At 53.8% G+C, this 922,746-nt stretch carries 814 protein-coding genes, 8 tRNA genes, 2 other RNA genes and 136 pseudogenes (2 of these 960 running past the window's edge); 595 read left to right on the plus strand and 365 right to left on the minus strand.

All coding sequences use genetic code 11. From position 1 onward, the window contains the following. The 3 genes in view from FDY98_RS27460 to FDY98_RS08190 are tightly spaced (at most 1 nt apart) and all read right to left on the minus strand, a layout consistent with a single transcriptional unit that may run on beyond the window. Positions 1-453, minus strand: partial view of a capsular polysaccharide export protein, LipB/KpsS family gene (locus tag FDY98_RS27460; RefSeq protein WP_340146868.1) — the 5' portion only. Its footprint begins 204 nt before the window's first position; only the first 453 of its 657 coding nucleotides appear in the window; the start codon lies at positions 451-453; its stop codon lies beyond the left edge, outside the window. Continuing rightward, entirely contained in the window at positions 341-1,036 is a 696-nt protein-coding gene (locus FDY98_RS27465; RefSeq protein ID WP_340146407.1) for a capsular polysaccharide export protein, LipB/KpsS family, read from the minus strand. The genes FDY98_RS27460 and FDY98_RS27465 overlap by 113 nt, the downstream gene beginning before the upstream one ends. Position 1,037: 1 nt before the next feature. After that, entirely contained in the window at positions 1,038-3,044 is a 2,007-nt protein-coding gene (locus FDY98_RS08190) for a capsular polysaccharide biosynthesis protein (RefSeq protein WP_027958985.1), read from the minus strand. A 260-nt stretch (positions 3,045-3,304) separates the two neighbouring features. On the opposite strand from FDY98_RS08190, the pseudogene FDY98_RS08195 reads away from it, so the two are divergent. From FDY98_RS08195 to FDY98_RS08210, 4 genes and pseudogenes are all read left to right on the plus strand, one after another. Then, positions 3,305-5,330 (plus strand): annotated as a pseudogene (locus tag FDY98_RS08195) (diguanylate cyclase). Between the two features lie 144 nt (positions 5,331-5,474). Continuing rightward, positions 5,475-6,420 (plus strand): annotated as a pseudogene (locus FDY98_RS08200) (AEC family transporter). 76 nt (positions 6,421-6,496) lie between these two features. Beyond that, positions 6,497-6,569, plus strand: a tRNA-OTHER gene (locus FDY98_RS08205). Positions 6,570-7,190: 621 nt separating this feature from the next. Further along, entirely contained in the window at positions 7,191-7,667 is a 477-nt protein-coding gene (locus FDY98_RS08210) for a GNAT family N-acetyltransferase (RefSeq protein ID WP_340146408.1), read from the plus strand. Positions 7,668-8,232: 565 nt separating this feature from the next. On the opposite strand, the gene FDY98_RS08215 is transcribed toward FDY98_RS08210, so the two are convergent. Continuing rightward, complete coding sequence (locus FDY98_RS08215) at positions 8,233-8,592, minus strand: helix-turn-helix domain-containing protein (protein ID WP_027958989.1); 360 nt, start codon at positions 8,590-8,592, stop codon at positions 8,233-8,235. Then, on the minus strand, positions 8,592-8,888 hold the full coding sequence (locus tag FDY98_RS08220; RefSeq protein WP_027958990.1) for a type II toxin-antitoxin system HigB family toxin: 297 nt from the start codon (positions 8,886-8,888) through the stop codon (positions 8,592-8,594). The genes FDY98_RS08215 and FDY98_RS08220 overlap by 1 nt, the downstream gene beginning before the upstream one ends. Before the next feature lie 831 nt (positions 8,889-9,719). On the opposite strand from FDY98_RS08220, the gene FDY98_RS08225 reads away from it, so the two are divergent. Then, entirely contained in the window at positions 9,720-10,895 is a 1,176-nt protein-coding gene (locus tag FDY98_RS08225; RefSeq protein WP_027958991.1) for a Fic family protein, read from the plus strand. Positions 10,896-12,905: 2,010 nt separating this feature from the next. Here FDY98_RS08225 and FDY98_RS08235 read toward each other — a convergent pair. Then, the gene (locus FDY98_RS08235) at positions 12,906-13,367 is read right to left on the minus strand and encodes a hypothetical protein (RefSeq protein ID WP_027958993.1); all 462 of its coding nucleotides are present in this window, start codon (positions 13,365-13,367) and stop codon (positions 12,906-12,908) included. 227 nt (positions 13,368-13,594) lie between these two features. Between FDY98_RS08235 and FDY98_RS08240 the strand changes: the two genes are divergently transcribed. Then, the gene (locus FDY98_RS08240) at positions 13,595-13,903 is read left to right on the plus strand and encodes an Arc family DNA-binding protein (protein WP_035539112.1); all 309 of its coding nucleotides are present in this window, start codon (positions 13,595-13,597) and stop codon (positions 13,901-13,903) included. Positions 13,904-14,285: 382 nt separating this feature from the next. Continuing rightward, on the plus strand, positions 14,286-14,999 hold the full coding sequence (hutC, locus tag FDY98_RS08245) for a histidine utilization repressor (protein ID WP_009288314.1): 714 nt from the start codon (positions 14,286-14,288) through the stop codon (positions 14,997-14,999). Positions 15,000-15,068: 69 nt separating this feature from the next. On the opposite strand, the gene FDY98_RS27470 is transcribed toward hutC, so the two are convergent. Together FDY98_RS27470 and FDY98_RS08250 are read right to left on the minus strand one after the other, a co-directional pair. Beyond that, entirely contained in the window at positions 15,069-15,383 is a 315-nt protein-coding gene (locus tag FDY98_RS27470; RefSeq protein ID WP_340146409.1) for a hypothetical protein, read from the minus strand. Beyond that, positions 15,347-16,390, minus strand: coding sequence for a YjiH family protein (locus tag FDY98_RS08250; protein WP_340146410.1), 1,044 nt, complete (start codon positions 16,388-16,390; stop codon positions 15,347-15,349). The genes FDY98_RS27470 and FDY98_RS08250 overlap by 37 nt, the downstream gene beginning before the upstream one ends. A gap of 314 nt (positions 16,391-16,704) precedes the next feature. Here FDY98_RS08250 and hutI point away from each other — a divergent pair, with 314 nt between their 5' ends. The 14 genes from hutI (at position 16,705) to FDY98_RS08315 (ending at position 43,430) form a co-directional block, all read left to right on the plus strand. Beyond that, positions 16,705-17,919 (plus strand): imidazolonepropionase, encoded by a 1,215-nt coding sequence (gene hutI / locus FDY98_RS08255; RefSeq protein WP_027958994.1) that lies wholly within the window; start codon positions 16,705-16,707, stop codon positions 17,917-17,919. Then, complete coding sequence (locus FDY98_RS27475; protein ID WP_340146411.1) at positions 17,909-18,481, plus strand: arginase family protein; 573 nt, start codon at positions 17,909-17,911, stop codon at positions 18,479-18,481. The genes hutI and FDY98_RS27475 overlap by 11 nt, the downstream gene beginning before the upstream one ends. A gap of 52 nt (positions 18,482-18,533) precedes the next feature. Continuing rightward, on the plus strand, positions 18,534-18,854 hold the full coding sequence (locus FDY98_RS27480; protein ID WP_340146412.1) for an arginase family protein: 321 nt from the start codon (positions 18,534-18,536) through the stop codon (positions 18,852-18,854). 83 nt (positions 18,855-18,937) lie between these two features. Beyond that, a complete protein-coding gene (gene hutU / locus FDY98_RS08265; protein WP_027958995.1) occupies positions 18,938-20,617 on the plus strand; it encodes a urocanate hydratase in 1,680 nt (559 codons plus the stop codon). Positions 20,618-20,682: 65 nt separating this feature from the next. Beyond that, a complete protein-coding gene (gene hutH / locus FDY98_RS08270; protein ID WP_027958996.1) occupies positions 20,683-22,218 on the plus strand; it encodes a histidine ammonia-lyase in 1,536 nt (511 codons plus the stop codon). Between the two features lie 76 nt (positions 22,219-22,294). Beyond that, entirely contained in the window at positions 22,295-23,641 is a 1,347-nt protein-coding gene (locus tag FDY98_RS08275) for a Na+/H+ antiporter family protein (protein WP_027958997.1), read from the plus strand. Between the two features lie 1,022 nt (positions 23,642-24,663). Continuing rightward, complete coding sequence (locus FDY98_RS08280) at positions 24,664-30,477, plus strand: malectin domain-containing carbohydrate-binding protein (RefSeq protein ID WP_155705775.1); 5,814 nt, start codon at positions 24,664-24,666, stop codon at positions 30,475-30,477. A gap of 77 nt (positions 30,478-30,554) precedes the next feature. Continuing rightward, entirely contained in the window at positions 30,555-31,646 is a 1,092-nt protein-coding gene (locus FDY98_RS08285; protein WP_155705776.1) for a hypothetical protein, read from the plus strand. Positions 31,647-31,660: 14 nt separating this feature from the next. Then, on the plus strand, positions 31,661-38,779 hold the full coding sequence (locus FDY98_RS08290) for a beta strand repeat-containing protein (protein ID WP_155705777.1): 7,119 nt from the start codon (positions 31,661-31,663) through the stop codon (positions 38,777-38,779). Beyond that, positions 38,734-40,671: a hypothetical protein gene (locus FDY98_RS08295; protein ID WP_155705778.1), complete on the plus strand. Its 1,938-nt coding sequence runs from the start codon at positions 38,734-38,736 to the stop codon at positions 40,669-40,671. Before FDY98_RS08290 ends, FDY98_RS08295 begins: the two co-directional genes overlap by 46 nt. Continuing rightward, a complete protein-coding gene (locus FDY98_RS08300; protein ID WP_155705779.1) occupies positions 40,668-41,291 on the plus strand; it encodes a putative Ig domain-containing protein in 624 nt (207 codons plus the stop codon). The genes FDY98_RS08295 and FDY98_RS08300 overlap by 4 nt, the downstream gene beginning before the upstream one ends. Further along, positions 41,275-41,922 (plus strand): hypothetical protein, encoded by a 648-nt coding sequence (locus tag FDY98_RS08305; RefSeq protein ID WP_155705780.1) that lies wholly within the window; start codon positions 41,275-41,277, stop codon positions 41,920-41,922. Before FDY98_RS08300 ends, FDY98_RS08305 begins: the two co-directional genes overlap by 17 nt. A gap of 72 nt (positions 41,923-41,994) precedes the next feature. After that, entirely contained in the window at positions 41,995-42,765 is a 771-nt protein-coding gene (locus FDY98_RS08310; protein WP_009287686.1) for a SapC family protein, read from the plus strand. A 272-nt stretch (positions 42,766-43,037) separates the two neighbouring features. Continuing rightward, on the plus strand, positions 43,038-43,430 hold the full coding sequence (locus FDY98_RS08315) for a CreA family protein (protein ID WP_340146413.1): 393 nt from the start codon (positions 43,038-43,040) through the stop codon (positions 43,428-43,430). A gap of 15 nt (positions 43,431-43,445) precedes the next feature. Here the strand turns inward: FDY98_RS08315 and FDY98_RS08320 are convergent, their stop codons facing one another. Together FDY98_RS08320 and FDY98_RS08325 are read right to left on the minus strand one after the other, a co-directional pair. Further along, positions 43,446-43,847 carry a CAP domain-containing protein gene (locus FDY98_RS08320; protein WP_340146414.1) on the minus strand — a complete coding sequence of 134 codons (402 nt, stop codon included), beginning with the start codon at positions 43,845-43,847 and terminating at the stop codon, positions 43,446-43,448. A 153-nt stretch (positions 43,848-44,000) separates the two neighbouring features. After that, entirely contained in the window at positions 44,001-44,489 is a 489-nt protein-coding gene (locus FDY98_RS08325; RefSeq protein ID WP_022524074.1) for a pyridoxamine 5'-phosphate oxidase family protein, read from the minus strand. A 237-nt stretch (positions 44,490-44,726) separates the two neighbouring features. Between FDY98_RS08325 and FDY98_RS08330 the strand changes: the two genes are divergently transcribed. After that, positions 44,727-44,981 carry a putative hemolysin gene (locus tag FDY98_RS08330; protein ID WP_022524073.1) on the plus strand — a complete coding sequence of 85 codons (255 nt, stop codon included), beginning with the start codon at positions 44,727-44,729 and terminating at the stop codon, positions 44,979-44,981. Between the two features lie 46 nt (positions 44,982-45,027). Here FDY98_RS08330 and FDY98_RS08335 read toward each other — a convergent pair whose 3' ends face one another. The 8 genes from FDY98_RS08335 to FDY98_RS08370 all read right to left on the minus strand — a co-directional run bounded on the left by FDY98_RS08335 (position 45,028) and on the right by FDY98_RS08370 (position 51,325). Beyond that, positions 45,028-45,345, minus strand: coding sequence for a hypothetical protein (locus FDY98_RS08335; protein ID WP_027959000.1), 318 nt, complete (start codon positions 45,343-45,345; stop codon positions 45,028-45,030). Between the two features lie 127 nt (positions 45,346-45,472). Beyond that, on the minus strand, positions 45,473-45,754 hold the full coding sequence (locus FDY98_RS08340) for an amphi-Trp domain-containing protein (RefSeq protein ID WP_022524071.1): 282 nt from the start codon (positions 45,752-45,754) through the stop codon (positions 45,473-45,475). After that, positions 45,751-47,085 (minus strand): metallophosphoesterase, encoded by a 1,335-nt coding sequence (locus FDY98_RS08345; RefSeq protein ID WP_101148376.1) that lies wholly within the window; start codon positions 47,083-47,085, stop codon positions 45,751-45,753. The genes FDY98_RS08340 and FDY98_RS08345 overlap by 4 nt, the downstream gene beginning before the upstream one ends. A 27-nt stretch (positions 47,086-47,112) precedes the next feature. Further along, entirely contained in the window at positions 47,113-47,841 is a 729-nt protein-coding gene (locus FDY98_RS08350) for a histidine phosphatase family protein (protein WP_009287688.1), read from the minus strand. Next, on the minus strand, positions 47,841-48,647 hold the full coding sequence (locus FDY98_RS08355; protein ID WP_196517930.1) for an HprK-related kinase B: 807 nt from the start codon (positions 48,645-48,647) through the stop codon (positions 47,841-47,843). The genes FDY98_RS08350 and FDY98_RS08355 overlap by 1 nt, the downstream gene beginning before the upstream one ends. A gap of 11 nt (positions 48,648-48,658) precedes the next feature. Then, complete coding sequence (locus FDY98_RS08360; RefSeq protein ID WP_155705782.1) at positions 48,659-48,949, minus strand: hypothetical protein; 291 nt, start codon at positions 48,947-48,949, stop codon at positions 48,659-48,661. Further along, positions 48,946-49,872, minus strand: a complete 927-nt coding sequence (locus FDY98_RS08365; RefSeq protein WP_009287690.1) for a GAK system ATP-grasp enzyme — start codon at positions 49,870-49,872, stop codon at positions 48,946-48,948. The genes FDY98_RS08360 and FDY98_RS08365 overlap by 4 nt, the downstream gene beginning before the upstream one ends. Continuing rightward, positions 49,865-51,325 carry an aminoglycoside phosphotransferase family protein gene (locus FDY98_RS08370; protein ID WP_155705783.1) on the minus strand — a complete coding sequence of 487 codons (1,461 nt, stop codon included), beginning with the start codon at positions 51,323-51,325 and terminating at the stop codon, positions 49,865-49,867. Before FDY98_RS08370 ends, FDY98_RS08365 begins: the two co-directional genes overlap by 8 nt. 258 nt (positions 51,326-51,583) lie before the next feature. Here FDY98_RS08370 and FDY98_RS08375 point away from each other — a divergent pair, with 258 nt between their 5' ends. The 3 genes from FDY98_RS08375 to FDY98_RS08385 all read left to right on the plus strand — a co-directional run bounded on the left by FDY98_RS08375 (position 51,584) and on the right by FDY98_RS08385 (position 54,909). Beyond that, positions 51,584-52,819, plus strand: coding sequence for a GAK system CofD-like protein (locus tag FDY98_RS08375; protein ID WP_231500661.1), 1,236 nt, complete (start codon positions 51,584-51,586; stop codon positions 52,817-52,819). 34 nt (positions 52,820-52,853) lie between these two features. Continuing rightward, positions 52,854-53,843 carry a GlxA family transcriptional regulator gene (locus tag FDY98_RS08380; RefSeq protein WP_051052095.1) on the plus strand — a complete coding sequence of 330 codons (990 nt, stop codon included), beginning with the start codon at positions 52,854-52,856 and terminating at the stop codon, positions 53,841-53,843. Between the two features lie 97 nt (positions 53,844-53,940). Next, positions 53,941-54,909, plus strand: coding sequence for an ABC transporter substrate-binding protein (locus tag FDY98_RS08385; RefSeq protein ID WP_027959003.1), 969 nt, complete (start codon positions 53,941-53,943; stop codon positions 54,907-54,909). 68 nt (positions 54,910-54,977) lie between these two features. Here the strand turns inward: FDY98_RS08385 and FDY98_RS08390 are convergent, their stop codons facing one another. From FDY98_RS08390 to FDY98_RS08425, 9 genes and pseudogenes are all read right to left on the minus strand, one after another. Beyond that, positions 54,978-55,796 carry an alpha/beta hydrolase gene (locus FDY98_RS08390; RefSeq protein ID WP_027959004.1) on the minus strand — a complete coding sequence of 273 codons (819 nt, stop codon included), beginning with the start codon at positions 55,794-55,796 and terminating at the stop codon, positions 54,978-54,980. Between the two features lie 13 nt (positions 55,797-55,809). Further along, positions 55,810-56,265 carry a thioesterase family protein gene (locus FDY98_RS08395; RefSeq protein ID WP_027959005.1) on the minus strand — a complete coding sequence of 152 codons (456 nt, stop codon included), beginning with the start codon at positions 56,263-56,265 and terminating at the stop codon, positions 55,810-55,812. Next, positions 56,265-57,219 (minus strand): annotated as a pseudogene (locus tag FDY98_RS08400) (L-carnitine dehydrogenase). Before FDY98_RS08400 ends, FDY98_RS08395 begins: the two are co-directional and overlap by 1 nt. Beyond that, the gene (locus FDY98_RS08405) at positions 57,216-58,136 is read right to left on the minus strand and encodes a 3-keto-5-aminohexanoate cleavage protein (protein ID WP_155705784.1); all 921 of its coding nucleotides are present in this window, start codon (positions 58,134-58,136) and stop codon (positions 57,216-57,218) included. The pseudogene FDY98_RS08400 and the gene FDY98_RS08405 overlap by 4 nt, the downstream one beginning before the upstream one ends. 115 nt (positions 58,137-58,251) lie before the next feature. Next, positions 58,252-59,424: a lipocalin-like domain-containing protein gene (locus FDY98_RS08410; RefSeq protein ID WP_027959008.1), complete on the minus strand. Its 1,173-nt coding sequence runs from the start codon at positions 59,422-59,424 to the stop codon at positions 58,252-58,254. Further along, on the minus strand, positions 59,421-61,445 hold the full coding sequence (locus tag FDY98_RS08415) for an ABC transporter permease (protein WP_340146415.1): 2,025 nt from the start codon (positions 61,443-61,445) through the stop codon (positions 59,421-59,423). Before FDY98_RS08415 ends, FDY98_RS08410 begins: the two co-directional genes overlap by 4 nt. Next, the gene (locus FDY98_RS27485) at positions 61,357-61,926 is read right to left on the minus strand and encodes a hypothetical protein (RefSeq protein ID WP_340146416.1); all 570 of its coding nucleotides are present in this window, start codon (positions 61,924-61,926) and stop codon (positions 61,357-61,359) included. The genes FDY98_RS08415 and FDY98_RS27485 overlap by 89 nt, the downstream gene beginning before the upstream one ends. Beyond that, positions 61,923-62,587: pseudogene (locus FDY98_RS08420) on the minus strand (ABC transporter ATP-binding protein). The gene FDY98_RS27485 and the pseudogene FDY98_RS08420 overlap by 4 nt, the downstream one beginning before the upstream one ends. A gap of 81 nt (positions 62,588-62,668) precedes the next feature. Then, positions 62,669-64,180 carry a sensor domain-containing diguanylate cyclase gene (locus FDY98_RS08425; RefSeq protein ID WP_340146419.1) on the minus strand — a complete coding sequence of 504 codons (1,512 nt, stop codon included), beginning with the start codon at positions 64,178-64,180 and terminating at the stop codon, positions 62,669-62,671. Between the two features lie 354 nt (positions 64,181-64,534). On the opposite strand from FDY98_RS08425, the gene FDY98_RS08430 reads away from it, so the two are divergent. From FDY98_RS08430 to FDY98_RS29410, 15 genes and pseudogenes are all read left to right on the plus strand, one after another. Next, positions 64,535-65,266: a GntR family transcriptional regulator gene (locus FDY98_RS08430; protein ID WP_027959012.1), complete on the plus strand. Its 732-nt coding sequence runs from the start codon at positions 64,535-64,537 to the stop codon at positions 65,264-65,266. 106 nt (positions 65,267-65,372) lie between these two features. Continuing rightward, positions 65,373-66,332: a C4-dicarboxylate TRAP transporter substrate-binding protein gene (locus FDY98_RS08435; RefSeq protein ID WP_009287701.1), complete on the plus strand. Its 960-nt coding sequence runs from the start codon at positions 65,373-65,375 to the stop codon at positions 66,330-66,332. A 97-nt stretch (positions 66,333-66,429) separates the two neighbouring features. Beyond that, positions 66,430-66,924, plus strand: coding sequence for a TRAP transporter small permease (locus FDY98_RS08440; protein ID WP_022524052.1), 495 nt, complete (start codon positions 66,430-66,432; stop codon positions 66,922-66,924). Beyond that, a complete protein-coding gene (locus FDY98_RS27495; protein WP_340146420.1) occupies positions 66,921-67,301 on the plus strand; it encodes a TRAP transporter large permease subunit in 381 nt (126 codons plus the stop codon). Before FDY98_RS08440 ends, FDY98_RS27495 begins: the two co-directional genes overlap by 4 nt. Next, positions 67,298-68,209 carry a TRAP transporter large permease gene (locus FDY98_RS08445; RefSeq protein ID WP_340146421.1) on the plus strand — a complete coding sequence of 304 codons (912 nt, stop codon included), beginning with the start codon at positions 67,298-67,300 and terminating at the stop codon, positions 68,207-68,209. Before FDY98_RS27495 ends, FDY98_RS08445 begins: the two co-directional genes overlap by 4 nt. A 36-nt stretch (positions 68,210-68,245) precedes the next feature. Continuing rightward, positions 68,246-69,196, plus strand: coding sequence for a glucuronate isomerase (gene uxaC, locus FDY98_RS08450; protein WP_340146422.1), 951 nt, complete (start codon positions 68,246-68,248; stop codon positions 69,194-69,196). A 32-nt stretch (positions 69,197-69,228) separates the two neighbouring features. Further along, positions 69,229-69,665 (plus strand): annotated as a pseudogene (locus tag FDY98_RS27500) (glucuronate isomerase). A gap of 30 nt (positions 69,666-69,695) precedes the next feature. Then, positions 69,696-70,906, plus strand: a pseudogene (gene manD / locus FDY98_RS08455) (D-mannonate dehydratase ManD). A 14-nt stretch (positions 70,907-70,920) separates the two neighbouring features. Beyond that, entirely contained in the window at positions 70,921-71,943 is a 1,023-nt protein-coding gene (locus tag FDY98_RS08460; RefSeq protein WP_009287704.1) for a Zn-dependent oxidoreductase, read from the plus strand. An 86-nt stretch (positions 71,944-72,029) separates the two neighbouring features. After that, positions 72,030-72,997 (plus strand): annotated as a pseudogene (locus FDY98_RS08465) (TRAP transporter substrate-binding protein). Positions 72,998-73,092: 95 nt separating this feature from the next. After that, positions 73,093-73,671, plus strand: a complete 579-nt coding sequence (locus tag FDY98_RS08470; protein ID WP_027959013.1) for a TRAP transporter small permease — start codon at positions 73,093-73,095, stop codon at positions 73,669-73,671. Positions 73,672-73,673: 2 nt separating this feature from the next. Next, positions 73,674-74,953, plus strand: a pseudogene (locus tag FDY98_RS08475) (TRAP transporter large permease). A gap of 3 nt (positions 74,954-74,956) precedes the next feature. Continuing rightward, on the plus strand, positions 74,957-75,370 hold the full coding sequence (locus FDY98_RS29400; RefSeq protein ID WP_442907899.1) for a hypothetical protein: 414 nt from the start codon (positions 74,957-74,959) through the stop codon (positions 75,368-75,370). A gap of 35 nt (positions 75,371-75,405) precedes the next feature. Further along, on the plus strand, positions 75,406-76,242 hold the full coding sequence (locus FDY98_RS29405; RefSeq protein ID WP_442907900.1) for a mannitol dehydrogenase family protein: 837 nt from the start codon (positions 75,406-75,408) through the stop codon (positions 76,240-76,242). Next, the gene (locus FDY98_RS29410; RefSeq protein WP_442907901.1) at positions 76,170-76,430 is read left to right on the plus strand and encodes a hypothetical protein; all 261 of its coding nucleotides are present in this window, start codon (positions 76,170-76,172) and stop codon (positions 76,428-76,430) included. The genes FDY98_RS29405 and FDY98_RS29410 overlap by 73 nt, the downstream gene beginning before the upstream one ends. A gap of 69 nt (positions 76,431-76,499) precedes the next feature. Here the strand turns inward: FDY98_RS29410 and FDY98_RS08485 are convergent, their stop codons facing one another. The 6 genes and pseudogenes from FDY98_RS08485 to FDY98_RS08500 all read right to left on the minus strand — a co-directional run bounded on the left by FDY98_RS08485 (position 76,500) and on the right by FDY98_RS08500 (position 80,894). Continuing rightward, on the minus strand, positions 76,500-77,750 hold the full coding sequence (locus tag FDY98_RS08485; protein WP_340146423.1) for a sodium:solute symporter family protein: 1,251 nt from the start codon (positions 77,748-77,750) through the stop codon (positions 76,500-76,502). After that, complete coding sequence (locus tag FDY98_RS27505; RefSeq protein WP_340146424.1) at positions 77,693-77,998, minus strand: hypothetical protein; 306 nt, start codon at positions 77,996-77,998, stop codon at positions 77,693-77,695. Before FDY98_RS27505 ends, FDY98_RS08485 begins: the two co-directional genes overlap by 58 nt. Positions 77,999-78,154: 156 nt before the next feature. Then, a complete protein-coding gene (locus FDY98_RS08490) occupies positions 78,155-78,547 on the minus strand; it encodes a RidA family protein (RefSeq protein ID WP_022524043.1) in 393 nt (130 codons plus the stop codon). After that, positions 78,544-79,608, minus strand: coding sequence for an N-acyl-D-amino-acid deacylase family protein (locus tag FDY98_RS08495; protein WP_340146425.1), 1,065 nt, complete (start codon positions 79,606-79,608; stop codon positions 78,544-78,546). The genes FDY98_RS08490 and FDY98_RS08495 overlap by 4 nt, the downstream gene beginning before the upstream one ends. Beyond that, on the minus strand, positions 79,578-80,030 hold the full coding sequence (locus FDY98_RS27510; RefSeq protein ID WP_340146426.1) for an amidohydrolase family protein: 453 nt from the start codon (positions 80,028-80,030) through the stop codon (positions 79,578-79,580). Before FDY98_RS27510 ends, FDY98_RS08495 begins: the two co-directional genes overlap by 31 nt. Before the next feature lies 1 nt (position 80,031). After that, positions 80,032-80,894: pseudogene (locus tag FDY98_RS08500) on the minus strand (MurR/RpiR family transcriptional regulator). Between the two features lie 113 nt (positions 80,895-81,007). Between FDY98_RS08500 and FDY98_RS08505 the strand changes: the two are divergent. Further along, the gene (locus FDY98_RS08505; RefSeq protein ID WP_027959015.1) at positions 81,008-82,216 is read left to right on the plus strand and encodes an amino acid deaminase; all 1,209 of its coding nucleotides are present in this window, start codon (positions 81,008-81,010) and stop codon (positions 82,214-82,216) included. 38 nt (positions 82,217-82,254) lie between these two features. Here the strand turns inward: FDY98_RS08505 and FDY98_RS08510 are convergent, their stop codons facing one another. The 12 genes and pseudogenes from FDY98_RS08510 to FDY98_RS08565 all read right to left on the minus strand — a co-directional run bounded on the left by FDY98_RS08510 (position 82,255) and on the right by FDY98_RS08565 (position 93,528). Beyond that, positions 82,255-83,049 carry an IclR family transcriptional regulator gene (locus FDY98_RS08510; RefSeq protein WP_009287709.1) on the minus strand — a complete coding sequence of 265 codons (795 nt, stop codon included), beginning with the start codon at positions 83,047-83,049 and terminating at the stop codon, positions 82,255-82,257. Between the two features lie 61 nt (positions 83,050-83,110). Further along, positions 83,111-83,863: a 2-dehydro-3-deoxy-D-gluconate 5-dehydrogenase KduD gene (kduD, locus tag FDY98_RS08515; protein ID WP_009287710.1), complete on the minus strand. Its 753-nt coding sequence runs from the start codon at positions 83,861-83,863 to the stop codon at positions 83,111-83,113. Positions 83,864-83,931: 68 nt separating this feature from the next. Then, positions 83,932-84,717 carry a 5-dehydro-4-deoxy-D-glucuronate isomerase gene (gene kduI / locus FDY98_RS08520; RefSeq protein ID WP_442907902.1) on the minus strand — a complete coding sequence of 262 codons (786 nt, stop codon included), beginning with the start codon at positions 84,715-84,717 and terminating at the stop codon, positions 83,932-83,934. Between the two features lie 33 nt (positions 84,718-84,750). Then, positions 84,751-85,611, minus strand: coding sequence for a TRAP transporter large permease subunit (locus FDY98_RS08525; RefSeq protein WP_196517932.1), 861 nt, complete (start codon positions 85,609-85,611; stop codon positions 84,751-84,753). Positions 85,612-85,690: 79 nt separating this feature from the next. After that, a pseudogene (locus FDY98_RS29415) lies at positions 85,691-86,023 on the minus strand (TRAP transporter large permease subunit); the annotation flags it as partial. Beyond that, positions 86,020-86,559, minus strand: a complete 540-nt coding sequence (locus tag FDY98_RS08535) for a TRAP transporter small permease (RefSeq protein WP_155705787.1) — start codon at positions 86,557-86,559, stop codon at positions 86,020-86,022. The pseudogene FDY98_RS29415 and the gene FDY98_RS08535, both read right to left, overlap by 4 nt. Beyond that, positions 86,559-87,557, minus strand: a complete 999-nt coding sequence (locus FDY98_RS08540; RefSeq protein ID WP_009287712.1) for a TRAP transporter substrate-binding protein — start codon at positions 87,555-87,557, stop codon at positions 86,559-86,561. Before FDY98_RS08540 ends, FDY98_RS08535 begins: the two co-directional genes overlap by 1 nt. 285 nt (positions 87,558-87,842) lie before the next feature. After that, positions 87,843-88,426 (minus strand): annotated as a pseudogene (locus tag FDY98_RS08545) (HAD family hydrolase). An 88-nt stretch (positions 88,427-88,514) separates the two neighbouring features. Continuing rightward, positions 88,515-89,489 carry a 2-hydroxyacid dehydrogenase gene (locus FDY98_RS08550; protein ID WP_155705788.1) on the minus strand — a complete coding sequence of 325 codons (975 nt, stop codon included), beginning with the start codon at positions 89,487-89,489 and terminating at the stop codon, positions 88,515-88,517. A 78-nt stretch (positions 89,490-89,567) separates the two neighbouring features. Then, entirely contained in the window at positions 89,568-90,551 is a 984-nt protein-coding gene (locus FDY98_RS08555; protein ID WP_027959019.1) for a sugar kinase, read from the minus strand. An 86-nt stretch (positions 90,552-90,637) separates the two neighbouring features. Continuing rightward, positions 90,638-91,654, minus strand: a complete 1,017-nt coding sequence (locus FDY98_RS08560) for a LacI family DNA-binding transcriptional regulator (RefSeq protein WP_027959020.1) — start codon at positions 91,652-91,654, stop codon at positions 90,638-90,640. A 134-nt stretch (positions 91,655-91,788) separates the two neighbouring features. Beyond that, on the minus strand, positions 91,789-93,528 hold the full coding sequence (locus tag FDY98_RS08565) for an HD domain-containing phosphohydrolase (protein ID WP_009287713.1): 1,740 nt from the start codon (positions 93,526-93,528) through the stop codon (positions 91,789-91,791). Between the two features lie 279 nt (positions 93,529-93,807). Here FDY98_RS08565 and FDY98_RS08570 point away from each other — a divergent pair, with 279 nt between their 5' ends. Both FDY98_RS08570 and FDY98_RS08575 read left to right on the plus strand, forming a co-directional pair. Then, a complete protein-coding gene (locus tag FDY98_RS08570; protein ID WP_009287714.1) occupies positions 93,808-94,647 on the plus strand; it encodes a methyltransferase domain-containing protein in 840 nt (279 codons plus the stop codon). After that, a complete protein-coding gene (locus FDY98_RS08575; protein WP_009287715.1) occupies positions 94,644-95,648 on the plus strand; it encodes a methyltransferase in 1,005 nt (334 codons plus the stop codon). Before FDY98_RS08570 ends, FDY98_RS08575 begins: the two co-directional genes overlap by 4 nt. A 23-nt stretch (positions 95,649-95,671) precedes the next feature. Here the strand turns inward: FDY98_RS08575 and FDY98_RS08580 are convergent, their stop codons facing one another. After that, on the minus strand, positions 95,672-96,427 hold the full coding sequence (locus FDY98_RS08580) for a FadR/GntR family transcriptional regulator (protein ID WP_027959021.1): 756 nt from the start codon (positions 96,425-96,427) through the stop codon (positions 95,672-95,674). Between the two features lie 248 nt (positions 96,428-96,675). On the opposite strand from FDY98_RS08580, the gene FDY98_RS08585 reads away from it, so the two are divergent. The 4 genes and pseudogenes from FDY98_RS08585 to FDY98_RS08600 all read left to right on the plus strand — a co-directional run bounded on the left by FDY98_RS08585 (position 96,676) and on the right by FDY98_RS08600 (position 100,182). Continuing rightward, positions 96,676-97,416, plus strand: a complete 741-nt coding sequence (locus FDY98_RS08585; protein ID WP_022524025.1) for an SDR family oxidoreductase — start codon at positions 96,676-96,678, stop codon at positions 97,414-97,416. A gap of 22 nt (positions 97,417-97,438) precedes the next feature. Then, positions 97,439-98,278, plus strand: a pseudogene (locus tag FDY98_RS08590) (fumarylacetoacetate hydrolase family protein). Between the two features lie 23 nt (positions 98,279-98,301). Beyond that, a complete protein-coding gene (locus FDY98_RS08595; RefSeq protein WP_340146427.1) occupies positions 98,302-99,306 on the plus strand; it encodes a zinc-binding alcohol dehydrogenase family protein in 1,005 nt (334 codons plus the stop codon). Positions 99,307-99,453: 147 nt separating this feature from the next. Next, positions 99,454-100,182 carry an SIMPL domain-containing protein gene (locus FDY98_RS08600; protein WP_022524022.1) on the plus strand — a complete coding sequence of 243 codons (729 nt, stop codon included), beginning with the start codon at positions 99,454-99,456 and terminating at the stop codon, positions 100,180-100,182. 28 nt (positions 100,183-100,210) lie between these two features. Here FDY98_RS08600 and greB read toward each other — a convergent pair. Beyond that, a pseudogene (gene greB, locus FDY98_RS08605) lies at positions 100,211-100,739 on the minus strand (transcription elongation factor GreB). A 172-nt stretch (positions 100,740-100,911) separates the two neighbouring features. Between greB and FDY98_RS08610 the strand changes: the two are divergent. The 6 genes and pseudogenes from FDY98_RS08610 to cysN all read left to right on the plus strand — a co-directional run bounded on the left by FDY98_RS08610 (position 100,912) and on the right by cysN (position 106,186). After that, positions 100,912-101,571, plus strand: a complete 660-nt coding sequence (locus tag FDY98_RS08610; RefSeq protein WP_027959025.1) for a hypothetical protein — start codon at positions 100,912-100,914, stop codon at positions 101,569-101,571. Between the two features lie 70 nt (positions 101,572-101,641). Next, positions 101,642-102,356: pseudogene (locus FDY98_RS08615) on the plus strand (NUDIX domain-containing protein). Between the two features lie 2 nt (positions 102,357-102,358). Beyond that, on the plus strand, positions 102,359-102,805 hold the full coding sequence (locus FDY98_RS08620) for a DUF1249 domain-containing protein (RefSeq protein ID WP_022524019.1): 447 nt from the start codon (positions 102,359-102,361) through the stop codon (positions 102,803-102,805). Further along, complete coding sequence (locus FDY98_RS08625; RefSeq protein WP_027959026.1) at positions 102,805-103,569, plus strand: phosphodiesterase; 765 nt, start codon at positions 102,805-102,807, stop codon at positions 103,567-103,569. The genes FDY98_RS08620 and FDY98_RS08625 overlap by 1 nt, the downstream gene beginning before the upstream one ends. A 176-nt stretch (positions 103,570-103,745) precedes the next feature. Beyond that, complete coding sequence (gene cysD / locus FDY98_RS08630) at positions 103,746-104,744, plus strand: sulfate adenylyltransferase subunit CysD (protein WP_009287723.1); 999 nt, start codon at positions 103,746-103,748, stop codon at positions 104,742-104,744. Next, on the plus strand, positions 104,744-106,186 hold the full coding sequence (cysN, locus tag FDY98_RS08635) for a sulfate adenylyltransferase subunit CysN (RefSeq protein ID WP_009287724.1): 1,443 nt from the start codon (positions 104,744-104,746) through the stop codon (positions 106,184-106,186). Before cysD ends, cysN begins: the two co-directional genes overlap by 1 nt. Positions 106,187-106,381: 195 nt before the next feature. Here cysN and FDY98_RS08640 read toward each other — a convergent pair whose 3' ends face one another. The 3 genes from FDY98_RS08640 to FDY98_RS08650 are packed head-to-tail and all read right to left on the minus strand — an operon-like array spanning position 106,382 to position 108,687. Further along, entirely contained in the window at positions 106,382-107,191 is an 810-nt protein-coding gene (locus FDY98_RS08640; RefSeq protein WP_027959028.1) for a substrate-binding domain-containing protein, read from the minus strand. A 43-nt stretch (positions 107,192-107,234) separates the two neighbouring features. Beyond that, on the minus strand, positions 107,235-107,939 hold the full coding sequence (locus tag FDY98_RS08645) for an ATP-binding cassette domain-containing protein (RefSeq protein WP_340146428.1): 705 nt from the start codon (positions 107,937-107,939) through the stop codon (positions 107,235-107,237). A 43-nt stretch (positions 107,940-107,982) separates the two neighbouring features. After that, complete coding sequence (locus FDY98_RS08650; RefSeq protein ID WP_009287726.1) at positions 107,983-108,687, minus strand: ABC transporter permease; 705 nt, start codon at positions 108,685-108,687, stop codon at positions 107,983-107,985. Between the two features lie 171 nt (positions 108,688-108,858). Between FDY98_RS08650 and FDY98_RS27515 the strand changes: the two genes are divergently transcribed. The 10 genes from FDY98_RS27515 to FDY98_RS29420 all read left to right on the plus strand — a co-directional run bounded on the left by FDY98_RS27515 (position 108,859) and on the right by FDY98_RS29420 (position 114,062). Further along, complete coding sequence (locus tag FDY98_RS27515) at positions 108,859-109,254, plus strand: helix-turn-helix domain-containing protein (protein ID WP_340146429.1); 396 nt, start codon at positions 108,859-108,861, stop codon at positions 109,252-109,254. A gap of 5 nt (positions 109,255-109,259) precedes the next feature. Beyond that, positions 109,260-109,697, plus strand: coding sequence for a substrate-binding domain-containing protein (locus FDY98_RS27520; RefSeq protein WP_340146430.1), 438 nt, complete (start codon positions 109,260-109,262; stop codon positions 109,695-109,697). A gap of 156 nt (positions 109,698-109,853) precedes the next feature. Further along, a complete protein-coding gene (locus FDY98_RS08660; RefSeq protein WP_027959031.1) occupies positions 109,854-110,417 on the plus strand; it encodes a type 1 glutamine amidotransferase domain-containing protein in 564 nt (187 codons plus the stop codon). Between the two features lie 89 nt (positions 110,418-110,506). After that, positions 110,507-111,535 carry an App1 family protein gene (locus FDY98_RS08665; RefSeq protein ID WP_101148379.1) on the plus strand — a complete coding sequence of 343 codons (1,029 nt, stop codon included), beginning with the start codon at positions 110,507-110,509 and terminating at the stop codon, positions 111,533-111,535. A gap of 84 nt (positions 111,536-111,619) precedes the next feature. Then, on the plus strand, positions 111,620-112,294 hold the full coding sequence (locus FDY98_RS08670; RefSeq protein ID WP_009287730.1) for a zinc metallopeptidase: 675 nt from the start codon (positions 111,620-111,622) through the stop codon (positions 112,292-112,294). Between the two features lie 227 nt (positions 112,295-112,521). After that, positions 112,522-112,698, plus strand: a complete 177-nt coding sequence (locus FDY98_RS27525) for a hypothetical protein (protein ID WP_340146431.1) — start codon at positions 112,522-112,524, stop codon at positions 112,696-112,698. A 169-nt stretch (positions 112,699-112,867) separates the two neighbouring features. Then, positions 112,868-113,149: a contractile injection system protein, VgrG/Pvc8 family gene (locus FDY98_RS27530; RefSeq protein WP_340146869.1), complete on the plus strand. Its 282-nt coding sequence runs from the start codon at positions 112,868-112,870 to the stop codon at positions 113,147-113,149. Between the two features lie 78 nt (positions 113,150-113,227). Then, complete coding sequence (locus FDY98_RS27535; RefSeq protein ID WP_340146870.1) at positions 113,228-113,449, plus strand: contractile injection system protein, VgrG/Pvc8 family; 222 nt, start codon at positions 113,228-113,230, stop codon at positions 113,447-113,449. Positions 113,450-113,723: 274 nt separating this feature from the next. Then, positions 113,724-113,909 carry a phage baseplate assembly protein V gene (locus FDY98_RS27540; protein ID WP_340146432.1) on the plus strand — a complete coding sequence of 62 codons (186 nt, stop codon included), beginning with the start codon at positions 113,724-113,726 and terminating at the stop codon, positions 113,907-113,909. A gap of 42 nt (positions 113,910-113,951) precedes the next feature. Then, the gene (locus FDY98_RS29420; protein ID WP_442907903.1) at positions 113,952-114,062 is read left to right on the plus strand and encodes a bacteriophage T4 gp5 trimerisation domain-containing protein; all 111 of its coding nucleotides are present in this window, start codon (positions 113,952-113,954) and stop codon (positions 114,060-114,062) included. Positions 114,063-114,125: 63 nt separating this feature from the next. Here the strand turns inward: FDY98_RS29420 and FDY98_RS27545 are convergent, their stop codons facing one another. Continuing rightward, on the minus strand, positions 114,126-114,473 hold the full coding sequence (locus FDY98_RS27545; RefSeq protein ID WP_340146433.1) for a hypothetical protein: 348 nt from the start codon (positions 114,471-114,473) through the stop codon (positions 114,126-114,128). 146 nt (positions 114,474-114,619) lie between these two features. Here FDY98_RS27545 and FDY98_RS08680 point away from each other — a divergent pair, with 146 nt between their 5' ends. The 7 genes from FDY98_RS08680 to FDY98_RS08710 all read left to right on the plus strand — a co-directional run bounded on the left by FDY98_RS08680 (position 114,620) and on the right by FDY98_RS08710 (position 118,834). Further along, positions 114,620-114,979 carry a DUF4123 domain-containing protein gene (locus FDY98_RS08680; protein WP_155705789.1) on the plus strand — a complete coding sequence of 120 codons (360 nt, stop codon included), beginning with the start codon at positions 114,620-114,622 and terminating at the stop codon, positions 114,977-114,979. Between the two features lie 50 nt (positions 114,980-115,029). Continuing rightward, positions 115,030-115,560: a hypothetical protein gene (locus FDY98_RS08685; protein WP_155705790.1), complete on the plus strand. Its 531-nt coding sequence runs from the start codon at positions 115,030-115,032 to the stop codon at positions 115,558-115,560. A 26-nt stretch (positions 115,561-115,586) separates the two neighbouring features. Further along, on the plus strand, positions 115,587-116,312 hold the full coding sequence (locus FDY98_RS08690) for a VRR-NUC domain-containing protein (protein ID WP_027959034.1): 726 nt from the start codon (positions 115,587-115,589) through the stop codon (positions 116,310-116,312). Between the two features lie 104 nt (positions 116,313-116,416). Next, on the plus strand, positions 116,417-116,794 hold the full coding sequence (locus FDY98_RS08695) for a hypothetical protein (protein WP_155705791.1): 378 nt from the start codon (positions 116,417-116,419) through the stop codon (positions 116,792-116,794). Next, positions 116,746-117,357 carry a type VI immunity family protein gene (locus FDY98_RS08700; protein WP_155705792.1) on the plus strand — a complete coding sequence of 204 codons (612 nt, stop codon included), beginning with the start codon at positions 116,746-116,748 and terminating at the stop codon, positions 117,355-117,357. The genes FDY98_RS08695 and FDY98_RS08700 overlap by 49 nt, the downstream gene beginning before the upstream one ends. 28 nt (positions 117,358-117,385) lie before the next feature. Continuing rightward, positions 117,386-117,790 (plus strand): hypothetical protein, encoded by a 405-nt coding sequence (locus FDY98_RS08705; RefSeq protein WP_027959036.1) that lies wholly within the window; start codon positions 117,386-117,388, stop codon positions 117,788-117,790. Between the two features lie 108 nt (positions 117,791-117,898). Further along, positions 117,899-118,834 carry a type VI immunity family protein gene (locus FDY98_RS08710; protein WP_027959037.1) on the plus strand — a complete coding sequence of 312 codons (936 nt, stop codon included), beginning with the start codon at positions 117,899-117,901 and terminating at the stop codon, positions 118,832-118,834. Between the two features lie 93 nt (positions 118,835-118,927). Here FDY98_RS08710 and cmoB read toward each other — a convergent pair whose 3' ends face one another. Both cmoB and cmoA read right to left on the minus strand, forming a co-directional pair. Beyond that, entirely contained in the window at positions 118,928-119,938 is a 1,011-nt protein-coding gene (gene cmoB, locus FDY98_RS08715) for a tRNA 5-methoxyuridine(34)/uridine 5-oxyacetic acid(34) synthase CmoB (RefSeq protein WP_027959038.1), read from the minus strand. 2 nt (positions 119,939-119,940) lie between these two features. Then, positions 119,941-120,683 (minus strand): annotated as a pseudogene (gene cmoA, locus FDY98_RS08720) (carboxy-S-adenosyl-L-methionine synthase CmoA). A 159-nt stretch (positions 120,684-120,842) separates the two neighbouring features. Here cmoA and pgi point away from each other — a divergent pair. The 5 genes from pgi (at position 120,843) to serB (ending at position 129,981) form a co-directional block, all read left to right on the plus strand. After that, the gene (gene pgi / locus FDY98_RS08725) at positions 120,843-122,525 is read left to right on the plus strand and encodes a glucose-6-phosphate isomerase (RefSeq protein WP_027959039.1); all 1,683 of its coding nucleotides are present in this window, start codon (positions 120,843-120,845) and stop codon (positions 122,523-122,525) included. Between the two features lie 190 nt (positions 122,526-122,715). Next, positions 122,716-124,611 carry a DNA topoisomerase IV subunit B gene (gene parE / locus FDY98_RS08730; protein ID WP_027959040.1) on the plus strand — a complete coding sequence of 632 codons (1,896 nt, stop codon included), beginning with the start codon at positions 122,716-122,718 and terminating at the stop codon, positions 124,609-124,611. Positions 124,612-124,736: 125 nt separating this feature from the next. Further along, the gene (locus FDY98_RS08735; protein WP_009287736.1) at positions 124,737-126,704 is read left to right on the plus strand and encodes a methyl-accepting chemotaxis protein; all 1,968 of its coding nucleotides are present in this window, start codon (positions 124,737-124,739) and stop codon (positions 126,702-126,704) included. Positions 126,705-126,778: 74 nt separating this feature from the next. After that, positions 126,779-129,034, plus strand: coding sequence for a DNA topoisomerase IV subunit A (parC, locus tag FDY98_RS08740; protein WP_231500662.1), 2,256 nt, complete (start codon positions 126,779-126,781; stop codon positions 129,032-129,034). 20 nt (positions 129,035-129,054) lie between these two features. Next, on the plus strand, positions 129,055-129,981 hold the full coding sequence (gene serB / locus FDY98_RS08745; protein ID WP_027959042.1) for a phosphoserine phosphatase SerB: 927 nt from the start codon (positions 129,055-129,057) through the stop codon (positions 129,979-129,981). 135 nt (positions 129,982-130,116) lie between these two features. Here serB and FDY98_RS08750 read toward each other — a convergent pair whose 3' ends face one another. The 6 genes from FDY98_RS08750 to FDY98_RS08775 all read right to left on the minus strand — a co-directional run bounded on the left by FDY98_RS08750 (position 130,117) and on the right by FDY98_RS08775 (position 136,005). Beyond that, positions 130,117-130,503, minus strand: coding sequence for a Na+/H+ antiporter subunit G (locus FDY98_RS08750; RefSeq protein WP_027959043.1), 387 nt, complete (start codon positions 130,501-130,503; stop codon positions 130,117-130,119). Positions 130,504-130,570: 67 nt separating this feature from the next. Further along, entirely contained in the window at positions 130,571-130,840 is a 270-nt protein-coding gene (locus FDY98_RS08755) for a K+/H+ antiporter subunit F (RefSeq protein WP_008958594.1), read from the minus strand. Further along, positions 130,834-131,331 carry a Na+/H+ antiporter subunit E gene (locus FDY98_RS08760; protein ID WP_009287740.1) on the minus strand — a complete coding sequence of 166 codons (498 nt, stop codon included), beginning with the start codon at positions 131,329-131,331 and terminating at the stop codon, positions 130,834-130,836. The genes FDY98_RS08755 and FDY98_RS08760 overlap by 7 nt, the downstream gene beginning before the upstream one ends. Then, positions 131,328-132,839, minus strand: coding sequence for a monovalent cation/H+ antiporter subunit D (locus FDY98_RS08765; protein WP_009287741.1), 1,512 nt, complete (start codon positions 132,837-132,839; stop codon positions 131,328-131,330). Before FDY98_RS08765 ends, FDY98_RS08760 begins: the two co-directional genes overlap by 4 nt. Further along, a complete protein-coding gene (locus FDY98_RS08770) occupies positions 132,836-133,168 on the minus strand; it encodes a Na+/H+ antiporter subunit C (protein ID WP_022523997.1) in 333 nt (110 codons plus the stop codon). Before FDY98_RS08770 ends, FDY98_RS08765 begins: the two co-directional genes overlap by 4 nt. Next, entirely contained in the window at positions 133,168-136,005 is a 2,838-nt protein-coding gene (locus tag FDY98_RS08775) for a monovalent cation/H+ antiporter subunit A (RefSeq protein ID WP_027959044.1), read from the minus strand. The genes FDY98_RS08770 and FDY98_RS08775 overlap by 1 nt, the downstream gene beginning before the upstream one ends. 175 nt (positions 136,006-136,180) lie before the next feature. Here FDY98_RS08775 and FDY98_RS08780 point away from each other — a divergent pair, with 175 nt between their 5' ends. The 3 genes from FDY98_RS08780 to FDY98_RS08790 are packed head-to-tail and all read left to right on the plus strand — an operon-like array spanning position 136,181 to position 139,950. Continuing rightward, positions 136,181-137,071, plus strand: coding sequence for an ion transporter (locus FDY98_RS08780; RefSeq protein ID WP_035539138.1), 891 nt, complete (start codon positions 136,181-136,183; stop codon positions 137,069-137,071). A gap of 16 nt (positions 137,072-137,087) precedes the next feature. Beyond that, positions 137,088-138,794 (plus strand): 2-isopropylmalate synthase, encoded by a 1,707-nt coding sequence (gene leuA / locus FDY98_RS08785; protein WP_027959045.1) that lies wholly within the window; start codon positions 137,088-137,090, stop codon positions 138,792-138,794. A 34-nt stretch (positions 138,795-138,828) separates the two neighbouring features. Next, entirely contained in the window at positions 138,829-139,950 is a 1,122-nt protein-coding gene (locus FDY98_RS08790; protein ID WP_035539139.1) for a hypothetical protein, read from the plus strand. Between the two features lie 79 nt (positions 139,951-140,029). Here the strand turns inward: FDY98_RS08790 and FDY98_RS08795 are convergent, their stop codons facing one another. Both FDY98_RS08795 and FDY98_RS08800 read right to left on the minus strand, forming a co-directional pair. Beyond that, positions 140,030-142,048: a pyrroloquinoline quinone-dependent dehydrogenase gene (locus FDY98_RS08795; RefSeq protein ID WP_051430614.1), complete on the minus strand. Its 2,019-nt coding sequence runs from the start codon at positions 142,046-142,048 to the stop codon at positions 140,030-140,032. Positions 142,049-142,058: 10 nt separating this feature from the next. Further along, positions 142,059-142,424 carry a hypothetical protein gene (locus tag FDY98_RS08800; RefSeq protein ID WP_027959048.1) on the minus strand — a complete coding sequence of 122 codons (366 nt, stop codon included), beginning with the start codon at positions 142,422-142,424 and terminating at the stop codon, positions 142,059-142,061. 248 nt (positions 142,425-142,672) lie between these two features. Here FDY98_RS08800 and FDY98_RS08805 point away from each other — a divergent pair, with 248 nt between their 5' ends. Continuing rightward, entirely contained in the window at positions 142,673-142,912 is a 240-nt protein-coding gene (locus FDY98_RS08805; protein WP_027959049.1) for a type II toxin-antitoxin system Phd/YefM family antitoxin, read from the plus strand. A gap of 1 nt (position 142,913) precedes the next feature. Next, a complete protein-coding gene (locus FDY98_RS08810) occupies positions 142,914-143,300 on the plus strand; it encodes a type II toxin-antitoxin system VapC family toxin (protein ID WP_027959050.1) in 387 nt (128 codons plus the stop codon). A 72-nt stretch (positions 143,301-143,372) separates the two neighbouring features. On the opposite strand, the gene epmB is transcribed toward FDY98_RS08810, so the two are convergent. Next, the gene (gene epmB, locus FDY98_RS08815) at positions 143,373-144,407 is read right to left on the minus strand and encodes an EF-P beta-lysylation protein EpmB (protein WP_027959051.1); all 1,035 of its coding nucleotides are present in this window, start codon (positions 144,405-144,407) and stop codon (positions 143,373-143,375) included. Between the two features lie 164 nt (positions 144,408-144,571). On the opposite strand from epmB, the gene efp reads away from it, so the two are divergent. Together efp and epmA are read left to right on the plus strand one after the other, a co-directional pair. Continuing rightward, the gene (efp, locus tag FDY98_RS08820) at positions 144,572-145,138 is read left to right on the plus strand and encodes an elongation factor P (protein ID WP_027959052.1); all 567 of its coding nucleotides are present in this window, start codon (positions 144,572-144,574) and stop codon (positions 145,136-145,138) included. A gap of 86 nt (positions 145,139-145,224) precedes the next feature. Beyond that, a complete protein-coding gene (epmA, locus tag FDY98_RS08825; protein ID WP_009287746.1) occupies positions 145,225-146,205 on the plus strand; it encodes an EF-P lysine aminoacylase EpmA in 981 nt (326 codons plus the stop codon). Between the two features lie 28 nt (positions 146,206-146,233). On the opposite strand, the gene FDY98_RS08830 is transcribed toward epmA, so the two are convergent. After that, a complete protein-coding gene (locus FDY98_RS08830; protein WP_009287747.1) occupies positions 146,234-147,784 on the minus strand; it encodes a DHA2 family efflux MFS transporter permease subunit in 1,551 nt (516 codons plus the stop codon). After that, positions 147,781-148,956 carry an HlyD family secretion protein gene (locus FDY98_RS08835; protein ID WP_051430615.1) on the minus strand — a complete coding sequence of 392 codons (1,176 nt, stop codon included), beginning with the start codon at positions 148,954-148,956 and terminating at the stop codon, positions 147,781-147,783. Before FDY98_RS08835 ends, FDY98_RS08830 begins: the two co-directional genes overlap by 4 nt. Positions 148,957-149,138: 182 nt before the next feature. On the opposite strand from FDY98_RS08835, the gene FDY98_RS08840 reads away from it, so the two are divergent. Then, entirely contained in the window at positions 149,139-149,801 is a 663-nt protein-coding gene (locus FDY98_RS08840) for a TetR/AcrR family transcriptional regulator (RefSeq protein ID WP_022523985.1), read from the plus strand. A 21-nt stretch (positions 149,802-149,822) separates the two neighbouring features. Here the strand turns inward: FDY98_RS08840 and asd are convergent. The 3 genes and pseudogenes from asd to rsgA all read right to left on the minus strand — a co-directional run bounded on the left by asd (position 149,823) and on the right by rsgA (position 152,787). Next, positions 149,823-150,655: pseudogene (asd, locus tag FDY98_RS08845) on the minus strand (archaetidylserine decarboxylase). 251 nt (positions 150,656-150,906) lie between these two features. Then, a complete protein-coding gene (locus tag FDY98_RS08850) occupies positions 150,907-151,749 on the minus strand; it encodes a sulfurtransferase (protein ID WP_022523983.1) in 843 nt (280 codons plus the stop codon). A gap of 18 nt (positions 151,750-151,767) precedes the next feature. After that, positions 151,768-152,787 carry a small ribosomal subunit biogenesis GTPase RsgA gene (gene rsgA / locus FDY98_RS08855; RefSeq protein WP_022523982.1) on the minus strand — a complete coding sequence of 340 codons (1,020 nt, stop codon included), beginning with the start codon at positions 152,785-152,787 and terminating at the stop codon, positions 151,768-151,770. 760 nt (positions 152,788-153,547) lie between these two features. Here rsgA and FDY98_RS08860 point away from each other — a divergent pair. From FDY98_RS08860 to orn, 8 genes are all read left to right on the plus strand, one after another. Beyond that, positions 153,548-154,570: a TRAP transporter substrate-binding protein gene (locus FDY98_RS08860; RefSeq protein WP_340146434.1), complete on the plus strand. Its 1,023-nt coding sequence runs from the start codon at positions 153,548-153,550 to the stop codon at positions 154,568-154,570. 57 nt (positions 154,571-154,627) lie between these two features. After that, positions 154,628-156,445 (plus strand): TRAP transporter large permease subunit, encoded by a 1,818-nt coding sequence (locus FDY98_RS08865; RefSeq protein ID WP_155705794.1) that lies wholly within the window; start codon positions 154,628-154,630, stop codon positions 156,443-156,445. A gap of 12 nt (positions 156,446-156,457) precedes the next feature. Beyond that, on the plus strand, positions 156,458-157,657 hold the full coding sequence (locus FDY98_RS08870) for a mandelate racemase/muconate lactonizing enzyme family protein (protein WP_027959057.1): 1,200 nt from the start codon (positions 156,458-156,460) through the stop codon (positions 157,655-157,657). An 11-nt stretch (positions 157,658-157,668) separates the two neighbouring features. Beyond that, complete coding sequence (locus tag FDY98_RS08875) at positions 157,669-158,436, plus strand: SDR family oxidoreductase (protein ID WP_027959058.1); 768 nt, start codon at positions 157,669-157,671, stop codon at positions 158,434-158,436. Positions 158,437-158,477: 41 nt separating this feature from the next. Next, on the plus strand, positions 158,478-159,488 hold the full coding sequence (locus FDY98_RS08880) for an alcohol dehydrogenase catalytic domain-containing protein (RefSeq protein ID WP_196517934.1): 1,011 nt from the start codon (positions 158,478-158,480) through the stop codon (positions 159,486-159,488). A gap of 180 nt (positions 159,489-159,668) precedes the next feature. Next, positions 159,669-160,379, plus strand: a complete 711-nt coding sequence (locus FDY98_RS08885; RefSeq protein ID WP_051430616.1) for a GntR family transcriptional regulator — start codon at positions 159,669-159,671, stop codon at positions 160,377-160,379. Between the two features lie 24 nt (positions 160,380-160,403). Then, complete coding sequence (locus FDY98_RS08890) at positions 160,404-161,378, plus strand: 2-hydroxyacid dehydrogenase (protein WP_009287756.1); 975 nt, start codon at positions 160,404-160,406, stop codon at positions 161,376-161,378. Between the two features lie 253 nt (positions 161,379-161,631). Beyond that, positions 161,632-162,237: an oligoribonuclease gene (gene orn, locus FDY98_RS08895; protein WP_027959060.1), complete on the plus strand. Its 606-nt coding sequence runs from the start codon at positions 161,632-161,634 to the stop codon at positions 162,235-162,237. Positions 162,238-162,253: 16 nt separating this feature from the next. On the opposite strand, the gene queG is transcribed toward orn, so the two are convergent. Then, positions 162,254-163,381, minus strand: a complete 1,128-nt coding sequence (gene queG / locus FDY98_RS08900) for a tRNA epoxyqueuosine(34) reductase QueG (RefSeq protein ID WP_442905401.1) — start codon at positions 163,379-163,381, stop codon at positions 162,254-162,256. 96 nt (positions 163,382-163,477) lie between these two features. Between queG and FDY98_RS08905 the strand changes: the two are divergent. The 11 genes and pseudogenes from FDY98_RS08905 (at position 163,478) to FDY98_RS08955 (ending at position 176,608) form a co-directional block, all read left to right on the plus strand. Next, positions 163,478-164,949, plus strand: a pseudogene (locus FDY98_RS08905) (NAD(P)H-hydrate dehydratase). An 11-nt stretch (positions 164,950-164,960) separates the two neighbouring features. Next, positions 164,961-165,488 carry a tRNA (adenosine(37)-N6)-threonylcarbamoyltransferase complex ATPase subunit type 1 TsaE gene (gene tsaE / locus FDY98_RS08910; protein WP_035539154.1) on the plus strand — a complete coding sequence of 176 codons (528 nt, stop codon included), beginning with the start codon at positions 164,961-164,963 and terminating at the stop codon, positions 165,486-165,488. After that, on the plus strand, positions 165,479-166,942 hold the full coding sequence (locus FDY98_RS08915) for an N-acetylmuramoyl-L-alanine amidase (RefSeq protein WP_027959064.1): 1,464 nt from the start codon (positions 165,479-165,481) through the stop codon (positions 166,940-166,942). Before tsaE ends, FDY98_RS08915 begins: the two co-directional genes overlap by 10 nt. Before the next feature lie 18 nt (positions 166,943-166,960). Next, complete coding sequence (gene mutL, locus FDY98_RS08920) at positions 166,961-168,868, plus strand: DNA mismatch repair endonuclease MutL (RefSeq protein WP_027959065.1); 1,908 nt, start codon at positions 166,961-166,963, stop codon at positions 168,866-168,868. 60 nt (positions 168,869-168,928) lie between these two features. Continuing rightward, positions 168,929-169,867: a tRNA (adenosine(37)-N6)-dimethylallyltransferase MiaA gene (gene miaA, locus FDY98_RS08925; RefSeq protein WP_027959066.1), complete on the plus strand. Its 939-nt coding sequence runs from the start codon at positions 168,929-168,931 to the stop codon at positions 169,865-169,867. 192 nt (positions 169,868-170,059) lie between these two features. Continuing rightward, positions 170,060-170,344: an RNA chaperone Hfq gene (gene hfq, locus FDY98_RS08930; protein WP_155705795.1), complete on the plus strand. Its 285-nt coding sequence runs from the start codon at positions 170,060-170,062 to the stop codon at positions 170,342-170,344. After that, a complete protein-coding gene (gene hflX, locus FDY98_RS08935) occupies positions 170,345-171,655 on the plus strand; it encodes a ribosome rescue GTPase HflX (protein WP_009287759.1) in 1,311 nt (436 codons plus the stop codon). A 149-nt stretch (positions 171,656-171,804) separates the two neighbouring features. Then, complete coding sequence (gene hflK, locus FDY98_RS08940; RefSeq protein ID WP_027959067.1) at positions 171,805-173,076, plus strand: FtsH protease activity modulator HflK; 1,272 nt, start codon at positions 171,805-171,807, stop codon at positions 173,074-173,076. Further along, on the plus strand, positions 173,077-173,973 hold the full coding sequence (gene hflC, locus FDY98_RS08945; protein ID WP_009287760.1) for a protease modulator HflC: 897 nt from the start codon (positions 173,077-173,079) through the stop codon (positions 173,971-173,973). Between the two features lie 143 nt (positions 173,974-174,116). Further along, a complete protein-coding gene (locus FDY98_RS08950) occupies positions 174,117-175,313 on the plus strand; it encodes an ATP phosphoribosyltransferase regulatory subunit (RefSeq protein ID WP_022523962.1) in 1,197 nt (398 codons plus the stop codon). Further along, positions 175,313-176,608, plus strand: coding sequence for an adenylosuccinate synthase (locus FDY98_RS08955; RefSeq protein WP_022523961.1), 1,296 nt, complete (start codon positions 175,313-175,315; stop codon positions 176,606-176,608). Before FDY98_RS08950 ends, FDY98_RS08955 begins: the two co-directional genes overlap by 1 nt. Positions 176,609-176,687: 79 nt before the next feature. Here FDY98_RS08955 and cobO read toward each other — a convergent pair whose 3' ends face one another. Further along, the gene (gene cobO / locus FDY98_RS08960; protein ID WP_027959068.1) at positions 176,688-177,287 is read right to left on the minus strand and encodes a cob(I)yrinic acid a,c-diamide adenosyltransferase; all 600 of its coding nucleotides are present in this window, start codon (positions 177,285-177,287) and stop codon (positions 176,688-176,690) included. Between the two features lie 247 nt (positions 177,288-177,534). Between cobO and FDY98_RS08965 the strand changes: the two genes are divergently transcribed. The 4 genes from FDY98_RS08965 (at position 177,535) to FDY98_RS08980 (ending at position 182,668) form a co-directional block, all read left to right on the plus strand. Beyond that, a complete protein-coding gene (locus tag FDY98_RS08965) occupies positions 177,535-178,020 on the plus strand; it encodes a YajQ family cyclic di-GMP-binding protein (RefSeq protein WP_007114656.1) in 486 nt (161 codons plus the stop codon). 67 nt (positions 178,021-178,087) lie between these two features. After that, positions 178,088-180,718, plus strand: coding sequence for an aminopeptidase N (gene pepN / locus FDY98_RS08970; protein WP_027959069.1), 2,631 nt, complete (start codon positions 178,088-178,090; stop codon positions 180,716-180,718). A 55-nt stretch (positions 180,719-180,773) separates the two neighbouring features. Then, positions 180,774-181,733 carry a lipid kinase YegS gene (gene yegS, locus FDY98_RS08975; RefSeq protein ID WP_022523958.1) on the plus strand — a complete coding sequence of 320 codons (960 nt, stop codon included), beginning with the start codon at positions 180,774-180,776 and terminating at the stop codon, positions 181,731-181,733. A gap of 44 nt (positions 181,734-181,777) precedes the next feature. Beyond that, a complete protein-coding gene (locus FDY98_RS08980; RefSeq protein ID WP_051052089.1) occupies positions 181,778-182,668 on the plus strand; it encodes a hypothetical protein in 891 nt (296 codons plus the stop codon). Positions 182,669-182,736: 68 nt separating this feature from the next. On the opposite strand, the gene FDY98_RS08985 is transcribed toward FDY98_RS08980, so the two are convergent. Further along, positions 182,737-182,940 (minus strand): cold-shock protein, encoded by a 204-nt coding sequence (locus FDY98_RS08985; RefSeq protein ID WP_007114660.1) that lies wholly within the window; start codon positions 182,938-182,940, stop codon positions 182,737-182,739. A 133-nt stretch (positions 182,941-183,073) separates the two neighbouring features. Between FDY98_RS08985 and FDY98_RS08990 the strand changes: the two are divergent. Next, positions 183,074-183,728 (plus strand): annotated as a pseudogene (locus FDY98_RS08990) (LysE family translocator). Between the two features lie 35 nt (positions 183,729-183,763). On the opposite strand, the pseudogene FDY98_RS08995 reads toward FDY98_RS08990, so the two are convergent. Next, positions 183,764-185,707, minus strand: a pseudogene (locus tag FDY98_RS08995) (transglycosylase SLT domain-containing protein). A gap of 234 nt (positions 185,708-185,941) precedes the next feature. On the opposite strand from FDY98_RS08995, the gene FDY98_RS27550 reads away from it, so the two are divergent. From FDY98_RS27550 to sixA, 6 genes and pseudogenes are all read left to right on the plus strand, one after another. Continuing rightward, positions 185,942-186,313: a YkvA family protein gene (locus FDY98_RS27550; protein ID WP_340146435.1), complete on the plus strand. Its 372-nt coding sequence runs from the start codon at positions 185,942-185,944 to the stop codon at positions 186,311-186,313. Positions 186,314-186,326: 13 nt separating this feature from the next. Further along, positions 186,327-188,258 (plus strand): annotated as a pseudogene (gene htpG / locus FDY98_RS09005) (molecular chaperone HtpG). A 128-nt stretch (positions 188,259-188,386) separates the two neighbouring features. Further along, entirely contained in the window at positions 188,387-188,980 is a 594-nt protein-coding gene (locus tag FDY98_RS29425; protein ID WP_442907904.1) for an NAD(P)-binding domain-containing protein, read from the plus strand. A gap of 70 nt (positions 188,981-189,050) precedes the next feature. Next, positions 189,051-189,379 (plus strand): annotated as a pseudogene (locus tag FDY98_RS29430) (NAD(P)H-dependent glycerol-3-phosphate dehydrogenase). After that, complete coding sequence (locus tag FDY98_RS29435; protein ID WP_442907966.1) at positions 189,292-189,528, plus strand: hypothetical protein; 237 nt, start codon at positions 189,292-189,294, stop codon at positions 189,526-189,528. Before FDY98_RS29430 ends, FDY98_RS29435 begins: the two are co-directional and overlap by 88 nt. Beyond that, positions 189,521-190,003 carry a phosphohistidine phosphatase SixA gene (gene sixA / locus FDY98_RS09015; protein WP_027959073.1) on the plus strand — a complete coding sequence of 161 codons (483 nt, stop codon included), beginning with the start codon at positions 189,521-189,523 and terminating at the stop codon, positions 190,001-190,003. Before FDY98_RS29435 ends, sixA begins: the two co-directional genes overlap by 8 nt. A 53-nt stretch (positions 190,004-190,056) precedes the next feature. On the opposite strand, the gene gatB is transcribed toward sixA, so the two are convergent. The 3 genes and pseudogenes from gatB to gatC form a co-directional block, all read right to left on the minus strand. After that, the gene (gene gatB / locus FDY98_RS09020) at positions 190,057-191,511 is read right to left on the minus strand and encodes an Asp-tRNA(Asn)/Glu-tRNA(Gln) amidotransferase subunit GatB (RefSeq protein WP_009287767.1); all 1,455 of its coding nucleotides are present in this window, start codon (positions 191,509-191,511) and stop codon (positions 190,057-190,059) included. Beyond that, positions 191,511-192,968 (minus strand): Asp-tRNA(Asn)/Glu-tRNA(Gln) amidotransferase subunit GatA, encoded by a 1,458-nt coding sequence (gene gatA / locus FDY98_RS09025; RefSeq protein ID WP_155705796.1) that lies wholly within the window; start codon positions 192,966-192,968, stop codon positions 191,511-191,513. The genes gatB and gatA overlap by 1 nt, the downstream gene beginning before the upstream one ends. 84 nt (positions 192,969-193,052) lie before the next feature. After that, a pseudogene (gatC, locus tag FDY98_RS09030) lies at positions 193,053-193,341 on the minus strand (Asp-tRNA(Asn)/Glu-tRNA(Gln) amidotransferase subunit GatC). Positions 193,342-193,568: 227 nt separating this feature from the next. Between gatC and FDY98_RS09035 the strand changes: the two are divergent. From FDY98_RS09035 to tldD, 7 genes and pseudogenes are all read left to right on the plus strand, one after another. Further along, positions 193,569-194,603: pseudogene (locus tag FDY98_RS09035) on the plus strand (rod shape-determining protein). 23 nt (positions 194,604-194,626) lie between these two features. Continuing rightward, positions 194,627-195,588, plus strand: a pseudogene (gene mreC / locus FDY98_RS09040) (rod shape-determining protein MreC). Further along, a pseudogene (gene mreD / locus FDY98_RS09045) lies at positions 195,588-196,073 on the plus strand (rod shape-determining protein MreD). Before mreC ends, mreD begins: the two co-directional pseudogenes overlap by 1 nt. Then, positions 196,070-196,650 (plus strand): annotated as a pseudogene (locus FDY98_RS09050) (Maf family protein). Before mreD ends, FDY98_RS09050 begins: the two co-directional pseudogenes overlap by 4 nt. A 71-nt stretch (positions 196,651-196,721) precedes the next feature. Further along, positions 196,722-198,185: a ribonuclease G gene (gene rng, locus FDY98_RS09055; RefSeq protein WP_027959075.1), complete on the plus strand. Its 1,464-nt coding sequence runs from the start codon at positions 196,722-196,724 to the stop codon at positions 198,183-198,185. Between the two features lie 2 nt (positions 198,186-198,187). Continuing rightward, positions 198,188-202,034, plus strand: a pseudogene (locus FDY98_RS29440) (YhdP family phospholipid transporter). Next, positions 202,031-203,481, plus strand: a pseudogene (gene tldD / locus FDY98_RS09065) (metalloprotease TldD). Before FDY98_RS29440 ends, tldD begins: the two co-directional pseudogenes overlap by 4 nt. 36 nt (positions 203,482-203,517) lie before the next feature. Here tldD and yjgA read toward each other — a convergent pair. Beyond that, positions 203,518-204,038: pseudogene (gene yjgA, locus FDY98_RS09070) on the minus strand (ribosome biogenesis factor YjgA). Between the two features lie 123 nt (positions 204,039-204,161). Between yjgA and pmbA the strand changes: the two are divergent. Beyond that, positions 204,162-205,502 carry a metalloprotease PmbA gene (gene pmbA, locus FDY98_RS09075; RefSeq protein WP_027959079.1) on the plus strand — a complete coding sequence of 447 codons (1,341 nt, stop codon included), beginning with the start codon at positions 204,162-204,164 and terminating at the stop codon, positions 205,500-205,502. Positions 205,503-205,518: 16 nt separating this feature from the next. Here the strand turns inward: pmbA and FDY98_RS09080 are convergent, their stop codons facing one another. The 10 genes from FDY98_RS09080 to FDY98_RS09125 all read right to left on the minus strand — a co-directional run bounded on the left by FDY98_RS09080 (position 205,519) and on the right by FDY98_RS09125 (position 212,716). Further along, positions 205,519-205,788 carry an HPr family phosphocarrier protein gene (locus FDY98_RS09080; protein WP_027959080.1) on the minus strand — a complete coding sequence of 90 codons (270 nt, stop codon included), beginning with the start codon at positions 205,786-205,788 and terminating at the stop codon, positions 205,519-205,521. A gap of 45 nt (positions 205,789-205,833) precedes the next feature. After that, the gene (gene rapZ, locus FDY98_RS09085; RefSeq protein WP_022523939.1) at positions 205,834-206,766 is read right to left on the minus strand and encodes an RNase adapter RapZ; all 933 of its coding nucleotides are present in this window, start codon (positions 206,764-206,766) and stop codon (positions 205,834-205,836) included. A gap of 87 nt (positions 206,767-206,853) precedes the next feature. Beyond that, a complete protein-coding gene (locus FDY98_RS09090; RefSeq protein ID WP_027959082.1) occupies positions 206,854-207,324 on the minus strand; it encodes a PTS sugar transporter subunit IIA in 471 nt (156 codons plus the stop codon). 4 nt (positions 207,325-207,328) lie between these two features. Next, positions 207,329-207,637 (minus strand): ribosome hibernation-promoting factor, HPF/YfiA family, encoded by a 309-nt coding sequence (gene hpf / locus FDY98_RS09095; protein WP_007114683.1) that lies wholly within the window; start codon positions 207,635-207,637, stop codon positions 207,329-207,331. Between the two features lie 97 nt (positions 207,638-207,734). After that, positions 207,735-209,150: an RNA polymerase factor sigma-54 gene (locus tag FDY98_RS09100; RefSeq protein WP_027959083.1), complete on the minus strand. Its 1,416-nt coding sequence runs from the start codon at positions 209,148-209,150 to the stop codon at positions 207,735-207,737. Between the two features lie 129 nt (positions 209,151-209,279). Further along, complete coding sequence (lptB, locus tag FDY98_RS09105) at positions 209,280-210,029, minus strand: LPS export ABC transporter ATP-binding protein (protein ID WP_022523936.1); 750 nt, start codon at positions 210,027-210,029, stop codon at positions 209,280-209,282. 11 nt (positions 210,030-210,040) lie between these two features. After that, a complete protein-coding gene (lptA, locus tag FDY98_RS09110) occupies positions 210,041-210,454 on the minus strand; it encodes a lipopolysaccharide transport periplasmic protein LptA (RefSeq protein ID WP_442907905.1) in 414 nt (137 codons plus the stop codon). After that, positions 210,423-211,061 (minus strand): LPS export ABC transporter periplasmic protein LptC, encoded by a 639-nt coding sequence (lptC, locus tag FDY98_RS09115; RefSeq protein WP_442907906.1) that lies wholly within the window; start codon positions 211,059-211,061, stop codon positions 210,423-210,425. The genes lptA and lptC overlap by 32 nt, the downstream gene beginning before the upstream one ends. 73 nt (positions 211,062-211,134) lie before the next feature. Next, positions 211,135-211,677, minus strand: a complete 543-nt coding sequence (locus FDY98_RS09120; RefSeq protein ID WP_027959084.1) for a KdsC family phosphatase — start codon at positions 211,675-211,677, stop codon at positions 211,135-211,137. Positions 211,678-211,729: 52 nt separating this feature from the next. Next, complete coding sequence (locus tag FDY98_RS09125; protein WP_027959085.1) at positions 211,730-212,716, minus strand: KpsF/GutQ family sugar-phosphate isomerase; 987 nt, start codon at positions 212,714-212,716, stop codon at positions 211,730-211,732. A 326-nt stretch (positions 212,717-213,042) separates the two neighbouring features. Between FDY98_RS09125 and FDY98_RS09130 the strand changes: the two genes are divergently transcribed. The 9 genes and pseudogenes from FDY98_RS09130 to hisD all read left to right on the plus strand — a co-directional run bounded on the left by FDY98_RS09130 (position 213,043) and on the right by hisD (position 219,944). After that, complete coding sequence (locus tag FDY98_RS09130) at positions 213,043-213,855, plus strand: ATP-binding cassette domain-containing protein (protein ID WP_027959086.1); 813 nt, start codon at positions 213,043-213,045, stop codon at positions 213,853-213,855. A gap of 133 nt (positions 213,856-213,988) precedes the next feature. After that, the gene (gene mlaE / locus FDY98_RS09135) at positions 213,989-214,723 is read left to right on the plus strand and encodes a lipid asymmetry maintenance ABC transporter permease subunit MlaE (protein ID WP_022523931.1); all 735 of its coding nucleotides are present in this window, start codon (positions 213,989-213,991) and stop codon (positions 214,721-214,723) included. A 16-nt stretch (positions 214,724-214,739) separates the two neighbouring features. Then, positions 214,740-215,204: an outer membrane lipid asymmetry maintenance protein MlaD gene (gene mlaD, locus FDY98_RS09140; protein ID WP_027959088.1), complete on the plus strand. Its 465-nt coding sequence runs from the start codon at positions 214,740-214,742 to the stop codon at positions 215,202-215,204. Between the two features lie 90 nt (positions 215,205-215,294). Then, entirely contained in the window at positions 215,295-215,936 is a 642-nt protein-coding gene (locus tag FDY98_RS09145; RefSeq protein ID WP_081742670.1) for an MlaC/ttg2D family ABC transporter substrate-binding protein, read from the plus strand. Continuing rightward, complete coding sequence (locus FDY98_RS09150) at positions 215,933-216,271, plus strand: STAS domain-containing protein (protein WP_027959089.1); 339 nt, start codon at positions 215,933-215,935, stop codon at positions 216,269-216,271. Before FDY98_RS09145 ends, FDY98_RS09150 begins: the two co-directional genes overlap by 4 nt. 93 nt (positions 216,272-216,364) lie before the next feature. Continuing rightward, positions 216,365-216,615, plus strand: a pseudogene (locus FDY98_RS09155) (BolA family protein). 10 nt (positions 216,616-216,625) lie between these two features. After that, positions 216,626-217,888, plus strand: a pseudogene (gene murA / locus FDY98_RS09160) (UDP-N-acetylglucosamine 1-carboxyvinyltransferase). Positions 217,889-217,949: 61 nt separating this feature from the next. Further along, positions 217,950-218,603: an ATP phosphoribosyltransferase gene (gene hisG, locus FDY98_RS09165; RefSeq protein ID WP_009287778.1), complete on the plus strand. Its 654-nt coding sequence runs from the start codon at positions 217,950-217,952 to the stop codon at positions 218,601-218,603. Positions 218,604-218,628: 25 nt separating this feature from the next. Beyond that, positions 218,629-219,944 (plus strand): annotated as a pseudogene (hisD, locus tag FDY98_RS09170) (histidinol dehydrogenase). 46 nt (positions 219,945-219,990) lie between these two features. Here the strand turns inward: hisD and FDY98_RS09175 are convergent. Further along, positions 219,991-221,255 (minus strand): annotated as a pseudogene (locus FDY98_RS09175) (Do family serine endopeptidase). 128 nt (positions 221,256-221,383) lie between these two features. Here FDY98_RS09175 and FDY98_RS09180 point away from each other — a divergent pair. Then, complete coding sequence (locus FDY98_RS09180) at positions 221,384-222,145, plus strand: Nif3-like dinuclear metal center hexameric protein (RefSeq protein ID WP_009287780.1); 762 nt, start codon at positions 221,384-221,386, stop codon at positions 222,143-222,145. Between the two features lie 54 nt (positions 222,146-222,199). On the opposite strand, the gene FDY98_RS09185 is transcribed toward FDY98_RS09180, so the two are convergent. After that, the gene (locus FDY98_RS09185; RefSeq protein WP_027959091.1) at positions 222,200-222,658 is read right to left on the minus strand and encodes a YhcB family protein; all 459 of its coding nucleotides are present in this window, start codon (positions 222,656-222,658) and stop codon (positions 222,200-222,202) included. 210 nt (positions 222,659-222,868) lie between these two features. Between FDY98_RS09185 and zapE the strand changes: the two genes are divergently transcribed. From zapE to FDY98_RS09225, 8 genes and pseudogenes are all read left to right on the plus strand, one after another. Then, a complete protein-coding gene (gene zapE, locus FDY98_RS09190; RefSeq protein WP_027959092.1) occupies positions 222,869-224,065 on the plus strand; it encodes a cell division protein ZapE in 1,197 nt (398 codons plus the stop codon). Positions 224,066-224,249: 184 nt separating this feature from the next. Beyond that, positions 224,250-224,678 carry a 50S ribosomal protein L13 gene (gene rplM, locus FDY98_RS09195; protein ID WP_022523919.1) on the plus strand — a complete coding sequence of 143 codons (429 nt, stop codon included), beginning with the start codon at positions 224,250-224,252 and terminating at the stop codon, positions 224,676-224,678. Positions 224,679-224,691: 13 nt separating this feature from the next. Beyond that, positions 224,692-225,081: a 30S ribosomal protein S9 gene (gene rpsI / locus FDY98_RS09200; RefSeq protein ID WP_022523918.1), complete on the plus strand. Its 390-nt coding sequence runs from the start codon at positions 224,692-224,694 to the stop codon at positions 225,079-225,081. A gap of 207 nt (positions 225,082-225,288) precedes the next feature. Then, positions 225,289-225,888 carry a ubiquinol-cytochrome c reductase iron-sulfur subunit gene (gene petA, locus FDY98_RS09205; protein ID WP_022523917.1) on the plus strand — a complete coding sequence of 200 codons (600 nt, stop codon included), beginning with the start codon at positions 225,289-225,291 and terminating at the stop codon, positions 225,886-225,888. Continuing rightward, positions 225,888-227,146: pseudogene (locus FDY98_RS09210) on the plus strand (cytochrome b). The gene petA and the pseudogene FDY98_RS09210 overlap by 1 nt, the downstream one beginning before the upstream one ends. Then, a complete protein-coding gene (locus tag FDY98_RS09215) occupies positions 227,146-227,913 on the plus strand; it encodes a cytochrome c1 (protein WP_009287784.1) in 768 nt (255 codons plus the stop codon). Before FDY98_RS09210 ends, FDY98_RS09215 begins: the two are co-directional and overlap by 1 nt. A gap of 149 nt (positions 227,914-228,062) precedes the next feature. Continuing rightward, on the plus strand, positions 228,063-228,689 hold the full coding sequence (gene sspA / locus FDY98_RS09220; protein WP_007114711.1) for a stringent starvation protein SspA: 627 nt from the start codon (positions 228,063-228,065) through the stop codon (positions 228,687-228,689). Between the two features lie 66 nt (positions 228,690-228,755). Beyond that, positions 228,756-229,262: a ClpXP protease specificity-enhancing factor gene (locus FDY98_RS09225; RefSeq protein ID WP_009287785.1), complete on the plus strand. Its 507-nt coding sequence runs from the start codon at positions 228,756-228,758 to the stop codon at positions 229,260-229,262. Positions 229,263-229,350: 88 nt separating this feature from the next. Here FDY98_RS09225 and FDY98_RS09230 read toward each other — a convergent pair whose 3' ends face one another. The 4 genes and pseudogenes from FDY98_RS09230 to FDY98_RS09245 all read right to left on the minus strand — a co-directional run bounded on the left by FDY98_RS09230 (position 229,351) and on the right by FDY98_RS09245 (position 232,532). After that, positions 229,351-229,923: a BON domain-containing protein gene (locus FDY98_RS09230; RefSeq protein ID WP_009286384.1), complete on the minus strand. Its 573-nt coding sequence runs from the start codon at positions 229,921-229,923 to the stop codon at positions 229,351-229,353. Between the two features lie 64 nt (positions 229,924-229,987). After that, positions 229,988-230,578 (minus strand): phosphoheptose isomerase, encoded by a 591-nt coding sequence (locus tag FDY98_RS09235; RefSeq protein WP_007114714.1) that lies wholly within the window; start codon positions 230,576-230,578, stop codon positions 229,988-229,990. 86 nt (positions 230,579-230,664) lie between these two features. Further along, positions 230,665-231,036, minus strand: a complete 372-nt coding sequence (locus FDY98_RS09240) for a YraN family protein (protein ID WP_022523915.1) — start codon at positions 231,034-231,036, stop codon at positions 230,665-230,667. Further along, positions 231,026-232,532: pseudogene (locus tag FDY98_RS09245) on the minus strand (penicillin-binding protein activator). Before FDY98_RS09245 ends, FDY98_RS09240 begins: the two are co-directional and overlap by 11 nt. A 113-nt stretch (positions 232,533-232,645) precedes the next feature. On the opposite strand from FDY98_RS09245, the gene rsmI reads away from it, so the two are divergent. The 19 genes and pseudogenes from rsmI to lpxC all read left to right on the plus strand — a co-directional run bounded on the left by rsmI (position 232,646) and on the right by lpxC (position 251,709). After that, on the plus strand, positions 232,646-233,503 hold the full coding sequence (rsmI, locus tag FDY98_RS09250; RefSeq protein WP_009286387.1) for a 16S rRNA (cytidine(1402)-2'-O)-methyltransferase: 858 nt from the start codon (positions 232,646-232,648) through the stop codon (positions 233,501-233,503). A gap of 32 nt (positions 233,504-233,535) precedes the next feature. After that, positions 233,536-233,894: RNase P RNA component class A (gene rnpB / locus FDY98_RS09255), an RNA gene on the plus strand. Between the two features lie 67 nt (positions 233,895-233,961). Beyond that, complete coding sequence (rsmH, locus tag FDY98_RS09260; RefSeq protein ID WP_027959094.1) at positions 233,962-234,918, plus strand: 16S rRNA (cytosine(1402)-N(4))-methyltransferase RsmH; 957 nt, start codon at positions 233,962-233,964, stop codon at positions 234,916-234,918. Positions 234,919-234,926: 8 nt separating this feature from the next. Further along, positions 234,927-235,262, plus strand: coding sequence for a cell division protein FtsL (gene ftsL, locus FDY98_RS09265; RefSeq protein WP_022523909.1), 336 nt, complete (start codon positions 234,927-234,929; stop codon positions 235,260-235,262). Next, positions 235,259-236,965, plus strand: a complete 1,707-nt coding sequence (locus tag FDY98_RS09270) for a peptidoglycan D,D-transpeptidase FtsI family protein (RefSeq protein WP_027959095.1) — start codon at positions 235,259-235,261, stop codon at positions 236,963-236,965. Before ftsL ends, FDY98_RS09270 begins: the two co-directional genes overlap by 4 nt. A 17-nt stretch (positions 236,966-236,982) precedes the next feature. After that, positions 236,983-238,477, plus strand: a pseudogene (locus FDY98_RS09275) (UDP-N-acetylmuramoyl-L-alanyl-D-glutamate--2,6-diaminopimelate ligase). Next, positions 238,477-239,829, plus strand: coding sequence for a UDP-N-acetylmuramoyl-tripeptide--D-alanyl-D-alanine ligase (locus FDY98_RS09280; RefSeq protein WP_009286390.1), 1,353 nt, complete (start codon positions 238,477-238,479; stop codon positions 239,827-239,829). The pseudogene FDY98_RS09275 and the gene FDY98_RS09280 overlap by 1 nt, the downstream one beginning before the upstream one ends. A gap of 14 nt (positions 239,830-239,843) precedes the next feature. Then, positions 239,844-240,077, plus strand: coding sequence for a hypothetical protein (locus FDY98_RS27570; protein ID WP_340146440.1), 234 nt, complete (start codon positions 239,844-239,846; stop codon positions 240,075-240,077). Further along, the gene (locus FDY98_RS27575; protein WP_340146441.1) at positions 240,074-240,388 is read left to right on the plus strand and encodes a hypothetical protein; all 315 of its coding nucleotides are present in this window, start codon (positions 240,074-240,076) and stop codon (positions 240,386-240,388) included. The genes FDY98_RS27570 and FDY98_RS27575 overlap by 4 nt, the downstream gene beginning before the upstream one ends. Continuing rightward, positions 240,364-240,924 (plus strand): phospho-N-acetylmuramoyl-pentapeptide-transferase, encoded by a 561-nt coding sequence (mraY, locus tag FDY98_RS27580; RefSeq protein WP_340146871.1) that lies wholly within the window; start codon positions 240,364-240,366, stop codon positions 240,922-240,924. Before FDY98_RS27575 ends, mraY begins: the two co-directional genes overlap by 25 nt. 72 nt (positions 240,925-240,996) lie before the next feature. After that, complete coding sequence (murD, locus tag FDY98_RS09290) at positions 240,997-242,385, plus strand: UDP-N-acetylmuramoyl-L-alanine--D-glutamate ligase (protein ID WP_035539170.1); 1,389 nt, start codon at positions 240,997-240,999, stop codon at positions 242,383-242,385. Beyond that, positions 242,382-243,563 (plus strand): putative lipid II flippase FtsW, encoded by a 1,182-nt coding sequence (gene ftsW, locus FDY98_RS09295; protein ID WP_009286393.1) that lies wholly within the window; start codon positions 242,382-242,384, stop codon positions 243,561-243,563. The genes murD and ftsW overlap by 4 nt, the downstream gene beginning before the upstream one ends. A gap of 33 nt (positions 243,564-243,596) precedes the next feature. Next, positions 243,597-244,694 carry an undecaprenyldiphospho-muramoylpentapeptide beta-N-acetylglucosaminyltransferase gene (murG, locus tag FDY98_RS09300; protein WP_083868698.1) on the plus strand — a complete coding sequence of 366 codons (1,098 nt, stop codon included), beginning with the start codon at positions 243,597-243,599 and terminating at the stop codon, positions 244,692-244,694. Between the two features lie 17 nt (positions 244,695-244,711). Then, positions 244,712-246,157, plus strand: a complete 1,446-nt coding sequence (murC, locus tag FDY98_RS09305; RefSeq protein WP_027959097.1) for a UDP-N-acetylmuramate--L-alanine ligase — start codon at positions 244,712-244,714, stop codon at positions 246,155-246,157. Then, the gene (locus FDY98_RS09310) at positions 246,154-247,095 is read left to right on the plus strand and encodes a D-alanine--D-alanine ligase (protein WP_009286394.1); all 942 of its coding nucleotides are present in this window, start codon (positions 246,154-246,156) and stop codon (positions 247,093-247,095) included. Before murC ends, FDY98_RS09310 begins: the two co-directional genes overlap by 4 nt. A gap of 40 nt (positions 247,096-247,135) precedes the next feature. Beyond that, positions 247,136-247,849, plus strand: a complete 714-nt coding sequence (locus tag FDY98_RS09315; protein WP_009286395.1) for a cell division protein FtsQ/DivIB — start codon at positions 247,136-247,138, stop codon at positions 247,847-247,849. 313 nt (positions 247,850-248,162) lie between these two features. Then, positions 248,163-249,452: a cell division protein FtsA gene (gene ftsA / locus FDY98_RS09320; RefSeq protein ID WP_022523899.1), complete on the plus strand. Its 1,290-nt coding sequence runs from the start codon at positions 248,163-248,165 to the stop codon at positions 249,450-249,452. Positions 249,453-249,486: 34 nt separating this feature from the next. After that, positions 249,487-250,662, plus strand: a pseudogene (ftsZ, locus tag FDY98_RS09325) (cell division protein FtsZ). Positions 250,663-250,796: 134 nt separating this feature from the next. Then, positions 250,797-251,709, plus strand: a pseudogene (gene lpxC / locus FDY98_RS09330) (UDP-3-O-acyl-N-acetylglucosamine deacetylase). A 137-nt stretch (positions 251,710-251,846) separates the two neighbouring features. On the opposite strand, the gene FDY98_RS09335 reads toward lpxC, so the two are convergent. Then, complete coding sequence (locus tag FDY98_RS09335; protein ID WP_009286397.1) at positions 251,847-252,308, minus strand: DUF721 domain-containing protein; 462 nt, start codon at positions 252,306-252,308, stop codon at positions 251,847-251,849. A gap of 110 nt (positions 252,309-252,418) precedes the next feature. On the opposite strand from FDY98_RS09335, the gene FDY98_RS09340 reads away from it, so the two are divergent. The 4 genes and pseudogenes from FDY98_RS09340 (at position 252,419) to FDY98_RS09355 (ending at position 257,975) form a co-directional block, all read left to right on the plus strand. Then, positions 252,419-252,769 carry a hypothetical protein gene (locus FDY98_RS09340; RefSeq protein ID WP_027959098.1) on the plus strand — a complete coding sequence of 117 codons (351 nt, stop codon included), beginning with the start codon at positions 252,419-252,421 and terminating at the stop codon, positions 252,767-252,769. Between the two features lie 101 nt (positions 252,770-252,870). Next, a pseudogene (secA, locus tag FDY98_RS09345) lies at positions 252,871-255,602 on the plus strand (preprotein translocase subunit SecA). A gap of 66 nt (positions 255,603-255,668) precedes the next feature. After that, on the plus strand, positions 255,669-256,898 hold the full coding sequence (gene argJ / locus FDY98_RS09350; RefSeq protein ID WP_027959100.1) for a bifunctional glutamate N-acetyltransferase/amino-acid acetyltransferase ArgJ: 1,230 nt from the start codon (positions 255,669-255,671) through the stop codon (positions 256,896-256,898). Positions 256,899-257,019: 121 nt separating this feature from the next. Then, a pseudogene (locus tag FDY98_RS09355) lies at positions 257,020-257,975 on the plus strand (Nudix family hydrolase). A gap of 114 nt (positions 257,976-258,089) precedes the next feature. Here the strand turns inward: FDY98_RS09355 and FDY98_RS09360 are convergent. Then, positions 258,090-258,992, minus strand: a complete 903-nt coding sequence (locus FDY98_RS09360; protein ID WP_022523893.1) for a carbon-nitrogen hydrolase — start codon at positions 258,990-258,992, stop codon at positions 258,090-258,092. 10 nt (positions 258,993-259,002) lie between these two features. Then, complete coding sequence (locus tag FDY98_RS09365; RefSeq protein ID WP_035539174.1) at positions 259,003-260,055, minus strand: agmatine deiminase family protein; 1,053 nt, start codon at positions 260,053-260,055, stop codon at positions 259,003-259,005. A gap of 178 nt (positions 260,056-260,233) precedes the next feature. Between FDY98_RS09365 and FDY98_RS09370 the strand changes: the two genes are divergently transcribed. Continuing rightward, complete coding sequence (locus FDY98_RS09370; RefSeq protein WP_022523891.1) at positions 260,234-261,475, plus strand: lipoprotein-releasing ABC transporter permease subunit; 1,242 nt, start codon at positions 260,234-260,236, stop codon at positions 261,473-261,475. A 25-nt stretch (positions 261,476-261,500) separates the two neighbouring features. Beyond that, positions 261,501-262,214 carry an ABC transporter ATP-binding protein gene (locus FDY98_RS09375; RefSeq protein ID WP_022523890.1) on the plus strand — a complete coding sequence of 238 codons (714 nt, stop codon included), beginning with the start codon at positions 261,501-261,503 and terminating at the stop codon, positions 262,212-262,214. A gap of 16 nt (positions 262,215-262,230) precedes the next feature. On the opposite strand, the gene FDY98_RS09380 is transcribed toward FDY98_RS09375, so the two are convergent. Next, positions 262,231-262,788: a DUF2062 domain-containing protein gene (locus tag FDY98_RS09380; RefSeq protein WP_009286403.1), complete on the minus strand. Its 558-nt coding sequence runs from the start codon at positions 262,786-262,788 to the stop codon at positions 262,231-262,233. A 95-nt stretch (positions 262,789-262,883) separates the two neighbouring features. Here FDY98_RS09380 and FDY98_RS09385 point away from each other — a divergent pair, with 95 nt between their 5' ends. The 8 genes and pseudogenes from FDY98_RS09385 to murB all read left to right on the plus strand — a co-directional run bounded on the left by FDY98_RS09385 (position 262,884) and on the right by murB (position 270,600). Continuing rightward, positions 262,884-264,764, plus strand: coding sequence for a DNA internalization-related competence protein ComEC/Rec2 (locus FDY98_RS09385; protein WP_340146442.1), 1,881 nt, complete (start codon positions 262,884-262,886; stop codon positions 264,762-264,764). Continuing rightward, on the plus strand, positions 264,730-265,164 hold the full coding sequence (locus tag FDY98_RS27585; RefSeq protein WP_340146443.1) for a ComEC/Rec2 family competence protein: 435 nt from the start codon (positions 264,730-264,732) through the stop codon (positions 265,162-265,164). Before FDY98_RS09385 ends, FDY98_RS27585 begins: the two co-directional genes overlap by 35 nt. Before the next feature lie 55 nt (positions 265,165-265,219). After that, positions 265,220-266,981, plus strand: a pseudogene (msbA, locus tag FDY98_RS09390) (lipid A export permease/ATP-binding protein MsbA). Further along, positions 266,978-268,005 (plus strand): annotated as a pseudogene (lpxK, locus tag FDY98_RS09395) (tetraacyldisaccharide 4'-kinase). The pseudogenes msbA and lpxK overlap by 4 nt, the downstream one beginning before the upstream one ends. Before the next feature lie 13 nt (positions 268,006-268,018). After that, complete coding sequence (locus FDY98_RS09400; RefSeq protein WP_027959105.1) at positions 268,019-268,240, plus strand: Trm112 family protein; 222 nt, start codon at positions 268,019-268,021, stop codon at positions 268,238-268,240. Continuing rightward, a pseudogene (kdsB, locus tag FDY98_RS09405) lies at positions 268,240-269,027 on the plus strand (3-deoxy-manno-octulosonate cytidylyltransferase). The gene FDY98_RS09400 and the pseudogene kdsB overlap by 1 nt, the downstream one beginning before the upstream one ends. Positions 269,028-269,101: 74 nt before the next feature. Then, positions 269,102-269,564 (plus strand): annotated as a pseudogene (locus FDY98_RS09410) (low molecular weight protein-tyrosine-phosphatase). A gap of 25 nt (positions 269,565-269,589) precedes the next feature. After that, the gene (murB, locus tag FDY98_RS09415; RefSeq protein ID WP_035539177.1) at positions 269,590-270,600 is read left to right on the plus strand and encodes a UDP-N-acetylmuramate dehydrogenase; all 1,011 of its coding nucleotides are present in this window, start codon (positions 269,590-269,592) and stop codon (positions 270,598-270,600) included. A gap of 104 nt (positions 270,601-270,704) precedes the next feature. Here the strand turns inward: murB and rne are convergent. After that, positions 270,705-274,143, minus strand: a pseudogene (rne, locus tag FDY98_RS29445) (ribonuclease E). Between the two features lie 708 nt (positions 274,144-274,851). On the opposite strand from rne, the pseudogene FDY98_RS09425 reads away from it, so the two are divergent. The 3 genes and pseudogenes from FDY98_RS09425 to sppA all read left to right on the plus strand — a co-directional run bounded on the left by FDY98_RS09425 (position 274,852) and on the right by sppA (position 277,608). Then, positions 274,852-275,794, plus strand: a pseudogene (locus FDY98_RS09425) (RluA family pseudouridine synthase). 39 nt (positions 275,795-275,833) lie between these two features. Next, entirely contained in the window at positions 275,834-276,478 is a 645-nt protein-coding gene (locus FDY98_RS09430) for an HAD family hydrolase (protein ID WP_027959108.1), read from the plus strand. Positions 276,479-276,487: 9 nt separating this feature from the next. Next, positions 276,488-277,608: pseudogene (gene sppA, locus FDY98_RS09435) on the plus strand (signal peptide peptidase SppA). A gap of 22 nt (positions 277,609-277,630) precedes the next feature. On the opposite strand, the gene FDY98_RS09440 reads toward sppA, so the two are convergent. Continuing rightward, entirely contained in the window at positions 277,631-278,272 is a 642-nt protein-coding gene (locus FDY98_RS09440) for a Maf family protein (protein WP_162471386.1), read from the minus strand. 200 nt (positions 278,273-278,472) lie between these two features. Between FDY98_RS09440 and FDY98_RS09445 the strand changes: the two are divergent. The 19 genes and pseudogenes from FDY98_RS09445 to FDY98_RS09530 all read left to right on the plus strand — a co-directional run bounded on the left by FDY98_RS09445 (position 278,473) and on the right by FDY98_RS09530 (position 295,744). Then, positions 278,473-279,002: pseudogene (locus FDY98_RS09445) on the plus strand (YceD family protein). Between the two features lie 35 nt (positions 279,003-279,037). Next, the gene (gene rpmF / locus FDY98_RS09450; RefSeq protein ID WP_007114757.1) at positions 279,038-279,208 is read left to right on the plus strand and encodes a 50S ribosomal protein L32; all 171 of its coding nucleotides are present in this window, start codon (positions 279,038-279,040) and stop codon (positions 279,206-279,208) included. Between the two features lie 43 nt (positions 279,209-279,251). Next, a complete protein-coding gene (gene plsX / locus FDY98_RS09455; protein WP_009286412.1) occupies positions 279,252-280,301 on the plus strand; it encodes a phosphate acyltransferase PlsX in 1,050 nt (349 codons plus the stop codon). 113 nt (positions 280,302-280,414) lie between these two features. Continuing rightward, positions 280,415-281,374 carry an ACP S-malonyltransferase gene (fabD, locus tag FDY98_RS09460; protein WP_027959111.1) on the plus strand — a complete coding sequence of 320 codons (960 nt, stop codon included), beginning with the start codon at positions 280,415-280,417 and terminating at the stop codon, positions 281,372-281,374. A 58-nt stretch (positions 281,375-281,432) separates the two neighbouring features. Continuing rightward, a complete protein-coding gene (fabG, locus tag FDY98_RS09465; protein WP_009286414.1) occupies positions 281,433-282,176 on the plus strand; it encodes a 3-oxoacyl-ACP reductase FabG in 744 nt (247 codons plus the stop codon). A gap of 124 nt (positions 282,177-282,300) precedes the next feature. Next, positions 282,301-282,534, plus strand: coding sequence for an acyl carrier protein (gene acpP / locus FDY98_RS09470; RefSeq protein WP_008956801.1), 234 nt, complete (start codon positions 282,301-282,303; stop codon positions 282,532-282,534). A 192-nt stretch (positions 282,535-282,726) separates the two neighbouring features. After that, positions 282,727-283,962 (plus strand): beta-ketoacyl-ACP synthase II, encoded by a 1,236-nt coding sequence (gene fabF / locus FDY98_RS09475; RefSeq protein WP_155705797.1) that lies wholly within the window; start codon positions 282,727-282,729, stop codon positions 283,960-283,962. A 6-nt stretch (positions 283,963-283,968) separates the two neighbouring features. After that, the gene (gene pabC, locus FDY98_RS09480; RefSeq protein WP_009286416.1) at positions 283,969-284,781 is read left to right on the plus strand and encodes an aminodeoxychorismate lyase; all 813 of its coding nucleotides are present in this window, start codon (positions 283,969-283,971) and stop codon (positions 284,779-284,781) included. 43 nt (positions 284,782-284,824) lie between these two features. After that, the gene (gene mltG / locus FDY98_RS09485; RefSeq protein WP_022523872.1) at positions 284,825-285,832 is read left to right on the plus strand and encodes an endolytic transglycosylase MltG; all 1,008 of its coding nucleotides are present in this window, start codon (positions 284,825-284,827) and stop codon (positions 285,830-285,832) included. A gap of 48 nt (positions 285,833-285,880) precedes the next feature. Next, positions 285,881-286,534 (plus strand): dTMP kinase, encoded by a 654-nt coding sequence (tmk, locus tag FDY98_RS09490; protein ID WP_022523871.1) that lies wholly within the window; start codon positions 285,881-285,883, stop codon positions 286,532-286,534. Continuing rightward, positions 286,525-287,511, plus strand: coding sequence for a DNA polymerase III subunit delta' (locus tag FDY98_RS09495; RefSeq protein ID WP_027959113.1), 987 nt, complete (start codon positions 286,525-286,527; stop codon positions 287,509-287,511). The genes tmk and FDY98_RS09495 overlap by 10 nt, the downstream gene beginning before the upstream one ends. A gap of 52 nt (positions 287,512-287,563) precedes the next feature. After that, entirely contained in the window at positions 287,564-287,899 is a 336-nt protein-coding gene (locus tag FDY98_RS09500; RefSeq protein WP_022523869.1) for a PilZ domain-containing protein, read from the plus strand. 62 nt (positions 287,900-287,961) lie between these two features. Then, complete coding sequence (locus FDY98_RS09505) at positions 287,962-288,792, plus strand: TatD family hydrolase (RefSeq protein ID WP_009286419.1); 831 nt, start codon at positions 287,962-287,964, stop codon at positions 288,790-288,792. 39 nt (positions 288,793-288,831) lie between these two features. Then, a complete protein-coding gene (locus tag FDY98_RS09510; RefSeq protein WP_027959114.1) occupies positions 288,832-289,404 on the plus strand; it encodes a DUF1285 domain-containing protein in 573 nt (190 codons plus the stop codon). Next, entirely contained in the window at positions 289,401-291,611 is a 2,211-nt protein-coding gene (locus tag FDY98_RS09515) for an ATP-dependent helicase (protein WP_009286421.1), read from the plus strand. The genes FDY98_RS09510 and FDY98_RS09515 overlap by 4 nt, the downstream gene beginning before the upstream one ends. 193 nt (positions 291,612-291,804) lie before the next feature. Then, positions 291,805-292,431: a hypothetical protein gene (locus tag FDY98_RS27605; protein WP_340146447.1), complete on the plus strand. Its 627-nt coding sequence runs from the start codon at positions 291,805-291,807 to the stop codon at positions 292,429-292,431. Further along, a complete protein-coding gene (locus FDY98_RS27610) occupies positions 292,392-292,925 on the plus strand; it encodes a hypothetical protein (protein WP_340146448.1) in 534 nt (177 codons plus the stop codon). Before FDY98_RS27605 ends, FDY98_RS27610 begins: the two co-directional genes overlap by 40 nt. Before the next feature lie 85 nt (positions 292,926-293,010). Continuing rightward, positions 293,011-293,448, plus strand: coding sequence for a hypothetical protein (locus FDY98_RS09525; protein ID WP_022523865.1), 438 nt, complete (start codon positions 293,011-293,013; stop codon positions 293,446-293,448). Positions 293,449-293,557: 109 nt separating this feature from the next. Beyond that, a complete protein-coding gene (locus tag FDY98_RS09530) occupies positions 293,558-295,744 on the plus strand; it encodes a putative bifunctional diguanylate cyclase/phosphodiesterase (protein WP_217920567.1) in 2,187 nt (728 codons plus the stop codon). Between the two features lie 71 nt (positions 295,745-295,815). Here FDY98_RS09530 and FDY98_RS09535 read toward each other — a convergent pair. Further along, positions 295,816-297,479 (minus strand): annotated as a pseudogene (locus FDY98_RS09535) (electron transfer flavoprotein-ubiquinone oxidoreductase). Between the two features lie 507 nt (positions 297,480-297,986). Between FDY98_RS09535 and FDY98_RS09540 the strand changes: the two are divergent. The 16 genes and pseudogenes from FDY98_RS09540 (at position 297,987) to FDY98_RS09615 (ending at position 311,644) form a co-directional block, all read left to right on the plus strand. After that, positions 297,987-298,747: pseudogene (locus FDY98_RS09540) on the plus strand (electron transfer flavoprotein subunit beta/FixA family protein). Between the two features lie 70 nt (positions 298,748-298,817). Further along, the gene (locus tag FDY98_RS09545) at positions 298,818-299,744 is read left to right on the plus strand and encodes an electron transfer flavoprotein subunit alpha/FixB family protein (RefSeq protein WP_155705798.1); all 927 of its coding nucleotides are present in this window, start codon (positions 298,818-298,820) and stop codon (positions 299,742-299,744) included. A 202-nt stretch (positions 299,745-299,946) separates the two neighbouring features. After that, positions 299,947-300,556: pseudogene (locus FDY98_RS09550) on the plus strand (superoxide dismutase). Between the two features lie 263 nt (positions 300,557-300,819). After that, a complete protein-coding gene (gene nrdH / locus FDY98_RS09555; protein ID WP_008956787.1) occupies positions 300,820-301,041 on the plus strand; it encodes a glutaredoxin-like protein NrdH in 222 nt (73 codons plus the stop codon). Positions 301,042-301,050: 9 nt separating this feature from the next. Continuing rightward, positions 301,051-301,482, plus strand: coding sequence for a class Ib ribonucleoside-diphosphate reductase assembly flavoprotein NrdI (nrdI, locus tag FDY98_RS09560; protein ID WP_155705799.1), 432 nt, complete (start codon positions 301,051-301,053; stop codon positions 301,480-301,482). Continuing rightward, positions 301,464-303,685 (plus strand): annotated as a pseudogene (gene nrdE / locus FDY98_RS09565) (class 1b ribonucleoside-diphosphate reductase subunit alpha). Before nrdI ends, nrdE begins: the two are co-directional and overlap by 19 nt. Positions 303,686-303,817: 132 nt before the next feature. After that, entirely contained in the window at positions 303,818-304,789 is a 972-nt protein-coding gene (gene nrdF, locus FDY98_RS09570; RefSeq protein ID WP_009286429.1) for a class 1b ribonucleoside-diphosphate reductase subunit beta, read from the plus strand. 140 nt (positions 304,790-304,929) lie between these two features. Then, positions 304,930-305,517 (plus strand): HNH endonuclease, encoded by a 588-nt coding sequence (locus FDY98_RS09575; RefSeq protein ID WP_027959119.1) that lies wholly within the window; start codon positions 304,930-304,932, stop codon positions 305,515-305,517. A gap of 91 nt (positions 305,518-305,608) precedes the next feature. Beyond that, the gene (locus FDY98_RS09580) at positions 305,609-305,803 is read left to right on the plus strand and encodes a hypothetical protein (protein WP_027959120.1); all 195 of its coding nucleotides are present in this window, start codon (positions 305,609-305,611) and stop codon (positions 305,801-305,803) included. A gap of 322 nt (positions 305,804-306,125) precedes the next feature. Next, entirely contained in the window at positions 306,126-306,527 is a 402-nt protein-coding gene (locus tag FDY98_RS09585; protein WP_027959122.1) for an NUDIX hydrolase, read from the plus strand. Positions 306,528-306,738: 211 nt separating this feature from the next. Then, positions 306,739-307,521: a DUF3450 domain-containing protein gene (locus FDY98_RS09590; protein WP_022523855.1), complete on the plus strand. Its 783-nt coding sequence runs from the start codon at positions 306,739-306,741 to the stop codon at positions 307,519-307,521. Beyond that, entirely contained in the window at positions 307,518-308,864 is a 1,347-nt protein-coding gene (locus tag FDY98_RS09595; RefSeq protein WP_027959123.1) for a MotA/TolQ/ExbB proton channel family protein, read from the plus strand. The genes FDY98_RS09590 and FDY98_RS09595 overlap by 4 nt, the downstream gene beginning before the upstream one ends. Position 308,865: 1 nt before the next feature. Then, positions 308,866-309,408: a MotA/TolQ/ExbB proton channel family protein gene (locus FDY98_RS09600; RefSeq protein WP_027959124.1), complete on the plus strand. Its 543-nt coding sequence runs from the start codon at positions 308,866-308,868 to the stop codon at positions 309,406-309,408. Continuing rightward, positions 309,401-309,808: an ExbD/TolR family protein gene (locus FDY98_RS09605; RefSeq protein WP_022523852.1), complete on the plus strand. Its 408-nt coding sequence runs from the start codon at positions 309,401-309,403 to the stop codon at positions 309,806-309,808. The genes FDY98_RS09600 and FDY98_RS09605 overlap by 8 nt, the downstream gene beginning before the upstream one ends. Continuing rightward, the gene (locus tag FDY98_RS09610) at positions 309,805-310,575 is read left to right on the plus strand and encodes a TonB family protein (RefSeq protein ID WP_027959125.1); all 771 of its coding nucleotides are present in this window, start codon (positions 309,805-309,807) and stop codon (positions 310,573-310,575) included. Before FDY98_RS09605 ends, FDY98_RS09610 begins: the two co-directional genes overlap by 4 nt. Before the next feature lie 4 nt (positions 310,576-310,579). Continuing rightward, positions 310,580-311,644: a tetratricopeptide repeat protein gene (locus FDY98_RS09615; RefSeq protein WP_027959126.1), complete on the plus strand. Its 1,065-nt coding sequence runs from the start codon at positions 310,580-310,582 to the stop codon at positions 311,642-311,644. Positions 311,645-311,662: 18 nt separating this feature from the next. Here FDY98_RS09615 and xthA read toward each other — a convergent pair whose 3' ends face one another. After that, the gene (xthA, locus tag FDY98_RS09620; protein ID WP_027959127.1) at positions 311,663-312,490 is read right to left on the minus strand and encodes an exodeoxyribonuclease III; all 828 of its coding nucleotides are present in this window, start codon (positions 312,488-312,490) and stop codon (positions 311,663-311,665) included. Further along, positions 312,490-312,746: pseudogene (locus FDY98_RS09625) on the minus strand (hypothetical protein). Before FDY98_RS09625 ends, xthA begins: the two are co-directional and overlap by 1 nt. 144 nt (positions 312,747-312,890) lie before the next feature. Between FDY98_RS09625 and rhlB the strand changes: the two are divergent. Both rhlB and dinG read left to right on the plus strand, forming a co-directional pair. After that, entirely contained in the window at positions 312,891-314,165 is a 1,275-nt protein-coding gene (gene rhlB, locus FDY98_RS09630; protein WP_027959128.1) for an ATP-dependent RNA helicase RhlB, read from the plus strand. 5 nt (positions 314,166-314,170) lie between these two features. Next, positions 314,171-316,300: an ATP-dependent DNA helicase DinG gene (gene dinG, locus FDY98_RS09635; RefSeq protein WP_022523846.1), complete on the plus strand. Its 2,130-nt coding sequence runs from the start codon at positions 314,171-314,173 to the stop codon at positions 316,298-316,300. 38 nt (positions 316,301-316,338) lie between these two features. Here dinG and FDY98_RS09640 read toward each other — a convergent pair whose 3' ends face one another. Next, positions 316,339-317,415 (minus strand): 3-deoxy-7-phosphoheptulonate synthase, encoded by a 1,077-nt coding sequence (locus FDY98_RS09640; protein WP_022523845.1) that lies wholly within the window; start codon positions 317,413-317,415, stop codon positions 316,339-316,341. A gap of 379 nt (positions 317,416-317,794) precedes the next feature. On the opposite strand from FDY98_RS09640, the gene rpoE reads away from it, so the two are divergent. The 12 genes from rpoE (at position 317,795) to acpS (ending at position 328,964) form a co-directional block, all read left to right on the plus strand. Further along, positions 317,795-318,394, plus strand: coding sequence for an RNA polymerase sigma factor RpoE (gene rpoE, locus FDY98_RS09645; protein ID WP_009286436.1), 600 nt, complete (start codon positions 317,795-317,797; stop codon positions 318,392-318,394). A 309-nt stretch (positions 318,395-318,703) separates the two neighbouring features. Continuing rightward, entirely contained in the window at positions 318,704-319,423 is a 720-nt protein-coding gene (locus FDY98_RS09650; protein ID WP_022523844.1) for a sigma-E factor negative regulatory protein, read from the plus strand. 54 nt (positions 319,424-319,477) lie between these two features. Continuing rightward, on the plus strand, positions 319,478-320,521 hold the full coding sequence (locus FDY98_RS09655) for a MucB/RseB C-terminal domain-containing protein (RefSeq protein WP_022523843.1): 1,044 nt from the start codon (positions 319,478-319,480) through the stop codon (positions 320,519-320,521). Between the two features lies 1 nt (position 320,522). After that, the gene (locus FDY98_RS09660; protein ID WP_022523842.1) at positions 320,523-320,990 is read left to right on the plus strand and encodes a SoxR reducing system RseC family protein; all 468 of its coding nucleotides are present in this window, start codon (positions 320,523-320,525) and stop codon (positions 320,988-320,990) included. 81 nt (positions 320,991-321,071) lie between these two features. After that, positions 321,072-322,484 carry a DegQ family serine endoprotease gene (locus FDY98_RS09665; protein WP_027959130.1) on the plus strand — a complete coding sequence of 471 codons (1,413 nt, stop codon included), beginning with the start codon at positions 321,072-321,074 and terminating at the stop codon, positions 322,482-322,484. A gap of 195 nt (positions 322,485-322,679) precedes the next feature. Continuing rightward, positions 322,680-324,497 carry a translation elongation factor 4 gene (lepA, locus tag FDY98_RS09670; RefSeq protein WP_022523840.1) on the plus strand — a complete coding sequence of 606 codons (1,818 nt, stop codon included), beginning with the start codon at positions 322,680-322,682 and terminating at the stop codon, positions 324,495-324,497. Positions 324,498-324,512: 15 nt separating this feature from the next. Continuing rightward, on the plus strand, positions 324,513-325,316 hold the full coding sequence (gene lepB, locus FDY98_RS09675) for a signal peptidase I (RefSeq protein WP_009286440.1): 804 nt from the start codon (positions 324,513-324,515) through the stop codon (positions 325,314-325,316). A gap of 67 nt (positions 325,317-325,383) precedes the next feature. Next, the gene (rnc, locus tag FDY98_RS09680) at positions 325,384-326,076 is read left to right on the plus strand and encodes a ribonuclease III (RefSeq protein WP_009286441.1); all 693 of its coding nucleotides are present in this window, start codon (positions 325,384-325,386) and stop codon (positions 326,074-326,076) included. Further along, positions 326,073-326,972, plus strand: coding sequence for a GTPase Era (gene era / locus FDY98_RS09685; protein ID WP_009286442.1), 900 nt, complete (start codon positions 326,073-326,075; stop codon positions 326,970-326,972). Before rnc ends, era begins: the two co-directional genes overlap by 4 nt. Positions 326,973-326,980: 8 nt before the next feature. Then, the gene (gene recO, locus FDY98_RS09690) at positions 326,981-327,676 is read left to right on the plus strand and encodes a DNA repair protein RecO (protein WP_027959131.1); all 696 of its coding nucleotides are present in this window, start codon (positions 326,981-326,983) and stop codon (positions 327,674-327,676) included. 37 nt (positions 327,677-327,713) lie between these two features. Continuing rightward, entirely contained in the window at positions 327,714-328,553 is an 840-nt protein-coding gene (pdxJ, locus tag FDY98_RS09695) for a pyridoxine 5'-phosphate synthase (RefSeq protein ID WP_155705982.1), read from the plus strand. Positions 328,554-328,586: 33 nt separating this feature from the next. After that, positions 328,587-328,964 carry a holo-ACP synthase gene (gene acpS, locus FDY98_RS09700; RefSeq protein WP_027959133.1) on the plus strand — a complete coding sequence of 126 codons (378 nt, stop codon included), beginning with the start codon at positions 328,587-328,589 and terminating at the stop codon, positions 328,962-328,964. A gap of 83 nt (positions 328,965-329,047) precedes the next feature. On the opposite strand, the gene FDY98_RS09705 is transcribed toward acpS, so the two are convergent. Then, positions 329,048-331,768 carry a response regulator gene (locus FDY98_RS09705; protein ID WP_027959134.1) on the minus strand — a complete coding sequence of 907 codons (2,721 nt, stop codon included), beginning with the start codon at positions 331,766-331,768 and terminating at the stop codon, positions 329,048-329,050. A 91-nt stretch (positions 331,769-331,859) separates the two neighbouring features. On the opposite strand from FDY98_RS09705, the gene cysM reads away from it, so the two are divergent. The 8 genes and pseudogenes from cysM to FDY98_RS27615 all read left to right on the plus strand — a co-directional run bounded on the left by cysM (position 331,860) and on the right by FDY98_RS27615 (position 342,096). Next, positions 331,860-332,768 (plus strand): cysteine synthase CysM, encoded by a 909-nt coding sequence (cysM, locus tag FDY98_RS09710; protein WP_009286444.1) that lies wholly within the window; start codon positions 331,860-331,862, stop codon positions 332,766-332,768. A gap of 2 nt (positions 332,769-332,770) precedes the next feature. Beyond that, a pseudogene (locus FDY98_RS09715) lies at positions 332,771-334,167 on the plus strand (TRAM domain-containing protein). Positions 334,168-334,240: 73 nt separating this feature from the next. Then, entirely contained in the window at positions 334,241-336,517 is a 2,277-nt protein-coding gene (gene relA / locus FDY98_RS09720) for a GTP diphosphokinase (protein ID WP_027959135.1), read from the plus strand. Then, positions 336,517-337,356, plus strand: a complete 840-nt coding sequence (mazG, locus tag FDY98_RS09725) for a nucleoside triphosphate pyrophosphohydrolase (RefSeq protein ID WP_027959136.1) — start codon at positions 336,517-336,519, stop codon at positions 337,354-337,356. The genes relA and mazG overlap by 1 nt, the downstream gene beginning before the upstream one ends. Before the next feature lie 38 nt (positions 337,357-337,394). Next, positions 337,395-340,042 (plus strand): annotated as a pseudogene (gene ppc, locus FDY98_RS09730) (phosphoenolpyruvate carboxylase). Between the two features lie 93 nt (positions 340,043-340,135). Then, positions 340,136-340,681, plus strand: a complete 546-nt coding sequence (locus FDY98_RS09735; protein WP_027959138.1) for a DUF924 family protein — start codon at positions 340,136-340,138, stop codon at positions 340,679-340,681. A gap of 87 nt (positions 340,682-340,768) precedes the next feature. Beyond that, positions 340,769-341,578, plus strand: a complete 810-nt coding sequence (gene rluF / locus FDY98_RS09740) for a 23S rRNA pseudouridine(2604) synthase RluF (RefSeq protein WP_340146449.1) — start codon at positions 340,769-340,771, stop codon at positions 341,576-341,578. 371 nt (positions 341,579-341,949) lie between these two features. After that, entirely contained in the window at positions 341,950-342,096 is a 147-nt protein-coding gene (locus tag FDY98_RS27615) for a DUF1294 domain-containing protein (protein WP_340146872.1), read from the plus strand. A 30-nt stretch (positions 342,097-342,126) separates the two neighbouring features. Here FDY98_RS27615 and FDY98_RS09750 read toward each other — a convergent pair whose 3' ends face one another. The 3 genes from FDY98_RS09750 to FDY98_RS09760 are packed head-to-tail and all read right to left on the minus strand — an operon-like array spanning position 342,127 to position 344,500. Further along, on the minus strand, positions 342,127-342,807 hold the full coding sequence (locus FDY98_RS09750) for an anthranilate synthase component II (protein ID WP_027959140.1): 681 nt from the start codon (positions 342,805-342,807) through the stop codon (positions 342,127-342,129). Then, on the minus strand, positions 342,804-344,225 hold the full coding sequence (locus tag FDY98_RS09755) for an anthranilate synthase component I family protein (protein ID WP_027959141.1): 1,422 nt from the start codon (positions 344,223-344,225) through the stop codon (positions 342,804-342,806). Before FDY98_RS09755 ends, FDY98_RS09750 begins: the two co-directional genes overlap by 4 nt. Then, positions 344,222-344,500, minus strand: a complete 279-nt coding sequence (locus FDY98_RS09760) for a Trp family transcriptional regulator (RefSeq protein ID WP_027959142.1) — start codon at positions 344,498-344,500, stop codon at positions 344,222-344,224. The genes FDY98_RS09755 and FDY98_RS09760 overlap by 4 nt, the downstream gene beginning before the upstream one ends. 97 nt (positions 344,501-344,597) lie before the next feature. On the opposite strand from FDY98_RS09760, the gene FDY98_RS27620 reads away from it, so the two are divergent. Genes FDY98_RS27620 through FDY98_RS27630 form a run of 3 tightly spaced genes read left to right on the plus strand, consistent with a single transcriptional unit; the run spans position 344,598 to position 346,490 of the window. Next, complete coding sequence (locus tag FDY98_RS27620; RefSeq protein WP_340146450.1) at positions 344,598-345,131, plus strand: cation:proton antiporter domain-containing protein; 534 nt, start codon at positions 344,598-344,600, stop codon at positions 345,129-345,131. A gap of 34 nt (positions 345,132-345,165) precedes the next feature. Further along, complete coding sequence (locus tag FDY98_RS27625; RefSeq protein ID WP_340146451.1) at positions 345,166-345,861, plus strand: cation:proton antiporter domain-containing protein; 696 nt, start codon at positions 345,166-345,168, stop codon at positions 345,859-345,861. A 26-nt stretch (positions 345,862-345,887) separates the two neighbouring features. Beyond that, entirely contained in the window at positions 345,888-346,490 is a 603-nt protein-coding gene (locus tag FDY98_RS27630) for an NAD-binding protein (RefSeq protein WP_340146452.1), read from the plus strand. Between the two features lie 119 nt (positions 346,491-346,609). On the opposite strand, the gene FDY98_RS09770 is transcribed toward FDY98_RS27630, so the two are convergent. The 20 genes and pseudogenes from FDY98_RS09770 to FDY98_RS09850 all read right to left on the minus strand — a co-directional run bounded on the left by FDY98_RS09770 (position 346,610) and on the right by FDY98_RS09850 (position 367,138). After that, positions 346,610-346,927, minus strand: a complete 318-nt coding sequence (locus FDY98_RS09770) for a hypothetical protein (RefSeq protein WP_155705801.1) — start codon at positions 346,925-346,927, stop codon at positions 346,610-346,612. 182 nt (positions 346,928-347,109) lie between these two features. After that, positions 347,110-348,138, minus strand: coding sequence for an RHS repeat-associated core domain-containing protein (locus tag FDY98_RS09775; RefSeq protein ID WP_051430532.1), 1,029 nt, complete (start codon positions 348,136-348,138; stop codon positions 347,110-347,112). 372 nt (positions 348,139-348,510) lie between these two features. After that, the gene (locus FDY98_RS09785) at positions 348,511-349,023 is read right to left on the minus strand and encodes a hypothetical protein (RefSeq protein WP_027959145.1); all 513 of its coding nucleotides are present in this window, start codon (positions 349,021-349,023) and stop codon (positions 348,511-348,513) included. Beyond that, positions 349,010-349,552: a polymorphic toxin type 44 domain-containing protein gene (locus tag FDY98_RS26070; RefSeq protein ID WP_196517936.1), complete on the minus strand. Its 543-nt coding sequence runs from the start codon at positions 349,550-349,552 to the stop codon at positions 349,010-349,012. Before FDY98_RS26070 ends, FDY98_RS09785 begins: the two co-directional genes overlap by 14 nt. Beyond that, a complete protein-coding gene (locus tag FDY98_RS09790; protein ID WP_196517938.1) occupies positions 349,512-349,889 on the minus strand; it encodes an RHS repeat-associated core domain-containing protein in 378 nt (125 codons plus the stop codon). Before FDY98_RS09790 ends, FDY98_RS26070 begins: the two co-directional genes overlap by 41 nt. A gap of 783 nt (positions 349,890-350,672) precedes the next feature. Beyond that, on the minus strand, positions 350,673-353,312 hold the full coding sequence (locus tag FDY98_RS09795) for an RHS repeat-associated core domain-containing protein (protein ID WP_155705802.1): 2,640 nt from the start codon (positions 353,310-353,312) through the stop codon (positions 350,673-350,675). 23 nt (positions 353,313-353,335) lie between these two features. Further along, positions 353,336-354,010, minus strand: a complete 675-nt coding sequence (locus FDY98_RS09800; protein ID WP_155705803.1) for a hypothetical protein — start codon at positions 354,008-354,010, stop codon at positions 353,336-353,338. Between the two features lie 878 nt (positions 354,011-354,888). After that, entirely contained in the window at positions 354,889-355,044 is a 156-nt protein-coding gene (locus FDY98_RS27635) for a bacteriophage T4 gp5 trimerisation domain-containing protein (RefSeq protein ID WP_340146453.1), read from the minus strand. Next, positions 355,022-356,100, minus strand: a pseudogene (locus FDY98_RS29450) (contractile injection system protein, VgrG/Pvc8 family). Before FDY98_RS29450 ends, FDY98_RS27635 begins: the two are co-directional and overlap by 23 nt. Further along, entirely contained in the window at positions 356,013-356,306 is a 294-nt protein-coding gene (locus FDY98_RS27655) for a contractile injection system protein, VgrG/Pvc8 family (protein WP_340146455.1), read from the minus strand. Before FDY98_RS27655 ends, FDY98_RS29450 begins: the two are co-directional and overlap by 88 nt. Then, positions 356,267-356,488: a hypothetical protein gene (locus FDY98_RS27660; RefSeq protein WP_340146456.1), complete on the minus strand. Its 222-nt coding sequence runs from the start codon at positions 356,486-356,488 to the stop codon at positions 356,267-356,269. The genes FDY98_RS27655 and FDY98_RS27660 overlap by 40 nt, the downstream gene beginning before the upstream one ends. Positions 356,489-356,687: 199 nt before the next feature. Then, positions 356,688-357,251 (minus strand): hypothetical protein, encoded by a 564-nt coding sequence (locus FDY98_RS09810; RefSeq protein ID WP_035537446.1) that lies wholly within the window; start codon positions 357,249-357,251, stop codon positions 356,688-356,690. Between the two features lie 78 nt (positions 357,252-357,329). Continuing rightward, positions 357,330-358,091, minus strand: a complete 762-nt coding sequence (locus FDY98_RS09815) for a class I SAM-dependent methyltransferase (protein WP_442907907.1) — start codon at positions 358,089-358,091, stop codon at positions 357,330-357,332. 62 nt (positions 358,092-358,153) lie between these two features. Next, positions 358,154-359,855, minus strand: a pseudogene (locus FDY98_RS09820) (AMP-binding protein). A gap of 86 nt (positions 359,856-359,941) precedes the next feature. Beyond that, the gene (locus FDY98_RS09825; protein ID WP_027959151.1) at positions 359,942-360,862 is read right to left on the minus strand and encodes a hydroxymethylglutaryl-CoA lyase; all 921 of its coding nucleotides are present in this window, start codon (positions 360,860-360,862) and stop codon (positions 359,942-359,944) included. Between the two features lie 10 nt (positions 360,863-360,872). Then, a pseudogene (locus FDY98_RS09830) lies at positions 360,873-362,955 on the minus strand (acetyl/propionyl/methylcrotonyl-CoA carboxylase subunit alpha). Continuing rightward, on the minus strand, positions 362,952-363,776 hold the full coding sequence (locus tag FDY98_RS09835) for an enoyl-CoA hydratase/isomerase family protein (protein ID WP_027959153.1): 825 nt from the start codon (positions 363,774-363,776) through the stop codon (positions 362,952-362,954). Before FDY98_RS09835 ends, FDY98_RS09830 begins: the two are co-directional and overlap by 4 nt. 12 nt (positions 363,777-363,788) lie before the next feature. Then, entirely contained in the window at positions 363,789-365,396 is a 1,608-nt protein-coding gene (locus FDY98_RS09840) for a carboxyl transferase domain-containing protein (RefSeq protein WP_027959154.1), read from the minus strand. 10 nt (positions 365,397-365,406) lie between these two features. Further along, positions 365,407-366,576: an isovaleryl-CoA dehydrogenase gene (locus FDY98_RS09845; protein ID WP_027959155.1), complete on the minus strand. Its 1,170-nt coding sequence runs from the start codon at positions 366,574-366,576 to the stop codon at positions 365,407-365,409. A gap of 94 nt (positions 366,577-366,670) precedes the next feature. Further along, complete coding sequence (locus tag FDY98_RS09850; protein WP_009286461.1) at positions 366,671-367,138, minus strand: MerR family transcriptional regulator; 468 nt, start codon at positions 367,136-367,138, stop codon at positions 366,671-366,673. Between the two features lie 326 nt (positions 367,139-367,464). Between FDY98_RS09850 and FDY98_RS09855 the strand changes: the two genes are divergently transcribed. The 10 genes and pseudogenes from FDY98_RS09855 (at position 367,465) to FDY98_RS09895 (ending at position 376,683) form a co-directional block, all read left to right on the plus strand. Further along, the gene (locus tag FDY98_RS09855) at positions 367,465-368,271 is read left to right on the plus strand and encodes an ABC transporter ATP-binding protein (protein ID WP_022523811.1); all 807 of its coding nucleotides are present in this window, start codon (positions 367,465-367,467) and stop codon (positions 368,269-368,271) included. Then, positions 368,268-369,011, plus strand: a complete 744-nt coding sequence (locus FDY98_RS09860; protein WP_027959156.1) for an ABC transporter ATP-binding protein — start codon at positions 368,268-368,270, stop codon at positions 369,009-369,011. Before FDY98_RS09855 ends, FDY98_RS09860 begins: the two co-directional genes overlap by 4 nt. Positions 369,012-369,175: 164 nt before the next feature. Next, positions 369,176-370,399, plus strand: a complete 1,224-nt coding sequence (locus tag FDY98_RS09865; RefSeq protein WP_027959157.1) for an ABC transporter substrate-binding protein — start codon at positions 369,176-369,178, stop codon at positions 370,397-370,399. 101 nt (positions 370,400-370,500) lie between these two features. Further along, the gene (locus FDY98_RS09870) at positions 370,501-371,388 is read left to right on the plus strand and encodes a branched-chain amino acid ABC transporter permease (RefSeq protein ID WP_027959158.1); all 888 of its coding nucleotides are present in this window, start codon (positions 370,501-370,503) and stop codon (positions 371,386-371,388) included. 2 nt (positions 371,389-371,390) lie between these two features. Next, positions 371,391-372,383, plus strand: a complete 993-nt coding sequence (locus tag FDY98_RS09875) for a branched-chain amino acid ABC transporter permease (protein WP_027959159.1) — start codon at positions 371,391-371,393, stop codon at positions 372,381-372,383. Between the two features lie 196 nt (positions 372,384-372,579). Beyond that, positions 372,580-373,734, plus strand: coding sequence for an acyl-CoA dehydrogenase family protein (locus FDY98_RS09880; RefSeq protein WP_027959160.1), 1,155 nt, complete (start codon positions 372,580-372,582; stop codon positions 373,732-373,734). A gap of 53 nt (positions 373,735-373,787) precedes the next feature. After that, a complete protein-coding gene (locus FDY98_RS09885; protein WP_027959161.1) occupies positions 373,788-374,903 on the plus strand; it encodes an enoyl-CoA hydratase/isomerase family protein in 1,116 nt (371 codons plus the stop codon). 37 nt (positions 374,904-374,940) lie between these two features. Further along, positions 374,941-375,832: pseudogene (mmsB, locus tag FDY98_RS09890) on the plus strand (3-hydroxyisobutyrate dehydrogenase). Between the two features lie 226 nt (positions 375,833-376,058). After that, positions 376,059-376,232: a hypothetical protein gene (locus FDY98_RS27665; RefSeq protein WP_340146457.1), complete on the plus strand. Its 174-nt coding sequence runs from the start codon at positions 376,059-376,061 to the stop codon at positions 376,230-376,232. After that, positions 376,195-376,683 (plus strand): glutathione S-transferase family protein, encoded by a 489-nt coding sequence (locus FDY98_RS09895; protein ID WP_340146458.1) that lies wholly within the window; start codon positions 376,195-376,197, stop codon positions 376,681-376,683. Before FDY98_RS27665 ends, FDY98_RS09895 begins: the two co-directional genes overlap by 38 nt. Positions 376,684-376,730: 47 nt before the next feature. On the opposite strand, the pseudogene FDY98_RS09900 reads toward FDY98_RS09895, so the two are convergent. Further along, a pseudogene (locus FDY98_RS09900) lies at positions 376,731-377,648 on the minus strand (ketopantoate reductase family protein). 465 nt (positions 377,649-378,113) lie between these two features. Here FDY98_RS09900 and FDY98_RS09905 point away from each other — a divergent pair. The 5 genes from FDY98_RS09905 (at position 378,114) to FDY98_RS09925 (ending at position 381,425) form a co-directional block, all read left to right on the plus strand. Next, positions 378,114-379,223 (plus strand): hypothetical protein, encoded by a 1,110-nt coding sequence (locus tag FDY98_RS09905; protein ID WP_027959165.1) that lies wholly within the window; start codon positions 378,114-378,116, stop codon positions 379,221-379,223. 154 nt (positions 379,224-379,377) lie between these two features. Next, positions 379,378-379,659 (plus strand): ECs_2282 family putative zinc-binding protein, encoded by a 282-nt coding sequence (locus FDY98_RS09910; RefSeq protein WP_027959166.1) that lies wholly within the window; start codon positions 379,378-379,380, stop codon positions 379,657-379,659. A gap of 5 nt (positions 379,660-379,664) precedes the next feature. After that, positions 379,665-380,132: a hypothetical protein gene (locus FDY98_RS09915; protein ID WP_027959167.1), complete on the plus strand. Its 468-nt coding sequence runs from the start codon at positions 379,665-379,667 to the stop codon at positions 380,130-380,132. A 65-nt stretch (positions 380,133-380,197) separates the two neighbouring features. Then, entirely contained in the window at positions 380,198-380,590 is a 393-nt protein-coding gene (locus tag FDY98_RS09920; protein WP_027959168.1) for a hypothetical protein, read from the plus strand. Between the two features lie 112 nt (positions 380,591-380,702). Further along, positions 380,703-381,425, plus strand: coding sequence for a DUF2971 domain-containing protein (locus FDY98_RS09925; RefSeq protein WP_155705804.1), 723 nt, complete (start codon positions 380,703-380,705; stop codon positions 381,423-381,425). Positions 381,426-381,505: 80 nt separating this feature from the next. Here FDY98_RS09925 and FDY98_RS09930 read toward each other — a convergent pair whose 3' ends face one another. The 3 genes from FDY98_RS09930 to FDY98_RS09940 are packed head-to-tail and all read right to left on the minus strand — an operon-like array spanning position 381,506 to position 383,864. Continuing rightward, complete coding sequence (locus FDY98_RS09930; protein WP_027959170.1) at positions 381,506-382,126, minus strand: tyrosine-type recombinase/integrase; 621 nt, start codon at positions 382,124-382,126, stop codon at positions 381,506-381,508. A gap of 42 nt (positions 382,127-382,168) precedes the next feature. Then, complete coding sequence (locus tag FDY98_RS09935; RefSeq protein WP_027959171.1) at positions 382,169-383,554, minus strand: MFS transporter; 1,386 nt, start codon at positions 383,552-383,554, stop codon at positions 382,169-382,171. 34 nt (positions 383,555-383,588) lie between these two features. Next, complete coding sequence (locus tag FDY98_RS09940) at positions 383,589-383,864, minus strand: metal-sensing transcriptional repressor (protein ID WP_027959172.1); 276 nt, start codon at positions 383,862-383,864, stop codon at positions 383,589-383,591. Positions 383,865-383,997: 133 nt separating this feature from the next. Here FDY98_RS09940 and FDY98_RS09945 point away from each other — a divergent pair, with 133 nt between their 5' ends. Genes FDY98_RS09945 through FDY98_RS09955 form a run of 3 tightly spaced genes read left to right on the plus strand, consistent with a single transcriptional unit; the run spans position 383,998 to position 385,979 of the window. Next, the gene (locus FDY98_RS09945; RefSeq protein ID WP_155705805.1) at positions 383,998-384,360 is read left to right on the plus strand and encodes a hypothetical protein; all 363 of its coding nucleotides are present in this window, start codon (positions 383,998-384,000) and stop codon (positions 384,358-384,360) included. A gap of 52 nt (positions 384,361-384,412) precedes the next feature. Then, positions 384,413-385,147, plus strand: coding sequence for a HupE/UreJ family protein (locus FDY98_RS09950; RefSeq protein WP_196517942.1), 735 nt, complete (start codon positions 384,413-384,415; stop codon positions 385,145-385,147). Positions 385,148-385,163: 16 nt separating this feature from the next. Next, positions 385,164-385,979, plus strand: a complete 816-nt coding sequence (locus tag FDY98_RS09955) for a hypothetical protein (RefSeq protein WP_027959175.1) — start codon at positions 385,164-385,166, stop codon at positions 385,977-385,979. Between the two features lie 476 nt (positions 385,980-386,455). On the opposite strand, the gene FDY98_RS09960 is transcribed toward FDY98_RS09955, so the two are convergent. From FDY98_RS09960 to FDY98_RS10005, 11 genes are all read right to left on the minus strand, one after another. Then, positions 386,456-387,001 carry an invasion associated locus B family protein gene (locus FDY98_RS09960; protein WP_035537441.1) on the minus strand — a complete coding sequence of 182 codons (546 nt, stop codon included), beginning with the start codon at positions 386,999-387,001 and terminating at the stop codon, positions 386,456-386,458. A 1,003-nt stretch (positions 387,002-388,004) separates the two neighbouring features. Then, positions 388,005-388,295, minus strand: a complete 291-nt coding sequence (locus tag FDY98_RS09965; RefSeq protein ID WP_027965450.1) for a phosphatase PAP2 family protein — start codon at positions 388,293-388,295, stop codon at positions 388,005-388,007. A 70-nt stretch (positions 388,296-388,365) separates the two neighbouring features. Continuing rightward, a complete protein-coding gene (locus tag FDY98_RS09970) occupies positions 388,366-389,427 on the minus strand; it encodes a D-TA family PLP-dependent enzyme (protein ID WP_027959178.1) in 1,062 nt (353 codons plus the stop codon). 83 nt (positions 389,428-389,510) lie between these two features. Beyond that, the gene (locus FDY98_RS09975; RefSeq protein ID WP_081742530.1) at positions 389,511-390,338 is read right to left on the minus strand and encodes an IclR family transcriptional regulator; all 828 of its coding nucleotides are present in this window, start codon (positions 390,336-390,338) and stop codon (positions 389,511-389,513) included. Further along, on the minus strand, positions 390,335-390,778 hold the full coding sequence (locus FDY98_RS09980; protein WP_340146459.1) for a RidA family protein: 444 nt from the start codon (positions 390,776-390,778) through the stop codon (positions 390,335-390,337). The genes FDY98_RS09975 and FDY98_RS09980 overlap by 4 nt, the downstream gene beginning before the upstream one ends. A gap of 13 nt (positions 390,779-390,791) precedes the next feature. Further along, entirely contained in the window at positions 390,792-391,142 is a 351-nt protein-coding gene (locus tag FDY98_RS29455) for an ATP-binding cassette domain-containing protein (RefSeq protein ID WP_442907908.1), read from the minus strand. Next, the gene (locus FDY98_RS29460) at positions 391,139-391,558 is read right to left on the minus strand and encodes an ATP-binding cassette domain-containing protein (protein ID WP_442907909.1); all 420 of its coding nucleotides are present in this window, start codon (positions 391,556-391,558) and stop codon (positions 391,139-391,141) included. Before FDY98_RS29460 ends, FDY98_RS29455 begins: the two co-directional genes overlap by 4 nt. Before the next feature lie 8 nt (positions 391,559-391,566). Further along, positions 391,567-392,229 (minus strand): amino acid ABC transporter permease, encoded by a 663-nt coding sequence (locus FDY98_RS09990; RefSeq protein ID WP_027959181.1) that lies wholly within the window; start codon positions 392,227-392,229, stop codon positions 391,567-391,569. An 8-nt stretch (positions 392,230-392,237) separates the two neighbouring features. Next, the gene (locus tag FDY98_RS09995; protein ID WP_027959182.1) at positions 392,238-392,900 is read right to left on the minus strand and encodes an amino acid ABC transporter permease; all 663 of its coding nucleotides are present in this window, start codon (positions 392,898-392,900) and stop codon (positions 392,238-392,240) included. Positions 392,901-392,923: 23 nt separating this feature from the next. After that, on the minus strand, positions 392,924-393,757 hold the full coding sequence (locus tag FDY98_RS10000; protein ID WP_035537439.1) for a transporter substrate-binding domain-containing protein: 834 nt from the start codon (positions 393,755-393,757) through the stop codon (positions 392,924-392,926). Between the two features lie 1,503 nt (positions 393,758-395,260). Beyond that, the gene (locus FDY98_RS10005) at positions 395,261-396,229 is read right to left on the minus strand and encodes a LysR family transcriptional regulator (RefSeq protein WP_051430446.1); all 969 of its coding nucleotides are present in this window, start codon (positions 396,227-396,229) and stop codon (positions 395,261-395,263) included. A 95-nt stretch (positions 396,230-396,324) separates the two neighbouring features. On the opposite strand from FDY98_RS10005, the gene FDY98_RS10010 reads away from it, so the two are divergent. Then, positions 396,325-396,786, plus strand: a complete 462-nt coding sequence (locus FDY98_RS10010; RefSeq protein ID WP_051430445.1) for a hypothetical protein — start codon at positions 396,325-396,327, stop codon at positions 396,784-396,786. 228 nt (positions 396,787-397,014) lie between these two features. Here the strand turns inward: FDY98_RS10010 and FDY98_RS10015 are convergent, their stop codons facing one another. Beyond that, positions 397,015-397,770, minus strand: a complete 756-nt coding sequence (locus tag FDY98_RS10015; protein ID WP_027959185.1) for a DeoR/GlpR family DNA-binding transcription regulator — start codon at positions 397,768-397,770, stop codon at positions 397,015-397,017. 87 nt (positions 397,771-397,857) lie between these two features. Here FDY98_RS10015 and FDY98_RS10020 point away from each other — a divergent pair, with 87 nt between their 5' ends. Next, positions 397,858-398,442 carry an NUDIX domain-containing protein gene (locus FDY98_RS10020; RefSeq protein ID WP_027959186.1) on the plus strand — a complete coding sequence of 195 codons (585 nt, stop codon included), beginning with the start codon at positions 397,858-397,860 and terminating at the stop codon, positions 398,440-398,442. Positions 398,443-398,771: 329 nt separating this feature from the next. On the opposite strand, the gene FDY98_RS10025 is transcribed toward FDY98_RS10020, so the two are convergent. After that, on the minus strand, positions 398,772-399,215 hold the full coding sequence (locus tag FDY98_RS10025; RefSeq protein WP_442905631.1) for a tyrosine-type recombinase/integrase: 444 nt from the start codon (positions 399,213-399,215) through the stop codon (positions 398,772-398,774). A gap of 848 nt (positions 399,216-400,063) precedes the next feature. On the opposite strand from FDY98_RS10025, the gene FDY98_RS10030 reads away from it, so the two are divergent. Beyond that, positions 400,064-400,624, plus strand: coding sequence for a hypothetical protein (locus FDY98_RS10030; RefSeq protein ID WP_027959187.1), 561 nt, complete (start codon positions 400,064-400,066; stop codon positions 400,622-400,624). 671 nt (positions 400,625-401,295) lie between these two features. Here FDY98_RS10030 and FDY98_RS27670 read toward each other — a convergent pair. The 4 genes from FDY98_RS27670 to FDY98_RS26080 form a co-directional block, all read right to left on the minus strand. Then, a complete protein-coding gene (locus FDY98_RS27670) occupies positions 401,296-401,655 on the minus strand; it encodes a phosphatase PAP2 family protein (RefSeq protein ID WP_340146460.1) in 360 nt (119 codons plus the stop codon). Next, positions 401,655-402,050: a hypothetical protein gene (locus tag FDY98_RS27675; RefSeq protein ID WP_340146461.1), complete on the minus strand. Its 396-nt coding sequence runs from the start codon at positions 402,048-402,050 to the stop codon at positions 401,655-401,657. The genes FDY98_RS27670 and FDY98_RS27675 overlap by 1 nt, the downstream gene beginning before the upstream one ends. A 138-nt stretch (positions 402,051-402,188) precedes the next feature. Continuing rightward, positions 402,189-402,683, minus strand: coding sequence for a helix-turn-helix domain-containing protein (locus FDY98_RS26075; protein ID WP_196517944.1), 495 nt, complete (start codon positions 402,681-402,683; stop codon positions 402,189-402,191). Positions 402,684-402,789: 106 nt separating this feature from the next. Continuing rightward, complete coding sequence (locus FDY98_RS26080) at positions 402,790-403,041, minus strand: hypothetical protein (protein ID WP_196517946.1); 252 nt, start codon at positions 403,039-403,041, stop codon at positions 402,790-402,792. A 551-nt stretch (positions 403,042-403,592) separates the two neighbouring features. On the opposite strand from FDY98_RS26080, the gene FDY98_RS27680 reads away from it, so the two are divergent. Further along, the gene (locus FDY98_RS27680) at positions 403,593-403,718 is read left to right on the plus strand and encodes a hypothetical protein (RefSeq protein WP_340146462.1); all 126 of its coding nucleotides are present in this window, start codon (positions 403,593-403,595) and stop codon (positions 403,716-403,718) included. Positions 403,719-403,790: 72 nt separating this feature from the next. On the opposite strand, the gene FDY98_RS27685 is transcribed toward FDY98_RS27680, so the two are convergent. The 3 genes from FDY98_RS27685 to FDY98_RS10055 form a co-directional block, all read right to left on the minus strand. Continuing rightward, complete coding sequence (locus FDY98_RS27685; RefSeq protein WP_340146463.1) at positions 403,791-404,084, minus strand: BBE domain-containing protein; 294 nt, start codon at positions 404,082-404,084, stop codon at positions 403,791-403,793. Between the two features lie 253 nt (positions 404,085-404,337). Next, positions 404,338-405,174, minus strand: a complete 837-nt coding sequence (locus tag FDY98_RS27690) for an FAD-binding oxidoreductase (RefSeq protein WP_340146464.1) — start codon at positions 405,172-405,174, stop codon at positions 404,338-404,340. 317 nt (positions 405,175-405,491) lie between these two features. After that, positions 405,492-405,716, minus strand: a complete 225-nt coding sequence (locus FDY98_RS10055) for a hypothetical protein (RefSeq protein ID WP_340146874.1) — start codon at positions 405,714-405,716, stop codon at positions 405,492-405,494. 92 nt (positions 405,717-405,808) lie between these two features. Here FDY98_RS10055 and FDY98_RS10060 point away from each other — a divergent pair, with 92 nt between their 5' ends. The 19 genes and pseudogenes from FDY98_RS10060 (at position 405,809) to FDY98_RS10135 (ending at position 419,261) form a co-directional block, all read left to right on the plus strand. Next, positions 405,809-405,967, plus strand: a complete 159-nt coding sequence (locus tag FDY98_RS10060; protein WP_340146875.1) for a hypothetical protein — start codon at positions 405,809-405,811, stop codon at positions 405,965-405,967. A gap of 109 nt (positions 405,968-406,076) precedes the next feature. Beyond that, entirely contained in the window at positions 406,077-406,271 is a 195-nt protein-coding gene (locus FDY98_RS26085) for a hypothetical protein (RefSeq protein ID WP_196517948.1), read from the plus strand. 23 nt (positions 406,272-406,294) lie between these two features. Further along, positions 406,295-406,378 (plus strand): hypothetical protein, encoded by an 84-nt coding sequence (locus tag FDY98_RS27695; protein WP_340146876.1) that lies wholly within the window; start codon positions 406,295-406,297, stop codon positions 406,376-406,378. Continuing rightward, positions 406,360-406,701, plus strand: a complete 342-nt coding sequence (locus FDY98_RS10065; protein WP_340146877.1) for a LysE family translocator — start codon at positions 406,360-406,362, stop codon at positions 406,699-406,701. The genes FDY98_RS27695 and FDY98_RS10065 overlap by 19 nt, the downstream gene beginning before the upstream one ends. 129 nt (positions 406,702-406,830) lie before the next feature. Further along, positions 406,831-407,331, plus strand: coding sequence for an O-methyltransferase (locus tag FDY98_RS10070; protein WP_340146465.1), 501 nt, complete (start codon positions 406,831-406,833; stop codon positions 407,329-407,331). Positions 407,332-407,429: 98 nt separating this feature from the next. Continuing rightward, entirely contained in the window at positions 407,430-407,588 is a 159-nt protein-coding gene (locus FDY98_RS27700) for a GNAT family N-acetyltransferase (RefSeq protein ID WP_340146466.1), read from the plus strand. Beyond that, positions 407,576-407,920: a GNAT family N-acetyltransferase gene (locus FDY98_RS10075; RefSeq protein WP_340146467.1), complete on the plus strand. Its 345-nt coding sequence runs from the start codon at positions 407,576-407,578 to the stop codon at positions 407,918-407,920. Before FDY98_RS27700 ends, FDY98_RS10075 begins: the two co-directional genes overlap by 13 nt. 129 nt (positions 407,921-408,049) lie before the next feature. Continuing rightward, positions 408,050-409,267: pseudogene (locus FDY98_RS10080) on the plus strand (winged helix-turn-helix domain-containing protein). A 252-nt stretch (positions 409,268-409,519) separates the two neighbouring features. Beyond that, complete coding sequence (locus tag FDY98_RS10085; RefSeq protein ID WP_340146468.1) at positions 409,520-410,284, plus strand: hypothetical protein; 765 nt, start codon at positions 409,520-409,522, stop codon at positions 410,282-410,284. 309 nt (positions 410,285-410,593) lie between these two features. Next, the gene (locus FDY98_RS10090) at positions 410,594-411,355 is read left to right on the plus strand and encodes a M48 family metallopeptidase (RefSeq protein ID WP_155705985.1); all 762 of its coding nucleotides are present in this window, start codon (positions 410,594-410,596) and stop codon (positions 411,353-411,355) included. A 66-nt stretch (positions 411,356-411,421) separates the two neighbouring features. Further along, positions 411,422-412,648 (plus strand): GGDEF domain-containing protein, encoded by a 1,227-nt coding sequence (locus tag FDY98_RS10095; protein WP_027959196.1) that lies wholly within the window; start codon positions 411,422-411,424, stop codon positions 412,646-412,648. A 9-nt stretch (positions 412,649-412,657) separates the two neighbouring features. Next, on the plus strand, positions 412,658-413,059 hold the full coding sequence (locus tag FDY98_RS10100) for a DUF2784 domain-containing protein (protein WP_027959197.1): 402 nt from the start codon (positions 412,658-412,660) through the stop codon (positions 413,057-413,059). Between the two features lie 53 nt (positions 413,060-413,112). Continuing rightward, entirely contained in the window at positions 413,113-414,483 is a 1,371-nt protein-coding gene (locus FDY98_RS10105; protein WP_051430443.1) for a CHAD domain-containing protein, read from the plus strand. Between the two features lie 88 nt (positions 414,484-414,571). Beyond that, on the plus strand, positions 414,572-414,778 hold the full coding sequence (locus tag FDY98_RS10110; RefSeq protein ID WP_027959198.1) for a ParD-like family protein: 207 nt from the start codon (positions 414,572-414,574) through the stop codon (positions 414,776-414,778). Next, positions 414,771-415,563: pseudogene (gene map / locus FDY98_RS10115) on the plus strand (type I methionyl aminopeptidase). The gene FDY98_RS10110 and the pseudogene map overlap by 8 nt, the downstream one beginning before the upstream one ends. A gap of 197 nt (positions 415,564-415,760) precedes the next feature. Then, on the plus strand, positions 415,761-417,074 hold the full coding sequence (locus FDY98_RS10120; protein ID WP_155705807.1) for a S8 family serine peptidase: 1,314 nt from the start codon (positions 415,761-415,763) through the stop codon (positions 417,072-417,074). A gap of 69 nt (positions 417,075-417,143) precedes the next feature. Next, positions 417,144-417,383, plus strand: coding sequence for a hypothetical protein (locus FDY98_RS10125; RefSeq protein WP_027959201.1), 240 nt, complete (start codon positions 417,144-417,146; stop codon positions 417,381-417,383). A gap of 56 nt (positions 417,384-417,439) precedes the next feature. Then, a complete protein-coding gene (locus FDY98_RS10130; RefSeq protein WP_027959202.1) occupies positions 417,440-417,925 on the plus strand; it encodes a VOC family protein in 486 nt (161 codons plus the stop codon). Between the two features lie 190 nt (positions 417,926-418,115). After that, positions 418,116-419,261 carry a GGDEF domain-containing protein gene (locus FDY98_RS10135; protein WP_231500666.1) on the plus strand — a complete coding sequence of 382 codons (1,146 nt, stop codon included), beginning with the start codon at positions 418,116-418,118 and terminating at the stop codon, positions 419,259-419,261. On the opposite strand, the gene FDY98_RS10140 is transcribed toward FDY98_RS10135, so the two are convergent. The 3 genes from FDY98_RS10140 to kynA all read right to left on the minus strand — a co-directional run bounded on the left by FDY98_RS10140 (position 419,256) and on the right by kynA (position 422,180). After that, positions 419,256-419,822: an alpha/beta hydrolase gene (locus tag FDY98_RS10140; protein ID WP_340146878.1), complete on the minus strand. Its 567-nt coding sequence runs from the start codon at positions 419,820-419,822 to the stop codon at positions 419,256-419,258. The genes FDY98_RS10135 and FDY98_RS10140 overlap by 6 nt on opposite strands. Before the next feature lie 208 nt (positions 419,823-420,030). Continuing rightward, on the minus strand, positions 420,031-421,260 hold the full coding sequence (gene kynU / locus FDY98_RS10145) for a kynureninase (RefSeq protein ID WP_027959204.1): 1,230 nt from the start codon (positions 421,258-421,260) through the stop codon (positions 420,031-420,033). Between the two features lie 83 nt (positions 421,261-421,343). Then, positions 421,344-422,180 carry a tryptophan 2,3-dioxygenase gene (gene kynA, locus FDY98_RS10150; protein WP_027959205.1) on the minus strand — a complete coding sequence of 279 codons (837 nt, stop codon included), beginning with the start codon at positions 422,178-422,180 and terminating at the stop codon, positions 421,344-421,346. A gap of 337 nt (positions 422,181-422,517) precedes the next feature. Here kynA and FDY98_RS10155 point away from each other — a divergent pair, with 337 nt between their 5' ends. The 6 genes and pseudogenes from FDY98_RS10155 (at position 422,518) to FDY98_RS10180 (ending at position 427,234) form a co-directional block, all read left to right on the plus strand. Continuing rightward, positions 422,518-423,114 carry a LemA family protein gene (locus FDY98_RS10155; protein ID WP_027959206.1) on the plus strand — a complete coding sequence of 199 codons (597 nt, stop codon included), beginning with the start codon at positions 422,518-422,520 and terminating at the stop codon, positions 423,112-423,114. 188 nt (positions 423,115-423,302) lie between these two features. Further along, positions 423,303-425,093 (plus strand): M48 family metallopeptidase, encoded by a 1,791-nt coding sequence (locus FDY98_RS10160; protein WP_442907910.1) that lies wholly within the window; start codon positions 423,303-423,305, stop codon positions 425,091-425,093. A 34-nt stretch (positions 425,094-425,127) separates the two neighbouring features. Then, the gene (locus FDY98_RS10165) at positions 425,128-425,667 is read left to right on the plus strand and encodes a GrpB family protein (RefSeq protein WP_027959208.1); all 540 of its coding nucleotides are present in this window, start codon (positions 425,128-425,130) and stop codon (positions 425,665-425,667) included. A 104-nt stretch (positions 425,668-425,771) separates the two neighbouring features. Further along, positions 425,772-426,154 (plus strand): annotated as a pseudogene (locus FDY98_RS27705) (VOC family protein). A 50-nt stretch (positions 426,155-426,204) separates the two neighbouring features. After that, positions 426,205-426,963 (plus strand): LysE family translocator, encoded by a 759-nt coding sequence (locus tag FDY98_RS10175; RefSeq protein ID WP_340146469.1) that lies wholly within the window; start codon positions 426,205-426,207, stop codon positions 426,961-426,963. Further along, entirely contained in the window at positions 426,914-427,234 is a 321-nt protein-coding gene (locus tag FDY98_RS10180; protein WP_027959211.1) for a DUF1330 domain-containing protein, read from the plus strand. The genes FDY98_RS10175 and FDY98_RS10180 overlap by 50 nt, the downstream gene beginning before the upstream one ends. Positions 427,235-427,290: 56 nt before the next feature. On the opposite strand, the gene FDY98_RS10185 is transcribed toward FDY98_RS10180, so the two are convergent. Beyond that, the gene (locus FDY98_RS10185; protein ID WP_027959212.1) at positions 427,291-427,992 is read right to left on the minus strand and encodes an FMN-dependent NADH-azoreductase; all 702 of its coding nucleotides are present in this window, start codon (positions 427,990-427,992) and stop codon (positions 427,291-427,293) included. 119 nt (positions 427,993-428,111) lie between these two features. On the opposite strand from FDY98_RS10185, the gene FDY98_RS10190 reads away from it, so the two are divergent. Together FDY98_RS10190 and FDY98_RS10195 are read left to right on the plus strand one after the other, a co-directional pair. Continuing rightward, entirely contained in the window at positions 428,112-429,017 is a 906-nt protein-coding gene (locus FDY98_RS10190) for a LysR substrate-binding domain-containing protein (protein ID WP_027959213.1), read from the plus strand. Between the two features lie 235 nt (positions 429,018-429,252). Beyond that, positions 429,253-429,768: an MgtC/SapB family protein gene (locus FDY98_RS10195; RefSeq protein WP_009286495.1), complete on the plus strand. Its 516-nt coding sequence runs from the start codon at positions 429,253-429,255 to the stop codon at positions 429,766-429,768. Positions 429,769-429,876: 108 nt separating this feature from the next. Here FDY98_RS10195 and FDY98_RS10200 read toward each other — a convergent pair whose 3' ends face one another. Then, a complete protein-coding gene (locus FDY98_RS10200) occupies positions 429,877-431,448 on the minus strand; it encodes a DNA topoisomerase (RefSeq protein WP_442907911.1) in 1,572 nt (523 codons plus the stop codon). A 456-nt stretch (positions 431,449-431,904) separates the two neighbouring features. Between FDY98_RS10200 and FDY98_RS10205 the strand changes: the two genes are divergently transcribed. The 9 genes from FDY98_RS10205 (at position 431,905) to FDY98_RS26135 (ending at position 437,006) form a co-directional block, all read left to right on the plus strand. Next, complete coding sequence (locus tag FDY98_RS10205) at positions 431,905-432,516, plus strand: hypothetical protein (RefSeq protein ID WP_027959214.1); 612 nt, start codon at positions 431,905-431,907, stop codon at positions 432,514-432,516. A 70-nt stretch (positions 432,517-432,586) separates the two neighbouring features. Further along, positions 432,587-432,985 carry a hypothetical protein gene (locus FDY98_RS26100; protein WP_196517954.1) on the plus strand — a complete coding sequence of 133 codons (399 nt, stop codon included), beginning with the start codon at positions 432,587-432,589 and terminating at the stop codon, positions 432,983-432,985. 59 nt (positions 432,986-433,044) lie between these two features. Next, complete coding sequence (locus FDY98_RS26105; protein WP_196517956.1) at positions 433,045-433,743, plus strand: hypothetical protein; 699 nt, start codon at positions 433,045-433,047, stop codon at positions 433,741-433,743. Positions 433,744-434,156: 413 nt separating this feature from the next. Continuing rightward, complete coding sequence (locus tag FDY98_RS26110) at positions 434,157-434,345, plus strand: hypothetical protein (protein WP_196517958.1); 189 nt, start codon at positions 434,157-434,159, stop codon at positions 434,343-434,345. Positions 434,346-434,470: 125 nt separating this feature from the next. Then, positions 434,471-434,623 carry a hypothetical protein gene (locus tag FDY98_RS26115; RefSeq protein WP_196517959.1) on the plus strand — a complete coding sequence of 51 codons (153 nt, stop codon included), beginning with the start codon at positions 434,471-434,473 and terminating at the stop codon, positions 434,621-434,623. Positions 434,624-434,876: 253 nt separating this feature from the next. After that, the gene (locus tag FDY98_RS26120; RefSeq protein WP_196517961.1) at positions 434,877-435,254 is read left to right on the plus strand and encodes a hypothetical protein; all 378 of its coding nucleotides are present in this window, start codon (positions 434,877-434,879) and stop codon (positions 435,252-435,254) included. Then, on the plus strand, positions 435,224-435,979 hold the full coding sequence (locus FDY98_RS26125; RefSeq protein ID WP_196517963.1) for a hypothetical protein: 756 nt from the start codon (positions 435,224-435,226) through the stop codon (positions 435,977-435,979). The genes FDY98_RS26120 and FDY98_RS26125 overlap by 31 nt, the downstream gene beginning before the upstream one ends. Before the next feature lie 47 nt (positions 435,980-436,026). Continuing rightward, complete coding sequence (locus tag FDY98_RS26130; protein WP_196517965.1) at positions 436,027-436,392, plus strand: hypothetical protein; 366 nt, start codon at positions 436,027-436,029, stop codon at positions 436,390-436,392. Positions 436,393-436,400: 8 nt separating this feature from the next. After that, on the plus strand, positions 436,401-437,006 hold the full coding sequence (locus FDY98_RS26135; RefSeq protein WP_196517967.1) for a hypothetical protein: 606 nt from the start codon (positions 436,401-436,403) through the stop codon (positions 437,004-437,006). Between the two features lie 586 nt (positions 437,007-437,592). Here FDY98_RS26135 and FDY98_RS27710 read toward each other — a convergent pair. Further along, complete coding sequence (locus FDY98_RS27710) at positions 437,593-437,742, minus strand: helix-turn-helix domain-containing protein (RefSeq protein WP_231500667.1); 150 nt, start codon at positions 437,740-437,742, stop codon at positions 437,593-437,595. A gap of 86 nt (positions 437,743-437,828) precedes the next feature. Here FDY98_RS27710 and FDY98_RS10225 point away from each other — a divergent pair, with 86 nt between their 5' ends. Continuing rightward, positions 437,829-438,977 (plus strand): hypothetical protein, encoded by a 1,149-nt coding sequence (locus tag FDY98_RS10225; RefSeq protein ID WP_027959217.1) that lies wholly within the window; start codon positions 437,829-437,831, stop codon positions 438,975-438,977. 91 nt (positions 438,978-439,068) lie between these two features. Here FDY98_RS10225 and FDY98_RS10230 read toward each other — a convergent pair whose 3' ends face one another. Then, positions 439,069-440,979, minus strand: a complete 1,911-nt coding sequence (locus FDY98_RS10230; protein WP_027959218.1) for a DNA topoisomerase III — start codon at positions 440,977-440,979, stop codon at positions 439,069-439,071. Positions 440,980-441,373: 394 nt separating this feature from the next. Between FDY98_RS10230 and FDY98_RS10235 the strand changes: the two genes are divergently transcribed. After that, positions 441,374-442,615 carry an ABC1 kinase family protein gene (locus FDY98_RS10235; RefSeq protein ID WP_027959219.1) on the plus strand — a complete coding sequence of 414 codons (1,242 nt, stop codon included), beginning with the start codon at positions 441,374-441,376 and terminating at the stop codon, positions 442,613-442,615. 137 nt (positions 442,616-442,752) lie between these two features. Beyond that, complete coding sequence (locus FDY98_RS10240; RefSeq protein WP_027959220.1) at positions 442,753-444,570, plus strand: SEC-C domain-containing protein; 1,818 nt, start codon at positions 442,753-442,755, stop codon at positions 444,568-444,570. A gap of 19 nt (positions 444,571-444,589) precedes the next feature. On the opposite strand, the gene FDY98_RS10245 is transcribed toward FDY98_RS10240, so the two are convergent. Then, positions 444,590-445,990 (minus strand): AmpG family muropeptide MFS transporter, encoded by a 1,401-nt coding sequence (locus tag FDY98_RS10245; RefSeq protein WP_155705808.1) that lies wholly within the window; start codon positions 445,988-445,990, stop codon positions 444,590-444,592. Between the two features lie 73 nt (positions 445,991-446,063). Here FDY98_RS10245 and FDY98_RS10250 point away from each other — a divergent pair, with 73 nt between their 5' ends. The 4 genes from FDY98_RS10250 (at position 446,064) to FDY98_RS10265 (ending at position 448,708) form a co-directional block, all read left to right on the plus strand. After that, positions 446,064-446,582 (plus strand): FKBP-type peptidyl-prolyl cis-trans isomerase, encoded by a 519-nt coding sequence (locus tag FDY98_RS10250; protein WP_027959221.1) that lies wholly within the window; start codon positions 446,064-446,066, stop codon positions 446,580-446,582. A 109-nt stretch (positions 446,583-446,691) separates the two neighbouring features. Continuing rightward, positions 446,692-446,847 (plus strand): cytochrome c oxidase subunit CcoM, encoded by a 156-nt coding sequence (ccoM, locus tag FDY98_RS10255; RefSeq protein WP_022523728.1) that lies wholly within the window; start codon positions 446,692-446,694, stop codon positions 446,845-446,847. Between the two features lie 200 nt (positions 446,848-447,047). Then, on the plus strand, positions 447,048-447,563 hold the full coding sequence (locus FDY98_RS27715) for a hypothetical protein (protein WP_022523727.1): 516 nt from the start codon (positions 447,048-447,050) through the stop codon (positions 447,561-447,563). Between the two features lie 92 nt (positions 447,564-447,655). Next, positions 447,656-448,708, plus strand: coding sequence for a GGDEF domain-containing protein (locus tag FDY98_RS10265; RefSeq protein ID WP_027959222.1), 1,053 nt, complete (start codon positions 447,656-447,658; stop codon positions 448,706-448,708). Here FDY98_RS10265 and FDY98_RS10270 read toward each other — a convergent pair. From FDY98_RS10270 to FDY98_RS10295, 6 genes are all read right to left on the minus strand, one after another. Next, entirely contained in the window at positions 448,692-449,156 is a 465-nt protein-coding gene (locus FDY98_RS10270; RefSeq protein WP_155705809.1) for a group I truncated hemoglobin, read from the minus strand. The genes FDY98_RS10265 and FDY98_RS10270 overlap by 17 nt on opposite strands. A gap of 10 nt (positions 449,157-449,166) precedes the next feature. Beyond that, positions 449,167-450,045 carry a DUF3034 family protein gene (locus tag FDY98_RS10275; RefSeq protein WP_231500668.1) on the minus strand — a complete coding sequence of 293 codons (879 nt, stop codon included), beginning with the start codon at positions 450,043-450,045 and terminating at the stop codon, positions 449,167-449,169. Beyond that, on the minus strand, positions 450,042-452,411 hold the full coding sequence (locus FDY98_RS10280) for a bifunctional diguanylate cyclase/phosphodiesterase (RefSeq protein WP_027959225.1): 2,370 nt from the start codon (positions 452,409-452,411) through the stop codon (positions 450,042-450,044). The genes FDY98_RS10275 and FDY98_RS10280 overlap by 4 nt, the downstream gene beginning before the upstream one ends. Positions 452,412-452,461: 50 nt before the next feature. Continuing rightward, entirely contained in the window at positions 452,462-453,145 is a 684-nt protein-coding gene (locus FDY98_RS10285; RefSeq protein ID WP_009286503.1) for a Cupredoxin, read from the minus strand. Between the two features lie 180 nt (positions 453,146-453,325). Beyond that, positions 453,326-453,475, minus strand: coding sequence for a hypothetical protein (locus FDY98_RS10290; RefSeq protein ID WP_155705810.1), 150 nt, complete (start codon positions 453,473-453,475; stop codon positions 453,326-453,328). Positions 453,476-453,531: 56 nt separating this feature from the next. Then, complete coding sequence (locus FDY98_RS10295; protein WP_027959226.1) at positions 453,532-455,250, minus strand: proline--tRNA ligase; 1,719 nt, start codon at positions 455,248-455,250, stop codon at positions 453,532-453,534. A gap of 270 nt (positions 455,251-455,520) precedes the next feature. On the opposite strand from FDY98_RS10295, the gene FDY98_RS10300 reads away from it, so the two are divergent. Then, the gene (locus FDY98_RS10300; protein WP_009286505.1) at positions 455,521-455,955 is read left to right on the plus strand and encodes a hypothetical protein; all 435 of its coding nucleotides are present in this window, start codon (positions 455,521-455,523) and stop codon (positions 455,953-455,955) included. A 71-nt stretch (positions 455,956-456,026) separates the two neighbouring features. Here the strand turns inward: FDY98_RS10300 and FDY98_RS10305 are convergent, their stop codons facing one another. The 4 genes and pseudogenes from FDY98_RS10305 to FDY98_RS10315 form a co-directional block, all read right to left on the minus strand. Next, positions 456,027-457,214 carry an amidase gene (locus FDY98_RS10305; protein ID WP_340146470.1) on the minus strand — a complete coding sequence of 396 codons (1,188 nt, stop codon included), beginning with the start codon at positions 457,212-457,214 and terminating at the stop codon, positions 456,027-456,029. Positions 457,215-457,228: 14 nt separating this feature from the next. After that, positions 457,229-457,441 (minus strand): hypothetical protein, encoded by a 213-nt coding sequence (locus FDY98_RS27720; RefSeq protein ID WP_340146471.1) that lies wholly within the window; start codon positions 457,439-457,441, stop codon positions 457,229-457,231. 108 nt (positions 457,442-457,549) lie between these two features. Further along, positions 457,550-458,390, minus strand: a pseudogene (nfo, locus tag FDY98_RS10310) (deoxyribonuclease IV). Between the two features lie 46 nt (positions 458,391-458,436). Then, positions 458,437-459,191: pseudogene (locus FDY98_RS10315) on the minus strand (glycerophosphodiester phosphodiesterase family protein). A 227-nt stretch (positions 459,192-459,418) separates the two neighbouring features. On the opposite strand from FDY98_RS10315, the gene FDY98_RS10320 reads away from it, so the two are divergent. The 5 genes and pseudogenes from FDY98_RS10320 (at position 459,419) to FDY98_RS10340 (ending at position 466,049) form a co-directional block, all read left to right on the plus strand. Continuing rightward, positions 459,419-460,396, plus strand: coding sequence for an NADPH:quinone reductase (locus FDY98_RS10320; protein WP_009286508.1), 978 nt, complete (start codon positions 459,419-459,421; stop codon positions 460,394-460,396). Positions 460,397-460,776: 380 nt separating this feature from the next. Then, on the plus strand, positions 460,777-462,717 hold the full coding sequence (locus FDY98_RS10325) for an SLC13 family permease (RefSeq protein ID WP_009286509.1): 1,941 nt from the start codon (positions 460,777-460,779) through the stop codon (positions 462,715-462,717). 125 nt (positions 462,718-462,842) lie between these two features. Further along, positions 462,843-463,601, plus strand: a complete 759-nt coding sequence (locus FDY98_RS10330; RefSeq protein ID WP_022523714.1) for a DeoR/GlpR family transcriptional regulator — start codon at positions 462,843-462,845, stop codon at positions 463,599-463,601. Positions 463,602-463,855: 254 nt separating this feature from the next. Next, positions 463,856-465,342 (plus strand): annotated as a pseudogene (gene glpK, locus FDY98_RS10335) (glycerol kinase GlpK). 482 nt (positions 465,343-465,824) lie between these two features. Continuing rightward, positions 465,825-466,049 (plus strand): hypothetical protein, encoded by a 225-nt coding sequence (locus tag FDY98_RS10340; protein WP_022523712.1) that lies wholly within the window; start codon positions 465,825-465,827, stop codon positions 466,047-466,049. Between the two features lie 56 nt (positions 466,050-466,105). On the opposite strand, the gene FDY98_RS10345 is transcribed toward FDY98_RS10340, so the two are convergent. From FDY98_RS10345 to betI, 11 genes and pseudogenes are all read right to left on the minus strand, one after another. Then, entirely contained in the window at positions 466,106-467,746 is a 1,641-nt protein-coding gene (locus FDY98_RS10345; protein ID WP_027959231.1) for a glycerol-3-phosphate dehydrogenase/oxidase, read from the minus strand. A 119-nt stretch (positions 467,747-467,865) separates the two neighbouring features. Beyond that, on the minus strand, positions 467,866-469,632 hold the full coding sequence (locus tag FDY98_RS10350) for an ABC transporter substrate-binding protein (protein WP_027959232.1): 1,767 nt from the start codon (positions 469,630-469,632) through the stop codon (positions 467,866-467,868). A gap of 95 nt (positions 469,633-469,727) precedes the next feature. Continuing rightward, complete coding sequence (locus FDY98_RS10355; RefSeq protein WP_022523709.1) at positions 469,728-470,000, minus strand: DUF2160 domain-containing protein; 273 nt, start codon at positions 469,998-470,000, stop codon at positions 469,728-469,730. Positions 470,001-470,012: 12 nt separating this feature from the next. Next, complete coding sequence (locus FDY98_RS10360; protein WP_027959233.1) at positions 470,013-470,909, minus strand: carbohydrate ABC transporter permease; 897 nt, start codon at positions 470,907-470,909, stop codon at positions 470,013-470,015. Between the two features lies 1 nt (position 470,910). After that, positions 470,911-471,797 (minus strand): annotated as a pseudogene (locus FDY98_RS10365) (carbohydrate ABC transporter permease). Next, a complete protein-coding gene (locus tag FDY98_RS10370) occupies positions 471,790-472,914 on the minus strand; it encodes an ABC transporter ATP-binding protein (RefSeq protein ID WP_027959234.1) in 1,125 nt (374 codons plus the stop codon). The pseudogene FDY98_RS10365 and the gene FDY98_RS10370 overlap by 8 nt, the downstream one beginning before the upstream one ends. After that, positions 472,907-474,001 (minus strand): ABC transporter ATP-binding protein, encoded by a 1,095-nt coding sequence (locus FDY98_RS10375; RefSeq protein ID WP_155705811.1) that lies wholly within the window; start codon positions 473,999-474,001, stop codon positions 472,907-472,909. Before FDY98_RS10375 ends, FDY98_RS10370 begins: the two co-directional genes overlap by 8 nt. A 200-nt stretch (positions 474,002-474,201) precedes the next feature. Further along, positions 474,202-476,687 (minus strand): annotated as a pseudogene (locus FDY98_RS10380) (acyl-CoA dehydrogenase). A 229-nt stretch (positions 476,688-476,916) separates the two neighbouring features. Beyond that, a pseudogene (gene betA / locus FDY98_RS10385) lies at positions 476,917-478,585 on the minus strand (choline dehydrogenase). Positions 478,586-478,786: 201 nt separating this feature from the next. After that, a complete protein-coding gene (gene betB / locus FDY98_RS10390) occupies positions 478,787-480,256 on the minus strand; it encodes a betaine-aldehyde dehydrogenase (protein WP_027959237.1) in 1,470 nt (489 codons plus the stop codon). A 23-nt stretch (positions 480,257-480,279) separates the two neighbouring features. Continuing rightward, positions 480,280-480,900 carry a transcriptional regulator BetI gene (gene betI, locus FDY98_RS10395; protein ID WP_009286516.1) on the minus strand — a complete coding sequence of 207 codons (621 nt, stop codon included), beginning with the start codon at positions 480,898-480,900 and terminating at the stop codon, positions 480,280-480,282. A 229-nt stretch (positions 480,901-481,129) separates the two neighbouring features. Here betI and FDY98_RS10400 point away from each other — a divergent pair, with 229 nt between their 5' ends. From FDY98_RS10400 to FDY98_RS29465, 7 genes are all read left to right on the plus strand, one after another. After that, positions 481,130-482,068 carry a choline ABC transporter substrate-binding protein gene (locus tag FDY98_RS10400; protein WP_009286517.1) on the plus strand — a complete coding sequence of 313 codons (939 nt, stop codon included), beginning with the start codon at positions 481,130-481,132 and terminating at the stop codon, positions 482,066-482,068. Positions 482,069-482,168: 100 nt separating this feature from the next. Then, positions 482,169-482,245 (plus strand) — tRNA-Met (locus tag FDY98_RS10405). A 52-nt stretch (positions 482,246-482,297) separates the two neighbouring features. After that, positions 482,298-482,394, plus strand: an RNA gene (gene ffs / locus FDY98_RS10410) — signal recognition particle sRNA small type. Positions 482,395-482,921: 527 nt separating this feature from the next. Further along, positions 482,922-483,998: an HlyD family secretion protein gene (locus FDY98_RS10415; RefSeq protein ID WP_027959238.1), complete on the plus strand. Its 1,077-nt coding sequence runs from the start codon at positions 482,922-482,924 to the stop codon at positions 483,996-483,998. Then, positions 483,995-486,715, plus strand: a complete 2,721-nt coding sequence (rbbA, locus tag FDY98_RS10420; RefSeq protein ID WP_027959239.1) for a ribosome-associated ATPase/putative transporter RbbA — start codon at positions 483,995-483,997, stop codon at positions 486,713-486,715. The genes FDY98_RS10415 and rbbA overlap by 4 nt, the downstream gene beginning before the upstream one ends. Position 486,716: 1 nt before the next feature. Then, positions 486,717-487,631, plus strand: coding sequence for an ABC transporter permease (locus tag FDY98_RS10425; RefSeq protein WP_442907912.1), 915 nt, complete (start codon positions 486,717-486,719; stop codon positions 487,629-487,631). 14 nt (positions 487,632-487,645) lie between these two features. After that, positions 487,646-487,831, plus strand: a complete 186-nt coding sequence (locus tag FDY98_RS29465; protein ID WP_442907913.1) for a hypothetical protein — start codon at positions 487,646-487,648, stop codon at positions 487,829-487,831. Positions 487,832-487,949: 118 nt separating this feature from the next. On the opposite strand, the gene FDY98_RS10430 is transcribed toward FDY98_RS29465, so the two are convergent. The 7 genes from FDY98_RS10430 to FDY98_RS10455 form a co-directional block, all read right to left on the minus strand. Further along, a complete protein-coding gene (locus FDY98_RS10430; RefSeq protein WP_027959241.1) occupies positions 487,950-488,264 on the minus strand; it encodes a chaperone modulator CbpM in 315 nt (104 codons plus the stop codon). A 3-nt stretch (positions 488,265-488,267) separates the two neighbouring features. Then, positions 488,268-489,200, minus strand: a complete 933-nt coding sequence (locus FDY98_RS10435; RefSeq protein WP_027959242.1) for a DnaJ C-terminal domain-containing protein — start codon at positions 489,198-489,200, stop codon at positions 488,268-488,270. 247 nt (positions 489,201-489,447) lie between these two features. Next, positions 489,448-490,182: a hypothetical protein gene (locus tag FDY98_RS27725; RefSeq protein ID WP_340146472.1), complete on the minus strand. Its 735-nt coding sequence runs from the start codon at positions 490,180-490,182 to the stop codon at positions 489,448-489,450. Between the two features lie 5 nt (positions 490,183-490,187). Beyond that, positions 490,188-491,294, minus strand: coding sequence for an ATP-dependent metallopeptidase FtsH/Yme1/Tma family protein (locus tag FDY98_RS27730; protein WP_340146473.1), 1,107 nt, complete (start codon positions 491,292-491,294; stop codon positions 490,188-490,190). A 54-nt stretch (positions 491,295-491,348) separates the two neighbouring features. Next, positions 491,349-491,675 (minus strand): TraR/DksA family transcriptional regulator, encoded by a 327-nt coding sequence (locus tag FDY98_RS10445; protein WP_027959244.1) that lies wholly within the window; start codon positions 491,673-491,675, stop codon positions 491,349-491,351. A 178-nt stretch (positions 491,676-491,853) separates the two neighbouring features. Beyond that, on the minus strand, positions 491,854-492,312 hold the full coding sequence (locus tag FDY98_RS10450) for a hypothetical protein (RefSeq protein ID WP_027959245.1): 459 nt from the start codon (positions 492,310-492,312) through the stop codon (positions 491,854-491,856). Between the two features lie 566 nt (positions 492,313-492,878). Then, entirely contained in the window at positions 492,879-493,907 is a 1,029-nt protein-coding gene (locus FDY98_RS10455) for a zinc-dependent alcohol dehydrogenase family protein (protein ID WP_027959247.1), read from the minus strand. Positions 493,908-494,268: 361 nt separating this feature from the next. Here FDY98_RS10455 and FDY98_RS10460 point away from each other — a divergent pair, with 361 nt between their 5' ends. From FDY98_RS10460 to FDY98_RS10480, 5 genes are all read left to right on the plus strand, one after another. Further along, positions 494,269-494,769 carry a hypothetical protein gene (locus tag FDY98_RS10460; RefSeq protein ID WP_039858552.1) on the plus strand — a complete coding sequence of 167 codons (501 nt, stop codon included), beginning with the start codon at positions 494,269-494,271 and terminating at the stop codon, positions 494,767-494,769. A 477-nt stretch (positions 494,770-495,246) separates the two neighbouring features. Beyond that, the gene (locus tag FDY98_RS10465; protein WP_340146474.1) at positions 495,247-496,071 is read left to right on the plus strand and encodes a zinc-dependent alcohol dehydrogenase family protein; all 825 of its coding nucleotides are present in this window, start codon (positions 495,247-495,249) and stop codon (positions 496,069-496,071) included. Positions 496,072-496,254: 183 nt separating this feature from the next. Continuing rightward, positions 496,255-498,918, plus strand: a complete 2,664-nt coding sequence (locus tag FDY98_RS10470; protein WP_155705812.1) for a bifunctional acetate--CoA ligase family protein/GNAT family N-acetyltransferase — start codon at positions 496,255-496,257, stop codon at positions 498,916-498,918. A gap of 45 nt (positions 498,919-498,963) precedes the next feature. Then, positions 498,964-501,723 carry an HAD-IC family P-type ATPase gene (locus tag FDY98_RS10475; protein WP_442907914.1) on the plus strand — a complete coding sequence of 920 codons (2,760 nt, stop codon included), beginning with the start codon at positions 498,964-498,966 and terminating at the stop codon, positions 501,721-501,723. After that, positions 501,716-502,366 carry a DUF2238 domain-containing protein gene (locus FDY98_RS10480; protein ID WP_027959252.1) on the plus strand — a complete coding sequence of 217 codons (651 nt, stop codon included), beginning with the start codon at positions 501,716-501,718 and terminating at the stop codon, positions 502,364-502,366. The genes FDY98_RS10475 and FDY98_RS10480 overlap by 8 nt, the downstream gene beginning before the upstream one ends. Before the next feature lie 409 nt (positions 502,367-502,775). Here the strand turns inward: FDY98_RS10480 and FDY98_RS10485 are convergent, their stop codons facing one another. Further along, the gene (locus FDY98_RS10485; RefSeq protein WP_101148358.1) at positions 502,776-504,503 is read right to left on the minus strand and encodes a PHA/PHB synthase family protein; all 1,728 of its coding nucleotides are present in this window, start codon (positions 504,501-504,503) and stop codon (positions 502,776-502,778) included. 451 nt (positions 504,504-504,954) lie between these two features. Here FDY98_RS10485 and FDY98_RS10490 point away from each other — a divergent pair, with 451 nt between their 5' ends. Then, entirely contained in the window at positions 504,955-505,458 is a 504-nt protein-coding gene (locus FDY98_RS10490) for an Hsp20/alpha crystallin family protein (protein ID WP_009286542.1), read from the plus strand. A gap of 58 nt (positions 505,459-505,516) precedes the next feature. Then, a complete protein-coding gene (locus tag FDY98_RS10495; protein WP_027959254.1) occupies positions 505,517-506,167 on the plus strand; it encodes a BON domain-containing protein in 651 nt (216 codons plus the stop codon). Positions 506,168-506,402: 235 nt separating this feature from the next. Here FDY98_RS10495 and FDY98_RS26140 read toward each other — a convergent pair. Then, positions 506,403-506,719 (minus strand): annotated as a pseudogene (locus tag FDY98_RS26140) (transposase); the annotation flags it as partial. A 334-nt stretch (positions 506,720-507,053) separates the two neighbouring features. Here FDY98_RS26140 and FDY98_RS10500 point away from each other — a divergent pair. The 31 genes and pseudogenes from FDY98_RS10500 to FDY98_RS10610 all read left to right on the plus strand — a co-directional run bounded on the left by FDY98_RS10500 (position 507,054) and on the right by FDY98_RS10610 (position 535,442). Beyond that, positions 507,054-507,614 (plus strand): sugar transferase, encoded by a 561-nt coding sequence (locus FDY98_RS10500; protein WP_035537425.1) that lies wholly within the window; start codon positions 507,054-507,056, stop codon positions 507,612-507,614. Positions 507,615-507,784: 170 nt separating this feature from the next. Beyond that, positions 507,785-508,198 (plus strand): hypothetical protein, encoded by a 414-nt coding sequence (locus FDY98_RS26145; RefSeq protein ID WP_196518277.1) that lies wholly within the window; start codon positions 507,785-507,787, stop codon positions 508,196-508,198. Beyond that, positions 508,105-508,959, plus strand: a complete 855-nt coding sequence (locus FDY98_RS10505; RefSeq protein ID WP_196517969.1) for an O-antigen ligase family protein — start codon at positions 508,105-508,107, stop codon at positions 508,957-508,959. The genes FDY98_RS26145 and FDY98_RS10505 overlap by 94 nt, the downstream gene beginning before the upstream one ends. A 43-nt stretch (positions 508,960-509,002) precedes the next feature. Further along, on the plus strand, positions 509,003-509,629 hold the full coding sequence (locus FDY98_RS10510) for an ElyC/SanA/YdcF family protein (RefSeq protein ID WP_230805089.1): 627 nt from the start codon (positions 509,003-509,005) through the stop codon (positions 509,627-509,629). Between the two features lie 51 nt (positions 509,630-509,680). Continuing rightward, complete coding sequence (locus FDY98_RS10515) at positions 509,681-510,082, plus strand: low molecular weight protein-tyrosine-phosphatase (protein ID WP_340146475.1); 402 nt, start codon at positions 509,681-509,683, stop codon at positions 510,080-510,082. A 696-nt stretch (positions 510,083-510,778) separates the two neighbouring features. Further along, positions 510,779-511,771, plus strand: a complete 993-nt coding sequence (locus FDY98_RS10520; protein WP_009286546.1) for a phosphoribosyltransferase — start codon at positions 510,779-510,781, stop codon at positions 511,769-511,771. Between the two features lie 474 nt (positions 511,772-512,245). Beyond that, the gene (locus tag FDY98_RS10525; RefSeq protein ID WP_009286547.1) at positions 512,246-513,400 is read left to right on the plus strand and encodes a polysaccharide export protein; all 1,155 of its coding nucleotides are present in this window, start codon (positions 512,246-512,248) and stop codon (positions 513,398-513,400) included. A 28-nt stretch (positions 513,401-513,428) separates the two neighbouring features. Then, positions 513,429-514,361 (plus strand): Wzz/FepE/Etk N-terminal domain-containing protein, encoded by a 933-nt coding sequence (locus tag FDY98_RS26150; RefSeq protein WP_196517970.1) that lies wholly within the window; start codon positions 513,429-513,431, stop codon positions 514,359-514,361. Between the two features lie 7 nt (positions 514,362-514,368). After that, positions 514,369-515,115, plus strand: coding sequence for a GNVR domain-containing protein (locus FDY98_RS26155; RefSeq protein ID WP_196517972.1), 747 nt, complete (start codon positions 514,369-514,371; stop codon positions 515,113-515,115). Beyond that, entirely contained in the window at positions 515,088-515,681 is a 594-nt protein-coding gene (locus FDY98_RS26160) for a polysaccharide biosynthesis tyrosine autokinase (RefSeq protein ID WP_196517974.1), read from the plus strand. The genes FDY98_RS26155 and FDY98_RS26160 overlap by 28 nt, the downstream gene beginning before the upstream one ends. Positions 515,682-515,687: 6 nt before the next feature. Continuing rightward, positions 515,688-516,725, plus strand: coding sequence for an ABC transporter transmembrane domain-containing protein (locus tag FDY98_RS27735; RefSeq protein ID WP_340146476.1), 1,038 nt, complete (start codon positions 515,688-515,690; stop codon positions 516,723-516,725). 35 nt (positions 516,726-516,760) lie between these two features. Beyond that, positions 516,761-517,501 carry an ATP-binding cassette domain-containing protein gene (locus tag FDY98_RS27740; protein WP_340146477.1) on the plus strand — a complete coding sequence of 247 codons (741 nt, stop codon included), beginning with the start codon at positions 516,761-516,763 and terminating at the stop codon, positions 517,499-517,501. Positions 517,502-517,525: 24 nt separating this feature from the next. Further along, positions 517,526-518,671 carry a hypothetical protein gene (locus FDY98_RS10540; RefSeq protein ID WP_022523694.1) on the plus strand — a complete coding sequence of 382 codons (1,146 nt, stop codon included), beginning with the start codon at positions 517,526-517,528 and terminating at the stop codon, positions 518,669-518,671. A 287-nt stretch (positions 518,672-518,958) separates the two neighbouring features. Then, positions 518,959-520,722, plus strand: a pseudogene (locus tag FDY98_RS27745) (polysaccharide biosynthesis protein). Between the two features lie 216 nt (positions 520,723-520,938). Continuing rightward, entirely contained in the window at positions 520,939-522,123 is a 1,185-nt protein-coding gene (locus tag FDY98_RS10550; protein WP_022523692.1) for a hypothetical protein, read from the plus strand. Between the two features lie 68 nt (positions 522,124-522,191). Then, entirely contained in the window at positions 522,192-522,689 is a 498-nt protein-coding gene (locus FDY98_RS27750) for a GDP-mannose 4,6-dehydratase (RefSeq protein WP_340146478.1), read from the plus strand. Then, the gene (locus tag FDY98_RS27755) at positions 522,689-522,874 is read left to right on the plus strand and encodes an NAD-dependent epimerase/dehydratase family protein (protein ID WP_340146881.1); all 186 of its coding nucleotides are present in this window, start codon (positions 522,689-522,691) and stop codon (positions 522,872-522,874) included. The genes FDY98_RS27750 and FDY98_RS27755 overlap by 1 nt, the downstream gene beginning before the upstream one ends. Then, complete coding sequence (locus FDY98_RS27760; protein ID WP_340146479.1) at positions 522,837-523,259, plus strand: hypothetical protein; 423 nt, start codon at positions 522,837-522,839, stop codon at positions 523,257-523,259. The genes FDY98_RS27755 and FDY98_RS27760 overlap by 38 nt, the downstream gene beginning before the upstream one ends. Before the next feature lie 50 nt (positions 523,260-523,309). Continuing rightward, positions 523,310-524,669: pseudogene (locus FDY98_RS10560) on the plus strand (UDP-glucose dehydrogenase family protein). Between the two features lie 158 nt (positions 524,670-524,827). After that, positions 524,828-525,286 (plus strand): annotated as a pseudogene (locus FDY98_RS27765) (glycosyltransferase); the annotation flags it as partial. A gap of 119 nt (positions 525,287-525,405) precedes the next feature. Beyond that, positions 525,406-526,035, plus strand: coding sequence for a glycosyltransferase (locus FDY98_RS27770; RefSeq protein ID WP_340146480.1), 630 nt, complete (start codon positions 525,406-525,408; stop codon positions 526,033-526,035). 216 nt (positions 526,036-526,251) lie between these two features. Then, positions 526,252-527,154, plus strand: coding sequence for a phosphoribosyltransferase (locus tag FDY98_RS10570; RefSeq protein ID WP_027959261.1), 903 nt, complete (start codon positions 526,252-526,254; stop codon positions 527,152-527,154). A 147-nt stretch (positions 527,155-527,301) separates the two neighbouring features. Continuing rightward, complete coding sequence (locus FDY98_RS10575) at positions 527,302-528,120, plus strand: glycosyltransferase family 2 protein (protein WP_027959262.1); 819 nt, start codon at positions 527,302-527,304, stop codon at positions 528,118-528,120. A gap of 262 nt (positions 528,121-528,382) precedes the next feature. After that, positions 528,383-529,342: a glycosyltransferase family 2 protein gene (locus FDY98_RS10580; protein WP_231500669.1), complete on the plus strand. Its 960-nt coding sequence runs from the start codon at positions 528,383-528,385 to the stop codon at positions 529,340-529,342. Between the two features lie 44 nt (positions 529,343-529,386). Continuing rightward, the gene (locus FDY98_RS10585; protein ID WP_027959264.1) at positions 529,387-530,313 is read left to right on the plus strand and encodes a glycosyltransferase family A protein; all 927 of its coding nucleotides are present in this window, start codon (positions 529,387-529,389) and stop codon (positions 530,311-530,313) included. Between the two features lie 193 nt (positions 530,314-530,506). Next, entirely contained in the window at positions 530,507-531,142 is a 636-nt protein-coding gene (locus tag FDY98_RS10590; RefSeq protein WP_027959265.1) for an AAA family ATPase, read from the plus strand. A 310-nt stretch (positions 531,143-531,452) separates the two neighbouring features. After that, the gene (locus FDY98_RS27775) at positions 531,453-532,097 is read left to right on the plus strand and encodes an acyltransferase family protein (RefSeq protein WP_340146481.1); all 645 of its coding nucleotides are present in this window, start codon (positions 531,453-531,455) and stop codon (positions 532,095-532,097) included. Next, positions 532,010-532,426 carry an acyltransferase family protein gene (locus FDY98_RS29470; protein ID WP_442907961.1) on the plus strand — a complete coding sequence of 139 codons (417 nt, stop codon included), beginning with the start codon at positions 532,010-532,012 and terminating at the stop codon, positions 532,424-532,426. Before FDY98_RS27775 ends, FDY98_RS29470 begins: the two co-directional genes overlap by 88 nt. Positions 532,427-532,583: 157 nt before the next feature. Then, on the plus strand, positions 532,584-533,498 hold the full coding sequence (locus FDY98_RS10600) for an SGNH hydrolase domain-containing protein (RefSeq protein WP_155705816.1): 915 nt from the start codon (positions 532,584-532,586) through the stop codon (positions 533,496-533,498). Further along, positions 533,499-534,446: a glycosyltransferase gene (locus tag FDY98_RS10605; RefSeq protein WP_009286559.1), complete on the plus strand. Its 948-nt coding sequence runs from the start codon at positions 533,499-533,501 to the stop codon at positions 534,444-534,446. Between the two features lie 237 nt (positions 534,447-534,683). Next, complete coding sequence (locus FDY98_RS10610) at positions 534,684-535,442, plus strand: DUF3750 domain-containing protein (RefSeq protein WP_027959267.1); 759 nt, start codon at positions 534,684-534,686, stop codon at positions 535,440-535,442. 180 nt (positions 535,443-535,622) lie between these two features. On the opposite strand, the pseudogene mntR reads toward FDY98_RS10610, so the two are convergent. Beyond that, positions 535,623-536,101: pseudogene (mntR, locus tag FDY98_RS10615) on the minus strand (manganese-binding transcriptional regulator MntR). Positions 536,102-536,261: 160 nt separating this feature from the next. On the opposite strand from mntR, the gene FDY98_RS10620 reads away from it, so the two are divergent. Beyond that, positions 536,262-536,399, plus strand: coding sequence for a hypothetical protein (locus FDY98_RS10620; RefSeq protein ID WP_155705819.1), 138 nt, complete (start codon positions 536,262-536,264; stop codon positions 536,397-536,399). 116 nt (positions 536,400-536,515) lie between these two features. Here the strand turns inward: FDY98_RS10620 and FDY98_RS29475 are convergent, their stop codons facing one another. The 4 genes from FDY98_RS29475 to FDY98_RS10640 all read right to left on the minus strand — a co-directional run bounded on the left by FDY98_RS29475 (position 536,516) and on the right by FDY98_RS10640 (position 539,881). After that, positions 536,516-536,716, minus strand: coding sequence for a hypothetical protein (locus FDY98_RS29475; RefSeq protein ID WP_442907915.1), 201 nt, complete (start codon positions 536,714-536,716; stop codon positions 536,516-536,518). A gap of 161 nt (positions 536,717-536,877) precedes the next feature. Beyond that, positions 536,878-537,666 (minus strand): Na,Li,K/H(+) antiporter subunit UmpB, encoded by a 789-nt coding sequence (gene umpB, locus FDY98_RS10630; protein WP_009286562.1) that lies wholly within the window; start codon positions 537,664-537,666, stop codon positions 536,878-536,880. Beyond that, the gene (locus FDY98_RS10635) at positions 537,663-538,430 is read right to left on the minus strand and encodes a DUF1538 domain-containing protein (RefSeq protein WP_027959269.1); all 768 of its coding nucleotides are present in this window, start codon (positions 538,428-538,430) and stop codon (positions 537,663-537,665) included. Before FDY98_RS10635 ends, umpB begins: the two co-directional genes overlap by 4 nt. A 242-nt stretch (positions 538,431-538,672) precedes the next feature. After that, positions 538,673-539,881, minus strand: a complete 1,209-nt coding sequence (locus FDY98_RS10640) for an MFS transporter (RefSeq protein WP_027959270.1) — start codon at positions 539,879-539,881, stop codon at positions 538,673-538,675. A gap of 166 nt (positions 539,882-540,047) precedes the next feature. Between FDY98_RS10640 and FDY98_RS10645 the strand changes: the two are divergent. Next, positions 540,048-541,396: pseudogene (locus FDY98_RS10645) on the plus strand (Na+/H+ antiporter family protein). 66 nt (positions 541,397-541,462) lie between these two features. Here FDY98_RS10645 and FDY98_RS10650 read toward each other — a convergent pair. The 4 genes and pseudogenes from FDY98_RS10650 to FDY98_RS10665 form a co-directional block, all read right to left on the minus strand. Beyond that, a pseudogene (locus FDY98_RS10650) lies at positions 541,463-542,193 on the minus strand (RNA methyltransferase). Positions 542,194-542,393: 200 nt separating this feature from the next. Then, on the minus strand, positions 542,394-544,037 hold the full coding sequence (gene groL / locus FDY98_RS10655; protein ID WP_022523672.1) for a chaperonin GroEL: 1,644 nt from the start codon (positions 544,035-544,037) through the stop codon (positions 542,394-542,396). 85 nt (positions 544,038-544,122) lie between these two features. Further along, positions 544,123-544,416 carry a co-chaperone GroES gene (locus tag FDY98_RS10660; protein ID WP_027959273.1) on the minus strand — a complete coding sequence of 98 codons (294 nt, stop codon included), beginning with the start codon at positions 544,414-544,416 and terminating at the stop codon, positions 544,123-544,125. A 234-nt stretch (positions 544,417-544,650) separates the two neighbouring features. Then, positions 544,651-545,136: an FxsA family protein gene (locus FDY98_RS10665; protein WP_027959274.1), complete on the minus strand. Its 486-nt coding sequence runs from the start codon at positions 545,134-545,136 to the stop codon at positions 544,651-544,653. A 181-nt stretch (positions 545,137-545,317) separates the two neighbouring features. Here FDY98_RS10665 and FDY98_RS10670 point away from each other — a divergent pair, with 181 nt between their 5' ends. Next, complete coding sequence (locus FDY98_RS10670) at positions 545,318-546,079, plus strand: SDR family oxidoreductase (protein ID WP_027959275.1); 762 nt, start codon at positions 545,318-545,320, stop codon at positions 546,077-546,079. A 111-nt stretch (positions 546,080-546,190) separates the two neighbouring features. On the opposite strand, the gene FDY98_RS10675 is transcribed toward FDY98_RS10670, so the two are convergent. The 3 genes from FDY98_RS10675 to FDY98_RS10685 all read right to left on the minus strand — a co-directional run bounded on the left by FDY98_RS10675 (position 546,191) and on the right by FDY98_RS10685 (position 548,304). Beyond that, positions 546,191-547,177, minus strand: coding sequence for a hypothetical protein (locus FDY98_RS10675; protein WP_027959276.1), 987 nt, complete (start codon positions 547,175-547,177; stop codon positions 546,191-546,193). A 46-nt stretch (positions 547,178-547,223) separates the two neighbouring features. Further along, positions 547,224-547,883 carry a hypothetical protein gene (locus FDY98_RS10680; protein WP_027959277.1) on the minus strand — a complete coding sequence of 220 codons (660 nt, stop codon included), beginning with the start codon at positions 547,881-547,883 and terminating at the stop codon, positions 547,224-547,226. A gap of 336 nt (positions 547,884-548,219) precedes the next feature. Next, positions 548,220-548,304, minus strand: a tRNA-Leu gene (locus FDY98_RS10685). 134 nt (positions 548,305-548,438) lie between these two features. Here FDY98_RS10685 and FDY98_RS27780 point away from each other — a divergent pair. From FDY98_RS27780 to FDY98_RS10695, 3 genes and pseudogenes are all read left to right on the plus strand, one after another. Next, positions 548,439-548,735 carry a double zinc ribbon domain-containing protein gene (locus FDY98_RS27780; protein WP_340146882.1) on the plus strand — a complete coding sequence of 99 codons (297 nt, stop codon included), beginning with the start codon at positions 548,439-548,441 and terminating at the stop codon, positions 548,733-548,735. 112 nt (positions 548,736-548,847) lie between these two features. After that, on the plus strand, positions 548,848-549,090 hold the full coding sequence (locus FDY98_RS27785) for a ComF family protein (protein ID WP_340146482.1): 243 nt from the start codon (positions 548,848-548,850) through the stop codon (positions 549,088-549,090). Between the two features lie 54 nt (positions 549,091-549,144). Beyond that, positions 549,145-550,120 (plus strand): annotated as a pseudogene (locus tag FDY98_RS10695) (serine/threonine protein kinase). A 48-nt stretch (positions 550,121-550,168) separates the two neighbouring features. On the opposite strand, the gene FDY98_RS10700 reads toward FDY98_RS10695, so the two are convergent. Next, positions 550,169-550,729, minus strand: coding sequence for a hypothetical protein (locus FDY98_RS10700; RefSeq protein ID WP_027959279.1), 561 nt, complete (start codon positions 550,727-550,729; stop codon positions 550,169-550,171). Between the two features lie 390 nt (positions 550,730-551,119). Between FDY98_RS10700 and folE the strand changes: the two are divergent. Further along, a pseudogene (folE, locus tag FDY98_RS10705) lies at positions 551,120-551,670 on the plus strand (GTP cyclohydrolase I FolE). 120 nt (positions 551,671-551,790) lie between these two features. Next, complete coding sequence (locus FDY98_RS10710) at positions 551,791-553,248, plus strand: NAD-dependent succinate-semialdehyde dehydrogenase (protein WP_027959280.1); 1,458 nt, start codon at positions 551,791-551,793, stop codon at positions 553,246-553,248. Between the two features lie 152 nt (positions 553,249-553,400). Here FDY98_RS10710 and purH read toward each other — a convergent pair whose 3' ends face one another. From purH to ppa, 8 genes and pseudogenes are all read right to left on the minus strand, one after another. Further along, the gene (purH, locus tag FDY98_RS10715; protein WP_196517980.1) at positions 553,401-555,017 is read right to left on the minus strand and encodes a bifunctional phosphoribosylaminoimidazolecarboxamide formyltransferase/IMP cyclohydrolase; all 1,617 of its coding nucleotides are present in this window, start codon (positions 555,015-555,017) and stop codon (positions 553,401-553,403) included. A gap of 48 nt (positions 555,018-555,065) precedes the next feature. Further along, complete coding sequence (fis, locus tag FDY98_RS10720) at positions 555,066-555,434, minus strand: DNA-binding transcriptional regulator Fis (protein ID WP_022523661.1); 369 nt, start codon at positions 555,432-555,434, stop codon at positions 555,066-555,068. Next, entirely contained in the window at positions 555,431-556,468 is a 1,038-nt protein-coding gene (gene dusB, locus FDY98_RS10725; RefSeq protein ID WP_081742526.1) for a tRNA dihydrouridine synthase DusB, read from the minus strand. The genes fis and dusB overlap by 4 nt, the downstream gene beginning before the upstream one ends. Before the next feature lie 113 nt (positions 556,469-556,581). After that, positions 556,582-557,495 (minus strand): annotated as a pseudogene (gene prmA / locus FDY98_RS10730) (50S ribosomal protein L11 methyltransferase). 128 nt (positions 557,496-557,623) lie between these two features. Beyond that, a pseudogene (gene accC / locus FDY98_RS10735) lies at positions 557,624-558,965 on the minus strand (acetyl-CoA carboxylase biotin carboxylase subunit). Between the two features lie 31 nt (positions 558,966-558,996). Then, positions 558,997-559,473, minus strand: coding sequence for an acetyl-CoA carboxylase biotin carboxyl carrier protein (gene accB / locus FDY98_RS10740; protein ID WP_027959284.1), 477 nt, complete (start codon positions 559,471-559,473; stop codon positions 558,997-558,999). Positions 559,474-559,807: 334 nt separating this feature from the next. Continuing rightward, positions 559,808-561,681, minus strand: a pseudogene (gene dsbD, locus FDY98_RS10745) (protein-disulfide reductase DsbD). Positions 561,682-561,871: 190 nt separating this feature from the next. Beyond that, positions 561,872-562,402, minus strand: coding sequence for an inorganic diphosphatase (gene ppa / locus FDY98_RS10750; RefSeq protein ID WP_022523655.1), 531 nt, complete (start codon positions 562,400-562,402; stop codon positions 561,872-561,874). A gap of 283 nt (positions 562,403-562,685) precedes the next feature. Here ppa and FDY98_RS10755 point away from each other — a divergent pair, with 283 nt between their 5' ends. Continuing rightward, a complete protein-coding gene (locus FDY98_RS10755) occupies positions 562,686-564,401 on the plus strand; it encodes a bifunctional protein-serine/threonine kinase/phosphatase (protein WP_009286572.1) in 1,716 nt (571 codons plus the stop codon). A gap of 188 nt (positions 564,402-564,589) precedes the next feature. On the opposite strand, the pseudogene FDY98_RS10760 reads toward FDY98_RS10755, so the two are convergent. Both FDY98_RS10760 and rnt read right to left on the minus strand, forming a co-directional pair. Continuing rightward, a pseudogene (locus tag FDY98_RS10760) lies at positions 564,590-565,848 on the minus strand (6-phosphofructokinase). 168 nt (positions 565,849-566,016) lie between these two features. After that, positions 566,017-566,685 (minus strand): ribonuclease T, encoded by a 669-nt coding sequence (gene rnt, locus FDY98_RS10765; protein WP_009286574.1) that lies wholly within the window; start codon positions 566,683-566,685, stop codon positions 566,017-566,019. Between the two features lie 285 nt (positions 566,686-566,970). Between rnt and FDY98_RS10770 the strand changes: the two are divergent. The 3 genes and pseudogenes from FDY98_RS10770 (at position 566,971) to FDY98_RS10780 (ending at position 569,771) form a co-directional block, all read left to right on the plus strand. Next, positions 566,971-568,189 (plus strand): annotated as a pseudogene (locus FDY98_RS10770) (argininosuccinate synthase). 75 nt (positions 568,190-568,264) lie between these two features. Further along, positions 568,265-568,594: an HlyU family transcriptional regulator gene (locus tag FDY98_RS10775; RefSeq protein WP_022523652.1), complete on the plus strand. Its 330-nt coding sequence runs from the start codon at positions 568,265-568,267 to the stop codon at positions 568,592-568,594. Between the two features lie 79 nt (positions 568,595-568,673). Next, positions 568,674-569,771, plus strand: coding sequence for a DUF294 nucleotidyltransferase-like domain-containing protein (locus FDY98_RS10780; RefSeq protein ID WP_340146483.1), 1,098 nt, complete (start codon positions 568,674-568,676; stop codon positions 569,769-569,771). Positions 569,772-569,777: 6 nt separating this feature from the next. Here the strand turns inward: FDY98_RS10780 and FDY98_RS10785 are convergent, their stop codons facing one another. The 5 genes and pseudogenes from FDY98_RS10785 to FDY98_RS10805 all read right to left on the minus strand — a co-directional run bounded on the left by FDY98_RS10785 (position 569,778) and on the right by FDY98_RS10805 (position 576,491). Further along, positions 569,778-571,004, minus strand: coding sequence for an EAL and HDOD domain-containing protein (locus tag FDY98_RS10785; protein WP_231500670.1), 1,227 nt, complete (start codon positions 571,002-571,004; stop codon positions 569,778-569,780). Positions 571,005-571,101: 97 nt separating this feature from the next. Continuing rightward, positions 571,102-573,848, minus strand: a pseudogene (locus tag FDY98_RS10790) (ATP-binding protein). Positions 573,849-573,850: 2 nt separating this feature from the next. Continuing rightward, the gene (locus tag FDY98_RS10795) at positions 573,851-574,060 is read right to left on the minus strand and encodes a hypothetical protein (protein WP_022523648.1); all 210 of its coding nucleotides are present in this window, start codon (positions 574,058-574,060) and stop codon (positions 573,851-573,853) included. Further along, positions 574,060-576,120: a 3'-5' exonuclease gene (locus FDY98_RS10800; protein ID WP_027959290.1), complete on the minus strand. Its 2,061-nt coding sequence runs from the start codon at positions 576,118-576,120 to the stop codon at positions 574,060-574,062. The genes FDY98_RS10795 and FDY98_RS10800 overlap by 1 nt, the downstream gene beginning before the upstream one ends. After that, a complete protein-coding gene (locus FDY98_RS10805; protein WP_022523646.1) occupies positions 576,117-576,491 on the minus strand; it encodes a response regulator transcription factor in 375 nt (124 codons plus the stop codon). The genes FDY98_RS10800 and FDY98_RS10805 overlap by 4 nt, the downstream gene beginning before the upstream one ends. Positions 576,492-576,859: 368 nt before the next feature. On the opposite strand from FDY98_RS10805, the gene FDY98_RS10810 reads away from it, so the two are divergent. Next, a complete protein-coding gene (locus FDY98_RS10810) occupies positions 576,860-577,993 on the plus strand; it encodes a tRNA-queuosine alpha-mannosyltransferase domain-containing protein (RefSeq protein ID WP_027959291.1) in 1,134 nt (377 codons plus the stop codon). A 175-nt stretch (positions 577,994-578,168) separates the two neighbouring features. On the opposite strand, the gene nth is transcribed toward FDY98_RS10810, so the two are convergent. The 11 genes and pseudogenes from nth to FDY98_RS10865 all read right to left on the minus strand — a co-directional run bounded on the left by nth (position 578,169) and on the right by FDY98_RS10865 (position 589,053). Further along, positions 578,169-578,807: an endonuclease III gene (gene nth, locus FDY98_RS10815; RefSeq protein WP_009286578.1), complete on the minus strand. Its 639-nt coding sequence runs from the start codon at positions 578,805-578,807 to the stop codon at positions 578,169-578,171. A gap of 73 nt (positions 578,808-578,880) precedes the next feature. After that, entirely contained in the window at positions 578,881-579,582 is a 702-nt protein-coding gene (locus FDY98_RS10820; protein ID WP_009286579.1) for an electron transport complex subunit E, read from the minus strand. Continuing rightward, positions 579,579-580,238: an electron transport complex subunit RsxG gene (rsxG, locus tag FDY98_RS10825; protein ID WP_009286580.1), complete on the minus strand. Its 660-nt coding sequence runs from the start codon at positions 580,236-580,238 to the stop codon at positions 579,579-579,581. Before rsxG ends, FDY98_RS10820 begins: the two co-directional genes overlap by 4 nt. Next, positions 580,235-581,284, minus strand: a complete 1,050-nt coding sequence (locus FDY98_RS10830) for an RnfABCDGE type electron transport complex subunit D (RefSeq protein ID WP_009286581.1) — start codon at positions 581,282-581,284, stop codon at positions 580,235-580,237. The genes rsxG and FDY98_RS10830 overlap by 4 nt, the downstream gene beginning before the upstream one ends. Beyond that, the gene (rsxC, locus tag FDY98_RS10835; RefSeq protein ID WP_027959292.1) at positions 581,281-582,936 is read right to left on the minus strand and encodes an electron transport complex subunit RsxC; all 1,656 of its coding nucleotides are present in this window, start codon (positions 582,934-582,936) and stop codon (positions 581,281-581,283) included. The genes FDY98_RS10830 and rsxC overlap by 4 nt, the downstream gene beginning before the upstream one ends. Next, a pseudogene (rsxB, locus tag FDY98_RS10840) lies at positions 582,936-583,531 on the minus strand (electron transport complex subunit RsxB). Before rsxB ends, rsxC begins: the two are co-directional and overlap by 1 nt. 12 nt (positions 583,532-583,543) lie before the next feature. Next, positions 583,544-584,124 (minus strand): annotated as a pseudogene (rsxA, locus tag FDY98_RS10845) (electron transport complex subunit RsxA). A gap of 176 nt (positions 584,125-584,300) precedes the next feature. Then, complete coding sequence (metG, locus tag FDY98_RS10850) at positions 584,301-586,337, minus strand: methionine--tRNA ligase (RefSeq protein WP_027959294.1); 2,037 nt, start codon at positions 586,335-586,337, stop codon at positions 584,301-584,303. A 104-nt stretch (positions 586,338-586,441) separates the two neighbouring features. Next, positions 586,442-586,721 (minus strand): annotated as a pseudogene (locus FDY98_RS10855) (hypothetical protein). A 127-nt stretch (positions 586,722-586,848) separates the two neighbouring features. Continuing rightward, positions 586,849-588,030, minus strand: coding sequence for a 1-acyl-sn-glycerol-3-phosphate acyltransferase (locus FDY98_RS10860; protein ID WP_009286584.1), 1,182 nt, complete (start codon positions 588,028-588,030; stop codon positions 586,849-586,851). Between the two features lie 93 nt (positions 588,031-588,123). Further along, the gene (locus FDY98_RS10865; RefSeq protein WP_027959295.1) at positions 588,124-589,053 is read right to left on the minus strand and encodes a recombination-associated protein RdgC; all 930 of its coding nucleotides are present in this window, start codon (positions 589,051-589,053) and stop codon (positions 588,124-588,126) included. A 141-nt stretch (positions 589,054-589,194) separates the two neighbouring features. Between FDY98_RS10865 and FDY98_RS10870 the strand changes: the two genes are divergently transcribed. The 9 genes and pseudogenes from FDY98_RS10870 to FDY98_RS10905 all read left to right on the plus strand — a co-directional run bounded on the left by FDY98_RS10870 (position 589,195) and on the right by FDY98_RS10905 (position 600,243). Next, positions 589,195-589,629: an acyl-CoA thioesterase gene (locus tag FDY98_RS10870; protein ID WP_009286586.1), complete on the plus strand. Its 435-nt coding sequence runs from the start codon at positions 589,195-589,197 to the stop codon at positions 589,627-589,629. Between the two features lie 152 nt (positions 589,630-589,781). Beyond that, positions 589,782-592,526 carry a DNA gyrase subunit A gene (gene gyrA / locus FDY98_RS10875; protein WP_155705823.1) on the plus strand — a complete coding sequence of 915 codons (2,745 nt, stop codon included), beginning with the start codon at positions 589,782-589,784 and terminating at the stop codon, positions 592,524-592,526. Next, entirely contained in the window at positions 592,510-593,613 is a 1,104-nt protein-coding gene (gene serC / locus FDY98_RS10880) for a 3-phosphoserine/phosphohydroxythreonine transaminase (protein WP_027959297.1), read from the plus strand. Before gyrA ends, serC begins: the two co-directional genes overlap by 17 nt. Before the next feature lie 5 nt (positions 593,614-593,618). Continuing rightward, a pseudogene (gene pheA / locus FDY98_RS10885) lies at positions 593,619-594,709 on the plus strand (prephenate dehydratase). A gap of 5 nt (positions 594,710-594,714) precedes the next feature. Continuing rightward, a pseudogene (locus FDY98_RS10890) lies at positions 594,715-596,990 on the plus strand (bifunctional prephenate dehydrogenase/3-phosphoshikimate 1-carboxyvinyltransferase). Continuing rightward, entirely contained in the window at positions 596,983-597,261 is a 279-nt protein-coding gene (locus FDY98_RS29480; RefSeq protein WP_442907916.1) for a (d)CMP kinase, read from the plus strand. The pseudogene FDY98_RS10890 and the gene FDY98_RS29480 overlap by 8 nt, the downstream one beginning before the upstream one ends. A gap of 35 nt (positions 597,262-597,296) precedes the next feature. Further along, a pseudogene (locus tag FDY98_RS29485) lies at positions 597,297-597,680 on the plus strand ((d)CMP kinase). A gap of 183 nt (positions 597,681-597,863) precedes the next feature. Further along, the gene (rpsA, locus tag FDY98_RS10900; RefSeq protein WP_008957327.1) at positions 597,864-599,543 is read left to right on the plus strand and encodes a 30S ribosomal protein S1; all 1,680 of its coding nucleotides are present in this window, start codon (positions 597,864-597,866) and stop codon (positions 599,541-599,543) included. 326 nt (positions 599,544-599,869) lie between these two features. Next, a pseudogene (locus FDY98_RS10905) lies at positions 599,870-600,243 on the plus strand (histone-like nucleoid-structuring protein, MvaT/MvaU family). A gap of 603 nt (positions 600,244-600,846) precedes the next feature. On the opposite strand, the gene FDY98_RS27790 reads toward FDY98_RS10905, so the two are convergent. Next, entirely contained in the window at positions 600,847-600,978 is a 132-nt protein-coding gene (locus tag FDY98_RS27790; protein ID WP_340146484.1) for a helix-turn-helix domain-containing protein, read from the minus strand. Between the two features lie 554 nt (positions 600,979-601,532). Here FDY98_RS27790 and FDY98_RS10915 point away from each other — a divergent pair. Further along, complete coding sequence (locus tag FDY98_RS10915; RefSeq protein ID WP_035537408.1) at positions 601,533-601,892, plus strand: hypothetical protein; 360 nt, start codon at positions 601,533-601,535, stop codon at positions 601,890-601,892. A 23-nt stretch (positions 601,893-601,915) separates the two neighbouring features. Here FDY98_RS10915 and FDY98_RS10920 read toward each other — a convergent pair whose 3' ends face one another. From FDY98_RS10920 to pilB, 6 genes and pseudogenes are all read right to left on the minus strand, one after another. Further along, the gene (locus FDY98_RS10920) at positions 601,916-602,803 is read right to left on the minus strand and encodes a hypothetical protein (RefSeq protein ID WP_022523596.1); all 888 of its coding nucleotides are present in this window, start codon (positions 602,801-602,803) and stop codon (positions 601,916-601,918) included. A 39-nt stretch (positions 602,804-602,842) separates the two neighbouring features. Then, positions 602,843-603,076 (minus strand): DNA gyrase inhibitor YacG, encoded by a 234-nt coding sequence (yacG, locus tag FDY98_RS10925; RefSeq protein ID WP_022523595.1) that lies wholly within the window; start codon positions 603,074-603,076, stop codon positions 602,843-602,845. A gap of 35 nt (positions 603,077-603,111) precedes the next feature. After that, a pseudogene (gene coaE / locus FDY98_RS10930) lies at positions 603,112-603,712 on the minus strand (dephospho-CoA kinase). 68 nt (positions 603,713-603,780) lie between these two features. Further along, the gene (locus FDY98_RS10935) at positions 603,781-604,626 is read right to left on the minus strand and encodes a prepilin peptidase (protein WP_027959304.1); all 846 of its coding nucleotides are present in this window, start codon (positions 604,624-604,626) and stop codon (positions 603,781-603,783) included. 192 nt (positions 604,627-604,818) lie between these two features. Continuing rightward, positions 604,819-606,051, minus strand: a complete 1,233-nt coding sequence (locus FDY98_RS10940; RefSeq protein WP_027959305.1) for a type II secretion system F family protein — start codon at positions 606,049-606,051, stop codon at positions 604,819-604,821. A gap of 3 nt (positions 606,052-606,054) precedes the next feature. After that, positions 606,055-607,803 carry a type IV-A pilus assembly ATPase PilB gene (gene pilB, locus FDY98_RS10945; RefSeq protein ID WP_027959306.1) on the minus strand — a complete coding sequence of 583 codons (1,749 nt, stop codon included), beginning with the start codon at positions 607,801-607,803 and terminating at the stop codon, positions 606,055-606,057. A 241-nt stretch (positions 607,804-608,044) separates the two neighbouring features. On the opposite strand from pilB, the gene FDY98_RS10950 reads away from it, so the two are divergent. The 4 genes from FDY98_RS10950 (at position 608,045) to FDY98_RS10965 (ending at position 610,217) form a co-directional block, all read left to right on the plus strand. Further along, positions 608,045-608,545: a pilin gene (locus tag FDY98_RS10950; protein WP_196517982.1), complete on the plus strand. Its 501-nt coding sequence runs from the start codon at positions 608,045-608,047 to the stop codon at positions 608,543-608,545. Positions 608,546-608,657: 112 nt separating this feature from the next. Then, positions 608,658-609,092, plus strand: a complete 435-nt coding sequence (locus FDY98_RS10955; protein WP_027959308.1) for an anti-virulence regulator CigR family protein — start codon at positions 608,658-608,660, stop codon at positions 609,090-609,092. A gap of 94 nt (positions 609,093-609,186) precedes the next feature. Further along, positions 609,187-610,008: an inositol monophosphatase family protein gene (locus FDY98_RS10960; protein ID WP_027959309.1), complete on the plus strand. Its 822-nt coding sequence runs from the start codon at positions 609,187-609,189 to the stop codon at positions 610,006-610,008. A gap of 132 nt (positions 610,009-610,140) precedes the next feature. Continuing rightward, positions 610,141-610,217 (plus strand) — tRNA-Pro (locus tag FDY98_RS10965). A gap of 143 nt (positions 610,218-610,360) precedes the next feature. Here the strand turns inward: FDY98_RS10965 and FDY98_RS27795 are convergent. The 7 genes from FDY98_RS27795 to FDY98_RS11000 form a co-directional block, all read right to left on the minus strand. Continuing rightward, complete coding sequence (locus tag FDY98_RS27795; RefSeq protein ID WP_309599316.1) at positions 610,361-610,471, minus strand: IS66 family transposase zinc-finger binding domain-containing protein; 111 nt, start codon at positions 610,469-610,471, stop codon at positions 610,361-610,363. Between the two features lie 147 nt (positions 610,472-610,618). Further along, entirely contained in the window at positions 610,619-611,632 is a 1,014-nt protein-coding gene (locus FDY98_RS10975) for a 2-hydroxyacid dehydrogenase (RefSeq protein ID WP_027959310.1), read from the minus strand. Further along, positions 611,625-612,554 carry a dihydrodipicolinate synthase family protein gene (locus FDY98_RS10980; protein ID WP_027959311.1) on the minus strand — a complete coding sequence of 310 codons (930 nt, stop codon included), beginning with the start codon at positions 612,552-612,554 and terminating at the stop codon, positions 611,625-611,627. The genes FDY98_RS10975 and FDY98_RS10980 overlap by 8 nt, the downstream gene beginning before the upstream one ends. 27 nt (positions 612,555-612,581) lie before the next feature. Further along, positions 612,582-613,703 carry a mandelate racemase/muconate lactonizing enzyme family protein gene (locus FDY98_RS10985; protein ID WP_027959312.1) on the minus strand — a complete coding sequence of 374 codons (1,122 nt, stop codon included), beginning with the start codon at positions 613,701-613,703 and terminating at the stop codon, positions 612,582-612,584. 26 nt (positions 613,704-613,729) lie between these two features. Continuing rightward, complete coding sequence (locus FDY98_RS10990) at positions 613,730-615,235, minus strand: tripartite tricarboxylate transporter permease (protein ID WP_027959313.1); 1,506 nt, start codon at positions 615,233-615,235, stop codon at positions 613,730-613,732. 101 nt (positions 615,236-615,336) lie between these two features. Then, the gene (locus FDY98_RS10995; RefSeq protein WP_027959314.1) at positions 615,337-615,837 is read right to left on the minus strand and encodes a tripartite tricarboxylate transporter TctB family protein; all 501 of its coding nucleotides are present in this window, start codon (positions 615,835-615,837) and stop codon (positions 615,337-615,339) included. Between the two features lie 48 nt (positions 615,838-615,885). Further along, the gene (locus FDY98_RS11000; protein ID WP_027959315.1) at positions 615,886-616,857 is read right to left on the minus strand and encodes a tripartite tricarboxylate transporter substrate binding protein; all 972 of its coding nucleotides are present in this window, start codon (positions 616,855-616,857) and stop codon (positions 615,886-615,888) included. 208 nt (positions 616,858-617,065) lie between these two features. Here FDY98_RS11000 and FDY98_RS11005 point away from each other — a divergent pair, with 208 nt between their 5' ends. Together FDY98_RS11005 and FDY98_RS11010 are read left to right on the plus strand one after the other, a co-directional pair. Continuing rightward, positions 617,066-618,853 (plus strand): IlvD/Edd family dehydratase, encoded by a 1,788-nt coding sequence (locus FDY98_RS11005; protein ID WP_081742525.1) that lies wholly within the window; start codon positions 617,066-617,068, stop codon positions 618,851-618,853. Between the two features lie 59 nt (positions 618,854-618,912). Beyond that, complete coding sequence (locus tag FDY98_RS11010) at positions 618,913-619,614, plus strand: GntR family transcriptional regulator (RefSeq protein ID WP_027959316.1); 702 nt, start codon at positions 618,913-618,915, stop codon at positions 619,612-619,614. A gap of 73 nt (positions 619,615-619,687) precedes the next feature. On the opposite strand, the pseudogene FDY98_RS29490 reads toward FDY98_RS11010, so the two are convergent. Next, positions 619,688-619,792 (minus strand): annotated as a pseudogene (locus FDY98_RS29490) (IS30 family transposase); the annotation flags it as partial. Between the two features lie 32 nt (positions 619,793-619,824). Between FDY98_RS29490 and FDY98_RS11015 the strand changes: the two are divergent. The 9 genes and pseudogenes from FDY98_RS11015 (at position 619,825) to FDY98_RS11050 (ending at position 628,367) form a co-directional block, all read left to right on the plus strand. Beyond that, positions 619,825-620,283, plus strand: a complete 459-nt coding sequence (locus FDY98_RS11015; protein WP_051430439.1) for a hypothetical protein — start codon at positions 619,825-619,827, stop codon at positions 620,281-620,283. Positions 620,284-620,936: 653 nt separating this feature from the next. Further along, positions 620,937-622,454 carry a class I adenylate-forming enzyme family protein gene (locus FDY98_RS11020; RefSeq protein ID WP_223828143.1) on the plus strand — a complete coding sequence of 506 codons (1,518 nt, stop codon included), beginning with the start codon at positions 620,937-620,939 and terminating at the stop codon, positions 622,452-622,454. Between the two features lie 12 nt (positions 622,455-622,466). Then, positions 622,467-623,633: an acetyl-CoA acetyltransferase gene (locus FDY98_RS11025; protein WP_022523575.1), complete on the plus strand. Its 1,167-nt coding sequence runs from the start codon at positions 622,467-622,469 to the stop codon at positions 623,631-623,633. Positions 623,634-623,648: 15 nt separating this feature from the next. Beyond that, entirely contained in the window at positions 623,649-624,488 is an 840-nt protein-coding gene (locus FDY98_RS11030; protein WP_081742524.1) for a 3-hydroxybutyrate dehydrogenase, read from the plus strand. Between the two features lie 51 nt (positions 624,489-624,539). Beyond that, a complete protein-coding gene (locus FDY98_RS29495; RefSeq protein WP_196517984.1) occupies positions 624,540-624,683 on the plus strand; it encodes a PAS domain-containing protein in 144 nt (47 codons plus the stop codon). Next, a complete protein-coding gene (locus FDY98_RS11035) occupies positions 624,680-625,105 on the plus strand; it encodes a LuxR C-terminal-related transcriptional regulator (RefSeq protein WP_196517986.1) in 426 nt (141 codons plus the stop codon). Before FDY98_RS29495 ends, FDY98_RS11035 begins: the two co-directional genes overlap by 4 nt. A 224-nt stretch (positions 625,106-625,329) precedes the next feature. Then, positions 625,330-626,427 carry a C4-dicarboxylate TRAP transporter substrate-binding protein gene (locus FDY98_RS11040; RefSeq protein ID WP_027959319.1) on the plus strand — a complete coding sequence of 366 codons (1,098 nt, stop codon included), beginning with the start codon at positions 625,330-625,332 and terminating at the stop codon, positions 626,425-626,427. Between the two features lie 89 nt (positions 626,428-626,516). Next, a complete protein-coding gene (locus FDY98_RS11045; protein ID WP_051430437.1) occupies positions 626,517-627,065 on the plus strand; it encodes a TRAP transporter small permease subunit in 549 nt (182 codons plus the stop codon). Positions 627,066-627,111: 46 nt separating this feature from the next. Next, positions 627,112-628,367, plus strand: a pseudogene (locus FDY98_RS11050) (TRAP transporter large permease). 328 nt (positions 628,368-628,695) lie between these two features. Here FDY98_RS11050 and FDY98_RS11055 read toward each other — a convergent pair. Further along, the gene (locus FDY98_RS11055) at positions 628,696-628,965 is read right to left on the minus strand and encodes an opioid growth factor receptor-related protein (protein WP_027959321.1); all 270 of its coding nucleotides are present in this window, start codon (positions 628,963-628,965) and stop codon (positions 628,696-628,698) included. A 423-nt stretch (positions 628,966-629,388) separates the two neighbouring features. Here FDY98_RS11055 and FDY98_RS11060 point away from each other — a divergent pair, with 423 nt between their 5' ends. The 8 genes from FDY98_RS11060 (at position 629,389) to FDY98_RS11090 (ending at position 638,435) form a co-directional block, all read left to right on the plus strand. After that, complete coding sequence (locus FDY98_RS11060) at positions 629,389-629,742, plus strand: ArsR/SmtB family transcription factor (RefSeq protein ID WP_231500671.1); 354 nt, start codon at positions 629,389-629,391, stop codon at positions 629,740-629,742. Positions 629,743-629,893: 151 nt separating this feature from the next. Further along, positions 629,894-630,382 carry an alcohol dehydrogenase catalytic domain-containing protein gene (locus FDY98_RS26180; protein ID WP_196517988.1) on the plus strand — a complete coding sequence of 163 codons (489 nt, stop codon included), beginning with the start codon at positions 629,894-629,896 and terminating at the stop codon, positions 630,380-630,382. 8 nt (positions 630,383-630,390) lie between these two features. Next, positions 630,391-630,867, plus strand: coding sequence for a zinc-binding dehydrogenase (locus FDY98_RS26185; protein ID WP_196517990.1), 477 nt, complete (start codon positions 630,391-630,393; stop codon positions 630,865-630,867). Positions 630,868-630,910: 43 nt separating this feature from the next. Beyond that, positions 630,911-631,261 carry an antibiotic biosynthesis monooxygenase family protein gene (locus FDY98_RS11070; protein ID WP_027959324.1) on the plus strand — a complete coding sequence of 117 codons (351 nt, stop codon included), beginning with the start codon at positions 630,911-630,913 and terminating at the stop codon, positions 631,259-631,261. Positions 631,262-632,307: 1,046 nt separating this feature from the next. Then, complete coding sequence (locus tag FDY98_RS11075; protein WP_027959325.1) at positions 632,308-633,348, plus strand: LLM class flavin-dependent oxidoreductase; 1,041 nt, start codon at positions 632,308-632,310, stop codon at positions 633,346-633,348. A gap of 205 nt (positions 633,349-633,553) precedes the next feature. Next, complete coding sequence (locus FDY98_RS11080; RefSeq protein ID WP_051430436.1) at positions 633,554-635,254, plus strand: acetolactate synthase large subunit; 1,701 nt, start codon at positions 633,554-633,556, stop codon at positions 635,252-635,254. A gap of 169 nt (positions 635,255-635,423) precedes the next feature. Then, complete coding sequence (locus FDY98_RS11085; RefSeq protein WP_340146485.1) at positions 635,424-636,683, plus strand: aldehyde dehydrogenase family protein; 1,260 nt, start codon at positions 635,424-635,426, stop codon at positions 636,681-636,683. Positions 636,684-637,331: 648 nt separating this feature from the next. Continuing rightward, positions 637,332-638,435 carry an NAD(P)-dependent alcohol dehydrogenase gene (locus tag FDY98_RS11090; RefSeq protein ID WP_027959327.1) on the plus strand — a complete coding sequence of 368 codons (1,104 nt, stop codon included), beginning with the start codon at positions 637,332-637,334 and terminating at the stop codon, positions 638,433-638,435. A gap of 56 nt (positions 638,436-638,491) precedes the next feature. On the opposite strand, the gene FDY98_RS26190 is transcribed toward FDY98_RS11090, so the two are convergent. Continuing rightward, positions 638,492-638,638 carry a hypothetical protein gene (locus FDY98_RS26190; protein WP_196517993.1) on the minus strand — a complete coding sequence of 49 codons (147 nt, stop codon included), beginning with the start codon at positions 638,636-638,638 and terminating at the stop codon, positions 638,492-638,494. Between the two features lie 60 nt (positions 638,639-638,698). On the opposite strand from FDY98_RS26190, the gene FDY98_RS11095 reads away from it, so the two are divergent. Beyond that, positions 638,699-639,556: an MBL fold metallo-hydrolase gene (locus FDY98_RS11095; RefSeq protein ID WP_196517994.1), complete on the plus strand. Its 858-nt coding sequence runs from the start codon at positions 638,699-638,701 to the stop codon at positions 639,554-639,556. A 119-nt stretch (positions 639,557-639,675) separates the two neighbouring features. Further along, positions 639,676-641,151 carry an aldehyde dehydrogenase family protein gene (locus FDY98_RS11100; RefSeq protein WP_027959329.1) on the plus strand — a complete coding sequence of 492 codons (1,476 nt, stop codon included), beginning with the start codon at positions 639,676-639,678 and terminating at the stop codon, positions 641,149-641,151. Between the two features lie 55 nt (positions 641,152-641,206). On the opposite strand, the gene FDY98_RS11105 is transcribed toward FDY98_RS11100, so the two are convergent. Beyond that, the gene (locus FDY98_RS11105; RefSeq protein ID WP_027959330.1) at positions 641,207-642,082 is read right to left on the minus strand and encodes a pirin family protein; all 876 of its coding nucleotides are present in this window, start codon (positions 642,080-642,082) and stop codon (positions 641,207-641,209) included. Positions 642,083-642,310: 228 nt separating this feature from the next. On the opposite strand from FDY98_RS11105, the gene FDY98_RS11110 reads away from it, so the two are divergent. Then, the gene (locus tag FDY98_RS11110; protein ID WP_196517996.1) at positions 642,311-643,477 is read left to right on the plus strand and encodes an MFS transporter; all 1,167 of its coding nucleotides are present in this window, start codon (positions 642,311-642,313) and stop codon (positions 643,475-643,477) included. After that, positions 643,474-643,971, plus strand: a complete 498-nt coding sequence (locus tag FDY98_RS11115) for a hypothetical protein (RefSeq protein ID WP_155705826.1) — start codon at positions 643,474-643,476, stop codon at positions 643,969-643,971. The genes FDY98_RS11110 and FDY98_RS11115 overlap by 4 nt, the downstream gene beginning before the upstream one ends. A gap of 16 nt (positions 643,972-643,987) precedes the next feature. On the opposite strand, the gene FDY98_RS11120 is transcribed toward FDY98_RS11115, so the two are convergent. Next, a complete protein-coding gene (locus FDY98_RS11120) occupies positions 643,988-644,833 on the minus strand; it encodes a LysR substrate-binding domain-containing protein (RefSeq protein ID WP_196517998.1) in 846 nt (281 codons plus the stop codon). Positions 644,834-645,247: 414 nt separating this feature from the next. On the opposite strand from FDY98_RS11120, the gene ycaC reads away from it, so the two are divergent. Then, entirely contained in the window at positions 645,248-645,838 is a 591-nt protein-coding gene (ycaC, locus tag FDY98_RS11125) for an isochorismate family cysteine hydrolase YcaC (protein WP_442907917.1), read from the plus strand. A gap of 184 nt (positions 645,839-646,022) precedes the next feature. Here the strand turns inward: ycaC and FDY98_RS11130 are convergent, their stop codons facing one another. Further along, positions 646,023-646,949: a LysR family transcriptional regulator gene (locus FDY98_RS11130; protein WP_027959333.1), complete on the minus strand. Its 927-nt coding sequence runs from the start codon at positions 646,947-646,949 to the stop codon at positions 646,023-646,025. Positions 646,950-647,295: 346 nt separating this feature from the next. Between FDY98_RS11130 and FDY98_RS11135 the strand changes: the two genes are divergently transcribed. The 8 genes from FDY98_RS11135 (at position 647,296) to FDY98_RS11170 (ending at position 655,345) form a co-directional block, all read left to right on the plus strand. After that, positions 647,296-647,949, plus strand: a complete 654-nt coding sequence (locus FDY98_RS11135) for a hydrolase (RefSeq protein ID WP_027959334.1) — start codon at positions 647,296-647,298, stop codon at positions 647,947-647,949. A 148-nt stretch (positions 647,950-648,097) separates the two neighbouring features. Next, positions 648,098-648,835, plus strand: coding sequence for a nuclear transport factor 2 family protein (locus FDY98_RS26195; protein WP_196518001.1), 738 nt, complete (start codon positions 648,098-648,100; stop codon positions 648,833-648,835). 126 nt (positions 648,836-648,961) lie between these two features. Then, a complete protein-coding gene (locus FDY98_RS11145) occupies positions 648,962-649,783 on the plus strand; it encodes an alpha/beta fold hydrolase (protein ID WP_027959335.1) in 822 nt (273 codons plus the stop codon). A 392-nt stretch (positions 649,784-650,175) separates the two neighbouring features. Further along, entirely contained in the window at positions 650,176-650,901 is a 726-nt protein-coding gene (locus FDY98_RS11150; RefSeq protein WP_155705828.1) for an alpha/beta fold hydrolase, read from the plus strand. 47 nt (positions 650,902-650,948) lie between these two features. Then, positions 650,949-653,819, plus strand: coding sequence for a sensor histidine kinase (locus FDY98_RS11155; RefSeq protein WP_155705829.1), 2,871 nt, complete (start codon positions 650,949-650,951; stop codon positions 653,817-653,819). Continuing rightward, on the plus strand, positions 653,702-653,974 hold the full coding sequence (locus tag FDY98_RS29500) for an ATP-binding protein (RefSeq protein WP_442907962.1): 273 nt from the start codon (positions 653,702-653,704) through the stop codon (positions 653,972-653,974). Before FDY98_RS11155 ends, FDY98_RS29500 begins: the two co-directional genes overlap by 118 nt. After that, complete coding sequence (locus FDY98_RS11165; RefSeq protein WP_232778993.1) at positions 653,925-654,614, plus strand: response regulator transcription factor; 690 nt, start codon at positions 653,925-653,927, stop codon at positions 654,612-654,614. Before FDY98_RS29500 ends, FDY98_RS11165 begins: the two co-directional genes overlap by 50 nt. A gap of 248 nt (positions 654,615-654,862) precedes the next feature. Then, complete coding sequence (locus tag FDY98_RS11170; RefSeq protein WP_231500672.1) at positions 654,863-655,345, plus strand: helix-turn-helix domain-containing protein; 483 nt, start codon at positions 654,863-654,865, stop codon at positions 655,343-655,345. On the opposite strand, the gene FDY98_RS11175 is transcribed toward FDY98_RS11170, so the two are convergent. From FDY98_RS11175 to FDY98_RS11195, 5 genes are all read right to left on the minus strand, one after another. Continuing rightward, positions 655,295-655,879, minus strand: coding sequence for an antibiotic biosynthesis monooxygenase (locus FDY98_RS11175; RefSeq protein WP_027959339.1), 585 nt, complete (start codon positions 655,877-655,879; stop codon positions 655,295-655,297). The two genes, FDY98_RS11170 and FDY98_RS11175, sit on opposite strands and share 51 nt — an antisense overlap. Positions 655,880-655,945: 66 nt before the next feature. Next, positions 655,946-657,136 carry a low temperature requirement protein A gene (locus FDY98_RS11180; RefSeq protein WP_027959340.1) on the minus strand — a complete coding sequence of 397 codons (1,191 nt, stop codon included), beginning with the start codon at positions 657,134-657,136 and terminating at the stop codon, positions 655,946-655,948. Between the two features lie 422 nt (positions 657,137-657,558). Next, entirely contained in the window at positions 657,559-658,425 is an 867-nt protein-coding gene (locus tag FDY98_RS11185) for a TIGR03571 family LLM class oxidoreductase (protein WP_340146486.1), read from the minus strand. Between the two features lie 112 nt (positions 658,426-658,537). Further along, positions 658,538-658,843, minus strand: a complete 306-nt coding sequence (locus FDY98_RS11190; protein WP_027959342.1) for an antibiotic biosynthesis monooxygenase family protein — start codon at positions 658,841-658,843, stop codon at positions 658,538-658,540. A gap of 43 nt (positions 658,844-658,886) precedes the next feature. Next, positions 658,887-659,861, minus strand: coding sequence for a zinc-dependent alcohol dehydrogenase family protein (locus FDY98_RS11195; RefSeq protein WP_027959343.1), 975 nt, complete (start codon positions 659,859-659,861; stop codon positions 658,887-658,889). A gap of 639 nt (positions 659,862-660,500) precedes the next feature. On the opposite strand from FDY98_RS11195, the gene wrbA (FDY98_RS11200) reads away from it, so the two are divergent. Next, positions 660,501-661,100: an NAD(P)H:quinone oxidoreductase gene (wrbA, locus tag FDY98_RS11200; protein WP_027959344.1), complete on the plus strand. Its 600-nt coding sequence runs from the start codon at positions 660,501-660,503 to the stop codon at positions 661,098-661,100. Positions 661,101-661,348: 248 nt separating this feature from the next. On the opposite strand, the gene FDY98_RS11205 is transcribed toward wrbA (FDY98_RS11200), so the two are convergent. Next, positions 661,349-661,687 carry a thiamine pyrophosphate-binding protein gene (locus FDY98_RS11205; protein WP_027959345.1) on the minus strand — a complete coding sequence of 113 codons (339 nt, stop codon included), beginning with the start codon at positions 661,685-661,687 and terminating at the stop codon, positions 661,349-661,351. Between the two features lie 380 nt (positions 661,688-662,067). On the opposite strand from FDY98_RS11205, the gene FDY98_RS26200 reads away from it, so the two are divergent. The 20 genes and pseudogenes from FDY98_RS26200 to FDY98_RS27810 all read left to right on the plus strand — a co-directional run bounded on the left by FDY98_RS26200 (position 662,068) and on the right by FDY98_RS27810 (position 679,399). Beyond that, positions 662,068-662,670, plus strand: a complete 603-nt coding sequence (locus tag FDY98_RS26200) for a twin-arginine translocation signal domain-containing protein (protein WP_196518003.1) — start codon at positions 662,068-662,070, stop codon at positions 662,668-662,670. Continuing rightward, positions 662,633-663,715, plus strand: a complete 1,083-nt coding sequence (locus FDY98_RS11210) for an amidohydrolase family protein (protein ID WP_196518004.1) — start codon at positions 662,633-662,635, stop codon at positions 663,713-663,715. Before FDY98_RS26200 ends, FDY98_RS11210 begins: the two co-directional genes overlap by 38 nt. Positions 663,716-664,074: 359 nt before the next feature. Beyond that, positions 664,075-664,961 (plus strand): annotated as a pseudogene (locus FDY98_RS11215) (dihydrolipoyl dehydrogenase family protein); the annotation flags it as partial. Positions 664,962-665,090: 129 nt separating this feature from the next. Next, positions 665,091-665,426, plus strand: a complete 336-nt coding sequence (locus FDY98_RS11220; RefSeq protein WP_196518005.1) for a hypothetical protein — start codon at positions 665,091-665,093, stop codon at positions 665,424-665,426. Between the two features lie 78 nt (positions 665,427-665,504). After that, the gene (locus FDY98_RS11225) at positions 665,505-665,669 is read left to right on the plus strand and encodes a hypothetical protein (RefSeq protein ID WP_155705836.1); all 165 of its coding nucleotides are present in this window, start codon (positions 665,505-665,507) and stop codon (positions 665,667-665,669) included. Continuing rightward, the gene (locus FDY98_RS11230) at positions 665,669-668,044 is read left to right on the plus strand and encodes an NB-ARC domain-containing protein (protein WP_155705838.1); all 2,376 of its coding nucleotides are present in this window, start codon (positions 665,669-665,671) and stop codon (positions 668,042-668,044) included. The genes FDY98_RS11225 and FDY98_RS11230 overlap by 1 nt, the downstream gene beginning before the upstream one ends. Continuing rightward, a complete protein-coding gene (locus FDY98_RS11235) occupies positions 668,026-668,412 on the plus strand; it encodes a hypothetical protein (RefSeq protein WP_155705839.1) in 387 nt (128 codons plus the stop codon). Before FDY98_RS11230 ends, FDY98_RS11235 begins: the two co-directional genes overlap by 19 nt. 124 nt (positions 668,413-668,536) lie before the next feature. Beyond that, positions 668,537-668,941 carry a nuclear transport factor 2 family protein gene (locus FDY98_RS11240; protein ID WP_027959347.1) on the plus strand — a complete coding sequence of 135 codons (405 nt, stop codon included), beginning with the start codon at positions 668,537-668,539 and terminating at the stop codon, positions 668,939-668,941. A 12-nt stretch (positions 668,942-668,953) separates the two neighbouring features. After that, complete coding sequence (locus tag FDY98_RS11245) at positions 668,954-669,703, plus strand: helix-turn-helix domain-containing protein (RefSeq protein WP_081742522.1); 750 nt, start codon at positions 668,954-668,956, stop codon at positions 669,701-669,703. 103 nt (positions 669,704-669,806) lie between these two features. Continuing rightward, the gene (locus FDY98_RS11250; RefSeq protein ID WP_027959348.1) at positions 669,807-671,519 is read left to right on the plus strand and encodes a sigma-54-dependent Fis family transcriptional regulator; all 1,713 of its coding nucleotides are present in this window, start codon (positions 669,807-669,809) and stop codon (positions 671,517-671,519) included. Between the two features lie 444 nt (positions 671,520-671,963). After that, a complete protein-coding gene (locus tag FDY98_RS26205; protein ID WP_196518006.1) occupies positions 671,964-672,140 on the plus strand; it encodes a hypothetical protein in 177 nt (58 codons plus the stop codon). A 682-nt stretch (positions 672,141-672,822) separates the two neighbouring features. Then, positions 672,823-673,440, plus strand: coding sequence for a helix-turn-helix domain-containing protein (locus FDY98_RS11255; protein WP_051430431.1), 618 nt, complete (start codon positions 672,823-672,825; stop codon positions 673,438-673,440). A 234-nt stretch (positions 673,441-673,674) separates the two neighbouring features. After that, the gene (locus FDY98_RS11260; RefSeq protein ID WP_027959349.1) at positions 673,675-674,361 is read left to right on the plus strand and encodes a hydrolase; all 687 of its coding nucleotides are present in this window, start codon (positions 673,675-673,677) and stop codon (positions 674,359-674,361) included. Positions 674,362-674,512: 151 nt separating this feature from the next. Then, positions 674,513-675,478, plus strand: a pseudogene (locus tag FDY98_RS11265) (amidohydrolase family protein); the annotation flags it as partial. An 80-nt stretch (positions 675,479-675,558) separates the two neighbouring features. Continuing rightward, positions 675,559-676,254 carry an amidohydrolase family protein gene (locus FDY98_RS26210; RefSeq protein WP_269318252.1) on the plus strand — a complete coding sequence of 232 codons (696 nt, stop codon included), beginning with the start codon at positions 675,559-675,561 and terminating at the stop codon, positions 676,252-676,254. A 69-nt stretch (positions 676,255-676,323) separates the two neighbouring features. Beyond that, positions 676,324-677,945, plus strand: a pseudogene (locus FDY98_RS11270) (MFS transporter). Between the two features lie 161 nt (positions 677,946-678,106). Next, positions 678,107-678,409 (plus strand): GNAT family N-acetyltransferase, encoded by a 303-nt coding sequence (locus FDY98_RS11275; RefSeq protein ID WP_027959351.1) that lies wholly within the window; start codon positions 678,107-678,109, stop codon positions 678,407-678,409. A 44-nt stretch (positions 678,410-678,453) separates the two neighbouring features. After that, positions 678,454-678,969: a pirin family protein gene (locus FDY98_RS27800; protein WP_340146487.1), complete on the plus strand. Its 516-nt coding sequence runs from the start codon at positions 678,454-678,456 to the stop codon at positions 678,967-678,969. Beyond that, positions 678,936-679,151, plus strand: a complete 216-nt coding sequence (locus FDY98_RS27805; protein ID WP_340146488.1) for a hypothetical protein — start codon at positions 678,936-678,938, stop codon at positions 679,149-679,151. The genes FDY98_RS27800 and FDY98_RS27805 overlap by 34 nt, the downstream gene beginning before the upstream one ends. Next, positions 679,148-679,399 carry a pirin-like C-terminal cupin domain-containing protein gene (locus FDY98_RS27810; RefSeq protein ID WP_340146489.1) on the plus strand — a complete coding sequence of 84 codons (252 nt, stop codon included), beginning with the start codon at positions 679,148-679,150 and terminating at the stop codon, positions 679,397-679,399. Before FDY98_RS27805 ends, FDY98_RS27810 begins: the two co-directional genes overlap by 4 nt. 437 nt (positions 679,400-679,836) lie before the next feature. Here the strand turns inward: FDY98_RS27810 and FDY98_RS11285 are convergent, their stop codons facing one another. Continuing rightward, the gene (locus tag FDY98_RS11285) at positions 679,837-680,322 is read right to left on the minus strand and encodes a LysE family translocator (RefSeq protein WP_340146490.1); all 486 of its coding nucleotides are present in this window, start codon (positions 680,320-680,322) and stop codon (positions 679,837-679,839) included. Between the two features lie 101 nt (positions 680,323-680,423). On the opposite strand from FDY98_RS11285, the gene pdxR reads away from it, so the two are divergent. Beyond that, entirely contained in the window at positions 680,424-681,890 is a 1,467-nt protein-coding gene (pdxR, locus tag FDY98_RS11290) for a MocR-like pyridoxine biosynthesis transcription factor PdxR (RefSeq protein WP_027959354.1), read from the plus strand. Positions 681,891-681,989: 99 nt separating this feature from the next. Here pdxR and FDY98_RS11295 read toward each other — a convergent pair whose 3' ends face one another. Continuing rightward, positions 681,990-682,934, minus strand: coding sequence for an alpha/beta hydrolase family protein (locus tag FDY98_RS11295; protein ID WP_027959355.1), 945 nt, complete (start codon positions 682,932-682,934; stop codon positions 681,990-681,992). A gap of 99 nt (positions 682,935-683,033) precedes the next feature. Here FDY98_RS11295 and FDY98_RS11300 point away from each other — a divergent pair, with 99 nt between their 5' ends. Further along, a complete protein-coding gene (locus FDY98_RS11300; RefSeq protein WP_027959356.1) occupies positions 683,034-683,969 on the plus strand; it encodes an AraC family transcriptional regulator in 936 nt (311 codons plus the stop codon). A gap of 209 nt (positions 683,970-684,178) precedes the next feature. On the opposite strand, the gene FDY98_RS11305 is transcribed toward FDY98_RS11300, so the two are convergent. Together FDY98_RS11305 and FDY98_RS11310 are read right to left on the minus strand one after the other, a co-directional pair. Then, entirely contained in the window at positions 684,179-685,165 is a 987-nt protein-coding gene (locus FDY98_RS11305) for an alpha/beta fold hydrolase (protein ID WP_027959357.1), read from the minus strand. A 43-nt stretch (positions 685,166-685,208) separates the two neighbouring features. Then, positions 685,209-685,637 (minus strand): organic hydroperoxide resistance protein, encoded by a 429-nt coding sequence (locus FDY98_RS11310; RefSeq protein ID WP_027959358.1) that lies wholly within the window; start codon positions 685,635-685,637, stop codon positions 685,209-685,211. Between the two features lie 123 nt (positions 685,638-685,760). Here FDY98_RS11310 and FDY98_RS11315 point away from each other — a divergent pair, with 123 nt between their 5' ends. Then, positions 685,761-686,591: an AraC family transcriptional regulator gene (locus FDY98_RS11315; RefSeq protein ID WP_027959359.1), complete on the plus strand. Its 831-nt coding sequence runs from the start codon at positions 685,761-685,763 to the stop codon at positions 686,589-686,591. Between the two features lie 54 nt (positions 686,592-686,645). Here FDY98_RS11315 and FDY98_RS11320 read toward each other — a convergent pair whose 3' ends face one another. Beyond that, the gene (locus FDY98_RS11320; RefSeq protein WP_231500675.1) at positions 686,646-686,786 is read right to left on the minus strand and encodes a hypothetical protein; all 141 of its coding nucleotides are present in this window, start codon (positions 686,784-686,786) and stop codon (positions 686,646-686,648) included. A gap of 104 nt (positions 686,787-686,890) precedes the next feature. Further along, positions 686,891-687,250 (minus strand): Atu4866 domain-containing protein, encoded by a 360-nt coding sequence (locus FDY98_RS11325; RefSeq protein ID WP_081742520.1) that lies wholly within the window; start codon positions 687,248-687,250, stop codon positions 686,891-686,893. A gap of 485 nt (positions 687,251-687,735) precedes the next feature. Between FDY98_RS11325 and FDY98_RS11330 the strand changes: the two genes are divergently transcribed. Then, positions 687,736-688,101, plus strand: a complete 366-nt coding sequence (locus tag FDY98_RS11330) for a DUF488 domain-containing protein (RefSeq protein WP_340146491.1) — start codon at positions 687,736-687,738, stop codon at positions 688,099-688,101. A gap of 73 nt (positions 688,102-688,174) precedes the next feature. Here FDY98_RS11330 and FDY98_RS11335 read toward each other — a convergent pair whose 3' ends face one another. Continuing rightward, positions 688,175-688,741, minus strand: coding sequence for a YIP1 family protein (locus tag FDY98_RS11335; RefSeq protein WP_027959361.1), 567 nt, complete (start codon positions 688,739-688,741; stop codon positions 688,175-688,177). 126 nt (positions 688,742-688,867) lie between these two features. Between FDY98_RS11335 and FDY98_RS11340 the strand changes: the two genes are divergently transcribed. Then, positions 688,868-689,284, plus strand: a complete 417-nt coding sequence (locus tag FDY98_RS11340) for a MarR family winged helix-turn-helix transcriptional regulator (protein ID WP_027959362.1) — start codon at positions 688,868-688,870, stop codon at positions 689,282-689,284. 159 nt (positions 689,285-689,443) lie between these two features. Beyond that, a complete protein-coding gene (locus FDY98_RS11345) occupies positions 689,444-689,764 on the plus strand; it encodes a carboxymuconolactone decarboxylase family protein (protein WP_027959363.1) in 321 nt (106 codons plus the stop codon). A gap of 92 nt (positions 689,765-689,856) precedes the next feature. Here the strand turns inward: FDY98_RS11345 and FDY98_RS11350 are convergent, their stop codons facing one another. From FDY98_RS11350 to FDY98_RS11370, 5 genes are all read right to left on the minus strand, one after another. Beyond that, complete coding sequence (locus FDY98_RS11350; protein ID WP_027959364.1) at positions 689,857-691,350, minus strand: MFS transporter; 1,494 nt, start codon at positions 691,348-691,350, stop codon at positions 689,857-689,859. Between the two features lie 57 nt (positions 691,351-691,407). Then, positions 691,408-691,866, minus strand: a complete 459-nt coding sequence (locus FDY98_RS11355) for a universal stress protein (protein WP_022523564.1) — start codon at positions 691,864-691,866, stop codon at positions 691,408-691,410. A gap of 72 nt (positions 691,867-691,938) precedes the next feature. After that, positions 691,939-693,531 (minus strand): antiporter, encoded by a 1,593-nt coding sequence (locus tag FDY98_RS11360; RefSeq protein WP_027959365.1) that lies wholly within the window; start codon positions 693,529-693,531, stop codon positions 691,939-691,941. Positions 693,532-693,769: 238 nt separating this feature from the next. Beyond that, on the minus strand, positions 693,770-694,438 hold the full coding sequence (narL, locus tag FDY98_RS11365; protein WP_027959366.1) for a two-component system response regulator NarL: 669 nt from the start codon (positions 694,436-694,438) through the stop codon (positions 693,770-693,772). Between the two features lie 85 nt (positions 694,439-694,523). Beyond that, on the minus strand, positions 694,524-696,335 hold the full coding sequence (locus FDY98_RS11370) for a type IV pili methyl-accepting chemotaxis transducer N-terminal domain-containing protein (protein ID WP_340146492.1): 1,812 nt from the start codon (positions 696,333-696,335) through the stop codon (positions 694,524-694,526). A gap of 176 nt (positions 696,336-696,511) precedes the next feature. Between FDY98_RS11370 and FDY98_RS11375 the strand changes: the two genes are divergently transcribed. The 3 genes from FDY98_RS11375 (at position 696,512) to FDY98_RS11385 (ending at position 697,952) form a co-directional block, all read left to right on the plus strand. Further along, positions 696,512-697,081, plus strand: a complete 570-nt coding sequence (locus FDY98_RS11375) for a hypothetical protein (protein ID WP_231500676.1) — start codon at positions 696,512-696,514, stop codon at positions 697,079-697,081. A gap of 233 nt (positions 697,082-697,314) precedes the next feature. After that, positions 697,315-697,554 (plus strand): hypothetical protein, encoded by a 240-nt coding sequence (locus tag FDY98_RS27815; protein ID WP_340146493.1) that lies wholly within the window; start codon positions 697,315-697,317, stop codon positions 697,552-697,554. An 11-nt stretch (positions 697,555-697,565) separates the two neighbouring features. Next, complete coding sequence (locus FDY98_RS11385) at positions 697,566-697,952, plus strand: SirB2 family protein (protein WP_027959370.1); 387 nt, start codon at positions 697,566-697,568, stop codon at positions 697,950-697,952. Positions 697,953-697,984: 32 nt separating this feature from the next. Here the strand turns inward: FDY98_RS11385 and FDY98_RS11390 are convergent, their stop codons facing one another. The 11 genes and pseudogenes from FDY98_RS11390 to FDY98_RS11430 all read right to left on the minus strand — a co-directional run bounded on the left by FDY98_RS11390 (position 697,985) and on the right by FDY98_RS11430 (position 707,333). Beyond that, a complete protein-coding gene (locus tag FDY98_RS11390; RefSeq protein ID WP_035537393.1) occupies positions 697,985-698,521 on the minus strand; it encodes a nitrous oxide reductase accessory protein NosL in 537 nt (178 codons plus the stop codon). 39 nt (positions 698,522-698,560) lie between these two features. After that, positions 698,561-699,385, minus strand: a complete 825-nt coding sequence (locus FDY98_RS11395; RefSeq protein ID WP_027959372.1) for an ABC transporter permease — start codon at positions 699,383-699,385, stop codon at positions 698,561-698,563. Continuing rightward, positions 699,382-700,314, minus strand: a complete 933-nt coding sequence (locus tag FDY98_RS11400) for an ABC transporter ATP-binding protein (protein ID WP_155705841.1) — start codon at positions 700,312-700,314, stop codon at positions 699,382-699,384. Before FDY98_RS11400 ends, FDY98_RS11395 begins: the two co-directional genes overlap by 4 nt. Before the next feature lie 31 nt (positions 700,315-700,345). Next, positions 700,346-701,236 (minus strand): nitrous oxide reductase family maturation protein NosD, encoded by an 891-nt coding sequence (gene nosD, locus FDY98_RS11405; RefSeq protein WP_196518253.1) that lies wholly within the window; start codon positions 701,234-701,236, stop codon positions 700,346-700,348. Beyond that, positions 701,218-701,607, minus strand: coding sequence for a hypothetical protein (locus FDY98_RS26215; protein WP_196518008.1), 390 nt, complete (start codon positions 701,605-701,607; stop codon positions 701,218-701,220). The genes nosD and FDY98_RS26215 overlap by 19 nt, the downstream gene beginning before the upstream one ends. 46 nt (positions 701,608-701,653) lie before the next feature. Next, a pseudogene (gene nosZ, locus FDY98_RS11410) lies at positions 701,654-703,529 on the minus strand (TAT-dependent nitrous-oxide reductase). A 17-nt stretch (positions 703,530-703,546) separates the two neighbouring features. Further along, positions 703,547-704,911: a 4Fe-4S binding protein gene (locus FDY98_RS27820; RefSeq protein WP_340146494.1), complete on the minus strand. Its 1,365-nt coding sequence runs from the start codon at positions 704,909-704,911 to the stop codon at positions 703,547-703,549. Further along, positions 704,911-705,693: an FMN-binding protein gene (locus FDY98_RS27825; protein WP_340146495.1), complete on the minus strand. Its 783-nt coding sequence runs from the start codon at positions 705,691-705,693 to the stop codon at positions 704,911-704,913. Before FDY98_RS27825 ends, FDY98_RS27820 begins: the two co-directional genes overlap by 1 nt. Before the next feature lie 26 nt (positions 705,694-705,719). Continuing rightward, positions 705,720-706,022, minus strand: coding sequence for a c-type cytochrome (locus FDY98_RS11420; protein ID WP_022523551.1), 303 nt, complete (start codon positions 706,020-706,022; stop codon positions 705,720-705,722). A 339-nt stretch (positions 706,023-706,361) separates the two neighbouring features. Next, positions 706,362-706,697 (minus strand): DUF488 domain-containing protein, encoded by a 336-nt coding sequence (locus tag FDY98_RS11425; protein ID WP_155705843.1) that lies wholly within the window; start codon positions 706,695-706,697, stop codon positions 706,362-706,364. A gap of 69 nt (positions 706,698-706,766) precedes the next feature. After that, on the minus strand, positions 706,767-707,333 hold the full coding sequence (locus FDY98_RS11430; RefSeq protein ID WP_009286641.1) for a YIP1 family protein: 567 nt from the start codon (positions 707,331-707,333) through the stop codon (positions 706,767-706,769). A 455-nt stretch (positions 707,334-707,788) separates the two neighbouring features. Here FDY98_RS11430 and FDY98_RS11435 point away from each other — a divergent pair, with 455 nt between their 5' ends. From FDY98_RS11435 to FDY98_RS11455, 6 genes are all read left to right on the plus strand, one after another. Further along, positions 707,789-708,241 (plus strand): c-type cytochrome, encoded by a 453-nt coding sequence (locus FDY98_RS11435; RefSeq protein ID WP_027959375.1) that lies wholly within the window; start codon positions 707,789-707,791, stop codon positions 708,239-708,241. A gap of 38 nt (positions 708,242-708,279) precedes the next feature. After that, the gene (locus tag FDY98_RS11440) at positions 708,280-709,635 is read left to right on the plus strand and encodes a cbb3-type cytochrome c oxidase subunit I (RefSeq protein WP_009286642.1); all 1,356 of its coding nucleotides are present in this window, start codon (positions 708,280-708,282) and stop codon (positions 709,633-709,635) included. A gap of 72 nt (positions 709,636-709,707) precedes the next feature. Next, complete coding sequence (locus FDY98_RS11445) at positions 709,708-710,520, plus strand: CbbQ/NirQ/NorQ/GpvN family protein (protein WP_009286643.1); 813 nt, start codon at positions 709,708-709,710, stop codon at positions 710,518-710,520. A 9-nt stretch (positions 710,521-710,529) separates the two neighbouring features. Then, positions 710,530-712,083 carry a hypothetical protein gene (locus tag FDY98_RS11450; RefSeq protein WP_340146496.1) on the plus strand — a complete coding sequence of 518 codons (1,554 nt, stop codon included), beginning with the start codon at positions 710,530-710,532 and terminating at the stop codon, positions 712,081-712,083. Continuing rightward, positions 711,969-712,472 (plus strand): nitric oxide reductase activation protein NorD, encoded by a 504-nt coding sequence (locus FDY98_RS27830; protein ID WP_340146497.1) that lies wholly within the window; start codon positions 711,969-711,971, stop codon positions 712,470-712,472. Before FDY98_RS11450 ends, FDY98_RS27830 begins: the two co-directional genes overlap by 115 nt. 11 nt (positions 712,473-712,483) lie before the next feature. Continuing rightward, the gene (locus FDY98_RS11455) at positions 712,484-712,681 is read left to right on the plus strand and encodes a hypothetical protein (RefSeq protein ID WP_022523544.1); all 198 of its coding nucleotides are present in this window, start codon (positions 712,484-712,486) and stop codon (positions 712,679-712,681) included. A gap of 40 nt (positions 712,682-712,721) precedes the next feature. Here FDY98_RS11455 and FDY98_RS11460 read toward each other — a convergent pair whose 3' ends face one another. Both FDY98_RS11460 and FDY98_RS11465 read right to left on the minus strand, forming a co-directional pair. Continuing rightward, entirely contained in the window at positions 712,722-713,024 is a 303-nt protein-coding gene (locus tag FDY98_RS11460) for a cytochrome C oxidase subunit IV family protein (protein ID WP_027959377.1), read from the minus strand. Between the two features lie 15 nt (positions 713,025-713,039). After that, positions 713,040-713,651 (minus strand): cytochrome c oxidase subunit 3 family protein, encoded by a 612-nt coding sequence (locus tag FDY98_RS11465; protein ID WP_231500677.1) that lies wholly within the window; start codon positions 713,649-713,651, stop codon positions 713,040-713,042. 156 nt (positions 713,652-713,807) lie between these two features. Here FDY98_RS11465 and ubiT point away from each other — a divergent pair, with 156 nt between their 5' ends. After that, complete coding sequence (gene ubiT / locus FDY98_RS11470) at positions 713,808-714,305, plus strand: ubiquinone anaerobic biosynthesis accessory factor UbiT (RefSeq protein ID WP_051430430.1); 498 nt, start codon at positions 713,808-713,810, stop codon at positions 714,303-714,305. 57 nt (positions 714,306-714,362) lie between these two features. On the opposite strand, the gene hmpA is transcribed toward ubiT, so the two are convergent. Further along, positions 714,363-715,535 (minus strand): NO-inducible flavohemoprotein, encoded by a 1,173-nt coding sequence (gene hmpA, locus FDY98_RS11475; RefSeq protein ID WP_027959380.1) that lies wholly within the window; start codon positions 715,533-715,535, stop codon positions 714,363-714,365. Positions 715,536-715,800: 265 nt separating this feature from the next. On the opposite strand from hmpA, the gene FDY98_RS11480 reads away from it, so the two are divergent. Further along, positions 715,801-717,012, plus strand: coding sequence for an NnrS family protein (locus FDY98_RS11480; protein WP_027959381.1), 1,212 nt, complete (start codon positions 715,801-715,803; stop codon positions 717,010-717,012). A gap of 72 nt (positions 717,013-717,084) precedes the next feature. Here FDY98_RS11480 and FDY98_RS27835 read toward each other — a convergent pair whose 3' ends face one another. The 9 genes from FDY98_RS27835 to ubiU all read right to left on the minus strand — a co-directional run bounded on the left by FDY98_RS27835 (position 717,085) and on the right by ubiU (position 723,123). Next, a complete protein-coding gene (locus FDY98_RS27835) occupies positions 717,085-717,381 on the minus strand; it encodes a hypothetical protein (protein WP_340146498.1) in 297 nt (98 codons plus the stop codon). A 17-nt stretch (positions 717,382-717,398) separates the two neighbouring features. Then, a complete protein-coding gene (locus FDY98_RS27840) occupies positions 717,399-717,560 on the minus strand; it encodes a hypothetical protein (protein WP_340146499.1) in 162 nt (53 codons plus the stop codon). Between the two features lie 127 nt (positions 717,561-717,687). Further along, positions 717,688-718,134: an Rrf2 family transcriptional regulator gene (locus FDY98_RS11490; RefSeq protein ID WP_022523538.1), complete on the minus strand. Its 447-nt coding sequence runs from the start codon at positions 718,132-718,134 to the stop codon at positions 717,688-717,690. 119 nt (positions 718,135-718,253) lie between these two features. Beyond that, the gene (locus FDY98_RS11495) at positions 718,254-719,003 is read right to left on the minus strand and encodes an anaerobic ribonucleoside-triphosphate reductase activating protein (RefSeq protein WP_027959383.1); all 750 of its coding nucleotides are present in this window, start codon (positions 719,001-719,003) and stop codon (positions 718,254-718,256) included. A gap of 70 nt (positions 719,004-719,073) precedes the next feature. Then, positions 719,074-719,238 (minus strand): anaerobic ribonucleoside-triphosphate reductase, encoded by a 165-nt coding sequence (nrdD, locus tag FDY98_RS11500; RefSeq protein ID WP_027959384.1) that lies wholly within the window; start codon positions 719,236-719,238, stop codon positions 719,074-719,076. Positions 719,239-719,282: 44 nt separating this feature from the next. Continuing rightward, positions 719,283-721,025 (minus strand): ribonucleoside triphosphate reductase, encoded by a 1,743-nt coding sequence (locus FDY98_RS11505; protein WP_051430429.1) that lies wholly within the window; start codon positions 721,023-721,025, stop codon positions 719,283-719,285. Positions 721,026-721,170: 145 nt separating this feature from the next. Next, on the minus strand, positions 721,171-721,383 hold the full coding sequence (locus FDY98_RS27845) for a hypothetical protein (protein WP_340146500.1): 213 nt from the start codon (positions 721,381-721,383) through the stop codon (positions 721,171-721,173). Continuing rightward, the gene (locus FDY98_RS27850; RefSeq protein ID WP_340146501.1) at positions 721,380-721,940 is read right to left on the minus strand and encodes a U32 family peptidase; all 561 of its coding nucleotides are present in this window, start codon (positions 721,938-721,940) and stop codon (positions 721,380-721,382) included. Before FDY98_RS27850 ends, FDY98_RS27845 begins: the two co-directional genes overlap by 4 nt. 187 nt (positions 721,941-722,127) lie before the next feature. Beyond that, positions 722,128-723,123, minus strand: a complete 996-nt coding sequence (gene ubiU, locus FDY98_RS11515) for a ubiquinone anaerobic biosynthesis protein UbiU (RefSeq protein ID WP_027959386.1) — start codon at positions 723,121-723,123, stop codon at positions 722,128-722,130. A 241-nt stretch (positions 723,124-723,364) separates the two neighbouring features. On the opposite strand from ubiU, the pseudogene hemN reads away from it, so the two are divergent. The 11 genes and pseudogenes from hemN to FDY98_RS11570 all read left to right on the plus strand — a co-directional run bounded on the left by hemN (position 723,365) and on the right by FDY98_RS11570 (position 736,888). Then, a pseudogene (gene hemN, locus FDY98_RS11520) lies at positions 723,365-724,748 on the plus strand (oxygen-independent coproporphyrinogen III oxidase). A 174-nt stretch (positions 724,749-724,922) separates the two neighbouring features. Next, positions 724,923-728,703: pseudogene (locus FDY98_RS11525) on the plus strand (nitrate reductase subunit alpha). Beyond that, entirely contained in the window at positions 728,700-730,262 is a 1,563-nt protein-coding gene (narH, locus tag FDY98_RS11530; RefSeq protein ID WP_009286654.1) for a nitrate reductase subunit beta, read from the plus strand. The pseudogene FDY98_RS11525 and the gene narH overlap by 4 nt, the downstream one beginning before the upstream one ends. Then, positions 730,255-731,067 carry a nitrate reductase molybdenum cofactor assembly chaperone gene (gene narJ, locus FDY98_RS11535; RefSeq protein ID WP_035537388.1) on the plus strand — a complete coding sequence of 271 codons (813 nt, stop codon included), beginning with the start codon at positions 730,255-730,257 and terminating at the stop codon, positions 731,065-731,067. Before narH ends, narJ begins: the two co-directional genes overlap by 8 nt. 13 nt (positions 731,068-731,080) lie before the next feature. After that, positions 731,081-731,773, plus strand: coding sequence for a respiratory nitrate reductase subunit gamma (gene narI / locus FDY98_RS11540; protein ID WP_027959390.1), 693 nt, complete (start codon positions 731,081-731,083; stop codon positions 731,771-731,773). Between the two features lie 40 nt (positions 731,774-731,813). Then, the gene (locus FDY98_RS11545) at positions 731,814-732,635 is read left to right on the plus strand and encodes a peptidylprolyl isomerase (RefSeq protein WP_027959391.1); all 822 of its coding nucleotides are present in this window, start codon (positions 731,814-731,816) and stop codon (positions 732,633-732,635) included. A 35-nt stretch (positions 732,636-732,670) separates the two neighbouring features. Then, positions 732,671-733,246, plus strand: a pseudogene (gene moaB / locus FDY98_RS11550) (molybdenum cofactor biosynthesis protein B). Beyond that, positions 733,243-734,505 carry a molybdopterin molybdotransferase MoeA gene (locus tag FDY98_RS11555; protein WP_022523527.1) on the plus strand — a complete coding sequence of 421 codons (1,263 nt, stop codon included), beginning with the start codon at positions 733,243-733,245 and terminating at the stop codon, positions 734,503-734,505. The pseudogene moaB and the gene FDY98_RS11555 overlap by 4 nt, the downstream one beginning before the upstream one ends. A gap of 52 nt (positions 734,506-734,557) precedes the next feature. Then, positions 734,558-734,962, plus strand: a complete 405-nt coding sequence (locus tag FDY98_RS11560) for a putative zinc-binding protein (protein WP_009286657.1) — start codon at positions 734,558-734,560, stop codon at positions 734,960-734,962. Then, a complete protein-coding gene (gene moaA / locus FDY98_RS11565; protein WP_009286658.1) occupies positions 734,959-735,948 on the plus strand; it encodes a GTP 3',8-cyclase MoaA in 990 nt (329 codons plus the stop codon). Before FDY98_RS11560 ends, moaA begins: the two co-directional genes overlap by 4 nt. 190 nt (positions 735,949-736,138) lie before the next feature. Beyond that, positions 736,139-736,888 carry a DUF6694 family lipoprotein gene (locus FDY98_RS11570; protein ID WP_027959393.1) on the plus strand — a complete coding sequence of 250 codons (750 nt, stop codon included), beginning with the start codon at positions 736,139-736,141 and terminating at the stop codon, positions 736,886-736,888. Between the two features lie 117 nt (positions 736,889-737,005). On the opposite strand, the gene FDY98_RS11575 is transcribed toward FDY98_RS11570, so the two are convergent. From FDY98_RS11575 to ppnN, 3 genes are all read right to left on the minus strand, one after another. Further along, on the minus strand, positions 737,006-737,206 hold the full coding sequence (locus FDY98_RS11575) for a hypothetical protein (RefSeq protein WP_022523524.1): 201 nt from the start codon (positions 737,204-737,206) through the stop codon (positions 737,006-737,008). Positions 737,207-737,340: 134 nt separating this feature from the next. After that, on the minus strand, positions 737,341-738,075 hold the full coding sequence (locus tag FDY98_RS11580; protein WP_022523523.1) for a sulfite exporter TauE/SafE family protein: 735 nt from the start codon (positions 738,073-738,075) through the stop codon (positions 737,341-737,343). Between the two features lie 224 nt (positions 738,076-738,299). Further along, positions 738,300-739,682, minus strand: coding sequence for a nucleotide 5'-monophosphate nucleosidase PpnN (gene ppnN / locus FDY98_RS11585; protein WP_022523522.1), 1,383 nt, complete (start codon positions 739,680-739,682; stop codon positions 738,300-738,302). A 217-nt stretch (positions 739,683-739,899) separates the two neighbouring features. On the opposite strand from ppnN, the gene FDY98_RS11590 reads away from it, so the two are divergent. Further along, the gene (locus FDY98_RS11590; RefSeq protein ID WP_009286662.1) at positions 739,900-740,805 is read left to right on the plus strand and encodes a LysR family transcriptional regulator; all 906 of its coding nucleotides are present in this window, start codon (positions 739,900-739,902) and stop codon (positions 740,803-740,805) included. A gap of 64 nt (positions 740,806-740,869) precedes the next feature. Here the strand turns inward: FDY98_RS11590 and gcvP are convergent, their stop codons facing one another. Beyond that, entirely contained in the window at positions 740,870-743,764 is a 2,895-nt protein-coding gene (gene gcvP, locus FDY98_RS11595; RefSeq protein ID WP_027959395.1) for an aminomethyl-transferring glycine dehydrogenase, read from the minus strand. A gap of 103 nt (positions 743,765-743,867) precedes the next feature. Further along, on the minus strand, positions 743,868-744,257 hold the full coding sequence (gene gcvH / locus FDY98_RS11600; protein WP_022523520.1) for a glycine cleavage system protein GcvH: 390 nt from the start codon (positions 744,255-744,257) through the stop codon (positions 743,868-743,870). Positions 744,258-744,647: 390 nt separating this feature from the next. On the opposite strand from gcvH, the pseudogene FDY98_RS11605 reads away from it, so the two are divergent. Then, a pseudogene (locus FDY98_RS11605) lies at positions 744,648-746,058 on the plus strand (alanine/glycine:cation symporter family protein). 123 nt (positions 746,059-746,181) lie between these two features. Beyond that, positions 746,182-747,291: pseudogene (gene gcvT / locus FDY98_RS11610) on the plus strand (glycine cleavage system aminomethyltransferase GcvT). Positions 747,292-747,371: 80 nt separating this feature from the next. Here the strand turns inward: gcvT and FDY98_RS11615 are convergent. The 3 genes and pseudogenes from FDY98_RS11615 to FDY98_RS11625 form a co-directional block, all read right to left on the minus strand. Beyond that, the gene (locus tag FDY98_RS11615; RefSeq protein WP_027959398.1) at positions 747,372-748,169 is read right to left on the minus strand and encodes a LysM peptidoglycan-binding domain-containing protein; all 798 of its coding nucleotides are present in this window, start codon (positions 748,167-748,169) and stop codon (positions 747,372-747,374) included. A gap of 237 nt (positions 748,170-748,406) precedes the next feature. Next, positions 748,407-749,165 carry an acetyltransferase gene (locus FDY98_RS11620; protein ID WP_442907918.1) on the minus strand — a complete coding sequence of 253 codons (759 nt, stop codon included), beginning with the start codon at positions 749,163-749,165 and terminating at the stop codon, positions 748,407-748,409. Between the two features lie 106 nt (positions 749,166-749,271). Continuing rightward, a pseudogene (locus FDY98_RS11625) lies at positions 749,272-750,167 on the minus strand (LysR family transcriptional regulator). A 164-nt stretch (positions 750,168-750,331) separates the two neighbouring features. On the opposite strand from FDY98_RS11625, the gene FDY98_RS11630 reads away from it, so the two are divergent. Then, entirely contained in the window at positions 750,332-751,030 is a 699-nt protein-coding gene (locus FDY98_RS11630) for a CoA transferase subunit A (RefSeq protein ID WP_009286666.1), read from the plus strand. A gap of 63 nt (positions 751,031-751,093) precedes the next feature. Continuing rightward, positions 751,094-751,757 (plus strand): annotated as a pseudogene (locus tag FDY98_RS11635) (CoA transferase subunit B). 93 nt (positions 751,758-751,850) lie between these two features. Here FDY98_RS11635 and FDY98_RS11640 read toward each other — a convergent pair. Together FDY98_RS11640 and FDY98_RS11645 are read right to left on the minus strand one after the other, a co-directional pair. Further along, positions 751,851-752,618, minus strand: a complete 768-nt coding sequence (locus tag FDY98_RS11640) for a DUF1338 family protein (RefSeq protein ID WP_027959401.1) — start codon at positions 752,616-752,618, stop codon at positions 751,851-751,853. 104 nt (positions 752,619-752,722) lie between these two features. Then, a complete protein-coding gene (locus FDY98_RS11645; protein WP_027959402.1) occupies positions 752,723-752,986 on the minus strand; it encodes a GrxA family glutaredoxin in 264 nt (87 codons plus the stop codon). A gap of 183 nt (positions 752,987-753,169) precedes the next feature. On the opposite strand from FDY98_RS11645, the gene hybE reads away from it, so the two are divergent. Further along, positions 753,170-753,595 carry a [NiFe]-hydrogenase assembly chaperone HybE gene (hybE, locus tag FDY98_RS11650; protein ID WP_027959403.1) on the plus strand — a complete coding sequence of 142 codons (426 nt, stop codon included), beginning with the start codon at positions 753,170-753,172 and terminating at the stop codon, positions 753,593-753,595. Positions 753,596-753,668: 73 nt separating this feature from the next. Next, positions 753,669-754,442 (plus strand): 3-hydroxybutyrate dehydrogenase, encoded by a 774-nt coding sequence (locus tag FDY98_RS11655; protein ID WP_022523510.1) that lies wholly within the window; start codon positions 753,669-753,671, stop codon positions 754,440-754,442. Positions 754,443-754,503: 61 nt separating this feature from the next. On the opposite strand, the gene FDY98_RS11660 is transcribed toward FDY98_RS11655, so the two are convergent. Next, positions 754,504-755,043: a response regulator transcription factor gene (locus FDY98_RS11660; RefSeq protein ID WP_009286672.1), complete on the minus strand. Its 540-nt coding sequence runs from the start codon at positions 755,041-755,043 to the stop codon at positions 754,504-754,506. A gap of 43 nt (positions 755,044-755,086) precedes the next feature. Then, complete coding sequence (locus tag FDY98_RS11665; protein WP_027959404.1) at positions 755,087-756,358, minus strand: ATP-binding protein; 1,272 nt, start codon at positions 756,356-756,358, stop codon at positions 755,087-755,089. 647 nt (positions 756,359-757,005) lie between these two features. Between FDY98_RS11665 and pyrC the strand changes: the two genes are divergently transcribed. Next, positions 757,006-758,043, plus strand: a complete 1,038-nt coding sequence (pyrC, locus tag FDY98_RS11670) for a dihydroorotase (RefSeq protein ID WP_027959405.1) — start codon at positions 757,006-757,008, stop codon at positions 758,041-758,043. 69 nt (positions 758,044-758,112) lie between these two features. On the opposite strand, the gene mtnN is transcribed toward pyrC, so the two are convergent. Next, complete coding sequence (gene mtnN / locus FDY98_RS11675) at positions 758,113-758,820, minus strand: 5'-methylthioadenosine/S-adenosylhomocysteine nucleosidase (protein WP_009286676.1); 708 nt, start codon at positions 758,818-758,820, stop codon at positions 758,113-758,115. 36 nt (positions 758,821-758,856) lie between these two features. Continuing rightward, a complete protein-coding gene (gene folD, locus FDY98_RS11680; protein ID WP_027959406.1) occupies positions 758,857-759,729 on the minus strand; it encodes a bifunctional methylenetetrahydrofolate dehydrogenase/methenyltetrahydrofolate cyclohydrolase FolD in 873 nt (290 codons plus the stop codon). A gap of 14 nt (positions 759,730-759,743) precedes the next feature. On the opposite strand from folD, the gene FDY98_RS11685 reads away from it, so the two are divergent. The 5 genes from FDY98_RS11685 to FDY98_RS11705 all read left to right on the plus strand — a co-directional run bounded on the left by FDY98_RS11685 (position 759,744) and on the right by FDY98_RS11705 (position 760,444). Continuing rightward, on the plus strand, positions 759,744-759,902 hold the full coding sequence (locus FDY98_RS11685) for a hypothetical protein (RefSeq protein ID WP_155705844.1): 159 nt from the start codon (positions 759,744-759,746) through the stop codon (positions 759,900-759,902). A 36-nt stretch (positions 759,903-759,938) separates the two neighbouring features. Then, a tRNA-Pro gene (locus tag FDY98_RS11690) sits at positions 759,939-760,015 on the plus strand. A gap of 92 nt (positions 760,016-760,107) precedes the next feature. Then, a tRNA-Arg gene (locus FDY98_RS11695) sits at positions 760,108-760,184 on the plus strand. Positions 760,185-760,260: 76 nt separating this feature from the next. After that, positions 760,261-760,335, plus strand: a tRNA-His gene (locus FDY98_RS11700). 34 nt (positions 760,336-760,369) lie between these two features. Next, positions 760,370-760,444: transfer RNA gene (locus FDY98_RS11705), tRNA-His, on the plus strand. Between the two features lie 122 nt (positions 760,445-760,566). On the opposite strand, the pseudogene FDY98_RS29505 reads toward FDY98_RS11705, so the two are convergent. The 3 genes and pseudogenes from FDY98_RS29505 to amt form a co-directional block, all read right to left on the minus strand. After that, positions 760,567-761,462, minus strand: a pseudogene (locus FDY98_RS29505) (EAL domain-containing protein). 125 nt (positions 761,463-761,587) lie between these two features. After that, positions 761,588-761,917 (minus strand): diguanylate cyclase domain-containing protein, encoded by a 330-nt coding sequence (locus FDY98_RS27865; RefSeq protein WP_340146505.1) that lies wholly within the window; start codon positions 761,915-761,917, stop codon positions 761,588-761,590. A 5-nt stretch (positions 761,918-761,922) separates the two neighbouring features. Further along, positions 761,923-763,944 (minus strand): ammonium transporter, encoded by a 2,022-nt coding sequence (amt, locus tag FDY98_RS27870; RefSeq protein WP_340146506.1) that lies wholly within the window; start codon positions 763,942-763,944, stop codon positions 761,923-761,925. A 310-nt stretch (positions 763,945-764,254) separates the two neighbouring features. Between amt and FDY98_RS11715 the strand changes: the two are divergent. From FDY98_RS11715 to FDY98_RS11730, 4 genes and pseudogenes are all read left to right on the plus strand, one after another. Beyond that, positions 764,255-765,495 (plus strand): annotated as a pseudogene (locus FDY98_RS11715) (NAD(P)/FAD-dependent oxidoreductase). Between the two features lie 140 nt (positions 765,496-765,635). Continuing rightward, positions 765,636-765,845, plus strand: a complete 210-nt coding sequence (locus FDY98_RS11720) for a putative motility protein (protein WP_022523503.1) — start codon at positions 765,636-765,638, stop codon at positions 765,843-765,845. Between the two features lie 238 nt (positions 765,846-766,083). Next, a complete protein-coding gene (locus tag FDY98_RS11725) occupies positions 766,084-767,673 on the plus strand; it encodes a peptide chain release factor 3 (protein WP_009286679.1) in 1,590 nt (529 codons plus the stop codon). A gap of 22 nt (positions 767,674-767,695) precedes the next feature. Beyond that, positions 767,696-768,463 carry a TatD family hydrolase gene (locus FDY98_RS11730; RefSeq protein ID WP_027959408.1) on the plus strand — a complete coding sequence of 256 codons (768 nt, stop codon included), beginning with the start codon at positions 767,696-767,698 and terminating at the stop codon, positions 768,461-768,463. A 7-nt stretch (positions 768,464-768,470) separates the two neighbouring features. On the opposite strand, the gene ygfZ is transcribed toward FDY98_RS11730, so the two are convergent. Beyond that, positions 768,471-769,442, minus strand: coding sequence for a CAF17-like 4Fe-4S cluster assembly/insertion protein YgfZ (gene ygfZ, locus FDY98_RS11735; protein ID WP_009286681.1), 972 nt, complete (start codon positions 769,440-769,442; stop codon positions 768,471-768,473). Positions 769,443-769,618: 176 nt separating this feature from the next. Here ygfZ and FDY98_RS11740 point away from each other — a divergent pair. The 7 genes and pseudogenes from FDY98_RS11740 to FDY98_RS11770 all read left to right on the plus strand — a co-directional run bounded on the left by FDY98_RS11740 (position 769,619) and on the right by FDY98_RS11770 (position 777,272). Continuing rightward, a pseudogene (locus FDY98_RS11740) lies at positions 769,619-769,815 on the plus strand (hypothetical protein). Continuing rightward, the gene (locus tag FDY98_RS11745; protein ID WP_022523500.1) at positions 769,815-770,222 is read left to right on the plus strand and encodes an OsmC family protein; all 408 of its coding nucleotides are present in this window, start codon (positions 769,815-769,817) and stop codon (positions 770,220-770,222) included. The pseudogene FDY98_RS11740 and the gene FDY98_RS11745 overlap by 1 nt, the downstream one beginning before the upstream one ends. A 24-nt stretch (positions 770,223-770,246) precedes the next feature. After that, positions 770,247-772,257 (plus strand): annotated as a pseudogene (gene uvrB / locus FDY98_RS11750) (excinuclease ABC subunit UvrB). 4 nt (positions 772,258-772,261) lie between these two features. Next, the gene (nei, locus tag FDY98_RS11755; RefSeq protein WP_027959410.1) at positions 772,262-773,083 is read left to right on the plus strand and encodes an endonuclease VIII; all 822 of its coding nucleotides are present in this window, start codon (positions 772,262-772,264) and stop codon (positions 773,081-773,083) included. A 190-nt stretch (positions 773,084-773,273) separates the two neighbouring features. After that, positions 773,274-774,778, plus strand: a pseudogene (locus tag FDY98_RS11760) (fumarate hydratase). 92 nt (positions 774,779-774,870) lie between these two features. Continuing rightward, positions 774,871-776,292, plus strand: a complete 1,422-nt coding sequence (gene cls, locus FDY98_RS11765; protein WP_027959411.1) for a cardiolipin synthase — start codon at positions 774,871-774,873, stop codon at positions 776,290-776,292. A 62-nt stretch (positions 776,293-776,354) separates the two neighbouring features. Next, positions 776,355-777,272: a LysR substrate-binding domain-containing protein gene (locus tag FDY98_RS11770; RefSeq protein WP_009286686.1), complete on the plus strand. Its 918-nt coding sequence runs from the start codon at positions 776,355-776,357 to the stop codon at positions 777,270-777,272. A 17-nt stretch (positions 777,273-777,289) separates the two neighbouring features. On the opposite strand, the pseudogene FDY98_RS11775 reads toward FDY98_RS11770, so the two are convergent. Then, positions 777,290-778,371: pseudogene (locus tag FDY98_RS11775) on the minus strand (bifunctional nicotinamide-nucleotide adenylyltransferase/Nudix hydroxylase). A gap of 144 nt (positions 778,372-778,515) precedes the next feature. On the opposite strand from FDY98_RS11775, the pseudogene FDY98_RS11780 reads away from it, so the two are divergent. Together FDY98_RS11780 and FDY98_RS11785 are read left to right on the plus strand one after the other, a co-directional pair. After that, positions 778,516-779,207, plus strand: a pseudogene (locus FDY98_RS11780) (YihY/virulence factor BrkB family protein). A 231-nt stretch (positions 779,208-779,438) separates the two neighbouring features. Continuing rightward, positions 779,439-779,710: pseudogene (locus FDY98_RS11785) on the plus strand (acylphosphatase). A 35-nt stretch (positions 779,711-779,745) separates the two neighbouring features. Here FDY98_RS11785 and FDY98_RS11790 read toward each other — a convergent pair. Beyond that, positions 779,746-780,687: a D-2-hydroxyacid dehydrogenase gene (locus tag FDY98_RS11790; protein ID WP_027959415.1), complete on the minus strand. Its 942-nt coding sequence runs from the start codon at positions 780,685-780,687 to the stop codon at positions 779,746-779,748. Positions 780,688-780,983: 296 nt separating this feature from the next. Between FDY98_RS11790 and FDY98_RS11795 the strand changes: the two genes are divergently transcribed. From FDY98_RS11795 to FDY98_RS11855, 13 genes and pseudogenes are all read left to right on the plus strand, one after another. Then, complete coding sequence (locus FDY98_RS11795; RefSeq protein ID WP_027959416.1) at positions 780,984-781,283, plus strand: FmdB family zinc ribbon protein; 300 nt, start codon at positions 780,984-780,986, stop codon at positions 781,281-781,283. Between the two features lie 65 nt (positions 781,284-781,348). Further along, a pseudogene (aspS, locus tag FDY98_RS11800) lies at positions 781,349-783,129 on the plus strand (aspartate--tRNA ligase). 79 nt (positions 783,130-783,208) lie between these two features. After that, positions 783,209-783,771, plus strand: a pseudogene (gene ruvC / locus FDY98_RS11805) (crossover junction endodeoxyribonuclease RuvC). Between the two features lie 105 nt (positions 783,772-783,876). Beyond that, positions 783,877-784,485, plus strand: coding sequence for a Holliday junction branch migration protein RuvA (gene ruvA, locus FDY98_RS11810; protein ID WP_009286690.1), 609 nt, complete (start codon positions 783,877-783,879; stop codon positions 784,483-784,485). Positions 784,486-784,571: 86 nt separating this feature from the next. Next, the gene (gene ruvB, locus FDY98_RS11815; RefSeq protein WP_009286691.1) at positions 784,572-785,609 is read left to right on the plus strand and encodes a Holliday junction branch migration DNA helicase RuvB; all 1,038 of its coding nucleotides are present in this window, start codon (positions 784,572-784,574) and stop codon (positions 785,607-785,609) included. A gap of 44 nt (positions 785,610-785,653) precedes the next feature. Next, positions 785,654-786,019 carry a tol-pal system-associated acyl-CoA thioesterase gene (gene ybgC, locus FDY98_RS11820; protein WP_051051927.1) on the plus strand — a complete coding sequence of 122 codons (366 nt, stop codon included), beginning with the start codon at positions 785,654-785,656 and terminating at the stop codon, positions 786,017-786,019. A 58-nt stretch (positions 786,020-786,077) separates the two neighbouring features. Then, positions 786,078-786,773, plus strand: a complete 696-nt coding sequence (tolQ, locus tag FDY98_RS11825) for a protein TolQ (protein ID WP_007114222.1) — start codon at positions 786,078-786,080, stop codon at positions 786,771-786,773. Positions 786,774-786,784: 11 nt separating this feature from the next. Continuing rightward, positions 786,785-787,221 (plus strand): annotated as a pseudogene (gene tolR / locus FDY98_RS11830) (protein TolR). A gap of 16 nt (positions 787,222-787,237) precedes the next feature. Then, complete coding sequence (gene tolA, locus FDY98_RS11835; RefSeq protein ID WP_232778990.1) at positions 787,238-788,407, plus strand: cell envelope integrity protein TolA; 1,170 nt, start codon at positions 787,238-787,240, stop codon at positions 788,405-788,407. Next, positions 788,407-789,699, plus strand: a complete 1,293-nt coding sequence (gene tolB / locus FDY98_RS11840) for a Tol-Pal system beta propeller repeat protein TolB (protein ID WP_035537371.1) — start codon at positions 788,407-788,409, stop codon at positions 789,697-789,699. The genes tolA and tolB overlap by 1 nt, the downstream gene beginning before the upstream one ends. A 40-nt stretch (positions 789,700-789,739) precedes the next feature. Beyond that, positions 789,740-790,279 (plus strand): peptidoglycan-associated lipoprotein Pal, encoded by a 540-nt coding sequence (gene pal / locus FDY98_RS11845; RefSeq protein WP_027959419.1) that lies wholly within the window; start codon positions 789,740-789,742, stop codon positions 790,277-790,279. An 80-nt stretch (positions 790,280-790,359) separates the two neighbouring features. Then, positions 790,360-791,154, plus strand: coding sequence for a tol-pal system protein YbgF (gene ybgF / locus FDY98_RS11850; RefSeq protein ID WP_022523484.1), 795 nt, complete (start codon positions 790,360-790,362; stop codon positions 791,152-791,154). A gap of 24 nt (positions 791,155-791,178) precedes the next feature. Continuing rightward, positions 791,179-791,940 carry a YciK family oxidoreductase gene (locus tag FDY98_RS11855; RefSeq protein ID WP_022523483.1) on the plus strand — a complete coding sequence of 254 codons (762 nt, stop codon included), beginning with the start codon at positions 791,179-791,181 and terminating at the stop codon, positions 791,938-791,940. A gap of 64 nt (positions 791,941-792,004) precedes the next feature. Here the strand turns inward: FDY98_RS11855 and FDY98_RS11860 are convergent, their stop codons facing one another. Together FDY98_RS11860 and ubiG are read right to left on the minus strand one after the other, a co-directional pair. Next, entirely contained in the window at positions 792,005-792,673 is a 669-nt protein-coding gene (locus FDY98_RS11860; protein ID WP_022523482.1) for an HAD-IA family hydrolase, read from the minus strand. Continuing rightward, positions 792,674-793,417: a bifunctional 2-polyprenyl-6-hydroxyphenol methylase/3-demethylubiquinol 3-O-methyltransferase UbiG gene (gene ubiG / locus FDY98_RS11865; protein WP_022523481.1), complete on the minus strand. Its 744-nt coding sequence runs from the start codon at positions 793,415-793,417 to the stop codon at positions 792,674-792,676. Between the two features lie 171 nt (positions 793,418-793,588). Here ubiG and galU point away from each other — a divergent pair, with 171 nt between their 5' ends. From galU to FDY98_RS11900, 11 genes and pseudogenes are all read left to right on the plus strand, one after another. Beyond that, the gene (gene galU / locus FDY98_RS11870) at positions 793,589-794,479 is read left to right on the plus strand and encodes a UTP--glucose-1-phosphate uridylyltransferase GalU (protein ID WP_027959420.1); all 891 of its coding nucleotides are present in this window, start codon (positions 793,589-793,591) and stop codon (positions 794,477-794,479) included. Positions 794,480-794,482: 3 nt separating this feature from the next. After that, positions 794,483-795,295 carry a hypothetical protein gene (locus tag FDY98_RS29510; protein WP_442907919.1) on the plus strand — a complete coding sequence of 271 codons (813 nt, stop codon included), beginning with the start codon at positions 794,483-794,485 and terminating at the stop codon, positions 795,293-795,295. Further along, on the plus strand, positions 795,258-795,773 hold the full coding sequence (locus tag FDY98_RS27885; protein ID WP_340146884.1) for a UDP binding domain-containing protein: 516 nt from the start codon (positions 795,258-795,260) through the stop codon (positions 795,771-795,773). Before FDY98_RS29510 ends, FDY98_RS27885 begins: the two co-directional genes overlap by 38 nt. A gap of 9 nt (positions 795,774-795,782) precedes the next feature. Further along, positions 795,783-796,603: pseudogene (locus tag FDY98_RS11880) on the plus strand (hypothetical protein). 104 nt (positions 796,604-796,707) lie between these two features. Further along, positions 796,708-798,559: pseudogene (tamA, locus tag FDY98_RS11885) on the plus strand (autotransporter assembly complex protein TamA). A 9-nt stretch (positions 798,560-798,568) separates the two neighbouring features. Continuing rightward, positions 798,569-800,656, plus strand: coding sequence for a hypothetical protein (locus FDY98_RS27890; RefSeq protein WP_340146508.1), 2,088 nt, complete (start codon positions 798,569-798,571; stop codon positions 800,654-800,656). A 272-nt stretch (positions 800,657-800,928) separates the two neighbouring features. Beyond that, on the plus strand, positions 800,929-801,588 hold the full coding sequence (locus FDY98_RS27895; RefSeq protein WP_340146509.1) for a hypothetical protein: 660 nt from the start codon (positions 800,929-800,931) through the stop codon (positions 801,586-801,588). Then, positions 801,504-802,298, plus strand: a complete 795-nt coding sequence (locus FDY98_RS27900; protein WP_340146510.1) for a translocation/assembly module TamB domain-containing protein — start codon at positions 801,504-801,506, stop codon at positions 802,296-802,298. Before FDY98_RS27895 ends, FDY98_RS27900 begins: the two co-directional genes overlap by 85 nt. After that, on the plus strand, positions 802,283-802,618 hold the full coding sequence (locus tag FDY98_RS27905; protein ID WP_340146511.1) for a translocation/assembly module TamB domain-containing protein: 336 nt from the start codon (positions 802,283-802,285) through the stop codon (positions 802,616-802,618). The genes FDY98_RS27900 and FDY98_RS27905 overlap by 16 nt, the downstream gene beginning before the upstream one ends. Positions 802,619-802,629: 11 nt before the next feature. Next, positions 802,630-803,262, plus strand: a complete 633-nt coding sequence (gene msrA, locus FDY98_RS11895; protein ID WP_009286702.1) for a peptide-methionine (S)-S-oxide reductase MsrA — start codon at positions 802,630-802,632, stop codon at positions 803,260-803,262. A 49-nt stretch (positions 803,263-803,311) separates the two neighbouring features. Then, the gene (locus FDY98_RS11900) at positions 803,312-803,869 is read left to right on the plus strand and encodes a cytochrome c (RefSeq protein ID WP_340146512.1); all 558 of its coding nucleotides are present in this window, start codon (positions 803,312-803,314) and stop codon (positions 803,867-803,869) included. Here FDY98_RS11900 and can read toward each other — a convergent pair. Beyond that, positions 803,866-804,513 (minus strand): carbonate dehydratase, encoded by a 648-nt coding sequence (can, locus tag FDY98_RS11905; RefSeq protein WP_022523472.1) that lies wholly within the window; start codon positions 804,511-804,513, stop codon positions 803,866-803,868. The two genes, FDY98_RS11900 and can, sit on opposite strands and share 4 nt — an antisense overlap. 216 nt (positions 804,514-804,729) lie before the next feature. On the opposite strand from can, the pseudogene gorA reads away from it, so the two are divergent. The 10 genes and pseudogenes from gorA to yidD all read left to right on the plus strand — a co-directional run bounded on the left by gorA (position 804,730) and on the right by yidD (position 813,716). Next, positions 804,730-806,111: pseudogene (gene gorA / locus FDY98_RS11910) on the plus strand (glutathione-disulfide reductase). A 208-nt stretch (positions 806,112-806,319) separates the two neighbouring features. Further along, positions 806,320-806,898: a diaminobutyrate acetyltransferase gene (gene ectA, locus FDY98_RS11915; protein ID WP_009286706.1), complete on the plus strand. Its 579-nt coding sequence runs from the start codon at positions 806,320-806,322 to the stop codon at positions 806,896-806,898. 106 nt (positions 806,899-807,004) lie between these two features. After that, positions 807,005-808,273 (plus strand): diaminobutyrate--2-oxoglutarate transaminase, encoded by a 1,269-nt coding sequence (gene ectB, locus FDY98_RS11920; protein ID WP_009286707.1) that lies wholly within the window; start codon positions 807,005-807,007, stop codon positions 808,271-808,273. A 104-nt stretch (positions 808,274-808,377) separates the two neighbouring features. Beyond that, positions 808,378-808,767, plus strand: coding sequence for an ectoine synthase (locus FDY98_RS11925; protein WP_027959425.1), 390 nt, complete (start codon positions 808,378-808,380; stop codon positions 808,765-808,767). 229 nt (positions 808,768-808,996) lie between these two features. Beyond that, positions 808,997-809,833, plus strand: a complete 837-nt coding sequence (locus FDY98_RS11930) for an ATP-dependent zinc protease family protein (RefSeq protein ID WP_022523469.1) — start codon at positions 808,997-808,999, stop codon at positions 809,831-809,833. A gap of 33 nt (positions 809,834-809,866) precedes the next feature. Beyond that, positions 809,867-811,390: an inactive transglutaminase family protein gene (locus FDY98_RS11935; RefSeq protein WP_009286710.1), complete on the plus strand. Its 1,524-nt coding sequence runs from the start codon at positions 809,867-809,869 to the stop codon at positions 811,388-811,390. Continuing rightward, positions 811,387-812,400 carry an alpha-L-glutamate ligase-like protein gene (locus FDY98_RS11940; protein WP_009286711.1) on the plus strand — a complete coding sequence of 338 codons (1,014 nt, stop codon included), beginning with the start codon at positions 811,387-811,389 and terminating at the stop codon, positions 812,398-812,400. Before FDY98_RS11935 ends, FDY98_RS11940 begins: the two co-directional genes overlap by 4 nt. Before the next feature lie 44 nt (positions 812,401-812,444). After that, entirely contained in the window at positions 812,445-812,891 is a 447-nt protein-coding gene (locus tag FDY98_RS11945) for a transcriptional repressor (protein ID WP_027959426.1), read from the plus strand. A gap of 4 nt (positions 812,892-812,895) precedes the next feature. Next, positions 812,896-813,366: a phosphoribosyl-AMP cyclohydrolase gene (hisI, locus tag FDY98_RS11950; RefSeq protein ID WP_027959427.1), complete on the plus strand. Its 471-nt coding sequence runs from the start codon at positions 812,896-812,898 to the stop codon at positions 813,364-813,366. Between the two features lie 17 nt (positions 813,367-813,383). After that, positions 813,384-813,716, plus strand: coding sequence for a membrane protein insertion efficiency factor YidD (gene yidD, locus FDY98_RS11955; protein ID WP_027965443.1), 333 nt, complete (start codon positions 813,384-813,386; stop codon positions 813,714-813,716). A 9-nt stretch (positions 813,717-813,725) separates the two neighbouring features. Here the strand turns inward: yidD and FDY98_RS11960 are convergent, their stop codons facing one another. Together FDY98_RS11960 and FDY98_RS11965 are read right to left on the minus strand one after the other, a co-directional pair. After that, the gene (locus FDY98_RS11960) at positions 813,726-814,142 is read right to left on the minus strand and encodes a SufE family protein (RefSeq protein ID WP_027959429.1); all 417 of its coding nucleotides are present in this window, start codon (positions 814,140-814,142) and stop codon (positions 813,726-813,728) included. Between the two features lie 61 nt (positions 814,143-814,203). After that, complete coding sequence (locus tag FDY98_RS11965; protein ID WP_027959430.1) at positions 814,204-815,382, minus strand: tyrosine-type recombinase/integrase; 1,179 nt, start codon at positions 815,380-815,382, stop codon at positions 814,204-814,206. A 215-nt stretch (positions 815,383-815,597) separates the two neighbouring features. Here FDY98_RS11965 and FDY98_RS11970 point away from each other — a divergent pair, with 215 nt between their 5' ends. Together FDY98_RS11970 and FDY98_RS27910 are read left to right on the plus strand one after the other, a co-directional pair. Next, entirely contained in the window at positions 815,598-816,329 is a 732-nt protein-coding gene (locus tag FDY98_RS11970) for a DNA-binding protein (RefSeq protein ID WP_340146513.1), read from the plus strand. Continuing rightward, on the plus strand, positions 816,326-816,637 hold the full coding sequence (locus FDY98_RS27910) for a hypothetical protein (protein ID WP_340146514.1): 312 nt from the start codon (positions 816,326-816,328) through the stop codon (positions 816,635-816,637). The genes FDY98_RS11970 and FDY98_RS27910 overlap by 4 nt, the downstream gene beginning before the upstream one ends. A 54-nt stretch (positions 816,638-816,691) precedes the next feature. On the opposite strand, the gene nfuA is transcribed toward FDY98_RS27910, so the two are convergent. After that, complete coding sequence (gene nfuA / locus FDY98_RS11975) at positions 816,692-817,315, minus strand: Fe-S biogenesis protein NfuA (protein WP_027959432.1); 624 nt, start codon at positions 817,313-817,315, stop codon at positions 816,692-816,694. A 291-nt stretch (positions 817,316-817,606) separates the two neighbouring features. Here nfuA and metH point away from each other — a divergent pair. The 4 genes and pseudogenes from metH to FDY98_RS11995 all read left to right on the plus strand — a co-directional run bounded on the left by metH (position 817,607) and on the right by FDY98_RS11995 (position 824,981). Beyond that, a pseudogene (gene metH / locus FDY98_RS11980) lies at positions 817,607-821,303 on the plus strand (methionine synthase). Between the two features lie 3 nt (positions 821,304-821,306). After that, the gene (locus tag FDY98_RS11985; RefSeq protein ID WP_027959434.1) at positions 821,307-822,632 is read left to right on the plus strand and encodes an MATE family efflux transporter; all 1,326 of its coding nucleotides are present in this window, start codon (positions 821,307-821,309) and stop codon (positions 822,630-822,632) included. A 156-nt stretch (positions 822,633-822,788) separates the two neighbouring features. Further along, positions 822,789-824,440 (plus strand): annotated as a pseudogene (locus tag FDY98_RS11990) (nitrite/sulfite reductase). Then, positions 824,433-824,981 carry a DUF934 domain-containing protein gene (locus FDY98_RS11995; RefSeq protein WP_022523459.1) on the plus strand — a complete coding sequence of 183 codons (549 nt, stop codon included), beginning with the start codon at positions 824,433-824,435 and terminating at the stop codon, positions 824,979-824,981. The pseudogene FDY98_RS11990 and the gene FDY98_RS11995 overlap by 8 nt, the downstream one beginning before the upstream one ends. An 81-nt stretch (positions 824,982-825,062) precedes the next feature. Here FDY98_RS11995 and smrA read toward each other — a convergent pair. Next, a pseudogene (smrA, locus tag FDY98_RS12000) lies at positions 825,063-825,652 on the minus strand (DNA endonuclease SmrA). Positions 825,653-825,870: 218 nt separating this feature from the next. On the opposite strand from smrA, the gene FDY98_RS12005 reads away from it, so the two are divergent. The 3 genes from FDY98_RS12005 (at position 825,871) to FDY98_RS12015 (ending at position 827,451) form a co-directional block, all read left to right on the plus strand. Beyond that, positions 825,871-826,341 carry a gamma-glutamylcyclotransferase family protein gene (locus FDY98_RS12005; RefSeq protein ID WP_035537470.1) on the plus strand — a complete coding sequence of 157 codons (471 nt, stop codon included), beginning with the start codon at positions 825,871-825,873 and terminating at the stop codon, positions 826,339-826,341. 85 nt (positions 826,342-826,426) lie between these two features. Then, positions 826,427-827,050: an NAD(P)H:quinone oxidoreductase gene (gene wrbA / locus FDY98_RS12010; protein WP_027959437.1), complete on the plus strand. Its 624-nt coding sequence runs from the start codon at positions 826,427-826,429 to the stop codon at positions 827,048-827,050. Beyond that, complete coding sequence (locus FDY98_RS12015) at positions 827,047-827,451, plus strand: DUF2069 domain-containing protein (protein ID WP_027959438.1); 405 nt, start codon at positions 827,047-827,049, stop codon at positions 827,449-827,451. The genes wrbA (FDY98_RS12010) and FDY98_RS12015 overlap by 4 nt, the downstream gene beginning before the upstream one ends. Here FDY98_RS12015 and FDY98_RS12020 read toward each other — a convergent pair. Both FDY98_RS12020 and FDY98_RS27915 read right to left on the minus strand, forming a co-directional pair. After that, a complete protein-coding gene (locus tag FDY98_RS12020) occupies positions 827,356-828,015 on the minus strand; it encodes a cytochrome b/b6 domain-containing protein (RefSeq protein WP_340146885.1) in 660 nt (219 codons plus the stop codon). The genes FDY98_RS12015 and FDY98_RS12020 overlap by 96 nt on opposite strands. Continuing rightward, complete coding sequence (locus FDY98_RS27915) at positions 827,988-828,146, minus strand: hypothetical protein (protein WP_340146901.1); 159 nt, start codon at positions 828,144-828,146, stop codon at positions 827,988-827,990. The genes FDY98_RS12020 and FDY98_RS27915 overlap by 28 nt, the downstream gene beginning before the upstream one ends. A 234-nt stretch (positions 828,147-828,380) precedes the next feature. Here FDY98_RS27915 and pdxH point away from each other — a divergent pair. Beyond that, positions 828,381-829,023, plus strand: a pseudogene (gene pdxH / locus FDY98_RS12025) (pyridoxamine 5'-phosphate oxidase). A 74-nt stretch (positions 829,024-829,097) separates the two neighbouring features. On the opposite strand, the pseudogene FDY98_RS12030 reads toward pdxH, so the two are convergent. Then, positions 829,098-831,841 (minus strand): annotated as a pseudogene (locus tag FDY98_RS12030) (bifunctional acetate--CoA ligase family protein/GNAT family N-acetyltransferase). 103 nt (positions 831,842-831,944) lie between these two features. Here FDY98_RS12030 and FDY98_RS12035 point away from each other — a divergent pair. Continuing rightward, a pseudogene (locus FDY98_RS12035) lies at positions 831,945-832,883 on the plus strand (histone deacetylase family protein). Positions 832,884-833,005: 122 nt separating this feature from the next. Continuing rightward, a pseudogene (locus FDY98_RS12040) lies at positions 833,006-833,618 on the plus strand (helix-turn-helix domain-containing protein); the annotation flags it as partial. A gap of 47 nt (positions 833,619-833,665) precedes the next feature. Here FDY98_RS12040 and FDY98_RS12045 read toward each other — a convergent pair. The 7 genes from FDY98_RS12045 to FDY98_RS12070 all read right to left on the minus strand — a co-directional run bounded on the left by FDY98_RS12045 (position 833,666) and on the right by FDY98_RS12070 (position 836,649). Continuing rightward, positions 833,666-834,016 (minus strand): TusE/DsrC/DsvC family sulfur relay protein, encoded by a 351-nt coding sequence (locus FDY98_RS12045; protein ID WP_022523451.1) that lies wholly within the window; start codon positions 834,014-834,016, stop codon positions 833,666-833,668. Next, positions 834,016-834,303 (minus strand): DsrH/TusB family sulfur relay protein, encoded by a 288-nt coding sequence (locus tag FDY98_RS12050; protein ID WP_155705846.1) that lies wholly within the window; start codon positions 834,301-834,303, stop codon positions 834,016-834,018. The genes FDY98_RS12045 and FDY98_RS12050 overlap by 1 nt, the downstream gene beginning before the upstream one ends. A gap of 16 nt (positions 834,304-834,319) precedes the next feature. Further along, the gene (gene tusC / locus FDY98_RS12055; RefSeq protein WP_027959442.1) at positions 834,320-834,685 is read right to left on the minus strand and encodes a sulfurtransferase complex subunit TusC; all 366 of its coding nucleotides are present in this window, start codon (positions 834,683-834,685) and stop codon (positions 834,320-834,322) included. 10 nt (positions 834,686-834,695) lie between these two features. Further along, positions 834,696-835,085, minus strand: coding sequence for a sulfurtransferase complex subunit TusD (gene tusD / locus FDY98_RS12060; RefSeq protein ID WP_027959443.1), 390 nt, complete (start codon positions 835,083-835,085; stop codon positions 834,696-834,698). Positions 835,086-835,169: 84 nt separating this feature from the next. After that, positions 835,170-835,850 (minus strand): Bax inhibitor-1/YccA family protein, encoded by a 681-nt coding sequence (locus tag FDY98_RS12065; RefSeq protein ID WP_027959444.1) that lies wholly within the window; start codon positions 835,848-835,850, stop codon positions 835,170-835,172. 303 nt (positions 835,851-836,153) lie between these two features. Beyond that, positions 836,154-836,324 carry a hypothetical protein gene (locus FDY98_RS26225; protein WP_022523446.1) on the minus strand — a complete coding sequence of 57 codons (171 nt, stop codon included), beginning with the start codon at positions 836,322-836,324 and terminating at the stop codon, positions 836,154-836,156. 142 nt (positions 836,325-836,466) lie between these two features. Further along, positions 836,467-836,649, minus strand: coding sequence for a hypothetical protein (locus tag FDY98_RS12070; RefSeq protein ID WP_027959445.1), 183 nt, complete (start codon positions 836,647-836,649; stop codon positions 836,467-836,469). 133 nt (positions 836,650-836,782) lie between these two features. Here FDY98_RS12070 and FDY98_RS12075 point away from each other — a divergent pair, with 133 nt between their 5' ends. The 4 genes from FDY98_RS12075 to FDY98_RS12090 all read left to right on the plus strand — a co-directional run bounded on the left by FDY98_RS12075 (position 836,783) and on the right by FDY98_RS12090 (position 838,756). After that, entirely contained in the window at positions 836,783-836,953 is a 171-nt protein-coding gene (locus tag FDY98_RS12075) for a hypothetical protein (protein ID WP_155705848.1), read from the plus strand. A gap of 50 nt (positions 836,954-837,003) precedes the next feature. Continuing rightward, positions 837,004-837,330: a hypothetical protein gene (locus FDY98_RS12080; protein WP_155705850.1), complete on the plus strand. Its 327-nt coding sequence runs from the start codon at positions 837,004-837,006 to the stop codon at positions 837,328-837,330. Continuing rightward, positions 837,327-837,470 (plus strand): hypothetical protein, encoded by a 144-nt coding sequence (locus tag FDY98_RS12085; protein WP_155705851.1) that lies wholly within the window; start codon positions 837,327-837,329, stop codon positions 837,468-837,470. Before FDY98_RS12080 ends, FDY98_RS12085 begins: the two co-directional genes overlap by 4 nt. 218 nt (positions 837,471-837,688) lie before the next feature. Further along, complete coding sequence (locus FDY98_RS12090) at positions 837,689-838,756, plus strand: ion channel (RefSeq protein WP_027959447.1); 1,068 nt, start codon at positions 837,689-837,691, stop codon at positions 838,754-838,756. 21 nt (positions 838,757-838,777) lie between these two features. Here FDY98_RS12090 and FDY98_RS12095 read toward each other — a convergent pair. From FDY98_RS12095 to FDY98_RS27945, 5 genes and pseudogenes are all read right to left on the minus strand, one after another. Continuing rightward, a pseudogene (locus FDY98_RS12095) lies at positions 838,778-840,218 on the minus strand (BCCT family transporter). Beyond that, on the minus strand, positions 840,178-840,399 hold the full coding sequence (locus FDY98_RS27930; protein WP_340146902.1) for a hypothetical protein: 222 nt from the start codon (positions 840,397-840,399) through the stop codon (positions 840,178-840,180). The pseudogene FDY98_RS12095 and the gene FDY98_RS27930 overlap by 41 nt, the downstream one beginning before the upstream one ends. A gap of 131 nt (positions 840,400-840,530) precedes the next feature. Further along, entirely contained in the window at positions 840,531-841,397 is an 867-nt protein-coding gene (locus FDY98_RS27935) for a winged helix-turn-helix domain-containing protein (protein WP_340146517.1), read from the minus strand. Beyond that, positions 841,394-842,191: a hypothetical protein gene (locus tag FDY98_RS27940; protein ID WP_340146903.1), complete on the minus strand. Its 798-nt coding sequence runs from the start codon at positions 842,189-842,191 to the stop codon at positions 841,394-841,396. The genes FDY98_RS27935 and FDY98_RS27940 overlap by 4 nt, the downstream gene beginning before the upstream one ends. Before the next feature lie 89 nt (positions 842,192-842,280). Then, positions 842,281-842,478: pseudogene (locus tag FDY98_RS27945) on the minus strand (ATP-binding protein); the annotation flags it as partial. 222 nt (positions 842,479-842,700) lie between these two features. Between FDY98_RS27945 and FDY98_RS12105 the strand changes: the two are divergent. Continuing rightward, the gene (locus tag FDY98_RS12105) at positions 842,701-843,306 is read left to right on the plus strand and encodes a DUF1326 domain-containing protein (RefSeq protein WP_027959450.1); all 606 of its coding nucleotides are present in this window, start codon (positions 842,701-842,703) and stop codon (positions 843,304-843,306) included. 25 nt (positions 843,307-843,331) lie between these two features. Next, positions 843,332-844,093, plus strand: a complete 762-nt coding sequence (locus tag FDY98_RS12110; protein ID WP_157831344.1) for a DUF2182 domain-containing protein — start codon at positions 843,332-843,334, stop codon at positions 844,091-844,093. Positions 844,094-844,243: 150 nt separating this feature from the next. Here FDY98_RS12110 and FDY98_RS12115 read toward each other — a convergent pair. Together FDY98_RS12115 and FDY98_RS12120 are read right to left on the minus strand one after the other, a co-directional pair. Then, positions 844,244-845,549 (minus strand): annotated as a pseudogene (locus FDY98_RS12115) (ATP-grasp domain-containing protein). A gap of 311 nt (positions 845,550-845,860) precedes the next feature. Then, positions 845,861-846,934: an endonuclease/exonuclease/phosphatase family protein gene (locus FDY98_RS12120; RefSeq protein WP_155705853.1), complete on the minus strand. Its 1,074-nt coding sequence runs from the start codon at positions 846,932-846,934 to the stop codon at positions 845,861-845,863. Between the two features lie 302 nt (positions 846,935-847,236). Here FDY98_RS12120 and FDY98_RS27950 point away from each other — a divergent pair, with 302 nt between their 5' ends. The 9 genes and pseudogenes from FDY98_RS27950 (at position 847,237) to FDY98_RS12150 (ending at position 856,271) form a co-directional block, all read left to right on the plus strand. Further along, positions 847,237-847,848, plus strand: coding sequence for a hypothetical protein (locus FDY98_RS27950; RefSeq protein ID WP_340146518.1), 612 nt, complete (start codon positions 847,237-847,239; stop codon positions 847,846-847,848). Beyond that, the gene (locus tag FDY98_RS27955) at positions 847,827-848,864 is read left to right on the plus strand and encodes a sensor histidine kinase (RefSeq protein ID WP_340146519.1); all 1,038 of its coding nucleotides are present in this window, start codon (positions 847,827-847,829) and stop codon (positions 848,862-848,864) included. Before FDY98_RS27950 ends, FDY98_RS27955 begins: the two co-directional genes overlap by 22 nt. A gap of 26 nt (positions 848,865-848,890) precedes the next feature. Continuing rightward, positions 848,891-848,992, plus strand: coding sequence for a hypothetical protein (locus tag FDY98_RS27960; RefSeq protein ID WP_340146887.1), 102 nt, complete (start codon positions 848,891-848,893; stop codon positions 848,990-848,992). Continuing rightward, on the plus strand, positions 848,989-850,371 hold the full coding sequence (locus FDY98_RS12130) for a sigma-54-dependent transcriptional regulator (RefSeq protein ID WP_081742516.1): 1,383 nt from the start codon (positions 848,989-848,991) through the stop codon (positions 850,369-850,371). Before FDY98_RS27960 ends, FDY98_RS12130 begins: the two co-directional genes overlap by 4 nt. A gap of 227 nt (positions 850,372-850,598) precedes the next feature. Further along, positions 850,599-850,769: a hypothetical protein gene (locus FDY98_RS27965; protein WP_340146520.1), complete on the plus strand. Its 171-nt coding sequence runs from the start codon at positions 850,599-850,601 to the stop codon at positions 850,767-850,769. Between the two features lie 50 nt (positions 850,770-850,819). Continuing rightward, a complete protein-coding gene (locus FDY98_RS12135; RefSeq protein WP_340146888.1) occupies positions 850,820-851,656 on the plus strand; it encodes a TAXI family TRAP transporter solute-binding subunit in 837 nt (278 codons plus the stop codon). Positions 851,657-851,721: 65 nt separating this feature from the next. Then, positions 851,722-853,856: pseudogene (locus tag FDY98_RS12140) on the plus strand (TRAP transporter permease). Between the two features lie 167 nt (positions 853,857-854,023). Then, positions 854,024-854,965 (plus strand): hypothetical protein, encoded by a 942-nt coding sequence (locus FDY98_RS12145; protein ID WP_027959457.1) that lies wholly within the window; start codon positions 854,024-854,026, stop codon positions 854,963-854,965. Positions 854,966-855,061: 96 nt separating this feature from the next. Continuing rightward, a pseudogene (locus tag FDY98_RS12150) lies at positions 855,062-856,271 on the plus strand (toxic anion resistance protein). 55 nt (positions 856,272-856,326) lie between these two features. Here FDY98_RS12150 and FDY98_RS12155 read toward each other — a convergent pair. The 3 genes from FDY98_RS12155 to FDY98_RS27975 all read right to left on the minus strand — a co-directional run bounded on the left by FDY98_RS12155 (position 856,327) and on the right by FDY98_RS27975 (position 857,576). Beyond that, positions 856,327-856,614 carry a hypothetical protein gene (locus FDY98_RS12155; protein ID WP_027959459.1) on the minus strand — a complete coding sequence of 96 codons (288 nt, stop codon included), beginning with the start codon at positions 856,612-856,614 and terminating at the stop codon, positions 856,327-856,329. A gap of 66 nt (positions 856,615-856,680) precedes the next feature. After that, a complete protein-coding gene (locus FDY98_RS27970; RefSeq protein ID WP_340146521.1) occupies positions 856,681-856,962 on the minus strand; it encodes an amidohydrolase family protein in 282 nt (93 codons plus the stop codon). Between the two features lie 185 nt (positions 856,963-857,147). Continuing rightward, positions 857,148-857,576 carry an amidohydrolase family protein gene (locus FDY98_RS27975; protein ID WP_340146522.1) on the minus strand — a complete coding sequence of 143 codons (429 nt, stop codon included), beginning with the start codon at positions 857,574-857,576 and terminating at the stop codon, positions 857,148-857,150. Positions 857,577-857,826: 250 nt separating this feature from the next. Here FDY98_RS27975 and FDY98_RS12165 point away from each other — a divergent pair, with 250 nt between their 5' ends. The 4 genes from FDY98_RS12165 to FDY98_RS12180 are packed head-to-tail and all read left to right on the plus strand — an operon-like array spanning position 857,827 to position 861,419. After that, positions 857,827-858,423 carry a GntR family transcriptional regulator gene (locus FDY98_RS12165; protein WP_340146889.1) on the plus strand — a complete coding sequence of 199 codons (597 nt, stop codon included), beginning with the start codon at positions 857,827-857,829 and terminating at the stop codon, positions 858,421-858,423. Between the two features lie 55 nt (positions 858,424-858,478). Further along, a complete protein-coding gene (locus FDY98_RS12170; protein ID WP_155705855.1) occupies positions 858,479-859,447 on the plus strand; it encodes a Bug family tripartite tricarboxylate transporter substrate binding protein in 969 nt (322 codons plus the stop codon). Positions 859,448-859,469: 22 nt separating this feature from the next. Then, positions 859,470-859,913, plus strand: a complete 444-nt coding sequence (locus FDY98_RS12175) for a tripartite tricarboxylate transporter TctB family protein (protein WP_340146523.1) — start codon at positions 859,470-859,472, stop codon at positions 859,911-859,913. Positions 859,914-859,928: 15 nt separating this feature from the next. Further along, positions 859,929-861,419: a tripartite tricarboxylate transporter permease gene (locus FDY98_RS12180; RefSeq protein ID WP_009287853.1), complete on the plus strand. Its 1,491-nt coding sequence runs from the start codon at positions 859,929-859,931 to the stop codon at positions 861,417-861,419. Positions 861,420-861,611: 192 nt separating this feature from the next. Here FDY98_RS12180 and FDY98_RS12185 read toward each other — a convergent pair whose 3' ends face one another. Then, positions 861,612-861,983 (minus strand): terminase small subunit, encoded by a 372-nt coding sequence (locus FDY98_RS12185; RefSeq protein WP_196518009.1) that lies wholly within the window; start codon positions 861,981-861,983, stop codon positions 861,612-861,614. Positions 861,984-862,406: 423 nt separating this feature from the next. Here FDY98_RS12185 and FDY98_RS12190 point away from each other — a divergent pair, with 423 nt between their 5' ends. Continuing rightward, a complete protein-coding gene (locus FDY98_RS12190; RefSeq protein WP_022523430.1) occupies positions 862,407-862,589 on the plus strand; it encodes a hypothetical protein in 183 nt (60 codons plus the stop codon). A gap of 140 nt (positions 862,590-862,729) precedes the next feature. Here the strand turns inward: FDY98_RS12190 and FDY98_RS12195 are convergent, their stop codons facing one another. The 3 genes from FDY98_RS12195 to FDY98_RS12205 are packed head-to-tail and all read right to left on the minus strand — an operon-like array spanning position 862,730 to position 864,054. After that, positions 862,730-863,146: a hypothetical protein gene (locus tag FDY98_RS12195; protein WP_035537351.1), complete on the minus strand. Its 417-nt coding sequence runs from the start codon at positions 863,144-863,146 to the stop codon at positions 862,730-862,732. Beyond that, the gene (locus FDY98_RS12200; protein ID WP_027959465.1) at positions 863,143-863,466 is read right to left on the minus strand and encodes a phage holin family protein; all 324 of its coding nucleotides are present in this window, start codon (positions 863,464-863,466) and stop codon (positions 863,143-863,145) included. The genes FDY98_RS12195 and FDY98_RS12200 overlap by 4 nt, the downstream gene beginning before the upstream one ends. Before the next feature lie 57 nt (positions 863,467-863,523). Continuing rightward, positions 863,524-864,054: a glycoside hydrolase family 24 protein gene (locus tag FDY98_RS12205; protein WP_027959466.1), complete on the minus strand. Its 531-nt coding sequence runs from the start codon at positions 864,052-864,054 to the stop codon at positions 863,524-863,526. A 346-nt stretch (positions 864,055-864,400) separates the two neighbouring features. Here FDY98_RS12205 and FDY98_RS12210 point away from each other — a divergent pair, with 346 nt between their 5' ends. From FDY98_RS12210 to FDY98_RS12230, 5 genes are all read left to right on the plus strand, one after another. Next, entirely contained in the window at positions 864,401-865,546 is a 1,146-nt protein-coding gene (locus tag FDY98_RS12210) for a hypothetical protein (protein WP_027959467.1), read from the plus strand. A 111-nt stretch (positions 865,547-865,657) separates the two neighbouring features. Next, entirely contained in the window at positions 865,658-866,059 is a 402-nt protein-coding gene (locus FDY98_RS12215; protein ID WP_155705859.1) for a hypothetical protein, read from the plus strand. Between the two features lie 47 nt (positions 866,060-866,106). Next, positions 866,107-866,526, plus strand: a complete 420-nt coding sequence (locus FDY98_RS12220) for a hypothetical protein (RefSeq protein ID WP_155705861.1) — start codon at positions 866,107-866,109, stop codon at positions 866,524-866,526. A gap of 109 nt (positions 866,527-866,635) precedes the next feature. Beyond that, entirely contained in the window at positions 866,636-867,115 is a 480-nt protein-coding gene (locus FDY98_RS12225) for a hypothetical protein (RefSeq protein ID WP_155705862.1), read from the plus strand. A gap of 56 nt (positions 867,116-867,171) precedes the next feature. Next, positions 867,172-868,068, plus strand: a complete 897-nt coding sequence (locus FDY98_RS12230; RefSeq protein WP_027959470.1) for a HEPN domain-containing protein — start codon at positions 867,172-867,174, stop codon at positions 868,066-868,068. 232 nt (positions 868,069-868,300) lie between these two features. Here FDY98_RS12230 and FDY98_RS12235 read toward each other — a convergent pair whose 3' ends face one another. From FDY98_RS12235 to FDY98_RS12250, 4 genes are all read right to left on the minus strand, one after another. After that, positions 868,301-868,861, minus strand: a complete 561-nt coding sequence (locus FDY98_RS12235; protein ID WP_027959471.1) for a hypothetical protein — start codon at positions 868,859-868,861, stop codon at positions 868,301-868,303. Further along, on the minus strand, positions 868,861-869,382 hold the full coding sequence (locus FDY98_RS12240) for a VRR-NUC domain-containing protein (protein WP_027959472.1): 522 nt from the start codon (positions 869,380-869,382) through the stop codon (positions 868,861-868,863). Before FDY98_RS12240 ends, FDY98_RS12235 begins: the two co-directional genes overlap by 1 nt. Beyond that, the gene (locus FDY98_RS12245; protein WP_027959473.1) at positions 869,379-870,038 is read right to left on the minus strand and encodes a metallophosphoesterase; all 660 of its coding nucleotides are present in this window, start codon (positions 870,036-870,038) and stop codon (positions 869,379-869,381) included. Before FDY98_RS12245 ends, FDY98_RS12240 begins: the two co-directional genes overlap by 4 nt. Before the next feature lie 78 nt (positions 870,039-870,116). Next, positions 870,117-870,422 carry a hypothetical protein gene (locus FDY98_RS12250; RefSeq protein WP_027965442.1) on the minus strand — a complete coding sequence of 102 codons (306 nt, stop codon included), beginning with the start codon at positions 870,420-870,422 and terminating at the stop codon, positions 870,117-870,119. Positions 870,423-870,682: 260 nt separating this feature from the next. Between FDY98_RS12250 and FDY98_RS12255 the strand changes: the two genes are divergently transcribed. From FDY98_RS12255 to tal, 12 genes and pseudogenes are all read left to right on the plus strand, one after another. Then, positions 870,683-871,186, plus strand: coding sequence for a hypothetical protein (locus tag FDY98_RS12255; RefSeq protein WP_027959474.1), 504 nt, complete (start codon positions 870,683-870,685; stop codon positions 871,184-871,186). A 201-nt stretch (positions 871,187-871,387) separates the two neighbouring features. After that, positions 871,388-871,798, plus strand: coding sequence for a hypothetical protein (locus FDY98_RS12260; RefSeq protein WP_027959475.1), 411 nt, complete (start codon positions 871,388-871,390; stop codon positions 871,796-871,798). A gap of 396 nt (positions 871,799-872,194) precedes the next feature. Continuing rightward, the gene (locus tag FDY98_RS27980) at positions 872,195-872,521 is read left to right on the plus strand and encodes an SDR family oxidoreductase (protein WP_340146524.1); all 327 of its coding nucleotides are present in this window, start codon (positions 872,195-872,197) and stop codon (positions 872,519-872,521) included. Continuing rightward, on the plus strand, positions 872,515-872,922 hold the full coding sequence (locus FDY98_RS27985; RefSeq protein WP_340146525.1) for an SDR family oxidoreductase: 408 nt from the start codon (positions 872,515-872,517) through the stop codon (positions 872,920-872,922). The genes FDY98_RS27980 and FDY98_RS27985 overlap by 7 nt, the downstream gene beginning before the upstream one ends. 262 nt (positions 872,923-873,184) lie before the next feature. After that, the gene (locus FDY98_RS27990; RefSeq protein ID WP_340146526.1) at positions 873,185-873,385 is read left to right on the plus strand and encodes a hypothetical protein; all 201 of its coding nucleotides are present in this window, start codon (positions 873,185-873,187) and stop codon (positions 873,383-873,385) included. Continuing rightward, positions 873,382-873,789 (plus strand): substrate-binding domain-containing protein, encoded by a 408-nt coding sequence (locus tag FDY98_RS27995; protein WP_340146527.1) that lies wholly within the window; start codon positions 873,382-873,384, stop codon positions 873,787-873,789. Before FDY98_RS27990 ends, FDY98_RS27995 begins: the two co-directional genes overlap by 4 nt. Further along, complete coding sequence (locus tag FDY98_RS28000) at positions 873,786-874,121, plus strand: substrate-binding domain-containing protein (protein WP_340146528.1); 336 nt, start codon at positions 873,786-873,788, stop codon at positions 874,119-874,121. The genes FDY98_RS27995 and FDY98_RS28000 overlap by 4 nt, the downstream gene beginning before the upstream one ends. A gap of 109 nt (positions 874,122-874,230) precedes the next feature. Then, a complete protein-coding gene (locus FDY98_RS28005) occupies positions 874,231-874,587 on the plus strand; it encodes an ATP-binding cassette domain-containing protein (protein ID WP_340146529.1) in 357 nt (118 codons plus the stop codon). A 17-nt stretch (positions 874,588-874,604) separates the two neighbouring features. Then, positions 874,605-875,684, plus strand: coding sequence for a sugar ABC transporter ATP-binding protein (locus FDY98_RS12275; RefSeq protein WP_340146530.1), 1,080 nt, complete (start codon positions 874,605-874,607; stop codon positions 875,682-875,684). Continuing rightward, entirely contained in the window at positions 875,681-876,661 is a 981-nt protein-coding gene (locus FDY98_RS12280; RefSeq protein ID WP_027959478.1) for an ABC transporter permease, read from the plus strand. Before FDY98_RS12275 ends, FDY98_RS12280 begins: the two co-directional genes overlap by 4 nt. 67 nt (positions 876,662-876,728) lie before the next feature. Further along, the gene (locus FDY98_RS12285) at positions 876,729-877,460 is read left to right on the plus strand and encodes an SDR family oxidoreductase (RefSeq protein WP_022523411.1); all 732 of its coding nucleotides are present in this window, start codon (positions 876,729-876,731) and stop codon (positions 877,458-877,460) included. Positions 877,461-877,626: 166 nt separating this feature from the next. Then, a pseudogene (tal, locus tag FDY98_RS12290) lies at positions 877,627-878,579 on the plus strand (transaldolase). Between the two features lie 130 nt (positions 878,580-878,709). On the opposite strand, the gene FDY98_RS12295 reads toward tal, so the two are convergent. Beyond that, positions 878,710-879,720: a LacI family DNA-binding transcriptional regulator gene (locus FDY98_RS12295; RefSeq protein WP_027959480.1), complete on the minus strand. Its 1,011-nt coding sequence runs from the start codon at positions 879,718-879,720 to the stop codon at positions 878,710-878,712. Positions 879,721-880,120: 400 nt separating this feature from the next. Here FDY98_RS12295 and FDY98_RS12300 point away from each other — a divergent pair, with 400 nt between their 5' ends. The 6 genes from FDY98_RS12300 to FDY98_RS12325 all read left to right on the plus strand — a co-directional run bounded on the left by FDY98_RS12300 (position 880,121) and on the right by FDY98_RS12325 (position 886,378). Further along, on the plus strand, positions 880,121-880,411 hold the full coding sequence (locus FDY98_RS12300; protein WP_231500679.1) for a helix-turn-helix domain-containing protein: 291 nt from the start codon (positions 880,121-880,123) through the stop codon (positions 880,409-880,411). A 610-nt stretch (positions 880,412-881,021) separates the two neighbouring features. Next, positions 881,022-881,675, plus strand: coding sequence for a peroxiredoxin (locus tag FDY98_RS12305; protein ID WP_027959482.1), 654 nt, complete (start codon positions 881,022-881,024; stop codon positions 881,673-881,675). A gap of 136 nt (positions 881,676-881,811) precedes the next feature. Next, positions 881,812-882,627, plus strand: coding sequence for an MBL fold metallo-hydrolase (locus FDY98_RS12310; RefSeq protein WP_340146531.1), 816 nt, complete (start codon positions 881,812-881,814; stop codon positions 882,625-882,627). 45 nt (positions 882,628-882,672) lie between these two features. After that, entirely contained in the window at positions 882,673-883,101 is a 429-nt protein-coding gene (locus tag FDY98_RS12315) for a TIGR01244 family sulfur transferase (RefSeq protein WP_035537345.1), read from the plus strand. Positions 883,102-883,154: 53 nt separating this feature from the next. Continuing rightward, positions 883,155-884,936: a SulP family inorganic anion transporter gene (locus tag FDY98_RS12320; protein WP_022523403.1), complete on the plus strand. Its 1,782-nt coding sequence runs from the start codon at positions 883,155-883,157 to the stop codon at positions 884,934-884,936. Then, positions 884,912-886,378 carry a dihydrolipoyl dehydrogenase gene (locus tag FDY98_RS12325; RefSeq protein ID WP_027959485.1) on the plus strand — a complete coding sequence of 489 codons (1,467 nt, stop codon included), beginning with the start codon at positions 884,912-884,914 and terminating at the stop codon, positions 886,376-886,378. The genes FDY98_RS12320 and FDY98_RS12325 overlap by 25 nt, the downstream gene beginning before the upstream one ends. A 105-nt stretch (positions 886,379-886,483) precedes the next feature. Here FDY98_RS12325 and FDY98_RS12330 read toward each other — a convergent pair whose 3' ends face one another. Beyond that, positions 886,484-886,945, minus strand: coding sequence for a LysE family translocator (locus FDY98_RS12330; RefSeq protein ID WP_340146532.1), 462 nt, complete (start codon positions 886,943-886,945; stop codon positions 886,484-886,486). 291 nt (positions 886,946-887,236) lie between these two features. Between FDY98_RS12330 and FDY98_RS12335 the strand changes: the two genes are divergently transcribed. The 11 genes from FDY98_RS12335 to FDY98_RS28030 all read left to right on the plus strand — a co-directional run bounded on the left by FDY98_RS12335 (position 887,237) and on the right by FDY98_RS28030 (position 895,861). Beyond that, the gene (locus FDY98_RS12335; protein WP_340146533.1) at positions 887,237-887,641 is read left to right on the plus strand and encodes an Lrp/AsnC family transcriptional regulator; all 405 of its coding nucleotides are present in this window, start codon (positions 887,237-887,239) and stop codon (positions 887,639-887,641) included. 666 nt (positions 887,642-888,307) lie between these two features. Continuing rightward, positions 888,308-888,754 carry a rhodanese-like domain-containing protein gene (locus FDY98_RS12340; RefSeq protein WP_340146534.1) on the plus strand — a complete coding sequence of 149 codons (447 nt, stop codon included), beginning with the start codon at positions 888,308-888,310 and terminating at the stop codon, positions 888,752-888,754. Between the two features lie 73 nt (positions 888,755-888,827). Next, positions 888,828-889,316: a hypothetical protein gene (locus tag FDY98_RS12345; RefSeq protein WP_035537460.1), complete on the plus strand. Its 489-nt coding sequence runs from the start codon at positions 888,828-888,830 to the stop codon at positions 889,314-889,316. Between the two features lie 118 nt (positions 889,317-889,434). Next, positions 889,435-889,533 (plus strand): YgaP family membrane protein, encoded by a 99-nt coding sequence (locus tag FDY98_RS29515; protein ID WP_442905324.1) that lies wholly within the window; start codon positions 889,435-889,437, stop codon positions 889,531-889,533. Positions 889,534-889,824: 291 nt separating this feature from the next. Further along, positions 889,825-890,601, plus strand: coding sequence for a sulfate reduction electron transfer complex DsrMKJOP subunit DsrO (dsrO, locus tag FDY98_RS12355; protein WP_027959489.1), 777 nt, complete (start codon positions 889,825-889,827; stop codon positions 890,599-890,601). Then, positions 890,585-891,403: an NrfD/PsrC family molybdoenzyme membrane anchor subunit gene (gene nrfD, locus FDY98_RS12360; protein ID WP_340146535.1), complete on the plus strand. Its 819-nt coding sequence runs from the start codon at positions 890,585-890,587 to the stop codon at positions 891,401-891,403. Before dsrO ends, nrfD begins: the two co-directional genes overlap by 17 nt. Next, complete coding sequence (locus tag FDY98_RS28010; RefSeq protein ID WP_340146536.1) at positions 891,382-891,813, plus strand: hypothetical protein; 432 nt, start codon at positions 891,382-891,384, stop codon at positions 891,811-891,813. The genes nrfD and FDY98_RS28010 overlap by 22 nt, the downstream gene beginning before the upstream one ends. After that, positions 891,806-893,707, plus strand: coding sequence for a molybdopterin-dependent oxidoreductase (locus tag FDY98_RS28015; RefSeq protein ID WP_340146537.1), 1,902 nt, complete (start codon positions 891,806-891,808; stop codon positions 893,705-893,707). Before FDY98_RS28010 ends, FDY98_RS28015 begins: the two co-directional genes overlap by 8 nt. 8 nt (positions 893,708-893,715) lie before the next feature. Then, positions 893,716-894,294, plus strand: a complete 579-nt coding sequence (locus FDY98_RS28020; RefSeq protein ID WP_340146538.1) for a hypothetical protein — start codon at positions 893,716-893,718, stop codon at positions 894,292-894,294. 8 nt (positions 894,295-894,302) lie between these two features. Continuing rightward, positions 894,303-894,899, plus strand: a complete 597-nt coding sequence (locus FDY98_RS28025) for a molybdopterin dinucleotide binding domain-containing protein (RefSeq protein WP_340146539.1) — start codon at positions 894,303-894,305, stop codon at positions 894,897-894,899. Positions 894,900-895,288: 389 nt separating this feature from the next. After that, positions 895,289-895,861 carry an FAD-dependent oxidoreductase gene (locus tag FDY98_RS28030; RefSeq protein ID WP_340146890.1) on the plus strand — a complete coding sequence of 191 codons (573 nt, stop codon included), beginning with the start codon at positions 895,289-895,291 and terminating at the stop codon, positions 895,859-895,861. On the opposite strand, the gene FDY98_RS28035 is transcribed toward FDY98_RS28030, so the two are convergent. Continuing rightward, the gene (locus FDY98_RS28035; RefSeq protein WP_340146540.1) at positions 895,833-896,063 is read right to left on the minus strand and encodes a hypothetical protein; all 231 of its coding nucleotides are present in this window, start codon (positions 896,061-896,063) and stop codon (positions 895,833-895,835) included. The genes FDY98_RS28030 and FDY98_RS28035 overlap by 29 nt on opposite strands. A 12-nt stretch (positions 896,064-896,075) precedes the next feature. Between FDY98_RS28035 and FDY98_RS28040 the strand changes: the two genes are divergently transcribed. Both FDY98_RS28040 and FDY98_RS12375 read left to right on the plus strand, forming a co-directional pair. After that, positions 896,076-896,513 (plus strand): hypothetical protein, encoded by a 438-nt coding sequence (locus tag FDY98_RS28040; RefSeq protein ID WP_231500680.1) that lies wholly within the window; start codon positions 896,076-896,078, stop codon positions 896,511-896,513. Positions 896,514-896,524: 11 nt separating this feature from the next. Next, a complete protein-coding gene (locus tag FDY98_RS12375) occupies positions 896,525-896,866 on the plus strand; it encodes a DUF5368 family protein (protein WP_027959492.1) in 342 nt (113 codons plus the stop codon). A gap of 372 nt (positions 896,867-897,238) precedes the next feature. On the opposite strand, the gene FDY98_RS12380 is transcribed toward FDY98_RS12375, so the two are convergent. The 3 genes from FDY98_RS12380 to FDY98_RS12395 form a co-directional block, all read right to left on the minus strand. Beyond that, on the minus strand, positions 897,239-897,394 hold the full coding sequence (locus tag FDY98_RS12380) for a hypothetical protein (protein ID WP_155705866.1): 156 nt from the start codon (positions 897,392-897,394) through the stop codon (positions 897,239-897,241). Between the two features lie 17 nt (positions 897,395-897,411). Beyond that, positions 897,412-897,678, minus strand: coding sequence for a glycoside hydrolase family protein (locus tag FDY98_RS12385; protein ID WP_231500681.1), 267 nt, complete (start codon positions 897,676-897,678; stop codon positions 897,412-897,414). A gap of 715 nt (positions 897,679-898,393) precedes the next feature. Further along, positions 898,394-898,804 (minus strand): hypothetical protein, encoded by a 411-nt coding sequence (locus FDY98_RS12395; RefSeq protein WP_027965440.1) that lies wholly within the window; start codon positions 898,802-898,804, stop codon positions 898,394-898,396. A gap of 754 nt (positions 898,805-899,558) precedes the next feature. Here FDY98_RS12395 and FDY98_RS12400 point away from each other — a divergent pair. Both FDY98_RS12400 and FDY98_RS28045 read left to right on the plus strand, forming a co-directional pair. Further along, positions 899,559-900,509: a tyrosine-type recombinase/integrase gene (locus FDY98_RS12400; RefSeq protein WP_340146541.1), complete on the plus strand. Its 951-nt coding sequence runs from the start codon at positions 899,559-899,561 to the stop codon at positions 900,507-900,509. Next, entirely contained in the window at positions 900,491-900,751 is a 261-nt protein-coding gene (locus FDY98_RS28045; RefSeq protein WP_340146542.1) for a tyrosine-type recombinase/integrase, read from the plus strand. Before FDY98_RS12400 ends, FDY98_RS28045 begins: the two co-directional genes overlap by 19 nt. A gap of 141 nt (positions 900,752-900,892) precedes the next feature. Here the strand turns inward: FDY98_RS28045 and FDY98_RS12405 are convergent, their stop codons facing one another. From FDY98_RS12405 to FDY98_RS12445, 10 genes and pseudogenes are all read right to left on the minus strand, one after another. Continuing rightward, positions 900,893-901,294, minus strand: a complete 402-nt coding sequence (locus tag FDY98_RS12405) for a MaoC/PaaZ C-terminal domain-containing protein (protein WP_051430426.1) — start codon at positions 901,292-901,294, stop codon at positions 900,893-900,895. Between the two features lie 24 nt (positions 901,295-901,318). Beyond that, the gene (locus tag FDY98_RS12410; protein WP_196518011.1) at positions 901,319-901,771 is read right to left on the minus strand and encodes an FAS1-like dehydratase domain-containing protein; all 453 of its coding nucleotides are present in this window, start codon (positions 901,769-901,771) and stop codon (positions 901,319-901,321) included. Between the two features lie 33 nt (positions 901,772-901,804). Further along, positions 901,805-902,575, minus strand: coding sequence for a 3-hydroxybutyrate dehydrogenase (locus FDY98_RS12415; RefSeq protein WP_027959497.1), 771 nt, complete (start codon positions 902,573-902,575; stop codon positions 901,805-901,807). 48 nt (positions 902,576-902,623) lie between these two features. Further along, the gene (locus FDY98_RS26230) at positions 902,624-902,836 is read right to left on the minus strand and encodes a hypothetical protein (protein ID WP_442907921.1); all 213 of its coding nucleotides are present in this window, start codon (positions 902,834-902,836) and stop codon (positions 902,624-902,626) included. Positions 902,837-902,850: 14 nt separating this feature from the next. Further along, positions 902,851-904,590: an AMP-binding protein gene (locus FDY98_RS12420; protein ID WP_196518014.1), complete on the minus strand. Its 1,740-nt coding sequence runs from the start codon at positions 904,588-904,590 to the stop codon at positions 902,851-902,853. A 57-nt stretch (positions 904,591-904,647) separates the two neighbouring features. Beyond that, on the minus strand, positions 904,648-905,577 hold the full coding sequence (locus FDY98_RS12425) for a branched-chain amino acid ABC transporter permease (RefSeq protein WP_231500692.1): 930 nt from the start codon (positions 905,575-905,577) through the stop codon (positions 904,648-904,650). Between the two features lie 83 nt (positions 905,578-905,660). After that, a pseudogene (locus tag FDY98_RS12430) lies at positions 905,661-906,547 on the minus strand (branched-chain amino acid ABC transporter permease). 62 nt (positions 906,548-906,609) lie between these two features. After that, positions 906,610-907,830, minus strand: coding sequence for an ABC transporter substrate-binding protein (locus FDY98_RS12435; protein WP_027959501.1), 1,221 nt, complete (start codon positions 907,828-907,830; stop codon positions 906,610-906,612). Between the two features lie 113 nt (positions 907,831-907,943). After that, positions 907,944-908,636 (minus strand): ABC transporter ATP-binding protein, encoded by a 693-nt coding sequence (locus FDY98_RS12440; protein ID WP_101148364.1) that lies wholly within the window; start codon positions 908,634-908,636, stop codon positions 907,944-907,946. Positions 908,637-908,698: 62 nt separating this feature from the next. Then, positions 908,699-909,467, minus strand: a pseudogene (locus FDY98_RS12445) (ABC transporter ATP-binding protein). Positions 909,468-909,936: 469 nt separating this feature from the next. On the opposite strand from FDY98_RS12445, the gene FDY98_RS12450 reads away from it, so the two are divergent. From FDY98_RS12450 to FDY98_RS12475, 6 genes and pseudogenes are all read left to right on the plus strand, one after another. Then, positions 909,937-911,586 carry an AMP-binding protein gene (locus FDY98_RS12450; protein ID WP_155705871.1) on the plus strand — a complete coding sequence of 550 codons (1,650 nt, stop codon included), beginning with the start codon at positions 909,937-909,939 and terminating at the stop codon, positions 911,584-911,586. Positions 911,587-911,623: 37 nt separating this feature from the next. After that, a pseudogene (locus FDY98_RS12455) lies at positions 911,624-912,357 on the plus strand (SDR family NAD(P)-dependent oxidoreductase). 86 nt (positions 912,358-912,443) lie between these two features. Continuing rightward, complete coding sequence (gene badI / locus FDY98_RS12460) at positions 912,444-913,229, plus strand: 2-ketocyclohexanecarboxyl-CoA hydrolase (RefSeq protein ID WP_027959506.1); 786 nt, start codon at positions 912,444-912,446, stop codon at positions 913,227-913,229. A 72-nt stretch (positions 913,230-913,301) separates the two neighbouring features. Next, positions 913,302-914,441 (plus strand): cyclohexanecarboxyl-CoA dehydrogenase, encoded by a 1,140-nt coding sequence (gene aliB, locus FDY98_RS12465; protein ID WP_027959507.1) that lies wholly within the window; start codon positions 913,302-913,304, stop codon positions 914,439-914,441. 56 nt (positions 914,442-914,497) lie between these two features. Continuing rightward, positions 914,498-914,959, plus strand: coding sequence for a MarR family winged helix-turn-helix transcriptional regulator (locus tag FDY98_RS12470; protein WP_027959508.1), 462 nt, complete (start codon positions 914,498-914,500; stop codon positions 914,957-914,959). 116 nt (positions 914,960-915,075) lie between these two features. Beyond that, positions 915,076-915,738, plus strand: coding sequence for a nitroreductase (locus tag FDY98_RS12475; protein ID WP_027959509.1), 663 nt, complete (start codon positions 915,076-915,078; stop codon positions 915,736-915,738). Between the two features lie 511 nt (positions 915,739-916,249). Here FDY98_RS12475 and FDY98_RS12480 read toward each other — a convergent pair. The 7 genes and pseudogenes from FDY98_RS12480 to FDY98_RS12510 form a co-directional block, all read right to left on the minus strand. Then, entirely contained in the window at positions 916,250-917,251 is a 1,002-nt protein-coding gene (locus FDY98_RS12480; protein ID WP_027959510.1) for a TRAP transporter substrate-binding protein, read from the minus strand. Between the two features lie 22 nt (positions 917,252-917,273). Further along, positions 917,274-918,565, minus strand: a pseudogene (locus FDY98_RS12485) (TRAP transporter large permease). 9 nt (positions 918,566-918,574) lie between these two features. Further along, complete coding sequence (locus FDY98_RS12490; RefSeq protein ID WP_196518020.1) at positions 918,575-919,069, minus strand: TRAP transporter small permease; 495 nt, start codon at positions 919,067-919,069, stop codon at positions 918,575-918,577. A gap of 24 nt (positions 919,070-919,093) precedes the next feature. Further along, positions 919,094-920,128, minus strand: coding sequence for an L-idonate 5-dehydrogenase (locus FDY98_RS12495; protein WP_027959513.1), 1,035 nt, complete (start codon positions 920,126-920,128; stop codon positions 919,094-919,096). A gap of 52 nt (positions 920,129-920,180) precedes the next feature. Then, positions 920,181-920,870 carry an SDR family NAD(P)-dependent oxidoreductase gene (locus FDY98_RS12500; protein ID WP_027959514.1) on the minus strand — a complete coding sequence of 230 codons (690 nt, stop codon included), beginning with the start codon at positions 920,868-920,870 and terminating at the stop codon, positions 920,181-920,183. 41 nt (positions 920,871-920,911) lie between these two features. Beyond that, the gene (locus FDY98_RS12505) at positions 920,912-922,414 is read right to left on the minus strand and encodes a CoA-acylating methylmalonate-semialdehyde dehydrogenase (protein ID WP_027959515.1); all 1,503 of its coding nucleotides are present in this window, start codon (positions 922,412-922,414) and stop codon (positions 920,912-920,914) included. 3 nt (positions 922,415-922,417) lie between these two features. Further along, positions 922,418-922,746: the 3' end of a bifunctional 5-dehydro-2-deoxygluconokinase/5-dehydro-2-deoxyphosphogluconate aldolase gene (locus tag FDY98_RS12510; protein ID WP_027959516.1), read on the minus strand. Its footprint extends 1,627 nt past the window's final position; the window shows 329 of its 1,956 coding nt (coding positions 1,628-1,956); its start codon lies off the right edge, out of view — the gene reads right to left on this strand; its stop codon occupies positions 922,418-922,420.

The following is a 922,746-nucleotide window of genomic DNA, read 5'->3' on the forward strand; positions in this document are numbered from 1 at the left end:
CCCATCCAGATTATAGATCGGGTCGCTAAGCGCGTAGGTGGGGCAGTTCTTCTCCAGTGAAACGATGCCCACGGTGCTGTTAACGGTGACATTGCCCTTGGCGTGTTTGAGCAGGGCGTTGAGATCCCCAGACTCTAGATAGACGATGCGCCCTTGCAGACCATGGCGTTCGGCAAGCTGCTTGATGACTTTGGGGTAATTGACCAAGCCCATATCCAAAGGATGGTTCTTAATACACAGCTGAGAATCGCTGGGCGCGTGCTTGGCGAACGAGGCCATCACATCGTCCATCACTTCCTGCATATTGGCGTAGGGGGAATGATCGCGAATTTGCGCATCGCTATTTAGCTGCAGCGGCAGCATAAAATAGGGGCGGCCACTTTCGATCAACGCTTTGATGCGTTCGGCGTCGCGTTTTTTCCAAGCGGCTTTTAACTGAGCAAAGCGCTTCAGGTAGCCCGCGTACTCGACCGGGGCGGTGATCGGCGCGTGATTGCGGTAGTGCGGCGCAACCAGCGGATTGGCTAGCCGGCCAAGTGGTAGCCCACATCGTGCATGGCACGAATTTTAAACGAGGAGCGAAAACGCACGGGGGCGGGTAGTTCGGGCAGTGCTTTGCCGGTTTCATAAAACCAGCTTGGGTCCGGGGCAGTAGCGAGTGGCCGTTAACGCCTTCGCGCTCCAGTGTGATCCAGAACGGGCGAAAGTAGCCCTCTTCAAATACGTGGGTGCGTACACCGGCCGCGGCGGCGTTATCCACTGCTGGGCGATGAATCGGGCGGCGATCTCCGAATACGACTTGGTCGGTGATCGCGTACCGCTGCCAGAGTGACTTGATATAGCCAGGTAGTTCAGCGGTAGGGCCACGAAACAGGTGACTTTGGCCGTGGGTGCGCTGCCAGTAGGCGATATCGCCCGCATTGAAGTTGACCTTAACGACACGGTGCCCATCGTTCACCAAGCGCTTGGCTAAGCGCTGGTAAAAAGGTGAGCAAACGCCCTGCAAAAATAAGAATGCACGCTTCTGATGCTTCAACTCAATGCCTTCCGATCAACAAGTTACGATAACAGCGGTAGATATGCTGTTTCCATGTAAGGGTGTTTTTGTGTGTTCTTGCCTGTTCCAACAGGCTGACGACGGTTTCAGCATTGCATAGCTGGCGGGTCGTTGGGTCTACATAGCCGGGATAGAGAATCAGGGTGCCGGCGACCAAGGCATCCAGCGAGAGTGAACGCGTACGGCGTGGGCAGCTAAGCGCATCCTGAGTTAAGCCCCAGCCAGCATAAAACGGTAGGCCGTAGGTGCTGACTTCTCGTTTGCGCAAAAGTGCTTCAAAGCCGGTTAAAGAGCTCATCGTATGCACTGCATCGACGCGCTCTAACAAGGTTGCGATGTCGATATCGCTGGCGTCTAGATCATACAGGCGTTTGGCATCGGTATCGAGTGCTCCTAAACGCGCACCGCTCAATACATCGGGATGGGCTTTGTAGACGATATAAGCATCCGGGTGCGCGTCACGTACGGCGCTTAGCAGCCCGCTATTGGTATTAATGTGCGGCGAGCCGGTGGCAATCGAGGCGTCGCTCTCTACTTGGCCAGGCACCAGTATGGTGTAACGCCCTTTGGGCAGCTCGATCCCTGCCTTTCCACGTACGTTGTACTTGGTGAGTTTGAGCGCCACTAATCGCTTACGTAACTGCAGCGCACGTTGCAGCAGGTCGTCACTAAAGGGGGCGCTATTGAGCAGCGTCTCTAAATCACTGGGTTGGCTGGGGTCGTAGTAGATACCCTGTGAATCAATCACCAGCGACAACGGCTGAGTAAGATCGACTCCCAGCCCCACTGAACGAATGAACCCATCTTCCATGCGCCATAGCTTCTCCATGTGTTGGGCGTGCTGGCATTTAAAGTCTGCATCAATACGGCTTGACCATACCAGCAGCCGTTCATCGGGCTGCTCGCTCTCGGGAAGCTTCGCTTGATAGTTCATGCGTGCGAAGGCGCCTAGAAAGTCGCCAATAAAGCGACGTTTCCAAGTAGAGAACCCGCATGCTCGCCAGTTTCCCCGATAGCGCTCCTGCTGGCGCCTTTGATCGGCGATCAAGGCAATGGTCTCTTCCAGCGTGGCAGGCTGCTGAGTGTAAGGGTTAGCGTAGCGGCAATAGCGTAAATAGGCGGCGGCAAAGACCTCAACTAAGGTGCGCTTTACACGACGGCGGTGGCAGGGCAGTTGATCATGGGTAAGCCCCCAACCTGCATAAAACGGAATACCAAAGCAGTGCACCTGCTTTCCGGCCAGCAGTGCTTCAAAGCCGAGCTGGCTGGTCACGACGTAAACGTGGTCAACCTGGTCAAATAGCGCCCAGGGGTTGAGGTCTTCACCGATGACCCTGCAGCGCGGGTGGTCTGCGGCGTTAAGTAGGTGGCCCTGTTTTTTACCCGCGATAACGTCAGGATGGATCTTGACTAATATCTCGGCGTCGGGGTGCTCTATTAACGCCGCCTCAAGCATCTGGTTGAAGCTACTCGCGCTAGCGCCCCCGTAGTGAATTGAGGCATCCCCAGCGGTTTGGTCGACCACTAATACACTCGCCCAGCTGGCATCGTTAATAGGCTGATCGGGGGAGTGGTTATATTTGGAGAGCCGATAGCGAGCGATCAATGCCATGCATCGTTCAGCCTGCTCTAACTCTTCATTGTTGAAACTGGCTGTGTTGAGCCAGTTTTCCAAATCAGAAGGGCGTGAGGCGTCGTAATAAATGCCGGTCTCATCGACTACCAAACTGTGCGGCTGAAAGCCATTTACGCCTAGCCCTAACGAGCGTAGAAAGCCATCTTCTAATGCGATATAGACCAGTTGATGGCGTTGGGCATACTGCCTAGCGCTTACACTAGTGGGTTTTAGCCCCCAGCCAATCACCGCCTCGGGCATTTTCTTAAGGGAGCTTATTCGGACGAATTGGTCAAATTCGGGCAGCAGTGCAGGCAAGGTAGCCAGCTTGCGAATACCTGGGGATGTGTAACCTGCCGTTCGTTTCGCCATACATAAGGCCGCTTGAGGTAACAGGGGTAGGCGGGCGAACATACGTCAATTGGAGGGGGTTATCAATTCAGGCATTGTGAGTGCTCACTATTTTTTCTACCCACAGCAACTATTTGCATGATAAAAAAAATTACCTTAAGTTTGATTTATTCAACGCGCATGATCGTCACTTTTTTGGTAGATTCGCCCACTCTATGTACCCTTGATACCGCTCTTCAGGATCTGGAATTAAGTAAAGTATGTATAAAAAAGGATAATCGGTGCGCTTTGCCTATCTGCTAAAAAATCTATTTTCTTTCAGTTCCTTAAAGGGGCGCCTTTTGCTGGGGCTCTCCTTTACTTTGCTGTTGCTGATCGCGTTGGTGCTGGGTATGGCGTGGCAAGTCGGAAAGACTATGGTGCAAGAGACTAATATGTCGCACTTACGTTATGAAGCCACTCTACTTGCTGATGAGGTAACCCAACAAATCGAGATGCGCTTCCAAGCATTAGAGCGCTTAAACGAAATGATCGGCACCACCGAGGATGCGAGTTGGATCAGCTATCAACTGCAGCAGAACGATAGCCTGCTAGCTTGGTTTGAGGGGATTGTGGTTGCCAACAGTGATGGCGAGATTATTGCTGATTGGCCTGCAATCGTTGGTCGCGTAGGGCTCGAAACCGCTGAACTTGAGTATTTTCGTATGCTTCGCGGTATTCGCCGTCCCTATGTTAGTGAGCCCTTTGTCGGTCGTGCGAGCGGCATGCCAATGGTGCTAGTGGGCGTGCCACGCTTTACCGAGCAAGGCGAGTTTGACGGTTTTATTGGAGGTATCCTTAGCTTGGATTCAGGAGGGATATTTAGCCGTTTAGCTAAAGTGCGCTTGGGTGAAAAAGGCTATGCTGGTGTTGCTACTGCTTCGGGTAAGGTTTTATACCATCCTAATAATTCGTTAATTAATGCTTCTGTGCCCAGTGAGTCATTTAACCCATGGCTGGACTTGGCGCTGGATGGCTGGGAAGGTGATGCTGTAGGTCGGCTTGTGAGTGGGGAAATGGGGCTACAGTCTTATGCGCAGATTTGGCCTGCTGGATGGGTCGTTGGCCTTTACATGCCTATTTCCCAAGTACAACTTCCCCTAGCAGATTTTATCAGGCAGCTTTGGTGGGCATGGGTTGTACTTGTTTTACTTATGTTCCCTTTGCTGTGGTGGATGTTGGGCCGAGTGCTTACACCTTTGAGGCATTTGGAGAAACAGATTGGCGAGGTGGGTTTGGGGCACCGTGAGAGCGTCAGTTTGGCTACCAAGATGCAAGAGCTACAGCAGGTGGCGAGCACCTTTAACCGAGTGGAAGATGAACGGCAGCTGTTGTTAGGCAATCTTCAAGAGCGCGAGGCGTTTCTTGACTCGGTACTGAATGCAGCGCCGCAGGGTATGTTTGTCGCTAATATTAAAGGTGACATTACTTACATGAACCCTGCGCTACTAGAGATGCTGGGCATCTTTCCAGGCTCGCCTATGGAGTCTTGGCTTAAGCAGATCCACATGTCTGATCGTGATGGAGCTAAAGACATGTGGCTACATAGCCTGCGCACCGGTAGTGATTTTGTTCGCCAACTGCGTTTTTGCGCAGCGATAACGAACTTCTTTGGCTAGATATACATGCTCGGGTAGTCACGCTTTCTCAAGATGGACAGACTCTTGGTTTAGTGGGCGTAGTTAAGGATATTACTGAGCGCCGGGAGCAGGAAGCCATACAGCGCTGGGAAGCAGAACATGATCCGTTAACCGGCCTGTTGAATCGCAGAGGCTTTGAGCGCCGCCTAGAAGAAGCCTTTGCCGATTTTCAAAAAACCAGCACGCCTTCAGCTCTTTTGTTGTTTGATTTGGATCACTTCAAACCCATCAATGATGAAGGTGGCCACGCTCTAGGCGATGAGATGTTGCGCCGCATTGCTCAGGTGGTTGCCTGGGAAGTTCGCCGTAGCGACCATGTGGCGCGCAAGGGGGAGATGAGTTTGGCGTGCTGCTCCCCAGCTGCACCCTGGCTCAGGCAAGGAGAATCGCTGAATCCCTGCGTCAGTCGGTAGGGGAAATCTCTGTTACCCATGAAGGCAAAGAGTACATGGTTACACTCAGTATTGGCGTTACCACCTTTGATGAAGAGGATTCTAATGTGTCTGACGTTTTGGCACGGGCCGATGCCGGTAGTTACAAAGCCAAAGGGATGGGACGCGATGGGGTAGTTGTCAATATGCCTCACAATAACGATGACGTAATGGCGCTTTTCGATTCGCCCAAATAGTTTCTCATATAAGCACTCTAAGCCTGCGCAGCGGCTTGGCGTGCTTAGCAGTCGACAAAACATGTCCAGCAGTAGAGTATAAGCAGATGCTGAACTTGTCGTTAAAAGCCAGTTTTTAAAATCAAGGCTGACTGAGATACTGTTGTGAACCTACTTGAACTGTTTGCCCGCACGCTGGATGTCACGCTGCCTGTCTTTGCGATGGTGTTTGTAGGCCTGGGCCTTAAGCGCTTGAAATGGATTGATAGTGCCTTCGTCTCGACCGCTTCTGCGCTGGTATTCAAAGCAACACTCCCACGCTGATCTTCCTTAGTTTGATTAAAGCTGACCTAAGCGTTGCGCTGGACATTTCGCTGATGCTGTTTTTTGCTGTGGCAACGCTGGGGCAGTTTTTATTCAGTTGGGGCTGGGCGCGCTACCGTGTAGCACCTCAGGATCGTGGTATTTACGTTCAAGGCGCGTTTCGCGGCAATTGTGGGATAGTGGGTTTGGCGCTAGCGGCGGGCATGTACGGTAACTATGGCCTGTCAGCGGGCAGTCTTTTGCTGGCGTGGTCATCGTGATGTATAACGCGCTTTCGGTCATCGTGCTGGCATTTTACCAACCTGGTCAATCCACCGATTGGCGCAGCCTGCTCAAACACGTAGCGAAAAAACCCACTCATTATTTCCGTATTTGCAGCATTACCCTTTACCGCGCTCTCGATCCCGCTGCCCAGTTGGGTGATTACCTCAGGAAAACTATTTTGCCTCGTTAACACTACCGTTGGCGCTGATTTGTATTGGTGCGACGCTCTCCGTGTCGAGCATGCGTGACAGCAGCCAAGTGGCACTTGGCGCTAGTTTGATGAAGATGGTAACACTACCGGTGCTCTCCACCGTGGCGGCCTGGTTGGTGGGCTTTTCCGGCGAACAGCTGGGCTTACTGTTTCTGTTCTTTGCCAGCCCACCGCTGCCGCAAGTTTGTAATGGTCAAAGCAATAGGCGGCAATGTGGCTCTGGCCGCCAATATCATCGCCATTACCACCCTGATGGCGAGCATTACCGTTACGCTGGGCGTCTTTGCGCTGCGTTTACTCGGCTGGATATAGAGTTGAATAGCGCAACTCGGTTGGCCCTGCCTAAGCTGACGCGTTTACTACGCGCCCGCAAGTTTGGACGACGTTAGTCCCTGTAGCTCAGTAGGATAGAGCAGCCGCCTCTAAGCGGCAGGTCGCAGGTTCGACTCCTGCCAGGGACCCAACTGGGGTTCTTTACAAGTCCTGGGAAGGCTAAAAAAGAGTACAATACTCTGAAATACATGGTTTTTTACTCTTCGTCGTTCCTCATCGTTCCTTCCAAATCCCGCTGCTAAATGGTATACAGAATGGTATATACCCCCATTCGAAGATGCTCGGTATACCGCCATGGCACTAACTGTTCGACAGATAAACTCAACCAAACCTAGTACTAATACTCCGTCAGATGACAATTTGGCGCTCATCAATGGCCTGCTTCGCGTTTCTGGATAGGCAACGCTGGAGGAAGACACAGGCGAGATGAACTGACCCACAAAATCAGCTATGTGCACTAACCGTAGCGCGTGGTAACGAATCTCGCGAGGTACGAGCGAATGAGGCACCCGCGGATGGCGGCGGAACGACGCCCAGTGGCATCCAACCAACACTGCCTGCAAGAGCCAACCCTGCCACCGCGGCAAATGGAGTATGTTCCGAGCCTGGACGACCTGGATAGTGCCCAAGCCTAATCCAGCCATTCTGTAGCGTATGACCAACGCCCCGCCAATGTGCGGGGCGTTGGTATGTTAGGGCTAGGAATCCAAGCTCTGGCTGTCGCCCACCCATTCAAGCGGGAGAGACGCATGTGCTACTTTATATCTATTATTTTTGGAGAAAAAACAGCAATGGAAGTCACTATCGGTAATGATTCTGAATTGATCAGGCAGGCTCAAGGTATTCGTTATCAGGTGTTTACACGTGAACAGCAGATTCCTGCAGAGCTGGAACTGGATGGACTGGATGAGGAATCATTCCACGCGCTGGTAACGGACAACGGTGAACCCATTGCAACGGCCCGGCTAACGGTTAAAGAAGACGGCTCTTCTACCATGGCCAGGATAGCGGTCAGTGAGGTATGTCGAGGAATGGGCGTCGCTTCGAAAGTTGTTCAGGCAATGATGCAATATGCGCAGGAGTTAGGTGTCACTTCCATTGAGATCCATGCCCACACTTACCTTAGAGATTACTACGAAAGGTTTGGATTTGAGTTCATCAAGGAAGTAGAAGTCGTTGGCGAACATCAACTGATTGAAATGCGGTATCAGACAGCGCATTCATAACCAAACATTCAAGGTTGCTCTAGCGGCAGTTTTGTCAGTCATAGGCGTTCGCCCTAACCGCGACTTAGGGCGCGCTATCGCTTCGCAGCTCAGAAGATAAGATCCGTGGCCGCGAGTACACCGCGCTAAGTAAGGACGCTGTATCGGCAAAAGAAGGTGGTATGTGACCGGCGCCCCGTGGCGCCCAAGCAACGCCACCTGCACGAACCAACCACGACACCGCTTCGCGCTGCTCCCGCGGGTGCGCTTCGCTTACCACGCGCTACTCGATCTCGCGTGCACATGAAGATGGGGTTTCCAAGGCCGTGTGCACGTTACACTTCCTCTTCAAGGCAGCTATCAATCCAAAGCGGATATGGCGACAAAGGCAGCGGGAATGCTGCATGCGCTATGATTGGTATTATGTAACCGAATCATGGTGTTATGTATGCTTTGGTGGATGTTTTGGTATACGGAAAACTCCAGCATTTGAACTCGATCCCTTGGATGGCGGACATTTCAAGCTGTGGTATATCTAATACGGTCACTGTGGCATAAAAAAAACCGCTAATGCGGGGCTGAATAATTAAGTGGCCTGATTCATCAAGCTCTCATAAGGGATTCGAAGCCCCTCATGCAGGTTTTTGATCATGCGAAGGCTGAGTTTGCGCTTACGGTTCAGCACCTCTGACACTCGGCCGCTCGAGCCGATGTATGCTTCAAGATCACGCGGCGTTAGGCCCTGCTGCTCCATGCGGAATTTGATCGCCTCAATAGGATCAGACGGCCCGATGGGGTAGTGTTTATCCTCGTATTTCTCTATGAGGATTGAGAGCACTTCGATTTCGTCCGCTTCAGGAGTGCCTGTCTCAGCAGCCCAAAGCTCTTCAAGACGAGCAAATGCGCGGTCAAGATCGGCATCATTATGGATAGGCTGGATGTTCATTATATTGTCTCCGCATCGACTTTATCGTACTGGGCGTGGGTGCCAACAAAACGAACCCAAGCAATTTGCTGCTCATACCGAATGGAGAGTATGACTCGGTACTTGTTACCACCGATATTGAAAACAACCCTGCCACCTTTAAGGATGCTGGCGGTTCCAATGTCGGCCTTCAACTGTTGTGGCGTTTCCCAGGATGCTTTTAGCATCATGTTGTACCACTCGGTTAATGGGGTCTTGGCGTCGTCATAGCCCTGCTCCCAAAACTCTTTCAGTGTGCGCTTTGCTATGACTCTCATGCTTTCTCCCATTTTGGGAGATTTTGGGTTCTCCTGTTTTGGGAGTCAAGCTCTATTTTAACAAACTGGCACCACCCCACCCTTTAGAGCCAAGATCGGTTAGAGCGCCCGTAGAGGCGTGCCGACAAATACTTTAAGGGAATCCAATGGCGCCGGAAGCAGATCCGTCTTAAATCGATATACCGCTCAATATATATTTTTCGACCAAAAATCCCGTACCGATACAGCGAATAGCGAACTCGCTGCTAGCATTAGATCAGCTATCCAAGCGATTTCCTGAGCTTATCGCCGAGCTAACCGGCGTCGATCTAGGGAAAGATAAAGTAGGGATATTAAGCCTATCTCAAGCTGGGCCAGCTTCCTCAAAAACCTCATGTTGCTGGCGCGGTTTAACCGCCGCATGTTGATGAATGTTGAGATTGCTTAGGCCGCCAACCTGGTGTTCTCAACTGCACTGGTGCCGGTTTCCACCAGATCGCCAGTATCCGCCTCCTGGTATCCATGGCGGTATCCATCAGATGGCTAGTTAACACGAAGGGTGAACAGCCAGCACTGTTAACTAAATGTAGGCACGAATTTTCTTACGAGCGAAAAGTACGAATCGGTACGCAGCTTGGTACGCACGATAGGTGCGCAGCTAGAAGTGTGTCCGGGCGCATGACGACGTGTTTAGGCTAAATATGTAGCCCGTCATTTGACTTGTTGTGCAGATGGATTCAACATATTTTTGTACGTGATTTCAGTTATTTTTTACATAATTTTTTTTAAGTTTATGTTTTTTAGTATTTTTTATTCATTTTTTTGAGATAAAATTTTAGGGGATTTGAGATAATGAGTGACCCTGCTTCATTTCATCATCATGACCTGGTGCTTCTAAATCCATCCTTCGATTCACCTCTCGTCGATGTACTGTCTGAGCTTGAGTACCTTAGGAGGCTTCAGCTTGGTGGGAGTACGCCAGCACCTACATTTTTTCAGCTTAAAAATATTTTCCATATACTGGAAAGCTTGGGATCGGCAAGAATTGAAGGTAACCACACTACACTGGCTGATTATGTGGAAAGCACTTTAGAGGGTACGCAACGTTCGAGTGATCACTTGAGCGAGATAGCTAACATCGAAAGGGCTATGTCATACATTGAGGAAGAGCTGGAACCTGATTATCCCATATCAGAACATTTTATAAGAGAGTTACATCAACTTGCAATAGATGGTCTTGAGCGAGAAGGCGATGAAACTCCAGGTGCTTACAGAACAGGTCAAGTCAGAATAGCCAAGTCTAGCCATCTTCCTCCAGAGCCATTTCGGGTCGGAGAGTACATGCAAGAGCTGGTTAACTTTATAAATAATAGCGATCAACAAAAATACGATCTTATGAAAGTAGCTTTAGCCCATCATCGATTTGGGTGGATACATCCATTCACCAATGGAAATGGGAGAGTAGTTCGCTTATTAACCTATGCATTGATGATAAAATATGGCTTTAACGTTTCGATGGGCAAGACGGTCACAGGCCGTGTGCTCAACCCGACGGCTGTTTTTTGCAATGATCGAGAACGCTATTATGAAATGTTATCGCTTGCTGATTCAGGCTCCCCAAAAGCACTACATAACTGGTGTGTATACGTTTTGCAAGGGGTTCTAGATGAGCTGAAAAAGCTGGATAAGCTTTCAGACTATACATTTTTGAAAGAGAATATTTTGTGGCCAGCGCTAGAGCATGCCCGAGAAAGAGAGCTGATAACGGCACAAGAGAAAGATATTCTAAATTTGGCTATTGAAAGACAAATTGTTAAAGCAAGCGACCTTGCTTCTGTAATGAAGGGCTCAAAATCCCCTCAAAGAACATACCAAGTACGAAAGCTTGTTGAAGCTGGAATGCTTAGGCCTATAGCTGAAGGGGCTCGACAATATACGATTGGTTTTGATAATAGCTTTCTAGTCAGAGGTGTCATAAAAGCTCTGTCTGATAATGGATTTATTCCACCTCAAGTTGAAGGGCTCTAAGGGATAGTGAGTGCCTTTGAAGCAAGTGTTGAGTAGTAACGGCCTTTACTTTCACCTTAATCCTAAGGCTGCAAGGAAAATCTTCTTCTAAATTAGTATAGCGCTGGCGCTTAAAGCTGGAATCTCGGCTTGGAGCTAGCGCCAGCGCTATTTGCTTGAATATCCAGCCTGTTCCCGCCGTTCCCACTATTCTCGGTCAAAATAGACAGTCGCGAGTAAAAGCTTGCTCTCGCATGATGATTTTTACCATCTGAGCAATTTTGCGCCCGTTGCTGATGCCATTATTGTTGCATGGTTATGAGGCCTGGCTGCTAACAATCTAGAGACGTGCTGCGAGCATTCCCGTCTATACTGCGCTGGCACATAATAACTAAAGGGAATAGTCATGACCGTGCGAGTAATCATATTAGTGCTGGCGCTATGCTTCTCTGGAGCCTTGAGTGCTGAACAGCCACTAGATAGCTATGGCGGCTGGATTGGACAAGCAGACCTTCAAGTTGGCAATGAGGAAGCAGAGTGCACCTTATCGTTTGACGCGATCCCTGATGAGCTGACTATAGTCCAAGGCGGCTGTTGTCGTGTTTGTCGAAAGGGTAAAGCTTGCGGTAACTCTTGCATTAACCGCAACTATACTTGTCGTCAGCCAAGAGGGTGTGCCTGCGATGGGTGAGAGAAGCGCCAGTGTCGACGCCGGTGCTATAAGTCCGTAAAGGAGGTGCGGACATCCTTCATTGACGTTGACAACGTTGACAGATCTTGCCTGACGTCTTATCTATCCCGACTTCATCATGCGCTAGCGCCAACAAGTCAAGGGCATCAGCTCTTGGGTGATGACTTAGTACCGCCCACACCAGAGCGCCATTGACGCTTTGTCCAGAATAGAGGTGGAAAAGCCGCTTCAGCGTCCTTTGAAGCCCTTCCTCAAGCGCAGCCTGAGAGCGATAGTCAGCTCCGAAGTCTACGATCCTCACCATTACATTCATCTTGATCGCGCTTCGACTCAGCTTATGTCCGCGCCAATGCGAGATAAACGCCACAGCTACACCTAGTATAGGTACTGCCATTATTAAACTTCCGATGATGCTGCCGCCCATTCAGATGCCCTCTTAAAATTAAGACCGTCTCATTCTTTCAATGTGTTCTCAGCAAAGAGCTGATATGAAGACTACCGAGGCGTCAACTCGACAGCCCCTTTGGCAGTCTCGATTCGTTGATGAGCATTTGATTGACCTGAATGCCACCAAGGCATACTAGAGAGCTGCTTACTCTGCTCGTGGTAATGCCGCAGAAATTAACGCCATTCGCTTGCTCAGAAATACTCAGGTTCAAAAGGCTATTCAGAAAAGGATGAACCGGAGATCAGAGCGCCCCCGGTTGATGCCCCCTTAAACCTAGTCACCATCGTGGAAAATCGAGAAAAATACATCCAGCCAACTGATAAATGGTATGCGATAAGGTATGCGAAGATTTTTTATACTTTATTGAAGCTATATTAATCAATGGATTGATGGTTAGGTCTTGATCCTTCCAAGACACCATATCACTCTCTTTAGTCTCCCCGGGTTACACCGGAGACCCGATAACTATGCGGATTTATCCCTGATAGCTGGCCTGTGACGACACCACACTAATCAATGATTTTGTGGTATGGGTAAGTATGTGCTTTCAGGTAATAACTTTCTTCGCTTATATTCTTGAGTTGCTTTCGCAAGCTGAAAGCGATGAGGATTCATGCTCCCAGTACCAAGATCAGGCAAGCCTTTGCCGATGCATTTGATACGGTAGTTCTCGGTCGGCGGGGATTTACCAGCTTTAGGTGTGATGTTGACCGGTTCATTGAATCAGGGCAGGGGATCTATTGCTTGAATGGATGTTGGCCTGTGGAGTTGCGGCTAGCTGCATGCCAGAGCTTGAGCTTGAAAGAGGGGCTGGAGCTTACCTTTTTTCACCGACCTCCTTCGGCCAATAGCAACGACAACCCCATATGACCCAGGGAGGTAGTACGGAAAATTATTCCTTAGGTTTCAAGTCGCCAGTGATGTGGCAAATCGACTCCGTGGTATTTTCCAGTTTTACGGTGTTGTCTTGTATGTGACCTCCGAGTGGTAGGTTAGTAGTATGTCTGCTGTGCTTACCCATACGCACTAAGCCGTTAATTTTTATACCACAACTTAGCTGTTGTATTAATAAGACTTTGAAAAGACTGTTTAGCTTTCCTAGTTGCAACTGTAACTCTGGATAATTATCAAGCACGTTGTAAGCTTTCGAAATCAACGCCATTGCTTGATCAATATTTTTGATTTTTTCTTCTACTTCTTTTTCTGAGGTGGATTTATTGTCCATTGGGGCAAAGCTAATGGCTATATGTGAAATGGATAAGGTTAGGTATACCGCCTCTTCGTCGGTAGACATTCCGTTTTGAATTAACTCACACATATTCTCTAGGTCATGAATATAGCTGGCATTATGCATAGCTTTTTTCCTTAAGCTGCTTCATTTCTCGTTCCACCTGACTCACTAGCCATTTCAGGCGAATCACATGTTCTGAGCTTTGCTCTAAAACCGTGGTTTTAGCTCTGTCTCAAGCTGTCTTTTGAATTGTGTAACCTACTGGATTTGCCAAAGGAACCCATTGGGTCCTACATGGTACCCGATGGGTGCCATTGCTGTAAAGAACCGGTCTGGTTCATCATTAAGAAATGACAACTCACGATACCCACACACAGTACAAACTCCGTATGCCGCCCGAGTTACGGGACTGGTTGAAAGAGGCTGCCGACACTAACCATCGATCCATGAATGCTGAGATAGTCGCCAGGCTGCTCCGCACGGTTGAGCTAGATGGTCGAGAAAAAGCACTCGAAAGGGTGGGGTATGAGGAGAAGGAAACCATGCCGAACAGCGATTATAGAAACCTCAGCGAGGTGAAGCGTCAGCTAGAGGCTGCAATGAGTCAGCTTGATCGGGAGTTGCGCCACCTGGAGGCAAGCCAGCAAAAAGGTGAGTGAGGTTGGTACAAGCTCCACATGTCCAAAGGTTTTGGTTATTCATGCTAAATGATGGAGATAGCGATCTGAGCTTTGTTCAGGTCGCTTTTTATTATTTGGCGTAAAAGCTGAAAAGATTCAGACGCGCTAGATAATGTGCTTTTTCCCCATTCAAAATAAATGAATGACTCGAAGCTATCAACGATCTCCTCCAGACCGCGAGAACACGTACAGGCTAGCGAAGTGAACCAGCTTCATTGTCATGCAGTACAAGCAGCCGTGGGTGGCGTTTGCGCTACACACATGATTGGTCAATGGCGTTGACCTGGCGGCAGTGTGCTTTGTTAACCAAGGCTAGTAAGATAGCTGTATAGACAAACGGTCTTAATCGAAAAGGAGCTTCATGACGCGTCCTCCTCTCTACCAACAGATCCGTCAACATCTGTTGGATAAGATTCAGTGCGGAGATTGGCAACTGAATCATCAGATACCTACGGAAGAGCGGCTGGCGAAAGACTTTGGCGTGAGCCGGATGACGGCCAATAAAGCCATTAGAGATTTAGTGCAGCAGGGATACCTCGTGCGTCAACCCGGTGTCGGCACCTTCGTTACCGACCGTAAGGTTGAGTCCTCTTTGGTGGAGGTATACAACATTGCCGAAGAAGTGCTTTCGCGTGGGCATCGATACAGCAATAAAGTGATCAGCCAAGAGGTGATTGAAGCAGATGATGAAGTTGCATTGCGGTTAGGCGTGAGGCTTGGGAGTCGGGTTTTTCATACGCTAGTGGTACACCATGAGAATGATATCCCGATTCAGCTTGAAAACCGCTACGTCAACCCACGCTGGGTGCCTGATTATCTTGAAACTGATTTTTCACGCCATACGCCTAACGAGGTGCTGGTCGCCGCCTGTCCCATAACGGATATGGAACACATCGTTGAGGCGGTGCTGGTGGATGAGCAAACTGCAAAATGGCTAAGTATCGATACCCAGACGCCTTGCTTGAGCATGGTGCGGCGTACCTGGTCTGAAGAGCACTTGATTAGCTATGCGCGCCTGATCCACCCTGGAGACCGCTATAAATTACGCTCCTCCCTGCAAAGAAAAAGCGCCTGAATTGAAGCAAAGCAAGAGCCCAGCGAGGCCGGTTTGTTCGACCTCGTGGCATCTCGTTAATACTGGGATTCAACTGGTCAGTGACTGCACCAAGTAGCCCGCGGGTATCGCGAGTAACAAGCTCAAGGCCACGCGAATGAACCACACGATCAACATGCGGCCTACTGAAAGCGGAATGTTGGTAGAAAGAATGCAGGGGATGGAAGCAGAAAAGAACAGCACGGCGGAGACTGACACCACGCCAGCCGCAAAGCGGGCGACGAATTCGGCCTCGGCCATCAGTAGAGCCGGTAAGAACATTTCCGCCAGCCCAGAAGCAGATGCCTGCGCTAGCGCTGCAGCATCGTCTAGCCCCAAATGGCGACAAAGGGGTAAAACAACCATCCCAACCAGTCAAATAAAGGCGTGTATTTGGCGATGAGAAGCCCGAGCAGGCCTACCGACATGATCGAGGGTAGGATGCTGATGGCCATTATCAACCCTTCTTTAAAGTTGAGCGCTACGCTGCGGTGAAGGCTGGGCGCTTTGGCTGCAATCTCCGTGCCTGCTTGCCAGGCCGTGCTCAAGCGTTTCCCCGGTATTGGCTCCGGTTCCCCGTCACTCTTATGGTCATCCATGCTTGCCAGAGGCGGCAGCCGCACCGTGATAGCCGTGACGGTGAACGTAATCACCAGGGTGAGCCAGAAGTACCAATTCCAAATGCTCATCAGATCTAGCGTACGGGCCACGATGATCATGAACGTTGCCGACACCGTGGAAAAACCAGTGGCAATAATGGCGGCTTCCCGGGCTGAATACTGTCCTGCTTGATAAACCCGGTTGGTAATCAATAGCCCGATCGAGTAACTACCTACAAAAGAAGCAACGGCATCGATTGCCGAGCGCCCAGGGGTTCGCCAAATGGGCCGCATAACCGGCTGAACCAGTACGCCAATCAATTCCAGCAACCCATAGCTGATCAACAGTGCCAGGAAAATAGCGCCGATTGGTACGATCAAACCTACCGGAATCACCAGTTTCTCGAACAGGAAGGGCAGCATATCCGGTTCGTGCAGAAACGCCGGCCCCCAACCCGTTAACGCCATTACGGCAACAACGACGCCAATGATTTTCAGCACTGTGAAAATGCTTTCGGTCAGTGTTCGCCGCCAATAGCCTTTGAACAGTGGGTAGGCGGCACCCGCCACGATCATGGCTAAAGCATAAATGCCGCTGTATTCACCCATCAACGAACGCAGTCCTGTGACCATATGATCGAGCAGGATAGTACGCCGCCCCGCTATCTCGATGGGAACAAAAAAGATCAGGATGCCCAGAGCGCTAGGCACAAACAGTTTAAAGATGGTGGCAGCGTTGGTTCGCTGCTTAGTGGGCGGGTCTACGGGGTGCATGGGGTCGCCTCTCGTTGTTTGGTTGTCATCGCTATGACCTTGGTTTCTTATCATGTATATACAATAAGCTACCCCTATGTGGCATTTACGTATAGCGCTTTAAAAATAGACATTAGTCTAAGTTGTTAGTCGCTGTGTGCGCCTTATTCGATTCTTTTGTCATTATTAATCTATTGATATTTATTATTTTTGTCCGTTTTTATAATTTTTTATTAGGCTTTTGTTAGCGCTTGTTTTGTTGTTGCACTGCTTGACGAAGGATTAGCGGGTGGGCTTAATTGTATATACATTATGTTTGCTCCAAGGAGACCTCCATGGCTAATAACAAACGACGCTACATTTGGCGCGATATCAGTGTCTTCGATGGTCAGAAAACGTTGCCGGAGCCTATGGCCGTCATTACTCAAGGTGAACGTGTTGTCACCATGACGCCCATGGATGGCTTCGATGAGTCACAGGCGGATGGTTGCCATGATATGGGGCGGGGCGGCGTCATGACGCCCGGCCTGGTGGATTGCCATACCCATTTGGTGTTTGGCGGCGCCCGCGCGGACGAGTTCGAGGCGCGTTTGGAAGGTGCCAGTTATGAAGACATTGCCCGCCGTGGCGGGGGCATTCTGAGTACCGTTTTGGCGACGCGGGAAGCGAGTGAACAAACGCTCTTCAATGCCGCCTTGCCACGTCTTAAAGCGCTGGTTGAGGAAGGCGTCACTACGGTCGAGATCAAGTCGGGCTATGGGTTAGACGTGGCTAATGAACTGAAAATGCTGCGGGTGGCCCGGCGTCTAGGTGAAGAGTTGCCAGTACGCGTGTTGACGACACTGTTAGGTGCCCATGCCTTGCCGCCGGAGTATCAGAACGATAGCGACGGCTATATCGAGCTGGTCTGCAATGAAATGATTCCTGCCGCAGCGGCGGAGGGGCTGGCCGATGCCGTCGATGTCTTTTGTGAAAAAATCGCCTTTTCAGTAGCGCAGTGTGAGCGGGTTTTCAAAGCCGCCCAAGCTCATGGTTTACCCATCAAAGCACATGCCGAGCAGCTCTCAAATTTGGGGGGCGCTGCGATGGCAGCCCGCCACGGCGCATTGTCAGCTGACCACATTGAGTATCTTGACGACACCGGTATTGCTGCCATGCGCGAGGCAGGCAGCGTGGCTGTCATTCTTCCCGGTGCTTTCCACACCCTGCGTGAAACGCAGCAACCGCCCATTGCGGGGCTGCGCGAAGCGGGCGTGCCGATGGCTGTTGCTACCGACGCCAACCCAGGCAGCTCGCCGATATTTATGCCCACGTTAATGCTCAACCTGGCTTGTACGCTGTTTCGAATGACGCCCCAGGAAGCGTTGGCGGGTATGACTGCCAATGGTGCTGCCGCGCTAGGGTTGAAAGGGCAGGGGCAGCTTCACGAAGGCGCGGTGGCTGATTTGTGTGTCTGGGATATTGAGACACCTGCTGAATTGGCGTACGCGGTGCAGCCAGGACGCCTACGGCAGCGCGTCTATCAGGGGGAGTTAACCCATGGCCGCTGATACGCCTATTGATATGTCGCTCTGGCAGGGGCGCACGGATCCTGAACCCGATAGTGACCGTTGGCACCAGCGTATTGAGCCGTTAGCCAGTAACGCCGTGCCGGGGTGTGTATTGCTGGGCTTCGAAAGTGATGCAGGTGTTGCGCGCAATCAGGGCCGCACCGGCGCTGCTGAAGGCCCTAATGCGTTACGCCGTGCGCTGGCGCCGTTGGCTTGGCATCGCACAGCGCCTGCTTACGATGCCGGCAATGTGCGCTGTGTTGATGATGGGTTAGAGGCAGCGCAACAGACGCTTGCTGACCGTCTGACGTCATTATTAACCGCTGGCCATCTGCCCATTGTGCTGGGTGGCGGGCATGAAGTGGCCTATGCCAGCTGGCTTGGTCTGGCGCAGTCTTGTATGCCAAAAACGGCACCACCGCGGATTGGCATCATAAACCTGGACGCGCACTTTGATTTGCGCGATCCAGCGCATATTCGCTCCTCAGGCACACCCTTCGCCCAGATTGCCGATAAGTGCCAAGAGTGGGGTTGGTCGTTTCGCTACGCCTGCCTGGGGTAAGCCGCGCTGCTAATACGCGCGCCTTATTTACCGCGCCGCCGCGCTCGGAACATTGGTTCGGGAAGACCGCGAGATTGATGCGCTACGTCTTGATTCTATCGTCAGAGACGTACAGCGCTTCATCGCCAAGTGCGACCACATTTATCTGACCATTGACCTGGATGTACTGCCTGCTGCCGAAGCCCCCGGCGTCAGTGCGTCTGCCGCACGCGGTGTTTCGCTTGCCTTGATTGAGCCGCTGATTGAAGCAGTGCGTGACAGCGGCAAGCTTCGTCTGGCGGACTTGGCAGAGCTCAACCCCAGCCTGGATATCGACAGCCGTACCGCCAGAGCGGCGGCTCGGCTTGTGCATTTGCTGACCTTAGATAACTGAATTTAGAAAGCTAACCCTGAATGACTGACCAGGGCACCGCTCTAGACCAACGAATAACGAACGGAAACACAAGGAATGACGCCATGCCAACCAACGATAAACGTCACGATGCTTCACGTAAGATCATTGCGCCGACCGGTACTGAGCTCAGCTGTAAAAGCTGGCTGACCGAAGCGCCGCTTCGTATGCTGATGAACAACCTTCATCCGGATGTGGCCGAAAGCCCTGAGGATTTAGTGGTGTATGGCGGCATCGGCCGCGCTGCCCGTGACTGGGCGTGCTACGACAAAATCGTCGAAACGTTACAGCGTTTGGAAGATACCCAGACGCTGCTAGTGCAGTCTGGTAAACCCGTCGGCGTTTTTGAAACCCATAAGGATGCGCCCCGGGTATTGATCGCCAACTCCAACCTGGTACCTGCCTGGGCTAACTGGGAGCACTTCAACGAACTGGATCGCAAAGGCTTGATGATGTACGGCCAGATGACGGCGGGTTCTTGGATCTATATTGGCTCCCAGGGAATTGTGCAAGGCACCTATGAAACCTTTGTTGAGGCGGGTCGCCAGCACTACGACGGTGAGCTTAAGGGGCGTTGGATTCTGACCGCCGGGCTGGGTGGGATGGGCGGCGCTCAGCCGCTGGCGGCTACGTTGGCCGGTGCCTGTTCACTGAATATTGAGTGTCGGCAGGCGAGCCTCGACTTCCGCTTGCGTACCCGCTACCTGGATGAACAGGCTGACAACCTTGATGACGCCCTGGCGCGTATTGAGCGCTATACCGCTGAAGGCAAAGCTATTTCTATCGGCCTGTGTGGTAACGCCGCCGATGTGCTGCCGGAACTGATTAAACGCGGTATCAAACCAGATATGGTTACGGATCAGACCAGTGCCCACGACCCATTGCATGGCTACCTGCCTTCCGGCTGGACATGGGAAGAGTACGTGGCGCGCGGCAAATCTGAGCCTGAAGCCACCGTGAAGGCGGCCAAGCAATCGATGGCGGTGCATGTGCAAGCGATGCTCGACTTCCAGAAGATGGGCGTGCCCACGTTTGATTACGGCAATAACATTCGGCAGATGGCAATGGAAGAAGGGGTTGCCAACGCCTTTGATTTTCCGGGTTTTGTGCCTGCCTATATTCGTCCTCTCTTTTGCCAGGGTATCGGCCCCTTTCGCTGGGTGGCGCTCTCCGGGGATCCTGAGGACATTTATAAGACCGACCAGAAGGTCAAAGAGCTCATTCCCGACGACCCGCACCTGCATAACTGGCTCGACATGGCGCGCGAGCGGATTAGCTTCCAAGGGCTGCCAGCACGCATTTGCTGGGTGGGGCTTAAAGACCGTGCCCGCTTGGGGCAGGCCTTCAACGAAATGGTGAAGAGTGGCGAATTGAAAGCACCAATCGTTATCGGTCGCGACCATCTCGATTCGGGTTCCGTTGCCAGCCCCAACCGCGAAACCGAGGCGATGATGGATGGTTCTGACGCCGTTTCCGACTGGCCACTGCTCAATGCGCTGCTAAACACCGCAGGCGGTGCCACATGGGTGTCGTTACATCATGGCGGTGGGGTAGGCATGGGCTACTCCCAGCATTCTGGCGTGGTGATCGTGTGTGACGGCAGCGATGATGCCCACGCCCGCTTAGGCCGTGTGCTGCGCAATGACCCGGGCACCGGCGTGATGCGCCATGCCGATGCTGGTTATGACATTGCTAAACAGTGCGCCAGCGAAAACGGTCTTGATTTGCCGATGCTCAATCAGTAAAGCCCGCACAAATACAACAGTTGAGAAGGTGGGATGACCACCTTCCTGTCTCTAAAGGCGAATAAATGAAACATCTAGAAATTCAGCCTGGCAAAATGACCCTTGCCCAGGCCCGCCAGATCCACGAAGCGCATGTGCCTGTCACGTTACCGGAAAGCGCCAATGCGGATATCCAGCGAAGCGTCGATTGCGTGAACCGGGTCGTCAGTGAAAACCGCACGGTCTATGGCATTAATACGGGGTTCGGCTTATTGGCCCAGACCCGCATTGCCAACGAAGATCTTGAATCGTTACAGAGCTCCCTGGTGCTCTCTCATGCCACTGGTGTGGGAAGGGCGATAGACGACGCTCTAGTGCGTTTGATTATGGTGCTTAAGGTCAACAGCCTGGCGAGAGGCTTCTCCGGCATCCGCCGTGAGGTATTGGATGCCCTGGTGGCACTGATCAATGCCGAGGTTTACCCACATATTCCGCTTAAAGGATCGGTGGGCGCTTCCGGTGATTTGGCGCCCCTGGCACATATGAGCGTTGTGCTGCTAGGCGAGGGCAAAGCCCGCTACAAAGGGGAGTGGATCTCCGCCGAAAAGGCACTGGAAATCGCTGGCCTGGCGCCAATCACGCTGGCACCCAAAGAGGGCCTGGCGCTGCTTAATGGCACGCAGGTATCGACCGCCTATGCCCTGCGGGGGCTATTCGACGCCGAAGACCTGTTTGCGGCGGCGACGGTATGCGGTTCGCTAACCGTAGAAGCCACTTTGGGGTCACGTTCACCCTTTGACGCTCGGATTCATGAAGTGCGTGGCCAGCGCGGCCAGATTGACGCGGCCGCCGCTTACCGCCATCTCCTCGGCGAAAAGAGTGCCGTCGGCGACTCCCATGCCAACTGCGATAAAGTCCAGGATCCCTACTCGTTGCGCTGCCAACCACAGGTGATGGGCGCTGTATTAACCCAGATCCGTCAGACAGCCGAGGTGCTCGCGGCGGAAATCAACGCGGTCTCTGATAACCCGCTGGTATTTGCCGAGCAGGATGACATTATTTCCGGCGGTAATTTTCATGCTGAACCGGTGGCCATGGCCGCTGACAACCTGGCGTTAGCCATCGCCGAGATCGGCTCTCTTGCCGAGCGGCGTGTCTCCTTGATGATGGACAAACACATGTCTCAGCTACCGCCATTCCTGGTCGAGAACGGCGGGGTCAATTCTGGATTTATGATCGCCCAGGTTACCGCCGCGGCGCTGGCGAGTGAAAATAAAGCCTTGGCGCACCCCCATAGTGTCGACAGCCTGCCTACCTCGGCTAACCAGGAAGACCATGTCTCAATGGCGCCTGCTGCCGGTAAGCGGTTGTGGGAAATGGCGGAGAATGTGTGCGGCATTTTAGCCATCGAATGGCTGGGGGCGTGCCAAGGGTTGGACATGCGCCAGGGCTTGACCACTACCCAGCCGCTAGAGCAAGCCAGGCAACTGCTACGTGCGCGGGTCAGCCACTACAAGCAGGATCGCTTCTTCGCGCCCGATATCGAAGCCGCTAGCGAACTAATACGTGAGCGCACCTTAAGCCCGCTGGCGCATCCGCATACGTTGCCAAGCCAGTTTTAAGGCGTTTCATGCGTTCCCTGTGGCGCTAGGCCATAGGGAACGCATTATTACCATCTAACAACAAAGTAGGTTTTTCATGAATGCTATCGTTCTGGCTATCCTAGTGATGGTCGGCTTGAGTCTTGCTCGCGTTTCAGTTGTGTTTGCCCTTATCGTCGCCACGCTGGTAGGTGGGTTATATGCGGGTATGCCTATTGGTGAGATCCTTGACGCCTTTAATGAGGGGTTGGGTAATGGCGCCACCATCGCGCTCTCTTATGCAGTGTTAGGGGCGTTTGCCGTTGCTTTATCCCGTTCAGGTATCACCGAGCTGCTGGCCAGCCGGGCGATTGGACGTTTCCAGTTAGACGAGTCAGGTGGGAGCCGCCGCACGGTTACCTATACACTGCTGGCGGCGCTTTTAGCCGCGGCAGTCAGCTCGCAGAACTTGATTCCTGTCCATATTGCTTTTATTCCAGTGCTGGTGCCGCCGCTGCTAAAGCTGATGAATCATCTGAAGCTTGACCGGCGACTGGTGGCTTGCGTGATTACCTTCGGTATCACGGCGCCGTATATGTTATTGCCCGTAGGTTTTGGGGCGATATTCCTGAATGACATACTGCTCGCGAACCTCAACGAAAGTGGCGCGGCGCTGGGGTTGGAAGTGACCCGTCAAATGGTGCCACTGGCGATGGCGATTCCCATTGGTGGCATGGCATTAGGGTTAGCGGTGGCAGTGTTTTGGAGCTATCGCAAGGGGCGTGACTACCAAGATCGTGAGCTGGCCCATGGTGATAAATCGCCCCAAGAGGCCGCGCTTTCTCTAGCCGGATGGCAAAAGGCCATGCTGGTTATTTCCCTGGTAGGTACGGTCACCGTGCAACTGATGACGGGCTCTATGGTACTTGGCGGTATCTTTGGGTTTGCCTTGCTCTCCATGAGCGGCGTTTTCCGCTGGCATGAGCAGGACGGTATCTTTACCGAGGGGATGCGCATGATGGCCCTGGTCGGCTTTATCATGATTTCAGCGGCTGGTTTTGCCAGTGTGATGCAGGCCAGTGGCGAGGTGGAAGGGCTAGTGGCGAGCTCTGCCGACCTTATCGGTGACAATAAAGGGCTGGCCGCATTGATTATGCTGCTGGTCGGTCTTTTTATCACCATGGGCATTGGCTCTTCGTTTTCGACCATTCCCATTATTGCTTCGCTCTATGTGCCTCTGGCACTGAGCTTTGGCTTTTCACCCATGGCGACAGTGGCATTGGTAGGCACGGCCGCTGCCTTGGGCGACGCTGGTTCACCCGCTTCAGATTCCACTCTAGGCCCCACCGCAGGCCTCAACGCCGATGGGCAGCATGACCATATCTGGGATAGCGTGGTGCCTACCTTCCTGCACTACAACATCCCGTTGATTGTGTTCGGCTGGGTTGCTGCTATGGTGCTTTAAATCAGCTGAATGGATCGAACCGCAATACAATTTCGTGACGCTTAAGTAGTACCTAATCATACGCCAGCGTATGGCCAACGCCCCGCCTTTGTGCGGGGCGTTGGCGTGTTAGGCAGGGCGGGCGGTTGATTTGACTCCCGCCAGGGACGCCAAACTCTATCTGCTAATTAGATGCCATTGACATCCATCACGCCTGGACGATGTAGATCGAACTGGAGTGGAAGTCACATCGTGCGCGCTTGGTTATTGAGACTGCCTTCTATACCAGTGGATGAAATACAGTGACTGCCTGTAAGTGCTTATCGTTTGTTTGGTCGTCTGTGCTGCTGAGTGGCACGGCTGGACATCTTTACGTCACGAAAACTATGGCTACCAACTTCCGATTTTATTAAAGACAATTTCCACCACTTGATTTTTTCTTGCACGAATAAGTTCCCAGTCATTTAAAAGGGCTAATGCATACACTCGCTTAAACAATTCTTTGTTCAAATGAGGTGTTAAAATGTATTTCCTCGGTTATTCAGTTGTTTAAAATAAAGTAAGGGAAGCTGTCTTGATTGATTTTGTTAATAAGAAATCAGTGCATTAGCTTCTGGATGTGGCCTGGAATGGTATGTTTTTAGTCCTTGATAGTTAGGTTTCTACTGTAAAAAAGCATTAGTTGGCGTCATTTTTTAAACGGAAAATGTATTATTTTTAATGTTTATTTTGTTTGGTAACAGTAAAAAATAAAACCTAAACTTTGTTTTCTTGGTTAGTTGGCCTGATTTTTATAATAAGTCTGTTGATGTTTTTTTTATCCGAACTATTTTTTAATCAGTGCGTGGCTTTGCGTGGAAGCTATGCAGCAGCGTTTGTTGCCGCTAGCTTTAGCATTGTTGATAAAACTAATGAAGCTGAAAATTGCTTGCAGATTAAAGTTCATGATGCGAAGTAGGGCTTGCGTTCTGTTTTAGTAATTTTTAGTTAATTTGTTGCCCGAAAGCTGTTTTAAAATAATCAGTTAAAAGGATCCTCCCATCATGGTTACGAATAATTTTTCTCAAAGCAGTTTAGATCTCAACGGAAAAATTACCTTGTCCCAACCTACCGCACTGGTGTGGGGGGCAGATGGTCGCCTCTATATCACTGAGCAGAGTGGTGATGTCAAGGTTTTAACCGTAGCATTTGGAGATCCTAATACAGCAGATAGTGACAGTACGGCAAGTTTCTATGTTGTTGAAGCTGAAACTGTTTTTTTAGTAAAGGAATTACCTAACCATAACGATGATGGTGCCGAGGGAGGATCTAACAATCGTCAAGTTACGGGTATTGATGTAACCCCGCAATATGATGAAAATGGTGACCCGGTCATAATTAATGGAAAGCCGGCAGTCAATATCTATGTGACATCTAGTGATAATCGCATTGGTGCTGGGAGTAGTGGCTCTGACACAGGTCTCGATACAAACTCTGGCATCATTACGCGCCTAACGCAGACAGTAGATGGATGGGAAGCACTAGATCTTGTCCGGGGACTTGCTCGTTCCGAAGAGAATCACTCTCTTAATGGTTTGGAAGTCATACAAGAGTTTGACGATAACGGTCGTTTACTAAGTGAGAGGCTCATCGTTGCTAACGGGGGTAATGCCAATGCTGGTGCACCTTCGAATAATTTTTCTGGACAGCAGGAAACGGCCTATAGTGCGGCGATTCTAGAGGTCGATCTTGATCAACTTAAATCCATGGAGATCAAAAACGATGATGGCCGCAATTACGTCTATGACATTCCTACCTTAAACGACCCCTCACGCTCTCCGAGCGAAGAAGCGCTCACTGACCCCTTTGGTGGTAATGATGGCTTCAACGGTGGAAAAATAGACCCTAACGGCCCAGTGCAGATTTATTCTGCGGGGTATCGTAATGCCTATGATGTAGAAGTTACCGAAGATGGACGCGTCTGGACTTATGATAACGGCGCTAATAATAGCTGGGGCGGTCGCCCTGTTGGGGAGGCGGGGGATAATGGTGGCAATATCGATGCTGAACAAGATGAAAACTATATAGCTACCAATCTTAATAACGGTGATGGTAGTGGTAGTGACAGCATCAATACTGAAGCTTGGAATCCTAAAAACCTCGATCAGTTTCACGAAATCACTCGATCAGACGATCTCGCTGGCCGGGTTCTTTCCGCTGGTCAGGCGGGCGCCGCCACCTACGTAATGGCGCATCCTGACTTTGACGATCCTTTAACCCTGGTTTACGGCGGCCACCCGAACCCGACACGTGCCAGTGGCGGTGAAGCTGGGCTCCTCTTTACGCCCAAAAATGGGGTTGAGGACGCTTTCCTGCTGGTATCTGAAGAGCACTACGACAGTGTTATCGACTGGCTGGTTACTGTTGAGGATGAGTCTAACGGCGTGTCTTCTGGGGATCTTACAAGCCGCGTTATTAGCTTAGTTCCTGGAGAGCTGTATTACATTACCGAAAATGGTGAGGCGTACCTGACTAGCGACTATACCCAGACGCCGCCGAGTATCGGAGGATCCGATGTACTCGGAACCGCTGGGGTGCCGGCAGATATTGATGACGTGGTGGCCACACTTAACGCTATCGAAGGCAACTATCTCGAAGGAGGATATAACGATGGCGCAATTGACTCAGGTACAGGGTCGATCAATGGCTTGACCGAATATACGTCGACCGTTTTTGATGATGGTGAGACGAAGATGTCCGGCGCTCTTATGGCAGTACAGTTGGGCGGTGGCAACCTCATCGTGATGGGGCGGGATGAGAATGGCGTCATGCAAACCGCAAGCGGTAGCGGCGGGGTAAAAGCTGCTGAGAGGATCACATTGACGTTGTCAGGTAGTCCTCTTGGGCTGGCTTCTATTGGCGATGACCTATCTGCATGGGATAACCAGGCAGCGTTCCGTGGTTCTGTTTGGGCAACTGTTTACAGCGGAAGTGGTACCAAAATCGAAATCCTACAGCCCAATAATGGCGCTGTTCCTCTCGCCGGCAGTGAAGCCGCTGATCCGACTGATCATGATCTTGACGGCATTAACCATATTCATGATCCATTTGAGTACAGCGCTGCAAATGGTCTCGCGCTGACGCCAGGCGAAGCCATCGTCATGAATTTTCAGCCTACCGAGGCTCCCTATCCCGGCACCATCGGTGATACTGGTTTGATGGGCGCAGCACTTGATGGTACGACACCGAACCAGGATGCCAACCCGGATCAGGGGCTTCCCGGCCTTTATGATATCGGCGGTAATATCATTCCCGGTGCCAATGCCGCGCTGTTCCAAATCAAGGAGGTTGTGCCGGGCACTGTGGTCGGCCCTGTAAATAGCGTTCGTGATGCTATGCATGTGGGTGTTAATCCCAGCAGTGATGTTCAGCGTCTGGTGGCCACAACACAGGTGCTCAACTGGATTGCCGATAATGGCAGTGTTGAAGATGGCCAACTGACTGGACTCATGTTTGGCGATGGTACTCAGGCCAACTTCGTACGCCTTGTGTTTGGAGAGGTAAACGGAGAAGCTGGCTTTGAAGTTGGTTATGAAATCAACGACAACAATTATCAGGCGTTGGCTCAAGTGGCGGTGCCAGGACTGACAGATACTGCTGTTACGCAGGTTGAATTATACCTCGAGATCGATATGGCTGACGGCTTCGCCCTCTACGCGGGCTACCGTCTCAATAGCGAGGATGCCTTTACCGAACTGCCTCTGAATGGTTTTACGCTGCCTGAGGGTGTTTTACGTGACGTCCTGACAGGTAGTCATACCATCAGCGATGGTGATTCCCAGGCCCCCTCTGGAGCTGCTTTTGGCTTCCTAGCTGAAACCAGTGAAGGTGCGCCTCTTGCACCGGTTAACTTCGAAAACCTCAAAATAAATGGCTTCGGTAATGAGATTGAGGCAGATTCGGCTGGCGGTGTGGGGGCCGAAGGCTCTAATGGTATTGACACTATTATCTATACCGGAACCGATACCGTACTGTCGCCGCTGGATGACAGCGTCGAGAACTTCGATGGCTCCGGCACCATGGCAGATTTTCATGCCACTGGTAATGGCGGCGACAACGTGATGATCGCCGGGAGTGGCAATAATACGTTTACAGGGGGCGGTGGAGCCGACAGCTTCCAAGGTACGCTCGATACTATAAACGGTACTGAAATCACCGACTTCACACCCGACGATGAAGTCGTTGTTCAGGGTGCTTCGTTCGATGCCAGCGACGTAACCTATCAAGCTGGATCCGCGATCATTACTATCAATAACGAAACGGCAATCACTTTTAGTGGTGAGGGTTTTGAAGACTTCGATCCCAGTACTGGCGAGTCAGTATTCAGCTTCACGTCCACCGCCAACGGGACGCGCATTACCACTGTACCTGCGTTGACTGCGGTTGCCGCGATCAGCTCGGGGGGGCCCGATATTAACAACGTCACCGTACGTGACCAGACAATTGATTTCCTCTCAGACATGACCAACGCTGAGGTTAATGGCTGGGTTAGCGGTGTCACCTCCAAAGATTATGTCAACGTAGTCGACATCGACGGCAGTGTCCCCGATGAGCTGCATCAGTCTGAGCGCTCGGCAGAAGATGCCGGCGAATGGGGCTACTCGATTCCGGTCGAGAACGGTGAATACCTGATCGATATGTATTTCGCCGAGATTTACCATGGTGTGGAAAACAGCAGCGGTACTGGGGCGCGTGTCTTTGACATCAGCATTGAGGATGCGCTGGTGGAAGATGACTATGACATCATTGGCGATGTTGGTAGCGCAGCAACCGAAGTGATCAAGACCTACGCCGTTACCGTCACTGATGGTGTTCTCAACATTGGCTTCGATGCCTCGGTCAACCAGGCCAAAATCAGCGGTTTGGTGGTCTGGCAAGTTGGTGGAACCTATGTGCCACCTGAAGATGTAACACCACCGGAAGTAGTGTCGATAATGATCGATCAACCTTTCGATAACGACAGTGACATCTTGGCCACAGTAGTGGTTACCGATAACGCTGGAATTAATGTTGATTCTATCAATGGTGATGAGCTGATTTTTACCGGTTATGAGCCTGGTGCCGTCTCCCTGGCTGATAACGATGCTATTACACTCAGCAATGATGGCAAGACCGCTACTATCCAGTACACCATTTCCCCGCCGACAGGTTCTAATGCTTGGGAAAATGGTGCTTTCAAGGTTGGCGTTGCTGCAGGTAGCTTTACTGATACGACAGGCCTTGGTATCGCCGCTTTTGAAACGGATGTCATTATTGCCCGGAACCTTGAACAGCTCGTCAAGGGGGCGTTGCAAAGAGCGATAAACGTCGGACCAACCAGCAACACTATCGATAATAGTCTCGAGGGTGATGATAAAAATACTTATGGCGGTGCCATCACTAATGATCCGATTCTGGGTATCGATCTTGAGGCGGATGACCCCGCGTATTACTCGCCGAGTACAAAAACAGGCAGTAATATTGATGGTAAAGCCGGAGCAACCGGTAGCAACAGTGGTGGGGTCGATCTGGATGGTTCTGCCTACCACACCTATCGTGACTCTGCTGCTGGCTCATACACAGCAACCTATGAAGTGCCCAATGGTTTATATGTGGTGGAGCTGCATTTTGCTGAGCTTTATCAAACCCAGGGCGGCCAGCGCCAGGGTGACTACACGATACAAGGCGAGTTGTTTGCTGAGAACTTTGATGCCTTTATAGCAGCGGGAGGAGCCGACAAGCCAACCGTTCTTACCAAAAACGTTATAGTGACAGATGGCAAGATCGTTATTGATGTCAATGCGGATAACGGCGAGCCGGGCTTCAACGCCATAGCTATTTATCAGGCAGTCGACAGCGGTATACCGATTGCCAGCATTCTTTCGATTGAAGCGCCGGAATCGAGCGATGGACAGGTTATTGTCACTGTCCAGTACACTGACGATGGCAACATTTCTGGCACACAGATCGGTGCTACCGATGTCACTGTTTCCTCTGCCGCTGGTGCGTTAGTTACTCCTTCGCTGGTGGCTTATGATAGCGCCAGTGGCATTGCCACCTATACCTTTGACGCCCCTGAGAGCGGCTGGCAAACCGGGACAATCACCGCTTCAGTCGCCGCCAATGCAGTACTCGATAGCGATAACAATGGCAACAGCGCAACGGCTAGTTCGGTTTATGTGAATTACTCGAGCGATGGAGTCATCCTTGAACTTGATTTCGAGAATCCCGGGTCGCCGCTTGAGGAAGGCGGTTTTGATGGCACGCTGGGTGACGTTGTAGATGATACGGTCTTCACTACTGTGGAGGGAGGCGAACTGATCGTCTGGACATCCAATGGCGACATTTCACAAGCGGCTGACCCGAGTGCGAATGACTTTATCAAGTATGTGGCACTGGGCGATCCAGCGTTAGAGACGATAAACATTACCTCGCGCTTTGATAATCCCTTCCCTGCCGCTCTCGCAGCCCAAGAGCTACCAACTGATACTGTCCCGAACTTTGCCCAGCAAGGCATAGTCTTCGGTCTTGGCAGTCAGGGCAATAATGAGCTCGTCAAGCTAGTGTTCGGTGGTAATGGCGGTAACGGGGTGCAAATCTGGTCCAAAAGCGCCATTGATACAGTCATTCCGCTTGCGAATATGCTGAGTAATGCCTCAACAACCCTGAATGATATTGCCTCTGTAGAACTGACGCTAGTCGTCAACAAGACAGCCGGTACTGTGACTCCTATCGTTACTTTCTTCGATACTAACGAAAATGTTCTGGGGGGCTTGCGTGCCGAGGCAACCGATGGTTTCGCAACGGCGTCCCTGAGGTGTTGCCACCCGCAGTGCTAAGTAATCTTACTGATCTGAACTCAACAACGGCAGTTGGGGTCACTTCAACTGATTACAACAATCCCATAGAGTCGTTCATGGCTAGTTGGGATTATCTCAACGTGACCTCGCCGGATCTCATTTCAGAGCCAACGGATCCCACCACTACTCTGGCTATCGTTAATGCTCCTGACATCATCGAGAATGGAGACGATGGCTTCACGACACTGAACTTCGGCCTCACCGCTTCAGATGGCTTTAGTGGCGAGGTGGAATTGACCCTGAGCATCGATGGCGCGACCGTGACGGATACGTTGAACTTCAGCGACGGCACCGCCATCCTGTCGGTTGATGTGCCTAATGACGATGTGGCTAATGGTACCAACGAAATTTCAGTCACTTTGGTCGCAGTCAATAGCACAGGGTTGTTTGAAATTGATGCATCGGCGGCCACAGCAACGGGCAGTGTGACCGAAGACGATGAGGGCTCTGTGCCCAATCCGGACGACCTGGATGAGGACGGCGTTAATAATGATGACGACCTTTTCCCATACGATGCTGCTAATGGCATGATTTTAGCGGCTGGCGAAACCTTCTTGCTTGACTTTGAAGAAGACACCGCGAGTCCCTATGAGGCTGGCCTGACGGGGTTAATGGGCCGGGCAAATGAGAGTAATTCTGCTGGAGCTGTCGAGAGCGGTACAGCAAGTGTCGAGAATGGCACACTCAATATTGTAGCCGATACAGGAGATCACTATACCAACAACAATTCTCAGAAGGATGCATATGCGGTAGGGGTGAAGAATCCTGGTGGCTTTATCGTTGAGACAAGTTTTGCTATGCCGGACTTCGATGATCAGCAAGAGGGCCTGCAGGCACCACTTAACTACCAGGCTGGTGGTGTTGCGGTCAGTCTTTCGGAAGACAATCTAGTGAAATGGATTTTCGGTGCGAACGGTACCGCTGCTTTCCAGCTCGCCCATGAAAATAAACAGGTAGAGGGAGCAACACCTGCTGTTCCAGGCGCGACCTTTGCCTTACCGAGTGGTGTTGTCTACAGCGACATAGCTTCAGTGAAGCTGATGCTTGAAATAGTCGTAGATACTACATCCGGCGAAGTTAAGGCACTCACTCGCTCTGTATTGACGTTGAATAATACCAATATAATTGACGGTGCTTCGGAGAAATAACGCTGACTGATCCGTTGGCTTCAGCAATTAAGGATGAAGCTCAGGGCGTCAGCGTAGGCTTTATACAAACATCCACCGGTGGCCAGTCGCCTGATACTTTCGACATTTCTTACGACTATCTCCAGGTCTCCTCGACCGAAGAGGCCGAACCTCAGGTACTGGTTGGCATAACAGATGCTGTTCCGATGGTCGAAAACGGCGACGAGGGCACTACCACGCTAAGCTTCGGCCTTACCGCCTCGGAAGGCTTCAGCGGCGAGGTGGCTCTGGATCTCACTATTAATGGTACATCCGAGCCCCGCACGGTGGTCTTCACCGGCGGCATCGGCAGTTTGACGGTTGACGTCGCCAACGATGATCAAGCTAATGGCCCGGAGCAGGTCAGTGTCATCCTAGCCGGGATTGCAGACGAGGCGTTTGCTATCGATCCCGCGGCTGCGACGGCAACGGGCACAGTGACAGAAGATGATGTTGGCCAAACGGTAATCGGTATTACCGACGCCGATTCAATGGTCGAAAACGGCGACGAGGGGACCACCACGCTAAGCTTCGGCCTTACCGCTTCGGAAGGCTTTAGCGGCGAGGTGGCCCTGAGCGTGGATATTGATGGGGTGGTCGAGCCCCGCACGGTGGTCTTCACCGGCGGCGTTGGCAGTTTGACGGTTGACGTCGCCAACGATGATCAAGCCAATGGTCCTGAGCAGATCAGTGTCATCCTGAATGGGATTGCAGACGAGGCGTTTGCTATCGATCCCGCTGCTGCGACGGCAACGGGCACAGTGACAGAGGATGACGAGGTCGCACCAACAACGCCCGTACGCCTCCAGGCCGAGGACTTTACCACGGCAACCAATTACACCGTCGAGAACATCGGCGCAGCGGATGAGGGTCAAGGCATCCGGCTGCTGGGCGGTGAGTCGGGCACGGCCAGCTACGCGCTAGCCGGTGCGGTTGCGGCGGGCACTTACACCGTGATTGTCGGGTATTTTGACGAAAACGACGGCGAAAGTACGGCGCAGTTGAGCATCGGTAATGCCCAGGGTCAGAGCTTTAGCGGCGACTGGATCTTCGATAACGACGCCACCAGTGGCAATGCTGCCCAAGCGTCAAGCTTCCGCACGGTGACTTTCGAAAACGTCACGGTGGGTGACGACGCTACTCTGGACCTGGCAAGCACGGCGGCACCCTTTGAATATGCGCGCATCGACTATATCGAGTTTGTGCCCGCGGGAATTGTCGAGCCACCGGCGCCGACCTTGATCGGTATTTCCGATGCTGATCCGATGGTCGAAAGCGGCGACGAGGGTGCCACCACGCTAAGCTTCGGCCTTACCGCCTCGGAAGGCTTCAGCGGCGAGGTGGCATTGGATCTCACTATTAATGGTACATCCGAGCCCCGCACGGTGGTCTTCACCGGCGGCGTCGGCAGTTTGACGGTTGACGTCGCCAACGATGATCAAGCCAATGGTCCTGAGCAAGTCAGTGTCATCCTAGCCGGGATTGCAGATGAGGCGTTTGCTATTGATCCCGCGGCTGCGACGGCAACGGGCACAGTGACAGAAGATGATGTTGGCCAAACGGTAATCGGTATTACCGACGCCGATTCAATGGTCGAAAACGGCGACGAGGGCTCCACCACGCTAAGCTTCGGCCTTACCGCCTCGGAAGGCTTTAGCGGCGAGGTGGCCCTGAGCGTGGATATTGATGGGGTGGTCGAGCCCCGTACGGTGGTCTTCACCGGCGGCGTCGGCAGTTTGACGGTTGACGTCGCCAACGATGATCAAGCCAATGGTCCGGAGCAGGTCAGTGTCATCCTGAATGGGATTGCAGATGAGGCGTTTGCTATCGATCCCGCTGCTGCGACGGCAACGGGCACAGTGACAGAGGATGACGAGGTCGCGCCAACAACACCCATACGCCTCCAGGCCGAGGACTTTACCGCAGCGACCAATTACACCGTCGAGAACATCGGCGCAGCAGATGAGGGTCAAGGCATCCGGCTGCTGGGCGGTGAGTCGGGCACGGCCAGCTACGCGCTAGCCGGTGCGGTTGCGGCGGGCACTTACACCGTGATTGTCGGGTATTTTGACGAAAACGACGGCGAAAGTACGGCGCAGTTGAGCATCGGTAATGCCCAGGGCCAGAGCTTCAGCGGCGACTGGATCTTTGATAACGACGCCACCAGTGGCAATGCTGCTCAGGCAGCAAGCTTCCGCACGGTGACTTTCGAAAACGTCACGGTGGGTGACGACGCTACTCTGGACCTGGCAAGCACGGCGGCACCCTTTGAATATGCGCGCATCGACTATATCGAGTTTGTGCCCGCGGGAATTGTCGAGCCACCGGCGCCGACCTTGATCGGTATTTCCAATGCTGATCCGATGGTCGAAAACGGCGACGAGGGTGCCACCACGCTAAGCTTCGGTCTTACCGCCTCGGAAGGCTTTAGCGGCGAGGTAGCCTTGAGCGTGGATATTGATGGGGTGGTCGAGCCCCGCACGGTGGTCTTCACCGGCGGCGTCGGCAGTTTGACGGTTGACGTCGCCAACGATGATCAAGCCAATGGCCCGGAGCAGGTCAGTGTCATCCTGAATGGGATTGCAGACGAGGCGTTTGCTATCGATCCCGCGGCTGCAACGGCAACGGGCACAGTGACAGAGGATGACGAGGTCGCGCCAACAACACCCATACGCCTCCAGGCCGAGGACTTTACCGCAGCGACCAATTACACCGTCGAGAACATCGGCGCAGCGGATGAGGGTCAAGGCATCCGGCTGCTGGGCGGTGAGTCGGGCACGGCCAGCTACGCGCTAGCCGGTGCGGTTGCGGCGGGCACTTATACCGTGATTGTCGGGTATTTTGACGAAAACGACGGCGAAAGTACGGCGCAGTTGAGCATCGGTAATGCCCAGGGTCAGAGCTTCAGCGGCGACTGGATATTCGATAACGACGCCACCAGTGGCAATGCTGCTCAGGCAGCAAGCTTCCGCACGGTGACTTTCGAAAACGTCACGGTGGGTGACGACGCTACTCTGGACCTGGCAAGCACGGCGGCACCCTTTGAATATGCGCGCATCGACTATATCGAGTTTGTGCCCGCGGGAATTGTCGAGCCACCGGCGCCGACCTTGATCGGTATTTCCAATGCTGATCCGATGGTCGAAAACGGCGACGAGGGGACCACCACGCTAAGCTTCGGTCTTACCGCCTCGGAAGGCTTTAGCGGCGAGGTGGCTCTGGATCTCACTATTAATGGTACATCCGAGCCCCGCACGGTGGTCTTCACCGGCGGCATCGGCAGTTTGACGGTTGACGTCGCCAACGATGATCAAGCTAATGGCCCGGAGCAGGTCAGTGTCATCCTAGCTGGGATTGCAGATGAGGCGTTTGCTATCGATCCCGCTGCTACGACGGCGACGGGCACAGTGACAGAGGATGATGTTGGCCAAACGGTAATCGGTATTACCGACGCCGACCCAATGGTCGAAAACGGCGACGAGGGCACCACCACGCTAAGCTTCGGCCTTACCGCCTCGGAAGGCTTTAGCGGCGAGGTAGCTCTGAGCGTGGATATTGATGGGGTGGTCGAGTCCCGCACGGTGGTCTTCACTGGCGGCGTCGGCAGTTTGACGGTTGACGTCGCCAATGATGATCAAGCCAATGGCCCTGAGCAAGTCAGTGTCATCCTAGCTGGGATTGCAGATGAGGCGTTTGCTATCGATCCCGCTGCTGCGACGGCGACGGGCACAGTGACAGAGGATGATGTTGGCCAAACGGTAATCGGTATTACCGACGCCGACCCAATGGTCGAAAACGGCGACGAGGGCACCACCACGCTAAGCTTCGGCCTTACCGCCTCGGAAGGCTTTAGCGGCGAGGTAGCTCTGAGCGTGGATATTGATGGGGTGGTCGAGTCCCGCACGGTGGTCTTCACTGGCGGCGTCGGCAGTTTGACGGTTGACGTCGCCAACGATGATCAAGCCAATGGCCCGGAGCAGGTCAGTGTGATCCTGAATGGGATTGCAGATGAGGCGTTTGCTATCGATCCCGCTGCTGCAACGGCAACGGGCACAGTGGCAGAGGATGATGACGTCGCGCCAACAACACCCGTACGCCTCCAGGCCGAGGACTTTACCACGGCAACCAATTACACCGTCGAGAACATCGGCGCAGCGGATGAGGGTCAAGGTATCCGGCTGCAGGGTGGCGAGTCGGGCACGGCCAGCTACGCGCTAGCCGGTGCGGTTGCGGCGGGCACTTACACCGTGATTGTCGGGTATTTTGACGAAAACGACGGCGAAAGTACGGCGCAGTTGAGCATCGGTAATGCCCAGGGTCAGAGCTTTAGCGGCGACTGGATCTTCGATAACGACGCCACCAGTGGCAATGCTGCCCAAGCTTCAAGCTTCCGCACGGTGACTTTCGAAAACGTCACGGTGGGCGACGATGCTACTCTGGCGCTCTCTGCAACTGCGGCTACGCTGGAATACGCACGTATCGACTATATCGAGTTTGTGCCCGCGGGAATTGTCGAGCCACCGGCGCCGACCTTGATCGGCATTTCCGATGCTGATCCGATGGTCGAAAGCGGCGACGAGGGTGCCACCACGCTAAGTTTCGGCCTCACCGCTTCGGAAGGCTTCAGCGGCGAGGTGGCATTGGATCTCACTATTAATGGTACATCCGAGCCCCGCGCGGTGGTCTTCACCGGCGGCGTTGGCAGTTTGACGGTTGACGTCGCCAACGATGATCAAGCCAACGGCCCGGAGCAGGTCAGTGTCATCCTGAATGGGATTGCAGACGAGGCGTTTGCTATCGATCCCGCTGCTGCGACGGCAACGGGCACAGTGACAGAGGATGACGAGGTCGCACCAACAACGCCCGTACGCCTTCAGGCCGAGGACTTTACCACGGCAACCAATTACACCGTCGAGAACATCGGCGCAGCGGATGAGGGTCAAGGTATCCGGCTGCAGGGTGGCGAGTCGGGCACGGCCAGTTACGCGCTAGCCGGTGCGGTTGCGGCGGGCACTTACACCGTGATTGTCGGGTATTTTGACGAAAACGACGGCGAAAGTACGGCGCAGTTGAGCATCGGTAATGCCCAGGGCCAGAGCTTCAGCGGCGACTGGATCTTCGATAACGACGCCACCAGTGGCAATGCTGCCCAAGCGTCAAGCTTCCGCACGGTGACTTTCGAAAATGTCACAGTGGGCGACGATGCTACTCTGGCGCTCTCTGCAACTGCGGCTACGCTGGAATACGCACGTATCGACTATATCGAGTTTGTGCCCGCGGGAATTGTCGAGCCACCGGCGCCGACCTTGATCGGTATTTCCGATGCTGATCCGATGGTCGAAAGCGGCGACGAGGGTGCCACCACGCTAAGCTTCGGCCTTACCGCCTCGGAAGGCTTCAGCGGCGAGGTGGCATTGGATCTCACTATTAATGGTACATCCGAGCCCCGCACGGTGGTCTTCACCGGCGGCGTCGGCAGTTTGACGGTTGACGTCGCCAACGATGATCAAGCCAATGGCCCGGAGCAGGTCAGTGTCATCCTAGCCGGGATTGCAGACGAGGCGTTTGCTATCGATCCCGCGGCTGCGACGGCAATGGGAACGGTGACGGAGGATGATATTACCAGCACCGATCCTGCGACGATCAATCTTGAATTCGATGAAGGTGAGACTCTACAAGGCTTATTTGACGGAGTGACTGAAGGTTCGGGTACTGACACAGAGGAAACCGGTACAGCTGAAATCATTAATGGAAATTTGGTTATTTCGGCCAGTGAGGGTGATGCTGGAGGCAGTAATAACGCCAATGATAATTACTATACTAATGTGTCTGGAGGTGATGGTTTTACTGCTGAGCTTAAATTTGGCAACCCTTTCCCTTCGCTGCCTGCACAGTATTCGCAGCTGGGTCTTAATATAAGCCTCAGCCAGGACGAATATCTGAAGGTAACCTTCGGCAACGTCGGAGGCGGGCAAATTGAATACTCCTATGAGCTAGGAGGTTCACAAAGCAAACAGACCTTCAGCCTGCCGCCAAGCATCAGCTTCGCGCAGATTGCTGATGTTGTTGTGGCTATCGAAGCCAGTGTTGATGGTGGCATGGCAAGTTTCTCGGGCACCATGACCTTCCTTGATGCATCAGGACAAAGTTTGGGAGATACGGCTCTGCCAGCACTGCTCCTACCGGATGGCCCTTTGAATACAGCCATTACTAGTGCGGGAGAAGAGTTCGGTGTTGGCGTAACCCAGACCTCGTTTGGTTCCGGTCCAGTTTTTGTTGCTAATTATGACTACTTGCGTATTCAGCAACAGGGCGAAGAATCCACTGACGATAACGACAAGCCGGTCGCGACGATTGCTATCCTACAGCCAGTCAACACCGACGCGGAACTTACGGTTGTTGTCACTTACGCTGATGCCTCGGGCATCGCTACGGAGACGCTTGATAACAGTGACATCGCACTCATGCTGGATGGGGTTCCAGTTGCTGCCACGATCAGCTTCGATGGCTTCAACGCAACGACGGGCGAAGCAACTTATGCGATCTCGTCTCCAGCTGGAGGTTGGAATGAAAATGGTAGTTATACGGTCTGGGTGGCTCAGGGGGCGGTCTCAGATGCCTCAGAGAATGCCAACCTTGTCGATTCAACGCCATCGACGAGCTTCATGATCGACTTTGATGAGGGCAGCCCGCTTGGCGGTTATGCCCCGGGTGATGACCTGGACGAAGATGGCACTGCCAATCAGGCGGATGAAGATATTGATGGTGATGGTGATGCCAATGTAGATGATGTCTTTGCTTATGACGCCCAAAATGGGCAGCCTTTGGCCGACGGCGAAAGCATACGCCTTAATTTCGAAGTAAACGGCACTCCCTATCAGAACGGTTTCACCGGGTTATGGCCAGTTCTGATGTGGCATTTCAGGACGAAGATACCGGCGCCGGCATCGTTGCCGATAATCAACTCAGGGTCACGACAACGAGTGGTGATACGGGGTCTGCAAATACGCCACAGAATGATTATCACTTGGGCATTATTCGTGATGGAGGCTTCATCCTGGAGTCCGTGGTGGATAACCCCTTTGCTTCGGCTCCCGGTAGTTATTCGCAGCTAGGGCTGGCGGTGAGTGTGAACAGTAATGATTTTGCCAAGCTGGTATTCGGCAGTGTTGGTCAGGACATTGAGTTTTCCTCGCGCGACAACAACGCCGAAACCAAACTTGGGGCTGACTTCCCAGATGGTTATGGCTTTGGTGATTTTGCAAAAGCGAAGCTAGTACTCGATGTCAGTGTCAATAACGTCGGCAATACTATGGCGACGGCGACAGTCACTTTACTGGACGCATCAGGTGAACCTTTACCGGGTAATGCCAGCGTGACCATTAGCGGGTTGGAACTCACCGGAGCCCTTAAGGAGGCGATACTAGACCCTGCAGCTTCGGTCGGCGTAGGGATTACCCACACGCATGGTGCGGCGGAAGCCTTTACCGCTGCCTATGACTACTTCGAGGTAAGTGCCAAGGAAGACACTAGCACTCCTTTGCCGGTGCCGGCGACCGAGATCGAAGAAATTTTTGCTGGTGCTAACCTCGAATTATCGGATAGCTATGATCAAGGTGATGTTGGCTCTGCATTGGTCACTGTGACTCCTGGCGGGAATGACGTACAGAGTTCCAATTACGGCAGTAACTCGTTCCAGGTGCAAAATACCGGAGATAAGAAGATCGCCGCGGTTTTCTTTGATGTGACGACAGCCCTCTATGGCGATAGCGTGTTTGATCCCGATGGCAAAGGTGGGGATGCGACAGCCAAGGAGTGGGCGATCAACAGTGCCGGTAACACCGGGGCAATTCAGCCTGTGGGGTCGTCTGGCTACGAGCATTATTTCCTGCCGGGAATCGATCCTGAGCCTGAGAATTCAGATAATAATGGTGGTTACCGTGGGGCCTTGGTGAAATTTTCGGCCACTGCCAACGGTGGATTTACTAACGGTGAAACAGTTGGTTTCAGTGGTGATATGGATCCTAACTCGATTGCTGGCTTTACCAAATCCAGTGTCGATACGGGATCGATTCCCTTCTGGGATGTGGGGGGGATCTCAGGGGCGGAACTTATCGGCTCCAATGTGTATATCAAGTTTACTGATGGTAGTACTGCCAGCGGACAATTGATGAGCGATGGCAGCCAGGCTGGAGCACAAGTGCTGGTGAGTGAAACGCCACCTAACCTAGTTGCCGAATTGAGTGTCAACGGGCTTTCTGCCGGTAGTCAAGGGACCTACGGTGGTGAAGTACCTTCGGTAATTGTTAGCGGGCCAGCTGGTGAATGGGTGCGAGTCGTCATGACTAAAGGGCACCAGCCAGTAACCAATAATCAGGATGGCATTGCCGATACTGTAAATGCCCGTCTAGCGGATAAGAATTTCCCTGCTAACAATGCTGCAGAGTTCCAGTTTGTAGATGTACAGCTGGGCGCCAGTGGCACAGCCGATGTTTCGCAGGAGTTTACCTATGGGGATTTCCTGAACGACACCTCCAGCTTCGATGGAGATGACACACTTCCGCTTGGTTTTGTTGCATCCGTCATTGATAACCCGAATACCTCTGATGGCTTGGGCTTGGGGCCGGTATCGCAGCCGATCTATCTAATTTCGAATGGTACGCCTGTTGTGGATGGCGATACGACAATCCCGTCGGAAGGTTATTACCTTATGGAGGACAGTCGTCTTAAAGTACAGTTTGAGGATATAAATGGACCTGGTGGAGTAAACCCTCCTGGCAAATGGCAGTTCTTCGATGAGGCAGACGAAAATGGTAACCAGGCGAACTTCCAGGGAGTTGGTTACTATCTCTGGGGCGATGAGGACAGTGAGGCTCTTAATGGGCCGCAGGCAGAACTGACCTATACATTCGTCATTCCTGAGTCGGCAGCAGGGGAGTTTACCTTGCGAGTTCGGGGACACGGGATCCAGGTGGGGCCAGCGATGCCCAGAATGATGTCTGGGTGAAGATAGATGACAATGCTGAAGAGCTTCTCGTTAGTAATGTCAATGCGATAGATAATAGTGGGTTTATAAAGCTGTATGGTAATGCAACAGGCGATTTTGGCTTCGCGAACTTTATCGATAGCACCTCGGATTCGGTACCGAATTTCCCAGCGGAGTTTGTGCTTGACGCCGGTGTTCATACGATTACTTTCGCAGGCCGTTCCGAAGGCTTCCATATTGACTTCTTTGAGCTTTACCAAGGCAATGCGCCAAGTATAAACGCGACGAACTCTACCTTTATACTTAGTGGTGATACCGAGCCTTTCGTTAATAACCCTCTTGAAGATCAGACGATCGAAGCTGAAGATGAGTTTTTCTTCGAGATTCCTGATGATACCTTTCGCGATCTGGATGGCGATATATTGACCTATGAAGCCCTAAACATACCTGATGGAGTCTTCTTCGACGCACAAACGAAGACTTTCTCGGGGAGCCCTAGTGCAGGGGTAGGTAATTACGCGCTGGAAGTTCAGGTAACCGATGAAGATGGTGCTACTGCGACAGCAGGTTTTGACTTGGTGGTGGTGCCAGAGGATCAAACGAGCCAGATACTTACTTGTCGCCATGGTCGAGAGTGCTAATGGCGACATTGAACAGGGCTCATCTCTGTCTAGTCCTGATTTGGAGATAGGCTCATATGTTGTCGGTATTCAATTTACCGTGCCTGATAATATTAATCTTGATGATAGTGAAACTATTGATAGTGCGATTATCAGCTGGGTATCTGATAGGACGCATTCTGCCAACTCGACGATGACTTTCTCCGTAGAGAACTCACTCAACGGAGCGGGCTTCGGCTCAGTCACTAACCGAAATTATCTCTCTGAAGAGGAAGTGTGGCAGTCTACAGGTACATGGCAGGATGGTGAAAATATAACTGTAGGTATTAACTTGGCAAATCAACTTAATTCGCTTATTGCTCAGGAGGGGCTTAACTCAGGAGATCTGATCACGGTCAAAATAGAAGGAACTGGTGGGACTCGCTTTGTCGAGGCGGCTGGAGGAGACCGGACTGCTCCAACGCTTGCTATTACTGTGGCTGATAACGCCAGTGCTAGCCAACTAAGTAATAATGCAACCCTTCTGTTCGAGAGTAACTCTATAAGTGATATGCCGGGAGATGATGAGTTTGGAACTCTCAATCCCTCATCAATGAGCCAAGAAGTTGGCCTAGTTGGTATTAATGATGAGTCAACGGTAGGAAGTTTTTGATAAGTTAGTAGCTTAGTAGCATGAGGGGCTGGTTTCACCAGCCCCTTTTTTTGAAGAACAGTAGGTGCACTCATGCTTGAATGGATCGCCATATCACGTACTCAGCATGTCAATAAACGATTCTGGTCACGTCAAGGCTATTTCTTTTCTGCAGAATATCATTTGGCTCCCATTCTTCTGAAAGAGCTAGCCAGTCTGGTACCCCATTATGTATTGGGCTTTATTTACCAGAATGAGGGTTATCACCCAGTAGCAGTACTGGGATTTAACGAATGCAACTTGTATTTGCATCGCGATGGTCGTTGGCTGTGTGATTACGTGCCCGCGTCGCTGCGAGAGTATCCGTTTACCTTGGCAAAGGCCGAGACGAATAAAAAAGTATTCTGCATAGAACGGCAGCACCTCACTGACGATTTGAACGCCGAGCCACTTTTTGGAGGGAAGGGAAATCTTGCTAATCAAGTCGAACAAACACTGAGTTTTCTCAAACAAAGCGAGTGTAACCGACACTTAACGACTGCTGCCTGCCAAGTATTAAGTGAAGCAGGCCTAATCGAGCCTTGGCCTCTACAGCTGACCTGGGGTGACAAGCAGGCGTCACTGCATATGCAGGGTTTACATTGTATTAATCAGCAAGCTCTGAACCAATTAGGAGAAGGAACGTTAGCTGATTTACATCGCCGTGGTGCCTTGCCGTTAGCCTACGCTCAACTATTCTCAATGAGTCAAGTAATTCAGTTAACAGAACGAGTGAAATTCCATGCGCAAGAGCAGGCTAAACAGTCAAAGCTTGAAAATGATATTGATCTATTTTACGAAGACGGAGATGAGTTTAAATTTTGATTTTATTACGTAGTTGTTGGCTTCATTCTATCGAGCATCGAATTCAGCACCTCGTAACAATAAATAGCACTTAGTTAATGTGTACCTGTAATTTGATAATCGCTGAGCTTTCTCCTGGATTAATGTATCCTCTAGGCTTGATCATCGTTCGACTGACTATTATCAAGGAAGCTCACCATGTTTTTCTCTAAACGCGCTGCCCTCGGGCCACTTATGGTTATGTTGTCACTGCTGCCACCCACGCTATTCGCCAGGATGCTCATATTGGCAGCGTGCGTACCGAGTTCAAGCTGCTTGGTCCGAACAACACCATTGAAGTGGAGCGCTTCGATGACCCGGACGTTCAGGGTATCTCCTGTTATCTCTCCTACTCACAGATTGGTGGGATCTCTGGTGCGGTGGGGCTTGCTGAGGAGGCTAGTGAGGCGAGCGTGGCGTGTCGGCAGACAGGGGAGGTTGTCTTCGATCCTGCTGAAGTAGAGGAGCAAGAGGTGATTTTTAGTCAACGCCGCTCGGCGCTTTTCAAGAATATGCGCGTCGTTCGCATGCATGACGCCGAAACCCAGACCTTTGTGTACCTGACGTATAGCACCAAGCTGGTCGATGGCTCGCCTAAAAACGCGATTACGGCTGTCCACTACGGTGAGCTAGGAGGCGGGCAATAACTGACTCTTGGGCGCTTAGCGCGGGTTGCCTAACGTTTGTGTCCAGTAGGTTGAGTAGCGCGACTCCGAATCCTCGGCTTTTGCCATGCCCATTTCGGTAAAGGCGTCATTCATGATGTTGCGGCAGTGGCCGGGGCTGTCTAGCCAGCCTTCCACTACGGCAGAGACCGAGGTGTAGCCAGCGGCGACATTCTCACCCACGGCTTGCCACACGTAATCCTGGTTACCCACCCGCTGCTCGATACCTGCGCCCTCCGGGTCGGTATGGCTAAAGTAGTCGTTCTCGGCCATGTCCTGGGAGTGGCTTTTGGCCGCTGCTTCCAGCTTGCAGCTCCATGCTAACGATTCTACGGCCTCAAACTGCTGGTCACCGCATTGTCTCGCTTGGCTACGCGCCTCGTTGATTTGAGACAGCATTGCCCGCTGCTGATCGTTGAGTTCGCATTCGCCTTGACTGGGAGCATTATCACTCTGGGACTGATCATTGGCCCATGAGGTGGATGAACCATGAGCAGCATGGTAACGGTCAGGCCGTAAAGCGCCCCGGCAGCGGGGCGCTTGGGAAGGAAGTTACCCACCGAACTTTTCATTCTCGCCAAGGTTCGGCGTGGCGTCCTTTTTGAGGTTGGCTTTGGCAATTTCGTAAAGCTGGAATGTCTTGCTCTCTTTGGCTTTCCAGTGCTCACCCATCTGCACTTTAATCTCTAGCAGGGCGACGTCTGGGTCGTCTTTACCTTCCGGGAACCAGGCGGCGATGAAAGGGTTCCAGTATTTTTCGATCAGTTCACGGTTATCTGTCAGGTTGGCTTTACCCGATAGTGAAACGTAGACGCCATCTTCCTGGTCGGAGAAGCTAAGGCACACATCGTGGTCGCTTTTGGTTTCAAATACTTTTTCGGCACTGCGGCGGGTGAAGAACCACAGGGTGCCGTCATACTCATCTTGCACCAGGTGCATGGGACGGGCGCGCGGGGTGTCATGATCCAACGTCACGAGCATGCCGACTTTGATATCTTTGATCATCTTCCAGATCTTCTGCTTATGTTCCGGGCTGGACATAGCGTCACTCTCCTTATGAATACGATCCTGGCCTTATGAATTAGATACTAAAATAGTCATAGACAATGCTTGTACATCGAAGATGACTAGCTACAGCCTAGCTACCATTTTCCATATCAGCAAACGCTCTATGGAATCATCATATCTCTTGCCTAGTAACATCCTGCTTGATGTGTCCGCGGTTACTCACCAGAATCAAAGTGACGCTGAACTGTATGCTCAGGGAGGGAGGTTCCAATGCTTACAGGATCTATATACCGCTACGGCCCAATGACAGTGCTACTAATGCTCGGCGGCTGTGCCACGGGCGGTGGTGACCCCAATTCTCAAAACCAGATGACCCAATACGCGGCTGAATACTGCAGAAGTGTCGGTGGGGAGAATGAAATTCGCGAAAGCAGCCTAGGCACTGGCCGCTATTGCCGCTTGCCTGATGGCCGGGTTGAAAATGAGTGGAAGTTATACCGTACAGAGCATCTCGATAATGACTAGCTGGCACCTTTGATGCCACCCAGGTCAGCCACTGGGTGCCAAGGGCCTAGCTGTTTTTGGCTGTATGCCTTTTTTTAAAGCCAATCATAAGCGCTAGCAGCCCGCACGCCAGTGCTGGCAGCAGAACATCAAGCACTGAGTCTAACGTCCACCCACGCCAGACGCCCTCAAACATACCGACCGGTAGCGTTTCGCTCCATGCCCAACCTCGTTGGATGCCTAGCCTGTATTCGTGCTGAGCGATCTCGCGGCCAAGCAGTATCGCCACCGGGATAACACCGGCCACGTAAGCAGAAACAAAGGGCAATAGTGAGAGCTGAATGATCAAAGCGATAACGACGTGCTCTAAATGTGTGACGTCCATTTCCACGCTCCCATAGTCTTTCTCCCATAGCTTTCTTTCGTGAGCCTAAAGGGCTCAAGCGCGTACATGGGCATGATACTCCCACATTCATCGTGGGGGGCACAGGGTGTCTGGTGGAGCCTAACTCCTAGCGTTTACCCGCTTTTGTTTTAATTTTGGGAGGAGTGTCGGAAAGCTCTTTCTCTTTAGTGCGCCATTTAATCTTTACTTCCACCTCCTGCTTATCGCCTTCATCACTGGCGCGCAGGGAGACTTGCAGCAACTGCTGGGGGGAAAGTACCAGCTCACCTTCACTTTCCTGGAAGGCTAACTCGCCTTTATTGATCGCATTTGCCAGGGTAATCAGTAACTCTTGGGTTGACTGACGATCCAGCAGCGAATCGTGACTGAATTTCGTTTTTGACTTCATTTAGCGGGCTCCACCAGTTTTCCTTTGCGGCCGGGCTTGAACACTTTTGCCTGAGGGTAATCGCAGCTAAGGCCGATCACCCCACGGTTTTTGTCGATTAACGTTACCCCTACACCGTAGCCATCGAGCCCCTCGTTTTTACGCGAGTGAGCGTCCAGGGTGATATCGGCTTCGATATGGATAAGCCCGTTTTTGAGCGTGACCCGCTGGCCAAAGTGTTGGTTGATATGGCCGTGAACCAGCACCTGAATGCCTGCCCGCCGGGCAATATAGGCGCCGCGAGGCGTAAGGGGGAGATCGGCTTTACGGTATTTGGTTCTAAAGGTATTGGCCAAAGAGCCATAATAAAAACTGAATAGGTTTTGGTGCATTAGGTTTTTTTTGAAAGCCCGATTGACATGTTTTACGCCGTACTTGGCCAGCAGTTCGGCCATATGATCATCGAGGCCGGCATGCAGAAACAGAAAGGAACCGCGCTTTTTAACCAACTGCATGCGGCGGAAAAACCAGCTAAATTCCCCCGATTTGTTAAGAAATAGCGAACGACACTTCATCGCGGCGGCGTAGACTTGGGTGAGCGACAGGCCGTTTTTTGCACAGTGCGCCTCGAAGCTCTGCGCCTTGGTGGTCATCTTGCTGATTTCACGCTCTATACCCTCGGGGGTGAGAAACCCGGCGGCATAGAAGGGGAAGTTTTCGAACCAGTCGTTGCCTGGAAACAGCGCCTGTCGGCACGCCTGCTCGGACGGTAATCCTTTGTCCCACTGGGTATCGGCTAGGTATTGATCGAATACCTCTTTAAACAGCGGTATGACCTTCTTGCCCATGCGCACAAAGAGATGTTGGCTACCGGCGTCAGTGTCGCGTTCCAACGATAGCAGCCCCATCAGCAAGCGGAGATCATGGTTACCGGCCAGCAGAGTGATATCTGCTTTGAGGCGGTATAAATGGGCCAGGCTGCGCAGCATCATCAGATTGCTGGGGCCTTTGTCCAGGCAGTCTCCGCCCACCACGATTTCGGCTTTTTTGCCGAATTTCGTCAGTGCATATTCACATAGGTGGGAGCCTTCGCGTTCGATCACGCCTGCAGCAATTAGCGAGGCTTCAAATGCCTCGGCGTCCGCATGGGGATCTGAGATGAATGCCACTGGCTTTTTGGGCCAGGCGAAGCCTTTTTTTCGCGAGCGCTTAACAAAGGTGCTTAGCGCCTCATCGTGATTGACCGAAGTCGCGTCATCGGGCCAGGGCGCCCACTCTGTCGGAAGGCGCGTCAAGATGGCGTTGTGATACGGTTGTTTGCTTACCTTTGGAATAACATTGCACGCGGTCATAGAAGCCATCTTATTCATCGCTATCGTCTAATCGAGAGGGTCTGCTGGCTGGCGCTGTTTCCAGTTTCCGTACAGTCGGTGCCAGCCTTGGTTATGCCGCTCGAAAACGACCGGATGACCATGAAACATACTTAACCGTTTAATATCGCTGAAGGGTATGACATTTAAATGATAGCTTGCGTGGCGAATGGAGGCGCCGTGGCCCACCACCAGCTGTAGTTGATTTAGGTGATTGAGTTGCTTGAGCTGATTCCGTTGCTTCGTTGTCTCAGGTCGCGGCTGTGGCTCTAAAAGTGCTTGTAAATGAGCAGCGACCCTTGCACCTGCCTCCAACAGCGATTCCGCGCCGTCGAAGGGCAGTCTGAAATCGCTGGCTGATTTCCAGCCCTTAGGTAAGGGCTCAAGGCGAGGGTCGAGGGTGACGATCCGTTCTATTTCCTGAATGCTCAGATTGGCCAGCGCCCCAACGCTGCGTTCACAAAGGGCCGAAAAGCTGCGCGAACGGGGTGGCTCCGCAAACAGCGGCGTTAGCTCTTCGCGGAAGATTTCAGCCGTTTGCCAGGCTCTTAGCAGCGTCGAGCAGTGTATCTCCGCATTGAGCTGATAGCCTGAAGTGGCTAGCCACGCGCCGAACCGACGCGCCTGCTCTCGAACGTCTTCCGCACCCTTTTCCGTGAGCGGGTAGGGCTGCAGGGCGCTGGGTGTATCCGCCAGTTGAGAATATTCACCGTGCCGAATCAGCGCCAGTGCCACCATCAGAGAATGCCTTTGGCTTGGAGTAGCGCAATGGCACGCTCAAAATCGATGGTACCGGTGAGGCGCAGCACTTCAACGCTCGCTAGATGTTCGGCATAGATCTTGGCAGATTGGGCTTGCTCGGTGGGAAAGTGGCCATCCACGTGCTGAAAAAATGGCCCTGGGCTTTTGCGCAAGCCCTCAAGCGCCTCAGGTGTTTGGGTGATATCCACGCTACTCAGGGCTGTCGGGGCGGTAGCGTCTAATGCCCAGTCCAGCAGTATTAGGTGTTTGAGCGTGCCGGAGAGAGCGGTTTTACCCTCGCCATAGGCGTTAGGAATCAACACATCGTACTTCTGCTCAATATCCCATAGCTGGCTTTTGGGCATGTCGGTAAATCGGTCGCGCTCTTCAGTAGGCAGTATGTCGATTAATCGCTCAGAATGGATCAGCGTGCCCGGGTTAACGCGAGGATGTTTGGCGACACCGAGAACGCTTACCCAGCCGTTTTCGGGCTTAAACAGAATCCGGTCATTGGAGAGAAAGCGCGCCGTTGCGGTTTCCAGCGCTTTCAGCATTAGCGTCGATTTACCACCACCGGAGCTGGCGGCAATGGCCGTGACGTTGCCATCGATATCAAAGGCCGAGGCGTGGCCGAGCAGGTAACCATCGCGTTGATGATGATTGAGGAACTGGTTGTTAATAAAGTTGATGACTTGCGATGAGTGCTTGTTTAACTCGCCAATCGCAGCTGGCGCCGTTAACGATTGGAACAGCGCCATCCCCGTGCGTACTTTATGAATCCAGCGCCCTTGAGGAGTATCCACGTAGGCCTCTTTCAGCCCAGAGCGCTGGTTTTGGCCCGTGTTACCGCTGTCCACTCGCGGCCGCTGGTATCCGCTTGCTGATCCAACAGCCATACCGGTAGTTCTGGCTGGTCAAGGGTATGGACTTCTTTCGGGAGCAAACCAGACGCCGTTAAACCAGCATAGTAAACCTCAAGATGGTCAAGAATGGCTGGGTGGTCGGCCAGCACGCGAATTGTTAAACCATTGAACGTCAGCGGTAACGCATAGGTACAGGCGGCCTTAGCCCCGTTGATTTGCTGATTATCAAAAAGGTTGATCATTCACCTGCCTCTGCTGTCTCTGTCTCTGCTGTCTCGGCCTCAAGCTGGCTAAGCACATAATCACACAGCTTCTCAGCAGCATCGATACCACAGCCTTTTTTCGCGCCGCTAAATCCACCGAAGGCCGAGACCTCAAAGACCACGGGCCCTTCATCGGTCAATGCAATGTCTACAGTGGTAAAGCTTAGATCGAAGCATGACTGGGCTTTTAGGCCAAGTTCAATCAGCTCAGGGCTTGCATCAAAGGTTCGATATTTGCCCCCGCTGTGTATCGTTGTATTCCACGATTTGTCATCGCCGACACGGGCATAGGTGCACAGGTACTTGCCGCCTAGAAATACCATGCCTAGATCTTGACCGCCCAGGTTGACGAATTTCTGAAGGTAAAAAAGGCCATGCTTAGCCTTAAATTTATTCAGTATTTGGGTGTTGGCTTTAACACCATCTGCCGCTTTTAACACCACCATGCCGCGGGCTTTGGTTGAGTAGAGCGGTTTTAGGATCAACTTCCCGAACGTTTGGATAGCCTCCAGCGCTGCATCAGTGCTCTCGGTTACTCGGGTCGCGGGCAGCGGGATACCGCCGGATGCCAGGGCGGCGGTGCCCTCAAGACGATTAATCAGGCGCCCCACCTGGCTTGGCGAGCTGAAACAGCGCACCCCGTCCGCTTCAAGGGTTTTGAGCATGCGCAGTCGGTCGTCGGCGGCAGGGGAGTAGGTTTCGCTTATTTTTTTGATGATCACCCCGTCAAGCGTGTTGAGCAAGGTGTCCCGATAACGTAACTCGCCGGTTTCAAGTTCCAGCACTACGTCAGCCATATCGATAACGCAGCGGTAGCCGGTGCGCTGTTCCAAATGATTCGCCAATACTTCGGTTGACCATTTGCCAGGTATCCCAATGACCGCAATTCGCTTATTAATCACTAAAAATATCCTCTAGGGGAAGCCTGTACTTCTCTATTTTCTCAGGGGTTAGAAGTGTTATGGCCTCTAGCAGGTAGCTCGCTCTAAGGGCGAGTCGGTTGGCAAAACGTTTGTCGTAGATAAAGCGCGTAGAGGTGGCAAAGGAGCGCCCCAGCGCGATGGCTAGCCGCGCATCAAAGCTTACATCGTTATTCTCTTTGGCGAACCGGCGCGCAAACTGATAGAGCTGTCTGATCAATCCCATTAGTTCGGCTCTAGGGGCCGCATCCATAATGGGCAGCCGATAAATTGACGCCATCAGAACGGATAAATCCTGAACATAATCAGAATAGGAGGCGCGATGTAGGTCGATAAAGTAGATGCGATTTTTGAGTTCGTCATAGATGAGGTTGTCGACGTTAAAGTCGCCGTGGATCAGCACGGAAAATGGCGCCCTAAGCTGACGCTCTAGGGGCTCTACGCGATCGATCAACTCATCAAAACTGGGGCGGGGCAGTCCGCAAATGGTTTGGTGTGTATGAAACAGTGTCGGGTGCGTGTGACGGGTTTCGGGCATGCGTTTACGCAACTGCTGCATATACTCGGGCTGAGCCGGCTCGTTGGTACGTGATGTCTTCCAGATCTTTCTCAACGTCCGTTGGAGTGTGTGGGCAAGTTGCTTGGCGGATTTCCACTGGTCGTTTAACAGTAGTGACTCAAGCGTTCGACCGGGGAGGTGTTCGATCACCATTGAACCCAGTTCATCCCCCTGCTCGACATGGTGCGAGAGAACCGTTGGAGCCACCTTAGGATAGACCCGTTTCCATTGATCTACCCCGTAAAGTTCTTCAATGACTTTCTGGCTTTCACCCTCTTTGTAGACTGCCATCATCTTGCCAGAGGTGGCGTGCTCGGCTCTCAGTGTGGCAATGGTGCTGCCGCTGCGGGTAAGCGCAAGCCGCTCAACGGTAAAGTCGTCATTCTGGGCGGTCATCGCGTGGGCGGCATTTTTCAGTTGCTTGTAGTTTTGCAAGCGTACGGCAGGGCCGAAGTTGGCGGCGAGTAGGGCGTCGGCAAGCTCCGAAAGCAGATGGATCATACGGTTAAGCTGAAAATCCACCACGGCGCTGTTACGCATGCCTGAAGCGTCCTGCTCAAAAGCAGTGGTTAAGCGGGCGGTTATTTTGGGAATTCGGCGTCCAATTTTCAGGCCTTGGCGAGTGTTTGCATCATCGATATTAATGATCACCAGCTTCAATGATTTACCCACCAATCGAATGAGCTTGGCGTACTCTTTTCGCGATTTATCGGGAAGCTGCTTTAGGGCCTTGATGGCGGTGAATTCAAGGCAGGATTGGCCTAACTGGTCAAGTAGTCGGGCTAAGCGCTCAAGGGATTCGGATTGCTGAAAACCCTGCCCATCGACTTTGCGTCGCTGCACATCCATGGCGACGGCGAGCTCAACTTTCTCCACCAGCGTGTTCCTATAGCCTTTGCGATTGATCAGGCGCCGAGAAACGGATTCACTTGGCTGAGTCACATAAACTTCAACTAACTCGAAGTGATTTTCAACTTCGAATCGTAGAAAATAGAAATGCTCCAAAATCGACGTATTGATACGCTGCCTCACCAAGATAACGTGCGCTTAGGTGGTTACTGCTTCTGAGAGTCAACAGTATAAGTAACAGTGCCATCGTTTACGTTACATGTTTCTTACAGTTCAAAGAGTTGTATGAAAAAAAGACGTTTTATCGGTACCCGAATGTGCCTGCCCCGTGAGATTGGCAAGGGGTTGGATCTGCGTCTGGCCAGATACCGAAAAGCCCCCGAGTTAGGGCCGAAAATACTCTTCTTTAGTGGCGGCACGGCACTAAGACATTTTTCTGAGGTGTTGACGGACTATACCCATAACTCCATTCATCTGGTTACCCCTTTTGATTCAGGAGGCAGCTCGGCAGAGTTACGCCGGGCCTTCGCGATGCCTGCGGTGGGCGACCTAAGGGCACGCCTGCTTGCTCTGGCTGATGATTCTGTCACCGGGCACCCAGAGGTGGCTGCGCTTTTTTCACATCGGCTATCGGCAAGGGAGGGGGAAGACGCGACGGCAAAGACAGCACTTGAGCAAAGTCTGCAGGCCCTTGTCAGTGCTAAGCATCCGCTGCTCAAGGCAATTGCTGAGCCCATGCGGTCGCTGATCCAGAGCTATATCGCCGCATTCTACAAACATATGCCCAAAGATTTTAACCTCGCTGGTGCCAGTGTGGGGAACCTGATCTTGACCGGCGGTTATCTGATTCATGATCGCTCTCTGGATCCGATCGCCTTTCTCTTTGGTCAACTGATCAAGACCCGCGGCACCGTTCGGACAACGACGGATGCCAACCTTCAACTGGAGGTATTGTTAGAGAGCGGTCGAACGATTATTGGCCAACACTGCTTTACCGGCAAAGAGACGGCTCAAATCGATTCGCCTATCAGAGCGATAAAATTATCAGGCGAGGCGGACGATATCGATACCTTGGATGCCTCCAAAGTATGTAAAGAGACCCGTAAGCTCATTGATTCGGCAGAGCTGTTGGTTTTCCCGCCGGGCAGTTTTTATAGCAGTGTCATTGCCAACCTGCTGCCCAAGGGGGTTGATAAGGCATTGGCTAAAAACCCGTCACCCAAAGTGTATGTGCCCAGCCTGGGCACTGATCTTGAAACGCTTGGCATGACGTTGGTGGATCAGGTGCAAGTGCTCAATGAGCATTTGTCTGGCACACTCGAACCCTTATCGTCTAAGCGGTCTTCAATCGATTTTTTACTGTTTGATTCGCAGCTTCTGAGTGTTTCGGCTGATCAGATTGAGACGCTACGCGATGAAATGGGTATTCAAATTATTGATCTAGACCTTGCGCCGGAGAATGCTGATACCCAACGTTACGATGACGTTAAGCTGGCTGAAGCGCTGCTTGGGTTGACCTGACACCGATATACTCTAAATGACCTTGGGCATTGCTATGCGTCTTAGTTACCAGGGCCCGCTGCCTGAAATGGTGGGGTTTTTGCTACTGCCGCAGTATTCGATGATGGCCTTCTTTGCGGCGGTGGAGCCGCTGCGAATTGCCAACCGCATTGCCCATCGACCGCTGTTCGACTGGACGTTGATTAGCGCTGATGGCGGGCCGGTGACGGCGTCGAACGGTATGACCTTGATGGTGGATCACGCAACGGCGGATGTTCACCATTTACCCTCGCTGGCGGTATGCAGCGGTTTTACCCCCGAGGCGCATCTTACCCGGCCGTTAATGGCCTGGCTTCATCAGTTGGATCAAGCAGGCTGCTGTTTGGGTGGCATTGATACCGGAGCGTTTCTGCTCGCCGCCACCGGGTTGTTAAAGCACGAGCGGGTGGCTCTGCACTGGGAGAGTCTGCCCGCGTTTCGTGAGCGCTTTCCGGGTATTGACACTACCGATGAGCTTTACGAGTTGGGCGAGCGGCGCTTCTCCTGTGCGGGTGGGGCAGCGGCGATGGATATGGCGCTGGAAGTGATTGCCCGGCGGCATGGCGCAAAGTTGGCTATTGATGTCTCCGAGCAACTGATCCATGACCGAATTCGCACCCGCAGCGATCAGCAGCGCATGGCGTTGGTGAAGCGCTTAGGCACGCATAACCGGCGTGTTGTGGAGGCGGTTGCGCTGATGGAGCAGAACCTGGAAGAACCGCTCCCCCTTGACGAGATAGCCAGCCAGGTAGAGGTATCGGTGCGCCAGTTGCAGCGTCTGTTTGAGCAGGAGCTAAACGTGACCCCGCGTCAATGGTATTTGCAACTGCGTGTTAAGCGCGCCCGGCGGCTGCTGGCCGAGACTGACTTAGCGGTATTAGAAGTGGGCGTGGCCTGTGGGTTTAGTTCGTCGTCGAGCTTTGCGCGTACGTTTCGTGCGCATTACGGCTACTCGCCTCGGCAGGTGCGTTCTGCCATAGCGGAGAAGGCCTTTAAAGCGCAATGAGTGTCGCTTAATGTCTGATAAGCGTCGCTTAGTGTCTAGTGATAGGAGAGTAGCCGCGCATACTAGCTAAACCCAACTAATAAAGAGGTTTAGCCAAATGTCGGTCACAACTAGCTTCGCCACTACCAGCCCTACCACTACTAAGACGCTGTCGTTGACAGCGGGCTTTTTACTCGCTGCGTTTGCTGCCACACCCGCCATGGCAGAGCTTGATGAACTGCGCTTTGGGGTGCCGCCGTGGCCTGGGGTGACGGTAAAGTCCGAAGTGGCGGCCCAGCTACTTGAGGCCATGGGGTACGAGACCCGGCAGCAAGATTTAGCTGTGAGCGTTATCCTCGAAGGCTTAACGCGGAACGACCTGGAAATTTATCTAGGCGGCTGGTATCCCGTTCAGACTGATATGGTCGAGCCCCTGGTGGCCGACGGTAAAGTCGAAAAAGTGGTTTCCAATATCCGCGGCGCCAATTCCGGGCTAGTGGTTCCCCAGTATGTTTACGATGCAGGCGTCACCACGGTGGCTGAGCTGGCAGAGCATCATGACCGCTTCGATGGTGAAATTCAGGGGATTGAAGCGGGCACCGGTATTAACGACGCGATTCTCAATGCCATCGATAACGACCTTGCGGGGCTGGGCGATTGGCAGCTCCGCGAAAGCTCTACATCGGCCATGCTGGCCCAGGCTGAGCAAAAAATGGCTGATGAAGAGTGGGTGACCTTTGTCGGCTGGGAGCCTCACTGGATGAACGTGAGCTTCGATCTGGCCTATTTAGCCGATAGCGATGACGCGGGCGTGGCTTCTATTGAAAGCACGGTATGGACAATTACCCCTGCCAGCCTGGCGGAAGAAGCGCCTGAGGTTCACCGCTTTCTGTCGCAGTACGTGATCGATATCGAAGATCAAAACGACTGGGTGCATGAGTACAGCTACGAAGAGCGCCCGGCGGATGAAGTGGCTAATGAGTGGATTGGCAACAATCTGGATACCGTTGCCGAGTGGCTGGAGGGTGTTGAAACCCGCGATGGCGAACCCGCCATTGAGCAGGTGCGGGCCCAATTTAGCTCTTAATAGTTAATAGCACGGCTCTTAATCACACGATTCGTAAAGCCTAAGCTGCGATTAACGCCAAACAGCGCCTAATTAAGGCGCTGTTTTAGTTTTTGGCAAAAGTCCTGCCAAGCCGCACTCATATCGGGTAGCAGTGCGTGGGCGTGAAGGGTGGCGTGAACCATGTTCGGGGCGCAGCGATAGCCTACCGAGGCACCTCCCTCGCGCCAATTGGCTATTGCGGCTTCGATGGGGAGTGTCAGTGGATCTCTCTCCACGGTCAGCATTTCAATGCTTGTGGCAGGAGGGTGGCTATCACGCTGAGTAGCAATGATGTCAGGACACTGTTGACGAATGCCGAGTACATCATTCCGTGAAAGTAGCGGCGCATCTTCTCCCAAGCATTCAAGGGAAAGCGCGCCAACGGTTGGGTAGATCAATCCTAGCGGCGGCGCTTCATTGCGCTGATGGGCAAGGTCAATGGCTAATCGCCCGCCCGCGCTGTCACCCACCAGCGCAACAGGATAAATCGCTTCTAACACCGTACGGCAGTCTGCCAACATGGTGGGGTAATCTACCTCTGGTGCCAGCCGATAGTTAACGCTTACCACTTCACGCTCAAGCATCTGGGCCAAGCTGGCGGCGGGGCCATGGTGGCTCTCTGTTGAGCCGATGGTAAAACCGCCGCCATGGATAAACAGCACGCAGCCGGGCGTTTGCTGCTGGGGAGTAAAACGGCGCACGCTAACACCACCCAAAGCGCTATTTTCGATCTGCATCCCGGCTGGGTCGGGCGGGGCGAACGTTTGGCAAAGCTCAACGTAGGTGCGCCGTGCTTGAGGTAATGACAGCTCCTTCATCTTTGCCAGCCCGGCGCTAAAGCGCTGAATAAAGTCGTCCACGTTCATCGCTACTGTAACCTTAGCGCCGCATACCAATGGTGCGGCCGGCAAGCTCGGGCCAAGCGTCTTTATGGGCTTGGGGTAGTTCTGTCACGCGATTTGCGACCGCTTCTGGAAACGGGCTTGGACGCCCAGAGGCTTGTTTCATGCCCATCAACATCTGCTCGCTGGTCGCTATCAGGTTATCTTCTTCATCGAACAGGGTGAAAAAGACGTGCAGGCGCTTTGTGTCGCTATCCAGTAGTGTCAGGCTGACGTTCAGGGCTTGGCCTTGGTGGGCCTCGCGGCGGTAGCAGAGGTGCGTTTCCAGGGTATAGATCGTGTAGCCATAGTGTTCTCGGCCCGCTTCATCCAACCCAATGGTGTCGATAAGCGCCTCGCAGGCCAGAGAGAAGACGCGGGCGTACTCCGCGTCGTTCATATGCCCGTTGTAGTCGACCCACTCGGGAGCGACGTGGGTTTTATAAATAATCATTAAATGCGCCCCTGTAAGCCTTCGGCTTCCGGCCAATATTTTTGCACCACCTCCGAGCAGCTCGACTAAAAAGTCATCCCGGCGCCGGTCAAGCGTGGCCACTGATCGTCCTGCCGCTTGATGCTCACACCCCTCGACGACTTTATCAATCAGTTCATCGGTGAGTTCCGGGGCCTCCAACTTGGTCCAGGGCAGTTTTAGCGCTGGGCCAAACTGCTCCAGCATATGGCGCATGCCTGGCTCGCCGCCCGCTAGGTGGAAGGTTAAGAACGTGCCCATTAACGGCCAGCGGAGTCCACAGCCGTAAACCACGGCGGCATCGATCTCTTCGGTGGTCGCTACGCCATCGTTAACCAGATGCAGGGCTTCCCGCCACAGCGCTTCCATTAAGCGGTCGGCAATGTGGCCCTCGATTTCTCGGCGAACCACCAGTGGGCGCATGGCGAGCGCCTGATACAGCCTCTGGGCGCTGGCGATCTGTGTGGGCTGGGTGGACTCACCCCCAACAAGCTCTACCAATGGCAGTAAATACACCGGGTTGAAGGGATGAGCGACGATCACGCGCCCAGGCGTTTGTTGGCACTGCTGCTGCAGGTCGGTGGGCTTAAAGCCGGAGGTAGACGAGCCAATAATGACGTCCGGTGAGGCAGCAGCGTCAATCGCGGCTAAAATCTCTTGTTTTAGCGGTAGGCGCTCGGGCACGTTTTCCTGAATCAGGTCCGCACCATCCACGGCTTTTTCAATCGTATCCACAAAGGTTAATCGCTCAGGGCTAGCATCGGGAGCTAAACCGAGCTGTGTTAACGAGGGCCAGGCATTGTCGATAAACGATTGCGTGCGCGCTGGCGCCTTGGGATCTGGGTCGAAGGCCACGACGTCCCACCCTTGGGCGAGGGCCCGGGCAATCCAGCCGTTGCCAATCACGCCGGTACCGATGACGGCTAAGCGGCTCATTTGTCACCTCCTGCTGTGTTACCCATGATACGTCCGGTCATCGGGTCGCGTAGTTTGAGATGAGCGCGGGTTTCTGCAGGCGTCATTACTCGGGCGCCGAGGTTTTCAATAATGGTCGACGCTTTCTCGACCAGTTGGCCGTTGTTAGCCAGCACGCCTTTCTCTAAAAACAGGTTATCTTCCAACCCAACCCTAGCGTGGCCACCCAGCAGCACCGCTTGGGCGACCATGGGCATTTGATGTCGACCAATGCCGAAGGCGGCCCAGTTAGCATTGGCAGGTAATTTGTTGCGCATGGCCAGCATCGTTTCTGTGTCCGCTTCAGCACCCCAGGGAATACCCAGGCAGAGTTGATAAAGCGGGTCGCCATCGATCAAGCCCTCTTGCTGAAGCTGGCGGGCAAACCAGACATGGCCCAAATCAAAGCACTCCAATTCCGGCTTAACGCCTGCGGCCTGAACTAGGCGGGCGTGTTCACGCAGCCAGTCAGCGGGATTCACGTACACCATGTCGCCAAAATTGAGACTGCCGCAGTCCAGCGTGCACAGCTCGGGAAGCAGTTCGCCGACCGGGGCATGACGCTCGGCGGGTGTTTGGATATCGGTGCCTGGGCCGCCGCGCGTTGGGTCGGTAGCATCGGGTATCCAGTCGCCACCGCCGCCAGCGGTGATGTTCATCACAATATCCACATCGGCTTCGCGTACGCGCTCCATCACTTCGCGGAACTGCTCAGTAGAGTGGCTGATGCCGCCGGTTTCCGGGTCGCGAACATGGATATGCGCGATGCTGGCCCCGGCATGCGCCGCTTCAATGCAGGAAGCTGCAATGGCCTTGGGTGTAACAGGCACATTGGGTTTTTTTGCGGTGGTATCTCCCGCGCCCGTCACGGCACAGGTAAGAATGACATTGCGGTTCATGGCGTGCTCTCTAGTCAGCGGTTTATTCGCTTACTAGTGTGTCGCCGTGTGCAGACATTAGTTGTCATAAAGCGACATTCGCTATACATAAGATGCGATTTTTGATCTCGGCTAATTAATACCCGGTCATTTCCAAATAACCCTCGCCAAGCGGTTCGCCGCTGGCGCGGTCGTTGACCACCACTTCACCTTCCCAGTAGGGCACGCTGGTGGTCATCCAGCGGTTGGCGTGGGGCGCTTCGATGTTGATGTCGATCCCTACTGACGGTATTTCCAGCCGCCATTGGGTGGGCACATTGCGACCGGCGACAGCCGACGTTGCCAGCGGCGTTAGGGTAATGTCATCTGATGCTAAGGGGGTGGCGTCGCCTTGGGGAGTAATCCAGGTGCCGGAGCGGTAGTCGGCGTTTTGAGCGGAGCCACCGCGTAGTTGAAACGCCATCAGCTTGTGGCCGTCATTAAGGTGAATCGAGAACCAGTCCCAGCCTGATTGGCGGGCATCAAGCAGTTGGCTGCTCCACTCCCGATCCAGCCAGCCGCGCCCGCTAACGGTTTTTGTCTCGCCGTTGATGGTTACTTCGCCGTTTATCTGCCAGAAGGGCTGGCTGTAGTACATGGAGCCCTGGCCATTGGCGGCTTTCTGGCTAAAACCCTGTTCGCCGTGAAGCACCAGCGGCCCCTCTGCAGTCAGTTCTAAACGGTAGCCAAAACGCGATGCACCCTCGCCGCTGTAGGCGGTTAGTGTGAGGTGATTAAAATCGCTGCTATCGGCTTCTTCGTTAGCTTTAAGCTGCCAATCATCCAGCCAGGCATAAAAGGGGCTAATCATTACGCCTGCTTGGCTGTCCTGAGGAGTATTCAATGAGGCCTGTGAATGGCTGCGCCCGAAACGTTCGGCCACCTGGTGTTGCTCGCCCTGAGAGATCGCCATATGGGCCATCCACAGTTGATCGGCTGCCCAGGGCGTTGGCTCAGGGCGTTCGTTGGGAGGCATCAGCGCCTGGCGAAAGAGCGTCCACTGCAGGCCAAGTGGCTCACCGTCGGCGTCTTCTAAATTGGCGGTTAAATACCACCATTCAATGCGGTAGTCCGGGTGGGCGGCGTGCTCTTGTGGAAAACTGAGCGGCTGATTAGGCTCGGCATGCCTAAAACCATCGGCGTCTTGTCCTAAACCGGCAAAGCCTGTGCTGTTGGTTTCGGTTTGATTCTCTTCGCTACAGCCGAAAAGTGTCAGCGCCACAGTGGCTATCAGTAGAAGACGCAAGGTTAGTCGAAGCCTTAAGCTCATTGATTGGCCTCTTCTGCTAGTAAGGCCCGCGGTGAGGCGCGCCAGAAACGCAGCGTGGGCAGGGCTGCTGCCAGGAGTGCCACACCAACGGCGGTGGCCAGAGTAACGGCCATTTCCCCAGGAAATAGATAGAGCGGTAGTCGCCAGCCGAAGGCGGCCACATTAATAATCGCCACTAATCCCCAGGTAATCGCGATACCAGGGAATGGACATGGGAATCCCGGTCGGTGGCTAATTGCGGCACCGCTCAGTTGTGCCAGATTTAATTGTGCCAGCTGTGCTCGGGGAACGCCCAGCGCCCATAGCGGCGCTAACTGTTGGCGTCGGCTGCGTGCCTGGGTCAGCAGGCTGGCGAGAAGCGCTAGTGCCGCTACCGCTAGGGTTAATGCATTGAGCGCGCGGGTAATGGTAAAGGTACGCTCAAAAATCTCGGTGGCAATACGCTTGATCTCGCGTTGATCGCTCAGCGCATCGCTACCGAGGTCAAAGCGTTCGAGCAGGGCAGTACGCAGGGCATCAACATTGGCATCGTCACTCAGCACTAACCCTATGGAGCTAGGCGGCGCATCAAAACGAGCGGCAAGCTGGGGCGATGCCATTAGCACCTGCCCGCTGGGGTTGCCGTAGTCGGGATAAATAGCGGCGATGGTCAGCGTTTCATTGGCGCCGGGCGCGTTCAGCGTCAGGCGATCACCGGGGGAGAGGTTCTCTGCAGTGGCAAGTTGCTCGTTAATAAAAATCGCGCCATCACTAAAGGCTGCCCAGGCGGATGAGCGGTCTTGTTGGGTTGCCAGCAGCGGCCAGTGCGGAGTGAGTGATTCGCCAGGGGTAATGCCGTAAAGCTCGATAGGCGTGCCTATCGAGCGGCTGCCTTCCGGCGTTGTAGCGGCCTGTAGTGTTGCATCGCTACGCCGTGTGAGCAGGCGCTCGAAAACCTCCGGGCGATCAGCCAGCCAAGCATCAATATCCGCATATTGCTCGGCGGGGGCATTCAAGTAGAGTGGGGCGACCAAGCGCTGATCGAGCCAGTCTAAAAACGTCAGGCGAAAGCCGCCGACCATGCTACCGACCCCCAGATTGGTCGCCAGGGCGATAAGTAGTGCCATCATGGCCAGTGACAGCCCAGGTAGCTGAAGCTGCATATCCGCCAGTGCCCAGTGAATAAGTGGGCGCCGCCGGGCGAGGTACGTCAGCGCTTTTAGTAGCAGTGCTAAAAAGGGCGGCAGCCACAGGGCGCTAGCCAGAAGTAACGCCGCTACCAGCGTAAAGCCTGTCACTAATCCATCGCCAGGGGGCTGAAAGCGAAGCCAAACATACAATGCTAGCGCAACGCCCATCGCGAAAGCGCCGCCGATGCTCATTAGCGATAATTGGCGGCGGTAACCGCTACGCCAGGCCTGCATCTGACCTAACTCCAACATGTTTAAGCGGGCCGCGCGCCATAGCACGCCGCTGCCTGCCAGCAGTAGTCCGCCAAGGCTAACCGCCAGCCCACCGACCCAGTAATGCCAGGGCAGGTTGAGCTCTTGCCCGATGCCTGCGCCATAAAGTGAGCCCAGGGTTGCCGCGACATCGGGTAGTAACAAGCGTGCCAGCCATACGCCGCTGGCAATACCGGCAAGCGCTCCGATTAGGCCGAGCAGGAGCAGCTCTAAGCTGAGCGCTAGCACTAAACTGCGCCCTGATACACCCAGCACTCGCAGGGTGCGCAGCATGCCCAGGCGTTGCTCCAACGCTAGGCCTAGCGCTGCTTGAACGATGAATAGCCCCACGACCCAGGCAAGTAGCCCCAGTGCGGTAAGGTTCAGGTGAAAGCTTTCGGTCAGTTGACCAGGGGAGGCAAGCGTGGTGGCGCGGGTGAGCGTTAATCCCGGGGGCGCTTCAGTGAGTGCCCCCGGGGCGGCCACGATGCGCGTAAGCTGGTCGCCGCTTTCAAGCAACCGCGCTGCGGCGGCAATATCCATGATCAGCGTGTCCGGCGGTAGTGCTGGCGCTAAAATGAGCGGCGAGTGTTTTGCCATCTGCCAAGGTCGGGGTGGCAGCCGATGCATTCTCGCGCGTTATCCCTAGGGCTTCCAAAGCATCAGGCGCTACGCGTGTTTGCCACGGGGGCGTTAGAAAGTCACTTAACGACGCGGAGGTGTTGGCTTGAGCCAGCGCGTTATCGCTGGAAAGGGTCAGTGGGTCAATGCCGATCAGAGTTAGCCGGGTGCCATCTTGGGTAACGACTTCACCCTCTAGCATGGGCGATACGGGCAAGCCTGCTTGACGCAGGGCGTGATACTCGGCACGACTGAATGGCATGCCATCGCGCCGCTCAAGCTGATCCAGCTGGGTGTCAAACAGCGCATCGGCGCGGGCGTAGCTGTCGCGAGCGGTGGCGTTGATCGCCTGGATGCCACTCCATAGGGCACTAGCCACCCATAGTCCGAGCAGCAGCATTATCAGTTGGCCGGGGTGGCGCCGGTAGTGGCTAAGTAGCGTGGATAGCACCCGGGTCATAGTGCCGCTTCTAGTAGATGACCGTGGCTTAGACGTAGGCAGCGATCAAGCGGAGCCGCCACTTGGGGGCTGTGGGTGACAATGAGCAGGGCGCACTGAGTTTCGCGAACCAGGCTCAATAGCAGTTCAAGCACTTCACCTGCGGTGGTTTCATCCAAATTGCCCGTGGGTTCATCGGCAAGCAGCAGAGGTGGGCGCGGCGCCAGAGCACGACCAATAGCTAAGCGCTGCTGCTGCCCGCCAGAGAGCTGCTCCGGATAACGTTTTTCCATGCCATGCAGCCAAGCCGCTCAATTAAGTAGTCTGCCCAGGCGGCATCGTCGCGATTGGCTAAGCGCGCCTGTAAGCGCAGATTGTCGATGACCGTTAAGCTGGGCACTAAGTGGAATTGCTGGAAGACTAAACCCAGTTGCTCGCGGCGTAGCTTGGCGCGCGTGGGCTCAGGTAGAGACGCGACATTCTGGTTTTCGAAGCTAACTGTTCCTTGGTCGGGAAGATCTAAACCGGCGGCAAGATGCAGTAGGGTGGATTTGCCGCTCCCAGATTCTCCCATTAGCGCCAGGCTTTCTCCTGCCGCGAGACGAAGGGAGACATCGTTGAGCACGTTCAGCGGCCCTTGTGGCGTCGTGTAGGTTTTATGTACCTGATGAAATTCCAGCATGGCTGCCTTTGTTGTCCATTAAGGTAGAGGCTAGTTGATGCTAGTTTGGAGCCCCTGGCGCGCCGCGCTCCCCATATACTGCTATTCCACCCTGCCCGTGCGTTTAATGAAATACATACTTTTATCCGCGGCATCAATAAGCTCGCCCGCATCGCCAAATCCGCCGTCGTTCAGGCAGGCAATGCCAATCGAAACGGAGACATAGATAGGGTGCTGGTCGTTGTGAGCCATGGGCGTTTTTTCTAAACGCTGGGCAATACGTTTGGCGAATACTTGAGCTGCCTGGGCATCTTCATCTGGCAAAATGACCAGGAACTCTTCGCCTCCCCAGCGCCCCGCAAGATCGCCTTCACGAATAAGCGACTGCAGCGTTTTGCCGAATTTTTGCAGCACGTTGTCGCCCATTTGGTGGCCGTATTGATCGTTGAGCTTCTTAAAGTGGTCAAGGTCAATAAATACCACTGACATGATGCGAGACTGTTCCTGGCATAAGGCAAAGCGCTTATGCATCTGCTCTTCAAGCCAGGATCGGTTGGCAAGACCGGTGAGCATATCGGTTCGTGAACGCTCTTCTAACTCATCTTGTCGTTGACGCAGGGAGGCGAGCTCTACTTGTTGCGTTTCAAAGCGCGCTTTGAGCTGTAACGTCTGTTGGAACAGCAGTTGTTGAGCCTCGGCAAGCAACGATTCGTTATCCTGCAAAGGGGGGGCCGTCATTTGCAGCATGTCCGCCAGCGCTGGCAACTGTTCCTGAATATTCTCTAACAAAAGCCGTAATGAGATCGCATGGGCGCCCTGGTAGGTTTCAAACTCTCGTACCACGGCGACGAGCGACTGTGCAGGATGTGAAGAGAGCCAGGCGTCGGCGATGGGCCCAGACAGCTGAATGCAAAGCCTATCGGCGGCGGTAATGTCGTACTCATTGTGGCTATCGCAGATACGCTGAGCGAGCGGTGTTGGAACACCCCATTTGGCAGCAAGCCAAGCACCTACTTGAGAGTGATCGCAGCCAAAAAGGCGCTGTTCCGACTCGGATAACTGTCGATGAGAGAGTGCGGCTTCAGCATACAACTCATTGCTCTCTTTAGGGTATGTCGCCCTTAAAGCCATGATGCCAATGTCTTGTAGTAAGGCGGCAGTGAAAACGGGCCCCGCCATGTCCGGGCAAAGCTGTATGGCAAGGTGTCGTGCTGCTAACGAGGCGATGATAGAGCGCATCCATACCCGCTGGTAATGGGCGTCAATACCTCTGTTTTGAAGCAGGCTGAAGCTCATTACCGCTGCCAGCGTGGTGTCTAACCCCAAACGTGCCGTTGCTTCTTGGCACGCATGTACCTTTATATGACTACGTGAGAAAAAAGCGCTATTGGCAAGGGTAATGATACGCATGCTCAAGGCAGGATCACGCTCGATAGCATTGGCGTAGTCGTTTACCGACGGATGCTCAGTACGCGCCACTTTTAAAACGTTAACGGCGACAGCAGGGAGGGTAGGTAAGTTTGGACACTTGAGTAGATCAGCTATCAAAAATAACGGTAATTCTGTCGTTAAGACCAGGTCTTTCGAATTATCCTTTGCCTGGATGGCCTGCATTATTCTCTCCTTACGCGTATTTAGCTTGCAGCAGCCGTGAGCCATCCATGGCAATTGCCGTATTGGGCAGTATTCAGTCGTTTGTCTCAAACCATTTTAGGTGATTCGTCTGCTAAATACTCGCGTTTGAATGCCGATTTTATTACAGCTCAAAGTTCAAAAAATACGCTAAACCGAGAGGTTATGTAAGATATTTCTCAGAACCAGCTAAGAAGTTGGCTATTAGATGTCCGGCGCGACATGCGACTAAAGGGTATAGCGATGAGCCTTTTTTTATCTCAATTCAACTACCATACTAGTCATATCAGCTTCTGACGCTATCGTCTCGGGCTTCTCTAATTAGGATCAGGTGCAATGCACACGACATTACAAACGCTTTGGCAGGGAACCCACGAAGGGGAATCGGTTCGCCAACGGCTATTTCATGTGCTGAGGCAGTCGATTATTCAGATGGTACTGGCGCCGGGGCAGGCGCTATCGGAAAAGGAGCTTGCCGACACTTTTTCGGTGAGCCGTCAGCCAGTGCGGGAAGCTTTCATAAGGCTCTCAGAGTCAGGCTTGGTGGAAGTTCGCCCTCAAAGGGGAACCTATGTTGTACGCATTTCGCGCCAAGCGGTGCTAGAGGCACGATTTATTCGTGAGTCGCTTGAGGTGTCAATCGTACGCGAAGCCACCAAGCAACCCCTTCAGTCTGGCGTGCTAATGGAGCTTAACGAGCTTATTGATCGACAGCGTAGCTGCATCGAGCGACAAGACCATGACCGCTTCTTCTTTCTTGATGAAATGTTTCATCGCACCTTGGCATTGGCTACGGGACAAACCATGGCGTGGAATGTGATTGAAGACGTCAAAGCACAATTAGACAGAGTACGGTATTTGAGTATTCCTGATTCTACGCCTATTCCGAAATTGGCCGATCAGCATCAGGCCATCGTGGATGCGATATCTGCTGGAGATACTGACGCGGCAGTTCAGGCAATGAGTATTCATCAATGTGAAATACTCCACTCTCTGCCTGAATTAGAGCATCGCTTTCCGGAGCTGTTTGAAGGTGTGAGCATGAATGTTCATGCGCTAACTATATAAAACCCACTAATGAGTACAACAACGCTGCACAAGTTGCATGGAGTAGATCCAGCCAGAACTGGCTGGTGAATTATCAACAATAAATAGATGTCTTTAGGAGCCCTACATGAAACTCACAAAATTACTGCCTGCTGTTGCATTGGTTGTCGCAAGCCATTCGGCTCACGCTGCTTACCAGCTTAATGTCTCAATTGCGTTGAGTCCTCAGGATCCCATTGCTCAGGCGATGGAGAGCGCTAAAGAGGCGATTGATGAGCGCTCAGAGGGAGAGCTGACCATTCAGATTTTCCCAAACAGCCAGCTTGGTTCTGACGAAGACGTGATCGAACAAATTCGTAGTGGTGCCAATATCGCGATCTTAGTCGATGCGGGGCGTTTATCGGAGTATCAACCTGAGTTGGGTATCTTAAGTGCCCCTTATTTAGTTGAAGACTATCGTGACTATGACCAAATCACAACATCTCCGCTTTACCTTGATTGGGTCGAAAGTATGGCAGAAACCAGTGGTTTACGATTACTCAATTATAACTGGTTTCAAGGGTCACGGCAGATGCTGACTCAAAATGAAGTGAAGACACCTGATGATTTGAGTGGTGTGCGTGTGCGGACTATCAACTCACCAGTATGGGTGAAAACCGTCGAAGCGATGGGCGCTACTCCAACACCGCTGCCTTGGTCAGAAGTTTACTCAGCGCTACAGCTAGGGTCGATCGACGGGGCTGAAGCACAACTAACCGCCGCTGAAGGCCAAAATCTGCATGAAGTTATTACTCATGTGGCACTAACAAACCATATTCATTTGATGACCGGTATTGCGACTTCTGAACAGTGGTATCAAGCATTACCTGATGAGCTGCGCTCTATTCTTGATGAAGAACTGCTAAAAGCTGGTGAAGCTGCTAGTCAAGCAACCGCAGCGGCTCAAGCCTCAGTGCGCGCGCGGATGGTAGCGGAGGGCGTTACGTTTTCTCAAGTGGATATGGGCGTATTCAGAGATCGAATGGGCAGCGTTTATGAAGAGCTAGGTTACAACCAGTATCGTGATCAATTGCTTTCTTCAGAGTGAGTCTCAGCCCTCTGCTCGCCAGGGCGGGGGCTGCACCCTTTTTGTCTTTTGCTATTACTTAACTGTCCGGATGCCCGTATAGGGCGAGGAATGCTGTATGTGGCATTGGTACGATAAAGGTGAGGAGTGGCTGGCTATTATGCTACTCGGTGGTACCTCTCTCACCATGTTAGTTAGCTCAACGGCTAGGGCAATAGGGAATCCTTTTGCAGGGGGCGCTGAGCTTGCACAATTTTTGTTTATTTGGACTGCTGTATTAGGGGCTGATATTACCCTGCGCCAGGGAGGCCAGGTGCGAATTGATGCCCTTGTCATTCGTTTACCTCTTAAGTTACAGCTCATGATTACCAGCCTATGTGTTGGGATGATGATGCTCTTTCTGGCTCTTTTAATCTGGTATGGCTTCGTTCTAGCAGCTTCAAACTGGCAGCGTCCCATGGGAGTGGCAGGACTTAGTTATGGGTATATCACTCTGGCACTTCCTGTCGGGGCATTGTTAATGATGCTTTCACTGGTACGCCGCTTGTTCGCTAAGGGCGTCATCGGGAGTTTGGTTGTTGACGATGATGACATTGTGGAGGAGGCGCTATGACGGCAGCTCTGTTATTAGGATTCGGTCTGCTTCTCATGGCGATAGGTATGCCCGTTGCCTTTGCTATTGGAATTGCGGGTTTCTCCTATTTCTTATTGCCAGAAACATTTTTACCGACAAGCATTGCCGTCCAGCGCATTGTATCTTCGACGCAATCATTTCCACTATTAGCTGTGCCGTTGTTTATTTTCATCGGCCATTTAATGAACGCCAGCGGTATTACCCCCCGTTTGGTTCACCTTTCTACTCTATTAGCAGGATGGATGAGCGGTGGTTTAGCCCAGGCAAGTATCGTGTTGAGCACCTTAATGGGCGGGGTTTCCGGTTCTGCCGTGGCGGATGCCGCAATGCAATCCAGGTGCTGGGAAAAAGCATGATCAAGGGAGGCTATTCAGCGGGGTTTACTGGGGCGGTGCTCTCTATTGGGGGGCTGATTACTGCGACCATTCCACCGAGTATCGGTTTGATCCTTTACGGCTATCTCGGCGAAGTTTCGATAGGGCGGCTATTTATCGCAGGCCTCGTGCCGGGCTTCTTGCTAATGGTGGCGCTGATGCTGACCACTTACATCATGGCTAAACGGCGGGGCTATCAGCCAGTAAGGGAGCGGTTACCCACCGGCCGTGAAGTGCTTAAGGCCCTACGTGGCAGTATCTGGGCAATTCTCTTCCCTGTATGGCTCTTGGTGGGTATTCGCTATGGACTTTTTACCCCCTCCGAAGCAGGTGCTTTTGCGGTTGCTTATGCCTTGTTGGTGGGCTGCGTAATACACCGAGAAATGGGTATTAAAGAGATACTTAATGCCATGCGTGCCAGCGTAAGAGATATTGGCATGATAATGCTGATTATTATGTTCTCAGGCATTATTGGTTATGTCGTCTCTTTCGAAAGGGTGCCGCAAACAATAGCAGAGCTAACACTCGGCGTATTCTCTAGTCATATAACACTGTTGCTGGCAGTTTCCGTAATACTTGTTTTTCTAGGTATGTTGTTAGAAGCCACGGTTGTTGTCATGTTGTTAACCCCCATCTTGGTGCCCGTTATTAAAGCCGCAGGTGTTGATCCTGTTCATTTTGGGCTGTTAATGATGACGCTGGTTACGTTCGGTGGCATGACACCTCCTGTGGGTATTTCAATGTATACCGTGTGCGGAATATTACGATGCTCTTTTTATGAGTATAGCCGTGAGTTACTGCCTTTTGCCTTTGCTGTATTTGTGGTTGTGCTGGGCATTCTCTTCTTCCCCAATGTAGTGCTGTTTTTGCCTAATTTATTGCTGGGCTAAATCTGCCTATGACACTCTCATAATGAAGGAGCGATGATGGAGTTTAATGATAATGTTGAGTTCATGGGCAAAGACTTTCTGTTAGAAAATGAAGCAGCCCGACGGCTTTATCATGAGCACGCAGCGATCATGCCGATTTGCGATTATCACTCGCACTTAGATCCAGTCGAAATAGCTCATAATACCCAGTTCGATAATTTAACCCAGCTATGGCTAAAAGGGGATCACTATAAATGGCGTGCAATGCGCTGCGCGGGTGTTGCTGAGCAGCGTATAACCGGAGATGTCAGTGACCGAGAACGCTTTCAAGCATGGGCGGAAACCGTACCCGACTGCTTAGGCAATCCACTCTATCATTGGACGCATCTTGAGCTTAAGAAGCCGTTAGGGATCGACAATATTCTCCTCTCTGCACAGACAGCTGAGGAGATATGGCACCTATCTAAACAGCGGCTAGCAACTCCACAGCTTAGTGCTCAAGGGATTTTGGAGCGCTTTAACGTGCGTACTATTTGTACCACGGATGATCCTGTGGATAGCTTGGAAACCCATCAACGGCACGCGAAGGCGAACACTGGGCCGACTATGCTGCCGACATTTCGAGCTGATGCGGTTCTCAAAATAGAACAGCCAGCGTTTGTCGATTATCTCGCTACGCTCGAAGTTGCCAGTGGCGTGACGATACAGCGTTTCGATGATTTGCTGGCTGCTCTGTACCAGCGTCTCGAACATTTCGAAAGTTTAGGTTGCTGCCTTTCCGACCATAGCCTTGAGAAGCCCGTTTTTGTTGAGCCTCCTGCAGCTTATGAGCTGGATCGGATACTCGACCGCAGAAAGCGCGGAAATGAACTGAGTAGTGATGATGTGCACGGCTTTACCACAGCGGTGCTGCTATGGCTCGGTAAGGAGTATGCACGCCGGGGCTGGGTCATGCAGCTTCACATTGGCGCTTTGCGCGATTTAAGCCAGCGGGGCGTCGTGACATAGGCGCTAACAGTGGTTTCGATGCGATTGGCGATATCACCTACGCAGAACCTTTAGCGGCGCTGTTGGATGCGCTGGATAGCCAGCATCAACTGCCGCGCACCGTGCTTTATAACCTTAACCCGCGGGATAACGAAATGCTCGCTGGGCTGGCCGGTTCCTTTCAAGGTGATGGAATCCCCGGAAAAGTGCAGTTTGGAGCCGCATGGTGGTTTAACGACCAGCGTGATGGCATGGAACGCCAGCTAACTACCCAGATGCAGTTTGGTTTGCTGCGCCACTTTGTGGGCATGCTGACTGATTCTCGTAGCCTTCTATCGTTTTCTCGTCATGAGTATTTTCGGCGTATTTTTGCCAAATGCTGGGGACTCAAATGACCCGCGGCGAGTTACCCAACGATATTGACCGAGTTGGCGAGCTGGTTCGTGCGGTGTGCTACCACAATGTGCAGCGCTACCTATTTGAGCGTTAACTTCTTTTTACTTCTTGTGATGGATTTACCATGATCATTAGCGATGCATATTTAATCGTAACGTCCCCAGGCCGCAACTTTGTCACGCTGAAAATTGTTACCGAATCAGGAGTGTATGGGATCGGCGATGCCACATTAAATGGCCGCGAGCTGTCGGTGGTCGCCTACCTGGAAGAACATGTGTTACCAACATTAATTGGTCGCGATGCTAGCCGCATTGAAGATATCTGGCACTTTCTGTATCGCGGCGCTTACTGGCGTCGTGGGCCAGTAACGATGACGGCTATTGCAGCAGTGGACGTAGCCCTATGGGACATCAAAGCAAAGCTTGCGGGTATGCCGCTTTACCAGCTGTTGGGTGGTAAGAGTCGCGATCGGGTGATGGTCTACGGTCATGCGACAGGGCGTGATATTGAAGCATGTCTGGAAGAGGTCGCCCGCCATGTGGATGAAGGCTACAGAGCGGTACGCGTTCAAGCTGGTGTGCCAGGCATTGCCAGCATTTATGGTGTCGCCAAAAAAGAGGGTGAGCCCTATGAACCTGCAGATTCTGATTTGCCCGCAGAGCATGTGTGGAGTACCAGTAAATACTTAAACCATGTGCCTAAACTATTTGCCGCCGTACGTGAGCGCTTCGGCGATGATTTGCACGTGCTACACGATGTTCATCATCGCCTGACGCCCATCGAGGCTGCTCGCTTAGGTAAAGAAGTGGAGCCCTACCATCTCTTTTGGCTTGAAGACTGCGTACCGGCTGAGAACCAGGAGGCGTTTGGTCTTATCCGCCAGCACACCACCACGCCGCTGGCGGTGGGCGAAGTCTTTAACAGCCTGTTTGACGCCAAAGCGTTGATCGAGAATCAGTGGATTGACTATATACGCGCCACTTTAACCCACGCCGGGGGGATCACCCACGTACGGCGCATTGCCGATTTGGCGGGTCTTTACCATGTGCGTACCGGCTTCCACGGGCCAACGGATCTTTCGCCGGTTTGCTTGGGGCGGCGATTCACTTTGACACCTGGGTACCCAACTTCGGCATCCAGGAGTATATGCCGCATACCAGTGCTACTGACGAGGTATTCCCCCACGATTATCGCTTTGAAGATGGGCATTTCATTGTCGGTGAAAAGCCGGGGCATGGCGTCGATATCGATGAAGAGTTAGCCAAGCAATACCCCTATAAGCGTGCCAGCCTGCCGGTGAACCGGTTAGAAGACGGCACCTTGTGGCACTGGTGAAGGAGTTCATCTAGATGAAAGCATTCCAGGTAAAGGCGCCCCATGACTACCAGGTCGCGGAAGTTGATCCGCCCAAGGTGGCCGCTGGTGAAGCGTTGGTACGCGTAGCATTTGCCGGTATCTGCGGCTCGGATATGCACATTATCCATGGCGACAACGCCTTTGTGCGCTTTCCGCGCATCACCGGCCATGAGTTCGCCGGGGTAGTGGAGGCGGTAGGGGAAGGCGTGGCTGACGTAGCCGTTGGGGATCGCGTGTGCATTGACCCCGTTATCAGCTGTGGTGAGTGCTACCCCTGTCGGATTGGCCGTCCCAACGTGTGCAGTTCGCTTGAAGTGATCGGTGTGCATCGCGATGGTGGTTTTGAAGAGTTTGTGGCCGTACCCGCGGCTAACGTACACCACCTACCTGAGCATATCGGGCTAGACGCCGCTGCCTTAGTTGAGCCTTATACCATTGCCGCCAACGTACTTGATCGTATGCAGCCGCACCCTGGTGATCGACTAATGATTCTGGGCGCCGGCGTTATTGGCCTTACGATCCTGCAAATGGCTTTGGCCAAGGGGATTGAAGAGGTCATCGTCACTGATGTTATTAACGAGCGATTAGTGGCGGCAAAACAGCTTGGGGCAACGCAGGTATTTAATAGCCGCGAGCAGGATGTGGAAAAAGAGGTGCTTGCCTTAACCCAGGGGGAAGGCGTGCCGCTGATTGCCGATGCGGCCTGCGTGCCAGCGCTGTTACCGCAAATGCTGCGTTTAGCGTCGCCAGCAGGGCGCATTGGTCTACTGGGCTTTAGCGTTCAGCCCAGCGAGCTAGTGCAGTTAGAGGTGATTAAGAAAGAGCTGACCCTGGTCGGGTCGCGGCTCAACAACCGTAAGTTTCCGGAGGTGCTAAAGCTAATGGCAAGTGGGCAGTTGGATCCGTTGGCGTTAGTCAGCCACCGGTTGCCGCTAAGCGACATGCCCAGCGCCATCGACATGCTTGACCACCGGCCAGAAGAGGCCCGCAAGGTGCTGATTCAAATCAGTGCTTGAGGGATGCTACTCCAACCCACGCCAACCCACGCGAAATTAATAGCTGCAATAAACAACTAACAACACCTGTGTGCAGGAGAAAGACAATGATCAAACAACTTATCACCAGCGCTGTTCTTGGGGCCGCCATGCTAGGCAGTCACTCACTAATGGCGGCAGACTTTACCCTGCGTTTTGGCCATTTAGCCAATGAGCAGAACATTTGGCACCAGGCCGCTGAGAAATTTAAACAGGAGGTCGAAGCAAACTCTGACGGGCAGATCGAAGTACGCCTCTATCCCAGTGAGCAGCTTGGGAACGAGATGGACGTGATCAACAGTATCCAACTGGCACGGCGGATATGACTATTACCGGTGAAAGCTTACAGAACTGGGCGCCGAAAGCCGCGATGATGGCGGTACCGTACGCCTTTAGAGATTCCGAACACCTCCATGCCGCCGTTAACGGCGATATTGGTGCTGAGATTGAAGCGCAAATCACTGAACGCACTAACCTGGTACCTTTGGCGTGGTTTGAGCGTGGCCCCCGTGAGCTGACCTCCAATCGTCCTATCCGCACGCCTGATGAGCTGGATGGGTTACGTCTTCGCGTTCCTAACGTGCCGCTATTCGTTGATACATGGCAGGCAATGGGGGCACGTCCAACCCCAATGGCGTTTAGCGAAGTGTTCACTGCGCTGCAGCAAAACACCCTGGAAGGTCAAGAGAACCCGCTTAGTCTGATCGAAAGCGCCAGCTTTAATGAGGTGCAGGACTACGTCAACATGACCGGCCATGTGCGCAGCTGGATCTACGTGGTGATTGGCCGTAACCAGTTGGAAAGTATGCCGGAAGAACTTCAGCAAGTGGTGCGAGACGCTGCTCAAACGATGCAGGAGTATCAAGCCGAGCTTTTCGTTGATGACCAAGCACGTCTTGAGCAAGCGCTACAGGAGCGTGGCATGGAGTTCGTGGAAGTCGATGTCGATGCCTTTGCAGAGAAAGCTCGCCCCGCCGTGCTTGAGGCCTTAACCGAAGAGCAGCGTGAACTCTTTGACGCTATCCAAGACCTGTAAGCTCGGATTTGTGGTCAATTGATAATGACAATGGGCTGGCCGTGCGCCAGTCCATTTTCTAACGATACAAGCAGCTTGCCCATGAGGATACGGTTATGAACTCGGATCACAAAGCGCTTGAACAGCAAGCGTTGGAGAGTCTGGATTCAATGTCGGTGGTGCCTAAATTTAAAGGCCCCATTGGGCGCGTCATTGGCTGGGTGGACACGTGCTTTCTGACGTTGGCTGTTACGGCGCTGATTGCGATTGCCGCCACGGTACTGCTGCAAATTTGTTCACGGCTATTTTTGCCGTTTTCGATAGCCTGGACCGAAGAACTCTCGCGCTATCTGTTTATTTATATGGTGGCACTATCTGTTGGTGTGGTGCTGCGACAGAACCGAAACATCAGCGTTGAGCTTTTCCATCATCTACTGGGGCCGCGCATACAGGCAGCCTTTCAAGTGTTGATCTGTGCGCTGATTGGCCTGTTTGCCTTTTTGGTGCTGCCTTACGCTTGGCAGTATGCGCAAAACGGCGCTTGGCAAACCTCGCCCACGCTGCATGTTCCCATGCTGTATATCTTTTTCTCAACGGTAGTCACCTTTGCGCTTCTCCTGGTTTATAGCTTGCTGGGGTGTCTTGAGGGAATGATCGCAATGTGTCACTCCTCTGCCTCCCTTCCGGAGTCGTAAGCATGGAAGTTATTATCCTCTTTAGCGTTTTCTTGGTTTTGCTCTTGGTGGGAATGCCCATTGCGTTTGCGCTGGGGTTAGCCTCGCTCTCTTATCTGCTGCTTGAAGGCATTTCATTAACCATCGTGCCGCAGCGCATGTATGCGGGTATCGACACCTTCGTGCTGCTGTGTATTCCCGGCTTTGTGCTGGCCGGCAATTTAATGAACGTGGGCAATATCACTGATCATATTGTGCGTTTTTCCAATGCTCTGTTAGGCCACATTCGCGGCGGTCTTGGCTTGGCCAATGTGGCAGGGTCGATGATTTTCGGTGGTATCTCCGGCACGGCGGTTGCAGATTCAGCCAGCATCGGTTCGGTGATGATTCCCGGTATGGCTCGCTCAGGCTATGACAAGCCGTTTGCTGCTGCGGTGACCGCCGCCTCGTCAACCGTTGGGCCGATTATACCGCCAGCGTACCCATGATCATTGCCGGTTCGCTCAGCGGGATTTCGGTCGGACGGATGTTCCTGGCAGGTGCCGTACCGGGGCTTCTAATGGGCCTCGCCATGATGATTACGGTGTATATTCTGGCCGTTCGGCGTGGGTATCCCAAAGAGCAGCGGGTACCTTTTTTGCAACTGCTGCGCGAAGCCAAAACGGCCTTCTGGGCACTGCTGATGACCGTGATTATTCTCTACGGCATTATTGGCGGGTTCTTTACCCCTACCGAAGCTTCTATTGTGGCTTGCCTCTATGCCTTGGTCGTCGGCATGTATGTGTATAAAGGCCTGTCGTGGAAAAAGCTTCCGGCGATTTTGTCAGACACCGTATTAACCTCTTCGGCACTACTGCTGATGGTGGGGTTAGCCAACCTGTTTGGCTGGATACTCACCAGTGAGCAGATCCCTCAGATGATAGCCTCACTGATTCTCTCCATTAGCGATAACCCGCTCATTGTCTTACTCATCCTTAACCTGATTCTTTTGTTTGTTGGCGCTTTTATGGAGACCATTGCCGCGCTGATTATTCTTTTCCCGGCCTTGGTGGGAGTCGCCACTGGCGTGGGTGTCGATCCGGTTCACTTTGCGGTAATCGCGGTGTTGAACCTGATGATTGGGCTGACAACCCCGCCGGTGGGGGTCTGCCTATTCGTGGTAGCGGGGATTGGCAAGCTACCTATGTTGACGGTGGCAAAAGCCATCGTGCCTTTTTTACTGTGCAACTTGGCGGTACTGTTGTTGGTGACCTATGTCCCCGCGATTTCGCTTTGGTTGCCTAACTTGCTGATGGGAGAGTAGTTGATGATGGCTCCAAAGCTTATTGAAGCAAAGCCAAGAAGTGGTCGGATCGGGATTGTCCATCTGGGGTTAGGCGCTTTTCACCGCGCCCACCAAGCGGTCTATTTAGAACGTTATCGCCAACGCAGTGGCGATGGTGAGTGGGGCGTTTGCAGCGCGAATTTACGCTCTAGCGTTGGTTTAGTCGACGGCTTACGTGCGGCAGGGCAGCGCTATCATGTAGCGGAGTACGCCGATAGTGACAGCGTCACGCTGCGTGAAATTGGCGTTATTGAAGAGACGCTATTCTCGGGCCGTGATGACGCGGACGAAGGTATGGATAGCTGGGGGCGAGACCGAGAGGCGCTACTGGCGCGAATGGCGTCTGCGGATACCCGTGTTGTTACGTTAACAGTCACTGAGAAGGGCTACTTTTAAACCCCGCGAGCGGTGAGTTAAAAATCGATGACCCGATGATCATCGGCGATATGGTCTCGCCCCAACAGCCGCGAACTGCCCCTGGACTATTGGTAGAAGCGTTAGCTCAGCGGCGTGAGGCTGGTCTTGCTCCCTTTACCGTTCTCTCTTGCGACAACATGCCGGATAACGGTAAGCGAACACGCCAAGCGGTGGTCCAACTGGCCGAGCATCGAGACGCAGCGTTGGCCAGTTGGATTGCCAGAGAAGTGGCGTTTCCCTGCAGCATGGTGGATCGCATCGTCCCTGCGATGACCGACGCCGATTTTGAGCGCTTAGCGGCACTGGGCGTTTCCGATCAAAATGCCGTGGTATGCGAAGCGTTCACGCAGTGGGTGGTTGAAGATAACTTCCCCCAGGGTCGACCCGGCTGGGAAGCTGAGGGGGTTGAGATGGTGGCAGATGTGGCGCCGTTTGAAACCATGAAGCTGCGCATGCTCAATGGCAGCCACTCCTTGCTTGCCTATCTGGGTGCGCTTGCAGGTATCGAAACGGTTTATGACGGCATCAATCACGTCGATCTTCGGGCGCTGCTGCGCCGCTATATGCTTGAAGAAGCGGCGCCTACACTTGAGATGCCCAAGGGAATCGATTTAGACGCTTATGCTGACTCGCTGCTGGCACGCTTTGCCAATGACAGTTTGCGTCATCGTCTGCAGCAGATCGCTATGGATGGTAGCCAAAAGCTTCCACAGCGCTGGCTTTCCGGCGCGCTGGAACGTAGTGCCGCTGGTCAAACTTCGCCCTGCGTGGCGCTGGGGTGGCGGCCTGGATTCGCTATACCGCGGGTCAAGACCTGCAAGGAAATAGTTACCCCGTGGATGATCCGCTAGCCAAGCGCTTTGCAGAGCTGCACCAGATGCATGGTAGCGATCCCCGCGCGCTGGTAGCGGCCTATTTAGCCATGGACGATGTGGTGCCCAACGCATTGGCACAAGACGATGCGTTTGCACAGGCGGTGCTGGTGGCATATCAAACACTCACCCAGGGCGGGTTGCGTGAGGCACTAGCGGGCTTATAATCCCGTTAAGTTCAAAACCCTGATTGAATCAATCAGTGGGGTTTTTTAGTGCGCACTAATGGCTAACGATTAGCGAGGTGCAGCGGGCGCTTCAGCGTTCGTGAGAGTCGGTTCGGGCACTTGCTCCATACGCTTGCGCTCTTGGTCAAGAATTGCCAGTGCCTGGGCAGAAGTCACGCGTGAGGCGGGCGTCACTAGGCTTACAATCACACCCGCTACCAGCGCTACTAGCACAGCGGGGATGCTTGGGTTACCCCAGAAGGCTGTCCAGTCGCTATTGGCAATAATCGTTAAGGAGGTCACCGAGGCGCAAATTAACGTGGCGATGGCACCTTGCCAGTTATAACGTGACCAGAAACGGCCCAGCATGGCACTCACAAACAGTCCTGACAGAATCGTCGAGATCATACGGGTGATGTAGGTGATGACATTGTCTGAGGCCAGCGCGAACAGCAGCGCCAGACCAATGGTTGCCACTAGCGCAATACGCGAGAAGCGCACTACATTTCGCGCTGAGGGCGTGCGGCCCGTTGCCAGCACATATAGATCGCGAATCAGCGTGGAAACACCGGCAATGGCATCGGAGCTCGCGCTAGACATCGTAGCGGAAAGACCCGCTACCAATAGCAGTAGTCCTAATCCTAGGGGCATAATTTCAGTGGCCAGGAAAGGGAAGGCGAAGTTGCTATTTTCAAGCCCAGGGTTAAGGGCGTGGGTGGCCATACCAATAATCGCGGGAATGATCGAAAAGCCCAGGTAAAGAACGCCGGTGATTAAGAACGAGCGGCGTACCGATTTGACTGATTTTCCTGAATAAATGCGCTGACGAAAGGAGGGCGTAGCAAGCACGCCAATGGCAATGACGGCAGCCAGTGACAGCGCTGGCAGCGCACCAATTTGACCAATACCCAGAAAGCTAGTGGCCCCCGCATCCATACCTGCCGTAAGGCCTGAGAAGCCGCCAACCTCCACTAGCGCCAGCACCGCCATCAAAATAAAACCCGCAAACAGCACAACCGCTTGAATGGTGTCAGTCCAGATAACCGCAAAATAACCCCCTACCACGCAGTAAATGCCGAAGCCTAACGCCACCAGAATACGTGCGGTGGTTAGATCGATATCCGCCATCCAGGAGAGGTAGAGACCACCGCCAAGAATATGCGCGCCCAACCAGCCTATACAGGCAATATAGATAAGTAGCGCGACCACATTACGTACCAGCCGATTCGCACCGACGTAATAGGCGAGTTCCTCACTCATGGTCATAAAGCGAAGTTTACGTACGGGAGCAAAACAGACCGCGAGCAGTAGAATACCCACGGCGCCTCCAAGCCCGTATAAGGCACCCGCCCAGCCGTTGGCGTAACCGAACCAACGGCGCCCATGCTGGAGCCGGTGCCCACCATGGTCGCGACCGTAGTACCTACGGTGAGAAATAGCGGTACGCTTCGCCCGCCGAGTAGAAAGTCGTCGCCGCTGCCCCGTTTGTGTCTTGAAATCCACCAGCCAAAAACAATCATGGCGACAATGTAGAGCACGAAGGTAATAAGGAATAGTTGGCTGTTCATGTTAACCTCTTATCGTTGTTTATCCGGCCGTTGCCGCGGCCGAAGGTAGGCAATGGAAGCGATTACCGCGGGCTTTTTATCCTAATCACGCGGTAATCTGGCGCTGCGCCCTTGCCGGGGTGCGGCGCTTTTTTTTGGGTACTTAAAGCTGGGTGTCTAGACGCGATCAGCGCGGAAGCACTTCACGTCAACCTCGACTTTGCAATCCACCACCAGGTCTTGAACGCTGCAGATGCGTGCCGGTGGGTTGTCGCCAAAGACCTCCTTAAACACCTTGTTGAACGAGGTGAAATAGCGCGCATCGGTGAGCACGGTGGTGACATGCACGACGTCTTCAACGCCGAAACCTGCTTCTTGCATGATGGCCAGGCAGTTATCGAAGGCGAGGCGGGTCTGCTCAACAATGCCGCCTTCAACGACTTCGCCGTCGGTCATGGGTGTTTGTCCGGAGACGTATAGCCAGCCACCTGCCTCTACGGCGCGGGCAAAGGGCAGTTTCTGACCGCCGGTGCCTACGCCGCCTTCCGTGCCGTATCGAGTAATGCTCATGATGTTTGCTCCTTGTTGGGTTGAAAGGTGGGGATCGATTGAGAAATGCGTTCTGTTCTGCGCAGCATCCTGCCCGCGCGTTGGTCTGAAATTGCGCCTTGGTGATAGGCGATTTTGCCGTTCACTATGACCATTTCGATGCCTTTAGCGGCCGCGATGGGGGTCTCGTAATTGGCCGTATCTTCAAGCATCGTCAAATCAAAAAGGGTGAGGTCTGCGTAGGCGCCTATGCGGATCACGCCGCGATCCGTTAAACCGAAATTGGCTGCCGAAAGACTGGTCATCTTGCGTACCGCTTCGGCCAGTGGCATTAGCTTTAAATCGCGGCTGTAGTGGGCCAGCACACGCGGAAAGGCTCCCCAAAGGCGCGGGTGGGGGTGCGGGTCGTTCGGTAATCCATCGGAACCCACCATGGAGAGCGGATGCGCTAACACTTGCTGCATATCCGCTTCACTCATGTTGTGGTAAACCGCCCCCGCCGGCTGTAGCTGCTTGGCCGCATCTAACAGTGATACCCCCCATTCGGCGGCGATCTCTTTTAACGGGCGACGTGCCTGCTCAGGGTGCGGTGTCGACCAGGTAATGGTGATCTCGATTTCGTCTGTGACCTGGCCCAGATCGAGAGTGGAGGAGCCTGCGGTGTAGGGGTAGCAGTCGCAGTGGGCATGCTGGTGCTGGGCGGCAGACTCCAATTTACCCAGCGCTTTACCAGCGCCTCCCCAATTGCCCGCGCCTGCGCATTTAAGGTGCGAGATCACCAGAGGCACCTGGCCATTGCGAGCGGTGGAAAATGCTTCGTCCATGGCACCCAGCAGGCCCGCAAACTCATCTCGAAGATGGGTGGTATATACGCCGCCTGATTGGCCAACGGCTGCCACCAGTGGGGCCATCTCGGCGGTCGGCGCGTGTATCGCGTTACGATAGGCCAGCCCTGAACTAAGCCCTAGGGCGCCCTCATCCAGCGCTTGGCTTAGCAGCACCTCCATTTGTGCAATTTCTTCAGCAGTGGCAGGCCGGGCAAAGCTGTCCATCACCTGGCTGCGCAGACTGGTATGCCCCACCAAGGCGGCGACGTTAATACTGGTGCGGCAGCGTCTACGGCGTTGGCATAGGCGCTGAAGCTTGAGTAGCGGAAGTCTTCTAGCCTGCCCAGTAAATTCATGGGATCGGGGACTTCGCTGGCGAGTGTCACGGGGCTCGCACTGATCCCACAGTTACCCACCACCACCGTCGTTATTCCTTGTGTCAGCTTCGGCAGCATCTCTGGGGTACGAATGACATTGGTGTCGTCGTGAGTGTGGACATCGATAAAGCCAGGCGTCAGATAGCGCCCTTCGGCGTCAATCATGGTGGTGGCGGTGGCGTAGGGCATGTCACCGATGGCGCAGATACGCTCGCCTTGAATAGCCACATCGGCACGAAAATGGGCTGCGCCGGAGCCATCCAGTACGCTGGCGTTACGAATCAGCAGGTCGTAAACCATCTTAATCTCCTAGTGGCTGGCGGTTGTCGCCACCGCGATGGTCATCGAGGCTAAGCTTGAGACGACGCAATTTAGTCCGTGAACGCTCTCGGTGGCGCATGGCAAGTTCAAGCGCTAACACATCGATGACCGCCAGCATGGCGTAGCGGGAAGCTGAAGGGTGATAGATGAAGTCGGTTTCCCGCGAGGTAATCGGGAGCACAATGTCGGATGTATCGGCTAAAGGAGAATTCAGGGCGGTGATGGCAATCACTTTTGCGCCGTACTGCCTGGCAATTTGTGCCGACTCCACCATCTCCGGGTATAGCCAGTGACCGATAGCACAACCACTACGTCATTTGGCTCAAGGGTTGACGCTACCATGCGGGGTAAGAGTGCTTGAGGGTAAGCGCAGATCGCATAGCCAAGACGGACTAAACGGAATTGAAACTCTTGGCAGAGAATGCTGGAACCGCCCCCTGCGCCAAATACCAATATCTGGCGCGCTTTATCCAGCTGTTCGACCGCGCCTGCCACATCGGCCTGGGCGAGCAAGTCACGGTTAAGCGCGAGGGTTTGTGTGGCAATGTCATACACCACGCTTGAGCTGTCTTCGGGGGTCGCTTCTTGTATAAAACGGCGACCTGCTGCTAAAGCGCGTGTTAAGCGCGTTTTTAAGTCACGCACATTAGTGCAGCCGATAGCGCGTGCAAATCGGGTGACACTGGCATCACTTACCCCCGCGCGCTGGGCGATGTCACCGATGCTTGCTTCGGTGACAAACTCGATGTCAGCAAATATCAGCTCGGCGACTTTTTTTTCAGCTTCACGCAAGGCAGCAAAGTCAGTGGTAATACGTGACAAGATGTCGATTTCCTGGCTCACCGTGGACTCCTAATGGTTGCCTGATTTAAAAAGTATGTTAGTTTCTAACCTTAAGTCAATAGTTGTGAAAGTATCTAACATAGATGCTTTATTAAAAAAGAGGATATGGGCGAATGCAGACAATGGCGTTAGCGATGGATAAAGGCGGTGAGGAATTGGGATCAAACCTTCTATCAGGTGTCAGCCTTCCCGCCGCCGTGGTGCATGAAGGCCCACTGGCTCATAACGTAGAGTGGATGCAACGATTCGCAGAGGCTCACGGTGCTCGCTTGGCGCCCCATGGCAAAACCACCATGACGCCCGCGCTTTTCCATCGACAGCTCCAGGCAGGTGCGTGGGGTATCACACTTGCCACTGCGCCCCAGTGTCGTGCGGCTTTCGCCAATGGCGTTACCCGAATATTGATGGCGAACCAACTGGTGGGTCAGGCAAATATGGCCATTATCGCCAGTCTGATCGAACAGGGCGCTGCGTTTTATTGTGTGGTCGATAGCCATGAGAATGCGCGCCAGCTCGGGCGCTTTTTTGCTGAGCGGGGCTTGACGTTATCGGTGCTTATTGAGATAGGCGTGGAGGGTGGCCGCTGTGGCTGCCGCAATCAGCAGCAAATTCTTTCGCTGGCGGAGGTGATTGCTAGTGAACCAGCACTTTCTCTGGTGGGCCTGGAGGGCTATGAGGGTGTGGTTCACGGGGATAATCCCGAATCTGGTATTCGTACCTATGCTAAATACCTGGTGGATGTTGCCGTAGAGCTCGAAGCTGCTGGACGCTTTGCTGAAGAGAACCCGATTGTCACCGCGTCAGGTTCCGCCTGGTATGATGTGATTGCAGAGGCCTTTCAGGGCGCACCGCTTCAGGGAAGATTTACCCCCGTGCTACGCCCAGGTTGCTACATCGTCCACGACCATGGGCTTTATCGTGAAGCGCAATCAGCGGTATTAGGCCGCCGGCCGGATTTGCAGCAGGGGCTTGAGCCTGCCCTGGAAGTCTTTGCCCAGGTGCAGTCGCTTCCCGAACCTGGGCTTGCCATTGTGGCGCTAGGTAAGCGTGATATCGGTCATGACCAGCTACCTATTGCCCTGCGTCGGTTCCGGGAAGGAGGTGACCCCTCGCAGCCATTGCCGGTGACTGGTTGGGAAGTGACGAAAATTATGGATCAGCACACCTTTGTGGGCCTTCCGGAAGGGGCTCAAGATGTCGAGGTCGGTGATATTGTCGCGTTTGGCGCCTCTCATCCTTGTTTAACCTTCGATAAATGGCGCCAGATATTGTTAGTGGATGATCAACTAAACGTTAAAGAGCGTATGGCGACCTACTTTTAGCGCCCTGTTATTGAGAAAACCGTTATAGAGAACATCATTTAGCTCGTCGTACCTGCTGGTAGGCGCCCACCAATAGCCAGTGTCAGGGCGTCTGCCAGCTCCCCTAGCTGTTCCCGGCAGCGGTCGATGCTGGGAACTTCCCGATGCATCGCTTCTGGAATCAGAGTGAGATAAGGGATGGTGATAACGGCTTCGATAACGTCATGAACCCCAAAGACAGGGAAGCTGATATTGGTTAACCCTTGGACTTGAGGGCTTGGCCCCACGTGGTAGCCCTGCTGGCGAATCGGATCAAATAGCGCCCGCGTTCGGTCAACCTCTTGTTGCGTTGCATCGCTGGCGGCGAGAATGCGCTCCCGGCGTGGCTCATCCAGAAAGGCCAGCATGACGGCCCCAGAACCGGAGCCGCATATATCGATGTTGGCCCCCAGGCGCAGCCCAAAGCCCATCTTGTCGGGGTTTTCGTACTGGGCCACTACCAATAGATGGCCAGGACGAGCAACGCTAAGATGACACGACTGGGAGATTTCATGGCACAGCTCTTCCATGCGCGGTAGTGCGGCCTGTACTAACCGCTTGGTGGGCGGGAAGCGGTGGGCCATCTCAAACATCTTTAGCGTTAGCTGATAGCGGCTACCGCTATCATCCATGCTGACGTAGCCACGATCTCGCAGCACCATCAGCATGCGGTACATCTCATTGGTTTTACGGCCGATCTGTTCGGCAATCGCTTGGGTGCTTAGCGGCTGGGGAGATTGGGCAAGCAGCTCCAAAATATCCAACCCTTTCTCTAAGGCAGGGGCGTGGTACTGCGTTTCAGCCTTCTCCTTCATTCAAGCTCCCTTACGTGATTGCCAATCGCTCGTTGATCGTGGCGTTAACCAAAACGCTTGGTTAGCGTGCCAGCCAGCCGCCGTCTACCGCCAGGGTATGTCCATGCACGTAGCGGGCGGCATCGGAGCATAAGAATATCACAGCGCCGGCTAAGTCTTCTGGCGTGCCCCAGCGTCCGGCGGGGATTCGGCCAAGAATTTCAGCATGGCGCTGGGGATCGTCGCGCAATGCTTGGGTGTTGTCGGTGGCCATATAGCCAGGGGCGATGCCATTAACGTTGATGTCATGGCCCGCCCACTCATTGGCGAGCAGGCGCGTTAAGCCGAGAATGCCGCTTTTGCTGGTGGTGTAGGAGGGCACGCGAATGCCGCCCTGAAACGACAGTAATGAAGCGATATTGACGATCTTGCCCGGCGCTTTGCGCTCGATAAGGTGTTTGGCAACCTGCTGTGCGAGAAAGAAAGCGGCTTTTAAGTTAACGTCAATGACGTCATCCCAATCTTGCTCTGAAAATTCAACGGCTGCTGCCCGGCGAATAATCCCCGCATTGTTGACCAGGATATCCACCTTGCCCGCTTGCGCGATCGCCTGTGAGACAATCTCGCTAGGCGCTTGGCTGCCCAGCTCCGCCGTAATGTCGTAAAACTGGCGCCCTAGGGCCTCGACCTGCTGGCGGGTGTCATCAGCAGGGCTGCGGTTGACCCCCACGATATCGGCACCCGCCTGTGCCAGTGCAATGGCAATTCCCTGGCCCAACCCTTTGTTGCAACCCGTCACCATGGCAACTTGTCCGTTCAGCGAAAATAGCTTCATTGGTCACTCTCCCTGGGTAGTGGTTTAGCGCAGCTCTTTAGAAGCGATAAAGTCCATATCATCGTAGGTCAGGTTTTCACCGCACATACCCCAAATAAAGGTGTGTAGCGGCGAGTGCCAAAGCCGCAGTGAATCGACCAGCTGGGGTGAATCACGGCTTGTTCGTTGGCAACCACGATATGCCGGGTCTCTTGGGGTTCACCACACAGGTGGAACACCACATCGTCTTCACTCAAGTCAAAGTAGAAGTACACTTCCATGCGCCGTTCGTGGGTATGGCAGGGCATGGTGTTCCACATACTGCCGGGCTCTAACTGGGTAAGCCCCATGGAGAGCTGGCAGGTATCCAGTACATCGGTATGTAGGTACTTATTAATGGTACGCACATTTCCGGTTTCGGGGTCGCCAAGGGTGGTGGGCGAGGCATCTTCCGGGCGGATATGGCGAAGCTGGTAACGTACATGGGCAGGCGTTGAGTTGATATAAAAGCGCGCAGGCTTGGTCGCATCGAGGCTCTCAAAGCTGACTTCACGGCTCTCTTTGGGAATATACAAGCCGTGGTGGGTGCCCAGCTCGACCGTTTCACCGTCGACAGTAATGCGCCCGGGCGCGCCAATGTTGATAACGCCCATTTCCCGCCGCTCTAGAAAATCAACGCCAAGTTCTTTGCCACCGCTCAGGGTAAGCGGTGAATCAGTGGGTACCGCGCCACCGACAATAATGCGGTCAACGTGGCTGTAGGTTAGCGACAGTTGCCCAGGCTCCATAATCTTGGTGACCAGCATTTTGTCACGCAGGCCCTGGGTATCGAGGGTTTTAAAATGATCGCTATGAAGCGCTTGGCGAATATCCATATGAATTTCCTTTAATAGTAAAAGTAAATGGGCTCACGAGAACAGCGTGAGCGGCCACAGGGTGATAGCCGGAAAGACAATGACCAGCAGTATCACCAGGAGATTTGCGAGCAGGAACGGCAGGGCGCCGCGGAAAATACGCCCAATCGAGAGGCCAGTGATGGATGAGCAGACGTTCAGGCACATGCCCACCGGCGGCGTGACCAAGCCAATAGCCAAGCCACTGATCAACAGGACACCAAACTGCACAGGTGAAATATTGGCCAGGGCAAGCACCGGCAGCACCACTGGGGTAATCAGCAAAATCGCGGGGGTCACATCAATAAAGGTGCCGATCAGTAGCACGGCAGCTGCAATCACCAGCAGAAGCAATATCGGGGTAAGATCCAGCCCGCCTAAAAAGCCTGCCAACAGCTGGGGAATCTGCTCCATCGAGAGAATCCACACGTACAGCTGGCTCATGGCAATAATGATCATCACCGTTGCGCTGGTCATTACGGCAGAGCGAAACAGTGCGGGCAGTTCACGCAGTTTGAGGCTTTTAAATACCACCAAGGCCAGAAACAGCGCATAGCCCACGCCTAACGCGGCGGACTCAGTGGCTGTAGCGACACCGCCGACCACCGCACCCACTACAAACAGAGGAATTAATAGCGCGAGTACCGCACGCTGAATCACCTGGCGGCGCTGTTGCGGGTTTAATCCTGCGTGGGCACGGGGGTAGCCTTGACGACCGGCCATTAGCGCAATGATGCCCATCATCAGCAGGCCAATGAGTAAACCTGGCACAAGGCTCGCCATAAACATGGTGCCGATAGACTGCTGCGCGGTAACAGCGTAGATCACCATGGGCACACTGGGAGGAATGATCATGCCCATGGTGGAAGATGCCACGGTAATACCGCTGGCTTTCTACGCTGTATCCCTTGCGTGCCATCTCCGGAATCATGGCGGAACCCACCGACGCCGTATCAGACACAGAAGAGCCCGATATGCCGCCAAAGATCATCGATGTCGAGATATTGACGTGCCCCAGCCCACCTGGAAAACGGCCTACCAACATCAAACAGAAGTCGATCAAGCGAGCGGTAATGCCTGAGGCGTTCATCACCAGCCCCATCAAAATGAACAGCGGCAGGGCAATCATGGTGTACAGATCCATACCGGACAGTACCCGCTGGGGCAGCACGCCAATCAAGCCTGGTTGCATGATCAAAAAGTAAACCAACCCCGAAAGCCCTAACGAGTAGGCGATGGGTACCCCAATCAGCAACAGCACCATCAGGCTAACAAGCAGTAAAATCATGCCTGGCCCTCCTGCGCGTCTTCTCGTTGAGCGGAGGGCCGCTCGCCACCCATTAGCACCGCCAAAGAAAATAGAATGACCAGTAGCGCGCCAATGGGGACACTGATTTGCACTACCCAATTAGGCACATCCAGCACGGCGGAGCGGAAACGACCCACTTGCCCAATCCAGCTGATACTGAGCCATGCCAAATAGCCATTGAATAACATCACAAGACAGTGGCGTAAGCGGTTCAGCCAGACGGCTATTGCCGAAGGCAGTGCATCCACAAGCACGCTGATACGGATATGCTCGCCGCGCAAAATGGCGACCGATGCCCCTGCGGTGGAATACACAAATAGAAAGCGCATCACTTCTTCAGCACCGGCAAAGCCAATGCTGAATACGTAGCGCAGTATCACCAGTGCCAAGCAGAGCAGGAAAACCGCCGCAATTAATGCGGCGATCAGATTTTCCAGCAGGCTAGCGAAGCGGCGCATTACCCGCATCAAGGCGGTATCTTCCGCCATCGGCTGCGCCAGTGGAGGTGGATTCATTACTCCAGTACCTCGGCTTGATCAGTCAGGGCGAGCACTTGCTCTAACTGCTCCTGGCTAAAGTCACCACGCTCAACAAAGTGCTCCCAGACAGGAACGACGGCATCTACAAAACCTTGGCGGTGTTCGTCGGCGATGTCATTAATGCTCATGTGCTCGCCCAGTGTTTCGAGGTAGTTGGCTTCGGAGGCTAGCCAAATTTCGTTGGAGCGCGTCATCGTCTCCTGAGCGACGTCGTCGACGATCATCTGCAACTCTTCAGGTAGCTGGTCGTACCACTGGGCGCTGATAAAGAAGGGGTCAGGATGGATTTGCCAGTTCAGTAATGACATGTACTCCTGAGCTTCATGGAATTTCATATCGGCGATATTGGAGGGCGGGTTTTCTTGCCCATCGACCACGCCTGTGCGTAGCGCCATATAGGTTTCGGTGTAAGGCACTTGCTGGGGGGAGGCTCCCAGCGCTTCAAACGCCCGCAGCGTGGGAGCCAGTGGCGGGGTGCGAATCTTCAAGCCACGGAGGTCATCAACTTGATTAACGGCGCGAACGTTATTGGTTAACTGGCGCATACCGCCTGCAACGCCGGTCACCGGTATATGCAGCTGGCTTTCACGTGCGCCTTCATTAATGGCCTGGCCAAGCTCGCCCTCCATTACGTCAATAGCCTGCTCCGGCGTGGTGAACAGGAACGGCATGGTATAGATCAGGTAGGCGGGGTTAGCTTGGGCAAACAAACCACCGCGATAGCCCTGAATAAGCCCCATTTGAACTTGCTGAAGTACGTCCTCCTCCTTCCCCAGGGTGCCATTGAAATAGAGTTCGACGGCGATACGCCCATCACTGCGCTCTTCAAGCGCTTCTTTGAAGTAGCGCATGGACTCAGAACGCGGCGCCTCATCGGTTTGCGAATGAGCATACTTGAAGGTGAAATCGGCAGCTTGGAGCGACGTGGTGAAGCCAATAGCGAGGCTGGCCATCATTAAGTGGGTTAGGCGCATGGAAGGTTCTCCGTTTTATTGTGATGTTCTTGTTGCGATGCGATAGCTGTTTCTCAAATATAAAATCTGTTTTTATATTTGATGTGAGGCCAAGCTTAACGTCATTCCTGCATAGGTCAATGCTTGGGCTATGCGACATTGGTCGCGATGCATATTTTCAGTACAGAGTGAGGGGGTTATAAGCACGCAGGCGGTGTCGTCGGCAGGCACGGGAAACATGCCTGTCGAGGGCGGGCGTTGGAGAGTTGATTAGCGGCGGTTAATCAGTTAACCAAGCAACCGCGATCAGAAGTGTAGGCGCGCAATGGCGGTGGGAAGCTCGCTGGCGTGGTGGATACCAATCGCCCCTTCGGGGGTGAGTTCTTCATTAGGGAAGTGGTTGAGGTGAATCACGTGCATGCCCGCCGCTAGCCCCGCTTCCACACCCACCGCCGCGTCATCGATCACCACGCACTGCTGAGGAGCATGGCCCATAGCGGCGGCAGCTTTACGGTACAGCTCGGGGTCGGGTTTCCAGACATTGAGGGTATAGGCGCTAAAGAGCTTGTCAGCAAAGTGATGGCCTAGTTCGGTGCTTTCCAGCGCACAGCGAATTTTGCGCTCGGGGCCATTAGAGACCACGGCCTTGGGTGGCTACTTAACTGTTCCAGTGCGGCGACCATACCAGGAATCGCCACCAGCTCGGCACGCATACGGGCTTCCATACGCGCCCGCATACCTGCCTCAAGCTGGGAAAATGCATCTTCTGCTAATGTTTGAAAACGCTTTTCCAGGGTTTGGACGATCGTCTGGAAACGCACCCCGCGAAATTCATCCATATACTGACGCGCTGAAAAGGGTAAGCCGAATTCGGGAAGAATATCCCCCATCACCTCGGCAAGCAGTATTTCGCTATCCACCAAGGTGCCATCGCAATCGAACAGTAAGCATATTGACGTGGAGGGGGCGCGGCAGGCTTCATTGATAGGTTTCCTCGTTGACTAAGCTAATTGGCCGCTCACCCTGGAGTGCTAGACGAATATTATCCACCGCTCGCTGGGCCATGGCGTCGCGGGTTTCATGGGTTGCAGAGCCGATATGCGGCAGGGCGACCACATTGGGCATCTTCGTCAGCGGTGACGCAGCGCGTAGTGGCTCCTGCTCAAATACATCCAGCCCTGCTGCTTGAATAACGCTGGTTTCCAAGGCGTGTATTAAGGCGCTTTCATCGACGACTTTGCCGCGGGCGATATTGATAAAAATGCCTGAAGGCTTCATCAGCGCAAACTCTTGGGCACCGATCAAATGCTCGGTCTCGGCGGTAAGCGGCACAGTGACACAGACGAAATCGGCTTCAGCCAATAGCTCGTTGAGTTCGCGGCGCTGCGCACCAAGCTCACTCTCTAAATCGAGCTTGGGTGAAGCGTTGGAGTAGAGCACCTGCATACCAAAGCCCAGGGCTCCGCGCCTGGCAACGGCTTGACCGATGCGCCCAAACCCCACCATGCCTAGGGTTTTACCATGCACATCGCTGCCAAACAGTGCCGGGCCAATGCTGGCTTGCCATTTGTCCGCTTTGACCCACTCGGCTAGTTCAACCACCCGGCGCGCCGCGGCCATGATCAACGCAAAGCCGGTGTCGGCAGTGGTTTCGGTAAGCACATCAGGCGTATTGCACAGCATAATGCCGCGCTTAGTAAGTTCATCAACAGGGATGTTGTCGTAGCCAACAGAGATGGTCGCTATGACTTTCAAGTTGGGCGCTGCGTCCAGCAACTGGGGGGTAATGGCTAAGCCGGAACCGATAATGCCGTGTGTCTCCGCTAATAGAGCGCGATTTTCAGGGGCATCAAGCGAGCTGGTTTTCGGCAACACATCCACTTCAAACAAATCGCTAAGTTCAGTCTGTTGAGCGTCGCTGAGTCGTCCTTGAATCACTAGACGTTTTTTCATTGTTATCTCCATGGTGAAAAGCCTGTTATCTAAAACCTGTTATTTAAAACCTGCTATTTAAAAAATAGTGTGTGGCGATTAGCCAATGGGTTGGTCGACTTCAAGCGCTAGTAGTTGCTCGCGATTAGGCAGACCTTCCATATCACCCACTACCTGGATGGCTTGGGCGCCAATGAGGTTGCCGCGTTGGGCGGCTTGACGCGCCGTTCTTCCGTCAAGCAGAGCGCTAATGACACCGACGGCGAAGCCATCGCCTGCACCTACGGTATCCACCACCTCAGCAACGTGGCAACCGGCCACTGTAAAGCTCTCTTCTTGCCCATCCAGGTTGCCACGGTAATAGCTACCTTCGGGGCCCAGCTTGATGATCACAGCCGAGGCACCTTGATCCAGATAATAGCCTGCTATGTCGTAAGGCGTCTTCTGCCCGGTGAGAAGCTGGCCCTCTGAAAGCCCAGGCAACACCCAGTCGGCGCGGCTGGCGAGTTCATTAAGGGTCGACCGCATAACGTTTTCGCTAGGCCAAAGTGACGGCCGCAAATTGGGGTCAAAGGAAATACTAGCGCCGTGGGCGCGGGCCCCTTCCATCAAATGATGGCTAAGTTGGCAGGCGCTTTCAGATAACGCTGGGGTAATGCCCGTCGCGTGAAGGTGGTTAAGTGCCTGAAAGTCGACATCCCGGGCGTCCTCAATAGTGAGATGGCTGGCGGCACTGCCACGTCTAAAATATTCAACTCGCGGGTCGGCGCCGTTCTGGGCACGTTCTTTAAAGAGCAGCCCGGTGGGGTGCTGTGCATCGGCGTGAATATAGCGATCATCGATACCTTCCGCTGTTAATGCCGCCTGAATAAACCCTCCAAAGCTATCGGTTCCCACTCGACTTAACCAGCCCACGTGGAAACCCAGCCTGGAGAGGCCGATAGCGACATTATTATCGGCGCCTGCCAAGCGGCGGTGGAAACGCTCAATGTTGGATAAGTCGCCTGGTGAATCAGCGACAAACATAGCCATGGCTTCGCCGAAGGTGAGAATTTCTGGTGGGTTAGAGAAGGAGTGGGGCATAGTCAGTAATCTCTTCGAGTTGTTCATTATCATCCAATGGGAACGATACCATTTTTGTGGCAATTTTTTAGCACCGACTAAAAAAATTAGCGTTGAGTAGAACCTCGTTCGATCAGAGTAGGTGAAAAATTCAGCGCCGCTGGCATTGATGATACGTGGGGCGCAATGCGATGCATCAAGCATTGAACAGCCGTTTTACCCATTGCATCGGTGGGTTGGGCAAGCGTGGTAATGCCGGGAGAGATCAAAGCGCACCAATCGAGTTCATCAATCCCCATCAAGCCTACCTTGCCAAGCGGTAAGTCCAACTGCTGAAACAGGCGGGTCACGGTTAGGGTGGCAGTGCCATTGCCGCACAAGACAGCGCAAGCGTGCTGTTGGTGGGCGGCTAAAAAGTCGCTTAGTGCTTGAAGCGTTGCAGTGCCATCTGAGTTAGCAAGCAGGGAGGATGAATGGATAAGCCCCAACTGCTCGGCAGTGTGGTTAAAGCGGGCCAAGCGTTTTTGTCGCGTGCTCGATTGCTGGGGAACTTCGCTGACATACAGTACGGCCTGGTAGCCCTGATCGGCCAAGTGTTCTAGCGCCATATCGATCGCCAGGTGATTATCGAGTCCAACCACCTCCGCTTCCACATGATCGACTTCGCGGTCTAGCAGCACAATGGGTGTCCCCTGGCTGATGAAAGTATGTAGTTGGCGTTCAGGGCTGCCGGATGCATTTACCACGAGACCTTCCACCTGATAGGCACCCAACAGGTCTAAATGCTGGCGCTCCTGTTCTGGGTCGTTATCAGTATTACATACTACCAATGAGTAGCCGTATTGGCGGCACGCTTGCTCTACACCATGTGTGATAGCCACTGAAAATGGGTTGCGGATATCTGCCACCAACATACCTAACAATTTAGAGCGACCACCTTTTAACCCGCGTGCCATTTGATTTGGCTGGTAGCCAAGGGTACCTGCCGCATGGGCGATGCGCGCTTGAAGTGAGGGCGAGAGCCGATCACGCTCTTCGCCAAAATAGCGCGATACGCTGGTTTTAGAGGCACCAGCGAGGCGGGCTACTTCAAGAATGGTGGAACGGCGCGGTGTAGGTGGCATAGTGTACTTTAAAATAGAGTGCTTAAATAAATAGCGTTTTGCGTTAAAGTGTCTTCCGTTACATTGTGATTAACGGAATGAAAGTAGCTCAATTTTGGGTGTTTGCTAGGCCAAAAGCAACGGCGTGCGAGCCGCTAAGGGTGATTGGCCATATGAATATTGTAGTCTGTGGGGTTCACCGTGCCCTCAAGACGTCCAATTTGAGTAAAGTCATTATTTTCAAGAACCGTGTCAATAGATGTGTCTCTAAAGGAGAGGTTTTTAATAACGTTAACTTTACACGGCATTCCCTTTGCATCTACATCCATTATCCATGCTAAGAAACCGTTTGAGAACTTTGCTAAGCTACCGATAGGGTATAAGCCAAAGTGTTGGATATACTCTACAAGTAATGACTTTTCATAAATAGTTGGGCAGTTATTAACCCAGCGGTAGGCATCAAGAGGTTGCCGTGGATGCTGACCATTTCGCTCATGGGTTAATTTATTGATTATTTTAATAACACTGATTAGTCGAACACGCTCGGATAACTCTGCAGCCTGCTTTCCAGCTGGATAGCCGCTGCCATCGAGCCGTTCGTTGGCATTGAGGATAATGTCATGGCAGGCTGGGCTGGCGACCCAGCCCAGTGCTGTTAGCTTGTTATTCAGTGCAACAACATGTTCTTTGAGTAGCTCGGCTTGCGATGGAGACATGCGAATTTTAAGTGAGGGGAGCTGTTCGCTAATCAGCAGTGGTTTACCCATGGTGTGTAGTAGGGCGCCCGCCACTGTTTCCCGTGTCTGTGACGCGTATGGGTCACGACTGATCAGGATCATTGCTAGCTGGCTACTCACTTGTATGGCATGGCGCACCCACTCGGGTTCATCATGCAAAAAAGCCAGTGCATACTGAAGCCCCCTTCGGTCTTGAGTGACCATATAAAGAAGGCTGTCGACACACTCATAGAGGCTCTCTTCTGGAAATAAATCCTTGTTTTTAGTAAACATTAACATGACTTGTAGCTGGTGAGCGACTTCAAGAACACCGCGTAACAGAGGAGATCGTTGGCTACTCTTGGTTTGATCATGCTCTTCTTTGTGCTGCATTTTCTTCTCTTTGGCATCTGCGATGAAAAGCCGTGACTTAGCTCGAGAGGAGCTATCCTGTATACCTGAGCGAAAAGCAGCTTCGAACTCAGATTCCGATACATAATGGAAAAGAGTCTCAGTCATCGTGGCTGACATATTAATAAACTCAATACCGATAGCCGCATAGTCATGGCTCCCAAAAGGTCGCATATGACAAATACGTCCTTGAGTGTTGAATATTTCTCCGTTTGGAAACTCGAGAGTGACCTCCGGCAGTACCTGATTAATGCTAAGAGCCATGCTATCTTCCAGTCTGACATACACCATGCAGCCACCTACTGAAAGGTTACGCACTTTACCTTCCACGTTGAGCTCATGGGCAAATACTTCCAAGTGCACACGTGCGTGCATACCCAGAATGAAGGGTACACGCAAAGCTCTTCGATTATCGGAGGAAAAAATAGAGCCGGGAAGCTGGCACTCTAAATGGTAAGTGCAGGTATCTATTTTAATGACGTGTGCCGGCACTTGTTCAATATTATAAATTTCTTCTTCTATACCTGGCGTAGGATGGGAAGCTTCTATGTCAAAGCAAATGGTGTCGTTTTGCAAATAAGGAGAAAGCGAGCTACCTGTGTAATGTATCGCTAACGTTATTTTACCACTGTCCAATTCTATCTTAATAGCCTTCGCCTCTATGGCGTAGGCCGCTTCTTTTGAAAAAATAGAAATAGTATGTTCTTTTTTTAGCAAAGACCGTATTATTTGCCCAGTGGTATTTTGGTTCGCCGTATTGATAATCATATAAAACCCACCGTATTTATTTTGTTATAATTAATATCGACTTGGTGGTGACTGCTATATGCTTCTATTGCTTGTCACTCCTACCATGATAGGACATTTTTCCTGTGTCGATTAGCTATTATTTCGCTCCAGTTTGCAAACCTATTTATATCGATTTTAAGAGTCATTTGTAATGATTTGATAATTTTTGTTTATGTTTGATGCAGGTTAGGCCGCCATTCGGACGGGTAGGGATAATCAGGTAAACTGCACGCTTTCTTTTACAGCGATGCTCGCGGCATGCCCTCAAATCCTAAATCACTCCATTCTCAATCGAGCAGCTATGAATTAACGCCGTCTGGCGATCGCTATTTCGATGGCCTAGCCGAGAAATTCTCCCGTTCGCTCTATCAGGCGCCCCGGGGCGAGCTGCGTCTCGCAATGCTCGACTACCTGCTACCGGAAATGCTGAATCTAGAGGGGCAGTGCGTGCTGGACGTGGGCGGTGGCCTGGGCCAGCAGGCGGCATGGTTTGCTGAGCGGGGGCACGATGTCACGATGACTGAACCCTCAGCAGATATGTTGAGCTACGCCAAAACCTGGCACCGGGACGTTAAAACGTTACCGGAAGAGGCTATTACTTATCTGCAGGCGCCGCTACAACTGTTAACAGAACAAGCTCCTGGCCCATGGCCTCTGATTACCTGCCATGCAGTGTTGGAGTGGTTAGGTGACCCGCAAGCAGCGCTGTCCACATTGAGCGATTTATTGGCACCTGGCGGCCAGCTTAGCTTGATGGTGTTTAATCGCGATGCACTGCGCTTTTCCAACGCGGTCAAAGGCAATCTTGAGAAGGCGTTGAGCGACCGCTTAGCGGGGAAGGGCAAGCGACAACGATTGACGCCTATTTCGCCTGTTAGTCATGCCGAGGTTGAGCAGTGGAGTGCAGATAACGGCTTAGTGATAGATGCAGTCGCCGGTATCCGCGTTTTTCAAGATTACTTGCGCCACCCTCCCACCACGCCAGCAGAAACTGAAACGCTGCTGGCGCTGGAAAAAAAGTATTGTCGCCATGACCCCCACTGGCGCCTGGGCCGCTACCTGCTTTATACATTAATTAAACCGGAGATCGTTGAATGAGTGCCCAGTCCCCAGCATGCCAGCTGTTAGAGCGCCAAAAAGATAACTATGTAGCGCTGTGGGTCATTGGCCCGCCAGTCGATAGCTGGCTTATTGACCAATCGACGGGTGTGGTCAGTGGCGATTTTGACGTACTGCGTGAGTGGCAGGCGCAAGGCAAGCAGGCCCGAACGCCTTTTAACTTGGCAGTGGACGAGTCATTCGGCAAAGAGATGGTGCTGTTTTGGCCGAAGGCGCATCAGTTAGGTATTTGGTGGCTCAAGTGGTTATGTGAGCAGCTACCTGAAGGGACTCCCATTGAAATTGTCGGCGAGCATCAAGGTGGCATTAAACGTGTTCCCAAGATGCTGGATGAGCTGGGGATGCCTTGGGATAAGCGCGACAACGCCCGGCGCTGTTCACTCTTTGCCACCCAAACCGTGGCATTGGATTCGACTAGCGATAGCGCTTGGCAGCAATTCGAGACATTAGGACTGACGCTGAACAGCCACCCGGGCGTATTTGGCCACGGCAAAGTCGATGAAGGAACGCTGTTACTGTTGGAAAGCATTGAGAATAGCTTGCCGAAAAAACCGCTCAAAGTGCTGGATATGGGCTGTGGCGATGGGATTATTAGCGCTTGGTTGGCCCAGCGTGGCCATCATGTGACCGCGGTGGACGTCAGCGCTTTTGCGGTAGAGGCGTGTAAGCGCACCTTGGCGGCGAATGGGCTAGAGGGGCGGGTACTCTGCAGTGATGTATTCAGTGCACTTGAAGGTGAGCAGTTTGACTGGATTGTTAGCAACCCGCCTTTCCATAAAGAGCGTGATATCAGTTATGGCCCTAGCCAGCGTTTGATCAGCGCAGCGCCAGAGCATCTCAATGCGGGCGGGCGGTTAATCCTGGTGGCAAATGGCTTTTTGCCCTATCCAGACCTCTTGCAGCGGGCATTTCAAGACTTCCAGACCCTGGCGGATAATCGCCGCTTCAAGGTTTACGGTGCGATTAAGTCACAGCGCTAGGTCTACGGCATTTGATGAGGCACTTACTCAGCAAAGAAAACATTAAGTACGTGATCCAGATGCACTTCCATAGCACGACGAGCAGCCGCCGGGTCACGTTCTTCAATGGCTTCAACGATGCGCTTATGGTCATCCTGGGAGCGCTGCGGCATATCTGTTTCCATAAAGAGTTCCTGGAGTCGACGAAACATGGCGCCGTACTTGTGGCCAAGCAGATGCTTGATGACAAGTGCGTAGGCCGCGTTGCCTGAGGCCTCAGCAATACGAATATGCAGTAATCGATCTCCGGCGCAGTTGCGCCCGCCATTGGCGTTGTCAGACACATTCCGCTCAAATGCCAAACGGATCGCTTTCATATCCTCTTCAGTGGCGTTCATGGCTGCTAACGCGGCAATTTCCGGTTCCAGATAGCGGCGCGTCTGGAGAAGTGAAAAGGGCGGGATCTCTTCGTCCAGATTGAGCTCAATTTCGCTCTCGAACTCTGGGTCTATTGCCCAGGGCTCGGTTCGAGCGGCTGCGCGCATCACCGACTCCATGGGAGTGGAACGCGATTCATGCACCACGACACCATGGCCGACTCGAACAGCTACCTGCCCAACCACTTCGAGAGCAATCAAGGCCTCTCTCACTGAAGCCCGACTAACGCCAAGAGCTTGGGCAAGCTCTCGCTCGGGGGGTAACAGCGTTCCTGGGGGAAACTCACCATCATTGATTAACTGCTGTAATTGATCAGCAATCTGGCGATAGAGGCGCTGCGAGCGGATGGTTTGAATCGGCATTCGTGGTGTTTCCTATCCGTTTCACTGGTGTTTTTCGACTAAAGTTGATGGCTACTAAAGTTTATTCCCAAAAGCTGCTATTTGGCCTTTTGAGGCTTGTCAGGGTCAAAGTTTCTCGCTCATACTCGGCTCATTGGTCAGGCCATTAGGTGTCTGGATGATTTGGCCTAATGTATGTTCCCATTCTTTTCAAGGTCGTGCCACAGCTTTTAGGGGCGCGCCTTAGCCGTTAGGGATGTGCAAATAACATGAGACTCAAGAACAAAACTGCACTGATCACCGCCGCTGCAAACGGCATTGGGCGTGCTAGCGTCGAGCGCTTTGTTGCCGAGGGCGCACGCGTATTCGCGACAGATATCGATATTGCCAGCTTAGAAGGTATACCGGGTGTTGAAGCTTATCGCCTGGACGTCACGGATAGCCAAGCGATCCACCATTTAGCCGCTTCACTGCCAGCCTTGGATGTACTGTTTAACTGCGCCGGTATGGTGGCAGGTGGCAGCGTACTCGAATGCGACGAGGCCACTTGGCAGCGATCGATGGATCTGAATGTCACTTCAATGTTTCATACCTTGCAGGCTTTTTTACCGGGCATGTTGGCAAAAGAGAGTGGCAGCATCATCAACATGGCTTCCCTGGCATCTAGCATTAAAGGAGTTGCTAATCGCTGCGCTTACGGTACCTCTAAAGCCGCGGTGATCGGACTGACCAAGTCAGTCGCCGCCGACTTTATGACCCAGGGAATTCGCTGCAATGCGATCTGCCCTGGCACCGTTGAGTCTCCCTCTCTCAAACAGCGTATTGCTGAGCAGGCACGTAAAGAGGGGCGCAGTGATGCAGAGGTGCTAGCCTCTTTTATTGCCCGTCAGCCAATGGGTAGGCTGGGGCGAGTGGAGGAAGTGGCTGCGCTGGCGGCTTTCCTGGCTTGTGATGAATCGCAGTTTATTACCGGCACCACGCAATTGATCGATGGTGGTTGGGCTAACTGATTACTTCAGAAGGAATAACAATATGAAACTTTTACGCTTTGGAACGCTGGGCCAGGAAAAGCCGGGCATTCTCGATAGTCAGGGTAAGGTGCGTGATCTTTCCGCCCTCGTTAGCGATGTTGCCGGTGATGTGTTGAGCGACGAAGGGTTGCAGAAACTTCGCGATGTGGATCTCTACATTGCCAGAGGTCGCGGCTGATGTACGTCTGGGGCCTTGTGTTGTCAGGTGGGCAAGTTTATTTGTATTGGTCTCAACTACTCCGATCACGCAGCAGAAACCGGCGCCGAGGTTCCCCCTGAGCCGGTCATTTTCAATAAGTGGACAAGCGCTATCTGTGGTCCCAATGACAATGTGGAGATCCCCCGTGGCTCCAAAAAGACCGATTGGGAAGTCGAGCTTGGGGTAATTATTGGAAAGGGTGGTCGTTACATTGATGAAGCTGAGGCGATGTTACATGTGGCGGGGTTCTGCGTAGTTAATGATGTGTCTGAACGCGAGTTTCAGTTGGAGCGCAGTGGTACTTGGGACAAGGGCAAAGGCTGCGATACGTTTGGCCCCTTAGGGCCCTGGTTAGTTACCCGTGATGAGATTGCTGACCCACACCAGTTAGGTATGTGGCTTGAGGTAGACGGCCAGCGTTACCAGGACGGCAATACGCGCACCATGGTGTATCAAGTGCCTTTTCTGATCAGTTACTTGAGCCGTTTTATGAGTTTGCAGCCTGGCGATGTTATCTCCACCGGCACACCTCCCGGTGTGGGTATGGGCCAGAAGCCCGCCGTTTACCTTCGTGATGGACAGCAAATGCGTTTAGGTATTGAGGGCTTAGGTGTGCAGCGGCAGCGGGTCGTTCAGGCCTAAACATAACGAGGAGAAGCGCGCTTATGGAAGTGCTTATCTGTTCAAAGCCGCAACATCTGGAGCTGCGTCACGCTTCTAAGCCAGAGTGTGCCTCTGGGCATGCCGTGGTACGGATACGCCGTATCGGTATCTGCGGAACGGATATTCATGCGTATGGTGGCAATCAACCCTATTTTGAATATCCCAGGGTGTTAGGCCATGAGCTTGCCGGTGAGATAGTCGAAGTCGCTGATGACCATGACCAGCACTTACTGGGCAAGCAGGTTTATGTCATACCCTACCTGCATTGTGGTGAATGCCGTGCCTGCCAGCAGCATAAAACCAACTGCTGCCAGAACATGCAGGTTATTGGCGTACATCAAGATGGTGGCATGGCGGAGTACCTGGCCGTACCTACCACTCACTTAGTGGTATCTGAAACCCTTAGCATCGATCAATTGGCCCTGGTGGAGTGCATGGCAATTGGTGCTCACGCTGTAAGGCGTAGCGTGCTACAAGCGGATGAATTAGCCGTCATCGTGGGTGCGGGGCCTATTGGTATGGGCGTACTCCAGGTCGCTAAAAGCCAGGGGGCGCGTACCTTGATGGTGGATACCAATCCATCACGTCTGGCTTTTTGCCGTGACGTACTGGGTGCCGATGCGGTGGCGAACCCTCAGGAAGTGGAAGTGGCTGCACAGATCAGCAAGCTAAATGGCGGTGCGTTAGCAGATGTGGTGTTTGATGCCACAGGGAGCCCTCGTGCTATGGAGGCTGGGTTCGATCTGGTGGGGCATGGCGGTTGCTATGTTCTGGTGAGTATAGTCAAAGCAGATATTACCTTCAGTGATCCTGATTTCCACAAGAAAGAGTTGACCTTGATCGGCAGCCGTAATGCCACTCGGGAAGACTTTGATAGTGTGGTGTCACTGATGGATAGTGGGGACATCAATGCTGAAGCAATGATTACCCACCGTGCTTACCTTGCTGACGTGCCTGCCCAGATGCCCAGTGGTGTGACCCCGCTAATCAGGTTATCAAGGCCATGATATCGATTGATCATTAACACTTCTGCATCGTTTCCTCAAACTTGCCACATTCAGCCGCCGACGAATTTACCGGTAAGGTCTATCGTTAAGGACTATGATGCAAATAAGTAGTCGTTAATTTAACGGTAGTGAATAGGAGTGGCAGCAATGGCGGGAAATATTCGAAATACGGCGGTACTGGGAAGTGCCGTTCTGCTGGGCGGGCTGCTGGCGCTAGGGCTGGTATGGAGCGGTAGTTATATCAAGGGCGCCGCAGAAGTGTGGCAGCAGTCGTCGCGTAGCGTCACGGTGCGTGGCTTAGCCGAGCGAGAAGTGCCGGCAGATTTGGTGCTGTGGCCGTTCAATTACAGTGTCAGCGCTAATAGCTTGAGTGACCTTGAGCAGCAGTTGTCCAGTGACGAGCAGGCAATTCGCGATTTTCTGGAGGCCCAGGGGTTTGCATCAGAGCATGTTAGCTCCACTCCGCCGCGGATTACCGACCAATATAGCAATCAGTACGGTGGTCAGCGCCCGGATGAGCGCTATCGCGCCGAAGCAACACTGCTACTGCGCTCCCCCGATGTTGAGGGCGTGATCGAGGCAATCCCCAATGCGACTTCACTGGTTCGAGAGGGCGTACTGCTCTCGCCTAGCTACGAATACCGCACGGAGTTTCTATTTACCGGACTTGATGCGATCAAGCCTGAAATGATTGCGGCGGCCACTGCGGATGCGCGTAACGCCGCACAGCAGTTTGCCGAAGATTCCGGTAGCCAAGTGGGCCAGATTCGTCAGGCGACCCAGGGCTACTTCTCCATCGAGGACTTGGACAGCTACACGCCGCAAACCAAACGTGTTCGCGTTGTCACCACGGTGGACTACTCCTTACAAGATTAGGCCCTAGGCGGCGTTAATGGCGCAGGGATTAGCCAGTGTAATCAATGGCGGTGATGGTATAAAACGTATCACCGTTAGGCGTGAGCACTTTTGCTTCATCACCCACCTGTTTACCGAGCAGTGCTTTAGCCATAGGTGCATCGATACTGATCCAGCGCTTTTTGGTGTCGATTTCATCGTGGCCAACGATCCTGAGATGCACCTCACCGCCACTTTCATCCTCCAGGCTTACATAAGCGCCGAAAAACACCTTGCTGGTATCGGCTGGCAGGCGGTCTACGATTTGCAGTTCGTCCAAGCGTTTCGTCAGGTAAGTAATCCGGGCGATAACGCGGTTCAGCTCTTTCTTGTTATAGGTGTAATCGGCGTTTTCACTGCGGTCCCTGGGCGGCTGCTTCGCCGACTTTTGCTGAAATATCCGGGCGTTTAACCCGCGATAGGTGATCCAAGATAGCGCGCAAGCGAGCCGCCCCTTCTGGGGTAATCAGATTGCTCTTAGGGGCTTGACGCGGATCTTTGGCTGGATCGCGCCAGCGGGTCATGTTGCGGCCTTTCATTACCTATTCCCCATCGTGTTTCGAGCTACCCACCTTACGTTAATTGCGCGAAGCAACCAAGCAGCATGCTACTGGTAAATCATTCAAACGTTCGTTACATTTTTTGCTATATTGGGCTAGAGGCCCGTCATTGGTGGGTCTAAGTAGGACAACAATAATGTTAGGAGCATGTATGCGAACTCACTCTTTTCCACGTATGTTTTTACCGCGCTCATTAATCGCCGCCGCTATTGGCAGCGCGCTGATGCTGTCTCCGCTAACCGCCTCTGCCTTTGAAGGCGAGCTGTTTTCGCTTAAAAACAGGTGGGAGCATACCGTGACTGAGATGCCCGCCAACGAGCGCGAGAGCACGTTAAAGGCATTGGCAGGTGAAGCGGAGCAGTTGGCCGAGCAGTACAGCGATGAAGCTGATGTACTTGTTTGGCAGGGAATAGTTCTGGCTTCTTATGCCCGTGAGCGCGGTGGTTTAGGCGCATTAGGAATCGCAGGTGATGCGCGTGACGCGTTAGAAAAGGCGATTGAAATAGATCCTCAGGGGTTGAATGGTTCCGCCTACGTCACGCTAGGTGCGCTTTACGATCGCGCTCCGGGACGGCCACTCGGTTTTGGCAATAGTGATACCGCTGAACGCATGTTCCAGCGTGCCTTGGAGATCCGCCCAGACGGCATCGATGTGAACTACTACTACGCTGCCTTTTTGAAAGAAGAGGGCAATGAGCAGGCCGCTCGCGAGCACGCCCAGCGAGCGGTTAACGGCACCGCTCGAGACAACCGGCAAGTCTCCGATGAAGCGCTACGCCGTGATGCCGAAGCGCTGCTTAAGCAGCTGTAAATCCCCCGCTGAATTGGCATTCCCGGTGGCAAGCATTGATAATATCGATTATCACCACCGGGAGTGCCTCATGGCGTCCAACTCCAAGCACGATGCTGTTCAGAATCCTAAGTTTCAGCGCCCTCCTTTTAAAAACACGGCTCTTAGCGTTCCAGACTTAAAGCGCAATGATGTTGAGCTGCTTAAGCGGGAGACGCTACACCAGGGGTTTTTCCGCCTGGAAGCCTTAGAGCTTCGTCACCGGCTGTTTGAAGGTGGTTGGAGCGAACCTATGCGTCGTGAAGTGCATAATCGCTTTGATGCAGTGGGTGTGCTGCTCTACGACCCCGAGCGCGACTCATTGGTGCTCATTGAGCAGTTTCGTGCCGGCGCCATTGATGATTCCGCTTCTCCCTGGAAGCTCGAGCTCGTGGCCGGTTTGGTCGAAAAAGACGAATCGCTGGAAGATGTGGCGCGTCGCGAGGCGTGGGAGGAGGCCGGTTGTAAAGTGGCCCAACTGACCAAACTTCACACGTATTATCCCAGCCCTGGCGCTGCAGCGAGCAAGTGACATTTTGTGGTTTGGTAGATACCCAAGGATTAGGTGGGATTCATGGCCTAGATGAAGAGCATGAGGATATTCGTGTTCACGTCATGCCTTTCGCTAACGCTTGGAGCTCTTAGAGAAGGGGCGACTCGACAACGCCATGTGTTTAATTGGTCTACATTGGCTGAATAGTCAGCGAGCCTCACTGCGTGCTGCCTCGCAGCGCGCTTTGACGCAAAGCGAAACCGACGAGGAGTGAACATGGCGAGAACGGCCTATGTCACCGATTTAAAATCGCTCCAAGGGGAGTGCAGCGCCAACTATTTACGTTTGGTGCGCCTGGTGGGCGATATGGAGGCCGGCCAGCGCCGCGATATTGCCTTGCGCGGTGATAAACAGCATTTCGGTGATCTGCATCTGTATATTCAAGAGCAGGCGCCTTACACCACCATGGTGAATGTTTCTCAGACCGGCCCACTAGATACCGTTTTGGAAGGGCCGCGTATGCGCGTACATCTTTATCACGATGTACGCATGGCGGAAGTGACCGACTTTCAGCGCGAGCGCCACTTTAGTGGCCGCTACCGCTACCCCAATGCCCGGATGCATCAGCCGGATGAGAAGCTTCAACTCAACCGCTTCTTGGGCGAGTGGCTGGCTCATGGCCTTGCTCACGGTCACACGGTCGACGTGCCGGAGATGCCCTAATGCGTGTGGTGCAAATTACCGACGCCCATCTCTATGCGGATATCGAAGCGCGTTCCCGGGCGGGCATACCCTGGTGGCAGTTTCAGCAGGTGTTGAATGCCGTTGTCGCCGAAAAGCCCGATATCGTGCTGTTTACTGGTGATATTAGCCAGGATGAATCGGCCGCTTCCTACGCCTTGGCGGTGCAGGCGCTGGAGCAGTTGCCTTGCCCCTGGTACTGGCTGCCGGGTAATCACGATCAGCCCGAGTTCATGGCGGCCGAGCGGCCGATGGTTGAACAAGTGGACTTGGATTCGTGGCGCATCCTGTTGCTCAATACCCAGGTGGAGGGCAAACCCCACGGTGAACTGGGAAGCGAGCGGCTAGCTAAGCTCGCTGAACAGTTAGAGAACGATGACCGGCCCACGCTGATAGCCATGCACCACCCACCGGTGGACGTCGGCGCGGTGTGGATGGATGCCATTGGCCTACAAGATCGCGACGCATTTTGGCAACTGCTCAGTAAACACCCGCACGTCAAGATCATCCTGTTTGGTCACGCGCACCAAGCCTACGCCGAGCATCATATTTTAGGCACAGGTAGAGGCATAGGTGAGGCCACTATTGATGTTTATGGCTGCCCGGCGATGGCCGATCAGTTTCTGCCCGGTGCCGAGCAGTTTGCCATTGATGAAGCTTCCCGCCCTGGCTATCGGGTTATCGATTTGGCGTATAGCGATGCCCAGGGAAGCGAGTGGCAGAGCTGGATAGAGCGCACTGATTAGACGTTAATTGCTCTCTTATTTCTAGATAGGTTTTTTAGGAATAAAAAGATAGTTATTAATTCTTTTGGGTTATTACCGGCTCGGCGTTACCCTACTCACATTCGAACGTACATTTATCTATAACGTACGCTGATTTTAGCTTGTGTGACGAGCTTGTTCTTGTGAGGTAAGGGGCCATGACCCAATTGTCTACATTGTCGTCAAAAGAGCGGTCTTCAGAGACGCGTTCTTCATCTTCAGCGACGCAGGGGGAGGCTTTTAATGCCCCTGATGCCGCGCGCTTGACCCACCTCAAGCAATTAGAAGCCGAGTCTATCCATATCATCCGTGAAGTTGCCGCTGAGTTCGCCAACCCGGTGATGATGTACTCCATCGGTAAAGATTCGTCGGTAATGCTGCACTTGGCGCGCAAAGCTTTTTACCCCGGTACACCGCCATTCCCGCTGATGCACGTGGACACCACGTGGAAGTTTCGCGAAATGATCGAGTTCCGTAACCGCATGGCTGAAGAGGCGGGTATGGAACTGATCGTGCACACCAACGAAGAGGGGCGGGCAGCCAATATCAACCCGTTCGACCACGGCAGCGCCAAATACACCGATATCATGAAAACCCAGGCGCTCAAGCAGGCGCTGGATAAGTATGGGTTTGATGCGGCCTTTGGTGGCGCGCGTCGTGATGAAGAAGCCTCGCGTGCCAAAGAGCGCGTCTACTCGTTCCGCGATAAGTATCACCGTTGGGATCCCAAGAACCAGCGCCCTGAGCTTTGGAACGTATATAACGCTAAGGTCAATAAAGGTGAATCGATCCGCGTGTTCCCACTCTCTAACTGGACCGAGCTGGATATCTGGCAGTACATCTACTTAGAGTCGATTCCCATCGTGCCGCTCTACTACTCGGCCAAGCGGCCCATAGTCGAGCGCGACGGTATGCAAGTTATGGTCGATGACGACCGTATGCCGTTAGCACCTGGCGAAGTGCCGGAAATGAAGTCGGTACGGTTTCGAACGCTTGGCTGCTACCCGCTAACCGGCGCGGTGGAATCCGAAGCCGCGACGCTTCCGGAAATTATTCAAGAGATGCTGCTGACCCGAACCAGTGAACGCAGTGGCCGCGCCATCGATCGCGATCAGGTGGGTTCGATGGAGAAGAAAAAGCGCGAGGGGTACTTCTGATGTCTCACCAATCTAATTTAATCGCCGATAATATCGAGCAGTACCTGCACGAGCACGAAAACAAAGACCTGCTGCGTTTTATCACCTGCGGTAGCGTAGACGACGGCAAATCGACGCTGATTGGCCGTCTGCTTCACGACTCGAAAATGATCTTTGAAGATCAACTGGCGGCGATCACTCAGGCTTCTAAAACCAGTGGTACTACTGGTGATACCGTTGATCTGGCGCTGTTGGTGGATGGGCTGCAGTCAGAGCGTGAGCAGGGCATTACCATCGATGTGGCGTACCGCTTTTTCTCTACGGATAAGCGCAAGTTTATTATCGCCGATACGCCTGGGCATGAGCAGTACACCCGCAATATGGCCACGGGGGCATCAACCGCCAGCCTGGCGATTATCCTGATCGATGCCCGCTACGGTGTGCAGACCCAGACTCGCCGCCATAGCTTTATTGCCGACCTGCTAGGTATTCAGCACCTGGTGATTGCGGTCAATAAGATGGATCTAGTGGACTTCTCCGAGCAGCGCTTTAACGAGATAGTCGATGAGTACCGAGCCTTTGCCACCAATCTGCAAGCACCTGACATTCGCTTTGTACCGATGTCGGCCCTGAATGGCGACAACGTGGTCAATCGCAGCGAACAAACGCCCTGGTATTTTAGCGATGCTTACCAGGGGGAAACACTGATCGAGCTATTAGAGAGTGTCGAGATTACCCGCGACCAGAACCTCAGCGATCTGCGTTTACCGGTTCAGTACGTTAACCGCCCGAACCTTGATTTTCGCGGTTACTGCGGCACCTTAGCCGCGGGTGTATTACGTCCTGGTCAAGCCGTTAAGGCACTTCCATCGGGTAAAACGTCGCGGGTTGCACGGATTGTCACTTTTGATGGTGACCTTGCGGCCGCTTATCCAGGTCAGGCGATCACTGTGACTCTGGAAGATGAAATCGATATCTCCCGTGGCGACTGGCTGGTGGCAGCGGATAGCGAACTGCCGCTCTCCAACACCTTTAAAGCCGATATTGTTTGGATGCAGGAAGAGGCGTTAACGCCAGGTAAGCTCTACGATTTCAAACTGGCGACCCGCGATCTTTCCGGTCAGATCAGTGCGATTGATTACCAAATCGACGTCAATACTCTGGAGAAGCATGCCACTCACTCGCTGGGGCTAAATGCGATTGCCCGCTGCGACGTGGAACTGACAGCTGCTATTCCCGTGGATGATTACCGCACCAGCCCCGGTACCGGTAGCTTTATCATCATTGATCGGCTGACCAACGTGACCGTAGGCGCCGGTATGATCCGCGGTACCGCCAGCGCCCCAGGCAATGCTTCAAACGCCACCGATTGGGCCGACTTTGAGCGTGACTTGAATGCCCTGGTGCGTAAGCATTTCCCTCACTGGGAAGCGAAAGATATCAGCGGTTTATTCAGCCGCTAACCGGCATAAGCTCCGGTCATGAGCCTCCTCACATCCGTGCGAGGAGTTCTCCTTATGTCATTGCGAGGAGCGAAGCGACGCGGCAATCTTGCTTTTGTCATTGCGAGCGCAGCGCGGCAATCTCAAAGTTAGTGCCATCGCCGGTATGAGATTGCTTCGTCGCAAGCTACTCGCAATGGCGGTAGGTGATTAGATTTACTCAGCATTAGGGAAAAACAGCTGCTGACCATCTACCTCAAAATCCGCAATCGCTTGCTGGCCCTGTTCAGAAACCAGCCACTCGTGCCACTGGGCGGCGAGGTCGTGCTTCAAATGCGGGTGTCGCTCTGCCGAGAGCAATAGGCTGCCATACTGATTGAATAGCGCTTCATCGCCTTCAAACAGCAAGGTAAGGTCTTGTGGGTTGTCAAAGGCGACCCAGGTGGCGCGATCGGTAAACGTATAGGCGTCCATGCCCGCGGCGGTATTCAACGTAGGGCCCATGCCGCTGCCCAGCTCGCGGTACCACTCGCCCTGTGGCGTGACCCCAGCATCTTCCCATAAGCGCAATTCCGCGCGGTTCGTGCCGCTATCGTCCCCGCGTGAGGCGAAGGGGGACTCGCTCTCGGCAATGCGCTGCATGGCATCTGTAACGGTTTCGCTATCACTAATGCCTGCAGGGTCATCGCTCGGGCCAACAATCACGAAATCGTTGTACATTACATTCAAGCGTTCTGTGGCGTAGCCATCGGCCACAAACTTTTCTTCACCTGCGGTGTCGTGAACCAGCAGGCTATCCGCATCGCCACGGCGACCAATTTCAAATGCCTGGCCGGTGCCCACGGCGACCACGTGCACATCAATCCCGGTCTCTTCGCTGAATGCGGGGATGATGGCGTCAAACAGGCCAGAGTTTTCGGTAGAGGTCGTGGAGGCCAGGGTAATGTAGTCATCGGCCGCCATCAGCGTAGCGCTGAAGGTCAGCCCTAGGGTGCCAGCGGTGATAAGTGCGGTAGTTTTGTTCATTTTTGCTCCTTGATCGCTTTTCATAAATCGTTTTACTTCAATCCTAGGGCTCACTCATATTGGAGCTACCAGACCAACTCGCCGCGAATAAACGCCCCCGCCTCAGGTGAGGTGGGGGCGGTAAAAAAGTCGCGGGCAGGGTGTGTTCAAGTAGTTCGCCGTTGTGCAAAAACACCACGTCATTGGCTAAGCGATGTGCCTGGTGCAAGTCGTGAGTGGTCATAACGATACGTGTACCGCTGTGATGAAACTCCAGTACGGCATCTTCAACGGCCTTGATGGCGGCGGGGTCGAGCGCCGAGGTGGGTTCGTCTAAAAACAGAACTTGGGGATTGAGCAGCCAGGCCCGTGCCAACGCTAAACGCTGCTGCTCGCCACCGGAAAGCACCCGCGCAGGCCGTTTGGCTAGGTGTGCTAAGCCAAACTTCTCAAGGGCACTCATCGCCTGGGTTTTTCGAGGTAACGCTTTCAGTTCTGGTCGCGCCGCTTTGTTAATGGCTAGCACATAGGTCAGGTTATCCAGCGCTGAGCGGCGTAACAGCACAGGGCGTTGGAAAACCATGGCTTGCGCGGGCTGAACCCCTTGCCAGCGAACCGAACCGCTGGAGGGCGTTAGTAGGCCGTGAGCTAGACGCATTAATAGGCTTTTGCCCGCACCGTTCGGCCCCATTATTAGCGTTCGCTGGCAGCCTGCAAGGCGCATCGATGTGGGACTAAGCAGGGTATGGCCGCGATGGATAAAGCTCACGCTGTCGAGCTCAAGGGTGGCGACGGGGGCGTATGATGTGCGTTCATCCCAGCCGCCTTTTCGCCGTTTCGCCGATTATGTGGGCAATCGCGTTAATCATGGTGACCAGGGCGAGCAGAATGATCCCTAAGCCAAGGGCCATAGGCAGGTTGCCCTTGCTGGTTTCCAACACAATGCTGGTGGTCATCACGCGGGTGACGCCGTCGATGTTCCCGCCCACAATCATCACTGCGCCCACTTCGGCGCTGGCGCGGCCAAAGCCTGCCAGGATCACCGTTAACAGCCCAAAGCGTGCGTCCCATAGCAGGGTGGGGATCATGCGTAGGCGCGTTAGCCCCAGTGAGTTCAACTGCTCGGCATACTCTCCGTGAAGCGCTTCAACCTGCTGGCGGGTGAGGGCGGCAATAATGGGTAGTACCAGAATCACTTGGGCTATCACCATCGCTGTTGGCGTAAACAGCAGCCCCCATTCACCCAGTGGGCCTGCGCGCGAAAGCAGTAGGTAGACACAAAGCCCTGCCACGACTGGCGGTAAGCCCATCAAGGCATTGAGGGCGACAATCACGACGTTACGTCCAGGAAAGCGCCATAGCGCCAGAGCAGCGCCTAAGGGCAGGGCTATCAGGCTGGCAATCAATACCGCCATCAGCGATACCTGCAGCGAGAGCATCACGATGGAGATTAGCGCGCTATCCATACTCAGGATCAGGGTGAGAGCAGTACTAAAAGCATTATCACTGGTGAGCATTGAGCGTCGGTTTCACTTTTGTATGAAGAGCTGTTGTAGGAAAACTGTTATCTGAGAATTGGCATGATGTATCGAAAAATGACTTAATGCACTGCGTCCTGAAATTTATGCAGTCATATGCAGTTAAAATACAAAAGAGGTTTGCATTTTACCCAGCGAGGCTACCTTGCGATGTCTGAACCACATACTTACCTGACCACCGCAGAAGTCGCTGACTATTTGCGTTTAAAAGAGCGCAAGGTGTATGACTTGGTGCGCCAAGGCCAGATTCCCTGTAGTCGGGTAACGGGAAAGTTGCTGTTTCCCCGCCAACAGATCGATTTATGGGTGCTGAACCATTTAGAAGGCGATCAGGCGCAGCGTTTATCAGTGCCGCTAGTAGCAGCCGGTAGCCAGGATCCACTGTTGGAGTGGGCTATTCGGGAAAGCGGCTCTGATTTGGCGATGCTCTGCCAAGGCAGTGGCGACGGCGTGCGGCGGTTGCTTGACGGCAAGGCGATGTTGGCGGGCATTCATCTGCTGGATGCTTCTACTCAGCGCTATAACGAACCCACGCGCTCGGCTTAAGCGGCATGCGTGATCTGTTGATAGTGCACTGGGCAAAGCGCCGCCAAGGGCTGCTTTTACCCGCTGGCAACCCGATGAGCATCTCTGGGCTAAATGATTTAAAACGGCCCGGGATCCGCGTGGCGCATCGCCAGCCCGACGCTGGAGCAGCACGGTTGCTGCACTGTTTGCTACAACAAGCAGGCATTGAAAGCTCGGCGATCAACTGGGCGCCCCATGCCTCCTTAAGTGAAGATGATTTGGCGCTTAGCATTGGGCAGGGTGAGGCAGATGTTGGGCTGGGGGTTGAAGCCGCCGCCCATCGCCAGCACCTTGGCTTCGTTACACTTTGCGATGAGCCGTTTGATTTAATTATGCAGCGGCGCAGTTATTCGAACCTTCAATACAGCGCCTGTTGGCGTTTGCTCATCAAGCGCGTTTTGCCGAGAGGGCAACACAGTTAGGAGGTTATGATATTGCTGAACTAGGAAGGATTGTGCATAACGCCTAGCGCGCTATTCGCTAACCTGCGGCGTCAGTAGGAGAGCTTGACCCTGATTCAATATACGCCACACTAGTGGGGCGTTACTAACGCAAATCATCACGAAAAGGAGAGCATGATGAAACAAGCACTAAACGGTAAGCGTGTTGCTATTTTAGCCGCAGCTGGTTTTGAAGAGTCTGAGCTGAGCGTACCGCGCGCCGCCTTACAGAAAGAGGGTGTTGAGGTTCATGTGGTCACCCCCGACGGTAAAGGAGTCCGCGCTTGGGCGGAAACCGACTGGGGCGACACCTATGAAGCCGATAAAGCCCTTGCTGATGCCAGTGAGTCTGACTACCACGCCTTGGTACTGCCGGGTGGTTTATTCAACCCCGATGAACTGCGCATCAACGACGATGCGTTGAGTTTCGTAAGAGGGTTTTTCCAGGCAGGTAAGCCTGTTGCTGCTATTTGCCATGCGCCGTGGATTTTAATTAATGCGGGCGTGGTTGAAGGCCGCCGCATGACCTCGGTACACAGCGTCGCGCAAGATTTACGCAATGCCGGCGTTGAGTGGGTCGATGAGCCAGTTGTTGTGGACAGCGGTCTTGTGACCAGCCGTACGCCGAAGGACTTGGATGCCTTTAACGCCAAGTTACTCGAAGAGCTGCAGGAAGGGCGTCACTCCGGTCAACACGCTTGATGAGCGTATTGCGTCAGTGGACAAGCTTTATCAAAAGGCTTGTCCACGTTATTGCCAAACCTATCAAAGGAGACAGTAGCCGCGGCGGAATGGTGGTTCATCCTTACCGCGGCTATGGTTCCCAACGTGAAGTTTTTGTCATGGGCCGGGTGTTTCGCCAAGCCGCACTAGGTCGAGCCATTCCTCGCCATGGCATGCTACGCGATACTGCGGACGTGGCACGGCGCGTTTTACGCCGGGGGCTGGCCGATGCGCAGGTAGAAATTCACATCGGCGAAAATAAGCTCTGCGTCGGCACGGATCGAGATGGCTATTTCGACGTCCACTTACCGATTAGTCACACCCTGCCCATTGATGTCTCCTGGCACCGCGCCGATATTTTAGTGCATTGCTCGGGGCAGACGCCGGTACGTACTCACGTAGAAGTTTATGTACCTCCGTCAGAGGCGGATTTGCTGATCATCAGTGATATTGATGATACCGTTATGTTTACCGGGGTGGCGGAAAAGCTCAAAATGCTTTATCGCTTATTTGTTAAAAAACCTCATCGCCGCACCGCTTTCCCCGGTGTTGCGCCGCTTTATCAAGCTTTACATCGTGGCGTTAGTGAACGCGCTGAGCGGCCCATTTTGTATGTATCCCGTGGCCCTTGGGCGATATACGAAATGCTCGAAACCTTTTTTCAGATCAACCGCATCCCCGTTGGGCCGATTATCTTTTTACGCGAATGGGGCATCTCTTTGCGCAAGCCTTGGCCGCGCCGTGCAGAAGAGCATAAGCGCGAACTGATCGACCGTATGTTGACGCTTTATAATGATATGCCGTGTATTCTCATTGGCGATAGCGGTCAACACGATCCAGAAGTGTATACCGAGATAGTGAAAGCCTACCCAGATCGGATTAAAGCGATTTATATTCGTCAAGTGGATAAAAACCCCAGGCGCGAGCAGGCGATCCAGCGGTTGCGGGATGAGTTGGCCGGCACCCAGTGTGATTTAGTGCTCGCCGCAGATAGCGTGCTGATTGCCGAACACGCCCACGCCCAGGGCGATATCTCTGCCCACGGCTTAGCGGCAGTACAGCGCGAAGTTGAGGAGCACCGCAACGATCCCGCATAACGCTGTTGCCAAGTCAGTCCCCATGGTAAAAGTACGCTACGAAGAAGTGTGTTTAACGACGGTTATTTGTAGATAGGGGCTGCCATGGTTGTTGTGCTGATCATTTTTGCGCTGGCAGTATTTGTGCTCCCCAATGTTTGGGCCAAGTGGGTACTTAAACGCCATACCCGCGGCCGTGACGATTACCCGGGCACGGGTGCAGAGCTTGCCGATCATTTGCTGCGCCGACTGGGGATTGAGGGCGCAAGCGTTGAGCGCACTGAGTATGGTGACCATTATGACCCAGAAACCCGCTGCGTACGTCTTTCACCGGATAACTACGATGGGCGTTCGCTAACGGCCGTCACGGTGGCTGCCCATGAAGTAGGGCACGCCATTCAGCATCACCAGGGTTACGCGCCGCTACTGGCGCGTAGCCGCTTAGTCGGCGTTGCCCAAAAAGCTGAGAAACTCGGCGCTGTACTGATGATGGCTGCACCTTTTCTGTTTTTATTGACGCGTCTGCCGGGTGGTTTAGCCATTGTAATTGCCATGGCGGTGATCAGCTTTGGCACCGCGGCGCTGGTGCATTTTGTGACCCTGCCAGTTGAGTTTGATGCCAGCTTTAACCGGGCGCTGCCGCTCTTGAAAGAGTACGTCCCGCCTTACGATATGCCCGGTGCCCGGCACGTACTCACCGCCTGCGCGTTTACCTACGTGGCCGCCTCGCTGGCCAGTGTTATGAACCTGGGGCGCTGGCTGGTGATTTTGCGGCGCTAAGCCTGTATAGAATATTTATGCTCTGCTGACTCCTGCAAAACTGGTTCTTAATACGTTAAGAGAGGGGTTACTGAGGTTTTTGTAAGCCATGGATTAAAATTTTGTAAGCCATCTCTTACAAGCGTGTAAGAGATCCCTGTCACTTGCCCTCCGAGCCTTGCTCTCTGGCCCCCGCTCGCTATCCTGATCGTTTCTCATTTACGGGTAATGATCCAAGGAGCGGTGCGATGGCGGATAAAACGGGCCTACAGTTTACCCTGACCCTACCCGGGGCCGATGACACCGCCGTGGTGCGCTTTACCCATCGCGAGGCGCTGTCGGAGCCGTTTGCGCTCTCGGTTGAGTTTGCCAGCCGCACCCACGACCTGTCGCCCAGCGACTGTTTGGATCAAAACGCCACCTGACCATTTGGCAGGACGGCGAGCCGCTGCGCCGCGTGCATGGGATGATTTCAGAGCTGCACCGCGGCGATCGGGACACCGCGCAGCTTCTACGTGGTGAGATTCGTCCGGCGTTGTGGCGGTTATCGCTGCGCCATAATCGCGTATCTTTCAGGATACGTCCCTTGATGCCATCACCACCCTCGCTAACGAGCGCAGCCTCACCGATATCGGCTTTGCCACCACCCGCACGCCCCTTGATCGGGAGTTTCTGGTTCAGTACCGCGAGACCGATCTGGCCTTTATCGAGCGTTTAGCCGCCGAAGAGGGCTGCTTCTATTTCCATGAGTTTGAGAACACCGAGGGCGGCAAACACCAGTGGTGTTTGCCGATGCCACCGTGGTGCTGCCCAGCGTGGGCGAGCGCACCTACCACGGCCGCGCCGGGGCACCCCGCCCCGACGCCACCTGCGTAAATTGCGTCAGGCCAACCGCGTGCGCCCCGCCTCGGCGATGCTCAAGGACTACACCTTTAAAACCCGCCCTACGCGCAGATCCACGAGCACCTCGCGCCGGATTGGGCGAGCAACGCCCAGCGGGAGGATTACGAGCACTTCGACTACCCCGGCCGCTATAAGAAGGACGCTTCCGGCAAGCCGTTTACCCGCCACCGCTTAGAATCCCTGCGCGCCGACGCCACCACCGCCGAGCCGAGAGTGACCTGCCCGAGCTCGCCCCGGCATCTGCTTTACCCTCACCGACCACGATATCGATAGCCTTAACCGTGCCTGGCAGGTGGTCTCAGTGGTGCACCACGGCGAGCAGCCCCAGGCGTTGGAAGAGGACGGTATGGCCCGGGGCGGTAATGGAGCCAGCGCGCGCAAGCAGGCGAGCTGATGACCCGCTACCACAACGACGTGGTGATCATGCCCGGGATCAGACCTTCCGCCCGGTGCCCAACCCCAAGCCGCGGGTCGATGGCCCCCAGGTGGCCTTTGTGGTCGGCCCGGAAGGCGAAGAGATCTACTGCGACGAACATGGCGGGTCAAGGTGCAGTTCCCCTGGGATCGTTATGCCGAGCCCAACGAGACTGCCAGTTGCTGGGTGCGGGTGGCCAGGGCTGGGCAGGCGGTGGCTACGGCAGCATGGATCCCCGTCGGCCATGAGGTCATTGTCTCGTTTTTAGAGGGCGACCCCGATCAACCGCTGGTCACCGGCGCACCTACCACGCGGTGAATACACCCGCCCTACCCGCTGCCGGCCAACAAGACCCGCACGGTGATCCGCACCCAGAGCCATAAGTCGGAAGGCTTTAACGAACTGCGCTTTGAGGACGCCACCGGCGAAGAGCAGATCTGGTTTCACGCCCAAAAAGATCTGAGCTGCTGACGCTTAATGACCGCACCGAGGAGATCAAACGCGATAGCCATCTCAAAGTGCACAATGACCGTATCAGCGAGATCGACAACGACGAGCACCACACGGTGCATCGCCACCGTTTGAGCACACCGAAGGCGCCCAACATTTAAATGTTGAAGGCACTATGCATATGCGTGCCGGGCAGGCCTGGCTAAGCGAAAGTGGCGGGAACTGCATATCAAGTCGGGCCAAAAAGCGGTACTCGAAGCCGGTAGCGAAATCACCCTCAAGGTAGGCGGCAGCTTTATCAAGCTCGACCCCAGCGGCATTACCATCGTTGGCCCCCAGGTCAAGATCAATGCAGGAGGCAGCCCTGGTAATGGCACCGGGCAGGCGGCCGAAGGCCCACGCCTGCCGGGGAAAGCGAGTAGCGAGCAGCATCAGCGCATACCACCGATAAAACGTCAGCCCATCGCTTTCGCAGAAACCGAAGGGCAAGCGATAGCGCTGAAAAAGGCTGCCAGCAGCGGCAAGGCTCTTTGCGATATCTGTGCCGATACCCTGAAAAGCTCACAGGGGGCGTCCTCATGAGTAGAGCGTTGCCGTCATGCACGCATCTTGTGCTAGATGCCGCCCAACCAGAAGTCCGCGAGCAGTGGTATCGGCGTTCGGCCTATAGCGCCGATGGCGAGCTGCTCTATACCGGCACCCCCTTTGCGCATTTGTCGGCGGTTTCTCCTATCGTCGCGCGCACCTCAACCGATGACCCTTTTTTACGCTGGGTGACTACCCAGCGGCCCAACCTGCGCTGGGGCGTTCTGCTCGAAAGTCGTGCCTCATCTCAGCAACTGGCCAGCCATTTTCAGCATTGGCTAACGATCTTGAATGACCAAGGCAACGAAGTGCTCTGGCGCTTTATGACCCTGAAGTACTGCCGTATTTCCTAGATGCGTTTGGCGAACAGGAGCGCAGCCAATGGTTTGGCCCTTGTACAGCGGTGCACTGCCTAACCCCAAAAGGCGTGGTTATCCAGCGTGAGCGTAGTGCGCGTAAAGGTAAAGAGCAGCAAGAGGACGCGTTAAGCCAGCCACTACCCGCAGCCCCCTGGTGGCGTATTACCCAGCGTCATCTACACCTGCTACGCCCGCTGCTGCGTAAGGAATTAATCGCCGAGGCGCGTCAACGCTTGTTGCTAGCCGCCTGGTCGTGGTTGATGCACCTTGAAACGTCAACGATTGACGCGCGCCTTGGCGAGGTCATCGACCGCTTGACCGCACTCAATCAAGGAGAGTTGCCCAGTATCGATATGGCCGAGCACTTCTGCCTACTGGTATTTACCAGTTGTTCACATCTGGAACAGCGGGACGATTTTAAAAAGGTAGTCGCCACCCATGGCCTCGAGACGACGCTAATCCAGTGGCAAACCTATGCCTACGGCCAACTGCCTGACCGCGCCCACCACGATACCCAATGGCTGCCTGACGGGCCGCAAATGTCAACGTTAGAAAGGGAGGGAACCACATCATGAGCGGGACAAGTGCGCAGGCATGCCCGATGGACGATGATATCGAAAGCCGCTTGGCGATCGTTTGCAGTTTTGTATGCACCTGTGAAGTTGTGCCCAATCGTGGGCGGAGTGGCATCAACCTTAAACAGAGCTGTGTAGATAGAGGGCTACAACAACTCAATGAGAACTGCGATACGGGCATACGCGTGCAGGTGCCCTACTATATGGGAGATTCGCCACCTTCACCGTTGCTTGTGAAAGACGATGAAGGCCAGGAAACGGCCGACGCGATTCCTAGCTTTGGCCATGCCATTAACCGTATTAGAAAAATTAAGCGTGATAGGGCACGAGGGATATTATTAACAGAAACGGCAAAAAATCGCGAAGAAGGCTATACCCGTGGCGATATGCGCATACCCGATGCGGTCGTGCTGCGCGATCCCAACGGCAAACCCACTCAAGACAATATGTTAGGTGTGATTGAGGTCAAGTTTCCACCAGATGATTGGGGTGATGGGCAAGAAAGGGCTTATGAGGAGATCGCCGGAGGAGAGGAGAAATTGCATCTACTCACCCCCGAGCGGTGCAAATGTGATGGGCCGCAGCAGACCAAGTATGCGCCTGTGATCCAGCCCGCCACGGAGACCTACCGGGATCGCCTGGAAGAAAAGGGGATTGATTGGGACAAAACCGTTATAGGTGTGGCACGAGTCGCCGGACAATTTTCGCTTCGGGTACTTGCTGCCGGTGCTGCTCTTATTGGTGGAACATAACTGGGCGCGTTATAAATCCCCGTCAAATTTACCCAAAATGACGTACTCATTACCTTGGACGGCATGTTTTCGGTATGTTTCTTGTAACCATTAAGGAGAAATAAATGGATACACCACAGGATCTAGATCAACTGCTCACAGTAGAAACCGATAACGGCGTCCTGTTTAAAATCTGCCTGGGCGTGGCGCTGTTTTTTACCGGCTCCCAACAGGATGAAAAACGCCAGGCGGTACTGGATATTCTTGCCGACTACCGTGATCTAGTGGGCGATCAACTTACCTGGACGACTAACCCCACTACCGGCCGCTGGAAAAAGCTTAAGGGGTTTGATAGCTATATCACTCCCTTGGACTGGCTGCCTACCTATGGCCCGGAGAGTGGGAGTTTGTTTATCACGGTGGCCAGCGGCGCAGCGATGCGAACGAACATGGGATGGTTGTTCTTGGCAATAGACCAAGCTCCGATGAGCGAGGAGAGGTAAGTTATTTATATTGTCAGTTCCCAGTTGATTTTTTTATCGAGCGTGAGCAGAAACTACCTGCGCTAGTACAACGCTGGTGCGAGAAGCTTAAACCCGAGCATGGCTATTCAGGCTTTTGGTTAGGTCGCTCTTATGGTTACGAAAAAAGTGATGAGGCGGTAATTCTTGAGTACAAATTTGGCCAGCGCTTTCCTGGGATGCAAATTAATAAGTTCACGACTCATTCTTTAAACCTACACCGTGGCCCTAAAGGTGTTGATTGGCTGACGATTCTTTCTGACGCTTGGTTAGAACGTTTAGGTGATCTAGAACAAGTCAAAGAACAAATGGGTGAGCTGCCGGTGCTGGAGTATAGCGGCGGTGCGATTTTGCGCGCAGGCGCCATGCCGCAGCTGGGCGATAACGAAAGCCCGAGGTCAATGCCGCCTTGGCCGACTATCGCCGTGTGGCGGAAATTATTGAACCCGTTCGTATCAAAGACCATCAAGGCATTCATCCCCAGCTCTTTGGCAATGCGCGGCACGAAAAGCGCTTTGATGAGGCTGAATACCAAGCCTGGCTAGCACGCTTTAGCCCTCAAGGAGGTGAGCAATGAGCGAGCCAGCTAGTGGTGAAGTGTTCGATCTGGAGTGGATCCCAGGGCAGCTGTTTCCTGATATTGAGCTGGAACGTGTAGACGTCGATGAACAGGCAATCCGCGTGGTGTGCAGCGATGGCGACTGGTCGATACAGTCCGATATCACCCTGTTTTGGGGGCCGGGCACCATGGTGTTTGAGGTAGAAGGCGATATCGACGTGCGTATCCGTGAAGGCGAACGCTGGCCCTTGGTCGCGCCTTCTACCGCGCAGAACAAGCTGATTCCGTATCTCCACACGCTGGAAGTGATCGAACGTGGTGACCCTTGGCGGCTGCGCTTTCGTGCCGGGGATCTGAATGCCAAGGTCGAGCTACAGTCGACCGTGACCCGCATCACCTGGCATCCAGACGGCGCCTGACGGATATATCAGCCAAGCACCAAAAGGAGCCCTTATGGCTGGGATGCCTACACTTGATCCGCTATCGCCCCGCTTGATCAATTACTCACGGTAGAAACCGATAACGGCGTGCTGTTTAAAATCTGTTTGGGCGTGGCGCTGTTTTTTACCGGCTCCCAACAGGACGAAAAGCGCCAGGCGGTACTGGATATTCTTGCCGACTACCGCGACCTAGTGGGCAGCGAGCTTACTTGGACGACTAACCCCACCACCGGCTGCTGGAAAAAGCTCAAGGGGTTTGATAGCTATATCACTCCCTTCGACTGGTTGCCCAGCTATGGCCCCGGCGAGTGGGAGTTTGTTTACCATGGTGGTCAGCGCCGTAGCGATGCCGATAACCATGCTTTTGTTGTATTGGGTAAACATCCTGCACATGATGAGCGAGGAGAGGTCAGCTCTTTATATTGTCAGTTCCCAATCGATTTCTTTATTGAACGTGAGCAGAAGTTACCCGCACTCTTACAGCGCTGGTGTGAGAAGCTTAAGCCTGAACATGGCTATTCGGGCTTCTGGTTGGGGCAATCTTATGGTCATGAAGATAGCGATGAAGCCGTTATTCTCGAATATAAATTTGGACAGCGTTTTCACGGTTTGCAAATTAATGACTTCACCACTCATTCTTTAAACCTACACCGTGGCCCTAAAGGTGTTGATTGGCTGACGATTCTTTCTGACGCTTGGTTAGAACGTTTAGGTGGTCTAGGACAAGTCAAAGAACAAATGGGTGAGCTGCCGGTGCTGGAGTATAACGGTGGTGCGCTTCTGCGCGCAGGCGCCATGCCGCAGCTGGGTGACAACGAAAATCCCGAGGTCAATGCCGCCTTAGCCGACTACCGCCGTGTGGCGGAAATTATCGAACCCGCTCGTATCAAAGACCATCAAGGCATTCATCCCCAGCTCTTTGGCAATGCGCGGCACGAAAAACGCTTTGATGAGGCTGAGTACCAAGCCTGGCTAGCGCGCTTTAGTCTTCAGGGGGCGAGCAATAACCGAGCAGACAGCTAATGGTGAAGGTTGTGATCTGATCAATAGTTGTCTGATTTGTCGGCGTTCTAAAACTGCGCCGCGGTGGGCGCTAAGCTTGAAAGCATGCAATGCCTAACCCGGTTTATTAGCCAGAATTACTGCCCTTCTGGGCGCAGGGTAGCCTTCAATGGTGCGGGTGCGGTCGTTGGGGTCGAGAAAATCAGCCAACGATTGGTAGGTCATCCACTCGGTTGAGCGTTGCTCATCTAACGTGGTAACCGCTTCATCGACCACGCGCACATTGGTAAAGCCGCAGCGCTCCAGCCAGTGGCAGAGAGCTTGAGAAGAGGGTAGGAAGTAGACGTTGGGCATGGCGGCGTAACGTTCGCCGGGCACAAATACGGTCTGCTCGTCGCCTTCGACTACCAATGTTTCCAGTACCAGCTCGCCGCCCGGCGCCAACGCGGCTTTTAGCTGCTGAAGATGTTCCAATGGGGCAGGGCGATGGTAGAGCACGCCCATGGAAAATACCGTATCGAAAAAGCCCAGATTCTCAGGCACATCTTCAATGCCCACGGGTAAAAACTGCGTTTTGCCGCCATCCGCATCACCCACAAAGTGGCGTACTGCCTGAAACTGCCAGTAGAAACGTGGCGAAGGGTCGATGATTAGCACAAAAGCAGCACCTGCCCCGGCCATCCGCCAAGCGTGGTAACCGCTGCCGCCACCCACATCGAGCACTTTGCGATATTTTAGCGGTGCCAGGTGTGGCGCCACTCTTTGCCACTTCCAGTCAGAGCGCCACTCGGTGTCGATATAAATGCCGCCTAGCTGAAAAGGGCCTTTACGCCATGGGGCAAGCTTTCTAAGCAGGTTAAAGCATTGGCGCTGCTGGCTATCGCTAAGATCGAGATCAACGCTGACGGTGTCGCTGTTTAAATCCACGCGCCGCTCGGCGGGCAGCACCGGAAGCTTGGCCACGGCTTTTTCCCAGGCGGATAAATCGCCGTGGCGGTTACGGTCAAGCCCGTGAGCTAACTGCTCGGGAAGCTTCGCTAACCAGGGCGTTAGTGAGGCATCAAGCGTAGCTTGATCTAAAAACGCCTGATAAATTGCGCGATGATCGTCGGGTAGTGGCGCCACCTTTAACCCTCCTTAAACGCAATCAGCGAGGCAAAGTTAAGGTACTGGAACCAGGTCATCGAACGTGGAAAACCTGCTTGTTTCAAACGACCATGAAGTGCATCGAGGGTATCCGGCACCAGTACGTTCTCAAGAGCGGTGCGCTTCTGGCTGATTTCCAGATCACTGTAGCCATTGGCGCGCTTGAAATCGTGGTAGCGTTCTACCCGCCAGGCGTTGTCGCGCTCGTCGGCGTCGACGGTTTTCTCCGAGAGAATCAGCACGCCGCCGGGTTCCAGCGCTGCATAAAGCCGCGCCAGTAGTGCATCGCGGTCGGCGGCGGGTAGAAACTGTAGGGTAAAATTGAGAATGATCATGCCCGAAGATGCATACTCGAGGGTACGAATGTCGGCTTCTTCGACCTGCATAGCGTACGCTGGGCACTCGTCAGCAAAGGTTTGCCGAGCCTGGGCGACCATGGCGGGCGATAGGTCAACGCCCGTATAGCGAAAGGCGTCAGGCGCCAGCGCCCCTGCCAGCGCAAGGCCGGAAGCGCCAGCGAACAGCCTAGATCATAGACATGGGCGCCATGGCGCAGGTGGCGCTGGGCAATTAAGCTCAACATGCCAAGAATTTGCCCGTAGCCGGGTACCGATCGGCGGATCATGTCAGGAAAGCAGGCGACCACCTTTTCGTCGAAAGAGAACCGCGCGACTCGGTCAAGGGGTGTCGAAAAGATAGCGTCACGGTAAGATGCATCACTCATGGGCAAGCCGGGATCATGGAAAAGGCGTGCTAGTTTACGCGCCCTTAATTGACTAGAACAGGCCTGTCTAGCACAGACTCACATAGAACAGCCCTGTTTAAGGTTATTAACCTGTTTAATGAACCCCGCTGCAAGGATCGACGCCACTGGAGAAGCTAAATGGCCTCAGCATCAAGCGCTACACCCGATACGTTACCGGCATGGCAGACGTTAAAGCATCACGCTGAAACGCTGCAGCATGTCCACTTGAAAACGCTGTTTGGCACCGAGCCTTCCCGCTGGGAAAGCTTTACTCGCCAGGTGGCGGGCTTGACGCTGGATCTTTCCAAGCAGCGCTGGGATGATGATACGCTCGAGCATCTGTTTACGCTGGCCAGTGAAGCGGGCGTACCCTCTGCCATTGAGGCGCTGTTGAGCGGTAAGCGAGTGAACGTCAGCGAAAACCGCCCGGCGTTACATACGGCGCTGCGTTTACCCGCCGATGCGACGCTTGAGGTTGAGGGGGAAGATATCGTCGCTGCCGTGCACGAAAGCCTTGCCCAAATGGAGCGCTTGGTCAGTCGGCTGCACGCAGGGCAGTGGCGTGGTGCCACCGGCAAGCCGATTCGGCATGTGGTTAACCTGGGCGTAGGCGGTTCAGATCTGGGCCCGTTAATGGTTACCCATGCGTTGGCAGATTTTCGGCCCAAAGATATTCATCCGGTTGAGGTGCATTTTGCTTCCACCATGGATGGCTCCCAGTTAGCGGACTATCTGAGCCGGTTGAATCCTGAAACCACTATCTTTGTGTTGTCATCCAAGTCGTTCACCACCATTGATACGCTCTCCAACGCTAACACCGCTCGGGAGTGGTTGCTTAGTCGCTTGACCCAGCATGGTGCGACGCCGATTAGCGCTGAGCTGGTGGTGCGTCAGCACTTTATTGGTGTTTCGGCGAGCCCTGAGAAAATGACCGAGTGGGGCATTGCTGACGATCATCAATTAACCTTCTGGGAGTGGGTAGGCGGGCGCTATTCGCTATGGGGCACCATTGGTTTACCCATTGCGCTGGTGGTTGGGATGGCGAATTTCCGCGAGTTTTTAGCCGGTGCGCACGCCATGGATCGCCATTTTGCTGAGGCAGAAATGGCGGAGAACCTGCCCGTGCTGCTGGCGTTAGCGGGAATCTGGAATGTCAACTTCCTGGATATCCGTGCGCACTCCATTCTGCCCTACGATGGGCGCTTGGAGTATTTCGCCGCCTATCTTGAACAGCTTGAGATGGAGTCCAACGGCAAGTCGGTTACCCGTCAAGGCCAGCCGATTAACTACTCCACTTGTCCTGTGCTCTGGGGTCAGTTGGGCCCCAACGCCCAGCACGCGTTTTATCAGCTATTGCATCAGGGTACTCAACCGGTGGTATGTGATTTTATCGCGCCGCTCAAGCGCTACGATGAGGTGGAAGACCCGGATACCCGCCGCCACCTTAAAACCCAGCATCGCCTGGCACTGGCCAACTGTTTTGCGCAGTCCCGCGTATTAATGCTTGGTGATGACGCCTTGGAAGACGACGGCCCACGGCCAGAGCACAAGCGTTATCGTGGTAACCAGCCCTCGACGACGGTGCTGCTTGACCAGCTCACCCCAGCGACCCTGGGTTCGCTTATCGCCCTTTACGAGCACAAAGTCTTTGTTCAGGCGGTGATTTGGGATATCAACCCGTTCGATCAGTGGGGCGTTGAGCTAGGCAAACAGATTGCCACTGATACCCAAAAGATTATCGACCATGAGGGAGATCTATCGCGGATGGATGCCTCTAGCCGTGGGTTGATTGAGGCGTTTTGGGCGGTGGAAAAGGAGTAAGCGAGTAAGTAAAGGCGCCCCTCTAAGTCTCATTGATGGGGTAGCCCTTTACCACCTTGCTCTTGATAAACATGGCTAGATATACAGCTTTTTGCTTTTCCGCTATCCTGTGCTTCTTTGCAAGCCGCCAATCACTCGTTTCAGCAATCAATATGGCTGCCAGTACGATTTTTCAGGGAACCGACGTTACATGACCCAGTTTGATGCCTCTCAGTACGGCGCGAGTTCCATCGAAGTCCTGTCGGGCCTCGAGCCGGTACGTAAGCGTCCCGGTATGTATACCGACACCACACGCCCCAACCACCTTGCTCAGGAAGTTATTGATAACAGCGTCGATGAAGCGCTAGCGGGCCACGCCACCATGATTAACGTCGTGCTGCATAGCGACGGCGGGATTGAAGTGCAGGATAACGGCCGTGGTATGCCCATCGACCTACACCCTGAGCACGGTGTTTCAGGCGTTGAACTGATATTTACCAAATTGCACTCGGGTGGCAAATTCTCCTCCACTAGTTACCGTTTTTCGGGCGGCCTACACGGGGTAGGGGTCTCGGTGGTTAATGCGCTATCGCGCCGGCTAGACGTCGAAGTTACCCGGGATGGGGCACGCCATGCCATGGCCTTCGAGTTCGGTGAGAAAGTCGAAGAGCTGCATGAAATTGGCAAAGCCCCCAAGCGGGCAAGTGGCACTTTGGTGCGTTTCTGGCCGGATGAGAGCTACTTCGATAGCCCCAAATTAGCGCTAACCCGGCTGAAACACCTGCTGCGTGCCAAAGCGGTGTTGTGTCCCGGCTTAAAAGTCACGCTGGTAGAACCTGACGGCACCTCCACCGAGTGGGAGTTCGCCGATGGTTTGCGCGACTACTTAGTTGAAGCCACCGATGGTTATGAAGTACTGCCCAAGGAGCCTTTTGTAGGCCACTTCAATGACGACGAGCACGGTGTCGATTGGGCGATTCAATGGCTACCAGAAGGCGGCGAAGCGCTGCTGGAGAGCTACGTTAACCTGATTCCCACCCCCCAGGGCGGTACCCATGTAAACGGTTTTCGTTCTGGGCTGCTGGACGCGCTGCGTGAGTTCTGCGAATACCGCAGCCTGTTGCCCCGCGGCATCAAACTCACCGCCGATGACCTCTGGGAGCGCACCTCCTTTGTGCTCTCAGTGAAGATGCTCGACCCGCAGTTTGCCGGGCAAACCAAAGAGCGGCTCTCATCGCGCACAATTGCCGGTTTTGTTTCCGGCGTCGTTAAAGACGCTTTCTCGCTATGGCTGAACCACCACGTGGATCAAGCCGAAGCGATTGCCGAGCTGGTCATTAGCGCGGCGCAAAATCGCCAGAAAAAAGCCAAAAAAGTCGCCCGTAAAAAGGTCACGTCCGGCCCGGCCTTGCCCGGTAAGCTAGCGGACTGCTCCGGCCAAGACCCTGCCCAGAGTGAGCTGTTTTTGGTCGAAGGGGACTCCGCTGGCGGCAGTGCCAAGCAGGCGCGTAACCGCGAGACCCAAGCGATACTGCCCCTGCGCGGTAAGATCCTGAATACCTGGGAAGTGGAAACCCACGATATCTACGGCTCCCAGGAGGTGCACGATATCGCCGTCGCCATTGGCGCTGACCCCGGCAGCGCTGATCTGGAAAAGCTGCGCTATCACAAGATCTGTATTCTCGCCGATGCCGACTCCGATGGCTTGCACATTGCCACGCTACTGTGCGCGCTGTTTGTGCGCCATTTTCCGAGCCTGGTAGACGCAGGCCATGTGTATGTCGCCATGCCACCGCTTTACCGTATCGATCTGGGTAAAGAAGTGCACTACGCCCTGGATGAGAGCGAAAAAGCCGCCATTCTCAAGCAACTGGCCAATAAGCGTGGCACACCTAATGTGCAGCGCTTTAAAGGTCTGGGTGAGATGAGCCCGCTACAGCTACGTGAAACCACCATGTCGACGGAAACCCGTCGCCTTGTGCAACTGACGTTGACCGTCGGCGACGGCACCATGGAAATGATGGATATGCTGCTGGCCAAGAAGCGTGCCGGTGATCGCAAAAAATGGCTGGAAGATTACGGCAATCTTGCCGATATCGAAGTGTAGGTAAAAGCAGACAAGCGTTAACAAGCCGTTGTTACAGTAACGCGTACTTTAGCCGATAGTTGGATGTAGAGCTTACATACTAAAAAGACGTAATAAACGTACATTCATATATAAGGGGAAGGCTTTTGTTTAACACGATATCTCGACAGTTAACGCTGTCTGCATTCGTACTCATGCTTCTGATGGCGGCCAGCATTTACGGCGTAATGGCGTGGCGAGGTCAGCCGTTGGTTATCGATGCGAGCCAGTCATTGATAGAGCGTACGGGGGGCTCGATTGTAAATGCGCTCAATGGTCAATTAGCCCGGGTCGAAGGCAATACATCGAGCTTGGCGGCTTTGGCCGAATCGCTGCCGCGTGAAGAAGCCATTTACCTTGAAGCCTTGCCTAATGTCGTTGATGACAACGGCAATGCAACGGTGGCGGGCGGCGGTATTTGGCCGGAGCCCGGCGCCTTTTCCTCGGGTGTCGAGCGCTTTAGCTTTTTCTGGGCACGCAATGCCCAGGGCGAGCTGGAATTTTTGGATGACTATAACGCAAGCGATATTGCCGCCTATCATGATGAGGCATGGTACAGCAGTGCTCGTGATGCGACCCCTGGGCAGTGTGTTTGGTCTGCTGCTTATCGCGATCCGGCGACCGGTGTCGCGATGGTGACCTGTAGTGTGCCTTATTACCTCAATAATGACTTTGCCGGTGTGGCCACCATTGATATGCAGTTAAACGGTGTTGCTGAGTTTCTCGCCGAAAATGGTGGTGGAACGGGCGGCTATGCCTTTGTACTGGATAAAGATCACAACGTGATTGACCTACCGGGCGTTGAGCAGGCGTCGGATGAAATGCGCGGCCTGGGCGATTTAGTGGGGGATATGCCTTGGCTTCAGCCCGTTGTAGAGGCCGTTGAGGCTGGCCGTGATGAGGCCAATGTAGAAAGTGCGGGCGTATTGGACGAGCCTGCGGCAGTGCGTTTGTTTGATATGCCAGACACTGGCTGGACACTCGGCTTGGTAACGCCTAGCGAACAGGTAACAGCCTTGGCGCGCACCTTAACGCGTGATTTATTGATGTTTATTTTACCGCTGTTGGCGCTGCTGCTCGCGCTAGGCTGGTGGGGTGGGCGTATCTTGTTACGTCAGATTCGCAGCACTACTGGGCAGATTGATCAACTGGGCCAGGGCGGTTCCAGTCGTGAACTGACCATTTATCGCGATGATGAAATCGGCGAGCTACGCGGTGCTGTGAATCGCTACGCGGAGAAGTTGCAGCGCCTGTTTGGTGATGTGCGTGGCGTAGCGGATGCCATTGCCAGTGAATCGACGGAAATTGCCGCGGGCAATACCGAGCTTTCTAGCCGCACTGAGCAGCAAGCGGCTTCTCTGCAAGAGACTTCTTCTACGATGGAAGAGATGGCCGCTACGGTGAAGCGCAATGCTGACAACGCTCAAGAGGCGGATCAGCGAGCGAAAGAGTCAGCAGAAAAAGTGAAACAAGGTGGAGAGCAGGTATCACGGCTGGCGCAATCCATGGAGGCTATCAACGCAAGCTCTACTGAGGTCTCTTCGATAGTCGATGTGATTGAAAACATTGCCTTCCAAACCAATATTTTAGCGTTAAATGCCTCTGTAGAGGCGGCGCGAGCCGGTGAACATGGGCGTGGCTTTGCCGTAGTGGCCAGCGAAGTACGTGAGCTGGCGTCGCGTAGCGCTGCTTCTGCCAGAAACATTAATGGGCTGATTAAAACCACCTCAGAGCAGATTGCCACCGGTAGTGGCTATGCTCAAGCAGCTGAATCCGCCATGAAAGATATCGTGGTGGCGATTGAAGAGGTTACTGCACGTATTAGCGAAATCAGCCAAGCGTCTGGCGAGCAGACCAACGGTATTGATGAGATCAACCGGGCGGTCACGCAAATGGATACGGTGACGCAGCAAAATGCCGGGTTGGTTAGCGAAGCGGCGAGTGCTGCCAATGAGCTGTCATTACAGGCTCAGCGCTTAAAAGGGCTGTTAGACGAGTTTCACGGTAGTTCTCAAGAAGCGTCATCTACGGCAGCGCTATCCAATGCATCAAACGAAAGGTATCAATTAACATAGCGAGCCATGTTAAGTGGCCGCGTGTCCGCTTATCAGCCGCCCCAACAGGGGCGGTTTTGTTGTCAAGGTAGGATATGATCGACATGGATATTCAAGTAGCGGAAGGAGACGTCGAGCGTCTCTCCCTGCGCGACTACACCGAAAAAGCGTACCTCGACTACTCGATGTACGTCATTCTCGACCGCGCCTTGCCCAATATTGGCGACGGCATGAAACCCGTGCAGCGGCGGATAATTTACGCCATGCGTGAGCTGGCGCTGCACGCCAACGCCAAGTACAAAAAGTCGGCGCGTACCGTCGGTGACGTGCTGGGTAAATTCCACCCCCATGGGGATAGCGCCTGCTACGAAGCCATGGTGTTGATGGCGCAACCATTTAGCTACCGCTACCCGCTGGTAGACGGCCAAGGCAACTGGGGTAGCCCCGATGACCCCAAATCCTTCGCCGCCATGCGCTACACCGAAGCCAAGCTTTCCAAGTTCGCCGAAGTGCTGCTGGGCGAGCTAGGCCAAGGCACCGTCGATTGGGCGCCCAACTTTGACGGCACCATGCAAGAGCCGCTGGTACTGCCGGCCAAGTTACCCCATGTGCTGCTCAATGGTGGCACAGGGATTGCGGTTGGCATGGCCACCGATATTCCTCCCCATAATGTCTCGGAAGTGGTCGAAGCCACCTGTCATCTGTTGCGCAACCCCAAGGCGACCACCGCTGATTTAATGGAATTCGTGCCCGCGCCCGATTTCCCCACCGATGCAGAAATTATTACCCCGCCCGCGGATCTTCGGAAGCTCTACGAATCCGGGCGTGGCTCGGTCAAGCTGCGTGCCCGCTACATCCGCGAAGAAGCCAATATTGTTATCACCGCCGTACCCTATCAGGTCAGCGGTGCCAAAGTATTGGAGCAGATTGCCGCGCAAATGCAGGCCAAAAAGCTGCCCATGGTGGCTGACCTGCGCGATGAGTCGACCCACGAAGAGCCGACTCGCCTGGTCATCGAACCACGCTCCAACCGCATTGACGTAGAGTCGTTGATGGCGCACCTATTCGCCACCACCGACCTGGAAAAGAACGTGCGGGTGAACATGAACGTGATCGGCCTGGACGGCCGCCCACGGGTGATGCCGCTGCCCGAAATGCTGGGTGAGTGGCTGCAGTTCCGGCGCAGCACGGTGCGTCGTCGTTTAGAGCACCGCTTAGGCAAAGTCGAAGACCGGCTGCATATCCTGGAAGGCTTGCTAATTGCCTACCTTGATCTGGACGAAGTGATCCGCATTATTCGCGAGGAGGACGACCCTAAAGCCTCGCTGATAGCAACGTTTAGTCTCTCTGAGCGCCAAGCCGAAGCCATTTTAGAGTTACGCCTGCGTCACCTTGCCAAGCTCGAAGAAATGAAAATTCGCGGCGAGCAGGATGAGCTGGAAAAAGAGCGCAAATATCTAGAGGGGCTGCTGGGCAACGAAGCCAAGCTCACTACGCTGATTGAAAAAGAGATCCGTGCAGCAGGTAAAGAGCATGGCGATGAGCGTCGCTCACCGCTGGTCGAGCGCGAAGAGTCCAAGGCGCTGTCTGAAGTGGAGCTGCTGGGCGCTGACCCGATTACCGTGGTGCTCTCCGATAAAGGCTGGATTCGTGCGGCCAAGGGGCACGATATCGACCCCGAGGGGCTCTCCTATAAAGCCGGGGATAGCTTCCAACTGGCGGCGAAAGGTAAAACCAATCAGCCGCTGGTGCTGCTGGATGACACCGGGCGTGCCTATACGCTGTCTGCTCACAATCTTCCCAGTGCGCGGGGGCAGGGGGAACCGGTCACCGGTCGCGCGAACGTTGCCGCTGGGGCGAAAATGGCGGGACTGATGTTCGCACCGCCGGAGCGGCGCTTCGTGCTCGCCACTGACGGCGGTTATGGCTTTGTGGCACGGCTCGATACACTTACCGGTAAAAACAAAGCCGGCAAAGCGGTGCTTAGCCTGCCCAAAGGCTGCAATGTGATGGCGCCGGTTGAAGTGCCAGAGGGCGATGAGCTGTGGGTTGCCTCGGTTTCAAACGAAGGTCGGCTGTTGCTGTTTCCCTTGGATCAACTACCAGAAATGTCCAAAGGCAAAGGCAATAAGATGCTCGATATCCCTGGCCCACGCGCCGCCCGCCGGGAGGAGTTTGTTACCGGCATTGTGGTGCTTGCTGCCAGTGAGGCGTTAATGATTCATGCTGGTAAGCGCAAGCTAACCCTAAAAGCCGACGATTTAGCTTATTATCGCGGTGAGCGTGGCCGCCGCGGTAGCAAGTTGCCCCGTGGCTTCCAGAAAGTCGACCGTTTAGAGGCAGGAGAGTAAATAATGGCAGGAGCTAAGTGATGGCAGGCGGTGACTTGATCCTAACCGTTTTAGCGGCACGTTTAACCGCAGATATTCAATCCCAGGTAGATGCACTGATCGTGCAGTTTGGCCTACAAGAAAAGAGCACCCAGCGCCTTGCCGACGGCTCGTTACAGCAGAATAAGTGCATCGACTGTATTGAGTACCGTCTGGTAGGTGAGGTGGATATTGAAGCTGTCCGCAATGCGGCATTGGTACTGAGCGAAACCCTGAGTGTCGATATTGTTGTCCAAGCGAATACTCGCGATCACGTTCAGCCCCGTTTGGTGTGTTTCGATATGGACTCCACGCTGATCAAAGCTGAAGTGATTGACGAACTGGCCCGCCGCCATGGCGTGGGTGATGAAGTCGCAGAAGTCACCGAGCGTGCCATGCGCGGCGAGTTGGATTTCAAAGCGAGCTTTCGTGAGCGGATGAGCAAACTTGAAGGTTTGGATGAGTCCGTGCTGGCGGAGATCGCTGAGGAATTGCCGCTAATGGAAGGCGTAGAGCGCTTAATGGTTAACCTGAAGCACTTAGGTTTTCGCACCGCCATCCTCTCCGGCGGCTTCACCTACTTTGCTCGCCACTTACAGGAGAAGCTGGGCTTTGACGAGATCCATGCCAATGAACTGATCATCGAAAATGGCAAGGTAACCGGCGAAGTAAGTGAACCGATCGTCGATGCCGAGCGCAAAGCCGAACTATTAGAGTCCATTGCTCAGCGTGAAGGTTTTACCCTGGGTCAAACGATTGCGGTAGGGGATGGCGCCAATGATCTGAAAATGCTTGCCAAAGCGGGTATGGGGATTGCGTTTCGGGCCAAGCCCCTGGTGCGTGCCCAGGCGCGCCAGGCGATTTCAACCTCGGGCCTTGATGGCGTGCTCTATCTACTGGGCTATCACCAGCAGGATTTAACCCCGTAAATTCTGCTTTGGCACAGTCGCGCAAAGTGTCATTGCGAGGAGCCTGCGACGCGGCAATCTCAACCTGCGCAGGCGCAGTTCAACCCAAGATTGCCGCGCTTCGCTCGCAATGACAAAAGCGAGGTTGCTTAGCTTTCAGCCATGGCCTTTATCCGGGTGGGGTACCGGTTTATCGCCGACTTCTTCCGGACGCAGCTCTACTGGCTTACCCTGGGTTTTATCAGCGTGCTTTAAACGCAGGTGCAAGCCGGACTTGGCCAGCAAGTGGGCGCTAACGGGGGCGGTAATGAACAGGAAGAGCGTAATCAACATTTCCTGAATATCGGGTTTGCCATCCACGCTCCAGAAATACATCATCGAAGCGATCAGCATACAGCCGATACCCAGAGTGGTGGCCTTGGTCGGGCCATGCAGGCGCATATAAAAGTCACGCAAGTGGGCCATCCCTAGCGAACCAATAAACACAAAGATGCCGCCAGCAACCAGCAGCAGCGAAATAACCGCCTCTATTACTCCTGACATAACGCCCCCTGGCATGAGCCTTTCTGGCATAGCGGCTGCCTCTTTATGGAGGCGACGATCACGGTACTCATTCGATAATATCTCCGCGCAGAATATATTTGCACACCGCAACGGTACTGATGAAACCTAACATCGCGATCAGCAGCGCCGACTCGAAATAGGTTTTGCTGTTCAGCCATAGTCCCAGCAGCACGATCAGTGCAATCGAGTTGACGTACATAGTGTCCAGGGCGAGTACCCGGTCGGGCAGGCTGGGGCCGATGGTAAGCCGGTAGAGATTCATCAACAGTGCCATCACCACCAGGGCTAAGGTGATATAAAGCGCAATGCTCAGCATTCGTAAATCTCCTTGAGCGGGCGTTCATAGCGCTCACGAATCTGGTTAATCAGCGCCTCCTCATCGTCCACGTTTAAGGCGTGAATCAGCAGCGACTTGCCATCCATGCGTAGATTGGCCGATACGGTGCCCGGTGTCAGGCTGATCGTGCTGGCCAGCAGCGTAATGGTGAAGCGCTCTTCGAGCATGAGTGGGTATTCAATAAAGTGAGGCTTAAGCTTGCGCCACGGGTTGGCGATCAAGTAAGCCACTTCAAAGTTGGCGATGATAATGTCGCCCAGCACCCGGAAAATAAACCGCAAAAGCGCGAATGGTTTGGCGATAAGCGGTCGCGCATCCCAAAAGCGGTGGGTCAGCAGTGGGATCAAAATGGCTAACGAGCCACCGAGTACGAATTGACCAAAGGCGTAGCTGCGTACCAGCAGCAGCCAAACGACGAGCAGTAGTATCGATAAAACAGGCGTGGGTAGCCAGGAGCGCGGAGCAATCATTGGGCATCTCCAGCATCAGGTAGTAGCGTGCGAATCAGCACCTGGGGGGTGGCTAATTGCTCAGCCGTGGCTTGAGTGTAGCTGCTCACTGGCCCGGCCATGGCGACTAATAGAGGGGCTGCACTCAGCAGCCAAATAACCCCAAACCACTGGCAACGGGAAAGCGGCGTACCGCTGATCGTGCCCCGGTGGCTACGCCAAAACAGCGTAGAGCCAGCCCGGGAGAGGGCGATCAGCGAGGCTAAACTGGTTAGCAGCAGCAGCGGCCATAGCCATAGTCGCTGGGTGCCTTCGGCAGCATTGAGCATCAATGCTTTGCCGAAAGCGCCGGAGAACGGCGGGATGCCTGCGACGGCGATAGCGCCGACGAAAAACAACATGGCGAGTGCTGCGCCCTGCACCATAGGGCGGCCCTTGACTATGCGAGTACCCGCTTTGCCACGCTGTAGGCCAATCATTTCCGCTAGCAGGAACAGACCACCGGTGATCAACGTAGTGTGGATCAGATAGTAGAGAAGCGCAGAGACCGCCTGTGGCGAGCGCATACCGATACCGGCCAGCAGCGTGCCCACTGACACCAGCACTAAATAAGCAACCAGCAGTCGTAAGTCCCTTGCGGCCATTACCCCAACGCCTGCGGCAGCCAGGGTAGCGAGCGATAGCCACCACACCCAGGGCTGTTCCAGCGCCTCCAAACCGCCAGCGCTATCGCCAAAAATGAGCGAGTAGACGCGCAGAATGGCGTAAATACCCACTTTGGTCATGATGGCAAACAGCGCCGCCACTGGCGCGGGGGCCGAGGCGTAAGCTTTGGGCAGCCAGAAGTAGAGCGGCAGAATGGCGGCTTTTAACCCAAACACGACCAGCAGCATCAGTGCCCCAGCGCTCACTAAGCCGTCACGCTCTTCGGGTAGTTCGGCTACCCGGATCGCCATATCGGCCATATTGAGCGTGCCTGTTGCGCCATACAGAATCCCCACTGCAATCAGAAACAGCGAAGACCCCGCCAGGTTGAGCACCACGTAGTGGACGCTGGCTTGAATGCGCGCTTTACCGCCGCCGTGAAGCAGCAGGGCGTAGGACGCCAGCAGCAGAACTTCAAAAAAGACAAACAGGTTAAACAAATCACCGGTTAAAAAAGCACCGTTAATGCCCAGCAGTTGCCACTGAAAAAGGCCGTGGAAGTTGCTGCCTTTTTCATCGTCACCAGCGCAGGCAAACACCACTGCGCCAACGGCCAATACGGCAGTCAGCAGCAGCATTAACGCCGAGAGGCGATCCAGCACTAACACGATGCCGAACGGGGCTTGCCAGTCACCCAGCGCGTAGTAGGTGATCTCCCCACTGGCGGCTTGGCGTAATAGGCCTATCGCAACCAGCAGCAGTAGCACCGTGGCCACAACACTCACCGTGCGCTTGTAACGCACTAATCCTTGGCGCTGATAGAGCAGCAATATGCCCGCGACTAGCGGCAGAACGACAGGGAAAACAATTAGATGCTGCATCATTCTCGGTCTTCCTTTTTACCGTCGACGTGGTCGTTCCCCACTTCACTCCGCGCCCGCATGGCCAGGATCACCACAAACGCCGTCATCGCAAAGCCAATCACTATGGCCGTGAGCACTAGTGCCTGGGGCAACGGGTCGGCGAAACCTGCACCCTCGGAGACAATGGCAGCGCCATCAGTGGTTAATCCCCCCATCGAAAACAGGAACAAATTCACTGCGTAAGAGAGCAGCGTAAGGCCCACCACGACCGGGAAAGTACGGCCGCGTAACGTTAGATAGAGGCCAGAAGCAGTCAATACACCGGTGGTCATCGCATAAAGCAGTTCCATTAACGAGGCTCCTTGGCAGAGGTGGCGGCGTTGGCATCAGCATCCTGTTCGCTTGCTTCGGTCACCGGGCGGTGAGCGGTGGTGACCTTACCAAGGTTGGCAAGAATCATCAGCGTAGCGCCCACCACCGCTAAGTAGACACCCAGATCAAAGAGCAGCGCGGTGGCCAGTTCAAAGGTACCGATGAGTGGTAGGCTGAAATAGCCAAATGCGGATGTTAAGAACGGGTGACCAAATAGCCAGCTACCCAGCCCGGTTAGAGTGGCTATCGCCACCCCAATGACGGCTACCGGTTGGAAAGGGAAGTCCAAACGTTCTTGCGCCCACGCCACACCCCGGGCCATGTACAGCAGGATCAAGGCTACCGCAGTAATCAACCCGGCGATAAAGCCACCCCCTGGCTGGTTATGGCCGCGCAGGAAGATAAATGCAGATACCAACAGCGCTAGTGGCAGCAGCGTCATTGAAATTGACGTGAGTACCGCTGGGTAGCGGTCAGGTGACCATACCCGGCCTTCGCCGTCACTGTGCGGCATAAACAGGCGTAAGCGGTTCAGCAGCTTAAAGATCGCCAGGCCTGCGATGGCGAGTACGGTGATTTCACCCAAGGTGTCGAATCCCCGGAAGTCGACCAGAATCACGTTGACCACATTGTAGCCGCCACCACCGGGCTTGCTGTTTTCCACAAAGAAACTGGAAATCGACAGCGTCTCGCGGGTCATGACCGCGTAGTTAAGGCTGGCAATCACCAAGCCTAGCGTGCCTGCCAGCAACATATCGCGAACGTTGCGCAGTGGGCTGGATTCGCGCGGGGTCTTTTGGGGCAAGAAAAATAGCGCCAGCATCAACAGGATCATGGTCACCACTTCCACCGAAAGCTGTGTCAGCGCTAAATCGGGTGCTGAGAAACGAGCAAAGGTGAGCGCCACAAAGAGCCCGACGACCGATAGCATCAGCAGAGAGATCAGCCGGTAGCGGTGAGTGGCAGCGGTGGCCACGCCGCCAAACATCAGCATCCCCGCCCCGAGTATGAGGATACCATCCAGCTCTTGATTGCCAGCAGCACCCGTTAAGTCAGTGATCTGAACCAGGCCGATCCCACCCATGACTAATGCGCCTAGCCAGAGCCAGCCCACATAACGCTGTAGCGAATTGCCTTCAAGCTTGGCAATAAGCTGCTCGGCGCGATAGCCCATGGAGACAAGCATGCGCTCAAACACCCGCCGGGCATCGACCCCGGCAAACTGCTGGGTAAATCGACGCACCTCGCCATAGCGCCAATAGAGTGCAATACCCACCACGAAGGCGAGCAAACTCATGATGAGCGGTAGATTCACGCCGTGCCAAATAGCCAGGTGGAAATCCAGTGGGCTACCAATCACCGCTTGGCTGGCGAGCTCTAATAATCCCGTTGCCATAAAAGCCGGGAACAGGCCCACTACCACGCACAGGGCTACCAATATTTCTACCGGCAAACGCATAAGGTGCGGCGGCTCGTGGGGCGATTTCGGTGGTGCTTCACGGGCCGGTTTGAAGAAAACGGCGTGCACCAAACGCAGCGAGTAAGCCACAGAGAGGATACCGCCCAGTGTTGCCAGCGCGGGCAATAGCCAACTAAGGCCGCCTAACACGGGCGTCGCTAGCGCTTCGGTGAAGAACATCTCTTTGGATAAGAAACCATTAAATAGCGGTACGCCCGCCATTGAGGCAGCCGCTAGCGTGGTCAAGAGTGCCGTCACTGGCATGGCTTTTTTCAGCCCGCCCAACTGTTTCAGCTCCCGGGTGCCGGTCTCGTGATCGATAATACCGGCACTCATAAACAGTGCGGCTTTAAAGGTGGCGTGATTCAGAATGTGAAACAGGGCAGCTAAAATCGCCATGGGGCTGCCGATACCCAACAGCACGGTAATCAAGCCTAAATGGCTAACGGTGGAGAACGCCAGAATACCCTTTAGGTCGGTCTTCATCAGTGCAAACCAAGCGCCATATAGCATCGTCACGATGCCCACTAGGGAGACCACCACGCTCCACAGCTCGCTACCCGCGATGGCTGGGTGCAGTCGTGCCATCAGAAAAATGCCCGCTTTAACCATGGTGGCCGAGTGCAGATAGGCTGATACTGGCGTGGGTGCCGCCATGGCGTGGGGCAACCAAAAGTGGAACGGGAACTGTGCTGATTTGGTAAACGCCCCCAGCAGTACCAAACCCAGCATAAGCGGGTAGCGGGAATCCGCCAGAATCACTTCGCCGCTAGCCAGTACATCGCCCATATTGAAGCTGCCCGCCATATCGCCCAACAGCAGTAAGCCCGCCAATAGCGCAAGGCCGCCCGCGCCGGTGACTGTTAGCGCCATGCGTGCGCCTTTACGGGCATCCGACTGGTGCGACCAGTAACCGATCAGCAAAAACGAAGAGAGGCTGGTTAGCTCCCAGAAGAGCCATAGCAGAATCAGGTTGTCCGACATTGAAATACCCACCATTGACGCCATAAAAAGCATCAGGAAGGCGTAGAATCGGCCATAGGGTTCGTCTTTGGCTAAATAGTAGTGAGCATAAAGAATAATCAGCAGACCGATGCCGAATATCAATAGGTTGAACAGCAGCGATAGCCCATCCAGGCGGAACGCCAAGTTCAGTGCCAGTTCCGGCATCCAGGTGACCGAAAAACGTAGCTGTTCGCCATCTAAAAGAGCTGGCACGTTGAGTAGCGTCATTACTAGGGCGGTAGCGGGCAGCACCGCCGTTGCAAGGGAACAGAAACCGCGCCCGCGCCGTGCGGTGAGTGCCGGCACCAGTACGCCTAGCAGAGGCAATAAGGCTATCCAAAGCAGTGTCATGGGGATCATCCAGCGGCTAAAGTAAAAAAAGTCAAAAGAGTACCAACAGGGCGTCTAAAGAGGCGTTCTGGTGGCGTAGGATACATCAAGTGAAACAACAGGATATCACTTGTGTAGCAGGTGTGTAATTTTAGTATAAAGTGTGCGAATTAACCGTTGAGAGATTTTTTGTTACATGAGTGAGTCCTTTACTAACTGGCAGGCCCGTTTTGAAAAGCTACGGTCAAACAAGTTTTTTGAAGCGATGGTGATCGCCATTATCGTCATTTCCGCCCTGGTGATAGGGGCAAAAACCTACGACGAAACCACTCAGGTTGAGCAGTGGCTGCTCTATCTCGATATCGCGGTAACGATATTTTTCCTGATTGAGATTTTAATCAGAATGGCCGCGGAGCGCAGCCTGCTCGACTTCTTCAAAAAAGGCTGGAACGTTTTTGACTTCCTGATTGTGACTGCCAGTCTCATCCCCATGGATGACTCGGAAATGGTGCTACTGGCCAGGCTGCTGCGCATTTTCCGGGTACTGCGCCTGGTGTCGATGATTCCTGAACTTCAGATGCTCCTTAGCGCCCTGGTGAAGTCGGTGCCACGGATGGGCTATGTGGTACTGCTGATGTTTATCATCTTTTATATATACGCTGCCATTGGGAGCTTTCTGTTTCACAATGTAGACGAGGGGCTGTGGGGCAATATTTCCCTGGCCATGCTAACGCTATTTCAGGTGGCGACCTTTGAGAGCTGGGCCACCGCTGTGCTGTATCCGGCCATGGAGGTCTACCCCTACGCTTGGATCTATTTTCTCACCTTTATCTTTTTGAACGCCTTTATCTTTCTCAATATGATGATTGGTATTGTGCTGGACGTGATGCAGAAAGAGAGCGCGCAAATGGCGCTGGACAACGGCGAAGGCGAAGAGGCCGAGCTGCAGTCGCTGCGCAATGATGTTCGCGGGCTGAAAGCGCAGCTTGACCGTATGGAGTCAGCGCTCTCTCAAGCATACTCGACAGCCCCAACACACCAGAATGACGCGGGCGGTAAGCACAGCGACAAGCCCACAACTGACTGATTTTAGGAGAGCCGCCATGATGTTGACTGATCCTGCCAAAAAGTACCGCCCCTTTGTGGCCGTTGATCTGCCCGACCGCCAGTGGCCGAGCAAGCGTATCGAGACGGCGCCTATCTGGTGCAGCGTTGACCTGCGCGACGGCAACCAGTCGCTGATCGACCCCATGGATCAGGAGCGCAAACAGCGCTTATTCGACATGCTGCTTAGTGTTGGTTTTAAACAGATAGAAGTGGGCTTTCCGTCAGCCTCCCAAACCGACTTCGATTTCGTTCGCTCGCTGATTGAGCAGGATAAAATTCCTGAGGATGTGACCATTCAAGTGCTAACCCAGGCACGTCCGCACTTGATTGAACGCACCTTTGAAGCGCTACAAGGCGCCAAAAACGCTATCGTCCACGTCTATAACGCTACCGATCCCATGTTTCGCCGGGTGGTGTTCAATGTCGATAAAGCTGAATGCGTGCAAATCGCCGTCGAAGCAACCCAGCAGATTCGCGCGCAGATGGACGCCGCACCAGAAACCAACTGGACGTTCCAGTACTCGCCGGAGCTCTTCACTACCACCGAGATGGACTTTGCCGTTGAGATCGTCGAAGCGGTCATGGACGCTTACGGCACCCGCGCCGATAAGCCCATGATCGTGAACCTGCCGGCCACGGTAGAAGTCGCCACACCCAACAACTACGCCGACCAGATCGAGTGGTTCTGTCGCCACATCAAAAACCGCGACCACTTGATTGTCAGCGTTCACCCCCATAACGACCGCGGTACCGGCGTAGCGGCGGCAGAGCTGACGTTGATGGCCGGGGCTGATCGCGTTGAGGGCACGCTGTTTGGGAACGGCGAGCGCACCGGCAACGTTGATATCGTCACCCTGGCGATGAATATGTATACCCAGGGCGTTAACCCCCAGCTCGATTTTTCCAATATCACGCCCATCATGCGCGAAGTGGAGTACTGCAACCAACTGCCGGTGCATCCGCGCCACCCCTACGTGGGCGATTTGGTGTTTACCGCCTTCTCCGGCTCTCATCAGGATGCGATCAAAAAAGGCATGGCAGATCGTCGCGCGAATCCTGATGCCGTTTGGGATGTGCCTTATTTGCCTATCGATCCGCTGGACGTGGGCCGTAGCTACGAAGCGGTGATTCGGGTTAACAGCCAATCGGGTAAAGGCGGTGTTTCCTACCTGCTTGAGCAGGAACACGGTATTGAGCTACCGCGCCGGCTTTCCATCGAGTTTAGTCAGGTCGTTCAGGAAGTGGCAGAGCGCACCGGGCGTGAGATCACCTCGCAGATGATCTATCAGGCGTTCTCGGATGAGTATTTAGAGCAGCGAGTGCCCTTTGCATTAGTTAACCACCGTTTGTCGTCTGAACCTGACAGCCCCAAAGTCACGCTGGACGCCGTGATTGAGGAGAGCGGCACACGGCAAACGTTAAAGGGCGAGGGCAACGGTCCGTTAGCGGCCTTTGTTAAAGCACTGGCAGCCGCAGGGCACGATGTAGAGATTATCGACTACCACGAGCACTCCCGCGGGCAGGGCGCTGACGCTGAGGCGATCGCTTATGTGGAAGTGCGTATCGACGGCAAAGCGGTATTCGGTGTAGGCAACGATGAAAGCATTACCAGCGCGTCGATGAAGGGGGTATTGAGCGCGATCAATCGCCACCATTCTACCCAGCCTGCGGCGGCCAACGTGACGGCAGAGACGTTGGGGTAATCCTGCGGTTACCAGTTGAGTGAGGTGGATTGCAATGCGGCCCTGGCAGATAATGGTAGTAACCGCGATAGTGATCGCCGGGCTAGCATCAACATTGGCCTCTCATGAGCCGTTTGAGTCCAAACTGGTAAGATTGGAAGCTCAGCGGGCATTGCCCTCGCTAGAGGCGTCGCTTCAGCAGGAAACAGCGGAGCTCAATGCGCTGTTTCTCAGTTATGCTGACGATCAGGCGCTGTGGATGAGCGCCTCTTTGGCGATTTTGCGCCACGGTGATATGGCCCGCGATGTATTAGTGGAGTACGGCTTACTGCCCAATTTTCAGCGAGTACTGGTGCGCTATGGGGCTGATGCCGTACTTCCCATTAGCTACTTTCGCAGCCACGATGTGACCACGCTAAAGGCGCAGTACTGGGTCGGTGAGCGTTATCAGCAATTCAGCCGCTGGTGGAGCGATGAGGAGGGAGAAGCGGATTCAGCGTTCACCCCTTACCGCCGCGGGCAGATGGGTATTGCGCTGCTGGATGCCAATGGCCACGCGCTGCTCAACCAGTTTGTGGTTAGTGAACAAAGCGACGTGGAGTGGCTACAGGGTGAGCGTCTGGTTGCGGGCCTGGGCGATTTCTTCACCAGTGGTTTACGCGATTTGGAAAGCCAGTGGCGGCGGGGCGACGACATTGGCGCCGCTGATCTAGGCTGGGCCGGTGTCGATCTACTGGTGATGGCCAGCACCGTGAAGGTGCTGCGGGCAGGCAAGGCCGCTCGTGCTGCCCGAGTGGGCAACGTAGAAGCACAGGGCGCTCGTGCTGGTTTGCGCCAAGGCGCGTTAATGAGTGGTGGTGGGCGTTTTGCGGCGTTGCCTCGCATGGCCAAAGTTGCCGCTGTGGCGGGTACCGCTTATGTGGTGGTTCGCCACCCAAGCTTAGTAAGCGCACTTGGCGCCAATCTCTCTTCCTTGCTTGGCTGGCCGGTTTGGCTCGGTCAGTTTCTTATCTGGCTCATCGTGCTACTGCCAGTACTCTTCATTGCGCGCTTTATCTACCGCTGGTTACTCACGCCTATACTGTGGCTGCTGGTGCCGCTGATGCGGGTATGCTTTAGGGCGGCAAACAATCAGTTATCCAGGCGTACTAAGCCTCAGACCCGTGATCTTGGCTGAAGCAGTGAGAGAGAGTAGCTGTTAACGTAAACGGGGCGGCCAGAGGCCGCCCCGTTTATCATTTCACCTACGCTAAGGGTTATTCTGGCAGCGCGTAGACCGCGATCTGATCACCTACCTGATCTTTCAGGATGGTATTGCCACCGGAAACAAAGGCGACATATTGGCGGCCATTGTACTCGTAGACCGCGGGGTTCGAGACGGAGGGGGCTTCGGTCTGATCTGACCAGAGCTCCTCGCCGGTCTCAAGGGAGTAGGCACGCACCTTGGCATCCATGGAAGCGCCAATAAAGATAATATTGCCTGCGGTTACGGCCGGGCCACCGATGGTGGGCGAGCCCCAGCTCTCAGGCATAAAAAAGCCATACTGTTGCGATGCACCCACCGGACGACGCCATTTGATATCACCGCTGGTCATATCCAGGGCGACAAGCTCGCCAAAGGGGGGCTCCCAGCAGGGCATGCCTAGCCGGTTAAGCGCTACCTCAAGGCGCATCCCGTAGGGGGCGCCTTCTTGAGGGGCGAAGCCGCTTTCGTTGCCGGAGCCGCTATCCGCTTTGTCATAATCTTCGCGATTATAGAGTTTTATGTACTGCACAATGTGCGAGGTATTGACGATCGCTGTCTGGCTTTCGGGGTCGAAGGCTACGCCGCCCCACTGAACGCCACCCGCGCTGATGGGAAAGCCAAGGGTGCCTTCGCCTTGGGTCGTCGGTGGGGTGTACATGCCTTCATAGTGAAGATCGTCCCACAATGCGGAACACTCTCCGAAGCTAACCGCGTCGGCCAGCGCCCAGACGTTGGGCTTTTCAGACTGATCTAACAGCGGTTCCGGTTTAGTCGGGAAAGGCTGGGTTGGCGCGTAAACTTCGCCCTCAACGCTGCCGTCGCCGCTGGGTACCGGGCGCTCCTCAATCGGCCAAAAATCTTCGCCTGTTTCGCGATTAACCACGAACAGAAAGCCCATTTTGGTTGCTTGGATGAGTGCCGGTATTTCTTCACCATCTACTGTGATGTCCATCAGCGTTGGTGCGGCATTGATATCGTAATCCCAGATATCGTGATGTACCAACTGCCGCGACCAAACCACTTCGCCGGTCTCGATATCCAGGGCAGTGGTGGATGTGCCCAGAGGCACTTCTTCGGTGCGATTGCCGCCCCAGTAGTTCGGCGAGGGTGAGGAAACCGGCAGATAGACTAAACCACGCTCCTCGTCGGCGGACATATGTGTCCAGACATTGGCGGTGCCGCTTTGATCGCGCATCTCATCGGAAAGTGCCTGGAACGTCCATTCACGTTCTCCAGTGCGGGCATTAATTGAGTAAACAGTGCCGGGTGGCGCCTGTTCGTAGGCCCAGTCCATCCCTGCCCAGCCGAGTACCAAGTGGTCTCCCACCACGGTAGGGGGTTGTAGTAGCGAAAGCGGCCAGCGGTCGTTGGTGTCGTTCCACTGGTTGACGTCGAGCACACCGTTATCGGCAAAGTCGGCGCACTGTTCGCCACTATCGGCATCAACCGCGAAAAGCTGTGCATCCATGGTGCCCATATAGATAATTTTCTGACAGGGCTCGCCTGCTACCGGATCGTCGGCTTCCCAATAGGCCACACCACGGTTTTTCAAGGCGGGTTGAGTTAGCGCTTCCAGAGAGGATTGAGTATCGAAACTCCATTTCTCTTCGCCACTACCGGGGTCTAACGCGAGTATGCGATAGAAGGGGGTACCAATATAAAGGGTATCGTTAGCAAACACCGGGGTCGCTGACCAAACGGTGGCTGGCAATTCCCCCGAGCCATCCGCGACATCGCCGGTATGCACTTCCCATACCTTCTCCAGCTCGCCGACGTTATCAGTATTGATTTGATCAAGTGGGCTATATTTTTGGGCATTAAGCTGGCCATGGAAGCTGTTCCAGGTCGGCTCGCCAGGCACCAGCGGGATGGGAGCGCGACTGGGCGCTTCTTCCTGCTCGGGATTCTCCTGCTCACTGGGTTGATCCTGAGCCAGTAACGGCAAGGGCGTAAAACAGATCGCCAGGGCGGTGACTGCGCCTAAGCCTGGGGTTATCGATTTAAACGGGGTGGATACTAATGTCGGCATGGGCGGCTCCTCAGGTGTGGGTGAGACGGGCGTGATGGGTTGCGCGAACCATATCAACAATCAAGCCGATCAGACCGACTACCATGGCTGCGCTGATCCACCACTGATGCAGCAGCATTCCGGCGAAAAATGTACCGGCAAGCCCGATCAGGATGAGTATCCGCAGTACGATGGAAGCACCACGCCTTTTGACTTTAAAGAGAAGTAACGCCATCACCGCAAGGGCGAGACAGGCCACAATGGCGACCAGTGCCCCGAGCGTTCCAGTGACGCCGGTTAGTGGTGTGAAATAGGCATATAAAGCGATGGCCAGCCCGGCAAGCGAGGCTATTAAGAGGACGAAAGCGCCCGGTCTGGACGAGAGGGATGGTGACATAACGCTATGGCCTCCTGCTGAGTGAGATGCCCAACGTTGAGGCTAATTCAACGTCAGAAATCGTTAGCACTATAACTTTAGCAGAAAACGATATTTTTACGATCTGGGTGACATGTCTTGATTAACTGTAGCAACACCCAGCGCTGTTTTTTCAATGAAGGGGAGGCATTGTAAAAGCGTTCGTCTCAGCTAAACTAGACCTATTAAACTAAGCTTACTAACCAAGTCGCATTTTTAGGAGATTTTATATGGAGGCTATCAATATTCACGAAGCTAAAACACGGTTGTCTCAGCTAGTGGCGAGGGCTGCCGAGGGGGAGGGGTTTATTATTGCCAAAGCAGGCAAACCGATGGCACGCGTGACGGCCATTGATAGCCCTACTTCTGGACAGCAAAAGCGTCTGGGGTTTCTGGCAGACCAGTTTAAGATACCTAATGATTTTGATCGTATGGGACAGGAGGAAATAGCCGAGATGTTTGGAGGTTGATGTGAATCTACTTCTGGACACGCATGTTTTGCTCTGGGCGGCGGCAGCGCCGGAGAGGCTTTCTGTTGATGCGCGAGCTATGATTAATGACGAAGATAACAGGCTCTATTTTAGCGCTGCCAGCATATGGGAAGTGGTCATTAAGAACAGTCTGCAATGCCCTGATTTTCACGTTGACCCGCACTTGCTGCGTCGTGGGCTGCTGGATAACGGTTATTTAGAACTTTCTATCAGTTCATTGCATACACTTAACGTTGCTCATTTACCAGTCATCCACAAAGACCCTTTTGATCGAATTTTGGTGGCCCAGGCAGAAGCTGAGGGATTTTTGCTGCTTACTGCGGATGAGCTGGTGGCTCAGTATGCTGGGCCTATCCGGAGGGTATAACTAACTTGTGGCTTAAGGCTTCAGCACTGAGCCATTCAAGCGTCTCAGTGCCGGCTGTTTCTTCAACATGCGTCACAACGGCGTTTTACTTCCCCTTCCAGGAATTTCTCGCACTAGGCGTGGCATTAAGAAGCCGGGTAAATGATCGCGAAGATGAGCAACCAGCTCGCGTGCTTCGCTGTCCGGCACATCAAAATGCGCAGCGCCTTGCACAGGATCCAGTACATGCAGGTAATAGGGCAGAATACCTGCTTCGAATAGCCGTTCAGAAAGTGCGGTAAGGGCCGTGACACTATCGTTCACATTGCGCAGCAGTACACTCTGGTTGAGTAGTGTTGCACCCGCCTGCTTAAGGCGCGCGCAGGCGTCTACCACCGCCTGGTCGATTTCATTGGCGTGGTTAATATGCAACACCACCACCTTTTGCAGGCGTGTAGAGGAAAGCCAGCCAAGCAGAGCGTCATCGACCCGATCGGGAATCACCACCGGCAGGCGGGTATGAATGCGTAGCCGTTTTAGGTGCGGGATGCTTTCTAGCTGCTCCACCAGCCATGCCAACTGGCGATCGCTGGCGGCCAACGGATCGCCGCCAGACAGAATCGCCTCGTGAATAGTGGTGTCAGCGCGCAGGTAATCCAGCGCTTCCTGCCACTGCGCTCTGGAGGGTGAGTTATCGCTATAGGGAAAATGGCGGCGAAAGCAGTAGCGGCAGTTGATGGCACAGTTGGGGCTGGCGATAAGCAGCACTCGGCCAGCATACTTATGGATCAGCCCTTTGGCGGGCCGATGTTCGGCTTCTTCAAGCGGATCGACGACGTAGCCATGTGGCGTTAGTGCTTCCTCGCCAAGCGGCAGTACCTGACGCAGCAGCGGGTCGTTTATGTCGGCATAGGCTATTCTGTTGAGGTACGCTTCAGGCACACATACGTCAAACAGTGCATGTCCAGCCTTGGCGCCCGCCAACCAGTCGTGGCTTAGGCCCAGCCGTTCGCATAGTGTTTGCGGGTCACGAATGGCATGAGAAAGCTGCTGCTGCCAAGTGGAATGCGCCAGTGAGTCGCGATGGCTTTGCGTTTCAGACGCGGCAATAATGATGTTCTCCTGCAAAAAAGCCCTCCTTCGGGTTATCATGCGCGCACTTATTTAACGACGCCATTTGCAACGCTGCTGGCATATAGCTACTGGTATATAAACCTGCTGACAGTGGCAAAGTATGGCTTCGCGCACCACCTGTTGATACAAATAACTGAAATGGATGATTGAGAGACATTATGGCGAACTATTCTACCAACGAATTCAAGGCCGGTCTGAAAGTAATGCTCGACGGCGATCCTTGTGCAATCGTTGAGAACGAGCTGGTCAAGCCCGGTAAGGGGCAGGCGTTTAACCGAGTTAAACTGCGGAATTTGATGACTGGCCGCGTAGGTGAGAAGACTTTCAAATCCGGTGACTCGCTGGAAGGTGCCGATGTCATGGATTTAGAAATGGAGTATCTCTACACCGATGGTGATATGTGGCACTTCATGAAGACCGATGGCTCGTTTGAGCAGTATGCGGTAGAGAAAAAAGCGCTAGGCGATACCGTCAAGTGGCTGAAAGAGCAGGTGCCCTATATCATTACGCTTTGGGATGATAAGGCCATTTCCGTGACGCCGCCTAACTTTATCGAGTTGGAAGTCGTGGAAACAGATCCCGGTTTGAAAGGCGATACGGCACAGGGTGGTTCTAAGCCTGCGACGTTGTCTTCTGGCGCTGTGGTGCGTGTGCCGCTCTTCATTAACCAGGGCGAAGTGTTGAAAATCGATACGCGCAGTGGGGACTACGTCTCACGCGCTTGATCGCTTTCCAGGGCGCTTGTATGTCTTAATGGCCACGCTTTGTGCGTGGCCATTATTATTTAAGGTGATTTTTTCAAGGAGTCGTTATGGCCATTGATTGGCAACCCTCAGCGTCCTTTGAAACGCTGCGCGAACGGGCGCGGTTAATGGCCAAAGTGCGCGCTTTTTTTGCCCAGCGTGACGTGCTGGAAGTGGAAACGCCCGTGCTGGGGCAGGGGGGAAGCACGGATATCCATTTGGTGTCGCTGCACACTCTGGCGCGCACGGACAAAGGGCAGCGCCGTCTATGGCTACAAACCTCCCCTGAATTCCATATGAAGCGCTTGCTCGCAGCGGGCAGTGGGCCGATCTTTCAGCTTGCGCGAAGTTTTCGCGATGGCGAAATCGGCGCCCGCCATAATATTGAGTTCACTATGCTGGAGTGGTATCGGCCGCAATTTACGCTGGATCAACTGATTGATGAGACTGCGACGCTCATTATGTCACTGTTGCCCAGTTTCCCCGGCCCACCTGTGCATTACCGCTACCGGGAGTTGTTTCATACTTACGTAGAGGTTGATCCGTTCACGACGTCTCTGGATAGGCTGAGGGCGATAGCTGCCGAGCGGGCACAAATGTCTGCCCAATCCTTAGCTGATGAAGGCCGCGAGACCTGTCTTGACCTGTTAATGAGCGTGGTGATCGAGCCGCAGTTAGGCCAGCAGGAGCTAAGCGTGGTAGTTGATTATCCGGCTAGCCAAGCAGCCTTGGCGCGACGCCATCAAGATGCAGATGGTGAGTGGGTGGCTTCCCGCTTTGAGGTCTATCTTAACGGTATTGAGTTGGCTAACGGCTACGATGAGCTGACCGATGCGGCTGAGCAGCGCACGCGCTTTGCTGAAGATAACGCTGAGCGCCGCCGTTTGGGCTTACCGGAAGTGGATGTGGATGAGCGGCTGCTGGCCGCACTTGAGCACGGAATGCCCGAAGGCGCCGGTGTGGCGCTGGGGATAGATCGCTTGATTCAGTTGGCACTCGGCAAAGCACGCCTGGAAGACGTGCTTACATTCTCAACGCCCAGCTGTTAGCGGCTAGTTGCTAACAGGCTGCAAGCCGTCAAGCCGAAATCCTCCGCAGTAGGAATACCAGCGGTACGCTGGCAATGTAGATCAGTCCCATCCAAGTAAAGATGTCGTTAAAGGCCAGCACTTGTGCCTGCTGAGAGACTCGTTGCGCCAGCATGGCGACGGCGGTGTGATAGGTATCGGGCACCGAGCCGGCGAGCATCGCTTGGTATTTGGCGATCTCCGCTACCACGACCTCGCGGCTAGTATCGATAGCAGGAATGAGCTGATTCCAGTGAAAGTCCTCGCGGATGTCGCGCACCGTATCGATCAGCGCCAGTCCCATGGCACCCCCCAGGTTGCGCATCACGTTAAAAAGCCCGCTGGCGTTGCCTACCTCGCTCGGCGGCAGGGTGCCCAGGGCAATACGCGAGGCTGGAATGATACACAAGATCAGCCCCATGCCGCGCACGATCTGCGGCACGCAGAACTGCCAAAAGCCCGACTCCACGGTAAGATTGGCGTTCATTATGGTGCCCACGCCGACCAGCAGCAGGCCCATAAACAGCATAATGCGCAGATCGAGGCGGTTGGACAGCTGACCGACAATAGGCGCGCAAAGAAACATCGTCAGCCCGGTGACGAACATCACCTGGCCAATTTGCAGGCTCGAATAGCCGCGCACATAGCCAAAAAACAGCGGCATGATGTAGACCAGCCCGTAGAGCGCGATGCCGATGATAAAGCCCATCCCGGCGCCGATGGCAAAGTTGCGGTTGGTAAAGGCGCGCAGATCGACGATTGGGTGGTCGCTGCGCAGGGTGCGGATGAAGAACCAGGCTCCCGCCACTAGGCAGGTCAGGCTGAACAGCAAGATTCGCTGGCTGGCAAACCAGTCATCGCCGGGCCCTTCTTCAAGCACAAACTCTAGCGAGCCCAAAAACACCGCGATCAATACCAGGCCGATCAAGTCCAGGTGGCGCGCGACCGCGTGGTTGGGTTTGTCGATATCGAGAAATGTCCAGGCGGCCCAGCAGACCAGAACGCCGGGGATCACGTTGGCCAGGAACAGCCAGTGCCAGCTGAGCGTCTCGGTGATGTAGCCGCCCACGGTGGGACCCACCGAGGGTGCCATGGTGACAACCATGCCGATCACCGCCTGCACGCTGCCCATCACCCGGCGGGGAAAGATCGAAAAGCTAACTGCCTGGGTAATGGGTATCATCGCTCCGCCCATAAAGCCCTGAATAGCGCGCAGCACGATCAGTTGCTCGATCGAGGTGGCCAGCGCGCAGCCCAGGCTCGCCAGGGTGAAGCCGACGCACGACAGGGTGAAGGCTACTCGAGTGGAGAGAATGCGCATCAGCATGCCCGACAGCGGGATCATCACAATCTCGGCGATCAGGTAAGCGGTCTGCACCCAGGAGATTTGATCCTCGCTGGCTGAGAGCCCCGCCTGGATTTCGTTGAGCGAGCTGGCGACGATCTGAATATCCAGAATTGCCATGAACATGCCAAACACCGCAGCAATGAAGCCAATGCGCTGTGGCCAGGGTGGCATGTCGTTAACGCCCGTCACCGAGCCGGCGACCGTCTCGCTCATGACTTGGGCCGCTCCGCTGCCAACTGCTGGGCAGGGCGGGAGTCATTTTGTGGTTCAAGATGACGAGTATCGATCTCGGGCACGGCCGATAGCCCGGCGCGCAGTTGGCTCAGCGCCTCGGTGGGGCCGGTGACGCGGATCTTGACCGGCACCCGCTGGACGATTTTGTTGAAATTGCCGGTGGCATTGTCCTGGGGCAGCAGGCTGAACTCGGTGCCGGTGGCTGGCGACAGGCTGTCGACGATGCCTTCGTAGGTAATATCCGGGTAGGCATCCAAATGCACCGCGACTGGCTGGCCGACGCGAATCCGCTCGAGCTGGGTCTCCTTAAAGTTGGCTGCCACGTAGGCCGACTCGATGGGTACCAGTTGCAAAAGCGTCAGCGACGGCTGCGCTAAGGTGCCGACCTCAACGCGTAGATTGCCAATCACGCCGTCCCGGGGGGCGACGATGCGGGTCTTATCCAACTGGTGGCGAGCATAGTCAAGATCGGCGCTAGCGGCGTCCAGATTGGCTTCAGCGCGGGTCACGTCGCTCTCGGCCACGGCTAGCTGCCGCCTGGCCGAGACAACCGCTGCTTGGCTTTCGGCAAGCTTTGCCTGGGCGACACTCAGTGCGGCCTGGTCATCTTCGCGCTGCTGACGGGAGCCATAGTTGTTGGCGGCAAGCGACGAGGAGCGCTCCAGATGCTGGCGCGCCTGGTCGAGATTAGCCTGGGCCGCCTGCTGCTGAGCCGTGGCCTGATCGATAGCCGCCTGTTGCAAATCTACCTGGCGGTGTGATTGGGCGATTGAGGCTGCGGCCACTGCCTGCTGGGCCTCGGCCTGGGTCACCTGGTCGCGGTAGCTCTCGGCGTCTAGACGTATCAGCAGATCGCCTTGCTTGACCGTTTGGTTATCATCTACCGCCACCTCGACGACCCGCGCTGATAGCTCGGCGCGTACCGCGACGCTGTCGGTGCGCACGTAGGCATTATCGGTCTCTTCCATGAAGCGCCCGGTTTGCCACCAGCCCATGCCCCACCAAATTAGCGCCGCCAGGACGATAATCCCCGCCACCATAGCGAGTAACTTGCGGCTAGTTTTGCCGCTGGAGTGGGCATCTTGACCCGCGACGGTATGGCTGCTTTGGCGCTCATCCGGGGGCTCGCCCGGCTTAGTATTCGATGTCATGACCACTCCTTAAGGCAATAGCACTCCTGCTAGGGGCTCCCTGTGAGGCAAAGACACCTCCCTTGGGAAAAAGACAAATAGTGTAATGAATGCTACATTACATTTCCAGGGCAAAAAATATTACTTCTGTGCGCCGCGTCTTTATAATTAATCCTTCTTTATATACCTCTATAGGAGTGTCAATGCCACGCTCAACCGCGCCAGATATGCTCGGTCGCAACATAACTGATGGCGTAACGTCGCGCGGCGTGGCGCGCCGTGAACGTTTGCTGGATGCTGCCCGGGATGTTTTTCTTGAACAGGGCTATGCCGGTGCCAGCGTTAACGAAGTGGTTGCCCGCGCCGGCGGATCTTTGGCGACGCTGTATAAGCAGTTCGGTAACAAGGAGGGATTATTCACAGCGGCGATGGAGCGTCATATCTCCACCGCTTGGGCAGTGCTGGAGGAGGGGCGACGGGATCACCAAGCCCTAGAGCAGGTGCTGTACGAGCTAGGCCGCCGAATGCTGACGTTGGTGTTCGAGCCGGGCGTGATCCGTTTAGTTCGCGGCTTAGCCTTTGAGGCCGAACGGGCTCCGGAGCTTGGTGAGCTGTTTCTCACTCGCGGCCCCGACCAGACCCGTCAGGCGCTAGCTGCTTACTTAAGCGAGCAGGTGGATAGCGGCCGTCTTGACCTCGACGATCCGCGTGAAGCGGCCGGTATGTTTATGGGCATGTTGCTTGGTGAATGGCACATTGACGCTCTGCTTGGTCGCCATGTGCGTCTTGACGAGACGCGGTGCAACGCTCGAGCTCGACGCTGTGTCGAGCTCTTCCTCTCAGGTGCGGCTAGTGCTTCGACCTAGGTCGTTCAGGGGGAAAGGTCATCAATAAGCTCCCAGCGTTTGCCCCATCTGCACCATGCTGCCCAGCGGATTGTTTGCGAAATTGGGCGGCTTGGCGAAACACATCACCACCGTTGAGCCGAGCTTGAAGCGGCCCATCTCAGCGCCTTTTTCAAGTGTGATAGGTTGGCTAAATTGTGTGCGCTGAGGGCAGCCCGCAAGCGGCGTCACCTGCCCTGACCAGACGGTTTCGATGGCAGCGACGATCATTGCACCAACCAGTACCATCGCCATGGGGCCGTGCTCGGTATCAAAGATACATACTAAGCGCTCGTTGCGGGCGAAGAGGCCTGGCACGCAGTTGGCAGTGGCTTGGTTGACCGAGAATAGTCGCCCCGGCACGTAGATCATTTCCCTAAGCGTACCCGTCACCGGCATGTGCACCCGGTGGTAGTCCGAGGGGAGAGGTAAATGGTGGCAAAGCTGCCGCCTAAGAACTCTTCTGCCAGTGCCGTATCGCCGCCGAGCAGGGTTTGCGCGGAGTAGGTGTGGCCTTTGGCCTGCACCAGTTGTCCGGCCTGTAGGCGTCCGTATTGGGAGAGCGTACCATCGGCGGGGCTGAGAATACCGTCGCCTAGCGGGCGGGCATCCGCTTTGAGCGCACGGGTGAAGAAGTCGTTGAACGTAGCGTAGGCGGTAGGGTCTGGCTCTAGCGCCTGGCTCATATCAACGTTGAAGCGTTTGATAAACGCTTTAATCAAGGTGTTTTTCACCCAGGGATTGTCACACTGGGCGAACTGGCCGGTTAGGCGCGAGATCGCGTGGTGAGGCAGCGGATATTGGAGTAGCGAAAAGGTTTTTTGGGAAAGAGTCACAGTGGTTACTTTTTGGCAGTGGCTTGTAGTGGGATATTGCCATTAAGAGCTACCCCGGTGACAGGTCTACGAGGGGGCGCTGTGAACCCTTCCTTGGGCGCTACATTTGCCATCTGACCGCCATGGATGGCGGAAATGCCGGAATGGTATGGAACATTTTCCGGCCATGGCAAATGACCCCCTCTACAACCTGTCCCCGGCGCTCTTGATCGAGCACATATTTGTTTTAAACATTGGGGAAGAGTGTGTTATTACTTTTCAATCGGTGTGTCGTCGCGGTTGCCCCATTCACCCCAGGAACCCGCATAGCCGCGCATATTAAAGCCTAGCGCCTTGCCCACCAGCCAGGTGAAGCTGCTGCGGTGGTGGCTTTGGCAATGGGTGGCAATTTCCATGTCGGGCGTGAGGCCCAGGGCGCCTAGCTCGGTGATCAGCTCGGCGTAATCGCGTATACGTAGCGCGCGGTTGCGATCCATGGCATGGAGCCAATCCATATTGACCGCCCCCGGAATATGGCCCAGGTGCTTGTTGTTACCGCGTAAGCCATCGTACTCATCTTTGGAGCGCGCATCCCATACCGCAAACTGCCTATCATCGAGCTTTTCTTTGATTTCGTCGCAGGTAATCAGGGCTTGGGGGTTGAGAAACTCAGCGTGGTATTCGCTGGGGGTTGGGGCGGTCGGTTCTGTGCTCTCTTCCAGGCCCGCATCGCGCCAGGCGTGAATGCCGCCGTTCAAATAGGAGTAGCGGGTGTGGCCGATCAGGTCTAGCGTCCACAGTAACCGTGCCGCCCAACCGCCGCCTTCGTCGTCGTAAGCGACCACGTGAGTATCGCGGGTTAAGCCCAGGGCACTGAACAGCCTTGATAGCGCCTCGACGCTGGGAACGTCGCTGGGCACAGGCCCTTCACCGCGCATCAAGTAGCGAAAATCGAGGAAGATAGCCCCAGGCACATGGCCCTGGCGATAGCTATCGCCGTTGACCGGTACATCGATAATCAGCAGCTGTGGGTCATCCAAATGTTCCTGCAGTTGTTCGGGCTCAACGATTAGCGGCAGCAGGTTGGATTCCGACGATTGGCTTTCGGTGCTCATGAGTAACTCCTCTAAATCCTAGCTATCCAAGCTATCAAGTATGCGCCGGTAGCTGGTAAAGCGTGCTGGATGAATCTTGCCTGCCTCGACCGCTGCGAGTAAAGCACAGCCTGGCTCATTGCGGTGGCGGCAGTCGCGGAAGCGGCAGTGACCAATATAGTCGTGAAACTCGATAAAGCCGTCGGTGACTTCCTGCTCGTTGAGGTGCACCAGGCCAAACTCGCGAATACCCGGTGAGTCGATGAGATCGCCGTCGGCCACTTCAGCGCGACTCATGGTATAGAGGCGTGCCGTGGTGGTGGTGTGAGTACCTTTGCGCGAGTCTTCCGAGAGCGCGCCAATGCGCAGGGTTTCATCGGGTAGCAGCAGGTCGATTAGCGAAGATTTGCCCACGCCGCTTTGACCGACGAATACCGAGGTGCGGCCTTCAAGCTGGCTGCGCAGATCATCCAGCCCGGTTTCGGTAGCGGTGGTGGTGCGTACGACGGGATAGCCCAAATCGCGGTAGCGTTCTAATAATTTGCCTAACTCGCCGCCATCTTCTGGCAGCAGGTCGGTTTTATTGAGCACCAGCACTGGCGCTATACCGGTGGCCTCGGCGGCGACCAGATAGCGATCGATAAGGTTGGCGTGAGGTGCGGGTTCGACCGCAAATACGATCAATAGCTGATCAATATTGGCGGCCACCGGTTTGAGCAGGCCGCGAGCGTCGGGGCGCTTTAGCACGCTGTCGCGCTCTTCCCGTGCCACCACCACGCCGGAGCCTTCTTGCCCTGCGCGCCATATCACTCTGTCGCCGGTAACTAGGCCATCCAAGTTGGCGCGTAAGTGACAGCGCACCGGTTCATTATCGCTATTGCGCACCTCCAGGGTGCGTCCAAAGTGAGCAACGACACGGCCCGGCTGTTCGGCACCGTATTCACCGGCGGCGAGTTTTTCAGCATCTTGCACATCGCGCTTTTCGGCGCGCTGGGCACGTTCCGCCTGGACTTTCTCGACTCGCCACTGCTGCTGGCGACTTAATTTACGTTTGCTCATGACCACCTGATGATCGCTACAATAGATGTCATTGTACCTATCAAAGGTGTGATTGTACTTATCAAAGATGCCATCAAGTAGCCAAGCTCTCCTTTGTAGCTGCTTGAAGGGTCTATTTTCAGTGTTATTTAAGAAACCTCTGATTAACTATTGCGCTCGACCATACGGCGTTAAAAATCGCCTCAAAATGCTCATTTACAACCCGTAAACTCCGCTTTTTCGTTGATTTTTGCCTTGTCTGGCCTTCACTCATTACGTTAATCAGAGGCTCCTTAAGTATTATTTTGTTTTTCACTATTCAGGTTGCATTCAAGTCCGCTACTTATTGCAGTGCTCTCATCAACACCTAAAGGCTAAGCATTACAAGGTATCGTAACCGTGCTAAAGGTGAGATTCGCGAAGGTTGTGCGCTCGCTCTGTCTGGTGAAATGTCTCAAGAGCACTCATCAATTAGTATAAGGCATTGTAGCTGCTCACTACGCATTTACTGTGGGCGTCAAATCAGATGACCTTATGTCGTATGCACCTGAAATCGGAGTGGCTCTCGTAAGGAAGTGTTTTATATAACATAAAATGTATTCTTATACATTTTATGTTCTGAGCCAGGCTGAATTATAGGGTTGTATAAGCATAGGTCTCACTAGTCTTTTTATGGGTCTTTAAAAAATCTTCACCAAGGGCTATTTGACACAGCAATCTGAGGGCTGCTATTAATATTTTGTGATATATCACAGCATGCATCGCAAACATGGAGCAGCTTATGAAAACTATAAAAAGATCTATCGTAGCAGCGCTTGGCATTGCTTTACTCACGCCTTTAACCAACAGTTACGCGCAAGATGTAACAACGCTTAACTTTCAAACGCATCATAGTTCCTCATCGCTACAAGGGGAGGCTCTTATTAGATTTGCCGATTTGGCAAACGAAATGTCAGGCGGTAGTTTAGATATAAAAATGCATACTGACTCAGCAGTAGTGAAAGCGTCTGAGGCATTTGAGTCAGCCAGCATGGGAATTATTGATGGTGATGCAACAGGGGCAGGATATATAACGGTAAAATCCAGCCTTCAATTTTATGGCGATATCATGGGAGGGTACAACACACCTCACGAGTTAATCGGTTGGTATAAAGATGGAGGTGGATTAGAGCTAGCTAACGAACTATATCACAAGTTTGATATGCACTTGGTTGGTGTGTTTGTCGCGACTCCTGAAGCGCTCAGCTCGACTACTGAGTTAGCGGGGATAGAAGATATAGATGGTTGGAAGTTCCGCTCTCCTCCTGGTATGGAGTCTGAAATATTTGCAAGTTTGGGAGCTGGCCCAGTTGTAATGCCCTTTGGTGAAGTGTTTACGGCGATGTCCACAGGAACCGTTTCCGGCGCGGATGCATCCACCTTGGCAGTGAATAAAGGTTTAGGTCTCTACGATATAGCAGAGCATGCTACTTATCCGGGTTTTCATTCAATGCCCATTGAGCACGTGGCGATGAATCTTGAAAAGTGGAATAGCCTTAGTGAAGCAGAGCAACAAATACTTCGTTCTGCTCTGGATACCATTGCATTGGAGATAGTTCAAGACTCCACGATGCTCGATCGTCAAGCAGCAGTAGAACTTAGACAAGAAGGTGTAACTCTACACGATTGGAGCGAGGAAGACCGTCAGGTATTCAGGGAAGCAGCTCAAGCAGTGTGGGAAGATTGGTCGACACGTAGTCCTGAAGCGAAAGCCGCGTACGATTCACATATCGCCTATATGACGAAAATAGGCATCCTTGAATAGATGAAAATGCCAATAAACCGAGGCCATTAGGCCTCGGCTTACTCAAGGAGAGACTCTATGCCACCTGCTAAGCATAAGTCATCGATTGCAAAAACAATAACGGCACTTTTTTCTTTGCTGCTACTCGTGATTGTGGCCGTCACTTTTTACGAAGTGTTAGCCAGGTATATATTTAAATCTCCCACCCTGTGGGCCAATGAGCTGGCACTTTGGTTATCTGCGATTCTTTATGCGGCGGCAGGTGTCTATGCAATGCAGCTCGACCAACACCTCCGTATTACCGTCTTATATGACGCTTCGCCATCTTGGCTAAAGCGAGTATTCGACTGTATCCAGCTTATTTGCGTGCTTACTTACTGCTTGGCGGTATCCTGGTTCGGTTGGCCCAGTTCATGGAAAGCATTGTCAACGTGGGAGCGCTTTGGTACCGCTTGGAATCCTCCCATACCTGCGACAGTCAAGCCTGCCATAGTGTGCGCAGCACTGATAATAGCGATCTACGCGATTATCAATTTCGTCAACAATATGCGGGGATCGACACTCGCTCACTGGCTGAGGAGAAGGGACGTGTCGATTGAGTTAATTACCCTAGTACTTGTTCTTGGCGTTCTATTTCTGATGGCCATAGGTGTGCCGCTGGCCTTTGCTGCGGGCTCTCTTGCGATCACAATAGCTTATTTTAATTATGGTACTCCCGTCATCGCCATTGCCCACAAAACGATATATGGGCTGGCTACTGAGTATGCGTTACTCTCTATTCCGTTGTTTATATTTATGGCAACGCTGTTAGAAAGATCGAGAATAGCTCACGACCTTTACAATAGTCTCAATAAACTATTTGGACACCGAAAAGGTGGGGTAATGACCGTTACGCTTGTTATATCCATCTTTATGGCTGCCATAAGCGGTATCATAGGTGGTGAGATTGTTCTGCTCGGTCTAGTGGCTCTACCTCAAATGTTGAGGCTTAACTATGATAAAAAACTGGCAATTGGCGTGATCTGTGCTGGCGGTTCCTTGGGGACAATGATCCCTCCGTCAATTGTGCTAATTGTTTATGGGCTCACCGCCGAAGTCTCAGTACATAAATTGTTTCTCGCTTCATTTGTTCCAGGCTTTGTATTAGCGCTTGCCTATTATGCTTATATCTATATTCGTTGTACGTTAAATCCAAATCTAGCCCCAATGCCTGATAAAGTAGAAGTCGAAGCCATTGGTTGGAAGGACATTATCCATGGCTTCCTTCCGTTTCTGTTGCTAATTTTTATCGTGTTTGGGTGCATCTATGGAGGAGTAACATCAATTACAGAAGCAGCTGGGGTAGCTGTGGGCGCCACCCTTATGGTGATATATGCACGCAAAGAGCTTTGCAAAGAGTTAGTGTGGCAAGCGCTTAAAAGGACGCTCCTGTCATGCGGTATCATTTTATGGGTAACTTTTGGCGCAGCTGTATTAATTGGAATATACAATCTCTCAGGGGGGCAGCAGTATGTTACTAGCTTTATTGCTGGGCTAGGTATTTCTCCTTTTGCAACAATCTTGGTTATGATGCTAGTGTTTTTTGTGCTTGGGCTGTTTATGGATTGGATTGGAATACTGCTTCTTACAATTCCTATTTTTGTACCCATTGTAACTCATTTAGGTTATGACCCAGTATGGTTTGGTGTTCTCTTCTCACTAACGATGCAAGTTGCATTTTTGTCACCTCCATTTGGACCGGCTGCATTTTATTTGAAAAGTGTTGCCCCACCTGAGATCAGCCTTCAGACAATATACGCTTCGCTTTGGCCATTTATGCTTATACAAATAGCAATACTGGTATTTATGTTGGCTTTTCCTGGTATAGCACTTTGGTTGCCTGCCGCACTCAGCTAAAAAGGATTAAAAATGAAAATAACAGCGATAAAAACATATCGACTAAAAGAATTTTCCAATGTGCTTTGGGTGCACGTTGAAACGGATGCAGGTATCGTCGGTTTAGGTGAAACATTTTATGGTGCTGGGGCTGTAGAGGCCCATATACACGAAACACTTTCCGAGCGGTTGTTGGGCAAAGATCCTCTTCATATTGAGGCTTTGCACAAAGAGATGGTATCACTCCCCATGGCGCAGTCTTCAACAGGCGCTGAATACCGCGCAGCCTCTGCTATCGACATAGCTCTCTGGGATATCTTTGGTAAAGTATGTAACCAGCCAGTCCACCAAATGTTAGGGGGGGGTTGTTGGGAGAAAATTCGTATATATAACACTTGCGCAGGTTATCGTTACGTTCGAACCAACAATATCAAGCCGGTTTCAAATTGGAATATAGGTGCCTCAGAGGGGCCTTATGAGGATCTGGACGGCTTTATGAACCGCCCAGCGCAGTTAGCTGAAAATCTCCTGGAGTCGGGTATTACGGCAATGAAAATCTGGCCATTTGACCCCGCTGCTGCTGAGACGCGTGGCCAGTACATCACCTCACCGCAAATGAAAAAAGCGATAAAACCTTTCGAAGAAATACGTAAGGCTGTTGGCGATGAAATTGACATCATGGTTGAGTTTCATTCTCAGTGGAATTTACCGACCGCAAAAAATATTGCTAAGGAATTGGAGCAATTTAATCCCACTTGGTATGAAGACCCCATCCGAATGAACTCACCGCAAGCACTTGCTGAGTTTGCCGCTTCTACCTCTGTTTGGACGTGTGCCAGTGAAACGCTTGGCTCTCGTTGGCCCTATAAAGACATGCTGGATCGTGACGCAACCCATGTGGTTATGGTCGATCTCTGCTGGACAGGGGGGTTAACAGAAGGGCGCAAAATAGCCTCCCTTGCCGAAACCTGGCATCGCCCTTTTGCTCCTCATGACTGTATTGGCCCGGTCGGGTTTGTGGCCGCCATTCATATGTCGTTTAGCCAGCCAAACACGCTCATTCAGGAGAGTGTAAGAGCTTTTTATCGAGGCTGGTACACCGAGTTGGTAACGGCTGTACCCAAAATCGAGAATGGCTTTGTATACCCCATGGAAGGGCCAGGGCTTGGTGTTGAGCTTCTGCCCACTTTCTTTAAACGCTCCGATTTGAGCGTGAGAAAAACGTCACTTTAAAGGAGATACCCATGGCAACGAATCTTTTTGATTTAACAGGTAAAACCGCTCTCATTACCGGCTCTTCACGGGGCTTGGGTCGCGCTTTTGCCGAGGGGCTTGCCAGTGCTGGAGCTTCGATCATCCTTAACGGAATGAACCGAGAGCGACTAGAAGCTGCTGAAAGAGAGATGACTCAGAGTGGCTATCATGTCGAAATCGCTGCTTTTGATGTCACCGATGAAAGCGAGGTTAAATCAGCCTTCGCTAAATTCGATAAAGCTGGTATCAATATTGACATTTTGATTAATAATGCCGGAGTGCAGTTTAGAAAGCCGATGGTTGAGCTTGAAACATCCGATTGGCATCGTGTAATTGATACTAATTTAACCTCAGCTTTTGTTGTCGGCAGAGAAGCGGCAAAAAGAATGATTGAGCGTGGTTACGGAAAGATAATTAATATCGGATCCTTAACCAGTGAGCTAGCCCGGGCAACGGTTGCTCCCTACACGGTAGCCAAGGGCGGCGTTAAAATGCTGACTAAAGCCATGGCTGCTGAGTGGGGAGAGTATGGAATCCAGGCCAACGCTATTGGCCCAGGTTATATGTTGACTGATATGAATGAGGCCCTAACCACTAACCCCGATTTTGATGCATGGGTAAAAAGTCGAACACCAGCCCGCCGTTGGGGGAAACCTGAGGAACTCGCAGGAACAGCCATTTACCTTAGCTCCGCTGCTTCAGGCTATGTTAATGGACAAATAATTTATGCTGATGGCGGCATGATATCAGTGCTATAGGGGGCCTTTATGCAAACAATAGTCATACACTCCCCGGTGACTTGCGCGTCGAAGAGCATCAAGAAGCGCATCCGCCTGGTTCAGGTGAAGCAAAAATAACGATTAGTAAAGGTGGTATTTGCGGCTCTGACCTTCATTACTTCCATAACGGCGGTTTTGGTGCGGTAAGGTTGCAAGAGCCTATGGTTCTAGGACATGAAGTAGCTGGTGTTGTCGCGGAACTTGGCATAGGTGTTTCACATTTGAAAGTGGGCGATAAGGTGGCTGTGAATCCTTCTATGCCTTGTGGCACATGCCAGTACTGTCAAAATGGCCAACGAAACCAGTGCGAAGACATGCGTTTTTTTGGAAGTGCCATGCGTTTTCCTCATCAACAGGGGTTGTTTCGCCAAAATGTCACGATTCCAGCCCAACAACTCTACCCGCTACAACCCGATACTGACCTGACATATGCTGCTTGCGCAGAGCCTTTAGCCGTTTGCCTCCATGCTGTACGCCAAGCAGGCTCTTTGGTCGGGAGTAACGTATTAGTCTCGGGATGCGGGCCGATTGGCTGCTTAACGGTACTTTCTGCTGCTCGTGCTGGGGCTCAATATATTACCGCGACAGATCTTTCTGATGCTCCTTTAGCGATTGCGGCTCAATTAGGTGCGCATCGTAGTGTTAATCTCAATAGCCAACCAGATGCGTTGACCTCCCTTGCTCACGGGAAGGGTAGCCAAGATGTTATCTTTGAATGCTCGGGTAGCCCCAAAGCACTTGCGTCGGCATTAGAGATTATTAAGCCCGGCGGTATTATTATTTTGGTCGGTTTAGGTGGTGAGATTCCATTTCCCTTAAATTTAGCGGTTGCTAAGGAGGTTAAGATGATGGGGAGCTTCCGCTTTGACGAGGAATTTTCCCAGGCAGCTGATCTTATTGATAGAAAGGTGGTTGATTTAAAACCTTTCGTATCTTCAGTTATACCTTTTGGAGAGGCAAAGTCTGCTTTCGATCTAGCTTCTCTGCGTGAAAAATCCATGAAAGTTCAGCTTGATTTTGACGGAAAATGAGTTTTTACATGATAATTTGTTGTGCTTTTTTTGATAGAGGTTGATTGAATGTTAAATTTATGTTTGCTATGAAAGGTGCGATGAGTATTTTTATTTATTTACCAAGTATAATATTTTATTTGGCGAGCTTATGCATGGAAAAATAGGCAAGTTTTGTCCGATAACAATGGCTGAATAGATATGAGCAATAAAACTAGTAATGCGGGTCAGAACCTGCTTGATCTCGCCTATGATAAGCTTGAAGAACTCATTGTCACCTGCGAGCTAAAGCCAGGCAGCCATCTTAGGATTCAAGACTTACAAACGGTGACAGGCTTTAATCGAATGCCGGTGTATCAGGCGACAACTCGTTTGGCTGCTGATACGTTAATGATTATTCATCCGCGACAAGGTGTCCAGATTTCACCAATAGACTTGTCTCGTGCTTCATTACTGCTTGACTTACGTCGAGACCTTGAAAGGTTTGTTATATCGCTGGCTAGCCAAAGGGCAAGCGACGCGCAAAGAAGTCAGTTTCGCCACATAGCTAACTTGTTAAAAACAAGTGAGTCTTTAACTATCTCTGAATTCAATGCTTATGATAGCAAAATAGACCAAATGGTGCTTTCCGCGTGCGGTGAGCCTTTTCTACAGTATACGCTTAGACCTCTGCATACTATTTTTCGAAGAATTGGCTGGGTTTATCATTCCTATACTGCCGGTGGGGAAAGTCTTGATAGTACCGTGGAAGGTCATATCACTGTCCTGGATGCCATACTTTCCGGTAAGCCAGAACAAGCCGCACTGGCATCTGATAAGCTTATTGACTTTGTGAAAGATATGTTGCCGGTTTTAAGCGATGAATTACCTCCTAGTGTCTTTGATGTAAGAATGGAATTTAAACAACCTTAATTTAATAACAATACTGGAGCTTCCATGGACATAGTCTTTCATGGCAAAAATGCACAAACATTTTTTAGCAATTTTGAATCCCTTCTTGAGGACGATCACACCATAAAACTGTTGCCAGATACGCTCGAATCCGAAGAAGATATTGCTTGCTATGCCGGTGCCGATGTCATTGTTGGTGTCAAACATGATTCATCGCTACCTACTTTAACAAAAACAAAGTTGTTTCATGTCCCAGGCGCTGGTTATGACGGTTTAGACCTCTCTCTGCTTCCAAGCACAACAACGGTCTGTAATTGTTTTGGCCATGAGCAAGCCATCGTTGAGTATATTATATCAGCTCTGCTGCTGAGACATGTTCCTCTAGCGGATGCTGATAAAAAATTAAGACATGGTGACTGGGAGTATTGGGCTGGTGGTGCATCAGGCCTACGCACTGAGCTATCTTCTGAATCCATAGGTATCATCGGTTTTGGACATATTGGGAAAGAATTGGCAAGTCGAGCTCATGCTTTTGGAATGGATGTTTCAATAGCAAATAGGAGCATAGTTGAAGCGTCTAACCAAATAAAAAAATATTATGCTTTTGATGATCTATCTTCTATGTTGAAAGATGTCGATATTGTCGTTAATACGCTTCCGCTGTCTAAAGATACTGAAGGTTTTATTGGTCAAAAAGAGTTTAAAGATATGAAAAGGAGCGCTGTTTTTGTCAATGTTGGTCGTGGCCGCGTGGTTGATGAGAAAGCGTTATTTGATGCCCTAAATGAGTCGAGAATTGCTAGCGCGGTCATAGATACTTGGTATGTCTATCCAGCAGGCTCAGAGTCTAACCCTTTACCCGCTTCTCTTCCTTTCCATGAATTAGACAACGTGATTATGACCCCGCACATGTCAGGATGGACACACGGTACGGTAAAGCGCCGCCAGTTAACGATGGCACGCAATATTAATAAACTTTCCAAGGGTGACGGCGATCTTGTGAACATTGTTTCTACTTAAATGCCAATTAAATCAGAGATCTGCTTGTGAATCTTTACCCATAATTAAAACGGCATAGTTTGCTGATGATATAGCTTCAGCGGCAGATGCAGAACTGTTTCCCCTCGTGTTAAAGTGCGAGAATTTATAGGGCCTGTGGACGTTTCGTCGTGATTCACGCTGAAACGTCCACAGGCCCTTGTTTAACTGTAAGCGTAAATTTAAGGCACAATGGCATGATTTGAATAGCCATTTAGGCAAAAGGATAACGGTAATGAGCAACGATACGACGGGTGCAACAGAAGGAAAAACAGCGCCGCGGAATGATCTGCTGGTGTGGATTGATCTAGAGATGACCGGTCTCGATCCTAATAAAGAGCGCATCATTGAAGTAGCCACGCTCATTACAGATGCGGATTTGAATGTGGTCGCCGAGGGGCCGGTTATTGCGGTGAAGCAGCCCGATAGTCTGCTGGCGCAGATGGATGACTGGAACCAGAAAACCCACGGCGAATCAGGCTTAGTCGCACGCGTGAAGGCAAGCCAAGTGGAAACCGCTGAAGCTGAGCAGCAAACCCTGGCGTTTTTGCAGCAGTACGCAGTGGCAGGTTCGTCGCCCATGTGTGGCAACAGCATCCATCAGGATCGTCGTTTTCTCGAGCGTGAAATGCCTGCGTTGCTCAACTTTTTCCACTACCGCAATCTTGATGTGTCTACCATAAAAGAAGTGGCCAAACGCTGGAACCCCGGTGCGCTGGCGGGCTTTAGTAAACAGAATGTGCACTTGGCCATGGACGATATTAAAGAGTCGATTGCCGAGCTGGCCCACTACCGCAATACATTTTTACGCGTTGATCAGCGCAGCGAAGAAGAAGAATAGCTAAGAAGAGTAGCGTTTAAGACGCGTCAGTGGCAATGCGCTCACTGCGTTTAAGACGCTGCTCCTCAAGCGCCCAGGCGACGTGTTCACGCACCAGCGAGCTTGGGTAGGCTCTGCGCGCCCAGAGCGCGGCTTCAACGGCCTCGCTCCAGGGCGCGTTACCCAGGCCAATGGCGATATTGCGCAGCCAGCGCTGGTAGCCAATGCGCCGAATGGGGCTGCCAGCGGTTTTATCCAGAAACTCCGCTTCGCCCCAGCCAAATAGGCTAATAAGCGATGCGCGATCCAGGTCATGGCGCGGCGCAAAGTCATCTTCCTGGGTGATATGGGTAAAACGCGTAAAAGGGCATACCAATTGGCAGTCATCGCAGCCGTAAATACGGTTGCCCATGGCGCGACGAAACTCGACTGGAATCGCCCCGTGCAACTCAATAGTGAGATACGAAATGCACTTGCGCGAGTCGACCACTTTATCGTCAACAATGGCACCGGTGGGGCAGGCCACTTTGCACGCGTTACAGCTACCGCAGTGTTCGTGCTCAAACGGTGCGTCAATGGGCAATGGAAGGTCAGTATAGAGTTCGCCAAGAAAAAACAGCGAACCCGCCTTGGGGTTGAGCAGCATGGCGTTTTTGCCAAACCAGCCGAGCCCCGCTTTTTGAGCCAGGGCGCGTTCCATCACCGGCGCTGAGTCGACAAAAGCGCGGTAACCGAAGCTGCCGACTTCCTGCTCAATTTTTTTTGCTAATAGGGCTAACCGTTTGCGGATTAGCTTGTGATAATCACGGCCAAGGGCGTAGCGCGATACATAGGCGCGGTTGGGCTGACCGAGCACCTTGGTGCTCTCCACCTCGGCGGGCAGGTAATCCATACGCACGCTGATAATGCGTTGAGTGCCGGGTTCCAGCTCCTCTGGGCGAGTGCGCTTGGTGCCATGCTTGGCCATAAAGCCCATTTCGCCGTGGTAGCCCTTTTCCAGCCACGCGTCGAGGTGGTCTTCATGAGCCGACAGTTCAGTATCGGTGATGCCCACCTGCTGAAAACCCAGCTCTCGCCCCCAGGTTTTAATCAGGTCGGCAAGGCTAGCAAGTTTCTGGTCAGTCATTGCACCATCAGAACGTGCAAAGGCAGTGGAATTCGACATAGTCAATCAACAGCAAGGCATTAAGCGCGCTATGCTAACGCATTGGCAGCCATCAAACATGTGAAAGGAGCGATCGTGACAGTCCCGAATACTTCCATGCTACGCCCCCTCTATAAAGCCGCCCAGGTTCAGGAACTCGATCGGCGCACGATCGCCGGGGGTATCGATGGCTTTGCATTGATGCAGCGCGCCGCCTCAAGCGCCTGGCACAGCTTCCGCTCCCGCTGGCCACAAGCACGTAGTATCACCGTGCTATGTGGGAGTGGCAACAACGGTGGCGATGGTCACGTGCTGGCAGCGCTAGCCATGCAGTCGGGCCTCAAAGTGCAGCGGATAACCCTTAAGTCCGTTGAAGAGCTCAGCGGCGACGCGGCCCGTGCCGCAGAATTAGCAACATCCGCGGGCGTGGGCTGCGAGGAGTGGCACGCTGGGATTGAGCTCACCGGCGAAGTGATTGTTGATGCATTGCTGGGTACCGGGTTGACCGGTGAAGTAGAGGGGCGCTTCAAGCGTGCTATTGAAACGATCAACGCTGCAAAGCAGCCAGTCCTGGCGATTGATATTCCCTCTGGATTGGTTGCCGACACCGGTGCGGTACCGGGTATTGCTGTGAAGGCCTCCTGCACGGTGACCTTTATTGGCGATAAGGTTGGATTACATACAGGTGATGCCCCTGCCTATACTGGCGAGATCGACTTTCGACCCCTGGGTGTCAAAGCCCAGGCCTATTTCGATATTCCCCCCACGGCTTGGCGGCTGGATGATTCGCTGCTGGCAGAGGCTTTTGCACCACGCCTGCGTACCAGCCATAAAGGCGACATGGGCCATGTGCTGATCATGGGCGGCGCCCCTGGTTTCGGAGGTGCCGCGCTGCTGGCCTGTCAGGCTGCTGCCCGCTTAGGGGCGGGTAAAGTAAGCTTGGCGACTGCCCCAGAACATATTGCCGCCAGTTTGGTGCGTTGCCCGGAGGTGATGGCTCATGGCGTACGCGGTGGCGCTGAGGCCGCTGAACTGCCCAGTAACGCTGACGTTGTGGTGGTCGGGCCAGGGCTTGGCCAAGCTGCCTGGGGGCAGGCGGTGCTGCAGAGTGCGCTGCAGGCAGATAAGCCGCTGGTGGTAGATGCCGACGGGCTTAACCTCCTGGCGCGCCAGTGGCCGGAGGTTCGCCGTGATAACTGGATTTTGACTCCACACCCCGGTGAGGCCGCGCGACTATTGAACTGTTCCGTTGCCGATATCCAATCCGACCGGCCCGCTGCTGCCCAGGCACTGCAACGCGCTCGGGGTGGTGTGGTGATTTTAAAAGGCGCGGGCAGTTTAATTGCTGGGCCTAGCGGTTTGGTGGTGTGCCCTTACGGGAACCCCGGTATGGCCAGCGGCGGCATGGGCGATGTGCTCAGCGGCATGCTGGGGCGTTGGTTGCTCAGCGGGGCGAGGTGGAGTTTAGTGTCTGGCTAGGTGCCATGGTGCATGCGTTAGCGGCCGATCGCGCGGCAGCGGAAGAAGGCGAGCGTGGCCTGCTGGCCAGCGATCTGGCATCCTATGCGCGAAAATTGATTAATCCGTGAAGGCAGCCCACATGCAGGTGCAATTAGACAACGAAGAGGCCCAGGTCGCTTTTGGCGAAACTCTCGGGCACGTATTGCAAGGACGCGGGCTCGTCTATCTAGAGGGTGAGCTAGGTGCCGGTAAAACCACGTTAACGCGTGGCATCCTGCGGGCTTACGGCCATCAAGGGGCGGTTAAAAGCCCCACTTACACCTTGGTAGAGCCTTATGAGTTGAACGATCAACGGGTTTATCATCTGGATTTATACCGCTTAGCGGATCCAGAAGAGCTTGAGTTTATTGGTGGTCGAGACGTGCTGGCCGACGATGCAGTCACCATTATTGAGTGGCCCAGCCGCGGTGAAGGGTGGTTGCCAGCGCCTGACCTGCGCCTAACCTTGGAAGTAGTGGCGCAAGGGCGTTTAGTCTCATTAGCTGCGGGTAGTGATAACGGTCAGCGTATGCTTGAATTATTGCGAAGTAAGGTAAGTAGCAAGGTAAGTGCAGTCAGTAAAGAAGGTTCTGACCAGTTGGAGAACGGTGTGATTCAATGGAAATGAAGGGCATAGCGGCAGGTGTATATCGCTTATTAGCCGCCGGTTTTTTTGCCCTGGCGGCGGTTGATGTACAAGCGTCCAGCGTAGAGAGCATGCGGCTTTGGGCGGCGCCAGATCATGCCCGGCTGGTGTTTGATCTCTCCGCTGCGACTAATGCCAACGTATTTTCGCTGGAGAACCCGGCGCGGTTGGTGATTGATTTAGATGATACCCAAATGGATACCGACCCCAGTACGCTGCCTTTGCACGACAGTGCAATTACCTCGGTGCGTACCGGCGTGCGGGAGGGTGGGGGCCTGCGGGTAGTGCTTGAACTCAATCGAGAAATTGAGCCACGCCATTTTACCCTGACACCTAACGACCAGTACGGTCACCGACTGGTCGTTGATCTCGAATATCCTGGTGAGAGTGCCGTCGAGAATCCGATTGACCCCATTGAGGCGATGATTCGGGACCAGGAAATTCAGGCCCAGCGGGCATCTACTCAAGGCCAGCTGTCGGACAGCGTGGCGCCGCCTAGCGAGGCAGCGCCGACAGAAGTGCAGGAAGCCAAGCCGCACCCAAGGCGCGATATTATTATTGCCGTCGACGCCGGTCATGGCGGTGAAGACCCGGGGGCGATTGGCCCTTCAGGCACACGGGAAAAGGACGTAGTGCTGGAAATTGCCCGTCGCCTAGCCGCTGAAGTGAACGGTACTGAGGGCTTTAAAGCCGTGCTGGTGCGGGATGGTGACTACTATATAGGGTTGCGTCAGCGTACCGCACTGGCACGTGAGCAAAAAGCCGACTTTTTTGTCTCGATACACGCCGATGCTTTCACCAGCCCAAGACCCCAAGGGAGCTCGGTCTATGCGCTTTCTCAGCGCGGCGCCACCTCGGAAACCGCCCAGTGGCTGGCGGATAGTGAGAACCGCTCCGACCTTATCGGCGGTGTCGATGGCAGTCTCTCCTTGCGTGATAAAGACCAGGTGCTGCGCGGCGTGTTGTTGGATTTGACCATGACTGCCACGCTGAATGACTCGCTCTCGATCGGTGGTCAGGTATTGGAGCAGTTAGGCCGCATTAACCGGCTGCATAAGTCGCGGGTCGAGCAGGCTGGGTTTATGGTACTGAAGTCTCCCGATATCCCCTCGCTGTTGATCGAGGTTGGCTTTATCTCTAACCCTGACGAAGAGCGTCGGCTACGCGACCCAGTACACCAATCAGGGCTTTCTCAGGCTATCTTCAGCGGTTTGCGCGAGCATTTCGAGCGCTTCCCACCGCCGGCCAGCCTGCTTGCCTGGCAGCGTGATAATCAGCGTCGCCCTTCGGGTAACGAGTACCGTATTCAGTCGGGAGACACCCTGTCAGCGATTGCTGTGCGTCATGGCGTGCCGGTTAATCAGTTGAGGCAGGCCAATGACCTGAATGGTGACGTGATTCGCGTTGGCCAAGTGTTACAGATTCCCCGTTCATGAGGTGCCGTGTTGACTGATATAACCGCTATCGCACCGCGTATACAGGTACTCGACCCGCGGTTGGCCAACCAGATTGCCGCCGGTGAGGTGGTTGAGCGCCCCTCATCGGTCACCAAAGAGTTGATAGAGAACGCTATTGATGCGGGCAGCCAGCGTATCGAAGTAGAGATCGAGCAAGGGGGCGCGCGGCTGATCAAAGTGCGCGATGACGGGATTGGCATTGGCGAAGAGGATTTGCCGCTGGCCCTGGCCCGCCATGCCACCAGTAAGATTGGCAGCCTGGAAGACTTAGAGGGCGTTAGTTCGCTAGGCTTTCGCGGTGAAGCGCTGGCATCGATTAGCTCCGTCTCGCGGCTGGAGCTGATCTCCAATGCCGAAGACGACCCCCGCCATGGCTGGCGGGTGGTTGCGGAAGGGCGGGGCATGGAAGCACGGGTGACACCTGCGCCACACCCCCGTGGTACCAGCGTTGGCGTGCGCGATCTGTTTTTTAATACCCCCGCCCGGCGCAAGTTTCTGCGCACAGAAAAGACCGAATTTGCCCATGTAGAAGAGGCATTTCGCCGTCAGGCGCTATCCCGCTACGACATCGCCTGGGTATTGCGCCATAACCAAAAAGTCATTCACCAGTTGCCCGCCGGTCACTCTGCGGCGGCCCGGGAGCGGCGTATTGCCTCGCTGCTGGGCAAGAATTTTATCGAGCATGCTCGCTATATCGAGCGCGAAGCGGGCGGTATACGGCTAAGCGGCTGGGTGGGCCTGCCCACCCACTCGCGCTCACAGGCTGACCAGCAGTACTTTTTTGTCAATGGACGCGTGGTGCGTGATCGTTTGGTCGCCCACGCGGTGCGTCAGGCCTATCGTGATGTGCTGTTTAACGGCCGTCATCCGGTCTTTGTGCTTTATCTGGAGCTTGATCCAGACGTTGTGGACGTCAACGTCCACCCCACCAAGCATGAAGTGCGCTTTCGTGATGGTCGTATGGTTCACGATTTTCTCTATTCGAGCCTCCATCACTCCCTGGCGTCGGCTAAACCCGCTGAGAGTGCAGAGGAGCATGCTGCCGAGGTGGCTGATACGTCAGGCACATCGCCACAGGGCGAAGCTTCAGAAGTGGATGCCGAACAACCCCGCTGGCAGCAGCAGGGGATTGCGCTGACCCACTCGCCGGATCGCCACCCCGGTGCTGAGCGCGTGCGCCGCTTTATGCAGGGTTATCAGGCGCTACACCCCAATCACGAAGAAACGCTGTTAACGCCTCAGCCGAGCCCTCCCAGTGAGCGAGGTAGTGAGGTGCGTGAAGCGCCCCTGGCGATGCCTGATAACGATCCCACTGCGCCACCACCACTAGGGTTTGCGCTAGGGCAGTTGCACGGCATTTATATTCTGGCCCAGAACGCTGAGGGATTGGTGCTGGTGGATATGCATGCCGCCCATGAGCGAATTGTCTATGAGCGCATGAAGACACAGCTGGCCGCTGCCAAAGGGTTGGATGCGCAGCCGCTGCTAGTGCCTGTCTCCATTGCCGCTAGCCGGGCCGAAGTGGCCACGGCAGAGAGCGAGCAAGAGGCAATTGCCAAGCTGGGTATTGAGCTGGATATCGCCGGGCCAGAGACGCTGCTGGTACGCCAACTGCCGGCGTTACTTGCCCAGGCTGATCCTGAGGCGCTGGTGCGTCAGATGCTGGAAGAGCTGGCGCGCTATGGGCGTACCCATCAAGTCGAGGCTAGGGTGCATGAACTACTCTCTACCATGGCCTGTCATGGCAGCGTGCGTGCCAACCGTCGGCTTACTATTGACGAGATGAACGCGCTATTGCGCGACATGGAGCGCACCGAGCGCAGCGACCAATGTAATCACGGTCGTCCCACCTGGACGCAGATGGGGCTCAAAGCGCTTGATCGGCTCTTCTTGCGCGGCCAATAGATGCTTGAACAACAGCTGCGCGATCAGTAATCACCTTTTTCTTAGCTAACGGAACCGCGCATGGCTGATACCCGCCCCTGGGCGATTTTTTTAATGGGCCCCACGGCCGCTGGGAAAACCGATGCTGCGATGGCGCTACACGAGCGCCTGGGGCATGAGCTGATTAGCGTTGACTCGGCCATGGTGTACCGCGGTATGGATATTGGCAGTGCCAAGCCCAGCGCGAGTGAGCTTGCCCGTGCGCCTCACCACTTGATTGATATTCGCGATCCAGCAGAGCCCTATTCGGCGGCCGATTTTCGTGTAGATGCGCTTTCTCTTATGCGACAAATCAGCGCGGCGGGCAAAGTCCCCCTGCTGGTCGGCGGTACTATGCTTTACTACAAGCGGCTGGTCGAAGGGGTGGCAAACTTGCCTTCTGCCGACCCGGCTATTCGCCAGCGGCTTGAAGCACAGTGGCAAAACGAAGGACTATTGTCGCTACATCAACGCCTGGCAGAGGTGGATGCGCTATCCGCCCAGCGCATTCACCCCAATGACCCGCAGCGCGTCATGCGCGCGCTGGAGGTGTACTACGCCAGTGGGCGGCCAATGAGTGAGCTGTGGGCGGAGCAACAGCCGGAAACCTTTCCCTGGCGCGTGTTGTCGATAGCTTTGGCGCCCAGTGATCGCAGCTTGCTGCATCAACGCATTGCCCAGCGTTTCGAAGTAATGTTGGGTGAGGGCTTGATAAATGAAGTCGCCGCCCTCAAAAAGCGTAATGACTTACATTTAGGCCTACCGGCGATGAAGAGTGTTGGTTATCGCCAAGTGTGGGAGTACCTGGAAGGTGAGTATGACTATGCCTCCCTCGTTGAGCGAGGCGTGATCGCAACTCGTCAGTTAGCCAAGCGACAATTAACCTGGTTAAGAAGCTGGCCAGAACTTAACTGGGTAGATTCACAGCGCTCAGATGCACTGGATCAAGTGTTGAAACTCGTGCGTGACAGCAGTGCTTAGCGTAAGATAGTTCGCTAAGCTGGTAATTTAGGTAGTGTGTTTTCGATTGGCTGGGTGTTTGAGCCTTTCGAATATCACTAGGCTCTTCGGGCATCATTCGGCCTTTCGGGCAGTAATAAAATAGTGCGGCGTAGCACCAGTAGGGCACGCCATTTGATAATTAACCCCAACGACAGTTTTAGGGAGAGCAACATGTCCAAAGGGCAGTCCCTTCAAGACCCGTACTTGAACATTCTGCGCAAGGAGCGCATTCCGGTCTCTATCTTTTTGGTCAACGGCATTAAGCTGCAGGGCCAGATCGAATCGTTTGACCAGTTTGTTATCCTGCTGCGCAATACCGTTAGTCAGATGGTTTATAAACACGCTATTTCCACGGTTGTTCCATCTCGCAACGTACGCTTGCCTGCGCAAGACCGGCAGAGCAGGATGCGGAGATTTAACACCGCTGGAGAAGCAAGAGAGTCCACGAGGTATTGATTGTTTTTCGAACGCCCAGACGCCGGTGAAACGGCAGTTCTTGTTCACGTCGATTTTCATGATGAACAAAAACGTGAAGACCCGGGTGAGTTTTTAGAGCTCGTACGCTCTGCTGGTGCAGAGCCTGCGACTCTTCTCACTGCTAGCCGCCACCGTCCTGACTCGCGCACCTTTATTGGGTCAGGTAAGTTGGAAGAGCTGCGGGCACTGCTCGCGGCTCATGAGGCAGAGCTGGTGATCTTCAACCATAGCTTAAGTCCCTCTCAAGAGCGCAATGTAGAGCAAGAGCTCAAGTGCCGAGTGCTCGACCGTACTGGTTTGATCCTCGATATCTTTGCGCAACGGGCAAGAACCCATGAAGGTAAGCTGCAGGTAGAGCTTGCTCAGCTTGAATATATGTCGACTCGCCTCGTGCGTGGTTGGACACACCTAGAGCGGCAAAAAGGTGGGATTGGCCTGCGCGGCCCAGGCGAGACGCAGTTAGAAACTGACCGTCGTCTGTTGCGTGGTCGGATCAAATCGATTCACAAACGGCTCGATAAAGTGCGCAGCCAGCGCGACCAGAATCGCCGAGCGCGTGCGCGCGCGGAAATTCATAGCGTATCGCTGGTGGGGTACACCAACGCCGGTAAGTCAACGCTATTTAACGCCTTAACCAATTCTGAGGTGTATGCAGCCGACCAGCTGTTTGCGACACTTGACCCTACTTTGCGGCGGCTTGAGATTGAAGACGTTGGTCCGGTAGTGATGGCCGATACCGTGGGCTTTATTCGCCACTTGCCGCACAAGTTGGTTGAGGCGTTTCAAGCGACGCTCCAGGAAGCCTCTGAAGCGTCGTTGTTGGTACACGTGATCGATGCCGCAGATCCTGACCGCGAGTTAAACGTGGAGCAGGTGGAGCTAGTGCTCAAAGAGATCGGCGCCGATGATGTGCCGGTACTCAAAGTCATGAATAAAATTGATAAGCTCGATAGTGCCCCACGTATAGAGCGTGATGGGCATGGTGTGCCCGAAGTGGTTTGGCTTTCGGCCCAGCAGGGCCAGGGGCTTGAGCTGCTCCATGAGGCGCTGACCGAGCGCTTGGCAAATGATGTCATTGGCTTTTCGCTGACACTGACTCCCGAGCAGGGTAAGCTGCGGGCAGGGTTGCACGAGCTCAATGCCGTTCGCGAGGAAGCCTTTGATGAGCAGGGGCATTCAGTGCTTGATGTGCGTTTGCCGCGGCGTGACTTTAATCAGTTGATGGCCCAACTGGGCGAGCGAGCCAACACCTATTTACCTGAAGCGCTGCGTGAAACCAATGAGTGGTAAGCGACTTAATTACCCATCCTAGTACGCTGCATGTATGCAGTTTTGTATAAAAATGGTACAAGGTTTATAGAGCAATAATATCAAAACGCGGTGGTGCCGCCTAAGTGTGATGCCATTAGCGTTAGCGAATACCTTAGTGGAGACGAAGTATGGCCTGGAATGAGCCTGGTGGTGGCAACCAGCACGACCCTTGGAGTAGTGGCGGCCGACGCGGTGGAAACGACGGCGATGGAAACCGTGGCAGTAATAATGGCGGCGGCAACAATGGCAATAAAGGGGGCAACAACCAAGGTCCACCTGACCTGGATGAAGCGCTGAAAAAGTTTCAGGACAAGCTCAACAGCATGTTGGGTGGCGGCAAAAAAGGCGGCGGCAAGAAAACCGGGGGGGGCGGTAGTGATAAGAACCGCAACCCTTTCGCGCTGCCAGGCCTGCTGATTATTGTTGCGCTGGCTATTTGGGCTGCAATGGGCTTCTACCTCGTGGATCAATCCGAGCGCGGCGTTGTGCTGCGGTTTGGTGAGTTTCAGGGCATCGTAGATCCAGGCCTGCAGTGGAATCCGCCGCTGATTGACGATGTACGTATGGTCAATGTGACCCGTGTGCGTTCTCTGTCGCAGACCCAGTCGATGCTGACCCGCGACGAAAACATTGTCGAAGTGGAAATTTCTGCTCAGTACCAAGTAGCTAATCCACGCGATTTTGTGCTTAACGTACGCGATCCTGCTATCTCGATTGAGAATGCGCTGGATTCGGCACTACGTCACGTCGTCGGCGGTACCGATATGATCGATATCTTAACCTCTGGCCGTGAGATTCTGGGTAGCTCGGTTGCTAGTCGTCTACAGTCCTATCTCGACAACTACGGTGCCGGTATTCGCCTGCAAACCATTAACATCGAGTCCACTTCGGCGCCCGCGCCAGTGATTGACGCCTTCGATGACGTTATCCGGGCCCGTGAAGATCGTCAGCGTACGATCAACCAGGGTATTGCTTACGCCAACGCGATTATTCCGGAAGCGCAAGGTCAGGCGCAGCGTATTGTTGAGCAGGGGCAGGGTTACCGTGAGTCAGTAGTCGCTGAAGCGCAGGGTCAAGCCAACCGCTTTAACTCGCTACTCTCCGAGTACACAAATGCCCCGGATATCATGCGTGAACGTATGTACCTGGACACAATGGAAGAAGTGTTTAGTAATTCGCCGAAGGTGCTGTTGGATGTAAGCGAAAACGCGCCGCTGATGTATCTGCCCCTCGATCAGCTTAGTGGTGGGAGCAGTAATCGAAATAACTCTTCGAGCGGAAGCGCCAATAGCGATGAACAGCTAGACCCGAGTGTGCTTGAGCGGTTACGCAACACCCAGGGCAGTTCCAGCTCTTCATCGAATACCAATAGTAGCTCCATCCGCAGGGAGGGCCGGTAAATGATTAATAATCGATCCCTGCTGATTGTTGGTGGTCTGGCTGCCGTGGCGTGGCTGGCAAGCAACACTTTGTACGTGGTAGACGAAACCGAGCGTGCCGTTAAACTGCGCTTTGGTGAAGTCATTGAAGAGAATATTCAGCCTGGCTTGCATGCCAAAGTGCCGATCGCGCAAACGATTCGTAAGTTTGATACGCGCTTGTTGACGCTGGACACCGATACCAGCCGCTATCTGACCCTTGAGCAGAAAGCGGTTATCGTTGACTCCTATGTTAAGTGGCAGGTGGTTAATCCTACTCGCTACTACGAGGCGACTGCCGGCGATGAGTTGATGGCCATTCGCCTGATTCAGCCGCGGGTGGATGAGAGCCTGCGTAATGAATTTGGTCGCTTGAATCTTCAGGAAATTATCGCCGAGCGTCGTGATGACCTGATGACGGGCCCCACCGCAGAACTCGACGAGCTGATGCGTGAAGAGCTCGGGGTGGCAATTCGCGATATTCGTATCAAGCGCATCGATTTGCCCGAAGACGTATCAGCCGCTGTTTTTGAGCGGATGCGCTCCGAGCGTGAGCGTGAAGCTCGTGAATGGCGTGCTCAGGGTCAGGAAGAGGCTGAGCGTATTCGCGCCAATGCGGATCGTCGTCGCCAAGTACTGCTTGCCCAGGCCAATGAGCGCTCCGAGACGCTGCGCGGTGAAGGTGATGCCCAAGCCGCTGCGATTTTCTCTGAAGCGTATGGTCAGGATCAGGAGTTCTACTCTTTCTGGCGTAGCCTTAATGCCTATAGCGAAAGCTTTGCCGACGATGGCAATCTGATGGTGCTGGAGCCGAGTAGCGACTTCTTCCGCTATTTGCGCAGCGCTGAACCAGAAAGCGGTGAAGACAGCGGCGAGTAAACCGCCGTTGGCCGGTGCTCCTCGTCTTGGTTTGTTGATAGCCAAGCGGGGTTCACCCGGCCAATAAACGTGATAGAATTTGTTGACCGGGCGTCGCCCGGTTTTTTTGTGGCTCCTATTTCTTCAAGTTCAAGGCAATCGTCATGACCATCGCTGACCGCTGGCTACTGCCCGACGGCATGGATGAGGTGCTCCCGCCTCAGGCAAGCCGTATGGAAGAGCTGCGCCGCGCGCTGCTCGATCTTTACCACTGCTGGGGCTACGACCAAGTTATGCCGCCTCCAGTGGAGTTTCTGGATTCGCTGTTAACCGGCACCGGTACGGATCTGGATCTTCAGACCTTCAAACTGACTGATCAGTTGACCGGCCGTATGATGGGTGCCTCGGCGGACGTTACGCCGCAGGTTGCGCGTATGGATGCCCATTCGCTAAAGCGTCAGGGGCCGGTGCGCCTTTGCTACTGCACTAATGTACTGCGTGCTAAGGCAGACCAGCATCAGGGAGGGCGTAGCCCGGTACAGGTGGGTGCTGAGCTGTTTGGTCATGCCGGGCTAGAAGCGGACAGTGAGATAATTCACTTGGCGCTGGCCAGCATGAAGGCCGCGGGCGCTGAGGAGATTCACTTGGCGTTGGGGCATATCGGTATCTATCGAAGCCTTGCCGAAGCGGCAGCGCTCAGCGACGAGCAGGAGCGTGCGCTATTTGAGGCGTTAGCGCTAAAATCACCCAGTCAACTGGCGCAGCATGTAGATGCCAGCGTCAGCGACCCGGCCTTAGCGGACATGCTGTTAGCTCTGGGTGATCTGCACGGCGGTGCGGATGTTTTACGCCAGGCGCGGGAGCGTTTTGCCGGTGCGCCGGCCTCGGTCACGGCGGCACTGGATCAGTTGGATGCGCTCTATCAAGGGGTGCTGGCACGCTTTGATGTGTCGCTCTACTTTGACTTGGCGGAACTGCGCGGCTATCAATACCACACGGGTATGATGTTTGCCGCTTATGTGCCGGGCTACGGACATGCGCTGGCTAAAGGCGGACGTTATGACGATACCGGGCGGGCTTTTGGTCGTGCGCGCCCGGCCACCGGCTTCTCGATGGATCTGAAACAGCTGGCGTCGCTGGCGCTGGCATCCCCGAGTCGCGGGGCTATTTGGTCGCCCGCTGTGCAGGATGAGTCGCTCAACGCTGCCATTGTCGCGCTGCGTGAGCAGGGAGAACGCGTGATTCAAGCGCTGCCAGGGCAGCGTACTGGGCCGGCGGAGCATGAGTGTGACCGCCGTCTTGAGCTTATCGATGGTCGTTGGCAGCCAACGGCCCTGACACAAGAGACGAGTGCATCATAATGGGTAAGAATGTCGTAGTGCTGGGCACCCAATGGGGTGACGAAGGCAAGGGTAAAATCGTTGACCTGCTGACTGAGTCCGCATCCGCCGTGGTGCGTTTTCAAGGTGGCCATAACGCGGGTCATACGCTGGTCATCGACGGTGAAAAGACCGTTCTCCACCTGATTCCATCCGGCGTTTTGCGTCCAGGCAAAACCTGCGTGATTGGTAATGGTGTGGTGCTTTCGCCGGAAGCGCTGATCAAAGAGATCCGTGAGCTGGAAGCCAAAGGTGTGCCAGTACGCGAACGCCTGCGTCTGTCGCCAGCTTGTCCGCTGATCCTGCCCTACCATGTGCGCCTGGATCAGGCCCGTGAAAAAGCCCGTGGCATTGCCAAAATTGGCACCACTGGCCGGGGCATTGGGCCTGCCTACGAAGACAAAGTCGCCCGTCGTGGCCTGCGCTTAGGCGATATGCTGCATCGCGAACGTTTCGCTTCCAAGTTGGGCGAAGTGCTCGACTACCACAACTTCGTGTTGGTGAATTACCACGGTGAACCGGCGGTCGACTTCCAGGAAGTGCTGGACACGGCGATGCAAATGGCCGAAGAGCTGCGTCCCATGGTGTGCGATACCGTCAGTATGGTGCACGACCTGCGAAAAGCCGGTGAGAATATCCTGTTTGAAGGGGCTCAGGGCTCGCTGTTGGATATCGACCACGGTACCTACCCCTATGTAACCAGCTCTAACACCACCGCAGGCGGCACAGCCACCGGCTCTGGCGTCGGCCCGCTCTATTTGGACTACGTGCTGGGTATCACCAAGGCGTATACCACCCGTGTTGGTTCAGGCCCGTTCCCCACTGAGCTGTTCGATGTCGATGGCCGCCACCTTGCCGAGCGTGGCCACGAGTTTGGTGCTACCACTGGCCGTGCCCGCCGCTGTGGCTGGTTTGACGCTGTGGCACTGCGTCACGCGGTGCAAATCAACTCGGTCACCGGTATCTGCCTGACCAAGCTGGACGTACTGGACGGGCTGGAAAATATCCGCGTCTGCGTTGGCTATCGCAGTAAAGATGGTGACGTGCTGGAAACGCCAGTGGATTCAGAAGGCTATGAAGCTGTTGAACCCCTTTACGAAGACCTGCCAGGCTGGAAAGAGTCGACTCTAGGGGCTAAAAAGGTAGAGGATTTACCTGCCAATGCCCGCGCTTATATCAGTTACCTTGAAGAGCAGGTAGGTACCAGTATCGATATTATCTCCACCGGTCCAGACCGCATGGAAACCATCGTGCTACGTAACCCGTTCGATAGCTAAGCATGCTTTAAGTGGGCCATTAGTGAGCAGATGAGCAAAAGGGGCAACTTAGTTGCCCCTTTTGCATTGATGGTCAGGATTAAAAGTCGATACCCCGACGCGCCTGCAGGCCATTGTTGAAGGCATGGCGCACTTCCTGCATTTCAGTCACCGTATCGGCCATGGCGACGAGTTCGCGGTGAGCGTTGCGGCCGGTAATAATCACTGTCTGTTCTTTAGGACGATTCTCCAGTGCTTGTTTAACGGCTTCGATCTCCAAGTAGCCAAACTTGAGCATATAGGTGATTTCGTCGAGCACCACCAGATAGGTCTCTGGGTCTGCGAGCATACGCTCAGCCTCTTTCCACACTGCTTGGCAGGCGTCGGTGTCCGCTTGGCGATTTTGCGTATCCCAGGTGAAACCGGTAGCCATTATCGCCACCTCTAGATTGGCATCCTCCTCCAATCGATTGCGTTCGCCGCACTCCCACAACCCCTTGATAAACTGCACTACGCCCACTTTATAGCCATAACCCAAAGCGCGGGTGACCGTGCCCCAGGCAGCGGTTGTTTTGCCTTTACCGTTACCGGTGTTAACGATGATTAGGCCGCGCTGCTCGTTAGCACTGGCGACTTTCTCCTCTACGCGCGTTTTAAGCTTCTCCATAGAGGCTTTGTGGCGGGTGTCGCGGTCACTCATGGTATCTCCTGATAAAGCGGAAAGCTGAAAAATAGCCAATATTCATAATCCGCTAGCCTAAGCTATCAGCACAGGGTTGAACATCTTTATGGAGGTACTTGAAGATAATTTTTGTACAGGTATTTTCGGTGTTTTGTGAATATTTGTCTCAATAATGCACCCTAAAATCCAACAAAAAAGAACAGGATTGGCCCCTAGGGGCTGGCTGCTCTAGAATAGGTGGTCATGTCTTTTCAGGAATTACATCATGCCCTCATTTGATATTGTTTCAGAGTTCGATAAACACGAAGGCGCTAACGCCGTAGACCAAGCTAACCGGGAAGTGCAGTCACGGTTCGATTTTAAGGGGGTCGATGCCAGCTTCACCCTTGAAGGTGACAAAGTGCAGCTAGAGGCGGAAGTCGATTTCCAGCTCAAGCAGATGCTCGATGTGCTGCGAGCCCGTTTAATCGCCCGGGGTATCGATGCCCGCTGTATGGATGTTCAAGACCCGGTGCTCTCCGGCGTGAAAGCACGCCAGGAAGTCGCTCTTAAGGAGGGGCTCGACGCGGCGGAAGCCAAAGATGTGGTCAAGCGCATCAAGGCCAGCAAGCTCAAAGTGCAGGCGCAAATTCAAGGTGAGAAAGTGCGTGTAACGGGTAAAAAGCGCGACGATTTACAAGCTGTTATGGCATTGCTGCGCGGCGAAGAGGGGCCGGATTTACCGCTCCAATTCGATAACTTCCGCGACTAGGTAGCGGTGTTAAGCTGTCGAACATTTTGAACTATGTAATATTCGTTTTATACAGGAGTCACGCACTATGTCTGATCCGCAGCCGGTTTATTTAAGCGACTACCAGCCACCCGCCTACCGGGTAACTCATACCGAGCTGACGTTTGATCTTGACCCCGCCGCGACCCGTGTGAAAGCGCGACTGTTGATTGAGCGACATCCAGAAGCTGACGCTAAGGCACCGCTCGTCTTAAATGGCGAGCACCTAAAGCTTATCTCCCTGGCGATTGATGCAACGCCGCTGGATGTCGCTGCTTATGAACTAGATGATGAAGTCCTGCGCATTGCTCAGGTGCCCGAGCGTTTTGTGTTGGAGAGCGAGGTGGAGATCGCCCCGCAGGAGAATACGGCGTTAGAGGGGCTGTACCAATCCAACGGTATGTACTGCACCCAGTGCGAGGCCGAAGGCTTCCGGCGGATTACCTTTTACCCTGACCGCCCAGACGTCATGGCGACCTTTAAGGTCACTGTGATCGGCGATCAGCAGCAAGAGCCGATTTTGCTGGCTAACGGTAACCCGATTGAGCGCGGCGAGCTGAAGGGCGGTCGCCACTTTGTTACTTGGGAAGACCCGCACCCCAAGCCCTGTTACCTGTTTGCTTTGGTGGCAGGCAACCTGCATAGCGTAGAAGATCACTTCACCACCATGAGCGGAAGGGATGTCACGCTGCAGATTTGGGTAGAAAAAGAGAACCTGGATAAGACCGAGCATGCCATGGCCTCGTTAAAGCGTGCCATGGAGTGGGACGAGCAGGCGTATGGGCGCGAGTACGACCTGGATCTGTTTATGATCGTGGCCGTCAATGATTTCAATATGGGAGCGATGGAGAACAAAGGCCTCAATATCTTTAACTCCGCCGCGGTCTTGACCCACCCCCAGACCGCCACCGATGCAGCGTTCCAAAACGTGGAAGGCATAGTCGCCCACGAATACTTTCACAACTGGTCGGGTAATCGCGTCACCTGCCGCGACTGGTTCCAGCTCTCGCTGAAAGAGGGCTTTACGGTCTTTCGTGACCAGTGCTTTTCGGCGGATACCAATTCAGCGCCGGTTAAGCGCATTCAGGATGTCTCCTTTTTCCGCACGGCCCAGTTTGCCGAAGATGCTGGCCCCACGGCGCATCCGATTCGTCCCGACCACTTTATCGAAATTACCAACTTCTACACCCTGACGATTTATGAGAAAGGGGCCGAAGTCGTACGCATGTTGCGTAATTTAGTCGGGGAGGAGAGCTTTCGTCGCGGTTCAGACCTTTACTTCGAGCGGTTCGACGGTCAAGCGGTGACCATTGAAGACTTTGTCGGCTGTATGGCTGAAGCCTCCGGTGAAGACTTCAGCCAGTTTATGCGCTGGTACTCCCAGGCGGGAACGCCGGATATTGATGCCCACGGTGAGTATGATTATGTTCAGGGCGAGTACCACTTGACGCTGCGTCAGCGTACGCCTGCAACACCCGGCCAGCCAGATAAGCTGCCGTTGCATATCCCGGTGCGTATGGGGCTGGTAGGTACCAAGTCGGGGCAGGATCTCACCCTGACGCTCAATGGCGAAAAGCTCGGCAAAGACGCGGTTATTCATCTACGTGACGATGAGCAAACGTTTGTATTCACCGATGTTGCCGAAGCGCCGGTGCCCTCTTTGCTACGCGAATTTTCCGCCCCGGTGAAGCTGCATTATCCCTATTCAAGGGAAGATCTCGCCTTCTTATTGACCCATGACAGCGATGGTTTCAACCGCTGGGATGCGGGTCAACGCCTAGCGCTTTTGGCCTTGGATGACTTGATTGCTGCCCATAGGAATGGCGTCGAAAAGGTCATGGATAGCCGCGTTGTCGATGCCTTTAGAGCGCTGCTGAGCGGGCCAATGAGCGATAAGGCGGTATTGGCAGAGATGCTGACGCTACCCTCTGAAGCATATATCGCCGAGCAGCAGCCCATTGTGGATGTAGATGCTATCCATGCCGCGCGGGAATTTGTTCGTCAGTCATTAGCCGTGGCTCTGCGGGATGAGTTTCTGGCTATCTATGAAGCCAATGTGACGGAAGAAGCGTACGCGCCGACACCGGAGCAAATAGCTCAGCGTAGCCTGAAAAACGTGGCGCTCTCTTATCTTATGTCGATTGAAGATGAGCAGGGCTTGGCACTGTGTGAAAGCCAATTCGCTGCTGACCACAATATGACCGATGTGCGTCAGGCGCTCACCCTGCTGGTGCACAGCGACCGCGACGACCTGGCTTCGCCAGCACTCAAAGCCTTCGGTGAGAAGTGGGCGCATGACCCGTTGGTGATGGATCAGTGGTTCACCGTCCAGGTATCGCGCCCTCAGCCAGATGTGCTTGAGCGGGTGAAGTACCTGATGCAGCATCCCGCCTTTTCACTCAAGAATCCCAATCGAGTCCGTGCATTGGTCGGCGCCTTTGCTCAGAACCGGGTCAATTTCCACCGTTTGGATGGTCAAGGCTACCAACTACTGGCTGATGTGGTCATCGAACTCAACCGGCTTAACCCGGAAATTGCCGCGCGGCTAATCACCCCGTTAACCCGCTGGCAGCGCTTTGATGAAACCCGCCAAGCACTAATGCGGTCTGAGCTTGAGCGGATCAAACAACAGCCGCTATCTTCAAATGTATACGAGGTGGTCGAGAAAGCACTGGCATAAGCGTTTAGCGCAGTAGTGAATAACCGCAGTTAAACCATGGAAAGGAATAACAATAGTGACAGACTCACAGCAACACTATTTACTGATTATCAATGGTAAATCCGCCGGTAACCCGGCATTGCGTGAAGCAGTCAATGAACAACGTCAGGCAGGGATGCTGATTACGGTTCGCGCTACCTGGGAAGGGGGCGACGCTGCGGATATTGCAGAGCAGTCTGGCGCCATGGGCATTACCCACGTGATTGCCTGTGGTGGCGATGGCACTGTCAGCGAAGTCATGAACGGGCTGATGCGCTTACCTCATGACCGGCGTCCTGCGCTGGGCATTGTGCCCCTAGGCAGTGCCAATGATTTTGCTACCTCCGTTGGTTTACCGCTGGAGCCAGGCGCCGCTTTGGCCGCTGCACGGGAGTTAAGCGCCTATCCCATTGATGTTGTGCGCGTGACCGCAGGTGCAGGTGGCGAATCGTCCACCAGCTACTATATCAACATGACCACCGGTGGGTTTGGCGCTGAAGTTACCTCGTCGACACCGAAAACGCTTAAGCGGCTGCTCGGGGGCGGGGCTTACTCAGTGATGGGCGCGCTGAAGGCTTGGCGCCACCGCAGCTATCGCGGCACGCTCCATTGGGACGAAAAAGAGGAGAGTGCGTCTTTGTTGCTACTGGCGCTAGGTAATGGCCGCCAGTCGGGCGGGGGACAGGTACTGGGGCCGCGTGCCAAGCTGGATGATGGCCGTCTGGACGTGCTGCTGGTCAAAGACTTTCGGTCGATAACGGAACTGACCAAGCTCATTAGCGAGCTGCAGAGTTTCCCCTATGACGGGCGATTCGTGCGCTACTTCACCACGACCCAACTAACCGTGACCACCCAGGCAAATGGTTCGCCCTGGCCACTCACGTTAGACGGCGAAGCGCGCTACTATGACCAGTTCTGCGCGGAAGTAGTGCCCCTTGCTCTGCGTGTGTTACTGCCTGAGGAGTGCCCGTTGCTCTCCTCGACCAGCCGGCCTTAGTTCTTTTGGCTCACATTGTTAACGTTATAAAGGAGAAGAATTAAATGGCAAATCGCGTGTGGATACCCGCGCTCGCCGCCGTGGCTCTTTTGCTGAGTGCCTGCGGTGACTCCCAGGAAGATCCCACCGTGACACCCGATGATAATGCTGCGGTGACGGATGAAGAAACGGCTCGTGATGAGGGGGCGGGCGAAGAAGCGTCGGTCACGGCTGAAAACGCGACTGAGATGTCCAGTCCTGAAGAAGTAGAGGATGATATTGAGGAGCGCCAAGCTGCTGAGGAGCTTGAGCGAGCGGAAGCGCTGCGCGAGGATAGCGACACTCAGGCTAGTGATCCCCAATCCAGCGGCACTCAGTCCAGTGGCAGTGCGACGGCTGGCGGTGAAGAGGTTGAGGCTGGTGAAGACACCTTGGCGGCGGATCCTGAAGAGGTGCTCGATGAAGAGAGCGCTATGCCGGGTGAAGCTACACGTTCCGATGTAGATGACATCATTGCCGAAACTGAACGCCGTTTTGAAGAGGCCGAGCAGCGTTTGGAGGAGCAGTTTCAGGAGGTAGAGCAGCAGGCGCCAACCTTGGAGCCGATGGAGAACGAGGATGTACCGCCTAGCTGGGACACCGAAAGCAGTCTGCCCGAGCGCACACCCTTGCAGGATGACAGTGATGTAACCGATGTTGACGCCTTGATTGAAGACACCGAACGTCGCTTTGAAGAAGCGCAGCAGCGGCTTGAGGAACAATTCCAAGAGTTGGAGAATCGTGAGGCGGAGAGTGGTGCTGTGGTCGAGCCGTCAGGCGAGCTTGATAGCAATGACTTTGACAGCAATGACTCCGATAGCGGTGATTCTGATAATCGTGATGTCGATAGCGCTGAAGATAGCCAGGAAACCGGTGCTAATGGAGAGTCGCGGAGTGAGAGAGGATCGCTTGAGTGATTCTCTTTAGCCAATAGTCAGGCAATAAAAAAGGCCGCGTTTGCGGGCCTTTGTCCATCCGTTAGCAATTAAGCTGGGCGGATGTTGGAAGCCTGAAGGCCTTTTTTACCCTGAGTCACTTCAAAGCTGACTTTTTGACCGTCTTGCAGGGTCTTGAAGCCTTCAGCTTGAATTTCGGAGAAGTGGGCGAACAGATCGTCTCCGCCGTCATCAGGAGAGATGAAGCCGAAGCCTTTAGTGTCGTTGAACCACTTAACAGTGCCAGTTGCCATTTTCTATTTCCTTAACGTGCTTAGTAATCACGGGCAACTCTATTGTCCACCCGCTACAATTACTCTAGATGTAAACACGGCTGTCGTCCAGCGACATTCCTAAGATTTTTTATTTGGTTGCGAGCAAGCACAAATGATGCAGTTAGGTTTTATTGATGCGCAGTTTATTTCCTTTTTGGTAGCGATCACGTTGCTGACGATAAGCCCCGGTGTTGATACGTTGCTGGTGATACGCAATACGGCCCGCGGAGGCATCCACGATGGGGTCACCACGAGTTTAGCTATCTGCTGCGGCCTGTTTGTGCATGCAACGATTTCTGCATTGGGCATTTCGTTGATCCTGCTCCAGTCGGCCTGGGCGTTTCATATGCTGAAGCTGGTGGGGGCGGGCTACCTAATTTGGCTGGGTATTACCAGCTTGTTAGCAGCGCGGAAAGGCCAGCCACTGCCGGTTAATGGTGTGCTAGAAGGTGTGCCTGCCGTTTCGCGCTGGCAGCCGGTTAAGAGGGTTTTTTGTCCAATGTGTTGAACCCCAAAACCGTGGTGTTCTACATGGCCTTTTTGCCTCAGTTCATCGCTCCTGGCGATCCTGCGCTACTGAAGTCGCTATGGCTGGCGGGAGTGCACTTTATCATCGCCAATATTGGCAAATCAGCGTGGTCATGATGGTGGGAAGTGCCGGCAAATGGTTGGCTAACGCACGTTTTGCGCAAGCGCTTAATGCCGCTACGGGCAGTGTATTGGTGGTGTTTGGTATTCGGCTGGCATTAACACAGCGCCCGGTATAAACCGGACGCTGGTAATGTGGTAGGTAGAGAAGGGCTTAGCGGCGGGCGAGCAGGGCTCGGTCGTAGCGTACCTGCTGCTCGTTATCGCTAAGCAGTGAAACGCCTTCGCTACTGCCACCGTTAGCGAGGCTTTCAAAATCACCCGATAGCTAAGCACCGCCTGCACGTAGTCGCGGGTTTCGCGGAAGGGGATGCTCTCTACAAAGAGATCAAAGGCCTCTACGCCATCGCCCAGCCACTGATCGACGCGGCCAGGGCCCGCATTATAAGCCGCTGCGGCGGCCAGTCGATTGCCCTGGTAGCGTTGCAGCTTGTCGCGCAGGTAGGTGCTGCCCAGGCGTATATTAAGCTCTGGGTCGAGAACACCGTAGGGCCAGGATCGCTAATGCCCAATTCGCGACTGACTTGGCTGGCGGTACCGGGCATTAGCTGCATTAATCCACGCGCCCCTGCGGGTGAAAGGGCGTTAGGGTTGTAAGCGCTTTCACGCCGGGTAATGGCCATCAATAGGTATGGATCCACGCCGGTGAGACGGCCCCAATGTTGAAAGCTGTCGTGGTAGGCCTGGGGGAAGCGCCAATCCAAGGCGTCCCACATTTCAGCGGCAATGGTGGTTTGCACCAGGCGCGCATGCCACTGCTGTTGAGCGGCATAGTCGGCTAGCGCTCGTGCCTGTTGCGGCGAACCGCTCTGCACCGCGTGCAGCCACTCGCTGTTGCGAGACCATCCTCGCCAATGCGTAGCAAGGCCTCGGTACGCTGAACGGCGGGGAGTTGGGCAATACGTTGACGTGACGCTTCGTCAAAATGATTGCGTTCAAGATTCAATTGATAGGGTTGGCCGAGCTTTTCTGCTGCTGCAAAGCCGTAAAAACTGCGATCCTGCGCAGCCTGTTGGTAGCGTGCTTCGGCGGCCGCTTGGTTGCCAAGCTGCCCATTGGCGCGGCCCAGCCAATACTGCCAACGGCTATTCTCCTGCTGGATAGCGGGCATTTCGGCAATCCAGTAGAGCACTCCGTTCCAGTCCCTGCTAGCCAGCGCATGGCGGACACGCAGCTCTAATACGCGCTCGCTCTCCAGGCTCGGTAGCACGCTGTCAACCCAGCTTAGCGTGCCCGGTACATTGCGCACCAGGGCGTAAAAAGCCAGTTCTTCTTCAATAGCTTGACGGTCACTGGGCAGCAGGTTTAAACGCGACGAGAGCGTCTGCCAGGCGGCAAAGGCTGCAGGCGTATCTTCACGGGTGTAGCGCTGCATGGCGGCCCGGTAGAAGCTTGCCGTGGCGGCACACTCGGGCCTAGGCAGCTGGGCGCCTGGGTAATGGCGCTGCTGCGTGCTGTGACACTATCCACCGTCTCTAGAGCGGTTTGCCACTGACCGCTTAATAGCCCACCAAGATAGCTCGATAGGCGCGTTTCTCCCGCCTGCCAGGCGAGCATTTTACGCTCCCAAATAGCTGTGGCATCAATAGTGCCATTGGCCCGCAGGCGTGCAAATAGCGGGTCGCAAGCATTAGGCTGCGAGCTGCCTACGCGCCATAAAGCCAACCCCGCTTCGCTCGCCTGCTGAGGCTGCTCATCCAGCAGCGCCGTGTAGTAGTAGCACTGGCGAACCGTGCCCGCAGGCTCGCCATCGGCCACTGCCAGCAGGTCGCTATAGCGGCCGCATGGCCATACTTTGCGATCGCTTGACCACGCAGCCACCCTGCTAGAGGAGAGTCTGCGTGCTGGTCGATAAATTGATGCACCCTTTCAGGAGCCACGTTAGGCAATTGCCCCCTTAAGCGGTGGTACTCCACATAGCCACGCAGCGGTGGTCTTCAATTGAGCGCTCATCGACCCGTGCCCACTGCTGCTCGCGGGCAGCAGCGAGGGCATCGCGTAACTCACTATCGGATGCGGCCCACGAAAGTGCAGGTAATCCCGCCAGTAGTGCTGTACACAGCACGCGGGCGGTATGGCGAAATGGCGAAACCAACATGGTGCTCTCTCTCTGTAAATCGGTGTCACTTAATCGGGGCTCGGGAGCAGCCCACGCAGTTTGCGGTGCAACCGCTATACTGAACGAATATTAGCCGTCATGATCTGACAGCCCAGATACTAAAAGGATTTAATTACCTATGGCCCCATTATCCACTTGGTCGTTGCTGCGTCGACTCAAATCACGCGTTTGGGCGACAAAACGTATAGTGCGTGCTTTAAAACTGTTTATCCCATGACGCGAGACGTCATGCGTGGCGATTTTCGGCCTATTCCCTGGTCGGCATTCGGCATGATGGCATTAGCGCTGGGTTATTTGGTACTGCCGTTCGATCTGATACCCGATTTTCTGATGCTAATCGGCGTGGTGGATGACGTGCTGATAGTCGCTGGCTGCTCAATCGTATCGATCAGCGCCTGGAAGGCTATCGGGCCTGAAATATACCGATCCCGATATGACGCCTTCTTGACCCCAGCGGCTTGCTACCCCCAGTGGCTTCTTGATCAAGGCTGCTTGAAAAATCGCTGCCTATCCCCATATCTACTCCACGAAACCATTTTATCCCATTGCATGTACACGCAGAGGGATGCGACTCAACGTGATTGATAAGGCTAAGCGCATGACTACAGCTACCCACGAACAAGCGACTGATACATCGGCTAACCACGAAGAAACGCTAGGCTTTCAAACGGAAGTTAAGCAACTGCTGAATTGATGATTCACTCCCTGTACTCTAACCGGGAGATTTTCTTACGCGAGCTTATCTCAAACGCCGCCGACGCCTGCGATAAGCTACGTTACGCGGCTCTCGATAACGATGCGCTCTACGAAGGCGACAGCGAACTACGCATTGAAATCGAACACGACCGCGATGCCAACACTATCACCCTACGTGATAATGGCGTTGGCATGAACCGGGAAGACGTGATCGCCAACTTGGGTACCATTGCGCGTTCCGGTACCGCTGAGTTTCTCAAGCAGCTCTCTGGTGAGCAGCAGAAAGACGCCAAGCTAATCGGTCAGTTCGGCGTTGGTTTCTACTCGGGTTTTATCGTCGCTGATGAAATTTCGGTGCGCACCCGCAAGGCGGGTACAGACGCTTCAGAAGGCGTTGAGTGGCGCTCGAAAGGGGAAGGTGAATTTACCGTTGCCGATATTGAGCGTGCTCAGCACGGCACAGAAATCACTCTGCATCTGAAAGAGGACGCCAAAGAGTTTGCTGACGACTATCGGCTGCAGGGCTTGGTTCGTAAGTACTCGGATCATATCGAAGTCCCCGTGCGCATGCCGAAAACAGAAACGGCGAAGGACGACGAGGGCAATCCTATCGAGGGTAGTGAAGTGTCTACCTGGGAAACCGTTAACGAGGCGACGCGCTGTGGTCGCGTCCCAAGAGCGAGGTTTCCGACGATGAGTACAAGGCGTTCTACAAGCACGTTGCCCACGATTTCTCTGACCCGCTGACCTGGAGCCACAACAAGGTCGAAGGCAAGCTCGAATACACTAGCTGCTCTATGTACCGGGTCGGGCACCTTTTGACCTGTTTAGCGCGACGGTGCCCGGGGCGTTAAGCTCTACGTTCAGCGTGTCTTTATTATGGACGATGCCGAACAGTTCCTGCCGCTCTACCTGCGCTTTATCAAAGGCGTACTGGATACCCGCGAACTGTCGCTAAACGTATCCCGTGAGCTGCTCCAACAGGATCCCAATGTTGATAAGATCAAATCGGCGCTTACTAAGCGCGGTTTGGATATGCTGAAGAAGCTGGCCAAAGATAAAGAGCAGTACCAGACGTTCTGGAATACCTTTGGTAGCGTGTTGAAAGAAGGGCCGGGCGAAGACCCCTCTAATCGGGAAAAAATTGCTGGTCTGCTGCGCTTTGCCTCAACCCATACCGATACGGCTGCCCAGGAGCACGGGCTGGCAGACTATGTCGAGCGCATGAAAGAGGGGCAGCAGAAGATTTATTACGTCGTAGCTGATAGCTTCAATGCGGCGAAAAACAGCCCTCACCTGGAGATCTTCCGCAAAAAAGGCATCGAAGTTCTGCTGTTGTCTGACCGTATCGATGACTGGTTGATGAGCCATCTGACTGAATTCGACGGTAAAACCTTTGCTGATGTGGCCAAGGGCGAGCTTGATCTTGGCGATGTGGAAGACGAAGCAGAGAAAAAAGCTCAGGAGGAGACCGCTAAAGCCAAAGAGGAACTGGTGAAGCGCGTAAAAGAAGCGCTGGGCGATGGTGTTCAAGAGGTAAAAGTGACTCACCGCCTTACCGATTCACCGGCCTGCGTCGTGCTACCCGAGCATGAAATGGGCTACCAGATGCGCCGCATTATGGAAGCCGCCGGTCAGCCGCTGCCCGAGGTGAAGCCGATTCTTGAGCTTAACCCTAGCCACGCGCTGGTAGCGCGTTTGGAAGGGGCTGAAGGCGATCAATTTGGACAGTTAGCCCACATCCTGCTCGATCAGGCAATTATTGCAGAGGGCGGCCATCTGGATGACCCGGCTGCCTACGTGAAACGTCCTGAATAGCGTCTTGACGGCTTAATGAGCCAATAACGTCAGACATGCGGCCCGCTTGGATTTCCAAGCGGGCCGCATCTGTTAGTGAAGATGCTATGGGTGAAGATGCTAAAGTACCCAGTAATGTAAGAGACTAACGATCAGGATATCGTCATGGCTGAGCAGCAAACCAATGTCCCAGTGACAACCAACTTAGCGGTGCTGGGAGGCGGTAGTTTTGGTACGGCGCTAGCGAGCATTGCCGCCGATAATGGTGCCCGCGTTCGTCAGTGGATGCGTGACGAAACGCTGGTCACACAAATCAACCAAGAGCACCGTAACGGTCGTTATCTGCCCCACTATGCAATGAATCCGGCAGTGAAAGCCTCAACCGACCTCCAAGCCGTGCTGGCCGATGCGGAGCTTGTACTCATCGCTATTCCTTCAAAGGCCTTTCGCAGCGTTGTGCAGGCGGCGAAAGCGTGGTTGAGACCCGAGCAGATACTGGTCAGTACCACCAAGGGGATCGAGCAAGAAGGCTTTCTGTTGATGAGCCAAGTACTCGAGCAGGAAACGGGCTTTAGTCACATTGGCGTGATTGCGGGCCCAAATCTGGCCTCTGAAATTGCCGATAAGCAGTTAACTGCTACCGTGATTGCCAGCGCTGACCCGCTTACCCCACCCGCGTACAGCAAGTATTGGGTTGCCGTTACTTTCGTGTGTACGCTAGCGATGACCGTCATGGTGTTGAACTGGGTGGTGCACTGAAAAATATTTATGCGATTGCCGCCGTATGGCGGCGGCGCTGGGCATGGGCGAAAACACCCGCAGTATGCTGATGACTCGCGCCTTAGCCGAAATGAGCCGCTTTGCCGTTGCCCAGGGGGCTAACCCAATGACCTTTTTAGGACTGGCGGGGTGGGGGATTTGATCGTTACCTGCTCGTCTAACCTGTCGCGTAATTATCGTGTTGGCTACGCCATGGGCGAAGGGCGTACGTTGGAAGAGGCGGTTGATGCCCTTGGCCAGGTCGCAGAAGGGGAAACACCGTTAAACTGGTATGCGCTAAAGCGAGTGAAATGGGTGTTTATATGCCGTTGGCGGAAGGTCTCAATCATGTGCTGTTTGACGGCGTGCCCGCCCAGGAGATGGCGCGCACCCTTATGATGGGTGAGCAGAGTAGCGATGTAGAGTTTATTCTGCCCCGTGAAGCCGTACAGCAGGCCCATCGAGACCAAGCTCCTCACAACCACGCTTCTAAGAACCAGGCTTCTAAGAACCAGGTTTCTAAGGGCAATGGAGGCAGGAATGCCTGATGTGTTGATTATGCGCCACGCTGAGGCCGCACCGGGGTATCCCGACCAAGCGCGTCGATTAACGCCTCATGGTGAGCAGGAGGTCAAAAAAATGGCCCGTTGGCTGACTGAGCGCGTGGCTGATGGGGAGCTGTTTATGCCGCAAATTTATGCCAGCCCCTATTCTCGCGCGCAGCAAACCGCGCAAACGCTATGTGATGCGCTGGGAGCCTCGCTGGAAACGCTGGATTTTATCACTCCGGATGACTCGCCCCATGCAGTAAGCGACTGGTTGCTTGAACAGCCTGAAGGTGCGCCGATCATGCTGGTCAGCCATATGCCGCTGGTAGGCGAACTGGCGGGGTTATTAGTAGAGGGCAGCCCTGCTCAGGGGCTTGGCTTCCCTACCGCCGCCATCGCCGAGTTTGAAGCCGATGTGTGGGCCGCTGGGTGCGCGCAGTTGAAGCGATTTACCCAACCCAGCCAGTTGGCCTAGTTCAAATGTGTGTCATTAAAAAAACGGCTGCCTAGGCAGCCGTTTTTTTGGTTTTACAGCAGCGCGTCGAGCTTCTCTTTTAGCAAGCCGTTCACCTGCTGTGGGTTGGCGGTGCCGCGCGACGCCTTCATCACCTGACCAACAAAGTAGCCGATCATTTTGCCGCGTTTTTCCGGCTCCGAGTCGCAGTACTGGGCGACCTGAGCGGGGCTGTCGGCAATCACTTGATCGATCATTGCTTCAATGGCGCCGGTGTCGGTCACCTGCTTGAGGCCTTTTGCGTCAATCACCTCGTCGGCGGACTCACCCTGACCGTTCCACAACGCCTGAAAAACCTCCTTAGCGGCTTTGCCGTTAATGGTGTCATCCAGTACGCGGCTGATCAGCTCGCCTAGTTGGCGCGCTGAGATCGGGCTATTGGCAATGCTCAGGTTTTCGCGGTTAAGTGCCCCGGAAAGTTCACCCTGTACCCAGTTAGCTGCCTGCTTGGCATCGCCGCACTCGCTATGCACCGCTTCAAAGAATTCGGCCATATCGCGACTGGCGGAGATGACATTGGCGTCATAAGCAGACAGACCCAGCTCGTTCTGGAAGCGCTCACGCTTATCTGCTGGCAGCTCGGGCAACTGGCCACGCAGGTGGTCAAGATAAGCTTGGTCAAGCACCACCGGCAGCAGGTCAGGGCAGGGGAAGTAACGGTAGTCGTTGGCCTCCTCCTTGGTACGCATGCTGCGGGTTTCATCACGGTCTGGGTCAAACAAGCGGGTTTCTTGAACCACGCTGCCGCCATCTTCGATCAGCTCAATTTGTCGCTCAACCTCAAAGGCAATGGCGCGCTCGACAAAACGGAAAGAGTTAACGTTTTTAATCTCAGCGCGGGTGCCAAAGGCTTCCTGACCTTTGGGGCGTACCGAGACGTTAACGTCGCAACGCATGGAGCCTTCCGCCATATTGCCGTCGGAAATGCCCAGGTAAGTAACGATCGAGTGAATCGCTTTGAGATACGCCGCGGCCTCTTTGGCGCTACGCATATCCGGCTCGGAGACGATCTCCAGTAGCGGCGTGCCAGCACGGTTCAAGTCGATACCGGTCATGCCGTGAAAATCTTCATGCAGCGATTTACCGGCATCTTCCTCAAGGTGGGCATGGTGAATGCGGATACGCTTGGTGCTGCCATCTTCCAACGTAATCTCAACATCGCCAGGGCCGACGATGGGATGGTACATCTGGCTGGTTTGATAACCCTTGGGCAGGTCGGGGTAGAAGTAATTTTTACGGTCAAACACCGAGACTTCGGCGATATCCGCATGCACCGCCAGGCCAAACTGCACGGCCATGGCCACGGCCTGCTCATTGAGCACTGGCAGCACGCCAGGTAGGCCTAAATCCACCGCGCAGGCCTGGGTGTTTGGCTCGGCGCCAAACGCCGTTGAGGCACCGGAAAAGATTTTTGAACGCGTTGCGAGCTGAACGTGGACTTCAAGCCCAATCACGGTTTCCCATTGCATTAGGCGTACTCCTCGGCAAAGGCAGGACGTTGTAAGTGCCAGTCGGTCGCTTGCTGAAACTGGTGAGCGACGTTAAGCAGCTGCGCTTCGGCAAAGTGGGTGCCCAGAATCTGGAGACCAACGGGGCGGCCACCGGCCAAACCCGCCGGCACGCTGATGCCGGGAATGCCCGCCAGGTTCACCGCGATAGTGTAGATATCCTGCAGGTACATCGACACCGGATCTTTTTTGGCACCCAGGTCAAACGCGGGGGTAGGCGAGGCGGGGCCCATCAGCACGTCGACGTCTTCAAAGGCGTCCAGGAAGTCCTGACGGATCAAACGGCGCACCTGCTGGGCTTTGGTGTAGTAGGCGTCAAAGAAGCCTTCAGAGAGCGTGTGAGTGCCGATCAGGATGCGTCGTTTAACTTCTTCGCCGAAGCCTTCAGCCCGCGAACGTGTGTAAAGATCGATCAAATCGCTGGGATTGTCGCAGCGGTGACCAAAACGCACACCGTCGTAGCGGGACAGGTTGGAAGAGGCTTCCGCGGGGGCGATCACGTAGTAGGCCGGAATCGCATAGTGGGTATGCGGTAGGCTGACCTCACGAACCGTCGCGCCTAGGGATTCGTAAACTTTTACCGCCTCACGGACGGCTTTTTCGACATCAGGGTCTAAACCATCGCCGAAATACTCTTTGGGAAGCCCGATCTTGAGGCCCGAGAGGGGGGCATTAAGGCCTTCCACATAGTCGGGTACGCCGCGGGCAACGCTGGTGGAATCGCGGCCGTCATGGCCCGCAATAACACCCAGTAGGTGGGCGCAATCTTCGGCGCTGCGCGCCATGGGGCCAGCCTGATCAAGGCTTGAGGCGTAGGCAATAATGCCGAAGCGCGACACACGACCATAGGTGGGCTTTAAACCGGTGATGCCACAAAATGCCGCGGGCTGGCGAATCGAGCCGCCGGTGTCGGTACCCATGGCGGCGGGCACCAAACCAGCTGCGACTGCTGCTGCGCTGCCGCCGGAGCTGCCGCCGGGCACCGCTGTCAGATCCCAGGGATTTTTGACCGGGCCGTAGTAGCTGTTTTCGTTGGAGGAGCCCATGGCGAACTCGTCCATATTGGTTTTGCCCAGGCTGATCGTGCCCGCCGCGTTGAGCTTTTCAACCACGGTGGCGTTGTAGGGGGCGATAAAATTATCCAGCATTTTTGAACCGCAGCTGGTTTCACGCCCTGGGTGCAAAAAATATCTTTGAGCGCTAGGGGAATGCCTGACAGCGGCCCGGCGTTGCCTGCCGCTCGGGCGTTCGGCTACTTCAGCCTGTTTCAGCGCTTGCTCGGCGGTCACGCTGATAAAACTATTCAGCTTGCCGTCAGCCTGTTCGATACGCTGCAAATAGTGAGCGGTCAGCTCGCGGCTTGAAAACTCACCGCTTTTTAGCGCGGCGGCGAGTTGCGTTAAGGTTTTCTCGTACATGACCCAGAAGCTCCGTTCAGGGGAGAAAAAAAGAGGCAATAGTGGTGGCTTGATTAAATATTCGTGCGTTGTTACTCAGCGTACTTATTCAACGACGCGGGGCACGAGATACAGGCCATTTTCCACTGCCGGAGCACAGCGCTGAAACGTTGTCGCGCTGGTTGGTTTCCGTCACTTCATCGGCGCGCAGTCGCTGGGTCGCATCTAGCGGATGGGCGAGCGGCGTAACGCCTTCAGTATCGAGGCTTTGTAGCTGGTCGACCATGTCCAGAATCCGGCTTAGGTCGTCTACAAAGCCGCTGGCTTGGTCATCGCTGACAGCGAGTCGGGCCAAGTGAGCGGCCCGGCGCACATGAGATTCTTCAAGCGCCATGATCGATATTTCCTCATAAACGTGATGGAACATAATCGGCTTTAAGCGGTATACATACCGATATCAAAAAAACGTCTTGTGTTGCAGACGTGGAAAATAGCCGCAAAAGGTACCACATCTTGGCCTTAACGGGCAGTGTTAGGCGCGACTCGTGCTTGCTGCCAGGGGTTGCGGTGATACCGTTTGCATCCGCACAGGGTTCCCGGTCTGCACTAGGTAAAACATCCATGTTTAAACGTTTGAGGGGGCTGTTTTCCAGCGATCTATCGATCGACTTGGGTACGGCCAACACACTGATTTATGTTCGCGGTCGCGGTATCGTGCTCGATGAGCCGTCCGTGGTTGCTATCCGCCAGTCTGGCAATATGCGCAGCGTCGCGGCAGTTGGTACTGATGCCAAGCGAATGCTGGGGCGTACGCCCGGCAATATTACCGCGATTCGGCCGATGAAAGATGGCGTTATTGCCGATTTCACCGTCACCGAGCAGATGCTTCAGCACTTTATCCGTAAAGTTCACCAAAGCACCTTCTTAACCCCCAGTCCGCGTTCTGGTATGCGTTCCTTGCATGTCAACACAAGTAGAACGTCGGGCGATTCGTGAGTCTGCCGAAGGGGCAGGTGCCCGCGAGGTGTTCTTGATCGAAGAACCCATGGCGGCGGCAATTGGCGCTGGCCTTCCGGTTGATGAAGCGCAGGGGTCGATGGTGGTGGATATCGGTGGTGGTACCACTGAAATCGCGATTATTTCACTCAACGGCGTGGTCTACTCCGAATCGATTCGGGTGGGCGGCGACCGCTTTGATGAGGCCATTACCGCCTATGTACGTCGTCACTACGGCAGCCTGATAGGCGAAGCGACAGCCGAACGCATCAAGGAAGAGATTGGTTGCGCCTACCCCGGTGGCGAACTGCGCGAAATTGACGTGCGCGGTCGTAATCTGGCCGAAGGCATTCCACGCAGCTTCACGCTCAATTCCACGAAACCCTGGAAGCATTGCAAGAAACCCTGGGTTCTATCGTGGCCGCCATTAAGAGCGCCCTTGAGCAGTCACCGCCTGAGTTGGCATCCGACATCGCTGAGCGAGGCTTGGTGCTAACGGGCGGTGGGGCGCTGTTGCGCGACCTGGACAAGCTGATCGCTGAAGAGACAGGGTTGCCGGTAATTGTTGCCGAAGACCCGTTGACCTGCGTTGCTCGCGGCGGTGGTAAGGCGCTGGAGATGATTGATCAGCACACCTTTGAGTTGCTGTCGAGCGACTAATCGCAGCGGTTAATTGCGGGGGATTGCCTATTAAACCGCTGTTTTCGCACGGGCCACTGCCGGGCTACCGGCTGTTTTTTTGCGTCTTGGCCGCCAGTGCATTGATGTTTGTCGACCAGCATTTCACGCGTATGGAGAAAGTGCGCGCGCAAATGTCGATGGTCGTTGCTCCTATTCAATGGGTCGTCAGTGTGCCTAGCGACCTGTTGAATTGGGGGTCGCTTGCGCTCTCTGACCAGCAGGCGTTGGTGGATGAAAACCGTCGCCTGCGTGAGCAGATTCTCACCCTTTCCCATCGTGGTCAGCGAATGGCGAATTTGACCGCGGAAAACAGCGAGCTTCGCGAATTGCTAAAAGCCGCGAAGCGGCGTGATATTCCTTATATCACCGCCGAACTGTTGTCGCTTGATAACGACCCCTTTAGTCATCAGATGGTGATTAATCGCGGCCATCGCAATGGCACCTACGTGGGCAGCCGGTGATTGATGCCTCGGGCTTGGTGGGGCAAATTACCGCGGTCTCTGCCTACTCAAGTCGGGTACTGCTGTTAGCTGATGCCAGTCATGCGTTGCCGGTTCAGTTAAACCGCAATGGCTTACGTTTTATCGTCCAAGGGGCGGGACGTTACAGCAGCGTTAATGTGATGCACGTACCTGATACGGCGGATATCCGTGAAGGTGATTTACTGACCACATCGGGCTTGGCTGGACGCTTTCCTCCGGGTTACCCCGTGGCGCGAGTCACCGAGGTGTTTCACGATCCGGGGCAGCCTTTTGCTCGCGTGACGGCCGAACCGATGGCTCAACTGCAGCGCTCGCGTCATTTCTTGCTACTTTTTCCGCCCCCGCGAGAGGAGGTAGAAGAACATGCCTGGGATGAGACGCTGGATATCTCCGCAGAGGCCTTGCGCTCTTCACTCCAGCTTTCAACAAGCCCCAATAATGCGTTGCGCGACTCAAATGCATCATCTCAAGAGGTGCCCTGATGCCACGAGCACCGATTGTTCCGCTAGTGATTATTTGGTTTAGTTTGGTCTTGGCTCTTTGCTTGCAGGTGATGCCGCTGGCCGATGGCTGGCAGGTATATCGCCCCGAGTGGTTAGGGCTGATGCTGATCTACTGGTGTATGCGCACACCCGACAGAGTCGGCGTTTTTCATGGCTTTGTGCTGGGGATTTTGATGGATTTAATTGAAGGCACCGTGCTGGGCCAGCATGCGCTTATTTATGCACTGCTGGCCTTCTTGTGTGCGCGGTCTATCCCCGCTTCCGTGCTTATTCACTGGTACAGCAATCAGCGCTGGTGCTGGTGCTGTTGGGCTTGATGCAGCTAGTCGCTCAATGGCTACGCACTATCGTGGTGATTTTTCGATTCATTTAGCCTTTTGATTCCCGCGCTGATCAGTGCGTTGCTATGGCCATGGCTAGCGACGATGTTTCAAGCATTAGAACGTCGGTTGGCCGCTTCATGACTGCGCCTGTTTTGTGTTTAGCGTCTGCCTCTCCACGCCGTCGAGCTTTGCTGGCATCCATTGGTGTGCCGGTCGCGGTTCACCCTTGTGATATTGATGAGACTCCGCAGGTGGGTGAGTCGGCTCAAGCGTATGTGCAGCGATTAGCAGTTGCCAAAGCCGAGGCAGCAGCCCCTTTTACCCACTTGCCTATCCTAGGTTCAGATACCGCTGTGGTGGTCGATGGGCGTATCCTAGGTAAACCAGCGAATGCTGAGAGGGCGCCGAGATGCTGCGGCTGCTTTCGGGGCGGTGCCACGAGGTGCTTACCGCTGTGGCGGTACGTGGGCCAGAAGGTATGCTCTCCTCCTGCGTGACTACTCAGGTAACAATGCGTGAGATAAGCGCTGATGAAATCGTTGCCTATTGGCGCACGGGTGAACCTGCTGATAAGGCTGGTGGCTACGCAATACAGGGATTAGCCGCCATATTTGTAAAACAGATTCAAGGCAGTCACTCAGCAGTGGTAGGGCTACCGCTGTATGAGACGACGCACTTGCTATGCCGACAGGGAGTTCCTATCTGGCAGCGCGTTTAATTCTCTAGATATAGAGGGCAACGCCGCCTGTATCGCTGGCAAGGAATACGTCAACCAACAAGGAATTTTGCATGAGCGGTGAAGTTCTCATCAATTTAACGCCAATGGAAACCCGCGTCGCGCTGGTTGAAAATGGCGTTTTGCAAGAGGCACTGATCGAGCGTTCCCGTCGGCGTGGCATCGTGGGCAATATCTACAAAGGCAAAGTCGTCCGTGTACTGCCTGGTATGCAGGCTGCCTTTGTTGATATTGGCTTAGAGCGGGCGGCATTTATTCATGCCCACGAAGTGATGCCACCCGGCACACCGCTCGATGAGCAGCAGACCATCGGCCAGTTACTTCATGAAGGCCAGGCGTTGGTGGTGCAGGCGACCAAAGACCCTATTGGAAGTAAAGGTGCGCGCTTAACCACGCACCTCTCGATCCCTTCCCGCTATTTGGTGTATATGCCCGACTCGCCGCATCACGGCGTTTCGCAACGCATCGAGGATGAGCGTGAACGCGAGCGTTTAAAAGCCCTGCTGGATAACAGCGTGGCGGAGCAGACGCTGGATGTGACGGGTGGCTTTATTGTCCGAACTGCCGCGGAAGGCGTAGGTGACGAAGAGCTAAAAGGCGATATGCACTTTCTGTTGCGGCTGTGGCGTAAGGTGAGTGAGCGTAAAGTCACCGCGACGCCACAAAGCGTCATTTATGATGATTTGCCGCTCTTTATGCGCACTCTGCGCGACGTAATGCGCGACGATATTGAAAAAGTGCGTATCGATTCGCGGGAAAACTTCGTCAAACTGGTCGAGTTTGCCGAAGAGTTTATGCCCGATGCCGTTGAGCGGATTGAGTACTACCCAGGTGAGCGCCCCATCTTTGATCTCTACAGTGTCGAGGATGAGATCCAGAAAGCCTTGGGTCGCAAGGTGCAGCTGAAATCCGGTGGTTATCTGGTGATTGACCCCACCGAGGCAATGACCACCATTGATGTTAATACCGGCGGCTATGTGGGTCACCGCAACCTTGAAGAGACCATTTTCAAAACCAACCTTGAGGCGGCCACGGCGATTGCCCGCCAACTTCGGTTGCGCAACCTGGGCGGTATCATCATTATCGACTTTATCGATATGAACGATGTTGAGCATCAGCGGCAAGTGTTGCGAGTATTGGAAAAAGCCTTAGAGCGCGACCACGCTAAAACCAAGTGTACCGGTGTTACCGAGCTTGGCTTGGTTCAGCTTACCCGCAAGCGCACCCGGGAGAGCCTAGAGCAAACGATGTGTGAAGCGTGCCCAACCTGCAGTGGGCGCGGCACACTTAAAACGCCTGAGACTGTCTGCTACGAAATTTTCCGTGAGATTCTGCGCGAAGAGCGTGCCTACAGTGCTGAAACTTATATGGTGCTTGCATCGCAGCCCGTTGTTGACCGCTTACTAGATGAAGAGTCAGCGGCAGTGGCTGACCTGGAGACGTTTATCAATAAAACGATCCGTTTTCAGGTTGAGCAACACTACTCCCAAGAGCAGTACGATATTGTGCTGATGTAACCATGCTGACTCGTTCGCTGGTGCGTTGGAGTTTGCTGATAGCGGCCTGGCTTTTGGGCAGCGCGGCTGTGCTGCTGTTGCTGCTGCGTCTAGCGATCAGCCAATCCGATGCCCTTACCCCCCACATTGAAGCGTTACTCGAGGCGCGCATTGGCGTGCCGGTGACCATCGAGCGCTTATCGCTATCGCTAGCGCGTAGCGATCTACTGCTACGGCTTGACGGGGTGAACGCGGAAACCCCGATGGCCAAGCACTCTTTTCCCTTGAGCATGCGGGGCTGCGCTTAGATACCTGGGCGTCGTTTGCCAATCTGGCACCGATTTTTAGTGATGCGCGTATCAGTGGTACACAGTTTCACCTCTATCAAGGTTCGGGGAGGTCTTTACAGTGGCCTGAGCCTGCGGAGTTACCGCTATTGATGGCGGCAGAACCCGATGTGGATCTGGCCACAATTGATAGCTGGGCGGGCTTGATTCTACGCCAACGCCTGTGGGTGGATGACACGCGGGTTGTACTGCACGGCAAAGACGACACCGTGATGCTGTATGCTCAGACACTGCTGCTGACCGGTGATGAGCGGCGCACAAGGTTAGAGGGCGCCATCAATATTGCCCCATCGTTAGAGCAGGCTCGCGATATAGACCTTCCTGCGGCGGAAATGAAGGTCGAAATGCAGCCCGGCCGACGAGGTTTTAGCGATTTTTCGGCAGCACTGCAGTTGGATATTCAGCTTGATCAGTTAGTGGTTCTGGCGGATATGTTTCGGCCTGATCATGCCGCCTATTTAGAGCAAGCCGGGGGCAGTGCGCGGCTATGGGGGCGTTGGACCACCGGGCGCCTTGAGGAAGCTCGTGTTGCCGTCGACGTTCCACAGTTGACGCTTCGCCACCAGGTTCAGTACGCGGTGTTAAGAGATATTAAGGCTAATGGCCTGTGGCAGCGCGACGGCGAAGGTGGTGAGGCGTGGCTAAGCGGCGACGCGGAGAGCGTTGAGTGGGCCCAGCCCCCTGGAGGTAACGTTGGGCCAGCGTTGCCACGCCACTGGCATGCCACCCACCAACCAGGACAGTGGGAAGTGCGCACCAGCGCCTTTGAGCTTGCCTCGCTGACCGCTTGGCGTGACTACGTATTGCTCCCTGAATCCGTCACCAGGGTATTGCAAACCCTTGCTCCCCGTGGGCAAGTCGAGGGGTTGCACGTGGGGCAGCAGGATGGTCACTGGGGAGTGGATGCGGCGCTAACCGGCGTGGAGGTCTCACCGTGGCAGCAGGCACCGGGCGGAGGCCCGCTGGATGCCTGGGTACAGGCGCGGGATTTACGCGGCCGCGTGCTGTTTAGCAGCAACGGTGAAAGCACTCTCTACTTTCCTGAGTTTTTTGCCGCTCCCATGCAACTGCGACGTGCTGAAGGGGAAGTGGGTGGGTATACGACGGCCCCAATACCATGGTGAGTGGCAAGCGCCTAAGCGTCGACTGGGACGGCGCCCAGATAGCGGGCGGCTTTGGTTTGGTGACGGGTAATCAGCGTGGGCATTTTGGTTTAGACCTCAATTTCAGTGACGTGGATGCTGTTGAGCGTCCGCTGGCCCAGTGGTTGCCGCTCAGCGTCATGGATGACGAGCTTCGCGAATGGCTGCTTAATGATATTGGTGGCTACGTGAGCGAGGGCTCTCTGCAGCTTAGCCAACCGTTAGGCGAAGGGGCGACCGCCAACGACTTTACTGCAACGCTCGCTCTGGCGGTGACCCAAGGACATTTGCCGATCGCGCCAGGCTGGCCACGTCTTGACGACGTCGAGGGGCGCTTAAAGTGGCAAAACAGAGTGTTAGAAGCTGAAATTGATAACGCCCAGAGCCATGGCATCACTGCTTCAGAGGGTGAGGTGGTGATGGAGGATGAGACGCTCAACCTTTCGGGGCAGTTAAAATCGGATGGGCCAGCGCTGATATCATTTTTACAGGCAATGCCCGAGATTGATCTTTCCCCACTAAGTGATTTGCGCGTAACGGGTGGCGTTAACGGCGATATTGCGTTGTCGTTGCCGTTGGCAAACCCTGAAGCGCTGCAACTGGAAATCAATGCTCGGCCACGCTTTCCGGAAGTGGTGTATAAACCGCTCGATCTACGTCTTCAATCGGTTGAGGGGGATCTCGCCTGGCTTCAAAACGGGAAGAGTTCAGGTCTCGTCGGTGAGGTTAGTGGGCAGTTGCTGGGAGGCCCTATCAACGCTGATATTGATACTCAACGCAACGACATACAGCTGCAGGGGAGTGTCGCCACTGGGGCGCTTTTTGGGCTTGCAGGGTTGGATAGTCAAGGGCGTATGCCGCTAGAAGGACCGCTAGAGTGGCAGGGCAGTGTCGCCCTAACGCCAACGCCCATCCTGCGCTTGGAGAGTCGTTTAGTCGGCGTCACCAGTCATCTTCCCGAGCCCTTTGCAAAATCGTCACAGCAGGCCTGGCCCTGGACATTAACCGCCGATATGGACACAAAACGTATCGAAAGCCGCCTAGCCGATATCGCTTCTGCACGACTGCAACAGCTTAATGGCTCGCTTGCCGGGACGCTAAATTTAGGCAGCCAGGCGGTGCGCCTGCCCGACTGGCCCTCCCAGCCAGGGGTTAGTATCGATGCTGCCCTACCTCGCATTGACCCGCTAGCGTGGCAGCAGGCGATTTCACCGCTAATGCCCAGCGGGTTGCTCAGTGCGTCGGGTGGAGGTACTCAAATACCGTTGGCGGTCTCGTTAGCCACACCCTGTGTGGTTTACCAAAGGGAGTGTTTAGGCAGCCTTAACGCGTCGGGAGGCGTGAACGATGGCCGGATCGATTTGGGGCTAAGCGGTAATCTGGTCACTGGGCATTTACTGTACGCTCAATCACCGCAACCGTTAGATGTGGCCATTGAAGCGCTGGCGCTTGATCGCTTGCTGGCGTTAGCCAATGTTGAACACGACAGCGATGCTCCGATGCCAGACTCCTGGATGGAAACGGTCGACACCCAGCGCAAGGTGCCTGTGGCCATTCCTGATTGGCTAGCCGATGTGCCCAATGGACGATTACGCTTAGCCGAAATTGCTATGGGACCGCGCCGCTTCGGCCCTTTGACTGCTTACTGGAAAACTGACGGCGAGCGTTTTTCGCTTACGCCCGTTGGCTTAACTCTGGGTCAGCTCTCTGCGCGAGGTGAGCTTTACTGGGAGGGAGACGCTGTTTCCAGTCATACCCGTGCGGACATTACGATTCAGGGTGGCGACATCGGCACCGCCCTTGAGCGTCTTGACCAACCGGTGGCCATGCGTAGCCGAAGTACCGATGTGGCTGCTTCGCTTGATTGGCCGGGGGCGCCCTGGCAGTTGGAGTTAAGCCGCTCAGATGGCTATATCAGTACCGACATTCGTGATGGCCGCTTTGTCACTCTGGAATCGGCACCTGCGCGCTTAATTGGCTTGCTCAATTTCGATAATATTTTACGTCGTCTACGCTTGGATTTTTCCGACGTTACCGGCCGCGGCACGGCATTTGACCGTGTTAAGGGGACGGCTGATGTTACTGGTGAGTTGCTGACGCTGCGCGGGCCATTGCAAATTGATACTCCGGCCACCACCCTAACGCTTACCGGCAGTGTCAACCTGGTGACGCGTGAACTTGACCAGCGGCTTGGCGTCACACTACCAGTGACGCAAAGTTTACCGATCGCGGCGATTGCCGTTGGCGCACCCATCGTGGGTGGCGCGCTGTTCCTTGCTGACCAGCTGTTTGGCGACGCCTTAGATCGCGCCACGACACTCCATTATCGCGTGCGAGGCCCTTGGACTTCGCCGCAGGTTACTTTAGAAGGCCCCCAATGACCGCATATAAAAGTGATGTAGATACGGCCGCCGCCATTCTGTTGACCCCCGGAGGACTCGATTTAGAGGCTCTGGAAACGGGGTTGGGCTACGCCATGGGCGCGGGCATTGACTATGCCGATCTCTATTTCCAGCGTACCTGGCAAGAGGGCTGGGTACTGGAGGATGGAGAGGTAAAAGAGGCCAGCTACAATATTGACGGTGGCGTCGGCGTACGCTCACTGGCAGGTGAAAAGACTGGCTTTGCCTACTCCAACCAAATAACGGCCGATGCGCTAATGGACACCGGCCGCACGGCGGCAGGCATCGTCCGCAGCGGTCAACGTCTGCCTGGACAGTTGGTGCGCCCGGTATCCGCCATGTCGCGCTATGCGGGAATCGACCCCCTGGCCGGGCTAAGCGCGGAAGACAAAGTCGCCATGCTAAAACAGGCTGACAAAATCGCGCGTGCTGCAGACCCGAGCATCAGTCAAGTGAGTGCTTCTCTTTCAGGTACCTACGAAGTAGTGCTGGTGAGGGCAAGCGATGGCACCTTGGCGGCGGATATTCGCCCGCTGGTGCGCTTTAATGTCAGCGTTATCGCGGTTAAAAATGGTCGTCGTGAACGCGGCAGTGCGGGCGGCGGTGGCCGTTACTCCATGGCCAAGCTGCGCGATGACCAAGTTGCCGAGCAGTACGCCAAAGAGGCGGTGCGTCAGGCACTGGTCAACCTGGAAGCCGTCGATGCGCCCGCGGGGCAAATGCCTGTGGTGCTGGCGTCGGGGTGGCCGGGAATTTTGCTTCATGAAGCCGTCGGCCATGGTTTGGAAGGGGATTTCAACCGTAAGGGCAGTTCCGCTTTTGCTGGCAAAATGGGCGAGCGCGTGGCCGCAAAAGGTGTGACGATTGTCGATGATGCGACACTATCGGATTGCCGTGGCTCGATGAGCGTGGATGACGAGGGCACGCCGGGCCAATACACGCCGCTTATCGAAGACGGCATTTTGACTGGCTATATGCAGGACAAACTCAATGCCCGCTTAATGGGCATGGCTCCCACAGGCAATGCGCGACGCGAATCCTTTGCCCACCTGCCGATGCCGCGCATGACGAATACGGTCATGCTTGCGGGCCAAGATGAACCCAGCGATATTATCAAAAGCGTTAAGCGCGGTATTTACGCGGTGAGCTTTGGGGGGGGCAGGTGGATATCACCTCTGGCAAATTTGTGTTCTCTGCCAGCGAAGCCTACTTGATTGAAGACGGTAAGGTGACGGCGCCGGTGAAAGGCGCCACCTTGATTGGTAACGGGCCGGAAGCGATGCAGCGTGTTTCCATGATTGGCCATGATATGGCGCTGGATACCGGTATTGGCGTGTGTGGTAAAGAAGGGCAGGGCGTGCCGGTGGGTGTGGGCCAGCCCACCCTGAAATTGGATGAGCTGACCGTCGGCGGCACGCAGTCTTGATAGGCGGTCTTGAAAAATGGTCTTAAAGAGCTGTTTTTAAAGTGCGAGGGTTTCGCGCAGGTGTTTGAAGAGCTTGCGCGAGCTGGTCGGCGGTTTGCCCTGTTCGCGTTCCCGCTGGGCGTTGCGAATCAATTGACGCAGTGTCTGGCGATCGGCGTCGGGGTGCTCCGTCATAAACAGGTCAACTGCCGCATCGCCCTCGTCAATTAAGCGTTCCCGCCATTTTTCCAGTCGGTGGAACGCGTGGTCGCGCTGCTCTTGCTCCTGATCGATGGAGTCGAACACGGCTTGAATGGCGGTAAGATCCTCTTTACGGATCAGCTTACCGACATACTGCATATGGCGGCGGCGACCTTCATGGGAGCGAATACGCGAGGTTTCCTCGATAGCGCGTAGCATATCGTCAGAGAGGGGAAACGGGCGCGTTCCGCCGGTCGCATGGCGATTAAGGTTTCCCCAAGTGCCTGTAAGGCATGCATTTCGCGTTTGAGTTGCGACTTGCTAGGGCGTTCTTCCTGTTCTTCTACTTCAATGGGATCGGGACGTTGCTTACGCATAGTGTGACTCACAGACAAGATTCGTGGCGGCATTATACCAGCTGCGAGTACAACATTGATTCGCCGATGACACTCTCTTGCAAGACTTTGGTTGAGAGGCATTCGGTTGAAATAGGAGGCCATATGGCACAGGCATTTGATGCATCCGCGCAGCAGTCGCTATTGACCGCGCGCGCCGAAGAGGCGTTAGCGTTGGCGAAGCGCTTGGGCGCGGATGCTGCCGAAGTAGGCGCAAGCGTCGATCAGGGTATAGGCGTTAGCGTACGCCTGGGCGAAGTTGAAACGGTTGAGTTATCCCGTGACCAAGGCATTGCCGTCACGCTATACGTGGGTCAACGTAAAGGCAGCGCTTCATCCACTGATGCCAGCAGTGCCTCGATCCAGGCAGCCGTAGAGAAAGCGCTGGCGATTGCCCGCTATACCGGCGAAGACCCGGCCGCAGGGCTGGCCGATGCCTCCCTTATGGCTACTGAGTTGCCCGATCTAAAAGTGCACTACCCCTGGGCGCTCACAACGGATGAGGCGATTGAGTTAGCGCTTGCCTGCGAGCAGGCGGGGCGAGACGTTGACGGCATCTCACAGTCAGATGGCGCGTCTCTCTCCAGTGGCGAAGGGGTGCGCGTTTACGCCAATAGCCACGGCTTTTTAGGTACCCAAAAGGGCAGTAGTCACTCTCTTTCTTGCATGCTGATTGCCCAAGACGCGAGCGGTATGCAGCGTGATTATGACTACACCTCTGCCCGTGACCCCAAGGCGCTACGTGACCCCGCTGAGGTGGGGCGCGAAGCCGCGATGCGTACGCTGCGCAGGCTAGGTGCTAAACGGCCGCCAACGGGCACCTTTCCGGTGCTGTTTGACCCATCGTTGGCCAGTGGCTTGATTGGCCACCTGCTCGGTGGGTTAGCCGGTGGTGCGCTTTACCGGCAGGCCTCGTTTTTGTGCGACCGGCTCGGTACACCATTGTTTCCCGACTGGTTTAGTCTCGAAGAGCGGCCAATGGAGATTGGCGCCACGGCAAGCTCACCGTTTGATGGCGAGGGCGTGCAAACGCGCAATAATCGCTTTATCGATCAGGGACGCATTGCCAGCTATATGCTCTCTTCTTACAGCGCTCGTCGTCTCGATATGCAAACCACGGGCAATGCCGGTGGGGCACGTAACGTGCGTTTAGCAACGCCACTGCAATCACGCGAAAGCTTGCTGCAAGAGATGGGGCGGGGTATTTGGGTGACTGAGTTGATGGGCCAAGGTGTCAACGGTGTGACCGGTGACTATTCCCGCGGTGCAGCAGGTTTTTGGGTCGAAAATGGAAAGGTGCAGTACCCGGTCGAAGAGTTCACCATTGCCGGAAACCTGGAGCGGATGTTTGCTGGCTTAGTAGGTATTGGCGATGACACTGATACCCGTGGCAGTGTTCACACGGGTAGCTGGTTGATTGATGCCATGACCGTGGCGGGGGACTAACAAGCCAAGCGGCGGCTTACTGATCCTCCTCAAAGCGGGCGTCGAACAGCGCTTGAATCGCTTCAAGCGCCTGTTCGGCGTCATCGCCTTCGGCGGTGATTCTAAGCTCGGTGCCACAAGGTGCGGCAAGCATCAGCAGTGACATGATATTGGCGGCGTCGGCGGCCTGTTGCTGTTTGTAAACGCGTATTTTTGCCGTGAACTGTTGGCCGCATTTGACCAGTTTTGTCGCCGCGCGAGCGTGTAGCCCGCGTTGATTGGTAAGTGTAAGTATGCGTTCTGGCACCCTGGTTCCTTTTCGCCGAGTGGTGTCATTAATGGATAGACGCGCTTAAGAGGTCTCTGGCCGCTCGTTAGGTGTGGAAGCGCTGACGAGGGGAGCGGCCAACTGTTCGCTTATGGTGTAGTGCAGACCCAGTTCGCGGTGGCGAAGTTGAACTTCGCCCATGCTAGGAGTCAATTTTTCCGCTAACTTCTCGGCCATATAGACCGAGCGGTGCTGGCCACCAGTACAGCCAATCGCGATAGTCATGTAGCTACGTTGGCTATTCTGGTAAGCGGGTAGCCAACGCTCTAGCCAGGCCAAGATGTCGTCGCTCATGGCATCAACAATCGGATAGCTGTTCAAAAAAGCCACGATTTCCGCGTCGCGGCCAGTGAACTGGCGCAGCGTGGGATCCCAGTACGGATTTGGCAGGCAGCGCACATCGAAGACCAGGTCGGCGTCTAATGGTACGCCGCGTTTATACCCAAACGATTCCAGCGTTAGCGTCAGTTTATCGCGCCGCTGATGGGCTACTTGGTCGGTAATGCGACGGCGTAAATCGTGCACCGATAATCGTGATGTATCGATCAATAGATCGGCCAGATCGCGAATATCCTCTAGCGTCGTCTCTTCTTTATTGATCGCCTCTTCCAGCGTCATTTCGCTATCGCGGGTCAGCGGATGACGGCGACGCGTTGCTGAGTAACGCTCAAGCAGTATGCGTGCATCGGTGGTCAGGTAAATAACTTGAAAGTCGATTTTACGCTGGCGCAACTCGTCTAATAAAGAGGGCAGGCGCTCCAGAGCTCCCGGCAAATTGCGGGCATCAATACTCACCGCTAAATGTGCTCGGTCGCCCTGGTCACGCAGTTCATCCACCAACGACCCCAGCAACATAGCTGGGAGGTTATCAATCGCGTAGTAGCCAAGATCTTCCAGCGCTTGCAAGGCGATAGATTTACCTGACCCGGAGCGGCCGCTAATGATCACCAGTTGCATAGAGTCTCTCTTTGCTTTGATCAAGCTGCGTTGAGGGTGGTGAGCGGATAACCTGCTGTGATCTGCCCTGAACAGGGTTTCAGACCCTTAGGCCGCTGATTGCTCGCGAATTTTGGCGGTAATCAGCTCAAGCAGTTCGCGCTGGCTGGTTGCTTTACGCAGTTGCTGGCGCGTGTCCGCATCATTCATGATGGTCGCTACCTGACCCAGTAGTGAGAGATGCGTGTCATCTGCCTCTTCGGGTACCAACAGGACAAACACCAGATCTACCGGGTCGCCGTCGATAGCGTCAAAATCGATCGCTTCAGCCAGTTTCAAAAATCCAGCGATAGGGGCGTTGCAGTGGGGGCTACGCGCATGAGGAATAGCCACGCCGTTACCAATACCCGTACTACCTAAGCGCTCGCGGCCGATTAAACGGCTAAACACTTCTTGGCTGTCCAGGCTGGGGATATTTTGGGCGATAAAGGTGCTGTAAAACTCCAGCACCCTTTTTTTGCTGCCCCCGGGGACGTCGAACAGAACGCGTTCCGGGGGGAGTATGGTTTCCAACGTCATTGAATTAACGCACACCGGCGCCTTGGGCGCGAGCTTGTGCTTTTTCCTTGTGTTTAACGAGTTGACGGTCGATTTTGTCCGCTAGTGCGTCGATAGCGGCGTACATATCACTGTCTAGGGCTTCCGCATGTAAGTCAGCACCTGCGGCGTGCAGCGTACAGGCGGCCTGCTGGCGCTCTTTCTCCACTGATAAGGTGACTTGCACCGTAGTTATATTGTCGTAATGGCGCTCTACACGCTCAAGCTTCTCGTTGACATAGTCACGCAAGGCGTCAGTCAGTTCTACGTGATGACCAGTGATATTTACTTGCATTGACGTGCTCCTTATCCATCGGACTGTACTTCGATTGTAACCCTTTTTGCCGCGTTGCAAAGCCCTTGTCGAGAGTTTCCCTGAAACGTTAACGAAGTTAGCGCAAACGACGCCGTTCACTGGAAGAGGGAATGCCCATGGCTTCACGGTATTTCGCCACCGTACGACGCGCCACTTGAATCCCTCCTTCGCCTAATAGCGTCACTAAGCGGCTGTCTGAAAGCGGCTTGCCGGGCGGCTCCTCTTGAATCAGTTTCTTGAGTCGTGCACGGATGGCGGTGCTGGAGTGGCTGTCGCCATCTTGACCGCTCACCTGGCTTGAGAAAAAGTATTTGAGTTCAAACACACCACGGGGTGTATGGATATATTTTTGCGTCGTTACCCGTGAAATAGTCGACTCGTGCATCTCCACGGCTTCGGCAATGTCGGCCAGTATCAGTGGTTTCATGGCTTCTTCGCCGTGCTCTAAAAAGCCAATCTGGCGGGTAATGATTTCGCGACCAACACGCAGCAGCGTATCGTTTCGGCTAGAGAGGCTCTTGATCAACCAGCGCGCTTCCTGCAAGTGCTCTTTGAGAAACTGGTTGTCATCGCTTTTATCCGCACGCTTAATCAAGCTGGCGTAGTCGGGCTGAATGCGCAGCCGTGGCAGGGCCTCGGGGTTGAGCTCTAAATGCCAGCCTTCATTATCGTGGCGGACGACTAGATCGGGGGTGACATAGCTGTCATCGGTGTCGCCGTAGGCGCTGCCTGGGCGTGGGTCTAGGCTGCGAATAAGCAGGATGACATCGGCCAGCTGTTCGTCGTCGAGCCCTAGACGGCGTTTCAGCAGACGCATATCGTCTTTGCCAAGCGCTTCGAGAAACTGCCGCACCAAGCGGCGGGCGGGAACCAGCAGTGGCGTATCATCGGGGAGAGCGGCGAGCTGCAGCATCAAGCATTCACGCAAGTCACGGGCAAATATGCCGGTCGGCTCAAACTGCTGGAGCTTGAGTAGAATGGTTTCCACTTCGCGCTGGCTTAGCCCGTCAATGCCCTGGGCACGAAGCCCTTCACGGATGTCGTTGAGCGGCTGGGTCAGGTAGCCGTTGGCGTCTAGCGCGTCGATTAAACTTTCCGCGACAAGCTGCTCGCGAGCGCTAAAATCGGTCATGGCGAGTTGCCACAGCAGGTGGCCATGAAGGCTCTGCCCGGCTGCCTGGCGCTCAAAGTCGGGGCCTTCGCTGCTGCTGCCCCCCTGGCTTCCCATATCTTGATAGGTATCTGACCAGTCGCTATCTACCGAGAGCTCAGTAGGGATGCTCTCTGACCACTCTTCTTCCTTAGGCTCGCTGACAGCCTGTTCACTAAATTCATCTTCCTGCTCCAGCATGGGATTGGCATCGAGGGCCTGCTGAATTTCTTGACGAAGATCCAGCGTAGAGAGTTGCAGCAGCGCAATGGCCTGCTGCAACTGGGGCGTCATGGTCAGCTGTGTGCCGATACGCAGTTGGAGAGAAGCTTTCATGACCATCTGAGAACCACTCGTTAATCAGAATGCTCCACCCTAGTGCGAGTGAGTGCTTGGCGCAAGTGCAATAAGCATGCCATTGGTCGTAAAGTTGTTTTAAAGCGCTATTTAGGGGCAATTAAGGCAAAAACATTACAGGCGAAAATCGGCGCCCAAATACACATCCCTTACTTTTTGGTTGGTGAGAATCGAGGCGGGCGAGCCACTGGCGATGATTTGCCCATCGCCGACGATATAGGCGATATCGCAAATGTCTAGTGTTTCACGCACGTTGTGATCGGTGATCAGCACGCCGATATGGCGCTGTTTCAGTGCACGAATGATGGTTTTAATCTCACCTACCGAGATGGGGTCAACGCCCGCAAAAGGCTCATCGAGCAGAATAAAAGCGGGCTCTGTGGCTAGCGAGCGGGCTATTTCTACACGCCTGCGCTCGCCGCCCGAAAGGCTCATGCCCAGGTTGTCGCGAATATGGGTGATATGGAAGTCTTCGAGTAGCGCTTCCAGGCGCTGTTCGCGGTCGCTGCGGTTAAGCTCTTTGCGGGTCTCGAGTATCGCCATAATATTCTCGGCAACCGAGAGTTTGCGGAAAATAGACGCCTCTTGAGGTAGATAGCCAATCCCCGCGGCTGCGCGCTCGTGCATGGGGGCGCGCGTTAAATCCACATCGTCGATACCCACCTTGCCAGCGTCGGATTTGACCAGCCCAACAATCATATAAAATGAGGTGGTTTTGCCCGCGCCGTTGGGGCCCAAAAGGCCAACGACACTGCCTTGGGATATCTCCAGATTGATGTCTTTGACCACTCGGCGGCGTTTGTAGCTTTTAGCCAGGTGGTGGGCATAAAGGGTTTTGATCGGCGCAGTGTCAGCAGTGGCCACAGCTAGGCTCCCTATTGTTCAGGCTGAAGGGTCATGCGTATGCGCTGGGGCTCGCTGCCATCAACGTCAGAGCGCGCTTGAATCACTTCTCGGTCAATAAAATACTCAAGGCGACCGCCACTAAAGGTGTCCTCTTGCTGGGTCAGTTCGGCTTGGTCGATCAGCTCTACGCGACGCTCGGCGACGTGATAAATAATCCGCCGCGCCCAGCCTTCCGTGGGGCCTTCTTGCCCTTCGCCTTGATGGCGCAAGTAGGCGCGCTCACCGGTAGCGGTGGCTGTCGAGAGTTCGCCCGCGTCGTTGCGTTCGATCTCTACCCGCTCGCCGCGCAGTTGCATTTCGCCTTGGCGAATGTCCACATCCCCAGTATAAACAGCTGTGCCTGCCCGCTGATCAAGATCTAAACGGTCGGCTTCCACTTCCACTGGGGCCTGGGAAGATGAGTTGGTTTGGGCTAACACTGATAAAGGTATCGCTAAACCGAACAGTGCAGTGTAGAGCAGGGCTGGGGAAATCATGGCTTTCATGGCGGTTCCTATTAGCGTTGTGTGGCCGGGGGTGCGTGCCGCGCACATTATCCGTTAAGCGAACCTGGCTGGTGTTAAGCCAAACGTCCATACGTGAAGCGCTCATTTGCTGCGGCGGTTGCTGCATCAATACCGGTGTGTCACTCCAGGCATGCTGCTCGAGGCCATCATAGTGCAGTAGCTCGGTATCTAGCTGCCAGCCTTCATCTGGTGCAAACAGTCGAGCCGAACCTGACAGCAGCAGGGCTTGGGTAGCGGTGTTGAGCGTGCCTACAGCGGCGCTGGCCAGCCACTGACGGTTTTCGCTGTCATACAGTACTGCCTCGGGCTCTTCCGTCCAGGTTTCGCTGCGCTGCGGGGTATGGATAAGGCGCGGTGTTTTTAGCGACTGCATGACACTGCCGTTATCCCCGAATAGGGTAATCTCGGCATTTTCCAGCACGTGGCCAGGTTCCTGAGCCTGTGCTTCGGGATCGATGCTGGTGTCTTGAGGCCCGGGGGTCAAGCCATACCAGCAGAATCCCCAGCGCGATGACTAGCCCGGCTAACCAGAGGCGTACTTTAAAGCGTTTAAACATTTACGTGCGGCCGTGCAGATAGGTGTCGAGCACCGCGCCCCAGTGTCCTTGAGATTCAAGCAGCGTATCGCAGATCTCACGCACGGCACCGTGGCCACCCAGGCGTTCGGTAGTCCAGTCGGCGTGGGTATGCATATAGTCCGGCGCGTTTGGCACGGTAATGCCGACGCCGCAACGTTTGATAGCCGCTAGGTCGGGTAGGTCGTCGCCACAATAAGCCACCTGCTCTAGTTCAATACCGAGGCGCTGGCAGAGCCCGCGCAGTGTGGCCAGCTTGTCTTCACAGCCTTGGTGAACATGGTCAATGCCGAGTGCCGCCGCGCGTTGGCTAACCATGGGGGAGTCGCGCCCGGTAATCAACGCGACATGTACGCCCACGCGTTTGAGAAGCTTTAGCCCGTGGCCATCCTGGGTGTGGAATGCTTTGATTTCGATACCATCGGCCTGAAAGTAGAGGCGCCCATCGGTAAGGACGCCGTCAACATCCAGTGCTAGCAGGCGTACACGGCGGAGTTGGTCGAGTAGCGAGGCAGGTAGGGTCATAGAACCTCCATATCAATCAGTTCGTAAAGCAGGTCGTGTTGGCGCCGCTGGGTTAAATAACGCCGCTGGCGAGCAGGTCGTGCATATGTAGAGCCCCAATTGGGCGCTGTTGTTCATCAACCACCGCTAGTGCGGTAATACGGCTTTCTTCCATGATGCGTACCGCTTCGGCCGCCAGGATATCGGGGCCTATGCGCTTGCCCGGCCGGGTCATGACATCATCAACGCGCACGTCGCGCAGATTATGGAATTGATCCAGCGTGCGGCGTAGATCGCCATCGGTGTAGACCCCCGCTAATCGTCCTTCGCTATCCACTACGCAGGTAAAGCCAAGCCCTTGCCGGGTAATTTCGAGTAATGCGTCGCGCAGCGGGCTGCCCAATGCGACTTGGGGCAGGCGTGCTCCGTCGTGCATGAGGTCTCTAACGCGTAGCAGTAAGCGCTTGCCCAAACTGCCGCCGGGGTGGGAGAGGGCAAAATCTTCAGCGGTAAAGCCGCGTGCTTCCAGTAACGCAACCGCCAGTGCATCACCCAGGGCGAGGGCAGCGGTGGTGGAACTGGTGGGGGCTAGATCGAGCGGGCAAGCCTCACGCTCGACGCCACTGTTTAGGTGCGCATCAGCGTGCTTGGCAAGCGTGGAGTGGGGCCGCCCCGTCATGCTGACCAGCGGTGTGCCCAGGCGTTTAAGCAGTGGTAGCAGAGCAGTGACTTCGGCAGTTTCGCCCGAGTTAGAGAGCGCCAGTACTACATCTGCGCGGGTAATCATGCCTAGATCGCCATGGCTGGCTTCGCCGGGGTGAACGAAAAAAGCCGGCGTGCCGGTACTGGCAAGTGTCGCCGCTAGCTTGCCAGCAATATGCCCCGACTTGCCCATACCGGTCACCACAACACGACCTTGGCAGGCGAGAATTAGCTCACAGGCGCGATCAAAGCTTTCGTCTAGCTTAGCCTGAAGGCCTCCAATCGCTGCCTGCTCGATTTGTAGCGTACGCAGTGCGCTTTCACGTAGTAGGCTGGAGGTAGCGATAGGCTGGCGCATAGCGTTTTCTCTTAACAATTGAAAATATACAAGTAGTAACCGGTAAGAATAACATCTCGACACCTCTAATAGGCAGTAATTGAGGCGACTCCCTGGGGGGCATACCCGCATCACCAGGGCCGAGAGCAGGTTTAGGCGAGGGTAAGCAAGCCTTTGCAACTTTGATAACCCTGAACAATAGGAAAGCCCATTCGTGCAGTAATGCCTTGTAGCGTTATAGTACAATGTTCGATAATGTTTTAGAAACGCTGTTTTCTAATTGCGATAGCCGCAAGTAGGGTATGCTATACAGCTTTAGTCGCGCCTCGTTAAGAGTCAACTGATCCATGACAGATGCACCCTTTATAGAAATTGAAGAGCTTTACTTTTCGCGTGGTGATCACGAAATTTTCCGTGGCGTGAATATGACCATACCGCGGGGTAAAGTAACCGCGATCATGGGGCCAAGTGGTACCGGTAAAACCACGCTACTGAAGCTGATCGGCGGCCAGCTAACCCCGGAGAGTGGTCGAATACTCATTGATGGGCAGGATGTTCATAAACTGTCCCGGAAGGCGCTATTCACGCTACGCAAGCGGATGGGAATGCTGTTTCAGAGTGGTGCGCTGTTTTCTGATTTGGATGTGTTTGAAAACGTTGCCTTTCCGCTGCGGGTGCATACGGATTTACCCGATACCATGGTGCGTGACCTGGTGTTGCTCAAGCTACAGGCGGTCGGCCTGCGTGGAGCGCGACACTTAACGCCTGCGGAGCTGTCCGGAGGGATGGCGCGCCGGGTCGCATTGGCTCGTGCGGTGGCGCTGGATCCAGAACTGATTCTGTATGATGAGCCGTTTGTTGGTCAGGATCCCATCTCTATGGGCGTGTTGGTGCAGCTAATCAAGCGCCTTAATCAAGCGCTGCAGCTAACCTCGGTGGTGGTCTCCCATGATATCAAGGAGACCTTGAGCATTGCGGACTATCTCTATCTGATCGCCGATGGCCAGGTGGTAGCCCATGGCACACCGCAAACCCTGGACACAAATCAAGATCCCCGGGTTAGCCAGTTTATTCATGGCGAACCTGATGGGCCGGTACCATTTCACTACCCCGCTGAGGCGTTTTATCGCGATATTCTGGGCGGGGCTCCGGTTAAATAGAACCGCTAGAGTGGGTGACATAAGGCGCTTAAATGCACCAATGCAGGGTAAATAAAGGGCAGAGTTAATGCAGTCAAAGTTCTCTAATAGCGCCGCACGTGTTACACGGCTGGGGCGCCGAGGGTGCGACTTAATGGAAGCATTGGGTCGAGCGGGCGTGTTTCTATTCCAGTCGGTGGTCGGCGTGCCTTCCCGGGAAGGCTGGCGATTATGGTTGCACCAGATGCACTTTGTGGGCGTGCTTTCGTTAGCCATTGTATTGGTGTCGGGGCTGTTTATCGGCATGGTGCTGGCACTGCAGGGCTATACCATTTTGGTCGATTTCGGGGCTGAGCAGGCGCTGGGACAAATGGTGGCACTGTCGCTATTGAGGGAGTTAGCCCCAGTGGTGGCAGCACTACTGTTTGCTGGCCGGGCGGGATCTGCGCTCACCGCCGAGATCGGTTTAATGAAAGCGACAGAGCAGCTCACCAGCATGGAGATGATCGGTGTTGACCCACTGCGCCGCGTGGTGGCGCCACGCCTATGGGCAGGCTTTGTGTCACTGCCTATTTTAACGGTTGGGTTTAGTGTCGTGGGCATCTGGGGCGGCTACTTGGTGGGCGTGGAGTGGCTAGGCGTCTTCGAGGGCTCTTACTGGAGCAACATGCAGGCCAATGTAGCCTTTATCAGTGATATCGGTAACGGCATGATCAAAAGCGCCGTATTTGCTTTGGTGGTGACCTGGATCGCGGTATTTCAAGGTTATGATTTGGTGCCCACTTCTGAAGGCATTTCCCGCGCTACTACGCGCACGGTGGTGTATTCGTCGCTTGCAGTATTGGGGCTTGATTTTGTGTTGACCGCCATTATGTTTGGCGGCCTTTAATGGCTGGAGCAGTTTCATGAAACGCAGTAAAACCATGGAGTTCGGTGTGGGCCTGTTTATGGTGGCGGGCATTCTGGGGCTGGTGTTCCTCGGCCTACGTGTGGGTGGACTGACGCTCTCAGCGCCCACGCAGTCGTTTCAGTTAGAGGCCAACTTCGCCAATATTGGTAGTTTAAAACCCCGTGCCAGGGTCACCATGGCGGGTGTGACAGTGGGGCGGGTAGAAGCCATTGAGCTGGATACGCAGTGGTTCGATGCGCGGGTCGTTCTTAGCCTGGATAGCGAGCTTGAGGGTCAGCTCTCCAAAGACTCGATTGCCTCGATCCTGACTGCAGGCTTATTAGGTGAGCAGTACATTGGCCTTAGCGTGGGCGGCGACCCTGAAATGCTTGAGGATGGCGATACGATTCGTGACACCCAGTCGGCACTGGTGTTGGAAGAACTTATCCAGCAGTTTGTGTCCAATATGGCAACTAACTAGTGTTTCAAACGGCAGGCACTAATCCAGTGTAATAACGGGCCCAGTGCAATACCGGGTGGGGAGATGATGGTTATGAATGGAGTGAACTTGATGATGGGTCGTTGGTTATTGGTGGTAATGATGATGGCGGCGTTAATGGTGCCACTGCAGTCACAGGCGCAGTCTCAGACACCAGAAGCAATGATTCGCGATAACGTTGAGTCACTGATGTCGGAACTCGAAGGTCGCAAGGATTATTACGCCAATAATCTTAGCGAGCTTGAGGCGTTAGTGGATAGCAACCTCGAACAAGTGGCGGATTTCCGCTATATCGGGGCCAGCGTGATGGGGAACTACTTCCGCAACGCTTCCCCGGAACAGCGCCGTCGTTTTGTCGATGTGTTTCGCCAAACGCTGATTGATACTTATACTCGTGGGCTAGTGACGTTTGATTATGATGAGCTGCGGGTGCTGAATGCCCAGCAGGCTCAGCGCTATGACGACCAGGCCAGCGTTGCCATGGAAGTGGTGGCCAATAACGGCAAGGTGTACCCCGTAAGCTATAGCCTGAGACTCTCCGACGGCGAATGGCGGGTGGTTAACGTGATCGTTAACGGTATTAATCTGGGTCTGACGTTCCGCAATCAGTTTGACCAAGCCATGCGCGATAACAATCGTGATTATGACGCGGTTATTGACGGATGGTCACCTGAAGTGGGCGTTGAAGAGCTTGAGCAGGGAGGCGATGCGTGACAGTGCTGTTTTCACGCCCCAGTGTAACGGTTAGTGTAGAAAACACTACCTTGCTGGTGGAAGGTGATGTGGAGGTATCCTTGGCGGCCGATTTGGCCGCCTGTGGTGTTAAATGGCTCAAGCACACCGAGCTAACTTCGCTTAGCTTAGACTTTAGTCGCATTGAGAAGGCTAGCAGCGCTGCCATTAGCGTGCTGTTTGAATGGCTTCGAATTTGTCGGCAGCGCGGTATCCATATCCAAGCCATTCTTTTTTCAGCGCCGCTACGCCGACTTGCCTCCCTGGCTGAGTTGGATGCTTTGATCGATCAGCCTGCGGCTACTCTGGCCGTTTAACGCTCCGGCATCGCCAAGCGCACTGCTTTTCTTTATTATGTCTACCCAATTACGTTCATTAATAACGATGACCCCAAAGGAGTTTTCTGCGCCATGCAACCCAACGAGGTAAAAGCACTGCTTGAATCCCGTATCGACGGATGTCAGTTCCATATCCAGGGTGAAGGCTGTAATTTTCAGGTGATTGCGGTTGGCGATGCCTTTGAAGGTCTCTTCCGGTCAAACGTCAGCAGCTTGTCTACGCTGCGCTGAGCGATGAGATCGCCTCGGGTGCGCTCCACGCTATTAGCATCAAAACGTTTACCCCGGTGCAGTGGCAAACTGCACCGGAAAACGTTCAATAACGGTCGCCCCATGGATAAATTAATCATTACCGGCAATGGGTCGGTAGACGGTGAAGTGTGGGTGAGTGGCGCTAAGAATGCGGCGCTGCCTATTTATGTGCCAGCCTGTTGGCCGATGGCCCCGTGGTGATTGGTAACTTGCCGCACTTGCAGGATATTACTACCACCTTAGAGCTGCTCGGCCGCATGGGCGTTGAGCCGGTGATGGGCGAAAAACTGAGTATTCAGTTGGATGGCTCCCAAGTCACTCAGTGTCACGCACCGTATGAGCTGGTTAAGAAAATGCGTGCCTCGATACTGGTGTTGGGCCCTCTGCTTGCCCACTTCGGTAAAGCCGATGTATCGCTACCCGGTGGTTGCGCCATTGGCTCGCGCCCGGTGGATTTGCATATTCGCGGTTTAGAAGCCATGGGGGCGGAGATTCGCGTTGAGGCTGGCTATATCCGCGCGCGGGTGGACGGTCGTCTAAAAGGGGCAACTATCTACTTTGATACCGTGACAGTGACCGGTACCGAAAAACCTGCTGATGGCGGCGACCCTAGCCGATGGCAAAACCGTTCTGGAAAACGCTGCCCGCGAGCCTGAAATTGTCGACTTGGCTGAGTGCTTGATCAAAATGGGCGCTAAAATCAGCGGTCAAGGCACTGACACCATTACTATCGAAGGCGTCGAAAAACTGCACGGTTGCGAGCACGATGTCATGCCCGACCGTATCGAGACAGGCACCTTTCTAGTTGCCGCCGCCATGACTGGCGGACGGGTGAAGGTCAAGCGCACCCGGGCCGATATCCTGGACGCGGTCATTGCCAAGCTGGAAGAGGCGGGTGCGGAAGTCACCAGTGGTGACGACTGGATCGCCCTGGATATGCACGGCAAGCGGCCTAAGGCGGTGAATATTCGTACTGCGCCTTATCCAGCGTTCCCTACCGATATGCAGGCGCAGTTCGTGGCCATGAACGCAGTGGCCGTGGGGCACTCTCGGGTGGTCGAGACGATCTTCGAAAACCGCTTTATGCATGTTCAAGAGCTTAACCGCATGGGCGCCAATATCGTGCTGGAGGGCAACACCGCCTTGATCGAGGGGGTCGAGAAGCTTTCCGGTGCACCGGTAATGGCAACCGATCTGCGCGCGTCGGCTTCGCTGGTGATTGCGGCCATGATGGCCGAGGGGGAAACTCTAGTAGACCGCATCTATCACATTGACCGTGGCTACGAGTGTATCGAAGAGAAATTGCAGCTGCTGGGTGCGCGCATTCGCCGTATTCCTGGCTAGACCATTTCTACTGAGTCTCTGCTGCTAAGCCCCTGCATGCTAATAACCACTGGGCAACACGATGAGTAAGCAACTGATTTTAGCCCTCTCGAAGGGCCGTATTCTGGAAGAGACGCTGCCACTACTGGCCGATGCGGGTATTACACCTGCAGAGGATTTAAGCAAAAGTCGTAAGCTGCTATTTGATACCAACTTGCCCGACGTAAAACTGGTGATTATCCGTGCCACCGACGTGCCCACCTACGTTCAGCTAGGGGCAGCCGATGTCGGTATCGCAGGTAAAGATGTGCTGCTTGAGCACGGTGTCGAAGGGCTTTATGAGCCGTTGGATTTGGAAATTGCCCGCTGTAAGTTGATGACCGCGGGTGTGACCGGCCAGTTGCCAGCCCGTGCCCGGCGTCGGGTGGCAACGAAATTTGTTAACGTGGCGCGACGCTACTACGCCGAGCAGGGAATTCAGGCTGAGGTGATCAAACTTTATGGCGCTATGGAACTGGCGCCGTTAATGAATCTCGCCGATGAAATTGTCGATATCGTCGATACTGGCAATACCCTGCGGGCGAATGGTATGGAGCCGCGTGAGCTTATTGCCCATATCAGCACCCGGCTGGTGGTGAATAAGGCCGCCATGACCATGAAGCATGAGCGTATTAAGCCGTTACTAGAGCGCTTGGACAGTGCGGTCAAAAAGCGTCAGACCCAGCTTGCCGAATGATGTGAGGTGACCCATGAGTGAACCCATGAGCAAACAGACGACTGCAACGATTTCACGCCTATCGACAAGCGATGATGCCTTTAACCATCGACTTGATGCGCTGTTAGATTGGGAAGGGGTGTCTGACAAAGCGGTGCAGGCGCGGGTCGAAGAAATTCTTGCCAGTGTAAAGCAGCGCGGCGATGCTGCGGTAGTGGAAGCCACGAATCGTTTTGACCGACTTGCGGCTACCTCGATGGACGAATTGCAGTTAACGCCCGAGCAGTTGAAAAGAGCGTTTGATAACTTGCCTGCTGAGCAGCGCGAGGCGCTTTCCAGCGCCGCCGAGCGGATTAAGTGCTACCACGAGCGTCAGAAGCCCAGCTCCTGGCAATACGAAGAAGCAGACGGCACGGTACTGGGGCAGAAAGTTGCCCCCCTGGATCGCGCCGGTATTTATGTTCCTGGCGGCAAAGCTGCCTATCCCTCGTCAGTGCTGATGAATGCGATTCCTGCCCATGTGGCCGGCGTGCGCGAAATCGTTATGGTCGTGCCTACGCCGGATGGCGTGCTCAATGAGTTGGTGCTGGCAGCGGCTCACTTGGCGGGAGTCGACTATGTGTTTACCATCGGCGGCGCTCAGGCCGTAGCCGCCCTTGCCTACGGCACTGAAAGTGTTCCTCGAGTCGATAAAATAGTTGGGCCGGGCAATATTTATGTGGCCACGGCGAAGCGTGCAGTATTTGGTCAGGTGGGAATTGATATGATTGCCGGGCCCTCGGAGATTATGGTGGTTTCCGATGGTCAGACTGATCCCGATTGGCTGGCAATGGATCTATTTTCTCAAGCCGAACACGACGAAGATGCCCAGGCGATCTTGGTGAGCTGGGATGCCGGACACTTAGATGCTGTGGAGTCGGCAATTGAGCGGCTACTGCCGACCTTAGAGCGCAAAGAGATCGTGCGTGAGTCGCTGCGTAAGCGAGGAGCGTTAGTGCTCTGCCAGGACGCCCAAGAAGCGATTACGTTGATTAACCGGATTGCTCCTGAGCACCTGGAGCTTTCGGTGGCTGCCCCGAGACGTGGTTAGACGATATTCGTCATGCCGGGGCAATCTTTATGGGGCGTTACACCGCCGAGGCGCTGGGTGATTACTGTGCCGGGCCAAATCACGTGCTGCCTACCTCTGGCACGGCGCGCTTCTCTTCACCGTTGGGGGTTTACGATTTCCAGAAGCGCTCTTCGATTATTCACTGCTCCGCAGACGGTGCTTCTGAGCTGGGCAAAATCGCCTCGGTATTGGCGCGAGGTGAATCACTCACCGCCCACGCCCGCTCCGCGGAGTACCGGATTCGCGATTGATACTGCCAATGCGCTTTGCGCTACGCCAGCGCGTTTTGTAAACAGGCTACGAGTCGCGTGGGCCAGGAGTCTCTTCATTAATTGGGATGGTAGGGAGTGGGCGTTCGCCCACTTCGAGGGTCATCTCCAGGCGCTCGCCGCTACGGACGATGGTGAGTGGTAGCGAGGTGCCGGGTGCGATAGAGGCGATTTCACTCATCGTGGTGCGGGCATCCAGAATAGGCTGGCCATTGACAGAGAGAAGCACATCGCCTGGCTCTAGCCCCGCTTCCGCGGCAGGCCCTCCGCTGACGACGCCGGCGACGATCACACCTTGGGGTGTTTGCAATCCAAAGGAGGCCGCCAGTTCCCTGGATAGCGCCTGAGCTTCAATGCCCAGCCAGCCTCGAATCACCCGCCCTTGAGTGACCAGCTCATCGAGAATGCTATGAGCAAGGTTGGCGGGAATTGCAAAGCCAATGCCCTGAGAGCCACCTGAGCGCGAGAAAATAGCCGTATTAATGCCGACCATGGCGCCCTCAGGATTGACCAGCGCGCCACCTGAGTTACCCGGGTTGATAGCCGCATCTGTTTGAATAAAGTCTTCATAGGCGTTTAGCCCTAAATGATTGCGCCCCGTGGCACTAATAATACCCATGGTGACCGTCTGACCGACACCAAAAGGGTTGCCAATAGCGAGCGCTACGTCGCCTACCGCTACGTCGGCTGAGTCTGTGAGTTCAATGACTGGCAAATCGTCCAGGTTAATTCTTAGCACGGCTAAATCACTTTCAGGATCTGTGCCGATCACCTCTGCCAGGGTTTCGCGTCCGTCGCGCAGAGCGACCTGGATTTCATCGGCGCCGTTGATGACGTGGTGATTGGTTAGTACGTAGCCGTCCTCACTGACTATAACGCCAGAGCCCAAGCTTGAGAGCATGCGTTGATGGGTCGTCGCGTCATCTCCCTGGTTATCAAAAAATTGCTGAAAAAATGGATCTGACATCAGTGGGTGCTGGTCGCGCTCAACGATGCGCGATGAGTAGATATTTACTACCGCCGGCGCGGCTTGCTCCACTGCCTGAGCATAGCTGACGGGGCCTTTGTTCCGGGAAAGCGGCGCTGCCTGATGAATTTCAGGCGCAGGGCGACTAGGGTTGGGTTCTACCACTTCTGGTGTCGTCGAGATGACCGGCGCGGCGACTTGGGGGCTTGAGGCGACGAGTCACGAAACGGGTTGGGTAACTGCTCGGGGAGTGCGAAGAGAATCACCACCGCGAGCAGTACGCCAGTGATAACAGGCCAGAGATAAGGCAGCACGTAGCGTCGCATGCAATCAATTCCTTAACGGGTCAGTCTCGCTGTTCGCGATATAAAGCAGCGAGTTTTACAATGGTTTTATGGTAACACTTTCTTAGCAGCTACCTCACGGGTGCGGTTAAATCAATAAAGGACTCAATATGATTCATCGTGATCAACTAGTAGCGGCTTGTGACCATCAGTTACGTGCGGCAGAGTTTAAAGATTTTACCATTAATGGCTTACAGGTGGCGGGCAGTGAGCACGTCAAGCGCATCATGACCGGTGTTACTGCCTGCCAAGCGCTGCTGGACGAAGCCGTTGCCTGGCAGGCAGATATGGTGCTGGTGCATCACGGTTACTTTTGGAAAAACGAGCCCGTGGCGATTACTGGTATGAAGCAGCGGCGGATTAAAACCCTGCTTGATCATGACATTAGTCTGTTAGCGTATCATCTGCCTCTGGATGCGCATGCCGAGATGGGCAATAACGCGGAGTTAGCCCGTCACTTGGGGTGGAAAGTAGAGGGATGCATTGATGGCGCGCTGGGGGAGGGGCTTTTGTGGTCAGGACGATTACCGCAGCCACACTCAGTCAGTGAGCTGGCAGCGCAAATAGCGCAAACCTTACAGCGCAAGCCGTTGGTCATTGAAGCCCCGCAGGTGGGAAATATTGAGCGCATCGCCTGGTGTACCGGTGGTGCGCAGGACATGATCACCGACGCCTATGAGTCGGGCGCACAGGTATTTGTATCGGGTGAGATATCCGAGCGAACCACTCACCTGGCGAGGGAGATGGGTATTCATTATATCGCCGCCGGGCACCATGCCACTGAACGTTATGGAGTACAGGCGCTGGGCGAGTGGCTAAGCGATGAGTATGGCGTTGAGCACCGCTTTGTGGATATTGATAATCCCGCTTAACGCATTAAATGCCCCGGATCACCGATAACAGAAGCCGGGGCTGATCAATCATTATTAGTAGCGCGGCGGTTGGGGTGTTGCCGCCTCGTTGCTCTTCAAGCCAAAGTCTTCTGACAACGTGCCGCCCTTACCATCCGCGTAGTCACGTGGCGTCGCAGGGGTGCTGGCGTCTGCCGTCGTCTGCTGCTCGCGCGCTGGATCGATACCCGAGAGATCAAGGCTAGGCTGAATAGCAGCGTCGCGAATATCCCACTCCGCGGCGTCCTCTTTCAGTTGAAGCTCAAGCTGGTTGGCTTCATCGCGGATATTGCTTAGGCGTTGATAAATACCCGTTAAATGGCTGCCCACGCTGCTCTTCATCTCGGCAATCTGGTGCTCGCGTTCGAGTAGCTTTTGGCGCATGGAAGCCGCTTCACGCTGGCTTTTGCTGAAGAGGCGATAAGCAACCGCTCCAATGATCAGGCCGACGATAAAACCGATTATGGCAAACGTTAATGGTGAGCTCGCGTCCACAGTGTTCTCCCTGGCGCCTTGAATATAATGATTTAGAGGCTGCATATGCTAGCAGCTTAAGAATCAAACAGGCTGCCATTATAGGCGTCACTCAGCCGGTTGGGTCAATCCGCTCATGCGCTTAGATGTCTCTACAGGTATAATCACAGCCTTCTCAAGGTTGTCAGTAATGTACTGGCGGCTGCCTTACATGCTGTGGGAGGCGAGTGCATGTCATCAATAACTGCGAGTAGGGCATCGTCAAAAACGCGCCCTGCATCGCCTATAGAGCGCTATCGGGCGGACTTGGAGCGCGATGATTTTCAATATGATGCAGCGCAGGAGTTGGCCGTAAAGCATCTACAGCGGCTCTATGATGAGCTGGTCGCTGCGCCAACAACCGTTCCCAAAGCTCTGGTGGCGAATAAAGGGCTCCATAAAGGGTTAAAAGCCAAGGTGGCGGGTTTCATGGGCAAGAAATCCTCATCGGCTGATGAGCCTGTCTTGCCCGATATCCAAGGGCTCTATTTTTGGGGTGGAGTAGGGCGGGGCAAAACCTACTTGGTTGATACCTTTTATGAAGCCTTGCCCTTTCCCGACAAAATGCGCACCCATTTTCACCGCTTTATGCAGCGCGTCCATAACGAGCTGACCCACTACAAAGGTGAAAAGAATCCACTGACCCTAATCGCGGGCAAGTTTGCTACCGAGGCGCGGGTTATTTGCTTTGATGAGTTTTTCGTCAAAGATATTACCGATGCGATGATTCTTGCCAACTTGCTAGAAGCGTTATTTGAGCGCGGAGTGGTATTGGTGGCGACCTCTAATATCGTACCTGATGATTTATATAAAGATGGCCTACAACGGGCGCGCTTTTTGCCAGCCATTGAGCTTGTGAATCGTCATTGTGAGGTGGTTAATGTCGATTCTGGGGTGGATTATCGACTGCGCGCATTGGAGCGTGCGGCCATCTTCTACTCGCCGCTGGATGAAGCGGCTGAGCGCGAACTGTCGCGCAGCTTTCGGGAAATAGCCGGGCACGAAGGCGAGTCACAGGCGTCGCTAGAGGTAAATCACCGTGTGTTGAAAACGCGTCGGCTGCATGATGATGTCGCCTGGTTTGAGTTTCTTGAGCTGTGTGACGGGCCGCGCAGTCAAAATGACTATATTGAACTGGCCAGGGAGTTTCATACAGTGCTGGTTTCCAATGTGAGGCGTATGAATGCCAAGCAGGATGATCAGGCACGCCGCTTCATCAATATGGTCGATGAGTTTTATGATCGTGGCGTCAAACTACTGATGTCCGCGGAAGCGCCGATTGAAGAGCTGTATAGCGATGGCAAGCTAACGTTCGAGTTCCAGCGGACGTTGTCGCGTCTACAAGAGATGCAGTCCAAGGAGTACTTGGCGTTGGCGCATAAGCCTTAAAGCCTGACGGTGTGTCGGCTCAGTAAAAAAGTCACGATACGGCTTAACTTGTCAGTAGCCTTACTGTAGAATGCCGCCTCGCTGCATGTTGCTGGGTTAAACCAGCAACCAAAAAGAATAGGGATGGTGCTTCGCCGTACAACGGTGTAAGTCACCCAATACATTTAATCTGGTGATTTCATCCATGAAGACGTTCAGTGCTAAGCCGCAGTCCGTCCAGCGCGACTGGTATGTAGTCGACGCTACGGACAAAACGCTCGGTCGTCTGGCAACCGAGATTGCTCGCCGCCTACGTGGCAAGCATAAGCCCGAATTTACCCCTCACGTTGATACTGGCGACTACATCGTCGTGATCAACGCAGAGAAAGTCCACGTAACTGGTAATAAGGCGAAGGCTAAAACCTATTACCGCCACACTGGTTACCCGGGCGGTCTGCGCTCTATGACATTCGACAAAATGCTTGATCATGCGCCCGAGCGTATCATTGAGTCTGCCGTTAAAGGTATGTTGCCGAAAGGTCCCTTGGGCCGTGCCATGTACACGAAGTTGAAAGTGTACGCTGGCGACGAGCATCCGCATGCTGCCCAACAGCCGCTTGAACTGAACCTCTGAGGAAATCTTCGCCATGACACAGCAGTATTACGGTACCGGGCGCCGCAAGACTTCCACCGCTCGCGTGTTTATGAAGCCGGGCTCTGGCAAAATTACTGTCAACAACCAAGACCTTGACCTCTACTTTGGTCGTGTTACCGGTCGTATGGTTGTTCGCCAGCCGCTTGAATTGACTGAAACCCTGAACCAGTTTGACATCTTCGTGACTGTCGCTGGTGGTGGTGGTTCTTCTCAAGCTGGTGCGATCCGTCACGGCATTACACGTGCCCTGATGAACTACAATGAAGACCTGCGTCCTTCGCTACGTGCCGCTGGCTACGTAACGCGTGATGCACGTCAAGTTGAACGTAAGAAAGTCGGTCTGCGCAAAGCACGTCGTCGTCCGCAGTTCTCGAAGCGTTAATTTTTACGCTATGCGGAAAAACGCCCAGGTCATCGACCTGGGCGTTTTTATTGGAATATCAAAAAATTATATTGCTCGTACCACTATGGTCACGAGCGGTTGTTCTTGTGCACAGCGCTTTGTTTTTTTACCATAGAGCGTAATTAATATTCGTCGCCGCAAGACGCCTTTGTGGCGGAACGGGTAAGCTGATGGGAGAAACCTGAAATGGCAGATAACGGCGTAAACAAAGGCCGACGCCGTTTCCTCGTAGGCGCCACCTCCGTTGTGGGTGCGGTAGGTGCTGTCGGGGTAGCGGTACCCTTTGTGGCTTCTTGGCAGCCTAGTGCCAAAGCAAGAGCGGCGGGTGCTCCCGTTCAAGCAGATATTTCCAAGCTTGAGCCTGGGCAGCGTATGACCGTTGAGTGGCGTGGTCGGCCAATATGGATCATTAATCGCACGCCGGAAATGATCGAGCGTACTGAGTCGCTGAGCGGTGAGCAACTGGCCGATCCGGATTCGGAAGAGCCACAACAGCCCGCTTATATCGAGGGTGGATTGCGCTCTATCAAGCCCGAGATTGGGGTGTTGATCGGTATTTGTACTCACCTAGGCTGTTCGCCGTTATTCCGGCCTGAACCCGACGCAGAGGGCGTAGGCGTTGATAACTGGCCGGGTGGTTTCTTCTGCCCATGCCACGGTTCCCGCTTTGATTTGGCTGGTCGCGTATTTAACAACGTTCCTGCGCCGACCAATCTTGAGGTTCCACCCTACCGCTTTGAGAATGACGATATCATTATCGTCGGCGAAGATGAGGAGACTGCCTAATGGGTAATCCGAATAAAGCCAAGGCGGAAAAAGGCCTCATGCGTTGGGTGGATGATCGCTTCCCTGCTACTCAGATGTGGCAAGAGCACCTCTCCAAATATTACGCGCCGAAAAACTTCAATTTCTGGTACTTCTTTGGCTCGTTAGCGCTGCTTGCGCTGGTCAACCAAATCCTCACCGGGGTTTGGTTGACCATGAGCTTTAACCCCTCAGCTGAAGGTGCCTTCGATTCCGTCGAATACATCATGCGTGATGTGGAATGGGGGTGGTTGATTCGCTATATGCACACCACGGGGGCCTCCGCCTTCTTCCTCGTTGTCTATCTGCATATGTTCCGTGGCCTTTTGTACGGTTCTTATAAAGCCCCGCGCGAGTTAGTGTGGGTCTTCGGCATGACTATTTACCTGGTGCTAATGGCGGAAGCCTTTATGGGTTATCTGCTGCCGTGGGGGCAAATGTCCTACTGGGGTGCGCAGGTGATTATCTCGCTGTTCTCAGCGATTCCGGCGATCGGCCCTGACCTGGCACAGTGGGTGCGTGGTGACTTCCTTATTTCAGGCATTACCCTAAACCGCTTCTTTGCACTGCATGTGGTTGCGCTGCCAATCGTTATTCTGGCACTGGTTGTGCTGCACATCATTGCTTTGCATGAGGTGGGCTCGAATAACCCGGACGGCATTGATATCAAGCAGAAGAAGGATGAGGCTGGTGTGCCGTTGGATGGAATTCCTTTCCACCCTTACTACACGGTGAAAGACCTTGTCGGTGTGGCAGTGTTCCTGTTCGTTTTCTGCGTAGTGGTGTTCTACTTCCCCGAAGGTGGTGGCTACTTTATTGAGCGGCCTAACTTTGATCAGGCGAACCCGCTGCAGACACCAGATCACATTGCCCCGTTTGGTATATGACACCGTTCTACGCCATTCTCCGCGCCATCACCTTCTCGGTCTTTGGTTTAGACGCCAAGTTCCTAGGGGTTATCTTTATGGGCGCGGCGATTGCAATCCTGTTTGTTCTGCCCTGGCTGGATCGTAGCCCCGTGCGCTCTATGCGTTACAAAGGCTGGATGTCGAAAGTCATGCTGCTGCTGTTTGCTATCAGTTTTGTCATCCTGGGTGTTTTAGGTGTGTTGCCATCGACAGAGGGTAGGACACTGCTAGCCCAGGCGTGCACCGTGATCTATTTCGCCTTCTTTGTCTTGATGCCGTTCTACACCAAGCTGGAGAAGACTAAACCCGTTCCGGAAAGGGTGACTGGCTAATGAAAAAGTATCTATTTGGACTCCTTTTCGCCTTAGTGCCAGTAACCGCGATGGCTGCGGGGGGCGCAAGTGTGCCTCACTCGATGGATCCTGATCTGCATGATCAGGCCTCGTTGCAAAATGGCATGAAGCTCTATGTTAACTACTGCATGGGCTGTCACTCGCTTAACTATCAACGCTTTTCGCGTGCGGCAGACGACTTGGGGATGCCTCAGGATTTGGTTGAAGAGAATTTGATTTTCTCGTCAGATTTGGCTTACAACGATCAAATGCATAACGCCATGAACAGCGGTGATGCGGAGGGTTGGTTTGGTGCGCCGCCGCCCGACCTGTCGCTCAAGACGCGTGTGCGTGGGACCGATTGGATTTACTCTTATTTGCTCGGTTTCTACAAAGATCCTAGCCGTCCCACGGGCGTTAACAATACGGTGTTTGACCTAGTGGCAATGCCGAACGTGTTAGAGCCTCTGCAGGGCGTGCAAGAGCTGGTATGTGCTGAAACCGATCACCCGGTAGAAGGGCAAGAACCGGATGCGTTATCGGGCAAGTATCAGTCTTGTAACGTGCTGCAAGTGACCGAACCGGGGGAGCTCGAACCTGCGGAATTTGAGGAGGCGATGTATGATCTTACTAACTTCCTGGCTTATGTAGGTGAGCCCTCCAAGCTTCAAGCACAGGCGCTGGCACCTAAAGTACTGATCTTTATTTTCATTTTTGGTGTGATTGCTTACCTGCTCAAGCGCGAGTACTGGCGAGATATCCACTAATTAGCAGTAGCTGATGGTCAGTGGGGCGCACGGCGTAAGTCGTGCGCCTTTTGCTTGTCAGCATGGCAGTAAAGCAAAGCAAGCTGGCTTCCCCTAAGGTAGCGCTGGCGTGTTATTATCCAAGATTGTTTTGATGTGAGGATGCTTTCATGGGTGTTGTGGCCAAACGGTCGTCGATGATCTTTTACTCAGGCAGTGATGATCATTTCAGTCATCGTGTGCGCATTGTGCTGGCCGAGAAGGGGGTTGCCGTCGACATCGTCGATGTACTCGACGAAAAACCACCGGAAGAGCTGGCAGACCTCAATCCGTACAACAGCGTACCGACGCTGTTAGATCGTGACTTGGTGCTGTATGAGTCCAAAGTTATGATGGAGTACCTGGATGAGCGTTTCCCGCATCCTCCGCTATTGCCTGTTTATCCAGTAGCGCGTGCGCAAAGCCGCCTATGGATGCACCGCATTGAGCGCGAGTGGTGCCCAATGGTCGACCTGATTCGCAGTGGTGGAAAGAAAGAGGCAGATAAAGCGCGTAAAGAGTTGCGTGAAAGTCTGATCGGCATATCGCCAATTTTCGAGGATATGCCTTACTTCATGAGCGAAGAGTTTACGCTGGTGGATTGTTGTTTAGCGCCTGTATTGTGGCGTTTGCCGGAACTCAATATCGAATTGCCCGAGAAGCAGGTTAAGCCGCTGCTGTCCTACATGTCGCGAGTATTCGAGCGTGAAGCGTTCAAGGCATCTTTAAGTGAGCGTGAAAAAGAGATGCGCGCTTGAATTCATTTGGCTCCTTTGTGCTTGATAAGGGCAGGGAGCCTTTCTTGTAAGGAGGAGGGAGTCTAGATGAAATCGAGTCGCCCCTATCTCGCCCGAGCACTCTATGAGTGGTTGCTGGATAATGAGCTAACGCCTTACCTGGTGGTTGATGCTACCTTGCCTGGCGTTGAGGTGCCCCGTCAGTTTGTTCAAAACGGTCAGATCGTTTTGAACGTGGCGCCGACTGCAGTACGTGATCTTTTTATGGAGAATCAGGCGATAGGCTTTAATGCGCGCTTTGGCGGGCAGCCTATGCAGGTAATGATACCGACTCCGGCCTTAATCGCTATTTACGCCCGTGAGAACGGTGCAGGAATGGTCTTTGGTCATGAGCCTGAGCTAGGTGATGGAGCCGACTCTTTTGGCGCTATTGAGGACGAAGAGAAGCCCTCTAGTAAGCCTGAGCTGTCGATCACAGAGCCCGTCTCCGAAAAGAGTGACAGTGACTCAACGGCGTCAGCGGATACGTCTGAAAAAGAGTCTCAAGCTAAGAGCAAGACGAAGAAAAAACCCACCCTGCGGGTCGTTAAATAACACCCTGGGGTGTGCCGCCCACAAAAAAGCCTCGCTTATTAAGCGAGGCTTTTTTGTGGCTGCTAAAACGCAATGGGAAAACAGTGGATTAGTCTAGGTAATCAAATACTTTTACGATTCGTTGTACACCGCCAACTGAGGAAGCGGCATTGACGATACGGTCAGCCTCTTCCCGGGTCACGCGGCCCATCAGATATACGCTGGCATTTTCGGTGGTGACTTTGATTTTTGAAGAATCGATGCGGTCGTTGGTTGCCAGGTGGCTGACGACATTCGTGGTGAGCCATGTGTCGGTCAGGCGCTGGCTGGCCGGTAGGCGAGCGGCGATGGTGAGTTCGTTGTGGACGTCAGTAACACCGCGTAGGTTGCTGGTAACCTCACCCGCCATATCGCGAAGCTCTTCACTGGGTACTTGGCCCACCAGGAGCACAACGCCGTTATAACTGTGGGCACGAATGCGGGCATCGCCTAACCGGGCGTCAGCACGCTTTAATGCGTCATCAACTTCACGCTCAATGGTGGTATCGATGGCTTCAACATCGTCGCTACGCTGAGCATAGTTGGACTGATTGGAGGCTGAGTTGTTAGCGCAGCCGGTAATGAAGAGTGCCGCGCAAAGCGCAACGGCCATGAAGCCGCGGGGGGAGAGGCGTTGGGTCATCGTATGACTCCTTTGATGCTAGCAGTTAAAGACATCGTGGTTGTTAACACAGTACAAATGGCGACTAAGCGCTGCCAAACAACTGTTCATCGATAAGATCGCATAAACAGTGAATCACCAGTAGGTGAACTTCCTGGATGCGGGCCGTCGATGTCGCCGGGACGCGAATCTCGCAGTCATCCTGGCCTAACAGTGACGCCATATCGCCACCGTCGCGGCCGGTAAGGGCAACCACGGTCATATCGCGATCATGGGCGGCTTGAATGGCCTGCACAATATTGCCCGAATTGCCACTGGTGGAGATGGCCAAGAGTACATCACCGGGCTGCCCGAGGGCGCGAATCTGCTTTGAAAACACCTCGTTGTAGCTATAGTCGTTTGCGATTGAAGTGAGCGTGGACGTATCAGTGGTGAGTGCCAGTGCGGGTAGGCTAGGGCGTTCTCGCTCAAAGCGGTTGAGCAGTTCAGAGGAGAAGTGTTGGCTGTCACCAGCGCTGCCGCCATTGCCGCAGGCAAGAATTTTTCCTTCGCTGACAAGGCACTGCACCATCATTTGGCTAGCCACTTCAATGAACGGCGGAAGTACTTCGCTGGCGTACGTCTTGGTGTCGATGCTAGCGTTGAAGTGGCCGAGTATCCGAGATTGAAAGTCCATCAGGGCTTCCTGGTTGAATAGTGATAAAGAGTGTTTTTTAAAGACCGTTTTTAAAGCCAGTTTATACAAACAGCTTTAAAAAACAGTCAAAAGGCATCAAAGGCAGCTTTTACCCAGTGAAACTCCAGGTTGGGCGGCTTACCCGTTATGGCCAGGATATCAAAGCGGCAGGGTGAAGAAAGCCCGCCGCGGGCGATATAAAGCCGTGCTGCACGCACCAGGCGCTGTTGCTTCTGATAAGTGACGGTTTCCAGCGGGTGGCCGTAGCGCGTCGTGGTGCGGTGTTTGACTTCAACAAAGACGAGAATATCGCCATCGCGCATTACCAAGTCAAGCTCACCCCCTTTCACGTAATGATTCTGCGTGACAAGGGTGAGCCCCTGTTGGCGCAGCCATTGAGCGGCAAGCTGCTCAATGGCTGCGCCGCGGGCACGGGCAGTGTGGGCGTTAGTCGTCACTTTCGACCAGGTTAGGAATTAAAATAGGTGATGGAACGCCATTCTGGAATTTAGCCCAGGGCAGCTCGCGTAGATGCGGCCATCGTCGCTAAGTAGAGAGTGCCGGTGCTGCCATGAAGGCCGTTCAGCTCGCCAAGGTTGGACAAGCGGATAGCCAGCTCGTATGCATCAACGCCCATTGCCATCAGGCGGAACATGGAAGCGTCTGATTCATCCCGCAGGCTTTGGTAGGTAGATGCAAAGGGCAGAGCCTCTTCGCCACCAACGGCGGCGTCGGGGATTTGCCAGGGGATATCAACGAACATGACATCGTTTAGATCTTGATCGAGGCGAGTCTGCAGGCGTCCTTCATGCAAGTGTGAGGTGGCATAGATTGGCAGGTTGGGAGCGTAGTAGTAATCCATAGTCGGCGGTACCTGGCGCGCATACTCGGGCAGTGCGAGCAGGAATAGGGCGTCAATATTGCCTAGGCGCGCGCGATCACCGCTAACACTGAGCGCGGTTTGTACGGCATTGGAGACCGAGCTATCCGGGTTATAGCGCACGGCGTTGGTGATTTCGCCACCCTGGCTATGCCACTCATTCCAGAAGGCTTCGCCTACGCGTCGGCCCCAGCCGTTATCCGGAACCATCATGGACATTTGGCGGTGCCCGTCCTGCCAGGCGCGGCGGGCAACTTGGCGTGCTTCGTCTTCAGCTGAAAGGCCGTACTGGAAGAGTCGCTGGGCTTGATTGTTATCACCGCTACCATAGTTGAGTGCCAGTGTAGGGAGCGGCACGCTATCGCGCTGTTCTAGCTGGGTAACTCGATCCTTATCCAGCGGGCCAATAATTAACTGCGCATTCATTTGTTGGGCGCGGTCATAGAGCTCATCCATCGAGTAGCGCGAGGTGTCCAGGAAGCTTAGCTCGACGTTGCTGCCCTTGGCGTCATGGTGCTGCCGCATAGCCGAAGCGATAGTATTGGCGACGCTGCTAAGCGGGCCTGATTCGGGCAGTGCTACCACGATGCGGCGTATTTCCTGACCCTCAAGCTCTGGCAGCGCAACGCTCACTGCGCCGCTGGGCTGATCAAGCGCCTCACGGGCCCAGCGCTGGCGTTCTTCAAGCCGCTCCTGCTGGTTAGCCTGCATCGGCAGCTCGTCGCCGAGTACCTGAGTGGCGCGCAGCACGGCACGGGGTTCATTCAACGCGCGGGCAAGCTCGGAAAATAGCAGTGCCCAGCGTACCCGGTCGGGTTCTGAGAGCAAGCTTTCATCAATCCCATCGGCGGTTTCGAAGGCTCTGTCGCGCTCACCTTGACGGGCCAGAATATTAGCCGCTTCCAGGCGTGTTTTTGCGGCTTGCTCTGGCGCTTGCTGTTCCGCTTGGCTGAGTAGCTGGCCAGGGTTTTCATCGGGCACTCGATCTACCACGCTAGGCGATTGCATCGCACAGCCAGCAACGAGAAATGCCACAAGGGCAGCGGCGAGTAAGCCACGTAATGACTGTTTCATGTATCCTTCCTTAGTTTCCATTTGCGCTGTCGCTGCTTGTCAGCGATTGACCAAGCCACTGCACAAGCATAGCGCACCAGCAGGGCAAGCCATCAACGAATTGAGAGTCAACAATGACAGACGATAATCCGGGCACATTGTACGTGGTTGCCACGCCAATTGGGAATTTGGATGACTTAACCGCGCGTGCCGCTCGGGTGTTGGGCCAAGTGACACGAATTGCCGCTGAAGATACTCGCCATAGTGGCCGCCTGTTGGCGCACTTGGGGCTAAACAAGCCCATGCTCTCTTTACATGAGCACAACGAGGCGCGCCGGGTAGAGGCTTTGGATAGTTATCTCGCCGCAGGTGAAGATATCGCCCTGATCAGTGACGCCGGCACACCGTTGATTAGCGATCCCGGCTTTGTGCTGGTACGTGAACTGAGGGCGCGCAATCGCCATATTGTGCCTATCCCCGGCCCCTGTGCGCTGATTACTGCGCTGTCAGGGGCAGGCCTGCCAACAGACCGCTTTGTGTTTGCCGGTTTTCTGCCTGCCAAGCCAGGCGCACGACGCCAAGCATTGGAGAGTTGGAAAACCCGCGAAGAGACGCTGGTGTTTTATGAATCTCCCCACCGTATCGTGCATACCCTTGAAGCGTTACAGGCGCAAATGGCGGATCGCGATGTGGTATTGGCGCGTGAACTCACTAAAACCTTCGAAACGTTTTTGCACGGTACGCCTGCATCGTTACTGGAGCAATTGACTGTCGACCCTAATCAAGCCCGCGGCGAATTCGTGGTGATTGTTGCCGGGGCTCCGCCGGTTGAGCAGAGTGAACATCAGGATATATCAGCGGACGCCTTGCTGGAGGCACTGCTGGCAGAGGGGGTTGGCGTGAAACAGGGCGCTGCAATTGCCGCGCGAATGCTTGGTGGTCGTAAGCAAGTCTGGTACGCGCGTTTGCAAGCAATCAAAGGTGAGCATTGAGGCAAGTCGAGGGCGCTGGTATGCTTGCCGCCGGAGTTGGCCAGACAGTCGCCGCTAATACCCCTTAAAAGGTGTTGGGGGAGGAAAGTCCGGGCTCCATAGGGCAGAGTGCCAGGTAACGCCTGGGCGGCGTGAGCCGACGGAAAGTGCAGCAGAGAGTAGACCGCCTAAGCCTTTCGGGGCCGGTAAGGGTGAAAGGGTGCGGTAAGAGCGCACCGCGCGCCTGGTAACAGTGCGTGGCATGGTAAACCCCACTCGGAGCAAGACCAAATAGGGATCCAATGGCGTGGCCCGCGCTGGATCCGGGTAGGTTGCTTGAGCGCTGTGGTAACGCAGCGCCTAGAGGAATGGCTGTCCACGACAGAACCCGGCTTATCGGCCGACTCCCCCACTTACGTACCAGAGCGTGTCCGCACGCTCTTTATTACGCTGTCACTATCATTTTGTGTGAGAAAAACATGCCTTCTCCTGACGCTGAACAGGTTGCTAACTGCTTTCGCCATACCAGCGTTCTACTGGAAGGTGCTGTCGATGCTCTGGTGCACGATGCGCGAGGCGTCTATTTAGATGGCACCTTTGGGAGGGGCGGTCACTCACGCTTGATCCTTGATCGTCTGGATGCTCAGGGCCAGCTGCTTGCGATGGATCGCGATCCACAAGCGATTGCCGCGGCCGCTGACATAGACGATCCACGCTTTCAGATTGCCCAGCGAGAATTTGCTCAGCTCGCCGAGTTTGCCCGTGAACAGGGCGTATTTGGCAAGCTTTCCGGTGTGTTACTCGATGTTGGCGTGTCGTCGCCTCAACTAGATGACCCCGAGCGCGGCTTCAGCTTTATGCGCGATGGCCCGCTAGATATGCGTATGGATCCTACCCAAGGGCAAAGTGTGGCTGATTTCCTGGCCCGGGCCAGTGAAGCAGACATTGCCTACGTGTTTAAAACCTACGGCGAAGAGCGCTATGCCAAACGTTTGGCCCGCGCTGTGGTCACTCGCCGGGTCGAGAAGCCGTTTACCCACACGGTGGATTTGGCCGAGGTATTAAAAGTAGCCCACCCCGCCTGGGAAAAGGGACGCCATCCTGCCACCAAAGCGTTTCAAGGGCTGCGTATTTTCGTCAACGGCGAGCTGGAGCAGTTAGACAGTGCTTTAGACGCCGCGCTAGAGGCGCTGGCACCTGGTGGTCACTTAGTGGTTATCAGCTTTCACTCGTTGGAAGATCGTCGCGTGAAGCGCTTTATTCGCCACCATGTCCGCGGCGATACCGACTTGCCGCGAGGGGTGCCGATTCGCGATGATCAAATGAATCGGCGTCTTGAAGCGCTAGGCAAAGGTGTGCGGCCAAGCGAGGAGGAAGTGGATGCCAATCCCCGCGCACGTAGTGCCGTCATGCGGGCTGCACGCAAACGGATGTAAATGTCATCATGAGCATGGATCGGATTGAGCAGTGGGCAACCACGCTACGCACCGAATGGCCTTTCAGGCTGCGTTTACGCGCCTGGCCGGTAGCTATTACGCTACTCTTTCTACTCTGCATGGCCTCCGGGCTGGGCGTGGTTGTCACTACCCATATGACGCGGGTTCAATTTGCTCAGCTGCAACAGCTGGAGCAAGAAGAGAACCAGCTGCAAACGGAGTGGGGACAACTGCTGCTCGAGGAGGGCGCATGGTCGACACCTGCCCGTATTGAACAAATTGCCACTGATCGCCTGGGTATGCGAATCCCCGATGTCCATGATGTTGAGGTGATTCGACCATGAGAAGCGAACGTCGAGGCGGTACCTCGCGTCAGGCGCCGATTGCCCCTCCGCTCGGCAGCGGGCGGTTCATGTTTATTCTGCTTGCGATTGGCTTGGCATCGGCTATTTTGATTGGTCGGATTACCTTGCTGCAGGTCATTGACCGTCCCTTTCTGCAAAGCCAGGGCGACGCGCGTACTCTTCGTCACGAAACTATCCCCGCCCACCGCGGCATGATTACAGACCGCAATGGCGAACCGTTGGCGATTTCCACTCCAGTGGTCACCCTCTGGGCCAATCCGCAAGAACTGCCCGACGATGCTATACAGCGTGTAATGCTGGCCCAGGCGCTGGGTATGACGCTGGGTGACTTTGAGGCGCGGGTAGCGCGCTTCAGCGAGCATGAGTTCATGTATTTACGTCGTCAGATGACCCCCGCGGCGGCCCAGCAGATTCTAAACCTGCGCACGCCCGGCGTTTACCCGCAGCGTGAATATAAACGCTACTATCCCGCTGGCGAGGTCGCCGCCCAACTGCTGGGAGTAACCAACGTTGACGATGTCGGTCAGGAAGGCCTGGAGCTTGCTTATCAGCCTTACCTGGCGGGGCGACCTGGTCAGCGGCGGGTCATTAAAGATCGCCGCGGGCGCCTGGTGCGTGAGCTGGGCGTTATTGACGAAGCCCAGCCGGGGGGCGAACTGACCCTCTCTATTGATCAACGCATTCAATATATGGCTTACCGGGAGCTGCGCGCCGCGGTGGTTGAGAATGAGGCCGATGGCGGCGTGCTGGTGATGATGGATGCCCGTACGGGAGAGGTGTTGGCTATGGCTAACTTGCCCTCCTACAACCCTAACAACCGAGCGGGGCTTGATCCGCGTGGGTTACGTAACCAGGCGTTGGTCGATGTATTTGAGCCCGGTTCGGTGATGAAGCCGCTGGCCATGGCTGCCGTGTTAGAGAGTGGCGTGGTGGACCGCGACGCTGTGGTCGATACCTCGCCCGGTTGGATGCGATTGGATCAGTTCACCATTCGCGATTTCCGTAATTATGGCGAACTGGATTTGGCTGGCATTCTGGAACACTCTTCGAATGTGGGGATGTCCCGACTAGCGCTGCGGTTGAGCGATACGGCGATTTGGGAAAAGTATAACCAGTTAGGGCTGGGGCAGGCACCCGGAACCGGTTTTCCTGGCGAGTCCACTGGCAGCTTACCGGCGCCGGTTCGCTGGTCGCGCAGCGAGCGGGCGACGCTCTCCTACGGTTACGGCCTATCCGTGTCAGCGGTGCAGTTGGCGAGTGCTTACACGGCGCTAGCCAATGATGGCGTGCGTTTGCCGCCTTCGCTGTTACGCCTTTCTGAGCCACCCCAAGGCATCCCCGCGATAGAGCCCACGGTTGCCAATGACCTGTTGCGAATACTGGAAACTTCCGTTGCGGCCTATACCGGCGGGCGGCGAGCTCGTGTCGAGGGTTATCGTGTTGGCGGAAAAACGGGCACGGTGCGCAAAATAGGCCAGCAGGGCTATACCACCGATGCCTACCGCAGCGTTTTTGCCGGTATTGCGCCTATTTCCGACCCGCGTATTGTCACAGTGGTAATGATTGATCACCCCAAAGCAGGCGAATTTTATGGCGGCGCTGTTGCCGCACCGGTTTTTTCCAGCGTGACGGGGAATGCTTTACGCTTGCTGGACGTCCCGCCGGATCACGAGGCGGAGTAGTTTTTTAAGGAGATGGCATGACGCTGAGTCCAGGCGAAATATTAACGGCGCTCGCGAAAGTATGGCCCAAGTCACCACTGCCCGCTGACCTGCCCAAGCTGCCGGATCAGGTGCGCATTGAAATGAACTCGCGCAAGCTTGCCAAGGGCGACATTTTTGTGGCCGTGCCTGGTAGCCAGCGTGACGGACGCGATTTCATCGAGCAAGCCCTTGAGGCTGGGGCTTCGCTTGTTTTAGCGCAGGGGTCTCACGGCGATGTACAGCTTGAGGGGCGGGGGTGTTGAAGCTACCGCATTTGTCGTCGCGCTTAGGCGAGCTAGGTAGGGCACTGTACCAGGTGCCTAGTGATCTGGAAGTCATTGCGGTGACCGGTACCAATGGTAAAAGCTCTGTTACTCACTATATTGCTGCCCTCAGCGAAGCGTTGGGAACACCTGCGGGTCTTGTCGGCACCTTAGGCGTGGGGCGTCCTGGCGAACTGAGCGATAGTGGCTTAACCACGCCTGGCCCCTTGGCGCTGCAGGCGACGCTGGGTGAATTGGCCCAACAGGGGGTGAAGCGCGTTGCCCTCGAAGCCTCTTCCCACGCTCTGGATCAGTACCGGTTGGAAGCGGTCAACGTTAGTGTAGGGGTGTTTACCAATCTGACCCGCGACCATTTAGATTATCACGGCAGCATGGCGGCCTATGCGGCCTCGAAAGCCAAGCTGTTTCGCCGTTCTGAGCTTAGCTTGGCGGTGGTGAATGGTGATGACCCTTTGGCGCGCTTAATGCTGGCTGGTTCTAGTAGCCGCGTACGTGTGCTGGCCACTGGGCAAGACGAGGCCGTTACGCTGCGGGTGCTGGACTGGCAGGCGTTCGAGCAGGGGCAGCAGGCAATGATTGCGACCCCGATGGCGAGAAAATGCTGCGCTTAACGTTAATGGGGCGCTTTAATTTAGATAACGTCCTGCTAGCGATGGCTGTGCTGTATGGGTTAGGTGAATCCCTCGATGCGCTGTTTGATGCAGCGACAACACTTTCTCCGGTGCCGGGGCGTATGGAGCGCTATGGCGATGTGGACGCCCCCAGTGTGGTCGTGGACTATGCCCACACACCGGATGCCCTACAGAGTGCCCTTCAGGCGCTACGTGCTCACTTGGGGGACGCGGGTAAATTGTGGTGTGTGTTTGGCTGCGGCGGGGAGCGTGATACGGGTAAGCGAGCCGAGATGGCCCGGGTCGCCGAGCAGTTGGCAGATCGCATCGTTGTCACTGACGATAATCCGCGGAATGAATCCGCCGCGCAAATCCGTGAGCAGATTCTGACCGGGTTCTCAACCGCTGTGCAGCCGATTGAAATTGCTGAGCGTCGCGAGGCCGTAGTAGCGGCTATTCAACAAGCTGGCGCCCAGGATGTGGTGCTGATCGCCGGGAAAGGGCATGAGGCGTATCAGGAGATACAGGGGGTGCGCCATCCTTACGCCGATAGCGAAGAGATTCAACGCGCTTTTGCTCAGCGGAGAGCGCAGTAATGCATTGGGCTCTTGGTCAAGTGGCCGCCGCGCTCGGCATCGAAGCGCCATCAGGCAGCGCACAGTTAATCATTCACTCGGTTGTTACCGATAGCCGTAAAATTGAGCCTGGCTGCCTGTTTGTCGCGTTAAAAGGCGTCAATTTTGATGGCCACGATTTTGTCGAGCGTGCCCATGCGCTCGGCGCGGCAGCGGCGTTGGTCGACGCACCTGTTGCTAGCGACTTACCCCAATTGGTGTGTCCCGATACGCGCTTAGCCCTGGGATTGCTAGCCGGTGCACATCGGCGCGCATGGCACGGGCCCTTGGTAGCGGTCACCGGCAATAGTGGTAAAACCACGGTTAAGGAGATGTGCGCGGCACTGCTGAGGCCTTTGGGCGAGGTGTTAGCGACCGAGGGGAATCTGAACAATGATTTCGGTGCGCCGCTGACCTTATTGCGATTGCGTCAACAGCACAAAGTCGCCGTGATAGAGTTAGGCGCTAATCATCTGGGTGAAATCGCCTGGACGGCGCCGCTGGCACAGCCCGATATTGCGATTATCACCAATGTCACCGGCGCCCATGTGGGTGAGTTTGGCGGCATGGGGCAGATCGCCCAGGCGAAAAGTGAACTGCTCGCCGGGCTAAGCGAGCAGGGTACGGCCATATTGAACCGCGATGATCGCTACTACTCCTTTTGGGCTTCGCGTGCGGCCCCAAGGCGAGTGGTTAGCTTTGGCTTTCATCCCCAGGCAGATGTCAGCGCCTCAGCGCTTTCCTGTGATCCTCAAGGGCGGTATGCTTTCACGCTACTGCAGCATGGTCAGGCGCTGGGCCAAGTGCGTTTACCGCTACTTGGCAAGCATAATGTCAGCAATGCCTTAGCTGCGGCTGCCGCGGCATTAGCGCTGGGCGTGCCGCCAGAGCAGATCATTACGCGCGTGGGTGCATTGCAAGCGCTAGCGGGTAGACTAACCGTAGTGCCCGGTTTGCGGGGGGGCAAGCTACTGGATGATACTTACAATGCCAACCCCGGGGCGGTCAAAGCCGCTCTGGATACGCTGGCAAGTTTCCCGGCTCCACGCTGGTGTGCATTGGGCGTAATGGGCGAGCTGGGAGACGAGTCGGCAGCGCTGCATGCGGACATTGGCCGTTACGCTGCAGAGCTTGGCATTGATCAGCTGTTGACGCTGGGCGACGCGGCACGCGCTGCCAGCGAGGCCTTTGGTCGTGGGCTGCATTTTAACGATCACGAGGCGCTAACGCGTCATGTCACTAATACTTTGCCGCCGGACACCACCTTGCTGGTGAAAGGGTCGCGCAGTGCGGGCATGGAACATGTCATTAATGCACTGCGTTCGGATAAATAAGGTAAACGCCGTTCATGTTACTTCACTTGGCGAATTTTCTGTCGCAGTACCAATCTGATTTTCAGGTAGTCAATTATTTAACCCTGCGCGTGATTTTAGGCGCTCTCACCTCATTAATGCTCTGCTTATGGCTGGGGCCATGGATGATCCGCAAACTGGTCGAGGGGCAAATCGGTCAATCCGTGCGTGACGATGGCCCTCAGTCCCATCTTTCCAAGGCGGGTACCCCGACCATGGGGGAGCGATGATTCTGTTGGCCATTGCCATGAGTACCTTGCTATGGGGTGACCTAACCAATCTTTATATTTGGGTGGTGTTAGGCGTCACACTAGGTTTTGGTGCTATCGGCTGGGTCGATGATTACCGCAAAGTAGTGGAGAAAAATCCGCGTGGCTTACCCGCCCGCTGGAAGTATTTCTGGCAGTCGGTGGTGGGGATTGGGGCGGCAGTGCTGCTTTATTTGACTGCCTCAACGCCGGTCGAAACCAGCTTGTTAGTGCCAATGTTAAAAGAGGTCGCACTGCCGCTGGGCCTATTCTATATCGTGCTCACTACTTAGTGATTGTGGGCAGTTCCAATGCGGTTAATTTGACCGATGGTCTGGATGGCTTGGCAATTATGCCTACGGTACTGGTGGCCATGGGCTTGTCAGTGTTTGCTTATGCCAGCGGTAATACCGTGTTTGCCGAGTATTTACATATTCCGTTTATTGCCGGTACCGGTGAGCTGGCGGTTTTTTGTGCCACCATTGCCGGTGCCGGGCTTGGCTTTTTATGGTTCAACACTTACCCCGCCCAGGTCTTTATGGGCGACGTAGGTGCCTTGGCGTTAGGGGCTGCGTTGGGCGTGGTGGCAGTGATCGTGCGTCAGGAGATCGTGCTGTTTATTATGGGCGGTATTTTTGTCATGGAGACGGTGTCGGTCATTCTTCAGGTGGGGTCCTATAAGCTTACCGGGCGGCGGATCTTTCGCATGGCGCCACTGCATCACCACTATGAATTGAAAGGTTGGCCTGAACCGCGGGTAATCGTGCGTTTTTGGATCATTACCGTGGTGCTGGTGCTGCTCGGCCTCGCAACGCTCAAGGTTCGTTAATGAAAGTTCGTTGATGCAAATGGCCAAGAGTGGATCGACGGGTCGAGAGCATGAGGCGAGAGGAAGCCGGTGATGGTTCGAGTTGCTAAAGGATTAACGCTAGTGGTGGGGCTGGGGCTGTCGGGTCGAGCGATATGCCGCCATTTAAGCCGCTTGAAAGTGCCCTACATGGTAGCGGATACACGTGCCGAACCTCCGGGGTTGGATGACTTTAAAGCCGCTCATCCGGATGTTGAAGTTCACTGTGGCCCGTTAACGTCGCTGGATCTGCGTGATGTTGAAGAGGTAGTGGTTAGCCCTGGTCTTGATCCGAGAATGCCGGGTTTGATAGAGCTGGCGGATCAACTAAACCCGCACACAGGTGAACCGATGGTGGTGGGCGAGATAGCCCTCTTTGTTCGCGCCGCTAACGCCCCCATCGCCGCTATTACCGGATCCAATGCCAAGTCAACAGTCACTTCGCTGCTGGGAGAAATGGCCGCTGCTGCCGGTGTTAATGCGGCGGTGGGGGGGAATCTTGGCACCCCTGCGCTGGATCTGTTGACCAGCCATCCCGATGCCGCGCTCTATATCTTAGAGCTTTCAAGCTTTCAGCTTGAAATGACGCCCCATCTGAATGCCAGTTGTGCTGCCTTTCTGAACTTATCCGAAGACCACCTGGATCGCCATGGAGATATGCACGGCTATCGCACCGCCAAACAGCGTATTTTTATGGGTGCCGAGCACGCCGTGGTGAATGCCGATGATTCTAACACGTGGCCTGAGTATCCCGTTGACCAAGTGACTTACTTTACGCAAGCAGCCCCAAAGGGGGGCGAGTGGGGGCTGGCGCTTCACCAGAGCAAATTGACGTTAATGCAGGGCTCCACCCCTTGGTTGGCTATTGATGAGTTAAAAATGGCCGGCCAGCACAACTATCTCAATGCTTTGGCGGCACTGGCCATGGGGCAAGTGCTGGGCTTTGCGGCTGAGCCCATGTGCAGCGCGCTGCGGGAATTTAAGGGCTTGGTACACCGCAGCGAAGTGATTGCAGAAATTAACGGCGTCACCTGGGTTAACGACACTAAAGGCACCAATGTTGGGGCCACGCTGGCGGCGATTAACGGCATTGGCGCGACGCTGGAAGGCCGTTTGATTTTACTCGCGGGCGGGATTGGCAAAGGCGCAGACTTTACCCCGTTGGCCAAACCCTTAACAGCCTGCGCGCGTCACGTGCTGTTGTTTGGCAGAGATGCTCCGCTACTGGCCGAGGCGCTGCATGGGCACGTAACGACCCAGCAAGTTGACGATTTAACCCAGGCCATGCAGGCAGCGTTTGAACTCGCCCAGCCGGGTGACTGTGTGCTGCTCTCACCCGCCTGTGCAAGCCTGGATCAATTTGCCAATTACCCAGCGCGCGGCGAGGCATTTCGTCGCTGGGTGCTGGATAAAGCATCGACTACAGCCGAGGAAGCGCCATGAGTCGAATTCAGCGTCTGCGCGCGGTGCTTACCACTCGGGATCTACCCTGCGACGTGTGGCTCATTGTAGCGGCGGTGGCCTTGGCGGGGTTGGGTTGGGTCATGGTCAGCTCGGCGTCGATTGGCTTGCTGGAAGATACCTATCACTACTCACGTCAGCACGGCGTTTTCCTGGTGCTTGCCATCATCGCCTGCGTATTTATGCTCTGTGTGCCGCTTGAAGTGTGGCGCCAAAACGCAGCGCTAATTCTGCTCGCCACTATTTTTCTATTGGTTTTGGTGCTGATTGTTGGTCAGGAGATCAATGGTAGTAAGCGCTGGATAGCGTTGCCGGGGCCCTTGCCGAGTTTGCAGGTCTCTGAATTTGCCAAAGTCGGGCTGATTTTCTATATGGCGGCGTTTATGTCGCGTTTTACCTACGATTTGCGTCGTCGAGCGTTCAGCATGTGGCGCCCTCTGGCCGTGCTGGCCGTACCGGTTGGGCTGCTATTTTTAGCACCTGATTTCGGCGGGATGGTGGTCTTTACCGTCTGCGTGATTGGCATGCTGATGATGTGCGGTGCCTCGCTGGTGCTGCTGGTTGGCAGCGGGCTGCTGCTCGGCTCCGGGGCGGTTGTAATGGTGTTGATAGAACCCTACCGGCTGGCCCGGTGGACCAGTTTTTTAGACCCCTGGGCCGATCAGTTTGCGACCGGCTACCAGTTAACTCAAGCGTTAATAGCCTTCGGACGGGGGCACGTCACCGGTACTGGCTTGGGTAACAGTGTGCAAAAACTGCATTACCTGCCCGAAGCGCATACCGACTTTATCTTTGCCGTAATCGCTGAAGAGTTGGGCATGATCGGCGCGATTATCGTCGTGCTGTTGTTCACGCTGTTTATTGCCCGCGCTATGTGGATAGGGCGCAAAGCTGAACTGGCAGGGCATCTATTTGGCGCTTATGTAAGCTACGGCATCGGCTTTGTCGTAGCCGCCCAGGCGTTTATTAACATGGCGGTAAGTTCCGGGCTGTTACCGACTAAAGGGCTAACGCTGCCGCTGATGAGCTATGGCGGCTCTAGCCTGCTAGTGACAGGTATAATGGTTGGGCTACTGCTGCGCACGGATGCTGAAACACGTCATCGCCCCCGGCGCGCGTCCACCCCCTATAAATCGCGCCATGAACCGCGTTTATCGTAACGCTATGCCGCTTGGTGCTACCAGGAGTTTGATGTGACGACTAACGTTAGCCGACGAGTACTGATTATGGCGGGGGGCACCGGCGGCCACGTGTTCCCAGCCTTGTCACTCGCCAACGCTTTGCAGGCGCAGCAGGTCGACGTTGAGTGGTTGGGCAGTCCTAGAGGAATTGAAAACCGCCTGGTGCCCGAAGCGGGCATTAAATTACATACAATTGCGATTAGCGGGCTGCGCGGCAATGGCTTGACGGGCTGGCTAAAAGCACCGCTAAACCTGAGCCGTGCGGTACTGCAGGCGCGTGCGGTTATTCGCGACTTCAAGCCACATGTGGTGGTCGGCTTGGGTGGCTTTGCCAGTGGTCCTGGCGGGTTAGCCACTTGGCTGACGCGCGTTCCTTTAGTGATCCATGAGCAGAATGCCGTGGCAGGTCTGACCAATCGCGTGCTGTCGCGACTCGCCAAGCGTACCTATGCCGCTTTCCCCGAGGCCTTTGGTGCGCGTGCCGATGTCATTGGCAATCCAGTGCGTGACGATATCGCCGCCTTAGGGAATACCCCAAGAGATGCTGAGAGCCTCTCTGCAAGGCCTCTGCGGTTGCTGGTGGTGGGAGGGTCGCTCGGTGCTGTCGCCCTTAACGAGCGCCTGGCCCCCGCGCTGGCAGCTCTGCCCATTGAGCGTCGCCCCCAGGTGCGCCATCAGGCGGGTAAAAACCGTGAAAAGACCACTGCTGAAAATTATCAGCAGCACGGCGTGAGCGCCGAGGTTAGCCCCTTTATTGACGATATGGCCGCTGCCTATGAGTGGGCCGACTTAGTGGTGTGTCGCTCAGGCGCCTTGACTGTCGCGGAGTTGGCTGCCGCGGCCAAGCCAGCGCTGCTAGTGCCGTTTCCTTTTGCCGTTGATGACCATCAGCGGATCAACGCCCAGGTACTCGTCAAGGCGGGGGCGGCCAAGTGCGTGGTTCAGTCTGAGCTCACCGTTGAGCGGTTAAGTGAATTTTTAAATCAATTGCTCGTCCCAAATACCCTGGCTGCGATGGCGGCGAATGCACGTCAGGCCGCCCATTTAGACGCCACAAAGCGCTTGGCTGAAGGGTGTTTGGCGATGGTGCCGTTAGGAGACTCTGCGTGATCGATTCAGACAAAACCATGACACCCTCACGTTCTGCCGCTGGCCCCGGCATGCGCCGAATTCGGCGACTCCATTTTGTCGGCATTGGTGGCGCAGGGATGTGCGGTATTGCCGAGGTGTTAGCGAATCAAGGTTACACCGTGAGCGGTAGTGATGCGAAAACCTCTTCGGTCGTGGAGCGGCTGCGGCAATGCGGTGTTGGTGTAGCGATCGGGCATGCCGAGGCCAATGTCGAGGGCGCTGATGTGGTGGTGGTGTCGAGCGCCATTGATGAAACCAATCCAGAAATACGCTGGGCCCATGAGCACCGCGTGCCGGTGGTGCGCCGGGCTGAAATGCTCGCTGAACTAATGCGTTTTCGTCACGGTATTGCCGTGGCGGGTACTCATGGTAAAACCACCACGACCAGCTTGACGGCAACACTGCTGGCTGAAGGGGGGCTCGATCCCACCTTTGTGATTGGTGGCAAGCTGACCAGTGCCGGTGCCAATGCCCGCTTAGGTGAGGGCGACTATTTAGTTGCCGAAGCCGATGAGTCCGACGCCTCCTTTTTGCATCTACAGCCGATGGTGTCGGTTGTCACCAATATCGATGCTGACCATATGGCGACCTATGGCGGCGACTTTGAACGGCTCAAAAGTACCTTTATCGAATTCCTACACAACTTGCCGTTTTATGGCTTGGCTGTGCTGTGTATCGATGACCCCCATGTGCGCGTGCTGTGTGAACAGGTGAAGCGGCAGTTCGTGACCTATGGGTTTGATAGCGATGCCGATTACCGGATTGTTGATTTTGCCCAGCGTGGCGGTGAAGTGACGTTCACGGCGCTACGCCCTGGTGGCGCTGCGCCGTTAAATGTCCGTTTGGCTATGCCGGGGCGCCACAATGCTCTAAACGCCATGGCGGCAATTGTGGTAGCCACCGATGCTGGTGTGAGCGATAGCGCTATTTTGAGCGGTTTGGCAGGTTTTGCCGGTGTTGGTCGCCGTTTTCAGGTGCATGGTCATTTCCCTGCACCCCAAGGGGGCGGCGATATCATGCTGGTGGATGACTATGGCCACCATCCTCGTGAAGTTGATATGGTCATTCAGGCGATTCGTGCAGGCTGGCCAGATCGTCGCCTAGTCATGCTTTATCAGCCCCATCGCTATAGCCGTACCCGCGATTTATACGAAGATTTTGTCAGGGTGCTTTCTCAAGTCGATACGCTTGTGCTGCTTGATGTTTACAGTGCCGGTGAAGCGGTTATTCCTGGTGCCGAAGGAAAAACCTTGGCGGGCTCCATTCGTCAGCGTGGTGACGTCGACCCGCTATTTGTCGAGCATAAACACGAACTGCCTGCGCTGTTAACCAACGTATTGCGCCCAGGCGATATTTTAATAACCCAGGGTGCCGGTGATGTGGGTGGGATCTCCCTGCGCCTGGCCCAGGCACAGCTAGCGATGAACGAGGTGGATCTGTGAGTGTTGACGTAGCAACTCCCCAGTCTCTTGAAAAAGTCGTTGTCGTTTACGGTGGCACCTCTGCTGAACGCGAGGTGTCGCTGAAAAGCGGGTCGGCGGTGCTTGCGGCGCTGCAGCGTAAAGGTGTCAACGCCTGCGGCTATGATCCCCGCGACAACGGCCTAGTGGGCTTGGAACGACTGGCTCCTTCGCTTGTCTTTGTGGCTCTGCATGGCCGCGGCGGGGAAGACGGCACCCTACAGGGCGCGCTAGAACTGCTCGACATTCCTTATACCGGCAGCGGGGTGCTTGCTTCGGCCCTGGGGATGGATAAGCAGCGCACCAAGCAGGTATGGAGCGCAGTTGGGCTACCCACTCCGGAAAGTATTATGTTGGAGGCAACGGCGGAGTGGTCCGCCGTGGTCGAGCAACTTGGCTTGCCGTTGATTGTGAAGCCTGTGCATGAGGGGTCGACGCTGGGTATTAGCATTGTAAAAAGCCAGGCAGCGCTTGAAGCGGCTTATCACGAGGCGGCCCAGTTCGACGCCCGCGTGATGGCAGAGCGTTTTGTGGTGGGTGAAGAGTATACCGTTGCGCTGCTAGGTGATCAGGTGCTGCCGGCGATTCGTGTTGAAGTACCGGGTGGTTTCTACGACTACGAGGCCAAATATATCGCTAATACCACCCAGTATCACTTGCCCTGCGGTTTGTCGGCGCAACATGAGGCTGAGCTTGCATTGCTTTGCCAGCAGGCGTTTGCCGCTATCGGTGGAGTCGGCTGGGGCCGGGTTGATGTCATGCGTGATAGTGAAGGGCGTTTTTGGCTGTTGGAAGTCAATACGGTGCCAGGTATGACCGATCATAGTTTGGTACCTCAAGCGGCGGCTCATGCGGGCATTAGCTTTGATGATCTAGTGTTACGAATACTCAATACCGCAGGCGAGCAGTTCACAGCATGAGTAATGACCTGTTTAAAAGCGCCTTTTTAAAAAGTGCCTTATGAAAAAGCGTAACGCTTGGTTGGGAATTCTCCTGCTGGCGCTACTTATGGGAGCTGGCGGGCGGGCGCTTTGGCTGTGGCTGGATCGTCCTATTGAACGTGTGTCTATTCGCGGTGAATGGGAGTACGTCAGCGCTGACTACCTGCGTACTCAGTTGGCGCCCCTGGTGGTTGATGCCACCTGGTTATCAGCTGATTTGGGTGAATTACGCGACCGTGCACTGCAAGTGGGTTGGTTAAACGAAGTGCGCATTTCCCGTGAGTGGCCGAATGCACTGGTGTTTGAGCTGGTTGAACAGCAGCCTGTCGCACGCTGGAATGATGACTTCTTGCTTAACCCTGAAGGTGAGCCTTTCGCTTTTGCGCCATTATCACCACCTGCAGGTTTACCCGATCTCGCTGGCCCTGCTGGAAGCAGTGAAGAAGTGCTGGATTATTACCACCGGTTAAAACTTCACTTTGAACAGTTATCGTTGAATCTTACTCAACTTCGTTTAGAGCCGCGCGGTGCCTGGCGGCTACAATTAAACGATGGCGCTTGGGTGATGTTAGGTCGGCGTCAGCATGAAGTGCGCTTAGCACGATTGTCGGCTTCATGGCAGCGTGAGTTGTCGTCTCTTGGCGATCAGATTCGTTATATTGACCTGCGCTACCCTAACGGTGTTGCTGTTGCTTGGCATGGAGAAAGTGAATTTACGGTGCAAGATGAGTAGCTCTTCTATTACTTGATGCAAATAAGGTGTAAAAGTGAGTGGTTGCCATCGTTGAAAAAGCCAGTAATCGGCTTTAAATTGCTACCCAAGCCTATTATTGTGGATTTGTACTAGTCGTATTGCGACTATTGTTTCTATACTATGGGCCAGAAGCGGGTTAAATAGTTTTTAATTTCGACTATTGGTACTTAGCGATTGTCTGAAAAGCAGCACTGATTATTTTGGGTAGCACGCTTTCAATGTTAAGCGTTAGATTAAGCGCCACCCTATTTATATTTATTTTTAACAATGACGCAAGGAGATTTCCCGACTCATGGCAGGCTCACCCAACGCATCCAATATGGTGGTCGGGCTGGACATTGGAACGTCCAAGGTCGTCGCGATAGTCGGTCAACCTACCGACGACGGCGGAATTGAAATTGCAGGTATTGGTTCGCATCCTTCGCGTGGCATGAAGCGTGGCGTAGTGATCAATATTGAATCGACTGTGCAGTCTATCCAGCGCGCCGTTGAAGAAGCGGAATTAATGGCCGGTTGTGATATTCACTCGGTATACGTTGGCGTGGCAGGCAGCCATATCAGTTCAATGAACTCGGATGGCGTTGTCGCTATTAAAGAGCGTGAGGTAACGCCCTCCGATATTGAACGTGTGATTGACTCCGCGCGGGCGCGTGCCATCTCTGAAGGCCAGCGAGTGCTGCATGTGCTGCCCCAAGAGTTCTCGATTGATGCCCAGGGGGGCATTCGTGAACCGCTTGGCATGTCCGGTGTGCGCTTGGAAGCACAGGTGCACTTAGTGACAGCCGCATTAAACGCGGTGCAGAATATTGAGAAGTGTGTGCGCCGTTGCGGTCTTGAAGTTGATGCTATTATCTTAGAGCAGCTCGCCTCTAGTATGGCCGTGCTGACTGAAGATGAGCGTGAACTGGGCGTCTGTATGGTCGACATTGGTGGTGGAACCACCGATATGGCTATTTTCAGCGAAGGCGCCATACGCCATACGGCGGTGATTCCTATCGCCGGGGATCAAGTCACTAACGATATCGCCATGGCGTTGCGAACACCCACGCAGCACGCTGAAGAGATCAAAGTTAAATACGCTTGCGCGCTAACCCATTTAGCCGCCAGCGATGAAATGATTAAAGTACCTAGCGTAGGTGATCGTCCAGCGCGTGATCTATCGCGCCAAGCGCTTGCTGAAGTGGTAGAACCACGCTACGAAGAGCTATTTACGCTAGTGAGAGACGAATTGCGCCGTAGTGGCTATGAAGACATGGTGGCTGCTGGGATAGTGCTTACCGGCGGTACCTCGCGCATGGAAGGGGTTAGCGAATTGGCAGAAGAGATTTTCCATATGCCCGTTCGTATCGCATGTCCGCAGAATGTAAGAGGTTTGGCGGACGTCGTTTGTAATCCCATTTATGCGACGGGCGTTGGTCTGCTGCATTATGCCTTGCAGGAAACGCGTCATGGGCAAGGTCTAAGAAGCCACGGGGGAGTGGTTGCAGCCCATAAGGGCCGTAACGAGCTTGCCCGGCGTGATATCAAGGAAGACCATTCGGCGCTGGCAAGAATTAAAGGCTGGTTCAAAGGAAATTTCTGACAGGGCCGCAAGCGCGGTTCAGGAGACGGGGCTTATGTTCGAATTGGTAGATAACGCACCCTCGAGCAGTGCGGTCATCAAAGTGGTTGGCGTTGGCGGCGGTGGCGGCAATGCTGTTAACCACATGGTCGAAAGCAATATTGAAGGCGTTGAGTTTATCTGCGCCAACACGGACGCCCAGGCGCTGAAACGCTGTGCAGCGAAGACGGTGTTGCAATTGGGTAGCGAAATCACTAAAGGATTAGGCGCAGGTGCCAATCCCGACGTGGGCCGCCAAGCCGCAATGGAAGACCGCGAACGCATTGCGGAATTGCTGGTCGGTGCCGATATGGTCTTCATCACTGCCGGTATGGGCGGTGGTACGGGCACAGGGGGTGCGCCGGTGGTTGCCCAGGTCGCCAAGGAACTGGGGATTCTCACCGTTGCGGTAGTGACGCGCCCCTTCCCCTTTGAAGGGCCAAAGCGTATGCGCGCTGCTGAAGAGGGCATGAAAGAGCTCTCTGAGCATGTGGATTCGCTGATCACTATTCCTAACGAAAAATTGCTTTCTGTGCTGGGCAAGAGTGCCACGCTACTGACGGCCTTTAGTGCGGCGAACGATGTGCTGCTGGGGGCTGTTCAAGGTATCGCAGAACTGATCACTAGCCCGGGCATCATCAACGTCGATTTTGCTGATGTGCGCACCGTTATGTCTGAAATGGGCATGGCGATGATGGGTACCGGTGGGTGCCACGGGTGAAAATCGTGCTCGCGAAGCCGCCGAGAAAGCGATCCGCAGCCCGCTGCTGGAAGATATCGACCTTCACGGCGCACGCGGTATCTTGGTCAACATTACTGCAGGCCCCGATTTGTCGATCGGCGAGTTCAACGATGTAGGCGCTACCGTCCAGGAGTTTGCGTCTCCAGATGCCACCATTGTCGTCGGCACCTCCATTGATATGGAAATGTCCGACGAGCTGCGTGTCACTGTTGTTGCCGCCGGCTTGGACGGGCAAAAGCCTAAGGCGGCCGCGCGCGAGCCTGCCCGTCGGTCAGCTGCAGAGTCCTCGGATTACCGCAAGTTGCAACAGCCAACGGTAATGCGTCAGCAGGCAACAGCACGCGCTGAAGCACCCGAAGCGGCCGCAAAACCGCGTCCTGAAAAGCGTCGCGCTTCCGAAGCCGATGACTATCTGGACATCCCCCGTTTCTACGCCGCCAGGCGGATTGATTCTCGCTATCAGGCTCATTGCAACAGCGAGCGAGCGTTTTATTGGCTAAAACGCTCGTTTGCTGTTAAAGTGAACACTGTTTGATAACTTTTCCCCTGCGGTTATTACCGTCATTAGAGCTCGGCTACTATCCATGATCAGACAACGCACCCTACAAAACGTCATTCGCGCCACCGGAGTGGGCCTGCATTCTGGCAAAAAAGTCCACTTAGCTCTGCGTCCGGCGCCGGCCAATACTGGGATTGTGTTTGTTAGAACCGATCTGGATCCCGTTGCGCACGTTCCCGCACGGGCAGAATTGGTTGAAGATACCAAGCTATGTACTGCTCTTGTGTTTAACGGGGTCAAGGTAGCTACCGTTGAGCACACTGATGTCGGCCTTTGCTGGGTTGGGTATCGATAACGCCTATGTGGATGTTAGTGAACCTGAAGTGCCTATTATGGACGGCAGTGCGAGTCCATTTGTGTTTTTAATCCAATCAGCGGGAATTTTAGAGCAGGATGCTGCGAAGAAATTCATTCGCATCAAGCACCGTGTAGCGGTGACCGATGGCGATAAAGAAGCGGTGTTCTTACCCCATCAAGGGTTCAAAGTCTCCTTTGCAATCGACTTTGATCATCCTGTTTTTGAGCAGCAGAAACAGACCGCGTTGATCGATTTCTCGACCACGTCCTTCGTTAAAGAAGTTTCCCGTGCACGTACTTTTGGATTTATGCGTGACTTAGAGTTCTTACGCTCTAACAATCTGGCGCTAGGCGGAAGTCTAGACAACGCCATTGTGGTGGATGATTACCGCATCGTTAATGAAGGCGGCCTGCGCTACGAAGATGAGTTTGTTAAGCACAAAGTATTGGATGCTATCGGTGACTTGTACCAGCTGGGTTATAGCCTGATCGGCGAGTTCCGTGGGGTGAAATCTGGCCACGCACTCAATAATCAGCTCTGCCGCGAATTGATGGCGCAGCCCGATGCCTATGAAATTGTCACCTTTGAAGAGGAAAAGGCGGTTGCGCCGATCTCTTATGCCGCACCTGCAATGGCGTGATGTAGCTAGGCTTCGCTTTTTATATTAGCGCTTTTTTACTTTTTGATTCATAAAGCATCGCTTAGGCGGTGCTTTATGCTTTTAAGAGTGTGGCGATAAGGCACTAAGCCTGATGGGAAGAGAAAATGGTGTGAGCGTTACTTGGCTGGCCGAGCATGAGATGCAAGCCGTTCCAAGGCACGTTTTAGCGCTGGATTGGTAGTATCTTCAGCGCACTCGGAAAGGGTTTTGCCCGCGTCGGCCGACAGACTACGCGTGTTACGCTTTGGTGCCACAATAGGGCGTACAGGGCGTACCTTAAAGGTAAAGCCGCTGACTCCTTCAAAGCCAGGCAGTTGATGGAGCAGTTCCAATAAGCGCCGCTGTTCGAAGCGTAACCACGTCAGCCAGCTCGCCTGACCGCTAATCAGGGTTAAACGACCTTCGCTAAAGCCACCCACAAAAATATGTTCGCGCATCTCTTCGGGCAAGTGGGCGCGCAAGTGTCGCTGGGCCTGATCGATGAGACGAGATAGGCGCATTAACTGATTAATATCACCCGACTTGGAGAGCAGACGGGCGATGGGCTGTGCGCGAGAACGCTTAACCTTTATACTCATACGCTTAATTCCTAGGGTGCTGCTGTTTAGGCACCGCTACTAATGACGTCGGCCACCTTCGCCGATGGCTGATTAGTAAACTCTACCACGCTCAGGAGCCGGTCTACAGCATGTCACCTACGCTTGATGTTCAATCAGCTTTGCCGCGGCGCCATCGCCGTTACGGTTTAGCGCGTTGGTGGCTGGCCGGTCTGTTGGTGAGTTGCCTTTTACCCGCCAGTTTAGGCCCTGCAGATGCATTCCGCGGCGGTGAGCGTAGCGTCACGATCTGTTTCTGGGTGCCCGCGATTTTACGCGCCCAGTCCCACTGGGTGGCCAGGCGTCGGCGCGCGCTGCAACGTTTTGCTCAAAGCCCCCAGCGCTTTGCGCCTGTTCGGCGTCTATGTCACTGGCTAGCCCCGATGGCTATGCTGGTCGCCGCCCGGGATGTCTTGACCCAGCGCGGCCCGCCTTCCCGCTAAGTCTGTCGATAATACATCTACTTTGTGCATGCTCTAGAGATAAACAGCATGCATTGAAAGGGCAATGTCCGCTGGGACGCTCGTGAATACTTGGATATTTCATGCTTAATAATTTATTACGAAAAGTCGTGGGCTCTAAAAACGACCGCGATGTCAAACGCATGCACAAGAAGGTGCCGCAGATTAACGCATTAGAAGCAGAGCTTGAGGCGATTAGCGATGCTGAACTGCAAGGTAAAACCGCCGAGCTGCGCCAGCGCTTAGAAGCCGGTGAGTCGCTTGATTCGCTGTTAGCGCCCGCCTTTGCGATCGTACGAGAAGCCAGTAAGCGCGTTATGGGCATGCGTCACTTCGATGTGCAGATGGTAGGCGGCATGACCCTGCACCGTGGCCGCATCGCTGAAATGAAAACCGGTGAGGGTAAAACGCTGGTGGCGACGCTGGCGGTGTACCTGAATGCATTGCCGGGTAAAGGGGTGCACGTGGTCACGGTGAACGACTACCTGGCTCGCCGTGATGCTGAGTGGATGCGTCCGCTGTATGAATTTCTGGGCCTTACCATTGGCGTCATTTTCTCGGCCAGACAGGCGAAGAGAAGCGTCATGCGTACCAGTGTGATATTACCTATGGCACCAACAACGAGTTCGGCTTCGATTATCTACGCGATAACATGGCGTTCTCGTTAGAAGATAAAGTTCAGCGTGGCCTGCACTATGCGATTGTCGATGAGGTTGACTCGATTCTTATCGATGAAGCGCGTACGCCGCTGATTATTTCCGGCGCGGTCGATGAGAATACCGACCTCTATAAAGTCGTCAATCAACTTGCCCAGCAGCTTGAAAAAGGCGAAGAGATTGAAGATGAGGAAGCCACGGTTGTTGGTGACTTCTTGGTCGATGAGAAGCAGAAGCAGGTAGAGTTAACCGAGCAGGGGCATAATAAAGTTGAAGAGCTGATGCGCGCTGAAGGTTTATTGGGCGATGACGAGTCGCTGTATGCCGCGCAAAACCTTAACTTGCTTCAGCATATGCACTCGGCGCTGCGCGCCCGCCATCTCTATAACCGTGATGTCGACTACATCATCTCTGAAGGTCAGGTGGTGATCGTCGACGAGCACACCGGCCGCTCTATGCCCGGGCGCCGCTGGTCGGAAGGGTTGCACCAAGCCGTCGAGGCCAAAGAGGGCGTCACGGTGCAGCGCGAAAGCCAAACGCTAGCCTCAACGACGTTCCAGAACTACTTCCGTCTGTATGAAAAACTCGCCGGGATGACCGGTACGGCGGATACTGAAGCCTTTGAGTTTCGGCAAATTTACGGCCTCGACGTGGTGGTGATTCCCACCAATCGGCCACTGGCCCGTAAAGACCTCAACGATCTGGTTTATTTGAGCGCTGAAGAGAAGTACGAAGCGATCATCAAAGATGTCAAAACCGAGACCGAAGCCGGGCGTCCAGTGCTGGTGGGTACGGCTTCTATTGAGACATCCGAGTACCTTGCCAAGCTGATGCGCGAGGCGGGCCTTACGTTCAATGTGCTTAACGCCAAGCAGCACCAGAGTGAAGCGGAGATCATTGCTCAGGCAGGCCGCCCAGGGGCGATTACGATCGCCACTAACATGGCCGGTCGTGGCACCGATATCGTTCTAGGCGGTAACTGGGAGGCCGAAGTCGCCAAGCTGCAAAACCCTAGCCAAGAACAGGTTGAGGCGTTAAAAGTCGAGTGGCAAGCGCGCCATGATGGTGTGCTCGCCGCTGGCGGCCTGCATGTGGTGGGCTCTGAACGCCACGAGTCCCGGCGTATCGATAACCAGCTGCGTGGCCGTGCCGGACGCCAGGGTGACCCCGGCTCAACGCGCTTCTTCTTGTCGCTTGAAGATAGCCTGATGCGCCTGTTCGGCTCTGACCGCGTCAAACGCTTGATGCAGGCATTGGGGCTTGAGCATGGCGAAGCCATTGAGCATAAGATGGTCTCTAACGCCGTTGAGCGTGCCCAGAAGAAAGTCGAAGGGCGTAACTTCGATATTCGTAAGCAGCTACTTGAGTACGACGACGTTGCCAACGATCAGCGCCGGGTGATCTACGACCAGCGCAATGAGATTCTGGCCGCGGACGATGTGGCTGATGCCGTTATTGGTATCCGCGAAGAGGTGATGGAGACGGCCATCAGCGACTACGTGCCGCCCCAAAGCCTGCCCGAGCAGTGGGATCTGCCCGGCTTGGAAGCGCACTTGAAGACGGAGTTCAACCTTGACGCACCGGTGGTTAAATGGGCCGCCGAAGATGATCGCTTTAGTGAAGAGCAGTTGCGTGAACGGCTGCAGACTATGCACCGCGAGGCCTATGCAGCCAAAATCGAGGCGGCTGGCGAGAAGCTGATTCGTCGCTTTGAGAAGCAGGTCATGCTGCAAGTGCTGGACACGCGTTGGAAAGAACACCTTCAGTCGATGGATCATTTGCGTCGCGGTATCCACCTACGTGGCTATGCTCAGAAAAACCCCAAGCAAGAGTACAAGCGTGAATCCTTTGAACTCTTCCAGCAGCTGTTAGAGCACATTAAAGCCGATGTGACGCGTATTCTGAGCCACGTACAGGTTCGTCAGCCCGAGGAAGTAGACGCCCTTGAGCAACAGCGCCGCGAAGCGCTGGCGCGGGAAACCGCCACGGCGGCAAGCCGTCATGACACCCCGACCCAGGAGCAGCCCGAAACTGAGCAGGAAGCGCCTGGTGTTGATGGCCGCCCTGTGCGTCGCGAAGGCCCGAAAGTGGGCCGCAACGACCCGTGTTTTTGTGGCTCGGGTAAAAAGTACAAGCAGTGCTGTGGAAAACTAAGCTAACGGCGCCCGTTTTGAGACCGTTTTTGAGACGGTCTGTGAAACGGTCTTTGTCTAAAGGAGAAAATCATGGCGGTTGGAAACACTCCCTTTCCAGAGTTGCCACCCCTAAAAGGGGTGCGCCTGGGGGTTGCAATGGCGGGTATCAAAAAGCCGGATCGTCGTGATGTAGTGGTGATTGAACTGCCCGAGACCGTGACGGTGTCTGGGGTCTTTACCCGTAATGCGTTCTGCGCAGCGCCCGTTTTGGTGGCCAAGCAACACCTCGAGCAGTGCCGGGCAGAACACCGTTCGCCACGCTTTTGGCTGATCAACACTGGCAATGCTAACGCAGGTACGGGTGAAGCAGGTTTGCGGGATGCCAGGGCTAGCTGTGCAGAACTGGCTAAACAAGCCGGTGTGTCGTCGCAGGACGTGCTGCCGTTTTCAACCGGCGTAATTGGCGAGCCGCTGCCGATGGAGCGTCTGCTAGCGGGATTGGCACCGGCACTTGAAAGCATGGCCAGCGACAGTGTTGCCTGGGAACACGCAGGCCAAGGTATTTTAACCACCGATACTCGTGCCAAAGGCGCCAGTGTCACGGTTGAAATAGGCAATCAGCAGGTAACGATTAACGGCATCACGAAAGGGTCTGGCATGATCAAGCCCAATATGGCGACCATGCTGGGCTTTGTGGTGACCGATGCAACTATCGAAGCACCGCTGCTGGATCGGCTACTGCGTGAAACCGTCGATCGCTCGTTTAACTGCATCACGGTGGATAGCGATACCTCTACCAATGACGCTTGTATGTTGGCAGCGACCGGCACAGGCCCCCGCATTGCCGATGATGAGCAGATTGCCGTTTTCAGCAACGCCTTGCAGCGGGTAATGACCGAGCTGGCGCAGGCGATTATTCGCGACGCCGAGGGCGCAACCAAATTCGTTACCCTTCAGGTCGACGAAGCGAAAAGTCGTCAAGAGGCGCTCGATGTGGCCTTTACTGTTGCGCACTCACCGCTAGTCAAAACAGCGCTTTACGCTTCAGATGCTAATTGGGGGCGTATTTTGGCCGCGGTAGGACGAGCGCCTGTAAGCGACTTTGATGTCAACCGTGTGGTGATTGATTTAGGCGATGTACGTCTAGTTGAAAATGGCGGGCGTGCTGCAGGCTATACCGAAGCGGCAGGAAGCGCCGTCATGGCCGAGTCAGAAATTACCATTCGCATTAACTTGGGGCGCGGCGAGGAAAGTGCCACGGTATGGACCTCCGACCTCTCCCATGACTATGTGTCTATTAACGCGGATTACCGCAGCTAGTCAGTCTCCCCCTGTGTGGGGCGTTGGTTGGCAGGGGTAGTGGGCACACGCAGCGATATAGCACCGATGCCTTTAGCATTGGTGCACGCAGTGGATAAAGACGTAACGAGTATATGAGTCTATGAGCATAAAGGTAAAACGACGGGTTCACGTCGCGGCGGCAGCGATTATCAGCGCCGATCAACAGCAAGTACTGATCGCTCGTCGGCCATCAAACGTAGATCATGGCGGGCTTTGGGAGTTTCCAGGCGGCAAACTGGCCCCTTATGAAACAGGTCTTGAAGGGTTAAAGCGTGAACTGCACGAAGAGCTAGGCGTTGAGATTGTTTGTGCCCAGCCGTTGATTCGCGTCCACCATGAGTACCCCGACAAGCATATCTTGCTCGATGTATGGCAAGTGCATGAGTTTGCTGGCGAGCCCTTTGGTCGTGAAGGGCAGGCGGTGCGCTGGGTGCCCATGAGCGAGCTCTCCAACTACCCTTCCCGGCGGCTAATTTGCCGATTCTGCGAGCGGTAAGGTTGCCTACCGAGTATTTAATTACCGGGGAAGAGTTGGATGAGGCGCGTTTCGATGCGTTTTTGGAACGCGCGCTGCGTGAAGACAAAATTCGCCTGGTACAACTGCGCGCCAAGCAGTTGGATGAAGCGGCTTATCTGGCTCGTGCCCAGCGTGCCTTGAGCCTGTGTCGTAAGCACGGCGCGCGACTGCTGCTCAATGGTGAGCCGACGCTGCTTGATCACATTGACGCCGATGGCATTCATTTGACCAGCGAGCGTTTGATGCAGCTCGAGCGTCGTCCGATTGCCGAAAGCAAGTGGCTGTCCGCATCAACACACAACCAAACCCAGCTTACCCAGGCGGCGGTGTTAGGCTGCGACTTTGTTAGCTTATCGCCGCTGCGCACCACACCGTCACACCCGGAAGTATTCCCGCTCGGCTGGCATGATTTCCAGCAGTTGGTAGAGCGCGCAGGCATGCCGGTATTCGCACTGGGTGGCATGACGCGCTTTGATGCCAATCATGCCCGTGCCGTGGGCGCTCAAGGAATCGCATCGATCCGCGATTTCTGGAAATAACACGCCAAGCCAGAACGCATAAAAAGAGCGTTATATAATGAAAAACGCCTGCCTCGGTATTTAGCCAAGGCAGGCGTTTTTACGTTTTCATCTTTAAGACTAAGGCCAAGCCTACTAGTCGCGGTAGCGGCGAGTCAGATCCCCATAAGCGTCCACACGACGATCGCGCAGATAGGGCCAGATGCGGCGGGTATTTTCACTGCGCGCCATATCCAGCTGAACGACTAACTGTTCAGTCTCTTCCCCCGCATGGGCCAATAGTTCACCTTGTGGTCCGCAGACGAAGCTGCCGCCCCAAAACTGAATGCCGTCTCCCACCCCAGAATGATCCGCCTCAAAGCCAACCCGGTTGGCGACGAGAACCGGCAAGCCGTTGGCGACACCGTGGGCGCGCTGAATCACTGTCCAGGCATCTTTTTGGCGGCTCTTTTCTTCCCCGTCGTCATTGGGATCCCAGCCGATCGCCGTGGGGTAGAGCAGTAAATCGGCACCGGCTAGCGCCATAAGACGGGCGGCTTCGGGGTACCACTGATCCCAGCAGACCAAGACGCCGAGACGGCCCACGGATGTTTCGATCGGAGTAAAGCCTTCTCCGCGGGTGCTGTCATGATCACCCGGCGTGAAGTAAAACTTCTCATAAAACCCGGGATCATCGGGAATGTGCATCTTACGATACTGACCTACCCGGCCCTTGGCGCGGTCATAGACCACCGCAGTATTGTGGTATAGCCCTGGAGCGCGGCGTTCAAATAGCGACCCAACCAGCACAATATTCAACTCTTTAGCGAGCGCCGCCAGGCGCTGGCCGGTAGGGCCATCCAGCGGTTCCGCTAGATCAAACAGGGCAGGGTCTTCAAATTGGCAGAAGTAGTGGGTGGCGTGCAGTTCTTGTAGCAGTACCAACTGCGCGCCTTGTTTAGCGGCGCTACGGATACCTTCTTCGCTTGCTGACAGGCTTTGGGCTTTGTCCGGCCACGCGGGTTGCTGCACAACAGCGACGGTTAGCGTTGTCGACATGGTGACTCCTTTAGCAAATAGCGGTCGTGGCAAGCGTGCCTTGTGGAAGCTGCATGGTTAAACAGTGCAGGCTGCCATGTTGGCGAATAACGCTTACGCACTCAATCGGAATTAGCGTGTGCTCAGGAAAAGCAACCGCTAGCGCGTTCAGTGCAGTGACATCCGCCGGGTCGCCGTAGGTAGGCACCAGTACGGCCTGATTGATGATCAGGAAATTTGCGTAGGTGGCGGGCAGGCGGTGGCCATCTTCCGGGTCAAAGCAGGCTTGGGGCCAGGGCAGTGGAACAAGCCGGTAGGGTTCACCATTGCGTTGCCGGAAAGACTGCAGTTCTTGCTCCATCGCCGCCAAGGCCGCGTAGTGCGGGTCGTGGGGATCGTCACAACGCACATAGGCGATGGTGGTTGGGTTGCAGAAGCGTGCCAGGGTATCAATATGGCTGTCGGTATCGTCGCCTTCTAAATGGCCGTTGGCCAGCCACAGCACACGGTCAACGCCGAAGTCGTCGCTAAGCTGCGCTTCTACCTCTGCTCGGGATAGCGTGGGGTTACGGTTGGGGTTAAGCAGGCATGCTTCGGTGGTGAGCAGGGTGCCTTCGCCGTCAGTTTCTATACCGCCGCCTTCCAGTACCAGATTCCGCGAGGCCACCGGGCAGGCCCAGGCGCCCGCATCGGCAAGCCACTGGGTGAGCAAGTTATCGCGTTCGGCGGGAAATTTTCCACCCCAGCCGGTGAACGTGTAGTCGAGCAAGACACATTGGCCATCTTCATCGACCACGCTGATCGGGCCATGATCCCGCGCCCAGGTATCGTCGGTGGGTGCGACAATAAGCTGCAGGCGTTCAGCGGGCACAGCGTAGGCGTGAAAAGTATCGGCCAGGCGCTGTTTGGTTAGTTCGTCTGGTACGCAAATAAGCACGCGCTGATAGCGTGCGGTGGCCATCACGATACGTTCGAGGGTGGCTTCGATGCGCGCAAGCAGAGGCGCCCAATCGCCGTCTGGGCGTGGCCAGGTCAGTTGTATCCCATCTTGGGGATACCATTCGGGTAGCAAACGATACGTCATAAAAGCGCAGCCCACTGTCAGCAGTAAATCGGCGCAATGTAGGGTGTGGCGGGGCAAGTTGCAAGCGTAACGTTTTTATTATGAACGCTCACGGCGAAGGCCGCTCTAATGGCCGTTTGAACATGCAGAGAGACTAAAAAAACCGTACCATGAGCGCTTATTGATAAGGAATGACGCCATGCTTGATCGTTTGCCTTTTCTGGTGGGGCTGCGCTACGTGCGCGCTAAACGCCGGAACCACTTTATTTCGTTTATTTCGCTCACCTCGATGTTGGGGCTAATGCTGGGGGTCGCCGTACTTATTTTGGTGCTGTCGGTGATGAACGGCTTCGACCATGAGCTGCGCACACGTATTTTAGGCATGGTGCCCCACGCTAAAATTGAGTCCCGGGAGGGCATGGTTGAATGGCAGGCTCTGGCTGAAGAGCTTATGCAAAGGGAGCGGGTCATTGGTGCGGCGCCCTACGTTGAGCAACAAGGTATGTTCTCCGTGGGCGGGCGTAATCAGGGAGCCATGGTCAATGGCATCAACCCGGAATGGGAAGACCGAGTGTCAATTATTGGTGAGCACATGCGCCAAGGTGAATTGACCGATCTGGTTCCCGGAGAGTGGCATGTGGTGCTGGGCTCAATGCTGGCGCGCAACTTGGGCGTTGGCGTGGGGGATCGAGTAACGCTGCTGGTACCCGAAGCATCAATTACCCCCGCCGGGGTCTTTCCACGCTTAAAACGCTTTACCGTTAGCGGTATTTTTAGCGTCGGTGCCGAACTAGACGCTAATTTGGCCTACGCCAATATTGAAGATATGCAGACCCTTGCGCGCCTGGGTGATGCGGTTGGCGGGCTGCGTCTACAGCTGGATGATCTGTTTGCCGCCAGTAGCGAGACCCAAGCGATTCTCAATGAGCTTGGCCCGGAGTATCGGGGCAGCGACTGGACGTTCTCTCAAGGCAATCTTTTCCAGGCGATACAGATGGAAAAGCGCATGATCGCGCTGCTGTTAACCGTGATTATCGCCGTGGCAGCTTTCAACATCGTCTCTACGCTGGTTATGGTGGTGACCGATAAGCGCGCGGATATCGCCATTCTGCGGACGATCGGTGCTAAACCGAGCTCGATTATGGGGATTTTTATTGTTCAGGGCATGGCCATCGGGCTGATTGGTATCGCTGTTGGGGTGGCCGTGGGTGTGCTGCTGGCGCTGACCATTGCGGATCTGATTGGCTGGGTGGAAGGAACGCTGGGGATTCAGTTCCTGGATGCTGGGGTCTATTTCATTAGCGACCTGCCTTCACGCCTGCAGTGGAATGATGTCAGTCGTATCGTATTGGCCGCCTTTGGTCTGACGTTCCTGTCGACACTTTATCCCGCTTGGCGGGCGGCAAAAGTTCAGCCGGCGGATGTGTTGCGCTATGAATAATGGCTTCAGGAATAAGGATGACACGATGTCGATAAATACAGGGCAAGAAGCTGCCGTCATGCTCGATTGCCAGACGCTGACACGAACCTACAGCGAAGGCCCCCAGGATCTGACGGTACTGGATAAGCTCAATTTGCAGGTGCGCGCCGGGGAACGGGTGGCCATCGTCGGCAGCTCGGGGTCAGGTAAGACAACGCTGTTAAACCTGCTGGGCGGTCTTGACCGCCCTAGTGAAGGCAGCGTCGTTATCGCCGGTGAGCCTCTATCAGGGCTGAATGAAGCGGCGCTTGGCAGCTTTCGTAACCGCTACATCGGGTTTGTGTATCAATTCCACCATCTATTGGCGGAATTCACTGCACTCGAAAATGCGGCGTTACCGCTGATTATTCGCGGTCAGTCGAAAAAGGCGGCCGAGAAGCGTGCCATGCAGATACTCGAGCGGGTAGGCATGCAGCCGCGGGCGGATCATAAGCCGGGTGAGCTTTCCGGCGGGGAGCGCCAGCGCGTGGCGATTGCCCGTGCGTTGGTCACCGATCCTAGTTTGGTGCTGATGGATGAGCCCACGGGCAATCTGGATCAAACCACGGCGGCGACTATTTTGGCACTAATGGATGAACTGGCCAAAGAGAGCGCCTGTGCATTCGTGATTGTGACCCATGACGTTAGCCTGGCGGCCCATCAAGACCGCGTGCTTAAACTGGATGCGGGTAAGTTGGTCGAGCAGGCGCCGGCGCTTTAACCGTCGGGTTCAATCATTAAACCTTATCGTCAAATTCTGCTTCTATCTGCGCACGCCGCTGCCGACGTATCTGGCGGCGGCGTTTCCAGTTATGGGAGACGTGCCAGCGCCAGATCAAGCGAATGCCAATATTGACCACGATGGCTAATATGATCGCTGTTACCAACGAGCCGACGATCAGTGGCGGCATAATGTCGTGCATCTGTTCGGCGATCCAGTGCGTTGAAATACGCGAAGGGGCCTCCCGCACGGGCGCGCCGAGGATAAAGGTGCCAATCCAGTAGTTGCCGTAAAAAATCAGCGGCATCGTTAATGGATTAGTAATCCATACCAAGCCTACCGAGAGGGCTAAATTGCAGCGTGTTAGGCGCGCGCCTAGCGCGGCAACGACCATCTGAAAGGGGATGGGCAGCATCGCGCAAAACACGCCCACGCTAAACGCATTGGCAACGCTTCGGCGAGTTAGAAGCCACAACCCCGGGTCTGCAATCAGCGGTGCAATAAAGCGTAGCGAGCGCTGTTTCCTGATAGTGTCGGGTTTGGGCATGTAGCGCTGCAGGAATCTGCGCGGCATGGCGGATACTCTTGCCTATCGATGTGGCTCATTATCCATATAGAGCCACTCTTCGGCTATGCTAGGCCATTAATGAACATTCGCTGGAGGGCTCTATGCGGTTAGGTGTTGCCATGCCCGCGGCGCTTGCAGCACTTGCAGGAGGTATTTTTGCCTGGTATTTCCACACCGCAGAGGTGACTCCAAATGCGTTTGGCTGGGTGTTGGTAGCCGCGTTGCTGGTAGTGGGGCGGTGCCCGCGATTTGCTATATGGCTGCTGATCGGCGCCTGGGTCTTCACTGGCGTACAAGAAGAGTGGGGGAGTCGCTTACCGACGGGGCTAAGCGGAGAAGATCTTGCTGTTGAGGCAACCGTGTTGACCGCCCAACCGGTGGGTAATGCCACGCGCCTGCTGTTAAGCGTTGATCAGTGTCAAAGCTCTTCGACTAGTCTGATACAACGGCCCAGCTGTTCCGCGCTCACCAAGGTGCGCATTACCGCTTATAGCGATGTTCGCTTTAGGCCCGGCGAGCAGTGGCAAATGACGCTTCGTTTGCGTCCCCCAAGTGGCTTTGCCAATCCTGATGCCTTCAATTATGAGCAGTGGCTGTGGCGTGAGGGAATCCACGCCACCGGCTACTTGCGCCAGGAGCCAGCGCCGGTTCGGCTTTCTTCTGCGGGCCCTTCGTTGCGCCAGCTAGCGCTGGATTTTTTAGCCCGCCAGCCTCTCGACGATCGAACCAAACGTTGGCTGGCAGCGTTGACGTTAGGCGATAGCGAACAGCTTACCCAAGACGACTGGTCGCTGCTGAATGCTACCGGAACCACGCATCTGGTGGTGATTTCAGGCTTGCATGTCGGGCTGGTGGCCTCATTTGTACTGCTGCTAGCCAAATCAGTCGCTCGGTTTGCAACGCCCACCAACTGGCGTATGCGCACCTGGCCGTGGTGGTTGGCAGCGCTAGCTTGTGTCAGTTACGCCACCCTTGCCGGAATGGCGCCACCGGCTATGCGGGCGATGGTGATGACATTGATCGGGCTGTGGGTGCTGAGTGGTCGGCATGCGCCGGGAGCTTGGCAGGGCTGGTGGCTGGCACTCGCGCTGGTACTTATTGTCGATCCGCTAGCGCTATGGCGTCCAGGGATGTGGCTATCGTTTGTGGCAGTGGCGTGGCTGATTATTATTTGGCAGGGGCGGCGGCGCCCTCAAGGGATAAAGGGCTGGTGCTGGGCGCTGGTGAGATCGCAACTGCTGCTAGCCCCGCTAATGGCCGCCGCCGTATTGGTGGCCTTTGGGCGAGTGGCACCCGCTGCTCCATTGATCAATTTAGTCGCCGTACCCTGGGTAAGCTCGGTGATGGTGCCGACCGCACTGCTGGGGTGGCTGCTGTCACCTCTGCCCATGGTGGGAGAGACGGTATGGTGGCTGTTTGAGCAGGCGCTAAGCGTTTTCCACCTGTTGCTGACGCTGGTGGTGCAGCACTGGCCACTATGGGAACCTGATCGGTCGTTAACGTATCCGCTCTCCCTCGCACTGTTGCTACTGTCGTTATGCTGGGGGCTACCTGCCGTGCTGCCAAGCTTACGGCTGGCAGCCTCAGCGCTGATCGTTGCGCTGCCCTGGTGGTCGCTTCCGTCATCGATTCCCCCCAATGCGCTCAGAGTCAGCGTCCATGATGTGGGGCAGGGGCAGTTGATAGAACTGCGCAGCGCGCATTATCGCCTGCTCTACGACACCGGCCCTCGCTTTCGTAGTGGTTTTATGCCTCTGGAGGCGCTTTGGTCACCGGGGCAGTTGTTTGATCAAGTGTTAGTCAGCCACGCTGATAATGACCATGCGGGCGGTATCAGCGCATTGTTAGCCGATCATCGGGTCAAACAGTGGATGGCTCCTGCAGGTGAGGCGCTGCCAATTTCCGGTATTGATTGTCAGCGTGGTCAAACATGGCAGCGTGATGGGGGTGAGTTACCGTATTCTCTGGCCGCCCGCGGGTGATAACGATTTATCTGCCAACGATCGCTCCTGCGTACTTGAGGTGAGCGCTGGTGAGCAGAGACTGCTGATTACGGGGGATGTGAGCACTGAGGTAGAGCGTCGCTTTCTGCGAGAGGTGGAGCCGCCTGTTAGTGTATTGGTGGCAGGGCACCATGGCAGCGGCACCAGCTCGGGTATCCAGTTCGTACGTTCCATCGCTCCTGAGCATGTGATATTTAGCGCCGGGCGGAGTAATGCGTTTCAACATCCGGTAGATTCTGTCGTGCGCCGTTTTCGCCAGCAGGGCAGCTGTCTATGGAACACGGCGCATGACGGCGCACTGCGTTTTTGGCTAAAAGCGGCCCAGCCCATCCAGGTTGAAACAACGCGACCATTGCCAGGGCGACGCAACCAGTGTTGAAGCGCGTCGCCATCAGGTAGAATTCTCCGATTGCACACTATGGCCAGGAGCGCGTGTGACTGATTCAGGTTGGGGTATTTATAAGCGGTTGTTGGGCTATGTGAAGCCGCATTGGCGAGCTTTTGCGCTAGCGATAGTGGGCTTGTGGTTTACGCCGCGTCGAGTACCGCGCTGGCGGAAATGATGAAGCGATTAATTGATGGCATTCAAAACCCAGATGCGGCGTTTCGGTTCTTTCTACCGCTGTTTGTAATTATTATGTTTTCCGCCCGGGGGTTAGGTACTTTTTTAAGCACCTACTTCATGGCCTATGTGGGCCGCTACGTGATTCATACCCTGCGTTGCGACGTGTTTGCCCATCTACTCCATCTGCCGGGCTGGTTTTTGACCATCACTCCAGCGGTCAACTGGTATCACGGGTGACCTACCACGTTGAGCAAGTCGCGGGGGCGGCCACCAAAGCGGTGACGATTATTCTTCGGGAAGGCCTGTTCGTCGTCGGCTTGGTGCTCTATCTACTCTGGACTAACTGGATGCTAACGCTGCTGTTTTTGGGCGTGACGCCGATCATTGCCGTGGTGGTAAGCTACGTCAGCAAGCGCTTTAGACGCATTTCAAAACGCATTCAGCACTCCATGGGCGATGTCACCCATATTGCCTCGGAAGCGCTGTCGGGCTATCGGGTAGTGCGCACCCACGGCGCAGAGCCGTATGAAAAGCAGCGCTTTGAGCGGGTCAGTGAAGAGAATCGCCGCCAAAGTATGAAAGAAGCCATGACCCGTGCGGTCAGTTCCCCTGTGATTCTGATGTTGGTGGCCATCTCCATGGCGCTACTGGTCTGGCTGGCCATGGCACCCTCGCTGATGGAGAACATGACGCCTGGTGAGTTTGTGGCCTTTATTACCGCGGCTGCCCTGATGATCAAGCCGGTACGTCAACTGACCGAGATTAACGGTGAAATTCAGAAAGGCCTGGCGGCCGCGTCAGAGCTTTTCGGATTGCTGGATATGACCCCTGAAGAGGATAGTGGCAAACATATTGCCAGCCGTTTAAACGGCGATGTCGTGATCGATCATGTTAGCTTCCGCTATGCCGACGACCAGCCCGAAGTCCTGCACGATATTAATCTACGCATAGCACCGGGCGAACTGGTGGCGATAGTCGGGCGTTCGGGGAGCGGCAAGTCCACTCTGGTCAGCTTGCTGCCGCGTTTTTACTGCCCCACTCAAGGCAGTATTACTATCGATGGCATTAATGTTGATGAATACGCGCTTGGCCCACTGCGCCAGCAGATTGCTCTGGTGTCGCAGCAGGTGACGCTATTTAACGCCTCGATTGCCGATAATATTGCTTACGGGGTGGCCAATCCTGATCCCCAGGCTGTTCAGGCTGCGGCTGAAGCCGCCTATGCCCATGAGTTTATCGATAAGCTTCCCAATGGTTATGCCACCACCGTGGGTGAAAATGGCGTGATGCTCTCGGGCGGCCAACGCCAGCGGCTGGCGATTGCCCGGGCGATCTTCAAGGACGCGCCGCTACTGGTGCTGGATGAGGCCACTTCTGCGTTGGATACAGAATCCGAGCGCTATATTCAAAAAGCCCTTGAGCGAGTCTGTGAAGGGCGCACCACGCTGGTCATCGCCCACCGCCTCTCTACCATAGAGCGGGCTGACCGGATTGTGGTGATGGATCAGGGGCGCATTATCGAAGAGGGGGCGCATCAGTCGCTGCTTGATGCCGATGGCGCCTACGCGGCGCTGCATCAACTGCAGTTTCAAGAAGCGCATGAGGCTATCGATATGAGCCTATCGTTATGAGCTTTGCCAAGAGAACGCTGGCGGAGCGCTGGCTGCAAGGCGCTTACCAGGGCAGCCGCTGGCTATCGCCGTTGAGGCCTTTAGGGGCGCTTTATCAGTGGGCCATGGCGCGGCGGGAGCGGGAATACTCTAGCGGCCAAAAAGCTACTTGGAAGGCGCCGGTGCCGGTTATCGTGGTAGGCAATATCACCTTGGGGGGGACGGGTAAATCGCCGCTGGTGGCGTGGCTAGCTGGCTGGCTGGTGGCCCAAGGCTGGTCGCCAGGTATCGTTAGCCGCGGCTATGGCGGAAATGCGCCCAGTTACCCGCTGCTGGTCACCGCCGACACGAACGTTGTCGAAAGCGGTGATGAGCCGCTGATGCTGGCACAGCAGACGGGACTGCCAGTGGCCGCAGACCCCAATCGCGTGCGCGGTGTTCAGGCACTGATCGAGAAGGGCTGCGATATTATCTTGAGCGACGACGGTTTACAGCACTTGGCACTGGATCGAGATATTGAGTTGGTGGTTGTGGATGGTGACCGTGGATTGGGCAACGGGCGCTGCCTGCCCGCCGGGCCGCTGCGCGAGTCGCCCAGCCGGTTGCAGCGTGTTGACGCGGTGATCATTAACGGCGACTCACAGCCCTCTTTGTCGCTTACTCCGTCTATTATGCAGGCAGCCACTACTATGCAGCTGGCGCCGCTGCGCTGGCGCCGCCTTGATGACGGCGCACGTTTTCCGCTTGCGCCGCTGCCGTTTACGCTGCCGGTGCACGCGGTGGCAGGTATCGGGCATCCCGAGCGCTTTTTTCGTACACTCTCCGCGTTGGGTGTGAGGGCGAGTGGCACCCGTTGGCCGACCACCAGCACTTTAGTGCGGGCGCGCTAAGCTTTGCAGATACCCGCCCAGTGATTATGACCGCTAAAGACGCCGTTAAGTGTTACGCCCTGGCCCCGCCTAACAGTTGGGTATTAGATGTGGAGGCATCCCTTCCACCCGAATTTGAGCACTGGCTGGCAGCGCGGCTGTCGGCACTTTCCTAAAGGAGATAAGCGCATGGATAAGGAACTGCTGGCAATGCTGGTCTGCCCGTTGTGTAACGGTAAGCTGAAGTATGATCGCGATGCTCAAGAGCTGCGCTGCCACTACGATGGCCTTGCCTATCCGATCAAAGAGGGGATTCCGGTGATGTTGCCGGAAGAGGCTCGCGTGATGGATGCTGATGAAAAGCTGCCTACTTCTCCAGGACGTTCCCAAGAGCGTTTAGGAGACGCTTAATGGCTGTCTTTGATGACATGGTTGATTTCAAGGTGCCTGATTTTACCGTCGTCGTACCTGCTCGCTACGGCTCTACCCGGCTGCCCGGCAAGCCACTGCTTGATATTGCCGGGGAACCGATGGTCGCTCACGTATGGCGCCGTGCTTGCCAAAGCCACGCCAGCCGAGTGGTCGTGGCAACAGACGATAGCCGTATTCGTGATGCCATGCTGCCCTACGGCGCCGAAGTGATCATGACCCGCGACGATCACCCCTCGGGCACCGACCGATTAGCCGAGGTGGCTGGTATATTGGCATTGACGGATGATGCGCTGCTGGTGAATGTGCAGGGCGATGAGCCGCTGATTCCTCCCGCGCTGATCGACCAGGTGGCTCTGCGCCTAGCCGACGATCCCGGAGCGTCGATAGCCACGCTGGCGGAGCCTATCAATGACGTGGACACGCTGTTTAATCCCAACGTGGTCAAGGTGGTGCGAACGCTACAAGGCCGCGCGCTGTATTTCTCACGGGCCCTATCCCCTGGGATCGTGAGCAGTTCAAAGCGCCACCGACCATGCTGGCAACCGATGCCTGGCTGCGCCATATCGGTCTCTATGCGTATCGTGCCGGTTTTCTAGCTGCCTACCGAGACTGGCCAGCCTCAAGCCTCGAACAGCTTGAACAGCTTGAACAGTTGCGTGCGCTGCAGAATGGTCACGCTATTCAAGTGGCATTGGCCTGCGAAGTAAACCCTGCCGGTGTTGATACGGCCGAGGATCTAGCGCGGATTCGGGCGCTGCTGGCCTAGCGCGGGTTCGGGTGTTGCCGGTTTAGCGCAGGGGCGGGCGCTTGCTTGGGCAGCTCAGTTTTTAAGGAGCTATCGTGAAAGTATTATTTGTATGTTTAGGCAATATTTGCCGTTCACCGACCGCCGAAGGTGTTTTTCGTCGTGCTCTTGAGCGAGCAGGGTTGGCCGATGAGGTCGAGATAGACTCCTGCGGCGTCGGCAGTTGGCATGTCGGCAAAGCGCCAGACGCCCGCGCGCAGCAGGCGGCACTACTGCGCGGTATCGATATAAGCGACCTGCATGCCCGCAGCTAAGCGAACACGATTTTACCCAATTCGACTACGTGCTAGGCATGGATCAGGACAATTTACGCGCCATGCGCGAGCTGAAGCCTGCCAATAGCCAGGCGCATGTTGGGCTGTTTTTAGATTTTGCTGGTACCCCCGGTGCTGAAGTCCCAGACCCCTATTTTGGCGGTGATGAGGGATTGAGAAGGCTCTGGATATGATTGAAGCTGCATCAGAAGGGCTGATTCGACACCTTAAGCGAGAGCTGTAATGGGGCTAATGGTGTGGCTGCACAGATGAATATTCTCAGCAATGTGGATTTGTCCGCCGCTAATACACTTAGGCTCCCCTGCCAAGCAGAGCGCTTCGCGTCACCAAAGACATTAACAGCTCTACGCCAAACGTTAGCCGAGGCACGCCATGAAGGCTGGCCCGTCACGCTGCTCGGTGGCGGCAGCAATGTTCTGCTTCCCGAGGCACTACCAGGTTTGGTGGTGCGGCCTGATTTGCAACAGTACTGGCTCAGTCAGCGTCAAGGGCATGTGCTTGCCCATGTAGGGGCGGGAGTTAATTGGCATACGCTGGTGATGGCGACTGCTGCACGCGGCCTGTGGGGCATTGAAAATCTGGCGCTGATCCCTGGCAGTTGTGGTGCTGCGCCAGTGCAGAACATTGGTGCCTACGGTGTTGAACTTGCCGATACGCTGCAAGCGGTGCAGGTAATGGAGCTTGCCACCGGGCGGGTAAATTGGCTAAGCGCGCAAGAGTGCGCCTTTGGTTACCGTGAGAGTATTTTTAAAGGCGAGTTGGCAGGTAGCATGGTGATCACTCAGCTAGTCTTGCGTTTGTCACGCACGCGAGCACCCCGGCTAGGCTATGGCGATCTCGCCGCACGCTTGGCAAGCCCTCCCACACCGCTCGCGGTAGCCGAAGCGGTATGTGGTATTCGACGCGAGAAGCTGCCCGACCCACAGGTGCTGGCCAACGCGGGGAGCTTCTTCAAAAATCCGCTGGTAGCTGATGTGCTGGCAGCGCAGTTGTTGCAGCAGTATCCTGCTATGCCCCATTTCCCCCAGGAAGGAGGGCAAACAAAGCTGGCGGCGGGGTGGTTAATCGACCAGTGTGGCTTGAAAGGGATGCGTGATGGTGCCTTCGGAGTACACCAGCATCAAGCGTTGGTGCTGGTGCACTTTGGCGGCGGTGATCGTCAAGGGCTAATGAAAACAGCTAGCTATATCGCTGACCAGGTCGAGGCACGCTTTGGGGTGCGTTTAGAGCCCGAGCCGCGGTTAATTAATCCCTGTTAGTTAATTTCTATTAGTTAATCTCTAGGCCCTGCCTCTAAGGTGCACATAAAGCAAAAATCCCCGCCGAAGCGGGGATTTTTGTTACTACAATACGCGCGAACGATCTATTCGGAGCGTGTGTCTTGCTGCGCCTGTTTGCGCTTCTCACGCGGGTCATTGTGGGCCCGGGTGCGACGACGGCGCGGTTTAGGTGCTTCTTCCGTTACTGCGGCCTCAGCGGGTGCCTCACTGGCGGCTAACTGAGCGGGCTGGGCGTCTGCTTCAGCTGCAGTGACTTCAGTCGCAGGTGTTTCAGTTGCTGCTAGTTCGTCGCTGCTCTTTTCAGAGCCATTTTCAGGACTAGCTTCAGAACTATTCGTTTCAGCGCTACTCTCTTCAGCGACTTGCTCTTCAGCGTTTGTGTCTTTAACACTCTTAGGTTCATCACCTTTTACTTCGCTGTCTTGCTGCGGCTCGCTGTTGGCAGGCTCTTCAGTTGAGGGGGCTACGGCGACACTCTCCGAAGCGCTCTCAGAGGTACTCTCAGCAACCTCTGGGGTTGCCGCTTCCTGGCGAGTTTGGGTGCTAGCTGGCGCTTCGGGCTGATGCTCGTCGCTGCTTTGATCCGTACCCGCACTATTGAAAGGTGCCGGGGAGGCCGCCTCTTCAATCGTTGCGGCTGGATCAACGGCGTTGGTCGCAGGCGGTTCGACGACTTCAGGCGCTGCCTGTTCGCTAGCACTGGGCTGCTGACTATCGTCGGTTTTCCCACTTTCAGCTGGTTCGGCGTTGGTTTTGGCCGTTGCTGAGGTCACCTCAGATGGCGCTGACGGCTCTTCGCTGGCTGTGGCCTCCGGTTCGCTTGGCTTGGCGGCGGCCTCATCCTGCTCAACGGTGCTGGCAGTTGACGTTTGCTCCGCCGGTGAAGCCGCTTTAGGCTGGCGGCGCTGGTGCGTCGACTTGCGCGCTTTAGCGTTTTCTGCCACGGGGCGGTCGGCGGTCGTCGCGTCGTCCGCTTGCTCGGCGTTGGATTCAGGCGCATCGGTTGCTGCCGTTTCTGGCTGAGCGGTAACGTCCGAGTCCGATCCTAGTGCAATCGTTGTGTCATTTGTCGCTGCTTTAACACCTGTGCCTGTTCTTCTGCCGCAGGGTCTTCGGCCGGCTCTGGTGTTACTGCTGACGCTTCATTCTGAGCCTCGGCCTGCAGTTTTAACTGCTCAGCTTCTGCCTGGGGGTTGATCGCCTGGGTGCGCGTGCGGTTACGCGGGTTGTTACGCGTACGCTTCGGCTTGCCGTCATCCTGCTTGGCCTCTAAGTTCTTGGACTCTGGGCTCTTGGCCGTTGCATCGCGCTGGCTGTCGCGGTTTTGTCACCACCATCACGACGCGACTCTTTCTGCGCTGCACTTTTGCCGCTGGTGCTCTCTTTAGAGCCCTCTTTCGTGGAGCTGTCTTTGCTAGGGCTGTCTTTGGAAGAGCTATCAGCCTGGTTCTCTTTACGAGGCGCTTTGGCTGACTCTTGACCGTTAGCATCGTCCTGCTGGGGGTGGCGACGGCGGTTGCGGGTACGGCTGGGGCCGCTCCGCTTATCGCTATTGTCGTCACTGGCAGGACGCGGTGTGCTGCTGCGCTGCTCGGCTTTTGTTCAGCTTTTGGCTCAGGGCGGGCGCTATTATCGCTGCGCGACTCGTTACGGCTGGCGTTGTCGCCACGCGACGATTTTTGCCGCGACTCGCTGCTGCGCTGATTGGTTTTGCGCTCGCTTGGCTTGCGCGGAGCCGGTGTTTCAACCTTGGGCTCTGGCGTGGCTTCGGTATTGCTTTCGTCGCTACGAGCAGTTTGGCGAAGCCGCGGATAAAGCGCCCAATAACGCTGGGTTGCTCGCTGGTCACCGGTGCTGCTTTGGCTGCTGGAGCTGCAGCGGGCGCCTTCTCTTCCGTTTGCAGCGATGCCGGGGCGGGAGCGTTGTGGGTGACACTCTTGACGGCGGCTTCGGCGCGTTGAGCGGGCGGCACGAAGCTGGGTGTCGGCTCTTTGCCTACTTCGGTGTCGGTGGAGAGCTCAAAGCTCGATAGGCTTTGAGTGTCATCCTCGTCCAGGTGGTCATCACGCAGCCGCTGCACGTCGTAGTGGGGCGTATCCATATCAGGATTGGGCAGCAGTACTACGCGAACATTCTGGCGAGACTCTAGATCTGCCAGCACGCTGCGTTTTTCGTTGAGCAGGTAAGTCGCCACGGGTACCGGTAGAATGGCGCGAATCTGCGCGCTATTCTCTTTCATCGCCTCTTCTTCAATCAGGCGCATGATAGAGAGGGAGAGCGAGCGAACATCGCGAATGGTGCCTGGCCATTACAGCGCGGGCAGACCACGCCGCTGGTTTCCCCCAGTGAGGGACGCAGGCGCTGGCGGGACATTTCCATCAGGCCAAAGCGTGAAATACGCCCAATCTGTACCCGTGCGCGATCCAGCTTGAGGGCATCGCGCATGCGGTTTTCAACTTCACGCTGGTTGCGTGCAGGCCCCATGTCGATAAAGTCAATAACCACCAAACCGCCGATATCACGCAGGCGCAGCTGGCGGGCGATTTCATCGGCGGCTTCAGAGTTGGTCTGTAGGGCGGTCTCTTCGATATCGCTGCCGCGGGTGGCGCGTGCGGAGTTGATATCGATGGAGACTAGCGCTTCGGTGTGATCGATCACAATCGAGCCGCCAGAAGGCAGCTTCACTTCGCGCTGATAGGCGGTTTCGATTTGTGATTCGATCTGGAAGCGCGAGAATAGCGGTACTTCGTCCGCGTAGAGCTTGATCTTCTGCTGGTACGAGGGCATTACCTGGCGAATAAAGCTCAGCGCTTCGGCGTGAATCTCGGGGCTGTCGATCAATACTTCGCCGATGTCCTGGCGTAGGTAGTCGCGCATGGCGCGAATGATGACGTTGGATTCACGGTAGATCAGGAACGGGGCAGGGCGCTTGGCAGCTTCAGTGGTGATCGATTCCCACACCTGAACCAAGTAGTCCAAGTCCCACTGGAGCTCTTCCGGATTGCGACCAATGCCTGCAGTGCGCACGATCAGGCCCATTTTATCCGGCACGGTCAACTGACCCATGGCGTCTTTGAGCTGACTGCGCTCGTCGCCTTCGATACGGCGAGAAATGCCACCTGCACGCGGGTTATTGGGCATCAATACCAAAAAGCGACCAGCCAGGCTGACAAAGGTGGTTAGCGCGGCACCTTTATTGCCACGCTCCTCTTTATCGACCTGGACGATGACCTCTTGACCCTCTTTAAGCACTTCTTTAATGCTCGGACGTCCGGAAACGTCTTTGACAAAGTACTCGCGAGAGATCTCCTTGAGGGGCAAAAAGCCGTGACGGTCGGCGCCGTAGTCAACGAAGGCAGCTTCCAGGGAGGGTTCTACGCGGGTGATTTTACCGCGATAGATATTGGCTTTTTTCTGTTCTCTTGCGCCGGATTCGATATCTAAATCGTATAGGCGTTGTCCATCAACTAAAGCGACACGCAGCTCTTCGGGCTGGGTCGCATTGATAAGCATCCGTTTCATAGTGTCTCGCATAGCGTTGCGTGCCGGCGAACTGCCTATTGGGTGACGTAGGCGAATCGCTGGGTGCTGCGTGCTTGTGCTCGGCGCATTGCAATGCTGACGCGTCAAGCCGGGAAGGCATCATCGCCAACCCGGCCGATAGGGCGTTGAGTACGTGGCGGAGGCAGGACGTGTTCCGGTGGCTGTCACGTCCATCCGGCCCTGCTGACACCGCCAACACCTGGCATTCATCGATTCACCAACGCCGGCCACCGGCACAGCGTTGAACTTTTCGCCCGGAGTCAGTCATCGCCTTGTGACGAATAAGGCGGAGCTGCTCAGGACGTGGCGTTGTTTAGTTGCTGCCTGCCGTTGAGGGCAAGGCTTATTTTCCTCTGCCGGCATAAAAAACGGGCGGCAGAGTTACTGCATTTTTAAGATCATCTTTTAATACTGGAAAACGGGCAATGCGTACACTGGTGCCGTTTTTGCGTTCAGGCCTGCGTGTTAGTCGGGCAGGCGCATTAACCAAGCTCAGCGGTGATGCTCTCTGCTAACAAATTTAATCAATTAGCTATCGAACAGCTAGTCACTAGCGCTAGACAAGACAGCTTTCTGCGCTTAGCTGGTGAACGATTTCGAATATAACAGTAAAGACTACGACCAGCAATTGACGCAATGCCCTTGGGTCTACGCTAGAATGCCGTTTTTAAGCAGGAGTAAGTAGTAATGTCCGAAGGGCGTGAAGTGCAGTGGGTGGATATCGCCCCGGAGCAAGCAGGGCAGCGAATTGATAATTTTCTCATGACGCGGCTTAAAGGGGCGCCTCGCGCGCTTATTTATCGCATCGTACGTAAAGGCGAGGTGCGCGTTAATAAAAAAACGCGTGAAGGTGGATTACCGTTTGCAAGCGGGGGATTTAGTACGCGTTCCGCCGCTGCGTTTGGCGCCTCGCGAAGCGGTGAAGGAAGTCAGTGATAATTTGCGCGACCTCCTGGTAGGCAGCGTGATTATGGAAGGCCCCGATTGGATGGTGCTTAATAAACCTTCTGGTTTGGCAGTGCATGGCGGCAGCGGGGTTAAAATTGGTTTAATAGAAGCGCTGCGTCAAGTGCGCGATGACCTGAGCTTTCTGGAACTGGTTCACCGCTTGGATCGCGATACGTCGGGCTGTTTGCTGCTGGCCAAGTCACGCGATGCGCTGGTGACGCTGAACGAGTCGTTGAAAAAGCACGGTATGGATAAGCGTTATCTGGCCTTGGTCAGTGGGCGCTGGCCAGCGCGGAAAACCTATGAGAGTGCTCGGTTAGACCGCTTTGATGCCGGTAACGGCGAGCGGAGGGTAAGGGTAGATCCCAACGGAAAAGTGTCGCGCACCCATTTTTCGGTGGTCGAAACCTTCGAAAAAGTAACCCTTATAGAGGCTGAGCCGGTCACGGGCCGTACCCACCAGATTCGCGTACATGCCGCCCACGCAGGCCATGCGTTATTAGGTGACGATAAGTACGCTACCCGTGAAAGTGGTCTGCTCACCAAGCAGTTAGGTCTGGGGCGTTTGTTCCTTCATGCGCGAGCGCTGACCTTTCCTGAGCCCACTAACGGCCGCCCGGTTACCGTCAAAGCGCCGCTGCCAGAAGCCCTGGAAGAAGCGCTCAAGCGCGCCCGTCAATAACTTCTTTCTTCACCGCGTTGCCTTTTACAGGGAGCTGCCATGCAGTACGAGCTAATTATATTTGATTGGGACGGCACCTTGATGGACTCAGTGCCGCGGATTGTGTCGTGTATGCAGGCGGCTGCTTTGGAGGCCGAGTGGGGGGCGCTTTCAGCTGCGGAGGTTGAAGATATTATTGGTCTGGGGCTGCCCGAAGCAATTGCCAAGCTCTGCCCAGGTATATTGCCTGCTCAGGCCGAGCGGCTTCGCGAGCGTTACGCGCACCATTTTGTGCAGGCTGATACCACGCCAATGGCGTTTTTTAGCGGTGTCGAAGCGCATATCGCCCGTTTGCGCGGGCATGAGCAACAGCGTTTAGCAGTGGCAACAGGTAAAAGCCGTCGCGGGCTTGACCGTATTTTTACTGAGACCGGCAGCGGCGCGTGGTTTCATGCCAGCCGTACCGCGGATGAAACCCGCTCCAAACCACACCCGCAGATGCTTTCAGAGTTACTGGCTGAGCTTGCGGTGCCGGTCGAGCGGGCGGTGATGGTCGGCGATACTGAGTATGATATGGAAATGGCTAGGGCGATGGGCATGGATCGGGTGGGGGTAAGCTATGGGGTGCATGCGCCTGAGCGCCTGGCAATGAGCGAACCCAAGTGGATTGCCCATAGCGTAGACGAGCTTTTTGATCGGTTATAAGGACATTTTATGAGTGACGATCCAACCCGCCAAGAGGGTGCGCAAGAGGGTCATGATGGCCCGGTTAATAGTGACCAGACCAACGAGTTCAAGGAGGATCCCTGGACTGAAGGGCCCGAGGTTCCGCCTGGTAAGGGGGCTAAGCAGCCCCTGGGGCGCCAGGTGATGATGCCGAAACCCTGCGCGAACGCCAGCGATTAGCGCAGCTGGAAATGATGGATCACTGGATAGGCGGTGTCTTGACCGAGCAACGGCGTACCCGCCGCTGGAAGCTGTTTTTCCGTCTGATGTTTCTCGCTGTCGTATTGGTTGCGCTGTCTGCCGCGCTTTATAGCCTGTTCTGGGATTCGCCGAGTGTCGCAACGCCCACCCAACGCCACTTGGGCATTGTTGAGGTTAATGGCGTAATCGCCAGCGATTCGCCAGCCAATGCGGAGCGCATCATCCAAGGGTTAAATCGAGCCTGGGATGCCGAAAGCGCTGCTGCTGTGGTGCTGCACATTAATAGTCCCGGTGGTAGCCCCGTTCAGTCTCAGCGTATCTATGCGGAAATCATGCGCCTGCGCGAGCAGGGTGATAAGCCGATTATCGCGGTGATTGAGGATATCGGTGCCAGCGGCGCTTATTACATTGCTGCAGCGGCAGATGAGATTATTGCCTCGCCGGTGAGCTTAGTGGGCTCTATTGGTGTGATTTACGCTGGTTTTGGCTTTGAGGAGGCGATAGAGCGCCTTGGCGTTGAGCGCCGCGTGCTTACGGCAGGAGAGAATAAGGCCTTCTTAGATCCATTCCAGCCGCTGGACGATGATGCAGAGACGTTTTGGCAAGGTGTGCTGAGCCAAACTCACCGCCAGTTTATCGATGACGTCCGCGCGGGTCGCGGCGAACGGCTCAGTGATAGCTCGGATATTTTCTCAGGCCTGATCTGGAGTGGCGAGCAGAGCATCGAGCTAGGGTTGGTCGATCAGTTGGGTAGCCTCGAACAGCTGTCTCGCGATCAAGTAGGTAACATCGACTGGGTGGACTATACGCCGAGTCTTGATCCATTTGAGCGCTTTACTCGGCGTTTTACCGAGGTTGCCGCTGAAGTGCTAGGCATTAAGGCGCCTAACACCCCGCTTCGTTTCTGATCGCCAATTTACGTCCTGGGCCCTAGGGCGCGCCAAGCGGATCCAGGCCCGCTTGGCGCAACATATCGCAGAGCGCGATCAGCGGTAGCCCAATCAGGGCGCTGGGGTCACGGCCTTCCAGTCTTTCAAACAGCGCAATGCCAAGGCCTTCCATACGAAAGCTGCCAGCGCTATCTAGGGGCTGCTCTTTGGTCACATAGTTTTCAATCTCTTGCGTGCTAAGAGTGCGAAACACGACCTCGAAGGGCTCGACATGGACTTGATGGCGTTGGTGGCGAGTATCCAGTAGCGCTAAACCGGTCAGGAAGGTGACGCGCTGGCCAGAAAAGCGGGCAAGGTTAGCGCAGGCCTTTTCTGTGGTATGTGGTTTGCCAAGAATATCGCCTTCAAATACCGCCACCTGGTCGGAGCCTATAATGCAGTGGTGGGGGAAGTGAGCCGACACGGCGTTGGCTTTGCTAAGTGCTAGGCGATGTACCAGTGCGTGTGGTGTTTCGCCATTATGCGGCGTTTCATCAATATCCGGTGAATGGCACCGGTAGGGGAGTTGTAGGCGATCCAGCAGCTCACGCCGCCAGCGTGAGCTTGAGGCAAGCACTAGCTCTGTATTTTCTGTACTTAAGGACTGCGCAGTTGATGACTGAGTGCTTGATGGCTCGGTCATGGCGGGTGAGGTCACAGTATAACTCCTGGCTAATGTGGTTGCGCTAGTGGGACGGCAAAGCAGTAGAGTGTAGCGAAAGCTGCGAATTGTGCCCATGTCGGCTGTTTATTGAGGTCTATGTTGGTTATTTATTGAGGAAGCGATGAAGAAATACACCGACAGCTTTGACACCAGCAGGGGGTGCCTATCATTGCGCGCCTATGTTGACCTCACAACTCCCCAGTCGGGTGGAGCCTTATAAGCTCGCAGCCCGCCACGAACGAATCGAAGGCCTGGTAGCGCTGCATAAGCTGCCACGTCTTGCCGAAGAAGCGGGTGACCAAACCGGCGACTGTCATGTCGTGCTTGAGTTTGGTGTCGATGCTCAAGGCCGTCGTGAAATTCGTGGCCACTTGCAAGCGACGTTGGCGCTTGCCTGCCGACGCTGCCTAGTGCCGCTGCCTCAAGAGGTGAGTAGTGACTTTCTGCTTGGAATGGTCACTGATGAAGCCTTGGCGGCCGAGTTGCCTGCTAGTCATGAACCGGTGCTGGTGGAAAAGGAACAGCTGGATCTTCTGACGGTAGTTGAGGATGAATTGATTCTCAGCCTGCCCAGGTGGTCTATCACGATGAAGCCGAATGTCATGTCTCGGCGGAGCAGCTGGTCAGCAAAACAGAAGGCGCGGCGTCAGATACAGCGCCAGCGACGAACCCTTTCGCGGTGCTGAATGTCTTGAAAGGCAAAAAATAAGCACCCTTTACCTTAAATACCTTGGAGTAAACCCCATGGCAGTTCAACAGAACCGTAAAACTCGTTCCAAGCGCGGCATGCGTCGCAGCCACGATGCGCTGACCGCTCCGACTCTGTCTCAGGACAAAGAAACCGGTACGACTCACCTGCGTCACCACGTTTCTCCAGACGGTTTCTACCGTGGTCGTAAAGTGGTTGAGGTATAAGCCTCAATTGCATTACTAAGCGGCTAAACGGACTCAGTGCGGTATGCGCTTAGCGATTGATGTGATGGGGGGTGACCAAGGCCCTCATGCGATTATCGCAGGCTCCGCAAGGGCGGTGTTAGAACACCCCGGTCTTGAGCTGGTTCTGTTTGGCCCGCGTCAGCAGATTATTGCTGAGCTTTCGCGCTTGCCGCAGCCTCTGGCTGCGGCAACGTCACGTTTGGTGGCGCGTGATTCGCCCGATAGCGTAATGCCGGGGTCAACAGCGGCCTGGGCGTTGCGCAGAGGCGAGGCAACGAGCATGGCGCACATGCTGCAGTGTGTCGCCCAGGGTGAAGCTGTGGCTGGTGTCAGCGCAGGCAATACGGCAGCGCTTGTTGCCTTGGCAAGGCGCGAACTGGGGATGGTCGAGGGGATTTCCCGTCCGGCAATCAGTACCGCGATCCCAGCCCGCCAAGGGCGCCGCTGCTATTTGCTGGACTTAGGCGCCAACGTGGATTCCCCTGCCCATCGACTGGTCGATTTTGCACTGATGGGGGCGGCGATGGCGCAGTGTATCGATGGCACTGCGGTGCCGCGCGTGGCGCTACTCAACGTTGGCGCTGAAGCCACCAAGGGGAGTGTGAGCGTACGTGAGGCTGATCGTCTGCTGCGCGAGTATGCCAGTGGTAGTGCTTTCGACTATCAAGGCTATGCTGAGGGTGGCGACCTGTTTAAAGGCCAGCTTGATGTGGTGGTGTGTGATGGCTTTGTGGGCAACGCTGTCCTCAAGGCGAGCGAAGGTTTGACGAGTATGTTGGTTGAACGCGTGCAGATGGCGTTTGAGTCGCGCCTAAGTGGTCGTTTGGCAAGCCTACTGGCCAAGCCTGTGTTAAAGCGCTTAAAGCAAGAGCTTGATCCCGTGCGCTACAACGGGGCCAGTTTATTGGGGTTGCGCGGTATCGTAGTGAAAAGTCACGGCAGTACTCATGCCGATGGGTTTTACTACGCTATTCATCGCGCCCTGCAGGAAGTAGAACATAACTTACCTGCGCGGATCGCAGGCCGCTGGCAAGCGCCATCAAGTGAAAACGATGGCACAGGCCAGCCATGATCAGATAATAACGATTTAACTTTTTTGCGGGTTTATAGGTGGCATCAGGATGTGCCAATAACCTCGCCTATCGCTCATATGAGCAAATGCCTACAAGAGCAAAGGTGAACGACATGTCTCAACCCCTTGCCCTCATTTTTCCCGGGCAAGGCTCTCAGCAGCTTGGAATGCTGCGAGAGCTTGCCGAGCGCTATAGTGTGGTGGGAACGACATTTGAGGAAGCGTCGGATGCTTTGGGCTACGATTTGTGGAAAGTCGTCCAAGAAGGTCCCGAAGAGTCGCTTAATGCAACCGCTTGCACCCAGCCTGCGCTGCTTTCTGCCAGCGTCGCCATTTGGCGTGTGTGGCAAGAACTGGAAGGGCCGCGGCCGACAGTGATGGCGGGCCATAGCCTAGGCGAATACAGCGCTATGGTGTGCGCAGGCGTCATGAGCTTTGCCGAAGGCGTCAACTTGGTACGTCTGCGCGGAGAAGCCATGCAGGCGGCAGTGCCTGCTGGCGAAGGCGGCATGGCGGCGATCCTGGGCTTGGCAGACGATGCGGTTGAAGCCGCCTGTGAAAAGGCTGCCCAGGGCGACGTTGTTTCAGCGGTCAACTACAATTCCCCAGGGCAAGTGGTGATAGCGGGCTCTAAAGTAGCCGTTGAGCGAGCTATTGTTGCTTGCCAGGAGGCCGGTGCCAGGCGTGCCATGGCATTGCCGGTTTCCGTGCCTTCGCACTGTGCATTGATGCGCCCTGCGGCCGAGCGCCTGGCAGAGGCGATACAAACTATCGAGCTGCGGGCGCCGCGCTACAGTGTCATCCAAAACGTCGATGCCCAGGCCCATGCCGATACCGCGACATTGAGCACGCGGCTAGTCGAGCAGCTCTATCAGCCGGTGCGTTGGAGCGCCTGTGTTGAATCCATGGCGGATCAAGGCGTGGAGGTGTTCATTGAGTGCGGGCCAGGAAAGGTGTTGACTGGCCTCAATAAGCGTATCGTGAAGGGTAGCAAGGGATTGGCGGTGAATGATCCTGATAGTTTGGAAGCTGCGCTTGAGCTGGCGCGTGAAACCTTGGCTGATAAGGCGTGACCAAGAGAGATTGCAATCCACTATCCTTGCTTGATTACACGGTTAGAGGCAGAACGTTATGACACAAGAGAGTAGAGTTGCCCTGGTAACAGGGGCGAGTCGTGGTATTGGTCAGGCCATTGCTCGCGAGCTAGGTCGCCAGGGCCGTATCGTCATTGGCACCGCGACCAGTGAGTCTGGCGCTGAAAAAATTGATGCCGATTTGAAAGAGCACGGCATTGAAGGGGCAGGTCTATGTCTTAACGTGACCGACCAGGCCAGTATCGATAGCGTATTGAAAACGATTACTGAGCGCTTTGGTGCGCCGACTATTTTGGTCAACAACGCGGGTATCACGCGTGATAATCTGCTGATGCGCATGAAAGAAGATGAGTGGGATTCCGTCATGGATACCAATCTGAAATCTGTCTATCGCGTTAGCAAGGCGTGTTTACGGGGTATGACCAAGGCGCGGTTTGGGCGTATTGTGTCGATTAGTTCTGTAGTGGCAACCATGGGCAACCTGGGCCAAACTAACTATGCTGCAGCTAAGGCCGGTATGGAAGGTTTTAGCCGCGCGCTAGCGCGTGAGGTCTCCTCTCGTGCGATTACGGTTAACGCAGTGGCACCGGGCTTTATTGCGACTGATATGACCGAAGCGCTACCTGAAGCACAGCACGAAATGCTGCTTAAGCAAATTCCGCTGGCCCGTTTAGGGGCGCCGGAAGAGATCGCCGCAGCAGTGGGTTTTTTGACCAGTGATGCAGCCGGTTATATCACTGGCGAGACGCTTCACGTGAATGGCGGCATGAATATGCGTTGATGGCCTTGGGCTTGGCGGTTGCGTCTACCCAAGGGCGTCTATAAACTACCCCGCAGCTTTTGGCTTGCGGTTTCCAAATAGCTGGTTATCAAAAACGGCTAATGTGAACGACTGGAGTACGTTAATGAGTACTATTGAAGAGCGCGTTAAGAAAGTTGTAGCAGAGCGCCTGAACGTTAAAGAAGAAGACATCCAAAACAGCTCTTCTTTTACAGAAGACTTGGGTGCTGATTCGCTCGACACCGTTGAGCTGGTCATGGCTTTGGAAGAGGAATTCGATACTGAAATTCCCGATGAAGAAGCTGAGAAGATCACCACGGTTCAAGAAGCCATCGATTACGTGAACGCCCACCAGTAAGGGCTGCGTCGATGCATCGAACCAGGGTGGGGTGCTAGCCACCCGCCTTAAAAGCCGTCCTTTTCCAGGACGGCTTTTTTGCTTTGCTGCCACAATGCTTATAACGTTCAATCTCCGTTATACTGTTGACCAAATTTAAGCAGCAAATGACCCAAGTGGGTCGCGTCACCATGGATGCCTGGAGGAAAGCTGATGGCACGGAAAAGGGTAGTGGTAACTGGGTTAGGCCTGGTGACCCCAGTGGGTAATAGCGTTGATGAGTCGTGGGCCAACATTGTGGCCGGTAAAAGCGGTATTACGCCTATTGAGCATTTCGACACCAGCGGTTTTAACACTCGTTTTGGTGGGTCGATCAAAAACTTTGATATTAGCCCGTATCTGAATCCTAAAGATGCCCGCAAGATGGATCTGTTTATTCAGTACGGAATGGCGGCGGGCGCCCAAGCGGTAGAAGATTCGGGGATTGAGTGCACCGAAGAGAATGCCGATCGCATCGGTGTGGCTATCGGCTCAGGCATTGGTGGCCTACCCATGATTGAGCATAACCACAACGCACTCAACAAAGGTGGCGCTCGCAAGATATCGCCATTCTTCGTGCCGGGCTCTATCATCAATATGATTTCGGGCAATATGGCGATTCAGCACGGCTTCAGAGGCCCGAACATTGCCATTACGACTGCCTGCACCACCGGTACTCATAATATTGGTTATAGCGCACGCACCATCGCCTATGGCGATGCGGACGTGATGATCTGTGGGGCTGAAATGGCCACCACGCCGCTGGGCCTGGGTGGTTTTTCTGCGGCTCGCGCGCTCTCTACGCGTAATGACGATCCACAAGCGGCAAGCCGCCCTTGGGATACCGACCGTGATGGTTTCGTGTTATCCGATGGTGCCGGTGTGCTGGTGCTTGAGGAGTATGAGCACGCCAAGGCGCGGGGTGCCAATATCTACGCCGAGCTGGTGGGCTTTGGTATGAGCGATGATGCTTATCACATGACTTCACCGCCGGAAGATGGACGTGGCGCAGCGCTCTCCATGCGCAATGCGATTAAAGATGCCCAGGTTGACGTTTCTTCGGTTCACTACATCAACGCCCATGGTACCTCCACTGCGGCAGGCGATCTGGCCGAAAGTCGTGCCATTGAGAACGTCTTGGGTGGCGCTGCAAGCAGCGTGGCAGTGAGCTCCACCAAATCGATGATTGGCCACCTGTTGGGCGCCGCCGGTGCGGTAGAGGCGGTGTTTAGTATTCTGGCTATTCGTGATCAGGTCGCGCCGCCCACGATTAATCTGGATAACCCGCAGGAAGGCTGCAATCTGGACTATGTGCCGCATACTGCGAGGGATATGCGCATTGATATGGCGCTTTCAAATTCCTTCGGTTTTGGTGGTACCAACGGCTCGCTGCTATTTAAGAAGGTGTAGTTAGCGATGCTGACGCCTACGTTATGTGATGATCAATCTGTGCCGTTTGATGATCGTGGGCTGGCGTATGGTGATGGTCTGTTTGAAACGGTGCTATTACGTACGGGAAAGCCGGTGCTATGGCGCTATCACAGGGAGCGTCTGGCACAAGGTTGTCATCGCCTGGGGCTACCGTTACCTTGCCAGGAGGCCCTTGACGCCACTTGGCAAGGCGATCCCACTGCTGAGTTCGAAGTGCTTAAGCTGATACTGACCCGAGGCAGTGGCGGGCGTGGCTATGCCCAGCCCGATCAGATCACGCCGCGGCTGCTCAGTCGTCGAACGCCGTTTCAACCGTCGGTTAAGCGCTGGCAGGAAGGCGTGACAGTGCGGCTTTGCGATTTGCGGCTGGCCCGTCAGCCTCGGTTGGCAGGTATCAAGCACCTAAATCGACTGGAAAACGTACTGGCCCGCCAAGAGTGGGGCGATGCCACTATTGCCGAAGGATTGCTCGCCGACAGTGAAGGCCTTGTGGTAGAAGCCACCAGCATGAATGTTTTTTGGCAGCAGGCGGGAAAAGTGTTAACGCCTCTCCTTGACCAGTGCGGTGTGGCTGGCACGTTGCGTGCTGCATTGCTTGAACACGGTGCCGTCGCTCAGGCGTCGCTGACGCTTCATCAACTTGCTGATGTCGAGCGGCTATGGGTGGCCAACTCTGTTCAGGGTGTATGGCCTGTTACCACCTTGCTTGCCGCGGATGGTTCACTGCTGCAGCGCTGGCCTCTGAGTCAGCCTGACCCGTTCCAGCGTTTGGCACATCAGCTATTGGGCGTTGTTTAAACGCCAGTGTTTAGATATCGCTCTGCAATTTTTTAGAGGTGTCATGGTGAAACGGTTATTAACCGCTTTATTGGTGTTAGTAGTGGTTGGGGCTGCAAGTGCAGCAGGCGGTTATTTCTATTGGCAGAGCCGATTAGAGGCACCGCTAGCGCTCGATGAGCCAATGCTTTACCAAGTGCCCTCTGGTGCGGGCTTTAATCAGGTCGTGGCGCAATTGGAAGAGCAGGGCGTGCTGGAGGATGCTTGGGCGTTTCGCTTGCTAGCGCGGGTCGAGCCGGAACGCGTGCCGCAACTGCGTACCGGCGAGTATCAGCTATTGCCGAATATGAGCGGTCTGGAAATGATGGCACTGCTGGGTAGCAATAAGGTGGTTACCTACTCGCTGACCATTCCTGAGGGGTGGTCTTTTCGGCAGATGCGCGAATTACTCAATGCGGCGCCGAAACTCGACCACCGCACGGCGGAGTTGAGCGATGCAGAGGTGATGACGTTACTCGATCGAGAAGGCACCTTTCCCGAGGGCTGGTTCTTTCCCGATACCTATCGCTATCATCTGGGTATGAGCGATGTCGATATCCTGCGCCAGTCATTGGAGCGGATGGAGCGCATTTTGGAAGAGGTGTGGGAGGAGCGCGCGGACGACCTAACCATTGACTCCCCCTACGAAGCGCTGATTATGGCCTCCTTGATCGAGCGGGAAACCGGTGCGCCCGAGGAGCGGCGCGAAATTGCCGGTGTGTTCAAGCGCCGCATGGAGCAGGGCATGCGCCTGCAAACCGACCCGACGATTATTTACGGTATGGGGGAGCGTTATGAAGGGCGAATTACCCGCGCCGATATTCGCGAGGCCACGCCCTATAACACTTACGTCATTGACGGCATACCGCCCACGCCGATTGCCATGCCTGGGCGTGCCTCCTTGGAGGCAGCGGTGAATCCACTGCCTGGCGAAACGCTCTATTTCGTTTCCCGTGGCGATGGCACGCACCATTTCTCGCGTACGCTGCGGGAGCATAACAATGCCGTTAATCGCTATATCCGCAATCGCTAATCGCCATGACACATCACCCATGATTGATGACCACTGTAAGGGAGCATGATGAGTAAGCGTGGACGCTTCATTACGCTGGAAGGCGGCGAAGGTGTGGGTAAATCCACCAATGTGGGCTTTGTGGCCGAGTGTTTGGAGGCCCAGGGGTTGGAAGTGGTGCGTACCCGCGAGCCGGGCGGCACCGTTCGTGGTGAAGCTATTCGCGCACTGTTACTGGATCCTGTCCCCCAAGAGCCGCTACATGTCGACGCTGAGCTGCTGCTAATGTTCGCCGCGCGAGCGCAGCACTTGGCGGAAAAAATACTCCCCGCCTTGGCAAGAGGGGCGTGGGTAGTGTGTGATCGCTTTACCGATGCCACCTTTGCCTATCAGGGCGGGGGGCGGGGCATTCCCAAGGAGCGTATCGCCGTGCTGGAGAATTTTGTTCAGCAGGGGCTCTCTCCCGATTTAACCCTACTGCTCGATATGCCCAAAGAGGCTGCAAGACAACGCTTAGAGTCGCGCCTGCGTGATCGCCATGAGCAGCTTGATCGTTTTGAACAGGAGCAGGCTGACTTTTTCCAGGCTGTGCGGGATGGCTATTTGGCACGAGCGGAAGAAGCGCCCGAGCGCTTTGCGGTGATCGATGCACAATACACACTGGATAAGGTACAAAGCCAAATCCGACAAGTCCTATTAACAAAGGTCGCGGCATGGCGTTAACCGGCGTAATGCCGTGGCACCAAGCCACCTGGCAGCATTTGACCCGCTTGGCTGATGGTGGACGGATGCCCCACGCGTTGTTAATTCACGGCGCCCACGGCGTGGGTAAGCAGCAGTTAGCGGAGGCGTTAATTGCCCGAACGCTATGCGCCTCGCCCGCTGATCAAGCCTGTGGCCATTGCCATAGCTGCTCGATGCTGGAATCGGGCTATCACCCGGATCTGCTGCGGGTTTCACCAGAAGAGGGAAAGCGCCAAATCCGCATTGACCCTATCCGCGAGGTTAATCGCTTTGTGTCGCAAACGGCTCAGCAGGGCGGTTATCGAGTGATTGTGGTTTCCCCCGCCGAGGCAATGAACGTTGCCGCCGCCAATGCGCTGCTCAAAAGCCTTGAAGAGCCCGGTGACAAAACCCTGTTTATTCTGCTTTCCGACGTGCCGTCGCGGGTGCTGGCGACGATCCGTTCGCGCTGTCAGCAGTGGTCACTACCCAGCGTTGCCTTTGAGGCGTGTCGTGGTTGGTTGATTGAGCAATTGGGCAGCACTGACGAAGCCTACTTCTGGTGGCAGGTAGCGGGTGGGCTACCACTGCTCGCCGTGGAGCTGGCAGCGCCCGAAGAGCGCGCTTTACGCCATCAAATTCACGACAGTTTCGAACAGCTGGTGCGCGGGGCCGAGCCCGTTTCAGAGGCGGCCCGTCTGGATCGCCAGGCGATTGATGCCATCTTGTGGTACGGTATCGCCTGGCTGGAAGACCTGATTCGTCTAGGTTTGTCTGGGGAGGCGGCGGTGTTGCATAACCCTGATTTAGAACCGCTCTACCGCCAGGCGGTGAAAAATGGTCGTGTTCAGGATTGGTTTCGCCTGCTCGATTATGCCCGCGAGCAGCGACGGTTGTTGGCGGTGGGGGCAAACCCCAATCCTCAGCTAGTGCTTGAAGCATGGCTGGTGCGCTGGGCGGCGCTGCTGCGTTCATAGTGGTGTTTATTCAATCCCCCACGGCTGTTCAAAACAGTGCAGCGAGGTCGTCATGGCAGCTCAGAAAGCGCTCTCTCTTACCGTTCCGGATGTTCCGACACTGCTTTCCGCGTATATGCCTTTTCTGGATCGCGGGGGGATTTTTGTACCTACTCAAACCCCTTACGCACTTGGCCAGCAAGTGTTTTTGCTGCTTACGCTGCCGGGTGAAAGCGAGCGCCTTTCAATTACCGGCCAGGTGGTGTGGGTATCTCCAGAGGGGGTGAGTGGCCGCCGTATGCCAGGCATTGGCCTTCACTTCAGCCAGCAGGACTATCCCGTGCGTGACCGCATTGAGGCGCTGCTTGCCGGTCAATTAGATAAAGCAGCTCCATCGTTCACGCTCTGAATGCCATTTTTCTGATCCAGTCGTTATGGCCTACCTGTTTTGACCTATTTGTTGAGAACCGTATGTTTGTTGATTCACACTGTCACTTAGATCGTTTATCCGACCAGACCCATGGGGGCGATATTGCCGCCACTTTGGCCGCCGCCCGCGCTGCCCATGTCAGCCAATTTCTTGCTGTAGCGGTTACCCTAGAAGACATGCCGCAGCTTGCGGCCATTTCACGCGAACATCACGATGTGGCGATTTCCGCTGGTTTGCACCCCCTGCACCACAGTGAGAATGAACCCAGCGTTGCCGATATAAAAGACACCGCTGAGCAGTATGGTGCGGTGGCAATCGGCGAAACTGGCCTGGATTACCACTATCGCGACAGCGTACCTATCGAGATTCAGCACGAGCGCTTCAAGCGTCACTTAATCGCCGCGCGTGAGTTAGAACTGCCGGTGATTATTCATACCCGCGAAGCCAAAGAGGAAACCTTGGCCTTGCTACGTGAATATAGCGACCCGCGAGTGGGCGGTGTATTACACTGTTTTACTGAAGACTTGGCGATGGCCCGTGAAGCGGTGCGGCTGGGTTTTTATATCTCGCTGTCTGGCATTATTACTTTTCGAAACGCCGCTCCGCTGCGTGAACTTGCCCGTCAACTGCCGCTGGATCGCCTGCTGATTGAGACCGATAGCCCTTATCTAGCACCCGTTCCTCATCGCGGCAAGCCCAATGAGCCCGCGTGGGTGGTGCAAGTAGCTGAGTGCATCGCCAAGGAGCGAGGTATCAGTGTCGATGAAGTGGCCATGCAGACGACCGCTAACTTTTATCAGCTTTTTCGTGCCGCCGCTCCCGATGCCCCGGAACACGTTAAAGAGGCGTTGGCCCACTCAGGGCTTCTATAGCCTGAAGTGCCTTGAATACGCTCAAGCGAGGTGGGTGAGATGAATATTGATCGATTGCTGCAGCAAGGTAATGGAGATGAAGGGCGCACTGGCGCTATTCCTCCACTCGATGAGTGGCAGCCTGCGCTCTCTGGCGATATGAACATCATCATTCACGCCGATGGTCGCTGGTCGCACGAAGGTCAGCCGTTTGCCCGACCCAAGGTGGCACGCCTATTGGCAACGCTGCTGCGCCTGGATGACGAGGGTTACTGCCTGGTTACGCCGGTAGAGCGCTGGCGAATAAAGGTCGAAGACCTGCCATTGGTGGCGGTAGAGGCTGACTTCCGTGACGGTGCCTGGTGGTTTACCACCCAGTTTGACGACGTTGTTCGCTTAGATGCCGAGCATCCGCTCACCGTCACCTCAACCCCCCAAGGTGAGGCGGTGCCACAGCTGCCAGTGCGTTTTGGGCTAGCTGCCCGCTTGCACCGCAATGTCTATTACCAGTTGGTTGAGGCGGCTGAAAGCCGTGATGTGGCCGGTGGCAAGAGTGAACTGGGGCTAACGAGTGCCGGTCAGTGGTTTGCGCTGGGTCAGGTGGATGATGAATTACTTGGCGAGGCGCCGTGAAGTTAACTGCTGAACAGCAAGCTGTTGTTAATCATCAGGCCGGGCATGCGCGCGTGGCAGCGGTGGCCGGGGCAGGCAAAACCACCACCATGGCCGCTCGGGTGCTGCATCTATTGGCCAGCGGTGTACCGCCAAAACGTATTTTAGTGCTGATGTTTAACCGCTCAGCAAAGGATGATTTTCAGCGTCGTTTAGCCGCAATGGCACCTGCCGGGCAGGCATTGCCCGATGTCCGCACCTTCCACTCCCTGGGGCACCGCTTGACTCAAAGCTTATGCCGCTGGGGGGCGCTAGCGCCGCGCCAGCTATTATCCGCCGATTGGCAATTAGAGAGGCTGCTTCGTCAGGCAAGTATTAATGTACTGCGTGATGCCGTTGAGCGCCGAGATGCTGCTCTGGAAGGGGATCGGCTAGAAACCTTAGCCCACTTTTGCGGCTTGGTTAAAGCAGAAATGATCACCCCAGAGGCGCTCTATGAGCGGCTGAATTTTGATCCAGACACCGACTATTTCCCAGCGGCGTTTGCCGAAGCAGAGAGGCTATTGGAAGCGGAAGGCGTGATGACTTATGCCGATCTGCTTTATCGTCCGCTGTTGGCGCTAGAAGCAGATAGTGCTTTACGTGGTCGCGTCGAAGGGTTCCTCGACCATGTCATTATTGATGAGTATCAGGATATTAACGCCGCACAGCAGCGACTTTTATCTGTGTTGGTGGGCACTCGTGCCGAGGTAATGGCAGTTGGCGATGCCAACCAGTGTATTTACGAGTGGCGCGGTGCCAAGCCCGACACCATGCTGGAAAATTTCGCCGCCACCTTTGGCGAAGCGACCGATTACCCACTATCAACCACCTTCCGGCACGGTCATGCGTTGGCGCTGGCTGCTAACCATGCCATTGCCGCTAACCAGCGGCGTCCTAATCAGCTATGCCTTGCAGCGGCTAATAACCCGGAGACCCGCGTCTCAGTCGGGCAGGGGAGCCGTTTGCTACTTGATGCGTTGATGGACTGGCAGGCCCAGGGACGAGCGTTTAACGAAGCTAGTTTGCTGGTACGGAGTTGGGCGCTTTCGGTGCCGTTTCAACTGGCGCTGCTACAAGCAGGGATTCCATTTCGGCTTCAGCGCGAGGATCGTTTTGTGTTTCGTCTGCCGCTGGTGCAGGCCTTGGCGGGCTATTTAAAGCTGTCGCGTCGTCCAGATCTTCTTCGCGACCCGCAGCAACTGTTACTGCTGCTTTCACAGCCGACCCCCTTCGTTGCCCGTGAGCGGCTTCAGCGCTTGGCGCACCAACTGGCGACTACTCAGCAGTGGCCCGAGCGGCATGACGCCATGTTAACGGCGTTAAAGCCGATCCAGAGGCGCACGCTGAAAAAGCGCTGGCTGCTGCTTTGTGAGTTGCCACAGCTGAGTGCATGGCCACCCGCGAAGTTGCTACGCCATGTGGTGGAAAGCATTGATGCTGAAAAAACGCTTAAGCGTGCGGCAGCGCGGCGGGATAAAGGCGAAGAGGATGTGCGCTTACTTGACGTGCTGATCGAACAAGCGCAAAGCGTGCAAGACCCGGATGCCTTTATCGAACTTCTTGAGCGCCCGGTAGAAAATCAGGCGGGTGGTGTGCTGATTAGCACTGTGCACGGGGCCAAAGGGCTGGAGTGGCCACTGGTAGCGGTAGTCGGTGTTAACGAAGAAGACTTTCCTCACTATAGCCGCGATAACCCGCTCAGCGATGAGCGGCTTGAGGAGGAGCGGCGGCTCTTCTACGTGGCAATTACCCGCGCCCAGGAGCAGCTATTAGTGCTTCATGATGGGGGCGTGCACCGGCCGAGTCGCTTTATTGCCGAAAGCGCCTGGCAGGATAGCATGCGGGTTGCCTCCTGCTTGGCCAGTACCAGTGCGCCCGCGGCGACCCTGCAAGTGACATCGGTGGGCCTGGTTGAACGCTATCTGATGCGGCTGGGGCGAGACGATATTGCGCTTGCGCCGGCACAGGTTGATGAGGTCAAAGCAGGTTATTCAGCAGAGGCGAATTTCTACCCTGGTCAACGGCTTCATCACGCGGTATTTGGCGTAGGCGAAGTGGCGGCGGTGGAGGGAAGCGCCAGCGACCCGGTCATTGATGTGCGTTTTGATCAGGCAGGGCGAAGGCGACTCATTGCCCGCCGCGCACCCATTGAGCTACTCGAAAATGGCTCAACGCTTGCTGGGTAAGTCATTGATTTTCTAATAGTACACACTCTTTCACATTTGAACTCAAATTAAGCTTTAGAGCTGTTTGACTTAGCATCGCCCTGCCGATTTAATACCCACACTTCTACCGAGTTAATACTCAGCAGCTCATAGTATATAACTAATGAAATAGGGAACGAGCATGGTAAGGCAAGTCACTTGGCTTTGCGCCATTTTGATCGTTACCCAAAGCGGCGCCTTGCTTGCTGATAACTCCCTACCTAATCTTGAATTCAATGGTTTTGGCACGCTGGGGGTCGTTCACTCTGACGAGCAAAATGCTGACTTCATTAATGACCCTTTTGCTTCACAAGGTGCTGGATACAGCCATGATTGGAGCGCAGAAGTTGATAGCCGCTTAGGGCTTCAAGCTACGCTGCATCTCACGCCTAAACTGTCCTCGGTTGTTCAAGTAGTCAGCGAGAAGCGGTATGACGGCTCTTACGCACCTGAGATTGAATGGGCGAATGTTCAATACGACATTACCCCTAATCTTAGTTTCCGCGTTGGGCGTATGGTGCAGAGCTCATTCATGGCTTCTGAACATCGTAAAGTTAATTACGCCACTCCATGGGTGCGGCCTCCGCAAGAAGTTTATCGTCTAATGCCGGTGGCTAATTTTGACGGTGTTGATATGCGCTATCGATACCCAGTAGGGGAGACTACCAATGAATTGCAGTTGAATTTTGGTGGTGGCAGCGTTGATTACTCAACGGGTAGTATCGACGCCAGCGATTCCTGGGGCGTTTCTCACCGTACTCATTGGGGGATGCCACCCTGTTCGCCAGCTACGGCGAACTGAAAGTAAGCGCAGATGAACTCTCACAATTTTTCGATGTTTACCGCCTCTTTGGTCTACCCGGTGAACAGCTTGCTAGCCGCTACGAAGTTGATGGTAAGCGTACGAGCCTGCTGAGTTTAGGGTTAGGTTATGACCCTGGGTCATGGTTTGTTATGGGCGAGTGGGCACGCTCTTCGTCGCCTTCTCTGTTAGGGGAGAGCGAAGGAGCCTACATGACGTTAGGTTACCGTGTCGCCGAGTGGACACCGTATGTAGGTGTGGCGCGAGCAAAAGTCACCAGCAATACGTCAGAGCCTGGGCTAAATGCTGCCCTGTATCCATCGCCCTTTGCAGAAGGTGCCCAGCTCCTTAACGGGATGTTGAATGAGCTACTATCCAGCGGAATACAGCAAGAAAGCATAACGGTTGGTGCACGCTGGGATTTCAGACCGGGTATGGCTCTTACGGCCCAATATGATCACATCGATATGCGCTCAGGGACATCAGGGGGCTGATTAATCAACAGCCCGAGTTTACCCCAGGTGGACGTATTAACCTGTTCAGCCTTTCGCTCGACTTTGTGTTTTAAGGAGAGTGGCCATGCTTAAACGTCTAACTGGATCCGGAATCAGCCTCTTATTGGGGGCGATGTTGAGCATGACTTATCATCCTGCTTCAGCCGAAGTATTGGTGGTGGTATCAGCCGAGGCGCCTTTTACTCGCCTTACCAGCAGCGATTTAAGGGATGTTTATTTAGGGCGCCGCACGCTAATAGTTAACGGAGCACAGGTGGTGCCCTTGGATCTGACTGAAGGTACGGCAGCGAGAAGTGAGTTCTACACCCGCTACACGGGGCAAACCCCTGCGCAGATCAAGGCACACTGGGCCAGGCAGATATTTACCGGGCGAGGGCAGCCGCCCCAAGCGCTGGCTAATAGTCGCGCAGTGGTAGAGCGATTAGTCAGTGATGCAAAAGCACTGGGCTATATAGACCCTTCCTTTCTTGATGAGCGTTTGAGAGTGGTGACAATTGAGTAGTCTCAATGATCCAAGAGGCCCGAGCCGGGTCAGCTCATCCAGAGCCTTTATTCATCGATGGTCACATCATCTTGTAGAGCCACTGGTACTCTTCAGCATCGTGGCTTTTATGATGTTATTGGTTATATGGGGAAGTACTTATTTTTTAGTCAATAAAGAGCGTATGTCCATTGAGCGTCAGGCAGAGCTGTCCGTGGGTGAAATCACCGACACCTACGAAGCAAGGGTTGTAAGGGCCCTCAGGGAAATTGACACGACACTGAAGTTAGTACGTTTTACCGCCAATAGCAGCAATCACTCGAGCGTGCTCAGTGTGTTAAATGAGCAGCGGCTGCTGCCTCCCGCACTGCTTTTTACCATCAGTATTGTTGATTCGCAGGGCATGGTTGTTGAGACCACTGATCCTGGGCTGCTTGGGCAGCGCCTAACGCCTCCTGCGCAAGCAATGCTGGACGATGATTACTTAGCCGTGGGAGAAAAGGATGCTAACCAGATTACCTTTACTCGGCCATTAAGGCCTGAGCAAGAATCTGCGCAAGGGGGAGGCTCAGGCTGGGTCATCATCGCTATTGATGCCAATTACTTTGTGAGCAGTTATGAAGTTCGATCTTTGGGCCAGCAGGGCATGCTGGCACTCGTCGGTGCGGATGGCATCGTACGGGTCAGGCGTTCTGGAGATGTGATCCATTCAGGCGAGTTAATGGATATAGGAGCCTGGAAAAGTAGCACACTGGATGCTGTTAGTGCGCCCTTTATGACCCACTGGCAAGGGGTTGAGCGTTACACACTGGTGCGCGAGCTGTATGATTTTCCACTCTCGATCGTGGTAGGGCTCTCTGCCCAGGAGCAGTTGGCCGCAGCTCACCAGCTTGCGCGAAACTATTGGCAGCGGGCCGGTTGGACTAGCGGCCTGCTACTCATCATTCTGGCTATACTCGGTCGTTTGAGCTGGCAACTTCAGTGGGCGCGGCGGCGGGTAATGGAAGAGCGTGTATCACATGCTCAGCAGGTCGAACACTTAGCTTTCCATGACACGCTAACCGATTTGCCTAATCGAGCCTTTTTGAGCCACTTGATTACTCAGGCCGTGAAGCTTGGCGGTCGCCATAGTGAATCCTTCGCGCTGCTTTTCTTGGATCTTGACCGCTTTAAGTTAATCAATGACACCTTGGGTCACGATGCCGGAGACCATCTCCTGCAAGAAGCAGCAAGTCGACTGACCACTTCGGTGCGTGAAAGTGATGTCGTCGCTCGGTTAGGGGGCGATGAATTTGTCATCCTTTTGAGTAAGGTTAGTCGACGAGACCAGATTGAGCCCATCGCCCAAAAAATTCTTTCAGCCATCAGAGAGCCCTTTATGCTAGCGGGCCAGGAGTGCCATGTCTCGGTAAGTATTGGTGTCTCGCTGTATCCGTTTGACGGGCTTGACGAGCAAACATTAATGAAAAGCGCTGATATGGCGATGTATCAGGCGAAGCTGCTGGGCAAAAACACTGTCCAGTTCTATACCGATGAATTAAGTGCGGAGATGGATGTGCGTTTAACCTTGGAGTCTGGCCTGCATCGTGCGCTTGTGAGTCATGAGTTTAGGTTGTTCTTCCAGTCAAAGCATGACGTCGAAGTAGGTAGCACGCTTGGCATGGAGGCATTGCTTCGTTGGCAGCATCCAACGCTTGGATTGCTGGAACCCGCCCAATTCATGCCCCTGGCTGAAGAGAGCGGTTTGGCCATGCCTATCGCTCAATGGGTGCTCGAAAATGCCTGTAGGCAAAACATGCTGTGGCAACAAGAAGGGTTTCCCGCATTAACGATGGCGGTCAAGATTTCTGCACGCCAATTTTACGACAACAGCTTTGTGGAGAGTATCAAGGAGGCATTAGCCACTACTGGAATGGATCCCTGGCTACTTGAGTTGGAAATGACAGAGAGCATGCTGCTGCAGGATGTTCAGCGTACGGCGAGTCTCTTTGCCGAGATTAAAAAACTCGGGGTTAAGATAGTCATTGACGATTTTGGTACAGGGTATTCTTCTTTATCTGACTTAAACGCTTTGCCTGTCGATACGTTAAAAGTAAGTTCTTCTTTGGTTAAGCGCTTATCAGGCACTCGTCGCGACCAGCAGTTATCGTCATCGGTCATTGAGTTGGGTAAACGTCTAGGGATGCAGGTGTTCGCGAAAGGGGTCGCTTCTCATGAGCAGTCCCATTTCATAGGCAGCCACTCCAGTCTCCCTTTTCACGGCTTTTATAGTAATAGACCGTTATCAGCAGAGGAGAGCTGTCAAAGGGAGAAATAGCCCAGACAGACACCGCTTACCCTTTTACAGCCAATGTAGGGCAAGCAGTGCACAGGTTTTAGCCGACTACTTTACATATTAGGGTAGTTGGGTCCGCCACCGCCTTCTGGTGCTACCCAGGTAATATTTTGCGCTGGGTCTTTGATGTCGCAAGTTTTGCAGTGCACGCAGTTTTGGAAATTGATCTGAAAGCGTGGCTGGCCCGCGCTATCCTCTACCACTTCGTAAACACCGGCCGGGCAGTAGCGCTGCGCCGGTTCTGCGTATTTGGGCAGGTTTTCGCGGATCGGTAGCTCAGGATCGTCCAGGCGCAAATGACACGGCTGATCCTCTTCATGGTTGGTGTTCGACAGAAACACAGAGGTAGGCTTGTCGAAGGAGAGTTTGCCGTCCGGTTTGGGATAGTTAATCTTTTCAAACTCGGCTGCAGGCTTGAGGGCGCCATAGTCTGTGGTGGTGTCGTGGACGTTAGGCAGCTTGTTGCCCAGCAACTGGTGAGCAAAATTATATGCTCCACCGCCCACGGTGCCATATTTATGGATCGCGGGGCCGAAGCTGGCGCTCTCTTTAAGCTCTTGGTAGGCCCAGCTGGCTTCCCATTTCTGGGTAAAGCTCGTTAGCTCCTGGGCGCCTTCATCACCACCTTTGATCGCCTCAAATACGCTCTCCGCGGCAACCAAACCAGACTTCATGGCGGTGTGCAGGCCTTTGATCTTGGAAAAGTTGAGAGTGCCCGCATCGCAGCCAATCAATAGCCCGCCGGGGAAGGTCATTTTGGGTAGGCTGTTAAAGCCCCCTTGGTAATCGCCCGGGCGCCATAAGCCACGCGCTTGCCCCCCTCCAGATACTGACTAAGTACCGGATGATGCTTCATACGCTGAAATTCGTCGAAGGGCGAGAGCCACGGGTTCTGGTAGCCCAGATCCATAATCAAACCCACCACCACCTGCTGGTTTTCCGCATGGTAAAGAAACCAGCCGCCGTGAGCGTTTTTATCTAATGGCCAGCCAGAACCATGCAACACAAGCCCAGGCTCATGCTTGTCGGCAGGCACATCCCACAGCTCTTTAAGGCCGATGCCGTAGTGTTGCGGGTCGCGTCCTGCATCCAGTGAGAAGTCTTTGATTAAGCGCTTGCCCAAATGCCCCCGCGAGCCTTCGGCAAACAGCGTGTATTTGGCGCGTAGTTCCATGCCCGGCATATGGCCATCTTTAGGGGTGCCATCTGCGGCAACACCCATGTCGCCAATCAGAATGCCGCGCACGGCGCCTTCTTCAATAATGACCTCTTGGGCGGCAAAGCCTGGGAAGATTTCTACGCCGAGGCCCTCTGCCTGTTCCGCCAGCCAGCGGCACAGATTGCCTGCACTGATTACATAGCGGGTAAGCTCGCCGCCGGTGTTATGCATGCTTTTAGGTACCAAGGCGTTGGGCACTTTCTGCGCTTTTTCGGCGTCTTTGAGCAAGAAAACGTCATCGCGAATCGCCGGGGTATTGAGCGGTGCGCCGCGCTCTTCCCAATCTGGAAACAGTTCCGCCAGTGCGCGAGGTTCAAAGACCGCGCCCGATAAAATATGTGCGCCAACTTCTGAGCCTTTCTCAACGACGCAAACCGTGAGCTCTTGCTCAGCCTCGTTGGCTTGCTGCATTAGTCGGCATGCGGCGGAAAGCCCGGATGGGCCCGCACCGACAATGACGACATCAAAGTCCATTACATCGCGTTCAACAGTTTCCACCCGGTTTCTCCTTATTCTCTTTAAGTGCCAGCGCTTACAAAGCTAATCTAAGGGTAACTCCAGGGAACTAGCTTATAAAAAGTTGGCCTTAATTTAAAACGGTCGTTTGCTTCTGGTTATGCCCCATAATAGGCATAATACCTGTGTCAGGTCACGCCTACGATGGTGAAAGGGCATTTATTGGCAGTATGCTTCGTTAACCCTCGTTCAGTGCTACGACTAAGGCCGTAGTGGATGATTAAGCATTAGGTATTGTCGCTTTATGGCAGGCTATGGCAGATTGGTAGGGTTTTTCAATTGCGCACCTATCAAACGCTCGATTGAATTTTGTGTATTGAATTTAAAAGCGCCGCCATTTTTGTTGGCAGCGCCTGTATTGGGGCCGGCGAATCGCTGTTGAGCGATTGCCAGTAAGGCTTCAATACGCCACACATCTTAAAAAGGGGTATCCGCTGGGCGGGTGCCGTCTCAGGGTAACGGCTTTACGACAAGCCAAGCGAGGAACCTATGAAAGTACTCGTCGCGGTGAAACGCGTCATCGACTATAACGTCAAAATCCGCGTTAAAGCGGATCACTCGGATGTCGATCTTACCAACGTCAAAATGGCCATGAACCCCTTCTGCGAAATTGCCGTGGAAGAGGCGGTACGCCTGAAAGAGAAGGGCGTGGCGACAGAAGTCGTCGCCGTCACGGTAGGGCCCAAAGCCGCCCAAGAGCAGCTGCGTACCGCGCTGGCGCTGGGCGCTGACCGCGCCATTCATATCGAAACCGACGAGCGCGCCGAATCCCTGGCCGTGGCCAAGCTGCTGGCCAAAGTGGTCGAAGAAGAGCAGCCGGGGTTGGTGGTGCTGGGCAAGCAGGCCATCGACACCGACAACAACCAGACCGGCCAAATGCTCGCCGCGCTGACCGGCCTGCCGCAAGGCACCTTTGTCTCGGAAGTGGAAATTAGCGGGGACGGAAGTGATAAAAAGCTTAATGTGACGCGTGAAATCGACGGCGGCCTGCAAACCATCGCACTGACGCTACCGGCGATCATCACCACCGACCTGCGCCTCAACGAGCCTCGCTACGCCAAGCTGCCCGACATCATGAAGGCCAAGAAGAAGCCGCTGGATGTGAAAACCCCGCCGACTACGGCATCGAGGTCGCCTCCAAGGTCAGTCTGCTCAAAGTAGAGTCGCCCGCCGAGCGCAAAGGCGGCGTCAAAGTCGCCTCGGTAGACGAGCTGATCGACAAACTGAAAAACGAAGCCAAAGTTCTTTGAGATAAGCTCTTTAAGATAAGTGCTTTGAAAACCGTACTTTAAGAAAAGAGCTTTGAAAGGAGTTGATGCCATGAGCATTCTGGTACTTGCGGATCTACACGAAGGCCAACTGGCCGGCGCCACCGCCCACGTCGTGGCGGCCGCCCAAGCTATCGGTGGTGATATTGACGTTCTGGTGGCCGGTGAAGGCGTTCAAGCCGCCGCCGAGGCCGCCGCCAAGCTCGACGGCGTAAGCAAAGTCCGCGTCGCGGATAACGCCGTTTACGCCCACCAACTGGCCGAGCCCATGGGCGCGCTGCTGGTCGAATTGGCCGATGGTTACACCCATGTGCTGGCCAGCGCCTCCACCACCGGCAAAAACGTACTGCCGCGTTTAGCGGCGCTAAAAGACGTCAGCCAGCTGTCGGACGTTATCGCCGTGGACAGTGCCGATACCTTCAAGCGTCCTATCTACGCCGGTAACGCCATTGCGACGGTGAAAAGCGACGATGCCCTCAAGGTCATCACCGTGCGTTCCACCGGCTTTGATGCGGTCGGCACCAGCGGCAGCGCGACGGTGGAAGCCGTCGACGTAGTGGTGGACAACAACCAGTCCAGCTTTGTGAAAGAGGAACTGGCGCAGTCGGATCGTCCTGAACTGGGCGGTGCCAAGGTGGTGATCTCCGGTGGCCGCGGTATGGGCAACGGCGAAAACTTCAAGCTGCTCGACGGCATTGCCGACAAGCTGGGGGCTGCCATTGGTGCTTCCCGGGCCGCGGTAGACGCAGGCTTTGTGCCCAACGATATGCAGGTTGGCCAGACCGGTAAGATCGTCGCCCCAGATCTGTATATCGCCGTGGGTATTTCCGGTGCCATTCAGCACCTGGCGGGCATGAAAGACTCCAAGGTGATCGTCGCGATCAATAAAGACGACGAAGCACCGATTTTCCAGGTGGCGGATTACGGCCTGGTGGGGGATCTGTTTGAGATCCTGCCGGAACTTGAGAGCAAGCTGTAAACAATACCGTGATTCAATAGCGGTGGGCCGACTTCGCCAGAAGTCGGCTTTTTTTTTGGCGGGTGTATTAGGTAAACTGGCAATAGTTGACTAAAGTACTGGGGCAAAAGGTAAGAAAAACCACCCCGGTGGTTGAAAAAGCTGCGGGCTGACCGCACATAGATAAGTGAAAGCAACGAAAGCCACTCAAGGAGATGATGATATGGCACATACACTACCCGAATTGCCGTACGCATATGACGCTCTCGAACCAAACATCGATGCGATGACGATGGAAATTCACCATTCTCGTCACCATCAAACCTACATCAACAACCTGAACGCCACGCTGGAAGGCACAGGTCTTGAAGATGTACCTGTCGAAGAGCTGGTCGCTAATCTGGATCGCGTTCCAGAAGCCAAGCGTCAAGCCGTTATCAATAACGGTGGCGGTCATGCCAACCACTCCATGTTTTGGCAAATGATGTCGCCTAACGGTGGTGGTAATCCCCAGGGTGATGTCGCAAAAGCGATTGACGCTGAGCGGGTGGCCTGGAAGCCTTTAAAGAAGAATTCAAAAAAGCCGCCCTTGGCCGTTTCGGCAGTGGTTGGCTTGGCTCTCCATTACTCCTGAAAAGAAATTGGTGGTAGAGAATACCCTGAACCAAGACAGCCCGTTGATGCACGGCAACACGCCGCTGCTCGGTCTGGATGTTTGGGAGCATGCCTACTACCTGAAGTATCAAAACAAGCGTCCTGACTACATTGCTGCGTTCTTTAACGTAGTTAACTGGGAAGACGTTGAGCGTCGTTATCAAGCTGCGATTAGCTAATATTGCTATGAGCCGCTAACTGCGCCGGTTCACGGCGCTGTTAAAAACCGTCCACTTTTTAGTGGGCGGTTTTTTATTGCCTGGGACAGTGTTTTAGGGGCAGGGTTGGGCATTAGCTGTCAATATCCTGTGGATGAAAAATACCACATATGCTTGAATTGATTTTTCATTGGTCTATATATAGTATGCGTCGTATCTTTTAGAGAGGGCAGGCACTAGATGTGCCCTACCCGAAAAATGCCGCTATGAAAAGGAAAATAGCCATGGAAATCCAAATTTATAGCAAGCCCGCTTGTGTTCAATGCACCGCGACTTACCGCGCGCTCGACAAGCAGGGGCTTGATTACACTGTTATCGATATTACCGCCGAATCCGGTGCCCAAGAAGAAGTCGAAGCTCTCGGCTATCGCCAGCTTCCTGTCGTAGTCGTCGGCGAGGATCACTGGTCGGGTTTCCGCCCAGACCGCATTCAAGCGCTGGCTTAAGTCATCCCAATGCTGGCAAGTTGCTCACCTTCACCTATCGCCGGCAGTTTGGTTTACTTCTCTACAAAATCAGGCAATACCCATCGATTTGTAGAAAAACTTGGTTTTGCCGCAAAGCGACTGCCGTTGAATCGAGATGAGCCTGTTCCACGAGTCACCCAGCCGTATATTTTAATTACCCCCACTTATGGTGGGGGAAGCGAGCAGGGTGCGGTGCCCAAGCAGGTGATCCATTTTCTTAACACACATAATCGAAGCCTCCTGCGGGGGGTGATTGCAGCGGGAAATACAAATTTTGGCGAAGCGTATGGCCTTGCTGGCCGCATTATTGCGAAAAAATGCCAAGTGCCGCTGCTGTATCGATTCGAATTATTTGGCACCGACGATGACGTGGCCAATGTCCGTCAAGGAGTAGAAGAGTTTTGGAAACGACAAACCTAGCCCTGAAAGACTCAGCGCCGAAAGACTCAGTCTCGAACGACGTATCCACTAAAAACGGTGAGGCCAAGCGGCCAGCGGCGAAGACAGAAGCTCGCACGCTGGACTATCACGCTCTTAACGCCATGCTCAACCTGTACGGTGCCAATGGCGAGCTGCAGCTGGATAAAGATCGCGAAGCGGCACGCCAGTACTTTTTGCAGCACGTTAACCAGAACACGGTGTTTTTCCACTCGTTAGAGGAGAAACTCGATTACCTGGTCGAAGAGCAGTATTACGAAGCCGAGATGCTGGCCCAGTACAGCTTCGCCTTTATCAAGGCGCTGTTCGAGCAGGCCTATGCATATAAGTTTCGCTTCCCTAGCTTTTTGGGCGCCTTTAAGTACTACACCAGCTACACGCTGAAGACGTTCGACGGCAAGCGCTATCTAGAGCGTTACGAAGACCGCGTCTGCATGGTCGCGCTAACCCTGGCGCGGGGCGACGAAACGCTGGCGAAGTCGCTGGTGGATGAAATCATTAGCGGCCGCTTTCAGCCGGCGACCCCCACCTTTTTGAACTGTGGCAAGCAGCAGCGCGGCGAGCTGGTGTCATGCTTCCTACTGCGTATCGAAGACAATATGGAGTCGATTGGCCGTTCGATTAACTCGGCCCTCCAGCTCTCCAAACGCGGCGGCGGCGTGGCGTTTCTGCTCAGTAATATTCGTGAGTCGGGTGCGCCCATCAAGCGTATTGAAAACCAGTCATCGGGCATCATCCCGATTATGAAACTGCTGGAAGACGCCTTCTCCTATGCTAACCAGCTGGGGGCTCGTCAGGGGCAGGGGCGGTGTATCTTAACGCTCACCACCCGGATATCCTGCGCTTTTTGGATACCAAGCGGGAAAATGCCGACGAGAAAATTCGTATCAAAACGCTCTCCCTGGGCGTGACGATTCCGGATATTACCTTTGAACTTGCCAAGCGCAACGACGACATGTACCTGTTCTCGCCCTACGATGTAGAGCGTGTTTACGGCGTGCCCTTTGGCGACATCAGCGTTACCGAGAAGTACCAAGAGATGGTTGCGGATGCGCGCATTCGTAAGCATAAGATCAATGCACGGGCCTTCTTCCAAACTCTAGCCGAGCTGCAGTTCGAGTCGGGCTACCCGTACATCATGTTCGAAGACACGGTTAATCGCGCCAACCCGATTGCTGGCCGTATCAACATGAGCAACCTTTGCTCGGAAATTCTTCAGGTCAATACGCCTACCGAGTATGACGATGACCTGGGTTATCGCCAAATCGGTCAGGACATCTCCTGTAACCTGGGCTCCATGAACATTGCCAAGGTGATGGACGCAGGCGATATCGGTACCAGTGTGGAAATCGCCATTCGTGGCCTCACCGCCGTATCAGAGATGAGTAACCTGCGCAGCGTGCCCTCTATTGCCGAAGGTAATGCCAAGTCGCGGGCGATTGGCTTGGGCCAGATGAACCTGCACGGCTATCTGGCGCGGGAGCACATTTACTACGGCTCTGACGAAGGTTTGGATTTTACCAACCTCTACTTCTACTGCGTTGCCTTCCATGCGATCCGGGCGTCGAACCGTTTGGCGATTGAGCACAAAGAGTCGTTTGCGGGCTTTGCAGACTCTACCTACGCCTCGGGTACTTTCTTCGATAAGTACACCGACCAGGCGTGGCTGCCGCGCACCGATAAAGTACGTGGGCTATTTGAGCGCAGCGGTATCGCGCTGCCGACCCAAGACGATTGGCAGGAGCTGAAAGCCTCGGTCATGGCCCACGGTTTGTATAACCGTAACCTGCAGGCAGTACCGCCCACGGGGTCGATCTCCTATATCAATAACTCCACCTCCAGTATTCACCCGGTGGCGGCGAGAATCGAGATTCGTAAAGAGGGCAAGTTGGGACGCGTTTATTACCCGGCGCCTTTCCTGGATGAAGCTAATTTTGACTACTTCCAGGACGCCTACGAAATCGGCCCGGAAAAGATCATCGATACCTACGCGGAAGCCTCGCAGCACGTCGATCAGGGCTTATCGCTAACGCTGTTCTTCCCGGACACCGCAAGCACGCGCGATATCAATAAGGCGCAGATTTACGCCTGGCGCAAAGGCATCAAAACGCTTTACTACATTCGCCTGCGCCAGAGTGCGTTAGAAGGTACCGAGGTAGAAGGCTGCGTTTCCTGCACGCTGTAATGGTACTGATTTCTGTCGATACGCCTTGTATCTGTTATTGAGCATTCGTTTTTAAAACAAGCTTTTTATAACCAATTTTTATAAATAAGCTTTGCTAGCCCGGCTGTCACAGCCGGGCTTCGAGAGAGTGATATGAATACCATGCAACGTTTATCGCGGGTTGATGCGATTAACTGGAACCGGCTTCAAGACGATAAAGACCTGGAAGTGTGGAACCGCTTGACCAGTAATTTTTGGCTGCCCGAGAAGGTGCCACTGTCGAACGATATTCAGTCGTGGAATACGCTGACCGAGAAAGAAAAGCAGCTGACGATCCGCGTTTTCACGGGCCTGACACTGCTGGACACCATCCAAAGCAGCGTGGGTGCGCCGGTATTAATGGAAGATGCTCGCACTCCCCATGAAGAGGCGGTTTATACCAATATCGCCTTCATGGAATCAGTGCATGCGCGCTCCTACAGCTCGATTTTCTCGACGCTCTGCACCACTCGTGATGTGGACGATGCCTTTCGCTGGAGTGAAGAGAATCCCACGCTGCAGGCGAAATCTGAGCTGATTTTAGAGCGCTACCGCTCGGATGATCCGCTGATGCGCAAAGTCGCCAGCGTGTTCCTGGAGTCATTTCTGTTCTACTCCGGCTTCTACCTGCCGATGTACTGGTCAAGCCATGCCAAGTTGACCAACACCGCCGACCTTATTCGTCTAATCATTCGCGACGAAGCGGTACACGGCTACTACATCGGCTATAAATTCCAGCAGGCAATGGCGGAAGCGACGCCAGCGCGTCAGCAGGAAGTCAAAGATTACGCCTACGAGCTGCTGCTGGAGCTCTACGACAACGAAGTGCGCTACACCGAGTCACTGTATGACGAGGTAGGTCTAAGCGAAGATGTGAAAAAATTCCTTCACTACAACGCCAATAAAGCGCTGATGAATCTTGGCTTTGAGCCCCTATTCCCCAGCAGCGTCACCGATGTAGATCCAACCATCATGGCGGCGCTGTCACCCAACGCCGACGAGAACCACGATTTCTTCTCCGGCTCCGGCTCCTCCTACGTGATCGGCAAAGCCGTCGCCACCGAAGACGACGACTGGGCGTTTTAAGCTGTTTATTGAATATTGTCAGTGTGCGCGGTGAGGGTAAGACGTCCTCACTGCGTGTGAAAAGACTATTGAACGAGGTGGTAGGTTTATTCGAAATTAAATTTGTTATCTAACTTGCTGTGAGTGATAAGGAGACTTGTATGCCTCGAGAATCAATTCCTAAGGGCCTGAGGGAAAAGGTTTTTGATGAGTACGATCATCGCTGTGCGGTTTGTGCAAGTGATAGGCCTCATCTGCATCACGTCGATGAGGACGCGACAAATAATACACTAGAAAATCTCCTTCCTCTTTGTCCGAATTGCCATCTCAGAGATCAGCACAACCCAACAAGAAAAGTTGATATTCCGAAGTTAAAGCTATTCAGGGAATATAAAGACCCGAGCATTCTTAAGCCACAGTTTCATCCAATATATCTTCGTCAGATGTTCCTAGATGATGTTCAGATCAATATTGACCCTGTTGATTCTTTGGAGAAGAAGGCAGGTGAGTTAATTGAGTTTGTGGCATCTTTGGAAATGGGGGATTTTTATAGTAAGCGTTTAAAGGAATTGATTGGTCGACAAAGTATGGCCTTTATGTTTAGTCTTTCTAGTGGCCATAACCCTGAGTTTGAGCGACAAATTAACAGGTCTAGGGAGAGCTACCGAAAGCAATTGGTAGAAAATAATAAACATGCAAAGGGGCTTTTGGTTGAGCTTCTAAGATATCAGGCTTGGGCAGATAGTTAACAATATTAACTGCATAGAGGCTGTTCGGTTCGACTATGTATTCCAGCAAGACATATGTGATGGCTCAGTTAATAGCTATCGGAGGTCACTTATGAATAGATTTGATGTCGAGATTGAAAAAGGCGGAAAAGCCTTCATAGGGAAAGCATCCGTTTCAGGAGGAATGTTGACTGTTGAATCTTTTGAGTTTGGCTCAAAGTCAGCGTCAATCTCCTTAAATAATGAGCTTTTAGCTAAAATTCTCTTGTATGAGCTACTGAATAATTCACTTAATGAGGGTTGGTAAAGCTATGTCTGCAGAAATAAGAGATCTAGAAAATCTCATCCTGAAAAAAGAAGCAGATCTCAATCATGCGGAGGGTGAAAGCCAATCACTTAACTCTGGCAAGTACAAGTCTTCATCAAACGCTGTAATGTCAAAAATTCTTGTTAATTCACTGCGTAGAGAAATAAACGATCTATATAAGCAGCTTGAGGGAATGAGGGTTTAAGTGTTGTTAACAAATGTAGATACGTTTAATCTCCCCATTCCCTAGGTTTAAAACCGTACTCTGTTTTCCAATTCGTGCTGCAGGATGCTAAATTTATCAGGAAGAAAAGGAGGAGGTATGCCAGACAACCCCGCTAACGTATTGAAAATTGCCGCAGCAATGGTGAGCGATCCCGATGGTCGTTTGCTACTCGTGCGTAAGCACAATACGTCCTTCTTTATGCAGCCCGGCGGCAAGATCGATGCGGGTGAAACCGAGCTAGAGGCACTGTGCCGTGAGCTGAAAGAGGAGTTAGGCTTGCAGGTTAATGAAGATCAACTGATTCCGCTAGGTGTGCACAGCGCCCCCGCTGCCAATGAGCCGGGCATGATGCTCGAAGCGCACCTGTTTAGCCTTGTTATCGACGAGCCTGTCGAGGCAGCGGCTGAAATCGCCGAAGCAAGATGGGTAACTCGTGAAGAGGCTTGGCAACTTCCGCTGGCTCCGCTGACAAAAGAGTACGTAGTGGTAAACTATTAAGCTTGAATATTGTGATAAAGGGCGCCGATGGGCGCCTTTTTTATGCGTGTTAGGTAAGCGAAATCGACTGATTGTTAATGATAAATATTGTCATTTATTCTATTAGTGGTAGGCTATGACCCGTAAAAGATAAACGCAAATCGTTCTAATACCTAATTAGTTTCTAGTTGGGCGGTGCTCGCCGCCCGCTACTCAGTGACGGAGAGTCGACGTGCTGAACAGGCCTTTCTTTGCCTTGCGTGGATGGTGGCTAGCGGGAGTGCTGGCCAGTGGCACGCTGATGGCAAGTGAACAAGCAGTGGCTCAAGCGGCCGAAAGTGTCGAAGCCCAGCAAACCCAGGCAGCGCTTCAGGAGCAGATTGATGCTGCCGATGAACAGACCCGGGAGCAGTTGGAGGAGTTGCGCCGTTTGGAGCGCGAAACCCGTCAGTTGAAGGCTGATAACGCCTCTCTGTCCGGGCGCTTGGCGGAAGAGGCCGAGCGTCAGCAGCGTTTGGCGACGGCGCTGGATACGCTGGAAGAGACCCGCGCAGCGCTGCCCGTGATCGAACAGAATATGGCCGAGCAACTGAGCGGCTGGATTGAGCGTGACCTGCCGTTTCTACGTGAAGAGCGGTTGGCGCGGGTTGAGCGTCAGCCAGACGAGCAAGGTCAAAACACTATCGAGCGTATTAATGGACTGTTAGAGGCCTGGCGCGTTGAGCTCGATTATGGTCAGGAGATGGACAGCTGGCGGGGGCGTTTAAGTCAGGATGGTCGCGAACGCGAAGTGGATTTCTTGCGCATCGGGCGTATCGGCTTTTATTACCTAACCCCCGATGGCCGTGAGGGGGGTGTTTGGAGTGCTGAGAACGGCGCATGGCAGCCGCTGGATGACGAGTACCTGCGTGAAGTGCGCAGTGGGCTGCGTATGGCGGAAGATCAGCGCGCCCCTGATCTATTAACCTTGCCGCTCTCGATCAGTGCCAATGACCTGCAGGGAGAGCAACCATGAGTCGACTAACACTCCGTCAACTTGGCTATGTCTGTGTTGTATTGGGACTGGTAGCGGTAAGTGGTGTGTCAATGGCGCAAACCGAAAGCGCTACTTCTCTGCGTGAAGCCCGTGAGGCTGCTGAAGCGCGAGACCAGCAGCGGCTAATGAGCTTTCTGGATGACCAGCAGGCGCTAGAGTCCGCGCTGGAGCAGGCGCGCGCGGAGCACGAAGATGTCCAGCAGCAGCATGAAGCACTACAGGCGCAGCAGGCAGAGCAAACAGATCAAGCCAGCGAGCTGAGCGAGCGCCAGGCAGAGCAGGGCGAAGCGCTCTCGGGTCTGCTGGCCAATCTTGCCCGACATAGCTCAGAGATTCGCAACACGCTTGGCGAACAGAGTCTGCTAACCCTTGAGGAGGGCTCGCTGCCGCCGCGGTTGGATGAAGTGGAAGTGCTTGAGCGCCATCAGTTGGAAAACGTGGTGGATCGCTTGGCAACGCTAACCGCGCGCACCGGCCGTGCCGAACGGCTTTCAATGCCAGTAGCCGATGCTAACGGCGAGGTGGCCGCCCGCGAGTTGGTGCGGTTGGGCGATTTTGCGGCCTTTACCGAGAACGAGCTTTTAGAGCGCGGTGAAAATGACGGCAACCTAGTGGTTCTGCCGCGTACCCCCGATGCCATTGGCGGGGTACTGGCGGATTACTACCAAGGCGAGAGCAGCGTCTTTGCCATTGATCCTACCCAGGGCAGCGTGCTGGAGGCCTTGGCCCAGCAACCCAGTCTATGGGAGCGTTTCCAGCAGGGCGGCTATGTCGGCTACGTTGTCGTGGCGCTGGGTATTCTGGGTATGATCATCGGTCTGGGGCAGTATCTCTATCTAGTGCTGGTTAGCCTGCGCGTAAAGCGTCAGCGGCAATCCCTCGATCAGTTGCGGGACAATAATCCGTTGGGGCGGGTGCTACTGCGCTTTGAAGGCATGGATAAACATCAAACTCCGGAGGCGCTGGAAGCGCGGTTGGATGAAGCGGTGTTGGCCGAGTTGCCCAGGTTGGAACGCAGCCAGCCGATGGTGAAGCTGCTTGCCGCGATAGCACCGTTGCTCGGCCTGCTGGGCACGGTAACCGGCATGATCGTGACTTTCCAGGCGATTACCGTGTTTGGCACCGGCGACCCGCAACTTATGGCGGGCGGCATCAGTCAGGCACTAGTGACCACCGTACTAGGTCTAATTACCGCCGTACCGCTGTTGTTTGTACAGACCGCTTTGGCAGGCCGCAGCCGTTACTTGACCCACGTGATTGAAGGGCAGGCGAGCGCGACACTGGCAGATCATCTGGAATCTCACACGCCCGTGGTGAATTAACATGTCCACTCTTCCTCTCTGGCTCGAACCCGTTGAGCGCTTAGTAGAGGCGGGTGGCGCGGTACTGGTGGTTTTGGCCGTCGTGGCCATACTGGTGTTTGCCATGGCTATGGAGCGCTGGTGGTACTACCGGATTACTTGGCGTATAGCACGCCGTCAACTGTTACGCCGCTGGGCAGCACGTAGCGACCACTCCAGTTGGAGTGCCCGAACACTGCGTCATGTGTGGGCCGAGGCGCTGGTCGCCAGACTGCGCAAACCCTTGCCGTGGTTAAAACTGTTAGTCGCGCTATGTCCGTTACTAGGCCTGTTAGGCACCGTGACGGGCATGATTAGCGTCTTCGATAGCCTTTCGCTGAGCGAGACCCATCAAGCCCGCGCTATGGCAGATGGGGTTGCCCGGGCGACGCTGCCGACCTTGACCGGCATGGCCATTGCCGTAGTAGGGCTGTTATTTATTAGCCGTTTAGAGCACGTCATCCGTCGCGAAGACCAGCGGCTGCATGATCGCCTGGCGCGGGCACTGGAGGAGAGTGATGCGTAGACGTCGTTCCATAGATGCGACTGCTGAGAGCAACGAGGTGAATCTTACCCCGATGCTTGACGTGGTATTTATCATGCTGATTTTCTTTATTGTGACTACCAGCTTTGTCAAAGAGAGCGGTGTCGAGATTGAGCGGCCGGAATCTAGCGCCGCCACCCCGCGCCCGGATGCCCAGGTGCTCGTGGCGATTTCCCCCGAGGGTGCAGTGTGGGTAGATGGCAGTCCCGTGGATGCCCATCGGGTCGGCCAGCAGGTAGCCGATATGCTAAGTGATGATGGCTCGGTGGTTATTCAGGCGGATCGCGAATCCACCACGGGCTTGCTGATCGAGGTGATGGATCGCCTACGTGAGGCGGGCGTTGACCAAGTGGCGGTGGCGGCGAGTCGGAGTGGGTCATGATGCGCCACCTGCTGTCATTATTGGGAGGCGTCGTGCTGGCGGTGGGCTTGTTCTGGCTACTTGCCCAGTTAGTGGCTCCCCCTGAGCGGGAGCCCGAAGAGCTGACCATGAGCATGGCGATGACCATGATTGAAGCGCCGGAGGTGGCCCCTGAGCAGGAGGCGCCCACGCCTCAGCCTGTTGAAGCGGCACCCCAGCAAACGCCGCCGCCCATGCCTGCACCCGAGCCGCCCCCGGTAACGGAAAGCACTATTAGTCTGCCTGAAGTGGAGCTGCCAGATGAGCCCGTCGAGCCGGTTGAAATGGACAGCGAACTCCCGGAGCTAACGGAAGTTAAACCGGAACCCCGGCCCGAACCTACTTCTGAGCCGAGACCAGAGCCGACACCGCAACAGCAACCTGTTGAGGCAGCTCCTAGAGCAGCCCCTGCATCAGTGGATTCTGCACCCGCCGTGCGCGAAGCTGCCCCGGAAGCTCAACCAGCGCCCTCTAATGAGCCGGTGAATGTGGGTCAGGTGACACCGACGAACCAAGTTGGTCCAAATTACCCGCCCCGTGCCCAGCGCCGAGGTATGGAAGGCTTTGTAGAGGTGGCTTTTACGATTCGGCGTGATGGCAGTGTCGACAGCTCATCTATACGGGTTACCAGCGCGCAGCCGCGTCGGGTGTTTGATGATGCCGCGCGGGAGGCGATTGCCAAGTGGCAATTTGAACCCAGTGATCGGTTACGCAATGCCACCCAGCGGATCGAGTTTGAGTTGAGGTAGCCGTATGAAGCGTCTTTTATGCATTCTATTACTCAGCGTTTGGCCTCTTTCGTCACAGGCCAGCCCTGCGCTACAAGGTGATGTGATTGCTGACCTCAATGCGCTGCAAAGCCAGTTAAAAGAGGGCGCGTTGCCTCAGGTCGTTGAGCGGGCAACGGCCCAGGCTGAGCGGTTGGCATCCGGCAACCAATCGGATCAGTGGGCCAGTGCGCTCTATCAGCAGTTGGCGGCAGGTGCCTTGGCGCGTCAGGATCAGCACGCTGCGGCAGCGGATCGGCTGGCGATTGCCCGTGGCTTAAACGGTGTCGATAGTGCCCAAGCAGCCCGTTGGCTACGTGATGAGGCCTCACTGCGCCGTGCTGCCGGTCAGCGTGATCAAGCCATTGAGTTACTCAGTGAGTGGTTAGCCAATCAACAGGATATTGACACTACCTGGCAGTTAATCCGCCTGCTGGCGCAACAGGAGCGTTGGCAAGACGCTGCCGACTGGCTAGAGCAGGCGCTTAATGAGACGCCAGAGTTAAGCGAAGCACAGCAGACTCTGGCGCTTGCTGTGTATCGCAATGCAGGACGAGGCGATCAGGCATTGGGCTGGCTGCTGGATGGCTTGAATGCGCAAAGCGACGCCGCCGATTGGCGCCAAGCCGCCGGGCTTGCTCAACAGGCTGGTCAGTCAGGGGTAGCCGCTGCCCTGTGGGAGACGGCGTGGCAATTAGGTAAGTTGACCGAGCAGGAAGATTTCTGGCTGTTGATTCAACTTCATCTCGCCGGCGGAACCCCTGCTAGAGCGGCAGAGCACCTAGAGCGGGCGCTGAATGAGGGCGATATAGTTCGCGATGAGTCCCATCTGCGTTTGCTTGCCAACGCTTGGCGGCAGGCTAAAGACGTTGAGAAGGCCCTGAATGCCTGGCACACCTTAGCGCTGCATACGCAAGCTGCCCCCGACTGGCGGGCTTATGGCCAACTCGCTTATGCCTGGGGTGAGGATGGGCAAGCGAAACAAGCTTTTGCCCGCGCCTCGTCGCTAGGTGACGATGAGGCGGAGCAATGGCTGACCAGCTTTGGCTAGAAAAGACTACGTAGAAAACTACGCCTTAAGCGTGAGAGCGAAGTCGCTCCAGGTAGGCGCGTGATCAGAGGGGCGTTCCATGCCGCGCAGGTCATAGTCGATGCCAGCGGCAGTAACCTGATCGGCTAGCGCCTTGGTGACTAGAATATAGTCGATACGCAGGCCGCGCTTGGGCTCCTGGTTAAACCCTTTTGAGCGGTAGTCAAACCAGCTAAAGCGGTCATCGCTTTGTGGATAGCAGAGGCGATAGCTGTCGGTAAGTCCCCAGGCTTTAATGCCTTCGAGCCATTCGCGCTCAATGGGTTGAAAGCTGGTTTTGCCTTCGCGCAGCCAGCGCTTGCGGTTAGCGTCGCCAATGCCAATGTCCTGATCTTCCGGCGAGATATTAAAGTCGCCCATGATCGCCAGCCGCTCGTCGGGACGGTGCTGTTCGTTGAGCAATCGCGCTAGTTGGCCATAAAAGCGCTCTTTATGGGGGAATTTGGTCGGGTGAGTAACGTTTTCGCCCTGAGGAAAATAGCCGTTCCATACCGTCACGGCTTCTCCGTCCTCTGCGATCAGACGAACGCCGATCATGCGTCGCTGAGCGTCTTCCTCATCATCGGGGAAACCGTAAAAAATCTCTTTGGGCGCCTGACGGCACATTAAAGCGACGCCGTAATGGCCTTTTTGGCCGTGATAAAAAACGTGGTAGCCCATGGCTTCCACGTCGGCAAGCGGGAACTCGCTGTCCTGTACCTTGGTTTCCTGCAGCCCAATTACGTCCGGCTGCTGAGTGTCGATCAACGCCTGTAACTGGTGAAGTCGTGCTCGAATGCCATTAATGTTGAACGAGACCAAGCGCATTACGAGTCGTCCCCCTTAGGTTTGCTAGCGTCGCTGCTCGATTTGTCAGGGTGTATAGCAATATCCTGCCCGCTCTGCTGGCGAGCGAGTTTTCTCACCGCCTGCAGTTTGCGCTGCTGCTGCTTTTTCGCTACAAAACGGCGCGAAGGGCCACTTGGTCGGGATTGTCGTGGCGCCATTTTTTATAATCTTTCCGCCGGCCGGTACGAATTGTCACCTTATCGGCCAGTGAACGAGTTTTTTTCTTACGCGTCATGTTGCGCTCCTTACGTCGATTTGACGGCTATTCTAACAGGCCTTGGGACTCCTTCGACAGCAGGACGCGCTCTTATCGCCAAGCCCTGGTACAATGCGCACTTCGTGATGCCAACTTCCACAGCAATGGACAGATAGACAGCCTATGAGCGAGTCGGAACAGACCACAGCCCCGGCCCAGAATCGCAAGCCAAAACGTCGCCGCCGTAAACCGCGTCGTCGCCAGTCGAACTGGGATCTTCGTCAGTTTCAGGTGCCCGCCGTGGCCGGTAAGTGGCGCTTTCATGACTTTGATCTGCCGCTGCCCTTAATGCGCGCTATTCATGCTCAAGGGTTTGAGTACTGCACACCTATTCAGGCGGAGGCCCTGCGCCAGACGCTATTAGGTGGCGACATTGTCGGCAAAGCGCAAACGGGAACCGGTAAAACCGCAGCCTTTTTGATCTCTGTGATGGCCTACTTCCTGGAAGAGCCAACACCCAACGGTCAAAAGCCAGGTGCACCGCGTGCCTTGATTATTGCGCCCACCCGCGAGCTGGCGCTGCAGATCGAAAAGGATGCTAAAGCGTTAGCGCGTTTCACGCAGCTCAATGTGGCGAGTGTGGTCGGCGGTATGGACTACCAAAAACAGCATGACAGCCTGGGCAGCAAGATCGATATCCTGGTGGCAACACCTGGGCGTCTGTTGGATTTCCATCAGAAGCGCGATATCGACCTCAATGAAGTCGAAGTTTTGGTGTTAGATGAAGCCGACCGCATGTTGTCGATGGGCTTTATCCCCGATGTGAAGCGGATTATTCGCTACACGCCGAAAAAAGAGGAGCGCCAGACCTTCCTCTTCTCGGCCACCTTTACCGACGACATCTTGAATCTCGCCAGTCAATGGACGCTTGATCCTGCCCACGTTGAGATCGAAGTCACCGTTGAGAATCAGGCGGATATAGATCAGCGTGTGTATTTGGTGTCTGATGACGACAAGCAGCGCTTGCTGGTTAATTTGCTTCAGCAAGAGAGCTTCGAGCGTGTGATGGTCTTTGGTAACCGTCGCGATTTAGTTCGCAAACTTGACGACCTGCTCAAAAAAGCCGGTGTCAGTGCGGCGATGCTGTCGGGCGATGTGCCTCAGAATCAGCGTATCAAAACCCTGGAAAGCTTCCGCGAAGGCGAGATTCAGGTGTTGGTCGCCACTGACGTTGCAGGCCGTGGGATCCATATTGAAGACGTTAGTCACGTCATCAACTACACCCTGCCGGAAGATCCGGAAGACTACGTACACCGTATCGGTCGTACCGGTCGCGCTGGTGCTAAGGGTGTGTCGATTAGCTTCGTCGGCGAAGAGGATGCCTTCTCGCTGCCGGAGATCGAACGCTATATCAACGACAAGCTGCCCTGCGTGCATCCGCCGGAAGGTATGCTCTAAGCCGCATGCTCGATACAGCCCTCAAAAGCGAGATTCAAGACGCTTACCGTCGCGTGGTGGACACCCTTGAGCTGACCCCACGCTACGGTCAGCGCATGATGATCGCCGAAATCGCCCGGACGCTGGGCAATATAGAGAGCGACGACGAGGGTAAGCGCACCAGCGATACCCATGTCTGTGTGCTTGAAGCGGGTACCGGTACCGGTAAAACACTGGCCTATCTGATCGCCGCCTTACCGATCGCGAAAGCGCGGGGCAAGCGGCTGATTATTTCCACGGCCACGGTTGCTCTTCAGGAGCAGGTGCTGAATCAGGATCTACCCTCGTTGGCCAGTCATAGCGGCATTGCGTTTCGCTACGCATTAGCCAAAGGGCGTGGCCGCTATGTGTGCGTGGCACGTCTGGATCAGGCGCTCGAAGGTACTGAACCCAACCCGACGCTATCGCTGTTTGAGCAGTCGCTGCAAACACAAAGTAGCGACTTCACCGTGATTGCCAGTGATATGGCGCAAGCTTACGGTCAGGGCGAATGGGAAGGGGATCGTGATAATTGGCCTGAGGCGATTGAGGATGCCCACTGGCGGCGGCTGACGGTTGACCATCGCCAGTGCACGGGTAGGCGCTGTGGGCACTTCGGTGCCTGCGCGTTTTTTCGTTCCCGTCGAGAGCTTGAGAACGCTGACGTTATCGTCGCCAACCACGACCTCGTGCTGGCTGACTTGGCCTTGGGCGGCGGCGCTATTCTGCCCGACCCAGCGGACTGCATCTTTGTCTTCGACGAAGGCCACCACCTGCCCGAGAAAGCGCTTTCCCACTTTGCCCACCGCTTTGCGGTGCACGGCTGCTTGCGTTGGCTGAAAACGCTGAGAAGCAGTTTGACCGACCTTCACCAGGCGTTGGCTATTCAGCCAACGGTGTCGCGGCTTTTAGTTAGCTTGCCGGAGCTGATTCATAACCTGGAGCCCGCACTGGGCGACGTGTTTAGTATGGGGCATCAGTTGGCGGAGCGGCCAAACGGTTTGGCTGACGAAGAGGCCACTCATCAATCGCGTTTTGAGAAGGGCCAAGTGCCCGATGCCCTGCGGGAACAGGCGCAGCAGCTATTGGTGATGTTTGCTTCACTGTCGCGCTGCCTCGAGAGTATCAGCGATATTCTGCGCGAAAGCCTTGATCCCGATAAACAGACCGGCCTTGATCGTGAGCAGGCAGAAACCTGGCTGCCGCTCGTTGCGTTGCTTCATGGGCGGGCGTTAGAGGCGCATGCATTGTGGCAGGCATTCAGTGAGCAGGATGTTGCTAATGAGGCGCCCAGCGCTCGCTGGATTACCCTAAGCCGTGTAGCGGGGGAGCCGGAAGTTGAGTTTTCGGCTAGCCCCGTTTCAGCCGCACATACCCTGGCCAAGCATTTATGGGGGCGTTGCCATGGGGCGGTGGTCACCTCGGCAACGTTGACTGCGCTGGGGCGCTTTGAACGCCTGCAAGAGCGTGCAGGCTTGGCGAATCGCTACCGCTATCAGGCGCTGCCGAGCCCCTTTGATTACGCCAATGCCGTGCTGCGAGTGCCTAAAGAGGCCACTGACCCTGGCGACAGGGAGGCCCATGAACGGGCGATTGTGACGTTTGTCTCGCAGTTGGCCGACCAAGAGGCGGCGCTGGTGCTGTTCTCTTCCCGCGCCCAGCTGCGTGCGGTGGATAAAGCGTTGCCAGCGAGTGTGAAGGAGCGCGTGCTCGCTCAGGATGCGCTGCCTAAGCGAGAGCTTATCGAGCGCCATCGGGCAGCGGTGGATAGGGGCGAGGGCAGTATCATCTTTGGCTTGGCGAGCTTTGCTGAGGGTATCGATCTTCCCGGCGACTATTTGACGCACGTGGTGATTACGCGGTTACCCTTTGCGGTACCCGACGACCCAGTGGGTGCTACGTTAGCGGAGTGGATAGAAAGCCAGGGCGGTAATGCGTTTATGCGCATTAGCGTGCCCGATGCGTCTATTAAGCTGGTGCAAGCCTGTGGGCGCTTGATTCGCAAAGAGAGCGATCGTGGGACGATCACCTTGCTGGATAAGCGGGTGATTACCCGCCGCTACGGACAAGCACTGCTGGATGCACTGCCGCCATTTCGGCGTGAGATTAGTCGCTAGAACGTCATGAACAACCCCGCCGTAGCGGGGTTGTTGACTTACTTGACGATGCGCTTGGCCAGTGTGGCGGCAAGTTTATCGTTCATGCGGCTGAAGGTCTCTACCGTGGTATCCCAGTCGATGCAGGCATCGGTAATGGAGACACCATACTGCAGTTGGCTAAGGTCTTGGGTAAGTTTTTGATTACCCCAGCCAATGTTGGATTCAACCATCAGGCCGATAATGGAAGTGTTGCCTTCCAAAATCTGGTTGGTGACGTTCTCCAGCACCAATGGCTGTAGCGCAGCGTCTTTGTTGGAGTTGGCGTGGGAGCAGTCGATCATTATGTTGGGTGAGAGCTTGGCTTTTTCGAGCTCTTTCTCCGCCAGGGCAACGCTTACACTGTCGTAGTTGGGCTTGCCGTTGCCACCGCGTAGAACGACGTGGCCGTAGGCGTTGCCGCGGGTGCGAATAATGGCTACCTGGCCCGCTTGGTTAATGCCCAGGAAATTGTGCGGGCTGGCCACGGACTGAAGCGCGTTAATCGCCACGTCCAGGCTGCCGTCGGTACCGTTTTTAAAGCCGACCGGGCAGGAAAGGCCAGAAGCCATTTCCCGGTGGGTCTGGGACTCGGTGGTACGGGCGCCAATCGCTGACCAGCTGATGCAGTCCTGCAGGTATTGGGGAGAAATGGGATCCAGTGCTTCTGTGGCTAGCGGTAAGCCCATTTCGGCCAGATCGACCAGCAATTTACGGGCGATATGCAGACCCTCATCGATCTCAAAGGAGTCGTTGAGGTGCGGGTCGTTGATCAGGCCTTTCCAGCCGACCGTTGTGCGCGGTTTTTCAAAATAGACACGCATCACGATATACAGGCTATCGCTGACCTGGTCAGCCAGCTCACGAAGGCGGCGGGCGTAGTCGAGGGCGGCTTCCACATCGTGGATTGAGCATGGACCGACCACTACCAACAGTCGCGGGTCATTGCCATCCAGGATATTCTGAATGGTTTGGCGACCTTCGATCACGGTGCGCTCTGCCGCCTCCGTTAACGGCACGGCATTCTTGAGCGCTTCTGGCGTGGTGAGAACGTCTTGAGCGAGGACGTTAAGGTTATTAACCTGCTGTTCTGGCATCTTGCTACCTGTGCTTTGCGTAATGACTGAAAAAGTAAGGGGGCGATAAAAGTGGCACATACTATCGCTCGCCGAGCAGGTAAAAATCAATTGCTGCGGAACTATAGCGGCATTAAAAGTGTCAGCCGCACGGTTTTTGCGAAAGGCGGTAAGCGCTTGATGCGTTGCGCGGAACGCGCAACACTGGGAGCCCTGTCGTTAAAATTTAGTACCGTTATAATAATGCAGCAATTTACTCGGGCGACGTATTCGCTCTTTTATTCACTCTATTATTAATCAATGCCCAAGGGACGCTATGCTGCTTGCTGTGAACGCCCATTTGTCAGGGCTAATAGGAATTGGGCTCGGCGCATGCCGTACGAGCTGGAGGAGCGTGTGAATGGGCACTCGGGAAACAGACCAACAGCTTGTTGAACGTGCCCAAAAAGGTGATACGCGCGCTTTCGATCTGCTGGTGAAGAAGTACCAGCACAAAATTATCGGCCTGATTGGTCGTTATGTTCATGATCACTCTGAAGTTCAGGATGTAGCCCAGGAGGCATTTATTAAGGCGTATCGCGCCTTGGGTAAATTTCGCTCAGAAAGTGCGTTTTACACCTGGATGTATCGCATCGCGATTAACACGGCGAAAAACTATCTGGTCTCGCGGGGAAGGCGCCCGCCGGGAAGTGATATGGATATTGTCGACGCTGAAATCATTGATCAAAGCGGTCGACTGGCAGATTCCGAGTCGCCGGAAGCGGCGATTGCCAGAGACCAGCTCGAAGCCGCGGTTTATCAGGCAATCGAAAATTTGCCGGATGATCTGCGCACGGCGATTACCCTGCGTGAACTGGATGGTCTTGCTTATGAAGATATTGCTCAGGTCATGCAGTGCCCTGTGGGAACCGTGCGTTCACGAATTTTCCGCGCCCGCGAGGCGGTTGATGAACATATCCGCCCATTAGTATCGACCGCGCGGAACAGTCGCGAAGGGTAGTGGTCGTAGTGGGGGAAGGCGATATGAGCGTTATAGGATGTCAGCCTTAAAAATAAAGGTTTTATTTTTTGTGAACTGTCTGGCATGTAAGGCGTCATAAAGCCTGACTATCTTGATGAGCACGCTGGTGTGTCAATCGCTGATATATCAATGTGCAAAGTGTCATGAGCTTAGCGTCGCAGGCTAATGAGTTTTGCTCATTTAATTAGTCTGAACTGAGTCTTGGCCTTGGAAGTCGTCGGAGTGGTGGCGCGTATAACGCAAGCCATCACCCCAGTACTTCTTTTAAACAGTGTGAGGGTGTGAAGTATGAGTCAAAACACACGGGAATCACTTTCGGTGTTAATGGATGGCGAGAGTGATGAGCTTGAGCTTCGCCGAGTGTTGAAGGCACTGCCTAATGATGACGATGCCGCAGATACATGGCGCCGATATCACCTTGCCCGCAGCATGATGCAGCGGGAGCAGGGCGTTGATGTAAGCGTTGATCTCTCCGCTGGCATTATGGCCAGACTGCGCGAAGAGCCTGCTCCAATGACACAAGGTGCCGAGCCTGTAGCTCACCGTACGGGTGGTATTTCGTTCGCCCGCGGCGCTGGCGTTGCTGCTGCAGTGTCACTGATGGTGATCACCGGCGTTCAGTTCTTTGGCAACGACTCACCCGTTGGCCAGGGCAGTGGTGACATGGCAACGACCGCACCTGGCGCTAATCAGGTACAGCCCGTCAATTTGGCCTCTCAGTCGGCAGTAGCCTCACGTGCTGATATGCCCATGTTTGAGCCTACGCCGTTTCGGCTTAGCGGTCAGTCGGGTCAGGGCGGTCTGATGAATATTAGTGAAACTGGGTTTTCAGCGCAGACGCCTCAGGGAGTGACTGCTTCCCAGGGAACCAATATTGATGTAGATCAGATTGGCTTGCTGCAATCTTATTTAGAGCAGCATACTCAGAGCGCTGCTTACGGCAGTGGTGATAGTTGGATGCCATTAATGCGTTCATCTGCAGTGACTGAACCATTAGGTCAGCGCTAAGCTGAATGACGTTCTTTTTGACGAAGCCTGTTAAGTGAGTAGGGAGTGCGCGGGATGGGAGTGCGCAACATGATCGTGCCCTGGCGATTAAAGCGTGCCTGGGTACTGGCAGCAGTAGTTGGTACGCTCTCTTTTCAAGTGCATGCAGAAAACGCCAATAGCTCGTCCGACGTTAGCCAACCGGTTCGTCATGCTGGCTACGAGTGCGCGGCGGAATCCGAAGAGCAGCCCAGTAATGCCACGCAGTGGCTTGAGCGTGGTTTGTGGGCTAGCCACTGTTATGCCTTCCAAGCCAGGGCGGTGGCGATTGATGCTATTGATGTTCGCACGCTGGCGCTGTCGCATCGCATCCAGAATGGCATTCGGCAGCAGGTGGTTCAGTACCTAGACGGTCCTTCCGTGAGTATTGAGCGGCGCTCGCCGGTGGGTCGACTGGCTTGGACTGAAGAGCATAGTAATGGGGAGATGCCTACTCCTGCAGGGTGGGCGGCTCATCTTGAGAAATATTACGCTATTGAGCTTGAGGATGATGCTCGGGTAGCCGGTCGCGATGCCGTTAAACTTATTTTCGAGCCTCGGGATCAATGGCGTTTTTCCCATCAGTGGTGGTTAGATCGAGATACCGGCCTACTCCTTAAGCATGTACTCAGTGATCAGCAAGGTAGGATCATTGAAACCTTCCAAATTACCCAGCTCCAATCGCCCCAAAAATATACCGGCCGCGTACGAGTGGGCTCGCCCACCGTTATCCTCAACACGCCTTGGCATACCACTTGGTTACCCGACGGCTTTGTTGCGCAACCGGTTACTTTTGCCGGCGACGATGTGCATCAGCGTGTTTACAGTGATGGTTTGGCCACCGTGAGTATCTTTGTGGAGCCTCTTGCATCTGAAGCAACCATTGCCTTGCAGGAAGGTGTGCAGCAGTTGGGTGTCTCGGCCGTCGCCATTGAGCACACCATCACCGCTGAAGGGCGCTGGCAGTTGGTGGCCATTGGTGAGCTGCCCGTAGCAACGCTGCAGCGTATTGTTCGCTCAATCACTTTCGACCTGCTAGAAGACCAATCTCAAGAAAGCGTCGATGAGGTGAGTAGATAAAATGACGACCTCCGCGCCCTGTGGCTCTTTACTTGGCACTTCTCTGCTTCGTACTGGCACGGTTGTCGATTACACCTCCCAGGGAGTAATCGTTGAAATTGCCGCCCAGCAGAACTGCGAGCAGTGTGCTCAAGGGAGAGGGTGCGGGGTCGGATTGCTGGCGCGCCAGCGCAGCCAACGCATTGCCGTAGCGGTTCCCTCCAAAACAGATAACGCCGAGCGCAACTATCCGTTAGGAAGCCAAGTCATTATCAGCCTGCCGCGTGCCTCTGTCACGTTGCTGGCTTTTTGTGTTTATGGGCTGCCGCTACTGCTTGCGCTGTTGCTATCCGGGCTGGTCGCGCTCGTTAGTACTACGATTTGGCTGGCGCCCCTGGGCTTTTTTATTGCTTTGATGGCCGGTGCGCTAAGTATTAAATGTCTAATGCGCGGGCGTGGGGAACGCTTTCGCCCACGCTTGGTCAATTAGTTTGTTAATGAGTTCTCCGGTATCTCGCCGTGAGTTGTTGATATACCTTCGCTTACTATCACATTAAGTAGGAGCTCTTGCATGAAGCGCTTGATTCTCCCTTCCACGCTTTGGGTTTGTGTGGTGGCATTGCTGACGTTTGGCCAAGCCGCCAGCGCTCAGAATTTGCCTGATTTCACCGCATTAGTTGAAGACGCTGCCCCTGGGGTGGTGAACATCTCAACCAGTCGAACGGTTCAGCGCAGCAGCGCGCCCGGTTTTGGCGGGTTCGGTGGTCAGGAAATCCCCGAGATTTTCCGCCATTTCTTTGGGGATAGCTTTCCAGCACCCCCCAGTAATGGTCAGGGACGCACAGAAGAGCGACAGTCTCTAGGCTCGGGGTTCGTCATCAGTGAAGATGGTTATGTAATGACCAACGCGCACGTGGTGCAAGATGCCGATGAGATCCTTGTGCGGCTCAATGATCGCCGCGAATTGAGAGCAGAAGTGGTTGGTAGCGACCCACAAACCGACGTGGCAGTACTCAAAATTGATGCCAATGATCTGCCTACGCTCAATCTAGGTGACTCTGACGAGCTAAAAGTAGGTGAGTGGGTTGCCGCGATTGGCTCTCCTTTCGGTTTCGACCACTCGGTCACTGCGGGTATCGTCAGTGCGATTAATCGCACCTTGCCGCGGGATGCATATGTGCCCTTTATTCAAACCGATGTGGCAATCAATCCCGGCAACTCCGGTGGCCCGCTGTTCAACTTAGACGGCGAAGTTGTGGGAATCAACTCGCAAATATTTACCCGTAGCGGCGGCTTTATGGGCGTCTCGTTTGCCATTCCCATTAACGTTGCCATGGATGTGGCCGAGCAACTGCGTGAAGGCGGTCGGGTAGACCGTGGTTGGTTGGGCGTCATGATTCAGCCTGTGTCTGAGGATCTGGCTGAGTCGTTCGGTATGGAGAATGCGATTGGCGCCTTGATTGCCGATCTTGATCCAGAAGGCCCAGCGGCCCAGGGTGGACTCCAGGCGGGCGATGTCATTCTTGAGGTCAATGGTGAAGAGGTTGAGCGCTCAAGCTCGCTGCCGCGACTGATCGGTAAAGGCGCACCAGGCACCGAGGTGGAACTCACCTTGATGCGTGACGGTGAAGAACTGACCGAGTCTGTCGAGTTAGGTAGTTGGCCAGACACTGAGCAGCAGTCGGCACAGGCAGGCAGCAATAACCAAGCGCGTCTTGGCATAATGGTCGCTGAAATTGATGACACCATGCGCGAGCAACTGAATGTTCCCGGCGGTGTGATCGTTCGCCAGGTTGAGTCTGGCAGCGTGGCTGCTGAGGCCGGTATCCGCCCAGGTGATGTGTTAGTGAGCATCGACCACCGCAGCGTTTCCTCCTCAGCTGAGCTGGTAGAGATTGTCGAGGCGTTGCCGACTGATCGCGCTATTCCAGTCCGTTTGTTCCGCGACGGACGTTCCCTGTTTGTAGCGCTGCGTCTGGAATAACCCGCCTATTTTCACTCCTGGTCCGGCGGTTCTCGCCGGACCGCTGTTCCTAGCCTGCGCATATCGCTACAATAGCGGATATCTTTTTGTCGGAAATGGCCCTTATTTTTAAACGGCAGCTGTTTTCGAGCTTTGAACTCTCGAAGCGGCCTGCTTATGCGGCCGCTTGCGTACCACTAAGGCAGAACAGACTCGATGTCCCAAGACGTTCCCAACGGAAAGCTTAAGCACATACGCAATTTCTCTATTATCGCCCACATCGACCACGGTAAATCGACGCTCTCTGATCGTTTGATTCAGACCTGCGAAGGATTAACCGAGCGTGAGCTAAAAGAGCAAGTGCTCGACTCCATGGATATCGAGCGCGAGAGAGGCATCACGATTAAGGCGCAGTCGGTTACGCTGGATTACACCGCCGCCGATGGCCAGGTTTACCAGCTGAACTTTATCGATACGCCTGGGCATGTTGACTTCTCTTATGAAGTGTCGCGTTCGCTCTACGCTTGTGAAGGGGCGTTGCTGGTTGTCGATGCCGCACAAGGGGTAGAGGCGCAATCGGTGGCCAACTGTTATACCGCTATCGAACAGGGACTAGAAGTTCTGCCGGTACTCAACAAAATTGATTTGCCTCAGGCGGATTGCGACAAGGTTTCCCAGGAGATTGAAGAGATTATCGGCCTGGATGCCACCGACGCCTGCCAGGTCTCGGCCAAAAGTGGCTTGGGCATTGATGCCTTGCTAGAGCGCTTGGTGCGCGATATTCCGCCGCCCAAGGGCGACCCGGAAGCGCCGCTGCAAGCGCTCATTATCGACTCTTGGTTTGATAACTACCTTGGTGTAGTTTCGTTGGTTCGTCTGTTTGATGGCACGCTGCGCAAAGGCGATAAGATCCGTATTAAATCGACGGGCCGCGATTGGGGCACCACTGAGGTGGGGATTTTCACCCCGCAGCGTAAGCAGACCGGGATTCTGCGTGCCGGGGAAGTCGGCTTTATTGTCGCGGGTATCAAAGAAATCCACGGCGCACCGGTGGGCGATACCATTACCCACACCAAGACGCCAGATGTCGCGCGTCTGCCTGGCTTCCAAAAAGTAAAACCGCAGGTGTATGCCGGTATGTTCCCGGTCAGTGCGGATGATTATGAAGACTTTCGTGATGCGCTAGAGAAGCTGGCGCTTAACGATGCCTCGCTTGCCTATGAACCGGAAAATTCTGATGCCCTTGGCTTTGGCTTCCGGGTGGGGTTTCTGGGCACGCTGCACATGGAGATCGTCCAGGAGCGTCTGGAGCGTGAGTATAATATCGATCTGCTCACTACCGCTCCCACGGTTGTCTATGAACTAGCGATGAAAAATGGCGACGTCACCTACGTCTCCAACCCCTCAAAGCTTCCCGATATGGCTGACGTGGATGAAATGCGTGAGCCAGTGGTGCGCGCCAGCATTCTGGTTCCCCAGGAGTATGTGGGTAACGTGATCACCGAGTGTGAGCAGCGCCGAGGCACGCAACTGGATATGCAGTTTCTGGGTAACCAAATCCAGTTGGCCTATGAATTGCCCATGTCCGAAGTGGTTATGGACTTCTTTGACCGCCTGAAGTCGATCTCCAAGGGGTACGCTTCGCTAGAGTACAACTTCGAGCGTTTTGAAATGGCCAAGTTGGTGCGTCTTGACGTACTTATTAATGGCGACAAAGTTGACGCTCTAGCGGTGATTATCCACCGTGATCACGCCCACCATCGTGGTCGTTTGTTAGTGGAAAAAATGAAAGAGCTGATTCCACGGCAGATGTTTGATGTGGCGATTCAGGCGGCTATTGGTGGTCAAGTGGTGGCACGTTCCACCGTGAAAGCGCTGCGCAAAAACGTGACGGCCAAGTGTTACGGCGGCGATGTCAGCCGTAAGAAGAAACTGCTCGAGAAACAGAAAGCGGGTAAGAAACGCATGAAACAGGTGGGGCGTGTGGAAATTCCCCAGGATGCCTTCCTTGCTGTGCTCAAGGTTAACGACTAGGAAAGAACACCACTCATGGATTTTTCATTACTGCTGGTACTTGCCGTTGCGCTTTCGGGCGTTATTTACCTGTTGGACGTGTGGCTATTAAAGCCCAAGCGCCGCCAACGCTTCGCCGCCGCAGAGGCCAATACCCAGGAAGGGCTGGATCCAGTTACCAGCGAAAAGCTACTTAAAGAGCCGTGGCCGGTTGACTACGCCCGTTCATTTTTCCCGGTGCTGCTGGTGGTGCTGGTGGTGCGTAGTTTTATCATTGAGCCTTTTCAGATCCCCTCTGGCTCAATGCGGCCTACGCTTGAAGTGGGCGACTTTATTCTGGTCAACAAATTTGCCTACGGCTTACGCTTACCGGTAGTCAACACCCGCTTTCTCGAAGTCGATGATCCTGAGCGTGGCGATGTGATGGTGTTTCGTTTCCCCGACGAGCCCTCGGTGAACTTCATCAAGCGGGTGGTCGGTATGCCAGGGGATCATATCCGCTATGAGGGAAAGCAGCTTTACGTTAACGGCGAACCGGTGGCCAAAGAGCTGATCGAGGATGGGCCCGATGGTTCGCCCCAGCAGCTATTGTTAGAAGAGCGCCTTGGCGACACCGAGCACTTTATTTATAACAACCCGCGAGACCCTGGCCCGCAAATGCGTGAAGTGGAGGTTCCTGAAGGGCACTATTTCATGATGGGGGACAACCGTGACCACTCCAACGACAGCCGCTATTGGGGCTTCGTGCCGGAAGAGAACATTGTGGGCCGCGCCTTTGCGGTGTGGATGCACTGGGATGGCGGGTTGCCAAGTTTTACCAGCGTGCGGCGCATTGAATGAAGACGCTGCGTGTGCTGAATTTAGTCAGTTATGTCACTTTAGTTAACGTCAATGACGTAGGAGAGCTGTGAGTAATTCCTTGAACGCTTTTTGCCGACGAATCGGTCATACCTTTGGCGACGATACGCTACTGGAATTGGCCTTGACCCACCGCAGCTTCGGTGGTCGTAACAATGAGCGCCTGGAGTTTCTAGGTGACTCCATCGTCAACTTTGTCATCGCCGAGGCGCTGTTTCAGCGCTTTCCTCAGGCCCGTGAAGGACAGCTTTCGCGCCTGCGCGCGCGACTGGTGAAAGGACAAACCCTGGCGGAATTGGCCCGAGAAATGGAGTTCGGTGAATGCTTGCGGCTAGGTTCCGGCGAGATGAAAAGTGGCGGGCATCGTCGTGAATCGATCTTGGCGGATGCGGTCGAAGCCATTATTGGCGCTATCTATCTGGATGCTGGGATGGATGTGGTGCGCAACCGGGTGTTGGACTGGTACGCGGAAAGGCTGGGTAATATCTCTTTACAAGATACCCAAAAAGATCCCAAAACACGGTTGCAGGAGTTTTTGCAGTCGCGTCAAGCCGCGTTGCCGCGCTATGAAGTTGTCTGCGTAAAGGGCGAGGCGCATGCCCAGACCTTTACCGTGGAGTGCTACATTGACCTGTTGGCTGAGCATACCACTGGTAAAGGCCCAAGCCGCCGTCATGCTGAACAGCAGGCGGCAGAAGAAGCGCTGTCGTACCTCGAAAAAAGCCCTGGAGATAAATCATGAGCCAAACCTGCGGATTCGTTGCCATCGTCGGCCGACCCAACGTGGGCAAATCGACCCTCATGAACCGTATTCTGGGGCAGAAAATATCGATTACCTCACGGCGACCACAAACCACGCGCCACCAGGTCATGGGTATTAAAACGGTTGATGAGACGCAGTTCATCTATGTTGATACGCCGGGCATGCACATCATGTCCAAGGATCGTAATAAAGCGATCAACCGCTTTATGAACCAGGCGGCTACCCAGGCCCTGCGTGATGTGGACTGCGTAGTATTTATTATCGACCGCACCCGCTGGACGGAAGAAGACCAGGCGGTGTTGAAGCGCCTGGAGCACGTAAAAGCGCCGGTGATTTTGGCGGTTAATAAAGTCGATCGTCTGGGCGAAAAGGGCGATTTGCTGCCTTGGCTGGCGGATGTCGGTGCTCGCCGCGACTTCGCCGCTATCGTGCCGATTTCAGCCAAGCATGGCACTCAGGTCGATACTCTGGAAGAGGAAGTGGCCAAACACCTGCCTGAAAGTGTCCACTTCTTCCCTGAAGACCAGATTACCGATAAAAGCCTGCGCTTTATGGCCGCTGAGCTGGTGCGTGAAAAAGTGATGCGCCAGCTGGGCGATGAGCTGCCTTACCAGATGACCGTTGAAATTGAAGAGTTCCGCGAAACCGAGCGTGTAACGCATATCAGCGCGCTTATTCTCGTTGAGCGCCAAGGCCAAAAAGTCATTTTAATTGGTGAAAACGGCGATCGTCTCAAGAGCATTGGTCGTGAAGCGCGCCTGGATATGGAGCGCGCCCTGGGTACCAAAGTGATGCTCAATTTATGGGTGAAAGTAAAACGCGGCTGGTCGGATGACGAGCGCGCCTTGAAAAGCTTGGGTTACGACCTCGATTGAAGGTAGCGATGTCGCCAGAGCCGGCTTTTTTGCTCCACCGTCGGCCTTATCGTGAAACCAGTGCGCTGGTGGATCTATTAACGCTTGATCACGGCAGAGTGCGTGCTGTGGCCCATGGTGGGCAAAGGCCCGGTTCTAAATCGCGCCAACGCCTGCAGCCGTTTACGCCACTGTTCGTGACCTGGCAGGGCAGCCGCGATTTAAAGCGGCTAACGTTGATGGAGTCTCGCGGCCAGACGGCGCTGTTGGCCGGGGAGGGGTTGCTGTGCGGGCTTTACGCCAATGAGATCGCCACCCGGCTGCTGCCGTTAGAACTGCCGGCGCCTGACGTTTTCGCGTTTTATACCGCGCTACTAGAAGCACTGCCAGCGCCAGCGGAGCGCGCATTAGCGCTGCGCCGCTATGAGTGGGCGCTGCTAGAGGCGCTCGAGGCCACGCCGCAGTTTGCGACACCAGAAGGTAGCGTTTTGGATCCTCAGCTCCGCTACCGTTTTGACACCGCCAGCCGGGCATTCAGACCTGCTGAGCGTGGCCTCGACGGCAGAACGTTACGTTACATTGAGCAGGGTGATTGGCAACATGAAGGCCTTGCCAATGCATTAAAGGTAGTAATGCGAGCGGCGCTGGCACCCCATCTTGGCACCACCGTTTTGCGTTCGCGAGAACTGATGCTCGATTTAGCTCGGCGTCGTCATCGTCCCTGATTTTTGAATTTCCTGTTCACATACTCTTACCTTATTGTTGCGCTGGAGGAACTATGCACCCCCACGGATACTGTTAGGCGTCAATATTGATCACATTGCGACACTTCGCCAAGCCCGAGGTACTCGCTACCCTGACCCCGTGCAGGCGGCACTAGTTGCGGAAGAGGCGGGTGCCGATGGCATTACGGTGCATTTGCGTGAAGACCGGCGTCATATTCAGCCCCGCGATGTACGCATTCTGGCCGAAATGCTTAATACGCGCATGAACCTGGAAATGGCTGTTACTGAAGAGATGCTGGCGCTGGCCGAAGAAGTGCGCCCCGCCCATGTCTGTTTAGTGCCTGAGAAGCGCGAAGAGCTGACCACCGAAGGCGGTCTTGACGTTGTCGGCGGCTTTGATGCCATTGCCAGCGCTTGCCAACGGCTAAGTGCGGCGGGTTGCGATGTCTCCCTGTTTATCGACCCTGACGTGGAGCAGATTGAGGCTGCTCAGCGCGCCGGTGCACCGACGATTGAACTGCACACGGGCGCTTACGCAGAAGCGCGTCCCGGCAGCGATGCAGCGAATGCAGAGTATCATCGCTTAACGACTGCAGCGACTCACGCTATCTCGCTGGGTTTAGTGGTCAATGCCGGTCACGGCTTGCATTACCATAACGTTGAAGCGATTGCGGCTCTGCCGGGCGTTAACGAACTCAATATCGGCCATGCCATTATTGCCCGTGCGCTGTTTGTGGGCCTCAAAGAGGCCGTTCAGGAGATGAAACGCTTGATCATCGCTGGCCAAGAGGCGGGCTTAATGGCGGCTCTCGATGCTCACGATCATGAGCATGAAAACCACTCTGAGCATGTTCATAATGGCTGCTGCGGGCACTGATCAGAGGTTGTCTATTCAGAGGTTTTTAAGGCGATGATTGTGGGAATTGGCTCGGATATTGCCCGTGTGGAGCGTTTTACACGGGCCATGAAACGGCACGGGCCACGCTTTGCTGAGCGGATTTTAGGCCCCGATGAGCAGGCGCTTTGGCTACACAAAGCCCAACCTGCGGCGTTTCTGGCTAAGCGTTTTGCTGCCAAAGAGGCATTTGTAAAAGCGCTGGGTTTAGGCCTGCGCCAAGGACTGCAGTGGGGGGACATTCAGGTGTTGAACGATGCCTTGGGTAAGCCCTATTTCCTGCTTAATGGCGAAGCCGAGCGGCTATTGCAAGCGGCGGGTGTCACCGCTAGCCACGTTACCCTGAGCGATGAAGCCGAGTATGCGGTAGCTTTTGTGGTGTTAGAGCGTTAACAGCTCGCCGCCAGATCAGCCAATGCTGGGGTCATGTCATTTATTCCAAGCATCTAATGGGCAACGCCTTGAAGCCTGTTCAATCAATGCCTAACCAACTGCGGGCGCAGTGCTCGCAGCCGGGCCATTGCCCGGTAAAGGTCTTCCAATAGCCCCTCAACATGGTCTAAGCCGCTGGTGCGTAGACGAGTTTCCAGGGTCTCTACCAGTAAGGCCAACTCGGGCGCACCGCAGTAGCGGCTAGCGCCATTGAGACCATGCACCCAATCGAGCAGCGTGGGCAAATGCTGTTGACCAAAAGCGGCGCGCATATGCTGTTCACTCTCATCCAAGCTGTCGATCAGACGTTTTAGCTGCTCTCGTGCCAGATGCTCCTTACCCCCCGCTAAACGTGCGCCAATCTCCAGATCAATGATGGGTAGCGTGGCCGGTGCCGCATGGCTAACCCGTGTCCTCTGGGTGGCGTTAATGTCGTGCTGTGGATAGGGCGGCTCTGCAATGCTGGCGGTCAGCCGATGAGTCACCCCCAAAAAGCGGTTGAGCAACTGTGCTAGCTGTGTTTCGTCAATGGGTTTTACCAGCACGTCATCCAGACCTTCCGCGAGCCACTGCTGGCGTTCATTGCTGAGCACGTGGGCGGTAACGGCAATAATGGGGCAGCGGGCCCAGGTACTACTCAACCGGCGCAATGCTTGGGTGGTTTGTACGCCATCCATCCCCGGCATACGAATATCCATTAACACCATGTCGACGTTACTGGCACGGGCGAATTCTAGTGCTTGGTGGCCGCTTTCTACCGTAGAGACATGCAGGGTAGGGTCTTCAAGTAGGTTTTTGAGCAGCTCACGATTGGGTGCATTGTCATCGACAATCAGCAGTTTGAGTGGCTGAGACGCTGCTGGTAACGCGGGGAGCTCCTGTTCGCTCCTATTCGGCACGTGCGTAGATAGCAGTAGCTGCTTGAGCGTCGTTACCAACTGCGCGCGGGAAAAAGGTTTGTAGAGTGTCTCGCCGCCATGGGTTAAGTGCAGTGGCGGCAGGTCAAAACTATTGCCATTGGCTAAAATCAATGTGGGGCAGGGTGTTTGATCAATCACCGCTTGCCAGTGAGCGTGCCATTCGGGGCTAAAGTCGCTGTGTTCAAGTCCCAATATCAGCAATTTCGCTGGCTCCGAGACATCAAAGGCGATGGGTTGTGCTTCCCAGCGCTCTAGCAAGTGCTCCAGTACATGGCGGGTTGGAGCATGAGTTTCATATAAGCGAATGGTCGGATTGGCCAAGCTAATTTCTGGAGGTCGCTCGGCCGCTTTATGAGCCAGCATAGGCAGCGTAAAGAAGAAAGTGGTTCCTTTGCCCAGCGAGCTTTCCACGCCAATCTCGCCGCCCATGCGTTCAATCAACTGGCGGCAGATAGTAAGCCCAAGGCCGCTGCCACCAAATTGCCGTGAGTGGCTTGGTTCTGCTTGGGAAAAGGCGCTGAAGAGGGCCTCCTGGTGGGCGTCGCTGAGGCCAATGCCCGTGTCACTGACGCTCAGATTAAGCACCACATGCTGGCCTTCTAAATTATCCAACATGACACGCACGATCACCTCGCCGTGCTGGGTGAATTTAAGCGCATTGCCTATCAAGTTATTCAATACCTGATGAATACGCAGCGGATCACCGGTTAGCGGGGTAGGCACATCGTCATATACCATGGCCACCAAGTGCAGTTGCTTGCGCTGGGCTTCAGGGGCGTGTAGCCCGACCACTTCGTCGACCAGTGCGACAATGTCGATATCTGTCTCTTCCAGGGTGAGGCGATTCGCTTCAAGTTTGGAGAAGTCGAGCACGTCGTTAACCAGCATAAGCAGGTTGTCGCAAGCGCGGTGTACGTGCTGCAGCCACTCCCGCTGGCGCGTATCCAGTGATGAGCGTCCCAGTAACCGGCAAAAACCGATAATCCCGTTTAGCGGTGTGCGGATCTCATGGCTCATATTGGCCAGAAATTCAGACTTCACGGCATTAGCCCGCAGCGCGCTGCGGTGGGCCAAATCGAGCTTGATATTCTGCTCTTCAATGGTTTCCATGGACTCTTGCAGCTCGCTGGTGGCCTGCTCGATTTGCGTTTGCATATCCCGCTGGGCTTGCTGAAAGTGCTCGGCCAGGGCGTTAATATAGCTACTCAGGTGATGGAGTTCTGTGGCATTAGAGGGCGCCAGATGTAGCCGATAGTCGCCGCGGGATAGCCGATAAAGGGCTTGGTTGGCTTCTTCCAGCGGGCGGGTGGTATAGCGACTGATCGCAAAAGCGACTAAAAACAGCAGCAGGCCAAGCAGCATGCCACCCAAGCTAAGGCTGGCAATCAACTTATAGCGACCAAGGGTTAGCGTACGGGTATCCATTTCGATATCTAGCCAGCCAACGCGGCTGTCCCCAGCTTGGCTGACACTTGTCAGTGGCAAGCGCAGTCGCCATGCATCCTGCTGCTTAATCAATTGCTGATCATCTGGGGCGTTTAGCGGTGGTAGGTTGGATTGCCCGAGTAATAATAGACGGTCGCCCTGGGCATCAAATAGCGCAACCGCTCGCAGTCCTTTCATAGCAAGGAGTTGACGCGACAGGGCTTCCAGACGTTGCTCATCACCCGTTGCGACCGCAGCAGCAAGGTTCGGGGCGAGCAGCTCGCCGACGCTTTCTAACCGCGTTTGGTGTGCCTCGCGAGCTTGCGTATCACTCTGTATAACCAGCAGTACGGCCATCATGGCGTACACCAGGAGCGGGAAACCGAGTAACGCAAACAGCAGTCGGGTATTCAAAGACATGAAAAGAAGCTCGCTGATTCAATGAGGTTGCCTGTCCAGCCTAAGGCAGCACCGATATAATGCAGCATAACGGTGACGATAAGGAACATTCATGAACGATCTTAAGGGCTATCCCACAATAGAAGATGTGGTTGGCAACACGCCCCTGGTACGCCTTAAGCGCATTAGCGCGGGGCGTAACAATACCCTGTTGGCCAAGCTTGAAGGCAATAATCCCGCTGGGTCGGTTAAAGACCGCCCCGCGCTCTCAATGATCAATGAAGCAGAAGCCCGAGGTGATATAGCCCCCGGTGATACGCTGATTGAGGCGACCTCAGGTAATACCGGTATTGCGCTAGCCATGGCGGCCGCGATTAAGGGCTACCAGATGGTGCTGGTTATGCCGGAAAACGCCTCAGAAGAGCGTAAGCAGGCAATGGCGGCCTATGGCGCTAAATTAATTTCCGCCAGCAAAGCGGGCGGTATGGAAGAGGCTCGGGATATTGCGGATGGCATGATCGCCAGGGGCGAAGGCAAGCCGCTAAACCAGTTCGCCAACACTGATAACCCGCTGGCCCACTATCGTACCACCGGTCCCGAAGTATGGGAGCAAACCGGGGGCGAGGTGACGCATTTCGTCAGCTCGATGGGCACCACGGGCACCATTATGGGGGTGTCGCGCTATTTGAAAGAGCAAAACCCGGCTATTCAGATTGTCGGTTTGCAGCCCGCCGATGGCGCCAGTATTCCCGGCATTCGTCGCTGGCCACAAGCGTACCTGCCGGCTATTTTTGAAGCGCCGCGGGTGGATGTCACCCTTGATATTGGCCAACAAGAGGCCGAAGAGCATATGCGCCGTCTGGCCCGTGAAGAGGGCATTCTGGCCGGGGTCTCATCGGGTGGCAGTCTCGCGGGCGCGCTACGTATCGCGGAGCAAACCGAAAATGCGGTGATTGTGTTTATCGTCTGCGACCGTGGTGATCGTTATCTCTCCACTGGCCTATTTGCCCCAGGAGTATAACCATGGCCATGTTGGGAAAACGGCGGCCGCCCAGGCCCGCGTCAGGCCACTCTGGGCTAGCGGGCACGCCTGGTGGCAAAACGCGTCATGCGGCTACGGGTGACACATCTCCTATGGTGATTGAGCGCTTAGCGCACGATGGCCGTGGCGTTGCCCACTCAGCCAACGGTAAAACGGTCTTTGTTGATAAGGCGTTGCCCGGTGAGCAGGTCGAAGTGGCCATTCATCTCACTCGCAAACGCTTTGATGAAGCGCATATCAAATCGCTGCTGACCACCTCCGAGCTGCGCGTCAAGCCGCCTTGTCCGCATTTTGGGCACTGTGGCGGTTGTGATCTGCAGCACCTAAGTGTCGATGCCCAGCGCGACCATAAACGAGAAGTAGTGCGCGATCTGTTTTCTCGCCAGGGTATAACGCTAAGCGAGATCGGCTCGATTCAAGGCAGCGATCAGGGCTATCGGCGCGCGCACGGCTGGGGGTCAAAGTCGACAGCCAAGGCACTACGCGCCTGGGCTTTCGTGCCGCCCATAGCCATCGCCTGGTGGATATTGAACGCTGCCCGGTGTTGGTCGATCCCTTACAGCGCCTATTAACACCTCTGCGTGAGCTGCTGGGTACGTTAGAGGCGCCGCGCCAGGTAGGGCACATCGAATTATTGGCAACGGCGACCGCGCAGGTCGTGTTGGTTCGTCAGTTAAAAGAGCACACCGGGGACGCCGAACGCTGGCAAGCCTTTGCGCAGCAGCAGGGAGTGGCGCTGGGCACTTGGTTGGGGCGAGAAACACCCACACTGCACTGGCATGGCGCAGCGCCGGCGCTTGAAGAGTCGCTAACCGTTACCGGCCAACCACCGCTTAGCCTAAGTTTTGCACCGGGAGATTTTTTACAGGTCAACGCCCCGGTTAACCAGCAAATGGTCGCCCAGGTCATCCAGTGGTTAGCGCCTAAGCCGGGGCAAAAATTACTCGACTTGTTTGCTGGTATCGGTAATTTCAGCCTACCCATAGCGGCAGCGGGTGCTGAGGTTTATGCAGTGGAAGGTAACCCTGCCATGGTGGCGCGCATTGCGATTAACGCTAAGCGCAACCAACTGATGGTCAGCGGTCAGCAGGCTGATTTAAACAGCGCTGCCAGCGTTAAGGAGCTGTTGACCGTTCATGGCGGTAGCGATGCGCTTGTGCTCGATCCGCCGCGAAGCGGCGCCGAAGTTATTTGTCAGGCGCTGGCGCATCACCCGGTGCCCAGGGTGGTCTATATTTCCTGTGATCCGGCGACGCTTGCTCGGGATGCGGCACATCTTGTGCATGCGGGTTACCGGGTCAAGCAAGTAGCAGTGGCGGATATGTTCCTTCACACTGCGCATATGGAAACGCTGATGCTGTTCGAATACGGGGACTAGACGTTTCCCCATCGCATCAAGCCACGGTGGCGGTCGTGCAGAGACCGTCTCCCTGAAAGGATGAGTAATTGTCATGGTGAAAGTGCGTGAAGACCAGCCGCTAACCGCGGGCGGAAAGGTGGATATACAGCAGTGGTTAACGCGCCTGCAGGAGGATGTGCGCCTACCTGAGCCTGAGCGTCTAGTCGGCGCCTGTGAACTCGCCGAACAACTGGAGCTTGAAGCCCCGCGCACCCATCGCGTATGGCTATCGCCAGGCTCTAGTTTTCGCATGGGCCTGGAAATGGCCGATATCCTTGGTGAGTTAAAGCTAGACCAAGCCACGCTTGAGGCCGCCGTTCTCTACCGTGCAGTGCGGGAAGGGCTGCTGAGCCTTGAGTCCGTGACAAAACGCTTTGGCGAAGAAGTGGCCAGTCTGATTGATGGCGTGCTGCAAATGGCCGCTATTAGCTACCCGTTGGCGCCTGACCATGGCATGGGCCAACACAATCAGCAGGAAAACCTGCGTAAGATGCTGGTCAATATGGTCGGTGATGTGCGCGTGGCACTCATTAAGATTGCCGAACGCACCTGCGCACTACGCCAGGTAAAAGACGCTCCCCGGGAAAAAAGTTTACTGGTGGCTCGTGAAGTCGCCGATATTTATGCGCCGCTGGCCCACCGCCTGGGCATCGGTCAGCTTAAGTGGGAACTGGAAGATCTATCGTTTCGCTACCTGCACGAAGATGAGTACAAGGCGATTGCCAAGCTGTTGGCGGAGAAACGCCTTGACCGCGACCGCTATATTCACGATGTGGTCGAAACCATCAAAGGCTTGATGGAAGCTCAGCACATCCACCGCTACGACGTGGATGGGCGAGCCAAGCATATCTATTCGATCTGGCGCAAAATGAAGCGCAAACGGATCGATTTTTCACAAGTTCATGACGTGCGCGCAGTGCGTATTCTGGTGCCGGAAGTGGCGGACTGCTACACCGTGCTGGGGATTATTCACTCGCGCTGGCACCACGTGCCCAACGAGTTTGACGACTATATCGCCAACCCCAAAAAGAACGGCTATCAGTCGCTGCATACCGCCGTGATGGGGCCGGAAAACAAGGTGCTCGAAATCCAGATTCGCACCTTCGCCATGCACGACGAAGCGGAGCTGGGCGTTTGCGCCCACTGGCGTTACAAAGGCCACGATACCAACGCCAAAAGCCGTAGCTACGAAGAGAAAATTGCCTGGCTGCGTCAGGTACTGGAGTGGCAGGACGAGGTGGGTGGCTTTGGCGATTTGCGCGAAGGGCTCTCCAGCGATGTGGCCCCTGACCGCATTTACGTCTTCACTCCCGACGGTCATGTGATTGATCTGCCGCGGATTGCCACACCGATCGATTTTGCCTACCGGGTGCATACCGAAATTGGCCACCGCTGCCGAGGCGCCAAGATTAATGGGCGCATTGTGCCGCTCACCTATAAATTAAAAACCGGCCAGCAAATTGAAATTCTAACCGCTACCAAAGGTGGCCCAAGTCGCGACTGGCTAAACCCCAGTCTGGGCTATGTGCGCACTTCCCGGGCGCGGGCCAAAATTCAGGCGTGGTTCAAACATCAGGCACGGGATCAAAACCTGGACGAGGGGCGCGTGCTGTTTGACCGTGAAATGCGCCGCCTGGATGTGGAAGGTCTCGATTTGCCCAAGCTGGCCAAGGCGGTCAACTACCAAAACGCCGAGGACATGTACGCGGCCATCGGCGCTGGTGACCTGCGTATCGGTCAGGTGCTGCACCAGGCTCAGCAACTGTTTGGTGAAACCGACGACCAAGAGCAGCTCGATCGCCTGCTCGCCAAACCTAAGCGCCAATCCAGCAAAGCCACCAAAAGCGATATCACGGTGCTCGGCGTCGGCAACCTTAAAACCAGTATGGCCAACTGCTGCCGTCCGGTGCCTGGCGAACCGATTATCGGCTTTATTACCCAGGGGCGCGGCGTCACCGTTCACCGCCAGGACTGCAGTAATATTCTGCAATTGCGGCTGGACGAACCCCAGCGCATTATCGAAGTGGAGTGGGGCGAACGCGCCCAGACCCGCTACCCGGTGACCATCGAGATTCAGGCCTGGGATCGCTCCGGGCTGCTGCGCGATGTCACGGGCCTGCTCGGTAATGAAAAAGTCAACGTGCTTGCCGTGAACACGCTAACGGACACCGATGAAGGCATTGCCCGGCTGCGTATTACCCTGGAAGTCGATGGCCTTGAATCCCTGGGGCGGTTGTTCTCGCGCATTCAGCAGTTACCCAACGTTACCGAAGTGCGCCGTTTGCGCAACGCCGACCCGGAACAACAAATTCGCAAGGGAGGGGCATAATGCGCCATGGTATCGATGATCTGCTGACCCTGATGCAGGTGCTGCGCGACCGGGAACAGGGCTGCCCCTGGGATCTCCAGCAGGATTGGGACAGCATTGTGCCCCATACCCTGGAAGAGGCCTACGAGGTCGCCGATGCCATCGAGCGACGCGCTTTTGACGAACTGCCCGGCGAGCTGGGCGATCTGCTCTTTCAAGTGGTCTACTACGCTCAATTTGGCGCGGAAGAGCAGCGCTTCGACTTTGCTGATATCGTCGATACGCTGACCGCCAAAATGCTGCGCCGCCATCCGCACGTGTTTCCGGATGGCACGCTGGCCTCCCGCCGCCCGCCAGGAGTGAGTGCCGAAGAGGTGCAAACTCAGCAGGTCAACAGCCGCTGGGAGTCATTGAAGGCCGAGGAGCGTGCCGAGAGAGCTGTTGAGCGGCCCTCTGTGCTAGACGATGTGCCGCGCACGCTGCCCGCCCTTAGCCGCGCTGCCAAGCTGTCCAAGCGCGCCGCGCGAGTAGGCTTCGATTGGCCTGATGCGCGCGGCGTGGTGGCTAAAATTCGTGAAGAGCTGGCGGAAGTAGAAGAGGCGCTCGCCGCCGGTGATCAACAGCACGCCCAGGAAGAAGTCGGCGATTTGCTGTTTGCAGTGACCAATCTTGCCCGCACGCTGAATGCCGATCCAGAGCAGTGCCTGCGCGCTACCAATGCCAAGTTCGAGCGCCGCTTTCGTTTTGTCGAGCGCGAGCTTAGCGCTGCCCAGCGGCCATTAATAGAGGCTTCCCTAGACGAAATGGAAGCCCACTGGCAGGCAGCCAAAGCAGAAGAAAAACAATCTACCCATTCCTGATCTAATAATGACGCGACCCCTGCAAGGAGGCCATGCCAATGAGTCACGACCTACACGAATCTCTGCGCGATAACGTGCGTATTCTGGGCGACAGCCTGGGGCGAACCATTGCCGACGATTTGGGCCAAGCATTTGTCGATAAAATTGAAACCATTCGCGCCCATGCCAAACGCGGGCGGCAAGGCGACTCGCTGCAGCAGCGCGAACTGATCGAGTACCTGCGTGAGCTTCCCGAGCAGGATCTGCTGCCGGTCACCCGGGCGTTTAACCAGTTCTTAAACCTCGCGAACATTGCCGAACAGCACTATCGGGCGCGCTTTCGCCGGGTCGAGGACTACAAGCCCGGCTCCCAGCCGGTACTGGGGGAACTGTTTGCGCGTGCCGAGCAGGCGGGCAACTCACCGCGTAAACTGGTCGAGACCCTCGCCAATATGCGCGTTGAGCTGGTGCTAACCGCGCACCCCACCGAAGTTATCCGCCGCACCTTGATCCAAAAATATGATGCCATCGATGAGTGCTTAACCGCTATTGAGAGCTCCGAGGATTACCCGGAGCGTGGCACCCGCGCTCAGGGGCGCCTGGAAGAGCTGATTAGCCAGGCGTGGCACACCGATGAGATCCGCCACGAGCGGCCCACCCCGGTGGACGAAGCCAAGTGGGGCTTTGCGGTGATTGAAAATTCGCTGTGGCGGCGGTACCAGATTTCCATAGAGATTTGGATAACCTGCTGCTGGATACCGCCGGTGAACGCCTGCCCCTGGACGCCGCACCGATACGCTACGCCTCCTGGATGGGCGGCGACCGCGACGGCAACCCCAACGTGACCGCCCGAGTGACCCGTGAAGTGTTGCTGCTTGGCCGCTGGATGGCCGCCGACCTCTATTTGCGCGATCTTGAACAGCTCAAAACCGAACTCTCCATGTGGAAGGCCAATAGCGCGCTCAAAGCCGAGGCGGGTGATGTAGCAGAGCCTTATCGCGAAGTGTTGAAACGTCTACTGGCTAAGGTGGAGTCGACCCGGGATTGGGCCAAGGCCGAACTGGAAGGGCGCAACTACGACGGCGGGCCGATTATTGAAACCCGCGATCAGCTCTACTCACCGCTGCTCGCCTGCTACCGTTCGTTGTGTGATGTGGGCCTCGACACCATCGCTAACGGCGCGCTGCTGGATACGCTGCGCCGAGTAGCGGTGTTTGGCGTTACGCTGACCAAGCTTGACCTACGTCAGGAAGCCAGTCGCCATGCCCAGGTCATTGAAGAGCTAACAAGCTCCCTTGGCCTGGGTCACTACCAGGAGTGGGACGAAGCCAAACGTCAGGAATTTCTGCTTGAGGAGCTGGCCTCACGTCGCCCGCTGATTCCGCGCCGCTGGGAGTGCTCCGCCGAGTCCCGCGAAGTGCTGGATACCTTCAAAGTTATCGCCCAGGAGCACTCCGAAGCGCTGGGAACTTACATCATTTCCATGGCCGCTGAACCCTCGGACGTGCTCACCGTAGCACTGCTGATGAAAGAGGTCGGGGGGCAGGTAACGCTACCTATTGCACCGCTGTTTGAAACCCTTAACGACCTGGATCACGCAGGCGATGTGGTGGATCAACTGCTGGCGATACCGGGCTACCGTTCGCTGATCGATGACCGTCAGGAGGTCATGATCGGCTACTCCGACTCGGCAAAAGATGCCGGCCAGCTGGCCGCTGCCTGGGCGCAGTACCGTGCTCAAGAGTCGCTGGTGAATGTGTGTAACCGGCACGGCGTCGATTTAACCCTGTTCCACGGCCGTGGCGGCACCGTTGGTCGTGGTGGCGGCCCGGCCCATGCGGCGATACTCTCCCAACCTCCAGGCTCGGTAAACGGCAGTCTGCGGGTGACTGAGCAGGGCGAGATGATTCGCTTCAAGTTTGGTCAACCTGATATTGCCCTGCGCTCCATGGAGATCTATGCCTGTGCAGTGCTGGAAGCCACGCTGTTGCCACCGCGTGCACCGGAACCGCACTGGCGTGAAGAGATGGATCAGCTCGCCAAGGTAGCGCATGGTGCCTATGTGGGCGTCGTGCGTGAAGACCCAGACTTCGTGCCCTATTTCCGCGCGGTCACACCGGAAGGCGCCTTGGGTAGGCTGCCGTTGGGCTCACGCCCCACCAAGCGGCGTCAGGATGGTGGGGTCGAAACCCTGCGCGCCATTCCATGGATTTTCGCCTGGACACAGATTCGCCTGATGCTACCCGCGTGGCTGGGCAGCGGCGAAGCCTTTGCGCGGCGCTTAGAGCAGCCCGGTGGGCGCGATGTGCTACAGGAGATGCGCAACGAGTGGCCTTTCTTTGGCACCTATCTGGACATGCTGGAGATGCTGCTGGCCAAAGCCGATGTCGCCATTGCCGCTTACTACGAGCATCGCTTGGTCGACGAGCCCTCACTGAAGGCGTTGGGTAAAAAGTTACGCCAGCGCTTCGCGTCGTTGGAAGAAGCAGTGCTGGATATTCTTCAGCAAGAGAAGCTATTGGAAAACACGCCGCTGATTCGCCAGGCGATCGATGTTCGCAACCCCTACATCGATCCGCTGCACGGTTTGCAGGCGGAGTTGCTGCAGCGTAATCGCGACGCCGATGGGGCGATCAGCGCCGATCTTTCCCGGGCGTTGATGGTCACTATGGCGGGCATAGCGGCAGGTCTGCGCAACACCGGCTAGGCTGTTTTAACACGATTTTTTACCGTGATTTTTAACCGTAACGTTTTACTACAACGTTCTACTACAACGTTCTATTACAACAGAGAGGCGTCAATGTCCTCAGATGCTCAAGCGGTACTCGACTTTTGGTTTGAAGCCTTGACGCCTGCTCAGTGGTTTAAAAAAGACGCTGAGTTGGATCGTACAATCTCGCAGCGGTTTGGCGCACTGCATGCCCAAGCCGCGCGGTGCGAATGTTACGCATGGCGTCAAACGCCGCAAGGGCGGCTTGCGGAGATCATTGTGCTGGATCAGTTCTCGCGCAATATCTATCGCGATGACGCTCGCGCCTTTGCCACTGATCCCTTAGCGCTGGCGCTAGCTCAAGAGGCGGTAGCCGCTGGGGCAGACGCAGAACTAACCAGCGAGCAGCGTGCGTTTTTGTATATGCCCTATATGCATAGCGAATCCGCGGCCATTCATGAGCTGGCGATGCAGCTGTTTGACCAGCCGGGGTTAGAGAATAACTACGACTTTGAAGTGCGCCACAAGGCGATTATTGATCGTTTTGGGCGCTACCCGCACCGCAACGCACTGTTGGAGCGGGGCTCTACCGACGAGGAGTTGGCCTTCTTAAAGGAGCCCGGCTCCTCTTTTTAACTGTTTGCTTATCCTCTTATAGCCACATGGCGTTTTATGTCGTTTCGAAAAACTACCCGTATCAATAAATATATTAGCGAGAGCGGGATGTGCTCTCGCCGTGAAGCCGACCGCTTTGTGGAGCAGGGCAACGTGTGGATAAACGGTCGCCGCGCGACCACCGGTGATCAAGTGGTGGCGGGGGACTTGGTTAAAGTAAACGGCCAGGAGATCGAGCCTCAAGAAGAGGAGGATCTGGTGCTGATCGCGCTGAACAAACCGGTGGGCATTGTCAGCACCACCGAGTCCAGCGAAAAGGATAATATCGTTGAGTTTGTGAAGCATGGCGTGCGTATTTTCCCCATTGGACGGCTCGATAAAGACTCCCAAGGGCTGATTTTTTTAACCAATAACGGCGATCTGGTTAATAAGATTCTGCGCGCCAATAACAACCACGAAAAAGAGTACCAGGTGACGGTGAACAAGCCGATCACCGACGAGTTTATTGACGGCATGCAGAGCGGCGTGCCGATTCTTGGCAAGGTGACCAAGCGCTGCAAGGTAAAAAAAGAGTCCACCTTCGTATTCACCATCACCTTGGTGCAGGGGCTCAATCGGCAAATTCGTCGTATGTGTGAATACTTCGGCTACGAGGTTACCCAACTGATTCGCACGCGCATTATGAATGTGCCGCTAAAAGGCTTAGCCCTGGGCGACTGGCGCGATCTCACTGCCAAAGAGATCGATACCATTATCGCGCTGACCGAACGCTCAGAGGCGGCACCAGAAAAGAAAGTAAAGCTAAACCGGAAAGGCCCAACTACAGCTCAGGCGCAGGAAAGGCAAAACCGCCTACCGCAAAAGGGCGCCCGGCCAAAGCAGCGCGAAGGCGGCTGGTGCCAAAGCCGCCGGGGCTAAACCATCCGTCAAGGGTAAAAAAGCCGCCAGCGGAAAAGTCAGTGGAAAAACAGGTACCGGCCCGAAAGGCAGTACGTTAGGCAAGCCGTACTCCAAGGGCAGCAAAGCCCCCGGCAAGCTTGGTGCTAAAAGCAAGCCTGGAGCTAAAGGTAAGCCCGTTGGTAAAGGCCGCGGTAAGCCAGCGGCGGTCGGAAAGCCTTCCCAGCGGCGCAAGTAACTCCCCATCATTCAAGAGTCTTCACTGTGATCCCAATCGTCGCCTTTTACGCTGTAGTGAGCGTTATCGCTTATATCACTTACGCTATCGACAAAAGGCGGCTATTAAAAACCGCCGTCGGGTGAGTGAAAAGTCGCTACATCTGCTTGGGGTAGTGGGTGGCTGGCCGGGTGCGCTACTGGCCCAACAGCAACTGAGGCATAAAACCCAGAAAACCGCCTTTCAAGTTACGTTCTGGCTGACGGTTGTCGTAAATCTGGCCTGTCTAGGGTGGCTAACGGTTTCATTGAGTCTCATTTAGCCACCCGTTTAGCCACCCTATACTTGGTGCCTACGCTCTGGCGTGATTGCCGTGCGCGAAAAGAAAATTAGCGATCAGCTCTTTGCCGCCTTCGGTGGCAAACGATTCTGGGTGAAACTGGATGCCGTGAATCGGGTACTCCCGATGTTTAACCCCCATCAGTTCGAATTCACCCAGTGCCAGCCAACGGCTGCGCTGCTCAAAGCTATCGGCTGCAAGTGCGCCTACGGTGGCGGTCACTTCCAGGCACTCGGGCAGGGTGATCGCATCGGCAATTAGCGAGTGGTAGCGCATCACTTCAAGCTGGTCAGGCACGCCGTTAAACACCGAGGCGTTATTGTGGTTGATCGGGCTGATCTTGCCATGCATCGGCAGCGGCGCTTTGACTACCTTGCCGCCAAACACGTGCACGATGCCCTGCATGCCCAGGCATACTCCCAGCAGCGGCGTGGTTTTGCCCAGTTTTTCGATCACTTCTGCACACACACCAAAGTAGCGCGGGTCATCTGGCGAGCCGGGGCCGGGGGAGATGATAATACGATCTGGTGCCATGGCTTCGATGGCGTTGAAATCGATTTGATTGTTGCGCTTAACGACAATCTCAAAATTGGTCAGCCCGCCGCGATTCTTCTCCGTAGTCAAAATCTCACCAATAAACTGGTAAAGGTTATAGGTGAAGGAGTCGTAATTATCGATGATCAGTACCTTCATGCTTGGCTCTCCATGTCCGTCTCCATAAAGGGGGTAAGGGCTTTGCGAGTACCGGCAAACTTGCGGCGGATCTCCTCATACTCATCGTCGGCATTGCTATCAAACACATTGCCACCGCAGGTTTGCACGTAGGCACGCTCACCATTCACAAACACGGTACGAATGGGAATCGCAAAGGTGCAGTCGCCGTTAAACGAGAACTGGCCCACTGCGCCGCCGTAGGGGCCCCGACCGTCAGTTTCCAGGTCATCGATAATTTTCATCGCCTCGATTTTGGGGGCGCCGGTGAGGGTTCCCGCGGGGAAGTTGCTGGCCAGCGCGGTAAACATATCTTCGCCTTCGGCGATGATGCCGACGATCTCGCTGGAGATATGCTGCACGTGGCTAAAGCGTTTGATATCCATCAAACTGCGCACTTTCACCGTGCCAAACTGCGCTACCCGGCCAATATCGTTGCGGTGTAGATCCACGATCATATTGTGCTCGGCGATCTCTTTGGGATCGTTAAGCAGCGCGCGGGCGAGCTGGGTATCTTCTTGGGGCGTCTGACCCCGGGTGGTGGTACCCGCCAGCGGAAAGGTCTCCATCTCGCCCTGGCGCAGCCGGAACAAAAGCTCTGGGCTTGCGCCGATCAGCTTCTGCTCGCCGAATTTGACGTAGTACATTTGCGGCGACGGGTTGATGGTGCGCAGCTGGTCATACAGCGCCAGAGCGTCGCCTTTAATACTAAAGCGTTTTTTAAAGCCGACTTCGCACTGGAACACTTTGCCGTCGATAATATCCTGTTTCACCTTGGCCACCGCCTCGGCGTGTTCTGCCTGGCTCATGGTGTCGCCTAAGGCGGTGATTTTCAGCGGGCCTGCTGGTTCATCGTCTGCATCAATTAGCGTCTGCAGAAATTCGTAGCGGCTGTTGTCGTAATAGAAGTAGGTGACTTCTCCGGTCATCTTGTCGAGGATGAGACCATCTTTGTAAAGTCCAAAACGGAAGGTGTCGAAATCATCGTTGGCTTTTAACGTAAGCGATGGCTCGAAATACTGCATGGCATCGTAACCAAGGTAACCGCTTAACCCCCCGGCGTACTTGCGGGAAATAATATTCTGCGGGATCAGGCTACGCAGCAGTTCGTAGGGGTTGTCGCTAGTGTAGTGGTTGGCATTGCCGCCACGTTCTTCAATGGTCAGCGTGTTGCCATTGGCGTAGAGCGTGTACTCGGGGTCGAAGCCGATAATCGAGTGGCGCGCCATATGGCTATCTTCGCCCAAAGACTCAAGCATGTAGCAGGTATCAAACCGACGCTCGATTTTCTGAAACAGGGCAAAGAAGTCGCAGTCCGCCGCCAAGGTCACATAGTGAGGTTTGCGCGGCAGCGTAAAAGGCTGCGGGCCTGATAAGGCATGTGTATTGGCAGTGGTCATGATGCATCATTCCGTGAAGAAGGGCTTGAAGAGGGTAACGTGGTAAGCGCGCGGGAACCCCGCGAAACCGTAGCGATTCCCACGCCCAGGGTTTCGGCAATTTTGCGGTGGGGCACGCCTTCACGCAGCAGCTTAAAAATTTGTAGGCGTTTACTGATTTCTTGGTACTCTGCAGGCGTTAGCAGGCTCGCCAGCGCTCGATCCATTGCTTCAGGTGAATCAATGGAGAGTAGGTGGTCGATTAGCTCAGCCTGATAGTGACCGTTTGAAGGCATAGTTCGCTACCGAGTAATTAGTGGTGTACTAACGTACTAGTACGCTACCTGATTGCTCTGGGAAGTCAAGTAGCGCCTGTCAATTTAAGGAGCCCCGATGACCAGTTATTTCATTCAAGCCTTTATTTATCTTGTTGCCGCGGTGATCGCCGTACCTCTTGCCAAGCGGTTTGGCCTGGGGTCGGTACTGGGTTACTTGGTCGCCGGGGTGGTGATTGGCCCAATCCTGGGGCTGGTGGGGCAGGAGACCACCACCATTCAGCACTTTGCCGAGTTTGGCGTAGTGATGATGCTGTTTTTGGTAGGCATGGAGCTTGACCCCAAAGGGCTGTGGGCAATGCGGGTTCGTCTGATCGGTCTGGGTGGGCTTCAGGTCGTGCTAACCGCTGCAGCTGGCACCGCTATTGCCTGGTGGCTGGGGCTGGTGTGGCAAACCTCCCTGGCGGTGGGACTGATTTTCGCGCTCTCTTCTACGGCGATTGTGCTGCAAACACTGAATGAAAAGGGGCTCGCCAAAACGGAGGGTGGGCGCAGCGCTTTCTCGGTGCTGTTGTTTCAGGATATTGCGGTGATCCCCATGCTGGCGCTGATCCCGCTTCTAGCGCTGCCTGAGTTGATGGGCGGGCGGTGATGATGGCCACGCCAGCTTAAGCCTGGTAGCCCACTTGCCCGGCTGGGCGCACGCTTTAGTGGTCGTGGCAGCTATCGCAAGCGTTATTGCCGCTGGCTACTATTTGATGCCGCTGCTGTTTCGCTATGTGATTGGCTCTGGCCTGCGTGAAGTATTTACCGCTACTGCGCTGATGCTGGTGATTGGCATCGCCGCACTGATGAGTGTGGTCAATTTATCTCCCGCACTGGGTGCCTTCCTGGCGGGGGTGGTGCTCGCCAACAGTGAATTTAAGCACGAGCTGGAAGCCAATATTGAGCCCTTCAAAGGACTACTACTGGGGCTGTTCTTTATTACCGTAGGAGCGGGCATCAACTTCTCGGTGTTAGCGGCGGAGTGGGGCGCGGTGTTATCGCTAGGCGTGGCGGTTATCGTTGTTAAAGGTCTGATTCTGCTGGGCTTGGCGCTGCTATTTCGGGTACATGGTAGCAACGGTTGGCTATTCACTTTAAGCCTTGCCCAAGCCGGTGAGTTTGGCTTTGTGCTGCTGACCTATAGCGTTCAAAACAACGTGATTCCTACTGATATCTCCCAGATTCTCTCACTGGTGGTGGCGCTATCGATGTTCTTAACGCCGTTGCTATTTATTGCCTATGACCGGCTGGTGCTGCCGCGCTACCTTATCGCTAAAACGATGATCGCGAAGCCGATGCTATTGAGGAGCAGGCACCGGTTATCGTTGCGGGGGTAGGGCGGTTTGGACAAATAATCTGCCGCTTGCTGCGCGCCAACAACATTCCCATTGTGGCTTTGGATCATGAGATCGAGCAGATCGAGAACCTGCGTAAAATTAATATCAAAAGCTACTTTGGTGACGCCAGCCGCTCCGACTTGCTTGAGACCGCAGGGATTGAGCACGCTAGGTTACTAGTTATCGCGTTAGACGATCGTGAGCGTGCCGTGCAGATGGTTAAGCATGTGAAGCATGCTTACCCCCAAGTGTGGGTGCTGGCCCGTGCGTTCGACCGTGGTCATGGCTATCAACTACGTGATGCAGGGGCCGACGATGTTATCAGTGAAACCTATCATTCAGCGCTGGAGTTGGGTGGGCACGCACTGACTGCCATGGGCGTGCACCCTATGCGAGCTAAGCAGATGACCTGGGCCTTTGTACAGAACGAAGATGCCCATGAGGATGAATTGTTTGAGGCCTGGAAAGAGATCGAAGAGGGCATCAGCTTCAGCCCCCGCTACGGTGAGCTATTTATGAAGCTGGAAGAGTCGTTGAACAGCGCAATGCAGCAGGATTGGCCAGAGCCGCAACGGCAGGATGTGCCTATTTGGACACCGCCTGAGGTTGATCAGGAGCACAAGGCATAGAAAAATGGCGGTTTGCTGTGGTGCGCTGATTTATTAGGGGGGGCACACCCTTCTACCGAGTAGCGATGGGCTTGGTCGCTGTGTTGGCTGCCGATCAAGCGCACGGCGGCGTCGTAACTTTAAACAATCACCTTAGAAGCCGGGTCGCCTTGCAAGCTGCGAAAGCTCATCCGGCCCAGAGCGTCGTATTGATAGCTCTGCTGGCGGGGGGCGGGGGTGAGGTGATCGAACCCACCGAGGTGGTTATACGCGCGCTCTAGCACCAGCGGCTGATGGCACTTGTCCTGAGGCGGTGCTGGGTCTCCTGGTGCAGGGCATAGGGCTCCAGGGTGATTTTCAGATCCAAACCGGGGGCGCTTAAGTTGTGCAGGTGGCCGCATATGGTGCGTATTATAGTGATAAAGCGTCCAGCCGCTATCGCCAATGAAAAATGACAAGTGCCTTCTCTTACCTAGCAGGTAGTTATGCAGACTTTTTTGCAGACTCTTCAAACTCGCAAACTCCATCGTCGTAATTCCATTTTCCGCCTCTGTCCAGACATTTGTCCACTTCCCAAAATTCACAGCCATAAAGAAGTGGTAGTATTACAATCACAGCGATTATTTTATTCATAAACACCTTAATATTGAGACGGTAGTCCATTAGGTCTAAATAACTCACATATTTGACTGCAATCTTCGGTTGAATTTGCAGCCCCATTATTTCGGCCATGATGGTTAGCCACTTGATCATCTTCGGAAGATGATACTGAATTGCCTTTTATATGTTGATCAAACCACTCACGTGTATCACTTATGCACTTTGCAGCGCTGCCCCCTCCATTGCCACCTTGGGCGGCCTCACAATTCGCCTTACAATGGAAATACTTGTCGCCTCCAATGGTATTGGCTTCCCGCATATCGAGGTAGTTTCTCCCAAAACTTAATGAGCCTCTAACTAACCCGTTCATATAATTAGCTGCTTTAGTTATACTTTCTTTGAGTATGGTAAGTCTGGTACTAAAAGCGTCTTCCGCTTGTTCCACAGATCTGGAAATGCGATTTGACTGTGAATACGGGCCGCCGCCTAGCCCATAAGGCCCACCACTCAACCCCAGCGGATCCACCATGCTGATCGGATTCGTCACATAGCCATACAAATTCGTGCCGCCGTTAAGACCAATTGGATCCTGGCTAATATAACGTCCTTGCTGCGGGTCGTAGTACCGGTGGCTGTTGTAATAGAGCCCGCTCTCTTCGTCGTGCCACTGGCCCTGGAACCGGATCGGTTGGGTGACGTTGCGCACGGCGCGCTGGTTTTTGACCGCCGCCCAGTCGTCCGGTTCGGCTAGCCAGCGGGGCTGGCCGTTGGGAGTGACCAGTTGCATCGGGGTGCCCAGGACGTCGGTGATATAGGCGCTGAGCACTTGGCCTTGTTCAGTATCATCAATACGCAGCATAGGCACAAAACTGCCCGGCTCGTAAACCACCGTAGTGCGCTGGTTCTCGGTTTCTTCGCGGACGATGCGATCACCGTCCCAGCCGTAGTAGGTGGTGGCGGTGGTGCCGTTGGGGTTGCGCACGGTTTTGCTGATGCGTCTTCCCAGGCCGTCGTAGCGGTAGGTGGCTTCGCGGGTCGCCCCCAGCTCGCTGGCGTGGATCAGGTGCACTAAGCGGTTGGCGCGTCGTAGCCAAGCGTTAGGCGTTCGCCGTTGGGCTGTTGGCGTTCGACCAGGTTGCCGGCACCATCGTAGCGGTAGCGGGTACCGTTAAGCTGAGTGAGTCGGTTGTCAGGCAGCGCCTTCTGATTATCTTTAGATTCTAAGCGATACCCGGCGGCGCCGATAAGGGTACCGGTGAAGGCGCTCCTGTTTCTACCGTGTGATCCTGCAGTTATCCTATGAGTCCAGAATCAGACGACAATGCTTCTGCAACGCTAACGTCAAGGAATCCTGCTAGTTAACTTCCCTACCTCGGTGCGGTGGCGAGTTAGGTCAGCCATGTTACGGTTATAGGTTCAGCTCAGGAGCTTTTCATTCAGATTAAGTCTCCGATAAGTAAATATACCAACCGTCCTCTCCTAGCTTTTTCAATTCGCCGCTTTTAACCCTAGCCCTCACATTGTTACTAACAATGGGGATGAATTTAATGCCTTTACTAACTCCTGAAACTGAAAGTCCAGAACTATACAAGGGTAAAGTTACCGAAACTAAGGGGAAATCTTGTTGGCTCCAGTCCCTAGTACACATAAGGGCTTCCCCTCCGATATCTGTAAATGCTCTCCTTGCCTCACTTATATTAGTATTTTCCGGTTTGAAAGCCAGTACGGTAGAAAGGTCTATACCAGTTGATTCAGTTCCAAGCCATTTAACGCTAGGATTTGATTTGCAAAACTCAACTAATTGTTTGATAGAGTCGTTTTTATTTGCGAAAAGAATTTCAATATCTTCATCAGGAGGCATGGTGTCAAAGGTACTAAAGTTTTCAGCATCACAGCCCAATAATATCCCAGAGAATAGAAAAATAAAATAAAACATAATATTATTTGCATTCATTGTAATACTCCCAGCCATTCATTATGTTCACAGAATCTCCTGGGTTATCTCCCCAAGTGAAACCAGAATTTGTCATAATTTTTGTCGCAAAGTCTGGAAATAAATAACCGCCTGTCGTAATCCTCATTAAGCCAGTAGCTGCAGCTAAGTCACTAGGTGTTCCTCCACCTTGCCTGATAACCTGATTTGCTCCTGCACCGTACATACTACTTTCTAAGTTAAAGCCATAAGCGCCCGCAACAGCACCAAAATGATAATTTCCGAAGTCATCCAGGAGGTTTGAGTCAATACCTAGATCATTTAGCTCGTTTTTATAATCCCATTTACCATTTGTTTGAACTGCTGCCACCCAATCTTTAAAAGACATGTTTTCAGCTTCAGAAATGTTAGCACAAAAATCAATATTCCCTTGTTCAAGAATATCCTGAAACCTTTTCGGTACACCTGCTTGTGAGCAGGATGTGGTTGAGCTCGTAAGATTGCTAAAGTCAGCACCTAAAAAACCATGCAACCCCAGCGGATCCACCATCCCCGTCGGATTCGCACACATAGCCATACAAATTCGTACCGCCTCTTAACCCAATCGGATCCTGGCTAATATACCTGCCTTGCTGCGGGTCGTAGTAACGGTGGCGGTTGTAGTAGAGGCCGCTCTCTTCGTCGTGCCACTGGCCTTGGAGCCGGATCGGTTTGGGTGACGTTGCGCACGGCGCGTTGGTTTTGACCGCGGCCCAGTCGTCGGTTCGGTGAGCCAGCGGGGTTGGCCGTTGGGGGTGACTAACTGCATCGGCGTACCCAGGGGGGGGCGGTGACGTAGGCGCTGAGGACTTGGCCTTGTTGGGTGTCATCGATTCAGAGTATGGCACAAACTACCCGGTTCATACAACACCGTGGTGCATGACTTTTGATGCTTGATCGCCTTGCAGCACACGGAAGCTCATTCTCCCCAGGGCGTCGTATTGGTACTGCTGTTTCACTGGCGGCGCTGTTAGCACCGCGCAGGGTAAGGTGATCCACTGGCCGAGGTTGGTGTAACCCGCTCCAGTATTAATGGTTGGGCTTGATCCCCGCTGTTGAGACGGCGTTGGGTCTCGTGATGCAGGGCATCGGGATTCAGGGCGATTCCCAGGTCAGGACCGGAGCGTTGATGGCGCGTGTCATTGTGATAAGAATACTATGGCTACTACAACGCTACCGCCGAGAAAGCCAGCATGTGCCTACCCTCTTTAACAATATCTTATTATTTTTTAATAAGATAAAATAACTTAACACTTAAAAAAACGAAAATCGAATACCCTATCGAGAGAAAAGCAATAAAGAAAGGTGCCAAGAACCTACCTGCATCATATATGACAATATTAAAGTATTTTTTTTGCTGGTCTGTTCTTTCATTAGCCGAAAATACTCCGTTACCATCCAAATCAAACTCTCTAGTTTCTTAACAAAATAAAGATCAATTGTATAAAATTCAATTGATAAAAAAAACACAACAAATATAAGTATTAAATTGATGCGCTAAGAGAATGATGAGTTGGCCATTTTCTCTTAGAGAGAATTAGCAACCCTACTGTAATCAAAATATAATTGAATATTGAAAAAGGAAACCAATAAGAACGATAAAAGTCAAGAATTCCATGTCAGCAGCCTGTTTACTTATTGGGGGTTGGGTAAGTCTCTACCCATACATATGGTTTATAAGGATAGGTAGTGCCACCTGAAAATTCACCACCCGAACCGGGGCCATCATGAGTCCATGGTGCTAATTCATTCGCATCCCAAAAGCCATCGCCAGCAAAACCTGTAAACGTAGTCGTACAAGTTGTCGAACCACATTCTTGTTTGAAGTCGACTCGAGTTCTACCAACGTGGAAAACATCAAAAGTCATATCTGCACTTAAGTTGCCGTTATCATATTTTGCTGTACCATTTTTTAAAGCTTCAGATTGACGTTGAACCAACGGATGATTTCTCAAAGCTTCTTTAGTATTTGGGCCTAATGCTACTTCCTGCCCATATCCATTTTTATAATGAGCCCAAGCTTCTTCTGTATTATCAACAACAACAGTCTCAAGAGAACATTGCCCTATTGTTCCTGGCCTTAGTGCACCTCCGGATCGAAGAGAGCTAAAGTCAGCACCTAAAAATCCACTCAACCCCAGCGGATCCACCATGCTGATCGGATTGGTCACGTAACCATACATGTTCGTGCCGCCTCTTAATCCAATCGGATCCTGGCTAATATATCGTCCTTGCTGCGGGTCGTAATAGCGGTAGCGGTTGTAGTAAAGCCCGCTTTCTTCATCGTGCCATTGACCCAGGAACCGGATTGGTTGGGTGACATTGCGCACGGCGCGTTGGTTTTTGACTGCCGCCCAGTCGTCGGGTTCGGCCAGCCAGCGGGGTTGGCCGTTGGGGGTGACCAGTTGCATCGGGGTGCCTAGGGCATCGGTGATATAGGCGCTGAGCACTTGGCCTTGTTCAGTATCATCAATACGCAGCATGGGCACAAAACTGCCCGGCTCGTAGATCACCGTGGTGCGCTGATTGTCCGTCTCTTCGCGGACGATGCGATCACCGTCCCAGCCGTAGTGGGTGGTGGCGGTGGTGCCGTTGGTGTGGCGCACGGTTTTGCTGATCCGCCTGCCCAGGCCGTCGTAACGGTAAGTGGCCTCGCGGGTCGCCCCCAGCTCGCTGGCGTGGATCAGCTGCACTAGGCGATTCGCGCCGTCATAGCCCAGGGTTAAACGTTCGCCGTTGGGCTGTTGGCGTTCGGTCAGGTTACCGGCCCCGTCGTAGCGGTAGCGGGTGCCGTTGAGTTGCCCCAATCGATTATCAGATAGGGCTTGTTGGCCTTCTAGCCGATTGCCCGCCGCGTCCACGCTGTAGCGGTGGGCATGATCGCCGTGTTGGCTGCCGATCAAGCGTCCGGCAGCGTCGTAGCTGTAGGCGATGACTTTTTCTGCTGGATCGCCTTGCAGGCTGCGGAAGCTCATCCGGCCCAGGGCGTCGTATTGGTAGTCCTGCTGGCTAGTGGTGTCCGGGCTGCGCAGCGTGAGGTGGTCTAGCTGGCCCAGGTTCGTGTACCCGCGCTCCAGCACTAGCGGCTGGTTGTGCGCATTGGCACCGGTGCTAAGACGGCGCTGGGTCTCCCGGTGCAGGGCGTCGGGCTCCAGAGCAATTTCCAGATCAAGGCCGGGGGCGCTTAGGCCATGCAGGTGGCCGCTGCCGTAGGTGTGCCAGTTAAGCGCCGGTAGGTCGCCGAACTGGCTGGCTTCGGGGGCGCCGTTGGCGGTGAGCGTGTGCTGGTGCTGCCACTGCCAGCCACTCTCACCTGCTAGGCCCGCATGGCGCTGCTGTTCGCCGATTAAGCGCTGGGCGTGGTCGTAGCTAAAGCTGACCTCGCCATTATCGTTGGTGACGCTGAGTAGCTGACCATTGGCGCCCCATTGATATTTTTCACTGCTGGCCGGGGCGTGTTCGGTGGCGGGCAAGTGCCGGGCGGTGAGACGACCGGCTTCGTCATAGTCGTAACGAGTGACCAGCGGCTGGCCATCCGGGCCTGTGCGGTTGGCCTCAATGCGTTCGATCAGTCGCCCGGCGTCATCGTAGCGGTACTGCTGCTCCCGGCCATCGGGGCCGGTCTCGTTGGCTAAGCGATCCATCTCGTCATAAGCAAAGCGGTAGACTGCGCCGTTGCCCAGGGTGAGTTCGCTTAGGCGGCCAATGTCATCATAGGCGATAAACTGCTGGCTGCCATCGGCCTCGATACGCTGCACCGGGCGGCCGTGGTCGTCGAAGAAGAACTGCTGCCGAAACCCTTGGGGGCCTTCCAGCTCCACCAGCCGCCCTAAAGAATCCACATGGTGGTGCCAGTAGAGCCCGTCGGGAAGCTGGGTGGCGATACGCCGACCCATCTCGTCGTGCTGGGTGCGGGTGGTCTCACCTAATGCATTCGTCACGCTGGCCAGATAACCGTGGCGGTCGTAGGCGTACTCGGTACGCTGCTGTGAGCAGTCGATCTGGGCGCTGACCTGACCCAGAGCGTTCCACTCGCGTTGGTGGGTAGCACCCACCGCATCGGTGACGGTGGTAGGGCGGTCGGGCAGGTCGGCATGGTCATAGGCGAAGGTGGTGGTGCCTTCCGGCCCGGTGACTTCCAGCGGATGGCCGAGGTCATTGCGCTGTATCTGCCAGCGCTGCTCGTCAGGGCCTTCGATACTCACCGGATGACCCAGGGCATCGCGCTCGATGGCCCAGCGGGTGCCGTCTGGGGTTACCTGGGCAATCACTTGCCCGTGGTCATCCCGTTCAATCAGCGTCTCATGACCAACGGATCCACGGTGGCGATCTTACGTCCGGCACGGTCGTAACGAAACTCAATGCGCGAGCCATCGGCGCGGGTATGGGCCGTCCAGCGGCGGCCGGGGCCACTGCCCACAAAGTGGTAGCGCTCCTCCCGGCCCAGGCTGTCGGTGACCAGGGTGTGATCCACTTGGTAGCTGTACGTCCGCGCTAAGCCACCGGCTTCCTGCTGGCCCACCACGCGGCCATCCGGGGCGTGGCGATCCCAGGTGTAGTGGGCTTCCATGCCCCCGGGTACCCGGTGGGCAGTCAGCATGTGATCCTGCCACTCGAACTCACGCACCACCTCGCCGTGACGGTGGCGTACCGCAATCAGGTCGCCTGCGGGACTAAACGAATAGCGCACCAGCCACTTGTCTGCCGACTCACCGTCGTGGGCCTGCACCAGCTTAACGCCGGTTAAACGTTGGCCGTTATCGTCCTGCATGGCGGGTAACAGGCCATCGTAAACCAGCTGGTAGTGGCGCTGGGCGCTGTCGATCACCTGCACCAGCAGGCCACCTTCCCAGCGGTACTGGGTGGTATAGCCGTTGCGGTCGCGCTCTTCGATTAAGGGCCAGCGGCCGGCATCGGTGGTGGCTTTTTCTGTCGCAGAAGCGGCATTATCCGCGAAGACATAATACAAGCCGCTGGCATCGCTCAGGACGATGCGCTCGGGATCATTGCGTAATGTCTCATCCAGGGCTTGCCAGCGGGGCGCGTTACTCTCTTCATCGACTGAGGCGCCTCCACGACGAATCCACAGCTGTTCAGTAGGCGAGAAGCGCGCTTGGCCGGGGGCCAGTGGCCCAAAGGTAATTTGACGTCCTTGAGCATCATGGACGGTACAGGCGTCGTCGCTGAGGGTGATGGCGAGGCTTTCGCCGGGTATCGACCAGCCCTGGCCGAGTACCCCACTCCGCCCATTGCTGGAGAGATAACCCGGCTAAACACAAAGGGCCGTGGCGCCGGGAGGGCAAAATCGGTCTCCGCGGGCAGCAGCTTGGCGCCCAGAGTGGATTAACCGGGCTACCCACCGCGGGTTGGCAGGCACTGCAGTCGTCGGCCAGGCCATCGGTGATCGATATCGTCCAACGCTAACGGGGTCGCGCGGCAATCTCACTGCTCAGCAGCGGTGTCTGGTGCGGTCGAGGGTGACGTCCTCGCTCTCCTCAGGCTCGGCTCCCCGGGTAAGCGGGGCAGTACAATGGCGTGGCCCTGGCCGCGCCCGGGGCTACCGCCGGAGTTGATCTTGACCTGGGGGCCGACAATGGTCACCCGCCGGGGTCGAGCTTGATAAAGCTGCCCCCGCCTTTAGGGTGATCTCGCTACCGCTTCCAACGATCTGGCTGCCCGCTTGTGGTGCAGCTCGCGGCCGGTCTCGACCAGTTGGGCTTCACCGTACACCTCATGGCGGGTCTGATCGACCTGGAGGTGGTCATCGCCCTTGATCTGGGTGTAGCGCTTGCCGTGTACGGTAGGTGGTCGTCGTTATGGATTTCGCTCAAGCGGTTGCGGTGCAGCTTAGGTGGCTGTCCCGACGGATCTCCTCGGTGCGGTCGTTAAGCGTGAGCAGCTCCAGGTCTTTTGGGCATGCAGCCAGATCTGCTCTTCGCCGGTGGCGTCCTCAAAGCGCAGTTCGTTAAAGCCTTCCGACTTATGGCTCTGGGTGCGGATCACCGTGCGGGTCTTGTTGGCCGGCGGGATAGGGCGGGGTATTCACCGCGTGGTAGGTGCGCCCGGTGACCAGCGGTTGATCGGGGTCGCCCTCTAAAAACGAGACAATGACCTCATGGCCGATCCGGGGATCGCCATGCTGCCGTAGCCACCCCTGCCCAACCCTGGGCCACCCGTATCCAACAGCTGGCGTCTCATCAGGATCGCATAACGATCCCAGGGGAACTGCACCTTGACCCGGCCGTGTTCGTCGCAGTAGATCTCTTCGCCTTCCGGCCCCACCACAAAGGCCCTGGGGGCCATCGACCCGCGGCTTGGGGTTGGGCACCGGGCGGAAGGTCTGATCCTTCGGCATGATCACCACGTCATTGTGGTAGCGGGTCATCAGCTCGCCTGCTTGCGCTGACTGGCTCCACTCCATTTCCGCCCCGGGCCATACCGTCCTCTTCCAGGGCCTGGGGCTGCTCGCCGTGGTGTACCACCGAGACCACCTGCCACGCTTGGTTAAGGCTATCGATATCGTGGTCGGTGAGGGTAAAGCAGATGCCGGGGGCGAGCTCGGGCAGGTCACTCTCGGCCTCGGCGGTGGTGGCGTCGGCGCGCAGGGATCTAAGCGGTGGCGGGTAAACGGCTTACCGGAAGCGTCCTTCTTATAGCGGCCGGGGTAGTCAAAGTGCTCGTAATCCTCCCGCTGGGCGTGTTCGCCCAATCCTGGCGCGAGGTGCTCGTGGATCTGCGCATAGGGCGGGTTCTTAAAGGTGTAGTCCTTGAGCATCGCCGAGGCGGGGCGCACGCGGTTGGCCTGACGCAATTTACGCAGGTGGCGTCGGGGCGGGTGCCCCCGGCGCGGCCGTGGTAGGTGCGCTCGCCCACGCTGGGCAGCACCACGGTGGCATCGGCAAATACCAACTGGTGTTTGCCGCCCTCGGCGTTCTCAAACTCATGGAAATAGAAGCAGCCCTCTTCGGCGGCTAAGCGCTCGATAAAGGCCAGATCGGTCTCGCGGTACTGAACCAGAAACTCCCGATCAAGGGGCGTGCGGGTGGTGGCAAAGCCGATATCGGTGAGGCTGCGTTCGCTGGCGAGCGTGTGATGGCGTCAAACGGCGAGGCGTCCTGAAAGATACGCGAGTTATGGCGCAGCGATAACCGCCATAGCGCGGGACGAATCTCCACCCGATAAAAGCTGCGCCGGTGTCCCCGGTCGCCGCGGTGTAGCTCAGCGATTATCCCATGGACACGCGTAGCGGCTCGCCGTCCTGCCAAAAGGTCAGGGTGGCGTTTTGATCCAAGCAGTCGCTGGGCGACAGGTCGTGGGTGCGGCTGGCGAACTCAACCGAGAGCGCAAACGGCTCAGACAGCGCCTCACGATGGGTAAAGCGCACCACGGCGGTGTCATCGGCCCCGGGTAGGGTCAGGGTAAACTGTAGGCCTGTGCCGTCTGCCATCGCGCCGCTCCTTGGATCGTTATCTGTTAAATGAGAACGAGTTAGGATAGCGAGCCAGTGGCAGAGGGCAACCCCTTGAGGGCACGAAGCGTTAATGGCTTACACGCTTGTAAGAAATGGCTTACAAAATTTTAAGCCATATCTTACAAATCGATGGGTAATCAGATAAAAGCGAATTTAAATTAATTGAGGTTGAGCGTTAGAAGGGAAGATGCAACGAGGCGCTTAGCATATTGAGGTGGCTGAGGGTTGGGGCGTCGATGCGTTCGTACTCTAGGCGGCTGACGAGTCGATTGATCGTCACCGTGGCGCCGAAACCTTGCAGCAATGCAGTACCGCTTTCATCGGCGCCTTCCAGGTCGCTTTCCCCACGCCATTCTGTGATGCCGGACTTCGCATAGATGCTGAAAGCACCCATGCGAACTCCGGCAACAATGGCGCCACCTAAACTGAGTGTATCCATGATGAGCGGGTTAACACCGGAGGAGGTGGAGATCTCTTCGCTTTCCCGGTAGGCAATTTCAGCGCCAATATCGATTTGGGGGAGGCGCCAGGGGCTGTAGCCTGCGGTGACCCGAAAACCGCTGGTATAGTTATCAAGGCTTTGAAGGTCACTGCCTTCTAAGATAACGCCGTTATCCAGCTGCATGAGTTCGCTATTAGGGGCGGTATAGGCCATCACCGGCGGAGTGTCGTCGGCGTAGCTGCTAAACCAGGGAACGGAGCAGCAGAGCAGGGTGCTTGCCAAGCGTTTGATTGGCATTTCTCTTACACCTATCGGTACATACCCAAGTGTTGTCGTATAGCCATGGGTAGAGAGGAAAAAGCAATTCTATTCAGATTAGCAACTGGCTTGGATTTCCACCACTTTAATTGCGCCCTGGGCTAGGTTATCGACTAAATTTTTACCCATAGTGATAAAGCGCTCACCAAATACCCACTGGGGGGACAGCACCGCTTGCCGGGGTGTCTGCTCTTTTTGACGTTGCCGCTGGCGCCACGCCAAAGCCATTTCGCTCCAGTCGTCCACGTGTTCAAGTTGAAAGCCGCCCACTTCAAGCAGTCGAGTTAGTTCAACCAAGGTAAGTAGATGGGAGTGCTTGGAGGAGGCTGCCCAAGGCACTGGGTAGCGAAGTTGCGCCACGTTGGGGCCGCTGACCACTTCGTGCATCACTATCTGCCCGCCAGGGCGCAGAACACGACGGCTTTCTGCGATTACCTTGGTGGCATCGGGCATATTGAGTAGGCTGTGCTGAAACAGCACGGCATCAAAGCTGTTATCCGCAAAGGGCAGAGCGCTAGCATCGCCCGTTACCCAGGCAAGCGGTGGGGCGTCTGGCTGTACCCGTAAGCTCAGCGATTTATTGAGCGCACTAAAACCGTGGGTGATATCCAGCCCCATCATTTGAAAACCGAGTGAAGCACCCTGGCGCATTAGCCCGCCCAGCCCAGCGCCAATATCCAGCACCTTACCGTGGGTGTCAGGGTTGAGCCGTTCCAGCAGCCGTGTAGAGGCTGCCACACCGCCAATATGCAGCTGATCCAAAGGCGCCAATTGGTGCAGCGTAGGGCCAGCAGGGTAGTGAGCATTGATCTGCGCCAATATCTCATCAGCGCGCAGGCGCGCTGATAGTGGTTGGCTAAAGGGTTGGAAGGGGTCATCGCTTACGATTCTTGATCCAAGCCCAACTCTTGAATGGAAATTTCACGCATTTTAAATTTCTGAATCTTGCCGGTGACGGTCATCGGGAACTCGTCAACGAACTTAAAGTAGCGCGGAATTTTGAAGTGGGTGATCTTGCCTTTGCAGTACTCGCGTAGCTCTTCACCGGTGACGTCACCCGCGGTGCTGTTGAGTTTCACCCAGGCAATCAGCTCTTCACCATACTTCTTGTCGGGCACGCCGGTGACCTGTACTTCTGAGATCGCCGGGTGGGCGTAGAGAAACTCTTCGATCTCTTTGGGATAGACGTTCTCGCCGCCGCGAATGACCATATCTTTGATGCGGCCGACGATCTGGATGTAACCCTCTTCATCCATGGTGGCCAGATCACCTGTGTGCATCCAGCCTGCTTCGTCGATGGCCTCTGCGGTGGCTTTATCGTTGTTCCAGTACTTCAGCATTACGCTATAGCCGCGGGTACACAGCTCGCCGATTTCACCACGTGGCAAGATACCGCCGTTACCGGGGTCGACAATTTTGTTCTCTAAGTGAGGCTGGGTGCGGCCCACGGTGGAAACGCGTTTCTCAATGCTGTCATTGGCACCGGTCTGGGTAGAAACCGGGCTGGTTTCCGTCATGCCGTAGGCGATTTGCACGCCCTTCATATTCATCTTGTTGATCACCTGCTTCATGATTTCCGCAGGGCAGATCGAGCCCGCCATAATCCCGGTGCGCAGTGTGGAGAAGTCAGTGCTAGCAAAACCCTCGTGTTCAAGCTCGGCGATAAACATGGTGGGCACGCCGTAGAGCGCGGTGGCTTTCTGCTCGTGAACCGCTTTAAGTACTTTGCCGGGATCGAAGCCCTCATCCGGGTAAATCATGGTGGCGCCGTGGGTCATACAGCCCAGGTTGCCCATCACCATGCCAAAGCAGTGATAAAGCGGCACCGGAATCACCAAGCGGTCTTCGCTGGTAAAGCCCATGCTTTCCGCCACAAAAAAACCGTTATTGAGAATATTGTGGGGAAAGCGTTGCGCCTTTAGGAAAGCCCGTGGTGCCCGAGGTGTATTGGATATTGATCGCATCATCAAACTGCAGCGTCGCCTGCAGGTCGTCAACGTCAGTTTGGCTAACTTTGTTGGCTTCTTTCATCAGGTCAGACCAGCGCCACATGCCGCTGAGCTTTTCGCTGCTTAAATTAATAATGCACTCAAGGTCGGGCAGCTTTTGTGACTTCAGCTCGCCATCGTTACTGGCTTTTAATTCGGGTGCCAGCTCATACAGCATGGCGCTGTAGTCAGAGCTTTTAAAGCTGTTGGCAGTGACCAGAAAGCGCGCGCCAGACTGGTTCAGTGCGTATTCCAGCTCATGGGTACGGTAAGAGGGATTAATGTTGACCAGGATGGCGCCAATTTTGGCGGTGGCAAACTGGGTTAACGTCCACTCGCTGCAGTTAGGCGCCCACATGGCAACGCGGTCACCCTTATTAACGCCAATGGAGAGCAGCGCGCGGGCACAGCGGTTAACCTCTTCGTGAAGCTGGCGATAGCTCCAGTGAATATTCTGGTGCAGCACAATCAGGGCGTCGTTATCAGCATGCTGTGTCGCGATTTGATCAAATTTATCGCCAATCGTCATACCTAGAAGCGGCTTGTCTGCCATGCTGCTGGAGTAGCTGGGTTGGGTAAGGGTAGATGATGCCATGGTGTATCTCTCCGATATTTTTTTTGTCCGAACGGGAAGGCAGAGGATAGTTAGCTGCTTTTAATTTTTATTATTCACTTCTCATTTCAACGGCTAGGGCCTTTTGCCAGGGCGACTTTGGAACTGGGCTTGCGGCCTAGCTCGCCGGTGATCCAAAAGCCGGTATCGATCATTGCCTGCAGGTCGATACCCGTTTCAATCCCCAGCCCTTCAAGCATGTAGAGCACGTCTTCGGTGGCCACATTGCCGGAGGCGCCCTTGGCGTAGGGGCAGCCGCCGAGGCCTGCCGTGGCAGCGTCAATAACGCTGACGCCTTCTTCCATTACCGCGTACAGATTGGCCAGCGCCATGCCGTAGGTATCGTGAAAGTGGGCCGCCAGGAACTCAATGGGCACCTGCTGCTGAACGGCTTCAATCATGCGCTTGGCAGCCAGCGGTGTACCGACGCCAATGGTGTCCCCTAGCGACACTTCGTAGCAGCCCATCTCATAAAGTGCCTTGGTGACTTCGGCTACTTTGCCAGGCGCGATCTCGCCCTCATAAGGGCAGCCCAATACGCAGGAGACGTAGCCGCGTACACGTACGCCTGCATCGCCTGCGCGCTTGAGCACCGGTTCAAAGCGTGCCAGCGATTCGGCAATTGAGCAGTTGATGTTCTTTTGTGAGAAAGCTTCAGATGCAGCACCAAATACTGCCACCTCTTCAACGCCAACGGATAAGGCGTTTTCAAGCCCTTTCAGGTTAGGCGTGAGCGCTGAGTAAACCACGCCGGGTTGGCGCTTAATACCAGCCATCACTTCGATGGCGTCACCCATTTGCGGCACCCATTTGGGTGACACAAAGCTGGCGGCTTCAATATGCGTCATACCCGCCTTGGCAAGCCGCTCGATCAGGGCAATTTTGGTCGCCGTGGGTACAATCCCCCCTGGCTCGTTTTGTAGGCCGTCCCGGGGGGCCATTTCAAACAGGCGAACGTGCTGAGGTAAGGTAGATTGGCGCAGTGTCATGGAGAGCTCCTTATTCGTTGGCCGCAAAGTCGAGCAGCACGGCGCCTTGGCTCACGGTGTCACCGGCTTGGAAGTGGAAGGTTTCCACGCTGCCGTCCGCCGGAGCGGTCATGGTGTGCTCCATTTTCATGGCTTCCATCACCATTAGCGGCATGCCTTTTTCAACATTAACGCCGGGCTCTACCAGCAATGCAACGACCGTGCCGTTCATGGGTGCGGTTAGCGTGGATTCTGCCTCGTGGTGACCGTGATCAATGGCATCGATGCGCCGCCAGAACAGGCGGGTTTCACCGCTGGGGTCGGCCATGACCACCACATGACCGTCGCGGCGGGCCTGCAGGCGACGGCGGTGGCCATTCAAGGTAACCGCTACCGCATCGCCGGTGAGCGGCTGCAAACTCGCGGTAAGGGTTTCATCACCAATAGTGAGATTCCACAGCGACTCGCCAGGGCTGCGTTTACCTTCGACGATCACTACCGCTTCATCGCTATCCGGCGCTTGTGCACTTGCCGGGTCACACAGGGCAATGCGAATGGTATGCGGGGCGTTGAGGCGGAAGCCGTCGTGGCGATCCCAGGGCGAGTCGCTTTCGCACTCCTGAGCCAGTTGATTCAGGCCAATCAGCGCCGCGCTGGCGTAGGCCTCCATGCTGTAAGTGCGGGGAGCAAACAGCGTCGCTTCGTTGCGCTCGATAAAGCGGGTATCCAGCTCCACGCTCTTAAAGCCGGGATGGGTCGCCAGGCGCATTAAGAAGGCACGGTTGGTCACGACACCCTGTACATCCAGCGCCGCCAATGCGCGGTTGAGTGTAGCCAACGCCGCATCTCGGTCGGCACCGTGAACGATCAGCTTGGCGAGCATGGGGTCGTAGTGCATCGACACCGCATCGCCGCTCTCTACACCGCTATCTAAACGTACCTGGTCGCCGCTTAGACCAGCGCCTTCTAAATCCAGTGCAAAGCGAGTGAGCAGGCCGGTAGCGGGCAGGAAATCCTGATCCGGGTCTTCGGCGTAGATACGCGCTTCAAAGCTATGGCCGGTGATCGTCAGCTCATCTTGAGAGCAGGGCAGTGGTTCGCCCATGGCGACGCGCAGCTGCCACTCGACCAAATCCTGGCCGGTGATCATCTCAGTGACGGGGTGTTCGACCTGGAGGCGAGTGTTCATCTCCATAAAGTAGAACGAACCATCAATGTCTAGTAAAAATTCGACGGTTCCCGCGCCCACGTAGCCGATCTCCTGGGCGGCGCGGACGGCGGCATCGCCCATAGCGCTACGCAGCTCCGCCGTCATACCGGGGGCGGGGGCTTCTTCAATGACTTTTTGATGGCGCGCGCTGAACGCTACAATCCCGCTCGAACAGGTAAACGCCGTTGCCGTGGCGGTCGCAGAATACTTGCACTTCCACATGGCGGGGCTGCACCAGATACTTCTCGATCAGCATCCGGTCATCACTAAAAGCGGCTTTGGATTCACGGCGGCAGCCATCCAATGCGGCCTGAAAACTATCGCCAGATTCAACCACGCGCATCCCTTTGCCACCGCCACCGGCGCTGGCTTTGAGCATCACCGGGTAGCCAATGTTGTCGGCTTCGCTGCGCAGCAGGGCGTCGTCCTGATCGTCGCCGTGATAGCCCGGCACCAGCGGCACGCCCGCATTGGCCATACGCGCTTTAGCAGCGGATTTATCGCCCATGGCAGCAATTGCTGAGGCGGGCGGGCCGACGAAGGTAATGCCCGCTTCTTCAAGGGCTTTGACGAAGGTACCGTTTTCGGAAAGAAAGCCGTAGCCGGGGTGAATCGCGCCGGTGCCGGTGCGCTTGGCAGCTTCGATCACCGCATCAATATTGAGATAGCTTTCCCGTGAGGCGGCAGGGCCTAAACGCACAGCCTCATCGGCTTCACGCACGTGGCGGGCGCTGGCATCCGCATCGGAGTAAACCGCGACGGTTTTCAGGCCCATACGGCGCGCAGTGCGCATCACGCGGCAGGCGATTTCACCGCGGTTGGCGACTAGAAGCGTGTCAAAAGGCGTCGTGCGAGCGGCTTTTTCGGCTCTTTCGTTTTTTTCAATAGGGGGTGAATGACTCATGAGCGACGCTCCGAAGCGTGGGGTGTGTTATTAGAATCGGCCCAGGCGGGGCGGCGCTTTTCAAAGAAACTGGATAAGCCCTCTTGGCCCTCTTGGCTTACCCGCAGTTTGGCGATCACCTGACAGGTATGTTCGCGGGTGGCGTCACTGTCAGGCGCTTGAGCGACCGAGGCCATCAGCGCTTTGGTGGCGCGCTGGGCTTGGGGCGAGCCGGCTAACAGGGTTGCCAGCAGGGCGTCCACTTCGTCGTCTAGCTTATCGTGCTCCACCACCAGATGGACTAAACCCAGCGCGAGGGCTATTTCGGCGTCCATGACTTCTGCGGTTAACGCATAGCGGCGCATCTGCCGCTCGCCCAGGGCCCGCTGCACGTAGGGGCTGATGACCGCGGGCGAAAGGCCAATTTTGACTTCCGAAAGGCAGAACTTGGCTTTACCCGAGGCGATCACTATGTCGCAGCAGGCGGCCAAGCCCACCGCGCCGCCAAAGGCTGCGCCTTGCACACGGCAGACGGTAGGGCAGGGCAGCGTATCCAGGCCGTGCATTAGCGCGGCGAGCTTGCGGGAATCGGCGAGGTTATCTTCCAGGTCGTAATCGACCATGCGCTTCATCCAGTTCAGATCGGCACCCGCCGAGAAGCTTTTGCCTTCTGAACCCAGCACTACCGCGCGCACATCGCCTGCTTCAGCCAACGTATGTAACTGGTCAAGGTGCGCGTTTAGCTCAGCAATCAGGCTGTCGTCAAAAGCGTTATGCACCTCGGGGCGGTTTAAGGTCAGGCGCGCCACACCCTCTTCTATATTCAGTGTTGAGTAAGCCATGGTAAGACCCCCTTACATCCGGAACACGCCGAAGCGTGTCTCTTCAATTTCTGCGTTCATCGCGGCAGCTAAAGAAAGCCCTAACACATCGCGGGTTTGCAGCGGATCAATCACGCCGTCATCCCATAAGCGGGCGCTGGCGTAGTAGGGGTGGCCCTGATGCTCGTACTGGTCGCGGGTGGGCTGCTTAAAGGCTTCTTCGTCCGCTTTGCTCCACTCGCGGCCTTCGCGCTCATGCTGTTCGCGCTTAACCTGGGCCAGTACGCCCGCCGCCTGCTCGCCGCCCATCACTGAAATGCGCGCGTTAGGCCACATAAACAGCAGGTTGGGGTCGTAGGCGCGGCCACACATACCGTAGTTACCGGCGCCAAAGCTACCGCCAATCAGCACGGTGTATTTGGGTACCTTGGCGCAGGCTACAGCGGTGACCAGCTTGGCGCCGTGCTTGGCAATGCCTTCGTGCTCGTACTTGGAGCCGACCATAAAGCCGGTGATGTTTTGCAGGAAGATCAGCGGAATCTTGCGCTGGGCGCAGAGCTCGATAAAGTGCGCGCCTTTCACCGCGCTTTCGGAAAACAGCACGCCGTTGTTGGCCACGATGCCTACCGGGTAACCGTGAATATGGGCAAAGCCGGTGACCAAGGTTTCACCGTAGTAGCGCTTGAACTCGTCAAAGTCGGAGTCATCGACGATGCGGCCAATGACTTCGCGCACGTCGTAGGGCTTTTTCAGGTCGGTGCCGACAATCCCATACAGCTCAGCAGGGTCGAGTTTGGGTGGTTTGGGTGCCTGCATGGCGAGCTTGCCGCGCTTTTGCCAGTTCAACCGCGACACACAGGCGCGGGCAAGCTGCAGCGCATGGGCATCATTTTCCGCGTAGTGGTCGGCGACACCGCTGACCTTGGCGTGAACATCTGCACCGCCCAGATCTTCGGCGCTAATGCTTTCACCGGTGGCGGCTTTCACCAAGGGTGGGCCGCCGAGGAAAATCGTGCCCTGCTCTTTAACGATAATCGACTCATCCGCCATGGCGGGTACGTAAGCGCCGCCTGCGGTGCAGGAGCCCATCACCACGGCGATTTGCGGAATGCCTTCCGCCGACATGGTCGCCTGGTTATAGAAGATGCGCCCGAAGTGATCGCGGTCGGGGAAGACTTCATCCTGGCGGGGCAGAAAGGCGCCGCCGGAATCGACTAAATAGATACACGGCAGGCGATGCTTGCGGGCAATCTCCTGGGCGCGAATATGCTTTTTCACCGTGAGCGGAAAGTAGGTGCCGCCTTTCACCGTGGCATCGTTAGCGACGATCACGCACTCCACGCCGGAAACACGGCCAATACCGGTGACCACACCAGCGGCAGGGATCTCGCCATCGTATATGTTGTGCGCCGCAAGGGCGGAAAACTCTAGAAATGGCGAACCTTCATCGATCAAGTGATCGATGCGGTCGCGTACAAACAGCTTGCCGCGGCTTTCGTGACGCTCGCGGGCTTTGGCGCCGCCACCCTGGGCGACGGCAGCGGTCAGTTCACGCAGTTTGTTCACTTCACCGAGCATTGAGGCTTCGTTGGCTTGAAACACATCGCTGCGCGGGTTGATCTGAGTGGAAATGGAGCTCATGACAGGACCCTTACTTACTTTCGGTGAAGAGTTCGCGACCAATTAGCATCCGCCGAATCTCGCTGGTGCCTGCGCCGATCTCATACAGCTTGGCGTCTCGCAGCAGGCGCCCGGTTGGGTATTCGTTGATATAGCCGTTGCCGCCGAGTAGCTGAATGGAATCCAGCGCGACCTGAGTGGCTTTTTCGGCGCAGTAGAGAATCACCCCGGCAGCGTCTTTGCGGGACGTTTGGCCACGGTCACAGGCACCGGCTACGGCGTATAAATAGGCGCGGCAGGCGTTCAGGGTGGTGTACATATCCGCCACTTTGCCCTGCACCAGCTGGAACTCACCGATTGACTGGTTGAACTGCTTGCGCTCGTGGATATAGGGCATCACCACATCCATGGCGGCCTGCATAATGCCGATCGGGCCAGCTGCAAGCACTGTGCGCTCGTAATCCAAGCCGCTCATGAGTACGCGTACGCCTTTGCCTTCCCCACCGAGAATGTTTTCAGCGGGAACGGCGCAATCCTGGAATACCAGCTCACAAGTGTTGGAACCGCGCATGCCCAGTTTGTCGAGCTTCTGGGCGGTAGAGAAACCGGGCATGCCTTTTTCGATAATAAACGCGGTGATGCCTTTGGAACCGGCGTCTGGATCTGTTTTGGCGTACACCACCAGTACGTCCGCATCGGGGCCGTTGGTGATCCACATTTTATTGCCGTTAAGGATGTAGTGATCGCCATTCTGCTTGGCACGTAGCTGCATCGAGACCACATCCGAGCCTGCGCCGGGTTCCGACATGGCCAAAGCGCCCACGTGGTCGCCGCTGATCAGTTTGGGGAGGTACTTGGCTTTCTGTTCGGGGGAGGCGTTGATCTTGATCTGGTTAACGCACAAGTTGGAGTGGGCGCCGTAAGAGAGGGCTACCGATGCGCTGGCCCGGGAAATCTCTTCCATGGCAATGCAGTGGGCCAGATAGCCCATGCCGCTGCCGCCATCCTCTTCCGAGACGGTAATCCCCAATAGCCCCATATCGCCAAACTTCTTCCACAGGTCGTTAGGGAACTCGTTGTTGCGGTCGATTTCGGCCGCACGGGGGGCAATCTCGCTGGCAGCAAAGGCGTTGACCTGCTCGCGTAACATGTTCAGTTCGTCTTCGAGGCCAAAATTGAGTTCTGAGTAGTGTGAAAACATGGTCAATCACCTGTGCTGATTATTTGTGTTTGCTATCTGTAATTAGCCATCTGGGCTGGCGTAGTTTTGTCGGCTAATCGAGCTGGCGGACGCGTCAGTGCATAGTGGCGGAAGAGGGGGCTGAGGCTTTATCGGCCGAACTCGCGTGCTCTTCTTCGTTTTGTGCTTCTTGAGGCTCTTTTTCGAGTAGTTCTTCGAGCGCTTGGCGGCAGCGGATCTCCGCGCTTTCAAGCTCTAGCTGAACCATGGTGATGTCTTTCATTTGTTGATCTAGCGCCGCACGGCGCTCGCCTATTTTGCTAAGCATTAGATGCAGCTGCTTTTTACTGCCGCTGCGGGTTTCGTCCCAAAGCTCGAACAGTTCGCGTATCTCTGCCAATGAAAACCCCAGCCGCTTACCGCGAATGGTGAGCTTCAGCCGTACACGGTCTTTGCTGCTGTAAACCCTGGTTTGCCCGCGGCGCGTAGGGTGGAGCAGTTCCTGATCTTCATAGAAGCGAATGCTACGGGTGGTTAAATCAAACTCGTTGGCTAGTTCACTGATCGAGTAAGTTTTGCTCATGGTGACGTTCTCTCAATAAGGCGTTGTTCCCAATATATGACTCCTATGGAACACTGCCACTGAGGCTAAAACAAGTTTACGTTAACGTAAAGCAATTGTTGCTAGCAGTTGAAAAGCGTTGAAATCAGGTAAGTTGTTGATATTTATGTTTTGAAGACAGTTGTTAATTCAGGAGAATGTCGTCGATAGACCAAAGTTGTAATTGTATTGCTATAGCTACAGTTGCTAGTTTGCACATACACCTTACGTTCAGGTAAGGCAGTAGCAGCCGCTTTTGCCATGCCTGTAAAGATTTAGCACAACAACAATAAGAGGCTTGCCACTCTATGAGTGCAAACGATGTCCTTCAGGGACCTGTCCTCGAAACCCGAGGGCTGACCAAAGAGTTTCGCGGCTTCACCGCCGTGGACGATGTCAATCTCCAGGTACAGGAAGGGCATATTCACGCACTGATTGGCCCCAATGGTGCGGGTAAAACCACCGTATTTAACTTATTGACCAAATTTCTGCCGCCTACCCGCGGCGATATTTTGTATCGCGGCAACTCAATCACCAGTAAAAAATCCAACGAAATAGCCCAGTTAGGGTTGGTGCGTTCGTTTCAGATTTCTGCGGTATTCGCCCATATGACCGCGTTGGAGAATGTGCGGGTAGCGCTACAGCGAAAACTGGGCACCTCGTTTCATTTCTGGAAATCTGAGAAATCCCTGGATCACCTTAATGAGCGCGCGCTTGAACTACTGGAAGAAGTGGGGTTGCGGGAATACGCCGATACGCTAACGGTAGAAATGCCCTACGGTCGTAAACGAGCACTTGAGCTGGCCACTACGCTTGCGCTCGACCCCACCATGATGCTGCTTGATGAACCGACTCAAGGTATGGGCGCAGAAGACGTTGACCGCATCGTGGCGCTGATTAAGCGTGTCTCCCAGGGGCGCACCGTATTAATGGTGGAGCACAACCTGAGCGTTGTTAGCCGCCTATGTGATCGCATCACCGTGTTGGCGCGAGGCGCTGTTTTGGCTGAGGGCGATTACGACGCTGTCTCTCGGAATCCATTGGTACGCGAAGCCTATATGGGCAGCGATGCCGCGGAAGAGGATGGTTCTGAAAAAGAGGGAGCTGCCGTATGAATATCGCTGAGGCCGAAGCGCCGGTTGAAAACACGCAAAGCCTGGAAATGCTGCGGGTGCAGGATCTACACGCCTTTTATGGCGAGTCGCACATCCTGCACGGCGTCAATTTTGATGTGAAGCGTGGCGAGCTGGTAACGCTGCTGGGCCGCAACGGCGCCGGGCGAAGTACCACGTTGAAATCGATCATGAACATGGTGGGGCGCAGAACGGGCTCTATTGTGATTAACGGTAATGAAACGCTGCATATGAAGCCGCACCATATTCCGCGTCTCGGGGTGGGTTACTGCCCGGAAGAGCGCGGTATTTTTGCAAGCTTGGATGTGCACGAGAACCTATTGCTTCCACCCACTGTGCGTTCCGGCGGTATGAGCCTGGACGAAATCTACGCCATGTTTCCGAACCTTTATGAACGGCGTAGAAGCCAGGGGACGCGGCTTTCCGGGGGTGAACAGCAGATGTTAGCCATGGCGCGTATCTTGCGCACCGGCGCGCGCATGCTGCTGCTCGATGAAATTACCGAAGGGCTTGCCCCCGTCATTGTGCAGAAACTAGCCGAAGTGCTGGTTCAGTTGAAAGAGCGTGGTATGACCATTGTGCTTGTGGAGCAGAACTTTCGCTTTGCGGCGCCCCTTGCGGATCGCCACTTCGTGATGGATCACGGTCAGATTGTCGAAGAAATCAGCGCCGCGCAGCTGCCATCGCGTCGGGAACATCTCAACTCAATGCTAGGGGTATAACACACGGCTAGACACTTAAATGTTCATTCCGCCAACAGTTTCGCTGATCACAAAACAACAATATTAATCAGTAATTTGCAGTACGCACTTTCACGACAGCTCAAAGACTACACAACAGCTCAAAAACAACACAACAACAAAGGCCTCCGGGCCAGGAGACGAATATGACCTTTATGAAAAAAACGCTGGCCGTCAGCATCGCCGTTGCGGCCGCTTCAAGCCTCGCCGTGTCTACCGCCCAGGCTGATATGAGTGATGGTGAAGTCCGCATTGGGTACCTGGCCGATATGTCCGGCACTTATCGCGACCTCGCAGGCCCCGGCGGCTTAACTGCCATGGAGATGGCGGTGGCCGATTTTGGCGGCAGTGTAGATGGCGCGCCCATCGTTATTTCCAGTGCAGATGATCGCAACAGCGCTGACGTCGGCGCGAATACCGTGCGTGGTTGGATCGACCAGGATAACGTCGATATGGTGGGCGGCTTAGTAGCGTCTTCTGTGTCCATTGCAGTGACCAAAGTGCTGGAAGAGAACAATGGCCTGGGTATCGTGTCCGGCTCGGCGGCTTCTAGCATTACCAACGAACACTGTACCCCTAATCACATCCACTGGGTGTACGACACCTATCCGCTGGCTAACGGTACCGCTAAAGCCGTCGTAGAGCAGGGCGGCGATAGCTGGTTTATGCTGACCGCAGACTACGCCTTCGGTCATGCGCTTGAAGCTGACGTCACCAAAGTAGTGGAAGAGAGCGGCGGTGAAATTGTGGGCGGCGTTCGTCATCCCTTCCCGACTAACGACTTCTCTTCGTACATTCTTCAGGCTCAGGGCTCCGGCGCGAAAATTATTGGCTTGGCCAACGCCGGTGCGGACACCGTTAACGCGATCACGACGGCCAGCCAGTTTGGCTTGACTCAATCTGGGCAGCAGCTAGCAGGCCTGTTGATTTTCTTGAATGACGTTCACGCCCTTGGCCTGGAAGCCACTCAGAACCTGCTGCTAACTACCGGCTGGTACTGGGATATGGATGAGCAGTCCCGCGAATGGGCACAGCGCTATTTCGACGAAGTAGGCCGCATGCCGACCATGGTACAAGCGGGTATCTACTCCAGCACCATGCACTACCTGAAAGCCGTTGAAGCCGCTGGCACCGACGACCCTGAAACCGTACGTGCACAAATGGCCGAGATGCCTATTGAGGACTTCTTTGCCCGTAACGGCAGCATTCGTGAAGATGGCCGCATGATCCACGACATGTACCTGGCCCAGGTGAAAACACCGGATGAGTCCACCGGTGAGTGGGATCTTTACGAAATCCTCAGCACCATTCCCGCCGAAGAAGCCTACCGCCCGCTATCTGAAAGCCAGTGCAAATTGGTGCAAAACTAATTTCCCGGCTGAGCTTGAGCCAGATAGCCATCGCAAGTGATGTGTAGAACCGGTTGGCGGCAAGTTGCCGCCAACTGTTTGAGGGCGAGGAGAGTCGCGTTATGACGATGATATTCGGCGTGCCAATGGCCGTCTTCATGGGCCAGCTAACGCTGGGTCTTGTGAATGGCGCCTTTTACGCACTGCTTAGCCTGGGCCTGGCGGTCATCTTCGGCCTGTTGAAGATCGTCAACTTTGCCCATGGGGCGCAATACATGCTGGGAGCCTTCGCCGCGCTATTAGGCTTTCGCTATTTGGGCATTAATTACTGGCTGGCGCTGCTGTTAGTGCCGCTAGTGGTTGGTGGTTTTGGGGTACTGCTGGAGCGTTTTTTACTGCGCCGTATTGCCCATTTGGACCACCTTTATGGGCTGTTGCTCACCTTCGGTTTAGCGCTCATTTTTGAGGGCACGCTGGTCAACTTCTTCGGTGTTTCCGGGGCGCGCTACGCTACACCGGAAATCCTCCAGGGCGGTTTGAACCTGGGCTTTATGTTCCTACCGACATACCGTGCTTGGGTACTGGTGGCAGCGCTGGCGATGTGCCTGTTTACCTGGTTTATGATCGAGCGTACGCGGTTGGGTGCTTACCTGCGCGCGGGTACTGAGAACTCGCAGCTGATGCAGGCGTTTGGCGTCAATGTGCCGCTGCTGATTACGCTAACCTATGGGTTTGGGGTTGGTCTTGCCGCGTTTGCCGGCGTGTTGGCAGCGCCGCTCTATCCGGTATCGCCGACCATGGGGTCGAGTTTATTAATCGTGGTGTTTGCGGTGGTGGTCATCGGCGGAATGGGGTCGATTCTAGGTGCCATTATTACCGGGCTTTCCATGGGCATCATCGAAGGGCTGACCAAGGTGTACTACCCCGAAGCCTCTAATACGGTGATCTTTCTTGTCATGATCCTCGTGCTCATGTTGCGCCCCGTTGGGCTGTTCGGTAAGGAGGCATGAACATGGCAGAATCTCAATCAATGGCGGCGCCATCCGCGGTGCTGGAACGTCAGAAGCGGGCCAAGTTTCGCCGCAATATGTTCTATCTGGCGCTAATCGTGGTGGGTCTGGTAGCGCCGTTTTTGGCCTACCCCGTGTTCTTGATGAAAGTGCTCTGTTTTGCGCTGTTTGCCTGTGCTTTCAACCTGTTGCTTGGCTATGCGGGTCTGTTGTCATTCGGTCATGCGGCATTCTTGGCAACAGGCGGCTACGTAACCGGCTACCTGCTGGCGAGCTACCCTGGATTAACCCCGGAGCTGGGTATTATCGCCGGTACTGTTCTGGCTACGCTGCTTGGGGTGGTGTTTGGGGTGCTCTCCATCAGGCGTCAGGGCATCTATTTTGCCATGGTGACTTTAGCGATCGCCCAGCTGGTCTACTTCATGTTTGTGCAGGCGCCGTTTACCGGCGGTGAGGATGGCTTGCATGGCGTGCCCCGTGGCGAACTGTTTGGGTTTATCAGCCTGAGCAGCAACCTGGCGATGTACTACTTTGTGTTCGCGATTTTTATCTTCGGCTTCGCGCTGATTCAGCGCACGGTGCACTCGCCGTTTGGCCAGGTGCTAAAAGCGATTCGTGAAAACGAGCCCCGCGCGGTGTCGCTGGGTTACAACACCGATGCCTACAAGCTAGTGGCGTTCGTGATCTCTGCAGGTTTAGCCGGCTTAGCGGGTTCCACCAAAACCGTGGTCTTCCAGCTGGCTTCGCTGACCGATGCGCACTGGCATATGTCCGGTGAGGTAATACTGATGACCCTGCTGGGCGGTGTGGGCACCTTGCTGGGCCCGTTAATGGGCGCAGGTATTGTGGTCAGCTTGCAGCATATCCTGGCGCAGTCACCGCTGGGGAATTGGGTTAGCGTTATTCTCGGTATCATCTTTGTAGTCTGTGTACTCAGTTTCCGTAGCGGAATAATCGGTGAGCTGGACAAGATGTATCGCAAAAACTTTAAGTAAGCGTTTTTATTAAATAGCACTCTCTCTGTCCGATTTTGGGCGCCGTTTGGCGCCCTTTTTTTGATTCTTTTATAAGGCCTACGCCTAAGGTCGCAAGCGTTGGCAGGTTGCTTGTAGCCGGGTAAATGGATAAGTTAACGTTAACGTCAATTATAACGACAACAGCAGTGCGCACGCGCATTTGCGGAGATACGCCATGAATTTTGAACTCAACGAAGACCAGGTCGCCTTTGCCGATATGGCGCGGGCCTTTGCCCAAAACGAATTAGAGCCCCACGCTGCCGAGTGGGATCAAACCTCCTTCTTTCCTGTCGATGTGATTCGTAAAGCAGGCGAGCTGGGCTTTTGCTCTCTTTATGCACCTGAAAGCGTGGGTGGGCTAGGCCTCTCGCGGTTGGACGCCAGCATTATTTTCGAACAGCTCTCCATGGGCTGCACCTCTACCACGGCCTACCTAACCATTCACAATATGGTCACCTGGATGCTGGCAGATTTCGGTACGCCGGAAGCGGTAGAGCAGTGGGGCACAAAACTGGCCACAGGCGAGCTGCTGGGTTCTTACTGTTTAACCGAACCTAATTCAGGCTCCGACGCTGCCTCGCTGAAAACCACTGCCAAGCGCGACGGCGACCATTATGTGTTGACCGGCAGCAAGATGTTTATTTCCGGCGCCGGTAGCACCGATTTTCTCGTGGTGATGGCGCGTACCGGCGGTGAGGGTGCCAGCGGCGTTTCGGCGTTTGCGGTCGATGCCAAGAGTGACGGCATTAGCTATGGGCGCAAGGAAGAGAAAATGGGCTGGAACAGCCAGCCAACCCGCATGATCACGTTTGAAGACGTTCGGGTGCCCGCCACTCATCTGCTCGGCAATGAAGGTGACGGTTTTAAAATCGCCATGAAGGGCCTCGACGGCGGGCGTATCAATATTGCTACCTGCTCAATCGGCACCGCCCAGCAGGCGATCAACAAAGCGCGGGAGTATATGCTGGAGCGCAAACAGTTCGGTAAACGCTTAGCCGAGTTCCAGGCGCTGCAGTTCCGCTTAGCCGATATGGTCACTGAGCTGGTCGCTGCACGGCAGCTGGTGCGCATGGCCGCTACCAAGCTGGACGCAGGCCATGCCGATGCACCGACCTACTGTGCCATGGCCAAACGCTTTGCTACCGATGTGGGGTTCAAGGTGTGCGACGAAGCGCTTCAACTTTACGGTGGTAATGGCTATATCAAGGAGTACCCCATGGAGCGCTACGTGCGCGATACCCGGGTACACCGGATTCTTGAAGGCACCAACGAAATCATGCGGCTGATCATCTCCCGCCGGGTGCTGGCAGACGGCACCACCGAGCTGTAAATGACGATGAATAAGATTACGGTGGATACGATAGCGACGGATAAGGAATGCCAATGAGCAGCGTACTGTTTACCGAACACGCCACCCAAGACGGCCACGTAATTACTGAGGTTAAGCTCAATGCCGAGCGCTCGCTGAACGCTTTAACGCTTGAAATGTGTGAAGAGATGCTGCCCCGCCTGCGCGCCTGGGCCACCGACGAGCGGGTGGTAGCGGTTGTGCTGGATAGCGCAGGCGAAAAAGCCTTTTGTGCCGGTGGCGACGTGGTGAATCTGTATAAAACGATTACCGGCGAGGGCGACCCCAGCTTCCCCGAGCGCTTTTTTGAGACCGAGTATCGACTCGATTTTCTACTCCATACCTACCCCAAACCGGTGATCTGCTGGGGCAATGGTATTGTGATGGGCGGCGGCATGGGGCTGTTAAGCGCCAGCAGCCACCGTGTCGTGACTGAGACCTCGCGTTTGGCAATGCCGGAAGTCACTATCGGCCTCTACCCAGATGTTGGCGCCAGCTGGTTTTTAAACCGGCTTCCCAACGGCGCAGGGCGCTTTCTAGCCATGACCGGCTGCCAGATCAATGCGCCAGATGCCGTTCATCTTGGCTTGGCTGACCGCTGTATCGCCAGCCACCACCGTGATGCCATGCTGCAGCAACTGACCGACGCACAGTGGGGAGCTGGTGAGAATACCGATGCCAACGGGGTGGTTAACCGCATCATGCGTGAGCTTGAGCAAACATCGCAGCCTGTATTTGCTGAGATGGAAGCGCCCGTTTACCAGCACTCACCGCTGATTCGCGAGTTGATGGATCACGACAGCGTGGAGCAAATTGTCGCCGCTATTACGGCGGTAAAAAGCGATAATCAGTGGTTTGGTAAGGCACAGAAAACGCTGGCCCACGGTAGCCCGGTGTCAGTGAAATTGATTGATGAGCAGCTAAAGCGGGCTAAACATATGTCGCTGGCAGAGGTGTTCCAGTCCGAAATGTCGCTATCAGTGCAGTGCTGCCGCCACCGTGAGTTCCCCGAGGGCGTTCGCGCACTGCTGGTCGATAAAGACGGGCAACCGAACTGGACGTATCCCGATGTGGCCTCGGTAGAGGAGAGCTTTATCAACGAGCTACTATCTTCCGCATGGTCGCAAAATCCGCTGGCGGATCTACGCTAATATAATCTTCCCATTACCGGCTAATAAGGATAATAAAATGAACACCATCGCATTTATCGGCCTGGGCAATATGGGCGGCCCCATGGCTGCCAACCTAGTAAAAGCTGGCTTTGACGTGCGCGCCTTTGATCTTTCTCAAGAGGCGCAAGAGACCGCCAAAGGGAATGGCTGTGAAGTGGCTTTCTCTGCTCAGGAAGCTGCCACCGACGCCGACTTTATCATTTCAATGCTGCCCGCCGGAAAGCATGTACGCGGGCTATATATTGAAGACGATGCGCCGCTGTTTGAAGTGATCAAACGTGGAGCGCTGGTCATCGACTGCTCTACCATTGACGGTGCCACTGCCCGAGGTGTTGCTGAAGAGGGCGAGAAGCTGGGTATCGGCTTTATCGATGCGCCGGTTTCCGGTGGCGTGGCGGCGCTCAAGCGGGCACCTTGACCTTTATTGTGGGCGGCAGCGAGGTCGAGTTCAGGCTGGCCAAGCCGGTGCTGGAAGCCATGGGCAAAAACATCTTCCACGCCGGAGATCACGGCGCAGGGCAGGTGGCCAAAGCCTGCAACAACATGCTGCTCTCTATCCTGATGGCGGGCACCTGCGAAGCGATCAATATGGGCGTCAAAAACGGCCTGGATCCCGCGGTGCTTTCAGAGATCATGAAGCAAAGCTCCGGCGGTAACTGGGCGCTCAATGTTTACAATCCCTACCCAGGCGTCATGAAAACGCACCGGCCTCCAAAAACTACCAAGGCGGCTTCCAGGTCGATCTAATGATCAAAGACTTAGGCCTTGCCATGGATGTCAGCCAGCAAAGCGCCTCCGCAGTCCCCATGGGCTCCGCCGCCCGCTCACTGTTCACCCTGCATAAAGCCAAAGGCAACGGTAAACTCGACTTCTCAAGCCTGATGCAGTTTTATCAGGATAAAGAGTGAGGTGTGAGGTGTGAGGTGTGAGGTGTGAATGGTAAGTGGTGAGGAGCGGGGTTTTGTAGCTCGTGGTAACGAGTTTTGCGAGGAACGAGCAACACGAGGCACCCGTATGGACGGCCCCGCGCGAAAGGGCGGCGAAGCCGCCCCAGCTATCCCACCAAAGCCACAGCTTGTCTCCGATCTCAAGGGCGGGCAAACTTAAAGAAACTGCTCATATACAAGGACTACCATGATCACGCTTTGGGGCCGCAACAATTCCACCAACGTCAAAAAAGTGCTTTGGGTGCTAGAAGAGCTGGATTTGCCGTTCGAGCAGATACAGGCGGGGCTTGAGCACGGGGTCAACAACGCCGGAATACCTGGCCATGAACCCCACCGGCCTAGTGCCGCTACTCAAAGATGACGCCACCAACAGCGTGCTGTGGGAATCCAATACGATTATTCGCTACCTTGCCGCGCAGTACGGGCAAAGCAAGCTATGGATCGAAGCCCCCGCCGAACGGGCGCAGGCAGAAAAGTGGATGGATTGGTCGAACAGCACCCTGTCACCCAGGCACCGCACGATCCTGATGGGCTATGTCAGAACCCCACCTGAAAAACGCGATAATGTTGCCCTTGAAGTGGGTATGCAGGCGTGTGAAGAGCTGTTTGAGTTGATGGAGAACGTGCTGGCCAAGCAGACGTTCTTCTCGGGCAATGAGTTTGGCCTGGGCGATATTGCCGTTGCACCCTTTATCTACAACTTATGGCATATCGGCTTAACCTGGCAGCCACGCCCCAATCTAGAACGCTGGTACCAACAAATCGCCGAACGCCCCACCTACCAAAAAGTGGTGGTGATTCCTGTAACGTGATGCTTGAATCTAAATGAGGTAAGCGCACTTGTAGCGCGTGGTAATGCCTAAAAGCTCGCCTCAACCTCCGCCAACTCATCATCCAGCGCCTGCAATACCTCACACTCCAACCCATGGCGTCGGGCGCTCTCAATCAACGGCCCCAATATCGCCCCGCGCTCGGTGGGGCGTTTAGCCTCCACATCCTGCAACATCGAAGCCTTATTGTTTGCCGTGTTCTCCACCACCTGCCACACCAACGCCAACCACGCACCTTCACCGTTGTCATCATTGGGCGGCGCAATGCCCTCGGCCAGCATAATCGCCGCGACTTCCTTTACCACCGCCGCCACACGGCCCTAAGCTTCACCGCGCAATTCACCATTACGCACACCATTTAATGCCACCAACGGATTAATCGCCGCGTTCACCGCCAACTTCTGCCATAAGCGCTGGCGAATATCACACACCTTTGTGGCGGCAAGCCGTGCCTGGGTTAATGTTTGGGCCAGTTCTTCCGCCAGCGCACCGTGGTGGTTATGCAAATCACCCACAAAGGTATGCCCACGCCCCGCACGCACCACGCCATCATCACCGGTTAGATAAGCGCCTTCAGTTGTTGTGGCGCACAACACCGGCCCTGGCCACGCCTGGGTAATACGTGGCTGCGCCAAAAAACCGTTTTGCCACAGCACCAGAGGAGTAGAAGGGGGAATACAGTCAGTAATGCCAGCCAGCGCCGACTCAGCCACCATCGCTTTAGTAGTGATATGTACAAAGGTGGGCGGTTCAGGCGTGTTTGATGCCAGTTGAGCTATCGTCAACGAATTTAATGACCGCACGCGCTGTTCGCCTTCCGGTGTGGCCAGTATCTGACTCACAGGCAGCGAACGGCGACCAAGCAGCGTGGTAGTCGCTATTGGAGACAGTGAATGGGCCAGCAGGCGGCCAATGGCGCCCGGGCCGAGTATCCAGTGGGTAGTCATATCAAGCATGTACTCAGCAGTGGCGTTGCCGCCAAGCTTACCGCGTTTGGTTTAGGGTCGCGAAGGTGAAAAAAGCCGAGCAAAGGGGACTAATGGCTAGTGACGGTGGTAAACAATGTCTGATAGGTTTGATGCTAAGTGAATTTGGTGGATGAAGTGGTCAATGTGTGACGGCGTATGATGCCCGATGTTGTCATGAGACATTATTTGATGGCTGATTTCGACCCAAAGCGGCCGTTCCGGAAAATGCAGCAGCCGCGCGGATTTTAGATATACAGCCTAATCGAAATTACCAATTATGTAAGTCAACAACTTGGAATGGATTTTAAGGCTGCACTTGTCGGATAAACGTGCAGGCACGTTTATCGAATCATAGGATAGGCAGTCTACTACCTGTTCGGCGGCGGTACATCGCGATCACTCGCTAGCCGCGTGGAAGTGTAGCCTTGATGAAAGGAACCCATGATGAGTGACCTAATATTGCTTGAGCCCTATCGCTCCGCTTTTCTTGTTGACGGATACAACTGCGGACTGGTGAAAGTGGTGGGGGACGGCGAAATCTCGCAGGAGCCGATGCATGAAGTCGGAAAAAGCGAGTCGCTTCAGCGGCGGGTCAGAGAGATGGCGCTCTTCTATCCGTCAGTCCAAGTGATCCATCATGAGCACCCCGGACAAGCAGAAGATATAGTTAAGAAAGCAAGAACGCCGGTTTTGAGTGCACTAGGTCTCATGCAATGGGGCATCATGACTACACCAAACATCCCCGTAGATGAAGACCGCGTATCCCGTCTGGCCAAGGGCATGAAGTCAGTGGAGGACTTCTGGGCTATAGAAGAGAGCAATCTCAAAACATGGGGTCCATTAATTGCTTCCCAAATCGTAGCCCGAAACAAGTTGAATCATCCTGGTTTCTTTGACGTTTTGATGCATCATCGCCTGCGTGACAGCGCTTCAATGGACGATGCGGCCTCCAGGCTCCCAGCAGCCCTACGGCGCCAAGTCCCAAGTTTTCTACAGTTTGCTAATGACCATCAGTTCGACCTAGTCATCTTCTCAACCCTGAACGAATTGCTTGAGGTAGATGCTGCAACTCAAGCAAGCCGGTGTCATGTTGCGCTGAACGATTCGTTTGGCGAAAAGTGTACGACGCTCACACCCGAGGTGGCATCCCAGATGAGGGCGGTTCTCATCGAAAGACTGTTGGAGAAGGAGTTGCGCTTCCCTATACCAAACAGTCTGCCGGAGCTGCGTGACATCCAAAGACGGGAGGAGATGGTGTCCTTTCGGGTACTGTTTCAATCGTGGCTCTCAGAATTGAGGAAATTGGGTGGGGAAGAAGAGCTCAGGTTGAGGAAAGAAGTTCGGCGTGCGATGCGCCAGTTTAAGATGGCTCCTCGACTCGATACGGCCGGGATGCTCTGTATGGTTGTCGCTGCCCCGATGGGGCTCGCGGGGCCGATGGGAGCAATTGGCGGAGCGGTACTCGGATTGACTGGGATGGGGCTAGATCGACTATCGAGCAGATGGCAAAGCGAGTCCGCATGGGTCAATCTCTGCGCAAAGAGCGTCGGCTAGCTAGAGCAACGCACGTGGCAGATTTTACACGCTGTCCTTAGTTGAAATAGCGTGGCTCGCCGTCGAACAAGCGCATGCAGCTGACTGCCCACCCGCTTCGCGTGTGGCCCGCAACTGATGTCGGTCATTATAAGGTGTTATCCAAGGGGAAATTATGAACTTTGATAAGTATAACCGAAGCGTGTCACTTCTCTGTCCTACTTGTGGGTCAACACAATTCGAGTATAACGAGACCCTTGAAAACGATTATGCAAATTTACGCTGCATCTGCTGTGATCGCGAAATGACCAAGGAAGAGCTCATTCATGAGAATTCTGAAAATATTGATGAGCACATGGGAGAAAAAGGTAAGCAGGCCGTGGACGACGTAGCGAAAGAAATGAGGAAATCCCTGAAGAAAGCATTCAGCGGTAACAAAAACATAAAGTTTAAGTAGGCCTTATGGAAATATCTCTTGGAGACGTAATTGCGGCTGTAGCGCTTCTGTTCTCAGGTTATGCAGCCTGGCGTTCGCGAGGTCTAAGACAAAAAGAAGAAGAGTTGATCGAAATTCAGCACAAACTGAACGCGCTAATGCTTGATAAAGAAGAAAGAGAAGCCCTGAGCGCAAACGCGGCAGTACTCGGAGCAAATTTCATCACCCTTGGTAGTAAAAAGCATCGTCTCAAGGTCTTCAACAAAGGTAAAGCTACGGCCCACCAGGTTAGCCTTGAATTTCCGGAGGGTAACGACAGCATCATAGATGCTGACCTGCAGGAAAAGTTTCCAATGGAGTTAATGGAGCCGGGTCAGTCCGTGGAGCTAATTGCATCATTCAGTATGCAAACCAAGCGTAAGCAGGTAATAAAGCTTCATTGGAAGAACGCTGAAGGTGAATTGTTTGAAAAGGTCACCCATGCGACTCTTTAGCACATATATCCAGCCGCTTTTGACAGAAAAAATGTATCATTTCAATAAAATAGGAGCTGCGTCATATGTCATGGGTAGATATTTTGGCGAACATACCCACCAATGCCGTCCTTAGACAGAAGCTAGGGGAGCTGACAGCTGAATTTGAAGCGTTGGAATATCGAATTGTGGAACTTGAAAGAGAAAATGTAGAGCTTAAAGCTCAGCTTGAGGGAGACGATACTGAGCTGCATGATATTGAAATTCAAATACTAGAATTTTTAGGGAAAGCTGGAAAATACATAGATAAAAACAGTTTTCTTACACAGCTCCAGATGCCCCCAGCAAAAGCGGAACACTACCTAAACTCTCTTCGAGATAAGGGCTACCTTAAAGCACAATACAACATGATGACTGGTGCAAGTTATAATCTGTCACAAAAAGGTTCAAATTTTCTGATTGAAACTGGAAGGCTTTAGTTATTACGCCTAGCCAGGAGCACCAGTACGCCGCCGAAATCGGCGGCAGGACGCTCGCAAGTTCACGCTTCTGTGCGCGTTGTTAAGCTCATGGCAATGATGGAGTTCAGGTTTGCTTTATAAGTATCTACCACCCGAAAGAGTCGATGTCTTAGAAGCGATGAGAATTCGCTTTACCTCAGTGGTATCCCTGAACGACCCATTCGAGTGCTTGCTTAAAATTGGTGAGCATGAGTATGCGGTCGACCCGAATGAAGCTAAAAACAGCACGAAATTCCTTTCATTGTCGAGAAATCACCAGAACCTTTTGATGTGGGCTCATTATGCCGATTGCCACAAAGGATTCGTTATCGGATTCCATCGTGGAAATGGCTTTTTTAAGAACTCAAATACCGTTCGTTACCGCAAGCTGCGCTCAGACCTCAACGGGGCCCAGCCACATAGGCTCGCATCACAAGAGATCACGAAAGCTATAGCTTTGGAGAAAGCTATAGACTGGGCATACGAAGAAGAAGAGAGACTTTTTCTTGATGATGTTCCAAATGACCTAGTGTTGGTCGGCAAAGACTATTGGCAACAATCAATTCTGCTCAACTCTTTTCCAAAGGATAGCTTGGCAGCCGTGTACTTGGGAGTGAGAGCGAGCAATAGCTTGATTTCACGCATTGAGATCGCGCTTTCTAACATGATACTGAGATACCAATCTATCGTGCTAGAGCGAGCAAAGGGGAGTTTTCAATTACTTTTGATGAGCTCAGAAAAGCTTAATAAAGTTAGTCACGGCGACATCTACGGCATTGCGGCTTCGCCTACATTTCGTAGCCGCGCGTGTTGAGCGGTGTTACATCAAGACCTACTAAAAGTCTGCTCTTGGCCGGATAACGACGGCCCGAAATGGGCCGTCGTTTATCATTGTCAAACTTCTGTCTGTTCTGCCATTTCCAACGCGTCATCTACCTCAATCCCTAGATACCTGACGGTGCTTTCCAGCTTCGTGTGACCCAGGAGAAGTTGCACTGCCCTCAAATTTTTCGTGCGACGGTATATCAGCGAAGCTTTTGTACGTCGCATCGTGTGCGTGCCATAAATTGACGCATCTAGTCCTATTTCGGTAACCCAGGCTTTCACAATACGGGCATATTGGCGCGTTGAGAGATGCTTTGCGCTATTGATTCGGCTGGGAAACAGAAAGTCCTCGCTCCGGAGCTTAGAAATTTGTATCCAGTCGATAATAGCGATGCGAGTTTGCTCGGTAATTTCGAATTGGACAGGTCGATGTGTCTTTTGCTGCATCACAATGGCTCTTGGGGATATGCAGGCACCATGGGCTATATCCCGTATTCGTAAATTGACGAGGTCGCAGCCCCGTAATTTGCTATCGATGGCTAAATTGAAGAGGGCGAGGTCTCTCGTCTTTTTGGCAAGCTGTAGGCGGACACGGATGGCCCAGATATCTCTGAGACGCAGTGGTGCCTTCTGCCCAACCAACTTGCCTTTATTCCAAGGAGTAAAGGGGTTTTGAGTCGAAACGTTCATGGCAAGATCCTCCATCGGGTGGAGATCAAAGAATGGAACATTTTACCTAAGCTTGTGCTGTGATGGCCACTGAGAATGGTGGTCATCGATAACAAAGACGTGCCGATGTGAGCCTCGATAATGATGGTGGGAATGGCGATGAGGTTCCGGCCCCTCCCATCCCTCATGCTCGTGTTGATGGTGTTCATCGTGGTAGTGCAGATGGGTATGGGTTATGGCTGCGTGCTCGTGCTCAAGAGTTCTCAGGTCAGATTTATGCCAGATAAGGGCTGTGAGCGCCGTTGCTGCCAGAGCAATCGTTCCCAGCAAAGCGAACGTTCCCGTCAGCCCCAGGTTTACCCCCAGCCAACCTGCCAACGGATAAGTGACCAGCCAACAGCTGTGTGACAAGGAAAATTGGGCAGCAAACAGCGCTGGACGATCCTCCGGCTGACACGAGCGTTTGAGCAGGCGTCCGGAGGGGGTCATAACCAACGAGGCCCCCGCGCCCAACAGCAACCATAGCCCGGCAAGCCCCGCAAACGATGGGCCTAGCCAGCCCAGGTAGAGACTGAGTGCCATCATAACGCCACCCAACAGCATAACTGGGCGCTCGGGTATCCGATCCAGCGCCTTGGGCAGCAATAAGGCCACCAGCATGGAACCTCCACCTGCGGCGGCAAAGGCCAGGGCTACCTCTTTCTCGCCCAAACCCAACACCGAGCGCACAAGCACCACCGTGTTGACGATCTGCATGGCTCCGGCGGCTGAAACCGCCAAGTTCAACGCCAGTAGCCCGCGCAGCCGGGGTGTTTTAAGGTAAATCCGCATGCCGCGGGTAACACGACGCCAGACGCTAGGAGCTTCCTCTAGGGCAAGAGGCGCAGGCAGGGTTACCGATATAACCAGGGCGGCAGAGATTACGAATGCCAGAGCGTTGAGTACAAACAGGACATCAAAACCCATCACTATTAGCAGTGCCGCCGCCACCATCGGGCTAAGAAGGTTCTCTAAATCATAGGCGAGACGTGACAGGGATAATGCTCGTGTGTACTGCTCTTCGTCTTCGAGAATGTCAGGTATCGTCGCCTGGAAAACGGGCGTAAAGCCAGCTGAACAAGCATTGAGTAGAAAGATCAGCACATAGATCTGCCACACTTCGGTAACAAAAGGCAGTGCACAAACCACGGCTGCACGCAGCAAGTCCAGGCTAACCAACAAGGTGCGCCGAGGCAGGCGTGATGCATAAGCGCCGACCAGAGGGGCAATGCCCACGTAAGCGACCATCTTGATCGCCAGCGCCGTGCCTAGCACGACACCCGCCTGACCTTCAGCAAGATCGTGAGCCAGTAACGCCAGCGCAACCGTGGTCAGGCCAGTGCCGATCAGTGCAATGACCTGCGCCAGAAAGAGATGGCGGTAGATGCGGTGGGCGAGTACATCGAGCATAGAACTTCCTCAAATGAGGGGTGCCTAAAAGCGCCTACAGGTAGCGTGCAATCGTCTTGAACTCTTCAGCCCGCGCCTGTTGCGTTTGATTCTGAGTACCTAGTGCTTCGTCTAGGCAGTGGTCGATGTGATCCAGGACTAAGGTGCGTTTAGCTTGCTGAATGGCTTTTTCTACCGCATGGAGTTGTTGAGCGATGTCCAGGCAGTGGCGTCCATCCTCTACCATCTGGGTCACGCTCGAAAGGTGCCCCCGAGCGCGGTTCAGGCGCTTGATGATATCGGGATGTGACTGGTGAGTATGCATTGTCATTTTCTTTTCCCTTATTATATTCCTATCCCCCCAGGGGGGATGGTAATCTATCGCCGTTGTTCTGCCAACGCTATGGTTCAGGACAGACGGTCATCTACTTTTCTGATTTTCACTTTTATCCTGGTTGCTTTACATGCTCCATCGGCTTCGCCACCGCCTTGGCTATCTGATCCTGCTGCTGCTTTTCCTGCCTAGTCTGGTACTCACCAGCGTGGGCGAGGCGCGTGCGCATGGAGCTATGGTTGGCGTTGAGTCGTCTCCCCACGAGAATGTGCAGAAGGGCCATGGGCATACCCATGGCCACGAGCACGAAGACAGTCGCCACCTGCATAATGAGAGTGGCAGTCACTTTCATGAAAAAGCGGATCGGCCTGGGACAGGCATTACCGTCGAGCCGAACTTCCGCGACGCCCTGCGGCTAGGCGAACACAGCGGCCTACCGCTGCGTCGCGTCTACCGCTTGGAGCGTCCTCCACGGCCAGTCATCGCTGGATGATTGGGGCCGTCCCCCGGACGGCCAATTTTAATGACAGACCCGTGGAGGTTTTATGTTTCCATCCCAACTAGGGGGTGCGTTCGGCTTATCTGCTATGACCCGATGCCACGCATTGACCCTTTTCACACTGCTGGTGATGCTCCTGGGAGCCAGTGGTGAAGTCCTTGCCCACGCCGTTGCTGAAGGCGACAAAGGGTACATCCAAGAGATCTATGGCGTTCACCTGATCTCTTTCGTCTATCTCGGTGCTAAGCACATGGTGACGGGGTATGACCACATCCTGTTTTTGCTAGGGGTGATCTTTTTCCTCTACCGAATGCAGCATATCGCCATCTACGTCAGCCTCTTCGCCATCGGTCACTCTACGACCATGCTGCTAGGGGTGTACTTTAATATCGGCATCAATAGCTACCTCATCGATGCCATCATCGGTCTCTCCGTTGTCTACAAGGCACTCGATAACATCGGTGCTTATCAGCGCTGGTTCGGTTTTCAGCCCAATACCAAGGTGGCGACGTTGGTCTTCGGCCTGTTCCATGGCTTTGGACTGTCGAGCAAGATCATTGAGTACGATATCGCTTCTGATGGATTAGTCCCCAATCTCCTGGCGTTCAACGTTGGGGTAGAGATCGGCCAGCTACTGGCCCTGAGCGCCATCCTTATCGTGATGGGTTTCTGGCGACGCACCAATGGCTTCTTACGCCACGCCTACACCGCTAACGTCGCCATGATGTGCGCTGGCTTTATGCTGGTTGGTTATCAGATCACCGGCTATTTCATCGCCTAATTCAGGAGAGATCCAAATGTACAATACCGACCTTCCCACCCGTGCCGAGCTACCTTCGACGGGTAAATTACTTCGATCTACGTTGCTGGCTGCGGTAATAGCCATTGCTTTATTGGTTACTGTGGTGCTGCCCGCAGAGTATGCCATCGACCCCACCGGCGCGGGCCGTTTGTTGGGGCTGACCGAGATGGGTGAAATCAAGACCCAACTGGCCGAGGAAGCCGAGCTTGACCAGGCCAATGATCAAGCCAGTGCTCAGCAGGCGTCTCAACCCGCTGCATCTCAAGAGACCGCCAGTGATCGCCAGCCTGAGACGGCAAGCGATGCTGATGCTCAAACTTCCACTTCGGATGCAGAGATGGCTCCCCAAACAGCCAATTCAGCTTCAGCGAGTGATCCAGTTGCACCTTCGCCCACTGATTCTGAATGGGTGATGACCGATGCCAGCGTGGCTCTGGCAGAGGCATTGGCTACTGAGAAAGCCGTTTCCCAGACGGCGCAAGCGGAAGAAGCGTCCCCGTGGAGCGATGAGGTGAGCTTTACCCTGACGCCAGGGGAAGGCACGGAGTACAAACTCACCATGCAAGAAGGGGCGGTTGCTACATTTGCCTGGGCATCAGAAGGTGGCCCGGTCAACTTTGATACGCACGGTGATGGTAATGGTAACTCCATCAGTTACGAGAAAGGCCGTGGCGTGCCCGAGGATGAAGGTGAGCTAGAAGCCGCTTTCAATGGCAATCACGGTTGGTTTTTCCGTAACCGCAATGATAGCGATGTGACTATTGTCTTGCGTGTGGGTGGAGATTATGGAGAGTTAGTTAAGGCCCTTTAACGGATTAGCCTCTAGCGCTCTCTTGAGTGCTAGAGGTTTTCTTCGAACCAGTGTCATTAAAGTATTCGTAGCTGTATTGGTTTATTGATATACCACTTGATATAAAAAATTATCTTCAAGCGCATGAGATGATGCAATAGCTCAGTTAGCAAAACCATTTAGGCGTATATGCGAAATATCTTAAAGTCGGGTTCTGGACGATAGCGACACTCCAGTCAGGGCCTGCGTATGTCCCTGTCAAACTTCTGTCTTTTCTTCCATTTTAAAGCGTCATCCACTTCTATCCCAAAGTATCAAACAGTGCTTTCCAGCTAACGTATCATTCGTGGCTCAGACCATCGCGCCGGAATGCTAAGTGCTAGAGCGCAGTTTTGCATGGCCACCACGCCAGCAGGCGTAAACATACGCCTGCTGGCAACGGTTGAGCAGACTTGCCGGCCCTTGTGGGCCGGTTTTGTCGGGGAAGGTGCTTCTGATCAGGGAGCAATGCGGGTACTGGCATCGGTAAAGCCGATCAGCGAAATATCTATGTCCATGCGTTCACCGCGTGGACTAATCATGCTGAGGGTTGCTGTATTGCCACTGCGGAGTTGCTGCAACATCGAGGACTCAATGGGCACGTCAGCACGGCACCCTTGCTCCTGGCATACCTGATAGGGGAATTGGACTGGTTCAGCGTTATCCACACTGAATTGCAAGCCCGGGGCCAGACGTACCCCCAGCGGCACGAAGAAGCTCATCACCGGGTCATCGATCTGAGGCGGGTAGTCGAGAATTACCTGCATCAAGGGCTGGTCGCTGTCAGGTTGAGTGATCAATTGCGACATCGCACAAGGGCTCGGGCCCTCGGCACTACTCTGGCAACGGACTTCCCAGTCCTGGAACGACTCGGTAGTGACATCATTACCGGAGGCTGCCCCCGGTTGTTGTTGGCTGAAGGCATTGGGAGACAACGCCAAGAGCGATAATAGCCCCATCCTGCATAGGTTTTGAGACAGGTTTTGAGTAAGAGAGTGCGGCATTGGCGTAACCTTCTGTTGGTTCGTTGATGGTGGATAATATTACTTACCATGCCTGCTTGTTCGCTTGAGGTCGAGCCCTTGATTTACGAGAGCATGGCTGGGCGGTTTACCTTCCTCTCCACCTCGTTTTCCTGAGCGTTTTTTTATTTAAGGTAAATATAGACTTTATTTGTGAAACCATTCGCTATATAGGCGAGTTCCGGAGTGGCGATTAAGGCTTACACAGGGCGCTAGGCAGGCGTGTTGCCGCGTGTAGCGGTGCAACTGCTGCTGAGTCTCTCTAAGCTGAAAAACACCGTCAGATATCCTGCCGATATAAATCTGGCATTATACCCTGAGCAATATTTTGATATACCCAGGCTGTATTTATATGCCCGCTTACCTTTGCAGTTTTTATTGGCGTGGTTTGTGTAGTGGTCAATTAAAAGTGAAAGGCAAGAGTGTGAAGGGGCTGTTTGAAATTATGTAAGGTAACAAAGTTTCGTTCTATCAAAAGCAACGCCTAACACTACTGCATTTTGCTATTTAGTCTTAGCAGTGAGCGGTAGTGCTGAGTTAGGCTCGCTTAGTTACCTAGTACGTTGGTTTCGCTTTTCTTTGATGATTTAGCAGCTTTCTTTTCTTTGGCTGTTAAAAGGGGTTTCTTTTTAGTGTCTTTTTTACTGTCTTTTCCTTTGCTCATGCTATTTGCCTCTATTAATCCATTAGTTGACCCGTTAAGCTGTATGAAACCAGCTTCCGTGAGCTGATGTTAGCGCATAAAGTGTCGACGCGCATTGTATATAGTTAATACCCTGCTAAAACGTAAAAGCTGGCCTCACCCTGGCCTTATGAAATCTTCATGCAGTCGCAAGGTGACTGACAGACCGCACCTTGTTCCGCTTCAAGCTAATTCTTTGTTTCTATAGGGTTAAGCTTATTCGTTAGCTTTGACTAAAGTTATTTTTTGTCCGGTAATTGAACCGCGTAATATTCTACGCTGGCTTTTAAACGGCTATTTGCCTTACAGAACGCCCGAAAAGCGCTGATTTTGCAGCGCTGCCAGGGTGAGGTAGGTCACGGCAGACATCATTGAGTGGCTGCTGGGAAAGCTTGCGGTGTAGAGCATGGCTTCATGAGGGACGAGATCCGGGCGAGGGCTGTCAAAGCCCAGCTTCATCACGGTGCTGAGTAGTATGCCACCGGGCACCGCGATTGAGGCGAAGAGGGCTGCGCGATAGTGCCTGGCAAGCAACAGGTAGCCCAGTGGTGTGGGAGGGCGCTGGGGGCGACCCCGGCGCCTACCCGATGTCAACTCATACCGGGCAGTATTGTAAGATTATCCTCATCCCCAATGGGAAAATGCCACCGTTAAATGAATGAGGTCACCGCAGATTTCCGCGTGACGTGATTTTGGCCTCCCGCTCGACGGTATCACCACGCACCAGGTAGACCATGTCGAACAGGTTGGTGACGACGCAGGCATGGTTCGGAATTACACGTACTGTGTCGCCAATTAATGGTTTGTCCTCGCAGGCGGACAGGTCAACGACCGCGTGTTCCTCGGACAGAGCGATGATCACAGCATGCGGATACTCCACCAGATGTCCGTAGCCTTTGTACGGTGCTGGCACCGCATCGGCAGCCAGTGCCTTTGAGCCGGAATCGATTACTGCGCGATTTACGTTGGGGCGGCTGACCACCGTGGCCTTCACCGTTAACGCACAATCGTCTAGTGTCCCGACGCCGAAAGCGACTTGCATCCGGTCGGAATAGATGTAGGTGCCGGGTCGGTACTCGGTCGTGGCCGTTCCTTCGGCGGCGCGATACATATCGGGAGTGCCTCCGGAAGAGATCACCTTGGGCGGCAAGCCCGCCGACTCCAGCGCGGCCTTGGCTTTATGCAGCCACGTATCTGCTTTGGCGATGTTGCCCTTGGGTGGATACGTCATCAGCCCGCCGAAGGTCAGTCCTGGTGCATCGTTAATTTGCCGGGCGAGCTCGACCGCCTCTTCCGGAGTCTGCACTCCACAGCGCCCCGCGCCGGTATCGCATTCAACTAGGACATTCAGCGGTTCGGCTGCGTCGAACCGGGCGGCGTAACCCGCGACTGTATCGGTGCTATCGGCGGTAACTGATAAAGTCACGCGGGCATGTAAGTCGACCAGTCTGTCGAGCTTGGACGTGCCGATGATGTTGTAGGGCAAGAAAATATCGGTCAGCCCACCATCGGCCATTGCTGTGGCCTCTCCAATCTTTTGGCAAGTAATGCCGATCGCTCCTAGAGCTACCTGTTTCTGAGCCATTTCCGGAAGCTTGTGGGTTTTCACATGAGGCCGAAGAGGTAGGTCATGCGTATCGGCATAATCCTGTGCGCGTTTCAAGTTCGCTTCGACCCGGTCAAGATCGATTAGGACAGAGGGAGTGTCGATATCGTTGATATGCATCAGCTAATCTCATGAGAGTAATGGCATTGCTGAAGAGCAAGTTTGTGATCATTCACAATTCTACTCATCCTCTAAAGACTTCCTTAAGTTTTGGCTGTCAGGTTATCTCGCAACTGGGCCTTAAATTTAGGAGTCTGAAAATTGGGCAGATGCGACAAGCTCTTTCCAGCCTGAATGAGAGTTGCGCGATAAAGAGCATAGTTTTCCATCGCGTCTTGCTTGGGGGCGATGATGCAGACGGTGCTCTGGCAAATTCCTTCGGCATCTAGCACTGGTGCCGCAAAACAATGGGTGAAATTGTCAGCGATGCTGTCAAAAGAGAAAAATTGCTCGTTCCAGGCCGTCTGCACGCTTTCGACAAACTCTTGAGGATCAATATGGCCCCCGTGGGGACTTATAAAGTCCTCAGGTGGAATCAGCGCCAAGATCTCCTCCGCCGAAAGGTTGCCGAGAAGCAAACGGCCCGACGCAGTCCAGGGGATGGGCGTCCGTTCACCGACATCAGCACTGATCCTGAACGGTCGGTTACCCTCGTTCATCATCGCTACGAAGTACTTATCTCGCTCGAGCATACATAACTGTGATGTCTCCCGCGTCTGATCTGTGATCCATTCCAGTACTGGTCGGGCAAGACCCATTATGTCGAAGTGCTTCAAATAGTTTAGCCCCCAGTAGTGCAGCTTGCGTCCGAGGAAAACCCGTCCTTCAGAGTCAGTTCGTTCCAGTAAACCTGCTGCCGTCAGCAGGCCGACCAGTTCGTATATTGAGGACTTTGGTGCCCCCATGCCGGTTGCAATATCGATGGGTCGCTGTGGCTCGCTGGTTATGCAAAGGTAGTCGAGGATCAAGAAGGCGCGCTCCAGCCCGCGTTCCTTCGTTCTGGTGGGAGAGGCAGATTTCACATTGCTCATTCAGGTACCGGCCATTTCTTCGTTGGGTGTGCCCTCTGCAGGGCATTTTGGTCAGGTCGTCTTGCGAAAGGCAATGCAGTCAACTTCGACCTTGCAGTCGACGACCATTGCGGATTGAACACAGGCTCGGGCCGGGGGTGGTCGCCGAAGTACTGGGCAAAGATCTTGTTAAAGCTCCAGAAATCGCGTGGGTCGTCGAGCCAGACACCTACTCGCATGATGTCAGCAACGCTATAGCCAGCTGCTTCCACTATCGAAATCATGTTGCTGATCGCCTGATGGGCCTGTGGAACAATTCCACCGTCAATCACCTCACCCTCTACCATCGGCGTCTGGCCAGAAACATAGAGCCAGCCGTCGGCCTCTGTCGCTTTAGCAAACGGCAGCGCCTGACGCCCGGAGCCCTTGGATTCGTTTACACCGTATCTTTTAATACTCATGTTTTACCCTTATTCAAAACTTTGAACTTTTGAGGAATGCCGCTAGACGCTCTGACTTCGGATTGTGGAAGAGTTGTTCGGGCGGACCTTGCTCGCCAATGCGTCCATCCTGCATGAAGACGACTGTGTCCGACACGTCGTGAGCGAACTGCATCTCGTGAGTAACCAAGAGCATCGTCATGCCATCGGAGGCGAGATCCTTGACGACTGCCAGTACCTCGCTGACTAATTCCGGGTCAAGCGCGGAGGTCACCTCGTCAAAGAGCATGAGCACAGGGTTCATGGCGATCGCGCGGGCGATGGCGACGCGCTGCTGTTGGCCACCGGAAAGTTGGCCCGGGTAATGATCCTTCCAATTCTTCATGCCCACACGGTCCAGCCAACCCTCGGCGGCAGCGTAGGCCTCGTCCTTCGGGTCTTGCGAGTTTTGATCAGACCCAGCATGACATTATGTATCGCGCTCATGTGCGGGAAAAGGTTGAAATGCTGGAAAGCCATACCGGTCATGGCGCGCTGGCGGGCGATTTCCCTTTCTTTAAGCCGGATGCGCCTACCTTTGTGCTGCTTGTAACCGATCTGTTCCCCCTCAACAGCGACGACGCCATCCTCGTAGTCTTCCAGCAGGTTAACGCAGCGGAGCAGGGTTGTCTTTCCTGATCCGCTCGAGCCGATCAGACTCACGACATTACCACTTTGCATGGTTAGGTCGATGCCCTTGAGCACTTCGACCTCGCCGAACTTTTTATGCAGATTTGTGATTTCTAGAACGGGAATAGTCAATGTGAACCTCAGTTGGGCAGCGAGACTTTGCGCTCGACGAAGCGTCCGGCTTTTTCAATCGCAAAGTTGATAAGGAAGAAGACAAGTCCGGCAAAGAAATAGAGTTCGAGACTAAGATATGTGCGGGAGATCACCTGCTGCGTCGCCAGCAATAACTCGACCACGCCGATGACCGAGAGCAGCGTCGAAGCTTTCACAATTTCAGTGGCAGTGGTCACCCAGGTAGGCAGGATCATTCGAAGTGCCTGTGGAAGGAGCACTGAGAAGAACGTTCCAAAAAATGTCAGTCCCACAGATTTCGCTGCCTCAGTCTGACCCTTGGGGATGGTCTTCAGGGCGCCTTGCACGATTTCTCCGACATGCGATGAGCAGAATAGTGTGAGCGCGAAGACACCTGCTTGAAAGGCTGAAAGCTGAATTCCTACGATCGATAGAATATAGAAACAGGCAAGAATCAGTACGAAGACCGGCGTGCCACGCAGGAAATCGGAATATAGGCGTACGACGAACCGTAAGACTCTGTTTCCATATGAGAGAATCAGTCCGACGCCGACGCCGAGGGGCGTGCCCAGCAGGATCGACACAGCTGAAATTAGGATTGTATTGCCAAAGCCATCTAGAAGCGGCCAACGCGCCGACCAGATGGCATCAAGGGCTTGCATTATATCCATTCGGACACCTATTTCGGGATCGCCAGACGGTTTTCGGTACGCCGCAGAATTGCGGCAATGATTGAGCAGGCGATAACATACATAAGGCTTGCGACCAGCCAAGTCTCGATGACACGGAAAGTCTCCACGTTGATCTTGCGGGCGTAGAAAGTAAGCTCAGGAACGGCAATGACCGCAGCGAGCGAGGTATCCTTGAACAGAGAAATGAAGTTATTGCCGAGCGCAGGCAGAACGCGACGGAACATGACCGGAATTGTGATTAAAATCTTGGTTCGGAACTCGGTCAATCCGACTGTCAGCCCGGCCTCTCGAAGCCCTGGGGGCAACGAGACGAGGCCAGAACGAAAGACCTCGGTTAAGTAAGCACCTGAGTAGACCGAAAGCGTGACGATGAAGCTTTCAATTTTGCCAAGGTTAATACCGAACTCAGGCAGGGCGAAGAAGGTAAAGAGGATTAACACTAGGATCGGCGTGTTTCGAAATACCGAGACATAGACTGTTGCAGCCCACCGGATGAGCCTTTTTTTCGATAGCATCGCAAAGGCTAAACACAGCCCGATCAGACAACCGATCGCGATGGATATCACGGCTAATACCAACCCCAGCCCCAAGCCGGAGAGCAAGATGTCAAAGTCTCGCCACACCGCTGCAAAATTGAAATCGTAGTCCATAAATCGCCCCAGGATGTCTTGTGTTATTTATACTCGATCGGAAAACCGATCTGGGGCGGGTCGAGCTGCACGCCGAACCACTCTTCAAAGGAAGCCGCGTAGGTGTTGAATTCAACACCTGTCATAGCTTCGTGCAGAACCGAATTCACGAAGTTCAGCCAGCGTTGCTCGCCGGGCTTGACAGCGCAGCTATAGCTTTGGGGATTCCAGCCGTATCCAGCGTCGGAAAAGCGATCCGGATTCTGTGTCATGTACCATCTCAATGACGACTGGTCAGTTGCTGCTGCATCAGCGCGGCCCGAATTCAGCGCTTGGTACATCAGATCGACGCTATCGTACTGGTCGACCGTAGCCTCGGGCAGGGCGGCATGCACCATTTCCTCAGCATAAACGTTCTGCAGTACCGATACTGTGATGTCACTACCACCCGCCTTAAGCGCGTCGTAATCGGCGTATTCGCCGTCTGCCATCAGCATCAGGCCCACGCCTTCACGATAATAGGGGATCGTGAACTCAACTTGCTGTGCGCGGCCGGCTGTCACTGTCATGAATTGGCAGGCCACATCAACCTTGTCGGTCGCGAGGTTTGGGATTCGCGCATCGCCAGATTGGTTGACGAATTCGATCGCCTCGGAATCATCGAACAAGCCTTTGGCGATCAGCCGAAGCATGTCGACGTCGAATCCCACGAGATCATTATTGGCATCCATGAAGTGCCAGGGTGAATTGGTGCTTCCGGTTCCCGCAATTAGATATCCGCGGTCGAGAACATCCTGAAGTTTATCGGCCTGAGCTGCGCTGGCAAATACGCAACAGGCGAACGCAGCGGTACCGAGTTGGGTTAGGGGTTTGAACATGATTATGAGTCTCCTTGTTGGAATATTTCGTTATATTAGATTTTGATATATTCCGGTATATTGGAAGGCAGATTATAATTACAGATTCAAGTTAGTATTGGTTGTCTGAGCTTGTCAACTGTTTTTTTTGATGTGCGCGTACTGAATTGCTCCGACTGTCAAGTCCGAAAGCATATGGTTTTAAGCAACTATCTAAGCCTCTCTCGCAGCTGAAAAGCGCCGCCCTGACATTGCTGTCTCAGCGTTCGGCATGGACGTCGGGGCGCACTTGGCTAAGACTATTGAGCTCCTGCTGCGCCGGGTTAGCTAGTCTACTTCTAGTGTCTGTTCGACAATGTTTAGCGTATATGCGTCGCAGAGAATTAACCTTAGTATGACTGCCAGTTTTCAGAATTCTGTAGAGAATACGAAGGTTTTTTTAAACTTTGGATCACTAAACGCCCGCTCTTGGCCGATTAAAGAGTGTTAACTTATATTGGTAGAGTTGCTAGCGCGGGTGGTGGTCCAATTAATGATCGTCAATCCTAGTAATGATTAATATCATTCTGCGAGGTTGAGATGGGGAATGGTTTAATTTTTTTATTATTGTTTTTACATCATTGCAGGTAGTAGTGTTGTAGCTGTATTGGTAACAATTTATTTTAAAAGATAAGCGATAAGCGATAAGCGATAAGCGATAAGCGATAAGCGATAAGCGATAAGCGATAAGCGATAAGCGATAAGCGATAAGCGATAAGCGATAAGTGATTTATTTATTTGAAGTTTATAGGTAATTGTTACAGCTAGGGTCAAGTGAATTATATGCTTATCCTAGGTGCTTCTGAAGTTGGGGAGAAGGAGGATTATATTTTTAAGAACGGCGATTGGTTTGATTTTATTGCCATGTTAGAAAAAATGACTCGATTGAATGAAAGATTTTGAAAGATATGGGGTTCGAAAAAAGTATGGAAGACTTTCATGATCGAGTTGCATCAAAGAAAACAGGCGGAGCCAAAGTTTTGGAAAGTGCTTGGCAATGGTGGCCTGACCTCCATAGACTATTGTAGTGAATGAGGAAAATTATTATGGATGATTATCAGTTTATAACTCTAATGCGCGAATCCAGGAACAGTTGCACTGCCCTCAATTTTTTCCGCGCGACGGTATCTCAGCGAAGCTTTTGTACGACGCACCGTGTGCGTGCCATACATTGACGCATCTAGACCTATTTTCAGTGACCTATGTTCACAATACGGGCATATTGGCGCGTTGAAAGATGCTTTGTGCTATTGATCCGGCTGGGAAACAAGAAATCTTCGCTCTGGAGCTGAGTAAGCTGTATCCAGTCGATAATAGCGATGCGAATTTGCTCGGTAATTTTGAACTGGACAGGTCTATGTGTCTTTTGCTGCATCACAATGGCTCGTGGAAATATGCACGCGCCATGGGCTATAAACCCGAACTCATAAATTGACGAGGTCACCAACCCCACTACTCGTCGCCCGTAAATTTTGCAACAGAACCCTAACAGGTGCTTTGGCGCGGCTTGATGATGTCAGATGCTGCGAGGCGTCGGTCAGCCTCATCGATTAGCGCATCGAACGTCGCCAAAACAATATTGCGTAGCCACCGGGTGGCGGGGTCACCATCAAGTTCTGATTTCCACATCACCCGAAAAGACACGTCAGGCAAGGGTTCGGGAGGCTCAAATACCTGAATATCTTCACCCTGCGCGCCTCCCAGTAGACAAAGCGCGACAAAATTACCCAGCATGTCGGTATTGTTTAAGACCGCACCAATGCCTGACCAACTGGCAGCGTGTAACCCAATCCGGCGTTTCAGACCTAAGCTGTCGAGCCGCTCTTCTACGGTTCCATGTGTTGCACCTGGAGTGCGCACAACGACATGAGGCCAGCTCATCCAACTTTCCGTTGTCCAGTCATTTGAAACTGGGTGTCCATGACGAGCGAAGACATAGCGTTTTAATGGGGGGAGAGCCTTAGCCTTCAATCCTGCCGGGAGAGGGAAGTTTGCGTTCCCAAAGGCAATGTCTATTTCGCCACTGACGATCTGACCCATGGTCTCCTTTGACAGGGGCTGCCATGCAAGGCCGGAGTCTGGTGCTTCTCTGTGCATCCTTCGGACAACTTCTGTGGCCACAATGTCCAAACCGGGGCCGGCTATTTTGAAAATACGTGTGCTTTTCGAGGGATCAAATTCCGCTGGCGGCTGCACTGCGCGTTCAATCCGGGCGAGGATCGGCTGTATCTCTTGGTAAAGTGCGAGAGCCCTTGGACTGGGCTGCATAATTCCACCAACACGAACCAAAAGCGGATCACCAAGCTGGTCGCGCAACCGACCTAAAGCATGGCTGACTGCCGAAGGCGTACGGCCGAGTTGTTCTGCGGCCCGATTGACACTGCCCTCATCCATCAACACACGGAAGACCAAAAGCAGGTTCAGGTCCAGGTTTCTAATCTGAATTTCATTCATGCTAAATGAATACTATTTGCTTTTATGACACGGAATTCCCAGCATAATGGCCCCGTATCGGTCAAAGATCAATATGCAGCTGAAAGGAATTCACGATGGCACTCTCGCTACCAAACGCAAAGACTCTATTTGTTGATACTGGCCCAAGACTGATGCTTGGAGGCATCTTCCTGATCGGCGCAATTGATGGGTTTTGGTACATATTTACGGGATCGCATCTCATCCACCCACCAACATCAGTAGATGGTCTGGCTTTTGAAGCCGCTCTCAAAGAGGTTGGATTTTTCTGGCCTTTGATGAAAATTATCGAACTGATCGGCGCTTCGTTGTTGCTGAGCAATCGAGCGCCTGCACTAGGGTTGGCATTGCTTGCGCCTGTGATGGCGGTGATTGTGGCGTTTCATATGATGTTGAATCCCGCCGGACTGCCGCTCGCTGCCATCTTGGTGGCAACCGGCGGAATGACCCTTTGGGTTCAGTTTGACCGTTTCAAACCGCTGACAGCTTCTGGAACACCTAAGCATCCGACCAACGACGCCGACGGCCAGTATCCGTGACCGGGAGAACTTCTATCTGGGGCCTGAAGCTGTGGCCTGCCATAGCTTCAGGCTCTTATACCCAGACGACTAAAACCGTGAGGCGTTCATGGTGTGGCTCTCCAGGGGTGGAGAGGAAAGAATGGCTCAGACCATGCCTGGTGCTGAGCACACTACATAGCACAGGTCGACCCAAAGCAGTCATCTATACAGCCTTACTGGTTCACTTTTCATTACACTTGTCATTGATTAAGCGCTAATAATCGTAACACCAGCTGCGGCAAGTGGATTCGTCAATGAAACATCGGTACTTTTCTCAACAATAATTGTACTAGCGAGGGAGAGGTCACCGATCATGTACTGTGATGCGGCGTTAAGTTTATCCGATGATGCGAGTACCACCGTCTCGGCAGCATGAGCCGCGAGCGCGCGCTTCATATAAGCCTCTTCAAGATCTCCTGTGCTCAAACCGGCAGAAGCGTGCACGCCGGTCACGCCCATAAAGTAGACATCAGCACGAATGTGGGAGAGCGCTTCTATCGCCGCCGTGCCCACGGTAACGATAGAGTGCTTGAAAAGCTTCCCGCCAATAAGAATGACCTCAATTTTAGGGTGACCAACCAGCTCAACAGCAATGCTGGGGCTATGAGTAACGACTGTAGCTACTAGCTCTTTAGGTAGTTGTCGTGCCATTTCTACTGCTGTAGTACCGCCGTCTAGTATCACTACTTGACCATGGGTCACCATCTTGGCTGCGACTCCGGCGACGGCGCGTTTGGTCACCGACTCGATCGACTGTCGGTGAGTGAAGTCAGCTACTGCAGGCGAGGCGGGTAGTGCGCCGCCATGGACACGCTGTAAAAGCCCTTCGCTAGAGAGCTCCCGCAGATCACGTCTAATCGTATCCTCCGAGACGCCAAATGTTTCGCTCAATGCCTTGGAAATGACTTGGCCATCGCGTTGGAGCTGGGCCAAGATTTCGCTTTTCCTCTGACGTGTCAGCATACGTACCTCGTTATACACGAAATAGCTTGATAATGCACGATAATGCATACTAAGCTGAATTTCATCATAATGCCAAAGAGAAAGGAAATGAATGCGACCGAGAACCGGGTCAGAATCATCGAAACTAAAGTGTTGTCCGATGATTGGTACGTGTTGAAGAAAACGACCTTCGACTATCTTCGCCATGACAACGTATGGCAGCGGCAGAGCCGTGAAACCTATGATCGCGGCAATGGTGCTACCATTTTGCTATTCAACCGCGAACGACACACTGTCGTGCTGACGCGTCAGTTCCGTTTCCCCGCATTCGTCAATGGCCATGATGGCATGTTGATTGAGGCCGCTGCAGGTTTGCTTGATGATGCTTCGCCCGAGGAACGTATACGTGCCGAGGTGGAGGAGGAAACTGGCTATCGTATTCAGCATGTTGAAAAGGTTTTTGAAGCTTTTATGAGCCCTGGATCGGTCACTGAAAAGCTCTACTTCTTCATTGCAAATTACGATGCGGAATTAAGAATAGGCAAAGGAGGTGGTCTGAAAGAAGAGGGGGAGGACATAGAAGTACTGGAGTTGCCTTTAGCAAAGGCTTTGCAGTTGATTCAGGAAGGGATAATTGTCGATGGGAAAACCATTATGTTGCTACAGCATGTGGCCCTGCGACTAGGTAACTAATGGCCTGGCTAACGGTGACGTCCCGGATTGGTTTTCAAGAAAAGCATCCGTCTACTATCTATCGCAGAAGTCGAGCTACGTAATAAACCAACCGGCACGGCCCCTGTCGGCGGTCGTTGCCTGTCAGTGGGGCGGATCATCTCCAGCGTTATACCAACACATCCTAAACGTCCGATCCTGGCCGGACAACGACGGCCCGAAATAGGCCGTCGTTTATCCTCATCAAACTTCTGTCTGTTCTGCCATTTCCAACGCGTCATCTACCTCTATCCCTAGATACCTGACGGTGCTTTCCAGCTTCGTGTGACCCAGGAGTAGTTGCACTGCCCTCAGGTTTTCGTGCGACGGTATATCAGCGAAGCTTTTGTACGGAGCATCCTGTGCGTGCCATACATTGACGCATCTAGACGTATTTCGGTGATCCAGGCTTTCACAATACGGGCATATTGGCGCGTTGAAAGATGCTTTGCGCGATTGATTCGGCTGGGAAACAAGAAATCCTCACTCCGGAGCTGAGCCAGCTGTATCCAGTCGATAATAGCGATACGAGTCTGCTCGGTAATTTCGAACTGGACGGGCCTATGTGTCTTTTGCTGCATCACAATGGCTCGTGGGGATATGCACTCACCATGAGCTATATCCCGTATTCGTAAATTGACGAGGTCGCAGCCTAGTAATTTGCTATCGATGGCTAAATTGAAGAGGGCGAGGTCTCTCGTCTTTTTGGCAAGCTGTAGGCGAACACGTATGGCCCAGATATCTTGAAGACGCAGAGGCGCCTTCTGCCCAACTAACCTGCCTTTATTCCAAGGTGTAGGTGTACAGGAGACACTCCAGTCAAAACGTTCATGGCATGTTCCTCCATCAGGTGGAGGTCAAAGAATGGCTCAATTCATGCTCGTCATGTGCTAAGGTTAATTTACAGTCGGGGCTCGACCCAGAGCGGAAGTTTCGAAAAATTTCGATTGGAACGGTTCGATATAGAGCTTTAGAAACAACTAAGAGGCGAGCGAACACTGTGCAATCTCTAAAAGTCAAAATGAAAATGCCGACATGATGTGGAAGGTTAATCTTGTGCACTGGAATGACTCCCTCCATGTCAGAACGGTATTAGATGAAACAATGAGCAGCATAGTCAAAAATAATAATAAAAATTGACTGAACATCCTGTTTTCGTAGTGCTTAATGGATCGCCCCAAGTTTTGTAGACACTGCCTAGTCTTATGCTTTGGGTGTAAGTGTTTGTCTGAGTGAGAAAATATAATTCTGAGATAGGTTTGTTTCATCTAAAGTGCGGTGTTACATCAGCATTAAATCATTGTTCGCTCATGGCAGATTGAAGAAAATTAACCTACGCTTGTGGGGCGGGTGGGGTAGCTGGTGACTCAAAGTTGTTAGGTTGGAAAAGGTATTGTGCATGTAATGCAACTTTCCCGATGAACGATATTGTTTGGTTTGGCTATATATGATTTAAGTATATTAGAGGCTAATGTGGCTGATTATAACCTTATTGAAGGCGCTTACACATTTAAGGCGATATGTGACAACAATTTCTGATTGATAATATAATCATAAGTAGTTGAAGTTGTACTGGATTAGACAGCACAAAAGGAGATGATCCATGCAAAAGACTTACTATTCGGCGACTACATTTCTAACCCTTTCAATTAATCGGCACTTATATGAAGGCAAGCACTATGTATATGTCGCCGAGAGTTTTTATCCTTACGGAAAGAGTAATCCCAAGTCGTCTAATCCGCTGCTGATCTACATGGATCTCTACCAACCATGGCAGGATCGCGATGAACATGACAAGTTTTTTCTCCAACACCGGCTAGCTGTTAGGAAAGGTGTTTTGGCAAAGGAAAAAGACGGAACAGTTTTACCCCGGATCGCTAACGATCTAAGAAGAGTCGCTGATCGGGTAATACTTGAGTTTTTCTACCCAGTAGTCTATCGAGTGAATTTCGATGTGAGTACTGCTGGGAGAGCTGGAGTAACCGTAGCTGGTTCGGGACTAAAGGGTTCAAGCGAATTCTTGATCCCAGATCTGAACGAGACTGAGTACGAACTGCTGTTCAACGACAATTATACCCACCATTTCGATAAACTCCGAGAGCCATGCGGCTACTTTGGGAGCAAAGCCGACGCCGTAATTGAGCTTTTAAAGTGGAGTCCCTAACGATGGAATTTATCTCTCTTCCCTTGCACTATTTTTCACAGCTGAAGAACCCTAGTGATTTTCACAACTACGTTGATGGATTGGCGCTGATGGACGACCTGCTTTGCACATACGATAGAGAAACCACGTTCGCCAATGTATCTTCCCGAAGACAATCAAGGGCGATCAGCCGGAGATCTAGCTCTAATTCAGGAACGAATTTCGGAATGCCTGGAGGCGTTAGAATCTCCTAATCTCAAAGAAAATCTTGCTATCAATTTCGAACGCGCTACAGCTCTCTACTGTAAAGGAGTGGACTCTTCAAACCAGATACAGCTGTTTCTTGCTGCACTACTTTATCTCTACGCGGATGTCATTCACCCAGCTATATATCCAGAAAAACAAAACTGATCTTTTAAAGTAGTAAAGTGGTTGAACGCGCTCGCTTTACACTTTACATCCGGAATTTCTAAAAGTCCGCTCCTGGTTGATAACTGAATCGTGGGATATGATACGCCTGCTTGCTAAGCGACTATTTGCCTTCCAGAGCGCTCCAAAAGGCTGAGCCATATACTTAGATTCCGAGAGTAGTGACCCGGAATGGCAGACTGGTGTGAATGTAATCAGCTCCTGTTAATTGTCCAGGTGGCTGGGCAACATACACTGTGTTGCTCAGCTCTGCTTGAGCCAAGTTATTCTGTGCCCGAACTGCTCTCTTCCGGCTCTACCTGCCCACGCCGCTGAAGCCAGTGCATCACGATCCAGCACAGTGCTGCCCAGCTTGCCCCGGCCGTCCAGCCGGCAAGTACATCGGTCGGCCAATGGACGCCGAGATAGACGCGGCTTATGCCCACCAGCAGGGTCAACAATATCGCCAGTATCAAAAGGTAAGCCTTTAGCCTCAGCGCGGGCTGCACGCGAATGAGTAGCGCTGCCAGGGTGAGGTAGGTCACGGCAGACATCATTGAGTGGCCGCTGGGAAAACTCGCGGTGTAGACCATGGCTTCATGAGGCACGAGATCCGGGCGAGGGCGATCGAAGCCCATCTTCATCACAGTGCTGAGTAGTATGCCGCCGGGCACCGCAATTGAGGCAAAGAGAGCCGCGCGGTAGTGTCTGGCAAGTAACAGGTAGCCCAGGGCGCCCAATGTGATGAGTACCAGCACGCCGACACCGCCCAGTGCGGTAAAGTCCGGCCCATTTCCTCAACCCAGCCCGGCCCGATCGGGTCGCTAAGATCTGCGGGGTTGCGAAGGGCGAGCAGTAGGCTCTCATCGATGCTACGGGTGTCCCCCTCGATAACTTCGTCGGCCAGCGCGATGAACCCCCAAATCCCACCGGAAAGTACCGCGACGCATAGCAGCATCGCCAGTTCGTAGCGGCCGAGCCGAGCCAGCAGGGAAAAGCTATGGCGTCCAAATTGTCCAAGTTTTCCATGGTGCTTCATTTGCAACTCCCTTGCTTTGATAAGTGATACGCAACGTCGATTCTGACGGTTTTATTGTGCCAGTGTTATCAATAGCGCGGAAAACCGCTTACTTCTATAGCAGGATGACGTTTTGTCAGGGGACATTTAGCAGGATAGTCAGGCATTGTCGCCGAAGGTCTTGCCCCAGTCGCGGGGGCTGACTTGGTGGCGCTGCCTGAAATGTTGCCGAAACGAAGTTGCCGTGTGAAAGCCGCTTTTTTCCGCAATGGCTTCTACCGACAAGGAGGTGGTTTCCAACAGCTCGCGCCCGCGCCGTAAACGCTCGTTTACCAGCCACTCTACGACCGTCATGCCGGTGGCCTTATGAAAATGGCGCGTAAAGGTTTGCCGACTCATGGCCGTTCGGGCGGCGAGTTCGTCGATAGTGTGCGAGGAGGCCAGATGTTCGCGCAGGTAGTCGAGCAGGCGATTGATATGGGCATCCTGGGTGGAGACGGCAACCGGTTGTTCAATGAACTGTGCCTGCCCACCTTCCCGATGCGGCGGAACCACCATTACGCGGGCAATCTTGTTGGCGATCTGCGCGCCGTAATACTGGCGCACCAGGAACAAGCAGCAATCCAGGCCAGCGGCCGTGCCCGCCGAGGTCACCAGCCGATCCTCCTCAACGTAGAGCGCATTGGTGTCCAGCTTGACCTTTGGGAATCGGGCTCTGAAGTCCTGCTCAGCAATCCAGTGCGTTGATGCCCGCCTGCCATCAAGCCGCCCGGCATAGGCTTAGGGCATAGGTGCCGTAACAGAGCCCCACCACATGGGCGCCCCGGTCATGACAGCGGACGAACGCCGCAACCAACTCGGGTGGCGGGGCTTCGTTCAGGTCATGCCAGCCAGGCACCACCGCAATATCCACACTATCGAGCAGCTCCAGACCGCCGTCGGGTCTTACCGTCACTACTTGCTCGCTTTCTGGCGGCTCTCCCGGCATTGCTACGATGGAGAGATCGAACAAAGGGTGCTCGGAATAGCCCTGCGAGATGTGGCCACCTCATTGCCGCCTTCAATGCACCACGGATGGAGGGCGGTATTTGGGAGCCGGGTCATCCATGTAGGATTCCCGCTCGAATCGACGTGCAGGAGCTGAGCAGAATGGGTGCTCTCGCAGTTTTTGATCTTAGCGCCAGAGCTGACGCTAAGGTGGTATTCTAAAAACTCACTTGTGAACGGAGTTAACTCAAAGACTGCTTCTGGACGATATCTGAAGGAATACAATTCGGTCGTTTCTTAATATGCGGCGCCTTGCCCTCCCTAACGCTCTATGAAGAAGGTTATGCGTAAAGAATTTCCGTAAACTTTTCTATGCATTGGAATGGTGGGGACATGACTCTTCATCATCGACAGCCAGGCTGGACTAATCATCTTAGGAGTCTCGTGTTGGGCTTGTCCTGACTAATCTGTGTCACTAAACTTTCCCACCCCTTACCACCATCCGCTTGGGGCCATACCGTGGAGCGCCTTTTCATTTCTGGGATCCTTGGTTCAGGACGTCCTAATGAAAACGTCATGAAGAAGATCGGTGAAACGTGGAAAGCCTGGAGAATCAAGGGCCATGTTTTTGTCTCAGAGAAGCTTTCTCATCATTGGCAAGCGCTGGACGACTTCGAAGGAGCAGAGTGCCAGCGCAGGTGAACAACCGCGACGCTTTCAGGGGGTTGCATAGTTTGAACTCTAAAGCTTATAGCGCTATGACGCGAAATGCATTCAGGTCGGGAGGATATTCTGGTTGATACGGAAGAGGTTTGTCGGATCGAACTTCTTCTTGAGCGCCACCAGCCGCTCATAGCTCGCTCCATAGGCGAAGGCAGTGCGGTCAGCTTCATCTCCGGTCAGAAAGTTGACGTAGGCACCTCCACTGGCATAAGGCTGTGACCGGTTGAAGAATTCACGCGCCCAGGCAATGCAGCGTTCATCCTCTACGGCCGTCTCCCAACGAGCATGCACGTTCATCACATAATTAGCATCACGGTTCGAGTACGCCATCGCTTCGGGTTGCACTCGGCCTGTTTGACCGCCTATCGTGGCAATAAAAATCTCGCACTGTGAAGACGGTAGGGCACCAGCGTATTCGATGATAGCATCGATCGGCTCTTCTTCCAGCGTCGAGAAATTATGAGACTTCCAGTAGTTGCGTGCCCCTGGCGTTAACAGTGGGTCGAACGCTTTTGCCAGTCGATATATGGCTGCACACCGATATGCTCGCCGTATGCGTTACCAAACCTTCTAAGCGGTTCGATGTGTTTCTCGCCTTCTAAGGGTCGCCTGCGTAGCAAATGGCAAGAGCGACAATCTCTTTCCCGTGTACTGCCTCGGCCAGGAAAGGCAAGGGGGGCGCCTTGCGCGTCACCATCCACACGTTGAGTTCGTCTGGCATCGTCTGCGTGAAGCGGGCGAACTGTGTGATGATCGATTTTGCTTCGTCGAAGGGAAAGACGATAAGACCGCATAGAACATTCGGGCCTACCGGATGCAATTGGTACTCGAAACGGGTAACGATACCGAAGTTACCGCCTCCACCGCGAAGCCCCCAGAAAAGGTCGTCGTTTTCCGATTCACTGGCATGCAACTGTTGGCCATCGGCGGTAATGACGTCCATGCCAAGCAGGTTGTCGATGGTCATGCCGTACTTTCGGCTTAGCCAACCGAATCCTCCTCCCAAGGTCAGACCGGCCACACCCGTGGTGGAGTTGATGCCCAGTGGGGTAGCAAGACCATACGCTTGGGCAGAGGCATCGAAGTCCGCCAGGGTGCAACCTGGCTCGACGTATCCAAGGTGAAGTTCTGGATCAATGCCTACTCTCTTCATTTGCGAGAGGTCGATCATAACGCCATCGTCGCAGGCAGAGGTGCCTGCAATGTTGTGACCACCGCCGCGCACGGAGAAAGGGAGATCGTGCCGGCGTACGAAGTTTAAGGACTGAACAACATCGTCAGGTGAAGTGCAACAGGCAATCATGGAGGGTCTGCGATCAATCATGGCATTCCATATCTGACGCGCTTCCTCGTATTGTTTATCTTCTGGAAGAATCACGCTTCCTGAAAAATTGGTTTTGAACTCCTCTATTGCGGTTTGTGAAAGTTGGTTCATGACGAACACCTTGAGGTATGCCCAGGGCAAGATTCATACGAGGGGCCGCCGGGCGGGTAAGTGAGGAAAACTACCAAGCTGGCGATTATCCCCAATCTTCACAGCGACCCTTTGATTGGTATTTCGTCAGTGGATAAACACAGTATAGGGAGGTCTGTCAAGAGTTGCTCTTTTTTCTTCGAACGATCCATTAATCATCATGGTCTGACCACGGTTGATTATTGATAAGTGGTTATGGTGTTTTTTGATAGATGCAGACCTTGCCTGCAAGATTTTGGTTAATTTCGACCCACCAACTTGCTCTTGTTATTGAAACGTCAAGGCTTTCTTGAAGTTAGCTCCTGGCCGATAACAATCCCTCCCTCCAAAGCCCCAAGCTTCCACGAGAAGCTGGTTTCACCAATAGCTAATCCTCTCTCCATCACTTCCTCGACCCATTCCACCCACGTCTCGGTAAGGCGTTGGCCAAGCCTCAGCGTGTGCCAGGGAGCGCGCTGGACGGGCGTGAACGTCTCTGGGTTGCTAAACCACTCTCGTTCTATGGCAGCGTAGGTCGTTAGGCGTTCCTTGAGCTGGCGGTGGCGTTCTGCCGCTGATAGGTCACTTTAGACCGATTCATCTGCTTTCGTTGTGGGTGTTAGTAGCTCTTGCCGTTGCAGTGGTGGCTATCCTCAAGGGCAGGATAGAGCAGCATCGCAGTTGGATGGTTGGCGCCTATCTGGGGCTAGTCGGTGCTTTTGTTGGTTCCCTGGCGCTGGGACGCTGGATCGCCGCTCAGCTGGGTATGTGCTGATGGTTAAAAGCAAGAATGATAGCTAGAGCCGCTTAGCTTCTAGCAGAGCACTCCAATCATTGTTGAGCTTATGCTAACTTAGCATTAACAACCTGTGAGGTAGCTTTCCATGTCTATTGAAATCTGGTTCGCCTTTGCCCTTGCGTCCGTGGCGTTGCTCGCCATCCCTGGGCCAACGATTTTGACCGTGGTCAGCTACTCTATTGCCCAAGGCAGGCGCGCCAATATTCCGCTTGTCGCTGCGGTGGCATTGGGTGATTCAACGGCGCTGCTCTTTTCACTGCTTGGCCTGGGGCGGTGTTAGCCACTTCGGCATTTTGGTTCACCGTGATCAAGTGGATCGGCGGTTTATACCTTCTCTATATGGGCATCAAACTATTGCGTGCCGGTATATCCTCTGTGCAGCGGTAACACCGGCGGTATCAGGTTCGCGCTGGAAGCTTTTCACCAATACCTATCTCGTTACTGCGCTCAACCCGAAGGGCATTATCTTCTTCGTCGCCTTTTTGCCGCAATTCGTCAGCCCGAACGCCGATGCTGGGCAACAATTGTGGATACTTGCGATCACGTTTGTGGCGTTGGCAACGCTGAATGCCACTCTTTACGCCGTATTCGCAACGTCGGTGCGCAAGATGCTGGCATCGCGTCGTGCCCAGCGTCGCTTCAACTTGGTTGGCGGAACGTTACTCTCTTCAGCGGGTGTCTGGGCGCTGCTTGCTAAGCGGCCTGTATAAGCAAAAGACGGTAAATTGGATGTGTTCGTATCGGGAGACAACTGTGAGTGAAACCCTTCAAGAACTGCTAGCGGAACTTGAGCAATTTGGCCAACAAAACGATGCTGCCATTTCTGAACGCCAAGACGAATGCTGAATATCACTCGTGATACGGGTGAGTTTTTATCGGTGCTTGTTCAAGCAACCAATGCCCAGCGAGTGCTGGAAATTGGCACCTCGAATGGGTACTCCACCTTGTGGCTGGCCCAGGCAGTTCAGAGGGTTGGTGGGCACGTTACCACTGTTGAGCTTTCCGAATACAAGCTTGAGATGGCCGCGAGAAATTTTGAGCGCTCAGGTCTCTCTAAGGTCATTACTCAGCAGCGAGGGGAGGCGGGTGGGCTTCTTGAGAGCCTGGACGATGCCTGTTTCGATCTGCTCTTTTTAGACTCAAAGCGCTCTGATTATGTGCATTGGTGGCCGAATATCCAGCGAGTTTTACGCAAGGGCGGACTGCTTGTGGTGGATAACGCCACTTCCCATGCAGATGAAATGGCTGATTTTATGGCGCTGGTATCGGCAGACTCCAAGTTCACTACTTGCACTGTACCCGTTGGCAATGGCGAGTTTCTGGCAACGCGGTGCGGGTAACGCCTGCTTAGCGTTAAAGGCGCCCTAGCTGATTCAGAAAGCGGAAGTCGATTTTTCATCAGTGAACCTAAACCGTCAGAATATAAATGGAATAAACCATGATCAGAGATGCCGTAGAGGGTGATTCGGAAGCCATAGCGCACATTTATAACCACTACATCGAAAATACCGCTATTTCATTTGAAGAAAAGCCAGTATTGGGTTCAGACATTCAAGGCCGGATTGAAAACGTTCAGGGGCCGGTTTGCCTTGGGTAGTGGCAGTGGAAGATGATGCTGTGGTGGGCTATGCCTACGCTACCAAATGGAAAGAGAGAAGCGCCTATCGATTTTCAGTTGAAGTCAGCGTCTACCTTTCCAATCAGGCGCACGGTAGGGGCTTGGGCGCAAAGCTGTACGAAACGCTCTTTTCCACGCTCACAGAGTGCGGTATTCATGCGGTGATGGGCGGTATCACGCTTCCCAATCCGGCCAGCGTTGCACTGCATGAAAAAATGGGTATGAAAAAAGTAGCCCATTTTGAAAAGGTCGGGTTCAAGTTCGATCAGTGGCACGACGTTGGCTACTGGCAGCTAAGCTTGAATACCTGATTGTGACTCGATACACAAAAATTAAGGCTGATGTGAGTGGGTAAGCATGGACAGTATTGCCGCTTCTAGGCGTGTAGCCATTGGGTAAAGTGCAAACTTGTACTGTTAATGACGAGCTTCGAGGCAAGTATGACAATCACTGAAATTAAACGCCCACAAGAGCTGTCGCGCTTACGTCGCCTTGCTCTGGCTGCGCAAGGTTTGCTGCAGAATAAGCCTTATGGACGTGGCTTAGTCGGGGCTCGTGAAGCGATTAACCACCTGGGTTATGTTCAGATAGACACCATATCTGTGGTGGAACGAGCCCATCATCATGTTATTCACTCCCGAGTACCTGGGTTTGAGCCACACATGTTGAACCAGCTGTTGATCAATAAAGACATTTTTGAGTATTGGTCGCACGCGGCTGCATTTTTACCCATTACCGATTTTCGCTTTTCCTTGCCCTACAAAAACGCTATCAAAAGTGGGCAAACGCATTGGTTTAGATCACCTGATAAAAAGCTCATGGGAGAGTTGTTGGCTCGCATACGTTCAGATGGCCCGCTGCGGTCTCGAGATGTAGGGACTAGCAGCATCAAACGTGCAGGCTGGTGGGACTGGAAGCCCGCCAAAAAGGCACTTGAACAGCTGTATATGCAAGGCGATCTGATGGTCAGCGACCGCGACGGCTTTCAAAAGACATATGATCTAACCGAGCGGGTATTGCCATCCAACGTAAATTTAAAGATGCCCTCCATGGAGGAGTATGCGGCGCACCTTGTAGACCAACAATTGCGCTGTCATGGGTTTGCTTCACTCAAAGGACTGACCTATTTGCGCCGAAATGCAGAATTACGCAAAGCTGTGAATGCCCTGGTAAATGAAAGGTTGGCACAGGGCGATTTAGAGAGAGTGAAAGTGAGCAGTGGCGATGTATTTATATTGGAAAGGGGAGCGCTCGAACGCCCTCTTCCGTTTTGAAAGAGCGAATGTTGATTCTTTCCCCTTCGACAACAGTGTCATTCAGCGGAGCGGCTCAGGGCGCTGTTTCAATACGACTATCAGCTGGAATGTTATGTGCCCGAAGCCAAGCGTCAGTATGGTTACTTTTGCCTGCCGCTACTTTATCGCGATGCATTTGTTGGCCGGATGGATTGTAAAGTCCATCGCAAAACCAGTCACTTAGAGATCAAGAACTTATATTTCGAGCCACACCCTTTTGATGAACATAGAGTCGTTACTGCTTTTGTGGAAGCCATCGTTCAGTTTTGTCATTTTCAAAAATCTGACTCCGTCTCTTTGAATGCAGTCCAACCTGAACACCTGACTCAGCGGTTGCGCAGCGCGTTAAAACCCCTGGGGTGAAAGGATCTAGGCAGGGGGGGTATCTAAGCTAGGCGTTGCTATTGGAAAAATTTTCCTCGGAGCCATGGCTTCAGGTACATGAATGTGTTGAATGACCGTTTCTAGCCGAATCAAAAACTTTCCTCCATATTAACAACGGGCAGATGACGGCCTGCTGACGTAGATACGTTAGCTGCTATATTAGCGATAACGCTTAAGCGAGAGGATTGCACCAATGACAGGGACAAATAATAAACCATCACGATAGCATTGTTGAGTGATAACCGGGTAAAGGTGCTCTTGGTCATCGCGATTATTGCGGTGGTCTGGGCCGTGGTGGCGCACACCATTGCTGGGTCGCGGGGAGACAGTATGGATGCGCTCGAAGCGCGTCTGGCTGAAACTGAGCGGGAGCATCAACAGATTCAGGCGGAGATGTCTGAGGTTGAAGCCGCGGAGCTTGATTTAGCAACACTGCAGCAGAGAATGAGCGCCCTTGAGGTTGAGCAAGCTGATGCTGAAGCCGAGCTAGCTTCGACGCGAGCAGATATTTCCCACGCTGAAGAAGATTTGAAGGCTTTACGGGGCGAGCGTGAAACCCGCGAAGAAGAAGTGGAGACCCTCAATGAGCAGGTCGACGAACGGAAGAGCAGCCTTGAAGAGCTGAATGAGAACTACGCCGAGGTAGAAAAAGAGAAAGAAGAGGCCGAAGCCGCCCGCGATGCCGCTCAACAGTCTCGTCAAGACGCAGAAGACGCTCGCAGCGAGGCTGAAGCAGACCTTGAAGCGCTCAACGCCGAGATTGAAGAAGCCGAAGCCGCCAGCGATACCGTGCAACAGGCTCGTCAAGAGGCAGAAGATGCCCGCAGTCAGGTTGAAGCTGACCTTGAAGCGCTAAATACTCAGATAGAAGAGGCCAATAACCAACTTTCAGCGGTCGGTGATCGGGTAAGTGAGTTAGAAACAACGCGTGATGCGCTCACCGTTGAAATCACTTCGCTCGAAGTGATGCGCGACGAAGCGCAAACGCCTGAGTGATTTACAGCCTTAACGAATAATACCTCGCAGCGAAGAACTCTAGACGTGTCTCCCCGTTACTTTAACGGGGAGGTTCTAGACGATATCTACTGTTCCGCCAAGGAGTGGTAGGTTCGCTAGAGCTTCATACCGAGTTGGATTATGTCCGCCTATTTGTGGCCTACGATTACGACCGGCACCTTGGGCTGGGTAGCGTTGATGAACGCGACGAGCGCCACGCCTGCGAAGCGCCTTACACTCTACTGCACGTTTCTTAATCCAGGCGATACTATCCGATGCATCGGCGATTTCTGTTACCTCTTTTTTTTGATGTTGCTGGCCTCTTTGGCTGGCTGCGGGGAAACGCCCATCGGGCGCTCCCAATTGGCGTTAGTACCGAACGCGTTAATGGCTGACATGGGGGAAGATGCCTTTAATCAGCTGCGCAATAGCCAGCCGATCAATCGCGATACGCAGGCTAATCAGTTGGTGCAGTGCGTGGCTGAAAAAGTGGTGGCTGGCGCTAAGGCGAGCTACCCAGGGCTCGCTTTCCCTGAACGCTGGGAAGTGGTGGTATTTGAGGATGCTTCCCCCAATGCGTTTGCTCTGCCGGGTGGACGCATCGGGGTGCATAGCGGGCTACTGCGAGTGGCCGAGACGCCAGCCCAGCTAGCGGCGGTGATTGGGCACGAGGTGGGGCATGTGTTGGCGGATCATGGCAATGAGCGGCTTACCCAGCAGCTTGGCATTAAAGCCGTGTTATTGGTGGTGGGGTTATTAGGGGAAGAGGAATTTGGCAACCAGCAATTGATGCAGGCTTTGGGTATCGGTGCCCAGTTGGGCATTAGCCTGCCTTTCAGCCGCACCCATGAGGAGGAGGCCGATTTGATGGGCTTGGAAATTATGGCCCGTGCGGGGTTTGACCCGCAGCAGAGCGTGACCCTGTGGCGCAACATGGCTGCTAGCGGTGGTGGTCAGCCCCCTGAATTTCTTTCTACGCATCCTGCCCATGAATCGCGCATTCGGGCATTACAGCAAGGGCTGGAAAAGGCCACGGCCAGCTATCGTACGGTTACGCCTGCTGAATGTTGAGGTGAGTGGCATCGCGTTATTGATAAAATAAGAAAAATTGCCACGTGACGTCGGGAGTGTGGGGCTGTGCCATTACAGAAACAACAGTATCAGGTGCATGGGTTAACCGGGCAGTTTTGCGATGCCAGCCGTGAGTTGATGTATCGCCGCTCTATCCAGGAAAGCGTGCGGCTTGAGTTTAGCTTTGCTGTGAGCGTTGCGGCATGTGTCTTTGGCATGTTCGCGATTGCGGATTACTACCTGCTGGGCCTTACCAGGGAGTTCTATCTGCTGCTTACCATGCGAATAGTGGTGGTGAGCATTTGCCTGTTGGTGGCACTCGTTGTGCGGCGCTGGGGTGGCAATGATTACCGTGCTTGGTTGCACGCCTTACCGCTGTGGGTATTTGCCACGGGCATTATATTGATTGTCCCCCTACGACCCGAAAGCCTCCCCACTCAAATCACCGCGGTGGTGGTGGCTACCATGGCGTTTTATCTTCTGATTCCCAATCCGCTAACAGTCGTGACAGCGGCCAGCCTCTATTTAAATATTGGCTTTTTAGTGGCTGCGGTGCTGTTCGCAAGTCTTGCCCCGATAGCGACGCTACTGGTCGCACTGTTGCTGATTATGGGCAGCGTTGTAGGGTTTTTCGCCCTGCTGCGCTTGGAATGCCTGCAGCGTAAGCAATATGCACTGCTTCAAGAAGAGCGAGAGAATAACCACCAGTTACACAAAGAGATCGCGCACCGAAAATCACTGGAAGAACAGCTGAGGGTAGTCGCTGAGCAGGACGCGCTGACCAGCCTGAATAATCGCGGCCATTTTATAAAACTGGCTAAAGATCTGTTGCAGCACTCGCAAACCCACAAGGTGCCATTCAGCCTGTTTATGATCGATGTGGATCACTTCAAACAAATTAACGACACCTGGGGGCATAGCCATGGGGATTGGGTGCTAACCAAGATTGCCGAAGTCTGTGCAGAATCGCTGCGCCCAACGGATGTGATAGGACGTTTTGGTGGTGAAGAGTTTGTTGTCGCACTCCCAGACACCAGCTCGAGCGATGCGCAAATGGTAGCAGAGCGTTTGAAAAAGAAGGTGGCTGAACTTTCGTTAACAGAAGAGATGGGCAAACTGCGCCCAAGCGTCACCGTTGGCGTGGCGGCTACCGATTCAGAGGAAGCCGATCTGGAGTCTTTAATTAAACGAGCGGATGAGATGCTTTATGTTGGCAAACGCGCTGGGAGGAACCAAGTCGTCGTCTGCAGCGATGTCGTCGAAGCACCAGATTCACCCGTTGGCAGCAAGTAGCGCTTTCCTATGCCCCCATCACTGCTGCTAATGCTCGCCGACACCCTTCTAATTCTCCACGTGCTGTTTGTGGCCTTCGTGGTGTTAGGCCTGGTCGCCATTTACGCAGGCTACTTCTTCAGCTGGCGGTGGGTTCGCAATAGAACCTTTCGTATCATGCATCTATGCGCCATAGGTTATGTGGTGGTTCAGGCTTGGCTTGGCGTGGTTTGCCCGTTAACCACCTGGGAAATGGCGCTGAGGGCAGAGGCAGGCGCCGTCACCTATTCGGGCTCGTTTATTCAGTACTGGCTGCACAGCCTGCTCTATTTCACTTTGCCAGAGTGGGTGTTTGTGGTGGTGTACACGCTATTCGGTAGCCTGGTGTTGGCCAGTTGGTTTGTGGTGAAGCCGCGTCAGCACTCTTCCTAGAAAATGGGCGTGTACTAAACTTTGCGTATCACACTGTGCTTGGGAGCGAATCCATGCGGCACCTATACCTAATGCGGCACGCCAAGGCTAAACAGCCCAGTGGCGATATGACCGACCACCAACGGCCGTTGCGAAAGCGTGGTAAACGTCAGGCAGCGGCGATGGCGCATGTGCTGCAGCACTGGCAAGCGTTAGAAGGGGGGATTTACGCCAGTACAGCGGTTCGCACGCGGGAAACCTTCGACGAGATCGCAGCGCAACTGCCTGATCGTACCCTGGTCAATCAGGTTCACTTCGATGAAGACCTTTACACGTTCGATGGTGGCGGGCTGCAGGCATGGCTCGAATCGCTGCCGAATGAAGCCGAAAGGGTGCTGGTGATTGGGCATAACCCGGCGCTGCATGATCTGGCTCGTTGGCTCGACAAGACCGCGCCGCATTCACTGCCCACCGGGAGCGTGCTGCATTTCACGCTGTCCGGCTCTTCCTGGGAAAGCGTGAGGCAGGGCGGAGCCAAGCTGGCAGGGTGCCAGACCCCGGAAGCGGCCAGTTATCCTCTTTTTCAGCGCCTTGCCCCCCGACCACCCAAACGCAATAACGACACTACCAGCCGCATTCGTGACATGCTGGAGCACCAGTATCAGATGATCCGTACCTTGGAAGCTGGTGTCATCGCAGGTGTTGATCCTGAGTTCCTGCACCAGTACCGGGTCAATCTGCGTCGTAGCCGGGCAGTGGGTGAATCCGTGCGCGCCATTACCCGAGTGCCTGGCCTGAAAAAGATGCTTAAGCGGCTCAAGCAACGTGCCCAGGCTACCAGTGACCTGCGTGATATTGATGTGTTTCTGGAGGATATAGCCAAGACGCCCCCGCCGCTCACTTCTGGTAGTCGCCAGGGATTGATGCAGTGGCTCCAGGCTTGCCAGCGGGAGCGCCACCAGGCGCTATGTCAGCAGTTAAATGCACCGGCGTATGCTGAAGAGATGGAGGCATGGCAGCACTTTATCGCTTCCGATGACGTTGGTAAGGCACTTTCGAAACTTACGCCAAAGCGTATCCGTACGGTACTGAATGAGCGTATCGCACGCCACGATGAAGACCTGGCGGCACTCTCGCTGGATACCCATGACACCGGGTTCCATGAACTGCGTAAGGGCGTGAAGCGGATTCGTTACCTGGCTGATCTGAATCCAGAGACCCCTGAGCCGTTTCTATCTCAATTGAAGCACCGCCAGCGCCTGCTCGGCGAGTATCAAGACCTGTGTTCCCGTCAGGCCTGGCTGGATGCCTTTGGCGCAAGCCCCGATAACGACCCGCAGCAACAGCAGGAGTGTGTTCAGGGGCGCGATTCGTTAGAGAAGCCGAAGCTTGTGCTGCGCAAGGAAGTATTGGCGTTGGAACCTCTGGCCAACGTGTCCCCGTAACAACGTAATCAGGTAGCCTTGCCGCCAATCGTTACGCGATATATGATTCGTATATGCTTCATATTCGTTTCATATATTGGGTGGTGTGATGGGTATCGTTAAGATCAATGATCAGTTGCATGAGGATATTCGCAAAGCCAGCTCGGTGATGGTGCGCTCTATCAATGCCCAGGCTGAGTATTGGATAAAGGTGGGCATGCTTGCCGAGGCCAATCCGGGCATGACCTTCTCTGACATCATGCGTGAGCAAATGAAGCAAGCCGACGTTGAAGTAAGGAAGGTGGCCGGTGAGTGAGCTGACGCTAAAAAGCGAGGAGGAGTTGCGTTTGATGCGGGAAGCCGGACGGCTACTCGGATTGGTGTTCAGTCATCTCGACCATCGGATAGCGCCCGGCGTATCCACCATGGCTATTAACGATTGGGCCGAGCGCTATATCGTCGATCAATTGCAGGCTCGACCGGCCAGTAAGGGGCAATACGATTACCAGTACGTATTGAATGCCTCAGTCAACCACGTGGTGTGCCATGGCATTCCATCCGAGAAGCAAATACTCAAAACAGGCGATATCGTCAATGTCGACATTACCCTGGAGAAAGACGGCTTTATTGCTGACTCCAGCAAGATGTATCTGATTGGCGATGTGACTCCCTATGCCAAGCGACTGGTCGATAAAACCTACGAGGCCATGTGGCAAGGAATACACGCGGTCAAGCCAGGTGTGACAGGTGGGTGATGTAGGCTACGCAATTCAGCAATATGCCGAAAAACACGGATACTCTGTCGTTCGTGAGTATTGCGGCCATGGAGTAGGTCGCGAAATGCATGAAGAGCCGCAAGTGCTGCATTACGGGAAGAGAGGCAGAGGCCTGGCGTTGAAAGAAGGGATGGTGTTTACCATCGAGCCCATGATTAATCAGGGCAGGGCCAAGATAAAAACCAAGCGGGATGGCTGGGCGGTGGTGACCAGTGACAAGAAATTGTCTGCTCAGTGGGAGCATACGGTAGCGGTCACATCCTCTGGTTTCGAAGTGCTAACACTCCGCGATGACGAGTGCCTCCCTACTGAGATTAACCCATAACGGCCATGATCTATCCTCCTTCGTTTAAGCGCCCTGTATGTTTAAGGGCCGTAGCCTGAAATCGATCTGGCGAAGCATATCAGGTGCGTTAAGCTGAAATGGTGGATGTGGCATAGCTAGGCATGCTTTCCCTTGCATGGTGTCTATGATTCACCTATTCCATATCGCTTACCAGCTAAATGAAAAGGATGTCTACGATGGCGAAAAAACCGACAGGTAACGGAAAAGGCAGTACGCCAGCGGGTGAGTTACTCGCCACTGTTTCATGCGGCACCGAGAAAATTGCTAAGGCAGCCTTAGAGCGGGGCGGCAGTTGCCTTGAAACCGGGCGCTTTCTGATTAGCTATCGTGAGGGGCGGGTAGAAGAGGGCATTAAGTCGCTAAAAGCCCAGAAATTTCGCATCGCTGATGCGCGGGATTTCACCGATCAAGCCGTTAGCCTGGAAGATGCCGGAGATGCTGAGGCAATGGTATTTCCGGAGATTGGAGTAGCGCTGGTAGGCGGCGATGCCCTACAGCAGCATGGCATGAGTGCGCTGGGTAAAGTAGCCGCGGATAGTCCCATCGAAATTATTGAGCCAGAGTATTTCGCCTTTTCTGAAAATTCTGAATATCTACGGGGTTTTTTGCGGGCAGCCAGCACCATCGCTCGTGATCTTGGCGTTGAGCTGGATTTGGAAGAAGGCGAAGAGAACCTTGAAGAGGACGCCCTTCGGCCAACTTGGGGGCTAAAACGCTGTAAGGTGCCGCAAAGTAGCTGGAGTGGCGCGGGTATAAAAGTCGCCGTTCTGGATACCGGGATGGATCTTGGCCACCCGGATTTCGAGGGTAGGGAGTTCGTTACCCGCTCATTCATTGGGGAGCCGGTGCAGGATATCAACGGGCACGGTACTCACTGTATCGGCACGGCCTGTGGCCCCCAGGCGCCCGGTGAAAACACTCAGCGTTACGGGATCGCGTATGAGGCGCAGGTCTTCGTCGGCAAGGTGCTGACCAACTCGGGCAGCAGTACCGGGGCGGGCGTTCTCGCTGGCCTAAACTGGGCCATAGCCAACCGGTGTGAAGTGATCTCGATGTCGCTTGGCAGCCAGAGCCCGGTGCAGGCCGCCTACACCCATGCTGGTGAAGCGGCGCTGCGTAATGGGTGCCTCGTTATCGCTGCAGCGGGAAATTCTGCAACCAATACAGGGGCGCCTGCCAACTCGCCTACCGTGATGTCGGTGGCGTCTCTCGATCCGAACCTGAAGCCTTCCAGCTTTTCCAATCATGGCAAGATCGAAATTGCCGCGCCTGGGCGCGATATCTTCTCCTCATGGCCCCGGCCCACTCGCCATAAGACGATCAGTGGCACCAGCATGGCGGCACCACACGTGGCAGGCTGCGCGGCACTGTGGGCACAGTCTGATGCCTCATTACGGGGAAGGAAACTGTGGCAACAGCTAGTGGCTTCGGTGCAAGAGCTGCCATCGCCTGAATCCCGCGTGGGAGCTGGGTTGGTACAAGCGCCTTGATGTTGGGCGACGCACTGGGCAGGCGCTCCTTTCAGGCCGCCTAGTGCACTTACTAGGGAGGTACGCCAGATGCCAGCGGTAGCGCTATGGTTGATCACTATTTCCAGCGATCAACCGATAAATGAAATGGCCACACGTCTCAGCGCTGAAGGATTAAATATCCAGGAGGTGCTGGAGGAGATCGGTTGCATTACCGGCTCGGCTGACGATGCCACGGCGGAACGGCTGAAAAAGATCAAAGGCGTAGTGGATATAGCGCCTGATATGCAGATCGATATGGGGCCACCGGGCTCTGAGGAGACTTGGTAAGCTCGGTAAATATTTCACTGGGCTTAATGACGCTATGGTTTTAGTGGAGATGTGATATGGCAACCCCCGCAAAGAACACTGTTTGCCTTTGGTACGATGGTGGTGCAGAAGAGGCAGCACGCTTTTACGCTGATACCTTTCCTGATTCGTTTGTCAGGGCGGTTCATCACGCACCGGGAGACTTTCCATCGGGTAAGCAAGGGGATGTATTGACCGTAGAGTTTACCGTGATGGGCATTCCGTGCCTTGGACTCAACGGCGGGCCTGGGGTTACGCACAATGAGTCGTTCTCTTTTCAGGTCTCAACGAATGACCAAGCCGAAACGGATCGCTATTGGAATGCCATTGTTAGCAATGGTGGCGAGGAAAGTGCCTGTGGCTGGTGCAAGGATAAATGGGGAATATCGTGGCAGATAACGCCTGCTGTACTGATTAACGCCATTACCGACCCTGACCCTGCCGCCGCTAAACGCGCATTCGACGCAATGATGCAGATGAGAAAAATCAACGTCGCTGACATTGAGGCGGCGCTTCACGGTTGAGTATAGGACTGGTTGACTCTTCGTTTAAATTAAGAATATTTTGCAAGTCGGCTTGATTAGGTATTATGAGCATTGAACCTCAATATGTCACTTACCATTAGCCACGTCAGAAAATCCTGATCTCACCGGTGTTTCCCGGTAGGTGGCGGGTGGAGTAAAGCTATCCAGTTCCCGGAAGCAGGTAATGATGATGAGTAAGCATGTGCCAATACCCCCCGAATGGCAGGCCGATTTTCTGCTTAAGCAATTCTCGTTGTCGCACCGACTTGGCTACTCGTTGTCTGGCGTGGTGTTGGTGTTTTTACCCATTTTTACTATTTTGGACGCGACACTGGTCAGCTACGCTGATGGGGAGTTGATATGGAAACATATTCTCTTCCGCCTGCCCGCAGTTATTTTGGCGATTACTTTTTTGCTGCTCCATCATAAGAAAGACCCGGGCTTTTGGGCTTATCCGCTATTGCTGACGTTGAATCTTTCAATAGTGGGCATGATGGCTGCCATGTTTGTATTGCACTATTCGGAGCAGGGCGGACATCTTCTCTACATCACCCAGGGGCTAACCTTGGTCATTATTACTGTGGCTACAGCGACCGTCTACGGTGCTAGAGATCTGGCTTTGATATACGGCTTGCCGCTTACAGCAGTAATCGCTTTTATTGTTTTTTCAGGCAGCCCGTTTCCAGATAACCCCATTCATTTGGCCTTCATTCCCGCTGCGATAGGGATAGGTGTAGTCATTGCCACTATGCTTTACCAGGAACACCAGCGCACTTTTATTGCCAGCCAGCAACTTGAGCATAGCGCTTTGACCGACGCGCTGACCGGCTTGCCCAACCGGCGCTCGATGCAAACAGACTTGCAGGCAGAGTGGAGCCGCGCTAAGCGCGACGAACAATGTTTTGCCGTGTTGATGGCCGACTTGGATCGCTTCAAGGCTGTTAATGACCAGCATGGCCATGAAGTGGGTGATGAGGTGCTCACCATTCTTGCTACACGGTTCACTAATACTCTTCGGGGTGGAGACCGGGTTGCCCGCTGGGGAGGAGAGGAATTTTTGCTACTGATTCCAAACGCTACCGAGGAGAGCGCTATGGCCGTCGCCGAAAAGGTACGTCGAGCAGTTGCTGAGCCGCCCTTTGCCACCTCAGCAGGCAACTTGGCGGTTACATTGAGCCTGGGTGTTGCGCTTCACCGCCAGACCGAGAGCATTGACGAAGTGATCAGCCGCGCCGACAAGGCGCTTTATCGTGCTAAGCAAGAAGGCCGCAACCGTGCGGTACTGGCAGGCGATAGATTGGGCACGGTGTTTTCTGCAATTGCCTCAACCTCATAAAGCATCTAACACATCAAAGTGATCGCAGTTAGCTATATCCACGAGCTCGACTTGGGTATGGATAGTCTTTAACGCGGCAACAAAATCGTGTGCTTGTTGGCGGAAAGCGGGCGGATCGCTTTCGGCGATCACCACTTGGCATGAGGGTAGTTTGCTCGAATCGGCAAATATAGGACTTAACGCAAGCGCTTGGGGTGGAGTGAGCTCCAGCGCTTCGTTAACGTAGGTATCCACCAATGGTGTTAGGTCATAAACGCCGCTAACCAGTATCAACTTATCAATGGGTATATCACCACTGGTGGCTACCCAGTAGGCTAGCTGGGCACCGGCGCTATGGCCGCCTAATACAATAGACCACACGCCACCGTTATCCGCGAGGGCGTTGCATGCCGCCCCAATCCCCTCAATGCATTGGCTCACCATGGTGTTAATGGAGGTTTCCGGTGCTAAGCCGTAACCCAGGGAGGCGAAGGCCATACCACGGGCCAGGTAGCGTTCAGCCAGAAAGTCCGTCGCGGTGTTATCCAGCGCCTGCCAGTAGCCGCCGTGAATAAATAGCATCAATGGCCAGGGGCCCGCGGTACTTTCCGGGACGAACAGGTTGAGACGGGCCGCCGGATCTTCACCGTAGCGCAGGTAATCGGCTGGTGGCGTGCCACCAGGTCGATACCTAAAGCTGCCTGGCGCGTTAAAGTGGCTTCGAAATCCCGAGCGAAATGGCTCGGCGAGTAGGCGAGGTTCAGGGGTATTCAGTCATAACATACCTCTATTAGGTAACGGCATCACGCACATGAAACTGCGGATCCTGGTACTCACCGCTTTCCATTACCTCGCGGAAGTGCTGGGCGGCCTGCCAAACATCTTCAAAACTGAGATACAGCGGGGTAAAACCAAAACGCATTAGGCCGGGTTCCCGGTAGTCGCCGATCACGCCGCGGGCAATCAAGGCTTGAACGATAGCGTAGCCGTTTTGACTATCCACCAGTGATACCTGGCTGCCGCGCTCACTGGCTGATGGGGTTATATCGTCAATATTATGAGTGGTAAAAATATCGCTTAAACACTCTCGAAACAGGTCGCTCATTGCCAGACTTTTTTCTCTCAGCGCCTGCATGTCCACCTCGCTCCATAGGGCGAGTGAGGCTTCCAGAGCGGCGTAGGCAAGTGCCGAATGGGTGCCAGTGCGAAAGCGGGAAATATCCCCCGCTGGGGTGTAATCCGCTTCAAAAGCGAAGGGCGATGCATGGCCGTGCCAGCCGGAAAGCGGCTGCCAACCTTTGTCTTGGTGATCGCTATGCACGTATAAAAAAGCTGGCGCGCCAGGGCCGCCGTTAAGGTACTTGTACGTACAGCCTACGGCGTAGCGAGCACCGCAACCGTTTAGATCAATGGGCAGTGCGCCTGCGGAATGGGCCAAATCCCAGATGACTTCCGCGCCGTGGTCGTGCACCAGTTTCGTGGTGGTGGCTATATCGCGTAATTTGCCAGTACGGTAATTAACTTGGCTCAGTACCACCACGGCTACACCGTCGAGGTGTTCGGCCAAGTTGCCTCCTTCGGGCAGGAAGCGGTGCTCGGCGCCACTCACCCGGCAATAGCCTTGGGCGATGTAGCCATCGGTCGGGAAGTTGCCGCCTTCGCTAAGAACCGCCTGGCGACCCTCCTTGCCTTGGCCGAGGATATACCCCAGCAGCTTGAAGATATTTAGCGTGATATTGTCAGTGACGCTTACCTCACCGCGTTGCGCACCAATCACCGGGGCTAGCAGATTGCCCAAGCGTTCCGGAGCATCGAACCAGCCCTGGTTCCAGCCTTTGATCAGTTGGTCGCGCCATTGATCCAGAGTCTCATCGACCGCCTGTTTGGCGGCCTTCGGTTGAGCGCCCAGTGAGTTCCCATCAAGATAAAGCACGCCTTCAGGCAGGGCGAAATGGCTTTTAAAGTCTGCCAATGGGTCTTGGCGGTCACGCTCACGAACACTATCCAGGCTTACAGGCATATGGCTGCTCCGAAAAATTGTATGTCGCTGTTTTGAATATCAAGACGGTAGTTAAACTGGGTGCGCAGCAGCGCGCCAAGTGCTTATATCGTCGTCCGAACACTCCACAGTTCCGGGAAGAACTGAAGATCCAGCGCTTTGACCAGATAGTTCACCCCAGCCGTTCCGCCTGTGCCGCGTCTATAGCCAATGATACGCTCGACCGTTTTCATGTGGCTGAATCGCCAGCGCTGAAAGTTGAATTCGACATCCACCAATTTTTCAGCAAGCTCGTATAAATCCCAGTGTTGTTCGCTGTTGCGGTAGATTTCCGTCCAGACCGCTTCCACCTCGCTACTGGCGGTGTAGGGGATACTCCAATCGCGTTGGGTTTTGCTTTCCGGAATGCTGAAACCGCGTTTGGCAAGCAGCTGCAGCACGATATCGTAAAGACTGGGCGAGTGGAGGGATTCCTGAAGTTTTTGGTAGTGTTTGGGTTTTGATCTGTGGGCTTCGATTAGCTTGGCGTTCTTGTTACCCAACAGGAATTCCATTTCCCGATATTGATAGGACTGAAACCCAGAGCTTTGGCCAAGGCTGTCTCGGAAGCTGGCATAGTCGGCGGGGGTCATGGTGACCAACACTTCCCAGGCCTTGATAAGCTGTTCCTGAATTCTGGAAACCCGCGATAGCATCTTGAAAGCAGGGCGCAGGTTATCTTCTTGAATATGCGCTGCGGCACCATGAGCTTCGTGAAGGCAAAGTTTGATCCATAGCTCCGATACTTGATGGATAACGATGAAGAGTAATTCATCGTGTTCATCAGAAGCCGGATTTTGGCAAGCAAGCAAAGGTTCCAGATCCAGGTACTGGCCGTAGCTAATATCCTGATCCCAATGAATGGCTTCATTATCGACGCTGTTTTCTTCAGGAGTCGTCATTTTATTCTGCCTTGGTTGCTGTGCAATGTGTGGTTGTTGTCGTTTGTTTGCAAGCCTGTTCTTTAGGTTCACCTAAGTCCCAGAGTATACCGGCGGCGAGCTTCAGACCCTGCTCGATAATCGTTTCGAGCAGGTACTGATACGATCACAGTGTTTTATGAGAAAGGTGATCTTGAGCAATGCTATGTCGACATTCCCTTTCTCCCTAAGCTTGCAAAGTGATGTGTGAACGTCGGATATTGAACTTGGTGGCTACTTTTTTCACTAGCTAGGCATTCATTGTCTAGCTTTTCATAGACCGGCTTTTACTGACGAATGCCTACTATAAGGAAGAACCATAGTGCTCACTATCATCATCACCGTGGCGATCATCGCCGTTATCGCGTTTTACGTCATCGGTATCTACAACCGACTTGTGTCTTTGAAAAATCGCTTTGAGAACGCCTTTGCGCAAATTGAAGTGCAACTTAAGCGTCGGCATGACCTGATTCCTAATCTGGTAGAGACCGCCAAAGGTTATCTCAGCCATGAACGGGAGACGCTGCAGTCGGTCATCGAAGCTCGTAATACAGCCGCCGCTGGGCTAAAAGCGGCCGCGGCAAATCCAGGCAGTGCCAAAGCCATGGCAGACCTGGGCGGCGCAGAAGGTGCACTGACTCAGGCAATGGGGCGGCTCAATGTGGTCATGGAAGCCTATCCGGATTTAAAAGCCTCGCAAAATATGCAGCAATTGTCAGAAGAGCTAACCAGCACTGAAAACAAGGTGGCCTTTGCGCGGCAGTCATTTAATGATGCGGTGATGCACTACAACACCTATCGGCAGAGCTTCCCGCCGGTAGCAGTGGCTGGCATGTTCGGCCATGGGCAGGATGCCTCGTTGTTGGAGTTTGAAGACAGTGCCCAGATTCAAGTGGCGCCGACGGTGTCGTTCTAAGCTCAGGGAAAACGCGACATGGATTTTTTTACCGCGCAGGATCACGCTCGTCGTAAAACCGGACGTCTGGTTGTTTTGATGGTACTGGCAGTACTCGCCCTAATTGTTGTTACCACGCTGGCAATTGCCATCGCGCTGCATCTAATGGGGGAACAATCCGCTACACAAACCAATCTTTCTGCTCAGGGATGTGGTCGGCACTCTCGATTGAACTGGTCACTGGCGTTGCTATTGCGGTGTTGGCCGTCGTGGTGCTGGGCGGGCTATTTAAACGCAGTCAGCTAAGGCGTGGTGGCCGGGTAGTGGCAGAAGCCCTTGGTGGACGCGAGATCAATCTTAATACCCGTGATGCTGATGAGCGGCGTATTCTCAATGTGGTTGAAGAGATGGCGATTGCCTCTGGAACGCCAGTGCCCTCCGTGTATGTGCTGGAGGAGGAGAGCATCAATGCCTTCGCCGCAGGTTATCAAACCAATGACGCAGTGATCGGGATTACTCGTGGCACGATCCGAAACCTGACACGGGATGAGCTGCAGGGCGTCGTAGCTCATGAGTTTAGCCATATTCTGCATGGTGATATGCGGTTGAATATGCGCCTGATCAGCATCCTCCATGGCATTCTAATCATTGGCTTATTGGGCGGTACACTGCTGCGTAGTATGCGTTTTCGACGGGTGGGCGGTGGAAAACGTGACAACTCAGGCGCTGTCGTTTTAGCGCTGGGGGCGGCGCTAATGCTGATCGGCTACGCGGGTACCTTCTTTGGTAACTTGATCAAGTCGGCGGTTAGTCGGCAGCGTGAATATCTGGCGGATGCCTCTGCGGTGCAGTTTACCCGCAACCCTCAGGGGATTGGCAACGCGCTGGTTAAAATCGGCTCGCACACCCAGGGCTCTTACCTGCAAGCGACACAGGCGGCGGAATTCAGCCATCTGTTCTTCGGTCAAGGCGTGCGGCAGGGCTTTAGCCAAATGATGGCCACCCATCCGCCGATTAAAGATCGTATCAAGCGGGTCATGCCCGATTGGAATGGCCGCTTCGAAGTCACTTGGCCCATCCAGGAAGCCGAGAATGGCGCAACAGAACCAGAAGGCAACGGTGAGCGGTCTGAAGCGGAGCCCAGATTTGGCTCGGGAACAGCAACGGGAACGGGGGCAATGGCGGCTGTGTTAACCGGTGCCTCTGCTCAAACCGCCATTAACACCATGGGCCAGCCTGACCAGCGCCATCTTAACCAGGCTAGAGCGACACTAGATGCGCTACCTGAACGGATTAAAATCGCCGCCCATGAGCCCTATGCCGCTCGTGCTTTGATTTATTCACTACTGCTCAGTCAGGATAAGAAAATGCGTCAGCATCAGCTCAAGGAGTTGCATCAAGTTGCACTGCCAGATGTTTACCGTGCGCTGTTGGATTATGGCCCGGAAATGTTGAGGCTGGATGTACAGTTACGCTTGCCACTGATTGAGCTGGTGCTGCCAGCGTTGCGTTCGCTCTCAATGGAGCAGGCCCAGCATTTTCGCCTCTGTATGGAACGGTTGATCGAGGCAGATGGTCAGGTCAGCCTGTTGGAGTGGACGCTATATCAGTTGGTGTTGAATAACATCAGCAAGCAAGGCAGTGGGCCTGCAAACCTCAAGATAAACGACCTGCAGCGGGAGTGTCAGCTGCTACTGACGGTGCTTGCCACCGCCGGTCAAGATGACCCGGTTGAGATAAGCGCTGCGCTTAATGCCGCTGAGCGTGAGCTGCCATTCTCATTGAGGGCCACTGACGATATAAGTGATATGCGTGCACTCAGCCTGGCGGTTGAGCGCTTGCGACGTTTAAAGCCTTTGCATAAGCCCGCGCTGTTGCAAGCGATGGCGCGCTGTATTGAACATAGCGGACGTATTTTGCCCGCCGAAGCCGAACTGTTCCGTGCCATGGCCGATATTCTCGATTGCCCAATGCCGCCACTGTTATCAGATGAGGCATAGGCAGCCATTCGCGCTAAAGGGGGGAGCCTCAACCATGGATGAAACGGAATCTTTAAATCGAGCCATCCATGAGGAGGTCGCGCTGTTTCCATATGATGCGGCTTGGCCAACTCTATTTAAGCAGGAGCGAGACAGGCTGCTGGATTTATTTCCAGATGAGTTCCTAGCCATTGAGCACATCGGAAGTACCGCTGTTCCTGGTCTCTCGGCCAAGCCGATCATCGATATCCTGGCAGGCGTAGAGTCAATGCACCAGGCTGATGACTTGCTGGAGCCGTTGTGCCGTGCCAAATATGCGACATCATTAGCGTACAACGCTTCCTTGGTCGGGCGGCGTTGGTTAATGCGATGGGCCGAGGGGCGTAGGACGCATCATCTGCATCTTATGGTGTATGGCGGTGAAGAGTGGCATCGGCGATTGGCTTTTCGCAATAGACTGCGCGCTGATACTGAACTGGCGCAACGTTATGAGAAAAAGAAGCGCCTGTGGGCGGCGGAATTTACGTCAGACCGAGAAGCCTATACGGCGGCGAAAGGGGATTTCATTAAACAGGCGCTCAAGAATGCCTCTTAACCACAGCAGTCAATGTCGCGTCTGTTTTGCAGACCTTTCTACAGTAACGCTTAGCGCGTCAAATGAAATGGGAGGTTAAAGTGAAGGCTATCAAAACATCTCTAATGTTTGTGGGGGATCAGGCCGGTAAAGCCGAAGAAGCTATCAAGTTTTACACTTCGCTATTTGAGAACTCGAAAATCATCGATATCGAGCGTGTCGAAGCTGGGGGCATGATCCCGAAGGGGCAGTTAAGCTCGCCCGCTTCTCGATAAACGGCACTCTCTTCCTGGCAATGGATAGCTATTACGACCATCAGTTCAGTTTTACGCCATCAATGTCATTACACGTTGAGTGCGGCTCAGAGAAAGAAATAGAAGACGTATTTAAAGCATTGAGCGATGGAGGTAAGGTTTTGATGCCTCTAGATAATTACGGCTTTAGTGAAAAATTCGGATGGTTGAATGATAAATACGGCGTTTCCTGGCAGCTGAACCTTTCCAGCTAGCACGTTAACATTCTTTTAGCTTGGCAACGGAAAAATACAAGAGAGCGCTTATGTTTGAGTATACATTGCTGCACTGGATGACTTTTTTATCAGCGGCCGTGCTTTTAAACCTATCGCCGGGGCCAGATATTGCCTACATACTGGGGCAAACATTACGTAGCGGGCGACGACAAGGGTTTGCCGCTATGTTTGGGATTTGGACAGGAGCGGCGCTACACGTAGTAATGGCCGCAGTTGGTCTTTCGGCTATTTTAGCCACCTCCGCATTGGCGTTTTCGATTGTTAAATGGGTAGGGGCCGCTTACCTGATATGGCTCGGTATTAAAATGTTGCTGTCTCAAGGGGATCAGTTTGTCGCTGCAGAAAAGCCGGGTAACAAGAACCTCTCCGCTGTTTATTGGCAGGGCATGCTGGTATCAGCGCTAAACCCCAAAGTCGCTATCTTCTTTCTGGCTTTCCTGCCGCAATTTATCGTGGAAGGCGCTGGCCCAGCCGAGGCACAGCTTTTATTGCATGGCAGCCTTATTATTGCAGTTGCTGCCTTAATAGAACCTCCTCTGGTTCTGGCTGGCGCTAAGTTGGGTGCTTACTTAAAGAGAAAGCCACGCGTTGGTTTGTGGATGGATAGAAGCTTGGGGCACTTTTCGTCGCGTTGGGTGCACGGTTGGCAGCCAGTGCAAGGTAGGCTACGTGATGCTATTTTTACTTTTGAAGTGCTGGGGGCGGTGTCTCTTTTCGTTGAAATGGAGGATGATGATAATGCCTGCCTACGCCGTTGCTCTTATCCGCGAAACCCGATTCGATCCTGAAATTAAACAATATTTAGAAGGCATTGATGCAACCCTCGCACCATTTTCGGGCAAATACCGCGTGCATGGTGGGCCATACATTCCGCTTGAGGGGGCATGGGCAGGCGATATGGTGGTGATTGAGTTTCCTTCCATGGAGCATGCGCAAGGTTGGTATGACTCGGCTGCTTATAAAGCGATCCGCCCATTGCGTACCCGGAATACAGAGGGCGATGTGCTATTAGTTCAAGGTGTACCAGAAGGGCATAAAGGAGCGGACATCCTTGGGTAGCGATAGCCACTCCTTATACTTCAGCGTATTTACGATGAAAGATCATTAACTATAATTTAGGCCGGTTGAGGTGATGGCGTGCTTTCCAACACTACCTGCAACTCTTCAACAAGCGTTTCAACTTTCTGTATCGCGGCAGCAACCGATTTGGCCAATACCTCGCCGCCCACTTCCTGCCCTTCGATCGCGATGTAGTGAACGCGAGTGATGCCGATAAATGCCAGTGCTGTGGCCAAGTGTGGCTCAAGGTGGTTCATATGGGCCATTTCTTCACCTGGCGCCATATTTACACCGCCTCTAGCGGTGAGCACAACGGCATGCCTTTTTCGGTCTGTGAGCTTGGGTATGTAAGGGTCTATCGGGTTGGTGTCATCGAATTCTACCGTTCGGCCGGGCCGTACTACTTGGTCGACCCACGCCTTGAGGGCGGCAGGCATCCCGAAGTTGTAAAGCGGCGTTCCGATTACCACAATATCAGCAGCAATTAACTCATCAATCAGCTGGTCACTCTCTGTTAGTGCGTTCTTCATCCAGGATTCTCGGTGCTCTTCGGGAGCGAAGGCAGACGCAATCCAGTCGTGGCTAATAATCGACGGCGGGTTTTGACCTATATCGCGATAGGTAACCGTGTCTTGCGGCCGGCCTGATTGCCACTGGCTGACAAACTGATAAGTCAAATGGCGGCTATGCGAACCGTGGTTATCTGTGCCAGCAATGCCGGGGCGGGCGCTAGCGTCTATATGCAGGATGTGTGTCATGGTGGCCTCCTAATCTGAGTTAAACTCATCTATGATTAACAACAGGCTTAGCTTAGGCTGTGCCTTTCAGCCTGAACAAACGATCTTTTCTTGCAGCTATAGATGAGTGAAGCTCATTCATGAACCATCGCCGATTACCTTCGCTTTCAGCACTCCGAGCTTTCGAAGCCGCTGCCCGCCATGAAAGCGCCAAGCAGGCCGCGCAGGAGCTGTCGGTGACTGCCACTGCCATTAGCCATCAGGTTCGGGGTCTTGAAGAGGCGCTAGGCGTTACCCTATTTTTACGTAAACCCCGACAGTTGGCGCTGACACCTCAGGGCCGTGAGCTACTGCAGGTTCTGGAGACTGCGTTTGATAGCATTAGTCATGTTGTCGAGCGGTTGAGTGCTGTACCTGTTCGCCAAACCGTTACGCTCTCTACAACGCCAGCGGTTGCGGTGCGCTGGTTGCTGCCCTGGGTGTGTATGTTGCGCGACTCCCATCCAGATATAGATCTGCGTATTCATGCTTCGCATGAGTCGGTTCCTCTGGATGGGGTAACGGCAGACATTGCCATTCGCTATGGCGATGGCCGTTGGCCAGGGTTGGTCGCGGAAAAGCTGTTTGATAACACCTTTATCCCGACTTGTAGCCCACGCCTTGGTCTACACGAGGTAGAACAGCTACCGTTGCACCCATTGATTCACTTCAGCAGCCAGGGGGCCATATCATCACCACTGGATTGGGCGACGTGGCAGAAAGAAGCAAAGGTACCTGGGCTGGACGTGAGTGCCGGGCTGGTCTTTTCTGATGAGACCCACGCTATCTCGGCTGCCGTTGGGGAGCAGGGGGTAGCGCTGATGAGCCGCCAGTTGATTCAGGATGAGTTGGAAGAAGGGCGCTTGGTACAGCCCTTTGGCCCAGAATTCGAGGGCAAACCGTTCTTTCTGGTCTACCCAGAAAGCCGACGGCATGACCCAACCATTCAAGCGATCAGTGATTGGGTTTTGGCGGTGCCGGGTGGGTTGTGTACGTTGATGAATTGATAGTGGAGGTGACTTTTATACCGTTATCTTATAGGCAAGCTACCCATCCACCTTACTGACTTGGTTAACAGGCCACGCTGCTGGATGACCTTCGAAGCTTCGCTGTTGTTCAAGGAGCTTCTAAAGTGTATCTCCGAGCTGATGCTCGTCCTACTGCAGGTGAGAAATGCTGTTTCCCCTGAATTCAACTCATAGTATTTAAGAGCCGTCGCTCTGGCAATCAAGGAACGAAACGATGGAAGTAATTATTAATACTATAATATCCGAGTTTTCGGATTTTAATGACCTGAGTGAATTCATCATTGTTGTGATTCGCTTGCTGTTGGCGGCTGTACTAGGCGGTCTATTGGGGCTCGAGCGAGAGCAGAGAGGCAAGGCCGCTGGAATACGCACCCATATGCTGGTCTGTATGGGGGCGGCTTTGTTTATATTTATACCTCAGCAAACGGGTATCTCTGATGCGGAAATGAGCCGGGTCATCCAAGGCGTTATTGCTGGCATCGGTTTTCTTTGTGCTGGCACCATCATCACCCGAAAAGATGAAAAAGGCACGTCAGGGCTTACCACGGCGGCAGGGGTTTGGTTGACGGCGGCAATTGGCATAGCCGTAGGCCTAGGACGCGAGCAGACGGCGGTTTTGTGTACGCTGCTGGCCTGGGTAGTCCTCTATGTAGTGCCTTTCTTTTCCGGTTCAATCAGCAAGAAAAAGTCTTCGTCCTTGGGCGATGACGAAGACAATACCGATATTTGATGGGAGCCGAATGCAAAAACTAGAGGGCGTGAATGAACAGAGAGTTAACTCCTCTGGTAAGGCCTCGCCTTTTTATAATCAGGGAACTACATCCAGACGGTATAATTATTATTTGTTGGAAGCCTTCTTTCTTCCACTGGGGCTTTTCGTTCTTGCATAGCTCTTTCTCGGCTTACCCGTGCGTTTCGGCGGGCCACCGGCCTCACCCTGGGCGGTTTGCAGGCTCTGCCTGAGCTTGGCAGCGTCACTGTGGGTGAGCAGGTCGCGTAAATCATCCAGCAGCGCTTGCTGAAACGCGCCAGGGTCGTCCTGCTGTTCGGAAATCGCCCGTAGGCGTTGTTCCCATAGCGCAGTGCGTTCAGGCGTGCTTACGGCGCTGGGAAGGGCGGCGATTAGGGCAGTGCCAAGCTTGGTGGCGCGCAGGGCTTTTTGCTGGCGTACCAGGTAGCCGCGCTGTACCAGGGTTTCGATAATGCCCGCCCGGGTGGCTTCGGTGCCCAGGCCATCGGTGTCGCGCAGGGTGCGGCGTACTTCTGGGTCATCCACGTAGCGGCCGATGTTCATCATCGCCTTGATCAGGCTGGCATCGGTGAAAGGCTCCGGCGGTCGGGTTTCTTTCTCCTCGACGACTGCGCCAATAGCCTGGCATGCTTCACCTTGGGTCAGCGGCGGCAGCGGTGGTGTTTCATCCCGAGTAGTGAATAGCGGTTTCCAGCCGGGGTCGAGAATGCTTTGCCCGCGGGCGCGGAAGGCTTCATTAAGCAGCGTAAATTCGGCTTTGACTTCGAAGGTGCGCAGAGGACGGTAGAACTGAGCCATCACGTTGCGCACGATCAACCGAAACACATGGCCTTCGGTAGCGGAGAGCTGGCTGAAATCAGCGGGTTTTCCGGTCGGTGCGATTGCGTGGTGGGCACCGACCTGCTTATCGTTCCACGCCTTGGAGCGCAGGGTAAAGTCTGCTCCATTCAGCCACTGCTGAAGCGCTTCATCGTTCTGGCAGGCACTGGTGAGGCTGCGCTGAGCAAGCTGAAGATGCTCTTCGGGTAGGTAGCGGCAGTCTGAACGGGGGTAGGTGATCAACTTGTGGCGCTCGTAGAGCCGCTGGCAAATATCCAGCACCATCTGCGCAGAGAGCCCGTGGCGGCGGGTGGCGTCTACCTGAAGAGCAGAGAGCGAGTAGGGCAGTGGCGGTGCCTGGCGTTTCTCCTGCTGGTCGAGCTTGGTGAGTTGCCCTGATGCGCCGGGTAACTGAGCCGCCAGTTCATCGGCGGGCCTGCGGTCAATCAAACGGCCTTGAACGTCAAGGGGTTGGTGCTCTTTGGGCACCCACCAGGCGCGCAGTTGACCTTGGGCAACCTTGAGATCCACCCATAGTGGATAAAACGGATGGGGCACAAAATCACGGATGGCGTTATCGCGGCGCACGATTAATCCCAGTACCGGGGTTTGCACACGGCCGACAGAAAGCACACCGTCGTGCCCCGCTTGTCGGCCGGTGAGTGTCCAGGCACGGGTTAGGTTAATGCCATACAGCCAGTCGGCGCGGGAGCGGGCCTGGGCTGCCTGAAACAGCGGCTGGTATTCGGCGTTGGTGCGCAGCTTGGCAAGCGCCCGGCTCACTGCAGGTTTATTAAGGTCACTGATCAGCAGCCGCTGTACCGGGCCTCGATACTTCATGTACTCGATAACTTCCTGTACCAGCAGTTAGCCCTCTCGGTCACTATTACAAGTGCCAAAGCGTGAAAAAATGTAATTATCTGATTTTATTGATGATTGTATCATTTCACACTTTCAGTGACTTTCCATAAAAATGGCGGTTTGTGTCAATATAACGAGAACTGACAATATCATCAGGTTTTACGATTCTCTACCCCTAAGATCCTATCGTAATTCGTAGGTTTTGTCGGTGTCAGCGTAAAAACAGCAGCAACTGCCTTCGATATCTATAGTAGGATAGATATAGAAAAGCAGGATGAATTACGGTTATGTATTCAAAGAGTTGGAGCACATTCGTGATTAAGTCGAAATATCAGTATATCTTGACCAATCAAGGCGGTAGCCTTCCATTGAGGCTTCGCATTCATTTCGAAGCTGTGCGTGTTGGCAGCGTTATGGAATTTATGAGGTGGTGAAATGACACCCGAGATAAGGCAGAAGTATCTGTTGTGGCTCTATCAAAACCCGGGTCAGCACAGTATTGATGAACCTGCAAAGGTACTCGGCTTACCTAAAACTCAATCAGCGCATGTAGCTAGGTATCTCATCTCGGAAACTTTGGCTCAAGGAGAAACGTGGGCGTTGATCGACGACTCTTGGGATGGATTTATAGAAATCGCTTCAACAGGCATTAAAGTGATAGAGAACGATATTCCGCACAACGAGATTATGAGGCCCATTACCAACAATACTGTGGTTCAAGGGAACAATTCCGGAATTATAAACAACAATACTGCCACAGGACTTGCGACGGTGAGCATTTCTGTATTCAATGAGCAAAGTGTACTTGAGCTATTTCAACAACTTGAAAGCAAAGTCAGAGAGCATGTCATTGATAAGTCTGATCAAGACAAACTTGCTGATAAGCTCGACGATCTCAAGAACGCCTATGAGGGCAATGATAAGCCGTCATTTTTAAGACATTACCAAGATTTTGTAGGTTCAGCCTCATCTCATATAGCGCTTTTTGGCGCGTTGGCTCCAGTGGCAATTCCAGCACTCCATGCTCTTGCATCGGCCATCTCATAACCAGAGTATAAGCCGACGGCCACGCTGAGATTTGGCCGTCGGCTTATACTCTGCTCTGGGTGGTGCTTGGATGCTAGAATCAGACTTTGTTGATAAGCTTTCTGCTGTGTATTTGCCGGAGCTGATCGAAAAATTTCGATCTGATAATCGGCCTCACTTTGATACTCACTGGAAACTCCGCAACGAGATTAAGCCATCAGATCTTTACTGTTACCTGTACGGTAGATTTGGCCCTCCGAATGGAGTACAGAACCTCCTGCGTGGTGATCACTCTGAGAACCTAATTCACTGGGAATGGGCTCTTGAGGCCTACGGTCGTGTTGTGCTGGTGCAAGGACATAATTTTCGAACTGAGCTGTGGGTCTCAGGTGAGGAACTGCCGTCTGCAGCGCTAGACCAGCTGGTTGCAGATATTAAGGCAACCTTTCATCAATATGGCCAAGCCATGGGGAAATTCGCAAGTCTTTAGAGCATTGGGTGGAGTTCATCAACCCCTATTATCGAATTCGAAGTTCCATTGAATGCCTGATGTCAGAAATTCAAGCACTTGATCTTGAAGGTCAAGCATCTCCCCTTGGAGGCATTGAAGAGTGCGAAAACCCCTCTGCATGGTCAAAAGCTTGGGATCAGCAGGCAGTCATCATAGCTAAGGCAACAGGTTTATGCTTCGGAGCAAGATCGATGCTACCTGTAATGGCTGAAGCATTCGTTAATCTAGTAATGTACCTGTTAATGAAGCCTGCTCTGAAGAAGGATGATAGGTTGAGAGAGAATCTTATCAGGCAACCTATCGATGTCCGCATCAAAAGCCTGTCACACAATTGCGTCGGGTTCGTGTCAGATATCGATTACAAGCATGTTGCCTGTAAGCGTTATCACTCACTGGTTAACGAAAGAAATGACTTGCTTCACGGAAATGTTGTCATTGAAAAGCTTAAATTTAACGAACTTTACTTCAATGGCCGAGTTCCTATCTTTGATAACTACGCCTCAATGTGGGAGCGAGCTTTCGGTGTTGCCAAAAAGTCAGTGGGGCTGGATCTCTTGCAAGATGAGTGGCAAGTCGTTGAGAATTTTATAGAATATGTGATTTCCTGCCTCGACGAGAAGAAGCAAAAGCAAATTCATATATTTTTCGGACGTCGCGATTTAGGAATGTGCCTTTCGGATGGACATCTAGGATTTTATTTTCTGGACAATTGGTCGATATGGCTCCTGGGCCTATAGTGCCAAGATGAGTACCCATCAATCATTTGCTGCTGACGTCGCATCAATGCCGGGCGGCTCGAAAGAGTTACAGTCTAGACTTGATACGAAAAAATGTCATTTTAATTTGACTGTGAATGCTCCCTGTGATCATGCCTTATATAGATTAATACTGTTTTTTACGCATACAAAATAGCATAAAGTAAATTGAATGCGTAGCAGTTGTGCATCATGTATAATAGCTATAAATAGTTACTATTAGAAAAATATTTTATACAATATCCATCAACTGGTAAGCATGAAAATATTCTATAAGGGGGGGGTATGGATTTAGAAATTCACCACGTAAAAGAAGCGTATCTTTATTTAAAAAGTTACGTCTATCATGAAAATCTGAATTTATTTTTCTTAAGCAACGTCTTGCTGAGTTTGAGGTGCGTGAAACTGATCTTGATCAGATTTTTGCATCAATTTCTGAACTTATAAATAACGTTGAATCATTTGAAGACCACGAATTTAATAAATGGTTGACAGGTATCTCATATCATTTGCTGCCAAAACAAGTAGAAATGAAAATTGATTATGAACAAAAAAGAATAATGAAAGAAACGGATTATTTATAAGCAATGTTCGTGATTCCAATAAATATCAAGTATCTAAAGTCAATTATTTAATTAGCGCTCCTATAGAAATTCATGTTATTGAAGTTTTGTGGTGCCTTTTTGCTGGCCCTGCACTTGAAAGTTCTATGAGTAAAGATAGTTATGGAAATCGGATGCATCCTGAAGCATTGAAATATGTAATCGGTATTCATGAGAAAAAAAGTAAAGAAGTTTTAAAAGATATATACACCAATATAATAAGTGGCGTGACCAAGCAATCCATTGCGCAACTGAAATAGCAAAAAATGGTGATAATGTTGCGCTGCTATCGCTTGATTTAAAATCCTATTATTACCATGTAGACTTAAACTTTAATAAAATTGGAGATGCTATTAAGCAATATTATAATGATGATTCAGATATAGGTATCTTAGCATTAAATCTTAATTTTTTATTGGAAAAAATTTATATTTGCTATCGGAATGAAATATTACCGAGAATAAAACAGACACATGTAAAGTGTAAAGATAAAATGGCCTACCAATAGGTTTTATGTCATCAGCTATTATTGCCAACTGGTATCTTTCAGATTTTGATACTTGTATAGGTGATAATGTTCGACCTGTATATTATGGTAGGTACGTAGATGACATTATTATGGTATTTAAGAATCCTAAGTTTGATGTGATTGATCCGGTTGGTTCATTTATTAAGCACTATCTTGATAAAGCTCTGGCTGAGTCAAGTGAAGGAGCTGAGTATGTTATTAATGTGGATGGCAATGAATTGCCAATGCAAAAAGATAAGCTCATATTGCAGTATTTTGACAAGGAGCATAGCCGGGCCGGACTAGAAGTTTCAAGAAAGAGCTTGATGAACGAAGCAGTGCGTTTAAATTCTTGCCAAATGATCATATCGATAATGAATTAGATCATTTTGCTTATGATATTTTATATGATGGATCTGCAAATAAATTGCGAAGTATAGTTTGGCTTTCGGAAAATGAAACTGAATTGGCCAAATATTTATCCAGCCACATAACTGCACATAGATTATGTAAATTGGATAAACATGATTCTGTTCTTCCTCAAGTGAAGCAATTCTTTAAGGGGCAAAATGCGCTGCAATTCTCTCGACTATGGGAGAAAATATATCAATATGCAGTAATTACTTGTAATTACCGATTTGTAGATTTCTTTTATGACTATATCAATAATGAAATCTCGAAGATTGATGTAATTATGCCCAATAAAAAAATACGCACTCAAGTCACAACAAAAAAATTACAAAAAGATTTAATATCTTATAACCAACTTTCATTAGCGCTTACTGTTGGGTTGTTAGATATTAAAAGTACGAGTGGGAATCTTGACTTTATATTTACTGAAAATTTTGCATTCGCTAAGCCGAAGCGTGAGCTTAATAAGTTGATTTCTTATGGTTCAGAGTTACACTTTTTATCTTGGAGTTTTAGATACTCAAATTTAGTTAGGCATCATCTAGTTGCTTGGCCTCTAGCTAATTATTCGCAGCATAATGGTGATTTAACAAGTGAAGAAGACTTTGTTTGTGATTCTAGCCTCGAGATTGATGAAAGGAAGAAAATTATTCTCCAAGATTCATTCACTTTGATGAATGGCAGATATTCTATTTAGGAAAATATCTTGATTTTAACAATCCAGGCGGTGGTTTAAATGAATGGATGAAAAAAACCATAAACGAATGTGGAACTGATTTTTTTAATAATAGCTCAGTTATCTCATTTAAATCTAGTCATGATGGTGATACTGGTATTGTTAAATCTCATTTGAATATTGGTGGTAATGATAAGAAAAATAATCTTGCTGTCGCTATTGCTAATATCAAAGTTCACGAAGAAGATATTGTTTCTGCGATAAGAAAAGATTCAAGCCCAAATCTTAGTTTCGATAGACAACAAAAATTATATGCAATACTAAATTCCGCTTTAAAGGAGAAAGTTGATTTACTAGTTATGCCGGAGGTTTCAATTCCTGTTAGCTGGTTACCCTTTATGATTTCTTTGCAAGAAGACATCAAATTGGTTTGATATTTGGTTTGGAACACTGGGTAGCTAACGATGTCGCTTACAATATAATTATAGAGGCATTGCCATTTAAAATTTCAGGTATATATAAATCTTGTTTTGTGGCTGCGCGAGTAAAAAACCACTATGCTCCGGCTGAATTAGAAATGCTTGAATCAATTCGATTAAAGCCAGGAAATCTTTCCTTGAAGCCAAGTTTTTTGTATCACAAAGTATCCTGGCGTGGTGTATCCTTTGCTACATATAATTGCTTTGAACTCTCTGATATTACTCATCGAGTTCTATTTAAGTCAGAGATAGATCTTCTTTTCGCCTGTGTTTGGAATAAAGATACTAATTATTATCAACATATTTTTGAGTCGACGGTTAGAGATTTACACTGCTACACTGTGAACGCTAACACTTCTCAGTATGGAGGTTCTTGTGTGTTAAGACCTACCAAGACAGATAGCAAAGTAATGCTTTATGTGAAGGGTGGTGAAAATACATGTGTTCTAACCACAAATCTAGATATTAAAAAGCTTAGAGATTTCCAATATAAATCAAAGCCTAGCTCAAAAGATTACTTTAAGCACTTACCCCCTGGATACGATAGCGAGTCTATTCTTTCTAGATGAGGATGATATATTTAGATATTGAAGAGGAAGAATATTGTGCTCGATATAATCCAAACCTAACTATTAATGAGGGATTAGTGTGAGTTTCCGGCGACGAATTTATTGAATTAACTTAGATGGCGTTTCTTTGCGTTTGATTAAGTTAGTACATTATGTAGCGGGCTTGAAGTCCCGCTTTCTCTGATGCGTGTAGCGGTACCCTGGTTCAAAAAGAGCTCTGAGGGAAGCGATGAGTCGCATTGATTCAAAGCCAGTTAGTTTATTTCAATTTAGCACAATATGCGTTGCTCATAGTGCGGCGCCCAGTTGTTGCTTGCATAAAAAAGTCCGACTTGTATCTTCTCGTTCTGGATATAATTTAAGTCGATTAATAGTGTTCCTAGATCGCTCCCTGTTTGTTGTGATTGCGCGACATTGAATTACGATCAATTGCGACATAGTGATTCTGATCAAGTACTAAGGTGTAAATGGCCGATTTTATTTAATCGACACAGTTACCTTGGTAAAGGGCAGGTAGTAATTTCAGTGCGAGGAAAAAGATCCGCGACCTCAATGCCTAGCGCGTCGCTAATCTGGTAGATTTTAGTCAGGGTAATGTTTTTTCACCGCGCTCGATGTGACCCATGTAACTGTGATTTCCCCCGGCCAGTACCACCATGCCTTCTTGAGATAATCCTCTATTTTTACGAATTTCTCTGACCCTCTGGCCGAACGCCACCAGCTTCTCGTTCCGCATTTATTATGCTCCACCCAAAGGATGGAACTATCACGGAGCACTGGATACAATTCCATAGACTATGATTCCCATTTGGAGCGGCCTGTATGAAGTTGGAGATAATCACCGATGATGAGCAGGGCGCACGTATCTGCTGGGAGTACTGGAGGCAGTCTGAAGACGGCGAGTTTGTCTTCAAAATTAGCGAAATCGCGACCGCTAATTCAATGAAAACACACGTGGTCAGTAAGTTCGTCGAACAGCACGCTTTCGTATGGCTGGAAGATATCTGCTGTGGGCGTTGCAGGCAGCCGTACCGCTTTGGTACTCGAAGCCAGTATCAAGACCGCCGATGGCTTCGGGAGCGGGTCTGTAGTGCATGCTTGGAAGCCGAACGACAAGCCATCGCTGATAAGAAGCAAGAGTTGCTACTGAAAATGCGGCAGTCAGCGAAAAGCAACGTACCAGACGTAGCAACGCTAGATCTAAAGAGCAAGATCTATCTACTAGCGGCGATTCAGGCGTTAGGCGATGAACAACTGGCTACCATAGAACCACTTAACGATTATCCCGCTTGCACGCTATCTCCTGACCCAGTCTATGATCATAAGGTGCTCCAGCATTTGATTGATCATAACCTATTGCTAATTTCCTTGGATACACGACTTGAGGTGGTTGAGCTTCATGAGGATGGGCAGTTTAGTGTTTATCTTGGAGCGAGCTCGTTTAGCCTTTCATTTGACGCTGACCAGGTTATTGCACTAATCAATGAGTTTTTTGATGAGGAAATCGTGCAAAGCGTCAAGCAAGCGCCGGAATTTATTGCGCTATGCAAGGAAGTCCAACTGAACGAGTGCATTGGTTTCTTGAAGGCTATGCTTGAAAAGCATCAGCTGTACTTGTCTCCGGGAGAGAAAAGCCGTCAGATCATCAGCAGATGCCTAGAGCATTTTAGTGTGGCTCAGATCTACAACTTCATTTGGCGGGCCACGAAGGACGCAGCTGCTTATTACATGCGTAGCCCTATCAGCAAGCGGCAGGCAGCTAATTCGGTCGTAGGGAATATTACGCGAAATTTGGAAAGTGCTTTGGCCAATGAATGGGATGTAAAGGCATACCATAGAAATTATAACCTTCCGCAGTCCTCACTGAGTCGCGTCATATTTAATATGATTCTGGGCACTGACGACGGCGGATTTGATTACCGATTAGCTGACGTTTTTGAAAAGAGTGGCCTTTACGAAAAGAGTGTTTGAGAAAGAGTCAATATTGCTCCGTGCGTCCTTGAAATGCACACAGGACGCCAACCATATACACATTGAATCAATCGTAGTTTGCGGTTTTGCGCTATTTTTTTCTAGAAGTTTTTCTTTTTCGCATCGGCTTCTTACCCATACCACGTAGAGCCGAGAAATCACCGCTTTCTACTTCAGCTATTAGCGCTTTCAGGCCATCAGTGAGGGGCTGCATAAACTGCCCGTATCGCATCCGCTTCTCGCTGATGGCTTCAAGCTGAGACTCCCAATGTGCGGTCATATCAGGAACAACCATTCGTTTAGGCAGACTGTTAACGAGGTGCTGTCCTGCCTCTGTCGAGTGGATCTCCTTACCTTTCTTTGTCAGAAACTGTCGTTTAAACAATAACTCGATGATTCCTGCACGGGTGGCTTCCGTACCGAGCCCGTCCGTATCCCTGAGCACTTTTTTAATTTCAGGGTCTGATACGTATCTCGCTATTCCCGTCATGGCAGAGAGTAATGTTGCATCTGTGAAGCGTTTCGGAGGGCTGGTTTGTTTCTCGTCCATTTTGCCGTCGATACAAGTAACAGGATCTCCAGGCTTAACGTTGGGAAGAGCCACTGACGAAAACTCTGCGTCTTGCTTTGGGGTCTTTTGAGTTGGTAGTAGTGCTTTCCAGCCGTTGGAAATAACTGACTTCTGTTTGGCGATGAACAATCCACCTTCCACCTCGCTGTCAATTTGATGCTCTGTATATTCAAACGGTGGGTAAAACTGCATTAGGTACTGGCGGGCAACTAGCTCATAGATATTCTTCTCGTCCTGAGACAGACGATCACCTGGGACTGCCCTAGATGTTGGTATTATTGCGTGGTGCGCGCCTACCTTGGCATCGTTCCACGCTTTGCTCTTCAGGTCGAGGTCAGCCTTTTGAACGCTATCAGAAAGCGACGCCGATGTTTTGGCAATCGACTGAGCCACTGTTTGGCGTTCAGCGTAATGGCCTTTGGGTAGATACCGACAGTCTGAACGTGGGTAGGTGATCAGCTTATGGCGTTCATATAACTGTTGGCATATGTCCAGAGTCTTCTGGGCGTTTAGATTGAAACGCTTTGATGCATCAATTTGCAGTGATGAAAGACTATAGGGCAGGGGGGCAGGCTGTTTTTTCTTATCACGTTTAACTGCGATGACGTTGCCTGCATGTCCAACTACCTTTTGAAGAACGACTTCGGCAAGCTTTCTTGAAAGCACTCGGCCTTCTTCGTCCATGTAAGGCTCGCAAGCAGTACTAGGCTTCCATTTTGCTGTAAAAGACTCACCAGCCACTGTCTGAAGCGTTATGAAGACCTCATAAAATGGCTTGGTTATAAAGTTTTCGATTTCTTGGTCTCGGTGAACGACCAATCCCAATACAGGCGTCTGCACTCGGCCAATCGACAAAACGCCGTTGTACCCAGCGCTTTGGCCAAGAAGGGTGCAAAGGCGAGTCATATTAATACCATAGAGCCAATCGGCCCTTGCCCTTGCCAAAGCGGATGTTGCTAACGGTATGAAGTCAGTATTCTTGCGAAGATCATTCAACGCTTTCTTGATAGCAGCAGGGTTCATATCGTTGACGAGACAGCGCAATGTGGCTTCGCGTTTTGCCTTATGTACACCTGAATAATTGATCACTTCATCGACCAGGATTTGACCGACGCGATCAGGGTCACCCATGTTGACCAGTTGGTCAGCTTCCTTTATTAATTTTTTGACAGCATTGAACTGCGAGCGGGTTTGGCTTTTGACTTGATGTTTCCACTCGGTCGGGATAATTGGCAGGTGCTCTTTTTTCCACTTTTTGTACTCAGGGTCATAAGCATCAGGCTCAGCCTGCTCAAGTAGGTGACCAATACACCAAGTTACAACATCGCCATTAGCCACCCTGATAAACCCATCACCTTTCTGATGGGGTTTGGGAAGCACATCTGCAACTGCGCGTCCGACATTCGGCTTTTCGGCAATGTATAGAATCAACTCTGTTTACCTCGATCACATGCTACGACTTTCACTTTATTAAGCCCAGCCTGAAGGACGCCTAATCAGTTTCCACTGCTTATCAGCAGGGTCGTAGGCTTTCGGCGGTGCTTCCTAGTGCCCGCTAGAGCCTTTGCGATAGCTTGGGCGAGGCTGGGTTTTTCGGCAATTATCAGGCGCATAGCAGCGAAGCCTTCATCGTATCCTTTGATGGCGCCTATGGTAGCAGACGCTGACCAGCATTGGCGCCAGAGGGGCAGGTCAATATAGTGATGCGGTAAATTGCTGATACTGTTAAGTTGTATAAATTATGTACAAATAGTTTTGTTCGCCAGGAAACTGTTCGATAGCCATCTATTTGATGGTCAGGGCTGGTATTTAAGGGGCATCATCAATGCGTGATCGAGGTAGAACACGACGTTTAATGGGATTGGGTGCACGCACTGGTGGAGCGCTGCTGAAAACCCGTTTAGGTGGCCAAGCGGATTGGCGAGCCCTGGGCGAAGCGCTGTTTGAGGGGCTTTCAGAGCTTAAAGGCCCGGCCATGAAGCTTGCCCAAATTATGTCCCAGTGGGACGATCTGCTACCGCCCGATCTCGCCGAGGAGCTTGCCCGCCTGCAGCGCCAAGCCGAACCGATGCCCTGGCCACGTATTCATGAAGCGCTGGTTCAGCAGTACGGCGACATTGACCACTATTTCAGCGAAGTCGAGGAGCGCCCCTTTGCCAGCGCCTCCATGGGGCAGGTTCACCGCGCGACCACCCATGAGGGAGAAACGGTCGTACTCAAGGTGCAGTACCCCGGCCTAGCCGAGGTATTGGAGAGCGATTTGGTTCAGGTGCGACGCATTATGCGTTTAGGTCGCTGGTTTAAAGTGCCCCAGGCGCGCTTGGACGCGCTGTTTGAAGAGCTTGCTGAAAGCCTGCGTGGGGAACTGGACTACCACGCCGAAGCCGATGCACTGGCCCGCTACCGTGAGCGCTATAAGGATGACCCGCGGCTAGTGATTCCCGAGCCTTTGCCAGCGCTCTCCGGCCCCCATGTGCTGGCGATGCGCTACGTGGAAGGAGCGCCATTGCGCGAATTAGCCGAGGCAGATGACGAGACGCGCCAGGGCATTGCCGAGACATTAGCGGACTGGATTACCCAAGAACTGTTTACCTACGGCGAACTACACGCCGACCCCCATGCGGGTAATTTCGCCGCCGATGCCCAAGGGCGGCTGGTGATTTACGATTTGGGCGCGGTAATTGCGGTCCCCGATGCGCGCATAAAGGCGATGATGCAACTGTTGGATGCCACCTTGAAGCATGACCCCATGGGGATGGACGAAGCCTTGATGCAAATGGGTGGCCGCCAGGGGCAGGGCGCGCCGCTGGCGCTCTATCGTGAATCTGCTGAATGTATCGCGCCGCTGTTTGAGCCGGGCGAGCAGGATTTCAGCGATGTGCGGGTGCACCGTCGTCTGCGCGAGCTAACCCCTAAAGTGTGGGCGGCGATGGATCGACTACAGCCTCCTGCTGAAACGCTGCTGCTTTCCCGGGCGCTGAACGGCCACTATTGGAATTTAGTGCGTTTGGGCGCGCGACTGAATATGCACGAGCGCACGCTTCCGCTATTACATCGAGCCTATTAATGATCAACCGATTGCCACTGCGACCATGTCGGCCTTCATGCTAAACTATGCCGCTTTTAAACAGGTCATTGTTTAATTCGATATCGTTGAACACGACATCGTTTAACAAGCCATCCTGTCACAACATGGAGACGGCAATGCTGGCGGTATGGGTCGATCAGCTGCTGGGATTCGCCTCCGGGGCACTCTCGGCAATCAGGCAACAAGAACACTATCCGGATTTTATGACCTGGGTGCGTGCCAAAGGCGCGGATTCATTTGAAGGCGATGTGTCCATGGCCCAGGCGCTGGCACCAGTGCTGTGGTCGCAAACACCGCTAGAGCGGCTCGACTTTGCCTGTGAGCCCCTCGCCACGCCGGGGCGTAATGAACCGTGCTGGTGTGACTCAGGGCGCAAATTCAAGCAGTGTTGCTATCAGATCGAGTTTCCCACTGAGATCCCCGATCAGATGATGTGGATGCTCTCGCTGCGCGAATGGAAGGGCGCGACCCTGAAAGCCGCGTTGGATAGCCAACAGGCTCCGGCTCAAGCGCTACTGGAAGCCGGGTTGATTGCTGCTGAAAGCGGCCAGACGGGCCGCGCTATGCAAATCCTTGAATCACTCTTCGATGGTAGTGACTGGTCACGGCTGCCTGAGCAGGCCGAGCCTGCCTTTGAAATCCTGCTGGATATTTATCAAGAGCGCGGTTTTAGCCGTAAACGTGCTGACCTGCTTGATGATGTGATGGAGCGGGGGCCGCTGTTTTTGCGTGGCGTGGCTCTTGAGCGTTTATGCCTGATGCACTTGGATAACGATGACCTGGATAGTGCCCGCGGTGCCTTTGTGAAGGCTCAGCAGGCGCTACCCGATTCGCCTACCTTGGCCTACATTGAAGCCATGCTGTTACTGCATGAAGGCCACGAACAGGAAGCCAAAGAGCGCGCTAATTTCTGGTATCGCCGCTTGGTTCGACAGGGTGATCTGGATGAAGATCAGTTGGATTTTTTAGCCGCGTTGGCGGATAACCCCGGCGCGACGCTTGCCGATCAGTTGCTGAGTGCGGAAGAGGATCTGGCAACGCCGCTGGTAGCGCTTCAGGCATTGCTGGCCGCGCTGCCCACTGCCCCCAAAATCGATGTAAGCGCCGACCCTGAAAGTGGGCGATTGCTATATAACACCAGTGCTCGTGAAGAGACGCTGTTTGCCGCCTGGCATGAGCAGTTTCAGGTGTTGGTGGATGAAGACGTAGCGTTGGGCTTCCGAGATGACCCCTGGGGCAACGCCATTGAGTGGATGTCGGCACTCTGTGCACATCCCGAGTGGCTGGACGCCCCACAGGTTGTGCAGGACTTAACGTTGGCGCTCACCAGCCGCTTTGGCAGCCTGCCGTGGATGGCCCCAAGCCTGCTGGAGCCACTGGCGCTTCGCCTCTCGCGCTGGTTGGAACAAGCCCGCGCCGAAGGCGATGGCAACCTGTGCTGGGACGATGCCAACAACGCCATGTTGCTACGCACAGGGCTCGCGTTGGTGGTCGGCATGGAGCGCGGGGCGCGTCAGCACTCCCGCGAGTTGGCCGAAGAGCTACTGCTGATCGACCAGGAAGATAGCTTAGGGCTGCGGGAGCTGGTACTTGACCAGTTGCTACGTGATGATCGCAACGAGGAAGCGTTGGCACTTGCGGAAGAGAGTGACGACGACGGCTCGCTGGTATTGGGGCTTTTGATGGGTAAAGCCCTGGCACTCTATCGGTTAGAGCAGCGTGAGGCGGCAGAAGCGGCGCTAGGCGATGTGCTTGGCCATAACCGCTACGCGTTAGAGCTAATTTGTGCAGAGAGCCCGCGGCCTTCCATGCCTCACCCCGATGGTCAGGTTGACCCCGGCTCCCGGGCGGAAGCGTGGCAGTACCGCACCTTGATGCGCGATCAGTGGCGGACTACGCCAGGGGCCTTGGACTGGCTCGAAACACATCGCTAGCCTAAACCTTCAAGCCTGTTTAAGCAGGCTTGGGGGTAGGCACTAGCTGCTTGTCCCGGCTGATCCAAATTGCCAAGATAATGGCGGGAAGGCCCAGTAACGTTGCGATGACAAAGAAGCTTGGGTAGCCCTGAGAGGTTACGACCAGCCCACCAAAACCGCTCAAAAACTTTCCTGGCAGCGTCATTAGTGATGAGAACAGCGCGTACTGCGTTGCAGTATAGGCGCGTGATGTGAGACTGGAAAGAAAGGCGATAAACACCGCACTGGCTAAGCCATTGGCAAGGTTATCGCCGATAATCGTCACCACCAGCATGGGCAACTGATTACCCACCACGGCAAGCACGGCAAACAGCAGGTTAGTCACCATCACTAACCCCGCGCCGAAGATCAGCAGCGGGCCAATGCCGTAGCGCGCCACGCATAGCCCGCCTAGAATTCCACCGGTAATGCTCATCGCAATGCCGAATATATTGGTCACGTTAGCAATCTCTGCCAGCGAGAAGCCCAGGTCGATATACAGCGGGTTGGCCATGGAGGCCATGGCCAAATCGCTGATTCTAAATACGGCAATAAACACCAAAATCCACAGCGCTTTCACTCCATAGCGGCGAAAAAAGTCGGTAAACGGACAGACCAGCGCACCAATGCTCCAGGCACCCAGGCGGCGTAACAGTTTGGGCTTACCGCGGCTGGCGCGAATAAACGCCCGTACCTTAGGCTCATGGATAAGTTGAATAGAAAGCGAAGCGCGCTTCGGTTCAGGGCGCAGCAGCACGGTGAGAACGCCAATGCCCATTAGCGCCGCCATGCTCATGTAGGCCACATCCCAAGAGGCAGAGGCCGCGATATACAGTGCGCCGGCACCGGCGGCAAGTAAGCCACCGCGATAGCCAATAATATAGGTCGAGGCCATGGCGGCCTGAACATCGTCATCGGCGGACTCAATGCGATAGGCATCGATAGCGATATCCTGCGTCGCTGAGCCAAACGCCACCAGCAGTGCAAAGAGGGCCACCCAGCCGAGATTACCCACCGGGCTCAAACCGGCCAGCCCCACTAACCCCGCAACGATCAACCCCTGGGCTAACAGCATCCAGCCGCGGCGTTGGCCGAAGGCGCGGGTCAAAATCGGGAGCGCTAACCGGTCTACCACCGGCGCCCAGAAAAACTTGATCGAGTAGAGCATGCCAATCCAGGCAAAAAAGCCAATTGCCGCTACCTCCACGCCGTCGCTACGCAGCCAGGCGGAGAGTGTTGAAAACACTAATAAAAAGGGTAGGCCTGCAGAAAACCCCAAAAACAGCATGGTAATAACGGGTGCACGACAATAAATAGCCAGCGCAGCAAGCCAAGTGCGCTGGGGGTGGGGTTTAACATTAAACGCTACTCCTGGTGGAAAGACGCTGGCAACGGCCAAGTGATAAACTGAGGCAGTGTTCTAACACAAAGTGCTATCACAAAACCGACAGCTTACCGGAGAGGAGTTTTCCATGTCGATTACGGCGCATCAGGTAGTTATCTTGCACTATGTCCTCAGCGACGTGCTCAACGATGGCAGCAAGCAGGTATTGGATGACTCCCAAGCGCGCAATAAGCCGCTAGAGTATTTGCATGGTCACGACAATATCGTGCCAGGGTTGGAGAGTGCGCTAGCAGGTCAAATCGTTGGCGCCGAGCTTAGCGTTCAACTAATGCCCGCAGATGCCTACGGTGTGCGTAACGAAGATCTGGTTCAGGAAGTCAGCCGTGGCTCTTTTGGTAACGCTGAGTTGGAACCGGGCAGCCGCTTTCAAACTGAGGGCGAAGCCGGGCCGCAAATTGTTACGGTACTCAAAGTCGATGGCGACCGCGTCACCGTCGATACCAATCACCCCCTGGCCGGGCGCACGCTGAACTATAAAGTCACCATTTTAGACGTACGCGAAGCTACCCGTGCAGAATTAGCCAAAGGCCATCCGTTACCACCAGGTACCGAACACAGTAAAGTCGAAGACCGCAAGGTGCTGTAGTGCTAATCACGCCCAAAAATTGATCAGTATCAATTTCCTGTTTAACCGCCTTCCCCCGCCTGCCGTAACTTGATCTAGGTCAGCATTCTTCTGCCGTTGAGTGACTAGTATGAACGCATACATCACGGCGGGGGGATTCACCATGTATTGGGATGACACAGTTATTTTCGGCTTAGTGACCGTCGCGTTAGTAATCGTTTTTATGCTGGGGTGGGTGGGCTTCGTGATTCGTGATCATCTACGTAAAGATGAGCGTAAAAAGTAGCTTTCCCACCTCATGTAAACCTTGTCAGGGGAGGGGGGTTGCTATCGCAGTAAACCTCCTGTTGCCAGCCCACCATGGGCTGGCTTTTTTTGCCTGAAATGTGCTGAAAAGTTGCAATCGCATAGCGTGCGTTAATGAGCAATGCAAGGCGTGCTCTGGTAAAGTCCATTGAAGCAATGACTACACTAGGATGCTTTGTCATGAACGCAGTTGCCTTACACCACAGCCCGTGGGGTCGTGTACGTGATCGGTTAGCGTGCGCGTTAATTGTCGTGGGCATAATACTTCCCGCGACTGCCTTTGCCCAGGCAGTAAATATGATCAACGGCGATGTCACTCAAAAGGTCGCTTTAAGTGACTTGCACGACATGTCTGATACGACGTTTACACTCTATGACCCCTATCAAGGGCGCGATGTGGAGATGCAGGGCGTCGAGTTTCGCACCTTTCTGATTGAACAGTTTGGCGAAGTGCCCCCGGCGCTTCACTTTACCGCTTGGGACGACTACGAGGTTACCTTAGAAGGGTGGGACGACCCTAACTGGTACCTGATTAGCTCTGAGGATGGCGATCCGCTCACCATCCGTACGCGAGGCCCTGTGCGGCTGGTAGAGCGTGACTACAATAATCAGGGCAAGGGTGATCGCGACGTAGAAAACCTGCGTGAGTTCAATGACTGGATCTGGATGATTCGTAGCATAGAGGCGAAGTGGTGACATCCAAAACTAGGCCCGTCGCGCAGCCCACAGTTCGTCCCCGGCCTTTAGCTCGCCAGCACCGCTATTTTACGTGGTTATCATTGAGCTTAATGAGCTTTTTGGCACTTATGGTGTTGATTGTTTATGAATCGCGCTGGGTATACCCCGAAATACAGGCTTATTTCAGCCAGACGGGGAGCCTTACAGGTCAGCAGCTTTCTACTCGGGCACGGGTCTACCTACAAAATGCCCAATCCGAGCTATTGAGTGACCAGGCAGAGCAAGATGCGCTGGATGCCGCAGCCTTGGATATTGACCTGGCCTACGGCTTAGCCGATGTGCACATTTATCGGCGTGAATATACCTGCGTTGAGCCTAGTTTGAAGGAGTTGGATCGGCTGGTGGCGCTGCTCGTGGCGCGGGGCATTGACCGTATCGCTGCGGCGATGGCGTTGTTCGCACCGATTCAATGCTTAACCCATATTGAGATGGATCAGCTTGATCGTCGGGGCGCAGCGATTAACGATTTTTCCGAAAGCACCCGTCAGCATCGTCAGGTGCTGACTTACTCCAGTTTATTGATCTTTGTGATGGGATTGGCGTTTTGGTGGCTCCATGAGCGCCAGCTAAGACGCGCAGATCGCGCCACCCAAGAGACCTTCGAGTGGATGCAGCGTGCCATGCGCGACCCGCTCACCGGGATTGGCAATCGCAGCGCTTTACACCAGGATGTGTTGGCGAAGCAGCATCAATCGTTAGGGCTGATTCTGGTCGATATCGACTTTTTTAAACAGTACAACGATGCCTATGGACATCCGCAAGGCGATACTCTTTTGCGCCAATTGGCCACATTGATTGGTGAAACGCTGAATGATGAAGCGCAGCTCTACCGCTTGGGAGGCGATGAGTTCGCGGCACTACTTCACTGCCCGAACACTGACACGCTGAAGCGTTACTGTCGTCAGCTAATTGAAGGGCTGCGGGAAGCTGATTTTGCCCACTCTGCCCATCCGGATAAAAAAGGCGTGACGTTAAGCGTTGGCGGGAGCTGTTTTGTAGCCGATGAAGCAACGTTTCCCTACGCTTACGAAGCCGCCGACAAAGCACTCTACCGGGTAAAAGCGATGGGCCGTGACGGTTGGCAGGTTACTGAAGACGCATAACGTCTGTGTACATAGGGGCGAGTCTGCCCAGCAGTTCATTACGTGCGCCAAGGGCAATACCCTCCGCCTGCATAGCCGCATCGAGATGTTCCACCAAGCGATTAAAATGCGCATCTGTTAGCCCCATATGTTGATGAGCACGATCCATCGGCGGGCCTTCATAGTGGCAGGGGCCATCGCTTACATCGCATAGCTGGCTGGCCAGGGATTCAGCAAATAAATCGATATTGGTGTTAGCAAAAAACACTACTTCGGGATCATCCGCAATTCGGTATAAGAGATTCTCGACCACCGTGTCGATAGTGCCCTGACCGCCAAGCCGTTCGTAAAGCGTTGTTGATTGAGTGGCTGACTGATGAGTGCAGCCTGCGAGCGTAATTGCGATTGTTGCAAAAGTAACCGTTATTAAACCACGGTGTGTCCGCTTGCATTTGTGTGGAAAGCTCATAGCGCCCCGCTTAGAAAGCTGCCTGAAGTGAAAGATAGCCGCCGCGTTGGGAAGGTAGGCCGGCAATGTCGCCTAAGTTCAACCACGCGCCCGTGAGTGATAAGTGCTTATTGAAGAAGTAGGCACTGTAGAGACTTTGCCAATCATCCTCTTTAGCTACGCTTAGGTTATCGGGTTTCTGACGATACTCTGCACCGACAACCCATTGCGGGGTAATAAAAACGCCCACGCTCCCCTCGGCCATCCACGAGCGGCTACTCTGATCGCCGCCAAAGCCAAGCAGACCGCCCTGGTTGGCATTGGTATTGCGCAGGGTGGCGTTGAATAGCACATTGCGCCCGGCAACAGCGCTAAACAGCAACTTGCTGGCGCTAAGATACATATCGGTACCGCTTGTTTTATCGGCACCGAGGGCGGTGGGAATGGTGCCATCAACCAGTCGTTTATGTTGCATCCCAACACTCCAAATGCCCCAAGGGTGATAGAGCACATCACCGAGCAAGCGCACCTTAGCACCGTAAATATCCTGGCCTAGCTCGCCACCCAGGGTGTCTAGATCAAGCGTTTGACGCGCCACTGAGACTTCAATACGGTCATAAACAATCAGGCTTGCGCCGGTCACTGTTAGCCGATAATCGTCCACCCAGGCATGGGTAGCGGCGGCAGTGACGCCGATTTCCTGTTCGCTGGCGGTGCTGGCCAGCACTGCCCAAGGCGATAAGCCACCCCCCGCGGCCCCTTCAATAGCACTCACTCCGCCCGTACTTACAATACGGCTACCGGCATAGGAGGGCATGGCCGCAAGCGCTAAACAGACCGCAAGGCAGCTGAAAAAAAAGTGCCGAAAGGGTGAACTGGATGGTGAAAACATAGATTGAAATAACATCATGGCTTTCTCTGGAACGCCTTTAGTAAGGAAGACATCGGGTGGGGCAAGGAGAGCGGCGTAAAATTATCCAACCATGCGGGGAGTTCATCAGCTGGCATTGGTTTAGCAATCCAATAGCCCTGTAAAAAGTCACAGCCAAGCTTGCTTAACAGCTCGGCGCTGGCGCGATTCTCGACGCCTTCGGCCACTAAGCGCAGTCCTAAGCTGTGGCCCATTTCGATGGTCGAGCTGACAATCGTCAAGTCATCTTTTTGGGAATCAATGGCCAACACGAACGATTTATCGATCTTGAGTTCATCCACGGGCAAGCGTTTGATTTGCGCTAGGGAAGAGTAGCCGGTGCCGTAATCGTCAATCGCGATACGCAGCCCTAGTTGGTTGAGCTCCATCAACGTGGCCATGGCGGCATCAACGTCCTGCATAACGGCACTTTCAGTGACTTCGATACTCAGGCGGGCAGGGGCAAGACGATAGCGCTCAAGCAGGCTAGCCAAATAAGCAGCTAATTGGCGATCCACCACATCACTGGCGGAGAGATTAACCGCTACCGATAAGTGGTAACCATGCTGCTGCCAAGCATGCAGTTGAGCGCAGACATTGGCTAACATCCAGTGGCTTAGCATGCTGATGCTTCCCGAACGCTCGGCCAAGCTAATAAACTCATCGGGTGGCACAAAACCTAACGACGGGTGACGCCAGCGCATCAACGCTTCGCACTGATCGACACGGCCGTTACGTGTGTTTACTTTGGGCTGGTAGGCCATCCACAGCTCACCGTTGCCCACCGCGTCCTGTAGGTCTCGAATCAAGGTGAGCTGGCGTAAATGATGCTCATCCTGTCCTTCCAAATAGCGTTGATGGGCGTGACGGTGGCGACGCGCCATATCGAGTGCGATGTCGGCACGCCGCAGCAGCAGTTGAGGGCTGTCGCCATGGTCGGGGTAATTAGTTTCGCCCGCCGAGAGTGACGGCGTGATAGGGAATTTATCAAGGTCGATAGGGTGGTGCAGCGTTGTAAAAAGGCGGGTTCGCCAGGCAAAGTCGCTTCTCGACTGCTTGACGAGTAGCAGTAATTCATCGCCATCCAGTCGGTAGGCAGTGCTCTCAGAGCCATCAAAGTGCTGCAAGCGCTTGGCCAGTGTGACTAGCACGTGATCCCCCAGCGCATAGCCGAAGGTGTCGTTGATGTCGCGAAAGTTGTTAATCGCCAGGCGAAGCAAGGTAAAAGGCTCACCGCGTTTGATCAAAAGGCTAATATCTTCTTGGGTGCTGATGCGGTTGGGCAGGTCGGTAAGGAGGTCGTGGCGAGACTGGTGATGAAGCGTCGCCTCGCGCTGAGCGATGCCTTCCTGCATGGCGATCAGTGTCGACGCCAAAAGCCCCGTTTCACTTCGCTCACTACCAATGGGTAGCTCGGTAAAACGTTCGCCGCGACCAATGCGCTGTGCCGCCTTCGCCAACTCCATTAACGGTTTGCTCATACTCCGGGCGCTCCACATAGCAATCAGCACGGTAAACAGCAGGATCAAAGCAATGATTCCCAGCAGTTGCCACTGCAGCGAGCGGTAAGCGCCAAGCAGCTCGTTGCGTGAGAGTTGTAACAACGCATAGGTCTGGTTGACGTCATCGGAATAGAGCTGAGACGCGTAGGTCAGGTACTCGGCATCCGGCGTCATCTGGCTGTGTAAGGCATATTCACCTTCGATTAGCTCATCGTCACGCCCGCTCATTAATTCCAGGGCCAGTTGCTCGGGATGAGAACTGGCAAGGTAGCTGATCTCGCCGTTGTCGCGATAGTTGACTACGCTGATGTCCAACCCGGTTAATGCATTAATCTCTTCCGTGACCGCTTCATTGATTAAAAAGCCCATACCCACCCAGCCAATCAGGTTGGGGGCACGCACTGGCAGCAGGGCAAACTCGTACGGCTGCCCTTCGGCGATGACGACGCTAACAGCTTCGCCTTCTTGGCTGGCTCGATCGAACAACTGCGGGAAAGGCATGGGGCTATTTTGCGCGTGATGGCTGCTTGCCAAAATACGCCCATCCAGGCCGCTGAGTAACACGATATCCGCCTTGGCTCGATCACCATGGTTGGCCAATACGGAGTAGAGCGTATCGGTGTCCTGGGTGGAAACGGCGCTTTTAAAACCGAAGTCATCGGCAAGAATGGCGACGTTATTAGCTAACTGCTCACCGCGTGCGTCCAGCAGTTGTTCCAATACATTGGCACCCACTTCTAAACGTTGGGAGCCTTTTGCAATGACGTCGTTTTGGGTCGCACGAAGAAACGCCACCCCGGTGGCGAGTTGCGAGACAATCACCACTGTCAGTAGCACGAGCATCAGGCGCGTTCTAAAGCGCATAGCAACCTCACTAAGTGGCGGATCGCGATCTCCTGAACACTGATAGGGGCTTAGGTGGCATCTTTAAATCGCTGCTGAAGTGGGGAGAGTGTTGGCGCTGGGGGTGGCAGCGCATTGAGTTTCAAGCTGACGTTTAATTGGTCGGTATCGGTAATGACGCCTTCCCACCAGACTTGTTGGCTGTCATCAAGTTGAGGGTGCCAAATCCGCACACGATGCTCACCTGGCGGCAGAGTAGGCAGCAAAAGCGTGCCTTCGGCAGCCGTTGTGGCCATATAGGGAGCGTCGCTAACGACAATAAAGGCCTGCATATGGTCGTGAATATTGCACCCCAAGACGACAATGCCCGCTCGGTCGAATTGAACTGGTGGTGGGGTTTCTTGCAGGTAGAGATTTAAATCAAAGGTTTTGGCCGGTGAAAAAGAGTAGACGTGATGGCGAGTCGTATCTTGGTTAGGAAATGCCACATAGCTGTCGGTCGATACGGTTAGCACCTTGGGGTGAAAGGCGGCATCGCGCTGGTAGATACTCTCTTGTTGGGGTGGATTTCCTGCTGAGGTGTCGTAATAGACCTCAACCACTGCGTCCTCAAGCAGTTGACCTTCAACACTACGCACCGTTACCTGGGCAGCATTAGCGGTGGAGACAAGTAGGGATGTGATTGCCACTACAAAAAACGGGGCAGTAAATACGCTGAAAAAGCCACTAAAAGGGCTACGTTGTTGTGTTGGCATTCAGATTGGCATCCCGCATTAAGCTGGCAAAGTGTTAAGCCTAATAGTGGATGGATTATGCAAGAAAGTCATGCCTTTGGCTTAACGGTAAGCCAACACTTGTGGATTTATCCTTAACTTTGCTTTTGTTTTATTAGGTGCTGTGGCACTCGCACCAGTGACCACGTTAGCTTTTACCGATTAGATGGGCAGGATAGTGCTTAACGCAATGCTGGCTGGCGCCAAGTGTCCCGCCAGGCATACATGACGCGCTCTGGGTACCAGGTTTCTCCCAGGCTGCGTCTGGCGCTGCACGTCATCACCAATAAAACGCGCTAGCGGCGTGCCCATACGTTCACGCCACTGGGCTTGTCTCTACAAGCCCAGCGCCGCTCAGCGTTACTGCCTTAGCTAGCTTTCTCACGCAAAAAGTCGATGATTTGATCCGCAGGCACCATGGTGGCTTCGCTATCCCGACGTCCTTTATATTCCAGTTCGCCGTTGTCCAGGCCGCGGTCGCCGATTACCAGGCGGTGAGGAACGCCCATCAGCTCCAAGTCGGCAAATTTAACGCCGGGCCGGGTGTCTCGGTCATCCAGCAAGACGTCTAAGCCAGCGGCGGTGAGTGCTTGGTAAAGACGTTCAGACTCTTCGCGAACACGCTGGGATTTGTGTGCATTCATCGGCACCAGTGCCACCTGGAAGGGCGCAATAGCGTTAGGCCAGATAATGCCGGATTCATCGTGGTTCTGCTCAATGGCCGCGGCGACCACACGGGTCACGCCGATGCCGTAGCAACCCATCCAAGGATGGCTGGTTTTGCCGTTGTCGCCCAGTACGTTGGCGTTCATGGCCTGGGAGTACTTTTGGCCAAGCTGGAAGACGTGGCCAACCTCGATGCCGCGCTTGATAGAGAGCGTGCCTTGACCGTCGGGAGAAGGGTCGCCTTCCACCACATTGCGTAGGTCGGCCACCTCGGGAAGGGCAACATCACGCTCCCAGTTAATGCCGAAATAGTGTTTGCCTTCAATATTGGCACCCGCGCCAAAGTCGCTCATCAGGGCAACGCTGCGGTCGGCAATAATGGGCATATCAAGGTTCACCGGGCCAAGCGAGCCAAAGCCTGCACCAACTGCTGCGCGAATTTCTTCTTCGCTGCCCATGGTCAGCGGGGCCGCCACTTGGGGAAGGTTCTCTGCTTTTACCTCGTTCAGCTCATGATCACCGCGCACCAATAGGGCAATCAGGCCACCTTCAGCGGCACGTACGATGAGGGTCTTGACCGTTTTCTCGATCGGCAGATCAAACTGCTCAACCAGGGCGGCGATGGTCTTGGCATTAGGTGTGTCTACCAGATGCATCTCTTGGGTAGGTGCTTCGCGCTGTATGTCGCTGCCCACCGGGGCAGGCAAGGCTTCGGCCTTTTCCATGTTTGCGGCGTAGTCGGAGGCGTTGGAGAATACGATATCGTCTTCGCCCGAGTCGGCCAGTACGTGGAATTCATGGGAGCCGGTGCCGCCGATAGAGCCGTTGTCGGCAATTACCGGGCGAAAGTCGAGGCCTAGTCGCGTGAAAATGCGTGTGTAAGCATCATACATATCCTGGTAGGTCTGCTTCAGCGAGGCTTCATCCAGGTGGAAGGAGTAAGCATCCTTCATGATGAACTCGCGGGAGCGCATTACCCCAAAGCGTGGGCGAATCTCGTCACGGAACTTGGTCTGAATCTGATAGAAATTGACCGGCAGCTGTTTATAGCTGGCAATCTCTTTGCGCACCAGGTCGGTGATCACTTCTTCGTGGGTCGGGCCGACGCAGTAGTCGCGGTCGTGGCGATCTTTCAGGCGTAACAGCTCGGGGCCATACTGCTCCCAACGGCCAGACTCCTGCCAAAGCTCAGCGGGCTGCACGGCGGGCATCAGTACCTCTTGAGCACCGGCACGGTTCATCTCTTCGCGCACAATGGCTTCCACTTTACGCAGGGTGCGCAGGCCAAGTGGCAGCCAGGTGTATAGCCCTGAGGTTAAACGGCGAATCATCCCGGCACGGAGCATTAGCTGGTGGCTAATGACTTCGGCGTCAGCCGGGGTTTCTTTGAGAGTGGCAATCAGTAATTGGCTGGCGCGCATGGGCGTGAGCATTCCTTAGGTTTTTGAAAACAGGGTTGTTGAAAACCTGGTTCTTGAAAGCTGGGTTCTTGAAAAAGTGCTTGGAAGCGTTGAATGGGGACATTGTACGGTCTAGCGGTTAAAGCGGCAAAATAGTGCTTATGTTCAAATGATCTATGCTTTTGGATGGCTGTGCTAAACTGATCGAGTTTTGTGGCGCGATAGTCGGCAAAAACGCAAGCGCAATACGCTATATCGACTATCGTTACTTTTGTATTTGAGGGAACCTTCATGCATCAAGCAGTTCGTCGCTGGTTGACTGGCGCCGTGGTTGGCGTTTCCATCGTGTCATTGAGTGGTTGTGGTACGCTTTTTCACCCTGAGCGTAAAGGGCAATTGAGCGGTGATATTGATCCGGTTATTGCTGTCGCCAATGGGGTCGGTTTGCTGTTTTTTATTGTACCCGGAGTGATTGCCTACGCCGTGGATTTCTCTAATGGCACCATCTATCTGCCGGGCCGCAACAGCGCCTCAGTAGATGTTCACCACTTAGACGACGCTATGGATGTGGCTTCCCTGGAAAAATTGCTCTCTGAAACAGCTGGTCAGCCGGTGAGCTTAGAGAGCGAGTTGGTCATGATCGAGGAGGTGAGCAGCTTGGATGAAGCGTTGGCCATGGTGCGTATGTCGGGCGTGTTAGACCAAGAGAAACTCTCAGCGATGTAACGTTCGCTATTGATCGCTAAAACCCAGCCATGTGTCACGCTTGGCTGGGTTTTTTCATGTCGTGCAAGTGTTTAAGCATACTGGGGAGGGTTGGGTACGCTGGGAAAGCGCGGCGGGTGCGCTTCCATGTAGGCGTGGCAGGCACGCAGTACCCGCACATCATCATACTTGCCACCCGCAAGCTGAAAACCCACCGGTAAACCGTTATCGGTAAAACCACAGGGCACTGACGCGGCGGGCTGCTGGCTAAGGTTAAAAGGATAGCTAAAGGGCGCCCACTCTTCCCAGTCCCGCATATCGCTGCTGAGGGGAACTTCCTGGTTAATTTCAAACGGCGGTATCGCCACCGAGGGGGTCATCAGTAGATGATACTCTTGGTTAAAGTGCTCCAGGAGCTGGGTTAACTCCGCACGATCTGCCAAGGCACGAAACAGTTCAACGGCTTTCCAGGGTTCGGCCTCACGGGCATTGGCCACCATGCCGGGATCCAGCAGCGTACGCTGGTGATCATCCATTTGTGACCACTGCTCTAAAGAGGCGGTAAACCACAGCTTACGGAAGGTATCCAGCGGTGACGAAAAGCCGGGATGCACTTCGACGATTTCAGCGCCCAACGCCTCCAGTCTGCCGGCTGCTTCTCGCACGCGTTCGGCAACCTGTGGATCTACCTTGGCGTAGCCAAGATCAGCCGAGTAGCCAATCCGTAGTCCGGTTAAACCTTTATCCAAATCCATCCCCCAGCACTCGGGCTGCCCGCGGGTGGCGTAAGGGTCACGGTAGTCGTAACGGCCCATCACATTGAGCATGCTAACCGCATCCCGCACGGTGCGCGTTAACGGCCCCAGGTGCGATAGGCTGGGTTCTTTAGCTGGAGGCCATTGGGGCGTCCAGCCAAATGTGGGTTTGAAGCCAAAAACACCGGTGAACGCCGCGGGGATACGTATGGATCCGCCGGAGTCGCCGCCCTGGTGCAGTACCCCCATATTGAGTGCCGCAGCAGCGGCGGCCCCGCCGGAAGAACCGCCGGGGGTTAACCGAGTATCCCAGGGGTTAGCCGTGGCACCGAAGACACGGTTATCGGTCACGGCTTTCCAGCCAAATTCGGGCGTGTTGGTTTTACCTAAAATGACGGCGCCTGCTTCACGCAGCATGCGTGCGGGTGGCGCATCGGTGTCACATAGCGCTTCAGAAGAGGTTAACGAGCCTTCTCGGCAGGGCATGCCTGCCACTTGGGTCAGGTCTTTAAGCGATACCGGCACCCCGTCGATGGGGCTTAGCGGCTTGCCTTGCCCCAGCGCCGCGCCGAGGCTTTGGCCGCCGATTCCGCACCTTCAGCATCTACATACACATAGGCGTTAACGTCTGGGTTGAAGCGCTCGATTCGATCAAGAGCGACACGAGTCGCTTCTAGCGGGGAGGCCTCTCGGCTTGCAAACAAGTGAGCTAGGGTCTGGGCATCTAAACTGCCAAGATCGGTATCGCTCATTGCACACTCCTTACGTAGGCTGGGCTTGGGTAAAGGAGTTTAAGCGTAGGCAAGCATTACCGGGCGTGCAAAAACCGCTGAATCGTAGGCTGACTCTTTGTATCCACTTCAGGAGGCTTGAGCGCGTAGCCAAGCTATTTCATCGGCCCATATCTCGGGTTCGATGGTCTCCAGTATCATTGGAATGCCGTTAATCCGTGGTTCCTGCATGATGGTGGTAAAGGCAGGTAGGCCAATATTGCCTTTGCCCAGGCTATGGTGGCGATCCACGCGGCTGGCAAGGTTGCTTTTGGCATCGTTTAAATGCATACCGCGCAGATACTCAAAGCCGACCACGCTGTCTAGCTCATCAAGCGTTGCTTGGGTGGCCTCTGTCGTGCGTAGATCATAGCCCGCCGCAAAGGCGTGGCAGGTGTCAATACAACCCCCACGCGAGTTTTATCGTCCACGTGGGCAATGATCTCGGCCAAATGCTCGAAGCGCCAACCCAGGTTAGTGCCTTGGCCAGCGGTATTTTCAATGACTGCGGTAACGCCTTGGGTATGCGTTAGCGCTTCGTTAACGGATTCTGCAATACGCTTTAAGCAGTCGCTTTCGCTGATTTTGTTCAAATGGCTGCCAGGGTGAAAATTAAGCAGCGTCAGCCCAACTGCTCGCAGCGCTGCATCTCATCCAGAAACGCATCGCGGGATTTGCGCAGCCCTTCCTGCTCGGGGTGACCCAGATTAATCAGATAGCTGTCGTGGGGCAAAATCTGCTCTGCAGAAAAGTTGTGCTCGGCACAGGCATCGCGAAAGGCTTGAATCGCCTCATCGGTGAGCGGTTTACCTTTCCATTGACGCTGATTTTTGGTGAATAGCGCAAACGCATCCGCACCGATTTCCACTGCTCGCTGCACGGCTTGGTCTGCGCCGCCAGCGGCGCTCACATGGGCTCCTAGGTACTTCACGGTGGACTCCTTGTCAGTGTGTGAACTTATAAGTTGTTAGAGTTTATCAATGGCTGTCTAAAAAGCGCTTGAACGCGGCGGGTTCATCGGTGATGACACTGCCGATGCCCCACTCCCAGCGGCTATGAAAGGCACTGGGGTCATTGGCGGTATAGCACAATATTTGATAGCCATCGCGCTGCATAGCTTCGGCTTGGGCGCGCTTCAAACGCGGCCAGTGGGGGTGCACGCTAAAAGCCTCAATGGCCTCGCACTGCTCACGCCAACTTTTGGGCACGCTACCGAACAGTACACCCAGGGCAGCCGTTCTTTGCTGGCAAATTGACGGCAGTGGCCAAGAGCCGCGGCATTGAAGGAGGAGATAATCAAGCGCTCGGGGGGGAGAGTGTCGAGCATTTCCGGCAGCGCGCGTTCCACCAGCGCGATGGGGTCGCGGCCTTTGTTGACCTTGATTTCCATATTGGCGCCCATTTCCAGCTCGTTAAGCAGTGCCAACATCTCGCTGAGGCTAGGCATCTTCTCACCCGCAAAACGATCGTCAAACCAAGCCCCGGCATCCAGGGTTTGCGCCTTCGCCCAGCTCATGGAGGCGAGTCCGCCCCGTCCGTTTGAGCAGCGTGCTACATCGCCGTCGTGCCAAATCACCGGGGTGCCATCACCCAGTAGCTGCACATCCAGCTCTACCCATGTGGCTCCCGCTTCATAGGCGGCGCGCACCGCGGCGAGGGTGTTTTCAGGGGCAGCGGCGGAGTAGCCGCGGTGGGCAATCAGCGCGGGGAGTTGAATAGCGGGATGCGTCATGACAAATCTCTAAGCCTTAGACGATAAAGAAGCGCTAATATTAGCATGGGCGCATGACAGCAGGATTGCATTGCCTCGCGTTCTAGTGGGTAAAAATACGCTAGCGTGCTAGCTTGATTTAAATGCCATGACGCGCTTGTATAGCAGCACCTGTTGCCATGCTTAGCATTATTCAGAGATGGCGTATCAACTCGAATAATAGCCGAATTACACAATAAGGAGTCCTAATGTCTCAGCGTATTCAATTTGCCCGCACCGGCGGTTCTGAGGTACTTGAACTGGTCGACGTTACCCCTGCTGAACCTGGCCAGGGTGAAGTACGTATTGCTAATAAAGCCGTTGGCCTTAATTTTATCGACATCTATTTTCGTACCGGGCTCTATCCAACCCCTTCCATGCCTTCTGGTCTAGGCACCGAAGGTGCAGGCGTGGTCGATGCGGTTGGCGAAGGAGTCACACACCTTCAGGTTGGCGATCGCGTGGCCTATGCCCAAGGCCCGTTGGGCGCCTATGCTGAACTGCATACGCTGCCAGCGGCTAAAGTGGTCAAGCTACCCGACTTCGTTGATTTCGACACCGCAGCGGCGAGTATGCTCAAGGGCCTTACCGTGCAGTATCTGCTGCGCCAAACCTATGAACTAAAAGGTGGCGAAACCATTCTATTTCACGCCGCAGCGGGCGGGGTAGGTTCGATTGCCTGCCAGTGGGCGAAGTCGTTAGGCGTTAAGCTGATCGGCACAGTCAGTTCACAGGAAAAAGCGGATCTAGCCATGGCCAACGGTGCCTGGGCGACAATTAATTACAGCGAAGAGAACGTGGTAGAGCGCGTACGCGAGCTTACCAACGGCGATATGTGCGATGTGGTGTACGATTCGGTGGGTAAAGACACCTGGGAAATGTCACTGGACTGCCTGAAGCCCCGTGGTCTGATGGTCAGCTTTGGCAACGCGTCTGGCCCGGTGGAGGGCGTTAATATCGGCATTCTGAATCAGAAGGGCGCACTTTACGTGACCCGCCCCAGCCTGAATGGCTACGCCGACACCCGCGAGCGTTTGGAGATGATGTGCGAAGAGTTTTTCGCCATGATTGAAAGCGGTAAGGTCAACATTGATATCGCCAACCGCTACCCACTTGCAGAAGCTGGCAAAGCCCAAGACGCCCTGCAAAGCCGCAAGACCACGGGCTCAACTATTCTTTTGCCGTAGCGGGTTCATTTTAGCCGACGATAGAACTTTGAGAGCAGCAGCAGGGGCAGCCTGAAGCGATTGGCCAGGGCCCCGTGAAGTTTCCTATATCTCAAAGGCTGCACGCATCGCTATAAGATTGTTGATGCTCACATTATTGTTGAGCGCCAAAAGTAAGCGCTTTTATTAGCCCGTTTTACCCTTCATTACACTACCGATATGAAGCTCGGCTTTGCCGAGCTTTTGTCCCTTTTGGCTATGTGTTTATAGGCTTTGCGTATGCAGGGTCTATACCTCTGTATAGTAAACGTCTAATGTGCAGAAGAAATAGTCATGTTAAAGCGTGTTTTGCATCAATCGCATGGTGAACTTTCAAACGCCAGCAAGGGAGTGGGAAAAGGATGTCGGCTGAGGACATAAGTGTTGAGGGCTCAAGCGCTGAGGGCTCCGGTATTGAAAACGTAAGTATTGAAGCATTGGATCTTGGCGGGTTAACGCTTACACCTAGCACACTGGTGTTTATCGTACTTGGGCTAACGCTCGCCGCGTTTATATGGGGACGCTTTCGTTATGACTTAGTGGCGCTGGCAGCGTTGTTGGGTTCGGTCATGCTGGGGCTTGTGCCGGCCGAAAGCGCTTTCGCCGGTTTCGGCCATCCGGCGGTGATTACCGTGGCCGCTGTACTCGTGCTTAGCCGAGGGTTTGAGCGCTCGGGCGTGGTCGATATTATTGCCAACCAAGTGCTTAAAGTGGGGGAAAACCTGCTGCTCCAACTCCTGGTGCTGGTGGGTACCATTGTTGTGCTGTCAGGTATTATGAATAATGTGGGCGCCCTGGCACTGCTGCTACCGGTAGCTATGCGGCTTGCCCGCGAACACAACACCTCGCCTTCCTTACTGCTTATGCCCCTGGCGTTTGGCTCTCTGCTCGGCGGCCTGACCACGATGATTGGTACCCCACCCAATATCATTATTTCCAGTTATCGCCGTGATGTGACAGATGAAGCATTTAGTATGTTTAGCTTCTCGCCTGTTGGCATCGTAGTTGCGCTGGCGGGGCTGGCCTTTATTGTTCTGGTGGGCTGGCGCTTGACGCCCAAGCGTAGCGGCCAGGCCTCTACGGATGAAATGTTCGATACCGCCAACTATTTAGTCGAATTGAAAGTGGGTGAAGAGTCGAAAGCCAAAGGCTTAACGCTACAGCAGTTGCGCGACGAACTGGACGAAACCATTCCCGTGTTAGCGGTGGTGCGTGATGACAACCGCCGTGCGGGCTATAACTTCCACGGCGCACTGGAAGAGGGCGATATTCTGCTATTAGAAGCAGGGCCTGATGAGCTTCAAATGCTGGAAGACAAAGTAGGGCTAAGCGCGATTGCAGAGTTGGAGGAAGACCCTGAGGCGGAGGATGCTGAGCCTACGGAGAGTGATAAGGATCCTGCGAATAAGAAAGATTCTGCGCAGGATCGACAGCCCGTGGATACCGAGGGCCTGCAACTGATCGAGGCCGTGGTGCGTAACGACTCAATGATGATTAACCGCAGCGTACGCCAGCTACGCTTAAACCATCAGTTTGGCCTGCACTTGGTGGCTGTCGCACGAGATGGCGGGCGCTTGAAGCAGCGGTTGCGGGATATTCGTTTTAAAAACGGTGATGTTTTGCTCCTCCAGGGCAGTGAAAACGAGATGTCAGATAGCCTGGCCTCGCTTGGGTGTCTACCCCTGGCTAGCCGTGAACTGCATCTGGGGCAGCCACGCAAACTCGCTATGTCGATTGCTATTTTTGCCTTGGCAATCGTCGCCATGCTGTTTGATCTACTCCCCGCAGCGGTGGCCATGAGTAGTGCGGCACTGATTTCGCTCCTGATTGGCGTGTTACCACTCCGGGAAGGGTATCAGGCCATTGATGGCCCCGTCATAGTGCTGCTCGCGGCGATGATTCCCGTGGGCGAAGCATTAGAAACCAGTGGAGGTGCAGATTTGATTGCTAACGCGCTGCTCAGTTTTGGCAGCGATTGGCCGGTGGTGGTGACCATGATAGGGCTGTTTTTACTCTCTATGCTGCTCTCCAATGTGGTTAACAATGCGGCGGCTGCGCTACTGATGGCACCGATTGCGGTGAGCTTAGCCAATGGCTTTGACGTCTCACTGGATCCGTTTTTGATGGTCGTAGCTGTTAGCGCTTCCTGTGCGTTTTTAACCCCTATTGGGCACCAATCCAATACGCTGGTGCTTGGGCCTGGCGGCTACCGCTTTGGTGATTATTGGAAACTGGGCTTGCCGCTATCACTGGTGGTGCTGGTGGTTGCTATCCCAATGATCCTATGGGTGTGGCCGCTTTAATAGGCGAGGTCGCCGCTTGGTCTGTCGGTTTGGCACCTGCGGAATTGTATGAATAGTGCTATTAGGTTTCGAAAATTTTGCTAGATTATGTTCAGATATCAATAAAAATCGAACAGGCCGGGCTTATGAATCAACAATTTCGTCAGGATGCCATTGTCGAGCTGGTTCGTCAGCACGGCTATATGAGTATTGAGCAGCTCACCGATCATTTTGCCGTGACACCACAAACCATCCGTCGCGATTTAAATACCCTGGCCAATGAGGGCCGGGTGAGGCGGGTGCATGGCGGAGTAGGAATCGAGTCGAGTACAGTCAATACCGCCTACAGCACGCGCAAGACACTGCATCTGGAAGAAAAGGAGCGCATTGCCCGCTGTTTAGCACAGCACATCCCGAATCACTCCTCTCTGTTTATTAATATCGGCACCAGCAATGAAGTGATTGCTCAAGCGCTGTTAGAGCACCAGGGCCTTGAGATCATTACCAATAATTTAAATGTTGCCGCTATCCTGCAACATAAAGAGGATTTCACCGTGATTATCGCCGGCGGTCAGGTGCGCTCCCGGGACGGCGGCATTATCGGTGAAGCAACGATCGACTTTATCAATCAGTTCAAAGTGGACTACGGCATTATCGGCATCAGCGGTATCGATGAGGATGGCTCACTGCTGGAGTTTGATTACCAGGAAGTGCGCGTTGCTCAGGCGATTATCGCCAATTCCAGGCGCATCTATCTGGCGGCGGACTACTCTAAATTCCACCGTAACCCGGTTGTTCGGCAAGGTAACCTGGAACAGCTGGATGCGCTATTTACCGACCGCAAACCCCCAGACGCGATTCAGCGCTTGCTGACGCAACACGATGTGGCGCTCTACATTGCTTAATGAGGTGGTTTCAGCCTTGAGCATTTTGGGCGGCTAGAGTAGCCTTGGATGATAATAAAGCGAAAACGTGGAAACCTCTGATTAACTATTGCGCTTGGCCATACAGCGTTAAAAATCGCCTCAAAATGCTCATTTACACCCCGTAAACTCCGCTTTTTCGTTGATTTTTGCCTTGTCTGGCCTGCGCTCATCGCGTTAATCAGAGGTTTCCAATCATACAAAATCGAAAGATAATACAACAAAGCGAACTCGATATGTCCTCTTTTATACTCGCCATTGATCAAGGTACCACCAGTTCTCGCGCCATTCTGTTTGACCGCCAAGGCCAGGTGGCCGCTGTTGCCCAGCAAGAATTCACTCAGCACTTCCCCCACGACGGATGGATTGAGCACAACCCCGAAGACATTTGGGAAACCGTGGTGGCGACTTGCCGAGATGTGATGCGTAACGCTGAAGTTTCCGCCGACCAAATAGCCGGGATCGGCATTACCAACCAGCGGGAAACCACTATTCTGTGGGATCGGAAAACGGGTAAGCCACTCTATAACGCCATCGTTTGGCAGGATCGCCGCACCTCAGATTTATGCCAGTCACTGCGCGATCAAGGCTATACCGATACCGTTCAAGCTAAAACGGGCCTATTGATTGATCCCTACTTTTCAGCCACCAAGCTTGGTTGGGTACTGGACAACGTTGAGGGTGCTCGGGAGCGCGCCGAGCAGGGCGAGTTGGCATTTGGAACGGTAGATAGCTTTTTAATCTGGCGGCTGACAGGCGGTCAGCAGCACGTGACCGATGCCACCAATGCTTCGCGTACAGCGTTGTTTAATATCCATACTCAGGAGTGGGATGAAGAGCTGCTGGCGCTATTTAATATTCCCGCCAATTTATTGCCCGAAGTGAAAGACTCCAGCGATGATTTTGGCACCACCGAAGCGCACTGGCTGGGTGCCGCGCTCCCCATTGCTGGGGTAGCGGGGATCAGCAGGCTGCTTTAGTGGGGCAGGCGTGCTTTCAACCGGGGATGGGTAAAAGCACCTATGGCACAGGCTGTTTTATGATTGTGAATACCGGTGAAACGCCCTCGCTGTCGCGCAATCGCCTGTTGACCACCATTGGCTACCGGCTTCACGGTAAGCCGACCTATGCCATGGAGGGCAGTATTTTCGTGGCGGGGGCGACGGTGCAGTGGTTACGTGACGGCTTGAACCTGTTTGCCGATGCGTCAGAGACGGAGGCCTTGGCCCAGGAGACCCGCAGTGGCCACAGCGTTTATCTGGTGCCCGCCTTTACCGGCTTGGGCGCTCCACACTGGGATCCCAAAGCCCGCGGCGCTATTTTTGGGTTAACTCGCGATACCGGTATCGCGGAAATAGTCGCTGCAGGCCTGCAAGCGGTGTGCTATCAAACCCGAGACCTCCAGCACTGTATGAACGACGACATGGAGGCCGCACCAGGCACTTTGCGCGTCGACGGTGGCATGGTGAAGAACAGCTGGGTGATGCAGTTTCTTGCCGATATGCTGGGTGTCCAGGTGGATCGCCCTACGATTTTGGAAACCACGGCGCTGGGGGCTGCTTACTTAGCCGGGTTGCGTTTAGGTTGGTATCAAACCCTCGAAGAGATTGAGCAGCTGTGGCGCTGTGAGAAGAGCTTTATGCCTGCTATGGAGGAGACCACTCGCGAGCAGCTCTATCAAGGCTGGTTGGATGCGGTTTCGCGCGTGCGCTCCACGCCTTAGGTAATAACGATTTAGCCCACTACTTAAGCACACTATCTATTAACTCTTTCGATTCTTTATAATGCGGCGGCCAATTAAACCATTGGCCGCCTTTCTTCGCTTTTAGCGCCCCTCATGAAAGTCTTTAACACACTTAACACTTAATGAGTGTTTATGTAGTCGAGTTACAACCACCCCTGCTGCCAATGATGCATTGTGGGTTTTGTTGCAGTGAACCATAGTGAAGCCATGGATCAGGAGGGTGCTTCGTTATCCCGAGTCACTGACCCGATCCCTGCTACAGAACCATAGCGCTTCAGTATTACCCGAGCGCTAAAGGCGAAGGTCTTGCAAAGCTTGTGACCGTTTCGCAGTTGCCGAACTGGGCACTTATCCGGCCCAGCATGAGTAGCAACGTCACCATACGTCGTTAACTAAGATGGCTGCTTTTTTTAACCGATAGTCGGTTAAGCAGCGGATGACCATACCATGAGGTATTACTAATGAACTGCATCGAACTGAGCCAACAAGCCGACAGCATCGCCAGCACTTTCAGCAAACAAGATCTCGCTAGACTTGTTGTGGCACTGAAGGGCAACCGTGAATCACTGCAGCATGCCGTTGAGGTCATCGACACAGTGGATAGCCGCTCAGGATGCACACTGGAAGAAGCTTGGGATGAAGTGCTCTCAGGGGACTCTCAAATGCGAATTGAAGACGAAGAGTAGGGCATCGCTTATTGATTGTTTGAGCCCCCTCACTTAGGTGAGGGGGCTTTTTTACGCTAAACCGCTGTCGATGTCGGCGGAAGTGCAGTATCGCGATTTTGTTCGAAGTACTGGCTAAATCGATTTTCAGCATCGTCACCAAACAGTACCCGACACGCTTCCTTTAAACCTGTGGAATGGCGTAACTGCTCATGAGGTACCACCAGAGAAACTTTGGCGCGGCGGCGCAGGAAGTCCTCAAGCTGGGTGATCATCTCGTGGTCGCGGGCATGCTCAATTTCACAACGGATGTACTCAGTGCCTTCAATGAGGATTTCGCCCTGAGCGGGATCCTGACGAATTTTCTCCAGCATCGGTATGGCTTGATCGGCATAGCGCCGCCACAGCCGAGAGGAGAGCAGCTCCGATGACGTAGAGGCGGTCATGGCATCCAGGTTCATACGCTTGGCTTGATCCATAAACTGCTGTTTCACGGGCTTGGCAGGTTCCCCGTACCACCGAAAGTTGGGGTCTGAAAGTGAAACGCCCAGGCGGCTTATATCTTCGGCAATCTCATCCCCTACGTTCAAACAGTCGGTAAGTTTTCCACCAAAGATGCTGATATGCGCACTCTCAACGTTGGTATCGACCACATGCTTGCGAGAAAGCTGTAAAAAGTCTCGGTCACTGCCCTGATCATCTTTGATGGCTAAAGGCCTTACGCCACAGCGTGTCGAGATAATGTCGTCTTGTGTGAGCGGTTGATCTAGCGTTAGGCGTTTATTGATATTTTCCAGCACAAAGGCGATATCGTCAGCAGTAACGTCCACCTCTGGATGCTCCATATGGGTATCGGTAGTGCCGATACAGGTGCGATTGCCCATGGGAATGACGAAGAACAGCCTTCCATCATCGGCAAAAAATGCCAACACCCGCTGTGAATCGGTTAGCTGTGGAACGATGAGGTGAATGCCCTTGGAGTAGAGGTGATGATGGGTAGTCTTTTGGCCGGTCAGCTCGTTATGCTGATCTACCCAGGGGCCAGCAGCGTTGATTAATACCTTGGCATGAATATCGAAAGTGCTGCCATCCATCACGTTGCGCGCTTTGGTCACCCATAGGTCGCCGACCCGTTCGGCGCCGAGTGACTCGACGTAGTTGGCGGCAATTGCTCCATAGTTAAGCGCGTGGCGCACAAAGTTGAACACAAAGCGTGCGTCATTATCGTGGAGGTAGGCGTCGGAGTACTCGAAGCCGCCAACGGCGTCCTCAATATCGATAATGGGTTCTTGCTGCTTAATCTTGTTAGGCGAAAGCAGGCGTGGCAGTTTAGTGAAGCCGTTGCCCATCAGCCAGTAAAGCCAGGTGCCCGCCCATAGGTAGCGTGGTGAGTGGCGGAAACCTTTCGAAATAGTGGTCAGGAAACGAATCTCCTGCACGGTAGAGGGGTAACTCTTTATCAAGTGATTGCGGCTTTTGCACAATTTTCGAACCAGTGCAAAATCCTTGCTTTCCATGTATTTAATGCCTCCCCACACTAAGTTGGAGGAGTGCATGCTGGTGCTGCCAGCGAAGTCGCCGCGATCAATCAGTGCGACTTTAGCGCCTTTTCCAGCCAGCGCCGCCGCAGTGGCCGCGCCATTGATACCGCCCCCTATAATCAGGGCATCAAAGGTCTCGGTAGGTAATTTTTCTATATTTCGATTTCGCAGTTTCATAGCGGATCCAATTAACAAATAAATAGCCCTGGTGCCCTGGGTGTTTTCTCTTGTGCTATGGCCTGCCGCCAATGAAACCCTTGCAGGGCGGTTGCCCACCCTGCAAGCGTTACGCGTGATTACTCTTGGCGCGTACCGGCTTCCATCCAGGCTTCCATCATTTCGTCATAAGGAACGGTGGTGCCTTGTGGCATTTCATTGTCCAGCTTGGCTTTGGGTGAGCCTTCCTGATCCAGCCAGTATTGCGGATCCTGCTCTTCATTGAGCACGGGCGCATAGCTGTCGAAGACGTTGGCCCTGGCTAGGCGATGCATGGTGCTGTCCATATCCGCCGCCAGTTTGTCCAAGCCTTCCTGAGGCGTGACTTCACCACTCATGACAGGCGCCAGGTTTTGCCACCACAGTGGGGCCATGCGTGGGTAGTCAGGCACATTGGTGCCGGTAGGCGTCCAGTTCGACTCGTTGGGGCTGCGGTAGAACTCCACCAGGCCGCCTAATTTGGGGGCCATCTCGGTCATCTGCTCAGAGAAGATGTCAGATTCACGAATCGGCGTTAGACCGTGCATCAGTTTTTCCAAAGACACCGTTTTAGACACGGTGAACTGGCCGAACAGCCACGCCGCGGTGCGACGATCTTCCGGCGTTGAATCGAAGAACGTCCAGGCGCCTACATCTTGGTAGCCGACCTTCATACCCTCTTCCCAGTACGGGCCGGTGGGGGATGGAGCCATGCGCCATAGCGGGTTGCCTTCGTCATCGGTCACTGCGACTGCAGGGTCGGTCATGTCGGCAGTAAAGGCGGTGTACCAGAAAATCTGCTGGGCAATGTGTCCCTGCGCAGGTACCGGGCCAGCCTCACCAAAGGTCATGCCCTGTGCTTCGGGAGGGGCATAGTCACGCAGCCAATCGACGGCTTTTTGCATGGCAAATACCGAGGCCGGTGAGTTAGTAGCACCGCCGCGGCTTACGCTTGCGCCTACTGGCTGGCTATCTTCGTTGACGCGGATACCCCAGTCATCCACCGGGTTGCCGGAAGGGACGCCGGGGCTGCCCATACCTGCCATGGAGAGCCAGGAGTCGTGGAAGCGCCAGCCCAGTGATGGATCGCGGCGGCCGTAATCCATATGGCCATACACCTTGGTGCCATCTATTTCGCCGACATGCTCGGTAAAGAACTCGGCGATATCTTGATAGGCCGTCCAGTTAGTGGGAACGCCAAGAGGATAGCCGTAGACCTCTTCGAACTGTGCCATCAGCTCAGGGTCGGTAAACCAGTCATAGCGGAACCAGTAGAGGTTAGCGAACTGTTGGGTAGGCAGTTGAAAGAGGCTGCCATCTGGCCCGGTGCCGTACTGCAGTCCAATAAAGTCGTCTAAGTTCAGGGTGGGCAACGTATAGTCGGCCCACTCGTTCTCCATCGCTTCAGACAGGTTGATGGTGGTGCCATAACGAATATGCGTGCCGATGGAGTCGGTGTCATTGACGAAGCCATCGTAGATGCTGTTACCCGACTGCATCTGATTCTGCATGGTGTCCACCACATCACCTTCACCGATGATGTTGTGGGTCAGGTTAATGCCGGTCAGCTCACTAAAGGCTTCTGCAAGCACTTCACTTTCATAAACGTGAGTCGTGAGGCCTTCAGCCACGGTTTGAATATCCATGCCGCGGAAAGGCTCGGCAGCGTTGGCAAACCACATCAGCTCTTCGATCTGCTCTTCGCGGCTCAGGGTTGAGTTCTGGAAGTGCTCGTCGACCAAGCGTTCAGCGATGGCACGGGTATCCTGCTCTTGCGCTGACAGCGTTCCCGACGCCAGCAACAAGCTGGCGGCGAGGGTTGTCAGTTTGAATTTAGTCAGTTTGGATTTATTGTCGTGCTTTTGCATGTTGACCTCGTTTTGTTGTGTTCTTCCTTGATGGCTTGGCCGTCCTTGATACCGATTAAACGCTGATGGCATTTCCCAAGGGCTAGTCCCAAGGGCTATCCCCAGCGCATTAAAACCAGCAGCCATACGGCTGATACCGCTAGTGCTATCCAAATGGAAAGTGACGTGAAGCCGATCACGCCCAAATGGATAAAGGCTGCGGAGAGCAGGCCGATAAACAGCCGATCCCCGCGAGTGGTGGCAATGGGTAAAAAACCTTTGCGTTCAACAGTGGGCGACATGATCTCCCATACCGTCATGCCTGCCAGCATGGCCGCAATGGATGAAAAGAATATGGCGGTGGGCACTGTCCATACCATCCAAGACATAGCGAGATCTCCTCAGGTACGGCCCAGGGCAAAGCCCTTGGCGATATGGTTACGAACGAAGTAGACCACCAGAATGCCGGGAATGATGGTGAGTACACCGGCGGCGGCCAAAGTGCCCCAGTCAATCCCAGAAGCAGTCGATGTGCGCGTCATGATCATGCCAATGGGCTGGGCGTCAGTGGCTGTCAACGTGCGGGCCAGCAACAGCTCCACCCAGGAGAACATGAACAGGAAGAACAGCGTGACGCCAATGCCTGAGCGGATCATGGGGATAAAAATCTTGACGAAAAAGCGCGGAAAGCTATAGCCGTCGATATAGGCGGTTTCATCGATCTCTTTAGGCACGCTGCTCATAAAGCCCTCCAAAATCCAGATAGCAAGGGGGATATTGAACAGGCAGTGAGCCAGCGCGACGGCGATGTGGGTATCGAACAGGCCTACCGAGTAGTAGAGCTGGAAGTAGGGCAGCAGAAATACCGCAGGTGGCGCCATTAGGTTGGTCAGCAGCCAGAAAAATAGATGCTTGTCGCCAATAAAGGTGTAGCGGCTAAAGGCGTAGGCGGCGGGTAGCGCGACGCAGATGGTGATGAGCATATTCATCGCCACGTAGAGCATCGAGTTGACGTAGCCCATGTACCAGCTTGAGTTGGTGAAAATGCCGATGTAGTTATCAAAAGTAAGGTTCTGGGGCCACAGCGTCATCGAGCCGAGAATTTCGCTATTGGTCTGTAGCGACATATTGATCAGCCAGTAAATGGGCAGAATCATCAGTGCCAGATACAGGCCAAGCAAGAGACGCGAGCGCCAGTGTGCACGGGCGGTGCGGTTACGCCGCTTGGCCGGTGAAACCTTGCTAAAAATCGTGTTGTACTTTTCACCGCGCTGGGTGTTTTCGAGTTGATAGCTCATGTTAGGCACCTCCGTGCGGCGGTTTGTCTTTCTGCATATTCATAATGGTGGTGTAGAACACCCAGCTCACCAGCAGAATGACCAGGAAGTAGATCAGCGAGAAAGCTGCAGAAGGGCCTAAATCCTGTTGGCCGACAGCCATAGTGGTTAGTGATTGACTTAAGAAAGTGGTGGCGCTGCCCGGCCCGCCGCCCGTCAGTACAAAGGGTTCGGCGTAGATCATAAAAGAGTGCATAAAGCGCAGCAGCACGGCAATGACCAGCACGTTGGTTAGCTTGGGGAGCTGAATGTAGCGGAACACCGCCCATTTTGAGGCACGGTCGATACGTGCTGCTTGATAGTAGGCTTCGGGAATCGAGCGGAGACCGCTATAGCACAGCATGGCCACCAGCGGCGTCCAGTGCCACACGTCCATTAAATGATGGTTACCCAGGCGTCGCCGGCATTACGGGTAATGTTGTATTCAATGCCCAGTTCGCGCAGGCCCCAGCCCATTAAGCCGATATCGCCACGGGTAAAGATTTGCCAGATACTGCCCACTACGTTCCAGGGAATCAGCAACGGCAGGGTAATCAGGATCAACACCGCCGAGGCTTGCCAACCGCGTTTGGGCATAATGAGCGCGATGCCAATCCCTAGCGGAATCTGAATAGCCAGAATAATCAGCGAGAACGAAATTTGGCGCAGAAACGCTGCCTGCAGCGCGTCGTCGTTGAGCATGCTTTGAAACCACTCAGTGCCGGTAAAAAAGCGTGCGTTCGGCCCGAGCACGTCCTGCACCGAGTAGTTGACCACGGTCATGAGCGGAATGATGGCGGAGAAGGCCACCAACACCAGCATGGGAAGCACCAGTAGCCAGGCTCTGTTATTGGGTACCTTGTTATTCATGACCAGCCTCCACCAGGTATTCATCGATATACAGCGCTACGTGAGCAGCATCGAAGTGCGCAAACGCCGCTTCACTGACCGGCGGATGGCCTTCGGGCAGGCGTGCCTTAAACGTTTGCTCGTTGAGTTTGAAGGTCAGCAGGGAGTAGGTGCCCAGGTCTTGCACGCTGGTCACCTGAATCGGCACGCTATTGGCCACTTCACTTGAGGAAATGGCGATAAACTCGGGGCGGATGCCTAGTTTTATATTGTTATGGCTAATATCGTTAGCGCTGGCATTGGCAGCGCTGGCGACAGCGTGTTTCATCTGCTCGCTAACCGGCAGTGGCTGTGTGCCGAACATTACCTGATCGTCGCGATATTCCACGGCCATAAAATTCATGCCCGGGCTGCCAATAAAGTAACCCACAAAGGTATGCGCAGGGCGCTCGAACAGCTCACGTGGGGTGCCGAATTGCACCACCTGGCCCTCATACATCACGGCAATTTTATCCGCGAAAGTAGAGGCCTCGAGCTGATCGTGGGTCACGTAGATCATGGTGATATTGAAGCGCTCGTGAATCTCTTTGAGCTTGCGACGCAGCTTCCACTTTAGCTGCGGGTCGATAACGGTGAGCGGCTCATCAAACAGAATCGCCGTTACGTCGTCACGTACCAGCCCACGGCCCATGGAGACCTTCTGCTTCTCGTCGGCGGTCAGGTTTTTGGCCTTACGATCCAGCAAAGGGGTCAGCTCAAGAATATCGGCGACTTCGAGTACCTTGGGTTTCACCCGGTACTCGGGGGTATTCATATTGCGCAGGGGAAAGGCAAGATTATCGAACACCGTCATGGTGTCGTAGATCACCGGAAACTGGAACACCTGGGCAATATTGCGCTCTTCTGGGGGCAGCTCATTGACCCGCTGACCGTCGAAAAGTACGTCACCCTCCGAGGGTTCAAGCAGGCCCGAAATAATGTTCAGAAGGGTCGATTTACCGCACCCTGATGGGCCCAATAGGGCATAGGCGCCGCCCTGGTGCCATACGTGATCCATCTGCCGGATGGCGTAATCCGCCGCACCCTTGGGCGTTTTTTCGTAGGAGTGCGCCAAGCCTTTTAGTGTGATCTCAGCCATGGGCAGCTCCTCCCTGACGTGCAGGAATATGTACCGTGTGACCCTGCTTGTCGAAGGCGTAAAGTTGATGGGTGGGGAAGTAAACTTTCAGAGGTTCATTAACACTAAACTGGTGAATACCCGCTAAGTGCAGCACTAAGGGGAAGCGTTCGTGGCGAACATGCAGGAAGGTTTCAGAGCCGCTAATTTCCGCTACATCCACATGGACATCCAGGGCCAGGTCATCGGCCTGTTGGGGTAGAGTGAGATGCGAAGCTCGCACGCCAAAGTCGTAATCACCCGGTTCAAGACGCTTTAGCTCGTCATCGCAGGGAAAGTGAAGCGTTTGGTCGAAGGTGATCTCGCTGTCGGTCAGCTGACCGGGAACGATATTGATTGGGGGTTCGGAGAACATTTCTGCGCTAAAGCGGCCATTGGGCTCGCGATAGACCTGCTCGGTAGGGCCGTATTGGAGAAGCCTGCCTTCGTGCAGTACCGCCGTGTTACCGCCCAGCGCTAACGCTTCATTGGGCTCGGTGGTGGCGTATACCGCAATACAGTTACGCGCTTTAAACAGGTCACGCAACTCATCGCGTAGCTCTTCGCGGAGCTTATAATCCAGATTGACCAGCGGTTCATCAAACAGAATTAAATCGGCATCTTTGATCAAGGCCCGCCCCATGGCGGTACGCTGCTGCTGGCCACCAGAGAGTTCCTGCGGGTAGCGGTTAAGCAGGTGCTCGATATGCAGCATTTCAGCAATTTCGCCAACCCGTTTATCAATTTCGCTTTTTGGGTGTTTGGCCAGTTTAAGCGGCGACGCAATGTTGTCGTAAACGGTGAGGCTGGGGTAGTTGATAAACTGCTGGTACACCATGGAGACATTGCGTTTACGCACTGAGACGTTCGTGACGTCTTTGCCATCCATAATAATTTTGCCGCGGGTGGGTGGTTCAAGCCCCGCCATTAGGCGCATTAAAGTGGTTTTGCCAGCAAGTGTTCGCCCAAGCAGCACATTAAAGGATCCTGGCTCTAGGGCTAAGTCTATCCCACTGATATGGGGCACACCGTTAACGATGTGATCGATATTTTGCAAATGTAAGGACATGCCGATCTCGCTAGCGTCATTGTTGTTGGATAAGGTAGATCGTTTTCGTTTACGAAAGGCTAGTTGATCGTTTGCGAACTTGCAACGCGTTTTTGGTTCCTTGGTCTACGCATTTAGGTGTAGAAAGTGAACACAAAAAAGCCGACTCCTGGCATACAGGAGTCGGCTATCTTTACAGGTAATGCTTTGAAAAAGAGGTATTACTTAACGTTTTCTTCCTCCTGCTTAGGCGCTACCACAGGTTTTCCGTTGTGCTCGATCAGCGTGGACTTATTCTTGGCAAAGGCATCGTAGGCAAAATCGTCCACGGTGAGCATTTCCAGTACTTCGGCCTCGAAGGTACGCATAAAGTCGGCATCCTCTTCATTGATCAGGCCTTTTTCCAGACCGGCTTCTACACGTGCCTCAGGATGCAGCGCCGTTTGCGGGAGTTTGCCTTTAGCATACGCCTTGTTCACCGTGCGGTAGATCGCCTCGGCGCGTTCATAATCGACCAGCAAAGCGTTGTAGCGCGCCAGCGGGTTGCGCTGTTCACCGTCGTCTGCATCCCAGGTGTTTTCCAGCAGCTTGGTGCGCAGGGCACTGTGTGTAGACACACGCTTAGCGATATCCCGGGCCAGGTCATCGTGGGGTTTATTCCAGCGGCGACCGGTGGGCATTACTACGGCGTTGAGCGTTTTACCTAGCGCACGGTTGGGTAGATTATCGAAAATCTCCACAAACGCCTGCTCGGCACGCTGGAGCAGGAAGCGGCAGCTGTAGTGCAACAGCGCCTCTTCGCCTTCTACTTTACTGCCTGCCTGCCACTGCTTGAGTACCATTGAGGTGAGATAGAGGTTAGACAGCACATCCCCCAGCCGTGCAGAGATCATTTCACGTTTCTTCAGCGCTGAACCCAGGCTTGCCATGGCAGCATCGGCACACAGGCCAAAGCCAGCGGAGAGGCGGGCAATATCCTGGGCATAGGCGGCGGCGGGGCCGTCGAAGGGTACGCTGGCTTTACCAATGCCAAAGCCGAGGGTAAAGGCGCGCGCAGCGTTACCAAAGATCAAGCCCGCGTGACCGAAGAAGGCTTATCGAACGCCTGCATATCGTTGGCGTCTTTGGCGGCCAGTTCTTCTAGTACGTAGGGGTGGCAGCGAATAGCACCCTGACCAAAGATCATCAGGTTGCGGGTCATGATGTTGGCGCCTTCCACGGTGATCGCCACCGGGTTGGCGCTGTAACCGATACCGAGGTAGTTGCGCGGGCCAAGAGTGACCGCCTTGCCGCCGTGAACGTCCATCGCATCGCTAAGCAATACGCGCTGGAACTCGGTCAACTGGCTCTTCATGATGGCTGAGGGCACGGCGGGTTTTTCGCCGTGGTCGATCATATTGGCGGTTTGATACACGGTGGCCTGGGAGATATAGGCCAGCGCCGTCATGCGGGCGAGGGGCTCTTGCACACCTTCCATTTCGGCAACCGGCACGTTGAACTGACGACGAACACGGGTGAAACCGCCGCTCCAGCCCAGGGCGTAACGCGCGGTGCCGGTGGCGCCTGACGGCAGCGTGATGCAGCGGCCGATAGACAGACACTCCACCAGCATCCGCCAGCCCTGGCCGATCATGTCTGGGCCGCCAATGATGGTGTCCAGCGGAACAAAGACATCTTTGCCGATAATCGGGCCGTTCATAAACGGGCTGCCGATAGGGTGGTGACGGCGGCCGATTTCCATGCCGTCGGTATTGCGGGGAATCAACGCCAGGGTAATACCGCGATCTTCTTCGTCACCCAGCAATTTTTCCGGGTCAAACAGACGGAAGGCAAGACCAACGACTGTGGCGATGGGCGCCAGAGTGATCCAGCGTTTTTCGAAGTTAAGGCGCAGGCCGATCACTTCTTCGCCGTTAATGGTTTGCTTACATACAACGCCAGTGTCTGGCAGCGAGGTAGCGTCAGAACCTGCGCGGGGGCCGGTGAGGCCAAAACAGGGGATCTCGCGGCCATCGGATAAGCGCGGCAGGTAATGATCTTTCTGCTCTTGGGTACCGTATTTAAGCAGCAGCTCGCCAGGGCCGAGGGAGTTGGGTACGCCCACGGTCACCATCAGGGTTTCATTGACGGAGAGCTTCTGCAGTACCATGGACTGAGCCTTAGCCGAGAAGCCAAGACCACCGTACTCCTTCGGAATAATCATGCCGAAGAAACCCTCTTTTTTCAGGTAGTCCCAAAGCTGCTGGGGCAGGTCGGCGCGCTCCTGGGCGATGTCCCAGGCGTTGCACATGCCAGCGGCTTTCGCACACTGATTGGCTAGGAAGGCTTTCTCATCGTCGCGTAGGCCATCGTCTTTAAAGGCGAGCAGTTTTTCCCACTGGGGTTTGCCTGAAAATAGCTCTCCGTCCCAGGAAACGCTGCCCGCTTCCAGAGCTGTGCGCTCGGTGGCGGAAACTTTGGGGGCGACTTTTTTAAAGGTGGCGAATAAGCGCGGTGTGAGCCACTTGCGACGCAGTGCAGGCAGGCCTGCCACGGCTACTGCCGCAGCGCCAAGAAGCAGCAGACCACCAATGATTTCCGCGTCAAACAGTAGGCCAACAAGGCCTAATACGCCAAACACAGCTAGCGCCGCGGGAGCGCCTGCTTCGCGACGCATGACCACGAGCAAGCCGACAATGGCGAGCACGATCAGAAGTAGGGTGAGCATAGGTTATCTCTCTTTTTGCTGGCCACTGTTGCAGGCCGACTGTTGTTAATAAAACGCGAGTAACATCGTTGTTGAGATATTGAGTCGAACACTTGTTTGAATATTGGCAGATGGGGCTATCACACGCAAGTTTTTAGGCACGTTTGGCGTAGCTTGTTCCTTTAACGTAGCCAAAAAAAACGCCATGGCGACAAGCCATGGCGTTTGGAGTAAAAAACAGACTAAATGTTCAGGCGCGTTTGGCCGGTGCTCCGTTGGCGACGTAATAGTCAACGCTGGCACGGGGAAGCGGCTCATGGCCTTTGATACGGTCGGCGATTTTCTCGGCCAACATAATGGTGGGCGCATTCAGGTTGCCGGTGGGAATCACCGGGAACAGTGAGGCATCTACGACGCGAAGGCCTTCAATACCATGGACACGACCCTGGCCGTCGGTGACGGCCATTTCACCCTCGCCCATACGGCAGCTACCGCAGGTGGTAGGCGGTTTCGGCGTGCTGTTTGACGAAGGCATCGAGCTCGGCATCCGACTGCACGTCGGGCCCTGGTGCTATCTCGCGACCACGGTATTTATCAAAGGCTGGCTGAGCGATGATATCGCGAGTCAGGCGAATAGCATCGCGGAACTCTTCCCAATCTTTCTCTTTGGCCATGTAGTTGAACAGGATGCTGGGCGCGGCGTGTGGATCTTTCGAGGTAAGTCGAATACGACCACGGCTTTCTGAACGCATGGAGCCAACGTGGGCCTGGAAGCCATGGGCCTGCACCGCGCTCTTGCCGTTATAGCTAATGGCAATGGGCAGGAAGTGGTATTGCAGATTGGGCCACTCCTCTTCATCGCGGCTGCGGATAAAACCACAGGATTCAAACTGGTTGCTGGCGCCCACGCCGGTGCCATTGAACAGCCATTCAGCACCAATTTTGGGCTGGTTGTACCACTTTAGCGCGGGGTAGAGCGAGATGGGTTCTTTGCACTCGTACTGGATGTACATCTCCAGGTGATCCTGGAGGTTTTCACCTACGCCGGGCAGGGGTGAACCGTCTCGATACCCAGTTCCTTCAGCAGTTCAGGGTTGCCGATGCCTGAGCGCTGCAGAATCTGCGGGGAAGCGATGGCGCCACCGCACAGGAGTACTTCACGGCGGGCGTAGGCCTGCTGTTTTTCGCCTTTCTGCTCATAACGTACTCCCACCGCACGTTTACCTTCGAATTCAATAATATCGGTAACGCATGGGTTTCGATGGTGAGGTTGTGGCGCTGTTTGGCGGTATCCAGGTAGCCTCGGGCCGTTGATGCGCGGCGGCCTTTGGGCGTGACGAAGCGATCCATAGGGCCGAAGCCTTCTTGCTGGTAGCCGTTAACGTCTTCGGTTTCCGGGTAGCCAGCCTGCTTGCCGGCTTCAATAAAGGTGCGATAAAGCGGGTTGTTATCCGCTTTGGGCGTGGTCACGCTGACCGGGCCGTCGCCACCGTGGTAGCTGTTGGGTCCAATGTCGCGGGCTTCGCACTTTTTGAAGTAGGGCAGGCAGCTTAGGTAGTCCCAATCTTCGAGGCCGGCTGTTTGGCCCAGTTGTCGTAATCGAGTGCATTACCGCGGATATAGCACATGCCGTTAATCAGTGAGGAGCCGCCCAACCCTTTGCCACGACCACACTCCATGCGGCGACCATCCATATGTGGCTCGGGGTCGGTTTCAAACGCCCAGTTGTAGCGCTTGCCCTGTAGTGGGAATGCCAAGGCAGCGGGCATTTGGGTGCGGAAATCGAAGCGGTAGTCGGGCCCGCCCGCTTCTAACAGCAATACGCTGACGTTGCTGTCTTCGGTGAGGCGGGTAGCGAGCACATTGCCCGCCGAGCCTGCACCGATAATGATGTAATCAAATTCGCGTGGTTGAGACATAGTGTCTCCTTAAGAAATCTGGCGAGTCGAGGAAGTGAGCCGGTAGGCATAAAAGCGAAGCGTCTTTTCAGGGCCGGAAAGTGCTCCATGCGATTCCAGCATTCCCGCCATCCTTGGCGGTCAGATGAAAAAGCCGAGCACCCATGGGTGGGTTCACAGCGTCTTCGTGTTATGCCTACCGGCGGAGCTTAGTGCTTAGAGTTAAAACACTGACTCAAATGGCCCCATCTCGATTTGTACCGACTTGGTCTGGGTGTAGTGATTGAGCGTCTCAACACCATTTTCGCGACCAATGCCCGACTCTTTATAGCCGCCTACCGGCATCTCCGAGGGTGACTCACCCCAGGTGTTAATCCAGCAAATACCCGCTTCCAACTGGTGGATCACGCGGTGGGCGCGGTTCAAGCTTTCGCTGAAGACACCGGCGGCCAGGCCGTAGGTGGTGTCATTGGCGCGGCGAATGACTTCCGCCTCATCATCAAAGGCGAGTACCGACATCACCGGGCCAAAGATCTCTTCGCGCACGATACGCATCTCATCAGTGCAGTCGGTAAACACGGTGGGTGCAGCCCAGGCGCCATTGGCAAAGCTACCAGTGTTCCAGTCGTCGCCACCCACGAGCAGGCGAGCGCCTTGCTCTTTGCCCAGGGCTATATAGGAGAGCACTTTCTCCTGATGCTCGAAGCTGACTAGGGGACCAAAGTTGACGCTGGGATCCATGGGGTCGCCTGCTTTGATGCGCTTAACGCGCTCCACCAGTTTGGCTTCAAAAGCATCTTTAACGCTGCGCTCAACAAATACCCGCGTGCCGTTGGTACAGATTTGGCCGCTGGAGTAGAAATTGGCCATCATGGCGGCGTCTGCAGCGCGATCAAGGTCGGCATCTGCAAACACCAGCAGCGGCGATTTGCCGCCCAGTTCCATGGTGACGTCTTTCAGCGTTGAGCTAGCAGCGGCGGCCATCACTTTCTTGCCGGTGCCTGCTTCGCCGGTGAACGAGACTTTGGCGATGCCTGGGTGCTCGGTGAGCATGGCGCCCACGCGGCCGTCGCCCTGAACCACGTTAAAGACGCCGTTGGGCAGGCCTGCCTCGGTAAAGATTTCCGCTAGTTTCATCACGGTCAGCGGGGTCACTTCGCTGGGCTTGAATACCACTGCGTTGCCTGCCGCCAGCGCCGGGGCGGCTTTCCAGCAGGCGATTTGGATCGGGTAGTTCCAGGCGCCAATGGCACCAATGACACCCAAGGGCTCGCGGCGAGTGTACACAAAAGAGCTGTCGCGAAGGGGGATCTGGCTGCCTTCAATAGCCGGCGCCAGGCCCGCGTAGTACTCCAACGCATCTGCGCCGGTAACGATATCGACACTGGCCGTTTCGCTTATCGGCTTGCCGGTATTGCGGGTTTCAAGCTCAGCTAGCTCGTCATTGCGCTCCCTCAGCAGCGCGACGGCGCGCAGCAGGATGCGTGAGCGCTCCATGCCGCTCATCGCGGCCCACTCGCGCTGGCCGCGCTGGGCTGCGGCGACCGCGGTGTCAACATCCGCTTGGCTGGCTTGGCCGATAGTGGCCAGCAGGCTGCCATCGAAGGGGTTGGTAACGGTAAAAGTATCGCCTGAAGTGGCGTTTACCTGGCGACCATCAATATAAAGTGGCTGTACGTCTTGAGCGGCCATGTCGATCTCCAAGAATCAGAAAATTAAAGGTAAATATTGGATGCTTTGTTGGTGCATCCATGATGAGCAAAAAGCTGGTCGAGATAGGTGTGGGCAAGGTAGCGGGCCTCTTCGGCGTCAAGGCCTTCTGGCGTTAGTGCGCCACGCAGCCATAGCCCATCAATCATGGCGGCTAAGCCGCGTGCTGCGTTGCGGGCTTCTACGCGGGGCATAACACGTCGGAACTGGTGACATAAATTGCTGTAAAGACGGCGATCATTGACGTTTTGCAGACGCTGCAGCATAGGCTTATGCATGCTGCTGGCCCAGAACGCTAACCATGTCTTGGCGGCGGGGCCGGTGACCTGAGTGCGGTCAAAGTTACCCTCAATAATGGCACCGATATGGGCGCGGGGAGAGTCGTCTTCCAGCGCATGGCGACGCACCGCAACGGCTCCGGACAGGTCGGTCAGGATTTGCCGCATCGTCGCTTCCAGCAAGCCATCTTTACCGCCAAAGTAGTGGCTGATAATGCCCGCTGACACGCCCGCATGGCGGGCAATTCGCATCACGGTAGTTTCGGCTAAGCCGACTTCATCAATGGCTGCCATAGTCGCGTTGATTAACTGCTGGCGGCGTATCGGTTCCATTCCCACCTTTGGCACGACGTTCTCCTAATTCGTTGAATGCCTAACAGGGTCGTTGCTTGAAACCCGAGCGTAGACATGATTACCTAACAATGATGGCATTTTTTTATTGAACGTTCAATCAATAAAAAGACAGCGGTGATTGCTACGCACTGCGACCACTGCAGCAACGGAGTGTTCGTATCTATGTTTTGGAAATACGTATTGGCAATATGTATTGGCAATAAGCTTATAAAAGGGGACTACGATGATGAGCAGAACTTCTTCACGCTATGCAGGTGCTTTATTGCTGGCAGCGGGTCTGCCAACGGCAGCCTATGCAAACGAGTGCAGCAGCGTGCGCTTTGCTGAAGTGGGCTGGACAGATATTACCGCCACCACTGCGCTCGCCAGCGAAGTCCTTGAAGGGCTTGGCTATGAGCCAAGCGTCGATACAGTTTCCGTTCCGATTGCCTACGCCGGTATGCGCAACAATGATTTCGATGTCTTCCTGGGTAACTGGATGCCCTCGATGGCCTCTATTAGTGACCCCTATATCGAGCGCGGTGAAGTTGAGCGCTTGGCGACCAACCTGGAAGGGGCGAAGTATACCCTGGCAGTGCCTCAGTACGTTTACGATGCGGGGGTAACGTCGGTTAACGATTTGGCCGAGCATGCGGAGCAGTTTGAGCGTAGCGTGCACGGCATCGAAGCGGGTAACGACGGTAACGAGCTCATTGAGCAGATGATCGATGATGATGCTTATGGGTTAGGCGATTGGCAGGTGATCGATTCCAGCGAAGCGGGAATGTTGGCGGAACTGCGCGCCCGGGTACCCAATGAGCAGTGGATGGTGTTTTTGGGCTGGGAGCCGCACCCCATGAACTCTAACTTCGATATGGCTTATCTTGCTGATGCCGACGACTATTTTGGCCCAAATTTAGGCGGCGCGACTGTGCACACGAATACCCGAGCGGGATTCGTGGATGAGTGCCCGAATGTGGGTACCTTGCTGCGCAATATGACCTTCACGCTGGAAATGGAAAATCAGCTCATGAGCGCGATCATGGATGATGGCGAAGATCCCCGTGATGCCGCACGTGACTATTTGAAGGCTAATGATAGCCTACTGGACGAGTGGTTAGACGGCGTTACAACACGAGACGGCGAGCCAGGTGCAGAGGCCGTGCGCGCCGCTATTCAGTAAGTCAATTTCGATACGCTTTGTTGACTAGCAGGGCAAGCCGGAATCCGGCTTGCCTTTCGTCATTAAGGTAGGCATAATCTGCACCCGTTGATGAGGGAAAGGCTACGTAGCTCAGCTGGTTAGAGCACATCACTCATAATGATGGGGTCCCCTGTTCAAATCAGGGCGTAGCCACCACATCAGCCTCAGCACACTTAATATATAACAGAGTGTGCCGTTATGGTGGTCCCTTAGGTCCTCCCGCAACGCTAAACTGCGAACCCCGCCAGGCCCGGAAGGGAGCAACGGTAGTGGTGGCTGCGTGTGCCGGGATGTGGCTTTTGGGGCCGCCTCCATTTCTGATTTTCCCTTCGATCCTGCCTCAGTTACGTGTCATAGCTTTATGTAGTTATCCTTCGAGAGCTGTGTTGCCATGTGCCTTCTATAAACATTATTCTGTAAAAAGCATAATGATCCACATGTTTCATGTTTGGATTTCTTTATACTATTAGGCACCCGCTACATTTAAACCACCGAAGTTGACATATCACGAAGATAGTCGCTGGTTTCCCTGGAGTCGTATCGACGACATGGTTACTTGGTATGCAGCCTCGCTTCTGCTTCATCTAAAGCAAGTGACTTATACTTCGCGCAAGCCTTTTTCAAGTCTAGCCTCCTACTCAGCAGGGACAGGCTCTTAAGCCTAGTGTCATTCAAGAATTGATATCAGGAATGCAAGATATTTGGAGAATATTCTTGATCTGTATCACCAAATGTACATTTTCCAGTTTCATGGTGGTTGTAAAGGTCAATAATGACATCAGTCGTTATCTTTTTTCCTACTGAATAATTAGAGAATCAAGGAAGCTCTGTTGTGTCCTCCAAGCTGAAAAAAGTGTTATGGCGAATATTAATAATTGCTGGAGTTGTATTCATTGCCGGTGTGCTGGTATGGCTGGAGTTCCGACCCGATGGGCTGGGTGATGGTTTTGTCAGCGGTAATGGAAGGATTGAAGCGACAGAAATCGATATCGCTACCAAGCAGGCGGGGCGCATCGAAGCAGTGTTTGTTGGCGAAGGAGAGCAGGTCGAGCCGAATCAGCTTTTGGTGCGTATGGACACGAAGGTGCTAGAAGCCGAGCTGGGACAGGCCATGGCACAGGTTCGACAGGCCGAGAGCGCGACACGCACCGCCCAGGCACAAGTAGCTCAACGACAGAGCGAAAAAACGGCTGCCGATGCCACCGTTCTGCAACGGCAAGCCGAGCTAACGGCGGCTCAAAAGCGTTATGAAAGAACTCTGGCATTGGTCGCTCGCAATGCTTTGTCAAGGCAGCAACTCGACGATGACTTAGCCCGCTTGGAGAGTACCGAAGCCGCGTTGGCGGCAGCGCGTGCGGGTGTACTCGCTGCCGTGGCGGCTATTGAGGCAGCCGATTCACAGGTCATTGAGTCACAGGCGGCCATTGAGGCGGCGAGCGCCACGGTGGACAAATTAGAGGCAGATCTTGAAGACAGCCAGCTGCGCAGTGACCGGGTGGCTAGGGTTCAGTATCGTGTCGCTCAGCCCGGTGAAGTGCTGTCAGCGGGGGGCGTGGTACTCAATCTCATCGATCTGACCGATGTGTATATGACCTTTTTCCTGCCCGAGCGTCAAGCCGGGCGTGTTGCGCTGGGTGCTGACGTGCACTTGGTGCTAGATGCAGCACCTCAGTATGTGATCCCGGCTAACGTCAGCTACGTCTCCAGCGTGGCCCAATTCACGCCCAAGACCGTGGAAACGGCTAGCGAACGTGAAAAGTTAATGTTTCGAGTTAAGGCTCGTATCGACCCTGCGCTACTTGAACAGCATCTGGATCAAGTCAAAACCGGTTTGCCGGGCATGGCCTATCTCAAGCTTGATGATACGCTCGATTGGCCCGAAGAACTGAAGGTCAATGTGACGCCATGATCCCTGATAAACCTGTGGTACAGCTTGAAGGTGTCAGCTTGCGCTATGGTTCAGTGCATGCCTTATCTGGCCTAAATTTGGCCATCCCCGCTGGCAGTATGGTGGGATTGATCGGACCCGATGGCGTGGGTAAGTCCAGTCTGATGGCCCTGATCGCCGGTGCCAGGAAAATTCAGCAGGGTAAAGTTGTCGTGTTAGGCGGTGACATGGCAGAAGGGCGACATCGCAAACAGGTGTGCTGGCGGATTGCCTATATGCCTCAGGGGTTGGGAAAGAACCTCTATCCCACTCTGACAGTCTTTGAAAACCTCGATTTCTTCGGCCGACTATTCGGTCTGGATCGCCGGAACCGGCATAGTCGTATTGCCGAACTTGTGCACAGTACTGGGCTGGTTGGGTTCACGGAACGTCCTGTCGGCAAGCTCTCCGGCGGAATGAAACAGAAACTGGGGCTATGTTGTGCGCTGATCCACGATCCCGACCTATTGATACTCGATGAACCCACCACTGGCGTCGATCCTTTGTCACGCGCCCAGTTCTGGGAACTGATTGGTAGGATACGGGGCAAGCGCCCAGGTATGAGCGTACTAGTTGCCACTGCCTATATGGAGGAGGCTCGAAGTTTCGACTGGTTGGTGGTCATGAATGAGGGACAGGTACTGAATACTGGCTCGCCCCACGATCTGCTGGCAGCGACGGAAAGCGCAACGCTTGAGGAAGCTTTTATCAGGTTATTACCCAAGACTAAACGGCGCAGGCATCGAGACTTCAAGATAACGCCGCGTCAACCTGATGCCAATATAGCCATTGAGGCCCATGGACTTACCAAGCGGTTCGGCGATTTCGTCGCCGTGGATCACGCTGACTTTCGTATCGAACGCGGTGAAATATTTGGTTTCCTGGGATCTAATGGCTGTGGAAAGACCACCACGATGAAGATGCTCACTGGGCTACTATCCGCCAGTGAAGGAAAGGCATTGCTATTCGATAAGCCCGTCGATCCACGCGATATCGCTACGCGCCGTCGGGTGGGCTACATGTCCCAGGGTTTTTCTCTCTATACGGAACTGACGCTTCGTCAGAATCTTGAATTGCATGCGCACCTGTTTCATCTTCCTAAGGCTGAGCGCTCCCTTCGCGTGAGGGAGATGCTGGATCGTTTTGACCTCACAGCAGTGGCTGACAAATTACCGACAGCGCTTCCCCTAGGTGTGCGCCAGCGGCTGTCGTTGGCGGTGGCTGTTATTCACCGTCCTGAGTTATTGATTCTCGACGAACCCACCTCTGGAGTGGATCCGATTGCACGCGATGATTTCTGGCTGCTGTTAGGGCAGATCTCCCGTGGAGAGAGAGTGACGATCTTCATCTCCACCCACTTCATGAACGAGGCAATGCGCTGCGACCGAATTGCCCTGATGCATGCAGGGCGCGTATTAGCCACCGACACCCCTGCGGGGCTACTAGCGTCGCGTGGCTTACCCACACTAGAAGCTACCTTTATGGCGTACCTGAAGGAGGCTAGCAAGATAGATGAAGCCGAGCCCGAAAAGCCGACAACTACCTCTCTAAAACCGCACCCGTCGACCCGGTCAGGCGGGCTGACCGTTAGCCTGCGTCGTTTGTTCAGCTATACCCACCGAGAGACCCTGGAGCTACGTCGCGATCCGATACGCGCCACGCTGGCGCTGCTGGGTAGTCTGATCCTAATGTTTATCATGGGATATGGCATCAATATGGATGTCGAACATCTGACCTATGCCGTGCTCGATCGTGACCAGACCACTACCAGCCAAGCGTATACTCTCAATCTAACGGGATCGCGTTATTTCACCGAGAAGTTTCCTCTGACCGACTACACCGATGTACAGCAACGTCTACGCAGCGGCGACATTAGCCTGGCGGTGGAAATTCCGCCAGGGTTTGGCCGCGATCTCAAGCGTGGCAATGTGCCCAAAGTTGCTTACTGGGTCGACGGATCCATGCCGGTCAGGGCCGATACCATCAAAGGGTATGTGGAGGGGATTCATGCTGAGACCGTAGCTCGTTTGAGTGAAAGTGCTGGAACCTCTTCTCCTGTCGAGATTGCCATTCGCTACCGCTACAATCCCGATGTTAGAAGCCTGCCAGCCATGGCCCCGGCGATGATCCCGTTACTGCTCATGCTGATACCGGCGATGCTTACTGCACTGGGAATCGTTCGTGAGAAAGAGCTCGGTTCTATTATCAATCTTTACGTCACGCCGGTTTCTCGGTTGGAATTTCTGCTTGGCAAGCAGTTGCCCTACATAATGCTGGCGATGATCAATTTCGCCACCTTAGTGACGTTCGCCGTTCTGGCCTTTGGCGTCCCAGTGAAGGGGAGCCTGCTGACATTGAGCCTAGGAGCGCTGCTCTATGTCGCCTGTTCCACGGGGATGGGATTGTTGATGTCATCGGTTCTGCATAGTCAGATTGCCGCTATCTTCGGTACCGCCATCGCTACACTGGTGCCTGCGATCCAGTTTTCGGGGCTACTCTCTCCGGTTTCTGCGCTGCAAGGAGGGGCGGCTGTCATTGGACATATCTACCCCACTAGCCATTTTCTGATTATCAGTCGAGGCGTGTTTTCCAAAGCGCTTAGTTTGGGAGATTTGACACCGTATTTTCTGGCCCTGCTGATTACTATCCCCGTACTGACGTTGTTTAGTGTTTTGGGGCTTAGGAAGCAGGAGCGCTGACATGGCCAGGTTTGCCAATATTCTGCAACTGGGTATCAAGGAAATACGCAGCCTGTATCGCGACCCGGCTCTGATGTTACTGATCGTTTACTCGTTTACTTTGGGGATCTACCTGAGTGCCACTGGCGAGCCGGAGGCGCCGTTCCGGGCTAGCGTAGCCATCGTCGACGAGGATCGATCTCAGGCATCCTTGCGTATTGTTAATGCCTTTCAACTTCCCTATTTTTTGCCGCCCGAATTTATCGATATTGGCCAGATGGATCGCGGCATGGATGCGGGGCGTTATACCTTTACACTTAATATTCCTCCTAACTTTCAGCGTGATCTGCTGGCCGCTCGACAGCCGACCGTTCAGTTGAATGTCGATGCTACCCAGATCAGCCAGGCATTCACGGGAGCTGGGCATATCCAGCGGATTATCAGTGATGAGGTGGCCGATTTCATCGGAGCATACCAGCAATCATCACCGGGCCGCATTGAGGCAGTGGTTCGTGCTGAATTCAACGCTAATCTCAACCGAACTTGGTTCGGCGCCATTAATGAAGCTATCAATCAAATCACCATGTTGTCGATTATCCTGACAGGAGCAGCGTTGATCCGTGAACGAGAGCACGGCACCATTGAGCATTTGTTGGTCATGCCGGTCACCTCGTTCGAGATCATGTTGGCCAAGGTCTGGTCGATGGGGTTGGTCGTGCTGCTGGCTTCGGTCTTCGCACTACGCATTATCGTCGAGGGTTGGCTGCAAGTACCTCTTCGCGGCTCGCAGATGCTCTATCTTTTCGGCGCCACGCTACTGCTGTTCGCGACCACATCGATGGGGATTTTTCTGGGTACGATGGCGCGCTCGATGCCGCAATTGGGGCTATTAATCATTCTGGTACTGATTCCCTGCAGATTCTCTCGGGCGGGATGACACCGCGTGAAAGCATGCCAGATCTAGTGCAGCGCATTATGTTCGTCGCCCCAACCACTCACTTTGTCGAGCTTGCTCAGGCCATTCTCTTTCGTGGCGCCGGATTGGGAATTGTCTGGCCGCATTTGTTGGCGCTGGCCATCATTGGAAGCGTGTTCTTCTTTGGCGCCTTGGTAAGACTTAGAAAAGCACAAGAATGATTCAGCCAGCTACTTTCGGCGCGTTGTTTATGGCCGAACAAACCCTGGAGCAGGGGGCAACGGCAACATAAATCAATGCAGCATTCATCAATCCCATAAGTGGTCATGGACTAGCGACTTAATGGAAGGGCAGTCCAGCCGCTCTGAGCCGTCCTTTTAGTCGCTCAATCTCCTCAAACAAGTCGGCGACCAGAGCGGCTAGCTCTGGGACAGCATCGAAATCGTACTCCATTTGGCGAAGGCGGCGAGCCCGAATAAGATCGTGGCTGGTGAATCGCCATTGAGAGACGTAGTGAGTGCCATCGCCGAGCATGCCGCTCTCGACCCGCTCTTTCACCCATTGCCTTTCTACGGCGCATGCATGCGCGAACTCTTCCAGTGTAAGGGTAGTTTCGTCGAGTATTTCACCATCGACTATGTTGTTTTCAACCATGATCTACCTCTTTTGACGCGGGTTGAATGGTATGTCACGCGCCATACTTTCATACAGTTGGCGTGCCTTATCGGTATTGGCCGGAGGTAATACCACGTTCAGGACGAAATAGAGATCACCAGGCTCAGAACTGGGAATGCCTCGGCCTTTCAATCGTAACTTTCTACCGCTTTGGGAACCTTTGGGCACTTTCAGTTGAACCTGTCCAGAGGGTGTGGGCATCGTGAGAGACGTACCGAGAGCGGCCTCCCAAGGTGCAACCAGCAGGGTTGCGAACACATCTTTGCCTTCCACGCGATAGTCGGGGTTCGGTGTAAAGTGTATTTCCAGATAAAGGTCGCCGGACTCGCCCCCACCTGTACCAGGGTGGCCCTGTCCCGCTAAGCGGATATGCTGACCTTCAGTGATACCCTTAGGAATGCGCACCTTGAGATTGTGCTGCTGCAGGTAGACATGTCCTTGTGGATCAGTCTGTGGCGCATGCAAAGTCACCGAGCGTGTTGCACCGTCATAGGTGTCGCGCAAGTCGATGAAAACTTTTGCATGACGATCCAATCCACGCACACGGTGATGTGACCCGGTGCTTCGCCGACCAACGTGGCTAAATAGATCGGTGAAGAAGTCACTGAACTCACCAAGGTCGACATCTTCGTAATTTCTGCCCGAGAACTCGAAACCTGCATCCCAATCTGGCGGCGGCCGGAACTCCTGCCCAGCACGATAATGCTCTCCCAGTTGGTCGTAAGCCGCACGTTTCTCGGGATCGGTAAGCACCGCCTTAGCCTCATTGATTTCCTGCATACGCAGGGCAGCATCGGGCTCCTTGCTAATATCAGGATGATACTTGCGCGCCAGCTTGCGATAGGCCTTCTTGATGTCGGGGATGGCGATAGCTCTATCGATCCCAAGTATTTGATAATAATCCTTGAACTCCACGAATCACTCCATACTTGTTCGGGGCTAAGGGGGGCGAGACATTCATTACGCAAATGTCCGTTGGCCGGCTAGATGCCTCTTTTGTTACTTTAAGAGCCTATAGTAAAAGGTTATTGTTATTTTAAAATGCCTCTCCTCGTCTTATCGTGACCATTATCAATAAATCCACACTTTGCTGTAATAGGTCAGACAAAGTAGTCATTATGTTTTTTAGTCGAGCCTATCGTACCTATGGGTCAAGAGTGCTTTATATTCGATCCGTCGCTGGCCTGTCAGCTATCTCTGCTACTTCCCCGATAGGCGGAAAATCTTGGGCGGTCAGCGTCTCACGCTCAAGCAGCATGGCGGCACCGGTCTCCAGTACCTTGCGACGGCGGGTCAGTATCTGGGTGGCACTATCAAAAGCGTCGTCGACCAGTCTGCGTATGGCAGTATCGATTTCACGGGCTGTTTCCTCGGAGTAGGTCTTGGGCTTTGCGAGCCCAAATTTGTCGCCTAGAAATGCTTGCCGGTCTTCCTCATAAATGACTTGTCCGCCTTCCTCACTCATTCCGAATCGGGTGACCATGCTACGGGCAATATCGGTCACCTTGGCCAGATCATCAGCCGCTCCAGTGGAGATTTCGTTGAAAATCATGCGTTCGGCGGCTCGGCCGCCCATCAGCACTGCCATACGACTCTTTAGGTCGGCAACCGTTTGCAGGAAACGCTCCTCTGTTGGGCGCTGGAGTGTATAGCCCAAGGCGCCAACCCCACGTGGAATGATAGAGATTTTGTGTACGGGGTCCATTCCAGGCAACGAAGCGGCGACGAGAGCATGGCCCATTTCGTGATGCGCTACTACGCGTCGCTCATGTTCATTAAGCACACGGCTTTTCTTCTCCAGTCCGGCAACGATGCGTTCCACCGCGAGTGTAAAATCGCTTAGTGTCACCGCATCGGCATCACGGCGCGTGGCTAGCAGAGCCGCTTCATTGACCAAGTTGGCTAGATCAGCACCGGTAAACCCTGGGTCAAGGCGGCTATCTGCTCGGCATCGACATCAGGCGCCAGCTTGTTGAGGTGTTTTAGATGTACATTGAGAATGGCAATACGTCCCCGCCGCTCGGGGCGATCGACCAAAACCTGACGGTCGAAACGTCCTGCACGCAGCAGGGCGGGATCAAGGATCTCGGGTCGGTTAGTCGCGGCCAGAAGTACAATCCCGGATGATGTATCAAAGCCATCTAGCTCAGTTAGTAGCTGGTTGAGGGTCTGTTCCTTTTCGTCATGACCGCCACCGAGCATACCAAGCCCTCGGGCGCCGCCGAGTGCATCCAGCTCATCAATAAAAATGATACACGGCGTGGCTTTTGCAGCTTGCTCAAAGAGGTCTCTAACTCGGGCTGCCCCCACACCGACGAACATCTCTACGAACTCGGACCCTGAAATCGAAAAGAAGGGAACGCCAGCTTCGCCAGCCACGGCACGGGCCAGTAGCGTCTTGCCAGTGCCAGGAGGACCAACCAGAAGGATGCCCTTCGGCACGTGAGCCCCCAGGCGACCATAACGCTGTGGGTCGCGCAAAAAGGCCACTACTTCCTTGAGTTCATCCTTGGCTTCGTCAATGCCAGCCACGTCGGCGAAGGTCACCTTGGTTTCGGTCTCAACATAAACACGGGCTTTCGATTTGCCCAGTGTCATCATGCTGCCAAGGCCTCCCTGACTAGATACCATACGGCGCAGGAAAAATCCCCAGATAGCGAATACGAGCAGGAACGGCAAGAGCCAAGAAAGCATAGAGGTCAGCCATGACTCACTAGGCGCACCATTGAAAGTGACATCGTATTGGGCTAGGTCATTGGCCAAGGTCGGGTCGATGCGATAGGTGGTGAAGCCAGTAGTACCGTCGGAGAGTGGCGTATTGTAGGTGCCTTTGATCCGCTCTGAACTAACATCAAGCGTGTTGATGATGCCTTGCTCAAGATGATGTCGAAACTCGGAATAGGGAATCGGTTCGTAGGAACGCTCCTCCGCAATGAAGTCCTGAGCCAATAGGACAACAATATAGCCGAAAATAAAAAAGAGGATATATGCTTGGTAACGTTTGTCCATGCTAACCTCAATGCGGCTTACTAGAGGGCCTTATTGGAGGAGGTTTCGCCCTTGTTACAGATCGGCGCAGTTTTTGCAGCGGGTTGTGTAGGGCAAGGCCTTGAGACGATCTGGTGCGATGGGCTTGTCACATTCCTCGCATAAGTCTCCGACCTGGGCAGCGATGCGTGCCAAGGCGCGTTCGGCCTGGGCCAGTTCTAGCCTGACTTCTTCCTCCAGCCGCGCGACAACTTCGTCGTTTTGAACCTCTACCGCCTGATCATCAAGATCTTTATTCAGAGCGCCACTGCTTCGATGCTGGTGTTCTTCATAGTGATGGATGCGGGCTTTGAGCTCTAACCGTAGGTTGTCTAGCAAGGCCTTTCTATCTTGAGTAGACATGATGTACCCGTTAATGTTGATTAGTAAGTTGCTCTATTGAGCGCTATATGGCATCTAATACACTTGGTACAGCTCGCGTTATGCTCAAACCTGTTTTAATCGGGCCGATGGTGGCGTTACACCCCACGGTTTTCTGAGTAAGGTCAAACAGCATGAGCGCTAGAACTTGTAGCTATGACTAAAGATCTTCCAGCTTTTCCGCGTCTCGTATCATGCGCATGATTTCGTGTTGTTCTAAAGCGAGGAGGCCATTCAATAATTCCTCGGTGGACGAGACTTCAGCCCGTGTCGATAAATAGCGATAGAGATCAATAATACGATCATGTACTGCTAGCAAAGAGCGCAAGACATCGTCAGTGCTCATGTTGGCAAAGTCTAAATTACCCAGTGTTTCAAGCTTGAAAGGGTGCTTGTCAAAGTATTCTGCACACCACGTTTGGAGCGCGGCTTTCTCTGCATCTTGCTCGCTCAACGCTATGACCCGGCTAAGCTTTTGTTCATGTTGGGAAAGATAGTCAAGTAACATGCGCAGCTTTTCATGCTGGGTGTCCCTGGCGGCGCGCTTTAGTTTATCGGCCAGATTGGCATGCAACCGCCGGGTCAGTTCCAGTATGTCTTTGATGGTTTCAACCGTCATGCCCTTGTCCTATCTCAGGTTAGCCCTTTAGAAAAAGTCGCGCGATCCTTGCAGAATTTTAGATTTCACACCAAATGCGCTCTCTTAGATCATCACTGAGCTTTGATACCTTATGCACGCGTTTTAACGTCGCTTCTGTCATATCACCAGTGATTTCGTGATAGCAGGACATCATAGATGATGGCGTTAGCAGACCCTCAAGACCCAGCATGCAGCTTGTCAGCTTACTGCAGGAAATCGCCACGGTTGAAAAGAAGTCTAGTTCGTGACGCGTTGCGTCATTCAGTGTCTCTAGCCAAATGCGCTGTAACTTGATCGCTGTGTTAGTGGATTCCATCCAAGGTTGAGACCACAAAACGAGCAAGTTGTCTGCCACGGGTGCTTTCAGAGGGTTTTTTTGATGACCTGAAGTTATCATGTTCTTGTCCTCGTTGAAGTGTTTTTGTTTTGTAGCCAGGCGAAAATTGCATTTATTTTGATTCGTTTTGTATTTTCATTAATAATCAATTAGTTCGATGTACTTAACGTCCTGATTTTTATTTTATTTAGGTCGGTGAGTTATCTTATTAGGCTGACAGCAACACTTTAATTGCATTTTCCGAAGAAGCACGCGAAAAAATATCATAGGCTTCCTCGATCTCTTTCAAGGCGAACCGATGGGTGATTAGGCTCTTCGCTTCAATGCCACCTGCCTCCAGGAAACGCATCAATACTGGAATGGTATTGGTGTTCACCAGCCCAGTGCGCACGGTAACGTTTTTGATCCATAAGTCCTCGATTCGAAATTCAACGCTGCGGCCATGCACCCCGATAATGGCAAGGCGACCACCGGGACGCAATATGCGCTGGCAGGTATCAAACGACTCGGGAATTCCTACGGCTTCCATCGCTACATCGACGCCTTCACTATCCGTGAGCTTCATTATTGTTTCGACCGGGTCAGCACTGACGGTATCGGTAGCTCCTAACTGACGTGCCACGGCTAGACGGTTTTCGTCGGGATCTACCATGATAATACGTGCGGGCGAGTAGAAACGGGAGGTGAGTAGGGCCGCCAAGCCGATCGGCCCGGCACCGACGATGGCCACGGTATCGCCGAGTTTAACTCCGCCATTGAGTGCGCCAATTTCATGACCGGTTGGCAGGATATCGCTCAGCATAAGTGCGGCGGCAGGATCGAGCCCCGGCGGCAAGTGGTAGAGACTGTTGTCGGCATGCGGGATGCGTACGAATTCTGCCTGGGTGCCATCAATTTTATGCCCCAGAATCCAGCCTCCATCGCGGCAATGCGCATACATTCCTTGCTTACAGTAGTCGCAATGTCCGCAAGAGGTGATGCAGGAGATAAGTACTTGATCTCCTGGCTTGAGGCTACTCACGCTATCACCTACTTTTTCTATGATACCGATTCCTTCGTGGCCCAGAGTGCGACCAGCTTCGACTGTAGGAACATCTCCTTTAAGGATGTGCAGGTCAGTCCCGCAAATGGTGGTTTGCGTTATCCTTACAAGAGCATCGGTGGGAGTCTCGATTATAGGCCGGGGCTTCTCTTTCCACTTCCGTTTCCCTACTCCTTCATAAACAAGTGCTTTCATCGTTTATTCCTCTTATGCAGACAATTGCTAGGGATCTCGCAATAGCTTTCAAAGAGTATAGATAATATAGGTGCACAAAAACTTGACCGTTGTCAGCTTTATAGCTTTGTTTTTTTATGCGTGTATGGTTGTTATAAAACCGGCAGCTTAAATAGCTAAGACTTGATTAGCACTACAAGGGTGAAGTTTGAGTTATTGGCTAATGGTAATGGTGGATGTTCTTTTGAGGAGTATTAATTTCTTAATGCCGTGATGAAAAATTGACAGAGATCATAGAAAATGAGCTTTCTCTCACACTAGGATGCCTCCTGAAAAACAGCCTAATGTTGGGCTATTGCTACATGGTGAGAGGGCTTTATTGATGGATAACTTGACAGCACTTAATTTTCTGCCGCAAGACCAGCTGAACTTAGCATATTTGCACGAAGTACGTGAGTTAAATCGCTACCGAGGCTTGGCATTGAGTTTTCTACCCTTTGATCCACCCATTAGTCGTTTGATGGATGCGATTGGTATGGAGTGTGTGCACAGACTTTGTAGTTTGCAGGAAGTGGCTAGCCAAATGGATCTTGGTGCTTGCGTGAGTGCTAATCAGCAAAAGGAACCTCCATTTTTCAATAAAGTTAGTAAGCACTTCTTCGTTGTGGATGAAAATATGGGGCATCACCTGCTAGTGAATGCCGAAAAAGCCGCTGAAGCGACGAGTGCTTTCTTTGGTTGGATGCTGGAAACGAATGCTACACCTGAATTGCACCAGCCTTTATTCGACTTTGTGACACAGAAAACGAAAGAGTGTTTTGTGCTTCGGGAGTGCCAAGAACAGTGGAGAGTAGGCTCTTCTGAGCTAAATCTTGCGATGTGATTAAAGCGCCGCTTTCACGCATGGTATATTCATGCATTAGAGCATATGTGGCCACGTAAAAGCGGCATACCTCCCAAAACAGCTCGTTTGTTAAGACGCTATGAAAGATGTCTCACTATCGGCTGGTATTTTTGATTCAGGAGCGTTTTAAAATCTGCGCCTTTAATATCAAGGCTGTATTTAATAGGTATTTTTATTTGAGCGATAAGGTGTTGTTTTAATTCCTTATGTTGAGTGGACTGCTATGAAAAAGCGGGCGCTGTCGAGGCAGTTTGATTGCGCTAGATCAATATTATTATGAATAAGTGATTTTATTTGCTTGATGAGCTTTTCTTCACGGGACTTTACGCTATAACTATCCATAGATTTCTAGTAGTGACTGTGAGCAAAGGAGTGGTTTGTACACAAAAGCAGCATACAAAACCAGCTAAGAAAAAGGTAACGAAAATTGGTGTTTACGGTGCTTAGGGACGTCGCATGAAGGTCATGGTGCTTGAGCAACAGGGTGGATCGTTGCAATGTCAGGAAAGGCCCATTCCTACGCCGGGAAAGGGGCAGGTACTGCTGAAAGTTGAAGCGTGCGCCGTGTGTCGCACTGACCTGCATCTGCTTGACGGAGAGCTGCCGGACATCCGTTATCCGATTGTTCCTGGGCACGAAATTATTGGTCGTGTTGTTAAGTGCGGCCCTGGTGTAGTGCTAGAGAAGGGAGTACGCCTGGGCGTTCCTTGGCTAGGGTATAGCTGCGGTAAATGCCGCTACTGTTTGCACGGGAAGGAGAACCTTTGTGATCAGGCGCGTTTTACCGGGTACCAGATAGATGGTGGCTTTGCTGAATATACCTTAGCGGATCATCGCTTCTGCTTTTCTATCAGTTCCCACTATAGCGCTGCTGAAGCAGCCCCACTGATGTGTGCTGGCCTGATTGGCTATCGTTCTCTGGTTATGTGTGGCAATGACCTGCAGCGTCTCGGTATTTATGGCTTTGGCGCGGCGGCACATATTGTGGCCCAGGTCGCAAAATGGCAGGGCATGGAAGTGCACGCCTTTACTCGCCCAGGGGATGAAGCGTCTCAACGATTTGCGCAGTACCTGGGGGCGACATGGGCAGGTAGCTCTGAACAGTTGCCGGAAGCGCCACTGGATGCCGCTATCATTTTCGCACCTGTGGGAGAGCTGATACCCCTTGCACTTCGTGCCGTGCGCAAAGGGGGAGTCGTTGTCTGTGGCGGTATACATATGAGTGACATGCCCTCTTTTCCGTATGCGCTGCTTTGGGGAAGCGGCAGTTGCGCTCGGTAGCCAATCTGACTCGCCAGGACGGTAGGGCGTTTTTATCACTGGCCTCTGAGGCGATGATCCAGACCAGGACAGTTTGCTACCCGCTCCACGCCGCTAATGACGCACTGAAGGATCTCAGGGAAGGCAAGCTGACCGGAGCTGCCGTGTTGGTGATGGGGCCATCCCTGGCATCGGAGATGTTAGATGTCGATTCGTAATTTGGATGCCCTGTTTTCACCTAGTACGATCGCTTTGATTGGCGCCAGTAACCGCCCCGGTTCTGTGGGGGCGGTACTGGCACGCAATCTTTTTGATGCTGGTTTTGCCGGGCCTGTCCTAACGGTCAATCTACGGGAGAGAGCGATCCGCTCGACCCTCAACTACCACACCGTGAGTGAGCTGCCGCTGGTTCCCGACTTGGCCATTATTGCAACGCCGCCAGATACGGTTCCTGGTCTTATACGCGAACTCGGCGAACGTGGATGTCGGGCTGTCGTGGTCATTACAGCTGGCTTCGGCGAAGGCGATTATGCCGATGGAAAAGTACTCAAACAGACGATGCTTGACGCGGCCAAGCCTTACTTGATGCGCATTGTTGGCCCTAACTGTCTGGGCATTTTAGCCCCCCATCGGGGGATCAACGCCAGCTTTGCGCATATCATGCCCCAAAAAGGCGATGTGGCCTTTGTGACGCAGTCTGGCGCGGTGGCGACCTCTATCCTCGATTGGGCGGCAGCACGGGGAATCGGCTTTTCGCATGTAGTGTCTCTGGGTTCGATGAGCGATGTCGATTTCGGCGATATGCTCGACTACTTAGCCCTTGACCCTAAGACGCATTCCATCCTGCTGTATGTCGAAGCCATTACTGAGGCACGCAAATTTCTCTCGGCGGCCCGAATGGCTTCTCGTACCAAGCCTGTAGTGGTGGTTAAGGCAGGGCGTAGCGATGCGGGGGCCAAGGCTGCATTGTCGCATACCGGAGCGCTGGCAGGTGCTGATGCCGTTTACGATGCAGCGTTTCGGCGTGCTGGGATGCTGCGCGTCAAAACACTCGATGAACTATTTCAAGCGGCAGGTACGTTGGCCACAGGGGCTCGCGTGAAAGGCGACCGGCTAGCCATTCTCACCAACGGTGGCGGCGTTGGTGTGCTTGCAGTCGATGAGTTGGCTGACATGCATGGCCGTCTTGCCGAGCTTTCCGAAGACGCGTTAGCGCGTCTGAATCATCTTCTGCCACCTGCATGGTCCCATGCCAATCCGGTCGATATTCTCGGTGATGCGCCAGGGGCACTTTACGCCGGCGCACTCGAAACTTTGAATGAGAAGGAAGCGGATGCGATTCTGGTCATGAATTGCCCGACAGCGGTCGCCGATAGCTTGGACGCTGCCCAGGCAGTGGTGGATACTCTGGGCTCACAGCGGACAGCCGTCCTCACTTGTTGGCTGGGTGAAGGTGCACCGGCTAAAGCTCGCCATTTGTTTGCGGCACACAACATTCCGAGTTACGAAACACCCGAGCAGGCCATTCGGGCCTTCGGACATCTGTTTAGTTACTGGCGAAACCAGCAAACATTAAGGGAAACGCCGCCGCCTCTTTTTAACAACAGTACTATCGATAAGAGTAGTGCGGATGCTGTGATTGACCGCGTACTGGAAGATGGGCGGAGTGTTCTAACGGAGCCAGAGGCGGTGGCCGTGCTATCAGCTTATGGCATTCCAACCGTCTCTGCTATCACGGTGCATACCCCGGAAGAGGCGAGTGAGGCAGCAAAACGGATTGGCTTTCCGGTGGTATTGAAAATCCTGTCGCGAGACATTTCGCATAAGTCGGATAGTGGCGGCGTGCAATTGAATCTTGCCTCGCCTGGTGCGGTGAAGCAGGCTGCTGAAGACATGCTTGTGTCTATTCGCCAAGTAATGTCTGAGGCGCGATTAGATGGATTTAGTGTACAGCCGATGATTCGTCGTCCTGGCGCACATGAGCTGATCTTAGGTATCGCTGAAGATAGCATTTTTGGTCCAATCATACTGTTTGGCCAGGGAGGAACGGCCGTTGAACTGATAGGTGATCGTGTGATTGGCCTCCCGCCTCTCAACCCGCTGTTAGCGCAGGAAATGATCCAGGCGACACGTATCTCAAAGTTGCTACGTGGCTATCGTGATCGGCCTGCGGCTGATCTTGAGGCGGTTACGCTCACTCTTATCAAATTGTCACAGTTGGTCATTGATTTGGAGCGCGTGGTCGAACTGGATATTAACCCGTTGCTGGCCGATACCTCTGGGGTGCTTGCCCTAGATGCACGTATTGTGGTCAGGGCCGAGCGTGATCAGCGGCGCCCGCTGGCTATTCGTCCCTACCCACAGCAGCTTGAGCAAACGATAGAAACACGCAGTGGTCAGCGCTACAGCCTGCGACCTATTCGCCCCGAAGATGAGAGTGCATTGGTCGATATGCTGCGTCACTCTTCCCCTGATGATGTGAGGCTGCGCTTCTTTGCTGCCATTCGAGGGTTTGATCACGCCTTTGCTGCTCGCCTGACTCAAATCGATTATGACCGGGAAATGGCCTTTATAGCGATGCCATTTGGCAAGCAGGATATCGCGGGAGTGGTTCGTTTATCTTCGGATCCCGACAATGAAAAAGCGGAGTTTGCGATCATGGTGCGTAGTGATATGAAGGGGATCGGGCTTGGCTATCGGCTTATGCAGCAGATGATTGATTATGCTCGTGCTGCCGGCATTCAGCAGGTGTTTGCCGATGTCCTGAGAGAGAACCATGCCATGCGGGACATGGCCAAAGAATTTGGTTTTATAGTTCAGCCCGGCCGCGATGAAGTCGATACCGTGACGGTGGCGCTCAAGCTGTAACGGTGATTGCTTATTCCTTTTGAGTACGTCTGCCAGGGAGACAGGATGGAGACGCCGACTGTTAAACGAGATACTGTTTCTCCATTGGTTTCACCGCCCAGCGATGCCCATACCAAGCGAAGCGAGGATGTTCTTGCGGCGCTAGGAACCTCAACCGCCGGGCTTGCAGTGGGTGACGCGAAGCAGCGCCTCGTTATTTTTGGAAGTAATCGGTTGCCAAAGGTGGCCGGTCGACATCCATTGTTTCGTCTTCTTGCCCAGTTTCATAACGCATTGATCTATTTTCTGTTGACGGCAGCGCTTGCCGCTTCGCTGCTAGGGCATTTCGTTGACTCTGCGGTTATTGCTGCGGTGGTTTTGGTCAATGCCCTGGTTGGATTTATTCAGGAAGGTAAGGCCGAAAAGGCGCTGAGCGCGATCCACAATCTTATCGCTCCCCACGCCTATCTGGTAAGAGAGGGAAGGCGAGTCAAGGTACCCGTGGAAGAGATTGTACTTGGAGATATCGTGTCACTTGAGCCAGGGGATCGGGTACCTGCTGATCTGCGGCTTATTCGTACGAGTGCTTTGCGTATCGAAGAGGCCATTCTGACGGGCGAGTCGGTGGCGGCAGAAAAGCGGGAAACACCAGCGCCCAAGGACGCTGCATTAGGTGACCGGCACTCAATGGCCTATTCCGGGACGCTGGTGGCTACAGGGCAGGCGATGGGTGTCGTTGTGGCAACGGGCGGCGCTACGGAAATCGGGCGCATCAGTGCTTTGCTGCGTGAAGTACAACCATTGACCACACCGCTGCTGCGCCAGATTAACCATTTTGGGGTGTGGTTTACCTGGATCACACTGGCGGTGGCGGTCTTACTATTTGCCTTTGCGGTATTGGTACGTGGCTATGCTTGGCCGGACGCGCTGATAGCTGTCGTTGCCCTGGCAGTGGGGGCTATTCCTGAAGGCTTGCCAGCGGTCATCACCATTACATTGGCTATCGGCGTACAGCGCATGGCGCGTCGTCATGCAGCGATCCGGCAGCTACCGGCGGTGGAAACACTAGGCGCTACTTCGGTCATCTGTTCAGACAAGACCGGCACCCTGACGCGTAACGAGATGACGGTGCGACGGCTGGAAGTCCCTCATGGTCGGTACACGGTGACAGGCTCGGGTTATGTGCCGGAAGGGCGGCTGGAAGCTGCTTCTACAGATGACGCTGCTGCGGATAAACAGCGGCTAGAGAGTGGTTGTTTAGTGCTATCGGGAGTGCTGTGCAACGATGCCCAGTTGAACCAGGAAAATGGTGCCTGGCATGTGATGGGCGATCCGATGGAAGGTGCGCTGGTGGCGTTGGCCATTAAAGCTGGTTTGGAGCCGGAGCTAACCCGCCATGAATGGCCGCGAATTGATGAGATCCCCTTTGATGCTAATCATCGCTTTATGGCCACCCTTCATCGCCATTCATCAGGAGATGGTCGGATTTTTGTCAAGGGCGCCCCCGATGAACTAATGCAGCGATGTGTCGCCCAGATAGATGGTGAAGGGACGGCATTGCTAGACCAAGACGCCTGGGGCGCCAAGGTCGCGAACGCAGCCTCTCAGGGAGAAAGAGTGCTCGGCTTTGCCGTTAAAGCAGTAGCTCCAGGTGCTGATAAGCTAGCTTTTTCCGACCTGGATGGGCTCGTCTTCATTGGCCTGATAGGGTTTATCGACCCTCCGCGCGAGGAGGCGGTGGCCGCCATTAAAGAATGCCATTCCGCGGGTATTGCGGTGAAAATGATTACCGGTGATCACGCTGAGACAGCAGCGGCGATTGCGCGGCAGCTAGGATTTGGAGAAGATCCACACGTCTTGACTGGGCGTGAACTTGATGGCATTTCAGACGCTGACCTTCCTGCTATCGTGAACGAAACCAGTGTTTTTGCTCGCACCAACCCTGAACACAAACTGCGTATCGTTCGTGCCCTGCAGTCGACGGGGGCAATCGTGGCCATGACCGGCGATGGCGTCAATGATGCGCCGTCGTTGAAGCAGGCAAATGTCGGCGTTGGGATGGGGCATAAAGGCACTGATGCGGCGAAAGAGGCCTCTCAAATGGTCTTGCTGGATGATAACTTCGCCTCTATCGTCGCTGCGGTGAACGAAGGTCGAGTTGTCTATGACAATATCCGCAAAGTAACCGCGTGGACACTACCCACTAATGGCGGTGAGGTATTGGCGGTCATTGCCGCTATCCTGTTTAACTTCTCCATGCCGATGTCTGCGGTGCAAATTTTGTGGATTAATCTTGTTACGGCGGGCACCCTTGGCCTAGCTCTAGCGTTCGAACCGGCAGAACCCAATGTCATGCAGCGCCGTCCCAGGCCTGCTAATCAAGGGTTGCTGACACCTTTTCTGATCTGGCGGGTAGCGCTTGTTTCGTTCCTTTTTCTAGCAGCGGTGCTGGGCGTATTTTTTTACTCACTGGGGCGTGGGGATGAGCTGCCGATGGCTCGCACCTTGGTGGTCAATTTGATCGTCGTATTGGAAATTTTCTATCTATTTAATGTGCGCTATCTACACTACACCTCATTTAGTTGGCAGGGGTTACTGGGCACCCCCTGTGCTGTCTGCTGTCGCTGTGGTGATAGTTGCTCAGGCGATGTTTACCTACTGGCCTGCTATGCAAGCCCTTTTCGATACTCAGCCGTTAACATTTTTGGATGGCGTATTGGTCATCAGCATCGGCATGGTGATGATGACTATATTGGAACTCGAGAAAATTGTGATGCGCCGAACAGGCTGGCTAAATCAATAAACAGAGGTAGGGAGTGTGTCTAGGATTAAGCAAGTACGTGCTCGTCTGCTAACGCTTGATCCGTTTCCTGCATGGCTGTTTGTTGGATTTGTGCTGTTCTGGATATGGTTGGCCATAGCGCCTTATTACCGTTCAGATTGGCTACTTGAAAATATTCTGGTGTTTGCCGCGGTGCCCGTATTGGGTTGGTTGTGGTATCAGGGTGGTGTCTCACGTCTGGCATGGTTAAGCATTTTTCTATTTTTGATATTTCATGAAGTTGGTGCTCATTATACCTATTCTGAAGTGCCGTATGACCGTTGGTTGAGAACCCTGCTTGGGTTTTCTCTGGACCAACGGTTTAGCTTTGAGCGTAATCAGTACGACCGCTGGGTACATTTCCTTTATGGACTGCTACTTTTTCCACTGATGAAAGATCTTGTGAAAAGACGCCTACTACCGGTGATGCTGATTTTATCCCATTCGGCGTTTTATGAGATTGCTGAGTGGCTGGCGGTTGTACTCTTCCCAGCGGAATTGGGGGAATCATACCTAGGTGCCCAGGGAGATATTTGGGATGCACAGAAGGACATGGTGTTGGCACTTTTAGGAGCGTCCATAGCAAGCCTACTGAGTGTGACAGCACACTATTTCGTGACACCAATTAACTCAAATTCAAATAAATAAGCAGAGTGGTGAGTATGTAGAATTTTCTTCATAGATATCAATTGCATTACTGGAAGGAGAGGTAATGCGATGCGCACTCATGTTTTTATTTCAGCAATAGCAGCCAACTTTGTAGGGTTAAGAAGGTGGCAGTACTCATGCCCATGAGCTGATAATATGCCTTGCTGTTGAAAACCGCTGACGAGTCGGCTGAGCGTTTCAATATTGCGAATGTAAGCTATATTAAAATCTTGCAAGCAGTGGTGTGTATTTTACAGTGCCTCATTGGGATGTGGCGCAGTAAATATACAGGGATTTATAGGTAGTGAGAGATAGGGCGTGTAACGTTGAATATCGTTTAGCTCTGTGAGGCAGCCAGGATAAAAGAAACAAAGTGACTAGCACCTTAATAGAACTAGCCATACAGGCGTTACGCCTTTCTAACATAGCTACCAGGGGCGTCTTCGAGCGGTGGGTAAGTTTGTGAACCAACATCGGGCGCCTTAATAAGAGAGCCAGACCTGGTTGCCAGCCATGATTGCCATGCAGCCCACCATGAACCTGGCTTAATTGCTGTGCGTTTCAGCCAGGTGTCTGGATCAATATAAGAGTCACCTTCAAAGGCGGTGGCTACCCGATAATGCCGATGCGATTGTTCAGGGGGGCTAATAATACCCGCATTGTGACCTCCACTAGTGAGTAAAAAAGTAATCTCCGGCGCATCCGCAATTAGATGCAACCTGTAGGTTGATCGCCATGGTGCGACATGATCCCACTCAGTGCCAACACAGAAGATAGGTATCTGAATATCACTAAGTGCTATCGGACGGCCATCTACTCGAAGACGTCCTTCGGCTAAATCATTATTTAAAAACAGGTTACGCAAGTATTCAGAGTGCATGCGGTAAGGCATACGCGTTGCATCCGCGTTCCAGGCGAGAAGATCGTTAATGGGTTGCCTTGTGCCTAGCAAATACTCGTTCACGACCCGAGACCAGATTAAATCGTTGGAGCGCAGTATCTGGAATACCCCTGACATTTGCTTAGTATCGAGAATGCCCTGAGCCCACATTAAATCTTCAAGGAAGGCGAGCTGCTTTTCGTCAATAAATAGCATCAATTCGCCAGCTTCTCGAAAATCTGTTTGTGCGGCAAAGAGTGTCATTGAAGCTAAGCGATTGTCGCTATTTCTCGCCATCGCAGAGGCGGTAATGGCCAACAGTGTTCCTCCAAGGCAGTAGCCTACCGCATGTATCTTCTGGCTAGGAAATAGATGTTCGATAATATCGAGGCTAGCCATAATGCCTTGTTGCCGATAGTCATCCATCCCAATATCGCAATCCTCAGACGTTGGGTTGCGCCATGAGATCATAAAAACGGTGTGGCCATGGTCGACCAGATACCTGACAAGCGAGTTATGCGGTGACAGATCTAGGATGTAATACTTCATGATCCAGGCAGGCACAATGAGCATAGGAGCCGCGTGCACCTCTTCAGTAGTAGGCGTGTACTGGATCAATTCGACTAGATGGTTGCGATAGATAACCTTACCCGGCGTAATTGCTACATTTTTTCCAACGACGTACTTTTCAGTACCCGCTGACCTTTTGCCAAGATAGTGGTTTTGGATATCTTCACAGTAATGCTGCAGGCCTTGGATTAGATTACCTCCGGCGCTTTCAAAGGTCTTTTTGAGCACAGTGGGATTAGTCAGTAAAAAATTGGAGGGCGAGAACACATCAAGCCACTGGCGGGCACCGAATTCTACTGCCTGTTCGTGATGCGGAGATAAACCGCGTGGTCCGGTGGTAGCGTTATGCCACCACTGCTGTTGAAGAAGAAAGCCTTGATAAAGCAGGTTATAGGGAAAATAACGCCAAGCAGGATCACGAAAACGACGATCCTGTGGCAAAGGGGCAATACAAGGCTTGGCATCGGGATCTAGAGCCGAATGGCTGGCCCAAATCAGTAAGCGTAGATGTTTCTTCGTTGCTTTTTGTAGTAGATGAGCCTGAGTCCCTGGAGAAAGCTGGAGGCTGGATAGCCAGTCCAAGTAAGTCAGCATCGCCGATGCAGGAGAAATACCGAGCGTTAGCCTGGCCAATGATGCACGTACCAACCTATCGATATTTTGGTGTTGAGCTTCGTCGTAAATCATCAAAATCAATCCTCGTGAGGTAGATAGGCTGCTCAAGAGAGTGAGTACAAGATTTAGTGCTTCACTCTTATCTACCACTTGCTTAGCGTCTTGGCATCGTGTTTGATACTAGCTGTTCTTTTCTAGATTATAAGCTACTTGGGTTTCAATAGGGCTAGTTTAACGCCATATAAAACTCATCATGCTGTCCTGCTAAGTTTTTGATTTTTAATAAGTCTGTTGTACCCCCCTTTTAAGAATAGAATTTTGAATGGCTGGAAAGGAAGATAAATTGCTCTAGATCAATTTTTAATCATTTTAATACCTTTTTGTTACGTTGATTAGCTTTTAAAAAATCTTGTTTGCGCTATAAATATTCAAGTAACACCTGATGTTTTTTTGGTGCCTAAGATTAATACGTAATGGGTGAAGGTGCTATCCAAAGCAGATGAAAGCATAGAGGAGAAATATCATGGAGAAGACTGCTACAAAACCTGTTATTGCGGGTCAGGAGTCCAGCGCATTGCCAACCAATCGGTCGCTGAATCCGCTTGAGGAGTTCGACCGCTTAATGGAGGGGTTCTTTGAACGTAGTTGGTTAAAACCTTTCTTTAGAGATGACTTAGTCAAGGAAAGGCTCGGATTTTTTGCTCAAAGCAACCCTAAAGTCGACATTATTGACCGAGAAAAGGAACTCGTCGTTCGTGCTGAGATGCCAGGTGTTGATCGCAAGGAGATAGATATCGAGATCACCGACCATGCTGTGATGTTAAAAGGTCGGCGCTCTGGTGAAACCGAGGAAAAGAAAGATGAATATTACCATTCAGAAATATGGCAAGGCACTTTTTCTCGTACGATTGCATTGCCTGTAGATGTAGAAACACAGCATGCGGAGGCCAAATTTAAGGATGGTATCTTGACAATCACCATGCCCAAATCCAAGCAGGCATTACGGCGAAAGCTTGAGGTTAAGTAAGTCAAAAATAGTCTGGTTGACGGAAAGTTATAACTGCATAACACAAGGAGTATTCATAATGTCGAAATCAGATAGTCAACTTCAGCAAGATGTACTTGCGGAACTTGGTGATGAACCCTCTGTCCGAGCGTCGGATATTGGTGTAGAGGTAAAAGATGGCATTGTAACATTAGCCGGTCATGTGGATAGTTATGGTGAAAAATGGCATGCGGAAAAGGCAGCTCAGCGGGTGGCTGGGGTAAAGGGCGTCGCTGTGGAAATTGACGTACAACTGCCAGGGGAAAATCAGCGCACTGATGCCGATATAGCGCGTGCGGTAAAAAATACGCTTGAGTGGAATGTTTTTATTCCAAATGACCCATTAAAGGTAATGGTTGAGGATGGATGGGTCACCTTGTCAGGGGAAGTGCCCTGGGAATATCAGCGCCTCCTAGCTGCTAGCTCAATTCGATATTTAGCAGGTGTGACTGGTGTTAGTAACCAGATCGTTCTTAAACCTAAGCCAACGACTACGGCGGTTAAGGCTAATATTGAGAACGCACTTAAGCGAAGGGCGCTTCAGGATGCGAATGCCATAAAAGTAGAAGTTCATAATCATGAAGTAACGCTTAGTGGAAAGGTACATAACCTTGCGGAAAAAGACTTAATTCACCATGCTGTATGGAATTCACCAGGCGTCTGGAAAGTAACGGATCATATAAGAACTTAAGCATTAAATGTTATAGAGTTTTCAGGGTTGTCTAATCGCAGGCAGGGGTTCGATGACCCTTTGTTTTTTGGCTTGTTGGATCCTGTAACCAAAGGGAATCCTGCTATGTACCTAGTCCGCCCGTCCTGAGGTGCTACCAATGGGAGGCCGCCGAACATCTTTACGATGCATCTAATTTGTGGGCGATGCAAAACTATATTGATGGCCGCCGAGCCTGTGATCCATAGTGATGTCTCCTTACGGCTTTCTGCGACATCTCACGGCGACGAGACGGCTTCACCACTTTTTATGATGGCTTTCCTTGAAGATGTCCGCTTTCAATCGTTCCTTGGAGTACATCTTCTTGAGCCGCTGGCTTTCATCCTCTAGCACCTTCAGCCGTGCCACCATGGATGCACCCATACCACCGAATTTAGCTATCTACTTGTAGAAGGTCGCACTGCTCATGCCGAGCTCACGGCATAGTTTCGGAACCGGGGCACCGCCTTCCTTTTACTTAAGGATCGAAAGTATTTGGCTGTCTGAAAAACGTGATTTTTTCGTGCAGGTTATCCCTGCGTTTAGCTTACGGAAAATTCTACTTCTGAGTTCCCTGGTTTTTCGGAGGGGATTACCAAATAATATATATTAATGGGAATTGTTTTAGCCTTTTTTGCTTAATTTCTAATTGGTGAGACTAGTAAAATAGAATGAGAAAATATGCCTAAATTGTTAGGTTAACAGTTATAGCTATATAAACAGCTTGTTTATATACTTCTCTTCGAGATCGTTACTCTTTGGTTGCCTTTGTTTGGGTGATAAAGCGTATTCTTGTTGAAGTGGAAGTTGCCAAGATCTAATTTTTATATGGTAATAATAGTGACTTAACCATGCGGGTATTGACATCATGACTAAAATATTACGATTTTTTGATATCCTGTTTGCTGCCACGGGCCTACTCATTGGTCTGCCATTATTGCTTATATTAGCCTTAATCGGTTACTGGGACACGGGGTCTCCTCTATTTTTGCAAAAGCGTGTGGGATACCGTGGCCAGCCGTTTGTATTGATTAAATTTCGTACTATGAAGCCTGATACCGCTTGGGTTGCTTCGCATCTTGCGGATTCTTCTTCAATTACCAAATTCGGTCATTTCTTACGGCGTACCAAATTGGATGAGTTACCGCAGCTATGGAATGTATTGAAAGGGGATATGAGCCTTGTGGGGCCTCGTCCTTGCTTATACACGCAAGATGAGTTGATCAAAGAGCGTACCGAGCGTGGTGTATACAATGCTCGCCCAGGAATTACCGGGCTGGCGCAACTTAACGATATTGATATGTCTACGCCTCAATTACTGGCAGAAACGGATCAAAAAATGTTGGCGACAATGGCGATGCCGACGTATTTTCGCTACCTGTTCCTCACTGTGATGGGTAGAGGAAGCGGAGACCGGGTGAGACAATAAAGCATGCGCACTCCTGTGGCCTACAAGGTAAATACTGCATGCAGGCTTTAGCAATCACCGTGTTACCGCTATTGGCCCCCTTGGGCTATTGGCTAGGATTGGCGATCACTATTATATGGTCGTTTCTTGCTAGGCATGAGCGACAAAGGCGTAGCTTTTTTAGAAAACCAATGGGGCGTGGTGATGGCCTTCTTTTGGCGTTGCTACTAGGAGTCGGTATTGTCGAAGTAGTGGCTGGCGCTTGGCATTCTAGCTTGGAGCGGGCCTTGCCATTAGCTGGTGCAGCTTGGCTCGCGGCATTGGCGTTTATGTTAGTGCGCGCCGTTCCACCACGTCCTTCAGCATGGTGGGTGGGTTTAGCGCTAAGTGGATTGGGTGCAGGGGGTTGGGCGGCGTGGCAAAAATGGATAGTCGGTTTAACCCGTGCTACAGGCCACCCACCGTTACATTCAATCTTTTTCGGCAATCTTGCGCTATTGATGGCGCTGTTATGTTTGGCCGGATTGGGGTGGGCCTGGCAACAGCGATCAACACGTTTTTTTTGGGTAGCGCTTTTGCTGAGCGGCGCAATGGGGGCGGACTAGCCTCGGCTCTTTCTGGCACCCGGGGCGGGTGGTTGGCACTGCCGCTAGTGATATGGGTATTTTATTACGGTTATGCGCGTCGCTGGCGAGCGCTGTGGCGATGGTTGGCACTGACTGCTGCAATAGCTGTGATGATAGGGGTGTATACGACGCCCCATAGCGGCGTAGAAAAAAGGGTGGATAAGGCGGTGGCCGAGGTGCATCGCTACATGGAAGGCGCTGACTATGGCTCCGTAGGGGCTCGCTTGGAAATGTATCGCGGCGCATTCTGGCTGATTTATGAACGTCCCCTCGTGGGCTACGGGCATCAGGGCTATCTACCCGCCATGCAAAGACTAGAGACTCAAGGCGTGCTAAGCCCCGAGTTAGGCAATTACTGGCATGCGCATAACGACCTTCTGGATGCCTGGGTACGAAAAGGGCTGCCAGGTCTTGTTATAGTCGTGAGCCTCTATCTCATTCCCCTGTGGCTTTTTTTCCCAGGTTTACGCGCTGAAAGCGCCACTCAGCGCTCCTATGCCGTGGCTGGTATATTGCTGCCAATCACTTTTATGGGCTTTGGCTTAAGCTATTCTTTTTTTGCTTATCCAGCAGGGGTAGCGGTGTATGCTAGCTGGCTGATTTTCCTTTGGGTTCTCGTTTCCGAGCAAGTTCTGCAAGATGGTTGCCATGTATACACTAATGAAAAGCCTGACGGCGATATTGCTGATGCCAATGTCTCTGATGGCCCTCACTTTTACTATCGGATGGTTGATTCGTAAGCTTGGGTGGTACCGCCTGGGTCACAGCATAATGACGTTAGCAATGCTCTTGCTATTGCTGGCGGCCTGGGCACCAGTGGCAGATAATTTGCTAGGGCCGTTGGAGTCTCAATATGTCGCTTGGGAGAAATGGCCTGAAGAGCAGAACATCGAAGCAGTGGTAGTCCTCGGGGGTGGTTGGCAGCCGGATCGCCCTTGGTCGATAACCGGCAGGCTCAGCGAAAGTTCGGGTTTGCGTCTGATGGAAGGCCTGCGGCTATGGCATGAGCGTCCAGACTTGCTACTGGTAGTGTCAGGGGGAGGGCAAGATCCAAAAATGACCATGGCTCATGGTTACGCCGAAGCTGCCGAAGCATTGGGGGTTCCGCCAGAGAGTATCGTGACGCTGGTGTCGCCCAACGATACTGCTGAAGAGGCCAAGTCAGTTCGGGCGCTGCTCGGTGAAGGTGCGCAAGTATTGATTGTGACATCAGCGTCGCATATGCCGCGCGCTATGCGTCATTTCGAGGCGGCAGGCCTAGCTCCAGTTGCTGCACCTACCCATTATTTGGCCGATCGAACGGAGGGATTAGCGCTAGCTTATTGGCTGCCCTCTGCCCGTGAGCTACGCAAGACTGAGAGGGCAATCTACGAAACCCTTGGGTTGCTTGCTATTCAGTGGGAGCATTGAAGGTGTCATTTGAAAACGTCTACCTCTGCTCACCCAGGAGATAAGTAAGACATGTTCGAGCGTATTTTAGTGGTGTGTACAGGTAATATTTGTCGTAGTCCTGTCGCTGAGGCATTTCTTAAACAGCGGCTACCCGAGCGTCATATCAGTTCTGCAGGCTTGGGCGCCTTGGAAGGCGAGCCTGTATCCCCGTTTGCACGTCAATTGGCCGAGGCCGATGGTTTGGATGTGACCAGCCACCAGGCACGGCAATTAACGGTGATAATGATACAGGAAGCCGATCTCATTCTGGTGATGTCTGAGGGCCAGCGCCGTGCCGTAGGACAACACGTACCCCAAGCCTTAGGTAAGACGCTATTGCTAGGTCGTTGGCTAGATAGTGGCAAAGGGCGAAATATCCCGATCCTTACCGAAAATCCAGGGAAGTTTTCGAGCATATCCATATGTTGCTAAAGGACGCTGCCTTTACGTGGGCAGAGAGGCTCTAGAGGCATCGCCATCGCTTCTTTTTCTTTTTTACTGCTTGATCTGTCTGCGGTATGGCCAATGTGCATGTCAGTATTAGATCCATTTTTCGTTTTAAAATTTTTAGTTGACTAATCATTAAGTAATGATTTTTTTGCTGTTTTTTTTGCTATTTTTTAATTATGTATTTCTTGTTTTTAAGATGTTGATCTTTGTATTTATGATGGGATTTATGTATTGTTTTTCTCATTTATTTTGAAGGAGTAAAATTGTTAAAAATGCCTTATTTAAATGCCAATAAAGTAGAAGATTGAGGTTTCTGTCTTTAGACTATGAAGATGAATAAATTTAACAGAAACAAATGCTTGTATTTTTTTATTGTAGTTTTAATAATTTTTTCTGGAGATATCATATAACCTATCATTTAAGTGACACGATTTTGTCATTCGATAAAGTTACCGTTCCACTATAAGTCGTAACTAAGCGATTTTGTTCATTGCAGAAACTATCGGAAAAGCCTTTTTAACTCTCTGGCGTGATGCTCCATCTTGGGTAGAGGCGTGACGTACCGAGAGTATGTCTTTGTGTTTAGGGCCATCACCGCTGGGTTTTACAAGAAAGGCGATTCTACCTAACCATCCATTAATTTGGCGGTCAAGCCTGATAAATAAGGAGGGATAGACAATGAATTACAAATCCTATGGTGATTTAAGTGAGGACATCGCTGCGTCCTTGTTCAAAGTTCACGGGAAGGATTACGACCTGGTGGTCGGTATTCCCCGTAGCGGCATCATCCCTGCCAGCATGGTTGCGTTGGGTTTGCATCTCGATATGATGGGGCTCCCAGACTTTATTGACAACCAACCGCTGAAAACTCGCTTGCGTAGAAAGGAAGAAAAGCCGCCGGGAGCCGCCTGGGACGCGAAAAAAGTTCTTTTCGTCGATGATAGCGTCATTACAGGGAAGACTGTGCAGGAAGCACGGAGTGCTATCCCCGAAAACTGTCCTTGTATAATAGATACCTTGGCGATCTATGCTGATCCCGACGGTAAGCAACATGTTGATTTTCATTTTTACACGCTAGAATCGCCTTGTGCTTTCCAGTGGAACCTTTTCACTCCTGCCATACTTTCCCAGTCATGTGTCGATATCGATGGTGTACTGTGCGTCGATCCTACCGACCTTCAGAACGATGATGGAGAGCAGTACATTGCGTTTTTGAATAACGCGGAGCTTCTTTTCCTACCTGCTGGTCGAATCGGCTGCTTGGTAACCAACCGTCTTGAGAAGTACCGTAGCCAGACAGAGCAGTGGCTGAAGCAACAGGGAATTGACTATGAGCGCTTGGTCATGCTGGATCTGCCTTCGAAAGAGGAGCGCCAACGCCAGGGGATTCACTCTACGCACAAGGGCCTGTTCTATAAGAACTCGGATTACACTTTCTTCATTGAGAGTGCTACCAGGCAGGCTGCAAGTATTGCAAAAATATCGGGGAAAGCCGTTTATTGCTGTGAAGATAATAGAGTCTATACAGCGTCTGATAAAATCTCCGCCAAAAAGGGATCGCATAGCTATACGAAACGCCTTCTCAGCGCCAGCAAAAGAAAGATTTTATCTAGCTTTCCAAGCCCCCTCAAGACGGCACTGAGGGAGCGGTGGAAACCCAAAAAGGCGTGAGCGGATTCAAAGACCAACTTATGGCCGCCCCTCCAAGGGTGGCTTTTTTCTATGTGACCACTGTCACTAAGAAACCCCTCAATTAAGGCGATATTACAATTGTTCCGCGATTGTAACTTGAAATTTCTTCTTTTGTAACTTTTTACAACTTATTAATTTTAAATATAAATTTTTTATTATCATTAAATGTTTAATACCGCTAGGCATGATCTCCTCTCCTCTCACCCATGACGCCAAACCTCATTTCTAAACGCCTAAATAGCGTTAGCTATCTCATCCTCAGCAATGAAGTAAATCAAAGTATGTTTTTTGTTTTTTTATGTAACATTATATTTGTCTGCCGTAATGGCATTCATGTCTTATGGCGGCTCGAAGGTTGCACTGCCAAGGCGAGTTTCCAAATAGGCTCTGGGAAATGCCATTTAAAATCCCCGGGCGGTAGCGTGGTAAGACACAAAGCAAAGGGAACAAAAAATGAATAATTTCAAAGAAATAGAAGGTGTAGAAACCAGAAAAAACCCATTGCGGCTGGTTCGCTATCTAATGTTCATCATGCTGCTGGGGATATTAAGTGGCTGTGCCATGGCCCCAGGCGGGCATATTGATGAAAGCGAGCTCGACCAATCGCTTGATGGCCGAGTGGACGTACAACCCATTACACCAGAGTTTGTAGATAGGTTGTATGTCCCAGAAGAGCCTACCACGCAAGCCACGTCTCAAGCATTGAATCAAGAAGTGCAAGACTACGAATATCGGGTAGGGCCTGGGGACATTTTAAGCGTGATCGTCTATGACCATCCAGAATTAACGATTCCTGCCGGCGCCGAGCGCTCCGCTGCGGAAACCGGGAACCGTATACGGCCCAATGGCACGATGTTCTATCCCTACGTAGGGCGTGTGAGAGTCGAGGGCATGACGCTTGACGAGGTGCGCGAGTTAATCGCACGGCGATTGTCCGCAGTAATCAATGAGCCGCAGGTAGAGGTAGGCATTGCGGCGTTTAACTCCCAAAAAGTGTACATCAGTGGTGCAGTGGAAAACCCCGGCACTCTGCCTCTGAGTATTGTGCCGATGACGGTACTTGATGCCATTAGTGAAGTAGGCGGGGCACGTGATAATGCGGATTGGCGTAATGTCACCCTAAGCCGCAATGGTGGTGAAGAGGTGATATCGCTTTACGCCATGATGCGTCAAGGGGATATGACACAAAACCGGTTACTGCGTGATGGCGATCTACTTCACGTGCCCACCATGGAAAATCAAAACGTGGTCGTTCTGGGACAGGTTAGCCGTCCAGGTGCCATTGCCCTGGGCAATGAACGCATCACGTTGACGGATGCATTGGGAAGGGCAGGTGGTGTGAATGAAAATCGCGCCCAGCCGTCGGGTATTTTCGTAGTAAGGGGAAACCCGCCGGGTAGCGAGAAAATTGCCACCGTCTATCAGTTGGATATTCAGGATGCCACTCGCTTATTGCTAGGAACACGCTTTCCTCTTGAGCCGCAGGATGTGGTGTACGTGACGTCAGCACCGCTGGCTCGCTGGAACTCTGTGATCTCCCTGCTGTTGCCATCAGTTAGTTTGCCAGGCGACTTTGCAACGTCTGCTATTGATGCCGGTGAGCTTTAATATATTTTCTGAGTGATGAGGCATCTCCATGACTAATTTCCCTTCACCAGCGCCGTCGCCAGCACCTCGAGAGAGCGATGAGCTTAATCTGCGTAAGTTGGTAGACACGCTGTCCGATCATCGCTGGTTTATTGTGTCGGTGACGGGATTTTTTCTGCTGGCGGGCTACTTTAATGCCAGCTCTCAGCCGAGAATTTATCAGGCCGATGCCTTAGTTCAGATAGAGACCCGAGGATCGAACTTGGCGTTTATGGAGTCATTGGGAGAGCCGCAACAAGGCAACCCTACCTCTGCTGAGCTCGAAATTCTGCAGTCACGTATGGTGTTGGGTGAAACCGCTGACCGTCTTGACCTTGCCATTCAGGTTGAGCCGCGTAGGTTGCCGGTGGTGGGGGACTTTCTGGTTCATCATGGAGTTAATCAGCAGTGGTTCGAGAGCCTCACGCCTGAATTCATTCGCCAGTGGTTAGCAGACTCTGTGGATGATGCTTGGAGTAACCCCTATGTGTGGGCTGGGGAATCACTGCGAGTCGCTCGTTTCGATGTTCCCGAGGAGAACGTGGGGGGGCATGTGTTGCGGCTTCTCGACGGCGGTGAATTCGAGCTGCTGCTGGAAGAAGAAACGCTGCTTACTGGTAGCGTTGGGGAAACGGTACAGAATGATGAATTGGGGTATCGTCTTTTTGTCAGCCAGGCAGAGGCCCACCCCGGCGCAGAATTCACATTAGTAAGAACGTCTGCTCTTAGTGCAATAAGTGAGCTGAAGAATCGCTTTGAAATCATTCCGCGTGGGTTAGAGTCGGGCGTCTATGAACTGACGTTGAACGGGGCGGATCAAAACCAGATTCAGCCAACACTAGATACGCTGACCAGCGTTTTTTTTGACTCAAAACGTGCAGCGTCATTCAGAAGAAGCAGAAAAACAGATCGCCTTTCTCAACGAGCAAATTCCTCAGGTTAGCAACCAATTGTCAGATGCCGAAGGCATGCTCAACGATTACCGAGCTCAGCGTGACTCTGTCGACCTGACGTTCGAGACACAGAACCTGCTTACTCGGGTAGTCGATGTGGAAAACCAGCTTGGTGAGTTGGCTATGCGGGAAGCGGATCTGGCTGAGAGGTACCGTCCTTCACACCCTAACTACCAAACGTTACTGAGACAACGCGGCCAGCTAGAAGCCGAGCGTGACCGACTTAACGCTCTGGTGAGTGAATTACCCGAAACCCAACAGGAAGTGCTGCGTCTTACTCGGGATACTCAGGTCAATCAGCAAGTGTATGTCCAGCTACTCAACCAGCTTCAAGAGATGCGTTTGGTGAAGGCTGGCACAGTAGGCAATGTGCGTATCTTGGATGCGGCCATGCTGTCCCCCGGTACCATTGCTCCACGTATCCCTTTAATAACCGCTGTTAGCGGCCTGTTTGGCGCCTTGTTGGCAATGTTATTAGTGATCGTTCGTATGTTGCTTAGTCGGTCTATCAAAACCCCCGAGCAGCTTGAAGAATTGGGTCTGCCTGTCTATGCCACCTTACCGAATTCCGGTGAACAGGCAGGGCTTACCGAGCGTATTCGTCCGCGTCGTGCCAAGAAAGCCAAGAAGTTTTTCGTGGCTTGCTGGCCGTCAAGAAACCCGCTGAAATTGCCGTTGAGGCATTGCGTGGGCTTCGTACCAGCCTCTACTTCGCCATGCTCGAATCCGATAACAATCGGTTGATGATTACTGGTGCTAGTCCGGGGGTAGGTAAGAGCTTCATAGCCGCGAACTTAGCGGCGGTATGTGCCCAGGCTGGCCAAAAAGTGTTGTTAATCGATGCTGATATGCGCCGCGGCCATTTGCACCATGCCTTTCACGGTAAGGGAATAAAGGGACTTTCAGAGTTGTTGGCACGGCGTATCAGTGTGGAGGAGGCCATTCGCCATAGTGAGCTTGATGGACTTGATTATGTGGCAAGAGGAAGCGTACCGCCTAATCCATCAGAGCTTTTGATGCAGCAGAGTTTTCACGACTTTCTAGACACGATAAGCCAGCACTATGACCTGGTAATCGTGGATACGCCCCCGATTCTGGCGGTAACCGATGCCTCGGTAGTCGGCAAGTTGGTTGGTACCAGTCTAATGGTGGTGCGGTTCGACACGAACCCTCCTGGCGAAATCAAAGCCGCTAAGCGTCGTCTTGAGAGTGCTGGTGTGAGGCTCAAAGGTGGAATTCTAAATGGTGTTAAGAAGCCGACCAGCAGCCGTCACGGATACTATGGCAGCTACCTCTATGCTTACCGGTGAGCCAATATGCTTAATCAATTGCGCGAATTTTATTCTTTACTAACGCAACAACAGCGCCGCCGATTGTTAGGGCTTCAGGCACTGATCATTGTGATGGCGCTAGCTCAAATTGCCAGTGTCATCGCCATTGGGCCTTTTATGGCGGTGGTCGGCGATATGAGCAAACTCCAGGGCAATGGTTGGTTAGCCTGGGCTTATACTTATAGCGGAATGCAAAGCCACAAGTCCTTCTTGAGTCTATTGGGCGGTATGGTACTTGGAGTGTTGTTAATGGCAGCGCTAATTTCCATGTATACCACCTGGCGGCTGTCGCTCTACAGTGAGCAAGTGGGAGCGGAACTCTCTAGCCGCCTCTATCGTTATTATCTGTACCAACCTTGGTTATTTCATTCGAGCCAGAATACCAGTGTCCTGATCAGCAAGGTCTCCGTTGAAGTCCAGCGCGTTACGACAAAGGTGATCAATCCAGCGATGGAGCTCAACGCCAAGGCGGTCATGGTGACCTTGATGAGCTTGGCTATCTTTATCTATAACCCTGTTGTAGCAATATCCGGCTTAGTGATATTCCTCGCCACTTATCTACTGCTTTATCAGACGGTGCGGCGCTTTCTCAGCATTAATGGAAGGCGTATATCTGAGGCTCAATCGAAACGCTTCAAGCTGATGACTGAAGGGTTTGGAGGCATCAAAGATCTTCTTTTATTGCATCGTCAGGCGAGTTTTACCACGCGGTTTGAAAAGGCCAGCAACCGCATAGCGCGAGGCCAAGGTGTAACACAAGGACTGAGTGAGGCACCCCGTTATGCTATCGAGCTAGTGGCCTTTGGTTCGGTAATCCTGCTGGTTCTTTACCTGCTTAACCTCTACCAAGGCAATCTGGGCGCCATTTTGCCGGCGCTTTCAATTTATGCCCTAGCCGGTTTCAAGATGCTGCCTGGCTTTCAGAAAATCTATACCTCCATTACTAAAATACGCGGCAACCTGGCGGCTTATGATGCAATCCGTGAAGATTTGATCGCCAGCAGTGAGGAAACCATAAACTGAAAACAGGCAGTGAATCTAAGCCTGCTGCTCAGTCAATGCCGTGGGTTCCTCAGCGAGAAATCAAAATTCATGAGGTCGCCTTCGACTACCCAGGAGCGCGAGCACGGGCGCTGAATGGCCTGACTCTGACAATTCCGGTCAACAAGATGGTCGGCTTAGTCGGTGCTTCTGGCAGTGGTAAAAGTACTGCTGTGGATCTATTGCTGGGTCTGATCGAGCCTCAGCAAGGGCAAATACTCATTGATGGTGTGGCTTTAACGCAGGAGAACTTGCGGAATTGGCATGCCAGTGTGGGGTTTGTGCCGCAACAGATATTTCTGTCCGATGCCACGATCCTCGAAAACGTCGCCTTTGCCATTGAACGCGAAAATATTGATGTTGAGAGAGTCAAAGAAGCCCTACACATGGCGCAACTCGATGAACTGATCATGCGATTTCCCGAAGGGCTCGAAACTAGAATCGGGGAGCGCGGAGTGCAGATATCAGGGGGACAGCGTCAGCGTTTGGGTATCGCCCGTGCTCTTTATCAGCAAGCCAGTGTATTAGTTTTTGATGAAGCCACCAGTGCTCTGGATGGGATCACCGAACGTCGTGTGATGGAAGATATCCAGCGCTTCGCAGGCCAAATGACGGTGGTGCTTATTGCCCACCGCCTGGCCACGGTCAAAGAGTGCGACATAATTTATATGCTTGAGGACGGGCAAGTAAGTGATGCAGGTACTTATGATGACCTGGCCAGTCGCAATCATACCTTCCAGATGATGGCTAACCTCTAGCCACAGTAGAAAAAAGGTATCGCCATGAATCTGATCGGTGCGCTATTGCTGTTTGTGGGGCTTTCGCTAAGCAGCCTTTATTTGTTTCCCAGCGGTGGGCCACAGCTGGCTGATTTTGTGCTGATCGGTTTTGCCGGCGTGATGCTTTTGATGTCATTAGGAGACAAACACCTGAAAGTTTCACCCTTCGCTATGTGCTGGGGATTAATGGTGTTGTGGGTAGTAATGGTATGCCTTAGCTGGACGTTAGTGATGGAAACCACTGAATTTTTTAGACCAGCCCAGTTTTTCCTGTTCAATTTTTTAATCGGTATGGGGCTGCTGCGTTTCCTAAGCGTTTACGGTGAACGTGCCATAGGGCTTATTCGAAATAGCATCTCTATTGCGCTAGTGATCGCCGGTGGCCATGTGTTAGTGCAATTAGCCTTGGGGATCAACCGCACCACTGGCAGCTTTAATAATCCCAATCAGCTGGCCTACTTTTCGCTATGTGGCGTAGTGGTGTTGTTAATGCTCGATGATTTTCACCCTAAAATGAGGCCTTTGGCATTGGCCGGGCTAGCTAGCGGCGTGTTGGGGATCTTATCGGCGTCGTCGTTGGCCGCTATGGGAGGTGGGGCTATGGTGGGGATCGGCTGGGCCATAGCAAATGCTAAGCAGGTCAAGTACTTTGCGCGCCTGTTGCTGCTGGTGCCACTATTATTGGGAGGTGTTGTGCTCGCCAATATTAGTACTGAGGGGCAGGTGTTGCGCAACCTGGAAGCGCGTATGGATCGAGCACCAAGCAAAATTGATAGTGTGTATGAAGAACGCAAGTTTGACCGACTGACTAACTTTCCCGCCTACGCAATATTGGGGGCAGGAGAAGCCGAACGGCAGCGTTTTGCACCATATGATGGGGCCGAAATCCACTCCTCCTTTATTAACATGTTGTTTGCTTATGGCTTGCCAGGCCTAGTGCTTTTCCTATCGATAATAGCCACCGTATTGCGCCGAGCTCCCCTTTACATCTGGGCTGGAGTAGCAGGGCCATTGATTTATTCCACTACTCATAACGGGCTGCGCGCGACGTTATTCTGGGTACTACTAGTGATCTGTTGGCATCTCTATCGAGAAGGCTCGATAGCGGCTTCCCGTCAAAATCTCGTTTTTGATCGCCCACTTCAATAATGCGGCTGTCAGCGCTGTAACTTGGCAACCCGCAAGGACGGATAGAGATAACTATGGCTAGTTTCATAAAGTCGTTATCAATGGCGCCGCGCTCCATAAAGCGCCGGGTACTTGTTGTATTTGATGGTTTGATTGTGGTGGGTAGCCTGCAACTTGCCACAATGATTCACCTGGAAAGCCTACAACCACTCAGCAGCATTTCCTTGTGGATGACCATCAGCGTGTTAGTTCCGATAAGCCTTTTGCTTTTCCGCTGGTTAGGGCTTTATCGCGCCGTCATTCGCTACATGAGCCATGCCACTGTATCCACTATAGCTGTTGTTGTGCTGGCATCGACTTTGTTAGTAGCGCCGGCCAGTTACATGGTTAACTCGCCCATTGGACTATCTATTATCATCATTTATGCGCTGCTCTTATTGTTGGGTATCGGTAGCCTGCGTTTTCTATTGCGCGAGTTGTATCGCCACAGTCAGCTTCGACAGCGCAAGCCAGTGGTGATTTATGGGGCAGGGGCCGCGGGTTGCGAGCTGGTGGCTGCTCTGCGCAATGGAGAGGAATACCAGCCGGTGGCCTTCGTTGATGACTGGCGGGGATTGGAAGGCGCCATGGTAGAAGGGCTGCGGGTACATCAGCCGGTAGCATTAGCTGCTCTGGTTCAAGAACACCGCGCCACAATGGTCTTGTTAGCTATCCCCAGCGCCCCACGTTGGCGTCGCCGCGAGATACTGCACTGGCTTTCGGGCCTTTCCGTGCCTCTTAAGACAATTCCTGGTAGCGCCGATGTAATTGCCGGTAGAGCCAAAATCAGTGAACTTCGCGATGTGGCGCTGGAGGATTTATTGGGTAGGGAGTCTGTGCCTGCCTTCCCCGAACTGATGGAGGCCAATATCCGCGATAAATCGGTCATGGTGACGGGGGCAGGAGGCTCGATAGGCAGTGAACTGTGTCGTCAGATTCTTGATCAGAATCCTGTCCGCCTGCTTTTGATCGATAACTGCGAATTTGCGCTATACGCCATTGAGCAAGAGTTGAAGCAACATATCGAAAGCACCGCGTCACGGTGCAGCTAAAACCATTGCTTATCTCTGCAGCATTCGGGCAGTCTTAAGGCAGTGTTCGAATGTTTCGAGGTGCATACTGTCTACCACGCTGCTGCTTACAAGCATGTGCCGATGGTGGAATTTAATCTCGTGCAAGGAGTGAGTAATAACGTCTTTGGCACATTGAATCTGGCCAAGGCGGCAATGTCGGCCAATGTTGAAACCTTTGTGGTGGTATCCACCGATAAAGCGGTTCGCCCCTCCAATGCCATGGGTGCATCCAAGCGTTTGACTGAGCTTATCTGTCAGGCCTTCGCACATTCTCAGTCCAACACTCGATTCTGCATGGTGCGCTTTGGCAATGTTCTGGGTTCAAGTGGCTCCGTTGTCCCAGTGTTTCGTCAGCAGATTGAGCAGGGCGGCCCCGTTAAGGTGACTCACCCGGATATCACCCGCTATTTCATGACAATTCCCGAAGCTGCGCAGCTGGTTATCCAGGCTGGCGCCATGGGGGAAGGTGGGGAGGTTTTCGTGCTCGATATGGGCGAGCCGGTACGCATTCATGATCTGGCCATGAATATGATTCGCCTTTCGGGATTGGAGGTAAGAGACGCTGCGCATCCTGAAGGGGATATCGAAATCATCTATTCCGGCTTGCGGCCTGGTGAAAAGCTTTACGAGGAATTGTTGATAGGTCATGACGTCAGCAAGACGCGCCATGATCGTATCATGACTTCAAAAGAGCGCTTCTGGGAATGGCCGAGGCTCGAAGCCTTTTTAAAGCAGCTGGAGCAGGCATTTATCGCTACTGATCACCTGCGTATCCGCCAGTTGTTGCAGTCGGCTCCACTGGACTACAACCCTTTGGACGAAATAGCCGACCTGGTATGGAAAGCGCGTCAGACCATGACCTCAGATACGCAACGCCAACATGTTGATGCAACGAACACAGCCTTAAGGTCGGTCGCCAGACTAGGCCCTGTATTACGCTCCGTACCCAAAGAAGGTTGAGAATCTTATTGAATCGCTGGCTATCACAAGACGACGGAATCTTACCAACTTTGCTGCAACCCGTTTACTTCCGGCGCCTACGCCATAGCGACTGAGCCGTTTCCCCCTCGCTCTGATCACCACTTTTCATGCTTGAGTGATGCGAAAAGCATTATTGAGCATGTCATCAATGCTTATTTAAAAATAAGTGCTCTCTTTAGCACAAGGAGGCAAGTCATGACGAACAAACAATCTGATGACGAGCAACAAGAGTGGCTATCCGGGATTACTGTTTTTCTGATTAGAGAGTGTGAGTTGGCGTATTTGGACACCCTTCTTAAGTTGCTTGATCACTATGGATTTAATGTGTTGTGTAGCGTGCCAATCGAAAGTGGGCAGCAACAGGCGCTCGCTCAGTGGGTTCTTGATGATGGACAAGAGCAAGGAAATTTTGCCAGCAGTGGGTCGCCGCCAGTTTTTCTGCTTGTGGTACAGGATGTCCATCCAGTACCGGTGAAGCGGATGTCGAGTGACTCTCCCAATTTAAGACTACCTACCATCAGGGCAACCTTCAGTGCCACGCTCTCTCCAGAGGAGAGCAAAGCAGAACAACAGAGTCCGATACATTGCTCCCGCGATGCGGATCAGGCGTTTAAGTATCTCAAAACCTTGGTGCCCGAGCAGATCGGTAAGATACGTGAAGCAGCCCTAAGCAACGATGCAGCATTTCGCACACCTTACCCGGTATTAGCTGACCTAAGTAAAGAGGTTTGCCGAGCCAAAGTAGAGCTGGTGGATTTTCATGGCACTGAGGCGATTTGCAAGACATTTCGGCCTGGGCGTGAGCGCTACCTAGAGCGTGAAGTAAAGGCGCGTGAACTCGGTGCCTCTCTGCCAGAAGTATCCCGTCTGCTAGAAGTCGGTACTCATTATCTAGTGTTTGAGCGCTATGCCAATTGCATGGAACGCATTTTATCGCCTCGTGCGCCTTTTTCTAATCATGGTTTGCTGCCTATCTGGGCCATCGAGCGCGTGAGAGCCGTTATTTTGCACTATCGCAGTCTTGGCTATGAATGCATCGATCTTAATCCGCATGACCTTATCTATGACCCTTGCCAAGGGCTAAAGATTATCGATTTCGAGTTTCTACAGCCCGGTTCTGACGAAATAAAGACGCTGAAAGGCAACTATGCCTGGTACGCCGTACCTTCGATTTTTACCGGCGATTTACCTCCTTCAGCCCGGCAGAGCTCCTATCGACAATGTTGGTTTCCCTATACCGGCCTGCCGCGAACCTTATGTCTGAGTGAGCTTCCGCGTCCGTTACTTGCCATGGTGCGTTCAGTGGCTCTGGTGCCCTTGACGTTGGATGGCTTGAGGCGAGTGAGCTGGCGCCATATTCAGCGCTTTGTACGCAGCTGAGATTAGCGCTGTTATTTGCCCTACTCCTGCCAATGCCCTCTATTCCTCCCACGTCATGGAGTTATTAAATGAAGATTCTTGTTACCGGCCATGCCGGATTCATCGGCTTTCACACTGCCAAGCGGCTACTGGAGCGTGGTGATAGTGTCGTCGGCTTTGATAGCGTCAATGACTATTATGACCCTGCCATTAAGGAGGCGCGCCTAAAAATTCTTGAGCAGACGGCGAAAGAGACAAGAAACGACTACCTTTCTATTCGCGCTAATCTAGCTGATCAACAGGCGGTGGCCGAGTGTTTTAATGAACACCACTTTGACCGAGTTATTCATCTAGCTGCCCAAGCAGGGGTTCGTTATTCGCTGGAAAACCCACTTAGTTATGTGGAAAGTAACTTGATTGGGTTTACTAATGTTTTGGAGGCGTGTCGTTACTCCAGCATTGCGCACCTGACGTACGCCAGTACCAGTAGTGTTTATGGCGCTAATACTTTAATGCCGTTTTCCGAGCATGAAGGAGCCAACCATCCACTGCAATTTTATGCTGCCACCAAAAAGCCAATGAAATGATGGCCCACAGTTATAGTCATTTGTTTAGATTACCGACCACCGGGCTAAGGTTTTTCACCGTCTATGGCCCCTGGGGGCGCCCAGATATGGCGCTTTTTAAATTCACCAAAAATATTTTGGCCAATGAGCCCATCCAGGTTTTCAATTATGGCTGCCATAACCCGCGACTTCACCTATGTGGATGATATTGTTGAGGGCGTTATTCGCGCCAGTGATGATATAGCCACTCCTGCTTTTGAGTGGAATAGCGATAACCCTGACCCTGCTACCAGCAATGCGCCATTTCGTATCTTCAACATTGGCAATAATGATCCTGTGACGGTCAACATCTATATCGAAGCCATTGAAAAAGCATTAGGTAGAAAGGCCATCAAGGATCTACTGCCTTTGCAGCCTGGCGATGTTCCAGACACTTATGCGGATTCAGGTGAATTAGAAAAAAAGGTTGGTTATAGGCCCGCCACATCAGTTTTTCATGGCGTTGCCAAGTTTGTCGAATGGTATCGAAGTTACTATTCGCCAAATAAGGCGAGCAGCACCATAAGTGAAATTCATAGCTTGCCTAAATAAAACTTCTCTCTAATTTTTCTCACCACTTTACTCTCCAGTTAGGAAATCCAATGAACGTTACAGTTTTCGGCACGGGTTACGTAGGCCCTGGTTCAAGGAACTATTCTGGCTGAAGTTGGCCATCATGTTGTTTGCATCGATCTAGATGATCATAAGGTCGAACAACTTAGGCAGGGCAACATCCCTATTTATGAACCTGGTCTAGAATCTTTAGTAAAAGAGAACTACGCCGCTGGGCGCCTTGAGTTTTCTACCGATGCGGCCACGGGAGTCAACCATGGCCAAGTGCAGTTTATTGCTGTGGGAACTCCACCGGACGAAGACGGTAGTGCTGATCTCAAGTACGTTCTCACTGTGGCTGCCACCATTGCCGAACATATGGAGCAGAACCAAATTATCATTAACAAATCCACCGTACCTGTAGGTAGTGCTGACAAAGTGCGTGACGAGGTGGAAAAAGTGCTGGAAAGGCGCGGACGCAATGATATCGCGTTTGACGTGGTGTCTAATCCTGAGTTTTTAAAAGAAGGTAGTGCGGTCGTAGACTGCCAAAAGCCTGATCGTATTATTATCGGCACAGAGTGCGATGCCACGATTGAAGTCATGCGCGAGCTATACGCCCCCTTCAATCGTAATCACGACAAGATCATCGTGATGGATGTAAAAAGTGCCGAACTGACCAAGTATGCAGCTAATTGCATGTTGGCTACCAAAATCAGTTTTATGAACGAAATGGCAAACCTGGCTGAGCGTCTGGGTGCCGATATTGAGGCGGTGCGTAAAGGAATAGGCTCGGATCCACGCATTGGTTACGACTTCATTTATCCCGGTGTGGGCTATGGCGGTTCGTGCTTTCCTAAAGATCTGCAGGCTCTTATCCACGTCTCGAATACCATTGATTTTGACGCCAAATTACTCAAAGCAGTGGAGTCGCGTAATAAAGAGCAAAAAAACACGCTATTCAATAAGATAAGCCAGCACTTCCATGCTGAATTAAAGGGTAAGACCTTCGCCATTTGGGGGCTTTCATTCAAGCCCAACACTGATGATATGCGCGATGCCCCCAGCAGGGTACTAATGGAGGCACTTTGGGCAGCTGGTGCCAAGGTGCAGGCTTATGATCCGGAAGCCATGGAAGAAGCTCAGCGTCTCTACGGGAGTCATGATCACTTAATCCTTTGTGGAACCAAAGAAGCAGCTTTAAAGAATACTGACGCCTTGATTATCGTCACGGAGTGGCAGAACTTCCGTGCACCTGATTTTGATCTTATTAAAGAGAAATTAACTGAACCCACTATCTTTGATGGGCGTAATATTTATGAGCCGCGCCGAATGAGGGCGAAAGGATTTACTTATTATTCAGTAGGTAGGCCCAGCCCATTAGAATCTTCATATCTAGCTTCTAATTAAATATTCCATGTATCACATGATTTTGTTTATATTCACTACTTTAAGGATGCATTTATGTTATGCATGGGTCTTTATTATAAGTAGGCGTTTATATTTTCGAATTTATATGTTTTTAGCTGGTAATTTTTTTACTATCTGGTGTTCGTTGAGGAGGCAGCATGAACTCTAAGCTTAATAAACCAAAACGTCGCTTTCTGCTAGTGTCGGGCTCAAGCTATTCCTTAGTCAATTTTCGGGGGCCGCTCGTACAAAGCCTGATTAGTGCAGGATTAGAAGTACATGCGGCATCACCAGGGTTACATGATGATCCAAGGACATGCCGCCAGTTAGAGGCTTGGGGAGTATTTGTTCACGATATCCCCATGCAACGAACAGGCCTTAACCCGTGGTATGATTTTTTGACTCTAAAAGCACTTTACTTGTTGATGCGTAATATACGACCCGATGTCGTTCTGGCATATACCATCAAGCCGGTGGTGTATGGGATGTTGGCGGCTTGGCTGGCGAAGGTTCCTCAACGTTATGCATTGATCACTGGCCTGGGATATGCCTTTGCCGGAGAGGCACGCGGTAAGCGCGCTCTGGTTTTCCATCTGGTGCGTAGACTTTATTCGGCAGCTTTGAATAAGGTGGATAAGGTGTTTTTCCAGAACCCGATGATGAAAGCTTATTTCGTGATTTGGGAATACTACGCGATCGCGTACCTTCCCAAGTGCTCAATGGGTCAGGGGTCGATATGGCGCATTTTGCTACAGCCCCTTTACCTGATGGGCCGCCACGTTTTTTATTGGTTGCTCGCTTGTTGGCAGACAAAGGTGTCCGCCAGTACGCTGAGGCAGCTAGGCGAATCAAGCAGCAGCGCCCTGAGGTAGTATTTCAACTGGCTGGTGATATCGACAGCAACCCCGATACGATTTCGCAACAAGAGTTGGATACTTGGGTGGGAGAGGGATCGCTTGAACACTTGGGTTGGCTGAATGATGTGCGCCCGGCACTTGCCGAGAGTAGCGTTTTTGTACTGCCTAGTTATTACCGAGAAGGCACGCCGCGCTCAATTCTGGAAGCCATGTCTATGGGGCGAGCGGTCATCACTACCGATGCACCTGGATGTCGAGAAACCGTCACTAATGGCGATAACGGCTACTTGATACCTGTAAAAAATGTCGATGCGCTTGTTAAAGCCATGCAACACTTTATTGACAGACCAGCTTTAGTTAAAACCATGGGACAGCGCTCCCACGAGATTGCTAAAGATAAATACGATGTGCATAAAGTCAATGCCGTTATGCTTGAAGCAATGGGTATAGGAAAACCAGAGCTTCGTAATAGGGTGCAAAAACCATTTGATACTATTACTGCTAAATAAAATTGTAGCGTAGTGCTGCGTTTATCTACATTATACCCTGAAAAAGTACTAACAGCCTCGATACTAATTTCCTGATTTTATCTAATTTAATAGCTGCGGCATCTCTGATGCAATAGGTATTTCGATTGGTGGTCACCATATATCTATCTGTATCAGCTAAATGGGTGGTAGATAGCTGTTTCTGAAAATATTGAGCGAGTTGTCGGAGAAAACTTAATGCAGATTCAGTTCAAGTCATATGGTGATCTCGGCAGGGATATTACAAAGAATTTTGAAAAATTTTCTGGTGACTGGGACTTAGTCGTCGGGGTACCAAGAAGTGGTATGGTTCCCGCCTACATGATTGCACTTGCACTAAATATAAATTGTACGGATATTTCATCCTGGGTTAATAATTATCCATTGAAAAAAGGGCTTACGCGATGCGTGAGAAAAGATTTGAACTCTCCCTGGGAGGCACAAAAAGTTCTTATTGTAGACGACAGTATAATGACCGGAGGTTCAATAAGAAACGAAATTAACGCGCTCCCCGATTGGTTAGCAGCACGTGCATCGACACTGGCTATTTACTCAGGCAAGCCAATCAGAAGTGATATAGATATTATTCTTGAATTTCTTCCCCATCCAAGAGCTTTTGAATGGAATATATTTCATCATAATGTAATGAGTAGGTCTTGTATTTGTCTTGAGGGGATGATGTCAGAAAACGAACTTTGTGATGATACAGGTACTACACGCTTTCGTTATCTTCCTTCAAGAGATATCGATACAATCGTTACGTCTCAGAGTGAGTCAAACCGACATAAGGTAGAAGCTTTACTGATGGATAACGGGGTTTCGTATCGTAATCTCGTTATGAAGAAAAATAATAAGAATGTCATGACTATTGATTCGCAGGTGAAATTCAAGGTTGAGACTTTTGTTGCATCCACGGCGGACTTGTTTGTCGAGTTTAATTCTTATCAAGCAAAACTAATTTGTCGAGAAGCAGGTAAGCCTGTTTTCTGTTTTAGTGATAGCCGTATATATAATCCTGAAGATCAGCTTGGGGCTCGTTTTGCCAAGAATAAAATAAAATTATTGATATGGAAAGTAGTCAATATGAAATTTCGCCGATAGAAAAGAGATATAAATTATTTTCTGGCTAAATAAATTGTTAGTTCTGTAGTTAATATGCTAGTGAGTTTTTACTGTCTGTTAATGATAATTATTATTAATAGAAAAGGTTCTCATCATCAGCTTGTCTGATGCCATGGAGGTGGCCTAATGAATCAGATTGATATTTCTGTCATTATGACTGTGAAAAATGGATCCAAATACCTGGAATCAAGTCTTTCTTCCGTTTTTTCTCAAACCTATCTACCTAAAGAAGTTGTTGTGGTCAACGATGGGTCAGACGATGATACCTGGGAAGTGCTCAAGAAGTTACGTCACATGGCCCCTGTCCAGGTTCAGTTAGTGGATACGCAAGGTGTTGGTCGTGCGCGGGCGCTTAACATTGCTGTCAATCATACTCGTTATCCGTGGCTGGCCAATATCGACGCAGACGACCAATGGCTACCCGAAAAATTGGCGCAGCAGGTCGCCACTATAAGCCTATTTCCAAATGTGGAGCTTGTCGTAACAGCTAGCCAGATCGTTTATGGAGAAGGGGAAGGGGAGTTAGTTATTAGTAGAGGATTCTCCGTCACACCAATGGGGTGTGATAGTTTTTATGTTAACAATCCAATAAATCATAGCTCTATATTGTTCTCTCGACGATTTTTTGATGAGGTTGGAGGGTACGATGAAGCATTGTTTAGACAGGTCGATATAGACCTGTGGGTACGCGCTCTGAGAAAAGGTTTTATATTTTACCAAGTGGATTTACCGCTAACAGTTAAACGACTTCACGAAGGACAGAGCTTTGAAGTCGGAAATCGATTGAGTTATACATTTAATTCATTGAAAATTAGTCTAAAAAAATTACGACAGCTTAAAGCTCCTTTCTACTATTTTCCAATTGCTTTTGTTAAATTTTTTTATAATAACATTCCAAGAAGCATCCGGCGTCGCTTGAAAAGGGTGAGCCTTTGGAAATTATAATGATGCTCATCTTTGATATGCTTTAGGGATCGCGCCTGGAATAGCATAATCCTAAATAATTAGCGACATAAAGTGTGTATGTTCTCCATTTGCATTTTACGAATGCACGAAATTCCAGGCTTCTCTTTATGCCAAACAAAAATGTTTATTATATTAAAATGGCAACTAAGGTCAGGTGCTGCCGTATTAATCGCATGTATATGTTAGCCAATAATTAAACGCTGTATTGAGTTTTCAAGGGCATGATTATGCAGGGGACACTATGAGCAAGGTGATCGCGGTGATACTCACCTACAATCGGCAGGATTTGCTACAGCTATGTTTAGCTGCCATTTATTCACAAACATGCATTTGTGACCAGGTGATTGTGGTCGATAATGCTAGCGATGATAATACACAAGAAATGCTAAGTGAATTGGACTATCCGAATCTAAAAGTGTATTTGCTGTCGCAGAATGTAGGTGCTGCAGGTGGATTCAATGCTGGGTTTCGTCTCGCATATAAGGAAGGAGCTGATTATATCTGGATGATGGACGATGATGTCATTCCGGAGCCGTTTGCCTTGCAAAGATTAATTGAAGCAGATAATACCTTGGATGAAAATGGTATTGACAGAGCCTACCTGATCTCTACTGCTTTTACAGAAAATGGTTATGTAACTAATTCACCTTCTATCAACAAAAAAATTAATCATATTGGATATAAAGATTGGCCAAAATTTGCTCAATATGGTGTTGTCTCCGTTGATCGAGCAACTTTTGTATCTATTCTTGTTCCCCGCGGTACCATTGACAGGTATGGTTTGCCTATTTCCGATATGTTCATATGGGGCGAGGATACTGAATATACATTAAGAATAACGGAAGATGTTCCCGGGTTTGTTGTGGGTGCCAGCAAAGTGATGCATTTACGGCAGGAGAAAGGAGTGCTAAATATTATTTCTGAAAATAGTGAGGTGCGCCTTAAGTATTACAAGTACTTAATAAGAAATAGAATATTTGTCACAAAAAAATATCGTCCAGCTCGTGTCGTAATAAAAATTATGTGTTTAGATTTGTATATGATATTAAAATTATTACGAAGAAGACAGTTAAAAAAAGCTGGTATTGTAACAGCTGGTTTGGTTGAAGGTTTTTTGTTTTCACCTGAAATTGAATACATTGATTCACCGGTTAAAAGTCAATGTCTTCCATTGAGAATTTATAAATGTGAAAGTTTATAGTTTTTTGGCTAAAGTAGGCTAATAGCTTAAGACGAGGTGAGTTTATGTATAAGTTTTCTGTCATAGTGCCTGTTCATAACAAGGCTTCCACTTTGTTGGACTCTCTCTCGTGTCTTTATAATCAGACCTTTAAGAATTTTGAAATCATTGTCGTTGATGATGCCTCTACAGATGGGTCTCTCCAGATTTTATTGCAAGAGGAACGCAAGGGTAAGCTGCGACTGTTCCAGAGAGATAAGCCTGGCCCAGGTGGCTACGCCGCGCGCAATTATGGAGCACAGCAGGCAACAGCTGAATGGTTGGTTTTTTTTGATGCAGACGACCTGCTTGTGTATGACCACCTTTCAAGGTTTGCTAATGCTATTTCCGAAAACCCATCTGTTAATCTTTTTGTAAATGCATTTCGGAAGATGGAAGGAAATATAGTAATTCCGAGAAGTGAACCTTTGAAAAATGGAGTCATGAGTCGACAGGAAGCCTTAGCAGCGTTCTCACGTTCTGATTTCATTCACATGAACGGCGCTTGCATACATAGAAATACATTCATGGCCCTTGGTGGTTTTCCTGTTGATCGATATCGACGTGCTGGGGATGTTTATTTTTGGTTAAAAGTGATATGCAGTCTTAAAATGGTTCACTATGATCCCACCGTTACGAGTATGTGGTTGCTTCATAATAGCGGCGTGGTAAGCGACAAAAATAATATGATTCAAATTCATCCTTGCTTAGACTTAAAGAGTGAATGTGAAGTTGACCTAACGTGGCTTGAAAAACATTATTTAAATGCCGCTATTAATCGTAAAATATTGTCATGGGCGGTTGAAAAAAAGATAGTTGGAAGGTCGGTTAAGAAAGATATATGCTCATTAATATTATTTAGTATGCGACCCCGCCAGTGGATGACCTTGGCGACTCTAACAATACCTCAGCCCTATTACTGTAGATTACGGAATCGCGTGCTAAGTGGTTAAAAACCATATTTTCTTTTTATTTCAGGGATTTTTTCTAAATTAAAGTGAAATAGATTATCTAAATAATGGTGCAATTCTCAGAGGATTCGCGGGAACTGTTGTGTCGCCAACACTAACTACCCTGTCTGACGTCAGCATATCTCAGCGAATAATAATAAATCTATGCAACAGCTTCCTTATTAGGTGATTAGCCATGACTCAATTAGCATTCACCGCAAAAAACTGGTTAGGTCGACTGCGTACTTTTGAGTATAAGGCACATTTTTTTGTGAAAGGTGTCTTTGATTATCAGATGGATAACGCAAATAAATCGCTTTTCATAGAAGTTGTAGGGTGCCCAGGGGTGGGAAAGAGTACTCTGATAGAGTATATGGAGGAAAAGAGATTAATTAAAGGTTTGATTCGTGCAAGATTGTGGATTGCCAGACTGCAACATAATACGAACATCGACAGTGCTTATGAAAGAATTTTATATTACAAGTTAATAAGTTTGGAGGATGAAAGGTCAAAGTTCAAGTATTTTCGATACGCCATTACTCCAAGAGCAATAGATAAATATGTTGAAAATAAAAAAATCCCCACTGTGTTGCTAATAGACGAAGGGCTTTTTCACCACTTCAAATATGAAATTAGTGATAATTGGGGAAAGGATAAGGCTTTATTTAGTAAGCTGATGGAAAAAAGGGTTGTTGTGCATATGACCGCTCGGCCAGAAATTATAGCGGAGCGCATTCTTAAGCGTTACAGGGATACTGGTAATCTGTTGCCATATTATAAAAATAAACATGAATATGAAATTGCTGAGTACTGTAGAAAAGCTCAAGAATAAAGAAAGAAAGTGATCGGGGAGTTTGAAAAAAGAGGAGTGTCAGTGTTAACGGTTAATGCTGAAGATGGTGAGCAAGCGAATACGAAACACATAGATGATTTTATCAAAATACTAATGAATGATTACTTAGGAGCTAATTGATTTAACTCGAGGTTGGTTTTTCTAGAAAATACCCGTTGATGAGTAAGAAAATTATCTATTTTTGCCGAAAACTCCTTTACGCAGACTTTAAACTCTCCTCTGGAGGCCCTCAAGGGCATCTGTGGGTAGATGTGTTGAATGTTTTTGCTATTTATTAAGGAGGATAGAAGTGAACAAAACGTTTGATGTTTATACTCTCGATAACAAGTATCGTAAGGATATTCAAGGAGTTCGTGCCATCGGCGCGATACTGGTGCTTGTTTTCCATATCTGGTTTCAGAAGGTATCTGGAGGTGTCGATGTATTTTTCGTTGTATCTGGTTTTCTAATGACCGGAATGTTGCTTCGTCAGTATGCAAGGGATGGTAATATAAAGCCCTTTCATTTTTGGGGAGGAATTATTAAACGGGTGGCTCCATCCGCTTATGTTGTACTCTTAACGACTTTCATTCTCAGTTATTTTTTCGTACCACCTGTTTACTGGGTGGCTACAATACATGAATTTATTTTTAGCGCAGGGCATTTAGAAAACTTATTGCTAATAAGAAGAGAGGTTGATTACTTACAAATTGGAGACCCAGCAAGCCCTTTTCAACAGTATTGGGCACTATCAATTCAAGTGCAATTCTATGCCTTTCTCCCTTTGCTTATTGGGCCACTATTGTATATTTCAAACAAAATGAAATCATTGATACCTTTAATGTTGGGAGTTTCTATAGTTTTTTTATTTCTTTTGTTTACTCGTTGGTCTCTACGCATTTTACTCCTAACACAGCCTATTTTAATCCTTTGGGAAGAGTCTGGGAGTTTCTAGCCGGTGCCTTGGTTGCTATATTTATTCCTTATATTAAGTTGAATAAAAAAACGGCATCAATCATCTCTTTTCTAGGTATTTTTATTCTCTTTAGCATCGGTATAGCATTTCCTAGCGACTGGAATTTCCCTGGATATGTCGCGCTATTTCCTGTTGTTTCAGCTGCTTTTATCATCATTTCAGGAAACGAATATGAAAAACGTACACTGGTGAATAGGTTATTGTCAAATCGATATCTTGTCATGTTGGGTGCCATGTCTTTTACCATTTACCTTTGGCACTGGCCGATATTGGTTTTTTTCAGCACTATTATGAAACAACAAACTTAGGCGTTGTAAAAGGTATGACCATTGTTGTATTAGGAGTTTTGCTGGCTATTATTACGACCTGGTTGATTGAAAAGCCTTTTAGGAAAATACCCAAGTCTAGGGTTTGGATCTCCTATATTGCAGGTTTTTCATTTTCATTCCTTCGGTTACGCTTGGGTTGGGTGCTAAATACTATATTGAAAATCTGCATGATGTAAAAGTTGATTTTAAAAGATCTGCATTCGAGGGCGATGAGATTTCTATACAAAACGATGCTTCCAATTTGAACTATTGGTATGTTACCGCCATTTCTAATGACTTAGGCGAGACCATGGACAGAGATAATGGTTGTGCTACGGTCATTACAGAGTCCAAAATTTCATCTTGTGATTTTGGAGATACCTCTTCAGGAAATGTAGTCGCACTCGTAGGCGGGTCGCATATAGGTCAGTGGGAACCTTTTTTCTCGAGTCTAGGGAATGAATATGGATTTAAAGTGGTAAGTATCATAAAGAATTCTTGTTCCCTTGGCTATGAAATTGTGGAAGGTAATGATACTTGTAAGTTATGGAATGAAAATATCGTTGATTATTTAAGTGACCTGTCCCCTGATCTTGTTATAACAAACTCGACGAGGTCGAATCGTCCCCGTGAGAATAGATTAGTAGTAGGGAATTCTGTTGAGTTTGTTCCTTCTGGACATGTGGAAAAATGGAAGGAAATATCTGCTTTAGGTATTCCTGTAATGGGTATAAGAGATAACCCTTGGTTTGAAAGTGATCCAAGCTATTGCGTTTGGAAGAACCGTCATGAGGCAAGCCTATGTGCTCGACCCATTGAAGAGGTGTTGCTATCTGTTAATCCTGCAGATGCGTATGTAGGTGAAATACCTCTGTTTATCTCAATAGACTTTACCGAATTAATTTGTGTTGAGGGATTATGTCCGGCATATTTTGATGAAAGATTGATGTGGTCTGATACCCACCACCTGACTCGAAATTATCTGGAATATATCACCCCAAGCCTGAAAGCTTCGCTTGAGCATCAGACGTCAATTTTTCAGGTTTTTAATAATTACGGGGAGAGCAACTAAATGTCCATTTATGAATTTGAAAAAGCGGTGAAATGTAAAAGTGCGATAGAGGATGCAGGTGGGGTTACGAAGGTTCGCAGCCCAAGAGCTTCAGTAATTGTGCCTACTTATCATGATTGGGCTCGATTGAAGCTGTGTGTTAATGCTTTGAAAAACCAAACATTTCCCCAGGATGATTTTGAAGTTATTATTGTAAATAATGCACCAGAAGATACACCACCTGTTGATTTCTCTTTGCCTCACAATTTCTGTATCATTAAAGAGGGAAAGCCGGGATCATATGCTGCAAGAAATGCAGCTTTAAAATTGGCGAAAGGTGAAATTATTGCTTTTACTGATTCTGATTGTATTCCGGATCCTTACTGGCTGGAAGCTGCTGTTAACCATTTTGATAAAGGTGTAGAGCGAATAGCAGGAAAAATAGAGCTTTTTTTTAAGTCTGATAAGCTCACCCTAGTCGAAATTTATGAGAAGGCTTTTGCCTTTGATCAGGAAAAATATGCTCAGACTGGAGGAGCAGCAACTGCCAATATGATTACATTGGCGAAACACTTTGAGACGGTTGGGCTTTTTAACGATACATTAATGTCAGGAGGCGATAATGAGTGGGGCTGGCGAGCAAAAGATAAAGGTATATCTATTGAGTATGCTCCAGACGTTATTGTAAATCATCCTGCTCGTGCCGATATGAAAGCTATGCTAAAAAAACGCAAAAGGGTGATCGGTGGGGAAGTATGCAATAAAAATAATGCTTCTAAAAATACCTTTTTTTTAATTCTTCTTAAAGGCTATTTTCCTCCACGAAGACAGTTAAATATTTTTGGTAGAAAAGGACTCTCATTTTCTAGAAAGTTTTTGGCATATTTGTTGTGTTATTACTTTAAGATTTACTCAACTACTTATAAGTTAGCCTTGCTAATAGGTATTGCAAAGCCCGAGAGGTCTTGATCAATAAAATGAAATGTTGTTGACTCTGTATAAGGTTCATAAAATATAAACCCTCCATAAATATTGGAGGGTTTTTTTTGGTATAAATTTTTCTTTAATTTTTCAAGTGGTGCCTGAAAAGTAGCTTACTGTACTGTTGATCATACTCTATAGAGCACATGGCGTCGTTGGAATCTATACTTGCACCCATTGAGCTATGCGGTAATAAACAGATAATCTCCAATTACGGATAATGCGATGAAAATGCTACTGCGTTGGCTTCATAGTCTAGTGGCGCTGTTAGCGTTGCTGTTAGCGGGGCCTGTTTGGCTATTGGCGAGTAATCAGGTGGCGACCGATGGGCATTGGTCGTCGCTGGATCGGTCATCTGCTGGCATAGCGCCTGATCCAGCGGTGAATGCTGAAGCCGTCGTTCAGGTATATTCAGCCCGGGCTTATAACTGGCGCGGAGCGTTTGGCGAGCATATCTGGATTGCGACCAAGACTGAAAACGCCGATAGTTACCGACTGCATCAGGTGTTGAGCTGGCGGCGTCCCACGGTGGTGTCTTCAATCGACACGCCTGATCGAGCCTGGTTTGGCAGTCCTCCTACACTGTTGGCTGACTATCGCGGCGAGGCGGCTGCACAGATAATACCGCAGATAGAGGCCGCCGCCGCTGACTACCCACAAGCTGAGCTTTATCGAGTGTGGCCTGGCCCGAACAGCAATAGCTTTATTGCCTGGGTTATACGCGAAGTGCCAGGCTTTGAGGTGACGCTCCCGGTAACTGCTATTGGTAAGGATTATATTTTCAATGGCGTTTTTGCTGCTGCGCCCAGTGGCAGCGGTTACCAGCTGTCTTTGGGTGGGGTGGTTGGCATTATGTTGGCGCTTGAGGAGGGCATTGAACTTAACCTCCTGGGCTTGAGCTTTGGTATCGATGTTATGCGACCCGCTTTGAAATTGCCGGGCATCGGGCGGTTGGGGATGCCCGTCAAGGTAACAGAAGGTTGATCAATAAGAGTAAAAAACTATGTTTGCAGATACTTTTTATTAAACTAGTAACTACTGGGCGCTGATGACACCAAGCGGCGTTGCTGACATTATCCAAACCACTTATTTGGAAATGATTTGGAACGGCGCCATCACCCAGGTGAATCAATTGCGTTTTCCCACTGATGAGGAGTAGTGGGGTTAGCTGTTTTGCTGCTGCTCGGTAAAGCGCTGCATAATGGCGAGGGTTTCGTCGCTCACATGGTGCTCCATGCCTTCTGCGTCAATACGCGCAGTCGCATCTCTCACCCCAAGGGCGCGTAAAAAGTGCAGCACGATATCGTGGCGAGCGCGTGACGTTTCCGCCATTTTTTGACCCGCTTCGGTTAGAAACAGCGAGCGATATGGCTTGCTAGTAACCAACTCCAGCTCATTTAAACGCCGAATCATTTTTGAAACCGTCGCCTGGCTGACCGCCATACGGCTGGCAATGTCCGCCGCGCGCGCTTCGCCGCGGTGGGCCAGCAGGTCGCCAATTAGCTCAACGTAGTCTTCAATCAGTTCGGTTTCGTGGGCATTTCGCACCGTTGCATACTGCTGGGCATGCTGCTCCACAGGGGCAGGGCATCTCCAGGAATGCTTGGGGCAGTCAATGAGGCGTTCGGATTAGAATCAGTCATTGGTAAATTATATCGGAAGCAGTGGGAACAATCATTGGATAGTCGCTGGGATAGTAACGTATTTTTGTGCAATATTGTTAGCCTAGGCTAAACTATTTGCACAATGCTTTCTTGTTGAGCTGCAATATACTGATCGGTCATGTACAAAAAAGGAGAGATAATGAGTAAGCGCAATCTGGGTATGGCCTTGAGCCTACCGCTATGGCTGAGCGCTGCACTAGCCTGTACCGAAGCGCCCAGTGCCGAAGCGCAAGAGAATGCGACTTCTCCTTCCCTACCATCGTGGCGGGTTTGGTAACGGTGGGTATCATTTTAGTGGTGGCGATGCTTTGCTCGCCCAAGCACAGCCTGTTGCTGCGCCAGTGGCGTCGCTGGCGCATGTGTTGAAGCCCAAGACTAGCATCCCCTATATATCTAAGCTTGATCCGCAGAATCAGAAAGCGATTTGATCTGATTTTTAACGCCCACAGCGTCTTCGACGTCCAATTGAAAGGCGATACCTGTACCGGGGGTCTCATCAAATTCGCCTACTTGGGCGATCGCCTCGAGAATGTGGCGGCTGCGGTGCTCTTCTGCCAGGAACAGAAGCATATCCCGCTGCGCGGTAATCTCCATGCCAAAAATGCCTTGCGCTTTATTAAGCCCTTCCCCGCGGCGTTATTGATCACCGTGGCGCCGGTAGAGCCCGCGTGGCGAGCGGCTTCAAGAATAGAGTCGGTTAATTCGTCTTCCACCATGGCAACTATCAGTTTAAAGCGCATCGTGATCTCCTTTTCCTAACCACTTGCTTTACAAGAGGGTAAGTCATTTGCTGAGCGTGTCCGCGTGGCTCGCCATTGAGCAATTTGGGCGTAGCCCATCACGGTAATGATGGGGAATAAACAGGCAAGCGCGATCATCCCGAACCCATCCATTACCGGGCTGCGCCCAGGGATTTCAGTTGCAAGGCCTAAGCCTAACGCAGCAATAATCGGTACGGTAATAGTTGACGTTGTGACGCCGCCCGAGTCGAATGCCAGCGGAATGATGGATCTGGGCGAGCGCAGGGTTTGAACAATGACCAGCAAGTAAGCGGCGAAAACGAACCACTGTAAAGGCCAGCCCATCACAATACGCCAAGTACCTAGGGTGATCCCAAAGGCCATACCGAGTGCAACCGCAATGCGCAGCATCAAGGGATCAATCGTGCCACCGGAAATCTCGCCTGCTTTCAGCGAAACTGCAATGAGCGATGGCTCGGCAATGGTAGTACTGGCGCCAATAGCAAAGGCGAAGATATATACCCAGTAGTAGTCACTCCAATGCCGCTGGGCTCCCTCGGTTAAGCTTGGCAAAAAATCATGGTTGGTGAGCTGGGTGGCCATTAACTCACCCATTGGAAACAGTGCTTGTTCCAGGCCGACTAAAAAAAACGACAGCCCCACCCAAACCATAAGAAAACCAACCAAGACCTGCGGCAGACGCTTTACAGGTTTGCGGATGACCAAGTATTGGAAGCCGAAAACGATTGCAGCGATAGGCAAAATATCCAGCAGCGTTCCCCAAAAAGTGGTGATAAGGGTCATGGATCGACTCCTGGTATCAGGTGAATGCCAACAATGCCAAATATCAGCACAAAAATAATCGGCATCACTGATGCCAATGCAATCAGCCCAAAACCATCGAGCATCGGGCTGCGGCCTTTGATTGAAGACGCCAAGCCTACGCCCAATGCTGTCACCAGCGGCACCGTGATGGTAGAGGTTGTGACACCGCCAGAGTCATAGGCAATGCCAACCATCTCTGCGGGGGCGAGCAGGGTTAACAACAGCACTAGCACGTAGCCAGCAATAATCATGAAATGTAGCGGCCAGCCTTTAAAAATGCGTACCACGCCTATGACTACCGCTAAACCCACAGACGCTGCCACTACCATGCGAAGCGCAAAGGCAAAGCTGTTTTGTGCACTAACGCTGTTATCGATAAGTCCGCCTTGGGCAACAACTTCAGCCGCTCGGGCAGCGATGGCGATCAAGGCTGGCTCGGCGACGGTAGAGCCAAGCCCCAGTGCAAAAGAAAACACCAGTAGCCATGTTATTGAGCCTTTATTTACGAATGCTCGCGCTAGGTTTTCGCCCAATGGGAATAGTCCCAGCTCAAGCCCTTTAATAAAAAGGGTCAGACCTAAAACAACAAACACTAGGCCTAAGGCCAGGTCCATCAAGGCGAGAGAGTCGGGCAGTGGCTGGCGAATCACCACTAACTGGAAAAATGCCATCACCAATACCACCGGCGCAAGGTCGCGCAGGCTATCTTTAAGTTGGCGAGCGAGCGATACCACAAGATCCATTAAATTTTCCACGAGTCAGGGGGATAGCAGCGCTGAAGCACTATCTCATTAATGCCAGAGTGTAGAAGGAAAGAGTATCCAAAAAGTTGATCCTGCGCATAAAGATGAGCGTGAGTGCATTTAACAAAGCCGGCTACCTAATAGCAGCAGCGATGGGTCTAACCTGTGCCAGCCCCACCATGCGAGTATTAAACAGCTAAACAGCAGAGTTGCCACCATGGCCTTGAGTAAATTATTGCGTGTCATGGGATCACCGTTGTTGACTGCGAGCGCTCGAGCGGCTTTTCATTGATAAACCAATGCAGTGCAGCAGCGACGACCGAGAGCACAATAGCAATTTGCCAGACCGTATTGTAGTTGCCAGTAAGGTCATAAAAATAGCCACCCAGCCATACACCCATAAAAGAGCCTAACTGGTGAAACAGAAATACGATGCCGCCCAGCATGGAAAGGTGACGAACACCAAACACGGAAGCCACAATGCCGTTGGTTAATGGTACGGTAGAGAGCCATAGAAGCCCCATGACGATACCAAATAGGTAAGCGCTGGTTGGGCTTAACGGCAAATAAACAAACGCCGTAATCACTACGCCGCGAATCAAATAGAGCCAGGTTAGCAGCTTGGGTTTTGACCAGATGCCGCCCATCCAACCCGCGGTATAAGTGCCAACAATATTAAACAGTCCCACTAAGGCCAGTACCGTCGTACCCACCTTTACCGCCAGGCCGTTATCGAATAAGTAGCCGGGGAGGTGCACGGCAATGAACACCACCTGAAAGCCACAGACAAAAAAGCCTAAACAGAGTAGCCAGAAGCCTTTTTGGCCTGCTGCTTCGTTGAGCGCATCTTTGAGGCTTAAATCGGATGCCGTTTTGGCGGAGGGCTTGTCGCGCAGCATTGCCCCCAGGGGCAGAATGATGGTCGCGATAGCTGCCATCGCCATCAGCGCTGCGGCCCAGCCGAGCCACTCGAGCAAACCCAGAGTGCCAGGCAGCATGGCAAATTGCCCAAACGAGCCCGCTGCGCTAACGATCCCCATGGACATACTGCGTTTTTCAGGCGCCACTGCGCGCCCCACAGCACCTAAAATAACCGAGAATGTGGTACCGGAGAGGCCAAGGCCAATCAACAGCCCGGCGCTGACCGTCATGCCTAGTTCTGACGTAGAGAGGCTCATAAACAGCAGCCCCAAGGCATACAGCAAGCCGCCAACAACGATAATCCTGGCCGCACCGAAGCGATCCGCGAGCGCCCCGGTAAAGGGTTGCGATAAGCCCCAAACCAGGTTTTGTAAGGCTAGTGCAAAAGCAAATACACCACGCCCCCAGCCGAGCTCGCTGCTGAGGGGCTCCATAAAGAGCCCGAAACCATGGCGTAAGCCCATGGCCGTGGAAATAACCAAGCTTCCCAATATAATCAGCAGCAGTGAGTGGCGAAGAACGAAGGCCATGATGTTCTCTTTGTTGGCAGGCTAACAGTTAGCTCACTATCGCATGCGTTGTGCGCTTTTAGAAGCTAGGAATAGGTAAGTAAGGCAGTATTAGTTTTATGCTATTAATCTGCTAAAATCCGCCCCCTTCGCCGTTAATGACCTCTCAATAGCTCTAAGGATTTTCATGAATGCAGTAATTCTTGCGGTGCTGGTGATGGTGGCGCTATCGCTGGCGCGTGTCTCGGTGGTATTTGCGTTAGTGGTGGGCGCTTTAGTCGGCGGTTTAGTGGGCGGGTTGTCACTAGAACAAACTCTGGAAGCCTTTAATACAGGCGTGGGCGGCGGGGCCCAGGTGGCGCTGGCCTACGCCACTTTGGGGGCCTTCGCTGTGGCGATCTCTCGCTCTGGGCTACCGGATATGCTGGCTAATCGTTTGATTACGCTGCTGGGTAAAAAAGAGGCAACCGTTGCGCAGCAGACGCGGGTCAAAATGCTGTTGCTAACGGCTGTGTTGTTGGTGGCTATTTCTTCTCAGAACGCTATCCCGGTACATATTGCCTTTATACCGGTGCTGATTCCGCCGCTATTAACCGTGATGAACCGCTTAAAGTTGGATCGACGCGCGGTGGCCTGTGCGCTCACCTTTGGTTTAACGGCCCCTTATATGCTGCTGCCGGTAGGGTTTGGGGCTATCTTTCTAAACGATATTCTTTTGGCCAACTTAAATAGCGCTGGGGAACCGCTGGGTTTAGAGATCACCCGTGGCATGGTGCCGCTGGCCATGGCAGTACCGGTAGGGGGGATGGCACTGGGGCTAATCGTTGCGCTATTTTGGAGTTACCGCCGCCCGCGTGAGTATCAAGCCGAAGATATCGCTAACGCCAACGTTGCCGAAGGCCATACGCCCGCCAAACCGCATAGGCTGGGGCTTGTGATGTCGGGGGTGGCAATCGTCGCAGCGCTCGGCCTCCAGCTTTACAGTGGCTCAATGATACTGGGGGGCTTGGTAGGGATTGGCCTGCTTTCAATGGGGGCATCTTTAAGTGGCGCGAAGCTGACGATCTATTTACCAGCGGTATGCGCATGATGGCGCTGATTGGTTTTATCATGATCTCCGCAGCGGGCTTTGCCGAGGTCATGAAAACCACGGGAGAGATTGATGCCCTGGTGTCAGGAGCTTTTTCACTCTTTGGCGATAACCGTGGGCTAGCGGCGCTGGTGATGCTGTTGGTAGGGCTATTCATTACCCTGGGTATCGGCTCGTCGTTCTCAACCATTCCCATTATTGCTGCCATCTTTGTGCCCTTGGCGGTACAGTTTGGCTTCTCTCCCATGGCCACGGTGGTGCTGGTGGGTACGGCAGCGGCGTTGGGTGATGCAGGCTCGCCTGCCTCTGACTCTACCCTGGGCCCCACTTCAGGCCTTAACGTTGACCGTCAGCACGATCATATGTGGGACAGCGTGGTGCCAACGTTTCTGCACTACAACATTCCGTTAGTCGGCTTTGGCTGGCTAGCGGCAATGATGCTCTAAAAGCCTTATCTTCAAACTAAAAAGGGACAACTTGGTTGTCCCTTTTTAGTCGCTTTAACTCTATCACTATTTAGGCAGATGACTTTCAAACGCGCTTAATAGCCCACGCAGAAGCGAAAGCTCTTTGCGGCTGGGCTGAGCGCGAGCGAATAGGGCTTGAAGCTGCTCTTCAGTGCGGGCATGTGGCTGGGTTAAAAAGCCACTTTCCTGCATTAAGCGGCCCAGATGCGCTTGAAAGTGTAAGAACTGTTCGCGGCTGGGTGGCGTTGCCTCCAGCGGGCGCTGATAAGTAAAACCGCTCCATCACCTTTACGCCAGGCGCGATGTACTTCATAAGCGAGTATCTGTACTGCCTGGGATAGATTCAGAATACCGTAATCAGGGTTGGCAGGAATGCTGACCTGATGCGTGCAGCAGCGAATCTCATCGTTAGTCAGCCCCGAACGTTCACGCCCAAACACCAGTGCCACCGGCGCCGTTTGAGCGTTCTGGATGACGTCTGTTGCCATCTCATCAGGTTCGTCAAAGTGGGGAAGGGGCAGGCTGCGCAAGCGTGCACTGGCACCCACGACCTGCACGCAGTCGTTGACGGCTTCCTCCAGCGAGGTAACCACCCGCGCACTCTCCAGGACATCAGTGGCACCCGCCGCTAGCCGATTCGCTTCTTCATCGGGGAATAGGCGCGGATTAACCAGCACCAGCTCGGTCAGGCCCATGGTTTTCATGGCTCGCGCGGCAGCGCCGATATTGCCGGGATGGAAGGTCTGAACGAGTACGATACGGATATGCTGCAACATGCGCTGGTGCCCAGTAGTGAAAATGTAGCTTAAAAAAATCGCCCAGATAGTAGCACGTTCGGCCCTGGAAATGGCTGACAAAACGCTATCGACAACCTCACGCCTGTAGGCGCCTCAAAACGCAAGAACCCCGCACAAGGCGGGGTTCTTGTTGACAGCTAAATGCTAGCCGTCGATAGAGCGAAGGGCTCAGGGGTGCATTACATCATGCCGCCCATACCACCCATTCCGCCCATGCCACCCATATCAGGTGCAGAGTCTTTCTCTTCAGGGTCTTCTGCGATCATGCACTCAGTGGTGATCATCAGGCCAGCAACAGAACCAGCGGACTGCAGTGCAGTACGGGTTACTTTCGCTGGATCCAGGACGCCCATTTCAAACAGGTCGCCATACTCACCGGTTTGTGCGTTGTAGCCGAAGTTGCCTTCGCCATCTTTCACACGGTTAATCACAACGGCAGGCTCTTCACCAGCGTTGGAAACGATTTGACGCAGTGGTGACTGCATAGCGCGTAGCGCCATGTTGATACCGTGATTCTGGTCTTCGTTATCGCCAGTAAGGCCCTGTACTTTGGCCATTACGCGAACCAGTGCAGTACCGCCACCTGGCACCACGCCTTCTTCAACGGCTGCACGAGTAGAGTGCAGAGCGTCTTCAACACGGGCTTTCTTCTCTTTCATTTCCACTTCGGTGGCAGCACCGACGCGGATAACGGCAACACCGCCTGCCAGTTTGGCAACGCGCTCTTGCAGTTTCTCTTTGTCGTAGTCAGAAGAGGTGTCTTCGATTTGCGCGCGGATCTGACTAACGCGTGCTTCGATATCGCCTTCTGCACCAGCACCATCGATGATAGTGGTGTTTTCTTTAGACATCGTCATGCGCTTAGCAGTACCCAGGTGATCCAGGTTGGCTTGCTCAAGCGTCAGGCCGACTTCTTCAGAAATGACCGTGCCGTTAGTCAGAATAGCGATATCCTGCAGCATGGACTTACGACGGTCGCCGAAGCCCGGTGCTTTAGCAGCGGCTACTTTAACGATACCGCGCATGTTGTTTACAACCAACGTTGCCAGGGCTTCGCCTTCGATATCTTCAGCGATGATGGCCAGTGGCTTGCCTTGCTTGGCAACGGCTTCTAGCACCGGCAGCAGTTCACGGATGTTGGAGATCTTTTTATCCACTAGCAGGATGTAGGGATCTTCCAGTTCAACCGTCATGGTGTCCTGGTTGGTAACGAAGTAGGGCGAGAGGTAGCCGCGGTCAAACTGCATACCTTCAACGACTTCCAGCTCGTCTTCAAAGCCACGGCCTTCATCAACGGTGATGACGCCTTCTTTACCGACTTTTTCCATCGCTTCGGCGATGATTTCACCGATACGCTTGTCGCCGTTTGCAGAGATGGTGCCAACCTGGGCAATTGACTTGGTATCGGTGCAAGGTACCGACATGGCTTTGATTTCTTTAACCGCAGCGTTGACCGCTTGGTCGATGCCGCGCTTAAGATCCATCGGGTTCATGCCCGCCGTCACGCCTTTCAGGCCTTCAGCGATAATGGCCTGGGCCAGAACAGTAGCGGTAGTCGTGCCATCGCCTGCAGCGTCAGAAGTCTGTGAAGCGACTTCTTTCACCATTTGCGCGCCCATGTTTTCGAACTTGTCTTTCAGTTCGATCTCTTTGGCAACAGAAACACCGTCTTTAGTAACGGTGGGGGAGCCGAAAGATTTTTCCAGTACTACGTTACGGCCTTTCGGGCCGAGGGTAACTTTTACCGCGTTGGCGAGAACGTCGACACCGCGGGCCATGCGTTTACGAGCATCATCGGAGAACTTAACTTGTTTAGCTGACATATCTGCTACTTCCTAATATTGAATGCAAAAACGTGAAAGTAAATAGTCGAAGCACTGGTTAAATAAGTACCAGCTGCAACGATGCTTAGCCTTCAACAACGGCAAGAATATCGGCTTCGCTCATGATCAAGACTTCTTCGCCGTCGATTTTTTGCTTCTCGACGCCATAGCCATCTTTAAAGATCACGTTATCGCCAACCTTAACGTCTAGCGGACGGACATCGCCATTTTCCAGAATGCGACCATTACCGACGGCGAGTATTTCACCGCGTGTCGGTTTTTCTGCTGCATTGCCCGGAAGCACGATGCCGCCTGCGGTTTTTTGCTCTTCTTCAACGCGACGGACGATGACACGATCGTGCAAAGGACGGATATTCATTCACGTTCTCCTGAGTATGGTTGAAGCCCTGTTGAGGGCGGTTAGCCTAAAAGTGTTCTCGAGGGAGTAACCCGCGAGAAGTGAAGACCTCACGGTCTTCTTTGTTAATGGCAGCTACCGTCTCGATCGCTGCCGAATTTGTGTGCTGAATGAAAAATGGGGGCTGCGAATGGCCTTTCAAGGGGCGAGTAATAAAAAAATTGCTTTTCCGCTGAATTTCTTCCGAAGAAAACCTCAGCGACGGCGTGGGGGCTCATCTCGACTAATAAAATCACCTTCAATCGGGCCATCCTGTTGTGAAGACTGGCTGTTTTGATATTCATTGGGCCGAGCTGATGAAGCGCTGGGGCCTTGCTGTTGTCCGGCAACTTTTTTAAGCCCCAGCCAGGTAAGTGCTTTGAACATCAATTGCCGCGCGCTGGGGATCAAGCATGCCAAGCCTACTGCATCAGACAAAAAGCCTGGGGCCATTAATAAGGCACCGCCGAAGATAAGTGCAGCGCCAGTTAATAGCTCACTGGAGGGGAGTTCACCAGCCTCCATGCGCTGGCGTGCCCGCGCAAAGGTGGATACACCCTCTTTACGAATCAGGTGTAGCCCGGCAAAACCTGTGCCGAGCACTAAAAGTAGGGTGGTGAATAGGCCGATCTGGCTGCCAATCGAAAACAGAACCACAAAATCCAGTAGAGTGAAAAGTGATATAAAAATAAGAATAGGCATGGCTAACTCCCGAAAAAGCGACTCGATAACAGTCGTAAATGCGTAATATGGTGACATAAATATAAATAGCAAGCAGCTGACATGGCGTATTCCAGCGATGATGTAGCTCGATTTATGTCCATAATTCTTCTATGCTGCGATGCACAATGAGGCTGGTTTAATCTTTTGTAAGGAGTCACGAATGGTACTTACCGATAAAGTCATTGCAGTCACGGGTGGGGCGCGAGGGTTGGGTTATGCCATGGCGCTGCGCTTGGGCAGGCAGGGTGCACGCATGGCGCTATTGGATATGAGCGCTGAAGCGCTTGATCAGGCAGTATCGCAACTTGCCGCTGAAGGTATCGATGCCCAGGCGTTTGTGGTGAATGTCGCCGAAGAAGCCTCCGTGACTCAGACGTTTGCCGATATCGCGCAACGCATGGGGCCTATCAGCGGTTGTGTCAATAATGCGGGCATTACCCAGGATGCGCTGCTGGTAAAAGCCAAAGAGGGGCAAGTGGAAAAGCGCATGTCCTTAGAGGCTTGGCAAAACGTTATTAATGTCAATTTAACTGGCGTTTTCCTGTGTGGTCGCGAAGCCGCCACTCAGATGATTGAAACCGGACATGAAGGCGTGATCGTCAATATCTCCAGTATTTCCCGGGCAGGCAATATGGGGCAAAGCAATTACGCTGCCGCAAAAGCGGGCGTACATGCGTTGACAGTCACTTGGAGCCAGGAGTTGGCACGCTATGGTATTCGTACCGGCACCGTAGCGCCTGGGTTTGTGGCTACCGAAATGACCGCTGCGATGCGTCCTGATATGTTGGAGCGTATCTCGTCAAGCGTGCCGTTAAAGCGTTTGGGTGAGCCCGATAATATTGCCCAAAGCGTTGCCTTTATTATGGAGAACGACTACTTCTCTGGGCGCATCATCGAGTGTGACGGCGGTTTACGGCTGTAGTTTCTTGGCCGTGGTAAGACAAAGGCGTGTTGCATAGGTGGGCGGCTCTAAAAGGCCGCCCGCGTTGCGTGTGTAGATGAACGTGTGAACTCACTCATCTGTACATAACGCTTAAAAGTAGTCGTGGCTAATTTTGCGCTGAAAATACATCTCAAGGCGCAGGGTCATCGCCCAGCGTGGGTCGTAGCTGACATCGCGCTGGAAGTGTAGCTCCGGAATCACATCGGCGAATAAAATACCTTTATGAAGATCACGGCGGTAGCGCGTCTGAAGGTAGTAATTAGTCATGCGAGGATTGGACACACTTTCGCCGATGGCGATAGCCGAGTAGCGCAGTGCACTGCGGCGGTTGATGCGGTGATTGATTTCGGCAACTTCACTGTACTCCAGTTTGTCTTCTTCCTCGCGCCACTGAACTGTCGAGATAAAGCGTAAATGGCGGCGTTTGCTCAACGGTCGGCCGACATCCCAGCGTGTGCGCGCTGAGTAGCCTTCATTGTTGAACCATGAGACGCGGTTATTTGACTCAAGCTGCCACGGCCCTTCACCCAGTTGCCACAGGCGCTCGCTGGTAAAACGCACGTAGGGGTCAAGAGGGAGGCGCAGGCGAACACCGGCACCTACTCGATTGCTCCAGTTTTCGCGTTTATCTCGGCTTTCTAACCAATCCAGGCCGAGCGTAGAGCTGCGACGGTCACGCTGGTCATTGGCAAGGCGCCCAGAGCCCTGCTCTTCTAGGGTGCCTTGCGACTCTTCCGGGTCACTCTCGATGACCAGTCGCAGGCGATCCTCTGAGGTAGGTAGGTCAATACGGTAACGAAGGGTGGTGTCGCCGCGGGTGCCATCCCCCTCCATCCAATCAATCTCTTGGCCGAAACGTAGATAGGACTCGTTGTTGACCTGCATATGGTCGTCAGTGCCAAAGAATCCATCGATGCGGCGCGATGTGTTATCAACCCAGTTGCCTACACTTTCACGAAACGGCTCAATGCGCTCTTCCGCCCACTCGGGTAAGTCACTATCTTCCTCTTCGGCATACACATTCGTCGAGACCGTAGTGAGTAGGCCAAGCCAGCAGAGGGTTAACAGTTTATGCATCGTCGATAGTCTCGGTAATGGGGCGCTGCTTAACAATAGCGTTTATTTAGCGTGCTTTATGGGTCTCGATCTCTTTTGCCCACTCCAGCACACGCTTGCGTTGGCCACGGCTATTGAGTCGATCCGTATCGACGCTCGCCGGGATAAGCTGATGATTGGGTGGCGCGTTAAGGTCGAGGTTAAAGGTTCGTGACGCGCCTGTCGGCATATCCTCGGAGCCATAAATAGCGATAACGCGAATTTCAAGCTGAATATCCTGCTCTTGCAGTAGATTATCATCGATTTCCCAATAATCTTTAACCTGATTCACAATATCACCAAACGATTGAATGTTCAGATAATCCCCGGAAGCTAACGGGCCTTGATGAGTGCGGTAGCTGGGTTCTTGTTGCTCACCTTTCTGTTGGCTACCCGTTTGCTGTTCACCACCGTGCTGCTGGTACTCCACTACGTCAAGGGAGTAACTGCCCTTTTGGGTATGCAGTACCGCTACCAGGTGTTGAACATAGATCGCTTCGCTGCTCATATTGCTAATTAAGCAGATGGAGTCCACGCCGATACCCTTGCCGCGATTAATGATCACGCGGGGGCGACGCTGTCGCACATAGCCGTTATAAAGTAGCTGGGCGTAAAATACCCATACAAAGAGTGTGCAAATGCTCGCTACAGCCGAGATTGCCTGAGCATTATCGTTGAGCCATTCCATTATATGAGATCCTTCTCATTGTTATTGGTGTTAATCCCTGACACGGGCTTTTGAGGATAGCCATTGAGGGAGGTTGGGTAGCATTATTTAGGAATAGAGACTAGCGGAAAAGTGGGGGTAAGTCAGCCAAATCGGCCTTTGATAGAGGTAGTATTGAGCAAATACCAGGCACACAAAAAAATGGCCTTAAGCCATGGGTATTTTTCAAACGAAGAGAAGGTGTTTTGCGAAGAATACTGACCAAAAGCTATCCAAGTAACGCTAACATCAAGCTGTTTGGAAGCTATTCAAAATACAAGAGGGGCTGTGCTAACCTCTTGAAAACTAACAAGTAATTGGTGCGGATGGGGAGACTCGAACTCCCACACCTTACGGCACTAGAACCTAAATCTAGCGTGTCTACCAATTCCACCACATCCGCTAAGACGAGGCGTATATTATCAACTTTGTGATAGAAGTCAATCAATGATTTGATATTAATGCATATGGCAGTCAGGAGAGGGCATGGCATTAAAGGGGTGGCTACAGTGGGGTAGTAATTGGGTAAAGCAGGCCATGCCCGGCTACTGCGCATTTTGTTTGGCGCCGGCATCCGCAGGGCAAGGGTGGTGCGCAACCTGTTTGTACGAGCTGCCGTGGAACCTACATGCCTGTCGCCAATGCGGTGACCCAGTTGCTCATGGTACAAGCTTGTGTGGGCACTGCTTAGTTGACCCACCGGCATTTTCGACCACCCAAGCGGGGCTGTTGTATCAAGGGTCGATCAAACAGTTGGTGCATGATTTTAAATTTCATGCTTCTCCGCGGGCGGGCACGCTATTGGCTGAATTGATGCTCTTAACCCGCCGATAGACCTGGGAAACGCACTTCTATCAGTGCCTATGACTACCACGCATGCGTGCACCCGAGATTTAACCAGTCGCACTGGTTGGCCGAACATCTCAGCCGCCAGCTTGGAATTCCAATGGTGTCGGCCAAACGGATAAAGGATTCCCCCTCCCAGCGCACGTTGAACCGCCGCCAACGGGCTGCCAACCTGGCGGGTGCCTTTGTCTTTGAATCACCGCCCCCGGCGCATTTGTTAATAATCGATGATGTGGTCACCACCGGATCCACAGGCAACGCATTAGGGCGCGCTGCGCTGGAGGCAGGTGCCAAACGTGTTGATATTTGGGCGGCCGCACGGACACCGTTAGGTAAGGATTGATAGAATAGTCTTTTCGCTTATTCATTAGCTCTTTCGCCAACCCAGGAGTGGCCTATGTCACACCCGTTTAGCTCTCTTTCGCCTGATTTAGTGATGTCTGCAGTGGAGTCGCTGGATATTTGGCCTGCAGGCGAGCCTTTTGCGCTAAATAGCTATGAAAACCGTGTACTGCTATTTCGCGATGACGATGGCAAGAACTGGATTGTTAAGTTTTATCGGCCTGATCGTTGGTCAGACAGTGCGATTCAGGAAGAGCATGATTTTCTGCAGGAGCTGGTAGATCAACAGGTGTCGGTCGTTGCCCCTTGGCGTGATAAGGCGGGGGCGTCTTTACACTATTTTAAGGGCTTTCGGTTTACGCTGTTCCCCCATTGCCCCGGCCAGGCGCCAGAGCTTGATAATCCATCGCACCTATTTGCCATGGGGGAGTTGCTGGGGCGGTTGCACCAAGTGTCAGCTAAAAAAAACCTTTCAGCATCGCCCGCGTTTAGAAATGGCGAGCGGTATTCTTGATGCTCAGCAGCGCGTGCTGGCCAGCAATTGGATGAGCCGTCATCAGCGCCGGGCCTATGACCGTGTGATCGAAAAGGTTCACCAGCAGCTCCTAAAACATAATGTGCCCGCCAGCAGCATGATTCGCTGCCATGGCGACTGCCATTTGGGGAATGTGCTGGGGCGTGACGAGCAGTTTACCCTAGTCGATTTTGACGACTGCACCATGGCGCCCGCCATGCAGGATATTTGGATGCTACTGCCCACCGATGACCCGCAGGGATGGCGATCGCAGTTAAGTGAAATTACCGAAGGGTATGAAGAGACGTGCCCGTTTCCTAGCGAGCAGATGGCGCTTATCGAGCCGCTTAGGAGTTATCGGCTGATCAGGCACTCAGCGTGGCTGGTATCACGTTGGGAGGATCCCGCTTTTCCTCGGGCGTTCCCCTGGCTGGCGGATAGTGGCTACTGGGACCAGCATATCCGCCAATTAGAGCAGCAGTGCCTGCAGTTAGAGAACCCACGCTGGCTGGCGTAATGAGCTTTCAGCCCACCACTGACTTGTTATGGCGATATTAGAACAAGGTCAATCAGGCACGGCTTCGTCGCGCGGCACAGGGTTGGCGATACCTTCTCCGTCTGCTTGGCGACGCTGTTCGTTAAGTTCTGCAGATGGATTATCCAGTTCTTCAATCTCTACGGGTTGATCCAGTGTAAGAAGGAATGTCTGACCAGGGGAGAGCGCGCACTGTGAATCTTCGCAGGCGATACCGTATTGGCCATCTTCGCCATAAGCGCTGGCGCTAAATTCGCCAGTGAAAATATCGCTGTCAGCGTCGTGTGTTTCAATACAGGTCGCCTCTTGGGTGGTAACGCGAATGCGCTCATCAACCCGTTGCGCCCTGCCTACGATAACGCAGTATTCCGGTAAAGAGTGTGAGGCGCTAGCAGCCTGAGTAGGGTGTAGCAAAATATCGTTAAGGCGCGTTTGGTTTGATTCAAACGCAAGCTCTTCCACAACCTCTACGCCGACGGTTGCTTCATTGGGCAGCGAAAGCGTAGCGTCTGCAGCGGTAGCCAAGAGCGGTGTAGCAAGAAAGGGGGCTGCAAGGGCGGTTAACCACAAAGGCGTTGGCTTGAATGACATGGCGAGCTCTCAATGTTGGCGCCTGCAATAAAGGCAGTTAAATAAAAACGCTTTATTATATCACAGGCATTGGGGGGACAAATTGAGTGGCGCGGCGCTCTGACGCAGTTCAAGGCTGCGCAAAAAAACCTGAGTGAGGGCCAGCAGTTTTCGTACAAAGCCTGGGGAGCCACAGGCAGCCTAGATGCGGTAAAATGCACTCTTTGCTTAATACTCATTGTGCAGTGCTTTTTTAAAGTATACCTTTTGTACAATGAAGGTGGTGGATGACGCTGATTAATGTCCTCCTAATAATGATGTTACTTTTTCATGCGCAAAAGGGGATGACCTTGGTGACCGCCTGGAAGCGATTGCGCATCGTTTTTGAGATAGCTATTGATGAGGCTAAATATGTCCGATGATATCGCCGAGCACTACCGCCAGATAATCTCAGCACTTGGCGAAGACCCCCCCGGGAAGGTCTGCGAGATACGCCTAAACGTGCGGCCAAGGCCATGCAGTTTCTCAATGCGGGCTACACTCAGTCATTGGACGACATTATCAATGGGGCGGTGTTTGAGTCGCAAACGGATGAGATGGTGTTGGTAAAAGACATTGAGCTCTACTCAATGTGCGAGCACCACCTGTTACCGTTCATAGGCAAATGCCATATCGCCTATTTGCCTAACGGCAAAGTGTTGGGGCTATCTAAATTTGCCAGAATCGTCGATATGTATGCTCGCCGTATGCAGATTCAGGAGAACCTAACCCGCGAGATTGCAGAGGCGGTGCAGGAAGTGACCGAGGCAAAGGGCGTTGCTGTGGTTATTGAAGCGCGGCACCTCTGCATGATGATGCGTGGCGTGGAGAAGCAAAACTCCAGCATGACATCGTCTGTCATGCTGGGTGGATTTCGTCAAAACCAAGCAACCCGGCAAGAATTTTTAATGCTCATTAGCTAACGTGTACGGTTGTCATTGACCGATTATGCACGCCGTAAATTTGGTTTAAAGGGGTGTTTCGTCTTAGCATGAAGACGTTAATGAGCCTACAAGGCCATCATTTTTGGTCAGGAGCCTGTCATGGAAGCGCTTAAAGAAACACAGCTATATTGCCCCTTTGCCTATATTGACGGCAGTTGGGTCGCGGCAGATAGCGGTGAGCAGATCACGGTATTGAATCCGGCCACCGGTGAAGCGATTGGCGATATACCTCGCTTGGGTAAAGCCGAAACCGAGCGGGCCATTGATGCGGCGGAAGCTGCGCTACCGGCTTGGCGGGCGTTGACTGCTCAAGAACGCGCTGACTTGCTGATGAAGTGGCACGACCTGATGTTGGAGCATCAGCAGGATTTAGCCATGCTGATGACATTTGAGCAGGGCAAGCCACTTAAAGAAGCCGCGGGCGAAATTGCCTATGCAGCCAGCTTCTTACGCTGGTTTGCCGAAGAGGCGCGGCGCGTTTATGGCGAAACGATTCCCGCGGCTAACGCCAATCAACGCATTGTGGTTGCCAAGCAGCCAGTCGGTGTTGTTGGTGCGATCACGCCCTGGAATTTCCCTGCGGCGATGATTACCCGTAAAGCCGGGGCTGCATTGGCTGCTGGCTGCACGATAGTGGTGAAGCCCGCTAGCCAAACGCCGTTTTCCGCAACAGCCTTGGCGCTGTTGGCTGAGCGGGCAGGCATCCCACGCGGTGTCTTTAATGTGGTGCCAGGTAGCGCTAGCGATATTGCCCAAGCGATGACCCAATCTCCCAAAGTGCGCAAGATCACCTTTACGGGTTCGACTGAAGTGGGGCGCAAGCTGATGGCCCAAGCGGCGGAACATATCCAAAAAATATCGCTAGAGCTAGGCGGCAATGCGCCCTTTATCGTGTTTGAGGATGCCGATTTAGACGCCGCTGTGGAAGGCGCCATGGCAGCTAAATTCCGTAACGCCGGGCAAACCTGTGTCTGCACTAATCGCTTCCTGGTTCAGTCCAGTGTAATTAACGCCTTTTGTGAAAAGCTGGCTGTTGCCATGAACAGCGAGCTGCATGTGGGTGATGGCACCAAGCCCAATATTAATATTGGGCCGCTTATCGATGAAAATGCTGTTAAGAAAGTCAGTGAGCATGTGCAGGACGCCATTGATAATGGCGCTGAGCTGCTGTTAGGTGGGCATCCGCACCCGCTGGGGGGTAATTTCTTCACGCCTACGCTGATCAGTTTTGCCACTGACAAGATGAAGGTGGCCCACGAAGAGACCTTTGGCCCGCTAGCTGCTGTCTTCCCGTTTGATGATGAAGAGACCGCTATTGAGATGGCCAACGATACCCAGTATGGCCTGGCGTCTTATTTCTACTCCCGTGATCTTGCGCGCGTATGGCGTGTCGCCGAGGCGCTGGAGTACGGTATGGTGGGTATTAATACTGGCGCCATTTCTAACGCTGCTGCGCCCTTTGGGGGGGTAAAAGCCTCGGGCCTAGGCCGCGAAGGTGGTCATCAGGGCTTGGAAGAGTATCTGGAAACCAAGTATCTGTGTATTGATCTGGGCTGAAAGGCTCAATATTGGCTAGAAACTCGATATTGAGTCGATAGGCAGTGATTGATTAGCGTTTATTGATGATAGTAAGAAAGCCCCTTAGGCATGCTCCTATCAAAAGAGCGCCTAAGGGGCTTTGTGTTTCTAATCTGGGTTATTTAGCGGACTTAGTGGCGGAAGTGGCGCATACCGGTAAATACCATGGCAATGCCTGCTTCGTTGGCGGCGTCGATCACTTCCTGATCACGCATGGAGCCACCGGGCTGAATAACCGCGGTAATACCTGCCGCTGCGGCAGCATCGATGCCGTCACGGAAAGGGAAGAAAGCATCAGACGCCATCACCGAGCCGGGAACCGAAAGGCCTTCGTCTGCGGCCTTGATGCCTGCAATTTTAGCCGAATAAACACGGCTCATTTGACCCGCGCCAACGCCCACCGTTTGGCCCTCTTTGGCATACACAATGGCGTTGGACTTAACGAATTTAGCTACCCGCCAAGCAAAAGCAAGGTCACGCAGTTCCTGCTCGCTGGGAGCGCGCTGACTGACCACGGTCAATTCGTCGCGGGTGACCATTCCGTCGTCACGTTCTTGCACCAGCAAGCCGCCGTTGACGCGCTTAAAGTCTAGTGCAGGCTGTTGCTCGCCGGGCCAGTGAGCGCTGACGTCCAGTAAGCGTACGTTTTGCTTATTAGCCACGATCGCGGCAGCTTCATCGCTGACGCCCGGGGCAATAATCACCTCGACAAACTGGCGGTCAATAATCGCCTGGGCGGTTTCGGCTTCCAGCGGCGTATTGAAGGCGATAATGCCGCCAAACGCGCTGGTAGGGTCGGTGGCAAAGGCTTTGTCGTAAGCTGCTAAGGCGGTTGCACCAATGGCGACGCCGCAAGGGTTGGCGTGCTTAACAATCACACAGGCCGTCTCGCTAAACGCTTTTACGCATTCAAATGCAGCGTCGGTATCGGCGACGTTGTTATACGAGAGGGGTTTGCCCTGAAGCACTTTTGCTGTGGCAACGCTGGGTTCGCTTGCCTGGGGGTCAACGTAGAAAGCTGCCTTTTGGTGCGGGTTTTCGCCGTACCGCATATCCTGCTTTTTCTCGAGCTGCAGGTTAAAGGTGCGTGGGAACGCTTCATCAGCGGCATTGACCTTACGGCCTAGGTAGTCAGCAATCGCGCCGTCATAACCGGCGGTGTGCTCAAAGGCTTTAACCGCTAAGTCAAAGCGCGTAGCGCTACTGACCTGACCATCTTGGGCGGCCAGCTCGCCCAGCACTCGCGCGTAGTCACTGCTATTGACGACGATCGTGGTGTAGGCGTGATTTTTGGCGCAGGCGCGAACCATGGTGGGGCCGCCGATATCGATATTCTCGATAGCATCTTCAAGTGTGCAGTCGGGCTTGGCTACCGTGGCGGCAAAGGGGTAGAGATTGACCACCACCATGTCGATCGGCGTGATATCGTTCTCAGCCATGACTGCATCATCCTGGCCGCGACGAGCCAAGATGCCGCCGTGAATTTTCGGGTGCAGCGTTTTAACGCGGCCATCCATGATTTCGGGGAAGCCTGTGTGCTCAGACACTTCTTTCACGGCAATAGCATTTTCTTGCAGTAGACGGAAGGTGCCACCAGTGGAGAGGAGTTCAACACCGTGCTCAGTGAGGCCCCGAGCAAATTCCACAATGCCGGTTTTATCAGAAACGCTCAGCAGGGCGCGGCGGACGGGAGTGGCGTTGCTGTCAGTCAGGGAAGGATTATCAGCCATGAGAGGGGTATCAGCCATTAGAGTGCTCGTGTGCAGAGTCGAGAATTAAAAACAACAACGCCCTGGTTATGGGGCGTCACCTTCGATAAGTCCGTATAGCTTGAGTTTTTTGCGCAGGGTGCCACGGTTTAGCCCTAGCGCATCGGCGGCACGGGTCTGATTGCCGTCGGTGTGCTCCAAGACGCAGGCAAGTAAAGGCGCCTCAACTTCGGCCATCACCATGGCGTATAGATCGGTCGCCTGGCTGCCATCTAAATGTTCAAAGTAGCGTCGCATGGCCGTTTCCACTGCCTCCCGAAGCGGCTGCGGCGGTGAGTTGGCCGCAGGATCCGCTAGCGTGCCTGCTAAATGGGAGTAACTATCGCTGGAGCCGACATCATTGGAATAGCTATCGCTTGAATAGGTGTCGCTAGAGAGAAGATCGCGTTCGGTCATGCAGCAAGGTTTCCTTTGGCTAGCAAACGCGAGGCGGCGCCGGGGGCCATCGCGTTGTTGATCCAATCAAATTGCGTTTCAGGTGACGCTAACGCATTGAACTGCTGCTTAAGCGCGCGCTGTTGGGGCGGCGTAAAGCGTTGGTCATCGCTGAGGTACCAGCCGACATGCTTGCGCGCGATACGTACACCCATGGTGGTGCCATAGAACTCATGCAGCGCTTCAACGTGCCCGTGGAGCACTTGGTGACGCTCCGAAAGACTTGGCAGTGCCATCCGCTCTCCATGCTGGAGGTAGTGGCTGATCTGTTGAAATATCCATGGGTTGCCCTGCGCAGCGCGGCCTACCATCACGGCATCAGCGCCGGTATAAGCGAGTACCTCGGCGGCTTTTTCCGGACTTGTTATGTCGCCGTTGGCAATCACCGGGATCGATAGGTGAGACTTAATCTCGGCAATTGTGTCGTACTCTGCTTTTCCAGTATAGCGCTGCTGGCGATGACGGCCATGTATCGCTAACGATTGAATGCCGGCTGACTCGGCGAGCCGGGCAATGCGCAGGGCGTTGTTGGATTCGGCACACCAGCCCGTGCGTATTTTTAGCGTCACGGGTATATCAACTGCTGCCACTACTGCATCGAGAATTTCGGCCACCAAGGCTTCATCTCGAAGGAGCGCCGACCCTGCCGCCTTGTTACATACTTTTTTAGCCGGGCAGCCCATATTGATATCGATAATCTGGGCGCCTAACTCGGCATTCAAGCGCGCTGCCTGGGCGAGCATTTCAGCGTCGCCTCCGGCAATTTGCACCACTCTCGGGTCAGGTTCACCGCGGTGATCCATGCGCAGCTGCGATTTACGAGTATGCCACAAACTAGGGTCTGAAGTGACCATTTCGCCCACTACCCAGCCAGCCCCAAGCCGCCGACATAGCTGGCGAAAAGGTCGGTCAGTGACGCCAGCCATGGGCGCAAGCATTACTCGATTAGGTAATGCAAACGGGCCAATGCTGGCAGGTAGTGTGGTTAACGTCATGGCGTCAGACTTTGTTGGTTTTAAGCTATGGGTGCAGTGCTAACGGCGAGTAGGCGTTTCAAGGAGGCGTATGATACGCCTACTCGGTGGTGGGGTGAAGGCCAATTGCCGCTTTAACGTGGACGCAAGCCACTAAGCCGCACCCAGCCTTCGCGAATCACCGGTTCATCCATAGCAATGCCTTGCGCTGCATAGGCCTCGTAAACCTCATTGGCCTGGTTTGCCAACACCCCCGATAGCGCAATGCGCCCACCTGGCGCCACGTGTCCGGCAATCATTGGCGCTAGTTCGACCAGCGGCCCCGCTAAAATATTGGCGGTTACGATAGGATAGTCACCGCCGTCGCTTAACTGCTCAGGGTAGTAGAGGTTTAGGTTCGACTCGGCAATACCATTCCGTTCGCGTTGTCTCGGCTGGCCTGCAGCGCCTGGGGATCAATGTCGGTGGCGTCGGCGTGGCTAGCGCCCAGTTTGAGCGCGGCGATAGCGAGAATGCCAGAACCGCAGCCCACATCCAGTACGGTTTGCTGAGCTAGGTGACCGGTTACGGCCAGCTCATCCAGCCACTCAAGACACAGCGCTGTGGTGGGGTGCGTACCGGTACCAAAGGCGAGGCCCGGGTCGAGTATCAGGTTAACGGCGTCGGCCTCGGGTGGTTCGTGCCAGCTGGGTACAATCCACAGGCGTTGACCCATGCGCAGCGGCGTGAAGTCATCCATCCACTCGCGCTCCCAATCTCGATCAGCGAGCAGCTCATACTCGATGGTCGGGCAGGGCTCACCAGGCATCTGCTCTGACCAGGCGGCCTCGATACGCTCCAGCATGCTCTCGACCCCCTCCAGGTCATCGTATAAGCCGGTAAGGATGGTATCTTCCCACAGCGGTGTGGTGCCACGCTCTGGCTCAAATACCGGATCATCGTGGGCATCCTGAAGACCAATAGCCGTTGCGCCTTCGTCAAGCAGTAGTTCTTCTAGGAACTCTGCCTGTTCGGGGGCGACGTGGGCTTTGAGTTGAAGCCAGGGCATGGAGGTTCTCCGCAAGGCGAATTAAAGATAAATACAGTACAGACACATGGAGTAAAGACAAGGACGGGGTGGACATGGCCACCCCGCTGGGTATCACACAGTGCGCTGGAAAGCGCTTGGCTGCTGCATTAGCTGCCGAGTTTCTTTTCCAGGTAGTGAATGTTGACACCGCCTTGACGGAAGTAGCTGTCGCGAACCAAATCCTTTTGTAAGTCGATATTGGTTTTAATGCCTTCCACCAGCAGCTCGTCGAGGGCGTTACGCATCCGTGTCAGGGCTATTTCACGATCCGCGCCCCAACTGATCAGCTTGCCGATCAGAGAGTCATAGTGCGGCGGCACGGTGTAGCCGGTATAGAGATGGGAATCCATCCGCACGCCGAGGCCACCGGGTGCGTGAAACAGCGTTACCTTGCCGGGAGACGGCATAAAGGTGCGCGAGTCTTCGGCGTTAATACGGCATTCGAAGGAGTGGCCGTTGAGCTGCACATCTTCCTGGCGAATCGACAGCGGCAGGCCTGAGGCAATACGCAGCTGCTCTTTGACGATATCCACGCCAGTGACCATTTCGGTGACCGGGTGCTCGACCTGAACGCGGGTATTCATCTCGATGAAGAAGTATTCACCGTCTTCATACAAGAATTCGAAGGGTGCCCGCACCACGGTAGTTGATCTTGATACATGCCTGGCGGCACGCTTCAAGCACCTGAGCACGGGCGTCTGGGTCAAGACCTGGCGCCGGGGCTTCTTCAAGCACTTTCTGGTGACGACGTTGCAGCGAGCAGTCGCGGTCATAAAGATGGATCGCGTTACCCTGGCCGTCGGCTAATACTTGTACTTCCACGTGGCGCGGCTTCTCAAGGAATTTTTCCATGTAGACCGTGCCGTCACCGAAGGCGGCGTGGGCTTCAGTGCGAGTAACGGTAATCGCTGAAAGCAGATGGCCTTCAGTGTGCACCACGCGCATACCACGACCGCCGCCGCCGGAGGCAGCCTTAATGATCACCGGGTAGCCAATGCGGCGCGCGGTGGCAAGATTAGTTGCGTCATCATCACCCAAGGGGCCGTCTGAGCCTGGCACCGTGGGAACGCCCGCTTCCTTCATCGACTGGATGGCGCTGACTTTGTCGCCCATCAGACGAATCGTCTCGGCGCGGGGGCCAATAAAAGTAAAGCCAGAGCGCTCAACCTGTTCAGCAAAGTTGGCGTTTTCAGACAAAAAGCCGTAGCCGGGGTGAATAGCGGTCGAGTCGGTGACTTCGGCTGCACTAATTAGGGCCGGAATGTTTAAGTAAGACTGCGCTGACGATGCCGGGCCAATACACACGGCTTCATCCGCCAGGCGAACGTGCATCAGTTCACGATCAGCTTTGGAGTGTACCGCTACGGTTTTGATGCCGAGTTCTTTACAGGCCCGTAGGATACGGAGGGCAATCTCGCCGCGGTTGGCGATAAGTACCTTGTCCAGCATGGGAGAGTCCACCCGTGTTGAAAATGAAAGATTAAGCGATAACGATCATGGGTTGATCGAATTCTACAGGCTCGCCATCTTCCACCAGGATGGCTTCCACTACACCGTCACGGTCAGCTTCAATCTGGTTCATCATTTTCATGGCTTCAATGATGCATACAGTGTCACCTTGTTTGACGTTATCGCCGACTTCCACAAACGATTTGGCGCCCGGCGCTGGGCTGCGGTAGAAGGTGCCTACCATGGGAGAGTTGACTGCCTCGCCACGGTAGCTTGCGCCCTGAGGCTCTGCTTCAGCAGCCGGTGCTGATGCTGGAGCGCCCGCTGCGGGGGGAGCAGGCGCATAGCCAGGTTGCTGCGCATATTGCGGCATCGGCTGTGGCTGCCACGAAGCGCCATTAGGGTGACGGCTGATGCGGACTGACTCTTCGCCTTCCTGAATTTCAATCTCGCTAATATTGGACTCTTCGAGTAGCTCAATCAGTTTCTTAACTTTGCGGATATCCATGGCATAGCCCCATCAATGTCATAAAAGGTAGTCACAAAGCGCGCGAGCATAAGTGCAGGAAGCTCTTTATGGCGCGTACGTTGCGCAGTAAACCAAATTTAAAAATGAAGAGAACGCTGCATGTTAGCGAACGTTACCCCGTTCTCACCGTTAAAAAAGCAAGTTTTTAGCTAATATGGGAGCGGAGTTTGCCGAAAAAGTGCCAGGATGTCCAGCAACTGCCTACGCCAACGTCCAAGCCATCATGTAGTTAAGAATTAAACAACTGTTTGACGATGTTCGCGTCAGAAAGCGGCTTTAGTGCCTCAATGAGTAGCCAGCATAGGGTTTGAGCTTAGCTATTTGCTAGCCACTGGCTAACTGACTCCAGATGTTCGCGCAACTGATCGGCGGTCACTTCGCCTTGAATGCGTGCATCGCGAATCTCCTCACCCTGGCTGAAAAAGAGCAGGCTGGGTGGGCCGAAAAGATTATATTGGTTGAGCAACTCGCGACTTTGAGAGTCCGTGCGGGTGACGTCGGCGGCGATCAAGGTGTAATCATTAAGCGCTGCGACGACCTGCGGGTCGGGGTAAACATCCCGCTCCAGCAGCTTGCACGAAATACACCAGTCGGCGGTAAAGTGGACAAAGACGGGCTGGTTGGCGTCTTCAGCTTGTGCAATAGCCGCATCAAGCTCAGTTAAGCTGTTTACCTCGATGAAGTCGAGTGCTTCTGCCTGAGGTTCGCCGGAAATGCTGGAGGTTGCCGCAAGGGGGCGCAAGGGGTTACTACCCCCCTGAGCGGCGCCAATCACCAACACTATCCCCCAAGCTAGCAGCATAAGCCCCAGCGTTTGGCGTGCCCGCGGCCACCCCTGCGGCTGATTGAAATTCAGCGCCCCAAGTGCCAGTGCCGTGCCGATCGCAAGGGCTGCCCATAGCAGCAGCGCAATAGGCGCGGACACTAAACGCTCGACCATCCAAATCGCTACGCCCAACAGTAAAAGGCCAAAGGCAATTTTTACGCCGTTCATCCAGGCGCCGGAACGGGGCAGCAGCGTGGCGCCAAAGGTACCGACCAAAAGCAGTGGCACGCCCATGCCCATGCCCAGCGCAAACAGCACCGCGCCGCCCATCGCGGCATCCCTGTTGAAGAGATAAACACCAGCGCGCCGGCCAAAGGCGCCGTTACACAGGGCGATACCACCAATACCGAGAGGGCGCCAGCCAGCGCTAGGCCGGCCGGGCCACTGCGCTGAGCGCGTGCCTGCCAAGCGTCAACACGGTTGGCTAAACGAGGCGACAGATTGAGGTTAAATGCCCCAAACATGGCCAGGGCAAAGAGCGTGAAGAGTACTGCAAAGATGATCAATACCGGTGCTGACTGCAGTCGCGCCTGAAGATTAAGCCCGGCGCCAAACAACCCCATTAACACCCCGACCAGGGCGTAGGTCAGCGCCATGCCGAGCACATAGCTTAACGAAAGGGCAAAGGCGCGGGGGCGTGTGGGGTTCTGGCCAACCACGATCGATGACAAGATTGGAATCATCGGCAGCACGCAGGGGGTAAAGGTAAGCCCCAGGCCGGCAATAAAAAACAGCCCCAGCGCCAGTGGTAGGCTAGCATCGCTAATCAAGGCGCTAAAGCGGCTATCTTCGCTTTTGGGGGCGGCGAAACCATTCTGTTCAGAGGTGTTAGCGGCTGAAGTGTTGGCTGCTGGACTAGATGCCGTACTATCGGCTTGCCAATCGGAAAACTGGCTGGGGGGTTGGGTTTCGCTGGCCTCTAGGGTTGTTTGCTCTGGAGGGTAGCAGAGCCCGGCATCTGCGCAGCCTTGAAAGGTCAGGGCAATATTGAGCGGGCCTGAGTAGGGTGCTTTCAGCGGTACTTCAAACACTACCTGATCGCGGAACACATACACATCGCCCATAAACTCATCGTTGGTAAAGATGCCTTGGGGGATAATGGGGTCGCCGAGACTGACATCCTCCGTTTGGCTGACTACCGCGAACTGGTGGCGATATAGGTAGTACTCATCTGCGATATCCATGCCGATATAGAGCGTATCGCCATCATGCCAAGCAGTCGGCTGAAAGGCTTCCATAACCGGCAAAAATTCATCTTGGTTGCTAGACGATGAAAACCATTGGGCGTTTGCACTTAGCGGTAGCAAGCCAAGAAAGAAAATCAATAATGTAAACAGGCTCAGGCGTTTAAGAGATAACACGGTGCGTCCTTAATCAATGGCATCGCAATGAAAGGCGAACAGCATACCGCAACCTTTAGTCCCTGGCGTATACGCTGCGGTGACGTGACGCGGCCGTTAATAATGCGTTAATCCTGCGCATATAAAAAGACCGCCCAGAAGGCGGCCTCTTATCCCATTGGCGGCGGAGAAATACACCGCAAGGAGATTTTTACGCTTTTTGATAGGCGGTTACGGACTTTTCAATCGCCTTACGCGCAGCGTCAGCACCTTCCCATGACTCAACCTTTACCCATTTGCCTTTCTCGAGATCTTTGTAGTTCTCAAAGAAGTGAGCAATTTGCTGGCGCAGTAGCTCAGGCAGGTCGGTAACTTCGTGGACATCGTCGTAGAGCGAGCTTAGCTTGGCATGGGGTACGCAGATCAACTTCGCATCTTCACCGGCTTCGTCGGTCATGTTCAGAATGCCTACCGGGCGCGCGCGAATAATGCTGCCAGGTTGAACCGGGTGCGGGGTAACCACCAAGGCGTCCAGCGCATCGCCATCGTCGGCGAGGGTATGCGGGATAAAGCCGTAATTGGCGGGGTAGAACATGGGAGTGGCCATAAAGCGGTCAACGAGTAGCGCGCCCATGTCCTTATCAATTTCATATTTGATCGGGTCGTGGTTGGCTGGAATTTCGATCACCACGTAAACGTCGTTGGGGAGATCCTTTCCAGCAGGGATATTATCGAAGTTCATCGTTGATTCCTTGGTAGTGCTGTGGCTAGAGTCGTGCCGTGGTTAGGCAAACGTGTCAGAGTCGTTTATGGCGGAGAATTATACGAACATGACTGCACGATTACCAATGCGACATAGGTTGCTCGTGGGTGATCATTCATATGTCCTACTATTTGGACGAATACGATAGAGACGTTTGGTGGGCATCGTTTCTGTTCCGCTGCGTGTATCATAGCCAGAGTTTATCAATAGTGTTGGTTGGCAGTGATGTCCCTCGATCGAGTCGGCAGCCTAGGAGGATGACTTGTCGCACGCCCAGTTGCTCATTAGTTATGGTCAAGCGTTTGTCGCGCCCGATCGGCGCCTGCATCGCAGCTCAATGTCAGTTCGCTTTCCTGAAGCGCCGCTGCTTCGCGCCAAAGGCGGCTGTGCGGTGATCAGCGACTCCATTTCACGCAATACCATGGCCAAACAGGCCGGTGATATCAGCGTGCGCGGCTTCCTGGCCGATTACTTCTCCACCCCTGATCACTGGGACGTAAAAACCTCTGCCACCCGCGTACTGCGCGCGCTTAATAGCTGGTGCTACAGCCAAAGCCAGCATGTGAAAGAGGGGAGTTTTGTTTCATCCATGTCGGCGATGGTGTTTCGTGGCCGTGAAGCCCACCTGTTCCATATGGGGGATACGCTGGTCTTTCGCTTACGGGGTGCCGAGTTTGAACAGCTAAGCCGCGACCATGTGACTGATTTAGGCGGCTATCGTTACCCTTCACGGGCACTGGGTCTGGATGGCAGTGTCGATATCGATTACACCCACATTGCGCTTAAGCAGGGCGATCTGTTCCTGTTTACTACCCAGGGCGTGCGCGGCACGCTGCTACCTTCCGACTATGTGCGCTTGATTCGCCAGGATGCCAGTGATCTGGATGCCGCCTGCGAGCGGCTAGCTGATGAGGCGAAGCAGCGCGCCCAGGAGCGTGGCTATGGCGGTGATCAGTTCTGCTTTCAGCTGGTACGTATCGATGAATTACCCGATGAGGTCGCCGAGCACCCGGGGCAGCTCTACGGTGATCTACCCATTCCCCCTGAGCTGGCGCCGGGTGAGCGTTTAGATGGCCTGGAGGTTCTCGCCGTGCTATCGCGAACGGCGCAGTCGCGGGTGTACCGTGTCCGTGATGTGCATAGCGAACGGGAAATGGTCATGAAAGCGCCCAGCCCCGAGCTCTCGTTGCGCAATGCCTATCTTGAGCACTTTCTGCTCCAGCAGTGGGTAGTGGAGCGGGTTAACTCGCCCTTTGTGGTTAAGGTGATGGAGCCATCTCGGCCACGACGCTACCTCTATTATCTGATGCAGCATATTGAAGGCGAGACGCTGCGACAGTGGGCAGAGCGCCATCCTCAAGCCAGCTTGACCCAGCGCCTGGACATTGCCAATCAGTTGGGTAAAGCGGTGCAAGCGCTGCATCATCGGGACATTATTCATCAGCAGATCAATCCCGATAATATTTTGATCGACCCACATGGCAAGCTCGTGCTCACCGATTTTAGTGCCTGCCATATGCGTGATGGGGAAGGGCATCGCCACTCAGGTGAGTTGCTCAGGCAGATTGGCTTTAACGAACACAGCGCACCTGAGTATGCCTTGGGCGACAGCATCGGTCGGCGTAGTGATCAGTACTCGCTAGCCTCCACTACTTACTGGCTTTTGACCGGCGCGTTACCTTACACACTGACACCCAACAGGCTGCGCAGCCATACCGACCTCGAAGAGTTGACCTATCGTAGTGCGCGAACAACCAATCCTGAAATCTCCCAGGAATTAGACGATGCACTACGCCGCGCCTTGGATCCACAAAGGGCGTTGCGGTTTAGGCGTATGTCTGAGTTTTTGCATGCGCTTAGGGTGCCGCTCGGGCGGCTGCCCAATCGGGAAGAGAGCCGCCAGGAGCCGCGGCGTTTCTGGCAGGGTGTGGCGGGAATTCTGTTATTGCTGTTAGTGCTTTCCTGGTTGCTACGCTAACTCCAAGTAGTAAAGGTGGATAAATAAGATTATGTCATTGCGAGGAGCGAAGCGACGCGGGAATCTAAGTGTATTGTGGCAGCCAACCCCGAGATTGCTTCACTGCGTTCGCAATGACATAAGGGTAGGTCATTGCGAACGCAGTGAAGCGACGAAGCAATCTCAGTTCGCAATGACCGGTGATCCGTTTACAGCGTAAAAATGGGCAACTTGCGTTCTGCTTTGGCCAGTTTCAGTTTGGCGACTTTGGGTAGGCCATTCTCGAACGGTGGAAGTCCTCGCCCTGAATCAGCGGTGAGAGATAGTCCCGGCAGGTCTGGGTAATGGCAAAACCGTTTTCGCTGATAAAGTCCCGGGGCATAAACTTCTCTTGGTTGGCCACCTGGGAGAGCGGGGCAGAGATCACATCCCACTGGTAGGGCGCCTGAGAGATGCGGCGAATGGCGGGCATCATGGCGTTTTTACCCGCCAGCGCCAAGGTTACCGCTTCGCGACCCACCGCATAGGCTTGTTCAACGTCGGTTTTAGACGCCAGGTGACGCGCCGCGCGCTGCAGATAGTCGGCCACTGCCCAGTGATACTTGTAGCCCAAATCCTGCTTGATCATACCGGCAAGTGTTGGTGCCACGCCGCCAAGCTGGCGGTGGCCGAACGCATCGGTGTTACCTGCATCGGCCAGGAAAGTGCCATCTTCGTAGCGAGCGCCTTCAGAGACCACAATAACGCAGTAGCCATACTGTTTAACGCTCTCTTCAACCCGTGCCATGGCCGCTTTACGGTTAAAGGGGATTTCCGGGAAGATAATCATATGCGGCGGCTCGCCTTCGGCTTCGCCTGCTAAACCACCTGCGGCGGCAATCCAGCCCGCGTGGCGGCCCATCACTTCGAGCACAAATACCTTGGTGGAGGTAGCGCACATGGAGGCGATATCCAGCGATGCCTCCAGCGTTGAGGTGGCAATATACTTGGCTACGCTGCCAAAGCCCGGGCTGTTATCGGTAATCGGCAAGTCGTTATCGACGGTTTTAGGCACGTGGATGGCGGTCAGCGGATAGCCCAGCTTCTCGGAAAGTTGAGAGACCTTTAAGCAGGTGTCGGCGCTATCGCCGCCGCCGTTATAGAAAAAGTAGCGAATATCGTGGGCTTTGAAGACTTCGATCAAGCGCTCGTACTGGGCACGGTGGGTGTCGATGTCTTTGAGCTTATAGCGGCAGGAGCCAAAAGCGCCGCCCGGCGTATGGCGCAGCGCTGCAATTGCCTCATCACTCTCCTGGGTAACGTCGATAAGGTCTTCCGTTAAGGCACCGATAATGCCGTTATGACCGGCGTAAACCTTGCCTATTTGATCGGGGGCTTGACGGCAGGCTTCGATAACGCCGCAGGCGCTGGCGTTGATCACGGCGGTGACGCCACCTGATTGGGCGTAAAAGGCATTATGCTGGGCCATGGAAACGTCTCATCTCCTAAAAACGGATAGTTTTAATCGATATATTTATCACCGCCAAATACCCGCTACCGGGCATTGTCGGTGCTAAACCAGATTGCTGTAATGGGGCGAAGTTTAGCGTAAAGCCTGGCTCTCTGCATTAGCGGCTACGCTGTTGACGGCGAGGTGTTAATCCGCACCGTCCATCTCTTGCTCGCGCTGGGCAAGCTGCCAGCCACCCAGGTCTTTATAGCGATTAACCATCGCGCAAAACAGTTCGGCAGTGCGCTCGGTGTCATAACGAGCGGAGTGAGCGGCTTTGTTGTCAAACTCAATGCCCGCGGCACGACAGGCCCGGGCAAGCACCGTTTGACCATAGACCAGGCCTGCAAGGGTGGCGGTATCAAAGCTTGAGAACGGGTGAAAAGGATTGCGCTTAATGCCGCAGCGATTGACCGCCGCATTCAAGAAGCCCTGGTCGAACGCCGCATTATGGCCGACTAAAATAGCGCGCGTGCAGTCGTGGGCTTTGATCGATTTACGAATCGGGCGGAAAATTTCGCCCAGCGCTTCAGACTCGCTCAGCGCCACCTGGCGACGCAGGGGGTCGTCCAGGTTGATACCGGTAAAATCGAGCGCAGACTGCTCTACATTCGCCCCTTCAAAGGGCTGAATGTGGTAGGCATAGGTGGCATCAGGAAGCAGGTTGCCCTCCGGATCCATGGTCAGCGTGACGGCGGCTATCTCGAGTACAGCGTCGCCTTGGGCATTAAATCCCCCGGTTTCTAAATCAACGACCACAGGCAGGTAACTGCGAAAACGTTGGGCCATTAATTCGCGGGCAATAGCCTCGCTCATGCAGCTCTCCTTGGTTTAAAGCGAGTAATAGTAAAGCGAGTCATCAGTCAACATCAGCGGCAAACCACCGCTTTGAATGGGGAGATTCTAGCAGCTTTAGCCCCCAGGCGTCGTTGACGGTATTCGCTGGGCATTGAGAACGCTATACTCAACGTCAGTCTCAACGGTTTACTCCAACGAGCTATCAAATACGAGCTATCAAATACGAGCTATCACATTCGCCAGGCGCTAGTGGCAAGTGTAGTTTTTACTAATGAATATCTTATGGTCAACGAGGAGCAAAGAATGTCCGATGTCAAAAAGGTTGTGCTGGCATATTCAGGCGGCCTGGACACATCCGTTATCGTTAAGTGGTTGCAAGAAACCTACAACTGCGAGGTAGTGACCTTTACTGCCGACATCGGTCAGGGCGAAGAAGTCGAACCGGCGCGAACTAAAGCGCAAGCGCTTGGCGTGAAAGAGATTTACATCGAAGACTTGCGTGAAGAGTTCGTGCGTGACTACGTCTACCCGATGTTCCGCGCCAATACTATCATGAGGGCGAGTACCTGCTGGGTACCTCTATCGCTCGTCCGCTGATTGCCAAGCGGTTGATCGAAATTGCCAATGAAACGGGGGCTGACGCTATTTCCCATGGTGCTACGGGTAAAGGCAACGACCAGGTGCGTTTCGAACTTGGCGGCTATGCCCTGAAGCCCGGCGTAAAAGTGATCGCCCCTTGGCGGGAGTGGGATTTAACTTCCCGCGAAAAGCTAATGGCGTATTGCGAAGAGCATAAAATTCCGGTCGATTTTTCTAATAAAAAGAAAAAATCGCCCTACTCAATGGATGCCAACCTGCTGCACATCTCCTATGAGGGCGGCATTTTGGAAGATCCCTGGGCCGAAGCTGAAGACGATATGTGGCGCTGGAGTGTCTCTCCTGAAGCCGCGCCCGACCAGCCCACCTATGTTGAGCTGACGTTTGAAAAGGGCGATATCGTGGCCATCGACGGCGAGCCGTTGAAAGCCCATGAAGTGCTCGAAAAGCTCAACAAACTGGGTGGCGACAACGGTATTGGCCGTTTGGATATTGTTGAAAACCGCTACGTGGGCATGAAATCTCGTGGCTGTTATGAAACGCCAGGGGCACTATTATGTTGCGTGCTCACCGTGCCATTGAGTCGCTCACCCTAGACCGCGAAGAAGCCCACCTAAAAGATCAGTTGATGCCGAAGTACGCAGAAGTGATCTACAACGGTTACTGGTGGAGCCCTGAGCGTCGCATGCTGCAGGCGGCCATTGACGAGACCCAAAAGAATGTAGCGGGTGTCGTGCGTATGAAGCTCTACAAAGGCAGCGCTACCGTAGTGGGCCGCAAGTCCGATGAGTCGCTGTTTGATGAATCAATCGCTACCTTTGAAGATGATGCTGGCGCTTACAATCAGAAAGATGCCGAAGGCTTTATTAAGCTAAACGCGCTGCGTTTGCGCATTGCCGCAGGCAAGGGTCGTAAGCAGAGCTAATTAAGCGCTGATAAAAGCAGCTTATATCTTGCAGGGTGGCCATCTCCTTGCCGCCCTGCAAGCAAAGGAGCCATTATGCTTAAGAAATTATTTTCCGGTCTCTTCGGTAGTGATCGTCAGGCTGAGCCAGGTGCTACCACCAAAGCTGCTGAGCCGGTGGAATACAAAGGTTACGAGATTGTCTCTCAGCCAGACAATCAGAGCGGTCAGTACCGCGTCAGTGGCTGGATTCGCAAGGCCGACGCCAGTGGTGAAACTCTTGAGCACCGCTTTGAGCGTTCCGATATGCTCCCAGGGCGAGAGGCCTGTGATGCCATGATGATCACCAAAGCGCAACGCTATATTGATGAAGTAGGTGAAGCGATGTTCGAGCCAGACCCGCGCAGGGCAGGCGAGGGCGAGTAGCAACAACGCCATCATATCATTCTAGTAAAGGAGAGGCGTATGCGTTTAGTACACCAAGCCTCACCCTGGCGCTCTTTCCATGGATGGAACGCTTAATGCCTCGGCGCTTAATGCGCCGTTAGATCATCTCTTCTCGAAACTCTTCTCTACATTCCCCTTGCCGCAAACCTCATTAGCTGATGTCTATGCGTGGCAACTGCCGCTGGTCGAAACGTTGGTGCATTATGATTTACCCGCCTGGCGTATTAGCCAAATCATCAGCGACCACAATGCTTTACTTTATCGTCAGGCTATTGCGCAATCCCTGGACGAAATGCAGGCGCAGGGGTGGGGCGCTCCGCCAGTCGACTACTGCATACTGCTACTAGGTTCCGCGGCGCGTTTTGAGAGCCTGCTAGGCCCCGACCAGGATAATGCGCTGATTATTGACGATTATCCTGACCATCGCCACGTAGAGATCGACGGCTACTTTCAAGCGCTGGGTGAGCGGTTTACCCAGCGCCTGGATGAGGCCGGTATTCCGCTCTGCAATGGCCATGTCATGGCGCGATGGCCGATGTGGCGCAAACGGCTGAGTGAGTGGCACGCGCAGCTAGACATTTGGAGCGCTGATCGCCGGGTAAAGCGCGTACAACAGACTAATATCTTACTCGATTTTGCCCCGATCGCTGGTAATCCGGCGCTTGCTAAGCAGTTGGGTGAGAGCATCGCTTCGACACTTCCCAAAGCGCCACTGTTTATGGATGAAATGGCGGCGCTACTGGATGAGTTGCCGGTGGCGCTGGATCGCTTTGGGCGGCTTGCCTCAAGCCCGGGCCTGGATGCCCCTCACGAACAAGCCCTTAATCTTAAGCATCAAGGCTTGTTGCCGTTGATTAGCGCTGCACGCTTACTCTGCTTGCGGTACGGGCTGCGCGATATACCCACACGCGAGCGATTGATCGCGCTAAGCCATGCAACGGATGCGCTAACGTCGGCTGAATCGGCGTTGCTTGTAGCCGCTTTTGAGCGACTGCAGCAGCGCCTATTGGATCAGCAGCGGTATAACAAAGCTCGCGGTCAGGCTGCAGATGGCTGGGTTGACCTGCGGCGCCTGCGCGAAGACGAGCGATTACTGCTGAAGTTTGATCTACAGCAGATTAAACGTTTGAGTGCTAGCGCTCAAAGCAGCGTATAAAATAAATCAGCTAGCGTCGGTATAAACAAGCGAGCGCGCTTTAGAAGCCGCTTGGAGCATGACGTCGGATGGAAAATCTAGAGGAGAAAATTGACTCTCTGCGGCCTCCACATCATTAAGTAACTTACCTAATGAGCCTATACGCTGATTGATAGCATCTTCAATAAAGCGCCCAAGCCTGATTTCATTCTTCATGAGTTCGGCACTAATCCCCAGGATGGTAGGCATTAGCGAGAATAAACCCGCGATAAAGCTTTCCTGTTCATCGAGTCTACGTTGGTCGGCCATCATTTCACATGCAAATGCCCGGGTTAACCCTTTGATAAGGTTAAGTTTGCTCACAGGGCTGTTGTTAGCGAGCATAACAATGGTAACCAGGGTACGTAGCTCCCTCAGCCCTATAATATGTAAACAATCAATCAGTTTCGTCGTGGGACGACGTGAGCCCTTCTCCGCGGAGTTTGCGCGCTTGAATATTGCGCTCAGTAAGTAAGGATCCCTAGCCACTAACGTACTGATTTCAGAGAGACGCACATTGTCACTATACAGTGCGGAAAGTAGCTGCATTTGATTGGCGCGTGACGTTGAGAGACGAGCTGTTTGAGTTAGTTGGGTTTTGGGGCGCTCATAAAAATAGCCCTGGAAAAGAGTAAAACCTAGCGCTTTACACTGCTTGAACTCTTCCTGTGTCTCAACTCGTTCAGCCAGAAGCGTAATCCCTTCTTTGTGTAGCTTTTTTATTAGTTTTTTAGGTAAGTCGTTGGATATGTCAAATTTGACGATGTCGCAGAAGGGCAGAAATGCATGGTTATGTTCATCTAGGATAAAATCATCTAACGCTAATTTATACCCTTGGCTTTTAATGTAGTGCAAGGCATCAATAACTTCTTTAGTAGGCGAAGTATCCTCGAGAACCTCAATGACTATTTGTTGACTAGGTAGCCCAGTCAGGTCTGGATTGGTGAGCCAGTCTGCAGAAGCATTAATAAACAGCTGGCGTGTGCCGCAAAGTTTATCCAGGCCAATTTCATAGACAGCAATAGCACATGCTCTGGCGGTGGCTTGGACATTATCAAAAACGTTAGCAGTCTGATTCGTTTCATTAGCCCGATAAAGAAGTTCATCGGCGACATGACGTAGCTGAGCATCCACTATTGGCTGGATCGCAATAGTGTACTCATTTGTGTTCGCTTTGTGAGGAAGGTGACACTCATTTTTCATCGGCTCATCCACGACATGCTTCTTTAGGCGAAAGTAGAACTCTGGAGTAAAGAATAACTTAGTTTTAGTGAGCAAGGCTAGCCGTTGTCACCAATAAGGAATCAACGCTTTATGTTGGAGGCGCAGCGGGGAGTTCTAGCGTTAAGCAGGCACCGCCTAAGGTTTTAGCATCCTCGACCCAAAGCCGTCCCCCAGGTGGGCGATAATGCCCCGGCTAATCGGTAGCCCTAAGCCACTGCCCCTTGGCCGACCACGGGGAATATCATCGCCTTGCTGAATTTGATGGAATTTTTCAAATACCCGCTCACGCTCATCTTCGCTAATACCCGCACCGTTATCCTCTACACTCAGACGGAAATGACGCCGATGACGATAAAGCGTGAGGCGCACTTTTGGCTGCTCCCGATCGGCAAACTTACCCGCGTTATCAAGCAGGTTAATAATCACCTGTTCTAAACGGTCATGATCGCCAACCACCATCGCAGGATCAGCTTCTAAGCTAACGTCTAGCACTATGCCGCGCTCCTCATGCAGATGCGCAATAGCATCAATGCTATGCCGAGTCAGGGCGGCAAGATCAAGAGGAACGGGGTTAAGCGTTAAACGGCCGCTCTCCAGACGGGCAAGATCCAGAATTTCTTCAATTAAACGTGACAGGCGCTGGCTCTCGTGGACGATCACGCCAAGAAAATGCTGACGTTTTTCATCAGGCAGTTGGCTGCTATCGCGCAATATTTCGGCAAAGGCGCGAATCGAGGTGAGCGGCGGCGTGCGTAGCTCGTGGCTGACCATGGCGACAAACTCATCTTTCAAGCGATCCAGCTCACGCAGGCGCTCATTGGCACTACGCAGTTCTTCGCCAATTTGCACCAGCTCCTGAGACTTCTGCTCCAAACGGCGGTTGTACTCCAGAGTTTGTGAGGTCGTGTCCAGAATGCTCAGAATCGACTCAATATCCAGTGCTTCGCCGCGTACCACCGAGTTGATCAATACTCGCGCTGAGGAGCTACCCAACGCCCCCGCCAGTGCCTGTTCGGCGCGAGTAATCAGCTCCGCGGTGGCGGGCTCGTCCGCTGCATAAGCGCTTTTGGCTCCGCTATGGCTAAATACACGGCGGGTGGTCGGGGTGCCAAGATAGCGAACGAGTAGTTCTTTGAGTGCACCCTGGGTAGTTTGCCCGCGCCATAGTGACGAAGATAGTGAGGTGGTTTGCAAATTGGGGTGCATCGCTTCGGTGAACAGTGCCGCCTGAGTTTGCTCAAGGGGCGTAGGGCGGGTAAACAGCGATACCCCCACCAATAGCCCCACGTTGGCCAACATGCTCCAGAGCAGCGAATGGGTATAAATATCCCAATTTTCGAGCCCGAATAAGCTGTAGGGCACTAGCCAACCGATGCCCCATGGCCCCTCGGTGAGCAGTGCTGTATCCAACCAACCGGATTGAGCAAACCCGGGTAGCAGCAGGGTATAGCACCAGATTAAGAACCCGGCGATTAAACCAACGGTGGCGCCTTGGCGAGTAGCGCCACGCCAATAGAGTCCAATCAAAAGCGCTGGAGCAAACTGCGCGGCCCCAGCGAAGGAGACCAAGCCAATAGTGACAAGGCTATAGGAGTCACCAATCAGAGCATGATAGAGATATCCGAGCAGTAGAATCAGCACGATAGCGATGCGGCGAATACCCAACAGCCAACCGGCAAGCTCCCCTTTGGTACTCAGGTGCAGGCGCCGTGAGCGCAGCAGCAGTGGCATCACCAACTGATTGCTAACCATAGTGGAAAGCGCGATTGTCTCCACAATCACCATGCCTGTCGCTGCAGACAGACCACCAATAAAGACCAGTAGCGGCAGCCCTTCTAAACCAGCTGAGAGCGGCAGCGTGAGTACGAAGCTGTCTGGATCACCTGCGCTTACGCCTAACAGCAGGCCAGCCAGCGCAATGGGAATAACGAACAGATTAATCAGCAGCATGTAGAGGGGGAATAGCCAGCTTGCTCTGGCTAAGTGCTGCTCATCGACATTCTCCACCACCAATACCTGGAATTGGCGAGGCAGGGTTAAGAAGGCCAAAAAGGCCAGCACCAGCATGCCCACCCAGCCGGTGACCCCACCAGGAACACTATTCAACCGCATGCTATCGACAAGGGCCGGCGTGGCCGCTACCTGGGCAAACAGCGCGGCGGGGCCTTCAAACATCACAAACACCACGAACACGCCAACGGCCATAAAGGCTACCAGCTTAACGATAGATTCCACGGCGATCGCTGCCACCATGCCTTCATGGCGCTCGCTGGCATCCAGGTGGCGTGTGCCAAACAGAATAATAAACACCGCCAACACCAGGGCGACCCAGAGGGACTTATCCATCCAGAAGTGTTCATCCACCAACGTAGTGTCGGCCGCGCGGGGATAATTGATCAGTACCGCATGGCTAACAGTGATGGCTTTTAACTGCAGGGCAATATAGGGGGTGATGCTAATCAGCGCCATTAGGGCAACCAGTGCGCCTAAACTGGTGCTTTTGCCGTAGCGGGCACTGATAAAGTCGGCAATTGAGGTGATGCGTTGCCGCGCTGCAATGCGCACCATCTTGCGTATAACAAAAGGGGCCAACAGCATCGCCAGCGTCGGCCCCAGATAGATGAGCATAAAACTGGGGCCATACTCAGTGGCGCGCCCTACGCTGCCGTAGAACGTCCAGGCCGTGCAGTAAACAGCAATAGAAAGGGCATATACCGTTGGCGAGCCAATGATGGAACGACCCTGCTCTGCCCGCCGGTCGCCCCAGGCGGCGACCACAAACAGCAGCGCCAAGTAGCCAAAAGCGGTGCCGAGGATAATCGCCTCACTACGCATGGTTAGCGGCCTGCACGCTGTTCCATCAGCCAGGCGGTTAAGCCGATCACCCCAGCCCAGGCGATAAATAGATAGAGCGGTAGCCAGCCCACGCTAAACGCGGGAAGGCGATCCACCACGATAATCAGCGGCGGGCAGAACAGTAGCAGGGCAATCGCCACCAGAGCCATTAGGCGCTCTGTTTGGCGTGATTTAACACCGAACGGTTTCATTAGGCACTGGCATCCTGTCGGTCGAAGGCGTTGGCTTGCAGCGCTAACAACTGCTCGAGGGTATCGACGCCGCGGGCTTCTAGGCGTGGCAGCAAAGCTAGCCATAGCTCGGCGGTAACACGAGCATCGCCTAATGCAGTGTGGCGGGTGCCCGGCGGAAAAGCCAGATCATAGCGCTGGGCAAGGCTATCCAGATCATGCCCATCGAGTGCTTCGTCCAGTGCCCGTGAAATCAGTAGGGTATCGATCACAGGGATATCAAAAACGACCCCTTTGTGGCTAATGGCAAGCAGATCAAAGGCGGCATTATGGGCCAGCAAGACGGCTTCGCCGACATAATCACGAAAGCGGGTAAGCACAATATCCAGCGGTGGCGCACCGATCACATCGGCATCGGTAAGGCCGTGAATCGCGGTGCTAGCCGGCGGGATCGGCCGCTGCGGATCAACTTTTTGATCGAAGACCTCGCTTGCCAATAAACGGGCGTTGACCACGCGGCAGGCGCCAAGACTGATGACGGTGTCGCCTCGGCGTAGCTCAAGCCCGGTGGTTTCCGTATCAAAGGCGACTATTTCCAGGCTGCGCAGTGTTCGGCTGGCCAGCGCTTCATCTGGTGGAGGCAGGTCGGCAATGCCAAAGTCATGGAATTCAGGGCGCGGCGGGGCGATTTCGCGTGGGGCGCCGACGCGCTCCATGGCGGGCAGGGGGAGTCGCAGGCGTGAATGAACGCCGTCATCGTCGGCAAGGCTCCAGATGTCGCTGGCGTGTTGGCGCAGCACATCCGCGACGCTTGGCGTCAATGGCAGGGAGTTTAGCGGCTGCTGGCGCCACTCCGCCAGTTCGTGTTCAGGGATTGCTTTGCCGCGCCAAATAAGGTCGAGATAGACGCGCTTATTGCCCAGACATATCTCACCCTCAAAGCCACTGTCAGGCAGATGGGTATTGAGGTGTTTGACTAAAGAGTCGAACAGCGCAATGAGTGCCGGAGCGTCGCCTTTAAACCAGGCTGGCATGCCCACCGGGGTGATTAGGCGGTGCTCCGGATCAAGACGCTCATCCAACGCTTGCCAGAAATCGTTTGACCACATGGGCGTCAAGCGCTCGCCCTGGTGTTGCATGTCGTCGAGTAGCTGGCCGATTTTAGCCACGTTGTCGCCAAGCGTAACGCCTTCCTCGTGGATTACCCGCTCAAAACGCTGGCGTAAAGAGGATGTACTGGCGTCATTTTGATCGCGCAGCTGTATCAGCGCATCAGCAGCGCTGGTCAGGCTGGCGGTATGCTGGCGAAGCGGGGTCAGCATGGCCGCCAGTTCCGCTCTAACGCCCATTTCGCTCGACCAAGAGGCGGTGGCGTCACTAAAAGTCAGCAGTGTTTCGCCATCGCTACCCGGTACGCGGCGTAAAATGACTTTGAGCCAGCGGTCATCACAGGGAGCGAGTAACTCGCGCGGGGAGCCGTCATTAGGCAGTTGACCGAGCATTTGCTGTAAGCTTACTACTGGCAGCAGCGCCTCCAGGCGTTTACCCAGCCCTAACCCGGTATTACCCTCAAAAAAGTCCTCGGCTGCCTGATTGAACAGCATGAGCCGGCGGTGGTGATCACACAGTAGCAGCGGTGTTTCGAGCACTTGCAGCAGCGTTTCCAGCTCCTGACGAATACGTGCAGCGCTGCGGGCGCCGTCAGCGTGAGCGGTGGCAAGGCGACTGCGATCTGATCGCCAACTTTCGCGTACTCGACGTAGGTCGGGCCCCAGCCCTTTTAGCCAACCTTCGGGTGGGTGCTCGTCTCGGGCGTCCGGGTTGGCGACCAGGCGTGCCAGCTGCACCTGTAAATGGCGCAGCGGGGTAAACAGCATGCGCTCAAGCAGCAAACCGACTAAAAAAATCGTCGCGCCACCGGAGAAACTGCCTAGCCAGAGAGCGATGCGCGTTACGCCTGTGGGAGCAAGCTTGGCATCCAGCCAAGCGGCGAAAATGGCTCCACCCAGCAGGCTGATGCCGCTAAGTAGCAACCAGAGGCCAATCAGGCGCTGACGCTTGGGCAGCCCGCCTCGGGTCATGGCTGCTCCTCAATCAGTAGCGCTTTGACTTTTTCGACCAGCGACTGAGTAGAGAAGGGCTTGGTGATGTAATCATCGGCGCCCAGCGCCATGCCTTTTTCCCGCTCAACGTCACGCCCGTGAGCGGTCAACATAATAATGGGAAGCTGGGCAGTAGCCGCTTCGCTACGCAGCCGCTCTAAAACGTCAAAACCGCTAATCCCGGGCAGGCTAATATCAAGTAGCAGTAGATCAGGCTGGCTATCATTCACTCTTGCCAGGGCCTGTTCACCATCTTCGGCAGTGACGACCTCAAACCCCGCTTGCTCCATCAGGAATTCTAGCGATAAAACAATGTTGGGTTCGTCATCGACGACGAGCACTTTAGCCATGGAGCTCTCCTGCTTTTATTTGTTTTAACGTTTATTTGTTTTAAAGCCGTATGAATGCAGTCTAGATAGATCTAACAGGTCAGCCAAGACGACCTTGGCCGAATGCGTGCAAGTTCAGGGAGCTATTGCAAAAGAGATAGGGTTTGCACGAAAAGTCGGCGAGCGAAGACTAGACAAGGCAAAAATCAACGAGAAAGCGGAGTTTACGGGGTGTAAATGAGCATTTCGAGGCGATTTTTAACGCAGTATTGTCGAGCGCAGGCAGTTTTCGTACAAAGCCTAGTAAGCGCGCTTTGTTACACTGCACACCTCTGTGCCATTGCTTAACATGTTATGGCGTTCCACTGATCTGGCTGTTAGGGCTGTAAATGCGCGTTCTCCTGTTATCTGCCTACGAGGCGGTGAGCCATCGCTACTGGGCACAAAGTTTAATGGCGCAGCTTGAGGAGGTGTCGTGGACGCAGTTGAGCCTGCCGCCACGACATTTTGCTTGGCGTATTCGTGGCAATCCGCTGAGCTGGATGCTCAAAGAGCACGATACTCTCAGCCAGTCGTTTGATGTAGTGCTAGCCACTTCGATGGTTGATCTGGCAACGCTGGTAGGGCTGTTCCCGCATCTGGGTCGAGCAAAAAAGGTTGTCTACTTTCATGAAAACCAGTTCGCCTATCCTGAGTCGAGCGATCAAATGCCACAAGTAGAGGCCAAAATGGTCAATCTCTATACGGCGCTGGCGGCGGATAGCGTGGTGTTTAACAGCGCCTATAACCGTGACTCCTTTATTGATGGCGCGCGAGCTTTTTTGAAAAAAATGCCGGAAAACCTTCCGGCAGCTAAGCCATTAGAAGCGATACGCGAGCGGGCTATGGTATTGCCGGTGCCCATTCCTGATAGCACAGCCCCTGAAAACTTAGCACCTGAAAACGTAGAGCTTGAAAACTTAGCATCTAAAAACTTAGCACCTTGCCAGCAAACGGCTTTTCAAAAAATGGTGCCACAGCGAATTATTTGGAATCACCGCTGGGAGTATGACAAAAATCCCGACGACTTCTTCACCGTGTTGTTTGCGTTAAGCGAAGCCGGTGTAGCGTTTGAACTGGCGGTGCTTGGTCAGCGTTTCCGCCAAGTCCCCGCTATTTTTGCCGAGGCCGAGCAGCGCTTAGCCAAGCATATTGTGGCTTGGGGGCCACAGCCGGAGGAGGCCTACCGTGAGTTGTTGGATAGCGCGGATATTGTGGTTTCGACCACTTGGCATGAATTTCAGGGGTTGGCGATCATGGAGGCGGCCCAGCGCGGGGCGTTGCCGCTGGTGCCGGATCGGCTCTGCTTCCCGGCGCTTTATCCGCCTGCCTATCGCTATGACGGTACCCGGGAAGGGCTTTACGACCGGCTCAGTGCTTGGCTTAACGATCCAGCGACTCGCCCTGAACTACTTGATACTACCGCTTGGGAGTGGCCCGCTTGGCGTGAGGCTTACCGCCAGTTGCTGATGAGTTCGACTTGATGGCCTAGCAGCCTGTCGGACTTAACACTGATCTACTGCGAATCCCGGTATTTTGGCCAACTTTATTCGATCGATTTCGTTAAATAGCGCGCTATTCGCCTCAATCGATCGATAAATTTGGCTCAAAATCCGTTCTTCTCGCGACGATCGGTCAAGCCCGACAGGCTGCTAGCCGTTAAGCAAGTTCGGTTTTGTCTTTGTAGTCGCACAGATCCTCGATAATGCAGCTACCACAGCGGGGTTTGCGCGCGATACAGGTGTAGCGGCCGTGCAGAATTAGCCAGTGGTGAGCATCGTGCAGAAACCCTTTTGGCACATGGCGCAGCAGTTTTTGCTCCACCTCAACGACATCTTTGCCTTTAGCGATGCCGGTGCGATTGGATACCCGGAAAATATGCGTATCCACCGCCATGGTGGGCTGACCGAATGCCGTGTTGAGAATCACATTGGCAGTTTTACGGCCTACGCCGGGTAAGGCTTCCAACGCTTGGCGGGTGTCGGGCACTTCGCCACCGTGCTGATTAACGAGGATGTGGCAGGTTTTCATCAGGTTTTCGGCTTTGGTGTTGTACAAGCCGATGGTTTTGATATGCGCTTTAAGCTCATCGATACCTAAATCAATGATCGCTTGGGGCGTGTTAGCGACCGGGTAGAGCCGCGCCGTGGCTTTATTGACGCCTACATCGGTGGCTTGAGCAGAAAGCAGTACGGCAGCCAGCAGCTCAAAGGGCGTGTTCCAGTTAAGCTCGGTGGTGGGGTGCGGGTTCTCTGCCTGAAGGCGAGCAAAGATTTCATGACGCTTTTGGGCATTCATGGCGGGTCTCTTAATAAATACGCGTTATAAATACAAGCAGTTGCTTACATGTGTACTTTCGGCATCTTGCCAACTATTTAATCGTGCCGGTAACCCGTACGCGGCGCTCAGTTCGGGGTGCTGCCGCGACTGGCTTGGCACGGGCAGCATTGCGTTGATCGATAACGTTTTTCAGCGCGATTAACAGGCCCGCCACAAAGAACGCGCCGGGCGGCAGCACGAAAAACAGGAACTGGTAGTCGTCGGCAATCGTCAGCTGCCAACTGGCCGCTTGCGGCCCAAACAGTAGCGCCATATCGCTAAACAGCGTGCCTTGGCCCAGCAACTCGCGCAGAGCGCCAAGTAACACCAGTACCGCAGCAAAACCCAACCCCATCATAAAGCCATCGATGGCCGCTGGAAGCACCGGCTGGCGGGAAGCAAATGCATCGGCTCGGCCAAGAATGGCGCAGTTGGTCACGATCAGCGGAATAAAAATCCCCAATACCTGATAGAGCGGGTAGGCGTAGGCGGCCATGAGCAGTTCAGCGCAGGTAACAAAAGCTGCAATCACCATTACGAAAGCGGGCAAGCGCACCGCGCTGGGCACCTGGTGACGAATCAGCGAAATCGCCGTGCTGGCGCCTACCATTACCAGTAGCGTAGCCAGCGCCAGCCCCAGCGCATTGACGACATTTCCACTCACGGCTAGCAGCGGGCAAAGTCCCAGCAGTTGCACCAGCGCGGGGTTATTCGACCAAAGGCCGCTTTGGGCTAGTTCGCGCCACTGGCTCATAAGGTGGGCTCCTCAAATGACATCGGTAGCGGTGTATCGGCGGCGTACTGAAGCGCTTTATGGACAGCGTTGACCACGGCTCGGGGCGTAATCGTTGCACCGGTGAACGCATCAAAGTGACCGCCATCTTTAGCTACCGCCCAGCCTTCTGGTGGCAAGCTATCTAACCTTAAACCATTAAACCGGGTGATCCAGTCGCTGCGGCTGCGCTCAATGTCATCGCCTAGCCCAGGCGTTTCCTGGTGCTGGGTAACGCGCACGCCGCTGATACGCTGGTGCTCATCAATGCCAATCAGTAGGTGGATTTTGCCGTTATATCCCTGGCGGGTTACCACCGGCAAGATCACTGCGCTGCTTCCGTTTCGGCTCGGGTTATTGTTCTCGCTGCCACTTACCCACCAGCCTTGGCTATCACTCGCCAGCCCTAGCGCTTGTGGGTTGGGAAGGGTAAAGGTGCTCTCCAGTACCTGGGTGACGGGGGTATTCGCCAGCGCTTGGGGCAGTACTTCCTGCAACTGGCGGTGTTGGTAAGCCAACTGATGTGTCTCTATACGTTCGGCGGTTAGCGCGCGGGTAAGCGCGACACTGCCGGCGGTAATCAGTGCAAAGGTGCCCAGCGCGAAGGCGCCACGCCGCATGGCCTGGAGCAGCGTCATGGCTGTTCTCCTGGCTTACCCGGTGAAGCTTTTTGCTGGCCAGTGGGCCGCGGCACGCTATATATATCCAGTAATGGTACGCACAGGTTCATCAGTAAGACCGCAAACGCCACAGCATCGGGGTAGCCGCCAAAGGTGCGAATAATGATAACCAGCGCGCCGATCCCCGCGCCATAAATAAGTTTGCCGCGTTGGCTGGTGGCAGCGGAGACCGGGTCGGTGGCAATAAAGAACGCCCCGAATAGCGTTGCCCCGGTGAGCAGGTGAAACAGCGGTGAAGCAAAGTGGCTGGGGTCGCTGAGATAAAACAGCGTGTCCAGTAGTACTAGGCTGCCAAGCATCGCGATCGGAATATGCCAACTAATAATCCGCTTCGCTAACAACACCACACCACCTACTAGCCAAGCAAGTGCTACCCATCGCCAGGCAGTTAGGGTTCCATTCGGCAGTGGGTTAGCCGCCCAAAACTCGCTGGCAAGCACGGCGTCCCCTTTGTGCTTAAAAGCATCTAGCGGTGTTGCGCCGCTCAAACTATCTAGTTGGGCGGTCGGTAGAGTTCCGGTGATTTGCGCCCATAAATCATTAGGTAGCATTTCCTGGGGCGGTGCCCATAGCGTCATGTAGGTAGGAAACGACACCAATAGCAGCGCATAGCCCACCATGGCGGGGTTAAACGGGTTATGCCCCAAGCCGCCGTATAGCTGCTTGGCGACTACAATTGCCGCGATCATACCCACGCCGACAAGCCACCAGGGGCTAGCGGGTGGCAGTGACGTGCCCAGCAAAACGCCGGTAAGCAGGGCACTTGAGTCATTCAGCGTCACACGAATGGGGCGCTTGCGTAGCCGTAGCACGGCGGCTTCAAGCGCAATACCAAAAGCGGCGGCTAACAGTACATTGCTGATAACTCCAAGGCCAAAGAAGTAGCTCATGGTGGCGATGCCTGGCAGGGTTGCTGCAATTACCCAGCGCATTAAGCTTGCCGTTGGTGGCACCGCGGTTGCCGTCATGGCATCTTTAACGCCTGAGGCGTGCATCATGCTCATGGCGACTCCTCGCTAGACTGCTGTTCGCGCGCCTGGGCAAGCTGCAACTCGGCTGCTTTCAAGTTCTCCTGGGCGGTGGCAAGCTGCATTTCTAAGTCATCCAGGGATTGTTTAGGATCTTCCTGAGCGACGCGCGCCAGGGTTTTTTCAGCCTTTTTGACCGATGCTTTGGCGGCGGCATGGGCGATGCGCAGACCGCGTAAGTCGACCTTTTCGCTGTTGGTTGCGGCAGTGTTAGAAGGGCGCCGCTGTTGCGCCTGGCGGGCTTGCTTGCGTGCCTGTTTCTCAGCCTCCTCCCGAGCAAGCCGCGCTTGGCGAAACTCAAAACGGTGCTTGGCGTGCTCCGCTTTTGCTGTCTCAATTCGCTGCAGGCGTAACCGGCTTTTAGCTTCCCGGTAATCCACCACGAGCGGAATATGGCTGGGGCAGACGTAGCTGCAGGCACCGCACTCAATGCAATCAAATAGGTGGTAGCGCTCAAGCTTGGCATCATCCTGAGCGCGGGCGTACCAGTGCAGCTGTTGCGGCAGCAGTGCTACCGGGCAAACGCTTTCGCACTCACCGCAACGAATGCAGGGCGATTCTGCTGGGGGCGGCGGTAACTCTTCAAGCGTTGCCGCGATTAAACAGTTGGTAAGCTTGGTGACCGGCGTATCGAGCGTTAGCAGTGGCGTGCCCATCATGGGGCCACCTTGAATCACTTGGTGTAACTCTGGGGTATTTAACCCTGCCTGCTCCAGCAGCTCTCTAACCGATGTGCCCAGACGCACCCAGCGATTGCCGGGCTGGGTGATGGCCTCTCCAGTCAGCGTGACCACCCTGGAAACCAGCGGCTGACCATCGCGCACTGCGTGTAGTATCGCCAGTAGCGTGCTTGGGTTGTGGCACAGCACGCCAACATCAGCAGGCAGCCCGCCACTGGGTACGTTGAGGTCTAGCAGTTTTTTAATCAGTTGTCGTTCGCCGCCGCTGGGGTAGCGGGTGGCGATCACGGCCAGCTCGACGGGGACTGGCTGACTATTGGTTAGGGCTTGCTTCAGCGCGTCAATGGCCTCGGGTTTGTTATCCTCGATGCCAATAACGATATGCTGCGCGCCACACAGTTTGGCGATTATCTGTGCGCCTTCAAGCACCTCGTTAGCGTAGTGGCGCAGGGTAAGATCATCGGCGGTGATATAGGGCTCGCACTCGGCGGCGTTAATCACCAGGGTGTGAATCGTATGTTGTTCGACCACCCGCGCTTTAATATGGGTGGGAAACCCGGCGCCACCTAAGCCGACGATGCCGCTCTCGTTTAAACGCTCAAGCAGCGCGTGGGGTTCGACATTTTGCCACACCAATGGTGGCAGTCTAAGCCACTCATCTTGCCCGTCACCCTCAATGCTGATTTGGGTAGTGCTAACCTCGCTCACCGTACCGCTAATACTGGCGTGCAGGGCACTAGAGACCATACCTTCACGTTTGGCAATCACGCTGCCCACTTTTACCGCATTTCCTTGCGCCACACAGGGCTTCGCTGGCTGACCGCTGTGCTGCTGAAGGGGGAGAGTGACCCGGCGGGGCAGTGGCGCTTCAATCAGCGCGGATTGGTTTGAACGCTGTTTGCGTTCGGGGGGGTAAATCCCTCCCGGGAAGTCAAAGGCGTTCGACATCAAGACACCCCTGAAGCAGGTTGGCGGTCGCTGGCAATCATGTTTGATGAGTGCGCCACTACCGGCTGCCACTGGGTGAGCGGGGCTGAGCGTGGCAGCATATCGATACAGTCCACGGGGCAGGGGTCAAGGCAGAGATCGCAGCCGGTGCACTCGTCTTCAATCACGGTATGCATTAATTTAGCCGCGCCGATAATCGCATCGACCGGGCAGGCCTGGATGCACTTGGTGCAGCCAATGCACTCCGCTTCGCGAATAAATGCCACCTTGGCTTCGCTTTGCGCTTCGCCATCCAGGGGCTCGGGTCGCGCCCGAGAAGATCGGCAAGGGCGTGAATCGTCGCTTCGCCACCCGGAGGGCATTTATTCAGCGCATCACCCTGGTTAATGGCTTCAGCGTAAGGGCGGCAGCCTGGGTAGCCGCACTGGCCGCACTGGGTTTGCGGCAGTAGCGCATCAATTTGCTCAACTAGCGGGTTATCTTCGCGCTTAAAGCGCTCGCTCACCAAGCCCAGCAGGGCGCCAAAACCGATACCCAAGCCGGTTAATACCGCGACGGCGCTGAGGATTCCAATGATATCAATGGTGCTATTCATTGCGCGCTGCCTTCATCCCTGCACCAACCCTGAAAACCCTAAAAATGCTAACGACATAAGGCTGGCGGTGACCATAGCAATCGCGGCGCCTTGGAAGGGTTTGGGAATATCCGCCCCCGCTAAACGTTCGCGCATCGCGGCAAACAGCACCAAAATAAGCGAGAAGCCCAGTGCTGCGCCCAATCCATAAAGGGTGGTGTGGAAAAAGCTTAATTCACGGTTTAACGACAGCAGGGCTACACCCAATACCGCGCAGTTGGTGGTGATCAGCGGCAGGAAAATGCCCAGCACCTGGTGCAGCAGCGGACTCAGTTGGCGCACCATGATTTCGGTAAACTGCACCACGGCGGCGATCACCACGATAAAACTAATGGTACGCAGGTAGGTTACATCCAGCGGCACAAGCAGGCCGTGATAAACCACGAAGCTAGCGGCCGATGCCAGGGTCAGCACAAAGGTAGTGGCCAGGGACATGCCCATGGCCGACTCCAGTTTATTGGAGACGCCCATAAACGGGCATAGGCCCAAGAACTTAACCAGTACGAAATTGTTGACCAGGGCAGTGCTGATCAAATGATAAATAACTCACTCATGGCAGCGTATTGTGCGAAGAAAAGGCGGCGCTGGCTAGTGGGAGGCAAGGAAGTTTGATGTGTGAAAAACCTATGCAGGAGGAAGTTTGAATAAAATTGCCGCTGTAATAAAAATGCAAAGGGCAGAGCGCTTTTGAGTCTCTGCCCTTTAACCTGCTTACCGCTTATGCGACGGGTTAGGTTACCCGCTGACCCGGCTCGGCACCTGCATCGGGAGAGAGCAGGTAGATGCCATCTTCGTTAGCAGAGGCCAGCACCATGCCTTCCGATACGCCGAAGCGCATTTTGCGCGGAGCCAGGTTGGCGACCATGACCGTTAAGCGGCCTTCCAGGGCTTCCGGGGCGTAGGCGGAGCGAATGCCGGAGAAGACGTTGCGGGTTTCGCCACCCAGGTCGAGGGTCAATTGCAGCAGTTTGTCGGCGCCTTCTACGTATTCGGCTTTGGCAATACGCGCAATGCGCAGGTCGACTTTAGCAAAGGCGGCAAAGTCGATTTCCTCGGCGATAGGCTCTTCCGCCAGCGGGCCTTTGGGTGCTTCTTTCAATTTTTGCTCTTCCACGAGATCTTCCTTCGACGCTTCAATCATGGCATCGATTTTGTCGCGTTCAACGCGGGTCATCAGCGGCTTGAATTTGTTGATTGTGTGCTCGGTGAGCACACTCTGTCGAGTGTGCCAGTCCAGCGACTCAACGTTAAGAAAAACACGGGCCTCTTCAGCCATGGCGGGTACCACAGGAGCCAAATAAACCATCAACTGGCGGAACAGATTAATGCCTACCGAGCATATCTCAAGCACCTCTGTGTCACGGCCATCCTGCTTGGCCAGCGCCCAGGGTTCTTTATCAGCAATGTAGGTGTTGGCTTCATCCGCCAGTTCCATAATTTTGCGCATTGCCCGGCTAAATTCCCGGGCTTCAAAGTCTTCGGCAATATCATCACCGGCGGCAATAAAGCGGGCGACCATCTGTGGCTCAGCGCAGTGGCTTGAGAGGCTGCCACTGCCGAGCTTTTTAACAAAACCGGCGCAGCGGCTGGCAATGTTGACCACCTTGCCGACTAAATCTGAATTTACCCGCGCGGCAAAATCGTCCAAATTCAGATCCAGGTCATCAACTTTGGAAGTAAGCTTGGCGGCAAAGTAGTAGCGCAGGTATTCCGGGTTGAGATGATCGGCGTAGGTGGCGGCTTTAATAAAGGTGCCGCGGGATTTCGACATCTTGGCGCCGTCTACCGTCAGGAAACCGTGGCAGTTGACGGCGGTGGGGGTGCGCAGATCCGCGCCATGCAGCATGGCGGGCCAGAAGAGCGCGTGGAAGTAGACGATATCTTTGCCGATAAAGTGATATACCTCGGCATCAGAGCCTTTGTTCCAGTAGCTGTCGAAGTCGATACCTTCGCGGTCACACAGGTTCTTGAAGCTGGCCAAATAGCCAATTGGCGCATCCAGCCAGACATAAAAGTATTTGCCCGGGGCATCGGGAATTTCGAAGCCGAAGTAGGGTGCATCGCGGGAAATATCCCACTCGTTAAAGCCGGACTCAAACCACTCCATCAGCTTATTGCGGATTTGCGGCTGCACATGGCCGTCGTCAATCCAGCCCTGCAGGAAGTCGGCAAAGTCAGGCAGTTTAAAGAAGTAGTGGGTCGATGTACGTACTTCGGGCGTTGCGCCTGAAATGGCTGAAACGGGGTTGATCAAGTCGGCGGGAGTATAGGTAGCGCCGCACTTTTCGCAGTTATCGCCATACTGGTCTTCAGCGCCACATTTAGGGCAGGTGCCTTTAATAAAACGGTCAGCCAGAAACAGGCCTTTCTGGGGGTCAAACATCTGCTCGATATCACGGGTGGCAATATGGCCTTTATCCCGTAAGCGCTTATAAATCATTTCGCTGAAGTGGCGGTTTTCAGCGGAGTGGGTCGAGTGGTAATTGTCGAACCCAACCCCAAAGCGGGCAAAGTCTGTTTGGTGATCGTTGGAAACCCGCTCAATCAGGGCTTCAGAGGTAATACCTTCCTGCTCGGCACGCAGCATAATGGCGGTGCCATGGGCGTCATCGGCACATACGTAGTAGCACTGCTGGCCACGGCTTTTCTGGAAACGTACCCAGATATCAGTCTGGATATACTCAAGTAAGTGACCGAGGTGAATGGCTCCGTTGGCGTAAGGGAGCGCGCTAGTCACCAAAATGTTGCGCGTGGCGGTAGTAGACATGGTGAAGGTTAATTCCGAGTGAATAAGGGTGCCGGTCAGGCGATAGTAAAAAAGACGGCGAAGTCGCTAAACGCTTCGCCGATACCGTTACGTCCTAGCAACGATTAATAAAGCGCTTGCTCTTCTTGAACGACTTCACGCAGCAGTTCTAAAAAGCTTATCAGCCTCAGAGTGTTCAGCCGGGTCTTCCGGTATATGCACGCTGGTGGTATCGGAAATTTCGTTGGCAATCCGCGCCATCACCGCAGGGCTATTGCCTTCGGTCAGCTGTTCTCTGGCAATCGCCAGTGATTGCTCAAGGATCTTTGGATCTTGCAGCAGCTTACGAATAAAGCCACGTAGCTCGTTGATGATACGTGTTTTCTGAATTTCTGAACCGGACATGGGGGTCTCCTTAGGATCGCAATTGACGACAGCGCCATGCGAAACCAATCAATGCGTCGACCATAGCATTTTTTCCGCCAACGGGCATGAATTGCCCGTTATTAAAATGGCAGCTTAAAACGCTGATTTAGAGCGTCAGTCGCCCTGCCTTGTGTTTAACAGGGTTCGCGTACTGGGCAAGCCAGTAGGGGCGCAGAGGCTCCGGCACTTCGGCAAGCCGGGCATTAAAGCGTTCACGGTCTTGTCGAGTGATGGCTTTGCGTGCCACCAGCTCCGGTGCTTCGCCCAGCGCCTCTAAAGCCAAATAATGACTGGGGAACAGTCGATAGCCACCAATCACCTGGCGGTCAATCTCAGCAGCGACTTCGTCGGGCGTGGCCATATCAGAACCTACCGGTGTGCCAAAGTGCAGCCGTACACGCCCTTTGGAGCCGGTAATGCCGGCTACAATGGAGCGAATATCTTCAAACTCACTTTTAGCGTAGCTACCCAGTGTGTCGATATCGTGCAGCTCCTGGGCTTTTTGGACATCGCAGGGGTCGTATTCATAGCTAATCGATACCGGCACCAGCTTTAACTCAGCAATTGCCTCGCCAAATACCATGTCTCGTTCTGCGGCTCGCCTGGCCATGATCAACATTTTGATAATGGCGGGCTCAGTGTGATCGATGCCGTTCTTGGCCCGCCCTTCCCGCTGTGCCATCCAGATTGAGTGCTGGTCTTCGGTAATGGTATGGCGAATATAAGCGGAAAGTTGCTGGTATGCTGCCAGCATAGCCCGCTTACCTCGGGCGCTGCGTGGCACGATAAAGCTTTTATTAAGCCGCATTAGATCTGTGACATAGGGCTTTTTAAGCAGATTGTCACCGATCGCGATACGCACGGTATCGCGGTTTGCTTGATACAGCGCATAGTTGACGAACGCGGGATCCAGCGAGATATCGCGGTGGTTACCTATGAACAGGTAAGCGCCGTTGGCGTCGAGTTTGTCGAGGCCGGTAACTTCAAAGGCATCCGTGGTGGTGCGAATCATGCGCTCCATGTAATGGGCAATACGCATTTGAAACTCATAAACCGTCGTTACGTCTTTGACTTCACGACGTACGGCACGGCTGGCAAAAACACGCGCCAGGGATGGTGCCCAGCGCGCCATGCGCGGCAGCCGAAAGCGGGTCAGTGCATCCAGCAGCTCGTTGTCCCGTGAGAGTCTGGCCAGCACATCGGCCACTTCATGATCCATAAAGGGCCGAATATCGGCCCACGGGTCTGTCTCGGTAGAGGCGTTGGTAGCGTTGTTGTGATGAGTCATGCGAACCGTTGGATGATAAATAGTAAATATCGATTAATAACATCGAGGCGAAAAGACGACTTCGGATAACAGTCTGGAATGACTATAGAGCCCTTACTGCGCCGCGGGTTCCCGCTGTGTCTCGCCGCCAAGCCACTCTATCAAGCGTGGAATATCGGTAGATAGCGCCTGCGCCATTAGAATAAAGTCTGTTTCCAGACGGGCAAGCGCGTCGTCTCCGTCGTCAGCGTGATCGGCTTCTTCAATCAAGGCATCGCCAAAGCGCAACGATTTCAGCGCCAAATCATCGTGTAACACACAACTTAGCCGTCCTTCCAGGCTAATCGCGAGTTTACTGGCTTGGCGGCCGGTCTCAAGCAGTTGCTGAATTTCATCGCTGTCTAAATCGACCTGACGAGCGCGCAGTACACCGTCATCACCTTTAGCTTTGAGTTCAACCTGGTCACCAAGCTGAAGATCGGCCGGGCGACTGGCCGCGTCACCTAGCCAAGTGGTCATGGCGCGAATAGGCAGCGTCTGTGAACTCAGTGGGGTGACTTTTAGGCTGCCCAGGGTTTCGCGAAGCAAATCCAGAATATCTTCGGCGCGGGTGCGTGAACTGGCATTGATGCCTATCATCTGGCCGCGAATGTCCCACCAAAGATCAATTTTCTGACTACGCACAAAAGCGCGGGGCAATAAATTCTCGGTTACCTGCTCTTTTAACGCGGTCTTCTCTTTGCGGGTCACTTTGCGGCCTTCGCTGGCCTCAATATCCGCCACCTGCTCATCGACTTCCTCTTTTACAACAGAGGCGGGCAGTAGGCGCTCTTGACGCAGCGCTGAAAGCAGCCGATGTGATTGAATTTCGTGAACAAGCTGCCCTGCGCCCAAACGTCCAGCAGGTGCAGTCCAGCCCAGGCGGCGTGCGTCGGCGTTGCCGAGTGGTTTGGCGGCATGCTCTTGTAAAGCGCTAGCGAGCTCATCGCTGGATAATTCGGGCGCGTCGTGCAGGCGGTATAAATGCAAGTGCTTAAACCACATGGAGCCAATCCTGTTTAAAAGGTGGCACATTATGGCGAAAGCGGGGCATTCCTACCAGCGGCTGTCACCAATCGTCTCTGTTGCACGTGTTTCAAACTTGTGTTTGATTGAATCGTTGCCAATCACTATAGAGGAGTCGATATGAGTGCATCGCTGTCGCGAGTTCATTTACGCGTTAGAGGCTATCATCTGGATGGCTATGGGCATGTCAATAACGCTCGCTATCTTGAGTTTATGGAAGAAGGGCGCTGGGACTTCTTTGATCAACACCCAGAGATGATCAAAGAGCTCCATCAGGCCGGGCGGGCATTCGTCGTCGTCAATTTGAACATTGATTATCTGGCCGCTGCCCGCCAAGGGGATGATTTGGAAGTGATGACCGGGATCATCGACGTTGGTGAGCGCAGCGGGCTTTGCCACCATCGTATTGTGCGTAAGGATGGCGCCGTCATCGCCCGTGCGGATTTAACCTTCGTGCTACTCGATATGCGCGCCAACAAGGCCGCTGCAATCGAGGGAGAGGTGCGTGAGGCGTTGGCTGCATTAACCTTGGGGAAAGAGGCATTTAGCGTCTAAACGGCTTTGGTGAGCTCCCTGGCTGCCCTTGCTGCTTTTGCGGTGGTATGATGTCGGAGTATTTGCGCGCCGCTCTATGGTAATTTCAGAGCGGTGTTTACCAGCGCTTTCAACTCTCGCAGTGCCAATGCAGTGCAAAGGATCTGACTTTCATGGGTGACATCGCCAGAGAAATCTTGCCCGTCAATATTGAAGACGAGCTTAAACAGTCGTATCTCGACTATGCGATGAGCGTCATTATCGGCCGCGCGCTTCCAGATGTGCGGGATGGCCTTAAACCGGTTCACCGGCGTGTGCTGTTTGCCATGCATGAACTGGGTAATGATTGGAATAAACCGTACAAGAAGTCGGCGCGTGTCGTCGGCGATGTCATCGGTAAATACCATCCGCACGGTGATAGCGCGGTATACGACACTATCGTACGTATGGCGCAGCACTTCTCAATGCGCCATGTCCTGGTCGACGGTCAGGGCAACTTCGGTTCTATTGATGGGGATAACGCGGCCGCCATGCGTTATACCGAGGTGCGTATGTCGCGCCTTGCCCACGAACTGCTTGCTGACCTTGAAAAAGATACCGTCGATTGGGTGGATAACTACGACGGTACCGAGCGTATCCCCGCCGTATTACCCACCAAGGTACCCAACCTGCTCATTAACGGCTCGTCGGGTATCGCGGTAGGTATGGCGACCAATATTCCACCGCACAATATGCGTGAAGTGATTGACGGCTGTTTGGCCCTCATCGATGACTACACGCTGTCGGTGGATGACTTGATGGAGTATATCCCCGGCCCTGACTTCCCCACCGGCGCGATCATTAATGGTCGCGCGGGTATTTTGTCGGCGTACCGTACAGGCCGTGGGCGTATTTATGTGCGCGCTTGCCACACCATTGAGCACCACGACAAAACCGGTCGCGACCACATCATCATCACCGAGCTGCCTTATCAGGTGAATAAGGCGCGGTTGATCGAGAAGATCGCCGAGCTGGTGAAAGAGAAGAAGATTGAAGGTATCGCCGAACTGCGCGATGAGTCGGATAAAGATGGCCTGCGCGTGGTGATTGAAATCAAGCGCGGTGAGTCCAGCGAAGTAGTGGTCAATAACCTGTTTGCTCAAACGCAGCTGCAAAACGTGTTCGGGATTAACATGGTGGCGCTGGAAAATGGCCAGCCACGCACGCTCAATCTTAAAGAGATGCTGGAAGCCTTTATTCGTCACCGGCGCGAAGTGGTTACCCGGCGCACGCTGTATGAGCTGAAAAAAGCCCGTGAGCGTGGGCATCTGTTGGAAGGCTTGGCCGTCGCTATCTCTAATATCGATGAAGTGATTGAGCTGATCAAAGCCTCACCCAACGCGGCTGAAGCGCGTGAAAAGCTGCTCGCCAAGACTTGGCAGCCCGGTCAGGTGACCGCCATGTTAGAGCGGGCCGGGGCTACTTCTTGCAAGCCAGAAGAGCTGGAAGAGGGTTTTGGTTTAAATACCGCGGCCACCTCTTATCGGCTTTCTCCTGCCCAGGCGCAGGCGATTCTTGAGCTACGCCTGCATCGCTTGACGGGACTTGAGACCGAGAAGCTGCTTGATGAATACCTCAGCATTCTTGAGAAAATTGCCGAGCTAACCGAGATTCTGGCCTCTGCTGACCGCTTGATGGAAGTGATTCGCGAAGAGCTGCGGGCGGTGCGTGATCAGTTTGGCGATGACCGTCGTACTGAAATTCAGGCTAGTCACCTCGATTTGTCGATGGAGGACTTGATCGCCGAAGAGGACATGGTGGTAACCGTGTCGCGTTCAGGCTATGCCAAGACGCAGCCGCTGTCGGATTATCAGGCCCAGCGCCGTGGTGGCCGAGGTAAGTCCGCTACAGCCATGAAAGACGAAGATGTGATAGAGCATCTGCTGGTGGCTTCTACTCATGACACCGTACTGCTGTTCTCAAATCGCGGCAAAGTGTACTGGCTGAAAGTGTACGAAATGCCCAACGCCAGCCGCGGCTCGCGGGGTAAACCGCTGGTGAATATGCTGCCGCTTGAAGAGGGTGAAGCGGTCAACGCCATCTTGCCGGTGCGCGACTACAACCCTGATAACTACATCTTCTTTGCCACGGCTAAAGGTACCGTAAAACGTACCAGCCTTGAGCAGTTCTCGCGCCCACGCAGCGTCGGTCTGATTGCGATTGATTTGGAAGAGGGCGACCGCTTGGTTGGCGCGGCGATTACCACGGGTAATGACCATGCCATGCTGCTGTCGTCTAACGGCAAGGCGATTCGCTTTGAAGAGGGCAAAGCCCGCGCCATGGGGCGTACTGCCCGCGGGGTGCGTGGTATGCGCCTAGCTGGCGACGCGGAAGTCATTAGCCTGATTATTCCTAAAAGCCAGCAGATCGACGCCGAGGCGGATGCCGAAGGGGAAACGCAAGACGGTGCCCAAGAGAGCACTGTAGCCGAGACCGCCGTTGGTCAGATCTACATTATGACCGCCAGTGAGAATGGTTACGGCAAGCGCACGCGCCTGGAAGAATTCCCGCTGCGTGGTCGTGGTGGCCAGGGTGTCATCGCCATGCAAACCAGCGAGCGTAACGGTTCGCTCGTGGCGGCGATGCAGGTCTATGACAGCGATGAAATGATGCTGATCACCGACCGCGGCACGCTAGTGCGTACCCGTGTGGAAGAGGTCTCGACCACATCACGGAATACCCAGGGCGTGATGCTGATTCGTCTTGGCAAAGAGGAGAAGCTGGTCAAGACGGTGCGCGTTGATGAACCGGAAGAGAGCGACGAGCTAAGCGCTCTTGAAGGAGCGGGTGACCCTGAAGAAAGCAGCCTTGAAGACGCACAGGCGAATAAAACATCCGATGATGCACAGGAAACGGGGACTGATGACACGTCACTATAATTTCTGCGCAGGGCCAGCGGCCCTGCCAGTGGCCGTGCTGGAGCGCGCCCGGGAAGAGTTGCTGGACTACCAGGGGCGCGGCCTTTCAGTAATGGAAATGAGCCACCGCAGCGATGAATTTATTGCCATTGCCGAGCGCGCCGAAGCCGACTTTCGTCATCTGCTGGGCGTGCCGGATAACTATCGCGTGCTGTTTCTACAGGGCGGGGCCAGCTTGCAGTTTGCCATGCTGCCGATGAACCTGTTGGGGCAAGGCGGTAGAGGCAATTTTATTCAGACCGGCATCTGGGGCAAGAAGGCGCTCAATGAGGCCAAGCACCTTGGTTTTGATTGCCATGTGGTTGCCAGCAGTGAGTCCAACGGCCATACGGCGGTGCCCGCACAAGACGACCTACGGGTGAGCGCAGATGCTGCCTATTTGCACTACACCTCTAACGAGACAATTGGTGGCTTGGAATTTGATTATACGCCGCATATTCAGCGTGCCGATGGTGCTTACGTACCGCTGGTCTGCGATATGTCGTCGAACATTCTGTCTGGACCCATCGACGTTAGCGAATTTGGCGTTATCTACGCTGGGGCACAGAAAAATATTGGCCCCGCCGGGTTAACGCTGGTGGTGGTGCGTGACGACCTGCTAGGTAAAGCTAGGGCCAATATACCTTCGCTATTTGATTATCAAATGCTGGCGGACGCTGGTTCGATGGTCAATACGCCCCCCACTTACGCTTGGTATTTAGCCGGGCTGGTGTTTCAGTGGCTGAAGGACGATATTGGCGGATTGGCGGCGATGGACGCTATCAATCAGCGTAAGGCCGATAAACTTTACGCAGCGATTGATGCCAGTGAGCTTTATAGCAATCCAATTGCTAAAGCCAACCGTTCGCGCATGAACGTGCCCTTTATACTGGCCGATTCGGCACTGGATAAAGCGTTTTTACAGCAGGCCGATGCGGCGGGGCTGCTTAATTTGAAAGGTCACCGCAGCGTGGGCGGTATGCGTGCCAGCCTTTACAACGCGGTGCCTGAGTCTGCGGTAGATGCCTTAATTGCATTTATGGCCGATTTTGAAAAAACAAGGGGCTAATCACCATGTCCGACACGTCGATCAATCTGGATGAGTTGCGCCAGCGTATCGATCAGCTCGATAGCGATATTCTGAACCTGATCAGTGAGCGCGCCAGCTGTGCCCAGCAGGTGGCCCATGTCAAGCTAGCTGAAGATAAAGATGCGGTGTTTTATCGCCCTGAGCGAGAGGCTCAGGTGCTTCGGCGCATTATGGCGTTGAATAAGGGGCCGCTCGATTCAGAAGAGATGGCGCGGCTGTTTCGCGAAATCATGTCGGCGTGTTTGGCGCTTGAGCAGCCGGTAAAAGTTGCTTACTTAGGCCCTGAAGGTACCTTTACGCAACAGGCGGCGCTCAAGCACTTTGGTGAAAGCGCTGTTAGCCTGCCCATGGCAGCCATCGACGAGGTATTTCGTGAAGTAGAGGCGGGGGCCGTACACTACGGCGTCGTGCCGGTGGAAAACTCCACCGAAGGGGTGGTTAATCACACCCTGGACACCTTTATGGATTCCTCGATTAAAATTTGTGGCGAAGTAGTACTGCGTATTCACCACCATTTGCTGGTCAGTGAAACGACGCGCGCGATAAGGTCTCGCGTATTTACTCGCACCCGCAGTCGTTTGCCCAGTGCCGTAAATGGCTGGATGCTCACTATCCCCATGCGGAGCGCGTGCCGGTTTCCTCTAATGCGGAAGCGGCCAAGTTAGTCAAAACCGAGTGGCATAGTGCGGCGATTGCAGGTGATATGGCGGCCAAGCTTTATGGGCTTGAGCACATTGCCGAAAAAATTGAAGACAGCCCGGATAACTCCACGCGGTTTTTGATTATTGGCAACCAGGATGTGCCCATGGCAGGAGAGGATAAAACCTCTATTGTGGTTGCCATGCGCAACCAGCCGGGGACGCTGCATGCGCTGCTGGAGCCTTTTCATCGCCACCAAATTGATTTAACGCGCCTTGAAACGCGTCCTTCGCGTACCGGTGTGTGGAACTACGTCTTTTTTATCGACTTTAAAGGCCATCGTGATGAGCCTGAGGTCGCGGCAGTGCTTGAAGAGGTGCAGCTACGAGCGGCAGATCTACGCGTGCTGGGCTCTTACCCCATAGGCGTGCTGTGACGTTAATGGTCGAAGACGGTGTAAAAACATCAGGCTGTCATGAGTCGCGTCTATTGATTGTTGGTCTGGGATTGATTGGTGGTTCGCTGGCGGCAGCGCTGCGCGCGGTAGGGTTTCAGGGTCAATTGTTGCCTGTGACCCTGACGAAGCTGAGATTGCACGCGGTATTGAGATGGGGCTGATCGACTCAGGCAGTACCCACCTTGATGAGCAAGTCAATGACGCCACCATGGTAGTGCTGGCAGTGCCGGTGCTCGCCATGGAGAGCGTGATGGCAAGCTTGTCCGAAGCGCTACCTAACGCGTCGGCTGACGTTGTGATTACCGATGTTGGTAGTACCAAGGCGACTATCCGCGCCTGCGCTCAGCGTGTATTTGGCCAGGTACCCACTAATATGGTGCTGGGGCACCCTATTGCCGGTTCAGAAAAAAGCGGTGTGGCAGCGGCGAATCCGCGTTTGTATGTAGACCACAAGGTTATTTTGACACCTGAGCTGAACGTCGACCGTGAGGCTTTGCAGCGCGTGCGCTGCTTATGGGAAGCCTGTGGTGCCGATGTGCTGGAAATGGACGTAGAGCGCCATGACCAAGTGTTGGCGCGTACCAGCCATTTGCCGCACTTGCTGGCATTTTCGCTGGTGGATACGCTGGCCCGTCAGGATGAACGGCTAGATATTTTTCGTTACGCAGCGGGCGGCTTTCGCGACTTTACCCGTATCGCGGAAGCGACCCGGTGATGTGGCGAGATATTTTTATTGCCAACAAGCAGGCGGTTTTAGCATCGCTGGATGATTTTGAAGCGGGGCTTTCTCGATTGCGTCATGCGGTAGAAGCCGGTGACAGCGATGCGCTGATTGCCACCTTTGATCGGGCTAGCCACGCCCGGCACTATTTCGACTCTTTATTGAACAAAACCAGTTATCAGGCGGAATATCATATGCAACCACAAGGTAAGGTCACCTACCGTGTGCAGCCGGGCGGTCAAGCCCAGGGGCGTTTTGCGCGTACCTGGCGATAAATCCGTGTCGCACCGCTCTATTATGTTGGGCGCGCTGGCTGAGGGTGTCACTGAAGTAAAAGGCTTTCTGGAAGGTGAGGATAGCCTGGCGACCCTGCAGGCGTTTCGGGAAATGGTGTGGCGATCGAAGGGCCGCACCAGGGCCGCGTGACGATTCACGGTGTGGGTATGCATGGCTTAAAAGCCCCCGCAGGCCCGCTCTATGTAGGTAACTCGGGCACCGCCATGCGGCTTTTTTCAGGACTGCTGGCAGGCCAAGCGTTTGATAGCGAGCTGACCGGCGATGAGTCACTAACCAAACGGCCTATGGGGCGCGTGGCTGACCCGCTGCGCTTGATGGGCGCAACCATTGATACCGCTGAGGGCGGGCGTCCGCCGTTGAAGATTCATGGTGGCGCCAAGCTTAAAGGCATCGATTACGATATGCCCATGGCCAGTGCCCAGGTAAAATCTTGCCTGTTGCTGGCGGGGCTGTACGCCGAAGGCGAAACTCGGGTACGCGAACCTGCACCGACCCGCGATCACACCGAGCGTATGCTCAATGGTTTTGGCTATGCGGTTTCCCGTGAAGGCGATACCTGCTGGCTCAAAGGGGGCGGTAAGCTCACCGCAGGCCCCATTGATGTGCCTTCGGATATTTCATCTGCAACCTTCTTCTTAGTGGCAGCTGCCATTACCCCAGGCTCAGATATCACCCTTGAACACGTCGGCATTAATCCCACCCGGATTGGCGTAATCAATATTCTTACCCTGATGGGGGCGAATTTGGCGTTAGAGAATGAGCGCGAAGTGGGGGGGGAGCCGGTGGCCGATATTCGTATTCGCTATGCGCCGCTGAAAGGCATTGATATTCCCGAAGAGCAAGTGCCGTTAGCCATTGATGAATTCCCCGCGCTGTTTATTGCCGCCGCCAACGCCGATGGCGTGACTCGTCTAAGGGGCGCCGAGAGCTGCGTGTCAAGAGTCTGATCGCATTCGGGCCATGGCCGATGGCTTGGCTGTGTTAGGTGTGCAGCACACCGTTGTAGACGACGGCATCGATATTGTCGGCAATGGCGATGCGCAAAAAGCGAGCTACGGCGGTGGGCGTGTCGATAGTCTGGGCGATCACCGTATTGCCATGGCGTTTGCGATTTCATCACTACGTGCAAGTGCAGAAATTGTTATTGAAGACTGCGCCAATGTGGCGACCTCATTCCCTGACTTTGTCGAATTAGCCACGCGTATTGGCATGGGCGTTAGCGTGGAGGGCGCGCATGAATGATCGTGTTGCTGCTGCTCCCGTTGTCACCATTGATGGGCCTGGCGGCGCAGGTAAAGGTACGATCAGTGGCTTGGTGGCAGAGCGCCTAGGCTGGCATCTTCTCGATAGTGGCGCACTTTATCGACTGACGGCTCAAGCAGCAGTTAAGCACAACATAGCCGTTGACGACGAGTTGGGCCTGGCACGCTTGGCAGAGCAGTTAGATGTGGCGTTTCCTGTTGAAGAGGGACAGCCACGTACACTGCTTGAAGGTGAAGTGTTGGCCAGGTGATTCGCACCGAACAGGCCGGCGAGCGAGCTTCTCAAGTGGCGGCACTGCCTGCGGTGCGCCAAGCCCTGCTACAGCGCCAGCGCGATTTTTGCCAAGCGCCGGGCTTGGTGGCGGATGGTCGTGACATGGGTACCGTGGTGTTTCCTGACGCGGCGCTGAAGATTTTTTTTAACCGCCAGCGCCGATGAACGGCGCGTCGACGCTATCTGCAGTTGCAGGAAGCCGGGGTGGATGCTAGTCTTTCGAGTCTTTTAAAGGAGATTCAGGCACGCGATGCACGCGACACGCAGCGCAGTGTGGCTCCTCTCAAGCCGGCAGATGATGCCATTACGCTTGATACCACGCGCCTGAGCATACCGGAAGTGGTTGATCGACTGACCGAACTGCTCGCCCAAAAAGGGCTGGTAAGCGGCGTCTGATTCTCCCTTGCGGCGCTTTTGGATAGGTGTCACGACGTGGCAGGGCACTAAACTCACATCGGTGAGCCCGGTCAGGTCTAACCAGCGTTAACACCCCCAAAGGCTGAGTGACATTAGGCCCGCACTTGCTGGTGGTGCGGAGAAGGCATTTATGCCTCAACAACGTAATTACGTAGGAACACCATGAGCGAAAGCTTTGCTGAGCTGTTTGAACAGTCTCTTAACGACATCAACATGGAGCCAGGCGCTATTGTCGCGGCTCAGGTTGTCGACATTGACGGTGACTGGGTTACTGTCAACGCTGGTCTGAAATCTGAAGGTCAGATCCCTGCGTCACAATTCCGCGATGAGCACGGTAATCTGAACATCGCTATCGGTGACGACGTGCACGTTGCACTTGAAGCCGTAGAAGATGGTTTCGGTGAAACGCGTCTGTCTCGTGAAAAAGCCAAGCGTGCAGAAGCTTGGAAGATTCTTGAAGCAGCCTTCGAGAAAGACGAAATCATTAAGGGCGTTATTAACGGTAAGGTTAAAGGCGGCTTCACTGTTGAAGTTGACTCTATCCGTGCCTTCTTGCCGGGCTCGTTGGTTGACGTTCGTCCAGTTCGCGACACTGCGCACCTGGAAAACAAAGAGCTGGACTTTAAAGTCATCAAGCTCGATCCGAAGCGCAACAACGTTGTGGTATCACGTCGTGCGGTTCTGGAAGCAGAGAACAGTGCCGAGCGCGAAGCGCTGCTGGCAACTCTGCAAGAAGGTCAGCAGATCAAGGGTATCGTTAAGAACCTGACAGACTACGGCGCTTTCGTAGACCTGGGTGGTGTTGACGGCCTGCTGCACATTACAGACATGGCGTGGAAGCGTATTAAGCATCCGTCCGAAATCGTTGCCGTTGGCGATGAGATCAACGTCAAAGTTCTGAAGTTTGACCGTGAGCGTAATCGCGTTTCACTGGGTCTGAAGCAGTTGGGCGAAGATCCGTGGGTCAACATTAAAGAGCGTTATCCAGAAGGCATGAAAGTACACGCGGTCGTCACTAACCTGACTGACTACGGCTGCTTTGCCGAGCTGGAAGAGGGTGTTGAAGGTCTGGTTCACGTTTCTGAAATGGACTGGACTAACAAAAACATCCATCCGTCTAAAGTCGTTCAAGTGGGCGATGATGTTGACGTTATGGTGTTGGATATCGACGAAGAGCGTCGTCGTATTTCTCTGGGTATCAAGCAGTGCACTGCTAACCCGTGGGAAACCTTCAACACTGACTACAACAAGGGTGACCGTGTTTCCGGTACCATCAAGTCAATTACTGACTTCGGTATCTTTATCGGCCTAGAAGGCGGTATTGACGGTCTGGTTCACTTGTCTGATATTTCTTGGACTGATACTGGCGAAGAAGCCGTACGCAGCTTTAAGAAAGGCGATGAAGCTGAAGCTGTTATCCTGTCTATTGATCCAGAGCGTGAGCGCATCTCGCTGGGTATCAAGCAGATGGATTCTGATCCCGTTGCTGAGTACCTGTCAGTCAACGACAAGGGCAGCATCGTAACGGGTCGCGTCATTGAAGTTGATGCTAAAGAAGCTCAAGTTGAATTGGCGACTGACGTTATTGCTGTGCTGAAAGCCTCTGAAATCAGTGCTGACCGCGTAGAAGACGCGCGCAATGTGCTGAATGAAGGCGACAGCGTAGAAGCCCGTATCGTAAGTGTTGATCGTAAGAGTCGTCAGATCAATCTGTCGGTAAAAGCGAAAGACCAAGACGATACGCGTCAGAACCTGAAGAAGATGCGTGAGCAAGAGCCGGAAACTGCAGGTGGCCCGACCACCATCGGTGATTTGATCAAGCAGCAGATGGGCCAAGACTAATTATCGATTAGTTATTGGTTTGTAAAAGCGCCGCCCTTATGGGCGGCGCTTTTGTTTGTAGTGGTTGAGTGCTTGTAATAGCTCTACGGTAGGTGTGTATAGTCGCCATGTTCTATTAGGGTTAAACTCTTTAAGCAGCAATTGAGTTTTAAAAAAACGATTAGTAATTGAGTGAAAATCAACTAGACTGTTGTCAGTTACTCTTTTTACAGGAATAATGTCCCTGCATTCTGAACTAGTGGGTGTCAAGGTTGTCAATCTGCACCTCAGTTAGATCCCATTCAGCTGAGCCCCATTCAGTTGGATAAGCTATTAAAGGAACCTCGATGTCATTACTTAACGAATATATCCAAAAGAGCAGCAGCTAAAGCAGCTTCAGGAAGATTTGCAGCGCTTAGAAGGCGACCAGCGTCTAAAAAGTGAGTTGGAATTTAAGGCCAAACTTGAAGCGCTAATGACTGAGTTTGGCAAGCGCCCAGGCGATGTCATTGCCTTATTGGATCCGGCTGCTGACCAGCGTACGGCTAAAACCACAGCCAGTGGCAATGCACGTCGTAAGCGTCGTCTTAAAATTTACAAAAACCCCAAAACGGGGGAAGTCATTGAGACTCGTGGCGGCAACCATAAGGGCCTGCGTAGCTGGAAAGATCAGTATGGCGATGAAACCGTCGAGTCTTGGCTGGAGCGCATGGAAGACTAAGTTAGTTAACAACCGGCATTTCTGTACAGGAATGCCGGTTTTTTTATTGCCCTGTGTTCAGCTATATCGCTAAGACGTGGCCATCACTGCTAGGCTATTAAGGGAATACGAAGTTCTAAATGGTTCGCTTTCCATAATACCTGCGGAGGGTGGCCGCTAACGTGACAGACATTTTTCTTGTGAAGTAGATACATGATGGTATGCATCAACGCGCTATTTAGATCAGCTAAGTCGTCAAAGCACGTGCTCGCGTAGTGGTGGGTGGGAATGTCGACCCGCCGGTAGTGCACTGGTAACGCAATGTCTTGTGCATTGTCCGTATCCGATAGGTAAAGACCAAAGTCGGTACGGTATGAATGAAAAAATTCACTATTAAGTGCATTAGCCTTATCTGCGAGTATGTCGGGCAGTGCAATGACGGTCGTTGATAGTCTAAGGCGCGCCTGTAAGCACGCTAGCTGCTTATTCTGATAGCTGGCATCCCCTAGCCCCTTATATGCGTGGGAGCTTTGTAGAGGCGCATTAGGATCATTTGTCGGTCATTGCTTTTTTCGATGCGCGTGTTAAAAACAGGATGCGGTTTTGGCTGAATGAGCGTGGTTTTCAGGGTTTGTCGAAATGGCGCGGACTCAGCTGATAGCGACGTTGAAATGCCCGGGAAAACGACGAGTGGTTATGGTACCCGCAACGTATCGCAATTTGCGCTATATTGAGAGGAGTAAGCCCTAGCAACACCGCTGCGCGCTCCAATCGCCTTATTTCACGGTAGCGCTAGGTGAGATGTCAAAGCTTTGGCGAAATTGGCGCCGAACTTGGAAGATGAATACCCTATGTGATTCGCAAGGTCTTCAATACCGAGTGGCTTATCAAGTGTGTCCTGCAGCCAGATCTCAGCTCGTGTCATCGCGTTGAACATTATCTGGCCTCTAATACGTGAATCATACAGGTCGTGCTTATCTTGCCTGTAATGCACTCTCCCAGTGCGTTAGTGTTGGTAACCTGGCTGAAAGGAAAAAGTTCAGCTTACTGATGAGAGTGGAATCTCTATTCAGGCTACTTGTGGGTAATGTTGATGCGAGGCATCAATTAATGCGTTGTCGCTGACTGTGACGTGTTTGATAAATGTGTGGGTTACCCTCATATACCTAATAATGATGCCTTTATGCTGGTAATTGGGTGGCAAAGGCAAGTTTGCTCGTTAGCTTTACGCGTTTGTGCACAGTTTTTGCCAAAAAAGCGACATTGGCAGTCATATCGACCATTTCAAGCAAGGTGTAAATGAAACATCGATGAAATATCAAAAGGTTCAAAAGCCGATAGATGAGCGCGAGAAGCTGCGTAAGTTTCGTGAGTTAGACGATGCTTTTGCGCAGGCTTTACGCCAATTAGATGACCCAGAGAGCGGTTTCGATATACCGACAGGCCCGCCGGTACGCTCGCTTGCGGCATTGGAGCAAGAAGATTTAGAAAGCCAGCAGGAGGAACAGCAACAAGAGCGGGAGCGTATTTTTAAACAGCGCTTTGAAGCTTTGTTGAGCGAGTATGGTGTGGATCATTACGACCTGGCCGAGCTGATCGAAGCGCTGCTTGGCTATGGGGTATGGCAGCAGGATGTAGTGCCTGCAGCTAGCACATCCAAAACACCGTAGAAGTCTTTGCAGGTGCCTTTATGCTAACGGTAGCGATAAATCCTCAAGCTCGGTAGAAATACATCCTGCTCTAGTTTCTCATCGCGTCGTCTTGCCCGTGTGCGGGCAGTGGGAGGTTCTGGCGTAGGCAGGTTAATGTGGGGCAGCCGCTGGTTATTGTCAGGCACAAAAATAGGCATAGCGGCATTCAGTGCCCGTCGTGTATGCCCATCGTCGAGTGGTTCGGTAAAAAACAGGTTTGCCCGCATCAGCGGGGCCTGAGTTTGCACCTGGGCAAGCACTTCGCCGCTTGGAATACCGGCTAGCTTGCGTAGCTGAATACGAATATGCGGTGCATCAGTATCAAGCTGCAATAGCTTATGTTCAGCTTCTTGAACTGACAGGCGTTTAATAGAGCGACCACTACTGTACCAAGCAAAGCGAATGCGTGAGACAGGCGCTTGTGCGATAGGTAGCTGCCGCCAGCTCTGTTTAAGATGTAAACGGGCAAGTCCATTGCGGCGTAACACTTCATCAACGTGAGGGTGGCGTTGCGGTAGGCGACTTTTTGCATCGCTAAGTGTTTGGGGAAATGCCTGTTTGATATGTTGTAATTGGTCACTAAAACTGACCTTGGCTTGATTTACAGCGTCTATTGTCATTAGTAGCTCGTCATTAGCGGCTACTACGGCAATATAGTTGCGCGTCTCACGGCCATCTTGATCCTGCTCATGCCACATATCGAACAGGGCTTTACGCAACCAATCGCTAGACGGCGTCGTTTGATGAAAGAGCCATGTTGCTGGTAGTTGCTGTTCGTATAGTGAAACAGCGGCTTCAATGGTTGCAAGTAGATGATCAAACTGCTGCTCCAGTTGAAGCAGCAGATGATAGGCCGAAGGCGATGATGGGTTAGCGTTTATCTCGGCCATAGTCAGTGTCAGTGCTCGTTAAGTCAGTTTTCGTAAAAACTAGGTCAGTGGTGCATCCTTGTCGGCTTGCGCCAGTAAGGTTTCTATATCGGCTTCATCCATGGCGGATTCGCCCGATATGCGGTGTGACTCATCGGCCCAGGCACCTAAATCCAATAGTTGGCAACGCTTACTGCAGAAAGGGCGGTAAGTGCTTTCCGGTAACCAGGGCACGCGCTTAGCGCACTGCGGACAATTAACTTCTAGCGGGGAATCGTTTGCAGGGCGAGCCATAAAAAAACTCCAATTGCGTTAACAAGTGCGATATCTCAGTAGTTAAGCTGTCGACGGTAGCGTTCATCAAGCCGTGCCACTTGTTCCATCATGCTGGCGTGGTCACCGCTGTTATCGATCACGTCATCTGCTTTTGCTAGCCGTTGTTCGCGGGAAAGTTGGGCGGCGAGAATAGCACGCACCTGGCTTTCACTCACCCCATCACGCTGTTGGGTTCTCGATAATTGTAGCGCTTGGGGCACATCGACAACCACCGCGCGGTTTACTAGTGTGTTTTGACCCGACTCAAACAGTAACGGTGATACAAGCAGCACGTAAGGCGCTCCCTGGACTTTGAGCCGCTCTAAATGCTGCAATAGCCGCTCCCTTATTTTGGGATGTGTGATGGATTCTAGCCACTGGCGTTGTTCTGGATCGTTAAAAATAATCTCGCGCAGGGCGGCGCGATTAAGCGTGCCATCCTGGTGCATGACCTGATCACCGAAGCGGTTTTTAATAGCTAGCAGCGCCGGTTCTTCAGGTAAGACTATTTCCCTGGCGACATCATCGGCATCGACCCAGGCAGCGCCGAGTGCTTCAAAGCGCGAGCGACGGTCGATTTACCTGACCCGATGCCACCGTTAATCCGATAATCATCTGCTGCCTCATATAGCTAAAGTTTATAGGGCCACGTTTCACATGGCCAAAGTTCACATGGCTCAATTTTACATAAGCAGGTTGAGATACATTGCCATTATTTCATCACCGACTAACAACGCCACCCAGCCGGCGAGGGCGAGAAAAGGGCCGAAGGGAAACGGTGTGCCGCGTAGGTTAGGTGAGTAGGCCTGGGCAACTAGCCCAACAATGGCCCCAAGCCCTGCGGAAAGTATCAATATTAGCGGTAAAAAACTCCAACCCAGCCAGGCGCCTAGTGCTGCCAGCAGCTTAAAGTCGCCATAGCCCATACCCTCTTTGCCGGTGGCCAGTTTGAATAGCCAATAAAAGCTCCACAGTGAAAGATAGCCTACCATTGCGCCGATAACGGCACTTGGCAGCATCAGTGGCTGGAAGAGGAGCTGAAACAGTAACCCTGCCCAAAGCAAGGGGAGGGTGATGATGTCGGGGAGAAGCTGGGTGCGAAAGTCGATCACGGCGAGCACTAACAGCATCAGGCAGGCCCCGTAGACGAAGGCTGATTCTGCCGTAAGCCCGTGGAGCGCTAGCACCGCCATGGCCAGTAAGCCACCGGCTACTTCTACCAGAGGATATTGAACGCTAATCGGCGTTTGGCACTCAGCGCAGCGGCCGCGGCGCTTTATCCAGCCAATCAGTGGCAGGTTGTCGTGCCATGCAATGGGGGCTTCACAGCGTGGACACATAGAGCCTGGTGTGACCAAATTAAAACGTGGTGAGTGTTCAGCGCTAAGCTCAAGTGCTTCGCGGGCTTCATTACGCCAGCCACGCATCAGCATCACCGGCAGGCGCGTAATCACCACATTTAGAAAACTGCCCAGGCATAGCCCAATCAATAAAACGATTAACCACAGGATAAACGGAGGGTGATGCATGGAACTCCTTAGGTTTCTAGAAATTAGCGTTTTTTTAGGCTCTGTCTGAAAAGTCGGCGAGCGAAGGCCAGACAAGGCAAAAATCGGCGAAAAGACGGAGTTTACATGGTGTAAATGAGTACTTTGAGCCGATTTTTAACGCCGTATGGTCGAGCGCAGCCAGTTTTCTGACAGAGCCTAAGCATTTGGTGCTTAGAGGGCTGCGCCCAAGTCGAAAATGGGTAAGTACATAGAGACAACCACACCGCCAACGAGCACGCCCAGTACTACAATAATAACCGGCTCCATGAGCGAGGTAAGAGCATCGACCTTATTGTCGACTTCTTCTTCGTAGTAATCGGCAACACGATTAAGCATGGCATCCAGCGACCCCGCTTCTTCACCGATACTGACCATTTGGATTGCCAAGGGGGGAAAGCGGTTGGTCATCCGCATGGCGAAGTGTAGCTGTTGTCCGGTGGCTACGTCCTGGCGCGTTTGTGCCACCGCGCGTTCGTACACTTTATTGCCGGTGGCACCGGCGGCGGTATCTAAGCCTTCTACGAGCGGTACACCGGAGGCAAAGGTAGTCGCTAACGTGCGCGAAAAGCGCGCGATCGCGGATTTATGCACGATGTCGCCAATGACCGGTAACCGAAGCAGCAAAGCGTGCATGCGGTAAGCGACATTAGGCGAGCGCTGAATGCTTATTCTGAGTAGTAGGACGGCAGCAATCACCGCGCCGAGCGCCGCTAGCCAATAACGCTGGGCAAGCCCGGATAAATTTACGGTCAACTGGGTCAGTGCTGGAAGCTCTGCACCAAAGCTCTGGAACATGCTTTCAAATTCAGGCACCACTTTAATCAACAGCAACATGGTCACAGCAATGCCAATCGTCATAACGGTGGTGGGGTACCAAAGCGCTTTTTTTACTCGCGCTTTCAGCGACTCAACCTTCTCCTTATAGGTCGCAAGACGATCAAGCATTTGATCCAGCGCACCTGACTGCTCGCCGGCGCTGACCAGGTTAACAAACAGGCGATCAAAGTGTTTGGGGTGGCGGTTCAATGCATCAGAGAAGCTGGAGCCCGATGATACATCGCTTATCATCTGTTGCATTAGGGCAACCATAGCAGGTTTTTTGAGGCTCTCTGCCACCACTTGAAGCGCCTGTAGCAAGGGGATACCGGCGCGAACCATTGTGGCCATCTGGCGCGCAAAGACCATAACGTCGTTGGGGTTAACTCGGCCGTTGCCGCCTAGGTTGCCTTTTTTACTAATCCGGCGGATAACGATATTTTGCTTGGTGAGTTTAGCGGCTACTTCGGCTTTACTGCGGCCAATCATCTCACCGCTTAGCGCTCTATCCTGGGGGCCTTTACCGATCCATTTCCAGCGCGCTAGCTTGATGGCGGGCGTTTGGCGTCGACGTGCCGTTTTAGCCATGCCTTACTCCTTGCTCACTCGGTTAACCTCTTCCAGGCTGGTAATACCCTGCATGACTTTCAGTAACCCACTGCGGTGAAGGCTTGGATAGCCCTCCTTGCGCACCTGTTGATCAATATCTAAGGCGTTGGCATCACGCATAATTAGTTGACGCATCGCTTCGGTGATCGGCACTACCTCATAAATGCCAATTCGACCTTTATAACCGTGAGTACAGTGCTTGCAACCTAACGGTTTGTAGATCGTTGCCTGATGAATTTCTTCGCTACTAAAGCCTTCTTTGCGCAGCGCCTCGTGGGGAATGTCAATGGGCTCTTTGCAGTGTGTGCATAGTTTGCGAGCCAGCCGTTGGGCAACAATCAAGCTAACGGCGCTGGCGATATTAAACGAAGAGACTCCCATATTAGCCAGTCGAGTCAGTGTCTCAGTTGCCGAATTGGTATGCACCGTGGAAAGTACCAGGTGGCCTGTCTGAGCCGCTTTGACGGCAATTTCGGCTGTTTCAAGGTCACGAATCTCTCCCACCATGACCACATCAGGGTCTTGGCGCAGAAACGCCCTTAACGCACTGGCAAAATCGAGGCCGATCTTAGGCAATACGTTCACCTGATTGATACCCGCGACTTTGATTTCAACCGGGTCTTCGGCGGTGCAAATATTGCGTTCCACTTTATTAAGAATATTAATGCCGGTATACAGCGAAACGGTTTTACCACTACCGGTAGGGCCGGTTACTAGAATCATGCCTTGGGGTTGTTTTAAGGCGTACTCATAATGGCGCCGTTGTTCGTCGGTAAATCCAAGTTGCTCAATACCCAGCTGCATTGCGGTAGGGTCTAATATTCGCAGCACCAGCTTTTCACCATAGACAGTAGGTAGAGAATTAACCCGGAAATCGAGGGAGCGGGTGCGCGAAAGCTTGAGTTTTATCGAGCCATCCTGAGGCAGGCGGCGCTCGGAAATATCAAGGCGGGCCATGATTTTTAGCCGGGCCGCGATACGATTGCGCATGGCGAATGGTGGCCGTGCCACTTCTATGAGCATTCCATCAACCCGAAAGCGTACTCGGTAAAGCGCTTCGTAAGGTTCGAAATGGATATCGGAGGCGCCTCGGCGGATAGCATCTAGCAGAATTTTGTTCACAAATTTAACGATGGGTGCATCTTCGCTATTTTGGGAAGACTCTTCCAGCGGTACATCGTTACCGCCGTTGTTCTGCATAATGCTCAGCGAGCTGACCACATCGTCCAACTCATCCAGCATGCCGCGCTCGTTGTGAGCAAGGTAGCTATTGAGAACGACAGTGATTTGATCAACGGGCGCGAGGATGCCTTCAATGCTCAGGCCTGTTGCAAACTGCAATTCATCCAGTCGCGTCAATGTAGCGGGGTAGGGCACCGCTACCGTGAGGCGATGACCGTGGAGCGCTAATGGCAAAACGTTAAGGCTCTGCAGTACTTTGACAGGATAGTCTGCAGCGGGGGGCAGTGAGGTAAGCCGCACCGCCTCCAGGTTAATGACTGGAAGCCCATACTCCCAGCCAGCCGCCAGTGTGGCTTTGTTAGGGTCGACCAGGCCGCTTTCGATCACATGCTGAAGTAACGATATTTCCAAGTCCGACGCGGTTGTTTCCGCTGTTGCGGCCTGGGCGTTGGTCAGCAAGCCGTGCTTGACCAAGCGCTGGGCAATGCCGCGCAGGCCGCCATGTGCGGAGGCGTGGCTTAACGTCGACTCTAAGGAGGGCTGGCTCATCAAAAAACCTGTTTTACATCGATATAAGCGTGTTACTTGTACCATAAACTAGCGTTTACAGGGATGAAATGACTAATCCTTTCATGTAGTTAAAGCGGTAGTCGGCTAAGCTGATCATATTAATAAGGTTCGTTGTAAAAGTAGATCATTTAAGTTAGTTTAATTTCAACGATTTCTAATTCTTTTTAAGGATTCACGATCCTTAAAAAGGCTTTTCCTTCACCCCACAGGAGATGCCTTCATGCAGAATGCTGCACAGCCAATTTCTCGTAACACCATCCAAGGCGGTTTCACGCTGATTGAGCTGATGATCGTCGTCGCGATTATTGGTGTATTGGCGTCTATTGCTGTGCCGCAGTATCAAAACTATGTGGGTCGGGCTCAGGTGAGTGAGGCCATTAGTCTTGCATCATCAGCTAAGACAGCAGTCTCTGAATACTATATGACAACAGGTGATTGGCCTAAAGGTAATGATCAAGCTGGTTTGTCTGCTGCCGATCAAATCCAAGGAAGCTATGTAAATAGTGTGCATGTAAAAATGGTAGATGGACAAGGCGGTGGAATCGTAGTGACTATGAAGAGTGAAAGTGTTGTAGATGCTTTAGTTGGCACGCAACTAGTTTTCGAGCCTAAAGTAAATGAAGATAACGATAATAATAGTGGATCTGTAGAGTGGGTGTGCCGCCCCGCAGTGTCTAATGCTATTCCTACGCGTTTCTTGCCTGCAAGCTGCCGTGGCTGATATCCGCTTATGAATTTATTCTGTCAGGGGCCTTCGGCTCCTTTTTAATTCCACACTTCGTGCTTATTCACCGAGTACACTGCTAACTCTGACCTTAAGCGAGGAGCTTACAGTGAAGCCCATCAAACTGATTGCCATAAGCGCGCTTAGCGCATTGCTAGTTAATAGCGCAGCCTTTGCTCAGCCTGACCATGCCCCGGCTCACGGTGCCCGCGATAAGGGCCAGCACCAGCAACATGAATCTAACCGACCTGGTCACTTCCGCGATGAGCGAGTTGATTTGCCACGCATTAACGAACGTGAGCTGCGCCAGCTGCTGCGCCGGCATGACGCACCGCGGGCCGAATCGTTGCCGCCAGGTATTCAGCGCAACCTTGAGCGTGGCAAACCTTTGCCCCCAGGTATTGCCAAGCGTTTTGACGGCCAGTTAGCATCTCAATTGCCGCGCTACCCAGGCTATGAGTGGGAGCGTGTTGGTGCCGATGTGGTGCTAATTGAAGCTGCCACGCGAATCGTGGTGGATGTATTGGTAGACGTATTGCGTTAACCATTGCAAGCGCAAGTCGGTATGACTCGAAAATTACATCCCAGCGGCTTATGGTAGAAGCTCACAGTATCATCGCGTCCTAAAGGGAGATTCAATGAGCGACCATACACTAGCCGCACGTCTTGAAATTACTATCGCTATTGCCGAAGAAGCTGGGCAGATGATTATCAAGGCGCGGGAGCAGCAAGGCTTTGCCCAGCGCTTAAAAAAGGATAATGAGTTGGTCACCGACGTGGATGTGGCCGTGGATGAGCTCATTAGTCAACGCCTGGAGGAGCACTTTCCGGGGGAAGCGCGGCTGAGTGAAGAGCTTGCTCCAGAAAGCGCTTTGCATGAAACAGCACCTAAGCTGTGGGTGGTGGATCCTATTGATGGCACGGTTAATTTTGCTCAAGGGCTTCGCCACGTAGCGGTTTCCATTGGCTGGATGGAAGAGGGCGTTGCCAGGGTGGGCGTTGTTCATGCACCGTTTTTAGGTGAGACCTTTAGTGCTGCAGAAGGCTCTGGGGCTTTTTGCAACGGTCAAACCATACAGCCAAGCAGTGCGGAATCACTGGCGCACACCCTGGTAGGGACAGGATTTCCCTACCGTAAAGAGGAGCGTAAGCACCTTTTGAAGCGCTTGGAAGCCGTGCTTTTTGAGTGCCAAGACGTGCGTCGTAATGGCGCTGCAGCGCTCGATTTATGCGATGTAGCCTGCGGTCGCCTGGATGCGTATTACGAGAGTGTCTCGCCCTGGGATTTCGTTGCGGGCTGGGTTATTGCACGGGAAGCCGGTGCGCGAGTAGGGCATCTATACCCGGTACCTTCAGCGGTGTCGGAAGATATCTACCCGGATCATTTAATCGTAACGGCCCCCGGTGTATATGACGCGATGGCTTATCTGCTGCTTGAAGCTGATCAACGTAAGCCATAAAGGGTGATGAGATTTATAGCGGTGTGTGACAAATACTTGAAAAGAAAGCGCTATAAGGGCTTTTCATTTATGCAAGAAACCGCTAGTATACGCACCGTCTTGAGGCAAAGATGTAGCGGCCAATAAAGACAGCGGAGCGTGGCGCAGCTTGGTAGCGCGTTGCAATGGGGTTGCAAAGGTCGCAGGTTCGAATCCTGTCGCTCCGACCAAGAACATATAAAACGGTCACTTAGCTAATTGCTACAGTGGTCGTTTTTGTTTGTTAGCGTTTTATAAGTGGCATATAGGTGACACTTGTCCGGAGTTTCTGTGATGTCACGCCATCATCGTATTTGGAGATGTCACAGCAACCTCATGCTTGGCGGGCGCTGGGGCGATCTTGACGCCGCACATGACGGATCACCTCGATCCGGGCGGGCACCACATGCAGCTCCTCGCTGACCGCTTCACCGATGACCTTCAGCGCGGTGTGCTGTCATCGTCACAATGGTGGGCGTTCTCGGGCAGTTCATGGACGCTCCCCACCGCGACAAACCGGCCGGGACTAAATACCGCTGAGTGGCCCGCTCGAAATCATCAAGACACAAGATGTGTTGTAGGCGGCGAGGCATTATGTTTCCTCAATAGCATCAGCCCGTCGCCAGACATGCTCATTAACCGCGGTAAGCGGGCCGCTGCCGATCAGCGTGCCCAGCAGATTATCGACTGCCAACTGTGCCATGGCCTCACGTGTTTCATGGGTCGCCGAGCCAATGTGTGGAGTCGTCACTACATTGTCCATGGCCGCCAGTGGCGAATCGGGTGGAAGCGGTTCCTCTACGAACACGTCAAGCCCAGCTGCACGGATTCCGCCGGAGTGGAGTGCCTCGATCAGTGCTGGCTCGTCGACCACTTTACCTCTCGCTATATTGATTAGGGCAGCCGTCGTTTTCATCCGTGCTAGAGCATCTGCGTCAATTAAGTGATGTGTATCGCTGTTATAGGGCACGCTGAGGCAGACGATATCTGCTTCAGCTAACAGGTCATTCAGCTCACGCCTTTTCGCCCCTAACTGCTGCTCAAGCGCAGGCTTGGATGAGGCGGCGGTATAGAGAATGGGCATACCAAAACCCAACGCTCCCCGTCGTGCAATCGCCGCACCAATGCGACCAGCACCCACGATGCCTAGGGTTTTGCCGTGTACATCAATACCGAAGTATTCGTGACCGATATGTGTTCGCCAGCCGCCATCGCGGACAAGGTTGGACAGTTCGACTAGCCGCCGCTGGGTCGCCATGACTAGCATAAATGCTGTGTCGGCAGTGGTTTCGGTAAGCACATCTGGCGTATTGCAGAGTAGAATGCGGCGTTGATTCAGTGCCTTAAGGGGCAGGTGGTCATAGCCCACTGAAATGGTGGATACCACTTGAAGCGCAGGCGCCTCGGCTAGCATTGCCTCATTGAGTTCTAGCTTACCGCCGATTAGGCCATGAGCTCTGGAAAGCGCTGCCATGAAATCAGCACGGTTTGATTCGTCCACGTCCTCGAAATAGTCGACCTCGGCAACCTCGGAAAGTGCCTCAAGCTGGGCTTCACTGAGCCGTCGTACAGCGACAATACGCCACGATTTCGTTTGCTCATCCATGGCTCGCCTCACCTACGCCTTCCATCTGGAATCCTGTCGCTTTAAGCGAAGACACGAGTTCAGACACATGCTGCTCCTCCAGCTCTACTAAAGGTGGGCGCACACGCCTCCAATCGTCATTGTCCGAAAAGTAAGCTGTCGCTGCCTTCATGCCAGGAATCAGTGGGTACTTTTCAAACAAGTCGCGTATAGCATTCAGGCTCTGCTGACGCTCGTTGGCATCGTCCTCCTGCCAATGCCTTGCCAACTCAACGATGGCCGACGGATTGACATTGGCAGTGGCACTGATACAGCCAGCACCGCCTGCTCGTAGGGTATCAAGCAAAAAACGCTCGCTGCCGGCATACACAGCAAAGTCTTGCCCAGCAAAGCGCTCGGTTAACCCTTTGGTGTGTGCCCAGTCTCCGCCGCTGTCCTTAATGCCAGCAATAATGCCCGGGAAGGCGTCACGTAAACGCTCGATCAGTTCAAACGAGAGCGGGACATGAGTGACCGGCGGGATATGGTAGAGGTAGATCCGTAGGCGCGAATTTGCGACACGGTTGATCACCTCACTGTAAAAGCGAAACAAGCCTTCATCGCTAACCCCCTTATAGTAGAAGGGCGGTAGCATCAGCACACCGGCACAGCCAGCGTCCACCGCCTCGCATGTCACCGCCACGCAATCATCAATTGTACAGCTCCCGGTGCCGGGCATAATCCTGGAGGGATCGACACCGCCATGCACTAGCGCTTTTAACAGCTCCTGTTTCTCGGCCACCGTCATTGAGTTGGCTTCAGAATTTGTGCCGAACACGGCCAAGCCGACACCATTTGAGGCCAGCCATTGGCAGTGCGCCACAAAACGTTGCGTATCCGGCGCCAAGTCGGCGCCGAAGGGGGTAATCACCGGTGACCAGACGTCACCACTCAATTGGGACATGATATTCTCCTTGTTGTTGTAAGGTCGTTATTGCCAGGGCTCGATGGCGTAGCGCTCAAGTGCAGCCTGATCAAAGCCAAAACCAAGTCCGGGTGCGGTGGGCAGTAGCAGTTGTCCGTCGGCAAACTCCAACTGGGTATCCACAAGGCGCCTGAAGTTAAGCACCTGATCGTCGGCAAAGAACTCGACCATCTTGACGTTTGGCGCCGATGCCACCAGATGGATATGCAAGTCGTGGAACCAGTGCGGATAGATATCCACCCCATAGCTGGCAGCGGTGGCGGCAATACGTCGAAACTCAGTGATGCCTCCACAAACCGCCGCATCAGTCTGCAAAATCATGGCTGCTTCTTTGTCCAGCAGCTCCTTGAAGCGCCAGCGTCCCGCTTCGATTTCACCGGTGGCTACCGGAACTGGCGTGCGCTCCGCTAAGCGGCGATGGTTGTCGATGTCATCAGGGCTAAAGGGCTCCTCGATCCAGAACGGATTATAAGGTTCTGCCATGCGCATGAAGGCTAACGCCGACGACAGATCCCGCCAGGCGTTGTTGGCATCCATCATTACTTGTACATCTGGGCCCACCGCCTCGCGAACCGCCGTCAAGCGAGCTTCCTCTCCCGCTAGGTCTTCTCGTCCCACTTTCATCTTTACCGCGGTGAAACCTTTTGACACGTAGCCTGCCAGCTCTTCGCCAAGCATCGCGGGCGTTTTGCCGTCTAGGTAGTAGCCTCCGCTGGCATAAGCCGGCACGCTGAGGGTGTCGCTGGCGCCCAGAAATTTATAGAGCGGGAGTTTCGCTGCCCGAGCGTTACGGTCCCACAGCGCGGTATCCAAAATACTGATGGCACGCATCACCGAACCGCTGCGGCCATGAAGAAGCGATTCCTGATACATCGCTTGCCACAGTGCTTCGGTCGAATGAGCGTCCGCTCCCAACAGCACCGGCTTCAGCAGTTCCCGTACCGCATTTGCCACTAGTGAGCCAGCATTATTGCCGCCATAGCAAAACCCAATGCCTATATGGCCATCATCACCCACCACTTCCACTAGCACATAATCTCGCTTAAGTACCTGTCGATTAGAAAAGCTGGTGGGGTTGTCTAGCGGTACATTGACCGTTCGAGTACGTACTTCGGTTATCGTTGTCATGATGAATCCTCGAATTGAGAGTAAGGTCACTCAGGCTGAGTACGCTGGCGCAGTGCAATCCGCAGCCAGCGAAAGAGGGGGGTCGCTTGCAGGATCGAGAAAGCGGCGATGCATAACAGCACCACGGCAATGGGGCTGGTCAAAAAGATGCTCAGGTTGCCTTGCCCGATCAGCATTGACTGTTGGTAACTGGTCTCCATGACCGGCCCCAGAATCAGCCCGATCACCATTGGCGCTGGTGAGACACCGGCTTTGTTCATCCAGTAACCAAACAGCCCAAAGCCCAGCATCAGCCCAACTTCAAACAAGCTATTGTTGATAGCAAAGGCACCAATCACACACAGCGTGATGATGGAGCAGGCCACGAAGCTGTCAGGTACCCGCGTTACGCTTACACAGAGCCGAGTGAACAGTAGCCCCACCAGCAGTAGGCCTATGTTGGCGAAAATCACCGCCCAGATGAGGGTGTAAGTGACATCGCCATAGTCAGTCAGCAGGTTAGGGCCGGGCAGGATGCCCTGAACCATTAGCGCCCCTAGCAGAATGGCAGTAGAGGAACTGCCAGGAATACCCAGAGCAATGGTGGGTATCAAGGCACCACCCACCACCGCATTGTTGGCCGCTTCAGGTGCAGCGACACCCGCAATGTCTCCCTTGCCAAAGCAACTCTTATCTTTGGCAAAGCGCTTGGCTTCGTTGTAAGCGAACCAACTGGCAGTATCGCCGCCGGTACCGGGAATTAGGCCAGTGATGATGCCGATGCCACTGGAACGGAAGATATTGGGTAACAAGCGGCGAATCTCAGCGAGAGGCGGAATCAACCTATCGGTAATTTTGCTTGCCACCTTCTGAGCACCATGGGCATTCTCGATCAATATCAGCGCTTGCGGGATCGAGAACAGACCGATCAGTGCGACGGTGAATTCGATACCCGAAAACAGGTTAATGACCCCGTAGGTCATTCGTGGCGTGCCGGTGATGAGATCCATACCTACTGTGCTCAACAGTAATCCCAGGGTGCCAGAAAGCAGGCCACTGACGACTGAGCCTTGTGATAAAGAGCCAATGATGGTGATACCCAATACAGCAATCGCGAACAGCTCGATAGGGCCGAACTTGAGTACCAGTACGCCAAGCAACGGCGCTGCAGTGAGTAGGGCGATGCCGCTCAGCAGACCGCCGATAAAAGAAGCGAAGAGCGACACCCCTAATGCCCTTCCAGCCTGGCCTTGTTGCGATAGCGGAAATCCATCAAGTACTGTCGCCGCGGCCGAAGGGGTGCCTGGCGTCTTCAATAGAATGGCGGCGATAGAGCCACCGTAGGAGGCCCCCACATAGAGCGAAGCCAGCATGCTGAGACCCGAGGCCGGATTCATGCCAAAGGTTAGAGGTAACAGCAGCGCCAACGCCATGGTCGCCGAGAGTCCCGGCATGGCGCCTACAAACAGCCCCAGCAGGGTGCCGCCAAGTATTAGGGAGGTGTTGGTGAACGTGATGACATTGGTCAGGCCCACCAAAACAAGATTATCCATATGACTAGACTCCAGCAGCCTGCGTCAGAAACCCCCTCCCAGCGCGCTGCAATGTCTTTCTAAGCCATGCGAGCCGGGAATAAGGAGTGCTCTAATTGTCGTTATGAGGAAAACAGAGGCGGCAGTAGCGGGACAGGCAGGCCTAGAAAGCCGATGAAAACCGCACACACCACCGCGACCAACACCACAATGCCTATGGCGGCGAAGCGCCATGAAACATGCCCGATCATCGCTAACGCCACGACCATGAAACCAACAGTGGCAATCAGGTATCCTGTTATCGAAATGGTGTAGAGGTAGAAGGCGGCCAATAAGAAAATCAGCATTGCCTTCCATGGCTTGCGGTGCCTAGCTTGGCCGCTGACGCTCTCCTCCTCTGGTGCGGCAGTATGGGAGGTTGCTGCTCCCTCGGCCGAGAGCTGACGCTGACGCAGGATACTGAATACTTCCTGGCCCACCATCGCCGCTCCCAACAATGCGACGGCAACCGAATAGATAAGGGGCATGTTCGCCGCCTTAGCCGGATAGCCCATCGCAGTGATATAAAAGGTCGCTGCTATGCCAATGGCAAAAAAACCTAAGACTAGACGACTTATGTTCATTTCATACCCCTTTGGCGATTCGCCATTTCCCTCTGCCGGTTAAGCGACTTACTGGTTGACCTCATCTTTGACATTTGCCCAGATTTCTTCGAATTGGCCTTCCATGTCTTGCATCATCTGGCCGTAGTCGTCACCGGTCTGGATGTCGAGATTCATGGCACGTTCCTGAGCCGTCTGCTGGAATTCCTCGTTATCTTTTAGGGCTTCAAAGGCAGCAATAAGCTCATCGCGTGCTTCATCTGGAATGCCTGCTGGTGCGCTGTAACCGCGTGAAGAGCCGGCCACGACATCTATATCTTTCTCAATCATGGTGGGCACATCAGGCAGAATGTCCAGACGCTCTTTAGTGAAGACGGCGAGGGGGCGAAGGCTGCCCGACTGGATGTGGCCATAGACATTACCAAGGTTATTGAAACTGGCGTCGACCTTGCTTCCCAGGGCTGCTGTCGCAGAGGGGCCATCGCCCTGGAAAGGGACTTTTTGGAAGGAAAGCCCCGTTGCCTTCTCAATCATGATGGTTGAAAAGAAGTCATCACCGCCGACGCCTGAATTTGCCACTGTAATCTGACCGGGGCGTTCCTCGGCAGCAGCGAGAAAATCTTCCACTGTTTGATAGGGGCTGTCTTCCGGCACCACGATAACGCCTGGGTCGGTTACCACGTTGGCGATGGGCGTTAGCTCGTCGATTGAGTAATTAATAGCGTCATTCATGATGTAGTTCGTCATCAGCATCGGGGTATTGGTGATGCTGATGACGCTGCCATCATTTGCCGACTGTTGGGTTAGCCGCGTCCATGCAATCGCGCCTGTGGCGCCGGGAATGTATTCATTAATAAATTCCACGCCCAGGGATTCTCGCAAAAATGGTTGGGTCAACTGGGCCAAGGTATCGCTGCCTCCACCTGCCTTAAATCCTTGAAGCACCTTAATCTCATCGGCTGCTGAATACTCCGCCTGAGCGGCGCCTGAAAGCATCAGGGCGGATAGTAGGGACGCTGTGTAAATGCTACGGATTTTCATTGTTATTACCTCAAGTGCTGTTTGTCGTTGTGATGCACATGGTTGAGCAAGGCGTGCTTGCACTATCCAACGTAGTTGCACATCAATAATATTGTCAATAATATTATTAATAATCTTGCCAGCTAGATTTATACCGCCTAGCCTGAGGATCGAGAGCCGTATTTACGGACACCTCCGAGAAGCCGCGAATAAAGTAGAGGAAACCGCAATGAGCCAGAACTTTAAAAACAATAGCAACGGCAATGAGCGTCATGAATCGACATCTGAAGCCCCCACCTTGGGCATGTCCAACCGACTAACCAACTATGGCGATGCAGACTTTTCGCTCTTTCTGCGCAAGGCCTTCATTAAGGGCATGGGTTATACGGATGATGCGCTCTCGCGTCCGGTCATTGGGATTGCCAATACCTACAGTGGCTACAATGCCTGTCATGGCAATGTGCCTGGATTGGTCGAGAGCGTTAAACGTGGCGTCATGCTCGCTGGCGGCTTACCAGTAGACTTTCCCACCATTACTCTTCATGAATCTTTCGCTAACCCCACCAGCATGTACCTGCGTAACCTTATGGCATTGGATACGGAGGAGATGATTCGTGCCCAGCCGATGGATGCCGTGGTGCTGATCGGCGGTTGCGATAAGACCGTACCCGCACAGTTGATGGCCGCCGCTAGCGCTGGTGTTCCAACAGTCCAAGTCGTCACCGGCCCCATGCTCGCTGGCTCACACCGTGGTACGCGCGTCGGAGCCTGCACCGACTGTCGCCGTTACTGGGCCTCCTACCGTGGTAATGACATCGACGAAGCGGAAATTAACGAAGTCAACGACAAGTTGGTCCCTACCGTGGGTACTTGCTCGGTAATGGGCACCGCAAGCACCATGGCCTGCCTAGCCGAGACACTGGGAATAATGCTGCCCAACAGCGCCACCGCCCCGGCTGTCTACGCTGATCGGCAACGCATTGCCGAACAGTCAGGCGCGCAGGCTGTAGCACTTGCACACGCGGGCGTTACACCAGATCAAATTCTTACTCCTGAAGCTTTCGAAAATGCCCTGCGCGTACTTCTCTCTTTGGGTGGCTCGACCAATGCGTTGATTCATCTGACCGCTATCGCAGGGCGCTTGGGCATCGACATTGATCTTGAGGCATTTGACCGAATGAGCCAGGAAACCCCTGTACTGATGGATCTCAAACCATCAGGAGAAGGGTACATGGAAGATTTGCATCGGGCAGGCGGCCTGCCCACCTTGTTACGTGAGTTAAAACCGTTGTTACACTTGAGCGCCATGACCATCAATGGCCATACCTTGGGCGAGAACATCGATGCCGCCGTCTATCTCATTGATCAGAAGGTCGTGCGATCCATGCACAGCCCGGTCTACGCCCAGGGTGGTATAGCAGTCTTGCGTGGTAACTTGGCACCGTCTGGCGCCATTATTAAGCAGTCAGCTGCCTCGGCCGATCTTATGACTCACCGCGGTCGTGCTGTCGTGTTCACAGGTCTAGAAGACTTGGCTAACCGTATTGATGACCCGGGTCTGGATGTGCAAGCTGACGACGTGCTAGTACTACAGAACATAGGGCCCAAAGGGGCACCGGGTATGCCAGAAGCGGGTTACATTCCGATTCCCAAGAAACTCGCCGCTCAAGGCGTCAAAGATATGGTTCGCATATCTGACGGGCGCATGAGTGGCACCGCAGCAGGTACTATTGTGCTCCACGTCTCTCCAGAATCCGCTGAGGGTGGCCCGCTTGGGTTGGTACGCGATGGCGATTTCATATCGCTTGATGTTGCTAACAATCAGTTGAACCTAGAAGTGGATAACAAGGTGCTCGATGCTAGACGCCAATCCCTCAAGGGGGAGGAGGGCGGAGCGCCACTGCTGGGCTATCGGCGTCTGTTTATGGAGCAAATCCTTCAAGCCGAACAAGGGTGCGATTTCCGTGCCTGTCGGCCTGAACCTACGTGCCGGATACCAAGACAGAATGAAGCCTGAAAGCGAGTTTGATACACTTATTTTCCTTATGCACCGCAAAGAATGCTGAGAAAGCGATCATGAACCGAACCGCCCAGCCGCCCACTGTAAGTGGCGCCGAGACTCAATCCTCTACACCTGCAAACGGTGTCGATGACATCGTGGCCGCTGTAGAAGAGGACATTGTGCTCGGCCGACTGCACCCGCGTGAGCGGCTGGTCGAAGAGGCCATGATGGAGCGCTTCGACTGCAAGCGACACGTTGTTCGCCAGGCTCTCTTCCAACTCGATACCATCGGTTTAACTGAGCGCATCAAAAACAGAGGTGCTTTCGTCCGGAGTTATCCGCCGGAAGAGGTCGAGGATGTCTACGCTATGCGTGAGATTCTCGAATTAGCTGCAGTGAGTAGACTGCCCCTGCCAGCTCCGCAGGAATGGCTTTCAGAGCTTGAAGATGTTCATCAGCAGCACAGCTCAGCCGTGAATGCTCACGACCTAAGGCAAGTATTCCATATGAACATCGCTTTTCACCGCACCTTATTCAGAGCCTGCGGGAATGAATATTTGTACGCTACTATTAATGAGTTCGCCCAGAAGGCGCATGGCATCCGCTTTATCGCGATTACGGATCGCGATGCTCTGGCTCAAGCCAGAAATGAACACCAATTGATGATTGACGCCATTCGCGACGAAGACCGCGAACGCTTGTCTGACCTGTGTCGCCAGCATCTACTACCTTCCAAAAACCGCTACTTGGCGCTTTATGCTGGCATTAAAGATTAAGTTTCACAGATTTTCCAAACCGTAAAAGCTTTTGTGTCACTTGAATAGGTTGTGAGTGGGTTCGGTTCTGAATTCAGCTAATAAGTGCAGCACCTGTGGTTTCTAGTGCTCCTGAATATTCACCTAAGAACACCTGGGCTGGGGCTCGGTATCCCAGCCGCTTTCTTGGCCCATCGTTTGCGACTTAAAGAGTGTTACAGCGTAAGGGCCTTGGCAGCTGAAACAGGGATAAGCAAAAGCCAAATCAGCCTATCGCTGAAACGCTGCATCGAGGTTGGCCTCGTGCGAAAAGATCGCAAAACCGGCGTGCCGCGTGCGAATGTCAGAGCCCTATTTGATTTTATTGTGCATGGTCTGCGCTACGTATTCCCAGCTAGGCCTGGTGAAATTACGCGTGGAATTGCCACCACTTTTGCAGCACCGGTGTTAAAAGGCCAAATTTACAGTGCGGGTGAGTTGCTATTGGTTTGGCCTGACCCGCGAGGCAATAGTAAAGGTCCGGCGGTAGAGCCGTTGTTCAAAACGGCAACTTACGCTGTACGGCGTGATAAAGAACTTTATGCGATGTTAGCGTTGGTAGATGCCATACGTTTGGGCCATCCCCGTGAAAGCAAAGTGGCCGCTGAACAGCTCTCGCAACATCTGATGACTGGTGCAAGGAGCCAATAATGATCCTGTTTGAGGATCAGCGCGCGATGCTTCGCAAAGTCGCCCAGGCACTCGGGGCAGGGTGGGCTACGCGCACAAGAATGACTGCCACATCTTATTCGTTTTTATCCTGCTGGCAGCACCGGTTTCCATTGAAAGCTCACGGTTACTGACTCAGTCACGGCTAGAGTGCGGCCAGAGTCAGTCCAGAGGCTTTTTCCTAAGCCTAGAACAGCTGTATATAGATAAACCAGAACATCTCAAAGCCACACAAGCGGCCTGAAAACACCGCCAACATCAAAAAATACGCCCCCAAAGCCCGCGTCTGCTTTATCGACACCCTGACGCGCCAGGCGGCCCGTGTTGGCATGAGCCCTGATAGTAAAGGTGGCGCTGTTATTGCCCCCATGATGCTAAAAGGCGATGTGTTGGTGATTACCGCTCAGGACGGCTAAACATTTGACTTCCGGGTTTGGTTTAAGGTGGACGGCGCTTCAGCGCTTGAGATTGTAGTGAGTGGGTCGGCCTTCCCATCATGAGATCAGGGGTGATGCCAGCACCGACACTAGACTATTAGTCTAGCGGGCTTCGTATTACTACGTATATCACTAGGTAGCCACAACCCCTAGCCTAAAGGAGCAATAATAACTAAAGCAGGAGAATGCTCCTTGAATGTGGCCAATTACCTAGCCGTCAATGCCGTTAGGTTTCCTCATCGTATCGCGACTTACCAGGGGGATGTGCCGGCGCTCAGTTACGCTGAGCTGGCTTGCCAAGCCCGGCGCTGGGCAACGTTTTTTGCCCGGCAAGGCTTAGCGCCGGGGGAGCGAGTCGCCCTCTTTCTGCCCAACAGCCCTGTCTATATCGAACTGCTATGCGGCGCCTGGTACGCGGGCCTGGTGGTGGTGCCGGTCAATGCCAAGCTGAGCGTGGCGGAAGTCGGTTACATTGCGGATGATAGCGGCAGCTGCATCGTGTTCTGCGAACGTGATGATGTAGCCCAGGCCCTCACCGACACACTCGTTTTGCCCCCCATGCTGCCGGAAGGTCTTGTTCATGAAGAGAGCTTCGATCGACCGGTTTTCCGTGCCCCTGACGCACCGGCATGGATATTCTATACCAGCGGTACCACGGGCAAGCCGAAGGGCGCGACGCTGACCCATCTCAATCTGGCGGCCATGTCGGCGTGCTATGCGGCCAACATCGAACCGGTGACGGCGCAAAGCAGGCTGGTGCATTTTGCCCCCATGTCCCACGGTTCAGGGCTGTATATCGTGCCTTACCTGATGGCAGGCGGCGCCAATGTCATTCCCGGTTCCTTGAAGTTCTCGGGTGAGAGTTTCGTGTCTACCCTGGCGGGCCATGACCACGTTTCCATGTTCCTGGCCCCCACGATGATCCGTCGCGTGCTGGACTACCTGGCGGCGCACCAGCCTGAGTATAGTGCCGCACATATCGCTACCATCACCTATGGCGGCGGCCCCATGTACGCCAAGGATCTCGAGGAGGCGTTAAGGGTATTCGGGCACCGGCTGGTGCAGATCTATGGACAGGGGGAAAGCCCCATGACCATTACCTTCCTGGGCAAGGGGCAGCACCATCAACTGACGCCGCAGTGCTTGAGCGGGGATGCCGAGGGCTCGCCCTTGTTGCCAGTGGGCCAGTCGCATCCTCAGCTCGAAGTCACTATCCAGGATCAGGAGGGTAGCTGCCTGCCCTGCGGCCAAGAGGGGGAAGTCTGTGTGCGTGGCGATATGGTGATGGCGGGCTACTGGAATAACCCTGCCGCGACACAAGAAACGCTGCGTGATGGGTGGCTGCGGACAGGGGATATAGGCCATCTCGACCCGCAGGGTTTTCTCTACCTGACGGATCGCCTGAAGGACGTGATTATCAGCGGTGGCACGAACATCTATCCACGTGAAGTGGAAGAGGTGTTGTTGCAATTTCCCGGGGTCAAAGAAGTGTCCGTGGTGGGGCAGCGTGATGCCGAGTGGGGCGAGGTGGTGATGGCGTTCATCGCCTGCTCGGTCTCGCTCGATACCACGGCGCTCGATCAGTTCTGCCTTAACAGGATGGCGCGTTTCAAACGCCCCAAGTCGTACCATTTCCTCACTGACTTGCCCAAGAATGCCTACGGCAAGATCCTTAAAACCGAGCTGCGCAAGCGGCTCGATGGCGTCACCAGCTAGGGAGTTCGTTCCATGCGTACTTATATCATTGGCACCGGTGGGCACACACGCTTCGGTAAACTCGAGCAGTCGCTCGAACAGCTGATAGGCGAGGCCGCGGTCGAGGCATTGGCATCGGCACAGATGGAGGCAAAGGATATCGATGCTGTCTACATCGGGAATTTTAATAGCGGCATGTGTGATCAGGAGTTTCCGGCATCGCTGGTGCTGAACGCGCTGCCGGACATGCGTTTCAAGCCGACTACCCGGGTAGAGAATGCTTGCGCCAGTGGCTCGGCGGCGTTGCATCAGGCGATCAATCTGATCGAGGGGGGCCTGGCCCGCAATGTGCTGGTGATCGGTGCCGAAAAAATGACCGATGCCGATGCTTCCCGGATCGGTAAAGGGCTATTGGGGGCGAGTTACCAGCCGGAAACCCGGCATCAACGTTCGGGGTTTGCGGGGGTGTTTGCCGATGTGGCGGCCCGCTATTTCGAGGCCTACGGCGACCAGACGGAAGCACTGGCACGTATTGCCGCGAAAAACCATGCCAACGGGGTGCATAACCCTTATGCGCAGCTACAGAAAGACGTGGGCGTGGCGTTCTGTGAGGCTGTATCGGAAAAGAACCCGGTGGTGGCGGCACCGCTGAAGCGTACCGATTGTTCTCCCGTTTCCGATGGGGCGGCGGCGGTGGTGGTCTCGTCCAAGGATGTGGCGGATGCCGCCGCACAAAAGGTGCGTTTCCTTGCGCGCACCCAGGTCACGGATTTCATGCCCATGCAGCAGCGTAATCCGTTAGTCTTCGATGGTGTGACCAGAGCGTGGCAGAACGTGCTGCGCGAGGCCGACATGACGCTCGATTCGCTCTCGTTTGCGGAGGTGCATGATTGCTTCACCATCGCGGAGCTGATGATTTATGAAAGCATGGGCTTGACGCCTTATGGCGAAGGCGCACGCGCCATCAAGGAAGGGTGGGTGATGAAAGATGGCCGATTGCCGGTCAACCCTTCCGGTGGCTTGAAGGCCAAAGGGCATCCGGTCGGTGCCACCGGGGTTTCCATGCATGTCATGGCGGCACGCCAATTGCTGGGTGAAGCGGGCGGGTGCCAGATTGCGGATGCGCATACGGGTGCTGTCTTCAATATGGGCGGTCTGGCGGTGGCCAATTACGCCAGCCTCTTGCAACGTGTCGATTAAGGCCGGGAGCGGACAATGACAATATCGGCGATGACAAATACAGCAACAAGCTCAACGGTAACAACGCCTCACGCGTCTAGAACCCTGCTGGTCACCGGGGCATTGGGCGGTATCGGGCGTGCGATATGCCACCAATTCGCAGGCCAGGGGGACTCGGTGATCGTTCATGACATCCGCGCTGAAAGCGATACGGTTGTTACCCGGTTCGTCGAGGAACTGCGCCAAGCCGGTGCGCCTGCTGTCCATTACTTTCAAGCGGACTTGAAGCAAATTTCGGCCATTGACGCGCTATTTGCGGATCTCCGTGAAGAAGGGCTACGGGTCGATATTCTGGTCAATAACGCCGGTATTCAGAAAACGGCTCCCATACAGGAGTTTGATGCGGCCACTTGGTTGGACATTCTAGCGATCAATCTAACGGCGGTTTACCGGTGCATTCAGCACGCGGTTGAGGACATGCGCCATTCAGGATGGGGGCGTATCATCAACCTTTCTTCGGTACATGGGTTGGTGGGTTCCGCCAATAAAGCTGCTTATGTGGCTGCCAAACATGGTGTGGTGGGGCTTACCAAGGTACTGGCACTGGAGACGGCGACCCAGAATATTACGGTCAATGCCATTTCTCCCGGCTGGACGGATACGCCTATTCTGTGGCCCCAGATCCAGCAGCGAATGGCCCTGTTGGGAAGCTCACGGGATGAGGCAGTACACAATCTGGTGACGGAGAAACAGCCTACAGGCCAGTTGGTTCCTCCCGAGCATGTGGCGGCGTTAGTCTATTACCTGGCGGGTGACCAGGCGGCGCATATGACCGGCACCACGCTGCCTATCGATGGGGGGTGGACCTGTCAATGAGCGTGGTATGCCAATAATGGCATGCCCAGATAACAGCGGCGGTGATCAGCGATGAATGCAACGGTGCTAGGCAGAGATCTTCTTCAGGTGGCGTTTGAACATGCGCCTTGTGCCATTGTCGTCACCAGGAACCGTCGTGTGCTGGAGTGCAACCATGCTTTTTGTGATCTCTTTGGTTATGAAAACAGAAGTTGATCGGCCAGTTGATGTTGAAACTTTATCCTTCTTATGCGGACTTCAAGTCAATCGGTGATCTTCGTTATAAGGATCTTTTGCAGAACAAGAAGTGTATTGATGAACGTTTCATGCGTAATAGCCGCGGAGAAGTTTTCTGGACTAAAACGATAGGTAATACGTTAACCCCCGACGCTCCCTTTGAACTAGCTGTTTGGTCATTCATGAAAATCAATGTGGGCCGGGATAAATCTAATGACTTGACCATGCGCGAACTCGAAGTGTCCAGCTATATAGCGAATGGTCATACTTGCAAGGAAATCGGTAGGGTGCTGCATATATCGCATCGGACGGTAGAAGCGCACCGAGCCAAGATAATGAAGAAGCTGGGGTGTCGCAATACCGCTGAATTAGTATCAAAAATCATACAGTTGGAAGATTGAGCATGGGGTGGCCTGGCGTGTTTCAACCCAGTTCAGAGGGGGCTGTAAAACTCCCTACTTGGATACGTAGTACTACGTATACCGCAGCGTACCTGGAGCGGCTAGGATGAGTTATATGATGCTTTGCCAATAATGAATCAATAACACTAAGTGTCTATTCCTGCCGAGAAAAACTCGGATTTTATAATAATGCTAATAAAGCAAAAAGATGTCAGGAGTTAATCATGAAAAGAAGAGACTTCTTGAAGATCAGTGCTGTTTCCGTTGGTGGCACGCTGACGCTAACAACGATGCCCAGTACGTTGTTTGCTCAAACAAGCACGCGGCTGAAGTACGATTCTTATGTGACAGAACACGCTTCTCCTTCGGTGTTGGATCGGTGGTTCCTGGAGGAGCTGGAAAAGCGTACCAACGGTGCCGTCGAAATCGATTATTACTGGGCGCAATCGCTCAACAAGGCGGGGGCCCACCTTGATGCTATCAAGAATGGTATTTCGGAAATTTCGCTGATCTCCCCCGGTTATTACCAGAGCGACTTGCCGGTTACCCGTGGCCTCGAGTGGTACTACAAGATGAACCGTGCGGATGCCCTGCTGAAGGTGTGCCGCGATGTGTACCAGCGCTATGAACCGTTGCGGGAAGAGTGGGAAACACGCCATAAATCCAAGGTGCTGTACTGGACGAACTGGTATTACTGCCCGCTGATAACACGCGATCCCATCCACTCGATCGAAGACCTGAAGGGCAAGCGGATTCGAGGTTATGGGGTGGGCACGGATGTGGTGGAAAGCCTGGGAGGCCGTGCCATTCCCATGGCTGCACCGGAGGTCTATTCAGCCCTGGAGCGCGGCGTGTTGGATGGAGCCTACGGCTTCGATTTCATTACCGCGATCAGTTACGCCCTGCATGAAGCCGCGCCGTATATCACCGAAATCGGCGCCGGTCCTCACGGCCCTTCGGCCACGGTGATCGGTATTGATGTCTGGAATCAATTGCCTGATGACGTAAAGCAAGTCATGCAGGAATTGGCCGATGAAATTTACCAGGGCAAGTACCGGGAAATCTATTCGGGTATCGCGGAAGACCGTGTACGCAAGGCAATGGCTGAGGGTGCTCAATTCTCGAAGTGGGACGATGAGCAAATCGATAGGGCGCGTCACCAGGTACAACCCGAGCAGGTCAATAACTGGGTGAATAACGTGGCAAGTGGTGCCGGTATCGATGGGGAGGAAATGCAGGAGATCATCAATGAAGCCATTGAACGCCATGATGGTACCGGTGAGCTGAAGACACCCTACGAGATTTATCAGGATATATCCTGATTCCTGGCGCTACTTCACAAATAGCTGCATTCCACCAGGGCTGCTGAATGGCAGCCCACTGCTTTGTCATGCCGTTGGAGTAACGCACGATGGGTGTATTAGAAAAAACAGACCCAAAACAGGCTGAAGTGAAAAAGTTAGCTGCATTACGGAAGATAGAGTCGCGCTTGGCGAGTATAATAGGCGTCATTGCTGCGGCAGCGCTGCTGTTCATGATGTTGTCTACTGCACTCGATGCAACGTCTCGCAGCTTGTTCAATTTTCCGCTACCGGGTGTTTACGAGTTTTCCGAAGTATCAATGGCAATCATTGTTTACCTGGGCCTGTTATGGGCTCAGCACGACAAAAAACATATCCGTGTGTCGTTGATAAGTGAAAACAGGTCCTTTCCGGTCAAGCAGGCGTGGGAAGGGATTGGTTGGTTGTTTGCGGCTATTTTCCTGTTGGCCATTACCGTGCCCACCATAGAGGGGGCTTATAGCTCGTTTATAGATAAGGAGTTCCGCTGGGGAATCGTTCAGATGCCTATCTGGTGGGTAAAAATTATCGTTGCTTGTGGTCTTCTGCTGGCCTTCATACAAATGACGTTACATTTCATTCTTGCTATCTATTCTTCCTTTGGGGCTGCTGATGAATAATCCTGGCTTGCTTGGCTTGCTTTCCGTGGGGCTTATTTTTGTGCTTATGGGGTTGGGTGTCCCTGTGTTCGCAGCCCTGGGTCTAGCGGGTATTGTCGGTATCGTCATGGTTCAGGATCTGAGCTATGTCTATAATGTCCTGCAGAATTTTGCCTTTGATGAAACGGCTGCGTACCTGTTAACCGTCATTCCGTTATTTATCATCATGGGTAACTTTGCCCTTCATGCGGGGGTTGGAAAGTCGCTCTTTCACGTGGCGAAGCGGTGGTGCGGGCATTTACCCGGTGGTTTGGCGATTTCCACGATTCTAACGTGCGCTGGCTTCTCCGCGACATCCGGCTCCAGCGTGGCCACTGCTGCAACGGTAGGCTCCATTTCGTTACCCGAAATGAAGGCGGCCGGCTACGATAAGCGCCTTTCGGCTGGCTGTGTCGCGGCCGGTGGTGTGCTGGGCGTGTTGATCCCCCCGAGTGTATTGTTGGTCTTCTACGCGGCATTGACGGAAGTGTCTGCTGGCAAGATGCTGGTGGCCGGTATTCTGCCAGGCATACTGTCAGTCGCCGTGTTCGTGGCCGGGGTTTTCATCATCTCTGTTCTGAAACCTGATATGTGCCCGAAGGGAGAACGGGTTGGTTGGAAGAAGCGCTTTACCTCGTTGCGCCGCTCTTGGCAGTTACTGGTATTGATCATTGTGGTGCTGGGTAGCATCTATACGGGCTGGGCGACGCCTACCGAAGCGGCCTCGCTTGGGGCGGTCGCTGCCATCCTGTTTCTGCTGACTTCCCGGCAGGATAGATCGAGCAAGTTACAGTCGATTGGTACCTCTTCGCGTGATGCGGTCAACACGACGGTCATGATCATGATGACCATGCTGGGCGCGGGGTCTACAGCTTCTTCTTGAGCTTGATCCGGATTCCGCAGTTGATCTCGGGCTGGGTGATCGACTTACCACTTCCCGCCATCGTGATTATCGCGCTGATTCTGCTGCTATATGTCCCCATGGGCATGTTCCTGGATGCCTTTTCCATGTTGGTCATCACCTTGCCGATTCTCTTTCCTGTCGTGACGAGCCTGGGCTTCGATCCCATCTGGTTCGGTATATTGGCGATCAAGATGTGTGAAATCGGGTTGATCACTCCGCCGATAGGGTTGAACGTGTACGTCATTGCCGGACTGGATAAGGATACCTCGCTCACGGATGTCTTTTCCGGCGCTTCCTGGTTCATCCTGATGGAAGTCGTGACCATTGTGTTTATTTTCTGCTTCCCATTTATTGCCACCTATCTGCCCAATACGATGTAGGGCTTTATAAGCGCGTCTTTTCAGTAATAGGTATCAAAAGCAAGCACATGCGCAAGGAAGACAGAAAGCTACTATTATTTTACATGACTTGATGCAAGAGAAAATTCCTGCCATTGCTACCCAATGAGCCGGGTTTTGTTGACGCAGCCACCCGGCGCGCAATAACGGAACAGCGTTTTATCCCGGCTCGTAATGAGTTTGGGCCGCTGTTTCTTAGCTTGCGAAAAGGGCTGGATCCGAAGCTGCTTCAATATCGCGTCGGCGACCGGCACCGGTCGCCGACGCGATTGCTTAGGCCTGATCCAGGCTTGATTCAGATCATCCCCCACTAGCTCCCAAATCGGACATACCTCCGACCATCACGTGACAATATCGATTTTGCTAGCATAATTGGCACCAACACGACCCGGGGCGTCAGTAAAGATGCAAAGGCTTTAAAGCGGCCCATTTCCGGGATGGGAAACAGCCACTGGATATAGTCGTGGGTGTGTTCCAGCCAGAAGTAGGGGAGTGCCCAGATGTCTTCTAGTCGACGACGACCCTTATGATCGTGGCCTTCCCCGCGGTAAAACGCGATTAAACACTCATCATTTCCCATTATGCTCCCCGCACTAACGATTCATTGAGCCCATGTAACACCATTTCGCGTACGTGGCGTTCGGTGTCGGATCAATTCAGGCTTCAATTCGTTCTAGAGCGCGGACATAGACTGCAGGTAATCCGTGTTCTTGTGCGACCGGTGTGCTTTGGTAATGCGCGAGTACCTGCTCTGCATTCGCCTTTAGCGTTTCTCGCCACGCCGCGGGGGCCAGTATGTTGCCATTGCCATTGGGGGATAGCGCGGACTTTCCTTGCCCATTGGATCAAGCCGTTGGAACTCATCTCATCAAGTAGCTACCTCGCATCCGTGAGGTATGGCGTTAACTGCCCAACGGCCACAGGGGGCAGTAATCCTTTTAAATACTCTTCGAGAGGCTTGCATATTTGAGAGTAGCTAGACTGTTGGGCTACCAATCAAAAAATGCTCGATCCGCGTATTGACATATCTAAAAACATCGATATAATTGAAGGTATGGAATTAATCGAAATATTTAAAGCCCTCTCAAACCGCACGCGCCTTGAAATCCTGAGGGGTTTAAAGGATCCCGTGAAGAACTTTCCTCCCCAGGATGAAGGGGACGTTCATGAGGTGGGTGTTTGCGTCAGTAGCATTCAAGAAGGCGTCGGGCTATCGCAGTCAACGGTGTCTGGGTATCTTGCAACTCTGCAACGAGCGGGCCTGATCGAAGTCAGGCGCATCGGGCAGTGGACCTACTACAAGCGCAACGAAGAAACCATCAGTGCTCTTGCTGAGCTCATAAGGAAAGAGCTGTAATCTTTAAGTGCGTATATCGATAAATTTCGATATCTCTTTTTTCAGAAACGAGGATTTGCTATGGACTGATATCACAAAGGCAACGTGTAAACTTTTACCATTTTAAATCGAGAAATCTCGATATACCTTTTTGTAGAAGTGAGGATATACAATGAAAGCGCAGATACTTAAAACATTTGCTGGCCCGGAAGCGTTCGAGCTTAGCGAGGTACCCAAGCCAGTGCCGCAGGCGGGACAAGTGCTGGTGCGGGTTCACGCAACCTCCATCAACCCGCTGGACTACCAGATACGACGTGGCGACTACCCAGACCTGGTGCCGCTGCCGGCCATCACCGGGCATGACGTATCGGGTGTTGTCGAAGCCGTTGGGCCAGGTGTAACGAGCTTCGTGCCAGGCGACGAGGTCTGGTACACCCCACAAATTTTTGACGGCCCAGGAAGTTATGCCGAGTACCACGTTGCAGCCGAGAGCATTATCGGGAAGAAGCCGCCCTCACTGAGTCATCTCGAGGCGGCCAGCCTGACCCTGGTTGGCGGGACGGGTGGGAAGCACTGGTCGTGCGTGCTGCGCTCAGGGTGGGGGAGAGCATCCTGGTGCACGGCGGCGCGGGAGGCGTCGGCCATGTGGCGATCCAGGTAGCAAAAGCCATGGGTGCGAGAGTGTTCACCACCGTGCGTGAAGCAAATTTTGAGTTCGCACGGGATCTGGGTGCCGATGTGGTCATCGACTACAGGAAAGAGGATTACGTTGACGCCATCCTGCGGGAAACCGGTGGCCACGGCGTGGATGTAGTGTTCGATACCATCGGCGGCGACACACTATCGCGCAGCCCCGACGCGCTTGCTCAACTTGGCCGCGTGGTCTCGATTGTGGACATTGCCCAACCGCAAAACCTTGTGGAAGCCTGGGGTAAGAACGCCAGTTATCACTTCGTTTTCACCCGGCAAAACCGCGGCAAACTGGATGAATTAAGCGCATTGATTGAGCATGGCCAGCTGCGGCCGCATGTTGGCGCCGTGTATGCGCTTGCCGACATCCCAAGCGCCCACGCGCTGCTGGAGAGCCCCAACAACGGTCTTCGAGGAAAAATCGCGATTGCTGTCGAGCCATCGCTCGTCTCGTAAGTGTGAATGTTTAACCGTTGAACTCAATTTGAGGGAATATCCCATGGTTTATGAAATTGCTCTGCTGCCCGTTCACAAAGAACAGATTGAACAGTTCAGACGTGCATTTGACGAGGTCGCTCCTTTGCTCACCCGCGCCAAGGGTTATGGCGGCCACATGCTCGCACAAGGGATTGAAACGCCAGAGTTATTCAACCTGATCGTGCGATGGGCGTCGCTTGAGGATCACATGCCAAGCTTCGAAGAGAGTGAAGATCATCAGATGTTCATGATGGGCTTAGAAGCGTATTTTGCGGAGGAACCGAAGGTCTACCATATTGAGGGGGCACCTTTTACTACAGGAGAACATGATGATCAGAACAGCCCCTTTGGCACGGTAATACCAGCATCTTAGGAGGTTTGTTGGCTGGTTGTTGTGAGCAACATGCAGGCCTGATGTCGCTAATGTGTAGTAATCGCGGTTTGATCTGACAGTTCCGGCTTTTAAGTCTACGACTGTCAGGTCAAATTCAGCTATTCAGTGTGGTTATTGCGTTCAAGCTAAAAAGGCGCTGATCGGAGAATAGGTCGCCTGCGTGTAAAGCTGCTCCATCGAACGACCCGCAAGGTTAATATTCGCTAATTGGTAACGCTAATGGTCTATCGAAAGAGTACCGAGTCTACGGTACGAAGAAGTGAGTCTATTCGTTGCAACGTTGCCTGGTAAACATTGCTATACCTATTCCTGATGCGGTAGAACGCCTTTGTTTATAGCTGGGTCACGAAATAAGGAACGCTGCAGTGGATATCGAAGAGTTACATTGCTGATCTATGAAGTCATTGACACGAGCAATTTGCCACCAGGCTAACCTACCGGTGACTCTGTCCTGAGAAGGTTTGCTGTCACTGTCAGCGGTAAGCAAGGAGATTGCCCGAAGCAACTGCATCGCAGCTGCGTCTGGGTCTAGATGAATAACTCTTTCCGTCTCTATTAGCAGTGTCAGTATTAGCCTGGTCTGTTTCAAGCAGTCGGCCCTTCAGAGTTGGTTTTGTTTAATGGCTTTGAAGTCGTCGATAACCCATCGGTTTCCAGTAGACATCGCCAGAGGTGCCGTTGCCTCTGGCTAATACTATGCATGTTCACATGTTCGATTCGGTAGTAGTGCCCGATGATTAGCTTTGTCGCGTAAAGGGGAACGCCCAAGGAGGGGAATGTTGTTAGTTGGTCAGCAGGGCTATCGAGTTCTTGCGCTCTTCGTATCTGATTTTTGCGGTACCTGAAGGGGCTTTGGGCGTCGCGCATAACACACGCATCCAAATTGCGGGCTGTCATCCAATAATAAGCGTCGATTCTTTGTGATAGTGACAAGTCAATTCACAAATTTCATCGCGCTCGCCAAGGGTGAACAGCACTGTTATTCGCCGATGATCAAGCATGGCCTACTTGAATGAGGACTTATGATGGAAATCGGTATCGACAGTTTCGCGGCCATTTTTCCTGACCCGGTGACCGGGAAGCTTCCCTCAGCCACCGATCGCATGGCCGACCTCCTTGAGGAGGTCGAAATCGCCGACCGGGTCGGGCTCGACGTATTCGGTATCGGCGAGCACCACCGCGCCGAGTTCCTCGATTCCGCACCCGCGATTATTCTCGCTGCTGCCGCTGCCCGTACCCGCCAGATTAGGTTGACGAGCGCGGTGACAGTACTGAGCGCCGCCGACCCAGTACGGGTCTTCCAGGAGTTCGCTACCCTCGATTTGATTTCCAAAGGGCGTGCCGAAATCGTCGTCGGCCGAGGCTCGTTCGGCGAGGCGTTTCCACTCTTTGGCCTTGATACTCGGGCTTATGATGAACTCTTTTCTGAAAAGCTTGATCTATTTCTGAAACTGGGCGAGACGACCAATATCACCTGGGATGGGCGTTATCGCCCAGCGCTTCGCGGAGAGGGTGTCTTTCCGCGCCCCCACCAGCCGCGATTGCCATTATGGGTCGGCGTCGGCGGAACACCGGCATCATTCGCGCGGGCTGGCACACTTGGCCTTCCATTGATGGTCGCCATTATCGGCGGCAGTTTCGAGCGTTTCCGCCCACTCGTCGATCTCTACCGCGAAGCGGGCCTGAGAGCTGGGCACCCGCCCGAGAAACTAAAGGTAGGCGTCCACGCGATGGGCTTTGTCGGTGAAACGGATGCTGAAGCCAGAGACGCCTTCTTCCCCGGCTGGGCGCACCTAACCGGGACGATAGGGCGCGAGCGTGGGTGGCCAGCCCCGACACGCCATCAGTTCGATGATATGGCCAGCCCCGAAGGTGCTTTCCTGATCGGCGACCCAAAAACGGTGGCAGCGAAAATGCTCAAGTTAAACGAGACGCTCGGCGGCGTGTCTCGCATCACATTCCAGATGAGTACTGCGGCGTTAGACACGGCGGCAATGAAGCGTTCTATCGAACTCCTGGGTACCAGCGTCGCGCCAATCGTGCGGGCCACCTATGAAACGCCTTGAACGTTATGCTCTGAGCGCTGACGGACAAAAGCGATGTGCCGGAAATCGCTGCAAATCGCCGCAAGCGTTTGAGGACTTGGCGATGATCCGCGGCAATACCGAGATACCTAAGCTCGCCCCCTTTTTCAAGACGCGATCCACCAGTATTGGATAGGCACGGTAACTTCGCTATCCCTCATGCAGCCTGCTACAGGAGAATTCCACCATGACCAAAGCATCCGATCTGTTCATCCAGTGCCTAGAGGAAGAAGGGGTAGAGTATATTTTTGGGGTTCCTGGCGAGGAGAATCTCGATATGCTCGACAGCCTCAGCCGCTCGACCAAGATTCAACTAATCCTTACCCGGCACGAACAGGGGGCAGGCTTCATGGCTGCAACCTATGGTCGGCATACCGGCAAGACAGGGGTATGCATGGCGACGCTAGGGCCGGGCGCGACGAATCTAGTCACCGCCGCCGCCTATGCGCAGCTTGGCGGTATGCCGATCCTGATGGTCACCGGGCAAAAGCCGATTAAGAAGTCGAAGCAAGGCCGCTTCCAGATCCTCGATGTGGTTGACATGATGAAGCCGCTGACCAAGTTCACTCATCAGCTCGCCAGCGCCGACAACATCCCCAGCCGGGTGCGTGAGGCATTCCGGCTCGCCGAAGAGGAGAAACCCGGCGCGACGCATATCGAGTTTCCCGAGGACATCGCCGACGAGAAGACCGAGTCGATGCCGCTCAAACGCAGCCACACGCGACGGCCCAGTGCCGACGGGAAGTCGATCCGCGCTGCGGTGCATGCGCTTGAAAAAGCCAAATCACCGATCCTGGTGATCGGCGCAGGTGCCAACCGCACTATGACCTGCCGGATGCTGAACCAATTCATTGAGAAGACTGGCATTCCGTTCATTACCACTCAGCTCGGCAAGGGTGTGATAGACGAACGCCACCCCAAGTTTGTCGGCTGTGCGGCTCTGTCATCGGGCGACTTTGTCCACCGCGCGGTCGAGGCCGCCGACCTGATCGTTAATATCGGTCATGACGTGATCGAGAAACCGCCGTTTTTCATGCTGCCGGGCGGTACGCAGGTGATCCATATTTCGTCCAAGACAGCTGAGGTTGATCCAGTCTATTTTCCGCAGATCGAGGTTGTTGGCGACATCGCCAATGCTATCTGGCAGATCAAGCAGGACATCGTTCCCAATGGCGGCTGGACGTTCGACGCGATACTGGCGGCGCGCAAGCGCCAGGTCGAGCACACCGCGTCGATCTCGGGCGATGCGCGCTTCCCTATCTTCCCACCTTACCTGGTAGAACAGATTCGCACGGCGATGCCTGAAGACGGCATCATCTGTCTCGACAACGGGATATACAAGATCTGGTTCGCGCGCGACTATCCGGCTTACCGTCCCAATACCGTGCTGCTCGATAACGCGCTCGCTACGATGGGCGCGGGCCTGCCCTCGGCCATGGCATCGGCGATGGTTTATCCCGATCGCAAGGTGATGGCGATCTGCGGCGATGGCGGCTTCATGATGAACAGCCAGGAAATGGAGACCGCCGTTCGCTTAAAGCTCAACCTCACCGTGCTAATCCTCAACGACAATAGCTATGGCATGATTCGCTGGAAGCAGTCGAACATGGGCTTCAAAGACTGGGGGCTGACTTATGGCAACCCCGATTTCGTCAAGTATGCAGAAAGCTATGGCGCTATCGGGCATCGTGTGGAAAGCGCTGAGCACCTTAAGCAACTGCTCGCGCATACCCGCGACACGCCGGGCGTCCATCTGATCGACTGCCCAGTTGATTATTCGGAGAATGACCAGATCCTCAACATCGACATCAAGATGCTGTCGAAAGAATTGCACTCCTTTTCCCCGGTTTCGACGGAAAGTGGGATGCGCCCTGGGAGTTTCGAATGACTAAGCTCAAGTCCATCTATCCGCTCTATCTCAACAACGTGGCGCAGCAGCCGAACACCGATCTTGCCGTGACCGACAAGTTCACCGGCGCGGTCGCGTTTCACGTTGCTCAGGCCGATGCTGCGACGATCGATGCGGCGATCGCGGCGCAGTGGAGGCAGCAGAACCAATGGCGCGGATGGCAAGCTACGAGCGTCAGGCGGTGCTGGCCCATTGCGTCACCCGCTTCACCGAGCGGTTCGACGAGCTCGCGTACGCACTGTGCGTCGAGGCGGGCAAGCCGATTAAGGACAGCGAGGGGGAGGTCGGGCGACTGATCGATACCTTCCGTATCGCCGCCGAAGAGTCGGTGCGAATGACTGGAGAGGTTCAGTCACTCGATATCGCGCCGCGCGCCAAGGGCTATCAGGGCATCTGGAAGCGCGTACCCATCGGGCCCTGTTCGTTCATTTCGCCATTCAACTTCCCGCTTAACTTGGCCGCCCACAAGATAGCTCCGGCGCTTGCGGTGGGCTGCCCGTTCGTGATGAAACCAGCGAGCCGTACCCCCTTGGGCGCGATCATTATCGGCGAAGTGCTTGCCGAGACCGACTTGCCCAAAGGTACATTCTCGATTCTACCCGCCAGCCGCGACGGTGCTGACCTGTTCACCACCGATGAACGACTCAAGCTACTCTCGTTCACTGGATCTCCCGATGTCGGCTGGGATCTCAAGGCGCGCTGCGGCAAGAAAAAAGTGGTGCTCGAGCTCGGCGGTAATGCCGCGGTGATCGTTGATGCGGATGCCGATCTCGATGATGCGCTGGAGCGTGTCATTTTCGGCGCTTTCTACCAGTCGGGACAGAGCTGTATCGGGGTGCAGCGCATCATCATCCATGCCGATGTCTACGACCGTTTCCGCGACATGCTGGTCGACAGAACAAAGACGCTGGTGGCGGGCGACCCCAAGCAGCGCGACACATTTATCGGCCCGATGATTCATATCAAGGAGGCGACGCGGCTCGAAACCTGGGTCAAAGAGGCAGTCGCCTCTGGTGGGAAGCTACTCTGCGGCGGCAACCGCGAGGGTGCGATGCTCGCAGCCACCCTGCTCGAAGCCGTGCCTGCCGACACCAAGATAGTCACTGAAGAGGCATTCGGGCCGGTCGCTGTGCTGTCACGCTTCACTGATTTCAATGCTGCACTCGCCGAGGTCAACGCCTCTAAATTCGGGCTGCAGGCGGGCGTCTTTACCCGCGACTTGTTCAAGATGTTCGATGCCTGGGATCACCTTGATGTCGGTGGGGTGGTGATCAACGATGTGCCCAGCTATCGCGTCGACAACATGCCCTATGGCGGGGTCAAGGATTCCGGCCTGGGCCGCGAAGGCGTGCGTTTCGCGATGGAAGACATGACCGAAATCCGCAACCTGGTGATTCGCCGACCCTAAAGTTCGCCTTTGAGGCGGCATTTAAGGCCTCAGGGCGTAACCCCTGAGCCTATCCCCATTAATCCGGGCCAGGAAGGAACAGCCTTTGACGCTTTACCGGGGGTTCGGTCAGAGCCCGAATCTTCTGGGCAGGGGTACTGACCTGGCGAGGGGAGTCCGTGCACTCCTGAGGAGGGTGGTAGGCGAAATCCCTCCAGCGTAAGCAACTTCCACGAATGTCTGTAGCTCTTCAATGTCTATTTCAGTGTTCCTCATCTAGCGCTAAAAGTTCTTGCCAAACGCTACTCCCCGATTGAGAAGATAAATAGGACGCTACTGCTACCTCTATGCGCCGCCGCAGCATAGAGCACCAAGGCAAATTCCCAACCCCGCAAGAACTCTGACTTTCAGTGCAACGCCTGGTAATTGTATTCGCCGAATAGTCGACGATGATCAGATCTTCTCGCTTGCAGGTGATCACACGCTCATACAAATCTCCGGCAGCCATCCAATAACAAGCGACGGTGCTTTGCGAGAGTGAAGGCGTTTTACGAACCTCTGTATTTCAAAGAGGTAAGCACAATGCCGATTGGGTACGGGCGATCATCTCGCGGAACAGCAACGCCTGCGAGCCCTTTCCACTTTTCAACCAGACCCGCAGGACTACTTATGACCACTAAAGCTCGCGCAGCCGTGATCGAACGAAAGGATGCTCCGTTCGTGATGCACGATGTCAGCGTTGAAGATCCCCGGCCGGACGAAGTACTCGTGAGGATGGTTGCGACAGGTATTTGCGCAACTGACGCGCATGTCCGGCAGCAGCTGTTGCCAACCCCGTTGCCGGCAATTCTGGGTCACGAGGGCGCGGGCATTGTTGAGCGCGTCGGTTCAACGGTGACGCACTTGAAGCCCGGCGACCACGTAGTGCTGTCCTACAATTCTTGCGGGCAGTGCAAGCCCTGTCTGTCTTCTCACCCGGCTTATTGCGACAAGGTCCTGGAGGCCAACTTTGCAGGCGCCAGACTGGATGGCTCCATCGGTGTCAATGCACAAGGCGCGGGCGATCTCCATGCCCATTTCTTCGGTCAGTCCTCGTTCGCTACTTATGCGCTCGCCCACCAGCGTAATACCGTCAAAGTGCCAAGTGACATTCCACTGGAAATCCTCGGGCCGCTCGGCTGCGGCTTGCAGACCGGGGCAGGTGCAATTCTGAAAGCGATGGAGGTACCGGTCGGCGCCACTGTTGCCATATTCGGAGTCGGTGCGGTCGGTCTTGCCGCGATCATGGGCGCCAAGGTGGCTGATGCCGCCACCATCATTGCCATTGATGTGAATGAGCAAAGGCTGACGCTTGCCATGGAGCTTGGTGCGACACATGTCATTAACGCCTCGGGCGGGGTAGACGTCTCCGCCGCCATTCGGCAGATCGAGCAGCGGGGCGTTGAGTTTGTTCTCGATACCAGCGGGCGGGCGTCGAACCTGGATGCTGGAATTAGCGCACTGGCCCCCCTGGGGTGTTTCGGCTTTGTTGCATTCAATGAGCATTCGGGGGCGGTAGTCGATGCATCGCGTCTGGCTGTCGGGCAGACGCTCCAGGGCATTATTCAAGGCGACGTTGTGTCTGCACTGATGATCCCCCAGCTAATCGAACTCTATCGTAGCGGCCGATTCCCGTTTGAACAGCTCATCACCTTTTATGATTTCTCAGACATCAACCAGGCATTCGACGACGTTGCCGCAGGCCGCGTCATCAAGGCAGTACTGCGCTTCTGAGCACTAACAAGAGATACATTTAACAGAGAAAGGAAACAAACCATGTGTGACAACCATCAAAAGCCGATTACGGCATCAGATACTCCCGCTTCTTCGGCATCGACCGTTACGGTTTCCCGGAAGCGGGCGAGCATCCCCTCGACCCAGCTGAATACTACCCAGCGTATTTCTGGAGCGATCGCTTTAAAAGGCTCGGCTATCACTGTGAGGAGCTGCGCGACGGTTTCTACTGGGTCACCAGCGGCGGCTATGATGCCGCGTTCGTGGTGACCGACGAAGGTGTGATCGCGATCGATGCCCCACCGACGCTCGGCGAGAACATGCTGGCCGCGATCGAGGAGGTCACCGACAAGCCGGTGACGCATGTGATCTACAGCCATTGGCATACTGACCATATCGGTGCCGCTTCAGTCTACGGACCGGACGTCGAGATTGTCGCCCACGAGATCACCAAAGAACTGCTGGAGCGCTTCCCGGATCCGTGCCGGCCGCTGCCGACGATCACTTTTGCGAAAGAGTATACGCTGACAGTAGGTGGCGTGACCCTAGAGCTGTCCTACAAGGGCGAGAACCACTGTCCCGGCAACATCTTCATCTACGCACCAGCCCAGAAAGTGCTGACCTGCATCGATATCGTCAGCCCTGGCAGCGCCACCTTTATGCACTGCGATGCCTCGCAGAATATCACCGCCTGGTATGAGGCTCAGCACCAGATCATGGAGTACGACTTCGACTTTCTCGTCGCCGGTCATCATATGAAGTACGGCACGCCCGAGCTGGTCAAGGAGTCCATCGAGTATTTCGCTGACATTCTCGAAGGTGCGCAGGCGGCCGTTGATATTTACGCGCGATCCGACCGGCTGATGGATATTGTTCTGGAGCCAGGTCTCGACCGCTTCTGGGTCGGTACCGAAAACTGGATCAACTCGATGGTTAACTACACGACCAAGTACGTCCTCGAAAAAAAGACCAGCAATGGCAAGCTCTGGTCTGAGCGCCTGGCGGGTGTGACCACGCAGACCAAGTATCACGCCTATACCGTGATGGAGTCGATCCGCATCGAGCGGCCGAATCCCAGCTATCGGCTGCGCGGCGAGAATCCACCGCCATTCCAAGCCTGAGCCCGATGCTGCCCCTCTCGCCTCGTTCTGGCCGGGGGGCACTGTGAGTTAGCGATATCGCCTCACTGTCGGGGCAATGTGGAGCTGTGTCACACCCTATTAAATCCGGAGCAATATTGATGACGACTTACTCTGCTAGTAATTGGATCGATGGCCGCTTTGTCTCTTCGTCGCAGCGCGGCAACTCCATCAATCCAGCGACCTATGAGTCTATCGGAGACTACGCCGATGAAGGCGGTGCCGCGGCCGCTGCTGCTATCGCCGCTGCCTCTCGTGCTTTTCGCGGCACTGGCTGGGCGCACGACACAGAACTGCGTGCCAGGGTTCTCGACCAGATGGCTGAGGCGATCGAAAGGAATCGGGATCGGCTGATTGACATCCTCTCGCTTGAGAACGGCAAGGTTCGGGGTGAAGCGGCAATGGAAGTAGAGGGTTCCCCCAGCAAGCTGCGCTATTGGGCCGCGATGGCGCGCACAGAAGCAGGGCGCGCCTTGCAGCCGCGACCGGGCAGCCTGTCGGTTATCTTGCGCCAGCCCATGGGAGTGGCTGGCGTTATCGTGCCTTGGAACTCGCCGGTCATTCTGGGGACCAGATCGTTCGCGCCGGCTCTGGCGGCAGGGTGCGCCGTAGTGATGAAAATGCCTGGCCAGGTTGCGCAGACTGCAGCCGTGCTTGCAGAGGTTTTCTCCGAGGTAAGAGATCTTCCAAATGGCGTCATGAACATCTTCGTGGAGAGCGGATCAGACGGAGCCGCACTCTTGGTGGAAAGCCCGGATGTGCCGACGATCAGCTTTACCGGAAGCACGAAGACTGGCGCTGCCATCGGCGAGGTCGGTGCGCGACGGATGAAGCGTTTCGGACTCGAACTGGGTGGCAAGGCGCCGATGATTGTCTTTGATGACGCTGACGTTCCCCCCATGCTGCCCGTGCTCGAGAAGGCTCTAACGGTTTTCGCTGGTCAATTCTGCATGACGGGTTCTCGGCTGCTCGTTCAGGACGGGGTGTACGATACGGTTCGGGATCAGCTTGCCGAGCGGCTGCGCGCCGTGCGTGTGGGCCCAGCCTCCGATCCAGCAAGTGACATGGGGCCTTTGATCGACAAGGCGAATGTCGCCCGCGTCGACGAGGTCGTCAGACACGCCTTGAAGGTTGGTGCGACGGCCGTCGTCAGAGGGGGGCCGTTTACCGATGGTCCGCTCGCCAAAGGAGCCTTCTTTCGTCCCGCCATGATAGAGGTCAGTGACAACAGCCTGGCTATCGTTCAGGAAGAGACGTTCGGGCCCGTTCTCACCCTCCAGCGTTTCGGCGACGAGGCTGAAGCCATCGACCTTGCCAACGACAGCGACTACGGATTGTCAGCCAGCGTCTGGACACAGGATATCAACCGCGCCCTGCGTGTTGCTGGGGCGCTGGAGGCGGGCAGCGTGTTCGTCAATGATTGGGCGAAGGTGTATGACGGCACAGAAGAGGGCGGGTTCAAGCTGTCTGGCCTGGGCAGGCTTAACGGACATGCTGCACTTGATGACTTCATCGAGTACAAGCACATAGCGTTGAATCCTGGTCTGGCTGGTCACTCGGCAGGGTCGGCGCGCTAAGACGGCCCTGGCATGCTGGTCATCCGCACTGCGACAGCGGCGACATTCACGGATGTCAGCCGCTCTTGTCCCCGGAGTAGGGAACAGGCCGCATCGTGCCAGCGTGGGGGAATTTCCCCTGGCGATAAGCGGAATAGTAGCCGGCCATTTCCTCGTCGGACCCAGCGATGAAGGGCCCCTTGGCAACCACCGATATGTTCTGCGGCTGGCCGGCGTATAGCAGCAGGCGAGCGCCATTATCACCCGCCCGCAACCTAAGCAGACTGTCGCCGTCGCCCATGGGGCCTGTCCAGCCCACCGTATCTTTAGCAAGTATCTCGGCTGTGGCGCCGACCTCCACCTCTCCATTAATTCCCACCACAAACGCGTTGTAGGAGCCGGGTAAATGAGGTGCGAAAGTGGCCCCAGGCTCCAATCGGATGTCGATCAACGTTACCGGGACTGCGTTCAGCGTAGGCGCCGCCGCGTTCCCTGACTTGCCGCTGTAGACCGTCGCCAGGACGCCAGGCTCAGTGTGCACCGGCATCTCTGCGCGACGTAGGATCTGCACCCGTGGCGGCATGTTGCGCTGCGCTTCGGGCAAAATCAGCCAAAGCTGGAATAGGCGCATCCCGGTGGAGACCGTAGAGTTCTCAGCATGGACGATGCCGCTGCCAGCCGTCATCCATTCGACATCACCTTCCTCCAGCCGTCCCCCGGTATCCTCCATCGTGCCGTTGAGCATGAAGGTGACGGTCTCGAGTCCGGCGTGTGGGTGCGAATCCCCAAAGCTTCCAGCTTCGGTGATGTTGTCATCGGCCATGAGGAAGAACGGATCGGTCGTGGACAGATCACCAGGTGCTATCACCAAAGCGGCCTTATGCCTCTCACCGTCAAAACCCGGACCCAGCGCAGGTATTCTGGTAATACGATCAATCGATCTCTCAAGCATTAGTTCAGTCCTTCTCGTGGTTCAGGTCATGGTTCAGAGCGGCTCGTCAGGAATTGACACCGACTCGGCATTACTGTCCATCATCCCGGATCTACGTGACCTGGATCCAGATGCGCGTTCGAGAACCTAGCGTTGCTCAATACGCAATCCACAGATTGGCGAGTGGCCTTATATACTTCGTCAATGCCAATTCACCGCGATAGCCACCAGCGTGAGCAGCACCGCTCGATGACCACGATTCGCGACCTTCTTGATGAGGAGGTTGCGGAATTCCCCGTGTATGAGCGCTCTCCCGTCCCCGGATCGCCTGCAACGCCGACGCATGGGTCGGCTACTCGACTGGCCTACGCACTTGTCGCGGTGCTGGTTGGGACAACTGCGGGTCTGAACGGCGCACTGGTGAGTGTCAACACCCTCCATCTGCAGCAAATAATGAACCTGAGTGCCCACCAAGTGGCTTGGCTATCGACCTGTTATGTGATGACCGCTGTCTCGGCCAACCTGCTGCTGATTAAGGTGCGACAGCAATACGGGCTGCGCCGCTTCGCCCTGGTTTTTCTGGGCCTTCACGCCATCCTGGCGCTGATGCTGGCGTTCGTACCGGGCCTCGGGACGGCGTTGTTGGTGCGTGCGGTCAGCGGGTTCGTGGCGGTTGCACTGATACCGCTTTGTCTCTTCAACATGATGCAGGCCTTTCCTGCGAGATGGCGTCTGCGGGGTCTGGTACTTGGCATCGGAGTGACGCAGTGCGCCGTGCCGTTGGCCCATGTCCTTTCGCCGTCGTTACTTGCCAGCCAAGGATGGCGCTCATTGTTTTTGCTCGAGGCGGGACTCGCCCTGCTTTCACTGGCGGCAGTGGGGATGTTACGCCTGCCGCCGGCAGAGCGAGTCCGCGTCTTCCAGCCGCTCGACTTGTTGACCTTCGTTCTCATGGGTAGCGGCTTGGCTCTGATCGCTGCTGTGCTGGGTCTGGGCCGATGGGAGGGGTGGTTTCAGGCGCCGTGGATAGTCGCGTCACTTTTCATCGCCATACCGACGCTGGTAGCAGCAGGTGCAATTGAGACGTCCCGCCGGACGCCACTGTTGAACCTTCGTTGGCTCGGGCGCGGAGACGTCGCGCGCTTCGCCGTAGCAGTCTTCATGGCGCGGATCGTATTGGCAGAACAGGGAATCGCGATCGGCGTGGTGAGTGAATTGGGCGGCACGTCGCAGCAACTTGCCGTGCTCTCGATGGCTATGCTGGGCGGAGCGGTCGGTGGGGTTGTGATTAGCGCCCTCACAGTAAATGCCGAGAAGCTTGCCAGGCCAATGATGCTCGCAGTCGGGATTATCGGCCTTGCCGCCCTGGTCGACAGCATGTCGGATGGTGCGCATCATCTGAACGCTTTTACTTGACTCAGGGCGCGATCGCCTTCGCGGGAACTTTCTTTCTGGGGCCCGCGTTATTGCTGGGTATTACTAGCGCACTTCAACACGGCGGCAGGGAATTGATCAGCTTCATCGTTCTTTTCGGGATCGTCAACGCGCTTGGCGGGCTGGCTGGTCCGGCGCTGCTAGGAAGCCACAATGACTGGAACCGGGCAATCGGAGGAACCCCGCTTGGCGCAAGTTTGGATACGTTGCGCCTGGTGGCTGTGATCGCCGGGTTCACGACGATCTACCTTGCGATACTGCTCACCCTGCGGATACGGCGGAAGCTTGCAGAGCTGCGGGCCCTCCGCGAAGCGGCTCTGACGTCTCAACCGGGGGGCGCAGACACGCCCATTGATCAGGAGCTCGAGAGCCGTTGGCGACCGCCTCGCCCCAGTACCGCTTTGGCTACTGTATTTACTGCTCTTGCATTGCTTGGTGGTGCGCTGGTTCTGGCAGCCTGGAAGCTGCCGGTCTGAAGCACAGTCGATTTTCTCATACCCCCGGAGCAAGCCTTTCGTATAGGAAGTTCACAAGTGCTCGCATCCTCGCGATACGGGATCGTGCAGCCGGCATGTAGATATGCAGGTCGGCGCCTTCGTGTGGAAAGACAGGCAGCACCGCTTCGAGCTCGCCTCGTGCCAGCGAATCATCGACCATGAATCTCGGAACGAGTGCCATGCCCAGACCCGCAAGTGCGGCGGCCAGGAGCATTTGCCCGTTACTGGTGCGAAAGCGGGAATTCATGCGTACATGCTCCCAGCCCTCCGGGCCCTGGAAGCGCCAATGGCCGGTATCCAAAGCATGGAGCAGGGCATCGTGTGAGGTCATTTCTGCTGGGGTTTGTGGGCGTCCACGTGCATTCAGATAGTCCGGACTGGCGACGACGACCCATTGCACACTGGCTAGTTTGCGCGTGATGAGTGTCTGGTCTGAGACAGCGCCCACCCAGATCGAGAGGTCATAGGCTTCGGCGCTCATGTCCACCTGACGATCCTCGAAGCGAATGTCGAGCTGGAGGCGCGGGTGCAGGAGCGCAAACTCGGCGAGCAGTGGCGCAAATACAAACTCGCCAAACGCAGTCTGAACCTGGATGCGAAGGTGGCCGGAAACCTCACTCGTCAGCTTGTTAACGACTTCCTGCGCTGACTCCAGTTCAGCCAAGCCGGCGCCAGCGCGGGCATGGTACTCGCGGCCGATATCGGTCGGCGTCGTACCTCTGGGCGTTCGGGTTAGCAATTGAGCGCCGAGTACACCCTCCAGGCGGCTTACGCGGCGGCTTACCATGGATTTCGCAATGCCAAGGCGCGCTGCAGCATTCCCGATGCTCCCAGTCTCCACCACCCGGATGAAGGCAATGACATCTAATAATTCAACGCGTGAGTGTTCCTGCATTAGCAACTCGAAGGTTTAGTCGTTCTTCACGAATATCTGTAGCTCTTCAATGTCCACTTTAGTGTTCCCGCATCTAGCGACAAAGGTTTCCACAAAATAGTACTGACATATAAAGCGCGGGAATAGAACGATACTGCTACCAGATAGGCATCGCCATTGAGATTTTCGGCGAACGAACACTGTTCCAGCGTCGCAGATCACACCCTTATCCAAATCTAAGGCAACCATCCAATAATAAGCGCCAGCGCTTGGCAAGAATGATAAGCCATCATGGACTTTTAGAGCGGAAAGTTCGTTCTGATAGAGCGTAGGCAATACTTCTGGTCGGAAACCGACCTTTAACCGGTAAGGAGAAGAAAAATGGGTATCGAATACAAGCGTTTGGATAAAAATGATGTTGCTCTGCTGATGGTAGATCATCAAGCTGGTTTGCTTTCCTTGGTGCGGGATTTCTCCCCTGATGATTTTAAAAATAACGTTCTGGCTTTGGCAGACATCGCCAAGTTCTTCAATATCCCGGCCATTTTGACTACTAGCTTCGAAAACGGCCCGAATGGTCCCATGGTTCCGGAGGTCAAAGCTGCGTTTCCGGATGCGCCTTATATTGCACGTCCAGGTCAGATAAACGCCTGGGACAACGAAGACTTCGTGAAGGCGGTAAAAGCGACTGGTAAAAAACAGCTGCTCATCGCTGGGGTTGTCACTGAAGTGTGTGTGGCGTTCCCGGCTCTATCTGCGATTGAAGAAGGTTTTGATGTTTTCGTCGTGACTGACGCTTCAGGTACCTTCAATCCAGTAACGCGGGATGGCGCATGGAGCAGGATGCAGGCTTCCGGAGTTCAACTTGTCAACTGGTTTGCCGTGGCAGGCGAACTACATCGCGACTGGCGCAACGATATCGAAGGCTTTGTGGGATCCTGGCCAGTCACCTTCCCCATTACTCTAACTTGATGCAGAGCTTCACTTCGCAGCAAAAGTAACACTGGGTGCACGCTCTCACGTATTGGGGGCGTGCTTGTGCTGGGCAATCGTGCAGTGAGCAGCAGTCAAAATGTTGGCCAATCCCCAGCTCGGCTAACATCATAGTGAATAGGCCGTTGCCGCCGTTATGGTGACGCTGTTTAACTCGGACTACTCAAGAAGCCTTGGTGCTCGTAGAAACTGAGCGCAATGCCGAGCCACTCCATAGGTACGGAGACTGTTCAAAGTACTCGATCAGCATCTCGGTAAGGATCCGGATCTTCCGTGCAGGATGCTGGCCTGGCGGGCGGATAACATAGGCACCGGCCGGAGGGGGAGGGTAGCGCGTCATAATGGGAATAAGCGCGCCAGATGCCCTATGTTCCTGGGTAATGAAGTCGGGCAGCCAGGCTACGCCAAGCCCAGCTACAGCGGCGGCGGCGAGGGCTGTGGCGCTGTCGGCCTTGAATCGCCCTTGCGGGTGCACCGTTATGATCTTGTCTCCGTCCATGAATTGCCAGGCTTCTGTGCCCTGCATAAGAGCCTCATGGGCCAATATTTCATCTGGCTTCCCCGGCGCCCCATGTGTCTTGATATAGCATGGGCTCGCAACGAGGTTGCCAAAAATCGGGCCAACGCGCCGTGCTTTCAGGGTCGAATCCTCTAGAAAGCCAAGCCGTATCGCACAGTCATAACCATCGGTGATCAGATCAACACGGCTATCACTGTAGCAGGTGTGTATGTGTAGTTGAGGATGTCGTCGTGCCATTTCTGCCAGGACAGGAGCGAAATGCGTTGGCCCAAACGATAGTGGAGCTGCGATTCTCAGGCGCCCGCGAAGTGCACCGTTGGGTAGAATCGCTTCTCTAGCCACGTCGGTTTCTACGCAGATTTTGGCTGCATAGTCTCTAAAGGTAGTACCAGCTTCGGTAAGAGCTGCCCCGCGGGTGGTTCGCGAAAGAAGTTGAACGCCCAGTTCTGCTTCGAGACGGACGAGTCGACGACTAACAATCGACTTAGCTATACCGAGCCGAAGGGCGGCAGGTGAAATGCCTCCAGCGTGAGCAACCTCTACAAATGTCTGTAATTCTTCAATGTCCATTTTAGCGTTCCACGAATAGCAACAATGGTTTCTGCAAAATGTTACTACCCGGCTGAAAAACCGAATAGGACAATACTGCTGCAAATAAGTGTCCGCTTTTTGGGCATGCCGTGTGCTTTCGCCAGGACAGTGTGGTGCCCGCTCTGGGCACCTATCTAGCACAGGATGTACGACCCTTCGATATCCCCTTCATTGTTCCCCATTCTGCGACACAGCTTAGCTTCAAAGGGGGCTACTGCGCCGAATATAAGTGCAGCAGTATCTAATTCCGGGCAATGCCGCCGCTGGCGTATTGCTAACGGGAAACCAAGCTCGCAAAAGTTGACAACTGACAGAGGATATTTTCATGACTTTTCGTAATGGCCTTGCGTCTCTTCTTCGTCCCGAAGACTCGGTGTTGGTGATGATTGACCACCAACCTTACCAGCTCGCAAATCTTAATAGTCACGAACCAACGATGGTAATTAACAATTCGGCGGCGCTTGCGAAGGCTGCAAAAACTTTCAATGTTCCTACCATCCTAACGAGTGTGGTCGCTGCCCAGGGCGGCGACATCTTTCCTCAGATTACTGATGTATTTCCTGGCCAGGAGATCATCGACCGCACGTTCATCAACACTTGGGAAGACAAGCCAACAGTAGATGCGGTCAAGGCGACGGGCCGCAAGCAGCTGATCATTGCTGGCCTGTGGACCGAAATTTGTGTAGCCATGCCGGCTATTCAGGCTGCAGGCGAGGGCTGGGACGTCACTGTCATCACGGATGCGTCTGGCGGTACGTCGTTGGAGGCCCACGAAGTCGGCATACAGCGCATGATTGCGGCCGGCGTGAACATGATGACCTGGATGGCATTGGCGTCCGAATGGCAGCGAGACTGGGCGCGGACGGAGCACCTTGTCGAGATACTCGAGGTCATGAGGCAGCATGGCGGTGGCAGCAGTATTGCGTATATGTGGGAGCAGCAGTTGCTCAATACGCCGGTGCCTGGCAGCGCAGAATAATCTGAGCAGGGATGACGAGACTTTTCAGCGACGGGTCGCGAGAAAGCTAGTGACTGTAAGAGTCTCGTCATCCTTCTTGCAACAAGCCGTCATGCCATTGGTGATGACCGCAGCCAGCCCGGCTGAGTCTCAAATAAAGGACCGTGAAATGTCCATAGATAGTTTCCCTGTTGGCTTGGAAATGCATGTTTCCTATCCAGAGCTACAGGTCAATCTGACGCTACTGTCAGTGACGCAATTGAAATTCGAGATTAAGGATGGGCCATTTGCCCGAACCGAAACCGTCGATATACAGGTCGTGCCACTTGGCAACAGCCTCTTCGCAGTAAGCTGGCAGGAGCATGATGGTGCGACGGTCACGAACGTTCAGAACTATGATCGAGGTCTGATTCACTCGTTCGCAACCTTACCTAGCGGTGAGTTTCTGCGGATGACTGGGGCTTTTACGGTCACACATCCGGCGGATCGTACTTCTGATGAGCGGCCTCATCGCAACAAAGCTTTGGTGCTTGACGCGATGACATCACTTTTCCAGCGCCATGATGCGTCTGCAGTGGAGCGCCTCTATGCAGCAGATTACATTCAGCACAATCCCAACATCCCCCAAGGTAGAGATGCGCTGCAGGCGCTGGTGGCAGGTCTTTCGCCATCAGTCTACTACGAGCCCGGCCTGATTATTGCTGAAGGTGACCTTGTCGCCATCCACGGCCGTATCCGCGGCTGGGCAGATACGCCTCAGGTGGTAGTTGATATCTTTCGGGTTGAAGAGGGCAAGTTGGTTGAACATTGGGACGTATTACAGGATGAGATGCCGGTAGCCCACGGTGGCATCTCTATGTTCGATCCCGCCGAGGGAGCGGGTCGCTCTCAACCGGAAACGGCATAGGCTGCTAGGGCCGCGCCTGACTAGTTCTTCAAGCCTCTATTCATCCAAACGCGACATTTTTGTTCTATCGCCTTCGTTATTAGCGCTTTAACGTCCTAGTGGTACTCACCAACAGGAGCAGTACTTATGACTACGTTCACTACCAGCGATAACGTCTCACTTTTCTATAAAGATTGGGGCTCGGGTCAGCCAGTCTTTTTCTCCCACGGTTGGCCGCTTTCCTCAGACGCCTGGGATAACCAGTTGCTGTTCTTCGGCCAGCAGGGTTATCGGGTTATTGCGCACGATCGCCGGGGCCACGGGCGCTCGGAGCAGACCTGGGATGGCAATAATATGGATCGTTATGCGGACGATCTCGCCGAGCTGTTCGAGCATCTGGATCTACGCAATATCATCATGATTGGCCATTCCACCGGTGGCGGCGAAGTGGCGCACTATATCGGACGCCATGGTTCTTCGCGGGTGGCTAAAGCCGTACTGGTTGGCGCGGTGCCGCCTTTGATGCTGAAAACCGATAGCAATCCTCATGGCACGCCAATGGAAGCGTTTGACGGTATTCGTGCGGGCACTGCGTCGAATCGTTCGCAGTTTTTCCGCGACCTGACCGTGCCTTTTTACGGATTCAACCGGGAAGGGGCTGCCGTCAATGAAGGGCTGCAGGAATCGTTTTGGCTGCAGGGCATGCAGGGTGGGATCAAGGCTCACTATGATTGCATTCACGAGTTTTCTGAAGTCGATTATACCGCTGACCTGAAAGCCATCGACAAGCCCGTATTGTTCGTCCACGGCGATGATGATCAGATTGTCCCGCTCGCGGCTTCAGCTGAATTGGCTGCTGAGATCGTCAATGACGGCATCCTGAAAGTCTACCCTGGTGGTTCTCATGGGCTGGCGCAGATTGATGCCGATCAGTTCAACGCCGACGTGCTGGCGTTTATCCGCAGTTGAAACTTCTACGACGCTCGAGCAGGTAGTCGGGCGTCGCTCATCACACTCTTGTCCTAATCTTAGGTAGTTATCCAAGAATCATTGGCAGTACTTTGCGACAGTGAACTGATGTTTCACGACATTCATCACATTTGTCAAAGGTGAACCCAATGCAGAAGCCCAGGCTTGAAGTCCTTATGCCCAGCAATCCACAGCTGAACTATTCACAGCTTAACTATGCACAGCTAATCTTTATCGGCCAACAGCGGCAGATGTCTTTCGGGGTACAGGCTATTGAACGGTAAGCTCCGAAAAACGATGAAGCATCATTCAATGCACGTAGCTGGCCACTGATTACCGCTCGTGGGCTACCATATCTGCTTTATTCAAGGCGACTGGCTAAACCCAACGGTATGGGAAAAGTTCGAGCGCCACTTCAAGGCCTGCGGCTACGCCTGCAGTGTCCTATCGCTGCCACTCCAGGGCGAGCAGGGTGGTATCAAATTCTGCATGGCAAAGATGCTAGGTTTTCTCCCCTTAAATGCCTTGTGGATTTCTACGCTATTCAAATTGCAGGTTTTTCGACGCCACCTATTCTAATTGGTCATGCAATGGGCGGGCTGATTGTTCAGCTGTTGCTTGATCGTGGCCTGGGGTTGGCTGGTGTCGCCATCGCCTCGCGTCCACCGCAGCGGGTCTCCCCCGGCTTTCGCTCGTTACTGCAGATACTCACGGCAAGCGTTGAGAGACGGCAGGGCATGCGCTTTTTACGCATGACGCCTGCGCAGTTTTTCTGCCGGGTGGCGTATCCGGGGTCGCGCCCGTCAGCAGCGCCGCTGTATGAGCAGTTGGTTGGCAGAGTCCCGCAAACACTGATGATAACAGCAGCACTGGGCGTGGGTGGCAGGCTACTTTTCACTCAGGAGCGAGGGCCGCTATTACTGATTTCGGCTGGTGATGATCGAGTGGTTGCCAGTTCAGTGGTTTTAGCTAACTATTTCTATCAGAGACGGTCCCTGGCGCCGACAGACTACATCGCTTTTCCCGGGTACGGCCATCTGCTTATTACACAGTCAGGCTGGGAGCGTGTCGCCGATCGAATTATTGAATGGCTCCAGCAGCAGTTGGGCTGGTTTTGAAAGCTCGCAACGGCTTTGGTACTTAAAAGACGCTGTAGGTGTATTCCTTGCGAACATACGTAATTTTACTGCTGAGCCTAGTGCTTGGCTGTCTTGCGTGCTCAAGTGCAGTGGCGCGCATTTCGAACGACATGGATCACCGTCGCTGGACTGCCAGCGACCGGGGGCCCACTGCAGTGGGCGCGCTTGCGCAAACCGTTGATGGGTACCTTTGGCTGGGTACTCATGACTCCTTGTATCGCTTCGATGGTTTCGAGTTCGAGAAATTCGAGCCTGCTGACGGCGAGCCGCTGGGCGTGGTCTCCGCGCTGGCCAGCACGGCGGAAGGGCTATGGGTAGGGTTTCGTATCGGTGGAGCCCGTTTGATCAGTGAAAATGGCGTGATGCAACCGGTTGATCCAGGCCTGCCGGACGGGGTGGTATACAGCTTTGCCGAGGATCAGCAGGGGCGAGTCTGGGTCGCGGCGGATGAGGGGCTTGCACATCATGACGGCACAGGTTGGCGCCCGATTGGCAAGGAGATGGGCTTTACTAGCCGTCATGCCCGAGCAGTGCACGTGGACGAAGATGGATATATCTGGGCAGCGAGCGAAGAGGAGCTTTATATGCTCCCCCCGGGTGCATCTTCGTTCATAGGAACGGGTATCAGGAGTCCATCAATCAGCGAAATAGCATCATCCCCCTCAGGCGACGTGTGGGTAACTGATCGCTCCACGGAGCGGTTACTGCATTTGACAAAAACAGGCTTTGCTGGCGTCGAGTTTGAAGAAATACCGATATCAAGTACGAACAGTATCGTTCTGGATGAGCAGGGAGACGCTTGGCTGGGCACACGTGGATCCGGTTTGCACTACCTTGCTACCGGAAAGATACACGAGGCTACAGAGGGCAGAGATGTAATCAGCTCGTATACCGCTCGTGACGGACTTAGCTCTGATTATGTATTGGCACAGCTCATAGACCGTGATGGCAATCTGTGGGTAGGTACGGATGCAGGCCTGGATCGACTCAAGCGTAAAGATCTGGCTCCCCTCGCTTTATCTACAGGCGTGGGCAGTACTGCACTGGCAGTAGATGGTGATGGTTCACTTTGGGTCGGCTCCGACAGCGGCCAACTGAAGGGTTTCACGAATGCAATCGATTCCACCTTTGAATTAGACATGCCGATCAACTCATTGGTGAACAGTCAGCAACACGGCTTGTTGATTGGCGGGCATCAGGGCGTTTTTTCACTTTCGGACGATGAACTTGTGCGCGTTGCAGCATTACCTGTCGAATCCACCCCGGAATCTGCCGTTAGGACAATGGCGGTAGGACAAAATGGCGATATATGGGTCTCCGTGAACAGAGAAGGTCTATTCGTCTGGGCTGATCAGCAATGGCAACCTATTGACCCATTTAGTGATTCGGAGCGTCAGGTAATGCCTGTGAGCGCCTCCCGAGACCCATTAGGGAAACTGTGGTTCGGCTACCGGGACAACCTTCTGGTGTCCTTTGCAGAGCATAAGTTCGAGCGCTGGAGCTACGAGGAAGGACTGGACATTGGCCATGTCACCGCCATGCTGCATATGCCCGGACGCACCTGGGTAGGTGGTCAACATGGTCTGGCCTACCTAAAGGATGGGCGCTTTCATCGTCTAGATGTGCCGGCCGCCGGATCATTTCAGAATATCTACGCCTTAATCGCCGTGCCGGCAGAGAAGAACGCTGGAGAATCCGGGATGGATATCTGGGTTCATAGCCGCAGTGGCATCTTTAAGTTGCCTGCAGCGGAGATAGATAGGGTGATAGCTGGCGGTGAAACACTGTTTTACAGCTCTTACGATCACATTGGCCGACTACCCATGGATCCCCACAAAGTATTGCCACTGCCCACTGGGGTCTCTACGCCTGAAGGCTCGCTATGGTTTGCTACCGGACAAGGCGTCGTCCGTGTTGATCCCCATAAACCAAGTGATATGACACATCCACCCGTCATTACCATCCAGGCGCTTATAGCTGATGGTGTCGACGTTGGCATCTCCGCTGCACCTGTTCGTTTATCAGCACCACCGCAAAGGCTTGTTATTGACTATTCTGCGTTAAACCTCACCGCACCCGAGAGCATGCGCTTTCAATACCGACTTAGGGGTCATGATTCAGAATGGGTCGATGCAGGGCGTTCCAGGCAAGCTGTTTTCTCACGCCTGCGACCAGGTGATTACGAATTCCATGTTCGTGTGCTTGATGAGAGTGGGCAATTCTATCGTCCTAAGGAAGCTTTGGTTTTCAGCGTTCCCCGGTCTTTCTATCTACGTCCATGGTTTTTACTGCTCTCTTCAGGGGCGTTGCTGGCGCTCGTGTTCTGGATGTCCCGTGTTTATACGCAAAGGGAAAAGGCCGTCCTTCGAACACGCCTGGAAGAGCGCTTTCATGAGCGTGAGCGCATCGCACGCGAACTGCATGACACCTTGCTGCAAAGCGTGCAGGGCATGATGCTCAGCATCCAGGCGGTGACCGACAGTTTGCCTAAAGAGTCCCATGCTCGTCATGCGATGGAACGTGCGCTGGATCGGGCTGATCAAGTGATGGCCGAAGGCCGGGATCGAATTACGGGGTTGCGCGGTGAAATATCTCCGGCGGAAGATCTGGCTGTTGCATTCCAATTGTTACAGCAGGAGGCCGACGCTTCGGTTTCTGTAGCCTACCGCGTTAGCAACGTGGGGCAGCCGATGCCGCTGCGCAATGAGGTTCGCGACGTTTTCTATCAGTGGGAAGAGAAGCGGTTTTCAATGCATTGCGTCATGCAGAGGCCACGCAGATTTCCGTTACCTTTACCTACGCTAAGGACAGATTCGAGATGCTTGTTGCTGATGACGGAGTTGGCATGGATCCACGCTACCAACGAATGCGCGGGAGACCTGGGCACGGCGGTTTGAGGGGCATATATGAACTTGCTGAAAGAATTGAGGCAACTCTGATGATCGTTAGCAGCGAGCAGAGCGGTACGCGTATCAGGTTGTCATTGCCTGGCACCATTGCCTATGAAAAACCAATCGATGACAAACAAAACCGTTCAATCAGGACAGGGTAAACTTATGGTCGATCATCAGGAGCCCATTTCCGTATTGGTAGTCGATGATCATTCTCTGATACGCGAGGGTATTGCGGCAGTAGTGGGCAATTATGAAGACATAAGCGTGGTGGGTGAAGCTTCCAACGGGCTGGAGGCAATCCGGCTGTACCGGGCAACGCAACCGGACGTTACGCTGATGGATGTTCAAATGCCTGAGCTCAATGGCATTGGTGCCATTAGCGCCATCATGTCGGAGTTTCCGCAAGCATGTATCGCGGTACTCACCACCTACCGAGGTGATGTAAGAGCGTTGCAAGCGATCAAAGCGGGCGCGCGCGGCTACCTCTTAAAAAGTATGCTGCGCCGCGAGCTCATTGACACGATACGCGCTCTGGCAGCCGGTAAACGGCGTTTCCCACCAGAGATCGCGGCAGAGCTGGCGGCCCATATTGATCAGGAAGGTCTGACCGGCAGGGAGCTTGAGGTACTGCAATGCGTCGCTCGCGGCTTGTCGAACAAGGAGACCGCTGTCGCTCTGGCGATCGGCGAGGAGACAGTAAAGGGACATCTTCGGAACATCATGGACAAACTCGGAGCCAACAATCGAACACATGCAGTGACTATTAGCATTCAGCGGGGAATTATCGATCTGTTGTAATAACTCCCCCCCTCTTTAGTGTTGTTTAATGCCTCCCCGTTTGGGGCTGTGTGAGGCCCCGCGCTAACGCCATCCTGTGCTACGACGAATTAAGCAAGTTACCAGAGTTTGCCCTTGGCCAAGGAGCGTGAGCTATGAACGTGAGTGCCAGCACATGTGATCCAGTGAGCAGTACCTCTTCTTGTGGTCTCGAGTGGTTGAAACAGAATAGGCAGCTGCTGACGTTGCTAACGGAAGCGGAGCGAGCGATGGATCATGATCTCGAAATCACTTCGACTTACTTGAATCAAGCGATCGCCTTGCTAACGCTTGAGGGTCAGAGCGAAGGGTCGCAGCGCATACACAGGGGAGGGTTGGCACGGTGGCAGATCTTGCGTGTCAATGAATTCATAAATGAACATCTCGACCAATGCATTCGCACAGCCGAACTGGCTTCACTACTGGGTTTGAGCGTCAGTCATTTTTCGCATGCGTTCAAGCAGAAGACCGGCATAACTCCATTAATGTATGTGTCGGCCAGGCGAGTGGAGGCAGCAGGGCGATATATGCTCTGTACCGAGCGCCCATTAAGCGAAATCGCGATTAGTCTCGGATTTTGTGACCAGTCACATTTTTGTCGAGTATTCAGACGCGAAACAGGCTTGTCACCGCAAACCTGGCGAAAGCTGCATACTGATGTCCTAGCGGAACAACCAGCCAGCCACGAGTCGAACTACCCTAGGCATGATTAAGTAGACGACGAGGGCAACTATGGTCGCGGCGATAATTCCATGACGAACACCCCAGACGGAGATCGCAGGAATTATGTTGAATAGAGGCTGATACAATACTGGAATTATGATAGTTAAAGGCCATATTACCGCGGTTGTTATAAGCCATTGTTTCCATCTAGTGGGTTGCTTGGCTTTCGAAGCCGGGGGTGTGAACCAGAAGTCAATTCCACTTTTGATTTCCAGTTGCTCATCAGAAGCGAGCGCGAACACGATGGACGATAACAACTCCTTGCGGATGTTTGAGCCTAGCCATGCTTCCGCAGCGGAATTGCTGGAAAATCGCACGGCAATCTCAAAAGTGTCGTGCCCTTCGGGGGGGCGAAGTATATGGACACCTTCATGACCCGGAAATTCTGCTGCTGCAGCAATTATTTGCTTTAACCAAGTTTCATAACGTTCTCTGAATTCCGGGCGGACGGTATGCCTGATAATGATCGATCTACCGGCGTTGTTATGCACACTGGGTACCGGTTCTGCTGCTTTATCATTCATGTTGGTTCTCCGTGATCGGTGCGATAGTCATTGAGTCAGCAATTCTTAGGTGCAAAAGTTGATTGCTCAAATTCCATGAGGAGTTTCTTGCTTGAAGGGTTTGCATGCATATTGATTTCGAACTGCAACGCCAATGACCAGTAGTGCAGTGATACCCTCAATGGGTAGTATTAGAGGAGAGAAAAGGATCACGGCTGATGTTAATAACAATATGTAGCGCCCAGTTCCTTCCAGTTCGAATCGTTCTCTTATCAACCAAAGCCCGAACAAATAACCACTGATAGCAACCGCTATGATGTGTAAACCAACTGATTTGGATAAGCTTGAATAGCCGGTGACCACATCTATCAGTACCGCGACACCCACACCAACGGCTGCCCCAGACATGTAAATCAATAGATGACCGTACCCCCATAGCAATGCTAACGACAAACGCGGGTGGGCAACGTGCTCTTCTTGTGAGAAGTAAACCCACCAAAGTGAGAACATCAAAACCAAAGTAGAGATCACAATGCCAATTAATTCCTTGCTCATGTTGTCGCTTGCAACTCGTTGAATGGCTAGGCTGCCAGCCAGTAGTGTTTCCCCCAGCACAATAATATTAAACAAGCCATACCGCTCAATGAGATGGCGTCGATGCCAAGGGGTGGTGTAGTTACTCTCCGCGTATGCCGGAACCATTAACTCGAACAGGGCACCGAGAGCATAAAAACCTATCAATAGATGTAATGCTAACGGTTGAGCGAGCATCAATCCCACCCAATACACCTGAGCAATTGCGATGCCGACTGCATACCGGCAGGCCGTCAGTCGACGTTCCGGGTCGTGCCTTGCCGCCCTCAACCAAAAGCAAACCATTGCAAGGCGCATAACGACAAACCCTGCGACGATCATGTCTATGTTGTTTGTCTGAAAGAATCGATCGATACCTGCGGCCATAACAAGCGAACCTGCCATAGCCACTATTGTTAATACTCTATGCAGACTGTCGTTGTTGTCGTAAGCAGAGGCGTACCAAGTGAAGTTCATCCACGCCCACCAAATGGCAAAGAAAGACGCTGAGAACTTCAGCACCCCCTCAGTTATGTGGAAAGCTAAAATGGCATGATGAAGACCTGCCGCAGCGGAGGCGACTGCAATGACCGAAACCAGATCAAATAGCAGCTCAAGCGGTGTTGCCACTCGGTGAGGTTCAGCAGCATCTCTTGGCACAAGAGGTAAAATGCCAAGTCTGCTCAGTATTGGTTTACTTTCCATTAGTACCTGCCACCGAATAAATGCGTGCATTGAAGAAGTCGACGCAAAGGTAAGAAGCGATGTAGGCGTGCCAAGTAATACTTCAGACGGTTCTTTGAGTGTTTTCAGGGTATCAATCGAGGGGTGCGCATAAGGCTTTGGAGGAAAGATAAAACAGACTGAACCGCGCTGGCTTGTACAAATGCCCGATGGATTGCACGCGTATGCGGTTTGAGGGCCACTGGTTTCAGTTTGCCATCCTCCCTCGGTTCTATAGGCTGCAATGGTCGCCCATCCAAATGAAAAAGGGGGTTGAAACGCCTTGTGCCTGCGTAACTCTTCTCATGGGTTGGTATGTGTCGACGGTTCAATGTGCTGAAAAGTGGGGAACCACAAATTCACCAATTTCCTGCACCACCTCGTGTGCAGGTCGTTTACCATATTTAAGGTTTAGCGCGACATGGTTCACCACCAATCTCTTGCAGGGCATTGAGGTAATCAATCAGGGAGCGGTAACCCGTTCGGAGTCCAAGGTGAATGGGAGTTGGTGGTTCATCGGGGGTTTCAGAAAGATCTACATACAATGATTGTGAAAACGGCCTGAAACCTTCGGTAAGTGATCGCCATGTCTGAATCGTCCGCGCTTGTTGGTCTACTTGTTGAGGATAATAGAGCCAACCATCTCCGTTTTGCGCGATCCATTCCACCGACTGTCGCGAATTGCCAGTGACCAACACAGGTATGTCATTCAGCATCGGCTTTGGCAATAAGTCGCCGCCCGACATGTTTACGCGTTCAGTCGAAATGTCAGGGAAGTCTTCCTTCCAAACCTGGCGAGACACTGCAAGCGTCTCGCGAAAGAGCTCGCTGCGAGTATCGATGGGTGTCTGAAATGCCGAAAACTCTGAGGGTCTGTCACCCGTTGCTAGTCCTAGGATTAGGCGCTGACCGGATAGACGATCAGCTGACGCCGCCGCCTTTGCAATATGCAGCGGGTGTCGAAGAGTGCTGACAATGCTGCCCGTGGCAAGAGCGATACGGGATGTGTGTGCCATTACATAACCCATGAATACCCATGGATCATAAATATGGCCGACATCACCAAATGAAGGAACGTTCAGGAAAACGTCTCTAAAGAAGAGGGCAGAAAATCCAGATGACTCTGCCATTTTGGCTGTTTTGATCTGTTGTTCGATGTTCATCTCGGGGACTGAGCCCGAATAAGATTCAATAGCGAAGAAAAGCCCGAGGGTCATTTTTTCTTCTTTGAACATCGTAGAATAACCACGATGGTTAGAGAAGTCAGTCATTTGAGAGCTCCCGATAGAAGTTATTGAAGATAAAATTGCATAAAGGAAAATGCCCTAAAAAGTTCATAATGAAAGTTTTAAAAAGTTTCAGCGAGCCGGAACATGGGTAATTTTAGGGGCAGCTTTCACTAAACTGCCCCTCGATATGGTAGACCTTAGGTTCCTCCGCAAAATACGCTTCTAAGCCCATCATGAACATCTGATGGTCTTCACTCTCTTCGAAGCCCGGCGTGTGATCCTCAAGTGACGCCCATCGCACGATCAGGTTGAATAACTCGGGCGTTTCAATCCCTTGCGCGAGCATGTGGCCGCCGTAACCCTTGGCGCGGGTGAGCAAAGGAGCGACCTCGTCAAATGCTCGCCTGAACTGTTCAATCTGTTCTTTGCGAACTGGCAGCAGAGCGATTTCATAAACCATGGGATATTCCCTCAAGTTGAGTTCAATGGTTAAACATTCGCACTTACGAGACGAGCGATGGCTCGACGGCAATTGCGATTTTTCCCCGGAGGCCGTTGTTGGGAGTCTCCAGTAGGGCATGGGCGTCTGGAATATCGGCAAGTGAGTAGACCGCGCCTACATGTGGCTGCAGCTGACCGCGGGCTATCAATGCGCTCAGCTCATCAAGCTTGCCGCGGTTTTGTCGGGTGAAAACGAAGTGATAACTGGCGTTCTTACCCCAGGCCTCCACAAGGTTTTGCGGTTGGGCAATGTCCACAATCGAGACCACGCGGCCAAGCTGCGCGAGTGCGTCGGGGCTGCGCGATAGTGTGTCGCCGCCGATGGTGTCGAACACTACATCCACGCCGTGGCCACCGGTTTCCCGCAGGATGGCGTCAACGTAATCCTCTTTCCCGTAGTCGATGACCACATCAGCCCCTAGGCTTCGGGCGAACTCAAAATTAGCTTCACGCACTGTGGTGAACACCCTGGCACCCATGGCTTTTGCCACCTGAATCGCCACATGACCGACGCCTCCCGCGCCGCCGTGCACCAGGATGCTTTCCCCCACTCTGAGCGCCGCACGCACGACCAATGCTTCCCACACCGTCCCGCCAACCAAGGTCAGGCTGGCCGCTTCGAGATGACTCAGCGAGGGCGGCTTCTTCCCAATGATGCTCTCGGCTGCAACGTGGTACTCGGCATAACTTCCAGGGCCGTCAAAAATTTGCGGCGTGTACCAGACTTCGTCGCCTGGCACGAAGCTCGTTACACCTGGCCCAACGGCTTCGACAACACCTGATACGTCATGCCCGGTAATAGCTGGCAGCGGCACCAGGTCGGGATAGTCGCCACGCCGTACCTGGTAATCCAGAGGGTTGATGGAGGTTGCGTGTACCCGCACCAGCACTTGTCCTGCGTGCGGCACTGGCTTGGGTAACTCGCTAAGCTCGAACGATTCCGGGCCGCCAAATGAGTTAAGTATTTGCGCTTTCATTGTAGATCCTCGCTTCGAGAAAGGGATTTAGGGATGCTTTTCGATGGATGGAGTTGATGGACGATAAGAATAAGTACTGAATCTTCAGGGAGGAGAAGTGACGCCAGGCTATTACAGAAAGTCGTCATGGTTATATCTCTGCTATGAGCAAGCCTGATTTACCAATTAACGAGCGTCGACGGCAATACTTCCCTGCCTGGTCACTGTCGCAAAACACCGCCGCTTGTTATTGGATGACGCTCTGAATTTGAATGAGTATGTGATGAGCGACACCCAAAGACCGTTCGGGCGCCGTAATCTTTTTTACTGCGGATAAACGCCAGCACGTCAGTGTTGAACTGAGCTTCAAACGGCGTTGCCCCTCGGTGAGGTTTCTGTCGAAGCAGGAGTGTGATTGCCCCTCAAAAGCTATGCTGCCCAATGCACCACTATCCCCGCGACCTAGGCGGTTCCTAGGTCCGCCGCGCCTTAATTACACCGAAGTATCAGATAGTTGGATCATTAATATACAGAATCACACAATCATCCCAAGCAAAGATTGTCGTCCAATCATAAGCAGGGAGGGCTTGTGATAGTGAATGGGCATCACATTTTTCAAAGGTGAACCCAATGCAGAACCCCAATAAAGAGGAAGCAAAAATGACAAAGGTTCTTGTTCTCTATTACTCCATGTATGGTCATATCGAAACCATGGCGAACAAAGTTGCTGAGGGCGCTCGTAGCGTCGATGGCGTAGAGGTCACTGTGAAACGTGTCCCTGAAACCATGGATAACGAAGCCTTCAAGGCAGCGCGCGGAAAGGTCGACCAGGACGCATCAGTGGCGACACCAGCGGAGCTGGCCGACTATGATGCTATCATCGTCGGTACGCCAACCCGCTTCGGTAATATGTCAGGGCAAATGCGTACCTTCTTCGATCAGACCGGCGGCCTTTGGGCCAAGGGAAGCCTGGCAGGTAAAGTGGCGAGCGTGTTCACCTCGACCGGGACAACGGGCGGTCAGGAAATGACCATCACCTCTACCTGGACCACACTGGCGCACCACGGCATGATTATTGTGCCTATTGGCTACACCACGCCCGCGCTATTCGATATCTCGAAGGTGAGTGGAGGCACACCTTACGGTGCATCGACCATTGCGGGCGCTGATGGCTCTCGGCAACCTGATGATCGTGAGCTGGAGATTGCCCGCCATCAGGGCGAATATGTCGCCTCCATTGCGTCTAAACTCAAAAGCTAGAGGTTCAATTCGCTGTCGCTGGAACGAAATAGCATCTTCAGTGGCAGTGAGATTGAGAGCACGGCCTGTTCGCTACGCACCCCGAACTCATCAATGTCGTCCTGCTGGAGTTCATTCGCTCATGACGAGGCAAATACCACCGCCATGCACTGACACTAGGTAACCAGCACATGCGGCGAACAACATAGGTGCTTCGTTGACTTCCCGAATCGCCATCAGCCGGCTGAAACCCCAATATTCCTGAATTTTCAGCGCTTAGCCGATTTGCCATACGGCGTTGGCGTTGGTTTCTGGCCGGTGATCATCAGCATCGGCATGCCGCCCAGATACGCGTAGGCACCCGCCGTTACCAGATTCGTTGCGCCCGGTCCCAAGGTAGCCAGGCTGACGCCGGCCTTACCGGTCAGCCGACCATAGGTAGCCGCCATGAAACCTGCGGACTGCTCATGGCGAGTCAATACCAGCTTGATACTGGAATGGCGCAACGACTCCAAGGGGTCCAGGTTTTCTTCACCGGGAATCCCGAACACGTACTCGACACCTTCGTTCTCCAGGCATTGCACAACGAAATCCGCGGCTTTGGCCATTTCTCCGCCTCACTATCTGTGAGCGCTTGCTGTGGTTTTGGAATCAGCGTGCGGCGATAAATCCGGATGCGCAGATGTGCTGCAAGGGGGGCATGCCGGTGGGACTTCCACGAAAGGATCGCATTGCGCTCGACCATAAAAGGCATAGGCGGTAGAAGGGCCTGCAGAAACTGAATGTCGTACAGCAATCCATTGATCGCATAATTGTTCCAAATTCGTACGCTTGTCCAATTTTCAGGTAGCTGTTGTGGAGATAGTAGCGATTACTTTCAGAAGGATTGAAAGACTGATGGTTAACTAAAAATTGGCCACTCTCTACGACATCGCCAAGGTGACAGCTCCGAGTTTACGCCATAGCGACCATCAGTATTCACGAGAGAGTGAACATTGAGACAGAAGGTGTCAGCGCTCTAATTGACGGCGGCGGCCTCGGCGATCGGGCACGACCTGAAACGCTTTCCCGTGTTGCAATCCATTTTCGTGGCCTCGGGCCGCATCTGAGGAAGGACAAGACCATGTGTAGACTTTGCGATCTGAAGACGCCGCTGGCGCCGTGTCTCACGCGCCGCGACGTGCTTAAGGCGTCGGCCCTGGGCGCGGCGGCAACCCTGACCGGCCTTGGCGCCAGTCAGGCGCAGGCGGCCGCGCGCGAACAGGTCGGCCCGCCGCAGGGCGCCGGAGAGCCGGGCCGCCGGGTGCTGCTCAAGGGCGGCACGGTGCTGTCGATGGATGACGGCGTGGGCAACTTCGCCACCGGCGACGTGCTGGTCGAAGGCAAACGCATCGTCGAGGTCGCGGCCTCCATCGACGCTGGCGACGCGGCGGTGATCGACGCGACCGGCAAGATCGTGATGCCGGGCTTCATCGACACCCACCACCACCAGTTTCGAAACCGCGCTGCGCAGCCAGCTGGCCAATGGCATCCTGAACAACGACGGTCGGCCGGTGAACGAACAGAACTACTACGACACGATCCTGCATAAATTCTCGATGGTCTACCGCCCCGAGGACGTCTACATCAACGAGCTGTTCGGTGGCATCGCTCAGCTTGACGCGGGCGTGACGACCGTTATGGATGTCAGCCAGATCCACCACAGCCCCGAACATTCCGACGCCGCCATCGAAGGCCTGCGCGATGCCGGCCGCCGCGGCGTGTTCGGCTATTTCGAGGGCTACGGCGACCGACTGCAATACCCGGCCGACGCGCGCCGCATCAGGGAGCAGTATTTCTCCAGCGACGACCAGCTTATGACGATGGTCATGGGTGGCGAGATCTACATGTCCGGCTGGGAGGCCGCATGGGATGTGGGCCGCGAACTCGACCTGCCGATCGCGCTTCACGTGGTGGGTACTTTCGGCATGCGCGACACCTTCGACCAGCTTGCGCGCGACGGCCGGTTCGGGCCCAACCATATCTTCATCCACATGACCGGCATGTCCGACATGGCGTGGCAGGCGGCGGCGGATGCGGGCAGCCACGTGTCGCTGGCCGTGCCCATCGAGATGCACATGCGCCACGGCTATCCGCCGATCCAGAAATGCATCGACCTCGGCCTGTCGACCTCGTTGTCGACGGATGTGGAATGCACCATGACGGCGGATTTCTTCACCCAGATGCGGCATTTGATAACCCTGCAGCGGATGTGGGTGAATGAGGCCGCGTTGTCGGGTGCCAAGGATTACCCCGCCCTGATGCAGTGCATCGACGCGATCCGTTTCGCCACGATGGGCGGGGCCGAGGGACTGGGCCTTGCGCACAAGGTCGGCTCGCTGACCCCGGGCAAGGAGGCCGACATCATCCTGCTGGATGCGAACGCGATCAACGTGGCGCCACTGAACAACGCGCCGGGCGCGGTGGTGACGCTGATGGAGCGGACCAACGTCGACACCGTGATGGTTGCCGGGCGCATCATGAAGTGGCAGGGCGCGCTTCAGGGCTTCGATGTGCCGCGCCTGCGCTCCGAGCTGGAAACCAGCCGCGACTACCTGTTCGAGGCCGCCGGCATCGAACGCGACCTGTTCGCCTGACCCCGGCGCCCCGGGCCCCGAACCAAGGGCCCGGCCAAGCGTCGTGTCCCGACACATGGCGCCTCGGCCACGGCTGTTACGGCACCGCAAGACGAAAGGGATCCCCATGTATAGGGATCGACACCTTTGCAGCCGAGGTGGCTGAGGTCGAGGGCGTAAGTTGGGAGTTTAGTTGTGGGGAGTGGATGTTCTTTATTTTTTGTTTGCTTTTTATTATCTTTATTTCTAGGTCTAGGCGTGTCTGGAAGGGCGATGTTCGCCGAAGCTTTGCGCCCGGGGTGGATGCTGTTTTGGCGTCCGACGTGTCGGGCCGCTCAGTAACGTGGGGATGAACCATGGCGGCGATTGAGCACTACGACATGATCTGCATCGGCGGAGGCTCTGGTCTGACTGCCGCCTATTACGGGCAGCAGGACGGCAAGTCGGTCGCACTGGTCGATGATCGGCCCGACCAGCTTGGCGGCACTTGCGTGAACCGCGGCTGCATTCCGACGAAGGGCCTGATTCAGGCTGCCGAGGTGATGCAGACAATCCGGCACGCCGCGGACTTTGGTATCCACCTGGATCAGTCGTCGGTTCGTGTCGACTTCCAGGCCGTTCTCGACACGGTCCGTCGGCGGCGCGAAAACGACGCCGCTGACGTGCGCCGCTGGGTGGAGAGCGCCTTCACCCCCTACTATGGCCGGGCGTGTTTTGTGGGCGACAAGCTGATCGAGATGGAGGACGGGCGGCGGCTGACCGGCGAGCGGATCTTCATCGCGGCAGGTGCGCGCCCCGCGATCCCGCCGATCCCCGGGCTGGCGGAGAGCGGGTACCTCACCAACGAGTCTGTCATCTTCGACCTCACTGAACAGCCCGAACACCTGATCATCCTAGGCGGCGGCTACATCGGCTGTGAGTTTGCCCATTTTTTCTCCGCTTTGGGTACCCGCGTAACGGTGATTGACCATTCCGAATGCCTGCTGGCCGAAGACGACGACGTGCGGGCGCTGTTCACGCAGGAGCTTGCCAAGCGGGTGGAGCTCGTGCTGCAATCCGAAGTGCGCCAGGTGCTGGTGCGCGATGGGCAGTGTGGCCTGACCGTTACCACTGGCGATGGCGAACATAGCGTGCTGGGCGATCGGCTCCTGCTGGCCACCGGTCGGCGTCCCAACACCGATGGGCTTTCACTGGAGAAGACGGGGTCGAGCTTAATGATCGCGGCTTCGTGGTGGTCGACGACAGGCTGCGGACCACGCACCCCGACATTTATGCCTATGGCGACGTCATCGGGCAGGGGATGTTCAAGCACACTTCGAGCTACGAAGGTGAGCTTGCCTACCGTAACGCGCACGGTGCCTCCCTTGTTGTCGACTACACCGCCAACCCGCACGCCGTGTTCAGCAATCCGCAGATCGGCTCGGTCGGGCTGACCGAGCGTGCCTGTCGCGACCAGGGCCTCGATTACACCGTGGTCCAGAAGCATTACGCCGATTTCGCCAAGGGCAAGATCGTCGGTTCACCACCGGGCTTTGCTAAACTCCTGGTTGAGAAGGGCAGCGACCGGATCCTGGGCTTCCATATGATCGGTCCCCAGGCAGCCGACTTACTTCACGAGGTGGTGGTCGCCATGAACACTCCGGGAGCCAAGGCGCAACGGGTGCGCGACAGTATCCACGTCCACCCGACGCTCGCTGAGTTGGTCAAGCAAGTGTTCGATGCTACCGCGTAGGAGCCGATGTAAAGCGAATATTTCGCAACAGACGACGTTCAGCGGAAAGCTGGATGATCACCACCATCGAGGACTTGCGTGCCGAAGATTGACGAGATTGTCGAATTTGGTCCGTTTCGCCTGCACGTGGCGGGGCGGATGCTGGAGAGGAAGGGGGGGGCCGTCAAAATCGGCAGTCGCTCGCTCGACCTGCTGATTGCGTTGGTTGAGCGCCTGGAGAAGTGCTTTCCCGGCGGGAATTGATGGCGCGTGCCTGGGCGGGGTTGGTAGTCGACGAGGCCAACCTGCGCGTCAATATCGCCAGTCTGCGCAAATGCCTGGGTGAGGGCAAGGAAGGCACACGCTACATCGTCAACCTCCCCGGCCGCGGGTACAGTTTCGTCGCACCCTTAACGCGAGTGCGGGTCGAGGCTTCGCCCGGGAAATTCGAGACCATCCGACCTCCCGATCCTCGCTCCGGCAATCAGCCACCCGTATCGGTCTCGGAACACTCATTGCCCGAGCGTCTCGGACGGCTCATTGGGCGCGATGCTTCAGTCCGCGCAGTGGGCGAGATGCTCACCAAACATCGATTCGTGAGCATCATCGGTCCGGGGGGAATGGGTAAGACAACTGTCGCGATCTCCGTGGCACACACGATGCTCGAAGCTTTTAACGGCGCCGTGTACTACGTCGACCTTGTCTCGGTCAGCGACGCCTCGCTTGTTCCTAGCGCGATTGCTTCCGTGCTTGGCCTAAAGGTGCAAGTGCAAGATCCCAAGCCGAGCATCCTGGCGTTTTTTGGCGCCCGAAGAGCGTTGCTCGTATTGGACAATTGCGAGCACCTTATCGACGAGATTGCGCTTCTCGCTGAATGGCTTTATACATCCGCGCCTCAAACCCACTTGCTTGCGACAAGTCGCGAGTTATTGCGTGTTGAGGGCGAACACGTCCACATTCTTCCATCGCTCGATGTTCCCCCGGTCATTGAGGGGATGACAGCCTCCACTGCGATGGCGTTTCCCGCCGTCGAGCTTTTCATGGATCGAGTGGCGGCAAGCGGGGTGCAGGAGACGCTGACGGATGAGATGGTCCCGCTCGTCGCCGAGATCTGCCGAAAAACGGATGGCATTGCCCTGGCAATCGAATGGGCAGCCGGTCGGGTGCGCTCGCATGGCCTGCGTGGAACCGCGGAATTGATCAACAGCCGCTTCAACCTTCTCTGGCAGGGCAGGCGCAGCGCGCTTCCCCGGCATAAGACGCTCCAGGCGATGCTTGATTGGAGTTACAACCTGCTATCCGAGAGTGAACGCCGCGTGCTGTATCGGTTATCCGTGTTTGTGGGTCCGTTCCAAATGGAAGCGGCGCATTGGATCGCAGTGGACACTGTCCTTACGGAGGCCGAAGTGACAGCAGCAATCGCAAGCCTCAGCGATAAGTCACTGCTGTCGCCATCGATCCTCAACGGATCGAGCTATCTGCGCCTCCTGGATACGACGCGCACTTACGCGTCGGCAAAATTGGCGAAGTCGGGCGAGGTTAACGCCGTCTCACGCAAGCTTGCCGAGTATCTCATTGCGCACCTCAACCGAAATCATGAGCGTCAGAATGGGCGGCGGGCCATGGATCGTGATTTGATTCAGGTCGGCAACATGCGCACTGCGCTTTTATGGGCATTCTCCGAGGCTGGTGAGGGTGAGTTGGGCGTTCGTTTAGCAGCGCTCGCTGCACCGTACTTATTGGAATTATCGCTGCTGGACGAGTGCCATCGCTGGTGTCAAGCCGCGCTATTGCGACTGGGTTCCCGTGAAAGCTCGACGACACACCTCATCCTGCAGGAAGCGCTGGCGATCTCCGCACTATTCACTCGCCGCAATGGAGATGAAGTCCGTATCCCGATCGAGCAAGGGCTGCGTCTTGCGCGAACCTTGAACGACCCCGAACGCGAACTCAGACTGCTCGCAGGACAGCATATCTTCATGTGCCACATCGGTCACTTCCGTGAGGCGGTCGAGGTAAGTCAGCGCAGTATCGAACTAGCACGCAGGGTCGGTTCTCCCGCAGGTATCGTCATGTCTGAGTGGATGCTTGGGGCAGCGTATCACTTGGTCGGTAATCAGACGCACGCCCTACAGCACATCGAAAAGGGCTTCAAGCAAGCTGCGGTGCATGGCACGTTAAAGGTCGACCTGCTTGGCTTCGGACATCAGATCCGTGCGCTCACCGTTCTGGCACGTACGCTCTGGTTGAGCGGTACCCCGGATCGCGCCGCCCAAGTTGCGTATCAAGCAATTGAGGAAGCTGAGCAGACAGAGCAACCGGTAAGCATGCTCATCGTATTGCTATACGCCTCCCCGGTGTTTCTGTGGAGGGGAGATGTAGAGGAAGCGGAAGCGCTGGTGAGCCGTCTCAACCAGCACTTCAGTCGTTATTCGTTTGGTCCGAGGGCGGCTTTAGGCCTCGCGCTCTCAGGCGAACTGGCTTTGCTCAAGGGAGAACTGTGGACGGCGGCAGGCAGGCTTTGCGATGCGCTTGACAACCTGTATGCGGAGAAACTTGTCATGTTCACGACGTCGCTGAGCCGATCGTTGTCCGAAGCGTTGCTCGAATGCGGGATATTATGGAAGCGGAAGCAATGATCACCGCGGCACTTGAACAAGCCGAGGCTCGAGATGAATCATTTGACATGCCTGAGCTATTGCGTACGCACGCGCAGATCGGGATTGTTTCCGGTCGGCTGGATATAAAATCGGCTGAGGCAACGTTGCGGCATTCGATGGCGCTTGCAAATAGTCAAGGCGCGCTCAGTCTGGAATTGCGCTCAGCCATGGCTTTGGGTGCACTGCTTACAAACCAGGAGCGGGCTGAGGAGGCCTACGCGATCTTGGCGAAGGTTTACGACCGCTTTACAGAAGGACACGAAACGCGCGATCTCAGAACCGCCAAACAGTTGATCGAAGCCTGGCGTCCGACCGCTAGGGCATCGGAGTACCGCACCAGTGATTGACCTAGCAGCCAGACCATTCGTCTGTTACGCGGTTTCACACCAATTTACAAGCGCTCCAGCCTGTGACCTCGGAGAATAAGAGAAAATAATTCGAGGGCGTTCACGCCTTGCAGGAGGTGTTTGCTTGGCCACTCACACAAGCGGTTCGATTCTTCCTCCAATAGTCGCACAGTTCATCGAAGCTACGAATGCCGGTGACCTGTTCCGCCTTCTTGAAGCCTTCGCGGCGGACTCGATTGTTAACGATCAGCTACAACAATGGCGCGGGCTGGCTGAACTAAGCGAGTGGGCCGAGCGCGATGTTATCGGGCAGCAGCTATCACTTCGCACAACTCATTGCCTCCCGCACTACGGCCACTTTGTTGTCGCGGCCCACGCCGACGGAAATTTCGATAAGCGTGGGTTGCCCGATCCACTGGAAGTTCTGCTCTATTTTACTCTCTCCGAAGACAAGATAGTGCAATTGATCATTCTGCGAGATCGTTCGGGCACCTCTTCTTTCGATGCATCTTTTCGCAGCTCAGGGTAGAGGCGCTAGGCTTTGTACGAAACTGTCTGCGCGATAAAGCTTCCTGCTTTTACAGAGTTTTTCACCTTCTTACTTAGCATGTGGGCGTATTCGTTTAATTATCTTCAGCATGTGGATCGAAAGCCTCAAACGATCACAAGCGGAGGAAACCCCATGAGCAGTAATGCAGGGTTGGTCACCGATGCTCGTGAACAGAGCCGGCAGATTGAGGTTGCGTTGGCAGCGACTTTGTTGGAGTTGCTCACTGTGGCGCAATCCAAGGTTGAGCTTGATCATCAGGCTGCGCAAGCATGTATATCCCGCGCGACGGCGTTATTGGCCGCCAGTCTGGAACGAGACGTCAGACCTAAAGCCGAGGGCGCATTCCGCGGTAAAATACCGCGTTGGCAGGCGAAACGTCTGATAGCTTATATCGACGAGAATATAGACAAGCCTATAAGGAGTACTGATCTAATCGCGCTCACAGGAATGAGTCCTGGACATTTCTTTCGAACCTTCAAGGCAACATTCGGCCAAGCTCCGTTCGTCTATATCGCACGCCGGCGCGTCGAGCACGCACAGCAGATGATGCTGATGACCAATGACCCCCTTTGTCTCATCGCACTCGATTGTGGGCTGTGCGATCAGTCCCACCTCACGCGCTTGTTCCGGCAGTTCGTGGGTACAACGCCGGGTCAATGGCGACGGGAATATGTCAGCGGGTCGTTAACCGACCCGAAGTTCAAAGCGGTGTTTCCTAGCGAACCCGTTATCAGGCTGTGAGTCATGAATGTTAAAGGTCAATCAACGGCTGTTGTTGCATGACCTATCTCATCGCAAGACGGGCATAGCACCTTCCCCAAAAAACATAATTGAGACCTCTTTCATGGCTATCAGCTACAAACCGGAGCTCAAGTATCCCGACTATCAGGATCTGAGCGAGCAGGTTCGCTTTCAAAGCACAGAAGGTAAGATCTGGTTCGGCGAGCAGCGTATGCTGTTGATGCAGGTGTCGGCGATGGCTAATTTTCGCCGTGAGCTCGTCAATAGTCTCGGTATCGAACGCGCCAAAGGATTTTTCCTGCGCCTTGGCTACCAATCTGGACTAAAGGACGCGGAAATGGCCCGCAAGCTCAGGCCAAACAGTCCGGAATTTGAGATGTTTCTAGTTGGACCGCAGCTGCACTCCTTGAAAGGCATGGTCAATGCGAAGCCGATCCAGTTAGAGGTAGATCAGGAGGCCGGCCACTTCTACTGCGAGCTTGAATGGATCGATTCCTTCGAGGTCGAGGCCTGCCAGACCGAGCTGGGCCTGATGAAAGATCCTGTTTGCTGGTCTCTGGTGGGCTACGCGTGTGCGTACAGCTCTTCGTTCATGAACCGCGAAATCATCATCCAGGAAACGAGCTGTCGCGGGTGCGGCGATGAGCGCTGCATCATCATTGGAAAACCGGCTGAGGAATGGGAGAACGCCGCAGATTTTAAGCGCTACTTTCAAGCTGATCCAATCATCGAGGAGCTGTATGATCTTCAGTCACAGATCAGCTCACTGCGCACGAACCTGAAGAAGCAAGAAGGTCAGTTCTACGGTATTGGACAATCCCCTGCTTACAGGGACGTATGCAAGACGATCGACAAGGCAGCCCAGGGCAAGGTGTCGGTTCTGTTGCTGGGAGAAACCGGCGTCGGCAAAGAGATCATCGCACGGAGCGTTCATCTTCGCAGCGAGCGCGCCGAGCAAGCTTTCGTCGCGTTGAACTGTGCCGCCATTCCGCCGGAGCTAATTGAGGCTGAATTGTTTGGCGTCGAGAAGGGCGCATATACCGGCGCAAATCAGACCCGCCCAGGGCGCTTCGAGCGCGCCAGTGGCGGAACCATTTTTCTGGATGAAGTGGTGGAACTGACGCCCAGAGCGCAGGCGTCCCTGCTACGGGTATTGCAAGAGAGTGAACTTGAAAGAGTGGGAGACTCACGAACCCGCCAAGTCGATGTGCGAGTAATCGCTGCCACCAATGAGAGCCTCGCTGACGCGGTCGAGGCGGGCCGGTTTCGCGCGGATCTTTATTACCGCTTGAATGTGTTTCCTGTGCAGATCCCCCCCTTGCGCGAGCGGCTTGAGGACCTGCCGCTGCTGGTCGAGCACTTTCTAAGCAAGTTTCATCTGCAGTACCACAAGCGTACGCTAGGTTTATCAGATAAGGCTCTGGAACTGTGTCTCCATTACGCCTGGCCCGGAAATATACGCGAACTGGAGAATGTACTTGAACGCGGTGTCATCCTCACCAACAACAACGAAACTATAGTACAAGAAGCACTCTTCGCGGTCTTCCCCAAGACAGGCAATCCGGACGGTGATCGTCTCAACGCCGACGGTGAGCTGGTACAGCCCACAGACATGGAAAGCACCGCCGATTGGGTCACGCAGATCTTCGAAAGGAACGTGAGCCTGGAAGCTGTGGAAGAACAGCTGATTCGACAGGCGATGGAGCTTGCTCAGCAAAACGTTTCGCAAGCCGCTCGTATGCTCGGCCTGACCCGACCTGCACTGGCTTACCGTTTGAAGAAAAGTGGCATCCTCAACGACGGCGGCGCTGACTGATTTCAATCAGCTTTCTCTCGGGCGGCTCCCGGGGAATTGTGGCCGGTCTGTCATAAGCACCACCGCGCCATTAATCAAATCCGCAACGCGCCGCTATCGTTTCACCATATCATCAATCCAGCCTCCCTCCGCAAAGCCCTGGACTTTATCCAGGCCCCCAGTGGCAAGTGCATCAAGCTGATAAATATATACTTTTAATAGAGGTTGCTCTAGTGGCATAGCTGTTGCTATTACCCTATCAGTTGCTTTCTATAGAAAAACACTCAGCGGCATATGTTTGGTTACAGATTAGTAAAGCAGCCAACCTAGAGATCAATTAATACTATTGATCATTTTATCAAGACTATTGATCACCAATAGTCCTAACATAGGAGTCAGAATGCTTAGCACCGAACAACATTAGTTGTCGGATCAACCACTACTAATCAAAAGAGAGTTTCTATCATGAAAATGTTATACGCAGCTTTAATCATTGCATTAACACTTGTTTCAGGTGTGGCACTCGCGGAGCGAGGTTCGGATGAAGGTAGCCGGATTATTTCTCCTGAATCCACTTCAACGCAAAAAGACAGTGAAGAAAAATACTTTTCACCGTCCGATTTGACCGATAAAAACCCTTAAATGTTGCTGGATAGATTGAGTTTAGCCAGTATTGTCGGGCAGGTTTAGCACTCTTAAGCCTGTCCGACACCTTGCAATATTTAGACTACCTCAAACACTTGTGTTGTTTGGCCGAAAATTAAACAACTGCTTTTAAGAAATATGTGTCGATAATAAAAGTTTTAAAAGCCGCTTTAATTATTGTAATAACGTTTATTTCAGACGTCGCACTCGCAGAGCGAAGCTCGTGTGAAGATACTCGGTGCCTCCATTACGCCTGGCCCGGAAGTAGCCGTGAATTAGAGAATCCGTTCGAACGCGGCTTCATCCTGACCGACAGTAACGAAACCATAGGACCAGATGCGCTCTTCGCGGTCTTCCCAAAGACAGGGAAAGCACCGCAGTGGCATTGATCAAATCCGCAACGCTCCGCCATCGCTTTACCATATGATCAATCCAGCCTCCCATAGCTAAACCCTGGACTCGAACTATTTTGCACAAATGAAAAGTATATCTGTTTGATAAATATATATTTTTATATAGATCGCTCCAGCGGCATAGTCGTTGCCTAGATGTTATCAGTCGCTTTGTACACATCAACCCTCAGCGGCATGTGTTTGGTTGCCTATGTGATCTTGCAAGCGGTAGTTCTCGCAAGGCATGCCGATCTCATCTAGCTAGATTAAATAATCTGGAGAACTCTATGAGCAGGCCTGAATTTTTAGTTACTCCCAGCAACGTTGAGAAAGCGCCATCCAGCCGTCCTGAGCTTGTAAAGCAGGCGAAACAACTGCTCACGTTGCTGATGGAAACAGAGCAGACCATTCATAGTGATCCCGATATCGCTTCGACCTATCTTGATCAGGCGATTGCCTTGCTGGCGGTCGACAATCAAAGCGAGCCTTCGCCGTGTAAACATAGGGGTGGGCTGGCACGCTGGCAGGTATCACGCGTAGACACATTCATAAGTGAGCATATCGACCACTGTATAAGGACAACCGAACTTGCATCGTTGCTAGGTTTGAGTGTCAGTCACTTTTCACATGCGTTCAAACAAACGACGGGCGTCACTCCGCTAACGTACGTCGCTGCCGCGCGAGTGGAGGCTGCAAGGCAAGACATGCTGTGTTCGGCGCGTTCTTTGAGTGAAATTGCGCTTAGACATGGATTTTGCGATCAGTCACATTTTTGTCGTGTCTTCAGACGCGAAACAGGCCTGGCGCCGCAAACTTGGCGAAAGCTGCATGCACCCAAAGCCCGGTTGCAGGCAGCCTTACTTGGTTCTTCAACCCCTCAAACTGCTCAAGTCAGCAGGACATGATGATTAGCGTCAGTGCAGCTGTATAACCGCGACATCTTGAAAATCTACCCTGGCGGATCGTATGGGCTGGTGCGCCTTACTTAAACCGAAGCATCAGATGGTTGGAACGTTCATATATAGAAGATCACACAATTATCCCAAGGCCAAGATTGTCGTCCAATCATGCGCGGGGATGGCTTGCGATAGTGAATGGCCGTTTTACGGCATCCATCATATTTGTCAAAGGTGAGCCCAATGCAGAACCCCAAGCTTGAAGTCCTTACGCCCAGCAATTCACAGTTGATTTTCATCGACCAACAGCCGCAGATGGCCTTTGGCGTTCAGTCAATTGACCGCCAAGCTTTGAAGAACAATGTCGTTGGCTTGGCCAAGGCTGCGAAAGTGTTCGGTATCCCGACGATCATTACCACCGTCGAAACCGAAAGCTTTTCGGGTCACACCTATCCTGAACTGCTGGAAGTGTTCTCTGATGCGCCCATCCTCGAACGCACGTCGATGAACTCCTGGGACGACCAGAAAGTACGCGATGCGCTCAAGGACAACGGCCGAAAGAAAGTTATTGTTTCCGGCCTTTGGACAGAAGTCTGCAATACCACTTTCGCGCTCTCGGCGATGCACGATGCCGGGTACGAAATCTATATGGTAGCTGACGCTTCCGGCGGCACCAGCCAGGCGGCCCACGACTTCGCGATGCAGCGGATGATCCAGGCTGGGGTGGTGCCAGTGACATGGCAACAAGTGTTGCTGGAGTGGCAGCGTGACTGGAAAAACCGCGATACCTACGACGCGGTGATGGCGGTGGTGAAAGAGCATTCCGGCGCTTACGGCATGGGTGTTGATTATGCCTACACCATGGTGCACAAAGCGGAGGAGCGTGTGAAGCATGGCCCCACGCTGGCGCCGGTTCACGCTGAGATTTAGGCCGTAAGGAGTATCCACCATGTCCGATTCTGCTCCTGACATTATCTTCCATAACGGCCAGATCACGACGCTTGATAGGGCGAACCCTAACGCCTCTGCCGTCGCGATCAAAAATGGCAGGTTTCTGGCCGTCGGTTTGGATCAGGAGGTCATGGCCTTGGCCAGTCCAGGCACCCAGATCGTTAATCTCCAGCGGCGTAACGTACTGCCCGGCCTGTTCGACAACCATACCCACGTAGTGCGCGGCGGCTTGAGCTACAACCTCGAACTGCGTTGGGATGGAGTACGCTCGCTGGCCGATGCAATGGACATGCTCAAGCGCCAAGTCGCCATCACCCCCGCACCGCAGTGGGTGCGCGTGATTGGTGGCTTTACCGAGCATCAGTTCGTGGAAAAACGCCTGCCGACCCTGGCAGAAATCAATGCGATCGCCCCTGACACGCCGGTGTTCCTGATGCACCTGTATGACCGTGCGTTGCTTAATGGTGCTGCCTTGCGCGCTGCTGGCTATACCCGGAACACGCCCGAACCGGCTGGCGGCCAGATCACCCGCGATGCCAACGGCAATCCCACCGGCCTGCTGCTAGCCAAGCCCAACGCGATGATTCTCTACTCCACGCTCGCCAAAGGGCCGAAGCTGCCGTTCGACTACCAGGTTAACTCCACTCGCCACTTCATGCGCGAGCTGAATCGTCTCGGCGTGACCGGCGTGATCGATGCGGGTGGCGGCTTCCAGAATTACCCAGAAGACTATGAAGTTATCCAGAAGCTTTCTGACGAAGGGCAGATAACCGTTCGTCTGGCCTACAACCTGTTTACGCAGAAACCTAAGGAAGAAAAGGAAGACTTCCTGAAATGGACGTCCAGCGTAAAGTACAAGCAGGGCGATGACTATTTCCGCCACAACGGCGCCGGCGAGATGCTGGTGTACTCGGCTGCCGATTTCGAGGATTTTCGTGTAGAACGCCCCGACATGCCGCCAGAAATGGAGGGCGAGTTGGAAGAAGTCGTGCGTGTGTTAGCAGAAAATAAGTGGCCCTGGCGGTTGCACGCCACCTACGACGAAACCATTACTCGCGCACTGGACGTGTTTGAGAAGGTTAATCAGGATATTCCGCTGGACGGTATTAACTGGTTCTTCGACCATGCTGAGACCATCTCTGATAAATCCATTGAGGTATCGCGGTGCAGCACCGCATGGCCTATCAGGGCGAATATTTTGTCGAACGTTATGGAGCCCGCGCTGCCGAGGCGACCCCTCCCGTCAAACGCATGCTCGAGAAGGGCGTTAACGTCTCTGCTGGAACCGATGCTACCCGCGTGGCCTCGTATAACCCTTGGGTGTCGCTATCGTGGATGATCACCGGAAAAACGGTCGGAGGTCTCGGCTTGTATCCGCGAGATAACCTGCTTGATCGAGAGACGGCGCTGCGCATGTGGACCGAGAAAGTGGCCTGGTTCTCCAACGAGGAAGGAAAGCGGGGCTGCATTAAGGCAGGTCAGTTCGCTGACTTTATCGTACCGAGTAGAGACTTCTTCAGCGTGCCTGAAGAGGAGATCTCTTTCCTGACCTCCGACCTGACGGTAGTGGGTGGGCGCATTGTCTATGGTGACAATGATTTTGCGCCGCTGGACGACAATTCACTGCCGCCTGCCATGCCGGACTGGTCGCCGACACGCACCTTCAAGGGCTATGGTGCCTGGGGCGAGCCCGAAGGTGCGGGTAAAAACTCCCTAGCACCGCGGCACGCCCAAGCGATGGCCAGCTGTGGCTGTGCTAGCGCCTGTGGCCTACACGGCCATGATCATGCCCGGGCCTGGGCATCTAATGCGCCGACGTCGGATCTTAAAGGTTTTTTCGGTGCTCTCGGCTGCTCCTGCTGGGCCGTGTAAAGGTGAACACCTAATGCATACGTACGTTTCGTTGGAGCAAAGACTCCTTGGGTTGCAGGAGCTAGAAACATGAGTAAGGCTCAATCCACTCATCTTTCTGCATCTCCGGACAGTGCTTTTGCTCCGTTGCGGCAGACCCTATTTGCCGTCATCTGGGCGGCTACCATTATCGGCAGCATTGGTAGTTTCGTGCGTGATGTGACCAGTGCCTGGCTGGTGACTGATCTATCCTCTTCGCCAGCGGCCGTCGCTATGGTTCAGGCTGCCGCTGCTCTGCCGGTTTTTCTCTTGGCGATCCCGGCAGGTGTGCTTTCCGATATGCTCGACCGGCGTAAGCTGCTGATCTGCGTTCAGCTTCTGCTTGCCAGTGTTAGCGTTTGCCTCGTCATTCTATCGCTTACAGATCAGCATTCTGTGGCATCACTTATAATGCTTACTTTTATAGGGGCATAGGCGTTGCTCTGATGGGGCCAACTTGGCAGGCTATCGTCCCCGAGCTGGTAGACAAGAAAGACTTCAAGAACGCAGTGGGGCTTAACTCGCTGGGAATCAACATTGCCCGTGCCGTAGGTCCCGCTTTAGGCGGGCTGCTGTTGGCCAGCATGGGGGCAGCGTTTACCTATGGAGTAGACGTTCTGAGCTATGCAATTGTCATCGCTGCGCTGATTTGGTGGAAACGACCAGCAACGCAACGGGATGCCTTATCCGAGCGCTTCCCCGGTGCTTTCCGAGCTGGGCTGCGCTATGCCCGCGCTAGTCGTGAGCTGCATGTTGTCCTGCTGCGCGCTTTTCTCTTCTTTGCGATGGCCAGTGCAGTCTGGGCACTGTTGCCGCTAGTGGCACGTCAGTTACTGGAAGGTGGCCCTGGATTCTATGGCATATTGCTTGGCGCAGTTGGCCTGGGCGCAATCGGCGGGGCTATTATTATGCCTCGCTTACGTATGTATCTTAACGCCGACGGCCTACTTCTAACATCGGCATTGGTCACTTCGGCAGTCATGGCTTTGCTATCCCTGTCGCCGCCTAAATGGCTCGCAGTGTCCTCTCTGCTGATCCTTGGTGCCGCTTGGATTACAGCGTTGACGACCCTCAATGGCGTCGCCCAGGCAATTCTTCCCAACTGGGTACGTGGCCGCTCTCTGGCGGTATATCTGACTGTGTTCAATGGCGCCATGGCCTCAGGCAGTTTGGCATGGGGGATAATCGCTCAAGGGATTGGCGTGCCGTTGGCATTACTATCTGGCGCAGTCGGGCTAGCAGCGATCGGATCTATTGCACATCGTATTAAGCTGCCCAAAGGCGAATCAGACTTAATGCCGTCGAATCATTGGCCTGAGCCACTGACAGCCACTCCCGTCGAGTATGACCGCGGACCGGTGCTTATCCAGATAGAGTATCGAGTAGCCCTCGAAGATCGTTCAGCCTTTCTGAAAATATTGGCTAGGCTCTCAGCCGAAAGACGGCGCGATGGGGCCTATGCTTGGGGCATTACCGAGGATTCCGCCGATCCCACCTTGATGTTGGAATGGTTCCAAGTCGAATCCTGGGCCGAGCATCTGCGTCAGCATAAGCGCGTTTCTAAATCAGCCGCAGAAATCCAAGAAGAAGTTCTGCGTTTCCACCAAGGGGAGGAACGCCCGATTGTGCGCCATTTCCTGACTTTCAATCATCCCCATGAAGGCCGAACGTAAGATCTGATTCAATCGGCTAAGTACGAAGCTTAGTGCTAATTTTAAGTACAGGTCTTAAGTGCTGGTCTTAAGTGCTATTGAAAGAAAAGGCTCCTGATAACTATTAACTTATAGAAACACATACTGAGTTGTTTGCTGAGTAATACGATAAGGAGAAAGCAATGTCTGGTACACCTGAAGCTTCTTTTACCATTGAGCATGAAACCAGTGATACCAAGGGGCGCTATGTAGTCAAGCTCAATGGGGCTAAAGCAGAGATGACCTATTCGAAAGCGGGTGATTCGATGATCATCATTGATAGCACTGAAGTGCCTGATGCCATGCGCGGACAAAAAGTGGGTGTTGCGTTAGTCGCAAAAGCGGTCGAAGACGTTCGCACCTCGGGCAAGAAAATCATGCCGTTATGCCCATTTGCAAAGGCACAGTTTGCGCGCCACTCAGAGTGGCACGATGTGCTTTTGTAAGGTGCGTACTCCATTTTCCTACCTCTCACTTCTGGAGAAAACCTATGAGTTGGATGCCTGATTTAGAGCCAAAATGCCCATCCGCCGGTAGCTTGAATGATATAGAGACACTAATTGTTCCACGCGCTCGGGATTTGGGTGGTTTTGAGGTGCGACGTGCACTGCCTGCCCCGAAACGGCAGATGGTGGGGCCGTTCATCTTTTTTGATCAGATGGGGCCCGTTGAGTTTCTTAACGACGAAGGCATTGATGTTCGCCCACATCCCCATATTGGGCTTGCCACGGTTACGTATCTATATCAAGGGGAGTTCCAACACCGCGATAGCCTGGGTACCAACCAAATGATTCATCCTGGCGCGGTTAATTGGATGGTGGCGGGCAATGGGGTCACCCATTCGGAGCGCACCAGTGCTATAACTCGTCAAAACAAGCACTCGGTGTTGGGGATACAGACCTGGGTGCGCTTCCCGAAGCTTATGAAGATCAGCCTGCCAGCTTTGAGCATCATAGCGAGGAGTCGCTACCGATGCTGGAAGGCGAGGGTAAGGAAGTGCGTTTGATCCTGGGCACGGCCTGGGGGGAGCGGGCGCCGGTGCAAACCTTCTCTGAAATGTTCTATGCGGATGCGATACTGCAGCCAGGGGCAAAGCTTCCATTGCCGGATGGCCATGAGGATCGTGGTATTTATGTCATGTCCGGTAGTGTCATTATCGCAGGGAAACCTTTGAAGCTGGCCGCATGATGGTGTTCAGACCAGGCGACCCGATAACGGTGGTAGCGGGCGAATCCGGAACTCGGCTGATGCTGCTCGGCGGTGAAACCCTGAATGGCCCCCGTTATATATCCTGGAACTTCGTTGCCTCTTCGCGAGAAAAGCTGGAGGCCGCCAAGCAGGCTTGGGTAGAAGCGGATTTTGAGAATGGTCGCTTTCGTCTTCCCCCCGGAGACGATGCTGAGTTCATTCCTTTTCCTGGAGAACCTGCTAAATAACGCCCCAAAAAAGCTGGCTGCCTTAAGCAGTCAGCTTATACTTCACTCGTAGGAGTGCCAGCGAATTGAGCTACCAGCCGATGTCGGATCTCAATCAGTGCTTACGCAAAGGCCTCCATACATAACATCCGACTATATCTTTCCAGATACATAGTGATGTTTTTGAGCAATAGCGAGAAGTGTTTGCAAAACTCTATTCTATAAGGCATCGCTTGGGAGCGAGCTACTTGGCGAGCACAAGGGGAAAGCCCAACCATGAAGTTAATCGCCTGCCTTTTTCCAACATTTGGGCACTTAGTAAAAAGCGCTTATGCCCATAAAGATGCTAAACAGCATTAACACTCCTCCGGCCGCGCGCTTACCCCAAACGGCGGCGCCTGGTGTGGCCACCTTCGCTATCATTTTTCTTGCTGCTAATGCGTAAGCGCTCGACACGATCAGTTTGATAAACACAAATAACAGTATGAGGGAAGGAACGCAGAAATGTGCGACACCTGTTGGGCACTTACGAATTGCGGCAACAGCGATGAGAAAAATAGAATCGCCTTGGGGTTGCTGAGCCCAACCATAAACGATTGTCGCCAAAGTACGGGTATGCTTTGCAGCGTTGTAGGCTGATCGCTGGAAATACGAACCCTTTGTGCCAGGCGAAACTGCTGCATACCCAGCCATAAAAGATAAACAGCACCGGCAACCTTGACGGCCATAAACACCGTTGGATTTGCCTCCAGTAGCGCACCGACCCCCAGTAGTGAGCAAGCCGCGAGCCCAGCAATAGCCACCAAATCCCCGGTGAGTATCAAGATGGCCCGGCCGGGGCCATGCACCAGCGCGTTGTTTACCAAAAGAATTGTCGAAGGGCCCGGCGAGCCAACTTGCATCGCCGCAATCATGGCGAATAACAGATAGTCAGTGAGCAACATAGTGAACACTCCTTAGCCAATGAAACGTCAATATGTTGCTATGCTAGAAGTAAAGTGGCTCATATAAGAGAGCCATATAAACGAGATTGATACGAACCATTATGGTTAAAGGAAAAAACACAGCTGGGTTAGACCTACCTTTACCCACCAGCCCCGTCGGTGTAACGAAATCTGAACTGGCCTACCAAGCCATGCGCGATGGGATTGTGAATGGGTTGCTACAGGCGGGTGACCGGTTGCCATCCACACGCGTACTCTCGCAACGTTGGGGGGTAGGGCGTGGTACGTTGGAAAGTGTCTTTGAGCGTTTGCAACTCGAGGGTTACATCTCCCGCAAAGTGGGGTCTGGAAGCCGTGTCAGTGCCACTATCCCAGACCGATATTTGACGGCGCAAACGACGGCGACCCACCATAAAGAGCCAGCGATGGTCGAAGCGGCGCCCGTTAGCGTAAGAAAACACTACCAAGCCCAGGTAGGAGTACCTTTTGTTGCCCGGCTTGCCAGCCCGTTGCTTATTTCACCTGCTGAGTGGGCCGCGCATCTACAGCGGGCCATGGCAGCTATGCAGCCCGAGCAGATGTGTAGCGTTGAGCCGCAAGGCGCTTGGGTATTGCGGGAACAGATTGCCAAGTACTTGCGTAACCATCGGGGAATCGATTGTCTGGCAGAGCAGATACTCATCACTAACGGCATTCGCCATAGCATTGATCTGGTCGCGCGCTGTGTAGTAAAGCCTGGTGATCATGTGTGTGTCGAGGATCCTGGTTATCCAGCTGTACACCAAATATTTGAAGAAGCAGGCGCTAACCTGCTTTACGCGCCTATTGATCAGGAAGGGCTTAATTTGGGTGGCATAATAGGCGCAACTGAATGTCGTATTGCCTATGTGACACCGGCGCACCAGTCACCGCTTGGCGTTATCATGTCGGCGACTCGCCGTTTAGAGCTTCTTGACTGGGCCCAAAGCAACAACACCTGGATCATCGAGGATGATTACGATAGCGAGTTCAACTATCAAAGCGCGCCGTTACCAGCGCTAAAATCCATCGACACGATGAATCGAGTAGTCTATTGCGGGAGTTTTAATCAGGCGCTTTTTTCCAATTTGAGGCTTGGCTATATGCTTGCTCCACCAGAACTACAGCGAAAAGTGCTCGAATTGTGGCATACGGTAGGGCGTAGTGTGGGAGTGTCGGAGCAACTGGGGTTGGCGGCGTTTATGAAAGGCCCTGCTTTCTTACGGCATTTACGCCGTTCTCGGCAGGAGTATCAGACGTTGCGTGACATCGTGCTTGAAACCTTGAGGGCCGAAGCGCCGGGGCGCTATCGCATTAGTGGCGAACATGCAGGCTTCCACCTGATTCTGTGGTTATCGCCGGATCAAGACGAAAACATGTTAATCCATGCAGCGGAACAGCAGGGAGTAGTGCTACAACCGCTTCGGCACTGCTGCCGTGAGATTGAATTAGCGCCTGCCATTGTGTTGGGTTTCGCAGCGCTAACACGGGCACAGGCAAAATATGCCGCTCGTAAGCTTGGGCAATTACTGCTTCCAACACCCAGTTAGCTGGTGACTTTTTCGCTTGGTCAACCGGGCCGATAAATCTCGGTTTCTCCTCGGTGCGCATTGAAAAGCCTTCAGGCGAGCTGACAATGAGACCTCGTCTTAGCGCTCTTTCACGGTGATCTTCGCGACGGCGGCCGCTCTATCCCGGAGCGCAGTCTGGCTAAGTATCCAGGCATCTTGCTCGATGAAGAATATGCGCCGCAGCCAAGCCAATACCAACCGCCGGGTCGCCTCCAGCGCATCGGGATCTTCTGCCTCGGTCTCTTTCGCGTCGAGCCCCGCGATTCCGCCAAGCCCATGGCCCACGCCACTGATTGTCAGCAGGGCATCGGCCCCCGGCGCGTCGTGGAAGGCATCCGCGTGCCACTCGGGGCCGCGTGGCGTGAAATGCGGGTCATCTTCCGCGCCGCAGACCACAAGGGTGGGTAATTCGATGCCGCTGAAATCCACATCGAAAAAGGGAAAGCGTCGAGCATGATCGGGTGTCAGATCGGCGCCGCCACGCCCTGGAGTTGCCAGCAGGACACCCGCGCGGATACGCGGATCAGAGAAATCCTCCCCATACAAACGTCCGCCAAGCAGCAGGCTGCAGGTGTGGCCGCCGAAGGAGTGGCCCGCCACCGCGATCCGGTCGTGGTCCAGACGTCCTGCGATGGCGGGAGCCTGCCGTTCGATCTCGGCCAACTGGTCTAGGATGGCACGCATCTCGAGCACGCGCTCGCGCCAGTAGAAGGGGCCTTCAGGTAGGTCGGGGTCAAGTCCGCCGACCCGTGAACTGGCGTGGGTCGGTTGAATGACGGCTATGCCCCGTTCGGCCCAGAACTGGGCGAGCGGGGCATAGCCGTCTTTCGAGGGGATATAGCTCGATGGACCAAAGCCGTGCGACAGGATCACGATTGGTATGGCGTCCCCGGCTGCTGGCGCGGTAAGGCGCAGCTCCAGGGGTTGGCGGCCAGGCATCTTCAGGCGGAGCGGCGTGTAGGCCACTGTCAGGGCGGGATCCGGCGTCGGCAGTGCGCGGGACAGGTTGATCAGTCGGTTCATCTATTAGCCTCCTTGTTTGATGAGCAGGAGAGTATAGACAGCGATTACCCGTTCATGCGATACACAAATGTCCAAATTCTTTTATCAAGAGTCCAAAATATGCCCGATGGTATCGAAGACCCCCTGTCCAGTGTCGTCACGTTGCTCAAACCGTCGGTGTCTATCTCGAAGCTGGTCGAGGCGGGTGGCCAGTGGCAAGTCGAGCGGCATGACATGGCCAGCCCCTTTTATTGTGCGATGGTCGAGGGGGGATGCCGGGTTGAGGTGAGCGGTCGCAAGCCGGTTACGCTGGCGGCCGGAGACTTCGTCCTGATCCCCGATCTGCATGACTTTAGCATGACCAGCGAGGTGCCGCCGGAACCCAGGGGGGCGGGCCGGCCGCTTGAAATCGGACCCGGGCGGGTTCGCCTCGGCCCGGCGGACGCCCCCGTGGAGATGCGCGCGCTGGTCGGGCATTGCCGCTTCGATACGCCCGCGAGCGACTTGCTGGTGTCACTGCTGCCCGAGATGATTCATGTCTCTGGGCACGATCGCCTGATGGCCCTGGTGCCGGTGATACACGATGAGACCCGCGCCGACCGGCCGGGGCGTGAGCTGATCCTCCAGCGGCTTCTAGAGGTGCTGCTTATTGAGGCGCTCCGCTCGGGCCCTGCCGTGAATATGCCGCCGGGGCTACTGCGCGGGCTGTCCGATCCGCAACTGGCTGCCGCCTTGCAGCGCATTCACGCGGACGCGGGTGGCGAGATTTCCGTCTCAGGGCTGGCGCAGGACGCGGGTATGTCCCGCTCTGGATTTTTCGAGAAGTTCCGGAAGGAAATTGGACGCGCGCCGATGGAATACGTAACGGATTGGCGCATGGCCATCGCTAAGACGCTGCTACGGCAGGGCAAACTTACCAACACGGAGATCGCCCTGCGGGTCGGCTACGGATCTGCCAGTGCCTTCGGGATGGCATTTGTTCGGCACGAGGGCTTTTCTCCCGGTGCGTTTGCAGGCAAGCAAGGCCGTAAGAGAGGTTCAAAGGGAGTGTCTTGAAGACGACAGTGGCTATGATGTACAGGTTGTTCCCACTCATGGAGCAACGCTGTGTTGGGACTCAAAGTGCGAATTCACCGCGAGCAGGCCGAAACACTGCTCCTGGATCTAGAGTCCTCATTGAACTTGGCATGGCAGGTTGCTGAACTTTTGCTGTCAAAGATGTTACAAACTGGCCCACTGCATGGCAGTGGGCCAATGGGGAGCGATCAGTTTTGAAGGAAATTGAGCAGATCCTGGTTCAGTCGCTCTTTATGTGTGTCGGTCAAACCATGGGGAGCACCCTCGTACACGATCAATTCCGCGCCTTCTACTAATGCAGCAGATGCCTGGCCCGAGATGTCTAAAGGTACGATTTGGTCGTCATCACCATGGATCACCAGGGTGGGAATATCAAATGCTGCGAGATCCTCACGGAAATCAGTGGCCGAGAATGCGGCGATGGAGTCATAGGTATTTTTATGGCCGCCTTGCATTCCTTGTGCCCAAAATGACTGGATCAGGCCTTGGTTGGGTTCCGCGTCTGGGCGGTTAAAGCCAAAGAAAGGCCCTGATGCAATATCCAAGTACAGTTGGGAGCGATTGTTTAGAGAAGCTTCACGGATACCATCGAACACATCGATAGGTAGTCCATTAGGATTGTCAGGTGTTTGCAGCATTAGTGGAGGAACCGCTGAAACCAGGACGGCTTTAGCGACGCGATCTGTTCCGTGCCGGCCAATGTAGCGAGCCACTTCTCCGCCACCCGTCGAGAAGCCGACGAGTGTGACATCGTTCAGGTCAAGGGTGTTGATGACCGTGGCCAGGTCGTCAGCATAGTGATCCATATCGTTGCCATCCCAGGGTTGGCTGGAACGTCCGTGACCGCGGCGGTCATGAGCGATCACACGGTAACCTTGAGAGGCCAGGAAAATCATTTGTGACTCCCAGCTGTCAGAACTCAGCGGCCAGCCATGGCTGAAGGTGATGGCCTGACCTTCTTTAGGTCCCCAGTCTTTGTAGTACAGTTCCACACCATCAGCGGTCGTGATGGTGCTGGTAGTTTGTTCAGCATTGAAGGCTTCTTGGGCTTCTTGGGCTTCTTGGGCTTCTTGGGCTTCTTGGGCTTCTTGGGCATCTGCAGCGTAGGCGTTTGAGCCAATTTGAAGGCCTAGTGCTAGCACTGTAGTGGTCAATGTGCGGTTTAGTTTTTTCATGATGTCGTTTCCTGTTCTCGCGGTTGAGTAGTGGTGGTGGTGTTTATTCGGTGATGGTGAGTGTGACGTCGATGTTATTGCGCGTGGCGTTGGAATAAGGGCAGACGATGTGGGCCTGATCGACTAACGTTTGTAAAACGTCGTTGGGCACACCTGGCGCCGCAATCGTTAATTCAGCTTGAATTCCAAAGCCGGTAGGTATCTGGCCAATACCAACTTTTCCGGTGACAGACGTGCTTTCAGGAAGGCTGATTTTTTGCTTGCCCGCCACGAATTTCAGGGCGCCCAGAAAGCAGGCTGAATAGCCAGCGGCGAACAGCTGCTCAGGGTTGGTGCCATCTCCACCCGCACCGCCCAGTTCGCGTGGCGTGGAAAGCTTGACGTTCAAAGCGTTATCGGAAGAAGTGGCTTGGCCTTCGCGTCCACCTGTGGCTGAGGCAGTAGCTGTGTAAAGAATTTTTTCGATAGTCATGTCTAGTTTTCTCCAAAGCAGTGGTTGATCCGAAAACAAATGTTGTCCGGTGATAGGCATTCTGCCTGTTATGATTGGACGATTGGTGATCTATAATCTCGATAAATTGATTTGGAGTATCAAATGGTCGATAGGTTAGCAACTCTGATGGAGCACTTTTCGGTAACGGCTCAGGTATTTCACGCAGGGGCTTTATGCGGCACCAATACATTGGAAGCCGATGGGGTATCAGGGCAGATGCACTTGGTGCGGCGTGGAACGGTTAAAGTGGTACACCACGATGGCTCTCTGAGCATTACGCAGCCCAGTTTGTTGCTCTATGCTCGGCCAATGACACACCGTTTCATGACCGATCCTGAACAGGGTGCCGACATGGCCTGTGCAAGCTTACGTTTTGAGGGAGGCGAGCAGAATCCAATTGCAGCAAGTTTGCCTAACGTTGTGTGTTTGCCTTTGGATTCCATTGCTGGTGTAGCGCAGGTTCTCGATCTGCTGTTTGAAGAAGCATTTACCCAACGCTGCGGTCGGGTTGCGCTGGTTAACCGCCTATTTGAGGTGGTGATGATTCAAATACTGCGACAGTTGATGGAAAATAACGATGTGAAGGGGGGGATGCTGGCGGGCCTCTCACACCCACGCTTGCGCAATGCACTTGTTGCCATGCATGAAGAACCAACAAAAACATGGACGCTGGAGGTACTGGCGGAACGGGCAGGTATGTCGCGCAGTGTGTTTGCTTCCACCTTTCGCGACGTTGTGGGTGATACGCCGGGTCAGTATCTGCAAGGGTGGCGTATCAGGATGGCACAGCAGGCGTTGAAGCGCGGCCGGCCGATCAAGATTATTGCCGGTGAAGTGGGTTATGGAAGTGAAGTGGCCTTATCGCGCGCTTTTAAAGCCTATACGGGAATGTCACCAAGACAATGGCGAGAAGCGCAAACTGCCACTCTGTGAGATTTGATCGCTCAGCTCCAGACGAAGTATAAATACTAGGCAGACTCGCTGGCATCAATAACCGTCCCGATCGCGGTATGTCGACCGAATTTCGGTAGAGGCAGGCTGCTCCTTATCAAAGGCACGACGGTTCTCTTCAATTTGTGGCCAGTGAATGCGTATCCATGAAGTAAAGCCCTCTAGAGCGGGCAGCATACTGGCCCTCATCTCAGACAGCTCATACTCCACACGTGGTGGCACTTCAGGGAAGTAGTGACGAATTACGGCGAAGTCCGGCTCGGGTGATTCGTTTTTTAGCGCTACTCTTTGTTACGGTATAGCACCATACCACCGTGATAGAGCACGCCATCAATAAACTCGCCATCAGCGGTAAAACCGGTGTCGTCCCAGTATTCGATATAGTTACCTGTCACCTGATAGCGGCCCTGATAGGCGCTTTCACGCTCACCACGGGCTTCATCGTAACGATTGTTGGGTAAAAGTTCGTGGCGTATTTGGCCATCTTTAGTTACCCACATGCCAACATACGGGTGTTCTGCCATAGCGTTATCTCCTATGTTCGGGGCTGTTTGAGCCGTAGTGGTGGCGGGGAAAATAGTGATAATGCCAGCAACGACTATCGCACGTTGCCAGTAGATAGGAAGCTTGGTGTCTTGCATGTAAGGTCACTCGCTTTGCCACATTTGTTTGAATAGCTCGGACAATTTATACGGAGTTACAGGCTCGCCGTAGGTCGTACCACTATGTCTCTGGTATCAACGTCGTCCGGTTAATAAAACAACTTTTGATATGAAGTTAGTTGAAATTGTCATGTGTTAATCCGCACAATGAAAAATACCTGGAGAAGTTTAACTAGCGGGAGCAATCGCTCATAGAGACAATTCTATTGCATCCTTGCCTAATCCTATTATTAAAATAAGGGTGAGCGGGGGCGTTCCACCGTGGTGATGACCAACGCCCAGTTATGAATGGTGCAAATCCCTATGGCTATTAACCTGTCTAAGTTTGCTACTATGTTAATACCTATATAGATTTACTCGCTGAAGCCATGTGCGCGCTGGCGGAGGTATATAAACGATGTCGTATGAAATCATGCTAAAGCGTATATATGCGCCGATAGAGGATCACGACGGCACTCGGGTGTGTGGTTGATCGATTATGTCCTAGCGGGCTGTCTCCCAGTTTCCTGGCACTGAATGAGTGGTACCCGGAGATAGCGCCTGCGTCTCAATTATGCCGTCAGTATCGACAGCAAAAAATCAGTCAATCACTCTTTCTTGAGCGATACAGGCGTGAGCTGAAGGCATGTCCTGATAAGCTACTGCCTTTAATGAGATTCGCACGAGCGGGGCGAGTTACCCTACTAACCGCCGCTCGTGAAATTGAAGATTCCCACCTTCCAGTAATCAAAGAGCTGGTGCTATCAGCGCTCGAAGAGGAAGACGCCAGTGATCGTGAATTTTGCTCATCGCCCTGCCTGGCGCACACATTACCCACTTCTCAACGTTAGACCGTTTGCTTCACGCGTCATCATTGGGCTTGACGATGAATGGGTTGGTGCCAGTGCGCCTAATATTCATGGCTTAATAAGCCCAGATAACAGCAAACAAAATACCCCACCCCAGAGCACTGGCAGCCATGATTGTGTAAGTGGCTGAGATCGTAGCAACATCAAATTCTTGATGGGTACAGAGTGCTTGTAAGCCGTGGTAAATCAAGCTGCAAGAGATGCCCAGCCCGCTAAGTATAACCACTACGTTGAAAAGTAAGCTGGGTACCAATAGTGCCAATGAAGCGACGAATAACGGTATTGGTGCAAGTGTGGCAAGTAAATAGGCATCTTGATATCTGATAGATAGCTCTTCAGTTCCATTGACTACAGCGTAGATTACCCAGCCAATAACGAAAAAACTCAATATCTCTGCTAGGAAAATAATTGTCGTGATAAAACGCCACTCTCGGTCAGCAAAGCCCGCCATAAATGCATCGCCGTAATGGGTGCCCGCATAATAGAGCATTACTGGCGGCAAGAGGGACATGGGTAACACCACCAGCCACGCTAGTAAAGGAATGGAGGGGGAGGAAGCCTGTAGCTCTTTCCAGCCTTCACGATGGTTGAATGGTAATTTGAGAAAAGTGAGTGCTCTCATTTCAGATCCCCCTGCAGGTGTAATCTCAATGGTTATTTGTATCATGGTGTGATATTGTATTTTTTTAAAGCGCTCTAAATTGGCGAGTCAGCAATAGCCGAGTATGTGGTAAAGAGAATTGGAAAAATGAATAACCCTCAGACACTTGATAAAAGCGACTTTGAGCGGCTGTCGCAATTTCGTTACCGGTTGCGTTGCTTTCTTCGCCATAGTGAAGATATCTGTCGCCGCTATGGGCTGACGCCCTTGCAGTATCAACTATTGCTACATCTTCGTGGTTTCTATGGAAGAGACTGGGCGACGGTGGGGGAGCTAGCGGAGCGGCTTCAATCAAAACATCATGGGGTGGTGGCGCTAGTTGACCGCTGTGAGCAGCTATCGTTGGTTGAGCGGCGGCAAGGGCGTGAGGATCGCCGTCAAATAGAAGTGCATTTATTGGAAGAGGGCGTGAATCGGGTAACGCAAATCGCTGAAGCTCATCAACCTGAGTTGCGTCATTTGCAGGAAGAGACGCCATTTCCTGGTTGGAATAAGCCCACTTAATGCTGAGCTTAAGAAGTTGGATATAGCCAATATACATCGAAAGTCCTCATTAATAATACTTGGTTCGGTTACTGTGTTTAGCTCTTAAGTGTGGTGTGTGGCATTTAGTTGCTGTACTTCTATACTGTGAACTTCAATTTATCATTAAGGTATTGCACTATGACAAAGCATGATTTGCCTTCTGGAGCCGGAGATGTCGCAAACCAGTATCCTGAGATATGGGAAGCTTATGCCGCTTTGGGCAAAGCCTGTGCTGAAGCTGGGCCGCTTGATGAGCGTAGCCGGCGCTTGATAAAACTCTCGCTGGCCATAGGGGCACGCTCTGAAGGGGCCGTTTACTCCCATGTGCGTCGTGCCTTGGAGGAGGGCGTGAGTGCCGAGGAACTTAAACAAGTAGCCATGTTAGCGATTCCTACCACCGGATTTCCGACTGCTGTGGCGGCCTTAACCTGGATTGAGGACATCACGGATCCTGATTAAGAGCGCTCTGTGGGCGCTCTTTTTACTCTAGAGGCACTGTCCGGATCCAATCGACGCGAACAGTGCCGTGATGCTACAGATGTTCCGACCGTTCAGTGCTTGGCGTTTTGAAGAGCCTGCTCTTCGATGTCTCTATCGACTGAAGAGACGTAGTACTCGTCATCGAAAGCGCCTTCTGGCTCCTTGAGCCACACTAGGCAGATAACCCAACTGATGAAGGCGCCGGTCGCGATGATGTAGAAGAACTGCGACGGTGTGACAAACGTAAAGATGGTTAGGTAAACCACCGCGCCAACATTACCGTAGGCGCCGGCCATGCCCGAGATTTGCCCAGTGATGCGGCGCTTGATGGAGGGAATGATACCGAAGGTTGCCCCCTCAGCCCCTTGTACGAAAATCGAGGTGCCGATGGTCACCGCAATGGCCAGGATCAGTGGCCAACTCGAATTGAGCATGGCCATCAGCAAGAACCCAACGCTAATGCCAAACATGTAGCACAGCATCACAAAGCGCCGGTTACCCATGCGGTCGGAAACCATGCCGCCCATGGGGCGGGCCACCAGATTGACGAACGCGAATGATGCAGCGATCAGGCCGGCCGTAGCGGCATTCAGGCCCCAGGTCTCCTCAAAGAACATGGGCAGCATCGATACCACTGCTAGTTCAGCGCCGAAGTTGGCAAAATAGGTGCTGTTCAGCGCCGCCACACTGTTGAACGAGTACTTATCATCCTCCGGTACACCCTTACGCAGGATCGGTAGATTGACTCTCAGGATCTGGACAATTTGATAGATGACGATCGTGATAATGGCTAGATAAGCGATGGTCGCACCAGTAACTGATAAATAGCCCATATACTGAATACGCCAGACCAGAATGGCGAGTACGCCGACCAGTGGGATGGTCCAGATGATCAGCTTGATCATATCGCCCCAGGAGCTCACTTCCATGGCAGCGGATTTGCGTGGCTTACGGTGAGCCTGGGCATCCGGGCCATCGGTAATCGCGAACCAGTAGTAAACACCGTAAGCGGCCATAACAATAGCGCTTTGGGCGATAGCCCAGCGCCAGCCATCGGGGCCGCCGTACATGCTCAAGGCGATGGTCGGCAGCGACATGGCCGCTACGGCGGAGCCGAAGTTACCCCAGCCGGCGTAGAAGCCTTCAGCGAAGCCGATGTCTTTCGGCTTGAACCACAGCGCCGTCATGTGGATACCCACCACGAAGCTGGCACCAATCGAACTCAGCACCAGACGCGCCACCAGCAGCTGCGTCATGCTGTTACCGAAAGCAAACGCCAACGCCGGTAGCGCCATAGTGACCATGAGCACCGAGAACACCCGTCGCGGGCCGAATCGATCCAGCGCCATGCCGACGATGATGCGGGCGGGAATGGTCAAGGCGACGTTGCAGATGGCGAATAGTTTGAGATCATCCGTGGTCAGCCAGTCGACGCTCTTGAGCATGCTCGACGCGAGCGGCGCCATGTTGAACCACACGTAAAAGGTAATAAAGAAGGCAATCCAGGTCAGGTGCAAGGCCCGAATTTCGGGGCTGCGAAACTTGAATACAGCGGAAACTTTCATGGTCGTATCGTCCTGTGTCCCAAAGGTGGGCTGTACCAAAGGAGGTGTAGAGGCTGCTCAAGGGCTGGGTAGGATCAACAAGGGACACTCGGCGCGCCGGGCCAGGAACGAGCTGACGCTGCCGAAAGTCATGTAGTCGAGTTCATCAACAAAATAAGTCAACGATTTGGCGATGATGCCGCCGTCCGGCTGATGGCTATGGCGGGCAATGACCAGTAGGTCTGGCGAGAGTTTGCGAGTGGCCTGCAGCAACATCTTGCGCGCATCCCCTTCGGCTAGAAGCTGCTCGGCTTGGAAGCCCTCGCCGATGGCGAATGCCACACCCTCTTGAAGGTGCCGTTTAACCTCATCGTGCTCCTGCTGAAAAAGCGCCTCGTTGTTATCGGTAGCGTCGAGTGGATTCTCCACCACGCCGACCAGTACCAGCAGAGGTTGGTTGCAGCGGAACATGTTGACGACCTGAGCGAGAGCCAACTTGGCGTTTCGCGAACCGTCATAGGCGATCATGATTTTCATGGTGTCCTCCCGCATTGGGGTAGGGGGTGAAGACCCGGAGCTTGGCTCCGGGCGTAAACAAGCAAGCCCTGTTTAGGGGTTCTTAACGTAGGCACCTTTGCGTAGGTAGAACCACCAGTTGATGACCAGGCAGATGGCGTAGAAGACCGCAAAGCCGTACATGGCAAGTTCCGGTGTGCCGGCCTGGATTTGCTCGCCCATTACCCGCGGGGCGATGAAGGCGCCATAGGCAGCGACGGCTGAGGTCCAGCCAAGTACCGGGCCTTTCTGCTGCTGGTCGAAAATAACCCCGATGCTGCGGAAGGTAGAGCCGTTGCCGATACCACTGGCGGCGAATAACACAATGAATAGCAGCAGGAATAGCCAGAAGAATTGATTAGGGTCGGTGGCGTTATAGGCCTGCATCATCACGTAACCGGTGGCGATAGAGGCGACCACCATGATTGCAGAAATTATTTGGGTGACGATGGAGCCACCCACTTTGTCGGAGATCCATCCGCCCAGCGGACGGATCAGGGCGCCCACGAAGGGGCCTATCCAGGCCCAGGTTAGAGCGCTGGGCGCCTCTGGGTTGGCCACGCGAATCAGCGTGCCATCGGCAGTGGCTTCCATCATGTTGCCGAAGATGACGTTGATGGAGAGCGGCAGGGCTGCAGAGAAGCCGATAAAAGAACCGAAGGTCAGAATGTAGAGGATGGTCATTGACCAAGTGTGCTTATTGGAAAATATTGCGAACTGCTTCTGGATATTGGGCTTGATGTCGCCAGGAATCAGGCGCAACAACACCAGAGTCAGAACAATGGTTAGCGGTAGGGCAACCCACATATTAAGCCAGCTGAGAGCCAGCATGCCGACGATGGCAGTTACCATGCCGACGCCGTAGAGGCCCAATATTTTGCTGAAAGCCGCCAGCGGCGAACCAGGGTTGGGCGTAATAGTGCGAAGATTGTTCATACCGAACCAACCGGCGAACGCTAATGGAACCAGGAATACAAGCCAGATAAAGCCAGCATTCTGGATCCAGGTATCGGTACCTGCTTCGATCCTGCCGATCAACGTACCGCTAGCGCTTTGCAATTCCATCGGCGAACCGGCTATAGCGCCGAAAATGCCGACGGTCATTACCAGCGGGATGACAATTTGCATGGTCGTGACGCCGAAATTACCAAGGCCTGCATTCATTCCCAGGGCGTAACCTTGCTGCTTGCTGGGATAAAAAGTGGAAATGTTGCTCATTGAACAAGCGAAGTTACCCCCTCCGATACCGGAAAGTAGCGCCAAAGCCTGGAATACCCAGAACGGCGTGCCTGGGTTCATCAAGGCGATACCAGTGCCGGCTGCGGGGATCATCAATAGCGCGGTGGTCAGGAAGATGGTGTTCCTCCCGCCAGCGATGCGGATCATGAACGATGCTGGGATGCGCAGGGTGGCACCTGCTAGACCGGCAAGCGCCGTCAGTGAAAATAGCTGGTTAACCGTGAACGAAAAACCCAGGTTCTGCATTTGGGTGGTAATCATTCCCCACATCATCCAGACAGCGAATCCCATCAGCAGACTGGGAATGGATATCCATAGATTGCGGTTGGCAATGTGCTTGCCTTCCTGTTCCCAGAATTGGGCGTCTTCGACATTCCATTTCTCAATGTCGGCATTTCTCTTGCTCATGGCGATTTCCCCTTGGCATCAAACCTATCTGCATCTAGCAGTTAGAAAGCAAGATACGCTGGAGGAAGAAATTGGGGAATAGGTGGAAATAGCATGAAAAACAGCGACATACCTCTTGAGAGGTAGTCGCTGAAAAGCCTGGATTCATTGATTTTAAACAGAAAAAATCGAGAGAAGGTAAAGGCGGGTCAGAGCAAAAGTATTCTGTGAGTCTTTAGAGGTAACCACACAGAATCGATTAGTGATCGATACCTTCCTGGACTGCCCAGACGGCGGCTTCGACACGTGAGCGTAAGTTAAGCTTTTTGAGCAGATGCTTGACGTGAACCTTGACCGTGCCTTCGGTAATATCCAGCTTGCGTGCGATGAGCTTGTTGGAGAGTCCGCCAGCAAGCTGTTGCAGAATTTCGCGTTCACGCTGCGTCAGGCTATGAATATCCGGGGTGGTGGGGGCATTGCGCTGATTACGCAGGGCTTCAGCGAGTAGGGCGGTCAGGCTTTCGCTGATGACCATGCGCCCCAAAGCAGCCTGACGCAGTTGGCGAACCATGTCTTCAGGCTCCATATCCTTTAACAGGTAACCGTCAGCACCGTTGCGCAGCGCGGCGACAACATCATCCTCATGGTCGGAAACAGTGAACATCACCACACGGCCGCTATAGTTGGCTTCCCGTAGGCGGCGCAAGGCTTCTAAGCCATTGACGCCCGGCATGTTTAAATCAAGTAAAACCAGGTCAGGCTCAAGCTTGAGGGCCAGTGCAATGCCTTCTTCAGGGTCGCCCGTCTCGCCAACCAGTTCAAGATCGTCCTCTAGCTCAAGCAACTGAGCGACGCCACGCCGTAGTAGCGGGTGGTCATCAATAATCATCAGGCTGGCGGGTGTATCGTTGGCGGTGGTCAGCGTCATTAAGAAGTCCCTGTACCTAAGTGAGAGTCGGAGGCAGCCGTCACAGGCTGCTGCTGAATTAAGCGAGCGGTCAACGGGGTGAAGACTATCTCAATGCTTGCCCCCCTGTGGGACGATTGGCGATACTCAGCTCCCCGTTCAGGGTAGTGGTTCGGTCGCGTATGATCACCAAACCGTAGTGCATAGGTGGCGAGCTATCGTCTTCCAGGCCTATGCCGTCATCCTCAATACGCACTAGCAGGCGAGCATCGGCGAAGCGCACAGTGACTCCAGCCCAGTGGGCTTGGGCGTGCTTGTGGGTATTGGCCAGCGCCTCGCGAATGATCTGCAGCACGTGAATTTCTTCATTGGGGTTAAGTAGGTAAGGCGGTACATCGTACTCAAGCTCGACCGTTACCTCCATGCGCTGGCTAAACTCATCGACGGTCTGGCGTAAGGCAAATTGCAGCCCCGGCCCCTCTAGTTTGAGCCGGAAGGTAGTGAGCAGCTCACGTAGCTGACGATAGGCGCTGTTTAGGCCGGTACGCAGCTCGTCGAATACCGCAGACTGCATCTCTCGGGTGGCTTCTTTTTGCTGCATGCGTTCGAGTCGAGCGACCTGCATTTTGAGATAAGAGAGCGATTGGGCTAGTGAATCGTGAAGTTCCCGCGCAATGATGGTTCGCTCGTTGATCAGCGTAACGTGCTGCTGCTCCTCGATACGTCGCTGCAGGTACACCGCCGTGGCGAGCTGGTCGGCTAACATGGTGAGCAGCCGACGGGTGCTATCGTTGAGGCGCTCCTGGGGATACCACACTTCCAGGGTGCCTAGCAGCGTATCGCCTACGCTAATCGGTAGCAGTAAGCACTGTGACTGGTTATTGGACACCATCTCCAAGGGGCGAGGATCGATCAGGCAAGCGTGACACTCCTGGTCACGGCAATACTCTGGTCGGGTACGCGAGTGGGTTTCTAAAACCGGCATTTCCCGTTGGTCGAAAGGATCGTTGAGAGAAAGCCGTATTGGCCCGATATCCAGCAGCTTTTCCAGTTCGCGTAACATAGGGGCTGCGCTAGAGCAGAGATCATTACCGCCCCCATACAGCGAGCGGCTGGCATCGTGCATTACCCGCAGTGCCTGATTACTGCGTTCAAGCTCCTGCTTCTTGCGCGACACCTTGTCTTCCAATGCGGCGTAGCTTGTTGCAAGCTCCGCAGACATCTTGTTAAAGGTATGGCCCAACAAAGCCAACTCGTCGCTGCCGCGGAGTTCGGAGCGTGGCTTGAAGTTACGCTGTGCCGCATCGCGGGCAAGAACCATCAGTTGACGCAAAGGAACTACCAGATTGAAGCGAACATCGTAGAGGGCGATCGAGACCACTATAGCGATCAGTACCAGAAAGAGCACTTGCATCATCCCCAGCAGCCGCACCTTGGCCTCAGTGCTCTCTTCCAAATAGGTCACCAGCACTTCAATGTCATTGACCATCGCCACGATCATCATTTCTAGCGTATCGAGGTCAAGCGCAGTGGCTGGGGACGGTGCCTCTAGTGCCGGACGAAGCGTGTGCTGCCAGTAGATCTGAAGTTTTTCCAGTTGACGGCGGCGCTCGTGACGATCATCGATGGGGATCGTTTGTTGAAGCGTTGTGCCATACAAACGTTGATCGAAGCTCGAAATCAGTCCTTCGAGCTGTTCTGCGCTAGTCTCCTCTGGAGCATACTCCAGGCGTTGCAGTGCCCCCATGATTTGATAGGCATTCATGCGTAGTGAGCCAGCGACATTAATCGCGGCAGCATCGCCACGGCTGCTGTTAGACATTGCCATGGTCAGGGTGATGCTGATGAGTGCCATCCCGCTAATGGCAAGTAAGGACGCAATGATGCGAGCAACCAGGGAGCGCTGAAGTAATTTCATGGCATTTCCGATAGCGCGGAAGAGGTAAGGGAGTGTGGCACTGTCTGCATTTCGATACGAGGGCTATTCCTTTGGGGTTAGCCGGTCTACCTCCGATGCCTTTTGACCCACGCCCAGTATTTACAGACAATTCTTACATGTCTTCCGATGTCTTTATACCCTCGCTGGGAAACGCCATGCCATCATCTGTGCCGCCTCCCACGTTGGAGACATCAAAACAGCCAGTAAATGGTTATCAGTTGCTGGTAGCCATGCTGCTGATGCCGCTGGCAAGCGCTTTAGCGGTGGCTGGCTGGACACTTTATGCCCTGCTCGCAAAACAACCCCTCTATGTGCTGGTACCGTTGAGTAGCGGTGTGCTGTTGGCTTGGCCGGCTTGGTATATCGCCAGGCGGGGAGACACCTGCCGCTTGATGCAATGGCTATTACTGGGGCTAGCGTTGGCGCTGGGCGGGTTTGGGATGGCTAGCCGGCCGTGGGAGTTTTTGTTAGTGGGGGCTGGGCTTGGACTGGGAGGTGCGGTGATTACGACGGGTATAGCCCACGCCAAAGGCTGGATGCTTGGTCGTTGGGTGAGTCTTTGTGTCGCCCTTTTTCTGGCTTTAGCGGCGGGGGTAGGGTTTTCCTTGCGGATGGCGCCTCTGGTAGTCCAAGCCTATGGTTGGCGCGCGGCGCCACTTAGCCTGTTGATCCCTCTGTTTATGGTAATGCTGCTGCTGTGGCTTTTCGTAGAGTCACCCGAGTAACGCCACCTATGAGTCTCACCTGTTCATTCTTACCTACTTTCTCACCTTCTGATTCTAAACCACTAGCGATAAAGGCCCATTTTATGACCATAGCGACATTTGCCGATTTAATGCAGGAAGCGTAAACAACCTAAGCCCCAGCGCCTGCTGTTTGTGTTCGTTCGCGCAGAGCTGCCCGATTTCCCTGATGCTGACCAGCGTCGTCGCTTCGAACAGGGTGAAGGGGGGTGTTGGTGCCTGTGGTATGCGTAGATAAGTCGACGGAGGAGTTGACCAGCATGGCGGCGTTGGTTGAGGAGTCACGCCGTACTGAGATCGAATGGGATCTAGTTTTCACAGCTGCCATGGACGACCCAAAAGATGACGCTGAGGTTGAACGGCAGCTCCAGCGTATGATGGAGTCGCTGCAAATGGGTAATATCACCGCCTATCTTGCCTTCGATCATCACGGCAATGCGGTTAACGTCGGCTAGGGACGGTTACCATGGAGCACTATTTCCTCATCAAGCACCTGCACATGACGGCCGCTGCGCTGAGCATCACGCTCTTCATAGTGCGCGCCTGGTGGTCGGTGCAGGAAAGCCCGCGACTCAACGCCCGTTGGGTCAAGGTATTGCCTCATCTTATTGATACGGCTCTGTTGGGGCTGGGGGTGACTTTGATGGTATTGCTTTCCGTATGGCCCTGGCAGCTTCCTTGGCTTGGCGCCAAGCTACTGGCGCTGCTGGCCTATATCGGTATTGGCACCATTGCGATTAAGCGCGGTGCAACGCCAAGGGCACGTGCTGTTGCTGCGTTAGTGGCGGTTGCCATATTCGCCTACATGGTGGGGGCTGCCATACATCACAGCCCGCTTTCCTGGCTAGCCTGAATTGCGGCTACTTTCTGCCTCACTCCTCACTTTTATTGCGCCATTGAGTGGGCGGCATGGCCGCTCCCTCCGTGGCGCCCGAGCCGGGCGAGCAATTCCAGGTCGATATCGTCATAGGTGATTATCTCGCCACCATGAACTACGGCGAACTGCTCGGCACGCTCATGGCTGGAGAACGGCGCAAGGGTGTGGCCCATGCTGCCGCGCCGATCATGGCCGACCACATACCAAGCGTCTGCTGCAGGGATAAAGGCATCGTCTTTAGGTGCTTCCCAGGGTGTCACGCCGACATCATGTACATAGGCGTGGCGCAGCTGGGTCTGATTTTCGGGCTGCTGGAGGAAAACGAACATCTCCAGCGTGGAGCAGAACTTACGCGCGTCACTGTGGCTTTGCATAAATGCCTGACCTTTGGGGCCTTCGAATTCGGTGATAAACATACCGCATACATGGCAGATGTCATCGCCGCTAATAGGCTGAGGCGGCATCCTTTCGGCGCTGTCAGTGGCATTGTTGCAACCGGTCAGGAGCAAAATAATAAGGGCCAGAATGGGCAGCAGGGCGGGCATGGTCAATCCTCGTTAATAAAATGATGTTAAGAGATGATGTTAAGCGGTATGACGGTGGAAGCGACGGACGGCCAATAGCAGGGGCACCAAGACCCAAACCAGCATTGCCAAGGGCGGCCAGGCAGAGTGGAACGCGCCTTGCTGGGCGATAGCCGCGATACCGCTTTCTAGCTGTGTGCTGTCGAACCCCGATAGATTGATCAAGCGAAAACTGTCGGTGGGATTGAGCAGCATCAGGTAGGGGAGCCAGTCGCCCCCCTGCTTGACGCCAACCAGTAGGGCCAGCAGTACTAGATCGAATACCAGCACGAACAGAAACCACACTCCCAGTGCCAGCCCGGCGGCCCGTGCCTTTTCGGTGACCGTTACGCTGATCAGGTAGGCAAAGGCCAAAAACACCCAGCCCAAGAGCACACTGCTGACGATCAATCGTGCTAGGCCGACGGTTAGTTGGATAAGCGGTACGCCTTCAGCGCCCAACGCAATAACCATACCCGCGATACCAAAACCGAGTAGCGTGGCGACAGCCAGAATCATCCCATGGCCGAAGAACTTACCAAACAGCAACGCCGAACGACTTATAGGGTAGGTGAGTAGCAGTAGTAGCGTGCCGGCCTCCTGCTCACCAACAACGGCGTCGTAGGCTAGCATCAGCGCGATTAAGGGGATCAGAAAAACGGCCAGAGTTGATAAACTGACCAGGGTGGTGGCCAGTGAAGTAAAACCAAGACCGCCGCTCGCAGCGGCACCAAAGTAGGCAATACCCATTGCCAGAACGGCAAGGATCACGGTGATCGCCAGTACCCAGCGATTACGCAGGCCATCCTGGAACTCTTTGGCGGCGACGATGAACATGGCCTTCATGCGCTGGCTCCTAGCGTCAGTGAGGCGGGGCGAGTAGAAAAATGCGTGTAGAGATGCTCAAGGGTGGGTGGTGATAACTCGATGTCGTCGATATTCGGCATGGTGGTTAATTGACGTAGTACCTGCATTTTATTTTCCGCGGGCACGTTGACCTCCACACAGCACTCATTGATTGGGATAGGCTCAAGGGACATGGCTTTCCAGAGCTGAGACTGCATGGCCAGCAATGTGCCGTGGATACGAAACGTGAGCGGTAGCTGTGCTTCTTCACGCAGCTGTTTAAGGCTGCCCAGGGCCAGGCGTCGCCCTTTGCCCAGGATCAAGGCGCGGTCGATATAGGGTTCGATGCCCGGCAGTACATGGGAAGAGAGCAGCACGGTACAACCGTTGTCGCGTAGGGCTTTTACCGCTTGATAAAAATCGCGGGTGGCCGCGGGGTCAAGGCCGGTGGTGGGTTCATCCAGCAACAATAGCCGGGGAGACCCTAGTAAAGCCTGGGCCAGGCCAAGGCGCTGGCGCATGCCCTTGGAGTAAGTTTTAACGCGACGGTCGGCGGCTTCGACCAGGCCCACACGCTCAAGCAGAACCGTTACCTGATGGCGGTCAGCGCGCTTTAAACGAGCGAAATAGGTGAGCACTTCACGCCCGGTGAGCTGTTCGTAGAAGGTGACGTTTTCAGGTAGATATCCCAACTGACGCCGCAGGCGTTCGGCATGTGGCCCGTCTGGAGCACCACCGAGGACGTCAACGTGGCCCGAGCTGGGCGCAATTAAGCCCAGTATGAGTTTCATAATGGTCGTCTTGCCCGCGCCATTATGTCCCAGCAGGGCGAGCATCTCGCCTTCTTTGATGGTGAGATCCATTTCGGCTAGGCGTACCAGCGCCCCGTGACGCTTGGTAACACGCTGTAGTTCTATTACTGGGTTCATGGAGCATTTCCTTCTCGGCCGGGCTCGCTCATCAAGGGCGCGCTGTCTTTGACCCCCGGGGACGAAACACCGGGAACTGACGTTGCACCCAGCGCAGTGCCAACACCGCAGGACTTTGCATCAACAGGCGCGCGGAGGGGTGGCGCCAGAGAAGGTGATCCATGGCGTCATTGGGCTCATGGGCGGTGTCGCCGACACCGTTATCGTCAAGATCCCAGCCCAGGTAGTCGCTCCAGTAATTGCCCGACCAATCCTGCTCACGGGTGGCGACATACATGACTTGCTGCTTATTAGCGATGAAGGCGTTGCCCGCCATTTGGTTATCCTCTGAACCGGCGGTGAGATGGATGCCTATGTCGCTGGCTGCGAAACGATTATTCTCGATACGATTGAACTGCGAGTTGTAAACGAACAGTGCCTTGCCGTCGCCGCCCGCTAGGCGCCCCTCGCCATCTGCCCCCAGGGGCTGGGTGACGCCTTCGACACGGTTGCCGCTCAATAGGGAGTCGGTGATGTTGTTCATCAAAATGCCGTAGTTGTCGTCTGCTTCCGAACGGTTATCAACGACTTCCAGGCGTTTGGATTGCATCAGGGCGTAGCCGGTTCGGGTTCGTTGGGTCAGGTTGCCTTCAAGACGATTGTCGAAGGAGTACATGTAGTGCACGCCATAGCGCAGGTCATGCAGGGTGTTGTCGCGCAGCACGTTGTGGCGGCTGCTGTCGAGATAGATGCCGTCGCGAGTCTGCGCAACATCGTTGGATTCGATAATCGAGTGACTAACGTTATAAAGGTGAATGCCGTTGCCGCGATCCTGAGAGCGCAGTCGGGTATCGCCACGAATGGTATTGCCTATCACACTGACGTTATTGACAGCATCGAGCCAGATGCCGAAGCCAGGCCCGCTTAGCTGGTTATTGCGGATGGTACTACCGTGAGCGCTGGGCTCGACAAAATAGCGGCCTCCAGTGCTGTCAGGTTATCTCCCCAGTCTTCAATGCGGACACCTTCAAATATAATGTCGGGAGCTGCCAGCACCACCGCATGGCCGTGGCCTCCTGCATCGAGGATGGCTTGCAACTCGCCCCGGATATGCAGCGTGCGGTCAATAACCACACGCCCAGGGTAGCGTCCTGCAGGCAGCAGCAATTGATCGCCGTCGGTCGCCTGTTCGATCAACGGCTGTAACGGCTCACCAGGCGTGGCGAACCAGTTGGCGGCATAAACCCCGCTAGGCAGCCCAAAAAGCCATAGCAGTGCCAGCAGGCAGCCTAAATGGCCAGGGTGTCGTTTCATGGTGTTCTCCCGCAGCGGGCCGAAGGAATCGGCCCGCGTGTTGTCGTCAGGCGGGTTCGACTAGCATGCGACCAGTCATTTCCATATGCATTGCGTGGCAGAACCAGTTGCAGTAGTACCAGTGCACCCCGGCTTTGTCGGCGGTGAAGGTGACACTAGCGGTCTGCTGGGGGCTGATCTCCATCTGCACACCGTGGTTGACCATGCAGAAGCCGTGGGTCAGATCCTCGACCTGGTCAAGGTTGGTGATGACCACGGTCACCTCATCACCCTGTTTGACCTTGAATTCGGTCAGGCCAAATTGCGGTGCGATGGAGGTCATGTACACGCGTACTTTATTGCCATCGCGGATTACCTTGCTTTCGCCCTCCAGGTTGACGCCGTCTGCCTCGGCCATGGCCACGGTCTCGGCGAAGAAGGGGTCGTCTCGTGTCCATACTCGGCTTGGGTTGATCTGGTCGGCGCGTACCAGAATACAGTCGTGGGGCTCGGCATAAGTGGGGCCGTCATGCACCAGTTTCATTTCCTCACCGGAGATGTCGATCAACTGATCGTTTTCGGGATGCAGAGGGCCTACCGGCAGGAAACGGTCTTTGGAAAACTTCGACAGCACCACCAGCCACTTGCCGTCGGCATCCCGGGATTCGGTGAGACTGGCGTGGTTATGCCCAGGCTGGTAGTGGACATCGAGCTTCTGACGCAGGTAGTTGACGTCTTCGCCATTGTAGTGGCGAATGGCATCCTCAATATTCCACTTGGCTACCTGGCTATCGATGAACAGCGTGGTATAGGCGTTGCCCCGGCCATCGTAGGTGGTGTGAAGCGGGCCCAAGCCCAGTTCAGGTTCACCCACGATGGTATCGCGCGGTTCGATACTGTCGTCGAACAGCTCAGGCAACTTGTCGATGGCGATGATTGAGCAAGTGGGGGATAGCTTGCCGTTGGCGATGAAATATTTGCCATCCGGTGAGGTATTCACGCCATGGGGGTTCTTGGGGATCGGGATGTAACGTGTCAGTTGCGAGCCCTTGCGCCCATCCAGTACCGGCACGCTTGATTCACCCAGTGTCTTGTAGTTCCCGGCCGCCACGGCGGCTTCAATCGCTTCAACGTCGAATACCACGACCCAGTCGCGCTCGTTGCGCATGGTCTCGGTCAGGGTCATGCCCTTTTCCGAGTTGTAGCAGGTAGAGGCGACGAAACGACCGGTGTAGTCGGCATCGGTGTTATCGAGGTTGCCATCGACGATCACCTGCCAAGCCACGTCCATGCTTTCGGCATCGATAGCGTTGAACATAGTGAAGTAGTTGTCGGGGTTCTCCAGGTCGCGGCCGTCATTGATCTGGGGGATCGGCAGTTCGGCATTGGCGAAGACGTACTTGGTGTAAGGCACCTTCTGCAGGCGCAAACCGTGAATCGCCTGGACGTTGGGGATGGTGGTGACCTTGTCCGTCTTCATGATATCGAGACGAATGCGCGCAACGCGGTGTTAGCCTTGTCGTTGATAAATAGGTACTTGCCGTCGTAGCTGCCGTCGGTCATGGAAATATGGGGGTGGTGGCAGTCGCCGTTGAGGAAATGGCTCGATTCGCCGAGTATCCGCTTCGACTCGTTGCTGATCCCCCAGCCAGAGGCGCTATCCACGTTGAACACTGGAATCCGCATCAGTTCGCGCATTGAAGGTACACCGAGCACCCGAACCTCGCCCGAGTGGCCACCGCTCCAGAAGCCGTAGTAATCGTCGAGCTCGCCGGGTGCAACGTCGATACCGTTGGCGCCGGCGGCCTGAACTTGACGGCTATTGAGTAACGCACCTGCGCCAAAACCACTGGCCAGGCCCGCCCGGCAACGCCGGTGACGGCGGTATTGCGCAAGAAATGGCGACGGCCGATATCCTGAATATGGTCTTTTTTATCGCTCATGCTTGATTCCCCTGAGATCAGTCTTGCTGGTGAAGAGGGATGCGTTGCCATGCGGCCTGTTTGCCGCTGGCATCGGTATCCCGTTGGGTCTCAACGCTATTACCGCGCGATGACATATTGGCCGCCTTTTCATAGCGCTTGCGGCGCTTGACCATGGGCGGGCAACGCTGGTCGTCGTGGTAGGTCACTTGGCAGTCGAGACAGTAGTGGCACTCATTGGCATTGATGCGGCCGTCCGGGTGTATAGCGGCCACTTCGCATTCATTGGCACAGATTTGGCACGGGGTACCGCAGCTACCGCGGTGGCGCTTGAGCCAGTCGAACAGGCGTAAACGCGAAGGAATAGCCAACCCGGCACCTAAAGGGCACAGATAGCGGCAGTAGAATTTGTGGTTGAAGGCAGAAATCGCCACCAGTCCAAGAGCATAAATAACGAAGGCCCAGTCACGTTGGAAACGCAGGGTGATTGCGGTCTTGAACGGCTCCACTTCGGCGTAGCGTTCCGCGGTGCCAAGCGAATGTAGCGAGACTGCGAACAAGGCCAGCAGAATGATGTATTTAATCGCCCATAGGCGCTCATGGAGCCCGAAGGGCACCTCGATCTGCTTAACGTTTAGTTTGCGAGCGACCTGGTTGACCAGGTCTTGTAAAGCGCCGAAGGGGCACAGCCAGCCGCAGAAAACTCCGCGGCCCCACAGCAGCAGGCTCACCGCCACGAACGACCAGAGAATAAATAGCATTGGGTCGATCAAAAATGAGGACCAGCTAAAACCGCTTATCAGCGAGTTGGTGAAGGTAAGGATATTGACGACCGATAGCTGGGCCAGCGAGTACCAGCCGATAAATACTAAGGTGTATATCTTGAAACCCAGACGCAGTGGGTTCAGAACACGCGGGTGGCGCGCCAGCACATCCTGGAACAGCATGATGCCAGTGAGCACCAATAATCCGGCGGATAGCACAACGATCTGGAAAGCCTTGTCGCGCCAAACCTGTACCCAGATAGGCTCTTCCACCGGTGGCTCAGGCCGTTCTATATAGGCCTCGGGAACACTGTAGTCGGCGCTAAAGCGGCTGAACTCGGTATCCAAGGGGCCAGAGGCGCGGCGAACCAGTAATTCCAGCTGCCACGGTTGTCCGGGGTCGAAGCCCGCCTCTTCGCGGACGATGAAGATGTCTCGCTCGGCCAGCGAGGGCGCGCCTTCGAGGGCCAGATCACCCAGGCGGATGTGATCGCGATCATGAAAGCTGACCCGAGTGCTGCCCTGTGAAAGCTCGATGCGATCGAAGATGCCGCCGCGCACATACCCTGAACCCTTGAATGAATAGTCACCACGCCCCATGACGGCAATAGCGTGCTCGCCATCCTTCAGCTCGACCATTAGTTGGTCATAGCCAGTATCGCCGAGCAGGTTGCGCCAGCGGTTGGTGGGTTGAGGTAGGTGTAAAACAGCTCGATAAAGGTTTTATCGGCGGGCTGTGGCGAGCGCAGGTAATCTTCGGCGGGCGTACCTATAAAGCTCGCATCGACCTCGCCATGGGTCAGTTGCAAACGGCGAATGGTGCCGTCGCCGGTCAGTTCATCCCAGTTGGCAGGGGCGAAAACGTCTTCTCGAACGCGTGCCGGTGGTGTCTGGGAGGGGTCGGCAATGAGCTGCTGTTCAGCGGCCACTTGCCTGGCGCTGCGCATGATGGTGTCGCTGACGACGATGACGGTCACCGTCGCGCCAGAGATAGCGTCAAGATTGTCGCCGACCCTGAGCCTGTCATTGACGTGGGCCGATTCATGCTCATCGGCGAAGCTATTTAGCTTCGATTCGGGAATGCCCACCAGCATGATCGGTTCGGAATGACTGAGGATGTCGGCCTGTACAATTTGCCCATCCAGACCGATGCCCACCAGTACATTGACCGGTTTGCCTGAGTAGGCGGGGATCGGAGCGACATCCACACTCTCAAAAGCGTAGCCGAGCAACTCATCGTCGCTGGCGAGTACACGGCTTACCGGCCACTGTGAATCCGCGGCTTCAAGACGCTCTGCCGTGGGAAACCCCTCGCGTACCTGCTCCAGTTCGATAGCTTGGGCGGGCAGTGTTATCGCTAGGAGTAACAGTAAGCTAATCCAGATGCCGGTTAGACGGCGCGGGCAAGCCACAGGGGACATCGTGGTTTCCTTTTGGGTCAAGAGCGTTATAGAACTGGTTCTAGCAAGTGGTCGACGGCAGCTTTCACTTCGTCATCGCTCAAGCCCAATTGGCCTCCTTTCGGCGGCATTGCCTGAAAACCGTTAATCGCGTGGTCGTACAGGGTGTCCATGTCTTTTTCTAAGCGTGGCTCCCAGTGTTCGGCATTGCCGCGAATGGGAGCACCTGCGGCGCCCGTCATGTGGCAAGCCATGCAGGCTTGGTTATAGGTGGCTTCGCCATCTGCATGAGCGGTAACCGAAATAGAAGCAACAACGCCTAGCAACAGTATGGACGCGAGGGTTTTCATTGAAGTATTCCTTATGCATCTTTTGAGTTGAAATTACCAATTCGGCAACGTGGCAAGGTGGTTTATAGAGGTATACGAGTTGCTGGGTACTGATTTCTCAGTACGAGAAAAGGTATGAAGTTCACTTTAAAGAAATAAGGGGGACTAATGTTGATCTGGATCATTTTTAGTCTCGCGTACCCCTACAGAGCATTAGCTTATTACCCCTTAGTGGGTAGGCGATGACGTCAGTCGTTATTGTGATTTCAACTCGAAATTCAGACGCTTGGCTATGCACCACGGCGCTAGGGGCGTGGCGATGTAAAAATGTTTTTTACAGCGCGGATTATTTCAACATGTTCAAGTACTGGGCAGGACTACGGCATTGTTACGGCGCTCTTCCTTAGAGGCAAATACCAGAGTAACTCGCTCTTTCCTGGCACGTTGTGCAAGATCACGAAGAGACTCGCGATAAGAGGTTAACTCTTTGAGATAGCGACGGCGGAAGCCACTCCAGTCGAGTGAGCCATGATGAAACGCTTTGCGAAGTTCGCTGCTTGGGGCGACCTCCTTGCGCCATTCATCGATTTTGGCTTCCTCCTTGGACACCCCGCGCGGCCAGATACCGTCGACGAGGACACGATAACCATCTTTGCTTTGAGGTGAGTCATAGGCTCGCTTTAATTCAATATCCATCGCTATCTCGCAAGTCAATGAGTTTCCTTTAAAGCCTAGCTAGTGAGTCGGTTCCACTCTACTTGAATCCTAGTAAGCCCAGACAATAGCCATCAGCAAGCCCCATGCCAGCACCCCGGCGGCCATAACGGTGTAAGTAGCAGACATCGTTGTTACGTCATTCGCTGAGCGTTTACACAGAGCCTGCAGTCCGTGGTAGACCAAACTGCAAGAGATGCCCAGTGCCACCAGTACTACCAGCGCATTGAACAACAGGCTGGGGATCAGCAGAGCGGTCGCTGCTGACCAAAGTGGCAAAGGTGCTAGGGCTGCCAACAGATAAGCGTCGTGGTAGCTAATTGAGAGATCACGATCGCTATTGACCACCGCGTGAATTAGCCAGCCCATTACAAAGAAGGTGAGCAGCTCGGCCAGGAACAGAATGGTCGTGATGAAGCGCCACTGCCGATCGGCGAAGCCTGGAGCGAAGATATCTCCGTAGTGTGTACCGGCATAATAGAGCATCACGGGAGGTAACAACGACATGGGCAGCACGATGCACCAAGCCAGAGTGGCGATTGAAGGATGGCGTTGCTGGAGGTCTTTCCATCCCGCTAAATGGGTAAAGGGCAGTTGAATAATGGTTAGAGGGTTCATTGTCTAGCCTCGCAGTCAGTTGTGATCGTTGTGGGCTTAAAATATCATGTCATGATATTATATTCAGAATTAAGGCTAGTTTGTATTTTGTCAAGTGTGAAGCTTGATTCTCTCTGTTTTAAGAGAGCGCAACCCACATCAGCGGCAGCGGTGCATGCCCGTGTGAAATCTGAGAAGTCATAGCATCAGCCTACCTCTAGAACGGCTATGATCTGGTGCAAATCGCACAGAGTGATTAGGCACTATTAAGAAACCCAGCCGCATTCTGGCTCGAATTAATTAGTAATCTTAAATTTACCCTGGGTTTTGCTCTTGCCAAAAATTGATCTGTGGCAATGTTGCTAGGGGGATTCTTCTGCTAACCTTAAAAATGTAAATAATATACATCTTAATAAATGCATGCCTTTTGGCTTCCCAGCCTAAGGTCGGATCTGACTAGCAAGGGAGTATGGCTTATGGCTGATGGTCTCACTAAATCAGCGGCCCGCAATATTTTCTACGGTGGTTCGCTGTTCTTCTTCCTGCTATTTGCCGCGCTAACGGCTCATAGTCATTGGTACATGGTCAATGTCTCCACGGACAGCGAAGGCCTCACGGATTCTGTTAAGCATGGCAAAGAAGTGTGGGAAAAAAACATGTGTATCAACTGCCATAGCATTATGGGGGAGGGTGCTTATTTCGCTCCTGAACTGGGTAACGTCTGGGAACGCTATGGAGGCCATGAAAATCCTGAGGCTGCCCGATCGGGTATTAATGCCTGGATCCGCGCCCAGCCATTGGGGATAGAGGGTCGTCGTCAAATGCCAGCGTATGACTTTAGCGAAGAGGATATGAACTCGCTAATTGACTTTCTCGAATGGACCGATGGTATCGACAACCAGGACTGGCCCCCACATCCCGCTGGCTGAAGCTACCAGCCGAAGGATGAATCAAGGAGAACCGTACAATGAAATATGAAACCCAGAAGGTTGCTTTACCCTTTTTTATGGTGGCCATGGCGCTATTTACGCTACAAATAGTCTTCGGACTACTGGCCGCCACCGTCTATGCTTGGCCCAACTTTATGGCCGAAGTGATGCCCTTTCATATCATGCGTGTCAGCCATACCAATCTGTTGATTGTGTGGCTGCTAATCGGTTTTATGGGCTGTACCTACTATCTGATGCCAGAGGAAGCCGAGCGGGAAATTCATAGTCCCAATCTGGCGTATATCCAGCTGGCGATCTTTGCTTTTGCTGGCGTCGCTGCTCTGGTCGGCTACCAGTTCGGTATCCATGAAGGGCGCGAGTTTCTTGAGCAACCGTTCTGGGTGAAAATACTCATCACCATTTCTTTTCTAATGTTTCTTTTCAATACCAGCATGACGCTGCTCAAGGGCCGCAAGACCGCTATCAATCTGGTGTTAATGCTGGGGCTCTGGCTAGCGGCAGTATTTTGGTTATTCGCTTTCTACAACCCGACCAATCTAGCGGTGGATAAACTCTACTGGTGGTGGGTGGTGCACCTCTGGGTGGAAGGCGTATGGGAATTGATCATGGCTTCCTTGCTGGGTTACCTGCTGATCAAAATGACCGGTGTGGATCGCGAAGTGATCGAAAAATGGCTCTATATCATTGTTGGATTGGCACTGTTCTCCGGCCTGCTGGGCACCGGGCACCACTACTACTGGATTGGCGCACCTGGCTACTGGCAGCCCATCGGCAGTATCTTCTCGACGCTTGAAGTGGCGCCTTTCTTCGCCATGGTGGTATTCGCCTTTACCATGTTCTGGAAGGGCAGTCGTAACCATCCTAATAAAGCGGCCATGCTATGGGCCTTAGGCTGCCCAACCATTGCCTTTTTCGGCGCTGGTGTGTGGGGCTTTATGCATACCCTCTCGTTCGTGAATTACTACAGCCATGGCACTCAGGTAACCGCCGCTCATGGCCATCTAGCTTTCTATGGTGCTTATGTGATGCTGATTCTTGGCGTGATTACCTACGCCATGCCGCAGATCCGCCGTGTGCAGCCTTATAACCAAGTGCTGAACATGTGGGGCTTCTGGATCGTCACCAGTGCCATGTGCTTCATGACGTTTACCCTGACCTTCGCCGGGGTCGTGCAGACTCACTTACAGCGCGTCCTGGGCATGAATTACATGGAAGTGCAGGATCAATTAGGCCTGTTCTACATCATGCGTCTGGGCGCTGGTGTGGCCGTGGCCGTGGGGGCGATCATGTTGCTCTACTCCTTCTTCGGGCCCGCCCGAGAGCAGGTGCCAGCCGGCGGCACACAAATTACAGCTGGGGCAGGCTCGGCCTGAACTTAACGGCCCTGCGGGGCCGTTTTTGCTTTCTTTCTTTATTTATTTATTTTCCGGCAATGGAGTCTTCCCATGCCTCTTTCTTCTGTCGCTAATCCTATCGATGAGCGTGAAATACCTTTCTACGAGAATGTCGGCAACGAATGCGCTATGTTTGAGCACGCCTTTCGTCAACGTTTGCCGCTGTTACTTAAAGGCCCCACCGGGTGTGGTAAAACACGTTTTGTTAGCCATATGGCCGCGAAGCTGGGCCGTCCGCTATTCACTATTTCATGTCACGACGATCTGACTTCAGCCGACCTTACAGGCCGCTATCTATTGCAGGGCGGTGAGACCCGCTGGGTCGATGGCCCGCTTACTCGAGCAGTGCGCGAAGGGGGGATCTGCTATCTCGATGAGGTGGTGGAGGCGCGTAAAGATGTCACCGTGGTGCTTCACCCGCTGACCGATGACCGCCGACTACTTCCGTTGGAACGTACCGGGGAACTGCTCGAAGCGCCGGATGACTTCATGCTGGTAGTGTCTTATAACCCTGGCTATCAGCATATTCTCAAATCGCTTAAACCGAGTACCCGCCAGCGCTTCCTGGCCATGTCATTTGATTTTCCACCACCCAAAGTCGAGCGCGATATTGTCGCGCGGGAGAGTGGTTTGCCCGGTGAGCAGTGCGCCGCGCTGGTCAATCTTGCCGCCAGCCTGCGGGCCATGAAGGGGCAGGATTTAGAAGAGGGTGTTTCTACTCGCCTATTGGTTTACTGCGCTACCCTGATTGCCGCCGGGGTGCCCATTTTGGAAGCTGCCCGGGCTACCTTAGTGGAGCCGCTGAGTGATGACGCAGATGTTCAGGAAGGGCTGATGGAAGCCATTCAAGCAACCTTTGGGTGAGGGCACGGCATGCTTGATTTTCTTGAAGTCGAGGAGTTTGTAGGCCGCCATTGGCACCGTTGGGCTTCCAGTGCGGCAAGTTACCCTGACCATCCCGAAGCCGCAGTGCGTCTTGAAACGCTGCGGCCCATGCTCGGCGTCTTTTTCCGCGCCGGAGGTGGCGAGGCGGGTATCGATGTTGCTGCTATTGCGGGGCGTAATTCGTCGCATCGCTTATCCTTACGCCAAAGGCTTGGGCTTGATGAGGAGGTGCTCGATCAAGCACGCCGTGACGAAGAAAGCCTGTTGTTACCGCCACGCATTGCCTTGTTCGCCGAGGCTTCCTTGAACCGGGACCTCTACCTTTGGCTGGTAGCGTACCTGGCGGCGACCCAGCATGTGCACGTCGTCGAAGATCCGCTACAGCAAGACCTTCTCCAGCTGCGTGAAGTAAACCGGGCGACTCGGGCAGTGTTGGCCCATTTCCCTGGGCTCGCTCAGCGCCACGCCAGATTATGTCAGGCATTGCTGGCCATTCGCCCCCAGCGCAAGCGCTTGCCGCCGATGGAAGCAGCGCTTGAATCCGTTCTCTGTGCCCAGCTGGGAGAAACGCCGCCCGAGGCTGGCTGGGCCGAAGTGATGCATATCGCCATCCTCGACGAGACCCTGTCTTTGGACAATTTTCATGCGCCGCATGGATACCGGCCGCCACTTCCGGTGCCGCTATGGGGGCAAGCCGTTGCCCTGGGTACCCATAAGAAAGCACGAACCGAGCAGGAAGATGATGAGGCACCGGTCGCAGGGAAGAATTCACTACAAGATGATCATGGTAAACGTAAGGCTGACCGGCGCGAGCAGGATCAGGCCGACCGCGATGACTCTTTAATGCTCAATGCATCCGAAAAGATGCTTTCCTGGGCCGAAATGGTCAATCTCAATCGTCATGTAGAGGATGAAGACGATGATGAGGCCAAACAGGCGGCCGATCAGATTGATGAAATTGTGCTCAGTGCTAACCGTAAGAAGGCGGCTTCCAAGCTAAAGCTTGATCTTGATCTGGCGCCGGGTGAGGTGAGTGGGGGAAGGCTGCGTGGGCGCCATACCTATCCGGAATGGAATCATCGTAAGCAAATCTATATGCCTGACCACTGTGTGGTACTCAGCGATGTCCAGAGCGAGGAGGGGAGAACTGGCAGCCGGATGAAACGACAAAACGGCGCATTCGACGAGTCCGACGCGAGTTTGAAGCACTTAGGCCGCGTCGTGAGACGCTACGTGGCCAGCTGGATGGCAGCGAGCTGGATATGGACGCCGTCATTCGCTCCCGCTGTGATCTGGCGGCGACCGGTGAAGCCAGCGACCGTCTCTATCAAGCTAGCCGTACCCAGGCGAGGGATTTGGCGGTTTCGATCCTGGTCGATGTATCCCTTTCCACTGAGGCCTGGCTGGAAGACCGGCGAGTGCTGGATGTGGCTAAAGAAGCGCTGCTGGTATTGGGGCACGGCCTTGCGGGGTGCGGCGATGACTATGCCATTCACAGCTTTACCTCCCACCGTCGTCACCGTGTTTGGGTCAATACGCTGAAAAGTTTCGATGAGCCAATGGGCGAGCGGGTGTCACGGCGGATCGCAGCGCTCAAACCAGGCCACTACACGCGTATGGGGCCCGCTATTCGGCACCTTTCCCAAGCGCTTGCCAAACGGCCCAATCGGCACCGGTTGCTGCTACTTCTGACCGACGGTAAGCCTAACGATACCGACTATTATGAAGGGCGCTATGGTATAGAGGATACGCGCAAAGCGGTACTTGAAGCGCGACGGGAAGAAGTGCGCGTGTTCGGGGTAACGATTGACCGGGAGGCGGGGCGCTATATTCCTCATCTGTTTGGGCGAGGGGGTTATGCCATTGTCCAGCGTCCGGAGCATCTCGCCTTGGCGCTGCCGAGTATCTACCGCCAGATTGTTGCTTCCTAAGGAGGTTATCTATGGTGCGCTTGCGCTTCGTAGCGGCGATTAGTCTGTGGTCTTTGGTCGCTTTAGGGATAGTCGTGCCGCTGGTATGGCTTATCAATAACCGAGATTGGGGCGTGGCGCTGATGTTGCTGGTTCCCTTTATCGTTTATGGTTTGATGCGGTTGGGTCGGTCGCTGGAAGCCTGGGCAAACGCCGCGCAGCGGCCTTGAGGTACTGATTCCGCACTTCGCTAAATCCAATCCTGTGAGGCTACCCCACTAAATGAAAGCGACCGGCCAGGTAGCCCGCGGCAATCAGCGTTAACGTTAATAGTGTCAGGGCAATGAAAACTCCCTTCCAGGCTGGGGTCGCGGCGCGCAAGTTTAAATAGACCATGAGCACACAGTGGGCTTTGAACCCCGTCGCCATCATTATCATGGCGGCTGACCATAGGGGAAGCACCTGCCAGTCGGTGGTCTGATCTAGCCGAGCGGAAACCATGGAAACCAGGGTCAGCGCCATTAATACGCCCCAAGTAATCAGTAAACGTCGTGTACCGGGCAGTGCCCTCATTGTTTCCTCACAAAATTATCTGAGCAGATAAATCAGTGGATAAAGCAGGATCCAAATCAAGTCCACCATATGCCAGAAGGCTGCCGCCGTTTCTACGTTCTCGGTGGAGGTGCGCCAGCTCACTAAGCCTAGTAGCGCTAAGCCGAACACAACGTGAGCAAAATGGAAGGCGGTTAAACCATAGTAAAAACCAAAAAAAACGTTCGTTTCTGGCGTTATTCCAGCGGCAAACTTACTTGTATACTCAAAAACCTTAATGAGACAGAACAGTACGCCCAACAGTATAGCGGCGCCTAACCACTGTCGGCTGCGCTGTATGCGCTTAGCGCTTATCGCCTCAACGGCAAAGGCTACAAAAAGCCCACTGGTCAAGAGCACCAGGGTATTGAGGCCGCCCAGCACCGGGTCAAGCTGATGTTGGGATTCATTGAATAGTGCAGGGTCAAGGGCGCGTTGACCGGCATAGAGCGCAAAGAAGGCGGTGAAAACCAGCATTTCGCTCAGTATCAATACCCACATCAGTGGATTGCCAGGTAGCGCTGAAAGCGGCCCCCAGCCGGGATTGGGCAGGTCGTGCCTCATTAATACTCCACTCGGTAAGCGTTGTGCCGAGGTATCAGGGCTCATTAGTTTTCGTCAATATATTAAGTGCATTTTAAATACATGTTAATTTTGGTGCAATATTTCTTTTATTTGACACGCGTCACTACCCAGCGCCACGGCAATGCTTAGTATCAGTGGCCTAGTGTTTGCCGATGATGCCTTTACTTCGGAGTGACTGTTATGTCATTGCTGTCTTTACCTTTTTCCATGCCCTCTTTTTCAATTTCCCCTCCTATAACGCCTAGCCATTTGATACGTCTCCTTGATCCACGGGTACCTTTTACAATTAAGCAACGTATAGTCGAGCCTTTACTCAACCGTACTTTTGCTATACCGCTCGCAGAGGGGGAATTCGATGCTTTGGAAGGTCGGCGCATTAGCCTCACCATCGCCGATTTAGGTGTGACGCTAAGTCTGACGCTTGAATCGCAGCGCTTAATATTATGTAGCGAGAAAGGCGAGGCAACCATTCGTGGAGGTTGGCGTGAATTCTTGTGCCTTGCCACGCGCCGCGAGGATCCCGACAGCCTGTTTTTCCAGCGTCGCTTAATCATTGAAGGGGATACAGAGCTGGGGTTGACGCTCAAGAATCTACTTGACGGTTGCGAGGAAGGCCTTGCACAAGGGCGTTTGGGGGAACTGTTGTTGGGGCTGGAGCGTTTGGTAGGTAAAGAATGACCCAGGCTTCTGAACTGTTCACAAGCGGCCCCGGGTATATGCCGAGGCCGCCCATTATTACGCTGCGTCGAGGGGGCGTGAGGGGCCAAAGTGCTCAAAGTGTCGGCGATCCTCGTCGACACCCAGTTCGGACAAAGCGCTGTTAATCGCCGTCATGAATCCTTGAGGGCCGACGAAATAGCAGCGCGCCTTAAGATCAGGCAGGTAGTGAGCTAATAAGCTGCGGTCGATACGACCAATATGTTCGGCTTCGTTGCCGCGCTCATGAATGCGGACAGCCTTAAGACGTTGAGGATACTCGCTCTTCAGCGCTTCTAATTCGCCTTTAAAGGCCTGGTGGTCGGCATCCAGGGCAGCGTGTAGATAGATGACTTGCCGCCCAAGGGACAAGGCATGTCTTGCCATGGGGAGCAGGGGCGTTTGCCCAACGCCGCCGCTGGCAAGCAGCAGAGGTTCGTCACCTTCAATCAGCGTGAGGTCACCTGCTGGCGGCAACAGCTCCAAGGTATCGCCGGGTTGTAAGACATCGTGGAAGTGGCGGCTGACTTGGCCCTGTTCTTCGCGTTTGATCGAGATTCGATAGCCTTGACCATTTGGCGTGTCTGAGAGGCTGTAATGCCGATAAACCAGCTCGCCATTAATGGTTAGACGTACACCGATATACTGACCTGGCTCATGGTCAGCCACACGACCACCATCCTCGGGCTCAAGGATAAAAGAGCGAATTAAAGCACTTTCCTGCTGGGTACTGGCAATCTTGAAACGGCGTGTGCCGCGCCATCCGCCTGGGCGCTGCTCAAACTCACGATAGCGCTGGTCTTCGAGGTCGATTAACAGGGCGGCAAGCTCGTTATATAGAGCGCCCCACGCATCGGCGATTTCCGGGGTGACGGCGTCACCCAGCACTTCGCCAATCGCTGCCAGCAGGCATTCACCGACAATAGGGTACTGCTCGGGAAGAATGCCTAGCGAGACGTGTTTACTGACCACAACATCCAGAGTAGCACGCGCCTGAGCTGGATTACTGCGTAGTTGCACATAGGCCAACACGGCGTTGGCCAGGGCACGGGGCTGACCACCGCTTTGCTGATGAACCTCATTAAAGAGCGGCTTGACCTCTGGGTAGCGGGTAAACATCAGCGGATAGAAGCGCTGTGTAATCGCATTCAGGTGTTCGGCCACGACGGGAGCTGTCGCGTTGATCAGCTTTTCCTGCTCATGTGTTAGCACGGATAATACCTCAGGCGTTAAGATTCATTGCAGATGCATCTTAACGCTAAAAGCGATAAATACCAACCATCAAGGGGCTTTGTTAAGGAGAGGGGGCTGCTAGTCATTTGAATAACAAGGCCTGAAGACAATGCAAAAGCGTCTGTCATTGAGTGACGAAGTAGCTTATTTGAGCCTATAAGATGCATTTTTGATACTTGTCATGGTTTTTGTTATTAGCCTGACGCACAATGCAAATCCAAGTAATTCAGTGGGGTATTATGCTATGCCAACCATCACCTCTTCCCAGCCTGCCTCCAAGCTCAAGCAACTACCGTTGCTGCGTCTGGCTTTTCGGCCCTTTTTCCTGTTGGCCGCGCTGTTCAGTATTTTATCTCTACTGGTATGGCTGGGCTTTTGGCATGGCATTATTTTGCTGCGCCCTTATGGCGGCCTGGTGTTCTGGCATCAGCATGAAATGTTGTTTGGTTTTGCCGCAGCAGTGATCGGAGGGTTTTTGCTTACCGCTGTACGAAACTGGACAGGCTTGCCAAGTTTAAACGGCGGGCCGCTACTGGGTCTGGTGGCGTTATGGCTATTAGGTAGGGTGCTGATGGCTTTTCCCATGGATTTGCCAGGATGGCTGCTGCTGGCGGTTGACCTTGCATTTCTTCCAGTGGTCGCCATTGTTATGGCGCGTCTGGTCATTACCGCAAAGCGTTGGCGCAACCTGATCTTTATTCCCGCGCTGTTGCTGTTTGCCACGGCTAACCTGGCGATGCACTTAGGGGTGATGCAGGGTGACGCCGAGCTGATCCGCCAAGCCGCCTACTTGGCCGTACTGTTAATCACACTGATGATGACAGTCGTTGGCGGGCGTGTGATTGCCATGTTCACTGCCAATCGTCTGGGGCGCCCAAAACCTGAACCTATTGCTTTACTCGAAGGAGTAACGCTGGTGAGTACGGCTGGCGTAGTCGTGCTGCAGCTGGTCATCATGTTGGGGGTTGCCATTCCTGCTTTATTAATGGGGGGAGTGATGCTCTTGGCGGCGTTGGCCAACACTGTTCGCATGGCGCGCTGGGGTGGGCTGCATAGCTGGCGTGAACCTTTACTTTGGGGGCTGCACGGTAGCTACGCCTGCATTCCGCTAGGGCTTATCATGTGGGTCTTGGCACTCATGGGGCTGATGCGCGTTGAACTTGCCGTGCACGCCCTGACCATTGGTGGCATGGGCACCATGATGCTGGCCATGATGGCCAGGGTTTCGCTAGGTCATACGGGCCGCCCCATACGCACTTTGCCCGGTATTGGTGTGGCGCTGGGCTTAATGCTAATAGCCGCCTTGGTGCGCTCACCCGTCTTGGCGTTATTTCCCCAGATCACCCACTGGACCTATACGCTGAGCATCATCTTCTGGTGCGTTGCCTACGCAATATTCGTCGTGCACTACACTTGGCCGTTGATGCAGGCGCGAGTCGATGGTCAGGATGGTTGAACGAATAATAGATGGCGCCTGCATCCGTCCGGATGCAGGCGTATTAAAACCATTGAGGTATTCAAACGCTCATTAGCGATCAGCCAGGGTGACCCGGGCACCGCCAAAGGCAAGACTGCGTGGGTTAGCCACTGGACGGTTGTTGGTGAGGCGGGTAATGCCTACCCCGCAACGGCCCACCATCCAGATCAGGCAGGCTGTAAAATAGAGGTAGCCCAGAGCCCAGGGGGCTACTGCCGGTAGCCCGATCCAGCCCAGTAGATGCCAAATGGCAGTGAACAACACCCCGCCTAATAGCCCTAACCAAAACGTTCTAATCTGAAACTGCAAATGGGAAGCGACCCACTCCTCGGCATCGTTTCTTTTCATGTGGGCAATGAGTACCCCTATGGGGCGGTGACCACCGCTAATACGCTACCCAGAAAGAGCATATAGACAACGATAGCCGTGCCACGTCCGCGGTTTTTCTTAAACGTATTAGAGGAAGTCGACGTTGAAGTGGCCGCGGAGTGAGATGCGGAGGGCATGGAGGATGGGGAAATAGCCATAGAGAACCTCATTCGGCAAAGTGGGAACCATTAATAGCGCGTTAAAATGCATTTTTAATGCATTTATTGTAGAGCAACTATGCAGAATTTCCTTAGCTGAAATTAATAGGGTTGTTTCTAGTGATTGTCAGACATTGACGGTGGGGATACGCATTAGTCCTGCCAACTGCGGGTAACGATTGGACAACACATCTGCCAAGGTATAGCGGTCAAGCACCTCCAGAAACGCTGACAATGCTTCGTTTAGAATGGGCTGGAGCCGACAAGAAGGGGTGATGATGCAGTTGTTATCGCTATGAAAGCACTCGACTAGCTCCATGCCATGTTCCATTTCGCGCACGAGTTTACCCAGCACGATAGTAGCGGGGTCTCGCGTGAGCAATAGGCCACCGTTCTTGCCCCGAATAGCGGTAACGTAGTTCTTCTGGCTAAGCTCCTGAACGACTTTCATCAGGTGATTGCGAGAAATATCAAAGGTCTCTGCGATCTCATTGATAGTAGAACGCTCTTCGCCTTTCACGGCGAGGAAGATCAACACGCGTATTGAATAATCGGTGAATCGAGTGAGATGCATGGAGTGTGCTTTGCTCCGAGAGTAATCCAACTGTAAAAGAAACATGTTGTATGAACGTTCAGTAAGTTGCAATCAGAACATGGGGGTACTAATGCTGACCTGAGTCAAGAAGGAAAGCGTTATTGCCTTAGCTCAAGCTGGTCAAAGTACGGTTTCAAACGGCTTACCAGCGCATTCATCTGAGCTGTAGATGGAGTATTGGCAACTGGCTGAGAATAGGTGGGATCGAAGCATTGCTCGCTGCGGGCCACCTGCAGCGCATAGTGGCGTACCCCACAGTCGGCAAGACTCAGTGCCAGGCGTTCCACATCGGCAAGCTGAAAATCTTTCCAGTGAATGGTGGTACGGCACTCGAAATTGAGTCCGCTGTCGAGCAAAGCTTCCAAGCTGCGGGCATGCAACTGCCAGATGCCGGGACGGCCGCAGATGCGGTCAAACTCTTTTCCGCGTCCTTTTACATCCAGCCCCACCCAGTCAAGGTGCGGTAATAGCTGGGTGAGGCGGTCAGGATAAGGGCCGGCGGTATGTAGTCCCACCTTAAAGCCCAATGCTTTCACTTCCTTTACTGCATCGGACAAACCGGCATTCAGGGTGGGCTCACCACCGCTGAAAACCACCGCTTCCAGCAGGCCTTGCCTGGTGCTCAGGAATTCCCGTATCGCTTGCCACTCCTGGGGTTCACCTCGGCGCGACGGGATCATGTTGGGATTGTGGCAGTAGCCGCAGCGTAGCGGGCAGCCTTGGAGAAAGACAACACACGCCAGATGATCGGGATAATCCAGTGTGGTCATGGGCACAAGGCCGGCAATCGGCAGCCGAACCGAAGATAATTTAGTTGTGATGTCGTCAAGTGTCGTCTGCATAGCCATAGTGATATCCCCCTGCTGGGGCGCCTGTAGCCAGACCCCCCAGCTGTCGTTAGAGAAAAGTGAGGGCTAGCTACCGAGAGGCGGCGGCTTCAGTAAAATGGCGTCGCTCCTGGTGTTCGGCACGTTTGCCGATATTGAACTGACTTACCGGGCGGTGGTAGCCCATGACGCGGGTCCAGACTTCGCAGCGCTGGCGCTGCTCAGTGGGCAAGCTAGCATATTGAGAGGTTTGCATTAGCGTGTTCCTTAAACGAGTTGAGAAAAAGTGAGGCAAATGCCTCAAGCCGTGGCGGCGTCGATTGCGCTCGCCGTTTTTGCCCAAAGTGCTTCGTCGCACTTGGGGCAGAACTCATGTTCACCCGACAGGTAGCCATGCACCGGGCAGATCGAAAAGGTGGGTGTGACTGTGAGGTAGGGTAAGCGAAAGTGAGAGAGCGCCGTTTTAACCAGCTTGCGACAGGCGGAGGCCGAGGTAATCCGTTCGCGCATATAGAGATGCAATACCGTGCCACCGGTGTAGCGAGTCTGTAAGGGGTCTTGATGGCTCAGTGCCTCAAAGGGATCATCGGTATGACCCACCGGCAATTGACTAGAATTGGTGTAGTAGGGCGCCTCGGGTGTACCGGCTTGAAGAATGTCAGGAAAGCGCGTCAGATCCTCCCGGGCAAAGCGGTGAGTGGTGCCCTCTGCCGGGGTGGCTTCAAGGTTATACATGTGGCCGGTCTGTTCTTGAAATTCGCGCATCCGCTCCCGAACGTGGTCAAGAAGATCCAGTGCCAGCTGTAGCCCTTGGGCGTCGGCGATATCGCAGCGATCCCCAGTAAAGTTGCGCACCATTTCGTTGAGCCCATTCACACCCAGAGTAGAGAAATGATTGCGTAACGTGCCCAGGTAGCGCTGGGTAAAGGGGTAGAGCCCCTGATCCATTAGTTGCTGAATGCGCTCGCGCTTGAGTTCGAGGCTATCGCGCCCGAGCGACAGAAGGCGATCCAGCTCGCTGAACAGCCCGGCCCGGTCGCCGGCAAAGCGGTAACCCAACCGGGCACAGTTGATCGTCACTACTCCCAACGATCCGGTTTGCTCCGCACTGCCGAACAGACCGTTGCCGCGTTTGAGCAGTTCACTCAAATCAAGCTGCAGGCGGCAGCACATGGAACGCACCATGTGGGGTTCCAGATCCGAATTGAGAAAGTTTTGAAAGTAGGGCAAGCCGTACTTGGCGGTCAGTGCGAAGAGCCGCTCGGCGTTGTCGCTTTCCCAGTCGAAATCATGGGTGATGTTATAAGTGGGTATGGGGAAGGTGAACACACGTCCGTGGCGGTCACCGGCCTCCATCACTTCCAAATAGGCCCGGTTGATTAAGTCCATTTCAACCTGTAGTTCGCCGTAGCTGAACGGCTGCTCCTCTCCACCGATAACCGGTACCTGTTGGCGCAAGTCGTCGGGGCAGACCCAGTCGAAGGTTAGGTTGGTGAAGGGCGTCTGGCTACCCCAGCGCGAAGGCACATTGAGGTTGTAGATGAATTCCTGAAGTGCCTGCTTGACTTGTGCATAGGTGAGGCTGTCTTTGCGCACGTAGGGTGCCAGATAGGTATCGAAAGAGCTGAAGGCTTGTGCCCCGGCCCACTCGTTCTGCAAGGTGCCAAGAAAATTAACCATTTGCCCGAGGGCACTTGAGAGGTGGCGGGGCGGGTTGCTTTCGGCTCGTCCCGGTACCCCATTAAATCCCTCTAGCAGCAAAGTACGCAGCGACCAGCCGGCGCAATAGCCGCACAGCATATCCAGGTCGTGAATATGCAAATCACCTTCCCGATGAGCTTCTCCTACGGCGTGGGGGTAAATCTCATCGAGCCAGTAGTTGGCTATCAACTTGCCCGAGACGTTGAGGATTAAACCGCCCAATGAATAGCCCTGGTTGGCATTGGCGTGAACACGCCAGTCGGCGCGTTGGAGGTACTCATTGACCGTCGAGGCGACGTCAATATGATGCTTCGCTACCTGAACGCTTGTGGAGCTTTTCACCTAATTCACCTATATATGCTAGATTTAATAAAAATAAATACTATATGTGGTGTTAGAGGGTAAGCGTTCAGGATTTTGCAATAAATGATCCAGGTCAAAAATGGTGAGGAAAAATAGTAAGGCGTGGTGGTGCCTAGGCTATGTTTTAGCTGGTCATCGTGCGGGTGTTATCCATACCCGGTCGGCCGAACCAGTAACCGTCGCAGATTTCAGCATCCACCAGCGTTAAAGGATCGGGCGTAGGTAACCTGCCGTGGCGGGCCTGGTCGAAAGCCGTGACCACCTCGGCCATGCCTTCCGCCCGTGGGCTGAGACGTGCCACTGATACCCCCATCTCCGCCATGACCGTAAGTTTCATGGCGCAGATCCTGGCAGGCGCTGGAAAGGGTTTGAATACCGTTCAGGGTTAAAAACATCCCGGGACTCTTGTGAACGTAGCACCAAGCCTTCGGGGTACTTTTGGCAGACGAATTTGCAGCGGTCTTTGGGTGTTTGGTGACGCCGGGCGGTAAAACAGCGTGACGACCAGGACAAGGGGAGATGCCCGTAGGCGAATACTTCGCATGGGTGGGGAACGCCTGCCCGGTGGCAATCGTTAATAAGTTTGGCTAAGTCTTGCTGTGACATTTCCACCGGCGCTTGCCAACGCCGTATGCCGGCACGGGCCATAACGCCCAGTGTCGCCGGGTTGTAGAGGTTGAGCGCAGCACCGGCGATGAACGGCAGTCCGGCACTGGAGAGTCGTTGCAGGGCGCTTTGGTCATTGGCCTCGACGATAAAATCACCGTTGTCACACAGCTTGCGCAAGTCACGCAGGTCGGCTTCGGACTCGATCAAGGTCTGGCTGGCGAGTACTACCTGCTTGCCCGCCTGGCTGAGCTCGCGCCCAATGCCTAGCCAGTCGTCCAGTTTCATATCGCGGCGCCGCGAGCAGACGGTTTCGCCAGGGTAATAATCTCTACCGGCCAGTCGGCCGCCTCGCGGTAGAAGTCGGCGTAGCGTTGCCGAGTCAGTAAAAAAGCACCGGCCCGAGGGAGAGTTGAAGAGGGCCGGTTGATAAGGTCGGTGATAGGGGAGGTGTAGTGTTCGGCATAGTAGGCTCCTATTTCCAGCGGCGTTCGTAGGCGCCTAGGGTAGTGATGGCACCTTCGGAAAGCTCGGCAAGGCCTGCCATCCAGGCGGGTTCTGGATCAAAGCGCTCAGGCTGAGCCTCTAGGCGGTTGAGCGCCTGGCGCCAGATCCCGGCCACTTTAGAGGCATAGGCGGGGCTGCGCTGACGACCTTCAATTTTGACGGCGCTAATACCCAGGTCGCGTAGCTCCGGCAATAGCTCCAGGGTATTGAGGCTGGTGGGTTCCTCAATGGCGTGATAGGTCTCGCCCGCCACCTCGAAGCGACCCTTGCATAGGGTGGGGTAGCCCGCGCGCTCGCCTTCGGCGTAGCGGTCGATAAGAACATTGTTAAGGCGCGACTCTAAGCCCTCTGACGTTTCTTCCCAGCGGACATGAGCCGCTGGCGAGCAGACGCCCCGGGTATTGGGCGATTCGCCGGTCAGGTAGGAGGAGAGATAGCAGCGTCCTTCGGCCATGATGCACAGGCTGCCGAAAGCGAACACCTCAAGTTCTACCGGTGTTTGCTTGGCCAGGTCGCGTACCTGAGTGATTGACAGCACCCTTGGCAGTACGGCGCGCTTGATGCCGAAATGCTGGTGGTAAAAGCGTAGCGCTTCATGGCTGGTCGCCGAACCCTGCACTGAGAGGTGCCGAGAGATCTCGGGGTGATGGCGAGTAGCGTAGTCGAGCAGTCCCATATCGGCGAGAATCAGCGCATCCACGCCCAGTTCGGCGGCCTGATCCACGGCCCGAGTCCAGTGTTCCCAGCCATCGGGCTGGGGATAGGTATTAATGGCGCAAAAAACGCGTTTGCCATGTCGGTGGGCGTAATCGATCCCCTCGCGGGCACGTTTGTCGGTAAAGTTTAGCCCGGCGAATTGCCGTGCGTTGGTGATGTTCTGGAAACCGAAATAGACAGCGTCGGCACCTTCATCTACAGCGCGCTTTAGGGCGGGCAGGTTGCCAGCGGGACATACAAGCTCCATAGCGAGACTCCTTGCGGGAAAAGTCCGAGCATTTTAGTCACCTATTTTTTGTCGGCTTTTGACACAGGTCATATCGGGGTGGCTTTCAAAAGAGGATAACGCTGCAGAGTAGGCAAGCTGGATGCAGGCAGTTTTTAAAACGTATATTGTATGAATATTAACCAATGCTTGCTGCACCCACTTCCAGAGTTCCATTTCAGAGACCTCTTTTAGAGCCCCTTTTCAGAGACCTACTTCGATCATGCAAGATGAACTGCTCTTCAATCGCCCCCTGGTAGAGAAATATGACCGCCCAGGCCCGCGGTACACTTCTTATCCCACTGCGCCCCAGTTTCATGCCGCGTTTGCCGAGGATGATTACCGTAGCGCCGCCGAGCGCAGTAATCGGGTCGCAGTACCCAAGCCGCTTTCGGTCTATGTGCATATCCCGTTCTGCAAAAGCCTGTGCTACTACTGCGCCTGCAAAAAATCATTACTCATAATACCGAGCGAGCTGCCGAATACCTCCAGTGGTTAAAACAGGAGATACGTGTTCAGGGAGCGCTGTTCGATACCACCCGCCAAATGACCCAACTGCATCTGGGCGGCGGCACCCCAACCTACTTAAGCAATGCCCAGCTACGCGAACTGATGGCGGCGCTGGACGAAGCCTTTCACTTCGCCGCACCTGAAGAGCGTGAATTCTCGCTGGAGGTAGACCCTCGCACCGTGACACCCGAACAGGTGTACGAGCTCTACACGCTGGGCTTCAATCGGTTGAGCTTCGGGGTTCAGGACTTCGATCACGACGTGCAGCAAGCGGTCAATCGCGTCCAGAGTGAAGAGCAGGTGGTATCCCTGGTCAAGGCTGCCCGCGAGGGGGGTTTGAATCGGTCAGCGTTGACCTGATTTACGGTTTACCGCTGCAGACGGTGGCGAGTTTCGATACGACGCTAACCAAGATTATTGACCTGCAACCGGATCGCATTGCCGCTTATAGCTACGCCCATCTGCCCGAACTGTTTAAAGCTCAGCGGCTAATTAGCCCCGAAGACATGCCGCCACCCGAGCGTAAGTTGGAGCTGCTGGAGCTTACGATTAACCGCCTGACGGCCGCAGGGTATGTCTACATCGGCATGGACCATTTCGCCCTTCCGAATGACGAGCTGAGCCTGGCCCGTGAAAATGGCACTCTGCAGCGCAATTTTCAGGGCTACTCTACCCACGCCGACTGCGACATGATTGGGCTGGGCATTACTTCGATTGGTAAGGTGGGCGATACCTACAGCCAAAACGTCAAGGAAACTGCCCAGTATCAGCATCGTTTGGATGAAGGGCATTTACCGGTCTTCCGTGGCTATCGCCTTAGCGATGACGACCGCCTGCGCCGCGATGTCATTAATACCCTGATGTGTCACGGCCGACTTGAATTTGCCGCTATCGAGGCCCGGCACAATATCGATTTTCGCAGCTACTTCGCGAGTGCCTTGGCGAGCCTCGAAGAGATGGCGGACGACGGGTTAATTGCTTTGCGCGACCATGAAATCGAGGTGCTGCCTTCAGGGAGGTTGATGATCCGCAACCTGGCCATGGCGTTCGACGCCTACCTGAAACCAACGGAAAACCGTTATTCGCGCACGGTGTAATTTCAACAGTGCCAACCGTCTATTCCTTTACGTTGGCCGCTCTATCACCTTGGGGGTAGATAGGGTGTATATGGAGGTAATCACGCAGTAATTCGCTTGTCGATCACGCAGAATCCACTCCATGGAACCCGCACTGTCGGGTATGCAAATTTCCGAGGAGCCTGGAGATCGACCATGAGTCACTTCATAGATCGGCTGAATTTCTTCCGCAAGTCCCGCGAGCCTTTTGCCAACGAACACGGTGAGCTACGCAGCGAATCCCGCCAGTGGGAAGATAGTTATCGTGCCCGCTGGCAACACGACAAGGTAGTGCGTAGCACCCACGGGTGAACTGCACCGGCTCCTGTAGCTGGAAGATCTACGTTAAGAACGGTTTAGTTACCTGGGAAACCCAGCAGACTGACTACCCCCGTACCCGTCCCGACCTGCCTAACCATGAGCCGCGTGGCTGCCCGCGCGGCGCCAGCTACTCCTGGTATCTGTACAGCGCCAACCGCCTCAAGTACCCGTTGATTCGCAAGCCGTTGCTGGCGCTATGGCGCGAAGCGCTCAAGGCTAACCCAGACCCGGTAGACGCCTGGGCGTCTATTGTCGAAGAGACCCCGCCAAGACCAAACAGTACAAACGTGCTCGCGGCATGGGCGGCTTCGTTCGCGGTAACTGGGACGAGCTCAACGAGCTGGTCGCTGCTTCTAACGTTTACACCGCCAAGCAGTACGGCCCCGACCGTATTCTCGGCTTCTCGCCGATTCCTGCCATGTCCATGGTCAGTTACGCCGCAGGTAGTCGCTACCTGTCGCTGATTGGTGGCGTCTGCATGAGCTTCTACGACTGGTACTGCGATTTGCCGCCGGCGTCACCGATGACCTGGGGCGAGCAGACCGACGTACCTGAGTCCGCTGACTGGTACAACTCCGGCTACATTATTGCCTGGGGCTCCAACGTGCCCAGACGCGTACCCCGGATGCCCACTTCTTTACCGAAGTACGTTACAAAGGCACCAAGACGGTTTCGATCACCCCGGATTATGCCGAGGTTTCCAAACTCACCGACGAATGGCTGTCCGCCAAGCAGGGTACCGATGCCGCCCTGGCGATGGCCATGGGCCATGTCATCCTCAAGGAATTCCACCTTGAGAACCCCAGTGCTTACTTCACTGATTATGTGCGCCGCTATACCGACATGCCGTTCCTGGTGGAACTGGAAGTGCGTGAAGATGGCAGCTTCGCACCGGGTCGCCAACTGCGTGCCAGTGATTTTGATGCTGCCCTTGGCCAGGAAAACAATCCCGAGTGGAAAACCGTCGCCTGGGACGAAACCCGCGACCAGCTGGTGGTACCGCGCGGCTCCATCGGCTTCCGCTGGGGTGAGACCGGCGATGAAGTGGGCAAATGGAACCTGGAATCGCTGGATGCCGCAGGCACCGAGATCAAGCCGTTACTGAGTTTGGCCAATCACCACGATAGCGTCGCTCGCGTGGCGTTTCCTTATTTCGGTGGCATTGAGCACGAACACTTTGAACACGTCAAAGGGGCCGGTGTCGGCGCTGCTGACGACCTGCTGTTCCACAATTTGCCCGCCAAGCGGTTAAAGAGAGCCGATGGCAGCGAAATGCTGGCGGTCACCGTTTTTGATCTGATGTGTGCCAACTACGGTATCGACCGTGGCTTTGTCGGCGACGGCGAAGATGATGGCGCGACCTCGTTTGATCAGATTCGCCCCTATACCCCGCGTGGCAGGAGAAAATTACCGGTGTCCCAGCAGAGCAGTGCACCCGCATTGCCCGTGAATTTGCCGACAACGCCAATAAAACCAACGGCCGTAGCATGATCATCGTCGGTGCCGGTATGAACCACTGGTACCACATGGATATGAACTACCGCGGCCTGATTAACATGCTGGTCATGTGTGGTTGTATCGGTCAAAGCGGTGGCGGCTGGGCCCACTATGTTGGTCAGGAAAAACTGCGTCCGCAGACTGGCTGGACGCCTTTGGCCTTTGGCCTCGACTGGCAGCGCCCGCCGCGCCACATGAACTCTACTTCCTTCTTCTATAGTCACTCCTCCCAGTGGCGCTACGAGAAGCTCGAGATTAAAGAAATTCTTTCGCCGTTGGCCAAGGCCGAGGATTACCCCGGTAGCCTGATTGACTTTAACGTGCGTGCTGAGCGCATGGGCTGGCTGCCGTCAGCACCACAACTGGACACTAACCCGCTACGCCTAGCGAAAAAAGCCGAAGCCGCGGGTATGTCGACAGCCGACTATGCTTTCAGCAGCTCAAGAGCGGTGAACTGCGCTTTGCAGCGGAAGACCCGGATGCGCCAGAGAACTTCCCGCGTAATATGTTCATCTGGCGCTCCAACCTGCTGGGTAGCTCCGGTAAGGGCCATGAGTACATGCTCAAGTACCTGCTGGGTACTCGCCACGGTATTCAGGGTAAAGATCTGGGAGACTTCGGCGGCCAGAAGCCCGAAGAAGTGGTATGGCGTGACGAGGCGCCGGAAGGCAAGCTCGACCTGCTGGTGACGCTGGATTTCCGCATGTCCACCACCTGCCTCTACTCGGATATCGTGCTGCCTACGGCGACCTGGTATGAGAAGGACGACCTTAACACTTCTGACATGCACCCCTTTATTCACCCCTTGACTGCCGCCACTGATCCGGCCTGGGAATCGCGCAGCGACTGGGATATTTACAAGGGTATTGCCAAGGCGTTTTCCAAGGTGTGTGTAGGCCACCTGGGCGAAGAGACCGACCTGGTCACGCTGCCGATGCAGCACGACTCGCCAGGAGAGTTGGCCCAACCGGCGGTGATGGATTGGAAGAAGGGCGAATGCGCGCCGATTCCTGGCAAGACCATGCCATCGCTGATTGAGGTTAAGCGCAACTATCCCGAAACCTATGAGCGCTTCACCTCCGTAGGGCCGCTGCTGGAAAGCATCGGTAACGGCGGCAAGGGCATCGCCTGGAATACCGATGCGGAAGTCGAGCTGCTGGGCAAACTCAACCATCGCAAGCTGGATGGCCCGCATAAAGGACGTCCGTTGATCGACAGCGCTATCGATGCTGCCGAGATGATTCTAACCCTGGCACCGGAAACCAACGGCGCCGTGGCAGTAAAAGCGTGGGATGCACTCTCCAAAATTACCGGGCGTGATCATACTCACCTGGCAAGGCCCAAACATGACGAAAAAATCCGCTTTCGCGATGTCGTCGCCCAGCCGCGCAAGATTATCTCCAGCCCGACCTGGTCCGGCCTCGAGGATGAGTATGTCTCCTATAACGCCGGTTACACCAACGTTCACGAGCTGATTCCATGGCGCACCGTGAGTGGTCGTCAGCAGTTCTATCAGGATCATGCCTGGATGCGCGCTTTCGGCGAAAGCCTGCTGGTCTATCGTCCGCCCATCGATACCAAGGCGGCCAAAGGCTTCACGCTGCCTGCCGACAACGGTTTTAAAACGAAGGCGCTGAACTTTCTCACGCCGCACCAGAAGTGGGGCATCCACTCTACTTACTCGGACAACCTGCTGATGTTGACGCTTAACCGAGGCGGCCCGGTGGTGTGGCTCTCCGAGGCGGACGCGGCTGAGATCGATATCGAGGACAACGACTGGATCGAGGTCTACAACGCCAACGGCTCGATTGCCGCGCGGGCAGTGGTCAGCCAGCGGGTCAAAGCGGGCATGGTGATGATGTACCACGCCCAGGAGCGCAACGTGAACGTCCCTGGCTCTGAGGTCACCGGCACGCGGGGCGGTATTCACAACTCGGTCACCCGTGTCTGCCCCAAGCCAACCCATATGATCGGCGGCTACGCGCAGCTCTCTTACAGTTTTAATTATTACGGCACTGTCGGCTCAAATCGCGATGAGTTCGTGTTAGTGCGCAAGATGAAACACGTTGACTGGCTGGATGGTGAAGGCAATGACAGCGTTCAGGAGGCCGTGAAATGAAAATTCGTTCCCAGGTAGGCATGGTTCTCAACCTTGATAAGTGTATTGGTTGCCACACCTGTTCGGTGACCTGCAAAAATGTCTGGACCAGTCGCGAAGGTATGGAGTACGCCTGGTTCAACAATGTCGAGACCAAGCCCGGTATCGGCTATCCCAAGGAGTGGGAGAACCAGGCCAAGTGGAAGGGCGGCTGGATGCGCCGTAACGACGGTCGGATTGAACCGCGTATTGGTGGCAAATGGCGGGTGCTGGCGAACATTTTCGCCAACCCCGACCTGCCCGAGATGGATGACTACTATGAGCCGTTCACGTTCGACTACCAACACCTGCATACCGCCAAGATCGGTGAGCACCAGCCGGTGGCGCGTCCGCGCTCGCTGATTTCCGGTCAGCGTATGAAAAAGATCGAATGGGGCCCGAACTGGGAAGAGATTCTTGGCACCGAGTTCGCCAAGCGGCGCAAAGACGCCAACTTCGACAAGGTGCAGGCAGATATTTACGGCCAGTTCGAAAACACCTTCATGATGTATCTGCCGCGCCTGTGCGAGCACTGTTTGAATCCTACTTGTGTCGCGGCTTGTCCGAGCGGTGCCATCTACAAGAGGGAAGAGGACGGCATCGTGCTAATCGACCAGGACAAGTGCCGTGGCTGGCGTATGTGTATCTCCGGCTGTCCCTACAAGAAGATCTACTACAACTGGAAAAGCGGTAAGTCCGAGAAGTGTATCTTCTGCTACCCGCGTATCGAGGCCGGTCAGCCGACCATCTGCTCCGAGACCTGTGTGGGCCGCATTCGCTATCTCGGCGTGCTGCTGTATGACGCAGATCGCATTGAAGAAGTGGCCAGCTCCCCTGACGAGCGTGATCTCTACCACCGCCAGTGCGAGATTTTCCTCGACCCCAACGATCCGGAAGTGATTGCCCAGGCCAAGCGGGATGGCATCCAGGATAACGTCATCAAAGCCGCCCAGGCCTCACCGGTTTACAAGATGGCTATCGACTGGGGATTGGCGCTGCCGCTGCACCCGGAATACCGCACGCTGCCGATGGTGTGGTACGTGCCGCCGCTGTCGCCGATTCAGTCCGCCGCTGAGGCGGGGCATGTAGAGTTCGATGGCATCCTGCCCAAGATCGAATCACTGCGTATCCCGGTGAAGTACCTGGCTAACCTGTTGACAGCCGGTGAAGAGGAGCCCGTGGTATTGGCACTCAAGCGCTTGATGGCGATGCGTGTCTACATGCGCGGCAAGCACGTGGATGGCGCCCCTAATGCCGAGGTGCTCGACGCCGTAGGTCTGAGCGTAGCCCAGGTGGAAGAAATGTACCGCTACCTGGCCATTGCCAACTACGAGGATCGTTTCGTGATCCCCACCAGCCATCGTGAGATGGCAACCGAAGCCTTCCCCGAGCGGGGTGGATGTGGCTTTACCTTTGGTGATGGTTGCCACGGTGAGAGCCAGCCCAACCTATTTAACGGCCGTAAGCAGACCAGCGTTTTGGTAAAACCGGTAGAGGTCTTCGACCCACAGCCACAACTTGAGGAGTCTCGTCATGACTGAAGCCGCTACCCAATCGCCGACCCCGGTAGAGCCGTCGTTCGAACCGCTACAGGGTATGCGTAGCCTACGCGTACTGGCCCGCCTGCTCGATTACCCGACCCAGGAACTGCAGGATGCCAGCGGCGAGCTCATCGAAATTCTCAATGCCGAACGCCGCCTGGGGGCGGCTCTCAAATCGTCGCTAATGGAGTGGTGTCAGCGTCTCCAAGAGGGCGACCTGCTTGAGCTGCAGGCCGAGTACGTTGCCATGTTCGATAAGGGGCGGGCTACGTCGCTGCTGCTATTCGAGCACGTTCACGGTGAATCACGTGACCGTGGCCAGGCCATGGTGGACCTCATGGCCGAGTACAGCGCGGCCGGTTTTGAGCTGGATGCCCGTGAACTGCCCGATCATCTACCGGTGTTTCTTGAATATCTTTCGCTGTGCGATGAAGCCGAGATCGGCCGCTGGTTGGGCGAAATACGCCATATTCTGGCGTTGCTGACGGCACGGCTGGAGGAGCGGGGAGCGGATCACGCGCTGGTACCGTTGTCACTGTTGGCGTTAATCGGCGCCGAGGGCGATGTCGAAGAGCATCGGCCCCAGGTCAAAAAAGAGGCGCCTGATAACACCCCCGAAGCATTGGACGCCGTATGGGAAGAAGAAGCGGTGCGTTTCTCGGCAACCTCTGACGAAGACTGCGCGCTGCAGTCTGCCGAAGGCCGCCGCTTGGCCGAGCGCAAACACACCGTTCAGAGCCAGCCGGTACGCATTATGCCTGCTCCGTCTTTAAATGCCTCTTCCGCTCCTTCCGCCGATCGTTAATAGGAGAATCACCATGTATGACGCGATTGCGCATTACTTAACCCATCTGATCTACGGTTACTACCCCTATCTCGCGGGCACGGTGTTTCTGCTGGGCAGCCTGCTCCGTTTTGATCATGGTCAGTACACCTGGAAGACCGGTTCTAGCCAGATGCTCTCTTCAAAGAATATGCGCCTGGGCAGCAACCTGTTTCATATCGGTATTATCGTGATTTTCTTCGGCCATCTGGTGGGCATGCTCACACCGCACTGGGTTTATGCGCCGTTCCTGCACGCCGGTACTAAACAGCTAGTGGCTATCGTGGTGGGCGGTATTGCCGGTGCCATGTGCGTGGTGGGCGGCGCCATGTTGCTCTATCGTCGCCTGGCCAACCCACGCGTAAAGGCGTCGTCGAGCATGATGGATACCTTGATCCTGGGCTTGATCGTCTTACAGGCGTGCCTGGGTATGGTGACCATCATCTTCTCGTTGGGCCATATGGACGGCGAGATGATGCTGACACTCTCCAGCTGGGCGCAGTCGATTGTCTTCTTCAGCGGCGGTGCGGCGGACTACATGCAGGAAGTGTCGTGGATCTACAAACTGCATATCTTTATCGGCTTAACCATCATCCTGCTGTTCCCGTTTTCGCGGCTGGTGCATGTGTGGAGCGCGCCGTTCGGCTATGTAACCCGGCGCTATCAGCTTGTCCGCCGTCGTGGCTAAAAACTGGCTTGTGCTCGGCCAGGCCTAGAGGAGAAATAACATGCAGATGATTGATATCGAACAGCTACCTGGGGGCGTCGCTGCGCCTCCTGTACGTGTCGGTGACACCCCTATCGATGAAGCAACGATTGCGTTGGAGATGCAGTACCACCCCGCCGAAACGTCGGGGGAGGCCCAGCTTCAGGCGGCCCGCGCCCTGGTGGTCAGGGAACTGCTGCGCCAGCGAGCCAACGTCCTGGGCCTACTGTCGAGGCAGGAAACTAACGAAGCACAGGAAGATGCGGCGATTGCTGCCTTGCTCGAACAGGAGCTTGAGGTGCCGGAACCGGGGGAAACAGATTGCCAGCGCTTTTTTGACACCCACCGCGAGCGCTTCAGCGAACCAGTGCAGTTACGCGTTCGGCATATCCTGCTCGCGGCCGCACCCGATGACTCCCAGGGTCGCGACGACGCTTACCAGCTTGGTGAAAAGCTACTCGAACAGCTTAAGCAGATACCCGAACGGTTTGCCGAATTTGCTCAACACCACTCCGCGTGCCCTTCAAAAGAGCTGGATGGTGATTTGGGCTGGCTGGTGTCAGGGCAGACTGTTCCGGAGTTGGATCGCGCTTTGCAGCACTTACCCGAAGGTCTACACGAGCGCCCCTTGGCGTCTCGCTATGGTTGGCATGTGGTGAGTATTGACGAGCGGCGAGACGGTAGGGCGTTACCTTTCGATCAAGTGATTGACCGGGTGCGCCATAGCCTACGGGAACAGGCAACTCGACGTGCGCTGCGTCACTATTTGCTGGCGTTAGAGAGCGAAATAGGCGTCGAAGGGATTGTTCTGGATGACGATGCTGGCGGCAGCTTGATGCAATAGCTTGAAGCAATAGCAAAGCTAATAGGAGAGGCTTGATGTCCCATGTTCCTGTAGATGCTCTTTTCACTCCGCTCGGCATCGCGGTGCTAACGGTTTCCGATACCCGTGGTTTCGACGAGGATGGTAGCGGTGACCTGCTGGTTGAACATCTGAGCGAAAGCGGCCATATCCTGGTCGAGAGGCGCATCGTTTCTGATGATATCTACCAGGTTCGTGCCGTGGTCTCGGAGTGGATTGCTCGAACGGATGTCCACGCGATTCTGGTTAATGGCGGCACTGGCTTTACCGCCCGGGATACCACTCCCGAGGCGTTGATACCGCTGTTCGACAAAGCGATTGAGGGGTATGGCGAGCTGTTCCGCCACTACTCCCTGAAAACAATCGGCACAGCGACGATCCAGTCTCGCGCCGTAGGGGGTGGCCAACCGAACGATGATATTTGCGATGCCCGGTTCGCCCAAAGCGTGTGCCTTGGCGTGGGACAGGATTATTGCTTTGCAGCTGGACTCCCGCACTCGGCCCTGCAACTTCGTCGCCATGGTGCTGCCTTCAGCGACCCGTGCAGTGGACGTCACACAGCGACTTCTTCCAATGAGGTGGAGCGCTTATGAACTGTCACTGCGCAGAAATAGTCACGCCCGGCTTGTTAGATCTGTTTGATGCGCGCCAACGGCTTATCGACGCAGCCACGCCCATTAATGCAGTAGAAACCATCACCCTAGAACAATCGACAGGGCGAGTGCTGGCAGAAACGCTGGTCGCTCCTCTCGATATGCCGGGCGTGGACAATAGCGCTATGGATGGTTACGCGCTGTGTCTGGCTGATTACCAAGCGGCACCTCGCGGCGCAGGCTTACCCATTCTCCAACGCGTACCAGCTGGCGCAGGCGTCATGCTGCTACCGGAAGGAGGCTGCGCGCGTATTTTTACCGGCGCGCCGGTGCCCATGGGGGCAGATATTGTGGTGCCTCAAGAGCGGGTGACTCTTGATCCGCGCGGGCATATACACCTCGAGGGTAGCTTGGTGCTAGGCGCTAACATTCGTCGCCAAGGCGAGGAGACTCGCATAGGCACCCCGCTGCTCGCTGCGGGTAAGCTTCTTGATGCCGCGTCGATTGCGCTGCTGGCAAGCCATGGAATCAATGCCGTGACTGTCAAACGGCGTCTGAGGGTGGCGCTGCTTTCCACCGGCGATGAGCTGATTGCCCCAGGTACAGTGCGATCACCGGGACAGGTATACGACAGCAACCGCGCCATGCTTAACGTACTGCTAGCGCAAGCTCAGTGCGACGTGCTGGATTTGGGCATCATCGCTGATTCACCGCAGTCATTGCATCAGGCCTTTGAGCACGCACAAACCGTTGCGGATGTGGTGATGTGCACCGGAGGCGTTTCGGTAGGCGAGGAGGATCATGTACGCCCAGTGATCGAGCAGCGCGGTGGCTTACATTTTCATGGTGTCGCCATGAAGCCAGGGAAGCCCTTTGCGTTCGGTTATCTGGGCGCGGAGCCTGCCTCTTCCACACCGTTAATGGCGCTGCCGGGTAATCCTGTGGCCTCCCTGGTGGGCTGGCAGCTGCTGGCGCTGCCGTTTATCCATGCCATGCAAGGTAGAGCCGTAGCGGCTCTACAGCGTTATCCGGTAAAAGCGGGCTTTTCTCAGCGTGGCCCCCAGGGGCGCTGCGAGCTACTACGGGTGGTGATGGATTGGTCACAGGGGGCTCCCGTGGCGCAGCTAGCGGGCGGGCAGGGCTCACATATGCTCAGCGCGGCTAGCCAGGCCCATGGTTATTTAATGATTAACCCCGCCACGGAGGTAACTGAAGGGGCCACCTATCACTATTACCCCATCAATCAGTTCGCCGCTTGAACAGCTTTTCCTATCGTGGCCACTGACCTCGTTTTTTTTCATAGGAGAGGGTATGTCTTCACAACACAAACCCCGCACACTGATTTATGCCTGCTCCGGCTGCTCTGATGTGGCGCAACTTGCCAATAGCGTTGCCCTGCGTCTTGACCATGCAGGAGAGGCAGAAATGTCCTGCATTGCTGGTGTGGGCGGTGGTGTGCCCGGTCTGGTGCGCATTGCCCGCTCCGGGCGCCCTATTGTAGCCATTGACGGGTGCCAGATGCACTGCGCCAGCCACTGTCTCGCCAAAGCGGATGTGATACCCACAGAGCACGTAAAGCTATATGAAAACGGCCTGCGCAAGCGGCGGGGCCAGTTTTATGATGAGCAAACAATCATCGACGTCACCGCAGAAGTAAAAGAACTCATTGCACGGCTGCCCGTTAATGCCAATACCCAAGAGGAACCCATGGAATGAGTGCGCTAGTCGATGGGTATGGCCGTACGGTGCGTTACCTGCGTATATCGGTAACTGATCGTTGTGATTTTCGCTGTGTGTACTGCATGGCTGAGGAAATGACCTTTCTGCCACGAGCCCAACTGCTTACCCTTGAGGAGATAGCCGCGCTTTCACAGGCATTTGTCGAGCTGGGCGTGGAGAAAATCCGTCTAACTGGCGGTGAGCCGCTGGTACGCCAGGGCGTACTCACGCTAGTGCAAAAACTCGGTGCATTGGAAGGCCTGCGCGAGCTGGCGATGACCACCAACGGCTCAGGGTTGGTCAAGCATGCCAATGCTTTGCGGCAAGGCGGGCTACATCGGCTCAATATTAGCCTCGACTCGCTCAAGCCCGAACGCTTTAAAGCATTAACCCGGACGGGGGATCTTGATCAGGTGATCGCGGGTATCCGTGCAGCGCGCCGCGCTGGCTTTCAGTCGATTAAGCTCAACGCCGTACTGCTCAAGGGGCGCAATGACGACGAAATTATCGACTTGGTAAACTTTGCCCGGGATGAACAAGTCGATATAAGCTTTATTGAGGAGATGCCGCTGGGCGCTATCAGCGAGCATAACCGTGGTGAAACCTTTCTTTCCACCGATGCGGTACGCGAGACCATAGAAAACCACTATCAACTCTTACCCACCACCGAGACCACCCTAGGGCCATCCCGTTATTACCGCATGGTAGACAGCCAGTCGCGGATTGGCTTTATTTCTCCCCATAGCCACAATTTCTGCGCTGCCTGTAATCGTGTTCGGGTGACGGCTGAAGGGCGACTACTCCTTTGCTTGGGCAATGAGCACTCGGTAGATTTACGCGCCGTAATGCGACGTTATCCGGGTGATACCCAGCGGCTTAAATCGAGCATTGTGGCGGCAATGAAGAAAAAACCTGAGCGTCATCACTTCACGACGGATGGTGAAGTTCAAATAGTGAGGTTTATGAATGCAACAGGCGGGTAATACGATTCGGTCAGCGTTCAAAGCTAACAGGGCTAGTGGTGAATAGCGCTTTCCGTTAAGCTCCTCGACAATTTTTTATTTTTGGTTGCGTTGAGGTGATTGTATGTGGAGCCTGCTAAGGCTGTCTGCAATATCACTATCAGTACTCATGATAGCTGGTTGCTCAGATCCCAAAATTGATACTAGCTCCATGCCTGCGTCGGTTGTCTCGGTTGAGAAAGTGCGTAACTCCTTGCCCACCTACAAACGCGATGAGTTTGATCAAGGCTTGATTATTATCGCCACGTCGACGTCGTTTAGTGGTATCGATATTCTCAACCCCCACCGCATGAATGCCGCTGAGATTGCCGAAACTGCCAATGTGCAAATGCATGGGTTAACGGGGGATCAGGTGATTCAGCGTGCCGATCAAATTCTGCGCGAGCGTCGGGCACGCGAACGCGAACAGGCTATTCGCACCTTAAAGCGGCTGGAAGAGAAGCGTGCAAAAGCCACCAGTGATCAGCAGCAGTTAGCGCGGTTTACCATTGACAGTGCTCGCTATTACATTGGCTCAAGCCCTTATGGCGCTCCGGAACCTGTGATTGATCTTACAGTGACCAATGACACGGATCAGGCCATTTCTGAGCTTCTGTTGAGGGGCGTGGTGACGAGCTCTGATCACTCAGCAGCTTGGGTAGACGAAACGTTTTACTACGTTGTTCCTGGTGGCATTGAGCCTGGTGAAACACTTGAGTGGAGCCTTGCGCCTAACCGCTTTGGCCCATGGGGGAATGCTCAAATACCCAGCGATGCAGAGCTGACGGTCACCTTGCAAGGGTTGAAAGGGCTTGATGAGCAGCCATTATGGGACTCCCCTGAGCTAACGGAACACGAACTGGCCAGGCTTGAGCAACTGCAGAAGGAGTATGGTGGCATTGCTTTCTCCCGTTTGGAGTGAGTCTCGTGTGGACTAAGCTCTTTGAGGGGTAAACGGTGCAAAAACCACAGCGCCCTAGCGGTTATCCGATAGGGCGCAAACATTTCTACCAATTATCTTTTCGCCAAACGGGGTTACTTACTCTTTGGCTTCATGGTCGGCGAGGGCGGCAACAATTGCCTCTTCCCACTGCCCTTCGGTTAACCCCCAATGCTCCATTTCTGACTGATCGGCGCTGCCTGCCGACGCCTCTCGTAGTTTATCGACGCTGCTGCTTTCATAGCAGTGCTTGGCGAAATCTTTGGTTTTGACATCTTTTAGCTGATTAATCATCGACATGTTGAGTTCCTTTCAAGGTCAATAGTGAGGTAATGCTCACTCAGTGTAGCTATTCTGGCCGCTTTTACCTGACTTGGTTCTCAACACTGCTTAGCTGAAGTGAGAAAAAAAGCGTAGAAAAGGTTTTCCGTGGGCTAGCCAGCCATCAGCGTATCGATAAAAATTTTACCGGCGATACTTGCCAGCAGCAGCATAACCAAATTATCAAACCAGCGGTGGGGCAGCCGATTGCCCAGGCGGGCGCCTAGGGGCATGGCGGCGAGTATCACCACAAGGGCAAAAATACTAAACAAAAAGCGTTCCAGAGTTAAAATGCCCGCGTTTAAAAGCGCCGGTATTTGAACACTGGTAATAGCGACGAAGAAGACTGAGATGGAGCCAATAAATACGCTTCGTTTCAACTGCATCGCATTGAGAAACGTAACCGAGGCTGGCGCCGACATGCCTGCAGCGCCTTGAAGCACGCCAGCGAGTAGGCCAATAGGGATCACTAGTCGCGCAGCGATATTAAAAGGCAGGGCGATACGACGTTTCATCACTTTGATGATCAGGTAAAGCACGATCACACCCGCGACACCCAGTGACAGTATTTCGGGAGATAAAACGACTAATCCCCAAGTGCCCAGAACGATGCCTAGCCCGCCGGCAATGGAGAAAGCTGCCAAGAAGCGCAAGGGTAGTAGGTGGCGTCGATATTGCCATACCTGTAAAGCATTACTAAATAGGTTAGGCGCGACTAATAGAGCGATAGCGAGTTGAACGTCGTACAGCATGGTGAGAATGGGTACGACAATAACCGGGACACCTGAACCGATGGCGCCTTTGACGATACCTGCAACGAGTAGCGCTATAAACGCAATTAACAGCATAAGGTTACCGGTCCTTTTTAGCGCACAGCCGCCACGCAACCGGCAGCTGTGCGTATTGATTTCCTTCAGGATTAGGTTTTGTCTGAAAAGTCGGCGAGCGAAGGCCAGACAAGGCAAAAATCGGCGAAAAGACGGAGTTTACGTTGTGTAAATGAGTACTTTGAGCCGATTTTTAACGCCGTATGGTCGAGCGCAGCCAATTTTCAGGCAGAGCCTAAACGCTGTTATTTCAGCACATAGCAGGGTACATAGTGCTGGCCATCGAGTTTCATGCGCCCTTGGGCTACAAACGAGGTGAGTAGCTCGTCAAGGCGTTGCATTAGTTCGGGCTCTGCGGTCAGTACAAAGGGGCCATGAGCTTCAATGGCTCGAATGCCAGCCTCTTTGACGTTGCCTGCGACGATCCCCGAGAAAGCGCGGCGCAGATTAGCAGCGAGCTCATGGGTAGGCTGCTGGCGGTGCAGCGCTAAGCCACGCATGGCGTCGTGTGTCGGTTCAAAGGTTGCCTGGAAGTCGCGCGCAATGGTCAATCGCCAGTTGTAGTAGAAAGCATCCTGATGGGTGCGCCGGAATTCAGCGATCTCATCGATGCCGTGGCGCATGGTGCGTGCAACCGAGACCGGATCGCCGGTAATGATGGTGTAGTAACGGCGGATATCCTCACCGAGGGTATAGACCAGAAATTCATCAATTTTCTGAAAGTAGGCCGCAGAATCGGCAGGGCCGGTGAAAATTAACGGAAAAGGAATATCCTGGTTGCTGGGGTGCAGCAGAATGCCCAGCAGATAGAGAATCTCTTCTGCGGTGCCCACCCCGCCAGGAAACACAATAATGCCATGGCCCAGGCGCACAAAGGCTTCCAAGCGTTTTTCAATGTCTGGCATGACAACCAGTTCATTGACGATGGGGTTAGGCGCTTCGGCAGCGATAATGCCGGGCTCTGAAACACCCAAATAGCGGCCTTCTTTACGCCGCTGCTTGGCATGGGCAACGTTCGCGCCTTTCATGGGGCCTTTCATTGCGCCAGGGCCACAGCCGGTACAAATATCTAAATCGCGCAGACCTAAGTGATAGCCCACATCTTTGGTATATTCGTACTCTTCCCGAGAGATAGAGTGACCGCCCCAGCACACCACCAGGCTAGGGTCGCGGCCGGGTTTGAGCGTGCCCGCTTTGCGCAGAATATGGAAGACCGCATTGGTGGTGCCTTCACCCGTGCTAAGGTCAAAACGATTGTGGTGCTGAATCTCATTGTAGACGTAAACGATGTCGCGAATGATCGAGGATAGATGCTCGCGGATACCACGAATCATGCGGCCATCTACAAAGGCTTCGGCGGGGGCGTTAGTGAGCTTTAAGCGAATGCCGCGGTCTTGCTGCAGCACTTCAATATCGAAATCTTTATAGGCTTCTAAAATCGCCAGGCTATCGTCGCTGGGATTACCGCAATTGAGTACTGCCAACGCACAGCGCCGAAGAAGGTCGTGTAGACCGCTTTGAGAAGTTTTATGCAGTCGATTAACTTCATGCTGAGAGAGTACTTCGAGGCTCCCCTCGGGGGAAATGATGCTGGAAAGAGTGGCGCGAGGTTGAACGTTTTCGGTCATTAGCGGGGCTGTCCCTAATCGTTTGATGTCTCTTGGCATATTACCACGCCCAAGCGGTGGGTACAGCGCAGCGGCTGGCTCGCCGGGTGTGCTATTATGAGGTCTATTTTATAGGGCGGCGGCAATAGCGTTTTTTGTTAGTTACTAAACTGTTGCCTAAAGCGGGTTCTCAAAGAGAGCTGCTAAAGACCGTTATCAAAGACCATGGCGCTTCACTATGTTCAATGCCCACTATTTTCGTACCTTTATTACGCTTGTTGAAACAGGCAGTTTTACCCGTACGGCGCAACGTTTAGAAATGACCCAGCCGGGCGTAAGCCAGCATGTACGCAAGTTAGAAGACTATTTAAATAAAGAGCTGCTAGAGCGCAAGGGGCGTAGCTTTACATTAACCGAATCGGGGCGGCGTGCTTACGATTACGCTTTAAAGTTATTTGCTGAGCATGAACAGTTCCGTCACGGGCTAGACGATGACTCTTTGGATAGCGGTGACTGCCGCATTGCCTCGCCGGGTAGCGTTGGCCTGATGTTCTATCCGTATATATTGGGGCAGCAGCAAATGCACCCCAATTTAACGGTCAACTATAGCTTTGCGTTCAACCACGAAATCGTCAATGACCTGCTTGAAGGGCGTTATGACATCGGGATAGTCACCGAGGCAATGCGACACCCTGAGCTTAGCTGCAGCATTTGGCATGAAGAGCCGCTCTGCTTGGTGGTGCCTGCAGATTTTGCGGGCAGCACGCTATCAGATTTAATGGGCATCGGCTTTCTCAATTATTACGACGGCATTAACCACGCCAATGCACTGCTGCGAGCCAACTACCCCGACGAGTTTCGCTCAATGACCCATTTCCGCCATCAAGGTTTTACCAATGAAGTCAGCATGGTGCTGGATGCAGTGGCCAGGGGGTTGGGCTTTAGCGTGGTATCGCGATTGGTATTGGAAACTTCGCCTTGGCAGCGCCAGGTAAAAGCGTTGAACCTGCCCAATGCGGTCAATGAAGTGCTCTATTTGCTGCGCCGCCGCGACTCGGTGCTGCCTAAGCGCTACGCGAAGCTGCTAGACGGTTTTCACGCTCAGCGCCTGCAAGAAAAAACGCCCTTGATGCCATCTAATTGATTAGGCACCAAGGGCGTTCTTGTTACTTAGAGCGCTATCGCTTCACATCTTGTCAGCTTTGCCGCTAGTTGCGATATTCGTCGATGCTAGGGCAGGAGCAGATTAACTGACGGTCACCGAAAACGTTATCGACGCGGTTAACGGCGGGCCAGTATTTAGCGGCTTGAACAGCCGCGGTCGGGAAGGCGGCCAACTGGCGGTCATAAGGCCGCTGCCAGTCGCTATCCATTAGATCCGCCTGGGTATGTGGCGCATTGACCAGCGGATTATTATCCAACGGCCATTCGCCGCTCTCCACTCGGGCGATCTCGTCACGAATGGCAATCATCGCATCGCAGAAACGGTCGATTTCATACAGCGACTCAGACTCAGTCGGCTCGATCATCAGCGTGCCCGGCACTGGGAACGACATGGTTGGTGCGTGAAAACCGTAATCCATCAAACGCTTGGCGATATCCTCCTCGCTAATCCCAGAGGCCGCTTTGAGCGGACGAATATCGATTATGCATTCGTGGGCAACGGTACCATTCTGACCGCGGTATAGAATCGGGAATGCCGCTTCCAATCGTTTGGCAATGTAATTGGCGTTTAGGATGGCAAGCTCGGTAGCTTCCCGCAGCCCGCGGGCACCCATCATCTTAATGTAGGCCCAGGAAATGGGCAGAATGGAAGCACTGCCGAAGGCGGCCGCGGAGACTGCACCGCTATCAGTGTTGACGCCGTTGATGGGCGTTACCACGTGGTTTGAAACGTAGGGCACCAGGTGGGCTTTAACGCCAATAGGGCCCATGCCCGGGCCGCCGCCACCGTGGGGAATACAGAACGTTTTGTGCAGGTTAAGGTGAGACACATCGCCGCCAAAATCGCCAGGACGGGTTAACCCTACCTGGGCGTTCATATTGGCGCCATCGATATACACCTGACCACCGTTGTCGTGAACGATCTTGCACGCTTCGCGTACGCTGGTTTCAAACACCCCGTGTGTGGATGGGTAGGTCAGCATAATGGCGGAGAGCTTATCGCTATGCTGTTCAGCTTTAGCGCGTAAATCCGCTATGTCGATATTGCCGTTTTGATCGCACTCGACCACCACCACCTTCATTTGCACCATGGCTGCCGAGGCAGGGTTGGTGCCGTGGGCAGAGCTTGGAATCAAGCAGACATCGCGATGACCTTCGCCTTGGGCCGCTTGGTAACGACGAATTGCCACAAGGCCAGCATATTCACCCTGAGCGCCGGAGTTAGGCTGCATCGAGAGGTGATCGTAACCGGTGACTTCGACCAGGAAGGCCGAGAGCTCGTCGATCATTTGATGATAGCCAGCCACCTGGTCGCGAGGTGCAAAGGGGTGAAGGTGCGCAAACGAGGGCCAGGAGACGGGGATCATTTCGCTGGTGGCGTTGAGCTTCATGGTGCAGGAGCCGAGCGGGATCATTGCATGGGCAAGCGACAGATCCTTGTTCTCAAGACGCTTCAAGTAGCGCAGCATTTCGGTTTCGCTGCGGTAGCGGTTAAAGGTGGGATGGCTCAAGAAGTCGCTTTCGCGCTGGCATGCCGTGGGAATGCCGGAAGCGCCGCTAGCTACCACTTGCTCGTCCAATACTGCAACGGCAAGGCCGTGCTCATCGCCCAGCAGCACATCAAACAATGTGGCTACATCGTGGGCGGTGGTGGTTTCATCCAGGCTAATACCGACATCGCCATTGCCGAAGTAGTGCAGATTAATATCATGGGTCATGGCTCGGCCATGGATCTTACCTGCATCAACACCTGTCAGACGTAGCGTATCAAACCAGCTGTCATGAGCGAGCGATACGCCTGCCTGCTTAAGGCCTTCGGCAAGCAGGGTGGCTAGGCGATGAACGCGGCCGGCAATTTTGCGCAACCCTTCTGCACCGTGATAGGTGGCATAAAAGCCTGCGATGTTGGCCAGAAGCGCCTGGGCGGTACAGATATTGGACGTCGCTTTCTCGCGGCGGATATGCTGCTCGCGGGTCTGCATTGCCATGCGCAGGGCGGTGTTACCACGGCTATCTTTTGATACGCCGATGATACGCCCAGGAATCGAGCGCTTGAGCTTGTCGGATGTAGCAAAGAACGCCGCGTGAGGGCCACCAAAGCCCATGGGTACGCCAAAGCGTTGGGAGTTGCCCACCACAATATCCGCGCCGAGCTGGCCGGGTTCTTTAAGCAGCACCAGACTCAAAAGATCGCTGGCCACGCAGGTCATTATATTGCGCTCAGCCGCGGCGCTTAATAGCGGTGCCAGATCGCGCACTTCACCACTGGCAGAGGGGTACTGAACCAGGGCTCCAAATACATCGTGGCTGGCCAATTCTTCTGCAGGGCCGGTGATCAGCTCAAAGCCAAAGAACTCGGCACGGGTTTTAACGACATCCAGCGTTTGCGGGAAAACATCGTCGGCGACGAAAAAAGCGTTGGATTTGCTTTTCTTATTACCACGCTTACACAGCGCCATGGCTTCGGCGGCAGCGGTGGCTTCGTCGAGCAGCGACGCATTAGCCAGCTCCATGCCGGTTAAATCCATGACCACCTGCTGGAAGTTAAGCAAGCCTTCCAGGCGTCCTTGAGAAATCTCCGGCTGGTAGGGGGTGTAGGCCGTGTACCAGCCTGGGTTTTCCAATACGTTGCGCTGAATCACCGCGGGCATATGGGTGCCGTAATAGCCCTGGCCAATATAGCTCTTAGCCACGCGGTTCTGCCGCGCGAGCTGCGCTAGGTACTCTAGCGCCTCTGATTCGCTGCGCGGTTCATCAAGCGCTAGCTCACGGCCAAGACGGATATCGCTCGGCACGGTCTGTTCAATCAGATCTTCCATGTGCTGCATGTTGAGCGCTTTTAACATGGTGGCCACGTCATCTTGACTTGGACCATTATGACGTTTGATAAAAGCATCGTGATCGGCCAGCTCGGCCAGACGGCGTGTTTCAAGAGACATGAAGAAGATTCCGGACGTTAAGAGAGAACCGTGCAGGGCGTTAAGCGAAGAGCCTGCCATAAAGGATAAAGGCAGGCCCTAATATATGATTCAGCTACCGCCTTTAGTCGTCGGCGCTTAGCGTTGCTTGATAGGCATCTGCGTCGAGCAGGCCATCAAGTGAGTCGCTGTCTAAACGCACTTTCATAATCCAGCCGCCTTCGTAAGGCGCTTCATTGACTGTTTCTGGGGCGTCTTCAAGAGCGTCATTGACCTCAATGACTTCGCCAACAACCGGTGAGTAGAGATCAGAAGCAGCTTTTACCGATTCGATAACGCCAAACTCTTGCCCTTTGTTCAGCGCTGTTCCCACTTCAGGCAGTTCAACAAACACGACATCGCCGAGCGCCTGCTGGGCGTGATCAGTTATACCCACGGTCACGGTGCCGTCCTTATTATCCAGCACCCACTCGTGGCTTTCTGCGTAACGAAGATTGGTAGGAAGATTGCTCATGGTGTTTTCCTATATGAAACAGTTTTCTGGGCCCGAGCATACTAGCGGTTGTCGTTCGCCTTGGCGACTAGTGACTGGGGTAGATCGAGCGAATAAGCAAGCATGTTAACGTGTTTCCAATCGGAAACAAATTTCTTCGTTGCTTCAAAGCTTGCTTGGTAGCGTTATCGGTTCAGCTACTTTTCGCCGGGTTTGTGCAGAAGATCGGGTTATGAAAAAAGCGGTATCCTCTATGCACAAGCGACATCACCCTAGATGCTAGCTAAGTTTATGGTGTAAAACATTCAAATCGTGCGCTAACCAACAATAGCGTCGTTAGGACTAGCCCGTAATCGCAACAAGCCAATAATACACACCAATATTGCATACCAACAAAGCGAGGAGATGAACATGGAAGCATTAACTAGCCTCTTAGGGGCGATCAACGGCGTGGTCTGGGGGCCCGTCATGTTGATTCTGCTACTCGGTGTGGGGATCTACCTGCAGCTTGGCTTGAAACTGATGCCGATTAGAAAGCTCGGCATGGGCTTCAAGCTAATGTGGGCGGGGCGTGATGCGAAACCTGGGGTGGGTAAAGCGGCAGTTGCCAAAGAGGGAGACGAAGGGGAAATATCTCCTTTTAATGCCTTGATGACCGCACTCTCTGCGACCATCGGTACCGGTAATATTGCCGGTGTCGCCACAGCCATTGCGTTAGGTGGCCCTGGCGCTGTGTTTTGGATGTGGATTACCGCACTGGTGGGTATGGCCACTAAATTTGCTGAAGCGGTGCTGGCCGTGCGCTATCGTGAAACCGATAGCACTGGCTACCACGTGGGCGGGCCGATGTTTTACATCAAGAATGGCCTGGGTAAAAAGTGGCTATGGTTGGGCGGCCTGTTCTCATTTTTTGGCGCTGTCGCAGCCTTCGGGATCGGCAATACCGTTCAGTCCAACTCCGTTGCTGACGCCATGGACGCCACCTTCGGCGTGCCGCACTGGCTCACGGGGGTGGTCATTATGGTGCTGGCTGGCGCGGTGATTCTGGGCGGTATCAAGCGTATTGCTAAAGTGGCGGGCAAGTTGGTGCCGATTATGGGCATTGCCTACGTAGTGGCTGGCTTGTTGGTATTGATCGTCAATGCCGGGCAGATCGGTGAAGCTTTTGGTTTGATCTTCTACTATGCCTTCAACCCCATGGCGGCCGCAGGTGGTTTCGCGGGCGCCGCCGTCATGGCGGCGATTCGTTTTGGTGTGGCACGCGGGATCTTCTCCAACGAAGCGGGTTTGGGTAGTGCGCCGATCGCGCACGCGGCGGGCCAAAACCAAAAATCCAGTGCGCCAAGGCTTAATCGCGATGTTGGGCACTTTTATCGATACCATTCTTGTGTGCACGATTACCGCGTTGGTGATTTTGACCTCAACGGTTTGGCAAGAGGGTGAAGCGGGGGCGTCGCTGACCGCGCTTTCGTTTGACGCTGCACTGCCTGGCTTTGGCAATCAGATTGTCGCCATTGCGTTGGCGATTTTTGCCTTTACCACCATCCTAGGCTGGTCATTTTACGGTGAGAAGTGCTGCCAGTTCCTGTTTGGCACTCGCTCTATTATGATCTATCGGGTGCTGTTCGTACTGGCCATCCCGCTGGGCGCCATCGCTCAACTGGGCTTTATCTGGCTCATGGCGGATACCTTCAACGCCATGATGGCGATCCCGAACCTGATTGCCTTGGCACTGCTTTCGCCGGTAGTCTTTAAGCTAACCAAGGACTATTTCGACGGCAAAGACGTATTGCCGGGTGAAGCACTGGATCACGACCAATAATACCCGCAGCGCGTTCATCGGCGCTGTAGGTGAACGTGAATAACAGGAGAGTCGGGAAGGCACTTAATCAGTGGCTTCCCGTTCTCTTTTTTGAGCGAACACTTTTAAGTGAGGAAAGCCCCTATGTCTGAATTAAAGCAAACGCCACTGCATGCGCTGCACCTCAAGCTAGGCGCCAAGATGGTACCTTTTGCTGGCTACGATATGCCGGTGCAGTATCCGCTGGGGGTCAAAAAAGAACATGAACACACCCGTCAAAAGTGCGGGCTGTTCGATGTCTCCCATATGGGGCAAATCAGCGTTTCCGGTGACGGCGTGGCCGAAGCCCTGGAAACCTTGATTCCTGCCGATTTGATGAGCCTTGAGAAAGGTGCCCAACGTTACGGGCTGTTCACCACACAGAAGGCGGCATTATTGACGACCTGATGGTGGTCAATGCGGGTGATCACTTCTATCTGGTAGTGAATGCCGCCTGTAAAGATCAGGACTTGACTCACCTGCGCCTCAATTTGGCGTCAACCCATACAATTGAACCTTTGGATCGTGGCTTACTAGCGCTCCAAGGGCCTCAGGCGCGGGATGTCATGCAGCGGCTTTGCCCTGAAGCCTGTGAGCTTGTGTTTATGCAGCATGGCCGCTTCACCATTGCTGGGCAGGAGGTTTGGGTGAGCCGCAGCGGCTATACCGGTGAAGATGGTTTTGAAATTTCCGTCGCCGCCGATGCTTGCGAAGCCTTCGCTGAGCAACTGCTAGCTGAGCCTGAGGTCGAAGCGATTGGCCTGGGAGCACGGGACTCGCTGCGTTTGGAAGCGGGTTTATGCCTGTATGGCCACGATATGGATGAGCAAACCACCCCGGTAGAAGCAGGTCTAATCTGGGCGATTGGCAAGCCCCGGCGCCGTGGTGGTGATCGGCCGGGAGGTTTTCCAGGCGCCGATGTGATTTCATCAGGTCGATGCCAAAGATCACACCCGCAAGCGTGTTGGGCTGTTAGCTGAAGGTCGCGCGCCGGTGCGTGAGGGTGCGCCGCTTGTGGATGAGGCAGGCAATGAGATTGGAATCGTTACCTCCGGCAGCTTTGGTCCCAGCGTCGGTAAGCCTGTGGCGATGGGTTATGTCACTCGCGAGCAGGAAGCACCGCAAAGCACTGTATTCGCGGTGGTACGCGGTAAACAGTTACCTATGGTGGTAACTCCCACGCCGTTTGTAAAGCCGGGCTACTATCGCGGCTAGAAGCGTGTCCATCTACCCGCGGCCCCTGCTTAAGCTAGGGGCCGTTGCTTTATTATGAGGGACGGTTTCAAGCGAGTGTTTTAGCGCAGAACCTGCTTGGGATCGATGGGTTTGCCGCCTTGGCGCAGATCAAAGAGTAGATCGTAGCGTTGGGTGGCACTGCTTTGACCTACCTCACAAAGTGGGTCTCCCGCGCTAACCTGTTTGCCTACCTCGACCAAAATGCGCTCGCAAAGGGCGTATACGGTTTGGAGGTTATTGGCATGGTGCACAATCACCACTTCACCCAACTGACGCATACCGTCGGCAAAGCGTACTTCGCCAGGGGCGACGGCTTTAGCCTGAGCGCCAGCTTGAGTAGCCAGCAGCATGGGCTGCAGGGTGCCTCGGCTGTCTGGCCCGAAGCGGCGAACCACTCGATAATCCTCCAGCGGCCAGGGCCAGCGCCTGGCTGATGAGGGTAGCGCCTGACTGGGAGCGCTGCTGGTAGGTGCAGCGGCAGGCTTGTTAGCGCTTGAAGAGCTGCTACTGTTTGCTGAGCTTCTAGATGAACTTCGCGCCGCTGAACCGCTAAGGGGGAGGCTGACTATTTGGCCAATTCTCAAATTAGTGGGAGAGGCACTAGGGTTGGCACTCTGAATGCGGCCACTGGTAGTGCCAAAATGTCGGGCGATGCTCGAGAACGTATCACCAGGACGGATTTGATAGCGGTAGGGGCCACCTGAAGGTGCCCGCTCCTGCTGGGTAGGAATTAATAGACGTTGCCCAATTTCCAGGCGCCGCGTATCGGCACCTGGGTTAAAGCGCTCCAAGCGTTCCAGTGGCACGTTAGCCCGGGCCGCCAGCTTACCCAGCGTGTCGCCACGCTGTACTTGCACCCAGTTGCCACTGATCTGGCTGGCGCTAGGGGCGGCTGCTCGCTGGGATGACGATGGAGGAGCGCTGGAACAGCCGGTCAGTAGTCCCGCTAACAGCCAAACAGTGAGCCAGCTGGTTAGGCGTGATCGGTTCGGCTGTCCAGCATGCCATCTTTTTCCAACCAGAGTGCATTGATCCATGTGTGGAAGCGTTCCTTATGCTGCTTTTCTTCGTGGTTTTCTGATGCGTACATCCACTCAGGAATGCTGAGTTGCCGTGCCTGTAATGTTATGGGCGCTTCCCTGCCGCATAAAAAGCCCAAAACGTCGGCGAGGGTTAGCGTAGCTGATCGTCACATCCAGGATACCATCCAATTGGTTGCCTAGCAGACTAAGTACTTGGGCAATGCCGCCCGCTTTAGGGCGTAATAGGTGGCGGTAGGGGCTCTGCTGGGCATCGCGTTTGGCAACCGAAAAGCGGGTGCCCTCGACAAAATTAAAAATCGCAATGGGCGAGAGCCTTGCCTGCTGGCACATCCGTTCGGTAGCTGCTCGATCAATGGTGGCCAGCTTAGGATTTTTAGCGACTTGTTCGCGGCTAAAGCGGCGCATAAAAGGAAATTCTAGCGCCCAAAAAGCCAACCCTACGATGGGGATCCAGATCAATTGACGTTTTAAGAAAAAACGTGGCATGGGGATACGCCGATGCAACGCCATCAACAGCATAAAGATATCCGTCCAACTGCGGTGGTTGGATATCACCAGCCACCACTGCTGTGGGCTCAAATTATCAGGTACGCTGGCGTGTAGCACGGGTTTGAGCCAGTGCCGCATCCACCAAAGGTTGACGCCTATCCAGTTAAGCGCAACGCCATTCAGCCCCTGCAACACTAACTGCTTAAGCCGCTGCCCTGGGGCAATGACTTTAAGTAGCGTCAGCAGAATGAGAGGTACGCCCCAGAACAGCGTGTTGAGCGTTAGCAGCAGAGCGCTAATCAGCCCCTTTAAAATAGGCATACCACGTTTCCTTACCGTCAGACCAATAGCGTAATACTGAATGCTAAATGATCCTAGCCACGCTGCCCAGCAGAAACCTACAGCAATTCATTAGCTTGATGATGTTTTAGACGAGCGGCAGTGAAGGGGCTTGGACGGTGTTCAAGAGAACGGTGCGCAGTGCATGGGCGGCTACGGAGAGCTCTTGGTGAGTCAAAATGCCGACCCGGCAGGAGATAGCGGGCGCTGTCAGCGGTATGCAGCGAGCGCCCAGTTCATGCATTTGACGAATGCACATGGAAGGCACAGCGCTGACGCCCAGGCCGTCGGCAACCATCCTCCCTACGGTAGAAAGCTGGTGGCTTTCAAAGGCCACAGTGAGCTCCATATCCTGTTTGCTCAGCTCCTGTTCCAATAAACGACGTACCATGGAGGGGCGCTGAAGAGTAATGAAATCGTGGCTTAGCAGCGTCGACCAGGCGAGCTGGGTGCTCTGGGTTAACGGAGAGCCAGTCGGCACGACCGCCACAAAATGGTCTTCAAACAGCGGCGTAAAGAGCAGGCTGCCGGTACCCTCCGGAGAAAAGCGATCCCCATCTCTACCTGTCGGGAGCGCACCATGGCGGTAACCTCCTCGTTGATGACATCGTGCACGGTTATGTTGATTTTGGGGTACTGTTGGCGAAATTTAACCAGCGCCGCAGGGAGTAAGTTACCGGCAAAGGCGGGCATCGCCGCCACGCTGAGGCGCCCCAGCTGGAGGGTGAAGCGCTGGCGCAAACGCTCCTCGGTATTGTCCCACTGGGCCAGCAGATGTTTGGCTAGCGGTAGTAGCGACTCGCCTTCTGGGGTTAATCTGACGCTGCGGGTGCTACGAATCAGCAGTTTGCCACCCAGGGACTCTTCCAGGCCTTTAATCGCCAGGCTTAGCGCTGGTTGGGATAAATGCAGGCGCTCGCAGGCTTGAGTAAAGCTGAGGGTTTGGGCGACCGCCAGAAAGGCGCGCAGCTGTTTGACGGTCATAAAGTACCTTTTATAAGTTTAAAAAATAAATTGATAAGAAAAACAAACTTAACAAATATATCATCTCGCACAACACTGGCACTATCGTAAGCTTCAGTTCGCGAATTTTTGACAGCACTCATCTACGATAATACTGATCATCAACAACAATGTGAGGCACAACAATGGCAGGATTCGATAAGCGTGTAGCTTCCTACGAAGAGGCTATGGAAGGCATCGAAAGCGGTATGACCGTCATCGCCGGTGGCTTCGGGCTCTGCGGTATTCCCGAAAACCTGATTGCCGAGATCAAGCGACGCGGCGTCACTGACCTTACCGTGGTGTCCAATAATTGCGGTGTCGATGGTTTTGGCTTGGGAATACTGCTTGAAGACCGCCAAATCAGTAAGATTCTGGCCTCTTACGTAGGTGAGAATGCCTTGTTCGAGAAGCAAATGCTCAACGATGAGATAGAGGTGGTGTTAACGCCTCAAGGCACATTAGCGGAAAAAATGCGCGCAGGCGGCGCTGGTATTCCCGCCTTTTACACCGCTACCGGTTACGGCACGCCGATTGGTGAGGGGAAAGAGGTTCGCGAGTTTAATGGCCGACACTGTATTTTAGAAGAAGCCATTGTAGGTGATTTTGCCATAGTGAAAGGCTGGAAGGCGGATCGCTATGGCAATGTAATGTATCGCCATACGGCGCAGAATTTTAACCCCATGGCCGCCACGGCGGGGAAAATTACCGTGGTGGAAGTTGAAGAGATCGTTGAACCGGGTGAGCTTGAGCCTAGCCAGATCCATACCCCAGGAATTTATGTGGATCGGATTATTCAAGGCACGTTTGAAAAGCGGATAGAGAAACGCACGGTGCGCAGCTAATACGCCGCGCCTTCAAACGCAACACTAGCTTCGCATTTAACGATTCAACAAGAGGAAGTCACCATGGCTTTAACACGAGAACAGATGGCTCAGCGTGTCGCCCGCGAACTTCAAGATGGTTTTTACGTCAACCTGGGCATTGGTATTCCCACCCTGGTTGCCAACTATATTCCGGATGGCATCGATGTCATGCTGCAATCCGAGAACGGTCTGCTGGGGATGGGCCGCTACCCCACCGAAGACGAACTTGATCCAGATATGATTAATGCGGGTAAAGAGACGGTGACGGCGCGCCCAGGCGCAGCGATTTTTTCTTCCGCAGAATCATTTGCGATGATTCGTGGTGGCCACGTGGATCTCACCGTGCTGGGGGCTTTCGAGGTGGATCAGCAGGGCAATATCGCGTCCTGGATGATTCCAGGGAAGTTGATCAAAGGCATGGGCGGTGCCATGGATCTCGTTGCCGGTGCCGACAATATCATTTGCACTATGACCCATGCCTAAGCACGGCGAATCCAAGCTATTGGAAAAATGCGAACTACCGCTGACTGGCGCAGGCTGCATTAACCGCGTGTTGACAGATTTAGCTTATCTTGAAATCAAAGACGGTGCCTTTATTCTCAAGGAGCGCGCTCCGGGCGTAAGCGTTGAGGAAATCGTCGAGAAGACGGCGGGCAAGCTGATTGTGCCTGACCATGTTCCCGAAATGACGTTTGATGCCGAGTAAGTACGCTCCCATTAGCCCGAATGATAAACAGCCGAAGGTTAGAGGGTTAAATAAACTGCACAGTGAGACGCTAGCGCCATTACTGCTAGCGTCTCAGGCCATTTCACAGCGCGTATGGTGGGGTAGCAGTAAATCGGCAATACGCTCGTGATTATCTTCAACGTGCTTTTGGGCTAACGCCAGGCCGCCTAGGCAGAGGCGATGTTCATCGCCATTGGCGAAGACTGTTTTCTGTGGTGTGGTGGGGTAGAAGCGGTGATCAAGCAGTGATGATACCGTGAAGACACCGTTTTGCTGGCCCTCAAGGCTTGGCATGCCCACTTCACTTAGGCGTTGATCCAGCGTTTTCAAGGGTTCCCCCAACTGCCCACAATCAAAGCCAGCGTGATGCAATCGAGGGCCCATCACCGCTATCCAGGCAGCCAAGGGGTGAGCTTGCTGTAGCTGTTGATAAAGCGCCCAGCTAGGCATCGGCCAGGGGCGACCGCGGCAGAGCAAATTATGCCCCTTGCAATCCTGAGGGTGAGATTGTTGCACCAGCCCTTCAATGGCTTCCCGGGGCGCCTTGGACAATGTGCCTATTTGCAGTTCTGCCAGCACCAGCCAACTACTGCCGTCGCTTGGCGCGAGTAGTTGCACCAATAGGCCTTTATCGGCCATGGCGTAATGGCCCATGACGCGATAGCCCATATGAGCTAAATTGCCGGTAAGCGCGGCAGCGGCAAAGGGCCCGTAATTGAGCGTTACCAGCGTTAAATATTCAGCCGCCGTTGATAGTGGCCAAAGTCTAAGGGCGCCGATGTCGGGATGGGTATGTACATAGTCAAGCCACAGCTGCTGAACGAACTCCTGACGCTGCATGGTGAACTCCTTGCCTAAAGTGGCACACCTAGCGTGAGCCATTAAATAACTGCTCAGTATAGGCAAGCGGGGTAAGCAAGGGTTCAACGGCTATTAACGAGCGGTTAAACGGCAAGTAGCTGTTGATCGCGGACAAACCGATCAAATTCAGTAAAGCCGCCTACATGGGTTTGATCGACAAATACCTGCGGGACAGTGTGAATGGGTTTACCCGCTGTTTTGGCGATATCTTCTTTAGTGACGCCTTCAGAGGGCATATCCACATAGCGATAGCCTTCAATTTTTCCGACTTTTTCCAAATGCTCGGCCAGCTGTTTTGCGCGTACGCAGAAAGGACATGACATCCGACCAAAAATAACCACGAACATAGGTGGTGCTCCTTTACGATAAACTGAGTAAGTTATCAGGTAGACAGTAACTGAAGGGTAAATAGCCGTTTGGCTAAGCGATAAATTCGCGCCCATTGTGGCTGAGCAGAGCTCGTTTCGCCAATAGTAGCTCGCTACACGAACCATTAATGTCCGTTATCACCTGGGAAAACCAACAAGCCTATGCAAACGCTCACCGCTGACGAATACACCTTTCTTACTGATCTGTCGAAAGCGTACCGAGATAGGCACTTGCCATCCATTAAACGAAAAAGTGACTGGAACCCGCGTTTAGGGGTTGATGCGCTATGCTTCCAGCATCATGGCGCTAAGCACATGGTGGGGGCGTTGATTACGCCCTGCGAGCTGTGGCTGGTTGCAGTGCCTGACCACTCCCTGCTGACCGAGACTCTGGCGGATACGCTTACGCTTTCTCTGCCTTCAGGCACATACCCACTATCTCTTGAGCGCTTGCCAGGCGGCTACGGACTCTATAAGCGCGCCATTTTGCGAGATTTAAGCGAGCTGGAGAGCATGCAGGAGGCCGCAAGGCTGGCGCAGCAAATGATGGCGCGTTTAATGCAACCCGATGAAGAGCTCAACGCCTAAGTGCAGCCAGCTATACTGTCAGGATTTCTACAAACAGTATCTTCCATCCACGCAGTGAAAAAGGAAATTACCCATGACTTCCCAAGCCGTTACAACACCGCGAGTTGCGCTGGTAACCGGTACTAGCAGCGGGATCGGTGCCGCTGTGGTTAAGCACTTTTGCGAATTAGGTCATCAAGTGCTTGCCGTCGATTTTAATCCGGCGGGTAAGGCGGTCGCTGAAAAATCCGGCGCGGCGTTCTTTGAGGCGGATCTAACCGATCCCGACGCCTGCCGTGCGGCGGTGGCGGATGCGGTCAAGCGCTTTGGCGGTGTTGATATATTGGTCAATAACGCTGGGATTCAGCACGTTGCCCCGATTGAGACCTTCCCCGAGGAAAAGTGGCGTCAGATTATGGACTTGATGCTAACGGCGCCTTTCTTACTAACACAGGCGGCTTGGCCGCATATGCGTGAAAAGGGTTGGGGACGCATCGTTAACGTGGCCTCGATACACGCTCAGGTGGCTTCACCAGGGAAGGCGGCGTACATCAGTGCCAAACACGGCATGATTGGTTTGACCAAAACGGCGGCGCTAGAGGGCGGTGAACAAGGCATCACCGCGAATGCGGTATGTCCTGCCTATGTGAAAACCCCGTTAGTGGACAACCAAATCGCCGACCAGGCTAAATTGCACGGTATGGATGAGCAGGAGGTCATCGAGAAAGTCATGCTCAAACAGGCGGCCATCAAGCGCTTGATCGAACCTGAAGAGGTGGCGCAATTAGTCGCTTATCTGGCATCCGACGCAGCCGGTGCTGTGACTGGCTCAAGCTTTAATATCGATTTAGGCTGGACGGCGCATTAATTAATCAGTTTGGCCCCGCCAGTGACCTTGATGTGGTTGGCGGGGTGCTTTGTTGCAGGCTTTAACGACGTACGGGGCGTTTTTGTAGTTTGCGCTGCAGGGTGCGGCGGTGCATGCCCAGCGCTCGTGCGGTGGCGGATATATTGCCGTCGTGCTCCTGCAGCACTTTCTGAATATGTTCCCAGGTGATGCGGTTAATCGATGGCGGATTGTCTGCAAGCTCAATATCCGGGTCACCGCTTTGGCGCTCGAATGCGGTTAATACATCGTCGGCATCCACCGGCTTACACAGGTAGTTAACCGCGCCGAGCTTAATCGCCTCCACTGCGGTGGCAATGCTGGAGTAGCCGGTCAGCACCACAATGCGACACTGGGGCACGGTGGCAAGCAGCTCCGGAAGCAGTTTTAAACCTGAGCTGTTTTCCAGTTTTAAATCAAGGGTCGCCATGGTGGGTGAATGCTGCGCGGCCATGGTCAGGGCCTGCTCGGCATCGTGGGCAACTATAACGTCGTAACCGCGGCGCGTAAGGGCACGGTTCAGCACATGACAAAACATTTCATCGTCATCTATGATTAGCAGGCGTTGCTCTCGCGTTTGCATGTTGTCCTCAATCCATAACTGGCGGTGCTTGGGGCGGGCGCGATTAAGTTGGCGCTGCGCAGCGGGGCAGCGTGACTTCCGTTAGCGTACCCCCTTCCGGGTGATTATACAGGCTTACACCACCACCAAAGCGATTGATGGTGGCATGGGTTAAAAACAAGCCGATGCCCATGCCTTTGCTTTTAGTCGAAATAAACGTCTCACCCAACTGGTCGGCGATCGACATGGCGACACCTGGGCCATGGTCACGAATATCGATCACCACGCTCTCACTCTGCCAGTCTAAGCGTATGGCAATGTGCTCAGGATTGGCGTCAGCGGCGTTATTGAGCAAATTGGTCAATGCTTGGTCGAGCGTGGCATCGACGGCCAGCCAAGGTCTTCCGCGTTTCTCTGCCACATCGAACTGATGGCTCACATCAGGACGAAGCACCAGCCAGCGCTGAACAACCCCCGCTAACCACACTTCTGCATCGAGCACTTCGGGTTCTGCCATACGCCGCCGGTCAGCGTTGGAGACCAAATTTTGTAGACGTGATTTGCATACGTCGACCTGCTGGCGCAATAAGTTAATGTCCTGATCAAGCGTCGAATCGGCGGGGGCATCGGCCTGCATCTCTTTGAGGAGGACTGCCATGGTAGAGAGTGGTGTGCCCAGTTCGTGGGCAGTGCCCGCGGCTTGGGTTGCGACCGCCAACACCTGCTCATTGCGCAGGGCCGCTTCCCGAGTGCGGGAGAGCGCCTGATCACGGCTACGCAGCGCGTGAGCCATTTTGTAGATAAAAAAGGTTACCAGCCCCGCAGAGAGGCCAAAGTTAAGCCACATGCCTAGTATATGCAGGCTCAAGGGGCTATCACTGTTGATATGGCCCAGTTGCGGGATGGGGTGGTAGGAGAACATTAAAAAGGTATAGCCCGCCATGGAGCATGCGGCGATGATCCAGGCATGGCGCCAGGGCAGGGTGGCGGCGGCGATGGTAACCGGCACCAGGTAGTAGGTAATAAAAGGGTTGGTGGAACCGCCCGAGAAATAGAACAGTAGTGTTAAGCCGGTGATATCGGCAAGTAAATGCAGCAAATACTCAAGGTGCGTCACCGCGCGGGGACGGCCCAGGCGCCACCAAGTGGCAATATTGAGTACGCCCATTGAAATGACCACGCTCACCACGGCGGTCACCGGTAAATCGAAGGCGAGCAGTTCAACGCCCACCACAATCGCCAGTAAAAAACCCGTCCAGGTGATGCCGCGCACAATAGTCAGTCGCACCAAGTTACGGTTGGGTGTAGAAAGCGGGAGGGGTAGGGCAGTCGGCATGATGGGCTTACTTGGTTTGGCTTTAAAGCCATGAATGACAGATTTAATCAACAGGGTCATCACGTAGGTTGTCCAGCCAGCCGATGCCAATATATTGAACAGCAGCATTTTAGGCGGCAACCAGGCGCTACCCAATAACGCTTCAAGCATGATGTGGAGGAACATCGCCAGCAGCAACGGCAGAGCCAGGGTATGGATCCACATATCGGTGCGCCGCTTGCGAATATGGTAGCGGCGCAACAGGTAACGCAGTGGCCGATGAGCCCAGCAGAAAACCACTAGAGCACCAATCACCAATAAGCTAGCAAGAGTGGGTTCTGTGCTGCCGATATGAACGGAGAGCGAAATCGACCAAGCGAGGCTTAGCCACATCAATCCTTCCAGGCTGGCAATAATATCCGCATAGCGGCGCACGTTCTGCATAAACAACCGAATCCTTAGCGTCAAAAACTAACTTTTATAAACGACTGCAAAAACTAACCGTTAGATCTGGATCTTGAAAGAGCTGTGTCTCTAAAACAGCGCCGCCATAATACGATACTTGGGCTGGGGTGTGGGCACTTGAGGAGCGGATTTATCCCATCGCGCAATTGCGTATACTGTACATGGCGTATTTTACCCGACTTAACACCACTACAGGACATGCCGTGGACACTGTAACACTGACCCGCCCCGATGACTGGCACCTTCACTTGCGCGACGATGAGGCGCTCAACGCGGTGGTAGGCCATACCGCAGCGCAGATGGGGCGGGCGATCATTATGCCCAATCTCACCCCGCCGGTTACCACTACGGCCCAGGCGCTTGAGTATCGTCAGCGTATTCTTGCTGCCTTGCCAGCGGGCAGTACCTTCGAGCCCTTAATGGTGCTCTATCTCACCGATACAACTCCACCGGAAGAGATCGAGCGCGCGGCACAAAGTGGCATTGTCAAAGCGGTGAAGCTTTACCCGGCGGGTGCCACGACTAACTCCGATTCAGGGGTGACCGATTTGGCCCACTGTGACGCCACTATCGAAATGATGGCTAAGGTTGGCATGCCACTTTTGGTGCACGGTGAAGTCACCCATGCTGAGATCGATATTTTTGATCGCGAAGCGGTGTTTATTGAAACAGTGCTAAAACCGCTGCTGGAACGCCATCCGGCGCTGAGAGTAGTGTGTGAGCATATCACCACCCAGCAAGCCGCAGAGTTTGTTGCCCAGGCACCGGATAATGTGGCCGCCACCATTACTGCGCATCACCTGCTGTTTAACCGCAATAAGATGCTGGTGGGTGGGATTCGTCCTCACTACTACTGCCTGCCCATTCTAAAGCGTGAGCAGCATCGCCAGGCGCTGCTTAAAGCAGCCACCAGCGGTAGCCATAAGTTCTTTTTGGGCACCGATAGCGCGCCCCACTCCCAGGGGGCTAAAGAGTCAAGCTGCGGCTGTGCCGGTGCCTATACTGCCCCCGCGGCCATTGAGCTTTACGCCACCGCCTTCGATGAAATGGGTGCCCTGGATAAGTTGGAAGCCTTCGCCAGCCTGAATGGGCCGCGTTTTTATGGGTTATCGGCTAACGCAGACACCATTACGCTAGAGCGACGGGGTTGGACACTGCCGGAGAGTTATCCTTACGCTCAGGGAGAGAACATTATTCCATTGCTGGCGGGGGAGACGCTTAACTGGGCGGTTAGGTCTTAACAAGCCAGGTCTTAACAAGAACCGTCGACGCTTTAACGGTCGACGGCTCCAAGCGCTTAGTAAGCCCTGTTAGACGTTGCCAAGTTGCTTAAGCATTTGGTCAACCATGCGCGATGAGTGGTCGGCGGCCACTTCCAGAAATTCATCGAAGGAGAGGTGGTTGTCGCCACTGCCAGGAATGTCAGAGAGCGCGCGGATCACCACGAAGGGGCACTGGTAGAGGTGGCACGTTTGAGCAATGGCGGCGCCCTCCATCTCTACCGCAAGCATGCTAGGGAACTGGGCACGGGTAGCGTCTACCCTTGCAGGGTCAGCCATAAAGGCGTCACCGGTGGCGATCAAGCCTTCGCGTACCTGGACTTCACCTAACGAGGCGATGGCATTACGCGCCACCTCTCGCAGCGATTTGTCGGCCAAGTAGGCGGCGGGCATCCCTGGCACTTGGCCTATCTCGTAGCCAAATACCACGGCGTCGACGTCGTGATGGCGTACTTCGTCTGAAATGATTACATCGCCAATGGCTAAATCGGCGGCAAAGCCACCGGCGGAACCGGTGTTGATAATGGCATCGGGTTGATGGCGCTCTAATAAAATAGCCGTGCCTACTGCGGCATTGACCTTACCAATCCCCGACTGCAGCACAATGACCTCAAGGCCGTAACGCGTGCCGGTATGGAAGACAAAACCCGCGTGCTCGTAGCGTTGGGGGTTGTCCAACTGACTCACCAAGGTGCTCACTTCCTGCGCCATTGCGCCAATAATACCAATACGCTTCACTGCGCCATGCTCCTACATTAAAAGTGGTGTTTTAACTCAGGCGTGCCCTAGGGGAGCTAAGTCGTGCTTCTCGGCGGCTTCAAGGGTATTTTCCAGCAGAGTAGCTACGGTCATCGGCCCCACGCCGCCAGGTACGGGGGTGATAAAGCTGGCGCGTTCGGCGGCGGTGGCAAAATCAAGGTCGCCTTTTAACGTGCCATCCTCCTGACGATTGATGCCTACGTCGATCACGATAGCGCCCGGCTTAATCCATTCGCCTTTCACGATACCCGGCTTGCCGACGGCCACGACCAGAATGTCGGCGCGGCTTACGTGATCTTCAAGGTTGCGGGTAAAACGGTGACATACAGTGGTGGTACAGCCTGCCAGCATCAGCTCCAGCGCCATAGGGCGGCCTACAATGTTAGAGGCGCCCACAACGGTGGCATCTAAGCCGCGTAGCGCAATATCGCTCTGTGCCAGTAGGGTCATGATTCCTTTCGGCGTGCAGGGGCGTAGGGCGGGCATACGCTGCGCTAAGCGGCCAATGTTGTAGGGGTGAAACCCATCGACGTCTTTGCCAGGCAGAATACGCTCTAAAATGGGCTCGGCATCGAGATGCTTGGGCAGTGGCAGTTGAACCAAGATGCCATCAACGGTCGGGTCGCTGTTGAGCTGATCAACCAGGGCTTCCAGTTCATGCTGTGAGGTTGTAGCGGGTAGGGCATGCTGAAAGGAGAGAATGCCAGCTTGTTCGCAGGCGCGGTGCTTATTGCTGACATACACATGAGAGGCGGGATCGTCCCCGACCACAACCACGGCTAGTCCCGGTGCCCGTCCGCCGGTTTGACGGCGTGCAGCGATCTTTTCGGCAACCTGTTGGCGGACAGTAGCAGCGATGGCTTTGCCATCGATTAGTTGGGCGGTCATGTAATGGAGTCCCTGTGAATGTTAAAAATAGCCTAGGCATTAAAGCGCTCAAGCCACAGCGCTTTAAAGGCGGTAATTTTCGCACGCTGGAGCATCCAGGCAAAGCGCCTTCACTAACAATCACTTTAATGGTTGACTTTAAAATTAAAAATAGTAATATATGCCTCGCTTGAGACGGGCAGCACGGTAGCGTCTAAGGTGATGAAAATCGGGATGTAGCGCAGTCTGGTAGCGCGCCTGCTTTGGGAGCAGGATGTCGGGGGTTCGAATCCCTCCATCCCGACCAATCACTTAGCATGAAAGGTAGTAGTTTGCTTTTCCAAGCTGCAGTTGTGGTCTAGTGCTCATCGGTATTCGTATTATATGAATACTATATGTGCGCCCATAGCTCAACCGGATAGAGCAACGGCCTTCTAAGCCGTAGGTTGCGGGTTCGATTCCTGCTGGGCGTGCCACCTAATTCAGTGGTAACAACCTGTCAGAATCATATCTTCAAGCGCATGCTATTTGTTCTACGTAAGATTGTCTTTGGTGGGTGTAGCTCAGGGGTAGAGCCCCGGATTGTGACTCCGGTGGTCGTGGGTTCAAATCCCATCATCCACCCCAGTGACAATATTTGCGTTTCCAGTTTTAGGTTGTGGTGGGTGTAGCTCAGTGGTAGAGCCCCGGATTGTGACTCCGGTGGTCGTGGGTTCAAGTCCCATCATCCACCCCATTACCCAGCATATATCGCTTCTGCTACTTTTAATTTCCTTTTAGTTTACCCCTTCTTTTAGAGAGTATGCCCTTAACTGGGGTTTTTGTGTTTCTGGCTTTTAGACTCCCCCTTTATTGTAGCTAGCGCGGCATCACCTTAATGCGGTTACCCGCCATATGGGTGAGCGGCTCAGGCCTGCCCAGCAAATACCCCTGCGCGTAGTTGATTCCCATGTGGTGCAAAATATCCAGCGTTGCCTGGGTTTCCACAAATTCAGCAATGGTTTCAATTCCTAACGCCTTGCCGACGGCATGAATCGCCTCAACCATAGCGCGATCAATCGGATCCTGATGCACATTGCGGATAAAATTACCGTCAATTTTCAAATAATCGACGGGCAACTGCTTCAAATAACTAAAAGAGGAGAGGCCGGTACCAAAGTCATCCAGTGCAAAGCGACAGCCGTACTCTTTAAGGGTGACAATTATTTCACTCACGCTTGAGAGTTGGGCAATGGCGGTGCTTTCGGTAATTTCAAAGCAGAGCGTGCCGTGGGGCAGGCCTGCCATGGCGACCTGAGTAATAAGGTCGTGACAAAAATCCGCATCGGAAGCGACGCACCTGAAAGATTGATCCCCCATAAGCTGTGAGGTGGCAGCGTCGCATGGCGGTTTTGATCCCCTAGCCAGGCTAGGGTGTTACGAACCACCCAGCGGTCAATGCGCTCCATAAAGTGATAACGCTCGGCAGCGGGTAGAAAGCTACCTGGCGCGATGATCTCTCCATGCTCTTCAAGTCGCAGCAGAATTTCCCGGTAGCCAGGGTCAGTGGCGCAAATGGCTGCAATGGGTTGGGCGAAAAGACGGAAGGTGTCGTTATCCAAGCCATTTTGCAAGCGTTGTACCCACTGCAGTTCGCCGTGTTTCTCCAGTAATGCATGATCGTCAGGCTGATAGCAGTGGATGCGATTGCGGCCTGCCTCTTTCGCGGCGTAGCACGCAGCGTCAGAGGCGTGGAGAGCCTGGCTCAACTGCATGGGCTGAGCGGCGTTGAGTTCAACCAAACCAATGCTTACGCCGATACCAAAGGTATGGCCCTGCCAAGAAAAACGATACTGCTCAATATCGCAGCGTAACGCTCCCGCAATCGTCAATGCTCGCTCTATACCGCAATCGGTAGCAACAAAGCGAATTCATCGCCACCCAGGCGGGCGGCGATATCGCTGCTGCGCACATGGTCTTTAAATTTTAACGCCAATTGGCGCAGCAGCTCATCTCCAGCGAGATGGCCGCAGGTGTCATTGACGATTTTGAACTGATCGAGATCCAGGTAACACAGCACATGGTGGCCATCGTCGCGATTAAGTAGCGCAGTCAGTGCTGATTCGAAGGCGCGGCGGTTGAGCAGGTCGGTCAGGTTGTCATGGCTGACCTGATAGCTCAGCTGTTCGGTCAACTGGCGAGTGAGGCTAACATCCTGAAAAACGACCACTGCACCTAAGGTAATGCCGCTGCGCGAACGTATTGGTGAAGCGCTGTGTTGGATGGGGTATGCGAGTGATCACGACTGACCAGTAGGCAGTGCTCGGTGGAGTGCACCGGAGTTAGTTGAGTGAGCACTTGCCGGGCCGGGTTGTTTAGCGGTTGGCCACTGGCTTCATCGAGTAGTTGATACACCACGTAAATGGGTTTATCCATGGCCTCTTCGAGTGTCCATCCGGTCAAGCGCTTAGCTTCCGCATTGATAAACGTTACGTTGCCACTAGCGTCGCAGGTAATAACGCCATCACCGATCGATGCCAGGGTAGTACGGGCAAGGTCGCGTTCGCGGTTTAACTGCTCCTGCAGCTGTTTGCGCTCGGTAATATCGCGCACCATCCCTGAGCGCTCTGACGCGGAACCGCTGGCTCCTTCGCTGACTTGTATTTCCAGGTGGCGTACCTGCATATCTGCGCAGCGGCGTTTAATTTCATGGCGTGCTCCGGGGCTGAGGGAGCGGGTTGGCAATAGCTGCGAGACAGGTTGGCCAATAATCTGTTTGGCGTCGACCTCGAAGAGTTGCTCCGCTCCAGGGTTAAGGCTGGTCAGGGTGCCGTCTGCCTGCCAGGTAATCACGCCATCGCGGAGATTGCGAAGCATCACGCGGGTATGTCCAACGGCGCTTTCAAGGGCAGCGGTTACGCGATTATAGCTCGCCGCTATTTCGCCCACTTCGGTAAACGGGTCGGCGTCAATTCGCTGGCGCATATCACCCTGCTGTTCATGCTGGCGCATATGCTCAAGCAGTTGGTTCAACTCATTTTTGGCGCCATGCTCGGCGAGATTGAGGCCCATCTTTTCTGCTTCAGGTGAGACGCGTATGGGCAGGAAGCGCCGGGTAATGCGGAACAGTAGCCAGGCGCTGCCAAAGCTCCAAACGCCGCACACCACAACACCGATCAACTGAACGCCAAACTGAGCGGATCGCGACAAGCCACTATCCATCAGTGTTAAGTCAGCGACCCAGGGCAGTGCTAGCGTACCCCATACGCCCGCGACGAGGTGCGAGGGTATGGCGCTGACTGCATCATCAATATGTTTGCTTATCAGCCATTCGCTGGTCAGTACCATCAGTACGCCACTAACCGCACCCAGCCCAAATGCCGCCGATAAGGAGATCACATGAGCGCTGGCGGTGACGGCGACCAAGCCCGCAATGGCGCCATTAATCGCATACATAACGTCGGCGTAGCGCCGAGTGCGTAGCCCCATCAGCATGCCCGAAAGGATGCCGCCGACGGCGCCCAAAACAGTATTGGCTATTATGCTGGGTATTTGCTCGGTAACGGCCAGGGTGCTACCGCCGTTAAAGCCAAACCAGCCTAAGATCATAAACAGTGCGCCTAACATGGCGAGGGGTAAGTTGCCTGAAGGGAAGGCAGTAGGTGGTTTACCGTGGCTGAAGCGTCCGCTGCGTGGCCCAATACACAGTACCGCTGCCAGGGCGACCCAACCGCCTACGCTATGTACGACCGTGGAGCCCGCAAAGTCGACAAACCCTAGCGCCCCTAACCAGCCTTCCGCGCCATCCAAAAGCCCGCCCCATGCCCAATGCCCAAAAACCGGATAGATAACCAAGGCTATCCAGAGGGCCGTCCAGGTATAGGCTAAAAAGGGCATACGTTCTGCCACTGCGCCCGACACGATGGTAGCGGCGGTGGCGCAGAACATTGCTTGGAAAATAAAAACGGTAATCACCCAGTGGCTGGAGGCTTCTAATTGCCAACCAAACAGCGTTGTGCCGATTAAGCCGTGGTGAGAGTCGCCAAACATGAGACCAAAACCGACTAACCAAAAAATACTGACGGCAATGGCAAAGTCCGCTACGTTTTTCATAGCGACGTTGATAGCATTCTTGGTGCGCGTAGTGCCCGCTTCCAGGCAGAGAAAGCCAGCTTGCATCACAAATACCAGAGCAGCGGCCCAGAGCACCCAGAGCATATCGAGCAACGAGCTGTCCAAATTTAGCGTGGCAGGCATGGTGTTTTCCTTAGTATCTTTTGGTGCAAGTGCGCTTTTTGGTGCTTTGTTTGTTTTAAGCGGAAGGAGGGGGAACCGTTGCACCGGTGCTAACTGACTGCTATTCAGGTTTCCTAATAGAAACTAAGCAATTGTTATGCCGCTAATAGTGAAGTCATCCTTTTTAACGCTAATGGCAGCATTAATTACTGATTTTTAGAAATAAAATAGCGTTTTCTACTGTGTTAATGCGCATTGATTGGTGATATTTTTCAATTAGTTATAGGTCTTCAATTGTGGTTCATAAACGCTGAAAAGGGAGTGCATCAAGATGGCGCGTCAAACGGTAGTTTTGGGAGCAGGCATGGTCGGTGTCAGCATTGCCTGGCATCTGCGCCAGCGTGGGCATGAGGTGACCCTGGTAGATCGCCTTCAGCCTGGCCGCGAAACCTCGTTTGGCAATGCGGGTATCATTCAGCGGGAAGCGGTAAGGCCTTACCCTTTTCCCCGCGACGTTAAAACGCTCCTCAGCGTTTTACCTAACCGTCGGGTAGATATTCGTTACCGCCCCGCGGGTATGGTCAACGCCGCCTCCCCGCTATTGCGCTACTGGATGAACTCAGCGCCGAAGACTTACCAGAAAATCGTGCCGGAATACGCCTCACTGATTCAGCTTTCGCTAAAAACCCACGGCCCGATGATTGAAGCCGCAGGCGCTGAGCACTTGGTGCGCAGGCAGGGATGGCTTGAGCTATATCGCACGCCTGAAAAACTTGCTGCGCGGATAACCGAGGCCGAAGAAGCACGGCGCCTTTATGGCGTGCAGTTTGAGCAACTGGATAAGGCGGCTCTTGCGCAGAAAGAGCCCTCTTTGAGTGACACCATTATCGGCGCAATTCACTGGCTTGATCCCTGGACGGTTGCTGATCCAGGTGGGTTGGTCGCGGCTTACGCCCAAGCGTTTAGTAATGATGGCGGGCGTATTTTGCAGTCGGATATCAAGTCGGTTCAGCAAATGGGTGATCGCTGGCAGGTCAATACCGTGCTGAAGCGTTAGAAGTAGATGACGTCGTCGTGGCGCTAGGGCCCTGGGCGGGAAGCTGGCTAAAAGAATTGGGCTATCACTTTCCTACCTTTGTAAAACGTGGCTACCACATGCACTACGCGCCTCAAGCGCCAGCCAAGCTAAATTTCTGGGTTATGGATGCCGAGGTGGGCTACCTGCTGGCGCCGATGAACGCAGGGGTTCGCTTGACTACCGGCGCTGAGCTGGATCGCTTGGATGCGCCTGCTGATGTCAATCAACTGGGCGCCGCCGAGAAAGTGGCACGCAGCGTGTTCCCCTTGGGCGAGCGACGCGATGACGCCCCTTGGAAAGGCGCGCGCCCCTGTTTGCCCGATATGAAGCCAGTGATTGGGCCTGCGCCAAGGCATCCAGGGTTGTGGCTTGCCTTTGGCCATGGCCATCAGGGGTTCACTCTGGGGCCCGCCACCGGTCATCTAATGGCGGATATGATGGAGGGGCAGCCCACGGCCATCGATATGGCACCATTTCGTGCTGATAGGTTCTAACTAGCGCTTTATTTATTAATGATCAGGCGAGTTAGGCCGATAGTAATAGACGCTAGCACCAGTAATAGAGACGGTATCTTTGCGCGTGATCTAATGCTTTGCTAGTTTATAAGTACATTTGCACACCATGAGGTGGATATATGGATGTAGGCATCAGCAGTTCAGTCAGTGCATCGCTGTATATGAATCAGGCGCAAACCGCCGAACAGGCTCAAATGCAGGTTTTCAAAGAAGCTTTGGATACGCAAGCTGATCAAGTAACTGAAATAATGGCCTCTGCCGATACTGGCGCGCAGCCAGATCTAGCTAAAGAGGGCACCCTAGGTACGCAGGTAAATACCTTCGCCTAGCCCCCGGCTTTGGTGGTGGTTAACATCGGCCTTGTGCCACTTTGTAAGATTAAAACGCTGACTTGTTCAGCGTTTTTTTTGGCCTTTTTCAAGAGCGTCACATTTGACGCCACCCGCGACAACAGCCGCCTCCAAGCGTTACAATTGTCGCAATGGACATGGCTCAACGCGCGGTGGCCAGTTAGCGAAAGCTGCTGAGTGAGTGCTGCGAATGAGACCCTATATTTGAAGAGGCACAATGAAAGAGACTCAATTAGCCCGTGAAGCCGAGCTTCGCAGGACATTCGCTATTATTTCGCACCCCGACGCCGGTAAAACCACCATTACCGAAAAAATGCTGCTATTTGGCAATGCCATCCAGTTAGCCGGCTCGGTGAAGAGCAAGCGTAACGATCGCCATGCAACGTCAGACTGGATGAAGATGGAGCAGGAGCGGGGGATCTCGGTAACGACCTCGGTGATGCAGTTCCCCTACGGCGGCCGCATCGTCAATCTGCTGGATACACCGGGTCACGAAGACTTCTCTGAAGATACCTACCGTACGCTCACGGCGGTTGATTCTGCCTTGATGGTGATCGACGGCGCCAAAGGTGTTGAGGATCGCACCATTAAATTGATGGAAGTGTGTCGTCTGCGCACCACGCCGATTCTCACTTTCATCAACAAAATGGATCGCGATATCCGTGATCCCATTGAGGTGATGGATGAAGTTGAAACGGTACTCAATATCCAGTGTGCGCCGATGACCTGGCCGATTGGCATGGGTCGCCACTTTAAGGGCGTTTATCACCTTTATAACGACGTGATTCATCTTTATACCCAGGGGCAGGGTAGCCGCATTCCCGAGGATAAGCGCATTGAGGGTTTGGATAATCCCGAAGTGGATGCTGTGCTTGGGGAAGATCAGGCCGAAGAGCTGCGTATGGAAGTAGAACTTGTGCGTGGCGCCTCCCATGAATTTGATCTGGAGGCTTATCGCCGGGGTGAGCTTTCGCCGGTCTATTTCGGTACCGCCATGGGTAACTTTGGGGTGCGCGAGATGATGGATGGCTTTGTCGAGTACGCACCGCCGCCCAAGGCCCACGAAACCGATACTCGGGTAGTTACATCTGATGATGAGCGTTTCACCGGCTTCGTGTTTAAAATCCAGGCCAATATGGATCCCAATCACCGCGACCGCATCGCTTTTTTGCGCGTCTGCTCGGGTAAGTACGAAAAGAACATGAAGATGCGCCATGTGCGTATCGGCAAGGACGTTAAAATTGCCGACGCCTTGACCTTTATGGCCTCCGACCGCTCCCAGGTAGAAGAGGCTTGGCCCGGCGATATTATTGGCCTGCATAATCACGGCACGATTCAGATCGGCGATACCTTTACCGTGGGCGAAGATATGCGCTTTACCGGCATACCCCACTTTGCCCCCGAGCTATTTAAGCGCGTACGGCTTAAAGATCCACTTAAGATGAAGGCGCTACAAAAAGGCTTGCAGCAGCTTTCCGAAGAGGGGGCTACCCAGGTCTTTATGCCGATGGACAACAACGATCTGATTCTCGGCGCCGTAGGTACCCTGCAGTTCGATGTGGTCGCCCACCGTCTCAAGGAGGAGTACAAGGTCGACTGCCTCTATGAAGGTGTCAATGTCCAGACAGCTCGCTGGGTCTACTGTGAAGATGCCAAAAAGCTGGAAGAGTTCAAGCGCAAGGCCAGCGCCAACCTGGCGATCGATGGCGGTGGTTATCTCACCTACATTGCGCCTACCCGGGTGAACCTGCAGATGACTCAGGAGCGTTGGCCGGATATTCGCTTCCAGCCTACCCGCGAGCACTAATCCCTATATGTCAGGCGTTCCCATGCTGATAGATGCTCATTGCCATCTCGATTTTACCCAGTTCGATGATGATCGGGCTGAGGTGTTCGAGTCCGCTAAGGCAGTGGGTGTCGTGCACTTTGTGGTACCGGGGACGACCCGTTCGCGCTGGCAGCAGGTGCTGGCGCTCGGCGAGCGGCCGGATACGTCGGTATGCTTGGGCTTGCACCCTTACTTTGTCGATGAGCATCAAGCGTCGGATATCAACGCGCTTGATCATTTGCTCGCTGAGCACCCTGAGATAGTAGCAGTGGGCGAGTGCGGTATTGATGGTCGCTTTACCGACACGCTTGAAGCGCAGTGGCACTACTTTGATGTCCAGCTGAAGCTAGCGAAACAGCATTCTCTGCCGGTAGTGGTGCACTGTGTCCACGCCAACGATAAGGTCGCCAAGCGCCTACGCCAGCTTGCGCTTCCAGAGGCAGGGCTGATTCACGCCTTCTCAGGCTCCATTGAGCAAGCAACCAAGTTTCTCGATCTGGGCTTCAAGCTGGGGTTGGGCGGCGCAGTCACCTATGAACGCGCCAGGCGGTTACGGCGAACCGTTGAGGGACTGCCTGACGATGCCTTTGTGCTGGAAACCGACAGCCCCGATATGCCGCTTAGCGGCTACCAGGGCATGCGTAATGAGCCATGTCGAGTGGCTGAGGTATGCAGCGTTGTTGCCGCACTGCGCGGGCAAACAGAGGAGCAGGTCGCAGCTCAGAGCAGTAATACCGCCGCGACGCTGTTTGGCTTGCCTTCAACCTAGAGTAAGCCTAGCCGTTAAGGCTAACTGCCAGCTGTTCAGGGTCAACGCGTTCAATCGTATAGGGTAACGTGAGAAGTGTCGCTGGCACCCCATCTAAATAAAGTTGCATAGTTTCTTCGGCGACTTTGGTGCTCATGACTGCCAGTAATTCGACGCCGCCTTGATGATTAAACGCACTGACCACCACTTCACCTACCGCTTTATCGTCACTATTAACCACGCTAGCACCTGCTGCGGGCAGTGAGTCGGCTTCTAAGCTAATACGCATCAAGCGCTTTTTCACCTGACCCCGGAAGTGTGCTCGGGCGACGACTTCCTGGCCGGTGTAACAGCCTTTTTTAAAGCTAATGCCGCCCAGCGCTTCCCAGTTCAGCATTTGGGGCAGGAAGTGATCCTGTTGGGTATCGGTTAGCCACGCCAAACCGCTACGAATATCCTCAAGCTGCCAAGCGTTACGGCCCGCTTGGTCATCCTGAGCCGACGCTAAATCGACCTTGCTGTCGTTTGCGAAACACAATAGCCAGCGCGGTGTCTCACCAGGGTAGCGGATTGCGCAGGCCTGATCGTTGCTAGTATGGGTGCCTACTTGATCAGCTAGCGTCAGGCCCAGCTGATTCGCAAGCGATTGGGCCTCATCGCTGGCACCAATGAATACTAGGTCGCGTTGGCTGGTTAGTTCAGCACGGTAAAAAGCGGCGAATTTTTTAAGATGACTCTCTAGGCTATCCAATAGGGTATTACTGAGCAGTAGCCGATAATGCTCTTCGCCCAAGCGCATTAGCTGGGCGTTGGCCAGCATGCGGCCCTTAGGCGTGCAGAAACAGGTGAGCGGCGCAAAGTGCCCGTCGGCCAAGCTGACTTGGGCGCTGGTCTGGCCCTGTAGGAACTTTTCTGCATCCGCCCCCTTCACATCCAGCGCGGCTAAGTGGTTAAGGCGGACGCTGCCAAGGGCGGGGGTGCTAGCGGTAACGGTCGCCATAAAAACTCCTGCAAAAGTGGGAAAGCGTTCGATAGTGATGCATTCAGTACGTAAAAGTAAAAGTGCCTTGAATGCTATTAGGTGTGGGCAGTCGTCACTGATTGCAAGGCACCATTAGCGTGCTAGACTCTTTCTCTTGTATCAGTTTTGCACAGGGCAACAGGTAGGGAAACGCTATGGCACAGCAGTCGTTGACATTCCAGGGTGTTAAATCGGTCGATCAGGTGAACAAAATCACCACTGCACTCATGATGCTTGATGGCGTTGATAGTGCCGAAGTGGGCGCCATGGTGCCGATGTGGACGGCCGGGCAAAACGCGAGACGCTGATTAATGCCATTGAAAAACTCAAGCTAGGCGTAAAGGTATCCTAATGCACCCTCCCATTACCGTGATCAGTGAACGCAACCATGTCTTTAGGCAGCGAGTTGAAGTCAATGGTTTGGAAGATCTATATGCCGATGTGCCACCGATAGTAGGTGGCGAGGGCAGTGCCCCTGATCCCCACGACTATTTCGATATTGCTCTGGGTACCTGCAAGGCGGTTACCGTGCAGATGTACGCCAAGCGTAAAGAGTGGCCGCTTGAGGGCATTACCGTCACCGTGCAGCGGGACGATAGTCAGGAAAAAAAGGGCATCTACAAGCTAGACGTGGCATTAACACTGCACGGTATTGAAGACCCCGAACAGCGCGCCCGGCTGGAAGATATTAGCCACCGCTGCCCGATTCAACGCCTGATGACCCAGTCTACGGTCGAGATCGCCACCCGGTTAGTTTAAATTATATCTTTTATAGGAGCACCGATGAGCAAAGCCTTTCGATTGCAGTCAAAATTTCAGCCCGCTGGCGACCAGCCTGCTGCTATTAAAGGGCTGATTAGTGGCCTGGAATCTGGGCTTGCTCACCAAACGCTGCTTGGCGTGACCGGGTCGGGCAAAACCTTCACCATGGCCAATGTTGTGGAACAACAGCAGCGCCCGACCATCGTGATGGCGCCGAATAAGACCCTGGCTGCCCAGTTGTATGGCGAATTCAAGGCGTTTTTCCCGGATAACGCCGTAGAGTATTTCGTCTCCTACTACGACTACTACCAGCCGGAAGCCTATGTGCCTTCCTCGGATACCTTTATCGAGAAAGATGCCTCGATAAACGACCATATCGAGCAGATGCGGCTTTCGGCCACCAAGGCACTGCTAGAAAGGCGCGATGCGCTGATTGTGGTATCAGTGTCAGCGATTTACGGCTTGGGTGACCCCGACCAATACTTAAAGATGCGTCTGCACTTCACTCGCGGCGAGTTGATTGACCAGCGCGCTTTCCTGCGGCGCTTGGCCGAGCTTCAGTACACTCGTAATGATATGGATTTCCGCCGCGGTACTTACCGGGTGCGCGGCGATGTGATCGATATCTTTCCTGCCGACTCTGACGAGGAGGCGGTGCGGGTAGAGCTGTTTGACAGCGAAATCGACACTATCCGACTGTTTGATCCGCTCACCGGCGCTGTCCGCGGGGAGGTGCCAAGGATGACTATCTATCCAAAATCGCACTACGTCACCCCCCGGGAAACGATTCTGGGCGCCATTGATGCCATTAAAGAGGAGCTCAAAGAGCGACTGGAGTGGATGCGTAAGCATGAACGGCTGGTAGAAGCACAGCGTCTTGAGCAGCGCACACTTTACGATATTGAGATGATGCTGGAGCTGGGTTACTGCAACGGTATCGAAAACTACTCCCGCTACCTCTCTGGGCGTGCCCCCGGCGAGCCACCGCCTACTTTCTTGATTACCTGCCCGATGACGCCTGCTATTTATCGACGAGTCCCACGTCAGCGTGCCCCAGGTAGGTGGTATGTACAAAGGCGACCGTTCGCGTAAAGAGACCCTAGTCGAGTATGGTTTCCGGTTGCCTTCGGCGTTGGATAACCGGCCCATGAAGTTTGAAGAGTGGGAGGCCATTTCACCACAAATCTTTGTTTCCGCAACCCCAGGCCGCTATGAGGGGGAGCACGCAAGCCAGACCGTTGAGCAGGTGGTGCTCCCACCGGGCTGCTGGATCCGAAATCGAAGTGCGTCCGGCCAGTACCCAGTCGACGATCTTCTTCGGAATCGGCTTGCGCACTGCGGTAGGCGAGCGAGTACTGGTGACCACGCTAACCAAGCGTATGGCGGAAGACTGACCGAGTATTTGATGAGCACGGCATTCGGTGCGCTACTTACATTCGGATATCGACACCGTCGAGCGGGTTGAGATTATTCGCGATTTACGCCTGGGCAATTTGATGTGTTGGTGGGTATCAACCTGCTGCGCGAAGGCCTGGATATTCCCGAAGTGTCGCTGGTGGCGATTCTCGACGCCGATAAAGAGGGCTTTCTGCGTGCCGAGCGCTCGCTGATACAGACCATTGGCCGTGCTGCCCGTAACGCCCACGGCAAGGCGATTCTTTACGGTGATCGGATTACTGACTCGATGCGCAAGGCGATTGATGAAACCGAGCGTCGTCGCGCCAAGCAGACCGAACACAACCTAGAACACGGTATTACGCCAACAACGGTTACCCGCTCAGTGGCCGATATCCTTGAAGCCGCCCAGGCGCCGGGCAAGAAGAGCAGTCGCCGCCGTGGCAATGAGCGCAAGGTGGCGGAAAGCGCCGCCGAGTATGATGTCACCACGATGAGCAAGCAAGATCTGCTGGGCGCTATCAGTAAGCTCGAAGACGCCATGTTTGAGGCAGCACAAAATCTGGAGTTCGAAGAGGCGGCTCGGCTTCGCGACCAGCTCCATCAAATGAAAGACAAACAGCTGGCGCTGGGCTAGCGGTATGCCAGAAGGCCCAGAAATTCGCCGCGCGGCGGATCGTATTGAGCAGCAGATAGGTGGACGGGTGATCGACGATGCCTGGTTCGCCTTTCCAGAACTTGCCGAGCAGGCAGCCTCATTTATTGGTGTTCGGGTTGCCCGAGTAGATACCTGGGGTAAAGCAATGCTGGTCCGGTTTGCCGATCAGCGTGTGCTTTATTCCCACAACCAACTTTATGGTGTTTGGAAGCTGCATAGCGAGGATAAGCCGCCTAATACCAAGCGAGCGCTGCGGGTTCGATTGAGCGCAGAAGGGCACTGCGCCAGCCTCTATAGCGCCTCCGATATTTCCCTCTGGCACGCAGAAACTCTCACCGAGCATCCTTTCTTAGCCCGCCTAGGCCCTGATTTGTTGAGTCAAGACGTGGCTCCCTCCGATGTGCAGCAGCGGCTGAATTTAAAGCAGTTTCATAAACGCAGCCTGGGGGCACTGCTGCTCGATCAGGGGTTGGTCGCCGGGCTGGGCAACTATTTGCGCTCTGAAATCCTTTTTTTCTCCCAGCTTCCGCCAAGCGCTCGACCGGTGGATTTAACCCCAGAACAGCAGCAAACTCTGGCTGACTGCATCATTGATGTTACCCGGCAAGCCTACCAAGCCGCAGGTGTTACTAATCGTGAGGCCTGGATTGCTCAGGCTAAAGCAGCGGGTGAGCCGCGCAGGCAGTGGCGTTTTGCGGTTTTCGAGCGAGCAGGGCTAGAGTGCCACCGCTGTGGAACGGTGATTGAGCGTACAATGGTTGGGTCGCGAAGGCTCTATTTATGCCCATATTGTCAGGCGGCGTGAGTAGGGTTATACCGTTATCTTGCTTAAGAGATACCATCGACTAAAGCCCTAACCATAGTAGTCAGATAGGTGCCAGGGATTGCTGCTGCGTAAGTGCCAATACGGTATACTGGTAGCACGCTAAGACGGCACCTCCGCGAGCGCGGAAGGAAAGCCGCTGACTAGACGATAACCTAGGAGCTATTAGTCCATGACCGTGATTCGCCAGGACGACGTTATTCAAAGCGTTGCCGATGCTCTGCAGTACATCTCTTACTACCATCCTAAAGATTTCATCGACGCCATGGCCGCCGCCTATGAGCGCGAAGAGAACCCTGCCGCCAAAGACGCCATCGCACAGATTTTGATTAACTCACGCATGTGCGCCACCGGGCATCGTCCAATCTGTCAGGACACTGGCATCGTCACCGTATTCGTTCACGTGGGCATGAACGTTACCTGGGAAGCGGACATGAGCCTGGACGACATGATTAACGAAGGTGTTCGTCGCGCTTATTTGCTCCCCGATAATATCCTGCGCGCCTCGGTGCTGGCGGATCCCGACGGCAAGCGTGCCAATACCAAAGACAACACCCCGGCGATTATTCACCACTCGATTGTGCCCGGCGATACGGTCGATATTCACGTAGCGGCGAAGGGCGGTGGTAGCGAAGCAAAATCCAAGTTCGCCATGCTGAATCCCTCCGACAGTGTGGTTGATTGGGTGATGGAGCAGCTTCCGAAGATGGGCGCTGGCTGGTGTCCACCCGGGATGCTGGGGATTGGCATCGGCGGCACCGCCGAAAAGGCCATGCTGATTGCCAAAGAAGCGCTACTCGATCCTATCAATATTCAGGATCTACAGGCCGTGGCCCCAGCAACCGTGCCGAAGAGCTGCGTTTAGAACTGTTTGACAAGGTCAACAAGAGCGGTATCGGTGCCCAGGGGTTAGGCGGCTTAACCACTGTGCTGGATATTAAAGTCAAAGACTATCCAACCCATGCAGCCAACAAGCCCGTCGCGATTATTCCCAACTGTGCGGCGACCCGTCATGCCCATTTCACGCTTGACGGCTCTGGCCCCGCGGTACTTGAGCCGCCGAAGCTTGAGGATTGGCCGGAAATCACTCGCGAGGCGGGTGAAAACGTCAAACGTGTCAATCTTGATACGGTGACGCCTGAGGAGGTTAAAACCTGGCAGCCTGGTGATACGCTGCTGTTGAACGGTAAGCTGCTCACGGGGCGCGATGCTGCTCATAAGCGCATGGTCGATATGCTGGCCAAAGGCGAGCCGCTGCCCGTGGATATGAAAGGTCGCTTTATCTACTACGTGGGCCCGGTTGATCCCATTGGTGACGAAGTCGTTGGCCCCGCTGGCCCAACGACCGCCACGCGGATGGATAAATTTACCCGCACTATGCTGGAAGAGACTGGCCTGTTAGGCATGGTCGGCAAAGCAGAGCGTGGCCAAGCCGCTATTGATGCTATCCGTGACAATGAAGCGGTGTACTTAATGGCGGTCGGTGGGTCGGCTTATCTGGTCGCTCAAGCGATTAAAAAATCGCGGGTAGTGGGCTTCGAAGACTTAGGTATGGAAGCAATCTATGAGTTTGAGGTTGAAGATATGCCGGTGACCGTCGCCGTTGATAGCCTGGGCACATCGGTACATCAAACCGGGCCTGCGAAGTGGAAAGAGATTATTGCCCAATCGGCGTAATGGAGTGGTAAGGTTGATTAGGCTTTAGACGCATAAGGGCCTCGCTGACGGCGAGGCCTTGTTCTATGTGAGGGCTTTATAAGGACGTGACTATGACCTCCTGGTTGCTAGGGACCAGCATCTTACTGATACACCTGCTTGGCATCGTTTCAGCCATTATGGCGCTGATGTCCAGTCGCACCTCCCAGGGTGCCGTGGCATGGATCATCTCGCTGCTGACGTTCCCTTATGTCGCGCTTCCAGCGTACTGGTTTTTCGGGCGGCCAAGGTTTTATGGCTATGTATCTGCCCGCGGTCAGCGGGACACCGTTCTACGCCGGGTTCTAGTGCGTTACCGGGCTAATGTTCAACCCTACGTTGCGCCCTCTACCAATGCCGATATTCAGGCGGTCGAACAGCTTGCCATGATGCCGCTAACCCATGGCAATCAAGCCACACTGCTGATTGATGGGCCAGCAACGTTTGAAAGCCTGTTTGATGGTATTGACCGTGCGGAACAGTATGCGTTGGTGCAGTTCTTCATTGTTCGTAACGACGCCCTCGGCCAACGTTTGAAGCACCATTTACAGCGCGCTGCCCGGCGCGGCGTGAGGGCCTATTTTCTTTACGATGAAGTGGGTAGCCGCAAGTTAGCCGATAGCTACCTCAATGATTTAATCAGCGATGGGGTGGCCGTCAGTGCCTTCCGTTCATCGCGAGGCTTTAAACACCGTTTTCAGCTTAACTTCCGTAACCATCGCAAGGTAACGGTAATAGACGGCAAGGAGGGCTGGATAGGGGGCTTTAATGTCGGGGTCGAATATCTCGGCGAAAATCCGCGGCACGGGCCTTGGCGTGATACTCATCTCAAACTTGAAGGGCCCAGCGTGCTGGGCTTGCAGGAAGCATTTTGGGAGGATTGGCACTGGGCGACGGATGAAGTGATTAGCTTGAACTGGATGGCCGACACGTCATCCTCTGCCACCGACCATCATGTGGTGATTGTGCCTTCTGGGCCCGCCGATCGTCAGGACACCGCCAGCCTGCTCGTCCAGCAGGTCATTCATAGCGCCAAGCAGCGGCTGTGGGTGACTAGCCCCTATTTCGTCCCTGACCAGGGAGTTCAGGATGCGCTGCGGCTTGCAGCGATGCGCGGCGTCGACGTTCGGGTGATGATTCCGGAGCGCCCCGATCACTTGTTGGTTTTCCTCTCTGCGTTTTCATTTCTGCCCGATATGCTAAGAGCAGGAGTTAAAATATACCGTTATCTCCCCGGTTTTTTACATCAAAAAGTCATGCTGGTGGATAACGAAGCAGCCACGGTAGGGACAGTCAATTTGGATAATCGCTCATTTCGGTTAAATTTTGAGATTACCGCGTTTATTCCAAGTCGTGATTTTGCTACCAGCGTTGAGGCAATGCTGGAAAAAGACTTTGCTCACTGTCGGCGTGTCACCATCGATGAAATTAACCAGCGCCCGGTATGGATGAAAGTCGTTTCGCGGGCGGCCTATTTAATGGCCCCGGTTCAATAGATACGTCAGCCTAAAAGGAAAATCGAGATGCTCAAACGCAGGGTGAGACAAGGAGTCATGGGGTGAATCTTGAAACAAAATGGCTGGAAGATTTTGTAGCGCTAGCCAATACGCGCAGCTTCTCTGCGTCAGCACGCCAGCGACACGTGACCCAGCCGGCCTTTAGTCGCCGTATTCGCGCGTTGGAGCAGGCCGTTGATGTCACCCTGGTGGATCGTTCAACCACCCCCGTAGGGTTAACGCCCGAAGGGCAGCTGTTTTTGGTTACTGCGCGCAATTTGGTCGAGCAATTAAACGAATCGCTTAGCCATTTGCGCGGTCTCTCTATCGCCAATGAGGCGCTGGATATTGTCGCGGCGCACTCCTTGGCATTGAGTTTTTATCCGCCTTGGATCTCCCGCCTGCAGCAAGGCTTGGGCGAGCTGCCGACCCGCTTGGTGGCCATGAATGTGGGCGAGGCAATACATGTGCTGCGAGAGGGCAACTGCGATCTGATGCTCGCCTACTACGACCCTTTTGCAACTATGCAGCTCGATGCCGAGGTGTTTCCCTCGTTTTCGATTGGTAAGGTCAATATGTTGCCCGTTTCGTTACCCGACGAGCATGGCAAAGCAAAATTTTCACTCCAGCACGACACTTCCATTCCCTATCTTTCGTACACTCAAGGGGCCTTTTTAGGGCGCAGTGTGCGCATGCTACTGAAAAATGATCCGCTACGAATGAAGCTGCGTACGGTATATGAAACGGCCATGGCTGAAGGCCTGAAAGGAATGGTATTACAGGGCGTTGGGGTGGCGTGGATACCCGATTTTTGTATTCGTGAAGAGCTGAAAAGTGGCCGTTTGGTGAGGGCGGGCGACCCTAGCTGGGATATCCCCCTGGAAATCCGCTTATATCGCTGCTCAATGGTGCATAAGCCCGGCGTAGAGCGTTTATGGCGGCAGATGATGAAGCTGCCGCGGGATTTCCTACAAGCATAGCGCTCGTCAGTGAGCGTTTAGCTACTGCCAAAATCGGCGGGTAGCCCTAAAAAGTTCTGAATGATGAAGAAGTGATCTTCAAACAGGCTGTCGGGCTCGAGATCGGCGAGCGCTACCCAGCGCGCATGATCACCGCCTTTAACAGGCTTCAGGCGTGGCAGCTGCTGATCGGGGCGTAGCGCAAAATAGAAAGCTTCCGCCAAGGTGCGCCCGCGCCAGCTGCGGTGGGGTTCATCAAACAGGCGTTGCCCACGCAGCGAGCCTTTGAGTACAGGCTCAGGAACCTTTAAGCGAATGCGTTCGCGAAGTTCACGCAAGCAAGCATCCAGCAGCCGTTCATGGGGGTTAATAAACCCTCCCGGCAGGGCATAAAGGCCTTTGCCCGGTGCCGCCGTGCGTCGTACCAGCAGCACATGGCCTGACTGCACGACCACTGCGTTGACCGTGACAAAAATAGGCGGGTAGGGCGCGTGAGCCCAGGCCTGACGGTACTGATCCAACAACTGCTGCTCTTCGATCAGGCGCTGATAGGCGCCCTCATTGCAAAAGTGTTTGACGCTCTCCACCACCCCTGGCGGTAAATCGTGGTAAGCGCCGGTACTCAGGTAGTCATTCGTTGAGCTCGGCGAGCGAAATAGTCGCTCACGTATTTGGCTGGCTGAAATCCCCTCCACCGACGGCACGCTGGCAGACTCCCACTGAGGAAACAGTGAAAGGTAGTAGCTTGACTGGCCGCGGCTGGCTCCGATCAAGCCAATACGTGGTAGGCGAGCATTGGCAGGTGCAGCTAAATCGCGCACTTTGCGCTGCACATCGCGCACCCAAACATCGTCGTTATAGAGGGCGTCGAGTAGCGGGGTGATCTCCAAGCGTTGATTATCGGCGTCGTCAAATCCCGCGCGAAGCATGGCTTGTCGTTCGTCGAATCGCCAGGGGTTACGCAGTGAGCGAGCCTGCCAAGAAGAGCCTACAACACAATGACCTGCGTGCGCGTTGAGCGCTTCACGAATGACGCGAGATGCCCCAGATGTGGCGGCTGAAAACGGCCAATAAACACCAAACAGTCGAAATCGCAGGCAGTGAGCGCGCGAAGTATCAGTGGCCATCCAAGCTTCCTTTTTCGTTTGGTGAACTCAGAGATGCAACCTACCACTGCGCTAAACGCTGTGGTTAGGTATGCTAGAAAAATAGGATGTTGATAACGCTTATAAAAAGCCCGTTACCCAGAGCACAGGGAGTGAATATGATTAAACGCGCCGCTATCTTTTGGTGGAAAGTAGTCCAAGACGCCACGTCACTATGGTTGGAGCGTAATGCCTTTAGCTACGCAGGTTCGCTAGCGTTCTATACACTTTTCTCATTGGCGCCTACCATTATTATCGCTGTCACAGTTATCGGTGTCGTGATGGGAGAAGAGGCGGTCAGGGACAATTGTAGCGCAACTGCAAGGTACCTTAGGGGTGACGCAGCTGTCGCTATTCAAGACGCCGTCGCTCAATCCAGGATTGAGGAGTCGGGTATCCTGCCAACGCTATTGGGCGTAGGAGCCCTGGTGATTGGTGCAACAACGTTTCGCCAGATGCAATTTTCGCTCAATACCATTTGGGGCGTAACGGCAAAGCCCACTTCTAATAGCGCTTTACGCTTTCTTAAAAGTCGATTGCTATCGTTAACAGTGGTGCTCTCCATCGGATTATACTGATGGTATCGCTGGTATTAGGTGTCGTTTTGCGCGGTATGCTCCAGGCCGCCGATAATTTGGTGCCTTATGCCAGCTTGCTGACAACGTCAGTTGAGTCGCTGGTCTCGCTGGCTGTCGTTACCTTACTATTTGCCACCATTTTTAAAGTGCTTCCCGACGTTGTGTTGCGCTGGCAAGATGTGTTGATTGGTGCTGTCGTCACTGCCGTACTGTTACTATTGGGCGCAGTGTAATCGCGATTTACCTGGCGTATACGGCTACAGCATCTACCTATGGTGCCGCGGGTCGGTGGTCATGATTTTGCTCTGGGTCTACTACATTCACTAATATTGCTGTTTGGGGCGGCGTTCACCCGCTCATGCTGTTACGCCGTGGCCGCCCGCTGATCTTCGTAACAGTGCAGTGATTGTCAACGTGAGTTTGTTTAACACTCCGTTCAGAAGCGCCAAGGTAAGGAGGTAAGTATGAGTGATTGCTGTGTACGTGCCCTGGTAACCGTAAGGTGCAGGTGTTGGTATCGCCGTGCCACCAAGAGAAAGCTCTTCAGCACAGTATCACCGGCTATGCCAAAAACTTGCCCGATGGCCGGGTTGAAGTGTTGATGTGTGGTCACTCCGACGCAGTCAAGCTGCTAAGCGAATGGCTATGGCAGGGCTCAGAAGGTGCACAAGTTACCCATGTAGAGCTCGAGGTGCTGGATAACTGCCGCGCCCCGAGCCACTTTGCCACCCAGTAAGGTCTTTTAGGAATCTCTGGTTCGTCGGCAAGTTTCTATTGGGCGCCCTTCCATTCAAGAATATTGTTAGCTGTCAGGCTAACAATATTCTGGCGCGCTTCTGGTGTAATCCAGGCGTTGTGAGGCGTGACAATTAAGTTTAGCGGCTCGCTGAGTGCATCCAGCAGTGGGTGCCCATCTCTGGGTGGTTCAGTGGGCAGTACATCAACGCCTAATCCACCCAGCTTGCCGCTACGCAGCGCCTCTAACGCTGCCACTTCATCGATAACTCCGCCGCGGGCGCAGTTGACCAGTAGCAGTGAGTTCTTGGCGCGCGTTAAGCGCTCCCGATTGATCAAGTGCTTGGTGGCCTCGCTCAACGGGCAGTGCAGGCTGATAACATCGGCATCGGGAAGCAGGTCGTCCAGGGCAGGGCGCTTATCATTAGCTTCGTTGCCGGGGCGGGCGGCGAAGGTGACTTGCATGCCAAAGGCTTCCGCCAAGCGTGCTACTTCGGTACCTAACTCGCCTTGTCCGACCATCACTAGCTGTTTACCTGCCAGTTGGAGCGTTGGGTAATCCTGCAAACAGAAGAAGGCGCTACGCTGCCACTCGCCTGCGGCGACATCGCGCTGATATTGGGGAAGACGATTGGCTAACGCGAGCATGAGCATCAAAGTGTGTTGGGAAACGCTGGCAGTGCCGTAAGCCGCGACGTTTTTAACGTCAATGTTGTGTTCTTTTGCGCTTTCAAGATCGATATTATTGAGACCTGTCGCCAATACGCATATTAGCCGCAGTTTTGGCAGTTGCTGCAGCGTTTCGGCGTCCAGCACTACCTTGTTCACGATCGCTACATCGGCGTTAGCAAGGCGTTCCCGCGCTTGTTGCGTGGTACTCTGCTCAAACACCTCAAGGTTTGAAACCGTCTCTTTAATGGCGGCCAAATTGATCTCGGGGCCGAGACTTTGCGCATCCAGTATCACCGCATGGGGCATTTTCTTCTCTCCATTAACCGCAGGGGGCTGTATAACCTTGCTCGTCAGGGGGCACAAAAGGGTATAATGGCGGCGCTTTATCAACCGCAGCCTTGGAATTTACCCCGACTGGCCACATATTGCAGCCTGGCAGCGTTTGTGTTCGCCATTGTTCTTTCTTTTCAGAACGAGTCTTTTAGATAGAACTGGATTTGTCAGAGCTGGGTCTTTAGAGCTGAGCCTTTAGAGCTGGGTCTTTAGAATCAGGCCTGTCAGAACTAAGCTTGTCAGGGTTGAGCTTATTAGGAGTCATTAAGATGCCCATCTATGAATATGAGTGCAAGGCCTGCGGCCATCGCATGGAAAAATTGCAGAAAATTAGCGCCGATCCTCTCAAGGATTGCCCTGCATGCCAAAGTGATGGCTTGGAACGGCTTGTCTCGGCAGCGGGATTCCGTTTGGCTGGCGGCGGTTGGTACGAAACTGATTTCAAAACGGGTAGCAAAAAGAACCTGGCCGCTGATGGCAAAACTGCCTCTGCAGATGCCGGTAAATCAAGCGATTCCAGCGCTACCGCTAAGAGCGTTACTCCCAAAGACAAGGGCGCCGCGGCATAGCCGCGGCAGTCAGGGTCGGGACGCCCGCGACACACTCATTGCCACGTAACAGAACAGGATTTGACATGCGCAGCCATTATTGCGGCCAGCTAAACGAAACTTTGGTGGATCAAACGGTTACGGTATGCGGATGGGTTCATCGCCGCCGTGACCACGGTGGGGTAATTTTCCTCGATATGCGCGATCGCGACGGCATCGCACAGTTCGTGGTCGACCCTGATACCGCCGAGGCATTCGCTAATGCCGACCGTGCCCGCAGTGAATTTGTCCTGCGTATCACTGGTCGCGTTCGGCTGCGCCCAGAAGGCACCCAAACGCCAACATGCCGACGGGTATGATTGAAGTGTTGGCAAAAGACGTTGAAGTGCTCAACACCGCCGTTACCCCGCCATTCCAGCTGGATGAGCATGGCAAGGTTGGCGAAGAAGTGCGCTTAAAGCATCGCTACATCGATCTGCGTCGCCCGGATATGATCGAGAAGCTGCGTCTGCGCTCGCGTATTTCTCATAACGTGCGCGCGTACCTCGAAAACCAAGGCTTCCTGGATATCGAAACGCCGGTACTCACCCGCGCTACGCCAGAGGGTGCTCGTGATTACCTGGTGCCTAGCCGTACCCACGCGGGTAGTTTCTTTGCACTGCCTCAGTCGCCGCAACTGTTTAAGCAGCTGTTGATGGTGGCGGGTTTTGACCGCTACTACCAAATTGCCAAGTGCTTCCGCGATGAAGACCTGCGCGCCGACCGTCAGCCTGAGTTCACCCAGATTGATATCGAGGCGTCGTTTGTGGAAGAGAACGACATCATGGGCATTACCGAAGCCATGATTCGTCAGCTTTTCCAGGACGTGCTAAAAGCCGAACTCCCTGAGTTCCCGCGCATGACCTGGCAGGAAGCGATGGATCGCTTCGGTTCCGATAAGCCGGATCTGCGTATCCCGCTGGAACTGACCGATGTCGACGACCTGATGCAGCAAGTCGATTTCAAAGTCTTCTCTGGCCCCGCCAGCGCGGATGATGGTCGCGTAGCGGCGCTGAAAGTACCCGGTGGCGCCAAGCTATCGCGCAAAGAGATCGACGAATATACCAAGTTTGTCGGCATCTACGGCGCCAAAGGCTTGGCGTGGATCAAGGTCAACGAGCGCGCCAAAGGGCTTGAAGGTCTGCAGTCTCCGATCGTCAAGTTTATGGAAAACATCGTTGAAGAGCTGCTCGACCGCGTGGGCGCAGAAGATGGTGACATCATCTTCTTCGGTGCCGATAAAGCCCGTATCGTTAACGAAGCCATTGGCGCGCTGCGCGTCAAGCTCGGTGCTGATCTGGAGCTCTATACTCAAGAGTGGGCGCCACTGTGGGTAGTCGACTTCCCAATGTTTGAAGCCGACGACAGTGGTCGCCTGAGCCCGCTGCACCACCCCTTTACCGCGCCTTCCTGCACACCGGAAGAGCTCAAGGCAGACCCCGCCAATGCGCTTTCACGCGCTTACGATATGGTGCTCAACGGTACCGAATTGGGCGGCGGCTCTATTCGTATCCACGATCAGACCATGCAGAGCACGGTGTTTGAGATTCTAGGCATCGGTGAAGAAGAAGCCCAAGAGAAATTTGGCTTCCTGCTGGATGCACTTCAGTATGGTGCACCGCCTCATGGTGGCTTAGCCTTTGGCTTGGATCGCTTGGTCATGCTGATGGTCGGTGCCAAAACTATTCGTGAAGTCATCGCCTTCCCGAAAACCCAAAGCGCTGCCTGTTTGATGACCAATGCACCGGGCGAAGTCAGCCCCGAGCAGTTGAAAGATTTGAACATCCGCCTACGTCAGAAAGTCAAAGCGGAACCCGCCGCCGAATAAATCGGTTTGGATGGCTGCTCAACACCGACGCCACGGCGTCGGTGTTTTTGTATGTTCTAGTCACACGAGTATCGACGCCATGGAAGAGCAAAAGCCCGTCGTACCCATTCGCATTTTGGGCATAGACCCTGGCTCCCGGGTAACCGGTTACGGGGTGATCGACATTATTGGCGTTAAACCCTGCTACGTAGCGAGTGGCTGTATCCGCACGGCAGAAGGGGCCTTGGAGCAGCGCTTGGCGCAAATTTACGCCGGTCTTAGCGAAGTCGTCGGCCTGCATCGACCCTCCCAGGTGGCCATTGAGCGGGTATTTATGGCCAAAAATCCCGATTCAGCGCTGAAGCTTGGCCAGGCTCGGGGGCGGCAATGGTGTGTATGGCCAATCATGGCTTGAGCCTTGCCGAGTACGCCGCGCGGCAGATCAAGCAGGCGGTGACCGGCCAGGGCGGCGCGGACAAAGAGCAGGTGCAGCATATGGTGACCGCCATTCTGCAGCTCTCCGCTACTCCCCAGGCCGATGCCGCCGACGCGTTAGCCATTGCGTTAACCCATGCTTATAACGGCTCTGTGTTTAGCAGCCATGGCTTGCCCGCTGCGCCATCTCGGGGCCGCCGTCGCTCAACTGGACGCTGGCGGCTTTAATTCCCGCTGTACCGCTGGCTGAACTACTGGTCACCTGTACAGAGTCGCTTTATAGTAATCACCTGTTTTTCACTCTATTTTTTTCATTCCGGTGCGAGCGTATTTATGATTGGACGTCTGAGTGGTCAGCTAGTGGCAAAGCAACCTCCCTGGATTGTGATCGACGTTCATGGCGTAGGTTACGAACTAGAAACCTCAATGAATACGCTGGTCGCACTTCCTGCGATTAACGAGAGCGTCTCATTATTCACCCATTTAACCATTCGTGATGATGCCCACTTACTCTATGGCTTCGGCCGTGAGCATGAACGTGCTCTGTTCCGCGCCTTGATCAAGGTCAATGGCGTAGGGCCCAAGCTTGCACTCGCCATCCTGTCGGGTATGGACGAAGACGCCTTTATGCGCTGCGTCCGTGATGACGACAGCAAAGCGCTGACAACCCTGCCAGGAGTGGGTAAGAAAACCGCAGAGCGGCTGATTATTGAAATGCGCGACCGTTTTCCCGAGTGGGAAGATGGCAGCGACGCGCTATTGCCCCTTGAAGCCACCAATGGCCGTGCTTCTACCCGCGATAGTCTTGCCGATGCGGAAGCCGCGTTAGTTAGCTTGGGGTATAAACTGACTGAGGCGTCGAAAATGCTCGCCGATATTGACCCCAATCAGTCTACCGAAGCGCTGATTAAAGCCGCGCTCACCCAGCGCATGGGTGGCTAAGCAGGCAGCGGTGTGAGTACGAAATTGTGGGTAGTGGATAGACCTTTGTGAATAGACCTTTTGAATCGCCATAAAGAAGAGCACCTATGTTAGAACACGATCGGCTGATCGCCGCTGAGCCTGAACAGGGGGAGGGGCGCATTGATTACGCGATTCGCCCCAAGCGGCTGGATGACTATATTGGCCAGCCGCGTGTGCGTGAACAACTGGAAATCTTTATCGGCGCCGCGCGGCTGCGTGAAGAGAGCCTGGATCACACTCTGGTATTTGGCCCCCCAGGGTTAGGTAAAACGACCCTTGCGCATATTATTGCCACCGAGATGGGCGTCGGTATGAAGTCGACTTCCGGGCCGGTACTCGAGCGGGCAGGCGATCTAGCCGCCATGCTGACTAATTTAGAGCCTGGCGACGTACTCTTTATCGATGAAATTCATCGCCTGTCACCGGTGGTCGAAGAAGTGCTCTACCCGGCCATGGAAGATTTTCAGCTCGATATTATGATTGGCGAAGGGCCTGCGGCACGTTCGATTAAACTGGATCTTCCCCGCTTCACCCTGGTGGGCGCCACGACCCGGGCAGGATTATTGACCTCCCCGCTGCGTGACCGATTTGGTATCGTGCAGCGGCTTGAGTTTTATAACCTGGAAGAGCTAACAGAAATTGTCTCGCGTTCAGCGCGCTTGTTAGGCGTTGAAACCAGCCATGATGGCGCCATTGAAGTGGCCAGGCGTTCAAGGGGCACGCCGCGAATTGCCAACCGACTGCTACGCCGGGTGCGGGATTACGCCGAAATGAAAGGTAACGGCGTCGTCGATGTCGCCATGGCTGATGCGGCTCTCAATATGCTTAATGTGGATCACCACGGCTTGGATCATATGGATCGGCGGCTACTGCTGGCCATGATCGATAAATTTGACGGTGGGCCGGTGGGTATTGACTCACTCGCCGCGGCGATCAGTGAAGAACGTGACACGATCGAAGACGTTATTGAGCCCTATCTTATTCAGCAGGGCTTGATGATGCGCACTCCCCGCGGCCGGGTGGCCACCCGCCAGGCGTGGCTGCACTTTGAGCGCGTGCCCCACGCACAGGCAACCGATATGGAAGGAGAGCGCCGTCCGTGAGTAGCTGCACAAGAGAAGGTTATCGACTGCCGCTGCGCGTTTATATGGAAGATACTGACGCAGGCGGCATTGTCTACTACGTTAACTACTTGAAGTTTATGGAGCGTGCGCGTAGTGAATGGCTCCGCCAGTTGGGCCTGAATCAGCAAACGCTGCTAGACGAAGGTACACAGCTAGTGGTATACCGCTTGGCCTGTCACTACGCGAAACCGGCTTACTTGGATGACGCGTTGGAAATTAGTGCTCACGTTACCAACGTTGGGCGCTGTCGGATGACATTTGAACAGCAGGTTTGGCGTAATGAGGAACTCCTATGCTCTGCCACAGTCGAGATAGCCTGCTTGAGCACCGAACGTTTACGGCCAAAAGCATGGCCAGCATCGCTTAAAGTTTTGACCCAGGCCTCTTAACCAAGAGGTCACTCACTGCGTCGGCAATCCCGACCCTAATAGATTGATGAGGGCACCTGTGAACGATAACACCATGTCCATTCCCCATTTGATAATGAATGCCAGTACTGTAGTGCAACTGGTAATGCTGCTGCTACTGGTGGGGTCGATCCTCTCTTGGGTAGTGATTTTTCAGCGCAGTATTGCGCTGGGCCGCGCCAAGAAAGAGTACAACCAATTTGAGGAGTCTTTTTGGTCAGGTGTCGACTTAAACGAACTCTATCGTGAGATTCCTGCCGATGACCCGCGCCACGGCGCCGAGCATATTTTTCAAGCTGGTTTTCGTGAATTTAACCGTTTGATGCCTAAAACCCGTGACCCGGATACCGTGCTGGAAGGCGTTCAGCGTAGCATGCGCGTAGCGTGGTCTCGGGAAGAGGATCGCTTAACCCAGCATTTAGTGTTTCTTGCCACGGTAGCCTCAGCTAGCCCCTATATCGGCTTGTTCGGCACTGTATGGGGCATCATGGGGTCGTTTCAGGCACTATCACTGACTCAGCAAGCGACCCTTGCTACGGTGGCTCCCTGGATTGCTGAAGCGCTCATTGCCACAGCCATGGGTCTATTTGCGGCGATTCCAGCGGTGATTTTCTATAACCGCCTATCCAACTCGTCTTCTCGCCTGCTGGGCAAATATGAAGACTTTGCCGAAGAGTTTCACGCTATCCTGCACCGCAATTTGCAAGGTCGTGACGGCAAACCGAGCGCCAGCTAAGGGAGAGAGCCATGCAAGGACCATTCAATCGTAGCGGCAAAAGCAAGCCAATGGCGGAGATTAACGTCGTCCCTTTCATTGACATCATGCTGGTACTGCTGGTGGTCTTTATGATCACCGCGCCCATGTTGACCCAGGGCGTACAAGTTGAGTTGCCGCAAGTCACCTCTCAGCCCATTGATATCCAGGAGGATAATGATCCGATCATTATCTCGGTTGATAGCGACGGTGGGTACTTCATCACGCTTGGGAAGACTCCACGTCGGTGTCGCTGGATGAGATGTCCTCACGAGTGACAACGATTATAGAGCGTCGCCCAGGCACACCGGTAATGGTACGCGGCGACCGTAATGTGGCCTACGGTCAGATTGTCGTCTTGATGAGCACTCTGCAAGGCGCTGGCGTGGCTAATGTGGGGCTGCTATCTGAGCCGTCAAAAGATGGGTAAGGGCAAGGCGCAGCACATGGCACTGAAATCCCCGCGCGATCCTCAAGACGTCGGCTATAAGTGGCCGACTGTTCTGGCGATAGGTGTGCACGTAGCGATTGTAGCGTTTAGCTTGATCAGCCTGCCTAATCGAGACGCAGAACCTGACAGCTCCTCGATCGTACAGGCAACGCTGGTAAGCACCGAAACCTTTACCGACCAGGCGCAGCAAGCAACGGAAGAGCAGGCGGCGATGAATGCGCCTGCTGAAGCCCCCACCGAGCCTGATGCACCGGAAGAGCCTTCAGCTAGTGAACAGCAGGCCGCAGCCGAGCAGCAAGCCGCAGAAGAAGCCACCCAACAGGCGGCGGAAGCCGAGGCGCAGGCGCTAGAAGAAGCACGTGCGGCTGCGGAAGCTGAGGCCCAACGTAGAGCTGAAGAAGCGGCTGAGCAGGCCGAACAGCAGGCTGCTGAAGCGGCTGAACGTGAAGCCGAAGCGGAAGCTGCCGCAAAGCGCCAGCGTGAAGTGGAAGAGGCACAACGCCAGCAGGAAGCCGCCGAGCAGCAGCAACGCGAAGAGGCAGAAGCAGAACGCCAGCGCGAAGCCGAAGAACAGCAGCGCCGTGAAGCGGAAGAAGCCGAGCGTCAGCGCGAAGCTGAAGAGCAGCAGCGCCGTGAAGCGGAGGAGGCTGAACGCCAACGCGAAGCTGAAGAACAGCGATTGCGTGAGCAAGAGGAGGCTCAGCGAGAGCGAGAGGCCGAAGCACAGCGTCAGCGTGAAGCCGAAGAGCAGCAGCGTCGTGAAGCAGAAGCTGAGCGCCAACGCCAAGCCGCAGAAGCTGCCGAGGCGGCTATGCAGCGCCAACTGGACGGTGAGGCCGAAGCAGCTGCCAATGCCCAGCAGGCTGAGCAGGCTGCAAATAATTTCAGCAACATAATGAAACGAGCTATTGAACAAGCCTGGATAATTCCTGGTGGATCAAGTGATAGTATGCGGGCTTCTGTCAATGTGCGTCTGGGGCCTTCGGGGGAGGTATTATTAGTAAACGTAACATCATCGAGTGGCGATAGTGCCTTTGATCAATCCATTATTCAGGCGGTTGAGCAAGCGGCACCGTTTTCTGAGCTACTACAATTATCAGAAGATCAACAGCGTGAAATCCGACGCAATATCACTTTGAACTTTTCCCCAGGGGGAGTCCGTTGATGCAAACTCAAGTGTTAAAGAAATTTTGGTTATTGTGCTTGCTGTTCACTTTTAGCAGTGTGGCAAGTGCTAACTTAACCATTGAGATCACGCGGGGCAGCGATCAAGCGCTGCCGATTGGTGTCGTGCCGTTTGCCGGTTCAGACGGCCTGCCCGAAGATGTAGCACAGATTGTTCAAGATGACCTTGAACGCAGTGGCTATTTTGCCCCCTTGGCGCGCAGCGCTATGTTTGAGCAGCCTAGCCAATCTGACGATGTGCAGTTCGGTACCTGGCGTTCGCTGGACGTGCGCTATCTGGTCGTCGGCCAGGCAGAACAAACTGACGGTGGCTTTGAACTACAGTTTGAACTGATGGATATCAGTGGTCAGCGTCGAATGATCGGTGAAACCGTGACAGTGAGGGGTAATGACCTGCGCGGTGCAGCACACTATATCAGCGATCAAATTTTTGAAGAGATTACTGATATCCGCGGCGCGTTCTCCACCAAAATTGCTTATGTCACGGCCCAAGGTATCGGTGACGATATGCAGTTTGGTCTGTACGTTGCAGACGCCGATGGCCGCCGTAGTGAGCAGGTATTGACCTCTGATGAACCGATCATGTCACCGGCGTGGTCGCCCGACGGCACCAAGCTCGCCTATGTCTCCTTTGAGACTGAGCGTCCGGCGATCTATATCCAGGATGTGGCGACGGGCCAGCGCGTGCAGGCGACCTCCTTCGATGGCATTAACGGCGCGCCAGCATGGTCACCGGATGGGCGGCGTATCGCCATGTCACTGTCTAAAGATGGCCAGCCTGAAATTTACATTATGGATGTTGCCAACCGTTCAGTAGAACGTATTACCAATAACAACAGTATTGATACGGAGCCCGCTTGGGCGCCGGATGGACGCAGCCTGTTGTTTACCTCTGATCGTAGCGGCGGCCCCCAGCTCTATCAATATACACTGGGTGGCGGAGAGGCCCAGCGCCTGACATTTACCGGTAATTATAATGCGCGTGGCCGCTTCTCGCCGGATGGCGAGCAAATATTCTTGATCCATCGCTCTAGCCGTGGTTATCAAGTAGCAAGGCAAGACCTAAGCGGTGACCGCTTAGTGGTATTGAGTGAATCAACAAGAGATGAATCTCCTAGTGTTGCGCCGAACGGGACCATGGTAATCTTCGCTACCCAGCAGGGTAACAGTGGGGTACTAAGTGCTGTTTCTGCCGATGGTCGCTCTTCATTCAGGCTGCCGTCAGCACAAGGCGATGTTCGTGATCCAGCTTGGTCACCCTTCTTAAATTGATTAACATCAAAATTTCAGTTTTCAGGCAAGGAGTCTGATTATGCAACTTAAACCGTTGGCTCGCTCATTAGCAGCAGCGCTATCTATCGTGGTAATCGCTGGCTGTTCCAGCACCGGCGGAACCCAAGACGGTGACTCGTACGGTAGCCAGGATGGCAGCACGACTGGGTCTAGCACCTCGGGTACAGGCACGGGTAGTCAGTATGGTTCCACCTCTGGTTCAGGCGCTGGTCAGCAGGCTGATTCACGCATCCCAGAAGTACGCACCATCTATTTCGATTACGACCGCGATACAATTAAGAGCGAGTACGAATCCGTGGTAATGGCTCATGCGCGCTATCTGCGTGCTAACCCGAACGCTCAAGTGGTACTCCACGGGCATACTGATGAACGCGGTACCCGTGAATACAACATGGCGCTAGGGGAGCGTCGTGCTAATGCGGTAGAACGCTTCTTGAATATTCAGGGCGTCTCTTCTTCACAAATGAGCGTGGTTAGCTATGGTGAAGAGCGTCCGGCTGTCAATGGCCAAGACGAGAGCGCTTACGCTCAGAACCGCCGTGTTGTATTTAACTACTGAGCATTTAACGATTGAATGCTTAACCACTGATGAATTCGGCGTGCGGCTTATCGCACGCCGTTTACGTCTACGGAGTCATCATGAATCACAGTCTCAAGCGTTACGTTGAGAGGCTGTGCGGTGCGGGAGCCATAGTGCTCCCGCTGTCCGTATTGCCCCTAACGGCCACCGCTCAACAGCCGCTCGTTCAAGATCTTTCCAACTCTTCCAACAGCAGCTTTTACCAGCAAACGCAGCGCCAGGAAGCGTCCAGCGGTAACCTGGTATTGTTTAACCAGGTGCAGGAGCACCAGCAGGAGATCCAGCAGCTGCGTGGTCAAATTGAAGAGTTACGCCACCAGTTGGAACAGCTGCGTCGTCAATCCCAGCAGCAGTATCTCGATATTGAAGACCGCCTGATGAGCAGCGGCCCAACTCAGATTGAGCAGTCAACACCAGCAGTCGAGCCTGAGGCCGCTGAAGAAGTTGTCAACGCGCCTTCGAGCCGCAATGTCAGTGAGGACGCCCAGGCCGATTACCAAGCGGCTTTTGCGCATGTTCAAGCGCGCCGTTTTGATGAGGCGATTGCGGCCTTTGAGGCTTTTGTTAGCGACCATCCTGATACTAGTCTAACGGCTAATGGTCACTACTGGCTGGGCGAGCTATATGCTGCAGAAGGCGAGCTGGATGCCGCCGACCAGGCATTTAGCCGTGTGATCGAGGAGTACAGCGGCAGCAGTAAAGTGCCGGATGCGATCTATAAGCTAGGCTTAGTGAAAGCGCGTAAAGGCGAAGCAGAGCGCAGCCGTGAGCTACTCGAGCAAGTGCGCGATGACTACCCGCAAAGCAGTGCCGCGGGCCTTGCCAATGACTTTTTACGCCAATCAGCAAGTTAATATCTTTTGCTTCAAGGAATCAGCATGAGCTGCAAGATCGACTATCAACCAGCGCCCAACCTATTGGAAAATCGCATCGTGTTGGTAACCGGCGCAGGGGACGGGATTGGCCGTGCGGCAGCTTTGAGCTATGCCCAACACGGAGCCACCGTGATTCTATTGGGGCGCACTATTGCCAAGTTAGAGCGCGTTTACGATGAAATCGAAGCGGCCGGTGGGCCCCAGCCAGCGATTTTTCCGCTCAACTTTGAAGGCGCTACGCTAAAAGATTTTCATGATATGGCGGAAACGCTGGATAAAGAGTTTGGCCGTTTGGACGGGGTGTTGCATAACGCTGGGTTGTTGGGTCGCATCACGCCTTTCGAGCAGTATAACCCTGAGCTCTGGCAGCAGGTGATGCAGGTGAATATCAATGGGCCCATCTGGATGACCCAGGCACTATTGCCGCTACTGCAGGCGTCTGACGATGCATCGGTGATATTCACCTCCTCCAGCGTTGGCCGTAAAGGCCGCGCCTATTGGGGAGCGTACTCGGTCTCTAAGTTTGCCACCGAAGGGTTTGTCGAGGTGTTGGCCGACGAATTGGATAACCAGTCCACGGTACGCGTTAATTCACTCAATCCGGGTGCCACACGGACTCAAATGCGGCGTACCGCGTTCCCCGGTGAGGATCCCTTCACACTACGCACCCCGGAAGACATCATGCCTACCTACTTATGGCTTATGGGGCCAGACAGTGCAGGCACCAACGGTCAAAAGCTTGATGCCCAGCCGCCACGGGTATAGCGCTTACTTTTAAACCCCTTATCAGCACGTCGATGCCCGCCGGTACTTACGCTTGAAATTGTCGCTAGCGTCTGAAACCGTTAAGGGCATCGACCAGCGCGTGACACTCTCCAAACCATAAGTCAGCAGGCCACTGTTGATAGTCATCCTCTGCGCTGATATAGCCGTAGCCAACGGCCACGGCCGTCATCCCCGCAGCGACGGCGGCCTCGATATCCCGTGCATGGTCGCCGATGTACCAGCACTGACCCGGCTCAACGCCTAGCCGCCGGGCAGCTTCCCAGAGCGGCTCAGGGGCTGGCTTTTTTACACTCAGGTCATCTGCACATAGTAGGGCGCCCGGCTGAAGCGCCAATGCGTCCAATAACGGTAGCGTATAGCGACGCGGTTTATTGGTCACAATCCCCCAGGGTCGTTGGTTGCCATGCCACTCTTTCAGCCATACATCGAGCGGCGAGAAGACCTGGCTGTGCACCGCGACCGCCTGCTCGTAGGCATCCAGCAAGAACTGGCGTGCTTGAGTATGTCCATCCGCTGTCGCTTCTAACCCTAGCGCCAGCGTCACCAGCGCACTACCGCCGTTAGAGACCTGGCGGCGGATCACTTCAAAGGGAAGTGGCTCTAAGTCGTGGTGAATACGTAGCGCATTGGTTGCGTGGGCTAAATCTGGAGCGGTATCGACCAGGGTGCCGTCTAGATCGAAGAGAATCGCTTGGGGCGCTTGCATCGGCATTTAATCGCTCACCTTACGGCAGTACATCATGTAGTTGACCGAAACATCATGGCTTACCAAACGATAGTGCCGGGTTAGCGGATTGTAGGTAAGCCCCGTCTGCTCACGCACTTCTAAGCCACAGTCGCGAGACCAGGCGGCCATTTCTGAAGGGCGAATAAATTTCGCGTAGTTATGCGTACCCCGGGGGAGCAGTCTAAGCACGTACTCGGCGCCTAGAATGGCAAACGCATAGGACTTGGCGGTGCGATTCAGCGTAGAGAAAAACACATAGCCGCCAGGGCGAACCAGGGCGCTGCAGGCACGAATGACGGAGGCGGGGTCGGGTACGTGCTCAAGCATCTCCATGCAGGTCACTGCATCGTAAAAACCGGGCTTTTGAGCCGCCATGGCTTCCACACTGATGTGCTGATAATCGATCTCGACACCGCGATCTTCCGCGTGCAGCCTAGCCACCGCTAAAGGTGCTTCACCGAGATCAATACCGGTTACTTTAGCCCCGCGGTTGGCCATTGATTCGCTCAAAATGCCGCCGCCACAGCCCACATCCAGCACTTTTTTTCCTGCCAAGCCCGCACGCGCATCAATAAAATCGAGCCGCAAAGGGTTAATCTCGTGGAGTGGTTTAAATTCACCCTGCGGATCCCACCAGCGGCTAGCAAGCGCTTCAAATTTGGCGACTTCTGCTGCATCGACATTGCCTTGATAGTGACCAGCAGTGCTATCCTGTGGTGTCGCTTGCATGTTGTGACTCCCATTGTCGTTACGCATTAAGCGAAGAGTTGACGCTTAGTTACTGGTTATTATCCATTTGCACTGGTTATCGTCCATTGGCGAGGTGGCATCCATCCACGCCTTCAGTATTATGGACATTCTAACCACTCCTGTGTCGGAACGCATGAAAAGGACCTCTTTATGATTCGCAAGGCCGTACTTCCTGTTGCTGGGTTTGGCACCCGCTGCTTACCGGCTTCGAAGGCTATTCCCAAGGAGATGATTACGATTGTCGATAGGCCGGTTATTCAATATGTGGTCGAAGAAGCCATTGCCGCGGGTATTCGTGAGATTGTGCTGGTCACCAGTAGTAATAAAAGCGCTATTGAAAACCACTTTGACACCCACGCCGAGCTAGAAGCCAGCCTGGAAGCGAAAGGTAAACACGAGCTTTTGGCGATGTTGCGCAATTTGGTGCCTGATGATGTCAGCATTATCAGTATTCGTCAGGGTGTACCGCTGGGGTTAGGCCATGCGGTGCTATGCGCTCGCCCGATCATCGGCGACGACGAACCTTTTGCAGTGCTGCTTCCCGATGTGCTGGTCGACAACAGCGCCAACCAAACTACCGACTTGGCCGGCATGTTGGCAGCTTATGACCAACAGAAAACGGCGCAGCTAATGGTGGAAGAGGTGGCTTGGGAGCAAGTTGAGAAGTATGGCATCGTGGCACCCGCTGGCGATGTGCCTGCACCTAACCAATCGGCAGATCTTGTGGGAATGGTGGAAAAGCCAAAGCGCGATGCAGCGCCTTCAAACCTAGCCGTGATTGGTCGCTACGCGCTGCCAGGCCATATTTTCTCCATTTTAGAAGCCACCAAGCCCGGTGCCGGTGGCGAAATTCAGCTCACTGATGCGCTGGAGACCCTGCGCGAACAGTCGGGGGTGCAGGCATACCGTATGCAGGGCACGACCTACGATTGTGGCCAGCCGCTGGGTTATCTTGAAGCCACACTTGCCTACGCGCGGCGTCACCCCGAGTTTGGTGAGGGTTTCCAAGCCCTGTTATCACGTTACCAACAAGGAGAGTAACCCATGCGGGTGTTGCTTTACGGTAGCGAATTGAGCGCAGCGACGGCCGCCGCTGCGTTGGCCTGGGTCGGGCATCAGGTGCAGTGGTTGCCGCACGCTGACGCCCCCTGGTCAGCACTTTCCCGAGTGGACTGGCTGCGCAGCGAACCTCAGCTGATGGCTCATCTGGAGCAGGGTTTGGCGGATGGGACACTGCAGGTCATTGAGCAGCTTAAAGAGGCGCGCACGCCTGAAGTGATCTGGCTGGCGTTATCTCCTGCGCAGCGTAGTTCAGCCAGTGCGTTGGTTGAAGACCCGCTATTGGTCGATCAGCAGGGCATAGTGCTTATCAATAATTCAACGTTTCCGGTCGGCGAGACCGAGCGCCTGCATGCACTGATGGGCATGCAGCACACCAGCGTGGCACTCCCAGATACGTTGGAAGAGGGGCGGGCGTGGGAGTCGTTTACCCGCCCCACTAGGCGGCTGCTAGGTTGCGATGATGCCACTGGTGAGCAGGTGACCAGGGAACTATTACGCGCCTTTAATCGCCGCAGCGAAGTATTTCAGTGTATGCCGCGCCGCGCTGCAGAGCTCACCAAGCTGGCAATTAACGGCATGCTGGCTACCCGTATCAGTTATATGAATGAAATTGCTGGCTTGGCTGATACCCTGGGGTGGATGTTGAACATGTCCGCCAGGGAATGGGCGCTGACTCACGGATCGGGTTTGAGTATCTCTACCCCGGATGTGGGTTTGGCGGGCCGAATTCTCCCGGGATTTGATGCGCTTGGCCGATGTGCAACTGCAAAGTGGTCGCTATTCAGCACTGCTTGAGCAGGTAATGGATATTAACGAGCAGAAGAAAGAGACCCTGTTTCGCAAACTGTGGGCTCACTTTGCAGGTGAGCTGGCGGGTAAAACCGTGGCGATATGGGGTGCGGCGTTTAAGCCCGGCACAGCGCGTATTGACCACGCCCCGGTATTAACGCTGCTTGAGGCTCTTTGGGCGCAAGGAATTAAAGTTCAGCTCCACGACCCAGCAGCAGTGCCAGCTCTTCATGCCTTGGTGGGCGAACGTGACGACCTGCGCACCTATACGCATGACCCTTACCAAGCCTGTGAGGGGGCCGATGTACTGATGCTGGTGACTGAATGGAAAACGTATTGGAACCCGGACTGGCACCGACTCGGCTCGCTTTTAAACGCTAAGCTCGTACTAGACGGACGCAATATTTACGACCCTGAGTTCGTTGCCAGCTGTGGATTAATGTACCGAGGTATTGGCCGCCGTGCCGACCCGAAGACTCTTTGAGGAAATGTCATGCCAGACGCTACCGCATCCTCTCGTATTGTGCCCGATGTGGATCAAAGCTTGACTGCGCAACACTTGCGTCACCGAAAGGGGCCCACGCTATGGCCACTATGGCTATGTTTGCTACTGATCATTGCGCTTATGGCGCGGCGGCGGCTGGACTTTGGTATGAACGTGAACGACTGCTGGGTGAGCTGCACCGGGTAAGTGGGGAAGTCTCCAATGTGCACGCTCGGTTGGATTCGGATGACACGGATGTACAAGATACGATAACCTTTGTACAAGCTCAGATGTCGACGCTTTTCCAAGAGCAGGAGCAGCTGTCAGTGTCGTTGGCCGCTACTCGGGAAGAGTTGTACGGTTTTCTCACTTCTAGCGAGGATACTGTCTCTAGTGATTCCATCAATACACTGTTGCAGCAGTTGTCTCAACTTAGAGAGCAAGCCGAACTGCGCGACAGTCAATTAATGGCGGTGAGGGAATCTCTTGACGCCTTGGAACAAACGGGTTCCTCGGGTCGTCAAAATCTTGTTGAGGAAGTCTCCCATCTGGAGCAATTGACCGAACGGCGCATCAATGGCCTGGATAGTCAGCTCAACAGTGTCAGTAGCGCTTGGGAAGAGCAGCTATCAGCACAAAGAGCAGCGTTCGAGGCACGCTTTAATGAGCTGGAAACATCCGTTGCAGAGATAGAAGCGCCCGCAGATCAAGCAGCCCTGGAAGCATTGGAGCAGGAGTGGTCTCAACGGCTGAATTCGCTGGAAAGCGATGTGCGCCAAGTACGCCAGGCGCAGCTTGCTTTCAGTGCCCAGCTAGAGATGTTGCGTTAATAAGGCGCGACGGAAGTATGAGTGTGATTGCTTAATCTTTAACATGCTAATGCGTTGAAATGCTTAGGCGATGAAGCCGCTGATTTAGGTTGGGATAAAAATGTATGGGAAGACAACGGCGATGGACATCAGCCACAAAGCGCACCGTTACTGTTGTGCTACCGCTGTTATGCGTATCACCTAGCGCATGGGCATTAGAAGCGACTGTCACGGGTGTTTCCGATGAGGTCGAAGGCAACATCCAAGCCTACTTACAGAATATCGATGCGGCACAATATACCGAGGTGCGTTTAGAGGGTGAGATCCGCCGACGCACCGAGGAAGCAATGCGTGTTTACGGCTATTACGAACCCGAGATAACCCTTGAGCGCGCCACTGATAAACGTGCGTGGCTGGAAATCGAGCCCGGCCCTCAGGTTGAAATTGAAATTCTGTCAATCAATGTGGAAGGCGAGGCGAGTGAAGACCCACCTTTCCAACAGGCCGTAGAGGACTTTCCCTTGGAAGAAGGGGATGTGTTGCGGCACGCCCCCTGGGATCGATTAAGCAGCCAGTTTTCGGGGCTGGCTATTGAGCGCGGTTACTTTGACTGGGGGTTTACCGATCGACGCATGGAAGTGCGTCCGTATCTGCAAAGTGCGCGCCTGTATATGGATTTTGACAGTGGCCCACGCTACCAATTTGGTGAATCCTCCATTACCGGAAGCCATATTGAGCTTGATCGATTGCGTCGCATGCAGCCCTTCGAGCCGGGCGACCCCTATTTGGCGCAGACCCTGGCAGACTATAATCGGTCGCTTGCGGAAACCGGCTGGTTTAGCTCGGTCTCGGTGCGTCCGCGCCTTGAGACCGCCCAAGAGTTGGTTATTTCTCCTCCTGGCGGTGGTGCCCCCTGGTGGAGTGAAGCCACCGCCTCTCAGCCGGAGCGCCCGAGAGTCACCAGTGCTGCTTTGACCAGCGCGCTAAGTCTTAATAAGCCCAGTGATACCCAATTGCCTATCGATGTCAGTGTTGAACCTGCTGATCGCCATCAGTTTGAAGTGGGTATTGGTTACGCCACCGATGTAGGGCCACGGCTGCGCTTTGGTTGGGATCAACCATGGATTAACCGCTTTGGTCATAGCCTTGATCACGACCTCTATTTATCTGCCCCAGAGCAGCGTTTTACCGGGGTATATAATGTGCCACTGGAAGACCCGCTTCGCGACAGCTATCGGCTTCAGTACGGGGTTCGTAATGTCGATGACAGCGACACCAAGTCGTTAGAAGGCACTGTCGAGCTAGCCCGGCGTTGGGAGTTTGATAACGATTGGGTGCAAACGATCTATTTCCGCACTACTTATGAAGACTTTGAACAGGGCGGCGAAGCGGATCAAGTATGGCTGTTTTATCCAGGTATTCAGTGGTCGCGTACGCGGACACGCCCTCAGCGCTTTCCGTTATGGGGTGATCGCCAGCAGCTCTCGTTAGAGTATTCGGATACCGTTTGGGGTTCGGATGCGACATTCGCTCGTATCACGGGGGATACGGAGTGGATCCGCATGATTGGCAACGATAACCGCTTCTTGGCACGTATTAGCTTAGGCGCCATTGAAACCGATGATTTTGCCAAAATACCGCCATCGCTGCGCTTTTTCGCGGGTGGCGACCGCAGTGTGCGTGGTTACTCCTATGAGAGCTTATCTCCCCGCAACGACGAGGGCCGACTGCGAGGTGGGCAGCAAATGCTCACCTCGACCCTGGAGTATCAGCGTCGCGTGACGGGGGATTGGTGGGGGGCCACGTTTAGATAACGGCGATGCGTTTGATAACTGGGGGCCTAATGATTTGAAAACGGGCGCCGGGGTCGGGGTACGTTGGGTCTCGCCGGTGGGGCCAATTCGTTTTGACATCGCCCACCCTTTTGACCACGAAGACGATTGGCGTTTGCACTTTTCTATCGGACCGGAATTCTAGGAGAGAGACTTGTCTCAGGTTGAACCAGCTGCGTCTGATAAACGCCGTATGTTGTCTCCAAAGTATCGTGCCTGGCTACTGTTCTGGAGCCTTGTGCGTCTTGTAATCGTGTTGCCTATTTGGCTGTTCGGTATTGTGGCGCTGATTGTCGGGGTGGCGTTATCACCCTGGGGCACTGGGGTGCTGCTCTCGCAGGGGGAGCAGCGTGATTTTTTCTCCTACACGCATCATGAAGGCGGCTTGCTCGACCATTTCCAGCTCGAAGATTTCCAGCTACAGCTAGGCGAAACCCGTATAACCGTGGATGAGTTCGAACTCCAGTGGGCAGATGACTGTGTTCTGTCAGGGCGCCTATGCATCGACACACTGCGTGTGGTGGGCGCCGACATCCAGCTAGGCCCATCCAGTGAGCAAGCGCCACCTCCCGAAGAGGAAGAGAGCCCGCTGACTATTCGTTTTCCTTTCCCCATCGAACTACGTTCTTTGTTGCTGGACGATGTTAACCTCAGGCTTGCCGATGGTACCGAAGTAGCGTGGCGCTCGTTAAGCTCGGCAGCCACCGCTGAAGGAAACACAGTACGCCTCTCGCCAACCCATTTGGAGCAGCCTCGTGTCTATTTGCCACCTTCCCCAGGTGTTCTGCTAACCCAGGGCATTGAAACGCCGCTTTATGCTGAAGCCATCGATGCCGCTATCTTGCTCAACCAACCACCCCAAGAAGCCGTGGCGTCGGTGGAATCTCCAGAGCAGCAGCTTGAAGAACGCGAACGCCTGGAACTACCAGAGATCACGCTACCGGTTGATATCCAGATACCTGAATTCACGCTCAACGATTTTCGATTGGAAGGGGCTACCGAGTACCGCGTCGAGCGACTGCGGCTTGGGCTGTTAACCGAAGGTGATAACGTCGAAGTAACTGAGCTTTCCGTTGTTACCCCGGATGCTGAGGCGGAATTAACCGCGAACGCCACTCTAACCGGCAACTACCCACTCGAAGCTCGCTTGGGCGTCGAACTATTTTTACCTGAGATATACCCTGAGCTAAGTGGCGAAGCTTTAACCTTAACGCTGTCTGGTCCACTGGATGCGCTTGAAGCGCAGTTGGATGCCTCTGGCGCGGTCAATGCGTCCTTGAGGGGGCAAGTCGATGCACTCGCCCCGACGCTGCCGTTTCAACTGCAGCTACAAAGTGACCAAGTTCAGTGGCCGCTGCCTGTCAGCGCAGATGAGAGTAGCAATGAAAGCGTCGATGACAGCACTGAAGAAGAGACAGCCCAAGCCTATATAGTCGATGACCTGGATCTACAGGTCACCGGCAGCCTGAGCGATTATAGTGCTCAATTGGCTCTGGCGGTTGAGGGCCCGAGCCTGCCGCGCACTCAAATTAACGTTACCGGAGAGGGCGATCTCGAGCAGTTTAGCTGGCAACCGCTCACCCTCGCAGTCGACGAAAGCTCCCTGCGCAGCGAAGGGAACATCAGTTGGGTTGCACCGCTACAGGTCAACACCACTATTCGTCTGGATCAGTTTAACCCTGCCCACTTCGTGGATCAGCTTGAGGGTAATTTAAACGGCGACATCGAGCTTACGCTGAGGCAGCAAGAGGATCAGTGGGCAGTTAGCGTACCCAACTTAGCGATTGACGGTGAACTGCGCGACTACCCGCTAACCCTGCAAGCGGCCTTTGATGCTAACAGCAACCTGGAGCTGGAGATTGACGAGTTGCTGTTTACCCAGGGGGAGAATCGCTTAACAGCAGAGGGGCAAATTAGCGAACAGGCCATGTCGTTAAACGCGGACATTGCACTACGCCAGTTGCAAACACTATCGCCAGACTTGGCGGGCACTATCGTCGGTACGCTAGAAGCCAGCGGTAGTTTTAATCAACCGCAATTACTCGCCAATTTACAGGGTGATGGCGTGCGTTTTGGTCAGAATCGTATTGAACGGCTTGTCCTAGATGCTGATGTACAGGGCATTGATGATCCTTCCCTCGACGTACAGCTCGCACTACAAAACGTCAATGCTGGGGGGCAGGCCCTTGCAAACATAGAGGCCAATTTGGCCGGGCGCTCTCTGAGCATCAGCTTGAACTGACCGCCCAGGGCACAGACAACAGCGTTTTAAGCCGTGCGCTGATTGCCCTGGAAGGCCGCTTTGACCAGCAAGACCAGCTTTACCAAGCCCGCGTAACGCCACTGGAAGTTGATTCTGAGGCGGGGGATATTCGTCTTGAAGCGCCTCTAGACCTGCGCTATGACCTAGCCAATGGTCAGGCGCGCCTATCGCCGTTCTGCCTGCGCCGGGAGCAAGGTGGGCTAGTCTGTTCTGAAGAGGAGATCACTGCCTCTGCGCAACAGGGCAACGCCGTGCTTTCGGTACGTGAAGTGCCAATGGAAATGCTGGAGCCCTTTTTGCCTGAAGAGTGGCAGTTAGAGGGGGATACAACCGCGGATCTTGTTGCCAACTGGCGTCAAGGGGGTGCCCAGTGGCAGGCAGATCTACAAATTCTTAGCGAACTCGCCATTACCGCCGTTAATGATTATGGCCAGCCTGTGCAACTGCCAGAAGTCAGTTTCGACGCTCAGATCGAGGCCAACCAAGCTCAGGCGAATACCAATGTGTCGCTTTCGCTTGCCGAAGCGGGCGATATCAACTTGGACCTAGCGGTTAATGATCCCTTGGGGGCCGGCGCGTTAACTGGCGAGCTGCGTGCAGAAGATGTTTCGCTGCAGCCCTATCGATCCATGTTGGTAGGAATGGAGCGACTGGAGGGCGAATTAACGGGCAACGTCCAAATTACTGGCACCACCGCCGCGCCTGACTTACAAGGCCAGCTTGGACTGTGCGGTATAGGAGTAAGTGGCCCGGATATTCCTGTCGATATTCAGGGTGGCGAACTGGTGGTCTCTTTCGACGGTGAACAGGGGATATTGACGGCTACTTGGCCGCTGAGCGCGGGCGTTTGGAAATCACCGGTGATGCATATTGGCCAAGCAGTGATGATTGGCGGATTGGCGTCGATCTGAATGCTGTGCAGGAGCCTATCCTGGTCGTTTTGCCCCAGTTTGGACGTCTTGAAGTAGCGCCTGATATCCGTATCCGGGTCACGCCGGAAAGGCTGCAAGTGAGGGGGGATGTGAATTTACCCTGGGCACGGCTTGAAATTGGCGATATGCCCTCATCAGCAGTCACCCCAAGTGGCGATGAAGTGATTATTACCGAGCGCGACGATCGCCAGGCCGAAATTGAGGCTCAGCGAGCGGCTGCCAATGAGGATGATCCAAGTGCCGCGGACGAGCTTGCCGCCACCGGTATGGCCATTGACGTACTGGTGACCTTAACGTTGGGTAGCGATATGCAAATTTCAGCCTACGGCTTGGAATCTGGCTTGGGAGGCGCGCTGGAAATTCGCCAAAGCAGCGGCGCGTTACAGTTATTCGGCGACGTTAATTTGGTCGATGGTCGTTTCCAGGCTTTCGGCCAAGACCTGGTTATCCGCCGCGGTGAACTGCTGTTTAGTGGGCCACCCGGTCTACCTACGCTCGACTTCGAGGCCATTCGCAACCCTGACATTACCGAAGATGACGTTATTGCGGGCTTGCGGGTAACAGGTAGTGCCGAATCTCCGAACGTACTGATCTTTTCTGAACCGGCGATGGATGAATCCCGTGCGCTCTCTTACCTGTTACGGGTCGCGCACCTGATGCTTCTGGGGGCGGTGTGGATAGCGCACTGACTACCGCGCTGATAGGCATGTCGTTAGGGCGCACCGGTGGGGCGGTTGGTTCCATTGGTGAAGCCTTCGGCATTGATGACTTAACTCTGGACACCACTGGGGCTGGCGATGATAGCCAAGTCGCTGTCAGTGGCCAACTCACCGATGATCTTAGAATTAGTTACGGTGTGGGAATTTTCTCGCCAATTGCCGAACTAACACTACGCTACACGCTGTGGCGTAACCTTTATGTACAGGCCGTCTCGGGTACCAACCAAGCGGTGGACTTAATCTACACCTTTACCCGTTCCGGTAATCCTGAAATCATTCAGCAGCAATAAGTGAGGGTGATATGTCACTATTTTCAAACGCTAGCTCAGGTTCAGGCCGTGTACTGCCTGGACGTGATACGCCCATAGAAACCAGTCAGGTGCATACCATTAATGGGCACTCGATACATCCTCCGTTTCCCGAAGGCCACGAGGAGATCGTGCTAGGCATGGGGTGTTTCTGGGGCGTTGAACGCCTGTTTTGGCAGTTGCCAGGAGTCTATGTCACTGCGGTGGGGTATGCCGGTGGTGAGACACCTAACCCCACCTACGACGAGACATGCACGGGGCGTACTGGCCACACCGAAGTGGTACGGGTGGTTTATGACCCACAGCAAGTCGAGCTGGAAACGTTGTTGCAGGTTTTCTGGGAAGGGCACGACCCGACCCAGGGCAATCGCCAGGGGAACGATATTGGCTCGCAGTATCGCTCCGCCATTTTTACCACCAGCCAAGCGCAGCAAACGGTAGCCGAGCAGAGTGCGGCAGCGTACCAACAGGCGCTCGACAAAGCGGGCAGAGGGGCAATCACTACTGAGATTAAGCCGCTAGAAACATTTTATTACGCAGAGGCTTACCATCAGCAGTACCTGGATAAAAACCCTCATGGCTACTGCGGCTTAAAAGGTACGGGTGTCACCTGCCCGATAGGTTAAAACGTGCGCACTAAACCTTTGACTACCGAATCATCGACAGGAAGCCATTATGCAGCAACGCCATTACCTGAAGTGGGCTTCCCCCCGCGGCACGGCAGCCAGCGCTTTAGCATTAATGCTCTGCACGCCGCTGGCTTGGGCAGGCGAGGAAACGAGCGCCCTGGCCATGCCCCAAGCCGTCAGCGACACGCCATTCGCAAGTGAGCGCGAAGCCGTGGTTTGGCGCCGAGAAGAGCTTAAAGATATTGAAAGTCTGGTGCGTCAGCTGCGCTTTGATCTAATCAATAATCAAGATCTTGAGGCTGCAATGCCGCGGTTACTTGAGCTGCAAGAGCGTGCCAGCGCTGATCGTTTGCTACCTGCGTTTATTGAGGGCACCCACGGCAGTGGTTCTGAAGCGCGGGCATCCATATGGGAAGAGTGGGGTGAGTTCGCCGCCGGTTTTAGCGATCTGGAGGATAAAATCGCTAATTTAATTGATGTAGCCGAGCAAGAGGATACTCGAAACACTGCCCGAGCGCTTTCAGAAGTGGCGCGAGCTGTAAGAGCTGCCATCGTGCCTACCGCTACGACTAAGCGTAGCGGTAGGCATTGGGGGAGTGCTTAATCGCCTTGCTGGATGCGGTCAATACGGTAAAGTGTTTCCACTTGTTCTAAACCACTTACGGTGCAGTTAAGATCTTTAACGCGGCCATCGCTTAATCCGTAGACCCAGCCATGCACCGAAATCTGCTGACCTCGCTGCCAAGCGCGCTGCAAAATTTTGGTGCGGCACAAACTGTTTACCTGGGCTTTCACGTTGAGCTCGCACATGCGATCGATTTGATCTTCCAGTGGGAGGTGGTCAAGCGAATTCCTGTGATGGTTGTACTGTTCGCGCACTGAGTGCAGCCAGTAATCCACCACGCCACATTCGCCTCCCATCATGGCGGCCTTAATGCCCCCGCAGCCATAGTGACCGACAATCATGATATGGCTGACTTTAAGAACATCTACCGCGAACTGAACCACCGAGAGGGCGTTCATATCGGTGTGGTGTAGCAAGTTGGCGACGTTGCGGTGTACGAAAACTTCCCCAGGCGGGAGTGCAATAATTTGATTCGCCGGTACTCGGCTGTCGGAGCAGCCAATCCATAAATAATCGGGGTTCTGCTGGTTCGAAAGGCGCTTAAAGTAGTCGGGGTCTTCTTCGCACATACGCTCAGCCCAGGCGCGATTATTGTCGAGTAGCGTCGCAATAGGGTCAGACATAGCGTCTCCAGAAAAGTTAAAGGGCGTTAAGTCGCTGGTAGATAAGCGGGTTATCAAAGCCCTACTCAGGGTGGAATTAGGCCTTGTATAACCTAGGCCAGTACAAATAGCAGCAGAAGGTTTTAACCTTCCCGGGTAGTCAGGTCAACCACTGCACTTGACCAATGGGCAACCCGATATTGATTCATACGAATTCTAACTCCCCAGGAGCAAATCATGGCAGACGTTTCTGAATACGAATATGACCTTCTGGTTATTGGCGCAGGCTCTGGTGGTGTACGCACCGCGCGTATGGCCGCGGCTACCGGCGCCAAAGTGGCCATTGCCGAAGATCGCTACCTGGGCGGAACCTGTGTCAACGTTGGCTGTGTGCCCAAGAAGCTTTACTCCTACGCTGCCCATTTCCATGACAGTTTTGATGATGCGGCAGGTTTTGGCTGGCAGCTGCCTGGCCCCGCCAGCTTCGATTGGGCCACACTGCGCGATAACAAAATCAGTGAAATCAAACGTCTGAATGGCATTTATCAGCGCATGCTGGAAGGCGCTGGAGTAACGCTCTTCAATGCACGAGCACGCTTGGCCGATGCACACACGGTGACCTTAAGCGGCGAGCATGGCGATATATCGGTGACTGCACAAAAAATCGTTCTGGCTACTGGTGGATGGCCCTGGGTACCCGATTTTCCTGGCAGTGAACACGCACTGGATTCCAATCAGATTTTTGATCTAGATACTTTTCCTAAGCGCTTTTTAGTGCTTGGCGGTGGCTATATTGCGGTGGAATTTTCGAGTATCTTTAATGGTCTGGGCAGCGAGACGCACCTCATCTACCGTGGCGAGCTGTTTTTAAAAGGCTTTGATCAACAGGTTCGCGAGTTCACCTGCGCGGAAATGGAAAGAAAGGGAGTCAACCTCCATTTCAACACTAACATCGAGCGTATTGAGCGCAGCCAAGACGGCTACAATGTTCACCTTACCAACGGCAACGTGCTTGAAGTCGATGTGGTGCTCGCAGCCACAGGGCGCAAGGCGAATATCCGTGAGCTAGGGCTTGAAGCGTTGGGCCTATGCCTGGATGAGGCGGGCAAAATCCCCGTAAACGAGCGGTTTGAAACAGCGCTGCCTTCAATTTTAGCCTTGGGCGACCTGACGGCTGGGCCGGAATTAACACCGGTAGCACTGGCTGAGGCGATGCAGCTTGTCGACGCCCACTTTGCCGATACGGCTCCCAAGCCGTTGGACTACACTACGATCCCTACCGCCGTTTTTTGCCATCCCAACATCGGTACCGTGGGTCTTTCCGAGGAGGCCGCGCGGGAAAAATTCACCCATATTCGCGTGTATAGCACCGATTTTCGCGCCATGAAGCACACCCTATCAGGTAGCCAAGAGCGCACCTTAATGAAGCTGGTCGTGGACGATGCTACCGATGTAGTCGTAGGGGCCCATATGGTCGGAGATGACGCGGGTGAAATTATTCAGGGAATTGCTATCGCGGTAAGAGCTGGCCTTACCAAGCAGGACTTTGACCGCACCGTAGGCATCCACCCAACGGGGCCGAGGAGTTCGTCACGCTGCGTACGCTGACACGCAGATAAGCATATTAAAAGTGAAGGCGTGCCCATGGGCGCGCCTTTTTTTGTAGGCTACTTGCACTATTCTAAAAGAGATAGCGGTGAGCGGTGGTTATGCTACTCGATCATAACAAAAAATTATGGAAAGCGAGGTGTAGAATAATATGATTTTTGAATTGCTCATAATCAGCTGTTATAATGAACATCAAATTCGCTACAGCGAAGCATAACTATGAGTACGCCGACACAACCTTTTACCCCCTCTGCTGACCTTGCTAGGCCAACGGTGGCTGATGCTGTTGTGGGTCATGCGGAGATGCCGCTGTTTATTCGCAAACCCAATGCGGATGATGGCTGGGGAGTTTACGAGCTGGTCAAAGCTTGCCCTCCGCTGGATGTGAATTCAGCCTACGCTTACTTGCTACTGGCGACTCAGTTTCGTGATACCTGCGCAGTGGCTACCAATGAAGAGGGCGAAATCGTTGGTTTTGTTTCTGGCTATGTTAAGGATAATGCTCCAGACACCTACTTTTTATGGCAAGTGGCTGTCGGTGAAAAAGCACGTGGTACAGGGCTAGCGCGACGCTTGGTCGAGGCTATTATGTCCCGCCCTGAGCTTGATGATGTGCATCACCTTGAAACCACCATCACCCCTGACAATCTAGCCTCTTGGGGCTTATTCCGTCGCTTGGCGGCACGCTGGCATGCGCCGCTCAATAGCCGCGAATACTTCTCTACCGAACAGCTCGGAGGAGAGCATGACCCGGAAAACCTGGTTCGTATCGGCCCGTTCCAAACAGATCGCATCTAATACGTCGTTTTGCTAGATACACGTATCGGACTTACCGTTTTTCCCGCTCATGTTGCTTCGGGCAAGTAATGCCTAAAGTTAAAATGATCAACCAAGGAGGTCGCTAATGCAGACCCAGACGCTTGAACGCATGGAATCCAATGTACGTACTTATTCTCGTTCGTTTCCGGTGGTGTTTACCAAAGCGCAAAATGCGCGTCTAACCGATGAGAATGGCCGTGAGTACATTGATTTCCTCGCCGGCGCGGGCACGCTGAACTACGGCCACAATAATCCGCACATGAAACAGGCGATGATTGATTACCTGTCGACTGACGGTGTTGTTCACGGTTTGGATATGTGGACCAATGCCAAGCGTGATTATCTTGAAACGCTGGAAGAAGTTATTTTCAAGCCACGCGGGCTGGATTATAAAGTGCATCTGCCTGGCCCAACCGGTACCAATGCCGTAGAGGCCGCTATCCGCTTGGCTCGTGTGGCTAAAGGCCGTCACAACATTGTCACCTTCACCAATGGTTTCCACGGCGTCACCATGGGGGCTTTGGCGACCACGGGTAATCGTAAATTCCGTGAAGCCACGGGTGGCATACCCACCCAGGGCGCTAGCTTCCTGCCTTACGATGGCTACATGGGTGAGCATACCGATACCCTGGATTATTTTGAAAAGCTGCTCAGCGACAAATCTGGTGGTCTGGATATTCCAGCGGGTGTCATCATTGAAACCGTGCAAGGTGAGGGCGGTATTAACGTTGCAGGCTTGGAGTGGTTAAAGCGTCTCGAAGGGATCTGCCGTGCCCACGACATTCTGCTGATTATTGATGATATTCAGGCAGGCTGTGGCCGTACGGGTAAGTTCTTTAGCTTCGAACACGCGGGTATTACACCTGACATTATTACCAACTCGAAATCGCTCTCCGGTTTTGGCCTGCCATTTGCCCATGTGTTGATGCGCCCAGAGCTGGATAAATGGAAACCGGGTCAATATAACGGCACTTTCCGTGGTTTCAGCCTGGCGATGGTGACTGCCACCGCTGCGTTGAAAAAATACTGGACTAATGACACCTTTGAGCGTGATGTTCAGCGCAAAGGGCGTATTGTAGAAGAGCGCTTCCAGAAGTTAGCAGCGCTGTTAACGGAGCACGGCATGCCTGCCACTGAACGTGGTCGTGGCTTGATGCGCGGTATTGACGTCGTGTCGGGTGATATTGCCGATAAAATTACCAGTAAAGCCTTTGAGCATGGTCTGGTAATCGAAACCAGTGGTCAGGATGGTGAAGTGGTTAAGTGCCTATGCCCGCTAACCATTAGCGATGAAGATCTGCTGAAAGGTTTGGATATTCTCGAAATGTGCGTTAAGGCTGTTGCTAGCGAATAACCTGACGGTAGGATTAAGCGTTACGCTGAAGCAGTAGCTCACAGTTTTTTAGTTAGGGATATAGCGGCTGGTAGTCACCAGCTGCTTTGCTAAGGAGTACTCCTATGATCGTTCGTAATATTGAAGAAGCGCGTAAAACAGAGCGCCTAGTGACCGCCGAAAATGGTAACTGGGACAGCACGCGCCTGGTGTTGGCCAACGACGGTGGAAACTTTTCTTTCCATATCACACGAATTTTCGAAGGCACTGAGACTCATATTCATTACAAACATCACTATGAGTCTGTGTACTGCATCGAAGGCGAGGGCGAGGTAGAAACACTCGCTGATGGCAAGATTTGGCCTATCAAGCCGGGTGATATCTACATCCTCGACCAGCACGATGAACATCTGCTGCGTGCGCATAAAACCATGCACCTAGCATGTGTATTTACACCGCCGATTACGGGCAACGAAGTTCACCAGGAAGATGGCTCATACGCAGCCCCAGAGTAAATCGTGCTAGCGTGAGATAGATAAGAAGGCAGCCTGCTAAATATGCGGGCTGCCTTTTTTGATCTGAATGGACGAGCGCAATTTTACCCATAGCGGCCTCACTGGTTCGCTTAATATATATTATGTTAAATTAGATAAAATAGGTGCTCCAAAAGCGATGATGGCGTTGGACACTAGACCCCCATCTCCTTATCATTCCCCAACCTATTGTCCAAGGATATCTCTCGTTATGCGCCCAGGTGTTTTGTGGCTTATCGCTGGCTTGTCGCTTTCGATCGCAGGCTGTGCAGCAACCCAGCCGGAAACGAATCAACCGCCCCCTTTAAGCGAAGCCTCATTCAATTCTCGTATCCTGGAGTTAGAGAGCCAGCTAACGCAACAATGTGACACCCGCATTAATTTGCAGCAACGCCAGCTTGATCACCAGCAGGCATTGACCGCTGATATGCGTGAAGTGGGCAGTTTATTGCGTTACCTCCGCCAAGACGTACAGCAATTGGAAGCTCGCGGTGAAGAGCCGGTCATCATACGTGAAGAGTGTGAGATTGATGAGAGCTTGACCACTAAAACGTTACTGGGCCGCAGCGAATGGGTTGGCTTACCAAGCCTTGGCACCTACCTCAAAGCGCGAGTCGATTCAGGAGCCAACACCTCGTCCCTTTCTGCTGCCGAGATCACTCGCTTCGAGCGTGACGGTGAAGATTGGGTGCGCTTCAAGTTGGCGCTGAACGACGACGACGTGGCGGTTGAGTCGCAGCGCGATGAGTGGGTTGAAGCGCCTATCGTGCGCCGAGTGCGCATTGTTCAAGCCTCTGGCGAAGAGTCACGTCCCGTCATTTCTCTGTTAATGACTCTAGGGCCGATTCGTGAAAATGTCGAATTTACCCTCAATGACCGCTCTCATCTCGATTATCCAGTGCTGCTAGGTCGGCGCTTTTTGATGGATATTGCGGTAATTGATGTAGCCGATACTTACTTGCATGAGCGCCCCGAATTTCCTGGTGGCGAACCAGCGGACCAAGCTGCTGAAGATGAAGCAGTTGACGAAGACGATAGCGAAGAGTAACCGCTCTGACGCTTCACGAGGAAAGGAATCTCCATGTCACGGTTAATGTTCTATATTATTGTCGGCCTGTTGCTAGTCGCGGGCGTAGCGACCAGCGTGCACCGCCATGTGCAGTTTGAAATTCCATGGTTGCCTGGTGAACAGCGCCAAGTGTGGGAGATTGAGGCTGGCATTACCTTTAATGCTCAGGACGGCCCCGTCCAGGTCGACTTGGCGTTGCCTTCCCATCAGGCAGGCTACCGTGTACTGACTGAAAACACCGCATCATCAGGGTATGGGCTTGCTTATCAGGCGGATGATTTAGGCCGCACCGCCCGCTGGACTATTCGTGAAGCAGTGGGTAGCCAAACATTATACTACTCGGTTCAGATGCTGGTATCTCAAGATGCTCGCTCGCCGGTGCAGACACCCCCTGAAATCCCCGTCACAACGCCTTGGGAAAGCCCCTATGACACTGCGGCTAATCAGCTTATCGAACAAGCCTGGGCGCGCAGTGCCAATAACGCCACCTTCGCCCGTGAGTTAATACGTGATATTAACGGCGAGCGTCAATCTGAAAATGCCCGTCTGCTGCTGACGCAAGAGAATCCGGCGGCCTTGGTGGTGCGGTTGCTAAACCAGGCAGGCGTATTAGCGCGTGAAGTGAGCGGCCTGCTTCTGGAAGATGGTCGTCGTCGCCAAACGCTTAGCAGTTGGATTCAGGTATTTAACGAGTCAGGCGAAGAATGGTCAATTTTCCATCCACTGACGGGTGAGCAAGGTAAGCCCGACAACCTGCTGCTATGGGAAACCGGTGGTCGAGCGGTATTAGAAGTTCAGGGCGGCACCAACTCACGGGTTTCTTTCTCAATGATGACCCATGACCAGCCTGCTTCGGCGGCGGTGCGCAACCACTACTCTGAAGATACGCTACTGAATTTCTCCATTCACAGCCTGCCACTGGAGGAGCAAGCGCTATTCCAAACTATCTTGCTGATTCCCATTGGTGCGTTAATGGTGGTGTTTTTGCGTGTGCTGGTGGGCATCAAAACGTCCGGTACCTTTATGCCGGTGCTGATCGCCCTCGCCTTCATTCAAACCACCCTTCCTACGGGTTTGATTGGCTTCCTGCTTATCGTTGCCGTCGGTCTGATTATTCGTAACTATCTCTCCTACTTGAATTTATTACTGGTGGCCAGGGTCTCGGCGGTGATCATAACGGTGATTGCGATTATCTCGATCTTCACCGTATTGGCCTACCGCATGGGGCTCAGTGCTGGCTTAACGATCACCTTCTTCCCGATGATCATCCTGGCCTGGACCATCGAGCGGATGTCGATACTTTGGGAAGAGGAAGGCCCTAAGCAGGTGCTAATCCAAGGCGGCGGCAGTTTGATCACGGCTATCCTTGCCTACCTGGCGATGAATAACCCCTGGGTACGTCATATCACCTTCAACTTCCTGGGTGTTCAGTTGATATTGATGGCGTTGATCTTGCTGCTGGGCAATTACACCGGCTACCGTTTATTGGAGCTGCGCCGCTTCAAACCAATCACTGACGATGAGAAGCCCTCATGAGTTGGCTGAAGAATTGGACGTGGCCCACGCGCTTGCGGGATAAAGGTATTATCGGCATGAATCGGCGTAATATTCGCTACATTGGCCGATATAATAGCCGCCGTCTCTATCCCCTTGTCGATGACAAGCTTAAAACCAAACTACTGGCTCAGCAGTATGGGATTACCACGCCCGAGCTGATTGGCACCGTAACAACCCAATTTGGCGTTAAGCATATTGGCGCCATGCTCACGGGGCACGCGGGCTTCGTCATCAAGCCTGCTAAGGGAAGCGGCGGTAAGGGCATCCTGGTGATTGAAAAGGTCGAAGATAACGCCTTTATCAAGCCTAGTGGTACCACGCTCTCTCTTACCGACGTTGAGCGACATGTGTCGAATATTCTGTCAGGGCTCTACTCATTGGGCGGCTCGCCTGATGTGGCGGTGATTGAAACACTGATTAATTTCGATGAAAGCCTGATGGATTACACCTATGAAGGTGTTCCTGATATCCGGGTTATCGTCTTCAAGGGTTACCCGGTGATGGCCATGATGCGCCTTTCCACCGCAGCATCCGACGGCAAAGCAAACCTGCACCAAGGGGCGGTAGGCGTTGGCTTGAACATCGCTACCGGGGCTGCCCTGCGCGCCGTTCAGTTTGACCGCCCTTGCTTTAGTCACCCGGACACGGGGCACGATCTGGCAAGTTTGGTCGTTCCCCAGTGGGAAACGCTGCTTAACTTAGCGGCGGGTTGTTATGAAATGACCGGTCTAGGTTACCTGGGTACTGATATGGTGCTGGATCGTAAATACGGGCCGATGCTGCTTGAGCTCAACGCCAGGCCTGGCTTGGCTATTCAAATGACCAATGGTGAAGGTTTGCGCCGTCGCCTCGATCTGATTGAACGTCAACCCGATGGCGTGCCCGCTAAACAACGGGTAGCTTTTGCCCAGCACCATTTTGCGCGACAAAGTGAGCTGGTAGACAGCGAATCGGTAGAAAGCTCTGACACCGCTTCCACCGGCGCGTAGACTACTAACGAGAGCCTAGGCTAACAACGTTCAACGAGTTGCCCATGACCCAAGCGAGTACACTACTACAGCAGGCGGAGTCTCAGTGCCATATCCGCGGCGTCCGCTTCACCCCTATTCGCCGACGCGTGCTGGAGATGATCGCCGAAAATGGCGGCGGGCTAAAAGCCTATGACCTGCTCGATAAGCTCTCTACTGAGCATGCGGCTGCCCGCCCCCCGACGGTCTATCGGGCTCTTGAGTTCTTGATTGATCAAGGCTTGGTGCATCGCATTGAGTCGCAGAACTCCTACGTGGCCTGCGCTTGCCCAGAGCATGCGCATGGTTTTCAACTACTGATTTGCCGTCACTGCGGCTATGTCGAAGAGCTGCACTTGGACGAGATAAGCGATCAACTGGCAGCGCTGGCAAAACGCCAGGGCTTTAACGTTGAGCGCCAAACCATTGAGCTTCAAGGGCTTTGTCAGGACTGCCGAACAGTTAGCGAGTAAATTTATGTCCCGTTTTGATCACGTCGCGCCGGATGCTCTGTTTAAGCAACTCGAGCGTGCTGCCCCAGAAGATAGTCTTCCCGCTGTGGCCACTTTGCTAGCCGCGGTGCGTTTTAATGCTGATGGTTTGATCCCTGCCATTGCTCAACAGCACGATACTAACGAAGTGTTGATGATGGCCTGGATGAACCGTGAGGCGCTGGAAGAGACGTTAACCACCCAGCGTGTTTGCTACTATTCGCGCTCGCGGGGAAAACTGTGGCGCAAGGGTGAGTCATCGGGCCAGCAGCAGCAACTTGTTTCTGCTGCGTTGGATTGCGATGGTGATACGCTGTTGTTGCAAGTTGAACAAACAGGGCCTGCTTGCCACACCGGGCGGCGCAGCTGTTTCTATATTGCCGTGGATGGAGAGCAGGCCTCAATTACCAGCAATCCGCTGATTGATCCTGACGACCTGTACGGCAAAAAAACCTAGTTCTGCCTATGCAAGCTATGACTCGGTTAATATCAGCCCTGCGCTCAGGCCCGCGTTGGGTATTGATGAAGGTGATGATTGGCTGCGTTAGAGTCTATCAATATACGCTCAGCCCCCTTTTAGGCCCGCGCTGCCGCTTCTGGCCGAGCTGTTCGTCCTACACGATTGAAGCGATTCAGGTGCATGGGCCCATCAAGGGCGGCTGGATGGCCGTTAAGCGGATCGTTAAGTGCCACCCGGGCAATCCTGGCGGTATGGATCCGGTGCCCGGTGGCCGCAGCGAACAGCTTTGCCGCGAGGATGACGAAAAGGGATCGCCGCCCTCTTGCTGTGACCATCACCCTCGCTAGCTTGTTTTCCTACTTCTGCTGCGCTACCGCGTAGATCCTCTCCAGCATGGCATGCAGGCCGTTGCTGCGCGTAGGTGAAAGGTGCTTATCCAATCCCAGATCCGCCAAAAAGTGTGGCTCGGTAGCACGAATCTCAGCGGCGGTGCGTTCGCTGTAAATGCGCAGCAATACGGCAATCAGGCCGGATACGATGGCGGCATCGGAGGTCGCTTTGAACACCAGCTTATCGCCCTCCTCCTCATGGCGCATCCACACGTTTGACTGGCAGCCCTGTATCTTAAACTCTTCGAGTTTCCACTCTTCGGGAAAGTCAGGCAGTTGCTTGCCCATATCGATAATGTACTGATAACGATCCATCCAGTTATCAAATATTTCGAAATCTTCGATTAGCTCTTGCTGGGCCTGTTCGGCGCCGGAAGTGCTCATGCTATTTCCTTCTCTATTGGAATTGGCTGAATATTGGCGACTGACATTTTGCGTCATAGGGTTACTCATTGTTGCCATTATAACGGCTCGAAGGTGTCTTGAGGGAGGTTGTGTCGGAAACAGTCAATCGATGTCGCTGCTGTTCAAGATGCCACTCGTTGTCTTCGCTATGGAGATAGCGTGAGGTGGTGTCGAGGCGTGCGTGTCGAGCGCTTTCGGCCAGATGACGCAGGCTAATACCCGATTGAGCCTGATGGGTGATCGATGTGTGCCGTAACCAGTGCGGCGTTGCCAGGTTAAGCGCGGTCACATGTTCCGATGCTCCGTTAATATCTTCAAGTGCTTGTGCCGCCTGCTGAAACGTTGCGCGAATAAGCCGATAAAGCTGGTTATGGCCCAGGCCGCGCTGTCCATCCAGAGCGCGAAGCACCGGTGCTTCAGCTTCAAACTGCTCAGGGTATTCAGGCAATCCCAGCGTATGGCGCCACTGGCGCAAACAATCAAGCATATCGTCAGGCAACGGAATGCGCGCCATCTTGTTTCCCTTGCCCACCACATGCCACCACCAGCGCCCTTCGCTGCGCTGGAAATCCCCCATACGTGCATCGGCCATCTCGCTGATGCGCGGTGCCAGCAAATAGGCAAAGCCAAAGATAAAGCGCCGTCGTGAATGTTCAAAACGGGCACGACTGCCCTCCCCAGCCTCTAACGGGCTATTCAGCCACTCCCACAGCCACGCCCACAAATCACTTTCCAAATAGCGCTCAACACGCGGCGTTTGATTATTCAGGCGCCGCGATTTATCGCGCATCAAGCGAAACGGATTGTGGTGAACCCAGCCTGCTTCCACCAACCAGGCAAACATCCCTTGCAGTATCACCAGGCTTTGGCGTTGGCTGGCGGGTGATAAACCGCCACGAAATGGCCGCCACGACGGGTGCGCGCGGGGTTTGGAGGGCCCTACCCATTGTTCGCTTGGCTGTGGGTCGGCGAGAAAGGCTTCAAAGCGGCGCAGGTTTTCGCGGTTTATATCGGCCAGCATGTGCCCTTGGCTAGCCAGCCAGAGCAGCAACCGCTCCGCTTCGCGACGGTACGCTTTCCAGGTTTGGGGGCTATCCACGTACTCATTAAGCCACGCGGTCACTGCCTGGGCATCATTTTGGGCGCTAATACGTCCGCCATTTGACGACTCTTTCAATATCTGCAGTTGACTAGTGGGTGTTATAACCTCGTTCGCCATGCCCGTCGCTACTCTCTTCTTTTTAGCCGATTTTTACATTATCTGGCCTTAAGTGTGCTCCTGTAGTCCTATAAATTCAAGATAATACGGGTAATCTTGAATTTATGTGCATTATCATAAATAAAATTACGTATTACATAATACGTAATTGTTGCTTTTTATACGACAAGTCCCGACAATGGTGGTTACAGAAGCTCTCAAGGAAGGATCATTTCATGGCCCGCAACGGCATTCAGTACAGCGATGTTCAACAAGCCATTGATGCCCTGTTGGCCCGGGGCGACACGCCCAGCGTGCAGCGTATTCGAGATGTTCTGGGCACCGGCAGCTTCACGACGATTAGTGATCACTTTCGCCTGTGGCGCAGCGAGCGGGAACAGAATCGCGACGTGCCGCCGCCCAAGGGTGTGCCGGAAGTCGTGGTGACCATGGCCAGTGAGCTATGGCGCGAGGCCCAGGAGGTAGCGAATCAAACGCTGCTCCATTATCGCGAAGATGCCAATCGCCAAGTGGCAGAGGCCCAGCAGCTCGCGGAGGACGCTAAACAGCAGGCCGCTAACGCCGAACAGCGCGAAAGCGCCCTCGCCGAGCATTTGCGTCATATGGAGCAGCGCATGGAAGCGTTAAACCGGGAATTAGCCGCCAGTCAAACCAGCGAACATCACTGGCATCAACAGGCCGAAGCATCCCAAGAAGAAGTAACTCAACTGAAGCAGGTACAGCAGCAGCTAGAGAGCCAGGCAGATGCACAGCGCGATGCGCATAGCAATGCCCTCAGCGAGCAGCAGGTAGCGTGGGAGCAGCGTTTAGCACAAGAGGAGCAGCGCCATGAGGCGGCCGAAGGAAGGCTGATGGCGATGCTGGATAGCGCTCAGCAGACGCGTGCCAGGAAGAGAAGACTTTCCAAAAACGTCTGCAGCAGTCCGAGCAGCGCATTGAGACATTGAGTCAGGAGCTAAAGACAAAGCAGCAGGCCCTGCATCAACTACAGCTGGAAGCCAGTGAGCGCGAGCAACAGCTAAGTGAGCAGAAACAGCAAATGACGGCATTGGAGAAGCAAGAGAAAGCGCTGACCCAGCAGCTAGATGAGGCCAAAGCCGCGCTAAACAGCCAATCTCAACAGCATGCCGAGCGCGAAGCTGCGCTACAGCAAGCGTGGCAAGAGAAGCTTTGGAGCCGTATGGAAGCGTTACAAACACAGCTAACGGCGCTGCCCGATGCGCTTTCAAAACAGAGCAGTGAGCCAGGCCAGTAGACGTAAAAAAGCCCAGCGATTCAAGCTGGGCTTTTGAGCCTTACTATCGCTTATTTAGCGGTAGTAAGCGTTGGTGGTGTCGCTGTGATCGGTAACGTCGCGAATACCGGCAAGCTCTGGAATGCGCTCCATCAGGGTTTTCTCAACGCCATCTTTCAGGGTTAAATCAACCGCTGCACAACCCTGGCAGCCGCCGCCAAAGGCCAACACCGCGTACTGTTGTTCGGTGAGTTCCACCAGCTTGATTTCACCACCGTGGGCCGCCAGCCCAGGATTGATCTCGCTGTAAAGCACATAATTGATACGGTCTTCCAGCGGGCTATCCGCATTTACCTTGGGCATCTTGGCGTTGGGCGCTTTGATCGTCAGTTGGCCACCCATGCGGTCGGCGTTGAAATCCACCACCGCCTCTTCCAAAAACGCTAAGCTGTTTTTATCGAGAAAGACGTTGATTTTCTCGAGCTCAAGCAGAACGTCGGTGGGTTCTTCTTCGCCGGGACGACAGTAAGCCAGGCAGGTTTCCGCGTAGGGTGTGCCCGGCTGGGTAATGAAAATGCGTACGGCAATACCTTCAACGTTCTGCTTTTCCAGCAGTTCTGCCAAGTATTCTTGCGCACTGTTTGTAATATCAATACCTTGGGTATCGACACTGGTTTCTTTTTCGCTAGTCGTGGTCATGAGGGCTGTCTTCCTCCCGTGGTAGTGGCGCGCCACTTCACATGTCATTTGTGTCTATGGTAAGCAAAACAGCGCGCTGACACAATCCCGACTGTTTTAGTCGGCTATTTTAAACAGCTCTTTTTACGAGCGACTATTAATTATCTTTCCTTATCTTGCGTATAGCCTCCGTAGGGGCGCCTTTTGCCATCCCTTTTGTTATCATTATGCGCCTTATAACGACAGATGCTGCTTTTCCGACGATAACAACATCCCCTTTGACGACTGTGACGCTGGAGAACTCCCCCTGCCATGGCTGATAGTGCTTTGATCGCAACCCTCACCCAACGCCTTGCCCACGTATCCTGATTCTGGATGGCGGCATGGGAACCATGCTGCAGAATGCCCAGTTGAGCGAGGAAGATTTTCGCGGCGAACGGTTTAGCGACTGGCCCTCGGATCTCAAAGGCAATAATGATCTGCTCGCGCTAACCTGCCCCGAAGTGGTCACGCGGATTCACCGTGACTACCTGGAAGCCGGTGCCGACATTATTGAGACCAACACCTTTAATAGCACTCAGCTGTCACAGTCTGATTACGGCATGGAATCGCTGGTGGTTGAACTCAACCGCGAGTCAGCGCGCCTGGCTCGTGAGGTGTGTGATGCAGTGGCAGCCGAAACCGGCGTACCCCGCTACGTTGCGGGTGTGTTAGGCCCCACCTCGCGCACCGCGTCGCTATCGCCGGATGTGAATGATCCCGCCAAGCGTAACGTCACCTTCGATGAGCTGCGTGAGAATTACTATGAAGCCGCTGAAGCGCTGATTGCAGGCGGTGCCGATCTGATCATGATCGAAACCATCTTCGATACGCTTAACGCCAAGGCCGCGATCTATGCCCTGGAAGAGCTGTTCGATGACCGCGGCGAGCGCTTGCCGGTAATGATCTCCGGCACCATTACCGATGCCTCGGGGCGTACGCTGTCAGGTCAAACCACCGAAGCCTTCTGGAACTCGGTACGCCATGCTCAGCCGCTGTCGGTAGGCTTGAACTGTGCCTTGGGTGCCGAGGAGTTGCGCCCCTATCTGGAAGAGCTCGCTACCAAAGCCGATACCTTTGTCTCCGCCCACCCCAATGCGGGCCTGCCCAACGAGTTTGGTGAGTACGACCAAACGCCGGAAGAGATGTCGGAGATTGTCAGTGAGTTTGCTGCCAGCGGGTTGGTGAATATTATCGGCGGCTGCTGCGGCTCCACGCCTGAGCACATTCGCGCCATTGCTGATTCGGTTCGCGATATGACGCCGCGGGTAATTCCTGAGCGCAGCCGCGCCTGCCGTCTATCAGGCCTAGAGCCGTTCAACATTGAGGCTGACTCGCTGTTCGTCAACGTCGGCGAGCGCACCAACGTCACCGGCTCGGCACGCTTTAAGCGCTTGATTGTGGAAGAGGACTTCACCACCGCCTTGGAAGTCGCCCTGGAGCAAGTCGAAAACGGCGCCCAGGTCATCGATATCAATATGGACGAGGGCATGCTCGAGTCTAAGGAAGCCATGGAGCGCTTCCTTAACTTGATCGCTGGCGAGCCAGATATCGCCCGTGTGCCGATTATGATCGACTCCTCCAAGTGGGAGATCATCGAAGCGGGCCTCAAGTGCGTCCAGGGTAAGGCGGTGGTGAACTCCATCTCGCTTAAAGAGGGCGAAGCCGCCTTCCGCGAACAGGCGACCAAATGCCGCCGCTTTGGCGCTGCCATTGTCGTCATGGCCTTTGACGAAGAAGGCCAGGCAGACACCTTCGCCCGCAAAACCGAAATTTGTCAGCGCGCCTATCGCCTACTGGTCGATGAAATCGGCTTTCCCGCCGAAGATATCATCTTTGACCCAAATATCTTTGCCATCGCCACCGGCATCGAGGAGCACAATAACTACGCGGTCGATTTTATCGAAGCGACCCAGTGGATTCGCGAAAACCTGCCCCACGCGATGGTTTCCGGCGGGGTGTCAAACGTCTCTTTCTCTCGTTCCGCGGCAACAACCCGGTGCGCGAAGCGATTCACTCGGCGTTCCTCTATCACGCCATCCGTGCGGGCCTCACCATGGGCATCGTCAACGCAGGCCAGCTCGCTGTTTACGACGACCTCCCCGCCGAGCTGCGCGATGCGGTTGAAGACGTGGTGCTCAACCGCCGCAGCGACGGTACCGAGCGACTGCTGGATATCGCCGATAAATATAAAGGCGATGGCAGCGGCGCGGCTAAGAAAGAGGATCTTGAGTGGCGCAGCTGGCCGGTTAACAAGCGTATCGAACACGCGCTGGTTAAAGGTATTACGGTGTATATCGAGGATGACACCGAACAGGCCCGCGCCGAGGCCGAACGCCCTATTGAGGTGATCGAAGGCCCGCTGATGGACGGCATGAACGTGGTCGGCGATTTGTTTGGCGACGGCAAAATGTTCCTGCCCCAGGTAGTTAAGTCTGCGCGGGTCATGAAACAGGCCGTGGCCTACTTAATCCCCTATATCGAAGCCGAAAAGAGCGAAGAGACCAAAGCCAAAGGTAAGATCGTGATGGCCACGGTCAAAGGCGATGTCCACGATATTGGTAAGAATATCGTTGGCGTGGTCTTGCAGTGTAATAATTATGAGGTGATTGACCTTGGCGTCATGGTGCCTACCGAAAAAATTCTGCAGGCAGCCAAGGAACATAACGCCGATATTATCGGCCTTTCCGGGCTGATCACCCCGTCGCTGGATGAAATGGTGCACGTTGCCAAAGAGATGCAGCGACGCGGTATGGATCTACCGCTGCTGATTGGTGGTGCCACCACCTCTAAAGCCCATACCGCGGTAAAGATCGAGCCGCAGTACGAACACCCGGTAATTTACGTTACCGATGCCTCCCGGGCCGTTGGTGTAGCGGGCAAATTATTGACGCCTGCTTTAAAAACACCTTACGTCACCGAGATACGTGAAGAGTACGAGAAGGTTCGCGAGCGTAATGCCAAGCGCCGCCCCAAAGCGGCAGATCTTGACTACACCCAGGCGCGCAAGCGGCGTTTTCGCACCGATTGGAGCGTCCACACTCCCGCCAAGCCCAATATGCTGGGGCTGAAAACCTTCGATGATTACGACCTGAAAGAGCTGATCGAACGCATCGACTGGACGCCGTTCTTTATGAGCTGGCAGCTAGCGGGCAAGTATCCCAAGATTCTCGACGATAAGGTCGTCGGGGAAGCCGCTCGCAACCTGTTTGAAGATGCCAAGATCATGCTGCGCAAGCTGGTCGATGAGAAACGCGTTCAGGCCCGCGGTGTTATCGGCCTGTGGCCCGCCAATAGCGTGGATGATGATGTCATCGAGGTGTACGCCGATGAGTCACGCAGCGAAGTCGTCGAACGTCTCTTCCATATCCGTCAACAGACCACCAAAGGCCGCGACGGTATCTGCTACAGCCTGGCCGATTTTATTGCCCCCAAAGAGAGCCGCAAAGCCGACTGGATTGGCGGCTTTGCGGTCACCACCGGGCACGGTGTCGATGAGCTCACCAAAGCTTATGAGGCGGCAGGCGACGACTACAATGCGATTATGGTGCAGGCGTTGACGGATCGCCTTGCGGAGGCCTTTGCCGAGCGCATGCATGAACGGGTACGCAAAGAGTTTTGGGGCTATGTACCGGAAGAAACGCTGGACAACGATGCCCTGATCGCTGAGAAGTATCAGGGCATCCGCCCTGCCCCCGGCTACCCTGCCTGCCCGGATCATACCGAAAAAGCCACGCTATTCCGGCTGCTCGATGCCACCGAAAATACCGGTTTGGCGTTGACCGAAAACTTCGCCATGTGGCCTGCGGCAGCGGTTTCCGGCTGGTACTTTGCCCATCCCCAGTCGAAATACTTCTCTACCGGTAAGATCACCCGGGATCAGGTCGAGGCCATTGCCGAGCGTAAACAGATGCCCCTTGAGGAAATGGAGCGCTGGCTCTCACCAGTACTCTCCTACGACCCGAGCTAATTAATGCTGTTTGTTCCCGGTCGCCATGGCAAGGTCATGCGGTTAGCTTTTCCGATCATGTTGGGCATGCTCTCCCAGAGCATGCTTAACTTGATCGATGCCGTACTGGTAGGGCATTTAGGCGAGGTAGCGCTTGCGGGTGTTGGCGTGGGCGGTTACGCCATGTTTATGCTCAGTGCTCTTGTATTTGGCCTCTCCTCCAGCGTGCAGTCACAAACCGCCCAGCGCGAGGGGGCTGCCCACGCGGATATTGCCCATCCGCTTAACTCGGGGCTGGTGATTGGACTTGTGGTTGGCCTGCCGCTATCCGTCTGGGCTTGGTGGCAAGCACCGCTGCTGATTGGCTTGATTAGCCAAGCCGATGATGTGCAAAGCGTCGCCGTTGACTATTTTCGTTGGCGTGTGGTGTCACTAATGGCCATTGCGCTAACGCTCTGCTTTCGTGGCTACTGGAACGGTCGCCAGCAAACACATCTCTACTTGCGTATCATCGTGGCGGTTCACTTGATTAATGTGGCGGCCAGTGCGGGGTTGATCTATGGATTCGCCGGGCTACCCAAAATGGGTGCGAGCGGTGCGGGTGCTGGCACAACGCTATCGCTGTTTATTGGCTTGATTGTTTGGTGCTGGGTGAGCATAAAAAGCCCATTTGTCCAGCATTTTTTGACACGCATGCCTTGCTTAGCCACCCTGCGTACGACCTTGGTACTTGCCGCTCCTCACTCTTTGCAGCAGTTTTTATTTGCAGCGGGTTATGCGGTACTCATTTGGTTACTTAGCCAGCTAGGCACGGCCAGTGTCGCGGTTGGCCATGTATTGATTAATCTTTCACTGCTGTTAATTTTGCCGGGGGTGGGGATTGGCGTTGCGGCGATGAGCTTAGTAGGTGAGGCATTAGGCCGCGATGCTCAGCACGAAGCCCACCGCTGGGGTCTGGATGCGCTGCGGGTCGCATGGTTACTGCTACTTGTGCTGGCGCTGCCGATGTTAGTGATACCTGAACAGGTACTTGGGATATTTTTCAGCAGTAGCGAGCTAGTAGCGCTGGGTAAACTCCCATTGCAGATAACCGGCGTGATGATTGTGCTGGATGCCGCAGCTTTAGTGCTCGCCCAGGCCTTAATGGGCGCGGGCGCTCAACGCACGGTGATGATGTTGACCCTGGGGATGCAGTGGCTACTTTTTTTACCCCTGGCCTGGTGGGTCGGGATTGGTTTAGACCAGGGCTTATTAGGTATCTGGCTTATGCAACTGCTCTACCGGTTGATAAACTCAGCCGGCTTTTTATGGGTATGGCAACGACGCCGCTGGCTGGCCCCTGCTTTCTAACCGTCTGCCTGACCCGTAATTGGTGTTCTAAATAGCTTTTAGAGATAAAAAGATAATTATATATTCTTTTGAAGAATATGACGCCCGCGTTAAGGTGACGCTACATTAACGTCCGTCTCAACGTGACCATTTCGCTTTTTAGCAGGATCGTGCCACATGTACCGTTATGATATTCACGACCAAACCCTGGTTGACGAGCGTGTCGCTCAGTTCCGCGACCAAATGGAACGCTACCGCGCCGGGCGTTTGGGAGAAGAGGAGTTTCGCCCTTTACGGTTGCAGAACGGCCTCTATATTCAACGCCATGCGCCTATGCTGCGTATTGCGATTCCTTACGGCATGCTGGCGGGTAGCCAACTGCGTGCCCTGGCTGAGATCACCCGCCGCTATGACCGCGGCTACGGCCACTTTACCACCCGGCAAAATTTGCAGCTTAACTGGCCTGCCCTTGAAGACGTGCCGGATATTTTGGCAGATCTCGCCAAAGTCCAAATGCACGCGATTCAAACCAGTGGTAACTGCATTCGTAACACCACCACGACCAGTTTGCCGGCATCGCCAACGATGAAGTGGAAGATCCACGTCCCTGGTGCGAATTAATCCGCCAGTGGTCGACTCTGCACCCGGAATTCGCCTATCTGCCGCGTAAGTTTAAAATCGCGGTCAGCGGTGCGGCCCAAGACCGTGCGGCGATTCAAGTGCACGATATTGGCCTGCGCCTATGGCACAACGACGACGGCGAGCTGCGTGTTAAAGTGCTAGCCGGCGGCGGCCTTGGCCGTACTCCTATGATTGCAGACGTGGTACGTGAAGATCTGCCCTGGCAGCATCTGCTCACCTACCTGGAAGCCTGTGTACGGGTTTACAACCAGTTTGGTCGCCGGGATAACAAGTTCAAGGCGCGGATTAAAATCCTGGTTAAAGCCCTGGGCATTGAGGAGTTCCGTCGTCGGGTCGAAGAAGAGTGGGCGCATTTGAAAGACGGCCCGCAAACGCTTAACCAAGCAGCCGTCGACGCAGCCAAAGTTCACTTCCCCGAGCCTGATCGTCGCCCGGTTGCAGAGAGCGCTAACGAAGATTTTGACCGTTTGCGTGCCGAAAATCGCAGCTTCGCGCGCTTTGTCACCAACAACGTGACCGACCACAAAGTGCCCGGCTATAAGGCCGTAACGCTGTCACTGAAACGCCGCGAGCACGCGCCTGGGGATGTTACAGCTGACCAAATGGAAGCCGTCGCAGATTTAGCCGATCGCTACAGCTTTGGTGAAGTGCGTGTTACCCACGAACAGAACCTGGTGCTTTCTGACGTACCGGTCGATGAACTGGAAGCGCTGTGGGAAGAGCTTGAAGCGTTGGGTATGGCGAACCCCACCGTGGGCACGCTCAACGACATTATCTGCTGCCCTGGAGGCGACTACTGCAGCTTGGCTAATGCGGTCTCCATTCCCATTGCCCAGGCGCTGCAGGAACGTTTTGAAGACCTCGACTTCTTGTATGACCTTGGCCCGCTGGATCTGAATATCTCCGGCTGCATGAATGCTTGTGGCCACCACCATGTGGGTCATATCGGCATCCTGGGCGTGGATAAAAAAGGCGAAGAGTTCTATCAGATATCGATTGGCGGCAACTCCACCGACGATGCCTCGCTTGGTAAGATTTTAGGCCCATCCTTTTTCCGCTCAGACGTGCCGGATGTGGTTGAAAAAGTATTGGAAGTCTATGTGTCGCAGCGCCATGAGGACGAACGCTTCTTGGATACTTACCGCCGTATTGGCCTAAAACCCTTTAAGGAGCGTGTCTATGCCTAATAAAACAGCTGAGACGCAAGCTGAAGCGGTTGAACAGACACCGGTTCATGTCGATCACTTGATTTTCAATGGCGAGCTTGCGGCGGAAAACGCTTGGTGTGTTTCCTACGATGCAGACACCCTGCCCGAACAGCGCCCAGCGTTTGTGCCGCTGGCGTTGTGGCAGGCCAATCAGGAAGACGCTGAGCTGGCACCACTACTCACCAGCGATACCGAGCTGACGGCCGAATTAGGCAAACAGCTTGGTAATGCCGTAGCCATCGCTATTGACTTCCCTGCCTTCACCGATGGCCGTGGCTACAGCATCGCCCGCCTGCTGCGCGAGCGCTACGGCTATAGCGGCGAAGTGCGCGCGGTGGGTGATGTCCTGGTCGATCAGCTGGAGTATATGCGCCGTTGTGGTTTTACTGCCATGGCGCTGCGCGATGACCAGCATCCCGAGGATGCCCTGCGCGCGCTAAGTTTTATCAGCGTTCGCTACCAACCCGATGTTGAAGAGCGACAGGCGCTGTTTGAGCGCCGTTTAGCCGATAATAAGTAGACGCAGAGCGTGAATGTTATAAACCCAAAAGGGCAGCTTCGGCTGCCCTTTTTATTTGTGACTGGCTCTATTATTAAACCGTCACCCCCGCCGTTTCTGCTGGCGCTCACGGTTATTGGCTTTGGCGCGATCGCTTTTACGTAGCATTACCCAGGTCGCGCCCAACCCACCTTCCGAAGGCTGTGCGGAGACGTACGCCTGCACTTCCTCAAACTGGCATAGCCACTTGGCCAGGTATGAACGCAGTACGTTGGCGGGGCTATCAATCTCTCGCCCGCGGCCATGCACGATCATAACGGAGCGTAAATCGTGGGCGTAGGCTTCTTGAATAAGGGAAACAGCATACGGCGACACTCTGTTAATGGGCGCCGAAGCAAGTGGAGCTGCGACTGAACGCTATAGCCCCCGTGCTTTAATTTATCGACTACACCCTGCTGAATGCCCTCGCGGCGATACTCCATGGGATCAAAGGGGGGCAGCAGATCGACAAAGTCGTCGGACAGAAAGTTGCGTGCCCCCATCTCTTCCTCTGCCCACTCCCGCCGAGCCAACTGGGATTCTGAGGGGCTTTTGCGATTAGCGCCTGGGTCAGCACGATTTCTCGGTGGCAAAGGTTTCACATCACCTACGAGAGCACGAAAATCCAGATCATCACGAAGCGGCTGATTCATTGCAGGCTCCTACGGCAGGTTCTAATGAGTACCTATTTTACATGCAGGCTTTACCAACATAGCCTAGCAAACCTGGGTAGTTTGCTTAAGCAGATTCATACAGTCGATAACATAGAACTTGTCATCCTCTGCCTGTAGCGACAAGCTAAACGTCCGTTTTTTTTATCGCCCCATTCATATTCTCATCCTACATTGCGAGGCGCCCTGGTGTGATTAAAATGGTTTGGCTAAAACGCCTTTTGATTTTAAGCGGTGTGGGGCTCCTTAGCTTAGCCGGGTGGCTCTGGTTAACCATGCTGAGCCCGTGGTTTTATGACCGACCTGACGACCTTCCTACTATCGAACAGCGCACCCATCAGGTCTTTGTGTATGGCACGCTACGCTATGCCCCCGTTCGCTTAGTGGTCATGGGAAGTTTTGGTGCACCTAAAGATGCGGTTTTAGAGGGTTATCAACGTAACGGCCTTGACCTTTCACCCCAGCCAGGGAGCAACGTTGAGGGGCTACTGTTACGAGTAGATGCCGACGAGCTGTCTCGTCTTGATCGCTACGAACGACTGGGGATTCGTTACGAGCGCAGGACAATAACCCTCGACGATGGTACCCGGGCCTGGGTCTACCTGCGTTTACCTGAGCAACAAAATACGTTTGTACAGCACGCGGACTTCCCGTTCGCTCTGATACCATAGACACCATGCTGTGCCCTATTTTGCAAAACCCTCATGCAAAGCCCTATTGCCAGGACAGCTTTTATGAACCCATTCAGGAATAGTGATGAGTGAAATGACACCGTACGTTTTGGTTCTGTACTACTCGCGCACTGGCGCGACCGCCACCATGGCACAGCAAATTGCGGCTGGTGTAGAAAGCGTGCCGGGTATTCAAGCGCGTTTACGCACAGTGGCGCCGGTTTCAACGACCTGTGAAGCCGTTGAGCCAGAAATACCTGCAGAGGGCGCTGTTTACGTTGAGCTAGACGACCTGCGCAACTGCAGTGCGTTAGCACTGGGTAGCCCCACCCGGTTTGGCAACATGGCCGCTCCGCTTAAGTATTTTATCGACTCCACCAGCAGTCTGTGGATGAACGGTGCCTTGATCGACAAACCTGCCAGTGCCTTCACTTCGACTTCCAGCCTGCACGGTGGGCAAGAGAGCACCCTGCTCACAATGCTGGTGCCGCTACTGCATCATGGCATGGTCTACGCAGGGGTTCCTTACAGCGAAACCACCTTGCTGGAAACGCGTACTGGTGGCACGCCCTATGGTGCAAGCCACTTAGCAGGAACGCGCAGTGACCGCTCTGTTGATGAGCACGAACGCGCGCTGTGTGTTGCCCAGGGCAAACGACTGGCACGACTCGCTCTAGCGCTGCACGCCATGCGTCAGGAGGCATTATGAGGCAGTGGCTGGAGGATGTAGAAGCACGCCATGGGCTTGATAAACTGACCCTTCGAAGCCGACAGGTGGTATTAGCCAGCTTTGCCATACTGCTGCTACTGGTTGTTTACCGTGGACTTGTACTTCAAGGCGACGAATTTAATTGGCGCCCTGTGGTCGCGTTCGTGCTTCCCCTGGTGCTGTTTTTACCCTCCATCATTGGTAAACGCGCACGCGGGCACGCATGGCTCGCTTTTGTCAGCCTGCTTTACTTCACCCAAGGCGTGATGTTAATAACCCTGCCTGGGCAAGGTCTGCGCGGAATCCTAGAGGCGGTTGTCGCGCTGGTGCTTTTTGCTGGCTGCATGGGCTATGCACGCTTTCGCAGTCGACAGTTGCGTCAACAGAAAACGAGGCAATAAAAACAAGTGCTTTAAAACCACAGCCATAGGACGACGCCAGCAGCAATAAAAACTGCCGATGGCACGTAAACGCAGCGTGGCAGCATTATACGGTTCGTTACGCGCATCGACTGGCTGCTGGCGAAAGCGCTTGGTACCTACCAGCATTGCTGCTACTAGCGGTTCACCTAGCAGCCGATGTGCGATCAAGCCAGCCAGGTGCAGACCGATTAGAATGATGAGTAGATCACTATTGAGTTGATGCAGGGTTCTAAGCTGGCCACCTACCCCATCGCCAAATACGCCATAGAGCGGCGCCTGAAAAAAGATATCGTCACTTAAAAACAGGCCGCTCACTGCTTGGAAACTAAGCGAAAGCAGCATCAGCAGTACCATCCACCCGCCTAGCGGATTATGGCTGGCATAAGCGCCGGGCCGACGCTTTAGCAGCAATTGGGAATAAGCAACTGTTTCAACGGGTGGATATAAAAACGTTTTAAATCTCGCATACACGCTCCCCAGTAGGCCCCACAGCCATCGGAAAACGAGTAATCCGATTATGAGGTAGCCCGCTTGGGCATGCACTTCAATTGGAAATAGGAAAGGCGCTCCGCTAGTCTTGGTGTATAAAATGAAATCAACACCGCCGCCACTAACCCCCAGTGAAACAGGCGAAGCCAGCCATCCCATACCTCAATCGCTACCTTGTCGCGCATAACATGTCCTCTCTCAGCAGTGATGAGCCCCAGTGGTGAGATAGCTTCGCATTAATTGAGTCTTTCTCATAGAATGCGAGACAGTTAGCCGCAATCGTCAGTCGTAACGGTTAGTCGCAACACCGCCGAAAATATAAGCAGTGAGTCAACGCATTAAACATCCATTGATGTCGGTCACTTGAGCTTTAAAGACAGACCGGCGAACATGGATGAAACTCCAGGGAGAAGTATTCGATGACACGTAACATAGCCGATATCAGGCGTGATTATGAAGGCGGCAGGCTTGATGAGTCCCAGACACCCGACGATCCATTCGTGCTATTCGATGAGTGGTTTAGCCTTGCCCTGGAAAAAGAGGGCAAAGATGGCAACGCCATGACACTAGCCACGTAGATAGCCAAGGCCGCCCTCACGCTCGGGTGGTCCTGTTAAAGGGATTTGATGAGCGCGGCATGGTTTTTACACCAATTACCATAGTCATAAGGGGAGCGAGCTGAGCAATGTGCCCTTCGCGGCCATGACCTTCTGGTGGCCTTCGCTTTCACGACAGGTACGTATTGAAGGGCCTGTTGAGCAGGTTTCAGCCGATGAGTCTGATGAGTACTTTGCCAGCCGACCACGGGGTAGCCAATTGGGCGCATGGATTGCGACTCAAAGTGTGGTGATTCCCGACCGCAACTGGATCGAAGAGCGCCAAAAGCGCTTTGAGCAAGCCTATGATGGCCAGGATATTCCCCGCCCGATCCACTGGGGTGGCTATCGTGTCACGCCGGAAATGATCGAGTTTTGGCAGGGTCAGCCTAGCCGCCTCCATGACCGCCTACGCTTTGAGCGTCGTGACGGCGGTGAATGGGGCCGTTTCCGCATGGCGCCATAACGTCAGCAATAAGTTCACAATTTAGGCCTGTGTTTTATACGCAGGTCTTATAGTTTTTAGAGCTTTTCAAATGCCTAATCCGGTAGGCTCTCAAGGCGGTGCCGCTGCCATTCACTTTCGGGCTCGTTGAGACGCAGCACAGCATCAATCACCTGCTCCTCCATGTTGTAGCGGCATTTAAAGCCTAAGTGTTTCATTAGCGCCCGCATTGGATGGTTATCGACCATAATTTTGCCGACCATTTCCAGAGTGCCGATGTTCGTGCAGTAATCGATCATCTTCTTCATTAGCAGGCTGCCAATGCCCAGCCCTTGAAGGTCATCGCGAATAATGACCGAAAACTCGGTACGAATATTGTCCGGATCGTTCCATACCCGCACCACCCCTAGCATCTCTTTACTGCCATCATCGCCTAAATATTCTGCGATAAAGGCCATCTGACGATCGTAATTGATATGTGACAGGATCGATAAGTCACGCTGGGTTAGGTTGGACTTGTTATGGAAATAGCGAAAACGAATACTCTCTTCGAGAGCTGGCGATGGAAGGTGGTAATTAAGTGGCATCTTCGGCACGAATGGGCCTCACCTCGACCTGCCAGCCGTTTTTCAACGTCACCCATTCACGTAGTTCTTCGGGGTACGGCATAATCGCAAAGCGCGATGGCGTACCGAGATCCATGGCAAAATCGACGGCGACCATACCGTCACGATTCAGCAGCAGTGGATTCACCTCTAAACCCCGCAGGTCGCTCAGATCGGAGGCCATTTGCGATAACTTGACCAGCATTTGGCATAAGTGCTGAATGTCACGCTCTGGGTCGGCGGAGTGTTCCCGAATTAATGAGGCGGCGTGGGTTCTTCCTACCACATCGGCGGCCAGGCTCATGTTGAGCGGCGGCAACGCCACCTGGCGGTCAGCCAGCACGTTGACCTTATAGCCGCCGATGCCAAAGACGATAAGTGGGCCGAAGACAGGGTCACGGGTAATACCGGCACAAATCTGCATTGAGTGCTTGCCACGCTGCATGGGCTGCAAACAGTACTCGCGGATCGCGTACTCGGGAAATTTCTCAGCGACCTTCTCGCCTAGCTGGCGAACCCCATCCGCCACCTGTTCGGGCGTGTCCAAATCCTGTAGCAAGCCCGCTGAAATTTTATGCGGATGCTTGCGGTAGCGATAAGGGCGACAGTTGCCTTCATGAACCACTTTCAGCGCTTTGGTGCCAGGGATCTCCGCAGCGCGGGCAAGCGCTTCATCGGGGGTGGCCAAATAGACGCTGGGCGCCGTGGGAATGCCATAGGCTTCAAGCACTTGGGCCGTTTCTGAGTGGGTCAAGGTTTGCCTGCCCTGCTCTTTTGCCTGCTTAATCAGCGTACGGCACTGGGCGCGTATTTCCGGGCTAGTGGAAAACGGCAGGCTGGGCGGGATCTCCTGCAGCAGCGCTTGAACGCGCTGATAAATCACCATATGCATAAACGCCTTAACGGCTTTTTCAGGTGAAATATAGGTTGGAATCCCGGCTAAATTGCAGATATGGCGAGCATTGAGCGCTTCTTTTAAGCCCATCCAGCTGGTGAGCAGGTTGCGGCGGAACTTCTTGCGGTTATCGATCAGCGCCTGGGCAGTGACCAGCGATGGCGCCATCCGGGTAGGCGCGTGTACCACGAGTACTGCATCCACGTTGGCGTCAGCAGCGACAATCTCCAGCGCTTGGACAAACCGCTCGGGCGAGGCATTGCCGCCCAGATCCACCGGGTTCTCGCCCGGCTTGCTCATATCGACCTCGCTACGGTGCAGCGCTGCCTGGGTTTCGTCGCTAAATTCAGCCAATTTACCGCCCGCGCTAATCAGCTTATCGATCGCCAGCATGGCGGGCCCTAAACCGTTAGAGACAATGGCCAGACGATCGCCCTTCAGGGGTTTCATGCGCGACAGGGTTTCCAGCGCATCAAGCAGCTCATCGGAATCATTTACCCGCACCACCCCTGCCGAGCAAAAGCGGCATCAAACACCACGTCACGGTTAGCAATCCCAGGCGTGGGTGACATGCCGGATATATCCGATTCTGGGGTGCGGCCGCTTTTTATTGCCAGTACCAGACGATTACGTGATGCATCACGCACGGCGGTCATAAAGTGCTGGGCGTCGCTGATTCGCTCAAGGTGCAGCATAATGGCCTGAGCGGGCGAGAATTGATTAACGTAATCGATCAGGTCTGGCAATAGCACATCGACACTGTCGCCAACGGTTATCAAGTGCGAAAAGCCCACATCACGCCCGGCGGCCCAATCAATCATCGCATTGGCCAGCATGCCGGACTGGCCCAGGTAAGCGACGCGGCCCGCTTTCACCGGCTGACTGGCGTAAGAGGCGTTAAGCTTTTTGCCCGGTACAATTAGCCCCATGCACTCGGGCCGAGTACACGAATACCCGAGACGCGTGCCGCACTCAACATTCGTTCGCGAATGGAACCCTGATTGCCTTTATCTCGATCCAGGTAAGCCCCGCCCGAGAGCACCAGGGCCGCTTTGACACCGTATTGCCCAAGCTTTTTAATCAGGCTAGGCACACCTTCAATCGGCGAGCAGACCACGGCTAAGTCGGGCACTTCGGGTAGCTCGCTTACGCGGCTGACGCACGGCACACCGAAGACTTGGGAGTAGCCTTTTAGATTGACTGCCCAGAGCGGCCCTTTAAAGCCACCCTCCTGAATATTTCTCAGCACTAGACCGCCCAACGACGCGGGTTTTTCAGAGGCGCCAAACACCGCTAGTGTGCGAGGTTCGAAAAAATGGTGTAAAAAGCGCGTACTCAAAATGCGTCTCCCCTGACATGAATCGCGGCTGTACGACTTATTGACACTGTCGCCCAGGCCCTGAAGGCGATTAAGGTGGCATCAATGATAATGGAGCGTTGGAATGATTACCGCCTACCTTACCCACCCAGACTGCTCATTGCACCACATGGGGCCGGAGCATCCTGAAAGCCCTCAGCGTCTGGAGGCTATTCGCGCTCGCCTATCGCTTGTTGGGTTATTACAGCAAACCATGCAGGCCGATGCCAAGGCAGCCTGCGAGGAGTCTCTTGCCAGAGTACACCCCTTGCGCCATTTGCGCTCCTAGAGAAGTGCTTGCCCACCGAAGGCATCGTTACGCTAGATAGCGATACCATGATGAATCCTGACAGCTTACAAGCCGCACGGGTTGCAGCGGGAGCGGTTATTCGTGGGGTAGATCAGGTATTAAGCGTCAGGCGGATAACGTCTTTTGTGCGGTTAGACCACCAGGCCACCATGCGGAAGCCAGCGACGCGATGGGATTCTGTTTTTACAATAATATCGCCGTGGGGGCGGCCCATGCGCGAGCCAAATATGGTGCCAAGCGTATCGCTATACTGGATTTGATGTTCACCAGTGCAATGGCACCATCGATATCTTTAAAAATGATCCTGAGATACTGATCTGCACCAGCTTCCAGTATCCGTTTTACCCCTGGCGTTATTTGCGCAGCGAGTGGCAAAACGTTGTGAATACCCCGCTTGAAGTGGGCACCGATGGCCCAGAGTTCCGGCGCATCATCGAAAACCACTGGCTACCTGCCCTGCACGCCTTTAAACCTGACTTGGTGATGCTCTCCGCGGGTTTCGACGCTCACCGTGATGACCCCATGGGGGATATCTGTTTAGAGGATGAAGACTTCTACTGGATTACCCATCTAGCCATGGAGATCGCCACCCTGTATGCCGATAATCGCATTGTATCGGTGCTTGAAGGCGGCTATAACCCGAAGTCGCTGGCAAGTGGCGTTGAGGCACATCTAAAAGCGCTGTTGGGGCTGCCGTTTGCTGAAGTGCCCTAAGCAAGCGTCAGCGCTCTTGCTTCTGCCAGCCGTTCTTAGCCGCTTCTTTGCTGTGATATGATGTTCGTTTACGCGCGCCTATAGACACGCACCGTTAGACAACGCAGCCAATGTGACGACCTATGACCGCTACGACTGAAGAGCATGCCGCGCTGCGTATTGCATCGGGAAGCAAACCCTTTGTTGAGCCGTTGCGTTTAGGCGAGCGGCTCAAACAAATTCGTCTCGCTAATCAGTGGACGTTGGAAGAGGTTAGCCAGCGCACTGGGCTGGCCCGCTCAACGCTGTCTAAAATTGAGAACGATCAAGTCTCCCCACCTTTAGCGTGGTGCAAAAACTCACTACCGGGCTCAACATCGACTTGCCTCAATTGCTCACGCCCCCCAAGCGGGAACGTTATACCATGGGGCGGCGCGATCTAACTCGTAAAGGCAAAGGGCAACTGCACCCCGCCCACGTACGAGCACGAATTATTGGGCCATCAACTCGCCCAAAAACGTATGATTCCCTTCAAAACCATCGTACGTGCACGCAGCTTTGACGAGTATCACCAGTGGGTACGCCATGATGGCGAAGAGTTTTGATGGTGCTGCATGGCGATATTATGCTCTACACCGAATTTTACGCCCATTAGTGCTAGCTGAGGGCGACAGCATCTATTTTGATAGTGATATGGGTCATGCACTGGTATCCACTAGTCCAGACGATGCCGTTGTTTTGTCGGTCTGTACGCGCGTGATGTGGCCTAAGCTATTCGAGAACCAGCGAGCCATTTACACGGGTTATAGGCAGTTGGTAGGCTTCGGCAAACCGGCCAAGCGGGCAATTCGCTTTGCCGGGCTGCCGGGGAAAAGCTGCATTAGGTAAATAGAACGCCCTTTCTCTTCACCCAGTGCGTTTTTGGTTGCTTTCACAAGCGGTCGCATCGCCGGAGCCATTTCGTAACGCTGATAAAATGCTCGCACGACTTTGATAACTTCCCAGTGTTCAGCGGTAAGTGTTAAACCCTCTTCTTCAGCCATTAAATGAGCGACAGATTCGTCCCACTCTGACTGGTTAACGAGATATCCTTCTGGGTCTAGTGGATATTTTTTTTGCGAATCAAGATAACGGTATATTTTCGTGTCAGACATTAGTACCAGGTAACTGTCTTTTCATACTGCTCGGTGAGCGCCACAAAGCCATCCATCTCTAGTGTGGGCAGCTCATTATCCGTGGCAATGCTGGCAAACCCGCGGATAAGGTCTTCCGATAGAAGGAATATGCGCGACTGACACTGCTGCCATGCCTGCCAGGAGGGATCAAGGGCAGCTGTTACCGCTTCTTCGATCAGCAGCACGGCATCCTGCCCCCCTATCGCTTGCTGCATTTGAGTAGCGACAATACTATCAGGCGCTTTGGTGAGGATGTGTAAGATCATAATTCTCTCACTAGGCCTAAAAGTTAAGTATCTGGGTGTGCTGCTGTAACAGCCCTGGTATTTCCTGATCCGCTATCAGGGTGATGCCCTCTACCAGTGCATCGGCGGATAGATGCATCCCTTGCAGCGCTTCTTCGGTCACCCAAAGCTTGTCAATATCATACATTTCCAACATATCAATGGTGGGCAGCGTGGCTTTTTGCCCCGGCGCACCACTGCCCTGTTCTTTCAGCAGTGCCATTGTACCCTGCCCCATAAACAGCAAATTCACGGGTTGTCCAAAGGCCGCCGCCACCAGTGCGGCATCTAACCCTTCACGTAACCAGTTTGAGCTGTGGGGCGCGTGGCGAATTATCACTAATAGCGCATCAGGTGTCGCCATTGGCTCTCCTTCAAGCAAAGGTAATCAGGCGATCAGCGCGTTGCTGTAGCTCAAGCAGTTGCCCTAGCCCTGTCAACTCGAAAGGAGGTGCTACATTAAAGGCCTGCTTGCCATGTCGCTGTGCTTCCGATTCACTCATCAATCCTCGCCGCAACGCAGCGGCAATACAGACATCTAACTGAATCGCATGCTGCTGATGCAGCTCAATCCAGGCTTCTCTGAGGTTGAGTTCATCCTGGGGAGGAGCCATCAGCGATGATGCATTATGAACGCCGTCGTGATAGAAAAAAACACCGGCAATCTGATGCCCTCGCGCTAGAACGGCATGGGCAAAACGCAATGCAGAGTGCGGTGCTGGGCTGCTATACGGCGCGCCCATCACCAATAAGCCGTACTGCATCATAATAATACCTGGTAACGGTTACCCTAAAAAAAGACAGGCCCTAGCAATAGGGCCTGTCATATCGTCTATCGGTTGCTTAGATCAATCGCTGCTCATAATACCCAAAATCGACAACAGGCTAACAAACAGGTTGTAGATGGATACGTAGAGCGTCACCGTAGCGAGAATGTAGTTCGTTTCACCAGCGCGATGAATAATCTCACTGGTTTGATACAGAATGGCTGCTGAAGCAAACAGCACAAAGCCAGCTGACACCATCAATGAAAGCGCCGGGATGTTAAAGAAGAACCCAGCCACCATGGCCAGAATCAACACGATGGCGCCCGCCATCAAGAAGTTGCTCAAAAAGCTAAAGTCTTTCTTGGTGGTTAGCGCTACCGCGGAAAGACCAACAAACGTCAGACCGGTCATGGCCAACGCGTTCATAATCAACGCACCGCCATTAGGCAGAGTCAGATAGGCAGAAAGAATCGGCCCAAGCGTGAACCCCATAAAGCCGGTAAAGGCGAACGTTGCCAATAAGCCGGCCGCAGAATTTGCGGTTTTATGTACCAGGAACATTAAGCCGTAGGCACCAATGAAGAACACGAAGATGTTCATCTGTTGGATGCCGAGGGCTACAGCAGCACCCGCGGTGACTGCTGAGAACAGCAGCGTCATTGCCAGCAGTGCGTAGGTGTTACGCAATACCTTGTTAGTGCTAACACTATTGGCAACGCCACTCGACTGAGGACGTGCCGTACGTAAATCGTTGTAAGCCATGTGTTCATGCTCCCTAATGGTATTTCCAACAACTGACAAGCATGCCGTTACCGAGTTCCAGACGCAAGCCTTTGTCTGTATCGAGAACTCCCCTTCACCAATGGTTATTCAACGTTAAAACCGCTTTGTAAGCATTGTCTATGCTTGTTAAGCACTTCGTTTGGACACCAAAAGATGAAAAAAATTCTACTTATTGATCGTTCAAACCGCCCCTTTGGCGACGCCCAGCGCCGCCAAAGGGTTGCTAGCAAGGCTAGGTTATACTTCACCGGCTTCAAAAACCGGATCGAGGATAACCACTGCTTAGCTTTGCACCTCTTCTTCGTCTTCTTTTTCATCTTTATGTGGTGTAACGGAGGTTACCGCCGTTTGACGCGCATCTTGAGGAGAATTATAGATACGAGCATCAATCACGTGCAGTACCGCCAATTGCGCAAACAATACCGCAAAACAGACGATCAAACCTTTTAACATGGCGGCATATCCAGAGATGGTGGGACTAACATCCGCATATTAGCCGATCACTAGCCAAACACAATCTATTTTGTACGCCTGAAAATCCTCTGTTTGAAAGCGTTGAATAGCGCGCAAAGCAGCTGTTCAGAACACGCCGCGGCTACTCCTTAACGGATACTTTGCGCAGATCCTCAACCATTACCCCCTCGGGTAAATCTGATTCCTCCGCGGGCAGCCATACGGGAGAGAGAGCGCTATCTTCCCGGCCATCTTCATACTGATGACCGGGAATGCGGTAAACGATCTGACTGTGGTGGTGATCCCATGCAAATACACGATCCATATGCTTATCCTAAAAAATAAAACTTCAGCTATGACATTCAGGTTAAGCACGATGTTCCCCCGCATGACATCGACATATGCAACGCCTATAAGGTTAAATGTCGAATGGATTATTTGCTGACAAGGAGTCATCAATGAAAGCACTCATCGCCCTTTGCCAGGTTACCTTTATACTTGCAGGCTGCAGTTCAGGCCCCACTTCATCAAGAACCGCAGACTGTCGCCAACTGGCAGAGAAGGCTGGCGACACCATGGTCTACGGTGACGGCATACGCGGCACCCAAGTGAATAAGGCAGGATTTTAATACCACATTGTTTTCACGTTGATTTTGCTGGATTAATGGCAGGTGATGGCTTGAAAGAACCTCATGGCGGTAAAGACCCACAAGAGGCCCTGCGTGCCAGGCTAAAGAAAAGCTTACAAGAACGCAGGGCCTCGGCCCATCGCCGTAGAATCGGCGCCCGAGCGACTCGTCAACAGTTTTTAGAGGCGACTCGCAACGTTGGGGTTATTGTGGTCGCTACCTGCTTCACTGCTGGCTGGGTAGTCACTAACCCCAGCCTGAATACCGATAACGTTTGGCTCGGTGTGGGGCTAGGTATAATCTTGATCTTTGTAGGGTCTTTCGGCTATGGTTACGTTGAGCGTGATAAAACCTCAGATGAGGATGATAAGCCATGAATGAACTTATCCTTGCTGGCATGTTGATGAGCCTAGTGGTCGTGTCAGGTGGCATGGTATGGAGCCAGCACCGAGAACACCACGGTAAAAAATCGCTAACCGATAGCGCATTTTCCTGGATTGCCAAACACTTTGCTTAATAAATCCAGTTAGCAAATATGAAAGGGTCGCGAATAGCGGCCCTTTTGTTTATTACGAGTACGCTAGCAGGCGCGTATTGTTTCGCTTCAACAGCTCATTTTTATTTTAAAGGTGATGATAGGGCCAGCGACAGCGAAGGAACCGGGTCACTCTTTTATCATCACTCAATTCCCATGCCGAAAACTGGGCTGACACACCATCACCGTAAGAGACCACCATGCCTGTTATTCAGCGACTGCTCCGCGTTCTTAAAGCCTCTACGCTACAAATTTCGTGGACATTTTTGCTTCTTATTGTGCTCGCCCATATGGGCACCACCTGGATGCTTTTCTCACTGGTCGGCGAATCGGTGGCCGACTCCGCTACCAACTGGGTTTATTTTTATGTCGTTGTTTCTAGCACCGTAGGTTTCGGCGATTTCAGCCCAACAACCGTGGCCGGGAAGTGGATCGCTACGATCTATCTCATTCCAGGCGGCATTTCACTGTTCGCTGCCTTGATCGGTAAAGCCACCGTCACACTTTCAAATTTTTGGAGATTACAAATGCAAGGTAAAGGCGATTTCAGCCACTTGTCCGGTCACACCCTTGTCATTGGCTGGCACGGCGAAACTACCGAGCGCATTTTGGACATTCTTAAAGCCGATAAGGGCCTGCCGGATGAAGTCGTGCTCTGCGTTACCAAAGAGATGAGCAACCCACGCCCTGCGGATTTAAAGTTTATTAAAGGAGAAAGTTTCTCCAATGCCGAGCTTCTCAAGCGAGCGGGTGTCGAAAGCGCCAGCCGCATCATCATTTACGACACCAGCGATGACCGAGTTGCCACCGTCGCGCTAAGTGCCTACAGCCTTAAAGCAAAAAACGCCCATATCGTTGCCCACTGCGCCAATCCCGACACCGCAGCGATGTTACGGCGCACTTTGCCCGGCATCGAATGCACCCAGGCCTTAGCGTTGGAAATGCTGGTACGCTCAGCCTCTGATGCGGGAATTTCACGGGTCGTCAACGAACTACTCGCGGTTGATCGTGGCGCTACCCAATACCAAACCAGGTTAAGCCAACCGCCTGCCGGCGCCACCTTTGGCGATCTATTTATGCAAGCGAAAAAGGTTTATAACGCCACCGTACTGGGGCTAGCTAATAGCAGTGACGACGGCGAAGGTAATATGCTCAATCCCGTCAACGACCACCCACTCAAAGATGGTGACATACTCTACTACATGGCTGATAGGCGGCTTTCTCAGCAGCAACTGAGCGAACTCCTCAGCGTGGAAATTTGCTTATGATAGTTCTGATCCACCGCTTACCTACTCATCCGGCGCTAACTCCTCACGTCTGGGCGGGCGCCCCACCTGCACTTCGCTAAGATCTTCTTGGGACAGGCCGCGGTATAACGCAAACATCATTGCAAACACCAAAATGAACATCGGTAGGCCAACAACGGTAATCACCTCCTGCAAAGCAGTAAGCCCGGCCTCGCCCGCAAGCACAATCAGCATCGCTGCCAGCATACCCTCCGAAACACCCAGAAAACACGCTGATGCCATGGGCCGGGATCCGCACTGCCGGTACACAGCATATCGACAACCAGGGACGCAGAGTCTGATGACGTGGCAAAGAAGATTGCAACGATCACAACGGCCAAGCCCTGGATTAACGTAGCGGCCGGGAAGCTCTCGAAGAATGCGAACATAGCGAGAGGGATACTTTCACCTACGGCGGCAGACAAGATACCGGCCTGCTCTCCCAGTGCTTCTCGAGCATCGGGCCCAATCCCGTCGATCTCCATTGCCGACCAACCAAAGATTGCAAACCAGACGAGTGTGAAGATAGAGGGGGCAAAAAGCACACCAAGGACGAACTCGCGGATAGTGCGCCCGCGTGAAATTCGCGCCACAAAGATCCCGATGAAAGGCGACCACGTCACTGTCCAGGCCCAATAGAATACCGTCCAGCTACCCTGCCACCCCCAGGCGCCGCCATCCCTGGAATAGCTTGCCAACGTGTCATTCCAGAAAGCCATGGGCAGCAGGTTCGTTATGTAGAGGCCAAAGGTTTCGACCACCGCGCGCAAAAGGAAAACGGTCGACCCGGTAAAGAGCACAAACAACAACAGGCCGACGGCCATGGCGATATTGATATTAGAAAGCCGTTTCACGCCTGAATCCAGCCCCGCCACAATCGATCCCACAGCGACAGCCGTCAGTATGGCAATGATGAACACCTTGGTGATGACAGCGTCTGGAATACCAAACAACTCCGTTAGGCCCGCATTGATCTGTTGGGTACCCAGGCCGATAGAGACTGCCACGCCAAACAGGGTGCCAAGTATCGCGAAGACATCCAGAGATTTGCCGAGAGGGCCATAAATGCGTTCGCCTAACAGCGGATAGAATACTGAACTAAAACGCATCGGCAGGTTATAACGGTAAATAAAGTAAGCAAAAGCCAGACCGGGCATAGCGAAAATCGCCCAGGTATGTAGCCCCAGATGGTAGATCGAAAAACTCATGGCATCGTCGGCGGCTTCCACAGAGAAAGGCACAACATCCGGCCTGGGTGGATTAGAAAAGTGGGAAATGGGTTCAGCCACGCCCAGAACATCAGCACCGTTCCGATGCCACCTGCGAACAGCATGGTGAACCAGGAGATATTATTGTAGGCAGGTTTTGCATCATTGCCCCCCAAGCGGATCGCCCCGAACCGGCTAAGCGCCACCCACAGCAGAAACGCTACCCAACTCGTCACCCCTAAAATAAAAAAACCAGCCAAGATTGGTAACAATCCATTCCCGCCCGGCGCCAAAGGCTGCCCCGATGGGGCCCGGCGCAATCAGTAGCACCACAAGAAAAAGGATCATGATCCCTGCGGACGTGAAAAAAATGATGGGATCCGTCTTGAGGCCCAGTTTTCTCGCTAGTGCATCCATTATTATTCCTCCCGTGTCTTTCCACCAACATAGGAGTCATTGACCGATAACGCCAAGGGGCCAGCAAACCTTGATGTTTTCCCAGGAGAAACTACGTATGAGTAACCACTTACCTTATAGACGATAATCGATTATCTCAGCCGATAACCCACTCCAGTCAACGTCTCTATCCGCGCAGACTGGCTGCCAAGTTTGCGGCGCAAGGTGCGTACAATGGCATCAACTACATTGCTGCCTCCCTGATATCGGGTACCCCAGACATGCTGCAACAGCTCACGGCGGGACACTGCCTTACCCTGGTGTTCGACCAGATAGCGCATGACACCGAACTCCAGGGGCGTCAGCGCAACGGAGCCTTCCGCCAACATCAGTTGCCGGGCTTCGACATCTAACAAGGCAGGATCACGCTTTATGCCCAGCTCGGCCGCGGTAAGCTCCGCCAGCCAGCCATCCACAGACGCCGGCCCGAAATCGAGCACCGCACTCGGATAGCAAAGACCATCCAGCTCCACCTCCCATCCGCCAAGGACTTCAAACCCCAACCGCTGCGCCACTTGTTGGTAGGCGCCAAGATCAGTCGCCGTAAGATAGACCCGTCGCAGCCCAGGGCGCAGCTCCATATAGCTTCGCTTAAGATCCAGCCAGATAGCCGCCTGTATTCCACTGGGTGAATCGCCTTCATTGAGACTTAGCCAGCGGCGACAAAATAACGCCACCTCGCCCGACCGCATAGGCGACTGTTCAAGATGGGAATACCACTGGGCGGTCACCGGGTCGTTGAGTAACCAACTAGGCTCAACCTGATCGGAACGCAGTTTGCAATACAGTCCTTCTACTTCCCCGGTCGCGCCTCGCACGATGGAAAACGCCTGCGGCATGCGCCGCCACCATTGCAGCAGCAACTCGCTGGCCTGACGGCCATCATGGGCGCGGACAATCCCGATAAGGGCTTCATCGTCTTGAGGCTGTGCCGCTTCCACGCTGTGAAGCGCCGTCACGGTGGGGAAAACGCCTCACGCACCACGGGGTTTTCAATCAGGTAGAGCATGTCCGCCGTATAGCGCCAGAGATCGTCACTGGCCGCGGATTGCGACTCGCTGACCAGCTGTCGCCAGGCCGACCGACGATAGTCCAGGTAGCGGCTAGGGTCGCTGGCATGCAGGGAGCGCGCAAGCGGATCACGCACGGCCTCATGAATAATCAGCCCGTCATGCATGCCATCCACAAAGGGCAACCTGCGCAGCCGCTCGTAGGCATCCTGGGGATCGAGTTCCGGAAACAATGCCTGTAACAGAGAGACCGTCACCCGGCGTAGCACCACGGCGCCCTCCAGCACATGTCGGCTCGCCGAATCTTCCACATCGGCAAGAAACATCCGACTCAGCTCATCAACCGCGTGCTGTAGCACTGTCTCTTGCGGCCACGAACGGGTGTGGTTTTCCCGGCTGGCGGTGGCCGCCAGTTTCAGCGCCAGCGGATGACCATGGGCGGCCCGGATCAGGGATGCCGCATCTTCCTCCTGTATGCCATGCAAATTAAGGAGCACTTGAGCCTCCGTCGGGCTCAACGGCTGTACCGGCACACTCTGAACCAGGCGCCCCCAGTCCGGCGCCGCAAACCAGACATCCAGAGGGCGTTGGCGACTGAAGAAGACGATGCGTACGTTATCCGGCAACAACGGGACAAATACCTGACGCAGCCAGGTATCGAGCAGCCTGAACACTTCGTAGGTATCCAGCGCGAGAAGAACTGTGGGGCCCAGCAGGCCCAATCGCTCCACCAGCGTATCCACCCCCGATCCGCCATCCCAATGGCGACACCTAGCGCATGTAAAAATCCAGGTTCGGTGGGCTCTATGTGGCGACAGTCCAGTCGGATGACGCTAGCACCTGCGTCCTCCGCCTCGGCCGCCAATATGTCCAGCAATGCCGTCTTACCAATGCCGGTAATACCGTAGACATGCGCCACCCGAGGCCCTGCCGTCGCAAGCACACCGCGAAGAGTATCAAGCTCATTAGTGCGGCCAACGAAACCCTGATAGGCCCGGTTGGTCGTCAAATCCGACGTACATTGCCACATGGCTGGTTTCTCTACGTGTCAGGCTTAGCTGATACCTGAGTTCAGCATAGCTACAAATAACCACCCGACACAGTAGTTGCGCGCCGAACGATGACACTCAGATGCAATTCTCACGTAATTCTCATCAGTTCCTCACATCCCGCGAGCGATTCAGCGCTATAACAAGAGATACCCAAAAAGAAATATCACAAAAGCCATCCAACGACGTTAGGAGGAGACGACATGAATCCCCAATGGAGCCTGAAAGGCGACTACCTCGAAAGCTGCAATTGCAAAGGTGCCTGCCCGTGTATCTACCTCGGCAGCCCTACCGAGGGTGAATGTACCGCCCTGGTGGGCTGGCACATTACTCAAGGCCAGTTCGAGGCGGTGGATCTCGGCGATAGGAATGTGGCCATCGCCCTGCATTCCCCCGGCCCCATGGCCGAGGGCAACTGGAAAGTCGTGCTGTATATCGACCAGCGAGCAGACGAGGCCCAACAGGAAGCACTAAGTAGCATATTCGGCGGCCAGGCCGGTGGCCACCCGGCGCTGTTGGCCACCTTTATTGGCGAGGTACTCGCGGTAGAGCACCTTCCCATCCAGTTTGAAGTGGAAAAGGGGCGTCGACATTTGAAACTTGGCCAATCCGCCAACACGGAAATTACCGCTCTGGAAGGCCAGAACGGCGCTGAGGTGACCATTCATCATCACCCATTTGCGGTGGCGCCGGGCGAGTCTCTAGTGGTGGCCAAGTCGCAATCGTTGCTGCACCGCGCTTACGGCATCAACTTTGATCTCAGCGAACGCAGTGCATCTTATTCAACCTTCGCTTACAGCGGGTCTTGAGGGGGCATTGGCGATGGAACTGACGATGAGCACTCTCCATGCCCGGGAACGCTTACTGACCTGGTTAGCGCTGATAACCCTGTCAATACTGGCGTGGGGTTACCTGATTATGCATGGCATGCACGCGCAAATGCCAATGGACGGGGGCATGGCCAGCGCAAGCGACAACGGCATGAGTTTACTGGTCACGGTCACGCTGATGTGGAGCGTGATGATGGTGGCCATGATGCTACCCAGCGCTAGCCCCATGCTGCTTACTTTTCTGCGCATCCACCAGCAGCGCGAACGCGAGGCAGGTGCCAGCGCAGCCACCTGGGTTTTCATAGCAGGTTACCTTGCCGTGTGGCTGGCGTTTGCGGTGGCAGCCGCCATCATGCAATGGGCATTGCAGCAGAGTGCGCTGTTAAGCTCATCCATGGGCCACGTCACCCCACTGTTGGGAGGCGCCCTGCTGGTAACCGCAGGTGCTTTCCAGTTCAGTGATCTTAAACAGGCCTGCCTGAACAAGTGTCGTTCGCCCTTAAGCTTTCTGATGACCGAATGGCGCGAAGGCAACGGCGGAGCGCTGATCATGGGGCTCCGCCATGGCGCCTACTGCACCGGCTGCTGCTGGGCCTTGATGCTGCTGATGTTTGTCGGCGGCGTTATGAGCCTAGTTTGGATGGCGGGGCTAGCCCTTTATTTTCTAGCAGAGAAGCTACTCCCCCAAGCAGAACGGATTAGCCAAATCAGCGGGTTCCTGCTTGTTGGTGTAGGCGTCATTATTTTGCTGTCTGCTGCCTATTAAATCGTGCCTGGGATAATTACCTTGGCCTTTTGGTGGAGCCACTCCCGCAACGTTGGCAAAATAAAGGGCGCCTATATCAGTATCGGGATTATGGAGTACTCCTGACACTTATATACGCGCCCATAACTCAGCGTATTGCGCTATCGAACGTTAGACGTAAAAGTCCAGATCCTCTTGGGCTTTTAGCAGATCGCGCATCTTGATGGGATCGTCGCCAAAGAAGAAGATGAGCCCCCAATGAGTCCCGAAAGCAGACCGGTCAGGCACTGTCTCTTCTGCCGGTGCGACCAGTTCGTGTGACTCGAAGTACGGGTGATTAATCGTCTCTTCAGGCATTTCCAGCTTGCTGACAACACGACGGCGTGGGTAGACACCGAAACAACCTGCGTAACCCTTCGCATCGACTACTTCGCGGGGGAAGAACGCCGCTACTTCTTCTTTCGTGCTTTTCGGGTCGAACACCAACATTGACGCTTGATAGGCGTTGAAACCGTAGGCTTTTTCGATCAGTTCGAAAGCTTTGAAGCCGGGTGGGCGGTAGGCAACTTCGCCAAAGTACATCTCACCGTCAGCTGTCACGAAGTACTCGGGTGAATCAAGCCGAACTGGATATCGAAGGTTTTGATCAACAGCTCGATCTGTTTGGTGATCGCATTGCGCCAGCTCTCAAGCTCCTGGGTAGCAGGCACGAACACCGAGTAGCCTAACGTCACGTATTCCGAAATATTCAGGAACTGAATTTTGCCATCGTGTATCCAGGCTTCAACGGCAAACTCCCAGCCGCTCAAGTGACTCTCCATCAGCAGCGGATACTCTTCATCCGGAATGTTATCAATTTCTTCTAACGTTCGGATCATCCGGTGGCCAAGACAACCGGCTTTATCGAATGCTTTGACGTGTATCGGGTCATCCGGATCACCATCAAGCTTGAGCAGCGTTTGATTGACGCGCTTCATAAAGCGGACGATGTCTTCTTTTCGTGCGCCTCTTCAAATATCCCAACGCGGATACCGCCAAGCTGGGCACGGCGCTTCATCAAGGCCTTATCACGGAATAGAATAGACTGACCAAACATGCGTGGGCTGTCGAGAAGCACGGAGTTGATGGCACCTGACCACTCAACGGTTTCTTCAAACAGTGGGATGGCGACGTCTACGCCTTCAGCCTTCAACTTTTCGGCAATCTCCATGGAACGATCATTCAAGCGAATAAAATCCCAGGAAATGAACGGTATATTGTTCGCAGCACAGAAATCCTCAGCCCATTCGGGAGCAACGACGATATAGCGACGGTCAAACTTTTGCGCCGCCTTAATCGCGTTAATACTCCATCCAAGTAAGGCAATGTAACCTTTGTTCGGATCTTTGGGTGTCTCGGTACCTTTCACTGAGTCCATTTCCGGGTCACGCCAGGCCGCTACTGCTTCGGGTAATTGCTTTTCTGATGTTATCGACATTTGATGTCCTCCTTGCTGGTTAACCCAAATTGACTGGGCTGAAACTGGAGCGCACCAAGTGAGCCAAGCCGCAGTCAGTGGTGTTCAGAAACGATTGAGTAAGCCAGCATTAGGTTTTTTTTAGCGCACCCGTCGTAACTAAGCTAGTCGATACGGTTACAAATGGCAATTAAACTGTAGAGCTTCTGTTGAATAACTGTAGAAGTTATCTCACCGATAGATGGGGATAATTTTTAAAACGCAGCTGATCAACAGCAACCCTATGCATTGAAAAAATTCAGAAGGTCGAGCCTTTATTACCGCGTCATCGATTAACCACCATCATGTTCTGCAGCGTCTTCAGCTCCCTCCTCGACCATCTCTTCGGCCTCCTGCTCCTCTTCTGCGGAAGCTTCAGGCCTTCCTTGATCTTTGCGACCAACGGTAAGCGTGGTAGAGAGGCCAAAGTGGTCAGAGCCTTGCACCTTCACTATGTCGATATCAATAAGATGAAAACCGTCAGAAACGAAAAGATGGTCAATTGGGTATCGCCACCATGGGTATTCCGCATGGTAGGTGCTGAGCAATCGCCGGCCACGGCGGGGATCTTTGAGATCACTCAAGTCAGCGAAAAGCTTGGTGGTGTCAGACCACGCAACGTCATTAAAGTCACCGGTGACGATCCAGCGGTTGTCTGGGTCTTTTTCCACATGACGAGCAATAAGCATGAGCTCTGCATCGCGTTCTCGGCTGTCCCGTCGTTCGTCCTCGTTGCTGACGGTTCGTTCCTGCAGACCTGGCGGAACCGGATGGGCGCCAACGAAGCGCACTGGCCCGATGTCTGGCGCATCAATCGTTGCGAAAATGGAAGGCCGACGCTCAGAGACCAAATATTCAACCTCCTGCTCCAGCAGCGGAATCCGTGACCATAGCACTATCCCAAGGCCCTCATCGCGCACCTCCCCTACTCTATGGGCGTACTCCTCATTAAGTGGCGCTAGCCCATCAGCCCAAGCGCTATTAACTTCGATTAGCAGTAGTAAATCGGGATCCTCGCGCTGAACCATTGCCACTACCTCAGCGTACTGATCATTTTTGTAGTCAACATTTGCCGTTAGCACTTTTAACGTCGTCTGGTTTTCGCCGGGTTGAACCTCAGCGGTGGGCACCTCGGTCGACCAAACGGATGTAAATGGCAGGATGTGCGTTAAGTGCCACCCTCCCACTGCAAGGATGACCACTCCCCACACGGCGTGCTCTTTTGTTGGGCGCTTTAGCCAAGCGTGCACGCCTAGCAGCAGTAGTGGTAAGACCAACGCGCCCGTTAGCTGCAGTCGTGGAAAATCCCACAGCCTGATCCACCACTGACCGCTGGATATTAATGGCAGCAAGGCCACCACTACCATTAAGAGCACCAACAACCGGATAACCCAGAGAGGAGTTTTAACAACATGAAACCTCTCAAACGCGACAACGGTAACCGGGAGAATCCCGGTTATACCGGCCTAGATTGCCGCGGATATTGTGACGATTTAAGCATACCCCTCTCTGGATAGCTGCATGCCCTCTGCAAACCGTATCCCGCCATAGTGGTAAAGCGATCATCACATCGATAGAGCCCGGAAAAACGCATACCGAAAATGGGACTGATCACGCCCAGGTGATAAGCTCACCAGCCTGCATAGATTCGACCTTTGAGGTAAGCATAGTGACGAGGAAAACCTTGCTACGTGCCCTGGTTCTGCCAACGCTGACAGCGCTGGTGTTTTTGGGTCTGTGGTGGTTATGGTATTGGCAATACAGCCAAGTCCAAGCCGATTCACATCGTCACGCTGAAAATCGCTTGGCGCTCTACACGAGCAGCCTGCAAGGGGCGCTAGAGCGTTTTACCTACCTGCCCGGGCTACTCGCCCAACACCCTTTAATTCATGCAGCGCTTCGCGAACCCAATGATATATTTCTGACGCAGGCTAACCAGCATCTGGCCTTGGTGGCCGAACGCTCCGGCGCCGAAACGATCTTTCTCATGAATGACCAAGGGGTCACGCTGGCCAGCAGCAACTACGAACTCGAGCAAAGCTTCATCGGCCACATTATCACTTCCGACCCTATTTTTTCGATGCTATGGAGGATGGTAGCGGTGAATTTTTTGCGGTTGGCAGCACTACTGGACAGCCAGGTTACTTCAACTCTTACGCCGTCACTTTTTCAGACACTGCCACCGCAGGAGTGCTTGCGGTCAAGGTCTCTCTGGAGGCGCTCCAGGAAGATTGGCGCCGAGCAAATGAAAACGTCATATTGTCAGATGCCAACGGCGTAGTTATCCTTTCCAGCCGCGAGCAGTGGCGTTTTGGGCACATCGATCAACTTTCTGACGCCGCCTTAGAGCAGATTAATGCCCAACGCCAATTTCTTGATGAACCGCTCCCCCTATTGGGGCGCCGCCTTCCTGACGACACCCTGGTAATGGAGGCTCAAGGAGAAGACGAGCGTTTTCTGATCACCTCCTCATCGCTTTCCACGCTTGGCTGGTCGATGCATTACCTGAGCCCAGTGCAGCCGCTTTATACCAGTGCCCGCAACATGCTTTTGGCCGGTCTGATAACACTTTCCGCTTTACTGTTACTCGGCCTGTGGCTACGAGAACGACAAAAACGCCACCGCATGCGCGATGCTCAGGCGCAGATTATCCAGCAAACCAATATACGCCTGGAAGAGCGCGTCCAGGAGCGTACCCGGGCATTGGAAGATGCCCAGACCGAGCTGGTTCAGGCAGGTAAATTGGCCGCCTTGGGCACCATGGCGGCAGGTATCGCCCATGAGCTGAACCAGCCACTGTCCGGCATACGTACCTATGCTGCCAACGGCAAACGGCTGCTGGCGATGGGTCGTCAGGAAATGGCTAGTGATAACTTTCAACGCATTCAGGTATTGAGCAAGCGCCTGGCTCGGCTGATCGAACAACTCAAACTCTTCGCCCGCAAAGGGGGCAGCCTGGAGAGTGTCGATCTTCAAGCCAGCCTGAACTTCGTGCTTGAGCTACTCGAGGAACGCTTTCAGCAACAAAAAGTACGCCTGGAGCGTAACGGCGCCTGGCAGCAGCCACTGCTGGTACGCGGAGATGAAGTCCGCCTTGAGCAGCTACTTACCAATCTGCTTGGGAATGCTTTAGATGCCTTAAACGAAACGCCTGACGGCGTGATTTACCTTCACGCCGAAATAATCCCGACGCAAGTAATTTTGACCATTCATGATAACGGCCCGGGTTTGCCCCCAGAGGTTATCGAGCACATGTTTGACCCTTTCTTCACCACCAAGCCAGTAGGGAAGGTTTAGGGCTGGGACTGTTTATCAGCTACGGTATTGTTCAGGATCTTGGCGGCAAGCTTAGCGCTGGCAATCAACCTACTGGAGGGGCTTGGTTTCGATTGGCGTTACCGCATGGAGAGGAGACTCCGTCATGACACAACCATCTTCTAACGCCTTCTCTCGCATACCAGCCGCCACGCTATCGGTTTGGTTGGTGGAAGACGAAGCAGATGTACGCGATTCGCTTAGTCAATGGCTGGAAGTATCAGGACTAGCGGTGCGAGCGTTTTCCCGTGCCCGCGAAGCGCTTAAGGCACTTCAAGATGATCAGCAGTGCGGCGTATTGATCAGTGACATCAAGATGCCGGAGATGGATGGCCTGGCCCTGTTTGCCGCTGTGCAAGAACTCGACACGCCGCCGCCTGTGATTCTGATTACGGGCCACGGTGACGTGCCCATGGCGGTGGCCGCAATTCAGCAGGGGGCTTGGGATTTTGTACAAAAGCCCTTCGATCCTGAGCGCTTGGAAGAGTGCGCGCGTCGAGCGCTGGAGCATCGCGCCCTGGCGCTGGAAAATTTGCAGTTGCAGCAGGCACTGCGGCATAACTATTTGAACACTCGGCTGCTCGGCGACTCTGCGCTGATGCAGGAGCTACGACGCCAAGTGGAAAACCTGGCCGCCAGCCGCGCCAACATAGTTATCAATGGCGAAACTGGTAGCGGCAAAGAGGTCGTGGCCCGAGCTCTCCACGATTTCGGTACCGGCAATCAAGGCGCTTTCGTGGCTTTGAACTGCGGTGCAATGAACAGCGAGTTGATCGAGTCGGAGCTTTTCGGGCATGAGAAAGGCGCCTTTACCGGGGCCGGAGAGCAGCGCATCGGGCGTCTGGAAGCCGCTAGCCACGGCACCCTGTTCCTGGATGAAATTGAGTCACTGCCGCTATCTGCACAGGTCAAGCTGTTGCGTGCGCTACAGGAAGGCGAAATCACTCGTCTGGGTAGCAATCAGGTGATTCACCTGCAGCTTCGCGTCGTGGCGGCAAGTAAAGAAAACTTATTAGAGATGGTCGCTGAGGGCAGTTTTCGAGAGGATCTCTATTATCGCTTGGCGATTGCCGAGCTGGCGATTCCCCCCTTGCGTGAGCGGCGCGAAGATATTCCCTTACTGTTTCGCCACTTCTGTCACCAAGCCGCCGAGGTTCATGAAAGGCCTCTCCTCGAGCCTACAACGGAGCTACTTGCCGCCCTGGGTAATCACCGTTGGCCGGGAAACCTGCGCGAACTGCGCAATATTGCGACACGCTTTATTTTGGGACTGGATCTGCCCTGGCAAACGTCGAGTGTGCCGCTATACCAAGCCAGTGCCCTTTCGGCGCGCATGGAAGCATTCGAAGCCACGGTTCTGAAAGAGTCGCTAAAGCGCCATGCCGGTAATATTCAAGCGGTACTGGAAGAGCTTGACCTGCCCCGCCGCACGCTCAACCAGAAGATGCAGCGCCATCAGTTGCGCCGTGAAGATTTTCTCGTTCCCTAGACATCATTTAGGAAGGCTTTATTCATCGGCCATTTGTTGCCGATGATGGCGAAAACCATCGGCAACAAATGGCCGATAGCCGCGCCGCCAGCTTCGCCTTTCGTCGAATACGAAAACATGCAAACATTTGATTAATATCTGGTTATTTAAAGTTGGCTAGCTTCTCGCTCTATGGGGAAACGGAGTAGCGATTACTCCCATAATTCCAATAAGCCAGGAGCAACTCCATGCTGAAACGTCAATTTCTCAAAACCACACCTATTCTCAAAACCACATTGTGCCTTGCTACCGCCGCAGCAATCGGGGTCAGCACCTCCGCTGCTATCGCTCAGGAGAGTGATCAAGGCGGCCAGTACATCATGGGCACCGCGACCACCGGCGGGACTTTCTACCGGTAGGCGTAGCGCTCTCCACCCTGGTACGCGTCAAGCTAGAGCCCACCCATGGCATCTCTGTTTCCGCCATCAGCTCGGCTGGTTCGGCCGAAAACCTGCGCCTGATGGACGACAGCCAAGCCCAACTCGGCATTCTACAAGCGCTTTACGGCGCCTGGGCTTGGTCAGGTGAAGGCCCGGTACCTAAGGCCTACGACAACGTACGCTCAATCTCCATGCTATGGCAGAACGTCGAACACTTCGTGATGCGCGACGAGCTTGTCGAAACCGGTACTATTGACGATCTGGCCCAGCTATATGGGCGCGGCTTCTCCATCGGCGCACGCAATTCCGGCACCGAAGGCTCCGGTCGGCAAATTCTTGCCGGTCTGGAAATTGATCCGGAGCAGATGAATATCGCCTACCTGGGTTACAGCGCCAGCGCTGATTCTATGCAGAACGGCAATATAGACGGCATGAACATACCGGCGGGCGTGCCGGCTTCCGCGGTGACCAGTGCTTACGCCAACATGGGTGGTGACATTACCACGCTGAATGTGACCGCAGAGCAGCTTGAGCGAATCAACGGCCAATATCCGGTGTGGAGCGCTTTCGACATTCCCGCCGACACCTATCCCGGCCAGGAAGCGCCGATCAACACTATTTCTCAGCCCAACATTCTGGTGGTCAACGCCGATGTTCCGGAAGAGCACGTGTATCAGATCACCAAGGCAATGTTTGAGAACCTGCCGTTCCTGAATAACATTCACCCAGCGACGCGCGATATGACACTCGAAAAAGCCCTGGATGGCCTGCCGATGCCCCTGCATCCCGGTGCTGCACGCTATTTCCAGGAGCAGGGCATGGAATACCCGAGCATCTTCTCGAAGGCTAATGCCTCCCCCGCCTAGTATCCGCCCGGCACAGTTCGGGTGGATGTCCTTTCTATGCCTTACCGTGTTCCATGAGGTACACCATGAGCCATTCGACACCTGATACGGTGCGCGACGAATCCGCAAGCGATGCGGCGGAGCGCCTCGAACACCCTTGGCTTGGCCGGATTCTGAGCCTACTCGCCATCGTCGTTGCCCTGTCGCATATCTATTTCAATACCCTGGGCACAATCTCAGAGGTCTGGGTCAGCGCCCTTCACTTCGGCATGTTCGGTCTGTTGTGCGCCCTTTCCGTGCCTATGTTTAAAGCACGCTCTGCTAACGGCCAACGACTATTACTTGCGGTCGATGTGTGTCTCGGCCTGGCCGCCCTGGGCTGTGCGTTTTATTTGATTGGTTTTGAAGATGCGCTCTACGCCCCGCGGGTGCGCTTTTCCTTGGCTGACTGGATTGTTTCGATCACCGCTTTAGCACTGGTACTTGAATTTGCCCGCCGTACTACAGGTTGGTTCATCCCGCTGCTCTGTATCATTGCGTTGACCTACGTTGCCTGGTGGGGGCGTTATATAGGTGGGGTATTCAATTTCCCCGGACTGAATTGGGAAACCGTACTCTTTCGCAGCTTTCTCGGCGGCGATGGCATTCTAGGCTCGATAGCCAATATTTCCTGGTCCTATGTCTTCATGTTTATTCTCTTTGGCGCCTTTCTGGTACGTTCCGGTGTGCTGGAGAGTTCATCATCGAGTTGGCGCGCTGTGCCGCTGGTCGTTTTGTTGGCGGCCCAGGCTTCGTCGCGGTGTTTGCATCCGGGCTGATGGGGTCAGTCTCGGGTTCCAGTGTGGCAAATACGGTCTCTACCGGTGTGATTACCATTCCGCTGATGCGCAAGGCTAGTTTTCCACCACGCTTCGCTGCCGGTGTTGAGGCGGCGGCTTCTACCGGTGGTCAGCTCATGCCTCCAGTGATGGGAGCGGGTGCCTTTATTATGGCCTCCTATACCCAGGTGTCCTATCTCACCATCATCGGCGTCGCCGCCCTTCCCGCGCTGCTGTACTTTCTCTCGGTGGCCATGTTCGTGCGCATCGAAGCCAAACGGAGCGGTACCCAGCAGGTAGAAACCGAACAGGCACCTAAACTAATTGACGTGCTAAAGGGTGGCTGGCACTACCTGCTACCGTTGGTGATTCTGGTCGCGGCGCTTGTTAATGGTTTCACCCCTACTTACGCTGCAGGTATCGCCATCTTATCCGTGGTGGGTGCTTCCTGGCTGTCACGCACCCCCATGAAACTTCAGGCGATAATCGATGCCTTGGTGCTGGGTACCCGGAACATGATTTCCACCGCGATTCTGCTGCTGACGGTCGGATTAATCGTAAACGTGGTCTCCACGACCGGTATCGGTAATATTTTTTCGTTGATGATCGCCGACTGGGCGGGCGGTAGCCTGTTAATCACCATCGTGTTGATTGCATTGGCCTCCCTGGTACTAGGCATGGGTCTGCCAGTGACGGCCGCTTATATCGTATTGGGCACGCTATCAGCACCAGCGCTTTATGGTTTGATGGCGGAAAGCCATCTGCTGGAGCTGATCATGGCCGGTGACCTGCCTGAGCAGGCACGGGCGATCTTTATGCTTGCCGCTCCGGAAGCACTAGAGGCGTTGAACGCACCGATGGATGCCGCCAGTGCCCAGGAACTCTTGGCGGTCGTCCCGGACAACTTCCGTTCGCAGCTTTACGAGCAAGCGCTTTCATCGCATACGTTGTCGATGCTGCTGGTCGCGGCGCATATGGTGATCTTCTGGCTCTCTCAGGACTCTAACGTGACGCCGCCGGTATGCCTTACCGCCTTCGCCGCGGCGGCTATCGCCAAAACCCCGCCTATGCGCACGGGCTTTACCGCCTGGAAAATTGCCAAGGGCCTCTACATTATTCCGCTACTGTTCGTGTGGTCGCCAATGATCACCGGTACACCGATGGAGATGCTGGTGGTGTTCGCCTTCGCGCTGTTCGGTATCTACGCCATTATTGCGGGACTGGAAGGCCACTTAGAAAGCGCGTTGCCCTGGTGGCTTCGTCTCGCTATGTTCCCCATCGGTGCCTTGATGCTATGGCCCCATGGAACCTTGCTGCTGGACTTCCTGGGCTTGGCACTGTTTGTTGCCACGTTGGTGTGGAGCTCTAAACGCGACCGTCAAATGGTTCCTGCTACAACCTAACGCATAGCAGACAATGCAAGAACAGAATGGCCGCCACCTACTCAAAGGGGCGGCCTTTTTTTGTACAACTGAACTGAGTCGAGTACATCTTGGTTGGTGCTTAGCGACCTATCTCAGTTATTCTAAACACAATATTTGCGTTCCATGACTGAAGGATAGCCATATCTATGTTGGGATTCCTGCAGGGATTTTCCTATGGCCTGTTTATGACCTGCCTGCCCTGGCTACTGGTCGGCCTCTTCAATCCTGGCCTGGCGCTTCCAGTGTCGACTACCAGTCGTCTCCAGGTAATCGCCCGCTATTGCCTAGTGGTTCCCTTCATCAGCATGCTGCTGTGGCTGACCTCCCTATGGGGTGGTTTCAGCCCCAGCCTGTTTGGCTGGTTGACAGGCATCGTCGCCATTCCTGTAGCGCTCCCTATCGAGCGAACGCTACGCGGCTGGCTGGCCCGCCGCCGCGTGCGTCGCCATGAGGTTCAACGAGAGGCCGCAGCACAGCAGCGCCGTGCTCAAGAGGAGCGCAACGCCTATGAAACGGGTGTGTCGGTGCTCGACCCCGCAAGGCCACCTGTGGGAGCCGACGATCTAGTCTTGGCCATGTGCCGGGCCAAGCAGAACTTGCTCGATGTGCACCGTCCCGACTTAGCAATCCTGACCGACCGCCTCTACAGCCGCTACCGCCATGTGATGGACGTACTAGGCGACCGATTCCATACTGGCGAGCTGGCTTTCGAGCGCTCGCAAGGCTTGGTCACCCAAGTCTGTTTCGGCGCGGTGGATACGTTGACGACCATGGCTTCCCAGGCACGTGGTGTGGTTAGCGTGGACGGTAATTACGTACGAGGCCGACTGGAGCGGGAGGGCAAACGATTAAGCGATGAAGAGCGTGCTGCCCTGGTGCGCCGCCTCGATTTACTAGTGGAGACCGAGCACCGGCTGAACAAGCTCTCTGCCCGCATCGAATCTGCCTTGACCGTGCTCGACGATACCGCTGTTTCCATGGCGCGCATCGAGACGGCTCGCCCCCAGGCGTCGGTCACCACCGAAAAAGCGCTGGAAGATCTGCGCCGCTTCGTCGAAGGGGCCGATCGTTATGGCCGCAAGGATTAAGCTGACAGGCAATGCTAATGTGCAATTTTCACTCTGTTGTATTTAAACCGTTTATTTCATTGCATTTTTAATAGCTTTATAGCCCAGGAGATCTCTATGGCTCAGCAATCCGATGACAAACGACGCCTCTCCCTGCCACCGGTGGACGAGATCGCTGACCAGTTGGGAGCTAGTCGATTGGGTGCAAGTCAGGCTGAATCGGTAACCCCCGATGAGCGTGATATCGACCCTGAGCTTGAGGCGATGGCCGACCGTTTTGTCGAGGATATCCTCGCCGAAGGTGATGAGGAGTCAGTAGTTCGCCAGCGCCGTGCCGTGGATGAGATGGGCCTTGAACTGCAGCAGCAGGCTGCCCATCGCAGCGCCATGCTGCAAACACCGCTGCGTAAGTTGGCCCACCAAGGCGACGAAGGTGGGCCGGTTGCCAAGGCACTGACCGATCTGCGTGGGCGCATGGAAGGGCTCGACCCTGCACGCCATCGCCTGGCGCCGACTACATTGGATCGCGTTCTGGCGGTCATTCCCGGCTTGGATAGCCGCTTGCAGCGCTACTTTCGTAAGTTCGAGAATACCCAGCAGGCCTTGGATGCGATCATCGAGGATCTGGAAAGCGGACGGGACATGCTGCATCGTGACAACCTCACCCTGAACGATGACCAGCAGGCGTTAACTAAAATCCTTGGCGAGCTGAACCGCCAAATTGCGCTGGGCCGGATGATTGACCACCGCCTACAAGATGAAATAGCCGCTCGCGATGGCGATGATCCGCGGCGTCAATTTCTTGAGGAAGAGCTGCTCTTTCCTCTTCGCCAGCGCATTGTCGACCTACAGCAGCAACTGGCGGTAAGTCAGCAAGGTATACTGGCGCTAGAGGTGATCATCCGCAACAACCGGGAATTAATGCGCGGCGTGGACAGAGCCATTAACGTCACCGTGTCGGCGCTCACCGTTGCGGTCACGGTGGCCATGGCAATGGCTAATCAGCGCCTGGTGCTGGATCGTATCGAAGCCCTCAATACGACCACATCGCAGATGATTGGCGGCACTGCCAAGGCTCTGCGACAGCAAGGCGTGGACATCCAGAAGCGTGCCTCCTCCGCAATGCTCGACATGCAAGTGCTTGAGGAGCTTTCAGCGAGGTGATGGGCGCCATCGACGATCTATCAAGCTATCGGCAAGAAGCCCTACCCCGCCTGGATGAGCAAATCGACCGCCTGGCACCCTGGCAAAGCAGGGAAATGCGTCCATCGAGCGTCTTCAAGAAGGCAGCGAATCGCAACCACAAGAGGGCCGCGACCCCAGCTAACTGTTCAGGCTTTTTTAAGTGAAACGCATGATTTGAACAAGGTTAGTTGAATAAGCTATTTGAAACGAGAAGAGGCATCCCGGAAGGCTTTACGCATCAACTCCCACGAGTCTTCCATACCTTGGCGGACAGTCTCCCAGGCCGCTTCGCTGGCATGCTGAAGCTCATCGAGCCTTTGCTGAGTCTCCGCCTGGCGCTTCTTGAGTCGCTCGATGTCCTCTTGGTACTTGACCCTCGCTTCGTCGCTCGCCTGACGAGCTTTGGCGGTGAGCTTATCGATATCAGCATTCCACTCGTCGAGCCTGGCTTTCATTTCTTCAACGAATTCGTCACGCTGTCTCATTGTGATATCTCCCCTTCAGTAACGGGCTCCAGTTCGAAGTGGATATCCCCCTGCTTCCAATCCGAGTCATATGTCAGCCCTCTTAGCAGTTGGTATACCCTCGCTATGAATCACCCAGGCGAAACAGGGCTCTAGGACTCGCATCAGAATGTGCTGGCGATCATCAGCATCTCTAACCCAGTCATTGAGCCATCCGTAAGTATCGCGGTAAGTGTGTTTATTCTCATGGCGCGTCCATGGCCAGTCACTGCCCCACACTAACCGATCACGTCCAAGATGATTCAACAATGCCTGGACATGCGGTCTGAGGTCAAACACAGGGGAACGATAGGGGGCTGAGAGCTTCACCCAGGTTTCGTTCTGCCTGTCCTGACTCAAGCAGAAGACGACAGCCTGGGTCTTGCATAGGAACGTCGTCGACTGGCAGCCCAATATGATCAATGACTAACTTCACGCCATGCTCATGTAATGCTGGAAAAATTTCAGGTAACCGGTTCCCTTCCAGATGCAGCTCAAGATGCCAGTCCATAGCTTTAATTATCTAGAAAGTCTATCCATTGAGGATCCTTGAGGTTTGGCAATGCGCTGCGCCCCTCAATGAGATTCCATCGCACCCCTACAATACCTGCAGCATCAAGGACGGCTATCTCCTCTAGCGTCGTCTCCTTGGCTAGCTGAACGACCCCTCGATACGCATGATTAAGCCTGGAGAGAATTTCGAGCAGTTGCCGATTGTCGTTTCCCAAAAAGCTCGGTTGCACCAGTACCCCGCCTCTTAATTTGCAGTTTTCTAGGTTTTCTTGCCAATCCAAAAGTGGTGCAGGACGGGATGGACTGTAGTTAGACCCGTTGGCTTCCTTAACAGTCCCGTAGACATGAGCATGACAATCAAAACCTAATTTCACTTTTGGCACCTCATTACGTTCTGACTGGGGATTTCGTATCCCTAAGTTGTTATACATAAGTCTAGTTCTCTAGAGAACTGGTTGACTGGAAGTATACACGGGTCTTCAATGACCTCAAGAAATCAAGATAACCACTGGGTGACCCTATGCAAGCCAAGTTCTCTGCTAATACGGACGGAAGATTACCCCTGTACGCCAAACTCCGTGATCAATTAGGCTCAAGGATCGCCAATGGTGAGTGGAAACCAGGCGACATGATTCCCTCGAGAACCGTTTAGCCGAAGAGTATGGCGTTGCTTTAGCAACTATGCGGATGGCCCTGAAGCAGCTGGTCGATGAGGGGCTGCTGGATCGGCGGCGAGGTACCGGCACTTTCGTTAAGCAACCCGCCTTCCGAGCCGATCTGTTTCGTTTTTTCCATGTACATGATGTGGAAGATCCCGATGTACCCGTTATTCCGGAAAGTCGAATTCTCAGTCATCAGGAAGTCGCCCTTCCCGCCGACGTACAGCAGGCCTTCGGCGAAGAATCAGTCAGCCACTGTATAAAGCTGGAACGTGTACGCCTTTGGTCAGGCGACCCACTGCTGTTTGAAGAAATTTATCTACGCTTACCCGATTTCAACGGGCTCATGTCGCTGAATCCAAAAGCGATGGGCCCTTTGTTGTATCCCGTATTTCTGGAGGAATTCGGGATTTTGATCTCGTCGGCAACCGACGAGCTGTCGTTCGGCACCGCCACCAAGGCCAGTGCAAAGCATCTAGAACTAGCCACTGGGGCACCGGTCGCCGCCATCCAACGCATTGCCCGTAATCCTGCAGGCAGAGTCATCGAGTTTCGACGAGTACACGGAAGGCCAGAGCGGTTCCGCTACCGTGTCACGCTCGGTGATCAACCTGCTTGAGATCGCATTAAATGCACACCTCATCACCCTGCATTTCAAAGAAAGGTAACTAACAATGAAAACATTACAGCTTACGTCTTTAGTTGCGCTATCAGCGTTTACCGCTATGCCTGTCATGGCTGACGACTATCCGAATCGTCCCATCGAAATAATCGTACCGGCACCAGCCGGCGGCGGCACTGACAACGTTGCCCGCATGCTCAATCAGTACCTGCAGGAAGAGCTAGGAGAGTCACTTGCTGTGCTTAATGTCGCTGGTGGAGGCGGTGCTATTGGGGTCAACCAGATTGCCCGTGCCAAGCCCGATGGCTACACGCTGCTTTCTACCTGGAATAGTCCTATTACTACCGTACCGCACATGCAGCGTGTTCAGTACTCTTACGAGACATTGACCCCGATCACCAGCACTTCGCAGAGTGCCTACACCATGTGTGTAGCCCCCGACTTTCCAGCTGAAACAGGTGAGGAATTCCTTGCTGAGCTACAAAAGAACCCCGGTCAATATACCTATGGCAATGACGGGGTCGGTGGAACCATGCGCTTGGCAGCAGAGCGTATCTTTGAAGCCTATGACATTGAAGCCCGCCCTATTCCATTTGGCGGCGCTGGTGAGACCCTCCAAAACTTCCTGGGTGGACACGTGGATATCTACGGTGGCTCCATCACACCCGCACTTCCCTATGTAGAGGATGGAAAGGCGAAGTGCCTACTCGTGACCTCAGCCGATGATAACGAAGCACTACCCCAGGCATCAGGCCTAGCAGCACTCGGTCATCCTGAACTGGAAACCGTGCTATGGCGCATGATGCTGGCACCGGAGGGTATGGATGAGCAGCGCGTTAACGTTATCGCCGATGCCGTAGCTAGCGCCGTCGAGCATCCTGAGTTCCAAGCGTTCCTGACATCTCAAGGCGAGACGCTGAATCTCGTGCGTGGTGAAGAGCTCCGTGAGCGTCTGCATCAGGAAACCGTAGCGATTGGTGAGACACTCGAAAAGCTTGGCTTAAGAAAAACTAATTCATGACTGAATGGACGGTAACTTGCTCATGAACTTCAGAGATATTATCTCTGGCATCGCCTTCCTCATCTTTGGCTGCACGGTGGTCTGGGTGGGGAGTGGCTTTGATGCCGGCGCCGCTTACGTGCCCATGGGAGTTGGCATTCTGATGTGCCTTTTCTCACTTCCTCTGATCGTTAAGGGCGTGGTGCAAACGCAGCAAAATGGCGGTTTGAGCAGCGCCGCCGCCTTAATCGATCATCCGGGAAGGTTTATGGCGACAGTCGCCTGTTGCCTGATCTATTACCTAGCTATGCCAACCGTGGGGTTCTACTCCACTAGCACCCTTTTCATCCTGCTGGCTCTCGTACTGGGTGAAAGGCGCCCCATCGTGGTTTTAGGTATTACGGTGGGCTTCATCATCCTCTTATACGGGCTTTTTGCGATGGTGCTAAAACGACCCTTGCCCGTCGAATTTTTCCTGGTTTCCTAAATAGGGTTATACGATATGTTTGATTCCCTGTTCAACGCACTACCTGTGGCCTTGCAATTTGGCTCCGTAGTCAGCCTCTTCGTCGGCACCTTGGTGGGTATCTTGATCGGAGCCCTACCTGGGCTCAACCCAGTCATGGCAATCGCTCTTATGCTCCCACTGACGTATGGGTTCGATCCTGTAATTGCCCTGGGGTTGGTAGCAGGTATCTACAACGGCTCAATGTACGGTGGAGCTATTCCCGCCATCTTGCTAAAAATCCCAGGAACGCCAGCTGCAATCGCGACAACATTCGACGGTTACCCTATGACACGTAACGGCCAGGGCGGGCTGGCTCTCAAGACTGCGTGCTGGTCGTCCGCCATCGGTGGAATTATTAGCGCCATAGCATTGATGACGCTAGCCCCCCTTTTGGCACAGGTCACGCTTGCCTTTGGGCCCACCGAGTATTTCTGGGTAGCCGTTTTCGGACTTGTAAGCATCGCCGTATTGGTGGGCAGTGATATCAGCAAAGGCATGCTCAGCGCCCTGTTGGGCGTTATCATCGGCCTTGTAGGCGTTGACACAATCAGTGGAGCGGAACGCTATACGTTCGATTCGCTTTATTTAAGCGGGGGGTTCGACCTGATCATTGTACTCATCGGCCTCTACGCGATACCGCCAGTGCTGGAGATGGCGGAGAAAAGCAACGCGACTTACTATGATGCAGGAAGCTTCAAGGTTGATGCTAGCGGCAACGCACTCGGACTGATACGTCAGCACTGGCGTACTTGGACTCGCTCGTCGCTGATAGGCGTTAGTGTAGGTATCTTGCCAGGTGCCGGTGGCAATTTGGCAGCATTGCTGAGTTATAACGAAGCGAAGCGCAAGTCCACGAACCCCGAATCTTTCGGCACGGGCAATCCTGTGGGTGTTGCAGCAGCTGAATCAGGTAACAGTGCCGACAATGCTTCTGCAATGATTCCATCCCTAACATTAGGGATTCCTGGCAATTTGGTTGCTGCCTTAGTGCTCGGCGCGCTGATGATTCATGGACTTCAGCCCGGCCCACAACTGTTTACGAAGTCGCCTGATGTGGTCTTCGGTTTCATGTGGCAAATGCTGTTTACTGCGATGCTACTTCTGTTACTAGGCGGCATGGTGGCCACCCGCCTATTCGCTCAGGTCTTGCGCATGCCCACCGCACTCTTGGTACCAACGACGTTGGTACTCATGGCCGTGGGTGTTTATACCGTCAAAGGGAACATGACAGACCTCTATGTAATGCTAGCCTTTGGGTTGCTCGGTTATTTACTCCATCGACTAGCCTTCCCGCTTGCGCCTGTAGTGCTGGGAGTACTATTAGGACCAATGGCGGAACAAAACTTACGTTTGGCTATGCTGATTTCTCAGGATAACTGGGGATCCCTATTTACTCGTCCTATTTCGCAGGGAATCATCGCACTACTGTTGATGGTGTTATTCACCCAGGCCTGGAAAATACTAAGAAAAGGGCGTCAGAATTAACAACGCTATGATAGTAATCCCACAGATTTATTGACGAAGGTTGTGCATGGGAGTCAGGCAGCGGCGCTGGCCGAAACAGCGCCAACAAACCTTGATAGACAGATCGCCGCCACTCCCTAAGCTGCTGAATCGATACTGTCGAAGTAGTCATCCAGCAGCTCCGGCAAAAGACTATCGAGCCCGCTGGCTTGATTACGGGCGCGCTAGCTCCCGCATCAGAGTGTCTAGGTGATGCGTCTCTAAATCAGGATGCTTACGCTTCATCGTTAGTGGCAGTGTTTCGAGAATGGCGGCGATCTCTGCCGCAATCTTGGATAAGGTGAAGATGGCAAACTCGCTTGGTACCACTTTGCGAGCGGCCAGTTCGTTCTTCTGCTGCTGGACAATACGGAGCTCTTTGGTCAGCAGGTACGCTTCATGTTCGCGCTTATGCTCGAGCAGTGAGTCAAAGCCCATATCGTCATCGCCAGGTTGCGATGACTGTTGTTTCGCCTCTAGCTCAGCCAGCTTTAAATCCAGCACCGAACGGCAGTCGAAATAGACGCTTCTACCGATCTTCGCCACTGGTTTAACGCCCCATTTATCAAATGGCTTGCACGCTGATACCCAGGCTTGCCGCCATCTGGCTTTTATTCAGCCAGTAAGGCTCTGGAGATTGCTGTCTATTGCTCGACATCGAAACAACAACCTCGCCTTAGAAAATTCTCATGAATAGCACGAAATCGTGGCTCTGCGCCCCCGTACAGTAGACGCCCCCGCTCAGGAGGAACCAGTGGTTTTTCAATGAGAAGTGGTGAACTTTGGCTGTTCCGGTTTATCGGGCCGCGCAATCACACGGATTCAAGTCCAGCGGTGAGATCGATCATGAATTTGCGGTCGAACTTTAGAAGAATTCATGGACTGCCCCAGGGCTCAGAATTCTTCCGATAACAAAGCGCCGTTTCTGATACGGTTGAGCAACATAATACAATGCAAAGGTATGAAAATATGGCTCTTATCTATCATGTCACGAAGTCTGTAATAATTACCGAGCCTGCAGGTACTCCCCCGGAATGGTGGGTTGTAGACCTACGTAATGATGAAGATCGCGATGGAAAGATCGTGCAAGGGCGTTTCAAATCAGAAGCAGAGGCTATTGCAGAAGCCGATAGACTTAACGGCTTAAATTAATTTTTGGAGCTTATTCGTCAGCTCCGCTATCCACCTCCGCCGCTCGGCCAGCATTGAACCGGCGGCGTAACCCCTCATATTCAGCGAGCAATAAAAGTAGCCCTTTATTGCTCTGCAGGAGTCGAGTAGGCGCTGGCAGCTCATTCGTTAGATACTCCGGCACCTCCGGGCTGCTGCACTGCATTGGCATTGTCTGATCGCTGAAGCTCGCGCACCCAGTCAACAACCCCATCAGGCAGATCGCTATCAAGCCAGTCACCTGCTTTCGCATCTTGTTCTCCCAATGGTTCGAGGGCCCCGGTGCTGGCGCCTATATCGTCATCAATGGTTTCTAACGTGCGTTCACGATCGGCCAGGGCGTAGCTCAGTGTCTCGATGCGCTGGCGCTGTAACCGCTGGTGCTCGATCAATATCTCAGCGCGTTCACGCTGGTGCTCAGCCTCTGCTTGGTATGCGTCACGCTCACCGGTAACGTGCTGCCAGTAGAAATAAACAGCAGCAATGGTTAGAACACCTATAACCACTCCGATCAGGTTGCGCTTGAGCTGGCCGATCATTTGCGCCACCGGCCGATGAAAACCTCATATATATCGTCTGCTTTACTACGAATCCAATCGGTACCCAGGAATGCCAGGAACACACACGGCGGGAAGGCAATGATGGGCGGCCAACCCTGAGACTCAGCTATCCATAAGAAAACGGGGAACAGCGGCGTCGCCAGAAGCGTGCACATCAAGGCACCCAGTAGCGATTTCTTTAAGCTGCCACCCTCGTGCACGCCACGAATAAAGCCCATCGTAAACGTCAGGATGGCCACCAAAGTGATAGGCAAGAAATCCAGCAGCCCTTGCAAGAAGTTGGGGTCTCTGCCATTCATGGGGCGTTTCTCTTTCGTCTTGGGTTCATGGCGCACCTCTCGGGCGGGCCTCGTCAGTTAGTCGATGGAAATGCCGCCAGCCGCTTTATAAACACTCAGCAACTCATCAGTCGCCAGCTCCCGCTGGCCATACCCAGCACCTGGCAGACTCGCCCAAATTTTGCGGCAAGCGTGGATGGCGTCACGGATACGGCCGTCATGGATCAAAGCAAGCGCTTTGCACTGGCGGATAAGGTGAACAGCGCCTAGGTCTTGGCTAGCAGGCGTGAAGTCAGGAAGATGGAACCGCTCGACCAGGTCATCCCATGTACGTATTAGGAACTGGTACCGCCCTGCGGCGCTTGAGTGGATCTCATAAGCAGGAAGCCAAACAAGCTGGCGCGGATGATCGTCGTAGCTGCTGAACGTCTTGCCGCCGACAATCACATTGAAACCGTCCTGATCGCCAAAGCGAGGCGTGCCCTCGGCAAAGGCCAATGTATCGAGGAAGGCAGCCACGTTGCCGACACGTGTATCTCTTGGCGGTGCTGGCTCAACGCGCAGCAGTTCCGCCTCCTCAAACCAATGAGTAGGAGAATGAGCCGACATAGCTGAACCTCAATTACTGGAGCGACAGAAACGCAAAAGCCCCACCGGGTGACCGGCAGGGCTTCAAGACGTGATGGCTAATCGCGCAGCTAGCGCAGCCTAGATAAAATACTGCCTCAATCACGACACTTAGGCAAATAATTTTTTTGGAACATTTGTTTCGTTAGAAGCAGTGACGAATTTGAGCTTCCCAATACGTCGTATGATGCTTATATTAAGTTAATTAAGAGTATTTTGCCGACGCCAAGCGCCTACCCTGCGTAAGCGGTATGCTGTTTCAGTCATGATATCCAGCCGGCAGGATACTCTATGTTAGGCAGAAGCCCTGATTAGAGAGATTAGTTAAATGGATGTAGATAAGGATGTAGCAGAACTTGATCTATCTGGGCCAGTATCCTGTGCTAATTGGAAGGCATTCGATAATAAGCAAGATCTTAGATCTATCATAGAATACCCCTTATATACCGATGCCAGAATAATTGGTGAGATCACTGAAGGCTATGGTCCATACAAATTCTTGAATACTGTGCCTTCTGAAGATAGACCCGGTTTACTTAAATCAAGCATCATACTTAGAGCAGAATTTTATCTGAATAATGATCTTCCTCCAATGAATGAGACTGACACGTCTAATTATCATGGAGGATGGTTTCCAGATGAAATTGCAGCTTTAGTGTCGTTATGTTTGGGTATTAGAGTCAAAGCAGCTGATGAATCACGCCGTTTTGATGGGGGTGGTGACCCATTAGGGCGTCCTACAGTTTTTAGATTCAGAAGCGAGCCAATAATGAATCTCGGCGATAGACGATTAAAGTTACCCAATGCAGTAGGTGCGCATTCACTTGAAAATTTATATCCAATAAAGCTAATGCCTAAGCTTTCTAAAGAGGAAGCAATTGTCGTTATTCGTTCGGCTAGATTATATCAAGATGCTTTATGGATTGCTGAATCCGAACCAGCTCTTTCGTGGTTAATGTTCGTTTCAGCTATAGAGGCAGGTGCAAATATGTGGTTTAAGGGTGACGATTCGCCAGTCTCGAAATTGGAAGCATCAAAGCCTGATTTATATAGCATATTGGAAAATACTGGGATAGAAGGGCTGACTGAAAGTGTAGCCAAGGAAATAGTTCATTCACTTGGTGCAACGAATAAATTCATTAAATTTGTGATGAATTTTTTACCTGAACCACCTGAAAATCGTCCTCGTGAATGGGCACAAATAAGTTGGTCGCGAACATCAATGAAGGCTGCCTTAGGTAAAATATATAAGTATCGTTCGGAAGCTTTACATGGAGGAATACCCTTTCCAGCACCAATGTGCAATGGAGAAATGATGATTGAAGAGCGTATGGCTGAAAAGCCGACGGGTATTGCTTGCTCAACTCTCGGTGGAGTATGGCTAGCAGAAGACACTCCTATGCTTTTACATATGTTCGAATACATAGCAAGAGGTGTATTAATTAACTGGATTAGCAGCTTGAGAAGTGCCTAATAAGAAGCTGCAATCTGAATGCGAAATCTGTTACTTTTTGTAAAAATGGCTGCACAGAAAACGTCAACTGCGACCTCACACCTTCTAAAACTACGGCGCAAGGAAATAAAAATGTTGGATCTTTTTACATCAGTTGTAGAGAAAGAAAAGCTACACCCTAAATTCGAACTCGTAAGAGATAACTTATACCTATCAGGCGAACATGAAGTTTTAGAGGATTGGGTTACAGGCTTCATAGATAGAGACAATAAAATTGTTCAAGATTTCCAGGAAAATTTTCATTCAGCTTACTGGGAGTTTTATTTATTCGCCGTCTTCAAAGAAGCTGGATTCGAAATTGATTTTACAAAACACAGGCCCGACTTCAATATAATAAAGCCGAAAAAAATCTACGTCGAAGCCACAGTAGCAAACATCAAAGATAAAGGTTTAAAAGAAGACAAAAGAACTTTTAATGACATCATGTCTATGATAGAACCTGTACATATGCAAAAAAGTTCGACGAGAATTTAAGAGAATCAATAACAAGATACTCAGGATCAATTTTAGCAAAAAGCCAAATGTATACTGGGTACACAAAAAAAATCAAGAAAAATGAGAATGGTATAGAAACAGAAATAGAAAAATATTGCACAGGCTACAGTGAAGACGACGACTTCGACTTAACTGCTCCGTATATAATAGCTTTAAGCGGTTACGAGCAAATCAATTATGGCAATAATTTTTATTATTCCATGCTTGCTCTTCTATATGGAAATTATTATGACAACCTGAATGACAGGTTTAGTAGAAAAGAAAGTATTATCAAACCAGATACTGATTCCGATATCCAAATCGGATTGTTTTCAAATAATAAAATGGAACATGTATCAGCTATAATTTTTAGCTGCACCATGACTCTAGGAAAACTGACATCATTATCGATCTCTCAAAATAAATCCAATTTTATTCCTAATTCCGTATTATGTATTATGTATTAGACATGATAAAACCCCTCCTCACTTTAAAGCTCAACTGGTATCGTCAGATAGCCCTGAATACTTATCGGATGGGCTGTTCATATTTCATAATCCGTTTGCTAAAAACCCAGTGGATAACGATGCATTCAAAAATACAAATATAGTTAATGTGCACTTTGACATTGAAAGTAATGCTAATACTTTTGAAGGGAATAATCTACCTATTGTCTCAAGGCTTAATTTATTCGGAGGCAAACAGCAATTTAAAAACTCAATGCATGAAATTATTAAAAACTTTAATCCAGATTTGGTTTTTATATTTGCGGAAACAGTAGATACCATGAAATCTACAAATGACGAGGAAGGTTTTGAGGTAACATTTAAAGATATAGACAGCGAACTTGAATTTACTCTTACCTTTACAGATAAAGCTCTCAATGAGCAAAAAATAAAAGAGGGTGAAAAATACTTAATTACATATTCACTTAACAAGGATCTTGAAATAAAAACAATTAAACAATTTGAAATATATCAAAAATTCAACAAAATATGCCTATGTCTTGGAGAAGGCACCATAATTGATATTAAAAATCTCACCGGAAAAAATTAAAAAACTTTTTAATATAATACATGTAGAAGCGAACATTAGAGCTCACAGGAGATAGCATGCACAATGATGATAGAAGTATTACTATTGCTGGTACAACTTATATGGTTGAGGATTTTCAACAGCTTTCTCAAGAAGAAAAAATTGAATTAATGAGAGAATGGTTTTTTGATAATTATGAAGACCCAGTTGAGAGAACCCCGTATGAATCGAGGGAGGGTGGTTATATCTATATATGGGGAGGCCCATACTATGCTCATGACGAATTAACTGTTTTTTGTGAATTCGTAGATGATGAGCTAATTGAATCATTAGCAGAAGAATTATCAGTTGATTGCCCAGAGTGGACAGGTAGAGAAAGCCCAGATGATTACGATGACTCTTATTTAGAAGCATATTTAACTGGCAATAAGTACTTTGAATCTTTCAAGACTTCTATTAATCATGTTAAAGTTATACATGAGAGCAAAATCAGCGGTGAAGCTAAGCAACACTTGCTTGGGCTTTTATATGTAAACATCATCACAGCAATTGAAACTTATCTTTCTGATGCTTTCATTAGTACGGTTCTTGAGAACAAAGACGTACTCCGTAAATTCGTAGAATCAAACCCAGAGTTCAAAAAGCAAAATTTCTGCTTATCCGAAGTATTCATAAAGCATGACAGAATCGAAAGCGATGTCAAAGATTACTTACTTGGACTTATGTGGCACAATATAAAAAAAATAAAACCTATGTATAAATCAACTTTAGAAGTCAGCTTCCCTAGTGACCTATCGAATATATTCCAAGCAGTCATTCAAAGACACAACTTGGTTCATAGGGGAGGAAAAAATAAAGATGGCGAGATAATATTAGTCACGGATGATGAGCTAAATGAACTCATTGTAGAAGCAGAGATATTTATCAACCATGTTGACGAACAAATTAACAGATATGATGAACAAGAATTGTAATAACTTAGCAAATACAAGATTCATCAATCAACGGCCTGCAAGCAGGCCGTCTTAAAAATAATCGTTAAATCACTGAATGGTACTGCTGACTTCGCCTCTACAAAACATGAAAAACTCTCCACAAAGCATTGTCACAGACTTTCCCCCGAAATCATTTATAAATACTCACTTATCTCGAACGTCGACATATTAGTTATTTCTACCATGATTTTGTCCGCCAACAGAATACAACCTATGCCTGCCCTACCTCCCCCACCGCCAACACCTGCCACAACCTCTTACGCGCACGCTTACTCGCCACCTGCAACGCCTCCACACTCTCAAAAGGCCTAACGCCCTCATTCAGCCCCAGCGCCCTAAGCAACACCTCCTGTCGCTCAACCATCTGCCTGGCAGTCACCATCCAAATGCTATGGCCCATCTTCTCCGGACGAATACGGGCGGCCTGCATCAGCATGGCCGCGGCCTGGCGTTTGGGTAGCTGATCCAACAACCAACCACAGGTTTTATGCCACTCGCTTTGAGGGTGGTATCTCAGCGCGGTGAGCATGGCCTGATCACTACGACCACCGCCGCCAGGTACCTCACCTGCTAGAGCCGTCACACTGAACGGCTGGTATCCAGGGTTCTCATGGCGGTAATCAAGCTGCAGCTCCAGCATGGTGTCGATGATGCGTGATACTGCTGCATCACGTGCACGCTCGTCGCTCTTCGCGGCCTCAATCACACGCCAGGGGTTTGCAACCCGTTTCCAATCATCAAACTGCATGCTGCTCCCCTTCTGCTGTGCCATCACCCCTTCCTCCACTCGGTACCGCCTTCCAGCGCCAGCCGTTCACCCACTATTTGGGTGCGGGGCCAACTGGCGTATTCCCTGAGCACTGCTTTGGCCTCCTCGAGTCCCAGCGCCAGCACTGCGCAATAGCCTTCGTACTCGCTGCCTTCAAGCCACTCGAATTGGCTATCGGCTAACGGCGCATCCTTGGGCGGGGTGGCCTTGAATTCCAGGTACAGGCCAAACCAGCCTCCGCGGGCCTGACGCACGGGAAGATCGCTCACGCCTGCCTTTACGCCCTGGCGTTTGAGGTCACTCGCGGTTTTCTTATTGCGATGGCCACCGTTGGGTACATGAAAGGTTGCATCAAACAACTCGCCTACCGGATGGCCGCGCATCTTCTCGCCATACAGCCAGCGGATGAGCACGGCTTGCTCCTGCCTTTCCCAATCAACAGGCTTTGCCCGGGGCGCGCCGCTTTTGGTCAGTGCTCGAGGACGGCGTAGCTTTTTGGCAGTGGTTTGCTGGCGCCAGCTCATGCCAACACCTCCCGGGCATTGATCAACGTCAACCGGCCCGTATTAAAGGCACCGGTGTCGATATAGAACACATTGCCCAGCCAAGTAGGCTGCTCAACAATGGTGTGCCCGACCACTACAGCATCGATGCCGACCACTGGCGTCGTGTCCCTACGCTTTATACGAGTCCGGCCCCATACCATTTCCACTCTGCCTGCATCATCCGCCATCTCAACCTGCGACCAGTCCGCAGGCGGCTCGGCATGAACGATGCCCACCTGCTGCCCCAAAACATCTATCTGGCGGGCGTAAGGTAGATACTTCAGCGCCTCACGAAGAATTTGCCGGACTTCGATCATGTTCTCAGTTATCGCCCAGGTGCCGCCGTTGATCATCCAAAGGTCTTCTGCGCTTCCCCCATGCTCAAGCGCATCTATGGCCAACATCTCGTGATTGCCACGCACGCCAAAAAACCAAGGCTCAAAGGCTAGCGATAAGCACTCGAAAGAATCCATCCCCCGGTCGATCAAGTCACCCACACAAAATAACCGATCCTTTGACTTATCGAAGTCAACGCGCGCCATGGACTCAAGAAGCAGGTCGTACTGCCCATGAATGTCACCAACGATAAAATCTCTTCCATCCATGTTCTGGCCGTGCTTTTGAATCAAGCTCATAGCCCTAGCTCCTGATCGAGTTCCCAATCCATAAAACGATGATAAATCACCTCCCAAACCCTTCCGCCTCTGAACTCTTCACGCCATCCCCCCGGCGATCTGGTCGAGCATCCGTTGCTGGAGCTCCCAACGCTGGTAATCGGCCACAATGCGCTCCAGCATGGCCCTCGCCCGATCGTTGTGATCCAGCTCGGCGCGGCTTTGGATGCCACACGAATGACGGATGAAATCGGCGCAGTCCTCTGGGCTGTGGGTACCATCGGGCAGTTGCCGGTATTCAAGTGCCTTTGCCTGACGGCGGCGGCAATCGAGGTACAAACCGAATCGCACGTTTTGGCACAATAACGCGGCACGACGCGCCTGCTGCCCACCTTTCTCGGTCATGGAGTACCTCCGGCCACAAACATTAGGCGGTTTTTTAAAACCAGTCCTAAACTAGAAATGATCACTCCCTCCTTAACATTCTGTAACGGAGAGACACGATGAAATTTCAAAAAAGATGCCAAGCAGGAGAATGGGATCCACCGGGCCAAATCCCATGTGTTCCACCGATCAGGATTCCCAGACCAGAACCTCGTTTTCCTGATGATCCAGACTTTCCTGAAGACGAAGTCTGCATACGCTCCTAGTAGGGATTTAATGACATGAAAGATGTAAGCCTTCCCAGTATTCCTGAAAGGCACGACCCAATGTCGTTCGAGGAGGCTATTGATGGCACCTGTTACATGGTTAGGTACATGCAACTGCAGCAAAGACTTTTTAGCAGGATGGCCAACGTGTTCACGTTCACCAGTCTTTTTGGCGGTAGTGCTGCTTTTGCAGGAGTCATCACTGAGCACACGGTTTTGACCGCTACCAGTGGTGTCATTGTTGCAGTAAGTACCATGCTGGATTTTGTAATAGATCCCAAAAAGCACGCAGCTCAATGTCGCAAGGCAAGGAGACGCTTTCAGAAGCTCTACATGAAGAAAGCTGCTTACAGCTTTGAAGAATACGAATGTGAAACGTGCAGGATCGCTTTGATCGACTTCCCCGATATAGAAGGCCTTCGTAGGCCTGCTTTTAACGATACCTGTGTGCAGCTCGGGCGCACAAAAGGAGTGGTTGTTCTCAACAAGTGGGAACGCTTATTGAGGCTGATCACTTAGAGCTTGATTTAAAACGAACATTACCCTCCATCGCTTGGGGAGCATTGCATTACTTCCCATGTGATATTGGTGAATAGGCGGAGCCTTTATCATAGCAATTCCCAGAAATAGAAAGCCCAGCCTCAGGCCAAAGAAGAATTGAGCAAAGTCACCCAATATCGCTATATTGGTGGCTTCTAAACTAGGGATAAGGGGAAAGCGTTGGACAAGGCCGCCTACCACAAGCGTTGGGATCAGCTCGAGCAGATGCAGAGGGAATACAGCAACCTGCCAGAATCGGGCGTCGAAAACCTCGAAGCACTGCACAAAATGCTGGTTAACACTTTCCGAGAGTTTGTCGTTGCTTGTTATTGCGACCACTGGCGTGACGCCTACCGAGGCGCTGCGTTCCCCCTTGACTCCGATCGAGAGGTACTAATAGCCCGCGCCATCAAAGCTCACCACTGGACACCGGGGATTGCCACCAGCCTCTCCAGCTACGACCTTGCCCTTTCTCTCATTGATGAGCTGGCGACGTTCACACTGACAGAAATGGCCGTTCACGTGTCGTATATGAACCTGCAGGCACTGCCCAAGGCAGATTACCAAGCACTCATTCAACCGCATGAATGACAGTTGATCTGCATCAGTCCCTCGGACGCTCGCTCGGGAATAGGAAGTCATGCTGGTGCCCGGTACAGTGACAATTGCGACCCCATCCACCCATAGAAAAACATCGACGTATGCTGATCAGCGGCAACTGCTGAATCTTTGATTAGCTCCACCTCTTCAAAATACCAAAGCCTAGACATTGGTCTTAATCCCATTGATTCGTTTTCAAATAGAGAATAGCTTTATAAATGTTGACGTCAACATAAAGGCTTTCAACCCACTCGGCATGCGCCTTGGAGATGAACCAGAGACGAGTAAGCACAAAAGTAGACCGTGCTACCTCGGGATCATTCACAAGCCACTCCAGAAACCAAACGGCCTCGTCAATCGAGGAACCTGAATATAGGAGATTATAAGATGACCAATGAACTCACTGGAAAAGTTGCTGCCGTTACTGGCGCAGCATCAGGTATCGGGCTTGCCACTACCAAGGCCATGATTGACGCTGGTGCCAAAGTGGTCATGATTGATAGAGATGAGGCTGCGCTGAAAACCATCTGTGAAGAACTTGGCGAAGCTGCATTTCCCCTAGTTATTGACCTACTTGACCCACAGGACTGCGACACTCTCCTCTCACAAATCTTAGAGAAGGCAGGACAGTTAGATATCTTTCATGCTAATGCGGGTAGTTATATCGGCGGCGATTTGATCGACACCTCCCTGCCGCCATCGACAGAATGCTGAACCTCAATGTTAATGTGGTGATTAAAAATGTCCATAACGTCTTACCCTACATGATCGAACGTCGCACGGGCGATATTATGGTGACAAGCTCCGTTGCGGGGCACTTTCCGGTTCCCTGGGAGCCAGTCTATGCTTCCTCCAAGTGGGCCATCAATAGCTTCGTTCAGACTACTCGTCGTCAGATCAACAAGCACGGTATCCGCATGGCGTCGGTGTCTCCCGGGCCTGTAAATAGTGCATTGCTCGCCGATTGGCCAGAAGAAAATCTACGCAAGGCAAAAGAATCCGGCAGCATTATCGAACCAACGGATGTATCTGATGCGATTATGTTCATGCTTACTCGCCCCCGAAATGTAACCATCCGAGATATGGTTGTTTTGCCTAGCAACTTTGATATGTAGGAAGTATTCAATCCAGCAACTATTAAGGTGTTTCTTTAGCTTAATCAGATCAACCAGCCTTACAACCTCTTACAGTTTTGAATAAACACTTCGCATGAACGCTTTGATCATTTGTAAAATCCTAGAGGAATAGACATTGGTCGTATGACCGTTGACCAACCTCTAAAGGGCACATAGTCTTCAAATTGTTGACGTTAACATTAAGAGCTTTGTCAACATTGAAAAACCTTTAAGAGAAACAATAACAATCACGGAGTTAACAATGAAAATTAATAAGATCACCGCAAATTTTCGCAAAACGGCTCTTGTCGCCGCCTGCGCAGCCGCCTTTGTAGCAGGAACCGCAGCAGCCGATGAGCATACTCTGACAATCGGCATGTCCTTCCAGGAGCTCAACAACGAGTATTTTGTGACCATGCAGGAGGCACTCGAGACCGCCGCAGAGAGCCTGGGGCTGAGGTGATTGTCACCGATGCACGCCATGATGTCTCCAAGCAGGTCAGCGACGTAGAGGACATGATCCAACGTGGCATCGATATCCTGCTGCTCAACCCTGCCGACTCCGTCGGGGTTGAAACGGCGGTGTTGTCTGCCCGAGAAGCAGGCGTCACCACGGTCGCGATCGATGCCCAGGCAGAGGGCCCAGTGGATGGCTTCGTGGGTTCCAAGAACTATGACGCCGGCTACTTAGCCTGCGAATACCTCGCCCAACAACTCGATGGTGAAGGTCAGGTAGCCCTACTGGATGGCATTCCGGTTGTGCCGATCCTGCAACGTATTGAAGGCTGCTCCGACGCGCTTAATGAGTACGATGGCATCGAGATCGTAACCAAAAGAATGGCCGTCAGGAGCGTACCCATGCGATGACAGTCACCGAGAACATCATCCAGGCAAACCCGGATCTAAATGGTCTCTTCAGCGTCAACGATATCGGCGCGCTGGGCGCTCTGATAGCCATTGAGGCCAGTGGTCAGGACATCAAGCTGGTCAGCGTCGACGGTCATCCCGAGGCAGTAGCGGAGATCCAGAAGGCTGATTCCCCGTTCATCGCCACCTCAGCGCAATATCCCGCAGACATGGTGCGTGTAGGGCTCGGCCTGGCGCTGGCTAAGCACTGGGGTGCAGAAACTGCGCCCGCGGAAATTCCCATCGACGTACAACTGATCGACCGCGACAAGGCCGCTGACTTTAGCTGGTAACCCCTCCCACCGACGATGATGACGTGTGCTGCCCCTACGGGCGGCACACGAGGGTATCCCTATGACTCCATTACTTTCCCTGAGACACATCTCGAAGTCATTTCCCGGGGTGAGGGCCCTCACGGATGTATCGCTCGATGTCCATGCTGGCGAGGTGCATGCTTTACTTGGCGAAAACGGAGCCGGCAAGTCGACTCTGATGAAAATTCTCTGCGGCATCTACCGACAAGATGAAGGTGAGATCAACATCAATGGCGAGGTATGCAATTTCCATGGCTACCAAGACGCCCTTAACGCGGGCATCGGTATCATCTTCCAGGAATTCAGCCTGATCCCCGACCTGGACGCCGTGGATAATATCTTCCTTGGGCGTGAATTGCGTAACAGATTCGGGCTGCGAGACCGGCGCAGCATGATCGCCGAGGCGCAGCACCTGCTAGACCGCCTCAAGGTCTCGATCCCTTAGACCGCCCCATCGCCGACTTGAGTGTCGCCGACCAGCAGTTCATCGAGATCGCCAAGGCCCTGTCACTGAAAGCGCGCATCCTAATCCTCGACGAGCCGACAGCAACCCTCACGCCTAGCGAAGCAGATCACCTGTTCACCATCATGCGAAAACTGCGCGAGCAACAGGTCGGCATGGTATTCATATCACACCACATGGAAGAGATATTCACCATCTGTGATCGTGTCACCGTGATGCGTGACGGTGAGAAGGTCGACGACTGCGACGTCGTCTCGACTACCCCCGACGACCTAATCGAGAAAATGGTCGGCCGCCGTGTTGAGAATCTTTATCCCGAACAGCGTAGCGATGCCGATTATAACGATGTGGTATTAGACATTGAATCCCTGCGCCTTGACGTCAATGGCCCCGAACACTCATTGAAGCTCTACCGCGGCGAGATCCTCGGCTTTGCTGGCTTAGTGGGGTCGGGCCGCACAGAACTGGCTATGGGGCTGATCGGTGCGACGCGCCCCGTGCATGCCAAAATTCTTATGGAGGGCAAGCCAACTAAACTCCTACACCCCGCCACCGCCCTGAAGCAGGGGATCGGCCTTCTACCGGAAAGCCGAAAGATCCAGGGATTGATCCTGCCGTTCTCTTGTCGCGAAAACATCACCCTGAACAATCTGACACAATTTCAGAGTGCTTTGCCATTGATCAAGCGCCGCCAAGAGTCCAGTACTGCCGCCGATCTGATGAAGGCAGTCCGTGTCAAGGCTCCCAGCCCCGAAACCCCAGTGGGCAATCTCAGCGGCGGCAACCAGCAGAAGGTTGTTATCGCCCGCTGGCTGGGCCACCAGTGTAAGGTGCTGATCTTCGATGAGCCCACCCGCGGCATTGACGTCGGCGCCAAGTCAGAGATCTACGCCTTAATGAAAGAGCTCACTGCCCGAGGCGTGTCGATCATCATGATTTCGTCCGAACTCCCGGAAATTCTTGGTCTATGCGATCGCGCAGCGGTCTTCTACCAGGGACAGATCGCCGCCGAACTGCAAGGCAACGATCTCAATTCACAATCCATCATGCATCACGCCACGGGGGGACTCAGCTCATGAGCCAGCTCGACTCAATACCCGGCAACACTCACCAGCCCCTCAAGATGCGGCTGGCCAGTTGGCGCCGTACTCCAATCTTCTACCCGCTGATCGGTTTCATCGTCGTTTTCATTGCCATGTCGACCATCAACGACAACTTTCTAACCATAAGCAACCAAGCCAATCTGGTGCGTCAGACCTCGATCATCGCCATCATAGCTGTGGGGATGAGCCTAGCTATTCTCACCGGCGGCATCGACCTTTCCGTGGGCCCGGTAATGGCCTTGTCGGGAACGGTAATGGCTGGGCTGATGGTGGCGGGGGTTCCTCCGTCGCTAGCCATCCTGCTAGGCGTATTGGTAGGTGCAGGTTTCGGAGCTTTCAATGGCTTTTTTGTTGCTTTTGCGGGCATGCCACCCATCATCGTCACTTTGGCCACTATGGGGATTGCCCGCGGGCTTGGCTTGATATACACCGGAGGCTACCCAATTTCCGGCCTCCCCCCGGAATTTGCCTTCTTTGGTCGCGGCAGCTTGGCCGGCATCGAAACCCCGATACTGATCATGATCAGCGTCTACGCACTCGGCTTTTTGCTGCTCCACCATACTGCGACCGGACGCTACCTGTATGCCATTGGCGGCAATGAGGAAGCGACTCGGCTATCCGGTATCCGAGTGTCCCGCTACAAGTTGCTGGTCTACACCCTGAGTGGCACGACTGCGGCCATTGCCGGGTTGATCTTGACCTCTCGGTTGATGAGCGGCCAACCCAACGCCGGGATCGGCTTCGAGCTCGACGCCATCGCCGCCGTAGTACTGGGCGGCGCCGCTATCACCGGTGGGCGAGGAATGATTCTAGGCACACTGGTAGGCGCCATGCTACTTGGCGTGCTCAACAACGGCCTTAACCTGATGGGGGTATCGCCCTACCTTCAAAACGTTATCAAGGGCCTGATTATCCTGTTGGCGATCTACATTAGCCGCAAGCGGACTCCCTGAGACCCTGCTCATGCCGATCATGCATCGGCTAAATGCCAACCACAAATCGAGCGAGTGACGCTACATCATGAACTTCGAACTCCACAACCAACGCATCCTCGTTACGGGAGCGACCAGCGGCATCGGCCTCGATATCGCGCGGTCTCTGGCTGAACTCGGTGCCGAACTGGTGCTGTTTGGTCGCAACCGGGATCAGCTAGCCAAACTTGAGAAAGAGCTGGGGGCACGCACCCTGGCCGTAGACATCACCGATGAGGCCGCGGTTGTCGTGGCCTTCGCCGAGATGCCCGTCCTCGATGGCCTGGTCAATTGTGCCGGTATCTCGATCCTCGACGACGTCTTGGATTTCAAGGCGAAAGATATCGAGAACATTATGAACACGAACGTCACTGCCAGTGCCGTGGTGGCACGGGAAGCGGCTCGCCACATGATCGCGCACGGCCGTCAGGGCAGCATTGTCAACGTCTCAAGCCAAGCATCCATGGCCGCTCTGCCCGGCCACCTAGGCTATTGCGCGTCTAAAGCAGCCATGGATGCCATGACTCGTGTGCTGTGCCTCGAGCTGGGTTCCAAAGGCATCCGCGTCAACAGTGTCAACCCGACGGTGACCCTGACCCCCATGGCCGAACGTGCCTGGGCCGATCCCGCCAAGCGCAACCCGATGCTGGCCGCCATTCCCCTAGGGCGCTTTGCCACTCCCAGGGAAGTCGCCCTTCCGGTTGCCTTCCTTCTCAGCCCGGCCGCGTCGATGATCAGCGGAGCCTGCCTGCCGGTCGATGGAGGCTTCACGTCTCACTAGCCCCAAAAAGGAACCTGACATGTATATCGGTGTGGACTGTGGTGCTCAGAGCCTCTTGACGAGAACCCCGAACCCGACCGCGTCGCTGCCTATGACCAGGCCATTACGGCTGAACACCCATCCCTATGCCTTACATAACCGACCACTTATTCGAGGAAGATACTTCATGACCCAACGACTTGACGCCCTTCGTCAGCACTCTATGGTGGTCGCAGACACCGGCGACCTTGACGCCATCAAACGCTATCAACCCCATGATGCCACCACCAATCCCTCGCTAATCCTCAAGGCTTTCGATCTGCCGGGCTACCAGGCACTGATCGATCAGGAACTCGCGGCGGTCAAGTCCGAGGATAACGGCCGGCGAGAAGCGCATGCCGTAGATCGCCTTGCCGTGGCCATGGGTAGCGAGATCGCCAAGCTGGTGCCCGGCCGTGTTTCCACCGAGGTAGCCGCCAAGCTGTCCTTCGACACCCAGGCCAGCATACGCAAGGCCCATGAGCTGATCGAGCTCTACGAGCAACGCGGCGTGTCCAAGGATCGAGTGCTGATCAAGCTGGCATCAACCTGGGAAGGCATCTGCGCCGCCGAGGTGCTGGAGAAAGAGGGCATCAACTGCAACCTGACGCTGCTGTTCAGCGACGCCCAGGCCAAAGCTTGTTTCGATGCTGGCGTTTTCCTCGTCTCACCGTTCGTCGGCCGTGTCACTGACTGGTACAAAAAGGAGACTGGCCAGAATTTCCCCCCCGAGAACGACCCTGGGGTGCAATTCGTACGCGGCGTCTGCGAACGGGTCAGCCAGGGCGGCTTCGACACCGTGGTGATGGGCGCGAGCTTTCGCACTGTCGACCAGGTGCTGGCGCTCGCCGGCTGTCCCGACTAACCATCTCACCTACGCTGCTTGAGGAACTCGCTACCGCAACGGGCGCGGTGGAACCCAAGGTGTTAATGACACGCAACGGTGGCCCTCGTCCTACCCCACTCTCAGAGTCCGCCTTCCGTTGGGATCACAACAAGGATGCCATGGCCAATGACAAACTGGCCGAGGGGATACGGCGCTTCGCCGATGATCAGGAACGCCTGGAGGAACTGATCGCCGACCGTTTGGCGACTCTCTGAGCTCGTAACCTGAACTGCAACTAGCCGCCGATTGGGAATCCTTACGCCAAGTCCGGCCAACCCGCTATGGGCCAACCGCCACCGCTTCGTGCTCTCCGAGGGTATGATGCACGACGAAAGCTGATGACTATCAGTTACCGCCGGAGGATATAAGTGTGGCGGAGATCACGACCTCACGGCCGGCGGCCATGGGATCCTCAATCTGTTCAAAGAGTATGCGAAATGCCTCGTGCCCTAACCGGTAGGTGTCATGCGCAGCACAAGGCACTGACACCTCGAAGATATCAGCATAAGGCAAACGGTCGACCCCCAATACCATCACATCGTCCCGAGACACACGTGCATCATGCAGGGCACGCATGGCGCCCAAAGTAATCAGCTGATTGAACCCAAACACGGCTTCGGGGAGTTTGCCCTGGCGTAGGTAATCGGCCATATCGCGATAGGCCGGTTGCAAGGTGTAGTCCCCGGGGCGCTGCTCCAACACTAAGGAGACGCCCGCCACGTCAAAGGCTGTCTTCAGGCCGATCAGCCGGTCTTGGGTGATCCGCGAGTCACGCGGCCCCGTCAACGCAAGCACCCGGCGGATGTCCTTCTTCACAAGCAGTTCACCAAGCAGACTCCCGGCAAGACGGTTGTCCAGTACCACACGGCTGAAGTCGGATACGTTCAAGGTACGATCCAGCATAACCACTGGTAAGCGGGTAGCACGCAAGCGATCAAGGTAAGCGGGGCGATAGGCGGCAGCGTCGGAGACGGGCGAAAGGATGATGCCGGCTACCTGATAGCTGAGCAGGGTTTCGATCGCCACTTCCTCGCGCTGTGGCGAGCCATCTGTATCAATCAGAATGATGGTGTAGTCACGCTCCTCGGCCGCACGAGAAACTGCCTTGATCACCTCGCTATAAAAGGGATTATCCACGCTTGCTGTGACTAGGCCAATCAGCCGGTTCTTACGACTCCGAAGATGGCTCGCAAAAGCATTAGGGACATACCCCAGTTCCTTCGCAGCGGCGAGGATCTTCTCCCGAGTCGCTACTTTCACCTTGTCAGGATTGTTCAAGGCACGCGACACCGTCATATTGGTCATGCCCACATGTTCGGCGATGTCGGTGATAGTAACCTTGTGGCGACTTACCATACTTTACTCTGTTGTGAATTTTATCGTTTTGATATGACCCCTCGCTGTACCCAACGAAGTAGCACCAGCGTCGTAAGGATACTACGCAAGGTCTGCTCACGAAAATGGGGATGATTTATGGATGTAACCTACCGGCAGGGATCCGAACCCTGGATAGGCTATTAACCTATGCCGGTTTTCAACACACCGAGGCTATGCTGCTACTTAATCTAACCAACTGATAATTTAATGTTTATTCGTTTGGTGCAACGTGACTCAATGGCATAAAAGGCACATAACGTGCTGTTACTTACGTCAGCAGAGGGACGCGCTCAACTGTTCAGGAGCGCTCAATCGCCTCCCAAAATATCTATTCTCACCCCTGCCGACCTAAAACAGATTAATGAGGAGGAGATTGAAGGTGCAGAGTGATGACTTTATGACCGGTGAAGAGCTTGGCAATACGCTGCTGGCATCAATAAGACAAATGAAGCAAGGCAAAGCAGCTCGCGAGACGCAAGTAGAAGTACCCAAGGCCGCAGAAATTCGCCATCGAATAGACCTCTCTCAAGCTGAGTTTGCTAAGCTGCTGGATGTAAGCCCTGGTACGCTTCGCGGCTGGGAACAAGGCCGTCGTGTGCCTACCGGTACTGCACGTACACTGCTACGAGTAGCTGAAAAACATCCTGAAGCGCTGACTGACCTCTCTTAATGAAGCAGGAAAGCCTTACACCTAAGCCTGGTTCATCTATATAAACAGTTGAAATTTAGCTGCTGTTAAAAAACCAAAAAATTACCCTCACGCCCAATGAGGCTCGCCCTACTTGTTGCTAAGTCACTGGCAGATATGGCCTCTGTTAACGTCTGATGATTTATCCCCGCCATGCCGACGCCTATCCGCTTCCTGTTCGGCTAGGCCCTCGTTGAGTCAGCGTTTTGCCTCAGGCTGCCTTTAGATATCCCTCGCGAGAGACTCCGCGCAATACTAAATTTCGCCACCTAGGGGTAGGAAGATAATCGTAAAATCCATATCAAAGCGTTTATCAAGCTAGTAGCGCCCTTATCAGGCGGATCAGATCCAGCGGATCATTAAGTCAACGACCCACCACGCCCAGGAATGGTTCAGCGGTAAATGCGGTTCAGCCGTGCAAGTACCCCCAAGCTGACTTCGACAATCGGCGCGACTCACTTTCTCAGCGGCGATTAACGTAAATATGAGTACCACTCACCCTATCACCGCCATAATGCTGTACTATTACCCATTAATAACAAAATAATCTATTCTTATTCCTGAAAAAAAACTCACTTCTCAGGAGCTCGACATGTACAACGAAACTTCCCAACCAGTAATGCCACAAATTAACCGTCCAGCACCGGCTTTTACCGCGAAAACCACTCATGGTGAAAAGTCGCTCACTGACTATTTAGGTAAATGGCTGGTTTTATTCGCCCACCCGTCGGACTTTACCCCTGTATGCACCACGGAATTTTCGGCATTTGCGAATTACGAAGAACAGTTCAAAGAGGTCAACACGGAGTTGCTGGGCCTTTCCATCGATAGCATCCACTCACACATCGCCTGGACACGCAGCATTAAAGATAACTTCGGGGTTGAAATTACCTTCCCGATTATTGCTGATCTCAACATGAAAGTGGCAAATGCCTACGGAATGATTCAGCCAGGTGCCAGCGACACCGCTGCGGTTCGCGCTACTTTTGTGATTGACCCAGAGGGTGTACTGCGTGCCATGTTGTACTACCCGATGACCAACGGCCGCTCGGTGGAAGAAGTGCTTCGCCTGGTTAAGTCCTTACAAACAAGCGATGAGCATGGGGTGGCGACACCAGAAGCTTGGTTGCCCGGCCAGCCAGTCATCGTTCCACCGCCCCACACCTCGCAAGATGCGGAAGCCCGTCAATCAGAAGGCTATGAATACACCGACTGGTACTTCTGCAAAAAGACACTTGAATGCTGAAAGCTCCTCACCCTGATATCCCTCAATTCTTAGGAGGACTACGCATGAATACCTTTAAGCTTTCAAAGCACACTGGAACAGGCAAGCCCGATGTCGCCGGTTTTTTGACCCACGTACCTTTAGCATCCAGTACGTGGTGAGCGACCCCGCTACCAAGCAGTGTGCGATTATCGACCCCGTATTGGATTTTGACGAAAAGTCCGGCGCAACCGCGACCCACTGCGCCGATGAACTGCTGACCTATATCGAAAAAGAGGGGCTGTCGGTGGTGTGGATTCTCGATACCCACCCACACGCCGACCACTTCTCTGCAGCACACTATTTGAAAGAAAAAACAGGTGCTCCCACGGCTATTGGGCAGCATGTCACCAAAGTGCAGACACTTTGGAAGGAGATCTATCACTGGCCAGAAATGCCTACCGATGGCAGCCAGTGGGACACACTGTTTAGTGAAGGCGCCACCTTTAACATCGGTGAACTTAATGCTCGCGTACTTTACTCGCCCGGCCATACGCTGGCCTCGATTACCTATGTGATTGGCGATACGGCCTTCGTGCACGACACTCTATTCCAGCCAGACTTTGGTACCGCTCGGGCGGATTTCCCCGGTGGAGATGCCAAAGAACTGTGGCACTCCATTCAACAGATTCTATCGCTGCCCGCTAACACCCGGCTGTTTACCGGGCACGACTATATGCCCGATGACCGCGAGCCCCAGTGGGAAAGCACGGTCGCTGAGCAGCGTAAACATAACCCACACTTAGTCAACATGAGTGGAACGGGTTACCTCTCTCTACGCCACAAGCGCGATAGTGAATTGCCCATGCCCAAACTGATTTTGCACGCCCTACAGGTCAACACGCGTGGTGGAAGACTGCCGGAGCCTGAAGCTAATGGTAAGCGCTACCTAAAAATCCCTCTGGATGCCCTGGAAGACGCCGCTTGGGATTAATAAGCCACTAATTTTCAGAACCTCTACGATAGAAGGAGCATGACCATGCAAACGCACCCTTTAGAGACCGATGTCGAGATTACCTCGGCGCTCACGGTAGAAGAGCTTGAGCAAGTAAAAGCAAAAGGCTTCAAGACGGTTATTTGTAACTGCAAGCCTGGAGAAAGCGCTGAGTTTACGGGTGAAGACGCCTACCGTCGAAAAGCAGCAGACATTGGCCTTCAGTGGGTGCACATTCCTGTCACACCCGGTGATTATAGCCAAGCGGATATTGCCGCCTTTGCTGAGGCGTTACAGCAACTTCCCCGGCCTATTTTGGCTTTCTGCCGCACCGGTAAGCGGGCTACCCATCTATGGGCCTACGCTAAGCGTCAAACGGAGCAGTGCGACCTGGCTGAACTATTTGACGCTGCAAAAGCAGCAGGCTTCGATTTGGAAGAGCACCGACAAGGGCTCGAAGATCAACAAACCTAACAGTGCGACGACATTAGTCGTGATTACGCTATATCAGCAGGCGAGTACGTCACATGAGCATTGAGCGTTGGGTGCCACTGTTCGGCTGGCTACGCAGCTATAACCGGAAGCTACTCTCTCGGGATGCTCTGGCTGCGATAATTGTTACGCTAATGCTGGTGCCGCAGGCGCTGGCCTACGCTCTTTTGGCGGGGCTACCGCCGGAAATGGGCCTCTATGCCAGCATGCTGCCACTGGTTCTGTATGCCATTTTTGGTACCAGCGCTAGCTTAGCGGTGGGGCCTGTCGCCGTAGCGGCACTAATGACCGCTTCGGCGCTGAGTAATTTTGCTTCCCCTGGCAGCCCGGAATACATTGGGGCAGCGTTGGTGTTGGCGGCGCTTTCAGGTCTGATATTGATCGCCATGGGTGTGCTGCGGCTGGGTTTTTTAGTTAATTTCTTGAGCCATCCGGTAATTTCGGGATTTATAACGGCTTCGGGCATATTGATTGCGATTAGCCAGCTTAGACATATACTCGGCGTAGAAGCATCTGGCCATAACGTCATTGACCTTATAGGGGCGCTACTGAGCCAGTGGCAGCAGGTCAATATAACGACACTGCTGATCGGACTAGGAGTGTGGAGCTTTCTGCTAATGTGCCGCAAGCGGTTAAATACGTGGCTGACGGCTATCGGCGTTTCTGCCAGCATTGCCGGACTCATCGTGAAAGCCGCTCCGATCTCGGCGGTGATTGTCACCACATTTCTGGCCTGGGGGCTAAACCTAGAGCAGCGTGGAGTAGCACTAGTTGGTGCGGTACCCAGCGGTCTACCTGCCCTTGCACTGCCCAACCTGGATCAATCGCTGTGGCTTAGCCTATTACCCGCAGCACTGCTGATTAGCCTGGTGGGCTTTGTGGAATCGGTATCGGTGGCGCAAACACTGGCTGCCAAGCGCCGCCAGCGTATAGATCCTAATCAAGAGTTAATGGCACTAGGCATGGCTAATCTGGGCGCTGGTATCAGCGGCGGCTCGCCGGTGTCTGGCGGTTTTTCCCGCTCGGTAGTCAACTTTGAAGCAGGCGCGGCAACACCGCTGGCCGGAGCATTCACGGCGCTGGGCATTATGCTTTCCACACTACTGCTAACCGACCTACTGGCATTCTTACCCACAGCGACCCTGGCAGCTACCATTATTGTGGCGGTCGGCACGCTGATTGACCTACCGGCGGTGAAACGTACTTGGCAATACTCCCGTAGCGATGGCTTGGCCATGGTGGCCACCCTACTGCTCACTCTGCTGCACAGCGTGGAGCTAGGCATTATAAGCGGCGTAGTGCTCTCGCTTGGGCTGCATCTATACCGTACCAGCCAGCCCCACAGCGCGGTGATTGGCCGCGTGCCGGGCACCGAGCACTTTCGTAACGTCAAGCGCCATCAGGTCGAAACCGATGAGAACGTTGCGATGCTGCGCATCGATGAAAGCCTATACTTCGCCAATGCCCGTTATTTGGAAGACACCGTCATGGCCTTGGCCGCCCGCTCACCCTCGCTTAAGCATATTGTGCTGACTTGCCAAGCAGTTAACGTGATTGATGCGTCTGCGCTCGAAAGCCTAGAGGCGATCAACGCGCGACTAAACGATTCAGGTGCCAAGCTGCACCTAGCGGAAGTAAAAGGGCCAGTGATGGATCGGTTACAACACACTGACTTCTGTCGCGAGCTAACCGGGCAGGTGTTTTTTACGACTTTTGATGCTTGGCAGGCACTGGCCCATCCCGCCGAAGCCAACTCACCACTCTTGCCAACACAACGAGAGGAGACAACGTCATGCAACAGCGACACGCCAAGATAGCCATTATTGGTGCAGGTAGCGCTGGCCTTAGCGCGTGGCACGCTGCACGCAAGCATACCGACGAGGTAGTACTAATAGAAGCAGGAACCTATGGCACGACCTGCGCCCGAGTGGGTTGCATGCCCTCTAAGCTACTTATCGCCGCTGCCAATGCAGCACACAATGCGCGCAAAGCGGAGATGTTTGGTGTCACTGCCAATCAGGTAGTGATCGATGGCGAAGCTGTTATGGCAAGAGTCAAACATGAGCGCGATCGCTTCGTCAGTAATGTACTGAAATCGATGAAAACGATTCCTGAATCCAACCTGCTGAGTGGCCACGCGCGTTTTATTGATCCACATACATTGGTCATAGATGAGCATACCCGGCTTACCGCCGAGGCCATCATCATTGCCACGGGTTCGCGGCCCACATGGCCAAAGCTGCTGGAAGGCGCTGGCGATCGGTTAATCATTAATGATGACGTGTTCAACTGGGAAACGTTGCCTGCATCAGTCGCTGTGATCGGTCCTGGCGTTATTGGCATGGAGCTTGGTCAAGCGCTTAGCCGATTAGGTGTGAGAACTCGTACGTTTGGCGTGGGGGGTGCGATTGGGCCTTTTCAATCTGAAAAACTCCGGCAACTGGCGGACGAGACATTCAATCGCGAGCTGTATCTGGATCCTGATGCCAATCTCGACAAGATTGAACATACCGATAACGCCGTTGCCATTACGTTTTTCGAACGTGACCGGGGGCAAAAACTCACCGAAACATTCAAGTATGTCCTGGCCGCAACAGGGCGTCGGCCCAACGTGGATCAGCTAGCCATCGAGCAGGCCGGACTCAAGCTGAATAAACACGGCGTACCTGAATTTAATCGCTTTACTTTGCAATGCCTAAGTACACAAAACACACCAAGCCATATTTTTATCGCAGGTGATGCAAATCAGTCGGTACCGCTACTGCACGAAGCCATCACAGAAGGCAAAATCGCAGGACGAAATGCCGCTCATTTGGATGATGTGCAAGTGGGTCAGCGTAACGTCCCCCTGGCGATTGTATTTACCGAACCCCAGATGGCAATTGTGGGTGAGAGTCGCGCTACGTTAGACACTCGTTATGGCGGCTGCGGCTGCATAGCTGAAGGCGGAGTTTCCTTTGCTGATCAAGGCCGTGCACTGGTCATGGGGGAACATAAAGGTTATTTCGAGCTATATGCGGAGCACGGCAGCGGACAGTTTTTAGGCGCGGAGCTATTCGGGCCCCAGGTTGAGCACATAGCCCATTTGCTTGCCTGGGCACTGGAGCAAAAGCTAACCGTCAGCCAGATGCTCGCTATGCCCTTTTACCATCCGGTACTTGAAGAGGGTTTAAGGTCAGGGTTGCGCGATTTACAGGCAAATCTCCAACAAGGGCCTGCCATTACTGAGCACTGTATGGAGTGTGGCCCAGGCGATTAAGGAAATGACTAAAATAACTAACCTCCCTCCCTAATCAGCCTCATTCATCTTGGCGGCCAAGTCCTGCGTCTGCTTGCGGGGCTTTATTACACTAGGATAGCAATTTTAAGCGGCTAACCGCAGCGCAAAGCCAATAAGCAGCGTTCCAAACACCCATCGCTGAAATATTTGCCGTTTCTGCTGGCTGGCAAACCAGCGTTGCATCTGCGCTCCCAGGCAAGCATATAGCACATCATAGAGCAGCCCCACCCCCACTAGCACCGCCCCCAGTAAAGTGAACTGAAGTGCGACGGCACCTTGCTGGGTATGTATAAATTGGGGCAGTAACACCGAACAAAAAAGCAGCGATTTCGGGTTCAGCAAATTAGTTAGAAGCCCTCGACGCCAAGCTAGATAATAGCTGCCTTTGAGTGATGCTTGGTGATGATTACTATCAGAGCTATGCCGACTACGGATAAGTTGCACACCTACCCAAACCAGGTAAGCTGCGCCCAAGTAACGAACCACATCAAATAGCCACGGGGCGGCGGTAAATAGCGCCGCTAGACCCAACCCTGCTAATGTCACATGCAGCCCTCGGGCTATGCCTAGCCCTAGCGCTGTGGCTAGCCCATGACCACGCCCTGAGAGCTACTGGTATGCAACACAAGCAACATATCGGGACCAGGAATTAGGTAAACAATGGCTAATGCACTAATAAAAAGACCAATTTCCATCGCTGCTTCCTTAAGGTCACAAATAGTGTCTTCGCAAGCGCTATGGTACCTTTAAAGAGATGAGCGTTTTCTTGCCATTTTGACTTTAAAAATGATATTTATTGGTATTTTGTGTCAATTTTTAACAGGAAAATAATCACTCATGCCAATTGGTCAGTTAGACGCTATCGACCGCCGCATTCTTGCATTGCTCCAAGGTGATGCCCGTTTAACGAATGTGGAGCTCGCGGAGAAAGTAAACTTGTCGCCATCTCCCTGTTTACGCCGAGTGCGACGCTTAGAAGCTAGCGGTATTATCCGTGGTTACCATGCTGAGCTTGATCGGCGAGGGGTCGGGCTTGAGCTAACGGTGTTTGTGGGTATCAAGGTTGAACGTCACCATGAAGAGCAGGCTAATGCCTTCCGTGAGGCAGTAGTCAATCTGCCAGAAGTCGTCACTGCGCACTTAGTCTCTGGGGAGTCTGATTTTTTACTGCAGGTGGTGGTACCTAGTTTGGCGGCTTATGAGGCGTTTCTAACGGGGACACTGCTTCGCCTACCTGGGTGAGTGATATTCGCAGTAACTTTGCTATCCAGCCCGTGAAAGAGTATGGCACCTTACCATTAGCTAACAACAATAAGACCTAGTTGTGAAACTTATTGATAGTGGCGCGCTCGTTTGATGCAATTTAACGCTAAACCCACGAATACCCATATGAAAAAGGTGATTAGCCAAAGCCTGGCTATTCCCCTCACCAGTAGCCGCATAAAGTCAGCCTACAGCGGCGCTTGATTTGGGTACTGTGAGCCAGTAACGCCTTAAGATATCCGAGTTGTCATCTTGTTTTTAAGTTTTCTCCTTCTGAATCCACCAAGCCTAACTGTTTTCTCGGGGGCCTAGGCAATGGGGCAATGCTTGTCCTGGTCATTGAGAAAAAGACTCCCTCATAGTGACGTCATTTTACGACCACGAAAAATCATATGGACTTGATATGGATCAAGCTGCGGCCATATGCCTCGTGTTTTTAAGCAGAAAGAGGGCTATCCTTAAACGATGATATTTAAGTTATTACGTTAGAGGAAATAGTTATGAAAAGTTTTTTAGTGCCAATGGCTACCGTCATCGGAATCACGATGGCCTTAGGAGCCACACTCTCTATTGCAGACGAAGTCGAGGCCTACCGGGAAACAAACATTAGGTCTCTATGCCACGGCCATTGAGGCTCATAACCTCATGCAAGATAACGGTCGTGCTGTACTCATCGACGTACGCGACCCCATTGAGATCAAGTTTACTGGCTTCGCCGAGCCCACCGATATCCATGTGCCCTGGGTGCTAGCCGAGCGCGATAATTTCGATGAAGAAGCGAAGACTTGGCCAATGGTCAAAAATGCTGACTTCGAAGAGCAAGTAAGAGCAAAAATAGACGCTCTAGGCGTAAACAAAGAAGATCCGATCATTGTCATGTGTCGCTCCGGTGCCACCCGCAGCGCTCCCGCTGCCGATGTGATCGCCGAGATGGGATACAGCGAAGTCTATTCCATGACCGACGGTTTCGAGGGTGAAAAGCTCAAGGAGGGTAATTCCCAGGGCGTAAGAGCGCAGGATGGTTGGCGCAACTCGGGCCTTCCATGGAGCTATGACATTAACCCTGATGTGGCATGGCGCCCTGCCCACTAAGATTCAGATAAATGGGCCACTGCTTGATAACCAGCAGGGCCAAGATATTGATCAAACCCAACGAGGTGGCCGCATGACTACAACACATAAGACCAGCAATACGATCTTGGTACTGGCAGCTGCTACTGCTGCTATCGGTTTCTCTAGTTTCTCAATGGCTGACAGCCATGGTAGCAACGGAGCTGAAGATCAGGCCTTAGTTATCCTTACTAGCGATTCACTGCAGACCCAAAGCATGGCCATGATTCTATCCAACGCCATGCAGCAACAAGGCAGCCACCTGCATATACTGCTTTGTGATGCTGCTGGTGATTTGGCCGTCGGGGGATACGCAAGTGCTGACGCTATCAACACACCACCGAGCAACCCCGCAGGCCAAGTCAAACCGGAAGGCATGCTTAATATGCTTTTAGATAATGGCGCCACCGTGGATGTGTGTGCCATTTACCTGCCCAACAGCGAAAACGAAGAAGACGACCTTCTTGAAGGCGTGGGTGTGGCGGCACCTGGCCCCATCGCGGAAATGATGCGCGATCCGTCCATTCCTGTTTACAGTTTTTGAGTACCCAAATTGAAATTAAGGAGTCAATTATGAGTCGCAATGTCGGTGGTATCGATAAAATCTTACGCATCCTGATTGGGATTGACTGATCGTACTGGCCCTAACAGGCACTATCGGGGTGTGGGGCTGGATCGGCGCATTGCCGCTAGCCACCGGGCTATTTAACTTCTGCCCAGCTTATAGATTAATAGGCTTCAATACCTGCAAAACTAAATAGTGCCTATTAAGCAAACAAGACCATAGAAATAGCGCTTGCCATGTTTATTAGAGCAAGCGCTTTTTTATATATGTGCGCTAAAAATTACCCGTGTCGCCATTCAATTGTTTAATGCTAAATGAAACTCCGCATACAGAACAAACACTTAGCCATTTAACATTAAGGGAGCATTAAGAGATATACCCTAACCCATTGACACGTATCAATTTTTGCCTTTAACCAAAGGCGTATCCTAAGCGTATTCCGACCATTCGCCCATGCGAATGCCGTTTAATTCGCCAAGGAGGCGCTATGGACGCAATACGCCGTTCGCTCTTGGGTCAAATGGCACGTTTAAGCGCCGGCGCTGCGCTGATACCGTTTTCAAGCCTTGTCCAAGCTGACATCAATCAGCAACCTGCCCGCCGTGAAGGCGATCCCACTAAACGCTACGGCATGCTTGTCGATTTACGCCAGTGCATTGGCTGCCAGGCCTGTACGGTGTCGTGTCATATCGAAAACGCTGCACCGCTGGGCCAATTCCGCACCACGGTTTCCCAGTATGAAGTACAGCACCAGGAAAGCGGCGAGCTAGCCACCTTTATGCTGCCCCGGCTGTGTAACCACTGTGAAAACCCGCCCTGCGTCCCGGTCTGCCCCGTAGAAGCCACTTACCAGCAACAGGATGGCATTGTGGTGGTCGATAGTGACCGCTGTGTGGGATGTGCCTATTGCGTTAACGCCTGCCCCTACGATGCTCGCTTTATTAACCAACGCACTCAAACCGCCGACAAGTGCACCTTCTGTGCCCATCGTCTAGAAGCCGGTCTATTGCCCGCTTGCGTTGAGAGTTGCGTAGGTGGTGCCCGCGTGATTGGAGATATGCGCGATCCTCAAAGCCAAATCAGCCGCATGATTCACGAACATCGCGATGCATTGATGGTGCTACAACCCGAAAAACACACCCTTCCTCAGGTGTTCTACCTAGGCATGGATGAGCGCTTCACCACGCGTCCTACGGCAGAACCCGTCGCGCTCGAAGTACTCGATCCCCACGGTCAGGAGATGGGCTATGAATTCCACCATTGAGCTACTGGCACCGCGCTATGACATCGCCTGGTACCCGTGGGCGGTGCAGTACTTTTTTATGATTGCGGTTTCCTACGCCAGCCTGTGGCTAGCCGCCCCAGCACTGGTACTCGGCAAAAAAACCTGGCTGCCTACCGCGCGTCTGGCGCTAATCGCTTGCGTTAGCACTACGCTGGTCGCGCCCGTTGCGCTACTCGCGGATTTGCACCAGCCGCTGCGGTTCTGGCACTTCTACGCTTACGCCAATAGCCACTCGTGGATGTCGATTGGCAGCGTTGTTCTGCCGCTTTATTTGGTTAGCGTGCTTGGCCTTGCTTGGCTGGCATGGCGACCCGCGCTGCAGGCGCAGCGCAGCACACCAGGACTCAGCGGCATGATAGCTACTTGGCTTTCACTGGGCAGTGGCATAACGCCACGAGCACTGGTCGCCGTGGTAGGTCTGGCTGCACTGGGGCTTTCCAGCGGCATTATGCTTTACACCGGTGCGGAGCTGGCAATTGTAAAAGCCCGCCCGCTTTGGAACACCGTATGGCTACCGCCTATGCTAGCGACCACCGGGTTTATCGCTGCCTCCGGGCTGGTATTAGTGCTGAACCGGGTTAGTAGGCTTTGCTCGCAAACCGCTATACGACAGATGCTGTATGTGCTGCTAGTGACCTGTGCGCTAGCAGGCTTGATTGCGATTAGCTGGTTTTTGGATGGCGTGAATGCACACGTAGGCTCAGTTGCCGCCGCATTGGAATCCGTGAGCCATAGCGACTCGTGGCGCAATACCGCCCTATGGGAGGGATTACTGGCTTAGCGCTATTTGCCGCCGTGTTGTTTTTACTGACTCGCCCTACCCTGCGCCAGAAGCACGCGCGCGTTGTCCTAACCTCTAGCCAGCCAGCACTGTTTGCCTGGGCATGGTTGCTAGGCCTCGTAGCCATACACATGGGCTGGATGTTCCGCTGGGTAGTGCTGATGGATGTTCAGCATGTGGCCCGCAACAGCGCAGGCTTTCATCACTACGGCATTCCCGCGGGCTCTTCCGGTATTTTAGGCATTGTTGGCACCTTCGGCCTCTGGCTCGCCGCTATTCTACTGATTGAACTGTTTATTCCCTGGCGGCAGGCCCAACAGGGTGGCCTTATAGCAACGCCCACTCACGCTACCCAAGATGCTTCTACTCATTCTCTCACCGCGAAAAAAGGAGCGTCTAGTCATGCCTAAGTCTACTCAAGATCCGTCACGCCGCCGTTTTCTAAAAGGCGCTGCCACCGCTGGTGGTGCAGCCACCTTTGCCGTGGGCTATGCCGACCCATTGGCAAAAATGGCTAAGGGCATTACTGGTAGCGCGGGTGAAAAACCCAGACACAATATTCATGGCAACTCGCTGACCCCAGAATACCGAGTCGATTTAGACACTGGCGAACTCACTTTGACCCCCGACCAGCGGGTCGCCTTCACTATTTGCTACGGTTGTACGACCCGATGCGGCGTGAGAGTAAGGGTCGATGACACCCTTGGCGAAGTACTGCGGGTATCAGGCAATCCCTACCACCCGCTGTCCGCCGACGACCATTTACCCATGCGTACACCGGTGGCGGATGCACTGCGCAGTGTTAGCGCCTATGGCGGACAGGGCCAGATAAACCGCTCCACCGCCTGCGCCCGTGGCAATGCCATGATGAGCCAAATTACCAACCCTTTCCGTGTCGACCACTGTTTAAAACGAGTAGGCAAACGTGGCAGCCGTCAATGGCAGAAAATCTCCTTTGAGAAACTCATTGAAGAAATCTGCGAAGGCGGCGACCTGTTTAGCGAAGGCCACGTTGATGGACTGCGCGATATTCGCGATCACGACACACTGATCGACCCTGACAATCCTGAATATGGCCCCAAGGCCAACCAATTAATGGTGATGGAAGCCACTGACTACGGGCGCTCAGATCTACTCAAGCGCTTTACCCTCAATGCCTTTGCTACCCGCAATTATGGTCACCATGGCGCTTACTGCGGGTTGGCTTTCCGCATGGGATCTGGCGCGGTGATGAACAATATCGTCACCAACGCCCACGTTAAGCCAGATATCCAAAACGCACGTTTCATCATGTATATCGGCTGTGCGCCCAGCCAAGCGGGCAACCCGTTTAAGCGCCAAGGCCGCTTGATTGCCCAAGCCCGTGCAGCCGGTACATTGGATTACGTGGTGGTCGACCCAGCGCTCAATGCTGCCACCTCCCACGCAGCTGACAACAACCGCTGGGTGCCTATTCGTCCTGGGACAGACAGCGCTTTTGCCATGGCAATCATTCAGTGGCTACTTGACAACCAGGGCTATGCTAGCGACTTCCTAGCCCTGCCCGGCAAAGCCGCCGCCGATGCAGCGGGCGAAACCACCCACTCCAACGCCACTCATTTGGTAATTGACACTTATGAACACCCGCGCAGAGGTTATTTTCTTCGCGCCAGCGACCTGGGCCTAGCGGAAGCGGGTAGCGATGCTGACTCGCCGGTGGTAGTGGCCAATGGCGAACTCGCGCTAAGCGAAGAGGTGATGACCGCCGAGCTCTTAGCCGAACGTCCGGTTGAGCTTGCCGATGGCACCACCGTGACCGTCAAAAGCAGTCTGACGTTGCTAAGCGAATCTGCCCACGAGTACGACCTAGATACCTACGCAGAACATTGTGGCATTCCAAAGGCGACGATTATTGAATTGGCCAGCCGCTATGCCAGCCATGGCAGAAAAGCCGCTGTTAACTGTCACGGCGGCATGATGTCGGGTAACGGTTTCTACGCCGCGTTTAGCGTGCAAATGCTGAACCTACTGGCGGGCAACTACAACATGAAGGGTGGCAGCGCCGTGGGCGGCGGCACTTACAGCGGTACCGGCGAGGGCCCACGCTACGATTTAGCCAACTTTCCTGGTAAGCGCGCGCCGCAGGGGGTATTTCTATCCCGCTCGCGCTTCCCCTACGAAAAGTCTTCCGAGTATCAGCGCAAAGTCGCCGCAGGCGAAAACCCTTACCCGGCTAGAGCGCCGTGGCGCTCGTTGGCGCCGCCGACGCTCACAGAGCACCTACCCTCGGCACTAGATAGCTATCCTTACCCATCAAAGCGGTGATTGGCTGTATGGCTAACCCGATTTATGGTCAGGCTGGCCTAAAAGGCGTCATTGTCGATAAGCTGAAAGACCCCAAACGGCTGGGACTCTTTGTTGCCGTGGATGGCTTTATCAATGAAACCAACCGCTACGCCGACTACATCGTCCCTGATTCTGTGATGTATGAGGTGTGGGGCTTTACGGGCGCGTGGAAAGGCACCCTGGGCAAGCTGACCACCGCCTGCTGGCCCGTGGTGGAGCCGCGCCAGCAAAAAACCGCTGAGGGCGAACCGGTGTCTATGGACAGCTTTTTTATCGCTGTGGCCAAACGGCTTGGCCTGCCCGGCTTTGGCGACAACGCAATTCCCGATGCCCAGGGCAATCTGCACCCGCTCAATCGCGCAGAGGATTATTATCTGCGGGCCGCGGCCAATATCGCTTTTCAAGAAGAACCCTTGCCAGAAGCCGACGATGCTGATGTTGCCCATGGAGGCATTGCCCCACTGGTGCCTAAAATCGCACGAACGCTAAAAACTGATGAACGCGCTCGAGTAGCCTATCTCTATGCCGGGGTGGACGCTTTGAAGATGCCAGCGAGCACTTCATAGGTGAAAAATTGAAATACCAGTGGAAGCAAACGCTATGTGTTTACAACGAATCAGTCGGCACCAGCATTGATACCACTAATGGCCTGCCCAATAGCGGCGTCCCCTGCCATAAGCTACCTCAGATGGCGAACAAGCAACCCATGCTCGAGGTGTTTTCGGAGCAAGAGTGGCCGCTGTTGGCGTTCTCGTTCAAATCCAACCTGATGAACTCTTACGCTATCGGCAGTGAGCGGCTGCGTATGATCAAGACTTACAACCCGATACAGATGCACCGCCAAGACGCAGAGCGCTTTGGTATCCAGCACGGCGATACCATTCGCATAGAAAGCCCTGGCGGAAGCGTGGTCGGGTTGGCGCTAGTCAGTGAAAGCGTAATACCTGGTGCCTTGGGCATTGAGCACGGCTATGGCCACCGGGATTTAGGCGCAACACCACATATTATCGACGGTGAATCTCAACCGGATATGCCTTGGATGCGCGCGGGTATCAATATCAACGATCTAGGCTTTAAAGACCCCACGAGGAACGTGGATGGCACTTGGCTTGAGCCCATCAGCGGGGCCAGCGTGCGCCAGGGTTTGCCGGTAAGGGTTAGTCGAGTTTAGCTGATAATCGTTTTTCAGAGCTGATGGATCATTCGGTGGGAATTGCTGCAGAGCTTCCTACCGAATGAGTGATGAAGCTCATTGATACATTTTCAAAATCTACTTCTGACTGTTTATAAAGGGCATTTCTGTTAAGTAAGACAAAATGTTTATAGCTTTCTTACGCAAAAATCACATAATTGAATAAGGATATTCCCAAAAGAAATATATCAGCACGCGCTGAAGGAGTCTTCCATGCAAAAATCACCGTTATTGACACGAAGAGAGTTATTGAAAGTTGGCTCTGGGCTGAGTGTAGGTAGCTTACTACCGTTCAGCGGGTTATCTGCTAGCACTCTGCGAACATAAGCACATATCGTGATTGTTGGTGGCGGTGCAGCAGCATGGCAATGGTGAACCGACTCGCCAGACGCCTACAGGGAGGAACTATCACACTCGTGGAACCTCGCGAAACTCACCACTACCAACCGGGCTGGACAATGGTAGCTTCTGGGATATGGGCTGCAGAAAAAACAATGCGCCTTAATGCACAGTTTCTTCCACGAGGAGTCAAATGGTTGCGTGACTACGCAGACAGCATTGATGCTGACAGCAAGCGTATAACTCTCGTCGGTGGCGAAACGCTGGAATACGATTTCTTAATTGTGGCCTCCGGCATTCAGCTCAATTACCACTTGATCGAAGGTATGACACCAGTGTTGGTTGGGCAGCACGGGATTGGCAGTGTGTATGCAGGTATCGAGGGAGCATCACGCACTAACCAAGCAATTCAAACGTGGCTCCAGAGCGGTCATGGAAGAGGAATATTTACCGCGGCCCCAACACCCGTAAAGTGCGCCGGGGCACCGCTAAAAATGACATTCACAACACTAAGTCGTTTAGAAGACACCGGGCGACGTGACGCTTTTGATGTGGACTATATGGCTCCCGGCGCTAGTTTTCTCTCAACCCTGGGTCGATGAGTTCGTTAAACAGCGCTTTGATAGCCAAGGCGTTAACCGACGTCACCACTATCGACTCTCCGCCATTGACCCTCAAGCCAAACAGGCTGAATTTGCTTTTGTAGGGCCTGAAAGCGAGTTCACATCCCACCACCAACTTCGAGAAGCTGAATTCAGACGCGATGACTAGCCAACAGTCATCGCAGACTACGACTTTCTTCATGTCGTGCCTCCCATGAGTGCCCATGATTTTGTCAAACAGAGTGCTCTCATCGCACAAGACGGCCCGTTTAGGGGCGAGTGGTTAGATGTTGATATCCACACGCTGCAGCACAACCGTTACCCCGAGGTATTTGGGATTGGCGATGTGATTGGTGCCCCAATTAATAAAACAGCCGCCAGCGTTAAAGCGCAAGCACCGGTAGTCGAAGGGAACCTACTTGCCGTGATGCAAGGGAATGCGCTTCCTGCAAGCCATAGCGGTTATACCTCGTGCCCCATGATTACCGGCATAGGCAAGGCCATGCTGGTAGAGTTTGGTTACGCCGATAACTTCGCATTTATGCCTTCATTCCCTTTCATTGATCCCACTGAAGAGTCCTGGGCCGTATGGGTAATGAAAGACCGCATGCTTCAACCCGCTTACTATGCTGTGCTTGAAGGCAAAGCATAAGGAGAGCTGACATGTCCATTGATGGTATGCTGACCATATTGATGTACGCCTTAGCACCCTTTAAGTGGCTGCTCATAATGGGATTAATCGTTATTATCGCCCTGCACCTGCTCACTTATCTACGCGGCTATAAGATCACTCACCACCGTAGCCGTCTCACCAACCTATTAGCCCTATTAATCGGGCTAACAGCAATACTCTGGGTTCCTTGGCTCACTCACTCGACGCTTGGCTATGTAGCAACAGTATTTGACTGGATAGCGCTGATAGGTGCTGCCGCTGCCACGAGTGTTATTGCATTTATCATACTGCATCCTTTGAGCTATTTGATTAGCTTTCAGGACAAGGAATGACCTTACCAATGACAGCACGTGAAAGATTAGCGTTTGCTAACCCCAGTCAAACGGCTCATATATAGTGATGCACCGTACCTTCGCGCCTCATGATGAGACAATACGCCATCACTCTTCCTTCTACTAATGCCGTGTTACACATAGTGCCATGGGCACGACTTAACACCAAGCCTGGCACAGTACAGCGATGAATTGATTGCCTTTTTACAGAGATATCTCGACTCGCAAAGAACAATATACCTCCCTTTTTAAGCTTTCAGTTCATCACCGTCTTGACGATATAGTATCTATCTCTACCGTATTACTGCAGTTATTATTCTATGGACTCAGGAATCAAGAAATACTGCTAGCGAATTCAAATCCCGAACCCGTCTAATGCTTTCCATGCATGGGGGTTGTCAGTCGCTCCTCAAGAACAACCAATTGCTGGCCCAGCTTCACAAGCTCGGTACCCGCCCAAATGATCAGTGCCACCAGCAGCACTTGGATTCCTGTCTGCATATGCCGCTCGAATACGGATGGTTTCACGTCGCGCTCCTGGGGCATTACGCCGCCCTTCGTAACTTGGCGCGCTCGTACCAGGTTTGGTCGTTAGCACACAGCTCACCTGGGGCGCACTTGAACTCCAGCGGCAGGCGCTCTAATGAATGCTCATGTTGGCCGTAGCCTGCACCTGGCAGCGACGTCCAGATATTCCGGCACCGATGAATAGCCTCGGCAATCTCGACCGCTTGAATGAGGGGCAAGGCGCACTGTTCTCGGATTTGCTGAATGGCACCCCGGTCTTGGCTGATTGGCCCGAAATCAGGCAAGCCAAGCTGGTCACGGTAATAAGGCCAAAAGCGGTTTAGCTACTGATACCGGCCTGCTGCTGTTGAGTGCAGGCCTTTACGTACTTTCACGCTTTGGCGCGGGCGGTCGGCGTAATCATCTAGCAGAATCAGCTTGGTACGAATTGATGCAGCTTTCAACAACTAAAGCAACCGTTCGCCTTCGATCAGGTCAAAAGAATTTGGTGATCGTTTCTGCTTGACTACTTCAACCCCTCTCTCTCGACATATCTCTATGACTTTATGTTGAGTTCATCACTAGCGTTGCAACCAAGTAGCACCCTATTTAGCTTAAGACCCTTTAACTCTCGATTACCTCTTTCTGCAAAGCACACATAACGCCATTCATCCTCATATTTCCACGAGCTTCCTTTCACTAAAGCACTACCCATTGCGGCCCGAACTAAAACACCTCTGTTGCCAGCACCCGATTTTCTTACAAAATTCGTTACATCAACTGGACTATGACGATAGGAAACTGGAAGAACTAAGCCCCTGTCAATTGCAGGGCCAGGAAAGTTATATTCAAGGCAGTATCCTTTATTAGAATTAGAATAGTGCGCCCACATTAGATAATTATTTTTCTCTGTCGTAAAAGAGCATATCAAAGCTAAACCTCTTATATCTTTATCTAAAATCTCCTCAAGCTTATTTGCTAGAACCTCACATTCTTTAGAAAAATCATCACAGGCTTTTTTTAATGAAGATATTCTAGAACCAAATTTATTTCTTGCTTTTTCAAAAGCTGTCTATCAGCACGGCCACCAAATATATCGAGCTTATCATGACCAGTTAAATATTTAACTATTTGCCTAAACTCTGGCTTCATCTTTTCATTAAAATATTTATTCAGAGCAGGAATTATAGCGACCTCTTTATTTATAAAAATGCGAGCATCAAAAGGATCGTTATAATCATTGGGATATGACAAATATTCGTATCCATCTTTCAATGCATTCAAATCATAGTCGCGCCCTGACCTATATCGGTAAAAATATTCTGGCTTATTCTCGAGCACTAGCAATTTCATTAAAGCTAAATCTGTTTCATGCTCCTCAAAAACCCCAGTAGATTTTAATACCGCTTCTCTCCAATCGTTATCAGGCACATGCAGTCCTCATCAAAAAAATTATTAAGCTGCAATATTAACTAGCTTAGATAGTGAAAACAGCGCTAATTGCTCTCACTGATTGAACAGTAACAATGCTTGTCCCCCAAACTCGCCCCCAAGTAGCTCTATCCCTCTTTGTCCAAAACTGCACATCGCTCTCAGCATCTAAGTATTCATTAAACCACTTACGTACCGCATTAGGCGAGTGCAAACCCTTGCGCGAATACGGCCAAGTCACCTCACTATGGTGGTACAGAGCCGCCATGCACAAGTATCGGAGAGTCTCAAGTTGCGGGGCAGTTGGCTTTCCCTCTCCTGGTAGCTTCACTCCCTCATGAATCATTTGCTGATCTACCAGTAACATGACAGAGCGCTATGCGCACCTGACACCCCGCCGCGAGCGGTTAAACGGCTAGACAATCGCTCGATGCGTAGTACTCCGGCAGAGGTGGTCGAACATTTCCAGACACATTCTGAACACAGTGAAAGACCGATGAGTTTAGTGGAAGGCTTGATTGGGAGGAAACGCAGAGCCTAGAAACGAAAAGCCCCTGACGAATCAGGGGCTTTAGTATCGAGGTGGCGGAGGGACAGTCCGTTATTTTACTTTCCAAGAACGTCTCAAAATAACCACAACAACCAATAAAATCATGAGCTTGAATTGCTATTATGTCCATCAAAGTCTATGGTGATCCATAACTTATGGGGGACTACTTGGGGGACTACCCCAAAAATTTTGGCGAGGTGAGCCATGGCAATTCACAAACTTAGCCCACGCAAAGCAGCTACTGCAGGGCCTGGCAAACATGAAGATGGTGGTGGTTTACGCCTAGTGGTTTCGGAAGGCGGAGCAAAGAAATGGGTGCTTAGGTTTACCTTCAAAGGTAAGCGCCGAGAAATGGGGCTTGGTAGCTTCCCTGATACAGGCTTGGCTGATGCCCGTCGCAAAGCAGAGAACTTTAGAAAGCTGGCAAAGGACGGTGTTGACCCTATCAATGCCCGGGACCTTGAAAAGCAGCAATATTCTACGCCTACATTTACAAGTTGCGCTGCTCGTTACATCAAGTCTCATCGCCACAGTTGGCGCAATGCAAAGCATGCTCGGCAATGGGTTAGCACATTAAAAACTTATGCAAGGCCGGTTATTGGTAAAATGCCAGTTGATGAAGTCGATACTCATCATCTACTAACCATACTTGAGCCAATTTGGAAGACCAAAACAGAGACCGCTAAGCGCGTTCAAGGCCGAATTGAGAATGTGCTGGACTTTGCTTCAGCTCACAAATATCGCGATGAAGCCAACCCTGCTAGATGGCGTGGACACTTGGATAAGCTGCTACCCAAACCTTCACGTGTTAAAGAGATTTCTCATCTCCCAGCTATGCCTTACGATGAAGTCAGTTCATTTATCGCCGAGATGCAGAGGCTTACCAGCATCTCATCTAAAGCTTTGCAATTTCTAATCCTCACGGCTACGAGAACATCTGAAGTACTTAATGCAGAATGGCATGAGATTGATCTAGCTAAGGCGACATGGACGGTTCCTGCCGAAAGGATGAAAGCACGACGGGAGCACAGGGTGCCTCTATCCACCCAAGCAGTAGAGCTACTTTCTAGTCTCCCCCAGGTTCAGGGTAATCAATTTATCTTCCCTGGCGCCGGCATAAGCGACCACTCTCCAATATGGCGATGCTTCAGTTGATGCGAGGCATGGAATATGGTGTGGGTGGCAAGCGGGGTAACTTCGTCCCCCATGGTTTTCGCTCTAGCTTCCGAGACTGGTCTGGCGAGGTTTCCAGTTACCCTAGGGACGTAGCAGAAATGGCGCTTGCTCACACTATCGAAAACAAAGTTGAAGCTGCCTATCGGCGTGGTGATCTCTTCGAAAAACGACGGGCGATGATGCAAGACTGGGCAAATTTCATCAAGAAAATACCGATCTAAATAAATGGAAACTCACACTAGAATGCTTGAAATTCATGCACCCTAAAATCAGCGAGCTCTGCTTAAGCCATTGCATGATTTTTTTTAAAAAAACTTGGCATTACAATTAAGTTATGTTAACAAGGGCCGGACTTACTAGTTTTATTTAGTTGACAGCTTCTGGAACACTGCACGCCCCGTAACTTTGACTTCACCTTCGGAGTCTTCTGCGACGATTTTGATAGCGACTTGAATTCCCTTGATGGTGATCTGCTCCGTGAAAACACCAGATACCTTTAGTTGAGTGCCGACGTTCATCGGAGCAACGAATCGACATGAATAAGCTACCAACCGCCACCCTTTCATTTCATAAATCAACCAGTTACCGATGTCGGTCATGGAGAGCATTCCATGACAAATGATCCCAGGGTGACCAGCTTTCACAGCCTGCGCATGGTCTAAATGTATGGAATTCAAGTCCCCAGACAGCGTTGCATAGGTCTCAAGCTCTCCTTTATGCATCTCGCGCAACCATGCTGTATTCAATCGTTTTTCACTCTCCATACCAGCGCCCACTCCATCAAAGCATCAAACATTCGTCTCGGAGGCCTTGATCGCGTAGACGGTTCGAATACTAACCGCTAAACGCTCCTCAACAAGAAAGTGGCTTTCCTTCCCGAAAAAACAGACTTGGCTGCCCGGCTTCCAGGTCACATCTCTTAGCACGGATCTCACCGTAACAAGATCGCCACAGCATAATGTGCTGTGGTAAGTGAAGGCCTGCTCCCCATGAAGCAAGCAGCTCGCCTCGACCTGCAGAAGGCTCGCCATGGCAACAACAACGCCAGCCTCCATCTCTAGCGAAAAAGGAAACGTGGGCAAGGCAGACCCGATATCTTCACAAACACTCCCCCGCCACCGCTCATCTTTGTGCCCCAGGAAGTCGAGATAGCGGAACACACGATCGCGCTCAATTTTTGCCTTAAAAACAGGAAAATTGTGTCCTTCCAATGCCAACCACCGCTTGTTAAATCGCATCATAGCCATCCGCCTCACGATTAAGCTGCGGGATAATCAACGCCACCCACCCGCTACACGAATTGCTTCACCTGTAACTCCGCCGGCTCCTTCTGATGCTAGGTAAAGGGCCAGTCCTGCGACTTCTCCAACATCAATTAAGCGATCAATAGGTTGCTTAGAGAGTATATGTTGCTTCAAAGCTTGTTCTATTGAGATCCCCTCTTCTTCAGCTATCTTGCCAAGCTGGTTACGCAAAAGCTCGGTTTCCACTGCCCCTGGGAGTATGGCATTAGCAGTCACCCTCTGACTTGCAGTCTCACAGGCGACTGCTCGTGTTAATCCAATCACGCCGTGCTTGGCTGCTATATATGCTGACTTATAGGGTGACGCAGTCATGCCGTGCACCGAGGAAATATTGATAATGCGTCCCCAGCCTTGCTGCTTCATCCCCTCGACCACATGCTTGGTCATTAAAAATGGTCCCGAAAGCATCACGCCCAGCAATTTCTGCCACTGATCATAGGGAAATTCTTCCACCGGACTTATGAACTGTATCCCAGCGTTGTTGACCAGGACATCAACAACACCGTGTTGCTGGCTCACACTAGTCAGCGCAGCCACTACAGACTCTTCACAGGTGATATCAACCATGTAGGCAAAAGCATTTCCAAGCTTGCTTGCCGTGGCGTCTCCGGCTTCCTTATCCAGGTCGAAGATCATCACCTGATCGCCGTTATCACTGAACGCCTTGGCAATCCCCATACCGATACCCCTAGCCCCACCGGTAATTACGACGATTCGCTCACCGTTGTTTCTGTTACCCATTACCTTTCCTCTTTCACCTAAATCACGGAATTGGGATTCACTCGGCTATTAGGTTTTCCCTGAGATCTCATTGAGCTCACGAAGGCGGGTGATATTATCCACCGCCGCATAGCTTTCTAATGCGGAAAGATCGCCCACTTCTTTTCCGATGAAAGCGTTGCGAACTACACGTCGTAAGAGCTTTCCATTCTTGGTTTTGGGCAATTCGTCCACCACAAACACGTCGCGAGGGGCAAATGCCTTACCCAGCTTATCGCCCACCAGGGTCTTGAGAATCAGCTCAATACCTCTTTCTCGGCTTCCGGCTTTAATACTACAAAGCACAGCGGCACCTCGCCTTTCATTACATCCGCCACACCGATTACCGCGGCTTCCGCCACGGCCGGAGAAGCCAGTACAGCACCCTCGATTTCAGCTGGGCCTACTCGTTTACCGGCAACATTCATGGTGTCGTCAGAGCGGCCTCGAATCTCCAGCATGCCGTCGGGATACGCAATCGCCATGTCACCGTGTACCCAGCGCCCCGGCCATCGGGAAAAGTACTCGTTTTGATACTTGATATCATCATTCCAGAAGCTTCGTGTCATGCCGACCCATGGCTTGTTGATCACCAGCTCACCTAGCTCATCAACGACGCGTTCCCCATCAAGATTCACGACAGCGATGTCCATACCTGGCATTGGGCTGTTGAAGCAGGATTCAGCGATCGGTCTGAGCAGCACATTAACCAGAATGCCACCGCCAATCTCAGTGCCCCCGGCATAATTAATGATGGGCACGCGGTGCTTACCAACCGTCTCGAAGAGCCAGTGCCAGCTTTCATCATCCCAAGGTTCGCCGGTCGATAGGAAAAGGCGAACACGCTCCCCGAGCCGCGTGGGTTGAATGTCACTCTTCATCAAGCTGCGGGTAAAGGTTGGCGAGATGCCCACATGGGTCGCGTCGAAGTGCTCGACCAGCTTCCACAGCCGACCATCTTCCGGGTAATTGGGTGCTCCATCATAGATAGCCAGGGTGGCACCGTTCATAAAGGTACCAAAAACAGCTACGGGTGCCGTCAGCCAGCCCATGTCGGTGATCCAAAAGAGGGTGTCATCCTCGCCGAGATCCATACAGATCCCTAAATCTAACGCCGCCTTGAGTGGTATTCCCCCATGGGTATGCACCACTCCCTTGGGCTTGCCTGATGTTCCCGAGGTATAAATAAGCAGCAAAGGATCGTCACTAGCCATTTCACAAGCTGGCGCTCGCGCTTCGCTCGTTGCGGTGGAAGCCATTAACGATGTCCAGTCATGCTCATGATCTGCCAGTAGGGATATGTCTGAATTGGCATTATTGATGACGATGAGCGTCTCGACAGAGCTTCCTTCCGCAATGGCCTCATTGGCCTTGGACTTCATGTCGATGAATCGGCCACGGCGGTAGTAACCATCAGCTGTTATCAAAATATGTGAGCCTGAATCCTTCAAGCGCACCGCCAAAGCATCGGCGTTATAACCTGAAAATGCAGGTGCATAGATGGCACCGAGGCGAATTGATGCCAACATGCAGATAATCGCCTGGGGAATCATCGGCAAATAAAGGGAAACCACATCACCACGGCTTACACCCAGTCCGCGCAGCATCTCGGCACAGCGCCCTACCTCCTGAGCTAATTCGGCATAGGTATAACGTACCTCACTGCCATCTTCGGATTGGGCAATAAGCGCCTCTTTTGAGGCGTGTTCGGCACTGTCCGCCCAGCGTTCGAGAAGCGTATCGATAATGTTAAGGCGCCCTTCTGGAAACCAGTTTGGATGTATGATCTCTGCTGGATTATCAATGACCGAGGCGTACGGCTTCCGCCACTCAACTTTCATCTTTCGCTCTAGCTCTCCCCAGAACCAGGCAATATCACCAACGCTCCTGCTCAGGAATTCGTCATAACTTTTGACTCCCAGCTCGTCTAACCACTGCTGCAGGCGCGTCGCCTTGCAATAAGCATTATCGGGTGTCCAAATAGCTTGTTTGGTCATTGTATTGTTCTCCTGCTTCATCAAATCGAGCTCACCGAAACCGGCCGATATACGCGGCTACTTGAAGTTTTTCTTCACCAGCTTCTGGATCTCACCGACAATACCGCTGCGGAAACTCATTACGCAGAGCACGAAAATTATGCCGAGAATAACGCTCACCCAATTGCCCAAGGGGGATTGCGCCAACTGGGTCTGCAAGCTGACAACAATTCCGGCACCTACCACTGGGCCGAATAGAGTTCCCACCCCGCCTAATAGTGTCATCAGGATTATCTCGCCGGACATGTGCCAGTGCGCGTCGGTTAATGAAGCGAGTTGGAACACCAGCGTCTTGGTGGAACCCGCTAGCCCGGCAAGCCCAGCTGACAGTACAAAGGCAAGCAGTTTGTAAGCATCAACGTTATAGCCCAGTGATACCGCGCGCGGCTCATTTTCTCGAATCGCCTTTAGTACTTGCCCATAGGGGGAGTGAACAGTGCGCTGTATGATGGCAAAACCGATTAAGAAGATGGCGAATACAAAGTAATACATCGCCAAATTGCTACTCAGGCTAATGAAGCCAAACAGCTCGCCGCGCGGAACTCCATGCAGGCCATCCTCACCTCCAGTGAAAGGCGACTGCAGGAAGATGAAATAAACCAGTTGGGATAGCGCCAGGGTAATCATCGCAAAATAGATTCCTTGACGACGAATCGCAATTGCGCCAAATATCGCGCCTATGGCTAATGCCGCAATAGTGCCTGCCAGAATGCCTAACTCTGGGGTAAGGCCCGGGTAGCTTGCCAGCATATAACCGGTGACATAGCCACCGGTCGAAAGAAAGGCTGCATGGCCAAAGGAAAGCAGACCTGCATAGCCGAGCAGCAGGTTAAATGCGCAGGCAAACAGCGCGAAGCACAATATCTTCATTAAGAACACCGGATAGGCCACGAAAGGTGCGACGAACCCAATGGCAATCAGTGCTAAGTAAAGTGCATTGCGTCGCATCTTGGCGCGCTGGTGAAATTTCATGCTGGGGGTAAGAGCATTATTGTCATCGTTGGTATGGTTAATGTTTATATTTGTCATGGTCATGCCTCTTTGCCGAACAGGCCGACGGGACGAATTAGCAGCACTAGGATCATCACTAAGAAGATCACCGTATTGGCAGCTTCGGGGTAGTACACCTTGGTGAGACCCTCGATCAAGCCCATGGCTAGGCCAGTAATCACCGCGCCAAGGATCGAGCCCATACCGCCGATGACGACTACAGCGAAGACAACGATTAGTAAATTAGCGCCCATTATGGGCGACACTGGGTAGAGCGGCGCGGCCAGCACCCCGGCGAAGGCGGCAAGCGCCACACCAAAGCCATAGGTGAGAGTGATCATTTGGGGCACGTTAACCCCAAAGGCTTGCATCAACGCCGAGTTCTCGGTGCCAGCGCGCAGATACGCCCCGAGGCGAGTACGCTCAATCATGAACCAAGTGAATAGGCAGACGACAATGGCAGCCACTAGCACCCAGGCGCGATAGGTGGGTAAGAACATAAAGCCTAAATTGAGACCGCCTTGCAGGGCCGCTGGTGTGGGATAGCTAGATCCAGAGACACCAAAAAATTTAGCAGTACCCCCTCAAAGATCAACGCCAGGCCGAAGGTGAGCAGCAGTCCATAAAGATGGTCAAGATGGGCAATACGGCGCAATAAAAACCGCTCAATCAACATGCCCAGACCACCCACAATCAGTGGTACCAGTAGCAGGGCCGCCCAATAATTGAGCCCTAGGTATTGCAAGCCCAGCAAGGTCGCAAAAGCGCCCAGCATGTACATGGCTCCGTGGGCAAAATTGACAATCTTCAGCAGGCCAAAGATCACTGCCAACCCCAAGCTCAGCAGAGCGTAAAAGGCGCCATTGATTAGGCCCAGCATCAACTGGCCCATGAACACCGCCAGCGGCACCCCGAATATCATCGTCATGGTATCAACCTCCCGTCAGTGGCGACGGCCTATGCCTAAGCCGCCACCATTTCCGTTTCTACTCAATTATTAACCAACTCACACTGGCTCTCTTCGAGTGGACGGAAGGCCTCTTCTGCTGGAATAGTGGTGATAATTTCGAATAGATCCCACTCACCGGATGAGTCGGCGGGCGACTTTACTTTAGCCAAGAACATATCGTGTACCATGCGACCATCTTCGCGCAGACGTCCATTGCGTGAGAAAAAGTCTTCGATGGGATTCTCCATGAGGTAGGTACGAACATCAGCAGGATCATCGCTGTCCGTGTTCTCAATGGCTTTTAGGTAATTGGTGACAGCAGAGTAGTTGCCCGCCTGCACCATGGTTGGCATGCTCCCCACGCGCTCGTAGAAGCGCTCGGCCCATTCGCGTGACTCATCGTCCATATCCCAGTACCAGCCGGTTACAAACTGGGTTCCCTGGGCGACATCCAGCCCCACCGACTTCATGTCGGTGATGAAAACCATAAGACTCGCCAGCGTTTGGCCGCTCTGAGGCACTCCGAATTGATAAGCGGTTGAGATTGCGTTTCTCAGGTCTGAACCTGCACTTCCTAAACCGATGATCTGTGCCCCTGAAGCCTGGGCCTGGAGAATATAGGAAGAGAAGTCATCGGTAGGAAAAGGATGGCGAATTTTTCCCGCAATTGTGCCGCCACTTTCTACTACGGCTTGTTCCACAGCAGCCTCCATGGCGTGGCCGAAGGCGTAGTCGGAACTCATCATGAACCATGTTTCACCCCCCTGCTCCACAATGGCCCTGGCCGCAGCATCTGACACGGCAAAAGTGTCATAGACCCAGTGAACATGGTTGGGGGTACAGTGTTCGCCAGTAATACTGTCTGCAGCTGCCGTGGTTACCATGGCAAATTTATTGTGCTGTTCTACAAGCTTGGAAACCGCGATGGCCACTGATGATGCATTCAGACCGGTAATCATGTCGACGGATTCTTCATCCATCCATTCCCTAGCTAGATTCGAGCCAACAGCAGCATCATTGCGATGATCGGCGCTGATGAGCTCAATAGCTTTACCATTCACCGAGCCGCCGAAATCTTCAATCGCCATCTCGATAGCGGTAAGGCCAGCGGGACCAGCTAAATCGCTATACGGACCGTTCATGTCATCCATGTAGCCAATAACGACTTTTTCATCGCTAATGTCTGCATGGGCTGAACTTGCCAGAACAGCCGTGGCTGCTAAGGCAACGGCGGTGGTGAGAGTATTCTTATTAAAGGTCATTTGTGTCTCCTTTGCCTCGGCATGAGGCGTTTGTTGTTGTTACTAATCGTTTTTGCCAACGTACATCCACGCGTGATTAAGCAACGCGTTTGAACCAAGCTAGTCAGCAATATTTAGACACCCAGCAATGTATTGAGATGATCGCGCCGCGAGGACAACTCGGCGGCTTTGATCTCCTCAATGATTCGCCCGTGTTCCATCACGAAGTGGCGGTCGGCCAACGGTGCTGCGAAGCGAAAATTCTGCTCTACCAGCACGATGGTCATTCCCCGCTCCTTAAGTTTGATCAGTACTTCGGCCAAAGCCTGGACGATGACGGGCGCCAGCCCTTCAGTAATTTCGTCGAGCAACAACATCCTCGCCCCGGTGCGCAGAATGCGTGCCATAGCCAGCATCTGTTGCTCGCCGCCAGAAAGCCGAGTGCCTTGGCTGCGGCGACGCTCGTAAAGGTTCGGAAACATCGAATAGATCTCGTCGAGAGACATGCCGCCAGAGCGCACTGTAGGCGGCAACATTAGGTTCTCCTCGACATCAAGGCTTGCAAAAATGCCACGTTCCTCGGGGCAATAGCCGAGACCCAATCGCGGGATGCGGTGGGGCTTCATATCAAGGGTTTCGTTACCACTGATCACAATTGAGCCAGTACGTCGCCCCACCATGTTCATGATTGCTTTAAGGGTAGTACTGCGCCCGGCGCCGTTACGACCTAGCAGGGTGACCAGTTCGCCTCGCTTTACGTCGAAATTAACGCCATGGAGAATGTGAGATTCGCCATAGAAAGCGTGCAAGTCGCTGACCCGAAGCATCTCGGTGCTGTTGTGGCCTTGGTTTCGTCGGGCGATATCCTTGGGCGTTGCAGCTAACAGGCTCATGCCTTACCCCCTTCTTCTTCTGTTTCACTGCCCATATAGGCTTCGCGCACCTGTGGGTTGTGCGAGACCTCTTGGTAGTTCCCTTCGGCCAGCACCGCTCCACGGGCCAACACTGTGATACGGTCGCACAGTCGGCTAACCACACTGAGGTTGTGCTCTACCATCAGCACCGTGCGGCCCTTAGCCACGCGACGAATCAGCTCAACAATACGGTCAACGTCCTCAGCGCCCATGCCTTGGGTAGGCTCGTCGAGAAGCATTACCGTAGGCTCCAATGCCAATGTGGTAGCTATTTCAACGCCCGTTTGCGGCCATAGGGCATTTCCACAGTAAGCACGTTGGCATACTCACGCAGACCGACTTCATCAAGCAGCTCAAGGGCTCGCTCGTTGAGGTGATCAAGACTCTTCTCGGATTTCCAAAAGTGGAAAGAGGTACCTAACTTGCGTTGCAGCGCTACGCGCACGTTCTCAAGCGCCGTCATATGCGCGAACACCGCAGATATTTGAAAGGAACGCACCAGGCCCAAGCAGGCAATTTCGTTAGCCTTCATGCCGGTGATCGGCTTACCGCGGTAGAGAATCTCGCCTCGAGTGGGCGGCAGGAACTTCGTAAGCAGGTTGAAGACGGTCGTCTTGCCGGCCCCGTTGGGGCCAATCAAGGCGTGGATATGCCCTTCCTCTACGTGCAGTTCAATATTGTCCACGGCAGTGAAACCACGGAACTGCTTGTTAGATCGCGTACTTCAAGAATTGCGCTGCTCATCACGCCCCCTTTGTGATTATTGGAAATTCGTCAGGGTTGTTGAATGAGTCTAGAGTTATATCAATTTATGTCAACATGTATACATATAAATTTTTATAAATCCCTTTTAATCCTCGTAATTAATGTATTAAAAGATATTTAATGACAAGTAGATGATGCAAACACCTCTGTATTGACGTTGACTGACCGACACCACATCACGTTAGACGACTGCTTTTGATGATTGACACCTTTCAATATCGCCATTAACGCTTAACAGCTTGCTATCGACAATAAATGACAATGCGTTGTCTCGATTTCTGCCAGCATATATCGTGACTATGGGGATAGTCTTGTTCTTAAATAAAATAAAAGACAACGTATTGACATAGTTTTCATCGTGGCCTAACTTTATTCCAAGACGCCCGGGGACAGCGGGGCCAATTAAAATCCAGAACAAGCAAATAACAACAATTTTTCAGGAGGTTGCATGGCTATTCATACCAATATGACGCCCGCGAGAAGAGAGGCGATGGTGGCGCTAGGCGCATGGAATGACATGACCATTGCCGACTATCTGGACAAGGCCGTGGCCTCTAAGGGGGAAAAAACGGCCATCATTACCTATCGAATGGCTGACGGAAGCCGTACTGCGCTCAGCTATCGAGAACTAAATGGGCAAGTCACCCGCATGGCAGCGGGCCTTGCTGGCTTGGGAGTAGAGAAAGGCGACATTGTCTCCTGCCAACTTTCTAACTGGTGGCAAATGACAGCCTTGCACGTAGCTTGTGTTCGCATTGGCGCTGTACTCAATCCACTGATGCCTATTTTCCGCGAACACGAATTAAGGTTCATGCTTAGCATGGCCGAAAGCAAAGTGTTGGTTGTTCCCAAAATATTCCGCAACTTCGATCATGCCACCATGGCGCATGACTTACAGAAATCGCTGCCGACCTTAAAGCATGTACTGGTAATAGGTAGTGAAGAAGATAGCTTTGACAAGGTACTGCTGGAACGCGCCTGGGAAAACGAAGTTGATACAGAAGCCCTATTCGCGGCCCGCCGTTTGTCCGGTGATGACGTGGTACAAGTGCTCTATACGTCAGGCACCACCGGTAAGCCCAAGGGCGTGATGCATACCTCTAATACATTAATGAGCCATATACGCCCCTTCGCTTCGCGACTTGCTCTGGGTGAAGACGATACGGTCTTCATGCCCTCCCCACTGGCACACCAGTTGGGCTTTCTCTATGGCCTTCTGCTGCCTATTTACCTCAAAGCTACAGTAGTGCTTCAGGACACTTGGTTACCTGAAGAAGCGGTCAGAATCATTGCCACCGAGCAGCCTAGCCTGATGCTTGGCTCGACTCCCTTCCTTGCCGATATTGCTGAATACGCTCTGAAACACGGCCCGGATTTGCAATCGCTGAAGCTTTTCCTATGTGCCGGTGCGCCGATTCCAAGCCCGCTGGTAGAAAAAGCAGCTAAGAACCTGCCCACCCGGATTCTGTCTGCTTGGGGCATGACTGAAAACGGCGCAGTGACCACGACCTTGCCTGATGATGCTCCAGCGCTCGCAATACATACCGATGGGGTGCCGCTTCCTTACATGGAGCTCAAAGTCACCGATATTGAGGACAACCCGCTCCCCCCTGGGCAGGAAGGCCTCTTATATGTACGTGGTGCCAGTCTATTCGTTGGCTACTTTAAGCAACCGGAACTCTATGGAGTTGATGACGAAGGCTGGTTTGCTACGGGAGATCTTGCGCGTCTCAACGACCAGGGTTACGTACGTATTACTGGTCGCTCCAAGGACGTTGTCATCCGCGGCGGTGAAAAACATCCCATCGTCGACATCGAGAACACACTATATCAACACCCGAAAATTCAAACGCTGGCCTTGGTAGGTAAACCAGACGAGCGTCTTGGTGAGCGTCTGGTGGCTTACGTGACACTCAAGGATGGCGTGGACTTACTGACCCTGGAAGAGGTGTGTGCTTTTCTCAGCGAACGCAAGATGACCCGCCAATACTACCCAGAGTTCCTGGAGGTGGTTGACGAACTACCACGAACCCCCTCCGGCAAGATCCAAAAATTCAAACTGCGCGAGCAGGCAACCAACGCTCCTAAGGGAATCTGATCTCGCTCATCCGAGCCCCATATTTCCTCGATCTCAATTGGAGAGACAGTATGAAAGGATTGAAAGTAGAACCGTTATTGTAACCGGCGGCGGAGGTGGCATTGGGCGAGCCGTATGTAAGCGTTTCGCAGAACATGGCGCCAAGGTGGCGGTACTTGACCGTGACGAACAGGCGGCTCAAGCGACCGTTAACGCAATCGAAACCAGCCATGGTCATGCAAAGGCTTATGGCGCCGATATCACTGATTACGACGCCATCGTCACCACGGTGGCATGTATTGAGCAAGACTTAGGCACACCCACAGTGTTGGTTAACAACGCTGGCTTCGACCGCTTTATGCCATTCCTCAAGACCGAGCCTGCGATGTGGGAGTCCCTAATTGCCGTCAATCTGACAGGTGCTCTCAACATGCACCATGTGGTATGTATGCCTAAGATGGTAGAGGGGGTGGCGGCCGTGTGATCAATATCGCCTCTGACGCTGCACGTGTCGGGTCTTCAGGCGAAGCTGTCTACGCCGCCTGTAAGGCAGGTCTAGTTGGGCTGAGTAAAACGCTGGCACGCGAGCTCGCCAGCAAGAACATCACCTTCAATGTGGTCTGCCCCGGACCTACCGACACCGCACTGCTTAAAGGTGTTGCGGACACCGCTCGGGATCCTGAAAAACTGCTTGAAGCTTTCCGCAATGCGGTACCCATGCGTCGCATTGGCCAGCCCGAAGACTACCCGGCATCATCACTCTACTCGCCAGTGACGAGGCTAGTTTCATAACTGGCCAAGTGATCAGTGTATCCGGTGGTCTTACCATGGCGGGCTAACCGCAGCTGCCTCTATTTGCCTTTTTCCAGGAGTTCAACATGAGTTACGAAGACATCCTCTATGACGTCACCGATGGTGTTGCCACCATTACCATCAACCGAGCTGACCGCTACAACGCCTTTCGTGGCCAAACCTGCATGGAGTTACTCGACGCCTTCAACCGAGCGGGGTGGGACAAGTCAATCGGCGTAATCGTGCTTACTGGCGCAGGCGACAAAGCGTTCTGCACCGGTGGTGATCAAGGCGCGCATGAGGGTCAGTACGATGGCCGTGGAATTATTGGTCTGCCCGTTGAAGAGTTACAGACACTGATTCGACAAGTACCCAAGCCGGTTATTGCCCGTGTCAATGGGTTTGCCATCGGCGGCGGCCATGTTCTGCATGTTGTCTGCGACCTCTCCATCGCCTCCGAGACCGCCATTTTTGGCCAAGTGGGACCTAAAGTAGGATCAGTAGATCCCGGCTTCGGTACCGCTTATCTATCACGCGTCATCGGTGAGAAGCGCGCTCGGGAGATCTGGTATCTGTGCCGCAAGTATAGCGCCAAGCAGGCGCTGGATTGGGGTTTGGTTAATGCTGTAGTACCACCAGAACAACTCGACGAAGAAGTGCGCAAATGGTGCGATGAAATCCTTGAAAAGAGCCCCACCGCCCTTTCCATCGCCAAGCGCTCCTTTAATGCAGACAGCGAGAACATCGCGGGGATTGGAGGCTTGGGTATGCAGGCACTGAGCCTTTATTACGACACAGAGGAGTCTCAAGAAGGCGTCGCCGCGTTTAAGGAAAAACGCAAACCTGAATTCCGCAAATACTACAACAAATGATGCCATTAAGGCATGGAGATAGGCGCCGTCGCCTTGAGGGGCCATGGCTTCAGCATGTGCAAGGAGATGATCATGAATTTTGCCTTTACCGAACAACAAGACGCTATCCGCGAAAGCGTGGCCAGGTTTTCGGCCGACAGGCTAGTGCCTCGCTATCGGCAGCGAGAAACGGATGCCTGTATTGAGCGCGAGATCATCGAACAGTTAGGCGAGATGGGCTGCCTGGGTGGTGAACTACCTGAAGAGTATGGCGGCAGTGGACTGGACTGCGTAACCAGCGGCGTGATCGTCGAAGAGATTGCTCGCGGTGATTTCAATGTCGGCTACCTTCCGCTGCTGGCTTCCCTCAACGGCCAAATCATCGCTAGCCATGCGCAACCAGAGCTTGCCCGCGAGTGGCTTACCGCTATCACCGCCGGGCGCAAGGTCTGCTGTATTGCGCTCACTGAGCCTCATGGTGGCTCAGATGCTGCCAACCTCAAGTTGAGAGCCAACCGCCAAGGTGACCACTTCGTTCTCAACGGCGAAAAAACCTCTATCTCCATGGCAGATCAGGCCGATGTAGCGGTTGTCTTTGCTCGTACCGGTACTCAAGAGCAACGCGCCAATGGCATCAGCGCTTTCTTGGTACCTATGGGACTGGAAGGTATTACTACTAGCCGATTTGAGGATTCTGGACAGCGGGCTATTGGCCGCGGTTCGATTTTCTTCGACAATGTGCGCGTGCCGGAAGACCATATGCTAGGCAGCGAGGGTCAAGGATTTAAGCAGGTCATGCAGGGATTCGACTACAGTCGTGCGCTGATTGGTTTACAGTGCTTGGCTGTTGCTCAGCAATCGCTAGACGAAACGTGGCTATGGCTCACTGAGCGTGAAGCTTTCGGTCAGCCATTGGCGGCCTTTCAGGGGTTGACTCATCCTCTTGCTGAATATCAAACCTATGTTCATGCTGCACGTTTGCAGTGTTACTACGCCCTATGGCTAAAAGATATCGTTCGGCCTCATACCACCGAGGCTGCTATGAACAAATGGTGGGGGCCGAAACTAGCCTTCGACGTTATTAAGCAGTGTATGCTGGCGCACGGTCACACCGGCTGGGGTGAGGACTTACCTTTTTCGCAACGCATGCGTGATGTGTTGGGCTTGCAGATAGGTGATGGCACGGCACAAATTATGAAAAATATCATTGCGCGTCAGTTAGTGGCTCGGTAAACCCCGCTGGGTTTTTCTACACTATGGCGCTGCTTTTAGGATAGGAGTTTCTTGGAATGACTCAAGACGACAAAAGCGTCGCCAACCGACTCTTTTTCCGCCTTTTTCAGGTTAATAACATTTTACAAAAGCAGACCGTCAGTGAGGTGGGGCTCTCTACCGTACAATGGGCAGTATTGGGCGCCCTCTCTCGAAAAGGGTTTGAGAAGGGCATTTCGTTTAATGCACTCACCGAGTACCTGGTGGTTAGCCGACAAAGCCTAGACGGCGTGCTAAAACGCTTGGAGCGCGATGCGCATGTTGAACGCATCCCCCATCCAGATGACAAGCGCGCCCGTATTATTTTACTGACAGATCAAGGCAGAGCTTTCTGGGAGGGCTTGCAGCCCTCTATTCATGACTTCTACCGTGATGGACTTGGCAGCTTCTCTTTCGATGAGACTGTTAGCTTATTGCATTACCTTAACAAGCTTCAGCACGATTTAGAGCATACGGCGATAAATGCAAATGAGAAGTGAAGAAGCCTTACAGTCATATGAAGAGAGTTGCCCTTACTTAGTTCCCCAATAACGCCTTTCCACTCCGCGGTATGCTAGCGGTACAGCGCCGCGCAACTCTTTTTGGGAGTGCCCACATGCATGTAGATACTGCCATTACCAGCCGTAAATCGGTGCGCCGCTTTCTAGATACACCGATCGACCGCGCAACCATTGTGCATATAATGCAGGTTGCTAGCCGAGCACCCAGCGGCAGTAATATCCAGCCGTGGAAGGTGCATGTGGTGGCGGGTGCCGCTAAAGATCAACTTTGCCAGCGGCTTTTAGCCGCCGTTGATCAAGGCCAAAGCGATCCACCCGAGTATCACTACTACCCGCAGAACTGGTTTGAACCCTATCTAGAGCGACGTCGTCGATGCGGCTTTGGACTGTATGCAACGCTTGGTATTGGCCGCGAAGATAAGGGTATGCGCGAAGCCCAGGCTAGGCGTAATTTCCATTTTTTTGATGCCCCCGTGGGTCTTTTTATCACCATGGACCGTCGTCTGGAGACCGGAAGTTTTATGGACTGCGGCATGTTTATCCAGAGTGTAATGCTGGCAGCTCGCGGCCAAGGGCTGCATACCTGCCCGCAGGCTGCCTTTGCTTGGTACCACTCGCTTATTCGCGACGCGCTTAAGCTGGATGAAAACCAACTCCTACTATGCGGTATTTCACTGGGCTACGAAGACAGCGATGCCCCAGAAAATGCCTTTATCACTGAACGTGAAGATATTGGTGGTTTTGTAACTTTCCACTGAACTTTATTCTGATCTAACTTAATAATTTAATAAGATTGGTCGCATTCCATTGCTCACTAGGTATGCCCAACAGGGCCCAGCACTTCTTTACTCCAGAGTATTATCGACTAACTGATAAATTAGATGCCATGGTCGCAAATTATCTTGAGTGTGTTTGCTCTTTTGTAACACAAGGAATAAGGAAGCAGCTTTGAGGCTGTCTATGAAACCTGGGGCGATTCACAACCAAGTTACGAATGATGAGACCAATAACTCCAGGGAAGTCGCTTATGAATCTTGAATTCACTCAATAAGCGTAGAACCTACGAATGGTAAGAAATCAGAGCGCAACTGCAAAAGTAAGAAAATCGGTATTACCTTCAACAATAGGTGATATTTATTTATAAAAACTCAATTTCTGAGTCAGAACCCAGGTCTGGGCGCCCGCACAAAGCATAGCTTTCTGGAAATCCGGTTTTTAATTGAACTGTTAAACAGCTGCGGTGCAGAGCACCGCAGCTGGGCTAGCTCACTAGTTATTAACGGCTTCTTCCATAATTTTCTGGGCTTCAAGTGCCCACTCTTCGCCACCAATGTCCTCGTAGAATGAAGGCCAGTTAGCCCTAGCTTTTTCTTGCCACTCAGCTTCATCTTCGGGTGGCCCAAGCAGTTCCATACCGAGTTCTACGAGCTCATTCTTAGCCTCTTCGGTCAGTTGGGCAGAGAGTTCTCGCTCGTAGTTGGCCGTTTCAACACCTGCTCTATCCACTGCCTCCTGTAGGTCTTCCGGTAAACCTTGATAGAAACGTTCGCTTACGAGCAAGGGTCCAGTCCACATCATGTAATGAATTTCTGTGATGTAATCCTGAACTTCATAGAAATTGCTAGAGATAGCAGTGGTATAGGGGTTTTCCTGGCCGTCAATCACGCCTTGCTGAAGTGCTGAGAAGACTTCCGCCCACGCCATGGGAATTGGATCGATTCCCCAAGCTTTGAACGTTTCAATCGCAATGTTGTTTGGAGAGACCCGGATTTTTTGACCTTGAAGATCATCCAATGTACGTACTGGTTCCGCTGTAGTCAGTACTCTGAAGCCTTTTTCAAGGAGGCCAACAGCACGAACCCCAGCTTCACTTGAAATACGCTCGTTGAGAGGCTCTTGCAGCGCATCCATAGCCGCCCATGCTTGCTCAGAGGATGTAAACGCATAAGGCAACATCAATACGCCGGCCGAGGGAGCCAGCGGAACGAGGTTCCCTGTATAAACGATCGCGGACTCAATGGTACCCATACGCATCGATTGAGCTACTTCTTGTTCATCCCCTAATTGGTTCGAGGGATATATCTCTACCTCAATACGACCATCGCTGTATTCCTCCACTAGTTCCTGGAACTTCACGGCGGCGTGGTGGGTAGGGTTATTTTCGTTATCGCCGTGCGACAACCTCATGTTGAAGTCTGCACTGAATACAGCCGAGCTGGCGAGCCCCAGGCTACATACACTCACACCAGCCATTATTTTTATAAAGGACATGGTTAATACCTCTTTTTAGTTGTTAACGAATCAGCCCCAGAAGCTCAGGCAATGCCAAGCTGAATTGGGGTACAAAAGCAACGAGAAGGAGTACAACCATCTCGGCGCCAATGAACGGTAAAGATGCCCAGCTTACTTTCTCGATTGTTGTTTCCCCTATCTCACTAGCTACGAATAAATTCACACCAAGGGAGGCGTCGAATAACCTATTTCACACGCGATCACGAACATGATGCCAAATTGAATCGGGTGTATATCGATACCGATGGCGACAGGTAACAAAAGTGGGGTCAGTATGATGATCTGCGTTAGCGTCTCCATCCACATGCCCACGAATATCAATAGCGCCACTATCACCAAGATAAGAGTGATGGGATCACTAAAGGTAGATAGCATGAGTGATGACACCTGCTGAGGAATCTGGTACATGGAAAGCAACCGCCCCACCACACGGCCTGTCACCAGTACCAGCATCACAGTTCCCGCTACCCGCGCGGTGTAGGTCAAACTATCGATAAAAGTAGGCAGCTTAATGGCTTTATGAACCAAGACACCCACAAAGAGCGCATAATAAACAGCCACTATGGAAGCTTCAGTGACGGTAAAGACGCCTAAATAAATACCACCCAGAATGATCACCGGCGCAAAGAGCGACCATTTCGCCTCTTTTGCTGTGCGCCATATTTCAGAAACGTCTCGCTTACTCGTATTCTGGGCGACAAAACCGCGCTTCTTGCTGATAACTAATACCGTCAGGTAAAGCGCTAATGCCAGCATTAGCCCAGGGATGACACCGGCAACGAAGAGTGCTGTAATCGAAGTTTCTGACGTGATGCCATAAATAATGATGGGAATTGAAGGGGGGATAACCACACCTATCCCGCCTGCGCTCGCAGTTATGGCGCTTGAAAATCCCCGATCTTTATATTCCTTGATCATGGCGGGAATCATGATTGAACCAATCGCAGCTGTCGTGGCTGGACCAGATCCCGAAATAGCCGCGAACATCGTACAAGCAAGAATCGTCACGGTCGCGAGCCCACCTGGGGCCGGCCCTACCAGTGCCCGCGAGAAAATGATAAGTCGTTCAGTCAGCCCCCCTTTTTCCATCAAGGCGCCAGCTAAGATAAACATCGGCACCGCTATGATCGTGAAATCATTGACGGCAGAATAGGCACTCTGAACTACATAAGACAGCGGCATACCGGATGGCAGCATGCTCAGTATCGCTGCCATACCCATGGCTATAGCGACTGGCACACCGAGCACCAAGAAACCGACAAAGCCAATGGTAAGAATGATTGCGGGGCTCATAGGGTACCTTCAGTCAACGCGTGTGTCGTGGGTTTCTAAACCATTCTTCCAACGAGAAATCATGCATCCAATGACACGCACAGAAATGAATAACATGCCCAAGGGAACGATCACTTGCACCCACGCCAAGTTGATCCCCGTTGTCTGGGAAATGTAGGGGAACTGCATGGTTTCATAAAACAATTTACCCCCTTGCCAAATGAGCACGATGTTGAAAACCAACCAGACGGTATCCGCGATGGTCAGTATGATTTTCTGAAGCGTCTCGGGCAGCATTGAAATATGAAACGTGACTCGTATATGCCGGTTCTGCTCTGCGGCGATGACAAAACCAAAATAAATCGCCCACACGAAGAAGTAACGGGACACTTCCTCAAGCCAGCTCAAGTTACGTTCAAAACCGAATCTCAAGACAACCTGAATTCCCAGCAAGACGATGACGACTGTCATCAGCGACGCTGAAAGCCACTCTTCAAAGGTTCTTGAACGAAGCACGTTCAACATACAAGCCACCTCATGTCGTTGCCTTCAAGAAGCATAATTTTCATTTTGGATCATGACTTTAAGATGTTTTTGCTTATCCAATGAGGATTCGAAAGCTTCATCAGCAACCCCAAATTCGTAGGTTGCCGATACGGCACCGAGAAGCTCCGGTTTGGCTAGCACAGACTCGACTGCTTTTTCGAATTCATTTAAGAATCGATATGCTCCCTTTACGGTTAGCTCCTTGGTCAGGATCAAGTTCATATCCAGCTCTGCTGGCGCCAAGAAACCGACTTGAATTAGCCGACCTTTAGGAATGAGCACCTTCAATGCCGTATTGAATGCTTGCGGTGCGCCAGAGGCCTCCAGCACGACGTCAAAGAATTTATCCTCGCCAGAGTCAACGAACTCTTCCACTGCTTTGGCAGTAAGCGTTTGCACATCGGCAAGTTTACGTACGCGTTCTAATGCTGCTTGGTGCACGTCTGATACAAAGACTTCACTGGCGCCTTGATCCAGCGCGGCCACTGCCGCGAGAGTGCCAATAGTGCCCGCACCAGTAACCAACACACGTTTCCCAGCGACTTCACCTAAGTTAGCGGCATGAAGTGCGATAGCGTAAGGTTCAGCGAGAGCTGCCAGTTTAAGGTTGGCATTGGAGGGCAGTACGACACACTGGTGGTCTTTGACCACTGGCCGTTCTTCAAACGCGCCATGAGTATGGGGTTGCTTGGCAGCACTCCCGAGATACTTCATGTTGAAACAGACATTTTCTTCCCCCTGCTGGCACATTATGCATGTACCGCAGGGCAACGAAGGATTGATGGCAACCCGATCATCCACCGAGACATCTTTAACGTCCTGGCCGACTTCAAGTACGAGAGCTGCAAGCTCATGTCCGAGCACCATCGGGTCCCTAACAATCGAATGCCCGACTTTTCCATCCTGATAGTAGTGCATGTCGGAGCCACAAATGCCGCCGTAGGCCAGACCTAAGCGAACTTCATCGGCAGCCAGGTCTCGCTCAGTTCGTTCATCAATACGTAAGTCCTTAGGACCGTGGATAACATATGCTTTCATGCTTGCACCATCATTGGTCGAAACGCTTATATTTATTAAGTCCCAAACGATATCAACCCGCCATGTAACCACCATCTACCGGGATGACTGCGCCGTTGACGTAGGAGGCCTCAACTGAGGCGAGGAAGTAGATCACGGAGGCCACTTCTTTGGCATCAGCCCAACGTTTCATTGGGATTCGTGATGATATTTGCTCGAAGCGTTGAGCATCCGCTCGCGCCGCTACCGTCATGTTGGTGTTAACCCAACCAGGAGCCACCGCATTAGTACGCACACCCTTCTCAGCCCAGGCAACAGCCATTGTCCGCGTAAGGGCGACAATGGCCCCTTTGCTTGCGCTGTAACCGGGAGACTTGGGTGAACCAAAATAGCTCCACATCGAGGCGATATTGATGATGGCACCGCTCGTTTCACTGAGTAAGTCGATCAGGCGCGTCGACAGGTCAAAAACAGCATTGCAATTGATGGCCATAGACTTTTCGAACCCTGCAAGCTCCCACTCTTTTTCTTGCAGGTTAACCCCAGCACAATTCACCAACACATCTAGCCGATCGATATGTTTAACAATGGCATTCATGTCGTGTGGATTGGTCAAGTCAGCCTGGATGTACAGATCCGGTTCCTCATCACAGGGATGAATATCGGCGATGATGATCTGATAACCCTGCTCCTTGAACTTTTTAGCGGTCTGGCACCCGATGCCGGTCGCCCCGCCTGTAATCAATACTGTTTTAATGCTCACATGCCTTACCCCTTTGGTGGATACATTTCCCCTCGCTTGGTTCAGAGAGTCGGCATCGTAAAGTGATTGGTCTCTTCTCGAATACCGCTCGGCCAGCGTTGCGTGATGGTTTTCATGCGTGTATAAAACCGCACACCATCAGAACCATGCATATGGAGAGGACCAAATAGGGATCTCTTCCAACCACCGAAACTATGGAAGGCCATGGGTACAGGTATTGGCACATTGACGCCAACCATACCTACCTGGATTTGCTCGCAGAACTGGCGAGCCGCATCACCATCTCGGGTGAATATGGCTGTACCGTTGCCATACTCATGATCGTTAATCATCGCCACTGCCTCGTCGAAACTCGCCGCACGTGCGATAGAAAGCACAGGCCCAAAAATCTCCTCGCTATGAATCCGCATCCCAGGTTTGACATGGTCAAAGAGTGAACCACCAATGAAGTAACCGCCCTCGCCCCCTTTGACCGATATTTGGCGACCGTCTACTACCAGCTCGGCCCCTTCTTCCTGGCCGATGCGAATGTAGTCCATGACCTTCTCCATATGCTCACGTGTAATTAGGGGCCCCATGTCGTTATCGGGCCCTTCGACCAGGCCTGGGCCAACACTAAGCTTATCGAGCTGCGCCAGAAGTTTTTCACGTAGACGTTCAGCCGTTTCATCGCCCACCGGTACCGCGACGGAGATCGCCATGCAACGTTCGCCAGCGGAGCCAAAAGCGGCTCCCATCAAAGCACTTACCGCTTGGTCTAGGTCGGCATCGGGCATGATCACCATATGGTTCTTGGCACCACCTAGTGCCTGCACTCGTTTGCCGTGTGCGGATGCCGTGGCATAGATATACTCAGCGATGGGCGTCGAACCGACGAAGCTAACTGCCTGAACACACTCATGTGTGAGCAGTACGTCGACGGCTTCCTTGTCACCGTTGACCACATTGAATACGCCGTCCGGTAAGCCGGCTTCTTTTAGTAGCTCCGCCAAACACAGCGCAGTGGACGGGTCTTTTTCCGAGGGTTTCATAATGAACGTATTCCCGCAGGCCAATGCGATGGGGAACATCCACATGGGCACCATGGCAGGAAAGTTGAAGGGTGAAATGCCGGCACAAACCCCTAATGGCTGCATCATGGAGTAGCTATCCACTCCCGACCCTACGTTGGTGGAGTGCTCCCCCTTCTGTAAATGAGGAATGCCGCAGGCAAACTCCACCACTTCTAACCCGCGTACGACTTCACCTTTCGCATCGGAAAATACCTTCCCATGCTCGCTAGCAATCAGACGTGCCAGCTCATCAGTATGCTCTTCGACCAACGCCTTGAATTTGAACAGGATCCGAGCCCGCTTGAGCGGAGTGACCTTAGACCATTCATGAAAAGCCTGGTTGGCCACCCTGACGGCATGTTGTGTTTCTTCAGCCGATGCAAGAGACACCTGGAGGGTTTGCTCTCCGGTCGCGGGGTTGTAAATGCCGGCTACACGATGACTTGCGCTATCCACGTGCTGCCCATTGATAAAATTACCCAGGGTCCGCATGACTTATCCTCTTTCCTGCAAATTGGTTTCATTGACACACTGGCGAAGTGAATGCCATTCGCGAATAAGTTCGGCATAATTACTCGCCACGTGACTCACGAGCTCTTCGTCTTTTATGCTCCCTGCTAGCCATTCTCGGCATGGCTGGGCAAATAAGGTGCGCCCCACCGTGAACCCCTTGCAGTGCGCATGATTGGCGGCTGGGCCAAAGCTGTCTTTCACTTGGCCCATCGGCGCATCCAATCCCAGCAGAACGACGCCACAGCAATGGGGGTCTTGCTCCGCGATGATCTGACCAACAGCCTGCCACCCCTTGTCTGACATGGACGGCA

This window comes from Halomonas sp. PA16-9, assembly GCF_009728585.1.
Taxonomy (GTDB): domain Bacteria; phylum Pseudomonadota; class Gammaproteobacteria; order Pseudomonadales; family Halomonadaceae; genus Vreelandella; species Vreelandella titanicae.

What these genes read in the sequence shown, in the direction of transcription:
- FDY98_RS08190 (WP_027958985.1), bottom strand. Translation starts at nt 3,044, where the DNA reads ATGGCGAAACGAACGGCAGGTTACACATCCCCAGGTATTCGCAAGCTG.
- FDY98_RS08210 (WP_340146408.1), top strand. Translation starts at nt 7,191, where the DNA reads ATGTGCTACTTTATATCTATTATTTTTGGAGAAAAAACAGCAATGGAA.
- FDY98_RS08215 (WP_027958989.1), bottom strand. Translation starts at nt 8,592, where the DNA reads ATGAACATCCAGCCTATCCATAATGATGCCGATCTTGACCGCGCATTT.
- FDY98_RS08220 (WP_027958990.1), bottom strand. Translation starts at nt 8,888, where the DNA reads ATGAGAGTCATAGCAAAGCGCACACTGAAAGAGTTTTGGGAGCAGGGC.
- FDY98_RS08225 (WP_027958991.1), top strand. Translation starts at nt 9,720, where the DNA reads ATGAGTGACCCTGCTTCATTTCATCATCATGACCTGGTGCTTCTAAAT.
- FDY98_RS08235 (WP_027958993.1), bottom strand. Translation starts at nt 13,367, where the DNA reads ATGCATAATGCCAGCTATATTCATGACCTAGAGAATATGTGTGAGTTA.
- FDY98_RS08240 (WP_035539112.1), top strand. Translation starts at nt 13,595, where the DNA reads ATGACAACTCACGATACCCACACACAGTACAAACTCCGTATGCCGCCC.
- hutC (WP_009288314.1), top strand. Translation starts at nt 14,286, where the DNA reads ATGACGCGTCCTCCTCTCTACCAACAGATCCGTCAACATCTGTTGGAT.
- FDY98_RS27470 (WP_340146409.1), bottom strand. Translation starts at nt 15,383, where the DNA reads ATGGTTGTTTTACCCCTTTGTCGCCATTTGGGGCTAGACGATGCTGCA.
- FDY98_RS08250 (WP_340146410.1), bottom strand. Translation starts at nt 16,390, where the DNA reads ATGCACCCCGTAGACCCGCCCACTAAGCAGCGAACCAACGCTGCCACC.
- hutI (WP_027958994.1), top strand. Translation starts at nt 16,705, where the DNA reads ATGGCTAATAACAAACGACGCTACATTTGGCGCGATATCAGTGTCTTC.
- FDY98_RS27475 (WP_340146411.1), top strand. Translation starts at nt 17,909, where the DNA reads ATGGCCGCTGATACGCCTATTGATATGTCGCTCTGGCAGGGGCGCACG.
- hutU (WP_027958995.1), top strand. Translation starts at nt 18,938, where the DNA reads ATGCCAACCAACGATAAACGTCACGATGCTTCACGTAAGATCATTGCG.
- hutH (WP_027958996.1), top strand. Translation starts at nt 20,683, where the DNA reads ATGAAACATCTAGAAATTCAGCCTGGCAAAATGACCCTTGCCCAGGCC.
- FDY98_RS08275 (WP_027958997.1), top strand. Translation starts at nt 22,295, where the DNA reads ATGAATGCTATCGTTCTGGCTATCCTAGTGATGGTCGGCTTGAGTCTT.
- FDY98_RS08280 (WP_155705775.1), top strand. Translation starts at nt 24,664, where the DNA reads ATGGTTACGAATAATTTTTCTCAAAGCAGTTTAGATCTCAACGGAAAA.
- FDY98_RS08285 (WP_155705776.1), top strand. Translation starts at nt 30,555, where the DNA reads ATGGCTAGTTGGGATTATCTCAACGTGACCTCGCCGGATCTCATTTCA.
- FDY98_RS08305 (WP_155705780.1), top strand. Translation starts at nt 41,275, where the DNA reads ATGGTCGAGAGTGCTAATGGCGACATTGAACAGGGCTCATCTCTGTCT.
- FDY98_RS08310 (WP_009287686.1), top strand. Translation starts at nt 41,995, where the DNA reads ATGCTTGAATGGATCGCCATATCACGTACTCAGCATGTCAATAAACGA.
- FDY98_RS08320 (WP_340146414.1), bottom strand. Translation starts at nt 43,847, where the DNA reads ATGCTGTCTCAAATCAACGAGGCGCGTAGCCAAGCGAGACAATGCGGT.
- FDY98_RS08325 (WP_022524074.1), bottom strand. Translation starts at nt 44,489, where the DNA reads ATGTCCAGCCCGGAACATAAGCAGAAGATCTGGAAGATGATCAAAGAT.
- FDY98_RS08330 (WP_022524073.1), top strand. Translation starts at nt 44,727, where the DNA reads ATGCTTACAGGATCTATATACCGCTACGGCCCAATGACAGTGCTACTA.
- FDY98_RS08335 (WP_027959000.1), bottom strand. Translation starts at nt 45,345, where the DNA reads ATGGACGTCACACATTTAGAGCACGTCGTTATCGCTTTGATCATTCAG.
- FDY98_RS08340 (WP_022524071.1), bottom strand. Translation starts at nt 45,754, where the DNA reads ATGAAGTCAAAAACGAAATTCAGTCACGATTCGCTGCTGGATCGTCAG.
- FDY98_RS08345 (WP_101148376.1), bottom strand. Translation starts at nt 47,085, where the DNA reads ATGACCGCGTGCAATGTTATTCCAAAGGTAAGCAAACAACCGTATCAC.
- FDY98_RS08350 (WP_009287688.1), bottom strand. Translation starts at nt 47,841, where the DNA reads ATGGTGGCACTGGCGCTGATTCGGCACGGTGAATATTCTCAACTGGCG.
- FDY98_RS08360 (WP_155705782.1), bottom strand. Translation starts at nt 48,949, where the DNA reads ATGATCAACCTTTTTGATAATCAGCAAATCAACGGGGCTAAGGCCGCC.
- FDY98_RS08375 (WP_231500661.1), top strand. Translation starts at nt 51,584, where the DNA reads ATGAAAAAAAGACGTTTTATCGGTACCCGAATGTGCCTGCCCCGTGAG.
- FDY98_RS08380 (WP_051052095.1), top strand. Translation starts at nt 52,854, where the DNA reads ATGCGTCTTAGTTACCAGGGCCCGCTGCCTGAAATGGTGGGGTTTTTG.
- FDY98_RS08385 (WP_027959003.1), top strand. Translation starts at nt 53,941, where the DNA reads ATGTCGGTCACAACTAGCTTCGCCACTACCAGCCCTACCACTACTAAG.
- FDY98_RS08390 (WP_027959004.1), bottom strand. Translation starts at nt 55,796, where the DNA reads ATGAACGTGGACGACTTTATTCAGCGCTTTAGCGCCGGGCTGGCAAAG.
- FDY98_RS08395 (WP_027959005.1), bottom strand. Translation starts at nt 56,265, where the DNA reads ATGATTATTTATAAAACCCACGTCGCTCCCGAGTGGGTCGACTACAAC.
- FDY98_RS08405 (WP_155705784.1), bottom strand. Translation starts at nt 58,136, where the DNA reads ATGAACCGCAATGTCATTCTTACCTGTGCCGTGACGGGCGCGGGAGAT.
- FDY98_RS08410 (WP_027959008.1), bottom strand. Translation starts at nt 59,424, where the DNA reads ATGAGCTTAAGGCTTCGACTAACCTTGCGTCTTCTACTGATAGCCACT.
- FDY98_RS08415 (WP_340146415.1), bottom strand. Translation starts at nt 61,445, where the DNA reads ATGGCAAAACACTCGCCGCTCATTTTAGCGCCAGCACTACCGCCGGAC.
- FDY98_RS27485 (WP_340146416.1), bottom strand. Translation starts at nt 61,926, where the DNA reads ATGACCCGGGTGCTATCCACGCTACTTAGCCACTACCGGCGCCACCCC.
- FDY98_RS08425 (WP_340146419.1), bottom strand. Translation starts at nt 64,180, where the DNA reads ATGCAGGCCATCCAGGCAAAGGATAATTCGAAAGACCTGGTCTTAACG.
- FDY98_RS08430 (WP_027959012.1), top strand. Translation starts at nt 64,535, where the DNA reads ATGCACACGACATTACAAACGCTTTGGCAGGGAACCCACGAAGGGGAA.
- FDY98_RS08435 (WP_009287701.1), top strand. Translation starts at nt 65,373, where the DNA reads ATGAAACTCACAAAATTACTGCCTGCTGTTGCATTGGTTGTCGCAAGC.
- FDY98_RS08440 (WP_022524052.1), top strand. Translation starts at nt 66,430, where the DNA reads ATGTGGCATTGGTACGATAAAGGTGAGGAGTGGCTGGCTATTATGCTA.
- FDY98_RS27495 (WP_340146420.1), top strand. Translation starts at nt 66,921, where the DNA reads ATGACGGCAGCTCTGTTATTAGGATTCGGTCTGCTTCTCATGGCGATA.
- FDY98_RS08445 (WP_340146421.1), top strand. Translation starts at nt 67,298, where the DNA reads ATGATCAAGGGAGGCTATTCAGCGGGGTTTACTGGGGCGGTGCTCTCT.
- uxaC (WP_340146422.1), top strand. Translation starts at nt 68,246, where the DNA reads ATGGAGTTTAATGATAATGTTGAGTTCATGGGCAAAGACTTTCTGTTA.
- FDY98_RS08460 (WP_009287704.1), top strand. Translation starts at nt 70,921, where the DNA reads ATGAAAGCATTCCAGGTAAAGGCGCCCCATGACTACCAGGTCGCGGAA.
- FDY98_RS08470 (WP_027959013.1), top strand. Translation starts at nt 73,093, where the DNA reads ATGAACTCGGATCACAAAGCGCTTGAACAGCAAGCGTTGGAGAGTCTG.
- FDY98_RS29400 (WP_442907899.1), top strand. Translation starts at nt 74,957, where the DNA reads ATGATGGCTCCAAAGCTTATTGAAGCAAAGCCAAGAAGTGGTCGGATC.
- FDY98_RS29405 (WP_442907900.1), top strand. Translation starts at nt 75,406, where the DNA reads ATGATCATCGGCGATATGGTCTCGCCCCAACAGCCGCGAACTGCCCCT.
- FDY98_RS27505 (WP_340146424.1), bottom strand. Translation starts at nt 77,998, where the DNA reads ATGAACAGCCAACTATTCCTTATTACCTTCGTGCTCTACATTGTCGCC.
- FDY98_RS08490 (WP_022524043.1), bottom strand. Translation starts at nt 78,547, where the DNA reads ATGAGCATTACTCGATACGGCACGGAAGGCGGCGTAGGCACCGGCGGT.
- FDY98_RS27510 (WP_340146426.1), bottom strand. Translation starts at nt 80,030, where the DNA reads ATGGTTTACGACCTGCTGATTCGTAACGCCAGCGTACTGGATGGCTCC.
- FDY98_RS08505 (WP_027959015.1), top strand. Translation starts at nt 81,008, where the DNA reads ATGCAGACAATGGCGTTAGCGATGGATAAAGGCGGTGAGGAATTGGGA.
- FDY98_RS08510 (WP_009287709.1), bottom strand. Translation starts at nt 83,049, where the DNA reads ATGAAGGAGAAGGCTGAAACGCAGTACCACGCCCCTGCCTTAGAGAAA.
- kduD (WP_009287710.1), bottom strand. Translation starts at nt 83,863, where the DNA reads ATGAAGCTATTTTCGCTGAACGGACAAGTTGCCATGGTGACGGGTTGC.
- kduI (WP_442907902.1), bottom strand. Translation starts at nt 84,717, where the DNA reads ATGGATATTCGCCAAGCGCTTCATAGCGATCATTTTAAAACCCTCGAT.
- FDY98_RS08535 (WP_155705787.1), bottom strand. Translation starts at nt 86,559, where the DNA reads ATGAATCCACCTCCACTGGCGCAGCCGATGGCGGAAGATACCGCCTTG.
- FDY98_RS08540 (WP_009287712.1), bottom strand. Translation starts at nt 87,557, where the DNA reads ATGCGCCTAACCCACTTAATGATGGCCAGCCTCGCTATTGGCTTCACC.
- FDY98_RS08550 (WP_155705788.1), bottom strand. Translation starts at nt 89,489, where the DNA reads ATGAAAAAACGTCTAGTGATTCAAGGACGACTCAGCGACGCTCAACAG.
- FDY98_RS08555 (WP_027959019.1), bottom strand. Translation starts at nt 90,551, where the DNA reads ATGCCCCACTCCTTCTCTAACCCACCAGAAATTCTCACCTTCGGCGAA.
- FDY98_RS08560 (WP_027959020.1), bottom strand. Translation starts at nt 91,654, where the DNA reads ATGCCACCTACACCGCGCCGTTCCACCATTCTTGAAGTAGCCCGCCTC.
- FDY98_RS08565 (WP_009287713.1), bottom strand. Translation starts at nt 93,528, where the DNA reads ATGATTATCAATACGGCGAACCAAAATACCACTGGGCAAATAATACGG.
- FDY98_RS08570 (WP_009287714.1), top strand. Translation starts at nt 93,808, where the DNA reads ATGCCCTCAAATCCTAAATCACTCCATTCTCAATCGAGCAGCTATGAA.
- FDY98_RS08575 (WP_009287715.1), top strand. Translation starts at nt 94,644, where the DNA reads ATGAGTGCCCAGTCCCCAGCATGCCAGCTGTTAGAGCGCCAAAAAGAT.
- FDY98_RS08580 (WP_027959021.1), bottom strand. Translation starts at nt 96,427, where the DNA reads ATGCCGATTCAAACCATCCGCTCGCAGCGCCTCTATCGCCAGATTGCT.
- FDY98_RS08585 (WP_022524025.1), top strand. Translation starts at nt 96,676, where the DNA reads ATGAGACTCAAGAACAAAACTGCACTGATCACCGCCGCTGCAAACGGC.
- FDY98_RS08595 (WP_340146427.1), top strand. Translation starts at nt 98,302, where the DNA reads ATGGAAGTGCTTATCTGTTCAAAGCCGCAACATCTGGAGCTGCGTCAC.
- FDY98_RS08600 (WP_022524022.1), top strand. Translation starts at nt 99,454, where the DNA reads ATGGCGGGAAATATTCGAAATACGGCGGTACTGGGAAGTGCCGTTCTG.
- FDY98_RS08610 (WP_027959025.1), top strand. Translation starts at nt 100,912, where the DNA reads ATGCGAACTCACTCTTTTCCACGTATGTTTTTACCGCGCTCATTAATC.
- FDY98_RS08620 (WP_022524019.1), top strand. Translation starts at nt 102,359, where the DNA reads ATGGCGAGAACGGCCTATGTCACCGATTTAAAATCGCTCCAAGGGGAG.
- FDY98_RS08625 (WP_027959026.1), top strand. Translation starts at nt 102,805, where the DNA reads ATGCGTGTGGTGCAAATTACCGACGCCCATCTCTATGCGGATATCGAA.
- cysD (WP_009287723.1), top strand. Translation starts at nt 103,746, where the DNA reads ATGACCCAATTGTCTACATTGTCGTCAAAAGAGCGGTCTTCAGAGACG.
- cysN (WP_009287724.1), top strand. Translation starts at nt 104,744, where the DNA reads ATGTCTCACCAATCTAATTTAATCGCCGATAATATCGAGCAGTACCTG.
- FDY98_RS08640 (WP_027959028.1), bottom strand. Translation starts at nt 107,191, where the DNA reads ATGAACAAAACTACCGCACTTATCACCGCTGGCACCCTAGGGCTGACC.
- FDY98_RS08650 (WP_009287726.1), bottom strand. Translation starts at nt 108,687, where the DNA reads ATGCTCACCAGTGATAATGCTTTTAGTACTGCTCTCACCCTGATCCTG.
- FDY98_RS27515 (WP_340146429.1), top strand. Translation starts at nt 108,859, where the DNA reads ATGTCTGAACCACATACTTACCTGACCACCGCAGAAGTCGCTGACTAT.
- FDY98_RS27520 (WP_340146430.1), top strand. Translation starts at nt 109,260, where the DNA reads ATGCGTGATCTGTTGATAGTGCACTGGGCAAAGCGCCGCCAAGGGCTG.
- FDY98_RS08660 (WP_027959031.1), top strand. Translation starts at nt 109,854, where the DNA reads ATGAAACAAGCACTAAACGGTAAGCGTGTTGCTATTTTAGCCGCAGCT.
- FDY98_RS08665 (WP_101148379.1), top strand. Translation starts at nt 110,507, where the DNA reads ATGGTGGTTCATCCTTACCGCGGCTATGGTTCCCAACGTGAAGTTTTT.
- FDY98_RS08670 (WP_009287730.1), top strand. Translation starts at nt 111,620, where the DNA reads ATGGTTGTTGTGCTGATCATTTTTGCGCTGGCAGTATTTGTGCTCCCC.
- FDY98_RS27525 (WP_340146431.1), top strand. Translation starts at nt 112,522, where the DNA reads ATGGCGGATAAAACGGGCCTACAGTTTACCCTGACCCTACCCGGGGCC.
- FDY98_RS27545 (WP_340146433.1), bottom strand. Translation starts at nt 114,473, where the DNA reads ATGCTGCTCGCTACTCGCTTTCCCCGGCAGGCGTGGGCCTTCGGCCGC.
- FDY98_RS08680 (WP_155705789.1), top strand. Translation starts at nt 114,620, where the DNA reads ATGAGTAGAGCGTTGCCGTCATGCACGCATCTTGTGCTAGATGCCGCC.
- FDY98_RS08690 (WP_027959034.1), top strand. Translation starts at nt 115,587, where the DNA reads ATGGACGATGATATCGAAAGCCGCTTGGCGATCGTTTGCAGTTTTGTA.
- FDY98_RS08695 (WP_155705791.1), top strand. Translation starts at nt 116,417, where the DNA reads ATGGATACACCACAGGATCTAGATCAACTGCTCACAGTAGAAACCGAT.
- FDY98_RS08700 (WP_155705792.1), top strand. Translation starts at nt 116,746, where the DNA reads ATGGTTGTTCTTGGCAATAGACCAAGCTCCGATGAGCGAGGAGAGGTA.
- FDY98_RS08705 (WP_027959036.1), top strand. Translation starts at nt 117,386, where the DNA reads ATGAGCGAGCCAGCTAGTGGTGAAGTGTTCGATCTGGAGTGGATCCCA.
- pgi (WP_027959039.1), top strand. Translation starts at nt 120,843, where the DNA reads ATGGCCTCAGCATCAAGCGCTACACCCGATACGTTACCGGCATGGCAG.
- parE (WP_027959040.1), top strand. Translation starts at nt 122,716, where the DNA reads ATGACCCAGTTTGATGCCTCTCAGTACGGCGCGAGTTCCATCGAAGTC.
- parC (WP_231500662.1), top strand. Translation starts at nt 126,779, where the DNA reads ATGATCGACATGGATATTCAAGTAGCGGAAGGAGACGTCGAGCGTCTC.
- serB (WP_027959042.1), top strand. Translation starts at nt 129,055, where the DNA reads ATGGCAGGCGGTGACTTGATCCTAACCGTTTTAGCGGCACGTTTAACC.
- FDY98_RS08750 (WP_027959043.1), bottom strand. Translation starts at nt 130,503, where the DNA reads ATGTCAGGAGTAATAGAGGCGGTTATTTCGCTGCTGCTGGTTGCTGGC.
- FDY98_RS08755 (WP_008958594.1), bottom strand. Translation starts at nt 130,840, where the DNA reads ATGCTGAGCATTGCGCTTTATATCACCTTAGCCCTGGTGGTGATGGCA.
- FDY98_RS08760 (WP_009287740.1), bottom strand. Translation starts at nt 131,331, where the DNA reads ATGATTGCTCCGCGCTCCTGGCTACCCACGCCTGTTTTATCGATACTA.
- FDY98_RS08765 (WP_009287741.1), bottom strand. Translation starts at nt 132,839, where the DNA reads ATGATGCAGCATCTAATTGTTTTCCCTGTCGTTCTGCCGCTAGTCGCG.
- FDY98_RS08770 (WP_022523997.1), bottom strand. Translation starts at nt 133,168, where the DNA reads ATGGAACTGCTTTATGCGATGACCACCGGTGTATTGACTGCTTCTGGC.
- FDY98_RS08775 (WP_027959044.1), bottom strand. Translation starts at nt 136,005, where the DNA reads ATGACACTGCTTTGGATAGCCTTATTGCCTCTGCTAGGCGTACTGGTG.
- FDY98_RS08780 (WP_035539138.1), top strand. Translation starts at nt 136,181, where the DNA reads ATGAGTGAGTCCTTTACTAACTGGCAGGCCCGTTTTGAAAAGCTACGG.
- leuA (WP_027959045.1), top strand. Translation starts at nt 137,088, where the DNA reads ATGATGTTGACTGATCCTGCCAAAAAGTACCGCCCCTTTGTGGCCGTT.
- FDY98_RS08790 (WP_035539139.1), top strand. Translation starts at nt 138,829, where the DNA reads ATGCGGCCCTGGCAGATAATGGTAGTAACCGCGATAGTGATCGCCGGG.
- FDY98_RS08795 (WP_051430614.1), bottom strand. Translation starts at nt 142,048, where the DNA reads ATGCCGACATTAGTATCCACCCCGTTTAAATCGATAACCCCAGGCTTA.
- FDY98_RS08800 (WP_027959048.1), bottom strand. Translation starts at nt 142,424, where the DNA reads ATGTCACCATCCCTCTCGTCCAGACCGGGCGCTTTCGTCCTCTTAATA.
- FDY98_RS08805 (WP_027959049.1), top strand. Translation starts at nt 142,673, where the DNA reads ATGGAGGCTATCAATATTCACGAAGCTAAAACACGGTTGTCTCAGCTA.
- efp (WP_027959052.1), top strand. Translation starts at nt 144,572, where the DNA reads ATGGCGAACTATTCTACCAACGAATTCAAGGCCGGTCTGAAAGTAATG.
- epmA (WP_009287746.1), top strand. Translation starts at nt 145,225, where the DNA reads ATGGCCATTGATTGGCAACCCTCAGCGTCCTTTGAAACGCTGCGCGAA.
- FDY98_RS08830 (WP_009287747.1), bottom strand. Translation starts at nt 147,784, where the DNA reads ATGAGCGAGACGGTCGCCGGCTCGGTGACGGGCGTTAACGACATGCCA.
- FDY98_RS08835 (WP_051430615.1), bottom strand. Translation starts at nt 148,956, where the DNA reads ATGACATCGAATACTAAGCCGGGCGAGCCCCCGGATGAGCGCCAAAGC.
- FDY98_RS08840 (WP_022523985.1), top strand. Translation starts at nt 149,139, where the DNA reads ATGCCACGCTCAACCGCGCCAGATATGCTCGGTCGCAACATAACTGAT.
- FDY98_RS08850 (WP_022523983.1), bottom strand. Translation starts at nt 151,749, where the DNA reads ATGAGCACCGAAAGCCAATCGTCGGAATCCAACCTGCTGCCGCTAATC.
- rsgA (WP_022523982.1), bottom strand. Translation starts at nt 152,787, where the DNA reads ATGAGCAAACGTAAATTAAGTCGCCAGCAGCAGTGGCGAGTCGAGAAA.
- FDY98_RS08860 (WP_340146434.1), top strand. Translation starts at nt 153,548, where the DNA reads ATGAAAACTATAAAAAGATCTATCGTAGCAGCGCTTGGCATTGCTTTA.
- FDY98_RS08865 (WP_155705794.1), top strand. Translation starts at nt 154,628, where the DNA reads ATGCCACCTGCTAAGCATAAGTCATCGATTGCAAAAACAATAACGGCA.
- FDY98_RS08870 (WP_027959057.1), top strand. Translation starts at nt 156,458, where the DNA reads ATGAAAATAACAGCGATAAAAACATATCGACTAAAAGAATTTTCCAAT.
- FDY98_RS08875 (WP_027959058.1), top strand. Translation starts at nt 157,669, where the DNA reads ATGGCAACGAATCTTTTTGATTTAACAGGTAAAACCGCTCTCATTACC.
- FDY98_RS08885 (WP_051430616.1), top strand. Translation starts at nt 159,669, where the DNA reads ATGAGCAATAAAACTAGTAATGCGGGTCAGAACCTGCTTGATCTCGCC.
- FDY98_RS08890 (WP_009287756.1), top strand. Translation starts at nt 160,404, where the DNA reads ATGGACATAGTCTTTCATGGCAAAAATGCACAAACATTTTTTAGCAAT.
- orn (WP_027959060.1), top strand. Translation starts at nt 161,632, where the DNA reads ATGAGCAACGATACGACGGGTGCAACAGAAGGAAAAACAGCGCCGCGG.
- queG (WP_442905401.1), bottom strand. Translation starts at nt 163,381, where the DNA reads ATGTCGAATTCCACTGCCTTTGCACGTTCTGATGGTGCAATGACTGAC.
- tsaE (WP_035539154.1), top strand. Translation starts at nt 164,961, where the DNA reads ATGCAGGTGCAATTAGACAACGAAGAGGCCCAGGTCGCTTTTGGCGAA.
- FDY98_RS08915 (WP_027959064.1), top strand. Translation starts at nt 165,479, where the DNA reads ATGGAAATGAAGGGCATAGCGGCAGGTGTATATCGCTTATTAGCCGCC.
- miaA (WP_027959066.1), top strand. Translation starts at nt 168,929, where the DNA reads ATGGCTGATACCCGCCCCTGGGCGATTTTTTTAATGGGCCCCACGGCC.
- hfq (WP_155705795.1), top strand. Translation starts at nt 170,060, where the DNA reads ATGTCCAAAGGGCAGTCCCTTCAAGACCCGTACTTGAACATTCTGCGC.
- hflK (WP_027959067.1), top strand. Translation starts at nt 171,805, where the DNA reads ATGGCCTGGAATGAGCCTGGTGGTGGCAACCAGCACGACCCTTGGAGT.
- hflC (WP_009287760.1), top strand. Translation starts at nt 173,077, where the DNA reads ATGATTAATAATCGATCCCTGCTGATTGTTGGTGGTCTGGCTGCCGTG.
- FDY98_RS08950 (WP_022523962.1), top strand. Translation starts at nt 174,117, where the DNA reads ATGACCATCGCTGACCGCTGGCTACTGCCCGACGGCATGGATGAGGTG.
- FDY98_RS08955 (WP_022523961.1), top strand. Translation starts at nt 175,313, where the DNA reads ATGGGTAAGAATGTCGTAGTGCTGGGCACCCAATGGGGTGACGAAGGC.
- cobO (WP_027959068.1), bottom strand. Translation starts at nt 177,287, where the DNA reads ATGAGTGACCGCGACACCCGCCACAAAGCCTCTATGGAGAAGCTTAAA.
- FDY98_RS08965 (WP_007114656.1), top strand. Translation starts at nt 177,535, where the DNA reads ATGCCCTCATTTGATATTGTTTCAGAGTTCGATAAACACGAAGGCGCT.
- pepN (WP_027959069.1), top strand. Translation starts at nt 178,088, where the DNA reads ATGTCTGATCCGCAGCCGGTTTATTTAAGCGACTACCAGCCACCCGCC.
- FDY98_RS08980 (WP_051052089.1), top strand. Translation starts at nt 181,778, where the DNA reads ATGGCAAATCGCGTGTGGATACCCGCGCTCGCCGCCGTGGCTCTTTTG.
- FDY98_RS08985 (WP_007114660.1), bottom strand. Translation starts at nt 182,940, where the DNA reads ATGGCAACTGGCACTGTTAAGTGGTTCAACGACACTAAAGGCTTCGGC.
- FDY98_RS27550 (WP_340146435.1), top strand. Translation starts at nt 185,942, where the DNA reads ATGACGCGAGACGTCATGCGTGGCGATTTTCGGCCTATTCCCTGGTCG.
- FDY98_RS29425 (WP_442907904.1), top strand. Translation starts at nt 188,387, where the DNA reads ATGGCTGAGCAGCAAACCAATGTCCCAGTGACAACCAACTTAGCGGTG.
- FDY98_RS29435 (WP_442907966.1), top strand. Translation starts at nt 189,292, where the DNA reads ATGGGTGTTTATATGCCGTTGGCGGAAGGTCTCAATCATGTGCTGTTT.
- sixA (WP_027959073.1), top strand. Translation starts at nt 189,521, where the DNA reads ATGCCTGATGTGTTGATTATGCGCCACGCTGAGGCCGCACCGGGGTAT.
- gatB (WP_009287767.1), bottom strand. Translation starts at nt 191,511, where the DNA reads ATGCAATGGGAAACCGTGATTGGGCTTGAAGTCCACGTTCAGCTCGCA.
- gatA (WP_155705796.1), bottom strand. Translation starts at nt 192,968, where the DNA reads ATGTACGAGAAAACCTTAACGCAACTCGCCGCCGCGCTAAAAAGCGGT.
- rng (WP_027959075.1), top strand. Translation starts at nt 196,722, where the DNA reads ATGAGCGGTGAAGTTCTCATCAATTTAACGCCAATGGAAACCCGCGTC.
- pmbA (WP_027959079.1), top strand. Translation starts at nt 204,162, where the DNA reads ATGGCACAGGCATTTGATGCATCCGCGCAGCAGTCGCTATTGACCGCG.
- rapZ (WP_022523939.1), bottom strand. Translation starts at nt 206,766, where the DNA reads ATGCAACTGGTGATCATTAGCGGCCGCTCCGGGTCAGGTAAATCTATC.
- FDY98_RS09090 (WP_027959082.1), bottom strand. Translation starts at nt 207,324, where the DNA reads ATGACGTTGGAAACCATACTCCCCCCGGAACGCGTTCTGTTCGACGTC.
- hpf (WP_007114683.1), bottom strand. Translation starts at nt 207,637, where the DNA reads ATGCAAGTAAATATCACTGGTCATCACGTAGAACTGACTGACGCCTTG.
- FDY98_RS09100 (WP_027959083.1), bottom strand. Translation starts at nt 209,150, where the DNA reads ATGGTCATGAAAGCTTCTCTCCAACTGCGTATCGGCACACAGCTGACC.
- FDY98_RS09120 (WP_027959084.1), bottom strand. Translation starts at nt 211,677, where the DNA reads ATGACCCTACCTGCCTCGCTACTCGACCAACTCCGCCGTGTACGCCTG.
- FDY98_RS09125 (WP_027959085.1), bottom strand. Translation starts at nt 212,716, where the DNA reads ATGCGCCAGCCTATCGCTACCTCCAGCCTACTACGTGAAAGCGCACTG.
- FDY98_RS09130 (WP_027959086.1), top strand. Translation starts at nt 213,043, where the DNA reads ATGACAGATGCACCCTTTATAGAAATTGAAGAGCTTTACTTTTCGCGT.
- mlaE (WP_022523931.1), top strand. Translation starts at nt 213,989, where the DNA reads ATGGAAGCATTGGGTCGAGCGGGCGTGTTTCTATTCCAGTCGGTGGTC.
- mlaD (WP_027959088.1), top strand. Translation starts at nt 214,740, where the DNA reads ATGAAACGCAGTAAAACCATGGAGTTCGGTGTGGGCCTGTTTATGGTG.
- FDY98_RS09145 (WP_081742670.1), top strand. Translation starts at nt 215,295, where the DNA reads ATGATGGGTCGTTGGTTATTGGTGGTAATGATGATGGCGGCGTTAATG.
- hisG (WP_009287778.1), top strand. Translation starts at nt 217,950, where the DNA reads ATGAGTAAGCAACTGATTTTAGCCCTCTCGAAGGGCCGTATTCTGGAA.
- FDY98_RS09180 (WP_009287780.1), top strand. Translation starts at nt 221,384, where the DNA reads ATGATTCATCGTGATCAACTAGTAGCGGCTTGTGACCATCAGTTACGT.
- zapE (WP_027959092.1), top strand. Translation starts at nt 222,869, where the DNA reads ATGTCATCAATAACTGCGAGTAGGGCATCGTCAAAAACGCGCCCTGCA.
- rplM (WP_022523919.1), top strand. Translation starts at nt 224,250, where the DNA reads ATGAAGACGTTCAGTGCTAAGCCGCAGTCCGTCCAGCGCGACTGGTAT.
- rpsI (WP_022523918.1), top strand. Translation starts at nt 224,692, where the DNA reads ATGACACAGCAGTATTACGGTACCGGGCGCCGCAAGACTTCCACCGCT.
- petA (WP_022523917.1), top strand. Translation starts at nt 225,289, where the DNA reads ATGGCAGATAACGGCGTAAACAAAGGCCGACGCCGTTTCCTCGTAGGC.
- FDY98_RS09215 (WP_009287784.1), top strand. Translation starts at nt 227,146, where the DNA reads ATGAAAAAGTATCTATTTGGACTCCTTTTCGCCTTAGTGCCAGTAACC.
- sspA (WP_007114711.1), top strand. Translation starts at nt 228,063, where the DNA reads ATGGGTGTTGTGGCCAAACGGTCGTCGATGATCTTTTACTCAGGCAGT.
- FDY98_RS09225 (WP_009287785.1), top strand. Translation starts at nt 228,756, where the DNA reads ATGAAATCGAGTCGCCCCTATCTCGCCCGAGCACTCTATGAGTGGTTG.
- FDY98_RS09230 (WP_009286384.1), bottom strand. Translation starts at nt 229,923, where the DNA reads ATGACCCAACGCCTCTCCCCCCGCGGCTTCATGGCCGTTGCGCTTTGC.
- FDY98_RS09235 (WP_007114714.1), bottom strand. Translation starts at nt 230,578, where the DNA reads ATGGACTTTCAATCTCGGATACTCGGCCACTTCAACGCTAGCATCGAC.
- rsmI (WP_009286387.1), top strand. Translation starts at nt 232,646, where the DNA reads ATGACAGACGATAATCCGGGCACATTGTACGTGGTTGCCACGCCAATT.
- rsmH (WP_027959094.1), top strand. Translation starts at nt 233,962, where the DNA reads ATGCCTTCTCCTGACGCTGAACAGGTTGCTAACTGCTTTCGCCATACC.
- ftsL (WP_022523909.1), top strand. Translation starts at nt 234,927, where the DNA reads ATGAGCATGGATCGGATTGAGCAGTGGGCAACCACGCTACGCACCGAA.
- FDY98_RS09270 (WP_027959095.1), top strand. Translation starts at nt 235,259, where the DNA reads ATGAGAAGCGAACGTCGAGGCGGTACCTCGCGTCAGGCGCCGATTGCC.
- FDY98_RS09280 (WP_009286390.1), top strand. Translation starts at nt 238,477, where the DNA reads ATGCATTGGGCTCTTGGTCAAGTGGCCGCCGCGCTCGGCATCGAAGCG.
- FDY98_RS27570 (WP_340146440.1), top strand. Translation starts at nt 239,844, where the DNA reads ATGTTACTTCACTTGGCGAATTTTCTGTCGCAGTACCAATCTGATTTT.
- FDY98_RS27575 (WP_340146441.1), top strand. Translation starts at nt 240,074, where the DNA reads ATGATTCTGTTGGCCATTGCCATGAGTACCTTGCTATGGGGTGACCTA.
- murD (WP_035539170.1), top strand. Translation starts at nt 240,997, where the DNA reads ATGGTTCGAGTTGCTAAAGGATTAACGCTAGTGGTGGGGCTGGGGCTG.
- ftsW (WP_009286393.1), top strand. Translation starts at nt 242,382, where the DNA reads ATGAGTCGAATTCAGCGTCTGCGCGCGGTGCTTACCACTCGGGATCTA.
- murC (WP_027959097.1), top strand. Translation starts at nt 244,712, where the DNA reads ATGACACCCTCACGTTCTGCCGCTGGCCCCGGCATGCGCCGAATTCGG.
- FDY98_RS09315 (WP_009286395.1), top strand. Translation starts at nt 247,136, where the DNA reads ATGAAAAAGCGTAACGCTTGGTTGGGAATTCTCCTGCTGGCGCTACTT.
- ftsA (WP_022523899.1), top strand. Translation starts at nt 248,163, where the DNA reads ATGGCAGGCTCACCCAACGCATCCAATATGGTGGTCGGGCTGGACATT.
- FDY98_RS09335 (WP_009286397.1), bottom strand. Translation starts at nt 252,308, where the DNA reads ATGAGTATAAAGGTTAAGCGTTCTCGCGCACAGCCCATCGCCCGTCTG.
- FDY98_RS09340 (WP_027959098.1), top strand. Translation starts at nt 252,419, where the DNA reads ATGTCACCTACGCTTGATGTTCAATCAGCTTTGCCGCGGCGCCATCGC.
- argJ (WP_027959100.1), top strand. Translation starts at nt 255,669, where the DNA reads ATGGCGGTTGGAAACACTCCCTTTCCAGAGTTGCCACCCCTAAAAGGG.
- FDY98_RS09360 (WP_022523893.1), bottom strand. Translation starts at nt 258,992, where the DNA reads ATGTCGACAACGCTAACCGTCGCTGTTGTGCAGCAACCCGCGTGGCCG.
- FDY98_RS09365 (WP_035539174.1), bottom strand. Translation starts at nt 260,055, where the DNA reads ATGACGTATCGTTTGCTACCCGAATGGTATCCCCAAGATGGGATACAA.
- FDY98_RS09370 (WP_022523891.1), top strand. Translation starts at nt 260,234, where the DNA reads ATGCTTGATCGTTTGCCTTTTCTGGTGGGGCTGCGCTACGTGCGCGCT.
- FDY98_RS09375 (WP_022523890.1), top strand. Translation starts at nt 261,501, where the DNA reads ATGTCGATAAATACAGGGCAAGAAGCTGCCGTCATGCTCGATTGCCAG.
- FDY98_RS09380 (WP_009286403.1), bottom strand. Translation starts at nt 262,788, where the DNA reads ATGCCGCGCAGATTCCTGCAGCGCTACATGCCCAAACCCGACACTATC.
- FDY98_RS09385 (WP_340146442.1), top strand. Translation starts at nt 262,884, where the DNA reads ATGCGGTTAGGTGTTGCCATGCCCGCGGCGCTTGCAGCACTTGCAGGA.
- FDY98_RS09400 (WP_027959105.1), top strand. Translation starts at nt 268,019, where the DNA reads ATGGATAAGGAACTGCTGGCAATGCTGGTCTGCCCGTTGTGTAACGGT.
- murB (WP_035539177.1), top strand. Translation starts at nt 269,590, where the DNA reads ATGAATATTCTCAGCAATGTGGATTTGTCCGCCGCTAATACACTTAGG.
- FDY98_RS09430 (WP_027959108.1), top strand. Translation starts at nt 275,834, where the DNA reads ATGCAGTACGAGCTAATTATATTTGATTGGGACGGCACCTTGATGGAC.
- FDY98_RS09440 (WP_162471386.1), bottom strand. Translation starts at nt 278,272, where the DNA reads ATGACCGAGCCATCAAGCACTCAGTCATCAACTGCGCAGTCCTTAAGT.
- rpmF (WP_007114757.1), top strand. Translation starts at nt 279,038, where the DNA reads ATGGCAGTTCAACAGAACCGTAAAACTCGTTCCAAGCGCGGCATGCGT.
- plsX (WP_009286412.1), top strand. Translation starts at nt 279,252, where the DNA reads ATGCGCTTAGCGATTGATGTGATGGGGGGTGACCAAGGCCCTCATGCG.
- fabD (WP_027959111.1), top strand. Translation starts at nt 280,415, where the DNA reads ATGTCTCAACCCCTTGCCCTCATTTTTCCCGGGCAAGGCTCTCAGCAG.
- fabG (WP_009286414.1), top strand. Translation starts at nt 281,433, where the DNA reads ATGACACAAGAGAGTAGAGTTGCCCTGGTAACAGGGGCGAGTCGTGGT.
- acpP (WP_008956801.1), top strand. Translation starts at nt 282,301, where the DNA reads ATGAGTACTATTGAAGAGCGCGTTAAGAAAGTTGTAGCAGAGCGCCTG.
- fabF (WP_155705797.1), top strand. Translation starts at nt 282,727, where the DNA reads ATGGCACGGAAAAGGGTAGTGGTAACTGGGTTAGGCCTGGTGACCCCA.
- pabC (WP_009286416.1), top strand. Translation starts at nt 283,969, where the DNA reads ATGCTGACGCCTACGTTATGTGATGATCAATCTGTGCCGTTTGATGAT.
- mltG (WP_022523872.1), top strand. Translation starts at nt 284,825, where the DNA reads ATGGTGAAACGGTTATTAACCGCTTTATTGGTGTTAGTAGTGGTTGGG.
- tmk (WP_022523871.1), top strand. Translation starts at nt 285,881, where the DNA reads ATGAGTAAGCGTGGACGCTTCATTACGCTGGAAGGCGGCGAAGGTGTG.
- FDY98_RS09495 (WP_027959113.1), top strand. Translation starts at nt 286,525, where the DNA reads ATGGCGTTAACCGGCGTAATGCCGTGGCACCAAGCCACCTGGCAGCAT.
- FDY98_RS09500 (WP_022523869.1), top strand. Translation starts at nt 287,564, where the DNA reads ATGGCAGCTCAGAAAGCGCTCTCTCTTACCGTTCCGGATGTTCCGACA.
- FDY98_RS09505 (WP_009286419.1), top strand. Translation starts at nt 287,962, where the DNA reads ATGTTTGTTGATTCACACTGTCACTTAGATCGTTTATCCGACCAGACC.
- FDY98_RS09510 (WP_027959114.1), top strand. Translation starts at nt 288,832, where the DNA reads ATGAATATTGATCGATTGCTGCAGCAAGGTAATGGAGATGAAGGGCGC.
- FDY98_RS09525 (WP_022523865.1), top strand. Translation starts at nt 293,011, where the DNA reads ATGCTTAAACGTCTAACTGGATCCGGAATCAGCCTCTTATTGGGGGCG.
- FDY98_RS09530 (WP_217920567.1), top strand. Translation starts at nt 293,558, where the DNA reads ATGATGTTATTGGTTATATGGGGAAGTACTTATTTTTTAGTCAATAAA.
- FDY98_RS09545 (WP_155705798.1), top strand. Translation starts at nt 298,818, where the DNA reads ATGAGCATTCTGGTACTTGCGGATCTACACGAAGGCCAACTGGCCGGC.
- nrdH (WP_008956787.1), top strand. Translation starts at nt 300,820, where the DNA reads ATGGAAATCCAAATTTATAGCAAGCCCGCTTGTGTTCAATGCACCGCG.
- nrdI (WP_155705799.1), top strand. Translation starts at nt 301,051, where the DNA reads ATGCTGGCAAGTTGCTCACCTTCACCTATCGCCGGCAGTTTGGTTTAC.
- nrdF (WP_009286429.1), top strand. Translation starts at nt 303,818, where the DNA reads ATGAATACCATGCAACGTTTATCGCGGGTTGATGCGATTAACTGGAAC.
- FDY98_RS09575 (WP_027959119.1), top strand. Translation starts at nt 304,930, where the DNA reads ATGCCTCGAGAATCAATTCCTAAGGGCCTGAGGGAAAAGGTTTTTGAT.
- FDY98_RS09580 (WP_027959120.1), top strand. Translation starts at nt 305,609, where the DNA reads ATGAATAGATTTGATGTCGAGATTGAAAAAGGCGGAAAAGCCTTCATA.
- FDY98_RS09585 (WP_027959122.1), top strand. Translation starts at nt 306,126, where the DNA reads ATGCCAGACAACCCCGCTAACGTATTGAAAATTGCCGCAGCAATGGTG.
- FDY98_RS09595 (WP_027959123.1), top strand. Translation starts at nt 307,518, where the DNA reads ATGAGTCGACTAACACTCCGTCAACTTGGCTATGTCTGTGTTGTATTG.
- FDY98_RS09600 (WP_027959124.1), top strand. Translation starts at nt 308,866, where the DNA reads ATGTCCACTCTTCCTCTCTGGCTCGAACCCGTTGAGCGCTTAGTAGAG.
- FDY98_RS09605 (WP_022523852.1), top strand. Translation starts at nt 309,401, where the DNA reads ATGCGTAGACGTCGTTCCATAGATGCGACTGCTGAGAGCAACGAGGTG.
- FDY98_RS09610 (WP_027959125.1), top strand. Translation starts at nt 309,805, where the DNA reads ATGATGCGCCACCTGCTGTCATTATTGGGAGGCGTCGTGCTGGCGGTG.
- FDY98_RS09615 (WP_027959126.1), top strand. Translation starts at nt 310,580, where the DNA reads ATGAAGCGTCTTTTATGCATTCTATTACTCAGCGTTTGGCCTCTTTCG.
- xthA (WP_027959127.1), bottom strand. Translation starts at nt 312,490, where the DNA reads ATGCGCTTGGTCTCGTTCAACATTAATGGCATTCGAGCACGACTTCAC.
- rhlB (WP_027959128.1), top strand. Translation starts at nt 312,891, where the DNA reads ATGAGCGAGTCGGAACAGACCACAGCCCCGGCCCAGAATCGCAAGCCA.
- dinG (WP_022523846.1), top strand. Translation starts at nt 314,171, where the DNA reads ATGCTCGATACAGCCCTCAAAAGCGAGATTCAAGACGCTTACCGTCGC.
- FDY98_RS09640 (WP_022523845.1), bottom strand. Translation starts at nt 317,415, where the DNA reads ATGCCAGAACAGCAGGTTAATAACCTTAACGTCCTCGCTCAAGACGTT.
- rpoE (WP_009286436.1), top strand. Translation starts at nt 317,795, where the DNA reads ATGGGCACTCGGGAAACAGACCAACAGCTTGTTGAACGTGCCCAAAAA.
- FDY98_RS09650 (WP_022523844.1), top strand. Translation starts at nt 318,704, where the DNA reads ATGAGTCAAAACACACGGGAATCACTTTCGGTGTTAATGGATGGCGAG.
- FDY98_RS09655 (WP_022523843.1), top strand. Translation starts at nt 319,478, where the DNA reads ATGGGAGTGCGCAACATGATCGTGCCCTGGCGATTAAAGCGTGCCTGG.
- FDY98_RS09660 (WP_022523842.1), top strand. Translation starts at nt 320,523, where the DNA reads ATGACGACCTCCGCGCCCTGTGGCTCTTTACTTGGCACTTCTCTGCTT.
- FDY98_RS09665 (WP_027959130.1), top strand. Translation starts at nt 321,072, where the DNA reads ATGAAGCGCTTGATTCTCCCTTCCACGCTTTGGGTTTGTGTGGTGGCA.
- lepA (WP_022523840.1), top strand. Translation starts at nt 322,680, where the DNA reads ATGTCCCAAGACGTTCCCAACGGAAAGCTTAAGCACATACGCAATTTC.
- lepB (WP_009286440.1), top strand. Translation starts at nt 324,513, where the DNA reads ATGGATTTTTCATTACTGCTGGTACTTGCCGTTGCGCTTTCGGGCGTT.
- era (WP_009286442.1), top strand. Translation starts at nt 326,073, where the DNA reads ATGAGCCAAACCTGCGGATTCGTTGCCATCGTCGGCCGACCCAACGTG.
- recO (WP_027959131.1), top strand. Translation starts at nt 326,981, where the DNA reads ATGTCGCCAGAGCCGGCTTTTTTGCTCCACCGTCGGCCTTATCGTGAA.
- acpS (WP_027959133.1), top strand. Translation starts at nt 328,587, where the DNA reads ATGATTGTGGGAATTGGCTCGGATATTGCCCGTGTGGAGCGTTTTACA.
- FDY98_RS09705 (WP_027959134.1), bottom strand. Translation starts at nt 331,768, where the DNA reads ATGTCTTTGAATACCCGACTGCTGTTTGCGTTACTCGGTTTCCCGCTC.
- cysM (WP_009286444.1), top strand. Translation starts at nt 331,860, where the DNA reads ATGAACGATCTTAAGGGCTATCCCACAATAGAAGATGTGGTTGGCAAC.
- relA (WP_027959135.1), top strand. Translation starts at nt 334,241, where the DNA reads ATGGTGAAAGTGCGTGAAGACCAGCCGCTAACCGCGGGCGGAAAGGTG.
- mazG (WP_027959136.1), top strand. Translation starts at nt 336,517, where the DNA reads ATGCGCCATGGTATCGATGATCTGCTGACCCTGATGCAGGTGCTGCGC.
- FDY98_RS09735 (WP_027959138.1), top strand. Translation starts at nt 340,136, where the DNA reads ATGTCCTCAGATGCTCAAGCGGTACTCGACTTTTGGTTTGAAGCCTTG.
- rluF (WP_340146449.1), top strand. Translation starts at nt 340,769, where the DNA reads ATGTGCTCTCGCCGTGAAGCCGACCGCTTTGTGGAGCAGGGCAACGTG.
- FDY98_RS09750 (WP_027959140.1), bottom strand. Translation starts at nt 342,807, where the DNA reads ATGAAGGTACTGATCATCGATAATTACGACTCCTTCACCTATAACCTT.
- FDY98_RS09755 (WP_027959141.1), bottom strand. Translation starts at nt 344,225, where the DNA reads ATGACCACTGCCAATACACATGCCTTATCAGGCCCGCAGCCTTTTACG.
- FDY98_RS09760 (WP_027959142.1), bottom strand. Translation starts at nt 344,500, where the DNA reads ATGCCTTCAAACGGTCACTATCAGGCTGAGCTAATCGACCACCTACTC.
- FDY98_RS27620 (WP_340146450.1), top strand. Translation starts at nt 344,598, where the DNA reads ATGACCAGTTATTTCATTCAAGCCTTTATTTATCTTGTTGCCGCGGTG.
- FDY98_RS09785 (WP_027959145.1), bottom strand. Translation starts at nt 349,023, where the DNA reads ATGAATGCAAATAATATTATGTTTTATTTTATTTTTCTATTCTCTGGG.
- FDY98_RS26070 (WP_196517936.1), bottom strand. Translation starts at nt 349,552, where the DNA reads ATGGTGGATCCGCTGGGGTTGCATGGTTTTTTAGGTGCTGACTTTAGC.
- FDY98_RS27660 (WP_340146456.1), bottom strand. Translation starts at nt 356,488, where the DNA reads ATGGCAGACGGCACAGGCCTACAGTTTACCCTGACCCTACCCGGGGCC.
- FDY98_RS09810 (WP_035537446.1), bottom strand. Translation starts at nt 357,251, where the DNA reads ATGCCAATCAAACGCTTGGCAAGCACCCTGCTCTGCTGCTCCGTTCCC.
- FDY98_RS09825 (WP_027959151.1), bottom strand. Translation starts at nt 360,862, where the DNA reads ATGACACTGCGCCAATCTACCTTACCTCAGCACGTTCGCCTGTTTGAA.
- FDY98_RS09835 (WP_027959153.1), bottom strand. Translation starts at nt 363,776, where the DNA reads ATGGCTTACTCAACACTGAATATAGAAGAGGGTGTGGCGCGCCTGACC.
- FDY98_RS09840 (WP_027959154.1), bottom strand. Translation starts at nt 365,396, where the DNA reads ATGAGCTCCATTTCCACTCAGATCAACCCGCGCAGCGATGTGTTTCAA.
- FDY98_RS09845 (WP_027959155.1), bottom strand. Translation starts at nt 366,576, where the DNA reads ATGTTTTCACACTACTCAGAACTCAATTTTGGCCTCGAAGACGAACTG.
- FDY98_RS09850 (WP_009286461.1), bottom strand. Translation starts at nt 367,138, where the DNA reads ATGAGCAAAACTTACTCGATCAGTGAACTAGCCAACGAGTTTGATTTA.
- FDY98_RS09855 (WP_022523811.1), top strand. Translation starts at nt 367,465, where the DNA reads ATGAGTGCAAACGATGTCCTTCAGGGACCTGTCCTCGAAACCCGAGGG.
- FDY98_RS09860 (WP_027959156.1), top strand. Translation starts at nt 368,268, where the DNA reads ATGAATATCGCTGAGGCCGAAGCGCCGGTTGAAAACACGCAAAGCCTG.
- FDY98_RS09865 (WP_027959157.1), top strand. Translation starts at nt 369,176, where the DNA reads ATGACCTTTATGAAAAAAACGCTGGCCGTCAGCATCGCCGTTGCGGCC.
- FDY98_RS09870 (WP_027959158.1), top strand. Translation starts at nt 370,501, where the DNA reads ATGACGATGATATTCGGCGTGCCAATGGCCGTCTTCATGGGCCAGCTA.
- FDY98_RS09875 (WP_027959159.1), top strand. Translation starts at nt 371,391, where the DNA reads ATGGCAGAATCTCAATCAATGGCGGCGCCATCCGCGGTGCTGGAACGT.
- FDY98_RS09880 (WP_027959160.1), top strand. Translation starts at nt 372,580, where the DNA reads ATGAATTTTGAACTCAACGAAGACCAGGTCGCCTTTGCCGATATGGCG.
- FDY98_RS09885 (WP_027959161.1), top strand. Translation starts at nt 373,788, where the DNA reads ATGAGCAGCGTACTGTTTACCGAACACGCCACCCAAGACGGCCACGTA.
- FDY98_RS27665 (WP_340146457.1), top strand. Translation starts at nt 376,059, where the DNA reads ATGATCACGCTTTGGGGCCGCAACAATTCCACCAACGTCAAAAAAGTG.
- FDY98_RS09895 (WP_340146458.1), top strand. Translation starts at nt 376,195, where the DNA reads ATGAACCCCACCGGCCTAGTGCCGCTACTCAAAGATGACGCCACCAAC.
- FDY98_RS09905 (WP_027959165.1), top strand. Translation starts at nt 378,114, where the DNA reads ATGAGTGACCTAATATTGCTTGAGCCCTATCGCTCCGCTTTTCTTGTT.
- FDY98_RS09910 (WP_027959166.1), top strand. Translation starts at nt 379,378, where the DNA reads ATGAACTTTGATAAGTATAACCGAAGCGTGTCACTTCTCTGTCCTACT.
- FDY98_RS09915 (WP_027959167.1), top strand. Translation starts at nt 379,665, where the DNA reads ATGGAAATATCTCTTGGAGACGTAATTGCGGCTGTAGCGCTTCTGTTC.
- FDY98_RS09920 (WP_027959168.1), top strand. Translation starts at nt 380,198, where the DNA reads ATGTCATGGGTAGATATTTTGGCGAACATACCCACCAATGCCGTCCTT.
- FDY98_RS09930 (WP_027959170.1), bottom strand. Translation starts at nt 382,126, where the DNA reads ATGAACGTTTCGACTCAAAACCCCTTTACTCCTTGGAATAAAGGCAAG.
- FDY98_RS09935 (WP_027959171.1), bottom strand. Translation starts at nt 383,554, where the DNA reads ATGCTCGATGTACTCGCCCACCGCATCTACCGCCATCTCTTTCTGGCG.
- FDY98_RS09940 (WP_027959172.1), bottom strand. Translation starts at nt 383,864, where the DNA reads ATGACAATGCATACTCACCAGTCACATCCCGATATCATCAAGCGCCTG.
- FDY98_RS09945 (WP_155705805.1), top strand. Translation starts at nt 383,998, where the DNA reads ATGCTCCATCGGCTTCGCCACCGCCTTGGCTATCTGATCCTGCTGCTG.
- FDY98_RS09950 (WP_196517942.1), top strand. Translation starts at nt 384,413, where the DNA reads ATGTTTCCATCCCAACTAGGGGGTGCGTTCGGCTTATCTGCTATGACC.
- FDY98_RS09955 (WP_027959175.1), top strand. Translation starts at nt 385,164, where the DNA reads ATGTACAATACCGACCTTCCCACCCGTGCCGAGCTACCTTCGACGGGT.
- FDY98_RS09960 (WP_035537441.1), bottom strand. Translation starts at nt 387,001, where the DNA reads ATGCCGCACTCTCTTACTCAAAACCTGTCTCAAAACCTATGCAGGATG.
- FDY98_RS09970 (WP_027959178.1), bottom strand. Translation starts at nt 389,427, where the DNA reads ATGCATATCAACGATATCGACACTCCCTCTGTCCTAATCGATCTTGAC.
- FDY98_RS09975 (WP_081742530.1), bottom strand. Translation starts at nt 390,338, where the DNA reads ATGAGCAATGTGAAATCTGCCTCTCCCACCAGAACGAAGGAACGCGGG.
- FDY98_RS09980 (WP_340146459.1), bottom strand. Translation starts at nt 390,778, where the DNA reads ATGAGTATTAAAAGATACGGTGTAAACGAATCCAAGGGCTCCGGGCGT.
- FDY98_RS29455 (WP_442907908.1), bottom strand. Translation starts at nt 391,142, where the DNA reads ATGAAGAATTGGAAGGATCATTACCCGGGCCAACTTTCCGGTGGCCAA.
- FDY98_RS09990 (WP_027959181.1), bottom strand. Translation starts at nt 392,229, where the DNA reads ATGGATATAATGCAAGCCCTTGATGCCATCTGGTCGGCGCGTTGGCCG.
- FDY98_RS09995 (WP_027959182.1), bottom strand. Translation starts at nt 392,900, where the DNA reads ATGGACTACGATTTCAATTTTGCAGCGGTGTGGCGAGACTTTGACATC.
- FDY98_RS10000 (WP_035537439.1), bottom strand. Translation starts at nt 393,757, where the DNA reads ATGTTCAAACCCCTAACCCAACTCGGTACCGCTGCGTTCGCCTGTTGC.
- FDY98_RS10005 (WP_051430446.1), bottom strand. Translation starts at nt 396,229, where the DNA reads ATGAATGAAATTCAGATTAGAAACCTGGACCTGAACCTGCTTTTGGTC.
- FDY98_RS10010 (WP_051430445.1), top strand. Translation starts at nt 396,325, where the DNA reads ATGGCACTCTCGCTACCAAACGCAAAGACTCTATTTGTTGATACTGGC.
- FDY98_RS10015 (WP_027959185.1), bottom strand. Translation starts at nt 397,770, where the DNA reads ATGCTGACACGTCAGAGGAAAAGCGAAATCTTGGCCCAGCTCCAACGC.
- FDY98_RS10020 (WP_027959186.1), top strand. Translation starts at nt 397,858, where the DNA reads ATGAATGCGACCGAGAACCGGGTCAGAATCATCGAAACTAAAGTGTTG.
- FDY98_RS10030 (WP_027959187.1), top strand. Translation starts at nt 400,064, where the DNA reads ATGCAAAAGACTTACTATTCGGCGACTACATTTCTAACCCTTTCAATT.
- FDY98_RS27670 (WP_340146460.1), bottom strand. Translation starts at nt 401,655, where the DNA reads ATGAAGATGGGCTTCGATCGCCCTCGCCCGGATCTCGTGCCTCATGAA.
- FDY98_RS27675 (WP_340146461.1), bottom strand. Translation starts at nt 402,050, where the DNA reads ATGAAGCACCATGGAAAACTTGGACAATTTGGACGCCATAGCTTTTCC.
- FDY98_RS27680 (WP_340146462.1), top strand. Translation starts at nt 403,593, where the DNA reads ATGAAGAAGATCGGTGAAACGTGGAAAGCCTGGAGAATCAAGGGCCAT.
- FDY98_RS27690 (WP_340146464.1), bottom strand. Translation starts at nt 405,174, where the DNA reads ATGAACCAACTTTCACAAACCGCAATAGAGGAGTTCAAAACCAATTTT.
- FDY98_RS26085 (WP_196517948.1), top strand. Translation starts at nt 406,077, where the DNA reads ATGTCTATTGAAATCTGGTTCGCCTTTGCCCTTGCGTCCGTGGCGTTG.
- FDY98_RS10070 (WP_340146465.1), top strand. Translation starts at nt 406,831, where the DNA reads ATGCTGAATATCACTCGTGATACGGGTGAGTTTTTATCGGTGCTTGTT.
- FDY98_RS27700 (WP_340146466.1), top strand. Translation starts at nt 407,430, where the DNA reads ATGATCAGAGATGCCGTAGAGGGTGATTCGGAAGCCATAGCGCACATT.
- FDY98_RS10090 (WP_155705985.1), top strand. Translation starts at nt 410,594, where the DNA reads ATGTTGCTGGCCTCTTTGGCTGGCTGCGGGGAAACGCCCATCGGGCGC.
- FDY98_RS10100 (WP_027959197.1), top strand. Translation starts at nt 412,658, where the DNA reads ATGCCCCCATCACTGCTGCTAATGCTCGCCGACACCCTTCTAATTCTC.
- FDY98_RS10105 (WP_051430443.1), top strand. Translation starts at nt 413,113, where the DNA reads ATGCGGCACCTATACCTAATGCGGCACGCCAAGGCTAAACAGCCCAGT.
- FDY98_RS10110 (WP_027959198.1), top strand. Translation starts at nt 414,572, where the DNA reads ATGGGTATCGTTAAGATCAATGATCAGTTGCATGAGGATATTCGCAAA.
- FDY98_RS10120 (WP_155705807.1), top strand. Translation starts at nt 415,761, where the DNA reads ATGGCGAAAAAACCGACAGGTAACGGAAAAGGCAGTACGCCAGCGGGT.
- FDY98_RS10125 (WP_027959201.1), top strand. Translation starts at nt 417,144, where the DNA reads ATGCCAGCGGTAGCGCTATGGTTGATCACTATTTCCAGCGATCAACCG.
- FDY98_RS10130 (WP_027959202.1), top strand. Translation starts at nt 417,440, where the DNA reads ATGGCAACCCCCGCAAAGAACACTGTTTGCCTTTGGTACGATGGTGGT.
- FDY98_RS10135 (WP_231500666.1), top strand. Translation starts at nt 418,116, where the DNA reads ATGAGTAAGCATGTGCCAATACCCCCCGAATGGCAGGCCGATTTTCTG.
- FDY98_RS10140 (WP_340146878.1), bottom strand. Translation starts at nt 419,822, where the DNA reads ATGCTATTTATTCACGGCGGCTACTGGCAGGCGCTGGATAACACCGCG.
- kynU (WP_027959204.1), bottom strand. Translation starts at nt 421,260, where the DNA reads ATGCCTGTAAGCCTGGATAGTGTTCGTGAGCGTGACCGCCAAGACCCA.
- kynA (WP_027959205.1), bottom strand. Translation starts at nt 422,180, where the DNA reads ATGACGACTCCTGAAGAAAACAGCGTCGATAATGAAGCCATTCATTGG.
- FDY98_RS10160 (WP_442907910.1), top strand. Translation starts at nt 423,303, where the DNA reads ATGTGGTCGGCACTCTCGATTGAACTGGTCACTGGCGTTGCTATTGCG.
- FDY98_RS10165 (WP_027959208.1), top strand. Translation starts at nt 425,128, where the DNA reads ATGGATGAAACGGAATCTTTAAATCGAGCCATCCATGAGGAGGTCGCG.
- FDY98_RS10175 (WP_340146469.1), top strand. Translation starts at nt 426,205, where the DNA reads ATGTTTGAGTATACATTGCTGCACTGGATGACTTTTTTATCAGCGGCC.
- FDY98_RS10180 (WP_027959211.1), top strand. Translation starts at nt 426,914, where the DNA reads ATGCCTGCCTACGCCGTTGCTCTTATCCGCGAAACCCGATTCGATCCT.
- FDY98_RS10185 (WP_027959212.1), bottom strand. Translation starts at nt 427,992, where the DNA reads ATGACACACATCCTGCATATAGACGCTAGCGCCCGCCCCGGCATTGCT.
- FDY98_RS10190 (WP_027959213.1), top strand. Translation starts at nt 428,112, where the DNA reads ATGAACCATCGCCGATTACCTTCGCTTTCAGCACTCCGAGCTTTCGAA.
- FDY98_RS10195 (WP_009286495.1), top strand. Translation starts at nt 429,253, where the DNA reads ATGGAAGTAATTATTAATACTATAATATCCGAGTTTTCGGATTTTAAT.
- FDY98_RS10200 (WP_442907911.1), bottom strand. Translation starts at nt 431,448, where the DNA reads ATGAAGTATCGAGGCCCGGTACAGCGGCTGCTGATCAGTGACCTTAAT.
- FDY98_RS10205 (WP_027959214.1), top strand. Translation starts at nt 431,905, where the DNA reads ATGACACCCGAGATAAGGCAGAAGTATCTGTTGTGGCTCTATCAAAAC.
- FDY98_RS26100 (WP_196517954.1), top strand. Translation starts at nt 432,587, where the DNA reads ATGCTAGAATCAGACTTTGTTGATAAGCTTTCTGCTGTGTATTTGCCG.
- FDY98_RS26105 (WP_196517956.1), top strand. Translation starts at nt 433,045, where the DNA reads ATGTCAGAAATTCAAGCACTTGATCTTGAAGGTCAAGCATCTCCCCTT.
- FDY98_RS26115 (WP_196517959.1), top strand. Translation starts at nt 434,471, where the DNA reads ATGAGTAAAGATAGTTATGGAAATCGGATGCATCCTGAAGCATTGAAA.
- FDY98_RS26120 (WP_196517961.1), top strand. Translation starts at nt 434,877, where the DNA reads ATGTCATCAGCTATTATTGCCAACTGGTATCTTTCAGATTTTGATACT.
- FDY98_RS26130 (WP_196517965.1), top strand. Translation starts at nt 436,027, where the DNA reads ATGAAAAAAACCATAAACGAATGTGGAACTGATTTTTTTAATAATAGC.
- FDY98_RS27710 (WP_231500667.1), bottom strand. Translation starts at nt 437,742, where the DNA reads ATGCGGAACGAGAAGCTGGTGGCGTTCGGCCAGAGGGTCAGAGAAATT.
- FDY98_RS10225 (WP_027959217.1), top strand. Translation starts at nt 437,829, where the DNA reads ATGAAGTTGGAGATAATCACCGATGATGAGCAGGGCGCACGTATCTGC.
- FDY98_RS10235 (WP_027959219.1), top strand. Translation starts at nt 441,374, where the DNA reads ATGCGTGATCGAGGTAGAACACGACGTTTAATGGGATTGGGTGCACGC.
- FDY98_RS10240 (WP_027959220.1), top strand. Translation starts at nt 442,753, where the DNA reads ATGCTGGCGGTATGGGTCGATCAGCTGCTGGGATTCGCCTCCGGGGCA.
- FDY98_RS10250 (WP_027959221.1), top strand. Translation starts at nt 446,064, where the DNA reads ATGTCGATTACGGCGCATCAGGTAGTTATCTTGCACTATGTCCTCAGC.
- ccoM (WP_022523728.1), top strand. Translation starts at nt 446,692, where the DNA reads ATGAACGCATACATCACGGCGGGGGGATTCACCATGTATTGGGATGAC.
- FDY98_RS27715 (WP_022523727.1), top strand. Translation starts at nt 447,048, where the DNA reads ATGAACGCAGTTGCCTTACACCACAGCCCGTGGGGTCGTGTACGTGAT.
- FDY98_RS10265 (WP_027959222.1), top strand. Translation starts at nt 447,656, where the DNA reads ATGAGCTTTTTGGCACTTATGGTGTTGATTGTTTATGAATCGCGCTGG.
- FDY98_RS10270 (WP_155705809.1), bottom strand. Translation starts at nt 449,156, where the DNA reads ATGAGCTTTCCACACAAATGCAAGCGGACACACCGTGGTTTAATAACG.
- FDY98_RS10275 (WP_231500668.1), bottom strand. Translation starts at nt 450,045, where the DNA reads ATGATGTTATTTCAATCTATGTTTTCACCATCCAGTTCACCCTTTCGG.
- FDY98_RS10280 (WP_027959225.1), bottom strand. Translation starts at nt 452,411, where the DNA reads ATGCGCTTTAGAACGCGCCTGATGCTCGTGCTACTGACAGTGGTGATT.
- FDY98_RS10285 (WP_009286503.1), bottom strand. Translation starts at nt 453,145, where the DNA reads ATGCCAACACAACAACGTAGCCCTTTTAGTGGCTTTTTCAGCGTATTT.
- FDY98_RS10290 (WP_155705810.1), bottom strand. Translation starts at nt 453,475, where the DNA reads ATGGGCACGCCGCTAGCGCGTTTTATTGGTGATGACGTGCAGCGCCAG.
- FDY98_RS10295 (WP_027959226.1), bottom strand. Translation starts at nt 455,250, where the DNA reads ATGCGCGCCAGCCAATTACTGATTGCCACTCTCAAAGAAACCCCGGCT.
- FDY98_RS10300 (WP_009286505.1), top strand. Translation starts at nt 455,521, where the DNA reads ATGCATCAAGCAGTTCGTCGCTGGTTGACTGGCGCCGTGGTTGGCGTT.
- FDY98_RS27720 (WP_340146471.1), bottom strand. Translation starts at nt 457,441, where the DNA reads ATGAGCGATACCGATCTTGGCAGTTTAGATGCCCAGACCCTAGCTCAC.
- FDY98_RS10320 (WP_009286508.1), top strand. Translation starts at nt 459,419, where the DNA reads ATGTCTCAGCGTATTCAATTTGCCCGCACCGGCGGTTCTGAGGTACTT.
- FDY98_RS10325 (WP_009286509.1), top strand. Translation starts at nt 460,777, where the DNA reads ATGTCGGCTGAGGACATAAGTGTTGAGGGCTCAAGCGCTGAGGGCTCC.
- FDY98_RS10330 (WP_022523714.1), top strand. Translation starts at nt 462,843, where the DNA reads ATGAATCAACAATTTCGTCAGGATGCCATTGTCGAGCTGGTTCGTCAG.
- FDY98_RS10340 (WP_022523712.1), top strand. Translation starts at nt 465,825, where the DNA reads ATGAACTGCATCGAACTGAGCCAACAAGCCGACAGCATCGCCAGCACT.
- FDY98_RS10345 (WP_027959231.1), bottom strand. Translation starts at nt 467,746, where the DNA reads ATGAAACTGCGAAATCGAAATATAGAAAAATTACCTACCGAGACCTTT.
- FDY98_RS10350 (WP_027959232.1), bottom strand. Translation starts at nt 469,632, where the DNA reads ATGCAAAAGCACGACAATAAATCCAAACTGACTAAATTCAAACTGACA.
- FDY98_RS10355 (WP_022523709.1), bottom strand. Translation starts at nt 470,000, where the DNA reads ATGTCTTGGATGGTATGGACAGTGCCCACCGCCATATTCTTTTCATCC.
- FDY98_RS10360 (WP_027959233.1), bottom strand. Translation starts at nt 470,909, where the DNA reads ATGAGCTATCAACTCGAAAACACCCAGCGCGGTGAAAAGTACAACACG.
- FDY98_RS10370 (WP_027959234.1), bottom strand. Translation starts at nt 472,914, where the DNA reads ATGGCTGAGATCACACTAAAAGGCTTGGCGCACTCCTACGAAAAAACG.
- FDY98_RS10375 (WP_155705811.1), bottom strand. Translation starts at nt 474,001, where the DNA reads ATGTCCTTACATTTGCAAAATATCGATCACATCGTTAACGGTGTGCCC.
- betB (WP_027959237.1), bottom strand. Translation starts at nt 480,256, where the DNA reads ATGGCCGCTCAAGACGTACAGCCACTTTATATTGATGGTCGCCAGGTA.
- FDY98_RS10400 (WP_009286517.1), top strand. Translation starts at nt 481,130, where the DNA reads ATGATGAGCAGAACTTCTTCACGCTATGCAGGTGCTTTATTGCTGGCA.
- rbbA (WP_027959239.1), top strand. Translation starts at nt 483,995, where the DNA reads ATGATCCCTGATAAACCTGTGGTACAGCTTGAAGGTGTCAGCTTGCGC.
- FDY98_RS10425 (WP_442907912.1), top strand. Translation starts at nt 486,717, where the DNA reads ATGGCCAGGTTTGCCAATATTCTGCAACTGGGTATCAAGGAAATACGC.
- FDY98_RS29465 (WP_442907913.1), top strand. Translation starts at nt 487,646, where the DNA reads ATGCCAGATCTAGTGCAGCGCATTATGTTCGTCGCCCCAACCACTCAC.
- FDY98_RS10430 (WP_027959241.1), bottom strand. Translation starts at nt 488,264, where the DNA reads ATGGTTGAAAACAACATAGTCGATGGTGAAATACTCGACGAAACTACC.
- FDY98_RS27730 (WP_340146473.1), bottom strand. Translation starts at nt 491,294, where the DNA reads ATGGACAAACGTTACCAAGCATATATCCTCTTTTTTATTTTCGGCTAT.
- FDY98_RS10445 (WP_027959244.1), bottom strand. Translation starts at nt 491,675, where the DNA reads ATGTCTACTCAAGATAGAAAGGCCTTGCTAGACAACCTACGGTTAGAG.
- FDY98_RS10450 (WP_027959245.1), bottom strand. Translation starts at nt 492,312, where the DNA reads ATGACGGTTGAAACCATCAAAGACATACTGGAACTGACCCGGCGGTTG.
- FDY98_RS10455 (WP_027959247.1), bottom strand. Translation starts at nt 493,907, where the DNA reads ATGAAAGCACTTGTTTATGAAGGAGTAGGGAAACGGAAGTGGAAAGAG.
- FDY98_RS10460 (WP_039858552.1), top strand. Translation starts at nt 494,269, where the DNA reads ATGGATAACTTGACAGCACTTAATTTTCTGCCGCAAGACCAGCTGAAC.
- FDY98_RS10465 (WP_340146474.1), top strand. Translation starts at nt 495,247, where the DNA reads ATGAAGGTCATGGTGCTTGAGCAACAGGGTGGATCGTTGCAATGTCAG.
- FDY98_RS10470 (WP_155705812.1), top strand. Translation starts at nt 496,255, where the DNA reads ATGTCGATTCGTAATTTGGATGCCCTGTTTTCACCTAGTACGATCGCT.
- FDY98_RS10475 (WP_442907914.1), top strand. Translation starts at nt 498,964, where the DNA reads ATGGAGACGCCGACTGTTAAACGAGATACTGTTTCTCCATTGGTTTCA.
- FDY98_RS10485 (WP_101148358.1), bottom strand. Translation starts at nt 504,503, where the DNA reads ATGATTTACGACGAAGCTCAACACCAAAATATCGATAGGTTGGTACGT.
- FDY98_RS10490 (WP_009286542.1), top strand. Translation starts at nt 504,955, where the DNA reads ATGGAGAAGACTGCTACAAAACCTGTTATTGCGGGTCAGGAGTCCAGC.
- FDY98_RS10495 (WP_027959254.1), top strand. Translation starts at nt 505,517, where the DNA reads ATGTCGAAATCAGATAGTCAACTTCAGCAAGATGTACTTGCGGAACTT.
- FDY98_RS10500 (WP_035537425.1), top strand. Translation starts at nt 507,054, where the DNA reads ATGACTAAAATATTACGATTTTTTGATATCCTGTTTGCTGCCACGGGC.
- FDY98_RS26145 (WP_196518277.1), top strand. Translation starts at nt 507,785, where the DNA reads ATGGGGCGTGGTGATGGCCTTCTTTTGGCGTTGCTACTAGGAGTCGGT.
- FDY98_RS10505 (WP_196517969.1), top strand. Translation starts at nt 508,105, where the DNA reads ATGTTTGGCCGGATTGGGGTGGGCCTGGCAACAGCGATCAACACGTTT.
- FDY98_RS10510 (WP_230805089.1), top strand. Translation starts at nt 509,003, where the DNA reads ATGCTCTTGCTATTGCTGGCGGCCTGGGCACCAGTGGCAGATAATTTG.
- FDY98_RS10515 (WP_340146475.1), top strand. Translation starts at nt 509,681, where the DNA reads ATGTTCGAGCGTATTTTAGTGGTGTGTACAGGTAATATTTGTCGTAGT.
- FDY98_RS10520 (WP_009286546.1), top strand. Translation starts at nt 510,779, where the DNA reads ATGAATTACAAATCCTATGGTGATTTAAGTGAGGACATCGCTGCGTCC.
- FDY98_RS10525 (WP_009286547.1), top strand. Translation starts at nt 512,246, where the DNA reads ATGAATAATTTCAAAGAAATAGAAGGTGTAGAAACCAGAAAAAACCCA.
- FDY98_RS26150 (WP_196517970.1), top strand. Translation starts at nt 513,429, where the DNA reads ATGACTAATTTCCCTTCACCAGCGCCGTCGCCAGCACCTCGAGAGAGC.
- FDY98_RS26160 (WP_196517974.1), top strand. Translation starts at nt 515,088, where the DNA reads ATGCTCGAATCCGATAACAATCGGTTGATGATTACTGGTGCTAGTCCG.
- FDY98_RS27735 (WP_340146476.1), top strand. Translation starts at nt 515,688, where the DNA reads ATGCTTAATCAATTGCGCGAATTTTATTCTTTACTAACGCAACAACAG.
- FDY98_RS27740 (WP_340146477.1), top strand. Translation starts at nt 516,761, where the DNA reads ATGCCGTGGGTTCCTCAGCGAGAAATCAAAATTCATGAGGTCGCCTTC.
- FDY98_RS10540 (WP_022523694.1), top strand. Translation starts at nt 517,526, where the DNA reads ATGAATCTGATCGGTGCGCTATTGCTGTTTGTGGGGCTTTCGCTAAGC.
- FDY98_RS10550 (WP_022523692.1), top strand. Translation starts at nt 520,939, where the DNA reads ATGACGAACAAACAATCTGATGACGAGCAACAAGAGTGGCTATCCGGG.
- FDY98_RS27750 (WP_340146478.1), top strand. Translation starts at nt 522,192, where the DNA reads ATGAAGATTCTTGTTACCGGCCATGCCGGATTCATCGGCTTTCACACT.
- FDY98_RS27755 (WP_340146881.1), top strand. Translation starts at nt 522,689, where the DNA reads ATGGCCCACAGTTATAGTCATTTGTTTAGATTACCGACCACCGGGCTA.
- FDY98_RS27760 (WP_340146479.1), top strand. Translation starts at nt 522,837, where the DNA reads ATGGCTGCCATAACCCGCGACTTCACCTATGTGGATGATATTGTTGAG.
- FDY98_RS27770 (WP_340146480.1), top strand. Translation starts at nt 525,406, where the DNA reads ATGGCGCATTTTGCTACAGCCCCTTTACCTGATGGGCCGCCACGTTTT.
- FDY98_RS10570 (WP_027959261.1), top strand. Translation starts at nt 526,252, where the DNA reads ATGCAGATTCAGTTCAAGTCATATGGTGATCTCGGCAGGGATATTACA.
- FDY98_RS10575 (WP_027959262.1), top strand. Translation starts at nt 527,302, where the DNA reads ATGAATCAGATTGATATTTCTGTCATTATGACTGTGAAAAATGGATCC.
- FDY98_RS10580 (WP_231500669.1), top strand. Translation starts at nt 528,383, where the DNA reads ATGAGCAAGGTGATCGCGGTGATACTCACCTACAATCGGCAGGATTTG.
- FDY98_RS10585 (WP_027959264.1), top strand. Translation starts at nt 529,387, where the DNA reads ATGTATAAGTTTTCTGTCATAGTGCCTGTTCATAACAAGGCTTCCACT.
- FDY98_RS10590 (WP_027959265.1), top strand. Translation starts at nt 530,507, where the DNA reads ATGACTCAATTAGCATTCACCGCAAAAAACTGGTTAGGTCGACTGCGT.
- FDY98_RS10605 (WP_009286559.1), top strand. Translation starts at nt 533,499, where the DNA reads ATGTCCATTTATGAATTTGAAAAAGCGGTGAAATGTAAAAGTGCGATA.
- FDY98_RS10610 (WP_027959267.1), top strand. Translation starts at nt 534,684, where the DNA reads ATGAAAATGCTACTGCGTTGGCTTCATAGTCTAGTGGCGCTGTTAGCG.
- FDY98_RS10620 (WP_155705819.1), top strand. Translation starts at nt 536,262, where the DNA reads ATGAGTAAGCGCAATCTGGGTATGGCCTTGAGCCTACCGCTATGGCTG.
- FDY98_RS29475 (WP_442907915.1), bottom strand. Translation starts at nt 536,716, where the DNA reads ATGGAGATTACCGCGCAGCGGGATATGCTTCTGTTCCTGGCAGAAGAG.
- umpB (WP_009286562.1), bottom strand. Translation starts at nt 537,666, where the DNA reads ATGACCCTTATCACCACTTTTTGGGGAACGCTGCTGGATATTTTGCCT.
- FDY98_RS10635 (WP_027959269.1), bottom strand. Translation starts at nt 538,430, where the DNA reads ATGGATCTTGTGGTATCGCTCGCTCGCCAACTTAAAGATAGCCTGCGC.
- FDY98_RS10640 (WP_027959270.1), bottom strand. Translation starts at nt 539,881, where the DNA reads ATGGCCTTCGTTCTTCGCCACTCACTGCTGCTGATTATATTGGGAAGC.
- groL (WP_022523672.1), bottom strand. Translation starts at nt 544,037, where the DNA reads ATGTCAGCTAAACAAGTTAAGTTCTCCGATGATGCTCGTAAACGCATG.
- FDY98_RS10660 (WP_027959273.1), bottom strand. Translation starts at nt 544,416, where the DNA reads ATGAATATCCGTCCTTTGCACGATCGTGTCATCGTCCGTCGCGTTGAA.
- FDY98_RS10665 (WP_027959274.1), bottom strand. Translation starts at nt 545,136, where the DNA reads ATGCCTATTCTTATTTTTATATCACTTTTCACTCTACTGGATTTTGTG.
- FDY98_RS10670 (WP_027959275.1), top strand. Translation starts at nt 545,318, where the DNA reads ATGGTACTTACCGATAAAGTCATTGCAGTCACGGGTGGGGCGCGAGGG.
- FDY98_RS10675 (WP_027959276.1), bottom strand. Translation starts at nt 547,177, where the DNA reads ATGCATAAACTGTTAACCCTCTGCTGGCTTGGCCTACTCACTACGGTC.
- FDY98_RS10680 (WP_027959277.1), bottom strand. Translation starts at nt 547,883, where the DNA reads ATGGAATGGCTCAACGATAATGCTCAGGCAATCTCGGCTGTAGCGAGC.
- FDY98_RS27780 (WP_340146882.1), top strand. Translation starts at nt 548,439, where the DNA reads ATGCCCGGCTACTGCGCATTTTGTTTGGCGCCGGCATCCGCAGGGCAA.
- FDY98_RS27785 (WP_340146482.1), top strand. Translation starts at nt 548,848, where the DNA reads ATGGTGTCGGCCAAACGGATAAAGGATTCCCCCTCCCAGCGCACGTTG.
- FDY98_RS10700 (WP_027959279.1), bottom strand. Translation starts at nt 550,729, where the DNA reads ATGTCATTCAAGCCAACGCCTTTGTGGTTAACCGCCCTTGCAGCCCCC.
- FDY98_RS10710 (WP_027959280.1), top strand. Translation starts at nt 551,791, where the DNA reads ATGGAAGCGCTTAAAGAAACACAGCTATATTGCCCCTTTGCCTATATT.
- purH (WP_196517980.1), bottom strand. Translation starts at nt 555,017, where the DNA reads ATGGCTGATACCCCTCTCATGGCTGATAATCCTTCCCTGACTGACAGC.
- fis (WP_022523661.1), bottom strand. Translation starts at nt 555,434, where the DNA reads ATGACCGAACGCGATCTTCTCTCTAGCGACACCTATTCAAGCGATAGC.
- dusB (WP_081742526.1), bottom strand. Translation starts at nt 556,468, where the DNA reads ATGACGTTAACCACACTACCTGCCAGCATTGGCCCGTTTGCATTACCT.
- accB (WP_027959284.1), bottom strand. Translation starts at nt 559,473, where the DNA reads ATGGATATCCGCAAAGTTAAGAAACTGATTGAGCTACTCGAAGAGTCC.
- ppa (WP_022523655.1), bottom strand. Translation starts at nt 562,402, where the DNA reads ATGAACTTCGATAATATCCCTGCTGGAAAGGATCTCCCCAACGACGTT.
- rnt (WP_009286574.1), bottom strand. Translation starts at nt 566,685, where the DNA reads ATGAGCGAGGCTATTGCCCGCGAATTAATGGCCCAACGTTTTCGCAGT.
- FDY98_RS10775 (WP_022523652.1), top strand. Translation starts at nt 568,265, where the DNA reads ATGCTTAAGAAATTATTTTCCGGTCTCTTCGGTAGTGATCGTCAGGCT.
- FDY98_RS10780 (WP_340146483.1), top strand. Translation starts at nt 568,674, where the DNA reads ATGGATGGAACGCTTAATGCCTCGGCGCTTAATGCGCCGTTAGATCAT.
- FDY98_RS10795 (WP_022523648.1), bottom strand. Translation starts at nt 574,060, where the DNA reads ATGAAACCGTTCGGTGTTAAATCACGCCAAACAGAGCGCCTAATGGCT.
- FDY98_RS10800 (WP_027959290.1), bottom strand. Translation starts at nt 576,120, where the DNA reads ATGACCCGAGGCGGGCTGCCCAAGCGTCAGCGCCTGATTGGCCTCTGG.
- FDY98_RS10805 (WP_022523646.1), bottom strand. Translation starts at nt 576,491, where the DNA reads ATGGCTAAAGTGCTCGTCGTCGATGACGAACCCAACATTGTTTTATCG.
- FDY98_RS10810 (WP_027959291.1), top strand. Translation starts at nt 576,860, where the DNA reads ATGCGCGTTCTCCTGTTATCTGCCTACGAGGCGGTGAGCCATCGCTAC.
- nth (WP_009286578.1), bottom strand. Translation starts at nt 578,807, where the DNA reads ATGAATGCCCAAAAGCGTCATGAAATCTTTGCTCGCCTTCAGGCAGAG.
- FDY98_RS10820 (WP_009286579.1), bottom strand. Translation starts at nt 579,582, where the DNA reads ATGAGCCAGTGGCGCGAACTAGCCCAAAGCGGCCTTTGGTCGAATAAC.
- rsxG (WP_009286580.1), bottom strand. Translation starts at nt 580,238, where the DNA reads ATGACGCTGCTCCAGGCCATGCGGCGTGGCGCCTTCGCGCTGGGCACC.
- FDY98_RS10830 (WP_009286581.1), bottom strand. Translation starts at nt 581,284, where the DNA reads ATGAGCATGATGCACGCCTCAGGCGTTAAAGATGCCATGACGGCAACC.
- rsxC (WP_027959292.1), bottom strand. Translation starts at nt 582,936, where the DNA reads ATGTCGAACGCCTTTGACTTCCCGGGAGGGATTTACCCCCCCGAACGC.
- metG (WP_027959294.1), bottom strand. Translation starts at nt 586,337, where the DNA reads ATGTCTACTACCGCCACGCGCAACATTTTGGTGACTAGCGCGCTCCCT.
- FDY98_RS10860 (WP_009286584.1), bottom strand. Translation starts at nt 588,030, where the DNA reads ATGACTCATCACAACAACGCTACCAACGCCTCTACCGAGACAGACCCG.
- FDY98_RS10865 (WP_027959295.1), bottom strand. Translation starts at nt 589,053, where the DNA reads ATGTGGTTTAAGCACTTGCATTTATACCGCCTGCACGACGCGCCCGAA.
- FDY98_RS10870 (WP_009286586.1), top strand. Translation starts at nt 589,195, where the DNA reads ATGAGTGCATCGCTGTCGCGAGTTCATTTACGCGTTAGAGGCTATCAT.
- gyrA (WP_155705823.1), top strand. Translation starts at nt 589,782, where the DNA reads ATGGGTGACATCGCCAGAGAAATCTTGCCCGTCAATATTGAAGACGAG.
- serC (WP_027959297.1), top strand. Translation starts at nt 592,510, where the DNA reads ATGACACGTCACTATAATTTCTGCGCAGGGCCAGCGGCCCTGCCAGTG.
- FDY98_RS29480 (WP_442907916.1), top strand. Translation starts at nt 596,983, where the DNA reads ATGAATGATCGTGTTGCTGCTGCTCCCGTTGTCACCATTGATGGGCCT.
- rpsA (WP_008957327.1), top strand. Translation starts at nt 597,864, where the DNA reads ATGAGCGAAAGCTTTGCTGAGCTGTTTGAACAGTCTCTTAACGACATC.
- FDY98_RS10915 (WP_035537408.1), top strand. Translation starts at nt 601,533, where the DNA reads ATGAAATATCAAAAGGTTCAAAAGCCGATAGATGAGCGCGAGAAGCTG.
- FDY98_RS10920 (WP_022523596.1), bottom strand. Translation starts at nt 602,803, where the DNA reads ATGGCCGAGATAAACGCTAACCCATCATCGCCTTCGGCCTATCATCTG.
- yacG (WP_022523595.1), bottom strand. Translation starts at nt 603,076, where the DNA reads ATGGCTCGCCCTGCAAACGATTCCCCGCTAGAAGTTAATTGTCCGCAG.
- FDY98_RS10935 (WP_027959304.1), bottom strand. Translation starts at nt 604,626, where the DNA reads ATGCATCACCCTCCGTTTATCCTGTGGTTAATCGTTTTATTGATTGGG.
- FDY98_RS10940 (WP_027959305.1), bottom strand. Translation starts at nt 606,051, where the DNA reads ATGGCTAAAACGGCACGTCGACGCCAAACGCCCGCCATCAAGCTAGCG.
- pilB (WP_027959306.1), bottom strand. Translation starts at nt 607,803, where the DNA reads ATGAGCCAGCCCTCCTTAGAGTCGACGTTAAGCCACGCCTCCGCACAT.
- FDY98_RS10950 (WP_196517982.1), top strand. Translation starts at nt 608,045, where the DNA reads ATGCAGAATGCTGCACAGCCAATTTCTCGTAACACCATCCAAGGCGGT.
- FDY98_RS10960 (WP_027959309.1), top strand. Translation starts at nt 609,187, where the DNA reads ATGAGCGACCATACACTAGCCGCACGTCTTGAAATTACTATCGCTATT.
- FDY98_RS10975 (WP_027959310.1), bottom strand. Translation starts at nt 611,632, where the DNA reads ATGGATGAGCAAACGAAATCGTGGCGTATTGTCGCTGTACGACGGCTC.
- FDY98_RS10980 (WP_027959311.1), bottom strand. Translation starts at nt 612,554, where the DNA reads ATGTCCCAATTGAGTGGTGACGTCTGGTCACCGGTGATTACCCCCTTC.
- FDY98_RS10985 (WP_027959312.1), bottom strand. Translation starts at nt 613,703, where the DNA reads ATGACAACGATAACCGAAGTACGTACTCGAACGGTCAATGTACCGCTA.
- FDY98_RS10990 (WP_027959313.1), bottom strand. Translation starts at nt 615,235, where the DNA reads ATGGATAATCTTGTTTTGGTGGGCCTGACCAATGTCATCACGTTCACC.
- FDY98_RS10995 (WP_027959314.1), bottom strand. Translation starts at nt 615,837, where the DNA reads ATGAACATAAGTCGTCTAGTCTTAGGTTTTTTTGCCATTGGCATAGCA.
- FDY98_RS11000 (WP_027959315.1), bottom strand. Translation starts at nt 616,857, where the DNA reads ATGAAAATCCGTAGCATTTACACAGCGTCCCTACTATCCGCCCTGATG.
- FDY98_RS11005 (WP_081742525.1), top strand. Translation starts at nt 617,066, where the DNA reads ATGAGCCAGAACTTTAAAAACAATAGCAACGGCAATGAGCGTCATGAA.
- FDY98_RS11010 (WP_027959316.1), top strand. Translation starts at nt 618,913, where the DNA reads ATGAACCGAACCGCCCAGCCGCCCACTGTAAGTGGCGCCGAGACTCAA.
- FDY98_RS11025 (WP_022523575.1), top strand. Translation starts at nt 622,467, where the DNA reads ATGCGTACTTATATCATTGGCACCGGTGGGCACACACGCTTCGGTAAA.
- FDY98_RS11030 (WP_081742524.1), top strand. Translation starts at nt 623,649, where the DNA reads ATGACAATATCGGCGATGACAAATACAGCAACAAGCTCAACGGTAACA.
- FDY98_RS29495 (WP_196517984.1), top strand. Translation starts at nt 624,540, where the DNA reads ATGAATGCAACGGTGCTAGGCAGAGATCTTCTTCAGGTGGCGTTTGAA.
- FDY98_RS11040 (WP_027959319.1), top strand. Translation starts at nt 625,330, where the DNA reads ATGAAAAGAAGAGACTTCTTGAAGATCAGTGCTGTTTCCGTTGGTGGC.
- FDY98_RS11045 (WP_051430437.1), top strand. Translation starts at nt 626,517, where the DNA reads ATGGGTGTATTAGAAAAAACAGACCCAAAACAGGCTGAAGTGAAAAAG.
- FDY98_RS11055 (WP_027959321.1), bottom strand. Translation starts at nt 628,965, where the DNA reads ATGGGAAATGATGAGTGTTTAATCGCGTTTTACCGCGGGGAAGGCCAC.
- FDY98_RS11060 (WP_231500671.1), top strand. Translation starts at nt 629,389, where the DNA reads ATGCTCGATCCGCGTATTGACATATCTAAAAACATCGATATAATTGAA.
- FDY98_RS26180 (WP_196517988.1), top strand. Translation starts at nt 629,894, where the DNA reads ATGAAAGCGCAGATACTTAAAACATTTGCTGGCCCGGAAGCGTTCGAG.
- FDY98_RS26185 (WP_196517990.1), top strand. Translation starts at nt 630,391, where the DNA reads ATGGGTGCGAGAGTGTTCACCACCGTGCGTGAAGCAAATTTTGAGTTC.
- FDY98_RS11070 (WP_027959324.1), top strand. Translation starts at nt 630,911, where the DNA reads ATGGTTTATGAAATTGCTCTGCTGCCCGTTCACAAAGAACAGATTGAA.
- FDY98_RS11075 (WP_027959325.1), top strand. Translation starts at nt 632,308, where the DNA reads ATGGAAATCGGTATCGACAGTTTCGCGGCCATTTTTCCTGACCCGGTG.
- FDY98_RS11080 (WP_051430436.1), top strand. Translation starts at nt 633,554, where the DNA reads ATGACCAAAGCATCCGATCTGTTCATCCAGTGCCTAGAGGAAGAAGGG.
- FDY98_RS11085 (WP_340146485.1), top strand. Translation starts at nt 635,424, where the DNA reads ATGGCGCGGATGGCAAGCTACGAGCGTCAGGCGGTGCTGGCCCATTGC.
- FDY98_RS11090 (WP_027959327.1), top strand. Translation starts at nt 637,332, where the DNA reads ATGACCACTAAAGCTCGCGCAGCCGTGATCGAACGAAAGGATGCTCCG.
- FDY98_RS11100 (WP_027959329.1), top strand. Translation starts at nt 639,676, where the DNA reads ATGACGACTTACTCTGCTAGTAATTGGATCGATGGCCGCTTTGTCTCT.
- FDY98_RS11105 (WP_027959330.1), bottom strand. Translation starts at nt 642,082, where the DNA reads ATGCTTGAGAGATCGATTGATCGTATTACCAGAATACCTGCGCTGGGT.
- FDY98_RS11110 (WP_196517996.1), top strand. Translation starts at nt 642,311, where the DNA reads ATGACCACGATTCGCGACCTTCTTGATGAGGAGGTTGCGGAATTCCCC.
- ycaC (WP_442907917.1), top strand. Translation starts at nt 645,248, where the DNA reads ATGGGTATCGAATACAAGCGTTTGGATAAAAATGATGTTGCTCTGCTG.
- FDY98_RS11130 (WP_027959333.1), bottom strand. Translation starts at nt 646,949, where the DNA reads ATGGACATTGAAGAATTACAGACATTTGTAGAGGTTGCTCACGCTGGA.
- FDY98_RS11135 (WP_027959334.1), top strand. Translation starts at nt 647,296, where the DNA reads ATGACTTTTCGTAATGGCCTTGCGTCTCTTCTTCGTCCCGAAGACTCG.
- FDY98_RS26195 (WP_196518001.1), top strand. Translation starts at nt 648,098, where the DNA reads ATGTCCATAGATAGTTTCCCTGTTGGCTTGGAAATGCATGTTTCCTAT.
- FDY98_RS11145 (WP_027959335.1), top strand. Translation starts at nt 648,962, where the DNA reads ATGACTACGTTCACTACCAGCGATAACGTCTCACTTTTCTATAAAGAT.
- FDY98_RS11150 (WP_155705828.1), top strand. Translation starts at nt 650,176, where the DNA reads ATGGGAAAAGTTCGAGCGCCACTTCAAGGCCTGCGGCTACGCCTGCAG.
- FDY98_RS11165 (WP_232778993.1), top strand. Translation starts at nt 653,925, where the DNA reads ATGAAAAACCAATCGATGACAAACAAAACCGTTCAATCAGGACAGGGT.
- FDY98_RS11170 (WP_231500672.1), top strand. Translation starts at nt 654,863, where the DNA reads ATGGATCATGATCTCGAAATCACTTCGACTTACTTGAATCAAGCGATC.
- FDY98_RS11175 (WP_027959339.1), bottom strand. Translation starts at nt 655,879, where the DNA reads ATGAATGATAAAGCAGCAGAACCGGTACCCAGTGTGCATAACAACGCC.
- FDY98_RS11180 (WP_027959340.1), bottom strand. Translation starts at nt 657,136, where the DNA reads ATGGAAAGTAAACCAATACTGAGCAGACTTGGCATTTTACCTCTTGTG.
- FDY98_RS11185 (WP_340146486.1), bottom strand. Translation starts at nt 658,425, where the DNA reads ATGACTGACTTCTCTAACCATCGTGGTTATTCTACGATGTTCAAAGAA.
- FDY98_RS11190 (WP_027959342.1), bottom strand. Translation starts at nt 658,843, where the DNA reads ATGGTTTATGAAATCGCTCTGCTGCCAGTTCGCAAAGAACAGATTGAA.
- FDY98_RS11195 (WP_027959343.1), bottom strand. Translation starts at nt 659,861, where the DNA reads ATGAAAGCGCAAATACTTAACTCATTTGGCGGCCCGGAATCGTTCGAG.
- wrbA (WP_027959344.1), top strand. Translation starts at nt 660,501, where the DNA reads ATGACAAAGGTTCTTGTTCTCTATTACTCCATGTATGGTCATATCGAA.
- FDY98_RS11205 (WP_027959345.1), bottom strand. Translation starts at nt 661,687, where the DNA reads ATGGCCAAAGCCGCGGATTTCGTTGTGCAATGCCTGGAGAACGAAGGT.
- FDY98_RS11230 (WP_155705838.1), top strand. Translation starts at nt 665,669, where the DNA reads ATGGCGCGTGCCTGGGCGGGGTTGGTAGTCGACGAGGCCAACCTGCGC.
- FDY98_RS11235 (WP_155705839.1), top strand. Translation starts at nt 668,026, where the DNA reads ATGGAAGCGGAAGCAATGATCACCGCGGCACTTGAACAAGCCGAGGCT.
- FDY98_RS11250 (WP_027959348.1), top strand. Translation starts at nt 669,807, where the DNA reads ATGGCTATCAGCTACAAACCGGAGCTCAAGTATCCCGACTATCAGGAT.
- FDY98_RS26205 (WP_196518006.1), top strand. Translation starts at nt 671,964, where the DNA reads ATGAAAATGTTATACGCAGCTTTAATCATTGCATTAACACTTGTTTCA.
- FDY98_RS11255 (WP_051430431.1), top strand. Translation starts at nt 672,823, where the DNA reads ATGAGCAGGCCTGAATTTTTAGTTACTCCCAGCAACGTTGAGAAAGCG.
- FDY98_RS11260 (WP_027959349.1), top strand. Translation starts at nt 673,675, where the DNA reads ATGCAGAACCCCAAGCTTGAAGTCCTTACGCCCAGCAATTCACAGTTG.
- FDY98_RS26210 (WP_269318252.1), top strand. Translation starts at nt 675,559, where the DNA reads ATGGCCTATCAGGGCGAATATTTTGTCGAACGTTATGGAGCCCGCGCT.
- FDY98_RS11275 (WP_027959351.1), top strand. Translation starts at nt 678,107, where the DNA reads ATGTCTGGTACACCTGAAGCTTCTTTTACCATTGAGCATGAAACCAGT.
- FDY98_RS27800 (WP_340146487.1), top strand. Translation starts at nt 678,454, where the DNA reads ATGAGTTGGATGCCTGATTTAGAGCCAAAATGCCCATCCGCCGGTAGC.
- FDY98_RS27805 (WP_340146488.1), top strand. Translation starts at nt 678,936, where the DNA reads ATGCTGGAAGGCGAGGGTAAGGAAGTGCGTTTGATCCTGGGCACGGCC.
- FDY98_RS27810 (WP_340146489.1), top strand. Translation starts at nt 679,148, where the DNA reads ATGATGGTGTTCAGACCAGGCGACCCGATAACGGTGGTAGCGGGCGAA.
- FDY98_RS11285 (WP_340146490.1), bottom strand. Translation starts at nt 680,322, where the DNA reads ATGTTGCTCACTGACTATCTGTTATTCGCCATGATTGCGGCGATGCAA.
- pdxR (WP_027959354.1), top strand. Translation starts at nt 680,424, where the DNA reads ATGGTTAAAGGAAAAAACACAGCTGGGTTAGACCTACCTTTACCCACC.
- FDY98_RS11295 (WP_027959355.1), bottom strand. Translation starts at nt 682,934, where the DNA reads ATGAACCGACTGATCAACCTGTCCCGCGCACTGCCGACGCCGGATCCC.
- FDY98_RS11300 (WP_027959356.1), top strand. Translation starts at nt 683,034, where the DNA reads ATGCCCGATGGTATCGAAGACCCCCTGTCCAGTGTCGTCACGTTGCTC.
- FDY98_RS11305 (WP_027959357.1), bottom strand. Translation starts at nt 685,165, where the DNA reads ATGAAAAAACTAAACCGCACATTGACCACTACAGTGCTAGCACTAGGC.
- FDY98_RS11310 (WP_027959358.1), bottom strand. Translation starts at nt 685,637, where the DNA reads ATGACTATCGAAAAAATTCTTTACACAGCTACTGCCTCAGCCACAGGT.
- FDY98_RS11315 (WP_027959359.1), top strand. Translation starts at nt 685,761, where the DNA reads ATGGTCGATAGGTTAGCAACTCTGATGGAGCACTTTTCGGTAACGGCT.
- FDY98_RS11320 (WP_231500675.1), bottom strand. Translation starts at nt 686,786, where the DNA reads ATGCTGCCCGCTCTAGAGGGCTTTACTTCATGGATACGCATTCACTGG.
- FDY98_RS11325 (WP_081742520.1), bottom strand. Translation starts at nt 687,250, where the DNA reads ATGCAAGACACCAAGCTTCCTATCTACTGGCAACGTGCGATAGTCGTT.
- FDY98_RS11335 (WP_027959361.1), bottom strand. Translation starts at nt 688,741, where the DNA reads ATGAGAGCACTCACTTTTCTCAAATTACCATTCAACCATCGTGAAGGC.
- FDY98_RS11340 (WP_027959362.1), top strand. Translation starts at nt 688,868, where the DNA reads ATGAATAACCCTCAGACACTTGATAAAAGCGACTTTGAGCGGCTGTCG.
- FDY98_RS11345 (WP_027959363.1), top strand. Translation starts at nt 689,444, where the DNA reads ATGACAAAGCATGATTTGCCTTCTGGAGCCGGAGATGTCGCAAACCAG.
- FDY98_RS11350 (WP_027959364.1), bottom strand. Translation starts at nt 691,350, where the DNA reads ATGAAAGTTTCCGCTGTATTCAAGTTTCGCAGCCCCGAAATTCGGGCC.
- FDY98_RS11355 (WP_022523564.1), bottom strand. Translation starts at nt 691,866, where the DNA reads ATGAAAATCATGATCGCCTATGACGGTTCGCGAAACGCCAAGTTGGCT.
- FDY98_RS11360 (WP_027959365.1), bottom strand. Translation starts at nt 693,531, where the DNA reads ATGAGCAAGAGAAATGCCGACATTGAGAAATGGAATGTCGAAGACGCC.
- narL (WP_027959366.1), bottom strand. Translation starts at nt 694,438, where the DNA reads ATGACGCTGACCACCGCCAACGATACACCCGCCAGCCTGATGATTATT.
- FDY98_RS11370 (WP_340146492.1), bottom strand. Translation starts at nt 696,335, where the DNA reads ATGAAATTACTTCAGCGCTCCCTGGTTGCTCGCATCATTGCGTCCTTA.
- FDY98_RS11375 (WP_231500676.1), top strand. Translation starts at nt 696,512, where the DNA reads ATGCCATCATCTGTGCCGCCTCCCACGTTGGAGACATCAAAACAGCCA.
- FDY98_RS11385 (WP_027959370.1), top strand. Translation starts at nt 697,566, where the DNA reads ATGGAGCACTATTTCCTCATCAAGCACCTGCACATGACGGCCGCTGCG.
- FDY98_RS11390 (WP_035537393.1), bottom strand. Translation starts at nt 698,521, where the DNA reads ATGCCCGCCCTGCTGCCCATTCTGGCCCTTATTATTTTGCTCCTGACC.
- FDY98_RS11395 (WP_027959372.1), bottom strand. Translation starts at nt 699,385, where the DNA reads ATGAAGGCCATGTTCATCGTCGCCGCCAAAGAGTTCCAGGATGGCCTG.
- FDY98_RS11400 (WP_155705841.1), bottom strand. Translation starts at nt 700,314, where the DNA reads ATGAACCCAGTAATAGAACTACAGCGTGTTACCAAGCGTCACGGGGCG.
- FDY98_RS26215 (WP_196518008.1), bottom strand. Translation starts at nt 701,607, where the DNA reads ATGAAACGACACCCTGGCCATTTAGGCTGCCTGCTGGCACTGCTATGG.
- FDY98_RS27820 (WP_340146494.1), bottom strand. Translation starts at nt 704,911, where the DNA reads ATGGTCGAGCTGAAGGATGGCGAGCACGCTATTGCCGTCATGGGGCGT.
- FDY98_RS27825 (WP_340146495.1), bottom strand. Translation starts at nt 705,693, where the DNA reads ATGTCCCCTGTGGCTTGCCCGCGCCGTCTAACCGGCATCTGGATTAGC.
- FDY98_RS11420 (WP_022523551.1), bottom strand. Translation starts at nt 706,022, where the DNA reads ATGAAAACCCTCGCGTCCATACTGTTGCTAGGCGTTGTTGCTTCTATT.
- FDY98_RS11425 (WP_155705843.1), bottom strand. Translation starts at nt 706,697, where the DNA reads ATGGATATTGAATTAAAGCGAGCCTATGACTCACCTCAAAGCAAAGAT.
- FDY98_RS11430 (WP_009286641.1), bottom strand. Translation starts at nt 707,333, where the DNA reads ATGAACCCTCTAACCATTATTCAACTGCCCTTTACCCATTTAGCGGGA.
- FDY98_RS11435 (WP_027959375.1), top strand. Translation starts at nt 707,789, where the DNA reads ATGGCTGATGGTCTCACTAAATCAGCGGCCCGCAATATTTTCTACGGT.
- FDY98_RS11440 (WP_009286642.1), top strand. Translation starts at nt 708,280, where the DNA reads ATGAAATATGAAACCCAGAAGGTTGCTTTACCCTTTTTTATGGTGGCC.
- FDY98_RS11445 (WP_009286643.1), top strand. Translation starts at nt 709,708, where the DNA reads ATGCCTCTTTCTTCTGTCGCTAATCCTATCGATGAGCGTGAAATACCT.
- FDY98_RS11450 (WP_340146496.1), top strand. Translation starts at nt 710,530, where the DNA reads ATGCTTGATTTTCTTGAAGTCGAGGAGTTTGTAGGCCGCCATTGGCAC.
- FDY98_RS11455 (WP_022523544.1), top strand. Translation starts at nt 712,484, where the DNA reads ATGGTGCGCTTGCGCTTCGTAGCGGCGATTAGTCTGTGGTCTTTGGTC.
- FDY98_RS11460 (WP_027959377.1), bottom strand. Translation starts at nt 713,024, where the DNA reads ATGAGGGCACTGCCCGGTACACGACGTTTACTGATTACTTGGGGCGTA.
- FDY98_RS11465 (WP_231500677.1), bottom strand. Translation starts at nt 713,651, where the DNA reads ATGAGCCCTGATACCTCGGCACAACGCTTACCGAGTGGAGTATTAATG.
- ubiT (WP_051430430.1), top strand. Translation starts at nt 713,808, where the DNA reads ATGTCATTGCTGTCTTTACCTTTTTCCATGCCCTCTTTTTCAATTTCC.
- FDY98_RS11480 (WP_027959381.1), top strand. Translation starts at nt 715,801, where the DNA reads ATGCCAACCATCACCTCTTCCCAGCCTGCCTCCAAGCTCAAGCAACTA.
- FDY98_RS27835 (WP_340146498.1), bottom strand. Translation starts at nt 717,381, where the DNA reads ATGAAAAGAAACGATGCCGAGGAGTGGGTCGCTTCCCATTTGCAGTTT.
- FDY98_RS27840 (WP_340146499.1), bottom strand. Translation starts at nt 717,560, where the DNA reads ATGGCTATTTCCCCATCCTCCATGCCCTCCGCATCTCACTCCGCGGCC.
- FDY98_RS11490 (WP_022523538.1), bottom strand. Translation starts at nt 718,134, where the DNA reads ATGCATCTCACTCGATTCACCGATTATTCAATACGCGTGTTGATCTTC.
- FDY98_RS11495 (WP_027959383.1), bottom strand. Translation starts at nt 719,003, where the DNA reads ATGGCTATGCAGACGACACTTGACGACATCACAACTAAATTATCTTCG.
- nrdD (WP_027959384.1), bottom strand. Translation starts at nt 719,238, where the DNA reads ATGCAAACCTCTCAATATGCTAGCTTGCCCACTGAGCAGCGCCAGCGC.
- FDY98_RS27845 (WP_340146500.1), bottom strand. Translation starts at nt 721,383, where the DNA reads ATGAAACTTACGGTCATGGCGGAGATGGGGGTATCAGTGGCACGTCTC.
- FDY98_RS27850 (WP_340146501.1), bottom strand. Translation starts at nt 721,940, where the DNA reads ATGAAACTGGACGACTGGCTAGGCATTGGGCGCGAGCTCAGCCAGGCG.
- ubiU (WP_027959386.1), bottom strand. Translation starts at nt 723,123, where the DNA reads ATGGAGCTTGTATGTCCCGCTGGCAACCTGCCCGCCCTAAAGCGCGCT.
- narH (WP_009286654.1), top strand. Translation starts at nt 728,700, where the DNA reads ATGAAAATTCGTTCCCAGGTAGGCATGGTTCTCAACCTTGATAAGTGT.
- narJ (WP_035537388.1), top strand. Translation starts at nt 730,255, where the DNA reads ATGACTGAAGCCGCTACCCAATCGCCGACCCCGGTAGAGCCGTCGTTC.
- narI (WP_027959390.1), top strand. Translation starts at nt 731,081, where the DNA reads ATGTATGACGCGATTGCGCATTACTTAACCCATCTGATCTACGGTTAC.
- FDY98_RS11545 (WP_027959391.1), top strand. Translation starts at nt 731,814, where the DNA reads ATGCAGATGATTGATATCGAACAGCTACCTGGGGGCGTCGCTGCGCCT.
- FDY98_RS11555 (WP_022523527.1), top strand. Translation starts at nt 733,243, where the DNA reads ATGAACTGTCACTGCGCAGAAATAGTCACGCCCGGCTTGTTAGATCTG.
- FDY98_RS11560 (WP_009286657.1), top strand. Translation starts at nt 734,558, where the DNA reads ATGTCTTCACAACACAAACCCCGCACACTGATTTATGCCTGCTCCGGC.
- moaA (WP_009286658.1), top strand. Translation starts at nt 734,959, where the DNA reads ATGAGTGCGCTAGTCGATGGGTATGGCCGTACGGTGCGTTACCTGCGT.
- FDY98_RS11570 (WP_027959393.1), top strand. Translation starts at nt 736,139, where the DNA reads ATGCCTGCGTCGGTTGTCTCGGTTGAGAAAGTGCGTAACTCCTTGCCC.
- FDY98_RS11575 (WP_022523524.1), bottom strand. Translation starts at nt 737,206, where the DNA reads ATGTCGATGATTAATCAGCTAAAAGATGTCAAAACCAAAGATTTCGCC.
- FDY98_RS11580 (WP_022523523.1), bottom strand. Translation starts at nt 738,075, where the DNA reads ATGCTGTTAATTGCGTTTATAGCGCTACTCGTTGCAGGTATCGTCAAA.
- ppnN (WP_022523522.1), bottom strand. Translation starts at nt 739,682, where the DNA reads ATGACCGAAAACGTTCAACCTCGCGCCACTCTTTCCAGCATCATTTCC.
- FDY98_RS11590 (WP_009286662.1), top strand. Translation starts at nt 739,900, where the DNA reads ATGTTCAATGCCCACTATTTTCGTACCTTTATTACGCTTGTTGAAACA.
- gcvP (WP_027959395.1), bottom strand. Translation starts at nt 743,764, where the DNA reads ATGTCTCTTGAAACACGCCGTCTGGCCGAGCTGGCCGATCACGATGCT.
- gcvH (WP_022523520.1), bottom strand. Translation starts at nt 744,257, where the DNA reads ATGAGCAATCTTCCTACCAATCTTCGTTACGCAGAAAGCCACGAGTGG.
- FDY98_RS11620 (WP_442907918.1), bottom strand. Translation starts at nt 749,165, where the DNA reads ATGCCTATTTTAAAGGGGCTGATTAGCGCTCTGCTGCTAACGCTCAAC.
- FDY98_RS11630 (WP_009286666.1), top strand. Translation starts at nt 750,332, where the DNA reads ATGGCAGGATTCGATAAGCGTGTAGCTTCCTACGAAGAGGCTATGGAA.
- FDY98_RS11640 (WP_027959401.1), bottom strand. Translation starts at nt 752,618, where the DNA reads ATGCAGCGTCAGGAGTTCGTTCAGCAGCTGTGGCTTGACTATGTACAT.
- FDY98_RS11645 (WP_027959402.1), bottom strand. Translation starts at nt 752,986, where the DNA reads ATGTTCGTGGTTATTTTTGGTCGGATGTCATGTCCTTTCTGCGTACGC.
- hybE (WP_027959403.1), top strand. Translation starts at nt 753,170, where the DNA reads ATGCAAACGCTCACCGCTGACGAATACACCTTTCTTACTGATCTGTCG.
- FDY98_RS11655 (WP_022523510.1), top strand. Translation starts at nt 753,669, where the DNA reads ATGACTTCCCAAGCCGTTACAACACCGCGAGTTGCGCTGGTAACCGGT.
- FDY98_RS11660 (WP_009286672.1), bottom strand. Translation starts at nt 755,043, where the DNA reads ATGCAAACGCGAGAGCAACGCCTGCTAATCATAGATGACGATGAAATG.
- FDY98_RS11665 (WP_027959404.1), bottom strand. Translation starts at nt 756,358, where the DNA reads ATGCCGACTGCCCTACCCCTCCCGCTTTCTACACCCAACCGTAACTTG.
- folD (WP_027959406.1), bottom strand. Translation starts at nt 759,729, where the DNA reads ATGACCGCCCAACTAATCGATGGCAAAGCCATCGCTGCTACTGTCCGC.
- amt (WP_340146506.1), bottom strand. Translation starts at nt 763,944, where the DNA reads ATGCCTGCCACGCTAAATTTGGACAGCTCGTTGCTCGATATGCTCTGG.
- FDY98_RS11720 (WP_022523503.1), top strand. Translation starts at nt 765,636, where the DNA reads ATGGATGTAGGCATCAGCAGTTCAGTCAGTGCATCGCTGTATATGAAT.
- FDY98_RS11725 (WP_009286679.1), top strand. Translation starts at nt 766,084, where the DNA reads ATGAAAGAGACTCAATTAGCCCGTGAAGCCGAGCTTCGCAGGACATTC.
- FDY98_RS11730 (WP_027959408.1), top strand. Translation starts at nt 767,696, where the DNA reads ATGCTGATAGATGCTCATTGCCATCTCGATTTTACCCAGTTCGATGAT.
- ygfZ (WP_009286681.1), bottom strand. Translation starts at nt 769,442, where the DNA reads ATGGCGACCGTTACCGCTAGCACCCCCGCCCTTGGCAGCGTCCGCCTT.
- FDY98_RS11745 (WP_022523500.1), top strand. Translation starts at nt 769,815, where the DNA reads ATGCACCCTCCCATTACCGTGATCAGTGAACGCAACCATGTCTTTAGG.
- nei (WP_027959410.1), top strand. Translation starts at nt 772,262, where the DNA reads ATGCCAGAAGGCCCAGAAATTCGCCGCGCGGCGGATCGTATTGAGCAG.
- cls (WP_027959411.1), top strand. Translation starts at nt 774,871, where the DNA reads ATGACCTCCTGGTTGCTAGGGACCAGCATCTTACTGATACACCTGCTT.
- FDY98_RS11790 (WP_027959415.1), bottom strand. Translation starts at nt 780,687, where the DNA reads ATGCCCCATGCGGTGATACTGGATGCGCAAAGTCTCGGCCCCGAGATC.
- FDY98_RS11795 (WP_027959416.1), top strand. Translation starts at nt 780,984, where the DNA reads ATGCCCATCTATGAATATGAGTGCAAGGCCTGCGGCCATCGCATGGAA.
- ruvA (WP_009286690.1), top strand. Translation starts at nt 783,877, where the DNA reads ATGATTGGACGTCTGAGTGGTCAGCTAGTGGCAAAGCAACCTCCCTGG.
- ruvB (WP_009286691.1), top strand. Translation starts at nt 784,572, where the DNA reads ATGTTAGAACACGATCGGCTGATCGCCGCTGAGCCTGAACAGGGGGAG.
- ybgC (WP_051051927.1), top strand. Translation starts at nt 785,654, where the DNA reads ATGGAAGATACTGACGCAGGCGGCATTGTCTACTACGTTAACTACTTG.
- tolA (WP_232778990.1), top strand. Translation starts at nt 787,238, where the DNA reads ATGGCACTGAAATCCCCGCGCGATCCTCAAGACGTCGGCTATAAGTGG.
- tolB (WP_035537371.1), top strand. Translation starts at nt 788,407, where the DNA reads ATGCAAACTCAAGTGTTAAAGAAATTTTGGTTATTGTGCTTGCTGTTC.
- pal (WP_027959419.1), top strand. Translation starts at nt 789,740, where the DNA reads ATGCAACTTAAACCGTTGGCTCGCTCATTAGCAGCAGCGCTATCTATC.
- ybgF (WP_022523484.1), top strand. Translation starts at nt 790,360, where the DNA reads ATGAATCACAGTCTCAAGCGTTACGTTGAGAGGCTGTGCGGTGCGGGA.
- FDY98_RS11855 (WP_022523483.1), top strand. Translation starts at nt 791,179, where the DNA reads ATGAGCTGCAAGATCGACTATCAACCAGCGCCCAACCTATTGGAAAAT.
- FDY98_RS11860 (WP_022523482.1), bottom strand. Translation starts at nt 792,673, where the DNA reads ATGCCGATGCAAGCGCCCCAAGCGATTCTCTTCGATCTAGACGGCACC.
- ubiG (WP_022523481.1), bottom strand. Translation starts at nt 793,417, where the DNA reads ATGCAAGCGACACCACAGGATAGCACTGCTGGTCACTATCAAGGCAAT.
- galU (WP_027959420.1), top strand. Translation starts at nt 793,589, where the DNA reads ATGATTCGCAAGGCCGTACTTCCTGTTGCTGGGTTTGGCACCCGCTGC.
- FDY98_RS29510 (WP_442907919.1), top strand. Translation starts at nt 794,483, where the DNA reads ATGCGGGTGTTGCTTTACGGTAGCGAATTGAGCGCAGCGACGGCCGCC.
- msrA (WP_009286702.1), top strand. Translation starts at nt 802,630, where the DNA reads ATGTCACTATTTTCAAACGCTAGCTCAGGTTCAGGCCGTGTACTGCCT.
- FDY98_RS11900 (WP_340146512.1), top strand. Translation starts at nt 803,312, where the DNA reads ATGCAGCAACGCCATTACCTGAAGTGGGCTTCCCCCCGCGGCACGGCA.
- can (WP_022523472.1), bottom strand. Translation starts at nt 804,513, where the DNA reads ATGTCTGACCCTATTGCGACGCTACTCGACAATAATCGCGCCTGGGCT.
- ectA (WP_009286706.1), top strand. Translation starts at nt 806,320, where the DNA reads ATGAGTACGCCGACACAACCTTTTACCCCCTCTGCTGACCTTGCTAGG.
- ectB (WP_009286707.1), top strand. Translation starts at nt 807,005, where the DNA reads ATGCAGACCCAGACGCTTGAACGCATGGAATCCAATGTACGTACTTAT.
- FDY98_RS11925 (WP_027959425.1), top strand. Translation starts at nt 808,378, where the DNA reads ATGATCGTTCGTAATATTGAAGAAGCGCGTAAAACAGAGCGCCTAGTG.
- FDY98_RS11930 (WP_022523469.1), top strand. Translation starts at nt 808,997, where the DNA reads ATGCGCCCAGGTGTTTTGTGGCTTATCGCTGGCTTGTCGCTTTCGATC.
- FDY98_RS11935 (WP_009286710.1), top strand. Translation starts at nt 809,867, where the DNA reads ATGTCACGGTTAATGTTCTATATTATTGTCGGCCTGTTGCTAGTCGCG.
- FDY98_RS11940 (WP_009286711.1), top strand. Translation starts at nt 811,387, where the DNA reads ATGAGTTGGCTGAAGAATTGGACGTGGCCCACGCGCTTGCGGGATAAA.
- FDY98_RS11945 (WP_027959426.1), top strand. Translation starts at nt 812,445, where the DNA reads ATGACCCAAGCGAGTACACTACTACAGCAGGCGGAGTCTCAGTGCCAT.
- hisI (WP_027959427.1), top strand. Translation starts at nt 812,896, where the DNA reads ATGTCCCGTTTTGATCACGTCGCGCCGGATGCTCTGTTTAAGCAACTC.
- yidD (WP_027965443.1), top strand. Translation starts at nt 813,384, where the DNA reads ATGACTCGGTTAATATCAGCCCTGCGCTCAGGCCCGCGTTGGGTATTG.
- FDY98_RS11960 (WP_027959429.1), bottom strand. Translation starts at nt 814,142, where the DNA reads ATGAGCACTTCCGGCGCCGAACAGGCCCAGCAAGAGCTAATCGAAGAT.
- FDY98_RS11965 (WP_027959430.1), bottom strand. Translation starts at nt 815,382, where the DNA reads ATGGCGAACGAGGTTATAACACCCACTAGTCAACTGCAGATATTGAAA.
- FDY98_RS11970 (WP_340146513.1), top strand. Translation starts at nt 815,598, where the DNA reads ATGGCCCGCAACGGCATTCAGTACAGCGATGTTCAACAAGCCATTGAT.
- nfuA (WP_027959432.1), bottom strand. Translation starts at nt 817,315, where the DNA reads ATGACCACGACTAGCGAAAAAGAAACCAGTGTCGATACCCAAGGTATT.
- FDY98_RS11985 (WP_027959434.1), top strand. Translation starts at nt 821,307, where the DNA reads ATGCTGTTTGTTCCCGGTCGCCATGGCAAGGTCATGCGGTTAGCTTTT.
- FDY98_RS11995 (WP_022523459.1), top strand. Translation starts at nt 824,433, where the DNA reads ATGCCTAATAAAACAGCTGAGACGCAAGCTGAAGCGGTTGAACAGACA.
- FDY98_RS12005 (WP_035537470.1), top strand. Translation starts at nt 825,871, where the DNA reads ATGGTTTGGCTAAAACGCCTTTTGATTTTAAGCGGTGTGGGGCTCCTT.
- wrbA (WP_027959437.1), top strand. Translation starts at nt 826,427, where the DNA reads ATGAGTGAAATGACACCGTACGTTTTGGTTCTGTACTACTCGCGCACT.
- FDY98_RS12015 (WP_027959438.1), top strand. Translation starts at nt 827,047, where the DNA reads ATGAGGCAGTGGCTGGAGGATGTAGAAGCACGCCATGGGCTTGATAAA.
- FDY98_RS27915 (WP_340146901.1), bottom strand. Translation starts at nt 828,146, where the DNA reads ATGCGCGACAAGGTAGCGATTGAGGTATGGGATGGCTGGCTTCGCCTG.
- FDY98_RS12045 (WP_022523451.1), bottom strand. Translation starts at nt 834,016, where the DNA reads ATGTCTGACACGAAAATATACCGTTATCTTGATTCGCAAAAAAAATAT.
- FDY98_RS12050 (WP_155705846.1), bottom strand. Translation starts at nt 834,303, where the DNA reads ATGATCTTACACATCCTCACCAAAGCGCCTGATAGTATTGTCGCTACT.
- tusC (WP_027959442.1), bottom strand. Translation starts at nt 834,685, where the DNA reads ATGGCGACACCTGATGCGCTATTAGTGATAATTCGCCACGCGCCCCAC.
- tusD (WP_027959443.1), bottom strand. Translation starts at nt 835,085, where the DNA reads ATGCAGTACGGCTTATTGGTGATGGGCGCGCCGTATAGCAGCCCAGCA.
- FDY98_RS12065 (WP_027959444.1), bottom strand. Translation starts at nt 835,850, where the DNA reads ATGGCTTACAACGATTTACGTACGGCACGTCCTCAGTCGAGTGGCGTT.
- FDY98_RS26225 (WP_022523446.1), bottom strand. Translation starts at nt 836,324, where the DNA reads ATGTTAAAAGGTTTGATCGTCTGTTTTGCGGTATTGTTTGCGCAATTG.
- FDY98_RS12070 (WP_027959445.1), bottom strand. Translation starts at nt 836,649, where the DNA reads ATGGATCGTGTATTTGCATGGGATCACCACCACAGTCAGATCGTTTAC.
- FDY98_RS12075 (WP_155705848.1), top strand. Translation starts at nt 836,783, where the DNA reads ATGAAAGCACTCATCGCCCTTTGCCAGGTTACCTTTATACTTGCAGGC.
- FDY98_RS12085 (WP_155705851.1), top strand. Translation starts at nt 837,327, where the DNA reads ATGAATGAACTTATCCTTGCTGGCATGTTGATGAGCCTAGTGGTCGTG.
- FDY98_RS12090 (WP_027959447.1), top strand. Translation starts at nt 837,689, where the DNA reads ATGCCTGTTATTCAGCGACTGCTCCGCGTTCTTAAAGCCTCTACGCTA.
- FDY98_RS27930 (WP_340146902.1), bottom strand. Translation starts at nt 840,399, where the DNA reads ATGGATGCACTAGCGAGAAAACTGGGCCTCAAGACGGATCCCATCATT.
- FDY98_RS12105 (WP_027959450.1), top strand. Translation starts at nt 842,701, where the DNA reads ATGAATCCCCAATGGAGCCTGAAAGGCGACTACCTCGAAAGCTGCAAT.
- FDY98_RS12110 (WP_157831344.1), top strand. Translation starts at nt 843,332, where the DNA reads ATGAGCACTCTCCATGCCCGGGAACGCTTACTGACCTGGTTAGCGCTG.
- FDY98_RS12120 (WP_155705853.1), bottom strand. Translation starts at nt 846,934, where the DNA reads ATGGTAGTGGTGGCCTTGCTGCCATTAATATCCAGCGGTCAGTGGTGG.
- FDY98_RS12130 (WP_081742516.1), top strand. Translation starts at nt 848,989, where the DNA reads ATGACACAACCATCTTCTAACGCCTTCTCTCGCATACCAGCCGCCACG.
- FDY98_RS27965 (WP_340146520.1), top strand. Translation starts at nt 850,599, where the DNA reads ATGCTGAAACGTCAATTTCTCAAAACCACACCTATTCTCAAAACCACA.
- FDY98_RS12145 (WP_027959457.1), top strand. Translation starts at nt 854,024, where the DNA reads ATGTTGGGATTCCTGCAGGGATTTTCCTATGGCCTGTTTATGACCTGC.
- FDY98_RS12155 (WP_027959459.1), bottom strand. Translation starts at nt 856,614, where the DNA reads ATGAGACAGCGTGACGAATTCGTTGAAGAAATGAAAGCCAGGCTCGAC.
- FDY98_RS27975 (WP_340146522.1), bottom strand. Translation starts at nt 857,576, where the DNA reads ATGTATAACAACTTAGGGATACGAAATCCCCAGTCAGAACGTAATGAG.
- FDY98_RS12165 (WP_340146889.1), top strand. Translation starts at nt 857,827, where the DNA reads ATGCGGATGGCCCTGAAGCAGCTGGTCGATGAGGGGCTGCTGGATCGG.
- FDY98_RS12170 (WP_155705855.1), top strand. Translation starts at nt 858,479, where the DNA reads ATGAAAACATTACAGCTTACGTCTTTAGTTGCGCTATCAGCGTTTACC.
- FDY98_RS12175 (WP_340146523.1), top strand. Translation starts at nt 859,470, where the DNA reads ATGAACTTCAGAGATATTATCTCTGGCATCGCCTTCCTCATCTTTGGC.
- FDY98_RS12180 (WP_009287853.1), top strand. Translation starts at nt 859,929, where the DNA reads ATGTTTGATTCCCTGTTCAACGCACTACCTGTGGCCTTGCAATTTGGC.
- FDY98_RS12190 (WP_022523430.1), top strand. Translation starts at nt 862,407, where the DNA reads ATGGCTCTTATCTATCATGTCACGAAGTCTGTAATAATTACCGAGCCT.
- FDY98_RS12195 (WP_035537351.1), bottom strand. Translation starts at nt 863,146, where the DNA reads ATGATCGGCCAGCTCAAGCGCAACCTGATCGGAGTGGTTATAGGTGTT.
- FDY98_RS12200 (WP_027959465.1), bottom strand. Translation starts at nt 863,466, where the DNA reads ATGAATGGCAGAGACCCCAACTTCTTGCAAGGGCTGCTGGATTTCTTG.
- FDY98_RS12205 (WP_027959466.1), bottom strand. Translation starts at nt 864,054, where the DNA reads ATGTCGGCTCATTCTCCTACTCATTGGTTTGAGGAGGCGGAACTGCTG.
- FDY98_RS12210 (WP_027959467.1), top strand. Translation starts at nt 864,401, where the DNA reads ATGGATGTAGATAAGGATGTAGCAGAACTTGATCTATCTGGGCCAGTA.
- FDY98_RS12215 (WP_155705859.1), top strand. Translation starts at nt 865,658, where the DNA reads ATGTTGGATCTTTTTACATCAGTTGTAGAGAAAGAAAAGCTACACCCT.
- FDY98_RS12220 (WP_155705861.1), top strand. Translation starts at nt 866,107, where the DNA reads ATGTATACTGGGTACACAAAAAAAATCAAGAAAAATGAGAATGGTATA.
- FDY98_RS12230 (WP_027959470.1), top strand. Translation starts at nt 867,172, where the DNA reads ATGCACAATGATGATAGAAGTATTACTATTGCTGGTACAACTTATATG.
- FDY98_RS12235 (WP_027959471.1), bottom strand. Translation starts at nt 868,861, where the DNA reads ATGGCACAGCAGAAGGGGAGCAGCATGCAGTTTGATGATTGGAAACGG.
- FDY98_RS12240 (WP_027959472.1), bottom strand. Translation starts at nt 869,382, where the DNA reads ATGAGCTGGCGCCAGCAAACCACTGCCAAAAAGCTACGCCGTCCTCGA.
- FDY98_RS12245 (WP_027959473.1), bottom strand. Translation starts at nt 870,038, where the DNA reads ATGAGCTTGATTCAAAAGCACGGCCAGAACATGGATGGAAGAGATTTT.
- FDY98_RS12250 (WP_027965442.1), bottom strand. Translation starts at nt 870,422, where the DNA reads ATGACCGAGAAAGGTGGGCAGCAGGCGCGTCGTGCCGCGTTATTGTGC.
- FDY98_RS12255 (WP_027959474.1), top strand. Translation starts at nt 870,683, where the DNA reads ATGAAAGATGTAAGCCTTCCCAGTATTCCTGAAAGGCACGACCCAATG.
- FDY98_RS27980 (WP_340146524.1), top strand. Translation starts at nt 872,195, where the DNA reads ATGACCAATGAACTCACTGGAAAAGTTGCTGCCGTTACTGGCGCAGCA.
- FDY98_RS27985 (WP_340146525.1), top strand. Translation starts at nt 872,515, where the DNA reads ATGCTGAACCTCAATGTTAATGTGGTGATTAAAAATGTCCATAACGTC.
- FDY98_RS27990 (WP_340146526.1), top strand. Translation starts at nt 873,185, where the DNA reads ATGAAAATTAATAAGATCACCGCAAATTTTCGCAAAACGGCTCTTGTC.
- FDY98_RS28000 (WP_340146528.1), top strand. Translation starts at nt 873,786, where the DNA reads ATGACAGTCACCGAGAACATCATCCAGGCAAACCCGGATCTAAATGGT.
- FDY98_RS12280 (WP_027959478.1), top strand. Translation starts at nt 875,681, where the DNA reads ATGAGCCAGCTCGACTCAATACCCGGCAACACTCACCAGCCCCTCAAG.
- FDY98_RS12285 (WP_022523411.1), top strand. Translation starts at nt 876,729, where the DNA reads ATGAACTTCGAACTCCACAACCAACGCATCCTCGTTACGGGAGCGACC.
- FDY98_RS12295 (WP_027959480.1), bottom strand. Translation starts at nt 879,720, where the DNA reads ATGGTAAGTCGCCACAAGGTTACTATCACCGACATCGCCGAACATGTG.
- FDY98_RS12305 (WP_027959482.1), top strand. Translation starts at nt 881,022, where the DNA reads ATGTACAACGAAACTTCCCAACCAGTAATGCCACAAATTAACCGTCCA.
- FDY98_RS12315 (WP_035537345.1), top strand. Translation starts at nt 882,673, where the DNA reads ATGCAAACGCACCCTTTAGAGACCGATGTCGAGATTACCTCGGCGCTC.
- FDY98_RS12320 (WP_022523403.1), top strand. Translation starts at nt 883,155, where the DNA reads ATGAGCATTGAGCGTTGGGTGCCACTGTTCGGCTGGCTACGCAGCTAT.
- FDY98_RS12325 (WP_027959485.1), top strand. Translation starts at nt 884,912, where the DNA reads ATGCAACAGCGACACGCCAAGATAGCCATTATTGGTGCAGGTAGCGCT.
- FDY98_RS12335 (WP_340146533.1), top strand. Translation starts at nt 887,237, where the DNA reads ATGCCAATTGGTCAGTTAGACGCTATCGACCGCCGCATTCTTGCATTG.
- FDY98_RS12340 (WP_340146534.1), top strand. Translation starts at nt 888,308, where the DNA reads ATGCAAGATAACGGTCGTGCTGTACTCATCGACGTACGCGACCCCATT.
- FDY98_RS12345 (WP_035537460.1), top strand. Translation starts at nt 888,828, where the DNA reads ATGACTACAACACATAAGACCAGCAATACGATCTTGGTACTGGCAGCT.
- dsrO (WP_027959489.1), top strand. Translation starts at nt 889,825, where the DNA reads ATGGACGCAATACGCCGTTCGCTCTTGGGTCAAATGGCACGTTTAAGC.
- nrfD (WP_340146535.1), top strand. Translation starts at nt 890,585, where the DNA reads ATGAATTCCACCATTGAGCTACTGGCACCGCGCTATGACATCGCCTGG.
- FDY98_RS28010 (WP_340146536.1), top strand. Translation starts at nt 891,382, where the DNA reads ATGGGAGGGATTACTGGCTTAGCGCTATTTGCCGCCGTGTTGTTTTTA.
- FDY98_RS28015 (WP_340146537.1), top strand. Translation starts at nt 891,806, where the DNA reads ATGCCTAAGTCTACTCAAGATCCGTCACGCCGCCGTTTTCTAAAAGGC.
- FDY98_RS28020 (WP_340146538.1), top strand. Translation starts at nt 893,716, where the DNA reads ATGGCTAACCCGATTTATGGTCAGGCTGGCCTAAAAGGCGTCATTGTC.
- FDY98_RS28030 (WP_340146890.1), top strand. Translation starts at nt 895,289, where the DNA reads ATGGTGAACCGACTCGCCAGACGCCTACAGGGAGGAACTATCACACTC.
- FDY98_RS28035 (WP_340146540.1), bottom strand. Translation starts at nt 896,063, where the DNA reads ATGAAGAAAGTCGTAGTCTGCGATGACTGTTGGCTAGTCATCGCGTCT.
- FDY98_RS28040 (WP_231500680.1), top strand. Translation starts at nt 896,076, where the DNA reads ATGAGTGCCCATGATTTTGTCAAACAGAGTGCTCTCATCGCACAAGAC.
- FDY98_RS12375 (WP_027959492.1), top strand. Translation starts at nt 896,525, where the DNA reads ATGTCCATTGATGGTATGCTGACCATATTGATGTACGCCTTAGCACCC.
- FDY98_RS12400 (WP_340146541.1), top strand. Translation starts at nt 899,559, where the DNA reads ATGGCAATTCACAAACTTAGCCCACGCAAAGCAGCTACTGCAGGGCCT.
- FDY98_RS28045 (WP_340146542.1), top strand. Translation starts at nt 900,491, where the DNA reads ATGGCGATGCTTCAGTTGATGCGAGGCATGGAATATGGTGTGGGTGGC.
- FDY98_RS12405 (WP_051430426.1), bottom strand. Translation starts at nt 901,294, where the DNA reads ATGGAGAGTGAAAAACGATTGAATACAGCATGGTTGCGCGAGATGCAT.
- FDY98_RS12410 (WP_196518011.1), bottom strand. Translation starts at nt 901,771, where the DNA reads ATGATGCGATTTAACAAGCGGTGGTTGGCATTGGAAGGACACAATTTT.
- FDY98_RS12415 (WP_027959497.1), bottom strand. Translation starts at nt 902,575, where the DNA reads ATGGGTAACAGAAACAACGGTGAGCGAATCGTCGTAATTACCGGTGGG.
- FDY98_RS12420 (WP_196518014.1), bottom strand. Translation starts at nt 904,590, where the DNA reads ATGACCAAACAAGCTATTTGGACACCCGATAATGCTTATTGCAAGGCG.
- FDY98_RS12425 (WP_231500692.1), bottom strand. Translation starts at nt 905,577, where the DNA reads ATGCGACGCAATGCACTTTACTTAGCACTGATTGCCATTGGGTTCGTC.
- FDY98_RS12435 (WP_027959501.1), bottom strand. Translation starts at nt 907,830, where the DNA reads ATGACCTTTAATAAGAATACTCTCACCACCGCCGTTGCCTTAGCAGCC.
- FDY98_RS12440 (WP_101148364.1), bottom strand. Translation starts at nt 908,636, where the DNA reads ATGCTTCGGGTCAGCGACTTGCACGCTTTCTATGGCGAATCTCACATT.
- FDY98_RS12450 (WP_155705871.1), top strand. Translation starts at nt 909,937, where the DNA reads ATGGCTATTCATACCAATATGACGCCCGCGAGAAGAGAGGCGATGGTG.
- badI (WP_027959506.1), top strand. Translation starts at nt 912,444, where the DNA reads ATGAGTTACGAAGACATCCTCTATGACGTCACCGATGGTGTTGCCACC.
- aliB (WP_027959507.1), top strand. Translation starts at nt 913,302, where the DNA reads ATGAATTTTGCCTTTACCGAACAACAAGACGCTATCCGCGAAAGCGTG.
- FDY98_RS12470 (WP_027959508.1), top strand. Translation starts at nt 914,498, where the DNA reads ATGACTCAAGACGACAAAAGCGTCGCCAACCGACTCTTTTTCCGCCTT.
- FDY98_RS12475 (WP_027959509.1), top strand. Translation starts at nt 915,076, where the DNA reads ATGCATGTAGATACTGCCATTACCAGCCGTAAATCGGTGCGCCGCTTT.
- FDY98_RS12480 (WP_027959510.1), bottom strand. Translation starts at nt 917,251, where the DNA reads ATGTCCTTTATAAAAATAATGGCTGGTGTGAGTGTATGTAGCCTGGGG.
- FDY98_RS12490 (WP_196518020.1), bottom strand. Translation starts at nt 919,069, where the DNA reads ATGTTGAACGTGCTTCGTTCAAGAACCTTTGAAGAGTGGCTTTCAGCG.
- FDY98_RS12495 (WP_027959513.1), bottom strand. Translation starts at nt 920,128, where the DNA reads ATGAAAGCATATGTTATCCACGGTCCTAAGGACTTACGTATTGATGAA.
- FDY98_RS12505 (WP_027959515.1), bottom strand. Translation starts at nt 922,414, where the DNA reads ATGCGGACCCTGGGTAATTTTATCAATGGGCAGCACGTGGATAGCGCA.